The following is a 922,746-nucleotide window of genomic DNA, read 5'->3' as shown; positions in this document are numbered from 1 at the left end:
TGCTTAATGGCAACAGCAAAGGAAAATCCATTACAGCACAAGGAGGCTGCATAGTTTTCTTTTAAAGAATCAACCGGTAGGTTTCTGACCTTATTCAAAATAGAGTTATATACATCTTTATCAAGCGTACCTTTATAGCCTGTGTTTATTTCGCTTTGCCCCAGGTCATAAACGCGAATATTCCGGTTGCTGTCTATTTCAAGGTACCTTTTGGGATCGGCAAAATAGATAGTGGTAGGAGTAATGTTATTGTGAGAATGTATTTTGGAATATTTTATGGTGTTCTGCTGTTTTTTTCCTGATAATAAAACGAGGGAATCTGCAGTGAGTTTTACAATGGTAAATTTATTCCGCCCCCTTGCTTTATCTTCTTCGCTTAGCAGGTATAAAGTGTCTTTCTCAATTTCATATTTTATAGCATCAAACGTATAAGGGGTACGGCACACGGAATCTTCAAACGATAAAAACTCAGTTTGATCATGTTCAAAACCTTCGCTTGTTTTTTGACCCAGCCAATCGCCTTTTATCAGGCTGGCATAGTCAGGTTTATTGTGATCACTGCATGAAAGCAACAGGCAGATAAATGATAATAAAGCTATATGTTTTGCCATATGCCAAAAGGGTTTGGTATGTAGATGCGGTAAAGTAAGTTCTTCATAAATAGTTAGAGGAAATTTGGTTGCCTAAGTGCCTGTATTTGTTTTAATAACTAAAGTTTTTAATAAAATCTTACTTTGCGAACGCAAAATACGAGCTCAAATAACAAAACTATATGAAGAAAGTATATGTCATAGATGCGGTTAGAACACCTATAGGCAAATATGGTGGCGCATTAAGTACTATTCGTCCCGACGACTTGCTGGCCCATGTGATAAGATCATTACTACAACGCAACGCCTCCATAGATGTAAATGCTATTGAAGATGTAATTGCCGGCGATGCCAACCAGGCGGGGGAAGACAACCGCAATGTGGCTCGCATGGCGGCCCTGTTGGCTGGTTTACCTGTAACCGTACCCGGTAACACCGTAAACCGTTTATGTGCATCGGGTTTACAGGCTATTATGGATGCTTCCCGCGCTATCATGTGTAGCGATGGTGATCTGATGATCGCCGGTGGTGTAGAAAGCATGACCCGCGCCCCTTTTGTACAACTTAAATCTTCCGGCGCCTGGAATCGTACCCCCGAAATGGTTGATAGTACCATTGGCTGGCGTTTTCCCAATAAAAAACTTACCGATAAATACTACCCTTACTCCATGGGTGAAACAGCCGAAAACGTTGCCAAACAATGGAACGTAAGTCGCCAGGCCCAGGATGAGTTTGCCCTGCAAAGCCAGGAAAAATATTTTGCTGCGCTGGCCAAAGGCAGATGGAAAGAAGAGATCAGTGGGGTAGAGATCTTTGGTGGTAAGGATGAAAAGATCTTTCTTGAAAAAGACGAACCACCACGCAGTACTTCGCTTGAAAAGCTAAGTTCATTACGTCCGGCGTTTATAAAAGATGGCACCGTTACCGCTGGTAATTCATCGGGCATCAATGATGGCGCTGCCGCCATGTTGCTGGCCAGTGAAGAGGCGGTGCAGAAATATAACCTTAAACCCCTGGCCCGTATAGTTTCGATGGCCGTTGCCGGCGTTGATCCGGCCATTATGGGTATTGGCCCAGTGCCGGCCAGCCAAAAGGCATTACAACGGGCAGGGCTAACAGCTGCCGACCTCGACCTGATTGAATTGAATGAAGCTTTTGCCGCCCAATCAATTGCCTGTATGCAGGACCTGAAGCTGGATGCTAACAAAGTAAATGTGAATGGTGGCTCCATTGCCATTGGCCACCCGCTGGGTTGCAGCGGTGTTCGTATATCTGCTACGCTGGTGCATGAAATGAAAAAGCGGGGCGCCAAATACGGGCTTGCTACCATGTGTGTAGGAGTAGGGCAGGGGGGCGCCATTGTGTATGAAGGGCTCTAATTTTTTCATACCCCAGGGAATAATTTATGCGGGAAACAGAACTAACCACGCTGATATATAAATACAATCCGTACGCGCGGTTTCTCGTTGTATTGTATATAATAAGCATGTTCATTATATGCCTGTTCACAAGCGACTGGCTTCCCATGTATATTATATGGCTGGCATTATGTTTATGGGCCATTCCCCTGGTATATGCTGCTGTTTCAAAAAAAACGGTCTTTAACTTCAGGGCGCTCGATAACCGTTTTCTTACACTTGCTCCATCACTCATAAAAGTAGGCAAACAAAAATTTCCCATTCAGGATATTGCAATTGAATTGCATGTAAATGCCTACGATGGGTTTATTTATGGCATCAGGCGCGAAGGGTTGTTAACGCCCCAAACATCATACGGTATAAATAATGAGCTACTGATAAGTTATAAAGGTGTTGCCTACGATTATGAGTTCCATTTGCGTAACTACGCTGATTATATTACGTTATGCGAGCTAGCCGATCGATGGCGGCAAGATGGCGTTCGGCTGACTGTAAAAGAAACATTTAACAGGGAATTTGTGAATAAGCAATTTATCAAGATGAACCGCCGGAAGAAATATTAGGCCGAGGGTAACTTCCGCATTTATTTAACACACGTTTACTTGCATGCGAAAAATGAATTTCTATTTTTGGTGTTCAATAAATGTACCCTATGCGAAAATGTTTACTTGTTTTTGGTTTATTAAGTACTTTTTTTATTCATGCCCAAACAAAGAAGCCGGTTGTTGAAAAGGAACTGGCTGCAGAGCCGTATACTGTTCTTGACAGCCATCCTCAAAAAAACCTCATCGTTGCCAGCGTGGGAAATGGTGACAACATGCGGTTTGCCCTGCTTGAATATGTTTCCAGAAAAAATATAACGCCATTTATATTCGAAAGGAGTTTTTCTTTTAATTCAAGCGATTATGTGCCGGTAAAGGTGAATTCAAAATGGGGCGTTATGAATACAAAAGGGCAGATAACAATTCCCTGCATTTATAGTGATCTTGGTTCCCTGACAATAGACGATGCGGTGTATTATATTGTAAAAAAAGATAGCCGGTATGGTGTTATTAATGCCCGGAATGAAAGCATAGTGCCATTCCTGTATGATTATATAAGTAAGGGAAGATATTCAGATTTTCTTCTTGAAATAGGAAAAGGTGGTAAAATAGGTGTGATGAATTTGGTGACCCGTAAAATGGTGATACCGTTCATATATGACAGAATGGAGGTGTTGTCAGCGAACCTGGTAAAAGTGGAGAAAAATAATCGTTATTCCATGGTTGACATGAGCGGGGCGCAGGCATTTTCTAACTGGTACACATATTTACAAATTAATTTTCAAAATGCATACGCTGTGGCTCAACTCAATGGTAAGAGGGGGGTGCTTAGCCTGACAGGAAAAGAGATCATTCCGTTCGAATATGAGGTGCTGCAGGACGCCATTGCTCCAGAAACATATTTTATTGGCGCAAAAGACGGAAAGTATGGGTTATTTGGACCCAACGGCGGTGTTGTATTGCCGGCCCGGTATGACATGGTTGAGGCTGCGGGATTCAATATGGTGAAGGTTACAAATAATAATAAAACAGGGATGGTGACAACTCAGGGGGCACCGGTACTTGCCATGGAATATGATGAGATTGTTAATAAGGGAAATTATTTCCTGCTAAAGAAGAATAATAGATATGGTTTTATTGGCCGTACCGGAAATCTAATTTTACCTGTTGAATACGATGCCCTGGAACAGATGATCACAGGAGAGAATTACAACATTTCTTATCTGCTGGCTACCAGAGATGGCAAAAAAGCAATTGTAGATGCTGCGACCGGTAAGCCCCTCTTTGATTTTATTTATGATGATCTGATCGGCGTCAGTAGTTATATTGAAGACCCGGAAGTTTTCGGGAACGCCATCATTGCTGTTAAGAATGGCAGGTACGGAATGATTGAAATGAACGGGAATATATTAGTGCCGTTTGTTTATGATGACCTGCAGTACCTGAATTCATTTTTAGTAATTGCCGGTAAGGATGGTAAATATGGAATAGTTGATGTATATAACAAAAATATAGTGCTGCCTTTGGAATACCAGTTTGTGAACTTCAATAACAATACGATCACAGCTTATAAAAACAGTTATGAAAAATACAGGGTTAGTGGTAATAAAATAACAAAGATGGCCAATTAAGCAACTTGTATCTAAATTCCCTAGTTTGCAGGTTCAAACCATATCATTATGAACCTGCAAACTGCTTTACTGCAATTAGAAAAACATATTCAGGAAGTACCTGAACATTTTAAACAATTCTCTACCGATGTACTGTTACAAAAGCCCGCCCCGGGCAAATGGTCGAAACAGGAAATACTGGGCCATCTTATAGATTCTGCTATAAATAACCTGAAGCGTTTTACCGATACCCAATACTTTCCACAACCATATACCGTTATACGTTACAACCAGGATGAACTGGTGGTAATTAACCGGTACCAGCAGTTACCGTTGGCGCATTTACTGCAATTATGGAGTGGATTGAATAAGCAAATACTAAACATTATCAGTACTATACCTGCAGATAAGTTGCTTTATACTGTGATCACTCCTTCTGGTGATCCAAAAACACTTGAGTGGCTTGCCATAGATTATGTTGAGCACATGGAGCATCATTTAAAACAAATTGGTTAATGGAGTTTAGCACTTTTATAATTGTAAAGAATACCGACAAAACTGTAAAGCTGGGCAGCGCAACTGTGCTGGGGTTGGTAATAGGCGCATTAATATTGGGCGTTACCGGTTTTGTTAAAGCTGCCAGTGTTTTATTTATACTGGCCGTTGTAGCAGGAATAATAATGTTCGCTATCAAGAAAGGTAATATACAGCCTTACATTTTATCAAAAACGAAGTTGATAATAACTCCTGCAACTATTAAAATAGGAGAGGTGGAGTATGAGATAGAGAAAGTAAAGGACCTGAAGTTTGTTATACATTCCTATGCGGGGCTCAGGTATTCTGAAGGCAAAAGCAGGTTCTATCAAACCTCAGATGGCACGTTGAATTATGTATCGTTTACTATAGATGGAAGAGACGTTGGTTGCCGTTATTATTTAAATAGCGAAAAGCATACGTTTATTTTATGCCAGGTATTACAGCAGTTCTATTATCAAAAGGTGCCTTTTGTTGAAGCTGACCGCGATGGCAACCAAACATATTTGCTAAAGCGGTTGAATGAAGAAGAATTAGCCGCATTTAAAACTAAATACGGCTATTGAATTTTCTACACCAGTTTATATAATAACTTCTTTACCATTCGGTAATTGGTCAACAGCGATAACCCAATTAAAAATACGGCAGTGGAAAGAACTGCCCAGTGAAGCATTGACGATAGTTCGGGCCTATCGAACATTGCGAAATGGTGAAAGGCCCATTGCATGCCTTCGGTAAGCACCAATGCAAACAGCACAACCATTATATATACCGGAATAAATTGCTTCGATACATTTTTGCTAAGCCAGTTGGGCGAATAACCAAGCATAAGCAATAATTGTAAGTTGTCTTTACTGCGCGCTATCATTAGCTGCAAATAAAAGGAGAACAGCATTAATGCCAGTATAACCACCAGTAAACCGAAAATACCCAGTCCGCTAAAGATGCCTTGCAGCACCTGTTTAACGCGGCCGAATTTTGTTTTGTCCTTGTTTACTTTATAATTCTTTTGTTGCAGGTAAGAAAGGAACTCGGGATTGTTGGCATCCTGGGTTTTTATGTATAAGCGGCTTGCTTTTACATCGGTTGTATTACCGAACTTTTTATTGGCCCAGTCGAGAAAGTTTTTAGGAACAATAATAGAGTTAACCCTATCGCTAAGCGCTACTATAGAGGCGCGGAAGGTTTGTTTTTCTCCATTTGGTCCGAAACAGGTTATATATACCATTACCTGCGATGCGGTGCTTTCAGACAGTTGCGGTAACCCATAACCGGGTGCAAACACATTGTATATTTCCAGGAAATCGCTGGAAAAAACGATGGGCACATAATCCTGCCCTTCTTTCCAGTTAAAGTTGGGCGGTACTGTATCAATGAACTTATCATCCAGCGACTCAAGGAACATATCGGTACTGAAAGGAATGATATCGCCGGCGCTTAACTGTACCCTGAAGCGGTTGGCGGTAAGCGGCGATACGCCCTGAACAAAGGGTTTATTGCTTATGTCTTTTATATCATTTTCATTGAACAGGTTCTTTTCCAGCTGGCCCATGGTCTCGTTGGTTATGGTCTTCGATATCGAAATGAAATCGTAACCTTCTTTACGTTGGGTTTCGCCACCTAACAACTGCTGTATGTTGATGTACATTTGAATAGAGCACAACAACAGCAATACGCCAATGCCTAAACCAATATAAGAGAACCAGCGCGAACCGGTGTTGGTACCGGTTTGCAATAAAGTGCGAATGGGTTTAAATGATACTGACACGGGAAAAGATTACAAATGAAACAATCGGGTGTACGGGAAAAAGTCAATGCGTTCAAGATCGGCAAAGATGATGGCGGCATTGCGCAATCTGGCTTCCTCCAGCATCAATTGCATCGCGTTCTGCGAGTTCTTATCGTCGAGGTGACTGAATGGTTCATCGAGCAACAGGAAATCGAAGGGCTGCATTAATGCGCGAATGATGGCAACACGCTGCTGTTCGCCATACGAGCAAATACGGCTTTTGTTATTCAACTTGCTGCCAATGCCCAGGCGCTCCGTCATTTCCTTTATCTTTTCTGCAGGGTGAAAGGGATTCAGTTGTCTCTTCAACTCTATATTCTCATAAACAGTTTGCTCGGGAAACAAACGCAGGTCCTGGAAAACAATGCTCACATGGTCTTTTCGATAGCCGGCCCAGTCTTCTGCAGTATACTTTCGCACATCGTTATTATTATAAACAATGTTACCGTTATACTCATTGCGCAGGCCATACAAAAAGTGCATGAGCGATGATTTACCGCTGCCCGAAGGGGCTACGATCTTTACATACTCACCTTTGTTGAAAGTCAGGTCCTTTCGCCACACCTCAGAATTGTTGCGTTGACTTTCGTCGAAATAAACCGGTAAGAGTTGCTGTAATTGAAGTTGCATGTTGGCCGGTGATTACTTTAATTCAAACAACAAGCCTGCCCGTTGGTAGTGTTCCGGTGAGCAGGCTTGTTCCTAATGTTGTGTAATATAATTAATACTAGTGTAAAGCTGGTTCAAGCGCGGCCATGCTCATGGAAGCCGGGTCGCTAACTTTTACCTGTGCATCGTAAGGGCTGCGTTTGCTGCGCGTCAATTTCACAATAGTATCAATATATTTGTTCAGTTGCTTCAGGCTGTTGGTGCTTTTGTCAACCAGGTTAATTTCTGCTTCACCGGTGTAAGCGCCATTTTCTGTACCACTGCTAAGCATATAGATATCCTGCCACATATTGATTGAGGCATCCAACGCTGCTTTGGCACTGCTATCGGTAGCCAAAGGTGAAGTTGATTTCAGGATCTGTTGTACATTAATATAACCGCCAAATGATTTACCGCTAATACGTTTGGCAAAGTCTAAATTGCTATTGCCACCACTTAAAAAGCCATTTACCTGCTCGGGTGAATTACTTACCGCAAACCAATCGTTGTTCAATTGGAAGTGGATATCTTTTGTAAAGTTGCCAAGCTCCTGCGACTTTGATTGTATAATACCAAACAGTTTGTCAAAAGAAGGTTTGTCATTTACCGAAGTAGCAAACAACACTTTTGCAGTTGGTTCAGGTATGGTTGGCATATCCTGAGATGCTTCTCCATATGAGCGTGCTTTTACTTCAAGATCGGTTACTGAAATAAGCACATCGCCTTTGGTTGCTTTCACAAACTCGTCGGTACTGTAATTTACGCTGCTTAATGCGCTGTTTACAAAACCATCAACGCCCAGCAATTTCATCAGTTCTTTGAAACCTTCGGGTTTATATTTAAATGCAAATGCTGCTAATACATTTTTTGAAGGAATGCGGTTGATGGTTGCTTCGCTTACTTTTTCACCACCGTATTTCTTAATCAGCTCTGTCAGTTGCTTATTGTACCATGCCTTTGACTTTAAGGTGATCTTACCATTGTCGAAGTTAACGGTTGTACCGTAGGCATTGCCTTCGAACAACACGCTTAACTTAACCATTGATAATAAGCCGCCGAGGCTGTTGCCATATTGTTCGGCATTTACCCAGTAATGAACATCGCCGGTTTCTTTTAACAATGATGCAAAACGTTCGTCGTTTGCCAGGTTGTTTTTACCGGGCAGGTCGAACAACTCAACCGCAAACTTTTGTAAGCTGTCGGTTTTAAATGCGAAAGGTTCGTCGCCATTGCCTCTACCCATACTGGCGTATGCATTGGGCATAGGCATATCGGCGATATACACAAAACGGTTGGCGGTCCAGCTTACCAGGCTTTTAAGGCCGGTGTTAAGTACGCTAACATCGCCATTCTTAACTACTTTACCGCCTTTGTTAACTTCAGTGGCAAACTTTTCAAAAGCAGCAGCGTCTTTTAAGCCGCCTTCAACTACCAGGTAACCACCCTGGCCGCGTTGTTTCATAAAGAAGGCCAGGTCGCCCTGAAGATCAACACCTGTGCCGGCCGGGTTTTCAAGGGTTTTGCGGGCAAATGAATCGGTTTCGTTGTTATAAACCTCTTTAAACCATTCTGTTTGCTGAATTTCCTGCCAGCTCACTTTAGAGGTAAGGGATTTAACGTCTACATGTACAGCTACAGAAGCATCTTTGGGTATGGCTATACCTGTTTTGTTGCTTTTGCAGGATACGATACCTGATATTACGACTGTAAGTAATATCAGGCTTATTCGGTTTCGTTGCATATCATGGGTTTGTTTAGAAATAGAGCTCAAATAAACAATTTATTACTAAGGTTGGCAAGTGCCACCGTTTCCTGGACGCCGGTTTTTAGATTTTTTACAACGCCCGTATTATTTTGTATTTCCTGACTGCCAATAATTACAATAAAACCAATATTTTTCTTTTCGGCATACTTGAACTGTTTGTCCATTTTGGCCTGCTCGTGGTATAATTCGCACCTAATGCCCTGTTTGCGTAGCGATTGCATGGCTGTAAAGGCGGCGCTGCTTTCTGCGGGGCCTAAATTAAAGAACAGCACCTGGGTGCCGGTATATACGCCCTCGGGAAACAATTTAAGCTCTTCCAGCACATCATAGATCCTGTCGACCCCAAAACTAATGCCCACGCCGGGGATATCGGGTACGCCAAACAGCCCTGTGAGGTCATCGTAACGGCCGCCGCCGCCAATGCTGCCCATTTTAACGGTAGCAGGGGCTTTGGCTTCGAAAATGATGCCGGTATAATAGTTAAGGCCGCGGGCAAGAGTAAAGTCGATGATGAGGTTGCCGATACCGGCCTGGCTGTTCACATATTCCAATTCTTCAATACCCTTTTTACCGGTTTCAAGGTGACCGAGCAATGCAGCAATCTGTTGCAGCTTTTCTTCATTGCTGCCATCGATGCTGAGGTACTTTTCAATAGTGGCTATTTGTGCTTCGTTCAAACCGCGTTGCGCCAGTTCTTCTTTAACCTTATCAATGCCTATTTTATCGAGTTTGTCGATAGCGATGGTAATGTCAACCATTTTTTCCATACCGCCACAAAATTCTGCCAGGGCGGCCAGGATCTTACGGCTATTGATGCGAAGTTCATAACCGGTTAGTCCCAGTTGGTTGAATACTTCGTTATAAATATTAACGAGCTCCACTTCATTTAGCAGTGATTTGCTGCCCACCACATCGGCATCGCATTGGTAAAATTCGCGGTAGCGGCCACGTTGTGGTTTGTCGGCACGCCAAACCGGTTGTATCTGGTAGCGTTTAAAGGGAAAAGTGAGTTGCCCCTGGTTCATGGCCACATAGCGTGCAAACGGAATGGTTAGATCGTATTTGAGTGCGCGTTCGGTAATACCTTCTACATTTTTTCCTTCCAGTACTTTTTCAAAATTCGTGCGGGCCTCTTCCGGTTTTTTGGGCAGGCCGTTATTAAGAATTCTAAAGATGAGTTTATCGCCCTCTTCGCCATATTTGCCCATAAGGGTTTCCAGGTTTTCCATGGCTGGTGTTTCCAGTGGTTGAAAACCGTACAGTTCAAATACATTGCGAATGGTATTGAAAATATATTGTCGTTTGCGAACCACCTCTGGTCCGAAGTCTCTTGTACCCTGTGGTAATGATGGTTTAGACATTTATAGTTACCTGATTTTTTAAACTCGCTATTATTAAATGTTGAATTGAATACTTACTTCTACATTCGGCGTTCGTCATTCAGTATTCGATATTTATCAATGATCTTATCGCACGCTTTGTCGATCATGGCGTACACTTCATGATATCCGGGTTCGGTGCCATACCAGGGGTCGGGCACATCCATATTTTTACCGGGATGCAATTCATTCATGAGTAGTTCAACTTTGGTGGCGTCAAAGTCTTTACGGGCAATGCGCTGCATTTCATCAATTACATCTTCGGCCATGGCGTATATTTTATCATACTGCCTGAAATCAGTAGCCGTAAACCGGCGGGCGCGTTGATGGCTGATGTCGACACCGTTTAGTAGTGCCACTTTTTGCGATAGATGGTGTGGGGCTTCGCCCACATGGTAGCCATTGGTGCCGGCGCTGTCGATGGTCCACGACAGTCCTTCCTGTTTTGCTTTTTGTTGTAAAATGCCTTCGGCCAGCGGGCTTCTGCAAATATTGCCGAGGCAAACCATTAAAATCTTCATAGCCGGCAAAGATAGTTTGTTGTTTGTAGTTTGTTGTTTGTAGTTTATAGTTGTTCAATTTCCAGCCTCGCTAAAACAACTTACCTCAAATCGGCAGGGCTCAGCAGTTTGCCCTCACGGCTTGAATCCTGGAAATTACCAAACCCAACAACAAACCTAAACCTCAAACCACAAACCGTTTTATGGAATTCCCCCGCCCCTGCATCTCATTTTTTGAATAAAGTCATTAAACCCGGGATTTTCGTAACGTGTTTATTTCTTATCTTGCCCGGACCCTAAAAATGTACTCATGGACGAGGATTTTGACGATAAAAAACAAAGGGCTTATATCAACAGACGGGCTATAATGGATCTGGGCATGGGACTTATTTATTCCGGCATGGCCGTGGTAATGTTCTTCGCCGAAAAGTTTGGACTGGGCGCAGTTTTTACTCCGCCTTTTAACTACATTTTTGGTGGACTGTGTTTGTTGTATGGCGGATTCAGGGTTTACCGCGGTATAAAAAGAGACTATTTAAAGTAGCACATTTTTCTGCGCAGCCACTAAAAGACTGCATCAGAAATTGCAATAGACACATGTAATCTGGCAGCAGCCTGTATTAAAATCTGATTAAACTAACAGATTGAAAATGAGGTTTCTCCAGGCTTTGATAACTAAGAAGATACTAAGATGAAATGGATAGGGTTAGCTCGTCCGGCGTTCCGGGGATTAGTAATGCTCAGCTGCATTAATTTATTTGCAACCGCATGTAGCTCACATAAGAAAGGCCCCGTGCCCCCCCAGGAAACTACAACCAGCGGCACCATTCGCATAAGTGTGGATGAAAGTTTTAAGCCGGTAATTGACTCGCAGATAAAAGTTTTTGAATCACAACATCCCGACGCACACATTATAGTAAATTATAAGCCCGAGGCAGACTGCCTGCGCGATCTGAATGTTGACAGTATTCGCATGGTTATTGTAACAAGAGGTTTGAGTGAGACCGAGTTAAGTACGCTTACCAATAAGTTGCAATACAAACCGGCATTCGGCGCCCTTGCCTGGGATGCAGTGGCCGTAATTGTAAACAATAAGGTAAAGGACACGCTGTTCTCCATGCAAGACATTCGATCAATTGCAAAAGGCACCAGCGGCTATAAATACAAAATGCTGCTCGACGGAAAAACAGCCACCAGTACGGTGCGTTTTGTGGTTGATTCGTTGCTGAAAGGACAACCTTTGAGCAGTAACATCGTAGCTGCGCAAAATACCGAGGGGGTAATTGACTATGTTTCTAAAAATGAAGACGCTATAGGGCTGCTTGGCGTAAGTTGGATTGGGAATAAAGATGACACAACGCAACTAAGTTTCCTAAAAAAAGTTAAAATTGCACAAATAGAAAGTAAGCAAAAAACGGAGAGTGGCATATACGTTGATCCGGTGCAATATAACATTGCGAAAGACAGGTATCCGATGATAAGGCCCCTTTACTATATTTTAAAGGAAAATTACGACGGGCTTGGCAACGGTTTTGCAAATTTTCTTATCTACGAAAAAGGACAGAAGATATTTTATCGGGCATACTTATTGCCTGCGAGAATGGGGTTTGACAGAAGACCGATGCAAATTTCTAATTAGTTTTTAATCAGCGGATTCCTAATTCATTATAAAACTTTAAAAAAATAGCGACTTACAATGAGCAAGCGATTCATCAGTTTTGTAACCATGGTTGTACTGGGTAGCAACATGCTATTTGCCCAGAGTGTGGAGCAGGGGAGGAAGTTCTTTTATTACGAGCGGTACAAAAGTGCCAGGGAAAATTTTGAAAAGGTACTGGCTTCGAATCCGAACAATATTGAGGCAACATACTGGCTTGGACAAACAATGCTGGAGCAGAAAGATTCTACAGCAGCTAAAAACCTCTATTCGAAAGCCCTGCAATCGAATGGCAATGCCCCTCTTATACTTGTTGGCATGGGTGAAATAGAACTGCGCGAAGGCAAAACCAACGATGCACGCCAACGTTTTGAAACTGCCATTTCCCTCACAAAAGCAAAAGACATAGAAGTTTTTAATGCTATTGGCCGTGCTAACGTAAACGAAAAAGCTGGCGATGCCACTTATGCCATCGAAAAGCTGAACCTGGCCACGCAGGTAAAAGGATTTAAAGATCCTGAGACTTACATCATCATGGGCGATGCTTACCGTAAATTAATTGATGGTGGTAATGCCATTACTTCTTATACAAAAGCCCTGGGTCTCGATCCCAAATTAGCCGAAGCACACCACAAGATCGCCAAGATCTATCTTACCCAGCGGAATGCCGAAATGTTCCTGCCTGGTTTTGATAAAGCCATCGAGGCTGATGCTGCTTATGCACCTACTTACTTTGAATTATTCTACTACTGGTACTTCAAAGACGTAAATAAAGCGGCTCCTTACCTGGAGAAATTTGCCGCTAATTCAGATCAGGGTGCTGATGTTGAATATTTGAAAACCGACTTCCTCTATGCTTCTGGCAAATTTGCTGAGGCAAAAGATAAAGCGTTGAGCCTGATCAGCCAATTTGGGGATAAAGTTGCCCCTCGTATGTATAAAATGGTGGCCTATGCCTGCGATACCCTCAAAGACATGAGCTGTGCCAACAAATACATAACTGACTATTTTGCTAAACAAAATCCCGACGATATCGTGTCTGCCGACTACGAAGAGCTGGCAAACATCAACCTGCAAACACCAGGCAGCGAAGCCCAGGCTTTTGTAAACCTGCAAAAAGCGGTTGAAAAAGATACAGTTGCAGAGAACAAGATCAAATACATCAACAAAGCGGCTGCACTGGCTAAAAAACAAGGCGATCGCAAACAGGAAGCTAACTGGCTGGGTATTGCTTACAGCCTGAAAAAAGAGCCTACTCAAACTGACCTGTATAATTGGGGTATGGCTAACTACCAGGCAGCCAATTATACTACAGCCGACAGCATTTTCTGCGGTGTTTATCAAACCAAATATCCCGATCAGATCTTTGGTTATTTGTGGTGTGCCCGTGCCAAACAGGCTATGGACACTGCTATGACCACAGGAATTGCCGTAGCGCCTTACGAAAAACTGGCAGAAATGGCTGCAAAGCTTGATTCTGTTAAGTTCAAATCGCAGATCATAAACTCATATATGTACCTGGCCCAGTATTCCAATGACGCTAAAAAAGATCCTAAAGCGGCATTGGCGTATGTGGAAAAGATCCTGGCTATTGATCCTGCAAATCAGTTTGCCACTGCAGCTAAACCTGCTTTGCAAAAACTGATCAACAAACCAGCCAGCCCGGCCCCTGCTCCTAAAAAGACAACCGGTGCTACCAAATCTGGCGCAGCTGCCAAAAAATAGCCGTTAACATTCGGTAAACAAAGCAGTAAACGCATCATATTCAGTCCCCCCGGACAGATTTTTTAAAAATCTGACGGGGGGATTTGTATTTTAATCTGTTAAGAAGTTGAAAATATAAAACCCTGTCTTATTTTTGCCCCTAAACCAAAACGGGTTATGATTATGTACCTGTTACAAGTCCAAGTTTCCACCGTTGCCCAAGATCCCAATAGTTCCTTCTGGTATCTCCCTATTGCTATTCAATTAATTTTCGCGATCATTTTTGTTGCCGGAATGATGGGCGTTACCCACTGGCTGGGGCCCAAACGTAATACAGCCGACAAGTTAGAGACCTTTACGAGTGGTATTAAAAGCCATGGCGACGCACGTCAGCCTATGGCCATTAAGTACTTCCTGGTAGCGATCTTATTTGTATTGTTCGATGTGGAGGTTATCTTTTTCTACCCCTATGCAGTAAACTTTAAAGAGCTGGGTTGGAGTGGGTTCGGTGCTGTATTGATGTTCATTGCATTTTTTCTGTGTGGCTTTATATACATAATTAAGAAAGGAGCGTTAAAGTGGGAAGACTAAACACCAATGTGCTAATGAGATAATGTGCTGATATGCTAATGGTTTTTTAATACCAAAAGCAGAAACTTACAAGATTGTGAGTTGTTATAATATAGTAACATTTTTTATCAGCAAATTAGCACATTAGCAAATTATCAAATTATTCTATGGCACGTCCTGTTCAATATAATATCTACGGTCAAACCGATGTGAAACTGGTTAAGGAAGGTCCTGAGGGTTATATGGGTGAAGGTTTTTTCTCCACCAGCCTCGATAAAGTGGTTGGCCTGGCCCGTAAGAACTCCATTTGGCCCCTGCCTTTTGCTACTTCCTGTTGTGGAATTGAATTTATGGCTACTATGGCTTCGCACTACGATCTGGCCCGTTTCGGTTCAGAGCGTGTGGGCTTTTCGCCCCGCCAGTGCGATCTGCTGATGGTAATGGGAACTATTGCTAAAAAGATGGCCCCCGTTGTAAAACAAGTGTACCTGCAAATGGCCGAACCCCGTTGGGTGCTGGCTATGGGCGCATGTGCCAGCAGTGGTGGTATCTTCGATACATACAGTGTGTTACAGGGTATCGATCAAATCATTCCTGTAGATGTATATGTACCTGGTTGCCCGCCCCGGCCCGAAGCGGTTATCGATGGCATTTTGAAAGTGCAGGAGTTGATAGGGAACGAAAGCCTGCGCCGCCGGAACAGCGATAAGTATAAACAATTAATGGAGAGCTACGGGATCCAATAAGCTAATATGCTAATTAGCTAATGTGCTAATGGTTCCGTAATCTCGTCTTAATAATTAAATTAAAATCTCCCTCCGCCACATGACGGGGATAGGTATATGGCATTAACGAACGAATACATACAACAGCGGTTAACTGAAAAGTTTGGCGAGCAGGTTCAACAGTTTCAGGAGCCTTATGGCATGCTCACCTTTGAAGCGCCCAAAGACCTCAATCTGAAAGTACTTCAATTCTTATTTGATGAGGAAGAGCTGAAGTTCCAGTTCCTGACCGATCTGCAGGCTGTACACTATCCCGATAATAAAGGACGTGAGCTGGCAGTTGTTTATCATCTGCACAGCCTTACCAATAATGTACGTATCAGGTTCAAAGTGTTCACCGACATCACTACACCCGATGTATACAGTGCCACTGCCTTGTATTCTGCAGCCAACTGGATGGAAAGAGAGACCTATGATTTTTATGGCGTGAACTTTATTGGTCATCCAAACCTGAAGCGCATTTTGAATGTGGATGAAATGGATTACTTCCCTATGCGTAAAGAGTTTCCGCTGGAAGAACAAACCCGTGTTGATAAAGACGACGAAATGTTTGGACGATAAAGTGTATTAGTGCCTACTTCTAATTATCGAATTTATGAGTGATCAGCATATAAAATTACCCGAAGGCTCAATCGAGAAACAAACCACGACCCTGAACTTAGGGCCTACGCACCCGGCTACCCATGGTGTATTTCAAAACATCCTTGAACTGGATGGTGAACGCATCATTTCTGCCGAGCAAACCATAGGCTACATTCACCGTGCGTTTGAGAAGATAGCCGAGCGCAGACCCCTGTATCAGATCACCCCATTGACCGACAGGTTGAACTATTGTTCGGCCCCCATCAACAATATGGGCTGGCATATAACCTGCGAGAAGTTGCTGGGTGTTCAAACACCTAAGCGCGTAGATTACCTGCGTGTGATCATTATGGAACTGGCGCGCATTTCCGATCACCTCATTTGTAACTCAATTGTAGGTGTAGATACCGGCGCCTTCACCGGGTTTTTGTATGTAATGCAATACCGCGAGCTGATATACGAAATATATGAAGAAATATGTGGTTCGCGCCTCACTACCAATATTGGCCGCATAGGCGGTTTTGAAAGAAATTTCACACCTACCGCATTTGAGAAATTAGATAAGTTCCTGCGCGAATACCCCAAAGTGCTGAAGGAGTTTGAGAACCTGTTCACCCGTAACCGCATCTTTATGGAGCGTACCATAGGTTGCGGACCTATCGGTGCCGAAAGAGCGCTGAATTACGGTTTTACCGGGCCCAACCTGCGTGCAGCCGGGGTTGATTACGACGTACGTGTACACACACCATATAGCAGCTACGAAGAATTTGAATTTGATATACCGGTGGGCAGCACCGGCGACTGTTACGATCGTTTTCTGGTACGTAACCAGGAAATGTGGCAATCGCTTCGCATCATTGAGCAGGCGGTTCGTAAAGTAAAAGAGTTTAAAGGAAAAGATGCTGAAGTGTTTCATGCAGATGTTCCTGAATACTACCTGCCCGAAAAGAAAGACGTATACACGAAAATGGAAGCGTTGATCTGGCACTTCAAGATCATTATGGGTGAAATTGATATGCCGGCCGGCGAAGTATACCAGTCTGTTGAAGGTGGTAATGGTGAACTGGGCTTTTATCTCATCACCGATGGAGGCCGCACGCCCTACAGGCTGCACTTCCGTCGTCCGTGCTTTGTTTATTACCAGGCATACGAAGAGATCTCTAAAGGCGCTATGTTGAGTGATGCTATCATTACCCTCAGTAGCCTGAACCTGATAGCAGGGGAGATGGACGCTTAGGTTAATGAGATAATTAGCTAATGTGCTAATGTGATAATGAAAAGACGATTATTGTAAACATAAATCTTTCAAAGAAAGTGGCTCAATTTTCTGCAGAGAAACTGGCAAAAGTAAACGAGATCATTGCACGCTATCCACAAGGAAAGCAAAAGAGTGCATTGATACCGGTATTGCATATTGCCCAGGAAGAATTCGGTGGCTGGTTAAGTGCTGAAACCATGGATTATGTGGCTTCAATACTCAAAATAGAACCTATTGAAGTGTATGAGGTAGCCACCTTCTACTCCATGTACAATTTGAAACCCGTTGGTAAATATGTGTTTGAAGTTTGCCAAACAGGGCCGTGCATGTTGAATGGCAGCGACGATATCATTGAATATATAAAGAGCAAACTGGGTATTAAAGTTGGTGAAACAACTGCCGATGGTTTGTTTACCCTGAAAACGGTAGAATGTTTGGGCGCCTGTGGTTATGCTCCCATGATGCAAATTGGTAAACATTACCGTGAGCACCTGACAAAACAGAAGGTTGATGCTATTATTGATGAGTGTGAAAGAAATGCAGTAACTAACAACTAAGATAAAAGTTGCCAGTTGCCAGTTGCCGGGCCCCGGGAACTGGTAACCGGTAACCGGTAACGAATAAAGTATGGGAAAGAAACTATTACTAGAAAAAGCGCATGTTCCGGGGATCCGTAATTACGATGTTTACCGTCGTGAAGGCGGCTATCGTGCCGTGGAAAAAGCGCTCAAGACCATGAGCCCCGACCAGGTAACTGAAGAAGTAAAGAAAAGCGGTTTGCGCGGTCGTGGCGGCGCGGGTTTCCCTGCCGGTATGAAATGGAGTTTCCTGGCCAAACCTGAAGGCGTTCCCCGTTACCTGGTATGTAATGCCGATGAATCGGAGCCCGGTACTTTCAAGGATCGATACCTTATGGAATTTATTCCGCACCTGTTGGTGGAAGGATTGATCGTAGCATCTTATGCGTTAGGTTCAAACAGAACATTTATATATATCCGCGGTGAATACGCGTGGATCGTTGATATACTGGAGCAGGCTATTGCCGAAGCTAAGAACAATGGCTGGCTGGGTAAGAACATTCTGGGCAGCGGCTTCGATTGTGAGATCTATGTACAACGCGGCGCCGGCGCTTATATCTGCGGTGAAGAAACAGCATTGATTGAGTCGCTGGAAGGAAAAAGAGGTAACCCAAGAATTAAGCCACCGTTCCCGGCGGTAAAAGGTTTGTGGGATTGCCCAACAGTGGTGAACAACGTGGAAACAATTGCTGCCGTAGTTCCTATTATGAATATTACCGGCGAAGAATATGCTAAAATAGGTGTAGGTAAATCAACCGGCACCAAGCTTATTTCGGCTTGCGGTAACATTAATAAACCCGGCGTATATGAAATAGACATGACCATTTCGGTGGAAGAGTTTATTTACAGCGAAGAGTATTGTGGTGGTATTGCCCAGGGCAAACGCCTCAAGGCTTGTATCCCGGGTGGATCCTCTGTTCCCATTCTGCCTGCCAACCTGTTGTTGAAAACAGCAAAAGGTGAAAACAGGATGATGAACTATGAGAGCCTGAGCGACGGTGGTTTTGCCACTGGTACCATGATGGGGTCGGGTGGTTTTATTGTGCTCGATGAAGACCAGTGCGTGGTGCGTCATACGTTAACGCTGGCGCGTTTCTATCGCCACGAAAGTTGCGGACAATGTTCACCATGCCGCGAAGGCACCGGATGGATGGAAAAGATCCTGAAGAACATCGAGTACGGAAAAGGTAAAAAGAGCGATATCGATCTGTTGTGGGATATTCAACGTAAGATAGAAGGTAATACGATTTGTCCGTTAGGAGATGCCGCCGCCTGGCCGGTAGCTGCTGCTATTCGTCACTTCAGAGATGAGTTTGAATGGCACGTACAGTACCCGAATGCGGCGCAGAACAGGAATTATGGACTGGCGCATTATGCCGATCCGTTACCTGTTGTTGCAGCGCCTAAAGCATAAGAAATAAATTTAAAAACTAAATAGTCCGTCTTAGGATGGATTTGGGGTGAATATGGCTGATCAACCTAAATTATTTAAAGTAACCATTGATAACATCACCATTGAGGTGGAAGCGGGAACCAGTATCCTGAATGCTGCCCGTATGATCGGCGGCGATGTAGCGCCTCCGGCCATGTGTTATTACAGCAAACTGAAAGGCAGCGGCGGTAAATGCCGTACCTGTTTGGTGGAGGTAGCAGCAGGCTCAACTGCCGATCCCCGTCCGATGCCGAAACTGGTTGCCAGCTGCCGTACCAATGTAATGGATGGCATGGTGGTAAAGAACATTACCAGTGAACGTGTTCAGGATGCCCGTAAAGGTGTGGTAGAGTTGTTGCTTATCAACCATCCGCTCGATTGTCCTATCTGCGACCAGGCTGGTGAATGTCACCTGCAGGATCTCAGCTACGAACATGGTGCTGAAGGTACCCGTTACGAATTCCCCCGCCGTCAATTTGAAAAACATAACCTGGGGCCCTATATACAATTGCACATGACGCGTTGTATTCTGTGCTATCGTTGTGTATTTACTGCCGACCAGCTTACCAATAAACGCGTTCACGGTGTACTCGATCGCGGCGACCATGCCGAGATCGCTACTTACATTGAGAAAGCGCTCGATAATGACTTTATAGGTAACGTTATTGACGTTTGCCCTGTAGGTGCATTGACCGATAAAACCTTCCGGTTCAAAAACCGTGTATGGTTCCTGAAGCCGGAAGATGCTCATTGCAGCTGTTCTAAATGTAGCGGTAAAGTAACCCTGTGGCGCCGTGGCGATGAGGTGTTTCGCGTTACCGGTCGTAAAGACCAATGGGGCGAAGTACAGGACTGGATCTGTAATGAATGCCGCTTCGAGAAAAAGAAAACCAGCGACTGGGTAATTGAAGGCCCAACCAAAGTAAGCCGTCATTCGGTGATCAGTGCCAACCACTATGTTGACACCGTGAAACCACACGAAGCCTTACCCGAAGTTATGGGTGGCCGCAACCCGCGCCTGTTGATGGATATTCATTCAATAAGTGAAGTGAATAAACCGGAGATCGATCTGTCGAAGATCCAGGGACCGGCTCATTCTAACGACTTTAAGAAGAGCGAGAAACCGAAAGGTCAGTAGGGAAAAGGCGAGTGGCGAGTAGTAAATGGCGAGTGGGAAATGCAGGGGTTTGGAAATGATAGCGAGTTACGAATTTAAACCCCACTGGCTATTAGCCATTAACCACTAGCCTGGAAGTATAGAAAGACAAAGGATTGTTGTTAACGTTGATCTCAATAAATAAGAAAAATGCATTCTGCTTTATTAGCTATTGACCTGTTTTTTGTGATTGAGAAACTGGTGCTCATTGTTGCCATCGTTTCCATATCATTGGTAATTGCCATGTATGAAACTTATGCCGAACGTAAAGTAGCTGCCTTTATTCAGGACCGTCGCGGACCTAACCGCGCAGGACCTTTTGGTCTTTTGCAACCACTGGCCGACGGGTTGAAACTCTTCATGAAAGAGGAGATAATACCTAACACCTCAAACCGCTTCCTGTTCATTTTAGGCCCCTGTTTGGCCATGCTGGCCGCTATGATGACATCGGCCGTTATACCCTGGGGCGGAAAGATCAATTTCTTTGGTCGCGAAGTAAACCTGCAGATCGCCGATATCAATATTGGAATATTATATGTGTTTGGTGTTGTGAGCATGGGTGTTTATGGAATTATGATCGGGGGCTGGGCCTCAAACAACAAATTCTCACTGATGGCCGCCCTGCGTGGCGCTTCGCAGGTTATCAGTTATGAACTGCCTATGGGCCTTTCGCTGATCGCCTTACTGATGCTCACCGGTTCTTTGAAGATGAGTGAGATCGTTGGCCAACAGCTCGACAGCTGGTACAATGTATTTTATCAGCCATTGGGCTTCTTTATCTTCTTTGTGTGCGCCTTTGCAGAATGTAACCGTACACCTTTCGATTTACCCGAAGCAGAAAACGAATTGAACTTTGGATATCACCAGGAATATTCATCTATGAAACTGGGTTTTTACCTGTTTGCCGAATACATCAACATGTTCATCAGCAGTGTGGTAATGGCAACCCTGTTCTTTGGTGGCTATGATATTCCGTTCATTAACGATGCCAACCTTACACAAAGTGTTGGGGTAAACCTGATGGCCCTGTTCCAGGGACTGTCATTGATCATTAAAGTGGTGATCTTCATCTTCATATTCATGTGGGTGCGTTGGACCATCCCGCGCTTCCGATACGACCAGTTGATGAACCTGGGCTGGAAGGGGTTGATCCCTTTAAGCCTTATCAACATGATCGTTACCGCTGCACTGGTATTGTTGAAGAACAACGGCTGGAAATTTTAAGGCTGTATTGAAAGGAAAAGATACTTTTGCCCGACGTTGAAATTTGTGATTCTGACTTAATTGATTATAAATGCAAGCATTAACAAACAGAGCTAAACCGGTTGATCGCAAACCCATGACGGTTGTAGAGAAACTCTACATGTGGAGTATTGCAAAGGGTATGCTGATCACCTTAAAGCATCTATTTAAAAAGAAAGCGACCATCAGCTATCCCGAGGAAAAACGCCCGTTTAGCCCGGTATTCCGTGGTTTGCACATCCTTAACCGCGATGAAGATGGACGCGAACGTTGTACCGCCTGTGGTTTGTGCGCGCTGGCTTGTCCGGCCGAAGCCATAACCATGGAAGCTGCCGAACGCTTACCAGGCGAAGAGAACAAGTATCGCGAAGAGAAGTATGCCGCTAAGTACGAGATCAACATGTTGCGTTGTATCTTCTGCGGATTGTGTGAAGAGGCTTGTCCGAAAGACGCCATTTACCTGAGTGAAACTTTTGCGCCATCAAACTATCAGCGTAAAGGCTTTATATACGGAAAAGAGGATCTGTTGATCCCCAGCCCTAAAGAAAATCCCGGTGAATACGCGAAAGCTATTGGTAACCGGAAAGCAAATTCCAATTAACAGAACACACAAGCTGCAATGGATATATCGCAAGTATTATTTTATGCTTTAAGTGCAATGGCACTGGGCAGCGCCATAATGGTGGTTATCAGTCGTAACCCGGTACATAGTGTATTGTGGCTCATTGTTACCTTCTTTGCAATTTCGGGCCATTATATTTTAATGAATGCCCAGTTCATTGGTATTGTAAACCTGATCGTTTATGCAGGCGCCATTATGGTATTGTTCCTGTTTGTGATCATGTTAATGAACCTGAATGCCGAAACCGAACCACAAAAGAATAAATGGCTTAAGCTGGCCGGGGTAGTAGCAGGCGGATGCCTGTTGCTGGTACTGGTGGCTGCATTAAAGCAGGCCGAAGTAAAAGGTAAAGTAGCGTTGCTGGGCACCGGTGATATTGGTTTGATCAAAAACCTGGGTAAAGCCCTGTTCACCGATTACGTAGTGCCTTTTGAAATAAGCAGCGTGCTGTTCCTGAGTGCCATGGTTGGTGCCGTTGTTATCGGTAAGAAATAAAGCACCAAGCACCAAGCACCAAGAACCAAAAATATAAATACAAAGCACCAAATTCCGGAAGCCTTTGAGAATTGAGATTTCTTTGGAACTTGAAATTTGAGATTTGGAATTTGTTTGGATCTTGAGATTTGGAATTTGAGATTTTTAAAAGAGACTTATGTTAATTGAAAGATATATCTACCTGGCTATTGCCCTTTTTTGTATAGGTATTGTGGGTGTACTGGCCCGCCGTAATGCCATAATCATCTTCATGTGCATTGAGCTTATGTTGAATGCCGTGAACCTGTTGCTGGTAGCATTTTCAAAAATGCACCATGTGGCTGGTGTTGGTAAAAGCGCTTCTGCCGGTATCGACGGACAACTTTTCGTATTCTTCATTATGGTGGTGGCTGCTGCCGAGGTAAGTGTGGGACTGGCCATTATTGTAATGATGTATCGCAATACGCATTCGGTGGATGTAAATTTTTTAAACAGGTTAAAGCACTAAAACGTCTAACGCCGAAAGTTGCGTTGAGTATTTAGTGTTAAGCTTAAAACTGTATGAACGTGTTACAATTAGTTTGGCTGGTTCCCTTTTTTCCACTGGTTGGCTTTCTGATCAATGGTTTGCTCAGAAAACAACTTTCCAAACCGTTGATCAGTATCATTGGCAGCGGTATGGTATTAGCTTCGTTTTTAGTGAGTGTGCTGCTTTTTACTGAGGTAAAGAACGGGAACACCCATGTTGCCAACCTGTTCGACTTTATCAGCTACGGCTCTTTATCAATTCCTTTTGCATTTCAAATAGACCAGCTTTCTTCTCTCTTCCTGCTGATCATTACGGGTATCGGTTTTCTGATACATGTATACTCAGCCGCCTATATGCACGAAGAGCGGGAAGAGCATTATGGCCGTTACTTCGCATACCTCAACCTGTTCGTGTTCTCCATGCTGCTGCTTGTACTGGGCGCCAACTATGTGATCATGTTCATTGGCTGGGAAGGTGTTGGTTTGTGTTCTTACCTCCTTATTGGTTACTGGTTCAAGAACACTGAATACAACAATGCAGCCAAGAAGGCCTTTATCATGAACCGTATTGGTGACCTTGGTTTTTTGATCGCCATCTTCTGGCTTATTGCAAAACTGGGCACCGTTACATATACTACAGCCGAAGGTACCGGAGTGTTCGATCTGTTTACCAAATTAACACCTGTTGATATTACCGGTATTACCATCTTACTGTTTGTAGGTGCCTGCGGTAAAAGTGCACAAATACCTTTATATACCTGGCTGCCCGATGCCATGGCGGGTCCTACACCTGTATCGGCACTGATCCACGCGGCAACCATGGTTACCGCCGGTATTTATATGATCGCGCGCAGCAACATTTTATATACCCTGGCGCCAACCACACAAAGTTTAGTAGCGGCAATTGGTTTGGCTACAGCGTTGTTTGCGGCTACCATTGCCATTAAACAAAACGATATTAAAAAAGTACTGGCTTATAGTACTGTGAGCCAGTTAGGTTATATGTTCCTGGGTTTAGGTGTTGGCGCTTACACCGGAGCGGTATTTCATGTAATGACGCACGCCTTCTTTAAAGCCCTGTTGTTCCTTGGTGCCGGTTCTGTAATTCATGCCATGCATCATGAGCAGGACATTCGCAAAATGGGTGGCCTGTCGAAAAAACTGCCCATTACCCATGCCACTTTCCTTATTGGTTGTATAGCTATTGCAGGTATACCGCCGTTCAGTGGTTTCTTCTCAAAAGACGAGATCCTGGCTTTTGCTTACGCTAAAGACCCCATTTATTTTTACCTGGGTGTTGCCGGCGCAATGATGACGGCCTTCTATATGTTCCGTTTATATGCAACTACTTTCCGTGGTTCTTTCCGTGGAACAGAAGAGCAAAAACACCATTTGCACGAAAGCCCCGCAGCTATGACCATTCCATTGATAGTGCTGGCTATACTGGCAGCTGCTGGTGGTTTCCTGGGTACGCCTGAAGTGCTGAACATAGGCGGGCACAAACTGGAGCATTTCCTGGAGCCTATCTTCGCTAAGTCGAATGAAATTAAAATGGCTGCACTGCCTGAGCACCATACCGAGATCAATTTGATGATGATCTCAGTTGGCCTTGCGTTGATTGCGGTAATATTTGCCTGGTTCCGTTACAGCAAAAAGCCCGAAGTACATGAGCCGGCAGGTTTTGGAAAAGTGCTGGCCGACAAATGGTACATAGATGAACTGTATGGTTATGCAGTTGTAAAACCAATGAACTGGCTGGCTAAATTCCTGAATAACATTTTTGAAAGAAGAATAATTGACTGGATCGTAAATGGTGTTGGCCGTGCGGTGAGTTACAGCAGCCGCCAGGTTCGCCTGTTACAAAGTGGTTTGGTTGGTAACTATGTGTTGCTGATGGTACTGAGTATGCTGGCGTTGTTTGTGGTTACGTTCTTCTTAAAGAAATAGGATAAGATCTAAATCTCGAAATCAGAAATCAAGAAATTATAATGATACCTGTATTGCTGATAGTTATTCCGTTGGTGAGTGGTTTGCTTTCATTCCTTATAAAGGAGGAAAAGAGCGTGAAGATATGGTCATTGTTCACTTCGCTTGTAACGATGGTAGTGGCCATATTGGGTATAGCTTTTTTACACAACCCCTCGTACCTGCAAACTGATGTGGCCTGGTTACCATCATTGGGTAGCAGGTTCTCACTTACCATGGATGGAATGAGCAAGCTGTTGTGCCTGCTTACAGGTATTGCTTACCCCGGTATAATCATTGCCACCTGGAATTCAACTTACAGAAATGCAAATAAGTTCTATGCCCTTATGCTGTTGATGCAGGTAGGGTTAATGGGTGTGTTTGTAGCTTCCGATGCGTTGTTGTTCTACTTCTTTTGGGAGCTGGCGCTTATTCCTGCTTACTTCCTGTGTTCAATTTGGGGTGGTGAAAAAAGGATCGCGGCTACATTCAAATTCTTTATCTACACTTTTGTTGGCTCGCTGTTGATGCTGGTTGGTATTATCTGGATCTATTTCCACACTGCCGATCATTCATTTGCCATGAGCTCTTTTTACAAAGTGAACCTGCCCGGCGCTACACAGGGCTGGTTGTTCTGGTTGTTCTTTATAGCATTTGCTATTAAAATACCTTTATTCCCCTTTCATACCTGGCAGCCCGATGCTTATGAGCAATCGCCTACAGCGGTTACAATGGTACTCAGCGGCATCATGGTTAAAATGGGTGTGTTTGGTATCCTGCGCTGGCTGGCGCCGGTATTACCTGTCGGTTTGTGGGGTTGGGGCGATCCTGCTGCTTCCATGTGTGTGATCGGAATGATCTACGCATCATTTGTGGCCATGCAGCAAGACGATCTTAAACGCCTGATCGCTTATTCATCTATTGCCCACATGGGGTTGATGGGGCTGGCCATATTCGTTACCTCTTCAGTAGGTATACAGGGTGTAATGGTGGCTATGTTCAACCACGGTATCAACATTATTGGTCTGTGGATAATAGTAGAACTGATAGAGCGTCAGTTTGGTACCCGTAAAATGAGCGAGCTGGGCGGTTTGGCACAAAAAGCACCCGGACTGGCCATTATGCTGGTGGTGGTGTCGCTTGCTAACGTGGCCCTGCCATTGACCAATGCCTTTATTGGTGAGTTCATGATGTTCAATGGCGTGTTTGGTTCAAAAGCATCTAACTACCATTACATATTTATGGTAGCGGGTGGTGTTAGCATCATTCTGTCGGCTATATATACGCTCAATATGATCCAGAAAGTATTGTATGGCAATACCAGTACGTTAACTGCCAATGCCCGCGACATTCGGGTAAATGAAAAGTTTGTGCTGGTTGTATTACTGATAGGCATTGTGGTAATGGGTGTTTATCCAAAACCAATGATCGAAGCAACGAAGCATGCGGTAGATGCCATTTACTCAAAAATGTTTATCAAATTACCTTAGTAGAACGTTTAGTTATTGACTTATGAATGCAATTGTAATATCGGCTGTTCTGGGTGTAGTGATGATGTTTTGTGGCGTGTTCACAAATAGTAAAACCGCTGTACGCAACGTAGCCATTATTGGCCTGCTGGGGTTGATAATAGCCAATGTGCTCGACCTGGGCGGCTATCATTTTTTTGATGTGAACGTAAAAGGCATGCTGGCCTTCGATGTGTTTGGCCTGCTGTTCAATACCATTGCCTTTGCCAGTACCTGGATCTACTTCCTGCTATCGGGCCGCGATATGGAGCGGGTAGGGGTGAACCTGGCTGAGTACTTTGCATTGATATTTTTTGTGCTGTGCGGCATCTCCATTGTATCGGCATTCAACTCACTGCTGATGCTGTTCCTGGGTATCGAGATCATTTCTATTCCTTTATACATTTTAACCGGTAGCGATAAACGCAATTTGAAAAGCAATGAGGCGGCGCTGAAATACTTCCTCATGGGTTCTTTTTCAACCGGTATCATGCTCATGGGTATAACGCTTATCTATGGTGTAAAAGGCAGCTTCGATATGGAAGTTATTCGCACCGGCACTACGCAGTTAACACCCATGATAGCAGCTGGTTTGTTGTTGCTGTTATTCGCCATGTCGTTTAAGGTTTCGGCTGTACCTTTCCACTTCTGGACGCCCGATGCTTATGATGGAGCGCCTACCGTGTTTACCTCATTTATGGCAACCATTGTAAAGGTGGCCGGCTTTATTGCCTTCATTCGCTTGTTCGAAGGCTGTTTTGGCGAAATAAAAGCACAATGGCAAATGCTGGCAGCTATTATCACTGCGGCAACCCTGCTCATAGGTAACATTACCGCAGTGTTTCAGCAAAGCGTTAAAAGAATGCTGTCGTATTCAAGTATTGCCCAGGCCGGCTTTATGCTGTTTGCCCTGGTGGCAATGAACGATATGGCAAAAGAAGGTATGATCTTCTACGCTGCTGCATACAGCCTGGCTACCATTGGTATTTTTGCCATTCTGCTGAAAATGAAAGATTATACGTTCGAAGGCTTTAACGGACTGGCAAAACGCCAACCCGTGCTGGCTGCTACCAATACCATCTTCCTGTTATCATTGGCTGGTATTCCTGCAACAGCTGGCTTTTGGGCCAAGTTCTACATGTTATCGGCGGCCGTTAACAATGGAAACGTTTTGTGGCTGGTTATTGTAGGTGTGTTGTGTGCTGCCATCAGCGTGTACTATTACTTCCGCGTTATACAGGCCATGTATTTTAAAGATGGCGAACCCCAGGAAATTGAAACTTCTAAAGGGTTTAACGGGCTGCTTATTGCCATTGCAGCGGTGGTTATTTTGCTGGGTATTTTCCCGCACTGGCTGCTCGATCAGTTGTCGAATATCTTCTTCCTGTAGGTTAAAGAATTATAATATTTAGATGTGCCCCGATCTATCGGGGCACATCTTTTTTATGGCCTGTTCACCACTCATCCAACTTCTACCCAAAGCCCCGTAATATTTCATAAATTAGGCTCACTAATTCAGTATGACACTTCGCGATACACTCTCTTTGTCATTTCGTACGGTACGCAGTAACAAATTGCGTACGGGTATTACTGTGGCCATTATAGCCCTGGGTATTACTGCGCTTATTGGTATAAATACTGCCATAGTAGCCATTAGGCAAAAGTTTTTAGAAAGCTTTTCAAGCATGGGAGCCATGGGTTTTACCATCCGCTACCAGGAACCGCGCCGGCATTTTAATAACGACGAAGTAAAGAAGGAAAAGAAGGGGGCGAAAAAAGAGAAGAAATCGAACATGGGTAAGCCCATTACCGAAAAACAGGCCGAAGCGTTTAAACAAACCTACGAATTTCCGGCATTGATAAGCACCAATTTAATGGGCGCCCGCGATGCCATTATTGCCTACGAAAATAAAAAAACCAACCCTAACGTATGGGTGGTTGGTGGCGATGAGAACTATACTAACCTGAATGGGTTTACTGTTTCATATGGCCGCGATCTGAATACATTGGATATTCAATCGAGCCGTAATGTATGTTTAATAGGGAAGGATGTAGCTACCCGTTTCTTTGGCGAAAGCTTTGAACGGCCGCTCGATAAGATCATTCGCATCAATAACATTCCATTCCGGGTGATAGGCACCTTAAAACCCAAGGGCTCTACTTTTGGGCGCAGCCTCGATAATATCATTATTACCTCATACACCAATGTGCGCCGGTTCTTTAATAACAATCCCAACGCATCATTTAATATTCAGGTAAAGGTGGCCGATATAAAACTTATTGACGGCGCCATTGGCGAAGCTACCGGCGATTTTCGCAACATTCGCAAACTAACGGTATCGGAAACCGACAACTTTACCATTGATAAAAGCGACAGCTTTGCCGAAATGCTTATTCGTAACCTTAGTTTTATTACCATGGCTGCATTGCTTATTGGGGTTATTACCCTGGTAGGCGCTGCTATTGGGTTAATGAATATTATGCTGGTTGCCGTAACCGAACGCACCAAAGAGATTGGACTGGTAAAAGCCATTGGTGGAAAAAGAAAGAATGTACGTTATCAGTTCCTGTACGAATCCATCATCATCAGCCTGCTGGGCGCTGCCATTGGTATTGTGTTGGGTATTATTTTAGGGAATGTAGTAGGCATATTATTAAGCACCAGCTTTGTAATTCCGTGGGATTGGGTGTTTACCGGTGTGTTTATTTGTTCGCTGGTGGGTTTGCTGGCCGGTTTGTATCCTGCAATAAAGGCTGCGAAGCTGAATCCTATTGAAGCATTGAGGTATGAGTAAGTTCATAGTTCACTGTTCATAGTTCCCAAAACAAGGCTCTTCGTTCAAAGTTTATAGTTTTTGGTTTATAGGTTAAAAAGTTATTCAGTTATTCTGTTGTTTTGTTTTTGAGTTAATTGCAGCCTCACGTGGGTGCTGCAGCTGCGGAAAGGAATGCTGCATAGCTTGTTCTGCTCGTTCATCACTTGTTTTTACACAGGGTTTGATTGTTTTTTCCCATTATTGCCACCATGGCGCCTATGTTTGATTGCAAAGTCTTATTGCAAACTTATTTTAACCTATTGTAAGCCTTCAATGCACCAAAACAGGTTGTAACAACTCGTTGCCAGATTAATTTAAACCATTGTACGCCTGCAACGTATCATAGTCTGGTTGAAATAGGCCATAGTATGCTTGTTTTAGGGCGTTGCTCGCCTGCAACGCATCAAAAGCTGGTTGCAATGCCCCGTTGTACGGTTGAATTAAGTCGTTGTAAGCTTACAATGAGTCATTGCAGCGCTGCAACGATCAACCTTTGTCAACTTTTCCTATTTTTTTCAAACTTTCAGGGGTTATTGCCAACTATTTTGTTTTCGTGTAAATAAATAGCCGTTTTTTCCAACTTTTAAGGTTTCTTGTAAACTATCGGCAATTCCTTAAAGCTTTTGAGGATTCTTTCAGGCTTTCCATAATTCTTTCAGGCTTTTGGAAATTCCTTAAAGGAATTCTGATTTCCTTTAGGGTTTTGCGAATTCCCTGAATCTTTTGGCTTTTCCTGAAAGGTTTTCCCTTTTCCCGTAAGGCTTTGCGAATTCCTGTAGGGTTTTACGAATTCCCTGAAGGTTTTCTTTTTTCCTTTTAATAGTACCTGTCTGTTGTAAATAGGCGCTTGTGATTGAATAAGCCGTTCATTTTAAATTATTTATGAAGCGCTTATAAGCTTGGGAGGGCAAGAAAAAAGTCCGAAAGCAGCTCCGCTTTTGGCGGCTAACTACTTTCGGACTATATAATTTAAATACTAAGCTTCTTATCCGGGACCCTGGAAACCGGAAACTGGTAACCGGAAACTATCTGGGATTCAACACTCTATCAATTCGCTCATTCAGGTCCTGTAAATGATAGCGGCTCATTTTGTCGCCATAGGCAGGAATAGCGGCTGCTATTTCAGCTTTCAGCGCACGCAGGGTGCCGCGGGCAACAGACATGATATCGGTTTTCTTTACATCAACCGATGGGCCAAATGAAATAATAATACCGCCGCCGCCCATAACAGGGGCTGGGGTAATAGTAGCCAGTCCGCTCAGTCTTTCTACAAACGATTTTTGCAGGTTCCTACGGTAATTGTCTATAGGTGCACGGGCAGGCAGTTCGCTCCAAATGCCTTTTTTCAGGTCGGTCATATATTCATCGAGTGTATAAGCGCTTGCATCGCGGTTGGCCGAGGTAATGAGGCGGTTTAAACGCATGGGGCTTAACATTGCGTTCATCCAGCTATCCTGCAGGCCGCTTATCTTATCTTCAACCGGCGAGGTCACTTTATCCATAATAGCCTTGTTCAACAACCAGGTAGGGGTGGTGAACAGGTTTCTTTGAATAAATGACATGGCTTCTTTTTGCAGGGCTTTAGGCACAACGGTATATACGGCGCCTTCCTGGTCGGTTGTTTTCAGGTCGGTATACACACCGCCTAAGTAAGTGGTAGTATGACCAATATACCGGCTAAAGGTGTTGAATACTTCATCGTACACCTGATCGAGGTTTTTGAAATCCTCTCCTTTCTCGTTCAGCCATTTAGGCAATTGCGGAACGATCCATTTCAGGTTCTTGATACCATATTCATTTGCCTTCATGGCGTTATCGCCCAGGCTCTCGGTTTGGGCGCGGGGGTCAACACCATCGGCATGTAAAAAGCGCAGGCGGTTGTTGCTGTAACGGCTTTTTACCCAGTCGTTCAATATATCTTTTTCTTCCTCATCGGTTTTACCAGGCACAAGTTTATAACCCCATTCAATTGACCACAGGTCGTAATCGCCAATGCGGGGGTACATACCGGCAGCGCCTATATTATCTCCGGGTTGCGCCACATAGTTAAAGCGGGCGTAGTCCATAATAGAAGATGTGTGGCCATGTTCTTCAACCCAGGCTTTATCGCGCAATTTTTCAACCGGGGTAGCAGAAGAGGCGCCCATGTTATGAGGCAGGCCCAACGTATGACCGACTTCGTGCGATGATACAAAGCGAATAAGATCACCCATTAGCTCATCGTCAAAATGGGCTTTGCGGGCGCGGGCATCGTTGGGCGAAGCCTGAATAAGGTACCAGTTGCGCAGTAACGACATTACATTATGATACCAGTTGATATGTGATTCAAGGATCTCGCCGGTACGGGGATCGTGCACATGCGGGCCCATTGCGTTTGGTATTTCTGATGGTTTGTAAACAATGGCCGAGTAACGGGCATCTTCAATGCTCCAGGTACTGTCTTCTTCTTTTGAAGGGGCGCGTTTGGCAATGATGGCATTTTTGAAACCGGCTTTTTCAAAAGCTTTTTGCCAGTCGTTTACCCCGGCAATAAGGTAGGGTACCCATTTCTCGGGGGTGTTGGGGTCAATGTAGTAAATGATTGGTTTTTTAGGTTCAACCAGTTCACCCCGTTTGTATTTCTCCATGTCTTCGTCCCGGGGCTCCAAACGCCAGCGGGTAATAAGGCTAATGTCTTTTACGCCTTGCGGATCTACATCAAAATCGGTGTACTCGGTTGTGAAATAAGCTACGCGATCGTCATAAAAACGGGGCCGCATGGGGTTTTTAGGCAACAGCACCAGTGAGCTGTTCAACTCAAAAGTGGCATTACCTGCAGGCCCTGTTGGCGCCCCGGGAAAAAGGCTGGGCGCCGGCATTTTGCTATAGGTTTTAACTGTTTTGATCTCTGTATTGATGGGGTAGCTCTTTATTTCGCTGATGTACGATTTGTCGGGTTGAACGCCACCAAGGCGAAGCGATGATTTAAAGAATGAGGCAAAGAACAGGATCTCGTTATCGCTGTTCACAAAATCGGTAACGTCAATAACAATTCCGCTGCTGTCTTTTGAGAATGCTTTAATATCAAAGGCCGCGGCAATGGGTTGAATATTGCTGGCCTGAACCGATTTGTACATGGGTTTTGAAGAATCCTTGGCATATACCGAGTAAGAGATATTGCGCAACCAGATCTTATTATTGGGGCCTTTTTCAAAGCGAATAACATTTTCATTGATCTCATCACCGGCATATCCAAAGAAACCCGAGCGGGTATTGGTAGGCGCCTTTGAGATGCGGTTCACCACCAATACATCTCTGCCTAGTAAAGTATCGCCCATTTCAAAGAACCATTTATCGTCGAGTTTATGCACGGTAAACAATCCTTTGCGGCTTGTTGCTTTGTCGGTAATAACCTCTTTATAAGGTTTGGGGCCGGTTTGTGGTGGCCGGGGAGCCACGGGGGCGGCGGGCTTTTTGGCTGTATCAGCTGCTGCCGGTGCACCGGATTTTTTTTGTTGCGCGTAAGACATTACACTGCAACAGCCCAGTAACACCAGTAAGGGAATACATTTTTTCATCATTAATAGTAATTGTTTTTGGGCCAGATCATAAGGCTATACATAAATCTCATAACTGTGCGTTTAATGAAAATTTAATTGCATTGTACCGTACATCTGAATGATTAAACCTTAGGAAAAAAATATAATGGATGAAGGTAGGGAAAACAATATGTGTGGGGAAGACGGCGGTTTACCGCTGATCAAATAAATATAATATGGCATTTAAGCAATGGGCTACAGGCAATGGGCAGTTTGCAAAAAAAACATTAGCAGTGGCTTTAGAATTGCAGCAGTATAAAAAAGATAATAGGTCTGGTATTATTAATAAGCTCCATTGGCTATTGCATAATGCAAATTGACAATTGGAAATGCGGAGTGCAACGGATTATAGGTAATTTATTATAATAAGAAGCCTTGTATATTGCCTGTTCGATATTATCAATTGAGTTAACTGCTTGTTTTGTTTCTAATTATGACATATATTGTTGCCGTTCTTATCAATTGGATCGCCTGTTTTTTAGGCGATCAGTTAAGAAATTTCTTAACTTGTGAACCTTATCAAAATTTTTCTTGATCAATTTGATCGAGAGAAGTAACTTTTTCCATAAAATTGTGAGCCCATTTAGAATCTACTGATAGCTTAAAATTTATAAAACACTAAAAAAACACAATCATGGCTGAAACAAGACCCGTTGCGACTGCAACCGCAGCGAAGAGTAGTACATCCGTTCAACCAAAGAAAAGATCCAATTCCATTTCATGGATAGCCCCTCTCGTTTGTATATTCGGTGGGTATGCTCTGTGGCGTTGGGGTCTGGGAAATCCTAGCAATTTTACACATCCCGATCTTTCAGGTGGCTTCTGGCCAAAACATAAAGGACCTGTTGGTGGCTTGGTGAAAATGTATGACGGTGGTATCATCGTGCCTATTCTTATCGCTGTATTCTTAATGGTGGTAACCTTCGTTATTGAGCGTTTATTGACTATCATGAAAGCTACCGGAACCGGTAACATCGCTGAATTCATTCGTAAAGTACAATATCACCTGGCTAACAAAAATGTTGATCAGGCTATTTCTGAGTGCGATCGTCAAAAAGGAAGCGTTGGTAACGTAATGAAAGCTGGTTTGCGCAAGTACAAAGAAATGATCTCTAACACTGAGCTGGATACCGAGCAAAAAGTATTGGCTATCCAAAAAGAAGTTGAAGAAGCTACGGCACTTGAACTGCCTATGCTCGAAAAGAACCTGGTGTTCCTGTCAACTATCGCTTCAGTAGCAACCCTGTTGGGTCTGTTAGGAACCGTATTAGGTATGATCACTTCATTCTCGGCCCTGGCTGCTGAAGGTGGTGGTGGTGCTGCTGCAGAGTTATCAAGAGGTATCTCTGAGGCCCTGTACAATACCGCATTGGGTATCGGTACATCAGCTATCGCTATCATCATGTATAACATCTTCACTACTAAGATCGACGGTATTACTTATGGTATCGATGAGTCTGGTTTCACTTTGACCCAAAGTTTCGCATCTCTGTACAAATAAGCATGCCCCAAAATGGGGAATTTTGCTTTATTTGAAAAATGCAGAAAATGCATATGGAAATTGGAAGAATGTGAATCTTATACCAGAATCAGAAATTAATTAAACATGCCAAAAGTAAAAGTACCGCGCAAGAGTACCTCTGTAGACATGACCGCGATGTGTGATGTGGCATTCCTGTTACTTTCATTCTTCATCCTTACCACCAAGTTCAAATCATCTGACGCTGTGGAGGTTGTAACGCCAACTTCGGTGTCAACCAAGCCCGCATCTGACAAGAATGTGGTGTTGGTCACTATGGACAAAGAAGGCAAAGCCTACTTTTCTATAGGCGACAACAATGAAGAAGAAAAGGAGAAGATCATTAACACAATTAGCGATCAGAAGCAATTGCAACTGACCGACGCAGAAAAGAAAAATTTCATAAAAAGTGGTTCAACTGTTGGGGTTCCATTTTCAATGTTAAAGTCTTATCTGCAGTTGAATGAGGAGCAGGCAAAAAAATACAAAGCGCCTGGTATTCCGCTCGACTCGGCTAATAACGAGTTAACTGTTTGGATGGCTGCTGCTAACAGCGCCTATACTGGCTCAACAATGAGCTTGTTGGTAAAAGGTGATAACAGCGCTAAATATCCAACTTTTAAAGGGGTGATCGATGCATTCAAGAAAAATGAAATATTCAAGTTTGCGATGATCACTGACCCAGAGGGTATACCTGCAGGAACTCCGTTAGCTAATAAAAAAGAAGCCGGCGGAAAAGAGGAATAGAGCGAATAAAATTTTTAACTACTTTAAAAAAAGTGCGATATGGCAGAAATGGATACCTCCGGTGGAGGGGGACATAAAAAAGGGCCTGGCGTTAAGAAAGGGAAGAAACTTTCTACACGCGTTGACCTTACGCCAATGGTGGATTTGGGATTCCTGTTGATCACTTTCTTCATCTTCACCACCACAATGAGCCAGCCTACCGCTATGAAGCTCTTCCTGCCGAAAGACACGGAAAAACAGGACGAACTGAATAAGGTGAAAGAGTCTGGCGCCCTTAGTATCATGCTGGGCAGAGGTGATGGTGTTTATTATTATGAAGGACAGTTAGCACCAGATGGTTCCAACTTCAAATCGAGCAACTTTAAAGATATCCGGGATGTGATCATCAATAAAAAGAAGAGCACCAACCCCGAAGATTTTGTAGTGGTTATTAAACCTGGCCCCGAGGCTACCTACAAAAATACCGTTGACATTCTTGATGAAATGACTATCAATGATGTTAAGCGTTATGCAATGGTCGACATCTTTCAAACAGAGATCGATTTGATGCATGCTACTGAAGCCAGCGGCGGTATAAAATAAAAGTTGCTCTATGGAATTTTATATTCTGTGCATCTAATTACAAATGATTTTTTAATATGGAAGTCAATAAAATATTAAGCGCTGATGTTCTTGACATCATCTTCGAGGGTCGGAATAAGGACTACGGTGCTTATCAACTGCGCAAGACGTATAACAAGCGTATGATCACATCGCTTGCTATAGTGGCTGCCATTTTGCTTCTGTTGTTCCTTGGATATTTCGTATCCAAGCTGATGGAAGAAAAAGAGGACACCAAAACGGTGCAGGTGCAGGACGTGCAGCTCGAAGAAATAAAACAGGAAGAGAAAAAAGAGGAGCCGCCACCACCGCCTCCACCAAAACCACCAGAACCGCCAAAAGTGGAAATGGCGAAATTCACACCTCCCAAGATCGTAAAAGATGAAGAGGTGAAAGAAGACGAAAAGCCACCAGAGGTTGAGAAACTGGAAGAGACCAAGATTGGTACAATGAACCAGGAAGGTCAAAAAGATGAAGGTATCGTAGCCCCACCTGTTGAAGATGCAGGTAAAGGGGTTGTGGAAGCACCTAAAAAAGACGATGAAGACTGGGATAAAACCTTTACCAAGGTAGAAATTGAGTCGGAGTACCCAGGTGGAGCAGCTGCATGGCAGCGTTACCTGAACAGGAACCTCCGCTATCCCCAGGAAGCTATCGATAACGAAGTACAAGGTGCTGTAGTTGTACAGTTTATTGTGGACAAAGAAGGTAATGTGAGTGATGTTGAAGCTATCAGCGGGCCGCAGGAATTGCGTGCAGAAGCTGTTCGCGTAATCAAGAAGAGTGGTAAATGGACACCAGCTGTACAAAACGGTCGCCAGGTTAAATCGTACAAGAAGCAACCTATTGTGTTCCGTCTTGAATCTGAAGGATAATCCCTCGTAGTTCAAAATATTTAAGTCCTCCCGGCGAGCCGGGAGGACTTTTTTGTTTTATGGAAATTAGTAAAGTGTACATCTTAGTATAAAGATTGGCTATGAAACCAACCACCGTACTCTTTACCGTTATATTGTTGGTTACAGCATGTAATACAAAGGATAAGCGCGAAACTTACATCCCTGATGATGTATTGCCAGAGATCCCATTGAAGAAAGAGGATACTGCGTTAGCACCAACGCCGGCACACAAAGAAACCGACTCAATAAAGACTGTGAAAGTAAAGTATACATCACCTTATGTTCGTAAACTCGTAAAGAAAGCAGAAGCACCCGAATGCGGTGGTGTATTCATGCCAGCGCCGGAAAAAGATCATAGTGATACTATGGTTTTTCATAAGGTAGAAATTGAGGCCGAATACCCCGGTGGGCCAGCAGCATGGCAACGCTTTTTGAATAAGAACCTGCGTTACCCTCAGGAGTTACTCGATAATGATATATTGACTTGTAGTGCTGTGGTGAAGTTTGTTGTAAATAGAGATGGTAATGTAAGTAATATAGAAGCTGTAAGTGGTCCCGAATTATTTAGTGCAGAGGCCGTACGTGTGATTAAGAAAAGTGGTAAATGGATGCCGGCAGTACAGGGAGGCCGCCAGGTAAGATCATTAAAAAAGCAACCGTTTATGATTCATTTGGAAGCGAAAGAATAATGTGATAATGTGCTAATGAGATAATGAGATAATGAAATACAGCTTCGCGAATTTTGAGCGCCCATGTTTATCAGGGCGTTTTGTTATTTAAGGAACGTATGGAATAAACTAGCGTTTGCATCTTAGTATAAAGTATAGCCATGAAATTAACTGCCGTACCCTTTACTGCTATTTTGTTGGTGGTTGGTTCTTCATGTAACACAAAGGGTAAGACTGAGAATTACATCCCTGATGATAATGTAGTAGCGCAAAAAACATGGAATGAAGAAAAAGCAACGGCTGCACCATTACCCCGCAATAAAAAAACATCTGCACTAAAGACAGCCAAAGCTGAACTGGTAGACGTTTATATTCATCCAAGTATATGTGAAGGGATTATTGACAATGGCGATGTAATTCCACCCCCGGTAGAAGATAGTATTGAAGACGACTACATGGTATTATTAGGGTGTAACCTGGAGTCAGAAGCTGAATATCCTGGTGGTACTAAGGCATGGCTTCGCTATTTACACGGTAATGTACAGGTACCTAAGGATATTATTGATAGCGAAACAGACACAAACGTAGTGGTGCAGTTCGTAGTGGATGAAGAAGGTTGTGTTCGTGAAGCAAAAGCGGTCAGGGGCTCAATGGAATTGGGGGCTGAAGTGGTTCGGGTAATTAATGAAAGCAGTAGATGGATACCAGCGAAGCGATTATCAACTGACAAATGTATAAGGTCTTTTAAAATGTAACCATTTATAGTCCGTTTTGAAGAAGAAGAATAAAGTCAATTTGCAAACGTGCTTATGTGCAAATGAATACAGCTTCACACTATTTTGATCCGCCCTGATCTATCGGGGCGTTTTTGTTTTATGATTATCACATTAGCTAATTATCAAATTATCACATTTGCTTCTTGTTTCCTCAACATAATACTCAATCACAAAAGTTATTTAATTATCGTATGGAATAAATTAGTGTATGCGTCTTAGATATAAAGAATAGCTATGGAAGTTTCAACCATTCTAACGGCAGATTTGCTCGATATTTTATTCGAAGGACGCAATAAAGAGTATGGTGCCTATGACTTGCGACGTACTTATAAACGACGTCTTACAATAGCCATCACTGTTATGTTGTCTGCGCTTTTGTTATGTTGTATTGGAATTGCTTTTGCAAACGAGAAAAAGGAAGCAATGGGCGGAGTTATCATTCCAGATGAAACGGAATTAAAAATTATTGAAAAGCAAGAGCCTGTTGAACCGCCGCCACCACCGCCGCCACCCAAAATGCAGGAGCCGCCAAAAGTAGAGGTCTTAAAATTCACACCCCCGGTAATTGTACATGACGATCAGGTAAAGAAAGAAGATATGCCGCCTGAAAATGAACAAGTGGAAAATACTAAGATTGGCACTTTTAATCAGGATGGCGTAAAAGATGATGGACTTGTAGCGCCGCCAATAGAAACCGGGGGTAAAGGAATTATAGAAGCTCCGGTAAAGCAGGAAGAAGACTGGAATAAAATTTTTACAAAAGTAGAAATAGAATCAGAATACCCTGGAGGCTTGCCGGCCTGGCAACGTTTTCTAAATAGGAATCTTCGTCCATCTGATGAAGTACAGGGAACCGTGGTTATTCAATTTCTGGTAGATAAAGAAGGTAATGTAACAAATGTTGAAGCCATCAGCGGGCCCGAAGAATTACGTAGCGAAGCTGTTCGTGTAATAAAGAAAAGTGGTAAGTGGACGCCGGCAATACAAAATGGGAATCCGGTAAGATCGTACAAAAAACAACCTATTGTGTTCCGTGTAGTAGATGGAGAGTAAGGCCAATGTGCTAATGAGATAATGTGATCATTCGATAATGAAATACAGCTTCGCAAATTTTAAACCGTCTCGATTTTCGGGACGGTTTTTTATTACATTAAATATGTACAAAAGTTATTTTAGAAACGTATGGAATAAATTAGTGTATGCGTCTTAGTAATAAAGAGCAGCTTATGGAAACGAAAAACATTTTAACCGCCGACGTACTCGATATTTTATTCGATGGCCGCAACAAAGATTACGGTGCTTATGATCTTCGAAAAACCTACAATAAACGATTGACAGTATCCATAACTGTTATGCTGTCAGTTTGTTTGGTATCGGCAGGCTTTGCTTTCGGTAATAAGAAAGAGAAAGCGGAAGACATTTACACAACAACGGATATTCAACTGGCTGCAGTGGAACCACCAGCAAAACCAATTGAACCGCCGCCACCACCAGCGCCTAAACCACCGGCCCCGCCCGAGCACATCGACATTAAAACCATTAAGAACGTGGCCTACAACATTGTGCGTGACGATCAGGTGCCTGAAAACGAAAAACCTCCGTTGGTAACTGACCTTGATAATGCCATGATTAGCAACATCACCAAAGCGGGAGCCGACTATGATGGTACTGTGATCGCTCCTCCCGGTGATCCTAATGGTTCAACTGGAGTAACCAACATTACAAGGGATGCTGAAGAAACAAATGACCCACTAATGAAAGTGGAAATTGAATCAGAGTATCCCGGTGGTGTAACTGCCTGGCAGCGCTTCCTGAACAGGAACCTGCACTATCCGCAAGAGGCTGTAGACAATGAAATACAAGGTACCGTAGTGGTACAGTTCATTGTCGATAAAGAAGGTAATGTTAGCGATGTAGAAGCAGTGAGCGGTCCGCCAGAGTTAAAGGCAGAAGCTGTACGGGTGATCAGGAAAAGCGGTAAATGGACACCCGCCATTCAAAACGGCCGTAAGGTGAAGTCGTACAAAAAGCAGCCGATTGGGTTCAGAATTAGTGCAGAGTAACCTAATTCCCTAAGGAGGCATTAACAAAGCCACGCGTTCAAAAGCGTGGCTTTGGCGTTTTCACGTATTTTTGCACCCGAAAAGACAACTTATGCAGGGAAAATCAATCGGTTGGGAAGATACTATTGTAGCACTGGCAACAGCCCAGGGAATAGGGGCTATTGGCGTTATTCGCCTGAGTGGCCGCCAGTCATTCCATATTATTAATAGTTTATTCCCTTCAAAAGACCTTACCCAACAACCCTCACACACCCTGCATGTAGGATCTTTAAAAGAGAATGGGAAGATGCTCGACGAGGTGGTTGTATCGCTGTTTAAAGGCCCAAAATCGTATACCGGGGAAGATGTGGTAGAAATATCCGGCCACGGCTCGCCGTACGTTTTGCAGCAAATTATACAGGCCTGTGTGAACCAGGGCGCCCGCCTGGCCAAACCGGGGGAGTTTACCCAACGCGCCTTTTTAAATGGCAAGCTCGATCTGGCCCAGGCCGAGGCAGTGGCCGACCTTATTGCCAGTAATACCGAGGCCTCGCGCAAAACGGCGCTCCACAACATTCGCGGTGGCTTTTCTGACCGGTTAAAGAACCTGCGCGAACGCCTCATCATGTTCTCGGCGCTAATAGAACTGGAGCTCGACTTTTCACAGGAAGATGTGGAGTTTGCCGACCGCACCCAATTATACGACCTGCTGAACGAAGCCCAGCAAACCACCCAGCAACTGGCCAATAGCTTTCAACTGGGAAATGTAATAAAGAACGGTGTAAGCGTGGCCATCATCGGCAGACCCAATGCCGGCAAATCGACGCTGTTAAATACCTTGCTGAACGAGAACCGTGCTATTGTAAGCGATATTGCCGGCACCACCCGCGATACCATTGAAGAGGTGCTGAATATCGATGGCATCCTGTTCCGCCTAATAGATACCGCCGGTATACGCGAACATACACACGATGTAATAGAAAGCATTGGTATGGAAAAAGCGCTGGCCAAAATGCAACAGGCCGATGTGGTGGTATACCTGTTCGATGTAAACGAAGTCTCCGTACAGGACCTGCAAACAACCGTAAACGAACTCAACAATAAAAAGGTAAAACATATACTGGTAGGAAATAAGTCAGATGTGTTTGCCGAAACCGAGCTTCGCGAAAAGTTCAGCACCATCCCCGGCATCATCTTTATTTCTGCCAAAGCCAACTTACATACCGAAGTCTTAAAAGAAAAGTTGGTAGACCTGGTACTCCAGGGCAAAATTCAAACGGACGATACCATCATCACCAATGCCCGCCATTATCATGCTTTGCAGGAGGTACTGCAATCGCTCATCGATATTCGAAATGGGTTAGAAAACAAAATCCCCGGCGACCTGGTAGCCCTCGACATTCGCAGATGTTTACATTATTTGGGCGAGATCACAGGGGAAATCACAACAGAGGATCAGTTGGATTATATATTTAGTAAATTTTGTATTGGGAAGTAGGGGCTTTCTTTTACTTTCTCTTGTTTTCCTCAGCTTTCCTAACGTAATGCTTATCAGGACTGTATTCTAACAGATTCCTTTAATTTTCCTGCGTTTTATTTTTTTGTTGGACGATTTCCTGTTAATTTCGGATAGCAGGTGCGAGGTACAAATTTTAAAGGTTTTAGAGAAATTATTGCACTAATATGCTCTTTAATGCCTTGTAGTGCAATAAAGGATACCTCAACGCATCAGCGTAAATCGTAAGAAATGAGCAGTAATATCAGAATACAGAAAGTTTGCTTGCATTGTAAAAAGGTGTTTACGGCCAAGACCACTGTAACAAAATTCTGTTCAGATGATTGTGCAAAGCGCAATTACAAACTACGTATGAAAGGGCAGAAGGTAGAGGCGTCAGTAAGCGAAGCCAGGAGTGAAATGGATCAACTGCTTAGTGGCGGTTCAAAAGGCAATCCTTTGCCAAACTCAGTAGGGGAGAAAGCCCTTATTAATGTAAAAGAGTTATCGGTATTGATCGGTATTAGCAGAAGAAGCATTTTTAATTTGATGGCTGATGATGCATTCCCCCGAATAAAAATCGGACGTAAACTGTTGTTTGATAAAAACCAGGTGCTTGAATTTATCAAAACCAAATATGGTAATGTATGAGAGGTACATTGAGGAAGAAAAAATTAAAGAGCGGAAAGATTAGCCTGTACATTGATTACTATCCACCGGTTTGGAATCCCCAAACCAAACAATATACCAGGCGCGAGTTTCTGAATCTGCATTTGCATGCAGTTCCGGCAACAGACCTGGAAAAGCAGGAGAATAAATTGTACACGGAGATTGCAGAAAAGATCTACATAAAGCGCATGAAATCGCTGATGTTGGAAGAGAACAATATTTTTAATAAAGATGTGTTGGAAGGCGATTTCTTTATCTATGCTGAAAATTTCATTCGTGGAAAACAAAAAACCAAAGTAGACACTACGCATTACGAAACCGCTATTAAATACCTGAAAAAGTGGAAAGGCGCTCATTTGAAATTCCGGCATATCGACGAAAAGTTTTTAGAAAAATTCAAGGAGTATTTGTTAACTACTACTTCTCTGAAGTCGAAACATACAAAGCTTAACCAAAATTCAGCTGCCTCATATTATGATAAGTTAGCCCTGATTGTACAAAGTGCATTTCTTGATAAATATTTATCTGAAGATTACACACAACGGGTTCCCCGTATCAGTAATGTAGAAACGTTCCGGCAGATCATCGATGACGAAGAATTGAAATTGCTGTTAGATAACCCGGTTGAAGATGAGTTGGTTTTCAGATCGTCAATATTTGCGTTATTAACCGGCTTTCGTTTCAGCGCTTTGAAAATACTGAAGTGGGGTGATTTTCATTATTCAACTTCATTAAATGCCTGGTATGTGTACATTATTGATCCGAAACCGGAGAGATCATTTAAACACTATATCAGTCACCAGGCTTTACATATTTTAGGGGGAAAACAGGATGGCGATAAACTGGTATTTCCCGATTTAAGTTATCACCACGTAAGAGCAAAATTGAAAGAGTGGTTCAGTAAAGTCGGCCTGGAGAAAAAAGCCAAGTTCCATAACTGGCGACATAAATATGCTACCGACTTAATTGAAAAAGGCGAAGATATTTATATAGTAAGTAAGATGCTTAATCACAAGCATGTGAAAACAACGCAGATTTATGCTAAGGTGCCTGATACCAATAGGGCCAAAGCAGCAGGTAAAGCCACTATTCATCATTTAAATTAAAAGCATATGGGTATATCACCGATGGAGCAACGCCTAGAGAAAATGGAAGCTGATATACAGCATATAAAAAGCATGCTGAGTGAATTATTGGATATCACCCGTATGGCTACACAAAATCATTCAGAAGAAAAGATCATGTCGGCAAAAGAAGTAGCGGAATTTCTGAAACTTGATCTAAACGTGATCTACGCCAAATGTGGCGATGGGCAAATTCCTTATTTCAAAATGGGTAAGCTGTACAAGTTTAAGAAATCTGAAATCCTGGAGTGGGTGAAAAGGCAGGAAGCCAGCTCGCCATTTTCGGTGGATGATTATGTTGAGCGGTATTTGCAGAAGAATCAGTTGAAGGGGTAAGCAAGGAAATTCAACTGCCGAGGAAAATGCGGTAGTTGAAATAGTAAAAACGGTTTAACGCGAGTGTCTATAAAGAAATTTGCATTTGCAAATTGTATTTCTTTTTGTTGCGTTTAGTACATTTTGTTAGGGCGACTGTATAAATATAGGGCCGAATCTTAAAATAAGCACTTTTCAAAATCTATTAATTCAATAGCCTGATGGTTGAAACGCAGAATATTGAGTATAAAAGCACCTGGCGTGTATCAATGGTGGCATAGATAAACAATACAATATATGAGATCAATTTTTATAATTAGCGCTCTGGCCGGCATCTGCTGCTTAACGGCTTGCGATCCTTTTAAAAGAATTCCGCTGAGAATAAATAATTCGGCGACGTTTGTGGCGCAGAAAGACAGTTGTGGAATTAGTTTATCGGTCGAAAAGTTATCGGGCTCATTTATGATGAATATCATAGTGGATGGTACGCCAGGTGTACATATTGATTTGGATTCACTTCGTATAATTGGTGATATGCCAAACGGGCTCAGGGTGGAGGAGCCATCCGTGATGGGTTCAAATTTTAAAATAAGTAAGGAACGCAAATTTATTTTTACCGAAAAGCGAACGCTGAAAATTGATCTGCGTGTTATACCTGATACAGCTAATAAAGTGATGTTAATATTACCCCCCGGATTTGCTAAATGTGGCGAACAGGCATTAATTGTAGATACGTTGAGGGTAAGGCTATAAGTTATTGAAAGTAAAGAGCAGTTATAAAATAAAAGGCCTTCAGTTAATAGGTGCTTCATCTAATTTATTTCCATAAGACGTTAATAGAGGTCGTTCAAATTTTCCAAGTATGTACCGTTTTAGGATTGAAATCTTATTTGATGATAACTTTACAATGCAAAGTAAAGTGCTTTTAATTTACTGATAATCAGTCTCATTTTTATTTGATGGTTATTTGACAACCTCTATTCTATGGGAGATTTTTGTTAAAGGGTTAATAATTATTGTGTCACGGATTGGAAGTTAGCTGGGACATATCTGAATCAATATACGGCTTTTACACACTGCAACTGCACCGTTTATGCGATTAATTTGGTAAATTACACATAGCATAAATAGCGGAGCATGATAACGTTAGACCAGGTAAAAGATATACCATTCAAGGTAAAAGTAACCGAAACCAATGCCTTTATCCGGGAAGTGCCATATAAAGATCAAGCTAAAAAGCCCTTCCAGTTGGTGCCGGATTTTGATAAGTTGGCAAATCACGCGCTCCATAACCACTACTGTCTCTCCTTTATTAATTGCCCCTTTCATCTTGACTTTGAAAACCTGGTTGCCCATTTTGACTGGTGCTGCCGGTACCTCTATTTCAATTTTGAACAATCGCTGTTGAGGCTGGAAATATTTGCCAGGCTGGAGCAATTACACCTGGATAAAGCCAAGCTGGAGTATCTAATACAGGCTTTGGAGAAATATCCGGAGGCATATAGCTACGCCCTCCATGAAGCTGATGACCGGCAAAAATGGGCATTATTGAAGAAAACGAACTTTCAAAAATGTACCGACTTTCAACATATAGTAGCCACTGACAGACTGCAACGGTCTTTACTTTTACAACATTTGCAATGCCTATTATATTCCATTAGTCGAATTCATATTCCAATCGATCCGGTTACTGATGGAGATGTTTCTCCGAAGCAACAGGAGAAACTCCAGCCAATTAAGCCGACGGCGAAACCAAGAGAGCGGGAGGCTAGCCTGGTGCGATACCTTAAATTAAATGAAGACCTTTTGCCCGCCGCCTCCAATAAGGTAATTGAATTTCTGTACGATTACCTGGAACCTGCTTTCCGACGGACATATACCTTGGAGGAATTTTCTGCCATTTTCACCAAAGAAGATAGCCCTACCCTGGAACTGGTTAAAAAGGCAAATTGGGATAACCAGGCTTTAATGATATTATTTCAGGAATTAAAAAATGAGAAAGTGCTCGTCGTATCCTGGCCGGTAGTTGAGCAAAAGGTGAAAATGTTTAAAGAAAACGGAAGTCCATTTTCCGGTTTCGCCCAGGTTAGTTCCGGAAAAATAAACGCAAAAAAGCAGAATGCTGTGAAAAAGGCATTAGAACCGCTATTCGCATTGATTAACAAACAGTTCAATTCAAGCAGGAAGAAATAACTTCCACACTCACACTAAAATAAAGTCCAGTTTTTTTATCCATTTTCCACTGTTTGCCTTAAACCGGAATTTTCTCAGACGAATTTGCTGTGAAACAAATATTTGAGAGTTATGTCACAGCAGATGCAGTTTATTGGTTTTACTTATGAACAGGCTCAGCTCTTTATTCAAACCATTGTTAAAGCCTGTCTTGAAGAAAATACCCTCTCCATTAAAAATAATTCTGAAGCGCCAGTTACCACGAAACAGGCATGTGAAATTTTAGGTGTTTCGGCTCCTACACTTCGAAAGTTTGTGGCTATGTCGCTTATACGACGGCATGATTTAGGCCCACGAAAAAAGGTTTTTTACCGGTCAGAGTTAGAGGAAGATATTAAACGGATTAGGGCTGCCAGGTCCTTTAAGAATGAGGAATGACACATTTCACATTTTCTTCAGTATAAAACAAAACCATTTTTTACCTATTAAAATTTTCAACTATGGCTGAATTTAAACGGCAAACCTTCTTTTTTAGTAACGGGAAACAGATCAAACTTTATGGAACTGGCTTTGGCGTTACCAGAACCCTTGAAATAACTGAAGCTTCGGCCCCGAATGTTTTTTGGCTAATTGAAGGCCAGGAAGGTGGTAAACCCACAACTACAATTTGCAACCCTTACAAATTAACACCAGAAGAAATAATGGAAGTGGCGGACTACTGCATCCGGCAATGGATGGACGTAAAAGACAATGTTCGCAGGTTCGGAGTCGATAGCCCCAAAGTATTCAACCGGGAAAATGTGCGGCCTGGTGATGAAGGTAAACCGGAACCTACCGCGCAGAAGAAGGGTAATAAAGTTGGTTCTGAAAAACAAAAGACGGCGAATAAAGAGGAAGGATCGACAGCTATTAAGGAAGAAAAGACCGGAAATATCTAAGGAAAAACAAGGGATGGAGGTGTGATAAATTAAAACAGTTGATATGAAAAGTTTTTCTTGTGAAGATGCAAAACAGATAGATCTGGTTGAATACCTGGCATCATTAAATTTTCAACCTCAAAAAGTTCGCAATGAAAATTATTGGTACCTGTCACCGTTGCGGCAGGAAAAGACCGCTTCGTTTAAAGTAAACCGGCAAAAGAATGTATGGTATGATCACGGTGTAGGCAAGGGTGGCGATCTTATTGCTTTCGGAACACTTTACCATAACTGTTCGGTAAGTGAGTTGCTCGATCGTTTATCGGCATTCCAAAGTTACCGGGTTCTTTCTTTTCACCCGCCTGGCATTTCGGGCGGTCATTCGGGTGCAACCTCCGCTGCTGGTGAAAAGAAAGAGGGTACAGACAGTAAAATTGTGGTGGTGGAAACCCGTCCACTCGCCGCTCCTCACTTGCTTGAGTACCTTGAAAAAAGATGCATTCCTTTGGACGTAGCATGTAAATACTGCCGGGAAGTTGATTTTTTGCTGTATTCAAAACTGCACACCGTCATTGGTTTTGAAAATAAATCCGGCGGTTATGAGCTGAGAAGTGAAAAATTTAAAGGCAGCAGCTCACCAAAAGATGTAAGTTTAGTAAGAAGTAAAGACGAGCATCTAGCCGTATTTGAAGGCTTCTTTTCATTCCTTTCATTCGCTACGGTTAACAAGAACAAGCAAGCCCCGCTGTCAAATTGTCTCATCCTAAACTCCCTGTCTTTTTTTGAAAAAAGCAGGTCGCTGATGGAAAGCTTTAAGCAGGTTCACCTATGCCTTGATCGGGATACTGCCGGTAAAGGGTGTACTAAACAGGCCCTTGAATGGAACCCGGATAAATATATGGATAGAAGTGATTTCTACAGGGGCAGAAAAGATCTAAACGAGTGGCTTATCCACCATAACAACAACCTTAGACTAAATCAATCCAGAGGGCATAATAGACTGCCCTGATTTTAGCATAGCAAGGGGTGTTTGGGGCATCCCCAAACCTCTTGCCATTCATCCCGCTGTAGCGGGATTCAGGTCTCATGGCGCCTTAGCGCCATTCGGTCAAAAATTACAATAACTACTAAAGAGAGCAGGATATGAAGCAGAATGAAAAGATAACCATGTCTGGTGCAAAAAATAAGGGCGGCAGGCCCAGGGTCCCGATAAAGAAGAACAAGGTCATTTCCGTAAAATGTACAGCTACGGATAAGATGACCATTAGAGGAAAGGCAAGGGCTGCCCAGACCACAGCCTCCGAATTATTGCTAAAGCTGGGCCTTGAAGGAAAAATTGACAGGTCGAAATCTACCCTTCCCGCAGATGCAAACAAACTGATAAGCATCGTAAACAACATTGCAAACAATATCAATCAGATCGCCAAAAAGCTACACCAGACGGGGCAATTAACTTCTTACTGGAAGGAACAACTGGAGTTTCATTTGGGTGAGCTTAAAAAAATTGAACTCACAATCAATTCCTATTTTCTATGATTGGCAAACCCATAACCGGCGGATCTTTCTCCGATACAATTCGATATTGCCTGGAAGATAAAAGGGATTTATCCTTGGAACAAAAACTTGAAAAGTCAATTTCAGAGCAGGTGCAACATTTGAACAGGGCTGAAATTTTAGACTTTCATAACTGCTTTGGTGATCTTGCTGACCTTACCCGCCAGATGGAAAATGTTTCAAAATTGAATAAAAGGGTAGAAAAACCAGTATTTCATTTTACACTCAGGCCGGCAGAAGGTGACAAATTAACCATGGAAAAGCTTAAAGAAATCGGCCACAAATGCGCTGACGAATTTGGGCTTACAAATAATCAATACGTCATTATCCTTCACAAGGACACAAAAGTTCCACATATTCATATCGTAGCCAATCGCGTGGGTTTTGATGGTAAAGTGGTGAAAGACACCTACAGTATAAACAGGATGCAGCGATTTACAAGGAGAATTGAAGAAGAGTATCATTTAAAAAAGGTGCTAAGTTCCCGGTCAATTTTACCAAAAGAGATGCGCCACATTCCCCGACAAAACGCAAGGCTGGATAAATTAAAAAAGGATATTCAGCAGAGTTTAGAAAAGGTAACCACTTACGCTCAGTTTGAAGAAAAGATGAAATCCCTGGGATATGCTATTCTGAAAGGCCGGGGTATTTGTTTTATTGATGATAAAAAAGTGCGGATAAAAGGAAGTGAAGTCGGGTTCCCGTTGGCAAAGATTGAAAGAGTTCTTAACCTCAAACATGAGATCAGCCAAAAAGAGGAGCAATTAAATACCAAAGAGAAGTTATGGCAGATAGAACAAAAGAATCAAAGGCCATCCCTTACACCTACACACAGACTTTTTATAAAGTTCAAAGAAAGAGACCAGGAAGAAGAACGTTCGGGCCTGCGGGAGGTTGTGGAATTATTAAAAGAAATCTGTAACGGTATTATTGATGATATGTTAAAGCCCGAATATACTGGTCAGTCTCTTGACCCCAATTGGCTACAGGAGTATAAAAAGAGAAAAAAGAAAAAATTAAGACACTCACAAAGGCTGTGATATACAACAGATGAAAAAAACATTCTACCATTAAATTAAAATATTATGGGCGAAACAAATGTGGTTAATGAGTTCAGTGGAAATTCGGAGTTTCTTATTAATGAACTGATCGAAGAACAAAAGAAGTTGCAAAAAACTACCAGCGATCTGCTGACTGCTGTTAATTGTTCAACTCCCAAAGTGGATAATCTTAAAAATTCAATGGAACAGTTAATAGATGAAAAGTTTAGAGGGTTAGAAAAACTGATGGGGCAAAAGCTGGAAAATTCAAATAAAACAAGTCAAGATGAAGACGCAAATTCTTTAAAAGCAATTTTGAAAAAAGGCATTATCGATTTAAAGTTAGTTCTATCAACTTCTCCCAAAGGCATTACAAAAAAGGTTCAAATCCTTTTATTTCCGGAACAGGATGCCAAACTTTTTTATAAAATAGTTTTTGGCCGGTGGTTTATGTGGCTGGCAATAATAGTATTTATGCATTTCATGTACAACTGGGCCGTTCATTGGTCGGATAATAATAAGGAGGTAAAAATGCAGCAATTGCAAAATGATAGATTCACGAATGCATGGAACTATCTGTATAAAAGAAGTAATAAAGGGACGCGCAGGCTCATGGATAGTGCATGGGTAAAAAGTGCCGGTAATTAAATCGAAGGTGGAGCTTATTTAACGGCCAGCGTGAAAAATGCTGGCCGTTTATAGGTTATTGGTAATCGACAATGGATTATAGCCTCGTTTTATATGTGTTCCGATAAAATCAAACTTTCAAACGTCTTCAACCTATCTTCAAACGATTGCTCTGTTTGTTCAAGAAAAGTATTAACCCGGTCAAGTAACGACATTACCTGTGCCTGACTAACTTCAAAGCTTGGACTATACCTTGCGGCAACATAGGCAGTATTCAACAAATTGAACGATTCCTTTTCTTCATCGGTGTTGTTTGGGAAAATGGCATCCAGCTCCGGAGCGCAAAAGCGGGAATGTCTTATTAACGACTTTAAATTATGCCCATATGTGGTCAGTGAAGTAAGAGAAGCCAATAATGCCCGGAGTGCATGTTCCATTGCTTGGTGCAGCAAAAAGGCGGATTGTTTATATTGGTTACTGGTGGCAAAGTATTCAGCACCGTCAAGGAATGATTTCGCATCATGGAAAGCATCATTAAAAGTATTGCGCGCCTTCACTTTTATGGCAGCAATATCAATGATGGCCTTTTCGGGCAATGGCAACCTCTTGTTATCATATACTAGTAATCCATCTGTACAGACTGCGGAGTAAAAAATATGGCCTATACGTAAATGGTTATATACTTCATTGATTTTATTGCACCAGATCAGCACCGAACCCAATTCACCACATTTTGTTTGTACCTGTGTTAAGTAATCACTATAGGAGTATTTAGCATTCTTCGGTAAAAGCACCACGAAATCAAATTGTGGCCGGTTCCTGCTATTTATGGTAAAACCTGACCAGAACAGCTTTTCTGCATTGGTTATGCGGATAATGGTTTCTACTATCGTCGTTAATTTTTCCCGCAAAGCGATTTCAACCTGATAAGATCCTGCTAGTCGGGTTAGGTTAATTGAGTCTATATTTTCTGCAGAAAATGGGTACGTTTCAAAAACCTGCCTTTTTGATTGCTTTTGTTTTTCATGGATGATGTGGGCGGCTTCTACTAATTTTTCAATTTTTTCATATATCGTTACTAGCAGTTCCCGTTCGCGTCTATGTAAGTCGTGTGAGTAGTTGCCGGTAACTGCTGTTTTAAAAAACACCCATAATAGTTCGCGGATTCGGGGTAGGTGGGCAAAATCAAATAATTCGTAAATAACATGGTAAGGATTGTCTATTTCCGCAGGGGTTAATTTTTGTGGGGGAATTACGTTTTTGGGTAGAATCGTTGAAGCCACATTACACATAACATTCAATTTAAGGATGAAGGAAGGATTGAAAGTCATATAAGGTTAACCCAATGGAGAAAGTGTTTTCTGCCCTTTTTCTAAGGCATCAATGGATAATGAAAAATGCGTGGGTTAGTCCTTACGGTTCTGAAGGGCTACGACACCCTGATCCCAATAAAGACGCCCACGCACAAGCGTGAGCGTTTTACTTTATTGCTCTGGGATCGGTGAAAGGTCGTAGTTTTCAGAACCAGGCATAAAGCAAACACGCTAAATAATTTGTGTTCGCAAGTTATGTATTTATCGTTAAGATGTGTTTTGACCGTTGATTTCCATAAAAGGCATTCTAGAAAGTATTGTAAAATGTTTAGAAACTCTAAACAAATGTACTGTAACTCGGCTAATCTGCAAATTGTATATATAGGGTTTCTGAAAAAAAGTATTTTACAACTATTAAGATGTTTAGAAAATCTTGACGTTCAAATGACAAAACTGGGGCTTTATTTAGCACAAAAATCTGTGAACAAATCAGAAGTGGCGCGTAAAACAGGGTTAAGTAAAGCTAGAATCAGTGAGCTTTCCTTAAACGCCAGTACGAGGTTGCAGGCTGAGGAATTATATCTTATCGCATTGGCTATAGACGTAAATCCTTGTGACATGCTTGAACAAGTTTGTGGACATGTAAAGAAAAAAATCAAGCTATAAACGCTTAAAGTTGAATTATAATTGTGGATCTGGCTTAACGTGGAGGACGTTATATTAACCTATGGTATGGCAAATAGATCTCCGGCGACATATGCTAAGTATAGGTCATTTCTGGAATGAAGGTAGAGCAGATTGTTTTGATCGTATTTTGGGGTTTAATAAATACTATATAGAAAAATCTTAAAATAAGAGGCTTGCAAATAAGTACAAATTTTGGATGCGCCGATGTACGATGTGGTATATACGCATTGATTGATCCAGGTATGAAGCGGTCCTCATAGTTAATAAAAGCCTAATTGCTACCTTTTTTTGTTACGATTTTTAATGTATAATGACTTTTCATTATTTTGTATGCATAGATAGGTAAAGCAACTATGCGGTAATTAAATTCTGTTCCGAACAGCGAATGAGTAAAGAAGCCAAAGCTAGAATCAAAATAAACAAACTGCTTGAGGAGGCAGGCTGGCGTTTTTTTGATAATGAAGCAGGGCCCGCAAACATCCTTCTCGAAAATTATGTGAGGATTACGCAAAGCGAAATTGACGCGTGGGGTAATGATTATGAAAGGACTAAAGGCGGTTCACTCGATTTTCTTTTGGTAGATTCTGACAACAGACCTATTTGTGTTCTTGAGGCAAAGAAAGAAAGCCTTCATCCTTTGATTGCAAAAGAGCAGTCGAGAAAATATGCCAATACCGTAGGAGCCCAATATATTATTCTTTCAAATGGAATTGTACACTATCTCTGGGATTTAAAGAAAGGAAATCCCAAACCCATTTACAAGTTTCCTTCACCTGAAGAAATTGGTGCAATAAAAGAATGGCATCCTAACCGTATCGCATTAGCTAATGAACCAGTTGCCAAAGATTACATTGTATCCGTTCAAATGCCTGACTACAAAGAAAGACCTGGATGGCGCGGCACCATCGAAAAGAGTAAAGATTTTATTTGGGCAAATGGACTGCGTTTTCTAAGGAAGTATCAGTTAAATGCAATTGAACATTTACAAAAAGCAGTACGTGAAGGAAAGGATCGCTTTCTGTTTGAAATGGCTACTGGCACCGGTAAGACGCTGACTTCTGCTGCGGTTATTCGTCTCTTTTTAAGAACTCAAAATGCCAGACGGGTTTTGTTTTTAGTAGATAGATTGGAATTAGAAGATCAAGCTTGGAAAGCTTTTACTAATAATTTAAAGCCTGACTATACTACATTCATATTTAAAGAAAATAAGAGCGATTGGCGAAAAGCTGAGATAGTTGTTACCACAATACAATCGCTAATGTTCAACAATAAATATCGGGATGAATTCAACCCGACAGACTTCGACCTAATCATTTCTGATGAATCACACCGCTCCATTTCTGGGAATGCGAGAGCTGTGTTTGAGTATTTCCATGGGTATAAATTAGGATTAACCGCCACTCCTAAGGATTATCTGAAAAATGTTGATTTCGAAAAGGTAAAAGAAAATGATCCGAGGGAAATTGAGCGGAGAATGCTAAGAGACACCTATTCAACATTTGGATGTGAAGGTGGCGAACCAACATTTCGTTATTCATTATTGGATGGGGTAAATGATGGTTTTCTGATTAATCCAAAAGTAGTGGACGCCCGTACTGAAATTACTACTCAATTGCTCTCCGACGAAGGGTATGCAGTTATTATAGCTACAGAGGAAGGAGAAGAAACGGAAACATTTATTTCCAAAGATTTCGAGAAGAAGTTTTTTTCAGAGAAAACAAATAGGGTTTTCTGTCAGACTTTTTTGGAGAATGCTTTACGAGACCCGATCACAAATGAAATAGGAAAGACTATTGTTTTTGCGGTGAGCCAAAATCATGCAAGAAAAGTAACAGAGATATTGAATGAGTTTGCAGAGCAACTTTTTCCAGGCAAATACAATTCGGATTTTGCGGTGCAGGTCACCTCTCAGGTTGGCGATGCCCAACAAATGACTATCAACTTTACTAATAATAATCTAAACGGCAAAACGTGTTGGTTGGAAGGATACAAATCATCAAAGACAAGAGTTTGTGTAACGGTTGGTATGATGACGACTGGCTACGATTGTCCTGATTTACTTAATCTATGCATGATGCGGCCAATTTTCAGTCCTGCCGATTTTGTACAAGTAAAAGGAAGAGGCACAAGAAAGAATACTTTTGAATTCAAACATAAGAATGAGCTAGGCGAAGAAGACATCATAAGACATGAAAAATCGGTATTCAAACTGTTTGACTTCTTTGCTAATTGCGAATATTTTGAAAAAGAATTTGATTATGATGAAGTGTTAAAACTTCCTCAGCAAAAGACAGGCACACGCGGCGGTACTGCCGGTAGTGTGAACATTGATAAGTACGTCAGTTCGCGTGAAGATTTGTTATTTCAGTTAAAAGAAGAGCAAATAGGATTACAGGGAATGAAGATCGATCGAATGCTTTTTAAGAAATTTGAAGATCGCATTAAAATGGACGACATTATTAAAAGGCATGTGCAACTAGGTAATTGGGAACATGTGATAAGTCATATTCAAAGTGAGATATTCAATAAGCCCGAAGAATATTTTAATGTGGAAAAATTGCGTAAAGCAGCGCAAATTGATCGAAGGGTTTCTATAAGGGAGGTTGTAGAAAAGATATTTGGAATCATTCCAAAATTCAAATCGAAAGATGAAATGCTGGAAGAAGAATTTGATAAATTCATTTCAATTTATCCACCCGGAGAAGACGTAAATCTGGTGGCATTAAAGTATTTTTTCAAAGCATATATTGTTGATCAAGACGTTCGAATGATTATTGAAGCTAAAGACTTTCATGCTTTACAGACCCATCCAACACTTACTATTGCACAGTTCAAAGAGGTGAATACAAAATACAGAGAAGTAATTCCAATTTATATAAAAGACTACATTAAACTTGAGCAGTTCGCAGCTTAAATGAAATTATGTTAGATTCAGCAACAAAGAAAAGAATTGATGATTGCAGGGATATATTAGTAGGTAAGTTACCAGACCCTAAAGCGCAGATAGAACAAATAACCATAGGGCTTATTTACAAGTTCATGGATGATATGGATAAAGAATCTATTGAATTAGGCGGCAAGGCAAAATTTTTTGCAAACTATAAATTGCCTAACCCTGAATTTCCCAGTGATCGCAAGAAAGACATTGTTGTGCAATTCGAACAGTACAGCTGGGATAATCTATTCAATCCAAAAGTGACAGCTATTGAAATGCTTCGTCTCTATTCAGAAGCTATAGTGAGTATAGAGAAAAATCCAAATATACCTCCGCTTTTTCGTGATATTTTCAAGAATGCTTTTTTGCCATATCGTGATCCTGAAACACTAAAACTTTTTTTGAAAACTATTGATGGATTCGAGTATACTCATAGTGAAAAATTGGGAGATGCTTTTGAATACCTTCTTTCAGTTATGGGATCACAGGGAGATGCTGGACAATTTCGAACACCAAGGCATATTATTGATTTTATTGTTGAGGTTGTTAATCCAACCAAAACGGATAAAATTTTAGATCCGGCTTGCGGCACCGCTGGATTTTTGATTTCAGCTTTTAAGCATATAAAGGAAAAAAATAAAAATGGATTTACTCCGGATGAAAGGAAAAAACTAATGCAAAACTTTGTGGGCTATGATATTTCTCCGGACATGGTACGCCTTAGTTTAGTTAACTTATACCTGCATGGATTTTCTGATCCACATATCTGGGAGTATGATACATTAAGCAGTGAAGAGCGGTGGGACGAAACCTTTGACGTAATACTAGCAAATCCTCCATTTATGAGTCCGAAGGGCGGTATTAGACCACATAAAAAATTTTCAATCAGCAGCAATCGGAGCGAGGTGTTGTTTGTGGACTATATTGCCGAGCACTTAAACTCTAGGGGAAGAGCTGGGATTATTGTACCTGAGGGAGTGATATTTCAAAGCGGTGGAGCGTATAAAGATTTAAGAAAAATGCTAGTGAACAACTATCTATACGCTGTGGTGAGTTTACCGGCCGGTGTATTTAATCCATACAGCGGCGTTAAGACGTCCATTTTGTTAATGGACAAAGAATTTTCAAAATCGAGTAAAGAAATTCTTTTCGTCAAAATTGATAATGATGGGTTTGGACTAGGTGCACAACGTAATCCGGTGAAAGGCGGTCAGTTGGGACATGCGGCTGAAGTCTTGCATCAATATAAAAATGGCGATTTTTCTGATAGTGAAATTGCGCATGTTGTATCTAAAGCAGAAATTGGGAAAAATGGTGAATATAATCTAAGTGGAGAAAAGTATAAATCTTTTAATGCGTTATCAACGAACTATGAGTCTGTAAAGCTGGGGGATGTCTGTAAAGTAGTAAATGGAAGAGCTTATAAACAAGAGGAACTCCTTGACAGAGGCAAATACCCGGTGCTTCGGGTTGGTAATTTCTTTTCGAACAGAGAATGGTATTATTCTGATTTGGAATTAGAAGCAGATAAGTATTGTTCAAAGGGCGACTTACTTTATGCATGGTCCGCTTCCTTCGGCCCAAAAATTTGGGATGGTGAAAAATGTATTTACCATTACCATATTTGGAAAATGGTTCCCGACGAAAAGAAAATAAATAAATATTTTTTATATCATGTTTTGAATAGGGAGACCGAGGCAATAAAGGCCGAGGGAGGACGTGGCATTGCTATGATACATATCACGAAAGCTGGGATTGAAAATAGAGAAATACCGTTGCCTCCATTATCTATACAAGAGGAGTTAGTGGCCGACATAGATGATTATCAAAAAATAATAGATGGTGCAAAAGCTGTGATAGAAAATTACAAACCAAAAATTGATATTGACCCAGATTGGGAAATAGTAAAGCTTGGCGATGTGTGTGATTTTATAAGAGGTCCGTTCGGGGGAAGTTTAAAAAAAGAAATTTTTGTAAATGAAGGTTATGCAGTGTATGAACAGTCTCATGCTATTTATAATCAATTTCAGGATTTCCGCTATTTCATTGACGAATCTAAGTTTAAGGAAATGAAGAGATTTGAAATTGCTCCAAATGATATAATCATGAGTTGCTCCGGAACTATGGGTAAAGTTTCGGTCATTCCCAAAACTGCACCCAAAGGAATAATTAATCAGGCACTTCTTAAACTTACAGTAAAAAAAGGGTTGCTCACAGAATTTTTGAAATTGTGGATGGATAGTAATAGCTTTCAAAAAACACTTTTAGGAAATGTACAAGGCGCTGCAATTGCGAATGTTGCATCGGTCAAAGTTTTAAAGGAATTGGAAATGCCACTTCCTCCTATAAAAATTCAAAACGACATCGTTTCTCAAATCGAAAAAGAACAAACATTGGTGAATGGCAATAGAAAGCTCATTGAAATTTTCGAGCAAAAGATAAAAGATAGAATCGCAAAAGTGTGGGGGAAATAATTTATCTATGGAGCCATTTGAACAATACCATAATTACAGTCAAAATTTGCTCCTTGCTCAATATGAGGTATCTGAAATTATCAGACACAATTTGACGAGAGGTGAAGTTCGTGAAGACTTTATTATTCAATATTTGACCAAAACAATAACGAATTGCCAGAGTTATCTAAAAAGAGGATTTATAAATCTTGGCCAGGATCAACAGAGCGGTCAAGCAGATATATTATTGATAAAAAGGCATGCTGAGACTATTGACTTGGGAAATAGAGGAAATGTAATTGTAAATCCTGAAGATTGCTTAATGGTTATGGAAGTGAAAAGCACATTAACGGGACCTTATTTAAATGATTTTAATACAGAAGCGCAATTGATAAAAAATGCAAATTCAAACATTGTTTGTGGAATGTTTGCATATAAAGCTGAATTAGAAAAACAAACTATAATGCTTCGTTGTGGTCACGACTACAATGTCGAAACAGATACATATTTCGATTCTGATAAAGACCCGTTACCAACATGGTACCCTTATATTGATTTTGTTCTGCTAGTTGACAAATTAGAAAGTAATGGAATCGAAGAAAACTTAGAATTGCAAGGAGCTAATCAGATTTTTGTTAGAAAGGCATTGGGAGTGAAGGAAAGATATTTTATTGGCACGTTTAATCCCGCGGTAAGGAATTTAATCAGTCTTGTGAGAAGTTTGCTAATTCAGTAAAGCACCATGTTGGTCAAGTTTATTTAAATCGGTTCAACCATGGAAAAATGGTACGACGTTTATAATGAGATTTCCACCACTCTTTTTACTTTCTATAATTTAAATTCGAAGAACTGTGGTAAAATTCTTTTTCGCCAGGCTATTAAGAATAAAGAATTTTTGAGTCTAAATGATTGGCTGTTTAGTATCGAACGAGTTATAAGAACACGAAGTGTTGACCCTATTCACATCTTTTGTTCTTTTAATAGAAGCCGCCAGTTTGAAACTGATAGAATTAAAATAATCAACAGTTGGCTTGGCATGTTAAACAGTAAAAAGACATTTGAAAAAATTGATTTTACTGGCTGCCCAACACCTTTTTCAATCAAGTTATTATCGGCAAGAGATATTGAATCTCAATTCGAGATCTGGACGTCTTTTTTTCAAGTCAAAAAAGAAGGACAAAAGGGTATCACAGAATTAATGTTCAAAAATATCAAGTCTTGGTATGGAATTGATATACCTTCTTTTTCTATTTTTTTATTTTGGATTGATCCTCGAAACTTTCTCTCACTAGATAAAAATTCCGAAAAACTATTGTTTGAGGCGGGAATTATAAAGTCTTCACCTAGAACGTCATATGAGTACCAGGCACTACTGCCCCAAACAAATTCTTCACTTTACATTAACATTGCCAAATACGGTTATGAAATAAATTCTGGTAAACGAATTATTTCAGAGAAATTGGGCATCGAGGCTTTTGTGAAAAAGATTAGGAGCATATACAATCATTATAATGTAAGATTACATGCAGGCGGGGATTTTACTTTTAAAGTTGTTGCAGTTCGTCCTTTAAAAAGAAGTTACAAAAATCATATAAAAGTTTTGGAAGCTGGACATATTTACTCTTTTTACAAACAGTATGAATTTCAAAAAAATGGTAACATTCGATTCAACAGAGAATTAGAATTAGATGTTTACAATGTGAACGGACTGACGATAAATGTGTCTGCAATTGTGGGTAAAAATGGTTCGGGAAAGAGCACAATAAGCGAAATATTATTTTTAGCAATCAACAATATCGCAGCTTTAAGCTTTGCTGATAAAAATCAAACAGATTTAGTGTATGAACCTGGGTTAAATATTGAACTTTACTATACTACTGGAACATTTTGCCGCTTAAGCCTTATTGGTAAGAAAATATATATTACAGAGTATGAGATGCGAGATGAAGTTTTGTATCCACAAAAAAAGCGATTTGCTTCAAGTTTCGAGTTGAATGAGTTTTTTTACTCAATTGCAGTTAATTATTCTCATTACGGTTTAAATTCACTGGAATTAGGCAATTGGATTGAAAAGCTCTTCCATAAAAATGATGGCTATCAAACCCCCTTGGTGATAAATCCTTTCAGAGAAAAGGGAAACTTTAATATTAATACTGAGAATGAATTAATTAAGGGAAGATTACTGGCGAATATAGTTTTACCAATAGACGTTAAAGACCCTAATAATTTAAGGGTTATAACTGATAATAAACGATCAATTAAAAGGATTCGTTTCTTCGCGCATGAGGATAAGATTAAAGAATTACTTGAAGAGAGTTTAGAGAAATCTGAAATTGTCTTTAAAGACTTTTTAGAATTCTTTAATCTGTCAACTAAAGGAGTGCCAAAAAAGTATATTGACTATTCGATACTTTATATTTCGCAAAAATTAAAACGGATATGTAAAAATTATTCTCCTTATAATAAATATCTGAATCTCAAAAGGAGTGATTTAGATTTAAGGAAACTTCGCGAATTGTTTGAAAAGATAGACACTGATCCTAGTCACATTGTGTACAAAATAAAACAGTTAGTTAACTTTTTTCGTTATAAAACTTACAAATGGTACCCGTTAAAGAAGACTTTTGAGATTGAAGATATATCTGAAAGGATTGAGAGAATTAAATCGGAAGAGGTACGGATAAGACGGATAAAATCTATAGAATTATTACCTCCATCATTCTATGATTTCGAATTTATTTTGAGTGACGGGAGCAATTTTAAAAAGTTAAGCTCGGGCGAGAAGCAAAGGATATATACGGTAAGTTCAATTATATATCATTTGTATAATCTTGATTCTGTTTCTGAAGAAAATAGTTTAATCACATATCCATTTGTAAATATAATATTTGATGAGATTGAACTTTATTTTCATCCCGAAATGCAGCGAAGATTTGTAAATTATTTTATAGATTATTTGAAGCGAACTTCTCTAGATAATATTGTAGCCCTTAATTTTTGTTTCATTACCCATTCTCCATTTATATTGTCTGATATTCCAAGCCAAAATGTTTTGTTTTTGAATGAAAACGGCAAGCCAAATGATTTACTAAATCAGAATAGAACATTAGGTGGCAATATTCACGATTTATTAGCCAATAATTTTTTTCTTGACCAGGGCTATATGGGCGAATACGCAAATAAGCTTATCACTTCATTAATTGAATTTCTTTCGGATAGAAAAGACGCTCGGGAAAAAAAGAATGACAATAATCAATTATTTGTTTGGACTGAAGAAGTTGCGAAGAAATTGATTGATTGTATTGGTGAACCCTTAATAAGAGATAGCCTTCATGACCTTTATCTCTCAAAATACGAACCGCCGCAAATTAGAGAAATTGATAGGCAGATTGAACGTTTGCAAAAATTAAAAGATAGATTAGAATGATAGCAATTCCTTTTTCAGTAGTAGAGAAATCAATAGTTTACTTCAACCCGAGAATTCAGTCTTACCAAAATGATTTGCAAAAGCAACTTCTTAAAATTTTAACTGATAAACGGCTAAACCCTAGCAAAAGGAAATATGTGAAGACATTACTTGGCATTTCTAGCAATGTCATAACAGCTAAACCCTCAACCCTGGAGAAGTATAGGCGAACGTTTGATAAAATAATTGATCCTAAAACTATGAAAAGTGCTGCCTATAAAAGTTTTAGAATTCGGATTATTAATGCACTAGGATATGCAGATAGAAGGAGGGATTTTTATCCTGTTTATTTTCAGTCCATTGGGATTAAAGCATGCATTTATTGTAACTCTATGCTTACTGTAACTGTAGAAAGAATATCAGGAGCGAAGAATAAGAAAAGTATTCAAGCAAGATTTCAGGTGGATCACTATTTACCAAAGTCTGAATACCCTTGTTTTAGCATCTCTCTTTATAATTTATATCCATCTTGTTCCAGTTGCAATAATGTTAAGAGCACAAGCAGTGTTAGTTTCAAGCTTTACGAGGAAGGTAGTAAAATTCGAGGCTCCAGTTTCTATTTTGACCTAAATATGATATCAGTTGCGGATTATCTTTTATATAGAAATAATGAAATGATTATTTATAATTATAAAGAGCCCTCTGCTCCAAAGAACAATAAGACTTTTCAGGAAGTATTCGCTATTCAAGGTATTTATGATACTCAAAAAGATATCGCGGAGGAATTAATTTTAAAAGCAGAAATTTATACAAGCACATATAAAGATACTTTGACTAAAAAATATCCCAAAATTCTTACAACCTCAAGCATAACAAATAGACTACTTCTTGGAAATTATACAAACGAAAAAGACATACATAAAAGACCTATGGCAAAATTTATGATAGATATTGCTAAGCAAGTTGGTTTAATTTAACTTTTTGATCGGAAAACACATATGGTGACACGGGGTAAATCCCCTTATTAGGATATCTACCTTACTTCACCTTTTCAAGCATATCATATACATTTTAGTTATAAAATCATTACTCTCTTATCAATTGACCTCAGTATATTAGTTCTTTTTTGGGGTAAGTTTAGTCTCTATATTGTATTTCTGTCTCTATAAGTAATTCATTACAAATTGAAATTACTTTTTGTATTGGGAAGTAGGTATTAGTTTTAAACAATTTTTTTCGTTTTCACGGCTTAAAAGCGAATTGCGCAATTCCGATAATTCCTTTAAATTCGTTTGGATTAACGTTTATTCATAAGGAAAATATGGAGGTTTAATTCCCTATATTCGTGATATATGGATATTAAAATTTCAATATTAGATATTGTCATATTTTTAGGGATCCTTCAGGCTATTACAGCTATAGTGATCGGAGTTGTTTCTAAAAAGAATATAGTAGCCCGTTTGTTCTGCTTGTTACTCTTCTTCTTCCTGCTTATAATCTTTAAAATTCAGTTGCATACCCTCAATCTCTGGGAGAAGATACCTTATTTCAGATATTTTCCATTGGCTATTGACCTGGTTTTACAACCTACTTTCTATCTTTATTTTCTCTCTGTTTCCGGTATTAATTTCAGCTTTAAAAAAAAGCAGTTATTACATTATCTCCCGGCCCTTTTATTCATGTTACATGCCCTGATCGTATACTTTAGTGTACTGGGTGTAAACGACCTGGCACAAAAAGCCAGTATTGCCGAAAAATTTTATTACAATGCAGTGAAAGAAATTGAAGATTACCTGTCTGTCATTTCTTTTTTTGTATATTTCTATTTATGCTATAAAACACTTAACGTACAGGCGAAAGAAAAAGGCGAGGCAACCAAAGATGAATTAAAGCGAAAGTGGCTAAAAACCATTGTTGGCCTGTTTTTTATTCTTTCGGTACTTCTTGCATTTTGCGTTGTTCTTGAAACCGTGTTCAAGCTGGGTGAACATACCTTTCTGCACTGGGGTATTTTCTATACTTACCTTTCCGGTTTTTTATATTATATAAGTATAACCAGTATCCGTTTGCCGGAAATTGTGATACTGCCTATTTCTCCAATTGCGAAAAAGGTCGATAAGGATAAGGTCGTTTTAATTGCCGGAAAAATAAAGGAGATCATTGAACAGGAAAAGCTATACCAGAATGCTGATCTGTCAATTCAGGAATTAGCTAAAAAGATGAATGTTAGTACATCCACTTTATCCTATGTTATTAACACCCACTATAAAAGCACCTATCGGGATTTTATCAATGAGTATAGAATAAATGCCGTTAAGGAAATGCTCCTTAATTCCTCCAAACAAAACCTTTCAATACTTGGAATCGCTTTGGAAATGGGATTTTCTTCAGAGGCCAGCTTTTACCGGGTTTTTAAAAGTAAAGTAGGCGTATCGCCAAAAGAATTCAGGGAGCAACAGTCTCTGAAAAAGAATGCTGGCTAATATCCATTTTACTTTTGAATGTATGTTAGGCAGCCTCCTGTTTTTTAATAAACTGAATTGTTGAATTGTTTACGGCTTTATTTTTTTTGATAAAAACAATAATTGCTCCCATCCAGGAAAAGTAATCGACCAATATCTTAAACAGCGGATAGATCAGGATCGATTGAGTTCTTTTTCTTTTGAATTCTGTGGATTCCAGTGGCGATAAAAATATCAGATTATAGCACCAGCTAACATTTACCACATATAGAAGCAGAAAAAGTATCATTACGTAAAAGACGTTTGTCAAGCTGACAAGCAATACCAAAAAAGGAAATGATACAATTAGTAAAGCGAGACCAATATCCATCAGTGTCATGATCCCCAGTCGGCTAAATTGCTTGATCTGTTCAAAGTAATATTTTTTTTCTTTATTGAAGGTTTCCAAATAGCCAAGATTCCATCTAACGCGTTGTTTTATTAGTGCTTTTAACGACAGGGGCGGTCTCGTTAAGGCCAGTATATTGTCTTCGTAAACCGTTTTGTAACCAAGTTTAAGCCCTATCAGCGTGGCCTCCCTGTCTTCACCGCTCCGCAGCCCGCTATGCTGCTCATAAATTGAAATCAGGATCTCTCTTTTATAATACGACCCTGCTCCCGGCATTACGCGGATGCTTTTTTCTTTTTCATGGAATTTGTACAAACTTCTGGCCAGTGAGTATTCAAGTTGTTGGTATTGAAATACCTTTCCGGAACCTTCAAATGGCAACATTCTGAAATAACAACCCATTAAAGACGTATCCTTCTCTAGAATAGGAGAATTTACAAGTTTATTTACCCCGATAATATCCGTATCAAAATCAGACAGGATCACAAATTCATGAGAGATTGCTAAAGTTGTTAAATAAAGCGCACCAACCTTATTGGCATTTGGAAACACAGAAGCTATATGAAAAGCGCCGGGATTATGGTTTAAGAAATCATTTAATTTTGAAACACTTTCATCTGTAGAACCATCGTCAATAATGATAACATCAAGCAGACCCCGGTTTTCATCGGCTATTTTTTTGAAATAGTTCAGTCTTGCTTCAAAATTCCCATTACCACTTTCATTATACTGGGGTATAAGCAGGGCATTTTTTTTAGTTTTACCTGGCGCATCCCCAATCCATGTGAGCTTGGTTTCGCAATTGTTTAAATACTGCAGCATATAAAATAAGATTGATTTTGATTAGACTATTTTATTTATAAGATGTTTTTTAGGCTTTCAAGGGATCCGGAGAAAAAGTTTTTGATTCGGGATAGCCAGACTTTAATTTGACCAACTGTATATTGCTTTTAAAAGTCTGTTTGTAAAGTTATCTTTTGCCGGAATTTGCCGGCTAGCAGAGTCCACAATTTGCGTTACGGATTTTACTAATAATGTAATGAAACAGAAGAATAAGATCTCTTTTAAGCAAGTATTTCATGTACGATCGCAGAAAGCATCTGGGCATGGTCGTTGGTTATTGTTTCAATAAGTGATGGATCAAACAGGAAATTATCATAAGCAAGATTCAGGGTCATTGCGTCATTATACAGGTCAATGAAGATTGCCAGGTTCTGATAAGTAGTAGTACCACGATGTTTGTGATAGACCATTCCTTCCTGTACAGGTCCGAGATCCTGATCTTTAGTTACCAGTGTCAGGAATACCGGCATATCGCCTCCTACAGGCGGATCAAACCTTGATCCGATTGCTTCAAACGGGTATACACTATGACGTGATAAAAAATATAGCTGCTCGTCAATTTCATCAAGCAGGGCAGGGATATTCTGGTCTTCACGCAAAGTAATAAAGCAGGGGCCGCTTGTAGTTAACCAGCCTATTGTATCCTTATATTTAATATTAGCTCTGCTGGAGGCCGGCACATCGAATGCAAATGTTCTTTGACCACTTAATTTATTAAAAGTGATTGCAATACCTGCAATTAATAATGATAAGATACCGTTTCTGCCCTGCTCTTTATATTTTTGAATACTTTTTGTTAGATCGTTTGTATAATTAAATGATAAATAACCGGCAGCATTAGCCTTATATTTTCTGAGAACCCCTGCTATTACCCTGTCATCGCTGAATGGCAGTTGATCCATTTTCGTTTTTACTTCATTGGCAAGCGCTATATATTTTTCCCTGTGCAGCTCCCATTTTTTTTCGTCAATTACCAGCAATCTTGGTAGCCCGTCAGCCAGTTTCTCTTCCCAATAAAGTCTGTGCGCATTGTTTTTGTTTTCGAGTAGTTCATTTTCAAAAGCCGCATACTCTTTATATTGTATAACGTTTGATGTTACCGGCTCAAAAAAATCGTTGGTGAACATTTTCCAGAACTGAGCCAGGTCCTTTTTAAATACCTGAAATGAATGGAGATCAAAGATCAGATGATGTATAATAAAGTAAATATTATAAAGGTCAGTGCGCTTTTTAAACACCTCAACACGGAATAAAGGACCCAATTCCAGGTTGAAAGGCGTTCTTGTAGACAAGGATACTTTTTTGGTGACAAAATCATCTCTTTCTTTTTCTTCAAAGGAGCAAACATCTGTAAGGGTATAAGGGATAGAAAAATGCTTCGAAGGGTGAATTACCTGTTTTAGCGTTCCATCAATCACCTGTAACGTTGTTCTGAGAATTTCGTGTCTTTCGATCAATGCGTCAACCGCCTTTTGAAATATTACCTGGCTAAAAGAGCTGACTTCAAATTTAATACTGGTATTATATGGATAATTGTCTTCTCTTACCTTATACGTAACCCACTCTCTGCGCTGAATATATCCTGCTTCAGCGATAATATTTCCTTGTTTAACAGAAGTATCGGAAACAATCATTGTAATTGTATTATTTATTAAAGGATGGATTTATTTCGTTCTAAAAGAGGAATTCCGAAAACACCAGGGAATAAAACTACGGTCTTCTTCAATTGTTGAATGACCATATTGTTTATATACCGAATGGTGATAAATACAAAACATTCCAATTTTCCAGAAAAGCTCATCGCCGCTTAACAGGTCGTTGCTATTTATAGTGCAGTAGTCGCGGAACATTTTAACCGGGTATTGCTGATAAGCCTTTGAACTTTGTACCAATAAAGCAGTATTGTAATGGTCATTGTGCGTATGTTGGTTCAGGTTTACATCAGGCTCCGGTATATTAAGCTGTATTTCGCTGTTTGAAACGTTGTGCGAATCCGATAGTTCCGAAAATATTATATTGTCCAGGGCCATTGTAAGGTCTTCCCAATTAGTATAAACAGATCTTTCGTCTACGCTGGCGATGGTTGGTATCTGGCCGGTTCTGAATTTGTCGAGGCTTTGGTGCAGATAAGTTGAAAACCCGGTACCATCATAATTACCGTCGGGCAGGCGCAGGAAATACAGTACACAGTTGTTGGCCTTAAATGATGCAATGCTTTTATTTCCTATGCGTATTGTTCTTTCTTCGTGTTGCAGAACCGGATCAACCGATACTCTGAATAAAAGGGATTCAATTGATGCTATTTCCCTGGCACTCCAGTATTTTTCATCTTTCCCTGCGTCACCTGCGGTAGTATGAACAATTACTACTTTGCACTCCTTGTCGGCAATACTTTTACTTATTTCAGGAGCCATAAAAAGTTGCCAATCGTCTGCATGCGCTATAAAGTAAAAAGCAATTCTTTTGAATGATTGCATAGTAAAAGGTTTTGAAGAAATTAAGTAATAGCGGAGGGCTAAGGACCGATTCAAATGTATGGAAATTCATTGCAAATAAATTTGTGGGTGGCCGCAATCAGTTTTGTAAAGTTCCACAACAGTAACAATCAATTCGTATGGTAGATTTGAAAAGAGAATTGATTACAGGTGCGCAGGAATATGATCTCAAACAAATAACCGGCTTGTGGGTTACTGGTGGCGAAGCCTTGTTTTTTTCCCTCCAATCAATATCAAGGCATTCTTTCTATCTCTGAATCTTAGTGCATTCCTTTTTATAACTACAACGAGTTTATTCAAAATATAAGTTTAAGTGAAGATGAATAATTCATTACAACCTATTGCAATTGTTGGCATGGGATGCCGGCTCCCTGGCGGGGCTGCGTCAGTACAAAAGTTTTGGGAGTTAATGCTCAGTGGCACCGATGCAGTAACAAACGTTCCGGCCGAAAGGTGGAGCACACGCCGCTTTTCCAGCCAGGATGAGCAAAAGAAAGGAAAAGTAATTACTACACAAGGTGGTTTTCTGCATGAAAAAATTGATGAGTTTGATCCCTTGTTTTTTGGAATATCACCCCGCGAGGCCGAATCACTGGATCCGCAGCAAAGGCTGTTGTTGGAGGTTTCATACGAAGCCACAGAAGATGCGGGGCTGCCGCTAAACAAGATCGTTGGAAGTAACACCGGCGTATTTATAGGAGGTTTTACGTTCGACAATGGCCTGTTGCAATATGCGAAGCACAACCGGTCGCTGCTTAATTCCTATACATCTACGGGTGTAATGCTTACGATGCTTTCAAGTAAACTGTCATATTGGTACAATCTGAAGGGGCCTAGTATGACCATTGATACAGCCTGCTCTTCTTCACTGGTAGCTATTCACCTGGGTGCTCAAAGTATATGGAATGGTGAATCTGATATGGTAATGGCTGGCGGTGTGAACGTAATGCTGAGGCCCGACATCAGCATCGGAATGAGTGGCGCAAAATTGTTGTCGAAACATGGCCGGTGCAAAGCATTTGATGAAGAGGCCGCGGGTTATGTTAGAGGCGAAGGTGCGGCAATAGTGATACTGAAACCTTATGATAAAGCCATAGCCGATAACGACAGGATCTATGCGCTTCTCAGGGCAACCGGCGTGAACCAGGATGGAAGAACAAATGGCATTACTACACCCAATGCAGCAGCGCAAAAAGAACTGATCAAAAAAGTATATACACAATCGGGCCTCGATGTAAAACAGATCGATTACATTGAAGCGCATGGTACCGGAACCCAGGTAGGAGATACCATTGAATTCAATACCATCAATGAAGTATTGAAAGAAGGCGGTTACGACATGGATAAATGCCTGATTGGTTCTGTTAAAACAAATATCGGACACCTTGAAGCGGGCGCTGGCGTTGCTGGATTTATAAAAACAGCACTTTGCTTATACAATAAGCAGGTGCCGCCAAACCTGCATTTCAAACATCCCAATCCAAGGCTTGATTATACAAACAGCGTTCTGAAAGTACCTGTAAAAGCAGAAGAGCTTCCAAAAGAAAGACGTTCACTTGCTTCTATCAATTCCTTTGGTTATGGCGGCACCAATGCCCATGCTGTATTGCAGGAATACCGCCCCAATCCGGTTACGCAAAAAGAAACAGTAATACCCGCAACAAATCCTTTTATATTACCATTATCGGCGCACAGCAATGACGCGCTTAAACAATTAGCCCTGGGCTGGTATGAAGCGCTGGCGAATGATAGTGTAAAACTGAATGATCTGTTGTACACAGCGGCACTAAGGCGTACACATCATCCCTGCCGCCTGGCCATCGTAGCGGAATCAAAGCAAGAGCTGCTTGATAAACTTAATTCTTACAATAATGATATAATCTTAAAAGGTGTTGTTGCCGGTAATGCCGGTCATACGAAAAATAAATTTGTATTTGTATATACTGGCATGGGGCCGCAATGGTGGAAGATGGGCCGGGAGCTGCTTGAAAAAGAACCGGTGGTTGCGGAATCTATGAAAAAATTTGACACCGAGTTTCAGGCTGTCTCATCATGGTCTATACTCGAAGAGCTTAAAAAAGATGAAGCGCATTCCAGAATTAAGGAAACGCAATTTGCCCAACCCGGCAATTTCATAATACAATTTGCACTTACAGAATTTTTAACCCATTTAGGGATCGTGCCCGATGCGGTGGTTGGTCACAGTGTAGGCGAGGCTGCATCAGCTTATTTTTCGGGCGCGCTTTCACTGAAAGATGCTATCACGGTCATCTATCACAGAAGCCGGTTACAGGGATTGTTAGAAGATAAAGGAAGAATGCTGGCGGTCTCTATTCCTGAAGAAGAAGTATTAAAACTGATAGCGCCGTTCCCGTCGATCTCTATTGCTGCAGTCAACAGTCCGGGTTCTGTCACTTTATCGGGCGATGAAAATATACTTGTACAATTGGCCGATCAATGGGAAATGAAAGGCATCTTTTGCAGAATGCTTGAGGTAAGCGTACCGTATCATAGTCCAGTAATGGACGAAATAAAAAATGAATTGCTGGATGTTTTAAAAGATCTGAATCCACACCCCACTTATGTAGACCTGTATTCAACCGTTACCGGGAATAAAATTGAAGGAACAAAGATCGATGCTGAATATTGGTGGAACAATGTGCGCCAGCCCGTTTCATTTGCAAAAGCGGTAAACAACCTGGTTCAGGATGAATACACCTGTTTTGTAGAAATTGGGCCGCACCCCGTTTTAAAGAACTCTATTCTTGAATGCCTTGATCATAAAAAATGCAAAGGTGAGTTGGTGCATTTTCTCAATCGCAAAGAAGCTGAGCAGGTTCATTTTTATACAGGATTGGCAACTCTTTTCACCATGGGATACCCCATGGATTGGGCTAAAATAGCACCTGAGGGTCAACTGGCCAGCCTGCCTGCTTATACCTGGCAAAGGTCGCGCTACTGGAATGAAAGTATTTTTTCTGCCGAGGACCGAAAGGGCAGGGAAGGCAATGTTTTTCTAAATACCAAATTACCGGTCCCCCATCCGGCTTATGAAGTAGAATTAAGCCCTGAGTTTTTTCCTTTTATTCGCGATCACGTGATCCATGGGAAAACTATTTTCCCGGGTGCGGGCTACATTGCAGCAGCTATAGCATTGTATCAAAGTGAATACGTAGCGCGTGACAAAGGGTTTTGCCTCGAAGACGTTTCGTTTCACCAGTTGCTGCAGGTAGATAATCAGCGAACCCAATTTATACACGCTGCACTGCAATCGAGGCTTAATCAATTTTCAATTCATAGCCGCTATGACGATAATAACCTCAGCTGGCAGCTAAGGGCCAGCGGGCGGTATGTTGAACAGGTTTTGTCTTCTAAAGATGCAGGCGCCATGCCGGTTACTGAAATCGAAGGGTATCGTGTTTTGTACCCGGACGAAGTATATTCTATTCTTACAGCAAAACAGTTGAGCTATGGTCCGCAATTCCGCGTAATCAAAGAGCTCGTTACCGGAACCACAGGCACAGTTGCTCTTTTGCAGGCAGATGACACAATTGAGCAAAGTACTGATAACTATTTTATTCATCCGGTTTTGCTGGATGGTTGTTTTCAGGCGGTAGTGGCCGCTACCTCAAAAAAAGTACTACCTGTATCAATTCAACGGCTTAACTGTTATGCGGCTGCCGCCAATACAATTTCCTGCGCTATTAAGATCACAAAGGAAACAGATAATGAAGTAACGGCTGATCTTTCTGTTTATAATGCCGATGGAAATATTTCGCTTTTCATAGAAGGATTGAAATGCCAGTCAATTGTTCAGGATACCCAGGTATTGGAAAATGAGCCTGCCGGTCCTTTTTATATACCTTATTGGGAAGAAGTAACGGCAACGGATAGGGACGAACAGCACTATGTTTGTTTTGTACTGGGTAATTCATCGCCTCAATCAGGAAAATTAATAAAGCAGTTTTTGGCGGCCGATAAAACTGTTGTTGAGATCAATGTAGTATCTGGTAACGCCACCCCAAAAGATGACCTGCAGGAGATCGATCTTTTTCAAAAGGAAGCAGTAGATAAACTGGCCAGGCGGATGGCAAAAACAGGTGCGCCGGTAAAATTGGTGTACCTGGCAGGCATGAATGAAAATAAAGAAAATAAGTTCAGTGCAGGCGCCTGTACCGATGTGATCACACCTATTGTTAATCTTGTACAATCATTTGCTGCATTGGATGATGTTCCCGAAGTTCATCTTTATATTCTTACTTCACAAGCCCAGGTAGCTATACATGGTGATTCGGGCCAGTCGTTGATGGAAGCGCCGTTGTGGGCATTGGGTGCTGTTATTGAAAATGAACATCCACAGTTCACTGTAAAATTGATTGACCTGGATGATACGGCAGATGATGGTAAATGGCTGGGTCAAATATTCGGTGGCGCTAATGAGACCGCTGTTGCTGTACGCAACGGGAAATTATTAGCGAAAAGATTGAAGAAAATACAATTGACAGGTGATATACAGCAAAAGAAAAAGATCAATACAAAGGAACACGGTGTTGCTCTTAGAACCGGTGCTTCTGCTAACTATAAAGACCTGTATTACGAAGAAATTCTGCGAAAAGCGCCATTGAATGACGAAGTGGAAATAAAAGTTTCGGATGCCGGCATTAATTTCAAAGACTATTTAAAGATCACCGGACAAATATCGCGCAAAGCACTGGAAGGTACTTATTTTGGCGATGGCTTAAGTATGGAATGCGCCGGCGTGGTCACAAGAACAGGAGCAAAGGTGACCCGTTTCAAAAAGGGTGATAAGGTGCTTTTCATAAACCCCTCCGGATCGTTCCAGTCATTCATTACTACAAAGGCAAACGAAATTGTTCACCGGCCTGCCGTTCTTAATAAATATGGATCACACGTGGTGATCGCGTTTCTAACGGTGTTTCATTGTTTGAAAAATATAGCCCGGCTCAGTAAAGGCGAAAAGTTGCTTATTCATAATGCAACCGGGGCAGTAGGGTTGGCAGCTATTCAATATGCACAATGGAAAGGGGCCCAAATTTTCGCCACCGCCGGAAATGAAGAAAAAAGAGATTATCTGCGGTCATTAGGGGTACAACATATTTATAACTCACATGACCTGCAATTTGTAAAACAGGTGATGACTGATACTGAAGAGAAGGGAGTTGATGTAATTCTGAGCGCTATGCAGGGCGAGGTGTTACTGCAGGGTTTATCCTTATTGGCGCCTTATGGCCGGTATATTGAGATTGGTAAAAAGGACATAGCAGACAATGCCCCGCTGCCCATGCAATGCTTTAACCGGAATCTAAGCTTTTCTGCTGTTGACATTGATCGAATGATTGGGGAACGTCCCCGCCAGATAGCTGCTTATTTAAAAGAAATTACTGCATGTTTTGAAAAGAATATTTTTCAGCCTTTACCGGTAAAAGTGTTTGATGCGGATTGTATCAGCGACGCATTTGAGACAATTAATAACAACGCCTATATAGGAAAACTGGTAGTTGATTTTGAGGACCAGGAGATCGAGGTCGTATCATCCGCAAACAGTACGCCGGATGAATCAACCTGGCTTGTTACAGGTGGTACAAAAGGCCTCGGGCTTGCTATAGCGGATTGGCTGTCCCGTATCGGGATCAAAAATATTGTTCTGGCCGCCAGAAATTCTCTAACTGATGAATGCCGGCAAACAGTGGAGGCCATGCGAAAAAGAGGAACTACTGTGTGGCCAGAACATACCGATATCGCAGAAGAAAAGCAGGTGAAGGCATTATTACAAAAAATAAAAACAAAAATGCCTCCATTGAAAGGTATCGTTCATTGTGCCATGGTACTGGATGATGGATTACTGGCAGACATGACCGCGGAGCGTTTTGAAAAAGTGCTCCGGCCAAAAGTAGATGGCGCATTACATTTGCACAATCACACGCATAACGAAAAGCTCGATCATTTTATTTGTATCTCCTCCATTTCATCATTGATCGGCAATCCCGGGCAGGCTAATTATATTGCTGCGAATAGTTTCCTCGATGCCTTTGCGCATTACCGTAACAGTAAAGGCCTTCCTGCTTCTGTCATCAACCTGGGTGCATTGGCCGAAACAGGCGTTGTGTCACGGAGTAAAAATATTGAGATCATGCTTAACAGCGCCGGCATAACCGGTCTGTCAACAGAAAAAGTATTACAGGCCATCTCTTATCTCATAAAAGAGAAACCCGTGCAGGCAGGTTTTTTCAATATCAACTGGAAAATATGGTCGTCTGCAAATCCCAAAGCAAAGCGCACTTCCCTATTCAGGCATCTCAACCTGCAAAAAAATAAAGAACAACTTCCTGATAAATGGAGTGAGCTGATCAATTTGCTAACGCCGATGAACAGCGAAGAACGGTATGGGTATATCCGCCAACTGTTATTGGATGCCTTATCTGAGGTTTTAAAGATGCCTCAGACCGCCATTGATCCCGAAAAAGGGATCAACCTGCTGGGCATCGATTCAGTGATGGTGGTGGAATTGATAACGGTTATCAAAAAGAATGTAGGGGTCAATATGTTGCCTATGGAGTTTTTAACCGGCCCATCTGTTAACCATCTTACCGGTGTTATTATTGACAAATTGCCCGTTCTTAAACAGGAAGAAGTTATTGCTTAAAAAAAATCATGACAACAGTGAATAACGATACCATACAGGGAAGACTTCAGCAAAGCTTTCGCGATCATGCAGCGCATGTTGCGATCTCATGTAATAACCAGGATACAAGCTATGCCGAGCTGGACAAGCTGAGCTCCTCGATATCGGGGCACTTGATAGAACAACAGGTACCATCGCTGGCTTTTGTTGGTATCTCTATCGGCAACAGAAAAAATTTTATTGCATCGGTAATAGGTGTTTTAAGATCACGCTGCGTTTTTGTTCCGCTGGATCCCAAACTGCCTGCGTCACGATTACAGGCGATGATAAAATCGCTTGACCTGAAATATATTATTACAGACGATACCATCTGGTCACAGGTATATGATAATGAGTTGTTTTCTCACCTTTCTTTTTACCTGGTGAACAGAATGGGTAAAGAACGCAAAGTAATACCACCTGTTTCCGACTCAATTATGCCTGCAGACCCCCTTTATGTTTATTTTACTTCGGGGTCAACAGGCGAGCCAAAAGCTGTTCTGGGAAAAAATGAAAGTCTGCTGCATTTCATTAACTGGGAGATCGATACTTTGAAAGTCGATCATACCTGGAAAGTTAGCCAGTTCATCAATACAGGTTTTGATGCCTGCCTGCGTGATATTTTTGTTCCTTTATTGGCAGGCGGTACTATATGTATCATGGAGGAAATAGATAAAAATGTGTATGAAGCCGACCTCACGAAATGGATCGATAAAAATAAGATCAACCTTATTCATTGTGTTCCCAGTTTTTTTAAGCTTATTAACAACGACGGCATCTCGGCAGAAAATTACCAGTCATTAAAATATGTATTGCTTTCGGGCGAAGCGTTGCAAATACCGATTCTTGAAAAATGGTATAACAAAATGGGGGCTGCTGTAAAGCTGGTAAACCTGTATGGCACAACCGAAACTACGCTTGTTAAAACCCATTATTTTATTCAGCCGGAAGATACCGCCCGCAAAGCGATACCGGCCGGCCGGCCTATCAGCAATACAGAGATCCTTATTTTGAATGATAATATGATGCCATGCGGCATTGATGAAACAGGTGATGTTTATATCAACACACCATTTATGACCCATGGTTATTACAATGATAAAAAAGCAAATAAGGAGAAATTTATTTCATACAGGAATACTGCAACAGGAATTTCAACAACCATTTATCAAACAGGCGATACAGGTAAATGGCTTGCCGATGGAAATCTGTTAGTACTTGGTCGAAAAGACAGGCAGGTAAAGATCCGGGGTATAAGAATTGAACCGGGTGAAATTGAGAAAACTATCTTAAAACATCCTGCAGTAAAAGAGGCCGTAGTTGTAGTAAGGAAAGATAAGAACGATGAACCCATTCTTGTGGTGTATTATACCGGTGAAAAGCAGGCCAGCATGGAAATGCTGCATGATTATATGGCCAGCCTGCTGCCGCCCTACATGGCTCCGCATTATTTTATTTTCCTTGAAAACATTCCACTTACACCTAATGGAAAAACAGATGTGAACGCGCTGCCCGATCCCTTTGCGCAGGTACAGTATGCAGCGGTAGCGGCACGTGATCACCAGGAAGAGATGCTGGTGGAAATATGGGCGCAAATATTAAATATTAATAAACGGGCGATTGGTATAACCGACAATTTTTTCTTTCTCGAGGGTAATTCTATCCAGGTATTGCAATTGCTTTCCAAGATCCTGGAAACATTCAACCACAGGTTACCACTGGAGGCATTTCTGAAACAACCTACTATTGTTGGATGCATTGAATATTTCAAAAAAGAGAAAACCGGCCAGGAAAACCGGCTTGTTGCAGCCCCTATGCAGGAAGATTATACGCTTAGCTATGGCCAGGCAAGGATCTTCAGGGAATGTAATGGCCGTACCGATACAAATTTCAATATGCCCAATATTATTGAAATAGATGGCCATCTTGAGCCTGCATTCCTTGAATCCGTATTTGTTCAGCTCATTAGCAGGCATGAGGTATTGCGAACCTCTTTTCACCTCGTTAATGGAAATCCACGGCAGGTTGTACATACCCGTGTACCGTTCAAAATTCATTACAGGAAATGCATCCCGGAAACGTTGCAGGCCGACATACGTTCGTGCATACAACCTTTCAACCTGCAAACAGCGCCGCTCATGAGGGTGTCGCTGCTTGAAGTAAGCCCTGTTAAACAGGTACTGGTGATAGATATACATCATATTATTATAGATGCCCTTTCAGGAAGGATACTGGAACGCGAGCTCATCGGTTTATTGCAACAGAAACAATTGCAACCTGTTGCCCTGCATTACAAAGATTTTGCAGAATGGCAACAGGAAATACCTCAGCAACAGGCGCGTAAAAAGCAGGAACAATACTGGCTTAGGCGTTTCAATGATCCTGCTCCACCTTTACTATTGCCGCTTGATCATGATCGCCCGGCCGAAAAAAATTATAGCGGGGCCATTTATAAATTTTACTATAATAAAGATCAGGTAAGGGCACTGGCGGCCTTTGCACGAAAAAAAGAAGTTACACTTTTCACTGTTTTACTGGCCTGTTATTATGTATTGCTTCATAAGCTATCAGGTTCTGAAGATATTGTGGTAGGTATTCCGGCATCAGGCAGAAGTCATCCTGCTGCCGCCGATATAATGGGCCTGTTTGTAGGCGAACTGGCGTTACGAAGCAAAATAAATTCCCCTTCAGGTTTTTCTTCTTTCCTTAAGCAACTGAACGAAGATGTTATTGCTGCATTTGAAAACCAGGACTTCCAGTACAGAGAACTGAAAGAGAAATTGCAACCAACTACCGAACCGGGAAGAAATGCGTTGTTTGATGTGTGGTTCGCTTTTCAACAGGTGACGCAATCACAAATAAAAATTTCAGAATCAGCAACATTTATAAAACAGATCAACAACAATACAGTAGCACTCTTTGATCTTTTATTACGTGCCTATGAAACGGATGAGGAGATCCAGTTCCGTTTTGAATATTGTACAAAATTATTTACGCGGGAAACCATAGAAAATTTCGCCGTATACTACGAGAGCATTCTTCAGCAGATAATTAACGACGATCACGTACAGATTGGAAAGATCGACATCGGGCAACTGGAAAAGGAAATAGTAGCGGAATAAAAGCCGGTAAATGATAACAGGTTTTGAACAAGAGTAATCTTCATTAACTATTTAAACTCATATAATGTTAGAAGAAATTGAAATTTTTATAGAAAAAACTGTTAAAGCCTTTCAATTGCCCGGATTGGCTGTGGGAATCATGGAGAATGGTGAGGTGAAATACCAGAAAGGCTTCGGTTTCCAAAGCATTGACAGTAAAATTCCTGTTTCTGCAAATACGGTCTTTCAACAGGGATCGTTAGCCAAAGCTTTTGTTGCAACGGCAATTATGCAGTTGGTAGAACAGAAGAAGATCAGTCTCGACGAAAAGGTGGTGACCTATCTTCCTTATTTCAAAATGAAAGATCCGCGGTACCGGGATATTACTATCGGACAAATCGTTTCCCATACTTCCTGTATACCCGATGTAGAAAGTTTTGACTGGGATTCGCCCCAAACCGATGAAGCTGCAGCGAGGAGATATGTAGAGAGTCTTGGGGATATTGCCCTGCTGGGAGAGCCAGGTAAAATTTATCATTACAGCAATAGAGCTTATAATATTCTGGCAGATGTTATCCATGTTACTTCAGGAACGATCTTCGAAACCTACATGAAAGAAAACCTGTTTATGCCTATGAACATGGCAGACAGTACTTTTATCTATGGTGAAATAAAAAAGGAATTGCTGGCCTGGCCGCATCAGCTCGACCGGAATTTCAAGAATGCAAAGCGTGATGTTTATCCCTATAACAGAATTCATGCCCCCAGTTCTACATTGTACGCTTCCATGACAGATCTAATGAACTGGATCACCATGAATTTGAACGGCGGAACTTTCAACGGCAACCAGATAGTGAGCAGTGAAACACATTCACTAATGATGCAACCGGCAGTTACTACTGAAACGGATACCTATATGTGCCTGGCATGGAAGAAGGCAATACGACATGGACATACCCTGTTGGTATCATCAGGCGGCGAACCTGGTTTTAGAAGTTTCCTTATCATGGCGCCTGAAAAAAATCTGGCAGTTATTGCAAGCTGTAATTCTGACACACTTTCTGCAGAACACATCGGCCTGCCGGTGATCTTAAAACTACTCGGACAGGAATTGCCAGAACCTAAGATGCCTATCTATTTTCCCATGGGACGTACTATACTCGAAAAGGGCATTCATCATGCTATAGATGAATATCATTATTTGAAAAATAATTGCCCGGAACAATATGATTTCCATGAATCGCATTTGCATGACCTAGCTTTTAAACTACTAAACAAGAAACGCAAGGCTGATGAAGCGGCTCATATTTTCGAGCTCAGCATTGCTTCCAATGCGAGTTACTGGTGGACCTTTAGTGGTCTGGCACAAGCGTATGAAAGATTGGGAAAAAAGGAGAGCGCTGTACAAAATTATGTGAGGGCGCTTGACATGAACCCCGGAAATCAATTTATTATTCAGCGGCTCGAAAAGATCGGGTATTTAAATAAATAGTCATCACTCCTACCACAATGACGAAAGAACAACAACATAATTGGACCGGTCTTGAAATTGCCATAACAGGAATGTCGGCCAGGTTCCCGGGAGCAAAGAACACCGGCGAATTCTGGAAGAACCTTGTTAATGGAGTGGAATCTGTCCGCTACTTTTCCGAAGAAGAATTGACCGCATCCGGAATTTCTGCTGAAAAGTTCAACAATGATTCTTATGTAAAAGCAAAAGGGATCATTGATGGAGCAGAATTCTTTGACTCGGCTTTTTTTGGATTTACGCCGAAAGAAGCTGATAAACTGGATCCACAGATAAGATTGTGCTGCACCACTGCTTATGAAGCGTTGGAAGATGCAGGTATTGAACCAGGCGCCGATTCGGAAGTGGTAGGCGTTTATTTGGGCGCTTCGCCCAACCTAGACTGGCAAAACCATTCATCTTCGGGCGTAAAGCTTTTTTCAGATGGGTTTGCAACAATGTTGATGAATGATAAAGATTTTTTGAGTACACGTATTTCTTACTTATTAAACCTTACAGGTCCCAGCGTTACGCTGTACACAGCATGTTCCACCTCATTGGTAGCTGTAGAAATGGCTTGCCAGGCTTTGCTCACAGGTAAATGTGATACCGCTTTGGTTGGCGCAGTTTCTTTATCGCTGCCGGTACAGGCTGGTTATTTTTATGAGCCAGGCATGATCATGTCTAAAGACGGTCATACCCGGTCTTTCGACCAGCAGGCTACAGGTTCTGTTTTTAGTGACGGCATTGGAATGATCGTATTAAAACGCCTTGAAGATGCATTGGAAGAAAATAATACTATCCATGCAGTGATCCGTGGGATAGGTATCAATAATGATGGATCTGAGAAGATTGGTTATACTGCTCCCGGGGTAAAAGGACAATCCGAAGCTATTGCCATGGCGCACCAACTGGCATCAATAGATGCAGATGCCATCAGTTATATTGAAACGCATGGCAGCGCTACGCCAATCGGCGATCAAATTGAAATAGAAGCATTGAATATTGCATTCAGCAAAACGCCCAATGATTTCAGGTGCCCGGTTGGTAGCGTAAAATCCAATTTCGGTCATTTGAATACGGCTGCAGGTATGGCCGGCATCATTAAAACGATACTGATGCTGAAAGAAAAATGCATTCCGCCAAGTTTGCATTGCGAGCAGCCGATCCCGGTATTCTCATCGCCCGGTAACCGGTTTTATGTGAACACGAAACTTGTTCCCTGGAAAAATAACGACAATTCTTTGTTGCGTGCGGGTGTAAGTTCATTTGGCATTGGTGGTACCAATGTACACCTGGTGCTGGAAGAAGCGCCCGCTCCTGTTGTGGAAGCTGAAACAGATAAAGATCATTTTCTCCTTACGCTTTCTGCAAAAACAGCAGGTGCATTGGAACAAATGACAGCAAATCTTGCGCAGTATCTTGGTGCAGATCCTGCTGCCTCTTTAGCAGATATTTCTTATACCCTTAATACCGGTCGTAATACATCTTTTGACTATCGCAGAAGTTTTGTTTGCAATAGTATTGACAATGCGGTGCAGCAACTTTTAAATCCGCACGAGAGGGGTGTACAAACGAATACAATAACCGCTTCTACAGGGCCACTTTTATTTATGTTACCCGGCATCGGTGCTCAATATCGTAACATGGGCGCCAACCTGTATCGGCAGATCCCTTACTTCCGTGACGAAGTAAACCGTTGCCTTAATATACTTGAAAATGCAGGTTTTTACCAGGTAAGAGAATGGCTGTATCCTTCTGCACAGGAAGGCAATGTAACAGCGAATGAAAATAATTTCCAGCTTACACAAACTGCACTTTTTGTTTTTGAATATTCTTTATCACGCCTGCTCATCCATTGGGGACTGAAGCCTGACTATCTTGTTGGTTACAGTCTTGGTGAATTGGCAGCAGCCTGCCTGGCTGGTGTATTTACTTTGGAACAGGCCTTGCATGTGCTCATCAAAAGAGGCAAGCTGATTGATTCGCTTCCTGCAGGCATGTTACTAAGCGTACCACTCCCTGCCGCCGAAGTAAAGCCCTTATTGCGCCAAGGTATCTATATTGCTATCGATAACGGCCCTACCTGCATTGTTACAGGTAACAAATCAGCTATTGAATCTTTTACAGAAACCTTAAAAGAGAAACGGCTGTTGTCGTTCATTATACCATCTTCAAAAGCTATTCATAGCCCATTGGTAGCTCCGGTACTCGATGAATTTAAGAACTATCTCGATACACTTACGTTACAGGAACCCGGCATCCCTTTTCTTTCTAATGTTACGGGTGACTGGATCAGTGCGGCCGACGCAACATCTTCATTGTATTGGTGCAGGCATTTATCACAAACGGTTTTGTTTGGCGATGACCTGCAGAAGGTAGCAGCTATTTCACAGGCAGTAGTTGTGGAAGTGGGTCCCGGAAATGATCTGAGTGTATTGCTGCAACGCCTGTTGCCCCAGGATAGAAAGGCAAAAGTGATAAGTACAGTTAGGAATGCAACCGGAAAAAAGCACGATAGCGATTTTTTACTTCAGAAAATAGGCCAGCTATCGACGCTCGGCTATACAATAAACTGGAAACATTTTTATGCAGGTGAAAACAGGAGAAAGATCTCCCTGCCAACCTACCCATTTGAAAATACATATCATACGATTAAGCTGACGCCGCGTGATGAAAGTAATGGTAATGGCCGTGGCGTTAATAAAGACAAGGATATTTCCAAATGGTTTTATGTTCCATCCTGGAAAAGAACTACTGTCCTCAAAAATGAGGAAGGATCAGTTAAAAATTATTTGCTGGTTTTTGATAATGACAATACAATAACAAATGTATGCCGGTTACATACATCAGATATTATTACCGTAACGAAAGGGAATTCATTTCAGCAACCTGAACCGGGAACATATATCATCAATCCCGTTAATGCCGGTGATTACAGTCTTTTGTTTCAGCATTTAGCGCAGCGGGGAATAACCCTGTCGAGACTGGTACATGGCTGGACGCTTGGTAAAAGCACAAATGACTTCCTGAACATAGAAACAATAAGACAACAGCAGGAAGATGGTTTTTATAGTTTGATGCATAGCATCAGGGAACTGGGAAAAACAACCGGTTTGTCAGATGCGTTGACAATAACCGTTGTTACTGATCATTTATTTGAAGTAACGGGGCAGGAAAGGGTAGAGCCTGGAAAATCGCCGGTACTGAGCCTGATGAAAGTTATACCGCAGGAATATCCGGGTATCCGTTGTAAAATGATTGACCTGGACGAAGAAGGCCTGGCAGGGGGAATGCGGCCCGGAATTGTAAACGATCTGCTATCGCAAGGCACTGGTGAAGTGATTGCCTGGCGTGGGCATTACCGTTGGATGCAGGATTTTGCACCATTGGCATTAGATGCCACTCCTGCAAAAGTTAAGGGATTGAGGAAGAACGGAACTTATTTTATTACCGGCGGTCTTGGTAATATCGGGATGTCGATTGCCCGTTTTCTGCACGAAGAGTACCAGGCTAATTTAATATTGATAAGCAGGACCAGTGTGCCTGACCCTTCAACATGGCAAACTTATTTAAACAATGAAGCAGATGGTTTGCTTGCAAAACGAATAAAAGGATTGCAGGAGTTGCAGGAACGCGGGGCCAGCTTTATAACTATCGCTGCAGATATTGCCGATATAGAGGAAATGGAGAACGCTGTTGAAATTGCCGAAAAAAAGTTTGGAACCATTCATGGTGTTTTTCATGCAGCGGGCATTATTCGTGCCGCCGATTTTCAAACCATCGGCGAAATGAATGCGGAAAATTTTGAAACACATTGCCGCCCTAAAATATACGGCGCGCTTACAATATATAAGATCTTCAGTAAAAGGTCATGCGATTTTGTTTTGATGACCTCTTCATTGTCGCCTTTATTGGGCGGTATTGGCCTGGCTGCCTATGCTGCCGCCAATCAATTCCTGGATTCGCTTTGCGGATTGCTTGCTGCGAAAGGACTACCCTGGATCAGTTTGAACTGGGCCGATTGGAAGGGTTGGGAAAATGAAATGACGGGGATTAAGATAAGTGGGGAAGCGGTTCAATTGAACATTACGCAAACAGAAGGAATTGAAACATTACGGCGAATCTTACATTATGCGTTGCAGGAAGGGCAGGTAGCTATATCTGCCGGGAACCTGTTGAAGCGATTAGACAATTGGGTTTTATTTAAAAATGAAAATCCGGCAGCCATCAAACCTGTTGCTGGTATTGCAACAGCTGCTAACAGGCCTGCTGTCTCAAACGAATATGTGGCGCCGGTAAACGATATAGAAAAGAAATTGGTGACATTATGGGAGGAGATCACCGGGTTTTCAGGTATTGGTGTAGAAGATGATTTCTCGGAACTGGGCGGCGATTCGCTCAAAGCAGTGATCATGCTTTCCCGTGCCAGAAAAATACTGGATACAATAATTCCGCTGGGAGAATTTTTTAATAACCGTACCGTTCGTGCGCTGGAGCAATTGAGCCGGCAAAAGGAAAAGAAAGCATTTCAACCCATACCCACTGTTTCGGAAAAAGATCACTATTCACTCTCCTCCGAACAAAGACGCCTGTTCTTCCTTCGTGAATTCGATGAATCGGGTACAGGTTATAATGAAACGCATGTTGACATTATTGAAGGGCCGCTCAACATCAATAGAATGGAAGATGCCTTCAGAAAGATCATTGACAGGCATGAAGTATACCGCACTGCTATCATCATGACGGAAAACGGGCCTGTGCAGCAGGTGAAATCGCATGTAGACTTTCAGGTTAACCTGTTCGAATCAACGGAAGAAGAACTTCCCGAACTGATCAGGAACTTCAGTCTTCCTTACGATTTTTTAAACCCGCCTTTTTTAAGAGTAGGGATTGTGAAGCTGGGAACCAACCGGCATGCACTGATCCTTGACCGGCATCATATTGTTTCAGATGGTATTTCAACGGAGATCCTGTACCATGATCTCATAGAATTGTACGAAGGCCGTGAATTGAACACCTTAACTATTCAGTATAAAGATTACGCGGAATGGCAGGAACATGAAAAGCAGACACAGCGGTTAAAAACACAAGCCCTTTACTGGAAGAAATTATTTGCATCGTCTATTCCTTTGTTAAACCTGCCTGCTGATTATGCCCGACCAATGGTTTCCAATTTTGAAGGGGGGGTGATCAATTTCACACTTGATAAAGAACTTACCAAGGCTATTCGTAATACCTGTGCACAACACAATCTTACAGTTCATAATTTATTATTATCAGTTTTCAATATCTTCCTTTCAAAGCTCTCGGGCCAGGATGACATAGTTGTAGGAACACCCGTGGCAGCAAGGCGTCATCCCGACCTTGACCCGATTATCGGAATTTTTGTAAATACATTGCCGTTGCGCAATTTTCCCCAAAAAGGAAAACCGGTCAGCGAATTTTTCCAGGAAGTTAAAGAACATGTGATCGCATCGTTGGAAAACCAGGAATATCCTTACGAGGATATGCTCGAACAGCTTTCAATTGATAAAGACCCAAGCCGTAATCCGCTTTTTGATGTGATGTTTGTTTACCAGAACCTGGACGTAAAACATATGAACTTCCAGACTATTAAACGAACACCTTATCCCTATTCGGCGAACAAGTCGAAGATGGACCTGAACCTGGTGTGCTGGGATAATGAAACAACCCTCGATTGCAACCTGGAATACAGCGCTTCCATTTTCACTCATGCTACCGCACAAAGGTTTGCCACTTATTTCAACAATATTCTGCTTGGGGTAATTGAAAAGCCTGAACAGCTGATCGGCGAAATTGATTATTTGCCGGCAAGTGAGAAGCATCAGTTGTTGTATGATTTCAATTCGCTTAACGCTGATGAGTTTTCGGGCGATGTGCTACAGCAAATGGTAGAGCGCCAGGTACAACAAACGCCGGATGCAATTGCAATAGTCGATAATGAACGAACAATTACTTATCGGGAGCTGAACCACCTTTCAAATCAGCTTGCCCACCGGCTCAGGAAAATGTCTGTTCGTCCCGATGACCTGGTAGCATTGTTTACCGGAAGATCGGCGCAGATGGTGATAGGAATGCTGGGAATATTAAAGGCAGGTGGCGCTTATTTGCCTATCGATGTAAATCTGCCCTCCTCGCGAATAGAATATATTATTACTGATAGCTGCATTCGATTATTGCTGTGCGATAATTCAACACTCGAAGCAGCAAACGAACTACCTTCACAGTTTACGGTGTTCAACGCAGATGAGGCAACCCTGGCTGAAGAAGATGACACGGATCTGCCGCTTGTTAATAAGCCTTCCGACCTTGTTTATGCTATATATACATCAGGATCAACTGGCAACCCCAAAGGAATTTTGCTTGAGCATAAAAATGCAGTCAACCTTGTTCAGCATTGCATACACCATGCAGAACTTGATTATAAAAAAGTATTACAGTTTAGTACTGTTTCCTTTGATGTTTCCTTCTCTGAAATATTCTACACACTTTGTTCAGGCGGTACATTGCACCTTATTGATGAGGCAACCAGGAAGAATATAACCGGTATGCTTGAATTGATTGGTAAGCACCAGATCAGTACTGTGTTTCTGCCAATGTCATTACTGCATGTATTATTTAGCGATCCGGCGTATGCAGAAGCTGTACCGGATTGCATAAAACATATTCAAACTGCAGGTGAACAGGTAACGGTGAGTGAAGGACTGAGGAAATACCTGCAGCGAAACAAGGTTTATTTACATAATCATTACGGGCCTGCCGAAACGCATGTTGTTACTACACTGGCTTTGTCGCCAGAGGAAGAGATACCAACATTGCCTTCGATCGGCTACCCAATTATCAATACGCCGGTTTATATTGTTGATTCGGAAAACCGGTTGGTACCCATTGGTGTAACAGGCGAATTATGCGCTGGTGGTGCGCAGGTTGGGCGTGGCTACCTGGGAAAAGAAGAACTTACCAAAGAGAAGTTTTTGCAGAACCCGTTCAAAGAGAACGATCGTATTTATAAAACGGGCGACCTTGCAAAGTGGCGTCCCGATGGTTCAATTGAATTTCTGGGCCGTGCCGACAGGCAGGTGAAGATCCGCGGCTACCGTGTAGAGCTAGGTGAGGTAGAACAAGCCCTTGTTGCTCTCGATGGAATAAAACAGGCAGTGGTAGACCTTCATCAGCATACCACCGGTGATAAATATCTCTGTGCTTACCTGGTAACAGATACGCAGGCCGATCATCCGGCAATAAGGAGATCATTGACAGAGAAACTGCCCGATTATATGATACCATCGCAGTTCTTCTTCCTTGATTCAATTCCGGTTACTCCCCATGGCAAAATAGACAGAAGCGCCCTTCCTGCGCAAGACGCGATGGTAATGAAGGTGCTCGATAAACCGGCTAATGAAGTTGAACAATCTTTGCTGAGAACCTGGTCACAGCTTTTGCATAGGGACGAAGAAGCGATTGGCACTACTGATAATTTCTTTGAGGCCGGTGGACATTCTTTAAAGGCCATGCAATTGCTGATGCGGATACAAAATGAGTTTAAAGTAAGGATCAGCCTGCCCGATTTTTTTAAGAAGCCAACCATTCAGTCGCTGGCTGAATCCATTCGTCAACGACCTGGCACTATTTGGAATGGGATTGTTCCAACACAGGAAAAGGAATTTTATCCTGCCACTTCAGCACAAAAAAGATTATACTTTTTATGGCGGTTGAATCCAAAAGGAATAGAATATAATATTACTTCTGTTTACAGGGTAGAAGGCGGTTTGGATATTAAGCAATTGAACAAGGCAATAAGTGAGTTGATCAATCGCCATGAGATTTTGCGAACCAGGTTTGAGGTAAAAGGAAATGATATTGTTCAAAAAGTAGCTCCTGCTTTACCGTTTGCTGTTGAATTGATAAACACCAATGCTGCAGAACCGGTTCACGAATATATGCGTGCTTTTATTCGTCCTTTTGATCTGCACACGCCGCAGTTATTCAGAATAGGTGTTATTCAGAAAAATGAAAACTCCTGTGTGCTGCTGATCGATTTTCATCATATTATATGGGATGATGTGTCGTTCGGGATCTTTGCCAGCGAACTGAAGTCGTTGTATGAAAATGCCAAACTTTCTGTTCCAGCACTTCAGTTCAGGGATTATGCATGTTGGCAGCAAACTGAAGAATTTTCGCAGTGGATGGTAAGGCAGGAACAATATTGGCTCAAAGAGTTTACACAGCATTTACCACCAGTGACGCTTCCGCTCGATCATGCCCGCCAAAAAGTACGCAATTACGAAGGAGATGCGGTAGATCATTTGTTTGATGACGAAACAGTTGCTTTGCTCAAAAAATATCTGGCTAAAGAAGGCGCTACCACCTACGCGTTTCTATTAACTGTATTCAATATTGTATTATCAAAGCTCACCAATCAATACGATATTACGATCGGTAGTCCCGTATCGGGCAGGCGCGAGGCTGTACTGGCAAGTATGCCGGGGATGTTTGTGAATACAATAGCCCTTCGCAATTTCCCAAAACCCAATCAACCCTTTACTACTTTCCTGTATGAAGTTATGCATCGTATGCAGCAAGCCTTCGACAATCAGGAGTACCCGCTTGAGCAGTTGGTAAACAAACTGAAAATACAAAGCAAGCCTGGTCATAACCCTTTATTCGATATAATGATCGAATTCAATTATGAACAGGAAAACAACCTGCAGCTGAATAAACTAACAATAACGCCGTTGCCCGGGAACAGGCTTGTATCGAAATTTGATCTTACCTTATTGGGGCATGAATGCAACGGTGAGTTGAGGTTGGAAATGCGCTATGCCAGCAAGCTTTTCAGCCAGGAAACCATTTTGCGCTTTATGCAATCTGTAGTGGCAATTACCGAACAGGTATTGGCTAATCACGAAATACTGTTGTCAGAGATCAACCTCGCTGCTGTAGCTGTATGTTAAGCCCCGGTTATTCTTATAAATAATGTTCCTACTAATAAGCTATTTACAATGAGCACTATTCAATTTCTTTTTGCAGAAAATTTTTCGAAGTATGCAAATAAACCCGCCCTTCAATGTGGCGAACGCATACTTACTTACCGGGAACTTGACGACAGATCGGCAAAAATAGCCGCATATCTGCTGGCAGAATATGGTAATACCCAATGTATGGTAAGCCTGTTACTCGAAGACAGGATAGACATGATCGTAGCTATCATTGGCATCCTGCGCGCCCGGTGTATTTTTATTCCGATAGAAACAAATTTGCCGGCCAGCCGCATCGGACACATGCTTTCTACAACCGGCTCGCAAATTATTATCACAAACGCAACCGGTACTCTGCCTTATCCTGCCATTAAAACGGTAGAATTTGATGAGATAATGACCCGGCAGCCTGAATCAATTAACTGGCCGGTATATAATGAAAATGATCCTGCGTATGTATATTTTACATCCGGTTCTACCGGCAAACCAAAACCGATCTTAGGAGCTAATAAGAGCCTTGCGCATTTTATTAGCTGGGAAATAAAAACACTTGGGCTCAATGATTCTGTTTGTGTGAGCCAGCTGGTTAATCCGGGTTTCGATGCTTCGCTACGGGATATATTTGTGGCATTGTGCACCGGTGGCACCTTGTGCATACCCCCTTCACAGGATATTCTTTTAGATCCTGTAAAATTAACAGCATGGCTGAGTGCGCAATCCGTTCATGTAGTGCATTGCGTTCCCTCATTATTTAAGTTGATCAGCCATGGAACAATTTCAAAAGAAGAATTTCCCTCCTTACGATATATATTAATGTCGGGAGAAAAAATACAAGCCAGCGACCTTAAGCCCTGGTATGCCTCAATTGGCGACCGTGTGCAGTTAGTGAATTTATATGGCGCTACCGAAACTACTTTGGTTAAAACATGTCATTTTATTCGGCAAACAGATGTAGCGGCAGATATCATTCCTGCCGGAAAAGCAATCGATGATACAGAGATCCTGCTGCTTGATGATGAAATGCACCATGTAAAGCAGGGTGAAGAAGGAGAAATATTTATCCGCACTCCTTATCGTTCGCTCGGATATTTGAATGAGCCGGTATTGAATACCCAAAAATTTATACAGAACCCTTTCAGCAATGACCCAGCTGATATAATATACAAAACAGGCGACAGGGGCCGCTTTACATCAGAGGGAAACCTGCTTGTACTGGGACGTATTGACCGGCAGGTAAAGATCAGAGGCAAACTGGTGAATCCCGATGAGATCGAATTGAATTTGCTTGCATATGAAGGTATAAAGGAAGCGGTAGTAACAGCACGCATATTGAAAACGAACGATTATGAACTGTGTGCTTACCTGGTATGTAATAAAGAGGTGAGTTTGAGTTCGCTTCGTGCGCACCTTGCAGACCGGTTGCCCAACCATATGTTCCCCGTATCCTATACATTTCTGGAGACATTACCACTTACACCAAACGGAAAAAGGGATATAAATGCATTGCCTGAACCTGCAGCCATGCAGGATGACAATTTCATGGCGCCACAAAGCGAAACAGAAAAGAAATTAGCTGAGATCTGGGCAGGCATCTTTGAAACCGATGCAAACAACATCAGCAGAACAGCCAACTTTTTTGAATCGGGCGGGCATTCCTTACGCGTCGCCATTCTTGCTTCGCATATTGAAAAGGTTTTCCGGGTAGAAATGCCCTTGCTGCAGATCTTCGAATTTCCCATGCTGGCAGATATTGCCGGGTATATTGATCAGGCCGAACAGCAGCAGGAGAACACCATTGCGAAGGCAGATGTAAAAACATTTTATCCATTGTCTTCAGGGCAGGAAAGGATCTTCTTTTTACAACAATACAGCCCCCGCAGTACAGCGTACAATATTTCTACCTTATTCAAAGTAAACGGCAACCTTGATACAGACCGTTTGCAAAAAGCATTTGAACAGGTGATTGCCCGGCATGAAAGCCTTCGCACCAGTTTTGAAATTGTCAATGGCACTCCCTGGCAACAGGTTCATGAAACTGTTCCATTTTGTATACAGTATGCAGAGCAAAGCGGGCAGCAGCTTGATAAAATGATCAAAGAGTTTATACAGCCCTTTGATATGAGCATACCTCCACTAATGCGGGTTGGGGTTATTAAAATAAAAGAAGATGATTTTATTTTGATCGTAGATGTTCACCACTCCATAGCAGATGGTACTTCACTGGTAATACTGATAAAGGAAATGCTTCATTTTTACCAGGATGGCCAGGCTGAACCTGTCAATATTCAGTACAGGGATTTTTCAGAATGGCAGCATGCGAATAGTGAAAGTGAGCGTATGCAGAAACAACGACAATTCTGGATTAAAAAATTCAGCAATGAGATAACACCGCTCGCATTGCCATTGGATCATACAAGACCTTCAAAACTGAACCTGGATGGACAATCAGTGCGGTTCCTTGTCAGAAAGCAATCTATTGACGCACTCAAGCAATATGCATTGCAACAGGAAACCACCTTGTATGTAGTTTTGCTGACAGGTTATCTTGTAATGCTGAACAGGCTCAGCAACCAGCGAAATATTGTTGTGGGAACGATCATTGCGGGAAGAAGGCATGCCGACCTTTCGCATACAATTGGCATGTTTGCAAATACATTGGCCATCCCATTCGATATTGATCCCGGCATGAGCCTGCAAAGCCTGCTAAAACATGTGAAAACACAGGTGCTTGATGCGTTTGAAAACCAGGATTACAATTACGAGGATCTTATCAGGGACGTTGTAAAAACAAGAGATGCAAGCCGTAGTCCCCTGTTTGATGCTATGTTCAATTTGCAGAACATGGACCTCCCCGAGATCGCACTTCCCGGAATTAACTTCAGGCGCTTTGATATAGAAAAAGGTATTTCCAAGTTTGATCTCACTTTACGGGGTATTGAAGAGAACGACCAGTTTGAATTCACCTACGAATACAATACCCATCTTTTCAATCGCAATACTATTGACCGGTTCACTTATTACATTCATCATATACTCGATGAAATGATCAACGCCCCGCAAAGCAGCGTTGGTAAAATGGATTTGCGTACACCGGAAGAAAAGAACGCTTTTTCAAAAGAAATAGCAGAACCTGTGCGGTTATTCTCTGAAAAAAGAATTCATGAGTTGTTTGAAGAACAGGCTGACCGCATACCATTGCAAACAGCATTGAAATATGCAAACAGCATTTATACCTATAAAGAAGTAGAACAGCGGGCCAATCAGGTTGCTCATGCCTTAAAAGAACAAGGTATTAGGGAAGGAGAGGTTATTGCTTTACTACTGCCCCGTTGCCCCGATACAATTATTGCCATGCTTGGGATTGTAAAAGCCGGGGCTGCTTTTCTACCTATTGAACCCGGGTATCCTGACGCAAGAAAGCAACATATGATAACCGATAGTGGCGCCAGGATCTTGCTTACAGATAAAACAATTGCCGGCGATCAGGCTGCTTTTTTCAAGACCATCCATATTCCTGTTTATAAGATGGATGATAAAAATTGGTGGCTGGGGCAAAGCGCGGAAAGAATTCAAACGAAGAGCGGAAAAGATTCAGCAGTCTATGTGATTTATACTTCCGGTACTACCGGGTTGCCCAAAGGAGTAGTGATCAATCATAGCTCAATGGTAAACTACATCTGCTGGTCGCTTGAAACATATGTACAGGGAAGGCCGGCCGTATTTCCTTTCTTTACTTCTTATTCATTCGATCTTACCATAACTTCATTGTTTGTGCCACTCGTTTCGGGCAATACGATCATTGTTTATCCCAAAGACACGGAAGATGGATTGTTGCTGGAAAAAATATTTCAGGAAGATGAAGTAACGATCATAAAGCTTACACCTGCTCACCTTAAAATAGCAATAAATCTTCCGGTGATCCCCAAAAAGCTCGAAGCAATGATTGTGGGCGGGGAAGCATTGAACTACCAGGCGGCCCTTGCAATTCATAAAAGATCTGCTGGTAAAATTGCTATCTATAATGAATATGGTCCTACTGAAACAACTGTAGGCTGTATTGTTCACCGGTTCAATCCGGCTGAAGAATTTGATTCAGTTCCAATTGGTGTTCCCATTACCAATACATATGCCTATCTCTTAAATGAATCAATGCAACCTGTTCCGGATGGTGTGCCGGGTGAACTTTATCTCGGCGGTCTGCAGGTAGCACAGGGATATTTGGGCGATGTAAAAAAGACAGCGGAGAAATTCCTGTCCGATCCGTTTACCGGTAGTGGAAAAATGTACCGGTCGGGCGACCTGGCACGGCGGCTTTCCAATGGCCTGCTGATGTATATGGGAAGAATAGATGACCAGGTTAAAATTGCGGGTCACCGCATTGAACTTTCGGAAATTGAAAACCAACTATTGACTTTCCCCGGTATTCATTCCGCAGCGGCGGTGGTAAATGAAAATAAGGAAGGAGATAAATATATCATAGCCTGCATTACGGCTGGTGAATCAATTGCTGTTGATAAACTCAAACAATATGTCAACAACATATTGCCCGCATACATGCAACCTCACCAGTACTTGCAGGTGGAGGAAATTCCGCTTACAACAAATGGAAAGGTGAATAAGGATGCGATCATAGCAATAGCCCGAAATAAAATTGAAATTGCAGCGGCGCCGGTAACGGAAGAAGAAACAAGTGATATGGCAGAACAGTTGCGAATGATCTGGAGTGAAGTGCTGGCCGTTTCAAAGAATGAAATAACCGCGAATGCGGATTTCTTTCGCCTGGGTGGCCATTCCCTTACGGCTATTTCCCTGCTTTCGAGGATCATGAAAAAATGGAATGTGTCGATCTCGTTGAGCGATATTTTCGATGCGGCAGTTTTTGAAAAACAACTGGCATTGATCAACAGCAACACGGTTGAACAAAAGAAGCCGGAACAAACGCTGGCGCCGCTTACTCCGCGTGCAGTACTACCTCATTATCCACTATCCTCTGCACAGCGGAGATTATTTGTACTGCACCAGTTATCGCCTCAATCAGTAGTGTATAACACCCCGTTGATCTATATCGCAGAAGGAACAGTGGATGTTGAAAAAATGGAACGTGTATTCAGGCAACTCATTCATCGGTATGATAGTTTCCGTACGGTGTTTACCCTGCAAAATGGTGTTCCGGTGCAGGAGGTTCGTAATACCTTCGATTTTAATGTGTCAACCTGGCCGCAGGCCGACATACCATCTGTCATCAACCAGTTTGTTAAACCTTTCTCGCTCGATGAAGCGCCTTTGTTACGAGTTGGTTTAATGAAAATAGATGAAACCCGCAGCCTGTTTATGATCGATACACATCACATAATATCTGATGAAGTATCAGTGGGAATTTTGCTGCGCGATTTTGTTGCATTATACAATGAAAAAACGCCTGCAGCGCCGGCATTGCAATTTAAAGATGTGGTGCAATGGCAGCAGGATGAAGGTTATCAGCAACTGGTTGCCCGCCAAAAAGAATTCTGGATGAAACAGTTGTCGGGTACCTTACCAAAAGTGAGCCTGCCTGCTGACTATCCAAGGCCTTCTGTAAAAAGTTTTGATGGCAGTACCATTACATTTACACTTAATAAGGAATATACCGATAAACTTAAAGCGTTTGCCGACCAGCAAAAGGTGACCTTGTATATGGTATTGCTGTCGGTCTATAATATCCTGATCAGCAAACTGAGCGATCAGGAAGATATTATTACCGGTACCATTACTACAGGACGTAAACAGGCAGAACTGCAGGATGTGCATGGTGTATTCGTAAATACAGTGGTGTTAAGAACATACCCGAAAGCGCAGTCTTTTTATAAAGATTTTCTGCAGGAAATAAAGCAAACAACGCTGGCTTGTTTTGAGAACCAGGATTATCAATACGAAGACCTGGTTGAAGCAATAGGAGTGGAAAGGGATACAAGCAGCAATCCTTTGTTTGAAGTGATGTTCAATATGCATTTTCTGGCCCAGGAAAAACTGGAATTACCGGGTTTCAATTTGCAACCATATCCGCACCATACGCCTACCACGAAGTTCGATCTGAACTTGCAGGTAACGGAAATAAATGGAGAGCTCCGGTTTAATTTCAGTTATGCTACTTCTATCTTTAAACGCACTACGGTGGCACGGTTCGCTACCTGTTACCAGGCATTGGCAAATAGCATTGTTGAAAACCCCGGGCAACTGATCGCAGATCTTTCTTTACTGCCGGCCGCAGAGATCAATAAGATCGTTCATTCCTTCAACGATACACATCTTGAATATGCAGATCAAAAATTAATTCACCAGCTTTTTGAAGAACAGGTATTGAAGAACCCTTCAGGTATTGCCTTGCTTACCAGTGAAAGCGTGATGACGTATAAAGAGCTGAACCAGCAAGCCAACCAACTTGCGGGCGCGTTGCAAAAAGAAGGGATTGGCCCGGGCAAATTTGTATCGGTCACACTGGAGCGGGCGCCGGAAATGATAGTTGCGGTATTAGGTATTCTGAAAGCAGGCGCAGCTTATGTACCCGCAGAACCTTATTTACCCTGTGGCCGTATAAGCACCATTTTGCAATCATTGCAGATCTCAGTTATCATTACAGATCTGCAGAACCTGAATAAAACGGCAGAATGTACACGCGGACTCGATTTTGTAAAAACAGTGATCTGTATGGAGGATCTGCTGGGGCTCAATGGATATATTTCCAGTGAATATCATTGGAAACTGGTAACGCCTGAAGCTATCAGTAAAGAGAGCGTCAGGAACCCGAAGGCATCGATCACAAGTGAGTCACTTGCGTATGTGATCTTTACTTCAGGCTCAACCGGTACGCCTAAAGGCGTATCTGTAAAACATAAACCGGTTATCAACCTTATAGAATGGGTAAACCGCGAATTCAACGTGGGTCCCGATGACAAACTTTTATTTACTACTTCGCTTGCCTTCGACCTGTCGGTATATGATATTTTCGGAACGCTCGCAGCCGGCGGTACGGTACGGATTGCACTAAAGAATGAATTGCAGGAGCCCGCATCGCTGGTTGACATAATGGTTAATGATGGCATTACTTTTTGGGATTCTGCACCCGCCTCACTGCTACAGCTTGTTCCTTATATGAAACGGTCGGCGGATAAGAATACGGCATTAAGACTCGTATTCCTGAGCGGAGATTGGGTGCCACTAACGTTGCCCGATGCAGTTAGACAGGCTTTCACGAATGCGAAGGTGATTGCCCTGGGTGGCGCAACCGAAGCAACAGTATGGTCGAACTATTTCCCCGTTGAAGAAATAGATGTAACCTGGAGAAGTATTCCTTACGGCAAGCCTATTCAGAACGCGGCCTATTATATCCTGGATAAAAACCGGAAAGTATGTCCTATAGGGGTGAAAGGCGATCTGTACATAGGTGGGGAATGTTTGGCAAACGGATATATCAACGATAAAGAACTGTCGGCCAAAAAATTTGTTCCCGATCCGTTCCGTCCGGGCGGCACTATGTATTATACCGGTGATAAAGCTCGCTGGTTTGAAGACGGTAATATCGAATTTTTGGGAAGAGAAGATTCACAGGTCAAGATCAGGGGTTACCGCATTGAATTGGGCGAAATAGAGCACCAGATGCTGAAACATCAGGGCGTGCACACCGTAAAAGTGATTGTACGCACAGCAAGCGGCGGCAATAACTACCTGAGTGCTTATTATGTTGGCGAGGCGGGTATAAGCGAAAAAGCATTGCGTTCGCAGCTGGCTACCTGCTTGCCTGAATATATGATACCTGCTTATTTTGTGCAATTAGAGCAAATGCCCGTAACATCGAACGGTAAACTTGATCTGAAAGCGCTGCCTGACCCTGCTGTATCAACAGACGCTTCTTATGTTGCTCCCATGAATGAGATAGAGAAAGTGATCAGTGAAATATGGGCGCAGATCTTGAAGCTGCCTGTATCGGCCATTAGCAGGGAAGCCGATTTCTTTAAGTTGGGCGGCCATTCGCTTACAGCTACGTTCATGTTGTCGCATATTCACCAGCGTCTTGATGTAAAAATACCTTTGATTGAATTGTTCAGAAGGCCGGTGTTGCTTGAACTGGCAATTTATATACATCAATCTTATAAAGAAACGTTCAGAGCTATTACTCCGGCGCAAGCCTGTGAATACTATCCGGTTTCATCGGCACAAAAACGGATGTTTTCACTGCAATACCTGATGCCCGAGCTCTCTGCTTATAATATTCCGGTTGCGTTTGAACTGGAAGGCAAAGTGGATGCCCGGAAAATAGAAGACGTGTTCCGTGCATTGATAGATCGCCATGAAGTATTGCGCACAACCTTTGCATTGATAGATAACGAGCCTGTACAAACGGTACACCCAATAGTACCCTTTACGTTGGAAAGATACAGTAGCAATAAACAGCGCGCAGATGAAATGATCAGGACATTCATCAGGCCGTTTTTCCTGGAAGAGGCGCCCCTGGTTCGCGCAGCACTTATTGAAATGGGCGAACAAAAGCATTTGCTTGTATTGGATATGCACCATATTATTTCAGATGGTTTCACTATTGATATTCTGCTTCGCGATTTCATGGACCTATACAATGGAAGAACCTTTGATAAACAGCCATTGCAGTACAAGGATTATACTAGTTGGTATCAGCACCCGGCTAATAAAGCAATGCTCCAGGATCAGGCAGACTACTGGCTGAGGCAGTTCGGTAATGGCGTTCCTGAGCTGCGATTGCCACTGGATTTTCCGAGAAACGGCTATATGGACTTTGAAGGGGACCTGGTACGCTTTACCATTAATGAAAAAACAGATGACAGGCTTCATCAGCTGGCCGAGAAAGAAGGTGCTACTTTGTATATGACTTTGCTGGCTGCCTTTAATGTATTGCTGGCAAAACTAAGTGGCGGTGAAGATATAGTTACAGGTTCGCCTGTTACCGGGCGGCGCCATTCCGAATTACAGCAGATAGCCGGCTTGTTCATTAACGTTGTAGCCATCAGAAACCAGCCTTCTACTAAAAAATCGTTTAAAGATTTTCTGGGTGAAGTAAAAAAGAATTCGATCGCCGCTTTTGAAAATCAGGATTATCCTTTTGATGAACTGGTAGAAAAGATCGTAAAAAAGCGTGACTGGAGCCGTACACCGCTTTTCGATACATACTTCTATCTTAACAATATTGGTATCGCTGATCTGAAAATATCAGGGTTAACGATAAAACCATACCATATCAATAAAACCCGCACCCAATACGACCTCATGCTGGGCATGGCTAAAACAGAGGAAGGGTTAGGCGGTGTATTCACCTTTGCAACCAGCCGCTTCCGGAAAGAAACAATTCAAACTATTGCTTCCGAATTCAGCCAGCTCCTTGATGCAATTGTTGAAAACCCCGATTGCACAATCGGTGAACTACATCCCGCTGAAAAAGCGGAGTCTTCTTATCGCTAATATCAACTGGTACAATATTTTTTAACTTTTAAGAATTGATCGCTCATGTGTGGCATTTGCGGTTATATGAACATGTCACGTGTTCAAAAAGAAAACGATCCGGCAATCATTCAACGAATGACGCGGACACTTACTCATCGTGGACCCGATGATATGGCGGTGCTGAACGAGCACCCTGTAACGTTCGGTTTTACCCGGTTAAGCATTATCGATCTATCGGGCGGCAGACAACCGCTTACCAATGAAGATGATTCGCTGGTGCTTATTTGCAATGGGGAGATCTTTAATTATATAGAGCTCCGCGAAGAACTGGTAAAAAAGGGTCATCAGTTTAAGACCCGCACCGATGTTGAAGTGCTCCTTCATTTGTATGAAGAATATGGAACAATGTTCCTGAACAAGCTGAACGGACAATTTGCATTTGTTATTTACGATAAGAAAAAGCAATTGCTCTTCTGCGCCCGTGATCACTTCGGCATCATTCCATTCTTCTATACTGTTGCAAACGGAACTTTCATTTTTGGCTCAGAGATCAAAGCCATCCTGGAACATCCGGCTGTAAAAAAAGAATTGGACCTTACCGGACTCGACCAGGTATTCACTTTTCCGGGACTGGTTAGTCCAAGAACGATGTTCAAAGACATTAAAAGCCTGGAGAATGGTCATTACCTGATAGTAGAAGCTTCGGGAAAAATTACCAATACTGAGTATTGGGACCTTATTTATACAGAGGCGGAAAACTATCACGATGGCAGGCCCGATGAATGGTATATAGACCAATTGAACGACCTCATCGATCAATCGATTAGGTTAAGGTTGAGATCCGATGTACCGGTAGGATGTTATTTAAGTGGCGGGCTCGATTCATCACTGATCGCTGCCAAGCTGAAACAACTTACGCCCGACATTAAGCGTAACACTTTTTCGATCGACTTCAGTGATCCCGGTGCATCAGAATCTGCATATCAGCGCACAATGGCGGGTCATATTCAATCAACACATTTTGAAAAATTATTTGTTGAAGAAGATGTTATTGAATTGCTTCCCAAAGCGATCTATCATTGCGAATGCCCGCTTAAAGAATCCTATAATACGGCATCGCTGGCCTTATCGAAGCTGGTTCGGGATAACAATATTAAAGTGATACTGACAGGTGAAGGTGCCGATGAATTGTTTGCCGGCTATGTAGGATATAAATTCGATCATCTGCGTAAACTGATGAATGGTAATGCCGCGCCTGTAACAAAGGAGGAACGTGCCGTTCGCGCACAACTTTGGGGCGATGAGCATTTCTTTTATGAAAAGAATTACAGTGAGTTCACCGGCCAAAAGAAATTGGTTTACTCGGCTGATATCAACGAGCGTTATGCAGATATCGATTGTTTGAACCATTTTGTGATCGACAGGGAAAAGATCCGCCGCCGCGATGTGCTTCACCAGCGGTCTTATGTTGATTATAAATTGAGAATGGTCGATCATCTTGTATCTGATCATGGCGACAGAATGGCGATGGGTAATTCGGTTGAAGCACGTTATCCTTTTCTCGATAAAAATATTGCTGAGTTTGCAGCCAAAATACCGGCACGCCTTAAACTAAATGACCTTACCGAAAAATATATTCTGCGCCGTATCGCCGCTGATCTATTACCCGAAAAGATCCTTAAAAGGGAAAAGTTCGGTTTTATAGCTCCGCCAAGTACACAATTGCTGAAAAAGAATAAAGCTTATGTCAACGACATGCTTTCGCATTCGCTAATAAGCCGGCAGAATTATTTTAATGCGAATGCGGTAGAAAAGCTGAAAAAGGATTACATGGAAGAAGGGTTCAAACTTAATATTCCATTTGATAGCGATCTCCTTATAACAGTACTAACCTTTAATATATTCCTCGAACAATTTGGATTGGATAGATAGGCCAAAGCCATTCAACCTGCGTTGTTCTTACTCATCAGTCTATTTCACATTCCAACGACTTATACTCATGACAAATGAAATTTTCCAGGAGCAACTGGACATTGCATTGAATTTGCATAGCGATAAAACTGCCATTGAATGCGGCTCATCGCAGGTAAGCTACAGGCAATTGCTGCAGAATGCACAAGCTATTTCAGCGGTGCTTACCAAACAGTTTGAAACACAAAAGGGCAGGTTTGCCGGTGTCCTAAGCACAAACCGAAAAGATATTATTTATGCCATCACCGGTATCAGCAGGGCAGGGGGCGTATTTGTACCATTGGATGCGACCCTGCCTCAGGAGCGTATTCTGCAAATGATCGATAGCATTGGCTTATCTATCATTCTTACGTCACGGGACGAATTGCAACGCGCAGGACTTGAACAGAAATTAACCGGGGCTGTGACGATACTTTTCATTGAAGACATTATAAAGGATACGCCGGTTGATAGCCCTGTTGTAAAAACATTACCTACTGATGCCCTTTATATTTATTTCACTTCGGGCTCTACAGGAAGACCCAAAGTAATTGTAGGAAAAAATAAAAGCCTGCTTCATTTTGTAAAATGGGAAATCGAAGCTTTTCAAATAAAGGCCAATAGCCGGTTCAGCCAGTTGATAACGCCGGGTTTCGATGCGTTTTTACGCGATGTGTTCGTGCCGTTGTTTTCGGGCGGAACGATCTGCATTCCTGAGAATCCTAAAGCGATCTTCAATGAAAAGGCATTGACAAATTGGGCACATCATGAACGTATTGAATATATTCATTGTGTTCCCAGTGTATTTCGCCTGTTGAACAATGCAGAAATTGATGCCGGTTTATTCCCGGAATTGAAATACGTATTTCTATCCGGGGAAAAAATTATCCCGGCCGAACTGACAAACTGGTATAAACAATTTGGCGATCGCACCAGGCTTATAAATTTTTATGGTACTACAGAAACCACGCTTATCTCTGCTTTCTATTGCATTCAACCCGCCGATGCCTTGCGTGAAAACATACCGGTAGGTAAACCTATGGCCGATGCTGAACTTAGAATACTTGACAATGACTTACAAACTGTAGGGCCGCTTCAGACAGGTGAATTGTATATCGGCACGTCCTATTCCTCTCTTGGTTATTACAACGATAGGGCATTGAATGAGAAAAAATTTATACCTGATACCGGACATGCGGAGCCTGATTTTGTTCTTTTTAAAACTGGCGACAAAGCAAGGATGCTGGAAAGCGGTGATATTGAATTGCTGGGCCGTATTGACCGGCAGATCAAACTGCGGGGAATGCGGGTTGAACCGGAAGAAATAGAACAGATCCTTATCAAACATCAGCTGGTAAAAGATGCTGTTGTGGATGTTGTTGAAATAAACGGTCAACAGGTATTAAGCGCCTTCCTTGTGCTTGCCGGTACAGAAGAAGGGCTGCAGACAAAAGAAGAGATCGATTGGCATCTCCGCGCATTTCTTCCTGATTACATGGTTCCTGCCCAGCTTATTATAATTAAAGAATTGCCAAGAAAAGTAAATGGCAAGATCGATTATCATGAACTAAAGCAATATGTGCCGGACAACTCAGGCGGAAAAACGGCGCCCGTTACTGAAGATGAAAAACAATTGTTCAATCTTTGGTCAGGTATTATCCGTACAGATAAGTTTGGTATAAAAGATACATTTTTTGAAGTAGGAGGTAATTCATTCCATTTAATAAACCTGGTTGCCAAAGTACATAGCACATTCAAGGTACGGTTATCGATACAGGAAATTTTTCTTCATAATACCGTCGAAAAACTGGCAACCTTTATAGCAGGAAAAACCAAAAAGAACGAAACAGTTATACCGGTAGCGCCTTTGCAGGAAACATATCCGCTCAGCTCCGGTCAATTTCAGATCTATCAGCAGCAGCAACTGCAGCCACACAGCACTACTTACAACCTGCCACAGTTTTTTATTCTGAAAGGGGCCCTTGATGCGGATAAATTAAAAGAAGCTTTTCAGCAACTTTCAGAGATCCACCCGGCGCTAAGGACTGGCTTCAGATTCGAAAACGATGAGCCGGTGCAATTTATTCTCGATAAAGTGAATATCGATGTAGTGTACAAGGATACGCCTGCATGGACGGCGGAAGAGGAGCTTCAATACCTTCAGCGTTTTGTAAAACCTTTCGATCTCTCAAAAGCACCATTACTGCGGGCCGAGATCCTGAAAAAAGATAAAGATCATCACCTGTTATTGATTGATGTACATCATATAGTTGCCGATGGTGTATCACAAAAAATACTGAACAGAGATCTTCTCCGGTTATACGGTGGAAAGAAGATACAACCAACCGAACTGCAGTACAAGGACTTTGCAGTATGGCAAAATAAGGAGCGTGCCAACGGTGGATTTGAAAAGCAACAGCAATACTGGCTCAAACGCCTGGCTTCACCACCACCTTTGATACCACTGCCTACAGATTATTCTTTGTATGATGCGTCCTGCGCCGAAGGGGCTGTCTTTGATTTTACGCTCAGCGAAAAACAAAGCGACGAAATAAAAAAGCTGGTAAAGGAAAAGCAGGTGACATTATTTTCATTCTTCCTCTCAGTATATTATATCCTCTTATCGAAGTTATCCGGACAAAAAGATCTTGTTATTGGAACGGCTGCCAGTGGGCGCCGCTTGCAATCGTTAGAGCATATTGCAGGCATGTTCATCAACATACTGGCCCTGCGCGAATATGTGGATCCTGATACTTCATTTAACCAATTCATGAAACAGGTGCAGGGACAAAGCATGGAAGCGCTCGAAAACCAGGACCTGCCTTTTGAAGAAGTTGTAAGACAGCTAAAACTTCCGCGCTCAAGGAATAACCCGCTATTCAATGTTATGCTGGTGTATCAGAATATGGATATAGCTCAGGAAGAGCATTCCGGGTTTACCGCAGATGCATATCCTTTTGTACAGCAGACTTCGAAATTTGATATTACCCTTTTTGTAAGAGAGATCAATAACACGATCTGTTTTAAAGCAGAATATTCTACACAACTTTTTTATGAACAGCAGGTGGCCCGCTTCATGAAATATTTTTCAGAGATCATTACTTCTTTACTCGAAGATCCTTCTGTGAAGATCAGGGATATACTGCTGTCACACGATCTTGAAGAAGCGATTGGTGGTAATGAACAAATTGAATTTAATTTTTAAGCAATCAGATCTTAAAACGATTTACATGCGAAGGCTTGAACAATTAGACATACTTACTGTCGCCAGCAACCAGGTAGATAAAGAATACTGGATGGAAGAATTATCGGGTGTGTCGGCAGAACGATATTTAGAGCGGGACGTAAAAAGAGTGCATCGTTCGGTGCAAAATGAATTATTCTACTTTCATGCTTTTAATCGGTCATTGTCGAAGAAAATATTACAACTGTGCAATGAGTCGGATTATTCACTGCATACCTTACTGGTGTCGGTTGTAGGTATCCTGCTACATAAATATTCGGGCAGTGAAGATGTGCTTGTTGCTACACCGATCTATAAACAGCATAAAAGCCCTGATGCAAAACTGATCAATACATTGCTGGCGATCCGTACCTCTGTTAGCCCGGAAGATTCTTTTAAAAATGTGCTTACGCAGGCAAGGGATAAGATCAAAAAAGCAGTTCGTCATCAGAACTATCCGTATGAAATATTAGATAAGGAATTAAGGAACGCAAGAGATGAAGACCAGGTGCCGCTTCTTTCAATAGCAGTAGTGCTTGATACCATTCAGAACCAGCAGTACCTCCGTGATATAAAATTTGATATAACATTTATTTTTTCGAACCACGAAGGAAAAATTTCCTGTAAGGTCCTTTATGATTCGGCTTTATACAGTGCAGCTTCAATAGAAAGATACCTGCAACAATATAATGTTCTCCTTGAGCAGTTGATTGATCAGCCTGCTGCACCGTTGTCTTCCATCAGCCTGCTGACGCCGGAAGAGAATTATTTAATTCGCACCAAATTCAACGATACTGCAAGGAAGTATGACAATGCTGATGTACCGGTTTCGCTGTTAATTGAGGAGCAGGTTAAACAGCATGCCGACAAAATTGCAATTCATTATAATAATGGACAGCTATCCTTTGCTGAATGGAACAGGCGGGCAAATCGCCTTGCTTTTTTTCTTCGTTCCCGCGGAGCCGGTCGCAATGCGATCATTCCAATTATTGCCGAACGTTCACCTGAAATGATGGTGGGCATTCTGGCCATTATCAAAGCCGGTGCTGCCTACCTTCCTATTGATCCTTCGTTACCCGCCGACCGAATTCAATTCATGCTTGCCGATAGCAAGGCAAAATTGGTATTGAAACAATCTCAATTCGAATTGGCTGCAAACGAAGATCAATTTGAAATTTTTGAGCTGGAAGATCAGCGATGTTATACGGGAGATGGTAGTGATCTTTCCTGCATCAATCAACCAGGCGATCTTGCTTATGTGATCTATACATCGGGTTCTACAGGCACACCGAAAGGAGTGATGATAGAACATGCTTCGTTGGTAAACCGGTTGAATTGGATGCAGCGCCGGTATCCGCTGATGGGTACAGACCTCATTCTTCATAAAACACCGTTCACATTTGATGTATCGGTATGGGAACTTTTCTGGTGGGCGTTAACAGGCACATCAGTTTACCTGCTGAAACCAGGTGCAGAAAAATATTGCGACCAGTTGGTTGAAGTAATTGAAAACAGGCAGGTAACAGTGCTTCATTTTGTGCCTTCGATGTTTGCTGTTTTTCTTGATTATGTTGAAGAAACCAATAGCGCGCCGAAGTTGCGATCGTTACGGCAGGTGTTTACCAGTGGCGAAGCTTTAACATCTGCTTCGGTGGAGCAATTCAATAAATTGTTGCCCTGGTGCGAGCTGTCGAATTTATATGGCCCAACCGAAGCAACTATTGATGTGTCTTATTATGATTGCCCCAAGAATAACGTACCCGATTCAATCCCCATCGGTAAACCGATTGATAATACAGGTTTGTTTATAACAGATAAATATTTACAATTACAGCCAATAGGGGTAGCGGGCGAATTATGTATCAGTGGCACCGGGTTAGCACGTGGGTATTTGAATCGTGAAGAGCTGACCAGTGAGAAATTCGTGAATGTAAATTGGCAGAATGGGCTGGTATATCGTACTGGCGACCTTGCCAGGTGGCTACCCGATGGTAACATTGAATACCTGGGCCGCATGGATCACCAGGTAAAGATCAGGGGCTACCGCATTGAGCTGGGAGAAATTGAACATTGCTTATTGCAACAGCAACTGATAAAGGAAGCATTGGTAGTAGCGAAACAACGGGGTGAAAATGAATCTTATTTGTGCGCATACATAGTGGTGCATCAACCTTTGGCTGAAGAAGCGATCAAATCAGCATTGGCTAAAATACTGCCGGCATATATGATACCGCACTATATTATCACCCTCGATAAAATGCCACTCTCTTCCAATGGTAAGGTAAACCGGAAAGTGCTGCCTGAACCTACGAGGTTTCACATGCTTAACGGAAATACGGTTACAGACATTTCACCCCAAAAGCAAAAACTGGTTGCTATATGGAAAGAGGTTTTGAAGACAGAGCAGCTCAGTATGGAAGATAATTTCTTTAGTGTTGGCGGCGATTCAATCCTCGCGATCCGTTTAATAAGTAAGGTAAATAAAACGTTTTCCGTTTCTGTGTCCCTGGCTGCTTTCTATGATGCACAAACATTTGGCGAGCTGGCTGAACTATTGATGCAGGAGATGCAAAAGGGTACAGAAAAAGCAGACCCTGTTATTGAACAGGAGATCAGCGATTTTGCCAGCGCTTATTTGTCGTCGCTGCCTGATGCCCAAAAGCAGCGGGTGGAAGATGTATATCCCATGAGCAGTATTGAAAAAGGGATGTGTTATCATCATTTGCTCGACAATGAAAGCAGTATTTATTTTGAACAGAACACGCTTGATTTCCGGTATCATGAAATTGATACAAACCGGATGTGCCGGGCAATTCAATTGCTGGTCAACAAGCACCCCATCTTGCGCACGGGGTATGATCTCGATCGCCTGGCGCATATTGTTTACAAAGAAATACCCCTGCCTGTTTCTATTGTAGATGTGTCTGACAAAGAACGCAGTGAACAGCGGGAATTTATTCAGCATTTTCTTAACGAAAGCCGTTATAAGCCATTTGATGTTAACGATCCGCCATTGTGGCGAGTGACGCTGTTTTTTATCAGCGAGGCACATATGGTCATTTGCATGGAATCGCACCATGCTATTCTGGATGGGTGGAGCTGGGCTTCCATGGTTACGGAAATGAACAATATCTACTTCCAGCTGAAGAAGGAGCCTGATTTTGTGCCACAAAGATTACAGAGCGGTTTCAGAGAGTTTATTGCTGATGAATTACGTACGATCAGGGATAATGCAGTCATTAAGTTCTGGAAGAATGAACTGGAAGGATACAGGCGGTTGCAATTACCCAAATCGCAGGGGCCGTTTACCTATTGCAGGGAACAAAAGAAGTATGAAAAACAGTATTTAAAAGATCTGAAAGCAACATGCGACCGGCATGGCATTCAGTTAAAGGAATTATTTTTTGCGGCTTATGTGTATGCATTGAAAATGCTTACGTATGAAAATGATATACTGGTGGGTTTGGTTTCTTTCAACCGCCCCATTACTGAAGATGGTGAAAAAATGCTGGGCTGCTACCTGAACACAGTTCCTGTTCGTATAAAGATCCCGCCCCATATTACCTGGAAAGATTATCTCTTGTTGGTTGCTGAGAAACTCGCGGCTATCCGCCAGCACGATCAGCTTCCGCTGATGGAGATCATTCGGCATGCAGGTGAATCTTCCAATGGCGGTAATTTGCTGTTCGATGCACATTTTAATTTCATCAATTTCCATGTGTGGGATGAATTATCATCCGATGATTCATTGCAAAGCGATGCGAAGCCTTTTCGTTTCGAAAATTACCTCCGCGGCAATATTCTGCTCGATTTTAATGTCGATACAACCGGTGACAGCCTTACCATAGGATCGGAATGCTTTACAGAATTTATAAGCGAATATGACTTTAAACGGTTCTTCCATTATTACGAAGTGATCCTTCAGTCGATGGCCAATGGAGCCGACTCGCTGATCAATCATGACGTATTGCTGGGTGAAGAGGCCCAACGTGTACATAAAGTATTTAATGCTACAGGGAAAATATATGAGGAGGCCGCAAAACCATTGAACCGGTTCATTGAGGAACAAATGAGGAACAAACCCGATTCAGTTGCTATGGTTTACGGTAACGAAAGCCTTACATATGATGAGCTGAATACAAAGGCCGGCCGGTTGGCTGCCGTATTGCAATCTGCAGGAGCAGAACGCAACAAGGTCGTAGCAATACTGGCCGAGCGTTCACCGGAATTTATTATTGCTGTTTTAGCCATTTTAAGATCAGGTGCGGCTTTTCTTCCTATAGATCCATCTTACCCCGCTGAAAGGATCCAATATATATTAAAGGACAGTGGCGCGCAATGCTTATTGTGTCAGAAAAAATATGTGCTGCCGTCCATTACCTCATTACTGCCTGTTCTGGATATTAAGGATACACTGGCATCTGCCGCTGATGTTATGAATGAGGCGGTTGTAAATGAGGAAACCGATCTGGCCTATATCATTTATACTTCCGGATCTACGGGTAATCCCAAGGGAGTAATGATACAACATCGCAGCCTGATGAACTACCTGCTGACCAGTATTAAGGATTACAGCGGGCCGCATGCCAGCAGCAGCTATCTTCATTTATCAGTGGCATTCGATGCCTCGCTCACAGCGTTATTTGTACCGCTGATGATGGGCAAGTTAACTGTAATAAGCAGTAACAAGGCCGCTGAAGCGTTTGAAGATGAAAACTTTTTCCGGTATGCGCCTTATGACTTTATTAAACTTACCCCTGCACATTTCTCACTATTAGAAGAAGCCCTGAGCAGAAGAAGTGAGGTGAAAAAAGTTACAGACAAATATGTAGTAGGTGGTGAAGCGCTTTTGCTGAACCATATCCGGTTCCTGATCGATAAAAAAGAAGAGGTGGAGATCTTTAATGAATACGGACCTACCGAAGCTACTGTAGGCTGCTGTACATACCGGTTTACGCCAACAGGCGAGATACTGTCTTCCAACGGCATCATTATCGGTAAACCCATGACTAACGTGAAGCTGTATGTACTCGATAAACGGCTTCAGCAATTGCCGGTGGGAGTTATGGGCGAATTGTTTATCGGCGGCGTACAGCTGGCACAGCGTTATTTGAACCAGGAAGAATTAAACAAAGAAAAATTTATTGATAATCCGTTTAATACGGCGCCTGATAAATTATACCGTACCGGCGATCTTGCCTGTTGGCGCGAAGATGGCAACCTGCAATATGCCGGCCGTACAGATGATCAGGTAAAAATAAATGGGTATCGTGTTGAAATAGGTGAAGTTGAATCTGTGCTGAACGACAGTAAGCTGGTTGTTGAATCTGTAGTTACAGTACGGAAAGATGAAACAGGCAACAAGCGCCTTATTGGATACATCGTTTCCGAAACAGCCACTGTAGATGAGGTTCGTTTATACCTGCAGCAAAAGCTGCCGGAATATATGGTGCCTTCCTTATGGGTAAAATTAGACCGCCTTCCGCTTACACAACATGGTAAGGTTGACAGGGCATCATTGCCCGATCCATTGACAGGTGATGTGGTAAGTAAGGAATATGTTGAGCCCGCTACCGTTACAGAACAGGAGTTGGCAGCTATCTGGAAAGAAGTATTAAAGGTAAACAGGGTAGGAGTAACGGATAATTTCTTTGACCTGGGCGGGCATTCATTACTCGCAATAAGGATCGTGTCTGCCATTCGCAGGAAAATGGAAACTGAATTAGTGATCAGGGACCTGTTTGTTCATCCTTCCGTTCGTCAACTGGCTTCCTTTATTGAAAGCAGAAATAGCAGGGCAGTACTTCCAGCAATTCAGGCAACAAGCACAAGCAGTAATATTCCTTTATCGTTTGGTCAGGAAAGATTATGGTTCATTGACCAGTTGGAAGGAAGCCTGCAATATCATATACCTATGGTAGCCCGGTTAAAAGGTGAAATAAACAAGCCGGCACTGAACAGGTCAATACAAACGATCATAAACCGGCATCAGGTGCTGCGTACGGTGATCAGGCAAAAGGATGGTTATGCCTACCAGCATATTCTGGAAAAGGATGCCTGGCAACTGGATATTATAGATACAGTAAATGAACATAAAGACGACACTGAATGGCAGCAGTTCATTCAATCACTTGTTGATGCTCCTTTTGATCTTTCGGCTGATCATACGTTGAGAGCACACCTGATCGCAGTAGACCGAGATGATCATATTCTAGTGCTTAACATGCATCATATATCATCAGATGATCTATCGATAGCTGTGCTGATGAAAGAGCTAAAAGAGTGTTACAGTGCCTTTCTTGAAGATCGTGAGCCTGTATTAGCACCACTGCCTGTTCAATATAAAGACTATGCCGCCTGGCAAAGAAAATACATCGACGGTGAAGTGCTCCAAAATAAAGTGGCCTATTGGAAACAGCAATTGGAAGGGGTTGAACCCCTGATGATGCCCACTGATCATCCAAGACCATCGGTTCAAACTACCAGAGGCGCTTCGTTGAAATTTAAAATTGATGAAAAGCTGGGCGAACAATTGAATGCATTGAGCAGGAAACAGGGTTGTACGCTGTTCATGACCTTGCTTTCAGCATACAAAACATTACTGCATCGCTATACCGGGCAGGAAGATATTTGTGTAGGAAGCGCTATCACGGGAAGAACGTATCAGGAACTGGAAGGGTTGATAGGTTTTTTTGTAAATACACTGGCTTTGCGCAGTAACATAAGTGACAATCCTTCTTTCATAAACTTACTGCAGCAGATAAAAGAAACCACATTAAACGCCTACGAACACCAGGATGTTCCGTTCGAAGCAGTGGTAGAAGCTGTAGTAAAAGAGCGAGACCTTAGCAGGCCGCCCTTGTTCCAGGTAATGTTTATTGTACGAAATAATAAGGACACCGAAGATGATCCACACTTTTTAAAAGGGCTCACTATAGGACAGCAGCATTTTGCGCATAGCTTTTCCAAATTCGATACCACCTTCCTGATCGTTGAAAATCCAGATGGGCTGGAAGGACGGGTAGAATATTGTACCGATCTGTTTGATGGATCAACGATCGAAGCGATGATAAAACATTATCTGCAACTGCTGCGATCCATTGTTGAAAACCCTGACGAAAAAATTGGTTTATTGGAGATCATTGGCCAGAACGAGAAGCAGGTGCTGCTGAATTATAATAATACAGCAGCTGAGTATCCCCGTCAAAAAACAGTTATAGACCTATTCAATGAACAGGTTGCTTCTTCACCAACAGCTACCGCGTTTATTACTGAAACAACACATATAACCTACAAAGAGCTCGATGAATGGAGCAACCAGTTTTGCCGTTATCTGCAAAGCTTTGGTGTTAAAAAGGGAGATTTTATTCCGCTTTGTATACAAAGAAGTGCAGAAATGATGATAGCCTTATGGGGCATCATCAAATCCGGTGCTGCTTATGTACCTGTTGATCCCGGCTTTCCTGCCGACAGGATTGAATATATTTTGAAAGATACTGCTGCACGGGTAGTTGTTTGTAATAGCCAGTTCCGTTCACGTATTGCTTTGCCGGATTCTTGTAGGATTATTGAAATAGATAAAGAAGAAGATACAATTATACAATATGATTTTCAACCGGTTCAGGTTGTTGCCGACCCGGCGCAGGTTGCTTATGTGATCTATACATCTGGTTCTACAGGAACACCAAAGGGAGTGATGATAGAACATGGTTCGCTTGTGAATCGCCTGAACTGGATGCAACGTTACTATCCTTTGTCGGGCAACGATCTGATCCTTCACAAAACACCGTTCACATTCGATGTGTCGGTATGGGAGTTGTTCTGGTGGGCAATAACCGGTACATCGGTATGCTTGCTGGAACCTGGTGCGGAAAAATATTGCGACCGGCTGATTGAAGTAATTGAAGAAAATCAGGTGACGGTACTTCATTTTGTACCCTCTATGTTTGTAGCTTTCCTTGATCATGCAGAGGAAACAGATAATGCAGGAAAGCTGCAATCCTTAAGACAGGTATTTACAAGTGGTGAAGCTTTATCATCGGCTTCGGTAAAGCAATTCAATAAACTGCTGCCCTGGTGCAAATTATCGAACTTATATGGTCCTACAGAAGCAACGATCGATGTATCGTACTACGATTGTCCAAAAACAAATGTGCCTGATGTAATCCCAATAGGCAAGCCGATCGATAATACAGGATTATTCATTATAAATAAACATTTACAGTTACAACCGCAGGGAGTACCAGGTGAATTATGCATCAGCGGGATCAATCTTGCCCGGGGGTATTTGAACCGCGAAGAGTTGACCCGGGAGAAGTTTGTGAAAGTAGGCTGGCAGCAGGGATTGATGTACCGTACGGGAGACCTTGCCCGGTTGTTGCCGGATGGAAATATAGAATACCTGGGCCGGTTAGACGATCAGGTTAAGATCCGCGGCTATCGTATTGAGCTTGGGGAAATTGAAAATGTGATACAAAACAGCGGTCTTGTAAAGCAATGTGCAGTTGTTACAAAACCCGATTCTACCGGTAACCTGAGTATTATCGCCTATGCTGTAATGACAGGGTCCGCAAGCCGGAACGAGCTATTATCCTGGATCAAAGAAAAATTGCCCGAGTATATGGTGCCATCCGTGATGATGGTGGTGGATCAGATACCTGTTACCAAAAACGGGAAGATGGATAAAAAATCATTGCCCGATCCTGTTACCAGCGATGTATTGTTAAATGCGTATGAACCACCGCGTAATGAAACCGAACAGGTGTTGGCAGCTATCTGGCAGAATATGCTGGAAATTGACAAACTCGGCGTATTTGATAATTTCTTTGAATCAGGAGGCCATTCCCTGATGATACCTGTGTTGATCTCATCGATACGCAGGCAATTGAAAGTAAATCTGGTAGTAAAGGATCTATTTACCTGCCCCACTATTGATAAACTCGCGGCGCTTATTAAAGAAAGAGTACGATAAGGTTAAACGAACAAATTTTTCATCATAAATATAATTTTATGAAATCGGGAAAAACGGAAGTAATAGGGGTATTGGGAGGTTGTGGTCCGCAGGCCGGATTAGTACTGGTAGATCAGATCTTTCGGCATACCAAAGCGAGTGCCGATCAGGAACATCTTCCTCTTTTGTTGTCATCCATACCCGCACAAATAACAGATAGGACCGCGTTTATCCTGGGTAAAACCACTCAGAATCCGGCAAAGGCAATCGCCGGATTGATATTGCAACTGGAATCGGCAGGGGCTACTGTCGTTGGCATAGCCTGTAACACGGCACATTCGCCTGTTATATTCGATAGTATTACAGAAATATTATTGACCCGGAAAAGCAAAGTGAAATTATTGCACATTGTAGAAGAGACCGTTAGTTTTCTGCGTGACAATTTTCCGCAGGTAAAAAAAGTAGGTGTGCTTTGTACTGAAGGAGCTTACAAAACAAAGCTGTATGAAACAGTATTGAAAGACCATGGATTGAATGTTATAAATCCGGGTGAGCATTTTCAGCGAAATTATGTTCACCGATGCATTTACGATCCCGAGTTTGGCATTAAAGCATGTTCTGCTCCTGTTAGGCCCGAAGCAAAAGAATTACTCCACAACATCATTTCTTATTACAAAGCCGAAGGAGCGGAAGCGCTGATATTGGGTTGTACCGAATTTTCTATAGCGCTTACAGCTGAAGCTATTGACGATATACCCATTATTGATTCCACGAAAGTGTTGGCAAGGGCGTTGGTACGTGAAGCTTGTGTGGAAAAGCTGGTCGATTACAAATTCAGTACTGATAATGTTCACGTACAATAATAACTCACAATGACAAGGATAAAATTATTCTGTTTTCCATATGCAGGCGGTTCGGCTTCTTTTTATAACCCCTGGAAAAAACAACTCGGACCATTTATCGAGATGCATCCCTTTGAGTATGCCGGAAGGGGAAGAAGGATCACAGACCCGCTATCTGAATCCATCGATGAAATAGTAAACGATATTATGCAGCAACTTACACCGGAGTTTTGCAATACCTCCTATGCCCTTTTTGGTCATAGCATGGGTGGAGCTGTTGTATACGAATTGACCAAAAGGATAAGCGCCGCCGGGTTGCCAATGCCCGGTGAAATATTTATTTCAGGAAAAGGGGCTCCGCATCTTCCCCGGCGGCAAACGATACTTCATAAATTACCAGATCCACAATTCAGAACCAACCTGATCAAACTTGGCGGCGTGTCAGACGACTTTTTTGATACACCTGAATTAACTCAGTTGTTTCTTCCTGTGATCCGTAATGATCTGCGGGTAGCCGAGATCTATAATGTAGAAAAGATCACACCGGTAGATTGCAATATTTCTGTATTGGTCGGGAAAGAAGAAGACATTATTGAAGAAGAAATTGATCAGTGGAAACATTATGCCCGTGGTAATTTTCGCAGGTATGCTTTTCAGGGCGGGCATTTTTTCATCAAGGACCATACAGACGAGATCACAGCTATTATCAGCCGCACGTTGCTTCAAAAAAGCTGGTAATCTCAAAACCCTATTACAACTGTCGCCGGGTTTAATTAATCAACCTATTAACTTATTATCATGGAAAAAGTTATTTCACCCTCCTGCCTGCAGCAAATAAATGATCTTGCTTTTCCTGTTGCGTATGAATTTAACGAAGGAACGTCAGTGGAGGATTTTGCTGCGTTTTACAGCTCAAACACGAAAGCAATTGATGAGCATCTTTACCGGCAGGGAGCAATCTCGTTCAACGGGCTCAACATAAAGAGCCGAACCGATTTTCAGACAGTAGTAGCAGCTATTGGCAACCGCTTCATCAATTATATAGATGGAAATTCACCAAGGACCAAACTTTCGGATATAGTATATACTTCCACAGAATATGATCCTGCACAAACCATCACACAACATAATGAGCTTTCCTATTCTGCCAACTGGCCTTCACGAATTTTCTTCTGCTGCATACGGGCTGCTGCAACGGGTGGCGAAACCCCACTGGCCGACGGCAGAAAAGTTTTGGAGAGTATGGATAAACAAATTATAAATGCCATTGAAAGCAAAGGGTTGACCTACATCCGTAATCTTCATGGCGGAAATGGTTTCGGACCATCCTGGCAACATACATTCGAAACAAACGATGCTGCAAAAGTTGAAGAGTATTGCCGAAACCTTTCTATGGAATTCAAATGGAAAGAAGATGGGACGCTTAATTTAAAACACCATCGCAAAGGCATTATCAGGCATTCTGTAACGGGGGAAAAAGTATGGTTCAATCAGGTCGATCAGTTTCACCCAACGCATCTTGGCCGCGATGTTTACGAGGTATTGTCTGCTATGTATGGGGCCGATGAAGAGCTTCCAACCTCTGTCACGTTTGGTGATGGCACGCGCATCGAAGATAGCATGGTACAGGAGATTATCGAAACGATCAATACAGTTATTGTAGCTAAACCCTGGGCGGAAGGACAATTGATTTTGGTAGATAATGAACTTGTAAGTCATGGAAGAAAACCGTTTACCGGCGAAAGAGAAGTGCTGGTGTCTATGATGAAATAAAGGATGTGACATTTATTTATTCTTGAAAATGATTTTATGAAAAAGAAATGGTTATTGTTTTTATTTATTGCCTGGACCATTGCTGCAAAAGCCCAGGTCACTACGGTGAAGGGCTCGGTTGTCTCTGGAAAGGAGCTCGACAGCTTTATTACTATAAAAATGCAGCAATACCATGTACCGGGCCTATCTATTGCTGTTGTAAACAATGATCGCATTGTATATGATAAAAGCTTTGGCTGGAAAGATAAAATTGATGGCCCCAGGGTTGATTCAAACTCGTTGTTTGAAGCAGCTTCTTTAAGCAAACCGGTTTTTGCGTATGCATTTGCCCGATTGATCGACAGAGGTATAATTGCGTTGGATACTCCCCTGTATAAATACATGGAATATCCTGATATCAGCCATGACGTCAGGTATAAACTCATCACCGCCCGAATGGTGATGTCACATACTTCCGGATTTCCCAACTGGCGCTGGAATAACAAGGATGGAAAGCTTGATATCAAATTTACTCCCGGAGAACGCTTTTCCTATTCCGGTGAGGGGTATGAATATCTTGGGAAAATACTAAAGAAATTAACTGGGATGAACGCTGAAGCCTTTATACGCCAGGAGATCTTTATTCCCCTGAATATGACGAATAGCTATTTTAAATGGACCAGTATAGAAGATTCGTTAACAACTATCGGGCATGATACAGCATATGTATCACAAAAAAAATGGAAACCTGAAGGTGTTTCTGTTGCTTCTGGCCTTCATACCAATGCGCATGATTATGTAAAATTCGTGAAGGCAGTGATGGATAAAAAAGATGTATCGCGAATTACATGGACGGAACTAATGAAGCCACAGGTGATCCTACCTGCCAGGTATTCGTCATTTGCAGATGCATGGGGGCTCGGGTTCGGCCTTAAACAAACGCCCGAAGGACCAGTCATCAATCATTTTGGGGTAAACGATTACTTCGAATGTTATATGGAAATATCAGAGGACCGCAAAGACGCGATCGTTGTATTTACCAACTCGGAAAAGGGACTGAAAATGATGCCTGAACTCAGGGACAAGATCGTGGCAGGCAAATAGAAAATCGTTGCATCTACCATAACTATAACTTTTAAAAACTAAGTGATATGAAAATAGAGAAACAGGGTATCGATTTTTATCATCAGCATGGATACCTGCTGGTTGACGGGTTATTTTCTTACGAAGAAATTGACCTCATGAAAGAACAGTTACCTTCTTTATATGCCCAGGATTCTCCAAGGCTTGTCAGAGAAACCAATGGAGAGGTACGTTCTTTATACGGTTTGCACGAAGTGAGCGATGTTTACAAGGAATTATGCAGCCTTGAAAGGTTACTGCAACCTGTTAAAAAAATATTGGATAGTGATGCCTATGTGCACCAAACAAAGATCAATATCAAAAAAGCGTTCAAGGGCGATTGGTGGGAATGGCACCAGGATTTTCCTTACTGGCATATTTATGATGGTATGCCTGCACCAAGGGTAGTATCTGTTATGATCTTCCTGGATGATATCAGCGACTTAAATGGTCCGCTATACATGATACCAGGCTCGCACCAGATAGGAATAGCTGATTTTCAGCAAAAAGATTCAATAGAAAAACAAGAAGAAGAAAAGTATTATTTATCTGCCCTCAGCGCTAATCTTGAGTATACGGTTGAACAAAAAATACTTTCGAACTGGTATAAAAAGAACGGAATGGTGTCTGCTACCGGAAAAGCCGGGTCGGCTTTATTCTTCCATGGAAATGTATTTCATGCTTCCAATTGTAATCTTTCTCCAAACGACAGACGAGTATTCATTATTACTTATAACAGTACTGAAAATACCTTGAAGAAAGGCGAAAAGGTTCGGCCTTCGTTCTTAAGCAACCGTGATTTTACACCACTCAATCCGGTAAAAGGCTCATGGTTTCAAAAGCATCAGTTGGAAAAAAATATCATTTCCTGAAAATAATAAGCTTCTAATATGTCAATTAACAATATCGCGGTAGTGGGCGCCGGAACAATGGGCGCACAGGTGGCCCTGCTTATGGCAATGTATGGTTATGATGTGATCTTAAAAGATATCAACGATCATGCATTGAGTATAGCAAAAAGAAAATTGGAGCAGGAAGTGAGGGCGTCCCGGATGTTTCGACGGCAGGGAGTAAAAGCAGATGATTCAGTTCTGGAACGGATCACCTGCAGCACCGGTTATGCCGGGTTTGATAACATTGACCTGGTGATTGAAAATATACCCGAAAACTGGGAACAGAAAAAAGCGCTGCATATAGAAATGGCCCGCTATGGCAACAAGGAAGCTATTTATGCGGTAAATACAAGTTGCATTCCAATTATGCGTATTGCTTCACTGCATTCGCAGCCGGAAAAAATTGTGGGTTGGCATTTTATGAATCCTGCCTATGGAAAGGATATCGTGGAAGTGATCAAAAGCCCTGTTACTTCGGCTGAGACATTGGAAACTTCAGTAAGTTTTCTGAGATCAGTTGGCAACCGCTCGGTTATTGTACAGGATGCACCGGGATTTGTTTCAAACAGGTTATCGCATTTGCTCATGAATGAGGCCGCCTTTCTGGTTGAGGAGGGAATTTCTACGCCTAAAGACATTGATATTATTTTCAAAAAAGGATACGGCCATGCCATGGGCCCACTTGAGACTGCTGACCTCATTGGCATTGACACGGTGGTTAATTCTTTAAAGATCTTGTATGATAGTTATGGAGACCAAAAATTCCGTTGCTGTCCTTTGTTGACTTCGATGGTTGAGGCTGGAAAGTTGGGAAGAAAAAGCGGGAGTGGGTTCTTTGAATACAAATTGCAGCACAGTTCCTGATCTATAATGAATTGAAAACAACAAATAAAACTACGACCAGGTATATGAAAAAAACAGTCAAATGCCTTGTATGGGATCTTGACAATACACTTTGGGACGGAACCTTACTGGAATCTCCTGAAGTGAAGTTGAAACAAGGGATACCTGAATTACTCCGGAAGCTTGATGAAAAAGGTATTATTAACTCCATTGCGAGTAAGAATAATTATCAGGATGCCATGGAGGTGCTGAAAAAAAATAATATCAGCGAGTATTTTTTATACCCGGAAATTCACTGGAATGCCAAATCCGTATCCATAGCGAATATTCAGAAAAACCTGAACATCGGTATAGATACCATTGCCTTCATCGATGATCAGGATTTTGAACGGCATGAAGTGAGCAGTGTACATACAGATGTGTATTGTCTTGATGCGAAAGAATATGCTGAGTTACATACTTACGAGCGGTTCAATCCTGGCGTGATTACCGAAGATGCACGGCGCCGGCGTCATCTTTATCAGGAAGATCTCAGGCGTAGTCAGGACGAAAAAGAGTTTCAGGGTCCTAAAGAGGAATTCCTTGCCGGTTTGAATATAGAACTGCTTATTACACCTGCTACGGAAGCCGATCTGACCCGGATGGAGGAGTTGACCATTAGAACAAATCAATTGAGCGCTACAGGCAAAACATACAAAAGCGAGGAATTGCATGCTTATATGAATTGCGATTCGCACAGGCTGATGGTTTGGGAATTGAAAGACAAATATGGGAGTTATGGCAAGATTGGTTTGGTATTGCTTAAACTATTACCCAATCGTATACACATTGAAATGATCCTTTGTTCCTGCAGGGTAATGTCAAGGGGAATTGGCACAGTGATGCTGCAATACCTTGCGGCGCTTGCCTGTAAGAAAAACAAAAAGCTGACCGCCAATTACCGCGATACGGGTAAGAACAGGATCATGTACCTCGCTTATAAATTTGCTTCTTTCAAAGAATCAGGCATATACGAAGATGATTGTATGGTAATGGAATATACGATGAATGAGCAATTCGTTCCTGCCTACATAAAGATTATTGATCACGTTAAATAACATTTACTATGAACATTGCCGGTAAGATCAGAGAATTTATTCAGGAAAACCTGGTAGTATGGGAAGACGATATTTCTTTTTCCGATACCGATAATATTTTTCAATTAGGATTTGTCAATTCATTGTTTGCAATGAAGCTCTTGAATTTTGTGGAAATAGAGTTTGATATAAAAATTGAAAATAACGAGATAGAGCTGGTTAATTTCAGTTCTGTAGCAAACATGGAAAGGCTGGTCAAAAGTAAACTGATGCAAGCTCATGAATAATATTGTTACGCCAGCTTCTATAATTGAAGAGGCTAGGTTGTTTGCAAAGGAGCATATTCGCCCATATACGACGCGGTTTGAAGAAAACAATGGCATTCCACGATCACTGATCAACAAAATGGGCGAGCATGGTTTCCTTGGGGCTGTTTTCCCTCCTCTATACGGAGGGCTCGGCCTTGATCCAATAGCTTACGGGCAAATGACAGAAGAGATTGGCAAAGCCTGTTGTTCAACACGCTCTGTATTGACCGTGCATACCTCATTGGTAGGACAAACTATTCTTAGGTTTGGAACAGAAGAACAGAGATCATACTGGCTGCCATTGATAGCAAGTGGAAAAAAGATCGGCGCTTTTGCTTTGTCGGAAGCGGAAACAGGCAGCGATGCCGGAAGCGTTAAAACATCGTATATAAATCACGAAGATGAATACGCGATCACTGGCCGGAAAAAATGGATCAGCCTGGGCCATATCGCTGATTTTTTCATTGTGATTGCATCGTGTAAAGAAAAGGTTACAGCCTTTATCGTAGAACGCGATGAAACGGTGACATCAACACCTATGCAGGGCTTGCTGGCGAACAGAGCTGGCCATGTTGCAGAAATCACATTTAACAATACAAGAATACCTGCCGCGAACATATTGGGCAAAGAGGGGATTGGTCTCTCGCATATCATAAATACTGCAATGGATTATGGCAGGTACAGTATAGCATGGGCCGGGTTGGCAATTGCACAGGAAGCATTGGAAAGTATGGCTACCTATGCACGACAGCGTACACAATTTGGCCAAAAGATCTATAAGTTCCAGTCAATTCAGCAAATGATCAGCCAGGCAGTGGTAAATGTACATGCGGCAAGATGTCTTTGCCTGAAAGCCGGACAAATGCGAAGCGAAAATCATCCCGATGCAGTAGTAGAAACGATCGTTGCAAAATACCATACATCCAAAACCGCTATGCAGATAGCCACAGATGCCGTGCAATTGCATGGAGGAAACGGCTGTTATAATATGTACGTTCCTGAACGTTTGTTCCGTGAAGCCAAGATACTGGAGATCATCGAAGGTTCATCACAGGTTTTACAGGGGATTATTTCAGAATTCGGATTAAAAAAATATTATACTAAAGCTCATGAGTAACATCTCAATTATCCTTAATACCTGCTCAGGTTTACTCGCGCTATTTTCTGTCGCGTATATTGTTTTTATTCTGGTAGGTATTCGCCGTGGCGACAGGAAATACATTTATTATCCCTGGCAAAAAAGTTTTTTTAAAGGGATGCTTATATTGTTCCCGGTGCTGCTTGGAGTTTACCTGGTGCCGCCTGCTTATGAAGGAGCCGAGCTCCTGCATAGTAATGGGCCTGCGCTGCTTGCCATGACAACCCTGTTGGTCAGTTACCTGGTATTTATTAGCGGCAGGTTTTTTCCGCATAAGAACAAGTATTACAATTTTGCTACCACGCTGCTGGTGATCAGTTTGGCGCCAAGTGTTACCAACGCTTCGTTGATCTTTTTGATCACTAATTTTTTGAATGGTTCCAGTGTTAAGCCTGCTTATCTCTCCTTTTATTTTGTGCTTTGTGTTTTCCTTTTTCTCGTTACCAGCAAGATCGTAAAAGAAAGGGTATTGGATGTATCGCAAAACGTGATACAGGACCTTAATATGCTTGTCATAAAAAAGGTATTTTCCGTTTCCTTCCAGGAATTTGAAAAGTTAAAGAAAGGAGATCTGCTGACGATATTGAATGACGATGTAGGAAGGATCACCATATTCTGTAATAACCTGGTAAGTCTTTATACAAGTTCCATAACGGTCCTCATTGTGCTCACCTATCTGCTCACGATCAATTTATGGGCTTGTGTGATCCTGTTTGCAGTAATTGCCCTGATCCTGTTTTTGCATTATACAATGGGCGTAATAACAGCAGGTTATTTCAGGCAGGCTGCAGAAATGCGTGGGCAATATATTGAAATGATCCTCGGTATTACGAACGGGTTTAAAGAGCTTATCCTTCACCGTATAAAAAGAAGGAACTACAAAAACGAGTTGGAAACAACATTCACAGCCTATAATGAGCATAATCACTGGGCTTACCGGAAATATGCGAGCCGGGTAATGGTTTCGGATATGGCCTTTATTTTTAGTATCGGTATTTCCTGTTTTCTTCTTCCGGTATTGTTTCATACCGATACCAAAGTTACGACAGCATATATCCTCGGTGCGTTGTATTTATGGGGGCCTCTTAATGTGATCGTTAAATCTATTCCCGATGTAGTTGGTATAAAAGTGTCATGGAACAGGATCCAAAATTTTGTGAGGTCTGTTAAAGAACTCAGGGTGGGCGAATTAGAAAGGCCATTAAAAGAAATGAAAAGATCTGCAAGAAAGATCAATGAGGTGAAAGTTATAGAAGCACAGAATATATCATTTCAGTACAAGAATGAGATAGAAGATGAAGAGAAATATTGTATAGGCCCGCTGAATTTTAGCGCCAGGGCAGGAGAGATAACTTTTGTGGTAGGCGGCAACGGAAGCGGTAAAACAACATTGGCAAAATTGCTTACTGGTTTATATAGTCCCGACAATGGTACTGTCAGTATCAACGGAAGGGCTATGGATGATAAAGAACTGGGTGAATATTTTTCTGTTATTTTCAGTGACTTTTACCTGTTCAAGACTTTATATACCGAAGAGGAAAGCACGCCTGCACAAATGGATGAATTGATAAAGCTATTGCGGCTGCAGGGAAAGGTTACTGTCAATAATAATAAATTCAGCACCATTAGCTTGTCGCGCGGTCAAAGCAAGCGGCTGGCCTTGCTTCAATGCTATCTTGAAGATCGCCCCATATTCTTATTCGACGAATGTGCAGCCGACCAGGACCCTGAATTCAAGCACTTCTTCTATTGTTCCCTGTTGCCGGCGATGAAAAGCATGAATAAGATACTTATCATTATTACCCATGACGACCGGTATTTCGACATGGCAGATAAGATCTATAAAATGGAAATGGGAAAGATCAGTCAGCGGGAAATGAAACAAAAAGAGATCAATGCATAAGTTATGAAAAGAACTATGGTATTGTATACACGTTTGTCTGCAAGCCAAAAAACAGACGAGGAAGTATACCGGTATTGGTTGAACCAAATGCCGGTAGATATTCGTGATAGAATAAATAAATACAGGAGATGGCAGGATGCGGAGTCCTGTTTATTCGGGAAAGTACTCCTGCAGTTATGCTTTAGCAGATTTTATCCTTCCTGCTCATTGAATGACCTGGAGTATACTCGTTATAACCGGCCTTACATAAAAAATGGGGCTCCTTATTTTAATATTTCACATTCCGGCGAATATGTGGTGTGTGTAGTAAGCGACGTATGCGAGGTTGGCATCGATGTAGAAGAAATAAAGGATATAGAATTTGACGTATACGCCAGCCAGTTCCTTGAAAGTGAATGGCAGCATGTGCAGCATTCTTCTAACAGGCAAAAGGCTTTTTTCCATATTTGGACACAGAAAGAGGCCCTTACAAAAGCAAATGGTAAAGGCCTGATCATTCCTTTGAAGTCGATACATATTGATGGAAAAACAGGACGGGTAGAAGGGGAGAAATGGTATTTGAATGAGCTGTCTTTATCCGAACAATGCGTATGCCATCTGGCAACAAATATTCCTATGGATACAGATTCTATCATTTTGTGCAATGAGAACTTCTCCGGCAAAATAAAATTATGTTCCGACTGCAAGTCATGCAGAGCCGGTGTACGGGACCAATCTGTTTGTAAGGCCGCACAATAAAAGAAACGTTTTACTATGCAAAATCTTATTGACATATTTCCTAATCATTATAATGATCCTGTTAAAGCGACCATTACCTGTATCACTGATGACCAGCAGGAAGAACAGATAAGCTATGCTGAGTTGTATGACCAGGCCAGATATATTCTGCATAATTTCCGTTGTGCAGGTATTGGCGAAGGGGCTGAAGTGATCTTCCAGTTCCAGTCAGATATGAATTTCATTAAAGTACTCTGGGCCTGTATATTGGGAAAGATCATTCCTGTGCCTATCACTTTCAATACTACTATTGCAGGAGTTGATAAAATATGCGGTATTTGGTCATTACTGAATGATCCTTTTATCATTACAGATTACAGCGATTATAAAAAAGTAACGGAGGTTTTTGTTGACAGATCGCCCCGCTGGAAAACAGCGAGCAATAAAATATTTTTGCTGTCAGAATATCTTAAGCCAGTGCAGATGGCTGAGGTAGCCGACATCAGCAGTGACGATATTGCATTTTTGCAATTCTCTTCCGGATCAACCGGCAATCCCAAAGGAGTGGTAAACACACATGGCGCCATCATCAACAACTTATCAGATATGGCGGCTTGTTTTAAGCTTTCGGGTAACGATCGTTTCCTGGGCTGGATGCCGCTTACACATGATCTGGGTATGGTGTTCTTCCATATGCTGCCTTTTTACCTGAATGTGCCGCAGTACCTGATGCAGCCGATGAATTTTATGGCAAATCCTGCAATCTGGATTGAGCGGATGGCTGCACATGGTATTACCGTCAGCGGTTCACCCAATTTCGGCTTTAAATATGTTAATGAAAATACACAGATACGATCATTGCCTCCTACAGCGCTTTCTTCATTGCGTATATTGTTGAATGGTGCAGAACCTATTTCCCCGGCAGTGTGCGAACGCTTTAATAATTACCTGCGGCCATTTGGCCTGGCGGAAGGTGTTATACGTCCGGTTTATGGACTGGCCGAAGCAACATTGGTAGTAACAGCTACCTGTGAAAACACCGCCGTAAAAGCGTATACCATAGATCGAAATAAACAAAATATTGGAGACCAGGTTGAATTCACAGATCCCGGTCATACAGATGCCGTGGCTTTCGTAGATGTGGGGCAATCGATAGGCACGGAAGTGCGTATAACCGATGAGCAGGGAGTTCCGCTGAAAGAAGGCCGGGTTGGTATCATCCATGTAAAAGGCCCGGCTGTAACAAGATCATATTATAACCTGCCCGTTGAATCGGCTAAAATAATAAATGCCGAAGGCTGGCTAAATACAGGCGATGCCGGTTTCTTATATAAAGACAACCTGGTTATTACAGGCCGCATGAAGGAAATGATCATTGTTCATGGTCAAAATTATTATCCGCATGACCTGGACAGGGTTCTGGAAGAACTGGAATGGACAAGATCAAGGCAGGTAGTATCGGCCGGTATTTATAATGAAGAGCTTGCCTGCGACGAAATATTCTTCTTCGTCGTTTATAATGGTGATATGGAAGGGTTTATTCCTCTTGTAAATTCCACGAGAAGATTGATACGTGCAAGACTTGGACTGGAAATTGGACGGATTGTTCCGGTTAAACGAATACCCAAAACAACCAGTGGCAAAATACGCAGGTATCAACTTTGCCAGGAATATAAGCAGGGTCTTTATGACAGCGAATTAAAAAAACTTGCCGATATACTGGTGCGTGTACCGGGTACGGGTATGCTACGCCAGGCTGAAACGCAACTTGAAAAAGATATCGCCGGTATTTGTATGGAATTACTGGGGCTTGAACGAGTAGGCTTGCAGGATAATTTTTTTGATCTCGGTTATTCCTCTCTCACTATAACAGCATTTAAAGTAGAAGTGGAAGCCCGCCTGGGCATTGCGATTGAAAAAGCTCAGTTTTACCGGTATCCTACTGTAAGGTCATTAACTGCTTTTATTCATTGTTTAAAACATCCTGTAGAGGATGAACCTGCCAACGACAGAAAGGAAATTTATGACAAGGCGAGGAAGAAATTGCTTAATCATATACGCCAGGTTAGAATCGTAAAGCCGGGGTAATGCCGGGGGCGTTGAATGATCGTTGCCTTGCTAAAAAAGTGTATGCTGAATATGATTTAATCTCTTAAAAATTATTTACATGTTACCGAATGGAAATAAAAAAGTTTATTTGAAGCCCAATCTTGTGCCCGAGCCTCTTGTAGATAACTGGTATGCATGGCCCCATCTTATATCACCTGCTACAGCCGCTATGAATATAAAAGAACGTCATCTTAAGATCATGGATTCGTATATTGAAAATCCGCAGATCCATTCCATGGCGGTAAGTGACCCACGTATGTTGGGCGGGCCTTTTATGGATTTTCCAAAAGAGAGCGTAAATGAAGTGGTTGCATTAAAGGAAAAAACCATGTCAGATAATCGCGACCTCATTGCGCTGGCCGATTCTATTAAATCAGTAAATCAGCTTTTACAGGAAAATGCAACTGGCAGTTGCATTGAACCATTATATGAAACGGTTCCGGAAAATATCAGGGGCTATGTTGAACTGGGGTATGAATTGAATCACAAGCCGGTCTTTCGTTTTTTTGAATCGCTGCTTTATAAAAGCAGTCATTACAAGGAAGATCTTCAAAGCATTGTTTTTTACCTCACTGAGCAGGACGAGCGCCCGTTTGTATTGAGTACGCCCCGTATTGAAAACGAAAAAGGAAAACTGCACCTGCAAATTCCATTTAAAAGCAAGGCATTAGATGAATTTTTCAGAATGCAGTATGAACCCAACACTATTCAATATGCTGCTGAAATGCTGAATATAAAACCTGAGGATGAAGCGCTTTTCAATACCTTCTTTACAGAAACGCCCCCTTTGCAATACCAGAAATATACTGGCGATGGAATAAGGACCCGTTATTTTGGCCATGCCTGTATACTGGTTGAAACAAAAAATCTAACGATCCTTACCGATCCTGTGATCAGTTATTATGGATATAAATACGAGACCAACCGGTTTACTTATTCCGATCTGCCCGAAACAATAGATTATGTACTGATCACTCACAACCACCAGGATCATATTCTTTTTGAAACAATGATACAGTTACGGCATAAGATCAAAAAGATCATTGTACCCCGTTCGGGCGGAGGCTCACTACAGGATCCCAGCCTGAAAATGATGTTCAATGCGGTAGGTTTTCACAATGTAATTGAAATGGATGAATTGGAAACCGTTAACGAAACCGGTGTTTCTATTACAGGCTTGCCGTTTATAGGCGAACATGCAGATCTCAATATCAGGAGCAAACTATGTTATCATGTAAATGTAGATGAACGTAAACTGCTGTTCTTTGCCGATTCGTGTAATGTTGCTCCTGACCTTTACAGGCATGTGTATAAGCTCATTGGTGATGTGGACGTAATGTTTCTTGGAATGGAATGTGATGGCGCCCCACTTACCTGGTTATATGGGCCGTTGCTTATGCAACCAATAAAACGGGAATATGATTATTCCCGGCGGCTTAAAGGGTCAAACTATGAAAATGGGATCGACCTGGTAAACCGGTTTCATCCCAAAGAAGTATTTGTATATGCAATGGGGCAGGAGCCCTGGCTCAAACATATTATGAGCCTGATCTATACCGAAGCATCGAATCCCATCATTGCTTCCAATAAGTTAATTGAAGAATGCAGGAAAAGAAATATACGTGCTGAACGGCTTTATGGGGAGAAAGAAATTGTATATGAATAATTTTGATAAAGCCTGTTAGTTGCCTCTACGAAAGAGGGAATAATTCGATTACAAGTCTTTTGAATTGAAAAGAAGGAACTGTTTGTTCAATTGGAGGTTCTTTCAATTAAAAAGAATGAGGAATTTTTTCAATTGGAAGTTCTTTCAATTGAAAAAGAAGAAGATTTTTTTCAATTGGGAGCCCAAACAATTAAAAAGATTGTACAGTTTTTTCAATTGCGGGCGCATACAATTAAAAAGAATGTACAGTTTTTTCAATCAAATGCACATTCAATTAAAAAGAATGAGGATTTTTTTCAATCAAAAGTTCTTTCAATTAAAAAGAGTTTACATTTTTTCAATTGAATAAGCTTCCCTTTAATAGAAATAAATTGATTTTCAGGCATTTAAATCATCAGCACGGCTGTTTATTATAAAGAATCGTATTTGTTTCGGTCTGCCTGCATCAATTGAGTACAAACAACACTTACCCTCTCGCATTGCGTAGTTAGAATAAATGGGCCGGTTAGTTAATATATTCCCGGCTCAATAAATTCTGGTTTAACCTGGCGGGTTAAAAACTCACCTTGCCATCAAAATGACCTTCCTGCATTCAAAATTCCCCTTAAAACAGGTTTTGAGAGCCTCTTTTTCAGCCTAAAAATGGAGAATGTGTTTTTCTAACTTATTCATGATCAATGAATTTTTAGTCGTAGAGATCTTTTTACTCTTAAATCGGGCTAATGATAGTAGTGAAACAGGTAATGAGATACGACAGGCTGCTGTTTAAATGAAATTTGGTTTTTAATAACTCAGAAACATGAAAACAATAACTAAAATTATCGCTGTGTTGCTGGTAAGCTTTGCAACTATTAAAGTGAATGCCCAGTTGAAAAGCAGGATCTATGGAACGGTTAAGAACAATGAATTTGTTCCTGTGGTAAATGCTTCGGTGAGTCTCCTGAGATCAGAAGATTCGTTGTTGGTGCACATAGCTTCTTCCGACAAAAAAGGCTATTTCGAATTTCCGGCGCTAATTAAGGGAAATTATATATTGAAAATAACGTATGTATCTTTTGAACCATTTTTGTCATCAGGTATTGAATTTTCTGGGGATAGTTCGGTTGAAATTAGTTCCATTATCCTTAAAAGAAAGTCAGCAGCCATGGAATCGGTAGTGGTAGAAGGCATAAAGGCCCCGATAGAGAACAAGCTTGATAAAATGGTTGTCAATGTGAATGCATCACCTACGAATGCCGGAAATAATGCGCTCGAAGTACTGGCAAAAACCCCGGGTGTAAGCGTTGACCGCGACGGTAATATTAGCCTAAGAGGCAAACCGGGCACAAGCATTTTAATAGATGGAAAGCTGACCTACCTTAGCGCCCAGGAACTGGCTACCCTTCTTAAAGGTATTCCGGCAAGCCAGTTAAGTCAGATTGAGGTAATGACGCAACCATCTGCCAAATATGATGCAGAAGGTAATTCCGGCATTATTAATCTTAAAATGGCGAAGAACCGTCAGACAGGATTCAATGGCAATGTAAATCTTGCTTATTCTCAGGGGAAATACGCAAGGCTACCTAACAGCTTTTCGTTTAATTACAAAAACCGGAAAATTAACTTATACTCAAGTTTTTCTTATTCACGATGGACGGATTTCAACACTGTGGATATTACACGGAAATTTTTTGATAGTGCAGGGAATGGAACTGCAGTTTTTCTTCAAAACAGCAACGTAAAATTTATTGGCTATAATTATACCGGGCGTGTAGGTCTTGATTACAGTATCGACAAAAAAACAAATATAGGTATTGCGGTAACCGGGATTGTAAACAGCAATAAATCAAACGTGGAGAGTAATTCTAATATTTTTGATGGCCAAAATAATCTTGATTCAATTGGTAATACCAATGGACACAGAAATGATCTATTCAAAAACGTTGGATTGAGTCTTAACTTTGAAAGAAACATTGACAGCACAGGAAGAAAATTCAGTGCAGACGCAGATTACATTCGTTACAGGAATACAAGTGATCAGCAATCGTACAATTATGTTGATGACATTGATGGCAGGCTGTCAAGTCCGCCGCTTTTATTGCGTGCCTTTCTTCCATCCAACATTTCTATTTACAGTTTCAGGGCAGAGTATACACACCCGCTGAAAAACAATGCAAAGATCGAATTAGGAGCTAAAAACAGTTTCGTGGAAATAGACAACCAGGCTCCCTATGAAATTTATAGTAACTCATACGGAAAATGGATAACCGATTCTTCCAGAGCAGATCATTTCCGGTACACGGAAAACATCAACGCTGTTTATTTAAATTACAGTAAGCAATTAAAAAAATGGAGCTTCCAGGGCGGCTTACGTTACGAGCTAACGAATTTAACTGGCAGGCAGCTTTCAACAGGTAAATCTTATCCTCGCAATTATTCTCGTTTATTTCCCACATTATACCTGGGTTATAATCTGTCCAGGAAAAATCAGCTGGTATTTTCCTATGGCAGACGTATTAACCGGCCTAATTATCAGGACATGAACCCGTTCCAGCGCTTTCTTGATAAATTCACCTATATCCAGGGAAATCCTTTTTTACAACCGCAAATTACCAACAATTTTGAGCTCAGTCACCAATATAACAATCACCTGTTTACTACTGTCAACTATACATACACGAATAAGGTTATCAATGATATACTTATACAAAATGATTCCACAAAGGTAACCTACAGAACAAAAGATAATATCGGTACCAGCAGATCCATTGGCCTTTCTATAAGTTATAACACAGCCATTACACCATGGTGGTCGGTCAATGTGTATGCCACCTATTACAAAAACTACTATAGCGGGTTATTAAATAACGTACAATTGAAAATTGATGCATCGAACTTCCTTGCGAATTTTTCGTCGCAATTTAAATTCGGAAAGGGTTTCAGAGCTGAATTATCCGGTTCTTACAGGTCCCGTATGTTGGAAAATGGAATATACCGGATAGCACCCCGCGGAGATCTTTCAATAGGTTTTGCTAAACAAATACTAAAAGATAAAGGCACTATACGTTTAAACTTCATCGACCCGTTCAACTTACAAATGTCAAGATCTTCTACAAAATATGGAAACATAGATATGGGGGTTGTAAGCCATTGGGATAACAGAAGAATAAATCTGGGATTCACTTATAAATTTGCCAAAGGAAAAAATGAACAAAGGAAAAGCAAAACAGAACTATTGGACGAACAAAAAAGAGTTAATTAAAATTCCTGAACATTTTTTAAAGATCCAGACGTGGTTGGTACACCAGTTACGTCTGGATTTTATATTTTAACATGCCTGCCGTTTTCTGCGAAGTTTGCACCATTTAGCCACGGGCGGCTGATGCGAATGATGTGTTCGTTGATGGCATATTTTAATAAGCCAATAGTTGATTTAACATTCAGCTTCTCTTTCATATCCTGTCGTATCTTTTCAACAGAACGAATACTCAGAAATAAATGACTGGCAATTTCTCTATTACTTTTTTCTTCCCATAATAATTGAAGTACCTCTTTTTCTCTATCGTTCAATTCAACGTGCCGGCGATCATTGTGATTACGTGTCCTGTGTTGTTTGCCCCAATACATCACTTCAGTAAGCAATTTGCTTCGATAAATTCTGTGTTCAGCAACTGAAGTGATGGCATTAATTACCTCCTCAGGTTCGTCGGCTTTTGAAATAATGCCATAAACGCTTGAATCCAGCAATTCGCTTAGCAAATTCATATCTGTACACATGGTGAGCAGTACAATTTTGATTTCAGGGTATTCACTTTTGATCATTTTTATGGCATCAATGCCATTGATCTGCGGCAAAAAAAGATCCATCAGCAGAATATGGGTATTAAAGTCTTTTAATTTTTTTAACAGATCGGGAATGTCGGGAGACTGTATAACTACAGTGATGTTTCTTTGCTCTGAGAGATAGTTTTTCAACGTTTTTCTGAATAACGTGTTTTCATCTACAATAGCTAGGTTGATATGGCTGGGCAACATAAGAAATGTATAAGGTTTATAAAATATTTTTCAGCTCGTTTATCTACATGATCTTAAATTAATTATCAGGCGATAGTGTCCGGCATATAAGAAGGAAATCTTCTGCGATCTGGTGAATAGTAGCGTGTTTATATAAGCCGGTATCATACTCAATTGCAGCTTTGATATAATTGCCACATTGTTTGAAATTGAAAATAAAGCTGGTATTGGCTGCAATATTACCGGGCGTATAATCCCGGATTTCCAATCCCGGAACAGTAGGCTGTTCTAATGAGGACTGTAATTGCAGTAATACGTTAATAAAAGGCGACTGGGTTTCCCCTTTTGCATTCGGTAGTTTTTCGATCAGCATGCTATAGGGGTATTGGTCATATTCCTGCACCTGCAGCATTACCTGTCTAACGTGTTTCAGTATATTCCCCATTTCTTTTACGTCATCATTGATCCTTATGCGTACGGGCAGTAGGTTATTGTATAATCCCACCTGGTTTTCGAGTTCAGGATGCTTCCTTGTGGTAACAAAGGTTCCCAAAATAATATCCTGTGCTGCTGTATACCGGTTCAATAAAACACTAACAATTGCCAGCATAACCATTAGCGGGGAAGCATCGTGGCAGTTAGCTTCATCATTTAGCTTTTGGGTTAATTGGCTGTCAATGTTGAACCGAACCATGCTGCCATGCTGTACAACCAGCTTATTTTCGGGAAAGTCGACCGGAAATGCTACCGGCAACGGTCTATCGGCCAAATAATTTAACCAGAAGTGCTCCTGCTTTTTAAGGTTGTTGCTTTGCTGTTGGGCATTTTGCCAGGCCGCAAAGTCCTTATATTGAATGCGTAATGGCTGCAAAGGATTTTCGGATTGATTTTGCCACGCATTATAAAAAGTGAATAGCTCACTTATTAAAATTTCAACTGAATGGTCATCTGCAATGATCGGGTGCATCGAGCACATGAAAATAAACCGTGACTTTAAGACCCTGATCAGGGTAAATCTTACCAAATGTCTTCGTTGCAGGTCGAATGGAAAAATGTATTCTTCCTGAATAATTTCATCGGTGATTTTCTCGCGGTTGTCGTAATCGCTGATATCAATATGATTGATGCTCATGTTAAATGGCCCCGTTGGCGGAATCCGCTGCTTTAATTCTCCGTTAAGCATAACAAATGCGGTGCGCAATATTTCATGCCGTGAGATCAGTGCTTCGATCGACTTCTCTAATAATTCAACCTGTAAGGATCCTTCAATTTGTAAGATGAAAGAAATATTACATCCAGATCCGCCATCAGGATCCTGTTTTGTTGCGTACACCAGTTTCTGAGCATAAGAAGCTTCATAATACTCAGCAGGTGGTAAGTCTGGAATCACTTCGTAAGTTTCACAATTAATCATATTAATATCAATTAAGCAATAACTTATGCGTAAACTTTCCCCTAACCATATCCTTTTGGGAATACAGCTTCGCTAATACAGCCTACAGGGCTTTATTAATTCAAAAACAAGATCAACGCGGGATAATATTTTCCGGGGACTCGATATTGGCAGGCAGGTCTGCTCTGTTTCATCAGCGGTAATATGAGTGAATTAATGTACTTTTTATAACAGCACCGCTGGCAGATATGTAACCGATTGAAATCTTTTTACTAATTATCTCCAGTTAGCCGATCCGTTCACTCTTCTTCGGTCTGATACATTCACTTTGCCACCCCCGGTTAATGTAAGAGTAGTAACGGTAGTATCGTATCTTTTACCGTTATTTGCTTGACGGGCACTTCTTTCATACTTGAAAAGAGGTGTTGCCTGAATGCTGAACGGAAGTGTGGTTGTCTGTGTCATAATGTATTGTTTAAATATGTTAATCTAATTTAGGCCATCTTATAAGCCTGTTTGAATTTATTACACCAAGTCATTGTTTCGGGCGGTATATTTCATTATTTACATGACGTTTAATGGATCATTACAAGATCGCTGGAGGCTATTTCTACAGATATAGCCTGTTTTAGCAAAGGGAGCCGCACCAGGAACCGGGTCTCCTGATTTAGGCTACGGATCAATGTTCCCTCCATACCTGTAAATACACCCCGGGTAACCATAACATGATCTCCTGCTGAATAAAAATCTTCCTTCTGAACATCCTTACCTTCAGAGGCCAGGAGTTTTATTTTGCTGATCTCTTCCTCCGAAATAACGTCGGGGACACCTCCTGTAGACACAAATCTTACCACACCGGGTATTTGTAAAAGGTCGACTCCTTTAATGGCCCCCCTTTTCACAAAAACGTACCCTGAAAATAACGGCTCTTCAATTTTTTTAATTCGGTCGCTCCACCGGCGTAATACGGTTCTTACAGGCAGATAATTCTCGATTTGCAGCTGGTCAATTTTCTGAGAAATTTGTTTCTCAAATTTTGGCCTGGTATATAAAACATGCCATTTAAAGTTTGAATTACCTTTTTTCATAAAAAACATTTAAAGCGAACAATTAAAAAAGATATTACCTTTTATCAGCAATTTATTATCTCCAATTGGCCAATCCGTTCACTCTTCTGGTGTCCGTTACATTTACTTTGCCACCGCCGGTTAAAGTAAGAGTGGTAACGGTAGTGTCGTATCTTTTACCGTTATTTGTTTGACGGGTAGTTCTTTCATACTTGAAAAGAGAAGTTGCCTGAATGCCGAACGAAAGTGTGGTTGTGTTTGTCATAATGTGTTTGTTTAAATTTGTAAGTCTAATTTAGACCATCACACAAGCCTGATTGAAATTATTACACCAAGACATTGTTTCCGACGGTATATTTCATTATTTTCATGACATTATTTTTAAGCACGTTTCAGGAATGCCGTTTTCATTAAACCTTCGACTACCTCAGATAAACAAAAACCAGGTCCTTTACCATATTGGGGGTTGGTTCTTCTTTATATTCTACGAGGTTTCTTTTGTTGCAATAATACTGGGTGCCAAAGGACAGCGGGGAATTTTGCCTGATTATGTAGTCCCGTATCTGATCAATATTTGCCTGTTCTACTTTCATGCTCATGTAGCTTTATCAAGCTCATTCAATGATAATAAAAAAAGGTACTTTGCTTTCACCGGCCTGCTTATTGCTGAGCTGGCCATATACCTTTACCTGTTGATTCTCACTGGAATTTTAAAGGATCCCAACGCCTATACCCATCCCAGTATCTGGTTTCAGAATAATAATCCCATGACGCTGCTCAGGCAAATGTGGCGGGGAATTTATTTTATAGCCTTTAGCTCGGCATACTGGTTTGCCATAAAGACCATTACCCTGCAGCGGAAAATACTACTGTTCGAAAAAATTCAGCTTCAAAACCAGGTTGATAAAAATAACCTCGAAAAGAACATTATTGAATTGCAGAACGCTTACCTGCAATCCCAGATAAACCCCCATTTACTCTTCAACACGCTTAATTTTGTATATACTAACGTAGAATCTGTTTCCAGAGAAGCAGCAGAAGCCGTAATTCTTCTTTCTGAACTGATGAACTTTTCGCTAAAGGAACCTGAAGCAGATGGTATGGTAAACCTGGAAACAGAAGTGGAACAAATAAAAAATATTATAAAAATTAATCAAATAAGATTTGACAATCGATTAGCCATTGATGTGAAATTTAATGGCGAGTTTAGTGACGCAAGAATAATTCCCATTGGCCTATTACCTTTTATTGAAAACTTCTTTAAGCACGGCAACCTTACAGATAAAGATTATCCCGGTAAAATAATCGTGAATTATAATGGAGAATCTGTTGAACTAATCACCCTGAACCGGAAAAAGGTCCGTAATAAAGCCTACAGCCATGGTATTGGCCTAATAAATGTTCGCAAAAGACTGGACAACCTCTATAAAGACAGGTATACACTTACTACCAACAATGAAGGGCAGGACTATTATCTACATTTGACCATTAAATTAAAATCTGAATGTCATGCTTAGCTGTTATGTAATTGATGATGAGCCTCATGCCCACCAGGCCCTGGCAAAACACATTGAAGCAACACCCGGCCTTCAATTGATGGGTGTATCAGAAAACCCGCTTGAATCGTTGGAAATTTTCAGGCAAAAGGGATATGCCGATATTACGTTTATTGATATCGATATGCCACAACTATCGGGCCTTGAACTATCTGAATTACTGGCTAACAAAACCCATATTGTTTTTGCCACTGCCTATGATAAATATGCCCTGCAGGCATTTGAAAAAAATGCAGTTGATTATATTCTTAAGCCTATTTCATACGAAAGGTTCCTGAAATGTATCAATAAGCTGTATGGTAAAGGAATTAAAAATGCCCCTGAAGAGGAAGGTACAGAAGGGCATTTCTACATTCAGTATGAGATGAAAGGCAAACTGATCAAAATTGAATACAAGGATGTAGTGTATATTCAATCATTAAAAAATTATGTGATCATCTATTGCACCAGCGGTAAGTATATTACCTATCTTACTATGAAAGAAATGGAAGAAAGCCTGCCTTCAACCGTGTTCATGCGAGTGCATAAATCGTTTATCATAAACCTGAATAAGATGCTTTCAATCGATGGCAATGCCATTACCCTGCAGGATAAAGCAGAAGTTATTCTGGGTGTCAGTTATAAAGAGGCATTCTTTAATAAACTGAACGAAAAAATGATCAAAACCAAAAGATTACCTGGCTAACTGGCCCCGGTAATAGATTGAATTGTAATGCTTATATAACAAATAATAAATGATCAGTTCCTGCTTACGCGCTTTTTGCACAAATAATCTGTTGAGGTGCATATGAATAAGACCTTCCAGTAACTTTTCCTTCACCGCGTAAGTATTGCTAACGCTGCCGGCAATTTTTTCGGAATATTTATACAGCTCTTTATAGTCATGATCAAGACCTGCCTTTAGCGTATTCATCTTTTCATATATTCCATTGATTTCGTTGCGTAGCGTATTATATTTCTTTTCAAGGCTTTTTTTAAGGCTTTCCTCTTCCCCGAATTCCTGGTAAAAGCCAGTATATAAACTCTGGAATAACGAGATCCGCTGTTGCGCTGTAAGCTTAAATGCATTCAGTATTTCTTCGATCGATATAATAATAATATCCAGATTGTAAGGGTAGGGTTTTCCATCCTGTACCGATTGGTTAATATAATGAACGATCAGCTGGCTGCTGCCAAAAAAGAAAGACTCAATATCTACAATAGAAGCGGGAGCGTATCTTTCCAGTTCACGTATATAGGTATCCAGGTAATATTTTTCTATCTTCCGTTTTTCTACAAGTGTCCGGAGTTTTTTACTGAAGATTGCTATCAGTTTATCAGAAAGCAATTCATTCATATGCACCCTTAAGCGAATGTGGTGGTTGGGATCGTAATACCGCACGAAAAACCATTTGTCTACGGCTTTGCTCTTATAGAACTTTTCAAGCAAAGGCCACAAAACTTCCCTCAGCAGCTCATTGGCCAGTACAGGATGACAATATATTTTAAAATAAAGCCACTCGGTTCCCGGTGTAAAGCTTCGGCTTGTATGTTCATTTCCCTTAAAGGCGTGGTATACGGGAAAATTGTATACGGGTTCGTTCTGGTATAAAGAAGCAATATACTGACCTATCAAAGGCCGCCCGCGGTGATCAACCACATCTGGCACTCCTTCATTGTTTATCAGAAATTCGGTTAACATTACCTTGTCATAGTTCCTGATGGTATCAAGAAACAACAGGATGTCTTCTTCATTTTCCTGGTCAAAGACCAATTGGTTATCATGCTGGGTCAAGGCAAAAAAGCGCGGTAGTTGAATTGACTGTGCGAGGCGGTGAAACCGGGTCTGCCAATCTGAACGGGCTTCGTTTTTAATAAAAGTAAGATCGTTGCCGTTAAGATGCCAGGTAGCCAAAGTTAGTATGGCCGATTTGTATACTACCCGGGGATAAAATTTCAGGTCAGGAAAAAAGTGGCTAAGGTCCAAAGTAAGATTGGTTTTCAGGCCCTGAAATTGCAAATCGCATAAAAAGCGGAAAACCGACAATTCACTGTTATGATGATTAAAAGCTGAACTATGCCGGGGCACAATAATGGCATTGTGCTTTTTTGATCGTAGTATTATCTGTCCATTGCGAACAGATACAAAAATATCGTGTAAAGCCAGCTGAAACTTTTCACCTACGGTAGAAGTGGCCATTACCGCCACTTCGTATTGCCGTATATGTTTTCTTGAATTAATATTCGCGGCGCGCATATCGCCTATATGGGCAATTTCGGCAAATAATACCTCTGTATTACATTCCTGTTCTTTGGCGGCGATTTCTCTTGCCATGGAAAAAACCTGGTCGTTAATTGAAGTAAACCTGCCTATTATGGAAGTGGCTGATACCCCACCCGCATTTTCGATATATACCTGGTCATTATGTAATCTGAAAACCACCGACATGCTTGGCGGAAGTTTATACTCTTCACTGTGTACTTTTATTTCCTTCAAATCGGCTTCCGTTAGCTCAATTCTGTTAAGCCCATTCTTTTGCGAATGGAATTTATTAAGCAATAATGAGTGGGTGGTAGTCCATTTTACATGCTTCCTGGATTCAGCATGGCTGTTATTGAAATTAATATCTTTTAACAATTCATCTTCCCAGTAAATAACATCGTCTTTGTTCTCGTATCCAATGCCTATTTCAGGATCCAAAGCTGCCAGTAAGGAAATTTCTCTTTCCTCGAACTTTTCAATAAATGCATGTTTAAAATCTTCCAGTTCTTCATTCCTGTGAAAAGGCGCCAGCGCATTCAGGCATTGCAGTCCGTCAAGCACCATCTGTTGGTACTTTGCCTGTAAGCCACCCTCACCATTTTCCCGTTCAGCTACAACATAAAAAACACTTTTATATTTTTCTCCGCCCTCCAGCAATTCTTCCAGCAGCTGACTATACTTTGTTACCTGCCCAATATCGTGCACATTGATGGCACGCAATTCTTCCATTAATGCTGAAATGACGTTTAACCTGGGCGAATTGACGTTATGCTGATGTAAATATTCCAAAAGATCTTCCAGGCAGCTATTACCCGTGATATTGGCGCCTTGCTGGGGCAAAATAATCTGCTCGGTAATTAACTGCCGGGCAAATTGCGTCATTGTTTCTTCATCATATCCGGTGCTTTCCATTAAATACTGAACAATATCATTGAACGATCTTTCTATGGCGCAAAACTTAGAAATTTCGGCGATCATCTTATTGTTCGAAAGCGAAATAATCGAAAATGACCGCTTCGTGTTATTGAGCTCGATACCATATTTAATATATCTGAATTGCTTATGCACCTTATACAGTGTAATATTCGATTTATATTTTACTGTATCCCACGCTTCATTTGCAAGCAAATCGTTACACAGCTTCAGGTTTAATAAATAGTCGGGTTTGAAATGTGTGGTAAATTTTTCGTTCCCAAATTGTATCTGGTCATGTTCATTACTCCATGCCACCGGCGTTATGGAAGAAAAAACACCAAATGGGGTTGAGCGAAAGCAGGCCCGGTTGTAATAGTTTCTGATTGTATTTTTTTGTTTTGAACTTAAACGCTGGTAATCAAATCCGTGTTTCTCTAATTCATTGTAAAAATCTGCGTTGGCTATAAATAAGGCGCTTCTAAAAAAATCACTTTGAAGTAACTGGTTCCCATCAAATGCGTTATAGTCCTGGTAACTGAGTATAGGATTCCTCATTACCAGCGTTGGAAGGAAGGTAAATTGCATTAGGACAACGTTTTGGTATAATGGTTATAGTTAGTACAAAATAAATGCAAAATTATGAACTAAAATAAAGTTATTATTTTATTTTGCAAGCGTGCATTTATGGCAATAAGTGCGTCGTTTTTGGCAATAAGTGCGCAGTTTTGGCCCTTAAGCGTGAAAATTGGGTCCTTCTCAAGTATACCCATCTGCTCTTTAGTAAGACCCGCAATGGAAATTATGGCTACTACTAAATACAGGCTGCCTTTTAGCAATTAATTTGTGCTTGCTTTTATTGTTTCCTTTGAAAAAACAGCAGTCTAATTATTCAACGATTTTCTTTGGGATATTGATCATTTTCCACAGACTTTTTTAATTACTATTATATGAAATTGAGCGTTTGCATTTTTGCATATAATCTTGAAGAGTTCATTGCCAATGCCATTGAAAGTGCTTTATTGCAGGAAACGGATTTTGAGTATGAGATCGTAATCGGGGAAGATTGTTCCAAAGATTCGACCAGAGCAATAGCTCTTGATTATCAAAATAGATATCCGGGAAAGATAAGAGTGTTATGTAATGAGCGTAACCTGGGAATAATGGAAAATTATAGTAATACTATAAATCATTGCAGGGGTGAATTTATTGCATTAATGGATGGTGATGACTATTGGGTGAGCAATCGGAAGCTACAGGCGCAGGTTGACTTTTTAACGGCACACCCGGAATTCACCCTTTCCTTTCACGATGCAAAAATACTGAAAACGAAGGGTGGCTGGGATAAGAGAACCTGCTGCGGTGCTGATCATAAAAAGATCGTTACATTCAACGATGTGGTTTGCGATGTGCATATACCCACCTCATCCCTTGTATTCCGACGTAGTGCCCTTACAAGCTTTCCGCAAAAATGGTTTAATAAATTACATTGTCCCGACCGGCCTATATTTCTTATGCTCTTGTCAAATGGTCCTGGATACTATTTTAACGAACTGTGGTCGGTCTATCGCAAGCATCCGCATGGTTTCTGGACTGCCCAGGACTATCAGGCTCAATGGCGAATTCATTTGCAAATATATAAACTGATGGGTCAGCACTATGGCGACCGGTACAAAGAATCATTCTGCAATTGTGAAACAAGGGTGAACTATACTTTGGCGATCAACTTGATCAAGGATAAGGAAGTTAAAAGGGCCCTTTGTTTTTTTAGAAAATACATGAGGAGTCGCTGCAGGAAATCGCTTTTACAAAAATTCAAAGTTTATTGTAATGTTTTCTTTTTTGCCGTTTTGTATTGCAAAACCAGGCTTGCCCTGGCAATAAAATAAAGGAACAGTCTGGTTTTTAAAGGTAAATAATGATAATTCACTTTTGTTTACTGAATTACTATTCCGGGAACATTGTTCTATCAATAGAAGGTATAAGCTTTAGCGCGTTTTTGTAATAGATCTTTTTTAAAATCGAATCGGGCAGGTTCATTCCATACATGCTCCAGAATGCATGATATTTTTTGTGATAAGGAAAGTATTCATCATCGGTTTCAAGTACGCGGAAATAGGTTACATATTCATTAGGCACCCATGAGTCTTTGCCAAACAGGATCCTGTCCTGGTATTTTTCAAAAAACTGCCGGGCCATTCGGGGCTGTCTTCCTAATTCTGCTATCACCGCGCCAAATTCAATATACATATTGGGTATTTCATCGAGCAATGCCGACAATCTGTTTAAATCATTGGCATACCATCCAAAGTGGGCATTAATAAAAGTTGTTTTCGGATGTTTTTTGAACATCTGATGCTGTTCGTCAATGATAGTTTGCCAGGGCGCGGGATTATCATTTGTATACATTCTTCCTTTCTGTGTTGTCATTTCGAGCCATCGTTCATTTTTTTCATTCGCAGGCTCCCAAAAAGATTTTGGAGCAGCAGAATGGATCAGCACAGGTATGCCCAGTTCACCGCATTTATCCCAAACAGGGTCGAGGCGAGGATCGTTCACTGGAATGCGTTTGCCATCAATATCCTTATAAAACATGCCGAGCTCTTTAAAGATCTTTAACCCTTTGGCGCCATTGGCTACATCCTGTTCAAGCTGCGCCAGTGTTTTTTTGATCCAGCCAGCATCTCCCACCCCGTTAAAATTTATGTTCGTGAAAACAACAAACCTTTTCTTATTGCTGCGGTTAATGTTTTCCATCATTTGCTTTAAGGCAGTGCCTCCTTTACCCGTTAAGTTAACCATCACCACCATATTCAAACTGTCCATTTGTTTAAGCAAAACAGCAAGGTCCATTCGTTCCATCGTAGGCTGATGGTTATGAATATCAATGAACGGGAAACGAGCCCGGGTTACAATATGATTGGGCACCACAAGAGTGGAAACAGGATCGTATTCTTCAAAACCCATTGAAGTTTTCGTTTGGCCATGCGCCTTGTTTAAAAAAAGTCCGGCATAAAGTGCTGTAACGAAGATGAAAAAGGTTTTTATGCGCTTAAGCGGTAAGGTTAACTTGGTATTCATTTTTGCTCAATAAAATTAAAAGTATAAGATAAGTACAATAAATTCATTGAGTGCAAAAAAACTGTTAAAGCAGTCTTCCTCATCGGCCACAAAAGGTAATAAATTTTATTATTTAAAAGATAGCGCTATCTTTGTACTGTAATAATAAATGTTACAGTATGAATAATGGACGGTTTGCCACCGCTTTACATATATTGACGCTACTTCAGTTAAAAAAGGACGAATTACTGTCGTCTGAATATATCGCCGGTAGTATCAATGTCAATCCTGTAATAGTTCGTAAAGAGATCAGCAACCTTCGGGCGCATGGGTTTATTGAAAGCAAGGAAGGAAAAGGCGGAGGTTACTCATTGGGGAAACCTGCTTCGCAAATTCGCTTATCCGATGTGTATAGATCGGTGAACGATTCACCGATCCTGGGAAGATCTAATGACCCAAATCCCGATTGCATGGTTGGCCGGCAGATAAACGTGCACCTGAAAGAACTGTTTGTTACGGCAGATGAGGCTTTTTTAAAACAATTGGGAAAAACTACGGTGGCAGATTTCAGTAAAAAGTTCTTCTGATTTTTTTAAACATAACTGTAACATGTGTGGTTACAGATTGATTATAAATCTTAAAAAATAAAACAAGTGAAAGTATTATTAATTGGAGCCACAGGCTTTGTTGGTTCAGCTATTTTAAATGAATTGAACCAAAGAGGTCATCAGGTTACAGCTGTTGCCCGAAATATAGAAGCAGTTAAAAATCCCAATGTGATTACCAAAAAAGTAAATGTCTTAGTTGCAGATGAAGTAGCTGACATTGTCAAAGGACATGATGTTGTGATCAGCGCGTACAATGCCGGGTGGAGTAATCCTGATCTGTACAATGAATTTTTGCAGGGATCCGCCGCTATTCAGGAAGGCGTAAAGAAAGCGGGTGTTAAAAGATTATTCGTTGTTGGTGGTGCAGGTAGTTTGTATATCGCTGAGGGTGTGCAAAAGGTGGATACACCAGAGTTTCCCGCAGAATGGAAAGCCGGGGCATTAGCCGCAAGGGACTATCTGAATATTCTAAAGAAAGAACAGGAGCTGGATTGGTCATTTTTAAGTCCCGCAATTGAAATGCACCCGGGAACGTCTGGTGTAAGAAAAGGGCAATATCGTACCGGGTTAGATACACCGGTTTATAACGATGCAGGAAGAAGCGTTATTTCTGTTGAAGATGTGGCAGTTGCCATTGTAGATGAGATAGAAGATCCGAAGTATATTCGTCAAAGGTTTACAGTAGCCTATTAAATTCAGGAAACTTGATTTCTATATATTTAGCTTTTAAATAAATTCAGTTATATGAAAGTCTCCTTCACACAGGTCGATACCGCCTGCATGGTTATAGACATAAACGGATTTGTTATCGTAACCGATCCTGCTTTCGATACAGAAGGCACTGTATACGAAGGCCCACGCACCTTGTATAAAACTGGCTCGCCCCGGCTGCAACCCAAAGATATTGGTCCGGTAGACCTGGTGCTTCTCAGTCACGACCAGCATAAAGACAATCTTGATAATGCCGGTCGTGAATTCATCAAAACAGTAAAACAGGTAATCTCTACCCCGGGAGCCGTGGAGCGGCTTGCGCAGAACAACGTAACAGGGCTCAACGAATGGGAAAGTATTTCCATTGCAACCGCTAAAGTACCCGGCCTCAGGATCACCGCCACACCTTGTCAGCATGCGCCTACACAGGAGCAGACAAAAATATCAGGACATGTTATTGGCTTTATGATCGAGTGGGAGGGGCAACAAGGCGCACTCTATGTATCAGGAGACACCGTATATTTTGATGGTATTGAAGAGATCGCAAAACGATTTAAAGTGCACACTGCAGTGCTGCATGTGGGTAAAGCTGGTTTTCCGGACATCAACTATATGCCCCTGACTTTTACAACCGAAATGGCTATTCAAACAGCCCGGCTCATGAACGTGAATAAATTTATTCCCACACACTTCGAAGGTTGGAAGCATTTTAACGAAAAACCTGAATATCTGCACGAACAGGTTACCCATTCAGATATTAAAGAAAAATTGTTGTGGTTGCAGCCAGGCACGCCGGCTGTCATTGAAATTTAACTAAACCAGCATTTTCATAATAAGGGTTATAAGAAGCCATCTTTACCAGCGTAAAGATGGCTTCTTATTAATCGGCAGTGATTGACGGACGGGGCCGCTATTTAATCTTATTTTAATATATTTTAGCAGAATATGATTTTTTTTAGCAACTTAGCATAGGACATAGATTCAACTGCATAGCCTATAAATTACAACTAACTTTTGCCTGTCTTGTACAACACTGTTGACGATAACAATTTATTTGCTCTGGTAAAACAGGATAATGAGCTGGCTTATACCGAACTATACAACCGGTATTGGCAAAGGCTCTATTTTGTTGCACACAAGCATCTTAAGTCGGACCCCGAGGCAAGGGAGATCGTACAGGAAGTATTCTTTACCATATGGGCAAAAAGAAGATCGTTGGTTATCGAATGTTTTTCTGCCTATGTAGCTGCGATGGCCCGGTATGCAGTTTATGTAAGCCTGGCCCGCAAGAAAAAGCATGCTGAAGAAATAAGCGAAGAAGCAATAAGTAAGCGAACCCTTTCGGTAGCACTTGCCGAGCTCCTGGAAAATAAATGGTTGTTGGAAAAAATTTCCGCACTCTCCTCCGTATTGCCTGAAAAATGCCGCCTGGTCTTTATTAAAAATAAATTACTCGATCAATCGCTCACGCAGGTAGCAGCAGATCTCGACATTTCCCCAAAGACCGCCGAAGCTCACCTTACCAAAGCATTGAAGATCATGAGAGATAAATTGGGTGATGCAGCCATTTTCCTGATGCTGTAAGATTTAAAAAAAAAATTAAAAACAACTAAGGGGTAATTATCTGTTCAACACTCTTAAGGGTATAAAACTTGCCATATGAGTGTTCCCGAGGAACAACTTCTAGCCGCATTGGCTGAAAAATACCTGTCCGGCACAGCTACTGCTTCTGAGCAGGAACAGTTACACCAACTGTACGACCAATGGAAAGACGATGAAGAAACAATTGTTTCTGAAACGGAACAGTCTGAAGTGCTGCGTATAGAAATCTTGCAGGCTCTCAAAGACCGCATCAATGGTCAAAGCAGGATTGTCCCTTTTTATAAAAGGAAGTCATGGCGAATGATAGCGGCCGCGTCCATTATTATTGTCGCAGGCGTTCTTATCTTTTATTATAATCAATCCGCCACTTCAAAGAAAGAACTCACCTCAAAAGAAACTGTTCCTGCAAATCAATCTCCGATTCTACCCGGTAAAGACAGGGCAACCTTAACATTGGCCGATGGCAGGGTCATTGATCTCGACAACTCAGGCGCCGGCCTGTTGGCGCAGGAGGGAAATACAAGCATTATTAATAAGGATGGAAAAATAATTTACGGCCCAAATAAAAAGGGTAGCCCTGAAACCATATATAATACCATCAGTACGCCCAGGGGCGGTCAATATCAATTGGTTTTGCCAGATGATACCAAAGTATGGTTGAATGCTACTTCGGCCTTAAAATTCCCTGTAGCATTTACCGGCAACAACCGCACTGTTGAGCTCACCGGTGAAGCTTATTTTGAGGTAGCGAAAAACCCGGCCCGGCCATTTATTGTTAAAGTAAAAGAAGTAGAAGTAAAAGTGCTGGGCACGCACTTCAATGTAATGGCTTATAGCGAGGAAGATGCGATCAAAACCACGTTGCTGGAGGGCTCGGTCAAGGTCAGCACTCAACAACCGGGTAAAGAAGGATCTGCAATGTTAAAACCCGGCGAGCAGGTTTCAGTATCCCAATCATCCAAATTATCCCAACCTATCCTCGTTCAGACAGAAGAAGTAGTATCCTGGAAGAACGGAAAATTTCATTTTAATAATGCAGATATAAAAGTCATCATGCGCCAGATAGCCCGGTGGTATGATGTGGAAGTGGAATATCAGAATATTTCAGCACAAACCCAGTTGGGTGGCATTGTATCAAGGAAGGAAAACCTCAGGCAACTGCTCGATTATTTTGAAATAGCAGGTAAAGTGCATTTTACCGTAGAAGGAAGAAAAATTATCGTTTCCAGATAAAAAGTAAAGGCCAAAAAAACCGGATCCCGTTGGAGCGGGGCCCGGCAAAAGCTTTGGTCGTTTATCAGTCGATTCCGCAACCAATATTAACAAACCAAAAACGAATCAAAAGTATGAAAGTTTTACTGTATGGCTATGCCCGCTGGCGGCGGGCTAATAGCCATAGCCAAAAGCTTATGAGCATGAAACTAACGATTGCCTTTCTATTCGTAACAACTGTGCAGGTGTATGCTGTGGGCACTGATGCCCAAACAGTCTCCATCTCCAAAAAGGACATCCCTTTGCAGGAGGTGTTCAAACAGATCAACCGGCAAACGGGCCTCGATTTTGTCTATGACATGAAGGTTATTCAAGGCGCCAAAGTCGACCTCAATGTAAAGAACATGGAGGTGAAGGACGTGCTGAAATTGTGTTTTGCCAACCAGCCATTTACATGGGTGTGGCTGAACGGAACCATTGTAATAAAGGAAAAAGTGCCGGAAGTTGACAACGCGCCGCCGCCTCCAGCCCTTATTAAAATAAAAGGTACCATCAAAAACGAAAAAGGCGAGCCCCTGGCCGCTGTAACCGTTTCTAATAAAGCGCGGGGTATAAATGTGGCCAGCAATGAAAGTGGTGAATTTACCATCGATGCCGAACCAGGCGATGTGCTCGAGTTCTCATCCATTGGTTATACTGCACAACAGGTTAAGGTCTCATCTGCCACAGAAGTTATCAGTATTACTCTTGCCATAGCTGTTGTTGAAGAACAATTGGTGGTAGTGGGATATGGCACCCAACGGCGCACAGATCTTACCGGTTCTGTAGCTACCCTTTCTGCCAAAGCCTATAAAGACCAACCTGTAGTGAATGCTTCATCTGCCTTGCAGGGCAGGGTAGCAGGCGTAGCGGTTACCAATAATTCGGGAGCGCCGGGCGGGGGCGTTAAAATTCGCATTCGCGGCGCTAACTCCGTGAACGCCAGCAACGATCCCTTGTATGTTGTTGATGGTATTGCCCTCAGCAGCAACGGGCTGGGCGATATCAATGTAAACGATATTGAATCAATGGAAGTGCTCAAAGATGCTTCTGCTACTGCAGTATACGGATCAAGAGGCGCTAATGGCGTAATTATCATTACCACCAAAAGCGGTAAAAGCGGTAAGCCAAAGATCGAGTACAATGGTTTTGCCAGCTTTAACCGGCCAATGAAAAAATACAAGCTCATGGATGCCGTAACCTATGCTAACATTGCCAATTTAACGGCCGGGGCCAGCGTATTTCCCGATCCGCAATCTTTTGCCGGGCAAACGACCGATTGGCAAAGTATGATCTTCGATAACTCGCTTACGCAAAGCCATCAGTTGTCTGCATCGGGTGGAACCGAGAATGCAAAGTATTATGTATCGGGTTTCTATGTAAACCAGGAAGGTTTATTGATAAACAGCGGCCAGAAAAAATTTGGCTTACGTTCGAACATAGACCTGAAATTGAGCAAGCGGCTGAACTTTGGCATAAACGTCTATGCAGGCCGCATTAATTCGCATAATAACAATGATGTCGGCTCTAAAGGCAACCCGGTTACCTCGGCGCTTACCTGGGCGCCCACAGAACCGGTGTACGATGCAACTGGCCAGTATAAACGCTTCGGCATTTCGCCTATATGGGGCAACCCCTATATGGTGATAAAAGAGCGCGTTTATGACAATTTTTCGAATGTGGGCATCTTTAACGGTAAATTGAAATATTCCTTCACCGACTGGCTCACGTTGACGGTGAATGCCGGCCTCGATATGCAATTGGCGAAAAATGCTACGCTGAATAATGACTGGATAAGCCCGGGTAATCATGGATCGCAACAAACCTCTGTTGAAAAATATACCTATCAAAACAGCAACGTACTTACATTTCATAAAGATTTCGGCAAACACAACATCACTGCTACTGCTTTAATGGAAGCTACCTCCAATAAGTACTATACCTTCACTGCATCCGGTTCGGGCCTGGCTTCCTTATCGAATGGATATTACAACCTGGGGTTAAATGCTTCGCAGGGCATTTCATCGGGCTACAGTAACTGGTCGCTTTTGTCGTACATGGGCCGTGTGGCGTATAGCTTTAATGACAAATACCTGTTGACGGCAACCGTAAGAAGGGATGGCTCTTCTAAATTCCAGGGAAGTAACAAGTGGAGTAATTTTCCCTCCTTTAGTTTGGGCTGGAAATTATCTAACGAGAAATTCATCGATGATCTCGGCATTTTTTCCAATCTTAAATTAAGGGCCGGCTGGGGTGTTACCGGTAACCAGGCTGTGGACCCCTACAGTACACTGGGCTTGCTGAATTCTATCCTTTATTCTTATGGAACCACAACTGCATCCCCGGGTTACACGTTGGGCAACCCCGCCAATCCTGATGTAAAATGGGAAACATCGAAGCAAACAAATGTTGGGCTCGATGCAAGTGTATTGGGGAACAGGCTGAATATAAGTGTGGACTATTATAATAAAAACACCAGCGACCTGTTGCTTAACACCCGCATCAATAATTACGACGGCGGCGGCACATTCCTGAAAAATATTGGAAAGGTAAATAATAAAGGTTGGGAAATAGTGATCGACGGAACGCCTTATAAAAGTGGCGACTTTACCTGGAACGCATCCTTTAACGCTTCCTTCAACCAGAATAAAGTGATAAGCCTTGGCGCAGATTCCATGCTTGAGCGGGCGGTTATAGGTGGCGGACTTATTACCAACAGTATACAGGTAGTAAAGCCAGGACAGCCGCTGGGTTCATTTTATCTCATTCCCTGGGAAGGCGTTTACCAGGTTGATAAAGGGAATTATAAAGCCGGTGACGCTATGTACAGGGATGTGAACGGAAACAATTCTATCGGATTTGAAGACAGGGTGATCTCGGGATCAGCAACGCCAAAAATGCAATGGGGCTTTAATAACTCTGTGGCGTATAAAAACTTCGAGTTGAACGTTTTTATCCAGGGATCACATGGGAATAAGATCTTCAATGCTACCTATGCTGCTACTGCTGTGCCTACCAGTGATGTTAAATTCATTACCCTGGCAGATGCAGCTAATTACTGGACGCCATCCAACACAGGTTCTACCTTTGCAAACCCCGGAAGCAAAAATAAAAGCTGGGTAGAGAGCAGCCAATTCCTGCAGAATGGTAGTTATGTGCGGTTGAAGAATGTGAGCCTTTCGTATGAGCTCAACCAGAAATGGCTGAAGCTGGCGACTGCAAAGATCTTTATAAGCGCACAAAACCTGGCTACGATCACCAAATACAAAGGCTTTGATCCCGAAGCTACTTCTACTATGTCAAACAGTGATACCGATGCCGGTATCGACCTTGGCGCTTATCCTTCTCCCAAAACAATTACTGTTGGTTTACAGGTAAAATTTTAAAACTATGAAGAGATTCAATATATATCATATCGGCTTGCTGGCGCTTGTACTGCTCACAATTGCCTGTAAAAAAAGTTTTCTCGATGAAAATCCCCAGGGAAGCATTACACCTGTAAGTTTTTATAAGACCGGTGAAGACCTTGAAATGGCCGAGGCCGCATTGGCCCTGCAACTCAATGGCGCTTTTAACACGATAGTAGGCGTGTATTACGCCGCTGATGACATCACGTCAAAAAGAAATGGCAATAAAATAGAGTTTTCAGACTTTGATTGTTTTAACGCCAATGCGTCAAACGGGAGAATGACCGCCTGGTGGAATTATTTTTATGCCACCATTAAATCGGCTAATTCCCTGCTTCAGAACTATACGAAGGCAACAACTGCAACAGACGAACAGCGTAATAACGCTGCCGGATATGCTTATTTTATGCGGGCTATCAGTTACTTCTATTTAACAAGGAGCTGGGGCAACGTACCCATGCCAACGGAAGCAGTGGTGCAGGCCGACCGGCCCAATGCAACAGTACAGGAGATCTATAATTTGATAGTGGCCGATCTGCAGAAGGCAGAGACCATGCTGCCCGATCATTGGAGCGGGAAATCGAGACAGAGCGGCACCGATATCCTGGCTACCAAAGGCTCGGCAAAGGCGTTGTTGGCCAATGTGTATCTCACTATGGCCGGGTACCCGCTGAAACAGACTGATAAATACGCCCTGGCCGCTGCCAAAGCAAAAGAAGTGATAGATGGAAAAGCCACCTGGGGTTATGATCTGCTGACGGATTTCGCCGATATCTGGAAAATAAAGAACAAGTACAATAAAGAAGCGGTGTTTGCCTGTTATTTTGATAATGATATTCCGGCCTGGAGTTGGGAAAATGGGAACATGTGTGGGCCGAATCCCTTCTCACCCGATTATGAAGAAGGTGGTTGGGAAGATGGCTATGGAGAAATTGAATTCTATAACAAATTTCCCGCCGGTCCCAGAAAAGCCGCTACTTACCAGGAAGCGTATTATGTAAAGAATGACCCCAATAATGTAGTTACCTGGCAGAATACTTTGGTGAAACATCCTTTTTTTCTCAAATACCGCGACGATGAAAGCTACGATTGGAAAACACATAAAGCCAACGACTGGTGGGGCAGCGCCACCACCTTTATCATTCGTTATCCGGAAGTGTTGTTGACCTATGCGGAAGCGAAAGCCATGTCTTCGGGTGTTGATGCCAGTGCGTATGATGCCATTAATCAGGTTAGGCAAAGAGCCGGTTTAACGGCTTTGCAAACCGGGTTATCACAAACAGCTTTCAGAGATTCAGTTGTAGCGGAAAGAGGATGGGAGTTTGCAGCAGAAGTTGGTATCAGGTGGTTCGACCTGGTAAGGACCGAAACTGTACAAAAAGCGAATGCGGGCCGTAATGCTGCGGAAGTTTCGTTGATCAATCAACCCAGCGATGCTAACCATAGTTATTATTGGGCCCCTGTTCCTGTAAATAAATAACAGGGATGCATAAATAAAAGCATAAAAGACTTTAATGAGTTTATATAGCAGCAGATAAAAAGGTTTGTTTCTACAAACCTTTTTTGTTTGTGACAGCTAATGCCCGTTTCATGGATGAATAATTGCTTCCGCCTGCACAAAAACGCATCCCTGCCTGCCGCTTCCTTCGTCTTTTTAAAAGAACGGTCATACCTCTGCGCTTACGTATACTCCTAATTGTATACTTATCTAGTGTATCCATTAACGGGAACGATTGCATAAAAAAGTGAATTTGTTCAGGACACCTCAGGACAGTTGAGACTACAGTACTATCTATTTTACCGCCTGTTGCCACGCAAGTCCTAAACTAAAACGATTGCCATGTATAGCCAAACTGACTTTCCCCATTGCTGTTATATACCAATACTACATATTACAGTATTCACTTACCAGAATAATTTTAGTGTCTTAAAAGATTAACGTACTGGTCTCCGGCTGGTTGCCCCGGCTATTCTTATATATCCCAACTACCCTTGGGAACTACTTGATATTAACCCTTTTTACGTATGAATAATAAGGTTATAATACCTAAGCTATTGGCTTTTTGTATCCTGCTGCTCTTTGCCAGCTGCCGCAAAAAGGCCTGGGATGAATTTTACGACCGGCCCAATACACTGGCCGACCCGATATACAAACAGTTAGCTGGTAAAGGAAACTTTAAAAACCTGCTGGCCCTTATTGATAAGGGTGGTTACAAACAGGTACTGGTTGCCGGTGGCGGTTACTGGACCATGTTTGCGCCCAACGATGAAGCGTTCGATAAATACTTTAAAGACAAAGGTATTGCAGACGTAAACGCCATAGATTCCGCTACCGCACGCGCTATGGTACAATACTTCCTGGTATATAACAGCTTTGAAAAAGACAGGCTCGATGATTACCAGGCAACCGCCAACAATCAGGGCTGGACACCCTCTGTTGCTTTCAGACGCACTACGGCCTATTATACCGGTTTTTATAAGGATACCGGCCTCAACAATAAACCAATAACTGCCATTGCTGCCAATCGCAATAATATAACAGGATCGCTTACCGGCAATTATATTACCGGCGATGATAATAATAAGTATATCACTTATTTCACCGATGATTACTTCCAATCGGCAGGTCTTTCTGCCAGTGATTATAATTATTTCTATCCTTCTTCTACCTACACAGGTTTTAACGTGGCTGAAGCCAAAGTGGTCACAAAAGACATTCCCGCAGAAAATGGTGTAATACACGAAATAGACAGGGTGATCAACCCATTGCAGAGCATTGATGAATATATTCGTACAAAACCTGAATACAGCAGTTTCAGGGCCCTGCTCAACAGGATGTATGTTAATAATACGGTTCAGTTTATTTATAATTCCGATGCTTCGCACAGGTACCAGGTATTGACGGGTAAAAATGATTCCGTTTTTGTAAAAGCCTATTCTCCATTGCTTTCGTTTTCGCCCAACAACGAAAACTTTTTAAAAGCGGAGGATAATGACGGCCAGAAAGACTGCTGGACCATGTTTATTCCCAATAATACCGCGGTTGATAATTACGTAAAGAATGTGCTTTGTGAGTATTATCCTTCGCTTGATCAAATGCCTATGGATATTATTGCCGATTTCCTGAATGCACACATGTTTGCTACGGCGGTATGGCCTTCCAAGTTTGCAGTAACCCGTAATAAGTTTGCTGAGCCAGCCCGCTTCAATCCTAACACCGATGTATTTGATAGAAAAATATTAAGCAACGGTATTGTATATGGTACTACTAAAGTAGAAGAAGCCGATGTGTTCAGCACCGTATATAGCAAGGCATATCTCAACCCCGGATATTCCATGATGACCAGATTGCTGAATTTAAGCGGACTGAAACTGCTGATAGCAAATTCGAGTGTGCCGGTGAATATTTTTCTTATCCCCGATAAGGCCTTTGCTGCTGCAGGTTATAGCTACAATGTATCAAAAGACCAGTACGAGTATACGCCTGCCGGCGGCAGTGCTTCAACAAATGGCGTAAAAGATAAGCTTACACGTATTGCAAATACCTGTGTGTTTTTTGAACCATACAAATCAGATGTACAGGACCTTTCAGGGGCAGATATCGTAAAGTCAGGTGCTTCAGGTACAGAAGGCGATTTTATAAAATTCAATAACAATACCATATTGACGGGCGGCCTCCTGGATGCAGGTAAAACGGCAGTTGTAGACAGTGTAAAAACAGCCAGCAACGGTAAAGTATATTTTATTAACGATTTGCTTACCTATTCTGAAAAGCCGGTGGGCACACACGTAAAAAATCTTGGTACTGCTACTACCTCTGAGTTTAATTATTTCTGGCAGTACCTCAGTAATTCTGTAGCTATGTACAACGCTGCCACTACTGATATTAATGGGCTCACGGGTTTCAACACCGTATTTGTGCCAAACAACGCAGCCATATTACAGGCTGTGAATGATGGTGTGTTGCCTGGTACAGGCACTGCGCCCAATAAAGTGCCCACTTTTAATCCTACAAATGACACAGGAAGGGAGCTGGTGCGCAAATTTTTGCAATACCATATTCTTTACGGCCATACAGTAGTGCCCGATGGAAATCTTTCAGGCAGGTTCGACACTTACCTTAAAGATTCGGTAGGTAATAGCATAAAGATCAACATCACCAACAGTAAGGGCGCTATGATTATAAGGGATAATCAAAGTATACCCAAACCTTCCGAACTGATAATGGCCCAGAGTAATAATTTGTCTAACAGGTGTGTGATCCATTTGCTGAACGACTATTTAAAATATAACTGATTATTATAACTTCTTGCTATGAGGATTTTGACCCGCCTTATAATACAACTTTGCCAAGCGGCTATCTTTTCTGCGCTTGCAATGGCAGCGCAGGCACAAACCGCCGTGGTAATAACCGGTAAGGTGATCGACAAGAAAAGCCATCCCCTTACAGGTGTATCTGTAACGGAAATAGATGCAGATAAACGTATCATAAAGGGTGTAGCTACCGATGTAAATGGAAATTTTGCACTGCGTATAACCGATTCGCGCCACCGGGTATCATTTTCTTTGATCGGTTATAAAAGCCAGGAAGAACTGGCTGTGAACTCGCGCCGGCTGTTTAATATAACCCTGGAACAGGCTGCAAAAGATATTGATGAAGTAATTGTGGTAGCGCAGCGGAAAACAGATAATGGCATGCTGCCGGTAGCCGAACGAAACTCCACATTGGCCTATTCAAAGATCAGTGCAAAAGAAATGGAAGAAATGCAGGCTACCTCTATCGATCAGGCCCTGCAGGGCCGTATGGCAGGAGTAGACATTGCTGCCAATTCAGGCGACCCCGGTGCCGGTATGCAAATACGTATCCGCGGTACTTCTTCTATCAATTCATCTAACGACCCACTGATAGTAGTAGACGGTATGCCCTATGAAACGCAGGTACCCACTGATTTTAATTTTGGTACTGCCGACGACCAGGGATATGCGTCATTGCTGAATATCGCTCCTTCAGATATAAAAGACATCACTATTTTAAAAGATGCAGCAGCTACCGCTTTATGGGGTTCGCGTGCGGCCAATGGTGTTATTGTTATTAATACAAAAAGGGGAGCAAGAGGAAAACCTGCATTGACATATACATTTAAAGGAACAGCTTCGTTAAAAGCAAAGCCTATTCCCATGCTTGATGGGCCTAAGTATTCTGATCTTATTCCCGAAGCATATATGAACAGGAATGGGATACCGCTCAACCTGCAAACCGTAAATGAATTCAAGTCGGACCCCAACAACCCGTATTATTATTACAATTATGGTCAAAATACCAACTGGGTAGATGCTATTACGCGCAATGGCTTTACACACGACCATAACATCTCAATGACCGGTGGCGGCTCAAAGGCAAGATACTATGCATCGCTTGGTTACCTCGATCAAAAAGGTATTACAATTGGTACCGACCTTCGCCGCATAAGCACCCGCATTAATCTTGATTATATAGTATCGGAAAGGATCAGCATCAGAACAGACCTTTCTTATTCCTATACTGATAACAGCAAGAACTTTGGTGACAATCTCCGCAATATCGCATATCGCAAAATGCCGAATATGAGTATTTACGAATTTGACGAATATGGTAATAATACCGGCAACTATTTCTCACCATTTTCCAATATTCAGGGCCAGTTCCTGGGCGTCAACAGTAAAAATGAAATTCAGGGAACGGTAAACCCAGTAGCCATGGCAAATACTGCTACCAATAAAGTAATAACAGACAGGGTTATACCAAAATTTAATATCCAGTATACCATCAAGCCGCAGGTGCTTACAGCGATGGTAGATGTTCAATTCGACATCAACAGTTTAAAAAGTAAAAGTTTCCTGCCCCAGATAGCTACAGGAAACCCATGGACGGCAAGTACTGTAAACGTGGCCTACGACGGCGATAACGATGGGTTTAATGTACAAACCAAAACCTCACTTATTTATAACCCGCGAATAGAAAACAGCAAACATACGTTCACCGGGCTATTTAACGTGATGACCTACGATCGTAAAGGCGTTGCTTACCAGGCAAGAACAACTAATACGCCTTCCTCAGATCTGCAAGATCCCTCGGTGCCTTCAAGGGTAAATGGTATCAATTCCGGTTTAACTGCAAATGGCGGTCAAACCAGCACAATGAGCGCTTTGATCAATGGTCAGTATGGGTTCGATGATCGCTATATGATCAATGCCGCATTAAGAGGTGATGCAACCTCGCGGCTTTCTTCTAACCAGCGGTATGGCTTGTTCCCCTCTCTGTCTGCACGCTGGAGAATTTCGGGCGAGAAGTTCATGAACAATCTCAAATTCAGCAGGTCGATAGATGACCTGAGCCTTCGTGCCAGCTACGGTCGCAGCGGTAACGCGCCAAAAAGCGATTATATGTTTTACAACACCTACGACAATCTCAACTGGAACTACCTCGGCGAAGCGGGTGTATACTCAGCCAATATGGGTTTGAATAAATTGAAATGGGAAACCGTGATTGGGCAGAATGCAGGTTTGAACCTGGTAATGTTTAAGAACAGGTTTAACCTCGATGTAGAAGTGTATAAGAACAGGACCAAAGACCTTTTCTTTTATGACCTGCAGATCGCTTCAGTAAATGGTTATAATAATGTGGATATGAACGTGGGTACCATGGATAACCAGGGATGGGAAATAAACCTGAACACCACACCGGTAAAAACAAAAATGTGGATGGTTGATTTCAACTTTAATATAGCCCGCAATGAGAATATCATCCGTGAAATTTCAGAGTTCTATCCCGTTGAAAAAGGAAACATCACCCAGAACGGCCAATACAAAACATATATGCAGGTAGATAACCCATTCGGTTCATTTTATGGGTTCAGGTACCTCGGCGTATATAAAGACCTGGAGGAAACCCGCGCACGCGATGCAAATGGCAAACCAACGGTGCGCCCGAACGGAGAAGAGGTATATATGCGGTTTAACTATCCGGCAGTGGATTATGTATTTCAGCCGGGCGATGCAAAGTATGATGATATAAACCATGATGGCACTATCGATTACCGTGATATTGTTTATCTGGGCAACAGTAATCCGAAGTTTACCGGTGGCTTTGGCTTCAATGTAACTTATAACAGGGTATGGCGGTTTTCTACCTTTTTCAACTTCCGTTATGATTATGAGATCATCAATGGAACTGAAATGAACACCACCAATATGTATAAGTACGATAACCAAAGCACGGCCGTATTAAGACGCTGGCGTAGAAGTGGCGATGTAACCGATATGCCAAGGGCATTGTATGAAGCAGGGTATAACTGGCTGGGCTCATCGCGATATGTAGAAGATGGTTCTTTTCTGCGTTTCAGAACAGTGACACTGCGATATACTTTTACCAAAGGGCTTACCGACAGAATGAAGATAAAAAACCTCAGTGCATATGTTACAGCTGAAAATATGTTAACATTCACTAACTACATAGGGCAGGATCCCGAAGTAAGCGTAAGAGGTAGTGATCCTTTTAGGGTGGCAGCGGATAATTCCATGACACCACCAGTGAAAATGATCACTTTAGGTTTAACGGCTTCTTTTTAATAAAGTATGATAAAGATGAAAATGCGCTATAGATTATTACATACAATAAGTTTTTTTTCATTGATGTTGCTTGTGTCGTGTACAAAGCGACTCGATCAGAAGCCTTCTGATGGCATCATTCGTGAAGATTACTGGAAAACCAAAGAGCAGGTAAGGGCCGCAGTGATCGGTTGCTACGGTTCATTGCTTGGCGACCCAACCAATAGCACTGCTGCTTTACCGGAGTTGCTTTTTTTATGGGGAGAACTGCGGGCAGATATGCTGGCGCCTTCGCTGGGCACAACTGCTTCACAGTATGAGATCATGAACGTAAATACTACATCGTCCAATCCCATTATAAACTGGCGGCCGGTATACCGTACCATTAATTATTGCAATACCGTCATTGATTTTGCTCCTGGGGTACTAACGAACGACAAAACCTTTACGCAGGAAGCGTTGAATGCTTATGTAGCAGAGGCGAAAACGATAAGGGCATTACTCTATTTTTACCTTGCAAGAAGTTTTGGCGATGTGCCTTTAAAACTATCGGCTACATCAAGCGATGCAGACATAACAGACATTGCAAAAAGCTCCCGGCAGGAAGTGCTTAACCAGGTTATTGCAGATCTGAATTCCGCTGAGCCCAACGCACCGCTAACCTATGGAAACGTTGCATCTGATAAAGGACGTATTACCCGCTTTACTGTTAATACCATATTGGCAGATGTGTATTTATGGATGGAAAAATATGCAGAAGCCATTGCCGCCTGCGATAAGGTCATCAATTCAAAACGTTTTGGCCTCATTGGTTCAAGCAGCGCATGGTTTAATACCCTGTATCGTACGGGCAATTCAAACGAAGGCATTTTTGAATTACAGTTTGATGCGCAAAAGTTGAATACATTCTATGGCATGTTTGCATTATCGTCCAAACAGTTCGTTGCCGCCAACCGGGTAATGGATATGGTATATACTACCGATGAGGTGAATGGACTTAAAGATATACGTTCCGACGGGGCCTCCGTAAGGGCCACCGACGGTTTGATCTGGAAATATGTGGGTAAAAACAGCCAGGACCTTATAGCGCAAAGCGATTCATATACTCACTGGTTTGTATACCGGTATGCAGATGTATTATTAATGAAAGCCGAGGCCCTGGCCCAGTTAAGCAGGGGGCAGGAGGCGCTTGATATTGTAAATGTGATCCGCAAAAGGGCAGATGCTTTGGAGGGTTCAAACACCCATCCCGACCCGGCCAATGTAACAGAAGTATCACGCTTTATACTGGAAGAAAGAGCCCGGGAGTTTATGTTTGAGGGCAAGCGTTGGTACGATGTGCTACGGTATGTGAAACGGAATAATTATGCGCAGATCGATTTTTTGCTCGATATGGTGACCGGTACCGTACCTGCTAACACCATACGTGCCACGCAAACAAAAATGAAAGATCATAACAGCCATTACTTTCCCATATTTGAGTATGAGCTGCAGACAAACAAACAACTTGTACAAAACCCGTTTTATAAATAATTAATTGGGTGATCATGAAGAAATACATATACATCCCCCTGGTTGTTTTTATAGCAGTTGCTGCCTTGTTTGGCAACTGTAAAAAAACAGACTTGCGTGAAACCACCACGCAAGACCCCAACATACTTGACTATCTTCAGAAAGACTCCCTGCAGCGGTTTACAAAACTGTTGGCCGTTATTGAAAAGACCGGGTATAGCTCGGCCATGAATACTTACGGCACTTATACTTTGTTTGCCCCTACTGATGAGGCAATAATCATTTATCTGAAGAAATTGAATGTAGCCTCCATTGACCAGCTAAAGGATTCAGACCTTAAAGCAATAATTCAATTTCATTTGCTTGAGGATGTAGTGCAAACCAGTGAATTTACCGATGGTAAACTTCCGTCGGTAACCATGCTGGGGCAGTTTTTAATAACAGGGGTGGTCAATGAGGGCGGTGTTTCTTCGTACCGTATTAACCGGCAGGCCAATGTGGCCCAGCCAAACGTTTTAACCGGTAATGGAATTGTGCATGTAATTGACAACGTGCTTACGCCTTCTGTGTATACGGTAGCAAAGCTGGTTGAGCAAAGCTCAGCGTATTCCGTTTTCACAGAGGCACTGAAAGAAACAGGCTATTATGATTCATTGAACAGCGTCAAAAATACCGATGGTACGCAAAGGTGGTTTACATTATTAGCAGAAACAGATCAGGCATTAAGTGATGCCGGATTTGCAAGCTATGCAGCGTTGAAAAAGAAATATTGCAATACAGGCGACCCTAAAAATCCTGCCGACAGTCTGCATTTGTATGTGGCCTACCATATACTTCCCGATGTAAAATACCTCGCCGATATAGTAATGGCTTCCTCGCACGAAACAAAGGTGCCGCTGGAGGTGATCACTGATAAACTGATAGACGGTAAGAAAGTGCTTATTAATGATGATGAGTATACTACGCTAACCGGGCCGGTGCATGAGATAGGGGCTGAGCTTGACCAGGCCAACAGTGATGTATCTGCTACAAACGGTGTGGTGCATAGGGCACTGTCGCATTTGGCCATAAAAGTGAGGAAGCCTTTTCCTGTATACTGGGACTTGTGTTCTACCGTGTCTGAGCTTACCAGGTTGAGTAGCATATACCGCAAAAAAACTTATTTGTTCGACTATGGTGATGGTGCCACCTTAAAGGATATTAAATGGGAAAAAAGTTGTCTTAAATACAGAAATGGTGTAACCGGCTACCTGGGCGATTATTGGCAAGTAGGTATGGGAACAAGCAGCAGCAATACAGATGGCCTTGGGCAGTGCGCAGGAAACAGCTGGATCGAGTTTACCACGCCAATGCTGGTAAAAGGAAAATACAAAGTATGGTTTTGTTATTTTCAACAAAATGGTGATAAAGTCATCAATGTGCAGGGATCATTTGATTCAATACCGCTTACCAGTGCGCTGATACAGTTTCATCAGAAAATAGCTTCCGTTACTGATACTGCGGGGATGGAAGCATTGGGCTGGAAATGGTGGGCTGGCGCAAGTAAGAGAGCCGGTACTACTGCAAGCCGCATGTTAGGCATAATAGATGTAAAAGCCACCGGCAGGCATAAAATTCGTTTTAATCTGATCTCGGGAACCAATTCAGACTGCAATTTCGATATGATCCATTTTATTCCGGTAGATGAAAACCAAACGGGCAGGAGATTTAACCCCGACGGAAGTATAGAAGTAACGCCGCATTAATAATCACGAAACAATTTTTTGAAGCATGCGCTTAAGGAAAAAATACCTGTTGTTTGCTGCTTGCATTGCAGTTACCGGTCTTTGTTGCAAGAAATGGGACGATCATGTGGCGGTAAACGAACAGCCACTTAACCAAACCCTGCAGGAATATATAAATACCCAGCCCAGCCTTAGTAAGTTTAGCGAATACCTGGTGAAAACGGCGCTCGATAAAGTGATCGGCTCATCTAAAAATTATACGGTATGGGCGCCAACCAATGAGGCATTGAACAGCCTGCCACAAGATGTGGTGAACGACACGGCAAAACTGAAACCCTGGCTGCTGAACCATATTGCCGGACAGCTTTATTTTACAAGAATGGCCACCGACTCATTAAGAATACCAATGCTGAACGGCAAGCGAATTAATTTCTTTAATAAGAAGTTCGATGATGCCAGTATACAACAGGCCGATATCTATGTAAAGAATGGTGCACTGCATATAATAGACAAGGTTATAGAACCGTTGCCAAGTATATGGGAATATATTCAAAGCACTAAGACAACCATCGCACAAAATTCGTATATAGCCTCGTTGAATTATCAGATGCAGGATCCTTCCAAGGCAGAACTTGACAGTATTAATCCTGTTACCGGCGAACCTGTTTATAAACCCGGTACGGGCATTGTAAATATAAATACCTTCCGCACTAAAGTGTATGATATAGGAAATGAAGATAGCCTGTATACTTATATAGAGTTGGCCAATGCTGCATATCTCGCTGAAGCAGATAAGCAAAAAGTGTTTTTCAAAAGCCCCGATGCAGGTTTTACCATCGGCAATGCTTACTGGAATGTGGCGAAAGATCTGGTAATAAAAGGACGCTATTCTCCCGAACAATTGCCATCGACATTGTTGTCGAAGTTCGATGTTCACATTTCTGTTAATAAAGCAGATATTGTAGAAACGCGTAAAGCAAGTAACGGGATAATATATGTAGTAAAGGCGGCTGCGGCGCCCATAGAAGAAAAAATACCTGTGGTAATTGTGCAGGGCGAGGATGCGGTTGCAATTAAGTCGAATGAAGATAAATATATATCAAAGCTTTTTTACAGGCAGCGCAAAAACCCACTTACGGGACAGTCGTTCAATGATATTTATTTGAACCTCGGCACTAATGCATCGGGCGCCAATTTTTTCCTGGATTATATAACCAACGGCCTGTATACAACAAAATATAAAGTATACTGGGTGGCATTGAACGATAAAAGCATCTCGGGCCAGGACGATGGTCCGTATGGAACCGATTCCACCTTGAAGCAGATCTTGCAGATCAGCGAGGATAGTGCAAGGAATTATTCGCCTTTGAGCTTGCCGGCAGAAGTAAAGCCATACGATTATACAGAAGTGCTGGTGGGTGAGTATATTAATGATAGCTATAATTGGAAATTATCATATCCTGAATCTACCCCCGCCGGTTATAGTTATAAACGTAACACGGCTACTCGCCGTCTTCGGCTACAAACGCCTGCTACGCTTGCTACGGGCATTCCCTATAACCTCACACTGGATTATTTAAAATTCGTTCCGGTGTTCTAATTATGTTATTCATGTGCATACAAACAACTATACTACGTAGCATGATGATGAAAAGGATTGTATTTGCCGTTTGCATGGGACTGTGTTGCAACCACCTGCATGCTCAGGATGCTGCCAATACCGATTCTATTATTGATGTACCTGCTTCACCAATTGGTTTTGTAGATGTAAAAGGCTCCATTGCAGATGCCGTAAATCGTAAACCTTTGAGTGGTGCAAGGGTCACTTATAAAAATGCGACCGCAGCCATTACTGACAGCCTGGGTAACTTTTTATTGAAAGTACCCGGTTATAACGTTTCCATAAGGATAGAGGCCGATGGATACCAGACAAGAGAACTGGCGTTGCAAGGGATGGCTATTGTAAAAGGTTTTCTACACGAAAATGATTACAGTTCTTTTTATGATGACATCACAACACCTTTAGGTATAACAACAAAAAGCTATTTAAGTAATGCATCCGTTTCTGTACAAACAAAAGGAAACTGGCAGGGTACGCCCGAAACGCCGGATGCTTATTTGCAAGGTAAAGTAGCCGGGCTAAATGCCATTCGTCGCTCGGGTACCCCCAATATAGGCGCCAATCTTTTTTTGCGTGGATATACCTCTTTATATGCAAGTAACCAGCCATTGATAATAGTAGATGGTGTTTTTTTTGATAATAGTAATTATGGAACACCGCTGAGTTCCGGCGCATATAATAACCCTTTGGCTTTTATCGATAGTAAGGATATTGACAATATTACAGTGATAAAAGATGCCACTTCTATTTATGGGGCTAAAGGAGCAAACGGTGTAATACTAATTACAACTGCACGTTCAAAACAGGAAGCTACCCGAATAGACGTTGCATTGTATGGTGGTGTAAATTTTGAGCCTGAGAGTATACCTATGATGAATGCTTCGGATTACAGAGTGTATTTATCAGAAATGCTGCAGTCAAAAGGGGTTACCGATAAAGGCATGCAGGCGCTTCCCTACATGAATGATGATGTAAACAACCCCGACTATTACCGCTATCATTATACCAACAACTGGCAGAAGAAAGTGCTCGACAACAGCACCATGCAAAACGGTTACCTGAGAATTACAGGTGGCGATAATATTGCAAAATATGCGTTGACAATGGGATTCTTAAAGAACGCAGGCGTTGTCAAAAACACAGGCCTTACCAGGTATAATATGCGGTTTAATGCCGATCTTAATCTCAGCCCCAGGCTTACTGCTGCTGCCAACCTCAGCTTTATTTACAACGAGCAGAAGTTGAAGAATATGGGACTAAGCCTTACCACGAACCCCCTTTATACAGCTTTAATAAAAGCGCCTTTTCTGCCTGAGAACGAAGTAGCTGATAATGGAATAGAATCGCCTGTACTGGCAGATAGAGATACTTTTAATATAAGTAATCCCGGCGCGCTTATCCAGAGTATGCAGGCACTTAATAAAAGCTACCGGTTCAATGGTTCGGTAAAATTCAATTATCTGCTTACAAAACAGCTGTCGCTGGCATCCACTATTGCTGTTTCCATTGATAAAATACGGGAGTCGTTTTTTGTGCCTGAAAAAGGGATCGTACCCGATACACTTGATAATGCCATCGCCTACAACCGGTCGGGTGCACAGGTGATACGAACTTTTACTATTTTCAATGATACCCGTTTGGCCTATAATAAAACATTTAACCATATTCACCAGTTAGATGCCCAGCTGGGTATACGATATGTAAGAAATAATGCCGAGCAGGACAATGGGTTTGGTTTTAATGCGGCTACCGATCAGTTAAAGGGTGTGCAATATGGCGTCAATGCTTTACGTCGCATAGGCGGCAGCCTTGGCCAATGGACCTGGTTGAATACTTACCTGCATGCAGGCTATAATATGGCAGGCAAATATTATGTTGCTTTCGATATGGCAGCAGACGGCTCTTCACGTTTTGGAAGAAATATTCCGCAAGGTAATATGGCTTCTTTGCAGGCAGGCAGCCGCGCGCTGGCACTCTTTCCTTCAATAAGCGGTTCCTGGCTTGTTTCTTCTGAAAAATTTATGTCTCGGTTCAATTTCGTTGACTTATTAAAAGTAAGAGCTTCTATAGGTAAAACCGGTAATGACGATATCGGCAATTTCACAGCCCGTAAATATTATGTAGCGCAAAACCTGCTTGGAATATCCGGGCTCGTACGTGGTAATATTGGCAATGAGCAACTGCAATGGGAATCGGTGACAAAACTAAATGCCGGCGCCGACATTGCTTTGTTTAATGAGCGGTTGAATATAAGTGTTGATGCATACCGTAATACCTCCGATAAAATGATCGTATATACAGCTGCATCTACCATGAGTGGCATGAACTATATAGTTGCCAATTCGGGTGGCATGCGTACCAATGGATGGGAAGCAGCTGTACAGGCGCGCGTTATCGATCACAAAACCATTAAATGGGATGTGGGATTCAATATTGCACAGAGCAAATCAAAGATCACAAAATTACCGGCAGGAGCTTTCCTTACTGATTTTGCCGACGGTACCATTATTACAGCTGAAGGCAATGCGCCCAATCTGTTTTATGGGTATAAGACCGCAGGTATATTCACCACTGATGCAGATGCTGCCGCTGCAGGCTTATATAATAAAAATGCCAACGGCGGTGTTACTGCTTTTGGCGGCGGTGATGTACGTTTTATAAATACAACCGGCAACGATAATGTGATCGATGAAAATGACAGACAGGTAATTGGTAATCCCAATCCTGATTTTTACGGTGCAATAAATAGCCGGTTGGTATATGGTAACTGGTCGCTCGATGTATTATTCACATACAGCTATGGCAATGATATATACAATTATACCCGCCGGCAATTAGAATCGATGAGCGGTTATGCCAACCAGACAGAGGCAGTACTGAGCCGTTGGAAAACAAACGGCCAGGTAACAAGCACACCCAAAGCTACCTGGGGCGATCCCATGAGCAATAGCCGTTTCTCTGACAGGTGGATAGAAGATGGATCTTATGTAAGACTAAGAACAGTATCGATTGCCTATAACGTACCGGTTAAACCAGGTATCGTAAAGTACATACAGGTATATGGCACAGGCAATAACCTGTTCACACTTACAAAATATCTTGGCTATGATCCTGAATTCAGCACCGTAAATGGCGTTTTCGGACAAGGGATGGATATAGTGCCAGAACCTCAATATAAAAGTGTGCAGGCGGGAGTGCGTATTGGTTTATAATTTATTTATTTCAACCAACAGAAGAATTTTATGCAAATAAGGTCAATAATATTTAGTGCTGTATGTAGTGTATTGTTACTGGCGGCAATATCATCGTGCAAGAAAGTGCTCGATGTAGAGCCAAAAGATGTGCTTGACGAAGAGAACATGTACAGGAACGTATTTGATGCAGATGCGGCAGTAATAGGCGTATATGGAAAATTTATGGGCCTTGCTGAGCAGTATGTGGTACTAAATGAACTAAGGGGCGACCTGGCCACTGTTACCACCAATGCCGATGTGAACCTGCAACAGCTGGAAACGCACCGGGTACAGGAAGGTAATCCGTATGCAAACCCGAAACCGTTTTACGAGGTAATACTCAATTGCAACGATGTATTGCATAATTTCGATATAATGCTGCGCGATAGAAAGCTGAAGGTAGAAGAGTATAATATGCGGTATGCAGATATAGCTACCCTCAGATGCTGGTTGTACCTGCAATTAGGCATTCATTTCGGAAAAGTTCCGTATGTAACCAATGAATTAGCCGATATAGCTTCACTGGAAGCAGTAAGCAGTATGCCTCGCATTGAATTTAGCGAGTTGATTGATTCACTCACCAAACAAATGGAGGCACTGCCCTACACACAGCCTTACGCATCATCAGCCAGCCTGGTCACTGCTGTGGATGGTTATGCAACCAATAAGTTCTTTATCAATAAACAAATGATGGCCGGGCAACTCTACCTGTGGAAAGGCGATTATCGTAAAGCTGCTGTAGCTTTTAAAAGCGTAATGGAAACAGGCGGTACCGGCGATCTGAATACAAACCGTATAGCCGAGGGCTCCAAAGCAGATAATAATGACCTGGCTGTTGGCTATGTCCGGTACAGAGAATGGGATGAAAATATGCTGGTAGACAATAACAGCCAGGGATGGCGTTCCATCTTTGCGCGAAGCGAGGATAAATTGTTTGGCTATGAATGGATCTGGTATTTGCCTTTTAATGAGAACTTTAAACCTGTTGATCCTTTTATCAGCCTTTTTTCGAACAGAGGTGGAAGTTACCTGTTGAAACCATCGCAGTATGCTATTGATAAATGGAACAGCCAGGTGCAGAAAAATGATTTTACATATGATGCAAGAGGAAAGATCTTTAGCTGGCGTATGCTGAACGATCAGCCGGTGATCATGAAATACCTGTACAATTATCTGGATGAAAAAAGCTTTATCCCCACCAACCTGTTTAAAAAGAACGGCAAATGGTTTTTGTACCGGGCAGCTTCTTTGCACCTCGATTTTGCAGAAGCTGCTAACCGCGATGCGCACCAATCGCTGGCGTATGCTTTGCTGAACCAGGGGCTTACTACTATACCCAACAGAATAACCAATGAAGGTAATCCGTATAATTTTGATGCACGCAAAAGCGATAATCCGAAAATTATAGGTGACTGGTGTACAAACGCTGGCATACGAAAGAGAGCTAATTTATATTCGCCGGCAGTAACGGGCGATAGCACCCTGTTTATAGAAGACCAGGTTGTAAGTGAAGCCGGTCTTGAACTTGCTTATGAAGGCAGGCGCTGGAGCGATCTGGTGCGCATTGCATTAAGAAGGAACGATCCTGCATTCCTTGCAGATAAAATATATAACAAACTCGTGGCTGAAAATAATCCTGCAGCCGTTGAAGTAAGGGCCAGGTTAATGAAAAAGGAGAACTGGTATCTGCCGTTTAAATTCTAATTGATCATACAATTACTTTATTGTAAAAGGGCCTTCCTGTTTTAGGAGGGCCCTTTTGAATTTAGTTGAGATCATATTGGTAACTCAGGCAGTCGAGTTCTACGCTGGCCAAATCGAGCAACCAGTTAAAAGTTTCCCTGTTGGTATCTGCAACACATGGAAGACCGCTGTAACACAATATGCCATTCCTGAGATTTTGATAAAAGGAAATGTGTTTCTTTTTGTTTTTATCAAGCTGCCCGGTTTGACGGTCTTCTATCAACATTTCTTTAAGATGATCAATGTATAAATTAAGTTCCGCAATAAACATATGTGGCCGGTCATTGCCCGAAAGAATATTTGTTCTACCGTAAATATGATCAACCATCGTTTGCAGTGACACAATGTTCGAGAAATTAACAATATTTGGCCCGGGGCAAATGGTTACGGCATTCAGGTTTTTAACAAAAGTATTTTTATAGGTAATAGCTGCCGAATTGCTTAAGCCTATACATAAACATTCTTTATCCAGCACTTCTGCCAATTGCTTCTTATAACTTTCCGCTGGCAAGTTGAGTGATTGTAACTGCTCTTTCTTTAGTTTCTGATATTTTCGTGATGCAGTACAAATGGGTTCTGTTGTTATATCTATTAATTAGCATTCATGTTTTCTAAGTCAACCGAGTATGCGCTGCGGGCAGCCATTTTTATTGCACAAAAGGGTTCTGAAGAGAATAAACTGGGAATTGATGAAATTTCCAGGGCAATAGGTTCGCCCAGGCCATTTACCGCCAGGATCCTTCAATTACTTACAAAAGATAATAAGATCGTTAGTTCTGTTCGGAGGCCTAACGGTGGATTTTATATTGCAGATAAAGCCAAAAAACTGCCCTCGCGTTGTATTCTTGAAGCAATGGGTGAAGATGAGATATTGGAGAAGTGTGTACTGGGTTTAATTCAATGCTCTGAAAAAATGGCTTGTCCTATGCATGCAGAATATAAGCTTATTAAACAGCAACTGATTCAGCTTTTTGAGAATAAGACCATTGAGCTTCTTGTTGACGAAATTGATAAAGGGGCCCGGGTTATTAGTAAAAAGCGGCCTGCCAAATAGTAAGGTAGATTTACATGTAGTTATTCTCCTTTATCCCATTTAAAAATTAAAAACGTATTAACTACCTATTAAATTATTATAAATATGCAGGACAATTAACAGCATGGCATAGTAGTTGGTAATGGGTGCGCCATAGTCTCAACCCCAAAACTGTATAACTATGAAAAGTAAATTCGCTCCCCTTTCCCTGTTATTGATCCCTGTTGTTGCATTTTTCTCTTTCTCTGTTAAATTTGCCTCTGTTATTAAAGGAACCATCAGTCCGGCGGAAAGTGCCGTATACGTTTGGGCTATTATTGGAAACGATTCAACCAAGGTAGCCCTGGTTCAGGGCGCCTTCCAGTTGAACGACCTGAAAGCAGGCACTTACAAGATCGTTGTAGAAGCTACGGCTCCTTACAAAGATTTTGTAAAAGAAGGTGTGGTTATTAAAGATGGCGAAGTGCTCGATCTTGGAAATATTACTTTAAGCAAATAAAAAAAGAGCTTTCTGTGTAATTGATCAGGGTAATTTAATTGCCCTGATTTTTTATTTATGAAATAAGGAACACCCCTACAACCACCCCGATCTCCTGAACAAATAATAAACCACAGCGCAAATACAGAAAGTACCAAACACTACAAACGGGTAACCATAGGTCCATTGTAGCTCGGGCATAAACTTAAAGTTCATACCATAAAACCCGGCTACCATGGTGGGCACGGCAATAATAGCGGCCCAGCCGGCAAACTTTCTCGAAGTATCGTTCTGCGAAATAGAGATCAGTGAAAAGTTGGCATCCAACGCCGTGTTTAAAAGCTCCCTTGTATTATCCACCATTTCATTAATGCGCAGGCCATGGTCATATATGTCACGAAAATAGGGTTGTGTTTCGGGCGTAATGTATTTAATATCGAACCGCATGAGGCGATTGCAGATGTCTATAAGGGGCGATACCGCACGTTTTACTTCCAGCAGGTCTTTCTTCAGCTGGTATATCTGTTCTGTTGTTTGCCGGCTGGGGTTTTCTTTAAATACTTTGTCTTCGATGGCTTCCAATGCCTCTTCCATTTTTTCTACAACGGGAAAGTACATGTCAACTATAAAGTCCATAATGGCATAGAGAACAAATCCCTGTCCTTTGCTCAGCAATTCAGGCATCGATTCGCAACGGGCCCGCACATCGGTATATGCTACTGATGAACCATGCCGAACAACTACAATATAATTTGACCCAACAAAAAAATGTGTCTCGCCAAATTGTATATGCCTGTCTGCACTCATTTGTGCGGTTCGCAGCACAATGAAAAGCGAGTCGCCATACAACTCTATTTTGGGACGTTGGTGCGCCTGGTGCGCATCTTCAACAGCCAGGTCGTGCAGGCCAAATTCGTTTTGTACCCGCTCCAGTATTTCTTCCGAAGGTTCATACAGTCCTATCCATACAAACTTACCGGGAGCTTTTAATATTTCATGAATGCTGTCGAGGTCAAGGTCCTCGGTGCGGTGGCCGGCAGCATAGGCGGCACAATTGACAATTTCTTTCATATGCAATATTTTGAAAATGGCATTTGGTATTTGTATCTCTAATTTCCGTAAATAAAATAAATACGCAATCGTTTGTCTTAGGGGGCAGTTAAAATATTGAATAGTCGGTCACGCGCCTAATCTTATCTTTTGATTAAGTTTACAGGGCGTTTTCCCTGCCATATGAAACTGTAACTACTTTTGATGATTGCTGTTAATGGACCACTACTGCACATATACTGATGAGCAACTTGTTCAACTTCTTAAACAAAACGATCATAAGGCTTTCTCAGAACTTTATGAACGTTATTGGGATAAGCTGCTATTTCTGGCCGGCAAAAAATTGAATGACCTGTACGAAGCCGAACATATTGTTCAGGACCTGTTCCTCGACCTGTGGAACCGCAGGGCAGCGCTTGAGATACAACAATCCATTGGCGGATACCTGGTAGTAGCTGTTAAATATCGTATTATCAATGCCCAGGCAAAGCGGCATAAGCAGGCAGCGAGAATCACTGAAGACCTGGCCTCCGCTCCCCAACATGATAACAGTACTGAAAGCTGGCTTTCTTTTCGGGAATTGCAGCACAGCTTGCATCATCAATTATCCCGATTGCCCGAAAAATGTGCGCTGGCATTTTCACTTCGCGATGATGGTCTTTCTTACAAACAGATAGCAGCTGAAATGAATATTTCTGAAAAAACGGTTGAAATGCATATCAGTCGTGCTTTTAAAGCATTACGTACCGGCCTAGGTAATCTTATTAGTCTACTCATTCTTATTGATAGCTGGCTGTTTTAATACTCCCGTAAAAATATTTCTAAACACATACAGGGTATCGATCTTATAAATTGACCTTGTTATAAAGCTGTTTCTTTAAATGAACGATCAGGAACAACATAACCGGTACAATGAGTTGGCCCGGAAGCTGCTCGATGGCTCAATTACTGAGTTGGAAAAGCAGGAATACCTCAACTGGCTTAACCAGGAGGAAGACGCGTTGCACATTCCTGCCGATTTTGCCAAGGATCGTGAGGAACTAAAGAACAGGATCTATGACGCAGTGCATGCCTCTATTGAAGATGAAGCTACTGCTTATGCAAATAAGAAGGGGAGTCACAAACTACGCCGTTTGTACCGCTATGCAGCTGCTGCAGCCGTGTTACTGGTGGTTACAGGTATTGCTGTTTACTTTTTGAGTAATAAGGAAAATAAGCCACAAGCCATTGTACTAAATAGCCAGCCCGCAGCCACTGATGTTTTTCCAGGCCACGATGGCGCCATACTTAAACTGGCCAATGGAAAGCAACTGTTGCTCGATAGTTTGGGCAACGGCATTATTGCTACCCAGGGAAATACCAGCATAAAAATTCAAAACGGGCAGGTGGTGTATGATGCCATGCAGTCGGGAAAAGAAATGCTGTATAATACCATGACCACCCCCAGGGGCCGGCAGTTTCAATTGCTGCTTCCGGATGGTTCAAACGTGTGGCTGAATGCAGCTTCTTCAATAACCTATCCCGCCGCATTTATTGGTAATGAGCGGCGGGTTACCGTAACCGGTGAAGTGTACTTTGAAGTGGCAAAAAATAAAGAAAAACCATTCATAGTTGATGTTGATGGAAAAGCAAGCGTGCAGGCGCTGGGAACAAGTTTTAATATCAATGCCTATAGCGATGAACCGGGAATTAAAACAACCTTGCTGGAAGGAAAAGTGAGGGTTACGAAACGTGAAACAACAAAGGATGCTGAATTATCGGTTGTCTTAAAGCCGGGAGAACAGGCTGTTGCTAATTGCCGATTGCCGATTGCCGATTGCCGATTGGATATTCACCATTCACCGGATATAGAGGAAGTAATGGCCTGGAAGAACGGCCGGTTTGAATTTAACGGTAACAGCATTCAATCGGTAATGCGGCAATTATCGCGTTGGTATAATGTGGACGTAGTATATGAAGGCGCGCTTCCCGATGCCAATTTTGTAGGTGCCATTACCCGGCAGGAAAAATTATCACAGGTATTGAAAATGCTCGAACTAACCAATGTAATACAATTCAAAATACAGAAGAAAAATGCTTCAGGCGAAGCTGCTCAAATAATCGTTACACGCAGATAAAACACCATTGGCCTTAACCTTTGAAATAAATATACTGATAAGCCATAAAAACAAACCGGGCGCTGTTAGAGCAGCTCCCGGCGATGATGGGCTAATCATATAATTCTTGCTAGACTACTATTTCTTAACCCAAACATTGCAAATGTATGCAATTGAGATTGCTATGTCCTGCCCTGGCAGGTACAAATTTTCGCGTTCCCTTAAAGGAACGATTACCGAACCTCAAAACGCTGTTGATAATGAAATTGACGGTTGTTTTTCTACTGGCAGCCTGTATACAGGTAAGCGCCCATTCCTACGCACAGCGGGTAACGCTGCAGGCTAAAAACGCCAGAATGGAAGACCTGTTTAAACAGATCCGTAAACAAACCGGTTACGTTTTCCTGTACACTACGCAAATGCTGGCAAATACCAGCGAGGTAAGTATTGATGTTAAGAATGTACCGGTTGAACAGGTACTGGACCTTTGTTTTAACAAACAACCGGTTACGTATACCCTGGTTGATAAAACCATTATTGTAAAGAAAATTGATAAAATAGTTACTCCTGAGCAGCCGGTTAAAGAAGTACAACGGGCCGAAATAAAAGGCCGTGTTACGGATGATAAAGGACAGCCGCTTGCCGGCGTAAGTATTACCATTAAAGGTGAAAGTGGTGGTATTACAACCGATAACAATGGCGCATTCAACCTTGTTACATCTAAAACCAATATAACCGTGGTGGTTTCATTTGTAGGCTATGCCTCCCGTGAAATAAAAGTGCTGGGCACCGAAACTGATCTGCATATCAAATTATCAATTGCTACCAGCGATATGGATGAGTTTGTGGTAGTTGGTTATGGGGTAAAAAAGAAAGTGAGTGTTACCGGTTCTTTATCGGTGCTCGATATGAAGTCGAAAGAGAACACGCCTACCACCAACGCCAGCCAGGCATTACACGGTGTTTCGGGTCTTTGGGTGAATCAGGCGGGCGGCAAACCTGGTCAGGATGTAGGTACCATTCGTATTCGTGGTATAGGCACGCTCAATAACAACGACCCGCTGGTGCTGGTTGATGGCATTGAGTACAACCTCAATGAGATCAATCCTAATTTTATTGAAAGCATTACCGTGTTGAAAGATGCGGCAGCTTCTATCTACGGTTCACGGGCTGCTAATGGTGTAATATTGATCACTACCAAAACCGGCAAGAAAGGTAAAATGGAGATCAATTACAATTATAGCTATGGCATTCAAAAGCCTACCTTTTTGCCCGATGTATTGTGGGACCCCATTCAATATATGCAGTTGAAAAATCAGGCCTTGATCAATGAAGGCAAATCTCCTTCTGCAGTTGATTATACCCCGGCGCAAATTGAAGAATATAAAAATGGCATGGCCACCGATCCATATACATATCCCAATCTTAACTGGTTCGATTATGTGATGAAGAACGGCTCTATGCATCAGCATAACCTACGCTTTAGCGGCGGTAGCGATAAAGTAACATACAACTTTGCATTAGGGTATATGGACCAGGATGGTATTCTGGTTGCTGCCAACCATGCCAACCGGTATACGCTCAACCTGAATGTAAGCGCCCAGGCTACCAGCCGGTTAAAGGTAGGAGCTAGCATAATAGGTAACCTTAGAACATTTACCCAGCCTGCCTTTGGCGGTGGCGATGCTACCAATTATTATTTTACCCGGTTAACGCGGGTGCTGCCTATTATGACGCCGTACCTGCCCGATGGCCGTTATGGCAGCATGGTATTTGCAACACCGGGCCGTAATACTATTGAAAACCCCATTATGCTGTTGAAAGAAGGCAGCAATTACAATGCTCCGCAACGTATACTGGCCAAAATCTTTGCTGAATATAAACTACCGTTCGGTCTTACTTATAATTTCAATCTTGGTGTTGATAAGCTCGATGGGTATTCAAGATCATTTGTACCGCTTCTTATAAGCTACAATTCAAAGACGGGGGCGCCTAATAATTATAATATCAACCCCGCCAGCAATAACTATGATGAAAACAACCTGTCGCTTTCGGTATACCACACCCTTAGCTGGAATAAAACCTTTGGTGATCACCAGATAACGGCTATGGCCGGACAAAGCTATAACCGTTTTGATAGCAGCCGGTTCGACGGTCATGCTGAAGGTTATTTCGATAACACCCTAACCGATCTCAGCGCCGGCAGCACCAACCTGGGTACCACTGGTAAAGTGGTGAAAGATGTGCTGATCTCTTATTTTGGCCGGTTGAGTTATAACTATAAAGAAAAGTATTTGCTCGAAGGTATCATTCGGTACGATGGTTCGGCACGTTTTGCCGAAGGACATCGTTGGGGTGCGTATCCCTCTGTTTCTGCGGGCTGGCGTATTGATAAAGAGAACTTCTTTAAAGTGGCTGATGTGAATTTATTAAAGCTGCGTGCTTCTATAGGAAAACTGGGTAACCAGCAATCGCCTATGTTCGGCTATCGCCAAACGGTGAACGTTGGTAATACATATGCCTATAGTTTTAATAATGTTATTTCACCGGGTGCGGCGGTTACCGCTTACAACGATCCCCGTATTTCGTGGGAGTCTACCACTTCTTATAATGCCGGTGTTGATGCTGAATTATGGAAAGGTAAACTGTCTGTTGCAGTAGATGTTTTCAAACGCCGTACTACCGATATCCTGCGTCGTGTATTGATACCTGATCAGGTAGGCGGTCTTGGCGGACCTGTTCAAAATATTGGTACGGTAGATAATACGGGTTTTGAAGTTTCACTGGGCCATCGCCGTAAAATAGGGGAGGTGTCTTATGAAGTGAACGGGTCGGTAAGTTATGTAAAGAATAAAGTGATTGACCTGCGCGGACAAAGCCTCATAGGCACCAGACGGATTACCAAAGAAGGCTATCCTATTGATGCGTATTATTTATACGAGGCCACAGGTATTTATCAAAACCAGGCCGAGGTAGATAACAGCGCCAAAGTAAGCAGTGCGGTAAAACCAGGTTATCTTAAATACAATGACGTAGTTAAGGATAACAAAATAGATGGTAACGACCGCGTTATTACCGGTAGCTCAATTCCTAAATACAATTATAGCTTCAATATAAATGTAGGTTATAAGAACTTTACGCTTTCTTCATTCTGGCAGGGTGTACAGGGTATAGACCTGTACCCGACTGTGAATTTGGCCACCCCGTTCAATAATGGTGCGGGTGTAACCAAGGAGTGGGCTACCGATTCGTGGACACCCGATAATCCCAATGCCCGTTTGCCAATATTGACAACACCAACCGGTGCGCCTGAGAACTACGCGGCATCTACATTTTGGTTAAAAGATGGCTCTTACCTGCGTATGAAGAATATTCAGCTAAAGTATAATCTGCCCGAAAGTATTGCTTCAAAACTCACCATGAGCAAAGTTTCTTTGTTTGTAAATGTCGAGAACCTGGTGACCATTACGAAGTTTAAAGACTTCGATCCTGAAAAAAGCGTAACGGGCGATAGTTTCTATGAGTACCCCTCCCTCAAAACATTCAGCTTTGGCGTAAATGTGAACTTTTAATCATCATTGAAACAGTATTCAGATGAAAAAAATATTCTTTATTATAATAACAGGTATTGTGTTCACCGCTTGTTCAAAAGAAGAGCTGAACACAAACCCCAATGATAGTTATACCGATGCCACTTATTGGACCTCGGAGAAGAATGCAACCGCGGCGTTAAGCGGTTGTTACCAGGCCCTCACCTTTAACGGCATTTATGGTTATGCAACGCCGTTATGGGAAGAAACTGCAACGCCCAATGCATATAACTATGATAACTCAGCCGGTTTTGGTTTTATAGCCATGGGCACACATAATGCAGCCAATGCTACCACCGGAAATATAGTTGCCGGTGTTATTGGCCAACGGTGGGCAGATTGTTACCGGGGTATAGGCCGTGTGAATACCTTGTTGGCCCGCATTGATCCTATTCAAATGACCGATGATACAAAGAACAGAATGAAGGCAGAAGCCAAATTCCTCCGTGCATTGTTTTACTCGCTGTTAGAAATGTATTATGGCGATGCGCCGTTGATCCTCGATGAACCCAACCTGGCTGCCCAGCAAAACCTGCCTCGAAGCCCAAGAGCCGATGTGGTAAAACAGGTACTCAAAGACCTGGATGAAGCAGCAGCTGTGCTTCCTGTTAAGTTTACCGGTAACGATCTTGGTCGTGCTACCAAAGGCGCTGCGCTTGCCTTAAAGGCCCGGGTGCTGTTGTTTGAAGCCAGCCCACTCAATAACCCTAATAATGACCAGGCCAAATGGGTTACTGCCGCTGCTGCTGCAAAGGCGGTTATAGACCTGCCCAATACAGGCTACGATCTGTTCCCGAATTACAGGTCGCTGTTTTTACCCGCCAATGAAAACAGTGTGGAGTGTGTTTTTGATGTACAGTATTCAATAACCAACACCGGTTTGGGTAGTTCCTTCGATCTCATCGACCGCCAGTATAATACAAACGCGCCATTGCGCAGCATCATCGACGCTTATGATATGAAAGATGGCTTACCCCCATCCCAATCGCCCCTGTATAATGCAGCTACTCCATATGTTGACCGCGATCCACGTATGTACCAAACAATTGTTTATCCCGGCGATACGTATATTGGCAAGGTAACTACCGCAACCGACCCTTTTAAACAAACCGGTTATGGCGTAAAGAAATACAGTATTTACGATAAAGAGGCAACAGCCAATCTTATTAACCAGGCCGGCCGTTCAGAGATCAATTATATGGTTATACGCTATGCCGATGTATTACTGATGTATGCAGAAGCACAGAATGAAGCGGTAGGTGCCGATGCTTCGGTATATAGTGCAGTAAATCGAATTCGTGAGCGTGCAGGCCTTGTGCCGTACGCAATACCTGCCGGTAAAACCAAAGACGAAATGCGCGAGCTTATTCGCCATGAGCGCAGAGTGGAATTTGCCTTTGAAGGATTTTATTATACTGATATCCGCCGGTGGAAGATTGCAGAAACTGTAATGAAAGGCGCGGTATTCAATTCGCAGAACCTGCAAATAGTTACCCGCAGTTTTGATAAAGACCGCGATTACTGGTGGCCGGTGTCACAAATACAACGTGACCTTAACCCCAACCTCGGTCAAACACCGAACTATTAATAATGAAAGGCGCTCCACAAGGGGCGCCTTTCTACTAAGCTTTATATTTTCTCCTGTTTTACTCCTTCACCAGCTTTGTGGTAATAATATTTCCACTATGCACAAGCTTCAGTACATAAATACCGGCAGGTAACTGATGTGTGGTTAGCAATGACCGGTGGTCACCTGCCTGTAAATAAGCATTCACCAATACCGCCACCTGTTTACCGGTTATATCAAATGCTGCCAGTTGCGTATGGCCGGCCGCAGGTAACGTAAATGTAATGGTACTGCTTTCCCTGAACGGATTGGGATAGCTTGCCAGTGTTGTTTTCAATCTGGTTACAGTCGGAACTGTTGCCACCGTCATAGTGCGCGCCAGCATGGTATTTGTAGTAATTACCAGCTGCGGTGGGTTTGAACCTGCCTCAGCTGATTTCCAGAATATTCTTGGATCGTGCCCTGTGAGGCTTTTAAGCGCCAATGATATATTGGTTCTACCCGCCTGCAATTCACTTTGCACATAGCTGGTAATATCCCAGGTAATATAACTGTAGGCGGTGTTGGTAACCGTGGCAGTTGCCAGTGCTGTGGTCCCCGACGCAGGTTTATTATTCCAGGTAAGGGTGTTTTCCGTCCAGGTAGTATTGGCAACAGGAAATACGCCAACCGGTACACCGGGCACAGTGGTAAGGTCTACAATACCATAAACCCTTAAAGTAGCAGCGCTTACACTAGTTACAGAGCCCGTATTGAAAAGTAAATACGTCTCCCGGTTATTACCGGTGGTTGTTGTTGGATTTACCTTGGTAATAAGCAATGTTGAATCGGTAGTGCCATGTGTAATGGTGGCGCTGGCGCCATCACGTACATACGCATCCTGCGTAGGCGCCAGCGTAATGGTTTGACTGCCTGTGCTGGTTTGTATTTTTACTTCGGTATAACTATTCCAGGCATTTACACTATTGCCATGGCCAACAATACGAACATACTTTGCGGTACGCGGTGTAAAGGTAAAGGTCTCCAGGTTCAATGAAGTACCACTACTTACAAGCCCGCTTGCGGCTGTTGTCCAGTTAAGGCCATCGGTACCCGTTAATACATCAAAAGTTGAAGCGCGGGTATTGCCGCTGTAGAACGCGATCTGTACGCCCGATACAGTGGTGCTGTTTGCCAGGCAGAACTGTATCCATTGCCCATCGCCATTGGCGCTCCAGCGGGTGTTAAGATCATTGTCGAGCACATTGGCGGGCACATTACCATCATTACCACTGGCGGTTACCGGCTCACATGTGGGTGTTGTGGTACTGTCTGTAATAACCGATAACAGCGGTGGGTTACTACCAAACTCTGCTGAATTCCAGAATATGCGGGGATCATGTGCCAACTCGCTCTTCATGGCAAAAGCCAGTTTTTTGCGGCCTGCCGCCAGTTCGGCTCTTACGTAATTCGTAACATCCCATGTATAGTAGGTTGCAGCTGCATTGGTAACGGTTTTTGATGCCAGTGCCGAAACCGAGGTTACAGGTTTATTGTTCCAGGTAAGGGTGTTTTCGGTCCACGTAGTATTGGCAACCGAAAAAACGCCAACCGGTACGCTGGGCACAGTAGTAAGATCAACCTTGCCGTATACTTTTAGTTGTACCGATGAAACATTGCCGGTTAGTGAAGTAAGATCGAACATCAGGTAACTTTCACGGGCATTGTTTAACTGGCCGGTTGGCGATAATTTGGTAATAAGCAGGGTAGAATCGGTAGTACCATGTGTAATACCGGCATTGGTGCCGTCGCGCACATAAGCATCATGGACAGGAGTAAATGTGATGGCCGGCGGTGCTACCCTGAAATGGGCCGTATAGGTGGCTTCATTATCTGTGATCGTTATGTTTTGTGTGGCCGTGCCGCCATGTGCCCAATGATCGAACAGGTACGTTGTGCCATTTACTGTTTGTGGCGAAATGGCTTCCATAGGCCGTATCATACCGCTCAGTGCAGGTGTGGTATATGGAGTGGCAAAAGGAACATCATCTAACCGTATTTGTAAACCGGCTGGTTCACTGCGTAAATTAAGGGTTGATAATACCGGGAATATTTCTACATACGTTGTATCACGTGCGCCCTGTGCATCACGAACAACCAGGTATAACCGATACCAGATATCGGTTTCCGTATGGCCTTCGGCAGAAATGGGGAATGAACCACCGTTTGCGCCATCTGAAATATCTGGTCCGGGGTGAATATGATTGGCATGGTGAAAATCAACCCACCATTCATAGTTAGCAGCGGGTAATGTTCCGTCTTCTGCATCGGTAGCAGTGCCTGTAAAGTTAATAACAGTGCCTGCCCTGAATGATGTGCCATTGGCCGGACTGGTAATGGTGGCCACAGGTGCTGTATTGGGTTGTGTTACTGTTAAGGTGGCATTGTTGCTGGTAACAGAGCCGGAGCTATTGGTTACAACAACGCTGTAGGTGCCTGCATGGGCGGGTTGCACATTGGTAATTGAATAGGTGGCTGACGTGGCACCGGAAATATTGGTACCACCTTTTCGCCATTGGTACGTAGGCGCCGGATTACCCGTAGCGGTAACGCTGAACGTAGCCGTATTACCCTGCGATATAGTAATACTTTGTGGCTGCGTGGTAATCACCGGCGCCTGCGTACCAGTATAAATAATTCTATACAGGGCGTTATTGTCCCTGCTTAAATAATATAGATTGCCATCTGTACCTTGTTTTATATATACCAGTCCGCTACCTAAGCTTGTACCAAAATTGCTACGGGTAGGTGATGCAACGGTTGGGTTAATATGATCTATCCAGTTGCCACAGTAATCGAGAAAAAAGTATCGCCCGTTGTAAGTAGCGGGATAATTACTAATGGCCCCATTAAAGAAAGTACCGCCGTTTATGGCGCAGCCTTGCCCGGCAGGCGGGGGATCGTTGCGGTTGGTTGCATATACATAAATAGGGTTGGTGAAACCGGTACAACCACTGGTGCACATACCTTCTTTATCGGGCCAGCCAAAATTACGACCACCTGTAGTAGCATCATTAATTTCTTCCCAGGTGGCATTGCCCACATCGTTCACAAGTATCTTTCCGCTTACAGGGTCTACGGAAATAGTGAAGGGATTTCTTAAACCATACGCCCACACCCTGCTGCGGGCCGCGCCGCCGGTAAAGGGGTTGCCAGTGGGCACGGTGCCATCGGGGTTAATGCGTAATAATTTTCCAAGATAGCTATCGAGGTTTTGTGAATTAGAACCTACCTGGTTCTCACCAACTGCAACATATAATTTGCCGTCGTTGCCAAAGGCTAAACCACCACCATTATGATAGATGGCATTTAATGTAGGCAGATCAAGTATGGCGGTTTCTGAACCTGCCACATCGCCTGTCATAGTAAACCGGCTTACGCGGTTATGCGGTCCCGAAGTATGCGTGTAGTAAAGGTAAATGTACTGGTTGGTGGTAAAGTTGGGGTCAACGGCTACACCTATAAGGCCGCGTTCGCCACTTGTATTTACCGATAATGAAACAGCTGGAGTTGATAAAAGGCTGCCGTTCTTTACTACCCTTAGTTGCCCGCTTTGCTGACAAATAAGAACACGGCCATCGGGCGTAAAGGCCATTGCAGTAGGATTGCTTAATGATGCAGTTACCTGTACACGTTGAAAATTGGCTGGTAGTGTTTGTGCCTGCACGTACAACTGTAATACAAATAGTATTATGCACAGGTTTATTAGCACCCGCCATGCTTTGAGGATGTTTGTTTTTTTCATATGATGGTTGCTTGGTTAATGATGATAAGGTATATGGGGCGGGGTTTGCTATTCTTTCAATAATTTTCTTGTAACGGTTTTGCCATTATACGTTAGTTTCAATGTGTATAGGCCCGAAGCAAGATGGCTGGCATTGAATACGGCTTTGTGGTTTCCTGTTTGTAATATCCCATTCACCAACACCGCCACCTGTTTACCGGTTATATCAAATGCTGCCAGTTGTGTATGGCCGGCCGCAGGCAACGAGAATGTAATGGTACTGCTTTCCCTGAACGGATTGGGAAAACTGTTAAATGCACTGTTTATTGCAGGTAGTGTTATTGTTGTTGGTTCCTGTCTTGCACTGCTTGCCAATGTTATAGTTAACTGTGGCGCATTACTTCCGGTTTCTTTTGAATTCCATAATAACCGGCCCTGTGTTTCCTGCTGGTTCTTCAGCACAAATGAAACTTTGGTACGCCCTGCTGCTAATTCACTTTGAATATAGCTGAATACATTCCAGTTATAATACCGTGCCGTTGCATCGGTAACGGTAGCAGTAGCCAATGCGCTGGATGCTGATGCCGGTTTATTGTTCCAGGTAATGGCGTTTTCTGTCCAGCTGGTGTTTGATACGGTATAGGCGCCCACTACAATATTGACATCTCTTGTATCTTCGGTATGTCCGTTTACTTTTAAAGTGGCGCCGGTAACAGTACCTGTTACCGAACCAAGATCAAATAAAAGATAGCTTTCGCGATTGTTATTGGCCTGGCCTGCAGGTGCTACTTTAGTTACCAGTGAGGCCGCATCGGTTGAACCAAAGGTGGTGCCTGCATTGGAACCATCCCGCACATAAGCATCGTGTTGGGCATTCAAATTAATTGTTCCGCCGGGGTTAGGGTTAGTGCCAATACTACTGGGGCACAAACTGGCGCTGCTTTCTGTAATGCAAAAGTCATTGAACCGTACCTGTTCATCGCGCAATACAGCATCTTTACCACGGTAAACACCCCATTTACCACGGTTATACGATGCACCGGTACGCCACATATCAAGACTGTTATTGGTGTAAGTGAGCAAGGTTACACCATCGCTTACGCGCTTTAATGTAAGTTCAAGCGTGCCGCCGCTGCCATCACTGCTTTTGTATTTTACATAGGCTTCCACCCAATTGCCTTTAAAGGGGGCCAGGTCTGCTTCTTTAACAGTGCCCAAACTACCACTACCTTCGCCTGAACTATGAATGATCTGCATTTTTTGTGGATTACCTGCTCTGGGAGTAATGGTTATCAATGGAGCTCCGTCGTCGCCATCTATGGCTTTTATCTGAAAAATGTGTGTGAACCGGCTGCTGGGAATAAATCCCGCATCCAGTTTAAACTTCCATCGATAATAAGCTGTTTGCCCTTGTGTATGTTGCATATCGGCAGGCGAGCCCGAACCGCCTTTTATTTCCATACGTACCCGGTCTTCATTTGTACAACGGTCATCATCATCAATAGCATGACTGTGAAATACAAATACATATTTGTTCAATGCATTATCAAATGCCTGGGTAACGTGCGGCCCAAATGATGGGTGTTTACAATCGGGGTTCTCATTGCCAAACCCTTTTGAATCTATTACATCATAGGCGGTGCCCGAACCTGTAGCGCTTAATGTAACCTGCGCCATCACCGGGCCTTTGAATAACAATAAAGTAAAAGTAGAAGTGATCACTAATTGCCGTAAAATGTGTAACGGCTGCATTTTGGAGTAAGGTAGTTTCATGTTGCAATCGTTTAAGTTAGAAGATGGTTCCTATGAAGTAACTACATTATACTTTGCGTTGCGCGCCAGTGGTTAGCCTACTTGTAAACTATCTTAGCATGGGTAGTAGCAATTTTTTTATAATAATTCCGGAATAGTAATTAACTTACGTAACCCTGTTGCATAGCTGATTACAGGGTAAAGAAAGGCATCTTCTAATCTCACCCGCTTCAGAGATTCATTTTCAAGCCATTAGTACGAAATCAAAAGCAACGAGCCATTCGTTCAATACAGTTGTTATACTTAAGCCTATAAAGTATACCGGCTAATCCTACTCTTACGTATAGCCTGAGCTGTTACTATAAATGCAAATCAAAGGATTCCTGTCTTTAGCCTTCGTTGTTAAAGGCAAGGCTTCTTTATGCCCAATGATTATTTATTAACAACCATAAGCTATATGAAAAAAAGAACCAATCTTTTCTGTTTTTCTAAAACACACCTGTATGCTGCGGGGGTATGCAGCCTTCTCTTAACAGGTATGCCAATAATGGCGCAACAACTGGCATTCCCTACTGCGCAAGGGTTTGGCCGCTTTGCAACCGGTGGCCGTGGCGGCAAGGTATATGCTGTCACAAACCTCAACGATTCAGGGGCCGGTAGCTTTCGCGCTGCTTTCGATTCTTACCCTAATGAACCATTGACCATCATCTTTCGTGTGGGTGGTATCATCAATCTTACATCAGAGATAAAAGTTAAAAGGTCGAACGTTACTATTGCGGGGCAAACTGCCCCCGGTGGTGGTATTTGTTTAAAGGGACATTCTTTTATTATGAATGGCGCTCGTGTTGCCAGCCAGGGTGGTAACCATGGTAATGTTATCATTCGTTATTTACGGTCAAGGCCGGGTGGCATCCTGTCAACCGGTTTGTATGGTTATGATATGGAAAACTGCCACGATGTTATTGTTGACCACTGCTCGTTCAGCTGGGCCAATGAAGAATGCGCCGCTATGTACGATACAAAAAATGTAACTGTACAGTGGTGTATTATGAGCGAAGGGTTATACAATGCCGGCCATGCAAAAGGTGTGCGCGGGTATGGTGGCGTGTGGGGCGGACAAAACTCATCGTACCACCATAACCTTATTGCGCACCAAATGAGCCGGGCAATTCGTTTTGGTGGCGCCAGGGCGCACGATACTATGGCGCTAACTGATTACAGAAACAACGTGATCTACAATAGCGGAAGCACAGGCGCCGCCTATGGAGGCGAATGTGAAATTATCGGCGGCGTATCGCACACCAACATCGTGAACAATTATTACAAACCAGGGCCGGCCACTTCAACTATCAATTTTGTAAACCCAAGCTACAACGCCATTGGTATAGGGGTGTGGTATATTAATGGCAACTACATGAATGGCAATAGTGGTAAAACCAACGATAACTGGACGGGCGTTAGCCTTGGTTCCATTCCTGCTGCTCAACAGGCAGGTACAAAATCTACTTCTGCATTCGGGCTGTCAGGGAATGATATTGTTACTCAAACATCAGCAGCTGCTTATACCGATGTGCTGTCAAAAGCCGGCGCCAACCTGCCTGTACGTGATGCGGTTGATGCACGCATTGTAACCGAAACAACAAACGGTACGGCATCGGTGGTGGGCGCCAGTTCTGGTAAAGCGGGTATTATTGATCTGCCATCAGATGTAGGCGGCTGGCCTGCCTACGCTTCAGGCACTGCTCCTGCTGATACAGATAGCGATGGTATGCCCGATAACTGGGAATCGGCTAATGGAACAAACCCAGGCGTTGCCGATAATAACAGCGATCCTGATGGTGATGGTTATACGAACCTGGAGGAATATCTTAATTCACTTACCGGCGAAAACCCCAATGGCCCTGTTGGTACAGGACTAACTATTCAGGAGAATGCCACTGGCTTTTGTAGTTTAAATGGTACTGTTGATAGCGACAATGCCGGTTATACCGGTACCGGTTTTTCAAACGTAACCAATGCCGTTGGTAGTGGAATAACCTGGCGTATTAATGTAACCACTGCAGGAGCATACACCCTGGCCTGGCGTTATGCAAATGGCGGCGGTAGTAACCGGCCGGCTAAACTCATTATCAATGGTACTGAAGTTGTTTCAACTATTGATTTTAATGCAACCACCGACTGGACAACCTGGGTTGAAGTTTCGTTAAGCCGTTCATTAACTGCGGGGCAAAATACCATCAGGCTCGAAAGCACTTCGGCCAGCGGCCTGGCTAATATTGATTATTTTAAAGTGAATGGCAGCGGTTTAACCGCGGTAAGTTGTACAGGTGTAGCGCGTGAAGGTACTTCAACCATACCAGGTAGCGATGCGGCTATGAACAACGCAACCACGGTATATCCCAACCCAAGCAGTGGCCTGTTCACTATTAGCTCTATTGGTAAGTTTAATTATGTGATCATTGACCAACAGGGAAAACAAATAGAAACGGGCGTAGCAAAAGATAAAGTGAACATTGGGCAACAATTAATACCCGGTGTATATTTTATAAGCGTATTTAAAAATGGCAACCAGCAGTTGTTGAAGATAGTGAAACGCTAATGTTCTGTTATTTGGTTTACAGTCCCGGCCCGGCAACCGGGACTATTTTATTTTCAATACATCCTTCTTTATAATGTTTTCAGGAGCCGCCATATTCTTCCAGGTGAATAGTTTTTCCATTCCCTTAAATGGTTCTTTTATAAAAGGGAAGGTGGCCAGGCCCGGACCGCCATGAACAAAAAGCAATGCCGGATTGTTTTTATTTTCACCACGAATAATAAGGCTTTGTTTAACCCCGTTTATCTCAGGTTGTTCTATAACTGCAATACTGTTTGGTATTTCATTACCACTAGCGTCGGTTATAGGTGAGGTTTTGCCCGGGCTCATATAAAGCAGTATGGCAAGCGTAACAATAATAACGCCCAATACCACAAGTATCAGTCTGTTAATTATCTTGCGCAAACGGGAAGGCGCTTTTTTCATACGATTTAATGTAGTGGCTGACAGGTTAAGTTAGAGAAAACTTATTGAAAAAAAAGCAATTTCACTTAAGTTGTGATATAATTAAAAGGGGGAAGGAATTATGAAGAAAATACTGATATTATTTGCCCATCCGGCACTGGAAAAAAGCAGGGTACACAAAACGCTGCTAAAACATATTGGCGGGCTCGATCATGTAACTTTTATTGATCTGTACGAGCATTACCCCGATTTTGATATAGATGTTAAAAGAGAACAGCAATTACTGCTTTCGCACGATATTATTATTTGGCAACATCCGCTATATTGGTATAGTGCGCCGGCATTACTAAAACAGTGGCAGGACCTGGTGCTGGAACATGGCTGGGCCTACGGAAAAAACGGAAAGGCATTAAGCGGTAAAAAAGTTTTTAATGTAATAACCTCAGGTGGAGGCATGAAGGCTTATCAGCCCGAAGGCTATCAGCATTGCACCATGCCCGAGATACTTAAGCCTTTTGAACGTACTGCCACTTTATGCAGCATGGATTACTGGCCGCCCTTCTGGATACCCGGCACCCATAAATTAGATGCCGCTGAAATAAATGAATTCGGCGAAAAGTACCGGCAATTGCTCATTGAACTGGGTATCGATAATTTGAATGAAGCTGATGTGGAGCAAGCCAATTGTATTAATGACCTTATTGAAATTTCGAAAAGTAACCTGAGATAGTATGGATCAATCTTTTTTTTCAACGGCACTGGTTTTCCTGGCAGCAGCCGTAATATGTGTACCCCTGGCAAAAAAGTCGGGGCTTGGTTCGGTGCTGGGTTATCTTATTGCCGGTGTTATTATTGGCCCGTTTGTAATGGGTTTTGTTGGTAAAGAAGGGCAGGACATTATGCACTTCGCCGAATTTGGTGTGGTGATGATGTTGTTTTTAATTGGGCTTGAACTGGAGCCCGAATTGTTATGGAAACTTCGTAAATCAATACTAGGCCTTGGTGGGTTGCAGGTAGTGCTTACTACCATTGTAATTGCAGGGGTGGCCATGCTGTTCAATTTTGTATGGCAACAGGCATTGGCACTGGGTATGATACTGGCCCTGTCGTCAACCGCCATTGTGTTGCAAACCCTTTCGGAGAAAGGATTGATGAAGACCTCGGCTGGGCAAAGCGCCTTTTCGGTGTTGTTGTTTCAGGATATAGCAGTGATACCCATGCTGGCCCTTTTTCCTTTGCTGGCAACTTTGGGTACCGGCAACGAGCAGGCCGCTGACCACCATGCTGCTAAAACCTGGGTCGATGGTTTTCCTGCCTGGCTGCATGCATTGATTGTGCTGGGAATTATTGCTGCTATAATTGTTGTGGGCAGAATAGCCGTACGGCCCCTGCTGCGCATTATAGCAAAGACCAATATGCGCGAGATCTTCACCGCATCGGCCCTGCTGATCATTGTAGGTATTGCCGTGTTAATGACACAGATTGGTTTAAGCCCGGCATTAGGTTCGTTTTTGGCGGGTGTGGTATTGGCCAACAGCGAATACAAACATGAGCTGGAGAGCGATATAGAACCGTTTAAAGGGTTATTGCTGGGTGTGTTCTTTATTGCCGTAGGCGCTTCTATCGATTTCCATGTTGTGTCGCAGGAGTATCGTACCATAATACTTTGGGTAGCAGCATTGACTGCTGTAAAATCGCTTGTTCTTTTACTACTGGGTAAGGTATTCAAAGTAAGCACCGAACAGAACTTTATTTTCTCCTTCAGCTTAACCCAGGTAGGTGAATTTGCGTTTGTGTTGTTCTCATTCTCTTTACAGCAGGGTGTTTTATCGGCCGAAACAACCAGTATAATGACGGCGGTAGTAGCTATTAGTATGGCGTTAACGCCCCTGGTAATTATGGCCAATGAAAAATTAATACTGCCACGTGTGGGCACCGATGAAAAAGAGGAGCGGGAAGCCGATGAAATTGATGAAAAGAACCCTGTTATCATTGCGGGCTTTGGTCATTTTGGAAGTATGATAGGTCGGTTTTTGCGCGCCAATAAAATTCCTGCTACCTACCTCGATCTTGATAGCGACCGGGTAGATGCCTTGCGGGGCATGGGCTTTAAAGTTTTTTATGGCGATGCATCGCGTCACGAATTATTACAGGCCGCCGGCGCCGATAAGGCGAGGATCATCATCATTGCTATTGACTCGCCCGAAAAAAGGTTGGAGATGATAGAAACGGTGAAGAAACATTTCCCGCACCTGCATATGCTGGTGCGTGCAAAGAACCGGTACGATGCCTACGATCTTATGAACGCCGGTATGCTGCACATTTACCGCGAAACGCTGGATACAAGTTTGCGGGTTGGAGTAGATGCCATGTCGCTGCTGGGGTATAGAAAATACACCGCTAAACGGCTTGCCCGCAACTTTATAAAATACGACGAGGCCAATATGCGCCACCTGTCGGCCATTCGTAATCCTGATGATTATGTGGTAGAAGCCAAAAAGTATATTGAGGAAATGGAGGAAACATTGCAAAGCGACAGGCAGAACATCTTCATGGGCGGCGATACCAGTTGGGACCCCGAAACCATGCGCGAAGAAGCACGTGCAAGAGAAAATATTGCTGAATAAAAAAAGGGGAAGCCCTCCGCCAACTGGCGGAGGACCTCCCTTTAGCCAATCTTAGATTTTATTTCTTCTGCTCACTAACATAATGATCAGTGGCCTCTTTTATAAAAAGCGCCAGTTCCATACTGGGCATTCCATTCACCGGTGTGTAGCGATTATCTTCCACATACAATTCCCCCAGTTTTCTAAAATACTCCAGCTTTTCCATTTTTATTTGTCCGCCCGTAAGCCGCAAAATGATCTGGTAGCGGCGGGCAATCAGCTCCTGCACTTCCGGGCCTTTAGGGTCTGTGTGCATAAGCGCCGTTAAGCGGGCGGTAATGTTATCGTTCAGTTCCGTTTTAAGCCCATCCATTTCCTCCTTACTAAAGCTGCGCAGGTTTTCTTCTGCTTCCAAAACGGTTTCCTTACCCCATTTGGCCATGGCCTCAGTTCGCCAGGCCTGTACTTTTTCGGGGCTAATGCCTTCGTAAAGGTCCTCTACCTGTAACATAGTGTTGTTTTTTAGTGTTACCAATGTTTTTTCAATGGTACCAACCAATGTGTTTATTCTTTCCCTGCGGGCCAACAGCGCTTTTTTGTGGCCTTCCAATGCCTGCACTATATCAAATGCAGGGTCGTCGAGAATAGCCCCAATCTCTTTCAACGGAAAATCAAGCTCCCGGTAAAAGAGGATCTGTTGCAAACGCAACAGTTCTTTTTCGCCATACAGCCGGTACCTGGCCTCGGTACGTACCGAAGGTTTTAACAAGCCCATTTTATCGTACAGGTGCAAGGTGCGCACGCTTACGCCTGCCAGTTTCGAGAGCTTTTTTACAGAATAGTTGTCCATCGTTTGGATTTATACCTGGTAAAAACAAAAATAGGGTATCACGTAAGGTAAGGGTCAAGAGAAATCGCAGGTTTTTTTTTACGGCACTTTTGTCAGGGATTCATCAATACCTGGTTAAGGTCTCATTAACCCTAACTAAGTACATCAGGCGTATGAAGAGAGTACCAAGTCCATAATAACCACGGAGATGGTACGGACTTAGTACGGACTTGGTACGGAGATGATATGAACATGGTACGAATAAGAATACTACCAAAGGTTAACCAGGTAGCCCGGCGATTTTCATCACCATTTGCACACAACATGATGAAAATCAGCTTGTCTTAACATTTGGTGCCCTATTTGTAAACATTTGGGTCCCTCCGTTTTGCACCCACTGCTATAGTTTTATAGCATCAATTAACGCTTGTATTGCATTAAATATGAAACTACGACTGCTGATTTCAGGTATTGTGTGCTTGTGTGTAATAAATGCCGTAATGGCAGAAACGCCGGTGTATACCACAACCCCAACCGGAGTTATTATTTATACCGATAGTTTGGTAACCGGTTCGTGCCGCGCCGTTAAACTCGAAGTGATTGCCGATAATATAATAAGGGTAATGGCAGCACCCGGCCGCGAAATGGCCACTACCCAAAGCCTGGCCACCGCCTATAGCAAAAAGCCCGGCCTCAGCTGGAATGTGGTTCCCTCAAAAACTACGCTTACACTTAAAACAAAAAGTCTTTCAGCCATTGTTGATCTTAAAACCGGGGTGGTTTCTTTTTTCGATAGTAAGGGCAAAAGAATAATAACCGAAAAGGCGCCATTGGGCAGAAGTTTTGAACCCGTGGTTTTCGATGGCAAACGGTATTACGCCATTTCCCAAACCTTTCAATCGACCCCCGACGATGCATGGTATGGCCTGGGCCAGCACCAGGATGGTGTATTGAACTATAAAGACCAGCAGGTTACTTTTTTTCAGAACAATACCGAGGTGGCGATCCCGTTTCTGGTGTCCAGTAAAAATTATGGAATTTTGTGGGACAATTATTCCCTTACCCGCGCAGGTGATGTAAGGCCGCTGAAACAAATGTCAGCATTACAACTATATTCCAAGAATGGCGATCAGGGGTGGCTTACCGCTTCTTATCGTAATAATAAAAATAAACCTGAAGAGGTGCTGTTGGAACGTGCAGAGTCGGAGATCAATATGGAATTCCTAAACGATTCAAAGATCGTTCTGCCCGCTGCGTTTACCCCAGCCAGTGGTTCGGTAACCTGGGAGGGAAGCATGAGCAGTAATTTCGCCGGTTTGCATAAACTGAGGTTTGTATTCGGCGGAACCATAAAAGTTTGGGTAAGCGGAAAGCTGGTGCTCGATCGTTGGCGCAAAGCCTGGAACCCGGCCCCCGCCTTATTACCGCTGCATTTTAAAAGTGGTGAAAAGCTGCCCATTCGTATTGAATGGATACCCGAAGGCGCCGAATCGTACTTAGCAGTAAAATGGCAGGAACCGCTTACAAAAGCAGAACAGAATGCATTTAGTTTTAGTAGCGAAGCGGGTAAACAGATTGACTATTATTTTATTTACGGCGATAACATGGATGCCGTAATTGCCGGTTATCGCAACCTTACCGGTAAAGCGCCTATTGTTCCCAAATGGGCATTGGGTTTTTGGCAAAGCCGCGAGCGTTATAAAACCCAGGCCGAAATACTTACTACCATCGATGAATTCCGCAAAAGAAAAATACCTATCGATAATATTGTTTTAGACTGGAGTTACTGGCGCGAAGCAGAATGGGGCAGTCAGGATTTTGATAATACCCGTTTTCCTTCGCCCGATAGTATGATAGATGTGTTGCATAAAAAATACAACACCAAATTGATGATATCGGTATGGCCAAAATTCTATGAAGGTCTTTCAATATATAATGAGTTTGATAAGAACGGCTTTTTGTATAAGAGAAATATTGCCGATCGCCAACGCGACTGGATAGGCAAAGGCTATGTTTCAACCTTCTACGATGCCTTTAATGAAAATGCAAGAAAGAACTTCTGGGACCTTATTCATAAGAAGATCTACACCAAGGGCATTGATGCCTGGTGGATGGATGCCAGCGAGCCCGATATACTTTCAAATGTAAGTCCCGAAAAAAGAAAACTGCAAATGACACCGGTTGCATTGGGCAGTGCGGCAGAATATTTAAATGCGTACCCTTTGCAAAACGCAAAAGGCATTTATGAAGGCCAGCGTTCAACCGATCCCGATAAACGCGTGTTCCTGTTAACCCGTTCGGGTTTTGCCGGTTCACAACGTTATGCTGCCGCCATATGGAGTGGCGATATTGGTTCTACCTGGCACGATATGAAGGCGCAGATCACCGCGGGTGTTAATTTCTCTATGTCGGGCCTGCCTTACTGGACCATGGACATAGGCGGTTTTGTAGTACCGGAGAAATTTGAAAAACCCAATGCCGAAAGTTTGGAAGAATGGCGGGAGTTGGTAACACGGTGGTCGCAGTTTGGCGCATTTGTTCCATTATTCCGTTCGCATGGCCAGTTTCCGTTTCGCGAAGTATTTAACCTGGCGCCCGAAACGCACCCGGCCTATGAAAGCTTTTTGTATTACGATAAATTGCGTTACCGGTTAATGCCTTACATCTATTCACTGGCAGGCGCCGCTTACCATAATGACTATACTATAATGCGCGGGCTGGCCATGGATTTTGCTGCCGATACCGCTGTGCTGAACATCGACGATCAGTATATGTTTGGGCCGGCATTATTAATAAACCCGGTTTGTGAATACAAACAAACTAACCGCCAGCTGTACCTGCCTAAGGGCGCTGGCTGGTACCACCTGTATAGCGGCAAATGGTATGCAGGAAAACAAACAATAACTGCCGATGCGCCATACGGTCGTATGCCCGTATACGTAAAAGCGGGTTCTATAATTCCCTTTGGTCCCGAACTGCAATACACTACAGAAAAACCGGCCGATACCATTACGCTGAATGTATATACCGGCGCCGATGCCTCATTTGATTTGTATGAAGATGAAGGCACCAATTATAATTATGAAAAAGGTGCGTTTTCAATCATCCCAATAAAATATAACGAAGCCACAAAAACGGTCACCATTGGCGATCGCACCGGAACGTTCAAAGGCATGTTACAAAAAAGAACTATTCGGGTAAACATTATTACACCGGCTAAAGCAATGGCATTGGATGTAAGTGCCGGTGCAGGTAAAGAAGTGAGTTACGAAGGAAAAAAACTGATCATAAACCGTAGTTAAGTTAAACATTTAAATATGAAATCAACCAAAACGATTTGCCTGCGATCATTGTTGCTATGGGGAATTTTGTTTGTATTCCTTATAAGCACAAACACGTTTGCGCAAACAACAACGGTGAAGGGTACTATTATTAGTCAACGTACCAGCGAGCCTGTTGGGGGCGCAACGGTTACGGTAAAGAACACCAGCCGAACCGCTGTTGCCGACATGGCCGGTAAGTTCGCTATTAATGCTGCAGCCGGCGAAGTACTGGTAATAACTTCCGTTGGGTTTGCTACCCAGGAAGCTACCGTTGGTACGGGCGAAATGAAGATACTGTTACATGAATCTGAAAGCCAGTTGGAGAATGTAATTGTGATCGGTTACGGCACACAAAAAAAGAAACTGGTTACCGGCGCTAACGTACAGGTTAAAGGCGCCGACATTCAAAAACAAAACACCACCAATGCCTTGCAGGCTTTGCAGGGACAGGCGCCGGGGGTGCAGATCACCTCTTATTCAGGCCAGCCGGGTGCGCCCATGAATGTGATCATTCGTGGTAAGGGTACAGTAGGTAATTTTTCTCCGCTGTATGTTGTGGATGGTGTTCAAACCAATGATATCAGCTACCTGAACCCGGCCGATATTGAATCCATCGATGTGTTGAAAGATGGAGCTTCCGCTGCCATCTATGGTTCTCAGGCAGCCAATGGCGTTATACTGGTTACTACAAGAACAGGGAAGAACAATCAAAAAGCTACCATCACGCTCGATGGGTTTTATGGCTCACAGAATGTGGCCCGTAAAGCCGAGCTGCTCAATGCAAAAGAGTATGCGACCATCATGAATGAACAAGCTATCAATTCGGGCAAGGCGCCTATTTTCACCAATGACGTCATTAATAATTTACCGGTAAACACCAACTGGATGGAGAAAATGTTTGATAAGGACGTTCCTTTTCAAAACTATGTATTGGGTATACAGGGTGGTGGCGCCGGTTCGGCATATTCCTCATCATTAGGGTATACAAACCAGGGCGGTATTGTTGGTGGATCAGGTATCTCTAATTTCGAACGTTATAATTTCAGAATAAACTCTGAGCACAATTTATATCAGAACATTGTTAAGGTAGGTGAGCATCTTACCTTCAATTATCAAAACAGCCGGGGTATTAAGGTAGATAATCAGTACAATAATACCTTACGTGCAGCTTTTACTACCAGTCCGTTCCTGCCTATGTATAATGATGCCGGCAAATACTTCAGCGCCGACAGTGCAGGCTGGTATCCGGGCAGATCTGCTGACAGGTGGAATCCGGGAGAATCCAATCCTTATGCAACGATGGATTATACCACCCGCTCCCGAAACAGCAGCCAGGGTTTGTTTGGCGATATGTATATACAGGTTGAACCTATTAAAGGGTTGAAATTTCGTTCAAGTCTCGGTTTGAATTACTACTCCAGTCAAAGCCATGGATATACACCAAGTTATCATTTGTCTATTTATGCGTTTAATGATACTAGTCGGGTAAATCAGTCGATGGGTACAGGACGCACCATTCAGTTCGACAATTTGCTGAGCTATGATTTCAAAGTTGGAACTGGCCACAATTTCAGCGTTATGGCCGGTAGCTCTTCACTGAAAACAAAAAGCAGCAATATGTATGGTTCCAACTGGGACCTGCGCGTGTCAGACATCAACTATGCGTATCTGTCAGTTGCGCAAAATGTGGGCGTAGCAAACTATATAACCCTTTCGGGAGAACCTGCTGAAACTGCATTGATGTCGTACTTCGGCAGATTGCAATATAATTTCCGCGAGAAGTATTTGTTGAATCTCACCTTCAGGGCCGATGGATCATCGCGGTTTGCACAAGATCAACGCTGGGGTTATTTCCCTTCGGTATCGGCAGGCTGGATTGCCTCATCAGAGGATTTTATGCAATCTGTTTCATGGCTCGATCACCTGAAGGTACGTGGAAGCTGGGGCCGGGTAGGTAATCAATTAGTAACTCCGTATCAATATTTATCTGCCATTAGTTTTCAAAATGCTGGTTATAGTTTCGGACCAACGGAAGGACAATCTGTTCAGGGTGCTTATCCAAACCGCCTGGGCAACCCGGGGTTAAAATGGGAAACTTCTGAACAAACCAATATAGGATTCGATGCTACCGTGATGAAACGGCTTAATGTGACTTTCGATTATTATGTAAAAACAACAAAAGACTGGATAATAGGTATACCCGTGCTGGCAACCGCTGGTGTAGATTCAATTGTGATCAATGGCGGCGATGTAAAGAATACCGGTGTTGAGCTTGCATTGAATTACCGAAACAATATTGGCAAACTGAATTATTCAATTGGTGTCAACGGCGCCTGGAATAAAAACAGGATCGGTAATATTCCTACAGCCGATCACATCCTTCATGGAAAAAACAATCTTTTGTATTCTAATTCGCTCGAGTTTTACCGGGCCGAAAATGGACAGCCGGTTGGTTATTTCTGGGGTTTAAAAACAAACGGCATTTTCCAGACTGTAGAAGAAGTGAATGCTTATACTGGCAAATCGGGTAATAAAATACAACCAGAAGCGCAACCCGGTGATGTACGTTTTGTTGACCTCAACGATGATGGCCTTATTGATGCCAAGGATAAAACAAAGATCGGTGATCCCAATCCCCACCTCACTTATGGTTTTAATATAGCATTGGATTATAAGGGATTCGACTTTCTGGTACAGGCATCGGGTGTAGCAGGTAATCAAATTGTTCAGTCGTGGCGCGACCAATCCAGTTCACTGGGCAATTATTCGAAAGCGATCCTCGACCGCTGGCACGGACCCGGTTCATCGAATAAGACACCAAGAGTAACAGAGGATAACCGCAACTGGACACAGTTTTCAGATCTGTACATTCATGATGGAGACTTTTTGCGGATAAGCACCATTACCCTTGGTTATGATTTTGGCGCACTGCTTAAGAAGAATTACCTGAGCAAAGTAAGATTGTATGCATCCGTATTGAATGCTTTCACCTTTACCAAATACAATGGTATGGACCCTGAAATTGGGTATAATGAAGGCTTTTCATCGGGGGTTGACTTAGGCTTTTATCCAAGACCAAGAATCGTAATGGTTGGTGCAAACATTCGCTTTTAATTAAAACCGCAAGAGAAATGAAAAATTTTAAATTATATATACCCATCATCATTGTGTTGTCGCTGGCAGCCTGTAAAAAAAGCTTTCTCGATACGCAGGAGGTAAAAGATGGTACCGAACAGAACTTTTATAAAACACCCAATGATGCATGGAAAGCACTGGTAGGTGTATACGATGGATTACAACGAGTGTGGTCAGGTGGTATTGCTTTGCCCGTAGCGGCCGAAGTAATGTCTGATGACGCTTTTGGCGGCACTGGTAATTCTGATGGATTCGGTTATCAAATGATGGACGAGTTTGATAAGCTTCGTTCGCCTTCTGATCAAAACCTGTTTGGCGACAACTGGATCAATTATTATAAAGCTATTTACCGGGCCAATCTGCTGCTGTCAAAATTAGATCAGGTTAACTGGTCGGGGAGTGAAAAGTTGCGGAATATATATGAATCGGAAGCAAAGTTTATTCGCGCCTACTGCTATTTTGATATGGTGCGGTTATGGGGTAATATTCCGCTGATCACAAAGCCTACCATGGAAAATGTACCTCAGGCCAGTGCCGACAGTGTTTATCAACTGATTGCCGAAGACCTGAAGTTTGCAGCAGCCAACCTGCCTGCAACCGGTTATGCCAGCCAGGATAAATCTACTTATGGCCGGGTTACCAAATGGGCCGCTGAATCATTGATGGCCCGGGTATTCCTGTATTATACCGGTTACTACAATAAAGTAGATCTCGCAGGTTCCCTTTCAAAAACGCAGGCACTGACTTATGTCGAAGATGTTATCAGTAATGGCGGATTTGCACTCGTTGACAGCTTTGCCTTTTTATGGCCGGCAGCATCTGTTAATAAGTATGCAGGAGAAGATAATAAAGAAACTGTTTTTGCCATCAAGTACACTTATACCAGCAATTATAACGGCAATACCGATGGTAATCACTGGATGGTTATGTACGGCATCCGCGCTCAAACTATTACCCCGTATGGCGCAGGTTGGGGCGGTGCAACCGTAAATGCAAAACTGTGGAATGCTTATGAAGCAGGTGACACCCGCAAAACTGCCTCTATAACTTCTATTACCGGTGAAAACCTTGCTTTCGAGAACCAGAAGGATCAGCGGGAATATACCGGTTACTATATCAAAAAATATTCTCCCATGTCCGATTCTACCGGTAAAAGCCTGGCAGAAAAATTGGGTGGGGCGAACTTTCAGATTGGCCAGTACCAGGATTACGTGTCTATCAGGTATGCTGACGTGTTGTTAATGGCTGCCGAACTGGGTTCAGCCAATGCGCAAAAGTATTTCGATGACGTACGCAAGCGGGCTTTTGGCGCCAGCAATTCCAAACCGGTAAACCAGGCAAATCTTATGGCTGAACGAAGATTGGAATTTGCGGGTGAAGGTATTCGTTACTGGGACCTGCTTCGCCAGGGTGTGAACGTAGCAGCAGCTGCCATTAGCGAATCGGTGACCGTTCAAAATGGTGGTGCAAATGCAACAAAGACCATTCTGTCATCGAAGATCACTGAAACCAAAGGGCTGTCGCAAATACCTTATACACAAATCACTTTGTCGAATAACGTATTGCAACAAAATGCAGGATGGTAACAGAGCGATGGAGGGTATTTGAAAACATTAACAACATTAAAAGAATAACAATGAAACTTATAAAGCTGATAACGCTGTTTATTATTATAGCGTCAACAGTGATACTTTCCTGTAAAAAGAAAGACTACAGTTTAGGCTCATTGCCCGATAAATCGGCCATAAACATGGAAGTGAAGCAGGACCTTGCTGTTGATGCAGGTGGCAATACGGTTTATTTGATCAATCATACTGACAAGATTGAACCTTATTGGAATTATGCAACCGGTACATCAACTCACCAGGTAGATACAGTGCGTTATGCGTTTAAAGGTGATTACGTGATCAAACGCACAGCTGTAACCGGTGCGGGGTTGGTAGAGCTGGATCCCATTACCCTTCATGTAACCAGGGATAATTTGAACTATGTGAATGACCCGCTCTGGAACCTACTCACCGGCGGACCCGGAAAGGAAAAAACCTGGATGCTGGATGCAGATGCAGCCGGAAGTCAGATTTACTTTAAGAGCCCCATCTTTTTTGCGGGTGGCAACAATGTGGCAAGTACCAAAGCAGCCGACGGCCAAAGTATTATCTGGCCCCAATGTTCAGATAAATCAGATCCTTTATGCTGGAAGTATGAGCCCAATTACCTGAACGATACCTGGGCGGCAGAAAAAAGAGATTATGGCTTTATGACCTTTAGTTTGAAAGGCGGGCCCTATTTAACAACAGATCATAAAGGAGTTGCAGGCGTTAATACAGAATCTGGTACATACTTTTTTGATGTAAATACATTAATGCTAACTACCAGTAACGCTACTGTATTAGGCGTTTCCTATACGCCTACAGATGCGGGAAATTTATATAGTTTAAAGGTGTTGACGCTAACAGAACACACTATGCAATTGGGAGTAAAGAATAAATCAAAAAATGAGTATATGGTGCTGAACTATTACTCTAAATAATACCGAACCTCCGGAATAAAATACCTGCAGCTGGTTATGAGTAATGGCCACGCTGCAGGTTTTTTTATTTATGGTAACTCAACCTTATTAGCCGGTTCAGGCGTTCCCATATTCATTATATTAGTAAACAACACCATTTAGTTTTTAGATGAACGTTATCTCAATGTTGCAATGCCATTACCCATTTTTCACAGGGAACAGATTTTGCTGATCATATAACTCTAACAAGTGAACACATTATTTCACGTAAAAAAGGAGTTACCATGAAAAGAATGATTTTGTTTCTAATGACCACATTTCTAACATTTACTGCGCTACATGCACAAAAGCCCGAGGTTATTACAAAAAATAAACCGGGTTGGAACAAGATCGGTGATGCAAAAGTTGACTTTAGTACCGATAAGGATAAGTTTATATTAATAGGGAAAGACAAGTTTAAATCGCTAAAGGTAAAAGTTAAAGATGCGCCTGTTCATATAGAGAATATGCAGGTGGCGTATGAAGGCGGTACCACAGAAGATATTGCGCTGGCATCAGAATTGAAGACCGGTGAAGAAAGCAGGGTGATAGAGCTTAAGAACAAGGACCACGAAATAAAGAATGTAACCTTTGTATATAGAACTGTTACGGGATCAGGAACTTCCAAAGCGGAAGTTGAATTGTGGGGATTGAAATAGTTTAAGATCTATAGTAGCAGCGGCTCTCGTAATTGTAGTTGAGAGTCATAGTTTATCCTATCTACAAGAATAGCAGCCTGACATGGAAAGGCTGCTATTTTTTGCCCCCTCACTGTAGAAACAAATGCGCGATCGATGCAATATGTTCCCCATGTATAACTCATAAAAAAATGAACCGTTTATTTGTTATTGTTTGTTTGCTTGCTCCTGTACTGGCACAGGCGCAGCATAATTTATGGTCGCCCGATTCTTTGTCAACTTCTTCGCCCAATTTTGCCATGGACCGCTATAATCAACTGCTTGTGAACCACGATCCGTTGATGTACCTGGCTTATCCTCATATAGAACCTGTTAAAAAAAGAAAGATCCCCTTAAGAGATGGAGAAGGGAAAAAAGGATATTGGCTGGAAGGAAATTTTACCAACCGCTTTGTTATTCACCGGGGAAAATATTATAACCCCGGGTGGTTGCAAAGGCTGCGTTTAACATTTGATGTAGCCATAACACCCCGGCTTACACGCGATAGTTCAAGCCCGCTGTTACCCTCCAATAACAGGTTTGGTTTGGGGCTCGATCTGTTGCTTACGCCTGTAGCCAGTTTAATAAAAGACCGTTCAACCAATGCCTGGTTAACGGTGCAAATGCACCATTATTCAAACGGGCATGCCGATTCATTTTTTATGCAGGACGATGAAGGCAATCAGCGGAATAATTACCGCTCGGGCGATTTTAGTACCAATTATTTACGGGCGCTTTTCAATGTGGCGCATGTTTCGGTAAGAGAACATGTGTTGTCGGCCGCTGTTGGCTGGCAAAGGGAAATTGATATCAGCGGCCCGCTGGGGTTCAACCCGGCACAATACTACAGCTATGGAAAACATAGGGCCTTATTCAGTTTTCAATGGTTACGGGCCTCAAAGCTGGTTACCCGTAATTCTATTTTAAGCACTTCAACTAAAAAGGTCGCCAAGCAACGGCAATTCTCATTCAGGACCGATATGGAATATATTGTGGGCGATATGAGTAACTACCCATACGAAAATAAATACCGTTTCGGCTGCCATGCATACCTAACCTATATGCCTTCCATTACCAATGAGGTTGGTTTTCTTATACATGCCTACACCGGCCGCGACTACCTGAACATCAGGTACGATGATATTGTTTTTATTGGGGAGGTAGGGTTGTATATGCGCATTAATAAAAGATGATTTACACCCTTTGCAACTGGCTTTTATACTCAGTAAAATTCACCCCGCAATTGTTTTTAAAGAACTTGCTAAAATGGGCCGGGTTATCGAAACCCAGGCCATAGGCAATTTGTTTCATACTTTCTGATGAGTAAATGGCCTGCCGTTTAGCTTCCAGAATAATTTGCTGTTGAATATGATAACTGGTGGGGTGACCGGTAATTTTTTTAACTGTACGGTTCAGATAATTGGGTGTCACCGAAAGCAGCGCCGCATAGTCGTTTACAAATTTCTTGGTATAAAAATTCTTTTTCAGCAACCCGACAAATTTATTGACAAGTTCTTTTTCCCTGTTGGGAGTTTCGTTGATGACAGGTTTAATTAGGTTTCTCGAAAAGTATAGCAGAAAAATATTCAAAAGTCCTTTCAATAGTTCCTGCCGTTTATCCAGGCTGTTATTGTATTCCCATTGCATTTTTCGGGCAATGGCTTCCTGCTCGGGCATGGTCTGTTTGTAAAGAACAGTGGCGGCCACATTATTATATTGCTCCATCCAGGCCGCGCTGTTATTATATCCTTCTGAGAGTCTTAGAAATTCAGTGGCAAAAGAAATATAATAGCCCTCGGTGCCGGGCGCAAAATGCATTTTTCTGAAGTGGCCGGGAAAGATGCAATAGGTGCTGTTTTCTGCAAGCATATGATCCTGCCCATCGAGCTGCAGGGAACCGTTGCCCTTTTGAATGAGCAGCATTTCAAAATGATTGATCTTTTTTGCAGTGATATTGGTAGTATAAGCGGGCTTTGCGCTTTCAATTAAACTGATCTCAAAATGAAGGCTGTTATCGTTGGTCAGAATATGGGGGGCTACTGAATTGGCGAACAGGATGGCGGTGTTCATGGCAGTAAGTTTATGATTAAGTAGTTGAGTTCAGGTATACAGATGACAATAGATATGCCATTGTATAAGGTGTTGATTTGACAAGTGTTATAGAGACGTTGTGCTGGAATTAATAGCGACATTTCACGAATTAGCGATATTTCGCTAATTGCATTTTGATAAAAGTTTTGATCTATCTTTAAGGGATGAACGAAGTGGAGGCCTGAATACTGCAAAAGTTCATGTTAAGTTAATACCACTATTACATAGCTACCAAAACCAACTGCTATGAAAAAGAGAATCTTTCTTCTTTTTTTGACCGCATTTTATTTGCAGGTTCATGCACAGAACGTGCCGTGGTTAAGACTGCCTGTACCAGGCGACGAGGCTGAGTTACTGACCCAACTGGAAAAAAGCAAACCCGGAATTGTGCAGATCGAGATCTTACTACTACTGGGGCAATATTATCTTTTATTACCCGGTGAGGAGCTGGTAGATGTAAACAAGGCTATGGACTATGCTAACAAAGCCCGTATACAGGCCATGCGGTTTAATTTTACCGATGGTTACCATGCAGCGCTTATTATAACCGGCAATGTATATTCTACTGTTGGAAACTGGGATGCCAATGGTAAGGTGTTAGACAGTGCTGTTACAGGCATTGATAAAGAATGGCATGGCAAAAAGCCTGGCGAACTGCCCGAACGTGAATTGAGACTGTTGATACAATTGGGCGAGGCTTATTTGCATCAGTATAAGACGGATATAGCTGAAAAATATTTCCTGGAAGCGATAGCATTTTGTAAAACAAAGGGGTTCACAAAATTACAATACATCTACGACCGCCTGATAACTGTGCAGGCTTTAAATAATAGCTTCAACAGAATGCTGTATTACGAGTTAGAAGCGGTAAAGGCAATGGAGAATACCGGCGACCTGTCATCAGCTTCCTCGTTGTATCACAAATTGGGTTTTACTTACCGGATAATAGGGCAGTTTCAAAGAGCTGTTGAGTATTACGACCTGGCATACAGTTATGATAAAAAAAAGCCATCGAGTGTAATATTTGAGCTTGGTTTTTTACATGCAGAAGCCCTGACCAAAATGGGCCGTGCAAGGGATGGCATAGCCCAGGTACTTGAAAAATGTCAGGCTTACGCACCCCGTACTAATCAGGATAAGAGGAATGTGGAAGATGCGCTGGGGACCTGTTACCGGGTCCTTAAGCAATATGATTCTGCAGAAGTACATTTTCTGAATTTAATAAGGTATCAGCGGGAGGACATGCCGTATAATCAAATGGACGCCAAAAAGCACCTTGCGCAACTGTATATTGAATGTGGCCGGTACGTCAAAGCCAAACCTTTATTAGATGAATGTCTTGCTTCAGGGTTCTTTGCCAATTCAGCACATTTTTATTTTATGTTATTTAAATCTGATTCCGCAGCAGGCAATCATTTGCTGGCCATGCAGCATTTAATGCGTAACAAGGAAATTGATGAAGTAGGCTACCAGGAGGCCAAAGTGCGGGAAAACCGCGAGCTGCAGATCAAATACGAAACCGAGAAAAAAGATAAGGATATCAGGATCAAAGAACAGGATATTTTATTGCTTACCAATTTGTCGCAATTACAAAGGCAACGTATGCAGCAGGCGCAATTGGAATTCAGCTACGACTCACTAACCAAAGAACAGAACATTCAGGCGTTAAGCACCGCATCGGCTAAAAAGGATAAAGACATATTATTAAAACAACAACGCCTGGAACTGCTTTCAAAGCAAGACCAGCTTAAACAGGCAAAATTACAGACGGCAAATTGGCTGAAAGACGTAACTTTAGTAGGCATCCTGCTGCTTTTTATCATTCTTGGCTTGCTATATAATCAATACCGTGTTAAACAAAGGAACAATCAGGAAATAAGTATCAAGAATCTTACCCTTGAACACTTACTCGAAGAGAAAGAATGGTTGTTGAAAGAAGTTCACCATCGCGTAAAGAATAACCTTCACACTATTATGAGCCTGCTGCAATCACAGTCAGCATACCTGAAAGACGATGCGTTAAAGGCTGTTCAAAACAGCCAGCACCGCGTATATGCCATGTCGCTCATACATCAGAAACTGTATCAGAACGAAAATTCAACCAACATCGATATGATGTTGTATTTACCTGAATTGCTCCAATACCTGCGCGATGGTTTTGATATAAAACACCAAATACAGATCACTACCGATATAAGGGATATTCACCTCGATATTTCAAAGGCCATTCCCGTTGGGCTAATATTAAATGAAGCAGTTACCAATGCTATCAAGTACGCGTTCCCCGGTGGCCGGCGCGGTGAAATAACCATTGGTATGGAACGAGTAGCTGATAAAAGAATAAGACTGTGCATTGCCGATAATGGTATAGGCATACCCGATAACTGGAATAAAATGCAACGCGATTCGCTGGGGTTGAGATTGATGAAAGGATTGAGTGATGATGTGCGCGGCGATTTCAGCATTGACAATTCATATGGCACAAAGATCACCGTAGAATTTCAGGAAGAGTTGTTTTCATTTGAACCACGAAAGGCAAGAAAAAAAACAGGAGAACTTAATTCATGATGAAGAAGATTCTTATAGTAGAAGATCAATTTATTGAAGCAGATAGCCTGCAATTGATACTGGAAAAAGCAGGTTATGAAGTATGTTCTATTGCCCGATCGGTACCAATAGCATTGGAAATTGTTGAAAACGAAAAACCCGACCTGGTATTGATCGATATTTTTTTACAGGGTAACCTAACGGGCATTGACCTGGCAAAAAAGCTGGGCGAAAAGAAGATCGGGTTTGTATACCTCTCGGCCAATTCAAATAAGAAAACCCTCGATGAAGCCAAGGTTACAAAACCATACGGCTTTCTGGTAAAACCATTCAGGGAAAAAGATATTCTGGTTACTGTTGACATTGCCTGGTATTTGCACGAGCAAAGCCTTGCTTCCCAAAAAATGCACGAACAGGCACAGGCCGAACTGGCCGATCATTCGCGGGTGCCCGAGTTTAAGAACATCATTGGAAACAGCCAGTCGTTACAATTGGTACTCGATGCTGTTTTGATAGTTGCCAAAGCCGAAACCTCTGTGTTGCTATTGGGCGAAAGCGGTACCGGCAAAGAAAAGATCGCCGCATGTATTCATGACCTGTCGTCAAAAAAATTAAAACCATTTGTAAAAGTAAACTGTGCGGCATTGCCGGCAACGCTTATTGAATCGGAGTTATTTGGTCATGAGCGGGGCGCTTTTACCGGTGCATTGGAAAAAAGGATCGGCAAGTTTGAACAGGCAAATGGCGGTACCATTTTTTTGGATGAAATAGGCGAAATGCCGCCAGAGATACAGGTAAAGCTGTTAAGGGTTTTGCAGGAAAAAGAAATAGAACGGGTAGGCGGAAGAGAAACCCTGAAAATAGATGTACGCATTATTGCCGCTACCAACCGAAACCTGGAGAAAGATATTTCAGAAGGCCGATTTCGTATGGACCTTTATTACAGGCTAAATGTATTCCCCATAATAGTACCGCCCCTGCGTGAACGAAAAGAAGATATTCCGCTTTTGATCGCTTACTTTATGCAGGCCTTTAATCAGAAATTGGATAAACAGGTAAGCGATATCTCGGGTATGGCATTGGAAAAATTAATGAAGTATAACTGGCCCGGAAATATCAGGGAGCTGGAGAACCTGGTTGAAAGATCGATGCTGTTTACAAAAGGGCATTTTATAGACGATATTTCCCTACCCGTGCAACCCAAAATACCATTGCTGCCAGGCCCCGCAGAAGTAAAGACCATTGAAGAAAATGAAAGGAGCAATATAATAGCCGCTTTAAAAGAATGTAATGGAAAAGTATCAGGTACAGGTGGTGCTGCAGAGCTGTTGAATATTCATGCCTCAACGCTTAACTCAAAATTAAAAAAGCTTGGTATTAAAACAGGGCATTACCGAAATGTATAAGCAGTAGCACCATTTAACTATTGATTAAGGTACAGCGGCAGACTAATTTTGATAGCGATGGATTGATCAAAAAATTAATTGCTATGGAAGTAAATGCCACCAATGCCCGCACACAATTCGCAGAAGTAAACGGAAAAAAAATAGCGTACCGGTCAATAGGGCAGGGATACCCCATGATCCTGTGCCAACGGTTCCGGGGGATGCTCGATGACTGGGACCCCTTATTCCTCGATGAACTGGCCAAACACTACCAGGTGATCATTTTTAATTATACCGGTCATGCCTCATCAGAAGGTACGCCCCATACGAATATAAAAAGTTTTGCCGGTGATGTAATTGATCTGGCTGCCTATTTAAAGTTCGATAAGATCATTATGGGCGGCTGGTCGTTTGGCGGTTGGGTGGCACAGATAGTGACTACCGAATTTCCTGAACTTGTTTCCCAAACAATACTCATAGGTACAAGGCCCCCTGGCAAGGTAAGCCACGATATGGAGGAGATCTTTAAAGCAACCGCCTATAAACCGGTAAATGATTTCGACGATGAGATCATTCTGTTCTTTGAACCCATTTCAGAACTGAGTAGAAAAACGGCAAAGGAAAGCCACGACCGTATAGCGCAAAGGACCATTGATAAAGATACGCTGGTGGCGCTCGATCAATTACAGCACTATGGCAAAGGCGGTGTTGATTATGTGCAGGACCCATACAAGGCCTTAGAAAAACTAACCAATACAACTATTCCCATTCTTGTTATTTCAGGCGATCATGAAATATGTTTTCCGCCCGAGAACTGGTTCGAGCTGAACAGGAAGCTGCCAACCACACAGGTGGTGGTTATACCCCGCGCCGGCCATGGCCCGCAACACCAGTTTCCCGAAATGATAGCCACCTATATACATGCTTTTATAATCAACAATATAAAGTACGGTACTGCGCATTGATTAACCATCAAAAACTCATAGATCCATGATCACTACAAAAAACATCGTCTTTGTAACCGGGGCATTTGTGTCCAGTGCCTGTTGGGACGAATGGCGTATATACTTTGAAAAAAGAGGGTACAACACCATTGCACCGGCATGGCCTTATAAGACTGGCACGGCCGCCTCGTTACGGGCTAAACAGCCCAACGATGTTGAGCTTGCTACGCTTACTTTCAGGCAATTGGTCGATCATTACATTGGCATTGTAAAAAGTTTTCCTGAGAAACCTATCGTAATCGGTCATTCGCTGGGTGGCATGATAACCCAGATCATTTGTAACAGAGACCTCGCAGCTGCCGCAGTAGCTATACATTCGGTGCCGCCAATGGGGGTAATACCATATGAGTTCTCCTTTTTAAAAGCCGGTTGGCGCGTATTGGGTATTGGTACTTCATTGAAGAAAACATACCTCATGTCGTTCAAAACCTGGCAGTATGCCTTTGTAAATGGTATGCCGTACGAAGAGCAAAAGGCAGCCTGGGATAAATTCACTATTCCCGAATCAAAAACAGTGGCCCGGGGTGCATTGACCTCCGATGCCAAAGTTGATTTTAATAAACCACATCCGCCATTGTTATTAACAGCAGGAACGGAAGGCACCATTATACCTGCGCATTTAAGCCGAAGGATCTATAATAAGTATAAAAAGAACAACGGTTCTATTATCGAATACAAAGAGTTTGCCGGCAGAAACCACTTTGTATTAGGACAACCGGGTTGGGAAGGCGATGCAGATTATATTCTCGATTGGCTAAAGCGTATTTAATCAATTACGTGAAAGATGACCATCAATATTACCCATATAGATACCGCATGTGTATTGCTCGAGCTCAATGGTTATAAAATACTAACCGACCCAACTCTTGATAAGGCCGGTAAATTATATTACCATGGCTCGGGCACCTTCTCGCGCAAAACGGGCAACCCTGCTATTACCATAGATAAGTTGCACGATGTTGATTTGGTTTTGTTGAGCCACCACCAGCATAAAGACAATTTCGATGATAATGGAAAGAAGTTTGCACAAACGGTACCGCTCATTATTTCAACCAAACCGGCAGAACGCGCAATAAAAGGTGTTACCGGTTTAAATGATTGGGAAAGTTATAAAATAGATACACCTAAAGTACCGGGGCTAAAGATAACGGCAACGCCGGCGCAACACCATCCCTGGTGGGTGCCTGAGTTTTTGGCCGGTAAGGTAATAGGCTTTGTAATTGAATTCGACGGGCAGCAAAACGGGGTGATCTATATTTCGGGCGATACGGTTTATTTTAAAGGAATAGAACAGGTTGCCCGTATGTACAAGATAGATATAGGTATTTTTCATTTGGGTTCTGTTGAGTTTCGATATTTAACCGGTTGGGGCCGGTATACTATGAACAGCACCGATCTGTTACGCTCAGCCGAAGTATTGAAGCCCGAAAAAATAATCCCTATTCATTACAAGGGCTGGAGCCATTTTAGAGAAAAGGAGAAAACGCTTCATGAAAAGATTGCGGCCAGTAAAAATGTGAGCGGTAAAACAGTTTTTCTTACCCCCGGAGTAAAAACAGTTATTTAAAAATATTAATTTGTTGCACGCTTATTGGTTAAATAACACACCTATGCGCTAAATCTGCACAGTTATCATATTAGTGGGTTAAATAAAACAGCAGTTTAATTTTATGTGAGTATTTTTAGTAGGCTAAAACCATACTTACCCTAATCGAATGCTACCCGTTTTGTTGAACACCCAAATAAAATATGCACTTGCCTGTTTAATAGCAGGTGTTATTATTTCTACTTCTTTAAACGCACAGCTACAAGCAAACTTCAGGGTCGATAAAACGGGGGGATGTACGCCACTTACGGTTAATTTCACAAATACCAGCACAGGCAATATAAGCGGAGCCATGTATCGTTGGGATTTTGGGAACGGTAACACTTCCACACTACCCAACCCGGCAGCCATATTTATATAGGAGCAGCCTTATACGGTTACTTTAACAGTGACCCAGGGCACCCAAACTTCAACCCGTACCATGCAAATTGAAGTGTACAAAAAGCCGGGTGCCGATTTTACTGCCAGTGTTGTAAAAGGTTGTTCGCCGGTAGATGTGCGGTTTACTGCCAATGCACAACCAGGCAGTGGTTATGTTGCCAGCTACTATTGGGATTATGGCGACGGCTATACAGGTCAAACATCTTCTGCATCTATCAATCATACTTACAGCAATGTACAGCCTGCAACGGTAAGGCTTACGGTAAAGAATAATTATGGCTGTCATTACTCAGTAGTAAAGGACAATCTTATAACTGTTCTGCCTTCCATTTCAGCCGATTTTGAAGCCAACAAACAGTTTTTATGTGATGTAAGCGATCCCATACAATTCACCAATAAAAGCAAGGCCCAGGTACCATTGACTTATTTGTGGGATTTTGGCGACGGACAAACTACTACTACCGAAAACCCTTCCTACGCTTTTAATAAAAAAGGGGCGTATACTGTAAAGCTAACGGCCACCAATGCCGATGGATGTTCGGTTACAAAAACACAAAGCAATTCTATAAACGTAGCTAATTTTTCAACGGATGTACAGGTGCCTGCGCTTATTTGCAAAGATGTAAATACAAGCATAAGTGGCATCTGTTCGCCCAACCCAACCCGTATTGATTGGGAGCTCGACGGCGTTCAATATAATAATTACTGGAGCAAAGACTTCACCAACGCCTATAATACAACGGGTGCACATACTATAAAGCTTACCGCCACCTACGGCACCTGCGTACAGCAGGTAACCCGTTCCTTTACAGTGTATGATCCGCCAAAACTGAATGGTTTTGTAATTGATCTGAAAGACTTGTGCGGTCCACCGGGGCGGGTAGAGTTTAAAGATACCACCGCCGATGCGGTAGCCTGGGAATGGGATTTAGACACCTATAATGGTTACATGGGGAAGGCAGATGCCACTACCAAAGTAGTAAACCATACTTATAATACCTCCACGGCAACATATGTAGGTCTTCGGGTATACAATGCGGCAGGCTGTTCGAAAACGGCTTTTAATAGTATAGAAGTAAGAGCGCCTTCGGCAACCATCGATTGCACAACGCCCCAATACCAAAATCGTAATATTTCGGTTTGTGGCCCTGTTACGCTTAGTTTTAAAGCAAGACCTTATCCTGGTAATATTGTTAGTTATAAGTGGGTGTTTGATAACAGCGTTATTTCAACAGACCCTGAGCCTACTTATACATTTACCTCGGTTGGCTCGCATTCGGTAAGACTTGAATTTGTAGCAGACAATGGATGTAATGGCATTGCTTATTTTTATAACTCTATTGATATAAGGGAAACTTACCGGGGTTCGTTCACTTCCCGCACCGGCACATCGGTCTGTGGTAACCTGGTGGTCTTTGAAGGTAAGTCAAATGCCCCACCATCAACGTATGTTGATCAGTATTGGTATGTAAATGGCATTTCGGTTGGCCGCAATTATGCCGACATATTTACATACCTGTTTCCCGGCATAGGTACGTATACTATCAGACTTATTACCAATAACAATGGATGCGCCGATACGGTCACCAAGGTTGATTATATAACCGTATTGGGCCCTGTTCCAGCTATCAATAACATAGCAAACTCATGTGATGTACGCGATGAAGTAACATTTGGCCAGGCTTCGGGTAATGCTGAAAAATGGGTATGGAATTTTGGTGATGGGCAAACCACCACTTTCAATACCGATGTGCCTCAGCTAAAACACAGGTACAGCGCTACCGGAAAATATACTGTAAAACTCACAGTTACAAAAGGGCAATGTACTGTAACAGATTCGGGATCCGTTTATGTTTACCTAAAGCCATCGCCTGTACTTAGCGCGCCTAAAATGCAGGTTTGTTCTAATGATGCTTTTGATTTTACATTAACCAACCTGCCGCGAACACCGTATGAATCGTATACTGCAGACTTTTATTTTAATAAAATTGAATACGGTGATGGCTCAACTTTTAGTGGAACCAATGATGCCGGTAATAATATTGTAAATCGGTTTCAACACAACGGTAAGTTATCTAATTTCGTGCCTGGTAAAACCGGTTTGCGAATGATATTGCAGGAATCGCTGCACGGTTGCCTCGATACAACAAATTATATTCCGCTGGTGGTAAATAGCAGCAAGGCCGGTTTCCGCATTCTCAATAGCAATGTTTGCTTTAATACTCCTGTTCAATTTGAGGATACCTCAAAGGTTAATACCGGAAACCGCATAGTAAAATGGGAGTGGTTTTGGGGCGATGGTCAAGCCGTTTCAAACCAACAGGGCGGCACGGTAAATCATACCTATAACGGCCCGGGAAATTATAATGTAACATTAAGGGTGACCGATGCAGCAGGCTGTACACTTAGCTCTTCCCAGGCTTCCAATTATGCAAGAGTAAACGGGCCACAAGCTGCCTTTTCTGCAAGTAACACCGTTATTCCATTTAATACTACCGTGTATTTCTATAACAATACAAACGATTATGGTTATTACCGGGCAACATATAAATGGGACTTTGACGATGGCGGTCAGTCTACCCTTAATTCGCCACAACATACATTTATAAACCCGGGAAAATACAATGTTAAACTTACAGCTACTGACCCGGTTACCGGTTGTTCAAGTGAATATACCCTTATGATAACTGTCAATAGCTGGCTTAGTTATACCAGCACATTAATAGGGCAAAACAATTGCCTGCCCATGCTGGTTAATTTTAGTGTACCATTTAGTAATGTAGATAGCATTCGTTGGAACTTTGGCGACGGCACCACAGCCGGTCATATGCGCAATACTACCCACGTATATGATAAAGCAGGTAAATATTATATTACCCTTACTGCAAAAGATCCCAGCGGACAGATATTGCGTTACGTTGATTCAATAAACATTTCAACCCCTGCATTTACAACATCGCCAATTGGTAGATTAGAAGGTTGTCCCGGTGCTACCATGAACTGGAGCTTAGCGGGCCTTCATGCAAAAGGTTTTACCTGGGATTATGGCGATGGTACAACCTCGCAGGTGAGGAACAATAATGTATCGCATGTATATGCGCAACCGGGTACATTCTCGCCAACTTTATTAGTGATAGATTCAAATGGTTGTATGCAAAATGCGGGTATAGCCGATAAGGTGGTTATTCATCCCAACCCGGTGATCACCGTAAACCCGGCCAATGGCATTGCCTGTTTATCAAAACCATTTCAATTATCGGCTGGCGGCGCCAATACGTATACCTGGTCGCCCGGCACGGGTTTAAGCGATGTGCAAAGCAGTGCTCCGCTGGCAACGCCGCCGCAAACCACTACTTACCATGTTACAGGTGTTGATGGGAATGGCTGCAGTGGTTCTACTGATTATACACTCACTGTTAAACATCCGTTTACCATACAGGTGTCACCACCGGCTGAGATCTGTGAGGGCAAAACAATTGAATTGAGAGCTACCGGCACCGATCTGTTTACGTGGATCAATATCACCGATGGTTTAAGTAATACCAGCGCTGCTGCAACTATAGCAGCGCCCAAACAAACAACTGAGTATACAGTAGTAGGGGCCGATAAATACAATTGCTTTACCGATACCGCCTCGGTAGTTATTACGGTAAATCCATTACCCACTGTAGAGGCCGGGTCCGATGTAGAATTAAAACCGGGCGAAGATGTGCAACTGAAGCCTGTGGTAAGCAGTAATGTAACAAGATGGCGGTGGACACCGGGCACTTATTTAAATTGTACCAATTGTGCTTCGCCGGTATGCCGGCCCGAAGCAGACACCCGGTATACTATAAAAGTAGCAACACAAAAAGGCTGCGAAGCCGAAGATGAGGTACTGGTTAAAATAGCTTGTGGCGAAGTGTATGTTCGAATACCCAATGCATTCACGCCAAACGGTGATGGAAGAAATGACGTATTTAGCGTAAAAGGCATTTCGCGGGTGGACTATATGGCAATTTATAATCGCTTTGGCATTAAGCTATTTGAGCGCAAAAACTTTGTTCCGGCCGATGCTTCATCAAAATGGGATGGCACTTTTAACGGTATTCCACAACCTACCGAATCATATGTATATGTGATTCAGGTGCATTGCCCTACTGGCGAAGCTTTTGTAAAGAAAGGAACTGTTACGCTGGTGAGATAGACCTTTTTTATATTTACACGTAAACCTTATAAACAACTGATCAATGAAACCTGTAATCATCAAATCTTTTCTTTTTATTTTGTTCCTTGTTTCCATTGGATACATAAGCAGGTATGCAGAAAATTCAACATCCACTAATTACGGACTTTCGGGCGGCGCTGCCGCCTATGGTATAGTTTCAGCTGCCTGTATATTGGGTTATATTTATTTCGAGTGCAACTACCGGGCACCGAAAGATCAGGAAAAAAACAAATAAAATGTTAGACCCCGGCAGTATCGTCGGGGTTCTATATTTAATTCAGTTCAGCTGGTTGCAACTGAAACACTTTATTCAGGTGTTTGAGGTAATTGGCTGTATGCACTTTCATTTTCTCGGCATTGTTGTTCTTCTCCACATCATGAAAGTGAAAACTTTCCAGTGCCTGTAAACTTACAAATTCATTCATGCGGTGAAATCCGAACAGGATGCCGTCATCAACACTGCGTTCTTTGAAAAATTCACCGGGCAGGGTAAAAGCAGTATCAGGTGCATTCCATGAAGTGGTTACCATATATTGCCGGCCCTGCAACATGCCCCCTGTGCCATAGTTAATGGCCGGGTTATCTAACTTACGGCCATCGCTGTAATACAGCCCTGTACGATGCCCGGCGGTGAATACTTTATCAATATATTCCTTCAGGCCGTAAGGCATGCCCATCCACCAGGCGGGAAAATGGTAAATGATCACATCGGCCCATACATATTTCTGTACTTCCTCGTCGAGGTCATAGGCCTCGTTTATGTCGGTATACTTAAATTCAAAGCCTTTCTCATTGGTAAAGAATGCTTTATCTAGCTCCAGCAGCGTTTTGTTAAACAAGCCCTGTGAGTGTGCGAATACCTGTCCCCCATTGATTACGAATATCTTTTTCATTTTTATTCTTTGTTTTTGCTTTACGGATACAAAATTAGAAGGGGAATAGGTATAAGAAAAATAACTTAAATTTGCTTTAAGTATAAATTTAATTATAAATGCAGTCGAATTTTGAGTGGTTCCGGACGTTCAAGGCCATTTATGAAACCGGAACAATGAGTGGGGCGGCCAAACATCTTTATATGACGCAGCCCGGGGTAGGGCTTCATTTAAATGCGTTGGAAACGTATACCGGCTTCCCGCTGTTTGAGCGTACCGCCCGTAAAATGGTACCAACTGAAAAAGGGCATCAACTGTACCAGCAGGTGATTACGTTATTAACAGGGTTGGAAGATATTGAGACCCGTTTTAAAAAGAAGGCGGGGCAGGATAGGGCTACCGTAGCCGTTGGTATGTGTGTAGAAACCTTTCAGCAGGCGCTGGAGAAACATATTCCGCACCTGCCATTCAATTTAATTATGGAGTTTGAGGCAAACGATCAGCTTACCCAGTCGCTCGAAAAAGGGGCGCTTGACTTAATACTAACTTCAACGGTAAGCGACAATCGCTTACTTACTTTTGAGCCGTTTACTATAGAAAAACTAGTGTTGGTGGCTGGTAAGAAAGTTGATGTAAATACGCTGCCCGATTTTAATGCCATTACAACTGAAGAACTAAAACACTGGCTAAAAGAGCAGATCTGGTATAACACCGCCTCTGATCTTAAGTTGTTAAATAAGTTTTGGGAAGAAAATTTCAAACAACAACCTGATTTTTTCCCAAATTATATTCTGCCAAACAAATTCTCTATCATCAGGTGTTTGAGCGAAGGAGAAGGCCTGGCGGTGTTGCCTGAATTTCTTTGCCGCGAAGCATTTGCCGAAGGCCACATAACAAAAATATGGGAAGGTTATACACCAATAGAAAATAGCTTGTATTTTGGCAAGCGGAAAAATTCAATAGTGGTTGATGAAATAGAGCAGTTGGAAGAAATGTTAATGAAAGAATTTTCAAATGTAGAAACCGAAGCGCTGTTGCGGAGCGCTATGAAAACAACCGCATAACCTTACACAAACCGAACTATGAAAAATGAGTTTACCCGCGAGGAATGGGATGCCTGTATAAAAGTATTACAGGTATTATCGCGCGACCCCGAGCAATCGCTGGATACACATATGTTGAAAGGCCTGGTGACCAAGTTGTACCGAAGGGCCAAAAAAGAAAACAAGCAACACCGGGTTGAAGAAATAATAAAACCGCTGATCACTTCTACTGAATTGCTGTCACCGCAAAAAGTAAAGAAGCTCTCGCAGCAACAAGACCTGTTGAAGCAATACAATAAGAAACTGGTATTAACCCAAACTGTATTGCATAAGAAATATGAGCTGCCCAATGACGAAAAAAGTTTTGATACTACTGCCTCGCTCGAGCTGGCCGGATATCAGAAATGTTATATCTGTAAAACCTCTTACAAAAAAGTTCATTTTTTCTATCACCAGCTTTGTCCAAACTGCGCTGAGCTTAACTATATCCGCCGGCAACAAACGGCCGATTTGAAGGACCGGATAGCGTTGATAACCGGTGGAAGAATAAAGATCGGTTACCTTACTGCATTACGCATGTTGCGCGATGGCGCCAAAGTATGGGTTACCACCCGGTTTGCCAATGACTGCGCCATGCGGTTTGGTGAAGAAAAAGATTTTGCAAACTGGGCACACCGGCTGAAAATTGTTTCACTCGATTTGCGAAACCTGGTACAGGTTAGGAGTTTTATAAAATTCCTGCAGGAGCAGGAAACACATCTTGATATTATTATCAACAATGCCGCGCAAACTATAAAACGGCCGGCTGAGTTTTATAAACACCTGTTCGAGTTTGAGCAAAGCGGCGTGCAGGCCCTGCCCGCCAATCTGCAACAATGCCTGGTATCGCCAACGGTATTCCAGTTTCAGTTGGGCCATTGGGAGCAACACCTGCTGCCCTATGAGGCCGAAACCATGTTCCCCGCTAATCAATACGATAAAGATGGCCAGCAAATAGATTTAAGAGCAAGCAACAGCTGGAAATTGCTGCTGGAAGATGTGCCGCCGGTGGAAATGCTGGAAACCCAGTTGGTGAATGTAACGTCGCCGTTTATGCTGAACAGCCAATTGAAAGAGATGATGGTAAGATCACCTTTCGAAAGGAAATTTATTATAAATGTATCGGCCATGGAAGGCCAGTTCAATCGTTCTTCCAAAACGCCCTTTCATCCGCATACAAATATGGCTAAGGCTGCGCTCAATATGATGACCCGCACCTCGGCACAGGATTATGCATTGAGCGGTATATTCATGAATAGTGTAGATACGGGCTGGATCACCCAGGAAAATCCGCATCCCGATAAAGAACGCATCTATCAGGAAGAAGGCTTTGTGCCACCGCTCGATGAAACCGATGGTATGGCAAGAGTTTATGATCCTATTGTAAGCGGACTGGCCCAACCCGGCCTGCCTTTGTTTGGTCATTTTTTGAAAGACTATGTACCCTATGCGTGGTAAACTGTAACTATTAACTACCTTGTTTTTATGCAACCCAATCAAATACTATGTCCTGTTGATTACGTAAAAGCCGATTTTCCTTTTCCTCAACAGAACCTGCAACCGGTTATTGACTTTTTAAACAGCAATGCACCCTTGCCCGAAGCAAACACTGCTTTTCCGGTGGGCACCATTACTGTCGATGGCCGTTTAGATATGTGCAAACAACAATTGGGCATACGAGGGCTTGAGCTGGTAGCTGCCCCTTTAATGAACAACCAGGTGGTAAAACACCTGCTGTTAGGCACCAACGCTTTTGGCAATACCGGGGCAGCTGCTGTAGCAGAACTGGTAGCGGCCAACAGTTCTATTGAGACCGTTTATTTGGGTTGTAATTATATTGAGCAGGAAGGCTGCAAGGCTATTTGCGAAGCGGTGGAAGCAAGTCCCAATGTAAAAAGCATTTGGTTTAAAAGGAATCCCATTGGTGCAGAAAGTATGCCGGCTATTATAAAAATGTTAGCTGGTAATAAACAATTGCGCACGCTCGACCTGGTAAATACCTGTGCAGGCGAGGGGTTTCATCTTTTGTTTGAATACATGGAGAATAATGACTCGGTGGAGCGGTTATACCTCAGCGGCAATTACCTTACGGCCACCGCAATGAAGTATGCAGGTAAAATGCTGGCCCATAACAAACACCTGAGATCGCTATACCTCAGCGTAAACAATATTGGTGATGAGGGTGTGGCAGAACTTGTGCCGGGACTGGCAGTTAATACTACGTTGGAAGAATTGAGCCTGGCCAGTTGTGGTATTACCGGCAAAGGCATGGAGTTATTATTTACTACGTTAAAAGCAAATAGCAATTTAAAAAGCCTCGACCTGGGTTATGCGCCTTCAACAAAAGTGCTAGGGGCAAAAGCAAATGAATTATCTGCTGCATCGGCTGCCTTATTGGTTGCGTTTATTGAGCGTCAGCCAAGCCTTATAAACCTGAACCTGGGAAAAATGAACCTGCCCGAAGCGGAGAGGAACAAGCTTATAGAAGAAATGAGCAAAAGGAATGGCAGTCTTGAAATGAGCAGGTACCAGTCGGGGGCCTATCCTGCACATGAAGATAGCAAGGCTATAAAGAGTGTGTATAGATAAGGATGCACATTTTAAGATAATTTCAGGGCCTCCACCTCTTTCTTAAAGTCAGATAAAAAATAATCGTCGGGGGCTGTACACGTTATCAGCTCCCTGTACTCGATAAATCGTGAAATGCAGTTCAGCATTTCTGTTATGTATACATTCTTAGGAACAATGATCTCCCCTTTCATGTAATCGGTGCGCGATACATAAACATCATTTTCATTGTCATCTTCATATCGCATAATACCAAAATACCTGATGCGAACACCTGTTGTACGTGCATCTACGTAATCAAAGGTCAAATACTCACCGGTAGCGTTTTCTAGAAAATTACGAAACGTTTCCCCTTTTTTTATGGCCTTGATGGCCTGCAAATGAACGGCAAACAGTAAACACCAAACGGTTTCTGATGCCACTACCAGCGAATGATTGTAAAAATTGATTGTTAGTTTACCATAATGACCTCTATGATTTTTCCTGAGTAATTCCTCTGTAAAAGCAGGATCATTTTCAAGAAGGTTCATGAGCGTTTTCTCCGGTACCGCCGTGTGATACTCATCCTGGTCTTTATAGATCTCAAAATTTATCGACAGCATAGTATAAGATATAAAAAACCGCTACAAGAGCGGTTTAAAATGTAGGGGACAGGAGAAGGACTCGAACCTCCATCTGCGACTTTGCTGGCCGCTATTTTTCCAATTAAATTACCCTGCCGTAAAACCCAAAGGCTGGAATAAGGCTCGAACTTATAACTCCACCTTGTCGGGGTGCCGTTTTTCCAATTAAACTACCCACACCATTGGGGTTGCAAAAGTAATCCTTTTTCAATGGTGTTGTTGGGAATAGCGGAGGGAAGGAGGACTCGAACCTCTATTTTCAACTTAGGGGGCTGATATTTTTCCAATTAAATTACCCCTCCGTAAAACCCAATGGATGGAATAAGGCTCGAACTTATATCACTGCCGTGAAAGGGCAGTGTTCTTCCAATTGAACTACCCATACATTGGGATTGCAAAAGTAATCATTCTCAACGGTTTATTATATCTAATAGCAATAAACGCTGTCATTACTGCAAGGAGATAAGGAGCTAAATCTCTTCAAAACGTACTGTTTTGAGGAGAATCCGGTTCCAAAACTCCTTAAACCGTATGGTTTTAAGGAGAAAGCGGTATTAAATCTCCTTGCGGCGTACCGTTTTGTGGTCAAATGGTGTGTTTTAAATATCTTACAGCCTACACTTGTAAATAAGAAAATTAAGGATTTGATGAAAACCGTATTGCTGCTTTTAACGATTGTTTTCTTCGGCTGTGTACAGGCGCAGCATGCGCCCCGCTTTTACAAAGACATTCTTGCTTTTAAAAAACAGGATACGCTACAAGCGCCGCCGGCCAATGGTATTTTGTTGATAGGTAGTTCGTCATTCACCAAGTGGACAGATGTACAAACCTATTTTCCCGGTTACCCCATTATAAATCGCGGCTTTGGCGGTTCAACCCTGCCCGATGTTATTCGATATTCATATGATATAATATTGCCCTACAAACCCAGGCAGGTATTGATATATTGTGGCGAGAACGACCTGGCCAGCGGTGACGATGTAACTGCCGACGAGGTAGTGCAGCGGTTTAAAACCTTGTTTGGCATCATCAGGCAAAACCTGCCAAATACAACCATCAGCTTTATATCAATAAAACCCAGTCCCAGCAGGGCGCATATACAAGCCAAAGTAAAAGCGGCCAACAAGGAAATACAGGCATGGTTGAAAACGCAAAAGAATGCGCAGTTCATAGATGTGTACGATGCCATGCTCGACGACAAAAAGAATATGCGTGAGGAATTGTATGTGGGCGACAGGCTGCATATGAAACCCGAAGGCTATGCTATTTGGAAAAAGATCATAACGCCTTATTTGATAAAATAAGAGGGAACGTAAACATGAAATACTTTAAGATATTATATGTACAGGTGATCATTGGTATTCTCATTGGCATCTTTGTGGGCTGGCGCTGGCCGCAATTTGCGCCAACGGCAAAGCTCATCAGTGAGACCTTTATCAACATGATAAGGATGGTGATAGCCCCTGTTATTTTTTTAACTATTGTGGCAGGTATTGCCGGTGCCGGTGATATGAAGAAGGTGGGGCGCGTTGGGGTTAAGTCATTGATCTATTTTGAAGTGGTGACCACGCTGGCATTGGTCATAGGGTTGGTTACTGCCAACCTGGTAAAACCGGGTAAGGGTGTTCCTCCTACGCGTGAAATGACCAAAAAAGTGGCAGAGTTATCGCAACAGGCCCATGATATGAATTGGGGCGAATTCTTCTCGCATATTGTTCCTACCAATGTTGTAGAAGCATTTGCCAAAGGCGATATTATGCAGGTGCTGTTCTTCAGTGTGCTTTTTGCCATTGGGTTAAAAATGCTGGGCAACTCAGGTAAAGGGTTTCTTACCACCATGGAAACCATCAATAAGGTATTGTTCAATATTCTGAAGATCATAATGAAGCTGAGCCCTATTGGCGCATTTGCCGGTATGGCTTTTACCATTGGCAATTTTGGTTTTTCAACGCTTATTGTTTTGGGTAAGCTGCTGCTTACGTTCTATATTACCGGTATTCTTTTCATTTTTGTAGTGTTGAATTTGATCTGCCGTTATTATGGCATCAGTTTGTGGAAGCTGCTGGGGTATATAAAAGAAGAAATACTGATCGTTTTGGGCGCCAGCAGCAGTGAGGCGGTACTGCCTGCAGTAATGCAAAAACTGGAGACGGCCGGTTGCGAAAAAGAAGTGGTAGGCCTTGTTATTCCCACCGGTTATAGTTTTAACCTCGATGGTACCACTATTTATCTTAGCATGGGGATCATTTTTTTGGCACAGGCATTTGGCAAAGATCTGTCACTGGCCCAGCAATTATCGGTGATTGGTATTTTGTTGCTTACGAGTAAAGGAGCGGCCGGGGTAACAGGCAGTGGTCTTATGGTATTGGCCTCTACGCTTACCGTAATAAAGGTAATACCGATTGAAGGACTGGGTATATTGGTAGGCGTTGACCGCTTTATGAGCGAGGGCCGCGCCATCGTTAATTTCATTGGTAATACCATTGCAACGGTGATCATTTCCAAAAGCGAAAAGGCATTGGATATTGATACCTATAAAAGGGTTGTTGAAAAGAAAAATATAAGTGGTGTAAATGTTAATAAGCCAACTCATCAACTCGTTAAGTAGTTAACTCGTTAAATACTATCTATTTTCCAGCCACTGCAAAAACGCGGTGGTTTTTTCTTTGCCTAACAACAGGTCATCGGGATTGGGAACAACCAGTTTAACCAACAGCTTTCTTCCATAGTAATGCTCCACTTCTTTAATGGCGCTAAAGTTTACCAGGTATTGCCGGTTAAGCCGGTAAAATTGTTTGGCAGAAAGTTGGTTCTGCACCTGGTCAATTGACTGGGGCAGGGTATAGGTTTGCTGCTGAAAAGTTACAATGGTGGTAGTATCGTGTTTTATATAAATAAAAGCGATCTGGTCTGTGGCAATGGTAACATATTTGTTTTCTTTGAACACCAGGAAACTTTTTTTACCCTCATCCGCAACACCCAGTCGTTTTATAAGTTCATCGAGATTGGGCTGTGTGTTTTGCTGAAAGAAGTTTTTAAAGCTATCTATTTTTTCAAAAGCCTGTTCTAATTGTTCTTTTGAAAAAGGTTTTAGAATATAATCGACGCCATTGGTTTTAATAGCCTCCATGGCATATTCGCCATAAGCCGTACAAAAAACAACGGGGCAATTTATTTTAACCGATTTAAATATTTCAAAGCTCAATCCGTCACTCAACTGCACATCCATAAATATAAGGTCGGGTGCTGCATTTTGGGTGAGAAAGTTCACCGCGCTTTCAATGCTTTGCAAACTGGCCACAATACTGGCATTGGGTTTTATTTGCGATATCAGGTTGGCCAGTGATTTTGCTGCTTTTATCTCATCCTCAATAATGACTATTTTCATGTATTACAGGCAGTTTTACGGTGAAGAATTGTTCAGTTGGTTCTATGATCATTTTTTTATCGAGCATGTGCTTATAACGCTGATTAATATTCTCAAGCCCCATTCCGGTAGATGCTTCCGGTGTTCTTTTCAATTGTATTGGGTTTTGCACCACAATATAATCACCTTCCGAATAGATCTTTATTTGTAACGGGCGCTCCAACGATACCACATTATGTTTGATACAGTTTTCAACCAGTAATTGTAAAGTGAAAGGAGGTATATATGTTTGATGCACGTGTAGATCGACGTTGATCGAAAGATCGATACCTTCTTCGAACCGCGCTTTCAATAGGTATATGTACGAATCCAGTATTTTCAATTCTTCCGAAACTTTTATCAGGTTCAGCTTACGGCTTTCGAGGGTAAAGCGGTAAAAGTCCGACAGTTTCAAAACAAACTCCACCGTATGTTCATCCCGACTCTCCACCATATATTTCAGCGTATTCAAACTATTGAACAGGAAGTGTGGGTTCACCTGTTGTTTCAGCAATTCGTATTGCGCACCCAGGTTATCCATTTTCGAACGTTCCAGTTCAATGCTTACCTGCTGGTTGTGATAGCTTTGGTACAACAGGTGAATGAACATGTAAAATGTAATGCTGATGAGCACACCTCTTACTTCAACCATTACCATGGTGGCGGTAAAGGGCAGGTGGCTTAATATGAATTGTTGCAGGCTGGCCAGTACAAACATGATCAAAAGACCTATTGCCAGGTTCTGGATCATCCGTTGCACCGAAAACCCGGTGGCAATATCTTTCTTGGAGTAAGTTGGTAGTGTATATATATTAAAATACCAAACGAACAGGCTGAACAGGGTTGTTAATACGAAATTGACGATCGTTTCATAAAGATTAAAATGGCGTTCCGCGATCTTGGGTATCGACATCAGTATACCCACCAGGATCGAGCTCGACCAGATTATTTTATTCGATATTTTGAAGGTTTGCTTTTTCATTGCAGTATCAAATATATATGGAAAACATTGCTTTCCATGAGGTAGTGGAGCCGTGTTGGCAATATCTTCCCTGAAATAGACAACTAGCGGCCTGAATTAGACAACTTATTTAGCGATTTCTGGATTTATTTTTCCTACTTCTTACTTCCTACTTCGATTACTTAGAAATTTGATCTCCCTTTTAAAAATAAAGTTCTACTTAGAAGCCTCAACTGTCCAGTTCACCTCCTTCTTTGTCCAAACCGGCATTTTATGCATTCCTGCCCGTCATTTCTGTTGTCTATTTGTGTCATCAATTAAATATTTATTTATGAAAACAGCAGCAATAATCTTAATAGCAGTAGCAGTGATGGCAGCTGCGTTTGCGCGCCCCTTCACTCAAAAAGAAAAAAAGGAAACAGGTGAACCAGGTACTAATAATGGTTTTGTGGTAGCGGAACTGTTCACATCGGAAGGTTGCTCCAGTTGTCCGCCCGCCGATAAACTCATTGAAAAGATCCGGAACGACAATCCCGGCAAATCGGTTTACGTACTGGCATTTCATGTTGACTATTGGGACCACCAGGGTTGGAAAGACCGCTTCAGCGATGCGTCATTTACTGCCCGCCAGCGCCAGTATGCCGATTGGTTAAACCTGGAAACAGTATACACGCCGCAAATGGTTGTGAATGGCCGTAAGGAGTTTGTTGGGTCATACGAAGGGCCTATCACTAAAACAATAACCAAAGAGCTCGATCAACCTGCTGGTAATGCATTAACGCTTCAAACGCATGTAGAAGGCAGCAAACTGCATGTTGATTTTACAGCAACACCCGAAAAGAATGCCGAACTGGTATTGGCGCTGGTGCAAAAAGCAGCCACCAGTAATGTAAAGGCCGGTGAAAACGAAGGACGGCAGCTAACACATGTACAAATAGTAAGGCAGTTGTATACACAGGATGTAAACAACACAAAAAAGATCAGCATCGATCTGCCGGCCGATTTCAATGCTAAGGGTTTTGAGCTGATAGGGTTTGTGCAGCACAAAAAAGACGGACGTATTACCGCGGCAACCAAAGCCACATTTTAATTCAACTACATCATCATTCTTAAAATATTAAACTTTAAAAAATGAAAAACAATTCCTTAACAGCCAACAGAAGTGTATTACAGATCCTTACCGCCATTTTATTAGTATTAGGTTTATCATTGAGGTCAATGGCTGAGCCGCCTAAGAGTGAACCGGCTCCAAATGAAATAAAGAATGTGGTAATTGTTCATGGCGCCTTTGCCGATGGATCGGGGTTTAAAAAATTGTACAGCATATTAACAAAGAAAGGTTACCATATAACTGTTGTTCAAAACCCGCTCACTTCGCTTAAAGATGATGTTGATGCTACCCGCCGCGCATTGGATAAACAGGATGGCCCCGTTGTTTTGGTAGGCCACAGCTGGGGCGGAACGGTAATTACCGAAGCTGGTACACACCCCAAAGTAGCAGCACTGGTATATATCGCCGCTTTTATGCCCGATAAAGGCGAAGCTACCGGACAACTGGCCATGTCGTTGCCCATGAAAACCGAAGGCGGTATTTTACCTCCCGATGAGCATGGTATACTCTATTTCGACAAAGCAAAATTTCATGCAGGCTTTGCTGCTGATGTAAGTAAAGAAGAAGCCGATTTTATGAGCGATTCACAAGTACCCATTTTCGCCAGCTGTTTTGGCGCCCCGGTTACCGAAGTTGCCTGGAAAACCAAACCCAGTTATGGCATTGTGGCTACAGAAGATAAAGCGCTTAACCCCGATATAGAACGCAATATGTATAAAAGGGCAGGGGCTGAAGTAACTGAATTGAAAGGAAGTCATGTAGTATTTATCTCTCAGGCAAATGCAGTAGCTAATGTGATCATTAGTGCCGCAAATAATAAATAAGTAATTAAACAATTAAAAATTATAACAATGGCAACTTTAGTATCGAACGTAACAACAATTGAAAAGGTATTGTATACTGGTAAAACCCATACCACTGGTGGCCGCATAGGTTTTTCTAAAAGTTCTGATGGCCGGTTGGATATAGAATTGCAAACACCGGGCGCAGCCGGTAAAGGCACAAACCCCGAACAATTATTTGCAGCAGGCTGGTCGGCATGTTTCATTGGCGCCCTGGGTATTGCCGCCGCAAAAAGAAACCTGAGATTACCTGCCGACACAGCAGTAGATACTGAGGTTGATTTGGGGGCAACTGCAGGTGCCTATTTTTTACAGGCACGCCTTCATGTTAGTTTGCCTGGTATAGATAGTGAGCTGGGGCACGAACTTATTGAAGAAGCGCATGCAACCTGTCCGTATTCAAAAGCAACCCGTGGTAATATTAATGTAACAATTAGTTTGGTTTAAGAGAGGCTGATGGGTCACATGAGGAGAGAAGCAGCTCCCGCTTTAGCGGGATGCTGCTTTTTGCGTATAATAACTATTTTGTCTGTTGTACAATTAATAGCTATGAATCATACAACGAAATAAACCATTTGTCTATTGACCTTTCTTCGCTGTTGAAATAGTTTTGTGATATCAATTCAAAAAATACGGTGGCGCTTATGGTATAGGTATTCAGTATGCCCATGATATGTTAAAGCACTAAGAGGACGTAAGGTTAACGTTTTGATATGGAGGTTGGAAAAAAGGGCAGGATTATTCCTGCTCTTTCAATTTAAACGAATATCAACATGAAAAAATGATGACATTTCACCAATAAAAGACCCAATTAGCGAAATATCAACAATGCCCATTCTTCAATTTCTCATAATTATCTGGTTATGAAATGTATGTGTTTTTGGCATGGCGGTTGGCTATATAAGTGGTCGTTTACCTGATATAATTTAAATCGTATGAACATGAACGCAACCATTTCCTTATCCGCGCCGCAGCCTGGCATTTCAGTAGATCAACAAAGAGCGCCCTACGCCCATTTTGAAATTCATTCAATACAATCCTTAACCGGTAATAAATTGACTGAGGGCGTACCTAAAAAGCTTCAGCATTATGAGATCATCTATATTACCCGGGGTGAAGGTCAGCTGATCGTTGACCTGAATACATATCATTTTTCCGGTGGAAGGATCTTTTGCCTGTTCCCGGGGCAACTGCGAACTATTAAGTCATCTTCACAAATGGAGGGCTATTATATTACTGCATCGGCCGATTTTATTTATCTATCCCAAACGTATTCCAACCTGGTTGAGAGCCGTCAGCCATTTCAATCGGCATTGGAACCACTGGATGTACAAATAGATAAAGAACTGAGTGGCGAAATAGATGAATTGCTGGTAAAGTTAAAAAGGGAATATGAGAACTATTTCTTACTACGTTCAGAAATTCTATTTGGCCTGTTTAAGGTGTTTGCCATTTACCTCACCCGGAAATATGTTACAAAAAGATCGGTAAATCCCCATAAACGCGACAATCATTTAGCCAGCCTTTTCTTCAGCCTGTTGCAAAAGAATTATAAGACCAAGAAAATGGTAATTGATTATGCCGATGAAATGTGCATCAGTGCCAGTTATTTGAACCATGTAATTAAAAAGAATTCAGGGTTTTCGGCAAGTTACCACATACAGCAACAGATTGTGCTGGAAGCAAAACGGCAGGCAAAATACAGCGACAGAAGCATGAAAGAAATTGCCTATGACCTTGGTTTTGATGATGTAGCGCATTTTAGTAAATTTTTTAAGAATAATACCGGCGTCACTTTTACCTGCTTTAAACAATTTCATGTTCACCAAAATCCGGCGTGAGCGGGCTTCTTGATATATTTGTAAAACCATGCATCGCGTCAAAACAACAGTTAATACAGCCCGGCCTCTTTTCTTATTGCCGCTGTGTCTTTTAGTAGCGTTCAACATTTCGTTTCCGGCCTTTGGCCAGCAAAAAAAGTTTGACTCTATTGAGCGGCTGGTAAAGTATTACCGGTATGTAAAACCCGATTCAGCCATTCTATTGTCGAATGAGGGTATTGCTTACAGCCGGGCCATTGGCGATAGCAGTGGCGTAGCCGCCATGTTGTTACAACAGGGCATGATTGACGATAACAATGGTGATTTTGAACAGTCTGAAATAAAATATCGTACGGCGCATGCGCTGTTTACAAAAGCAAAGCGTTCGGCCGGCGTTGCAAGCTCCATGATAAGGCTGGGCGTTGTATCCCTGCGCAATGGTAGTTTTGATAAAGCGATCCAGTTTTTTCTCGATGCATTGCGGATCTCTGAAAAAAATGGCGACCGTTTTGGTATGATGGAAGCCAACCAATGTATAGGCTGGGCATTTCAGGACCAGAAAAAATTTCAGGTAGCACTGGGCTATCTTAATACGGCAGACTCAATTAACCGTTTACTACCCCTGTCGAATATCAGTTTGAATATTGAAAATAATTACGGTATGCTGTATCGCGATATAGGGCAGTATGACCAGGCAAAGCTGCACCTTGAAAAAGGGATAAAGCAAAGCAATGTTGCCGAATACCGGGGGTTGCAGATCACATTAATAAACTCCCTCGCTTCGGTATATGCACGCGAAGGGCAGGTTGACAAGGCAATTGCCTTTCAAAAGGAAGCGCTGGCCAAATCAAGGGAAATAAAGAATGTGTTGCGCGAGTTGCAAACGTTGTACGGACTGGCCCGTACCTATGAGAAACAGCCTGATAAGGCCATTACCTGCCTGGAGGAAGCTATACAACTTTCGTATCAGAAGGGTTTGTATAACCAGGAAATAAGATATTTGAAGGCAATAATTCCGATATATAAAAAAACAGGTAATATAAACAAAGCGTTTGTAAGCCTTGAACGTCAGCAATTATTGTCAGATAGTTTCTATTACAAAAAATTGTCAAAGAATATTGCTTCATTAAAAGCAGAATATGAGTTAAGCCAAACAAACGCCCGGGTAAAAGAGCTGAACCTGTTGAATAAACAACATACAATAGAATTACACAATTCAACACTTGTAAGAAGGTTTACCATTGCCGGCATTCTTATATTGCTTGTAGTATGCTTTTTGCTGGGGTATCAGTACAGGCAAATACGCCGCGCATCGAAAAAGATCGCTATAAAGAACAATGAGCTGGAAAAATTACTAAGTGAAAAGGAATGGTTGATGAAGGAGGTGCATCACCGGGTAAAGAACAACCTGCAAACCATAGTTAGTTTACTGGAGTCACAAACTGTTTTTTTAAGCAACCAGGATGCTTTGCTGGCCATAAAAGACAGTCAGAACCGGGTGCATACCATGTCGTTATTGCATCAGAAATTATATCAGGCAAACAATTTTGCCTCGGTTGATATGCATACTTATTCAAGTGAGTTGATCAATTATTTAAAAGACTCCTACGATCTTAAGCAAAAGATCAGGTTCAATGTTTCAATACCGCATATTGAACTGGATATTTCACAGGCAATTCCGCTGGGGTTAATTATAAATGAGGCCGTCACCAATTCTATAAAACATGCATTTCCCAGCCAGTTCAACAAAGAGATAACAATTAGCATGAAGCAAACAACAGAAAGGAAAGTAAATTTGCTGATCATGGATAATGGTGTTGGATTTAAGGATAATTTTGACATTGCCGCATCAAAAAGTTTAGGTTTGAAATTGATCAGCGGATTAAGCGGTGATATAAATGCTGAGTTCACGTTGAAAAGCAACCATGGAACGAGTATTATACTTGATTTTGAAACAACCATGGTGAATGAGCAGAAATTTAACCACACATGAAGGAAAGGATCCTGATAGTAGAAGACCAGTTTATTGAAGCCAATAATTTACAGCTTATTTTAAATAAGGCCGGCTATGATGTATGCGGCATCGCCCGGTCGGTGGAAACTGCTTTGCAGCTCATCGAAAAACAACAGCCCACACTGGTGCTTCTGGATATTCTTCTTAAGGGCGATTTAACGGGTATAGACCTGGCACATATGCTCAAAAAAAAGAACATCGCATTTGTGTATCTTTCTGCCAACTCAAATAAAGAGATCCTCGAAAAAGCAAAAGAAACGCATCCTTACGGCTTTCTGGTAAAGCCCTTTCGCGAAAAAGATGTACTGGTAATGTTGGAGATCGCCAATTACCAGCATAAACATAGCCTGCAATCATTATTAAAAGAGCAGGACCAAACAACACCAGACCCCCAGAATTTCCATGGCATCATAGGAAAAAGCAAAAAATTGGCAACGGTGATCAAACACCTGCGTATAGTGGCGCCTACCGATACATCGGTGCTTATTCTTGGTGAAAGTGGTACCGGCAAAGAACGTATTGCAGAATGTATTCACGAGCAATCTGCCCGTAAAATGAAGCCACTGGTAAAAGTTAACTGTGGCGCCCTGCCGGCAACCTTAATTGAATCTATTTTATTCGGTCATGAAAAGGGTGCATTCACAGGCGCTACCGAAAGAAGGATCGGCAAGTTTGAGCAGGCCCAGGGTGGAACCATCTTCCTCGATGAAATAGGGGAGCTGGCAGCCGATGTACAGGTAAAGCTGTTACGTGTACTGCAGGAGAAAGAAGTAGAACGTATTGGTGGAAGCAGTACCATAAAAGTTAACGTACGCATTATTGCTGCCACTAACAGGAACCTCGAAGAAGAAATAGCCAGGGGCCGCTTTCGTATGGACCTGTATTATAGGCTAAATGTATTTCCATTACACCTGCCGCCCCTGCGCGACCGCCAGGAAGATATTCCTTTGTTAGCCGAATATTTTTTAGAGAACTACGCAAGAAAAATGGGACTGCATGAACTTCGGTTCTCCCCCGCCGCCATACAAACACTGGTGAACAATAACTGGCCTGGTAACGTACGGGAACTGGAGCATACGATCGAGCGCACCGTATTACTTACAGAAGGCAAGGTGGTTAACCAGATTTTTTTATCGCCAGGTACAACGGCAGTGCAAAACGAAAAGCAGCAGGTTAAAACTATTGAGGAGTTGGAGCGGGAGCATATCATTTCTGTACTGGCCAAATGTAACGGCAAGGTATTTGGAAAAGGCGGGGCTGCTGAATTGTTGGGGCTAAACGTTTCTACCCTTAATTCCCGCATGAAAAAGCTGGGTATTGATAAATCTAAATTAACCGATCACAAAAATTAATACTGTTAAAAATTAGTACCTTTCCATAAGCCCCCCAATCCTTACCTCCATTTATCCTTCCATACCACCGATTTATACAAGAAATGTAATTGTTTGTCAATTGCCTTTGCTACAGGGCTACGATAGCTTTGTATAAAGATGATTGATTAAACAATTAAATATGTCGGGCATCACATCGAGGACGATCCTATTTATAACAGGAGCATTTGTAAGCCATCGTTGCTGGGATAATTGGAAAACTTTTTTTGAAAGAAGAGGGTTTAAGATAGTGATACCGCCATGGCCGGGCAAAGAAGCGGATGTGGAAACTTTACGGGGTAAACATCCCAACAGTGAGATCGCTTATGTAACCCTGGGCGAACTGATTGAGCATTATGCAGACATTATTCAGGAGCTACCCGAAGAACCTATCCTCATCGGTCATTCTCTTGGTGGACTGTTGGTTCAAATACTGCTGAATAATTCACTGGGCGCTGCCGGTATAGCCATCCATTCTGTACCACCGCAGGGCGTTATACCTTATGAACTAAGTTTTTATAAATCCAATCTATCGGCATTGGGTTTCTTTACCAGTATTAATAAAACCTACCTTATAAGCTTTAGAAAATGGCAGTATGCATTTACCAATGGCATGTCGTTTGAAGAGCAGAAGAAAGCTTACGAAACTTTAGCCATACCCGAATCAAAACGGGCCATCCGTGGCACTTTAACGAGTATTGCAAAAGTTGATTTCAATGCCGAACACAATCCGCTCCTTATTGTTGCAGGTAGCAACGACCAATGTATTCCCGCATCCCTGAATGAACGGAATTTTAAGAAATACAAAAGTAGGTCCTCGGTTACTGATTTTGTAGTTAGAAATGGCCGCAGCCATTTTGTATTAGGACAACCTACCTGGAAGGAAGACGCACAATTTATGCTGGACTGGATACAAAAAAATTAATCACCATTAAAATACCTAACATGGGAAAGGAAACTACCATTGATTTTTCATCGGATCCAAGAATTGAGACCGGAACCAAAAAGTTTTTGACAGCGCTCAATAGTGGCGGCGGAAAGCCCATGGAGCAAATGACGCCCCAGGAAGCAAGAGCTGTTCTCGTTGGCGCACAGTCATCGGTAAAAGTAGATGTATCGGGTGTTGACGTAACCGAAAAAACAATTACTGCCGATGGGTCTCCGCTTCTTTTACATATAGTAAGGCCGGCAGGCGTAAAGGGCACTTTGCCGGTGTTTGTATTTATTCATGGTGGCGGCTGGGTGCTGGGCGATTTTCCAACACATCAGCGTTTTGTACGCGACCTGGTGGTGAACTCCGGCGCCGTAGCTGTATTTGTTAATTATACCCCTTCGCCCGAAGCGCAATATCCCGTTGCTATCAATCAGGCTTATGCGGCATTGAAATGGGTGGCGGAAAATGGAAGCGAAATAGAGGTTGATGGAAAACGCCTGGCCATAGTAGGTAATAGTGTGGGCGGCAATATGGCAGCGGCAGTGGCCCTGATGGCAAAAGATAAAAAAGGTCCTGAGATAAAATTACAGGTTTTGTTTTGGCCGGTAACCGATGCCAGTTTCGATACCGGTTCGTACCACGAGTTTGCAGAACAACGGTTCCTTACCAGGAATATGATGATCTGGTTTTGGGATAACTATACAAAAAATGCCGATGACAGGGCGCAGATCTATGCTTCTCCACTAAGAGCAAGCGTGGAACAATTAAAAGGATTACCACCGGCGCTGGTACAAGTGGCTGAAAACGATGTGTTGAGAGATGAGGGCGATGCATATGCCCGCAAACTCGACGAAGCCGGTGTGCCTGTTACATTAGTTAGATACCAGGGAATGATACATGATTATGGGTTACTCAATGCGCTGGCTGAACTGCCTACAGTAAAATCGGCATTGCTTTCAGCAGCAGCCGAATTAAAAAAAGTATTATAAGTATACCTTTTCGGTTTAGCATCAGCGCAATAAGTGGCAGTTGGGGCTCTTACGGGTACCCAACTGCCACTTTTTTGTTGGTATATTTTATCTTTTGAACAACTTGTGTAATTTAGCCGCCATTAACTTCCTTTTCTATGAAAACTGCATTTACCGCATTGCTGGTATTTTTGTCAATATCTATGGCTATTGGCCAAACAATGTGCAAAAGTGTCCGGTTTGCCGACAAAGCGTTCATTCCTGGTTTCGACTACCCATATAACAGGTTCAAAACATTCGAAAGTACCGGTGTTATCCCCGATTCAATAAAACAAAAGATCGATCAGGCTACCATAAAAGAAACCTCCCGCTCTTTTTTTAAAAAGCTAACTGTAAAGAAGGTATTTGTTTTTGATTCAACGGTTAAAAACAAGATGTTTGATGTTGCCCGGTATAAAGATGAGCAGGGTAATCAAATAGAGCATGTGTATTCATTTTTATATGAATTAAAGCTGAATGACAATATCCCTTTTTTGTTTAGGGTCGATTATAATAAAAAGGGTGAGCTTATGCGGAAAGTGCAATTGGAATCCCTTGACCTTAAAAGGCAAAAGGTAATTAACTGCGACGAAGCTATTGAAACGGCCCTAACCGATAAAACTGAACCCATCCACGACATCGATCAGATCTTTCTGGGTATTGATCCGCTTCACAAAACAGTGGTGTACCAGATCACTTCAATAATGGACCCCGCCACTAATATGGTATACACAAAATTCATTAGTGCTTACAATGGGAAAGTGATCGCCAGAAGTAATTATAAAGTTGAAATTGAGCAGCTTGAAGAAGTGAGAATTGGCGGGTAAAAGAAAAATAAATTTTTATAATTCTTTAAACAACGTAGATTAGCTGCGTTGATTGAGCGTTTTAAAATCCTTTTTACCTGTTAATTAAACAATTAAACCGCCTTGTCGTTTCAACCATCATATACCGAACATGAGTTACTGAAGCTGGTGGCTGAAGGAGACAGGAATGCCTTTACACAGTTATATAATAATTACCGCAACAAAATTTACTCTATCGCCTTTGAGCTTACTGAGTCTACAACAGTGGCCGAAGAAATTGTACAGGATGTATTTTTAAAGATCTGGGTAAAAAGAGATTCACTTCACGAAGTAGAACATTTTAAGGCCTACCTGTTTACCATTACCCGAAATTATGTATTCACGGCATTGAAACGTATAGCCCGCCAGGAGTCGCTCGAAGTAAGCGCTATACAGGATGCACCGCTGTATGATCATGATACAGAAGACAGGGTGCTTAATAAGGAATATACCCGCATATTGCAAGCCGCCATCGATCGCCTGCCCGAACAGCAAAAGCAGGTGTACAACCTCATTAAAAAAGAAGGGTTGAAAAGGGAAGAGGCCGCTGCCGCCCTACACCTGTCTCCCGAAACCGTTAAGACCCATCTGGCGCAGGCCATGCGCAGCATTCGCACCTATTGTCTTGCCCGCCTCGACATTTCCATTGCACTTATCATTCTGATAAGAAATTATTAATTGCCTGATATTCACGTTACTTAGCTCCGCTTTAAAAATATTTTAAAAATATTTTCACCCCAACTCACCCAAACAGTTTCGTACAGTAGTCTCTATATATGTGGTCACTTGTGCAAAACATTGAAAATTTCATAACCCCTGATTAGAGTATGTCTGCATCGTTGGAGTATTTATTGAACAGGTACGCAAATAAAACCTGCACCGTAGAGGAGAAAGAAGAATTAATGCGATTGCTACAGGAAAGTGGTAACGACGAAGCCCTGCAGCAATTGATTGATAAAATGCTGGAAGAAAGACCGGTAATACACACCATGCCCGAAAAAAATGCACAGGCTGTATTGCAGGCGATCTTCGAAGCCGATGAAACACCGGTGGTACAAATAGATGAAACACCGGTACGCAGCATATCATTTGGTCGCATTGCAGCAGCTGCTTCTGTTTTGTTGTTGTTAACTGCTGCCGGTTGGTTTATGTTGAACCGTTCTGTAAAACCAGGTGTAACAACCGCCGCAGTAATGAAGAACGATGTAGCGCCCGGTGGAAGCAAAGCCCTGCTTACACTTGCTGATGGTTCAACCATTGTATTGGACAATGCAGCTAACGGTGTTGTAGCTGAAGAGGGAAATGCAACTGTAGTAAAGCTGAAGAACGGCCAGCTGGTTTATAAAACCGATAAAGGTAAGGCAGCAGGTAAACAGGGTGAAGTAGCATACAATACATTGTCAACGCCCAAAGGCGGTGAGTATAAAATAGTATTGCCCGATGGAAGTGAAGTTTGGTTGAATGCCCAGTCATCGATCACATATCCTACCACATTCAATGCTAAAGAACGAAAAGTACAGGTTACCGGTGAGGCTTATTTCGAAGTGGCCAAACTGGTTACTGTAAAAGATGGTAAAAGGGTTCCGTTTTTGGTTGATATAAAAAATAGGAAAACCGGTGGCGATATGGGCCAGGTGCAGGTGTTAGGTACTCACTTTAACATCAATGCATATGATGATGAAAAAGCGGTGAAAACAACGTTGCTCGAAGGAAAAGTGAAATTCGTGACCACCCCAAATACTTCAGCTAAAGATACAGCTTCAGCAATCTTAAGCCCCGGTGAACAGGCTGTAGTGCATGGCGATGTGCAGGTGAAAAAAGTAGATGTAAACAATGTAATGGCCTGGAAGAATGGCGTATTCCATTTTGAAAAAGCAGATATACAAACCGTAATGCGCCAGTTATCGCGCTGGTACGATGTTGAGGTGGTGTATAAAAGAGATATAGAAAAAGACGATCCTTTGTTTTTTGAGGTAAAACGTAATACCAACCTCAGCGATGTACTGAAGGTATTGAACCTGGCCAATGGCGCTAAGTTCAGCATAGAAGATAAGAAGATCATTGTATTATAGCATATTGGTAACTCTCCACAAACCAAACAACATTAAAAAAATAAATTGATTTATGAAAAACCTGTAGTGCGATTAGAAATAAAAACACCTAAACCCTAACCCGGATAAAAAAGCCTTAGAGATTCCCCGGGTACCCTACCGTAGTTCGATTACCCTTTTTAACACAGTTTAAAATTCGTCCATGAAAATTTTTACCCAATTTTCGAAAGGGATGCGCATGCCTGTACTTGTAGTAATGCTGTTGATGGTCGCATTCAATAAAACAACATATGCGCAACGAGTATTTGCGCACCCCGGCATCAGCCATAAAAAAAGTGACCTCGACCGTATGAAATATATGGTGCAGGCAGGAAAAGAACCTTACAAAACTTCTTTTCAAAACTTATCACAAAACCCATATGCCAGCTATAACTATACCGTTCAGGGTAACCCCAGTGTTACCCGCCTGGTAGAACCTTCTTCAATAGCTGGTTACAACTACGAAAAGTTCAAGTACGATGCATTGGCTGCTTATTACAATGCTATTATGTGGACAATTACTGGTGATGAAAGACATGCCAAAAAAAGCGTACAGTGTTTGAATGCATGGGCAAACATTACCCATATTGAATCAAACGGAACAATGGCGCTCGATGCCGGCCGTGTGATCTGGAAAATGCTGGAGGGCGCCGAGATCATCAAAAGCACTTACACTGGCTGGGCACAAAGCGATATCAATAAATTCAAGGCAATGCTGGTGTATCCCGGTTATTCAACTACCGCGGTGCCTGCTGCTGCTATTGCGGCCGAAGATGCTACCTTCTACTGGTATATGTATAATGGCGACGCTGGTCGTCATGGTAACCAGGGTATCTTCGCTATGCGTGGTTTAATGGCCATGGGTATCTTTATGGATAACGAGATCATGTACGACCGCGCGCTCCGTTATATGATGGGCATGCCGCACCGTGCAGATGACCTGCCTTATCCTTCAGGCCCACGTGCAGTATCTGCCACACCATCTGCTACATACGATTATTATGATGAATACACCCTGGGCTCTACAGTGGGTTCTACTGAAGATTATGGTTATAACGAACCTATCGCTAACTATATCTGGGAGAACGGCCAGTGCCAGGAGGCTTCCAGGGACCAGTCACACACAATTACGGGGGTTGCTATTATTAACACGATGTGTGAAATGGCCTGGAACCAGGGTGATGATATGTATAGCTTTCTCAACTACCGGGTATTGAAAGGAATTGAATTCGGTATGCGTTACAATGCATCACTGAACTATACCTTTGCCGATCAAACTTCTCCATGGGAGCCTACTGTTGAGAATGGCGAGTTCATTCAACGCAGAGACCGCACCGGACGCTGGTTATCAAAGAAAATGAACCCCTACCTCGAAAAAGACTTTGTTACTTTAACAAGAGGTACAAACTTTAAATTCACCGCCTATCCTTTCCATGAAATGGCGTTGGCGCACTACCGCGATCGCATTGGCTTAAGTCCCGACAACTACAAATGGTTGCAACGTGCATTCGACATCTCTACAAGAGAGTCTGGTTTGGAAGCGCAGGGTTTCCAAGTCGACTTTCCCGGTTATGGTGGTTTAGCTTACCGCAGGCCGGCCAACTGTCCTGGTGATCCCGTTGAGTTTGTAAATGGCAAACCTGTTTACAATATGCATGTGGTGCCCGGCAAAATAGAAGCTGAAGATTTCGACCACTTTACTACCGATGGACAGGATAAAGTATATCATGATAATACTGCTGCTAACACCGGGGGTCAGTACAGAACAAGTGAAGCGGTAGATATTGAGACCTGCGATGAAGGTGGTTACAACCTTACAGCACTTGAGAAAGGCGAATGGATCAACTATACCGTAGCTGTTCCAACTGCAGGTACTTACAAATTGAAAATGCGTTACGCTGCAACTGCTGACAATGGCGCATTAAGAGTTGAGTTCAACGGTGACGACAAAACCGGCAACATAGGAATACCATACGGAACTGTATACTCAAGCGGTGGTCAGGATTGGAGAGAGATAACTGTAGGTACGGCATTCACCCTGCAAGCCGGCGTACAAAGCATGCGCGTATTTATTACAGGTGCAAGCAATGCTTTTAACATCAATAGTTTTTCACTTAGCTATATAGGCGCTTTGGAAGCACAAACCATCACTTTTGGTGTAATGCCTACAAAGAAACTGGGCGATGCTGATTTTGAATCAGGTGCTTCGGCAAGCTCTGGATTACCAGTAACTCTTGTAAGCTCAAACCCCGGTGTTGCTACCATCGTTGATAATAAAATTAAAGTTGTAGGTTCTGGTGTGGTAACTATTATTGCTTCACAGGAAGGTAACGATGCCTTTGCTGCTGCTGCGAATGTTTCACAAACGCTTACGATTACAGGTATTGCTGTCGGTGATTATGTGTCAACCGGGAATATGAACTGGAATGGAGGTACCTGGAATATCTCAGATGGGAATGGGGGGTACAGCGGTACTACTACTACCGCGCCCACGGCCAACACGAATGTTCACATTCTAGCCGGGCATACGGTCACATTGGCCACCACGGCGGGACTAGCAAAAAATTACACAGTATATGAAAGAGGCACCCTGTTACAACAGGTTGCCCTTACTGTTTCTGGGCTAACCGTAATTGACGGTACCCACACCATGTCAAACACCCTTACCGTGAATGATCTTTCAATCACTGGAACAGGCGTGCTGGCTGCTACTACTGCTCCTGCCGGAAGCGTGTTTAGCCTGGTTACGAATAAAGCAACTTCACTTTCAATCAATGGCCGCCTCGGCGCTCCTGCTGGTTCTGCGGTTACTGCAATTGGTTCTGGTATCAGGGTCTTTGTAGCTGGTTCAGGTACAACCACCTTTACCGGTAGCGGTGTAGTGAACATTGCCCGTTTCTCACCCAACAGTGCACAAAGCTCTAACCAAACGTTCATTATCGATATCGATATGGAAATCAGGAACTACGCAGGTGCTATGGTGAGCAGCTTAACACTGCAGAATGGCAACAACGGTACCGGCGCTAAAACCCTTACTATTAATGAAGGAAAAACAGTTACCCTTAACGGTAACAGCGGCCTGGGTGCATTTCATGGCCAGTTCGGAAATGGTTATGGCTTTTCTACATTTGCCAATACCGGCGGCACCATGACCTATAATATCAATGGTACGCTCGATTGTTCTAATGCACAGTTCAACCTGTGTACTAACCAGAACACGGCAACCAATGAGCTGGTGGTAAATGTGAATGGAAAACTAAAACTCGGTTCTACCGTACGGTTGTTCCGCGTTATGCCAACGCAAAAGATCAGCATTAATGTAGGCGATAATGGTGTAATTGACGGTTCTACCGCCGCATTGAACCTGAACAGCTCAACAAACGGACAAAGTATTAACACCAGTAATCATACCGGTACTGTTGCGGTAGCAACCGGCCTTGGTGGTGTAACCTTTAATGCCAATAACCCTGTAGCGGGTACTTATGCATTTGCAGGAAACGGTGGTTCAGGATATGTTACTTCGCCGGCTGTACTCTTTACCGGTGGTACATCTTCGTCGCCAGCGTATGCCATTGCTAACCTTACCGATGGTGCAGTTACAAGCATCACTGTTCTTTCAACCGGTACTTATTCTGTAAAACCAACCGGTATTACCTTTTTAGGTGGTGGCGCCCCCACGCAATGGTTTGCGTTGAAAGGCGATAACCAAACTGGTACCGTAACCCGTTTGGTCAGTGCCAACACCGCAACTCCGTTGTGGATAGGTACCGCTACAAGTTACAACCCTGTAACAGTTACACCTGCTGCTGCCACTGTATTCACCGCTAACGTAAAACAAGGCGGTTTGAGTGTAGGCACAGCTTATGAAAGCCATGCTATCAACAGAAGCTGGACTATTACTCCCGCTACTGCAACAGCTACTGATCTTACTTTTGGTTACAATACCACAGAGGCAAATGCGTTGTGTGATGCTGCGGCCACTATGCGTTTAGCAGCTGAAACAAATGTTTTGGGATCGGTTGCGCCCCAGGCTGCCATTGGTACAAACTACCAGGTAAGCTATACGGGTGTTACCAACTTTGCACCATTTAATTTATTGAATGCCGGATCACAAACCATCACTTTCAGCGATATGCAACCAGCGATGTTTGATGCAGCTGAATTTGAGGCGGGTGCTACTGCCAGCTCTGAACTGCCGGTGACACTTACAAGTTCAGATGAGAACATAGCTAAGATCGTAAACGGTAAAATTCAGCCGGTATCTGCAGGTGTGGTTACCATTACTGCTACACAAGGTGGTGATGTTTTCTACCTGGCCGCTAATGCGGTGTCGAAACAACTCACCATCAACAAAGGTTTCTATATTGATGCTGATGCCGATGGTTACGGTACAGGCGCTGCTGTATTGTTTGCACAAAACGATGCACCAGCGGGCTATGCTATCAATAATTCAGATTGTAATGATAATGATGCCCTGGTTCACGAGCCGATCATGTATTATGCAGATGCTGATCATGATGGATTCGGTTCTAACCAAACCGCGCTGTTTTGCGTTTCAACTGCACCAGCAGGTTATGTAACTAATAATACAGATTGTGATGATACCAAATTACTTTATGCAGATACCGATGGCGACGGTTTGGGCGCTGGTAGCCCTGTTGCCTGTGGCGTTGCCAATAATACTGATTGTGACGACACCAACCCGGTATCGTTAAAAGCAAGCATTCCTGATGTATATGCAGTAAACGAATCAGGTTCTGAGAAAAATACCATTTATGTTGGTTATATAAACTCGCTGACCATCGAGGCGCAACCTCAGGGCGGCAGAGCTCCTTATACCTATAAATGGAGTAATAATAAAACAACTAAGTCTATAGCTGTTACCGCTGCCGGTACTTATACTGTGACCATCACCGATGCTGCAGGTTGCCAGGCTACCGCTTCCATTAAAATTGAAAGTATCAATATTGAATGTGGCAACTGGGGCGATAAAGTGGTGATCTGTCATAACAAACACAGCGAGTGTGTAGGCACTTCAGCAGTAGCTGCACATCTGAAACATGGTGATAAGCTGGGCTATTGCAGCGATAATGATGCTATTGGTGACGTTGTAGTGTATCCAAACCCGGTTATTGGTGGTAATGTATATCTAAAAGTACCTTATTACCTGAAGGGAAAACAGATCACAGTAACCATTACCGATCTGGTAGGTAAAGTAGTTCAGCAACAGGTTGAGCCAAACAATGACGGCACAATTGAGGTGCATCTCAACAGAAATGTTCGCACCGGAATTTACATGGTTAAGATAAATAACGTATTCATAACGAAACTGATCGTGCTTCAATAGGGATGTTTTAGTGATGGAAACAAACAAAAGGCCCTCCGGCACAGCGGGGGGCCTTTGTATTTTTATCCCTGAAAAGCACTATACATACGGGTGTGTATTTTATTTTTTAATTATATAACCACAAAGCCTTTCCTTCGCTTATCATTTTTAAGTTTTTGTATTACTTTTACCGCTAAGTATAAATCCTTATTTGGAAGCGACTGCAATCTATACTGATGAAACACTACTTGGTCTTGTAGCCGATGGCGATAAAGATGCATTTACCATGCTCTATCGCCGCTACTGGCAACCATTGTTTGCATCAGCTGCAAGAGCGCTTCGTTCAAAAACGGAGGCGGCCGATCTGGTTCAGGATATATTTTTATCTATCTGGAACCGGCGACACGAACTAAACATTACCGGTTCACTGGCCGCATACCTGCAAACGAGTGTTAAGTACAGTGTCATAAAGTATATTGAAAAGAATATTACCCGCCGCGATTATCTTGTCTTGTTAACAGACATGCTTGTCAGTTATCAGCCACCCGATGTAGAATCTCAACTACAAATAAAGGAGCTGCAAAACGTAATTCAATCTGCCGTGGAACAAATGCCCAATAAAATGCGGGAAGTGTACCAGCTCAGCCGGCAGCATCATCTTAGCCATAAAGAAATTGCCGATCGCCTTGGCATATCGGACGAAACGGTGAAAAAGCATATTCAACATGCTTTACAAATTATTAAAACGGCCATTAAGCACAACGCAACTACTTTTGCATTCCTGCTTTTTCAGTGGTTGCGGTAAATTACCACAACAGGGTAAAGTATAATTACGTTCGGTGCCTGGTTCAAAAAAAATTCTATTTTTTTTACCCCCTCGGTTGCTTTTACCGGACAGTATATACGTTGCCCGAATTTTTATATGCTTGAATTATGAATGAAACCTTGGCAACGGACCTTTTAAAGAGATTCCGAAGCGGAGAATGTACAGATGCTGAAAAGCAACTGGTAGAAGCATGGTATAATGAATTGATCAATACCGGAGAGTTGGAGTGGGAGGAGGGTGAAAAAGAATCAATACAGGCTACCGGCGAAAACTGGTTAATGCAAAATATTGCAGACGATGAGTTGCAGTACGTACCGGTACGCCGGATGCATACCGCAGCCAAAGCCTGGTGGACGGCTGCTGCCATATTGGTATTAATGACCGGTGTAGCATATTATTTAAATAGCAAACAGCAGGCGGCATTACTTGCGAAAAAAGAAGAAACATTAAAGAACGATGTAGCGCCCGGCAGTAATAAAGCTGTACTTACTTTGGCAAACGGTACAACCATTGTGCTCGATGATGCGTCAAATGGTGTGGTTGCAAAAGAGGGAAATGCGAAAGTGCTAAAACCAGCCGATGGGCAATTGTTATATGAGCAGGAAGAAGAAAGTGAACATGGGCCATTAGCGTATAACACCCTGGCAACACCCCGTAGCGGACAGTACCAGCTTATATTACCCGATGGGTCTAAAGTGTGGTTAAATTCAGAGTCTTCTATTCATTATCCCATTTCCTTTGCGGAGAATGAAAGAAGAGTGCAAATATCAGGCGAGGCTTATTTTGAAGTGGCTAAGCTAAAGCTAAGTTCAGGACAACAAGTGCCGTTTATTGTGGAGAAGGGCGATATGCAGGTGGAAGTATTGGGAACGCATTTTAACGTAAATGCCTATAACGACGAAAGCGCCATAAAAACAACATTGCTCGAAGGAAAGGTGCGGGTAGTGAAGCGTGAAACGGGAAACGGCAAACGTGAAAAGCCTAATGAAATTTCAGTCGTCCTGAAACCTGGCGAGCAGGCTGTTTTGTCGCGAGGCCATTCACCACTGACCATTCACCATTCAACAGATGTAGATAATGTGGTTGCGTGGAAGAACGGTTTGTTTCATTTTGAAAGTGCCGATGTAAAAACGGTAATGCGTCAGCTTGCCAGGTGGTATGATGTAGATGTTGTATATGAGGGAGCCACCGTGAAAAATGATCCTTTGTTTGTTGAAATTTCAAGGAACACCCGCCTGTCGGACGTATTGAAAGTGCTGCAGGAATCGGGAAGTGCGAGATTCACCATACAGGGTAAAAAGATCATTGTTAAATAACCCCCTATTATATGCATATCCTATTTGAAGCCCTCCGCGCGTACTGTGAGCGCGGACTGTTAATAATCTATGATCATGGGCCTAATGCCCTTCGTGAAGCAATTTTTCACTCTCATTTGGCTGCACCTTATTCTTGCCAGCAGCACTTGCCCAACGATTCTTATAAACATGCCTTACTGACTTATTGACGGTTTATAAACCGATGCATTGACGATTGTTTAATTCGCTGTGCGAGTTAAATAGGGATTGGTGTGTCTATATAATACGTGATCAGTTGAATCAAAGTTTCTAATTATCCTGAAATAAAAAACCGCCCCGAGTGCGAATCGGTGCGGCGTAAAGTTCAGGTTAATGCAATGCAGACTCTGATATCCTTATTGTTTAACCCAACCACCCGGTCTGTGAAACCAGGGTGGTAAATCCAAATTTATGTATTTAATTCATTGCCTCCACCGCTATTTGGCGAAAATAAAGGTGGGGCGTAAAGAACTGATCGTAATGAATTACCTGTCCGTTTTTTTACTGTTTACCTGTTTAAATCTTTCTGCCGGCGTGGTGTATTCTCAAAAAGTTACGCTATCTGGCAAAGACATCCCCTTAAAACAGGTTTTTAAGGAGATCAAAAAGCAAGCAGGCTATACGTTTGTATACCGGGAAGTGCTGTTACAAAAAGCAGCGTCTGTTAACCTGAACGTTAAGAACGCTTCGGTTCCGCAGGTGCTGGATATTTGTTTTAAAGGACAGCCACTATCCTATACCATTATCAATAACAACATTGTTGTAGTAAAGGAAGTGGTGTTTGTTTCACCAGCGCCGCCAACTGCCACTGCACCAACTGTTGCACCTGTTATCAAAACTGAAAAAGTGGCGCCGCCGCCAATTAGAATTACCGGCCGCATTCTTTCTGAAACCGGTCAGCCTTTGGCCAACGCCAACGTAGCTGAAAAGGGAAAAATAAATGCTGCTATTACAAAAGCCGACGGTTCATTTGTGCTGATGGTTGAAGGCCCTGGGTCGGTGTTGGTGATCTCCTATGTTGGTTTCGACGATAAACTGGTTGGTGTAGGTGACAAAACGGAGTTCGAGATCAAATTGACCACCACGCAATCGCCTATGGAAGAGCAGGTGGTTGTAGGTTATGGTACTTCTAAAAAAGCAACCGTAACCGGCGCGCTTGAGCCAGTGACCAATAAAACTTTTGAGAACAGAGCGGTTACAAACCCCGCGTTGGCTTTGCAAGGAAGCACGCCTGGTTTGGTAATTACCAGAACATCTGGCCGCCCCGGTAACGAAGAGTTGAGCATGCAGATACGTGGTGTTACGTCGGTAAACGGCGGTTCTCCGCTTATCGTTATAGATGGGGTTCCTGTAGCAAATGCCAACGTGTTTTATTCAATGAACCCCGATGATATTGAATCGGTGAACGTGTTGAAAGATGGTATGGCCGCTATCTTCGGTAGCCGCGCCGCCAACGGTGTTATACTGGTATCTACCAAACGTGGTAAAGGCAAAACAAGGATCGATTATAACTACAATGCCCGTATCAATACTATTGGTATCAGAGCGCCATCGCCCAATATGAGCCAGTATGCTGGTATGTATTTAGATGCCAATAAGGAAGAAAAATTCACAGATTACTGGGGATGGGATAATGCTGAGAACCTTGAGAAAATGAAAGCGGGTGTTGAAGGCATTTATAATACCTCTAAATGGGGTTACATATTTGTAGGTAATGCAGACCGGTTCGATGAATTATTTGCTACGCGGGTTTCACAACAACATACGCTTAGCGTATCTGGTTCTACCGACAAAACCGGTTATCGTTTATCAGCAGGCTATGCCGATAACCAGGGCGCTCTGGCCACCGCTTACGATGGCAAAAAACAATATAACCTGCGTTTGAATTACGATTATAAACTGCTTGAAAGAATAAAGCTGCAAACAGGTGTTTCTTATCAGAAAGATATCACCTCTTCTCCTTCAACCGGTATGAGCAAAATGGTCTCTTATGATGCACCATTCTTCCCTGCCAAAAACCCATTCGGTCAATGGTACGGTAACTTTGGTGAAGGTGATAACAATGCTACGGCAGCAACAACCGACGGCGGAAGAGATAACAGAACGAATGACCTCATAAGAGTTGATGTTAAGGGTATTGCCGATCTGTATAAAGGGCTTGAATTTGAAGGAACCGCTTCTATCCAGGTAAACCAGTACCGGATGGATAATTACCAGCTTTCTTTCCCTATGTACGAATGGGAAGGAACCCTTGCCCCTAAAAGAATAACTACTACCTCAAACATCAGGGCGCAATCGGATAATACATTATATCAGAATTATGCTGCTTTATTAAGATACACCAAATCGTTTGGTGGCCATCGCATCATTGCAATGGGTGGTTTAAATGCAGAAAAGAACGATTATAAAAGTTTATACGCTTACCGCACCAATATTGGTAACGACGGAGTATATGACCTGAACGTAGCCCCAACCGATTATGTAGAAGGTGTTGGTGGTCGCAACCAGTGGGGAATTTATTCATACATCGGCAGATTGAATTATTCTTTCAGAGGAAAGTACCTGGTTGAAATGCTGGGACGCCGTGATGGTTCATCACGTTTTGCACCCGGTCACAAATGGTCTAATTTCTATGATGTTTCTGCCGGTTGGGTAATTACCAATGAGCAATTTATTCGTGACCTGGATATCGTTGACCTTAATCACCTGAAAATTCGTGGTGGTTATGGTATCATGGGTAACAACGTTAACATTGGTGAGTACGATTATATTTCCGATGTTCTTATGGGTACCACCATCTTTGGTAGTACTGCTGCCAACCAAACCGTTGTTCGCCTGGTCCGTAATGGTATTACCAGCGTTGACCGTACCTGGGAGCGTGTTAAGATGATGAACATAGGTATGGACCTTATCATGTACCGCAACAGGTTAAGTGCCCGTTTTGATTATTATAAGAAGAGAAATGATGGCATGATGATCAACATCATTTATCCTTCGGTGTTAGGTGGCGATGCGCCTCAGACAAACAATGGTGTGCTTGATGTACATGGCTGGGAAGCTATGCTGGGCTGGCGCGATAAAGTTGGCGACTGGACGTACAACGTTTCTATAAACGTATCCGACAGCCGTAATAAACTGGTAAAACTGGATGGTGCTTCATCTTCAGAGCCCGGTTTGGTAACTGCAAGAGAGGGCTATGCGCTTAATTCATGGTTCATGTATTCTACAAGAGGATATTTCAAAGATCAGGACATGGTTGATCGCTATTATAACAGATATACTTCTGTGGGCAATGGAGATATTCCAACAGACCCCAAAGCGGTACTTCGTCCCGGCGATACCAGAAAGCGTGATGTTGATGGCAACGGTGTAATCGATACAAAGGATGTGGTTTACAAAGGCGATGCTGCTCCACACTATACATTCGGAATTACCCTCGGCGCAGGCTGGAAGAACATCGATTTCAGCGCCTTCCTGCAAGGGGTAGGTGAGCAATATATTGAGCGCAATGGCGATCTGGCATTCCCTTTCTATACGCCTTATACCAGTTTGAATCCTACGTTTATTGGTAAAACCTGGACTGAAGAAAATCCCGGAGCAAAATATCCAAGGCTCACTGTGCATAAAGACCGTGTGCTCTGGAACTATTTGCACAATGACTTCATGTTACAGAACAACCGGTATATCCGCATGAAATCATTGATCCTTGGTTACACACTGCCACAGGCATTGGTGTCAAAAGCGAAACTCGAAAGAGTACGTGTGTATTTCTCAGGCAACGACCTGTTTGAATTTAGCTCCATTAAAGACGGATTCGATCCTGAGCAGGGTCCTAATTCAAGCAAAAGCGTGTATCCGTTTATGAGAACCTGGTCATTTGGTGTTAACCTGGGTTTATAATCTAATATCTGAATAGCGAAAAACATTATAAATGAAAAACTTTGTCATTCCGGCTGTTGTTGGCGCCATGATCACAGGCGCTGTTTCCTGCCAGAAAAATTTTCTGGATCTAAAGCCGTTAGATAAAATAAGCGAAGCATCCTATTATACCACTCCCATACAGTTTAAATATGCAACCAACGATTTTTATGAAAAAATGATCAGTTGGGAACCTATCGATGGTAGCAATATCTATGATTTCATGGATATTGGTTCCGATCTTTCCGGCTATATGGCTGCAGGGTTTCAGGTTTCCTATGGCCGCGGAGCTGTATCAGTACCGCTTACAGACAAATATTGGTCTAACCCATATGCCTATATACGTTCTATAAATACTGTTCTTAAAAAAGCAGAAAGCTATCCTGGCAAAAAAGAGGAGATCGCCCAATATGTGGCAGCAGCCAAATTTTTCAGGGCCTGGCATTACTTCTTCCTGTTAAAGCGTTTTGGTGGCGTTCCTATTATAACAACAGTTCCCGATGTTGAGGGGGCAGAATTACAGGCTCCGCGTAACAGCCGGTACGAGGTTGTTGACCAGATACTGGCCGATTTAAACGAAGCCATTAATGGACTGCCTACAGAACAGACTATTCCAACAGAAGATAAAGGCCATGTAAGTAAATGGGCGGCTGAAGCTTTTAAAGCACGTGTATTGTTGTATGAAGCAACCTGGCGTAAATACACCGGTACTTCTACCGATTTTAACGGTTCTGCCGGACCTGCCGGTGATCAGGTAAATCAGTTTCTCACCGAAGCGGCCGCCCTGGCAAAAGATGTAATGCAGCGTGGCGGTTACAAATTATGGAACTATAACAGTGCATTGAACAACCGTAGTTCTTACTACCTGTTCAGTATAGACGGTTCTGGTTCAAACCCCTCAGGTCTTGATAAAACCACTAACACAGAGTTTATCCTGAAAAGCCTGTATGATGTTAATTTACGTGTAGGTAAGATCAATCTTTCAGCTACGGTGCAGGGTTATGGAATGCCCAACCGGAAAATGATGGATATGTATGTGTGTACAGATGGCCTTCCGGTAAATAAATCGCCTAAATTCCAGGGATATAGCAAAGTGAACCTGGAGTACCAGGAAAGGGATTACCGTTTAATTAGCCACGTGTTTGGCGCTTCCGGAACAATTCCTGCAGCTGGTTCTATTATCCTCGACGGGAAGTTCAATTATTCAAACTACAAATTCTCAGCGTACAAATATCCTACTTACCGTGGTGAGCGTAAAGAGTCGCAGGACTATCCGCAAATAAGGCTGGCTGAAGTGTATCTGATCTATGCAGAGGCAATGTTTGAAAAGGATGGAACTATCAGTGATGCCGACCTGAACAGCTCTGTTAACCTGTTGCGAACAAGAGCAGGCGTGGCCCCGCTTACAAATGCACTGGTTACAGCTAACAACCTCGATATGCAGGAAGAGATCAGACGTGAAAGAACGGTTGAATTATGGGGCGAATGTTTCCGGTTCGATGACCTGAAGCGCTGGGGTATTGCCGAACGCAGCCTCAATCAGGATATATGTAGTATAGTGGTAGGTGGAGCAACTTACACAACCGAGTTTAAAACTGCTTCACTGGAACACCCTTCAGCAGATAGCGTTATAGCGGCTAAGTATATTGTTAAAAACTATACCCCAAGTAATGGAGTGGTTATGGAAACAGTAACGAAGACGGGGGATGGTGATCTGAAAGCAATTTTGCTTGACCCTGCGGCTAACCGCAATTTTAAAAGAAAGCATTATTTGTATCCGGTACCATTGCAGGAGATCCAGTTGAATCCTAACCTGGTTCAAAACAATGAGTACTAAGTAATAGGCAATAGGCAATTGACAGAGAGAGGAGCAAACACAATTTGGTGCTCCTATCCAATCGGGAGATAGCAAATTGACTGTCGATTGTCTATTGCCAATCATCACTAAATGAGCATCTGTTTAAATCCATACTATATGAAGTTTCATTTAAAAAATATTCAGTTCATTACGGCCTTACTGGCATTGGCTGCTGTTTATGTGGGTTGCACCAAGGGGCCCGATATTAAAACGTATACTTACCCCGTACCTGAACCGAAAGCCATATTTCCTGATAATGGTTATGCAGGATTTGCTGAAGTAGCTATCACCGGTTCGCAGTTTGGTGATTTTAAGAACGCAGTTAAAGTATTTTTTGGTGGTATACAGGCGGATACTATCATATCATGTGAAGATGGTAAGATCGTAGCAAGAGTACCGGCCTTAGCCGCTTCGGGTAAAGTAAGCTTACAGGTGTGGACGCATACTATTGACTCGGTTGCCAGTTTCACTGTTTTACCAAACCCGGTAATTACTTCTGTTAGCGACTCAGCTGGTGTGCCGGGAGATGTTATGCTTATCTCTGGCGCACATTTCGGTACCGACCTTTCGAAAGTGAGTGCAAGTTTTAATGGTACCCCGGGTACTGTTAATTCCGTTGAAGACTCATTGATTAGTATTACAGTACCTGCCAGTTTTCAGCCAGGTACCCTTACTCTTACAGTAAATGATTTTAAAGTAAAAGGTCCCAGCTTTGGTATCCTTGTTGCGATCCCTTCTCCTATATATGCGCTTGATTTTGATGGCAATCTTATTGATAGAATAAGTGGTTCTGTAGGCGCCACCTATACTAAGGGTACAGCTGATGATCTTACTTACGAGGAAGGTAAACGTGGCCAGGCAGCTAGATTCCCTGGTTTTACGCCCACTGCATGGAAAGCCGACGGGTCAATTGCAGTAACTAACATGGCTCTTTTTAAACAAAGAGATTTTACTGTGTCTTGTTGGGTAAAATGGGATGCTGGAAGAAACATCTATCCCGACCCCATCTTTGAATTTGGTGAAGCTCGTGGTACTCGTTTTTGCTTTCTGACAAGAATGGGCTCGGGTACAAATAACTGGAACGGTACACAGCAAAAGATCGTGACCCGTTTCCTGCTTGAGAAAAAGGTAAAGAATAGTGCTGGTGTGGCAGAAAATTACGAAGATTATTTAGGTGGTTCCAGAGTAACACCGCCCGCCACTTGGGCACATGTAGCCCTGGTATATTCATTTACCAATCAGTTTATGAAGATCTATATGGATGGCGTTGAAATTGGGGCAAAAAACCTTACAAGAAACGACGCAGATCCCTTCCTGATGACCATTAAAGGTGCCAATATTGGCGGTTATGCATACGGTTCGGGCACGGAAACGAATTTTGCCGGACTCATGGATAATTTCCGCATCTATAATCAGGCATTGACCGGAGAACAGATATATACTGATTACTACAAAAAATAGCTTCATACACCAATTTTCAAAAGCCAATAAATACTATGAAACGACTCGCTGGTTTTTCTATACTCGCGCTGTTGCTGAGCACATCATTAGCTGATTGCTCAAAAAAGAGCGGGGAAGAATACGACGAATTATATGATACCACAGCCATTGCAGGTGCTGTAAAATATATTGATACTTTTCCCGGAAGTAAATCATTAAATCACCCCGGCGGATTGAACGTAACCGAAGACTTTGACCGTATTAAAGCAGCAATTGCCACAGGTACCGGCGACATTTTTACCGGATGGAATAAGCTGACCGCAAATGCACATGCTCAATTAGGCTATGCACCCAGCCCTGTTGTAAAATTGATCAGAGGAGGTAGCAGCAGGGAAGAACCAGAGTCTGATAATTACTCGAAGGCTTTCAATGATGCAGCTGCTGCGTATCAGTTAGCGCTTCGCTGGAAAATATCAGGCGATGTTGCTTATGCCGAAAGAGCCATACTGGTTCTGAACGCCTGGGCTTCTACCTGTAAGCAATTAAGCGGCGACCCCAACGTGTTCCTGGCAGCCGGTTTCTATGGCTACCAGTTTGCTCTGGCCGGTGAACTGATGCGCGATTACAGTGGCTGGAAAGCGGAAGATTTTGCAGCATATCAAAACTGGATGCTGACGGTCTTCTATCCATTGAACCATTCTTTCCTTACTACCCATAATGGTGCCTGTATAGATCACTACTGGGCTAACTGGGATCTTGGTAACATAGCTTCAGTAATGGCCATTGGTATCTTAACCGATAAACGTTCACTTTACAATGAAGCGGTAAATTACTTTCAACGCGGTGGTGGAAACGGTAACATTAGAAAGGCGATCTATTATGTACATAAAGAGCAGGGGCTGGCGCAATTGCAGGAAAGCGGTCGCGATCAGGGCCACGCCACACTGGTAATGGCTATGCTGGGTACCATTTGCGAAATGGCCTGGCACCAGGGCGATGATTTTTATGGCTTTAATGATAATATGGTGCTTAAAGCTTCTGAATACAACGCCAAATACAATATTGCCCATGAAGATGTACCCTGGAAAGAATATGCTTACAAAGATTGCGATACTACAATAATGCATACACAGATCAGTGAAGAGGAAAGAGGCGATGTTAGGCCTATATATACTATGATCTACAGCCACTATGCAAAACGGAAGGGTATGAAGGCTACTTACACCGAGAATGCCATGAACAAATCGTTCCCCGAAGGCGGCGGCGGTGATTATAGCCCTAACAGCGGTGGTTACGACCAGTTAGGTTTTGGCACCTTGTTATATACAAGACCTTAAAATAGTATCCAATATCTGTGAAAGATTGAAAGTCCAATATCTGAGGGTCCAATATCCATAAATCCAATATCAAAAGATCCAATATCCAGGTACCCTCAAACTTACCAGAAAAACAAAAACTACAGCGAGCCCCGACGGTTACCGTCGGGGCTTTTGTTATATGTGTTGCAAAACAAACCAATGTGTTGCATAACACCTTTGCTGCGTAACTATGCTCTCCTGCTGCACCATTACAGGCACCAGGTGCGTAACTTCTGTTTTCCAATGCGTAACTCCGCTCTACTAGTGCATAACTCCAGGCTATAAGTGTCACGCTTACGTGGATAGATGCAACACTTATAACCTAAATCACGCACCAAAAGACAAAAGTGCGGCAGCAAAGATGCTGAGTGTCGCAGCGAAAGAGAAAAGCAGCACACTTATATAGCTATGTTGCGCATTTACGTTGGCGGCTGCAACACCAGGTGTCAAAATCACCCAGCAAGACTCTCTGGTGTTGCAGCAAAGCATACAGGTGAGGCAGCAAGAAAGGAAAGTGACACCCTTTAACAGAAAAGGGAGGCAGCAACATTCCTAAGTGTCACAACAAAGCATGCTGGTGTGAAATTCGGGTGGAATGTTTTGGGCCCGCCTGCTCGATAGGAACAGCAGAAGTAAGAGATACGAAGTATGAAGTAAGAAATGCAATGGTCAGTAGGCTCGAAATTCGGGTTCCTCCTATTTCTTACGTCCTACTTCTTATTTCACATACCTGCATTTAATCAAACATTCATCTCTCTTTATTCTTCATTAAAATCATATTAGAAAAGCATTAGTATTATTTCCTTAAGTAGATGTAAAGGTAATTTTGCAGCGCTTGCAACCGTTTATAGTTTAATTCAATCTGTAAGTATGGTTAAAAGTGTGTGCGGATAATCCTGAAAAACGATCGGTATTTGTGAATAGGAAATATTTACTACAATTCATTGTTTATCTACTATTGGGCGTCGTAGCGATGGCCGATCCCGGTATGCGTATGCAATGGCATGCCGGCGATCTGCGGTCATATGCTACAGGAATAAATAGTGATAACTTTACCACCGATCATGATGATGATGTAAATTATTCATTCAACACCCGCAAAAAGCAATCCTTTCTCAGGCTTAGATTCCGTTGCGAAACCTCTTTCAGAAATAGTCATACAAATACGGGCAAACTGGTAAACACCCTTGTGTCGCCAACCGTATCGGTATTATATACAAGAAAAACACCCCATCTTCCGCCGTTCTATTATCTCTTTCTCTTTCGGTTAACTCCTTTCTGAGTTTTATACACCATACTGTTTTTCCCTGCTTGCAAGTTTGTTTGCAACAGGTAATTGCTTGCGCAAACGAACCGGTTTGGCAGGGGAAGTGTGTGCGCTTATCCCTTCTATTAAATACTCAAATAATTAATGTATAAAGATGAAAGCTTTAGCAGCCTTGAATGTTTTGTCTATAGTTTGGTTAACAGGATGTGCCGTAAAAGGAAATACCGAAAAGAAAATGCCCGATGTAGAGGTGCCCGTTTTTACATTGAAGAGCAAGGATACTACCCTGCATCGTTCATATGTGGCCAACATCAATGCGCGGCAGAATGTAGAGTTAAGAGCTAAAGTAGCTGGGTTTTTAGAAAGCATACAGGTTGACGAAGGCCAGTTTGTAAAAAAAGGCCAGCTTATGTTTCGGTTAAACGATGCCGAGTTTAAAGTTGAAGTGTCGGAAGCAAAAGCAGCGCTTACCAGTGCGCTGGCCGAAGTAAAAGGTGCCGAAGTGGAAGTTCGCCGGGTACAATCGCTGGTTGATAAAAAGATAGTAACAGGTACCGAACTGGAACTTGCCAATGCAAAACTGGCGGCTGCAAAAGCAAGGGTCGATGAAGCAATTGCTAAAGAAGAAAAAGCAAAGATCAATTTATCTTATACTGCAGTAAGGGCGCCCTTCGATGGTATCATTGACCGCATTCCCCACAAGTTGGGAAGCCTGGTAAACGAAGGAACATTACTCACCACTGTTTCTGATAACCATGCCATGCATGTGTACTTCAAAGTATCAGAAAAAGAATATTTGAATTATGTAAATAATAAAAAGGCGGCGCACCATACACCACAACCCGCTACATTAGTGCTGGCCGATGGCACTGAATATAAACATGCCGGTAAAATAGAAACCATGGAAGGCGAGTTTGACCAGGAAACAGGTTCCATTGCATTCCGCGCCGCATTCCCCAATCCATCGGGCGTGCTGAAACATGGCGCCAGTGGTAATATCCTGCTTACATCACCCATTTCAAAAGCATTGATAATACCACAAAAAGCAGTGCTTGAAATTCAGGACAGAAACTATGTGTTTGTAGTGGGCGACGATCAAAAAGTACGAATGAAAAGTTTTGTGCCCGAAGCCCGCATCGATGAATACATTCTGGTTAAATCAGGACTGGCCGAAGGCGACCGTATCGTTTACGAAGGTGTACAAAACATTAAAGAAGGCAGCACGGTTAAGGCCCGCATGATCTCTGCTGAAAGTGTTTTTTAACAGAAAGATGTAAACAACATTGTAAAGCAGAAAAACCCTAAAGGATGTTTGAGACTTTTATCAGACGACCGATCTTGTCGTTAGTAATTTCTTTGGTTATATTGTTATTGGGCGTTCTTGCCCTGTTTACATTACCAGTAACACAGTTTCCCGATATAGTACCTCCATCTGTAGTGGTAACGGCCACGTACAATGGCGCCAATGCCGATGTTTGTACAAAAGCAGTGGCTGTACCGCTTGAACGCGCCATCAATGGTGTGCCGGGTATGACGTATATGAGCTCTGTAAGCAGTAACAACGGTGTTACGCTTATACAGGTGTTTTTTGAAGTAGGTACCGATCCCGATCAGGCAGCGGTGAACGTACAAAACCGTGTAATTACCGTGCTCGATGAATTGCCCGAAGAGGTGATCAAGGCCGGTGTTACTTCAGAAAAGGAAGTGAACTCCATGCTGCTGTACCTCAATATTATGAGTACCGACAGTACCGCCGATGAAGAGTTCATTTATAACTTTACCGATATTAACGTTCTGCAGGAGTTAAAAAGGATCGATGGGGTTGGTCTTGTTGATATCATGGGCTCACGCGACTACTCCATGCGTGTATGGTTAAAGCCCGATAAGTTACTCGCTTATAATATATCAACAGATGAGATCATTGCCGGTCTTCGCCGCCAGAATATAGAAGCGGCGCCCGGTTCAACCGGTGAAAACTCAGGAAAAGATAAGCAGGCAAAACAATACATCTTAAAGTATACAGGTAAGTTCAATACACCCGAACAGTATAAAAATGTAATACTGCGCGCCAATGAAGACGGCTCTTTATTGCGCTTGAAAGATATTGCCGATGTAGAGTTTGGTACAGTGAGTTACGATATGGTGTCGAAGACCGATGGCCGGCCTTCCGCATCGATCATGATAAAACAACGGCCAGGTTCCAATGCAAAGGAAGTTATAGAGACCATCAAGTCGAAAATGGAAGACCTGAAAGAAACCAGTTTTCCACCCGGCATGACCTATAACTACGCTTACGATGTATCGCGTTTCCTCGATGCCAGTATACATGAAGTATTGCGCACCTTGCTGGAGGCATTTATTCTTGTGTTTATCGTAGTGTTTATTTTCCTGCAGGACTTCCGCTCCACTTTAATACCGGCGCTGGCCGTACCGGTAGCATTGGTGGGAACACTGGCGTTTATGCAAATGTTGGGTTTCTCCATCAACATGCTCACGTTGTTTGCATTGGTGCTGGCCATTGGTATTGTGGTTGATAATGCCATTGTGGTGGTAGAAGCAGTGCATGTGAAAATGCAGGAACAGCATTTGCCGGCCACAGAAGCCACCATTGCCGCCATGAAAGAAATAGGCGGCGCTATTGTCGCAATTACCGGTGTAATGTCGGCCGTGTTTGTACCGGTGGCCTTTCTTTCAGGGCCTGTAGGTGTTTTCTACCGGCAGTTCTCGCTAACACTGGCCATGTCTATCGTTATTTCGGGTATCAATGCCCTTACGCTTACGCCCGCCTTGTGCGCGCTGATGCTTAAACATAATCATGGCGGTAAGAAAAAGAAGAACCTGTTGCAACGGTTCTTCAATGGGTTCAATAATGTATATAACCGTACCGAAACAGGTTATGGTCGTATGGTAACACATATGGTGAAACGCAAAACCCTCACCATAGGGATACTGGTGTTGTTCTGTTTTGCCACCTGGGGTGTATCAAAGTTTCTGCCGTCGGGTTTTATTCCGGCCGAAGACCAGAGTATGATCTATGTGAACGTTACCACGCCGCCAGGTTCAACCGTTGAGCGTACCGAAGAAGTGTTGGATGCAGTGCAAAGAGCGATTGGAAAGGATAAAAGCATAGATAACATCAGTACCCTGGCCGGGTATAGTTTAATGAGCGATGTAACGGGCGCTTCTTATGGCATGGCCATGATAAACCTGAAGACCTGGGATGAAAGAGACGAGACCGTTCCTGAGATCATTCAACAGTTGAAAGTAAAAACAGCACATATTGCCGATGCGGTAATAGAATACTTTGAGCCGCCTACGGTGCCTGGTTTTGGTAATGCCGGTGGCTTTGAGCTCAGACTGCTGAACAAGAACCGCAATGCCGGTTTGCAGGAAATGGCCGATGTGTCGGATAAATTCCTTACTTCACTAAAGAACCATCAGGCTATTGCCGGCGCCAATACCAGTTTCGATCCCAATTTCCCGCAATACCTTATACATGTTGACCAGGAAATGGCAGCTAAACAAGGTGTAAGTGTTGAAAATGCCATGAACACCCTGCAAACCCTGCTGGGTAGTTATTATGCAACCAACTTTATTCGCTTTGAGCAAATGTATAAGGTGATGTTGCAGGCCCTGCCCGAATACCGCGCCAACCCTGAGGATGTATTGAAGCTGTACGTAAAAAACGACAAAGGCGAAATGGTGCCTTACTCCAATTTCATTAGAATGGAAAAGGTGTTTGGCCCCGAGCAAATAACCCGGTACAATATGTATACTGCCGCTATGATCAATGGTGATGCGGCCACCGGCTTCTCCAGCGGCCAGGCCATTAGCGCCATACAGCATGTGGCAGATAGTGTGTTGCCAAAAGGGTATACCTATGAGTGGAGCGGAATGACGCGTGAGCAGATCATTTCGGGTAACCAGGCTGTTTACATTTTTGCCGTTTGTTTGGTGTTTGTATACCTGTTGCTGGCGGCGCAATATGAAAGCTTTTTGTTGCCGTTGGCGGTTATTCTTTCATTACCCGCCGGTATTGCCGGTGCCTTTGCTTTATTGTTAGCAATGGGGCTTGAAAATAATATCTATGCACAGGTAGCATTGATCATGCTTATTGGTTTGCTGGCCAAGAACGCCATTCTTATTGTTGAGGTAGCGGTGCAACGCCATCGGGCAGGCGTGCGGGTAATAGAGGCGGCACGCGAAGGCGCTGTATCGCGCTTACGTCCTATTCTTATGACCTCCTTTGCCTTTATTGCGGGATTGATACCCTTGTGTATTGCCAATGGAGCAGGCGCCATGGGTAACCGCTCAATTGGTAATGCGGCCGCGGGCGGTATGCTGGCGGGTACCATCTTCGGTATCTTTTTAATACCTGGTTTATACGGCCTGTTTATGTATCGCCGTGCGAAGAAGAAGGGAAAGAAGGAAGTGCCAAACGACGAAGAAGTACCATTGACAGAAAGTATGGTAGAGTAGTTTCAAAATCTTAATTAACCAATGAAGAATATCTTTTCATATATAATTATTGTTTCAGTAGGCGCCATGGCGGGGTGTAAAGTAATGCAACCCGCACCGCTGCCTGCGGTAAAGCCAATGCCTCAGCAGTTTGCTGAAAAGGCGGGTGAAACCGATTCAGCCAATCTTGTTTTTAAAAATATCTTTTCCGATGTAAGGCTGAATAATTTTATTGCTACGGCATTAAAAGACAATACCGATTTGAACATAGCGCTGCAACGTATTGAAATGGCGCATGCCCGTCTTGCCCAACGCAAAGGCGCCTTTCTGCCTTCGGTAAATGGCGTTGTTTCCGGTGCCGCCGATAAGTATGGCGATTACACCCTGAATGGCGTAGGTAACTTCGATACCAATTTATCGCCCAATATCAATAAAGACCAAAAGATACCGGTTTCACCAACTACCGATCTGTTTGTGGGGCTTACCAGTACCTGGGAAATTGATCTGTGGGGCAAATTGCGTCATCTTAAAAAAGCGGCGCAGGCCGAATTACTGGCAACAGAAAAGGGAAAGCAATTACTTATTACCTCGCTGGTAGCAACACTTGCAGAGGGATATTATACATTATTGGGCCTCGATGCCGAACTGAAGATCGTAAGAAAGAACATCGAGCTGCAAAAGCAGGCAGTTGAAATAGTAGAAGCGCAAAAGGTAGGTGGCCGCGCCAATGAGCTGGCTGTGCAACAGTTCAGGGCGCAGCTATTAAATACCCGTGGCATTGAGTTTCGCATTATGCAACAGCGGGTACAGGTAGAAAATGAATTGAACGCCATTGCCGGCAGTTATCCCAAACACATCGATAGGGATACCTCGCTGCCCGAATCGGTTGCTGTTGCTATTGAGGCCGGTTTACCTGCATCGCTATTATCTGCCCGGCCCGATGTGCAGCAGGCAGAATATGAATTGCAAATGATGAAAGAAAATGTTCAGGCTGCCCGTGCCGCTTTTCTGCCATCATTAACGCTGAATCCCTATGTGGCATTCAATGCCTTTACCCCATCACTTCTGTTCAAGGACGGAAGTTTGGCTTATGGCGTTGCGGGCGGATTAACGGCGCCGTTATTTCAACAACGTCAGTTAAAGGCGCAATTCGTAATGGCAAATGCTGCCAGTAAAGAATCGGTATATAACTATCAACAAAAATTACTCAATGCTTACAGTGAAGTAGTGACTAACATGAATGCGGTTGACAATTATAAACAGGCGCATGCACTTAAACTACAGGAAGTGCAGGAATTGTATGCCGCCGTAACATCGGCGCGGGAGTTATACCTTACCGGTTATGCAACCTACCTTGAAGTGATCACTGCGCAAAAGAACGTGCTGGAAGCGGAACTGGCTTTGAATGAGCAGAAAAAGAATATTTATATCTCATTGATCCAGCTCTATCGCTCATTAGGCGGGGGCTGGCAATAAAAGGGATCCGCCAGATCATAAGATGTTAGCTTATTAAATGCCGGTTTGTGCCGGCATTTTTTATTTGTGTTTGTATGACATGAAAAACCTATGGCAAAATATATAATACGTGCCTTTTAATGCTAAATCAGGTTATCATGTGATAATTGTGAAAAAGTATTTTAAAGAAAAATAATTCGAAATATAAAGTGATATTAGAATGCTATTAAAATAATATTAGAAGTATAAGATCTATGTTATTACGCGCATTGTAAGTCATAAGTTTTTTATTAATGAAATGTTATTGACCCCTATTATAGCCTAAAACGGCTTTTACAGCCTTTGTTCGTTGTCTTTTTACAGTTAATTTTACGAATCTCGCCCCTGTAACCGATTCCGGTAACTGAGGGCGGTACACCAAAACGATCGCTTTCCGTGAAACATGGAAACTTGTCCTTTTTTAAATCTTCATATTATTTTGAAGCCTGATGAAGTTGTTGGTTAGATTTCTATTCTCCTTTTGTTGTCTTTTACTGGGCGTGCATGCGTACACCACCCAGGAGAGTAGGAATGACCTCCCTAAAAATTTCTACACTCTGTCGGCCGAAGATGTGGCCAACCTGCAGGAGAATCAGGCATATGTAAGTCAAAGGCGTTCCACCGGCGACCGGCGGGTATATGATGAGTCGGCCGAAAAGGAAGAAGAAAGCGACGACGACGACGATGATGATGATGAAACAAGATCTTCCAAAAGGCACACCGGCACAGGCAGTAGTTACATTACCTCTTATTCCTCTCCTGAAACAGAAGGCGCCCTCTATTTAAGTAATTTTCCCTCCTGCGAGCATTTATCATATTTCTCTTCTTCCAAATTTATTATTCATTGTGTTTTCAGGATATGACCCCGTATTCTGTATTGTATCTCCATTAGCACATTAGCCCATTATCACATTAGCATATTGTTCGTTGCTTGCCTGCATAGCATATAGCTATCGTAGTTAGGTATGCTATGCACCCCGGTGAAATTTTTATCAGGCAAATCTGAATCAAGAACCCATAAATATTATGAAAAGAATCGTCATGCTTACAGGCTTGTGCGCCTTGTTGGGCTTTGCAAGCTGTAAATCAACAGAAGAAGAAAAAAAGGAAGAAACCACCAAACTTCTTGTGACCAGTCCATTGAAAATGGACACAACTGTTACCAAAGAATACGTATGCCAGATCCGCTCCATTCGCAACATTGAAGTGAAGGCGCAGGAAAAAGGTTATCTCGAACGCGTGTATGTTGACGAAGGCCAGTTTGTAAAGGCCGGACAATTGTTATTCAAGATCATGCCTACCCTGTACCAGGCCGAACTGGAAAAGGCAGATGCGGAAGCGCAGGCGGCTGATATTGAAGTGCAGAACACCCAGTCGCTGGCCGACAGGAACGTTGTTTCTAAAAACGAACTGGCGCTGGCTAGTGCCAAAGCAAAAAAAGCAAAAGCAGAACTGGCGTTGGCTAAAACACACCTGGCATTTACCGATATCAGGGCGCCTTTCGATGGCATTGTAGATCAGTTGCATTTAAAACAGGGAAGCCTGGTTGAAGAAGGCGAACTGCTCACCAGTCTTTCAGACAATAGCCAAATGTGGGTTTATTTCAATGTATCGGAGCCCGAATACCTGAATTACCAAACACACCTGAAGCCAAAAGAAAAAATGAAAGTGGAGTTGTTGATGGCCAATAAAGAGGTATTCAAACATCCCGGTTATGTTGAGACCATCGAGGCCGAGTTCAACAATGAAACAGGTAATATCGCCTTCAGGGCCACCTTCCCCAATCATGAAGGCTTGTTGCGTCATGGCGAAACCGGTAGCATTTTGATGAAAGAGCAATTGAAAAATGCCATCATCATTCCGCAAAAAGCGACACTGGAGATCATGGATAAAAAATATGTGTACATAGTGAATAAAGACAATGTGGTGAAGTTAACGCCCATCACTATCGCAGCTGAGATCCCCGATTTATTTATAATCAAAGATGGAGTTACCGACGGCGATAAAATATTGCTGGAAGGCATTCGCAAGGTACAGGATGGTAATAAGATAAGCTTTGAATATGAGGAGCCTGCAAAGGTATTATCTCATTTGAAGCTGGAATCGGAATAAAGCAGGTAACCAGTTACCAGGTACCTGTGGCCGGGGCTCAAATTAATTTCAGGTTGATTATAGTCGGGCATTCCGCATTAAGGGCCCGGCAACCGGCAACCGGTAACCAGTAACAGGCTGTTGAAAATATTGACCATTCACCAAAAGAAAGAACATGTTTAATATATTTATGAAGAGGCCGGTCTTTGCGATCGTGCTATCCCTGGTCATTGTTTTTATGGGGATACTGGCCATTAATACACTTCCAACATCTCAGTTCCCTTCCATTGCGCCACCACGGGTAATCGTTAGTGTGGCGTACCCCGGGGCCAGTGCCGATGTGTTGGTAAAATCTGTACTCATTCCCATGGAAAAAGCCATAAACGGTGTGCCTGGAATGAAGTACATGACCTCAGATGCAACCAGCGCCGGTGAGGCAAACGTACAGGTAGTATTTGACCTGGGAACCGATCCTAATGCTGCGGTGGTGAACGTAAAGAACCGTATTGAGCAGGTAACAAACCGCCTGCCCGTACTGGTACAACGTGAAGGTATTATCGTTAACCTGTTACAGCCAAACATGTTGATGTATGTTAACGTATTTAGTACCGACAAACACGCCGATGAAAATTTTCTATACAACTTTACCAACGTAAATATCTTACGTGAGCTAAGCCGCGTAAAAGGTATTGGTAGTGCGCAGATCCTCGGTAGCCGCCAGTACGCCATGCGTATTTGGCTGAAACCCGATCGTATGCGTGCGTATAATGTTTCAACCGATGAGGTGATGGAAGCATTGGGTGAGCAAAGTATCATCGGTTCGCCCGGAAGGTTAGGTAGAAGTGATGGTAAAAGATCGGAAGCGCTGGAATATGTATTAACCTATCAGGGCCGGTATAACCAGCCTGATCAATATAAGAATGTGATCATTCGCGCCAACCCCGAAGGGGAGATCCTGTACCTGAAAGATATTGCAGACGTTGAATTGGGAAGCGAATTTTACGACATCTATTCAAATCTCAATGGGCACCCATCTGCGGCCGTTGTATTGAAACAAACCTATGGCAGTAATGCCCAGGATGTAATTAAGGCCATAAAGGAAAAACTGAATGAGCTGAAGAAAGAGTCCTTCCCGCCGGGAATGGATTACGAGATCGACTACGACGTTTCGAACTTCCTCGATGCCTCTATTGAAAAAGTGTTGCATACGCTTGGTGAGGCCTTCGTACTGGTGGCTATTGTGGTGTTCATATTCCTGGGCGACTGGCGTTCTACACTTATTCCCACACTGGCGGTACCTGTATCGCTTATTGGTTCGTTCTTCTTTATGCAATTGTTTGGGTTGAACATCAACCTTATTACATTGTTTGCATTGGTGTTGGCCATTGGTATTGTGGTAGATAACGCCATTGTGGTAATTGAAGCCGTGCACGCCAAAATGGAAGAAACGCATATGTCGCCATACAATGCAACCAAACAGGTATTGCATGAGATCAGTGGCGCTATCGTAGCTATCACTTTTGTAATGGCGGCGGTGTTTATTCCGGTGGCGTTTATGAGCGGCCCTGTGGGTATCTTCTATCGCCAGTTCGCTATTACTATGGCTACAGCTATCGTGCTATCGGGTGTGGTGGCGTTAACGCTTACACCGGTATTGTGCGCCATGTTATTGAAGAACAATCACGGCAAGCCAAGAAGGAAAACGCCTATCAATATGTTCCTCGACTGGTTCAACCGTGGGTTTGAAAAACTCACTGGCCATTACGCTAAGTTCATGGATAAGATCGTGAGCCGCCGTCTGGTGACCTTTGTATTATTAGGTGCGTTTTGTTTTGGCATCTTCGGTTTGGGCAGAACATTGCCTACCGGTTTCATTCCCAGCGAAGACCAGGGTATGATCTACGCCATCATTCAAACCCCGCCCGGTTCTACATTGGAAAGAACCAATGACCTGGCTAAACGCGTACAGGAAATTGCTGAACACATAGATGGCATTCAGTCTGTATCGGCGCTGGCAGGTTATGAGGTGTTAACGGAAGGCCGTGGTTCCAATGCCGGTACCTGTATCATCAGTTTGAAAGATTGGGCCAAACGTAAACACAACGTAACACAGATCATAGAGGAGCTGGAAGAAAAATGTAAAGAAATACCCGGTGCTACCATCGAGTTCTTCGGTCCGCCGGCTGTACCCGGTTATGGTGCCGCGGGTGGTTTTGCCCTGCGTTTGCTCGATAAAACCAACAGCGATAACTACCTCGATATGGAAAAGGTGAACGACGACTTTATGGCCGCGCTCGCTAAACGTAAAGAGCTTACAGGTTTATTCACCTTCTTCAGCGCCAACTATCCACAATACGAATTACAGATCGATAACAAGGCTGCTATGCAAAAAGGCGTATCTATTGGTAAAGCTATGGATAACCTGTCGATATTGATTGGTAGCTCGTATGAGTTAGGTTTCATTCGCTTTGGTAACTTCTTAAAAGTATTCGTGCAGTCATCGCCTGAATACCGCGCGTTGCCCGATGACCTGTTGAAACTATATGTAAAGAACAAACGCGATGAAATGGTGCCTTACTCGGCGTTTATGTCAATCAAAAAGAGCCATGGGTTGAACGAGATCACGCGGTACAATATGTACAACTCATCGGCCATCAGAGGTGAGCCGGCTAAAGGGTACAGTAGCGGTGAGGCCATCAAGATCATTCAGGAAGTGGCCGATAAAACCTTACCTCGTGGTTATGGTATCGACTGGGAAGGTTTATCAAAAGATGAATCGGCGCGTGGTAATGAAGCAGTGATCATTTTCGGTATCGTGTTGATGTTCGTGTATTTGATCCTGGCGGCGCAGTACGAAAGCTTTATTCTACCGTTATCGGTTATCCTTTCGCTACCTGCGGGTGTGTTTGGTTCGTTCCTGTTAATTAAGGTAATGGGACTGGCCAACGACATTTACGCCCAGGTAGGTTTGATCATGCTGGTGGGTTTGTTGGGTAAGAATGCGGTGTTGATCGTAGAGTTTGCTGCGCAAAAACACCGTGCAGGTATGACCGTTTACCGGGCCGCCATGGAAGGCGCCAAAACACGTTTCCGTCCTATCATCATGACGTCACTGGCATTTATAGCCGGGTTAATACCACTGGTAATTGCAACAGGCCCGGGCGCCATTGGCAACCGTACCATTGGTTCATCGTCATTGGGTGGTATGTTGATAGGTACTGTTGGCGGTGTTATTGTTATTCCCGGACTGTATTATGTATTCGCTAAACTGGCATCAAAACGCAAGCTCATCAGGGGCGAAGATGAAAATCCATTAACAGAAGAAATCGATCACAATGTTTAAAAACACATTCTTTAAATATGTAGGTATTGGGTGCATTTGCCTGGCATATGCAGCCTGTAAAACGCCTGTGCTTACTGGTAGAACGGAAAACAAAACGGTACCTGCGAGTTTCAATAACTCGCAGGATACCGTTAATACCGCCGCTATAAAATGGCAGGCTTATTTTACCGATCCTAACCTGGTAGCGCTTATCGATACGGCGTTAAAGAATAACCAGGAGTTGAACATCACCTTACAGGAAATTGAGATCACTAAGAACGAAGTAACTGCCCGCAAAGGGGAGTACCTGCCGTTTGTTGGTGTAAAAGCCGGTGCTGGTGTTGAAAAAGTGGGTAGGTACACAAGCCAGGGTGCAGGTGATGCTACTACCGAAATTAAGCCCGGTAAAGAAATGCCCGATCCGCTTGGTGATTTCTTAATAGGCGTGTACGCCAACTGGGAAATTGATATTTGGCACAAACTGCGCAATGCGAAAAAAGCGGCGGTTGCCAGGTACCTGTCTACGGTAGAAGGCCGTAATTTTGTGATCACCAACCTGATCGCAGAGATCGCCAATTCGTATTTTGAATTGCTGGCGCTCGATAATCAGCTGGAGATCGTAAAAAAGAACATCGATATTCAAAGCAATGCATTAGAGATCGTAAAGATCCAGAAAGACGCTGCCCGGGTAACTGAACTGGCTGTACGCAAATTCGAAGCAGAAGTGCTTAATACAAAAAGCCTGCAGTACAACATACAGCAGCAGATAGTTGAAACCGAGAACCGCATCAATTTTCTGCTGGGCAGGTTTCCACAACCCATTCCGCGCAATGCACAGTCATTGGATAATAACGTAATGCCTGAAAATTTACAAACAGGTATTCCTTCACAGTTATTGGCTAACCGGCCCGATATCCGTAAGGCAGAGTTGGAACTGGCGGCTGCGAAGCTGGATGTACAGGTAGCAAAAGCACAGTTCTATCCTTCATTGGGCATTTCAGCTGGTGTAGGTTATAATGCGTTTAGCCCTACCTATTTATTCCATACGCCAGAGTCTGTGTTGTATTCACTGGCCGGTGAACTGATGGCGCCATTGATAAACAGGAATGCGATAAAAGCCACCTATTCAAACGCCAATGCAAAACAAATACAGGCGGTGTATAATTACGAGCGTACTATCGTAAATGCCTATGTTGAAGTGGCCAATCAGGTAGCAAAGATCGATAACCTGCAAAAGAGCTATGAACTGAAATCGAAACAGGTAGATGCGTTGACGCAATCGATCACTATTTCGAATGATCTGTTCCGTAATGCACGTGCAGATTATATGGAAGTGCTGTTGACACAGCGCGATGCCCTGGAATCGAAATTTGAGTTAATAGAAACCAGAATGGCCCAAATGAAAGCCAAGGTGAATATTTACCAGGCGCTGGGTGGGGGATGGAAATGATAATGTGATAATTAGCTAAGGTGATAATTTAAATTCAGCTTCACGATATATAAGAGAGTTTAGAGTAAAGTAGAAGGCCCCGGGCAAACCCGGGGCCTTTATTTGCGGAAATAATTCAATCCTTATTTATTTTCTTTATGCCATACCTCTGTTAGATTTACAGAAAATCCCAGTTGCATTTGGGTAAAAGCCTCTGTAGGTTGCTTTAGGTTGATATATTGGTTGTAGCGAAAAAATATTTTATTTCCGGGCTCTCTTTTACCATAATACATTAAGGAAACACTTGGCCTTAGCCATAATTCCCAGTCTCTATTGCTTATCTGCGCATTGTGTTTAACTGAAATAAATGACAAAGGGGAGGAAATGGTGATAGCAAAATTATGGTGGCGGTCAAAGGTAACGGATGGCTCTATAAAGAATTGATTTTGGGTAACAGTTTTAAAGATTGTGTCAATCACCTGCCCGCCTTTTTGAAGGGTATCATATACTCTGGAGCCAAGGACATTATACCCCAAATTCAATTGAATATTGTTGAATAAAACGGTAGGACTGGGATGAGCAAACCCCTTAATTAAATTAGCTTTTATTCCTACAGAATATATTGCTCGTTGAAAAAGATCTTTACGGTTTATACTATCTTTATTATAAAGGCGGCTTCCTTTAAAGTCATTATCAAATTTTGATAAACCACCCTGAAAAGCTATGTAATTAAAAAGAACCCAAGATGAATTTTTAATATTCTTTGTTTGAGTAATAAACTTGGCATCTGCATTGAACTGCGCCAGGCCATTGGGGTCGCCACTTAATCCCTTGATATCTGTAAATCCGGCAATGTTAAAATAAGTGTTTATTGAAGTTGATTCTCTGATTAAATAAACACTATCCTGCCCAGTGGGAAGTAGTTTTATCTCAAAATCACCATACGCTACGTCTTTATATGATCTTATTACATTATAATTAATTACATCATCCAGATAGATAAACTGATATTGTCCCTGCGGCTTATACTTTTGATTTTCCCGTTGTAGTCTTCCCCTGAATTTATCGATGAATACTTCTCCGATATGGAGCAGAGGTATAATGTTATTTTTATTTCTGAAAATTCCATCTGCTGTTCTAACAATTATTTCTTGTATTATACCTTCTTTAACTGTAATATTCACCTCTTTTATCTTGTACCTTACACTAGTTGTATCTTTTTTACTTGCATGATAGATAGGGACAGAATCTTGTATGGAAATGGTTGAAATAACTTCGAGAGAATCCAGTTGTTTGGAGATAAGAGCTTGTCGTTGAGCAATGAGTGTGTTTTCTTTTTTCTGAACTGAATCTGCCACATGCTGAAGAGAATCCTTTTTTCTTATTTTCTGTTCAATTTCAGCATTTAAAATTAGTATCGTTGAATCCTTATTTTGTTTGATTTTTTCTTTTTCATTTGTTATTGACGTCAATTCTTTATTGAGATTTTTAAGTGACTGGCTTTTTAACTCTTGTTGATCAATTGCGTCATTCAGTTTTTCATATTCTTCACGAAGCTTTTTATTATCATCTTCTGTTTTTATATTATTGGCAATTAACTTTTTAATCTCTGATTTTAGCTGCTCTACTTTTTGTGTAGAAATTTCTAGTTGTTTATTTGCCTCTTTTATTGATGAGTCTTTTATATTAAGTTCATGTGTTTTTTTTAGTATAGAAGAGTCGTATTTCGCTATCTCATTTTTCAAAGAATCATGTTGTGCGTTCAACTTGGTAAATAGACAGAGCATTACTGTCAGGGGCAGCAAATATTTCATATAGCAGTTTGTTATTATGCAAAATAACAAATGTTGAGAATCCCTTAGACCCGTTAAATCACCCTATTTTATTGACCCAATGTTGATTAATATGGCTACTCCTTCACCCTTACATACTTCTCAATATTATACCGGTTAACGCCGGTTGCTTCCACTTTCTCCACTCCCTGTTGTATAAGCGTATCGTTGTTGATACGAATGGTGAACTCGAATTTATTGTTCTCCCAATTGCGGTCACTACAATATTCCAGGTGCTCGGTATAAGTGCTGTCTTTAAGTGTGTATGTTCCACCGCCGGTTGAATAAAAGGCATTGGCTGAATCTTTTCCTTTATTAAGATCGTGGCCTAAAAATGAAAAGTGCGTGTCGTTGATGATCTTGATAAACTTTTTATCCTTGGTGTAGTCGGTAACGGTAGTGTCGTTCTTTTCAATAAGTGTTCCGGTAAGCAATTGCCAGGTGCCGGTTATAGGCGATAAGGGTTTTTGGGTATTGCAGGCAGCAAAAATGGAAATAACAGGCAGGCATCGATAGATCGGTCTCATGTGGCTTGGTTTAGTTAAAGGTTAAAAATAACAAAAACCGGTCAACTGTAATTGGTACAGGCATATTAGGCATAATATTTTCTATTATCTGACGAAGGTATTAATCCACCCATTAATGAAAATAATTATGAGTCTGCAAATAAAGCTCCTTATTGCCATCTTATTTATCAGCATACATTCCTTTTCTCAGAAAAAAGCCGATTCAGTTGAATATGTTTATAAATATCCTTTTAAAGAGGGGTATATAATCCATGAGGGAAAGGGTACTTCACAGCAGTCCATCCCGTTTGTTTCTATTTACTCTAAAGCGAACGACGTTTTTGCACTGGCGGAAGGTAAAGTAGAAAGGGTTTTCAGACTGGTAGATGAAGACCTTGTGCTGATAAGGAAAGGCGACACCACTTTTCAATATAGCAACCTGGACAGTACCAATGTGCAGGTTGGTAAAACGGTACGAAAAGGTGACTTAATTGGGAAAGTAAAAAAAGATGCTGATCAGCGTAGATATGAACTTGTTTTTGGAGTGGTAGCAGGTACAAGGAGAATGGTTTCTCCAGACTATGCCAAATTCTTAAAAAAATATAATAATTAACGAGCGGGTATTTCATAATAAAACCGGCTGCCCTCCCAATGAAGGCAGCCGGTTTTATTTAGATGTATTTGCATGGAATAACAATTGTATTAGTGACCCCAATCAAGTGATGTGTAAAAGCTAAAGCGTATGAATTGGTGGGAAAACACTTTATTAGGGAATACGATCTTACAGTGGTTAGTTGCCCTGGGAATTATAATAGTTTCCTGGGCGGTAATACGGGGCGCCAAACACGTATTTTTAACAAGATTTAAAAGATTTTCAACCCATACCCGTACTACGCTCGATGATTTTATTGTTCAATTATCTGAAGGCGCACTGATACCGGCGTTATACCTGGGAGCATTATATGCAGGTGTAAATTATTTAACGTTAACTCCCAAGGTTGACAAATTGTTGCATGTGGCCGTGATGGTGGTGGTTACTTTTATTATTATCAAAACCATTACCTCGGCCTTAAACTATCTTATCAATAATGCCCTTGGTAACGATGCCGCGGATATTGAAAAAAAGAAACAGGCCCGCGGTATCATCATCATTGTAAACATTGTTCTATGGATCCTGGCGCTGGTATTCCTGATCAATAATCTCGGTTATAATATTACTTCTGTTGTTACCGGACTGGGTATTGGCGGTGTGGCCATTGCATTGGCATCGCAAACCGTTCTGGGCGACCTCTTCAACTATTTTGTTATTTTCTTTGATAAACCTTTTGAAGTAGGGGATTTTATTATAGTAGACGATAAAATGGGTTCTATAGAATATATCGGTGTAAAAAGCACTCGAATAAGAACGCTGAGCGGCGAGCAGTTGATATGTTCCAATACCAACCTGGTAAATGCCCGTATACATAATTACAAACGCATGGAAAACCGGCGGGTGGTATTTACATTAGGTGTGGTCTATACCACATCGCCCGAAAAGGTGCAACGGATACCTGTGCTGATAAAAGATATTATTATTTCACAAAAAGATACCCGTTTCGATCGGGCTCACTTTTCTGCGTTCGGACAGTTCAGTCTCACCTTTGAAGTAGTATATTACATTTTAAGCGCCGATTACAATTTATATATGGACCGGCAGCAGGCCATTTATCTGTCAATATTAAACGCTTTTAAAAGAGAAGGTATTCAATTCGCATTGCCAACCCAAACCCTGCAAATTAGTAATGGAATAAGTCCATTTACCGGTGTTGAGGCAAAAAGTTAAAAAACAATGCCTAGTATGTAGAATCCTTTCCCCTTAATAGTCTGTTTTAATGTAGCCAAAAAGTAGTAACAGGCTTATACAAGTGGCCAATACACTTAGCAGCATCATGTTACGGGCATGTTTGCGGCTGTTAGGAGAATACATTTTTACAATTGTACCATTTTTGAGTGTCTTTTGGGATTGGTGAACAACCAGCCCGGCAAAAAAGCCGGCAATACCAAGATAAAAGAAAGCTGCTCCAAGTATACTTACTATGTATCCGAGAGCGATCCATATTGTTTCCAGTTTATATGGAACAAACGTATCGGTATTGGTAACAGGGGTGAGAACTTTGTCTGGCGTTATTTGCGCTAAAAGCGACATTGCCACCTGCAGGTCATAGGCATTATAGCCCGCTGGTTCATTAATGATCTCCTGCAGGTCTTCTGTTGTATAGGATTGCATCAGGTGCTCAAAGCCCGGTTTCTGCATATCGGCTTTGGCTTGTTCGGCCAGTAAATTATTTACTTCAGTAAAATGTGCGGTAGGTATTTGCAACGCAAACATCGGGTCAATAGATTCGCCGATATATACTTTGTCGAGTTGATTCACTTCATGCTCAAGTTTGTAAGGAATATTGCGCGGTTGCAAGATCTCTATTAAAAACTGAGCATCATCAGGCGAGTAAAACTTAAGGTAAGTGCCATATTGTGACATAGGAAACAGGGTATTGACGCAAGATATGGTAAAATTGCGTAGATGGCAACTAAGTGGAAATACTGGATTGATAAAAATAACCGGCCAGTTATGTAACTTTATGAAAACGACTGCTCATATGATAAAGGCCATCATTTTTGACCTGGATAATACCATTTATCCGGTTCCACAAATTGGTACCAAACTATTCGCTCCATTATTTGAATTGATAGAAATGGAAGGGGATCACAGCCGTGATCTGGAAAAGATCAAAGATGAAATTATGCGCACACCCTTTCAAAAAGTAGCAAAAGACCATCATTTCAGCGAAGAGTTAACCAGCAAATGCATCAACATTTTAAAAGAGCTGGCATATACCGGCGCTATTGAACCGTTTGCCGACTTTGAGGTTGTACGTGGTTTACCGGTTGATAAATTTTTAGTGACTACCGGCTTTACAAAAATGCAGCAAAGCAAAGTTGACAGGCTTGAGCTGGCAAAGGATTTCAAAGAGATTCATATCATTGACCCTACAACAAGTAAAAAAGGAAAGAAAGATGTCTTTGCCGATATCATTCAGCGGTATGAGTATGATAAAGAAGATGTGATAGTTGTAGGTGATGATGTAAACTCAGAAATAAAAGCCGCCCACGAACTAGGCGTAGAAGCAGTGTGGTACGATAAATACAACCGGTATGAAGCGAAGGAAGGTGTTAAAAAGATTGCTGATTACCGTAAGTTGGTAGAGAGATTATTAGTATACTGAAAGTAACCATCAGTTTTCTGATGGTTACTTTTCAGAAGTAAATTAAAAATCAGCTTCAAAGCCATGGCCGTTCTTACCATAAAAGATAAGCCATTTGGCGGCTGAGTATATAACATGAATATGAAATTCGATAGTGTCCCAGTTTTCCGGCGGAAAGCGTTGATCTTTTAAATAAGTGGCATTATGTTCGGTAGCAAGTTTTTCTGCAACCGCCATTAATTGTTGGCCATACTTCAACGTATCATCGGCCATTTTGGAAACATAGGCTTCTTCATACAATTCTTTACCGAGAAGGTCTTCGCAACTATCAAGGAATTTCCCTCTGAACACGTTCTCATCCTGCCCCATGGCCATATAAACGGGTACGCCATCTTCTTCTTTAGCCAGTAGAATAACGTAGTATCCTTTCATTCCTTCAACAAATTCTTCAAGAGAAACATCTTTCTCGCTTTCTTCATATTGAGCTTTTATCCAATCATCGGCTTCTTTATCCCTGCCTACAAGCGGCGCTTTAATGGTTTCATAAGTAGGGATCTGTATGCTGAACCATTCTTCGCGTAATGCTTCTTTGTTATCAGGTTTTGTTGGCCCGGTTAAAAGGCTGTAAAGTTCATTGAACCTGTCTTCATAGCCAGGTTTGGGTTTGCCCATAGGGCGCCAGTCTAATCCCATGCATGTTTTTATTAGGGTTTGAAAATAGTGCGTGGTAAATATAGGAATGGTGTTGCTGAATTGCAAGAGGTGTGACAATGTTACCCGAATAGGCGAGGGGCCACTTTGAACTGTCAAGGGATGCTTGACAGTTGCGGACCAATGTGCAAAAATTGCACATTGCAAATTACAACCGTTCACCATTATGCATTTTTTGCATAATGCAATTACTATTTAGCAACTTTTCTTGCTTAAGCATCTTAGATTTTGATTTATATCAATCGGTATCGGCTAGTACATATGGTTATTAAAGTTGTTTTGATAGTATACAATAACCATTAAAAATTCCTTATGACCGAAAAACAGAATGTTGAGTATAAGATCTCCTGGCGCGATGAGTTTCTTAAATGGATCTGCGGTTTTGCTAATGCGCAGGGCGGAACGATGATAATTGGAGCAAACGACAACGGCGATATTGCTGGCTTGCCAGATGCAGCAAAGCTGTTGGAGGATATTCCCAATAAAGCAAAAGATGTTTTAGGAATAATAGTAGATGTGAACTTGCAAACGGAAAGCGGGAAGAATTACCTTGAAGTAAAAGTAGAACCATATCCCACACCCATCAGTTACAAAGGCCAATATCATTATAGAAGCGGCAGTACAAAACAAGAGCTTAAGGGCGCCGCTTTAGACAGGTTTCTGTTAAAGAAGCAAGGCAAGCGATGGGATGGGGTGCCATATCCCAAAGTGACAGTAGCAGATTTAAGTGACCATGCATTTACACTTTTCAGGAAGAAGTCAGTCGCAAGCAAACGGCTGCCAATAGAAGAAGTGTCTGTAAGCAATGCTGTGTTGTTAGAAAAGCTTAGGTTGATGGAAGGTACTTATTTAAAGCGGGCGGCTTTGCTGTTGTTTCATCCTGATCCCGAAGCCTTTTTTACAGGCGCCTTTATAAAAGTAGGTTTTTTTGAAACGCATGCCGACCTTTTATACCATGATACTGTACATGGTAATCTGTTTGAGCAGGTAGATAAGACCATAGATCTGATCTTTACTAAATACATGAAAGCTCTGATTAGTTATGAAATGATTCAACGTGTTGAAACTTATCCTTTCCCCAGAGAGGCTGTCAGAGAAGCCGTGTTAAATGCAGTAATTCATAAAGATTATGGATGCGGCATACCAATTCAGATCAGTATTTATGAAGACCAGGTATATATCTGGAGTCAGGGCCAACTACCCGACAATTATACGATGCAGGACTTACTTAATAAACACGCTTCGCAACCTTATAATCCTGATATTGCCAATACTTTTTTCAGGGCTGGGTATATCGAATCATGGGGAAGGGGACTGGTGAAAATAAGAACTGAATGTACCGACGCTGGTTTACCTGAGCCTACATTTACCTTTAACAGTCATGGGTTAATGGTGCATTTTAGAGGAAAGGCGGATGCGTCGGAGAAAACGTCGGGAGAATGTCGGGAAAACGTCGGGGAAACGTCGGGAGAACGTCGGGAAGGCGTCGACATGTCGGGAGAACGTCGGGAAAACGTCGGGAGAACGTCGGGAAAAATTCTGGAATTGATAAAGGGTAACCCAGAAATCACAATCCCAGAATTGGCTTCTAACGTTGGTGTTTCTGAACGCTCAATTGAAAGAAACATTCAAAAACTTCAGGAAGAAAACTTGTTAATAAGGATTGGTGCCAATAAAGGAGGCCGGTGGGAAGTACTGGAATAAACGCAGTCGCAATATCATATAACACTCAAAAGGGGCCTTTCGCCCCTTTTTTGTTTACCTTCGCCCTCCACCTTGAATATCCAGAATGGCGTTACTTAATTTATTCGATTTCAAACAAAAAGTAAACTACAAAACAGAGGTGCTGGCCGGGCTCACCGTTGCCATGACCATGATCCCCGAATCATTGTCATTTGCAATACTGGCGGGTTTGTCGCCATTGACCGGTTTATACGCCGCCTTCCTGATGGGATTGATCACCGCCGTTTTAGGTGGCCGGCCCGCCATGGTATCTGGCGGCGCAGGCGCTACCGTTGTTGTGTTGATCGCATTGATGAAATCACATGGCGTTGAATATGTATTTGCCGCCGTTGCATTGGCTGGCCTGCTGCAAATAGCGGTGGGTATATTCAAGCTGGCCAAATTCATTCGTTTGGTGCCACAATCAGTAATGTATGGTTTTGTAAACGGCCTGGCTGTGATCATCTTCATGGCCCAGATAAAACAATTCACTATTACAACCGACGCAGGAACTTCTTTACTCAGCGGCCCTGCATTATGGACCATGCTCGGCCTGGTAATCTTAACAGTTTTGATCGTTATTGCTTTTCCAAAAATTACGAAAGCAGTGCCTGCTTCATTGGTAGCCATCATTGTAGTGTTCCTGGTTGTATTAGGGTTTAATATTGAAACCAAAACAGTAAAAGACATTGCATCTATCAGTGGCAGCTTACCGCCATTCCATATTCCCATAGTGCCGTTTACTTTAGATACTTTAAAAGTGATCTTTCCTTATTCATTGGTAATGGCTGGGGTGGGGCTTATTGAAAGTTTGTTAACCCTCAATATTGTTGATGAAGTAACCGGTACAAGAGGTCGCGGCAATAAGGAATGTATGGCGCAGGGAACCGCTAATGTTGTCAATGGTTTTTTCACCGGTATGGGCGGTTGCGCCATGATCGCACAATCATTCGTGAACTTATCAGCGGGTTCAAGGGCACGACTGTCGGGTATTATTGCTGCCATTACAATTCTGATAGTAATATTATTCGGTGCTCCCATCATTGAACGGGTGCCTATGGCTGCACTGGTGGGCGTCATGATCATGGTGGCCATAGGTACTTTTGAGTGGACAAGCCTGCGCATCATTAATAAAATGCCGCGTCCCGATATAATAGTGGGAATACTGGTGGCTGTTATTACAGTATGGTTACATAACCTGGCATTGGCAGTGTTGATTGGGGTAATTATCTCTGCATTGGTATTTGCCTGGGAAAGCGCCAAAAGAATACGGGCACGTAAATATGTTGATGAGAATGGTGTGAAACATTATGAAATATATGGTCCCTTGTTCTTTGGGTCTGTAACAACTTTCTTAGAAAAGTTCGATGTACAGAATGACCCGGCAGAAGTGATCATCGATTTTAAAGAAAGCCGCATAACCGATATGAGCGCTATTGAAGCATTGAATAAATTAACCGATCGTTATGATAAAGCAGGTAAGAAATTACTCCTGCGACACCTAAGCGCCGATTGCCGCGCGTTGATAAAAAATGCTGAGTCGGTTATTGATGTAAATGTTATTGAAGATCCGGAGTACAAGGTGATGGCGGATTAAATAATAAAGACGTATATAAAAAAGCGGTTATGCAGTAATGTATAGCCGCTTTTTTATTGCCCGCGCTTACCAATAAATTATCATTTTTTCACCTATTCACACCCAGCATAAAAAAATATAACCTGTTACCGGCTGCATTAAAGTGTGTTAGTGAATTGAGGGTGAAAGTACTTAGTGTTTTTCCTAAATAACTGTAATTATCATGAGTTATTTTCATTAAATTCAGTCAGGATCAAAAACCATAAACTAAAGTCACATGAGAAAAAAACTTCCCGTTTTTTTACTGGCCATGCTATGCGCATTCGTCAGTAAATCCCAAACCTTAACCCTCTCCGGAAGGGTATTAGACGAAAAAGGAGCGCCTGTTCCTTATGCTTCCATTGTTCTTAAAGGAAAAACAAAAGCCGGTACTACAACTGACCCCGATGGTAAGTTCACCATCACGGCTGCTATGGGCAATGTACTTATAGTATCTGCTGTCAATTACGCTCCCCATGAATTAATAATAGGCCGGGCTACTACACTTGAAATTAAACTTGCTCCTGCAAAAGCCGATCTGTCGGAAGTGGTGGTAACGGCCATGGGAATTAAACGTACCGAACGCGCATTAGGTTATGCGGTATCGAAAGTTGATCCCAGTACCATGCTTCAAAAATCTGAACCCAATATTCTCAACACCCTTGCTGGTAAAGTACCCGGTGTTGATATCAGGGCCGGTCAGGGTGCGCCGGGTGCGGCTTCACGTATTCAAATAAGAGGGGTTGCTTCTTTCAGTGGTGCAGAACCTTTGATCGTAGTGGACGGTGTACCTTATAGCAATCCGCTGGTGAATACGTCAAATCCTTTTACTGGTGGCGGTACCTATGGTTCCGGTTTAAATAATATCGACCCTAATGATATTGAATCTATCAGTGTGCTGAAAGGCGCTGCTGCGGCCTCGTTATATGGTTCACGGGCGGCCAATGGAGTATTGTTGATCACTACCAAGTCGGGCAATCCCAAAAAAGGCGCTAAACCATTAACGGTTACTTATCGTGGTGGCTATAGTGTAGAAAAAGTTGCTGATATTCCCGAGTTTCAAAATCTCTATGGTGCCGGCGCAAACTTCAGAACACAGGCGAGCAATGGTAGCTGGGGCGCCAAATTTGGAAAAGGTGTTATCTACGATGCCGGCGGTCAAATTATTGGTAAATCAGCATCGGGCATCGATTCTATTCCCGCAACTACCTGGGCAAGTATGTTTGCTGCCTATCCCGAACTGTTTCCCAATGGCAGGTTGGCATATAAGGCAGTTCCGGATAACGTTTCTTCCATGTTCAATACGGGTAACCTGATGGAGCATTCGGTTGGACTTAGCGGTGGCGAAGGAAAATCATTATTCAATCTTACCCTGTCGCAGGTTAATCAAAAAGGTTATATCACCAATTCAAGCTACAGAAAAAGTAATGTGAGTGTTGGCGGACAAACGGCTGTTGGTAACCTTACTATAGGCGCCAACGCATCGTATGCGCGGTCGAAACAGGTGGGCGGATTTATTGGCGCGGCGCAAAGCTTTTTATCGCAATGGGGTAGAACATATACCATGGCCCGCAACTGGGATATTACAGGCTGGCCCTCAGAAAACAAAGCAGGCGCACAAATTGGTTTTAACGACGGACAGTATACGAACCCCGTATGGGGCGCTTATCACAACGTGATCACTTCTTTCGAAGACCGTTTAGTAGCAAACGTCAGGGCTTCTTATAAATTCAATAACTGGTTCCGTGTTGATTTTAATGCCGGTGTAAATAATTATGCATTGTACCGCGACCAGGTGATTGACAAATCATCATACGGAAGCGCCGATAATGCATTAGGCACCATTACCGAAGTAGTGGACAGGCAACAGGAACTGCAAGGTAAACTGGTGGCAGTGATCAGTCCGAAAGTGATGAAAGATTTTAGTCTCGATATTACCCTCGGGGGCGATGTGAACGAACGTAACAGCCGTCACCAACAGGTATACGGTGTTGATTTTGTAATACCCGGTTTGTATAGTTTGAACAATACGCGCCGGCAAACATTCAGCGCCGACGGTGATTACAGGACCAAAAGACGCCTGGTGGGCTTTTTCGGCGATGCGAGTTTGGGATATAAGAACTTTGCATTCGTAAACCTTACGGGAAGAACCGACCTTACCTCCACGCTTCCGTATAAGAATGCACAATATTTTTACCCCGGTATTTCCGGTTCCGTTGTTTGGTCAGAAGCGTTCAATCTTAAATCGCACTGGTTCAATTATGGAAAGGTGCGTGCCGGTTATGCACGCGTGGGTAACGATGCGGGGCCACACAATGGCGAACCTATCTTTAATTTAAATGCTGCAGGTTTTCTTGGTCAGCCCTTTGCTACAAGAGGTGGCAGTTGGTACGATCCCGAGCTTACACCTGAGTTTACTACTGAACTGGAATTGGGCACCGAAATGCGTTTCCTGAACCAGCGATTGGGTTTTGAAGTTACCTGGTACGATAAAAAAAGTACTGATCTTATATATGCTATCACGCTGCCGCAAACAACCGGTTATAGTAATTTCTATACCAATCTGGGTGAGATCAGAAACACGGGTTGGGAAATTGCACTGGATGTAAGCCCCGTTGTTACCAACAACCTGCGCTGGGATGTACGCGGCATTTATACAAAGAACAAGAACACGGTAGAGAAACTGATTGAAGGATTAACCCGCAGCCAGCTGGGTGGTTATAACTGGATAGAAGCCGGTTTCCCCTATGGCTATTTACGCGGTTCAAAAAGCGCGCGTTCGGAAGATGGTCAATTGTTGATCAACCCAACTTCGGGTATGCCTTTCGTTGATCCCAACGATCAGATGGTGGGCAACCCCAACGCCGATTATAAGCTCGGTATAACCAATACGCTTACATACAAGGGCTTTACATTGAATGTGCTGTTTGATATGACAAAGGGTGGACATTTTTATTCTGAAACAATCAGTAGCATGTTGGGAAGAGGTGTTACAAGAGATACAGAGGATAGAGAGAAGAATGCCGTTATCACTGGTATCTATGGTAATTCTACACCGGTAACAGGGGCCGATGGCCTCAACCACTATGTGCCATTGCTGGTGAATGGTAAAACAGTGCCCAACCAAACAAAGGTTACTACTAATGATCTTTTCTTTACTGCGGGTACCGGCGCCAGCTTCGCTACCAACGGCGCTTTTGAATATGCGGTGTTCGACGGTACTGTATACAGGCTGCGGGAAATAAGTTTGGGTTATACACTGCCTGCAAGTTGGGCCGGTGCGCTTAAATTATCGGCTGTTACGCTTTCTGTAAACGGACGCAATCTTTGGTACCTGGCGCCCAATCTGCCTAAGTATACAAACTTCGACCCCGATATCACTTCGGTTGTTGGTGCAGGTACACAAGGTGTTGAAACCGGTGGAGCACCAAGCACAAAACGATATGGCGTTAATCTGAACATCACTTTCTAATATGTTTACTATGAAAAGAAAATACTTTATACACTATATAACATTAGCGCTGCTGGTAACAGGCGCAGGCTGTAAAAAGTTCCTCGATGTAAATAAGAACGTAAACAACCCAACGCCAGCCTCGGTGAACCTTTCATTGGTGTTGAGTGGCGCCGAACGTAACATTTGCAATAATATAGCGCTGGGTTCTACCCTGGGCAATAACATGTCTTTATATGTACATCAGCTCACTGGCCGTATTGGGGCCGACAGGTATGGGGCCGGCGCTGCCAGTTGGAACGAACTTTATTCGGCTATTTCAAACCTGAATGTGATCATTAAACGTGCTCCTTCAGAAGACCGGTTTATATATGCGGGTATAGCTAAAATACTGAAAGCATACACGGTGAGCCTGCTGGTAGATATGTACGGCGATGTTCCTTTTTCAGAATACGACCGGTTTGATGAAGGTATTCGACAACCCAAATTCGATAAAGGATCAGAGATCTATCCCCAGCTTTTTAAATTGATCGATGAAGGTATTGCCGATATCAACAACCCGGCATTCAATCCGTCGAAACCAGGTACCGATGATTATATCTACAAAGGAAATACCGCCAACTGGATCAAAGCGGCCAATACCATTAAACTTAAACTGTATACGCAAACGCGATTGGTGCAGGATGTAAAGCAACAGGTAACCGCATTGCTGGCTGCACCCGCTTCGCTTATCAATAGCCAGAGTGAAAGTTTTATGATGCCTTATGGGCCAATAGGTAATACAGACGACAGGCATCCGGCTTATGGCGATTATACCGCAACACAACGGGGCGGGCAACTATTCAGTCCCTGGTTGTATGAAATAATGAAAGGAAGAAATCCAAATATCCTCACCGGTTTGGCCGATCCGAGAGTTCCATATTATGTCTATAATCAGAAATCGGCGCCCGGTGGTGCAAATCCTACACCTGAGAATTGTACGGAATTCCGCGATGGTGGTTTTGTTTCCATTTTGTTTGGAAGTAATGGCCCATGCCGCGATGGATCGAACAGTCAGACCTATTCCCTAATGGGCATTTATCCCGCAGGTGGCCGCTTTAACGACAGTGCCGCCAAAAGCGTCAACTCCCTTGGAACGCAAAATGCGGGAACAGGCGCAAGACCACATGAATTTATTACGTATGCCGACAGGCTATACCTGGAAGCCGAACTGATACATGCCGGACTGGCGCCCGGTGATGCAAGAGACGTGTTCAGCAAGGCGTTGGATGCCACCTTTGCGCATGTAGATAATGTGATCGTCAATTTTATAAAACCAGGGTCTGCGGGGGCCGCGCAAAATGTACCGCTGATTGCCACACTGCCTGCTACCAAAACTTATAAAGACGGCGTACTGGCAGCCTATGACGCGGGCGATAATGCAAAAAAGCTGGAGTATATAATGACCGAGAAATGGATCAATCGCATAGAGAACCCAATTGATAATTATACCGATTACCGGCGCACAAAATATCCCGTATTGTTTGCACCGGCGCCTGAGGGAATTGTAACCAGTGTGACAGGACCCGATGGAAAAGTAACTGCCGTATCGAACGACAGAAAGTATCCCTGGAGTTTGCCATTTAGTACTGTTGAAATTGGGTTGAACGCAAATGCACCACCGCAAAAAGTAGCGGAGAACTTTAAAGTATTTTGGCAACCATAATGTTCATTAACTATCAAACAACAAATCATGAAACGAATAATAAATATATTCACTGCTATTATTTTACTATCCGGCTGTTCCAAAGATGATGGGCCCATACCCGAAAGAGTAGGTATTGAAGATGTACCTGTGATAACCACAAACCTTGAAAGCGGGGCTACGGCCGCAACTATTACATTAAGTAACCAGGGGGCGTTTGAGGGAAAACTAAAAGTGGCTATGTACTTTGCCGATGCAAAGGCACCGGCAAAGATAGATGTGGTGGTGCGGAAGAATGGGTCGGCCAGCAATGTAAAATTATACAAAGCCGATGTGGCATCACTGCCATTCAGTTTTTCGATTAAAGCCACAGACCTGGAAACCTTGTTTGGAAAAGCGCTTGCTGTAGACGATACCTACGATTTTGGCCCGGATATTTATGTAGGTGATAAGAAGTATGAAGCATTTCCAATAACAGGTGCCGGCGCCGGGTCGGGCGTGCAGGGTATGTCGGTGATTGGGTTTGGCGAGTATGTGCGGTTTACGGTGAAGTAAAAGACCTGTAAGGTCCATCACAGTGGCTCGAACAATTATAACGTCGTATTGGACCTGACAGGTCGTTCCTGTGAATCCTGCGCCTATCAATCCGACCTGTCAGGAGCGCATTAACTTAACGATTAAGCGAGCTCAAATGGCGCACCTTACAGGTCATTAATATATATAAAGAGTCTCTTTTTAGAAGTTCAGTTCACCTGCCAGCCTTCTCCATTTGGAGGGGGCTGGTTTTTTACAACCATGTAATATCATCAGTAGAAATCAGATCAGCAGCATTGGGAATGGCTGGTTTGAAGAGGCTCACCATTTTATCAAATTGTTCTTTGGTTTCGTAACCATATGCATTTACTACATCCAAAGGCTTGTCGCCTCTGATATCTTTTTTATGCAGATCAGCACCATTTTTTAATAGGATCTTTATCATTTTCAAATGATGAGGATAGAAATCATCACGGTCGTTTTGGATCATGGCGTCGATGGCTGTGGCGCAAAGTTCATGTAAAAGTGTCCAGCCCCTACCGAGATCGATATTTACATCTGCGCCTGCATTTATAAATTTTTGTAACATGGCAGGATCATTCTCCAGGTAGGCATATTCTATTGGGTACATGAGAGCTTTCCATCTTCCAAAAAGCCCGGGTTCGTTTATTCTGGTCAGATCAGGAAGATTTGACATAGGGTTTTATTTTAAGAGTATTAGTACATCATAAATATAGTTTTTGTTTTGTGAACATCTTCTTAATACGCTGTTCTGTATTTTTCCAACAACAACTACTTTAAGTTACTCATTGCGCGCGGCGGTCAGCGCTTAACCTAACTGGTTTGGCGGTTGCCAATCCGCTCAACCCCGACCTTGGTTTTACGCCCGCCATCAACAATTTCAGTTTAAGTACCCTGCCGCAGTACCATCAGGTGTTTGCGGCGAGTACAAGTGGAAGTACAGTAGGCGATCCCCGGTGGACATATTGAAAGAGTTTTTAGAACCCTTACAATGGGCCGTTCATTTGTTGGAAGGCGGATGGATGGCTTTTGATTTGTTAAAAACTTGACTATAGTCAAACCGTGTTCGGATAGTACAAAGTGTTATTATAGTTGTTTTCATAGTATGGATTATTCAATAACCAAAAAAGAATCAAATGAAACAAGATTTAATTAAGGAGTTGTTTGAGAAATTTGAAGCTGCATGCTATGAAATTAACAACGTGGAATGTTGGAGTGCAAGGGAGTTACAACTACTGCTTGGATATAATAAGTGGGAGAATTTCGAAAAAGTGATAGGGAAAGCACGTGAAGCTTGTACAAATGCGGGTGAAAACCGGGATGATCACTTTCCTGACGTCAGGAAGGTGATCGAGGCAGGAAAGGGAGCGCAACAAATGATTGATGATGTGGCTCTTACCCGTTATGCATGTTATTTAGTTGCTCAAAACGGCGATAGCCGAAAGCAGGAAATTGCATTTGCGCAAACCTATTTTGCTGTACAAACCCGTAGAGCAGAACTTGTAGAGCAGCGTTTATTGGAATACGAACGAGTAAAGGCCAGGGAAAAGCTTAGCCAAACGGAGAAGCAGTTATCGGGTATATTGTACGAACGTGGGGTGGATGATAAAGGTTTTGCCGTTATACGTTCCAAAGGAGATCAGGCTTTGTTTAAGCTTTCAACAGTGCAATTAAAGGTCAAGCTCAGTATTCCTGATAACCGTCCATTAGCAGATTTTCTACCTACTATAAGCATAAAGGCCAAGGACCTGGCTGCTGAAATGACAGGGCTTAATGTGCAAACTAAAGACTTAAAAGGACAAAGCCCCATAGAATAGCATCTAATGTATAAGCGACTTAACCATCTGAAATTATCAGATGGTTTTTTCTTTGCATTCTTTCGCCACAGTTCAGCAGTGGCCTTTTTGTTTTATTAACTTGTAATTGTATTTTGGTCGCTGAAAGTAATTAAGACTTATGGCGCGTATTGAATTATTGGATAGAGCCTGGATGGAAAAGGTAGGTAAAGAAGACGAAATTTCGTTTATGCTTAATGGAGTGGCAATAGATGACAGTCGGGAAAAGCTGGAGTTAATTTTGAATCAGCAGCATATTAAGTATGAAATAACACAGCCGGTTTTGGAGGTAAATAAAGAGCAGTATACTTGTGAGGGGTTTAGGTTTAATGTAATAGTTGATTTGGTAGTTGGGTTTGGCATTAACAAGTTACAGGTAGAACGCGAGTATATAGAAAAATACCTGGGAACGCCTGATAGCGTAGAGCCAATAATAGAGTTAATTTGTTTAATGGATTGGGTTCAAACAATCGGTTACATTTGGTTGTACAAAGACCTGAATTTGCAGATCACCTTTGATTCACAACAAACGTTTGCGGAAACATTTCACTTCGGGTATAAATTATCATTTGAAGATGATTTTTAAACCAGGTATCCTCAACCCAGGCATTTTAATCTTTTATATAACCATCATAAACGATCAGTTCCTCAATATTGCGGTATACCGATTTGAATAATGAAAGAAGTGTATTAAACCCATCCCGATCGTAGGCATATTCATTGATGATGTCGAGTGGTTTTAGTCCGCGCTCGTCTGTGTTGTCAAGGCTGGCGCCGTGTTTCTTCAGCAGCTTCATTATTTTGATGATCTCGGGGTAAGGCGTATTGCGACTATCCTGGTTCATACCATCGATGGCGCTATCGAAACAGGTATGCAGGGGCGTCCAGCCACTACCGAGATCAATATTTGGGTTGGCGCCTGCCTCAAGGAATTTTTCAACCATCTCAACGTCGCGCTGGATAATGGCATAATCGAGGGGGTATATGGGCGATGTGTAAATACCCATTAAGTGCTTTTCGTTGATAGGTTGCGGAATCTTTATTTTTTTAGGCACCCTGATAAGTAATTAGATCATCAATGTTTCGAATGGCCGATCTGAACAAATTTACCACGGCAAGCCATTGTTGTTTGTTATCGTAATTGTAGGAGTTTATTATGTCGAGTGGTTTTTTGCCTTTGTCGTTTTTCTTATGAAGGTCGCCGCCGTTTTCAACAAGCAGCTGCATAATTTCCAGTAATTCGGGATAGAATTCGTTTCGTTGGTTTTGGATCATGCTATCGATGGCGTAGGCACACACTTTGTGCAGGAGCGTCCAGCCGCCGCCGATATCAATATTGGGATTGGCGCCGGCATCGAGGTATTTTTTCAGCATGGCAGCATTGTGCTCGAGCAGGGCAAATTCGAGGGGGTATATGGGCACCTGCCAGTTGCCAAACAGCTGGCGTTCGTTAATGTAGTAAGGGTCCGGAGCGTGAAGCATAGGGTAATTGGGATATTGGACCGTAAATATAGGGCGGAGATATTTGAATGTCAAGGGGTTTGGAGGAAATATTTGTTTTTTCCCGCCCCGGCAAAAAAAACTTCATCCCGTTGTCCATATTTCCGGGATGGCCACGACTCTATAGGTGTAATTCAAATTTTAATCGAAAGTAAATAACATGACACCAAAAGATTTCATAACAACCTGGTTTGCACATATAGACGGCAAAAAGTTCGACGGTCTTAAAAAGTTGATGGATAAGGAACATCAATTTAATAATCCCATGGCGCCGGCACCTTTAAATGCTGAGCAGCATTTGGGCATGATGCAAATGATGACGGCATCCTTTGAGGGCAAACATCATGTTGATAAGGTAATTACAGAAGGCGAATGGGTAACAGCCCGCGGCCGGTGGGCGGGTAAACACACCGGTGAATTCAATGGCATGGCAGCAACAGGTAAACAGGTTGAATTTTCGTGGTTAGATATGATGCACATTGTAAATGGAAAAGTAGTGGAAGAATATTTTGAAATGAATCCCATGTCGATCATGACGCAGATTGGCGCAGTGCCAGCTTAAAAGAAAGTATCTTTAAGTAAGGACCATTGATATAGGCTCATTTTAAAAACACTAATTATGGCTGAGTTCTTATACCTTTTCAGAGGCGTTGAGGATATGGTTTCCCAGGCATCGCCTACCGAAATGCAGCAACATATGAATAAATGGCGGGCGTGGATGGAGGAACTGGCCATCAAAGGGCATTTGCTGGGCGGGCAACCGCTCGATGTAACGGGCAGGGTGGTTTATGATAAAGGGGCAACGGTTACAAATGGTCCGTTTGCCGAAGGCCCTGAAATGATAAGTGGCTATCTTATTATAAATGCTGAAGATGTTGAGGCTGCTGTGGACCTGTCAAAAACCTGTCCGGTATTTGAAATGAACGGCAATATAGAAGTTCGGCCTATACAGAAAATGTAATCATCGAAAGTGCATGATGAAAAGTGATGAGATCACCGGTAATCTTTTTCGGGAAGAATCAGGCAGGTTGCTTGCTTCGGTAATTCACTTGTTGGGTGCAGTAAACCTCAATGTTGCTGAAGATATTGTACAGGATACCATGATGGCGGCGGTTAACCAATGGCGTTTTCAGTTACCTGAGAACCCCAGGGCATGGCTGTACCGGGTGGTTAAAAATAAGACCATCGATTTCATCAGGCAAAAGAAAAAGCTGGTTGAATTGTCGCCGCTTTTATTATCGGAATGGACAATAGGCAGTGAGGTGGAAAAATCGTTCTCAGATAAAGAAATAAAAGATAATCAGCTCAGGATGATGTTTGCATCCTGCCATCCTGAACTGGCAAAACCGGCACAGATCGCTTTTATATTGAAAACATTGTTTGGTTTAAGTGTAAAAGAGATCAGCCGGGTTTTTCTTTCCAACGAAGAAACCATTACAAAAAGATTGTACAGGGCCCGTGAAAAGTTCAGGCAATTAGGTAAAGAGGCTATCAACGTGCCGGCAGCAGATGAACTGCCGCATCGCCTGCAATCGGTATTAAAGTGCATTTACCTCATCTTTACCGAGTCGTATTTTTCGTTGAGCGATGAAAGTGTAATGCGCAAGGACCTTTGCAGCGAGGCCATATACTTGTGTGAGAACCTGGCGCTGCACCCGGTAACAGCATCTCCGCAGGTGTATGCATTGCTGGCCTTAATGTGTTTTCATGCTTCCCGGTTCGATGCCAGGATAAATGCGCAGGGCGAGATGCTCACTTTTGAAGAGCAGGACAGAAACCTTTGGAACAGTCAATTGATTCAAAAGGGGGCCGATTACCTGAATAGATCTATGGCCGGCGATCAGGTAACGGCCTATCATATTGAGGCCATGATTGCTGCCAATTACAGTTTATCTGCTTCAGCGGCCAGCATCGACTGGTTGGCCACGTTATGGTTGTATGATCAGTTATTATTGTTTAATGCATCTGCTGTTGTAAAAATAAACCGGGCATATGTATTGTCAAAAATAGAAGGGCCCACCGCAGCTATAAAATTTCTGCTTGCACAGGAAAATATGAATTCAAATCTTTTTTACCACATTATGCTGGGCGAATTGTATAAGCAGGATGGCCGGTTTGCATTAAGCAGGCAGCATTTTATGGATGCAGGTAAATTAGTGACGATTATTGAAGAATAAAGAAGAAGTGGTAAGTGATGGACCGTTTATGGAAGTAAAAGAAATGATAGGCGGTTATGTGATCATAAGCGCCAGTGATATAAATGAAGCTACTGAAATTGCCAGAACCTGTCCGTTGCTCGATCATTTTCAATTGGAGGTAAGAAAGCTGAAGGCGATGAATTAATTTGCTATACTGAAACTTTAATGAAAATTGGGGGTACTTGTATTATTTTGGGTTTAGTTCGTGATACTCCCTATTTTCATTCAATGAAACTTCAATACTGCAGCGACCTACATTTGGAGATGCCCGCCAATGCGGCGCATATGAAAAAGTACCCGCTGAAACCAAAGGGGGAGGTATTGATACTGGCTGGTGATATTCTTCCATTTACGCTGCAAAAAAAGGAAACGGAGTTTATTGACATTATAGCCGATCATTTTGAACAGGTGTATTGGGTGCCCGGTAATCATGAGTATTTTGGCGGCGATGCTGCAACGATAGCTAATCCATTGCTGGAGAAACTGCGCAGCAATATTTGGTTGGTAAATAACCAGGTGGTGGATTACAAAGGTGTCAATTTCATTTGTACCACACTGTGGAGCAAAATAGAGGTACTGCATGCACTGGATATACAAAGAAGCGTTACTGATTTTCGCAATATAGAATGGGAGGGAGGGCGATTTTCCACCCGCGAGTTCAATCAACTGCATAACCAGTCGATCGCTTTCCTGGAGAAAGCGTTTAAAGAAACAAGTACTGAAAATAGAATTGTGGTCACTCACCATGTGCCTACCAAACAAAACTATCCCAACAGGTATAAGAACAGTCCGGTCAATGGTGCCTTTGTTACCGAGTTGTTTGACCTGGTTCGCGATTCCGGTGCCAGGTATTGGATTTACGGGCACCATCATTACAACATTCCTTCATTTACCATCGGCAACACTACCATGCTGACTAACCAATTGGGTTATGTGCAACGCGGGGAGAACAATTGGTTTAACAGGGAGGCGGTGGTGGAGGTGTAACTGCAAACAGAGCATCGAGGTAGCCCCAATATAGGGCTAACATAGTCACAACGTAGGCAAACATAAGGGCAAACCTTGCCACAACATAACATACAAAACCCTAGGAATACCCTAGGAACAGGCTATTTATACCCTAAGTTTTAGTTGTGTAAAGGCAGTCTTTAGTCCACTTTCACGCCTTCTATGCCAGGCCGCAGTATCTTTTCTAATTGCCTATATCGATATAGAAACCTCGTGATCTTCTCAATCAACTTGGTTTGCCAGCTTCCTCAATGGCCAGGCTAAAATCTTTCTATAACGCTAAAGCAAAGGAAAAGCTGGGTTGAAGTCCATCTTTGTTCGCAAATTGTTCGTATTTTCTTCGAGACTGCACTGGGTCTTCATTGCAAATTTGCGAACAACTTACGAACAAGGTACGAAGCTGGTACGGTTCAGACACGAACATGATTTCAGTATAAGACAGCTGCTTTGGTTAGAATGGCAGATTGGCTTTAATTTTATTCGGGTTTTCTTCGGCGTTCTTCGGGTCGCTTCCAGTGAAAGTCAAACAAATCCCGAACAAATCCCGAAGAAAACACAAACGGTAACAAAAGGGTTGCCGAATAAATTGGAGTAAACTTCATCATGTCTGCATTACATTTGGTAATTCAATATTGCTGCATGAAGCTGGTAATGACCATAGTGACAATTATTCTTTCTTTACTTACAATATTCCTTGGATTTATATTCGTAAAAAGTTTAACGTATGCCTATAACTCAGAAGGAAGATACTTTGAAGAAGCATCAGCAACGGTTCACCATGAGCAGTCGGAACCTGTATATGGACTTTTATTTACTTGTTGCCTGATAGTAACTTTAGTGACTATTTACAAAACACGAAAAGCTTTTTACAAATGAGTGTATGGCGACAAAAGGCAATTGAGATTGCGCCAGAATTGAAAAAGGAGTTTGAGGATCCTGACTGATTCAGAGCCTGCATCGATGAAGTCGGGGATTGCCTATTAAAATTTAGCGTGCCTGAAAATAGTTATTAAGATGCAAGTAAGGCGTTTAATGTTTTCCGTTCTACGTTTTAGGTTAGCGAGCTTTAGGTTTCAGGTATTATTGCCGATTGTCGATTGCCGATTGCCGTTTTCAAATGCCGCCGGCGTATCGTTTTACGAGCACCTGGGTGACAATGAACTGGTGTTTAGTCAATTTACAACCTGGATAAAAAAGGATGTTTATTTTGATCACCGTGATCTATTAAGTGCAAGATTTGGCGCCGACAAAATGAAACAGCTTGACAAATACTATGGCTGGGCAGCCCCGAAACGAAAGTAACTTGCTGCGTCTGTTGCTCCCTGCTTGCTCCCCTTGTTTTATAAATACCTGATTTGCAATTTGGCTGAAATGGCTTGTTGCTCCCTTGTTGCTCTCCGGATGCCCTTAACAGGCCGTTTGTTGCTCCCCGCGTGCTCCTCAGGTGCTCCTATGTTGTTACCTGTTTGGGGTTGGCTAAAGGTTGCGGTTACCCCTGGGTGATCCTTTGTTGCCTCTGCAGGGCACTCAAACCTAATTACAACCTTACCGGAACCTTAGTTTAACCTCAATTAACCTGCCGCTCTCCTGATCTTGTTTTGGACTGATGGCATACTTCTCCCGTCTTTCTCCCGGGATTGTCGCAGGTTCTGTAAAACCTGGGAAATCCGGGAGAAGTGTGGGACAAGTCCAGGACGAGTCTGGGACGAGGTCGGGAACGGACTGCGAGAAAGGTATTGTGTTTTGTTTACGTAACGTGACTTGAAATCTTCGATCTTTCTTCGTTCTTCCTTCGTTCGAAGTTAACCTTTTCCCTACCTTTTTTCCGTTCCGGGACTACCCTTTTACTAGCTATTTGCTACCGTTTTCCCTATGACAGAGGGTAGTAAAAGGGTGGTAAAAAAGTAGTGTTTCACTGGGAAAAAGATTGTTTTGGGGTAGCAAAAGAGTAGCCGAAGAACGAACCTGGAACGAAGCGGCAGTAGTTTAAATGCGTACGCGCATTCATGTAAGCGATCTTGATCAATATCAAGTTCGTTTTTGAACAAAGGGCAAGGATTTTGATGTATTATGTGAGCTGCATTGAATGGATGTAGGCACCAGGATCGGTTTCTATAACGATATAGGTCCCCCAGGAAGACCGGAAAACCAATCTGTTAACAGGAAACCCTTGAACGGTTAATGAAAGCGTTCCCATAACGCTAAAGAATCTTTGACATGTTTGAGACATTTTAGAATGCTATTGCCTTTCTTCGGGACAGAGCAAAGGCATAGCTTATCTTAATTCGCGGTTCTTTGCAATTTGCGAAACAGATTAAGCACATTCTAGGAAGAGTCTAAATGGATTTCAAAGCATCTGCCTTGCCGTAGGCAGATCATTCCCCTCATATCTCAACATAAAAGCAAAACAGAGTTCAACAGTTTATTAAGCAACCTCAACAGGTTGTTGAAGCGATGTGTTTAATATGCATTGTGTCTGCGTGTCGGTATATAACCGATAGGCGGCCTCTACCGAGGCAAAGCACGTGGCTATACGCCATTAAGGCTTGCCAGGGAAGCCGTTAGGATACTTGTTATCATGGCCAACACCTGCCTCCAGGAAATCGGGATGAAAGAAGCCGGTAACAGCGCTTGAAAGATTGGTCAGTTGCCTGTTTTCCGAAGCACGTACAATTGCGTAACAAACGCCGTCAACTGTTCATAGAACTCATACAAGATCTCCCGCCCATTCTGAGTATTAATAACAGCAACCCGCAGCCAGTTGGGCAGCAGGTAATCGTTGAGGTCGCTCAGGGTAACCTGGTCGAACACCTCATTGATTACCGAGATTGGCTGCGAGGTTGCTTTTTCTATGAGGCGGGGTGGTTTGGAGAAACGAGAGGGCTTTTCTTCCCTAGTTTTAGGAGAGTTTATAGGTCTGGCTGGTGTTTCACTTGCTAACTTAGGTTGTTGGAGGTTTCCCTTACGCATTACCCAGGCTGCTTCTATGAGGGATTCGAGTTTTTCATAAAAGAAAATGTCGTTGTTGCGGGCGTGTGGGTCGTTGATTGATTCACGCGGGCTGGAAAGGACTTCTTTGAGCCATTGCCAAAGGATTGTGCGAGTGTCCTGGAGGTGGTAGGATTGGAAGAAGTCATCGAGGACTAATTCAGGGTTGGCGGTTTGATTTGGGGTGAGGCGAAGGGGTTGATTAAGCCAAAGAGGGTGATTATTTTGCGTTTTCATGACAAAAAAGTTTAATGATGAGAAAATACATACTTGATCAGTATCAATATTTTTGATCTGATATTCAATAAATTGAAAGTAAATGGTAAATTAGTGTGATGTTATCGTGCTTGTCTGTATAGCATTTCTGCAAATTTAGATGCAAAAACAGTTGCGCAGCAAAATAGTAGTTGTTATATTTGTCTGTATAGTGATTATGCGATATAATTTATCTGAAATAGCAGATGTGTTTACGGGACATACACTCCGCGAAAAAGTGGAGCATGACCCGCATGGTAAATTCACATTAATCCAATTGAAAGATCTCTCGATCACTCCAAGCGTAATCATAAAACATCCGCCCTTTAAAATCTCATCGCCGGACGTTCCCCAAAAGCAAATACTCCGACCAGGTGATATCTTACTGTTAACGAAGGGCAGTACTAATAAAGCGCTGTTATATGAACGGCAATACGAACCTGCCCTCGCAGTATCGGCGTTTACAATAATCCGTTTGCATAAAGGGCAGCTAGAGCCTGCGTTTTTAGCCTGGTATATTAATAGCACAGAAGCGCAGGAATATTTCAATATGCACCGAGCTGGTACTACTACGTTGAATCTATCAAAAAAAGCGATTGATGAATTAAGTGTGCCTGTTCCTACTTTGGAAAAACAGGCATTAATGATGAAATTGGTAAATCAATACGAGTTATATAAGGGCCTGGCCGCCGAATATGAAAATAATATCCGGCTGCTGGTAGAACATACATTACATAATCATCTTAACGAACAATAATAATGAGCCGTAAACCTACGCAAGACGAAATTAATGCCGCGTTATGGGCTGCCTGCGATTCCTTCCGGGGAACGCTAGATAGCAGCGATTATAAAAATTATATCCTCAATTTCATGTTCCTGAAATACCTGAGTGATGTATGGAAGGATAAATACGAGGAATATAAAAAACAAATTGGTGATAATGATGAGCTGATCCGCAGAAAAATGAATCGCGAACGGTTTGTATTGCCGGATAATTGCACGTTCGATTACATTGTTGAAAATAAACATGATGCTGATCTGGGTACTTTGATCAATAAGATTACCGAGAAAATTGAAGACGAGAACAAGAGTAAGATGGAAGGTGTTTTTAAAGACATCGACTTCAATTCTGACCGGTTGGGTAATACAAAAGATCGTAATCGCAGGTTAAAGAACCTAATTGAAGATTTCGATAAACCACAGCTTAATTTTCGTCCCTCTGTAATTGGCAGTGAAGATATTATAGGTAATGCCTACATGTACCTGATTGAGCGTTTTGCCAGCGGCGCTGGTAAAAAAGGTGGTGAGTTTTTTACTCCGCATGAAATAAGCTTGTTACTAGCAAAGCTTATGATGCCGAAGGCGGGTGATCGTATTTGTGACCCTACCTGTGGTTCAGGTTCATTGTTGATAACGGTAGCAGAGGAAGTGCCGTTTAAACCAGGTACACATTTAAGGGATTGTAGTTTATATGGTCAGGATAGTAATGGCAGCACCTGGGCGCTGGCAAAGATGAACATGTTTTTGCATGGAATGGATGCTGCACATATTGAGTGGGGCGATACTATTAATCAACCCTTGTTAATAGAAGGCGATCACCTGATGAAATTTGATATAGTAGTCGCTAATCCACCTTTCTCGTTAGATAAATGGGGAGCGGAACGTGCAGCACATGATACCTATAAGCGCTTTTTACGCGGTGTGCCGCCAAAAACAAAAGGAGACTACGCATTTGTGCTGCACATGATTGATACAGCTGTGGAAGGAACAGGTAAAGTGGGGGTTATTGTACCGCATGGGGTATTATTCCGGGGTAGCAGTGAAAGGCAGATAAGGGAAAGTCTGGTGCGGGATAACCTGCTGGAAGCGGTGATCGGTTTGCCCTCTAACCTGTTTTTTGGTACCGGTATTCCGGCTGCCATTCTTCTTTTTAATAAAGGAAAGAAAACAACGGATGTTTTATTTATAGATGCCAGCAAGGAATTTGAAAGTGGTAAAAAACAAAATGCCATACGCGAGCAGCATATCAGCCGTATAGTAGATACCTACAAAGAGTATTTGAAAGGTGAGGGTGAAGTAGAAAAGTATGCTCATCGTGCTAGTTTCGAAGAAATAGAAAAGAATGAGTTTAACCTGAATATTCCTCGCTATGTAGATACGTTTGAAAAGGAAGAGGAAATTGATATTCCTGCGGTTCAAAAGCGAATTGAGGAATTGGATGAAGAGCTGGTGAAAGTGAAAGCGGAGATGAATAAATATCTGAAGGAGTTAGGGTATAAATGAGTTGAATAAATAATGTTTTCCTGATGTCAGGAAAACGTTATTACTAATAAAGTATTTGCCTAAACAGTATGCCATGAACAACAGTGAATTTTTAATTTACCAAACACCAAACGGCAACACAAAGGTTGATGTACGGGTTGAGGATGAAACGGTATGGCTCAGTCAGCAACAGATGGCTGATTTGTTTCAAACCACTAAGCAAAACATTAGCTTACATATTAAAAATATTTTTAGTGAGGGCGAGTTGCAGGAAGATTCAGTTGTCAAGGAATACTTGACAACTGCTGCTGACGGCAAAAAATACAAAACGCTTCATTATAACCTGGATGTCATAATATCAATCGGTTACCGGGTAAAATCACATGTAGGCACACATTTCCGTATTTGGGCTACCCAGCGATTAAAAGAGTATATTATTAAAGGTTTCGTGCTCGACGATGAACGGCTAAAACAAGCCCGGAATAATTACTTCGACGAACTTCTTGCCCGAATCAGGGATATTAGAAGTAGTGAACGAGTGTTTTACCGGAAGGTGTGCGACATATTTGCAACGAGTGTCGATTACGATCACGCTACTCAACAAGCAAAAGACTTTTTTGCGACGGTGCAAAATAAGTTTCACTGGGCTATACATGCTCATACGGCAGCAGAATTGATAAGAGAAAGGGCAGATGCGGGTCAGCCTAATATGGGACTAACTAACTGGCCGGGTGAACAAATTAAGAAAGAGGATGTAACAGTTGCCAAAAATTACCTCACGACTAACGAGCTGGATCAATTAAATCGAATTGTTAACCAGTACCTGGAGTTTGCGGAATTACAGGCCATGAACCGAAAATCCATGCATATGGCTGATTGGCAAATAAAGTTGCATGGGTTTTTAACATTGAACGATCGGGAAATATTGGAGCACAAAGGAACAGTAAGCCATGCCCAGGCTGAGAAACATGCATTGGAACAATACAGGCAATATCAGAAAATGATTGCTGATAATACGGTTGATGAATTGGATAAAGCGATAAAAAAATTGCCTAAGCCAAATAAAAAATAAATATGAAAGGATATAAACATACAGAGTTGGGATGGATTCCGGAGGATTGGGGTGTTAAAAAATTGAAAGAAATCATTTTATTGAAGAGCGGCTTTGCTTTTGAAAGTGAGTTTTTTTCTAATGAAGGCCCAATCGTGTTGACTCCTGGGAATTTCAATTTGACGGGCGGTCTTTATTTTAATGAAGGTAACATTAAAAGATATTCGGGAAATTACTCAGATGGTTTAATATTAGAAAATGGGAGTTTAGTTATAGTTATGACCGACTTAACAAAGGAGTGTAATTTATTAGGCAAACCTGCTATTGTTAATCATCATGAAAGTATTCTCCATAATCAACGGATTGGAAAAGTACTTATTAATAGTTCTGTGAGTAAAGGGTTTCTGTATAATTTTTTTTTATCAGATTTTTATTTAAAATCGATCAAGAACACTGCAACTGGTACAACTGTAAGGCACACTTCGAATGATAGTATTTTAAACATTTATATTTCTATACCATCTCTGTCAGAGCAAAATCAAATCGAAAATATATTATCGACTTGGGACAAATCCATCGAAACCCTCACTCAACTTATAGCTGCCAAACAACAACTCAAAAAAGGCTTAATGCAGCAACTGCTTACCGGTAAAAAAAGATTGCCGGGGTTTAATGGAAATTGGAAAAGAATAAAGCTTGGATCGGTATTTCAGAAAATCATAGGCGGTGGTACGCCTTCAAGGGATAGGCCTGAATATTGGAATGGATCAATCTACTGGGCAACTGTAAAGGATTTATCGAATTTCGACGCTTCGAAAACTCAAGAAACTATAACTGAGCTAGGACTGAAAAGCAGCGCTTCAAATTTAATTCCTAAAGGAACATTGATTACCTCAACACGCATGGCAGTTGGCAAATCCGTAATTTTTAATGTAGATGTTGCAATTAACCAGGATTTGAAAGCATTGATTCCTCATGAGGATTTTGATACAAAATTTCTATATTACTCATTTCAAAATAATTTTTCTGAAATAGAAAGGTTAGGAAATGGCAGTACAGTAAAGGGTATTGTATTGGAAGATTTTAAAAATATTCTTATTTCAGTCTCTCCAAACATAACGGAACAAAAAGAGATTGCAAATTTCTTTCTATTAATTGATAAGGAAATCGAAGGGCTTAAAACTCAACTAGAGTTTTTAAAACACCAAAAACAAGGCCTTATGCAACAACTCCTAACCGGTAAAAAAAGAGTAAAGTTGTAAGCATTATATTGATATCAACAAAGCGATAGGGAAAAATAAGATCAAAATGGTGAAGGCGACGTAGTGGTTATTTTCGATACTTCAACACATACCTACAATTTACATTTATGAGCTATGCTGAGTTAAACGATTCTCAATCGCCCGCCCTATTGCTGTTGCGAAAATTGGGCTGGCAGTATATCTCCAAAGAAGAAGCGCTAAAACAACGGGGTAAAATCAAGGGTAACGTCATCCTGGAGGTTATACTGGAGCAGCAACTGAAAGCATTAAATTCCTTTACGTATAAAAACAACCAGTATAAATTTTCTGATGGCAATATTCATGCGGCCATACATGCTATAAAGAATGTACCCGATGAAGGGCTGGTACGTACCAGTGAAAAAGTATATGACCTGCTCACCCTTGGTAAAAGTTTTGAAGAAACCATTCAAGGCGATCGTAAAAGCTTTACCATAAAGTATATTGATTGGGAAAATCCAAAGAACAATGTATATCATATAGCCGATGAGTTTGTTGTGGAGGGTATTAATGAAACTCGCAGGCCCGACCTGGTTTTGTTTATCAATGGTATCCCTTTCGCTGTAATCGAGAATAAAAGAAGAGATAATAACCATTCTATTGACGAAGCTATTTCCCAGCATCAGAGAAATCAGAGTAAGGACAGTGGTATACCCAAGCTGTATCACTATGCTCAATTATTATTGGCTGTTCATCCTAATGAAGTGAAATATGCTACTATTAACACCCATCCAAAATTCTGGTCAATATGGGAAGAACAAACTGATGTAGAAGGCAAAGTGCAATCCATCATAAACAAACCGGTGCCGGGAACAAAGGAAGGTGTGGAAGACAGGTTGCCTACTATACAAGACAGAATACTTTATTGTCTTTGTCGTAAAGATCGTTTGATTGAACTGGCATACAAGTTCATTATTTATGATGGAAATATAAAAAAGATATGCCGTTACCAGCAATACTTTACTGTTATGAATGCCTTGCAAAGGATAAAAGAGTTTAATTCAGATGGTCAACGCAAAGGCGGTGTGGTATGGCATACGCAGGGAAGTGGCAAAAGTTTAACGATGGTAATGCTGGGCAAATGCTTGTCGCTTGAAAAGGATATTAAAAATGCAAGAGTTATCATCGTTACCGACCGTATTGACCTGGATAATCAAATTACCAAGACTTTTACGGCTTGTCAAAAGCATCCTGTACAGGCAAAAAGCGGTGCCCATTTGGCAGAACTTATCAATGATAATGGAATTGAGGTTATAACTACCATAATTGATAAATTCGATGCCGCTTTAAGCCGGCGCGACATAGTAAATGAGTCAGCTAATATTTTTGTACTGGTCGATGAAAGCCATCGCAGCCAGTACGGTAGCATGCATGCTAAAATGAGGAAGGTATTGCCTAAGGCATGCTATATTGGCTTTACCGGAACACCGCTTATGCATAACCAAAAATCAACAGCTAAGAAGTTCGGCGGTTTCATTCTTCCTAATTACCCCATCGAAAAAGCTGTCCGCGATAAAGCTGTTGTGCCGCTCTTATATGAAGGCAGGTCTGCCAAATTATCGGTCAATAGAAGCGCAATAGATAAAGAATTCTCCCGGGTTAGTGAACCGCTGCCTGTGTATCAAACCAGGGAACTTCAAAAGAAATTTGCGTCTATAACGCAGATTTACAAAAGTCAGCAGGTAGTGGAAGAAATCGCTTACGATATCTGCAAACATTATTGTGAAAACTGGAGGGGCAAAGGGTTTAAGGCTATGCTGGCAGTACCACTTCGTGAAACAGCTATCAAGTACCTGCGGTGTTTTGAGAATCAGATCAACCCAAAATTGCAAGTGAATGCCCGCGTGATCATTTCAGCGCCCGATACCAGGGAAGGCAATGAGGAGGTGGATGAAGAACCCACTACAGAAGTTCAGAAATGGTGGGATAAAACGTCAAAGGAATATCCCGGCGGCATGGATGGATATGAACGGAAAACAATTGAAGCGTTCAAACAAGAGAGTGAAGATGTAGAGTTGTTGATTGTTGTAGGGAAATTATTGACAGGCTTTGATGCGCCTAATTGCACCATTTTATATCTAGCCAAGCCGCTCGCTGAGCACAATTTATTGCAAGCCATTGCGCGGGTGAACCGTTTATACGAAGGAAAAGACTTTGGGTATATAATAGATTATATCGGTATTTTGGGGGAACTGGATGAGGCCCTGACCCATTATGCAGCCTTGAGTGAGTTTGATGAAGATGATTTAGAAGGCAGCTTAATTAGTGTTGCGGAGGAAATAAAGAAGTTGCCCCAACGACATGCCGATTTGCTGGATGTTTTTAAACAAGTCAAAAAGAAAGATGACAAAGAAGCATTAGAGCGGTTTCTGGCGCCAAAGGATAAACGTGATCTGTTTCGCGAAAAGTTAACCGCATTTGCCCGCAACCTCCAAACAGCTTTAGCAGCCAGCGACGAATTGGATAAGATATTTCCGAGTGATAAGGTGGCGTTTTTTGTGAATGAGTTTAAATTTTACAATTCTTTACGCCTTTCTGTACAGCACCGATATGCCGAGAAAATCGATTTCAGGGAGTATGAAAAACGTATTCAAAAGCTACTTGATACGCATGTAAGTGCAGAGGGTATGGATCAGATAACGGAACCTGTTAACATTTTCAATGAAGAGTCGTTTAAAAAAGAAGTGGAGCGTGTAACAGGATCCATTGCCTCAAAAGCAGATGCAATTGCTTATGCAACAAAAAAGGTAACCACCGAAAAAATGGAAGAAGACCCGGTGTATTACAAACGGTTTTCTGATATGATTGACAAAGTTATCCAGGCTTTTATGCAAAAGCGAATCAATGAATCTCAGTATTTGGCTAAACAGATACAAATAAGGGATGAAATGCTTAAGGGTAGCCCGGATGGAGTGCCTGCAGAAGTACAGGGCAAACCGGAGGCGCGCGCATTTTATGGTATTCTTCGTGAAGATATAGAGGGGGCAGGTTTTAAGATAAGCCCAGTGCTGAACAAATCTCTGGCCCAGGCCGGTGTAAGCATAGCAGAGATTATTTCATCGTTATTGATCAGGGACTGGCACCGCAACGATGATGTAAAAAAGAAAATGATGAATGATATGGAAGACTACCTGCTTCGTGAATCGGCTAGGTGGGGTATAAAAATGGATTATGATTTGTTAGATAAAATACTTGAAAGATGTATAGGTGTAGCTAAAAAAGTGTATTAATGAAGAGAAGCGAAGGATTATATATAGAATATGGTACCACCCGCATTCCTTTTATACTGGAGTATAAAAATAAGAAAACATTAAGTATTGCAGTAACTCCCGATAAGCAGGTAACTATAACCGCCCCATACGAATCGTCGTTGGAGAAAGTATTGGAAAAAGTAGGCAAAAGAGCAGGATGGATCAGCAAGCAAATTCGACAGTTTGAATCGTATGAAGCAACTTTATTACATCGAAAGATCGAGTATGTAAGTGGTGAAACGTTTCATTACATGGGCAGGAAATATCGATTGAAAGTTTTAGAAGGGTTAGGTGAAGAGATAATTAAGGATGGTAGATATATAAAAGCTATTGTAAAAAACAAATCCAATCAGAAAAACATTGCCAGTTTAATAATAAATTGGTACAGGCTGGAAGCGAAAAAGATATTTCAGGAGCGATTCGAACGGTATAGTTATATTCTGAAAAGAGAAAAGATTGCTGTTAATCAGTTAATGATCCGTCGGTTGGAAAAGCGCTGGGGTAGTTGTACTGAAGCTGGGAATATAATATTAAACCTGTCTCTTATACAAGCGCCGATTCAGTGTATAGATTATGTATTGGTGCATGAAATTTGTCATTTAAAATACCTTCATCATGGGCCTAAGTTTTACAATATGCTAGGGCGTTATATAGAGGATTGGGAAAAGAGAAAAAACCGGTTACATATCGTTAGGATACTCGAATAATTTGCGTATTTTGATGTTTAGTAGTTTGAAATGACAATCCTATGTATTGGTTATTTAATAATGACATATTTAATCTGCGAGGAGAAGAGGTACAAGCCTCGTGGGACCAAAAACAAGATTTTAAAGGGCAGGTGGGCGATGAAGTTATATTTTATGAATTTAACTCTCGAAGGAGGTTATTTACCCACCTTTATAAAATATCTCGAATTAGCCAGCGAAAAAATGCGGGTATCTTCGAGTATCATTTTATTTCAATTACACTTCAAATTATTAGAAGCTTTGGAGAAGAGAAAGAGGTTGAAGATTATGTTTTTAGTTTCCCAAGAATCAAAAATTTTGGAAGCCGTTTGTATAAATTTTTTAATAAAAGGTATTATAAATTAACGGAGTTGGAGTTTCTTGCCATAGTAGAGGATCAAATATTTTTATCGAGAACAATAATGGGAACAGCGTTAAACGCTATGCATCTCGACCATCGAAAAGCTTTTAGTCAGCTTCTGGTTGAAAGAGATCCCGATATATTGCAGAACAGATATACTCATGGAGAAGTTTTAAGCCTGTTAAACGAATATTTTCAGTACGCAATTATAACGCCTGCTAAACAATTAGCTGAAGCGTATGCCCAAATGCAAACATTCGTTGAAAACAGAGATGTACTTGAATCAATGGCTTTTTATAATACTACTAATTTGAGAAGCCGTCAGGATAGCATTTTTTCTCAGGTAAGAGTGATTAATGAATATTTAGAACAAGTAAATATTTCAATTCCAGAAGATAGGCATACGGATTTCAATGAATCGAAATTTGAAACCTTATTTAAAAATAAACCATTGCCAATAGACTTAAATGATTAAATATGGCTATTGCGAAAGTCCGGCAACTTCGGAAGTCAATTGAAAAATTGACGAAATGGGAGAGCTCAGGAAATGTATTTGGCTTTATTGATGGAGTTCCTGACGACAAAGTAGATTATATCTATGAGTTTTTTTGTGCAATTAAAATTTTATATGATTTAAACGTACACCATAATATTAAGCTATGTCCAGGAAAGAAAGGTTATCAATTCCCTCTTAAACCTGGTAATAAATCTGAATGGGCGAAGTTTGTAATTACAAAGGACAAGAGATCGAGCGATATCCTGTATGAGCTATGTATGGGTGTGTCTGTAAAGATTAGTTCATCTCCCCAAACAACATTTGCTGCCGATATATCTATCCAAAATCCTAATTCAGACGATCCTGATGAGTCTCATGTAGTCCTAATTATGGATGCGAAATATAAGAAGTCTAGTAAGTCAACTTTAGATATTAGTACAATTCGGGAATTTGCTCAATGTGTACGAGATATGCAAGTGCCTAAAAGAATAGACGATCTTAAGTTTAATAAGTTAATAGATTTAGCCTCTAATTGTTTATTTACAAACGGTGAGTTGATTAATGACCATGAATTGTATTGTAAGAACAATAAATTAAAGCAAGTGGGGCGGTTTGATTGTGATAACCGTCAAATGGTGGTGCTGGGGTAAGTAATGCGAACAAAAAATATAAATAGTACTAAATGCCCGTCCATATATTCGTTGTAGACGAAACAAATTATGAAGTTTGCATAAGAAAAGGCCTTGCTGCTATTCCTAGTAGTGAAAAGCCCGCTATTCAGGATGGCTTAATATCAAGAATGGCCGGTATCCGCCCCGATGATTTAATTTTGTTCTATGTAATTGGTAAAAAGGAACTGCGAGGAGTATTTAGGGCTGTTGAAGGGCCATTTCATGATAATCGACAAGTTTGGCAGCTAACGGAAAAAGAACAGCTATATCCTTTACGGGTACGTGTAGATAATTGGAAATATTCATTTGAAGTACCAATTAAATTAAGTGATATTTATGATTTACGCGATAATGGAAAAATTTGGACTTTTAGCCTCAGGCGCCCCTCAAGTCCTGCTAGCAATGTCATGTTTTCCATTTCTGAACATGAGTTCGATGAATTACTTAATTTATACTTGAAGTTCAATCCTGTATATTCTCATCCAAAGAAAATACGCGAACCTTACCCATATTTGGAGTCCAATTTACATGCTTTATTAAACTGTGATAAGAGCACTTATGATCCTAAATATGAGTATACTTTAATGTCTTTACTTTCATTTTCATTTGCAAATGGAAAATTTAAAGAGATATTTGGGGATTACTCCGATTATCTAAGCTATATCCCAACCAGTTTCGAAAAAGAAATTGATATGATACTTATATCAAACCATCCGATCAATCAAAAACAAATTATCGCGTACAATATTATTGAAGTTAAAAGAGATGTATTTGATGAAAAGGGATTAAGTCAGCTATTACAGTATGAGGATTGGTTTTTAAAGAAAAAAGTAAAAGGGGATTATAACATGATTCGTACTACAGCAATTGCAAAATCTTTTGATCCGGTAGTTATTGATTATTTGAAAAGAAGAAAAACATATGAAAATAAATACCTTTCTTTATTGCAATATAATAATGACAAGACTGGTTTAACTCTTCAGAAAGTCCCTTACTAATTTTTCGGTAATAATCTGGTGTGACAGTTCCATCAATAATTTTGCTTTACCCCCTGGCACAATTTTTATAACCCCATAACCCCCTCCGGCTATCCTCCCACGTTAGCCCAACTTCCCACGCAATAAGTACTTTTATGTATTTCCGCATTTCGTAACCTTCCAAGGAGTTGATTGGCACAGTTTTGCGGGTTGCTACGATCTCAATACTTTTTGAAAAATCTATGAAACTGTCTATTCTACAATTCCCCATTTTGTTGCTTCTTGTTGCAACATCAGTGACTGCTTTTGCTACTAACTATTATGTAGACCCGTCGTCACCAGGGAGAAACCTTGGGACATACGAAGATCCATGGCACGGCATTAACGACATTCCCCAATTTGTGAATTTCTTTCAACCGGGCGATAACGTTTATCTCAAACGGGGTCAACAATACTGGGGTACGCTATCTGTTAATAGTAGTGGCCGGGAGGGCGCACCTATTACGTTCATGCCCTACGGTGAAGGTGCTGCGCCCATCTTCAAATACGGTTCCTGGAACTTTACCGATCCGCAGATCTATAATCGCGTATTCATCCGGTTGAATCAATGTAACTACATCGTTATCGATGGATTTGAAATGAGCGACTATACCATCCGCGACTGGGACCGTAGCGGAACAGCGAATGTGGGTTATGGCGTATACATATATAAAGGTTGGAATAACACTATTAAGAATTGTAGCATGTCGCGGATAGGTTCGGGTGTTAACATAGATGGTGGTAGCTATAACACCGTTACCAATTGCGATATCCGCAACCTGCGCATGATCATCAATACCTCCTGGCAAATGTGGGACGATTTTGGCGCCGTAGGCATTGTAGTAGGCGGTTCTAACAATACCATCAGCCACAATCGAATTCAGGAATGCTGGAGCAACAGCTACGATTATAACCTCGATGGCGGCGCTATTGAAATGTATGGCGAGGTTTCTGATAACAAAATATTATACAACACCGCCAGTGATAACATCGGCTTTATGGAGTTTGGCAGCGGCTGGGGCGGCCATGCACTCAATAACCTCGTGGCCTATAACCTGCTCGTAAATAACGGCCACGTATTCTGGATCAACTCTACCAGCATATATGCCCTTGATGTGCGTAATCTTCAGTTCTATAATAATAACGTCGTTGAAAACAAAACGCCGCGCCTGCCCGATGTCAGGAATCTCATTGGCATTATGAGTACTCCCTGGGTGTCGAATGTGCTTACGATGAAGAACAACATCTTCTGGATAAACACTTCTTCCAATATCACCGATCCTACTTACAAACCTTTTAACGGGCCGCAATTGATTCACCAAAGCAATGTTTTTCATTTAAATGGTGGCGGCCTTGGGTTTGAACCGGAATGGTCGGAACAAAACCTGCCTAAAGACGTAGAGGTATTTGCCAATAGTTATTCTGACGATCCGCTTTCCTGGAACTATGATCTGCGACCCACTTCTGCCGCTGTTAACTGGGGTCAATGGACCGGCATTTTAAAAGACTTCTGGGGGAAAGATGTTCCTTACAGCGGTGCTCCCGATGCAGGTATTTCTGAAAGCAGTTCAAGTCTTACGCCCGCCCGGGTATCGGTGGCTTCAACCGGTGGTGAAGTTATTGATCGCAGTCTCACAACTGGCGCCCTCACTGTTTCGCCTAATCCGGCGCAGGATTATATATACCTGAAATTACCGGGTGATAATTTCATTAACAAAGAAGTGCTGGTAGTGAATATGGCTGGCGCCATACTGCAAAAGCAAAAATTAAGTGATGCAGGTAGTCAGGTGAAGCTGAACGTGAGCGCACTGCCTAAAGGCTCTTACGCAGTAAAGCTTGTAGATCCCAAAACCGGTAAATCGCAAAGCACCACGTTTATTAAATAGAAGTAAGAAGTACAAAATACAATTTCTGATTTTGAGATTTAGGGATTTTGAGATTTCTTTAGGCTTGAACCTAATAATTAGTCTCGAAATTCCTAAATCCCCAAATCTCTAAATCTAAAAATCTCAAAATTCTTACCTGCTTCCTACTTCACCTTCTGCTTCACATACTCACTCGGCGTTACCCCAAACTGCCCCTTAAAACACGTACTGAAATATTTCGCATTATTAAACCCAACTGAATAAGCGATCTCCGAAATATTTCCCGTACCCGCATCTAACAATTGCTTTGCGCGCTTTAGTCGCATCTCGCGTACAAACTCTACCGGCGCTAATCCGGTTAGCCCTTTGAACTTGCGATAAAATGTGGTGCGGCCCATGGCCACCGTTTCGGCAACGGTATCGATATTGAAATCTACATCGGCCATTTTTTCTTCAACGATGGAAGCGATTTGTTGCAGGAACGCTTCATCGCGGGAAGTGATGGTCACTTCGCCGGGTTCCAGTTGAATGGTTTTCTTTCCTTCGAGTAAAGCGTTCAATACCTTCTTTCGCTGACTGATCAAATTGCGGATAGCCGCTACCAGAAAATCGTGACGGAAAGGTTTGGTAATATAATAATCGGCGCCATAGTCGAGCCCTTCTATCTGACTCTCGATGGCGCTTTTGGCGGTCAATAATATTACGGGAATATGGCTGGTAACCAGGTTGTTTTTTAGTTTATCGAGCATCTCTATGCCATTCATCTTCGGCATCATGATATCACTGAGCACAAGATCGGGTTGTAGCTCAAGCGCCCTGGCCAATCCTTCTTCGCCATTGTCGGCGGTTTCAACGCGATAAAGTGTATTGAGTTGGGTTTTGAGAAAGGCTTGTAAATCGGCATTATCTTCTACAACCAATAACAGAGGTAAATTGCCATTTGCTTCTACAGCTTCTGTAAGGGGTGTTTCATAGCTCACCAGTATTTCATCGGTAGCCTCGGCATGTTGTAAAAAGGCTGGAGTAGTAGTGGCGGCCTGTGCCTTGCCAACTGCCAACGTAACAGTCACCGTTAATCCGCCATCTTCATTATTACGTGGGGTAATGGTGCCCCCATGCAGCGTGATCATTTCTTTCGACAGGGCCAGGCCAATACCCGTACCTTTTTGTTTACTTTCGGTTATGTTCTCTTCGTAAAACAATTCAAATATTTTATCCAGCATCTCTGGCGGTACTCCTTTGCCCTGATCGCTTACCTCAATTTGTACCTTATTATGTTGCGCCAATTGCGACACCCGTACCCGAATGGCTTTTCCATTGGGCGTAAATTTAAATGCATTCGCCACCAGGTTGTAGATCACGGTTTCTATTTTGTCTATATCCAGCCAGGCTTCTATTTCTTTGCTTTCGCTCACTACCTGGAAGTCGATCTTTTTCTCGCGTGCTAATTCTAAGAAGTATTCGCCGATGCTTTTTACAAAGGAAACCACTTCCACCCTCGATGGATGTATGATGCCTTTACCGCTTTGCAGTTTGCGTAAGTCGAGCAACTGGTTTACAAACCGGGCCATGCGCTCCGCATTCTTCCGTACTACTTCTACATATTTCCGGCTTTGCGGTGTAAGATTTTCCTGTTTGCCTATTTCTTCAATAGGATTTAATATAAGCGTAAGTGGTGTTCGTAACTCGTGCGATACATTGGTAAAGAAGTTCAACTTCAACTCGGCCAGTTTCTTTTCTACTGCAATACGGTGGCGCAAACGTAAGTTGGTTACAATAGCACGGCGTACAATTTCTAAAATAATAACCGTTACCAGCACATATAATAAATATGCCCACCAGGTTTTCCACCACGGCGGCAATATGGAGATGTGCATACTCTTAACCGGACCATTACTATACAACTCCTGGTTCATGGTCTTCACCTCAAACACATACTCGCCCGGCGGCAAATTGGTATACGTTGCCCGGCGCTCACTGCGGTTATAATGCCAGCCCGTATCAAAACCCTGTAAGCGGTAGGCATACGACTGCTTGTCGCCCGACCGATAGTCGAGCACTACATAATCGATACTAATAATATTCTGATTATGTTCCAGTGTAAGCTTCGACGTATGGTTTACCGAAAAGGGCAGTATGTTATTTCTGCCAGTAGTAATATCGGCATTGTTTATTTGCAAATTGGTAAAGGCGATCTCCGCATGTACCGGGTGCGTTACAATGGTCCTGGGGTCGAAGGTGAGGTAACCTTTGAGGGTGCCGAATACCAACTGTCCATTGGCGGCGCGTAACCCTGCCGCTTCTGAAAAGGCATAAGGTGGCACCCCATCATATGAATTGTAATTACGAAAAGTTTTATGCTGTATATCGAACCTGCTCAAACCGGTTTGTGTAGCTATCCATAAATTATGGTCGTTGTCTTCCACACAACTTACCAGGTAATCATTGGGCAAACCATCCTGTGTAGTATACACCTGGAATTTCAAAGCCTTCATGGGATCATCGCCTATCGCCTGGTTCAAACCGCCACCCGATGTGGCCAGCCACATGGTATTGCGTGAGTCGCGATAAATATATTGAATATCATTATTGCCCAAACTGTACTGATCGCCTGGAATCTTTTGATACATAGCATAGGTGAACTTCGGGGTATTGGGGTTTACGATGATCAATCCGTCGGTAGTAGCCACCCAAATATTACCCTGTTTGTCTTCCGCTATATTGCGCACCTTTCTGAAGATATTGGCTGGAATGTCGCGTAAGGCGTTTCTGTCGTGGATAAAACTTACGCGATCGCCTTCGTTCACCACCAGGTTCAACCCGTTTTCAAAACTACCTACCCAAATGCGGCCGGCTTTATCTTCCAGCAATGCATAGATCTCGTTGCTGCTGATGCTTGTTGGGTCATTGGCATTAGTGATGTAATTATACAATTGGTACCTGGTCTCTTCTTTATTCAACGGCACTGCTTTATACAGCCCATGGGTTTTTGTGCCCAGCCATACTGTGCCGCTTTTGTCTTGCATAATGGTATATACCAATCCCAACCCCTGCGCCGGCATATTGGTAAACTGAATATTGGCCGGTTTACCATTTTCCAGGATGTAGAGTTTGGCGCTTTTGGTGCCCAACCATAATCGCTTTTTGCGATCTTCCCAAATACCGCGCACTTCATTGTCGCTCTGGAATTCGCCGGGGCGTACCAGCAATTGCTGATCGAATGCATTCTGTTGAAAAGTTATTTTCTCTACCCCGCGTTCATCGGTGCGGATCCAAAGCAAACCAGCAGGGTCGTAATACCAAACGCCAATATTGTTTGAGAACAAATGATTGGAGGCGCCGGGCTCATTGTAAAAATATTCTACTTTATCTGTTACAGAATCATAATAACCAAAGCCGCCGCCTTTCATACTTACCCAAACCCGGTTCTGGTTATCTTCCAATACAGTATAGTGGTCTTTAGGAAAAAGATACCGCGCATTACTTTTCTGCTGATAAGTTTTCATTTTACCGGTGACCGGATTAATTCTGATCACACCTTCTTTCTGCGGTTCTACCCATAAATAACCGGAGCGGTCTTCATAGATGCTGAACAATGCATTGCCCGGTTCATTAATTAATTTAGTAAGTGTATAACTGTTAAGATGATTCAACTGCATGCTAAACAACTCGCCGCCGGAAGTGGTAATAAAAAGACTGGAAAGTTTTTTGCCTACCTGTATGGAATGGATGGCTGCATTGCTAATAGATCTTGTACTCACAGACCCATCGAGGCTTACAAGAAATAAACGGCCATCGCCTGTGCCAAAGCATAGGGCATTTTCATCTACCATCGTCGCCATACAGGTATAAGCAATACCCCCCGGAAAATCTGGTCCGGGCGTGTTCTTATAAACCCCTTTTTCATCTTTTTTCAAATGCACCAGGCCCTTTTCCGTACCCACCCAAATAGTTCCATCCTTCATTTCTTTAAAGAAATGGATCTTATTCGAGGGCAAACTAAACTCTTTTGATGCGCCTTCCTGGTAAGTGTAGTAGCCCGATGTATCGGTTTGCGGCGAAGTAACCACCACCAGCCCTTCATCCAGGGTTTCTATCCATATTTTTCCATTGCGGGTGCTGAGTATTCTTTTGAAAGTATATTTTCTTTTTGGCGGCAGATTGATGATCGCATTCAGTGGCAGCAACTTCTCCGTACGTTTGTTGAAACGATAAACCTGCCCATCGTACCCAACGATCCATAATTGCAGAAAACCGTCTTCAACGATCTGATCAATGCGCGGGCTTTTGAAATAACTCTGGTCGCCGGGCGACGATTTGTACGTAACAAAACGCTGGCCGTCGAAGCGGTTAATACCGTTCCAGGTGCCAAACCACATAAACCCTTCACTATCTTTAAATATGGTGGTGATAATATCGTGCGAAAGCCCGTCTTCTGTAGAGTAATGCTCAATTTTACATTTAGGTTGGGCAAAGAGTGTTACTACAGTAAGTACCTGTAAAACCAACAGTCCGAAAAAATATCTCGCGATCCTAATCATAGCACTATACAATCGTACAGGCAATGTAGCAATTTACTTGTACAATTTACCTTTTTTGCCCATCACTTTACCGGCTTTAACCATGGTAAGCGGGCAATTCATCGTGGTTTGTGGCCCCCACCCCCCGACAACCGCCCGTTGGTATGGAAGTACGCCGGGTTACGCGGTGAAAAAGCATAAAGGAGTAACTTATTATTATAAAAACGATGTGTGTTGCAAATTTGAAGTCAGAGGTCTGAGGTCAGAGGTCTGAGATGTCGCGAGTCTTCCGGCTTCCGACATCTGACTTGGGTTACTTTTTGGTAGATTCGGTATTATTATTGGCGTATTTACAGAGATCGCCAATGTATAGCTATTATGTTATTGACCATTACAACTACCCACCAACCTGCTTCAGACCTGAGCTACCTGTTGCACAAGCATCCCGGCAAAGTGCAGGAGTTTGAATTTTCCACCGGTGTAGCCCATGTATTTTATCCCGAAGTTTCTGAACAGAAATGCACCATTTGTTTATTGCTCGATATTGATCCCGTGGGCCTCGTGCGCCGAAGCAACGGCCCGCGCGGAAATGATTTTGCCCTTGAACAATATGTGAATGATCGTCCATATGTTGCCAGCTCGTTTATGAGCTCGGCTATTGTAAAGGCGTTCAGTACCGCCATGAACGGGCGTTGTAAAGAAAAGCCTGAACTGGTTTCGGTGCCCATGCCTTTTGAAATTGAGATCGCCGCCATTCCCGTACGGGGCGGTGAAGCGGTGGTAAAAGAATTGTTTGAACCCCTGGGGTATCAAATAGAATTGCAACGTCACCCCGTTGACACACATTTTCCCGAATGGGGCGAGAGCCGCTATTTTACCCTGCGGTTGAAAAATACGGTAACGGCGCAACAACTATTATCGCATTTGTATATCCTTATTCCGGTTTGTGATAATGATAAACATTACTGGATTGGGCAGAGTGAAGCAGAAAAATTACTGGAGAAAGGGCAGGACTGGCTGCCTTTGCACCCGGCCCGGGAATTTATTACCATGCGCTATTTAAAACACCAGCGCAGCCTGGCCAACCAGGTAATGGAGGTGTTGTTGAAAGACGAAGCAACACCTGAGGAAGATGAGGCAGAAGAAAAGCCGGTGCCCGAACAAAAGAAACGCGTGCACGACATGCGCCTGCAAACCGTGCGTGATGAATTGAAACAGGCAAACGCCAAAACCGTCGTTGACCTGGGTTGTGGCGAGGGGAAGTTGCTGAAGTTATTGCTGGAAGAAAAGCAGTTTGAAAAGATCCTGGGTATGGATGTGAGCTATCGCTCGCTTGAAATTGCCAGGGATAAACTAAAGCTTGATAAAATATCCACCGCACAACGGCAACGCATAGAACTGATACAGGGTTCGCTTACTTATCGCGATAAACGCATTGAAGGTTTTGATGCTGCGGCGCTGGTTGAGGTGATAGAACATTTGGACGAACCGCGGCTGGCAGCATTGGAAAAGATCGTATTTAAATATGCCAAACCCATTGATGTAATTGTTACCACGCCTAATGCCGAATACAATAAAAAGTTTGAAGGGTTAACGGCCGGACAAATGCGACATTCAGACCATCGCTTTGAGTGGACGCGAGCCGAGTTTCAGCAATGGGGCAATCGCATAGCCGAGGAATATAACTATGATGTAGTGTATAAACCGGTAGGGGAAGAAGACCCCGAAGTGGGCGCGCTGACGCAAATGGCGCTTTTTACAACTAAACAAAGAACACCAGCATTGAACAGGTTTTTATAGCATGACGAACAAAAATATACATATACCGGAATTGTCGTTAGTGGTTTTGATGGGGGCTTCCAGCTCTGGTAAAAGCACTTTTGCCAGGAAGTTTTTTAAACCAACGGAGATCGTTTCTTCAGATGCCTGCCGTGCCATGGTAAGGGACGATGAGAACAGTTTGGAAGGATCCAGTGACGCATTTGACGTAGCGAGATTTATAACAGCTAAACGATTGAAGGCTGGCTTATTGACGGTGATAGATGCTACTAACGTGCAGGAGGCCGGCCGTAAAGACTGGGTGCGCCTGGCGCGGGAATACCATGTGCTGCCAACGGCCATCGTACTCAACCTGCCTGAGAAATTATTGGGTGCACGCAATGCCGTGCGGCCCGATCGCGACATGGGCAAACACGTAATACCACAACAGGTTAGCCAGCTGAAAAGAAGTCTGCGGCATTTAAAGCTGGAAGGGTTCAGAAATATTATTGAGCTGCGTACACAGGAAGAGGTAGATGCTATTGAAAGCATTGTACGCGATCCGCTATATAATAATAAGAAGCTTGAGAAAGGCCCATTCGATATCATTGGCGATGTGCATGGCTGTTACGATGAGCTGGTAACGTTAATCGAAGATCTTGGCTATATAAATACCGACGGTTTATACAAACACCCTGCCGGCCGCAAACTGGTATGGGTGGGCGATTTGGTTGACCGTGGCCCTAAAACACCCGAGGTATTGCGACTGGTGATGAACCATGTAAATGCAGGGTTGGCCTTTTGCGTGCCCGGTAACCATGATGCTAAATTGCTGAAATGGTTAAATGGTAGGGATGTAACCATTGCGCATGGTTTGCAGGAGTCTATTGATCAGCTACACCAGGAAACACCCGAGTTCAGGAATGATGTAAAGAAATTCCTCGACGGGCTGGTGAGCCATTATGTATTTGATGGCGGCAACCTGGTAGTGGCGCATGCGGGTTTACGGGAGGAGATGCATGGCCGTGGTTCCGGGGCGGTGCGCGAGTTTTGTATGTATGGCGAAACCACCGGTGAAATTGATGAGTTTGGTTTACCCGTTCGCTATAACTGGGCAGCTGAATATAAAGGCAAGGCCATGGTGGTATACGGTCACACCCCCGTACCCGAACCACAATGGCTGAACAAAACCATTGATATTGATACCGGTTGCGTTTTTGGCGGTAGATTAACTGCCTTGCGTTATCCGGAGAAGGAGCTGGTATCGGTTCCTGCTGCCCGTGAATATGCCGTGTCGAAACGACCATTGCATATAAAACCAGGCAATGTGCTTTCATTGCAACAATTGCACGATGATGTGCTGGAGCTTGAAGATGTGGCGGGTAAACATATTGTGTCAACCACCCATGGGCATAACATTACCATTCGGGAAGAAAATGCCATAGCCGCGCTGGAAATAATGAGCCGGTTTGCCATCAATCCCAAATGGTTGATCTATTTGCCGCCAACGATGAGCCCCTCGGAGACCAGCAAGCTGGATGGCTATCTTGAATACCCCACCGAAGCATTTGACTATTACAAAAGCGTTGGGGTAGAACGTGTGATCTGTGAAGAAAAACACATGGGTTCGCGTTCCATTGTAATTGTTGGGCGCGATGAAGAAGCCATTCATAAAACCTTTGGAATAAAAAATGAAGGTATGGGTGTTGTATATACCCGCACGGGCCGCGATTTCTTTACCAATAAAAAACAGGAGCAGGATTTTCTGCTGCTGGTGAATGATGCGTTGGAGAAAAGCGGTTTTTACGATCGTTTTCAAACAAGCTGGGTGTGTTTGGATTGCGAACTGATGCCCTGGAGCGCCAAAGCGCAGGCACTGCTGGAAACGCAATACGGTTCAGTAGGCGCTGCTGCTACGCAAGGTTTGCATAGTGCGGTTGATGCATTGGTGAAGGCGGCTGCCAATAATGAGGCCGCGTTGCCACTGCTGGAAAAATACAAATTGAAGAAAGAACAAACCAGTCAGTTTATAGATGCGTATCGCCGCTATTGCTGGCCGGTGCATAAACTTACCGATTATAAGCTGGCGCCGTTTCATATTCTGGCCACCGAAGGTAAAACCTGGGTAGATCAGAGCCATGAATGGCATATGGAAAACATACAACAGGTATGCGAGGCCGATTCTTCGATACTGCTGGCAACACCATATCGCATTGTTGACCTGAACAATGAGAATAGCATACAGGAGGCTACCGATTGGTGGTTGTCGTTAACTGCAAAAGGTGGAGAAGGCATGGTGGTAAAACCATTCGATTATATTCATGCCAATAAAAAAGGGTTGGTACAACCGGCTATTAAAATACGCGGACAGGAATACCTGCGTATCATTTATGGACCTGAGTATACCACGCCCTCGAACTTAAACCGGTTAAAGATGCGAGGGCTAAACGCCAAACGCTCACTGGCTATACGCGAGTTTGCATTGGGAGTGGAAGGCCTGGAGCGGTTTATTAAAAAAGAACCGTTACGCCGGGTACATGAATGCGTGTTTGGGGTATTGGCCCTGGAAAGCGAACCGGTGGATCCAAGATTGTAGGGTAGGGGAAAATGACTTACTTTACATTCTTAACATAACTACATGGAATTCTTACACCCGGCGGTAAAAGAAGGTAAAAAGTATTTGAACCCAATACCAACCAGTGTTAGCACGGGATCGTTGTGGGGCGTATTGTGGCGGTATATGACCAATAAAGCCGAAACAACACCCAAACGAAAATTGGGTCCATTTACGACAGATACGTCAATATACAAACAGGCGCCGGCGTCGGGATTGCGTATTACCTGGGTAGGGCATTCCAGTTTGCTGATAGAGGTGGATGGATTGCGCTTATTGACCGATCCCGTATGGAGTAACCGCGCTTCTTTCTCCGGCTTCATAGGGCCACACCGTTTCTTTCCGGCACCGGTGGCTTTAGTAGATCTTATGCCGCTGGATGCCATCATTATTTCACACGACCATTACGATCACCTCGACAGGCATGTAATACCACAGTTTGCTTCTTCAAAGGTTCCGTTCTATTGTTCAAAAGGTGTTGGGCAATACCTGCAGGCCTGGGGTATACAAAAAGAAAGGATCACTGAAATGGACTGGATGGATAAGGCAACCATCGGCAATAACTGTACGATAACAGCCTTGCCTGCCCGCCATTTTTCGGGCCGGGGATTGTTTAACCGGTTTGAAACGTTGTGGTCGTCATTTGCCATAAAAACGGCTGCGCATAACATTTACTATGGCGCCGACAGTGGCTGGCACGATGGGTTTAATGAAATAGGAGAAGTGTATGGCCCGTTTGATTTGACTATGCTGGAAATAGGCGCTTATAATGAAAATTGGGCCGATATACATATGGGGCCCGATAATGCCATCAAAGCACACCAGGCATTGAAAGGAAAAATAATGATGCCCATACACTGGGGCACGTTCAACCTGGCATTGCATCCCTGGAACGAACCGGTAAAAAGAGTGATGGAAGGGGCCTCGGCAAAAGGCATTAAATTGTTCTTACCAAAGCCGGGCGTACCTACTGAGGTAACTGCTGGTGAATATATTTCGAGGTGGTGGGAGTAAGAAGCATTAACCTTATAACATATCCAATGAAAACATTTTGGTTAAGTATTGTGCTTATATGCACCCTGGTAGCCTGTAAAGAGAATAGTAAAACGGGAAACGATAACAAAGAGAAGCCATTTGATATTTTATCTATGCCTGCTGATTGGGTAACTTTAAAGAAAACTGACAGCGGGATGATCGTTTTTAATTCATGCGACGGCGGCAATCCTATTCTATCCATAAGTAAAGTAAAAGATACAATCGGACTATTAATACATGGTTCGCAGGAAGATTACGATTATGTTGTTTTGGGATGTGAGTTGATTGAAAAGGATACGATACTTGTGAAAGTAAAGTGGAGGAATTGGGAGGGAAGCCAGGATTTTAAATTTGTTTGGGTTGATAAAGCCAAACAAGTGGGAAAGTGGATCACAACATTTAAAGGAATTGGTGAAGTGGATTACGTTTGTGTAAATTCAATATTTCAAAAGAATTTTAAAACGGTGAACCAACCCTGCCGCGAATGCTGGGGCGATGAATGTGATGAAAAAGACAGCCTTTGGATGAAAAAAGATTCGGCAGCAGTAATACAAGATACATCAGCAAATAATAATCTATGAAGCTGACAACCGACGAAACAAACGACATCTTAAAAGTAGTGACCGACTATACCTATGCGCTGGATGTATTGGATAAATACGACCACCAGGTGCTGGAAATAGAGGACACTACAGCAGAAGAGTTCTTCCAAATTACGTACGACGAAGCCATGAAAGCCATTCAGGGGCTACGTGATAAATTTGGCGGTAGTGCGTTGTTCGGTAATGAAAAAGATGAATCTTTTCAGGGTTCGCTGGCAGCTATATATCAAACTTTCAATGGGCAATTCCTATATCCCAGCATAGAAGAGAAAGCGGCAAATTTGCTATACTTTGTAATAAAGAACCATTCCTTCTCCGACGGTAATAAACGCATTGCTGCATTTCTGTTCGTATGGTTTCTTTATAAAAATCACATCTTATATAATGCCGATGGTTCAAAACGCATTGCTGATAATGCATTGGTAGCCATTGCCCTCATGATAGCCGAAAGCAAACCCGATGAAAAAGATATGATGATAAAAGTAGTGGTGAGTTTGATCAATAGTAGAAACTAAGTCGTTTAATAACTTATCCGACATTAAGCGTTTAATTTTTAGCTTAAGCAAGTCAGTTACCTGTTTCAATTGATAGAGACCATAATATCTAATCAATTAAACAAGTACTTATGCAAAACAAAGGTGAAGTAATTATTTACGAGATGCCTGACGGGCAGGCAGCCATTGATGTGAAGCTTGAAAATGATACAGTGTGGTTAACTCAAGAACAAATGGCTGAATTATTCGGGAAGTCGAAGAAAACCGTTAGCGAACACATAAAAAATATTTACGGCGAAAACGAACTTTTAGAAATGGAGACAAAAAGGAAATCCGGAATTTCCGGATTTTCTGACAAACCGACCAGTTTTTATAGCCTTGATGTCATAATTTCAGTTGGTTACCGGGTTAAATCTGCAAGAGGCACGCAGTTTCGCATTTGGGCAAATAAGGTATTAAAAGATTATCTTACAAAGGGTTATGCCGTCAATGAAAAGCGTCTTCGGGAACAATCCCGCCAATTGGAAGAGTTAAAGCAAACGGTAAAACTGCTGGGCAATGTTATAAGTACACACGAATTGACTTCAGACGAGGCCAATGGCCTGCTCAAGGTGGTAACCGATTATACCTACGCGCTTGATGTGCTTGACCAATATGATCACCAGGTACTGGAAATTCATGATACTACTTTAAAAGAGTTTTTTCAGGTCACTTACAGTGAAGCAATAAACGCCATCAAAGGTCTTAGAGATAAATTTGGCGGTAGCATGCTATTTGGGAATGAAAAAGACGAATCCTTTCAAGGTTCACTGGCTGCTATATATCAAACTTTCGGAGGCCAATTTTTATATCCTAGTGTTGAAGAGAAAGCAGCAAACCTGTTGTACTTCGTAATAAAGAACCATTCCTTTTCAGATGGTAATAAACGTATAGCCGCATTTTTGTTTGTGTGGTTTTTGGAAAAGAACCGTATACTTTACCGCAATGACGGTTCAAAACGTATTGCCGACAATGCCCTGGTTGCGCTTACCCTCATGATCGCCGAAAGCAAACCCGATGAAAAAGATATGATGATAAAGGTGGTGGTGAGTTTGATCAATAGCAGGAATTGATTGAACTGTTGCAGAAATTGCAACAGTTCAAATTAAAAAGCAAATCCGGAAATTCCGGATTTCCTGACATGTTTTCAGTTGTTGCAAAAAATGCAACTTGGCATAGATTTAAAAAAACAAGCAACTACTCGTGAGGCTCGGATTAAGAAACTGAATAACTGAACAACTGTGAACAACTGAATAACTAATCAACGAACAGAGGATTCTAATAGAAACGAGTTCATTTTGAACTATGAACTGTGAACAGGGAACTGTGAACTAAGAATTCCGCAACCGTTTGCAAACCATTGAATGCTCCTTCTTCGTAAATTGTACGTGAAATTTTGGGGGTATTTCAAAGGTATGTATACGGAACTAACTGGCTTAAGGGCACTTACAACTGCCTGGCGGCGTTTGATGAATGGGTGGCTGCTACTGCTATTGTGCTCGGTTTTCCCCGTAAAACTGGTGCATGCCCAAACACGCGATCTTCGCTTCAAACACCTTGGCATTGCCGATGGACTTTCGCAAAGTACCGTATATGCGCTCTTTCAGGACCGCAAAAGTTTTATCTGGATCGGCACTACCGATGGTCTTAGCCGCTACGATGGCTACTCTTTCCGGCACTTCAAATACGATCAGCAAAATAAACACAGTGTAGGCAGCAACGAACTGCAGGCCCTGGGTGAAGACGCGGATGGCAATCTGCTGGTAGGTACCTCGGTGGGCCTCGATCTGTTCGATCACCGTAAAGAAATGTTCTACCCCATACCCGTCAAAGGCGACGAAAGCGCCACACGGTATGTGAAATGTATTTATACCGATAGCCGTGGTATTATTTGGGTGGGTACCAGTCGCGGACTTGCTACCTATGATTCAAAACAAAAGTTGTTAATCCCTATCGATGTAGGTAATAGAAATAAAGGCACCCTGTATGCTATTGCCGAAGACCATGAACATAATATGTGGTTTGCCGATGGAAGGAACATCATTAAATACGACCCGGTAAACAAACGGATGCTGCCTTTGCCGAACAGTTTGCTGAGTAACCCTCTTTATCTAAAGAGCGTAGTTCGGGTTATTGCCATTGACTCATTGCACAACATTTGGCTTGGCACCGAACGCGATGGGGTTATCTTTCTCGATCAGCAAAAAGGCACCTCCTGTAATATCAATGCAGCCACAAGGCCCAGGCCCATAAGTAATGATATGGTGCGCGCCATTGGTTTTCATGACGGCAATGCCTGGATAGGCACCCGCAATGGCATGTACGTTGTAAATAACAACTTGCAGGTACAGCATCATTACCAGGTAAACCGGTACGACCGGTCCTCTTTATCGGGCAACTCGGTGCTGTGTTTTATGAAAGACAATGCGGGCAGTATGTGGATAGGCACTTTTGCCGGCGGCATTAGCATTGAACAACCCGGGAATAATAACTTCAGCTATATTGGGGAACGTGATGATGACCGGCCTGGACTGAATTACCCTGTTGTAAGCCGGATACTGGAAGATAAACAACACAACCTGTGGATAGCCACTGAGGGCGGTGGCGTGAATGTATATAATCCCGCTACAGGGCATTTTAAATACATACATCTCAACCCCGCTTCTGAGCACCTGGTAAATCAGGAAACCATTAAGGCCATTCAATTTGACGATAAGGATAATTTGTGGATAGGCACCCTGGAAGGACTGTTCTATTATGAACCTGCCAGTGGCCGCATTCAACAACACAAATTACAGCAGGGCAGTAGCATGTACGATGAAATGATCTATGGCCTTGCTTATTATAATGGGGAGTTATGGATAGGTACCAAGGGCGGATTGTTTAAGCGGGATGCCAATGGTGTGCTCACCACTTTTCGGCACAATGCAAAAGATGCGGGGAGCATAATATCAAACGACATCAACGCCTTGATGCGCGATCATATTGGCGGCATCTGGATCGGTACCGAGTCGGGTTTGTCGTATTTGCCGCCTCAACAAAACCGCTTTACCAATTACCTGGCCGAATACGAGAATGTATTTAATAAGAATGCCATTCTTTGTATGTATGAAGATCGCCATGGCAACTATTGGACGGGCACCCGAGGTGGCGGATTGAAAGTATTCAACAAACAACAGAATAAATTCTATACCCTCGATACCGCGTACGGCCTGGCCGATAATATCGTGCACGCTATTATTGAAGATAACCAGGGCAACCTATGGGTAAGCTTTAACCAGGCCATTGCTAAGATCGTTCTCCAAAAAGCAACCCCGCCTTTCAGCAAAAGTGATGTGCAGGTAATCAATTATTCGGTAAACAATGGGTTGGGCACCAATGAATTTCAAACCGGGGTTTGCAAAACGGCATCGGGACAGATCATCTTCGGTGGTATGAACGGTATTGTGGCCTTTCAACCCGAACAAATGGTGCTGAATAAAGTGCCGCCGCCAGTAGTGTTGACCGATCTGCTGATCAAAAATATTCCCGCTGTTATCGGTGCCGGCCATTCGCCCTTACAGCAATCGGTTACTTATACAAACGAGCTTACACTTACTTACGATCAGGCCTATTTCACCATTCGCTTTGCGGCATTGAACTATATAAACCCGCGCACCAATCAGTATGCCTATATGTTGCAGGGACTGAACGATGATAAACAGTGGCATTATGTAGGCAATCAACAAACCGCTACCTATACCAATTTGCCTGCCGGCAATTACGTATTTAAAGTAAAAGCCGCCAATAACGACGGACTGTGGAATGAACATTTTACCGAGCTGCATATAAAAGTGCTGCCGCCCATTTGGAAAACCTGGTACGCCTATCTGCTGTATACATTAGTGGCAGGCGGCTTGTTGTATTTCTTCTATTTCTATTCTGTGAAAACCGCTAAGCTGAAAAACCAGCTGGCGTTACAGGAGCTGAACCGGCAAAAAGATGAAGAGCTGGTGCAACGAAAGTTGAGCTTCTTCACAAACATTTCTCACGAAATAAAAACCCCACTTACGCTGGTGCTGGCGCCTATTGAAAAGCTGTTGGCCATGATGCAGGGCAAAGAAAAGGAAAGTGAGCAACTGAAGATGATGCAACGCAATGGCGAGAAGTTGTTACGGCTTACCGATCAGCTGCTTGATTTTAGAAAGTTTGAAGCGGGTAATATGCCCTTGCAGGTAGCGCCGGGCAATGTGGTTGAATTTGTAAGAGAAGTGCTGTTGTCGTTTGAAGGGTTTGCCAGGCATCAGCAGGTAACGCTTGCATTAGAGGTGAAAGAACAGGCGGGTGAAGTTTGGTTTGATGCCGATAAGCTGGAGAAGATATTGTTCAACCTGTTATCAAATGCATTTAAGTTTACGCCTGCCGGCGGAACAATAACTGTAAAAGTAAACAGTACAATTAATAATATTACCATTGAGGTAAGCGATACCGGTTCGGGTATTGCTGCCGAGCATTTGGAAACCATTTTTAATCCATTTCAACATTACAACGATACCGGTAAACTGGTGGCAGGTACAGGTATCGGCCTCGCATTTACAAAGGGACTGGTTACGCTGCATCATGGAGCTATTACTGTAGAAAGCAGAAAGGCTTCGTTGGGCATGGCTGGTTACACTTGTTTTACGGTAACCCTGCCTGCAAATAAAGAAGCATTCAAAGGTGAGGAATTTAAACAGGATGAAACGCCGGTTGCTGCAATTAATACGGTAGCTATACCTGCTGAAGCTGTATCCCCGGCTGTGCCGGAAGACGGTTCTTTACCATTGCTGCTTATTGTAGAAGATAATGATGAAGTGCGGGCCATGCTGGCCGATCATTTTGCTGCCGCCTTTACGGTACATGCTGCTGCCAACGGTAATGAAGGCTGGCAAATGGCCACTGATCTTTTGCCCGATATCGTGATCAGCGATGTGATGTTGCCCGGTATGCATGGCACCGAATTATGCCGGCAGTTGAAGAAGGATAGCAGAACAAGCCATATTCCACTTATTCTACTAACTGCCCGCACGCAACTCAATTACCAGATAGAAGGTTTTGAAACGGGCGCCGACGAATACATTACCAAGCCGTTTAGTTTGTCGTTATTGCAGGTGCGGGTGAACAACCTGTTGCAATCGCGCCGCATGTTGCGCGAAAGGTATAGTAAAGATGTTACACTGCAACCAAGTGGGCTGGCCATTACCCCCGCCGATGAAGTGTTTATAGATAAAGTGATGCGCTTTATTGAAGACAATATTATGGAACCCACCCTGCAGGTAGAGGAAATGGGCAAGGTGGTAAACATGAGCCGCACTACGTTGTACCGGAAAATAAAGGGGCTAACCGGTCAATCGGTAATAGAATTTATTCGCGGCGTGCGGCTAAAACGCGCCGCTCAATTTCTTGCCCGCAACGAATACACCGTAAATGAGGTGGCCTACATGGTCGGGTTCTCCGACGTAGATTATTTCCGCAAATGCTTCAAGCAGGAATTTGGCAAAACGCCCAAAGAATATGCCGGGGCGAGGGAGTAGAATGGCGTACAAACAACACCTTTTTTTGAATTCATGATGGCTATAAATGCGTTAAAGATAGCCGTCTTTGCGTCATTGGTTGCCATCCATGCGTTCATGATGACCATCTTTGCGTCATTGGGAGGTATCCATGCGGTAAAGATAGCTGTCTTTGCGTCATTGCCAGGTACCTATGCGTTAAAGGTAGCCATCATTGCGCCATTGGCAGGCATCTTTACTTTCATGATAGCCATCTTTACGTCATTGATAGCCATCAATGCGTTCATGATGGCCAACTTTGCGTCATTGATAGGTACCAATGCGTTAAAGATTGCCACTCATGCGTTAAAAATTGGCACTTTTCAATCCCTATCAACCTGTCAACATATCAACTTGTCAACTCGCCAGTTAGAATCGCAAAGTTTGTCTCTGATACGTACACTCACCTGTAATTCAATCATCTCTGAAACAAACGACCGGTATTTCTGCATCATTTCACCCGCCTTTTTCACCCCAGTCACTCTTAATTTCGGCACAGACCAGCGCAAATAAACCGGAACGAACAAACCAAAACACTGTTTTATGGCCGTGCAGAGTGTACCTACTATTAAAGAAATGGCCCGCCAGCTTAACCTCTCTTCCTCTACCGTTTCCCGGGCATTGAACGGAAACCAGAGCATTGGGTTAAGAACAAAAATGCGGGTGAAGCAACTGGCAGACCAACTGAGTTATGCCCCCAACCTGAATGCCATATCCTTAAAACAAAAGAAAACCTTCATTATTGGGGTAATTGTACCCAACCTGCGGGAGCACTTTTTTTCCGAGGCCGTTTGCGCCATCGAAGACCTGGCCCTGCAGAACAAATATCACGTCCTAATTAACCAGTCGCAGGACGACCCCGAGCGCGAAAGGCAAATTGTGGAGTCGATGAAAAGCCTGCGCGTTGATGGCATTATTGCCTCCCTGTCGAAAAACACTCAAAGCTGCGATCATTTCCTGGCGCTCAGGAATTATAATATCCCGGTGGTGTACTTCGACCGGGTGCCAAACCGGCAGGATGTGCATAAGGTAGTATTCAATATGCACGGCGGCACCAAAGACGCCATTGAGCACCTTTACAACAGAGGGCATCGCCGTATTGCTATTTTGAATGGTCCGGAGTCGATGGCTTCGTCCATTGAGCGAACCAATGCCTACAAACAGGTGATGATAAAAAAGCGCATCAAGATCGATATGTCGCTGGTGGTATCAACCGACCTTACCCAGGCGGGCACCTTTGAAGCTATGGACAACCTGATGGCCCAACATCCGCGGCCAACCGCCGTAGTGACCATGAATGATTATGTGGCGCTCGATGTAATTGAATATGCAAAAAACACCAAACTAAAGATCAATAAAGACCTCTGCGTTATCAGCTACGCCAATCTGCCTATCATAAACTATCTGCAAACACCGCCTGTAGCTTCGGTTGAACAATATCCCTGGCAACAGGGCGCCAAAGCCGCCGGCATTATGATGGACCTTATCAAAAACAACGACAGCGATGAACCGCTCGTCTTTCAACATGTGATCATCGACGGCAAGTTGATGGTACATGAAAAAAAGAAACGCTAAAACCAAAACTAACAACATATGCAATTCATTCTGTATTTACTACCGGCTTTAATAGCTATGCTTTCGCTGGGCTGCAATAAAGACAGCGATGTAACAGAAATTCCCTATGTAAGAAAATACTGGAACGAAACGGCCAGCAGCAATTATGAAGTGCCGGTAACAAAGAGCGCCGAAATAAAGGCAAAGATGTTCCTGAACCTGATGACCGATGATGTTTTTTATTTCGACATTTTGGTTGACAGCACTTTGCAGGATGTAATCACCGGCGCTGGTTTGTATTACGGCACCGCTTCGAGCAATGGTACTTTACTGGCCGATATAAAACCTGAGATAAATGGCCGATCCATAAAAGGAAGTGTTCAACTGACAACTGCACAGGCTGCCGATATGATGGCCAAACCCATGTTCCTGAATGTGCAAAGCAAATTGTTTCCCCAGGGCCTGGTGCGTTTACAGTTGGAGAAGAATATCGACTGGTATGCGGATGTAGCGCTTACTGGTGCATCAGTTGTTCCTGCGGTTACTACCGGCGCTTCGGGCAAAGTGGTGTTGCGTATTACCACCGATAAAGTATTGCATTACCAGGTAATGGTAAATGGCACCGATGGCAGCGATGTATTACAGGAAACCCATTTGCATGCCGGCGCAGCGGGTTTAAATGGCACCGAGCAATTAAAACTTATTACAATAGCTACAGATTATAACAGAGAGAAGTCAGCGGCCGGTTTGTCGGATGCAGTGCTTACGCTGCTGAAAAGTTCGGCTTGTTATATAGATGTGCATTCAACGGCCAAACCGGCTGGTTTACTGCGCGGCCAACTGCGATAGGTCATTTGTTTTAAAAACTATTCTAACCAAAACTATGCTTACAGGAAATAATATTATTAACAGGTGCGCCGGTATTGCAGTGCTTACTGCTTCACTGTTGGCAGCCGGTGCTGCACATGCACAGCAGGCGGCGCCTGATACTACGGGTATTGCGCTTAAAGATTCTACTGTAAAAACAGTTGCTTCGTACGATGTTATTTATAACCGCGAGCTTATTAAATCGCCGGTGGTTGATATTACCAATGCACTCTCGGGCCGGCTTACCGGATTGTATACATTGCAACAAGCTGCCACACCCGGTAATGATGGAGCGTCGGTATTTGTACGTGGTATAAGTAATCCGTTAATAGTGATTGATGGTATTCCAAGAGATTATACGTTGCTAAACCCGGCAGAAATAGAAAGTGTTACAGTATTAAAAGATGCATTGGCGGTTAACCTGTATGGCATGCGTGGGTCGAATGGCGTATTGCTGATAAATACCCGCAAAGGTACACCGGGCAAACAAACCATTTCATTCACTGCACAATATGGTGTACAGCAACCAACGGTAAAACCCAAATACCTGAATGCGTACGACTATGCCACCCTGTTTAATGAAGCGTTGGCCAATGACAAAAAACAGCCTGCGTATCTCCCGGTTGATCTGGATGCTTATAAGAATGGAACTGACCCGTACGGTCATCCCAACGTTGATTGGTGGAGTACCGTGCTGCGCAATAAAATGCGCTTTGCGCGCTATAGCGCCGATGTAAGCGGTGGCGGTCAGTTTGCACAGTATTACCTGGCGCTCGATCACGTGAACCAACAGGGTATTTTTGTGAAAGATGCGAAGAATTCGTACAACACAAATAATGATTATAAACAGTATAGCATTCGGTCGAATGTGACCATGAATATAAACCCTTCGTTGAAAGCGTTCTTAAATGTATTTGCACTTATAAGAAATGGCACGCAACCCGGTTATGGTTCTGCTGCTATATTTAATACCCTGTACACCACTCCCAATAATGCCTACCCCGTATATAACTCAGATGGTTCTTATGGCGGCACCGTAGAACGCAATGCCAATTTACGGGCGCAGGTGGTAAACTCGGGTTACTGGTTGAATTACAATCGTAACTTATATGCCGATGTAGGTTTACAGCAAAGCCTCGATGTACTGGCAAAAGGGTTGTGGATAAGCGGAAAGGCTTCCTTCGGCTCTGATTTAACAGAAGATATTGACCGCACAAAAACCTTTGCTACATTTAAAATGAATGTAGACCCCGCAACCGGCGCCGTTACTTATACAAAGTTTGGTACCGATGGTACACAGAACAACGGTGGTAATATTGCCACGCAAACCCGTAACAGTTACTGGGAACTAACAGCCGGTTACAATAAGATCTTCAACAACGCGCATACCATAACTGTAAGGGCTGTTGCTGCCAGTCAGCAATATGGCAATGATAACCTGTTACCATTACGATATAATACTTATTCCGCTTACGGCGCTTATAATTTCAGGAACCGCTACCATGTAGAAGTGTCTGCAACAGGTAACAAACAGAACCGCTATGTAAAAGGAAATGATTTTGGCATTTTCCCTGCGGCCGGCATTGGCTGGACAGTCAGCAACGAAAACTGGTTCCCACAGGTAAAACAACTAAGCACATTACGTCTTAAAGCTTCGTATGGCCGAACCGGTTTAGATAATATCGGCTATTATGTATATGGCCAGTTTTATGGCGGTTCATCAAACACCGGTTACACTCTGGGTGTAACGCCAACCACTATAAGTGGGGTTACCGAATCAACGCTGGCCAATACAAATATTACCTGGGAGAAAGCCGATAAAATGAATGCCGGTATAGAGCTTGGTTTGTTTAAAAATAAACTGCGCGCAACGGCCGAATATTATAAGGATAACTATTTTGATCTGATGCAGGTGCGCGGCCGTTCCATTGCACTTATTGGTAACACGTACCCACAGGAAAATATTGGCAGGAACCGGTATTATGGCTGGGAGTTCAGCCTGCAGTTTGAAGATAAAATTGGCGCTGTTAAATACTTTGCGGGTTTGAAATTGAGCACCCGCCAGTCGAAAGTGATGTTTGCAGATGAAGTAGATCGCAAGTACGATTACATGCGCCGCACCGGTGAAAAGGTGGGACAAATATTCGGTTATGTGGCCGATGGGTTTTATACAAGAGAAGATTCTATTGCCAAAGCGCCGGTTATGGAAGGTTACCACCCTGTTTTTGGCGATCTCAAATACAAAGACCTTAACGGCGACAGCATCATTAACCGGTACGATGTAACCGCTATTGGCAATAAAAAAGCCATGATCTATGGCGGATTGCAGGCTGGTATAGAATGGAAAGGAATTGGCTTTAGCTTTTTATTACAAGGCACTGCCAACCGCGATATAACGCTTTCTGCCAGCGACTGGGAATTTCAATCATTGGAAAACGGCGGGTATGGGCAGGCGCAACAACACCATCTTGGCCGTTGGACGGAAGCTACCGCTGCAACAGCTACCTATCCACGCCTTACGGTTGGTACCAATGCCAACAATCAAACCACCAGCAGCTTTTGGGTGCGTTCGGGCAATTACCTGCGCTTAAAGAATATTGAGCTATCGTACAACCTGCCTGCCAAATGGGTGAACGCGGCAAAGATGAATGAGGTGCGCTTCTTTATCACCGGCTTTAACCTCATCACATTTTCCGATATAGACAGGCTCGATCCGGAGTATCCGTATGTTAACGGATATCCTAACCTGAAAATGATCAACGGCGGACTTAACATCAAATTCTAGATAACAGTTGGTAAAAGCAATTATATGAGAACTTATTTTTCATACATATTTATACTGGCTGTTACATTCAGCCTGTGCAGTTGTAAAAAAACAGCCGAAGACTATCCTGTTGACCAATGGGAAGAAGATGTGATCTTCGATCCTACAGACAGCGTAGGCAACTACGCCCGCCAGTTCTTAATGAACATTTATTCGGTAATGCCGAACAATTATGCCGGTGTTGGTAATAATGCATTGCTCGATGCAGGTACCGATGATGCGGTATACCGTTACCCCGGCAATACGGTAGAAACATTTGTAAACGGCAGCTGGGCTGCCTGGAACATGCCCGATAATGTGTGGAGCAAATATTATAACGGCATTCGTAAGGTAAATTTATTCCTAAGTAAAATAGATATCGTTCCCCTTAAAACGGCTAACCTCAAAAATGAATGGAAGGCCGAAGCCCGGTTCTTACGTGCGCTGTTTTATTTTGAACTGCTGAAACGGTGGGGCGGGGTACCATTGCTGGGCGATAAGGTATATACGCTAACCGAAGACCTTGACATTCCCCGTAGCAGTTATGACGAGTGTGTGCAATACATTGTAGCGGAGTGTGATGATCTTAAAACAAAATTGCTGAAGGAAACAGCCATTGCCGATGGTGATTTCGGCCGTATTCCGCGCAGTGCCGCTATTGCATTAAAAGCAAGAACGCTGTTATACGCGGCCAGTCCGTTGAACAATGAAAAGAACGTTATCGTTAAATGGCAACAGGCTGCGGATGCTGCCAAAGAATTGATTGACCTGGGTACGTATTCATTGGTGACCAATACGAACTACATTCCCATGTTCTACGCCCGCAAAACAACGGAAACTATATTGGCGTACCAGGTAGCTACCAATAATACGCTCGAAACAAATTATGGTCCGGTTGGGTATAGTGGTACCGGCGCCGGCAGCGGATTAATGAATCCTACGCAAGACCTGGTTGATGCCTTCCCCATGAAAAACGGGCTGATGATCACTGACCCACTTTCGACGTACAATCCGCAAGCGCCTTATGCTAATCGCGATCCGCGTTTGGCTGCAACAGTATTGGTAAATGGCGTTACCTGGTTAAACCGCCCTGTTGAATTGTATGAAGGCGGCCGCGATTATGCCGGTACACAAACCGGCTACTACATGCGTAAATTCCTAGGCGGCTTTACTTCTTCTACGGCTTATTCTGCTACCAACCATAATGCCATGATCTTTCGCTATGCCGAAGTGTTGCTGAATTATGCCGAAGCATTGAATGAAGCAAATTCAACACCACCAGATGCGGCCATTAAGGCTGTGGAAAGCATCAGGCAGCGGGCCGGTTTATCGCCTTATACTATCTCCACATCTATTACTCAGGCAGATTTCAGAAAGCTGGTGCGTAATGAAAGAAGATGCGAGCTGGCTTTTGAAGAGCACCGTTTCTGGGATATCCGCCGCTGGAAAATTGCCGGCCAGGTATTGAACAATACTGCTCTAAGAGGCATAGGCGTAGTAAAGAATGGTTCAGCTTACACCTATAACTATGATCGCAAAGTGCTAACCACTACCTGGAACGATCGCATGTACCGGTACCCCATTCCTATTGCCGAAATAGAGAAAAGTAGAAAGCTGGAACAAAATGCCGGCTGGTAAAACCAAAACATTACAATCATGCAACTAAATAAAACTGCTATGAACAAAATTATTGCCTGTATACTGGCCTTGCTTTGTGTGGCGCACTGGGCCATGGCGCAGGATAAAATTGTGCGCGGTACCATCGCCGATACCAAAGGCGCGCTTACGGGTGTAACAATATCAGAAAAAGGCGTATCGAACAATACGGTAATAACCGATGCAAACGGTAAGTTTACCATTCGCCTGAAAGGCGCCGGCAAACAGTTGCTGGAAATTTCAAGTGTAGGGTATGCCGCCCAAACAATTGATGTTACCAATAAAACAACTATAAATGTAACACTGGAAGCCAGCAGTATAGATATGGGTGAAGTAATGGTTGTGGGCTATGGCAAAAAGAAAAAGATCACCAACACGGGTGCAGTAAGTATGGTTACAGGAACCGAGATCAGGCAAAGCCCGGCGGCCAGTTTACAAAACTCGCTGGTAGGCCGCCTGCCCGGTTTCTTTGCACAACAGCGTTCGGGCCAGCCGGGGAAAGATGGCGCCGATTTTTATATTCGCGGTATCAGCTCCTATAACTCAAGCGCCACACCGCTCATTATCATTGATGATATTGAAGTAACAAGCGACCAGGTAAAGGATATAGACCCCAATGAAATTGAAAGCCTTTCTATTCTTAAAGACGCCTCTACCACGGCGGTATATGGTATTAAAGGCGCTAATGGCGTTTTGGTGATCACCACCCGCAGAGGTAAAGAAGGCAAACCAAAAGTAACCTTCCGTTCAGAAGCAGGCTGGCAAAAGCCAACTTTATATTTTCATTTCTTACCCGCTTACCAGGACCTGTTGCTGATGCGTGAAAAATCACTGGCCAGTAAAGAAGACCCTGTTGGTTCGTACCCCGATCTGTATAGCGATGAAGCTATTCAGAAATATAAAGATCAAAGCGATCCGTACAGCTATCCCGATGTAAACTGGATAAAAGAAGTAACAAAGCCAAGTTCACTGCAACTGCGCGATAACGTAGATATCAGCGGCGGTACAAAAAACGTGAAGTACTTTATTTCGGGTGGTTATGTGTTTCAGGATGGTATTCTTAAAAACTTCAGTAAATCGGAAGGTTATAACAGCAATTATTATTACAAGCGCTACAATTTCCGCTCAAACCTCGATATCACAGCAACCCCATCTACTACCTTCCGGTTCGATCTCTCGGGCCGGTTTGGTGAAACCAATGAGCCATACATCGCCGATGCCAACATGAGTGGTGGCGCCTGGCCTATATGGCGGCAGTTGATGTCGGGCGTATTGCCCGCATGGGGATATCCGGTATATAATCCCAACGGCTCTTACGGCGCCCGTACCGGCGCAGCCATAAACCCTGTTGGTTTATTGCGTTTGTCGGGGTATCAACGCACATTTGATAATAACTTCAATATAAACATTACCGGCAATCAAAGGCTCGACTTCCTGGCCCAGGGCCTGGCATTGCATGGTACGGTAGCGTATACCAGTTATGCATTAGACTACAGATCGCTATACCGGAATAACTTCCCCGCCTATGATTACATCAGCGCTACCGATACGTATATTCTTTATAATACCAACAAAGACCTGTACCGTATTCCACCGCTTACCCTGTCGAATGAAGCGATAGACGGGTCCACAACTCCTGCTTCGCCAAATACTACCAAGCGGTTGAACATGCAGGCTTCCCTTACCTATGCACGCAACTTTGGTAAACACAGTATAAATGTGCTGGGGCTATACAATCAATATACCTATATCACAGCAAAGAATTCGCCTGCATTTACACCCGAAAATTTCCGTGGTTATACGGGCCGTATCAATTACAACTACAACGAAAAATACCTGTTTGAAGTGGTGGCCGGGTACAATGGTACCGACCGCTTTAAGGCCAGCAAACGATATGGTTTATTTCCTGCGGTTTCTGCCGGCTGGAACATCAGTGCAGAACCTTTCTTTGATGAGGTGCATTTTGTTGATAACCTGAAGGTCCGTGCTTCATGGGGTAAAGTAGGAAGTGATAAGATCGATAATAGTTTCCAGTACCTGTATGAAGAAGTATATAACCGTACTAACAGTACCTCATATAATAATAACTATTCGTTTGGTGAAACCCCGGTAAGTATGCCGTATATAGTGCCGGGTTCACTGGGTAACAGCAATGTGCGTTGGGAAATGGAAGAGCAAAAGAATTTGGGTATCGATCTGAAAGTGTTAAAGGGAAGGCTGTCGGTAACTGCCGATGTGTTTGACCGTTACCGCTACGATATTCTTGATAAACCTAAAAGCATACCAACGCTGGCTGGTTTGGGAAGTACCTTACCTGCCATTAACCTGGGCCAGGTAAAGAACAGGGGATTTGAAGTTGAGCTCAACTGGCAGGATAAAATAGGAGACGTGACCTACTTTGTAAAAGGCAACTATACCTATGCAAAGAACAAGATCCTGTATAGCGATGAAGTAGCGCCGGCATACTCGCAACTGGCCACTACCGGCCGGCCTATAGGACAGTTTTATGGTTACGTATGGAGCGGCAAGTTCTATAATGACCTGTGGGATGTAGAGACCAGTCCGGTTGTTGACGGCTACTCGGTATTGCCCGGCGCCTTAAAAATGGTTGACCTGAATAATGATGGGCACATTAACGATGCCGACAGAACCGCAATAGGTAATCCTAACAGACCTAACACATATTACGGGTTCAGCCTGGGTATTTCTTACAAGGGGTTCGATGTATCGGCCTTGTTCCAGGGCGCACGCGGCTGTAGTTTCTATACCGAAATGTTTGCACTGGGTTTAAATGTAAAGACCATGGATGTACACCAGCAACGGTGGACGCCTGCCAATGCCGGCACGGCCGGGTTTATGCGCCTGGGTGAAGGTGGCGGGTTGAACAGCGCCCTCTCTACTTACTGGTTGCGATCGGCCGATTACCTGCGGTTAAAGAATGTGGAATTGGGTTATAAACTTCCTTCGGCATTAACAAAGAGACTGCGGTTAGAGAATGTGCGCATTTATGCCAACGCGTTGAACCTGTATACCTGGTATAAACTGAAGATCTATAACCTTGACCCCGAAAGTATCTCCAACGGTACTTCAGCGCTCAATAATTATCCGAACCAAAAAGTTTTCAATGCTGGTATCAGCGTAACCTTTTAATTGAACTGCTATGAAGTATGCAAAATATATTTTCGCAGCTGCTTTTATGATCATGGTGTTGATGCAATCATGTAGTAAAAAAGGCGTCGACCTGCTTGATAAAACCGAATCGGGCACCCTCAATGAACAGATCGTTTTTTCAGATAGTATCCGCACCATGGAATACCTCACTGGTATATACCAGGCGATACAGAATTATTATAAACAAACAAATCTTGCCAATTACGGTAGCATGGCCGATTGTACCGATGAGGGCGAAGTAATGTGGACGGGTGATGCCAATTATCCGGTACCTATTAATAAAGGCACCCTGAATGCCAGTTATGCATGGGTGGTAAATGCCTGGAACCACTGGTATTCGCGCATCAGGTATGCCAATATCTTCCTTAAGAATATAAGTGTTACTCCTTTGTCGCCGGCCATGCAACAACGCACGGCTGCCGAGGCCCGCTTTATGCGCGCCTGGTATTATCATCAGCTGGTGCGCTTTTATGGCGGTGTGGCATTGGTAGGTGATACAACCTATACACCAAATGATAAGATTAGTGTGCCAAGGAATAGTTTTGAAGAATGTGTGAATTATATTGTTGCTGAGCTGGATGCCGCCGCAGCTGTATTGCCTGTTGAGTTTACCGGCGCCGATTATGGTCGCGTTACCAAAGGCGCCGCGCTGGCACTGAAAGCACGGATGTTATTGTATGCGGCAAGTCCGCTGTACAATGGCGGTTACGATGGCGCCAATGGTTTTAATGCTTCAGATGTTCAAAAGAAATACATTGGTTATGCTAACTATGATGCCAACCGGTGGAAGGTTGCGATAGATGCTTATAAAGCGGTGATCGATTTGAATAAATACAGCCTTTATGAAGATAACACTACCGCATTAGGATATGGGTTTTATAAAATGTTCCATTTGCGGGTGAATTCAGAAGCCATCTTCCAAATGATGGATGCGCCCAATACCCGGTTGGAAAGCTACTGGATGCCGCCTACCCGCAGTGGCCAGGGCGCCAGTTACCCATCGCAACAGTTGGTAGATGCTTTTCCTATGAAAGATGGTAAGCTTATTACAGACCCGGCCAGTGGTTATGATCCCGCCAATCCTTATGTGAACCGCGATCCCCGTTTTTATTATTCAATCATCTACAATGGTGCTATGTTCAGACAGTCGAGCACAGTAACGCAGGCGCCTATTTATACTTATTTCAATGCCACCACCGATGGTATGGGAGCTTCGCAATACACTACCCGTACCGGTTATTACTGTCGTAAAATGTTGAACAATGAATCAACAGGTAATACCCAACGTAGTATGAGCGAAATAAGATATGCAGAAGTACTGCTTAGCTATGCTGAAGCATTAAATGAATATAGTGGCCCTTCTGCCGATGTATACAACGCAGTAGAAGCTATTCGCCGCCGGGCGGGGCTGATACCGTATCAACTGCCTGCCGGTTTAACAAAGGAGGCTATGCGCACTTACATTCGTACCGAACGGCAGATAGAGCTGGCATATGAGAACCAACGCTATTTTGATACCCGCCGCTGGAAGATAGCCCACACGCCGGAAGTGGTTACGCTGCGTGGCATTAAATGGACAAAAGACGGCAGCACGTACAAACGCGAAGATATCATTGCCGATGCCCGCGCATTCAATCACCCCGCCATGTACCTGTGGCCTATTCCCCAGGCGGAAATAAGCCGTCAGACGGAGTTTGTACAAAACCCTGGTTATTAGGCAAGACCTGTAAGATCCATCATTGGGTCTTGCATTATTAGAGAGCTGAATTGGACCTGACAGGTCGTGAATTTGTAAGACCTGTCAGGATCGCATTAACTCGCTGATCTTTCATTACCCGGTGGCGAACCTTACAGGTCTTACAAGTTATTTTGATTATGAGAACACTACGGCCATTGACCATTACCTTATCCAACTTTTAACGCACTTTAAATAGCTAGTAACGCATTACCTTTTTGCATGAGTAAGAATTTTGTTGTGTTGGTAGGCACATTGTTGTGGCATACCATTTCCCTGGCGCAGGCGGTTCGCACTGAGATCGCATTTAACACCGGGTGGCAGTTTTGTAAATCTGATTCCAGTTACGCCCCCGTAACATTGCCGCATACGTGGAATAACCACGATATGCAAAGCACTAAAAATTATTATGCCGGTATTGGTGTGTATAAAAAAGAATTTACACCCGATACTGCGTGGAAGAACAAACGGGTGTTTATTCGGTTTGAAGGTGTAGGGCAGGTGGCCGATGTGTATGTGAACGATAAATTTATAGGCCAGCACCGCGGCGCCTACGGCGCATTTAGTTTGGATATTTCCTATGCGCTGGTGTATGGAAAACCGAATACGATAGTGGTAAAAGCAAACAATGAAACGCGGGAAGATATTATACCCATCAATCATAAATTGTTTGGGGTGTACGGTGGCATTTACCGCCCGGTAAAATTGGTGGTAACCGGTAAGTTGAATATCAGCGCTTCTGATTATGCGTCGCCCGGTATATTCATTAAACAGAAAAATGTATCGGCCGCCAAAGCCGATATACAGGTGATCACCAAACTGGAAAACAAATTAGGTAAAATAGAATCTGCCGTTTTAGAGACCACCATTTATGATGCAGGTGGTAAAAAGGTACAACAAACAAATACAACCGTACAGGTAATGCCACAGGGTATGCAGCATTATGCCCAAGCCCTTACCATTCTTAAGCCGCATCGCTGGCAGGGGATCGATGATCCCTATTTGTATAAAGTGGCGGTGCGGTTAAAACAACATGGAGAAACCATAGATGAAGTAACGCAACCGCTGGGTGTACGCCATTTTGAAGTGATAGCCCGAAAAGGATTTTTCCTCAATGGCAAAGCTTATCCATTACATGGTGTTTGCCGCCACCAGGACTGGTGGGGCGATGGCAGTGCATTAAGCAATGAACAACATGCGGCCGATATAAATACCATTCTTGAGATGGGTGCCAACAGCATCAGGCTGGCGCATTACCAGCAGTCGGATTATATCTATGCAAAAGCCGATAGTGTTGGACTGGTTATTTGGGCTGAAATTCCATTTGTAAATGCCGTATCGGGCAAAGAAATGGATAATGCCAAACAACAGATAACGGAATTGATACGACAGCAATTCAACCACCCCAGTATATATGTTTGGGGATTGCATAATGAAGTATATGGAAAAACACCTGCCGATTATACCAGTGTGTTAACCGCCATGTTACATGAAACAGCCAAAACAGAAGACCCCGATAGGTATACCATAAGTGTGAATGGCTATGGCACTATGGAAAGAAATGAGAACCAACTGGCCGACCTGCAGGGAATGAACCGTTATTATGGCTGGTACGAAGGAAAGACCGAAGACCTGGAGAAATGGGTAAAGGGACTGGAGCAAAAATATCCCGATCATAAAGTGATACTATCTGAGTATGGCGCAGAGGGAAATATTTTTCAGCAGGATGAAACACCGCCGGTGAAATTCGATCCGGTAAATGGCCCATATTTTCCGGAGCAAATGGAAACCCGTTTTCATGAAATACAATGGGGCATTATAGAAAAGCATCCTTACCTGATGGCTTCCTATGTGTGGAATATGTTCGATTTTGCGGTGCCGCTTTGGAACCGGGGTGGTATACCGGCCCGTAATTTAAAAGGACTTGTTTCGTTCGATCGCAAAATAAAGAAAGATGCCTTTTACTGGTACAAGGCCAACTGGAGCAAACAACCGGTGTTGTACATTGCAGACAGACGACTGGTGCAACGTAAACAGGCGGTAACAACCATTACTGTTTATTCGAATATGGGGAAACCAAAATTAACAGTGAATGGCAAAGAGATCACTACTGTAAAGCAAGGCACTACGGCTGTACATTATGTGTTTGAGAATGTGACACTCGTTAAAGGCACGAATAGTGTTTCTGTCACTTCCGGAAGCCAATCTGATTCTGTTGAATGGGTCTTGGAGTAGGAGGCCAGAGGTCTGAGGTCTGAAGCCAGAAGTCAGAAGAACCTGTATTTTCAGACCTCCGATTTCAGACTTCCGCTTCGCAACGCTATTTTCAAAAAAACATAACTTAATCAATGAAAATTTATAGATACATATACTCACTGTTATTGTTTTCAGCAGTGACGTTACATGCGCAGAATAAGGATAGAAAGCTGCTACAATACGGCGCTCAATACACAGGCAAGCGAAAAGATTCGGCCATGGCAAAGTTCAGGGCTAACCGCTTTGGTCAGTTTATACATTGGGGTTTATATTCCATACCCGGTGGTGTATGGAATGGTAAAACCTATAACTATGCAGCGGAGTTTTTAAAATCAAGCGCGCATATTTCTACCAGCACCTGGGATTCGCTGATGTACCAGTTTAACCCCGTAAAGTTTGATGCAAAAGCAATGGCCCGCATGGCAAAACAAATGGGGGTAAAGTATATGACCATTACCACCAAACACCATGAAGGATTTTGTTTATGGCCCAGCGCGTATACCCCTTTCAATGTAAGCAACACGCCCTTTAAGAGAGATATTCTAAAAGAACTGGTAGAAGCCTATAATGCCGAAGGCATTGATGTGCACTTTTATTATTCTGTGCTCGACTGGCATCACCCCGATTGGAAGTATGATATCAAAAGTGCAGATGACCAAACCCAGTTCCTGCGGTACCTCGATTTTGCTTATAACCAGTTAAAAGAACTGGCTACTAATTACCCCACCGTAAAATGTTTTTGGTTCGATGGTACCTGGGACAATAGTATTAAAAAGAATGGCTGGTGGACACTGGCCGTTGAAAAGATGTTAAAGCAGGTACACCCCGGTATGATCGTAAACAGCCGCCTGCGCGCCGATGATTATGGTTCACGCCATAAAGACTCCAATGGAGAAATGATGGGCGATTATGGATCGGGGTACGAACGCAAACTGCCCGATGCGGTAAAAGATATAGACGTAACGCAAACCGATTGGGAAGCCTGTATGACCATTCCCGAAAACCAATGGGGTTATCATAAGGACTGGAGCCTGAGCTATGTAAAAACGCCTGTAGAGCTAATAGAAATGCTGGCGCTCACTACTTCGCTGGGTGGTAACTTTCTGTTGAATTTTGGACCGCAGGGCGATGGTGCTATTCGGGCAGAAGAAAAACAAATAGCCACTGCCATAGGAGAGTGGATGAAATTAAATGGCGAAGCCATTTATGGTGGCGATTATGCAGGTTTTAAAAAGCAGGATTGGGGTTATTATATAAAAAAAGAAGGCACCAATAAAGTGTATATGATCGTTTGTAACCAACCACTATCGGGCATAGCTAAAGTACAAACACCGGAGAAGGTGAAGATCGTTAAAAACTATTTGCTGGCCAATCCCGGACAGTCGCTCCAAATAAAAGAGACCCAGAAGAACCAGTTCAACCTGTATTTACCGCCTGTAAAAACAACCACACCGTACATCATTGTACTGGAAGTTGAAAATGGTAATGGCGGCACCGGCCAGTACCAGGATGCAAAAACATGATCAGCCTTTGGTATAAAAGGATCATTTGGTTTCCTGAACAATGATTAAATTCAGGAGCTATAAAGCAATGCCACAGATTAAAAATAATTGCTATGAAAAAAGTGATCCTTGCCATACTTCCTGTATTGTTAATTGCCAGTGCCTTTCAATTATCATCACCATCAAATAATTACAAACCGGCGCCCATCGTTTCACCGGCGGTAAAAGACCGTATTGACGCTACGCTGAAAAGATTTATCGATTCGGGGAAAACCGCCGGCGTATCTGCCCTCATATTCGAAAAAGGAAAAGAAGTGTATTTCAATGCCTTCGGTTATGCCGACCAGGAAGCTAAAGCTCCCATGGACCGCAATACCATAGTACGCATTTTTTCCATGACAAAACCGGTGACGGGTGTTGCGCTTATGACGTTGTACGAAAAAGGCGCTTTTCAACTGGATGAACCGCTTTCGAAGTATGCACCGGAGTTTACCGAAATGATGGTGTATAAAGGGGTAGATGCCAATGGGAATTTAATATTGGAACCAGCCAAACGGCCTATAACCATACGCGATATCACCCGCCATACCGCAGGTTTTGCCGGTACGGAAATTCCCGCCCTTGCCGAGCTGGTAAAGAAAGCCGATTATATGAACCCGGCCAACACACTAAGTGAAATGGCGAAAAAGCTGGCCGGTCTGCCACTGGAATTTCATCCCGGCGACCAATGGGCATATGGCCCCTGTGTTGATGTGCAGGCCTACCTGGTTGAACGGCTTTCGGGTAAACCATTTGATCAGTATGTGAAAGAGAATATCTTCGATCCGCTTAAAATGACCAACACGCGTTACGTGGTAGCCGATAGCGACCGCTCACGCTTTGCTGCTTTGTACGATCGCAGCGATAATAAAACACTCAACCGCGTGCCTGATGACCGGGCTAACAGCTTTAATACAAAGAACTGGGCATTGAAACCCGGCGGCTGGGGATTAACATCTACCCTCGATGACTACATGAAATTCACACAAATGCTGGTAAATAAAGGAAAGGCGGGCAAAGTTCGGATATTGAAACCCGAAACGGTACAACTGATGGCCACCAGTCATTTAAGCGATACCATTACCAAACGAATGTGGTTGCCCAGCAAAGGGCGTGTAGGTTTTGGAATTGACTTTGCCGTGCGCACTCAACCACCTGCCACCAAAGAAGAAAATAATGGCGTAGTAGGCGAGTTCTTCTGGGATGGCGCTGCCAGCACTATGTTCTGGGTTGACCCTGCAAACGAACTTACTGCAGTGTTATTTACCCAACTGGTGCCCTTCGACCGGGTAAAACTACATAAAAGTTTTAGGGATGCAGTTTACGGTGAGTATCAACCGGCAGGCAAATAATCAACTTGTCTAATACCGGGAGAAAAACATCATGGAATGAGGAGGAAAACCTCATAGGGGCAATATTTATTATTGACGCCCGTTAATCACGGCGTTAACGAACCCCTTGTAAATAAATACTTTTCATGATGTATGCTATGAAACACAAATCTCTCGCCCTGTTTGTTGGGGCATTACTGTTTTTTGCCGCCTGTAAAAAGGATGACGATAAAACTTACGAGCCCCCGGTTACCGAGCCCCTAACGGCTGCAGCGGCAAAACCCGGCGACACACTGATCATTAAAGGATCGAACTTTAGTACAACCGCCACTGAGAATACGGTAGAATTTAACGGAGTTGCGGGAACTGTTGTGAGCGCTTCAGCTACCGAAATAAAAGTTATTATACCGGCCAATGCAACCAGCGGAAGCGTTACCGTTACAGTACATGGAAATAAAACTGAAGTAGGTTCAATAGTAATTTCACAATTTACCCTGTATTGTATAAAAGGAGTTTATTCGGGTAACACATCTCTTCGTCAGTTGGTGTCAATCAATCCGGAGAATGGCACTGAAACGTTGGTAGCTACCATAAATGAAACCGGCGACAAGGTTGAAGATGCAGTATACTGGCCTGCTACCAATGAAGTAATTGGCCGTGACGAAGATGGTAAGAACTTTATCACTATAAATGTTACTACCAAAAAGGTGACAAAAGTGCCTCTTGTTACAAGCGGCAACATTGGTTTTCACGACATGGTAGTTGATAAGAACAATACGTTATATGCAGTTAAACTAAACTATAACGACCCCAACCATTTGGGGCAAACGGTGGTTAAGTTCGATGCCAAAACAGGTGTTCCTACTACCATCAAAAATTTTGAGTTCAATGACAATTGGCTAAGCCTGGTTTATGTTGCTGCCAGTAATGAGATAGTAGGATTAGCTGGCGACGGAACCAGGTTGCTTAAATTTAACCTTACAACAAAAGACACGTCTTCGGTTGCTTTGGCCAATACCAATGTGGTAGAGTATCGGGAACTGTTTACCGACGACCAGGGAAATTTATTTGGTTACAAAGCGAATTATTCTGACCCAGACAATTATGTTGCCCAGATACAAAAGCTGAATGCTGCCAATGGCCAGCAGTCGCTGGTAAGCGATTTAAAGGGGGCTAAATTCAGCGATAACCTTATTTATAATCCCAAGCTGAAAGAGATTGTTAGCGTGTCGGATGAGGTTTCTTTATATCGGTTGAATATTAATACTAAAGCTGCCACAAGTATTACACTTCCTGATGCAAATAGCGCGGTGTACCATACATTGATCAGCAATTAATAATATCCAATTAAATAAAAATCCCGCTATGGCTAAACCACTGCGGGATTTTTTCATTAGCACATTATCGAATTATCACCCGCCTTCGCCAAGGCTTCAGACGGGCAGGCATTAGCTAATTAGCTTTCAGTTTTTCTGCCACCCACTTCGCATGTTCATTCTTGGGGTCTAACTGTGCTGCTTTTTCAAATGCTGTAATGGCTTCTTTCTTCTTACCATTGCGTCTATAGTATTCACCCAGGGTTTCAAATACCATGGAATTTTCAGGATATTCCTGTGCATTCAACTCCAGTATTTTAATGGCGGCGCTCATTTTTTTCGCTATACGAAGGTCATTGGCCACGTAATTTAACTGAGCGGCATCAAACACCAAACCGGGACTTCTGCTAGCCTTCATGGTCTTATACTCTTCAATGGCTTTATCAACGTTTTTGTTTTTGGCTGTTTCAAGGACCAGGTCGTGCAGCGCCCAAATATACCGGTAAGGTTTTACGGGAACAGAAGGTGCTAAGATATGATAGGCGAGGTCGTTGATAGGGTTGAGCGTATTGGCCAGTATTACCACGCCCGTTTTTTTAGTTTTGTTCAATAACATAATAGAGCGGTAGCCGGCTGTGGTACCATCTTTCCAGATATATTCATCGCCGTTTTTGTCTTTAACCAGTGTCCAGCCCAGCGTTACATCGCCATCATCGGGTCTTTTTGAAATGCGGGGAATATGCGCCAGTTGCATGGCAGGGTAAAGGTCGGTCTTTATTATGCCCAGGTTGGCGCCGGCAAAATTGAGCATATCGTTTATGTTCGAACGCAAACCGCCTGTTCCCGCAATGGCTGGCATATCCCAATTTTCAGCAGCTGCCCCTGTTTCATTATGACCAACGGCCAGGTTCTTAATTTGTGCAGGGGTTAACGTCATAGTGGTATTGGGCATATCGAGTGGCGTACATATTCTTTCTTTAACCAATGTTTCAAAAGGTTTGCCTGCTACCTGCGACAAAATGTGCCCCAGCAGGCCATAACCCACATTGCTGTATTTGAACCAGGTGCCAGGTGCATAATCGCCAATGTCGGCCCTGCTGATGTAGTCGTAGGTTTGTTCTATGGTATAATCGGCCCACGGATTGTCGAGGTTTTTGCCATCATTATTATCGGGCATACGAGGCCAGCCTACAGAATGGTTGGCCAAATTAAGCAGGGTGATCTCTTTACCCTTCACCACAGGCAATTTTACAGAAGTCGGCAAGTATTTCGAAATAGGATCTTCGAGGTTCACCTGTTTCTTTAAAACCATATCGGCCAGTATCAACGAGGTAAACACTTTGGTAACGGAGCCAATTTCATACATGGTTTTTTCATCGGGCAACACTTCTTCTTTATCCTTGTAAGAACCGGCTGCAACGATCTGCCGTTTGCCTGTAGCGTCTATGGTGCCTACAATAATGCTGGGACTTCTTTTTTGGTAAACTTCTTTGTCTATAATGGTTTTAATTTCCTCCGCAGGTATTTGCGAGGAACCGGCAAAACAGGTAGTAGTAATTAAAAGCCCGGTTAAAATGCTTTTTAAAGGTGCTTGCATGTTCAATTAAATTAATAAATGGTCGTAGCGACACAGGGTGTCACCATACAAACGGGTTTATGTAAGAAATTATTTTTGCTGAGTTGAAGTGGAGTATAGGCCTGGCCTGGAAGCCCTAAGGTAAATAGATACTGGTTGCAAACAAAAATTCCTGCCGGCTTTTTTGTAAGTAGCTGATACAAGAAAAGCAGGCAGGAACCATTCGTATTTTAACTATTGCTTAGCGGCCGTTGGCACGTAAAACAACTACATCTTTTTGGATCTTATCGTCATATGTTTTTTTAATGATGTAATGCCAGTTGCGCTCCGATACATCAACATAAAAGATCTCATCTTTTTTGTGAGCGGCAACTGCATCCTGTACTTCTTTAGGGAACATCAGTTCGCCAAAGAACCAGTCGGTATCGCCTTTTGTGGTGTTACCGTCCATAGTGTATTTGTCGCTCAGTTTATCCCACGATTCACCGGCAGTTGCTTTGGCTACGATCTCCTTTTTGAGGCTTTCAATTTCTGAAGGCGAAAGGGAGCTGCCGTCGAGGAAGATATAACTGGCGCGGTAGGCTACCGATTCTTTTGCTTCAACTACTTTGTAGGTAACGTACCCTACTGAAAAAATGTCGCCTTGTTTTTGACGTAATAACCGTTTGTCAATAAGCGTGGTATCCTTGCCATAGGTTAAACGTAAAATGGCCGGCTTAATGTCTGGGTTAGCGTCTACGAATTGTTGTGCCTGTTGAACAGTTCCGATCTTCTGGAATCTATCTACCAATGTTGGTTGTGCCACTGCAGCTACTGAAAATAGCACTGATAAAACCGACAAGCTAAATTTCATATGTTTTTTTATTAATTTTCTTTGCGTTGGGAGCCTGGGAATAGTAGGGGCCAGACTGATTCAATTTACTATTTTTTACCTGATCCAGACACGCGGATCTATAAAATAATGTGAAAATTGATCGCAAAAAGTTGGCCATTTTACGCAAAAGCTGCCGGTGGCGTACCCAATAGGGCGATATTAAGGATATTCTAACCTTTTAAATGAATTTCCGGTCCTTACTGTCAATGGGTACATCGTTTATTGAGGCATATCTTTTCTGCATTAAGCCATCGGCGTTAAACTCCCATTGCTCGTTGCCGTACGACCTGAACCAATTACCTTCCTGGTTATGCCATTCGTATTCAAAGCGTACGCTAATGCGGTTCTCTGTAAAGCTCCATAACTCTTTTTTAAGTTTATAGTCCAGCTCTTTTTCCCATTTTTTGGTGAGGAACTCAACTACTTCCTGGCGGCCGTTAATGAATGAAGAGCGGTTGCGCCATTCTGTGTCAATGGTATAGGCAAGTGATACGCGGTGCGGGTCTTTACTGTTCCAGGCATCTTCGGCCAGTTGTACTTTTTGCAGGGCAGTTTCGTAAGTAAATGGCGGTAGTGGAGGTCTTTGTTCCATACATGAATTTTTGAGTGGTTGTTTGGCATAACGGAACAAAGATAAGTGGTTTTATTATTACGGATAGACCGATCTGTCTATTTTAATAAAAATAACATTGGCTGCTGGTTCCTGTATGGCAAAGGGAACATTAATTCATTGGTCAATTAACCGGTTAACGATCTTTTTGCCTTCGTTTACCGGCCACTGGCTTCTGAATAATTTGCTTTCCATAATAGCCGATTCAAACAACAGGTAAATGTGGTCTTTGATCGATTTGTCGCCGGTGATAAGGCTGCCGAGGTATTTGCGAACATCAATTTTATGGTTCTGAATAATGTCGAGTATTTCTTTGTCTTTATCGGTTATTTCGCCAAGAATATTCAGGAAGGCGCAGCCCTGATAATTTTCTTCTTTATTCATGGCATGCAAAAAATCGAAGGCGGCGAGTATTTTCTTTTTAGGTTCATCAACCCGGTCAACATGTTTTTTAAGCTTTGTAAACCATTGATCATGACGCCTGTTTAAATAGGCGATACACAGCTTCTCCTTCGATTCATAATGCTGGTACAGGCTGGCCCTGGCAACATCAGCTTCTTTTATTACCTGGTTTATACCAGTGGCCTGGTAGCCCTGTTGATGAAATAACCGGGTGGCCGTTTGCATTATTCGTTCTTTTGGGTTGCTTTCGTGTACCTTCATACCTGCAAAGGTAGCCATAGTTTTAATTGCGTATACAGATCAATCTGTCTGGTTTAAAAACAGCGCAAGAATCGGGTTTTACAAACTGGCTCCTTTAGTGAGATTTGTGGTATTAAATTGAGTTTATGGAAAAGCAGGAAGCAATAAATTATAACCGTATAGCTGAAGCTATTGATTTTTACCGGCTTAATTTCAGGGAGCAGCCTTCACTTGAAACGGTGGCCGAGCATGTGCATGTAAGCCCTTTCCATTTTCAACGGATGTTTAAAGACTGGGCGGGTGTTACGCCCAAACAGTTCCTTCAATACCTTACGTTGGAGCATGCCAAACAGGTGTTAAAAAAAGGTGCTGAAGTTACGCTGGTTGATGCGGCCTTTGAATCGGGGCTTTCGGGCACCAGCCGCCTGCACGACCTGTTTATAAAAGTAGAAGGTATGACGCCGGGCGAATACAAAAATGGAGGCGAACAGCTGGCCATTAATTACAGTTTTGCCGAAAGTCCGTTTGGTACCATCATCATCGCCAGTACCCACAAGGGCATTTGTTATATGGCTTTTGCCGATGGGGAAGAAGAAGTGGCATTGCAGGAATTAAAGAACCAGTTTCCCAATGCAAAGTTCAGGCAGTTGTCGGATACCATTCAGCAAAACGCGCTGTTCATATTTACGCAGGACTGGAACAAACTCCATGAAATAAAGTTGCATTTGAAAGGCACGGCTTTTCAGATAAAAGTTTGGGAAACATTGCTGCGTATTCCCATGGGCGAACTATCAACCTATTCAGGTATTGCAGGTAAGCTTAACCAGCCGTTGGCTTCGCGGGCTGTGGGTACAGCTGTTGCTGCCAACCCCGTTGCGTTTTTAATTCCCTGCCACCGGGTAATAAGGGCCAGTGGCGAATTTGGTAATTATCATTGGGGCAGTACCCGTAAAAATGCCATGATAGGCTGGGAGGCATCCAAACGTTTTTCGAAACAATAAAACATTTATCGTGGACCTGTTCAGTGATAAAATAGATGAAACAATAAATTATTTGCCCAAGGATGGCACGGTGAATTATTATGGCAAACCATTGACCCGTGTACAAGCTGATCATTATTTAGAAAAGCTTTTAACCACCATTCAATGGAAGAATGACGAGGCTGTAATTTTTGGCAAACATATTATTACCAAAAGAAAAGTGGCGTGGTATGGCAATGAGCATTATAACTATGCTTATTCAAACGTAAACCGGCAGGCACTGGCCTGGACAAAAGAACTGCTTGAACTGAAAACGCTGGTAGAAGAAAGAACGGGCGAAACATTTAACTCCTGTTTATTGAACCTGTACCATAACGGTGATGAGGGTATGGCCTGGCATAGCGATGATGAAAGATCATTGGGCCTGAATACCGCCATTGCATCTTTCAGTTTTGGCGCCGAACGAAAGTTCTCATTCAAACATAAAGCATCGAAGGAAGTAATTTCTATGATGCTCGGGCATGGCAGTTTGCTGGTAATGAAAGGCACCACACAAACACACTGGTTGCATTGTTTGCCAAAGTCGAAACGTATTACCACGCCAAGGGTGAACCTTACTTTTAGAACAATGATACCGCAATAAAAATGATCAGGCATATCGATCTTGGCCATGATGAGGCTGCCCGGCGGGCGTCGGTGCGCCGGTTGATCCATAATAAAACGATTGGGTTGGGCGGGTATAGCCATGGAAAAATTTATGGAACGCTTTCGTGTGCTTCGGGTAAAAGAATGAAAGCAGAGAACCGGGTATTTTTTCAAAACGAAGCAGAAGCCATAGCTGCCGGTTACCGGCCCTGTGCGCATTGCATGCGGAAGAAGTACCTGGAATGGAAAAATGCCTTATTTTAGCAGGCATTCTTACATATGAAAAAGATAGCGCCCGACCATTGCCTGTTTGTTATTTTTCTTTTCATTCAGGTTACAGCTGTTGCTCAAAAAGCCATTCGCATTTCCTGTGTTGGTAATAGTATAACTGCGGGCAGCCGGCTGGCCAATCCCAAAACAGAAGCTTACCCGGCACAATTACAGCAATTGCTGGGTAGTGGTTATGAAGTAAAGAATTTTGGCGTAGGCGGCAGAACGGTGATCAAAGATTGCGAACGATCGTACATGGCTACGCCGGCTTACCACGAAGCATTAAAAAGCGAACCCGATATTGTTACCATAAAGCTGGGCACCAACGACAGCCGCTTACCCTATCGCTTACAGATAGATAGCTTTATGGCCGATTACAAAACGTTGATCCGTTCTTTTCAGCAACTGCCAACACACCCGCGTATTATATTGTTGTTGCCCGTAACTTCTTACCTGCTCGATACCATGCGCCAAACCGAAAAGGCTATTGCCAAACTGATATTACCACGCATAAGACAGGTGGCGTTTGAAGAAAAGCTTGAGTTGGTCGATCTGCATAGCATTACTGCCGATATGCCAGCTACCTTTCCCGATAGCCTGCATCCTTCGGTTGCCGGCGCGGCTATTCTTGCAAAACGGGTATATGAAACCATCATCAATAAGACCGATGCTCAATATGATATTTTCAAAAAAATAAAAAAGCCGGTAACCGTTTCGTCTTTTTATGGCTACGAGTGCGCCGACTTTACTTTCAACGGCAGAAACGCCAAAATTGTAAAACCACGCCGTACAGCCGAAGGCCGGCCTTTTATTTGGCGTGCCCGGTTTTGGGGTGTAGAACCACAAACGGAGATTGCATTGCTCGATCGCGGGTATCATGTGGTGTATTGCGATGTAGCAGAATTGTTTGGTAATGGAGAAGCCATTGCCATCTGGAATAAATATTATTCATTTTTGCAAAAAGCAGGGTTAGCAAAAAAAGCCTGTATGGAAGGTTTTAGCAGGGGCGGCGTATACGTGTATAACTGGGCTGCGCAAAATGCCGATAAAGTTGCCTGTGTGTATGTTGATGCGCCGGTGCTTGATCTAAAAAGCTGGCCCGGTGGCAAGGGAAACAGTAAAGGAAGCGCCAAAGAGTGGGAGACGTTTAAAAAAAATTACGGTTATACTAGCGATGCTGCCGCTACTGCTTTCAAAGGCAATCCTATTGATAAAGTTGAACAGATTGTAAAAGGTGGCTATGCCATGTTGCATGTAGTTGGTGATGCCGATGATGTAGTGCCGGTAGCAGAAAATACGGCCATCTTTGAAAAAAAGGTGCTGGCATTAGGTGGAAAGATACAGGTAATACATAAACCCGGCGTAAATCATCACCCACACAGCCTGGCCAACCCAACACCTATTGTTGAATTTATATTAAACGCTACCGGCCGTAATTAAGCCAGTGCGCCTTCTTTGTTGTATTTATTGCGGTATTCAACAGGCGAAAGACCGGTGATCTTTTTAAACACCGTTCTGAAAGCTTTGATGTCGGAATAGCCAACATCGTACATTACTTCATTCACATTTTTGTGGCTGTTCTCAAGCTGTTTTTTGGCTGCCTCAATTTTTACCCGTTGTATATATTCAATGGGGGTGTTATTGGTGGCTTTTTTAAAGCGGCGGATAAAATGCCGTTTGCCAATGGCATATCTAACAGCGAGCTCTTCAACAGAAATTCTTTCTGTAATATTCTTTTCAATAAACTCCTGCGCCTGTTTTATGGGTTCATCTTCATGTTTCTTTTGCCCATTGAACATGATAAAGGGCGATTGGGTCTTACGGTCTATTTCAAGCGCATATACCTTGGCTGCCATAATGGCCATTTCGCGGCCCGCATGTTTTTCAACCAGGTGCAGCAGCATATTCCAGTAAGAGGTGGCGCCGCCGCTTGAGTACAATCCCTGTTGTTCGGTCACTATTCTGCCATCAACCAGCGTAACCTCAGGGAACATTTCCCTGAACTCATTGAAATAGCGCCAGTGGCTGCTGCATTCTTTACCATTCAACAAACCGGTTGCGGCAAGCAGAAATGCGCCAATGCACAAGCTGGCCACTTCGGCGCCCTGGTGGTGTTGGTCAACGATCCAGGGAAGAAAAGCTTCATTCTTTTTAATAGCGGCTTTCAGATCGCCGCCAATGGCCGGCACTAAAATGAGGTCGGTCTTTTTTACATCGCCAATCAACGCATCAGCATGCACGGTAAACGTGCCGTTGTGCAACTGCACTTCCTTGGTTAAACCCACCAATTGCACTTTAAAAGCCGGTGGTTTACCTATTGCATCGAGGAAGTCATTTACGCCGGTGAAAATAACCCGCGGGTCAACAATGCTTGCCATCACCGAATCGTGCGGAATAAGAATGCTGATGTGTTTCATAATGTAGCAATTTGTCTTTATGCAATAACCAATGTTCAAACGGTTATTGAGTCTGATTGATGTGCCCTGGCGGCTAAGGTAAGAAACTATAAAGTCGCGAACAACCCGTTAGGAAGTCATTTTCACACTCTGTCAAACCTAATTACCGTCGGTACTTTTGTATTGGTAAACCATTAAACAACAATAAAATGGGGCGGAAAGTAATTGTATCCATGAATGTGACGCTGGATGGGTTTATGGCGGCAAAAGATTGCGGGCTCGACTGGCATTTCAGGACCTGGAATGAGGAAATGGCCCGGGCAACGGCCGAACAGCTAGGCAAGGCCGATACTATTTTATTGGGCGGCGTTACCTACAGGGGCATGGCGCACTACTGGAACAGTGACCCGGTAAACATGGTTCGGCCACGCGAAGACCTTGACTTTGCTTCCATGCTGAACAGTTATCCTAAAGTAGTGTTCTCGAAAACCATGACAACTGTTACCTGGAACAATAGTCGGCTGGCGAAAAGGAATATTGGCGATGAAGTGGCTGAACTAAAGCGCCGCGAAGGAAAGGATATGATCATTTACGGTAGTGGTAAAATTGTAACGGCATTAACAAAGCTGGGGCTGGTAGATGAGTTTAGGATGTGGGTGCACCCGGTAGTGATAGGGAGTGGTAAACCTGTTTTTAAAGAGCTGGCCGGTGTACTTGATCTGCAGTTAGTGAAAACGGAGATATTTAGTAGTGGGGTGGTGATACTTTATTATAAAGTGGCATAAAAAGAAATAAGAAGCAGGAGGTACGAGTTTGCGAATTTCTTATCTCCTGCTTCTTACTTCGTAAAGTTTACATAAAGAACTGTTCTGTAACAATTTTACCATCCTTGATGGTATAAGTGCAAAGCTCCGTCATATCCCAATGTTCTTTATTCTTCATGGTAACATCCATATGCATGGTGCAGGCAAATGAATTGGCGGCAACAATGGGTTCGCTTACTTCCATTTTGTGCATTGATTCAACCATATTTCCCCATTGTTTTCCTTTTTCAAGAATGGCGTTCAGGCCCTTTGTTTCTTTTGCAAAAGCTTCCGAAGCCATTGGTTCAATGCTTGTAGCATCTTTTGCGAACAATTCTTTTTGGGCTGTTTCAAACTCACCCTGACGGCATAATTCAACCAGTCGGTTGGCAATCTGATTTGTAGTCATGACGTTTTAATTTATTATGAAGCTAATTAAAAAAAGCTCATTTTAGTCCATTACTGATCGATCTCAGTTTCTCGGGGTCAAGCACATTGCTGACCTGGAATATTTTATTTGTTTCAAGCTCTATGCCAAACACCTGGCACTTCTTAAGTACGTCTCCATCGTAATACAATAGTGCAGGTTGGTGATTAACTTCCCCGGTTTTAATAGTAAAACCGGTATCATATTTATGAAACACAAGGGTGAGCAGATCGGCCACTTCGGGTACACCGGTACATGTTTTGGCAAATACTTTGAGCGATTTACCACCATCAGCATAAAAGGCAATGTCCTCAGCTAACACATTCTCTAAAGTTTTTATATCACGGCTTCTGATGGCATGCATGAATTTATCAAGAACAGATGGTGTTATGCTTTCGCTTTTTGGCGTAGTTGCCGGTTTATGCGTTTGATCTATTTTTTGTTTGGCCCGGCTCAGCAATTTGCGCGAACCGTCGACCGTAATGGAAAGTGTATCGGCAATTTCTTCATGCGAGTAAGCAAAGGCTTCTTTTAAAATAAATACGGCCCGTTCTTTTGCATTCAATTGCTCAAGTAAGATCAGCAGCGAATACGAAACAATTTCATTCAGTTTGATATTGGTATCTGCTTCTTCGGTATCTACCGGTTCGGGCAGCCACATATCACCCAGTTGCAGTTTTTTTCTTTTGTTTTTGATAGTGATCGATTGATTGATGACACTGCGGATAAGATAGTTTTTGGGATCTTCAATGCCTTCTTTACCGGCAGTTAAAAATTTATACAGTACATCCTGAATGGCATCCTTTGCGTCTTCTGCTGTTCCCAATATATTATAGGCGTAAGGGAACAGTATGTGCTGATAGTTTTCCAACTGTGTTATTCTTTTATTTACTGTTTAGTGATGGCCACTGCATCTATTTCAACCTGCATATTATCCAATGCAAGTCGTGGTACCGGTATCAACGTATTAACCGGAAATTGATTATCGGGCCAAATTTTCTTAAACTCTTCAATTATGATGTTGAGTTTTGCTGTGTCGTGATTTACAACCAACGTTGTGACCTTTACAACCGACCTCATGGTTAATTGTTGTGTTTGCAGCGCAATTTTAATATTATTTAAGGCGTGTTGCACCTGGGTGCGAAAATCGGTACTCAACTTGCCGTCTTTATTTTCTTCGCCGCCTTGTCCGGCTACAAACACCAGCTTGCTGCCTGCGGGCACTACTGCCACATGCGAAAAGCCATAGGGCGATGGGTTGAACAATGCTTCGGGGTTATGAAATGTTTGAGAATATGCTGAATTCATTATTGATAGAATTAGTAGTACAAATAACGTGTGTTTCATATTCTTTGTTTAAGTTCATTTGCTTAGCCAGCTACCTAATGCTTTTTGAAGTGCCGGCACTACCGCAAACACGGCAATGGGTACAACAATGAGTGTAGATGCGAGTGTTTGCAGCGGGAGCGGTTTTATTTTTTCGAAATGTTCGCCAAGAAGCATGGCTATTATGGTGACGGTAGGATAAATGGCTATCCATATAAGAATAGCCATTTTCCATTTTTTGGGTGGTTTCGACACGGTGGGATTATTTATTATTGTTTAGTTAAACTGTCCAACCTTGTAATCACCAGGTATAGTTCTAAAGGCAACATTAAACCGGTTCCAGGTATTGATGCTGGTGATAGCTAGTGTGATGTCTGCTATTTCTGCTTTGTTGTAATGCTTGCTAAGCGTATTGAATACTTCATCGGTAACATCCTGTTGAGGTATTTTTGTTACCGCTTCGGCGTAAGCAAGTACGGCTCTTTCGGCCTCGGTATAATAAGGGCATTCTTTCCAGGCTGGTAAAGAATAGAGGCGTTGTTCTGTTTCGCCCATGGCGATGGCGTCTTTCCAATGCATATCTAAACAGTAAGCACAACCATTAATTTGCGATACACGGGTTTTTATCAGTTCTAATAACTTGGGGTCTAAGCCTGATTTTTTAAGGTGCATCTCTGTTTTGAACAATCCATCGAATATTCCTTTGTTAGCGTCGCTAAATGCAATTCTCTGTTCCATTTTGTATTTATTTATGTTTTAAACTGTTTTCTGGATATAAAACAAAACAGGGAAATGAAACGTGACAGGTTTGAGGAGAAACTTTGAAAAAATTTTTAAGTGAGGCCCTGCGTGAGGGAGTTGATTATGGTCAATTAATTGTGTAACAGGTGTTTTAGGTTTGGTAGCGCTAATGAATTTAGTAAATTTATGAGATAAAGATGCGTAATGGCCAAAGTAAATAAATTCAGGTGGGATCTTTATTTAATAGATTTAGCTTCAAGAGTAGGTGTGTTTGGCGCTGTAGTTCTTTCTCTCTTAGCCTTATTTATTATAAAAGGAACAGCGGCTCAGCATAAAGAGTTTATTGATAAATTCTTCTTATTAAAATGGGGCAATAGTGAAACCTTTTATCATTATTTTATTATAACCTGTTTGGTTGTGCTTTTTTGTACGCAATTTTTCTATTGGAAGCATAGAGTAAAATTAAAGGAAGAAAGAATAGCCGAGTTAATAAATGAAAGGGACAGGTTGCAGAATAAGCTTTTAAAAAAGCATTGATCAATCTAAAATGTGCTAAATATGCTACATGCCATTTTATATATAATTCCGGTTTTTATAGTTTACCTGTTTATCCGTGCATGTTGGGTTTCAAATGCAACTTTAAAAACAAAGTATAAAATTGCCCGGTTAAAAGACGAACTTACGTGGCTGGCTATTTCCGGTGAAGTAAACAGGGAAAACAAAGCATATGCACATTTATACAGCAGTATTGATAAAGCATTAATAGCGCTTCCCCGGTTTAACTTTTGGGTTATGTTGTATTTATTAATTAAGGAAAAAGGTAAGGTAAATATTAATGAAATAGAAAAGGTTCGTAGTGAGGTTGAAGGTAACTCAACATTTAGTAATATTTTTGATGCTTACTACAAATTGGTGATCAACTATGTTGCAAAAAAGAATATCATAACAGTGCTGCTCACCTTTCCCATTTGGAAAAGGATATTATATTCAAACCTGTCATTAGAAAAAAAGGGGAATAAGAAGTCTGGTAATAATGATTGTATAGATGCCAATGAATATTCCTCATTTGCTTTTTATTTTCAGCATTCCTCTCCCAAATCGCTTCTTTCTGAGTAAATACTTCCTCTTAATACCCCCATATTGATTGTGAACCCGTTATAACTGGTGTTAATTCGGGTTCAAAAAGTTGTATTTGAAATAAAAAGCCTAAATTTAGAATCAGCAGCCGATTTGCATAACCTGTCCCGACATGTCGGGATATTCAATTTCGCCATATGGGACCTGTTGCGCTCCTAGTATTGACCATAGCTGCCATTCTTTTTTCGGCCGGCGGCATACTCGTATCCAAATTTTTGGTAAGGGGATCGGTAAATGCGCAAAAAGGCCAGCCCTATGAATGTGGCATTCCATCTGAAGGTTCACCCTGGAATCAATTTAATGTTGGTTATTATCTGTTCGCCCTTCTATTCCTGATCTTTGACGTAGAATTGATCTTCGTTTATCCCTGGGCCGTTGTTGTAAAAAAAGTTGGAATAATGGCGCTTGTTGAGATCGCCATTTTCTTTTTCATATTATTTACCGGGTTTTTGTACGCTCATAAGAAAGGCGCATTAAAATGGATGTAATACGGAAAAACTGTATCCGGCAATGGAAAACAACACAAATAAAGAAATAGAAACCGCATCCGAAGGGAATGGTCATTTTCCCGGGCAAGTGCATGACCTGCCAGGGGGCGGCATCATCATCAGCTCTTTTAATGATATCATTAACTGGGCACGTTCCAATTCATTATGGCCTCTCACTTTTGCCACCAGTTGTTGTGGCATTGAAATGATGTCGGTGGCTTCCTCTAAATACGATTTCTCCCGCTTTGGTTTTGAAGTGGCGCGGGCTACCCCCCGCCAGGCCGATGTGATCATTATCGCCGGCACTATCGTTAATAAAATGGCGCCGGTACTAAAACGCCTGTACGATCAAATGGCCGATCCCAAATATGTAATTGCCATGGGCGCCTGCGCCATAAGTGGCGGCCCGTTTTTCTATAATACATATTCTGTTGTAAAAGGTGCCGATCATATAATACCGGTTGATGTATATATACCCGGATGCCCGCCACGGCCCGAAGCATTATTACACGCCCTGATTACCCTACAACAAAAAATAAAAAGCGGACTAACCCGCGAACAGATACGAGCTGAAAAAATGGAATCATGACCAACAATGAGCTCAAAGACCATATAACCCAAGGGCAACCCAGCGCTGTTTTTGATGAAACCGGCGAATGGTTGAATGTACAGGTGGAAGCAGGTGAGTGGAAAGCCTTTGCAAACTGGTTACGCCACGATGCCTTGCAAATGGATTATTTGTTTTGCCTTACGTGCATAGACTGGCCGCAAACGAAGCATTTAATGATGGTATATCATTTCACCTCAACCACCTTCAGGCATAACGTTGTAATAAAAGTGAAACTGGATAGAAATAATGCTGAAATAGAAACGGTATCAGACATCTGGCGTACGGCTGAATTTCATGAACGTGAAGTATACGACCTGTTTGGCGTTCGGTTCCTGCATCACCCCGATTTGCGCCGATTGATACTGACCGATGATTTTGAAGGGCATCCGCTGAAAAAAGATTTTGAAGACCCGGTGAACATGATCAAACTTTAACTATTTAATGTATAGAGAAACACAAATAATAGAAGCTGATAATAAGGCTGATGGTGATGATCTGGTGATCAACGTTGGTCCGCAACACCCTGCCACGCATGGGGTATTGCACCTTGTTATTAGGTTACAGGGAGAAACCATTCAGAAAGTAGAACCGCATTTGGGTTATATCCATCGCAGTATTGAGAAGATGTGTGAAAGCCTTAGTTATCGCCAGTTTATTTACGTTACCAGCCGCATGGATTATTTGTCGGCCCATATAAACAACCATGCGTGCGCCATGTGTGTTGAAAAAGCATTACAGTTGGAAGTACCGCCACGCGCCCGGGTAATACGGGTATTGATGGATGAACTTACCCGTATTGCTTCGCACGAATTGTGGTGGGGAGCAATGGCCATGGACCTCGGCGCATTCACGCCGTTTTTTTATGCCTTTCGCGAACGGGAAACCATCAATGATATTATGGAAGAAACCTGCGGGGCCCGCCTAACCATGAACTATATGGTACCGGGTGGTGTGATGTATGATCTTCATCCCAATTTTCAGCAACGGGTAAAAAACTTTATACAGCTGTTTAATAATAAGATTGATGAGTACGACGACCTGGTTACCGGTAATATTATTTTTCAGAACCGGACCAAAGGCGTTGGCGTACTAACAAAAGAAGATGCTATTTCATTTGGTTGCACCGGCCCCGTAGGAAGGGCAAGCGGGGTATCATGCGACATAAGGAAACTATATCCCTATGAAGTGTACGATAAAGTTTCGTTCGATGAGATTATAGAAATGGGTGGCGATAGTTTTTCGCGTTACCTGGTACGGATAAAAGAGTTACGCCAATCCATACGCATTATTGAACAATTGATAGATAATATTCCTGAAGGCGATATTCAGGCCAAAACAAAAGCGGTGTTGAAATTACCTAAAGGAGAATTTTATTCAAGGGCCGAAACAGCCCGTGGCGAACTGGGTGTATATATAGTTAGTGAGGGTGGCACAACGCCCTACCGCATCAAATTCAGATCGCCGGGCTTTTCAAATTTGTCGGCGCTTGATCATATTAGCAGAGGCAGTAAGATTGGAGATCTAATGGCTATTATGGGAACGCTTGATTTAGTAATACCTGATATTGATAGGTGAAAATGAGAAATGAAAAAGTAAAATATGTTTAGTCTTGAGCACATAACCAATTCAATTCAACAATGGTTGTACAGCACGTTCAGCCCAACTATGGCATTGATACTGGAATGCGCTATCGTTATGTTGCTTGTAATTGGGTTATTTGCTACGTTGGGACTGGTGTTGGTATTAATGGAACGCAAGGTGGCGGCACGTATGCAAATAAGATTGGGGCCAAACCGTGTAGGGCCCAAAGGTATTTTACAAACTACTGCCGATACGCTAAAGCTAATGATGAAAGAAGGGCTAACGCCCAATGGCGCCGATAAGTTCCTGTTTAACCTGGCGCCCTTCATTGTAATGATTGCGGCTATGCTTATTCTGGCTCCTATTGCATTTGCCAAAGGTTTTCAAATATGGGATATTAATATCGGTGTGCTGTATGTGTCGGCGGTATCATCGGTTTCGGTAATTGGCATTCTGATGGCTGGTTGGGCAAGTAACAATAAATATTCTCTACTCGGTGCCATGCGCAGCGGAGCTCAGATTGTTAGTTATGAATTGTCGGCTGGTTTATCAATTATTTCCATTGTTGTATTGTCGGGTAGTTTACAGATCTCGGAGATCGTTGCATCACAACAAACCGGTTGGTGGTTGTTCCGCGGACATATTCCCGCTATTATTTCTTTTGTGATCTTCATTATTGCTGTTACTGCAGAAACCAACCGCGCGCCTTTTGATTTGGCCGAAGCAGAATCGGAGTTAACAGCAGGCTTTCATACCGAATATTCAGGAATGAAGTTCGCGTTGTTATTTCTGGCAGAATACATCAACATATTTATAGTATGCGCTATTGGCGCCACCTTGTTCTTAGGCGGGTGGATGCCATTACACATAGGTAATTGGGAAGGGTTTAATCATACTATGGATTACGTTCCATCTTCAGTTTGGTTTATGGGCAAAACATTTTTCCTGATATTTTTGATCATGTGGTTTCGATGGACGTTCCCGCGCTTACGCATCGATCAGTTGTTGAGCCTGGAATGGAAATATCTATTGCCCATCAGTATGTTTAACCTGTTATTAATAACATTAATTGCAATAATGGGATGGCATTTTTAAAAGAATACATATCAGATGTGTATCGGGCAGTTGCTTCGCTCCTAAAAGGAATGAAAACAACGGGTAGTTATTTTATTCGGCCCAAAGAAATTATTACCCAACAGTACCCCGACAACCGGGCTCAAATGAAATTACCAGAGCGGTTCCGTGGTGAAGTGGTAATGGCGCACGACGACAATAACGAACATGCCTGTACCGGTTGCACCGCTTGCGAACTGGCATGTCCCAATGCTACCATCAAGATCGTTACCAAATTTGATACAACACCCGAAGGCAAAAAGAAAAAGGCGCTGGACACATTTGTATACCATCTTGAGTTGTGCACCATGTGTAATTTATGTGTGGAAGCCTGCCCCACCAGCGCCATAAAAATGGCGCAAACTTTTGAACATAGTGTGTATGACAGGAACCAGTTATTGAAGAAGTTAAATAAACCGGGTTCTAAAATAAGAGCCGGTGTTGAATAAAGGAGTTGAGGTCGTAAATTATAAGAACTTGTGATTAATAATTTTTATGGATGCATCCGCAATCATATTTTACTTAATATCAGCTTTCATACTGGGAACGGCGATATTGGCTGTAACCAGTCAAAAGATCTTTCGATCGGCCATTTGGTTGTTGTTTAGTTTGGTAGGTGTGGCTGCTTTATATTTTTGGATGCAGGTAGAATTTGTTGCCGCTGTGCAGATCATTGTGTATGTAGGTGGGGTAGTGGTGCTCATCATCTTCTCTATTTTTCTTACCCACTATTCGGGTAGTGAAATGCCCAAACCGCCATTGAAACGAATTCTTTTCTCTTTACTGGCGGTGCTGTTTGGGTTTTCATTTTCGTATCGCATCATTGCCGGGTATGGGTTTAATGCAGCAACAACTACAAAACCATTTAATGTTCCCGTATCTGCTATTGGCGAACAAATGCTCGATACTAAAAAGTATGGCTTTGTATTGCCTTTTGAGGTGGTGAGTATGTTGCTGTTGGCAGCCATGGTAGGGTGTATTGTTATAGCTATGCGATCGGTGCCCAAAGGAACGTCCGTTCAAAAACAAGCCGCTCCTATTGGGGCAAATGACGGAACAAATAAACTGATCCCTGAAACAAAAGATCTGGTAATAGAAGATAAATCATGAGCATACCATTAACACATATCTTATTTGTAAGTACTGCCTTGTTTTTTATTGGTACGTATGGGTTGTTCACCCGTCGCAACCTGATTACCATGCTTATGTCGATAGAACTGATCCTGAATAGTGTGAATATCAATTTTGTAGCATTCAATAAATACCTGTACCCCGATAAGCTGAATGGCGTGTTCTTTTCGCTGTTTATAATAACAGTTGCGGCCGCCGAAGCTGCCGTGGCGATTGCTATCATAATTAATTTATATCGTAATCATAGATCGATTGATGTAGAGGATGTGAAAGAAATGAAAAATTGAGTTGACGGGTTAACAAGTTGACAAGTTAACAGGTTGAAACCTGTATCACGATTTACCATATGGAATATTCAAACTACATAGCATTAATTCCCCTGCTACCTTTAGCAGGTTTTGTGTTGTTAGGTTTGTTTGGTAAAAAAACTTTTGCCAAATCAGCCGGTATAGTGGGTACGCTTTTCCTATTCATTTCAACAATACTGGCTTTTTATACGGCTTACCAGTACTTTTTTGTAAATGGAAAAGTGAATGGCGTATATCAACCGGTTACGGCGTTACAATATACCTGGCTGCAGTTTTCGTTGGGCATGTCTATTGATATGGGCGCGTTGCTCGATCCCGCTTCGGTAATGATGCTGGTAGTGGTAACCTTTGTATCGTTGATGGTGCATGTGTTTAGTTTGGGTTATATGAAAGGGGAAGAACGGTTTGCTACTTATTACGCGTTTCTGGGGCTGTTCACATTTTCAATGTTGGGGTTGGTATTATCTACAAACATTTTTCAGATCTATATCTTTTGGGAGTTGGTAGGTGTTTCCTCCTTCCTGCTCATTGGTTTTTATTACGACCGGCCTGCTGCAGTAGCTGCGGCAAAGAAAGCATTTATAGTTACCCGCTTTGCCGATCTGGGTTTTTTAATAGGTATATTGATACTTGCGTTTTACAGCGGCACACTCGATTTTGGCACCATGATACAACGAATAACCGGGACCAACTCCCCGGTTTTGGCGCAAATGACGGGGTATGGAGTGGTGGGAATACCAGTATTAAGCTGGGCGCTTACGCTGGTGTTTATTGGCGGTGCAGGTAAATCGGCCATGTTCCCTTTGCATATCTGGTTGCCCGATGCCATGGAGGGGCCCACTCCGGTATCGGCATTAATACATGCAGCTACCATGGTAGTGGCTGGTGTGTACCTGGTGGCCAGGCTATACCCAATTTACCTTATAGATGTTTCGGTGTTAAAATTGATAACCTGGGTTGGCGCCATCTCGGCTTTTCTGGCTGCCATCATTGCCTGTACCCAAACAGATATTAAACGGGTGCTGGCTTACTCCACCATTTCACAAATAGGGTATATGTTATTTGCATTAGGCGTTCCGGCTTATGGCGAAGCGGTGAATACAGGCTACACGGCCTCGTTGTTCCATCTTTTTACACATGCTTTCTTTAAATCATTATTGTTCCTGGGGGCGGGGGCTGTCATTCATTTTATACATACCAATGAAATGGGAAATATGGGCGGGTTGCGAAAGTTCATGCCCATTACACACGCCACTTTTTTAATAGCCTGTTTGGCCATTGCAGGTATTCCACCGTTGGCTGGTTTTTTTAGTAAGGAGGAAATATTGATTACGGCCTGGCAAAGCAATAAGCTTATATATTATATAGCCCTCATCACCTCGGGCATTACGGCCTTTTATATGTTCCGGTTATACTTTAGTATATTCTATAACAAAACTTCTACCCACAGTGATCATCATGGAGAAGGTAACCTGAATATGAAGTTACCCTTGCTGGTGTTGGCGGCGGCAGCTATTGTAGTTGGGTTTATACCCTTTACGCATTTTGTAGCTGCTAACGGAAAAGGTGAGGAGATCACTATTTCTGCCAGTTTTTCTATTGCTCCAATAGCAATGGCCCTTGCAGGTATTTCGCTGGCATTCGTTTTATACTTTAATGAGAACGACCAGCCGCAAAAACTGGCTACTGCCATCGGTGGATTATACAGGGCCATCAGACAGAAATTCTACTTTGATGAATTATACCTGTTCATTACAAAAAAGATCATTTTTAACGGCATTGCCAAACCGGCAGCCTGGTTTGATAAAAATATTGTAGATGGCTTTATGAATAAGCTGGGTTGGGCTACCACAGGTATTTCAGAACGAATAAAAGCATTACAGTCGGGCAGCATACAAAGTTATACGCTGTATTTCTTTGGTGGAATAATTGCACTGGCCGCGGTGTTTATTTATCTCTGGACATAAAAAATTAACACAAAACTGATGTTGTCAGTACTCATCATATTACCTATAATAACAGTTATCGCCTTATTGCTGTGCAGTGGCTTAAAGCAGGTAAGAGTAGTGGCGTTAGGTGGAGCGGTAGTTCAGCTGCTTTATTCATTTTATATTTTATTTACTTACTGGGAGCAGCGGGTGGTAGATGGAAGCCAAATGTTGTTTCAGGAGGACCATGTGTGGTATGCGCCGCTGAACATTCATTATCATGTTGGCATTGATGGCATTTCTGTAGCCATGATATTGCTTACTGCTTTTGTTACTGTTGCGGGCATCCTGGTTTCGTGGACCACGGCTAAGTTAAGTAAAGAGTTTTTCTTTTTGCTAACGTTGCTAAGCATGGGCGCTTATGGTTTTTTTATTTCGCTCGACTTGTTTACCCTGTTCTTCTTCCTCGAAGTTGCGGTTATACCCAAGTTCCTTCTGATTGGCATTTGGGGCAGCGGTCGCAAAGAATACAGTGCCATGAAACTGGCATTAATGCTTATGGGCGGTAGTGCATTGGTGTTTGTAGGTTTGGCCGGTGTTTATTTTAACACGCAAGCCCTCAGCGGTGCTCATTCCTTTAATATGTTGCAGATTGCACAACAGCATATATCACCAGAAGCGCAGCGATTATTTTTTCCGTTTGCTTTTGTTGGCTTTGGCATATTCACCGCCCTGTTCCCATTTCATACCTGGGTGCCCGATGGGCACTCTTCGGCGCCCACTGCGGCCTCTATGTTCCTGGCAGGGATAAGTATGAAATTAGGTGGTTATGGTTGTTTGCGGATGGCTACGTTGTTAATGCCAGATGCCGCACATTATTATTCATGGATCATAATTCTGCTCGCTACCATTGCCATCATCTATGGCGCATTCGCCACCATGATGCAAACCGATCTAAAATACATTAATGCCTATTCTTCCATAAGCCATTGTGGTTTTGTTTTACTTGGTATTGGTATGATGACGCAAACTGCCATTATGGGCGCGGTAATGCAGATGGTTTCGCATGGGTTAATGACGGCCCTTTTCTTTGCCGCCATTGGTATGTTATACGATAGAACGCATACGCGGCAGGTGGCGCAATTGGGCGGGTTATTAAAAGTAATGCCATTTATAGCTACAGTATTTGTAATAGCCGGATTGTGCTCACTGGGTTTGCCGGGCCTGAGTGGCTTTGTTGCCGAAGTAACGGTGTTTATGGGTTCCTGGGAAAAAGCCGATAACTGGTACCGGTTGGCAACTGTACTGGCCTGTGCATCGATCGTAGTTACCGCTGTCTACATTTTAAGGGCCATGGGCAAAGTGATCATGGGGCCCTTGCAGGTAGATGGCGCAACGGTGCAGCACAACTTAAGCGATGCCCGGTGGAATGAAAAAATAGCAGCTGGTGTACTAATAATAGGAATTATAGCCATCGGTATTGCTCCATTCTGGCTAACAGAACTGATTAATCAATAGTTTATGATTGATTTTTTATTACTAATGAAACAGGAACTGATCATTACGGTGATCATTTTTACCCTGTTGCTTTTGAAGATTGGAACTGAAATGTCTAATACCGCCATTCTGAACCTGGCCAATGGGTTGCTGTTGTTTAATCTGGCTGCGGGCTTTATGGGAAACCAGGCGGGCATGTTGTTCGATGGTATGTTTTTTACCAATCCATTAATAGTACTACAGAAAAATATTTTAAGCCTGGGTACACTCATTGTTTCATTACAATCATCATCGTGGTTAAAGAAACATGAGCATGTGCCGGAGTTTTATATTTTGTTATTAAGCAATTTACTGGGTATGTTCTTTATGATCTCGACCGGCAACCTGTTGATGTTTTATGTTGGGTTGGAATTATCGAGCATTCCATTGGCGGCTATGGCCAATTTCGATCTGGGTAAAAGAAAGTCATCAGAAGCCGCCATGAAGTTTATTGTATCATCAGCTTTTGCATCGGGCTTATTATTGTTTGGTATTTCGTTGGTATATGGCGCAACCGGCACACTTACTTTTAGTGAACTAGCTTCTCATATTACAGGCGGCCCTTTACCCGTTTTTGCTTTTGTATTATTACTGGCAGGGTTTGCCTTTAAAATATCCGTAGTGCCTTTTCATTTATGGACGGCCGATGTGTATGAGGGCGCACCGGTAGCCGTTACTTCGTGGTTATCGGTCATTTCAAAGGGATCGGTATTATTTGTGTTTGTTTCTGTTTTATATACAGTATTCAAACCAATGGCCGGCACCTGGTATAATATGTTGTTTGTTTTATCGATGTTAACCATATTGATTGGGAATCTTTTTGCCATCCGGCAAAACAATATCAAACGCTTCCTTGCTTTTTCGTCCATTGCACAGATCGGGTTTATTCTCGTTGGTATTACCGGCAGTTCTCAACTAGCCACTGCCTCCGTAGTTTATTTCGTACTTATTTATGTGTTCTCAAACCTGGCTGCTTTTGGTGTGGTTGCATTGGTAAGTTCAGTTACAGGGCGTGAGCAGGTAAGCGATTATAAAGGATTTTACAAGACCAATCCTGTTTTATCGTGGGTGCTTACCATTGCCTTGTTTTCGCTGGCTGGTGTACCGCCAACCGCGGGCTTTTTTGGAAAGTTCTTTCTGTTAATGTCGGGTGCTGGTAAAGGGAATTATGTTTTGATAACGGTGGCGGCATTAAATATGATCATCTCTTTCTATTATTACCTGCGCATTGTAAAAGCTATTTTTATGGATGCCAATGAACACCCGATAGAACATTTAGCAATACCTGCGTATCCCAAGCTGGCTATGTTTATTTGTGTTGCAGGTATTATTATTACCGGACTTACCGGTTATATCTACGACTATATTCATTCTTTAAGTTTTGGACTTTAATATTAATTATGGCTATTAATAAGAATCATGAGTTTGAAGAGCTGGATGGCGTTAAATGCGCCATTGTAGAAAAAAATGCGTCGCAACAACGGGTTGATTTTTTAAAACCATTATTAGAGTTCAATAAATATACAGTGGTAGTTGTAACATCGCCGCCACCTAAGGCCGCAGCGCCGGCGACACCTGCTGCTACAGATGCTCCGGTTCCAACACCACCGGCAACATTTACTATTGGTGTTACTGATGTTACGTTCAACCCCACCAATGCCATCTTTGGCAGACTATTGAAAACATACAATGGACACATTGTTACCTTGGCGTACTGGCAACAAAAGGAAACAGTAAGCAGGGATAATGTGCCATACTTTTCAAAAAAGTAGTAGTCGCAATTTTATTTACGTAGTCTTACTTGATCTTCGTCCTTACCATGAAATAAATTTTGCAAACTGGCCCTAATAAAGTGCCGGGCTATCCTTCGTACGATCTGTTTTAGTTTTTTAGTGTAGGGTGAACATAAAAAGACCCCGATGTTGCAGTCGGGGCCTTTAATTTTTTTAGTGTTTATATTGCTTCAATTGATACGGTTGTCGTTTTTTCTTTTTTGTTGTATTCTGCCACTATTACATGCCCTTCTTTGGCTGGAAAAACCTGAGTAGTAATATTGCCATCGATATGAGAAATGGTACGAACTACTTTTTTTGTATTGAGATTATAGATATAAATGTTCTGTTTATCATCTATGATCAGGTAAAAGGTTTTGGTGTCGGGGTTAGTAACCGTATAATACTTTTTTAAATTCGCGCTAAGGCCCTCATCGCCGGTTTTGAAAGAAGGTGTATTGTCACCTTCCACGGAGTTATCTATTGTAAGGTTACCTTTATCATCCTGTTTAAAAATGATGGTATTTTTTTGTGTTACTTTGGAACCATTTATAAGGATGGCAGTACCTATATGATAGGTTGCGTTGTTGTAATCTTTAAAGGAGTTACTATGCTTGAATATTGTTTCATCTTTAAAATGGCCGTCTTTTGTAATAAATGATTGAGAGCCGTCTACCCAATTAGAGAATACATCGGTTGTTATGCCTTTTACATGATCTTTTATGTTTATGGTAAATAAACCCGCATAACTGCCGTTTTTAAAATCATCTGGATCGTCATAGCTAAGATATTTTTTATCGGTTACTGTGTAACCGCTTATATATGCTTTACCAGTGGCAGGATCAACGCTAAAATTACTAAAATGGTATCTATTGCCCTGATCGTCATGGTTCATCCTGAGTGTTGAAGAAATGGAAGGGTCAGATGCATTATAGCCATACAATTCATACCCGCGGTGTAGCATATTGCCAGCCTTGTACCCCAGCACGTAAACATCCAGCCCGGCGGTTAACAAGGTTAAAGCGAAGGCTTCCTCTTTAATTTGCTTTTGCCATATGATATCGCCGCGGGTATTTAAAGTAACCAGGCTATTTTTTTCATCATCTCTGTAAAAAGCTGCAAACCCTTTTCCTGTAACATTAAGAAATTGTATTGGTCCCTTCAGGCCACCGTCAACATAAAAATCTTTGATCCTTGCGTTGCGTGGCACCACCTTATGGTACAATGTTACCGGTAACGAGGCTGTGTTAATAATTTTTCCATTAAGATTTAAGAACTGGAAAAAGACAGATGTCCTATCATTATTGATAGCATCAATATATTCCTGTCTGTTCGCAAACTCATTATTATAGAAGTTGCTTTTAAGGTAACACAGGCTCAATACATCCTGTTCCATTCTTGCACCATGTAGTATGAGTTTATGGTCCCTGAGATTAACCACCCCAATATCATTCAGGTTTTCATCCATAATAGTGATCTTGTAACTAAATGAATCGGTGCTTATTTTTTCAAGCTGGGTGAAAGCTACGTAACCCACCAGGGCATAATCCTGGTAAATTGGTTTGAACTGCGATGAAATGTCCTCGCTTACAGCTTTAAAGACTTTTTTTTGCGCATGGACATAACACACAGTGAGCAGCAGCAAAAGTGTGAATAACTTTTTCATTGATTTGGTTTTTGGGAAACAGTATTTGAGTTAGTGGCTTATATCCTATTTTATCTTACAATGCCTCAATAGAAACAGTAGTAGATCTTTCACTTCTGTTGTATTCCGAAACCATATAATGGCCTTCTTTGGCCGGGTAAATATTTGTGTAATAGTTACCTTCTTTACGTGGAATGGTGCGAATAATTTCTTTCGCTTTAGTGCTGTAAATAAAGAAATTACTTCTGTCTGACATGATCAGATAGACGTTTTTTGTTTCGGGATTGTTTGCAGTCATGTACGATCTGGTATCGAAGTACCAGCCAGCTCTATTGGGAACATAGTTTCCTTTGTCGGCTGCGATATATTTCTCTACTGATAATTCACCTTTTGGACTTTGTTTTAGTAAAATAGTATTGTCCATTTTTACTTTATTGTAGCCAAATGCTGCAATAAAAAATCCATAACCAACTGGCGCCAGGATAACAGAAGAGATTATAGAACCCACTTTAACTTTCTTTCTGTATGTTGTACCATAAAAATAAACGTTGCCATCATAATCCTTAATGGTACCATCATACCAGCAATTAGTTTTCTTTTCACGGATGCGGCCCTTTCTTGTGAAAAGCGGTTGCGATTCATCTTTCCAGTATGAATAAACCTCCGTAATATCGCTTTTCTTAGGTCCATTAACAGATATGGAATATAAACCTGCGTAAACGCCTCTTGCAAAGTGTTTGGGCGTTTCATAATTATTACCTTTTCTTGGGTCAATTATGCCCCCGCTTACAAAGAGGTTACCTGTAACCGGATCGTTTGAAAAAGAGGTAATACTTAATGAGTTGCCCTGTTTATCTTTCAGGACATGTTTAAACGGAGCCGCAGAATCGCCAATATGATATCCTAATACTTCATAGCCGCCCAGTTGCATATCGCCATTTCCTTTGTTGGCTTTATTTTTAGTGAGTACATAAATGTATTGTTTTGCTACTAACATGTTGGCGAGTTTAGCCCCCTCAAAAAGCTTTACCTGCTTTTGCCATAACTGATCGCCGGCAGTGTTAAAAGCCACAAGTGTATTTTTTCGTTCATCGCCATATAATAAGGCAAAGCCTTTTCCAGGAATATTGCGAAGGTGTACGCTTTTAATGGTACTGCCGCCCATATAGGATTTCCGGGCCAGTTTACCGCCATATTCAGAGCTTACCTGAACGCTTAATGAATTTGATTTTATGATCTTACCATCGAGGCTTAAAAACTGGGTTAAGATAGAGGTCTTCTCATTTTCCTTAGCCTGTTTATATTCTTTTTTGCTGGTATATTCCTTAAAATAGAAATTACTTTTAAAGTAAGCGAGGCATAATACATCCTGCTCAAAAGTTACACCGTATAAATACAATTTTACTTCTTTGAACTTCACCACGCCGATATCGTTCAGGTTTTCATCCATAAGGGTGATCTTATAGTTGAACGAATCGGCGCTTGCTTTTTCAAGTTGGGTAAACACTACGTAACCAACCAGGGCATTGTCCTGGTAAATAGGTTTTACCTGCGATTGAATGTCTTCGCCAACTTCTTTAAATACTTTTGTTTGAGCTTGCGTAACACACACTGATAATAGCAGCAGGAATGCTGTAAGTAGTTTTTTCATTCGTTTTGGTTGTAAAAGGTTTGGTAAGGGTTATTGCTTTTCAAAATTTTTGGCCAATTCGTAATACATACTGTTGGCATTGTCGGTAGTAAATGCTTTAGCTGCTTGTGATTTTTTAGTAGTAGAATTATCGGGGTCCAGTGCCAATGTGTAAAGGAAGCTTTTCAGCGCTTTTTCACTGGAAGGCATGTTTTGCCAGAAGCCTGCATTATGAAATTGTTTACAAAGTTGCTCCAGCTGTTCCCGGGGAATTTGTTCAAACATGGTTTGCAACTCATAATAGTCTTTTGAAATGTATTCTTTTTGAATTACACCAATTGCATTAAAGCGATGAAGTTCACGGTCGGAATAATATAAACCTGAGATGATATTGTTGAACATGAAATCGTACCATGCATCGGTATTACCCTTGTCTTTTTCAAGAAGTATGCGATACAGGCATGGCGTTAAGCTCATGTTGGAGTACATGTTCCAAATGAGCATTTTGTTTGCTTTATCGGTTATGTTTGCGGGTATGGGGGTAAGGGTAGCTGTCACATTCTGGCTACGGGTTTTATTATACCTTTCTACACAATCGGGGTGTGTCTTTAATGAGTCGCTAACGCCGGTAGTATCTTTAAAGTTATATGCCCTTGACGATAGGCCTTTTGACCGTTTTTTTGTCCAGGCATCCTCAAAAGGAAGGTTATAAGCAACAAAATAGTTCTTAACCGGTGTCTTCAGCGGCTGCTGATATACAATATCTGCACTATCGAGACGAAGGAAGAACCCGGCCTTAAAAGCAATATTACTTTTTTTCAAAAGTATGATCGCCAGTGAGTCGGCATCGCTTTCGTGGTAGCGCTGGTGTTTGCTTCTGCTGAATGAATAATTCTCGATCACTTTTTTTAGCCGGGTAAGCCGTTCATATTTAGAATCGAGTACAGCATTAAGCGACTTTTGGTATTCATCCGAAGTAAGCCATTCAGCGCGTTGCTTCATTGCGTTTTCAGGATGGGTAAGAATGTTGTGCGACAGTTCGTGGGCAATTACCAGCGACAGTTCTTCCTTTGAACGGCTAAATACAATAAGGCCAAGGTTAACCGCAATGATATTGTTTCCTATTGCATATGCGTTTACTGATGAGCTTCTGTCGATAAGTAACATAGGCTTCACCGGCATCAGGGCCTTATTTGCCTGAACGATCTCTGTAATAATGCCATCTACATAATCATACACTTCTTTGTCGTGAATGTAGTTATCGCCATCTATGGCGCCGGTAAAAAAGCTGGTGCGCTCGTCCCAGATCTCTTTGTATTTCTTTTGGGTGGCTTTGTCTTTATAAATGGCGGGAACCGTCCAGGCTTTTGTTAAGGAATCTTTTTGTTTTTTATAATATAGATGTGAAAGGTCCTGGAAATTGTACAGTGGCTTCGTTTGTGCAATTACAGGTATTGAAAGAACGGTTAAAAGGGCAGCAGTTACCAGGGGTTTTAGGGAATACATGGATACGTTTTTACGATGTAATTTTTCAGCGCAAAAATACTAATTCCAGGTGTTATATGGTATTTAAAATATATTGTATATAATGGTAATGTCAATAGTTTGTTTCATGGGGGGAATAAAAGCAAAAAGGCAAGGGTTGAAAGTATTACTTTCAACCCTTGCCTTTTTCCTAAAAAAAGAAACTTATTTTCCCTTCTCTTCTTTTATTGCGCCTTTTTATATTTTTCTACCAAGCGCAGATTTCCTTCATTGTCAGATTGAACAGTTGACCAGTATTTTTCATCTTCCAGCTTCACGTAATAATCCATTTTAGAAACACCGCCTTCGGCCATCACTGAAACTTCAACCACGCCAAAAATGCTTTTGGTTGGATAAGCTTCTTTGATCTTTGAGCGGATCAGGAATGGCATATTCGTTTCAAAATAATAACGGGTAAACTCAGTTATTTTTCCGTCTTTGGTGTACACAATGCGTGAACGAACACCATCTGTAACGAAATTAACCACCCATGCTTTGGGCATTTCATACCAATGAACGCGCTCGGCTTTGGGAAAACTGGTAGTGAAAGTTTTGATCAGTTCGTCTTTTTCACCCGGACCAGGATCACGGGCTATTAAACTGATGCAAAGGAATAATGCAGAGAACATAATGCTGAACTTTTTCATGGCTTAAACTTTTAGAAACTTAGAAACAATAATAATCGGTCGTAAAGGTATATTGTATTTGGACTATAACGGTATCCGGTTTTGAGATTCCAGGTAGTCCGGTTTAATGGGGCAACAGTAAATGATATTTGTGTATTACAACAAGCCAGGTATGAGCATAACAATTGTTAATGCTCTTGATGCATTTTAAAAAGTCGGCACTAAAACGGAGAAAGGAAATATTTATTTTGAGCGAATAGTTTTGATAAGCAGTTCAACAGCCTGTGCCGCCTCTTCTTCATTCATCCAGGCAAAGCCCATTCGGGTGGCATTCATAGAGATATCAGCGTTGTTATGTATTAAACCATTTGAAATAATAAGTCCCTGCGATCTTAATTTTTCTGCAAGCGGTGGCAGCGGTACCGATTTATGAAATTTTGCCCAAATGGCCAGTCCGCCATCTGGCACTTTAAAATCTATAATATCCGAAAGATTATCCTTCAATAAACTGCATAAGGAATCGCGACGTTTATGATAAGCAAGTTGTGCTTTTTTCAAATGCCTTTTTATATGGCCTTCTTCAAACATTTCGATCAGCGCCAGTTCCATAATGGGGTCGCCCTGCACATCAATCAGCTGCCTGATGCGGCTTAATTCAAGAATAAGATTTTGCGGCGCTATTATATAACCGGTTCGAATAGCTGGAGCAACGGTTTTGCTGAGTGTGCCTATATACACTACCATTCCTTTTGTATCGGCGCTTACCAGGGGCAGCATGGGACTGCTTAAGTAATGGAAATCGTAATCATAATCGTCTTCGATAATGATAAAACCATATTTTTCTGCAAGCGCCAGTAATTGAATGCGGCGGGCAGCCGAAAGCGTTACGGTAGTTGGGTAATGGTGATGCGATGTAATGTATAATGCTTTGATCTTTTTGCGACGGCATAACTTTTCAATTTCTTCTACATCAATGCCGCACTCGTCGACTTTAACGCGCGCCAATTGCATGCCGGCCTGTAGAAAAACATGATCGGCATAATAATAATTTGTATCGCCTACTATGATGGTGTCGTCTTTTGAAAATAGTACCACCGTTAAAAGATAAAGCGCCATTTGCGCACCCCGGGTAACCAGAATGTTTTCGAAAGTTGTTTGAACGCCACGGCTTGCATTAAGATAATCAGATAATACGGTCCTGAATTTTTGAACACCGGGCGTTTCAACGTACGACATAAATTTCAGGTAGGTATTTCTCGACATAACGCTTTTATAAGCCCGGCCCAATTCATCGGATGGTATCAACCGCATATCGGGCCCATCATGAAAGCCATTAATATGCCGGGTTGGCAAAGAAGGGTCTTTGGTAATTGTATTCACCTTTACGGAGTAACCGGTTGTGGCGGGAAAGTTCTTTTGCTTATGGTTGTTTGAAAAACGGCGGGCGTTTATTTCAGGTAATTCCTGGCTGGTAAATGTTCCTTTTGATGGATGCATTTCTATCCAGCCCTGCGCATCGAGCTCTTCGTAAGCCCGTACTATGGTTTTGCGATGCACCTCCAGTAGTTCAGCCATCTGGCGTGAGCCCGGTAGTTTAATACCGGGGCCAACCCGCCCTTTGCGCATTTCGCATATAACGCAATTGGCTATTTGTAAGTAAACCGGTGTATCACATTCTTTTTGTATCTGTATGATCGTTTTCCATGGAAGCATAGCGGACTACCTGACTGTTTAAAAATGACTACTAAGATAGTCCATTTTAGCGACTTACAGCCAGGAATGGAAGCCGCCGGCATGGCATGATTTTTAAATATTTTATATAACAATCTTTTAATTATGCGTGACTGGCTAAGAACTTTGATCGCCGGCTATGCCGCCTGGAGATGGGGCGGTGGGTGCCTGGGTACTATTATTGTTTTTGTACTGGTTTACTGGTTGTTGAAGGGATGCTAGTAGTTATTGTGGTACTTTTATGGTATTGTGAAAAGAATACTGCTTCATGGTATCTTCTGGCTGGTGTATCTGTTGCAGGATACCGTGCTGGAATTTGTTTGGGTTGGGCCCGCCCTTAAGGACATTCCCGAAAATATCCAATTCTGGATGGCGTTTAAAGCCGCCATTGCCGCGGTGCTTTCTAAATTACTGTTCACTTATTTTGCTTTGTATGTTGCCATTAAACAGATCATAAATGGCAATGTAGGGCTCAACCGCATTATGTTGCAGGTTGCTGCGGCTGTTATTATTACCATTGTTTTACACCGCATTGTATTCGTTTATTATATAAACCCGGTTATTTATCATGGGGTACTAAAAGAGCGGCCCATACTTAATGTATTGGGCATATTGCTGGCCATTATGGATATTGGCTTTGTTTCGGGTGTTGCCATTATTTTGAAATTGCTGCGCATACAATTGGCTGCCCGCGAACGCGAAAAGAACCTGATTAAAGAAAAACTGGAAGCAGAATTGAAATTCCTGCGGCATCAAACCAATCCGCATTTTTTATTTAATACGCTGAATAATATCTATGCGCTTGCCCGTAAGCGATCTGAGCATACGGCGGAAGTGGTAATGCGCCTGTCGAAATTGTTGCGGTTTATTTTATATGGTTCAAAAAGTAACCTTATTTCCATTGCCGATGAATTGAAAGTACTGGATGATTATATTGAATTGGAAAAAATGCGTTACGAGCGCCTTACCATTCAATTTGAGCGGGAGATTGATGAAAATACCCAACAAATAGCGCCGCTGCTTTTGTTGCCATTTGTTGAAAATGCATTTAAACATGGGGCCAGCGAAAGCCGGTTCACTTCTTTTATTCGCATTCGTGTGCAACTACAAAAGGGCATTCTTATCTTTAATATAGAGAACACCAAGGAAAATCATACGTCAGAAGAGATCCGTGATAATATTGGGTTGCGCAATGTTCGCCGGCAACTGGAACTGATGTACAAAGAGTATGATCTGCAATTAAAGAACGAACCCAATATTTTTTCAGTACATCTGTATATAAACCTAACCAGCTATGCACAGGTATAATTGCATTATTGTTGAGGATGAGCCCCTGGCGGCAGAAGTGTTGAAAGATTATGTTTTACAAATTCCCTTTCTGGAATTAAAGGGGATATGTACCGATGCCTTATACGCTATGGACCTATTGCAAAATGAAAAGATAGACCTGATGTTCCTGGATATTCACCTGCCAAAATTAAAGGGACTCGATTTTATAAAGACACTGAAGAAACCACCGCAGGTTATTATTACCTCTGCCTACCAGGAGTATGCGCTGCAGGGTTATGAGCTAAACGTTGTTGACTACCTGCTAAAGCCCATCGAGTTCAGCCGTTTTGTGATGGCAGTAAACAAAGTGAAAGAAAGAGAAACAGCAAGTGCCGTACCCCTGGCACCGGCTACAGAAAGAGCTGCTTTATTCTTTAATGTAAGCAAGAAGCGGGTAAAGGTGTATATCGATGAGATCCTTTTTATTGAAAGCCTGAAAGAATATATTCGCATTACTACAAAAGACAGATCTATTCTCACCAAATATCAATTGGGCCAAATTGAAGAAATGCTGGCAAGGAATGGCTTTTTGCGTATACACCGTTCTTTTCTGGTGGCCAAAAACAAGATCGATGCCTTTTCAGCCACTGATGTGGAGATTGCAGGTAAGCAGATACCTATTGGTAGAAGTTATAAAGAAATTGTAATGGAAATGATTGGTGGGTAAGCACAAGTTGACATGTTGACAAGTTGACAAGTTGACAAGGCCGCAAGGTTGAGTACTTCGACTGTCCGAAACTGTTCGCAAGGCCAAAAGTTTAGGATCCTGGTATCAGGTAACTGGTAACCGGTACCTGCCGTATGTATGTGGAAAGTCGCATTTCGTTGAAAAGTTCGCGTGGAAAGACTGCGTTTCCATAATTTGAGCATTCACCAAATGCTGCTGTCATGACAACCGTTCAAACCGTATCAGATTACCGGCAACATAATGCAAAACCTTTACTAAAAACAATTGCCTGGGTGGGCTTGCTGGCGGGCACCCTTGATATTCTATCGGCCTGTTTACAGGCATACATTGCGCGGGGAATTAGTGCTGAAACCGTACTGCGGTTTATTGCCAGCGGCGCTTTTGGCAAACCGGCCTTTACCGGTGGCTGGGAAATGCCATTAACAGGTTTGCTTTTCCATTATATAATTGCATATAGCTTTACTATCCTGTTCTTCCTGTTGTATTCTTATATAAATCTGATGAGGAAAAATATTGTTCTAACAGCTGTAGTATATGGCGTATTTATATTTGTGGTGATGAACTTACTTGTGCTGCCTTTAACCAGAATAACACGCGCACCCATTAAACCCGATAAAGCAGCCATTGCCACAGGTATATTGATAGTCGCAATAGGATTACCGCTTTCTATTTTTGCCCGCAGGTTTTACCAGCATAGAAATTTGAACAATTAAGCAGCGATATTATCTGTTGAAAACACATAACACCGGCATTCTTGCATGATTGATGATCCTTTGTGAAAAGGGGCCAATAAAGAATTGCTTGTTGGCCACATCTACCGTGGAGGAAACTACCAGCAGATCGGGCATTCCTTTGTCTGCGCGGTCAAGCACTTCTTCACCAATATTCTTGCTATAACTGTAACTAACTGCATATTGCACCGCATCGCGCCAGGTGCTTTTTAATTCGGTAGCTATTTCAGAGATCTGTTTTACATCGTGCTCTTTTCTGTCAATGGAAATACCCAGCAGTTCAAAATTGCAATCGGGGTACATTTGTATAACCAGATCGCTGATGAATTGGTACTTTTTAAAGGCGCCTAATGTGGGCCGTAAGGGAAAAAGTACCTTGTTAAAGTCTTGCCAGCGTTTGCCTTCGGGGACGATCAACACCGGACATGATGCATGTTTAATGGTATAATATGTATTTGAGCCAATAAAGAGGTCGCGGTGTCCGCTGGCGCCATAAGCGCCCATAACAACCAGGTCGGGTTTTATTTCGAGTATGAGTTTCGCAATGGTTGGGCCAATAAACCCTTCTTTGAATAATACGGTTGTATCAATCCCATGCTTTTGCTTTATGTTGTCGGCGATAGCATGCCCTATTTGATTGGCATTTTTATAAGTTTCTTCTGAAGTATAAACCGTATCGTCAATGTGCAATATTATTAATGACGCATTATTTCTTTTTGCGATAACTATCGCCGTTTCCAATGCATTAAACGATGCCTCGCTATAGTCCATAGGGATTAAAATATTTGTTATCATGAGGCCGTGTTGTGATCATTTTTTTCGGGGTACGGATGGTGATGGCGAAGCGGCCGGTTTTGTTGTGTCGATCTTACGGGTAAGTTCTATTACAACCCCTTTTAATGAATCGTTTTGTAATATAAGTTCTCTATTTGTCCACCTATAATCGATGGTTTGCTTAAAAAGACAACCGCTTACAGCTACGAGCATTATGACTAATGCAAGCAGGCATGTGTAAACTGAGCGTCTCATTTTCATTGTTGCTGTTCTTTCCTATGCAATTTATCTTCTGCCTATTATTGGGTAATTAATAGTGCGTTAGAAGTTTATTAGAATTTAGCAGTAGGCAGGGTCACTACAAATTCCGTGCCTTGCCCCGGAGCAGAATTTACTGTAATATTTCCCTTATGAAGTTTGATAATTCGATTGGCCAGTGACAAACCAAGGCCAAAACCCGCCTGTTGGCTGGTACTATTAACCCGGTAAAAAGGTTGAAAGATATATTTTAATTCTTCATCAGGTATGCCCATGCCTTTATCAATGATGGCTACGGTAATACTTTCCGGTTCTGCCTTCAGCTTAATAACAGCTTTATGGTCGGCAGAATATTTACAGGCGTTTGTAACAATATTCTTAATAGCGGTGAATAACAGTTCTGCATTACCAAAAACGATCAGTTTTTCTTCTTCGGCCGGCATATCGTCGAACGATAATACCACCAGGTAATCGGCATTGCTTTTTTTGATCTCTGCAGGCAGGCTCATCAGTATTTCATCCATTCGAACAGGCAATATATTCAGGCCGCCCGCGTCGCCCGAAGCTTGTGCAAATTCAAGCAGGGTTTGGGTTAGTTTACTCAAATGACGAACGTCCTGGTATACCGATTCCATTACAACACGGTATTGTTGCGCTTCGCGATTCTTTTGCAGTGATACTTCCAGCTGGCTCGAGATGGCCGTTAAGGGGGTACTCAGCTCATGCGATGCATTGGATACAAAACGGCGTTGGGTCTCAAAGCTGTCCTGCAACCGGTTCAGCAGGCGGTTAAGGGTTTCCGACAGGTAATGCCATTCGTCTTTTGCCCGGCCGGTACTAATGCGCCCTGAAAGATTATGGGCCGAAATTTCATTGATGTCATCGGCAATTTTCCTTACGGGCCGCATAAGCCGGTCGGAAAAAAAGTAGCCGCCCAAAAAGGTGATGATGATACCCGAAAGAAAGCTTAGCCATAAGATGTTCCGTAGCTGCCTGATCTTGGCCTTTCCTTCTTCATCATAAGCCGCCGTAATAGCCACAATGCGGGTATTGGGTGTTATATAATGATAAGCTACTGCTTCTTTATGCCCAATGTGAAAGAATATCATACCCTTTACACGGGCATCATCAAGTATATTGGTATCGATGGTTACTGTATCAACAATCGCATCGCTGTAACTATAGATCTTTTTGTTCAGGTAATCATAGGCCTGAAAGGTTTTGTCTTTCATTGCCAGCATGGTAGAAGAATCTATGCGGCGAATAAGCGCCTGGTCAAATACCTGCGATTGTCCTAATAGCCGGGCAAGTGTAATGGCCCGGTTCGATAAACGGGTTCGAATATTTTGCTGGCGTTGGGTATAGGAAAAATAATAAGCGGTTGCGCATACCATGGCAAGGATCACAAATACTATAAGGCAGAATAATAATGTTATGCGCAGTTTAACGGGCATCAGCGATCATTTTCCTTTAAAATATAACCCATACCAACATGTGTCTGGATCAGCTTTCGTTCGTAGGGTTTGTCAATTTTATTACGCAGATAGCTTATATACACATCGATGATATTGGTGTTGGTATCAAAATCAATATCCCACACATTCACCGCTATGGCCGCCCTGGATACCACTTTGTTCTTGTTTCGCAAAAGATATTCCAGTAACTGAAATTCTTTGGCGGTTAAATTAATAACATCGCTTCCCCGTTTTACCTCTTTGCTATCGAGGTTCAAAACAAGGTCCGCGGCCTTTAATAAATTGCCTACCGGTACCTGGTGGTTCATGGTGCGCTTGAGCAGCACCCGTATTTTAACCAGCAATTCTTTGAACTCAAAAGGTTTTACAATATAATCGTCGGTGCCGGCGTCGTACCCTTCAATTTTATCGTTCAATGTGCTTAACGAGGTAAGCATAATGATAGGTATATGGGTGTTGTGGGCCCTAATTATCTTGGTGAGCTCATAGCCATTGATACCCGGTAAATTTATGTCAAGGATAACCAGATTGAAATCGTGCACAAAAAACAACCGTTCGCCTATTTTACCATCATAAGCCACCTCAACGTGGTACCCATTTTCGGTAAGTCCCACATTCAACGTATCGGCAATCTTTTGTTCGTCTTCGATGATCAGGATCTTTGTTTCTTCCATAATCTTTAATTACAGTGTACACGTACTCAACCACATTGATCTTACAATTGCGAAGGTACTTCAAAATATTTCACTACCAGCCATATAAGCCTTGTTGGGGTACCTTCGGCCACATTAAAGGCATGTTCTAATGCACTTCTAATTCGGGATTAACAGCAGGCTAATTCTGGTAAAATAAGTTTGACAACCCTATTAAAAAAATGCGTAAAAGAAATGCTGATGAAAAAAGGACCGACTTTATTAGTGTGCGCTATGATGTCGCTTGGTGCCACAGCTCAAACTGTACAGGATGCAAAAAAAATGATTTACTACGAACGGTATAGATCCGCATCGGACCAGCTGCAGCAAATTGTAAAGGCCGAACCTGCCAATGCCGAAGCATGGTACCTGCTTACCAAAGCAAACCTGCAATCTAACGACGCTGCTGCATTGCAAAGTATCTTATCTCAAAGTACTGCTCCCAAAGATGAGCCCTTTTATCAGGTTGCCTACGGAAGTTATTTGTTGAACAAAGGGAATAAAGACAGCGCCCGCTTATATTTTGAGAAGGCGCTTGATAAAACCAGGGAGAAGAATGCCGACATCTTAGCTGCCATAGCCAATGCCCATATAGTAGCCAAAGCAGGCGACGCAGCCTATGCAGCTCAATTGTTGGAAAAAGCCATCGATCGCGATAAAAAAGAGGCTGCTTTATATACCATGATGGGCGATGCACAGCGCAAGCTGGGCAATGGTTCTGAAGCCTACAAAATGTATATGGCTGCCCTGGATAAAGACAAACAAAATGCGGCCGCATTATACCGCATGGGGAAAATATTCATTTCGCAGAAGAACCCCGAAATGTACCTGAAGTACTTTAATGATGTACTGGCGGCTGACAGCAGTTATGCCCCTGCTTTGTACGAACTGTACTATCATTATTATTTCACCGAGCCGCAAAAGGCCATGTTCTACTTTCAGGAGTATGTTGCCAAAAGCGATTATAATAAAAACAACGACGTATTATACACCGATCTGTTGTACCTGAACAAACAATACCAGGATGCCATTACCAATGCGCAACAGTTGATGAGCAAGCATAATGGCGACTCTATGCCCCGCCTGTACAAATTAATGGCTTATAGTTACATGGGGCTGAAAGATTCGAGCAATGCGCTGGCAAGTATGGACCGGTATTTTGCAAAAGAAGTGGACAGCAATTTTGTTGCAAAGGATTTTGAAGTAATGGCCGATCTGTATGCAAGCATAGATGGAAAAGAAGATTCTGCAATTGTGTATTATCAGAAAACTGCAGATAAGATCAAAGACAAGCCTGAAAGATTCCAACTGTACAAGAAATTGGCAGACCTATATAAAAACAAGAAAGACTATGCAGGGCAGGGGCAATGGCTTGGTATGTATTATCAGGATAATCCAAAGGCAACGAACATCGACTTGTTCAACTGGGGTATTGCTCACTTCAAGGCGGAGGATTTTGTAAAGGCCGATACCGTATTTGGAACCTATATACAAAAGTATCCTGACCAGGCATTTGGTTATTACTGGCGCGCCCGTACCAATTCCTTAAGCGATTCAACGATGGAAAAAGGTGCGGCTATTCCATGGTACAACCAATTGATAGCCATTCTTGAGAAGGATCCCAACAACAAGACAAACAAAAAGTGGCTTATTGAGGCATATGGCTATCTGGCTGCCTATGAAACCAACCAGGCAAAGGATTATAAAACAGCTACAGAGAATTTGAAGAAGATTCTGGCTATTGATCCGGAAAATAAAGACGCGCAGCAATATATTTCAATACTTGAGAAGAAGATCGCTGCAGGCAACAAATCGGGTAGTAGTACCGGCAACAATTAGCATCTCAAGTTTCAATGCTCTTTTTCTACAGGTCATAGGCGGGTTGTCCTTAATTGGGTAGCCCGCCGTTTTTTTGCTGGGGCCCATGTCGCCAATGGACATAATTGTCGCTTTTATACATTTCTTGATTTAGGTTAAAACATATAATTTTTTTTAAGTATTACTGTCGGAGTATTTTTTATTTAAAAAAATATTTTACATTTGACTACCCAAATACATTAGTCCTCTTTACACCTTGATTGTTAAACCTGTATTTCCTGCCTTATCAGTTTTCAACCATTAGTATCATACATTATAAGATTCCCCCCGATCAATATTTATTGTTAAAACACCCCACCCTAATTCGTATATCCGGTTTAATTATTTTACCGCAATAATTATTTGTGGTAACTGCCCTTATCTGCCAATATAATTATCAACTATACATTTTATATAAACAGTTCTTTGCAGGGCATCGTATGCTCCTGATGGAATTGTATTACCTGATTATACCATGAAAAACCCATGATAACGCCCATATATAGTAGCCCGTGTATCCTGTACTGGTTAAGGTCAGCTTTTTTTAAACTCTGGTTAGTTGGAACGTTTTGCTAGCGAGGAATAAGATCCTTATCTGTAATCATCAGTTTTTGATGGCTACATAAACCACAAGCTGAACTTATGATATGAAAAACCAAAGGTGACCCCATGTAGCAGGGTCACCTTTTTAGTTGGTGTGAGTATGAAGAGAAAATTATCGCTGTATCATCAATTGCTTAACTTTTACTTCTGCAGCTGTGATCAATTTCACAAAATAAATACCGCCGCTCAGCTCACTGGTATTCATTGCATAAGTGAGTAATTGGTTGGCTGTTGTTTCACCAGTGCCTACCACCTTTATCAGTCGACCCTGGGTATTGTATAACTCTACGCGATATTTACCTGGTTTGTTCAGCGCAAACGCAATGGTGCATTGGCTGCTGGCCGGTGTTGGGTAAATGATGAACTTTTGCTGTGCGTCAACAGGTACCTGTGGTTGATTGCCATTGGTTGCCACGCGGCCATTATTTGTTTCGCAATCGCCCAGTTCGCCGCCAATCAATTGCAGAATAGGAACTGCCAGTTTACTTACACAAAGCTCAAAGTCATGATAGCATACGGTAATATGCTGGTTTCTGTATCCACAACGTACATCTTTTACATGCAGGTTTACTGAGGTTGTAGCTGAACAACCAAACACATTTGTCGCTTTTGCCGTATAGGTGTAATCGCCGGCACTTGTGGGTGTAAATAACGGGTTGGCAATGGTTGAATCGCTTAATGCCGTTGCCGGTGTCCAGTTATATTGTGCAGGTGTTACATTGGTGGCAGTTAACTTTAATTGTTGTCCGCCATAACCCAGGTAAATAGTATTTACATCGCGGCCGGTATATATAGGGCTGATGCGGCTTACCGTAATAGCTGGTGCCGGAACAGAGCCAATAACAGTTACTATGGCTTTAGCCGTTGCGCTGTTATTATTGGAATCAATTACGGTTAATTGTACTTCATTATCGCCAATGTTTGCACAGGTAAAGATATTCTTGTCAACCAATAATTGTTGAATGCCATATTGATCGGCAGAACCATTGTTGATCTCATTGGCGCTTATGCTGGCTGTGCCATTGTTTAAAGTAACTGCAATGTTTTTGGTAATAGCAGTAGGAGGCACGGTATCAATGACCTTAAAGAACCAGGTTGGTCCTGTTGCAATTTCGCCATCACGCACCGCATCTACACGCCAGTAGTAATTGCCCAGTGTGCCGGCATTGGGTAATGTAAACGATGTGGCCGTAATGCCGGTTGTTTTTTCTTCAAGGCTATCGGGCGATGCGCCTATATATACATTATAGGTTTGTGCTTTTCCTTTCCAGCCTAAATTAACAACGCCATAGGCAACACTATCGCCATTGGCCGGCTGTGGATCGGTTACTGCGGTTATTAAAGGATTTCCATTGTATAGTGAGGCAATTTCAGCAGGTGTTAATGCATAGTTGTACAAACGCACATCATCCATTACATCGTGAAATGGTTTATTCTCCAGTGAATTGCCTATCAATAATGGGGTGGCTTTACCAGTAGTGCCGCTGGTGCTGTAAGTTTTTGAACCGGCCTGTACGCCATTGATAAATAGCTTTATCTGTTTGGCTGCTGTATCTTTAATGGCAACAATATGCGAGAAGTTGTTATTGAAGATATTGAAAGCTGTTGCTCTTTTCAGGCTTACGTCGATATTGCTTTTTGTAGAAGCATCGTCAATGGCAAACGTAAGTATACTATCCTTCAACTGAATGCCATACCATTTGCCACCCGGGTCGGCGAATTGCCCTTTGTGAACCAGGTAACAATCTTTACCTGAATTATAATTGCTATTGCCGCTGGTAAGTTTTACCCATAATGAAACAGTAAATGAGTTTGCATCGAACAGCAATTGTTCTGCATGTGGCACGCTCACTGCACTGGCTGCAACGGGGTTAAGGTATTGTAATCCGTTACCAAATTTACCAGTGGTAAATGCAGCTTCGGGCATATTTATAACGGTACCATTTTGATGATAGTTGCTGTTATCGGCAACGATGGTGCCGCTGGTTTCATCAAATTTCCAATGACCTGTTATGCCCTTAGGCGATACGGCCCTGAACCACCAGATAGCACCCTGGGTAGTGCCGGCGTCGCCTTCTGCATCTACACGCCAGTAATAATTGGTTTTGGGAGTTAAGTTGCTAACTGCAAAGCCCGGGTTATTCAATGCTACATCGCTAACGAAAGTAAGGTTGGTTGAATCGGTTCCGGTATACAATTTATACTTGTTGGTTTTTAAACCACCTTTCCAGCTAATACGTACGCTGTCGCCATAACCTTCCAGGGCGGCGCCGTTTGTAATTGAAGGACTGTATGGCTGTAATGGCAATGGACTGGTATGATACAGGCCAAGTACTTCATCAGCGCTGAGTGCATAATTATAAATTTTCAGTTCGTCGAGCGCGCCTTTGTAGGGTGCCGGTTTATTGGCGGTAGATACAAACTCAAGTGCGCCAATATCACCTATGATGAGGTCGCTGGCTTCGCCAATGCCGGCATTGGCTTTTGCAATGGCTGTTTCTTTAACCAGCGCGCCATTCATGTACAACCGCAGTTTTTTAGTAGCCGTATCGCGAATGGTGGTCACATGTACCCAGTTGCCGGTAAAGAAGGGCGTGCCATCGGCTTGTAATTCATCTTTACCACCACCATTGGCATCGTTATCGTCGTCAATGGCAAACCGAAGTTGTTTGCTTTTGAATTCAATGTCGAAGCGTTTACCGGTAGCGCCGGTAGCAGCGTTGCGGGTAATAGAACCTTTGCAAAGCAGGTAGGCACTGGTGGTGTTATCAGTGGGCAAAAGGGCGGCATCGGCCTTCATCCAAAATGATAAAGAGAAAGAACCTTTATCTAAATACAAATGGTCCTGGTGCGGAACATTCACCACGTACATATCAACATTGGCTGTTGCGAAATCAAGCGCGTTGTTTATTTTGCCGGCAACCCGAATATTTTGGTTGTCGTCGTCGAGCCCTAATACCCCATGGTCCTGGTAAGCAGAAGAATCGGTTACCTGGCGGCCTTCGGTTTCATCGAAGCTCCAATGGCCAACTAAACCCAATGGAAAGTTTCTGGTTGTTCTGAATTTCCACACCGGGCCTTGTGTAGTTCCTTTGGCGTTAGTTGCATCTATACGCCAGAAATATGTTACGTAATCTGCAAGACCCGTAACAGTACACGATGCACTGGCGGCATAAGGGACCTCATTTTTTTTTACCAGGTTGCTGGTATCTGTGCCGAAGTAGATGGAATAGGTTGTTGTATTGCTGCTGCCGGTCCATTTTAACGTTACTGCGCCGTTGGGTATTTCCACGTATTGACTACCATTTGATGGCGTAGGTGTCGCTGCTGCTGTTGGTGCAGAAGGTAATGGCGGTGTTTTTGTGCTAACCGCTGTACTATAAGACGAAACGTCCGTTGCATTCACTGCTTTTAACCGGTAATAATATGTGGTGTTTGGCGTAAGCCCAATGCTATCGCTGTAAGAGGTAGCATTTGCAGCAGGATGCGCCATGTCAGTATAATTCACGCCATCGGCAGAACGCTCCAGTACAAAGTGATCTTCGTTGGTGGCATTGTCGGCCCACTGAACAACGATTTTACTATAGGGTGCGGGTAATTCAAACGAAGAAGCGGTTAATGTAACATTGGTAGGCGGTCTTATAAATGTTGAAGGTGGGTTATCAGTAAGGGTATTGATGTATACTTCAATGTTCAGGTATTGCGGATTTACTGCATTGTAGGCAACAGCATCCTGCGCATTGTTTTTGTTCAACCCATTGGCATCTTCCCAGTTATCGGGCATACCATCATTGTCGGTATCTAACGGGGCGGGTGCGTTGAAAACAGCGCCAACGCCGCCATTGGTAAATGGCAGGTCCGATTCGCGGTATACATAAAAACCTTTTGTGCCGCGCGAGCGTACTTCTTCGGCCAATAAGGAGTCAACCTGATCGCGACGGGGATAGCTGGCGCCAACACTGTCAATAACCCAAGCATAAGCCTGTTCGGCTGTGAACAAAGGATTCGCCTGCGGGTAGGGGAATGGCTGGGGCTTGAACCCATCGGCACCTATGCCAGGATAGCCAATGGTATCGTAGGGCACCAATGCTCCGTCAGAAATGCCATTTTGATTATTGTCGAACATGTTACCAGCGCCATACAGGTAAAAGGTACCGGTACCGCGGGAAAATGGTGTTGTTTTATTGGGCGGTGTTAAAGGACCACCCATAAAATAGTTATTTATGATATTTACTTCCGAAACACCGGATGAGCCGCCCATGATATATGCATCGGCCGACCACCCATAGTTGAGGTTATCGCCAAGGCGGTTACCATTACCCCAGTCGTACACCACATTGTTTACAAATTCATTCACCCCTTTTACTTTAGGGTTGCGCGTTTTATTGCTGATGTACAGGTTTCTGATCAAACTTACTTTACCACCGTCGGGTGTTTGAATGAGGCCGCCTGCCGAGTGATTTTCACGGTGTAGCCCCTGCGCAATAATAGAGTTTTGAATGGTGATGTTATCGGGGGCGGTGCCTTTGCTATCCCAGTTAATGGAGAACACTTCATCCATTCCCCAGCTGAACGACATATGATCGAAGATCATATTAGCGCCATTGGCAAGGCCAGCGGCATCTTTACCGCTGTTATTGGTAGCGCCTAATCGTACCCGCAAATAGCGACAAATGGTATTATTTGCGCCGGTGAAGGTTACGCGTTTATTGAATAGAACAATACCATCACCCGGGGCTGTTTGTCCGGCAATAGTTACATTGGCGGCAACAACAACATCAGAGGTGAGGTTGATGATGCCACCAACGGCAAAAACCACAAAACGACCAGGAGTGCTAACGGCTTCACGAAAGGAACCCGTACCACTGTCGTTTAAATTGGTAACCACATAAACCGAAGGCGATGCTACACCTCTTGCCCCGGTGGCGAAACGCCCGAAACCGGTAGCGCCGGGGAAAGCAAGTGTTTGAGCATGAGTTTCAATAAATGAATGGATAAATAGAAAAGAAAGTACTGCAAAGGCGATCGCTTTGCGTTGACGTAAGGCAAAATTTCGCATGGCAATTAATTATGGAATGGTGTTATTGGCAATCGTTTATTGCACACTGTTTCCGGTATCTGCAATTGTTACCAATGTTAAATAATTGCATTTGTTGTATTGTCCTGCACTATCCTGAGATAACCTCATCTGCAACTCAGTATTTGAAAGGTTTTCTCAAAATGTGGTGTTCACCAATTCGGATTTTCACATGTTTTTTCAATATGCAGCTAACACCAGCTAAGTATTTGAAAACTTTTTCGAAATAATTGCCTTCCTAAGTCATTTTTTGGTGTCACTAAGTTAGTTTCACCCTTGCCGAAGTAAGTATTTGATTTAAAAAGTTAGTTTGAAGTTATCCGAAGCAAGTTTGAATTAAAACCAATTGAGTAATAGCCTACACCCGATCAGGTGAAGGCTATCATTTTTCTGGAGAAGGCTATCACCTGATTGGGGAAGCCCTAAAACTGATTGATGACAGCTGTAACTTAATTGGTGGGGCTATAATTTAATTAATGGAGGCTAATATTTGATTGGTAGGGGTCATCTTTAGCTCGGCGGCGCCCAAAAATAACTTGGTGAGCACAAAAACTTGTTTGGTGGAGCTTAAACCTGACTTGCGGAGGCATTACCTCAATTGGTGATAGCCTATACCTGATTGATGAAGGCCTTCACCTGATCAATGATCGCCTTCCTTAACAGAGTTAGGTCTTAACCTGATTGGGGGAAGGCCTCAAATTGATAGAAGGAGTCAAATATAAAGTTTGGCGAAGCTAATATTTAGTTAGTGAAGTCAGTAAATGAATAGGTGAGATCAAAACATGAATTAGGTAGTTGATAAAATGAATTGGTTGACTCACATTTTGAGTTGGTAATAGCAAAAACTGAGAAGGGAAGGGTGAAGTGTTATATAATGAAAGTAAACAGTAAGAGGTGCTATGCGTTCTTTGCTTTGGCTTCAGTGGCATTTATTAATTCTAAAAAGGCCTTCGCATACGCTACCTTTTCTGGGAATAGAGTATCCTTTGTTGCGAGCTTAGAAGCAACTTCCTTCAATAAAGCTTTTTGCGCAGCTTTCTTTTCGGTTAATGGTATGTTTTGCTTCTTGTTCATATAGTAAATTTATATTATTTTTTGAAAATAAACAACCTGGTACTTATTAAGTGTCTTGTATTCTTCCATATATCCTTGAAAATCATTCAGTTTAAAACCTCCCCAGAATTTATATTCCTTTGCAAGAAGCTCCCAATTTTTGTTCACAAAGTTTTTATAAATGGTTATTCTGCGATTGGCATTTTTACAAACAGAAGGTACGCATTTCTTTTTGCAATTGGGCCAGCACTTTTGGGGATAGGAGTCAATACTATCACTTCCTGCTACCATTACCATTGCTCCTGGATAGTTATTCATAAAATGAGGGATAGTACTTAATACTGTATTAAACACTTTATAGGTATCGCCATTTAAAGAGAGATATCATCATCCTGAAATGTATTATTTTCCTGAAAGGTGCCAAAACCAAGGTTGTAAATTGATTTATTTTCCCTTGAGCCTACATATTTAAATTCGACAATTTTCACAATCTGCCTTTCCCCTTCACTCATAAAATAATATCTGGTTATTGTTGAATTCTTTTCAAATTCCTCAAACTCATAAACATTCTCCGATCTCGTCATATGCAGCAGTTTCGTCCGCATATATACGATATATTATTAAATTATTTATTTTGACATGTGTTAAATACGGATTTGATTTTTGTTTGAAGGCCTTATTGTAGCTTGTTACATATTCCTACGCAACGTTATATGCATTTTTTTCATCTACACGGTTACAAAATTGTCAATCGTACCACTTCCATATACTTAGTGACTAGTAATAAACGAACTGTCTGATGGTATTCAAGATCGCCCTTCCTGTAGCTGCCGTATTTCTGATCGCTTTTGTGGTGTTCAGTAGTTTGAATGGCGTTGAAAATGCAGGTCCCTGGTTAATTGCCACTTTTCTGTTTCTATCAATTGGTTTCAGGCCATATGCTGCATTGCGGGGCTTTACTTTTACCATGATCATTTTTGCAGCAGTAACCACTGCACTCTATTATCCGCAGTATTTTCAAAGCTGGGATGGGTTAAAGCTTACCACGCTGTTTACCCCTTTATTACAGATCATTATGTTTGGTATGGGCACCGAAATAGGCATTAAAGATTTCGCCGGCGTTATTAAAATGCCTAAGGCGGTACTGATCGGGTTGTTTGGCCATTTCACATTTATGCCACTGGCCGGTTATGCCCTTGCCCGTATTTTTAATTTTCCACCCGAAATTGCCGCCGGTGTTGTGTTAGTGGGTAGTATGCCTTGTGGAACCGCATCTAATGTAATGTCGTACCTGGCCAATGCAAACCTGGCATTGTCGGTAACACTTACTGCTATTGCCACTTTACTGTCTCCATTCTTAACACCGTTGTGGATGAAAGTGCTGGGCGGACAATTCATTTCGGTTGATGCCAGTGCTATGATGTGGGATATTACCAAAATTGTTGTAATACCCATTGGTGCGGGTTTGCTGTTCAATCGTTTTTTTAAGGGCAAACTGTTGTGGCTCGATAAAATTATGCCGCTGATCTCTATGTTTGGTATTGCATTTATAATTGTGATCATAACCGCTACCGGTCGTGATAGCCTGCTTAAAATTGGTCCGGCTTTAATTGTTTGCGCCTTTATTCATAATAACACCGGCTATTTATTTGGATACTGGATTGGCAAACTCTTTCGTTTACCCGAACGCGATGCCCGTACCATTGCTATTGAAGTGGGTATGCAAAACAGCGGTCTGGCCTCGGGGTTGGCAAAGGAAATGGGTAAAACTGCTACGTTGGGATTAGCCCCGGCTGTGTTTAGTCCGTTAATGAATATTACCGGGTCGTTATTAGCCACCTATTGGCATAGACGGAAGGTGAGTGAAGGAGACTCTTCAAAACAGGATTTTGAGGTGAAAGGGGAGTTAGAGGTTGATAGGATTGCGAGTTAACAAGTTGACGGGTTGACGAGTTGACAAGGACGAGTTGAAAAGTAGATAAAGGTGATGGAGTTGATAAAGAGGAATACAGGGAAATGAAGAATGAAAAACAGAGAAATTAAGAAGTAAATTCAGAAGTTGACGGGTTGACGCGTTAACTGAATACTGAACAACTCAATAACTCATCCAAAGACTCCCAATAAGTAGAAACTAACTAACTCGCTTTTTTCTGCGAATACTTCTCCCTGTTCTTCAATATGCAATCCATATGTTGTTCCGCCCAAAGCGCCAGTTGTTCAATATGCGGTAATAAACTTCTGCCAAGGTCGGTTAATTCATATTCAACCCTGGGTGGTATCTCGGGATACAGTTTCCTCGATATAAGTCCATCTGCCTCCAGTGACCGCAATGTTACCGTTAACATCTTTTGCGAAATATCGCCAATCTGCTGGTTCAGCTCATTGAACCGCTGTTTTCCTATATGCCCAAGGATTGAAATGATCAGAATACTCCATTTATCACCAAAACGATCGAGAATATGGCGGATGGAACAACTGGGAAAATGTTTTTTTTCGCTACTATTTTTCATGTCATAACATTGATAGTCAATAATACTTACCTCGAAGTAACTGGCTCACTGGAAAGTAAGTTCTTTGTTGGTATTAACTTACTTATTAGCTTTGACTCTCCAAAAGAGAGTAAGAAACTAATAGGATGCAAGTTAAAACAAAAATATAAAGTTCACAAGTTCATCGCCAAATTGCACAAAAAAACACTTATAAGTTGCACGAAATGAGTGATATGTGTAAGAATAGCGAAAACTGTAAATAATTAAATATGATATTGGTTACAGCAGCTACCGGGCACCTTGGAACCGCCACCATCGATCAGCTTTTAAGCAAAAACGTACCCGCGGGTCAAATTGCCGGCCTGGTTAGGGATGAAAAAAAGGCCGAAGGTTTGGCCGCGAAAGGTATCAGCCTTCGAAAAGGCGATTACCATGATGCCGCTTCCCTGCAAACCGCTTTTCAGGGAATAGATACCCTGGTTTTCATTTCATCGGGTAACATTCACGACCGGGTAGCGCAGCACCGCAATGTGGTTGATGCAGCAAAAGCAGCCGGGGTAAAAAATATTATTTATACCAGCGTACTGAAAGCATCTGCGAATCTGAAGTTTACCGCTGGTATCGATCACTACCATACCGAAAACTTTCTGAAGGAAAGCGGCATTGCCTACACCAGCTTACGTAACACCTTTTATATAGAAGTACTGCCAGGTTTACTGGGTGGCGCTTTACAAAATGGTCAGTGGTATTATGCTGCCGGTAATGGCAAAGCAAACTTTGCCGCCCGTGCCGATATGGCCGAGGCCATTGCCAATGTAGCCATTGCACCGGCTGCACATGCCAATAAAATATATGAGATCGCAGGCAACCACTCCTATACTTTCCACGAAATCGCCGATGTATTAAGCAAGGTTACCGGAAAAACAATTCAATATATCCCCGTTTCGCTCGATGCATTGAAAGAAGGAATGAAACAGGCAGGTGTGCCCGAAGCGTATATACCCATGTATGCCGGCATTGCCGAGGGCATAAGCATAGGTGAACTCGATTCCAATGATAATGCGCTTGAAAAATTATTACAAAGAAAACCGATTACCCTCGAAGCGTACCTGCCTAAAGTATTAGGCATCTAAAACAAGTAGCAAAAAACAATATAGTATGAAAGTAGAGATCTGGTCAGATGTGATGTGCCCGTTTTGCTACATTGGCAAACGGCGTTTTGAAAATGCATTGAACCAACTGCCGTTCAGTAACGAAATTGAAGTAGAATGGAAAGCGTTCCAGCTCGATCCTTCTATTAAAAAAGAACCTGGTAAGAAAATACATGAATACCTGGCCGAAAGAAAAGGTTTTTCGGTTGAAAAAGCCAAAGAATTGAATGGTCAGGTAACTGGCATGGCCGCTGCCGAAGGTTTGCAATATAATTTCGACAAGGCTGTTGTGGCCAATTCGTTTGATGCACACCGCTTTGCCAACCTGGCAAAGAAAAATGGTAAAGGGCTTGAGGCCGAAGAAAGCCTGTTCAAAGCTTATTTTACCGAAGGAAAAGATATTTCCGATCACGATACCCTAATTCAATTAGGTATCGATATAGGGCTCGATGCCGCAGCTGTAAAACAGGCCCTGGAAAGTGATGCTTATACGAAGGACGTTCAAAAAGACATTGCAGAGGCTGAGGAATTGGCCATTCGTGGCGTTCCGTTCTTTGTAATAGACCGTAAGTATGCGGTTTCGGGCGCACAGGCTACCGAAACCTTTGTACAGGCGCTGAACCAGTCTTATACCGAATGGAAAAAAGAAAATACACAGTTCACAACCATTCAGGGAGAAGTTTGTTCTACCGATGGTGATTGCAAATAAGATCAATGATCTATATTTGCTTCCCTTCCTAAACGGCGTACCATAAACGATTGCACATTTTGATTTTAGCCATGTGAATTTTTCCAGGTGAATATTACCCGGAAAGGTTACCATATCATTATCTCTATACATTAATACTCAAACAATAGAAACATGAAAAAAGCAACTATCATCGCAGCCTTATTGATCGCATCTACAGCAACAACATTTGCACAAACCTGGTCTATTGACAAAGCACACTCAAGATTAGGTTTTAATGTAACTCACATGGGTATCTCTGAAACAAGTGGTTCATTCAAGATCACCGATGCAAAGATCACTTCATCAAAACCCGATTTTTCTGATGCTGTTGTAGAATTGACTGCTGATGTTAAAAGCGTAAATACCGAAAACGAAATGCGCGACAAACACCTGCAAGGACCCGATTTCTTCGATGCAGAAAAATATCCTACCCTTACTTTCAAAAGCACCTCTTTCAAAAAAGTTAGCGGTAAGAAATATAAAGTAACCGGCGATCTTACATTGCATGGCGTTACCAAACCTGTAACTCTGGATGTTACCTTCAACGGAAATGTTGAAAACCCAATGAGCAAAAAGCAAATGGCTGGTTTCAACATCGCTGGTGTTGTTAAACGTTCTGAATTCGGTATCGCTGCCAGCACGCCTGCTGCTATGCTGGGTGATGGTGTTGTATTGCAAGCAAGCACTGAATTTGCAAAAGACTAATAATATTTGATTATGAAGAAGCTGATCTTTTCAATGGCAACACTGCTGGCTTTTACAGCAGTGTTCGCCTTCACCGTTCTGGCTCAAAACTGGACGATCACCGATAAATACAGTATCAAGTTTTCGAGCTCCGAAGTAGCTGGTATTTTCAAAACCTTCAAAGGCACCATTGCTTTTGACGATGCAAATCCCGCTACCTCTAAATTTGATGTAACAGTTGATGTGGCCTCTATTAACACCGGTAACGGTTTGCAGAACAAACACGCCAAAGGCGAAGAGTGGTTCGATGCAACTAAATTCCCTGTTATAAAGTTCACCAGCAAAAAGTTTGCAAAAACAGCTACTGGTTACAGTGTAACCGGCGATTTGCAAATAAAAGGTGTAACCAAAGAGTTCACCATCCCCTTTACCTTTAAAAAAGCCGGCACCGGCGCTACCTTTAATGGCAGCTTTACTGTGAACCGTTCAGATTTTAAGATCGGTAAACCCGGTGGCGATGTGGCCGAACAGATAAAGATCGACGTAGCTGTTCCGGTTACCAAAGGCTAATAAAGCAACCAATATGTTTAAAAGATTATTATTACTGGGTTTGGTATCGGGTGTAATGGCTGGCCTGGCGGCCTTTATATATCAAAAGGTATATTTCAAGGCCAATGAGGCCAATTTCTCGGCCATTGTAACCCCCGCAAAGATCTTCATAGGCGGTATACTCATCAACCTGCTGGCTTCCGTTGTATACGGTTTGCTTACCAAATGGTTGCCCAAAGCAGGGGAGATCATCTTTAACCTGCTCTTCGTTATACTGTCCTTTGGCGCAATTGTGATACCCATTGGCTATGTTTTACCCATGGATTTTGATGAAAGCGCCTTATTTCTGTTTCCCGGTTTAACCGTGCCTATGCTGTTTTTCCCGCCATTGGCCTGGTTAACCCTGAAACCGATCTTCGTAAAGAAATAAATAAAGCGCTGTGGCTTCGCCGGCCGAAGCCTTGGCGTAGGCCGGAGGTGGTGAAAAGAAAGGATATAATTACAGAAAGGATATTTTAAACGGATGATAGTTGTTGCTTCCGGCCAAATTTTTTAAATGTGCCATTCGCCCCCGGCGAATGGCACATTTTTTTTTGCCCCGTTATACAAACCCTGTAATTTGATGTAACTGTCAATTATTTTATGACAAAGGCTACATAAATGACCCTACCTTTGGAGCTATATAGCCTAATTCTCAGTTACTTGTTATATACTTGTAGACAGTAAAAGAATTCCTCATATGAATTATTATACGTTATTGGATGAAGTAAAACAATACGTAACCTCGTTCTTTCACACCCATGCAAATGATAAATTAATTTATCATAACCTGGTGCATACCGAAAACGTAGTGAGCGCGGCCATCGAAATAGCCAATCATTACCGGTTGAATGACCTGGATTACTTTATTGTGGTAACGGCAGCCTGGTTCCATGATATTGGATATTATACTGAGCCGGCAAGGCATGAAGAAAAAGGGGCGGAAGAAGCGGCTGCATTTTTAAACAGAAAGGACGTTGATGCGAAGACCATTGAAACCGTAGGTAACTGTATACGGGCTACGCGGTTGCCGCAAAACCCCCAAACCCTGCTCGAGAAAATTGTAGCAGATGCCGACCTGTTTCACCTGGGTACGGCCAAATTTGCCGAATTGAATAAAATAATTCGCAAGGAATTTATTGAGCTGCATAAAATAGATATCAGCAAAGACGAATGGCGTAATAAAACCATTCGCCTGCTCGAAACGCACCAATACCATACGGATTATTGTCGATTGTTGCTAAACGATACCAAGGCCAAACACCTGGAAAAACTAAAAGCAAAGGCGGCCGAAAAAAATCCCGAACTTAAAAATGCTGTACCAGTTGCGGTAGAAGTTGCCCAACCGCAAACAACAAAGTCTAAATTAAAGCCCCTGATAACCGAAGAACTTGATGAAAAGGGTAAACGCAAGGCCCGGCCCGACCGCGGCATTGAGACCATGTTCAGGATCACCTCGGGCAATCACCAGCGCCTGAGCGATATGGCCGACAGTAAGGCACATATTATGATCTCGGTAAACTCTATCATCATTTCGGTTTTATTGAGTGTATTGTTAAAGAACCTGGAACAATTTCCCCAATACACCATACCCGCCATGACGCTGCTTGCTGTTAGCCTGGTGACCATTGTATTTGCTATTCTGGCCACCCGGCCCAATATACCCCGCGGCACTTTTACCCAAACCGATATCAACGAAAAAAAGGTAAACCTTTTATTCTTTGGCAACTTTTTTAAGATGAGCATGGACGATTATACATCGGGCATGTTGCAAATGATGGACGATCGCGATTTCCTGTACCGCAGTCTTATAAAAGACGTGTATTCGCAAGGGGTAGTGCTGGGTTCAAAGTATCAGCGCCTGCGCATCTCCTACAACGTGTTCATGTATGGGCTGATAGTATCAGTGATCGCTTTTTCCATTGCTGCCATCGTAACTACTTGAAATCAGTAACCGCATGCAATCTGAAACTTTTTTCGACCGGGACCTAAGCTGGTTGTCATTTAATGGAAGAGTGTTGGAAGAAGCGGGCAAGAACAACGTACCATTGCTGGAACGAATAAAGTTCCTGTCAATTTATTCCAGCAACCTCGATGAATTTTACCGGGTGCGTATGCCGGCGGTAATGGCCCTGGAAAAAATACATCATTCAAAAGGTGAGCATAAAAAAGAACAGGCCAAGTCGGCGCTGCTGTACCAGATAAATAATACTATCAATGAACAGCAGGAGCGGTTTGGCGCTATTTTCACTACCGAATTATTGCCCCTACTAAAGGAAAAGAACATACACCTATTGTATAACGAGCCCATTCCGGATAATATCAGGGCCGACGTTACAGATTATTTCAATACACAGGTAATGGCGTTTTTGCAACCGGTGTATTTGTCAATTTCGGGCGTTAAGTTCTTTCCCGAGAATAATAAGATCTATTTGCTTACTGTTGTCGAGAATGAACGCGGTTACGATGAGCTGGTAATTATAAATATTCCGTCAGATAACCTGCCGCGTTTCTTTACCGTTCAAAGGGGCAATGAACAATTTGTTGTTTTCCTCGATGATATTATAAAAGACAATCTTTCGGCCATCTTCAAACATACTGTTGTTAAAGGCTGTTATAGTTTTAAAATAACCCGCGATGCCGAGCTGGAAGTGGCAGATGATTATGAAGGCGATGTAGCCCGTAAGATTGAAGAACAGTTAAGCAAACGCGATTTTGGGCTGGCTACCCGCTTATTACACGAGCCCGGTATTGAAAACGGTCATTTACAGTTATTGATAATGGCTTTAAAGCTGCAGAATGCCATGGTGGTGCAGGGCGGCTGTTATCACAACCTGAAAGACCTGGGTTCTTTCCCTGCTAAAGATGCTTCACTAAGCTATGATAAATGGCCGGCCATTTCGGTAAAACAGGGTAATGGAACGTTATCGCTGTTTGAGCAAATAGAACAGAAAGACATTATACTGCATCCGCCCTACCAGTCGTACGACCTGGTGTTGCGGTTCTTTAACGAAGCAGCCGTAAACCCGGCCGTTACCGAAATTTATGTAACCCTGTACCGCATTGCCAGTGATTCACGAATAGGTAATGCCCTGGTAAGCGCTGCTAAGAACGGGAAAAAGGTTTCTGTGCTGGTTGAATTGAAGGCCCGTTTCGACGAAGCCAATAATATCCGCTGGTCGAAGCGAATGAAGGCGGCCGGCGTGAAAATAATATACAGCGCCACTACGCTTAAAGTGCATGCAAAAATTGCCCTGGTAAAGCGAAAGAAAGGCAACCGTATAGCCTATACCGGTTTGCTGGCAACAGGCAATATGAACGAAAGCACTGCCCGTTTTTATACCGATCATATCCTTTTTACTGCACATCCCGATATCCTGCGCGAAATGGAATTGCTGTTTATTTTCCTGGGGCACCGGAAAAAAGCAGGCAACCCCGGGTTGATAAACTTCAACCAGTTACTGGTGGCACAATTCAACCTGCAGCAGCGGTTCCTGCAAATGATTGACCGCGAAATAGAGAATGCGCGGCAGGGAAAAGAAGCAGCCATTACCATTAAGATGAACAACCTGGAAGAAAAGGTATTGATCAACAAATTATACGATGCCTCAAAGGCTGGCGTAAAAGTGCGCATGATCGTACGCAGTATTTGTTGTTTAAGACCTGGCATGCCGGGGTTGAGTGAAAATATTTCTATACTGCGCATTGTTGACCGCTACCTCGAACATGGAAGAATATTTCTGTTCCATAATAATGGCGCATCTGAATTGTATATGGGCTCGGCCGACTGGATGAACCGGAACATATACCGGCGTATTGAAGTTTGCTTTCCTGTGTATGATGAAGCCATTAAAAAACAGATCATAGAAATACTGCAATTGCAACTGCAGGATAATGGCCAGGCCGTTGCAATTGATGAGCACCTGAATAACGTGCCATTGCCAAACGATGGTACGGTGTTGTGTTCGCAAAAAGCCATTTATAATTTGCTTTCAGCGCAGCAGATGTAAACTAACAATTATGTATACAGTAAATATATTCCGGGGTTGTTGGGCCGTGCTGTTTTTGGCATTGCTTACAACTGCCTGCAGGCCAAAACCTAAGTTTACCAGTCCCAAAGAATACGATCTCATCAATCCGCAAAAGATAGTTATGCCGCCCAGCCTCGAAGAAATTTCGGGCATTACCTTTTATAAAGGTAATAGTGACACTGTGTATGCCCAGGAGGATGAAAATGGCAAACTGTATTACCTGAAGCCTGGCGAAAAGCGATCGCACAATTTTCATTTTGGTAAACATGGCGATTATGAGGATGTGGCAATTTGCAACAATACCGTCATCATGCTAAAAAGCAATGGGCTTTTGTATACCTTCCCATTTGCTGATATTCATCAGGAAGAGGCGAGCGGGAATGTACAGGAATGGAAAGACCTGTTGCCCAAAGGCGAGTATGAAGGTATGTATGCCGATGAAAAAGCAGGGCTTATATATATTATCTGCAAGGATTGTGCTGATGAGAAGGCCAGTAAAACAGGAAAAGGGTATATCTTGCAGCTGAATAGCAACGGCTCTATCAGCCAGAATGGGGCGTTTGAAATTGATGTACACGCTATAAAAGACATTACCGGCGAAAATAAAATAAACTTTCATCCATCTGCACTTGCCCGCAACCCCCGTACCAACGAGTGGTATATAATTACATCGATCAACAAATTATTGGTAATTGCCGATAAGGACTGGAAAGTAACAGCTGCTTATAAACTTAATCCAGCCATCTATATCCAGCCTGAAGGAATTGCATTCGATAAAGACAATAATCTGTATATATCCAATGAAGGCGGTGATCTGCATTCCGGAAATATTTTAAAAATTAAATGGACGGGAAAGTAAACCTGGTTAGCCTATGCACAAAAGAATTCTACACCTTGCACTGCTTATTGCATTCGCTTCTTCAAACGCAATAGCGCAAACAGACAGCGCCATCGTAAAGGCGCATCCTTCATATGATAGTGTTTCCAACTGGCATCGACGGTTGTTTGGTGAGAATTTCCGTAAGGAATGGGCAGCGCCGGTAAAGCTACCCGTAATAAGTGTTACCGAAAAAGGCCTTACGCCATTACAACGTGGTGGCGGTCACCAAACGCATTCACTGCGCCTAAAAGATGCCAAAGGCAATGAATGGGTGCTGCGCAGTATTGAAAAATATCCCGAGATCTTATTGCCCGAAGCTATTCGCGAAACCTTTGCGGCCGATTGGGTACGTGATGCCATGAGCGCGCAACATCCGTATGCTCCATTAGTAGTTCCGGTATTATCCGAAGCCCAAAATATACCCCATACCAACCCGGTAATTGGTTGGGTGGCGCCCGATAAAGGACTTGGGGAATTTGAAAAAGAATTTGCCAATACCATGTGTTTGCTCGAGGAGCGGGAGCCCTATGGCAATAGCGACAATACCATTAAAATGCTCGACCGCCTGAATGAAGACAATGATAATGTTGTTGATACCGTTGAGTTCTTCAGGGCACGTATGCTCGATATGTTTTTGGGCGACTGGGACCGGCACGAAGACCAGTGGCGCTGGCTCGATGAGCAAAAGGGTAGTGGTAGAAAATATAAAGCCATTCCGCGCGATCGCGACCAGGCCCTGTACCGTAGCCAGGGCTTTTTTCCAAAACTGGCAAGCCGAAAATGGATAGCTGGTTTTTTAACCGGGTTCAATAAGGACATCAAACGTGGTAACTTCTTTTTCTTCAATGGCCGCAAGCTCAATCAGCGCTTCCTGATACAATTAGACCATGAGCGTTGGACGCAATTGACCAATCAGTTTGTTGCAATACTTACCGACGATGTGCTGGAAGCTTCGCTAAAACGCCTGCCGCCCGAAGTATATGTAATGAAGCATGATGAGCTGTTGCAGAAAATGAAAAGCCGACGCGCCGCTATGCCAAAGGCTATGGATGATTATTATCGCTTTTTGAGCCGTATAGTTGATATTAAAGTCTCTGACAAGAACGAACTCGTTGAAATAAAAGACGGTCCAAATAACGGGCTCACTGTTACCATTCACCGGCTTACCAAAAAAGGTAAAGCCGATGGTCAACTTTTTGAACGCACATTTGTTAATAATGAGACAAAGGAGTTACGTCTTTTTATTGGAAAAGGCAACGACAGTGTGGTACTGAATAATACCAATAATAAAATTAAAGTACGTATTGTTGGTGGTGAGGGTGATAAGGTGTACAATGTAGAAAATGCAGGCAAAAAGGTGTGCGTGTACGAAACAGAAACAGGCGCTGTATTTACAGGTAAAACAGGTCGGTTGAAAGAGCATTTGTCGAACGATACAAGTAATGTTAGTTTTATTCCAACCAACCCATACGGCATTGTAAAGCCAATGATAACCGCCGGCTTTAACCTCGATGATGGATTTTTACTTGGTGGCGGCGTTAAAATAATGACGCCGGGTTTTAGAAGGCTTCCCTACGCCAGCATACAAACAATAACACTGGCGCATTCTTTTTCTACCACTGCATATCGTTTCCGCTACAAAGGCGAATGGATGAGGGCCATTGGTAAGGCAGATATAACAATGCAGGCTAATATATTTGCGCCTAATAATACCCGCAACTTTTTTGGCCGTGGAAATGAAACGGAATTTATAAAGGAGGGTGATTATAAAAAGTATTACCGCACACGGTACAATGTATACCAGGCCAACCCATCGCTTCGCTGGCATTTTGGCAAGAACACTACCCTAAGTGCGGGCCCCTCTGTTCAGTTCTATCATTCAGATAGTGTTGAAAACAAAGGCCGGTTCATTAATAACGAATCGCTTATCAATTCTTACGACAGCAACTCCATTCACAGCGATAAAGTGCATGGTGGTGTAGTTGTAAATTATATACGCGATAAACGTAATAACCTAATCATACCCTCTGCCGGGCATTATATAAATATTCTGGCGCAGGGATATGCCGGGTTAAATGATGAATCGAAGTCATTTATGCAGGTGATACCCGAGATCGCTTTCTATAAGAACCTGAGCAAAAAAGGCATGGTGGTTATTGCTGAACGGTTAGGCGGCGCTGTTACCGTCGGTAAATCAGCTTTTTATCAATCGGCTTTTTTAGGCGGCCATGAAAACCTTTACGGGTTTCGCCAGTACCGTTTTGCAGGTGAGCATATGTTGTACAACAATCTTGAATTTCGTATAAAGCTGGCTAACTTTGCCAGTTATATTCTGCCCGGCCAGTTTGGTATGACGGGGTTTTATGATGTGGGCCGGGTTTGGGTAAAGCACGAATCTTCTGGTGTATGGCACCAGGGCGTTGGGGGAGGTTTTTATTTTGCGCCTGCTCAAATGGCAGTATTCCAGGTTACCGCCGGATACTCCAAAGAAGGTTGGTACCCCTACATTATAATGGGATTCCGGTTTTAACGGCTACAACATTAAATGATATTATTACCGAATTAGCAGGTACAGCAGGTGACAGAACTGCTGATTTTAAGGTGTGGCATTCTATTGGCGTATAAAATGGCTTTAGGTGGCCGCACCTGGCTGCTGAATAATGACGGCTAAAAATGTGTTGCGCCTATAGCATTAAATTAGGCACTGAGTATGCAAACGATGACGATAAATATTAATGAGAAGTTTACTTTACCACAACTGGATACGGGTTTTTCACTGCGTCCCTTCATAAGCTTTTTGAAAAAAAGCCTCAAGAACGATTCGTCATTGAAAGATAAGCTCACTGCCTTTTTGCTTGAAAAACTGGAGCAATACCCCGAACTGGAAGGCGATGTTCCCTTGGAAAATATAGAAAAATACCGCGATATACTTGAGCTCATCTTTGTAAGTATGTCGAATGTTACAGAAGATGAAACGCGTTTACCCTGGGCATTGGGTATGCCGTTGAGGCCATTATTTGTATATGGAACTACTGCGTTCTATAACCTAATGATAGACGCCAAGCAGCATAAACTGAAAAAGGCTGTATTGGCAGACGATGACAAAATGATGAAGATGCGCAATCTGCGTATTGCCTATTCCTTCATTCTCGAACGTTTGTATAATTTTTCTCCTTTTCATAAGAATATGATCGTTCACTCCTTTGTTGATGAGGAAACAGGTTTGCAACGGCATTTGAAAATAAACATCGATACCCGCTTTATTGAGGTAACGCCTGTTGGCGAACTGCCCGATCTGAATTCTATTGCACCGCCCGGCCAGTTTGACGAAGAGCATGGATTTGAGAAACTTGAAAAGGTGTTGCCCTTAAGCCTCTTCAAGTTCAGAGGTATGTCGGTAGTCACCATCACCGATGTAACCGCGCACTTTGCGGTGGAAACTATTAAGAATTCCATTGTTTCGCATAACATGCATTCTGAAGAAGAATGCTATCATGATGTTACGCAATCGCTGAAAACGCTGGTGCAAAATAAAGCGATCGATTTTAACGTAACTCCCTTATTCCGCATAAACGAAAAGCTGGTACTGCCTGAAGTGCAGGAGCTGAAGAGTGTGCTCATGAGCGATGATTGCCAAAGCCCTGCAGCCCGCAACGCTTATGTATCGTTTGCAGAAGAATACATTCGCAATCCAAAACCGCTTATTTATAAAACCATTTCTTCGAAGGAAGCCAAGTTATATCCTTTTTTAAATTCATGTACCCGGTCTGGCATACAATCGTTTATAGTGCTGCCGCTTTATTCGAATAACAAACTGGCGGGTATACTGGAAATTTTTACAAAGGAACCGGGCATCTTAGACGAAAAGGTGCTGGCCATGCTGGAACCGGCCTATCCCGTGCTGGCGCAGTTGGTGCAGTTGACAATAGACCATTTCAATGCGGCCATTGATGGGGTAATAAAAGAAAAATTTACCTCGCTGCAGCCGGCAGTACAATGGAAATTCAATGAGGCCGCCTGGCGCTACCTTGAGCAAATAGAAAATACCGGCAAAGGCAAAATAGAGACCATCGGGTTCGAAGATGTATATCCCCTCTATGGCGCTATAGATATTCGTAACTCAACTATTGAGCGTAACAAGGCCCAGGTAAGCGATCTGCAAAGTCAGTTCGCCATTCTGCTCGAAACCCTGCAGGCGGTTAAGAAGTATTACAACCTGGCGCTTACCGATGAAATGATCTATAAGTGTAAGAAATGGAAGAATACACTCGATGATAGTCTTACGCCGCATAGCGAAGTAAAGCTTACCGACTTTTTGGAAAAAGAAGCCGTTTCTTTCCTGAAACATTTTAAGCTTACCCACCCCGGCTCGGCAGCAATTGTAGAGAAATACTTTGCCGCCATTGAAGAGTCGAAAGGTATTGTGTGGGAGAATAGAAGGCAGTTGGAAGAATCGATGCAATCGGTGAACATGGCGGTGAACAATTACCTCGATATGATGAAGGACGAATTGCAGCAGTCGTACCCCTGCTATTTCGAACGCTTCAGGACCGATGGGGTAGAGTACGATATTTATATAGGGCAATCAATTGCGCCCAACAAACCGTTCGATACATTATACTTAAAGAACCTGCGGTTGTGGCAAATTTCATCTATGGCGGCCATTGCAAAGATCACGCATGAAATGCTGCCCAGGCTGTCGAAGCCATTGCAAACAACACAGTTAATATTCATACACAGCAATACAATTGATATCAGCTTCCGTAACGATGAGCGCCGGTTCGATGCCGAAGGCGGCTACAACATCCGGTACCAGGTAATTAAAAAGCGCATCGATAAAGTGCATATTGCCGATACCAATGAGCGATTGACCCAGCCCGGCAAAATTGCCCTGGTATACTTTAGCCGTCGCGATGCCGAGGAGTATATTTCGCACATTCAATACCTGCAGGAGCAGGGTATATTGTTAGATGATCTGGAGTTTCTCGATCTTGAAGAGTTGCAGGGTGTGGCAGGGTTGAAGGCCTTACGGGTAGGTGTAAATCTCGATTATATGCACGTAGAAAACGCATAATCACAAAAACTTCATACATACAGTATTGTAGCTTGCGGGTTACACGTTAAATTACCTCTTGTAAGTATAAGAAGAAAGGCCATTACCAAATTGCCAGGGTAAACTGTAATTATGAAGCGTGCACAAATCATTTTGCTATTATTGTTAGGCAAAGGCTTAACCGGGTATGGTCAACAGCCGCAAACATACACACACCTGTTTAGGGCGTATGATGATAATGATATTATAAACCTGCCCGGAAAGGGCACCGATCGGGGCTATTCAAATGGTACCCGGGCCGATTACTTCTTTATAAATGGCAAACCTTCGCTTTTCTTTCTCAACCGCATAATGCCCAAAGCCGGCGATAGCAGCATTAATACTTTTGGCTTTAGCCTGATGCAGGTAATATACACGCCAAAGAACGTGTTAAAAAGAATTCCTGAAAGAGATGATTACGCCTATGCCGGCGGTTTGTATGCTACCCATTCCTTAACATCATTAAACCCATTAAAGAAGTTCAGCTGGCAAACAGAAATATTACTGGGAATAATGGGGCCGGCGGCAATGGCAAAGCAAACCCAGTGGCAGGCGCATAAAATGGTTGGCATTGTGCGGCCCATTGGTTGGGATTATCAGTTAAAGACCGATCTGTTATTGAATGTAAGCGTTGCTGCAGAAAAAGAGTTGATGCATATAGGTAATGGTGTTGAAGGTATTGGTGGCGCCCAGGCTTTTGTTGGTACGGCTATGAATGGTGCATCGCTGTACTCCCTGCTTCGCTTTGGAAAAATGACACGTTACTTCAATGGTTATATTTCACAGTTTTCTACCCCAAAAGGGAATAAAAGCCGGTGGCAGCTCTATGGCATTTTGCGGCCGTCGGTTGATGTGGTGCTAAGCCATGCATTGATAGATGGCGGCGTTTTTAACGGAAGAAATGAACCCGTTCCCATACCCGACCCTAATACCGATGAACCTATACCGGGCGAAAGAAAAAGGACGAAGGTAGTAGGTAAACTGGGTTATGGTTTTGTGCTTTCGGTTGGGCGGCTGGCCATTTCACTTACCCATTCAACCATGACGGAACTTGTAAAAGGCACGGGGGCGCAGGAAATTGGTAATATCTCGTTGTATTTCAGCTGGTAAGAAATAAAGAAGTTAAATAAAAGAGGGTTTCGCCTTAAAAGGTGGAGCCCTTTTTTGTTTAAGGTCCTAACTCTGTGCCATGTCAATGCCACCTTTCATCCTGGGGTCATCTTAGGGTCATCCTGGGCTTATCTTAGGGTTCAAATCCCAGGATGACCCCAGGACCGCCCCAGCAATACCCTAAGATAACCCTAAGATGAGAGGTAGCATAAACTACCATTTAAGGTTGCCCGATACTACCTTCCTGCACCGATATCATGATCAGTTATGGATTTTTATAATTTGATAGTCAGCACACTATAAGAAGTAAGCAGAAAAAATTAAAAAGATTTAATAAAAAATTAAAAAGATATTTTAACTTAACATTAAATTTGGGAAAAGAACTAAGCTGACGTGCACATGGAAAAAAACTTATTGTATAAAAGGAGGATCGTAAAGCATCTCTATTTTGGCAATACGTTGTCATGTGCAGACTTAAGCGATAAAATTCACAAAAGCATACCCCTAACTACCAAAATGTTGGGTAAGCTTATGGAAGATGGGATGGTAACCGAAACAGGTTATGCTGCATCAACCGGCGGACGCCGGCCTGTGATGTATTCTTTGAAACAGGATGTCATGTATGTAGTATCGGTGGCTATGGACCAATTGGTTACGCAGATAGCTATTCTCGATATGCAGAACCGGAACGTAGGTGGCATTGAACTGTTTGAACTTCCCCTTACCAAAAATCCGAACGCCCCCGCAGCACTTGCAGAAAAGATCAACGAGATCATCATTCGCAGCGGTATTTCGAAAAACAAGATAGCCGGCATAGGTATAGGAATGCCGGGATTTGTAAATGCCGTAAAAGGTATCAATTACACTTTTTTAGAGACCGAAGGCTATACCATCAGCCAGTACATTTCAGCCAAAGTAAAATTACCCGTATTCATTGATAACGACTCACGCCTCATAGCGTTGGCCGAATTGAAGTTCGGAGCTGCGCGCGAAAGAAAGAATGCGCTGGTGATCAACGTCGGCTGGGGAGTAGGGTTAGGTATGATACTGGAAGGCGAATTGTTCCGCGGACACGATGGGTTTGCAGGTGAGTTTAGCCATATTCCGCTTTTTCTTAACAACAAATTATGCAGTTGCGGTAAAAGCGGTTGTTTGGAAACGGAAACCTCGCTCCTGATCGTGATAGAAAAAGCACGTATTGGATTGCAGCGTGGAAAACTGTCGATGTTGAACGATGCAGCCTTATCGGCAGATCATCCTGAAAAGGCCTTTCAGAATATAGTGACCGCCGCCAGTAAGGGCGATAAGTTTGCGGTAGAAATATTATCCGAAGCGGGTTATAATATTGGAAGAGGGGTAGCCATATTGATCCATTTGTTGAACCCTGAAGTAGTGATATTGAGTGGCCGTGGCTCATCGGCCGGAAAAATATGGCAGGCGCCCATACAGCAGGCATTGAACGAACATTGTATACCCAGGTTATCAGTGAACACAGAAATTGAGGTTTCGGCACTGGGATACACTGCTGAACTTACAGGTGCAGCCGCCCTCGTTATGGAAAATTACGAAAGAGATGATGTGAAAAACCTGATGTATGAAAGCAGACCGGATGTTTTCATGTGATCCGGTCTCTTCTTTTAGTTACAAAGTAGCCTTATTGAACACTGTTGTTTAAAGGTGAAATATTTGCGGCATTATTGACATATCTGTTACAGAAAGGGCGAAATTTTTTATTGACAATCAAACAAACTGCTATGACGACGAAAGCAACAAGCCGTCTACTCCTGGTCATGCTTGGAGCAACCTGGAGTATTTCCGGTATTGCACAGGAAAAAAGAATGATCTCAGGAGTGGTAAAGGATAGCACTGGTAAAAATTTGCCAGGTGTTTCTATCTCAGAGAAAGGTTCTACTACAGCGACAGTCACCGATATGAACGGTGTCTTCAGGATTCCGGTTTCTAGTGCTAAACCGGTACTTGTTTTTTCTTCAATTGGTTTTAACAGAAAAGAGGTTGAAGTGGGCGACCAAACTTCATTGACTGTTTCTCTTGCCGGTGAAACTACCGACCTCGAAAGCGTGGTAGTAACTGCGTTGGGTATTAAAAGAGACCAACGCAAATTAGGTTATGCCACCACACAGGTAATGGGTAAGGATATCGTTCAATCGGCCCCCACCAACTTTGGTTCTGCCTTATATGGTAAGGCGCCGGGTGTAACCATCAATACTAACCCCGGTGGTGCTACCAGTGCGGTAGGCATTCAAATAAGAGGTGTTAACTCAATAAAATACCAACGCCAGCCTTTGATGGTGGTAGATGGTGTGGTTACCCGTAACGGAGATGCCAATAGTGAGGGCTACTATAATGGTAACCAGCTCCTGAACGGAAATGGTTTGCTCGACATTAACCCCGAAAACATTGAAAGCATAAACATTTTAAAAGGTGCAGCTGCTTCGGCGCTGTATGGTTCTGATGCCAACTTTGGTGTAATTGTAATTACAACCAAGAATGGTAAAGGCCGCAAAGGGTTGGGTGTTGAAGTGAATTTGAGTGGTAATGTTGAAAGTTTAGCCATGACTCCCGATGTTCAAACTGAATGGGGCCCGGGCTATGACCGTATCACCAATATGACTGCGTTTAATACTGATGAGTTAGGATGGATAAAAAACACTGCAACTGGCGTAACGCTGCAACAGCCTTTTATGAGGGCATATGGTCAATTCGGTCCTAAACTCGATGGCCATGAAGTTTATTGGTGGGATGGTCAGATGCGTCCATATTCAGGACATTCTGACAACTGGAAAAAATTCTACAGAACAGGACACAGCGAAATTGCCAATATAGCAATCAGCAACTCGAGCGATAAAATGAACTACCGTTTTTCGTATACCCGCAACGATTACAAGGGTATTCAAATAGGCGGTAAACAGGAGAAGAATACATTTAACTTCAACTCTACTTATAAGTTCAATTCTAAACTTTCAATTGACCTGGTAGCCAGCTACATCAATGAAAAAGTACATAACCGGCCCCGTCAGCTTTTTAGTGTGACGAATAGCTTCGATGGCTTTTTCAGTCCTGCCGAAGATGTGGATCTGCTGTTTAGTAAGTATAAAACTTCTAAAGGATATAAATGGGTTGACTGGAATTCTAACTTGGATCCCGAAGAAAAGATAAAATATAACATCAGGCCCAAGGGTTTCATGAACTTTTTATGGGACCAGCTGGCCAATAGTTTTGATGAAACCAGCAACCGTTATCTTACTTCGGCCACTTTAAACTACAATATTGCCAAAGGGTTGAATTTCCGTGGCCGTTACGGCACTGATTATACCGGCTATTTTGCCGAAAAAATGGAGCGTTCAACACAGCCGATTTCATTTGGTGCCACCGGCCGGTACGGAACCTTTACTAACCGGTTTGTGTTTAATTATGGGGACGTATTGTTATCATACGAGCGCAATATTACCGCCGATCTGAAAGCATCTGCATCTATCGGTTACCAAGCCCGCAAGGAGGAGTATCGCAAAAATGAAGCCTCTACTAAAGATGGTTTATCGCAGGAGAACTGGTTTAGTTTAAAAGCCTCGGCCAGTAATGCAACAGGAACTGCCACACGTACAATACTTGTAAAAGATGGTATGTTTGGATTGATCAACCTCGAGTACAAAGACTTCCTTTTTGTTGAAGGAACTTTGCGCCGAGAGCGTACTTCATCTTTGGCTCCCGGCAACAATACTTTTTACTACCCGGGGGTAAGCGCTGCCTTCGAATTAAGCAATGCATTTGAGTTACCCCAATTCGTTACTTATAGTAAACTGCGTGCTGCATATGGTGAAGTGGGTAATCCGCCGGATGCATATATAGGTACCCTCTCATATTCTGCCGATCCATCGAATATACAGGGAATTCCCATTTTGTACCCGCCGACCAAAGAATACGGGAATACAGGGTTGAAGAACGAAATGAAGAAGGAGATGGAATTTGGCTGGGAAAACAGGTTCTTCAATAACCGTTTGGGCTTCGATCTTACTTATTACAATAACAAGATCATAGATCAGATCATGCCGCTTAGTACGCCGGCTTCAATTGGCGCATCGAGTGTGATTGTAAACGTGGGCAATATGCGCAACTATGGAGTTGAGTTGGGTTTATACGGCGCCCCTGTAAAGAATAGTAACTTTGGCTGGGATTCAAGGCTGAACCTGGCATTTAACCGCAACAAGGTCCTTTCATTAACACAGGGTTTGGAAAGTGTATACCTGGGTGGTATTGATAATGATGCTATGGTTATTTTAGCTCAACCGGGCCGGCCTGCGGGCGACCTTATGGCGTACGTAAGAAAAACTGATGCTAAGGGCAATTATATTGTAAACGACGCAGGTCATTATGAAATTGATTATACCAAACAACAAATAGTTGGTAATCTGCAACCCAAAGTAAACGGTGGTTTTATCAATAGCTTCTCGTATAAAAATTTCAATTTAAATGTAGTAGTTGACTTTCGCTTTGGCGGTAACCTAGTATCACCTACCTGGTTATACGGAACCGGCTCAGGTTTGTTTAAAAATTCATTACAGGGAAGAGATGCAGCACATGGTGGTGTGTCATATTACTACGAAAATGATCTGATAGCAGCAGGTAGTAAAAGAATACAGGTTGCTACAGGTACTGCAAAAGGACCAGGCAATGAAAGAGTATTTGATGATGGTATGATTTTGAAAGGCGTTACTGCAGATGGAAAGGAGAATACGACCATAGTTGAAGCCCCCGATTATTACTTAAGCAGATATGCATGGGGTTCTGGTCCAAATGCCGATAACCATTCCAGCTATGCAGATGCTGTATTTAAGAACGACTTTATCAAAATGCGTGAAATTACGTTGTCGTATACTTTGCCCCGTAAAGTGGCTGGTATTATAAAAGCGCAGAACCTTACATTTTCTGTGTTTGGCCGGAACCTGTTCTATTTCCATAAGGATCTACCGTACTATGATCCTGAAGAAGGTGTGGGTACCCAGTGGGTTTCTCAGGGAACATCAAACGGTGCAGGAAATGCCGCTACCCGCTCTATTGGTGGCAGCCTGAGGGTTTCATTCTAACATATTCGCTAAACATCGACAATTATGAAAAAACTGATTATAGCTATTCCGCTTTTTATTATAGCAGCAGGCACACTGGTAACGGGGTGTAAGAAGTCTGACTTTGAAGAAAATTACCTGAAGCCCGATGCGTCTGTTACTGCCACAATTCCAAGCCTGTATTCCGCATTGTTCTTTAATGAATGGGTGTTACCAAGGTATAGGCTTTTGTTTACGTTTCAAATACCTGCCATGGGCCTTTACAGCCAAACGGCAGGCTACAGCCAGGGTGAAAAAGTTTATGCGCAGGCAACTAACTATACAAAAGACCGTTGGGATTACTTTTATAACAATACCATGGCCCGGTATCGTGAAATTGAAAAGTACTACAATAAACTGTCTACTGATGGGGAGAAGACCGGTTACCAGTTGTTCCTTGAAACATCACGCATCTTTGTATACGATCAGGCCGCACAGATGGTAGATCTTTGGGGCGATATCCCCTTTTCAACAGCAGGTCAGTTGAATACAACAGGTAATATCATTCTTCCCTCTTACGACAAAGCTGCAGATGTATATACGTTTATTTTAACCGATCTTAAACGTATCTCTGATTACCTGGCTTCAACCAAATTTGCTGATTTTTATCTTAACCAGTTGGGTACTTATGATTATGTGAATAAGGGTTCTGTTACTCAATGGCGTAAGTATTGTAATTCGCTGATATTGCGTTTGGCCATGCGTATTTCCTATAAAGATGAAACTACGGCAAAAGCGTTGGTGCAAACCATATTGAACAACCCTACACAATATCCGCTTATTGATGCTGCCAGCGAGAGCATCAAAATTCAACCGAAGGACAAAACAAGTGCTTTAACTGCGGTGAATGATATGAGAGAAGGATTTAAGGTAATTCCGTATGCACCAGGTAAAATGGTAGAAGAAATAATGGCGCCTGCAGTTGACCCCCGCCTGCCTATTTATTTCAATGCAAATAAAAACAATGAATACCATGGCGTGCTTAATACCTGGAACGCATCACGCGTATCAGACTCAATAAGCAAGAATTATTATGCAAGCTGGGATTCAACTACCTTTACTGAGAATAACCTGTTCCCCGGTATTGTATTTACTGCTGCTGAAGTAAGTTTCCTGAAAGCAGAAGCGTATGAGAGATGGAGTGGTGGAAATGCAAAAGCCGCATACGAAGCCGGTGTTAAACAATCTATTCAGTTTTACATAGGTATTAACAACAATAGCGATTATGGCGGTACAAAAGAAACCATGCCTACCGATGCTGCCATCAATGCGTATTTGTTAAAACCACAAGTGGCCTATGGTACCAATAACCTGGAAAAGATAGCTACCCAAAAGTGGATCGACTTTGGCGTAATACTGGCTAACCAGGCATGGGCCGAATATCGCCGTACCAAATTGCCGCAAATGACTTTCCCCGATGATGCATCTGCACCATCTTCTATAAAGCCGCCTACACGGTTAACGTATCCAACTTCAGAAGTGAATTTGAATGCGAAAAACTATGAGGCTGTAAAAGCAGGTGACAATGCATCTACCAAGATTTTTTGGGATGTGAAATAAGTTACATATTAAGTGTTGAGAGTAGGCCCCGGTAGTCGTACCGGGGCATTTTTATTTTATTTAAGTTCCAATTGCTTAAATTACCCCGTCAATACCATTACCATGGAAACAATTGTTATAGCACTGTTGGTTATTCTGTTGCTTATAAGCATCGTGATCTTAGTGTTTGCCTGGAAGGCCATGAATGCCGGAAATAATTCCGATGCCATGGCCATGAAGTATAAGCTGGATAATATGATGACAGAGATAGCCCGCATAGAAGCGGCCGTGAAACAGGAAATGGTGACCAACCGTAAGGAAACGGGCGATAATACCCAGCGCATTCGCACCGAACTGGCCACCTCGCTTAAAAACTTTGGTGAGCTTATTACCCAAACCATGTCAAGCGCCAGCACGGTGCAAAAAGATAGCTTTCATGCTTTGCTTAACAAACAAAGCGAGCAAAACAATGCCATTGCTTTCAGGCTTGATCAAATGCGCGAAACACTGGAAAAGAAAATGGCCGAAATGCAAACCGGCAATGAACGCAAGCTCGATGAAATGCGCGCAACCGTTGATGAGAAACTGCAAAAAACACTGGAAGCCCGCCTTGGTGAATCGTTTAAACTGGTAAGTGAGCGCCTGGAAGCCGTTCATAAAGGACTGGGCGATATGCAGCAACTGGCAACCGGCGTAGGCGATTTGAAACGGGTGCTTAGCAATGTAAAATCAAGAGGCGTGTTAGGGGAGTATCAACTGGAAAGTATATTGGAACAAATTCTCACTATTGATCAATACGGGCGTAACGTAAAAACAAAAGAAGGTTCCAATGCATTGGTGGAGTTTGCTATTAAATTACCGGGCCGGGGCGATAAAGATAAAGCGGTATGGCTGCCTGTGGATTCAAAATTCCCCAAAGAAGATTTTGAAGCATTGATGGATGCCTACGACCAGGCATTACCCGACCTTATTGAAGAAATAAGAAAGAACTTTATAAAAGGCATTCGCAAGTGCGCGCTCGACATCAGCAGTAAATATGTTGACCCGCCAAATACAACCGATTTCGCCATCCTGTTCTTACCCTTCGAAAGTTTGTATGCCGAAGTATTGCGAACACCTGGTTTGTTTGAATCTATTCAACGCGAGTATAAGATCATTATAACAGGCCCAACTACATTATCGGCCTTACTCAACAGTTTACAAATGGGTTTCAGAACACTGGCCATTGAAAAAAGATCGGGTGAGGTATGGCAGTTGCTGGGAGCGGTAAAAACCGAGTTTGGCAACTTTGGCGGTATACTGGAAAAAACGCAAAAGAAATTACAGGAAGCCAGCAATGTAATTGAGCAGGCTGGTGTGCGGTCAAGAGCAATTGAAAAGAAGTTACGCGCTGTGCAGGAACTGCCGAAGGATGATGCGGTGGCGCTTCTTGGGAAGGAGAATCCGTTAAAATTTGAAGAAGAAGCAGGAAATGAAGAATAAGATAAGAATGTAGGTAACAAAGTTGTTCAGTTATTCAGTTCATGAGTTAACTGAATAACTGAACAACTGAATAACTCTTACTCAGTCACAACTATTTTCTGCATATACTCCTTTTCACCAGCTATTACTCTTAAAAAATAAATCCCCTGTTTCAACCCTTCACTTGTATTTATAGTAACACTACGGGCGGTCTTTATATCCTTTCTTAATACTTCGCGGCCCTGTGTATCGAACAGAAACAGTGAAACAAGCGCTTTGGTATTGAAGTTATCCAACTTAACCGTAAAGGAAGTTTTTACCGGGTTTGGATAAACAAGCACCACAGGCATAACGTTGCCCGACGGTTTTGAAGCCGTTACCGGTTTTTCATCTAATGATAATACATCTATAGCGCAACCGATAGGCGCGGTTAAAGCCATTTCTACATCAGTAAAAGAAGTGATAGCGGCATTTACATCAACATTGCTGGCATCAGCAGCGCCTTTGCCATCGCAATCGGCCCGGCCATTGTTGCCATGTGGTACCTGCAAGTAAGTTCCGCTGGTTGAGCAATTGCCAATTTCGGCATCGCCCCCAAGCACAACTGCATTACCCAATGTAACACCCCATTCCAATGCATTTTGTTTAACAAGCACCGTTCCCGAAACAGTACATTGGTTTAATACAGCATTATCGGTAATATGCGCGCTGCCCGAATAGGTGCCCATCCATACATTGGCGTTGCCATCGATAACTACATTATCTCTAACCGTAGCGCTTTCAACCCAGGCGGTACCATCTATACGTACATTGCCCGAGATGTTTGCATTACCCCTTACAATGGCTTTTGGCCCAACATATACCGTGCTGGCAACTGTGGCTGTATTGGCTACCCAGCCACCGCCATTAGCATGAATACGTCCATTCGTTTTGTATTGCGAACGATAGGTTGCCTGATAGCCTTCGGGTACGGCATTTTCGATACGCAGTTCATAGGGATATCTTTTTATTTTAGGATAGCCCGGTTCCCAAACGTAAGATGTGTGTGTGGTGGGCGCGCCCATTACTACTAAGTATAATTGTGCTTCATCGGTATTCAATTGAAATGTTATTTCGCCTTCGTTATCGGCATACGTGGTGCCATATCTTACGGTGGCCCCGTCTGCTTTTACAGCTACAAAACCATAGCGCCAGCCTGCAGTACTGTTGGCTTCGGTATGGCCTTTAAATTTTACATGCACGGTACGGTTGCTGCAGGTGGTATATAGTGGAATAATATTGTAGCCATAATCCTGTGGTGCAAAGGCATCGGGCACCTGGTACCTTCCGGTAGTGGCATTAAGCTGTGTAAGCAGGGTATGCAAGCGCCAAATATAATGGGGCTCATCGTTTTTGAGCCTTGTCATTTCGGCCCTGATAATAGCGCCAAAATTGTTAACGGTATAATCGGCGGTTACTTCACGTTTGGCATAGTCATAAACAAAATCATTCAACTGGGCCTGGGTATAACCTTTTAACCGGCGGTAGGTGATAATGGGGTGCTCGTTGGCAACGGATTCTTTCCATAACCTGTTTACCATGGTAATACCATCCAGTTGTTGCATATAGAACAACAATTTGAAATTATCGTAGTGATGGCGGGTTGAGCTCCAGTGGAACATGCTGGTGCCCATATACCGGGGAAGATCGTCGCTGGCAAAACGCGGATACATTTGCGTGCGCATAAAATTGGCGTGGCCTTCCCAAAAGAAACCGGCGGGATCCCAGTTAAAACCACCACGGGTAGTATTTTCCTGAATAGAGATCATGCCTTGCAGCGAGTGTGCCAGCTCGTGACTTATAACGCCGCCATCGCGGGTGGCATTGGGGTGTACCCACATGGCGCCAATTACACCTTCATAGGTACCACCAAATGCCCAGCCGCTGGGCTGGCCGGTAATACCCCAGGTATCGTTCATTACAATAATAAGTTTGTACTTACCCAGGTTTTTGGTAGCAGCATCGGAACAAAAAGCGAGATCAGAAATATATTTCGTGTAGATCGTTTCCAACGTATCGCATACCGACTGAGGATTAAAACGAAGATTAGCATCGGAATAAGTGGCCGGACTGGTACCTACCACATTCCCCCAGAATAAAACAAAGTTGGCCGACTGGTACGATTTATCCCACGACCAGGTTTTAAGCGCGGCGTCGGTAGAAAAGGCATTGGGAATGTAAACTGTTTTCTGGGCAAATGCACACAGGCATAAACCTGATAGCAGGTGCAGTAACAGCGTTTTTTTCATAAGAGATGTTTTTAAGGCTTTATGTTATTTAATAATACAAATGGTTATTATATATGCACAATACAATGCCTGCACCACTAACGGTGTAGAGTAATTAAATGCATTAACAGGGGTGGTGATTGGGTGTAACACCCAAAAAGCAGATCGTTACTTCGGTTATTGATTAAGGAGAATCTCTACAGGCAAACATCACACCAGAATTAAAAAGAGATTAAAGAAGTGTAACATTTTGTGATTTATATGCCTGTAATTCATCACTGTTGGGCGCAAGTTCTGTGATTAAATAGTCGATGCTGTTCATATCGGCACGCATGTGCATTGCCGAATTTAGTTTTTTGGCACTGGCAAGCATAAATAACAATAATTGCAAATGTTGTGCAATGTTAACCGCATCTGCACTTTCTTGTTTAAATTGTATTTCCACTTCAAACATGGATCATATGAATGCAGAAGAAAGACTCAACAAACTGGGATTGATATTACCGCCTGCCCCTTTGCCAAAGGGGGTATATAAACCCTGCCTTATAGATGGCAATCATCTTTATCTATCGGGCCATGGACCGGTGCGGGAAGACAGATCGTTGATCATTGGCCGTATTGGCAGCGAGTTAACTATTGAAGAAGGAAAGCTGGCCGCCAGGCAGGTAGGATTAACGATGCTATCGACAATAAAGACCCAATTAGGCGGCCTCGATAAAATAAAGCGGGTGATAAAAGTATTGGGTATGGTAAATTGTACGCCCGATTTTGAACGGCATCCTTATGTTATAAATGGTTGCAGTGAATTGTTTGCCGAAATATGGGGCGAAGAAAATGGTATTGGGGTTCGCAGCGCTGTTGGCTTTGGTTCACTGCCCGATAATATACCGGTGGAGATTGAAGCTTTGTTTGAGTTGTATTGAAATTGGCAATCGGCCGGGCATGGTAAATTTTAATATGTAGAAAAGCCTTCTCTTATTTGCTTTTTAGGTAATGAATTCAAATTAAATGTATATCGTAATAAAATAATAACTGCCTAACAATAAAAGAGTTAGTAAAGGGTCTTTGACTTAAACCGCTTTTAAGGGAAGTTTTAAGAACAATAGGCACAAAAATGGCAGCAACTGCAAGGCTGCCATAGCTGCGGTCAATCTATGAACATCGATACCCTCCCCAATCAGGGCATTGGAAAGCCAGAAAGCTGGTCTGTAGCAGCTTCCATATAAACTGTAATTTAATGTATGCACCCGAATGGGTTGTGCACGGTAATATACCATTAGCACCCAACGGTATTGTGGGGTGCAAGCGTACTATTAATACTTTAAAAAGACCATGGGCAAATTATACTTTACTGAATTTACTTGACCTTAGAACATATTAGGATATGAAGATAGTACATGTAGTAGAGCCTTTTGCTAGTGGTATAGCGGCCTTTGTTCAATCGATTGTACAAAATCTGCGCGATGATCAACATATTATCATTCATGGGGAGCGGGAGTATGTGATGCGTTCGGCAGAGATCATAAAATTCTTCCCTGAAGATAATGTGCAATTCATTCGCTGGCGCTCGGCGCAGCGAAGTATCAGCCTGGTAAAAGATACAGCTGCCCTGGTTGAATTATGCCAGTTGTTGAAGACCCTGAAGGCGCAGCAAAAGGTTGATGCAGTTCATTTACATTCTTCTAAAAGCGGCTTTCTGGGAAGGCTGGCCTGCCGGTTAATGAATATTTCCAATGTAATATATACACCCAATGGCGCCCCCTTTTTGTTAAGTAATATGAATGCAATTAACATGGTGTATAAAATGTTTGAAAAGCTGGGGTACGCATTGGGCGGAAAAGTCGTTTGCAGTTCCCTTTCGGAACAAAACGCTTATCGCAAACTGGGTATAAAAGCATTGAACATAAACAATGGTATTGCGGTTAATAGTAACCAGCACCCTGCATCGGCTACGCCGGCAAAAACTGAAAAGTTCAGGATTGTGACAAGCGCCCGTATTGTGCAGCAAAAAGACCCGGCGCTTTTTAACGAAATAGCTACCAGTTTAAATGATTTTGATCAGTTTGAGTTTATTTGGGTGGGCGATGGGGAGCACAGGCATTTGCTTACCTCCCCTAATATCACCATAACCGGCTGGATTCCCCAAACTGAGGTTTTGAAGTTGATAAACAGCGCCCATTTATATTTATCAACATCGCAATACGAAGGTTTGTCTTTTTCCGTTTTGGAAGCGCTGTCGCTGCGCAAAACGGTATTGTTAAAGGATTGTATTGGAAACAGCGACATTGTAAGAAAGGGGTTAAATGGCGATTTGTTCACCAATAAGCAGGAAGCTGTTGTAAAGATCTTTCAATATTATAATAACCCCGCCATGTTACGTGTAATGGGCGAATACTCAGGGTGGCTTTGCCATAAAGAATTTAATGTAGATGCTACCTGTTCGCTGTACCGTAATCTGTACCAAAGAGTATAATAAAAGTATAAACGATCACTTATGGATATTACTATAAACGGACTTGTAGAAAGGAATGACGGTGCGAAACATGTAACTAACGGCCATGCCATAAACGATTCTTCTTATAAACAAGTAAATGAAAAGCTTGAGCAAATAAGCCGGTATCTTTTACAGGAGCTGGAAGCCAAGCAAAAGACCATCGATGAGCAAAAAGAAGAAATAGCAAAATATAAAGCAGAACTTACGAACAGGTCAATTGAAATAGAGCAACTGGAAGAAAAACTGACGCAATGTGCAGAAGATAAGGAAGGCCATCGCCAGCTTATAAATAAACTATTGAACGATATTACATATTTTCAAAACGATATTGATTGGTATAAAAGGACCTACGAGCGAAGAAGCTTTTGGGGTGTGTTGAAAGAAAAACTAAGCAAAAAGAAATAGTATATTTTAGAAGAACAGGCAGCAAAAGAAGGTTAAAGTGGTCAACAGCTTTTTTAATGATTTAATTGACTGGTACAACAGGTTACGGGCTGCCTGGTAATTAATGTTCATGATCTCGCTTACTTCATCATAATTAAGTTCCTGGTAAAACTTAAGGTAAATGATCTCCTTCTGACGGTTCGATAGCTGGCCAAGCGCCTGCAGCACCCGGGCCGTTTTTTCTGCATCCTGTTCACGGCCCACCATCAGGGTCTCATGACTAAGTTCAAATAAGATATCACTGTGATTTTCATTAAAAGGCCCGGCCGTTTTGCGCTGGTTGGCCCGGTACAGCTTGTATTTGAGCGACTTGAACAGATATGCTTTAACCGATTGAACCTGCGTTTGACTTTTATTCTGCCATAGTTCGGTAAAGAGTTCCTGAATACAGTCTTCCAAAACATCATTGCTGTTGGTAAGCTTACTGCCATAATGCACCAGCGGTTCGTAATAGCGACGGAACAATGAAGCAAACGAATCGTGATCGCCTTTTTGATAGGCCTCCCATAATGCTATATCGGGCTGGTTGGGTATCAAGTTGTTATAAGCTAAGTTAGTTTTGTGAGTATGAAACAGAAACAAATGTGAATTTAGGATATGTTTTATTTGAAAAACACAAAAAAGCGTAAAAATATGATTACAAAGAATGACTTTGCAGTACTAAATTTAGAAGCGAAACCTATAACATGGATGTAACGAATAATACTATTGAAAAACTACTTAGCGATGAGAGTTTTTTGGCGTGGTATTTTAAAACCGATCCTTTAGCCACAGAAAAATGGAACAAAAGTATAGCCAGCGACCCTGTACAAAGAAAACTGGTTGATGAAGCGGTACAAGTGCTTCAAAATATTACTATTAAAGAACAACCGGTTGATGTGCAGCGGTTAAAAAATGCTGAGGCCCGGCTTATGAACGCCACTGTGGATATTGACGGCCATCAGTCTTTACCGCCCGTTGTTTCAATAAGGCCCCAAAAATATAAGTGGTGGGCTGTTGCTGCAATTATTTTCTTAACTTCACTCGGAGTTTGGCAATACTACTCTCACACTTCAGGCAAACTCATTTTACAAACCGCCTATGGGGAAACCCGGCAGTCTGTTTTACCCGATGGTTCTCAGGTAATGCTTAATGCCAATACTACCCTTAATTATAGGAACTGGCGCGAAGGTTCAGATCGCGAAGTTTGGGTTAAAGGAGAAGCCTTTTTCCATGTAAAGAAAACAGCTCAAAAAACAAAGTTCATTGTACACACCGGAAATTTCGATGTGGTAGTTACCGGTACCCAGTTCAATGTGATCAGCAGGAACAATAAGAACAACGTTTTGCTGAAAGAAGGCAGCGTTACCGTTCAGCACAACGGGCAGCAACTCAATATGAAGCCCGGCGATTACATTGAGTTCAATAATACCGGTATTCAAAAGAAAGCTATTAACAATGCACCGGTTCTGGCGTGGACAGAACACAAGTTTATGTTTGACAATACTCCTATGAAAGAGGTCGCATCACTGGTAACCGAATTATATGGAATAAAGGTTACCCTGGCTGATGATAGCTGCGCAGCCGGAACGATCTCTGGCATCATACTCAATGATAACCTGGATGTATTTGTTCAGGCAGTTGATGCCTTACCTGAATATGAAGTTATAAAACTGGAAGACGAGATCCTGATCAGGAAAAAGTAAACAACCAGGCAGGTTTTGGTCTTAAAATCTGCGTATGAGGAAAAAAGGCTCGGAAAGATCTTTCCGGGGCTGGTTTTTAATGGCTGCTTTGCTACTCATTTACGGTGCCTATGCACAGGATGCTGTATCATTGAGCCGTAAAAAAACTCCCCGTAAATCTTTACATGCAGGCGTAGCAACACCGGCAAAGGATACCATTGCCCGCCAACCTCTTTTATCTATACTGAAACAACTCAATCAATCAAAAGGCATTTACTTTCTTTTTTCCGATAAGTCATTTGGAGAAGTATTGGTTAAACCGGTCATTAATAATAACCGGCCGGTTGAACAGATACTTGAAGAATTGTTACAACCAACCGCACTGGGTTATAAAAAGATAAATGATAAAACATTTGTCATTATAACCGCGCCCACAGCACCACCACCAAATAAAACTATTGCTCCTGCCACTACTGCACCTAAACACGGGTCAATAGAAAAACGAATGCAACTGGTAAAAGGCCGCGTTACCAATATGGAAGGGAAACCCCTGGTAAATGTAAGTATTGGCATAAAAGGCGCCGGCCGTGGCACCACTACCAATGCCGAAGGTGAATTTGAAATAGAAGGTTATAAAGGCGAAGTGCTTGAATTAACCAGTGTGGGTTATGAGAAGAAGGAAATTCCTCTCAATAATTCAAATGCCATCACTCATGTAAATGCCCAGCTATCGCTAATTGAGAACATGATGAACGAAGTAGTGGTAACCGCATTGGGTGTAAATAAATATTCCCGCTCATTAGGTTATTCATTAAGCACGGTAAAAGCCGAAGACCTTACTGCGGCCGGTAATACCAATTTTGCTTCTGCTTTATATGGCCGCTCGCCGGGCGTGTTGATCAATACGGCGCCGGGTGGCGCCACCAGTGCGGTACAGGTGCAAATACGTGGTGTTAACTCCCTCAACTTTAACGCACAGCCTTTGTACGTGGTAGATGGTATTGTTATTCGCAATACCAATGAAAAAGGCATTGCCGGTATCAATAATGGCGGTTATTGGGTCGATCAACGTATTCGCGGCAATGGCATCCTCGATATCAATCCTGCCGATATAGATAACCTCACCATTTTAAAAGGGGCCAGCGCTACGGCGTTATATGGTTCAGAAGCTGCTGCCGGGGTAGTGGTGATCACTACAAAAAAAGGCACACCTAAAAAGCGCTTAGGGGTTTCAGTAAATTATACCAATACCATTGAACAGGCGGCATTCCTCCCAAAATTCCAAACCGAATATGGTGCCGGGGCCGATAGGGCCACCAATTTATCGGAAGGCGCCACAGAAGAGGGCTGGATCCCTGTTGACCTCAATGGCGATGGGGTGAACGATGACCTTCGACCAAACTTTACAGCCTATGCACAGTTTGGTCCAAAGTTCGATGGTCATGAAGTGCCCTGGTGGGACGGGCAAATGCGTCCCTATGAAGCGCATGAGAATAACTACCGCCAATTATACCGCACCGGATTCAATTCAATTTTCAATGCATCTGTAGCTAATCAAACCGATAAGTTCTCGTACCGGCTTTCTTATACCCGTAATGATTATAAGGGTATACAACGGGGTGGCGATCTTCAGCGGAATACATTTCACCTTAACAGCAATATAAAGATCACCGATAAATTGAATGTAGATGTGATCTCGAATTTTTTTACCAGCAAAGTGCATAACCGGCCATACCAGTTAACGCGCATCATTGCGGCCTACGCTGGTTTTTACAGCCGGGGCGAAGATATGAGCGTGGTGTTCAATAAATATCAAACCAGCGAAGGCTATAAATGGGTGCCCTGGAACCAGTCGCAACGCAACCCGGCCGAAGCATTGCGCTATAATGTAAAAGTTGAAATGCTCGATCTGTTGTGGATGCAGTTGAAGAATAGTGAAGATGAATATAAGGACCGTTTCCTCAACAGCGTTACCCTCAATTATGATATAAACAAACATATTAAGCTAAGGGCGCGCATCGGAAATGATCTTACCGGTTTGCGCACCGAAACCCGGCAATACAATGAATACCCGGTTATTTATAATTCCTCCAATAAAAGTACGGGGCAGTTCAAACTGGCCAATGGCCGGTACTCCATTTTTTATGGTGATGGATTATTAACCTGGTCAAAAAAATGGAACAACAATTGGAGCGCTTCGGTAACGGGTGGGTTCCAGTCGCGCAAAGAGAATTACAACGATCAGTCGAACGAAACAACCGATGGCCTGGTTGAAGAGAACTGGTTTAGCCTTGAGAACTCCTATCACCCGGTAAAGTCGGTTACCGATAGAAGCGCCATTCTGAAATATGCCTGGCTTGGCTTTTTTAACCTGGCTTATAAAAACTATTTATTTTTTGAAGGTACCGGCAGGCAGGAATACTCTTCTACTTTACCGCCGGGGAAGAACAGCTATTTTTATCCTTCCATAAATACCGGTTTTATTTTTAGCCAGGTACTCAACCTGCCATCGTGGGTATCATTTGGTAAACTGCGTTCCTCCATAGGAATTGTAGGTAATGCCCCGCCCGCTTATACTTCACCTGTTGCCTTTACACAAACCACCCTTTCTACATTGGCCGGGCCGGTTGCTGCACTAAATGCGCAAACAAATGCCGGTAACAATGATATTCGTCCCGAGAATAAATACGAATTGGAAGTAGGGCTGGAGACTATGTTGTTCAGGAACCGCATAGGTTTTGATATTACCTGGTTCAATAGCCGCACGGTTAACCAAATTGTACAACTAAGTGTTCCATCAAGTTCTGGCGCCATGACCAAACTGGTAAATGCCGGTGAGCTAAAAAGCAATGGCGTTGAAATGGGATTGCATGCTTATCCATTGGTGGGCAAACAGTTTAAATGGACAAGCCAGTTGAATGTATCGCTATCGAAATCTGTGGTAAGCAAACTGGCAGCGGGTGTAAAGAATATTGTGTTTTATGAAGCTGAGCAAAATGCGGTAAGAATAGTGGCCGAGGAAGGAGAAACGGTAGGTAACATATATGTATATCCCCGCCTGAAAGATAATGATGGTAACTATATAATTGGTTCAAATGGTTTGTATGTAATAGACAACAACCGGTACGAAAAAGTAGGGAATGTAATGCCACGGCTTACCGGTGGCTGGTTCAATACCTTTAGCTGGAAAAAGTTCTCGTTTGATTGTGCCATCGACTATCGTCTTGGCGGCAAAATGGTATCGCCGCCATTGAAATACAATACCGGCGCGGGAATGTATAAGAGCACGCTGCAATACAGAGATGCGGAACATGGCGGGTTACCATACTATATAAACAATGGCGGTGAAAAAATAGCATTACCCAACCACCAGGCCCAGTCGCCCGATGGTAGCAAAGTGTATCACGATGGAGTAATATTACCCGGTGTAACGGTATCGGGAAAAGAAAATACGCAGATAGTTGATGCTGCTTATTATTACATGAACACATTTATTTGGGGCGCTTCGGCGGTGAATGAAAGTGTTGTGGTAAATAACAGTTATATCAAATTACGGGAAGTAGTATTGGGTTATTCGCTGCCGGCTAAAGTGGCTGGCAAAATGCACTTTAATAATATCCGTTTTTCGCTTATTGGCAGAAACCTGTTGTATTTCTACCGTACGTTGAAGAACATTGATCCCGAAGCCGCCATTGGCAGTAACTGGATAAGGCAAAGTGTGGATGAAGGTTCTATGGCCGCCACCAGAAGTTTTGGGTTTTCGGTAAATTTTGATTTCTAACAAATGACGAAACGGGCACTTCATATAATTCCAATTATATTACTGTTGGTGGCAGCTGCAACAAGCTGCCGCAAACGGTTGGCTGAGCTGTATTACGATCCCGATCAAACGGTGCAGCCCTCTATTGAGAAATTCTTTACCGAAATGCTGAACAATGACCGGGTGCGACCCTCTTACTGGAATGTGCGCACTTTTATTGCCTTGCATTCGGGGGTGTATTCGCAATCTGTAGGTTATTTGAATTATACTACGGCCTACCAGCAAAACGCAGGTTATACGCAAGACAGGTGGAACGATTTTTATCGCCCGGGCGCTGCGGCCGACGGCGCCAATGGCGGCATTATGGCGCACTATAGATTAATTGAGTCGCTGTATGATGCAATAGAAAATGACCAGCAGAAAGCGAATGCCACAGTTTTTTTAATGGCGGCAAAAGTGATCATGTACGATCAGGCTGCTCAAATGGTTGACCTGTGGGGCGATATACCTTTTAGCGAAGCAGGCCGTGTGAATACATCAAATTCGGTTATGATGCCCCAATTTGATAGTGCAGCCAAAGTATATAGCCTCATTCTTGATGGATTGAAGAATGCCGCGCTTTATTTCTCCACCACAACATTACCCGCGAATGTGCAGGCTGCCTTTTCAAAACAGGATATTATGCTGAATGGGCAGTTTGATAAATGGGAACGGTATGCCAATTCATTACGATTGCGATTGTTGATGCGATCGTCTTTTGTTGATGAAAATAATGCAAAGGCCGCAGTGTTGAATATCATTAACAATGCCGATGTGTACCCGCTGATTGATGGAACAGGTGGTTATGTGCCAATGACAACCGACGTGCTGTTACAACCGCTTACAACCTATGCCGATGATCTGCATTTGGCGCTTTCGGAAGTATACAATTATTCGGCACCCGATCATTTGTTAAATACGGTAATGAAACCTGCCAATGATCCGCGCATACCGGTGATGTTCGATAAGTATGGCCGTACCGAAGGCGATCAGTTTATTCCCAATGCCGACTACAATGGCCTGCCGGTAAACTTTAATGCCGAGCAGCAACAGGTAAACCTGGGCCGGTATGCTATTCTTGATTCTGCTACGTTTTTGTTCAATAATAAATTACCCGGTATTGTAATAACCGCCCCCGAGGTGAACTTTTTAAAAGCAGAAGCCTGGGAACGCTGGGGTGGGGGCAATGCAAAACAGGCCTATGAAACAGCTGTTCGGCAGTCGGTATTCTTTTATTACTACCTCAATAGCCTGAACACAACTACCCGTATGCCGTTGCGGCCGCCATCGGTTGCTACTATTGACAATTTTTTACAGAACGATCAAGTAAAATATACCGGAACAACAAACGAATTGCTTGCGAAGATCTGGATCCAGAAGTGGGTGCATTTTGGTTTTCTGCAATCGGTACAGGGCTGGGCCGAATGTCGCAGAACAAAACAACCGGTATTACAATTTTATCCATCTACCCTGCCTGGTTACGAGGCACCGCCTTCACGGCTGGTGTATCCTTCAAGCGAAACCTCATATAATACAAACTATGCATCCGTAAAAGATAAGGATGTGCGAACAGGAAAGGTTTTTTGGGATGTTAAATAAAAGCCAGAATTGGGGAACTTTTTAAAATCCGGTAAGTATCGTTGAAAATTTGCGTCCAGTACTTAGTTTTGACCCCCCTATATCAAGGTGATATCCGTTACCAGTATTTATAGCCATCGAAACACAGAATTATTAAAAATAACAAAACCAGCTTCTGTTTATGACGCGTGTTTCATTGTATATTCTTGTTTTACTCATTTTATGCAGCAATACCAAAGCGCAGGAACAGGTACATCCGCAATCAACCAAATATGAATGGCCCACTGATCCCGCTGTAAAGGAAAAACTGGAAACCTGGCGCGATCAGAAGTTTGGTATGATCATCCATTGGGGATTGTATGCTGTGCCCGGCATGATTGAATCGTGGGCCTTGTGCTCTGAAGATTGGGTATCGCGCGATACCAATAGCAACTATGCCGATTTCAAAAACTGGTATTGGGGCCTGAAGAAAGATTTTAATCCTGTTAAGTTTAATCCCGATCAATGGGCGCAGGCCGCAAAAGATGCGGGTATGCGTTACCTGGTGTTCACTACAAAACACCACGATGGCTTTTGTATGTTCGATACAAAAGAAACCGACTTTAAGATCAGCAATGGGCCGTTTGCCAGCAACCCAAAGGCCAATGTAGCCAAATATGTTTTCGATGCATTTCGTAAGCAGGGGTTAATGATAGGCGCCTATTTTTCAAAACCCGACTGGCATTGCCCATATTACTGGTGGCCTATGTATGCCACACCCGACCGCAATAATAACTATGATATTCGCAAACATCCCTGGCGTTGGAATAAGTTTAAAGAATATACCTACAACCAAATCAGTGAGCTGATGCATGATTATGGTTCCATGGATATTCTTTGGCTCGATGGTGGCTGGGTACGGCCATTGGAAACCGTAACCGAAGAAGTGCGTAACTGGGGTGCCAATATTCCGGCCTGGAGCCAGGATGTTGATATACCTGCTATTGCTGCCATGGCCCGCAAAGCGCAACCCGGTTTGCTTATTGTTGACAGAACAGTGCATGGCCCTTATGAAAATTACCAAACCCCCGAACAACGGGTGCCCGATAAGCAACTCGAAAATCCCTGGGAAAGTTGCATAACCCTTGGTGATAATTGGGGATATGTGCCAACCGATAAATTGAAATCTTCGTCTAAAGTTATTCATCAGTTGATTGAAGTGGTTGCCAAAGGCGGTAGCCTTTTGTTGGGTGTAGGCCCAAAACCAGATGGTACGTTAGATACAGCGGTTGTACAACGCCTGGGTGAGATAGGCAACTGGTTAAAAGCAAACGGCGCTGCTATTTACAACACCCGGCCTATTCAGGGATATAAAAGCGGCAACGTGTATTTCACCCAATCAAAAGGGCATTCAGTGTATGCATTGGCCCTGCTCGATGAGAATGCGCCAATGCCCAAAACCATTGAATGGGATATCAATGTGCCACCCAATGGTTCAAAAATAAAATTGTTGTCAACCGGCACTAACGTGAAGTATACCATTAAGAACGAAAAAATAATAGTGACCCTGCCGCCAGCTGTACAAAAACTGAAAGGTTACCCGGCCCTGGCATTTGAATTTGTTGTTGCATTAGACTAAAAGGGTGGGTATCCGCCAGCTGGCGGATGCTCACCCTGGGCTTTATAAAATAAAGGCGGGCCGCTCTGCAAGAGCGACCCGCCTACCTTCTAACTAAATATAACCAGCAGCTTGTATGATAATAAGAAAAGGAATTAGCTTAATAGCAGCGGCAGCATTCATGTCTGTTGCAATGTTACCAGCCCATGCCCAGGTAAACCCACCCGTGCCTGTTGGCCCGGTGCCAACACCAGCGCAATTAGCCTGGCAACAAATGGAAACCAATGCATTTGTACATTTTACCATCAATACATTTACCGATAAGGAATGGGGGTATGGGAATGAAAGTCCTAAGATGTTTAACCCCGCCGGTACCGATGCCATGCAATGGGCGCGTGTATTAAAGGAAACGGGTTTTAAACAAATGATACTTACCTGCAAACACCACGATGGGTTTTGTTTGTGGCCAACCAAATATACTGAACACAATATAAAGAACAGTCCATATAAGAATGGCAAAGGCGATATTGTAAAAGAAGCTTCCGATGCCTGTAAAAAATATGGGTTGAAGTTTGGCGTATACCTTTCTCCGTGGGACAGGAACCGCGCCGATTATGGCACGCCTGAGTATGTTACTTATTACCGCAACCAGTTAAAAGAATTGTTTACCGGTTACGGGCCTGTTACTGAAATGTGGTTCGATGGCGCCAATGGCGGCGATGGTTATTACGGTGGCGCAAATGAAAAAAGAAAGATAGATGGCAAGAATTATTATGACTGGCCAACTACCCTCAGCATGGTAAGGCAAATGCAACCCAATGTGATATTCTTTAGCGATGCAGGGCCGGGCGTACGTTGGGTAGGTAATGAAAGAGGTGTTGCCGGTGAAACAAACTGGAACACTATTTCGCCCGATACAATATATGCAGGTAAAGCAGGTATTGAAAAGTTATTGAACGAAGGATCTGAAGATGGTACTGCCTGGATACCCGCTGAAGTAGATGTTAGTATACGGCCGGGTTGGTTCTATCATAAAAAAGAAGATTCACTGGTAAAAACACCTGAGCAGTTATTTGATATTTACCTCACCTCAGTAGGTCGTGGTTCGGTTTTGCTACTTAATGTACCGCCCGACCAGCGCGGATTATTTCATGAAAAAGATATCAAATCATTATATGGCTTTCGTAATATTTTAAACCGCGAATTAGGAAAGAACAAGGCTGCAGGTGCTACTGCAACAGCCAGCAACGTTCGTGGTAAAGCCGGTTCTTATGCAGCAGCAAATGCTGTGGATAACAGCACCGACACTTATTGGGCAACTGATGATGATGTAACCACTGCTTCGCTGGAAGTGAACACGGGTAAAGTGCAAACAATAAAATATGTTATGCTGCAGGAGTATATAAAACTGGGGCAACGGGTAAAATCATTTACCGTGGAGGTATGGAATAACGATGCCTGGCAACAGGTTGCAGCTGGTACCACAATAGGGTATAAACGCATTTTAAAATTAACACCGGTAAGAGCAGGCAAAGTGCGTATTAATATTACGGCTTCAAAAGCCTGCCCGCTTATTTCGAATGTGGCATTGTATTAATCATTTTATAAAAACTAACTGTAATAAGCAATGATGCGAGGGTTTCTGTTAGGCTTGACAGCTTTGTTGATCTCAGGAATGGCCATAGCTCAAAAAGCCCATTCATTTGAAGTAAAGAACGGGCAGTTTATATACGACGGTGCACCCGTGCAAATACATTCGGGCGAAATGCATTATGCCCGCATTCCGGCGCCTTACTGGCGCCACCGGTTAAAAATGATAAAGGCTATGGGTTTGAACACCGTAGCCACCTATGTATTCTGGAATTATCATAACACGGCTCCCGGTGTGTGGGATTTTACAACGGGTAATCACAACATCAGGGAATTTCTTCGCATTGCAAAAGAAGAAGGATTGTTTGTAATATTGCGCCCGGGCCCGTATGCCTGTGCCGAATGGGAATTCGGCGGCTATCCCTGGTGGTTGACAAAAGATAAAAACCTGGTGATCCGTGCTAACAACCAACCGTTTTTAGATTCCTGCAAAACATACATCAACAAACTGGCCGAGCAGGTGAAAGGTTCGTTGGTAAGTAATGGCGGTCCCATTATTATGGTGCAGGTTGAAAACGAGTTTGGCTCTTATGTATCACAACGGAAAGACATTCCCCTGGCAGAACATCGTAAATACAATGAAGCCGTACAACAATTGTTGATCGGTTCGGGCCTTACTGGTCCATTCTTTACTTCCGATGGCAGTTGGTTGTTCGAAGGTGGTTCATTGCCCGGCGTATTGCCTGCGGCCAATGGCGAAGATAATGTGGAGAACCTGAAGAAGGTGGTGAACAAATACCATAACAATGAAGGCCCGTATATGGTGGCGGAATATTATCCCGGCTGGTTAAGTCATTGGGCTGAGCCTTTTCCAAACATCGGTACACAGCAGGTTACTCAACAAGTAGAAAAGTACCTGAAGAATGGTGTGCACTTTAATGTTTACATGGTGCATGGCGGTACCAACTTCGCCTTTACCTCTGGCGCCAATTACGACAAAGACCACGATATTCAACCTGACCTTACCAGTTACGATTATGATGCACCCATCTCAGAAGCTGGTTGGGCAACACCAAAATACCTGGCTGTGCGGGAGTTGATAAAACAGCATGTAAAATATTCCGTTCCCGAAGTTCCTGCCAAAATACCGGTGATCACCTTACCGGCTATTCAGTTAAATAAGTCAATGGATGTTTTTGAGTGGAAAAAGACATTACAACCGGTTGTATCCGATACACCTTTAACCTTTGAAGCTCTGAACCAGGGGCATGGTTATGTACTGTACAGCAAACGGTTTACACAACCCATACAGGGTACGCTGCAGGTAAAAGGCCTGCGCGATTATGCCGTGGTATATGTTGATGGAAAGAAATTGGCTGAGCTAAACCGGGTGAATAAGGAATACTCAGCAACAATAGATATTCCTTTTAATGGTACGCTGGAGATATTGGTTGAGAATATGGGCCGTATTAATTATGGCAGTGAAATAGTCCATAACAACAAAGGCATTATTTCACCGGTGCTTATCAACGATATGGAGATCACCGGTGGTTGGAATATGTATAAACTGCCATTCGATAAAGCGCCCATTGTATCGGCCGGTAAACAAAAAGAAGGAAAAGCTGCCATATACAGCGGTACGTTCAATGTAATTACACCGGGCGATGTATTCCTCGATATGCACAGCTGGGGCAAAGGCATTGTATTTGTGAATGGCATTAACCTGGGCCGCTACTGGCAGGTGGGTCCACAACAAACATTGTATTTGCCCGGGTGCTGGTTGAAGAAAGGCGTAAACCAGATCACTGTGTTTGAGCAGTTGAATGATAAAATACAGCCAGTGATTAAGACGGTAGCTACCCCTGTTTTAGCTGAGCTGAAAAGCGTAAAGTAGCAAGCCGAAAGCTTAAAGCTGTAAGCCTAAAGCGAATACAGAATACAGCTTCGCGAACTCGAAACTTGAGACTCGAAACTGTTAATAGCGAGTCCCGGATATAAAGAACTTAGAACTAAAAACTAAGAACTGTGAACTCAATCATGAATAAAAATATTTTATTATCCCTTAGTCTCTGCGTTGGTATTGCAACACAAGCTCAAAACTTTCGTAACACCCAACAGCCAATTGATGCACGGGTGAACGATCTGTTGCATCAGCTCACGTTGCCCGAGAAGATCTCCCTGCTGGGTTATCGGAGCCAGGAAGTACAACGGCTGGGTATACCTGCATATAACTGGTGGAACGAAGCCTTACATGGTGTTGCCAGGGCAGGCGTTGCCACCGTGTTCCCGCAGGCCATTGGAATGGCGGCTACATTTAACGACGATCTGTTGTACCAGGCAGCCACGGTGATCTCAACCGAAGCGCGGGCCAAATACAATTTGTCATTGGCACAAAACAGAAGACTGCAATACATGGGGCTTACCTTTTGGTCGCCCAATATTAATATCTTCCGCGATCCCCGCTGGGGCCGCGGGCAGGAAACCTATGGTGAAGATCCTTTTCTTACAGCCCATATGGGTACTGCCTTTGTAAAAGGGTTGCAGGGCAACGATAGCAAATATTTAAAAACATCGGCTTGCGCCAAACACTTTGCGGTGCACAGTGGTCCCGAAGCAGGGCGGCATACCTTCAATGCCGTTGTTGATGAAAAAGACCTGCGCGAAACCTACCTGTATGCCTTTAAAGCGTTGGTTGATGCCGGTGTGGAATCGGTTATGTGCGGCTACAACCGCGTAAATGATCAACCCTGTTGTACCGGCAATATTTTATTACAACAGATACTACGCAACGAATGGAATTTTAAAGGACACGTAGTTACCGATTGCGGTGCACTTGATGATATTTTTGTTCGCCACAAAGTAATGCCTTCAGGTGTTGAAGTGGCAGCGGCTGCCATCAAAGCCGGTGTAAGCCTCGACTGCTCCAGCGTATTGCAAAACGATGTTATGAAGGCAATTGATCAAAAGCTGCTTACGGAGAAAGAAGTAGACAGTGCGCTTTCTCATATTTTGCGTACACAAATAAAGCTGGGATTTTTTGATAATGCTTCTGCTAATCCATTCAACAACTATGGCGCCGATAGTGTGGCCAATGCCTGGCATGCATCACTAGCCCGTACAATGGCGCAGCAAAGTATGGTGTTGTTAAAGAACGAGAAACAAATACTGCCGCTCGATAAAAAGAAGTATCCGGCCATAATGGTAGTAGGTTCCAATGCCGCTTCAATGGATGCGTTGCTGGGTAACTATCATGGTGTAAGTAACCGGGCGGTTAGCTTTTTAGAAGGTATTACCAATGCCGTAGATGCAGGCACCCGCGTTGAATATGACCTTGGCAGCGATTATACCGATACGGTACATTTTGGTGGCGTATGGGCCGCAGGCAATGCCGATATTACCGTTGCCGTTATTGGGCTTACACCTGTGTATGAAGGTGAGGAGGGTGATGCATTTCTGGCGGCAAAAGGCGGCGACAAACCCGACATGAGCCTGCCCGCTGCACACATCGCTTTTTTAAAAGAATTACGTAAGAAGAATAATAATAAACCAATTATTGCAGTGGTTACAGCCGGCAGCGCTGTTGATATTTCAGCCATAGAGCCCTATGCCGATGCCATCATTTTGGCCTGGTACCCTGGCGAACAGGGTGGTAATGCATTAGCCGATATCCTGTTTGGCAAAGTTTCCCCTTCTGGCCGCCTGCCCGTAACCTTTTACCAGTCGTTTGCCGATGTGCCTGCATACGACAGTTATGCAATGAAAGGGCGCACCTATCGTTATTTCAATGGCAAAGTGCAGTATCCGTTTGGGTATGGGTTAAGTTATACTTCATTCTCATATGAGTGGCAAAAGATGCCAGGCAACATTAAAACGGCAAAAGACAGTCTTACCTTTTCATTAAAGGTTAAGAATACCGGCAGCAGTGATGGCGATGAGGTGGTGCAGGTATATGTTGAATATCCCGCGGTTGACAGAATGCCGTTAAAAGAACTGAAAGCATTTAAGCGGGTACATGTAAAAGCCGGAGCAGAAGAAGTGGTGCAGTTAAGTATACCCGCTGCAGAGTTACAGAAATGGGACCTTGCTACCCGCAGCTGGAAATTATATCCGGGTAACTACACTTTGTTTGCCGGCGGCAATTCAGCAGACAGGAAGATTGTGGCTACTGTAAAATCTGGTGGTAAGAAGTAAGCGCGAAACGTGAATCGGCAATCGGCAATCGGCAATCGGCAATCGGCAATCGGCAATAAGTTTCGGGCGGCGCAAGGTCGCATATTAATCTAAAAATTCGCGAACCTTTCACGTTTCACGTTTGCCGTTTCACGATAGGACAGAACATCATAAGAAACGATAAATGAAAAAAATAACTTTAATATTCCTGTTAGCAACCCAGGCAGCGATAAGCCAGAACCGGTACGAACTAAACAGTGGTTGGGTATGTGCTGGCATGGGATCGGTAAAAACAACCGGCGAAAAAATTTCAGTATCGTCGTATCCTGTAAAAAGCTGGATGCCCGCTACTGTACCCGGTACGGTGCTTACTTCTTTACTCGATAATAAGAAAGTACCCGATCCATTTTACGGCATGAACAATGAAAAGATCCCTGATATTTATACAACCGGCCGCGATCATTATACTTACTGGTTTGTAAAAGACTTTACTGAAAAAGCCCCGCAAGGCAATGAACAGGTATGGCTGCAATTCAGGGGTGTTAACTACAGTTGCGATATTTTCCTCAATGGAAAAAAAGTAAATGCCAAACGTCACTATGGAATGTTCCTTCGCCAGAACTATAACATTACGCGTTTGCTGAACAGCAATGGCGCCAATCGCCTGGCAGTGATCATATATCCCATTGACCCGGTTGGTAATCCCAATGGCGGCCAGGGAGGCGATGGTACTATTGCCCGCAACGTATCGCATCAATATGTAGCAGGGTGGGACTGGATTCAACCTATACGTGATCGTAATACCGGCATTTGGGATAAAGTATATATTGAAAAAACAGGTTCGGTAAATGTAAAGAACCCGCATATAGTAACGCATGTGCCCGGTATTCGTAAAGTAGAAGGCGAACAGCAACCTGCACAAATACTGGCCAGCGCCGAACTGCAGAACGCTACCGATAAAAAGAAAGAAGGCGTGCTGCAATATCTTATAGATGGGCAAACGGTTAAACAAAACGTTTCGCTTGAACCTGGTGAAGTAAAAGAAGTGAACCTGCCGGCGTATCAGCTTAACAATCCCAGGTTGTGGTGGCCCAGCGGCTATGGACCACAAAATTTGTATACCGTAAAATTTCAATTTGTTGAAAATGGAACTGTATCTGATGAAGAAACGGTAACAACCGGTGTTCGTGAAATTCAAACAAGTTGGAATGCCACCAGCCGCAGTAAACAGATTGCGGTGAACGGACAAAAAATATTCATAAAAGGCGGTAACTGGATCATCTCCGATGCTATGTTGCGCCTTTCAGATAAACGGTACGATGCCGAGATCCGCTACCATCGCGATATGAACCTGAACCTTATTCGCGTATGGGGTGGGGCATTACTCGAACGGCCTGAGTTCTTCAACGCCTGCGACCGCTATGGACTGCTGGTGATGCAGGACTTTTGGATGTCGGGCGATTGTAATGGCCGTTGGGTTGATCCTAAAAAATCGGAGGACCAGTGGACACGCAGAAAATATCCCAATGATCATGCGTTGTTCCTGAATTCAGTAGTTGACCAGGTTAAAATGGTACGTAACCATCCTTCGCTGGCCATTTGGTGTGGTGGTAATGAAATAACGCCGCCCGATGATATTCTGAGGTCCATGAAGGATTCTATTCTTCCCAAGCTCGATAGTACCCGCTGGTTTGTTGATTATTCAAACAGCGACGATATGTCGTATAATTCATTGGGTGGAAATGGCGATGGCCCCTACGGTATTCAGGACCCGAAACATTTTTGGGAACACCGTACCTATCCCTTTAATTCAGAAGTAGGATCGGTAGGTGTGGGCGATTATGTTTCATTACAACGGTTCATTCCACCGGCCAATATGCAGTTTCCGCAGTATTATGAAAAAACGGTAGACTCGGTTTGGGAGTATCATAAATACATTAGCTACGAACAATACGTTGACCTGTTTGGTAAGATATATGATATAGCCGACTGGACAAGAAAAGCGCAGCTGGTGAATTATGATCAATACCGGGCTTTGGCCGAAGGGTTCAGCAATCATATGTGGGATTGGTATACCGGTTTCATTATTTGGAAAACACAAAATCCGTGGACGGCCATGCGTGGGCAGATGTATGATTATTACCTCGATCCCAACGCCTGTTTGTTTGGTTTGCGCAAGGGCAGCGAACCGGTGCATGTAATGTGCAACCCAACCGATGGCATGGTAACTATTGTGAACAATACATTTGAACAACAACAAAACCTGATGCTGTCAGTGAAGATGTATGATATGAGTGGTAAAGACAGTTTTGTAACCCAGGTGTTCACTTATATAGAACCTTCCTCAACAAAACGCATTTTATCGATAAAAGAACTGATCGCCGAGCGGTCGAAGGCACACGGCGTATTAGTGTCATTGCAATTACATAACGAAAAGAAAGAGGTAGTTAGTGAGAATGTATATTGGTTGCCCGACGAGTTAGGTAACTATACCGGTTTGTTTGGTTTACCACCATCACCATTGATGACAAAAGCCAGGCAGTTGGAAAAAGGTAAAATTGAAGTTACGTTAACAAACTATCCAATTAACCCCATAGCTTTTTTCAACCGCATAACCCTGGTAGATGCCAAAACAAAAGAGCGGATATTACCAGTGTTTTACGATGACAACTATTTCTCTATATTGCCGGGCGGCGAAAAAAAGGTCATTATTGATTATGGATCTTCTGCCGAACCTTTAATTATGGTTGAAGGCTGGAATGTGCGGATGCAGGAGATAAAAGTGCAATAACCGGAACCGGATAAACGCATGTAAGGTGGGTCGTTCAAATGGCCCACCTTTTCTATTTATAGAGATATTTGTTATTTTACAACCTTTCCCTAAAATAAAGCATCTTCCAGGTATGAATTATCGCCGGCTCGCGCTCATAGGTTTTTTTCTGACCCAAACTGGTTTACAAAGCATTGCTCAACAAAAGAATTCCATTGGGGTACAGTTGGTTGATGTAAAGGCGGGAACGTTTGTTATGGGATCGAACCGGGGAAAGGAGGATGCCGATGAAAGCCCGGTGCATGATGTTACAATTTCCACGAGCTTCAAAATGTCGGCCACCGAGATCACCAATAAACAATACGAAGCATTTGACCCCGGGCACAACAAGTTGCGTGGTAAAAATGGGTTTTCTTTAAAAGACGATGAAGCAGTTGTGTTTGTAAGCTATGAAGAGGCTGTCGCTTTTTGCGCCTGGTTATCGAAAAAAGAAGGGAAAATATACCGCCTGCCTACAGAGGCCGAGTGGGAGTATGCCTGCCGCGCCGGCACCACTACCGATTATAATACAGGAAACGAATTACCTGCGGAATATCAAAAATTACAACATACCAATCGTACTCCGGTACCGGTTTCATTACCGGTGGCGCAAACTGCACCTAATGCCTGGGGTTTATACGATATGCATGGCAATGTAGAGGAATACTGCTACGACTGGTATGGTGCTTATGTGGCTGGTGCGCAAACCGATCCTGTTGGGCGGCAAACAGGGGTGAGCCGTGTTGTAAGAGGTGGAAGCCATAATACACCCGTGCGTTACCTGCGCTCGGCTAACCGGCAGGGTATGTTGCCGAACGACAAGCAGTGGCTTACTGGCTTTAGAATAGTGCAGGGGGCCCTGCCTAAAACAACAGCTATTGGTGCCGAATTATCACCTGCGAACACCATGCAGGTATCACAACAAAAATTTAGCTGGAATAAAATAACAGAGCCGTTCTTTGATGTTCCCGTGGTATATGTAGTAAAACCCGATAGCACTTCAGGCATCCCTTTCTATAAACATAACCATTGCCCCGCCATAACGTGGTGCCCTAATGGCGATCTGCTGGCTGCCTGGTTCAGCACCAATGCCGAGAGTGGCCGCGAAATGGTGATACTGGCAAGCCGCCTACGTGCGGGTAATAAGAAATGGGACACCGCTTCTATGTTCTTCTGCGTGCCCGATAGAAATACTACCGGTACTTCTTTATTATACGATCAAAAAGGAACACTGTATCATATAAACGGACTGGAAGCTGCAGGCGATTGGCAGAACCTGGCCATGATAATGCGAACCAGTGCTAATAACGGTACTACCTGGTCGAACCCGGTATTGATTGCACCTGAACATGCCAAACGGCACCAGGTAATTGCCGGGTCGTTTGTTAGCAAAGAAGGTTGGCTGGTACAGTTATGTGATGCCGATCCAAGCTCACGCGGTGGAACGGCTATGCATGTTAGTAAAGATAAAGGAGCACACTGGTCAACACCATATACGCTGCCTGCTACACCCGAATATAAAAATGGCGCAACAGGTGGACTGATTGCGGGTATTCATGCCAGTGCGGTGCAATTAAAGGATGGCCGTTTGCTGGCGTTGGGCCGTAATGATAACATTAAAATTGATAGCGTAATTGGCGAAAGAATGCCGGTAAGTATTTCTAATGATTTTGGTGCAACCTGGCAATACGCTCCTTCACAATTTCCACCCATCAGTAGCGGACAACGACTTGTATTACGCCGCCTTAATGAAGGGCCGTTGTTGTTGATCTCTTTCACCCACTGCCCCGGAAAATCAACTGTAGAAGGAATGGATTTCACAGGCGCCAATGGCGAAGTATTTAAAGGCTATGGCATGTATGCCGCCCTTTCCTATGATGAAGGCAAAACCTGGCCGGTAAAGAAATTATTGACCGATGGTTCTATCAGGCAGCTCAATGGTGGCGCCTGGACGGGCCTTTTCAAAATGGACGCAACCCATGCTGAGCCAAAAGGGTACCTGGCAGCAACGCAATCGCCAGATAATGTAATACACCTTGTAAGCAGTAATTTATATTATAGGTTCAACCTGGCGTGGTTGCAATTGCCGTAATAAGGTAATACAGAAAAAAAATTTAATTTGTCTGCATCAATTTCCTGCTTTTAGTTGCCTCTTAAAAAAGAGTTGTTAAATCTTTCATTACAAAACGGTGTCTGCACACACTTATTAGTAAGCATCTCTATTATCATATCCTTATGATAACGCGGTATAGCCACGACTAACAATAGATAACTCAACACTTTCACTGACCCTGTACCTGAGAAGGGTTTAAACACCATTTGGGAGTAATTAGAAACGTGTAGCAGTCTGAAAAATGACTGCCTGGCTCTGCTATGTCAATATGTAACCGGTTTCTTATGGGAGTTATTTATTCATCATAAAACCAATTGCTAAATGAGACATGTTCGCCTGCTAATTGCATTGTTATTACTGCATTCAGTAGTACTGGCGCAAACCCGTCAAATATCAGGGGTTGTAAAAGACAAAGCCGGTACTGGTATTCCCGCCGTAACAATTAAAGTAAAAGGGAAAACCGTTGAAACTGTTACTGATATTAATGGCGCATTCAACTTACAGGCGCCAACCGGTAAGATCCAACTCGTTACTTCAAGTGTAGGGTTTGCTACTCAAACTATTGATGTAGGTGCTGATGAAAGTACCGTAAATGTTACACTTGAACAATCTACCCAGGAGTTGGGTGAAGTGGTTGTTACTGCGCTCGGCATTTCGAAAGAGTCTAAGAAGGTAGGATATTCCGTTACCACAGTAGATGCCGGCTTGTTCAATAAGGCAAGGGAAACAAATGTGGCCAACTCGCTCGAAGGTCAGGTTGCCGGATTAAGTGTAAGAGGAACCAACAGCGGCCCCGGTGGAACAGCCAAGCTCCTTTTAAGGGGATTGCCCAGTATGAACAATCCGGGCTCTCCGCTCTATGTAATTAATGGTATTCCCATCGACAATACGCAGCGTGGATTTTCTGGTGAATGGGGCGGATCGGACAACGGCGATGGTATCAATAATATAAATCCCGACGATATTGAATCTCTTACCGTGCTCAAAGGCCAGGCTGCTTCGGCTTTATATGGTTCAAGAGCTACCAACGGCGTTATAATGATCACTACCAAAGCAGGTAAAAAAGGCAGAAAGGATTTCGGAGTAGAGTATAATGGCAATCTGATGTTGGAAAAAGCCATGAACCTTACCGAATTTCAGTATGTGTATGGCCAGGGTACCGAAGGCGCCAAGCCGGGTACGCAAACCGATGCCATTGAAACGGCTTATTCAAGCTGGGGTTCTAAATTAGATGGCACCACCGTTATTGGTTACGATGGTAAAATGTATCCTTATGTGGCCGTAAAAAATAACATACAGAAGTTTTATGAAACAGGCACAACATTTACCAATTCAGTATCGCTCACTAAAAGCACTGAGTCCGGAAGTTTCCGTTTAGGATTAACCCGCCTCGATAACCACGGTATTGTGAAAAACAGCGGATTGAAACGATATTCATTTTCTTTAAATGCCGACCAGAATATTACTGATAAACTTTCTACACAGGTGTTTGTAAATTATATCGATCAGCAGAACCTCAATGTAACTTACCTGAGTGATGCTCCGATGAATGTAAACAATCTGCGGTTCCTTGCAACGAATATCGACCAGGCCACTCTGGCGCCCGGTTACGATCTGGTTACAGGCCAGGAGGCGATTGTAGGGGGCATTTTCTCACAGAACCCGTGGTTTGTGGTAAACAAGTTGAAGAATGACCTTTCACGCAGAAGATTGATCTCGTCATTGTCGCTCAAATATAATTTTACAAAAGGGCTGTATGCACAGGCTCGGGTGGGTTACGATAGAATAGCCGACAATGCATTTAAGATTGAACCATGGGGAACAGGTTACCGCAATACTACCCAAAACGGTGTATTTGCCAGCGGTTATTTACAAAACCTCGATAAATCGGAACAACATGAGCTTAATTTAGATGGAATAATAGGCGCAAGTCACAAATTCTCGGAGCTTGAACTGAATGCTGTGATAGGTGCCAACCTGCGCAAAAATGAATTTTCCATACTGCATCTGTGGGGTGGTCCCTTTATTCAAAAGGACTTCTATAGCTATAGTAACCTCTACAATAAATTTGCTGAAAACAGGTTCTGGGAAACTGAGGTTCATTCGGCCTACTACAGCGTAGACGCTACTTATAAAGGATATCTTACAATTGGAACTACGGGCCGTTTGGATGCTTATTCTACTTTACCAACCGATAAAAACACCGTTTTTGTTCCTGCTGTAACTGCCGGATTTATCTTTTCCGATGTCGCAAACATTCCTGCTATACAATATGGTAAACTGCGCGCTTCTTATGCTTCTACCAGCAATGAGTTAACACAGGCATACAGAACGCAGATCTATTATTCACTACAAACCAACAATTTCAACGGCCTCCCATTGGGTCAATACAACCTGGAGCTTCCCAATGGATTGTTGGAGCCATTTGTAGTGAACGAATTTGAAGTGGGTACCGAGTTGCGTCTCTTAAGCGGAAAACTGAACCTCGATCTTGCCTGGTTCACCAAGAAAACAAAGAACGAGATCATGGGTGCCACGTTAAGCCGTTCAACCGGTTTTGGCAGTGGTTTCGTAGGAACCGGTTCTACCAAAAACAGCGGTATTGAGGTACTTGTAAGTGGTACAATTGTAAGCAACGCCAATTTCAACTGGAAGTCATCGGTTAACTTAACCAAGTTGAAAAATAAAGTTGTTAAAACAACACCCGATAAAAGCAATATCAACCTGGGCCAGGCCCGCGAAACACTCGGCAACCTGATCACTGCCTATGTGGTAGGTTATCAGGGGCCGCAGATAATGGGTTATGATTATAAAAGAGATTCTGTTTCCGGAAGTATCGTTGTGGACGAATCGGGTTTACCTGTGAACGGCGGTAAATTAGTGCCTTTAGGCAGTGTACTGCCCGATTTCTATGGCGGATGGAATAATGAGTTCTTATTTGCAAAAAACTTCAATTTCTCTTTCCTAATAGATTACAATTTCGGCAACAAGCTCATTTCAACAACCCATCGTAATGGGCTTAGCAATGGGCTAAGCAAAGAAACGCTTTTGGGACGTGAAGGTGGAATAGTGGTAGACGGCATTACTGCAACCGGAACCAAAAATACAAAGAACGTGTCTGCAGAGGATTACTGGCAGGCTGTGTCTTCCCGTATTACGAAAGTGCATGTACTTGATGGCGATTTCATCAAATTGCGTCAGGTGGCATTATCTTATAATGTACCGGGTGAAATGCTGCAAAAAACCAAAGTTATAAAAGGAATACAACTATCACTTACAGCAAGAAATTTACTGATCCTTTATAAAGACGCCGATAATGTGGACCCCGAAGAGTCGTTCGGTTCTACCATTCAATATTATGGTATAGAAGGCCGCAATCTGCCGCCAACACGTTCATATGGTGTGAATCTTAAAGTTAATTTCTGATTTATTAACTGATTAAATTTAGAAGGATGCGTATTAAAATAATAGTATGGATGGTTGCTGCAAGTATGTTGTTAGTGCAGTGTACCAAAAATTTTGAAGAAACGAATACAGACCCCAACCAACAGATACCGAATAATTTCAATGCTGAATATTTTTTATCGGGCAGCCAGAATGAATACCGGGGTGCTATTACCGGTTACGAAGGCAGCTGGCTGTTTCAGGCCGGTTGGGTACAAATTGCTGCGGCGGCTTCAACAGGTTATTTATCCAACATGGACAAATATGTAGAATCGGCCAATACAAGTGATTATTCAGGAAGGGCCTGGAACGATTGTTATCGTGCTGCGGGTTATGCAAATGCTATTATACAAAAGCATGCTGCCGATGCAGATAAGGTAAACCTGGTAGGCGCTGCTACGGTAATGAAAGTGCTTTCGCTGCACTACATAACCGATATCTATGGCGATATTCCCTATTCAAAGGCATTGCAGGGATTTGATGGAAAGTCGCTCGGTATTCTTTCTCCTGCCTACGACAAGCAACAGGATGTATATGCAGGGTTGCTGGCCGAACTGGAAAGCGCTTTGGCCAAATTTGATGCATCGAAAAGCGGACCTCAGGCTGATTTGATATATAACGGCAACGTTTCAAAATGGAAAAAATTAGGATACTCGCTTATGCTGCGCATGGCTATGCGGTTAACCAAGGTAGATGCCGCCATGGCAAAAACCTGGGCCGAAAAAGCTTTTGCCGGTGGCGTATTTACAAGCACTGATGATGATGCTTATATTAAAAGTGAAAACAGCACCGGCCATGGCAGCGAGAACCCGCGTGTTATAACGCTCACAAATGATATTGAATACATCCGCTGGGGTAAGCCGTTCATTGACTATTTAAGAACCACAAATGACCCCAGGCTTCCCGTTATTTCGGAAATAGTGGATACGCTTGCAGCCGTTAATATTGCCGTTACGCCTAAAACGTCGAATACAAATCCATCCGATCAGGTTGGTTTGCCAAACGGTTATGTTACCACTGAATCAAGTGCGTTCTTTATAGGTAAGCATCCCGACTATCCCGGTGCAGTAGGACCGGGTAAGTCGGTAGCATCGATCCTCGCTAAATATTCGCGGCCCAGAAGCGCTTTGTATTACGACCTCAATGGCCCTGTTTTTATTTTAACTTATGGCGAGGTGGCCTTAATGCTGGCTGAAGCGAAATTCAGAGGATGGAATGTTGGTACTACAACAGCGCAAACATATTATCAACGCGGTATTGAAGCAGCCATGAAATCATTGGCCACTTTCAATGCCTCAACCGGCGTTGTTGCTAATGCCACCACATATGCAATGGCACAGGTTCTTACACCCGGAAAGGAACTTGAACTGATAAACACTCAGTATTGGCTGGCTACAGGCTCTTTGTTTAACTGGACGGAGTCCTGGAACAACTGGAGGCGCTCAGGCTTCCCCGTTTTGAATAAGGTAGCATTTACCGGCCAGTTTGCCACTGATATACCCAGAAGACAAATGTATCCTACAACGGAAGCCAGTGCCAATGCAGCAAATTATGCTACCGGACTCACCGGCGTATCAACAGGTTCAGACAGCTGGACCGGAAGAGTTTGGTGGGATAAATAGGTTGGGGTTAATTAGTTCACAAGTTGATAAATTCATAAGTAAAAAGATTTTCTTTAATTGCTGCAGAAGTAGGATGTAGGAAGTAAGAAAATACAAAAGGCTATTAATTATTAGCTTTATTATTCAAGCTCTTCTTACATCCTACTTCTTACATCGTACTTCGTATTCTTCAGCCCGTATTCCGCTATTTATTTAATACGAATCTTCATGAGAAGAATTGTCATCCATACCACACTATTATGTTTCATTACCATCAACGCCATGGCGCAAACGCCCTTATTCGAACTGTTATCGCCAAAACAAACCAACATTCAATTTATTAACCGTATTAATGAAACGGAGAACCTGAATGTGCTGGCGTATGAATATTTCTATAATGGCGGCGGGATAGCGGTAGGGGATATCAATAACGATGGGCTTGAAGATATTTTTCTTGTGTCGAATATGGGCGAGAACAAATTGTATTTGAATACCGGCCGGTTGCAGTTTAAAGATATCACCAAAGAGGCCTGCAGGGAAATGGCAGGCAGGCCCGGCGGTTGGAAGACCGGTGTTACCATGGCCGATGTAAATGGTGATGGCCTGCCCGATATTTATGTATGTTATTCAGGGAAGGTGAACGATGACATGCGACGGAACCAATTGTTCATTAATCAGGGCAATGGCAAATTCAAGGAAGAAGCGGCCGCCTGGGGCATAGATGATAAAAGCTATAGCACCCAGGCCGCTTTTTTCGATTACGACAACGATGGCGATCTGGACATGTTCTTACTGAACCATAGTACAAAAAAGATCGATAATATGGAACTGGCCCGGTACCGCGATGAAGTAGATGAACTGGCCGGTAACAAAATGTACGAGAACCAGGGCGATCATTTTGTTGATGTGTCGGCGAAAGCAGGCATCAGACAAAATCCATTGACGTTCGGACTGGGCATTGCCATTGCCGATATTAATAAAGATGGCTGGCAGGATGTATATGTGACCAACGATTACAATGAGCCCGATTACATGTACTTCAACAATGGCAACGGCACCTTTAGCAATAAGGCCGATAAAAGCCTGCGGTATTTATCGCAGTTTTCAATGGGTGTTGATATTGCCGATTTTAATAACGACGCCCTGCCAGATATCATTACGCTCGATATGCTGCCCGAAGACAACCGGCGGCAGAAACTGTTACAGCTTCAGGAGAACTACGAATCATTTGCCCTTATGATCAACCAGGGACTAAATCCGCAGTATATGCGTAATATGCTACAGCTGAATAATGGTGGTAAGGGCGAGTCGCTCACTTTTAGCGAGATTGGTCAATTGGCCGGCGTCTCAAACACCGACTGGAGCTGGTGCCCCCTGTTTGCCGACTATGACAACGATGGTTACAAAGACCTGTTCATCACAAACGGTTATTTGCGCGATTATACCAACAAAGATTTTCTGCGGTATTGGGGCGACTATAAAGTGAAGAAAGCGATGGACCGCGAACCCGTTTTGCTGATGGACCTTATACGCGTTATGCCCTCAACAACTTTACCCAATTATATTTTCAGGAATAATCACAATTGTACCTTTTCCAACCAGCAAAAACAATGGGGAATGGATAAACCGGCCGTTTCATCGGGAGCAGTATATGCAGATCTGGATAACGATGGTGACCTTGACCTTGTGATAAATAATATCAATGAGAATGCGTTTGTGTACAGGAATACTGCAAGAGAAAGCGCAAAGGCCGGCTATCTTTCCTTTACACTTCATTACAAAAAGCCAAACTGGTTTGCCATTGGCGCCAAAGTGTATTTGTACCAAAATAAAACAGTTCAGTATGCAGAGGTGAACCCGGCTCGGGGCTATCTTTCCTGCGTTACCACCCGGTTGCATTTTGGGGTTGATAGTGCTGCCACCATCGATTCGGTAAAAATAGTATGGCCCGATAGAACAACAAAACTGCTCACCAATGTAGCAACCAATAAAGATGTTACTGTCGATTATGAACAGCCGGCAACTCCGTTTTTTGAAAGGGACCCGGTATATGCAAAGACCATGTTTACCCTTGCCGATAAGTTGTTTACCTATAAACATACCGACGTAAGTGAAAATGATTTCAAACGCCAGTTGCTGATGTTGTTCATGTATTCAAAAACAGGCCCGGTAATAGCAAAAGGCGATGTGAATAAAGATGGGTTTGAAGACCTGTTTGTAAGCGGTGATAAGAACAAGCCCGGTAAAATTTATATTCAGAATGGAAAGGGGCAGTTTTATGAAGAGCCCAATCTTAATATAGGAGATGAGAATGCTTCTTCTATTTCAGCGGCTGCTTTTTTTGATGCGGATGGTGATGGCGATCAGGACCTGTATATTGCCAAAGGCGGCTATGCTTTGTATGAACCCGGCGCCCGTTGTTTGCAGGATGAATTATACCTGAATGATGGCCGCGGACAATTCAAATTAGCTGTTGATGCATTGCCAAATGTAAGTGCCAACAGTAAATCGTGTGTTCGGCCCTGCGACTACGATGGCGATGGCGATCCCGATCTCTTTGTTGGTGGCCGGGTGATACCCGGCTACTATCCTTTAGCGCCTGCTTCTTTTTTACTGGTGAATGATGGTAAAGGAAAATTTACGGCGGCAACAGTTCCGTTTGCACAAATTGGTATGGTAACCGATGCCCAATGGGCCGACCTCGATAAAGACGGTCGTAAAGACCTGGTGCTTTGCGGCGAGTTTATGCCGTTGACGGTGTTTATGAACACAGTAAATGGTTTCGTTGATAAAACAGGTGCCTATTTCAACAATACAACCAATGGCTTTTGGTTTACACTGCATGTAACCGATATTGATGGCGATGGTAACGACGATCTTGTTGCCGGAAACCTGGGTTTGAACACCTGTATAAAAATATCGGAAAAAGAGCCGGGAGAACTGGTGTATGCCGATTTCGACAGCAACGGGTCTGTTGATCCCTTTTTTAATTTTTATGTTCAGGGGGTAAGTTATCCCTTTGTTAGCCGCGATGAATTGAACGAACAGATATACCCGATGCGCAAACGCTTTACTTCCTATGCGTCTTACTCTGTAGTAACCATGAAAGATATTTTTTCACAGGAGGAATTGGTAAAGGCCCATCGGTTAACTGTAACGGAGCCCCGTACCCTTGCTTTTTTAAACCACAATGGCAAAATGCAGCCGGTAGACCTGCCCATGCAGGCACAGTTTTCTGTGGTCACTAATATTCTTTCCGGCGATTATAATGGCGATGGTAAAAAAGATCTGTTGCTATTGGGTAATCACTCCGATAATCGTTTAAAGATCGGTTGTATAGATGCCAGCTATGGTTGTTTGCTGGCCGGCGATGGTAGGGGTGGGTTTAATTATGTAACCCAGCCTGTGTCTGGTTTGAACATAAAAGGCGATGTAAAAGCTGCAGTGGATATAAAGATCAATAACACAAAATTTATTATAGCGGGTATTTGCAATGCCGCCATGGAATTTTATAAAGTACAGTAATATGTATAAAGAGTCTCTTCGTTTGTTTGATATGTCAACCCGGCGTCTGGAAGCAGGCGCCGGTGTATTTTGGCTTTTTCTGTTTGTTTTGTTCTTCAACGTTCATGGGGCCATGGCGCAAACAACAGCTACAAAGAAAAGAGTAGTGCAAAAAGGAGAAGCGGCATTTACCCGTTATTTGCAACCGGCTGTTTTTTCTTTATCAAAGATAATGATGCACGATGTGGTGAACCCACCGGCAGCTGCCCGCTACTATGCCTATTGTATGTTGGGTGCGTATGAGATCGTTTCACAACACGATACCACACTTACTACATTAGATCGTTTATTAAAGCAATATAAGCGGCCGGCGATTGTTACCAAACGAAGTAGTTATGATGCACGCATTGCGGCTGTTTATTGTATTATGGAAACAGGGCGGTTAATGCTGCCTTCGGGATACAGGTTACAGGAAGAAGAAGAGCAGTTCATTGCCGAACAACTAAAAGCAAAAATCACCCGCCCTTTGCTCGATAGTTCTATTGCTGTGGCTAACTATATGGCAGCCCGCATTGTTGAATATGCAAAGGCCGACCGGTATGGCAAATTGAGTGCGCAGCTGCGGTATACACCGGTAAAAGGCGATGGTTATTGGTACCCAACCCCGCCGGCTTATATGGAAGCGGTAGAGCCCAATTGGAAAACCGTGCGGCCATTGGTGATCGACAGCTGCAATCAATTCCCACCAAAACCACCGGTTGCATTTAGTAAAGACAGCACCAGTAATTTTTACAAATTGGCCAAAGAGGTATACGATGTGTCAATAAAACCAACACCGGAACAATTGAATATTGCTTCGTTTTGGGATTGCAATCCGTTTGTGGTGTCCACGGCAGGGCATATGTCAATAGGGTTTAAAAAGATCAGTCCGGGCGGGCATTGGATGAACATTGCCGGTATTGCTGCGCAACAGGCGCAATTGAGTTTTAATGCATCGATAACAGCGCAAATGCTGACAGGTATTACCATTCATGATGCATTTATTAGTTGCTGGGATGAAAAGTTCCGTTCGAATCGCATAAGGCCCGAAACGTATATCAACCGGTATATCAACATCAAGTGGCAGCCCTTGTTGCAAACGCCGCCTTTTCCCGAATACACCAGTGGGCATAGTGTGATATCTACAGCTGTGTCGGAAGTGCTAACGTATTTGTTTGGCGATAAATTCACGTACACCGATAATACAGAAGAAATGTTTGAGATTCCCGCCCGCACCTTTACTTCATTCAGGCAGGCGGCGGCCGAAGCCGCTGTTTCGCGACTGTACGGTGGTATTCATTATCGCGATGCCATTGAAAACGGGCAGCAACAGGGTAGGGAATTGGGCGCATTTATTGTTGGAAGGTTGCAGGCTGCAGGGCTAAAACCGGTGAAATAGCGTGATTTGTTAATATTGGGTGGTGATCGCGTTCAAAGATCGCTGAATCAAATTTTATATTACCCTAATATTATTTAAGATCAGCCAGATATTGTTTCTTGTTACCCCAATATTGTTTATTGAAACCTAAATATTGCGTTCGGCTAGGTAATATTGATTTTTATTTCCCTTCCATCGTTTATTATTTCCCCAATATTAAAATGCTATACGTAATAGATGAATTTTGATGACCATAATTTGGATTTTGATGACCATCATTTGAATTTTAAAGGGAAACATTGTTTATGATCAAGCCAATATTGAATTCGGAGAGGCTAATATTGATTTATGCGAGGCAGATATGATGTTTGATCAGACTGATATTAAATTCGATAAGGGAAATATGAATTATTATCAGCTTAATATAGTTTCAAATTTCAGAATATTGAAATTGCTACACGTAAAAAATGAATTCTGATAACCAGTTTGGTTTTTGATGACCGTCATTTGAAAGTGGGCCGCAAATATTGCTTATGATCAGGCCAGGATTGATTTCGGGAAGGCTAATATCGACTTATGCGAAGCAAATATGACGTTTGATCGGGCTGAAATTTGTAATTTTAAACAATGGAAGCCGATATCCACACATTATATGAGTCAGATTTTTATCGTGTAATGGATTTCAGGTGCCGGTGTGTAGATTGCCGCACATCAAAACCCGAATACAACACAACATTCTGCATCAGCTTTGTGCGAAAAGGCAATTTTCTGTTCAATGTATTCCGCCGCTCACTCGATTCTTATAACGGTTGCGTATTAGTAACCAAACCCGGTTACGAACGCACGGTAACTCATACACATACCGTGCCCGATGAGTGCACCATCTTTGAATTTAAGGAGGCGTTTTTTAATAAGTTGCTGGAGCATTACGGGCGCATTCCTTTCTTTACCGATAACGACTGGCATTCAACGCTGATAAAAACAAATGCCGAAACAGAGTTCCTGCACTTTCATATAATAAAACTAATACTCACCAATACGGGCAGCAAACTACAGCTAGACAACCTGGTAATGGAGGTGATAGAAAAGGTACTGGCTAACATTACCGATTATAAACCCGATCATCGCATCAATACCCGGTTAAAACAAAACCACCTGGTAACCATTGAGCGGGCAAAGGAGTATCTCACCGATCATTTCACCGATGATATTTCACTGATGCAATTGGCCGAATATTGTTATGTAAGTCCGTTCCATTTCAGCCGCCTGTTCAAAACGTTTACCGCCGAATCGCCCCATCAGTTCCTGCTAACGCTTCGCCTGAAGAATGCGGAACTGTTATTACGCAACACCGCCCAACCCGTTGCCGACATTGCCTTTTCATCGGGATTCAATAGCGTTGAGCATTTTACGGCAGCATTTAAGTTTAAGTATAAGTGCCCGCCGGGTGCTTACCGGCAGCAATATCCAGAGTCTGCCGGATTTTTGTAATATTTATATATGCGAAAATATCCCATTGGGTTACAGAACTTTAGGGGGCTACGAGAAAGATGTTTTTTATATGCATGGAAAAGTTGTTATCCTTATAGACGAATAGATCTTCTTGTACAAATAGCAACGCACATTTCAAAGGCCATCATAAGCCTCAATGCCTGTCGTTTGCATAGTGGCGAAATTATATAAATAAAAAGATAATATACATGTATTGGTTATAACAACAATATGTATCGCTTTTAACAAAGCTTTTCACCCAAAACCGCTATGATCCTCCCTTTATTTGGGGTATCTTGTTACAAAACAATATTATGAAGATCCTTATCTGTATAGCGGCCTGCCTTTTTTCTGTGGCCGGTTATGCGCAAACAAAATTGATTGCCTTCAGAAGTCATTCAGGTAGCAATGCAAATTTTCGTACGGCTGTTGAGAAGGACCTTTTTGATATCGGTAACTCAAATTTTGGTATTGTTGAAAGGGAAAAAGTTGATTCGGTTATTAAAGAGTCAAAAAACAGGATCATTGTATCAAGAAAGTTCTATGGTTCGGCAAAAGGCCCTCAACGCGATACTCTTACCAATGCCAACGCCAGTGAATTTTTTGCTGCAACCAATATGCAAATGTTAAAAGAGGCGTTACATAAAAAATATCATAGGGCTATGTTAGATAATATACAGATCATTGGTTTTGGCAATAAATTTAAACAGGCTAACAGCGTTCCTAAAAAATAACAGTCTTATGCATTAACCCGCCCTAATGGTCAATTACTTTAAAAGATCCTTTGCAGTTTTTTCTCTTTTAGGTTTTCTGTTTATTCCATTAACATTTTTGGAATTTGATTTCCAATACCAGATCACAAAGTTCATTTTCTATTCTCCGGTAGCTTTTATCCAAAATCAGTTTTTCCCTAATGCAATAAAGAATATTGAATTTTCTTCCGATACAATCGGCCTGAATATTTTATTAGGCCTGCTATTGATCATTTCGTTGCTGTTGGTTGTAGGGTTACAGTTTTTCAGGCTCAGCACTGAGCGCATCATTCCGCTCTTCAAATTGTTATCTGCGTATTATGTTGCTATCGTTTTTTTAAAATATGGGTTTGATAAAATATTTAAACGTCAGTTTTATTTGCCCGAACCTAATATACTTTATAGCAATTTTGGAAGTTTAACCAGGGACACTTTGTTCTGGAGTACCATGGGCACTTCGCACATTTACTCTATTGTAACAGGTGCAATAGAAGTACTGGCTGGTGCCTTAATACTTTTTAAACGCACCAGGATTGCCGGATTTTTTCTGGCCCTGATAGTTTCAATAAACATTCTTTTAATAAACATAAGCTTCGATATTTCGGTGAAACTATTCACTTCCTTTCTTTTAATGGTAGTGTTCTTCAATCTTTATGCTGTTTTAAAAACCACCTATGTTTTTTTTATTCAACACAAGGCGGTGCAATTACCAGCTTCAGTACATAATGACATTCCTGTTAATAAACGGGTTCATGCAGGTTTATGTGCTGTGATAGTTGGCCTTGTTCTTACCCCAGCCATTTCTACCCGTAACTTTAATGATGACAATACACAACGTCCGCTTTTACACGGTGCTTACCAGATAGAACATTTTACCGTTAACAACGACTCGTTAAATAGAAATGATTTTCCGTACAGGCGTTTTTTTATACACCGGAACGATTATATTATTTTTCAAAAAGAAGATGAAACTATGGTTGATTACTTTTTTGAAATAAATGAAGGTGCCAAGCAAATGACGATCACGGATTATGAAAACAATAAAATTTCCGTTACCTATAATTATAATGCAAAGGAAGGCGATTTGCAATTGAGCTTTGGGAATAAGGCACACTGGACCATTCAGTCAAAAGCATTGAACTGGAAAGCGCTTCCCGCATTACAGGATGGCATGCATTACACCATCGATGAAATAAAATAAGAATAGCAATTTTCCTTAAGTGTCCCGAAAAACGGCTGTATAGCTTTGTTGAAAAATACAGCGTTATGAAAGATCAATTATTATCAACCATTGAAAATTCAAGGAAGTACACATTACAGGTTGCCGAAGCCATGCCCGACAAAGACTATCATTACAAACCAGCGGGCGCCGGGTGGGATTTTGGTGAACTGTTGCACCATATAGCCTATGGCATTCATTGGTGGCAGGATAACTACATTACCGGCAATAAAACCGAATGGGCGCCACCACCAGTTAAAAAAAGCAGGCAGGAAGTATTAGCTTACCTTATAAAGGCATTTGCTTCGTTGCAGAAGACTGTTAAAGAAAAAACGCTCGATGAAAATTCGACGTATGGTGCATATGCGACCCTCGATCATATTACCCATCATCGCGGGCAGGCCGTGCTGTACTTACGCACCCACGGTATTGAACCACCGGAGTATGTGTATTAAGGCGAGGTCTGAGGTTTGAGATCTGGAGTCTGAGGTCAGAAGTCGGAGGTCCCAAATACAGACTCTTCCGACTTCCGACTTCTTACTTCCGGCTTCTTATAAACATCATCAATAGACCAAACACCAGGAATCCTGATCCGGTAAGGGTGTTCAGCTTTGTTGCTACATTGGTACCCAGCATTACATTAAGCAATAAGATCACAGATACTACCGAAAAGAACAGGCCAATGACAAATTGCAGATCGTTTAATTTTTTGTACATGGAAGCAATTGTTAGTTAGAAAAATAATATGTTTAATAATATAGTGATCGCTAACAGTACCAAACCCAGCGGCACTACCCGCAGGTACCATTTTTGTTCGTGGAACTTGGGTTTTTCTGTTAACGAATATACTAAACCTTTTAATTCCTCATCGGGCTTGGGTTTGGTGCAAAGGCTCACAATGATGGTTGTAAAGAAATTGAAGATCCACGAAACACCGGCCACTATAAACGCCTGACCCATACCGCTTTTGATGGTATAAAATTCTGTTATCCAGCCACCCTTGCCTTCGGCAACGGTAAGGCCATGTGTAGCGGCTGCGGCTGCGGTTCCGGCCACCAATCCCCAAAATGCGCCATGCCCGGTTGTACGTTTCCAAAACATCCCTAACAGGAAGGTGGCAAACAACGGACCGTTCACAAAACCAAACACCAGTTGTAAAAAGTCGTTGATGTTGTTAAAGCTTTTAGCTATGTAAGCAGTAGCAATGGAAATAAGGATACCCACTACCGTAATGCCTTTACCCACCAACAGATAATGCCGGTCGCTTTTGTTCTTTACAAAATATGATTGGTATATATCGAAAGTAAATACTGAGTTAAATGCAGTAACGTTGCCCGCCATACCACTCATAAACGAAGCAATGAGTGCCGTAATGCCCACACCCAAAATACCGGTAGGGTAGTAGTGCGCGATCATCGATGGTAACGTCATGGTATAATCCAGTTCACCGCTGGCGGTTGTTGGAATACGATAGCCTTTTGATAACAGGGCAGGTTGCATTAAAGTAATAGCTATTAAGCCCGGCAGCACTACAATAAGGGGCATGGCCATTTTAGGAATGGCTGCAATAATAGGTGTGCGTTGTGCATCGCCCATATTGCGGGCAATCATGGCTCGCTGTACTACCAGGAAATCGGTACACCAGTAACCGAATGACATTACAAAACCCAACCCAAAGATCAGCGACATAAAATGTAAACCCATGGGGTTGTCATTGGCATTGCCCATGTATTTCCAGGCATGCGTCATTTCGGGTTGTAACAATGCTTTTATATTGTCCCACCCACCGGCATCGTGCAACGAAATTATTACCAGGGGCGAAAGACCCAATACAATTAAAAAGAATTGTAATACTTCATTATATACAGCGCTGGTGAGTCCGCCAAGAAAGGTATAAACCATTACTATACCCGCCGATACCCAAATGGAGATATCGAAATCCCAATGCAGAATGGTTTCCATCAGTTTAGCCAGCGCATATAATGATATGCCCGACGAAAAAACCGTCATAACCGCAAAAGAGATAGCGTTTAAGCCCCTGGTCTTTTCATCAAAACGTAGCGAAAGGTATTCCGGTACGCTACGGGCGCGGCTACCATAATAGAAGGGCATCATAAACACACCAAGGAACACCATGGCGAAAATGGCACCTACCCAATAAAAGTGTACGGTCATAATACCGTATTTGGCGCCGGAGGCAACCATTCCAATCACTTCCTGGGCGCCCAGGTTGGCGGAGATAAATGCAAGGCTGGTGATCCACAATGGGATACTGCGGCTGCTGGTGAGGAAGTCATTACTTGATTTAATTTTCTTTTTTATAAGAAAACCAACGCCAATGACAAAAATGAAATAAACAAGTATGATCAGGTAATCGGCAAGTTCTAAACGCATGAGCAATCGTTAGTTGTGTGTGATGGTTTGCATGCACAATATATTTCTTTCATTTCATAGTTATGATCGCAATCATAATTTAGGCTAAAAAGTTACGAATACGGTTTCGGGGCATCCGGCCACGAGTTGACGAGTTAACTGGTTGACAGGTTAAGACGTGATACAGTTTATAGTAATTATAACGGTTTAGTTGAAAAAGAAGGTCAAATAATTTGAAAACCAGAGGTGAGCGTATCAAAAAACGAATCGGGCATTACAAAAGGAGGATAAGGAATGTAAAAAAAACAGGTTTGCGTATAAAAACAAGAAATAGTTATGATAAAAGTAGAATTGGTTTTGTAAAAGCTAAAGGGTTCCGTTTAGAAAGTTCACCGGTTTGTGTAACGGAACACGCAAAAAATTAAACGCCAGGGGCTTTCTATTACATGAAATACCTTTGGAATTACATGCCAGGATCTTGTAGTTACACGCTACCTTCTACTTTTGATAAACAATCTTCTTTTTTTGTAACAGTTTTTTTAGTGCTAAAACAAAATAAGATTGATTTGTAACGAGTTATAAATGGGTTGGCGAACCTTTTAAACTCCTCGTTAACTCGTCAACCCCCTGGTAGACTCTCTTTCAAATAAAGCACTCGGTATAACTACCTTCTCTTTCCGCAAATCAAACGTACTCTTCTCTATCCCCTTAAACAACAGCGTGGCCGCCGCTTTGCCAATTTCAAAGGCGGGTTGGGTAATAGTGGTGAGTGGGGGATTCAATATAGGCGCTGTATCGAGGGTGGCAAACGCTATTACCTTAATATCATTGGGAATATTGATCTTCAATTCATGACAGGCAAGGTAAACCGGGGTAACTATCTTTTCAACCGAAGCTATCAGGCCATCGGGCCGGTCAGGGCTTTGCAAAATGGTTTTTATTTGATGGTTCATGCTGTCATCATCAGTGCAATAAATGGTTTGTATATCCATTTCGGGTATACCGGCTTGCAAAAGCGCCGCCTTAAATCCTTCCATCCTGTTTAAACAAATGGGCAGGCTTTGCGAAATAGAAACAAAGGCCGGTTTGCGGCATCCCCGCTGTAATAAATGATTGGCGGCAAGCAGCCCGCACTCAAAATCGTTGGTGGTAACCCTTGCGGTTTCAATGCCTTCCTGTTCCCGGTCGAAAAATACAAGGGGAATATTCTGGGCCTGTAATCTCTTTATATGATCGGCCGTATTGGTTTCACTGGAAATGGAGATCAAAACCCCATCTACCCGGCCGCTTTGACAATCTTCAAGAATGGTTTTTTCGTTGGCGTATTTTTCGTGCGATAAATAGATAAGTACGTGATAGCCTTTGGTTTCGGCTATTGATTGAATACCGTTAATGGCCAGGGAGAAAAAGTTATCTGCTACTTCGGGCAGTACCACTGCAATGGTCTTGCTTTTCTTTTTACGCAGACTGCTTGCATAGGGATTAGGTACATAATTAAGCTGTGAAGCCAGCTCCAATACCTTCTTTTTGGTTTCATCACTGATCTCGTAACTGTCGCGCAATGCTTTTGAAATGGTTGAAACGGACAGTTGCAACTGCTCTGCTAAAACCTTTATGTTTACTTTGCTCATTGGGTATTTAAAGCCTTAAATGGTTGTATTACAGACTATTTTATCTTGCAATTTGCTGCATTTTCTCGCAACCGTTTTCGTAAATAAAGTTAAATCACCGCTAACAATCTTTAGCAAAAAATTAGAACTTAGTTTCGGATTCGACACCAACCAACCAGTTTAATATATTTAAAAACGATTGCAATGGCAGCTCCTGGTAAGTTCTCCGAGAAAGAAATAAACCCCCTTGGCAGTTTAGACGAATGGGAAGATGATGTTCTGCAACGTTATCCCGATCCCGATACAATAGCAAAAGAAAAAGCAAAAGAAGAATACCGTAATTACGAAGAACCTGGCCGCGATACTGTTCGCGAATTCTACCGTTTGAACCATACTTACCAAACGTATGATTTCGTTCAGGAAAAAAGAAAAGATTTTTTACAGTTCAACCGTAAAGAAATGTCGGTTTGGGATGCTTTTAATTTCCTGAACCAGCTGGTTGATGATAGTGATCCCGATACAGATCTTGACCAGTTTCAACACCTGTTACAAGCGTCTGAAGCCATTCGTGCCGACGGTCACCCCGACTGGATGGTGCTTACCGGTTTAATGCACGATATGGGCAAGGTACTTTGTTTGTTTGGTGAGCCACAATGGGCTGTTGTAGGTGATACCTTCCCTGTTGGCTGCGCTTATTCCGACAAAATTGTTTATCCCGAATTTTTTAAGAACAATCCTGATTACAACAACGAGGCTTATAACACTAAATTAGGGGTGTATAAGCAAAATTGTGGATTACGGAATGTGAGTATGTCATGGGGCCACGATGAGTATGTATATCAGATGCTGAAAGATCATTTGCCCGAGTCTGGTTTATATATGCTGCGCTATCACTCGTTTTATGCCTGGCATCGCGAAGGCGCATATGACCACCTGTTAGATGACCACGATCGTGAAATGTTGAAATGGGTTAAATTATTCAATCCCTACGACCTGTATTCAAAATGTCCTACACCACCCGATTGGAAGCAATTGCGCCCTTATTATGAGGACCTGATTGCGAAATACCTACCATCGACCATCAAATTTTAGCACCAAAATGTAACACACCCTCTCGAAACTTTATCCATTCCTTGTTTTATCTCACTGAGAAGAAACTACCGTTTTAGGCGTGGTTTGTATCAGTGTGCGCGTAATCGTTTGCAAAACACAACCTTCAGGTAGTTGTGTTTTTTTAGAATAAAAACGATAAATGTAACAAGTACATTTTATCAGACATTAAAAAACCGGAAGGAAGATTCAACACTTTAACCTAAAACTTTTGTTATGAGATTGCTTTGTCGGTCGCTCCCGAATGGCGCGGGGAAACGCCTTTTGCTGCTGCTTTTGTTAACGCCGCTTTACATGCTGGCACAATCACAGTTATATACTGGAACGGTAAAAGACTCTACTGGCCGTGCGTTGCCAGGTGTTTCGGTATCTGTAATGGGAAAGAGTATTGTTACTGTTACAAAATCAGATGGTTCGTTCACCATTCCTGCCAAGGCAGGCGATAAGTTGGTGTTCAGTGGTATTTCGCTCGAAAATTATGAAATGCTGGTTGGCAGCGATGTGAAACTTGACGTAATCATGCGTGCATCGGCCCTCACCATGACAGATGTGGTGGTAGTGGGTTATGGTAAAGCTTCACGCAAATCGTTAACCAGCGCAATAACTACCATCAAGCCAGATGAGATGAACAAAGGCTCTATTGGTGATGTAGGACAGTTATTGCAAGGTAAAGTACCAGGTTTGAATATTACGGCAAGCGGTGACCCTAACCGGCCTGCTGCAGTGGTTTTAAGAGGTGCTTCTACTATTAACAGTCCCGGCGGGCCCTTTTATGTAATTGATGGTGTGCCCGGTGCAGATATTGCTTTGATAGCTCCGGCCGATATAACCGCAATTGACGTATTAAAAGATGCTGCTGCCACGGCTATTTATGGTAACCGTGCTTCTAATGGAGTTATTATTGTTACTACAAGAAGAGGAAAGAAAGGACAGGCGCAGGTTTCTTACGACGGGTTTGTGGCACTTGAAAAAGTATCGCGCCGGTTAGAAGTAATGGACGCCGGCCAGTTAAGAAGTTTTCTGGCAAATAATGGTTTAGGTTTTACACCGCAGGATGATAAAGGCGCCGATACAGATTGGCAGAAAGCTATTCAACGCGATGAGGCTGTATCAACAAGTCATAATATATTTCTTGGCGGTGGTGGCGATCATGGAAATTACAGTGCCAGTTTGAACTACTTCAATAAGCCCGGTATTTTATTGAACAGTAACCTGAAGCGTATAATTGCCCGCCTGTCGGTAGAACAATACATGCTGAACGATAAATTGAAGTTGGGGCTGAATGTTACCAACTCAAATAATGATGCCGATGATATCCCTTACCGGAATACGGTTTTATTACAGTCTGCTCAATACCTGCCTGTATCGCCGGTTAAGAATGATAATGGAACTTATTACGAGAATCTTACAAAATCTGGTTATTACAATCCTGTGTCTATGCTCAATCATAGCCAGCAGAATACAAAGACCAATAACCTGATGGGTAATTTAACTGCCGAGGCTAAACTGCCTTTTGGTTTAACGTATAACCTGAACGTGGCTTATATCTACAATTCCATGTTGTATGGTTCTTTCCTCGACCGGTATTTTACCTCTAATTATAATGGTATGTATGATAACCCTGATCCTACTACCTATGGCCATGGTCAGCAGGCGTTTGGAACAAACGGTCAGGCAAACAGGCAATCTTACACAAACAAAAGCAAGATCCTTGAAACATATTTTACCTGGGAAAAAGTAATAGGAAAGCATAATGTAAACGCCGTATTAGGTTATTCATGGCAGGAAAATGAGAACGGCGATGGTTTCCAGGTAACTACTTATAACTTCCCTGTTGACAATACAGGCTACCAGAACCTTTCATTGAGCAATCCATATGCTTATACTACGCAAATAGGTCTTGGTGGAAGTGGAATTTATCAGAAAACAAAACTGATCTCTGATTTCGCGCGGTTGAAATACACTTATAATAACCGGTATATTTTACAGGCGTCGCTCAGAAGAGACGGTAGCTCAGTATTTGGAACAAACAACGAATGGGGTTACTTCCCTTCAGTTGCGGTGGCCTGGCGTTTAACCGAGGAGAATTTCATGAAATCGCAGAACCTATTCAGCGATCTGAAATTGAGAGCAAGCTATGGTATTACCGGTAATGCTTTTGGATTTGGCGCTTATACGGCCCAGTTCCTGATGGGTAATTTGGGTACTTATTATTACAATGGTAACCTTACCGCAGCTTATGGTCCTATAGCAGCAGCCAATCCTGATCTGAAATGGGAAGAAATTGCCACCACTAACCTTGGTGTTGATTTCACTATTCTTAATGGTAAACTGGGTGGTTCAGTAGACGTATATAAAAAGAAGACAACGGGTATGATCTATCGTTATAATGTTAACCCGGCGCTTGTGCCTAATGGCAGCATTACTGCAAATGGTGGAAGCATAGAGAACAAAGGTATAGAGTTGGCCCTTACCGGTAACATTATTTCAGATAGCAGATTTACCTGGACAAGTAATCTTAACCTGGCGCACAATAAGAATACGATAACCAGTCTTAGAAATCCGTTGTTCGCCGGCGGCGACTCGGTTGCTGTAGGTTATCCTGAAGGCTCTGGCCAATCGGGCAATCCGGTAGCGATATTAAAAGAAGGACATCCGCTGGGACAGTTCTATGCCTTTAAATATGAAGGTAAAGATGCCGCTGGTGTTTCGCAATATCTGAGCGGTGATGGAAAATCATTGTTGACCAAAGATTTCTCACGGGGAACTGATTACTATTACATCGGGAATGCACAACCTAAACTGTTGATGGGCTGGTCGAATAACTTCAAGTATGGTAAATTTGACCTCGGTGTTTCGTTCCGTGGTGTATTTGGTAACAAGATATTCAATGCTACCCGTGCCGATCTGTTCCGTCCCAACACAGCCCAATTCACCAATATCCTGGTTGAAGCGGCGGGTGAGTCAACTGCAGACTTTAATGCATATCGTTATTCTTCACGTTTTGTTGAAAGCGGAAGTTATGTAAGGCTCGATAATGCCACTTTAGGGTACACATTGAAAAATCTGGGTAATTCTGTTAAATCTGTAAGGTTATATGTTACCGGTAACAATCTGTTCATAATTACCAATTATAAAGGTGTAGATCCTGAGGTGAACCAGGGTGGTATTGCCCCCGGCATCGATTACAACAACTTCTATCCCAAAACCCGCACTATCCTGTTTGGAGCAAATGTATCCTTCTAATTTAACCAGCAAAATTGTGTAATATGAAAAAACGACTTATAAATATAGCAACTTCGTTGATGGCTGCTGGCGCTATGGTTTCGTGTCATAAGGTAACGGTAAAAGCCACCTCCGAATTAACGCCAGATGTATTTCCGGCAGATTCCGCTTCTTATATCTCTGCAGCAGGCCCAGCCTATGTTGCATTAAGAGGTAACATTGGTATCGAGTATTTCTTTCAGCAAACCTATAGTACCGATGAAGGCATTATGCAGGCAAGAGGCGGTAACTGGTACGATGGTGGGCAGAATATGGAAATGCATTACCATACCTGGACCAAAGACAACGGTTATTTGAATGGTAACTGGTACTGGCTTTCCACCATCATTGGGGTAGTGAACCAGGAATTGTCTATCCTTGGTAGAACACAACCCGAAGGAGCTACCAAGGACCAGTCGCTGGCCGAGTTGAAAATGGTACGTGCGCTTGCGTATTATTTTATGATGGATAACTATGGCAATGTTCCCATTTTTACCACATACGGAGATTTTACTCCGCGTGATAAAACGCCACGGGCAGAGGTATTCGCTTTTATTGTTGACGAAATAAAATCGGCGTTGCCCAACCTGAGCACTACTGTTAACACCAGCACGTATGGCCGGTTTACCCAATACGGTGCTTATGCCCTGTTGGCAAAAATGTATCTGAACGCCGAGTATTATACAGGCACCAAAATGTATAATGAGTGTATAGCAGCCTGCGATAATATCATCAGTTCAGGTAAGTTCAGCATAGCCAGTTCAGCTAATTATTTGAAAGCGTTTTATCCTACAAACGGTCCAACAGCTGTAGGTAGTAAAGAAGAGTTCATCTTCGCCATACCGTTTGATGCTACCTCAGCCAATACCTTCGCTTTCCGTTCGGCAAACTATCATAACCGTTATGATCTGCCGCGCTCCATGGGTAAAGTGGCCGCCGGTGCAGGGTATAATGTTTTCAATATCAATCACGTCCCAGGCGGCCCTGCAAGTACTTTGCCTGAGTATTATGCTTATTTTTATGATGCCAATGATGTGCGTAATAAGCAGTGGCTTACTGGCAAACAATACCTGCCAGATGGTGTTACTCCACTTACAGTTACAACTACCAAGGCCGGTTATGATGCCATCACCTTTAAGGGTGACAATACGCCCTACATCTATCATGTAGACCTGACGCCGAATATTGAGCTCAGGAACAGCGCGGCGCCGTTTGATAGTGGAAACGATGAGGTGGCCTGGAACATGGGATACCGTAATATTAAATTCTATCCCGATGCTACTTCTGCCAGCAGAAACCAGAATAATGATATTCCCGTTTTCAGATATTCCGATATCGTACTTATGAAAGCAGAGGCTATACTTCGTGGAGGCAATGCTACGCTTAGTCAAACAGCTTTGTCACTGGCAAACGACCTGCGTGCAAACCGTACCACCGCTGCTGCCTGGAGTACAATAAATCTGGATAGCATATACAATGAACGTAGCCGTGAGTTCGCATGGGAAGCATGGCATCGTAATGATATGATACGGTATGGTAAATACGAAGGCAAATGGGGTTTTAAAACCAATGCTGACGTATATCGGAGAATATTCCCGATTCCAACCAATGCGTTTGCTACAAATCCCAAGCTGACGCAAAACACCGGCTACTAAACTTATTATACCCAACAGAACCTGTAAGTTTTAGTTTTAGGAAAGGCGATAAATATAGAACCGGGCCCCGCCTTAGAGGCCCGGTCTATTTTCAACCCAAAGCCGCTTTTAAAATCCACATATTCCAGTCCATTTTTGAAGTTTAATTACATTTTTTTTCATAATCATGTAGCAGTAAATACTGACCCTCCGGGCTTTCCAGCCTGGAGTTTTTTTTAAATTGCAATTATGATGAAAAAGCTACTTTTATATAATTTGCTTATAGCGCTGACGGGATGCGTATATAGCCAGGACCTGGTAAAATACGTTCAACCTTTATCAGGTACAGCTCCTTCAACAACTACAGCCGCACAAAAGCACAGTGAAGCCGGTTCAGAGAAGAATGCCAATACCATTCCCGCAGTTGGGGTGCCATTTGGCATGACGCAATGGACACCGCAAACCCGTACTTCTGAAACCAAGTGTATTCCCCCTTACTTTTATAAAGACAGCCTTATAAACGGTTTTCGCGGTACGCACTGGATCAGCGGTTCCTGCATGCAGGACTATGGTAGTGTAACTATAATGCCGGTGACCGGCACTTTGCGAACAACCAATTTCGCCACACGTTTCTCACATGAGCAGGAAATTACTACACCCGCCTATTATAAAGTTGCATTACCGGAATATAAAATTACTACCGAATTAACATCAACTGCCCGTTGCAGTATGATGCAGTTCACTATGGAGCAGGATGATAGCTTATTCTTATTGATCGTGCCCAACAGCGATAGGGGTGAAGGGAAAATTATGATTGACCCTTCAGGAACCTCCGTATGTGGAAGTAACCCCGTGCATCGTATTTACCAGGGTTGGGGCAATGCGGCTGGCTTTAGTGGTTACTTTTGTATTGAGTTTGAAATAGTACCAGTGCGTAAAGGTGCATTTCGGGAAGCCGAAGTATTTGCCAACGCCAACATCCATAATGAAAAGAATATAGGCGCCTTTGTTGGGTTTAAGCTAAAGAAGGGCGAACAGCTTCGTGTACGTATTGGAACTTCTTTCTGCAGTATAACAGAAGCAAAAAGCAATCTGAATGCTGAAGTTCCCGGCTGGGATTTTTATACAGTATTGGCCCAGGCCAATAAAACCTGGCAGCAGGCGCTTTCACAAATACAGGTACAGGGAACAAATGAAAAAGATAAACGCATTTTTTATACGGCCATGTATCACGCGCTGCAACATCCCCGACTGTTTAGCGATATAAGTGGCACGTACCCGGCATTTGCAGGCGGAAGTTTGAAAAGGCTGGCCGATGGACAGTACTACGACGATTTCTCTATGTGGGATATTTACCGTGCGCAATTGCCTTTGTTACAAATACTGCAGCCCACGCGGGTAAACCAATTTGTTTCATCTATGGTGCTAAAGGGACAACAGGGAGGCTGGTTGCCCATTTTCCCCTGCTGGAATAGTTATACAGCCGCCATGATCGGCGATCATGTAACAGCCTTTATTGCTTCTGCATATGCAAAAGGCATTAGGAATTACGATGTGGCTGCAGCCTATAAGCTGATGCGGCAGAATGCATTTGATTCGCCCAATAACGAAGATTATATAAATGGAAAAGGCCGGCGTGCCCTGCAATCGTATTTACAATACGGTTATATTCCTATGGAAGACAGTGTTCAGGAAGCCTTTCATAAAAAAGAACAGGTGAGCCGCACCCTCGAATATGCTTATGATGATTATGCATTATCGGTGGTGGCCAAAGGCCTGGGCAAAACAGCCGATTACAATGCGCTGCGCAAACGTTCATTAAATTATAAAAATGTATTTGATAAAAGCGTAGGATTGGTTCGTGGTAAATACGTCGACGGGCATTGGTACCAACCCTTTAATGCCGATAAACGCGAGCCCTATATAACAGAAGGAACACCACGCCAGTATACTTTTTATGTACCACACGATGTAAGCGGATTGGCAACTCTAATGGGTGGCGATAAAGCCCTGGAAAATGCGCTCGATACCCTGTTTGCAAAAAATGAATACTGGCATGGTAATGAACCGGGGCACCAAATTCCGTTCATGTACAATTACACGCCTTCGCCCTGGAAAACCCAACAGGTGGTACGTAATATACTGGGCGAAGAGTACAGCGACGGCCCCGGAGGTTTAAGTGGCAACGACGATGCCGGTCAAATGAGCGCCTGGTATGTATTTGCCGCGCTTGGGCTTTACCCGCTTGATCCTGTTTCGGGTGAGCATCTGCTTTGTTCGCCCATTTTCGACAACATCACCATGCAATTGCCTGATAATAAAAAGCTGCAGATCGTTTGTAAAAAGCAATCTGCCGGGGATATATATATTAAACAGGTAAAGCTTAATGGAAAACCATACCCTAAGAATTTTATTACCTATGCCGATATTATGAAAGGCGGCATGCTGGAAATCGAACTACAACAAAATCGCGGCGCCTGGGGCGCCTCACCCAATGCCCGCCCTGCGGCATTAAAATAAAACCCACTGTGATGATAAAGAAACTGTCTATAGTAAGCTTAGTATTGTTGATAACCCTGCCGCTTACCGCACAACGCATTTATAATATAATGACCTATGGCGCCAAAGGCGACGGCAAAACAAACGACGCCCCCGCTATTCAAAAAGCCATCGATGCCTGCTCAAAGAGTGGGGGCGGCCGGGTGTTGGTACCCTCAGGCCATGTTTTTGTGGCCAGTCCGTTTAATTTAAAGTCAGGGATCGATCTGCATGTAGAAGCGGGCGCCAAACTACTGGCCAATCCTGATGAAAAGGCATACACAAAAAGCGCTTTTCGCCAGAACCCCGGCGAAGGAACCATATGGATAGGCGGGGAGAATATTCGCGATGTTTCGATCACTGGTTTGGGTGAGATCGATGGCAACGGCATTTCTTTTATGGGCAAAGAGCTCGATGATTCATATGAGCTTAAACCTTTCAACATTCTTGACCCCCGCCCGCATGTGCTCACAATAGTTGGCGGTAAAAATATCCGCATCAGGGATGTACGCATTGGCAACTCTGCCTACTGGACTGTTCACCTGGCTGGTTGCAACGATGTGGTGATAAACGGTATTACGTTGTTAAATTCACTAAAGGTGCGTAACAGCGATGGCATCGATGTAGATCATAGCAAGAATGTACGCATCAGCGATTGTTATATTGAGAGCGGCGACGATTGTATTTGCCTGAAGAACCGCCGCGAGTATGAGGAGTTTGGCTGTTGCGAGAATATTACCGTAACTAACTGTACCATGACCTCGAGAAGCTGTGCCATAAAGATTGGTTCAGAAAATATGGATACCATTCGCCAGGTGGTGTTCAATAATTGCATTATTAAGAACAGCAACCGTGGAGTGGGTATACAAAACCGTGATGAAGGCGTGGTGCATGATGTTATTTTTTCGAACATGATCGTTGAGGGCCATTTGTTCAGTGATGTATGGTGGGGCAAGGCCGAACCAATTTATGTAACCGCTTACCGCCGGGCAAAGATCAACCATAAGGATGCCAACTGGCGTTTTCCCAAAGGCGCTACGGAAGGCAGGGTAGGTATGGTGTACAATATTTCGTTCAGTAATATTAAATGCATCGGCGAGAACGGTATTTATGTAAGCGGCGAATCGGCCGGTAAGATCGTAAATATTAGTTTCGATAATGTTGATGTTCAGCTTAATAAAACCACCAATATTCCTGGTGGCGTGTATGATCGCCGTCCGGCCAATGTGGAAGGATTTGTAAAGGGGCGCACCTCAGCGTTTTATTTCGACCAGGCGCAAAACATTCGCCTGCGCAACTGCTCGGTGCAGTGGGGCAATAACCGGCCCGAATATTTCGCCCATGCGGCAGAAGCTCATGGAGTTGATAGTTTTACGGTGTTCAATCTTGAAGGAGGGGCTGCATTTCCTCAGTTACCGCCAGTGAATAAATAGTTTCCAGTTTCCGGTTCCCGGTTCCCAGGGCCCGAACCTTCAGACTTCCGAAAACAATTGGGGCCTGGAAGTTCGGGTTTTTCCTTGTTAACCCGTCAACTTGTTAACCCGTCAACTCCTTATCAACCCGTCAACTCCCCCTCCGTGTTAACAATCCTTTGGCAAAAAATCCTCCAATTGTAACTATTTTCGCCAGGAACAAATAATCAAACTATGCGATCCTTAATAACCCTGTGCCTGCTGGGCTTTAGTATTGGCGCCATGGCCCAGGATGAACCGTTGCCCGATCTCCGAAATAAAAGAGAAAGCTTTACAAAATATCCGAAAGGCGAAATTCGCGACGACCTGGCCACATTTACCATTGGCGGTATTGACGAGCGGCTCGGAAAAAATCCGCTCCAAAGAATACCTGCTACCGACTTCAACATGAAATCTATAACTTTTGAAGGTAATAACATAAAAGTGGTGATCAGCAGCGGTCCTTTCGATGCATCAAAACACAAATTGTTTTATTACTATGAGAAGAAATACCTCGTTAAGATAGATAATAAACCTTATTACGGCGATTATGGCACCGTTCCAACTACAGCCATAACTTCGGTTACTGTTATAGTTAATAATAAGGATACAGTGGCTATTCCGCCAACGGCATATGCCGATCTGTTCCATCCCGATTTTACTTACTCAGAAGGCGGAACCATAAAAACACATAATGCAGTGCTGCAGTCGGCCGACAAAAAGAGATTGTACATCTACATGGTGAACAGCGAGTCCATCGGCAAATATGAGGTGACGTGGATTTTGCAGGATAATAAATATGTAGGACGTGTGATAGATTCAGGAATTATGCGTTAACATTTCTTTTTAGTGTTGGTTAACCAGTAGCGATTTTCATCCCTGTTGTGATTTATTAATAGGTATAAACAACACATTTTCAGAAGGGAAGCACTTATAAAAAATGCTGGAAAAAATATTTTTCTCCAGCTCACAATTTACGAACCACGAACACCGTTAGTAGTACGGTTTTTCATAGGATATTGGATTTTTAACAGGCCTGGATTTCTATCCGGGCTTTATTATTTTAGTTCGGTTTGCAACTATAATTGTAGAATTTTAGCAACAATACGATATGCCCGGGTGTAAATCTTACAAGAGAATACCTGAAAAATACAATTCATACCTGTAGCATGGTTTTTTACTGGTAATACCAAAGAGTGCAAGTATGAATTGGGTCGATATATTGCTACTGGTAATAGTAGCCTATGGCATTTGGGATGGTTGGCAAAAAGGATTTATCCTGGAGTTATTGTATTTGCTTGGTTTAGTGATCAGCATTGCCGCCACCTTTTTATTATACCCTTACCCTACCACTTTTGTAAACAAATGTTTTCCCTCACTCGGTTCCTGGGCCTTACCGCTTTCTTTTATAGTTACATATGTTCTCATGCGGGTATTAACAAATTGGCTCATCAATCATACACTACGTAAAATTCCGGCCGAAGCGCATGGCCGCTGGGATAATAAATTCCTTGGCATGATACCGGGTTTTTTTAATGGCGTAGCGCATGCTATAATAGGTGCAGCGTTGTTGCTGGCCCTGCCCATCAGTAATAATATTTCGAACAAAACCCGCGAAAGCCGTTTTGTGGTAAAATTATCGGTGCCGGCCGAGTGGATAGAAACTAAATTATCGCTCGTTTTTGATGAAGTAGAAAGAACTATGAACCGGTTAACGGTAAAACCGGGTTCCGATCAAACGGTGATCCTTCCTTTTAAAGTAATTGCCCCTCCGCCCCGTGCCGATCTGGAAGCTCTTATGTTAAGCTGGGTAAATGCCGAACGAATAAAAGCAGGGTTGAATACAGTGAAAGCCGATCCGGAATTGACCGACGTAGCCCGGAAGCATTCAGTTGATATGTTTCAGCAGGGATATTTTTCGCATGTATCGCCTAATGGCATGGGACCCTTCGATCGCATGCGTAGTGATGGGGTCCAATTTACCAATGCCGGTGAAAATATTGCGTTGGCGCCAACGCTCGATATTGCTCATAGTGGGTTGATGCATTCACCGGGCCATAGGGCCAATATTCTTCGACCTGAATTTGGCCGCCTCGGTGTTGGAATCGTCGACGGTGGCAAGTATGGACTAATGATCAGTCAGGAATTTAGAAATTAAGGCAATTGGGAATTCTTTGCCTATTGCCTGTTGTCTATTGCCAATTGATTATTTTCTCCCAAACAACTTACTAATAATAAAGAATATTAAGGCTATTACACCCACCACTAAAATAATTCCCCACCACATACCTGCTTTAAAAATGGTTTCAATTGCTGCACAACTTGTATAAAACATGGTCATCAGCACAAATATCAAGTAATAAAACGCTTTCATATTTGTTTGTTTATTAGTAATATCTAAAATGACGTGCCTGTTGTAAATAGTTGAAATTCATATGATTTGAAGTGTTTCTTTGTGGAAATTCTTGCCCGGAAAATGCTGAACGCCAAATGCTGAACGCTGAACGCTATTTTCGTGTATTGGAGTTCGCGACGGTTAGCGAGGCTCATAAAAGCACAGTGCTGAGCCTGTGTTTTGCGTTCTGCGTTCCACGTTAAGCGTTTTGCGTTAAATTTGCGCCATGCAAAAACCGGTTATTGTTATTAAGCTTGGCACAGCGGTCATAACTAATGAAGAGGGCGTTATCAGTCATTCCATTATAAAAAAGGTAGCGGCAGAGATAGCGGAATTGTTTTCTACCCACCGGGTGGTGCTGGTTTCAAGTGGGGCGGTTGGGAGCGGTAAAGTTTTTATTCAGAATTACAAGGGCAGTATCACTGAGCGCAAAGCTGCGGCCGCAGTGGGCAACCCACTACTTATTCAATTATACCAAAAGCAATTTTCGAAGTACGATATTCCGGTGGCGCAAGCTTTGTGTGAACGCCACCATTTTAGCAACCGGTTTCAGTTCCTGCAGTTGAAAGAAACCTTTGAAGCATTTTGGCAAAACGGTATTCTGCCTATTGTGAACGAGAACGACCTGGTAAGTAATGTTGAGTTGAAGTTCAGCGACAACGACGAACTGGCTACCCTCATTGCCGTAGGTTTCGATGCCGAAACACTCGTCATTTGTACCTCAGTAGGCGGGTTTGTGGATGATGCCAAAAAAATAATCCCCCGCGTTGAAAAGATCGACAGCAAGGTGATGGGTTTTGTGCAAACCGGTAAAAGCAGCCTGGGCCTTGGCGGCATGACCTCCAAACTCACTTTTACCCGCCTGGCTACCTCACTGGGTATTCAGGTGATCATTTGCGGACTGGCTGGCAAAACTCCATTTGCCGATGCGCTTGAGGGGAACAACGGTACCACCTTTGTTTCGCAGGCCTCAAATTTAAAAGCGCGACAAAAATGGCTGGCCAGTGGTTCTATTACACTGGGCTCTATTTCGGTTGACAAAGGGGCGGTTAAAGCCCTGCGCCAACGCCGCAGTTTGCTTACCGTAGGCGTTACCAATGTACAGGGTAAATTTGCAACTGGTGAAGTTGTTCAAATAAAAGACGAAGAAGAGAACATTATTGGCGTTGCCAAGGTTAAGCTAGAGGCGGCGGCCATTAGAGATGGTATTTCGCAAAAGAACGTACTGGCAGCACATGCCGATGATATTGTAATATTTTAAAGATGGCCTGATGAGCACAATACAACCACAGATAATAAAGACCTGGAAAGCCGCTATCAACCTGCGGCAGGCGAGCGATAAACAACTGAAAGCTGTTTTATTACAACTGGCCGATGAGCTGGAGAAGAACAGCAATGCAATACTGAAAGCAAACCAGCTCGATGTAGAGAAACAGGATCCCGAAAATCCGCGTGTAGACAGGCTGATCCTGAACAAACAACGCATTGCAGGTATAGCCAATAGCATTCGCAACATTAGCCGGCTGCCTAACCCCAGCGGTAAAACGCTGGAGAAGCGCCGCCTCGACAATGGATTGTTGTTGCAAAAGATAGCCGTTCCATTGGGTGTTGTTGGAGCTATTTATGAATCACGCCCCAATGTAACGTTCGATATTGCGGCTCTTTGTATCCGTAGCCAGAATGGTTGCGTGCTCAAAGGCAGCAGCGAAGCCGATAACTCCAACCAGGCAGCCATTCGCCTCATCAAAAAAGTGCTGAAGGCAAATGGCATCGATCCCGATTGTGTGACCCTGTTGCCATCGGCACGGGAAACCGTACAGGAATTATTTACCGCTACAAAATATGTAGACGTATTAATACCCCGTGGTTCCGAATCGCTGATACAGTTTGTAAGAAAGAATAGCCAGGTGCCGGTGATAGAAACTGGTGCGGGCGTGTGCCACGTATATGTGGAGAAAGAGGCGTCTATTAAGAAAGCTGTAGATATTGTCGTGAATGCCAAGGTATCGCGTCCGTCTGTGTGCAATGCTATGGACACGGTGTTGGTCGATGAATCAGTGGCGCCCGCATTCCTGAAACAATTACAACCGAAGTTTAATGAGCACCAGGTAGAGATATTTGCCGATGCCAAATCGCATAAATTATTAAAAGGTTATCCGCATTTACAAAAAGCGGCTCCCGAAGATTTCGACCGGGAGTTCCAGAGCCTGAAATGCGCGGTTAAAGTGGTGAAGAACATCGACGAAGCGCTGGACCATATCCGCGAGCATTCAACCAAACACTCAGAAGCTATTGTAAGCAATAATAAAAAGCATTGCGCCCGTTTTCTGCAGGAAGTAGATGCCGCTGCGGTATATACCAATGCATCGACCCGTTTTACCGATGGTGAAGAAATGGGCCTTGGCGCTGAAATTGGTATAAGCACCCAAAAACTACATGCCCGCGGCCCCTTTGCATTGGAGAAACTGGTTACCGAAAAATGGTTGCTGCAGGGGAATGGGCAAATACGTTAGTTCTCAGTTCTTAGTTTTTAGTTCATAGTTCATAGTTCATAGTTCCCGTGTCATGGTTTCGGATCGTGGCACGGGTTAATTTTTTTGTGCTGACCTAATAGAGTTTCGATCAAATTTCGCGAGCTTACTCACCACTCACCACTCACCACTCACGCCTTTTTCCAACCTATTAACTAATAACCTAATAACTTTCTCCTACGCCTATATCAACTCTATAAACTCTATCACCTTTTCAACTCCCTCGTCAACTCCCTCGTCAACCTGTCAACTAGTCAACTAATTCCCGTACATTTATAGCCGGCACAGACATCAACAAGAATGCCTGTATTGTCAAATAAACAATTGCTAATTACTGTTCACAAATGATTGCCATTCCGCTAATGAGCGGGAGCCGATTTACCATGATTGACCGCTTATTGATTATAACGCTTGTTTTTTTACTAAACTTCTTTCCTGTAGCTGCACAACCTGTGCAATATCCTTTTTCTCACCTCGATATCTCAAACGGATTATCACACAACCAGGTTACCGCCATTATAAAAGACGCCAAAGGCTTTATGTGGTTTGGGACCGCCTCGGGTTTGAACCGTTACGATGGTTATACATTTAAAGTTTTCCGGCATAGAGAGAACGACTCCACCTCGCTGAACGACGATCTTATTGTAAAAATTCAGGAAGGACCGCATAATAAATTCTGGGTCGATACCCGGTACGGACAATGCATTTTTGATCCCGTTTCTGAAAAAGCCAACGCCAATACACTGGCCTATTGCCGCCAACTGAAGTTGCCCGTTGCCCCGGTCACCGATATTGTAAAAGATAAACAGGGTAGTTACTGGTTTGCACAAACGGGTGTAGGCTTCAGCAAATATAACCCGGCCGCACAAACGGTTCGTACCTTTTACCGGCAGGCAGTAAAAGGCAATGCGCCCGATATTGCCGATATGGCTGCCGATAATGCCGGCATTATTTGGGTAATATATGCCGATGGGCTACTGGAAGGTTATAACTCCGCAACGGAAAAACTGATCTTTAGCAAAGCCGATATCTTTAAACGTTCAGATGAATTGCGTTACCGCTTGTTTGCCGATATGCAAAATGAGCTATGGATCTATACTGACAGCTACCCGCAGGGAGCATTCTGCTTTAATACCGTCACCAACCAACTGTTGCATTATCACCGCGAGGGAAGTGTTACAAGATTGAACAACAATTTGGTTACCGGTATTCAGCAGGATAATAATGGAATGATCTGGATCACCACCGATCATGGTGGGGTGAATTTGATAAACAAAAGAACCGGTAGTATTTCTTACCTCGAGAATAAAGCGGAAGATATAAAGAGCATAAGCCAGAACAGCATCAATGCCATTTACCGCGATAATACCGGCATCATTTGGTTGGGGTCCTATAAAAAAGGCATCAACTATTACCATGAGAACATCATTAAATTCCCGGTGTACCGGCATTTATTGTCAGATGCGCGCAGCCTGCCGTTTGATGATGTGAACCGTTTTGTTGAAGACGATAAAGGCAATTTATGGATAGGCACCAATGGCGGCGGTCTCATTTATTATGATCGCAGTAACAATACTTATCGCACATTCAAACACAACCCGGCCAATGCCAACAGCATCAGTAATGATGTAATAGTAAGTCTGTGCATCGATCATAATAAAAAACTATGGATAGGTTCATATTACGGCGGGCTCGATTGTTACAATGGGCAACGGTTTATTCATTATAAAAACGATGTGGCCGACTCAACCAGCATTTCTGATAACAGCATTTGGGAAATATATGAAGATGCGCAACAACAATTATGGATCGGTACGCTAAGAGGTGGGTTGAACCGGTTCGATGCACAAAAGAATATTTTTTATCATTATCGCAAGGGACCTGGTTCGCTCAATTCAGATTATGTTTCGGCACTGGCCGAGGATCAGCAGGGTAATTTATGGATAGGTACCGAATCGGGTATTAATATTTTAAACAAACAAACCGGTAAATTCATATACTATGCGCACGATTCAAAAGACCAGCGTAGTTTAGGTAATAACAATGTTACCGCTTTGCTGAAAGACAGTCGTGGTAATATGTGGGCTGCCACCCGCGACGGATTGAATTTATTTGATAAGAACACAAACGCATTCCGTCATTTCAGTACGTCAGATGGGTTGGCCGAAAACAATATTCTCACCATTATGGAAGACAATGCCCACACCTTGTGGTTGGGTACTACCAATGGTCTTTCAAGGGCATGGTTACAAAACAATGGGAACGATGTTTTACAAATACTGTTCAGGAATTATGATGAGCGCGATGGCTTACAGGGGCGCGAGTTTAATGAGAATGCAGCCTTGAAAACAAAACAGGGCGAACTGATCTTTGGCGGTGCCAATGGATTTAATATAATTAGTCCGGAGGCAATTGCTCATAATACCATTGTGCCCGAAGTTGTGCTCACCGACCTGCGGGTATTCGATAAAAGCCCGCAGCCCGGTGAGGTGATCAATAATCGCGTTCTGTTAAATACAGCTATTTCAGAAGTGAAAGAGATCACCCTTAAGTATCATGAGAATATCTTTTCACTTGAATTTGCTGCGCTCAATTATTCAAATCCCGAAAAGAACCAGTATGCCTATAAACTCGAAGGTTTTAATAACGACTGGCTAACAACCGATGGCTCACACCGTACCGTTACTTATACCAACCTCGATCCTGGCAAGTATACTTTTAGGGTAAAGGCCAGTAATGGCGATGGTGTTTGGAATGAACAGGGCAGTGCATTGGTGATAACTATATTGCCACCGTTTTGGCGAACCATTCCGGCATTTATTATTTATGCTATTTTGTTGGCTGCTATTTTATTTGCCGCCCGCCGCCTTACCATTCAACGTGCGCATATGCGTTTTCAACTGGCTCAGCAAAAGAAAGAGGCCGAGCGTGTACATGAACTCGACCTGTTAAAGCTGAAATTCTTTACCAATGTAAGCCATGAGTTTAGAACACCACTGTCATTGATAATGGCGCCGGTAGAAAAGATGCTGAAGCAAACGCATGAGCCCGAGCAGAAAAAGCAATACCAGTTAATATATCGTAATGCCCGGCGACTACTGGCATTGGTAAATCAATTGCTCGATTTTAGAAAGCTTGAAATGCGCGAGCTGCGTTTATATCCATCGCTGGGCGATATTGTAGCATTTGTAAAAGAGGTGTCGCATTCCTTTACCGATATGGCCGTGTCCAAACACATCAACTTTAATTTTACCACCGATATTGCTTACCTGCAAATATCTTTTGACCCCGATAAACTGGAACGTATTTTATTTAACCTGTTGTCAAATGCATTTAAGTTCACACCCGAGTACGGGAACATAGAGGTAATGGTGAGCATGCAATCGCAATATGTTTCCATTCAGGTAAGAGATAGTGGTATTGGTATTCCGGTTGAAGACCAGGATAAAATATTTGAACGTTTCTTTCAACACGATGTGCCGGGCAGTATTTTAAACCAGGGGAGTGGTATTGGCCTGGCCATATCAAAAGAGTTTGTTCGCCTGCACCAGGGAACTCTTGGTGTAACAAGTGAACCTGGTAAAGGAACCTGTTTTACGGTATTGCTGCCGGTAACAGGTGCTGCTGTGGAAACTACTGCCCCTGTTAGCGAAGAGCTGCTGGCAGCAGAAGTGGGGGAAGGGCAGCTTGAGCAACCGGAGAAGGGAAACCGCAAACGACCGGTTATTTTAATTGTTGATGATAACGAAGATATACGGTTCTACCTGAAAGATAACCTGCGCCGCAATTATACGGTGTACGAAGCAGTGAACGGGGCCGAAGGTTGGGAAAGAACAAAACAGCTTCAGCCCGACCTGGTAGTAAGCGATGTAATGATGCCTGTAATGGATGGCATGCAGTTGTGCCGCAATATCAAGAACGATAAACATACCTCACATATTCCGGTAATATTATTAACGGCGCGTTCGGCCGCAGAACCTAAAATGGAAGCCTTTCAGGTGGGCGCCAACGATTATGTTACCAAGCCGTTTAGTTATGAAATGCTTCAGTCGCGCATCAGAAACCTGCTTGCTCAGCAGGAAGCCATGCGAAAACTGTTTCAAAAGCAGTTGGAAGTAAACCCAACAGAAATAAGTATTACTTCTGTTGATGAACAGTTCATTCGTCAGTCAATTGAAACGGTTGAACAGAATATAAGTAACCCCGATTTCTCTGTTGAAGACTTAAGCCGCGCTTTACATATGAGCCGGGTGGCCCTGTATAAAAAGCTGTTGGCCCTTACCGGTAAATCGCCACTTGATTTTATAAAGACGCTTCGGTTAAAACGGGCGGCGCAGTTGCTTGAAAAAAGCCAGTTTACCATTTCAGAAATTGCTTATGAAGTAGGGTTCAACAACCCCAAGTATTTTGCCCGCACTTTTAAGAAGGAGTTTGGCCTGCTGCCGTCGGAGTATGCTGCAAAGAAAACCCAAGCCCCCAACACCTAAAGGGGAGAAACAGCAAAAAAATAGCCGTCCCGGCTTCACCGGAACGGCTTGTATATAGAGATCCTGTGTTTAATGTTTCTTATGCCCAGGTGCATATTTGCGGGCCGATTTATCGCCATGTAATTTTTTCTCATGGCCGGGCGGGAGTTTTTTATGATGGCAATGGTGATGGTCATGATGATGGCATTCGTCTTCGTGATGGCCATGATGATGGCACTTGTCTTCGTGATCACATTTGTCACATGTATGATGATCGTGGTCTGCCGGTTTGGTTGGATTGTTATCCGGCGCCGGGTTTTGTGGTACCGGGTTCTCCTTTACAATTTCTGGTTCGTTAGCGATGGGTGGTTCCGATTTTGACTTACAACTACTGCCGGCCAATATGGTAATAGCCAGCGCACAAATGATATACTTCATTCTATAGGGTATTGAATTTTCGCGTATTAGCGTATTGGAAACAATTATAATATTATTTTTTAGATAATGCAATGACTACCCCTTTTTATATGTAGGGTTAACATTTTAGTACCATGAAAAATACATTTTGGTACCTATAGAGCCAGGCGCAAAGGGTATTTTAGCAGCCTCAAACGATTGCTATCCATGCCTTTTCCTTTTCCAGGTTGCCTTTTGAGTTTAAGGCAGCCTGGTTTTTTTATGCCTATTTGTAAAATATACGGTCAATCTGTAATAATTTCTCTCTATTTGTAGGGGTTTCCCCATGGCTTGTCTTATGCCTTGTTGAGCAATAAGTTATCCGGTCAAATGCCCGTTGGGCCTGTAATAAATTGTTAAAATAACGGCTGTTAGTTTTGTTTAACCACATAATTAAATAAAGGTTGTAGCGTTTAACATACAGTATAGTTTAAACCAGAGGAGAGTTTGCAGGGCTGTATACTTTATAACCCGGAGGCTAAGTATTATTCTTTACTATACGTACTTAAATACTAATAATTCGCGTTATATATATTACGCATTGAATAACAAGGATTATGTGTATAGAAACGCAATGCACCGGGGCTTCAGGACAAATGTGCTTTCATTTTTTTAAGAATTCCATTAATCAATAACTTTTAGATGGCATATATACCGTCTTCGTCCCGTTACGATTCCATGACGTATAATCGTTGCGGCAATAGCGGTCTGTTGTTACCGGCTTTGTCGCTTGGTTTATGGCATAATTTCGGTGGTGTAGACGATTTCAAGAATGCCCGTCGTATAGTAAGGCATGCATTCGATAAAGGCATCACGCACTTTGACCTGGCGAATAACTATGGGCCACCGCCCGGTTCGGCCGAAGAGAATTTCGGCGCCATGTTGAAGAAAGACTTTTCAGGCAACCTGCGCGATGAGCTGATCATTTCAACAAAGGCAGGTTATATTATGTGGCCGGGGCCTTACGGCAACTGGGGATCGAGAAAGTACCTGGTATCGAGCCTCGATCAGAGTTTAAAACGGATGCGGTTAAATTATGTAGATATATTTTACTCGCACCGGCCCGATCCTGAAACGCCGTTGGAAGAAACCATGATGGCGCTGCATGATATAGTGAAGAGTGGAAAAGCGTTATATGCAGGCATCTCAAATTATAAGGCGCCCGAAGCAAAACGTGCCTTACAGATCTTAAAGGACCTGGGTACACCGTGTCTTATACATCAACCCAAGTACTCGATGTTTGAAAGATGGGTAGAAGATGGTTTGTTGAATGTATTAGAAGAATATGGTGTGGGTTGTATACCCTTCTCGCCACTGGCACAGGGTTTATTGACCGACAGGTATTTAAAAGGAGTGCCTGAAGGCTCAAGAGCATCGAAAGAACATGGATTTTTAAAGACGAATGATATAACACCCGAGAAACTGGAGAAGATACAAAAGCTGAACGACATAGCTAAACGACGTAAGCAATCACTGGCGCAAATGGCGTTAAGCTGGTTACTGAAAGATAAACGCATAACAACCGTGTTGATAGGTGTAAGCTCAGTAGAACAGTTAGATAACAACCTTGCCTGTTTAAAGAACAGGCTGTTCTCATCTGAAGAGTTGAATGAAATTGAGGTGATATTGAAGGCATAATTTGAGTGTTATTGCAAAACGTATTGCTAAAAGAAATGATGAATATATAGGACCATTGAAAGGATTTAAAACGCTTAGACAAAACAAAATTTAGTATTATATTGCACCGTTCGTAGAAACTACCAACCCCAGCCAACAACCGCAGAGAAGAAAACCCGCTAAGGTATTCTTACTTGCCGGCAGGTTATAAAAGATCTGGTCAGTAGTTTTTATACGGTTAGGTCTGATATCTTATTTAGTAGCTACTTATCCATACACCTGAAATGAAAAAGACTATCCTGCATTTGTTGATCATGCATGGGATTATAGCCCAGGCGCTTGCACAGGGAACTGCAACCCAACAGACTGAGAAAGAGCATGGCTCTTTACGTGGTCTCTACAGTTCCAACGATCGTGCCAATGACATTAGAGCCAAGTTACCCCTGCCTGGCCTGCTGGGACAACAGGGACTGGCATCAAGTAACTCGCATAACACCGCCGCCCGCAAGGTATTCGATTCTTATATAGAACGGGTAACCATCGATGCCAAGGCATCAGGAGATTTCTCTATGCAGGTGTTCAGTAGCGGTATTCAACCCAATCAAACCATTGAGTTCACAGTGTTAGACCCTACCGGTAAACCACTGGGTGAACCCTTAACGGTAAACGCTACTGAAAAAGCGGATATTAAAAAGCAGTTTTCCATGATCAGAACATGGAACCCTGAAAACCCACACCTGTATCAGATCGTATTAACTTTAAAAGACGCATCCGGAGTATTATACACTTTTACTAAAAAATTCGGTTTCCGTTCAGTTGAATCAAAACCCGATGGTATTTATGTAAACGGCGTTAAGGTGATCTTTAAAGGTCTTAACCGTAAAAGCGCTGAGTTAGGTAATGCAAGATCTTCGGAAGAAGCTTACCTCACTGATATCAATACCATGAAAGACCTGAACATGAACGCCGTTCGGTTGTCGTACTACCCTGTTGACCCGCACTACTTCGACCTGTGCGATTCTATAGGTTTGTTTGTTATCAGCGAGCTTGCTCCTGGTGGTAAACCAAAAGAAATGGTAAAAGAGATCGTGTTCAGCGGTTTGAACCATCCTTCTGTAGTATGTTGGTCAACCGGTCCCGACTTTGCTTCTAATAAAGAGTTGGATAAAGAGTTCGCCACTTTAGATGTGCAGAACCGTTATGTTATCCATCCCGTAAATAAAGAGAACGGTAAAAAATCAGATTTCAATACAGTAGCCAATTCTATTATATATGGCACCGAAGCATATACGCCTATAGAAATTGGTAACGGTATCTTCTCTGGCGGTCGCGCTGCCGGTTTAGATGAGTTCTGGTCAGAAGCCAGCAGATCGAATAAATTCTCTGGTACCTTCCTTGCTACTTATCAGGACAATAACGGTATCGATCCTGCCCATGGATATGATCTTAAATCGAAAGAAAAATGGGCAAGCTACAATGCCATTAAGGAGATCTTTGCTCCGCTTGGCTTCGATATCAACTCCATCAGCCCTTCGTTCAACGGCGTAATAAATGTTGAGAACAAATTCCTGTATACCAACCTGAACAGATTAAAGTTCAGCTGGAAACTGATATTGTTCCCCAAAGCTACCCAAAAAACACTGGAGCCACTGGTGGTAGAAGAAGGTAAACTGGAATCACCTTATACCGGTCCTGGTGAAAAAGGCCAGTTGAAATTTACATTCTCTCAGCCTTTCACTTATTCAAGTGTGCTGCAATTGAATGTTACCGATCTTAAAGATAAAGAAGTATATACCTGGACGTTCCCCATCATGAAACCTGAAGATGTGGTAAAAACAAGTCCTGAGGTTGCTTCTATCTCAACCATCATGCGTACAGAAGATCCGGAGCACCTGTCATTGGTTTGCGATGGTATCAATTATATCTTCGATAAAAAGAGCGGTATCCTTACCAAAGTATATGTTGGTAAACGTGATCTGCCTTTCAATGGTCCGTTCCTGGCTGGTTTATCAAACTATACCATGGCCGACTTCAAACACCTGGTAAAAGATAATACCCATACAGTAGATATTACTTATAAAGGTGAGAGCTCACTGAGCGTTAAGTGGACCTTCCACACTGGTGAGCTGCCTCGTATGGATTATTCATACGCTATGAAGTCACCTGGTGAATTTACCGGTATCACCTTCAAATATCCTGAAGAAAAGATAGCTGGTATGAAGTGGTTTGGTCGCGGCCCCTTCCAGGTTTGGAAGAACCGCACCAAAGGTCAAACGATAGGTGTGTGGGAAAAAACCAACAAAGGAAACGCAGAATATAAAGGATGGCATGCAGATATTTACTGGGTACAGTTCACAACAAACATGGGTGCCTTTACCATGTATACCGAAACGCCCAACCTGTTCCTGCAAATGTTCAGCCCATTAAAACCAGGCTCTACATTGAATGAGTTCAGCGGTACGCCATTCCCCGATAATGGTAACATTGGTTTCATGCACCAGATCAGTGGTTTGGGCACTAAACCTGCGGAAACTGCGCCTTCTAAAAGCTTAAAGAGCGCCAGCGAGCAGTTAAGCGGTACTTTATATTTCGATTTCAGATGGTAATATAGCTACTAACTTACTTATCATAGAAAATGTGCCCCGACAAACCGGGGCACATTTGTTTTTTATACGACATTTATACCATGGAATATATACAGCTGGGAAAATCAGACATGCGCATTAGCCGTATTGCTTTTGGTTGTATGTCGCTGGGCGATGATTATGCCGGAAGCGAAAACATCTTACACCGTGCGGTTGACTTAGGCATCAACTTTTTCGACACGGCCGATCTGTATGCAAAAGGTTTAAATGAAAGTATGGTAGGTAAGGCGCTTAAACCTTATCGCCAAAACATATATATAGCTTCCAAAGTAGGTAACCAATGGCGTGCAGATGGCAGCGGGTGGGACTGGAACCCGCGTAAGGATTATATTCTTGAACAGGTAGAAGGCAGCCTTAAACGGCTGCAGGTTGATCACCTTGACCTGTACCAGCTGCACGGCGGCACCATAGATGATCCTATTGATGAAACCATTGAAGCATTTGAACTGCTTAAGCAACAGGGTAAGATCAGGAATTACGGTATTTCATCCATTAGGCCTAATGTAATTAGCGAGTATATCAAACGCTCTAATATCGTAAGTGTAATGATGCAGTACAGCCTGCTCGACAGGCGGCCCGAGGAAACCTGTTTACAACTATTACAGGAAAATAACATTGGGGTGCTGGCCCGCGGTGCTGTAGCACAGGGTCTGCTTATAAATAAACCGCCTAAAGCATATTTGAACTACTCACCTCAAGAGGTTGAAAAGGCAGCAGCGGCCATTCAAAAAATATCGAACAGTAAACGCAATGCTGCTCAAACAACATTGCGCTATGTACTACAGCATCCGGCCATTTCCGCTGCGGTTGCAGGTATAAGAACTATACAGCAGCTAGAAGAAGCGGTGGGGGCGGTGCAAACACCTGCCCTCAATGAAAAGGAAATGGCTGCCTTAAAAGCAGCTGTTGTGGTGAATAAGTATGAACAACACCGGTAAGGCTAATGTGATAATGTGATAATTTGCTAATGTGATAATGAAATACAACTGCACGCAGGCGAGGACTGCCAATGCACGTGAGTCTTAAATAAAAGAACTAAAAACTAAGAACTAAGAACTAAAAACTAAGAACTAAAAACTAAGAACTAAAAACTAAGAACTAAAAACTGTATTTCCCTTTATCAACTCTATAACCTCTATCACCTTATCAACTACCTCGTCAACTCGTCAACTCTTATCTTATAAGAGTAATATCACCCGTCTTCCTGACTTTATTACCATCAAAATACTCCACATCAAGTGTATACGCATACACATCCATAGGTTGTTGCTGGCCATTTAAGCTGCCATCCCAGCCTGCACGGCGATCGTGCGTTTCAAACACCAGCTTGCCCCAGCGGTTGTAAATGCGCCACGTCATTTTAGCAATACCAAACCCGGTTACCGTTACATAACTGTTACGGCCAAAACGACCGGGTGTAAACGCGTTAGGCACATCGAGCAGGGGATTTATCAATGCCTGTACAGGTTTACAAATAGTATCGGTACACCCCTGTAATGAAAAGGCTACCAAACAGGCGTTAAAACTACCGGTAGCATTATATTGATGGCTTACGGTATCGGCATTTTTTTTGGTAACTATTTCTTCATCGCCAAATTGCCATTCATAGCTTACTGCGCCGGTCGATAAATTGGTAAAGATGGTTGGCCTGTTCACCTCGGGCGTTACCGGTGCAAACGAAAAGTCGGCTACAGGTTTGGGATATATAGTAATATCAAACTGTGTGGAGTCAACTTTATTACAGGTGGTCGTATCTACAACCCTCAATTTTACCGTAAAGGTGCCTGTGTTGGGATAAAAATGCACCGGGTTCACTTCGCGCGATTGTGTCTTATCACCAAAATCCCAATAGAATTCTTGTCCGGCCAACGATGTATTATTGAACACGGCATAGTAGGGCGCGCAGCCCTGTGCGGGTGTTTCAAAACGCGCATCAACCAGCGGCGATACCCGTAACGTGGTGTCTTTTACGTCGGGCGAGTTACAATAAGCTGTATCGTTAAGTAAGAGTTTGGTAATGTAAGTGCCTGCCGACTGGTACGAGTGCCGTATGGTTTTGTCGCCGGGAGTTATAACGGTACCATCGCCAAAGTCCCAGGTAAAACTGGCCGGGTTAAATGGTTTGCCAGGCGGAAAGGTAGAGGTGTTCACAAATTCATATTTCAACGACTCACAGGGTGGTTGTTTGGCAATTGTATAAGCGAGATTAGCCGGGTCGTCGCGTACATGTATGGTCAAATACGCCGTATCGCGAATGTTACAGCTGGTAGAGTCAACGGCTATGAGGCGTACTCTAAAGCTGCCTGTTTTTTCAAATTTGTGGCTTATATCGTACGTGGTGGTGTATTGTTCGGGGCTGCCATCACCAAAATTCCATTCATAGCTTTTCGCATCGAGGATGGTGTCTTTAAGTGTAACGGTGAAGGGTACGCAACCCACCGTATCGAACAAGCCTTTGAAATAAGCTTTGGGGCCCGAACCTACGCCGGAAAAGTTAAATAGTATTTTAACCGCGCCCAGGTTACAGCCATTGCTGCCGGCGCCATTCGTTGGCGACCATACGCCGTTTGTAACAGGATAGTTTTTGGTAATAGGCAGATCGCGCATATTGCCGTAGCAATTGGCGCATATGGCCTGGTAAATAGCGCCCTGCGCATCGAAGCGGCTGGTGCCGCCATCAACGTGTTCGCCCAAACCACCATCCTGACCAAAGAAGGAACCGTAAAGTAATGACTCGGCATTTCGTTTCAATACAATGAAGTAGAAATCGCGGTTATCTGTAATTGTTTTTAATGCATCGGGTGTTACAGGCATGCCTCTGGTACCGGCAAGGTCATAGGGGTCCTGTTGGGTAGAAGCCGGTACATACCAGCCACCCCAGCCGGAGATATAAACATTCTCACAACGGTCAACAAGGAACGCTACGGGTGAAATATTGGGTTTGCCGCCACTGCCAAACACGGTGGAATATTGAATGCCGGCCAAATCGGGTTGTAATTTTACTACAAACTGTTTAGTGCCGCTATTGCTATAAGCTGCATTTATAACGGGCCACGATCCACGCGTTACACCCATTACGTATGGATAATTATTCCGGTCGAACTGAATGCCGTAAATGATGTCTATTTGCCCTGTGCCCATGTAAATACTGCGTCGCAGTGTAGTGCCATCATTTGAAATAATAGATACATACCCGTCAATATCGTTGGCGCCGCCCACCAGGTGGTCGCTTATAACTGAGTTGTTAAGACCGCTAATAGTACCTGGTAAGTCACTGCTCATGGTGCCGCCAGATACATAGATATCCTTTGTTGCGGGATTCAATGCCAGTACAAAGGCCGCATCATCGCCCGAGCCGCCTAAAAAAGTACTCCATTCTATTGCTGTACAACCGGGATTTATTTTAAGCACCACACCATCCTGACCGCCTTTTCTATTTTTTTGAAAAGCATTGGCTGTGGTTGGAAAATCTGATTGCGATTGCCCGGCAACATAAATGTAACCGTCCTTATCAAGTATCACTTCGCTGTGCGAGTCGTCGCCATAGTTCCGCAGCAGCCTGTTTATTTGATGAGCTTCGCCGCCCAGCTCCATCTGGTCTTCTATATTTAAGCCATCATCGCCACCGCCGCCAATACGCAATGAACCTATTAATCCGGTACCCGTAGCGTTTAGTTTTGTAACAACCATATCGCAACCGCCGCCTGTACCTATAAGCGTACCGGGGTAGTTGGAGGAATATGTTCTTCCCAAAATAACCAGGTTGCCCTGGGGATCGCAAAATAAACTGTGAGGGAAATCGTCGGCATTACCACCTAAGTAAGTGGCAAATTCTCTTTTTGAGCCGTCGGGGCTGAATTTAAAGATGCCTATATCCAGCTTCTTAGCACCACCATTTGTCCAATGGGTTTTATAAGCGCCGGGTGAGGCCGGAAAGCCGGTACCGAATGAGATACTGCCCGAAAATAAAGAACCATCGGGGCCCGGTGTGGCGGTAAAACCCCATTCCTCGGTAGTGCTGCCGGTAAATGAAGAAAAGATGATAGATGGGTCAATTACCAGTGTACTGGTTTTTGAATAGTCGCCTGTTTTAAACCGCACCCTGTTCTTTCCTTCAATTTTATAAGCGCAGGAAGTTTCCTGTTTGCCACGTATTTTATCAAACTGGTAAGTGTATGGATACAATTCCCGCACATCGCCCACGCTTGTTTTTATTACCAGTTCACTGTTCTTTATCGATAGCTTATCGGCCCCATCGTATTGCATAACTATATCGTTCGCATTGCCACCGGGGTTTACAATGATATCGTATTTCAACCGGCCGCCTTCGGAGTAATAGCGTACGTCAATATTGGGGTAAACGTTTTTATAAATAACCGCCTTACAGCTTTTTACATTGCTGGTCCATTTTGAAGGATCGTTGCCTATGATGTAGTTGCTGTAACCTGATAATACTTTATCGGGCACAATTTGCGGATTGGTTGCACCGCCAACAAATTGTACACGGTATGCATGTGAGCGAATGCTGGGCCGTGTGTTTGTTTCTGTTTGTAAATTCCTGGTGGTAGTGCGTGCGTTGGTACCATTGGTTTCAGACTTATGGTCATCGTACACTTGCCGAAGGTCGGTTGTGTTATGCTGTACTATGGTAAAACCGTTCTCTTGCAGAAAAAAACTACCGGCGGGTAAAACGCCTTTAAACTTTACTTCACTTTCCCATTGCCCCTTGTTTTCAGTAAACTCAAAAGCGGTAGGGGCTTGTGCAGCCAGGCGTACAGCTCCTGTAAAGCACAGGGCTATAGCTAACAGGATATTCTTAACCAAAACGCGTGTTTTCAAAGTGTAATAATACGAAGGTGCAATGATAAGGAATAAGGGATACAGGTTTAACGTTATTTCTAATACTTAAAGCTGGGGCAGATTGATTGTCTTCTATCGCCGTTATACTCATTATAGAACCCATGCCTAAGCAATGCAAATTCAAATGCTCCGCGGCCCTGGTTGTATTGTTTCAACGATGAAGTAGTAGCGTCGTAAGTGAACATAAGCTTAATGGCTTTCCATTCAAAACCTATCATAGGTATAAATGCATCACCGGCGCGGTAATATATACCACCTATGAGTTGTGTTTCACCATCGCCCGATAAATTGTATTGTACGTTACCACCGGCCACCAGTTCATTTGTTTTTGTAGTGGTGCTATAGTAAGCCATGGGGTTTATGATCACCTGATCGTTCAATTTATAACTGGCGTTCACAAAAGCATTATAACGTGGTGCAATACGGCTATCGTAACCACTTAATGAATCGGCCGTTGTAAAGAACGACTCACGTGGTTTGTTTATATGCCAGGCCGAAATACCGCCGTTAAGATAAAGTTTGTCGGTAGGAAAGTAAGCGTAGTTAAGACCTACCTGCATATCGAAATAATTAATATTAGGAGCATCTATTACTACACTGGTAGGCATGTTGCTATCGAAGAACTTGCCATCGAACTGATCGGGAAATTTAAGATCGGTTACATTGATCCTTTTATTGGCCCAGCCTACGTTAAACCCAAGTGATAACAAATGCGCCACACCCAGCATTTGATGGTAAGCTGCCGACCCGTATATTTTGGTAGAAGTAAGACCACCCGACCCGGCAACATCACGAAGTATAACACCACCAAGGCCCAGCCAGCCGCTTTCAATACGATCTCTGAACACCTGGGCATCGCCCCAAATGCTCATGGTTTTATAAGGAACACTCATGATGGACGACCACTGGTTGCGATAATTCACACCTATGCGGTAATCGGCATCGGGTATAAAACCTGTATTAGCGGGATTGGTTGTGAGCGGGGAATTAAACCATTGAGAAAAATGCATATCCTGGGCCGATGCCTGAAAGCAAAAACTTACAACACATGATAAGGTCACCAGCACGATTTTCAGAAATCGGTTTACTATATCCCGGGTCACAGGGGGCCGCATTGATTTAATTGCATTAAGTTTTTTCATAACCACCTGCTTAAAAGTACAATTTGTTAAATGCCGTTAAAGCTTTTAATTGTCTTTAACGTTTTATTACCAAAGGGAGTTCAGCCTTAAGCTGCTGCACAGAGCGCCTCTATCACCTTTATCAACTCTATCAACCTTTCAACTATTACTCAATCTGCCGCACAGATTAAATCCTCGTCAACTCGTCAACCTGTTAACTTGTTAACTATACCTACCGTATCAACGTAATATCCCCCGTCTTCCTTAGCTTTCTTCCGTCGGAAAATTCCACATCGAGCGTATACGCATATACATCCATTGGCTGGGGTTTGCCATTGTACATACCATCCCAGCCTATTTTTCGGTTATTGGTCTCAAATACCACGGTGCCCCAACGGTTATAAATTTTCCAGGTCATTTTTGCAATACCAAAACCTGCAACGGAAATATAACTGTTTCGGCCAAAGCGGCCAGGTGTAAAGGCATTGGGCACATCGAGCAACGGATCTATAATAGCTTCTACCGCCCGGCATAGTGTATCGCTACATTCCCATTCGTTAAAAGTAATAAGGCATGCATTAAAGGTGCCGGTAGCATTGTATTGATGTGAAACGGTATCCATTGTTGTTTTAATGGTTGAATCACCATCGCCAAACAACCACACATAACGGGCGCCACCAGACGAGAGGTTGGTGAATATGGTTGGTCTGTTTGTTTGGGGCGGAACCGGTGCAAACGAAAAGTCCGCCGTAGGCAACGGATGCACACCAATTTCAAAAGTTGTTGAATCAATAATGTTACAGGTGCTGCTATCAACTGCTACCAATTGTACTGTGTACGTGCCTATGTTGTTGTATACGTGCACCGGGTTTACTTCTGTTGATTTGGGTGAGCCATCACCAAAATCCCAGGTGAATGTTTGTCCGGCCAGTGATGTATTATTGAAGATAGCCGTATAGGGTGCACAGCCCGATGCCGGGGTTTCGAACCTTGCATCAACCAATGGCGATACGCGCAGATCTTTTACTGCCGAATCGGGCGAGTTACAATACGCGGTATCATTCAGGATCAATTTCGTTTTGTAAGTACCTGCCGATGCAAATGAGTGCTGTACTATGGTGTCGCCTGGTGTTATACGGGTGCCATCGCCAAAATCCCACGTAAAGCTGCCGGGCTTAAATGGTTTGTTTGGCGGAAAGCTGGTGACGTTGGTAAACTCGTATAACAGCGATTGGCAGGGGGGCTGTTTTATGGCCGTAAAAGCAGGGTAGGCCGGGTCGCTGCGTACATGCACGATTACGTAACCGGTATCTCTTTCGTTACAGGTAGTGGGATCAATGGCAATTAAGCGTACCCGGTAGTCGCCTACTGCAGCAAACTGGTGCGCTACCTCGCTGTTTGTTGTAGTTACATCGGGTGTGCCATCGCCAAACGACCATTCATAACTTTTTGCATTGAGTATGGTGTCTTTCAGCACTACATCAAAGGGCGCACAACCCAGGGTATCTATTACACCGTTATAAAACGACTGCGGGCCTGCAGCTACGCCTGCAAAGTTGAACGCTATTTTTGCTGCCGCCAGGTTACAGTTTGAAGTACCTGTACCATTCGTGGGGCCCCAAACGCCGGCAGTAATGGGGTAGGGTGCTGAAATGGACCCTGCGTTGGAGCCGAAACAGTTGGCGCAAATAGCCTGGTATATAACACCCTGCGCATCGAAACGGCTGGTACCTCCATCTACGTGCTCGCCCTCACCACCGGTTTGACCAAAGAAGGAGCCATACAACAGGGAGGCTGCATCTTTCTTTATAACTATAAAATAAAAATCGTGATTATCTGTAAGTGTCTTTAACGCATCGGGCGTTGTAGGCATACCGGCCACGCCCGACATATTGAAAGGGTCGCGTCCGTTATTCGAGATCCAGCCGCCCCAGCCGGAGATATATACATTCTCGCACCGGTCAACCAGAAAAGCTACCGGTGATATATTGGGGCGCCCGGCGCCATTACCAAATGTGGTTGAATATTGAAAACCCGAAAAGTCGGGCTGCAATTTTGCAACAAACTGTCGTGAGTTACCACCATTATAAGGGGCATTTTGTATAGGCCAGGTGCCTTCGGTAATTCCCATAATGTAGGGAATGCCCAGTTTATCGAACTTTATACCGTATACGGCATCAAACGCACCGGTACCCATATACGAACTGCGAACGATGGCCGAACCATTATTGGTTATTTGTGCCACAAAACCATCGGTAATGCCACCCTGGTTGCTGCCCTGGTACACACCGGCGTGGTTGCCGGGTAAATTATCACTGGCAGTAGCGCCACCCACATACAAGTCATTGGTGATGGGGTTAACGGCCATAACAAATGCACCATCGTCTTTTGAGCCGCCCAAATAACTGCTCCATATAACGGTGTTACAGGTAGGGTCAATTTTTACCACCACGCCATCCTGGCCGCCGCCTGTTGTTTGCTGAAAAGCGCCGGGAGTTGTTTTGAAATTGTCTGACCGGCTTTGTGCTGCAATTACAATGTTGCCGCCATTATCGAGCGATACTTCACTGCGTGAATCGTCGCCGTAAAAGCGTAGGGTAGAAGTGAGGTTGATGGCACCGCCTTCCTGCATATCGCTAACATTCACCCCATCGGCGCCACTACCGCCCAAACGCATGGAACCTATTATGCCGGTACCGGCTGCATTTAGCTTGGTAACGCAAATATCGGCGCCACCGCCTGGCCCAAACAGGGTGCCGGGATAGCGCGAGCTATAGGTTCTGCCCATAACCACCAGGTTACCCTGGGCATCACTAATAAGACTATGCGGATAATCGTTCCCTTCGGCACCAAGGTAGGTAGCATATACCCGGCGTGCGCCATCGGGACTGAATTTAAAAATACCTATATCAACCCCGCCATTGGCCGAACCGCCCTGGTAGCTTGTTTGATAAGCACCCGGCGATACGGGGAACCCACTGCCAAATACAATACCGCCCGAGAACAGCGACCCATCGGGGCCGGGTGTGGCGGTAAAACCATATTGACCAGCCTTGCTGCCGGTAAATGAAGAAAATATAAGTACAGGATCAATAACAAGGGTGCTTGTTTTTGAATAGTTGCCTACTTTAAACCGCACGGTGTTTTTATCAACCAGCTCGTAGGCACAGGTAGTTTCCTGTTTGCCTTTGATCTGATCGAACTGGTAAGAATAGGGATATAATTCTTTTACTTCGCCAACCGATGTTTTAATAACAAGCTGTTGGTTCTTTATTGATAATTTATCGGCGCCTTCATACCGCATCAATATCTTATTGGGATCGCCGCCGGGGTTTACAATAAGATCGTATTTCAACTGCCCGTTCTCCGAAAAATAGCGCACATCAATATTGGGGTAAATATTTTTGTACAGCACGCCCTGGTATATCTGCACATTACTGGCCCATTTTGAAGGGTCGTTACCAATGAAGTAATTGCTGTAGGTGGAGAGTGGTTTATCGGGCGAAATTTGCGGGTTGTCGCTGGCGCCAACGAATTGCATTTGGTAGGCGTGTGAGCGAATGGTGTAATTAGGATAGGTTGGGGTGCCGTTACCGTTGCCCGGTTTTCCAATATGAGCGCCCTCGGGATCGCTGGTGCGGGCATTGCTTTTGGCCGAAACAGTTTTGTCGTTTACCTCGCCATGTTGGCGTTGAAAAAATTTAAGGAGGTCGCCCGGGTTGTGCTGCACTACGGTAAAACCGTTTGCATGCAAATAGAAATCACCCGCAGGCAGTTCACCTTTAAATTTTATTTTACTTTCCCACTGGCCTTTATTCTCGGTAAATTCAAAAGTAGACGGCCCCTCTTGAGCAAGCGAATCAAGAGCTGTAACGGTAAGAAGAAGTATGATCAAACTAAATCTGCCCAATTCCTATCGATTTTCAATTTAATATAATATAACGTTTATTCTATTCTGTTCTTACCTGCGTGGTTAATATTAATCAGATATTAAGCCCTTGCAGCGTATGTATAAATAGCAGGAGATGGAATAATTAAAAAGTATCTGTTACTTTTATAACAGACCTTATTTCTTAGTAAGCAGTTAGGTATTTACAATTTACGAACCCAAATTCAAATTGTAAACTATGTGAATAAGCAGAATTGGTTTTATATACAGAAACCTACGAGATCTTGCTCCAGGCAGTTTTACCTGTTAGCGATTGCAGGTGATTTTTAAGCTGCAAATTGTTTGCCGAGGTTAGGTCAGGATCTTCATCCAGCAATCGTTCGGCCATTTCGCGGGCAATTTCGAGCCACTTCTTATCCTGAACAATGCTGGCCAGTTTAAAATTCAATGCACCGCTTTGCCTGGTACCCTCAATATCGCCGGGGCCTCTGAGCTCAAGATCTTTTTCTGCTATTTTAAAACCGTCGTTCGTAGCACACATGATCTTTAACCTTTCGCGGGCATCATTGTTCAGTTTTGAACCAGATAAAAGTATGCAGAAGCTTTTTTCGGCCCCCCGCCCAACGCGGCCCCGTAACTGGTGTAATTGCGAGAGCCCGAATTTCTCGGCATTCTCAATTACCATTACGCTTGCATTGGGTACATCAACCCCCACCTCTATCACCGTTGTTCCTACCATGATCTGAGTATCATTGGCCTTAAAACGTTGCATGTTGGTGGTACGCACATCGGCAGTTTGCCGCCCGTGCACCATACTGATCCAATACTTAGGTTCCGGAAAATAGGCCTGCACATTTTCGTATCCCTTCATCAGGTTTTCATAATCAAGTTTCTCCGATTCTTCAATGAGCGGAAAGATGATATATGCCTGCCGGCCCTTTACAATTTCAGCCTTTATAAAGCTCATTACCTCACTGCGCTTGTCGTCATTACGATGTACGGTTAATATAGGCTTACGGTTGGGTGGCAGCTCGTCAATTATGCTTGTGTCTAAATCGCCGTAAGCCGTCATGGCCAGGGTACGCGGAATAGGTGTGGCCGTCATTACCAGCACATGGGGCGGAACCACAGCTTTTTGCCATAATTTGGCCCGCTGTGCCACGCCAAACCGGTGCTGCTCATCAACAATGGCCAGCCCCAGGTTCTTGAACTTCACCGAATCTTCGAGCAGGGCATGGGTACCCACTACAAAATGTATGGTACCATCTTCCAGCTGCTGCAGTATTTCTTTTCGCTCCTTTGTTTTGGTAGAACCGGTTAGTATGCGAACTTTTACCGGGAGTTCCTTTAGCAAACCGCTGATATTATTGTAATGCTGCTGGGTAAGAATTTCGGTAGGCGCCAGTAAACAGCCCTGGTAACCGTTATCAATAGCCAGTAGCAGCACCAATAAGGCTACAATGGTTTTACCACTACCTACATCACCCTGCAACAGCCGGTTCATTTGTTTGCCGCTGCCTGTATCGCGCCTGATCTCTTTTATAACTCTTTTTTGTGCGCCGGTCAATTGAAAGGGCAGGTGCTTTTCGTAAAAGGTGTTGAAAATTTCGCCTACCTGGCTAAATACTACGCCGCGTGAATAGCGGTGCCGTTGCTGCCGCAGCAGGCCCATACGCAGTTGTGCTATGAAAAACTCTTCGAATTTAAGCCGGTCAATGGCTTTTTCCCAGGTTTGCGGGTCGGGGGGGAAATGCATGCTTGTAAAAGCCTTGTAGCGGGGCATTAGTTGCAGGTGCTGCAATATTGAATCGGGCAGTATTTCAGGAATGTTGTTTTCCTGTAACATTTTAACCAGGGTTTCGGTAAAAACACCCAACTGGCGGCCGCCCATTCCCCGGGCCTTTAATTTTTCGGTGCTGGGGTACACCGGTTCCAGCGTGCTTTTGCCTTCCATCTTTTCCCGGCTGTAGGTCTCCATTTCGGGGTGTGTGATCTGAGGTTTACCCTGAAAAAAGCTCACCTTCCCATATACCAGGAAAGCCTGGCCCAGGGCCAGCGATTTTTGTATATAGGTAATACCCTGAAACCAAATAAGCTCAAGGGTACCCGTGCCATCGAATATTTCGGCCACCAGGCGTTTTGCCCTTTTCTCACCTACAATACCAAAACTTCTTATCACCCCCTTTATTTGAATGAAATCGGTTTGCGGCGTAATGTCGCGCACCTGGTTCACCCTGGTTTTATCAATGTGACGGTAGGGCACCAGTTCGAGCATGTCCTTGAAGGTGTATATGTTCAGCTCTTTTTTGAGCAGATCGGCCCGTTGCGGCCCCACACCCTTCAGGTACTCAATGGGATTGGCTAATATGTCTACAGTTCCTTTAATGAGGCAAAAATACAGGTTTCAGGTTTCAAGTTCCAAGTTGCAGGTTAAGGTACCGGTTACCAGTTCCCTGTTTCCGGGCTTTTAGTGCGGCAGAGCTGGGTTTCCGTTATTGCTTCTTTTTTCAGTACGCCCCTTTTCCCAAAATATATCTGACAGCATTTAATAGGTAGGTTTTAAAATCGGGCTCCGGCAACCGGAACCTGGTAACGGGTAACAGGCTCCCTGGTTCGTACCTCCTTCGCCTTTTCTAAGTAAGAAAAGCATACGAACAGCGTACCAAGACCGTACTTAGCACGGACTTGGTACGGAGATGGTACGGACTTGGTACGGACTTGATGCGAACGAGGTATTAATGAGGTTTTAATTAAACCCCCGTTTGTTGGTAACAGTCTAAGGACGTATTCAAAATTTTGTAACATGTTACAAGCCTGTTAAGGAATGCGAATTGCAAACATTCAGGCATTGCGCTTGTTCCCTACTTATATTCAGGATGTTAAAACCAGTTAGTTATGAAGAAGACAGTAATTGCAGTGTTAGTGGCCTCGGGTATGCTGGCTTTTACCAGCTGCCGTAAAGATGCCGTTAAAAACCTTGAAGGCGACGAAGGACAGATTTACATTACCAAACATTCCGACTCGGTGAATTTCAGTTCGTTCCGAACGTTTAGCATAGCCGATTCGGTGGCCGTTATTAACAACAACCGGTTAGAAGGGAAGGTGAAGACCGATGTTGATGCCGCTTACATCAACACCGTTAAAGACCAAATGGTGCAACGTGGCTATACGTTGGTAGGCCGCGACCAAAACCCCGACCTGGGCATAAACATCAGCCGTATTTACAATACTTCAACCGGCGTTTTTGATTATGGCTCCTATTGGGACCCCTATTATGGTTCGTACTGGGACCCCTATTACTGGGGGTATGGCGGTTACGGGTATTATTTCCCATCCTATTACTTAGGTACCTATTCCATTACCGAAGGGGCTATGTCCATTGACATTTTTAACCTGCGCGATGCCAAACAAACCAATAAGATAAGCAGTGTGTGGAACGGCCTTGTACGGGGTACGGGCGTGTTTAGCGTGGCGGCCGGTAACAATGGCGTGAAAGCGCTTTTTGATCAAAGCACCTATTTCAAGGTGAGTAACTAGTTTTTATTAAGGAACATTAAAAGCTTACAGATATGAAAACGCAGTTGAGTATAGGCATGTTATTGATAGTGAGTATGTTGCTTTTAACAGCTGTACCGTTTGGCGCCAATGCGCAGGAAAGGACCTTACAACTTGACCTGAACTATGCCGTAGGTATACCATCGGGTTCGTTTAAAACCGATGTGGTTGATAAAACTTCAAGCCGCGGGTGGACGGCCAACCTGATGTACAATGTTACCAGTAACTGGTCGGTAGGGTTGGGTTTTGGTTTTCAGGATTTCTACCAAAAATATCCCCGCGCCGTGTATAAGCTGGAAGAAGGAGGGGAGGTATCGGCCGTGTTAACGAATTCAATACAAACCATTCCGTTGCTGGCCCAGGTGCAGTACCGATTTTTGCCGGGCAAAACGGTTCAACCCTATGTGGGCGTAGGTTTGGGCGGAAACATGATAGTGTATGAGCAATGGCTGGGTGAATTTGACAACAGCAAGAGTAGTTTTAAATTTGCTGCCCGGCCCGAGGCGGGTTTATTTATTCCATTCAGGAAAGAAGGCCCGGCGGGCATACATGTATTTGGCGCCTATAACTATATGCCATACAATGTGAGTGGGGTTGATAATTTGAACAACTGGGGAGCGGGATTGGGTGTGAAGTTTCCTTTACGATAAGTGGGGGCTTCATCAATATAGCAGAGATATTAATAGGCAATGGACAATAGGCAATGGGCAAATTTTGCTTGTTGCCTATTCTTTTCAATTGAAAGTTAACGATGTTGAGGAGTTGGTGGAGGGCTCAAACAGAGTGCTCCCATGTCAGTTGTCTATTGCCAATTGCTAATTGAGTTGTGGATCAACGGGGAAATTGGCCATCATTTCATAATCGCCGCCAAGGTGTTTGAGCGATTCTTTCCATATTTCATCGGCCTTGCGGTGAAATACCAGTTTGCGGGTTGCCTGGGCGGTAAGCCATGATTTTTCTTTCAATTCATCATTAAGCTGGCCGCTGCCCCAGCCACTGTAACCAATGAAAAACCGGATCTTTGTAGTATCTATGGAGCCGGCTTTAATGAGGGTAATGGCTGTTTCAAAATCGCCGCCCCAGTATATACCATCCAGCACTTCAAAGCTGCCAGGTATAAGGTCGGGGTATTGATGCAGGAAATGAATGGTATCCATTTGAACCGGCCCGCCATAAAAAACAGGAAGTTTAAGCTCGTCGAGGTCGTTCATCAGTTCATTGAGGGTGTGGCCAAAAACCCGGTTTATTACAAAACCAAAGCTGCCCTCTTCCTGGTGATCGCACAAAAACACTACTGTTCGGCTAAAATTCGGGTCCTTTAAAAAAGGTTCCGCAATGAGTAATATGCCTGGTCCTGGGTTTACCATATCCTAAATTAGCACTTAAAACGGCTATCTAAAATGATTGTTCAAAAATTTTAGCGATTCAATAAAACTTTTCTAAGTTAGTGCCTCAATTTAACGGGCTAACTTGGTAAAACTAAGTTAAACCATAGTATACGATTCTTGTGCCATAGGGCAACCTAAATTCGTTTATTAAATTTGCCGGTTAAAATTATCTGCTATGGGATGTTGTTCTTTTCCCATGTAACAGGAGGAAGTATTGAAGTAAAAGGTAACCGGTAGATAATGACAACAGCGGCGATATTAAAACCATATAATTTGCAATTAAGGAAAATTTTTCCTGTTATTATTGTGCTGATCAGCTTATCGCTGATAGGGACCATATATGTACAGTACAGCTGGTTGCGTACCATGCTGGTAGACAAACATGAAGAGTTTAAATACAAACTCATTCGCGGTATCAATGAAGTAGGTATGAGCCTGATGGACCAAAAGGGTTCCATGCCTTCTTTAAGGAGTTCGCGTTCGCGTCCCGATTTTTCGTGGCCTTCAGAGCAATTCAAGATGGAATACATGAAGCCGCCTACCATTGCACAAAAATTTACCGAGCAGGAAGTAGCTGAAAAACTACAAAAAGCTTTTGCGGCCCAAAACCTCAAAGATGTGAAGTTTGAATTTGCTATCACCTCCAACGTGAGCCTGCTTTCGTACGAAATAAAATCAAGAGCCTATCTTAACCAGGTAGAAGATACGGCCAGCGATCGTAACCTGGTATTGTACTACCTTTTTCAACCCCCCAGTGGCAGCGACCTCGAGAACATGGTGCCGGAAGAAACTATGACGGTGGTTGTACCCAATGTTAAAAAGATCGTACTTAGTGAAATGCGCTGGATGATCGTGGGCGCCATCTTCTTCACCCTTATGATCATCACTGCTTTTTATATTACGGTGAACGCCTTGTTACGCCAGAAAAAGCTGAGCGAAATAAAGAACGACTTCATTAATAATATGACGCACGAGTTCAAAACGCCATTGGCCACCATTTCGCTGGCAGTAGATGCTTTGCGTAATGAAAAAGTGGCGCAGGACCGTGAAAAGATGAACTACTTCAGCAGTATTATTAAAGAAGAGAACAAACGAATGAACAAGCATGTGGAAACCATTCTGCAGGCTGCCGTAATGGACCGTCAGGAAATTACCCTTAACAAGGTGCCATTACATGTTCACGATCTTATTCATGACATCATGGATAATTACATTCTGGTGCTTGATGAAAAAGGCGCCCATGCAGAATTAAGTCTCGATGCCAGGTTTGATTTTGTTGAGGCCGACCAGGTACACTTCCGCAACCTGATATCGAACCTGGTTGACAATGCGGTTAAATATTCAAAAGAGAACCTGTTGATTAAAATCGCTACTTATAATACCAATAAAGCTATAGGCATACGTATTGAAGATAATGGTATTGGTATGAGCAAGGAAACGGTTCGCCGTATCTTCGAAAAGTTCTATCGCGCCCATACGGGTAATATCCACAATGTAAAAGGGTTTGGTTTAGGCTTAAGTTATGTGAAGACCGTTGTCGATGCCCATGATGGCAAGATCAAGGTTGATAGCGTACTGGGCAAAGGATCGGCCTTCACACTCGAAATTCCATTAGCGAAAGAACAGGTTAATGCCGAAATAACAGGCAGCCATCGCCATAGCTAAGAAAGCGAAACTCATTTTCTAACGCATACGTATAAATTTTTCGCCAGTCGCTACCAACAAATGCAGCTACCAATAAAAGCAGCGTTGATTGCGGCTGGTGAAAATTTGTTACCAGTGCATTGGGAATTTGGAAGGTATAACCCGGTGCTATCAATAGCGATGTTTTGGTAATAATGCGATTGAGCCCCCGCTTTTGCAAATAACTTATTAAATTTTCAAGGGCCGTTTTCGCTGGTACCGGAGCACCATTTTGCTCATATGGGTACCACTGATGTACTACCAATTCTTCGAGTGGGCAATCAGGTTCATGCGTAGCTTTCACCCCAAGCCAGTAAAGGCTTTCCACCGTTCTTAATGAAGTGGTGCCCACCACGGTAATTTGTTTACTGAGGTATTGAAGTATACATGTAATAGTATCAATAGTAACATCGATGAACTCGGCGTGCATGGGATGCCCGCTCATAGTATCACTTTTCACCGGTTTAAAAGTACCGGCGCCCACATGCAGGGTAACGTACTCACGGTGTATTTGTTTTTGACTAAACTGTTCAAAAACTGCATTGGTAAAATGCAAACCTGCTGTTGGAGCGGCTACCGATCCTTCGGTATTGGCATAAATGGTTTGGTACCGGTCGCTATCGGTTTGTTCAACCGTACGTTTTATATATGGAGGAAGTGGAATATTACCTGCTACATGCAACACTTCTGCAAAAGTGAGCGAAGCGGGCGTCCACGAAAGCTCAATGGCAAAGCTGTCTTTTTCTTTACCCAGGTACCGGGCCTGCAGAATAACTTCCTGGCCATTCCAGTCCATTCGTTTTTCAAGAATTTGACCGGGTTTCCATTTTGAGGCGCCGCCGATAAGGCAGATCCAGGTAACCTTGCCCTGCTGCGTCATGGCCGAGGTCATGTCGGCATATTGGGGCGGCGGTTCCAGACAAAAAATTTCCACTACTGCTCCGGTTGGTTTTTGAAACAGCAGGCGGGCGGCCACTACTTTGGTGTTATTAAAGATGAGAAGAGAGTCGGATGATAAGTGCCGGGCGATGTTGCGGTAAATATCTTCTGAAATTGCTCCGTTTTTGTAAAGAAGTAAACGGGAGCTGTCTCTTTCGGGGAGCGGGTACCGGGCAATTTTTTGTTCCGGCAGCTCATAGGTAAAATCGTGAACGGATAGTTCTTTTGGATGCATCTTGTATGCGGCAAACTGCCGCGGTTTTGATGAGAGGCAAAGGTAAGGGAATCAATTGGCAATAGACAATAGGCAACGGGCAATAAGCAATAGGCAATTGACGATAGGCAAAAGGAGATTCGCGATTAAAAGGGACGACCGAATATCGGCAATCCTTGCCTTTTGCCCATTGCCAATTACCCATTGACTGTGATGATCGGTAAGCTGCAAATACACGCAAAGGGGACTGAAACTGAGTGGGGGCGGGTCCTTTTTTACCTGTATCGGGTCATGTTGTGACTAAAAAATACCGCTATTAGTTTTCAACAATTAGCAAAAAGTTGACATGGATTTAGTTTTTAATTTATTTAAATAAAATATTGACGTGTATTAATTTATTCCGTAACTTGGTGGCATAGGATAAGGTTTAATGGTTAATGGTATTTGATTAGTGCAGCCTCCCCTCCGGGAGGCTTTTTTATTTTTAGTCACGAAAGGAATTACTCGTTTGGCTGAAAAGCATATTCTGTTAGTGGGTCAGGGATGAATGGTATGAAGACTTCCCCCACTTTCTACCACCAATTTTTAAAAACCAAGCATACTACTTTGCCACGTGACTTACATTTTTTCCCACCGGGCTGTTTAGTCGCAAAAGCCCCACCCTAAAAACCGGAGTTGACCTTTAAAAGACATAAACTGTGAACGCCGAACCATAAACAGTAAACTTCTTCCTTCATTTTCTCCCACCAGGGCTATTTTTGAGTATGGTTTTGACATTTTTTCCCACCGGTTCTAAGCTCCGAAAATGACATTTCCCTTTTCTCCCACCGGCAAAATGGGCTGTTTTGATGACTAAACAGGGCGTTTTTGATAAGTATTTGAACTTAAATGAAGATAGAAATAACACTTAGCCGGCTAATTCACAGCTTACGCACAGTTATTCACATTAATTCACATAGTTGTGCACATCCTTTGATAGAAAAGAAGGTAGAAAACCGCTGGAAACCGTTGTGGACCACCAGTATACAAATAATAATCCTTGTGGAAAAAATATTCTTTCCAAATTCAGGTTAGAAAGTGGGAAAAAGTGTTATTTTGTGTAGGTATTAGTCAAACGGGTGCAACTCATTGTAAATGATACAATTTCTCGGAGAATACGAGGTTACTTTAGACGCTAAGGGTCGTTTTCTCCTACCAGCGGGAATCAAAAAACAACTGCCGGAGGATGCGGGTGACCAGTTTGTCATAGCTCGTGGTTTTGAAAAATGTTTGACTTTATATCCTAAAAAAAATTGGGATCCTATACTTGCCGAACTAAGTAAAGTTAGCGAATACAAGGCCGAAAATAGGGAGTTCTTAAGATATTTCACAATGGGGGCATCGCTTAGTGAATTAGATTCTGCGGGGCGCATGCTGATACCACCCAATTTAAAAGCCCACGCCGGGCTTGAAAAAGATGTAGTACTGGTTTCTGTTATCAATAAAATTGAGATCTGGGATAAAGTTAAGTACCAACAGTTCTTTGAGTCTTTTACACCGGAAAAGTACAGCGATCTGGCAGAGCGGGTAATGGGTGGTCAAAATACTACACAATTGTAATGTTATGAGTGAGCCTGTTTACCATGTACCGGTTTTATTGCACGAGGTCATCGACGGATTGAACATTCGCCCGAACGGGGTGTATGTTGATTGTACCTTTGGTGGCGGCGGCCATTCCCTGGAAATACTAAAACATCTTAACGCCGAAGGGCGTATGGTTGTTTTCGATCAGGATGCAGATGCTCGTAAAAATGTGCCCGATGATGATCGTATCATTTTTGTTCCGCACAATTTCAGGCACCTGCAGCGGTTTTGCCGGCTACACAAAATAACACAGGTTGATGGCATTCTTGCCGACCTTGGTGTTAGCAGTCATCAGTTCGATACAGCCGACCGCGGGTTTAGCACCCGTTTTGAAGGCGACCTCGATATGCGTATGGACCAGCGGCAGCAACTAACCGCTTTTGAAGTGGTTAACACCTACGATGAACAACGGTTGCATAAGTTGTTTGAACAGTATGGTGAAGTAACCAACTCAAAAACACTGGCACGCACCATTGTTCAGGTTCGTAAAACGGCATCGCTTAAAACCATCTCCAACTTTAAACAGGCACTGCACTCGGTAGTAAAAGGAAACCCAAATAAATACTTTGCCCAGGTATTTCAGGCTTTGCGTATTGAGGTGAATGATGAATTAGGCGCGTTAAAAGAAATGCTGCAACAGGTTCCCCCCCTGTTAAAACCCACCGGCCGTGTGGCTATCATAACTTTTCATTCTTTGGAAGACCGGATCGTGAAGAATTTTTTTCGCAAAGGGCATTTTGAAGAAGAAGAAGTGGATGTTGACCCGTTCGGATTACAAACCTCCACACCACCCCTCAAAGCAATAACTAAAAAGCCAATCGTTCCAACCGAAGCCGAAATGAAAAGAAATTCCCGTGCACGAAGTGCCCGGTTACGAGTAGCGGAGAGAGTAGAAGAACAATAGACAATAGGCAATAAGCAATAATACAGCAATTGATGAATGGGGCTAAAGATTAGAGGCGAGGACATAAGGCACGGCAACTTTGCCAATTGCCCATTGTCAATTGCCAATTGATTAAACAGAGTTCTTGTTCTCATAATAAAGGGTATTAAAAATTGCAATTTCTATTTTGAATTACGCCTCGTGAATTAAGCATTTATAGCGGTTAGACGGATAGCACCTGTCTGACCGCTATTCGATTAAGAAAAATGAGTGAAGAAAAAGAAATATCACGCAGGAGAAGACAACGAAAAAGGTTGTTTGGGTACAGGTGGATTGTGAAGAACCTTCCTTTCTTCCTGTTCCTGTCGGGCCTTGCAATTGTTTATATCGCAAATGGTCACTTTGCCGATAATACGGTACGCAACATAAACAAAGTGAATCGCGAACTGAAGGAGCTGCAATACGAATACAAAACACTGAAAAGTGATGTGATGTTCCGCAGTAAACAAAGTGAACTGGCAAAATCGGTAGAACCCCTGGGATTAAAAGAACTAACAGTTCCACCGGCCATACTGGTTGATTCAACTGGAAATGAGAAATAAAAAACAGAGAAATTAAAAATGATAAAGTGAAAGGCATCTTCCTTTCACCATTGACGATAAAAAGTGGAGGTTAAAAAGGACATATTATGGCGGGTGTATCTGTGCTTTATTGGCATAGTGGTGTTCAGTTTTGCGATCATGGGCCGGGCCATATATATTCAGCAGGTGCAGGGTTCATACTGGCGCGATCAGGCAAAAGACCAACAGCAGAAGTTTGTAGAACTAGATGCACAGCGCGGTACCATATATAGCGAAGATGGCCGCATGCTCAGTACATCAACACCATATTTTGATATATATATAGATTTTGCAGCAGAAGGATTACGTCAAAAGAATGGTGCGCGGTTCGATAATAACCTTGATTCACTGTCAATTGGCCTTGCAGCAATGTTTCCTGAAAAAAGCAAAGCATCGTGGCGCCGTGAATTAAAAACAGGTTATCAAAAAAAGAACCGGTACTATTTATTAAAAAAGAACCTGACATTTCAACAATACAAACAGTTACGCAGTTTGCCATTGGTGCGTGAGGGAAAGAACAAAAGCGGTTTTATTGCTGAAGTAAAAGATAAAAGGTTGAACCCGTTTGGCCTGTTGGCAAACAGAACCATCGGACTATCACGCGAGTACATTGACAGTGGCGGTACCATGCGTAGTATGAATGTGGGGCTCGAAAAAACATATGACGATCAATTACGCGGTGAAAGTGGTAAACGCCTGATGCGAAAAATTGCAGCCGGCGTATTTGTGCCTGTAGACGGATCGGAAATTGAACCACAGAACGGAAAGGACATTGTGACAACACTGGATGTTAACATTCAGGATATAACAGAAAATGCATTGCTTAATGTATTGACAACAAATGAATGTGAGTATGGCACCTGTATTGTAATGGAAGTGGCAACCGGCAAAGTGAAAGCAATTGCCAACCTGAGCCGTAGACCAGAGGGTGGTTATTGGGAGAACTATAATTACGCCATTCAAACATCAGAACCAGGTTCAACATTTAAACTGGCTACGATGTTAGCGTTGCTCGAAGATCAATTAATAACTTTGCAGCAACACATAAACCTCGAAGGCGGAAGCTGGAACGTAAATGGCAGAACTGTATATGACACCGAAGATCATGGCACAGATGCAACCGTAAAACAGGCGTTTGAACACAGCTCGAATGTTGGAATGGCGAAGTTGACCACGACCTACTATGGTAAGAATCCGACTCGTTTTATAAATCACATTAAGAAACTGCGATTCGATCAACCAACAGGAATTGACTTGTTGGGCGAAGCAAATCCAGTGGTGAAAACACCCAAATCGAAATCATGGAGCTCAACATCGCTGCCATGGATGAGTTTCGGGTACGAAGTAATGGTAAGTCCTTTGCAAACATTGATGTTATACAATGCTGTTGCAAACAATGGTAAAATGATGAAGCCTTACCTGGTAAATGCGATTACCGAGAATGGCGTGAAGATAAAAGAGAACGAACCACAGGTACTGGAAGAATCGATCTGTAGTTCAAAAACCTTAAAACAATTACGTCAGTGTTTGGAAGGTGTTTGTACCGATGGAACGGCAATGGAATTGTTTAGAGGTGCACCTTACAGGGCAGCAGGTAAAACCGGAACGGCATTAATGGCCAACGGCAACAAAGGATATAGTGAGCATATTTACCAGTCGTCGTTCGCAGGTTATTTTCCGGCCGACCATCCGCAATACAGCTGCATAGTGGTAATTCGAAACAAACCATTTGCACCTGTGTATTACGGAGCAAAAATTGCAGGACCAGTGTTTAAAGAGATCGCTGATAAATTATATGCGCTGAACGCCGATAGAAGCAGAGGCATAAAACAACTGGCAATAACAAAAGACAGCAGTTATAACTTATATGCCGGTTCGGTTGAAGATATAAAAGAAGTGGTGGAGAAGTTGAAGATGAAGTATCGCGACTCGGCAAGGGCCGATGAATGGGGCCATTTGTATTCGCTGGATAATCGTTTTGAGTTGAACAACAGGAAGGTTTCGAACAAGGTGATGCCCGATGTAAAGGGAATGGGTTTAAGAGATGCGTTGTTCCTGTTGGAAAACAGAAAGATGAAAGTGGTGTTTCGGGGAAGAGGGAAAATAACCAACCAGAGTATAGAACCCGGTGCATACGTAAGTAACAATCAAACTGTGACTTTAGAACTGAACTAATAATTATATAGCGTGACACTGCAGGATATATTATATAAAGTAAGCATTCGCTCGGTACATGGTAACACCAGCATACCGGTGCGTGACCTGCAGTTAGATTCACGAAAGGTAAGTGCAGGATCGGTTTTTATTGCAGTAAAAGGTTCTGCGGTAGATGGTCATAAGTTCATTGACCAGGTATTACAACAGGGCGCTGCAGCAGTGATCTGTGAAACAATGCCTGCCGAACTTAAAGAAGGAGTGGTGTATGTGCAGGTTGAAAGCAGTGCCGCCGCCGCCGGTTATATGGCGCATAACTTTTACGGGCAGCCGTCAGAAAAAGTGCAGCTTATTGGCGTAACCGGCACCAACGGTAAAACCACCATCGCTACCTTATTATTCAAGCTCTTTACATCATTGGGATATAAATGCGGTTTGTTAAGCACAGTACAAAACCATATAGGAAATGAAATTGTGCCGGCTACGCATACAACGCCAGATGCCATTAGCCTGAACGCCATGTTGCAACAAATGGTGAACAGTGGCTGTACCCATGTATTCATGGAAACCAGTTCACACGCCATACACCAGCATCGCATTACCGGGTTAAAGTATGCAGGCGGTTTGTTCAGTAACATTACCCACGATCATCTGGATTATCATAAAACATTCGATGAGTACATCAGGGTAAAGAAATCTTTCTTCGATTCGTTGCCATCAGATGCATTTGCTATTTCAAATGCCGATGATAAACGTGGTCAGGTAATGCTGCAAAACACCCATGCACGCAAATACTTATACAGTTTGCGTACCATGGCCGAGTTCAAAGGCAAAATATTGGAGAACAGTTTGACCGGTTTGGTAATGACCATCAACGACCAGGAAGTACATTTTCGCCTTATTGGTGAGTTCAATGCCTACAACCTGCTGGCAGTATATGGCGCAGCGGTTTGTTTGGGAGAAGATAAACAGGAAGTGTTGCGTTGCCTGAGCGAGATCACCGGTGCCGAGGGGCGGTTTGATTATATAATATCGCCTAACCAGAAGGTAATAGGAATAGTTGATTACGCCCATACACCCGATGCATTGCTGAATGTGCTGGCTACTATAAAAAAATTGCGCGAAGGACATGAGCAGATCATTACGGTAGTTGGCTGTGGCGGCGATCGGGATAAAACCAAACGCCCGGTGATGGCCGAAGTAACCTGTGAGCATAGTGATAGAGTGGTGTTCACTTCCGATAATCCGCGCAGTGAAGATCCATTGCAAATACTGGCCGAAATGGAAACCGGTTTAAATACCGCGGCCAAAAGAAAATATGTATCGGTACCCGATCGCAAGGAAGCCATTAAATTGGCAGTAAGCATGGCAAAACCCGGTGATATTATATTGATAGCCGGTAAGGGTCATGAAAAATACCAGGAAATAAAAGGAGTAAAACATCCTTTTGACGATAAGCAGGTGATGCGTGAAATGTTTGAGCTGTATGAAAAATGAGGAACCAGAGCTCGTACACCTAAATATAAACCAACATGTTGTACCATTTAATTGAGTGGTTAAGGGAATTGGGGGTTAAGATGCCGGGGGCTGGACTGTTTCAGTTCATTACATCCCGCGTATTACTGGCAGTGATACTTTCGCTGGTAATATCTGCTGTGTTTGGGAAAAAGTTTATCAACTACCTGCGCAAAAAACAGGTAGGCGAAACCGTACGCGACCTTGGCTTGGCCGGCGAACAGCAAAAGAAAGGGACACCAACCATGGGTGGTTTCATCATCATCACGGCTATTCTGGTGCCAACCTTATTGCTGGCCGACCTTCAAAAAGCGTACATCAGGCTCATGCTATTTGCAACCGTATGGTTGGGGCTCATAGGTTTTATAGATGATTACCTGAAGCTGCGCGCTAAAAAACTGGCCCAGCAACAAGGTATCGCTTATAAAAAGGGTGATAAAGATGGCCTGGCCGGCTGGTTTAAAATACTAGGACAGGTTGTATTAGGTTTTGTAGTTGCTGCTACCATATTGTTTAATAATAATACAAAGGCGTGGCGCGAATTTACCGGTTCAACACCACCAGCTGAAACGGCTAATTACAGGGAAATTAATTTTGATGGCAAGGTGAAGAAGTTTGTTATTGCCGATGAGCCCATCACAACTATTCCCTTTGTAAAGTCGCACGAGTTTAACTACTCGAAGTTATTACCGGCAGGTTTACGTGGGCTTACGTGGATACTGTATGCGGTTATTGTGATCATTATAGTAACTGCTGTATCAAATGGTGCAAATATCACCGATGGTATTGATGGGTTGGCAACGGGAACGAGTGCGATCATAGGAACATGTTTGGGCATTTTTGCCTATGCCAGTGGTAACCTGCGGTTTGCCGAATACCTGAACATCATGTACATTCCCAACCTGGGCGAGTTGAGTATATTCATTGGCGCCCTCATTGGGGCTTGCGTAGGATTTCTATGGTACAATTCATATCCGGCGCAGGTGTTTATGGGCGATACCGGTAGTTTAACACTGGGTGGTATTATTGCGGCGCTGGCCATCATTGTAAGAAAAGAATTATTGATACCTATATTCTGCGGCGTATTTCTGGTTGAAAACCTGAGTGTGATCTTACAGGTATCATATTTCAAATACACGAAACGAAAATATGGTGAAGGGCGAAGAATATTCCTCATGAGCCCGCTACACCACCACTATCAGAAACTGGGGTATCATGAATCGAAGATCGTAACGAGGTTCTGGATCGTAACCATTTTGTGTATAGTGTTTGCGATAGTAACATTGAAAATAAGATAACAAAATAAAGAGCGTGATCGGTTAGCCGGTACCTTAAAAAACATAGAAAGCGGATTACTGAAAAACCACCACTCTGAATTTCCACTTAAGGAAAACCATCATAGTAGGTAGGTAGAGTGTGGTAGGACAGTAAGAATTCAAACTAGCGAAGAACCCCCTAATCCGGATTTATACGTGATTAATAAAAAAGCTCAGGCGGTGAGTCTGATGTAATGGAGTTAGTAATTACATGAGTAAGCGATTGGTAATACTTGGAGCCGGCGAAAGCGGCGTGGGCACTGCCATCCTTGGCAGGCAAAAGGGGTATGATGTATTTGTGTCGGACGGCGGGGCGGTTAAAGAGAAATATAAAGAAGAGCTGAATAAATATGGAATTGAGTGGGAAGCAAATCAGCATACCGAAGAAAAGATACTGAACGCGGATGAAGTGATGAAAAGTCCGGGTATTCCGGAGAAGAACGAACTGGTGAAAAAGATCAGGAAGAAAGGAATACCGGTTATAAGTGAAATAGAATTTGCATACCGCTACAAAGGCAACAGTAAGATCATTGGCATCACGGGCAGTAACGGAAAAACGACAACAACGTCGTTGATGTATCACATTTGTAAAACTGCGGGGTTAGATTGTGCGCTTGTTGGCAATATTGGTTATTCATTTGCCAAACAAATAGCAGAGGACCCAAAAGAGTTGTATGTGGCAGAGATCAGCAGTTTTCAGTTGGATGACATTGTAACGTTCAGGCCAGATGTGGCGATACTCACTAATATCTCGGAAGACCATTTAGACAGATATGATTACCGGTTCGAAAACTATATACACAGTAAGTTCAGAATAGCAGAGAACCAAACAGCACAGGACTATTTTATTTATTGTGCCGATGATCCGGTGACCATGCAGTATTTAGAGAAATATACCATCAAATCTAACCCATTACCATTCAGTATGAGCAAAGAAATACCCCAGGGCGGTTTTATCAGGAACGGACAGATGACTGTTACAGTTGATGATGAGAAGATGCAGATGAATGTGAGTGATTTTACTTTAAAAGGAAAACACAACCAGAATAACACAATGGCAGCAAGCTTAGGGGGCGTTACGATGGGCATCCGTAAGGAGAAGATCCGCGTAGCCGTTCAAACGTTTGAATCGCTGGCCCATAGAATGGAACCCGTGTCTACTGTACGTGGTGTTGAGTTCATCAACGACAGCAAGGCTACCAATGTGAACAGCACCTGGTATGCCCTGGAAAGCATGGAACGGCCTACTATTCTAATACTGGGTGGGGTTGATAAAGGAAACGACTATTCTATCCTGTTGGACCTCGTTCGTGAAAAAGTAAAAGCGATCGTGTGTTTAGGCACCGACAATGGTAAAATACATGAAGCATTTCAAAATGATGTAAAGCTGATGGTAAACACAGCAACTGCTGAAGAAGCCGTAAAAGCTGCATTTCATTTAGCTGCACCGGGCGATACGGTTTTGTTAAGTCCGGCATGCGCCAGCTTCGACCTGTTCAAGAACTATGAAGATCGTGGCGATCAGTTCAAACAGGCTGTGCGTGAGCTGTAGTTGATATCAAGAAAGAGTGGGTTAGTAAGTACTGGGAAAAATATTTCTATATAGATAAATGACAGGCGCAAACGACATACCGTTGAAACAAACAAGTGCAAGCGGCCTGCTGAGCAAGACCCGTGGCGACAAGGTCATTTGGGCTATTGTGGTTGTATTGGCATTGGTATCAATGCTGGCCGTATATAGTTCAACCGGGTTGCTTGCATACAAGTATAATCGCGGTAATACCGAGGTATACCTGTTTAAGCAGGTAGTGTTCACTGCATTGGGGTTAGGGATCATTTATTTTGCACACCGGGTGAATTACACCCTGTGGTCGAGGGTAGCGCGTATCTTATTCATAATATCGATACCCTTATTAATATACACACTGGCCTTTGGTGTTGAATTGAACCAGGGTAGCCGTTGGATACGGTTACCTATCATCAATTTAACATTCCAAACATCTGACCTTGCCAAGCTGGCGCTGTTCATGTTCCTGAGCCGCCTGCTAAGTAAGAAACAGGATGTGATAAAGGATTTTAAAAAGGGATATCTCCCCGTGATCATGCCCGTTGGTATGATATGCGTGTTGATTGCACCGGCCAACCTGTCTACCGCATTGCTGGTAGGAGCTACCAGCATGATGTTATTATTTATAGGCAGGGCAAACACCAAACACCTGTTGATGACGATTGGCCTGGCTGCTATACCTGTAGCGATACTGGTTATGCTGGCTGTGGCATTTTATGATAAAAAAGAAGAGAAATGCAGGGAACTGCCTTTCTTTTTGCAGGTTAAACGTATACCTACCTGGATAAGCCGTGTACAGAACTTTATTTATGATAGCAAACAGGTAGATAAAGATGAGAACTATCAAATAAACCAGTCGAAGATCGCTATTGCAAAAGGCGGTTTGCTGGGGTTGGGGCCTGGTAATAGTGAAACGCGAAACTTTTTACCACACCCATATTCAGATTTCATTTTTGCGATCATTATAGAGGAGTATGGACTGGCGGGAGGCGGTTTTATCTTATTTGTTTACCTGCTATTCCTTTTAAGGAGTATCAGAATATTTAAAAAATGCCCTTATGCTTTTGGGGCATTTCTGGCGTTGGGGTTAAGCTTCACGCTGGTAATACAGGCGCTCATAAATATGGCGGTAACCGTTAACCTGTTCCCGGTAACAGGGGTAACCTTACCACTGGTAAGTATGGGCGGTAGTTCATTCCTGTTCACCTGTTTGGCTATTGGTATTATTTTAAGTGTGGCCCGTAACGTAGAACAACTGGAAACACCGGTAGTGCCAAAAGAACCAAAAGAGAAAAAAGCAGTAGAAGCTGACGAAGAGGAGGAAGAGGAAGAAGAAGGGGAGGAAAAAAAACCGGTAAAAGCAAAAAAGCCAAGAGCAAAGAAAACGGAAGCGGCTAAAGTAGAAGATAAAGAAGAAAAGGTGAAGGCATTGAAACCGCTCACCGAAATAGCAATGAAAGACTTTGAACAAGGTAAGTGAGCCCTGATAAATTAAAAATCATATCCGTGAATAAAAAGATAATTATAGCAGGGGGTGGAACGGGCGGACATATTTTTCCGGCAGTAGCCATTGCACATGCATTACGCAAGTTGCAACCTACAGTAGAGATACTGTTTGTAGGCGCCAAAGGAAAAATGGAAATGGAAAAAGTGCCCCAGGCCGGGTATAATATAAAAGGACTTGATATAGCTGGTTTCAACAGAAGCTCTTTGATAAAGAATATCGGACTGCCATTTAAACTGGTAAAAAGCTTTTGGCAGGTACGAAGCATTCTTAAAACATTTCAACCAGATGCGGTGATTGGTGTTGGAGGCTATTCAACCTTTCCGGTTTTGCGTTCAGCACAGGCAAAGGGAATACCCACTTTTATACATGAAGCCAATTCATTTGCCGGTAAAGCCAATATGATGCTGGGCAAAAATGCCAGTAAGATCTTTGTGGCAACCGATGGCATGGAGAAGTTCTTCCCGGCCGATAAACTTATGATCACGGGTAATCCTGTACGGCAGAATATAGTAAACAATACCATTAGCCGCAGTGAAGGCATTCAGTTCTTTGGGTTAGATGCAACAAAGAAAACGGTTTTTGTAACCGGTGGTAGTTTGGGCGCCAAAGGAATAAATGAAGCAGTAGATGCCGGTATTGGGGAGTTCAAAAAGAATGATGTGCAGTTGATTTGGCAAACCGGTAAACTGTATGCCGAAAGAGCAAGTGCGCTGGCAACGGAGAACCGGAATATTTGGGCCAATAGTTTTATTACCCAAATGGAATATGCCTATGCTGCCGCAGATGTAGTGATATCAAGGGCAGGCGCCATGTCGGTAGCGGAATTATGCGTGGCAAAAAAGCCGGTAGTTTTTGTGCCTTTTCCGTTTGCAGCCGAAGATCACCAAACTGCCAATGCGCAGAACTTAGTGGATAAGCAGGCTGGTTTAATGATAAAGGATAGTGAAGCAAAGGCAAAGCTGGTTCCCGCTGTAATTGAACTGGCTAAAGATGCGCTTACGCAACAGTTATTGAAAGATAATATAGCTAAGCTGGCTGTTACAAATGCAGATGAGGTTGTAGCTACAGAAATACTTAAGTTGATACGTTGATAAATGATCGATATAAAAGATATACAAAAGGTTTATTTCATTGGTATTGGTGGTATAGGAATGAGTGCGCTTGCCCGCTACTTTAAATTTCATGGGAAAGAAGTAAGCGGTTACGATAAAACCGAAACCCCGCTTACCAAACAGCTGGTAAGCGAAGGTATACCGGTACACTATGACGATAACCTGGAGCTGGCGCCTAAAGATGCACAACTAATAGTGTATACGCCGGCAGTGCCAAAGGCACATACCGAGTTGGTATACTACCAGCAAAACAACTATCCGTTGATGAAACGAAGTGAAGTGCTGGGGGCTATTACAAGAAGTTCTTTTAATATCTGCGTGGCCGGAACTCATGGAAAAACCACCATCACCACTATGGTAGCGCATATTCTGCGTCATAGTGAATATGGATGTAACGCCTTCCTGGGTGGCATTGCCGTAAATTATAACAGTAATTACTGGAGCCATAAACGCGATACCTGTGTAGTGGAAGCCGATGAATACGATCGCAGCTTTTTACGGTTAACGCCCGATGTGGCAGTGATCAGTGCCATGGACCCCGATCATTTAGACATTTACGGAACACCGGCTGCCATGGAAGAAGCGTTCATTGAGTTTGCCGGTAAAATAAAACCAGGTGGTCTATTGATCAGCAAATATGGTTTGCCAAGAGGAAAAGAGCTGAAGGCGTCAAACCATTATACGTATCATTTGCAAAATACACAGGCTGATATATATGCCTGTAATATTCAAATGCAGCATGGTACTTATGTATTTGATGTGCAGGTGAAAGAGTGGACGCTTCCCCATGTGGTATTGAATATGGGCGGGTTACATAACATAGAAAACGTAATAGCTGCCATAGCTATTGCCCACCGCCTGGGTATTGACGCTGAAAAAATTAAAGCGGCAGTAGAAGCATTCAGGGGAGTAAGACGCCGCTTCGAATATGTGATCAAAGAAAGAGAGTTGACGTTTGTAGATGATTATGCGCATCACCCCGAAGAGTTGCGGGCATTGATAACCGGTGCAAAGGGACTGTTTGGTAACATGAAGTGCACGGTGATCTTTCAGCCACACCTGTTCACCAGAACAAGAGACCTGGCAACGGAGTTTGCGGAGGTGTTGGACATGGCCGATGAAGTGGTGTTGCTACCAATTTACCCGGCCCGCGAATTACCAATTGAAGGCGTAACCAGTTACACCATACTCGACAAAATGAAGAACCCGAACAAGCAGGTGTTGAGTAAAGAGCAGTTGTTGCAGTGGGTAAAGGAACAAAAGGATGCATCAACAAAAAGCAGTAATGGCTGGTTACTGATCACAGCCGGCGCCGGCGATATAGATACGCAGGTGCAACCAATTAAAGAGATCATTGAGTAGAAATATAGAATGAAAAAGAAACGCGCTGTCAGGAAATTGTTGTTAGTGGGGTTCTGGTTGTGTATAGCAGCCGGCACTATGGTGCTGCTGGTAGCCGCCATGAACTCACAAAGCAGTAAAACCTGTAAGGGCTATAATATTCGCATAAAGGGAAAAGTTGATCAGTGGTTCCTTGATAAAAAGGATATCGCCAATTTGCTTACCACACAAGGCGGTTTACAGGGCCGGGCCATAAAAAGCTTCGACCTGCGTAAAATGGAGAACCAACTGAAGAGTAATGTGTGGGTGAAAGATGCAGAGCTGTATTTCGATAACAGCCGTGTATTACAGGTGCGGGTTGAAGAGCGGATGCCGTTGGTACGGTTATTTACGGTAAACGGCAATAGCTTTTATATTGATAGCAGTGGTGAAAAGCTGCCGTTATCAGATAAGTTCTCGGCCCGTTTGCCAGTATTTACCAGCTTTCCATCAGAAAAGGATAAACTAAGCAGTGCAGATAGTGTGTTGATGCGGGATATAATAAAGATCGGAGAATTTGTAACGCATGATGATTTTTGGATGGCACAGGTTTCGCAAGTAGATATCCAGCCCGATAGATCTTTTGAAATTATACCCGTTGTAGGCAACCATATAATAGAGTTTGGCGATGGTACCGATTACGAAAAGAAATTTAAACGGTTGCTGTTGTTTTATCAGCAGGTGTTGAGTAAGACCGGAATGGATGTATATCAAAGGCTGAATGTACGATACGCACGACAGGTGATAGGTGTGAAGTGAAGAGGGACAATTATAGGATAGCAAATAAGAGACTGAATAATATATAGCAACAAGTGAATTGGAGGGAAGATGTCGGAGGTCCCCCTATACAACAACTAAAAACAGGATAAGTATGCAACACGAACAACAACCCATTATTGTCGGACTGGATATCGGTACGACAAAAATTGCCGCGATTGCCGGCCGAAAGAACGAATTCGGCAAGCTGGAGATCATTGGCTTTGGCAGGGCTAACTCCAACGGTGTTAAGCATGGGCAGGTGCTTAATATCGATGAAACCATCAAGGCCATTAACATGGCGCTTGAGAACTGCTTCGCATCAAATCCGGGTTTGGAGATCAATGAAGTATATGTAGGTATTGCAGGTCATCATATAAAAAGCCTGCAAACCCGTGGTGACATTGTTCGTCAACAAACCGATGATGAGATCTCTCAACGTGAAATAGATCAGTTGATCTCAGATCAGTATAAAACGTATATTCCTGCAGGCGATCAGATCATCGATGTGATACCGCAGGAGTTTACAGTTGATAATTTTCAAAATATTCCCAACCCAATTGGCTATGGTGGCGTGAAAATTGGAGCTAATTTCCACATCATCACCGGCGACAAAAACGCCATCCGCAATATTACCCGTGCAGTTGAGAAAAGCGGTTTAAAAACAAAGGACCTGGTATTACAACCACTGGCCTCTGCTTCAGCCGTAATGGGAACCGAAGATCTGGAAGCAGGCGTAGCCATTGTTGATATTGGTGGTGGTACTACCGACCTGGCAGTGTTTTATGAGGGTATCTTAAAACACACTGCTGTTATTCCTTTCGGTGGCGAGAACATTACCAACGATATTAAAACCGGTTTGGGTGTTTTAAAAACACAAGCCGAGCAAATGAAAGTGCAATTTGGTAGCGCATTGGCAAATGAAGCCCGCAGCAATGCCTTCATTACTATTCCCGGTTTGCGTGGTATGCCGGCCAAAGAGATCAGTGTAAAGAACCTGGCCAACATCATACAGGCACGTATGAGTGAGATCATGGACTTTGTTACCTATCATTTAAAGCAGGTTGGTTTAGACAGCCGTATGCTCAATGGTGGTATCGTGCTCACTGGTGGTGGTTCACAATTAAAACACCTCATTCAGTTAACAGAATATGTAACCGGACTGAACGCCCGCATTGGTTTCCCAACCGAGCACCTGGCAGCAGGACATATTGAAGAGCTGGCCCGCCCAACTTATTCAACCTGTATTGGTCTTATTTTAAAAGGTTACAGCGATTATGAAAATCAACGCAAACAGTTCGAAAATCAGTTCAGAAAGATCAAGGTGCCCGACAACCTGCGTACCAAAGCTGTAGAGGTTGAAGAGGATGTAATGGACGATGATGACGATATGCAATCAGAAAAAGTAAGGAACCGCAAGGGCATTAAAGATTTCTGGGGCAAATTCAAAGACGGTATCATTGAGCTGTTCAAGGAAGAAGAAGACCATGCATTGTAAAGTATAGTTATAATTATTAAAAAATATATAACAAGTAACAGACCCGCCTGTGTAAGGCAGGGAATTTGATAAAGGACCGCATTACATTCAACCTATTGAAAAAGAAAATCCGGGGAATATGGAAAATACCAGCATAGCAATGGAGCTGTTGTGTTCCGTTACATGCAAAAATGTTATACTAACCCGTTATTTCTTAATCTGGTCTCAGCAGCGAGTGAGGGTAGGCTGGTGGGGCTGTTAAACAGTAAGCTATGATTCATTTTGATTTACCGAAGGAGAAATCATCTATCATCAAAGTGATTGGTGTAGGTGGTGGCGGTAGCAATGCGGTTAACCACATGTATAGCCAGCAAATTGAGGGCGTAAACTTTATTATTTGTAACACCGATGCCCAGGCTATATCACAAAGCCAGGTACCGAATAAAGTGCAGTTGGGGCCCCATTTAACACAGGGGTTGGGAGCAGGCGCAAATCCTGAAATTGGTAAACAGGCTACCGAAGAAAGTCTTGAAGAAATTAAACGCATTTTGGAAGTGAATACCAAAATGGCGTTCATTACTGCTGGTATGGGTGGTGGGACCGGTACCGGTGGCGCCCCTATCATAGCCCAAATATGTAAAGAGCTTGACATACTTACTGTTGGTATTGTAACCACTCCATTTTCATACGAGGGAAAGAAACGTCAGTTGCAGGCTGAACTTGGGATAAAAGAATTAAAGGAATCTGTTGATACATTGCTGGTGATCAGTAATGATAAACTGCGTCACCAGTTTGGTAACCTGAAAATGAAAGAAGCTTTCTCCAAAGCGGATAACGTATTGGCGACAGCAGCAAAATGTATTACAGATGTAATTAATAGCACTGGTCAGATCAACGTTGACTTTGCCGATGTATGCACCGTAATGCGTAACGGTGGTGTGGCTATTTTAGGTAGCGCGGCTTGTAGCGGTGAAGATCGTGCAATACGTACTATTGAAGATGCATTGAACTCACCATTGCTGAATGATAATGATATTCGCGGCGCTAAATGGATATTGATAAATATCAACTCAGCCGAAGGTGAACACGAGTTTACCATGGATGAAGTGGAGATCATTCAAAACTATTTATTAGACCAGGCCGGCGAAGGTACCGATGTAATTCTCGGTATGGGCTACGATGATTCGCTGGACGATAAAATCGGCATTACCCTTATTGCCACTGGTTTTGAGCATAAAGACCCTTTTAAGAAACCGGCCGCAGCACCAAAATCCGACCCCAAGAAAGACGATAAGATCCTCCTTACTTTGGGAAATGAAAAGCCAAAGCAGCAGCCGGCAGTGGAGAAGAAGGAGGAAAAAGGAGAGCAGGCTATAAAACCAGAACTGGCACCTAAGTTAATTGAAACCGATAATACGGGCGGCCCCGTAGCTTTGGAGCTTTTTACGAATGAAGATGAGGGTAGAAATACTGTGGATAAAAACACTACCCCGGAAAAAATTGAATGGGTACTTTCGCAACCATCCGAACCCATCCAAAATTCCGCATCAAAGCAACAACAGCAACAAAAGAATCAAAATAATTCTTCGATGTCTGCAGCATCCGGAGGATACTTGGCCAAGCCTTCCAATATTTATGCAGAACCCAAAAAAGATGAATCCAAACCAGAACATTCGCCTATGAAGGAACCTGTTCGTAATACCAATGCAAACCCGCTCCAGGAAGATGATCCTTCCAATGAGCTGCATCTGGTATTCAAAGATGATATTCCAGCGGCGGATGAGCCTGGGGCCTATCATACTCAACCCCCTGTTAGTAACGGCAACATTTCTGTTGAGGACCTGGCAATGCTAGACGAAGCAGAAGAACAAAAACGCCGTGCAGCTGAACGAATTCAGAAATTGCGCAACCTTTCGTTCAATATTAACGGAGCTGACCCTAACAACGAGTTTGAAACTGTGCCGGCATACATCCGCCGCAATTTGGAACTGTACAATACTATTTCAAGCGTTGAAAACTTCTACAGTAAGTATGAAGTGAAAACCGACGAAAATAATAACACCCAGATTTCCACGCTAAACACGTTTTTAGATGGAAAGAAACCTGATTAATATCTGTTGTATCCTGTCCCGCCCATAGTGCTATCTGTTTGTATTGAGAGTAAAGGTTCATTGAACAGAGACACCCGGGTTTAAATCGATTGTTTTAACACAGCGATTGTTGTTTTTAGTTGTAGTCCCCCCGACTAATCGGGGGGATTTTTTTATTCCTAACTTTGTACCATGGCAACCATACTTATCACCGGCGGAACAGGCACCATTGGTAAAGCATTAAGCAAATTGCTGGTAAGCAAACAACACCAGGTAATTATTCTTTCCCGTAGTCCCCGTACAGGCGCTGGTGATATTTCTTATGCCGCCTGGGACCCCGCCAACAAGACCATTGATATTGATGCGTTGCAAAAAGCCGATTATATTTTTAACCTGGCCGGCGCGGGTGTGGCCGATAAACGCTGGTCGAAAAAACGCAAACAGGAAATTGTAGACAGCCGCGTAGATAGTGGTGAGCTGCTGGTTAAAGCCTTGCAGGAAAATACCAATAAAGTAAAAGCTGTGATCAGTATGTCGGGTATTGGCCGGTATGGTGAAGATAAAACACGAAAGGCTTCGGCTACCTATTTTAAAGAGGGCGACCCGGCCGCTGAAGACTTTTTAGGTGATACCTGTGTTAAGTGGGAGAACGCCATAAAACCCGTAACTGCACTGGGTAAACGCCTGGTGATATTCAGATGCGGTATTGTATTAAGTAACGATGGCGGCGCCTTTACTGAATTTAAAAAACCTGTACGTGCAGGCATTGCACCTATTTTTGGCAGTGGCGACCAGGTTTGCAGTTGGATCCACATCGACGACCTGTGCCGTATGTTCCTGTACGCTATTGACAATGAAAAAATACAGGGCGAATACAATACGGTTGCTCCTCAACCCGTAACCAATAAAAACCTGATGCTTACGCTGGCCAAAAAAATAAAGGGCAGCTTTTATATTCCTATCTATGTACCATCATTCGCATTGAAATTGATCTTAGGCGAACTAAGTATTGAGATCTTAAAAAGTGCCAAGGTTAGTTGCGAAAAGATCATCAACAGCGGTTTTCAGTTCTTATATCCCTCGCTTGAAGTTGCACTTGATGATCTGGTAAAAAAATAGTTTACAGATCGTCTGTTTTGAATTTTCTTACCACAAAGAACAAATAGGCCGCCAGGTATACCAGCGCTGCTATAAATAGTGCTGTATAATTAGGTTGGTTTATTTTTAATACACTCATAAGCTGCTGCATTCTTGGGAACGGCACCAACATGTCGGTCGATTCCAATGGCATATAGCGGCCGATGTAATTGGCGTTTTTATTTAAGAAGATCACAATAATCTGCTCCAGTATCAACGCATAGGAGAAGAAAACACCTATGGCCAGGCCACCCCGTTTCAATAACACAGCAATAAGTACGGCTACCATTATATAACTCATGGCCTGCAACAGGTAATAACCAATGTAAGAAAACTCATCGAAGCTGAATGAACTGGTGCCATCCATAAGGCCAAATATTGTTGCTGCCATAAAAACCAGTGTTGTTGATAATAACGACAATAGCGCCGCTAACATGATCTTGGCCGTAATAAACTGCTGGCGTGTTAACCCATCGATGATATTCTGCCGGTGTGTTTTAAAACTGTATTCGTTGGTAATAAGAATGATCATAATAAGGCCGGGAATAAACAACAAAAAGCTGCTGATATTAGCGGTTGTTTGCCATACGGTAGGAAATGAAAACGGGGTGCCTAAAACCATTTGCGCCAACCCTTTGGCCTGTTTCGACTGGAACATGTTTTCCTGGAAACGGTAACCAATATAATTGGCACCAAAGATGGTGGCTATATAAAGCATTAACAGTATCCAGAAAGCACGATAGTTCTTCAGCTTCATCCATTCAATTGCTAATAGCTGGCCCATACTAGTTATTGTTTTGTGTAAGTTCAAAGAATTTGGTTTCAAGGCTTTTCTTACGAAGCCGCAGGTGGCGCAGTGTTATGCCTTTATCAAAGCAATAGCGGTTCAATGCTTCGAGCGATACAGTGCCCGGCGTAAAGGTTACTTCAACATACTGTTCTTTTACCTGTGCATGTTTGGCGCCGGGATATTGTTGCAGCATGGCCTGCAGTTGTTGCAGATCGGTAGCGGAAGTTTCAACTATATCATCGGTGATCAGTATTTCATCAACATGCCCATGGGTAATAAGTGTGCCTTTTTGCAATATGGCCACATGGGTACAAACCTTCTCCACTTCATCGAGCAGGTGGCTGGCCATAATGATGGTTTTACCTGCTTTACTTAGCTTTTTTATCAGGTCGCGGGTTTCAACAATGCCTACAGGGTCGAGGCCATTGGTAGGTTCGTCAAATATCAGCACATCAGGATCACCCAACAGGGCACTGGCAATGGCCAGTCTTTGTTTCATACCCAATGAATAGGTGCTGAATTTTGAGAACTTGCGTTGTTCGAGGTTAACCAGTTGCAGTACTTTATCAATATCGGCACGTCCCCGTTGTTTTATGGCTGCGGCAATACGCAGGTTCTGCACCGCATTCAGGTAATGATAAAAGTTAGGAGTTTCGAGCAAGGTGCCTATCTGCTGCCGGTGTTTGTGGCTGGGTTCTTCGTCAAATAGTTTGAAGGTGCCGGAAGTGGCACGCAACACATCGAGTATAATACCCAGCAGGGTCGTTTTGCCACTGCCGTTAGGGCCTAAAATGCCAAATACCGAACCTTTGGGCACCGAGAACGATACGCCTTTTAAAGCCTGTATGGGACCGTAGTTTTTATGCAGATCCTGAACGGTAAGAATAGCCATGATTACCTGTTTTGCTGATGGTTATTGGTCGTTGTGGCCAGCTAAATATTACCAGGGCAGGACGGAAATATCAAATGTAATTTTTTATCAGGTAACCGGCGGGCGGTGCTTTTCGTGATACAGGCTCGAAAAATCGCCCAGCATGGCCTTACCGGTATCAAAATGCAGCTTGTGCAGCTTAAGGTTTTCAATATCAGAAACAAGCACTTTGCGGTAAACGGGGTTCAGGGTGCCGCCATGGCCCGGCCCGGGTGCTGCATTGGGATCGTATTGAAATTCAGGATCAACAATAGTGCCGCGCGGGTACATTATGCCCGGCGCCGACTTGCCTCTGATATCAAGATTGGAAGGATGGTCGAGACCCAGGGTATGGCCATACTCATGGGCCGCTGTGGTAGAAGATCTGAGGTTATCCAGTTTAAAAAAACCGGTATTACAGCCTATGCCATCTACAAAGGAAATATCAATAGCCGAGTATTCTTCAATTCGAAAGAAATTAAAGCGCGGGTTATCGTTATACCAAACTTTTTCGGGATCGAGATTGGGTTCGTATACCCATTCTATTTCAAAGCGTACTTCATATAAGTTACCGCTGATGTTTACTTTAGCTTCTGGCTCATTCCAGTGTTTGCTAATGTCGTTGGCTATTTGATTCGAGAGGTCACTGGTGGCAGCATCACCATAAAAGAATAATACAGAATGTATGACAAGTTGATTGGTACTGGTAAGTAATTCTGCCTCTCCCATACCCTAAATTAATAAAAAAAGGCACTCCTGTGACGTGGAGTGCCCGTGATTTTCTCATGTGACGCCTGATTATCAATTGCGGACTGGCTTTCCGCCTTTCAAAACGCTTTGGATCCTTTCAAGGGTCTTCTTTTCACCACACAGAGATAAAAAGGCTTCCCGCTCCAGGTCCAGTAAATATTGTTCTGATACCAGCGTAGGTTCGCTCAGGTCGCCGCCGCACATTACGTAGGCCAGCTTTCTGCCCACCAATGCATCGTGCTCGGTGGCGTATTGCGCACGTACCATGCCATTGATGCCGGCATATAAAGCGCCCAGCGCTGAACGGCCTAATACTTTGACGTCGTTTCGTTGTACAGGAGTAACGTAGCCACTATCGAATAGCTCTATCACACTTTTCTTTGCTTCGGCAATACGGCGGCCCTGGTTCAATACCACTTCGTCTTTACCCTTACGTAAAATGCCCAGGTCAAAACCTTCGTGGGCCGAAGTAGCAACCTTTGCCGTGGCTATAGTAAGAAATCGATTCTTAAGTGTAATGGTTTCCGGTTCGTCTTCATGCATTTCATCAGCTGCACGTAATACAAACTCTTTGGTACCACCACCGCCGGGAATAAGGCCAACGCCCAATTCAACCAAACCTATATAGGTTTCTGCGGCAGCACAAACTTTATCTGAATGAAGGCTTAACTCACAAGCTCCGCCTAATGTAAGGGCGTGTGGGGCAACTACTACAGGAACGGCAGAATAACGTGCGCGCATCATGGTGTTCTGAAACATTCGAATAGCCATGTCGAGCTCATCATATTCCTGCTCAATTGCAAGCATAAAAATCATGCCCACATTGGCACCAGCGCTGAAATTGGCGCTATCATTTGCTATTACTACACCTTTATACTTATCCTCCGCTTTTGCAATAGCTGTTTGTATACCTTCAATTACTTCACCACCAATGCTGCCCATTTTCGTGTTCCACTCAAGTCCTAACACATCGTCGCCCAAATGATAAAGGCGGCAGCCACTGTTCTTCCAAACGGTTTGGTTCTCAAAATTCTTCATCACAATAAATGCATCGCCGCCGGGCAATGACTTATATGATCTTGAATTTACATCATAATATAACCGTTTGCCATTCTCAACTTTATAGAAGCTTTTTATTCCGGCTTCCAGCATATCATTTACCCACGGGGCAACAGAATAACCGGCTGCTTTCATTTTTTGTACAGTGCTTTCCACACCTAATACGTCCCAGCTTTCAAATGCACCTATCTCCCAGCCAAAGCCAGCCATCATAGCATCGTCTACGCGATATATTTCATCAGAGATCTCAGGAATGCGGTGAGAGATATACGAAAACAGTCCGTAATGAAAATGACGGTAGAATTCGCCCGCTTTATCGGTTCCGGCGCACAAGGCCTTCAATCTTGTTTTAAGATCGTCAATAGGCTTGGCCGCTTCCACCGTAGCAAATTTTGCTTTTGTGCGGGGTTTATATTCAAAGGATGTAAAGTCGAGCGAGTAAATCTCTTTCTCTCCTTTTTCACCTTTCTTCTTTACAAAAAAGCCCTGACCGGTTTTATCGCCCAACTGATTGTTGGCTACCATTTTTTCGAGCCAGGCTGGTATAACAAATGTATCGCGGCGCTCGTCGTTTGGGCAATTATCATATACGCCTTTAGCCACTTTCACCAGGGTATCTATACCCACTACATCGGCTGTTCTAAAGGTGGCCGATTTGGGGCGGCCAATGATGGGGCCTGTCAATGCATCTACTTCATCAACGGTGAGGCCCATTTTATCAACCAGGCCAAAGATGGCCATAATACCATACACACCTATGCGGTTGGCTATAAATGCCGGGGTGTCTTTACACAATACGGTGGTTTTACCTAAGTACAGGTCGCCATATTGCATTAAGAAATCAACCACGGCCGCATCTGTATGAGGCGTTGGAATTATTTCAAGTAATCGTAAGTAGCGGGGTGGATTGAAAAAGTGTGTTCCGCAGAAGTGCTTTTTAAAATCATCACTTCTGCCTTCGGCCATCAGGTGAATAGGAATACCCGATGTATTTGAAGTAATAAGCGTACCGGGTTTACGATACTTTTCTACTTCGGTAAAGATCTGTTGTTTAATATCAAGGCGTTCAACAACAACCTCAATGATCCAATCGTAACCTGCAATATCTTTCAGGTTATCGGTGAAGTTGCCGGTGGTGATCCTTTTCACCACATCTTTCGTATAAACAGGGGAAGGATTGCTTTTTATAGCGGCCTGGAGGGCATCATTTACCAGTTTATTGCGGGCAGCTTTGTTATCACTCTCCATAGCTTCCTTAGGAACCATGTCTAATAACAACACCTGAACCCCAATACCTGCAAAATGGCATGCAATACGGGAACCCATAACTCCACTACCCAGAACTGCTACTTTTTTAATGATTCGTTTACTCATAAAAAAATAGTTAGCTAAACAACTATTTTCAAAGATAGCATAAAATCCGGTTCTGCCAACAGCTTTTTATAAATTAGCTTGTTAATAGCTGCGTGGGTGAACGTCGAAAATGGTTGTAAGTAACTGGCTATCCGATAAAAAAATAGCATAACCAATGCGTAACGATGCGCTTAAAATATTTTCCGAGGCTGTGCGGGCGGTACAACCGCAATTTCTGTTGTCAAAGCATATGCGCTGGCAGCAAAACCAGTTACGCCTGGGCGAACAGCTTTTTGCTGAGCACGATATAAATAAGCTTTTTATTATAGGGGCGGGCAAGGCCAGTGCCGCTATGGCAAAGGAAGCGGAGCTGGTGTTGGGTAACCGTATTAATGGAGGGTTTATAGTTACCAAGTACGACCATGCCTTTGCATTAAAGACCATTGAATGTATTGAGGCGGGGCATCCGGTGCCCGATGAGAATAGTTTACTGGCTGGCCGCGAAACCATCAGGTTGTTGAAGAATGCCGGTGAAAAAGATGTGGTAGTGGCATTGATAAGTGGGGGCGCTTCTGCATTGCTGGTTGACTGCCCGCCCGGGGTATTGTTGCCCGAATTGCAAATTGTATTTAACAGGTTATTGCAAAGCGGCGCCACCATTGAAGAAATGAATACCGTGCGTAAGCATTTGTCGGCAGGCATAAAGGGTGGACAGTTGTTACGAACGGCATCGCCGGCAACCGTTATTAGTTTTATTTTAAGTGATGTTATTGGCGACCCGCTCAATATTATTGCCAGTGGGCCTACCGTGGCCGACCGTTCAACATTTGCCGGGGCCTGGGAAATAGTTCGCAAATATCAATTGACGGAGAAACTACCGGTAAGTATTATTCGATGGTTGCAACTGGGTTTAACAAAACAAATACCCGATACGCCAAAGCCCGGCGATCCTATTTTTGATAAAAGCCATAATTATCTTATAGGTACCAACCGTATTGCGTTGGAAGCAGCGGCTTCCATGGCCAGGGAATTACAGTACACGCCGGTTATTATAACCGATGCCTTACAGGGAGAAGCAAAAGAAAAAGCAAAGGAGCTGGTATTACAGGTACAGCAATACGAAGGTACACGGCCGGCCTGTTTATTACTGGGTGGCGAAACAACGGTGACCATTAACAACCCGGGCAAAGGCGGCCGTAACCAGGAGTTTGCCTTAGCTGCGTTGGTTGAATTACAAAAAGCATTTCCCAATAGTGAAAGTATGCCGGTATTATTAAGTGCGGGCACCGATGGTACCGATGGCCCTACCGATGCGGCCGGTGCAGTGGTTGATGCCGCGGTGATAAAATTAACGGCCCAACGGAAACTAATAGCTGAAGATTATCTTACGCAGAATGATTCTTACAACTTCTTTCACAAGGCCGGCGGGCATGTTATTACGGGACCTACGCATACAAATGTGATGGATATTGTTGTTGTGTTGCTTCCCTGACTTAACAGGCATTTAAATTGGCAATAGGCAATAAGCAATTGGCAAGGGAAAGCCAATTGGCAATATGCAATTGGCAAGGACTGTCGATATTCGGGCTTTCCCATTTAATCGCGAATCTCGTCTTTGCCCATTGCCTATTGTCCATTGCCTATTGATCAAAGATCAGCTGCCAGGGCAACGGCGCTCCAATCGAGACCCGGTTTCTTTTCGATCAGTTGTTGCATATGCTGTTGCAGCAGGCTGGCCAATGGCATGTTTTGTTGCACATGTTGCGCCTGCGATAATACCAGGTTCACATCTTTTAAACCAAGTTGCATACTGAATGCGGCGGGTGTAAACTGTTGGTTTACGATTATATTTCCGTAGTTGTTGTAAATAGGCGAGTTGAAAATGGTTTGAGAAAAGAACGACCACATCTTCTGTGTATCGATATTGCTTTTTGAGGCCATTGCTACGCTTTCGCCAATAGCTTCCAGGGCAGCAGCTATCATAAAGTTACCACACAGTTTAATGGTATTGGCGGCGGTAATGGCATCGCCAAAATCCCACACACCGGCGCCGCCTGCATCTTTTAATAACTGTTCAAACCGTTGGCGCAAGGTGGCTTCGCCCGATACTACAAAGTTGAGCTTACGGGCACGGGCAGCCTCTGGCCGGCCAAATACAGGCGACGCCAGGTAGTGCGAACCATTATCGGTATGTTGTTTTGACAATTCTTCGGCAGTAAGCGGCAGTATGGTGCTCATTGAAATATGAACGGCGCCCTTTTGCATATTTTGTATCAACCCATCGGGTCCTTCGCTTATGCTTTTTAATGCCTTGTCATCACTTACCATGGTAATAATGACATCGCAGGTAGTGGTTAATTCTTTAACAGTAGCTATGGCGGTAGCGCCTTTATCCGTAAGCGCTTTTGTTTTTGAAGCGGTACGGTTATAAACAAATAACTGATTTCCTTTTTCAATAATGTTTTCGGCAATAGGCGTACCCAGGTTGCCTAACCCAATAAATCCGATTTTCATAACTAGCGTTTTTTTAAATAAAAAAGGGGGGTCACCGTGGAAGGTGACCCCCCTTTACACCTTCATAAAATATATTAACTCACTGAAGAGCCATTGTCAATAGCATCGACCGGATTTACAAAATGCAGTTTACCTGTTTTGTCTTCGGCCATTAAGATCATACCATTGCTTTCAATACCTCGCATTTTGCGGGGCGCCAGGTTGGCTACCACCACTACCTGTTTGCCGGTAATGTCTTCGGGTTTAAAATGCTCGGCAATACCCGAAACAATAGTACGGGTCTCAAAACCTAAATCAACCTGCAGCTTCAACAGCTTGTCGGCCTTTGGTACTTTTTCAGCTGCAACAATGGTACCCACCCGCAGATCGAGTTTGGCAAAATCATCGTACACAATTTCTGCCTTCAGCGCATCTGGTTCTGCAGCTGCTTCTTCTGCCTTAGCGGCGGGTGCTGCTTCTGCTGGTTTTATCAAACCGGCTTTTAGTTTATCTACCTGTGCCTGTATCTCTGCATCTTCAATTTTGCGGAACAAAATCTCCGGCGCACGTAAACTATAACCAACGCTCAGCAATTTTGTTTTGCCGGCATTCTCCCATTCCAACATTTTATCAACCACCTTCATCATATGCAGCATTTTCTGGGCTGTATTAGGAAGGAATGGATTGATCATTATCGCCAGGTTGGCTGTTAGCTGTAAACTAATATGTATACAGTTATCGATCAGTTTTTGATTATCGGGATTTTCTGCAAGGGTATTGGCAACTTTCCATGGTTCTTTTTTCTGGAAGTACTTGTTGCCTTTATCGCTAAGCATGATAACCTCAAATAGTGCATCCCTGAATTTGAATTCCTCAAGCGCTGTTTCCACCTTTTGTTTGGCTATTTCAAATTCTGCCAGCATCTCTTTATCGGCTTCGTCCATTATATCGGTATGTAATGGGGGCACTTTACCGCCGCACAATTTGTGCATCAACACAAATGCGCGGTTTACAAAATTGCCGAATTTGTCAGCCAGCTCACCTTTAACCCTTGTTTGAAAATCTTTCCACGTAAAGTCATTGTCCTTTGTTTCCGGTGCGTTAGCGCACAATACATAACGCAACATATCTTCACAACCCGGAAAATCCTTTATATAATCATGTACCCAAACGGCCCAGTTACGGCTGGTTGATACTTTATCACCTTCAATATTCAGGAACTCGTTGGCCGGCACATTATCGGGCAGTACAAATCCGCCATGCGCTTTTAACATCGCCGGGAAAATAATACAATGGAATACGATATTGTCCTTGCCAATAAAGTGCACCAGTTTGGTATCTTCTTTACACCAGTAGTCGGCCCATTCTTCGGTAAGTTCTTTGGTGGCAGAAATATAACCAATGGGGGCGTCGAACCAAACGTACAATACTTTGCCTTCTGTGTTGGGCAAAGGTACTTTTACGCCCCAGCTGCTGTCGCGCGTCATGGCGCGGCTTTGCAGGCCACTGTCGAGCCAGCTTTTACACTGTCCATATACGTTGTTCTTCCATTCGGTATGGCCTTCCAGTATCCAGCCTTTCAGCCATTCTTCATAATTCTGCAAGGGAAAGTACCAGTGTTTGGTTTTCCGTTTTACCGGTATGGCATCGCTAAGGGTGCTGCGTGGGTTTATTAATTGCTCGGGACTAAGGGATGAACCGCATCTTTCGCACTGGTCGCCGTAGGCATTGGGATTGCTGCAAATAGGGCAGGTTCCGGTAATATACCTGTCGGCCAGGAACGTATTGGTTTTTTCGTCATAATACTGTTCCGTTTCCTTTTCTTCAAACAGGCCATCGTCGTACAGCTTTTTGAAAAAGGCAGCTGCCGTTTCGTGGTGTATTTGGTTTGAAGTGCGGGAATAGATATCGAAAGAAATTCCCATTTGATCAAAGCTCTCCTTGATCAGGGCATGGTATTTATCTACAATCTGTTGCGGACTAACGCCTTCTTTCATGGCGCGGATGGTAATGGGAACCCCATGTTCATCGCTGCCGCCAATAAATTTGATATCTCTCTTTTGCGCCCGTTGGTAACGCACGTAAATATCAGCTGGTAAATAGCAGCCTGCCAGGTGACCGATATGTACGGGACCATTGGCGTACGGCAGGGCCGCTGTTACTAAATAGCGCTTAAAATTGCTCATTTGTTAATCGTCTTTAGTTCTCTAATCGCCGTTCCTTGCGTCGCACTCTTGTACTGCATATCGCTATTCAGCCAGTGGAGGGACGAAAGGGTGGATTGCAAAAGTAACCATTCCGGGGCAGGCGGGAAAATGCAAAAAAGTCCCGCTTCCTGAGCGCTTGTCCAACTACTGGCGGATAGTCGGAAGCTCAGTAACGGGACGTATGGCTGGCGTGAAGGCGTACGGCTATTTAAAATGCGAGTTTGCGAGCACTATGATCGTATCGCGGGGGCAGCGATGTTCTCACTGGGTTTACCGGTTGCAGGGTAATACGGTAGGGTTTATCTGTGTCGTCGGCCTGGGCTACATCAAGCAATAATTCCTGTTTACCATTACTGAACACCAGGTTCACGTTGTTTTTATCGGTAAGGGTTTGCCTGAACTGAAAGCCATTGGCCGGTAACTGATTTACGAGGTTTGTGTAAAAAAATGGGTTAGCAGTTTCATAGATCAGTTTAATACCAATGATATCTTTTACCCGGTAAAGCTGGGCCACATTCGAAGCCTCCGGATGCGCATCCGTTTGAAAACCCCATATAAGCGAAGAACTTTCTTTGGGAAGGGAGTATCCTTTGGGGGCCAGCAGCTGGTTTATGGCTTCAACAGTTGGGGCTTCCTGTATCCGTTGCAACTCTCTCAGGTCTATATTCTGGGCAAAGCAGTGGCCGTAACCTGCCATCAGGCAGATCATCAATAATTTTTTCATGACTAAATGTTTAAGTTATTGTTGTTGAGGTGCGAAGAACGATTGTAGTTTTTGTTTGAATTGTTCGGGGGTAGTGGGTTCAAAAACCAGGTCTGTAACCGCTGACTTCGTAATGTTCAGTGAACGGAAGCACGACCATACAGTATCATCTTTAACGGTTACTATAACCAGTACAACAGCTTCGCCTTCGGGTACACGCTCATAACGGAGCTTATTACCGCTAACGTAATAGGATTGTAACACCGATCTGTACTTTGTAAATACGAGTTGTGAAAAACAGGTGTGTCCATCCTGGCCTTTGCCCAGGTCGGTTGTTAGGTTTATTTTGGGGCTAGCGTTGTTACTAAAAAAGTCGCAGTTGATCCAGCCCAAATCGGTAATGGCAAACCGGTAATGCTTCTGACGTTTTATGCGTTTCTCATGCTCAATAGAATCCTGTTTAAGCAGGAGGGCATAATACAGGCTGTCGTTCTTTGGCAGCAGCCGCATTTTAAATGCTTTGTGCAGATCTATTCGCACGGAGTCAATGATGCTCGATCTGTCGTCGAACGATGTGGGCTCCTGCGCTTTCTTCTTTCGTAATTTCTTTAGTTTTATTTCATCATAATAGGTGCCAAAGCGCTGCTTTAGTGCTGCTATCAAAGCCGATTTGGGAATATCTATCTGCGAGCTTACATAAAATTTTGCCGTGGTTTTTTTACCATAGTTTACTGAGGCGGGTTCTACCTTTTGCAGGTTCAACACCTGTACGGTACGGTTGTGGCCCTGAAACGTCAGCTCCTGAAACGCCCCTGCCGGTATCCAGTTGAGGGTTGTGTTATCTGTTTCGCTGGGTTGTTCAACACCTTTAAACAGCATCATCTTAGTATTGTAATCGTCAGTAGGCACACTAACGGCAACGGCGCTTTGCGGTGCTATCTTCACTTCTTTACCATCCTGTTCGGCACTTATATGCAACATGCCGCCCGTTACCAGTTGCTTATCGTTTGAGGTAGTGCTTAGTTTAGCTGCCAGTATATCCTCATATTTATAATATTCGTGTACAATTATTTTTACTTTGCCTTTTGCCACACCACTTTTGTTAATGAATGCGTGGGCGGGTATTGTCAATATGGTACCTTCTTTTGCCGTTATGGTATTATCGCGGTCGGCATCTATATAAAAAGCTTCTTCTTTCTTTTTTAACTGATCATAAAACAGGTTCAATAAAGTTTGTGCATTTGGCTTTGGGCCCTTTGTTTCAAATGTTTTACTATTGTTACCCAATTCGCTGTTATTATATTCTGCTGTTTGGGTTGAGGTTTCTTCGGCCCTGGTTATAGGTGGCGAAATAAGCGTCATGGCCGGTTCTGGAGGCGGCTTTTTTTGGCTTGTAGGCGTAACATGAACGGTTTTGTTTGTTGGTTGCGAAATGTGTGATAATGTATCGGGCATTGTAGCTGCTTTTGTTGGCGGGGCAACTACTGCTGACTGTTGTTTATTTGTTCTTGTTATAGCTTTTTTGTTCGACCGGTTTATTTTAATTGTAAGCAGTGCAATAATGGCAATGGTAAGCAATGCACCCAGGAACCTGCCTATCTGCTTTATAGTTCTATTATTAGTCGAAGCGCCGGGGCCGGGGTTTGCCAATTGTTTTTGCATTTGCTGCCAGTGTGCAGTTGCGTGCTGCTCATCGGCCCTAAACGCTTCTTCTTTCTGGCGAAAAAAATCATCAATATGTTGTTTGTCAGATTGCATTCGAGTAGATTTCTTTTTTCAACAGATTTTCCAGTTTGCCTTTTAATAACCGCCGTGCTTCGTTCAGGTGCCATTTTGAAGTACCGGCCGAAATACCAAGTGTTTGCCCTATTTCTTCGTGTTTATAACCGTCCAGCACAAACAGGTTAAACACCAGTGCGGTATTGCGCGGCAGTTCCTGTAGCAGGCTAATAACATCATTTGCCGATAGGCGGTTATAAATATCAGGCTCCAGCGAAACGGTGGCATCTTCTACCTGTTCAATTGGGCAATGGGTGAATTTTGCCTGCCGCCGGCAATGATCTATGCAGGTATTTACAACTATCCGCCGAACCCAGCCCATAAAATCGCCGCGGCCCTCAAATTGCTGCAGTGTTTTAAACACCTTCAGCATGGCTTCGTTGTAAATGGCGGCTGCTTCATCCAAATCGCGGGCATACCGTATACACAACTTCATCATACCGGCATAGCATGTCCGGTACAACTCCTCCTGGCTTTGCGGTTTTTGCTGTTTACAACCATCTATGATCTTGTTCCAGTGTAACAAATGGAGAAGGGTTTAAAAAACTTGTGATGAATTATTTGGCTTACGCAACCGTGCACGTTATCAGCGACTCTATACTATTGACGAAGCGTAGGTTTGAAAAGGTTGGGAAAAATGAAGATTTATTATGGTTTACCAAAGCAGCAGACAGATGATGAGCCAAACGGCAACAAAAAAAGCAATGAACATGATCTCGTTGTTATACTCCCTGCCGGTCTTTTTGCGAAAAAGTACCTGGAAAAGGATATAACCACCAAACGCAAAGGCCATTAAAAATGCAATTACAACCCTGACTGCCATAAAAATAAAAGTAGTTTTTTTATGTATTGGCTGAAAAAACTTTACGGTATATTTAAAAATCATATTTAATACATGAACCGTAAGCATTTCCTGTTCTCGTTCCTAACTGCCGCATTACCTTTTCCTGGTTTCAGCGCCCCGGCCGGTAATAGTGAAGATGAATCACCGGCGCCTATTCTGCCCCGGTATCTGAAACCCGGCGATACCATTGGTATAACCTGCCCGGCAGGTTTTATAACCCTGCCCGAAATACAACCGGCCATGGTGCAAATGGTAGAGTGGGGGTTCAATATAAAAGTGGGCGATACCGTAGGCAAAAAAGACTTTACGTTTGGTGGTACCGATGAAGAACGGGCGCGCGATTTTCAGCAAATGATCGACGATCCCCAGGTAAAAGCCATTATGTGCGCCCGCGGGGGTTATGGGTTTGTTCGCATTATTGATAAATTGAATTTCACTAAACTGCAAACCCACCCCAAATGGATCATTGGTTTTAGTGATATCACTGTTTTGCATTGCCACCTCAACCGTAATTATGGCATCGCTTCTATACATTCAAAAATGTGCAACAGTTTTCCCGACGACTGGAATAAAGCTGAACCTATTCAAATAGAGACCATTCTCTCAATAAAACAGGCCCTTACCGGACCAAAAATGAAATATACGGCGCCGGTAAACCCACTTAACAAAACAGGCAAGGCAGAAGGCGTGCTCATTGGCGGCAACCTGAAAATAATTGAAACGCTGGCCGGCACAAAGAGCGACCTGCGCACTACCAACAAAATACTGTTTGTAGAAGATACCGGTGAATACCTGTACAGCATCGACCGTATGTTCTGGAACCTGAAACGAACCGGAAAGCTTGAAAAACTGGCCGGTTTAATAATAGGCGGATTTAAAATTAAACCCGATGACCCCGGCGAAGAGTTTGGCCGGTCGGTGCAGGAAATTGTACTGGATAGGGTTAAGGAATATAAATATCCGGTTTGCTTCGATTTTCCCGTTGGGCATCAACGAAATAATTATGCATTAAAATGCGGCGTAATACACAAACTGTCTGTTTCTAATGAAGATGTAACACTGCGGGAAATTTAAAGGTTATAAGGTTTCCTTAATTTTGGGTATTCGTTGTAATAAATCAGGTATTGGGCACTACAAATAATAAGTAATAATGGTAAAAATTCCTCCCTATTTACAACCAGGTAACACCATTGCATTGGTTTGTCCTTCGGGATATATGGCAATAGAGAAAGCGCAAACGTGTATCGATGTTTTACAGCAATGGGGTTATAAGGTAAAAGTAGGTACAACTGTAGGCAGTCATTCTACCAATTATTTCTCAGGCACCGATGAAGAACGATTGGTAAATTTTCAACAGATTCTCGACGATGATGAGGTGCAGGCCCTATTGTGCGCCCGTGGCGGATATGGTTTAACACGCATTATTGATTTTATAAACTTCAGGAAGTTTAAAAAACAACCCAAATGGGTTATAGGGTTTAGCGATATAACGGTGCTGCATTCGCATATTTACAGCAATTACAATATTGCCACTTTGCATTCACCCATGGCTGGTGCGTTTAATGATGGTGGATCTGATAATGAATATGTGCAATCGCTGAAACATGTATTGGCAGGCAAACGCATTAAATACGAATGCGCTACCCATGAGTTCAATAAAAAAGGCGAGGCTGTTGGTGAACTGGTAGGCGGTAACCTGGCTATGCTGGCGCATATGGTGGGCACCGAATCGGACCTTAAAACAAAAGGAAAGATCCTGTTTCTGGAAGATGTAGGCGAATACCTGTATAATATCGACCGCATGATGCGGCAGTTAAAAAGAAGTGGTAAACTTAATAAACTGGCCGGTTTAATAATCGGAGGTTTTAGCGATACAAAAGATACGGAGCGCCCATTTGGACAAACCGCTTATGAAATAATCAGGGATGTAGTAAAGGAGTATGATTACCCGGTTTGTTTTGGCTTTCCCGTTAGTCATGAGAAAGAGAATTATGCGTTGATGGTAGGGCAGGGGTATAAATTGAAAGTGGGGAAGTCTAAGGTTAGTTTGGAGGAGTAGTTGACGAGTTAACAGGTTAACGAGGATTTACTCTGTGCGGTAGATTGAGTAATGGTTGAAAGGTTGATAGAGTTGAAAGGTGATAGAGGCGCTCTGTGCAGCAGCTTGATTAACAGTTAACAGGTAGCGCGTAGCTGTATTCGCCTTTGGCTTTAGGCCTTCGGCTTTGGGTTTCAGCGGCTGTTTTCACCATTCACCATTCACCATATGAACCTAAATGAGCACCTGATCCTTTGGAACAAAATTCAACAATTTGCGTTTGATGAACCGAACGCTGAAATAACCTTTTCAAAAAAACTGGCCAGTCAGCAGAAATGGTCGGCTTCGTATACCCAACGGGTTATAGAAGAATACCGCCGGTTTATTTTTTTATGTTGTATTTCACCCAACGGTGCTGCGCCCTCAAAAGCAGTTGACGAAGCCTGGCACCTGCACTTAACCTACACCAGATCATACTGGGACGCATTTTGTAAGAATACACTTGGCAAAGACATTCACCATTACCCTTCAGGCGGCGGCGAACAGGAAGATCACAAACATTTAAATTGGTACAATGAAACGTTAAGCCTGTACCAATCGGTATTTGGCGAACAACCACCGGCAGATATTTGGCCACGGCCGGCAAAACAAACAGCCGCATCATTGTGGGAGCATGTACGGCCTTACCTGCTTATTAGCAAAGGAACATTACTGGCTATCGTACTGTTATTATTGCTTCCGTTTGGCATTACTTATCTTATCACCGGTATAGCATCGCCATACTTATTAAATGGCCCGCTGTTCTTACAATACTATGCAATATTGTGCATCACTGCTTTAATTGCATTTTACCTGTACCGGAACGATAAGATAATGCGTATGGGTAATATCGTGAACGTATGGCCGCTCAATAATGCAAACATTTTTCAACTTACGCATTTAGTACATGGAAAAGAGCGGGCAATACAAACCTGCCTGTTGGATCTTTATAGAAGGGGTATAGTTTCAGTTGACGATAAAAGAAGAATATTAATACACCGAAGCAACTATCTGGCGCCGGAGAAGGAAGAGAATCCCTTTGTTCCGGCATTGTTGGCCGAGGCCGATGGAAGCTCAGTTCCTTATAGCTTTATTGCCGATACCTGGTATAAGCGGCAATTGTTTGAGCATTCAGGTATAGGGCAATTGCAATATTTTAATAATTATAAAGAAACGTGGCTTCAAAAGAATTGGGTTTTACTCATCGTATTTCTTATAGGGCTTGCAAGGATAATTCAGGGTGTCATAAATAGCCGTCCTGTTGGTTTTCTTATTTTGGAAATAATAGGTTTTATCATATTATCCATGGTGATGAGCTCTTATTTAACTACAGCCAATGTTATAAAAAATAAATTACAACAATTATTGGTTTATAAAGCTGGTGGTAAACAGTTGTATGCCGATGATATAGTGAATGATTATGCAGTAAATGGAAAGCGTGTACTGGAATGGTTGCCTGCCACCCTTATGCTGGCGCCAATGATCGCCTTGTTTCCTGCGCTACCGGTAAAACCGGCAGGGAGAACCATTTGGGGTGGCGGCGGTTATACCTGCAGCGGTAGTAGTGGCGGCGGTGGTGGTAGCAGCGTTGGTGGAGGTGGCGGCTGCGGTGGTTGTGGAGGAAATAATTAGTTCCACAAACGTTCCATATCAGAGTTTCACGGGAAATTAAATGTTCCACCGGGCTTAACAATTTGGTAATACATGTTTCCTTGTACGTTTGGTTAACTCCGTTATAACTTTATGTAACCAAAGACAGAAATATGAAAGTAGAAGAACACAGAAGCCTTTGGAGTGCAATTCAACAATTTCCCCTCAATGACCCGAAAGCAGAAATTACTTTCTCCCGAAAGTTATCTGCAAAACAAAACTGGTCACCTTCCTACACTGAACAGGTTATTGAGGAATACCGGAAATTTCTTTTCTTATGTTGTATCTCTCCAAATGGCGCATCGCCCTCACAGGCTGTAGACGAAGCCTGGCACTTACACCTTACTTACACACAATCTTATTGGATCGAGCTGTGTAAGAACACACTAAACAAAGATATTCACCACCATCCATCCCGGGGAGGAGATGAAGAAGATCACAAACACCGCGATTGGTATGCCGATACACTGGTGTTATACCAATCAGTTTTTGAATCACCACCGCCCATTGAAATATGGCCACCACCAAAAAACATTGACCCCCCTGTTGAAGAACCGGTTCCGGTCATACGAAATGCTGTAAAACTCTTCATTGTTCTTGCGTTACTGTTTCCCTTCTTTCTCATTTATTTCAAATACGGCGTTGCCTTTCCCTTCTCACTTAAAGGTCCGCAATTCTTAGTTTTTCTTCCGGTGCTTACAGTATGTAGTCTTCTTTGTTACATGCTCATTCAAAACGAAAAGGTTAAACACTTTCCTGCACTTGCAAACAACTGGTTCCCCCAGGAAGCCACTGCGTTTGAGACCGCTCAATTCCTGTACGGAAGAAAACGGTTTATACAAACAGCGATCATTGACCTTATGCGGCGAAACTTATTGGTGCTAACCACCGATAAAATGTTCATGCTGTACCCCGACCGCTACATAAAACCTGATAATGAACAGAACCCGCTGATACCTTGCTTCTTAAAGGAAGGACGCAGTTGTGTTACTTACGAAAGCATTATGGAGAACTGGGGTAAAGATGTACGTGATGTGTTCACCAGTTTAGAACGGTTGCATGAACTGGCAAACCGTAAAGAACGGTTCTTTAAGAAATACAACTTTCTTATTATTCCGGTAGCAATAGGCATTGCGCGGTTCATGCAGGGCGTGGCAAACCACAAACCGGTAAACTACCTTTTCCTTGAAATGATGGCTTTGCTGTTCATTAGTTCAATGATCGCAAAAGCGCTTTCACGAACAACAGCCATGTACAAAAGAGTTAGGGAAACCGCCAGCACCAGGCACCGGTACGGCTGGTTATACGAAGACCAGGTAGTGGCTGATTTTGTTATGAGAGGAAATGAGGCCTTAACCGGTTATGCCGAAGGAGCATCGCTCATAGGTTTATTTGGATTGCTTCCCTTTACTGACCGCGTTTCTGAAACCGTGCATAATTTTCTTAAAGAAGCTGGCAATGGTAGTGGCTCGGGCGGGGGATGCGGTAGCGGGTGTAGTGGTGGGGGAAGTTGTGGTGGAGGGTGCGGTGGTGGTTGTGGTGGGTGTGGTTCTTAGTTTTTAGTTTTTAGTTCTTAGTTTTTAGTTCACAGTTTATAGTTATTGAGTTGTTCAGTTGTTCAGTTTGTTAGTTATGGTTTCCAGGGGCAGGATTCGCACTAATTGCAGCCAGCCAATTGTAGCAAGGCCCAAAATTCGCGAGTTATTGCCGATTGCCGATCGCCGATTGCCGTTTCACGTTTGCCGTTTTACGAAGCTCTCCGCTTCGTATTTTGTTTTTTATAGAGGTCTCATTCACCACTCACCACTCACCAAAAATGCCACCCCCCTGCGATCAGGAACCGGTGGCATACTTTAACCTAAACTATAATTTACTCCTGTGACCTGTATTGGAATACAAAACTTCGATATTTTTGGCGATAAATCAAATTGATTAATTTTATAGATCAATAGACAAAAACTATTATGACCTTTGTTCAATTAGAATATGTAGTGGCTGTTGACACATACCGGCATTTTGCAACTGCCGCCGAACATTGCTTTGTTACCCAGCCTACACTGAGTATGCAGGTGCAAAAGCTCGAAGAAGAATTGGGTGTTAAAATATTCGATCGCAGCAAACAGCCCGTAGTGCCTACTGAAATTGGGGTGGAGATCATAGAGCAGGGCCGCCGCATTTTATCGGAAAAGAATGTGATCAACGAACTGGTTCAAACCAAAAAGGGCATTTTAACCGGTGAGCTGCGCATTGGCATCATTCCAACCCTGGCACCTTACCTGTTGCCCTTGTTCATTCAAAGCTTTTACAAAAAATACCCGCATATAAAACTGGTGGTGCAGGAACTGATGACCGAATACATTGTTACGCGGTTACGGGAAGGGCGTATAGATGTAGGTATTCTTGTAACGCCGTTACAGGAAAATGGCATCAAAGAGCATGTATTGTTCTATGAAGAGTTGCTGGCTTATGTTTCGCGTAAAAATGCAGCCTATAAAAAGACCTACGTGCTGGCCCAAGATATAGACCCCGAAAAATTATGGCTTATGGAAGAAGGGCATTGCTTTCGTTCGCAAATTGTAAACCTGTGCGAGCTGCGCCGGGCAAGTGAAATGGGAACCCACTTTGAATATGAAGCGGGAAGTATTGAAACCCTGCGCCGCATGGTTGAAATAAACGATGGCATTACTATTTTGCCCGAACTCACCACACTCGATATGAGCGCACGTCAGCTACAGCTTATAAGGCATTTTAAAAAGCCGGCCCCCATGCGGGAAGTAAGTATTGTAGTGCACCGCGATTTTGTAAAAAAACGCCTTATTGAAGCGCTGAAAGAAGAAATTATTGCGGCGATACCGGATAAGATAAAGTTGAATAAGGATTTGAACGTTGTTCCCATATAGAGGATTGTTTTTAGATAATAGTTGTGAGAAGTAAGAAGTACGAGGTAAGACGTAAGAAATACGAGGCGCTGTCGCGCCCATTATTTTGCGTTTCAAAGTTAGTTCACTTCATACCTCTTACTTCATACCTCCTACTTCAGTTACTTAGATCACAGTACTATCTTAACAAAGAATCCAGCTTACTTTGATACTCAGGGAACGTAGTCAAATCATTATGCTTCCCGCCTTCTATAGTAACATACTCATCAGTTGCTTTCAAGTACTGCTTCAACCTTTTTGAATTACGGTAGGGAATGGTGTTATCGCTTGAGCCATGGAAAATAACTACCGGGTTGGTAACCTCCTGCAGGTATTGGTGGGTTGGCAGTTTGAATTTGATCATCTTATTAAGCGGATAGATCGGTAACCAGCTGCCTATTATCGATGGAAAACTATAATACGGCGCTTCCAGTATCAGCGCTTTACAGTCGCGAACAGTGGCCAGTTGGGCGGCTATGCCGGTACCCATTGATTTACCATAAATAATAATGCTGTCCTTTCTGTAATGGGCCTGCGCAAGTTTGTAAAATATCAGCGCCCAATCGTACAACCGTTGTTCGGTAAAATCACCGGTGCTTTTGCCAAAGCCGGGGTAATCGATCATCCATACATCGTAGCCACGGTTAATGAAATCGGGCGCAGCTTTAGCGTAATGAAGAATATTCTCCTTATTGCCATGAAAATACAATACCACGCCTTTGGGTTGCGGTGCTTTGGCGGCAAATTGAATAATATTGATATTCGATTTCTTGGTATACGGGATGTTCACCTCTTTAAACGCCCAGGGGAAAGTGTATTGCGAATGTTCGGCTAAAGGCTGCGGATGAAAAAGCACTTTATCCTGTCCGTAATAAATAGCAATGCCTATTAAACAGTATACCAGTATAAAAACTTTGAGCCAGCGAAAGAGGATCTTTTTCGTCATAGAAAATGCAAGTTAGCTATAGCAGCTTTAATACTTAAGAATATCTCTTACAAAATTGTGGTACTCAGGAAAACTAGGTAAGTTATTATGTCGGCCCCCAATTATGCGAATAAGGGTGATCTTATTGGGATTGATCTTTTGCAGTCTTTCGCTGTGTTTTATGGGTATCAGGCGGTCGCGGGTGCCGTGAATAATGTAGGTGTGGCAGTTTACATGGCGTATCCATTTATCAGTACGCAAATGGTAACGTAAAACCCAGCGAATGGGCAATATGGGCAGAAAGCGTTCTACAACAATGCGAAAGTTATAATAGGGCGAGTCGAGTATAAGGTAGCGGGGTTTGTTATCACTGGCTATTTTGGCTGCAAAGCCGCTGCCGATACTGCGCCCGTAAACAATAATGTGGTGCTCGGGGTATTTTCCGGTCAATACATTATAAACGAATTGCATATCGTTCAGCATATCCTTTTCGCTGCGTTTGCCGGTGCTTTTGCCAAAACCCCGGTAGTCTACCAGTACCACATCATAATCGTAACGGTAAAAATCACGGGCATACTTAGCCCAGCCTTTAATACTGCGGGTATTGCCATGAAAATAAAGGATCAGTCCCTTGGGTGCCTGGCGGTAGAAGTGTAAACCATTGATGCGCACCCCCGGTGAAATATCGAAGAACAATTCATTAAAAGGGATATCATATTTGAACTGAAAATCGGCCGGCAGCTTTTCCGGTTTGAAAATAAATCTATCCTGAATGAAGTACACTGCTACAAACAGGAGCAGCAGGCTGCCGATAATATACCACACGAAAGTTGGCAATCAATTAGTTTTTAGTTCTTAGTTTTCAGTTCATAGTTCACTGTTCACTGAAGTTACTGAACTTTTAGGTGGTTCGCGAATAATCGCGAGTCCCAAAATTCGCACCAACTAAGAACCATAAACCATAAACTATGAACTAATAAACATGTTCATCATCATGAAACACCCGTTTCAAATTTAAATTAGGAACAGGCGCTACAATGAGCGGGAATTTTTCGATGGTCACGTTGCTCACATCGAGGCCAAAACCGCGTTCTTCCGACAGGCTGTATTCCTTTACCATAAAATACAAACGCATGATCATCTTTTCGAAGAATGGCAGCTCAATATCCTGGCTCAGGTATTTTTCCATTACAATGAATTGGAAATCGCCCACCACATTATTCCGTTCAAGACTTTCGTAGCGGCTGGTAATATTCACCTCTTTATTGGCCACCAGGTCGGTCACCACTTTACGGAACATCAGGTTGATCTTGGGTTCCATTCTAAATCCTAACCTGAACTCAACCCGAATGATGTCGTTGGGAATGATGTGCTCTACCGTATACTCGCATGTATAAGGATCGTCGAGGGTATCAACGTGTACAAACCAATAGATATCGGCCCTTTTGGGCTTTTTATTGAGGATGGAATAAATGATCTTATGCTCAATTTCCTTGGGGTTATTGGCGCTGGTAAGGTATACCAGGTGGGTAGCGTACTTGGGTACGGTTTTGTCGTTACTCAATTCCTGGATCTGTGGTATATAATGTTCTAACCGAACAAATTCCACATAACGGTTCTTGATCTTACGGGCGCGGTACCAGATATACATTACAAAGAACAGGCCGCCGCCAACCAGCAGGGTAACAAAACCTCCGTGCGGGAATTTTTCGAGGTTCGCAAACAGGAACGACAGTTCTATGGTGAGGTATACGATCAGGAACAGGTATATCCAAATGGGTTTTGCCCGGCGCGACACCAAAAAGTTGGCAAACAAAATAGTGGTGGCTATCATACACATGGTGATGGCCATACCATAAGCCGCCTCCATATTGGTGGCTTTCTTAAAGTATAGTACCATGCCCACACAACCCACAAATAACAACATATTAATGCCGGGAATATATAACTGTCCCCTTTCTTCGGTGGGATAGTTAATTTTCAGCTTGGGCCACAGGTTCAGCCGCATGGCTTCACTAATAAGGGTAAACGATCCGCTGATGAGGGCCTGGCTGGCAATGATGGCTGCAGCAGTGGCAATCACAATGCCGGGGAGTACAAACCACTCGGGCATGATCTTAAAGAAGGGGTTGAACCCTTTTATGTCGATCATATACTGGGTAATTGTCTGGCCTTTATAATTTGCCAGCAGAAATGCGCCCTGACCCAGATAGTTTATTATAAGGCAGGCTTTTACAAAGATCCACGAATACCTGATGTTCTCGCGGCCGCAGTGGCCCAGGTCGCTGTACAGGGCTTCGGCCCCGGTAGTACAAAGAAATACGGCACCCAACAGCCAGAACCCTTTAGGATAGTTGGCTAACAGGTCTATGGCGTAATATGGGCTGAAGGCTTTAAAAATGTGCAGGTCATCTAACAGGTGCGTAGCCCCCAGCACCGCCAGCATACAAAACCAGCAGAACATAATAGGGCCAAACATTTTGCCTATGGAAGCAGTGCCAAACTGCTGCAGGAAGAACAGTACGCTGATGATGCCAATAACAATATAAACGATGGTGCTATCTTCAATTCGGCCAATTCCCTCAATGTTGCGTAAACCCTCAATGGCCGAGGTAACGGAGATGGGCGGCGTGATCATACCATCGGCTAACAGGGCAGCGCCCCCCAGCATGGCAGGTATCACCAACCATCTTCTTTGCCGCCTTACCAGTGCGTATAACGAAAAAATGCCCCCTTCACCGCGGTTATCCGCTTTTAAGGTAAGCACTACGTATTTTAAGGTGGTTTGCAGGGTGAGTGTCCAGATGATGCAGCTCAAAGAGCCCAGTACCAATCTTTCATCAATTATCCGGCCCTTGGTGATCGCATTCAGAACGTATAATGGAGAAGTTCCAATGTCGCCATAAATAATTCCTAACGCAATGAGTAAGGTAGCAACGGTAACTTTGTTTGTTGTTTTGCCCACGGTAGTGTCGCTTATCCCCGTTATCAAAGGGTTTTTAATAAAAATAATAGCACCCCGGGTTTTCAAGCCGGGGCGCCCGGTACAAAGGTATACGTAAAAAAATTAATTCCCGGCCAATTTATATTTCCAAATGGTTAGGGCGACGAATTTTATGCACTTTTGGTTGTCTGTGAATCAATAAAAAAGGAATGCTTAAATTTATTACGAAAGTTTGGGCAGCCGTTTAACAATCAGTAATTTGAGCATATAACCATGCATCGCAGCACCATGATGAAACAAGGTAAAAAAATAGGGCAACAATTGCTGCTGGTAGTATTGTTGCTGGGAGCTTTTTCACTTGCCAGTACCGCACAAAGGATCACTTATTCTTTGGCTGAACGTGAAGACAGCCGCCGTACCGATTTTGAAATAATTGGTAAAATAGGCAGCAATATTCTCGTTTTTAAAAATAACCGCAACGAAAACGCCATCAGCGTTTACAATAACGACATGAAGCTGGTGGAACGCGTAAAGTTGGAATACGTAGACGACCGCTGGATCAATGTTGATTTTGTGCCGTATGCCGACCACGTTTGGATGATCTACCAGTTCCAGCGCCGCAGCATTGTTTATTGCATGGGGGTAAAGCTCGATGCCAATGCCAAACGAATGAGCGAGCCCCTTGAGCTCGATACTACCCGCATAGGCTGGGCCGCCAGTAACAAACTGTACAGCACCATCTATAGCGACGACAAGCAAAAGATCATGGTGTTCAAGATCAATAACAAGAACCCCAAGAATTTCCTGTTCACCACGCTGCTGTTTAACGCCAATATGGAGTTACAGAATAAACACCATATGAGCATTGCCATGGAAGAGCGGAACGACTATTTTACCGATTTCCTGCTCGATAACGATGGCGATATGGTGTTTGGCAAATTCATGCGAAAGAACGGGAGCGATTACATTAGTAACCTTGAACTGATAACCAAAAAGGCGGGGGAAGACAGGTTCACTATTCGCGATGTGAACAAGAAAGACGACCGGGTGCTCGATGAAGTAAAGATCAAAGTTGATAATACCAACCGCCGTTATCTTTTCTCGGCTTTGTACTATAAACAAAAACGTGGCAATGTTGAAGGGCTGTACTCCGTAATTTGGGATAAAGCCGCCGATTCGGTCATAAAAGAAATGATGCTGGCCTTTAACGAAGACCTGCGCAAACAGGCCAAGGGGCCCGATGCCAACCTGAAGATCGCCTTTAACGACTATTTTATCAGCGATATCATTATAAAAAGGGATGGCGGTTATATACTAACGGCCGAGTCGATGTATACTACATCGCGCGGCGGAACGTTTAATAGGTGGGATTACCTGTATTGGAACAATCCCTGGTCGTCGCCGCTCGATTATAGTTACTGGTCGCCCTACTATAGTCCCTGGCGTTCGCCCTGGAACCGGTACGGCGGTTCTTCCGCAACCCGTTATCATGCCGAGAACATAATGGTGCTTTCGTTCGATAAGGATGAAACCCTGCAGTGGAGCAATGTGATCTCAAAAACGCAGTTCGACGACGAAACCGATGCATTGGTATCACATTCGCTGATGATAACCGGGGGAGAGTTGCATTTTTTATTTAATTTGTACGAGCGCAGGACCTTGTTACTAAATGACCACAGCATAGCGGCCGATGGTAAAGTTACCAGGCACCCAACATTGAAGAACCTCGACAGAGGCGTTGAGTTTATGCCGAGGTTGGGTAAGCAGGTAAGTGGTGGTTCCATGATCGTTCCCTGTCAATACAGGAACTATCTTACTTTCGCCAAAATTGAATTTTAAATTACTGTTTGAGTGACAGGAATATTCAAGCAAAAAACCTCCAGTAATATCATCGTATTACTGGTATATGGTTTAATTCTTAAGTTTAATCTACTTCTGCACCCTGCCGGTCCGTTACAGCAACCGGAAGACCATTTTCTATACAACTGGCTGATCAGTTTTTTAAAGCCGCTCAACATTCATCCGGTGTTGTACGTGCTGTTCTCCTTCCTGCTTTTATACAGTCAGGCATTGCTTTTCAATCGCATTTGCAACGAGCAAAAGTTATTGCCCAGGCCCAACTACCTGCCGGCCATGGCGCATATGCTTACCACCTCATTGTTTATTGAGTGGAACTATTTTTCGGCGCCCCTGTTGGCCAACACCTTTCTTATTTGGGTCTTTTACCGCATGACCACCCTGCCCACTATTCAACGACCCGCCGGGGCCATTTTTAGTATTGGGGTGCTAATGGGCATAGTTACCTTATTATACCGCCCGGCCGTTGTGTTTGTGGCACTGGTATTATTGGCATTGTTTATAATGCGGCCATTCCGCCTGAAGGAGTGGGCCATTAATTTGCTGGGTATTACCATGCCGTATTATTTTCTGGCTCTGGTGCTATACCTGAGCAATGCATGGGACTGGAATAAAATAAAGCCGGTATTCAGCATCAGCCTGCCGGCAATACCCTCATCGGTATATACTACCATCAGTATTATTTTGTTAGTAGTTCCCTTTATGATTGGGGGGTATTTTGTACAGGCCAACCTGAACAAGATGTACATTCATGTACGTAAAAGCTGGAGCCTGCTGTTGCTGTACCTTATAATGGCCATGCTAATTATTATGGCCGATGGGGGCAGCAATTATGTAAGCTGGATGCTTTGTTCGGTGCCCATTACCGCCTTTCATGCCGCCATGTATTTTTATATCGGCTCCCGCCGGGTTACCACCATTATACATTGGGTGGTGTTTGGGTGGGCGATCTATCTTAACTACTTTCTACATACTTGATTGATAAATCCTACTTATAGGATTGCGTTTCAGGTTACAGGTTTCAGGTTTCAAGGGTTTTCCCGGTACCTGGTAACCGGCAACCGGTAACTTGCATTTGCATTTCCCTGCAACCTGTAACCTGCAACAGCTCCTTCGTGCCAAGAGGCTCGGGGGTAACCAGAAAACATACTATCTTTGCGGTTCATTTTACAATAAATATTCTCAGATGAAATTTGGTGTTGTAGTTTTCCCCGGCTCCAATTGCGATCGCGATATGCAGGATGCCTTGCAAAATGATCTTAATCAGGAAGTTATAATGCTTTGGCATAAAGAAAAAGACCTCAGCATGTTCTCAACCGAGGATTGCATTGTACTGCCCGGCGGTTTCTCTTATGGCGATTACCTGCGTACCGGCGCTGTTGCCCGGTTCAGCCCCATTATGCAAAGTGTGATTGAGTTTGCCCAAAAAGGCGGCAAGGTGCTGGGAGTTTGTAATGGCTTTCAAATATTATGTGAAGCGCATTTATTGCCCGGCGCTTTATTACGTAATGCCAATCAACAATTTATTTGCAAAAATGTACACATAAAAGGTTTGGGCAGCGATAAAGCACTGAAAATACCCATTGCACATGGCGAAGGCAGGTATTTTGCCGACGAAGCAACCCTTAACAAGCTGGAAGCTAATAACCAGATTATATATCGTTATTGCAACGAAAATGGCGAAATAAACGCCCAGGCTAACCCTAATGGCGCTACCCGCAATATTGCCGGTATTCGTAATGAACAGGGCAATGTGTTTGGTATGATGCCACACCCCGAAAGAGCTACCAACAACTCATTGGGCAATACCGACGGACGCATTGTGTTACAGGCATTGTTTGCGGGTATCAATGCAGCTATCCCTGAAAAAGCGCTTTAATAAATATTTAGAATATTATTAAGTTTCTTTTTTAGACTTTTGGAACAGGTAAACTGTTTTAATAAGTAAACAAAAACAACATGAAGGTAACTCTGCTCTCCATTTTGGTGACCCTGATCAGTGCCGTAACCATGGCGCAATCGAGCAATGAAGTAAAATGGGCGTTTTCATCAAAGAAAATTGCCGACAAAACATACGAAGTTCAAATGACGGCCACTGTAAACGGCGGCTGGCATATTTACTCCCAGAAGGTAGGGGTTGACGGTCCTATTCCAACCTCATTTACATTCTCAAAAAACCCATTGGTAGTGCTGGACGGAACAGTTAATGAACAAGGTAAAGTGATCAGCAAGAATGAAGAAGTATGGGGTGGGGTAGTGAAGTATTACGAGAACAAGGTTGTGTTTGTGCAAAAAGTAAAGATCAAAGGCGGAAAAACAAAGCTGGCGGGTAAAGTGGAGTACATGGTGTGTAACGACGAAAAATGTTTACCCCCTGCCGAAACAGAATTTAGCGTAGCAATAGGCGGTTAATGTATTACGATACAATAAATAATTAATTGGTATGAACGGGTTCTTGTTAATAAGAACTCGTTTGTTTTTTACATAAACCAGGAACGCATTTTATGAAACATTTTCTATGGAGTTTGATAGCGCTTTGCTGTTTCAGCTCCACCGTGGTTAAGGCCCAGGACTCAACTGCTTACAAATGGGAAGTAGCCGGTAAAAGAATTCAGGATAAGGTATATGAATTAACCTTCTCTACCCCCGGTAACAACAAATGGCAGTTATATGGCGCCAATGAAGCAATAGCCGATGTGCCCAGTGTTGAGCTGGCATTTGGCGATTCTTCAATTGAAATAAAAAAGCCATTTAAGGAGTCGGGTAATAGTGTTGCATTTAAGAACCCGCTTTTTGATAACGCTTCTTTTAAAGTGTATGAAGGGCCCGCTACGTTCACCATTACGGTACAATTCAGCGGCACCGTACCCGCCAACCTGTTAGGTACTTTTCGGTATACCTATGGTAAGGGCGATGAGTTCTATTCGCTCAACGATCATCCCTTCTCTATTGCGTTAGAAGGCGGTGTGGCATCTACTACAAAGATCAAGGTTGAAAGCTTTGACCTCAAGAATCCCATAAGCCCCTGTGGCGATGAAGATACCGGTGGTAAAAGTTTGCTTAGCATTTTCTTTCTGGGTATGCTGGGCGGCTTTATAGCATTGTTTACGCCCTGCGTATTTCCATTGATCCCTTTAACCGTTTCATTCTTTACCAAACAAAGCCAGGACAGAAAAAAAGGAGTGACCAATGCTGTTATCTACGGCTTGTTTATTTTCCTGATCTATATATTACTGAGCACACCGTTTCATTTGGTTGATGGGGTACAGCCTGAGATCCTCAATAACATCAGCACAAATATCTGGCTGAACATTGTGTTCTTCCTCATCTTCGTGTTCTTTGCCATTTCATTCTTCGGTTATTTTGAAATTGGTTTGCCAAGCGGGCTGGCCAATAAGATCGATTCTAAATCGGGTATGAGCAGTATGGGCGGTATCTTTTTTATGGCCCTTACACTGGCAATTGTTTCGTTCTCCTGCACTGGGCCTATACTTGGTTCTTTATTGGTTGGAACCGCGGGTGAAGGCGCCTGGCCGTTAACGGTTGGGCTGGCTGGTTTTGGTTTGGCCCTGGCCTTACCATTTGCGTTATTTGCCATGTTCCCCGGCTGGTTGCAATCATTACCAAAATCGGGCGGTTGGCTTACCAGCGTTAAGGTAGTGCTGGGTTTCCTGGAACTGGCTATGGCGGTAAAGTTTTTGTCGAATGCCGACCTGGTAAAACAATGGGGCTTTTTGAAAAGAGAGGTATTTCTGGGCATATGGGTAGTGATTGGTATTTTGATCGTATTATACCTGTTAGGTAAGATCAGGTTCCCGCACGACAGCCCCGTTAAAAAGTTCAGCAAAACAAGGATCGCGTTTATAGTGCTTTTTGCTTCGGCAACCCTGTATATTATACCCGGCCTCACCAATACTCACAGCGCTAACCTGGGCCTTATCAGCGGCTTTCCGCCACCACTTTGTTATAGCCTGTATAGTAACCCTATAAACTGTGAAAAAGGCATTGAGCCCCTACGGAACGATTATGAAGAAGCGCTGGCGCGTGCTAAAAAAGAGGGCAAACCGGTGTTGATTGACTTTACCGGCTGGGCTTGTGTAAACTGCCGCCGAATGGAAGAGAATGTATGGCCCAATGAAAAGGTAAGCGAGTTGATAAAGGATAAATTCATTATTGTATCGCTGTATGTTGATGAAAAGCGGGCCCTGCCTGCCGCGCAACAGGTTAATTTTACTACCAAAACCGGGGCGCAAAAAAAGATCATAACGGTAGGTGATAAATGGGCTACTTTTCAATCGGAGAACTTCGATGCTGTGGCGCAACCTCAGTATGCTATAATTAGTCCCGATGAAAAAGTGCTTACCAAAACAAAGGGTTATACCCCCAGCGCCAATGAATTTGCGCAATGGTTGGAATGTGGTGTAGATGCTTATAAAAAAGGCACGCAAACAGCAGCCAAATAGGCGAATTCAGTTATTCATTTAACTACTTCTTATATGCAAACCTCCCAATCAATGGGAGGTTTGTTGTTTTTATATGTAATTAACATACTAAAAAAGAAAACACCCCGCTCAGCCTGAGTGGGGTGTTTAATTAGGCGTCATTCTGTTCCAGCCTTCCGGCAAGCAAGCAATTCAGGAAAATGGGCCCGGATGGAGGGCCAGAATGACAATATTTTTACTTTCTCAAATCGTTATCTCGTCAAAATTAAGCAGCTTATTCCGTTCCCTTTTCAGAAATGCTGTTAAATTTCTGTAAGTACCCTTCTCTAAAGTAAAAAAACTACAAAGCGATCTTCTTTTGCAACATCATTTTGCGTAAGTTGATCAGGCCGTAACGCATTCTGCCTAATGCAGTGTTGATGCTGCAATTGGTCAAAGCTGCGATCTCTTTAAAGCTCAGATCGGCATAATGACGTAAAATGATCACTTCGCGCTGATCATCAGGTAACAGATCAAGCATCTGACGAACGCGGTCATAACTTTGACGCTTCATCATTTTTTGATCGGCACCGTCTTCTGTGAAATTGATTACTTCAAATATATCCCTGTCGTCGCTGGTTTTGATAGCAGGGGTACGTTTAACTTTACGGAAGTGATCAACACACAGGTTGTGAGCAATACGCATTGCCCAGGGAAGAAACTTTCCTTCCTCTGTGTAACGACCTCCACGAATTGTGTCAATGATCTTGATAAGCACATCCTGGAAAATATCTTCGGCGAGATATTTGTCCTTAACGAGGAATAAAATTGAAGTGTACATTTTTTCCTTGTGGCGAAGGATGAGTGTTTCAAGAGCATTCAGATCTCCATCCTGGAAGTCTGTGATTAACTCATGATCCGTTTTTTTACGTAGTGAACTCATAAACTTCTACGGTTTTTTGAAGGTGATAGGATATTAATTAATATGGATTTTTAAATTGAATGGCTTTTCTGAGTAGAAGTGTCCGTGCGATAGGCGGTGTGTTTAGTTTTCGTTTCGTTGTACAAATTACCAACTAAAGATAGAGACTTTTTCGAAAAAAGCAAACTTTAAGCATTTTTTAGATTTTTTTACCCAATAACCGCTAAAGAAACTATTTAAAATAATCCTCCAACAAAACAATAAATTTGTTGTCTTTTATTTATGGCAGTATCAACAAAGGCAAAAACAGTGGAAAGTACGGCGCCCAAACCCTCCGATAATATATACATAAAGGGCGCCCGTGTGCATAACTTAAAAAATATTTCGGTTGAAATTCCGCGAAATAAGTTCATAGTGGTTACGGGGGTATCGGGTTCTGGTAAATCTTCACTTACTATAGATACGTTATTTGCTGAAGGTCAACGGCGCTACGCAGAAAGCCTTAGCGCCTATGCCCGGCAGTTTATGGCCCGTATGGTAAAACCCGATGTGGATTATATCAAGGGGTTATGCCCCGCCATCGCTATCGAACAAAAGGTAATAACCCGTACCCCACGGTCAACCGTAGGTAGTATGACGGAAATTTACGATTACCTGCGTTTACTATTTGCCCGTACAGGCAAAACCATTTCCCCCGTTTCGGGCCGCGAAGTGAAAAAAGACGATACGAACGATGTAATTGAGGCCATCGCTAACCGTAAGACCGGCGATAAGGTACTTATCCTGATACCGTTCAAACAACACAAAAACCGTAAACCGCTCGAAGAACTGAACATCCTGATGCAAAAAGGCTTTTCCCGCTTATACAATGGGGAAATACTACGCATTGAGGAACTCATTGATTCAGCCAACGAAAAAAACGGCGCAGTGGCCAAACTTACCGGCGATGTGTATGTGTTGGTCGATAGGTTAGTGGTTAAAGATTTTGATGAAGACGACCGCCACCGCATGGCCGATTCAATAGGCTCCGCTTTTTATGAAGGTGAAGGTGAGTTGATGTTGGAAATTAACGGCGCCACTAAATTGCATTTCAGTAACCGCTTCGAGCTCGATGGTATGCAGTTCGAAGAACCGGTTCCAAACCTGTTCTCTTTCAATAACCCGTTTGGCGCCTGCCCCACCTGCGAAGGGTTTAGCCAGGTGCTGGGTATAGATGAAGACCTAGTAATACCCGATAAACGGTTAAGTGTATATGATGGCGGGGTAGCTCCCTGGAAAGGCGAAAAACTCGGCGCCTGGAAAGACCAGTTCATTCGCGGCGCACGCAAATTCGACTTTTCGGTTCATAAACCAATAATTGACCTTACCAAACAACAATATAAAACGTTATGGGAAGGCAATGAATTTGTGAACGGTATCAACGACTTTTTTAAAGAGGTAGAACAAAACCTGTATAAAGTTCAATACCGCGTATTGTTATCGCGCTACCGGGGAAGAACACAATGCCCCGATTGTAACGGCTACCGCCTGCGTAAAGAAGCCCTGTATGTAAAAGTAGGGGGGCGGCATATTGGCGAACTGTGCGAAATGCCCGTTAATGAACTAACGCTTTGGTTTGCTTCGTTACAATTGAGCGATTACGACAAACAGGTAGCTAAACGCATCTTAATTGAAATACACCACCGCCTAAAGACCCTGCTCGATGTGGGTTTGGGTTATTTAACGCTCAACCGGCTGGCCAATTCACTAAGTGGTGGCGAAAGTCAGCGTATACAATTAACGCGCTCATTAGGCAGCAACCTTACCAATTCATTATATATACTTGATGAACCGTCGATAGGTTTGCACTCACGCGATACCGAAAGACTGATAAAGGTGCTGAAAGAACTGCGCGACCTGGGTAATACCGTAGTAGTGGTTGAGCACGATGAAATGATGATGCGGGAAGCTGACTATATCATCGATATGGGGCCGCTTGCATCGCACCTCGGTGGCGAAGTGATTGCACAGGGCGATTACAATGCCATTATAAAGAGCGATAAAAGCTTAACCGGTAAATACCTGCGCGGCGACCTGAAAATTGAAGTGCCCCGCACTGTACGCAAGTTTACCCGGACGGTAAGTGTTGAAGGTGCAAGGCAGAACAACCTCAAGAACGTGGATGTAACCTTTCCGCTGAATGTATTGTGTGTAGTAAGCGGTGTAAGCGGTAGCGGTAAAACAACACTGGTAAAACAAATACTTTACCCCGGGCTTAAAAAGATCAAAGGCGAACCTGTTGAAAAAACGGGTATGCACAAAGCCATCACGGGCGATATAGATTATATTTCACAAATAGAACTGGTTGATCAAAACCCCATTGGTAAATCATCGCGCAGTAATCCGGTAACGTATATAAAGGCCTGGGACGAAGTGCGTGATCTGTATGCTAAACAACCGTTGAGTAAGATCCGCGGTTTTCAACCCAAACACTTTTCGTTTAACGTTGATGGTGGCCGCTGCGATACCTGTAAGGGCGAAGGCGAACAAATTGTTGAAATGCAATTTTTGGCCGATGTACATCTTACCTGCGAAGTATGTGGTGGTAAAAAGTTCAAGGAAGAAGTACTTGAAGTAACCTACAAAGAAAAGAGCGTATACGAGGTGCTGGAGATGAGTGTTGATGAAGCGCTTGAATTTTTTAAAGATGAAAAAGACATCATCAATAAAATAAAACCGCTCAGCGATGTAGGTTTGGGTTATGTGAAGCTGGGGCAGTCATCAGATACTTTATCGGGTGGTGAAGCGCAACGGGTAAAGCTGGCTTCCTTTCTGGGAAAAGGACGCAGCCAGGGGCATATCTTATTCATCTTTGATGAGCCAACTACCGGTTTGCATTTTCATGATATTAAAAAGCTGCTGGCCTCGTTCAATGCGCTTATTGAGCAGGGGCATTCCATTTTGGTTATTGAACATAATACCGATGTAATAAAAAGCGCCGACTATATCATTGATCTTGGTCCCGAAGCAGGCGACGCTGGCGGAAACATTGTATATGCCGGTGTACCGGAAGGGTTGAAGAAGGTGAAGGAGAGTTATACAGGAAGGTTTATGAGTTGACGGGTTGACGAGTTAACGAGGAAATACACTATAAAACAAAAATCCTCCCGGTACAACCGGGAGGATTTTTTATCTAAATCATTTGTAACCTTATTAGTTCTTCACCAATTTGTGAGTTGCTTCACCAATTTTGATCAAATACATGCCTTTAGGGGCCGATTCATCAATTGCAATGGCGTTTGCACCAGTGATGCGCCATTTGATCATTTGACCAGTCATGTTGAACACTTTAACGTTGCCAGGTATATTCAGGTCGGCAGAAGTAGCTCCAATGAGTTGTATTTCGCTAACGAATGGATTAGGGAATACTTTGGTAACTGCGCTTGAACCTCTTTTACTGTTCACGTACACGCTTTTTGAGTATTCGAATTTACCATCGATGTCAACCTGCTTCAAACGGTAGTAGAAAGCGCCGCTTCCGGGTAATGGATCTTTAAAGCTATATTTGATCGCTTCATTTGACGCACCGGCAGCTTTTATTGTACCTACTTTGATGTAGTTTTTGCCGTCGGCACTTCTTTCAACTTCATATTTATAACTGTCCATTTCAACAACTGACGTCCAGGCAAGGTCAACAGAAGTTTCATTCTCCAATCTTCCGTTAAAGGCAGTAAGCTTCATGGGCAATGGACCCGCAGCTATGATGTTAGTTACCTGACAGTCTTCTATTGTACCATTGGCAGCCAGGCGTTTTGCTAAGATATGGTGTACTCCAGGGCCGGCACAGTCATAGTAGAAGCTGGCGCTGCCTGAGGCTGGATTAACATTAACTTCAAAATCATTAGTGGTGCCAAATTCAGGAATTAAAGCTCCGCTGGCTGCAACCAGGTTTAATACAATAGTGGGCCCGCCTGTAGGGAAACCGCTAACATTGATAACGCAATGCGGCGTTGGTGATGATAACGAATACTGGAAGGCTACGGACGGACAGGTGAGCTGGGCCCTTAACCCAATTGAAAAGACAACTAATGCAATTAAGAGGTAAAACTTTTTCATACATACATTTATTAGGTTCAGAAATAAAATACACTGCTATGCCGCTGTTTGAAGAACATACGGATGACGGTAGCATCTTACCTCGTGTAAGGATGCCTGGGCTTTAGACAGGTAATTGAAAATTTGGAGTAAGTAATTAAATACCTAAACCGGTGGGATTTAAAAGGATTTGGACCCAATAAAGGATGTTTCAAAAACAGGGAAATACAACAGGTAGGAAATTCTAACAGATATTGGAATAATGGAAACTACGTTAGGGAGATCTTGAGAATAAAATTGATCTTTAACAATTATTCACTAGGGGGCGGATATGGAGTCGAAGGTAATAATAAAATTCAAAAATCAAAATCATTTTACCGGATTAAAATATGATAACGAGTGCGTTGGGAGTTTTACGAGTTGCCTTAACCGAATTTCACCATACCAGCACTCCCGTTTTAACACTACAAAAGCATTTGGCTTTGTTACTTTGCAAAAACTTTACCAGGTTAAATGAGAAAAATATTAATCTCTTTATTGCTGATAATCATAACTGTTACTGCCTACTCACAAGCGGTTACACCTCCCCGGCTTATAGAAATGCTCGATTGGCCTATAAAACGTGTAGATACGACGTTAAAAAAAGCCGACTATCTGCTGATGAAAAAAGATGTTGATTCAACCAGCTCGTTATATGAATATGGCTGGTTCGATAAAGAGAAGGACGGGAAAGGGGTGGCGCGTTCTGTAATATTAATGGATGCCCAGGTAAGGAACATGAAAAGCAGGCTGCTCACGTACCGTACATACGAGAAAGAAGAATACCAGCAAATGGCTTCCTGGCTATTGGCAAATAACTATAAGTCTACTGCGAAATACGATTTTAAAGAGGCACAACACACCCTGTATAGCAATGGCGTTCTTACCATAAGGGTAAAAGTTATAACTACCCAGTTAAAAACAGGGAAGAAGTTTATTGCCTATGAATGGGAGGTAGGGAAATAGTTATTCAGTTCTGAGTTCTTAGTTCATAGTTCCTGTATTCGAGACTCGCGAGTGATTGCAAGCAGATTTAAAGCTAACAGATATAAGGCTCGAATTACGTGAGCCCTTTCGCGTATGCCGTTTGCCGTTTTACAATAAGCGAGGCCTGAGGTTTCGGAAACTATTGCCGATTCACGATTCACGACTGCCGATTACCGAAGTCTGTCTAAGCTTTTTACAAGCTTCTCATCTCTTCTGATGCCTCTCATAGCAAGAATAAGAAATACAGGAACAATGATGGCGAAGATGGCGGTGAGGTTATAGTTGCCTTCGCCGGGCACAAACTTCTTGGTTTGTGTAAAGAACAATACCAGGTTAATGATGCTCACTAACAGGGTCACCAATACGATCCGTAACTGGGTCTTTCTGTTCTTGTATAGGAAAACAGAAATAAGAGAAGCGATGCCTACACCTGCCGATAAGATCAGTAGCAGCAAGTTACTTTGTGCATTTAAGGCAGCAAATGATTTGGCCTGATTGGCTGCAATGATATTGCCACTGTAAAATGAAAATTGAAGGCTGCAAAAAGCGGCGGCAGCGGCCAGCAGTAACCAAATAGATTGTAGACGTTGGATCATAACGGTGAATGGTGAAAGGTGAATGGTCAATATGTAAGGGTAAATGGCCAACGGTGGATTTATTCACCATTGGCCATTCATCATTGACGATGTTATCCTAATTCAGGATATAATGGGAACTGTTTCATAAAGGCATGCACATCATTCTTAACAGAAGTAAGTGTAGCTTCATTATCAGTATCCATCAATACTTTATCGATCATGCTAACCACGGTTTCCATGTGGCCTTCGTTCATACCACGGGTAGTGATGGCAGGTACGCCAACACGGATACCGCTGGTAACGAATGGGCTCTTATCATCGAATGGAACCGCATTTTTATTAAGCGTGATATGTGCTTTGTCGAGTGTTTCCTGGGCCTTTTTACCAGTCAGGTTTTTGTTACGCAGGTCAATCAGCATCAGGTGGTTATCGGTACCATTGCTAATGAGGTTGTAACCACGTTTAACAAAAGAAGCAGCCATGGCCTGGGCGTTCTTGATGATCTGCTCGCCATAAGTTTTGAACTCATCGGTAAGGATCTCTCCAAATGCTACAGCTTTAGCAGCAATAACATGCTCCAGGGGACCGCCCTGCATACCAGGGAAAACAGCCAGATCGAGGCAGGAGCTCATAGAGCGGATGTTGCCTTTGGGATCTTTAACACCCAGCGGGTTATCGAAATCATTACGCAGCATAATGATGCCGCCACGAGGGCCGCGCAGGGTTTTATGTGTAGTAGAAGTAACAATATGACAATGATCGAACGGATCGTTCAGCAGGCCTTTTGCTATTAAACCGGCGGGGTGGGCTATATCGGCCATTACCAGGGCGCCAATTTGATCGGCCACTGTACGAATGCGTTTATAATCCCAGTCGCGGCTGTAAGCAGAAGCGCCGCAAATGATCATTTTGGGTTTTTCTTTTTTGGCAATGGCTTCCAGCTGGTCGTAGTCGACCAAACCGGTTTCTTTAACTACGCCATAAGACAATGCCTGGTAGTTTTTACCGCTGAAGTTGGCAGGGCTGCCGTGGGTAAGGTGACCACCCATGCTAAGGTCGAGACCCAGGATCTTGTCGCCGGGTTTCAGACAGGCTAAAAATACAGCAACGTTGGCCTGGGCGCCGGCATGGGGTTGTACGTTGGCCCAGCTGGCGTTAAATACTTTTTTCAGGCGTTCAATGGCCAGTGTTTCAATTTCATCCACCACTTCACAACCACCGTAATAGCGTTTGCCGGGATAGCCTTCCGCATATTTATTGGTAGGTACTGAGCCCATGGACTGCATTACCTGGTAGCTGGTAAAGTTTTCGGAAGCAATGAGTTCTATTCCATTTCTTTGACGTTCAAGTTCTTTTTTAAGAAGGTCAAATACAAGCGTGTCTTTTTGCATGGCGCAAAATTAGTTAAAAGTTAGTTTTATGTTCTTAGTTTTTAGTGCTTAGTTGATTGTTTCCCGGTTTTTTAGCAGATTCCAGGTTGCAGGTTCCAGAGAAATACAAATACACGGTTACCGGTTGCCTGTTGCCTGTTACCAGGAAATACACAGTTGGCTTCAGGGGAACATTAATGCGCGAGGTGGCGGCTTGTGACGATTGCTGAACAAAAGGCCCTGTAACCTGTACCTTGTAACCTGTAACGGCTTGGTAGAAAGAATTACACCCGGTAAATGAAACCGGCACCTGGTAACTGGTAACCGGCAACCGTTTTACAACTAACAAACGCTGGTAAAATATTTTTTACTATTTTCACGGCTTTGAAAAAAACAAACCACTTGTTTTTCAGGTTACAACCAGTGCTTCGCAGAGATTGAATAATGAAAGGAACAGAATAAAAACGCCTGGATGTTTCGCCGCCGGTGGCGGATGGTGAAAAACAAATATTTTTCAAATGAAAGCAATCATTCCCGTAGCAGGTGCAGGCACAAAACTGCGACCGCACACGTATACTCAACCTAAGGCACTTATACCCCTGGCCGGCAAAACTATCCTCAGCATAATTGTTGACCAGTTACGCGAGGCAGGCATCAATGAATTTGTTTTCATTGTTGGCTACCTGGGCGATAAAATTCAGGACTACGTAAAAGAGAAATATCCCGAACTGAAAGCCTGGTTCGTGACCCAAAGCGAACGCCACGGCATAGGTCACGCCATTCAACTTACAAAAGATATTGTGGGCGATGATGAAATATTCATTGTTTTGGGCGATACCATTTGCGAGTACGATGTAAAGGAACTGCTCGATATGCCCTGTTCGGCCCTGGCTGTTAAACGGGTTGATGATCCCCGCGATTTTGGCGTGGTGGAAATGGGCGAAGACGGATTTATTACCCGGGTGGTTGAAAAACCGCAGATCCCCAAATCGAACATGGCCCTGGTGGGTATTTACCGCATAAAAGAAACGTCATTCCTGTTCAATTGCCTCGAAAGCAATATCCGCAACCAGGTAATGGTGCGGGGCGAGTTTAGCATAACCGATGCCCTGGAATGTATGATCCAGCATGGCGCCAAATTTCAACCGTTCAAAGTGCAAAACTGGTTCGACTGTGGTAAGAAGGATACCCTGCTTGAGTCGAATGCCACTTTGCTAAAAAAGTTTGGTGGTATCATTAGCCCCGATCACAATTTTGAGAACACTATTATTATACCCCCGGTAAGCGTGGCCGAAGGATGCGATATCAAAAACTCCATCATTGGGCCCAATGTAACCATTGGCGAAAAGACCACCATCAGTTATTCAATAATTAAAGATTCTATTATAGGTTCATTTGCAGACCTCTACGATATTGTATTAAACAATTCCCTAATTGGGAGCGATACCGAGGTAAAAGGTGAAAGCCGTAGTTTGAATATTGGCGACAATACCGAGATCGACCTGGGTGAATCGTGAGTAAATATTTCCGTGCTAAAACGACACTTAACTGGGTAAATTCTTTATAATTATAGTACCTTCAGGTAAGGATGCAACATTGTGTATGTACCTTGTGTCTTTGTAGTTGGTCCCGTTGAAAACTTGTGGCGGCTGATGTTTGGTTTGCCAACCTTTTAAACACTAATTTTTATGAGAGGTAAAAAAAATTACCTGTTGCTCGCAGCGTTATTGCCTCTTTCCTTGTTAACCAAAGCTAATGGCGATAACGGTAATCGTAAGTCGACAGAGCCTGTATTACAAGGATGCGTAGCGGATGCTTCTACCAAAAAGCCTGTACAAGGTGTAACCGTTTCTATTTCCACAACAAAAGGACAGGAGAAAAAAGAGTTTACTACCGATGCATTGGGCAATTTTAAAATTCCTCAAATGCCTGTAGGCGAAGTGATCATTGTGTTGGAGAAAAAGGGGTATAAAACCACTCGTCGTGAAGGGATCATTATAAAAGAAGGCGTTTCACTCAAAATGAATTTCGACATCACCAATATAAAGTTCGATGACGATGAAAGCGATGTTTTTCATCCGTTCCTTAGAATGATGGAGGGGTGAGGGGCTTAATTAAAATGAATAAATTATTTAGAAAGACTGGTTGAATAAACCGGTCTTTTTTCTTTTTAAAAAACAGGTTAACGAGTTAACAAGTTAGCGAGGAGTTGAAAAGTGATATAGAATATAAAAGTAGATTGACTTAGTAAGTGGCCTCCCCCTTCCGGGGGAGGTCTGGAGGGGGGCCGGGGCCAAGCATAAAAAAGCAGAGCTGAGAACAGCTCTGCCAAATGAGAAAATCACTAGTCTAATTGTATCCGAAAACTATTGATGGTTGATATTTATTTCACCATCTTGTTTTTTTATGGCTATACTCTTTTTCCTGAAGTTCTTTTTGTATTTATCGGCAACATCCTGCGGCTGTTTTTTACCGTTAATGGTAAGTTCGTTGTCTTTGTATTCAATAGTGTAATCTTCTTTGGTGTTAAGCAGGCCGTCTTTTTCCATTTCGTATATCATCGTCTGGTAGCCTTTTACTTCTTCTTTTGCTTTATCAACATCTTGTTTGGCCTTGTCAAATTCTTTCTTCATATCGAACTTCTGCTGTTTCATTTCTTCTTTAACCCTGGCCAGTTCTTTCTTGGTATTCTCCAGCGCTTTCTTTACTTCCTCGTTCTTTATTTTCTGCGCTTCTTTCATATTCTCTTTCCACTCTTCTTTTTCCAGGGCTTCGTTTACCTGCTGACGGGCTTTTTCAATTTCCCTTTTTATCTCGTCTTTGTCTATTTTCTTTACGTCTTCGAGCGACTGCTCAATATTCCGTTGAATTTGATCGAAGTCTATTTTTCGCAGCGACTCCTGTATTTGCCGGTTTATTTTTTCAAAGTCAATTTTTTTGATGGCCTGGTCAACCTGTTGCTGTATCTGTTGAACATCAAATTTGCTTATAGATTCTTCTATATTACGTTGTATCTGTTGCCAGTCTTTTTCTTTCAATTTATCCAATTGTTCCTGGGCTTTGTCGAGCGCGCGCAGTTCTTTATCGAGGTCGCGGTCTATTTTCTGCGGAACCGTGTCTGTTTGATGGTTAGTAATGGCAGGTTGATACGCAGGGCCGCCCGTAAATGAGAGCAACGTTATTATAACCGTAAGCGAAAGCACGGAGAGCAGGCCCCAGATGAAAGGTTTATGCAATTTCATGGTTGTGACTTTTAATATTAAGTATTTACGATAGTCTTCGTATAAAAGTACGATGCATTTCGTAAAATGTTGCATGGCGGCGTTCTTTTTTTAAAAGAAAATGTTTTTTAACGTTTATTACTGAGCGGGAAAGAATTGGCTACCTCCCAAATTTCACCGTTATGCCGGAGCAGGGATATGGTATTGGCGGGAAAAATTACTTCATACTGCAGCTGTTGAAAGTATTGCCAGGCCCGGGGGAAATCATGTTTCTGCAGATCGCGGTTGGCAATGGTTACGTGCGGGTGAAAGGCGCGTTCTTCCCGTTTAATGGGAAAGTTGATATTCATAAGATAAGTTTCAAGGCGGGCCTGTAAATCGCTTAAATGGGTATTGGGTTGAACATGTACATAAAGTACCCGCGGTTTAAAAGCCGCAAAGTTTTTTAAGTGTATGGGAAAGGAGAGTTGTTCCTGGGCGAATTCCAGTAAAACTTCCTCCAGTTCATGCTGCATGGTATCGGGCATGTTGAAGGGTGGAATAAGCGTTACATGCGCCGGCGATCTCAATGCCACTTTACAGTTAAAATGCTGTAACATGTAATGTTTCCATTCCAGTACCTGCTGGTTGATCTCATCCGGAGCTACTATTGCCATAAAATAGCGCATGATCAATATAGGTTTGCGTTTCAGGTTGCAAGTTACATGTTGCAGGGCTTTCCCTGTAACTTGAAACCTGCAATTAACTTCTTCTAAACGCCCACTTGATCATTTCCTTCCACGAAACCTTCTTCCCATACATTAATATACCGGTACGGTAAATTTTAGCCGACAGCCATACAAAGAACAATACGGAAAGTACGAGTAATAACATGGATATAATAAGCTGGCTTATGGGAACGTCGTACATAATGCGGCCTACCATTACTACCGGTGAAGTGAGCGGAAAGATACTTCCAAAGATCACCAGCGGGCTGTCGGGTTCCGCAGCGGCTTTTGTCATAATTACAAAACCAAGCACTATAGGCATCATTACGGGGAAAACCATTTGCTGCGCTTCGTTCTGATCATCACTAACCACACTGCCAATAGCCGCAAACAGGGATGCATATAACAGATAACCGCCGAGGAAATAAAAAATAAAACAAAAGCTGATCATTCCTATGGGAATAGAATCGAGTCCAACACGAAGGGCCGTTTGAAGATCGCTGGTATCGGCCGTAGCTGCTGCGCCCTGGGGCAGCGCGCTTAGGTCAAATGCAGGAATAAAAGCTGATAGAATAAATCTTAAACCAATGATCAGTATGATCCAAATGGAAAATTGGGTAAGGCCAACTGCGCCAATACCTATTATTTTACCCATCATAAGTTGAAATGGCCGAACAGAACTTACCATCACTTCAGCAATACGGCTTATTTTTTCTTCCATTACCCCACGCATAACCATGGTTCCATAAATAAGCATGATTATATAAATAAGCATACCGCATACAAATGCCACTACAGATGCCACTACGGCAATACCTTTCTTTTGTTGTTTACCGGTTATATTTTGAATGGAAACATCCGATTTAATGGCCCGATACTGCTCACGGCTTAAATTGGCCGATTGCAATCGCTTTAATTCAATGGCATTATTGATGGCTTTTTCTATTCTGCTTTTCTGCGCAACGGCTACCGTAGAGGTACTATAGAGTTCAATGGAATTTGCATTTTGGAGAATATCTACGGGCGGTATGTATAAGAAGTAATCGTAGCCCAGTTTCTTATATTTTACCTTTAGCGAATCGGGCGATACATTATTTAAGAAAACATATTCCGACGGATCGCTTTTGGCTTTTTCCATACCACCGGCAAAAAGGTTGGCTTCATCTATAACCGCAATTTTGCTTTTTTCATGTCCGCCGCTGGCGCCAATGGCAATCATGATGGCATAAAAAACAATAATGATAAGGGGTACACCTATAGTGGTGAGTAAAAATGATTTCTTTTGAACCCGTACCAGGTATTCGCGTTGTATTACGAGTAAGATCTTGTTCATTGCAGTAAGATTAAGCAGTTACTTGAAATTGCCGTGTAAGCGGCGTGCCTTCAACCAGTTTTATAAATATATCGCTTAGCGAAGGCAGTATTTCATGAAACGAGTTGATGCCTGCCTGTTGTTGCAGAAAATAATGCAACACATCGTTTGGTTTGTAGCCTTCGTTTATCTTCAACACCAGTTGATGCCCTTTTGTATTGATGACCTCAAACACCGGTGTATTGATGTTAGGGGGATTGCTATCGAGCCCAATGGCGAAAATGTTTTCCTTGAACTGGTGTTTAACGGCGGTAACAGAACCATCGAGAATTTTCTGCCCTTTATTTACAAGAACAATATGGTCGCATATTTCTTCCACCTGTTCCATGCGGTGGGTACTGAATATAATGCTGCTGCCTTTTTGGGCCAGCTTGTAAATTTCATCTTTGATGAGGTTACTGTTCACGGGGTCTAGCCCGCTAAAGGGTTCATCGAGTATAATGAGTTTGGGATCGTTTAAAACAGTAGTAACAAACTGCAGTTTTTGTTGCATGCCTTTGCTCAGGTCTTCCACCTTTTTGTTCCACCAGGTTTGCATTTCAAATTTTACAAACCATTGTTTCACGCGCTCCAGGGCATCGGCCTTACTAAGTCCTTTCAATTGCGCCAGGTATATTGCCTGATCTCCGATCTTCATTTTCTTGTACAATCCTTTTTCTTCGGGCATATAACCTATATGAGCTATATCCTTATTAGGGTTGAAAGTTTGCCCGTCGAAAATTATTTCACCATCATCGGGAAACAGAATGCCGGTTATCATTCTTATAAGCGTGGTTTTGCCAGCCCCGTTAGGTCCCAGTAAACCAAATATGCTGCCGGGCGCCAGCGTGAAACTAATATCATCTACCGCTTTTTGCGAAGTATAATATTTTTTAAGATGTTTTACTTCCAGTCTGTTCATAAGCAGGAAAGTTTTATTGAATGATGGCCTGTCCTGAACGAAGTGTCGAAGGTCATATAAGTTAATGAAACCGTTAATTAGTAGCAAAAAAATCGCTTTTATTACAGGCGCACACTATATTTACCCAATTTCCTAATAAAAAGGCATGAAAAGACTGATAGTAACTGGTAGCTTGTTGTTAGTAGCGGTAATAGTTTGTAGCAGCTGGGGATTTTTAGGTCACCGTACCATTCATCAATTGGCTATTTATGAATTGCCGCCATCGATGCGGTATTATTTCCATCAGAATATGAGCGAAATTGTTAAGAACTCCGTTCGTCCCGATCAACGCAGAAGTCAGGACAAAGAAGAAGCCTCCAAACATTTTGTCGATCTGGAGTTGTATGGTGATTCCGCAGCCTGGAGAATGCCTTTGTTATGGAAAGATGCAGTGAAGAAATACGGAAAGGATAGCTTACTTAAATGTGGTTATGTTCCCTATCATGTAATAACGATGAAAGAAAAGCTAACTGCAGCTTTTCGCAATGGTAATAAGGATAGCATTCTTTTTTATGCCATCGACCTGGGACATTATATTAGCGATGCGCATGTGCCTTTACATGTTACCGAGAATTACGATGGACAGCTCTCTAATCAAAAAGGGCTGCATAGTTTATGGGAATCAATGGTGCCTGAAATTGAGATCCAGAAATATGATCTGCGCGGCCGGCATAAGGCAAAATATTTAAAACATCCTGAAAGATCCATCTGGCGGGCGGTACGGCAGTCGTATAAATTATTGCCCGATGTATTTGCGGCAGAAAAAGAAGTTACCAGGTCGTTTACTGAGGCAGAAAAGTACCGGGTGCAAATACGTAATGGCCGGGAATATAAAAATTATACATCTGCATTTGCAAAAGCATATAGTGCAAGGCTGGGCGAAACGATCAATAAACAATTGATAAGTTCTGCTAACCTGCTGGCCGACTTCTGGTATACGGCGTGGGTTGATGCCGGTTGTCCTAATTTGAACAAAGGCTTGTTAAAGAATGAGAAGAATAAAGAAGCGTTACAGGTAGAGATGGAGGCGTTTAAGAAGAATCAGTTGCTTGAGAAGAAGTTGTTGTTGAGTAAGCAGGGGAGTGATAAGGAGGATTAGTTGAAGAAGAGCGTTTCCCCAAGGTGAGAATAATTCCACAATTTCAAATGTAATTATCACACTATATAAATATCGTTATGAATAGTAAATGTTAAAAATTACAAATAAGTAAAAAGCAAAATACTGCAAAGGCCTTCGCGTTAGCCAAGGCTTTTGTATTTAACTTCTTTCAGTTTAAAAGTTAGATTCTAACATTAACGAAATATTCTCAGCAACCCTTTCCCCATCCATAGCAGCGCTTACAATACCACCAGCGTAACCGGCGCCTTCGCCGCAGGGGAAAAGCATTTTTATTTGCGGGTGTTGGGTGGTTTCGTTATCGCGGGGAATACGTACCGGCGATGAGGTTCTTGATTCGGTAGCAACCAGTACTGCTTCATTGGTAAAATAGCCGCGCATTTTCTTCCCAAATTCAATAAACGCCTGTTGCAGCGATGAATAAACAAAAGGTGGCAGCACTTCATTTAACGGAGCAGGCGTAATGCCGGGTAAATAAGAGCAGTTGGGCAATGAAGAAGATGTTTTCTTTTGGGTAAAGTCGGCCATGCGTTGTGCAGGGGCCACAAATTTACCGCCACCATATTCAAAAGATCTTCTTTCTACTGCCTGTTGAAAATACATACCCGATAAAGGGGATTGTTTCTTTTGAAAATGTATAAAATCTTTAAGTTCAATAGAAGTAACGATACCCGAGTTGGCGTAAGGGTTATTACGTTTAGAAGGCGACCATCCGTTTACAACAAGCTCGCCATCGCTGGTGCTTGCGGGTGCAATAATGCCACCGGGGCACATACAGAATGAGAATACGCCACGTTCGTTCACCTGTTGAACCAGGCTATAGGAGGCAGGTGGTAAAAACTCATCGCGTTGTTTATTGACCGGGCAATGGTATTGTATACTATCAATAATACTTTGCGGATGTTCTACACGGACGCCAAGCGCAAATGGTTTTGCTTCAATAAGAATATTTTTGTTGTGTAAAAGTTCAAAAATATCCCGGGCCGAATGGCCGGTAGCGATAATTACCGCATTTGCATTGAATGTATTTCCTGCAGCAGTTTTTACACCTGTAATGGTATCGTTTTGTATTATAAGATCGGTTACTTTTTGTTCGAACAGGAAATCGCCGCCGCAGGCTACTATTTGTTCCCTTATGGCGGTGATGATCTCGGGTAATTTATTAGTACCAATATGAGGATGTGCTTCGTACAGGATCTTTTCCTGTGCACCAAATTGTACCAGTATATTTAATATGCGTTCAACGTCGCCACGTTTAGTGCTACGGGTATATAATTTACCATCGCTATATGTACCGGCGCCACCTTCGCCAAAGCAGTAATTGCTTTCACTGTTTACAACCCCTTGTTTGTTTAATGCAGCAAGATCACGACGGCGCGAGCGAACATCTTTTCCTCTTTCAAGTAAAATGGGTTTAATGCCTTCTTCAATTAATTTTAATGCGGCAAACAAACCTGCAGGACCTGCGCCTACAACAATGACCTGCTTATTGGCATGAGATACATCTTGCAATAACAATTTTTTGACAGTTCTCTCCTGAAACGGTTCATTGGCGTATGCCAAAATTGTCAGCATGATCCATGGTTGTCTGCCACGGGCGTCAATAGATCTTTTAATAACATGAAAGCCGGTAATAGCAGCGGCGGGAAGTCCTAATGTTTGAGCAGCATACTGTTGTACAATTGATTCAGTAGCTGCTTCGGACGGAAGCAATTTTAATGTAATTCGTTGTTGCATAAGGTTAGGTATTTAGCCTAAAAAATATTTAACGGTGCAAAGGTAATGAATGTGTACTACGATTCACAAAAGTGTTCCACGAATGCTAATGCAGTGTATTTATTTAGCTAATTGTAATGATAAGGAGGATAACTTTTTTAAGGGTCTTATAAGTGGAGAGGAGATTAAAGTAAGGTTAGAATTTATACCTGTAAGTGTTATTGTTTTATATGAAATGCCTGAATACCTTGGGCCGTTAATAGATAAGCTTACAAGTGTTAACCGCTAAGGGTGTAAATAAGGCTAATACAAAAAAATAATCTATAACTTTTTTTCTGTTAATGCAATGTTGAAGGATGTTTTTTTATTTTGATTGATAAAGAAAAAAAAGGTGATTTATATTTCGTGCATATCAAAATATTTGTACCTTCAATAGCATCCAATAAATAATATGAAGAAAGATTATTTTGATACTACTGCGTTGTGTACTTTCTTCATTTGCATTCCCTGCGAAACCAACTCGATAAAATCCGTTCAATGTAAACCAGGTGCTTCACGGTCGGCAGGCCCAAATAAATTATCCCGGGCACATAATAATATACTGAGCGCTGCTAATAAAAGTAGTGACGCAAAAGTACGTAGTAAAGGTGGTCAGTTGCTGAACATATACTATGCTGCTTTTTGCGATTCCTTACTTTCATTTAGCTATGCTCACAGGTTGTAACAATAACAAAAAATCTGCGCATAATAATTGCATTGGAGTGTTATTGATGGGAATTATTTTGACAGTAAAAAATAAAATAAATTATTAAGGTAGGCGTAGTGGATAATTGTCAGAAACTAGTGAATAAAAAATTTTTTTTTAAGAGAAAAAATTTGATATTCGTCGCCCTTTTTAAATTTTGAGATTCCCCAACATTCCTGTGAAGTTGATAACTGTGCGCAAATAAAGATGAATACGAACTTAACTCAACATAAAAAAACTGCTTCTAGTATAATGGCTAAGACGTCCGAAAAAGTTTGGAGTAATTGTTTGGAAATAATAAAGGATATTGTTGAGTGGCAACATTTCAAAACCTGGTTTGAACCAATCAAGCCAGTAGAGCTAAGAGACAATATACTTATCATTCAGGTTCCGAGCCAATTCTTCTATGAATACCTGGAAGAGCATTATGTTAATCTGTTGGCAAAAACATTAAGAAGGGTACTTGGGAAGGACGCCAGATTAGAATATCGGATAATGGTTGATAGTGGCAATCACAATAACAAACCGCTAACTATGGATGTTCCTACACACGGCTACAAAACTTTTTCAAGTAATGAGATGGATTTTCCTCTCATTATAAATAATCCGGTTAAAAACCCGTTTGTTATTCCGGGTTTGAAAAAAATGCAGATTGACCCACAGCTCAATCCCATTTATACCTTTGAAAACTTTGTTGAAGGTGATAGTAACCGCGTTGCCCGCCGTGCCGGTAAAACTGTAGCTGAAAAGCCAGGGGCCAGCTCATTCAATCCATTAGTAATATATGGTGGTGTAGGTTTGGGTAAAACCCACCTTGCCCAAAGTATAGGTAATGAAACAAAGAGATTGCAACCAAATAAAGTGGTATTGTATGTAAGCTCTGAAAAATTCATTAACCAGTTTCAGGACCATAGCCGTAACAACGCTATCAATGACTTTATACATTTCTATCAGTTGATAGATGTGTTGATCATAGATGATGTACAGTTCTTTAACAGGGCTGAGAAGTCGCAGGATGCTTTCTTTGCCATCTTTAACCATTTGCATCAAAGTGGCAAGCAGTTGATCTTAACGAGCGACAAACCACCCAAAGACCTTGAGGGAGTACAGGAAAGGTTGTTAAGTCGTTTCCGTTGGGGGTTAAGTGCCGATCTGCAGGTGCCCGACTATGAAACCCGTATTGAGATACTGGAGAAGAAGATGAAAAACGACGGGTTGGAAATGCCAAAAGAAGTAGTTAAGTATTTGGCTTATAATATCAATAGTAACGTAAGGGAATTGGAGGGAGCCTTGATCTCATTATTGGCACAATCTTCGCTTAACAAGCGGGAAATAGACCTAGACTTGGCAAAAAGAGTCCTCCGTAATTTCGTGAAAACTAGCAGCAAGGAAATCACCATCGAAACCATACAAAAAATGGTATGTGAATATTTCGATGTGCCTTACGACAAACTGCTACAGAAAACCCGCAAACGAGAAATCGTGCAGGCCCGGCAGATTACTATGTACCTGGCCAAAGCGTTTACCAAAAACTCATTAAAGACCATCGGAGAACATTTCGGTGGCCGCGACCACACTACTGTTATCCACTCCTGCCAAACGGTAAAGGACCTTATGGATACCGATAGTACATTCCGCGAAAGCGTAATGGAGTTGCAGCAGAAGGTGCAACTGGCCGCTATGTAGTTTTCTTGTTCGCTTGGTTTCGCATGCAAAATATTTGATCCCTTCCGCACAGCGGGAGGGATTTTTCATTTCTATAAGGCAATGCATAATTGCCATTGAGAAAAAAATCGTGGCGGTTGGTCAGTAGGTTTTTGTCTGCCAATAATAGTATCCTGCCCGTAAACAACGGTCCATTTCAAATAAGAAAAAGCTTGTTGTAATTACGCAAAGCTTTTTTGTCCAAAGACAAAGGGTAATTGCAATAAGGAAATCGATAATTGTCCGCGGGCAAAGGTCTTTTGCCCCGCGGGCAATTATGCTTTGGCTTCTGCAATTGGCTAATTGCCTCCAGGCAATATTCAGTTGTCCGTGGCAAACGGGCAATTGCCACCTGCAATTTTATAATTGCCCCGGGCAGAGATGCAATTGCCCTGGGCAATAACATAGTTGCCCGGGACAAAAACATAATTGCCCCTGGCAATTCATCTTTGCCCGTGGGCAATGAGTCATTGTCCGCGGGGCAATTATGCCTATATGCCTGACTTTCAGTGCTGCTTATTTTTGTGTATATGTACTTGGCTGGCGCTCTGACCTCACCAGAGGTGAAAAACGACAGTTTAATTAGGGAGTTGGTGTTTGGGGGTTATTTGGCTTTGAACAGTTTTATATTAGCTTTTATGCGCTTATATGTGTTGAGGAATGTAGGCTCTTGATTCCTATGTATTTTATCAATTTTAAAGAAACTGCGGTGTTGGTAGTGTTGAAAGCTGCGAGGGGCGCAGGTTTTGCCTGATTTGTATTTTAAGGCAAAAAATATTCTGAATTTTTCGCTATCTAATTGATTTTTATTTCGGGTTTTACTTTAATTTTGCCGTCCCGACGAAAAAGGAGAGGTGCCTGAGTGGCCGAAAGGGCCGGTTTGCTAAACCGTTGTACGAGCTTAAACTTGTACCGAGGGTTCGAATCCCTCCCTCTCCGCAAAACAAAGCAACGCCCCGCGATAGCGGGGTTTTTTATTTTAGAGCTTTTGCTCCCGCTTGCGGGACGCAAAGTGGGGGAATAAAAGAAGCAAGGCACGAAGTGCCGGCGTTGTTTTGTTTTAACGTTCCCCGCCCAGGGATCGCCGCAGCGCAGCGGAGGCAATTCCGGGGCGGGTGATTAATCAATGCGCGCCAGCGCCAGCACTTCTACTTTTCTATCAGGCAAAATCAATATTGAATTGATAGAATAAGAACAGCTACTAACAAGCGAGCGTATGACGGCGTTAGTTTTTTGTGTGTTTAAAAGTATTCAATTTTCCTTGAGACCTGCTTATCGTTTTTCTTCACCTTGTTGATAAAGGTTTTTGTCTCTTTATACGTCCAGTTATTATACTTATCATATTCATAATTCATAAACATTTCCAGTGAGTAACCTCCGTTGTCGCCAATTTCCTTTATTGAAACAGGATTTTCATTTTGGTCATAAGTCCAGGTTTTTGTTATTGAATTATTTTTGAAATTAATCAGAAGTCCTTTTTCATCATACCCGAAAATTATCTTTTGCATCGAATTACCAGCAATAACTTTTGATGGCTTATGCCGGATGTAAACTATTTCCTTCAATATACCTTTATCATAATTAAAAATCGCTTCGTACAGAAGTTCGGTTTTATTCCTTTGACTATATGTTTTAGATTCTAATATTTGAAAGCTATTATTATAAATAATTGTGGTTTTAGACTGTTCATCTTTATTGTTTCGAATGTGGATCTTATAAATTAGTCCATCATTTTCTTTGAAAACATACTTTGTATTTCGTTGGTTTGGTTTTACCCAATTACTCCTTTTATCATTGTAAAAAGTATTTTCTTCGATGGCTTCATACTCCAAAAAATCATTGTATTTTATATCAGTTTGAGACGAATTAATATTGTCGAATGATTCTATAATTCGTAACGTTTTAGGCATTTTCATACTGTCAGAAAATAATATGGTTTCTTGAAAACTATTTTTATTGGTCAAAACCTGATACAATTCATTTTTTTGATTGAAAGTATAAATTGTGTTTTTGATCTCGAAAGGACTGGAGCCTTGTGTCTCATCTAAAGTTTTTTCTATTTCGGTTTCTGCTAATTTGTGAATAGATCCTTTTAAATCACTAAATAATGAATAATCTATCCTGGTAATTTGGTGATTAAATAAATGAATATGTTTTGCAAGGTCATTAGCTTTAACATATTCGTTTTTTAGATACTTTTCGGTATAGAAAAACGGGTTTGAATAATTAAGTCTGTTTATGTCGCAAATAGTGTCAACCATATTTTTGTGTCTCTTGTTTCAATGAGTATTTATGTAATTATCAATTCTCACTATGTTTCGTACAGGTGCAACTATAACTCATCCTTTACTAAATACGTGTTATAGGGACGTTACAATGACTCGTCAGTAGCCAACAATGGCCCGTCAGTAACCATTTATGGCTCATCGGTAGCCAACTATGGCTCGTTCTGAAGCAACTTTGCCGCGTATGTTTGAAAATGCTATGCAAAAATGGTTATTTATGTGGCATAGTTAGTAATTGATAACTGATAATAAGCTACGAATGCGGCATACTTAAGCGCCTGTAAATCATAGTTAGGTCAAGATGCGGCATATTAAACTACCAACACACAATAGTTGATCATTGATAGCACATATTTCACATCAAATGCGGCATTGTGAACTACTTATGCATCATCTTTAACAACATTCGCTCAAACTCATAAAGGGCTGATATTTTGCTTTGATCCCACTTCTTGTTTCCACGTGGCTCCCTTTATGCACTAATGCAAGCATATACACAATAAACAACAATAAAAGCAGCCGCCGTGAGTTTTTATTACATAATTTTCCAATTCAACATATTGAATGCATTAATATGAGTACACCCCCTGTTCAGCGTCTTAAAATTGGTGAAGGAAAAATAAGCGGCTATTCGTCGATTTTCCTCGGTTTACTTTCACTAACCGGCGTTATTTGTTTTAAATATCCGGAATGGCTCACCACACCGCAATTCAGAGAAGTATACACAGGGGAGTCCATGAAAATACTGCTGACGGCTACCATCATTGCATCTTTTCTTTTTGCACTCATCAGTTTTATACTTAGCAAACAAAAGAAATGGGCCATGACGGGATTGCTCATTTGTACATTGGCCATAGTTTTCGGCGGTTTGCAGGTGCAGGGCCGGCCAGTTGAAAAGACCAGTTGGCACCTGGGCGTTGACTGGTTATTGCTTGACCTGTTGCTAATGGCTGCGATCTTTGTTCCCATTGAAATGGTATTCCCTAAAAACAGGCAACAAAGCAAGTTTCATGAAGAATGGAGAACCGACCTGCTTTATTTTGTTGTCAGCCATTTGTTCATTCAGTTCTTTGGAGTGATCACCCAGAAGCCTGCAAAACTATTCTTTGGATGGATCGGACTGTCAGAGATCCAACAATGGGTGCAACAGCTTCCTTATGTTATTGAGCTTTTCTTCGCATTTTTGGTCACCGATCTTTTTCAATATGCCGCCCATCGCTTTTTTCATTCACACACATACCTGTGGCGATTCCATTCCGTACACCATTCCACAAAAAATATGGATTGGCTGGCCGGATCAAGGACGCATTTTGTAGACATCTTTGTAACCCGGTCAATGACCTTTATTCCCTTGTATATTTTTGGATTTTCGGAGATCACTTTTAATACCTATATCATTTTCATGGCCATTCATGCGGTGCTCATTCATGCAAACACCCGCATCAACTTTGGCTTCCTGAAATATATTTTTGCTACGCCTCAATACCATCACTGGCACCATTGCGAGGATCCGCGATACTATGGCAAAAACTTTGCAACCATTTTTCCTTTTATTGATATGATCTTTGGCACTTACTATCTGCCAGGCAATACCTGGCCCGAAGGCACTGGGTTGCGCGAAACGCATTTTCCCAAAGGGTATATGAAGCAACTGGTGTACCCGTTTACAAAAAGTCCTTTTGATAAAAATCTTGATATGGAAAATGAAACAAAGAGGTAGTTATTACCAGTAAAATTTTCTCCCTTTCTGGTTGCATTTTCTCCCTGGTATCTGCAACCGTAAGGGCTTACCATGCCTGTGTCAATCGATACCGGTTATTATACTTTGCGGCTGCAAATAGGGTTATATAGTATTAACGCGCCTGTAGTGTACCAGGTGATGAGGCCGGGTGCCGATCATTACGGGGGGCTCCAATGCTATTAGATTGACCGCCACAGGCAAAAAATTCTCTGTAATACCATAGAAGTAAAATTTTTTTTGGGGTTCTTCTATTTTTATTTTGGAGGAAAGCGAAAAAAATATACTTTTGCAACCCTATTTGAACGGAGAGGTTGATTGGTGAAGATTGAAAGAGAATAGCCGTTCGGGAGGTAGTTCAGCCCGGTAGAATACATGGTTTGGGACCATGGGGTCGCAGGTTCGAATCCTGTCCTCCCGACAAAACAAACAGAGCCTTCAGTGAAAACTGAGGGCTTTTTCTTTTGGTAGCAGACAAGCTTGCATGTCATCCAAGCACCCATTCCAAATCAAATTCTTATGAATGACTTATCGTAGTTCGGATCCGTCGTAGGAATATCGGTGGTGTGACGGGACTTCTTATTTGCCTTCCCGAAACCAGGCTGAATAAATGTTCATCAGTTGTTTTATAGCCTAATAGAATTGGGTCACGCTGGAGCAAAGCTGATTAGCGATTTATAGCAGATTGTCTGGTGAACACCCCGGCATTCATTGTTGCATATTCAAGCCCTTCCCAATTGTCTTCTTCTTAAGTTTTTATCCGGCTTACACATCTCTCAGGAGCTTAACCATTTCATCGCTATAAAGAAGAAAGTAAGATGAGCAGTCTAATTCCTGTCCCTTAGTCGGACAATAATTTTAATAATAAAAAAAATCTCAATATCTATACCTGATATTAGGTATTAATGCCATTTTTCATTATTCTTGTGCCAAACCTGCCTTGTCCTGCCCAACCAACCCTAAACTGATATGCACCAAAACCCTGTTTCATCCTTCGCTCCGGCCGGGGGCACAATCGGCTGCGACCTTCTAGCAGAAGACCAAACAGTCGCCAGGCTTCATATTTCTGAGAAGACTGCCCAAACCCACCGCAACAATTACGACATTACCCAATTTGCGCAGGCGTTTTATCTAATATAAAACCATTTCTTTAAAACTGCGCAACATATCATGTCTGAAGAAGAAATACTCTATCTGTTTCCAGGCCAAGTAAAAGTATTTGCACTCCGCGAGCTTCATAAAAGCGTTGCCCCGGTTGCACCTATGCTTCTCAATAAACATTTTTACGAACCTCCCTCAAAAGAAATGATGGAGCAACTCGTGTGGGAGATCTCCCATTTTTTGAAAGACAAAGACCCATACGCTTTGTACAGTTTTTTTTATCGCAGGAATGAAAAAGATTCTCAGGAATGGTTGGTTGCATCGGCAAGACTGCACAAAGATGAACAAGGGCTTCCAAACGAAGTGGTAATATTCTCTTATTTCACCGGTCTTTTAGATGATGTAAAGATTAAACTGCACCGGGTGCTGGAACAGTATGATTTCCTCAGCCAAAACGTGGAGAAAGTTGCTTCTCTTACCAATAGAGAAAAAGAGATACTGAAACTGGTGGCCGAAGGAAAGACCAGCGAAGAAATAGCAAAAGCTATTCACCTTTCTCGTCACACAGTAAATACACATCGCAAAAATATCTATCGAAAATTATCCATACAAAAGTCCGCCGACCTGTTGAAGGTCGCAGAAGTATTTGGTTTCATTAGTGCAACTGATCATAACGAGTGAACACCCATGAAAAAAATAATTACCACCGATGAACTTATAGATGCCAGTGGCCAGCAGGTGTTTACATTAAGCCAAAAGATAAACAGCGGTGAGTGCACTGTTGAGGAGATTGGCGATTACCTGCCGGGGAACATGTTGGTGACGGATTTGAGCAAAAATGCAGTAACCTACATGAACAAAAGAGGTTGCGATATCCTGATGCACAGTTTGGATGAATTAAAGGTGATGGGACCTGATTATTTCCAACGTTTTTTTGTTCGGGAAGAAGCGGAAAGGATCATGTCCGGCTATGCCTTTTTGCAACAACAGCAGGATCCTTCCCGTGTCTTTAGTTTTACTCACCGTGTAAAACCCAAAGGCGCTTCCTCTTACAACTGGTATTTCGGCACGGCGAAATTGTTATACACGCCCGGCGGGGAAAACTCGCATAAAATTTTGTTGATGGTAAACGATGTGAATTCGCTAGGCGCCATCGCCCCCAAAATCAACACGCTGCTGGAAGAAAGCGATTGGGTGAAAAAGAATTTTAAAAAGTTCAGCCTGCTCACAAAAAAAGAAAAAGACATCATCACCCTGCTGGCAAGCGGATTAAGAACGAAGCAGGTTGCTGAAACCTTATGCATTTCGCGACTGACCGTTAACACGCACCGCCGAAATATCACCCAAAAACTGGAGCTGAAAAGCTTTGCCCTGTTGTACAGGTTCGCCGTGGCTTTTGGGTTGATAAAGCATTAATCAGGCTTTTGATCTGATCTTTAAAAAATACCTAAAAATGAGTATTTCACAAGATGCAAACCATTTGCATCTTGCAAAAGTAATCTTTGAAAAATCGCACTTTACATTAAAAAAGACATCTTAAAATGAAGAAATTGTTCTCTTATTTAGTAGCATGTGTAATGCTTATTTCGTGCTCGAAAGATGATGATAAGAATGAAACTGATAGCAATTTATCAAACACCCCAACTGCCAAAGCAACGTACGACAACAAAAACTATGGTATTTATAAAGGAGTTTTTGTAGGATCAACCGGAAATATTTTAATCAATTTTAAAAATGACGGGGCCGCGTTATCTGCAAGTTTGATAATTGATGATAAATCGTATACTTACACATCCAGTAATTCAACCACAGAAGGCTCAAATAGCACTATCACTTTCCGCTATAATAATGATTATTTCGATTTTACGGTGAATTCAGACGGAAGCAACCCAACTATTACAAATATTCATATCAGCGGTCATAGCAATGCTGTAGTTCAGGTGCTTAAAGAAGCGTCTTATGCGCAAGTATATTGCTTTGAAGGCACTTTTACCGAACAAGGTGGTAATGGCACCCTGAATTTGGTTATCAAAAAAGATAAAGTTGAAGGTTTGTTTATTCCTGCTGACTTCCAGGTTATCCCTCCATTAAAAGGTTCAATAACTAACAATAACATTACAGCTACTATCGGGGACGAACCCGATCCGCTCGCAACAATTACAGGTACTCTTAGCGGAAACAACATTAAAGGAGGCTGGAAGTCGGATACCGGTTCTGGAACCTGGGAAGCCCACAGAACGTTATAATACAGTTGTCCGAATTAATAATGGTGTAAGCGGGTCAAAATACAAAAGTGTTTACTGTAAAACCGATGGTTGACACTAACAGCTCTGGGGACCCGCAACATGAACAAAGGACTGTCAAAAAGTGAAGACAGCCTTTGTTCGTTTATCAGAGCTATTCAAATGAGTAATTGCAGAAGCCTGCGATAATCATCGTAGATACTAAAACTTCTCTCAATTAAAACTAAGCTTCACGATCATATCTGTTTTGTTTTTTTTATTGGTGATCCCATTCAATACAATTTTACCCTCAGTTTCACTGAAGCTTACCTTTACATTCGTTCCCAGATATTTTACTGAGGCTATTTTTTTTGAAACAGTTGGTAGGATAATTTTTCCATCTGCAGGAACTTTTAAAACATGAACGTAGATCGCTTTATCTGTAATAGTGGTTCCGCCCCATTTTGCATCCCATACGCCTCCTTTTGTGCCGTAAATACTTTCTCCATTTTCTGAAAGAAAATCACCGATCTCTTTCAGGCGTTGCACCTGTGCAGGCTCAATTTCTCCATCTGGTTTGGGACCAACGTTTAATAATAAATTTCCATTCTGACACACAACAGACACCAATAAACGGATGCAACTGTCAAGAGACATCATCCGGTCGGCAGCATCAGGCGTCCAGCCCCAGGCTGTTTGGCTAAGGTTGGTACACAATTCCCAGGGTCTGCTTTCTCTACCTCTCAGGTTTACTTCCTGTGTATTAAAATCACCCATCCATCCGCTGCGGGGGTTGATCACGATCTTTGGTTGCAGTTCTCTTACCATTGAATTCAGCTTAACGGGTTCCCAGCTGAATTTTCCGGTGTAAGGTTTGTCAAAACCACGGGTGTACCAGCCTTTTCCGCCATCCCACATTAAACCTGCAAACCCAAGCCAGTTATCTTCTCCGCCGTCATACCAAAGAATATCGATCTTGCCATAGTTGCTTAACAGCTCATGAACCTGGGTGTAGGTTTGCTTTTTCATTTCAAGGGCATTGGAATAATACAGGTCAGGAAAAAAGAAACCGGGATACCGCCAATCGAGCGGAGAATAATAAATACCGGCTTTCATTCCGGCTTCGTGAGCTGCATCTACATATTCTTTGATCAGGTCTTTTTTTGCAGGACTGTTCAGTGAATTGTAATTACCAAAGCCGGTATTAAACAAACTAAAGCCATCGTGATGTCTTGAAGTAACCACCATGTACTTGCATCCGGCCTGTTTTGCAGCGTTTACCCAATTTTTTCCGGAGTATTTTGAAACGGTGAACGAGTCTTTTAATTTACCATATTCACTCGTATCCATTCTTTTGTAGAACATAGCCCATTCGCCCGCACCCAGAACTGAGTACAGTCCAAAATGAATGAACAATCCAAACTTGGAATCTTTCCACCATTGCATGTCTTTTTCCGAAAGCAACAGTGAAGAATCTACAACTGCTTGTGCAAAGGAATTATGTGTGATGATGATCAGCGACAGAATTATAAGGGGTCTTTTCATGGAATTAAATTATCGTTATTTGCAGTAGAACCAGGTTATCAAATGTTACATTTAGCTGCCTGAAATCTTGCAGTCGCCTGGTTTCCATCGCTTTTGGGCTGCAAGTCATTCTCCCTGTCAGTTCTTTGTAACATTTGCCTCCCTATTCAGAAACATTCGGTCACCATGTTTCAGGCAAGGCAGTATTAGATTTACACATAATAAACCCTTGTATTGCTGTATGAAATTACGATTGCTGCCGGCTTTTCTATTTCTTTTCCATTTTCACGAAGCTTTTTCTCAAAATAAACTTACAAATTCAACAACATCAGGACCAAGGATCTATCAAACACATCGTATTCCTTTTACTGAAAGACCTGTAATTGACGGTAAACTGAATGATGCCTGTTGGAAAACCTTAAGCTGGTCGGGTAATTACACGCAGTGGATCCCGAATGAAGGTGCCCAGCCATCGCAGCCCACACAATTAAAGATCCTGTACGACGATAAAAATATTTATGTAGCCATCAGGGCCATAGATCACGAGCCTGAAAAAATTATCAGGAAAGCAGGGCGACGCGATGAATTTATAGGTGATATGGTGGGCATTTGTTTTGACAGTTATCACGACCGGCGTACAGGGTTCGAGTTTGATGTGTCTGCTGCGGGGCAAAAAACAGATCTGCTGATAACGAATCCTGCAAATGCCGATAATAACTGGAATGCGGTATGGTATGTAAAAACTTCAAATGAAGATTCGGCATGGACAGCAGAGTTCAGGATTCCGTTGAGCCAGCTTCGTTATAGCAAAGACTCCCTGCAGGTTTGGGGGCTTCACAGCTGGCGATGGATCGACCGTTTGCAACAGGAAAGCGATTGGGAGCCGCAATCATCAAAAGGGCCGGGTATGTTATACCTGTTTGGTGAACTGCATGGAATACATGGGTTGCCAAGATCAAGAAGGTTTGAAATGTTGCCTTATACCGTTGGAAAGCTCAATACGTTTAAAACGGAAGAGGCGAATCCGTTCGCAAACAAGGGAAGGCGATGGTTGGGCAAAGCAGGGCTGGATGCAAAAATTGGTTTAACAAGCAATCTTACTGTTGATCTCACGGTGAACCCCGATTTTGGCCAGGTAGAATCTGATCCGTCGGTGATGAACATTTCTGCGTTTGAAACTTTCTATGAAGAAAAACGGCCTTTCTTCCTCGAAGGAAGAAATATTTTCAACTTTGATTTCGATAATTCCTCCCTGTTTTATAGCCGTAGAATAGGACATGTTGCCTCGTTTTACCCCACATTGAATGATAATGAGTTTATTAAATATCCTGATAATACCACTATTCTTGGCGCCGCAAAAATGAGTGGCAAAACAGCCGGCGGATTTTCTATAGGCGTGTTGCAAAGCCTTACTGCTAATGAATATGCAAGCATTGATTCTTTGGGAAAGAGAAAGCGGGCAATTGTGGAACCGCTTACAAATTATGCGCTGGTAAGGGTTCAACAGGATTATAAACAGGGGAATACAGTGTTGGGGGGAATATTTACTTCCACAAACAGGTTTATAAAAATACCGGCATTGAATTTCATGAACCGCAACGCTTACACCGGCGGAATAGATCTGCTTCATCAATGGCACGATAAAGAATATTATGTGGAAGCGAAACTGGTTGGCAGCCATATAAGCGGCAATTCCGAAGCCATGATTGGCCTTCAGCAATCTTCTGCCCGTTATTATCAGCGGCCCGATGCTTCTCATCTGCATTATGATTCAACAGCAGGCATGCTTTCGGGTAGTGGTGGCAGTATCAAAATAGGAAAAGGAAGTAAAGGGCTCCTGCGTTATTCAACTGAATGTACCTGGCGTTCACCCGGTTTTGACCTCAATGATATGGGTTATATGCAAATGGCTGATGTCATTAAACAAAAGAATTCTGCTTACTATTTTGTGAACAAACCTGTTTCCATTTTTCGCACTTACAATGCTACCTTGTCTGAAACCAATAACTGGGATTTTGGATTGAGATATTTATCCTCCAGTGTAAATCTTGGTATTTATCTCGAATTTTTGAATAAATGGGCTTTTAACGTTTCTACCGGTTATACGCCGCAATCACTTGATACAAGGATCTTACGTGGAGGAAGTGCTATGCTTGTGCCATCCCTGTTGAATCAAAGTGTTTATATGAGAACAGATCCTTCCAGAAGGCTTTTCTTCGAGCTGAATTCAGAACTAAATTTATCAGGTCATAACAGTGCCCGTTATTATTCCATTCAACCGGGAATTAAGTATGTTCCGGTTTCCACTTTAAAATTATCTGCAAGCTTTAATTATTCAAACAGTAGAAATGATCTGCAATATATCACAACAGCAACCAGCGGCAGCGCTGTCAGGTATGTTCTTGGCAAAATAGAGCAGCGTACGATGGCTGTTACCCTTCGTGTCGATTATAACATAACCCCTGAAGTATCTGTTCAATACTATGGAAGTCCGTTTGCAACAGTTGGAAAGTATTCAGATTTTAAAAGGGTGAGTGATCCGCGGGCACGGAAGTATTATAACCGTTTTGTACAATTAAATCCTACATTGAATGGCAGTAGTTATGAAGTATTGGAGAATGGTAATGCTTCAGATAAATTTGAGTTCATGAATCCAGATTTCGATTTTGGCCAGTTTCGCAGCAACCTTGTATTCCGCTGGGAGTATCGTGCCGGCTCGCAGGTTAATTTTGTTTGGTCACAGGATAGAACAACATATGTACAACCAGGCGGGCTGAGTTTGAGCAATGGCATCAGCAGCCTGGGAGATGTATTTCCCAACAATATATTCCTTATCAAGTTCAATTATTGGTTTTCAATTTAATGCAATATGAAAAGAAGAACATTAATAAAAAGTATGGCCGCCACCTTGCCGTCATTGTGGTTTTCACGAACATTGGCTAATAATATTTTTGAGGATTTATATTTCGGTGAAGCCATTGCAAAAGGGCCATTCAACCCCACCTGGGAATCGCTGCAGCACTATAAAACACCAGAATGGTTTCGTGATGCCAAGTTTGGCATGTGGGCGCACTGGGGGCCGCAATGCCAGCCTGAGGCTGGTGATTGGTATGCAAGAAATATGTATGAGGAAGGTTCCTGGCAATATAAAGTTCATCTTCAAAAATATGGCCATCCTTCAACGTTTGGATTTAAGGATGTGATCAACGAATGGAAAGCACAGAACTGGCATCCCGAAGAGTTGGTGAGTTTGTATAAGAACGCGGGTGCAAAATATTTTATGGCAATGGCCAATCACCACGACAATTTTGACCTGTACGATAGCAAATATCAGAGCCATTGGAACGCTACTAAAATAGGCCCTAAGAAAGATCTGATCGGCGACTGGGCAAAGGCGGCAAAAAATAATGGACTTCCCTTTGGCGTAAGTGTGCATGCATCGCATGCATGGCGCTGGTACGAGGTGGCGCAGCGGGCAGATAAAACAGGTAAGTATGCCGGCATTCCTTATGATGGCAAATTAACCAAAGCAGCCGGTAAGGGCAAATGGTGGCAGGGGTTGGACCCACAAGATCTGTATGCCCAGAATCATCCTTTGAGCAAAAACAGTGAGGACAACAATTTCGACGTAGGGCAATGGGATTGGGGCAATGGGGTGTATCCGCCCAGCAAAGCCCATATTGAAAAGTTTTATAACCGCATTATTGACCTCATCAATAAATACGATCCTGAGCTTGTTTATTTCGACGACGACCAGCTTCCCTTTTGGCCGGTAAGCGATGCAGGCCTGCGTATTGCAACTCATTTGTATAATAAAAGCATTAAAGAACATGGAGAATTGCGGGCGGTGATCAATGGGAAAAAATTAAATGAAGATCAGCGAAAGGCCATGGTATGGGATATTGAAAGAGGGCAGGCCAACGAAATTCAACCGTTGCCCTGGCAAACGGATACCTGTATTGGCGGCTGGCATTACGATCGCGGTATTTATGATCGCAATGAATACAAAACAGCGAAGACAGTTATTCAAACCCTCGTTGATATTGTGAGCAAGAATGGCAATTTAATGTTGAACATCCCGGTTAGGGGCGACGGCACCATCGACGAAAAAGAAAGAAAAGTAGTGGCAGATATTGGCAGCTGGATGAAAGCAAACAGCGAAAGCATTTATAGTACAAGACCATGGAAAATATTTGGCGAAGGACCGGCACAGGAAGAAAAATTGAGTCAGCAAGGTTTTAACGAAGGAAAAGGAAAACCCTTTACGCATGAGGATATTCGTTTTGCTACCAAAGGCGATGTGCTGTACGCTACCGCAATGGGGTGGCCACCCGCTGGAAAAATGGTTATAAAAAGCCTGGCGGCAAACAGCTCGCACCATCCAAAAGAAATACAAAAAGTGGAGTGGGTGCCCACGGGGCAATCATTAACCTTCGAAAGAACGGGCGAAGGGCTGGTGGTTACACTTCCCGAAAAAAACTCAGATGAATTAACGTATGCAAATGTTATAAAGGTTCTTTAAATGGATCATGCTTGCACTGTGCGGCATATTTTATACTCATAAACCTGGCTAATGAAAACGGTTTTTGTTATCCTGTTTTTTGTTCTTTTGGCTAACCTTATGCATGCTCAAATAACCAGCCTGAATGGCGAGTGGAAAGTTCTCATTGACCCAACCGGAATTGGTGACTGGCGACAGGTTTGGCTGGAAGATAAGCCGCAGAAAAAAACTGATTTTTTCGAGTATTCGTTTAACGGGGCACCGGTATTAAAAGTGCCGGGCGATTTTAATTCCCAACGGTGTGAGCTCACCTATTATGAAGGTACTGTATGGTATAAAAAGCAATTTAAATACAGCATCCGGAATGGAAAGCGGCTGTTCCTTCATTTTGGCGCCGTGAATTATATTGCTGAGGTTTATCTCAATGGCAGTAAGCTCGGCAGTCACGAAGGCGGCTTTACACCTTTTCAGTTCGAAATTACCGGCAAGGTAAAAGAAGGTGCGAACGCCCTCATTGTTAAAGTAAACAACACCCGGCATAAGGACGGATTACCCGGCAATGGATATGACTGGTTAAACTATGGCGGCATAACCCGTGATGTTAACATGATTGAAAAGCCCGGCACTTATATTGAAGACTATAGCATTCAATTAAAAAAAGGCAGTGTAAATACTGTGGCAGGCCGGGTACAATTGAATGGAACGCAACCGGCGCAGAATATTAAAATTAAAATTCCTGAGCTCAACCTGTTATATAAAACCCGAACGGATGAAAAAGGAATGGCCACGATTGAATTTTCATCGGCTTTTACCTTATGGTCGCCTGAATTGCCAAAATTGTATAAAGTAGTAATAGAAAGTGAAACGGATACGGTTGCTGATAGGGTAGGGTTCAGGACTATTGAAGCAAAAGGAAATAAAATACTGCTGAACGGAAACCAGGTTTTTCTGAAAGCGGTAAATATACATGAAGAAAACCCATACAAAGGCGCCCGCGCCTCGTCGAAGGAAGATGCTGTTTTATTACTGAATGCGGCCAAAGAACTGGGTTGCAATCTGGTTCGTTTAGCCCACTATCCGCACAATGAAAATATGGTAAAAGAAGCGGAAAGAATGGGTTTAATGGTTTGGAGCGAGCTTCCGGTATATCAGCATATTGAATTTGCCGACAGCTCCGTTAACGCAAAAATGGAAAGGATGCTGGAAGAAATGGTGCACAGAGACAAAAACCGTTGCGGGGTTGTTATCTGGAGCCTTTCAAATGAAACATATGCGAGTACACCAAACCGGTATAGAGCGCTTGTTGAGTTAACGCAAAAATGCAGGGTATTGGATTCTACACGGTTGATAACACATGTAACAAATACCCAGCGGTACGAAAACAATACCTTTGATATTTGGGATACGCTTTATAAATGCTGTGATCTTATTGCATTAAATGAGTACATAGGCTGGTACGTTCCCTGGCAGGGCAAACCGGCAGCTACGAAATGGAACCTGGTTTGTACTGACAAGCCGGTATTTATTTCCGAGTTTGGGGGCGAAGCTTTATATGGCAGTCATTACGGTGCGGCCGATGAAGCCGCCTTCTGGACCGAAGCATACCAGGCAAAAATTTATACTGCTCAAATCGAAATGTTCAACACCGTTCCCAATTTATGCGGTGTATGTCCCTGGTTATTGTTCGACTACCGGTCGCCGGGCAGAATGCACCCTGTTTATCAAAAAGGATATAATCGGAAAGGGTTATTGTCAGATAAAGGTGAGAAAAAGAAAGCCTGGTATCTTATGCATGCGTATTACAGGCAAAAAACATAAACAAACGCTGCGGCCCTATAGTTTCATTTTTGCCTGGCGGAACAGGATCAACATTCAAAAAACAATTGAATGTTTTACCACTCTTCTGGTCATGGTGAAAAGTCGGATTTGTGTAATATAAAGTCGAATCCAAGTGGTTTTTTCTGGAAATTACCCGTTAGTTTTGTTTTAACGATTGTTAGACTTTTTATTAAGTGCTAAAAAACACGGCGTCTTCTTCCACTAAATCTGTTGGGATGCGTTTTCTTATTTCGATTGTATTGCTGCTGCTGTCGCTTTCTGTATTTGCTCAAAGTGAGCACTATAATTTTTCCAAACTTGATCTTCATACCGGACTTTCACATAACCAGGTGAATACCATTCTTAAAGACGGGGATGGGTTTTTATGGTTTGGCACTATGTGGGGCCTGAATCGTTTCGATGGCTATTCTTTTAAGATCTTTAGTAAAAAGCCTGGTGACAGTACTTCGCTGAACGACAATTTTGTGCTCCGGCTTTCAGAACTTCCTGATGGTAAAATGTGGGTGGTCACAAGAAGTAATGCCTGTATTTACAATTCACATACCGAAAAATTCGATTCAGATTTTTATAGTTATTTAAAAACACTTGGCTTGCCCGCCGGCAACGTTTTAAATATTGTAAAAGGGAATAACGGAAAATACTGGTTTTTATACGACACGCTCGATCTTTACCAGTATTCGGCTACAGAACGGAAAGTAAAACCTTTCAGACCCGGTTTTAAATTCAACCCGGCACAAAAGATCACTGCCGTTCAGGAAACAAAAGATGGCAGGTTATGGCTGGTGTATCAAAACGGTTTATTACAGCAGTATGATATTACTTCCAATAAGGTAATTTATTCATCCACGGCTTTTCAAAAACTCGTTACTGGCAACAATACCCATAATCTTTTTGTAGATGGGGATGGGCACTGCTGGTTGTGGAATTTCAAATATGGCGCTGTTTATTACAATCCCCGGGATAATTCCATCAAACAGTTTAATGAAAATTCAATACCGTCAAAATTAACTTCCAACCTGGTAAGTCAGATCGTTCAGGACAACAACGGATTAATTTGGGTGGCCACCGATCATGGCGGGGTGACCCTTATCGATAAAAAAAATAATTTCAACACCAGTTACCTGTTAAACAATCCAAAAAATCCCAATAGTATCAGTCAAAACAGTATTAATGCATTGTATAAAGACGATAATGGTATTGTTTGGCTGGGCACTTATAAACAGGGAGTTAATTTTTATAATGGTAACATCGTAACGTTTCCCCGGTATCACCACCAGGAGTCAAATACAAAAAGCATTCAGTACGATGACGTGAACCGTTTTGTGGAAGATAAATGGGGCAATATCTGGATCGGCACAAACGGCGGCGGACTGATCTATTTCGACCGCAGGAACAATACATTCAAACAATATCAGCACGACCCTGCAAATAAGTACAGCCTTAGTAATAACGTAATAGTAAGCTTGTGCATCGATCATGAAGGCATACTTTGGATCGGTACTTATTTTGGCGGGCTCAACAGTTTTGATGGAAAAACATTTACGCACTACAGGCACAACGACAATGATCCATTGAGCCTGGCCAACGATAATGTATGGGAAATATATGAAGACCGCGACAGGCAGTTATGGATAGGCACGCTGGGCAGCGGGCTCGATAAGCTCGACCGCAACACAAACCGTTTTGAACATTTTACCTATAAAGGAATTGAGAACAGCCCCGTGCCACTTAATTTTGTTTCTGCACTGTTTCAGGATAGAAAGGGCAATTTATGGATCGGGACCGCCTTTGGCATCGTTGTATTGGAAAAGAATAAAACAACCCCTGTATTTTATTACCATACCAACGACAAAACAAGTTTAAGCCACAATAATATTTTCAGTTTTCTGGAAGATAGTAAAGGACGCATGTGGGTGGCCACACGTGAAGGGCTGAACCTGTTTAATGAGCAAACAAAGAACTTTCAGGTTTTTACTTTTGCCGATGGTTTGCCGCAAAATATGATCCTCGATATGTTGGAAGATGATCATGGAACATTCTGGCTTTCCACCCCCAACGGGTTATACAATGCTATTCCACAACAGAAAGAAAAAGGCCTTTCCTTTTCCATCATTGGATACGACGAAATGAATAACCTGCAGAACAGGGAGTTCAATGAGAGCGCTGCGCTTAAAACAAAAGCCGGGGAATTGATCTTTGGCGGGCCTTCCGGTTTTAATATCATTGACCCCGATAAAATTCAGAAACCCGTTTTCCATCCGGTAATTGTTTTTACGGGTTTGCAGATCCTGAATAATAATGTTGAACCGGGTGAATTGATCAATGACCGGGTGCTTCTGAAGCAATCTATAACCCGGTTGCAAGGCATTGATCTTACCTATAAAGAGAATGTTTTTTCAATTGAATTCGCTTCACCTGGTATTGCTTACGGTACCCGCGATAAGTACGCCTATATGATGGAAGGGTTTAACTCAGATTGGCTGTATACCGATGGCGATCACAGAAGGGCCACGTATACCAACCTCGACCCCGGCCATTATACCTTTAAGGTAAAGGTGCAGAACGGCGATGGCACCTGGAGTAACGAAAAGACTTTAGAGGTAAATATTCATCCGCCTTTTTGGCGAACGCCACTTGCCTATGTCATTTATGTACTGGTGGCTGCGGTAATACTGCTGTTTGCACGGCGCATTGTGCTTGAAAGGATACACATGCGCTATGAAGTTAAACAACAACGAAGAGAGGCCGAACGGGCACATGCGCTGGAACAGTTAAAAACAAAATTCTTTACCAACGTTAGCCATGAGTTTCGTACTCCCTTAAGCCTTATCATTGCTCCGTTAGACAAGATCATTAAAAATTCAACAGATGATGAGCAAAAAAAGCAATTAAGTCTCGTTCAGCGAAATGCAAAACGCTTATTGAACCTGGTTAATCAGCTCCTCGACTTCAGAAAGATGGAGGTACAGGAAGTAAAATTACATCCGGCCATAGGCGACATCGTACGGTTTAGTGAAGATGTGAGCCATTCATTTATGGATATTGCCGAAAAGAAAGGCATTCAATTTTCCTTTTCATCAAATGTGAGCAGTCTTGAAATTTATTTTGATAAAGATAAAATTGAAAAGATCCTGTTTAACCTGCTTTCCAACGCATTTAAATACACGCACGATAACGGGCAGGTGAGCATTGGCCTGGTGTATAATGCGCCTGCCGGTAATGAAGGCGATGGAACGCTGGCTATAGAGGTAAAGGATACTGGCATAGGAATACCGGCCGATAAGCAGGAAAAGATCTTCGAACGGTTCTTTCAAACTGATGTGCCGACAAGCATGGCAAACCAGGGTACGGGAATTGGACTGGCCATTACAAAGGAGTTTGTAAAGCTTCACAACGGAATTATTACTGTAAAAAGCGAACCGGAAAAAGGTACCTGTTTTATGGTTGTGCTGCCCGCCAAAAAGATCTACGAACCTGCGGTGCGCGCCGCAGGGGCTTCCATAACTGTACAGGATATGGAAGAGATTATGGCCGAAGAAAGCAAAAAGACCGATAAAAAGAAAACGGTCATAATAGTTGAAGATAATGAAGACCTGCGCTTTTATTTGAAAGACAATTTAAAAGCACAATATAATGTTGAAGAAGCCACAAACGGAAAGGAAGGGTGGGAGAAAATAAAACAATTGATTCCAGACCTGGTAGTGAGTGATGTTATGATGCCGTTGATGGACGGTATTGAACTGGCCCGGAAAATTAAAACCGAAACACAAACAGCCCATATTCCCATTATTTTGCTTACAGCCATGGGCAGTGAAGAAAAACAACTGGAAGGCCTTAAAGTAGGCGTAAACGACTACATTACCAAACCGTTCACTTTTGAAATACTGGCTTCGCGCATCAGGAACCTGCTTGCCCAGCAAAAACTATTGCAGAAAAAGTTCCAGAAGCAAATTGAAGTGAACCCTGCTGAAATAACGGTAACATCCGTTGACGAAAAGTTTTTAAAACAGGCGCTGGAAGCTGTTGAAAAACAGATCGACAACCCCGATTTTTCGGTAGAGGACATCAGTCGTGATATGTGTATGAACCGGGTCACTTTTTACCGCAAGATCCTTTCGCTCACCGGTAAAACGCCCATTGAGTTTATCAGATCTATCCGGTTAAAAAGGGCTGCGCAGTTGTTGGAGAAAAGCGGCATGTCGGTGGCCGAGATCGCCTACGAGGTAGGGTTCAATAATCCCAAAGTATTCACCAAATTTTTTAAAGAAGAGTTCAAGGTACTGCCTTCACTTTATGCGGCCAGCAAAAAAGAAAAAGACACTTAAGAGATTCTTTTGAAGATCAGTTGTTTGCAACATTTTATATCCCAATCTGAAACATTTTGGTCCCTCTGTTAAGCAGGCGGAAGAATAGTTTTACAGCTTAAATAGCTAACAAAAGATTGCTGTATATGAATATGCGACCCCTGCTGTTATTAGTTTTATTTACTTACAATTCTGTACTTGCACAACCAGGCCCGGCACAAACGCCATCATTTACTACTGATCAAAAGATCCAGGCGCTCATAAGCCAAATGACCCTGGCCGAAAAAGTAAGCCTGCTGCATGGCAATTCGAAATTTTATGTGGCTGGTATAAAAAGACTGGGTGTTCCTGAATGGGCGTTGAGCGACGGGCCGCATGGCGTACGTGCTGAGGTAAACCGGCACGACTGGGCTTATGCCGGTTGGACAAACGATTCTGCCACCTGTTTTCCGCCGGGAACAGCGCTTGCTGCTACCTGGAATCCTGCGCTGGCATATCAGCAGGGATTGGTGTTGGGTGAAGAAGCTCGTTTCCGCAAAAAAGATATTTTACTGGGCCCCGGTGTAAACATCATTCGTTCACCACTGTGTGGCCGCAACTTTGAATATATGAGCGAAGATCCCTTGTTGGTTTCAAGGATGGCCGTAGCTTATATCAAAGCGCTGCAAACAAAAGATGTGGCAGTAAGTGTAAAACACTGGCTGGCCAATAACCAGGAAGAACACCGCGACTCTGTTGATGTAAGCATGAGCGAAAGAGCCCTGCGTGAGATCTATTTACCGGCCTTTAAAGCCTCGGTAATGGAAGGCGGCGCCTATACCGTTATGGCCGCTTATAACCGGTTTAGAGGCGAGTGGTGCTCAGAGAATGAATACCTGAACCGGCAGCTGCTTCGCACGGAATTTGGGTTTAAAGGGGTGCTCATGACCGACTGGTCGGCTGCCCATACAACCGTAAAAGCGGCTTTAACCGGCCTCGACCTGGAAATGGGTACCGATAAAAATGATTACAACGAATGGTATTTCGCTAATCCGTTAATAAAGGCAGTGGAAGAGGGAAAAGTTCCCGTATCGGTGGTTGATGAAAAGGTAGCGAATGTATTGCGGGTAATGTTCAATACAAAAATGTTCGACGAACAAAAACGGGCGCCCGGAAAAATGAATACGCCCGAACATCAGCAGGCTGCTTATAATTCGGCTGCCGAAGCAGCGGTATTATTGCAAAACAATGGAAAGCTGTTGCCGTTGCATTTCGATAAAATAAGGTCCATTGCAGTCATTGGCGATAATGCCACCCGCAAACATTGCAGCGGCGGTCTTAGTTCCGAAATAAAGGCCCTGTATGAAATTACACCCCTGCAGGCCCTGCAGCAAAAGTTTGGCGCAACTGTTAAGATAAATTATGCACAGGGTTACGAAAAGCAATCTACGTTTAAAGAAGGAAATAATTCAGGCCAGGCCGGTGCTGCCAAAGTGAACTGGAAACTGATCGATGAGGCAGTGGCCGTTGCAAAGCAATCGGATGTAGTGATCATTTTCGGCGGATTAAATCATGATTTTGATACCGAATCTTCTGATAAACAAAATATGGACCTTCCATATGGGCAGGAAGTATTGATGCAGGAAGTAGCGAAGGCCAATCCCAATACAGTAGTAGTTATTATTGCCGGCTCGCCGGTGCAACTGACAGGTATAGTGCATCGTGTGCCTGCTATCGTATGGTCGTGGTTCGGTGGTATGGAAGCAGGCAATGCAGTGGCCGATGTGTTAAGCGGCAAAGTGAATCCCTCCGGTAAACTTCCTTTTACGGTCCCGGTTTCATTGGCGCAATCGCCTGCACATGCCCTCGGCAATTTTCCCGGCCGAGATCTGAAAGTGAATTATGAAGAAGATATCCTGGTGGGCTACCGCTGGTTCGATACAAAGAAAATTCAACCGCAATTCCCTTTTGGCTATGGGCTTTCGTATACTGATTTTTCCCTCAGTCATTTTTCAACTGATAAAACGGCCTATGGAAAGAATGAAACCATAAAGGCAACATTCACCATTAAAAATACCGGCAGCGTTTATGGAGCCGAAGTAGTGCAATTGTATGCAACCGATCCCGTTTGTTCTGTATTGAGGCCGGAAAAAGAGTTGAAAGCGTTTCAGAAAATATTTTTGAAACCCGGCGAAACAAAAACTCTTCGCATGACAGTGAAAGTGGCCGACCTGGCATTTTATGATGAATCGAAAAAAGCATGGAACACCGAAGCCGGCGAGTACATTTTGCAGTTAGGCACTTCATCACGTGCTATTATTCAAAAAGTAAAAATTTCAATTAAGTAAGCAATGCGCAGTAACTTTTTTATAGCCTTAATTTTATTCAGCACACTATGTAATGCGCAGCTCAGTTTGCCAAAGGTCTTTGGCGATAGTATGGTTTTGCAACGAGGCATTGTAATTCCTGTTTGGGGAAAGGCACATCCGGGGTCGTTAATAACAGGGGTGCTTGGAGCTGTGCATGCCACTGCCAAAACGGGCAAAGATGGAAAATGGGTGCTTCATTTTCCAAAGTTTACAGCCGGCGGCCCTTATACGCTAAAAATAATGGAACAGGGAAAGGCCAATACCGCAATTGAGCTTAACGGGATCCTTATCGGTGATGTATGGGTAGCTTCAGGGCAATCGAATATGGAATGGGAGGTACAACAGGCTGCGGATGCGCGCAGGGAAATTGAAAATGCCGCCTTTCCTCAAATACGGTTTTTAGTGGTGGAGCACGATAAAAAACTAACGCCTCAATCTGATCTGCAGGCCGCTAAATGGAAAGTTTGTGATACCGCAAATGTAAAGAGGTTCTCGGCAGTTGCTTATTATTTCGCACGTAAACTACACGGCGATCAACATGTTCCGGTGGGCATAATTCAAAGCACCTGGGGCGGAACGCCGGTAGAAGCCTGGACGAGCCGCGATAGGTTGCTTACATCGCCCATTACCCGGGCACGTACACTCAGCAATGATACGCTTAGTTTTGACCGCGAAGATTTTATAACAGATAGTTTGAACTGGGCCCGCATTTGGCAGATTGTTTATAATCCGCAGAATAATGCAGATAAAATATTTCCGGCCACGGAATATAACGATGCAGATTGGACGCCGATTGAAATGCCCGCTGTGCTAAAGGATTTTGGGATTGGCAGTTATGAAGGCATGGTTTGGTTACGGAAAAGGATGTCGTTGCCTGAATCCTTTGCCGGAAAAGATATAACGATCAATTTGGGTCATCCTGAAATGAACTATTCACTCTATTTCAATGGACAGGAGATCTGTAAGAATAGCTGGAATTCCAGCCCCACTCATTCTTATACCATTCCGGCCCGCCTGATAAAAAGCGGAGAAAATACCATTGCCGTCAGGATAGCTATGATGTGGGGTGGCGGCGGTTTGAACCCGCCGGCTGATGACTTATATCTTACGGATGGACCTTCCAGAATTTCTTTGGCAGGTAAATGGTTGTATAAGAAAGACCTTGAAACCGCTTTTCCGAAAATACTCAACTATCAGTATTACCCAACCGTACTCTTCAATGCCATGATAAACCCGCTTATTCCTTATGGCATCAAAGGGTTTATCTGGTACCAGGGCGAATCGAATGCAGCAGCGGCTTACAATTACCGCACCTTATTTCCCATGCTTATTAAAGACTGGCGGCAACGCTGGCAACAGGGCGATTGTCCGTTTTTGTTTGTTCAGTTAGCCAATTTCATGAAAACAGAACCGCTTCCCGCCGAAAGCGAATGGGCCGAATTGCGGGAAGCGCAAACACTGACATTATCACAACCCAACACGGGCATGGCCTGCATTATTGATATTGGTGAAGCGAATGATATTCATCCAAAGAACAAACAGGAAGTGGGCCGTCGCCTTGCTTTAGTTGCCAGTAAACTGGTGTACAAACAAAATGTGATCGCATCTGGTCCGGTGTATACAAATTTTCAGAAAACCGGTAATCGTATCCGCATTAGTTTTACCAATACCGGTTCAGGGCTTTCAACAAAGGATAAAAAAGAAGTGACCGGGTTTGCCATTGCAGGGAAAGACAAAAAGTTTTATTGGGCAACAGCCATCATCGAAGGAGATCAGGTGGTCGTTTATTCCGATAAAGTGGCTGACCCTGAGGCTGTGCGTTATGCCTGGGCCAACAATCCCGAATGTAACCTCATCAATTCAGAAGATCTGCCTGCTGTTCCTTTCAGAACAGATACATGGAAAGGAATTACCCAAAAATAAAACCGGCTGCAAAGAATGATCAAGACCACATACTTTTCGCTGTTAATAATTTTGATGCTCATAGCATCGGGTGCAACAGCACAGAAAAATAACCCCGGCATTCCTTTCGATTTTAACTGGCGCTTTGCTTTGAACGATTGGCCCGGTGCTGAACAACCGGAATATGATGACGCCCAATGGCGCTTACTCGATGTACCGCATGATTTCAGCATTGAACATCCTTTCGATTCCGCAAACGCCACAGGACCGGGTGGAGGGTATGCGTATAGTGGTATTGGCTGGTACAGGAAACACTTTAAAACTTCAGCAGATCTTTCTGGCAAAAAAGTTTGGGTATTGTTCGACGGTGTTTACCGCAACAGCGAAGTATGGATCAACGGACATTATCTGGGCATTCGCCCCTATGGATATTCTTCTTTTTATTATGACCTCACCGGGTATTTAAAACCTGTAGGCAAGGAGAATGTCATTGCAGTAAAAGTAAATACCACCGAACAACCCAATTCAAGATGGTATACCGGCGCCGGTATTTACCGCCATGTATGGCTGGTGGCAAAGAGCAGGCTGCATATTGATCAATGGGGTGTTTTTGCGCGTACGCTTAAAGCAGATAATAACAACGCCGGCTTAAATATTTCAATAGCATTGAGCAACGATAGTAACGTTGACAGGTCATGCACGGTAGTTACAAAAATTATAGGTGCAGCGGGCAAAGAAGTGGGAAGGGCTCTGTCGAATTTGAATGCCATACGTGGGCAGTTGAAAATTGAACAAAACATCAGCATTAGCAATCCCGTATTATGGTCTGTTGAACAACCAAATTTATACCGGCTGCAGGTAGAAGTACGGGCAGGCGGAAGGTTGGTTGATGAGTATAGCATGCCCTTTGGCGTAAGAACAGCGCATTTTGATGCCAATAAAGGTTTTTTGCTGAATGGAAAACACGTGAAATTAAAAGGTGTGAATAACCATCACGATGGCGGCCCATTGGGCGCGGCCGTTTTAGATGCCACCTATAAACGCCGCCTGCAACTGCTGAAAAGCATGGGCTGCAATGCACTCCGCATGAGCCATAACCCGCCATCGCCCGAACTGCTGGCATTTGCCGACAGCCTGGGCTTTTTGGTAATTGACGAGATCTTTGACGAATGGATGGATGGAAAAACAAAGGCCGGCTATGCACCTCAATTCGCTCAATGGTACGAAAAAGATATAGAGAACTGGATCACGCGCGACCGCAACCATCCTTCCGTTATTGCCTGGAGCATTGGCAACGAGGTAAGAGAGCAGTATAATAAAGAGAATGCATTGAAGATAACAGGTATGCTCATGAATGCTGCACGCAAATACGATACATCCCGTCCCTTTACCGCTGCGTGTAATGAGATCCTCAATGTAAATTCCTATGGCATGGGCGATTTGCTCAATATAGTTGGTTACAATTACCAGGAGGCATATTATAAACCAGACCATGAAAAATATCCCAACCGCGTGATCTTTGGATCCGAAACGGTGATGTATCCATATCACCCCGGTACCTGCAACCAATTGCATTCTTATGAGCAATGGCTCGAGGGGCAGGTGAAAGATTATGTGGCCGGTGAGTTTCTGTGGACGGGCTTCGACTATATTGGCGAATCGGGCATTGGTGATGTTGGTACCGGTTGTGAGTTCTGGAAAAAATGGCCCACCTGGCCATGGCGTGGCGCGTCTTGCGGTGTAATAGACATGTGCGGTTTTCCTAAACCTGGGTATTGGTTCAGGAAAGCGCTTTGGAACGAAGCTCCTATGGTACATATAGCCGTACAAACCGATTCTTCGGCAAGGAACAGGGAGCTATGCTCTTTCTGGAGCTGGCCCAAGGTAGAAACACACTGGAACCATAATAAAAAAGGCGATACGCTGGCGGTGCATGTATATACCAATGTGCCGCAGGTAGAATTGAAATTGAACGGAAGATCATTAGGTATCCGCAAATGGGACCTTAATAAAGAAGCCTTTCTTTTTTGGGAAGTACCTTATGAACCGGGCAAATTGGAAGCCATTGGTAAAACGGCCGATGGAAGAACGGTGTCCTTCGCTGTTCAAACCGCCGGTGAGCCTGCTGCAATAAAACTGTTACCCGACCGCAAAGTGCTCAGGGCCAACGGGCAGGATTTATGTTATATGCCCTTGCAGTTACTCGATGCCAATGGTGTGCCTGTACCTTTTGCCGGCAATAACATCAGTTTTGAAGTGAGCGGCGCTGGTAAACTGGCGGCTGTAGGTAATGGCGATCAACAAAGTCATACCCTGCTAAAAGGAAATCAAATGGAGGCCTGGCAGGGAAAATGTTTGGCTATTATACAATCAACAAACAGGAAAGGTGAAATAAAAATTACTGCCAAAAGCGGAAAGCTGCCGGTAGCAACAGCTGTATTGAAAGCTGAATAAATTCTTTTTGTATTTCAATTATGAAACTGATTCGTTTTGGAGAAGAGGGATTTGAAAAGCCCGGCGTTATATACGAAGGGAAATGGTGGGATGTGTCGAAATATTTTGATGACTATAATGAATTCTTTTTTGAAAATGGCGGACTGAGTGTGTTGGAAGATATGGTTGCCGGAAAATGGGAATTTATAGTTCCTATAAAAGAAAACGTGCGTTTGGGTTGCCCTGTTGCGCGTCCTTCAAAGCTCGTGTGCATTGGCCTGAATTATGTTGACCATGCAAAGCAAACAGGGGCGGCAATACCCGCCGAACCGGTAATTTTTATAAAGTCAACCACAGCCTTGTGTGGCCCTTACGATAATATTATAATTCCCAGGGACAGCCAAAAAACAGACACTGAAGTTGAGTTGGCTGTGGTAATTGGACAAAGGGCCAGTTATGTAGAAGAAGCGCAAGCCCTTAACTATATAGCGGGCTATATGCTGCACAATAATGTTAGTGAGCGTGCATTTCAGTATGAAAGGGGTGGCACCTGGGATAAAGGAAAGGGCTGCGACACATTTGCTCCCATGGGGCCTTACATGGTTACCAAAGACGAAATAGCCAATGTAAATAATTTACGGCTCTGGCTTTCGCTTAACGGAAAAACCATGCAGGATGGTACTACAGCCAATCTTATCTTCAAAACGCCTTACCTGATCTCTTACATAAGCCGGTTTATGACCCTGCTGCCTGGCGATATCATATCTACCGGTACACCTGCCGGTGTAGGGCCTGGTATGAACCCGCCGGTTTATCTTAAACCCGGCGACGTTGTAGAGCTCCGCATAGACGGCCTGGGATCTTCCTGGCAAAACGTTGTTGCCTATAAAGGACACTCCCGCTGAAAATCACTTTCTTGCAACAACCATTGCCCTCATTTGCAACATTTGGACGCCCTGTTTAAGACTGCATGGTAATAATTTTATATCAATAATAATCTCTGAATTGCTTGATATGAAATTACGACTGCTGCTATTTTGTATGCTCGGTTCTTCGCTGTTTAATGTGCTACTGGCAGGACACCCTTCCTACACAACAACTCCTGAGGGAGTGATCGTTTTCACTGATCCGCTTGTTACAGGTGCTTCAATGGCGGTTAAACTTGAAGTTGTTACAGATAATATAATAAGAGTGATGGCCGTGCCCGGAAAAGAAATACCGGCCAGGGAAAGTCTTGTTACTGTTTATAAAAAAAGCCCCGGCGTTACCTTTGCTGTTATTCCATCCAAAGAGAACATTACCTTAAAAACAGGCAGTCTTACTGCTGTTGTTGATGCAAAAACGGGTGCTGTTTCTTTCTTTGACCGCAACGGCAAAAAAATACTGAATGAAAAAGGGCCGTTGGGCAGAAGTTTTCAACCGGCGGTATACGACGGCAAACGTGCTTATAAACTTGTACAAACATTTCAAACCACGCCCGGTGATGCGTGGTATGGCCTTGGCCAGCACCAGGATGGTGTTTATAATTACAAAGGGCAACAGGTACAGTTCTTTCAAAACAATACAGAGGTCGCCATTCCTTTCCTTATCTCCGCCAAAAACTATGGTATACTTTGGGATAATTATTCACTTACAACCGCCGGCGACATCAGGCCCTTGCAACCTCTTACCACCCTGCAGCTTTTTTCAAAAAAAGGTGAGGCCGGCTGGTTAACAGCATCGTATGTCAACGACAAACATAAACCGCAGGAGGTAATTACTGAAAGGGCCGAGGATAATATTAATATGGAGTTTGAGGGCGACTCAAAGGTGCAGCTGCCTGCAGCGTTTACGCCCGCAAGCGGCATGGTAACCTGGGAAGGCAGCCTGGCGAGTTATTTATCGGGAAACCACCAGTTCAGGTTCACCTTCGGCGGCTCATTGAAAGTATGGTTGAATGGAAAATTGATGCTCGACCATTGGCGGAAAGCATGGAACCCGGCGCCGGCATTAATTTCCTTCTCTTTTAAAAAAGGAGAAAAAATACCCGTGAAAATTGAATGGACGCCCGAAGGCGGAGAATCCTATCTGGCCCTGAAATGGCAGGAACCATTACCCCTGGAAGAACAAAACAGCTTCAGCTTTTCATCTGAGGCCGGTCAGCTGGTTGATTATTACTTTGTTTATGGCAGCAACATGGATGAGGTAATTGGCGGTTATCGCAACCTTACCGGTAAAGCGCCCATCGTTCCAAAATGGGCACTGGGTTTTTGGCAAAGCCGCGAGCGGTATAAAACGCAGGCTGAAATAGAAACAACAGTTGATGAATTCCGGAAAAGAAAGATCCCTATTGACAATATAGTGCTCGACTGGAGTTACTGGAAAGAAGCTGCCTGGGGCAGCCAGGAGTTTGATGAAACCCGCTTTCCTTCTCCCGACAATATGATCGATGTGTTGCATAAGAAATACAACACGCACCTTATGATCTCGGTATGGCCCAAATTTTATGAAGGCATACCAGCCTATAATGAGTTTGAAAAGAACGGCTGGCTTTACAAAAGGAACATCGCCGACCGCCAAAGAGACTGGATTGGTAAAGGGTATGTTTCCACCTTTTACGATGCTTTTAATGAACATGCACGAAAAGGCTTCTGGGAACTGATAAACAAAAAGATTTACAGCAAGGGTGTCGACGCCTGGTGGATGGACGCCAGCGAACCCGATATTCTTTCCAACGTAAGTCCTGAAAAAAGAAAACTGCAAATGTCGCCAACCGCATTGGGCAGCGCTGCCGAATACCTCAATGCCTATCCCTTGCAAAATGCAAAAGGTATTTATGAAGGGCAAAGGCTAACAGAGCCGAATAAACGCGTGTTTCTGTTAACCCGTTCTGGTTTTGCCGGTTCGCAACGCTATGCTGCAGCCATCTGGAGCGGCGATATTGGTTCAACCTGGCGCGATATGAAAAACCAGATCGCGGCCGGTGTTAATTTTTCCATGTCAGGTCTTCCATACTGGACAATGGATATCGGCGGATTTGTAGTACCTGAAAAATTTGAAAAACCCGATACGGAAAACATAGAAGAATGGAGAGAGTTGAATACCCGCTGGTACCAGTTTGGTGCATTCGTTCCCTTGTTCCGTGCTCATGGACAGTTCCCTTACCGTGAGGTATTCAACATCGCTCCGGATGATCACGCTGCTTACAAAAGCATTCTTTACTATGATAACCTGCGGTATCGCCTGATGCCTTATATCTATTCGCTGGCCGGACAGGCGTACCATGAAAATTACACAATAATGCGTGGGCTGGTGATGGACTTTGCAAAGGATACAGCGGTGTTAAATATCGGCGATCAATTCATGTTCGGCCCTTCGTTGTTGGTAAACCCTGTTTGTGAATACAGGCAACGCAACCGCGAGCTGTATTTGCCAAAAGGCGCCGGCTGGTATGATCTCTATTCAGGCAAATGGTATGCCGGTGGTGAGCATATTAATGTTGAAGCGCCCTATGAACGCATGCCGCTGTTTGTAAAGGCGGGTTCCATAGTTCCCTTTGGGCCCGGGTTACAATACACTTCACAAAAACCGGCCGATACCATTACCCTGAACGTATACGCCGGGGCAGATGCCTCCTTCGATCTGTATGAAGATGAAGGAACAAATTATGATTACGAAAAAGGTGCATTTTCCACTATATCTATAAAGTATAATGAAGCAGCTAAAACGGTTACCATTGACGATCGTAAAGGAACGTTCAATGGAATGCTGCAAAAAAGAACATTTCGTATCAATCTCATTACACCAAAAGAGGCGCAACGCCTCGATCTTGATGTAAAGGGCGAAAAAGAAGTGTTGTACGAAGGAAAAAAAGCAGTGATAAAATTGTAGTTAAGTTAAACAAACAAATATGAAATCAACCAAAACGATTCGCTTGCAAAAAATGATGCTGTGGGGTATTTTACTTGTATTCCTCGCAAACGCCCATGCTTTTGCGCAATCAGCAAAGGTGAGTGGCGCCGTCGTAGATCAACGTGCTACTCCGGTGCCGGGGGCAACAGTTACGGTAAAGAAAACCAGTCGCTCAGCTGTAACTGATGATGCCGGAAAATTTACAATCGATGCATCGCCTAAAGATGTCCTGGAAATCAGTGCTGTTGGCTTTACCAGCCAGGAAATTAAAGTTGGTTCCGGCGACTTAACGGTGCGGTTACAGGAGACTGTGAATCAGCTCGAAAATGTGATCGTGATCGGTTACGGCACACAAAAGAAAAAATTAGTTACCGGGGCCACTTCGCAGGTAAAAGGCGAAGACCTGGCCAAATTAAACACAACAAATGCTTTACAGGCATTACAGGGGCAGGCAGCCGGTGTTAACATTACCTCTACTTCAGGGCAGCCCGGCGGCGGTTTTAAAGTAAATATCCGCGGCGCCGGAACTATTGGAAATGCAAATCCACTTTATGTTGTGGATGGGGTTATAACCAGCGATATTACTTACTTAAACAACTCTGATATTGCTTCGGTTGACATTTTAAAAGATGCGGCATCATGCGCCATCTATGGTGTTAACGGTGCAAATGGTGTTGTTTTGATCACCACACGAAGCGGAAAATCAGGTAAAAAAGACGGGCAAATTTCATTTGATGCTAATTACGGTGTTCAAAACATAGCCCGTAAACTGCCTTTACTGAATGCTGAGCAATACGCTACCATGCAAAATGAAGCAGCCGTTAACAGCGGTAATGTGCCGCTCTTTACACAGGCGCAAATTGACGCTTTAGCCAATGGCAGCAGTATTTTGCCGGCTCACGGAACCAACTGGTTAAACCAACTATTTTCTTCCGACGTGCCGATCCAGAATTACAATCTCTCTGCTAATGGCGGATCTGACGTGTCATCTTATTCATTGGGCGGCTCATATACCGAACAGGGTGGCATCATTGGGGGCTCAAATCTTTCAAATTATAAACGTATCAACTTCCGAGCAAACACCGAACGTAAAATGTACGACGGGGCATTGAAAATAGGTGAGCATCTCACTTTTTCCATGATTAATCAAAAGGGCGTTGCAGACGGTGGATTATATTCCGGTAACGTATTGGCCGGCGCTATCGGTGTAAGCCCCTTATTGGCGATGTACGATGAAAAAGGAAATTATTTAAGCAGTAGGAAATCAACTATATATAATGGTGGCGTTTGGAATAATAACGAAGCCAATCCTTATGCGTTGATGCAATACAACAATCAGAATGAAAACAAGATACAAAAACTGATAGGAGATGTGTATGCAGAACTGCAGCCCATCAAAAACTTAAGAATAAGGTCTGTTTTCGGTTTGAATTATTCTTCTTCGGCCTATCATAGTTACAGACCTGCGTATGATACGTTATCAAATTTTGCTTTCAATAGTTTTGAGAACATTAGTCAGAATGCTTCTCAGGGATATACCTGGAACTTTGATAATACGATCAACTATCTGTTCAACATTAAGGATCACAAGTTTGATGTGATGGCCGGTAGCTCAGTTCGGAAATCCCGGGCAACATGGTCTAATATAAGCAATACCGGAGCTACTTTATTCGGTTCTTTTGACCGGGCTTATTTGAGCAATTCTGGAGTAACTTCAATTACGATGAGTAACCCTAGTACTATTACTCGTCTTCCGGGTGAAACTGATTTACAATATTATAAAAGATTTGCTGAAGCGGCTCAACTTGTTACTAATACCTTTTCGCTTACCGGCAATACCGATGCGGTGTATGCACAAAGTTCTTTCTTCGGCCGGGTGAATTACAGTTGGAAAGAAAAATACCTGGCTTCTGCTATTTTCCGTGCTGATGGTAGTACCATGTTTGCCCCCGGTCATCAATGGGGCTATTTCCCATCGCTTTCTGCCGGTTGGGTAGCAAGCAATGAAGATTTCATGACCTCCACTAAAACCTGGTTGAACTTCCTGAAATTAAGAGCAAGCTGGGGTACCAATGGTAATGATCGCATTGATGCCTTTAACTATCTGTCTTTAATTTCCCTGGCAAATGCCCGGTACAATTTGGGTGGTGATAATACCACTTTAACCCAGGGTTCATTTCCTGAAACAATTGGGAATGAAGACACCAAATGGGAAACATCGCGCCAAACCAATATCGGTATCGATGCAAGGTTCCTGAATAATAAATTAGACGTGAGCCTTGACTGGTACAACAAAACCACGAAAGACTGGTTAGTTCAGGCGCCTTTGTTAGCTACTGCCGGTGTTCGCATTAATCCATACATCAATGGCGGAAATGTTACCAATAAAGGAATAGAGCTTCAGCTGTCTTATAACGATAAAATTGGGAAGGCTTTTACCTATAATGTGTCCGGTTCTTATGCCTACAATAAAAATGAGGTAAGCAATATTCCAACTGCCGATGGTATCATTCACGGTAGTACAAACAGTTTATGGGTTAATGGCCCTGAATTCTTCCGCGCCGCTGCCGGAAATCCAATTGGTTATTTCTGGGGTTATAAAACTGCAGGCATTTTTCAGAATAATGCCGATGTGCAGGCCTGGACAGGTAAAAACGGATTACTTCAACCGAATGCACAACCCGGTGACGTGAAACTGGTAGATGTAAATGGAGACGGCGTAATTGACGCGAAAGATAAAACCAATATAGGTGATCCTAACCCGCATCATATTTTTGGTTTTCGCTTTTCTGCCAACTATAAAAACTTCGATCTTTCTGTTACAACCAATGGCGTAGCAGGTAATAAGATCGTTCAGTCTTATCGTTCGCCTGGTCAATGGGCTAACTATACAACCGATATCCTCAGCCGCTGGCATGGTGAGGGAACTTCAACTACGATGCCCCGCATCACGCAAAACAGTTCTAACTGGGTAGAATTTTCAGATCTCTATATTCATGATGGAAGCTATTTAAGGGTTTCAAACGTTACCCTCGGTTACGATGTGGCAAAACTTATAAGATGGAAAAATTTAAGCCAGTTCCGCTTATATGTAGCTGCTCAAAACCTGGCCACGTTTACAAAATACCGTGGTATGGATCCTGAGGTTGGTGCTTCTGCGCCGGATGGAAGTGGTAACGGTGCCACTGCTAATAACCCGCATTCTTTTGGGCAAGGTGTTGATAATGGATTTTATCCACGCCCCAGGGTTTACATGGCCGGTGTAAACATTATTTTCTAATTGAGAAAAAGAAAAATCATGAAAAAAGGATATAGAAATATCATTGTTGCAGTTGCTGTAATAATAACATTCAGTTCGTGCAAAAAATTTCTGACGACCGAATTGACCGATCCTAAGCAAACCACGCTCTCTTATTATAAAAAGCCTTCTGAAGCTTATACTGCCCTGGTAGGTTGTTACAATGGACTTAATCAGATTTACAATAACGATGCGATCCCTGCTTTGCTGGAAGTTTTCTCTGACAACAGTTTTGGCGCCACGGGAGCTTTCGACGGGTATGGATGGCAAATGATGGATGAATTTGATAAATCTGTTTCTCCTTCTGATATTTCGGTACATTCAGGCGGATGGAATGCGTATTACCAAACCATTTACCGCTGTAATGTTTTACTGCAAAATATGGATAAGGTTGCCTGGGGCGATAGTACTGCGTTAAGAATAAAATATGCTGCCGAGGCAAAATTCATCAGGGCGTACTGTTATTTAGACCTGGTTCGGTTGTTCGAAAACGTTCCCCTGGTAATAACACCTACTATTGCCAATGTGCCGCAAGCCGATCCGGAGGCAACGTTTACGCAAATCATGACCGACTTACGAGAAGCTGCAGACAGTCTTCCTTCAGCTTCTTACCAGAGTGTGCCCAGCGGAAGAGTAACCAAATGGGCAGCAGAATCTTTATTAGCCCGCGCATATCTGTTCTACTCCGGTTTATATGGAAAAGCTACAATTGCCAACGAAACAGCCGCTACTGCTTTGGCTGCAGTAGAAGATGTAATTGCCCATGGCGGACATTCATTGGTTAACGATTTCACCACGTTATGGCCGGCAGCTTCAACAGCAAAAAATGTTGCTTATGCGGGTGAAAATAATCCGGAAGTAGTGTTTGCCATTAAATATTCTTCAACAGATAACTGGTCGCCAGATGCTACCGGTAACAGGTGGATGGTAATGGAAGGAATACGTTCGCAAAGCATTTATCCTTACCAGGCCGGATGGGGTGCATGTACGGTTGATCCTAAATTCTGGAACCTTTATCCTTCAACTGATACCCGGCGTTTTGCTACCATCATGTCTATTGCTGACGAAAATCTTCCTTACACTAAATCAAGTGAATGCCGTGAATACACAGGGTATTTTATGAAAAAGTATGCCATGCAGTGTGATAAGGATGGAAATTCTCTTGTCTCTAATTTTCAAACCGGGCAGTCCCAGGACTTTTTCGCCGTTCGATATTCAGATGTTTTGTTGATGGCTGCAGAATTGGGGAGCCCCAATGCCGTAAGTTATTACAACCAGGTACACCACAGAGCTGATCCTACAACTGCTCCTGCCGTTGCTGTATCTAAAGCTGATATATTAGCAGAACGCAGGTTGGAATTTGCGGGTGAAGGTCTGCGCTATTGGGACCTGTTGCGCCAGGGTATTGATGTAGCAGCTTCTACAATTGCTGCCAATACAACTGTTTCATATTTCCAGGATGGTACTGCAAATCCACCTAACGCTTCAAAATTGCAGGCTAATATTAAAGCCACCCGTGGGTTTCAGCAAATACCTAACGACCAAATCACTTTAGCGTCAGGTGTACTGAAACAAAATGCCGGTTGGTAACAGTCTTGTAACAACTAAAAAATAAAAGTAAATGAAAAATAATTTTAATATAGTTCTTGCAATTTTAGGATCAGCCCTGCTGTATTCTTCGTGCAAGCCCGAAATATTCGAATTGGGTACATTGGGCAACAAGGCTGACCTGAAGTTCAACGTTGCAGCTTCATCGGCAAATGCTAATGATATTGTTTTAACAAGTTTAATGCCGCCGGGTCAAATTCCATTTTGGGTTACTCCTTTTGGACTATCCACAAAGTTAAAAGACACTGTTAATGTTCCTTTCCCCGGAACTTACAAATTTGTGTATGGCGTTGAAAGTGCAGGTGGTCTTGTTACTGATTCAACGATTGTAACTATAACTACTATTGATAAAGATGCAGTAAGCGATCCAATGTGGATCAAACTTACCGGTGGTGGGTTAGGAAATTCGAGAACCTGGGTGCTGGATCTGGATGCAAAGGGGGTAAGTAAATATTTTAAGGGCCCATTTTACTTTGGTGGTATAAATCCTGATGGTTCAGAATGGATGTGGGACCCTGCATTTAAAGATATTCCCTGGGCCGGCGTTTCAGCAGGCGATTATGGTACCATGACCTTTGATCTGGTTGGTAACGCAAATTTTAAATCCGATAATAAAATGTTCCCCGACCTGTCGGGAACCGGAAAATACATGTTGTACCCGGCTACAAAGGAGTTGTCAACTACTGATGCCCAGGTTTTACATGACAAAGCACAGGGTGGCAACGTTGCTAACTGGAATGCGAAAATGACAGTGAAAACACTTACCGACAGCACCATGCAACTCATTGCTAAAAAAGATGCCAAGAACTGGTTCATCTACAACTATATAACAAAGAAGTATTACGACACACATTAGAGTTCATCAGGTAATGAGGCCGTCCCAAAAGGGCGGCCTTTTTTGTTTTCAGTTTCCAACGCACTGGACATTATTTGCCTGCAACATTTTATGCCATCATTTGCAACTTTTGGCCCCCCTGGGTTACACCTTTCAGTTATAGATTTATACCATCCAATGTACGCGTCCCGGGACTATCTAACGATCAAAACCAAAACAGTTAATTTTTAAAACGCTAACGTAATTGTTTGCTTATGAGATTATTTACAATTGTAAATAAACTGCTGCTATGCAGTTTATCCTGTTGCCTGCTGCTCACCCTCAATAGCCAGGCTCAGGAGACCGGTAAGAAAAAGATAACCGGCAAAATTATTTCTTCGGCGGATGACAAGCCTTTACCCAATGCTTCCATTTCTATTTCCGGAAGCGCAGCAATCACAATTTCAGACCATAACGGCCAGTTTACCATTGAGGCCGGCACCGGCGACAAATTGGTGATCTCCATAATTGGGTATCAGCAAAAAGAGGTGCGGGTAGGCAAGGGCAATACCCTGGAAATTAAAATGGAACAAACAGCCATCAAACTCGACGATGTGGTGGTAATTGGTTATGGCAAAACAAAAAGGAAAGATGTTACCGGCGCCATATCCTCTATTAGTGGGGAAGAGCTCAGGAAAACACCTGCCGCCACATTTGATCAGGCATTGCAGGGCAAAGTGGCCGGTTTGGTGGTACAGCAGGTTTCCGGTCAGCCCGGCGGTGGCGTCTCCGTCCAAATTCGTGGGGTGTCATCCATCAGCGGAAATAACGCACCCCTGTACGTTATAGACGGTGTTATTATTCCATCCCCGGGCGATCCGGGCAGTGGTTCAAATCCTTTAAATACCATCAACCCTAATGAAATTGAAAGTATTGATGTATTAAAAGATGCCTCGGCAACGGCCATCTATGGTTCGCAGGCCACCAATGGCGTTATTATAATTACAACAAAGAGAGGCCGGGTGGGAGCACCTACCATTTCATACGATGGGTATTATGGTTACCAGGAGTTACCTAAAAGATTGCCTGTTGTTGATCTGCAGGAATTCGCTACGGTGTTAAATGCCCGCGCAACCGTTTGGGGGTTCGATGCCCGGCCGGAATTCGTAAACCCTAAATATGTGGGAAAGGGTACCGATTGGCAATCAGAATTATTCCGTAAAGCGCCCATGCAAAATCATGCTGTTACTATCAATGGGGGCGACGCCCGTACCCAATATTTATTATCGGCTTCCTACTTTGATCAGGAAGGCATTGCGCTTGGCTCTGATTTTAAAAGATATTCGGTTCGGTTGAATTTAGACAACAAAACAACCAACTGGCTGAAGATAGGTACCAGCCTGCAATTGTCGCACGTAGACGAAAATGTGAATTCAACTTCTTCCAGCGTTATTAACAATGCCCTGGTCTTAACACCCGATATCCCAGTAAAAAACCTGGATGGCACCTGGGGCGGTATCACCAATACATCAGGATGGGTAACCGCTGTTCCGAATCCTGTGGGGTTGGCGCGTTTAAATTCCCGTACAAAAAACAGGAACCAGGTGTTTGGAAATGCCTACGCCGAGATCCAGTTTTACAAAGACCTGTCGTTGAGAAATGAAATGTCGGGAAACTTTGATTTTAATACCGAAGAGTCCTTTAACCCAACCTATAATTTTGGGAAGGTGATCAACAATACCAATTCTGGCTCCTCTTCCTCGGGGCAGAATATCTATACCGTAGTTCGTAATTTTTTGACTTACAGCCATTCACTTGAAAAATTGAATGTAAATGTATTAGCGGGGCATGAAGCGCAATTAAGCACGTTTAAAAATGTATCGGCGGCCAGACAAAATTTCCCCTCCAATTCTGTGCAGGCGGTTAGCAGTGGCGATGCCAATACAGCAACTAATGGCGGGGGAAAAGGCTCGGGACCGGCGCTTGAATCGTGGTTTGGCCGTGTTAATTTAGGGTGGAGCGACAGGTATTTGTTAACAGGGAATATCCGCAGGGATGGTTCTTCCAATTTTGCACCTGGCAAACAGTGGGTGAATACTTACTCCGGCGCTTTGGCCTGGAAAATAAATAATGAAGAATTTTTAAAGGATGTAAGATTTATAAACGAATTAAAACTGAGGGTAGGCTATGGTAGTACCAATAACCAGGGTATACCGGGCAATACATTTGTTACGCTGCTGACATCGGTGAATAATGGTTTATCAGGTTCGGCACAATTTCAAAGTAACCTCGCAAACCCATTGGTATCCTGGGAAAAAACAAAATATTCCAATGTGGGTATTGACGGATCATTTTTAAACGGTAGATTAAGCTTTTCCTTCGACCTGTACAACCGGCAAACAGACGGGTTGTTATTGAAACTCCCATTGCCTTTATTTTCCGGAACTGCAACCGACTGGTCGCCCGGGGCCATGCAGGCGCCTTATGTGAATGTGGGCGCTGTTAGCAATAAAGGATTTGATTTTAAGATCAGTACTACCAACATTGTAACGAAAAATAGTACCTGGAAAACTGATTTTACCGTTTCGCACAATGTAAATAAAATACTCAGTCTGGGTGCGGGCGGCGATGCGGCCAATCTGTCGCAAAAATACCGGGGCTATGTTTTTGGAAAAACAGTGGTTGGGCAGTCGATCGGGGGATTTTATGGCTATCTGTTCGATGGTGTTTTTGCAAACGTGGAGGACTTTACCGGTCACGCATTGCCGGTAAACCAAAGTGGCGTCCCTTATCCCATATCGCCTGATGGTGGCGGTATCTGGTATGGCGATAGAAAATATAAAGACCTGAACGGGGACGGGGTTATTGACACAAAAGACCAAACGTTTTTGGGTTCTCCTATCCCAAAATTTCAATTCGGGTTTAATAATTCCGTTACTTACAAAAATTTTGACCTGAACGTTTTCTTCAGTGCCAGTTTGGGGAACAAAGTGTTAAATCAGTTATTGATCACACAAACCAATCCCCAGAATAATACCAGCTATTTCAGATCTGTTCTGGATTTTGCGCAGGTTGCATATATAGATCCCAAGGAATCTACTTCTAATATCTATAACGCTTATGTAAAGAATCCCAATACAAAAATACCAGGCCTCAGGAATGATAACACCAACGAAAATGACCGCCCGTCTGATCTGTTTATCGAGGACGGTTCATTCATCAAATGTAAAAATATCTCATTGGGGTATAGGGTTCCTGAAGCATTAGTAAAGAAAGCGCATGTGCATGCACTTAGATTTTATGTAACTGTTTCAAATGCTTTCATGATAACCAAATATTCAGGTATGGATCCCGAGATCGGGTCCTGGAATCCTTTACAGGCCGGTTGGGATAACGGCTATTATCCCCAATCCAGAACCTTTACAATTGGCGCGAACCTGAATTTAACCAGATAAAAATGTTTGAGATCATGAAACACAATAATATTATTATACTCACTGCGCTTATTGTTACATCCTGTATGGCGTGTAAGAAAAGCTATCTTGACCGTCCTTCACAATCGCAAATAAGTGCAGATAACTTTTACAAAACCACTTCAGAATTAAGACTGGCTACTGCCAGCCTCTATGGCGGCTCTCCCTGGGGTGTATGGCATCACGAAGCCTATTTGCCTTTAGGCGATATCTTAAGCGGGAACGCCTACCGCCAATGGAACGGTGATTGGATGCAGTTGTATACACGCACCATTACAGCGGGGAATAGCGTAATGCAGGGTGGCTGGAAGGGATTATACAATTTAATTGGTCAATGCAATACGGTTATTAATTCAATAGAACAAAGGGCAGATAAATCTATTAGTGCTGCCGATAAAAATGCCGCGCTTGGTGAAGCAAAATTTATTCGTGGAACTGCCTATTATTATCTGGCTATGTTGTGGGGTGCGGTGCCAATTATTGAAGATAACAGCAAACTTATTCAGGACCCGTTGGTAAAACGTAACACCGTTTCCGATGTGTATAAGTTTGTTACCAATGAGCTGGATTTTGCCGCAAAAAGCCTGCCTGCAAGCGATGAAAAAGGCAGGGTCACCACGTGGTCGGCCCAGGGCATGCTGGCAAAAGTTTACCTCACTATGGCCGGCCTGGGGCAGGGCGGCGGAACACGCAATCAGCAGTATTTAGACAGCGCCATAAAATATGCAGGCAATGTTTGTAATAATAGTGGGTTGAATTTATTGAGCAGCTACTATAATCTGTTCAGATCAGAATACAACGATAATCCGGAAGCATTGTTTGCGCTTCAATGGGCTACAGGTGCCGGTATTGGTTGGGAGGAAGGTAATTTGTTGCTCACCTATTCGCCTTCAAGTGATATTAACCCGCAACGTAACGGTGCATGGCTTTCTTTGTCGCCAACTTACGATCTGTTTCTAAGCTATTCAGAAAAGGATACCGTAAGAAGGAAAGCTACCATTATGCTGAACGGAGATTATTATCCTGAATTAAATGCGGCAGGAGGCGGGTATAAATCCGGTGGACAAAGTATGAAAAAGCATATTATCGGCAATGAAAAGGATAATAATGCACCCACTATGACCTATACTGCATCTATTGAGCATGACGCTTTGCTTCGCCTGGCTGATGTGTATCTGGTATATGCTGAAGCCATTTTGGGTAACAATGGCGCCACCGCCAATGCCGAAGCATTGAAATATTTTAATAAGGTGAGAACGCGGGCTGGCCTTGATCCTGTTACAACGATAAACATGGATAGTGTTCTGAAAGAAAGAAGAATTGAATTTGCGTTTGAAGGGCAATATTGGTTAGACCTGGTGCGCCTTTCTTATTGGAACCCCCAGAAGGCAGTGGATATCATCAACAATCAGCAGCGGATATCGTTTGACTATGACAAAGGAACTGCTAAGCCGGGTGATCTTAGTCCAGCTGTTTTGAGGGCAGATGCTTCGGCGTTTACCTTGCAGTTACCAGCAGCCGAACTCACTGCAGACCCTAAGCTGGCCGAGCCACCTGTTCCTTATTATTAACCTTTAACTCTCTAACGATGAATTGCATAAAATATCTCTCCGCCATAGCATTGCTGGCTGTTATAATACTGCCTGCGTGCAAAAAGGAAAAAACAAGCGCTGAACCATCCATAACATCCATCCGGAATTATGCGGCTTCACCCAATGATACGGTTGTAACAAGTATAACGCCGGGCCAGTGGGTGGTCATTCACGGGCAGAATTTGAAGAACGCCCTTCATATTCGTTTCGACGGCATTGAAGCCAGTTTCAATTACGGGAACTTTGCCGACGATATGGCAGTAGTTCAGATCCCTTCGGTTATTCCGTTTAACGGCATTCCGGCCGATTTGCTGAATACAGTTACTTATGTAACTACTGCCGGCACTACTATCTATCAGTTCAATTTCAATTATCCGGCGCCTGTAATTACAGGTATCAATAACGAAACATTTTTCCCTGGCGATTCTATATATATATTAGGCTCCAGTTTCTTTTTAGTGCAAAGCGTACAATTTGCGGGCGCCAATATTACAAAGTACAATGTAGATTCAATGGGTACCCGCATAGGATTTGTTTGTCCGCCAGTGAACGAGGTGCCGGGCGGTATTATCACTGTGGTAGCAAAGGGCGGAACAGCCACCACTACCAAAACCTATGCAGTAGGCAAACCGAGTATATTCTCGATATCAAACGAAAATCCCAATGCCGGAGATTCAGTTTATATTTATGGGGCAGCTTATAAAGACATTCAATCCTTTGTTTTCGCCGGAACTACTATTAGTTCTTATAAAATTTCACCTGATTATAGTTCCATTGGGTTTGTATGCCCAACCCTGTTAGCCTCAGGCATTGTAACTATTACAACGCTTTACGGCACTGCATCTACTACCTATAACGTGAATGATATTACTACGGGAATGATAGGCAATTTTGAATGGGGCAGTTTATTCGGATATCAATGGTATGGCGGCTCTTCGCTTGCATCGGGTGACCCGTTACTGCCCGGAAATTCTTCCCAGTATATGCGGCTGAGTGGCGGTCCTATGAACAGTGGCGACGGAGCTAGCTGGACTACAGCAATTCCCCTCGGTGCAGCACAATGGGTGCCGGCTTCAAACTTATCAGATCTGCCGGAAAACTGGGCAATTAAATTTGAAATGAGTGTGCCCCAACCATGGAATGGAGCCACACTTGTTATAGCCAGCAATATCAACGACTATATATATAGATTTGAACCCTGGAATACAACTTCAGGTGCTGTAAAATTTTCTACAAAAGACTGGACAACGGTAACAATACCATTGTCTTCTTTTAGAGCAAAAAGTTCTGCCGGGGACGGTAGAGGCGCCGCTTTATCAGACCTTACAAAGCTGATTGGCCCTTCCGGTAAAAGCGGAATGTTTTTGTATATGCATAATTATGGCACCAGCGTAACCGAAACAGGTTATTATGCGGGTTTTGATAATGTAAGAGTGGTAAAAATAAAGTAATAAGCAAACTTTAAACAAATGAAAAAAAAGTCTCTATATATATTGGCCGGCATTATTTATGCTTCATTGCTGGTGATCTCCTGCAAAAAGGAAGATACACCTGCCTCTCTTGATCTGGCTAATCAAACTGATACAATTGCCCCCACCGGCGGCAAAACAACAGTTACCTTTCACAGTAATAGCGCATGGCGTATTGATACTGCCGGGTTTGACTGGGTGAAATTAGATACCACCTGGGGTGATGCGGGCGATGCAACCATTAATATAAAAGTACCCGATACCAATAAAACAGGCGCCAGCCGCACAAAGCTGATCTTCCTGAGCTCTTCAAACGGGCTTGCCAGACGGATCAATATCTTTCAGCCCGGGTATATTTTTCCATTTTATAACACGTCGCCTGTTGCTCCCGATGCATCGGGCATGGGCAGCACTGCTACCCAATTGATAGCAAAATTAAAACTGGGGGTAAACATTGGTAATACACTTGAGTTAAATAACATAGAGCCTTATCCCACGGCTTCGTATATCAGCTTTTTAAAACAAACCGGTTTTAATGCGGTTCGTATTCCTTGTGGCTGGTTTTTAAAAGGCGGAAACAATTCAACGGCCAAAATACCGCAAAGCTGGATGGACTCGGTAAAACAGGTAATACAATGGTGTGTTAACAATGATATGTATGTTTTTATAAATATTCACTGGGATGGTGGCTGGTTAGAGAATAATGTTACCGTTGCCAAGACCGATAGCGTTAATGCCCGGCAAAAAGCATACTGGGAGCAAATTGCTACCGCATTCCGAGATTTTGATGAGCATGTGATGTTTGCCAGCGCCAACGAGCCCAATTGTACAGACGATGCCACTTCCAAGGTCCTGGTATCTTATCATCAAACATTTATCAATGCAGTGCGAAGTACCGGTGGAAGAAATACTTATAGAACGTTGATCATTCAGGGCCCCGACGAGTTTATTCGCCCGGGCAGGTATTTCCCTTCTGATCCAACACCCGACCGGCTGGCTTTTGAATTCCATAACTATACGCCCACCAGTTTTGCCATTTTAGATAAGGATCCGGCCGAAGGCGGCTGGGGTAATATTTTGTACTACTGGGGTGCGGGCAACCATTCAACTATTGAGCCTATACGCAATTGCACCAGCGGTGAAGAAGCAGACCAACTGGAATATTATAAAAAAATAAAAGAAAATTATATTGATAAAGGCATTCCCTGTGTAATGGGTGAATATTCCGCCAACAGAAGAACTGCAGCCAGTAAATACGCTCCAAAAGAATTAGACAAACATAATAATTCGGTTGATGCCTGGTACACCTATTTAACCAAACAATGCCTGGCTATTGGCGCCAAACCATTTGTATGGGAAACAGGCGGCGTCTTCGACAGAACAAATAATGTTGTGCTCGATCAGCGTACGATCAACGCTGTTATGGCCGGCGGTAAATAATAATTATAATCACGCTGACGGGGCTTTTTTAAAACCCCGTCAGCTTTAAAAACATTCTTAAAAGGAAATTATTAATGAAAAAAACGCTTTTGTTGTTCGCTGTAGTACTCTATTGTTTTGATAATAACCTGCTGGCGCAAACCACAAAACAGAATCGAACTTCCAGTCAAAGTAAAGCCGTACAGGACCGGGTGATCAGTATTGACTTTAATAATACTGCAGGTACATTGAACACCTTTTTCAAAGAATGCGTGGGTGCAGGAAGAGCTAATGAAGGGTTGCGGGCCGACTGGCAGCAGCAACTGGCTTATGTAAGAAAGGAATGCGGCTTTAAGTACATCCGCATGCACGGATTGCTAACTGATGATATGGCTGTATATAAAGAAGACAGTAAAGGAAACCCGGTATACAGTTATATGTATGTGGATGCCTTGTTTGATTATTTGCATAGCATTGGCATGAAGCCTTTTGTAGAACTGGGCTTCATGCCCGGTGCGCTTGCCAGCGGCAAAGAAACCATTTTCTGGTGGCGTGGTAATGTAACACCACCAAAGAGTTATGAAAAGTGGGCAGCGCTGATCAGCAACCTTACACAACACTTCACAGAACGGTATGGAGCCGACGAAGTAAAGACCTGGTATTTTGAGGTGTGGAATGAGCCAAACCTTTCACCTGGTTTCTGGTCGGGAACGCAGGATGATTATTTCAAACTATACAAGTACGCCGCGCAGGCAATTAAAGGCGTTAATAAAGAATATCGCGTTGGCGGGCCCGGTACTGCCGGCGCAGCCTGGGAACCGGAAATGATAGACTACTGTCATAAGAATAATGTTCCTATTGATTTCATTAGCACACATGCTTACGGTGTAAAGCAGGGGTTTCTTGATGAATATGGACAGGGTGGTACCGTGCTCGATAAAAACCCCATGAGCCTTAGCGGCGATGCATTACAGTCACGAAAAGAAATAGCAATATCTCCAATTCCCAACCTGGAATTGCATTATACCGAATGGAGCGCCTCCTATACGCCGGCCGATCCCATTCATGACAGTTATCATGAAGCTGCCTATGTTTTACAAAAACTGAAGCAGGTGGGTAATGCGGCCAATTCCATGTCGTATTGGGTGTTCACCGATATTTTTGAAGAGCCGGGCCCGCGTTATGAACCATTTCATGGCGGCTTTGGTATGTTAACTATACAGGGTATTAACAAGCCGGTTTTTTACTCATATCAGTTCCTGAATCGTTTGGGAAATATTGAACTGGCAAACAAGGATTCCGCATCGTGGGTTTGTAAAGATTCAACAGGGAACATCCAGGCGCTGGTTTGGGATTTCACCAACACGCACCCGGGCGATTCTGTTCACAATCAAAAATATTACATCCAGGACCTGCCATCAAGATCAAAAGGCAAACTAAAGATCGGCATCGCCAATGTGCCTGCTGGTACATATGCGCTTGAAGTGTATAAAGTAGGTTATCGTAGTAATGATGCATATTCAACTTATCTCGCTATGGGAAAGCCCGCACAACTGAACAGGCAGCAGGTGGAACAAATAAAGAAACAAAATGATGGTTCACCGGTTTTGAAAGAGATCATTACCATAAAAGATAATATGCCATTTATTAAAGAGTTGGACATTCATGAGAATGATGTGTTCTTTTTGAACCTTATTAAAATATAATTGGTATTCAAGGTAAAATAAAAGTGGCAATGAAATTAAGATTTAGGTACTTGTTTATTCTGGCTGGAATTTTCTTTCTTTTCAACACAAAGGCAAATTCACAGGAACTTTATGTAGGCGCTAATTATCATCCACATGATGATAAAAATATGGAGAAGATCAATGCTGACATTCAGTTGATGAAGGAAGCGGGGTTTAAAGTTGTACGAATGGGGCATCTTGCCTGGGACAGCTATGAACCATCCGCAGGTAAATTTGATTTCGGTTGGTTTGATAAGGTGATGGATAGGATGAACGAGGCAGGCATTAAAGTGATCCTGGATATTGCCATTCGTCCTGCACCAATATGGCTGCATCATAAATATCCATCCATTGATATTGTAGATGTTAATGGCGCCAGGCTTTATTCAAATCATCGCTACATGGAAGACGTTGGTGATGCCATGTATCAGAAATATGCAGTGCGATATGCTGATACGCTCACAAAGCATTATGGAAAACATCCTGCATTAATTGCATTTGGAATAGACAATGAATCGGGCGATGGAAGGATCTCCTATTCCGAATCGGCAAGGAAAAGATTTATTGCATGGCTAAAGAAAAAATATGCTACTGTTGATGGGCTCAATAAGGCATGGGCAACACAGCGTTGGTCAAGAAGGATCGATCAATTTGAACAAATCGGATTTCCGGTTGCTACTCATACAACCGATGTTCCTGAGAAAATGCTTGATTTCAGGCGTTTTGTTTCAGATGAGATCAATCAGCTGCTATTTAAGGTCATTGATAAAGTAAACAGGAACGCGCCAAAAGCTTTTGTTAATACCAATGCGTGGTACTATAGCCCACAGAAATACTTTGATTACGCATCGATCGCATACTCGGGCAAAATGACCCGGGAAGGTTGCGGGTTTTATCCCGGAAATTCCTTAACAACAAATTGGGGAGTGATCAGTTCCTTGTTTGGGATTTCAAGAATTCAATTTGAAAGCACAAATCCTTTCTGGTGCACTGAATTCACCACCATGACTGCTGTTCCCAATTCAATCCGAAAATCGGCATATGCAACACTCATGTACGGCAATCAAATGGTTTGCGGCTGGACGTGGCAAAGTATGCACAGTGGTGAAGAGCAATATTTGGAGGGAATGCTCGATTGGGATGGAGTTCCTAATCGCAAATTCAATGAATACAAAAAGATAGCTGCCGAATTTAAGAAGATTGAAAGATATTTTCCTTATAAACTCCAGCCGGAAGTGGGATTGGCGTTTTCATTTCCATCCCAGATAGCAAGTGCGTATTTTCCTGAACGGCATGATGAACAACTGCAAGCCTGTTTCGATCTGTTTTATTATCGTAATATGGATGCAAGGGTTGTAGACATCGGCAAAAGCGTGCTCAACTATAAATTGCTGTTTGTACCTGGTGTAGCTGTCATAGATGAAACAACGGCAAATAAGATCCGGGGGTTTGTAAAGAACGGAGGCGCGGTTGTAATGACAGGCAACTCGGCCATTGCTGATGAAACAGGTCAGGTGTTTGCCTCTACGCATCCGGGACGTTTAAGCGATGTTTTTGGCATTCGCGTGGCTTCTTTCGAAGAAACAGAGGCGATGAATGAAATATCAAAAAAATCATTCAAAGGCAAAAAACTGGAAGTTACTTACAAAGGAAAAGAGATCACTTCTGAGTCGGCAAGGTTTGATGTTATTGAATCAAAAGAGGCGGAAGTGCTTGCGCGCATCACCAGTTTAGATAAAGACTATCCCATTATAACCGCCAATAAATATGGAAAAGGCAGGGCAATTTATGTGGGTCTTCCTGCGAAGGGAGACGTTTTGAATCCATTGCTTGATGACCTGATCGGTGAACTTTCAATTAAAAAAGGCCCTGATGTTCCCGCAGGTGTAATGGCAAGGCAAATAGACAGTAACCATATTTTATATTTGAACGTAAGCGCCGAACCAAAAGGAATTCAATTGAAAGGAAACGTACATAGTATTCTTTGGGATAAAGATTACACTGGCAGGTTTACAATAGCGCCTTACGAACCTGATTTTATTGAACTGAAATGAGGCGCTTTTCGTGAAATAGAATTATTGATCCAAAGGAAGCCTGGTATATTATGAATGCTTATTATAGGAGCATTGCGATGTAACATTTCATGCCGTAATCGGTAACATTTGAGTACCTGTTTCAAACGGCATAGCAATAGTTTTATAGTAAAAAAGACTTAAAGTAACTACCGCGACCGGCTCAGGGGAAGCAGGTCCGCGAAAAACAATGTTTGCTTTTTAAATCTTATCAAACTTTAAAACGTTGCTTATGCCAAATGAAAAAAACTCAAAGCATGTATTGTCGTTCGTATCAGCGAGAAGGCTTTTTTTTACAAGCTTGCTTATCGCACTCTTAATGTCCTTTAATGTTTCTGCGCAATTACCAACAGCCCAGACCATAGCCGGTCAAATGAAGGTGGGTTGGAACCTGGGGAATACGCTGGAAGCCATTTGTGGCGAGAACGCCTGGGGAAACCCCAATACTTCCCAAACACTTATCAATGCAGTAAAGGCCGCCGGATTTAATGCTGTGCGCATCCCCTGTGCATGGGACTGTCATGCCACTAACGGCGTAATTGATCCTAACTGGCTGGCACGGGTGAAGGCCGTAGTGGACTATTGTATGAACAGCAATATGTATGCGATTCTCAACATTCACTGGGATAATGGCTGGCTGGAAAATAATTGCACTACAAGCGCACAGAGCGCTGTAAATGCAAAACAGCAAAACTATTGGACCCAAATTGCTAATTATTTTAAAAATTACAATGAACGTTTGCTTTTTGCCAGCGCCAATGAACCCAACGTTTCTGACGCCACGGGTATGTCGGTCTTATTATCCTACCACCAAACCTTTGTAAATGCAGTTCGTGCAACCGGTGGTAATAACAGTTCCCGCACGCTTATAATTCAGGGGCCGTCGACAAATATAGATCACACCAACAACCTGATGAACACCCTGCCAACTGACCAGATAGCCAACCGGTTGATGGTGGAAGTGCACTATTACACGCCATGGCAGTTTTGCGGTTTAACAAAAGACGAATCATGGGGCAATATGTTTTACTATTGGGGAAATGGTCATCATTCTACAACTGACCCTTCCCGCAATGCCACCTGGGGCGAAGAGAGTGAAGTGGACCGGGGATTGGGGTTAATGAAAACAAAGTTCGTTGATAAAGGAATTCCGGTAATTATAGGTGAATTTGAAGCAGTAAAAAGAAGTAATCCTTCCGATCTGTCAACCCATCTGGCTTCAAGAGAATATTTCGATAAATATGTTGTAAGCGCTGCAAAAAGCAGAGGAATAATCCCTTTTTACTGGGACATTGGCGGTTTGTTTAACCGCAGTACAGGCGCGGTAACCGATCAGGGAGTTATAAATGCGATCATGCAGGGAGCTGGCGGAGGTGGATCAACTACTTATGTTACTTTAACAAACCGTGCCACGGGGTTACTGATCGATGGAATGGGAAACACCGGTAATGGTTCCAACTGCGGACAATGGAGTAATAGCGGAAGTTATAACCAGCAATGGACAACAGAAACGGCCGGCACTTATGTAATGCTGAAAAACCGCGCTACAGGGTTATATCTTGATGGTATGTACAGGAGCTCCAGTGGTTCCATTGCAGGGCAATATAGTTATAGTGGCAGTGATGCACAGTACTGGACAAAAGAAGCGGCAGGCAGTTATGTTAAGTTAAAAAATAAGGCCACCGGCTTATACCTCGACGGATTGGGCAGCACTACAAATGGCGCCGATTTAGGTCAATGGGGCCTGAGTAATAGTAATAACCAGCAATGGACATTAACCAACGTTGGAAGCGCACGAATATCGGATACTTTATCAACGGCGCAAATCAACGGCCCAATGACCCACCGGGTGCTGTTATATCCGAATCCGTTCAAATCAAAGTTGAATATGATAGTTGACAATCCTGAGGAGGTAAAACGTATTGTCATATTTGATATGATGGGTAAACAGGTTGAAATTATTGAACGTGCAGCAGCGTTAAATGCAATGTCAATAGGCGCTTCCCTGCAACCAGGGATGTATGTAGTTCAGGTGCATGGCGCAGACTGGATAAGATCATTTAAGGTTACTAAGATGAATTAGTTTAAAACAGGATAAGGCAGAACGCCTCATCTGCCTTATCCTGTTTGTAAAGATCGTATGATACATTTTAGAAGCGGCAGTATATAACGGCTACCTTACCAAAAGGTCGGATTTGTATAAAACAAAGTCTAATTCGGGGAACATTCCAACGGGTCGCCATGGTTAACTTTGTTTTAATATAACGATTGCAGTTCGCATTTTTCTATAATACGAAGCCATATGAATAAAAAGCAGAGTACTGTACTGGCGTTCTCTTTAATTACGTCCCTGTTCTTCTTATGGGGGTTTGCGCATAATCTTGATCCCATTCTCATCCCGCATTTGAAAAGGTCATTTACACTGACCACTACCCAGGCTACGCTTGTTGATTCAGCGGTGTTTGCAGCTTATTTCTTAATGGCGCTGCCGGCAGGGATGTTGATGAAAAAAATGGGCTATAAGTCAGGTATTATAACCGGGCTGTTGTTTTTTGCCATAGGTTGTTTTCTTTTTGTGCCCGCAGCCAATATGCAATCGTATAACTTTTTTCTAATAGCCCTGTTTGTGATCGCATGCGGCCTTACGATCCTGGAAACAGCAGCCAATCCTTATGCTACCGTTTTAGGTGACCCCGCAACCGGTACGCAACGGCTCAATTTTGCACAATCCTTTAATGGCCTTGCTGCTGCATTGGCGCCGGTGATAGGCGCAAGGATCATCTTAACAAAGGGTTATTCCGATGAAGAATTGAATGCGATGACTGAAGCTGCGCGCAAACTGGCGCTGGCTGCAGAAGCCTCTACTGTTAAACTGCCTTATATCGTACTTGGCTGCGTGCTCATAGGCATTGCTCTTTTGTTTGCCCTTACAAAATTACCGCCAATAAAAGCCGCTTCCCATGGCACTGCAAGTAAAAACGTTTTTCATGCTTTCAGGCACCGGCATCTTGCGTGGGGTGTGGTAGCGCAGTTCTTTTATGTAGGCGCTCAAGTCTCAGTATTTAGTCTTTTTATTCTATATGCTACAAAATCTTCCGGTATCTCAGAGGTTAAAGCGGCCGATTACCTCGGTGTTTGTGGTATTGCTTTTCTTATAGGGCGATTCGTTGGTACGGCGCTTATGCAAAAGATTAGGCCAAACACATTACTGGCCTGGTATGCTATTATTAACCTGTTGCTTTGTTTAATAGCCATATTTGCCAGTGGCATCATTACGGTATATGCAGTTATCGGCATCTGCTTCTTTATGTCTGTTATGTTCCCAACCATTTTTGCCCTGGGAATAAATAAGCTTGGGGCCGATACAGAATATGGCAGCAGCCTCATCATCATGTCTATTGTAGGAGGCGCCATTCTGCCACGCATCTTTGGTTATATCAGCGATGCCACCGGTAATATACAATATGGTTATATAGTACCCTTTTGTTGCTTTGTGGTCATTGCTTTGTTTGGCTACAAAGGGCACCAGGTAACTACTGAAAAGGAAACCCCATCATATAATCCTTCATCTGCAGTATAGTTATGAAAAGATATACCCTTGCGCTTGATCTCAAAGATGATCCGGCGCTTATAAAAGAATATGAGTATTGGCACCAGGCAGAGAACGGCTGGCCCGAGATAAAAAAAAGCATTGAAGATGCAGGTATTGCCAATATGGAGATCTATCGTACCGGCAACCGGTTGTTCATGATCATGGAAACGGAAGAGCACTTCTCTTTTGAGCAAAAATCCCAAATGGATGCATCCAATGCCAAGGTGCAGGAATGGGAGCAGTTGATGTGGAAATTTCAGCAACCGCTTCCTTGGGCAAGAGACGGGGAGAAATGGATCATTATGAATAAAATATTTGAATTACAACATAAAAAACAACAGCCATGAACAGGCGAACACTTATAAAACAACTGGGTTTATCGCTGCCTGCGTATCTGTTATCGAACCAGGCCAGCGCCGCTTTCATCGAAAGTCTCGATCAGTCATACGCAAAAGGTCCTTTTCAACCAACCTGGGAATCATTGCAAAGTTATACGGTGCCCGACTGGTACCGCAATGCAAAATTTGGTATCTGGGCGCATTGGGGCCCTCAGTGTGAACCTGAACATGGCGACTGGTATGGGCGGGGTATGTATGAAGAAGGCAGCGACCATTATAAATATCATGTGCAGAAATACGGTCATCCATCGAAGTTTGGGTTTAAAGATGTGATCCACCAGTGGAAAGCGGATAAATGGGAGCCTGAGCAGCTCGTTGCATTATATAAAAGAGTAGGCGCGAAGTATTTTTTTGCCATGGCCAATCACCACGATAACCTCGATCTGTGGAACTCAAAATACCAGTCGTGGAATTCGGTAAATGTGGGGCCTAAAAAAGATCTTATTGCCGGTTGGGCAAAGGCAGCTAAAAAACAGGGATTGCCATTTGGCGTAAGCGTGCACGCTTCGCATGCATGGATGTGGTTTGAACCTGCACAAGGCAGTGATAAAAGCGGTCCCCTGGCAGGTGTACCCTATGATGGTAAAATAACAAAAGCCGATGGCAAAGGCGCCTGGTGGCAGGGTATGGATCCGCAGGAACTCTATGCCCAGAACCATGCCCTCAGTGATGGCTACCATTGGGAGTGGGAAAAAGGTTCATCTGTTCCATCAAAAGCGTATTGCGACAAATTCCTGAAGCGCACCATGGAGCTCATTGATAAATATGAACCTGAATTGCTGTACTTCGATGATACCGTACTGCCTTTTCATGGGCTCAATGACGTGGGGCTGCAGATAGCTGCACACCATTACAACCAGAGCATGAAGCGCAATAAAGGAAAGTTGAATGCAGTGGTGAACGGAAAGATCCTGAATGAAATGCAGCGTAAATGCATGGTATGGGATATTGAACGGGGACAAAGCAATGTTATAGAGCCTTTCACCTGGCAAACAGATACCTGCATCGGCGGCTGGCACTACGATAAAAGAGTATATGAGAACAAAAGTTATAAAAGCGCCCAAACAGTTATTCAAACCCTGGCAGATATAGTTAGTAAGAACGGCAATCTGCTGTTGAATATACCGGTAAAAGGCAATGGCAGCATCGACGACCAGGAGATCGCTATTCTGGAAGAAATAGCCGCCTGGATGAAGATCAATGCGGAATGTATCTTCGATACAAAGCCGTGGAAGATCTTTGGCGAAGGACCTGCTACCACCGAGGTTGCCAAGCTTTCGGGACCGGGTTTCAATGAAGGAAAGGGCAAGGCCTTTACTTCAGCCGACATGCGTTTTACCACTAAAGGCGATACGCTGTATGCAATAATTTTTGGCTGGCCCGGGGATGGAAAAGTAAAGATCAAAAGTCTTTCTGATGGAAATGCACTGCGGCCGGGTGCGGTTAGCAGGGTAGAGCTGGTTGGTGGCGGAGAGCTGCGTTTTCAAAGAAATAGTGAGGCACTTGAAGTTACGCTGCCTGAGAACAGACCTGCTCTTTCTTATGCCAACGTACTTAAAATATCCTAGTCGTCGCCGGCATTAATCTGCAAATTGACCTTAAGCAAATCCATATGAAAAAAAGATTATCACTGCCTGTCTTACTGGTAATACTTTCCACATGCGTAGTTGTGGCGCAACAACCTGCCGCTATTAAACTTGATGATGGTTTGGTTCAGGGAACAATGGAAGATGGATTAACTGTTTACAGAGGTATTCCTTTTGCTTCGCCTCCGGTTGGCGATTTGCGTTGGCGCGCTCCGCAGCCTGTAAAAAAATGGGACACCATTTTACAGGCGAAGAAATTTGCTCCCGGTCCGGTACAGGGATGGACGCCGCCTTCGGGTAAGAGCGAAGATTGCCTGTACCTGAATGTATGGTCACCCGCCAAATCATCAAATGAACACCTGCCTGTTCTTGTATGGATCTATGGTGGTGGTTTTAACGGCGGCGCTACTTCTGATGTAAATTATAGTGGTGAAAAATTGGCGAATAAAGGAGTGGTGTTTGTAAGCATAGCTTATCGTGTTGGTCAACTGGGATTTTTAGCGCATCCTGGTTTAAGTGCGGAAAGTTCAAACCATGTTTCAGGAAATTATGGTTTGCTTGATATGATTGCCGGCCTTAAGTGGGTCCAGAAAAATATTGCTGCATTTGGTGGCGATGCCGCTAAGGTTACCATTTTCGGTGAATCTGCTGGCGGCATTGCCGTTAGCATGTTGTGTGCATCGCCACTCGCAAAAGGATTGTTTCGCGGCGCTATCTCACAAAGCGGTGGTTCATTCGGACCGCCAAGGACCACGCTTTTCCCCGGAGAGAATTTAAAAAAACTCCACGATGCCGAAAGTGCAGGCGCAGCTTATGTAAAGAATGCAGGATTTTCTTCCATTGCAGATCTGAGGAAGATCGATGCCGACAAACTTCCTGTAATACGCGGATTGGCATGGCCCATTATCGATGGATGGGTGATACCAGATGACCAATACAAGTTATATGAAGCAGGTAAATTTAATGATGTTGCCATCATGATCGGCTACAACTCCGATGAAGGGGCCAGCTTTTCGCCGCCGAAAACACCTGCAGATTACATCGCTGCCGTAAAAACACGTTATGGCAAATTTGCCAACGATCTTTTAAAAGCTTACCCGGTTGATTCAACTACAGTTCCCAAAACGGCAAGAGACTTAAGTCGTGATGCTGCATTTGGATGGCATACCTGGAGTTGGGCGAGGCTGCAATCAAAGACCGGGAAATCGAAAGTGTATTATTACTACTTCGATCAGCATCCTGATTATCCTGTTGGTTCTCCCCGTTATGGTTACGGTTCACCACATGCGCAGGATGTTGCCTATGTTTTTAAACATCTTAATGCATCGGACCCGCAAACAACTAAAAGCGATTTGCAAATAGCTGATGCTATGGCCACTTACTGGACGAACTTTGCAAAGAATGGTAATCCCAATGGTAATGGACTTCCCGACTGGCCTGCATTCAGTAATAAGGTGCCTGTAGTGATGCACTTCAATCAAACGCCTCATATGGGGCCGGTACCCAGTGCAAAATCGCTTGAAGTATTGGATGCTTATTTCAAATGGAGGCGTACGCCGGAAGGCGAGGCTTGGGCAAAATGATTGAGTTTTGAGCTCCGATTGCAATAACAACACTTTAAGTAAAACTATAAGGCCATCATGAAATTGAGCATAATTTTTTTGTTGTTAACTGCTTTATCCATTAACAATAGCAGTAACGCACAATCCTTTCAAAAAACAGATCTTGGAATTAAAACAGTGATCAATTCCACTGCCATCGAAATTCAATATTATGGTCCTTCAATTGTAAGAGTGCTGAAATCGCCTGAGGGCCGCAGTTTCATTAAAGAAAGTCTTTCCGTTATCACAGAGCCTAAAAAAACAACGTTCAACGTTAAGCAGCAGGGTGATGTAGTAAATTTAAGAAGTTCAACACTCAATGTTGCGCTTAACCTGAAAACCGGTGATATAAATTATTCATCAGTAAATGGTGAATTATTGCTGAAAGAAAAACAGTCCGGCGTAAAGTTCACACCCATCAATGATGCAGGCAACAATACTTTAACCGTTCAACAATCATTTGCACTGGACAACGATGAACCCATTTATGGCCTTGGTCAACAGCAGCAGGGCAAAATGAGTCAGCGTAATGTAACCCTTAACATGGTGCAGGGAAACCTCGATGATTACATTCCATTTTTTCAATCAGTAAAAGGGTATGGTGTATTTTGGGATAATTATTCTCCCACGGTGTTTACTGATAATACCGAAGGCACATCATTTAAATCGGATGTTGGCGATTGTGTTGATTATTATTTCATGTACGGCGGTAATGCGGATGGTGTAATTGCACGTATGCGTGAACTGACGGGGCAGGCGCCCATGTTCCCCTTGTGGACCTACGGCTTTTGGCAAAGCAAAGAAAGATATAAAAGCCAGGATGAACTGGTAGATGTAGTAAAGGAATACCGAAAGTTGGGCGTGCCTCTTGACGGTATTATACAGGACTGGCAATACTGGGGAAGCAACTATTTGTGGAACGCCATGGATTTTTTAAATCCCGAATTCCCGGATCCCAAAAAGATGGTGAGCGATGTGCACAACATGAAGGCACACATGATCATTTCTATCTGGAATTCGTTTGGCCCCCATACCAAGCAATACAAAGAGTTGGATAAGATAGGGGCGTTGATGAATTTTACAACCTGGCCCGAGTCTGGTTCTGAAAAATGGCCTGTAAGACGTGATTATCCCTCTGGTGTTCGAGTATATGATCCCTACAATCCGGCCGCCCGTGATATTTACTGGAAATATTTGGCAGAAATGTATAAGCTCGGGCTGGATGGCTGGTGGATGGATTCATCGGAACCAGATCATCTTAATCCGAAACCGTCAGACTTTGATAATAAAACTTATTTGGGGTCATTCAGGAAAGTTCGCAATGCCTTTCCTTTAATGACTGTCGGCGGCGTGTCAACGCACCAGCGTGCAGTTGATTCCGGCAAAAGGGTGTTTATCCTTACGCGTTCAGCATTTGCCGGCCAGCAACGGTATGGAGCTAATACCTGGTCGGGTGATGTAACTTCGTCATGGAGTGCATTGAAGAACCAGATTGCTGCAGGTCTGAATTTCTCACTTACCGGTATTCCTTATTGGAATGCCGATATAGGCGGATTCTTTCTTAACAGATTTAAAAGAAAACTGGAAGACCCCGAGTATCGTGAATTATATGTTCGCTGGCTGCAGTTTGGAACTTTCACTCCCATGATGCGTTCGCATGGTGCAGATGCGCCAAGGGAAATTTATCAATTCGGACAGAAAGGAAGCAAATACTACGATGCTATTGAAAAATACATCAACCTGCGTTATCATTTATTGCCTTATATCTATTCTACCTCATGGGAGATTACAGCCAGTCAATCGAGCATGATGCGTGGGCTGGTGATGGATTTCCCAAAAGACAAAAAGGCTTTGGATCTTAACGATGAATATATGTTTGGTAAATCGCTGCTGGTAAGTCCTGTCACCAACGCAATGTATGTTAAGGCGGGTGCAGAAGACTTCAGTGCCACCGGGTCAAAAGAAACCTATTTGCCTGCAGGTGTTGACTGGTATGATTTCTGGACTGCTGAAAGATTTTCAGGCGGTAATAAAGTGAGCAGGCAAACGCCGCTCGAGATCATTCCTCTTTATGTGAAAGCAGGTTCTGTAATTCCTGTAGGCCCTTCTGTTCAATATGCCGAAGAGAAAAAATGGGACAACCTTGAAATAAGGATCTATCCCGGCGCAAACGGAAAATTTGTTTTGTACGAAGATGAGAATGATAATTACAATTATGAGAAGGGAGTTTATTCAACCATAACTTTCACCTGGGACGATGCAAAAAGGAATTTGACCATCAGCGACAGAAATGGTTCGTTCCCGGGAATGCTTAATGAAAGAAAATTCAACATTGTGATTGTAACGAGCCAGGCAAATAAGCCAGTCAACTATACAGGAAAAAAAGTAGTCGTAAAATTTTAAGAAGCAGGCAAAAGTATGAAGCGTCAGTTAGTTCTTGTAATGCTGTTCTCAGCGTTCAGCAGCATAATACTTGCACAAAAAGCAGTTATTCAGTCTCCCAATCAAAAGATCGTTGTAGAACTTTATAATAAGCAAAGCAATGATGTTGGCGAGTGGTATATAAAAGCATCTTTCAATAACAATGGAAAAATTACAGAAGCTATTCCCCGTATTGATATAGGTTTATCGCGCAGCGATCAGGATTTTTCAAAGGACTTAAGATTTTTGAAAACAGGAAAACCAATTTTAATTAAGGAAGAATACACGGCGCTGCACGGCAAAAGATCTGTTTGCAAAAACGCTGCAAATGAGGTAGTGGTTTCTTTTGAAAATCCAACGAAAGCAAAACTCAATATCATCATCAGGGCTTACAATGATGGCCTTGTTTTTCGTTATGAGTTTCCTGAAAAACAAGGATCATTTATCGTTAAAGATGAATTGACATCCTATGCTGTTCCAAAAGAAACCACCCGATGGATGGAAAAATGGACTGCTGCCAACGAGGGTCTTTATACCGCAATGAACAAGGACAAAACACTTTCAGGCGAATGGGGTTACCCTGCGCTTTTTAATACAGAAAATAATGATTGCTGGTTCTTATTGCATGAAGCCGATGTGAACAGGAATTACTGCGGTACCAAATTAAGCAATGCCGCTGATGCTGAGAAATACAAACTCACCTTTCCAGATCCAAAAGATGGAAGAGGACTGGGAGAGTCCACACCTGCTATAACGCTTCCCTGGAAATCGCCCTGGCGGGTGATCGTTATGGGAACACTTGCCGATATAGTGGCGTCTACTTTAGTGAATGATGTTGCTGAGCCATCAGTTATAAAAAATACAAGCTGGATAAAACCCGGAATAGCCTCATGGAATTATTGGGCGAGCAATCATGGCACCAAAGATTATAAAACTGTTTGTGAGTTTGCCGATCTCGCTGCCGAAATGGGCTGGCCTTATACATTGCTCGATTGGGAATGGGATGCAATGGGTAATGGGGGTAGGCTGGAAGATGCGGTAAAGTATATCACCTCAAAAGGCATAAAGCCCTTGATCTGGTACAATTCAGGCGGACCGCATACTTATGTTACTGCCACACCCCGCGACCGGATGCTTACGCACCAAAACCGGGTGGAGGAATTTACGAAGCTGAAAAAACTGGGATTTGCCGGCGTGAAGGTCGATTTCTTCGAAAGTGAGAAGCAGGATATGATCAAATATTATTTGGACATATTAGAAGATGCAGCTCAATTTGAAATGATGGTTTACTTTCATGGCTGCATTGTGCCAAGAGGGTGGGAAAGAACCTATCCCAACCTCATGACGCACGAAGCCGTGCGTGGCGCCGAGTGGTACAACAACACGCCTGACTTTACGCTCCCTGCTCCTGAACATAATGCCACTCTACCTTTCACCCGCAACGTAGTTGGCCCAATGGACTATACCCCTGTTACATTTACCAATTCGCAATACCCGCATATTACTTCGTATGGGCATGAACTGGCATTAAGTGTATTGTTTGAATCGGGCATGCAACACATGGCCGACCGGCCCGAAGGCTATTATGAGCTTCCCGACGCCGCCAAAACATTTTTAAAGCATGTGCCCAATGCCTGGGATGATATCAAATTGCTGGATGGTTATCCCGGTAAGGAGGTGATCATGGCCCGCCGCAAAGGAAATGATTGGTATATAGGCGGCATCAATGGAGAGCAAAAAGAAAAAACCAAAACCGTAAAATTCGATTTTTTACCTGATGGGGTAAAATATAAACTCACTTTGATAGCTGATGGAAAGCACGATAAAGCTTTTGCAACGCAATACCTGGTTGTAGATCAATCAGGTTCTGTTGATGTAAAGTTGCTTCGCAGGGGTGGGTTTGCTGCGTCGTTGGTGCCTATGCAATAGATCTTAATAGGATTATAAATATATAGAAGCAGATGGGGTATAAAATGTTTCATTAGCCGGTAACGGCGATTATTCCTACAGCAAAATGGTACCCATACGTTACGATAAAAATGCATCTATTACCATCTTTCCTAACCCGGTTAAAGATGTGGTGAATGTTCAGTTACAGATGCCAACAGGAGCCGTATCGTTTAAAATAATTGATGGAATGGGGCGCATGGTAAAAACGATTTCATTGCGATCTTCCGGCAGCACTTTATCAAATGCAATAGATATCACTGGGCTTGCCACAGGGCAGTATTACATTCATGCCGGCAGCGAAATTATAAGCTTTATAAAACAACAATAAACAGATTACCCGCCGGGACTTTTCGTGATCTCATCGAAAAGTCCCTTTTAGCTATTTCAAATCCGGTTTTACAATAATATCTGTTTTGTTTTCTTTGTTGCTGATCTCATTAGCACCGGATCTTGCAGTTGATTGATTTCCATGCAGTCATCTGGTCTGTAACATTTCGGGCCATAATCTGCAACATTTGAGGTCCCTCGCTCAAAGAACATCCCGGTAGTTTTACGGCATATAACTACCAGAAGGATTGCTTTATGAAAATATTACCTACACTATGTAAACAAAAGGATATATCAACTTTTGTTTCCGGATTTTTTATCTCCAGGGCCAAAATAATAAGGCTTGTTATTGCCGTACTGATTTTTACAAACTGTCATAAAAATGGCAATGCGCTTGCTCCGGAGCGCGCCGCTTCACCATCGGATACTTTTGCCACCGGTGGTGGGTATCCATCTTATAACACATCGCCCAAAGCGCCTGATTCAGCAGGAATGAGCACCGCTGTACAACTGGCTGCCAAATTCAAACTGGGCTGGAACATTGGTAATACAATGGAAGCTATCGGCGGTGAAACCGCATGGGGCAACCCGCTGATCACCGAGTCGTATGTGAGAACAGTAAAGCAATTGGGCTTTACTGCTATCCGCATTCCGTGTGCATGGAATACGCACCTTGATAACAAAGCCACTGCACACATAGATCAAAGCTGGATGAACAGAGTTAAAGAGGTTGTTGGTTATTGTGTCAATAACGGCTTGTATGTTATGCTGAATATTCATTGGGACGGTGGCTGGCTGGAGAATAATATCACTCAACTAAAGCAGGATTCAGTCAATGCTAAACAAAAAGCATTATGGGAACAGATCGCTACCAACATGCGCGACTTTGATGAGCATCTTATGTTTGCCAGCGCTAATGAACCGGCTGCTGATAATGAGGAGAAGATGGCCGTGCTGGCATCATACCACCAAACGTTCGTAAATGCCGTTCGTGCTACAGGCGGAAGGAACAGTCACCGCGTCCTTATTGTTCAGGGGCCGAATACAAACGCCACATTGACAGCTGATCTGATGAATACACTTCCTAAAGATCCGGTGGCCAACCGCCTGATGGTAGAAGTGCATAATTATATGCCATCACAGTTTTGTTTTCTGAATGAGGACGTGAGCTGGGGTAAAATGGCTTACTACTGGGGCAATGGGTATCATTCAACCATTGAGCCTGACCGTAATGCTACCTACGGAGAAGAGAACGATCAGATTGCTGACTACAATAGAATGAAGACAAAATTTGTTGATAAAGGAATTCCGGTGATCATGGGCGAGTATGGCGCTTACAGACGTGATAATAACGCTCATGTTCCCAAAGAGCTTGCCCTGCATAACGCTTCGGTGGACTATTGGATAAACTTTACAACGAAAGAGGCATTGGCACGTGGAATAAAACCTTTCTGGTGGGATATAGGCGCCGCTTTGGATAGAAAAACCCTTATAGTAAAAGATCAGCGTACGATTGACGCTCTTTTGGCAGGAGCCAAATAGAGATATTTTGATAAAAATTAAACGATTGAAACTTTATGAAAAAAAAATTACTATCACTATGTAAACTAAAAGTAGCAGTACTTTTTGTTTCCGGACTGGTTATGTCCATTAACTTATACTCGCAAACCCCCGGCTATGTCTTTAAGCATGCTCCTATTGGCGGTGGCGGCTTTGTAACGGGGATCATCACCCACAAAACAACTGGCGACAGGTATTGCCGTACCGATGTGGGCGGCGCTTACCGCTGGGATGCCGTCAATAACAAATGGGTTCAATTGCTCGATTGGCTTGGCGATTCACAAAGTGACCTTTATGGCGTGGAAGCCCTGGCGCTTGATCCGCAGAATGCAAATAATGTTTATATGCTCTGCGGAACCAATTATGTTGGCAACGGAAAGTCTGCTATCTTAAAGTCCACCGATAAAGGAAATACTTTTACTTATACAGACCTAACCAATACGTTTAAAGTGCATGGAAATGGAAGTGGGCGCGGTAACGGTGAACGATTGGCAGTTGACCCAAAAAACAGTAATATACTATTCTGTGGCACAAGGGCGAACGGATTGTGGAAGAGTACAGATGCCGGCGTTACCTGGAGCCAGACCTGGAGCGGTGTAACTACCACAACCAACGGTAACGGCATTTGTTTTGTGCTTTTTGATCCTTCAGGCAGCGTAGTGAATGGAGCAACTCAAACTATTTACATCGGTGTTTCCCGCGTCGGTGGCGCAACCCTCTACAAGAGTACAAACGGGGGCGCCAGCTTTACCGATATTTCCCCCACCACCGATTTTATGCCACACCGGGCTGCCCTGCAGGGATCTACTATGTATGTTACCTATTCAGAAGATGAAGGTCCGCAATCTCCTAATGGAAATGGAAAGTTATATAAGCTCAACACGGCCACCGGTGTGTGGACAAACGTTACCCCTGCCAGTTGGAAGGACCATTCATACGGCGGAGTAAGTATAGACCCGACTAATGTAAACAGGGTGATAGTTTCTTCTTGTGGCAGTTATACTAACAACCAGTTTGGTACCGGCTGGGGAGACTATATTTTCCTCACCACCGATGGTGGAACGACCTGGACACTAAAGAATGGCACCAATGCCACCTATGATGCTAACGGCATGGGCTGGTCTTGCTGTGGCGCAGTTAACTGGATGGACTGCATTGAATTTGATCAGGCCAATCTTAATAAGGTGCGCGTAATAGGGGGAGGCGGCGTGTATACATGTTCTGATATTACAGCTACGAATACTTCCTGGAAATATGATGTGGTTGGCATTGAAGAAACCGCATTACTTGACGCGATAAGTATTCCCGGAGGCTCGGTGATCACCTCTTTTGGCGACGTAACAGGCTTTGTGCATGAGCCGCTCACTGCTTTTCCGCAGGTAAGACTTTCTCCTACAGACGGGAATAACCAGAGCATTGCTTATGCGGCCGGCAACACAAACAGGGTAGTAAGAGCTTCTAACGGAGGAAACGTTGTTTACTATTCCAACGATAAGGGCGCTACCTGGACGGGATGCGCCACGAATATGGGTAATGATGGAAAGGTAGGCATCAGCGCTGATGGCGGCACTATCCTGCACTGTCCCTACCGTTCAACAACAACCTACTATACCACCAACAACGGATCAAACTGGTCGGCTTGTTCGGGTGTTTCATTTGGAGATGCTATTCCTGTGGCTGACCAGGTAAATGCTAACAATTTCTATATCTATAATCCTACCAACGGACAAATGCTCCGGAGCACCAATAAAGGAGTTAGTTTTTCAGTAGCAGGTACACCGGGTAGCACAACGGCGAATTATCCCTGGGAAACAACCTGGATCCGTACAGTGCCAGGCTTTGAAGGACATGTATGGGTGCCGCTCGGCGGCAATGGATTGAGATATTCTACCAATGCCGGAGTGGCTTATACGAATCTTTCCAATGTAACTTATTGCAAAACGGTTGGCATAGGAAAAGCGATGCCCGGAGCTGCCTATCCTACTGTTTTCATCTGGGGAACGGTGTCGGGCGTAACGGGCCTTTTCAGATCAACAGACCAGGGTGCTACCTGGCTCAAGATAAATGATGACGCCCATCAATTCGCAGGCGCGCCATTGCTCGTCGGCGACATGAACGTGGCCGGAAGGGTATATATGGCCTCCAACGGCGGAAGAGGGTTGATTTACTGGGAGCCTGCTACCTGTACACCTTCTACCATTACCCCGTATGTACAGCTTAATGGTGGAAGCTGGCAGCAGACAGCAAGTGGTTCTTTAGCTGCCGGTGGCAGTGTGCTGTTTGGCCCCCAACCTGTAACGGGTGGTTCGTGGAGCTGGAGCGGCCCGAATAATTTTAGTGCTACTACGCGTGAGGCAGGTATTTCAAATATCCAGGTGAACCAGGCCGGGAACTATGTGGCCACCTATACCAATAGCGGCGGATGCCAAAGTACGCAGACGTTTACCGTTACCGTTACAGGCTCCATACTAAGAGAATACTGGACAGGTATCAGCGGAACTGCAATTAGTAGCCTCACCTCCAATAGCAATTATCCCAACAATCCTTCGGGTAGCGGCCAGCTCACCAGCTTCGAAGCGCCCACAAACTGGGCAGATAACTATGGGACCAGGATCCGCGGCTATATTCATCCTACTGCAAGCGGCAGCTACACCTTCTGGGTAGCGGGCGATGACAACACTGAATTATACCTGAGCACCAGCGACAACCCGGCCAGTGCAACAAGGATTGCCTACGTAAACGGCTGGACGAATTCGAGAGAATGGAATAAATACAGCACACAACAGTCTGCTACAATTAACCTGGTTGCCGGACAGAAATACTATATTGAAGTGCTTCATAAGGAAGGCAGTGGTGGCGATAATATAGCGGTAGCCTGGCAGGGCCCCGGCATTACACAACAGGTGATCGCCGGAAACTATCTCTCTCCGTTCATTCCGGGAGCAGGCGGCGCCAGAATGTCAACGCAAGTCAACATGAGTGAGCATGCTATTAGCCTGTATCCGAATCCGGCCAATGCGGGAAGGTTTACCATCCTTCTTCCGGAGATCGTGGACAATGCGGTCGTGAAAATTTATGATAACCTGGGCAGAATGATCTATGAAAAAGTGGCTAAAGGCAATAACAGAATAGAGATAGATGCGCGGTTAAAGGCAGGGCTTTATCATGTGAGAATAAATTCGAAAGGTCTTAGTTTCACCAGGAAGCTGATCGTTAAATAACAGATATTTTACCACTTATTGGGGATGCTTCCAGCGAAGCATTCCCAGTTTTTTGCATAGTATATTCATGTATGAATTATTATAAGAACCTTTTTTTACTAATACTCTTTAGTCTTTCCGTTTTAGATACCTATTCACAGCAAAAAGAAGTGAAAAGAGAACGTTTGTCAATGGACCATGACTGGCGTTTTGCTTTTGGTCATCCATATGATGTTAAGGCGGACTTTGGTACAGGTACAGCTTATTTTTCTTATTTAGCCAAGGCCGGTTCCGGAGATGGAGCTGCCGCATCGGGTTTTGATGATCGCGCATGGCGTAAGCTGGATCTGCCACATGATTGGGCGGTTGAACAGAAGTTTAGTCCCGATGCCAGCTTTAGTCATGGGTTCAAAGCCATTGGCCGGGCGTTCCCTGAGCGAAGTGTTGGCTGGTATCGAAAAACATTTACAATACCAGCTGCTGATGTTGGTAAGCGGCTGTCAATTGTTTTTGATGGTGTTTTCCGCAATTCCATCGTGTGGGTAAATGGGCATTACCTCGGTACAGAACAAAGCGGATATAGTAGTTTCCAATATGATATCACTGATGTATTGAACTATGGCGGCAATAATGTGATTGCGGTACGGGTGGATGCAACTATGGAAGAAGGCTGGTTTTATGAAGGAGCTGGTATTTATCGCCATGTTTGGCTTACTAAAACGGCGCCCGTGCATGTAGCGGCGAATGGTACATTCGTTACCTCGCAGGTACAGGGGCAGAACGCAGTGGTGAGCGTTAAAACAGATGTTATCAATGAAGCAAAAGAAAGCAAGACCATTGATGTGATACAAACCATTTTCGATGCTGAAGGAAAAATTATTACCACTAAAACAAATACCGCTGTTTCGCTGGCGCCTTTTCAAACCAGGGAGATCAGTACGCATCTTTCTGTAAATGATGCAAAGCTGTGGGATATTGATGCTCCTTATTTGTACAGGCTGGTTACCAGCATTAAAGAAAGGGGAGATTCAATAGATCTGTACCAAACTACCTTTGGCATTCGCACGATTCGCTTTGACGCCTCAGCAGGTTTTTTCCTGAATGGAAAGCAGGTGAAACTGAAAGGCACCAATAATCACCAGGACCATGCGGGCGTTGGTACTGCCATACCCGACGAATTGCAGTACTGGCGCATTAAAACCCTCAAAGACCTTGGAGCTAACGCTTACCGCTGTTCGCATCATCCGCCCACGCCCGAATTGTTAGATGCCTGTGACCGGTTAGGTATGTTGGTGCTCGATGAGAACCGGTTGATGCGTGCCACAGCCGATGGGTTGAATGAACTGAAGCGAATGATCGTTCGCGACCGCAACCATCCTTCTGTGATCAGCTGGTCGGTTGGAAATGAAGAATGGGCCATTGAGAACAATATTACCGGTGAACGCATAGCTGCAACCTTGCAGGCTTATGCCAATAGTATAGATAGTACACGCCCTGCAACAGCAGGCATCAGTGGAGGTTTCCGCAGCGGTATTTCCAATGTGTTGCAGGTAATGGGCTTTAATTACCTTGGTAATGGTGATATTGATGCGCATCGGAAGCGGTTTCCAAACCAGCCTGGCATGGGTACAGAAGAAGGGTCAACCTTTGCCACAAGAGGTATTTATATAACCGACGATAACAAGCATTATCAGGCAGCTTATGATCGAAAGCCGCGATCAACTTTTTATAGCATTGAAGAAGGGTGGAGGTTTTATGCAGAAAGGCCATACCTCGCCGGAATGTTTATCTGGACCGGTTTTGACTACCGGGGTGAACCAACTCCATACGGCTGGCCTTCTGTTACATCTTATTTCGGCATGTTGGATAATTGTGGTTTTCCAAAAGATAATGCCTGGTATTTGAGGTCATGGTGGGGAAAACAACCCGTTTTGCACCTGCTGCCACACTGGAACTGGAAAGGGCAGGAGGGAAAAAAGATCGATGTGTGGGCTTACAGCAATTGCGACGAAGTAGAACTCTTCCTGAATAAAAAGAGCCTTGGAAGAAAAAAAATGACAATCAATGGACACCTCGAATGGACAGTAGCTTATACGCCCGGTAAACTGGAAGCAGTTGGATACAAAGCCGGAAAAAAGCTGCTGACCGATGTGGTTCAAACGACTGCAGAACCTGAATCAATACGGTTAACCGGTCACAAGGTTTCACTTACAGCAGGTTGTAACGACATAGCCATTGTTACGGTGCAAGCGATCGATAAAAACAGTCTTGCCGTGCCAACGGCAGATAACGAAATTAGTTTTTCTGTTCAGGGACCTGGTAAAATAATTGGCGTCGGTAACGGCGATCCCACATCGCTTGAAAAAGACAGGTTCATTGAAACGCTTCAAACTATCAGGATCGAAGATCTGAAAGAGAAAGCTGTTGATAGTATGGATGTTACGAACGAAACAGGTTTGGCGGTAGATGATACAAACTGGAAAGAGGCTTTCAAAGACCGGGATTATAAAAAGCTGGCGAAGGCTTATGTATATCGGGGCAGCTTTATGCTTCCACAAAAGTATGATTCATCAACCATTACGTTGTTTTATAAAAATATTGGCCGTGAACAATCGCTTTACATAAATGGTAAAGAAATTGCACGCAGCCAAAAAGAACATGAAACCGCGGCTGGTTACCGGTTACATGCAAGCATGCTGCGGCCTGGCAAAAATGTAATTGCCATAGTGGCTACGCCCATCCCAAAGCAATATGAGTGGGACAATGTGAACACCGATCCCGGTTTGATTCAGCTTGTTATACCTGCCGGAACCTGGAAGCGAAAACTCTTCAACGGCCTGGCGCAGGTGATCATCCAAACAACGCAGGAGCCCGGGGATATTATATTGACGGCTACATCGTCGGATTTGAAGCCGGCAAGCCTCAAAACAAAAAATGTAAACATTTCGATACCCGATTTGTAACATTTGGATGCGCTGTTTTCAGTGACCAGCTGTTAATTTTGCTTCCCATAAAAGACTTCTCATAAAACAACCATAATGTTTATCAGGAAACTCATATCTGCAACGATTGCATCAGTTATTGCCATCACTAATCTGGCTGCGCAGGCACAACAGGTAGCGAAACTGGAAAGTCCTAACAAATCCATTGTACTGCATGTATCCTTATCAGCTTCGGGTGAAATACAATACAGTGTACAACGGTCCGGCGTTAACGTCATTCAACCTTCGGCTTTAGGTGTTATGATGAAGGGGCATAATTTTACCCATGGCATGAAACTGGTAAGCTCATCAAAACCGGAACGTATAACAGATAACTATCAAACTAAGAATGCAAAAAAAAGCAGCATTCTTTACCAGGCCAATCAATTAGTGTTGTCTTTTGCTAATGAAGAACAGAAAAAAATGGACCTCATTTTCAGGTTATCCAACGACGGAGCGGCTTTCCGGTATTCTTTTCCCTGGATAAAAAATAAAGAAACCATAGTTGAAGAACGTTCCTCATTTGCATTCGACAAGGAAACGAAAGCCTGGTTGCAACCCATGAGTGAAGCAAAAACTGGTTGGCAGCGTTGTCATCCCTCTTATGAAGAACATTATTTGCAGAACATTTCCGCCGGCACGGTATCGCCGTTAAAGTCAGGTTGGGTATACCCTGCTTTATTTAAAACTAATAATACCTGGGTATTGATCACCGAAGCGGCGCTTGATGGTACTTATTGCGGCACCAGGTTGATCAATGATTCAGCTTCGGCTGTTTATTCAATAGGCTTTGCCGATCCGCGGGAAGTGTTTACAGGCGGTGGCTATTTACCCGAAAACAATAAGGCCTGGCTTACACCCTGGCGTATTATAACAATGGGAAGTTTGAAAACCATTGCAGAATCAACCCTGGGTACCGATCTGTCGCCAACTGCTGTGTTAAAGGATGCCTCTTTTGTAAAACCCGGTAAAGCCAGCTGGAGTTGGATCAATAGCAAGGATGACAACATTACATACAATGAACAAAAAAAATATATTGATTATGCCGCTGACATGCACTGGCAATATTGCCTCATAGATGCAGACTGGGATACTAAAATAGGATACGACAAAGTAGCTGAACTGTCGGCGTATGCAAAACAAAAGAATGTTGGATTGCTGTTATGGTACAATTCTGCAGGTGACTGGAACACGGTAGCGTATCATCCTAAAGATGTATTGCTTACCAGCGAAGGAAGAGAAAAAGAATTCAGCCGGCTGCAGGCAATGGGCATCAAAGGTGTAAAGATCGATTTCTTCGGCGGAGATGGCCAGAGCATGATCAAATATTACGTTGACATTTTGAATGATGCTGCCAAATATAAGTTGCTTGTAAATTTTCATGGTGCTACATTGCCAAGAGGCTGGCAAAGAACATATCCTCATCTTATGACAGCCGAAGCAATATATGGAATGGAGATGGTGACATTTGACCAGAGTGCAGCCGATAAGCAGGCCAACCATTGCGCTATGTTGCCGTTCACGCGAAACGCATTCGACCCCATGGATTTTACACCTATGAACCTTACCGGACTTACATCGTCTAATTGTACCAGAAAAACCACGCCCGCCTTTGAACTGGCCCTTTCGGTATTATTCTTATCAGGCATACAACATTATGCTCAGGCGCCTGAAGGAATGGTGCAGGTACCCAATGAGGTGAAAGCGTTTTTAAGAAAGCTTCCTGACAATTGGGACGATGTAAAATTTTTGGAAGGCTATCCGGGGCAATATGCCGTCATTGCCAGACGAAGCGGTAGCCGGTGGTACATTGCGGGTATTAATGGCGATAAAAATGAAAGGAAGCTCAGCCTTGACATTACTGCATTTAAGAAAGGCAAGGCAACGCTGATCACAGATGGAACCAACAGTGAATTATTTTCGATGAACAATCTTAATGCCGCAAATCAAAAGAACTGTAATATTACCATGAATGCAAATGGTGGATTTGTAATGGTGCTTGAATAATTAATACAACGATAAAAAGCAACCCCGGCGGTACCGCCGGGGTTCATCCTTTATTATTTCTAATACTGTCACCCACGATAACCAGCCCCACATTTCCTTATCTCAAATTGGTCACAACAGTATATTTCCTGCACTTGTCTGTCTGCATTATCAAGTTCCATATACTCATCTTTGGTGGTCACTTTACTGTATCTCTCTTTTTGGGTCAAAAAGCAAAGCATTGACCCAAAACTACTTTGTCCATAAACGCTATAATCTCCATACATGCAACCATAACAATTTTTAAATTGTAATTTGTCTGCAAACTGGTCGCGAATTTGATTGAAGGCTATTTCAATGTAGTCGCCTTCTCCTGTATATAATTTGTCGTCTATTGTTAACGTAAGCTTCACTTTCTCATGCTCGATCCCAGTCCCCGGTACGGGTCTTACATTCCCCAAAGAATATTCAATTTTTAAGTTTGTATAAAACTCAGCATGATTTAATTTATCAATGATCACCTGCGGAAAAACTATTTCCAATGAACAATTACAAAGTGATTCTAAAATATTGTTTGTTTGATAAACACGTAATGGATGAAATGTAAATCTTTTAAGTTGCTCATTGGAATATTTAGCCTTATTAAGAATAGCCATGTCAGAAAATTCGGGACCACAAAATTCAACTCCGTCAATTGTCATCGACAACATGTTAAAATCATTTTCTATATCGATTTCCAATGATCCAAAACTGTCTTTGTAGAGTCCTTTGTATTTTATTGTTTCTGTCATAGGTTTGCGTTACATGTTTATTTCTCGAGTAATGCTACAATATGCTCCCATTCCAGCTGCCTGGCAAGGTCTAAAGCTGTTTTTCCGTAAATAGTTTTTTGGGTTTTATCGGCTCCCAATGATAATAAAACTTCTACCGACGTCAAATTACCGGCAATTGTCTCTTTATGAAGTATCGAATAACCAAATTCATCTGCAGCTGTTAATTCCCCAGGATACTCTTTGATAAACTCTTCCAGCTTTTCTTTCGTGTTTCTGGACATGGGGTGGTCGATCAAATTCTCAGGATGTTCTTTTTGTTCGTACACTAATAATATGTCATTATAGTCGCCAAAATCCAAGCCCCAGGCCTCGTCATGTTCCGCTCGCGCCGCTTTGTTCATATCTGAACGCATGGCCTGTATGGTAAAACCACCATATGTTTTTCCCTGGGTTGCAAAAAGCCAGTCGCTGATCTGATTTAACGGTATGGTAACCTCATCGCCGTTTTCAATATTGGTAAGTTCACCGGGCGTATTGATCAGGGTACCTTTTATTACTTCGCCGTCGAACATAATATCATTGATCCACATGTGTTCTACCGTAGGCTCTTCATCCGGGTCTATCTGTTCAGAAAAAGCGACTTTCACACAGGCTACTTCCAACGCCGGCACAATTCTGCGGTATTCCCAACTCAATTCCCGCCATAAATATTTAAAGGTGTTTTGAGCATCGGTAAATGCCTTGATCATTTTAGGGCTATCGCTTTTGGCAAAGAAAATTTTATTTGTCATGTGTTAATTATATTAAATCCATTCAAAAATAGCTCAATTGCTGAATAGGCTGCGTCTACAAATCGTCTACAACCTCGCAAAACCCGCTCCTGGCTGGTAATTTTACAGGACCATTCAGAAAGTTTAACCTATATCAAATGGGAAAATCTGCACATATTTCCGAAAGTGCAGTATATAATAAACATGACAAACGATGGTTACCGGGCAAAAAATGAAAAAGGCCAGCACCTTCCTCCATGCATTCGGGGAAGGTTTTTTATTTCCTTGGCAACGACTGAAAATACTCAACAGGCGACATCTTAAAATACTTTTGAAAGTTGCGGGTGAAAAGACTTTGCGAGCTATAACCCACTTTTTTTGAGATCTCGAATAATGAAAATTCATTTTCAGCAATCAGCCCGGCAGCTTTTTTCAGCCGCGTTATATCAATCAGTTCTTTTGGCGATAAGGATGAAAGCGATTTTATTTTGCGATAAAATGTAGTACGGCTCATATACATATGCTCGGCCAGCATATCTATGTCGATATTGGGGTCTTTTATATTGAGCTTTATATATTCATCAAGTTTTTTTAGAAAAGCTTCATCCGTTTTTGAATGCGCCATTACACCCACATCATCAAATGGCGAACTGGCAAAATGATCTTTTATCTTTCGGCGGTTCTTCAGCAGGTTGGCAATCTGCACCTGTAACAATTCCGATGAAAAAGGCTTTTGTATATATGCATCTGCACCTACTTCCAATCCTTCTATATGAGCTGCGTAAGTATTCTTTGAGGTTAACAGGATAATGGGAATATGGCAGTATTCCACATTGCTTTTAATGCGGCGGCATAATTCAAACCCGTCGATACCCGGCATCATAATGTCAGATACGATCAGGTTGATCACTTCATTATCTAAAATAGTTTGGGCAACCTCTCCATTAGCGGCAAGGTACAGTTTATAGGTATCGCCTAAAACTACCGATAAGAACTCCAGCATGTCTTCGTTGTCATCAATAATAAGGATGCTATCTGTCATATTACTCTATCTTTTTCCAGCTGCTTAATTGAAACTCAAATTTTTGGTGTATAGGCATCTGCAATTCAAATTTAATTAAATCTTGCTCGCCTGAAATTAATTGTAACGATCCATTATGTAGTTCTGTTAGCGATTTGGCAATCGACAAACCTATACCTGTTCCGGGTTTACTATTGCCACGGACCCTTACAAAGGGCTCAAAGATCCGGTGTCTGAATTCTTCGGGAATGGCTTTTCCATCATTTATAAAATGAATGGTGAAATAATCGGCCGAAGGTTCTACTGTACCTATGTGAATGGTAGCGTTGGTTGCAGCATATTTTATAGCATTCGATACCATATTCGTACTTATTTTAATAAATGCTTCCCTGTCAACATAAGCCATAAAATGAGTGGCGGGCAATTCCATATTCAGTGTAATATTATTGGAAGCGGCCTGTACTTTAAAGCCAGATACAATATCGGTTATAACGGCAACAATATCGGTTTTTACAAAGTTCAGGCTAAACTGGCTGGCCTCGGTCTTTCGGAAATCAAGTAGTTGGCTGGTTAATTCTACCAGGCGGTTGGTATTTTTTTCAGCTATCGTAATTGTTTTATTGATCTCGGGATCCTTGCTGAATTTTTTCTTCAGCCACTCTATTGGCCCGGCAATAAGTGTAAGCGGGGTTTGTATTTCATGCGTGATATTGGTAAAGAACTCAATTTTTGCCTGGTATATTTCCTTTTCTTTTTCAAGTTCGAACAATTGCAGTTTACGCAGGTTCTTTTTTTCGAGATATTGACGATATAAACGGGTAGCAAAATATATGGCTGTAACCAATAGCAGAATATATAAAACATATGCCGTATTGCTTTTCCAGAAGGGCGGCAAAATTTTGATAAACAGTTTGCGTTCCTTGCCCACCCAGCTACCGATATTACTTTCGGCCTGAACAATAAATTCATAATTACCATGACTAAGATCGGTAAAATAGGCCTTACGGTTAGTGCTGAGGTAGGTCCACGATTTATCGAGTCCCTTCATTAAGTATTTATATCTTGTTACTTCGGGCGAAGAAAAATTCAGCGCTGCAAATTCAATACTGAAACTGCTTTGATCGTAGTCAAGAACTATAGTATCGGTATAAAGAATAGATCTTTTGAGCGGACTGTTGGCCGAATCGGGGACCACTTCTTTATTGTCGATCTGGAAACCGGTAATATAAGTGGGCGGACTGGGTTCTTTCTGATCGAATGAGGCCGGGTCAAAAGCGATCATGCCTTTTACCGAACCAAAATACATTTTTCCATCTGTATGCCGGTACGCCGAATTATAATTGAACTGGTCCGTTATCAGGCCATTTGCCCGCGTATACACTTTTATGGCCGAGGTAGCCATATTGAAGCGTATAAGGCCTTTAAGTGAACTGATCCACAACTGGCCGCTATCATCTTCCAGTATGCCATACAGTACATTCGTTGGCATACCGTCTTCGGTAGTATATCTTCTGGTGCTCTTCCAATCGGCACTTAGTTTTATTAACCCGCCACCGGTAGTTGCAAACCACAGTGTATGATCGTGACCTTCAAAAATATTATATACCGCAAATTCATTGGTGTTTTGTCCGTTCACTGTGTCGCCAAACCGAAAGTTACCATGTGCACCTGTTTTAGGGTTATAATAAAATGCGCCCTGGTTAACGCTTCCCGTCCAGATATTTCCTTTTGAATCCTCAAAAATATCAAACACGTAAGAATTATAAGGAATCTGTGAAATGCGTTTAAATGTTTTATGCAGGGTGTCGTATTCAAATAAGCCGGAGCCATGATACGCGGTACCAACTAACAAGTGATCATCCTTCGTTCTGTAAATGCAAATTACAAAATCACTGAGCAGGTCGTTCTTGCTGCCTACAAATCTAAAGCGGTCGGTAATGGCCCCGGTGGGTATATCCATTATTTCCATGCCATGAAAGAACGGACCAATAAATAACTGGTTGTTCCATGCAAGCAGGCCATGAACATTGGGGTAAGAAATGGAGCGTTTTTTTCCCGAAGGAATGTAGTTAGTGATCTTGCCGGTCTTTAAATTCAGCTTATTGATGCCTGCATCTTCGGTTCCGATCCATAAATTATTATTGCTGTCGGCCGATATTTCGCGTACAGCTTCACCCGATAGCGAATTGATGCCGGGTATTGGGTAGAACTTTTCAAACCTTGAATTGTCTTTGGAGCAATAATTAATACCGCCGAAATAAGTACCGGTCCACATACCGCCGCGGTTGTCACGGCAAAGGGTATAAACCGCATTATCGGTGATGGCGTAAGGCGAGCCGGGTTGTTTTACCAGGTTCTTGCTTACATGATGTACCGGGTCATAAATATAGATGCCCGATTCGGTGGCGATCCAGTATTGGCCGTCATTGTCAACAGCAATATCGCGAACGTAGATGTCGCTTTTGTCGGTGCGTAGGGAGAGCGAGCTTACTTTACCGGTTTGTATGTTGTAGCTTTTCAGGCCCTGTTTAAAACAGCCTATGAGTAATTCGTTCTTGCCAACCGGGTATATTTTGCTTATTGAACGGGCGTTATCGGGAAGGCTTTTATCAACGATCCTGATGGGCGCATTTGTTTTTTGTGGATCGTAAATTTGAATATTGCCATCATTATCGCCCAGCCACAAATTCATGTCAGCATCAAATGCAATACAGGAAGCTGTAGTTTTCAGGTTTTCGAACCTGTTTTTAGCAGCGGTGTATTTGCATAATGAAAAATTTACCAGGCACCACAGGTCGTTATTTTTGTCGATAAGAAGATTGCTGGTATATTCTTTAGGCGCTTGTTCCAGTTCAAAAAAAAGTTCCTGGTAGGGATCATATTTAAAGAGGCCTTTACCTGTTCCCGCCCATATCATCCCATTTTTATCTTCTGCAATAGAATTTATTACATTATTTCCTATGCGGCCAAACTTGTTTTTTTTGTATTCGCAGGTTTTGAAAGTGTATCCGTCAAAGCGATTAATGCCGTCGCGGGTGCCTATCCAAATCAGTCCTTTGTTGTCTTGAATAATAGAGGTTACTGCATTGTGCCCCAGCCCATCATCCACCTGGTATTGTTTAAAATAATATTGACCAAAGGACGAGGACGCGACAAGCAGCAACGATAATACTGAAGTAATGATGTTATACAGCAAGCGCATATTCCCGCATTCAAATATATAAAAATGGAAATTATAAATACTACTCATTTGAAAAAGGAATTGTGCCGGTTTGGTACAATTCGGCAAAATGTTGAACAAAGTATTTGCCACGGGTGGCTTTATTTTGGTTATGCGATTGTTTTTGTCATTGATGTTACTCCTGTGTATTTTCAGCGGTAATGGCCAGCAGCTTGTACTGCCTGGCGATCATCCCGATCCTTCGGTAGTTAAAATTGGTAATGAATATTGGGCAGTAGGAACTACCTCAAACTGGTTCCCCGCTTTTCCTTTATACCGCTCCACCGATCTTGTAAACTGGAAACCTGCCGGTCATGTGTTTACAAAAATGCCTGCCTGGGCCGACTATTACCTCTGGGCGCCCGAAATTTCGTATGATAATGGTAAAGTATACATGTATTATACAGCGCATAAAAAAGGCGGAAATCTTTGTGTTGCCGTTGCTGTTGCCGATAAACCAGAAGGCCCATACACAGACCTTGGCCCGCTTATGTGCCAGGACTATGGTTCAATAGATGCTTTTCCCATGCGCGATGAGCATGGAAAGCTATACCTGATATGGAAAGAAGATGGGAACAGTGTTGGCAAACCCACACCAATTTGGGCGGCAGAAATAAAGGAAGACAGAACGGCCCTGGTGGGTGAGAAGAAGGAACTTTTTCGTGGCGATGTGCCCTGGGAAAAAGGCCTGGTAGAAGGCGTTTCGATCATAAAGCATAACGATTACTATTATGCGTTTTATGCGGCAGCCGCCTGCTGTGGTAGAAGTTGTAGTTATGGGACCGGTATTGCAAGAGCTAAAAATTTGCTTGGCCCCTGGGAAAAATATACGCAAAACCCGGTGATGGCGGCCAATACAGAATGGAAATGCCCCGGTCATGGAACACCCGTTCAAAAGAATGGCCGGCATTATTTTCTTTACCATGCATATAGCACAAACACGGGTGCATACGGTGGCCGGCAAGGTTTACTAAACGAGTTTGAGTTTACCGAAGATGGATGGGTGCGGTTCCTGAATGGTAATGATTATGGTAAAATAAAAAAGACCGAAAAAGTGGTTGATCGTTTTTCCAACCAAACACTGTCGGGCAACTGGCATTGGAGCATTTATAAAAATGTACAATACAATATTGCAAACAATACCTTAAAACTGCACGCCCTTCCCTCCACCTCCGGCGCCTACATTGGCCAATCTATTTTAGCCGGTAACTATTATGCCGCCGTTACTGTGCAAAAGAACTCTACTGCACAGGCCGGGCTTGCTTTAATAGGGGACGATAAAAACATTTTATATACGGTAATTGACAGCAACACCATTCGGTTGATACAGGTGCGTAAAGATGAAGTGCAGGTTATTGCTGAAAAAGAAATTTTGAGACCTTCAAACGTAAACATAAGGGCTCAGGTAAAAAACAATACGCAGGTTACATTTACCTACAGTACCGATGGCGTAAAATTTAATGAGCTGAATAATGAAGCGGCAGATATCTCATATCTGCCACCGTGGGACAGGGCTGTACGTATAGGCCTGGTTTCAAAAGGCCCGGTAGAACAAGCGGCCTTCTTCAAGGATTTTATACTGGTGAATCAATGATGAAACTAATCAAACCATCATATGAAACAGTTACTAACGATTACTTGTTTTATTGGCGGCGCTTTGCTGTACACCGCCTGCAATAGAGTCATATACCTTGATGAGGAGCCACCAGGTGAAGATCTGTCGGCACTGATCACTGACAGTACATTTACAAACCCTGTATTAACCAGTGGCCCCGATCCCTGGGTAATACAAAAAAATGGCACCTACTATTATACCTACACGCAGGGAAGCAAACTGGTAATTCTGGAAACAAAGAATATGTCGGAGCTTGCCTCTTCGCGCAGGTATGAAGTATATACACCACCTGCCGGCACCGCTTATTCAAAAAATGTATGGGCGCCCGAATTGCATGAAATAAACGGTAAATGGTACTTTTATTTTGCTGCCGACAATGGTACAAATGCCAATCACCGCATGTATGTTGTTGAGAATGCTGATGCCACACCCACAACGGGCAATTGGGTGTTTAAGGGGCAGGTAGCCGATGCCACTAACCAATGGGCTATTGATGGTACTATACTAGATCATAACGGTCAGTTATATATGTTATGGTCGGGCGGTAATGCCGGTGCTGCGCCACAGAATATTTACATTGCTCCCATGAGTAATCCCTGGACAATTTCAGGACCAAAGGTTATGATAAGCACGCCTACCTATAGCTGGGAAAAAGGCGGTGCTGCTATTAACGAAGGGCCACAAATACTTAAAAATGCACAGGGACAGGTGTTTGTTGTTTACTCCAGCAGTGGCTATTGGGTAGATGGTTATTGCCTCGGTTTGCTTACACTGGCGCCAGGTAGTGACCCGCTGGTAGCTGCCAACTGGACAAAAAAGAGCACACCTGTTTTTTCAATGAAGGCTGAAAGTAATGCGTACGGTACCGGGCATAACGGCTTTTTTAAATCGCCCGATGGTACAGAAGACTGGATCATTTACCATGCCCGAAATCTTCCCAACGGCGGCGATAATAATGGACGCAACCCCCGGATACAAAAGTTTACCTGGAATGCAGATGGAACTCCCAATTTTGGCGAACCGGTACCCATCAACCAACCGATCTTACGCCCTGCAGGCGAACCTCACCGTTTAATATATCCTAAAACCCAATGGTCAGTTGCCGGCTTCAGTTCTGAAGAAACTAATAATAGCCGTCTCGCCATTCGGTTGATCGATGATAACCTGTCAACATACTGGATCACCCGTTACTCAACCAACCCAACAGACTATCCCAACCATTGGATCTCGGTAGATATGGGCGCCGTTTCGAAAGTGAATGGATTTATTATTTCGCAAAAAGCCGGTGACCGTAAAATAAAAGAACTGGAAATACAAATAAGTAGTGATAGTACCAGTTGGGAAAGCCTTGGTGTATTCCCGCTTAATAATATCGATCTGTTAAAACAGTATGTTAGTTTGCCGGCACAGAAACAATGCAGATATTTTAAGCTTGTTCCCGTATCGGGCCATGATTCACAAAAACAACCAGGTTTGGCAGAGGTATGGGCCTTCAGATTTAAAAACTAATCTTTGAAATTCATTCTCATGTATAAAAAGGTACTTACATTATTATTGTTGCTTCCCTTTCAGTTTTTGTTTGCCCAGGAAAGCAGTCTCACCAAATTTCCCAAAGGATATACGCCAGAAGAAGTAGGTAAAAGAGTGGCCGGCCGGTTGATAGGCCACAAACATGCGCTGCATGCAGGCAAATGGATCAGCTATCCCGAAACCTTTTATTGGACAGGTTCACTAAAGTATGCTTCACTGGCCAACGATAAATTGTTGTTTGATTCTTTGGAGCAAAGATTTCAGCCGCTGTTTACAACGGAAGACAGCCTGTTACCTATTAAAAACCATGTTGACCTGAACATGTTTGGCAGTTTACCACTGGAATTGTATCTGTTAACAAAAGATAAAAAGTATATGGACCTGGGGCTACCCTATGCCAATACACAGTGGGAGGTGCCTGAAGACGCCAAACCCGATCAAAAGGCCTGGGCCGAAAAAGGCTACTCCTGGCAAACACGCCTTTGGATAGATGATATGTATATGATCACTATTGTACAAACACAGGCATACCGAGTAACCGGTGATGTAAAATATATTGATAGGGCAGCTAAGGAAATGGTGTTATATTTAGATACACTTCAACGCCCGAACGGCCTTTTCTATCATGCGCCGGATGTGCCATTTTACTGGGGCCGTGGCAATGGTTGGATGGCTGCAGGCATGGCTGTACTGTTACGCTATTTGCCAAAGGATAATCAATACCGCCCGCGTATTATGCAGGGCTACCAAACAATGATGAAGAGTTTGAAAGAATTTCAATCACCCGGTGGTATGTGGAACCAGTTGATCGATGAAAAAGAGATCTGGGCTGAGACCTCAGGAACGGCGATGTTTGCGTTTGCATTAATTACCGGCGTAAAACAAAAATGGCTGAATGCAAAAGAATATGCTCCTGTAGCCCGCAAGGCCTGGATGGCCATGGTGCCTTATATCGATGAAAAGGGCGGTGTTAAAGAGGTATGCGTTGGAACCAATAAAAAGAACGATAAACAATATTATTACGACCGGCCTCGCAGAACAGGCGATTATCATGGGCAGGCGCCTTACATGTGGTGTGTGGCTGCGCTTCTTGAAAAATAACGTATAAGAAAAACCGAGTAATGCGTACAATCTTATTATTACCCTTTTTTTGTTTTCTATTTATTACCGTAAGTGCCCAGGAGGGCACTTACGGTAATCCGTTGAATGTACAGTTTGGCGATCCCTTTATTTTACGCACAACCGGCGGCCGGTATTATATGTATGGCACCGGGGCGGGCGCTGAAAATGGGTTTGTAGCTTATTCCTCCACCGATCTAAAAAACTGGAAGCGTGAAGGCCAGGTTTATTATGGAAATAATAAAAATGGCTGGGGTGAAAATTCTTACTGGGCGCCCGAAGTATATGAGCGCAACGGTAAGTATTACCTGTTCTACAGCGCCCAATGGAAAGTGAACCCGGGCAGGGAATTGGAAAATTTTAAAATTGGCGTGGCCGAATCAGATAAACCAACCGGGCCATTTGTCGACATTCAAAATAAGCCTGTATTTGATCCCGGCTATCCCATAATCGATGCCAATGTATTTTTTGCCGAAGACGGCAAAACGTATTTGTATTATTCAAGGTGTTGCTACAAACATTCCGTTGAAAGTGAAGTAGCAACATGGGCCCGTAAAAAAGGCTGGTTTAACGAAGTGGAAGAAAGCTGGGTGTATGGCGTAGAAATGAAACCAGACTTTAGTGGTGTTATTGGCGAGCCTGTGCTGTTACTTCGCCCGCCTGTAAAAATGAACGATCCCCAGGCTGAATGGGAAAGCCGTTCGATTACTTCAAAAGAGGTGAACCGCCGCTGGACAGAAGGTTCGTTTATTTTCAAAAAGAACGATACCTACTACATGATGTACTCGGCCAATTATTTTGGCGGTAAAAATTATGCGGTTGGGTATGCTACCGCAAAAAGTCCGCTGGGGCCTTTTACCAAGGCAGCTAATAACCCGGTGCTACAAAAGAATACTGCAACAGGTGGTATTGTTACCGGCACTGGTCATAACAGCGTTACCTATGCACCAGATGGTACCATGTTGTGCGTATACCATGGCCGTACCAGTAAAACCGGCGATGAGCGTGTGGTGTTTATTGATAAAATGAAAGTAAACAATGGCATATTAACTGTTGAAGGGCCAACCACCTCAAAGGAACAACAGGCAAGTGCTGGCAATCCGTTACTGGCCGACCCTACCATATTTTTTCATGATGGCAAGTATTATTTATACGGCACCGATGGGCATAATTTAGATAGCGGTTTCAAGGCGTATAGTTCTGTAGATAAAAAAGTATGGAAAGATGAAGGCTATGTATTGTGCAAAGGTGAAAGCTATGGCACTAAGGGTTTTTGGGCGCCGCAGATCTTACAACATCAGGGAAAATTTTACATGGCATATACTGCCAATGAAAATATTGCCATCGCCAGTGCCAATAGCCCGTTGGGACCATTTACACAAAAGGAACAAAAGCCATTGGATGCGCCGGTAAGAATGATAGATCCTTACATATACTTTGATCGATCGGGCAAGATCTTTTTATATCATGTAAGGTTACAGGATGGTAATCGCATTTTTGTAGCCGAGCTTGATAAAGAACTGTTATCTATTGATGCTGCTACGGTAAAGGAATGTATCAATGCCTCGCTGCCCTGGGAAGATACTCAAAATGTAAAGTGGAAAGTGACCGAAGGGCCAACCGTTATCCTGCACGATGGATTGTATTATATGATCTATTCAGCCAATGATTTTCGTAATCCCGATTACGCCATTGGTTATGCAACAGCCACCAGCCCTACCGGCCCATGGACGAAAAGCAGCAACGGTCCTGTTATTTCCCCAAAGAATATAGGAATAAACGGAACGGGGCATGGCGATGTGCTGATGGATGCAAATGGAAAAATGTTTTATGTATTTCATGTGCATGCTTCCGATACAAAGGTGGCGCCAAGAAGAACGGCCATTGTAGAACTTCAATTTAAAAGAAATAAAAATAGCGCAACCGAATTGATTGCGCTCCCAAAAACCTTCAGGCTTTTAAATGATTAAAAAATCGGGGCTTTATTTCAAAGCCCTGATCTTTATATTTCTGTAACTAACTTCATTACCATGGTCCTGTAAAAGGATGTGTCTTTTATCGGCTTCGCCGAAGTTTTCCCAGTTCTTGTATTTGCTTATTTTAACCAGCTCACGAAACTCGGGGCTTTTACGCTCATATTCCAACACCTTTACGCCATTGAGCCAATGCTCAACATGATTGTTGGGATAAACGATCACCTTTCCGGTATTCCATTCGCCAATAGGGTGGGTGGCGCCGGTTTTATCACTTGTTTTCAGGTCGTATAACGATGCCAGGGTGCGGTTGCCATTACGGCCCAGTTTGGCATCGGGGTGTACTTCATCGTCTAAGATCTGGTACTCGAGGCCAATGGCAGAAGCGCCGGTTTTTTCTTTACCGGTAACAAAATATTTAACGCCGCTGTTAGCGCCTTTGGTCAATTTAAAATCGAATACAAGCTCAAAAGCACTGTATTCATCAACGGTAACAATATCGCCGGCGTGTTGCGATTCAGAGCCATCGGTTGCCTGAATGGTCAATGTACCCTCCTTAACGATCCAGCCGGGAGATGCAGTGGGAAAGCTGTTCCCTTTGGCGGTGCGCCAGGCTTTAGTGCTTTTACCATCAAATAATGTTTTCCAGCGTTCATGTTTTTGAGCCAATGAGGCTTTGCATGAAATAAAAGAAAAGAGAAAGCAAACGTTTTGCACATCATGTTCATACTGGTGTATCTTTTTGTATTAGTATTTGAAAACTTTTCCATTCACCATCACCTCCTGTGTCTTCTCATCAAAGGTGGCTTTTGAGCCGGCATGAGAAGCGGCGGTGGTCATAATATTGGCAATACTGTGGTAGTAACCTGCTTCAACAGGTGCATTGGGCTGCTTGCGGCTGCGTACGCATTCCATCCAGTTACGAACGTGGTTTGAAGTGAGTATATCGCCGCCTGTATTGGCAGATGCCACCACCTGTTCATTATTGGGCAAACTCATTGGCGTAAGCAGGTTGGCTTTCATATTCATGGCTTCGGCCATTTTTTCGGTAAGTCCACCCTTATGCGATATTTTATTGGTGATAAGATTGAGCTCACCACCGTTTGAGTAGTATATTTCTGCCGGCCGTTCTTCGCCGTTATGCATGCGGCTGCCAAAGGTTACCTGAAAGCCTTGCGAAAGATCGTTCTGCGGGCCATAATCGAAAACAGCCATGATGGTATCCCAATTGCGGCGGCCATCTTTCCATTGGTAAATACCACCGTTGGCAATTACACTGCGCGGGTGTGTTAAACCGGTAAACCAATGCACGGTATCTATCTGGTGGCTCATCCACTGGCCGGGAAGCCCTGATGAATAAGGCCAGAACAATCGATACTCAAGGTATATGCGGGGATCAAATTTTTCAAACGGGCGATTCATCAAAAAGCGTTTCCAGTCTGTATCTTCTTTCTTCAATACTTTCAGCAACTCAGGCCGGCGCCAGCGTCCCGGCTGATTTACATTCCAACTTAATTCCACCATTGTTATTGGGCCAAACTTGCCCGATCGTATAAATTCATTGGCGGCATGATAATTAGCACCGCTGCGGCGCTGTGAACCTATCTGTACAATTTTTCCTGTTTCTTTTACAGCTTTCAATGCAGCCCGGTTATCTTCCATCGTTTCTGCAAAAGGCTTTTCAACATAGGCATCGCAACCTGCTTTTACCGCTTCTATGGTATGTAACGCGTGTTGAAAATCGGCGGTGCCAATAAATACGGCATCTACCGTTTTGCTGTTATACATTTCTTCATTATTGCGAAATGCTTTTACCTCGTTTTGCATTTTCTCTTTCCACATGGCAGCGCCCTGCTCGCGACGCATTTTCCAGATATCAGAAACAGCAACCACTTCAAAATTAAGTTCCTTGTAATGGTTCATAAAACAAGGCATATGAGAAAAGCGATGACGATCTGAAAAACCAACAACACCCACACGAACGCGGTCATTGGAACCTATAATACGGCTATAACTTTTAGCACTGAAAACATTGTTTGATAAAAAGAGGCCGGCACCTGCAATAGACGCCTGCTTAATGAACTTACGGCGTGAATTTTTCATAACAGCTAAAATAATTAAACATCCAACGTGTGTTATGTGGTGGAGTGAACACCCATAAAGACCATAGTACTAATTATGTTATTAATCAATTGGTTATCTTTTGTGCATGGCTGCTTTTGAAACAATTAGTAAAAAGAATGAATAACCCTTCTTTATAGAGATATTAAACTTGGTATAAATCGACAAAAGAATGAACTGTACATCCAGTGGATGTTCTTTTTTTTTACATGCTGCTTATGCAATTCATTTAAAACGATTGACCATTATGATGAAACATTTAAAAGTAACCAAACGTACCAATGCCCTTCCCCCAGCATTTACGTTTCTGTTTCTATTGTTGTTTTCAGTTTGTACGTACTCGCAGGAATTATCCGTAACCGGAAAGATCACTGACTCGCTTGGTAATGGTGTACCCGATGTTACCATTGCCATTAAAGGAACTGCCACAAGTGTAAAAACGAATGCCCAGGGCGATTTCAAATTAATGGCGGGCAAGGGGGCTGTACTAAAAATATCACACGTAAATTATTCAGCTCAGGAAGTAGTAGTAAATAGCGACGCTCCTGTTTCCATTGTTTTACAGCAGGCTGCTGCCAGTTTAGATGATGTGGTGGTAGTGGGATATGGTACCATGAAGAAGAAAGATCTTACCGGGTCTATTGTTCAGATACGTCCTGACAGGCTCGCCAACGAAAATCCAAAAACAGTTCAGGATATCCTGCGGGGTACGCCTGGTTTACGCGTAGGCTACGATCCTTCTGCCAAAGGTGGCGGTAACTTAGAGATCCGCGGCCGTCGTTCAGTGTATAATGAAGGCGGGCACAACAACCCATTGATCGTATTGGACGGCATGCTGTTTTATGGAGAACTTTCTGAGATCAATCCCGATGATATTGAACAAATAGATGTGCTGAAAGATGCCTCCGCTGCAGCTGTGTATGGTGCAAAAGCCGCCAGTGGCGTTATCCTTATTGCAACGAAAAAAGGTAAACCGGGTAAACCCGTTATCAATGCCACCATTAATACCGGTGTTACCACAATTGTTGATAACCGCAAAAGATTCACCCCCGATGCTTATTTAAAACACCGGCAGGACTGGTATACAAAAAATACCTATGGCATAAATCCGCAAACAGGTAACTATGAAGCGTATCAGGCAGGTACACTTATCAGCAAGCCCGGATATTATTCCCGACCCGATCAGTTGCCCGACAATGTTACGCTCGATGCATGGCGGGGTTATTCTGCCAACCAGGCAAATGAATCTGATGAAAGCATTTGGGCTAAACGGTTAGGGTTTGCCGGCAATGCGTTGCAGAATTTGCTGAATGGGAAAACGGTTAACTGGGCCGATCATACCTTTAGATCAGGCATCAATTCTGACTATAATGCCAGCATCAGTGGTGCAGGCGATAGAGTGAATTACTACTTGTCATTGGGTTATTTGAAGAACCAGGGCGCGGTGGTAAGTGATGACTACCGGGCTGTACGCTCCAATTTGAAATTAGACGCAAAGGTGACCAAATGGTTTGAAGTAGGCGCCAATATAAATTTTCAGGACCGCTCTGATGGTAATATTGATATTGACACAAACCAGATGCTGCGAAACAGTCCCTTTGCAGATTATGCCGATCTGAATGGTGATCCTGCACAATATCCTTTGAGTTCCGACTATAGTCAGCGGGGTTACAATTATGATTTTCAGAAAAAATACCTTGCGCTCGAAAAAGGATACACTGTATTCAACACTATATTGAATGCTAAAATAAAGCTTCCTTTTAATATTACTTACTCTTTCAATGCTTCGCCCCGCTATGAGCTCTTTTACGATCGTTATTTTATGTCGGCTGCACTGCCGGGTTCCGATCCTAAGACACGCGGCGCCAATCGTGAACAGACTAAACGCTTCGACTGGTCACTTAATAACACCATTACCTGGGACCAGCGTTTCGGTCGCGATCATCACGTAATTCTTACCCTTGTACAGGAAGCGGAGGATCGTAAATCATGGAAAGACAGGATTGAGGCACGCAACATTCTTCCAACCGATACTTTAGGTTTTCATAATACAAAAAATGGTAGTAAGGAAAACAGCAATTACTCCAGCAGCGATGGACACCAGTCTGCCGATGCCTTGCTGGCGCGTTTGTTTTATTCTTACGACAACCGTTATATGATCACCACTTCAATCCGTAGAGATGGTTACTCAGCTTTCGGTTCTTCCAATCCATATGCAACATTTCCCTCACTGGCGCTGGCCTGGACATTTACAAACGAGAAATGGTTCCCATGGAGCGATGTTATGAGCACGGGTAAATTGCGCGCTTCTTACGGAAAAAATGGAAATCGCTCGCTGGAAAATCCTTATGTAGCGCTTTCAAATCTTAGCGAAGGCGCCGGCAGAATGCAGGGATATTTAAACGCTTCGGGACAGTTGCAATTATACCGTTATTTATATGCCGACAGGTTAGCCAATCCCAACCTGCAATGGGAAAAAACCACTTCCTGGAACTTCGGTCTTGACTTTGGTTTCCTCAACGATCGTATAACGGGTTCTTTAGAGTATTATACAATGCAAACCCACGATATGATCATACAGCAGTTGTTACCCAGCTTTACGGGGTTTGCCAAAATTACCACCAACCTTGGGCAGGTTAACAACGATGGGGTTGAATTAACATTAAATACAGCCAACATTCGCAACGCCAATTTTCAATGGAATACCACCTTTGGTTTATCGTACAATAGAAATACAATAACGCATCTTTATTACGACCGTGAGAATATTATTGATGCAAACGGTAACATTATAAGTTCAAGAGAAAAAGATGATATTTCAAACGGTTGGTTTATTGGAAAACCCATTGGGGCCATCTGGGATTATCGTGTTACCGGCATTTGGCAGGCTAACGAGGCCCAGGAAGCGAAATTGTATGGCCAGCAACCCGGCGATCCCAAAGTAGCAAACAACTATACCGATGATGATGTGAAAGGTGCCAATGGCGTAGTAACACCCACTTATAATGATAAAGACAAGGAGTTTTTAGGTACAACCCAGCCACCATGGCATTTGTCAATGCGCAACGAGTTTGTATTATTCAATAACCTGAATGTTTCCTTTAACGTGTACTCTTACATGGGGCATAAAAGTTTGTCAGATGAATTTTTAAATATTGATGATCTGGGTGGTCGCATGGCTTACGGTTTACAGAATGTTCCGGCAAAACAATACTGGACGCTCGAAAATCCATCAAACAAGTATGCACGTATTGAAGCCAAAGGGCCTACCGGCGCTGGTTCTACACAACAGTTGTATAACCGTTCTTTTGTTCGCCTCGACAACTTTTCAGTAGGGTATACGCTTCCCAAAAAATGGACCTCAAAGATTACTGTAAACAAGGTGAAAGTGTTTGGCACTGTACGTAATCTTCATACCTGGAAGTCAAAAGACTGGACGTACGGTGATCCTGAAACAGGGACCTGGTCTTCACGGGTGTATAATCTGGGACTAAATTTTAATTTCTAATTTATTAGCGCGAACCATATGCAACAGAAAAAGAAAAGACTACATTATATATTTAAATGCCTTGCCTTAATTATAGGTGGTAATATATTTCTAAGTGGTTGCTCCAGGAGTTTTTTAGAACCTGATCCGCTGTCATTTTACGAACCTACCACAACGTTCAATACGGAAGCCGGGCTTATGTCGGCCATGGCTTTATGCGACCGGCATTTGAAAGGCTACTGGGCTACCGATCATAACGAAATGCTCACGCTTGGAACGGAATACATTTTTTCGGAACTGATGGTGGCAAGTGCTACCGACAAACGCACCATGCTTTGCGATGTGGCCAACATGCTTACTCCTACCAGTGAAACCAGTTATCAGAATATTGACAGAACGAACAGCATCTGGTATTTGTGGGAAGAAACCTATAAGGCCATCATGTATGCCAACACCATTATACAATATGTTGATAAAGTAGAGAAGTTGGATGAGACTACAAAGAAAATGTTTAAAGGCCGGGCCTATTTTCATCGCGCCTTTCGCTACATGGCGTTGATCTTCGAGTTTGGTGATATACCGCTTGTAACTACCATACTGGAAGCGCCCAAGCAAAATTATCGCAGTACCAAACGGGATGCTATTCTGAAAATGATTACCCAGGATATGGAACTGGCGGTGCAATGGGTGCCCGATCAAAAGAGCATGCCCCTTACAGGTATGATAAATAAAGGCGCATGCCGTATGCTGCTTGCCAAATGTTACCTCGCCATTGGGGAGTATGCAAAAGCAAAGGAGCAAACCGATATCCTTATCAACCAGTCGGGTTACTCACTTATGCAAAATAACTTCGGCACCTTCAACGATGGTGGTGAGCCTTTAACCTGGCCTATTACCCGAAATGTGATCTGGGACCTGCATCGTGCAGAAAATAAACTCATCGCTGCCAACAAAGAGGTTATTATGGGTATGCCCAACAGGGGCGCCGATGCTGAGTCATTCGTTCAAATGCTTACTATGCGCATCCTGTATCCTTTTGTTTTTGATACCCGGTTACAAACAAAAGATGGTAAACAGGCATTATTGAATATAAGACGTAATGATGCCAACTATAATAACAAGTATGATTATATGCGCGCCTTTGGCCGTGGTATTGCAACCTTTCGCCCTACTAATTTTTCAACCAATACACTCTGGACTATTAACGGTGTAATGGATGCAACCGATTTGCGCCACAGTTCCTCAACGGGCAACTGGATCAGGATGGAAGATTATCGTGTTAACAATAAGGCTTCTTCTGAATTTGGAAAACCAATATCGCTATACAACAACAACGGCGCACTGCTTTGCAGTGATACCATTCGCCGCTGGTTCGATGTGCCGCATTATAAATTCTTCCTCGATGATCCCGTAAATGAAGCGAATGTTTCCGGTTCCGACGGACTTAGAGGAGCTACTAATGGTGGTATTGCAGATTGGTACCTCTATCGTTTGGCAGAAGCCTATCTGCTGCGGGCTGAGGCTAAATATTATATGAACCCCGCCGATGCCACTATTAAGGACGATCTGAATGCTATAAGATCAAGGGCGCAATGCACCCAGCTGTATACGGGCACTGTTACCATTGGTGATATTATGAATGAACGTGCCCGCGAACTATACTGGGAAGAATGGCGTAATGTAGAATTAAAGCGGGTATCGGTATGTCTTGCACGCAGCGGCAAACCCGATGAATGGGGTAATACCTATAACCTGGAAAACTTCGATAAGCAAAGCGGCACCGGGGCCGATGGCGGAAGTTACTGGTATCAGCGCATTGTACATTATAGCTTGTATAATAAAGGCCCCGTACAGATCAATGCCACCGGTATTAGTAACCCTAACTTTACCATGGATAAAAAGAATATGTACTGGCCTATTCCTTATACCGCAATCCTTGCTAATAATAAAGGAAAGCTAAGTCAGAATTACGGCTATGATGGTTATGACCCTAACGTTCCTAAATGGGACAATTGGGAAGATGCCGTTGCTGATGAAAGCACAAACTAAGTTCAGTTGAGGTTAATACGCAAACAAATAGCCCGTCCCTGGCAATTGGGATGGGCTATCTCTTTTTTATTGTACTATCCGTCCCTGTAGCTGGAACATACCTGTTAAATGCATGCCTTTTTTCAATTCGGTAAACCGCATGTTCTCGGGTGTTACATACATATCGATGGTAAAGCAATTGATGATCTCGGGGTGGTCTATCAATCTTACCTTTAGAATATAACCTTTAAGACTGTTAGTGGGTAACAGGCTTGTTTCTTTAAAATCTTCAAGTATACCAACAAAGTCAAGACAGCCATAATTAGGCAGGTCCTGGCTGGGCATTAAGGCGCAAAAGTCATCTGCAAGCAGCCCCTTGCCTTCGCTTTTTTTAGTATATTCATCCAGTACAAACAGAATGCCGCTAAACTTTACCAGGTGCTTTGCTTGCGATAGATACAGTTCCCGGTTAACAGCATAGTCGGTGGCAAAATAATGAACGCCAAATGTATTTCTTCCCGATCCGGAGATCACCGCTTCCAGATTATCTACATTTTCCCATTCAAAGATCTCCTTGTTTTCTACATCAACATAATCGTTGGTTTTAATAACCGGCTCAATGGTCTTCGCTTGTCCGTCTACCTGAATGGCATTAAATGTTACGTCGCCAAAATCAAGTGACGAAACGGTAATATTGCCCTTGGTTTGTTTCTTTCCCTCATGTAAAGCCAGTGCAAAACATTCTGTAAGCACCTGGCTGCCTCCCGGTTGCCGGTACCTGTTAAATCCGAAAATGCTGCACCAGGTATTTACCAGGTCGTAGTTGTTGGCTTTTTTTATTTTGAGCCCGATGCTGTTCACCGTTTCAGGAACAGCTAATGTTTCTGTATGCTGAAAATAATCGTGGCCTGGTTTCCGTTGTGCGGTGAAAATAATATCGTTTTGCTCTTTGGTGAATTCGATGAAAGTCTGATAGCCGATATCCTCGTTGTCGAAGTTATAGGGTATACCGATCTTGCCGGCAACTCCATTCTTATAGTTGTAGGCAATAGTAATTGCTTTCAGCTCATGGTCCTGAATGGCGATCTGGTGATTATTATCGTTATTGAACTGTGAATGGTAAAAAATGGCATACGACTTAATTACATCTGCCTGTAACTGTACCTCAAAAGACCGTTCCATTTTACTTATCGATTCTGCAACCGATAATGTATATGCATTGCCAGTTTCCATCAAATATAAAAAGCCTGTTATTTCACCATTCGGTTTTTCATAGGCGGCAATGGGTGCATAATTACCCTGTTTCTGCATTATTATGAAGGTAATAATATACTCTTTGTATTTGCTTATCTGGGAGAAAAGGGTGTTTTCGTCGTTGTTTTTCTTTTTAAAAATATCGAACAGGCCCATAGGAGATTGTTTTTATTTGGAAATAGGTTGTGCAACAACGGGAAATGTTTCGTTTTCGTATGAAAGCATATCCTTATTGTGCCGCAAGATAAGAATAGCCCTGATAAAATGCCAGGCATTAAGAAAAGGTGAATTAAATTATTACTTTGGAGGCCTTGTTAAAATACCATTGCAAAGCCCCCGTATAAAGCGGGGGCCTCTTTTTGTTGTTCAGTTAGGTTCGTTTATTACTTCCAGAATGGTAAACGTTTTTATACCGGCCGGCACTTTCCACTTTACCTGTTGTCCTTTTCTAAATCCAATAAGTGCGGTGCCAATTGGCGCCATTATTGAAACCCTGCCTTCCTTAAAATTTGCTTTGTCGGGTGTTACAAGCATAAACTGCATAATTTCATCCATTTCTTCTGCTTTTACCCGAACAGTAGAGTTTATTCGCACTACATCTTCAGGAAAATTTTCTTTATCTACCAGTTTGGCTTTCTTTAATTCTGCATACAGCGCTTCTGCATTTCGTGTATCAAAAGCTGTTTTTGAATTTCCGCCGTTCAAATGGGCAATCAGTATTTTGTAATCGTCGGTTCTAAGAACCAACTCGTTATTTAATGGAAGCATGTTATTTCAATTTATAGTTAATAAATATGGCGGTCATTTTTTTATAGGGGCTGCAAGCATCTTTGATAGAAGCTGTTGCCAGTTGGCGGCATTCTTTTCCAATCTTGCTCTATCTGTACTTGCATCTGTATTGGCATCATAAAAGGGCAATACAATTGTTTCGTTCTTGTTGCTGAACTCAAATTTCAATTGTACTTTTTCCAGGAAGTCCTGAACTATTTTATGTGCCAGTTCTTCCTTTTCAATGCTGCCATATACTTTACTTAATGTAATGGTCGCAATATCATTCAGATCAATAAAGCATAAGCGCTCCATGTCGGCGCCTATATCAAGCACCAGCAAACATTTCCTTATTCCATCCAGTGCAACAATTCTGTTGCCCAGTATCAAATGACTGGTAAAGGATAAATTCATCCTGCTCCCATGTTCACTGAGCACTACATATTTGCTTCGTGCAAATACCTTGTTTTCGCTATTCATTTTTGTAAGGAATTAATGAACTAAAGCCCAACTGTACATTGGGTTCAGCTTAATTTTTATACAAATAATAACAGAATTAATGGCGTATATCCATCAATGATGATGTTCCTATGGAACCAATACTAAGAGAGTTGTAAAAGAGAATTATTAGAAGGATACTTCTTTAAAGAAGAAAACTCGTAAAGGTTTGAACAAAATGGCACAAACTCGGGGAATGACCAGGTACAATGATTGCTCAGGTCAAGTATCAGATACCTAACCTGTTGTGTTTTAGCATTACATTGTAATAGAGTTGCCATTGCAGTAAAGATACAAAATTATTTTGAGTGCTAAGGGTATGCAAACAAAATGGCTTCCACTACACCGCGGAAGCCTTTTGTTTTTTAGCGCTTACATTGCATGCTCTGATTATGCAATCTCTTTATTTATTCGTAAAACGTAACTTTCCCGGTTTCTACTTCATACATTCCCCCTATGATCTTTATCTTACCTTCTTTCTCCAATTCAACAACCACAGGGCTTTCTTTTCTGATCCTTTCTATGGTAAGTGTTACGTTCAGGGCGGTTACATTTTTCACAAACTCAGCATTTGAGCCATTACGGTTTTCTTTGGTAGTGGTTTCGTGATCGATGGCGGGTTGAATTTTATTCAACAGGGTGGTAAGGTTACCCAGTTCAACATGGTTACAGGCCCCGGCAATAGCGCCGCATTTTGTATGGCCCAGTACAACGATGATCTTGGTGCCGGCAATTTTGGTGGCAAATTCCATGCTTCCCAAAATATCCTCATTTAAAATATTACCAGCCACGCGAATGCTGAATACATCGCCCAACCCCTGGTCAAATATAAGCTCGGCCGAGGTACGGCTGTCGATACAACTTAATATGGTGGCAAATGGAAACTGTCCGGCAGAGGTTTCATTTACCTGCTGTAACAAATTTCTGTTTGCTTTTAAATTGTTCACAAATCTGTCGTTGCCTTCTTTAAGAATGGCTAAAGCTTTGTCGGGTGTTAAACTCGATTGAGTTTCTTTGTTGTGTGTACGCATGTTTCCTTGGTTTTAAAATAACGAATGGAACTGGTCGGTTCCTGAGGGTGGTTTTAAAATCGCGGCAAACATATAATTACTTTCCCGGATAATAGTATTACTATCGTTAAAAATAGGATTAATTTTACCGATAAAATATTAAATATCTTTACCTAAATTTAATGCATGGACTTTCTGGTGAATTTTAAGGTGAACGGTAAGATCTTTTTGAAAGATCCCGAAAGCAGTGCAATAGGAAAAGAGATTGTTAAAAAGTCTATCGATCTTATCTATAAGCTTGGGTTTGAGCAATTCACCATAAAAAAGCTGGCAATAGAGATCGATACTACAGAAGCCACTATTTATCGTTACTTCGAAAGCAAACATCGCATTCTGCTATATATTCTAAACTGGTACTGGAGTTATATGGAATTCCTGCTGGTGTTCAAATTGCAAAATGTAAAGTCGGCCAAAGAAAAATTAAAGATCATTGTTGAATTATTAACCAACGAGTTGCCAGCCAGCGCCGGTTTGTATGATTACAATAAACGTTCTTTAAACCAGGTAGTAATAGCCGAGAGCAGCAAAGTATATTTGATAAAGGAAGTGGCAGAGATCAATAAAGATGAGGTTTTTAAACCATATAAAGACCTGTGCGCGCAGATCTCGGAAGTTATCAAGGAATACAATCCCAACTATAAATACCCAAAGTCCCTGAGTACTACTTTAATTGAAGCCTCCCATCAGCAACAATTCTTCAGCATCAATTTACCGCGTTTAACCGATAACAGAAGTAAGAACAACGCCGAGTTTACCAGCCAGTTTATTCAGGACATGCTTTTCAGGGTGTTGGGGTAGAACCATCTTCACTATATTCATTCGTCGACCCATATGTTCATTCGTCGGAACATCGCTTTGCAGGTAAAAGGCCGCTGATATCTTCATGCCCTCAAATAATCAGTCTACCTGTTAAAAGATCAATATGAATAATTTTTATTGTAAAGTGTTTGCGACGCTTTTAGCTATTGGTGCATTAGGAACAGCACATGCTAAAGTATGGCGGGTGAACAACAATGCCGGTGTTAATGCCAACTTTTCCACATTGGCCAGCGCGGTAGCTAATGCATATGTATCGAATGGCGATACCCTGTATGTAGAAGGCTCTGCTACTAACTATGATGGTATAAATCTGTCGAAACGGCTTGTTATAATTGGAGCCGGTTATTCCTTAGCTGGTGCCGGCGCCAATGCCGGTTTGCAGGCCAATCCTAATCCATCTGTAACAAGTAGTATATATATTGATTCACTTGCATCAGGAAGTACGTTTGTAGGTTTAACACTCACTGCATATTTAAACTCCAATGTTGACAATTTAACTTTTGTCCGGTGCAGCCTGAGCCTGCAACCATTCACTGTAATTCCAAATTCATATGCCATTTCAAACCTGATAGTAAAGCAATGCAAAGCGTACATTGCTTTAAATTCATTTAAACTGGAGAATCCGCAGGTAACCAATTGTATCTTTGTAAGCTCGCAGGCGCAGTTGGGTAATACAATAAATGGATTATTCAGGAACAATACACTTGTTTCATCGGGTGGTACACTTAACAATTGTTATGCAAGCAACAATATTTTTTCATCATCGACATTAACCTTCACCAACTGCCTGGTAAAATATAATATATCTACTCATAATAATTTGCCCGACCCTGTTGCAAATAATAACAAGGTAAACCAGAATGGTGCATTATTTTTTGTTGGCGGCGCCTCGGCCGATGCGCAGTACCAGTTAGGAGCTGCTTCCCCGGCACTTGCAGCCGGTGAACCCATCAATGGCATAACCCCCGATGCCGGTGCTTTTGGTACGGCCGATCCTTACCGGTTAAGTGGTATTCCGCCTATACCAACTATTTACAGTTTTACCGTGCCGGCTTCAGTACCTGCTACCGCCACAAGCATGACCATCACCTTCAGCACCCGGTCAAATAATTAATTACAGCCCTAAAGAAAATTATTTACCATGAAGAAAGGTCTTTTAATGTTGTGTTGTAGTGTATGCATATGGGGGAGTACTCTTGCGCAATTTCCTTACCCATCGGCCCCGGCGCCCGCACCTGATATAGTACAGGCAGAATATTTTTATGATACCGATCCCGGCACAGGGAATGGTGAACCCATTGCCATTACTGCCGGTCAACAGATCAATGATCTCACTACTTCAATCACTATAAACGGTGCAGCGCTAACACCTGGTTTGCATCGCCTGTACATTCGAACAAAAGATTTTGCCGGGGTGTGGAGTTTAACCAATAGTGTGATCTTTTCAAATGCAGTTGTTGTGCCATACCCTGCTTCTCCTGTTACACCCAATTTCGTAAAAGCAGAGTATTTCATCGATGTTGACCCCGGTTCCGGTAATGGAGTTGAAATACCCTTACCAGCAACCGATAATATTAATGCGTTTAATATTGCCATACCTTTAACCGGTTTAAATGCAGGCATTCATATGTTGTATGTACGGGTACTGGATGCATTGGGCAAGTGGAGCCTCACCAATTATTCGCTGTTCAATAATTCAGTTTTTACCCCTTACCCTACGGCGCCTGCACCTGCGCCAGCTATGAGTGAAGCAGAATATTACCTGGATACCGATCCCGGTTTTGGCGCAGGTGCACCCATTTCTTTTCCTGCTGCTACCGACATTGTTAATTTTTCTTTTGATATTCCGCTGGGTGCTGTAACCCAGGGTCAGCATACCATTTATATTCGCAGCCGCCAAAATCCCTGGAGTTTTAGCGCCTATGCTGAGTTTATTTTTGGCAGCCCGTTACCGCTTAGTTGGTTGTACGTAAAAGCCGAGGAAAAGAACGATGATGTATACCTGCAATGGGCCACTGCCATGGAAGAGAATACCAGTTCTTTTATTATTGAATACAGTACAAATGGCGTTAATTACAAAGCGGTGGGTGAGGTAAAGGCCGAAAATAAAGAAACAGGAAGCGTGTATAAATTCATTCACCAGCGCCCCGAAAGCGGGCCCGCTTACTATCGCATAAAACAAACCGATAAGGATGGAAAGTATACCTGGTCAAAAGTGGTGATGCTGCTTATAAACAACAACCTGAAAGCGCCGGTACTTTTCCCAAATCCGGCTCGCGACGTTGTACATGTAGCAATACCGGGTGGAATGCAGGCCGCACAAATTACTGTTTATGACGCCAATGGCCGGCAACTGAAAGCCATTCCGGGCATAAACAACACAACTGTTTATTCCATACCCGTGAACGAATTTAAAAAAGGCTACTATTTCGTTTCCATTAAAACCGGTTCCACGCAAAAGTCGTTCTCATTTATAAAAGAGTAAATTTTGTTTACATTTATGGCTCAGACAATAAGGCCCTCTCTTTTTTGAGGGCTTTATTGGTATAAGGAAGCAGCGATTTTAAAATTGTATTGTATGGGACCAAATGCCAGGTGGCGGCGTATTTTGAATAAAAGAGTATTTCCGGGCTTCAGTATCGGAGAAGCATTGGTGTTCTTTGTATTTCATGCCATTTGGCCGGTGATCTTAGGCAGCCTGTATTACTTTGGCGATGTATTTAAAAATAATCCAACCCTTACCCTGAAAAAGTTTGCACTCATACAGTTCTTTGTTGTAATGTCGAAGGCCATTGGCTTAATCCCTTTCTGGTGGCTGACGTTCATAGCATTTAAAAAACTCAAGCTGTATTATAAGATCATACTGCATTGTTTCTATAGCGTTATTTATGGCAGTATGGTAATTGGTATTGTATACTTTGCAAAAACGTTCATTTTAAAAGATGCCTATGCACATGCGGCCATACTTTCAGATTTTTATTCGCTGCTCATTACCTATTTCTCTTATTTCGCGCTTTTTCATGCGTATAATTTCTGGCTGCATACAAAGGCGCAGTTAAAGAAAGAGCACGAGTTAAAAGAGCTGGCTTACCAAAGCGAAATAAAGGCATTGAAAGCGCAGATAGAACCGCATTTTTTATTTAACACCCTAAACTCCATCAGCGCTTCGGTGCCGCCTGAATTGGAAAATACCCGCGTGCTTATTTCTAAACTGGCCGATACGTTTCGCTATGCGTTACATGCAAGTGAGCGGCCTGTAGTTTCATTGGAAGAAGAACTGCTGTTTATAAAAACCTGGCTGGCATTGGAGAAACATCGCTTTGGTAACCGGTTGCAAATTGAGTACAGCATCGATCAACAGGTATTGTCAACACCCATACCGCCTATGCTGGTACAGCCATTGGTTGAGAACGCAATAAAACATGGCATCAGTCCCAAAGTAGAAGGAGGAACCGTAATGATCGCCTTTAAGGAGGAATTGGGTTTTGTACGAATTATTGTAAGCGACAGTGGCGTGGGCTACAATAAGCCATTGAGCACGCTATTTGATAAAGGCTTTGGGTTAAAGAACATTCAGCGGCGGTTAGATAAATTATACCAGGAAGAATTACAGGTTAAGCAGAACGGGCAGGGACTAACTTTTTCTTTTAAAATTCCAATAACGGCAAAACAGTGATGAAGAAAGTATTGATCATCGATGATGAACAGGATGCGCGTCATTTGATAAGGCAATATATTACGCCCTTCACCGAATTTAAAATTGAAGGGGAATGCGAGAATGGCTTTGAAGCAGTAGCCATGATCAACAAACTGGAACCTGACCTTATTTTTCTGGATATTCAAATGCCAGGGCTGAGCGGTTTTCAGGTGGTACAGCAAATGATACATATACCTCAGATCATTTTCACCACGGCTTACGACCAATATGCATTGAAAGCTTTTGATGCCAATGCGCTCGACTATTTACTAAAGCCCTATACGGCAGAACGCTTTAATATTGCCGTAGCAAGGGCGCTTACCCAGCCCAATGGCGGTTACACGGAAGCAAGAAAGGTGGCTGATGAAATAACCGGCAGCGCTTATCCTTCGCGTATATTAGTGGAGAACGGTAATAAGTTAACCGGACTGAATACAGAGGAGATCATTTACCTTGAAGCCGATAAAGATTATACCCGCATACATACTGCTGCTAAAAGTTATTTAAGCAACTATGGCATTGGTATACTTGAGCAACGTTTAAACCCTGCCCATTTCATTCGCATTCACCGTTCGCACATCGTGAATCTTATACATATAAAGGAAGTAATAAAGGAAGGCGCCACTGCCCAGGTTATTCTGAAAAATGAAAAAGCGCTCAACGTAAGCCGCGGGTATATGGATGAAATAAAGAAACGTGTCTTTTGATCAGGATAATAATAAAAGCATCTATCGAGCAATAATGTAATTGATAGTATTATAGTGCCATTGGTCGGTTCCTGCTATTTACAGCATAATTCTATACGTAGGTTTGATGCAGAAACCTTTACTACGTATGTCACCAGCAACTTCCAAGGAACGATTCCTTATAAAGAACGGCACAAGGCTTACGCCTGTGCATATAAGCCAGATCGCTTATTTTTATACCCGCGATAAATTTCAATACATAAAGACCTGCGACAATAAAGACCTTATTATCGACAAACACCTCGATGAAATTGAGGGCCGGGTAGAGTCAAAAACCTTCTTTCGGGTGAACCGGCAATTCATCATCAATTACCACCATATTGATAAAATACATACCTGGTTCAATGGTAAATTAAAAGTGTTTGTTCAACCCGCATCTCACGACGATATTATTGTTAGCCGGTTAAAGACAGCCGATTTTAAAAAATGGTTAGGGGAATAATTCCCCATAACCATTATTCATACTGAACAACTGTGCAGTTTCTGCAATAACCGTCTGAGGTTTGGGGTTCAAAATTTATCACTAGTTCCGTACCCTTATCATTGGTGATCGTATTAAGCAGTTTTAAGTATTGCCCATTGTATTTGGCTTTCATGGTGTAGCGGCCTAATGGAATATCGGCCAGTTTATAATAGTTCTCCGTTCTGGGTGCTCCACTCTTAAGTGAAAGTGTTTGACCGCTGGAACCATCAATAAGCGGTCCCGATGGGGTAAGCGTGAATTCAATATCCTCGGCCATAATGGAACTGCCAAAGGCGCTTTGCAATTGTATCATAGCGCCATAATAACCTGTGCTGCCGGGTTTGTTGCCACTGATCTTCCAACTGAAATTACGTACACCGCCATCGGAAGTAAATGCTTCATCTTTTTCTGGATGCAGATCGTATTTATAGGTTTTGCCATTATAGGTCTTGCTCATAGTGGCGGTAGCTACCCAGGTAAAGGCGCCGGATAGTTTTACTTTATATTTTCCGCCGGCATCAGAATTAGCAAGCAGGTTTGAGTTATAAATAAGTGTATTGTCTATAACGATTGACGCACCCGGTATAGGTTGCCCTTTTGTATCGGTTACAATACCGGTAACATAACCTTTTTCTTCGCCTGTATTATTGGGTTTGTCATCGTTTTTATGACAGGCTGTTAGCGGTGCAATGGTAATAATGCCGCTTGCCAACAGCAAACCCAATGGCCATAGTTTCTTTTTTGTTTTCATGATCTGTTGCATAAATGTTTCTATAAAAGTAACGGCATCATTGAAACGATGATATCGATGAGCGTTGAACTGACTGATTTGAATGCCTTATTGCCGTTATACGATGTTCAAGTGAATCAGCTCTGTTGTGAAATTGTACAATTCGTATGGCTGAAGATGCATTCCGGAGCGCAACGAATGAATGCAATGGATGCGCATAATACCTTTAGTTAAATATTTAATCGTTTATATGAAAAGAAAATGTTTGTACGTGTTGTGTTTTATGATAGTTAGTTTGATGGCTGTTGCTAATTATTCGTGTAACAAGGGCAATGATAAGGATACAACAGCACCGGGTAATGAAAAGCCTTCGCAAATACCAGGCATGGGCAATGCTGCTGGTACACCACAGGGCGAAGCATTTAAATTGCCGGCGGGTATTTCATTAAAAGGTGATATTGTTGGTAATGAAGACGGCGTTTCGGGCCAGGATTGTGTATTTGACGGACAGGGCTTTAATGTGGTGGTAAAAATAAAGTTGCATCGCGATACAGGATCTTCGCCAATTCAGGTTGTATTCCCCGCCGGACTGGTGATCACAACTGCATCCGAAGGTTTTCAACATGGATTATTGATAGAAAAAGTACTTGTAACCATTCCGCCTGTACAACCGGGCAGTGGCGGTTCCGATTGCCAGGTATCGCTAATGATGCTTTGTTTGAATGCTGCCCGTAAACCTTCCAGTGCATCTGCCAAATATAAGTTTGCTACGGTAACCAATTCGGAGCTGATAAAAGATTTTATTAAAAAACTCTCGGGTAAAAAGATCTCGTTCAGCGCATATCCTGCAGGCAACAACGACGATTATTTTCTTAATGAAGATTTTATTCAGGAAGCTTTATGGAATATAACAGATGGAGAAGGGCTAACTAAAAAAGACCTGGAGTTTATTCAGGGCCTGCCGAATAAATAGTAGGTCACGGGACAGCACAGGACAATTATTTAATGACATGCTTTATTTTTAGCCAATTGAAAACAAGTGTCATATGATCAATTGCAGACTGTGCTTCCTTTTAATATTTGTTGTTCTCACTCCGTTCTTCGCTGTATCGCAGGCGCTGCAGCCTGTTAAGTTCACCACAAAGCCACAGGTACATACCTTCCGTATAATGAATCCCGGTTATCCTTTTTGGGGTAAAAAGAATTCAATTGTTCGAATGGCGCCGGTGCTTACTGCGCTTAACGGGGCAGCAGGTAAGGATGGCGCGTCTTCAATACAATTAAAATTTGATGAAAATGTACAGGTGTTGGTTGCCCTGCCGCAAGGTCAGCAACTCAACCTGCCCAATGCAAAGTTGGTTATCGATAGCGCATTAACTATTACCGGGTTGCCGCCTTATAATATTTATAGTGTGCCTTTTAAAAAAGGATGGCAAACCGTGAACTATCAAAACCCCGATGGTTTTGTTGCCGGGGTTTTAAAAGCGGGTGTACCATTGCCGCATCAAAATGCAAAATTGCCCGATGGCCGCCAGTGGCGTCCATTCATTACCGATGGTTTTACCGATAGCTTACAGTTATTTGAGATCGTTGGCGGACCCGATAAACCGGTGGTAGATGAAGGTATGCCGGGTACCGAAGATATACAGGGCGGTTTTGAAGGCGGCACCTGTGTTAAAGTGGGCAATACCTACCATATGTTCCCAACGGAACGCGCCGGTCAAAAAGGTGTTGAATCGTATCACGATCGTGTAAAGACCCGTATTGGTCATTGGGAAAGCACCGACGCCATTCACTGGAAAAGGGTAGGCACCATTTACCAGGCAAGCGGTAATTATGCAGTTGTTGAGGAAGATAACCCTATGAATGATCGCCGGGGTGCTATTTGGTCGTACAATGCGGTGTTCAATGAAAAGGAAGACCGCTGGTATGGTTATTATCTTACGTATACTGTAGATCGAAATATAAGACCTAATCACTCATTCGGCCGTATCTGGTGTACTAAATCACAAACAAAAGGAATTAATGGTGTTGGCGGTCCTTACGATGAAGGCCAGCTGATCATGGAACCGGGGCTCGATTCGCAACCCTGGGAAGGCCGGCAGGGTGTAGCTTCTTTTTATCCCTTCCCGGTAAAAGATGGTTGGTTAGGATTTTATTCTGGCGCCTTCCCTTATGCAACCTGGGCCGATTATCCAAAGAAGCTGGGCATTGGCTGGTATATAGGTTTGGCTAAGTCTGCATCGATGGATGGGCCCTGGACACGCCTCGATACTACCATTAACCCAATTAAAAGCATTAACCCGGAGTTTGTTGAGAACCCCATTGTTTACCAGTTAAAGAATGGCGTTTATATAACAGTGTTTGATGGCGGTCCCGATGGCGGTTCACATCATTTTCCAAATATGATGGGATATACACTCTCAAAAGATGGTATTCATTGGAGCGAGGCGCGCTATATTCCTATTCACACCAAAGTAAAACGCTGGTGGAGCACCATGCGTACACCTTTATGCCTGTTGCCCGAAGGCAATAACGAGTATACAGTAGTGTATGCAGCGTTTAACGATCCTAATAAACGGTTCCATCCCATGGGTATGGTAAAGCTGCGAATGAACCCCGCAGTGCTTGAATTACTGGTGAAAGGGTTATAAACATAACTACCCATTCATCAGTTCCTGAAATTTATTATAAAATAACCCTACATGATATCCATCTGCCAGTGCATGGTGCACATGCACCGACACTGGCATTTTTCTTTTACCATTTTCTTCCGTCATTTTTCCAAACGAGATCTTTGGGCAGCTATCGGGAAAAGTAAAACTTCTTGCGTGTGATACTGAAGTGAAATCTATCCAGGGTAAAGCGGAGAAATGAATAACATTCTCACCGGCTACTGCAGGCACCAGCCCTTTTTCATATTTTACTTTTTCAATAACCTGTTTCGCATGTTCATAGAACAAGGCTTCATCTTCATTGAAATCCATATAAGAAAACCCAAAAGTGTTATCGGGGCGATTAACGGTGGGCGAAGCATTTACAACATCGTACATGTACACCTTTTTATCAACAATACGATAGCGAAAATTCTCTATGCCGTTGGCAGCTTTTAATGCCCGGTAAAGATAATACAGGTAGAACGATAGTTTATGATCTTTGGCATGCTGATAGGCAACAGTGCAATCTATGCTCGCAGTAATACCGAAAAAAGGCTCTGTAAATTGTGTAAAGAATTCATAATGATCTTTCCTGACCCAGGTGGTTATATCTATTGGGGTTTTCATAATTAATCAAGGTGATGAAGGATCTCGCTAATAGTTTTTAATTCAAAGAAATTGGGATGCTGGGGTTTGGTTTCATGTTGTTCATGCAGCCAGGTAACTGTAAATGGAATGTGTGCGGCAAATGCCTGCAGTTCCAGCACGGGCAATATATCTGATTTAACCGAGTTGCCCAGCATCAGAAAATTTTCAGGTGAACAATTCAGATATTGCAAAAGCTTTGCATAGTTCTCTACCTGTTTATTGCTCATGATCTCAATATGATGAAAGCGATGCTGAATACCCGATTTCTTAATTTTCCGTTCCTGGTCCAGCAGGTCACCTTTGGTGGCCATTACCAACTGATACTTGCTTTGCAGGCGGTCAAGCGTTTCGTCTACCCCTTCCAGCAGCTCAACAGGCCGGTTCAATATTTCGTGACCCATTTCAAGTATATTATTGATCAACTGCATACTGGCCCTGCTTTCAGTTACCCGCGTTACAGTTTCAATCATGCTAAGCATTACGCCCTTAATACCATAACCGTACAGCGGCAGGTTCTTCATTTCGGTACTAAACAGTTCCTGTAAAGCATTTGAGGCCGGCATATGGTCTTGCAGCAGAACGCAGAACCGTTGCTCAGCTTCCTGGAAATAAGTTTCATTTACCCACAGGGTGTCATCTGCATCAAATGCAATGGTTTTTATTTTGTTCCTCATGGTTTTACTGGTTAGTTTTGTACAACCAGTATGCAAAATTGAATTGATTGGTCATAAATAAAAAGGACATTTGTCCCGCCGGTTCATATGCTTCGCACCAATAATACATTTCTAAGTTATTTTGAACAGTTGTACAATTCGCAGCAACGGAAGGAGGAAATTCTTATTAAAGAATTTTCAGCGGGGCAATTGATACTTCAACAAGGGCAAAATGCACCTAAAGTATATTCAATAAAGGAAGGCATCACCAAGTGTTTTTTCGATGAGGGCGACGATAAGGGGTTTATTGTTGAGTTTTTAGGAAAAGGGGAGGTGATAGGTGATATTGAGGTTATAAAGAATATGCCTTGTTTATGTAATATTCAGGCGTTAACACCGGTGCAGGTGTATGCCATTTCAGTTCCGTTTACAAGATCGTTGCTGGAAAAAGACCTGTTGTTTAATAAATTAATGCTCGATTCTTTTGCTGAGCGCATCATCAATACTTCTACCCGCGCATCGTTCCAACAATTACATACGGTAGAACATACGTTGGCCAAGTTGCTTGAATTACAGAAAGCACAGGGGCTTGATATTTCAAAAGAAGATATGGCTGCTTATTTAGGCATCACCATCCGCAGCCTCAATCGAACTTTAAAAAAGCTACTTTAATTAGGCGCATTTTTTTCTGCAATAAATTGTTTTTTGATCTTTTCTTGTTATTTTTAGTGATCTCTCTCAGGAATGAAGCTCTTGCCAGGTAACTGTTCAGCATTGTGGCTGAATGGCTCTGCATCTTCATTAAACTCAAATTTATTTACTGGAAAGGCTTAACGCCTAACGCTAAATGCTTAACGCGTGCTCGCGCAAGTCGGTCTGCGCCTTTTGCTGCATTCTCGCGCGGTTTCAGCTAAAAGGCAGTCCGCATACACGGAAACAGGCGATTAGCCTTAAGCGTTCTGCTTGCAGCCTGTTTAAAAACTGTTTATGGACCGCAACAAATATTATAGCACTAGGCAAACCATTGCCTTATTGATCGTTCTTTTGGGTACCGCATTTTCCTGTAAAAAGCACGTGATTGCAAAACCTGAAAATAATGCGCAGGTCAGGGAAGAAACGTTGACTATCGATCCCAGCATGACGCTTGCGCAGATCAATGCTGTTATTGCCTCGGCCAGCGCCGGGGAAACCGTATATGCCGATGCCGGTACTTATACTATAACTGGTAAAATAGTAATGAAAGCAGGGGTAAGCCTTGTTAAGTTAACAACTACCAATCCCATTTTCAGTGCGACTTCTTTAAGTTCCATTCTAACCCTTAGTTATGGTACCGAACTGAGCAACTGTACTATAAGCGGTATAACATTTTGGAACATTCGCATGGTAATTACCAGTGCCGCAAATACGGCTATTAAATATTGCATCTTCGATTATGGTAAACGTGCTGCCAATACCAATAAAACCAATAACCTGAAAGATGATTATGTAGAATTACTGAGCACCGATAGTTCGCTTGTAAGCAATTGTGTTTTCTGTCATCGTTCAACCGATGCCGGTCGCGGGGTATGGACCAAAAGCACTACCAATACCCGCATTTTGAACAATACCTTTGGAAATGGCGGCACCACCGGCTATTTTGTATGCGCCATTAACGACAATAGTGAAAGTAATTCGCTTATAAGCGGTAATACATTGAACAGAAATACTGCGCTTAATTCGGTTGATTCACTTACAGATCATGGTATGTACTGCCATAGTTTTACCGGGCTTAATATTAGCAATAACACCGTATCGGGCTGGCCTGCCAATGCAAGCGGCGGTTCAATAAAAGCACGGAATGGTTCAAACCTTACCATTTCGAATAATACGCTGAACGATGCTGGCATTATGTTGTATGAGTACGTGAGCAATACGGCCTTCCCTTATCTCAACAATGTAGTGGTAAGTAGCAATACCATTAACATTGCCAGCCCTGCCAGCGATATTTACCATGGCATTGGTTATTACCGCGACAATACCACCCATTCGGAGTATTCAATAAACATAACAGGCAATAACCTGCCCAATGGAACTATTATGGCGAATCACCCCAATATTGATGTAACCAATTTCAATGCGAATGGCGGCGGGGTGTATAACAATGATGTAGCGACAGGTTATTTGTTATTGAAGAGTGGGATCAATAATTCGGGGAATTATTGAGATTATCATTGCCGCTGATGTTTGGGTGGTTGAGCTGAACAGCCTGGGAAAAAAGGTATGGCAAAAAACGTTTGGTAGCAGCGCCGATGATTTTGCACTTGGTGTGATGCTCACAAAAGCCGGAGAAATTCTTGTTACCGGCGTAATCACTGGCAATAATGGAGATGTAAGTGGTAATCATGGCGGCATTGATGCATGGCTATTTAAGATCAAATAGTAGATCATATTTTATTTCGCCCCAACCGGTATTTGCCGTGTTGGGGCTTTTTTATGTAAACCCTTGCCCATCGCTACGCAAACGTTAGCGTAATCGCTTTTGAACTCGCAGGCGCTATATGTATATATTTGTTTTCTACATAAGCTAATATGAAAAGAAAAGCACTTTGGTTTTCTGCCTGTGTTGCCCTAACAGGCATTGTATCCTTTACACCCCTGGCCTCTATTTACAAAGACGGCTGGATTGACCTGAACAAGAATGGTAAAAAAGACATTTACGAAGATCCCAAACAATCTGTAAACGCCCGTACCGCCGACCTGTTGTCGAAAATGACGCTGGAAGAAAAGACCTGCCAGATGGCTACGCTGTATGGTTGGCGCCGTATTCTGAAAGATTCGTTACCAACAGCCGAATGGAAGAACGCCATCTGGAAAGATGGCATTGCCAATATCGACGAACATTTGAATGGCTTTACAGGTTTCAATAAACCACCGCTGCAAACCGATGTGGTAGCCAATATGGAAAAGCATGTATGGGGAATGAACGAGACCCAGCGCTTTTTTATTGAGCAAACCCGCCTGGGTATTCCTGTTGATTTTACCGATGAAGGCATTCGTGGTATTGAGGCCTATGAAGCAACCGGTTTTCCAACTGCCCTCAATATGGGCATGACCTGGAATAAAGAACTGGTGCACCAGGAAGGTATGATCACGGGTAGCGAAGCACGCGCATTGGGCTACACCAATGTGTATGCGCCCATACTCGATGTGGCCCGTGATCAACGCTGGGGACGGCTTGAAGAAACTTATGGTGAAGATCCTTTTCTGGTAGCTGCACTTGGAACCGCATTGGCAAAAGGTATTCAACACAACGGGCAGGCTGCTTCAACTGCGAAACATTTTGCAGTGTATAGTGCCAATAAAGGCGCCCGCGAAGGTCAGGCCCGCACAGACCCGCAAGTGGCACCACGCGAAGTAGAGAACATTCTGTTATATCCTTTCAAAAAAGTGATAAAAGACGCCGGTATTATGGGTGTAATGAGCTCATACAACGATTACGACGGTATTCCGGTATCGGGCAGTAATTATTGGCTTATACAACGCCTGCGTATTGAAATGGGCTTTACAGGTTATGTGGTAAGCGATAGCGACGCGCTTGAATACCTGAGCACCAAACATCATGTGGCTGCCAATTTAAAAGAAAGCGTATACCAGGCATTTATGGCGGGTATGAATGTGCGTACTACTTTTCGTGCGCCCGATAGCATTATCATATACCTGCGCCAGTTGGTGAGAGAAGGCCGCATTCCCATGGATACTATCAATAAACGGGTGGGTGATGTATTACGGGTGAAGTTCAGGCTGGGTTTGTTCGATCATCCTTATATCGAAAGCGCTGCCGAAACAAGAAAACTGGTGAATAGTGAAGCCAGTCAACAGGTAGCCCTGCAGGCATCACGCGAAAGCATTGTGTTGTTGAAGAACAACAATAATATACTGCCATTGGCAAAAGGGCTTGAGAAGGTAGCCGTGATTGGTCCCAATGCCACCAATGCCGATTATGCGCATACACATTACGGTCCGCTCAATTCGCCAAGTGTAAATGTGTTGCAGGGGATACAGGCCAAACTGGGGGCCGAAAAAGTATTGTACGCTAAAGGTGTTGACCTGGTTGATAAACACTGGCCCGAAAGTGAAATATTACCCGAACCAATGAATGCTAGCGAACAAGCCATGCTCGATTCTGCCGTTCAAATTGCCAAACAGGCGCAATTGGCAGTGGTAGTGTTGGGCGGTAATACGCAAACAGCCGGTGAAAATAAAAGCCGTACCAGTCTCGACCTGCCCGGTCATCAGTTGGAGTTGATAAAGGCCATTAAGGCAACAGGCAAACCGGTTGTGGTGGTATTGATCGGTTCGCAACCCATGACCATTAACTGGATCGATAAGAACATAGATGGTATTATATATGCCGGCTATCCTGGCGTAAAAGGCGGAATTGCCGTTGCCGATGTATTGTCTGGCGATTACAATCCCGGTGGCAAGCTTACGCTTACATTTCCCAAATCGGTGGGGCAATTACCACTTAACTTTCCTTCGAAGCCAGGTGCGCAAAGCGATGAAGGCGAAGGCGCCAAAATTAAAGGTTTGTTGTATCCCTTCGGTTATGGGTTAAGTTATACCAGCTTTGGATATGCCAATCTGAAAATAAGTGCAGATGCCAAAACGACAACAGCGCCAATTGCGGTCACTGTTGATGTTACCAATACCGGTAAGGTGGCTGGTGATGAGGTGGTGCAATTGTACATTCGCGATGTGTTAAGCTCAGTGACTACTTATGAAAAACTACTGAAAGGATTTGAGCGGGTGCATTTGAATGCCGGTGAAACAAAAACGATAAGCTTTACCATTCCGCGCGATGAACTGAAATTGTATAACCGCGAAATGAAGTTTGTGCTGGAGCCTGGCGAGTTCAGTGTAATGATCGGTGCTTCGTCCAGCGACATCAAACAAAAAGGAAGCTTCGTTATAAAATAGGTTTATAGTTTAGTTGTTAGTGTCTGATTTATAAAAGCCACTCCGTTGATGCGGGGTGGCTTTTTTTATGAAGGGAAATACAGCCTAAAGCAGCTACAGCTGCAAGCAAAAACAGCCAAAAGCCAAAGGCTTAAAGCTGAAAGCAAATACAAAATACAACTGTAAGCCACAAGCTGTAAGTCAATACAGAATACAGCTTCGCGCTTCGAACCTTCACGCTGCAGCAATTAAATAGCGAGTTTCGATTAAAGAGAACTTAGAACTAAAAACTAAGAACTGTATTCCCTTTATCAACTCTGTCAACTCTATCAACTTTTCAACACCCTAGTCAACCCGTCAACTATATCAACTATTTCAAAGATCTGCAGCAATGCTAACCCAAATGTACATTACATAGCCACCCTTTTTTAAAAAATGGGACGGGCTTCGCAAAAACATGGGACGAGCTTCGCATAATGGTGGGACGAATAGCATTTCTCTTAGGAGAGTCATGTATTTTTTGGGACGAGCTTCGCAAAATGTTGGGACGAACAGTCGAAAATCAGGGACGAATAACACCTCGGCATCTTTACCTCCTTGGGCTCCGAGTGCCAAAAAGTAGCGATGAAAAGAGACACCGTGCCTCGATTTCTTCGGGTTTTCTTTTACCCTTAGCCGAGGCATAGTTTACCCTTCTTCGCAACTTGTTCGCAAATTTGCGAACAAGCCCTATAGCATTACCGAAGCAGGTACGAAGAACTTGCGAACAAAGATGAGCCTAAACACAGCGCCAAAAGCAGGCGTCCTCATTTTCGATCTTTTTGTTTTATTCTGCCAAAGCGTAAATGATAGAAAATACTTTCGAGAGTGTTTGTCGTTGATTATCAGCGGTTTTTGCTTTTTTGTATCATTCCAACGCACTTAAAGATTAGCATTATTTTTTTTTCTTTTCTTTTGTTTATTTTGTTATTTCTTCGATTGTTTTCTTATTTTTGAAAGAGAACGCTGATTTTCAAGGCCGGTTCGCAAATTTTTTTCGGCATTTGCCGAAAAACGGGTAAAATTCAGTCACAAAACAAAAAATATGCTTCCTAATCAAAGGAGAGAGAAAATTTTAGAAATGCTCCGGGAGGACGGTTCGGCAAAAGTGGGTGACCTGGCGCGGATATTCAAAGTGACTGAAGTGACCATCAGGCAAGACCTTGAAAAACTCGAGAAAGAAGAAATGGTGATCCGCGAACACGGCGGCGCCTATCTTAAAAATATCGAAGATCAGGTGAAAGGTTTTTATGTGGCGCATCAGGAATTGCATACGATGCAGAAAGAAAAGATCGCCACCAAATGCCTTGAGTTCATTGAAAGCGGCGACACCATCATTCTCGATTCGGGTTCAACCGTAACCGAGATCGCTCGTAAGTTAAAAGGTTTTAGAAATCTTACGGTGATCACCAACGCTTTGAACATTGCCATGATGCTTGGTACCGAACCAGGAATTGAAGTAGTGATGACGGGCGGCGAATTTAAACCGCCAACCTTATCGCTCACGGGCCAAAAAGCAGCGGATTTCTTTAAAGGCATTAACGTATCAAAGCTCTTTCTGGCAACTGCCGGTATTTCGCTTAAGTCTGGATTAACGTATCCAAGTCTCAGCGATATCATTGTAAAAAAGGCCATGATAGAAGCGGCAGAAACCACCTACCTGGTGGCCGACTCTTCTAAAATAGGAAAGAACGCCTTTGCCAGTTTGGGTGCTTTATCACTTATTAATTACATCATTACCGACGATGGTATTGAGGATAAAGACCGGAAGCTTTTTGAAGAGCACGAAGTAGAACTGATCATTGCCACATAACGGAACACAAGTACAAGTAATTGCCACATAACGGAAACAATACAAGAATGAAAACGAATGCTAAAACAACGCTCGGTGTTATCATTGGAAACAGAGATTTCTTTCCCGATAAATTAGTGGCCGAAGCGCGCACAGAGATCGTTGCCCTGTTTGACAAACTGAACATTACCCCCATCTTATTGACCGATGCCGATACCAAACTGGGTGGCGTTGAAACGTTTAAAGAAGCACAACGTTGTGCCGACCTGTTTAAAAAACATGCCGACGCTATACAAGGTATATTAGTTGTGTTGCCCAACTTCGGCGATGAGAAAGGGGTTGCAGAAACTATAAAGCTCGCTAACCTAAACGTACCCGTGCTGGTGCAAGGTTATCCCGATGACCTGAATAAAATGGACGTGGTGAACAGAAGAGATGCCTGGTGTGGAAAGATCTCTGTTTGTAACAACCTGTATCAATTTGGTATAAAATATTCTCTCACTACAAAACATGTGGTTAGTCCGAACGATGAATCTTTTATTGCCGACCTAAAAAACTTTATTGCCGTTTGCCGCGTGGTAAAAGGTATGCGTAATGTACGTATTGGTGCAGTAGGTGCAAGACCCGGCGCTTTCAATACCGTACGTTATAGTGAAAAGATCCTGCAACGCAATGGCATCTCGGTTACAACAGTTGACCTTTCTGAGATCCTGGGTAATGCCAATAAATTAACAGCCGACCATGCGCGCGTAAAAGAAAAGCTGGAAGGAATTAAAGCATATACATCTACAGGCAAAACGCCTAATGACAAACTTATTCAGATTGCCAAGTTAGATGTGGTGCTGGCTGATTTTATGGCTGAGAATGCACTCGATGCTACGGCCATTCAATGCTGGACATCTTTACAACAGAACTATGGCTGTAACGTGTGTACCAACATGAGTATGATGAGTGAGAATATGCTGCCCAGCGCCTGTGAAGTAGATGTTACCGGAACGCTGAGCATGTATGCTATGCAGTTAGCCTCTGGTTCGCCCAGCGCGTTGGTTGACTGGAATAACAACTATGCCGATGACGATACCAAATGCGTATTGTTCCATTGTGGTAACTGGGCCAAATCATTTTTACCCGATATTCAAATAAGCACGGCGCCGATCCTGGGAACAACTGTGGGTGTTGAAAATACCTACGGCGCTTTGGAAGGCCGCACACCCGCTATGCCGCTTACTTATGGTAGAATAAGTACCGATGATAGCTTGGGGATTATTAAAGCGTATGTGGGCGAAGGTGAACTTACCAACGATGCGCTGAATACCTTTGGTAACCGCGCCGTGGCGCAGATCAATAACCTGCAAGGCCTCATGCAGTATGTATGCCGCAATGGTTTCGAGCATCACGTAGTTATGAATGCCAGCAAAACAGCGGGTATTCTTACCGAAGCGTTTGATAATTATTTGGGCTGGAAGGTGTATACGCATGGGTAGTTGACTGGTTAACAAGTTGACGAGTTAACAAGTTAACAAGGAAGTTGAAATGTTGATAGAGGTGATAAAGGCAAGGAAAATTTTGCTATGAAAAATCCCCTCCCCCTTTCGGGGGAGGGGTCAGGGAAGGGGGCCAATTGCCGATTCACGATTCACGATTGCCGAAAAAGCGCGAGCCTCGAACCTGAGCGGCCATTTCACGTCTGCCGTTTCACGTTTCACGTAACCGCGAGGCTAGGAAATTCGGCGACCATTGCCGATTGCCGATTCACGATTGCCGATTCACGAAAGAACACACTTATAATGAATAAGAATGAATTAACAAAACGGTCGGTTGATTACCGTAAAAAGATCCTCAAATACATCGTAGGCGCCAATGCCGGGCACACCGGCGGTAGCCTCAGTTGCATCGACATTCTGAATGTGTTGTACAATCATGTTTTGAAGGTGTCGCCGCAAACGTTTACGTCACCCGACCGCGACCGGTATATTCAAAGCAAAGGACATTGTGTGGAAGCATTGTTTGTTGTGCTCGCCGATAAAGGATTCTTTCCCGAAGAACACCTGGAAACACTTTGTAAGTATAGATCGCACTATATAGGCCATCCTACAAAAAAAGTAAAAGGTGTTGAGCAAAACACCGGTGCGTTGGGCCATGGCTTACCCATAGCTGTTGGTAATGCCATTGCCGCCAAGCTCGATAAAAAAGATTATAAAGTATATACCCTCATGGGCGATGGCGAATTGCCCGAAGGTTCAAACTGGGAAGCTGCTTTAACGGCTGCGCACTACAAGCTCGATAACCTGTGTGCCATCGTTGATAAAAATACTTTACAGATCACTGCACCAACTGCAGAGGTATGTAATACCGATCCGCTCGATGAAAAATGGAAAGCATTTGGTTGGGCTGTGAAGGAAGTTGATGGGCACAATATAGAAGCGCTTAAAGAAGCCTTTGACAGTTTGCCTTTTGAACCCGGTAAACCAAGTGTGATCATTGCCCATACCGTAAAAGGCAAAGGCGTGAGCTTTATGGAAAATAATCTCAAGTGGCACCATGGCGTGCCGAATAAAGAAGAGTATCAATTGGCGATGAGCGAATTGGAAAATAGCATGCTGAATGCTGCAGTGTGAAGAAGTAGGAAGAAGATGCCGATAGCAGTGAGCCTGTGACCTGTATTCCCGGCAACAGGAACCCGGTAACCTGTAACATCATTTTAGTAAAACAAAAGCTTTTTTAACAAGCCCTGTAACATGTAACCTGTAACCTGAAAGAATGGCTAATATAGAAACAACAGATCCGAACGGATATAAACCCAACCAGGAGATCTTCTCTGAAGTGCTGCAGTCGCTGGCTGCCACCGACCGCAACATTATTGCTGTAACCAGCGATTCGCGCGGCTCAGGTAAACTGGTGCCCTTTGGTAAAAAGTATCCTGAGCAAATAGTTGAAGTAGGTATTGCCGAGCAAAACCTGGTAGGCGTAGCCGCCGGTTTGGCTGCTGCAGGTAAAAAAGTGTTTGCTGTTTCACCGGCCTGCTTTTTAACCGCGCGGGCATTGGAGCAGATCAAGAATGATGTGGCGTATAGCGACAATCCCGTCACAGTAGTAGGCATCAGCGCGGGCGTAAGCTATGGCGCGCTTGGTTCTACCCATCATAGTCTGCACGACTTTGCCGCACTTCGCGCTATAAATAATATTACGGTGGTTGTGCCGGCCGACAATTTTGAAACGGCACAGGCTACTGCGCTGGCGGCGCAAACAAACAGTCCCGTTTACCTTCGGTTTGGTAAAAAGGTTATGAGCACCCTGAAAGAAAACAACGACGATGCATTTGTTTTTGGCAAAGGCCGGGTGATCACTGAAGGAAACGATGCTGCTATTATTGCATGTGGCGAAACGGTGTTTCCTGCTGTGCAGGCAGCGAAATTACTGGCGGCCCAGGGAATACATGTTACCGTAGTAAGCATGCATACCATTAAACCGCTCGATACCGATCTGCTGGCAAAACTGGCGCAGCAATGCAAAGCCGTTGTTACCGTAGAAGAGCACAGTGTGTATGGTGGATTGGGTGAAGCCTGCGCTTCATACCTGATGCAACATGGTTTGCACAAACCTTTCCGCATTATTGGTATTCCCGATGAGTATACCGTAACCGGTTCGCAACAGGATATCTTCAATCATTATAATATTACCAAAGAAGGAATTGCCGATGTAGTGAAAGAATTGTTATAGCCTAAAGAACAGGATGGCCAGCCAGCCAATAACCATTAATTTTTACAAATGATACGAAGCTTGCCGCTATATGTAAAAATATCATTGCTTAGTTTGCTGATAATGTTTGTTCAATGTAAACAACAGCCCAAAGCAAAAAACGGGAAAAAGCAGATTGCCGTTGTAGTTTCAACACTTAATAATCCCTGGTTTGTATTTCTGGCCGAAACCGCTGCAGCCAAAGCCACGGCATTGGGTTACGATGCCAAAATATTCGACTCGCAGAACAATACCGCTACAGAAGGCGATCATTTCGAGAATATAATTGTTGCCGGTTTTGACGCCATTCTTTTCAACTCAACAGATGCCAATGGCTCGGTAGCCAATGTAATGAAGGCCAAAAAAGCAGGCATCCCTGTTTTTTGTATGGACCGCGAGATCAATGCTACCAATGCCGCTACTTCACAAATATTATCCGACAGTTATTCAGGTGCAGTAGCCATAGGCACCAACTTTACCCAGCAGTTACGAAAAAAAGGCCGCTATGTTGAACTGCTTGGCCTGGTAGGTGATAACAATACCTGGGCGCGCTCAAAGGGTTTTCATAGTGTAACCGATAATTATCCCGGTTTGCAAATGGTGGCCCAGCAAAGCGCCGACTTCGATCGCAACAAGGCAATGGAAGTAATGGAAAGCATTTTACAGGCGCACCCCGATATCGATGCGGTGTTCTGTGGCAATGATGGTATGGCTATGGGCGCTTATCAGGCACTGGTGGCAGCCGGTAAAGCCACCAAAGTAAAAGTGTTTGGTTTTGATGGCGCCGAAGATGTGATCACCGCCATTAAAGAAAATAAAGTATACGGCACCGGTATGCAGTTTCCCAAAGTGATGGCCGAAACCGCAGCACAGTTTGCCGATGAATATATAAAGGGTAGAAGGGATTTTCCGCAGAAGATACCGGTAGCAGTTGAATTAGTGACACCCAAAAACATCAACGATTATATTGCCTACGGAAAAAAATAAAGTATGGCCAGGAAAATAGTAAAATACCTGTTGCTGACGATTGTTATAGGATTGCTTGCCTATAAATCGGTATTTATAATAAAACTCAGTGAGCTGCAAACAATAGAGCCCAAAGCATTTGATGCTCCCGCTTTTGTACAACAGCTTTGGGAAAACAAATTACCCGCCCTCCTCAATAGCGCGCTTACCCTCGATACGTTACAGGCAGCATTGAAAGTCAGCCCGGCCCAAACATTCGACAGTCATTTTAACTCCATGAGCATTGGTAACGTGCGGTATGGATTATTAAAAGTAACCGGCAAGGTGCTTTCGGTAAATGAAGATGATGTGGAAGTGTTATTTGGCAGTAAGGATAACCAGCATACCGTTAAAATAGCAACGGAGTATGTATATGGCAACGCGCTTCGCGATGCATCGCGGCTGGTGAACATAAAAGATTTTGTGAACACTACCGACCTCAACAAAATTTCAGAAGAACTGAATAAGAAAGTGCGCACAAAAGTGTTGCCTGCATTTAAAGGTACTGTACAAAAGGGTGATAGTGTTGTTTGTACCGGCGCCATAGAACTTAACCAGGCACACTATTCACTGGATGATCTGGAAATTATACCTGTTCAATGTAAAATCATTCAGCACTAAATGTTGATCGCACAAAACATAACGAAGAAGTTTGCCGGGGTTACCGCCCTTAATAATGTGAACATGGAATTACATCCCGGTAAAGTGAACGCCATCATTGGCGAGAACGGTGCGGGGAAGTCGACCCTGATGAAAATATTATCAGGGGTGCATGTTGATTATGAAGGAAGCATTATTTACAATAACGAAACGCTGAAACTTACCGGTACCAAAGATGCAGAGGCCAAAGGCATTGTGATCATTCACCAGGAACTGAACCTGGTGCCTGGTTTAAGTATCACAGAGAATATATTTCTGGGGCGTGAACTTTGTAATTCGTTAGGCATTCTCGATAAACGGGAAATGACAAAGGAAGCGAAGAAGTTATTGGAGAAAGTAAAGTTAGATGTTGATGCCGGTGAGCAGGTTGGTGAATTGAAGGTTGGGCAGCAACAATTGGTTGAAATAGCCAAAGCCCTGCATACAAAAGCCAGCGTGATCATTATGGATGAGCCCACATCGGCCATCAGCGATAAGGAAGTAGACAACCTGTTTGTAATTATTAATGAGTTGAGGAACGAAGGCAAAACCATTGTTTATATTTCTCATAAATTAAAAGAACTGTTCACCATTGCCGACCGGTTTGTGGTAATGCGTGATGGCTGTTCTATAGAAAGCGGACTGATGTCGGAAATGACGCAGGATGATCTGATAAGAAAAATGACCGGCCGCATAGTAAGTGGAACAAAGGAAGCTAACAGCAAGGTATGTTGCGAGCCGGTATTGCGGGTGCAGCATATCAATTTAAAAAATACTTCGCGGCATGCGGCCAATGTGTTGACCGATATTTCCTTTACACTACATAAAGGCGAGATAGTTGGTTTATACGGACTGATGGGCGCGGGTAGAACTGAGTTGATGGAAACCCTGTTTGGGTTACATCCTAAACGTGCAACGGGTAATATCTTCGTTGATGAGGAGCCGGTACAAATACAATCGCCCATACAGGCCATTAAACATGGTATTGCATTGGTGCCGGAAGACAGGAAGGCACACGGCCTTATTCTCGATCAGAAGATAAAGACCAATATAAGTATCACTATCCTGAACCAGTTGGAGAAATGGGGTATTGTGCTGCACAATAGAAAAGAAACAAATCTTACGAAAGAGTACATACAACAACTGGGTATTAAAACACATTCGGAAAATAATATTGCCGGCAACCTGAGCGGTGGTAATCAGCAAAAGATAGTACTGGCCAAATGGCTGGCTACCCATCCGCGTATACTGTTGCTCGATGAGCCAACGCGTGGTATAGATATTAATGCACGGTTTGAAATATATAACCTGATGAAAAAACTGGCCGATGCCGGTATGGCCATTCTGCTGGTGTCGTCTGAATTACCTGAAATACTCACGGCAAGTGACCGTGTGCTGGTGATGGCTGAAGGAAGATTGACGGCCGAAATGCCAATTGCTGAAGCTACGGAAAGCAATATACTTAAGTATGCCATACAACATAATATTACAGCCTGATGATTGCGATTCAAAAAAATAACACGCTTAACCTTGCCCGGCTTCAATCGCTGATTGCGCTGGTTGTTCTTTGTATAATCATTGCCGTTTTGAGCGATAAATTCCTGACCATGGATAATGGCTGGAACGTGTTGCGCCAGATCTCAGTGAACATATGCATCTCTGTAGGTATGACGCTTATTGTACTTACGGCGGGTATCGATCTGTCGGTAGGGTCGGTTTTGGCGTTATGTGGCGCCATTACCGCCGGATTATTAAAGAACGGCATCAAATTACCAAGCCTGGATCTCTTCATTGGTTTTACTTTGTTGGGTTCTTTGCTGGCAGGTATTATTGCCGGCGGTGCGCTTGGGCTGTTTAATGGTTTTGTGATCACGAAATTCAAAGTGCCTCCCTTTGTAAGCACGCTGGCCATGTTGACCATTGCCCGTGGATTAACTATGTTGTGGACGCAGGGGCACCCTATCAGTAACCTGGGAGCGCCATTCTCCATGATAGGTGCCGGTTGGTTGTTGGGCATTCCTGTACCGGTGTGGATTGCCGGCGTAGTGGTATTGCTGGCGATATTTATAACCCGGCAAACAAGATTGGGCAGATATATTTATGCCATTGGCGGAAATGAGAATGCGGCTATATTATCAGGTATCAGCATTAATAAAGTAAAACTAATTGTATACGGCATTGCCGGTGCCCTGGCTGCCGTAGGTGGTATTATGGTAACCTCGCGCCTCGATAGTGCACAACCCAATGCCGGCACCGGTTATGAGCTCGATGCTATTGCGGCCGTTGTAATTGGTGGTACTTCTTTATCGGGGGGCAAAGGTAGTATTGGTGGAACCGTAATGGGTGCCGTGATCATTGGAGTGCTGAATAATGGCCTCGTATTATTGAACGTATCTCCCTTTTGGCAACAGGTAGTAAAAGGCGCGGTGATCCTTATTGCCGTGATCATTGATAAAGGCGGAAAAAAGAAATAAGCAGCATGAACAGTAAGCAACAATATGTATTATCAATAGACCAGGGAACAAGTAGTACGAAAACGATCATCTTTAACGAACAGGGAAAAGTAATTGCACGTGGGCATGAGCCTTTGCATACACACTACCTCGCTGATGGTTTTGTTGAACAGGACCCCCAAGTGATTGTACAGAATGTGCTTGCCTCGGTAAAGCAATGCGTTGAAGAGTTTAAACGGCAGTATAGGGATGTTAGCTCAATAAAAGCTATTGGTATTTCGAACCAGCGCGAAACATTTGTTGTTTGGGATAAAACAGGCAAGCCATTATACAATGCCGTGGTATGGCAATGCAAACGTTCGGTTGATATTTGCGAACGCATGAAGCCATTGCCCGTGGCCGATGATATTAGAACAAAGACCGGACTGCTGGTTGATCCTTATTTCAGTGGCACCAAACTGGTTTGGTTATATGAAAATGTAGCAACTGTAAAAGCTGCTATCGATAAAGGCGAAGCTTACTTCGGTACCATCGACAGCTGGTTGCTGTACAAATTCACCAATGGAAAAAGTTATTATACTGATTACACCAATGCAAGCCGTACCCTGTTCTTTAACATAGCTACGCTCAATTGGGATGCGGAGCTATTGCAATCGTTTAACCTGCGATCGTTGAACCTGCCAACCTGTGTTCCTTCTTCTTATATGTTTGGCGAAACCAATTTATTGGGTTTATTAAAAGAGCCAATACCTGTAACCGGCATGATCGGTGATTCGCATGCTGCTGCTTTTGGCCAGGCATGTTTTGAGCCCGGTTCTGCCAAAGCCACATTGGGAACCGGTTGTTCGGTTATGATGAATATTGGCGATAAGCCAAAAGCCTCTGCCACCGGTATGGTTACTACCATTTGCTGGGCAACCGAGCAGCAGGTATGTTATGCGCTGGAAGGCGTTATTGTTACCTGTGGCGCTACCATTGAATGGTTGAAACAATCGTGGGAGCTATTTCATGATAGCCGCGAAACAGAAGCCATGGCAACTGCTGTGGAAGACAACCAGGGTGTATACCTGATACCTGCATTTAGCGGATTGGGCGCTCCTTATTGGGAAATGAACCGTAAGGCCAGTATTCATGGATTAACATTTGCCACTACCAAAAATCATTTGGTGCGTGCTGCGCTGGAAAGCATTCCCTACCAGATAAAAGATGTAATAGGCGCTATGGAAACAGATGCGGGTTTGTTATTGAATCAATTGATGGTCGATGGTGGAATAACCGGTAATCGTTTTGTGGTACAGTTCCTTTCAAATCAGTTGAACCGGAAAGTAGTGATCAGCGGATTTCCCGAAGTGTCGGCCTTAGGCGCGGCGTATATGGCAGGTTTAAAAGCAGGCGTATATACCGGGTTAGATCAGTTGCAGCAATTAAAACTTATTAAGGATAACTTAGTGCCTACTGATATTGAGGTGAATAAGGAATGGTATGATGGATGGAAGAAAGCAGTTAGTTCGTAAGTTATTCAGTTGTTCAGTTCGTGAGTTTGCTATTAGTTGTAAATAGGCGTGCCACGGTTACGAACCGTGACACGCCTGCTAAAATCTCAAAATCCCTAAATTCCGAAATCAGAAATTTTTATTGAGCCGGGTGCTCCATTTCTCCATAGGCGCTGCCAAGTGTACTCAGCCATTCATATCTGTCAGTGCTAAGCACTTTAATAGTTGATATAAAGGTGCCTTGTGAGCTGGTAGTCTTAACTTGTGTGTCGTTGTTCAGGAATTCCCAGTTGCCGGTATGAGTAATGCCATTTTGATCGATCTCTGTGTAGGAGCCATCTGTGTTGTATTTAACCCGGTTTGACGTGAGATTGAGCGGGCTATTGGTTTTATCAGTTTTCCAGATGAGTGAAGGAGTTGCCTGATCGAACCCGCTAAAATATTCAGTGTAGGTCCAGGGGCGTGAAGTTAATAATGCCCTTTTTCCGCCAGTAGTATCTATTGCCTGGTTTTGAGGTACCAAAATACCATAGCGGCCGGTGCTGCTGTCTAACCATTCATACCTGTTTGAAGTAAGTTGCTGAATGGTTGATGTAAAAGTTCCCCGTGAACTGCTAACCTGAACTTCTGTGTTGTTATTCAGTAAGCTCCAGTACCCGCTATAAGCTATGCCATTCTGATCGATCTCGGTAAAAGTATTATCAGAAAAGTATGTCACCCGGTTCGATGCGAGGTTTAAGGAGTTAGTGCTTCTGTTGGTTTTCCAAACCAGTTTGGTTGGGTTCACATTGAAATCTAAAAAATATTCATAATACAACCAGGTTTGGCTGGTAAGAAGATCTGAAATGGTAGAACTGATCCTGCTTGATTTGGTATTGGTTGATGCAGTTTCTGCCAAAGCATCGTCGGGGGTGTTCAGTGACTTGGAACAGGAAACAATTACTAAAGAATAACAGAATAAGGTAAATGTTAATAGCTTTTTCATTTTAATAAAGTTTCAGCCAAAATACAGCACTATAACGCAAATGTTTATGAGAAGTAACGAACGCGTTATTACATAGCCGCGTAGTTTTAGTAATAGGCGCGTTTGTGCAGTCAGCTGAAAAAGCTTTCTTCCATAAATAAAGGCAAAGTAATTATAACCCGCGTGCCTGCCGGGGAATATGTATCGTCAAAAATATCTGAGATCTCTATGGTGGCAGCTCCTTTATAAAGTTTATTGATAATGTCAATGCGGTCTTCAGTAAGCGCCATGCCTTTTGAGGAATATTCTTTTAAAAATTCTTTCAGACCGTTTTTTTTCATGGCCGCTGCTGCTTTTCTGCCTATACCATTGTCCTCCACGCTTATCTGAAGTTTTTCTGCCGCTTTTTGGATCCTTATGCATATTAACCCTTTGTTACCTGATTTATGTTGCAGGCCGTGTTGCAATGCATTTTCAACAAACGGCTGTACAAGCATGGGCGGCAGCATTATGATCAACGGGTCAATGCCGTCTTCTATCACAAATTGATAATCTATTTTGTTTTCATAACGCATTTTTTCGAGCGCTAAGTAGGACGTCAGATAATCTGCCTCTTCTGCAAGTGTAACCAGCGATCTGGAAGAATTATTTAATGTCATACGGATGAGTTTTCCCAGCCCGGCTATGTATCTGTTGGAAGTGGTAATGTCTCCATCGAAAATAAACAGCTGAATGGAGTTAAGACAATTAAAAATAAAATGAGGGTTCATTTGCGAGGTGAGGGCCGTATTTTCCAACTCAGCCATCTTGTGCATCAGCCTTTCTTTTTCCTGTTGTTTTCTGCGGATACGGGTAATGCGCCATGCCGCCAGCCACCACAACAAGGCAAGTGACAGTATCCAAACGCTGATGACAAACCAGGTTTTTTTCCAGAATTGGAGAGTAACGGTTATTGGCACACTGATTATTCGGCTTGTGTTGCCGAATTTGTTAACGGCCATCAACTCCAGTTTAAAGTTGCCTGATGGAAGCTCAGGATATTCAAGATATGGGTCCTTCGTTTCCCTCCAGATGGTATCTATACCTGTCATGCGATACCGGTACATGATCTTACCGGCAGAGCGGTATGAAATAGCGGCAAATTCAACGCGAAGCCGTTTATTGGTATACGGTATTACCAGGCTGCCAGAATCTGCTATCCGTTCGCGTTCCGAATTGATCAGTGATAACAGCGAAATGCGACATGCTTCGTTACGTAAATCATTTTTCTCGTCAAAAAAACTAAGTCCCGCAGATGTGCCAACATAAATGCGTGAGTTGTCTGCAAACAGTGTATTCACCATATCGCTTGCCAGCCCGTCCATATAAGTATACTGAGTTACAGGGTAGCCTGACCTGTTAAGGTCAATTTTGTTCAATCCCTTGTCCGTTCCAACCCATAATATATTGTTATGCACCAGTAGCGTTCTGCATATATCACTGGTTAAACCCTGCTGTTTGGTAATCGCAATTACCTGTCTGTTGTTTTTAACTCCTATAATACCTGCATCGTCGTAGGAAGCTATCCATAATATGCCATCTTTTGATTCGGTAATTGCTGCGATTCTTTTTTGCAGAAACGGAATTTCCTTTCCCAGGAAAACGAGCGGTCGGTCTTTTACCCATCGGTAAAGGCCATTAAGCGTCCCGATATAAAAAGTATCATTTTTATTATATGCTACTGTGACTCTTTCACGCAAAAGCGTGTCTGTGATCTTAAAATCATGCCCATTAAAAGTAAAAGCGCCCGATTGGGTTGCCAACAATACCTCTTGCTTATTTATACGCGCAATTGATTTTACGGCAACGTTCAATTCACGGACATACCGATAATCCCGGGTGCTTTCTATCAGGCCTTGATCTCCCGCTGACCATATCTTATTTTTATCTACAGTATCAATGTATAAAATGCGGTTGGACATATAGTAGAAATATGGCCGGGCGTATTTGAGCGTCAGGTTGGGTAAAGTATATCTAAAAATATAAGTGTGGTTGTCGCCAATCCATAGTTCGTTGCCGATCTTATTAATGGCTGTTACCATCGAATTTTCTTCACCAACTTTTGGGCGAATTGTTCTCCATTCGGAAGAATTAAGGCGGAATATCCCTTCTCCCATGGTAGTAAACCACAGATCGCCGGCCTGGTCGCGGAAGATCCTGGAAACCGGTATGCCTGGTAAGTATCTTTTGCTTTGCCCCGTGTTGATATTATACTCAACACTACCTGACGATTCATTTATATAAGCAAGACTGTCGTCGAGAAGAGAAACGCTGATAAGCCGGTAGTGATATTTATCTGTTGGTAACTTAACGCGTTTATTTTTTTTAAACGACCAGATCTTATATCCGTATACGGAATCTGTTAAGATCAGTCCATAAGGGTTCATTGCTTTGTCGTTGATATAGGGATTACGAACGCTTGCCGGTAACGAGAGTGGCTTTGAAGAAAGGCATTTTGCCGGTGAAAAGTCTATATTTTTTCTAGCGGTTTGGGCAAGAAAATGTCCTGAAGCGCTTTGGCTTATTATCAGGCATTGGTTTACGTGTTCATGGTCAAGTGAGTCTAATTCAATTACAGAACCATTAGCAGCCACCACATGTAGCTTTTCCTTTTGCTTCAATAAAACATTACCGTCATTATCTTCAATGAAATATTCTATATGTCCCTTTAAATGAATGCGGCCTAATAAAGGGTCGTTCTCCTGGTTATATATTTTCCCCTGGAAATAGTAGCATACCGATTTACGGAATGGGGCCATCCATATCCGGCCTTTCGAGTCAGCATAAATTTGTAAGATCTCGAGGTCGGGCAGGCCATCTTTGGTAGTAAAGTTTTTAAAGCGGGTGCCATCGAAACGACTTACACCTGTTTCTGTGCCTGTCCAAATAAATCCATCCTTATCCTGTGTAATGCAATAGACTGTAGCGCCTGCCAATCCATCGGTTATTCCATAGTGCAGGTAACTATATTCCTGGGCAACAATAATACGGGAGAATATAAGTGTATAAAAAACAGTCAGCAATAGGGTCTTTGACATATTGTTTACTTCAGGAGCCGCTTCAAAAAATCTTCCCGGCGCCGGAAAGCTACTTCAATGGCGGTGCCATCTTCCATATGAACGGTTCCGCCTCTTCCTTTTTGATAATTTTGAATCCTGTTCAGGTTAATGATATGCGCATTGTGCACCCGGTAAAAGATATTTGCAGGCAGTAGATCTTCATATTCTTTAATTATCCGGGTTGTTATTAATTGTTCTCCGTTACTGAGATATATTTTGGTGCAACTGCCACTTGCCTCCAGGTGCATGATGTCTTTCATTACAACGAATGAGAGACCATTCATTGTAGGAACGGCCATTTTTTGGTCGGTTACTTTTAATGCCTGAATATTTTCCTGTAAGGCTTTCAGATTTTCCAGTATTTCCTTTTCATGCGATCGTTTAGTTACTTTTTTGATCGCCCTTTGCAGGTCTGTTGCGTCAACCGGTTTAAGCAGGTAATCTACAGCGCAGAATTTGAAAGCCTGTACCGCATGATTGTCCGATGCCGTTACAAAAATTATCTGAAATATAATCTCGTTTAAACTGCTAAGCAAATCGAAAGCGGTTTCATTATTGATGGCAATATCAAGCAGCACCAGGTCGGGAGAGCAGGAAGAAATAATTTTAATTGCGGATTGTACGCTATCGGCCTCACCAACGATCTCCACTTCGGGGCAGTGTGCCGATAATAGGTTTTTCAAAACACGAATGCTTGTAACTTCGTCATCTACCAATAAGGTTCGAACCATAACTACTGAATCCTTTTGCAAAATGCAATATAACGCAAATTGAGGACATAGACATTTCGAGATTTCTGATTTAGGGATTTTGAGATTTGTCGTAAGGTAACACCCTAAGAAATCTCAAAATCCCTACATCCCGAAATCAGCAATTCAATTTTAGTTAGCAAAGTAGTTCCTCAACTCTCCACTGTTCTCTCCATAGTTCCAACGCACCTGATCTGCCTTTCCATCTCCATTAATATCGTTGAAATAAAAAAATGTGTTCTCGCTTTGTGATGTGCCGCGTAAGGTATGAATGGGTCCGTTAAAGGCGCCTGATTCAGAATAATATACTTTCAGGAAGCCGGTATAGTTATCGGGGTTCCAGTATACCTTATCGGCGCGGCCATCGCCGTTCATATCGGCAAAGTAGAAACGCGTATTGCTTAAACCACTGGTAGCTGAATTACTGAACGATGCGTTGGCGGTAAAGGTGCCATCGCCGTCAGAAAGGTATACCATGGTTTTGCCACCATTAAGATCGGGATGCCAATAGATCTTATCTGTTTTTCCATCACCATTTACATCGGCATACCAGAATTGCGTACCGGCAGTAGTGCTGGCGCCTTCAGTGCCCGATACAACCGTACCGCTAAAGCTGCCGCCGGAAGTGGCTAAGTATACACGGGTATGGCCATCGTCATAAGTAGAGTTCCAGTAAATTTTATCTGCTTTACCATCACCATTTACATCGGCAAAATTGAACAGCGTAGTAGTGCCTGCGCTGGTCCCTTCCGGATTGTCAACGGCAGTAGCGCTGAAATTACCACCACTGGTGGCCAGGTATACAAGTGTGTGCCCCGAATTCAACGCAGGGTTCCAGCGAATGAGGTCAGCTTTTCCATCCCCATTGATATCAGCATAATAATACCTGGTGGTAGATGATGTTGAAGCGCTTGCTGCGTGCGTTACAGCTGTAGCTGCAAACGTTCCATTCCCATTCGATAAGAACACACGTGGCTTACCGCTATCGAAGGTATAGTTCCAGTAAATTTTATCGTCATCGCCATCGCCGTCAACATCGGCAAATTTGTAAACGGTAGCAGCGCTGGCGCTAATACCATTGGCATCGGTATGCGCACCACCAAAGATGTCGGGTATATACGTTGCCATAACCGGGTAGTGGTCAGATGGCCATAACGTTTGCCCGTTTACGGTATAGCTTGTAGTGATCACTTTTGATGTGGTGAAGGCCAGGTTACGCGTGCTCAGGATGTAATCGATCTTGGCATCGCCGGTGGCATCCCAGCCGTGAAAGGTGGGGTCGCCGGCTGAATCAAAAAGTGCATCCACCATGTTGAGGCCGCTGGAGTTTTTAATGATCGACATTTCGGCTGTGCCGGGTTTGGCGTTAAAGTCGCCCATACAAATGACTGGTAAGTTGGCCGTGTTGTTGTTCTGAATGTTCAGCAGCACTGTATCGGCGTCGAGCTGGCGCTCAGCAGAGCTTACGGTGGTCCAATGGCTGTTCACAACAAAATAACTGTTGGCGGTGTTCAGCTTGTCTTGCAGCACCACCCATTTGCCGGTGCGAAAGTCGGGCGTCATCATAGTGAACCAGCCTGCACTGGTGCGGGTAAAGCGCGAGTTTTTGTAATAGATCGTTTTGGGCGAGCCGTTAGAGGTACCACTTTTGTAGTAACCATAACCGGCTGCCGTCAATTGGGTATTGAACCATTCTTCAATATCGGTAACGGCAATTTCCTGTAAGCCTACAATGTCTACGTCGTTATCGAGGATCACATCGAGGCAATAATCTTTACGAACGTATTGCGAAAAGGGATCGCCGGCGGCGTCATTTCTGACGTTGAATGACATAACCTTAATAGGGTTCATGTCGGAGATCAACGATTCGGTACTGGCGTTACGGGCCGTTTTTTTCGTTTCGGCATCGTCCTGGAACTGTTTTTTACAGGCTGTGAAACAGAGGGCCAACGCCAGGAGCCAGCCTGCTCCAAGAGCAATAGGGTGCTTCTTCCCACCGGGGAGGGTTGAATTTGCTTTTTTCATGATGACAGTGTTTTAGTGGATACTTGTTTTGATTAGATTTTCAGGTTATGGAAATAGATAACTCATTATTGATTGACAATAATTAAATTATAGGGGAATGAATTAAAACGGGCATTCCCGCGTGCACGCGGGACCAGATGTGTTTCAGGCTATTTGCAAATAGGAGCGCTCATTGCACAGGAGTCAAAGTAACTGTAATTTAAGTTTAATAAACTTAAAATGTTAAAATAGTTAAGAGAAATAAAGTTGTAGAAACAAATAATTAAAGATTATTTAATTGACTTGGTGGTAGCGGGATGTTTATGCGTAGTGGGAGGAAGGTTTAAAGGTTGACGAGGGGTTGAAAAGTTGATAAAGTTGATATGGTTGATAGAGGAGTTATTTGATAATTGGTTGATTTAGTATTTGGGAGGCGGGCAAAAGAAATCGGTCCGCCAAGGGCGGACCGTTTGAAAAGCCTGTATTTACTTGTCAACATGTTAACTTGTTAACTTGTCAACCTGCATCTTGTGAAGACGGAGTAGAACTTTCAGAATTATCATTCTTAACCCACGACAACGCCCCCGTAGGGCACTTCTCCACCTGCGCCTTTATTGTTTCCGAGTCGGCGCCGGTCATAGTTACCCAGGGCCTTGTTTTTAAATTGAACACACCAGGCAATTGGGTTACGCAACGGCCAGAATGTTTACAAAGCTCCGGTTTCCAAACCACGGTGATATCGCCATTGGTATACTTTAGTTTCTTGTCAACGTCCTCATCGTGATATACATAACTTCTCACTTTAACCGTGTTCTCCAAGATTTTTGAAATGGGACATTGTTGCGCAATTTCAAGCAGCCTGTCTTTTTTCTCTACTTCAAGCCCTTCGGGAAAAGTAATATCGCGATCGATAAAGGTGGTTAGTTCATCGTCTTTTTTTGTTTGAAACAGGTTGGCGTTCACTTTAATGACAGGTATGTCCCAGCCCTTTCTCTCAATATACATGCGCAGAGTTACCAGGGTGCAGGACACCAGCGATGATAATAACAGTGTGAAGGGGTCGGGGCCAGTGTCCTGGCCACCGGTTTTTACCGGTTCATCGGCAATGAATTCGCCATTCCGCCATTCAATAACACATTTGTATTTTTCGGTACCAAGCGTGCCGTGCACCGGTTTTTGTAATTTATATTCCATGTGGTTACATTTCGAGGTTCTCTAAGTAAAACAACTGTTGCAAAGTCGCAATTTTTTATAGATTATAAACATTAATTTACATTTTTCGCTAAAGTAACCATTGTAAGGATGGCGCAGGATGGTTTTCGCTGGCAGAAAGGATAATTTAACCGGCACAAAACGCTTACTGCCACTATGATAATAAAATATGCCATAGCTGCTTTCTTCTGTATGCTGGCCACCTCTTTTATACCTGCATTTAGTAATATATATTATGTGGCCACCAATGGCAGTGATGCAAATACCGGCGCCATCAATGCGCCCTTTTTAACTATTCAACGGGCGCAAACTTCAGCAGCAGCCGGCGATACGGTATACATACGGGGAGGCACTTACGTAATGACCACAGCGCAAATTGCACAATATTCAGGGATCTGGGCGTATGTTACCTTAATAAGTAAAAGCGGAACACCTGGCAATAGAATTAAATACTGGAATTATCCCAATGAACGGCCTGTGTTTAATTATGAGAATATTAAACCTGCAGGTTTTCGCATTCATGCTTTTGAGGTAATGGCTTCATGGGTGCATTTAAATGGAATAGAAGTGACAGGCGTGCAGGTTACCATAACCACGCATACACAAAGTGAGTGCTTTGATAACCAGGGCAGCGACAATATTTATGAAAATTTGAGTATGCACGATGGTAAGGCCATTGGCTTTTACTTAACCAGGGGTGGCAACAACCTCATTTTAAATTGTGATGCTTATAATAACTGGGACGATGTTTCGGAAAATGGCCGGGGCGGCAATACCGATGGTTTTGGTTATCATCCCAATAAGGATCAGGTTGGTTATACCAATAACATATTCAGGGGGTGCCGGGCCTGGTTTAACAGTGATGATGGCTTTGATTGTATCAATGCATTTGAGCCGGTTATTATTGAGAACTGCTGGAGTTTTTATAATGGATACTCAACTGATTTTGTAAGCCGGGGCGATGGCAATGGGTTTAAGATCGGTGGTTTTGGCGTAAAGGATTTCAGCAGATTGCCGGCAACCATTCCCCGCCACGTTGTTCGTTTTTGCCTGGCGGTTAAAAATAAAGCAAGCGGGTTTTATGCCAATCATCATTTGGGTGGCAATAACTGGTATAACAACTCCGCTTACCTAAATAGTGTGAATTATAATATGCTCAACAGAAGTGAAGATCATACATCGGATGTACCGGGTTTTGGGCACCAGCTAAAAAATAACCTGGGCTGGGACGCACGTAATACCGAATTTAATAATCTGAATACTGCTACCAGTAATGCAGACTTTAACTATTTTACTTTGCCGGTAACGGTAACTAAAGATGATTTTTCAGGTATCGATCTTAATTTATTGACAGCTCCCCGCCAGGCAGATGGCAGTTTGCCTAACAATGACTTTATGCGCCTGCTTCCTTCAAGTGATTGTATCAACAAAGGCGCCGCGGTTGGTTTGCCTTATAATGGTCCCGCGCCCGATCTCGGCTGTTTTGAATCAAACGTTCAATAAATTATGCAATACGTCCAAATCGCGGGCATTGATTTTCTTTATGCGGAAGGGCCTGTTCGCCTTTGCGAATATGTTCAATGATATTAAATGATTTGGTATGGCAAAACGGACAGGCATGCACATCGCCGGCCGAATCGATATATACGCTGCGGCTACCCGAAAAACAGCCAATACGCCGTTGGTGATAACCATGGTACATTAAAGTAGGATACTTTTTGTATGCGGGATCATGATTTACTTTTTTAAAAACCTGCTCCACCTGTTGTAAATGTATTTCTTCCAGTAATACATTGGCATTTTCATAGTGGCCAACCTGTACCGGTTCCAACATTTGTACAAACTGTACCCCCAGGTTATGTGCAAACTCAATATAGGGTAACAGGTTACCTTCGGAAATAAATTGTTTGGTAGCGCAAACGCTCAGCGCTGTTACAAGCCCTTCCTGCCGGGCAGCTTTTACAGCCTCAACGGCCATCTTAAAAGACTGCGTATGGCCGCGAAAAAGATTGTGAAGTTCAGGAATATGATGATCTATGCTTACTACTACACCTCTACAGCCTGCTTGTTTCAGCAGTTTTGCATTTTGGGTAGTGAGGTTAAAACCTGAAGTAAGTACCCAGCATTCGCTTTTTGCGCTGGTATAAGTGATTATTTCAAGCAGGTCCTTTATGCGTACCATGGGTTCGCCGCCACTAAAGTGAATTTGCAACACATCCTGTTGCTGATATAGTTGAACTGTTTTCAGCAACTCTTCTTTGGTAAATGATTCTTTTTGATTGAGGTTATCCCATTCAAAACAATGCTCGCAACGCATAGGACATTTGCGGGTAATGGCCAGAAAAATAAAGGAAGGTTTTTCTGCAGAAAGGTGTGGATTGGTATGCCGAAGTAATTCCCGCTTAATTACATTGCTATAGGCTTTAGATGGCCAGCCTGGTGAGTAGATGCTGTAATAATAACGACCGGCAACTTTAAAGATCTTGGTCATGTTGCCGCCCCAAATGGCATCACGGGTGCCGATCATATGTTTGTAAACTTTCCAGATAGTTGCCGGCTTACGCAATGCTAAAACAGCTAAACAAAAGATATTACATTTTATAGCGAGATTAATAAGGTGCTGTTTGATGGAGCCCGGTGCGCCATTGCTTATCGTTTGCATATTTCCGATTTTAATTTTGAGAAAGCGCTGCCAGTTGCGAATGGTTAATTTGTTGGTAACGTTGTTTACTGAAAGTGGTAAAGGCATCGCGCTGTTTGAACTGTTGAAGAAATGCTTTGTTTATACCGCCTTTGAAATGCCGTACATGTGTATAGTAACCCTTTGTATGCAGTATAAAGGTTTGTGTTAAGGATGTGTCGTTTACCGGAATATAATCATACGTCAATGTAGCGATATTGCCGGGTACCGGTTGCTCGCAGTAAATGCCATCGTCTTTTTGCAACAGGGGCAGCACATTTTTGTTTACTTCATCCCAGGCGGTAACGGGTATATATTCTTTAATGGCAAATGCTTCATTGGGTGAATAATCTATGCCTACGTGATCTATTTCCCAAAAGAGAAAACCGCTCGATAGTTTAACCTGTAGTTCTTTCTCCAACGGCAGGTCGTGTAAAGATACCACTACTTCGCGCGTAGTAACGGGGCCTATGGTTGTAAGGCTGGCCATTTCCTGCCAACCCGTGTTGGTTTTAACGGAAATGCGCAATGGTATTTGTTGTTCTTTTACCCATTTTAAAAGTTCGGCCGGCGATCGTTTGGTTTGCTGTTTTATATAAATGGGGTAGAACCGGCCAAAGCCTTGCGCCAGTTCGCCGTACAGGTAATCGAGCCAGTAAGAGTTCTTAATGTTAAGTACCAGCTTTGCGGTTACTGTCTCAGCGGGTTTATGAAACTGAAGTTGTAATTCGTTTTGCCCGTTTGCGTGGGAAGTATCATCCATAAGTTGCAGTACCTGGTCTTTCCGTTGCAGTAATGGCGAAAGGTTCAGCTGTTTATTATTGAGCCATGCGGCATGCGGTGCTTCGGTTTTACCTATGCTATAAATATGTCCGGTTTCATCGGCCAGTATGTTGGTTTGTTTGCTATGGGTGATAACCATCAGGTTGGCCATATCGGTATACTGGCGTTCCTGTAACTCGTTGCTTATTTTCACTTGTAACTTGCCATTGGCATCGGGTTGCATTTTCAAAGGAAGGTAATCGTGCCGGGCGAGCTGTGGATATATGGCACCGCCATATATTTCTCCCTGAAGCGTGAATTGCCCGCCATCATAAGCATGTACAAACGGACAGGAACTTTTTGTAGCCAAAATAATGGCTGCAAGAATGGCCCAGGTACCAACTGTATAACCAATGCCGCCTATTATATAGCTGTTGGTGGTACGTTTTTTATCTTTTTGAATTACCTCAATTTTTTGTACCTGGTTAAGCGAAAGCGAATATTTTCCCGGACCAACATTGCTCACGCCTGGTAAGTATAAATGTACTTCATTCAATATGCTTGAGGTGAATGGATCTTTTTTTAGGTAGCGTTGCTTGTTGATGTATTTATTTGGTGTTACAAAATGATGCCAGTATGGTAAAGTGTCTAGTGTACAACTTAGCGTGGTATGCTCAGGGTTTATTTGCAGGTTTTTCATATAAAAGCTGGTATTGCCGTTGCGTAATACAAAGATCCGTTCCTGCAATTTCAGGCTGTCGAGGGCTTGTGCTGCCTGGTTTTTATCTGCCGTGTTTACTTTCAATGCCTGATAGTAATTATGGCAGCCTGTGCAAACGCCGGCAATAAGGATGGCGATGGTAATGAATAGCTTCATGGTGTTGTTTTATACTGTTTAGAACCAATAACCAATAGTTAAACCGAAGTAGTGGTTTTTCATGTTTCCACCATATGATTTATTGGGGGCTATGTTCTTTAATCCTTGTGTATAATTTAGGCAAATGCTGGCGCCAATGGGCCATTCATAACCTGTCATTACATTCACTCCTATATCATTGCCCGTATGGCTGTCGTAATCGTTTTTATTCAATAAGAAGCTGATAACAGGTCCGGAGCCAACGAGTACTTTATTTTTTTTAAGCGGAAATTCATATAAAAAGTTCACGGGGATATCAATGTAATAGAAGGGGATATTTCTTCCCCAGCCATAGACCGTAGCATAACCCGGGAAATCACTTGAGCGAGTGCCTTTGGGCACATATTCGACGGAAGGCCTTATTGAAAATCGTCCTTTCAAAGGTATATGAAGAAATACGCCAAAGGTTACGCTGATTTTTGTATTGGTATTAACTGCCTGGCCGGCGGCTTTGACAGATATATTAGAAAATGCTGCCCCGAGCTTTACTCCAATGTGTGGCTTTTGTGCATGGGCTGTGGTGAATGAACAAATGATGATCAGTAATAGGTAGTGCTGAATTGGTAGCGTTCGTTTTGGCTTCATATAAATACGTTCAGGTTCATGAACAGGGTATGGAAATCACAACAGGCCTTTGTGAAGAGAGGTAAGAGGAGAGAACAAATAATCCCTAAGCCAAATGTAATTTATTTTTAATGTTGCCGAAGGCGGCTTTTCCTGATTGTCATTAGGATTTTACGATTGCCCAATTGCCAATTGTTTTGTAGATTACTAAAATGAAAAAGCCTACGCCTGTACTCGCTTTCATCTGTTTTTTATTGTTGGTTGGTTGCGGTCGTTTTGATAATGACCTGTTTGATGCGATTACAAAAAATGATATTGCCAGTGTAGATCATTTAATAAGAAAAGGCGTGGATATAAATAAGAAAGATGCGGAAGGCCGTACGCCTTTGTTCCTGGCATCGTTGCTGGGTGAGAAAGACATAGTGCACCTGTTGATCGTACATGGTGCGCATTTAGAAGATAAAAATAAGTTTGGCGAAACCCCATTATCGATAGTGGCCACTAAAGGCTTTAATGATGTTGCCGGTATACTGATCGAAAATAAAGCCAATGTAAATGCGGTTAATATAGACAGTGTAACGCCCCTGATGTATGGCGCCAGTTATGGTTATAAAGGCATTGTTGATATGTTGTTACAACACAAGGCAATGGTAAACGCGCGTAGTAAAGAAAAACTAAGCCCATTGGTATATGCCTGTTTAAATGATCATATTGAGGTGGCGCACGAATTGATAGCGAACGGTGCCAATGTTAATTATACTATGCAGGACAACGAAACCATTTTGATGATGCTTTGTACCAAGGGCTATGTCGAACTGGCAAAGCTGTTAATAGATAATGGCGCTATGGTGAATGCCAAAACCACCTACCAGGCCACTGCGCTTATGGCTGCCTGCCGCAACCGCCATGCAAATGTGGTAAAACTACTGCTTGCCTCCAACGCCGATCCTTCAATAAAAGATGAGAATGGTGAAACTGCATTGGATCATGCTAAGCGAGCGCAGGCTACGGAGATTGTTGAGTTGTTAGAAGGAACTGGTATGAAGTGAGGTTGATGAAGCAAGTTGACAAGTTAACACGTTAACAAGTTGACAAGGGAGTTGAAAAGTTGATGAAGGTGATAGAGTTGATAAAGGATTTCTGCGCAGCAGATTGATTAATAGTTGACAGGTGAGGGGCCATTTCACGTTTCACGTTTGCCGTTTTACGATTCGCGAGGCTTTAAAATTCGGGTTCATTGCCGATTGCCGATTCACGATTGCCGCTTTATAAAAAAAATGAATCCCACAATTGTGAGATTCATTAGATCATCCTTAACTGATAGCTAGTATATCCGCGTAAAAGATCCTGAGCCGTTTCCTGAGGCGGTGCTTCCGGTTATGGTAATATGACCGGTATTGCCATTGCCATCGTAACCCCAGGCTTTGTTGTTATTTGCTACACAATAGGTAACGGTATGGGGCACGTTCTGACCAGCGCTGCCCAGTTTAAATCCATTACCATCGCCATTGCTGCCATAACCATGATTAGTGGCGGTGCATTTGGTAATGGTAACAGAAGAAGGTTGTCCGTACAGGTCCCAGCCATCATCGGAGTTGTGGTTGGCAGTGCAGCTTTCAAATTTGTTGCCGCCGCCGCCCGATAATTTGCAGGCGAAACCATCGGCATTTTCGCCGCCATTGGCTACGTCGTAGTTTTCATTGCTTTTGCAACTAAGTACATAATTGTTGCTCGAGCTGTTGTAGATCTGAATACCCGAATCCTTGTTGCCGGTAGTGGTTACATTATATACATAATTGTAAGCGCCGTACTGGAAAACAAGTCCGCAATCGGGTGCATTTTTAATGACCATGTTGGTGATGTTCCAATAGCTGCCGTTGCATTTTACACCCCAGCCCGATGAAATGCCCGAGCAATCGAGCGTACCGCCGGTAAAATTGATCTTTGAACCGGAGGTGCCGCTGTTCAGCAACTGCAGCGTACTGGTTAATTTAATAGTGCCGCTTATGGTAATGATATCGCCGGCCTTTGCATTGGCAATGGCAGTTTTCAATGCCGCCTCGGTACTAACGGTAGTGTTTACAGCATTCACAATGGTTTGTTCGTTTGCCGATTGAAGGGCTGTTGAAGATGAAGAGGAGCCTGTGGCAGGTTGTTCGGTAACTTTTAAACAACTGGCAAAAAGAAGCACTAGCGCCGCCAGGGCGCTGATTTGTTTTTTCATACTTTAAGGCAATTTAATCGTTAAAAAAAAGGTTCTTTCTAAATTTAGCACTTGTGCTACTTAGTTAGAATCTGCATTTAACAATAATTTATGCAATCGTTACCGGTAACGATTGCAACATGAACCGCCTTATGATATTAATAGTAAAAACCACATTTATGAGTACCTGCCTGCATCTTGTTAGAATTCCTTGCCATCAATATTATATAAGTTATAATCAGTCATAGGTGCATCGGTGAAGCCAAGGCTACGGCCGATGGTGACCACCTGGCCGCGGTGATAAGTGCTGTGATTGGCATAATGCATAATATATTCGAAGTTGCTGAAATCGCACTGGAACCAGGGGCTTTCAATAAGGGTTTTGGCCTGCACATCATCATGGGTCATATCATTGATATAATGGCATAGTTCGGCTGAAGTATTTAGCAATGCTTTAAATGTATCTTCTACACTGCCATTGAATTCATCATATGTCTTTTGCTCCTCTTTTTTAAGGATAGATAACCAGTACCGCTCGGTTTGCCAAATATGCAGCAGTGTAAGCTTTATGCTGGGGAAACTGCTTGGAACCGTTTGCTCCAGCAGGGCCGTGGGTTTGGTCTTTAACCAGTTCACCAGGGTTGTATTGGCCCACAGGTTATAATTTGCATAGTTCTTTATCAAATAGGCTATGGCAGTGTCTTTTGTAAGGGAAGCGATGTGTTGAGTTGTCATGGTAGTTGTATTTATTTTACAAAGAAAATGGCGGCTAGTGACAACAGTATGTCAGTAGTTAATGTGATAATGTGATAATTTGCTAATGAGATAATGGAATACACCCAAAAGCCAAAAGCCAAAAGCCAAAAGACAAAAGCCAAAAGCCAAAAGCCAAAAGCCAAAAGCCAAAAGCGAATACAAACCCGAAACCTGCAACCTGCAACCTGAAACCTGCAACCTGTAACCTGAAACGTGCAACGTGCAACCTGCAACCTGCAACCTGTAACTCAAAAATGCAGGCCCTGGTACCAGGTAACCGGTAACTTTTATATTTAAAAAATGTATTTTATCTTCGGGCCAATACAATATCTATGAGATCCACTGCATTGCTCCTGGTGTCCCTGACGTTATTTATAGTTAATGGTTTTTCGCAGTCTGCAGAAGGGCTGGCGTTTGGGGACGATATTAAACAGTGGCTGAAGCCTGGCGACCACAAGGTTGAGCTAATGGGTATAAAGTCAACCGTGAACCCACGTGAAATGGAGCTTACTTCCAAGATCTTAAAGACAGCTGAAAAAAATGCCGCCTGGATCCGCGACTCAATGGATAAGGTAACTGACTCGGCGCTTATATTTGAAAAGTTTGGTATAACCAGGGCTGAGTATTATGAATTTGCCAATATGGATGGCAGCGGCAAAAAGCAGGAACTGGTTAAAACCGGCGACGAAACGCTGGTAATAAAACTCAAGAAGAATACCCTCACATTTAAAGGTACCGGCCGGTTAAAGGCCCTGGATTCACTTAAATTCAATTTGGTGTTAAACGAGCCTATCTATAATGGAAAGGAATTAGAGTTCACTGCCAAATCGGGTGCAGAAGATGCCAACAATCCATTTAAAGGTCCCTGGACGGGTTATCATTATAGTTTTGAGGAACTGGATGAAATAGAAGCCGACATGCAACACTTCTCTTCTACAAAGATCACCTTTGATGTTGGCAAACTGCAAAGCGGCAAAAGCGTCATCATGTATAGTCTTCTAAAAGTCAAAAACGGCAAACCCATACAAAACGCCACTGTTATTTGTCTTTTCGATTAGAACGATTAACACTAACATAACAATCAAAAATAATATTGGGGTAACAGTATCCTTTGCCTTCTTTTTGGTTACATATTACAAAAATATATGTAGGTTGAGTATTTTATTACACAAACTAATGGGTGTTTGTAGCCGGAAAGACAGAATTATTGCTGAAAATAATAAACCACAATTCCACACTTTTTGTTGAAAACTTTTCTTGAGCCTGCCGCCAATTGCGCCGAAAACGAATGTGGTATTGAGTAATATTCAATATGTAGTAAAATATATCTCTACTTTTTAATTGGGGAAGTCAGGTACAAGGCCCGCCATTTGCAATAACGCACTGGGATTCCATGCAAAATCAAAATCAGATCATGTAACAATTATAGGTTGGGGGAGAATGCTGATGCTGTTGAAAAGAATTGTAAGCATGATCAACTTCATGGGTATTTAGAAATTCCAAATTTAATTACGATTGCTGCTGCCAAAGGTTACAAATAGTAAAATGTTTGTAAGGGCGCTTATTGCTGAAACAAAACAAAACGTATGCAAAGATCAACTTATGTGGTTATTATGGCTGGCGGTGTGGGCTCACGCTTTTGGCCTGTAAGCAGAACAGATTATCCCAAACAATTCCTCGACATCCTGGGAACTGGCGAAACCCTGATCCAGCAAACATTCCGGCGTTTTGAAAAATTGGCTCCATTAGAAAATATTTATGTAGTTACTTCTACAGATTATGCGGGTATTGTAGAAAAGCAATTACCCATTCTTCCCAAAGAAAATATTTTAAGCGAACCTGAAAGAAAAAATACCGCTCCCTGTATTGCATATGCTTCATTCAAAATATTTCAAAAAGACGCCAATGCTTCTGTCATTGTAGCGCCTGCCGATCACCTGATCCTCGATCAGGCCGAGTTTGAAGCCGTTTGCAACCAGGCATTACAGTTTATAGATACACGCGAAGTATTGGTTACACTCGGTATTAAGCCTTCCTATGCCAATACCGGTTATGGATACATTCAATTCAATAAAGAAGAAGCTGGAGAACCTGGGGTACACAAGGTGACTATGTTCACTGAGAAACCCGATGCACAGCGCGCTGCTGCATTTGTAAGCAGTGGGGAATACCTGTGGAATTCGGGCATATTTGTGTGGAAGGCCCGTACAATTATAAGTTCAATTGAAAAATTTCTCCCTGGTCTGTATCAGTTCTTTAAAGAAAAAGACAGCTGGCTTGGAACAAGTTTTGAGAGATTGATGATCTCCGATATCTATGCTGTGTGCGATAACGTTTCAATAGACTTCGGAGTTATGGAAAAGGCCGACAACGTATATATAATACCTGCATCATTCAGGTGGAGCGATTTGGGAACATGGAACAGCGCCTGGGAGAATATGGGTAAAGATACATTGAACAATGCAGTTGCCGGTAATGGTGTGGTAGTTATAGATACAACGCAATGTGTGGTACATGCATCGGATGAAAAACTGGTTGTATTACAGGGATTGCAGAATTACATTGTTGTTGATACAACAGATGTACTGTTGATATGTCAGAAAGAAAAAGAACAGGATATTAAAACTTATGTGAGTGAAGTTAAAAAATTGAAAGGCGAACGTTACCTGTATTCTGTTAACAACTCCTTAAAGCACAAGACCGCCTGAGTTGAAGTGATTATTAAGTAATATATGTTTGTTTGCTGATAATCATTGGATAGTAGAACGAATTAAGTGCTTGCACAGAAAAATAATTTCAAATTTTGGTATTTAGTGCAAGCTTTTTGATACAATGTCCCCAACTAATAAAATCCATTCTATTAAAAGCCTCCTTGTCGTTGGTTTTTACATCCTGATCGTAGTGGCTATACATAAGTATAGTGTAGTGTAGCGTCGAATGCTTGTTTAGCAAAATAAATTATATATGGGTTATAGGAAAACTATGGCATGCCCTTATTGGTGGCAGGCTATAAAATATTTTAGCATTTTAATTTTAATGTTCGCGTTTGTATCATGCGTGAACACGAAAAAGGCAACTTATTTTTCAGACCAGAAAAATGGTTCTTTTGCTGCACCCACAATTCCAAAGCTGGTGATACAGCCAAACGATTTGCTAAGTATTTCAGTGAGCAGTTTAAACGCTGAAGCTTCAGCTGTTTTTAACCAGGCCAACAACAGTGGCGTTAACAATAATAATACATCAACCACTACAACTACAGCTACCGGCTTTTTGGTTGATGGCGCTGGTAATATTCAGTATCCTTTCCTGGGCCAGGTGCCGGTATCGGGTTTAACAAAGGAGGAATTGAAAGATAAACTTACCAAAGCGCTGGTTGACAAAAAGCTATTGGTTGATCCCATCTTAACAGTACGTTTTCTCAATTTCAAAGTAACGGTTTTAGGTGAGGTGGCACACCCTACAGTGGTTACAGTGCCCAGTGAACGTATTTCCCTGCTTGAGGCTATTGGTCTGGCAGGTGATCTTACTATCTATGCGCAACGCGATAATGTACTGGTGATACGGGATGAAAACGGTCAAAAAGTGACCCAACGCTTAAACCTTAATTCAACGGAATTATTCAGTTCCCCATATTTTTATTTGAAGTCGAATGATGTGGTGTATGTGGAACCAAATAAATCAAAAGTGGCCAGTACGGGGCGTTCCCAGGTATGGTTACCCATATTATTTAGTGCATTATCGCTCGGTGTAATTGTTGTAGATCGTTTAACAAGATAATTAGATAAACAAACTTATTTTTTATGCAAGTAACGCACAATAACGGACTGGAAATGGAGAGCAAGGAAACCAGTATAAGTCAGTTGTGGAGTAGATACGCTTCTTACTGGCCGTGGTTTGTATTTCTGTTGTTGCTGGCAGTAGGAGTGGCCGCCATGTATATGCGCTATTCCATTCCTCAATATGAATCCACAGCACGGTTATTAATTAAAGATGAAAAGAAAGGCGTAGAAGATTCCAAAGGGCTTGAATCGCTCAACCTGATCTCCACCAAGAAGATCCTTGAAAATGAGATGGAAGTGTTGCAGTCGCGCACGTTGGTAAAAGAAGTGGTAAATAACCTGCAACTATACGCGCCCATTTTTGAAGAAAGGAAAATCAATACCTGGTTGGAGGCAAACAAAAATGAAGTAACAAGCTGGGTGTCGAAAAAAGCGCCTGGCGGATTACCTGCATACACAACTTCGCCGGTGATCGTTAAAGTACAAAGCCCCGACAGTTTACGGGAGGTAAAGAAAGTATATTTTACCTATAATAAACCAGAGCAAAAGGTGATCATTGGCGCCGATAGCTTTCCTATAAAGGAGTGGGTACAAACACCCTATGGCACGCTGCAGTTTGCTCCTAATACGAGAATGGAGGATTCCACCTATACGCCGGCTGGTCAGTATTATTTCAGTTTGCAGCAACCCCGGAAAGTTATAGCAAACATCCAGGACCGCCTGGTTATTTCATCGGCCAGCAAATTATCATCTATATTAAATCTCACCATTCGCGATGAAGTGCCCCAGCGTGGTGAAGATATTTTAAATGAATTACTCACGGCCTACAATGTGGCCATGCTGAAAGATAAAAATACGTTGGCTGCCAACACTCTTCGTTTTGTGGAAGACAGGCTGAACCACGTATCGCGCGACCTTAGTGGAATAGAATCGAAGATCGAAAGATACAAATCATCACAGGAGGCGGTAGATGTAAGCGAACAGGGTAAACTGTTCCTTGAGAATGTAAGCGCCAACGACCAAAAGCTGAGCGAAATTGATATGAAGCTGGCTGTGCTCGACCAGGTTGAGCATTATGTAAAGCAAAAAGATAATAACAGCAGTATTGCGCCTTCTACTTTGGGAGTAAGCGATCCGGTATTATCGAATCTGCTTGATAAATTATACGAACTGGAACTGGAATATGAAAAGAAGAAAACAACTACCGGTGAAGGCAATCCGTTGCTGTCTTCGGTAGGCGATCAAATCAATCGTATAAAACCAGGCATCCTGGAGAATATTCAGAACCAACGGCGCGGACTGGTAGCCAGTAAATCGAACCTGGCTAATACAAACAGTTCCTATACCTCTGTTCTGCAAACCATTCCTAAAAAAGAACGTGATCTTATAGAGATCAGCCGTCAGCAAAGCACCATGCAAAGCATTTACGGCTTCCTTTTACAAAAGAAAGAGGAAACCGCATTGAGTTATGCTGCCAATGTTAGTGACAGCCGCGTGGTTGACCGTGCTTCTTCAACCGTGGCGCCGGTTAGTCCTAAAATGCCCATCGTTTTTGCCATTGCCATCATTGTGGCGCTGGCAATAGGGCTGGTATGGGTAACGCTGAAAGAACTGTTCAATCGTAAGATCATGTACCGTCAGGATATTGAACGCCTGACCAATCATCCCGTAATAGCAGAGATCTCTAACGATAAATCGAAGAACCCGATCGTTATTGGTGGGGTTAACAGCCGTTCGTTTGTTGCTGAGCAATTCCGCAAATTGCGTCAGGCCCTTAACTATCTCGGTGTAAATACTACCAATAAAAAAGTACTGATCACTTCGGGCATCTCAGGCGAGGGTAAAAGCTTTATTGCTACCAACCTGGCCCTGAGTATGTCGCTTACAGGTAAAAAAGTTGTGTTGCTTGAAATGGACCTGCATAGTCCGGCCATCAGCGATTACCTGAATATTAGTTCAGATGTTGGTATCTCCAGTTATTTGCTGGGCACCAGGGAGCCTGAAGAAATAATAAGACGCAGTGAAGTGAACGATAATTTATGGTTCATTCCTGCGGGACCATTGTCGGCAAACCCAACAGAGTTATTAACCTCCAGCCGTTTACAGGAGCTGCTCAATTATCTCGATGGCATCTTTGATTATATAATCATCGACAGCGCACCTGTTGGACCGGTTACTGATGCATACATTATCTCACCTTATTGCGATGCTACCTTATATATTGTACGGCACAAGCATACACCGAAAGTGCTGGTTGAGCAAATAGATAAGAACAGCAAAGTGAATATCTTGAAGAATATGGCTATTGTGTTTAACGGCATTCGTCCCCGTGGATTTGGTAAACATCATTACGGGTACGGATATGGTTATGGTGATGGCTATGCCTATAAAGAAAAAAGAAAGCAAAAGACCAAGACTTCGTTTAAACCTATATAAAATTAGTGTGAGAGTGAGCAACCCGCCAGTCCGATGAATAGTCGGGCGGCGGACCTCACCGGGTAGTTCGACCTCTTTATCTGCGCCTCTACAGTAGAAACTTTATTAAAAAATAAATTGCCGGTACAGTACCCTGTAACTGAGTTGGGCGGAGCCTGTTTTTTAACAAACAATAAAAGAAGCATATGGATACAACTAAGAAATGGTACGCTGTGTATACACGGCCTAGATGGGAGAAGAAGGTAGCCGATCTGCTGGTTAAAAAGCATATTGAGAATTATTGTCCATTGAATAAAGTAGTTCGTCAGTGGGCCGATAGAAAGAAACTTGTTTTGGAGCCATTATTTACATCCTATGTTTTTGTACATGCAGAACCAATGGAGCATTTGGCTATAAAGCAAACAGATGGTATAATGAATTTCGTTTACTGGCTGGGCCAGCCCGCTGTAATACGTGATGAAGAAATAGATGCTATTAAACAATTCCTCGATGAGTACCAAAATGTACAGCTCGAAAAAATAGATGTCAATTTACACGACCGGGTGCGCATTTCAAGCGGTCCGTTAATGGCACGCGAAGGCGATGTAATTGAAGTAAGGAACAAAACGGTAAAAGTGCAATTGCCTTCACTGGGTTATGCCATGACGGCCGAGGTGGAAAAGGGCAATGTGGAAATAATACCCATCACAACTTCATATACCAATAACTTTTATAATGCATTATTCAGATAAGATCTATGTGGCTGGCCACCGTGGTATGGTGGGCAGCGCTATTGTGAGAAAACTGGAGGTACTGGGTTTTGACAATATTATAACCCGTAGCTCACGCGAGCTCGACCTACGCAATCAGGAAGCTGTAGCCGAATTTTTTGAGACCGAACAGCCTGAGTATGTTTTTCTGGCTGCTGCTAAAGTAGGTGGTATTGTTGCCAACAATACCTGGCGCGCCGATTTTTTATACGATAACCTGATGATAGAAAGTAACGTCATTCACCAGGCTTATAAACATGGGGTGAAGAAACTGCTTTTTCTTGGATCATCATGTATTTATCCCAAGCTGGCGCCACAGCCGCTGAAAGAAGAATATTTATTATCGGGTTCGTTGGAACAAACCAATGAACCTTATGCAATAGCCAAGATCGCCGGTTTGAAATTGTGTGAGGCTTATCACGATCAGTATGGCTGCAATTTTATTTCGGCCATGCCCACCAACCTGTACGGTCCCAATGATAATTACGATCTGCAAAGCAGTCACGTGTTGCCTGCCCTGCTGCGCAAATTTCATGAAGCGAAAGAAAGCGGGTCATCACAGGTGGTGATTTGGGGTACCGGTTCTCCTTTGCGTGAATTTATGCACGCCGATGACCTGGCCGATGCCTGTGTTTACCTAATGAAACATTACAACGATAAGTTGCCGGTGAACGTGGGTGTTGGCGAAGACATCAGTATTATACAACTGGCCGAACTGATAAAGGAGCTGGTAGGTTACAAAGGCCGTATAGTGCTCGATGCCACCAAACCCGATGGCACCCCACGCAAGATCCTTGATGTAAGAAAGCTGCATTCGTTGGGATGGCGGCATAAGATCTCGCTCGAAGCAGGCTTGCGCCAGGTATATGAAGATTACAAATCAACCATACAAGTAAAATCAGTTGCATAATGAAATGTCCATGACAAAATTTTCATTATGAAATTCAAGCAATGAAAATTTTGTCATGGTAAGTTCCATCTGGCAAATGAAAAACAATTAATAATTTCAGATGAAAACAGCGTTAATAACCGGGGTTAATGGTCAGGACGGAGCGTACCTGGCGGAACTACTTTTAGAGAAAGGATATATGGTACATGGTATTAAACGGCGGTCATCGCTTATCAATACCGATCGTATAGATCATTTGTACCAGGATCCGCATGAGAAAAATGTTCGGTTCAAATTGCATTACGGCGATATGACCGATAGCACCAATCTGATACGCATCATTCAGGAAACTCAACCTGATGAAATATATAACCTGGCGGCTATGAGCCATGTAAAAGTGAGCTTCGATACTCCGGAATATACTGCCAATGCAGATGGTATTGGAACGCTGCGTTTACTGGAAGCCATCCGTATACTGGGGCTTGAAAAGAAAACGCGTATTTACCAGGCATCTACTTCCGAGCTATACGGGCTGGTGCAGGAAGTTCCGCAAAAGGAAACAACGCCATTCTATCCCCGCAGCCCATACGCTGTGGCAAAATTATATGCTTATTGGATCACCGTAAACTATCGCGAAGCATATAACATGTATGCCTGCAATGGTATTTTGTTCAACCACGAAAGTCCGTTGCGCGGCGAAACCTTTGTTACCCGCAAAATAACGCGTGCAGTGGCAGCTATTGCTTTAGGTATGCAGGATTGCCTCTTTCTCGGTAATCTGAATGCCCAACGCGATTGGGGACATGCAAAAGATTATGTAGAGGCTATGTGGCGCATACTGCAACAGGATGCACCGGAAGATTTTGTAATTGCCACCGGTACTACAACTGAAGTACGGGAGTTTGTAAGACTGGCATTTGCCGAACTGGGTATTGAAATAGATTTCAGGGGCGAAGGAATTAATGAACGCGGTTTTGTGACAGCCTGTAATAATGAAAATTATCAGTTGGAAATTGGCAAACAGGTGGTGGCGGTTGATGCTAATTATTTCCGCCCAACCGAAGTGGAGTTACTGATTGGCGATGCTACCAAAGCAAAAACAAAATTGGGCTGGGAGCCTAAATACGACCTCGGCATGTTGGTAAAAGAAATGGTGGAAAGCGATGTAAAAGAAATTGAAAAGGCCGGTAAAATACAATTTGAACATTTGATCAGTTGATCAAACTATTATAAGATATGAAATCACTGATGGTGGTATTGACCGCCGCAGCTATTTTGGTTTTCGTTGTTTTAGTATTGCTCAGCCGGCAACCAAGGCGTACATACCTGTTATACATGTTGTACGCCTTGCCGCTGATCGACTTTAAAATTACACCGTATCAATGGGGCAGCCTTACGTTGTTCGATGGGTTTTCCTATTTGCTATTGTTTTGGCGGTACAAAGATTTCTTAAGCATATATAAACCAAACCGGTTTTACTTCGGTGGTTTTTTAACGCTGATCTTTCTGTTGCTGCTGGGCAGTCTTACCTCTTCGTTCATCACCAATTCGCTGATCACCATTTTATCGGTATTCCCTGTTTTTATTTATGCCCGGCTATTGATAGTTGAGTGTATGCATGATAAACAGTTTATCAATAAAATGATAAAGGGTTTACAGTTTGCCTGTTTGTTCTCTATCGCCTTTCTGGTGGTGCAAATGATAGTGGGGTTAGATTTTAAATTGTATACCGAACTGAACCAGAATGTGCTCGATAGTAATGGTATCAGGTATCCCAGTTACTTTCACGATTCGCAGAAGTATGCCCAGTTCCTGGCCATGTTGAGCTTTTTATTCCTGATAAACAACAAGAATTTTAAACGGCCACAAGTGATCAACATCCTGATGTTCCTGTTGGTGGTAGTGGCTATGTTCTTAACAGGCGGCCGTTCTGCGTTCCTGGGTTTAAGTGCGGGCATGTTGTTCCTCCTGTTGTTTGCCGGGGTGCAGTATAAAAAGTACATCATTGTAGGTTGTTTGGCGGGTGGTATTGTGATCGCATTTTTTTCACAATCCCTGATCCTATTCAACCGTAAAGATGATTTCAATAATTCATTCGACTTCAGAGCTACCATTTGGCAGGAGGCCTATGGCATTTTTAAAAGCCATCCGTTCTTAGGGATCGGTATTGGTAACTATAAAGATTATGTATCCCGCTATTCGCAGGACCAATACCTGATACTTGAAAATGAGATCGTTTTTTTAGATCAGCCTGAGAATGGTTACTTAAAGATCCTTACTGAGTTTGGCGGACCGGGTTTTCTGGTGGTGTTCATCCTTATCATTGGTTCAATGGTTGGCGGGCTTCGCGCCTATATAAAAAAGCAAACCGATGCGCGGGTGTTAATGTTTATAGCGCCTGTCATTTGTTGGCTGGTATCCTTTATATCGCTCTACTCAATAACCGACCGCCGTAACCTCATCGTGCTGGTATGTTTAACTACATTCCTGATCTATTTATCAAATCGCTCAAAAATTATAAATGAAGAGCAAGCTGTTAAGCCTGTTTAGATCGCGGTTAATAAAAAACAGTTTCTGGGGCATTGCTGCCAATGGCCTGCAAAGCGTTTTGCTCAGTTTGTTTTTTGTGATTGTGGCGCGCAAATACACCACTGGTGAATTTGCTTTTTTTCTTATTGCCAATACTATCTACCAGTTTCTGGCGGCATTTTCAACGCTGGGGCTGGGGCAGTGGTTTACCCGCGAGCTGGTTGATGTGGAAGATAAACAGGAGCTGGTAAGCCGGTTCCTCAAGATCCAACTATACAGCGGATGTTTTTTTTACATATGTAACGTGGGAGTAGCCTTTCTGTTGTATAAAGAACCCTTGTTGCAATCACTGATCGTGTTGTTGGGAATCAATATTGTGTTTGATAATTTCATTTATGGTATTAAATGTTTGAATATAGCGGAGTTCAACCAGAATAAAACGTTTAAAATTCTGATCATTGACTCTGTGCTGAAATTTGCCATTGGTTGCCTGCTGTTTCTTTTTCCATTCTCCATCATGACATTATCGGTGCTGCTGATAATAGTACGGTTTATTACATTGAACTTTTTCCTCAGCGTTGGTTCTTCAAAGACCGTAAGCCTGCGTTCGTTGTGGAATTACAAACTGGCGTGGAGCGAAGTAAAGAAGATCGTATTTGCCAACTGGCCGTTTATTATCATTGGCAGCGTGTCAATAGCCTATTGGCGTATTTCAAATATCATTATCTCAAAAACATTGCCGCTGGCCGATGTGGCGCATTTTGAGATCTCCTTCAGGGTGTTTTCCATTGCGCAAATACTACCGCTCATCGTTTCCATGTCGGTTTTCCCCGGCCTGGTGCAACAGTTTAAAACAGGCATACTGCACGACTTTAGAAATTATTACAGCAAAGTATTCAATTACTATTTATTGTTCGGTCTGTTTTCATACACCTTTATTTATTCATTTGCCGATACCCTAATACCCTGGGCGTTTGGCAGTGCATATAATATAACGGGCGTTTACACCAAAGAAATGTTTCTGACGATCCTCATTTTTCCTACGGCTTTGTTGCAGGCAAATGTGTTAGTGGCCATGAATATGGAGCGGGCCGATATGTGGTTTAATGTGGTGAGCCTGGTGCTTAATATAATATTTTGCTTTACCGGCTTTCTGTTCGCAAAAAATCTTACAACGGTGAACCTGGCCATCTTCTTCTCCTTCCTGGTATTTCATATTTGTCAGGATGTACTGTTGGTGCGAAAAGGCATGATAACCATCGGGCATGTGTTGAAATTCTATGTATTGACCGGTTTACTTGTGGGCGCATATATCTTATTATCGTACAAGCTGCCACCAGTTGCATTATTTACAGGCTTCTGGTTGTTGGTGGCCCTTGCCTTTGTAAAATTCCCTGCAGCAAGCCTTCAATTAGCAGCCAATAGAAAACCCGAAAATAGTTTACCATGACAGTTGCATATTACGTGCAGGTTTGTTTTTTGGATGTTACCATTGAGTTGATCAATGTTTTAAAGAAGCATGTACAGTTGCATGTGTTGATAGAATTAACACCGCACGGCAAGAATATGACGGTGCTTGAAATTGATAATATTCCCCAAGGAAAAACGCTGGTAAAGCCTGAGGAAATATTGACCAAAAGGAGTTACGAACACCTAAAGCCTTATTTTGATGGTGCGGCCAGTGTGCATTTTGTGATCCATCCACATCGTACCGGTTTTTCATACAGCACCTTACAGGCTTCGGGCAATGTATGGCGATATATAAAACAGTTCAAACCAGATATAATACATTTTGAAACATTCGGTTTGCGGGCAATAGGCATGTTGCCTTATTTACGATCGGTTAAAAATGTGTGTATCTCCATTCATGATCCTGTTCCCCACACTGGGGAGAATACCTGGAAAGTAAGTTTGCCCCGTAAGTTTTTTTTCAATATGCCGGTGAAGAAACAATACCTGTTTTATTCACAGTTTGCTAAAAGGCAGTTTGAAGATCATTACAAAATATTGAAAGATGCCAGGCGGGTGCTGCATATGAGCCCATACAGTTTTCTGAATAATCTTGTGAATAAAGACGAAAGTGCAAAGAAACATATCTTATTCTTTGGCCGCCTGTCGCCCTATAAAGGAATAGATGACCTGTTGCTGGCGATGCCCGGAGTGTTTAATGAGTTTCCTGATGAAAAGCTGATCATCGCCGGCAAAGGTTATCCTGGTTTTGAAATTGATGAAGCGGTTCTTACAAAATATAAAAACAATATCACGCTTATTGACAGGCATATAGCTAACGATGAACTGGCCACGCTTATAAAGCAGGCGAAGTTTATTGTTTGTCCGTATAAAGACGCTACACAAAGCGGTGTGTTGATGACTGCATTTGGTTTGAACACGCCGGTAATTGCAACCAATGTGGGTTCTTTCCCCGAATTCATACAAGATAATGTGAACGGTTTACTCGTTCCGCCCAATGACCCCGGGAAATTAGCAGAAGGTATAAAGTTTGCATTACGCAATGATCATTATAAAGTGTGGGCATTAGGTATTGGTAATACAGAAGATTTGTGGAAAAGGAATACGAAGATATTGTTAGATGCTTATGCTTCTTAGTTGATAAGTTGAAAAGTTGATAGAGTTGATAAAGGATCTACGTGCAGCAGGCTGATTAATTGTTATCTGGTTGACAATTTCAGAAGTTGATATATCAAAGAAAATTTACTTAGAAAAAAAAACCTCGTCCGCCAGCTGGCGGAGAGGGGTTTGGGGAGAGGGCCATTTGCCGATCCACGATTGCCCTTTCTCGTTTGCCGATTCGCATTTCCCATCCTTATAAAGAACCACAGTCGTATTTAATTACGCTTGCCAACAAACAGCATTAATTAATGAAAAAGGTATTACTAAGTGCATACGCCTGCTCACCCATACGAGGTAGTGAGCCAGGTAACGGATGGAGCTGGGCGTTAAACCTGGCCCTGCAAGGATATGAAGTGTGGTGTTTGACCAATGCTGAAGACAAAAATGTAATACAGGAAGAATTGAAGCGGCTGGGACTGCCCAACCTGAACATTGTATTTGTGGAGCTTGGTATGAACCTCGATAAAACATTGCTCAACGCTTCTTCAAAAACCATTTACCTGCATTATTACCTGTGGCGTAAGAAAGCCGCACGTGTTGCTTTGCAACTGCACAGGAAAATGAATTTTGATGTGGCGCATCATGTAACCTATGGCAGTTTTCAGCAGGGAACTTTTTTGTGGAAGTTAAAAAACACCCGCATCATATTTGGCCCTGTGGGTGGTGGGCAGGAAGCAATGCCGGCTTTTAAAGAATACTTCGGGCAAGCCTGGAGGATAGAGCGCCTCCGGAGCCTGATCTCAAAATGGAGTATCAAATTCAGCAATAACTTAAAGAATACGGTTTCCCGGTCGCACCATATTTTGGTAACCAATCAGGATACCGCTAACATAGTACAAAAGATAAAAACCGGGCAAAACGACAATGTGCACCTGATACTCGATAATGCCATTCCCATTTCCATGCAGCATATCGAGTACATCGACAGAAAACCCGGTAAACAGATCAACCTGCTTTGGGTGGGCCGTATGTTGCCACGCAAAGGGTTGAATCTTATTCTGCATGCGTTATCAATGGTGCCTAAGGAAGTAGACTACACGTTTACCATTGTAGGCGGCGGCGAAATGTATCAATTCCTCGATGGCTGGATAAAACAATACAATCTCGATCCGAAACGCCTGCGCATATTAGGGCAGATCCCATTCAATGAAGTTATCCGCCATTACAAACAAGCCGATGTATTTATTTTCTGTTCACTGCGCGATAGCTGTCCGGCCCAGTTAAATGAGGCCATGGCATTTGGGTTGCCGGTGATTACACTCGATATACATGGGTCTTCACTGGCGGTAAGTCACGAATGCGGCATCAAGGTAAAACCAACCACCAAAGAAAAAACCGCCCAGGATATAGCCAAAGCAATTGGGAAGATGTACGAAGATGTAGAATTAAGGAAACAGTTTTCGCGCAACGCATATCAATATGCCAAGAGCAATACCTGGGAACGAAAAGTGCAATTAATAACCTCTCAATTCTACAACTAATGGCGCAACGGATATTGGTGGGAGTTCCACCAAAACATCACGTTCTTTTATCACATGACGAAATAGAAGGCTTCAACGATCTCGGTTATGAATGCCAATCGGTAACCTATGGCCGTAATGATGCCACTGCAGGCAAAGTGAAAAAGTTATTGGGTACAATAGCTAAGGGGTTTAATGTAGTGAAAGCGTTGTATGCGTTCAGGCCGCAGATCCTGTATCTCAATTCCCGCTTTGAGCCGGCAGGTTCAACCCGTGATTTTATTACTATCCTCATCATAAAGTTGTTTTATTACCGCAAACTGAAGATCGCCATCAAAACTCATGGTTCCGATATTTCGGTACTGCAAAAAACATCTTTCTTTTTCCGCAGGCTGGTAGTGCCATTTTTGAGAAAGCATGTAGATGCCTGGTTCTTCCTGTCGAGCGATGAAAAAGAATTGGTGCGCACGTATGATCCGGTGATCGCTAACAAAATATTTATAACGGCCAATATAATCGATCCCGGCCGTTCGGTGGCTTCGGCGGCCTTCAGGGAAAAATATGATCTGGACGAACGTAAGTTCAAGGTTTTGTTTGCAGGCCGCATTGTACGGGAGAAAGGTGTATTCGCCTTGCTGCAAAGTATACCTATGCTTTCCTGTAAAAACGATTGCCTGTTTGTATTTGTAGGTGACGGCCATCATCTCCAGGAGTTAAAACAACTGGCCGAAACATTACAGGTAACCGCACACACCCGTTTCCCGGGTTTTGTACCTGATCATGAATGCGATCATTTTTATGCCAATGCCGATATGCTGGCATTTCCCACATATGACAATGAAGGATTTCCGATGGCGCTGTTTAAATCGGTAGCGGCAGGCCTGCCAGTGATCACTACCCGTATAAGGGCTGCAAAGGACCATTTAACGGCGCCCGATAATGTGTTGTGGGTTGATAAGGAGTCGGCTGAAAGTATTGCCAATGCAATAGAGACCCTTTATAACGATCATGCACTTCGCCATGCCATGTCGGAAAATAACCGGCAGGTGGCAAAAAAGTTTACACGCACCCAGGTGTGTGCCGGTATGCATGAAGCAATGATGTCAATCAACCATCAATGATAAATATAACCCGCGTTTCGGCCATGCTGCATGCAGTATGGTCAGCGTTTCGAACCCCGGTCCTTGACAAGTCTGAGCCAGGCACAAGCTCAGGGACTGCATCCGTTAACGAAACAACCCGAAGAACAACCACTATGTCGATTGGCAATGTAATAAGGCAAGCGAGGGACCTTTTACTGGTGAAGGTGCTGTTCAGAAAGTGCACCATTGGTAAAGGATTTCATGCCGGTTTACGTGTACGTATATGGGGTAGAGATAAAGTAGTGATAGGACGTAACTTTTATATAGGCAGAGATTCCTTTATAGAAACCGATGTGATCATTGGCGATAATGTGATGTTTGGCAACCGGGTAGCCCTTGTAGGCCGTTACGATCATCATTACCAGTTACCCGGCGTGCCCATACGCCTGGCGCCGCAGATCCGCGATGCCGATTATAAATGGAAGGGCATTGGCCTTGTAACAACCATTGAAGATGACGTGTGGGTAGGTTATGGATCAACCGTTATGGGTGGCGTTACCATTGGTGAAGGAAGTATCATTGGCGCCGGTTCGCTGGTAACAAAAGATGTAGAGCCCTATTCAATTTATGCCGGTGTTCCTGCAAAAAAAATAAGAGACCGGTTCGATAATCCCATAGACCTGCAAACACACCTTAAACTGGTTCAAAGCAAATACTACGGCAAACTGTAAAACTTCATTCTCCAAATACTTTTGGTATGGAAAGGAAAAGCATTATCAATTTTGGAATTACTACAGGCAATTACAATTCTTTTGTTAGTAACATTGTTACCATGGCGCATCATAAAGAAAGCGCCAATGTTTGTGTTGCCAATGTGCATATGTTCATAGAGGCCTACAAAGACCAATCTTTCAATAACATTATTAACGACGCTACCATGGTTACGCCCGATGGTAAACCGCTTACCTGGGTATTGAACTATTTGTATGGCATAAGGCAGGACCGTGTAGCCGGTATGGACCTGCTGCCCGATCTGTTGCAACAAATGATGTTGAAGAAACTGCCCGCATTCTTTTATGGCGGTACGCCGGCCTTGTTAGAGAAAACAGAGAATTACCTGCGGTATGCATTTCCCGATCTGCCAATTGCCGGTATGTACAGTCCGCCATTTAGACCCGCTACCCGCGAAGAGGAAGATAAACTGGTTGATAAGATCAATAATTCGGGTGCTGCGGTTGTGCTGGTGATACTCGGTTGTCCCAAACAGGAAAAATGGATGGCCTCTATGAAGGGCCGTATCAAAGCTGTAATGATTGGCGTTGGGGGCGCCTTGCCCGTTATGGTGGGTATGCAAAAACGCGCGCCGGGCTGGGTACAGCATATGGGGCTTGAATGGATGTTTAGATTGATGCAGGAGCCGCGCCGCCTGTTCAAAAGGTATGTGGTTACGAATTCTTTGTTTGTGTATTTGTTCTTCAAGAAAATATTTATGGTGCAAGGGAGTCGGAAATTAGAAATGAGGAATTAAAAATGAGAAATGAAAAAGTGAAAGGCAGAAAAGAATATCGAATAATGAATGTCCAATGTTGAATGTTGAAGTGAAAACCCAAATAAAAGACCGGAGTTGCCTTTTCCTTGTCAACCTGTCAACTTGTTAACTTTTCAACCATTTCCTAATGATCCGTTTAGGTAGCCTGATCAACTAAGAAAGTTAATAGAGATAATATGAATAGCAGATTTCTCCGCCACCTGCAATTGACTTTATTGGCAATGGACCTGGTGGCTATCAATATAGTATTTTTTATTGCCCGTTTCTTTTTTCAGCGCGAAATGCTGATAGAAGCTTATGTTGAGTATACCTATTTTGGGGTGTTCTTAACAGTGGCCTGGCTGGTTGTTTCGTTATCGAGCAATGTATATCATGAGCGCAATGTGTTTACTTTTGAATTGTTTGCCGGCCGTTCAACGCGGGCCTTTTTCTACCTATTGCTCATGATCTGCGGCTTTTTATTCTTTTCTCATTTCTTTATAATATCCAGGTTATTCATTGGTACCATCATTGTAGGTATTCCTTTGTTGCTTACCTGTAACCGTTTTCTTTACCTGGCCGTTTATCAATACTTTAAAAAGAAGGACTTTTTCAATAACAAGGTATTGGTGCTGGGGTATAACGATCTTAGCCGCCGGCTGGTTGATTATCTGGAAGAGGAAGGCGTGAACAAGGAAATAGTTGGCTATTGTGAAGAAAAGGAGAACATACATGAGTTATCGCGTTACCCTATTTTAGGTAATATAAAAGGGGCGTTGGATGTGTGTAAACGATATGGCGCCACAGAGATCTATTCAACCATAGTGCCAGAGCAAAACCCTGGCATCTACAGGTTGATACAGATGGCCGATCAAAATTGTATCCGTTTTCGTATTGTACCCGATATTGGCGCCCTGGTAAAACGGCAGGTATATATTGATTATCTGAATGAGATACCGGTACTGTCGTTGCGCAGGGAACCGCTCGATGACCTGGGCAATAAGATCAAAAAAAGGATCTTCGACATTATTGTAAGCTCGCTGGTAACTGTATTTATTCTTTCATGGCTTATACCGCTTATTGGTTTGCTGATAAAGCTCGAGTCAAAAGGCCCCGTCTTTTTCCGTCAGCAACGCAGCGGGCAGGACAATAAAAGTTTCTGGTGCCTGAAGTTCAGAAGTATGACGGTGAACGACAATGCCAACACGGTACAGGCAACACGTGGTGATGCCCGTATTACAAAGATCGGAGCGTTCCTGCGAAGAACAAGTCTTGATGAATTTCCGCAATTCCTGAATGTGCTGATGGGCGATATGAGCATTGTAGGCCCACGCCCGCACATGTTAAAACATACGGCCGATTATTCAAAGATCATTGATGAATATATGATCCGTCAATTCCTGAAACCCGGTATTACGGGTTGGGCGCAGGTAAATGGTTTCAGAGGTGAAACAAAAACACTTGACCAAATGAAGAAGCGCGTGGAGTATGACTTGTGGTATATGGAAAACTGGAGCATGTGGCTTGATATAAAGATCATGTTCCTGACAGTGTTTAATACTATAAAAGGCGAAGAGAATGCATTCTGAGACAAATGTGACGAAAGCGAACAGGTACCGGTATGAAGGTGCCGGTAAAGTGTTCTTATTTATTGCGATCCTTATTTTGACCGGTATTTTTTGTGAGTGGCCCGATTTTCATCCTGAACATTATTTCAGCACAGGATATCACTGGTGGCTCGATATGGTTTTTCATGGTGGGTATTATTTCGTGATCACCATTCCATTGTATATTGTATTTTGTAAAGGCCGCTATAAGGGTGTGTTCTGGATCGCTGTACTATTATCATCCTACCTTTTTGAAATGCTGCAGGGCCTTGTGCCTGGAAGAACGGTTTCATTACTCGATATGACCAGCAATTTCCTGGGTATATCACTCGCAACTTTGATCTGTTCCCTTTTCTATAAATAATAATCTCCCTGCTGTATGAAAAATTCAATTTACCTAAATGAAGAGACCAAAGATCCTTTTTATCGTGCAGCTTCCGCCGCCTATTCATGGTGTTACCATTATGAACCAACACACCATTGATAACCCCGGTTGGCGATTGAAGTATGATGTAAGAACATTGCCATTGCATTTTGGTCAAACCCTCGATGATATTGGCAAAATAACCATGATGAAGGTGGTGCACATGGTAGGTTTTATGTTTAAGCTTTGCCGCATCCTTATTTCTTTTAAACCATCTATTGTTTATTTTACAATTGTTCCCACCGGGAAAATATTTTACCGCGACGCTTTGTTCTCGGCATTGATAAAACTCTTTAACCGTCGGGTTGTTTTTCACCTGCACAAACGGGGTATTGATGAAATGGCCAGGGACTCGCGTCATAAACGGTGGTTGTTGCGCAGGACATTTAAAGGGGGCGCAGTGGTTTGCCTGTCGGAGAAATTGACGGCCGATATCCGAACCGTATATGAGCCTGAGCCATACGTGCTGCCCAATGGCATTGAGGTGGTGAACAGCCATGTTGCAGAACGGCATAATATACCACCGAGAATTCTGTATTTGTCGAACCTGGTAATAAATAAAGGGATCAAGGTGTTTCTCGAAAGCCTGGCAGATCTGCATAAACAGGGTTGCCGTTTTCAGGCAAGGATTGTAGGCGGAGAAGTGGATTATAGCATTGCAGAAGCAAAAGCATTTTGTGCCAAAACCGGTATTGCACACCTGGTAGATGTAACCGGACCAAAGTTTGGCCGGGATAAATTCAATGAACTGGAAAGGGCCGATATTTTTGTATTGCCTTCCTTTACCGAATGTGTGCCTTTGACAATTCTTGAAGCTATGCAGTTTGGGTTACCGGTGGTAGCTACCAGTGTGGGTGGTATTCCAGATATCTTGCATGAAGGGGTTAATGGCTATCTGGTACCGCCCGGTTTGTCGAAGGATTTAACGGTGCGCTTAAAGCAATTGCTGGAAAATAAGAGCTTACGTATAGAAATGGGCCATAATGCCCGCGACCGGTTTTTGAAGAAATTTACCATCTCGAAATATTATGAAGGGCTGACGGAGATATTTGAGCAGGTGCTGGAAGGAAAGATGCATAAGTAGGAAGTAAGAAGTAGGAGATAGGAAGTCAGAAGATTATAAAAAGGCGAGCGCGCGATAAATAGCGGGTCGCCTTTTTTATTAGCCTGAACAATAGTTCTGTTCCTACTTCATACATCCTACTTCATACCTCAGATTTTTCGTTATTTTAGTGGAAATAACAAAATAACGATCCATATGAAGCTCTATAAAACAGGCCAGGGAATACTGTTACAGTTTAAAGAGGAATATTATGTATTGCAGCACGACTGGGATAAACTGATCAACCGCGATAATCTATATGCATTTTTGCTGGAAGAATATCTGAGTGGCAAAAAGATAACTACCACCCAGGCCGAAGAATGGCTGCGTGAGTATTTATTGCCGCCCATTGGTTCGCAGGAAGTGTGGGCCGCCGGTGTTACCTACCTGCGTAGCCGCGATGCCCGCATGGAAGAGTCGAAAGATACCGGTGGGGCCGATTGTTATTCGCGGGTATACGAGGCCGAACGGCCCGAACTTTTCTTCAAAGCATTACCGCACCGGGTGGTTGGCCACCTGCAAAGCGTTTACATTCGTAAAGATTCTGCCTGGAACGTTCCTGAGCCTGAACTGGCATTATACATAAACTCAGCGGGCGCCATACAGGCCTATACCATTGGCAACGATATGAGCTCACGAAGCATAGAAGGGGAGAACCCATTGTATTTACCCCAGGCCAAGGTATACGACAAAAGCGCCGGCTTAGGCCCCTGCCTGTATATTAGCGAGCAACCCATTCCCATTGAAACAGGTATTCATATGACCATTCATCGTAATGAAGTGAAAATGTATGAGGGCAATACCACCCTTAAACAAATGAAGCGTTTGTTGCCTGAACTGGTTTCGTACCTGTACCGCGAGACTGATTTTGCTACCGGTAGTTTTTTAATGACGGGCACCTGCCTGGTACCGCCGGCCGATTTCACCTTACAAGCCAACGACGTAGTAACCATCAGCATCGATAGCATTGGTACGCTGGTGAATTATGTAGCGGTGAAAGGAAGCATTTAACGGATACAAAAATACCAGATCCACCCCATGTATGCCGGTTGAAAGAACAACCGCGAGATATTGTACAGGTTGGGTTTGCTGCCGGCTACATAAATGTTGGCCGGGAATATGGCCAATAACAATAAAAGCAATCCATACGCCGCCCACATACGGGTAGCAGGGAATAATAATAAAATGCCTAATATGATCTCCGCCGCGCCGCTTATATAGTTCATGGCGTGCCGGTAAGGCCAGTGCGGCGGTATCATGGCTTCTATTTTCCCGGCCTTTGCAAAATGGCTGATGCCTACCAATACAAACATCATCATGGCGGCAAATGCGCCTTTGTCGTTTAGTGCAGAAAGCCAGGCGCCGCCCGATAACCAACTGATGAGGAAGCTAATGCCAAAAAAAGACAATATGCCTATCATGAATGCCATACAAAACAATTGAGCATTCAAAATTGCATATTGTGGGCGTCAAAAACGATAACCGGCGACAAAAAGCATGGCCGGTTTATTAACATAGGTTAATGCTTTTGCGCCAGTTTATTTCGTATGCGGCTGAGGCTGGGCGCCTGAATGCCCAGGTAGGAGGCGATGTAATGCTGCGGCAGGCGTTCCAGAATATGCGGTTGCGTTTCCAGCAATTCAATATATCTTTCTTCGGCGGTTTTTAATAACAACGATTTGTACGAGTTCATGGCAACCAGGTAAACGTATTCGGCAATAAGGCGGCCAAACCTTTCATATTGGGCGCCCCTTTTATAAAGGGCCTGCATATTGTCGTACGATAAACAAAACACCTCACTATCTTCCAGCGCTTCTACATTATTGGCTGCCGGTTTGCGCGATAAAAAGCTTTCGTAATCGCCGAGCCACTGCCCCTCAAACATAAAATGCCCCGTTTGCTCCCGCTCCCTGTAAGTAAAATACATTCTGAACGCACCTTTAAATACCACCGCCATTTCATTGGCCACCTGTCCTTCCCGCACAAAGAATTCATGTTTGGCAATGGTACGGCTTTCGAGACGGCTGATGAATGAGATCATTTCCTCTTCCGTAATTGAAGGCATTATTTTTCTTAGCGACTGTTTGATGGTCTGGAGCATATGTGCAAGTTAATAAGTTGTTCCGTTATTCAGTTGTTCAGTTTGTAGTTAAACTGACCAACTTACGAACTGAATAACTGAATAACTCTTTGGCATTTTCGCTATCTTGGTACCATGTACAAACTAATAACGGTGTACTTTCTATTACTAAACGCACCAACGATTGCCCAAAACGTAAAAATATCTACAGCCGGCAAAGGCTGGGCCGCCAATTCCGTCAATACGGTCATCTTCAGACATAACTCCCTCACCAGTTTTAAAAATACCCAATACATTGCTTATTACGATTCGGCGCAACGGCTGGTGATCGGCCAGCGCAAACTTGGTTCTTCCCAATGGACGCTGCAAACCACTCAATATAGTGGCAAAGCCACCGATGCACATAATACCATTAGCATTATTACCGATGGCGAAGGTTATTTGCATGTATCGTGGGATCATCATAACAATGAACTTCGTTATGCACGCAGTGTAAAACCTGGTTCTTTACAACTTACCGACAAACTACCTATGACCGGTAAGAAGGAGAGTAAGGTTACATATCCCGAATTTTATCGCCTGCCCAATGGCAATCTGTTGTTCCTGTACCGCGATGGTGCCAGTGGTAATGGCAGCCTGATGCTAGATCATTACAATGCCAAAACAAAACAATGGACGCAGGTACAGGATGGTTGGATAAATGGGGAGGGACAACGCAGTCCGTACTGGCAATTGGCCATCGATAAGTTTGGCACTATTCATATGTCGTGGGTATGGCGCGAGAGCCCCGATGTGGCTTCGAACCATGATATGGGTTATGCCCGTTCGAAAGATGGCGGCCGTACCTGGGAAAAAAGTACCGGTGAAAAATATACCTTACCCATTACTGAGGCTACTGCAGAATATGCTTTGCGAATTCCACAGAACAGTGAACTCATTAACTCCACTTCCATGAGCACTGATAATGCCGGTAGCCCCTATATTGCTTCTTACTGGCGCGACTCCTCTACAAATATTCCCCAATACCGCATGATATATAATGATGGGCAACGATGGATCACACAACAGGTATCGCAGCGCACCACGCCATTTTCTTTATCGGGCACCGGTACCAAACGCATACCTATGTCGCGGCCGCAAATTGTAGTTCGAAATGTGAATGGCGCGGTTCAGGCCATACTTATTTACCGCGATATAGAGCGGAATGATAAAGTAAGCATCATGATGTGCAATGACATTACCCAGCGAAAATGGGCAGTAAAAGACCTTACCCAAACGGCTGTTGGTTTGTGGGAGCCGAGTTACGATAAACAAGTGTGGCAAAGCAAGGGTGAATTGCATTTGTTTGTTGAACGGGTTGAACAAGGCGATGGCGAAACTACCCGGGCCATTGCGCCACAGCCTGTTCAGGTGCTGGAGTATAAAGTCAATTAATTACTCAATAGTAACAACGAGGCGTTGTCCGCCCGTTACTGCTACATTCCAAATGGTGGCGATGTTATCCATTTTTACGGCGGTGGTTTTTACTTTCAGTTTACCTGTTGCCGCCAGTTGAAACATTTCGGGTATAATGTTCTTAAGCAATTGACCTAATTCCTGTCTTGACCATGAGCCCAGTCCCGATCCGGTTAATTGCAGATCAACACTGCGCATTATGGCAGCCGATAGTTGTATGGTATCGCCCATCATGCTGCCTACGGAAACATAGCTTATTTTATTGGTAAAGGAACCATTGCCCCTGATGCACGATAGTATTAATTCGGCGCTGCGCCCCCATAAATAATCAATAATAATATCTATAGGCGTTTGTGCGTGTTTGGCCAACAATTGTTTGGTGAAATGTTCATCATCCTGTGTAAGAGAAATAATTTCATCGGCTCCAAGCGATAGTAATTCATTCAGGGCCTCCTGGTTCCTGCCGGTTACGATCACTTTTTCCGCGCCATAATACTTTGCAATTTGTACTGCTATGTAACCGGTAAAACCGGTGGCGCCATTGATGAGCACTACATTACCCGGTTGCATATTGGCTTTGTATTTAAGCGCCATGGCTGCACCCGCTACGGCGTTGGGTAACGCGGCCGCAATGGTATCGCTTAACCCGGCAGGTATGGGTACCATACGGCTACGATCTATAATGGCTTTTTGGGCCATCATGCCGCTTTCGCCTATGGCAAACACGCGTTCGCCGGTAGGTAACAGGCAAACCCCATCACCGCCTACTATACGGCCATTTGCTTTTGCTGTGTCGCTGGAATAATGTTTGCCAGCTGCCTTGCTTTTGTCAAGATGTTTAACGGCTACGGCCTTAACGGTTACCAACACCTCATTTTCGTGTTGTTCGGTAGGTTCGGGAACATCTATACATTCAGGTAATGCGCCATTGGGGTATGCTACAACTGCTTTCATATTATTTGTTTTTGATACAACAAAAGTAGCGTTGCGGGCAGCCACCAAACGATAACATATGTTATCAAGTTTTAGAACCTCGATTTCCCTTTGGCCAGTTTGCTTTTAATACGGCTCAGGTGTACGGTGCTAACACCCAGGTAAGATGCGATGTAATGTTGCGGAACCCGTTGAATAAGATGCGGGCGTTTTTTTATAAGGTTCTGGTAACGTTGTTCGGGCGTATCGCGAATAAAAGAGGCAAACTCATTCATATAATGGATCTGCCGTTTGGCCGTCATTTGAAGTATGGTTTGTACAAACCAGGGCTCTTTGCTTAATTCATCGATCATTTGCATTGCATGCTTTTTATGCATAGTGTAAATGACGGAGGGCTCAATAGTTTCTACGGAAAAGGGGCTGGGAACATTATTGATAAAACTATCGAGCGATGATAAACCTTCCTGCTCAAAAAAGAACTGAATGGTTTTGTCGCTGCCATCCTTATTTATAAAGGCCCGCAGGCAACCCTTTTCAATAAACATATAATGCTGCGACCGCTTTCCTTCTTCTAACAGTATTTTCTTTGCCGCCACTTGCTGCCGCTTTTGAAAGGGCAGGTATTTATCCCAATAGGCGTTTAACTGTGGGAACGCTTGTCTGAAGTGAAAAACCATAGGCTAATTTAATTCATTCCTTTACACAATATTACACTTGCATGAACAGCACACAAAAACTCCTTGTTCAATTCCCGGTTTTTATCCGTATATTTAAATAACAATTTTTGCATGACCAATTTTTGCACATATACAATTTGTTGTTGCTGTTGTAAGCAAAAGATGGTTATTGTGGTGGAGGATAGCCATACTTAGAACTATGTAACTTTTTACATACATACATACATTAAGCTCCCCGGTTTCCCTGGGGGGCTTTTTTTATTTAAAACCTTTTCTATGTCAACTGTGAGTACAACAACTATTGATGAACAATTGAGGCAACAGGTGCAGCAACTGGGTGCGTATATAGGCCGAACGCCGTTGCATCGTATTACCAGGTTGTTTAACAAACCCGGCGTTACCGTGTATGCTAAAAAAGAATGGGAGCAATTGTCGGGCAGTGTAAAAGCAAGAGCGGGGTATGCGATCTTTAAAGCGGCCATAGATAACGGCATGTTGAACCGGCAAACCTCGTTACTCGATGCTACCAGTGGTAATACAGGAATTGCATATGCTGCAGTTGGTAAACAATTAGGTGTGCCTGTTACTTTATGTTTGCCCGAAAATGCATCGCCCGAACGAAAAGAGATACTGCAATCACTGGGCGCCGACATCATTTTTACTTCCCGCTTTGAAGGTACCGACGGAGCGCAACAGGTTGCCTTTGCATTGGCCACTGAAAACCCACGCAAATATTTTTACGCCGATCAATATAAGAACGATAATAACTGGAAAGCGCATTACAATACCACCGCACCTGAAATTGTGGAGGCCTTGCCCGGCATCACGCATTTTGTGGCCGGGCTTGGCACCACGGGAACCTTTACCGGTACCGGCCGGCGGTTGAAAGAACTGGTGCCAGGTATTCATTTAACTTCATTACAACCCGATAATCCGTTGCACGGGCTTGAAGGGTGGAAACATCTGGAAACTGCTATTGTGCCCGGTATTTATGACGATAAAGTGGCCGACGATAATTTTGAAGTAAGCACCGAAGAATCGTGGGAAATAATAAAGGCGGCATATCATTATGAGAACCTGTTGTTAAGTCCATCTTCGGCAGCAAACCTGGCCGGCGCATTGCACGTTGCTGAAAAGCTGCACCGTGGTGTTGTGGTAACCATTTTGCCCGACAATGCCGATAAATACAAAGACATCATAAAAAAACTTTTGTAACATGATCGTTCTTGAAACCGATGTACAAAAACTGATTGTACAGGAAGCTGTAGAAAGTTATCCCAACGAATGTTGCGGATTTTTATATGGGAATGAAGACAGCAATGGCCGGCGAATTATAACGCTGGCGCGGGTGGTAACGAATGTTAAGGATGGCGATAAGCGCCGGAGGTTTGAGATCTCGCCCCATGATTATCTGGAAGCAGAGCGATATGCCGAGGAGCAGCAGATAGAATTGTTAGGGGTGTATCATTCGCATCCCGATCATCCGGCCATTCCTTCAGAGCACGATCGTGCGGCCGCGCAGCCGTTCTTTTCATATATCATTATTTCAGTGAATAACAAAGAGCCGGGTGCCATCAGGTCGTGGCGGTTGAATGATGACTGGCAGTTTGAGGAAGAGAATAATCATTTGATAGCTTATTGATCATGACTTGAAGGCTTGTTTCATTAAACAAAAGCCGAAAGCCGTAAGCCGTAAGCTGAAAGCCGAAAGCCGAAAGCCAATACAAAAGGCAGAAATATAAATGTATTTGCTTTAAGCTTTAGGCCTTGGGCTTTAAGCCTTATACTTAGGATCACAAAATTTAAACTATACAGTATGGCTACTATTATAATTCCAACTCCCCTTAGGAAGTTCACCAACAACACGGCCCGGCTCAATGTTCAGGCCGATACCATTGCCAAAACAGTTGACGAGCTCACTCTTAATTTCCCCGACCTTAAAAAACACCTGTTAGACGATAATGGCAACATCAGGTCGTTTGTAAATATCTTTGTAGGAAATGACGACATTCGCAACTTAGAAAACGGAGATACGGTTGTAAAGGCGGATACTGTGATTAGTATTGTTCCGGCTATTGCGGGAGGCAATTTTTAGTTCTGAGTTCTTAGTTCTCAGTTCTTTATTCGGGACTCGCCTGTATTTGCTTACAGCTTTAAGCTTAAGGCTTGTAGCTGTATTTTATTTCACGTTTGCCGTTTCACGTTTCACGAAACGCGAGGCTTTAAGTATCGCGAGTCATTGCCGATTCACGATTCACGATTGCCGACTTTAAACCTTATCGCTACAATCTTGTAATTACACAAATATGAGTACGCAAGTAACATTTTCATCAGAAGAACTAGCCCGGTACAACCGGCACATCATAATACCCGAATTCGGGCTGGCGGGCCAGCAAAAATTAAAAGCAGCTAAAGTGCTGGTAGTAGGCTCTGGCGGATTGGGCAGCCCCGTTTTGCTTTACCTGGCAGCTGCCGGTATTGGCACCATTGGCATCGTTGACTTCGATGTGGTTGACGATAGCAATCTGCAACGGCAGGTATTGTTTGGCGTAAATGAAATAGGAAAAGCAAAAGTAGAAGCGGCCAAAGAACGCCTGCAGGCATTGAACCCGCATATTGAGCTTGTGATGTATAACACACAACTTACTTCGCAAAACGCCTTGGATATTATCAAGGGCTATGATGTAGTAGCCGATGGCACCGATAATTTTCCCACCCGGTATTTGGTAAACGATGCCTGTGTGTTGCTGGGCAAACCAAACGTATATGCATCAATTTTTCAATTCGAGGGGCAGGTATCTGTTTTTAACTATAAACATGCCAATGGAGAGTTTGGTCCAAACTATCGCGATCTGTACCCAACGCCGCCACCACCGGGCTTAGTGCCCAGTTGTGCCGAAGGCGGCGTTTTAGGCGTTTTGCCTGGCATCATTGGCAGCTTGCAGGCATTGGAAGTTATAAAAGTGGTAACCGGCGTAGGGGAGCCATTGGTGGGAAGGTTTTACATTTTTGATGCATTGAGCTTCGAAAGCCGCACTTTTAATATATCCCGCCGCGATGATAATCCATTAAATGGCAGGAACCCTACAATAACCCGGCTGATAGATTATGAACAGTTCTGTGGAGTAAAGGCAATAGAGAAACCCGTGAAAGAAATAACCCCAAAAGAACTATACGAATTGCAGGTAAAAGGAGAGCCCTTTCAATTGATAGACGTGCGCGAACCCTATGAGTATGAGATCGTAAATATCGGCGCCGAATTAATTCCACTGGCAACCGTTGCCGAACAGGCCGATAAAATAAATAAAGATCAACCCGTTATTGTGCATTGTAAAATGGGCGGCCGCAGCGCCAAAGCCATTCGTGAGCTGGAAGAGAAATACGGTTTTACGAATTTATATAACCTCAAAGGCGGTATTATAGCTTACATTGATGAAGTGAAACCCGAATTGGCGAAATATTAGGTCAATAGGCAAAAAGCAATGGGCAAAAAGTAAAATGCAGCAATCCATTTTTCTAATTCAGTATTGCTTTTTGCTAATTTACCAGTCCATTTAACGAATTCTGCTATCCATTTGCGTAATTCTTTGCCCTGTATGCTGAATTTAGTAGTTCATTCGTCAAATTCACCAGTCTATTTGCCGAAAGTAGTAGTCCATTTGTCAAATGCTATAGATCATTCGCTGAATTTAATTAAACACTGAACGAATTCGATAGTGCATTGTGCGAATTCTCTATAGAAAACTTCGAATTGCTTATAGAATTCGATGCATGTTTAATAGAATTCAACGAATGTTTTATAGAATTGTGCATATTGCTTATTGAATTCGACAAATGATTTATAGAAATCGCTAAACAGTCTATTGAAATCTGCAAATGAGTGATAGAAATCGTTAAACTGCTTATAGAATTCTGCGAATTGCTTATAGAATTCAGCAAATGTGTAACTGAATTCGTTAAATGGTTTATAGAATTCAGCAAATGAGTGATAGAATACAGCTGAAGCCATAAGCTGCAAGCGCATACAGGCGAGTCTAGAATAAAGGAACTATGAACTGAGAACTAAAAACTAAGAACTATTCTTCAACAGTTTTCCTTTTCCTCGCCAAAAACTTCCTTCTAATAATAATTTCCGTAGCCGGAATATTCTCCATTTTACTTTCTAACCAACTTATGATATCAAGGTAAGAGAACGCCCGGGTTTCGAACCGGTTGCCCTCTAACTGTTTTAACTGTTCAAGCAGTTTGGCAAATTCGGGTTTCAGCTGCCGTGGCGTTAAATGGAACGAACGGCGTAAAAAGCGGAAGATCTCTTCCTCCACCACACTCAGGTTGCCCATTTTTGCCATAAAGCGGTAAACCGATTTAAACAGGTATTCCAACAACTCAAAATTACCCAGTTCGTAATGCGCTATCAGGTGCAGCAGGCGGCTGTAGCATTGCAGATCGGTACGCAGGTCAACCTTCCAGTTAATGATCTTATTGAGGTAGTCGATGGCCTGCTCGTAATGGCCGCTGCCGAAATATAGTGACGCGAATTTGTAGTAAAATACAAGAATACGGTGCCGGTCGAGGTAGATCTCATATTCCTTCAGCTTTTCTTCAATAACAGGCACCAGTTGCAACCCTTCGGTAAAGGTACCCTCCATAAAATGCTTGTTGATCTTGCTTACATGCAGGTACAGGAAGGTTTGAATGCGATTATTATGGTTGTTCACCACCAGGTCGCTTTCGTAAAACTTCTCAAACTTCACCAATGCTTCTTTCAATTTACTATAGTTCTGCAGGTCGAAGTGGGCGCCCATCAGGTTGTGCATGCCTTTAATATAGTGGGCGGTCTCAACTTCAATCATATATGGTTCTTTTTCAAACAGTTCTACCCATTTTTGCGTGTAGCGGTAGTATAACAAAAAGTCCTGGCGAATAAAGGCATACCAGCAATAGCTTTGGTAGCGGTAAAGGCGTTCGTAAAAGCCCTTGGCTTCGTCGGCCCCGGGCGGGTAATGCTGGTCGAAGAATTGTTGAATTTCTTTTTCGTCGTTTTCGTCGCGGGCATGGCCATGTTTAATATACCAGCTGTACAGCAGCAGCGATAAGTTGCTGAGTTTGCTTACCATTACCAGGCGGCGGTTGGTTTCATCAACATCGAGGGTAAGCTGTTCGGCGCGGTCGGTCATACTGCGCGTAATGTGCAGAGCCTCAATCTTTTTCTCAAAAAATAATACCTGTAAAAGATAAGTGACCTGGTTATTGGCCCGGGCCAGTTCCTTCATACGGTCAAGCATCTTGAGGCTTTGGTGGTACAGCCCCTTGTTGTACAGGATGCGCGCATGGTCCATCATCTCATGCAGTTGAATGTCGATGTTGTCCTCATTTTTTATGAGGCGTAAACTGCTGAGGATCTGTTTGTATAAATGGGCCTTTATGTTCGAAAGCTGCTGCTTTTTTAGGTCCTTACTTTTACTTAATAGTAAGTTTTCGTCGTAATTGTCCATCTTGTCGAGTGCGTCAAATAACTGCACAATCTTCAGGTTTTCGCTGGAAGAATTGCGTTGGACGTACAGCTTAAAGTTGCGTTTTTCCGACTTTTCCAGGGATTTAATCAACTGGAACAAGGCATCTGTTGAGCGGTTGGGCATCGTAATCAAAAAACGTTAAAATCCTTGACCAACAAGGGTTTTAGCCAGGTTGGCACTCTTTAAATAGTGTAAATTAGGTACAAATTTGGTTTCTGCAATTTAATAAACAAAGATAATTTCGGTTCAGCAGGTTGTTTTTCTCTTTAATAGCAAGCAACACAAAATCGAACAGCCTGCTTTTTTTAATAAAATCCTACTTTATAGAGATAATACCTATGCCAAAGAACAAAGTCTATATTTTCGACACAACATTGAGAGACGGCGAGCAAGTGCCAGGCTGTAAATTAAACACCAAGGAGAAGATAGAGATTGCTTTGGCGCTGGAGGAACTGGGTGTAGATATCATTGAAGCCGGTTTTCCAATTTCATCGCCCGGCGATTTCAACAGCGTGAGCGAGATCGGTAAAGTAATAAAGAATGCGGTGGTTTGTGGTTTAAGCCGTGCTGTGCAGAAGGATATTGAAGTGGCTGGCGAGGCTTTAAGAACTGCCAAAAGGCCCCGGATCCATACTGGTATCGGAACTTCCGATTTCCACATTAAATCGAAATTCAACTCAACCCGCGAGGACATTCTGCAACGTGCCATTCAGTGCGTAAAATGGGCCCGCAATTATACCGATAATGTTGAGTTTTATGCCGAAGATGCCGGCCGTACCGAAAACGAGTACCTGGCCCGCGTAGTAGAAGCAGTTATTGCTGCCGGTGCTACAACTGTAAACATTCCCGATACGACAGGTTATTGCCTGCCGCATCAATATGGTGAGAAGATCGCTTACCTCATCAATAATGTGCCTAATATCGACAAAGCGGTGATCAGCTGCCATTGTCATAACGACCTGGGTTTGGCAACAGCGAATTCTATTGCCGGCGCCATGAACGGGGCACGCCAAATTGAGTGTACCATCAATGGTTTGGGCGAAAGAGCAGGTAACACATCGCTCGAAGAAGTAGTGATGGTGATACAACAGCACCAAACCCTCGGTTTTTATACCGATATTAAAACGCAACAATTGAACCCCATGAGCCGCCTGGTTTCAGAGACCATGCGCATGCCGGTTCAACCAAATAAAGCCATCGTAGGCGCCAATGCATTCTCACATTCATCGGGTATTCACCAGGATGGATTTTTGAAAGATGCACAAACGTACGAGATCATCAACCCCGAGCAGGTTGGTGCCGATGGAAGTAAAATTGTATTAACAGCGCGCAGCGGCCGTAGCGCGTTGGCCCACCGCTTTCACAAGCTGGGTTTCATGTTCAACCGTAACGATGTAGACGTGTTGTACGAACAGTTCCTGAGTGTTGCCGATAGAAAGAAAGAGGTTGAAGATGAGGATCTGAAGGTATTGGCAAACCAGTACCAGGCCGCCACAGTGTAGTGAGCAGTATTTTCTCATAATCATGTAGTTTTTGTTACGCGTGGTGCGTCTGCACCACGCTTTTTCTCAAACTAACAGTAAAGAACAGAATGAACGAATGTTCAAATAATGGTGATAAGATAGGATGTTCACGCCAGTGGGCTGAGCAGGTGGAGAAGGGATTATTTGAAAAGCATGACCAAAAGCACATCGTACGATCAGTTTACGGTGGGCCATTTGTGTTATATAACAAACCTCAACAGGTAGTAGCGAATAATAACTACTATGTTCCTGCGCAAAATCAACAATTACCAATAAAGGAAACAAGTCAGCGCCCGAAGGTGCCTGTATTATTTGAATGGTATTCCGGTAACAGTAGTGATCTGGCATATTCATTTCAAACCAATGCGCCCGTACAGGCCAGTGTATGAATGAGGAGCGTGGACCTGGAAGGTCTCATGTTTTGAAACTACATTATATGGAAAAGAATATTGTTGTTATAGAAGGTGATGGCATAGGGCCTGAAGTAACCCGGCAGGCGGTAAAAGTATTGAATGCCATTGCCGAACAATTCGGTCATGAGTTCCACTACAAGTATTGCCTCATGGGCGCCGACGCCATTGACAAAACCGGTAACCCATTACCCGATGAAACCATTGAAGCCTGCCTAAACAGCGATGCAATATTATTTGGCGCCATCGGCCATCCAAAATACGATAACGATCCTTCCGCAAAGGTTCGCCCCGAGCAGGGCCTGCTGAAATTGCGGAAAAGCTTACAATTGTTTGCCAACATTCGCCCTGTAATTACGTACCCTTCCTTACAACATTTATCTCCTTTGAAAGCACAGCAATTAGAAGGAGTTGATTTTATAATCTTCAGAGAACTTACCGGCGGTATTTATTTCGGGAAGAAGGAGTTGAGTGAAGATGGTAACCGCGCTGCTGACGATTGTGTATATACGCGCCCTGAAATTGAGCGTATTGCACACCTGGCATTTCAATATGCACGGCAGCGTCGTAAAAAACTAACGTTGGTCGATAAGGCCAATGTGCTGGAAACATCGCGCTTGTGGCGTAAAGTGGTACAGGAAATTGCAACCCAGTATACCGATGTTAAGGTTGATTTCCTGTTTGTTGACAATGCCGCCATGCAGATCATTGTAAACCCCAAACAGTTTGATGTTATTCTTACTGAAAATATGTTTGGTGATATTATTAGTGATGAAGCCAGTGTCATCAGCGGATCGCTGGGTTTATTACCATCTGCTTCGATGGGTGCCGGCGTTGCATTGTTTGAGCCCATACATGGTTCGTACCCACAGGCAGCTGGTAAAGACATAGCCAACCCACTGGGTTGCATACTGTCTGCCGCCATGTTGCTCGAGCATTTCGGATTGGCCAAAGAAGCGGAAGCGGTAAGGCTTGGGGTAGAATGGACGCTGGTAAATGGTTTTGTAACGAAAGATATTGACCCTGTCAATTTCTATTTCACCTCAACCATTGGGGAACTGGTGAGCGACTTTGTTGCCAACCGGATACCGGGAGGAGTGAATAAGGCGAATATAGAGTTGAGGAAGTCAACGATAATATAAGTGGCTAATGTGCTGATAAGTAGAAGAGGTAAGTTGAAAAGGTGATAAAGTTGATAGAGGTGATAAAGAAAAACTGACCTAAAATAACTGGCCTCCCCCCAACCGGGGGGAGGTCGGGAGGGGGGCCAGGGCCATCAAACTTTTTTAGAAAAAAGCTCTTTAATATTCAACCGGCGGGTGTATATTTGTATCACACGAAGTCCTCTTATGCAAAAAAGTAGCATTAATAACATCATCTCTGTGGTATCTGCAATAATTATTATTGTGGTGGTGGTGATTATTCCTGCAACGCACGGAGGTGGAATCTAACGTATACTAAATCAAAATAGAAACCCGCCTCCAACGAGGCGGGTTTTTTGTTTTAAGGCCCAGATCATAAACAACCTTATTCTAAATAACTATATAATGGCATATTATAATAACGATACGATCATTTATCTCAATGGCGCTTATGTAAAAGCGGCTGAGGCAACTACCGATTTCTTCGGTCAGTCGCTGCACTACGGCTATAGTGTGTTTGAAGGAATAAGATCGTATCAAACTGCCAGTGGCGATACAAAGATCTTTAAGGCTGAAGAACATTACAGACGGTTGAAGAACTCGGCGCTTGCGCTTAATATGCCTTACCACTGGAGTGTAGATGAGCTGGTGGAAGCCACTTACGAAGTATTGAGCCGTAACGGGCTCCAAAATGCTTATATCCGGCCAATCGTATATGCACCGGCCAATATGAGCTTTAACCCCAACAAAGAATCATACCTGATGATCGCGGCCTGGGAAATGGGTTTGTTCCTTGGAGATAAATTACTGCGTGTAATGACCTCTTCTTTTCAACGCCCTAACCCAAAAGGTTTTAAAATTGAAGCTAAAGCCGGCGGTCATTATGTAAACTCAATATTAGCCAGCCAGGAAGCAAAAGCAAAAGGGTTCGATGAAGCGCTGCTTACCGATATGAACGGTTTTGTAGCTGAAGGCCCCGGCGCCAATGTTTTTTTTGAAAAGAACGGTAAACTGTATACGCCGCCATTAGGTAACATTCTGCCCGGTATAACAAGAGCAACGGTAATTGAAATTTGTGAAGAGCTGAATGTTCCGGTTGAAGAGCGTTTGTTCACCACCGATGAATTAAAGCAGGCCGATGCTGTTTTCTTTTGCGGTACCGCTGCAGAAGTAATAGGCTGGCAGTCGTTTGATGATGTAACATTCCCGGCTAACTGGAATGATACTATAGGAAGAAAGATACAATTAGCTTATAAAGAAAGGGTGACTGAAGGTATCAAGGAAAAAGTTTAGCCCCAGAAGAGAAACTAAAAAGTAAATCCAAAATCACATAAACGGTCGAAAGAATGGCTGAATTAAACAAATATTCGAAGACACTTACGCAGGATGAAACACAACCTGCCGCCCAGGCCATGTTATACGGCATTGGCTTAACCGACGAAGATCTGAAGAAAGCACAGGTAGGTATTGCAAGCATGGGTTACGATGGTAACACGTGTAACATGCACCTGAACGACCTGGCTAAAATTGTAAAAGAAGGTGTATGGGCCAACGACCTGGTAGGTTTGATCTTTAATACCATCGGCGTAAGCGATGGCATGTCGAACGGAACAGATGGCATGCGCTATTCTTTGGTAAGCCGCGATGTTATTGCCGATTCAATTGAAGCGGTATGCGGCGCCCAGTACTACGACTCACTGATCACTATTCCCGGTTGCGATAAAAATATGCCTGGTTCTTTAATGGCAATGGGCCGTTTAAATCGCCCCGCCATTATGGTATACGGCGGAACCATAGCGCCGGGTCATTATAAAGGACAGGACCTGAATATTGTTTCTTCATTTGAAGCATTGGGTCAAAAGATAGCTGGTAATTTAAGCGATGCCGATTTCAAAGGAATTGTAATGAACAGCTGTCCCGGTGCAGGCGCCTGTGGCGGTATGTACACGGCCAACACCATGGCATCGGCAATTGAAGCGTTGGGTATGAGCCTTCCTTATTCATCATCGAACCCGGCATTGAGCGAAGAAAAGAAAAAGGAATGTTATGACGCGGGTAAGGCCATTCGCCTGTTGATGGAAAAAGATATCAAGCCTAGAGATATCATGACCCGCAAAGCTTTCGAAAACGCCATCACTTCTATCATGGCATTAGGCGGTAGCACCAACGCCGTTCTCCACTTCATCGCCATCGCAAAAAGCGTAGATGTTTCCATCACTCAAGACGACTTCCAGGCAATAAGCAATAGAATTCCTGTACTGGCCGACTTCAAACCCAGTGGAAAATATTTGATGCAGGACCTGCACGAACATGGCGGCTTACCTTCTGTAATGAAATACCTGTTACAAAAAGGCTTATTGCACGGCGATTGTTTAACGGTAACTGGTAAAACACTGGCCGAGAATTTAGCCGATGTTCCAGATCTCGACTTCAACAAACAAAAAATTATACTCCCGCTCGAAACGCCAATCAAAGCAACTGGTCACTTACAGATCCTGTATGGTAACCTGGCCGAGAAAGGAAGTGTTGCGAAAATATCTGGTAAAGAAGGCGAACGCTTTGAAGGGCCCGCCCGTGTATTCGACGGCGAGTTTGAACTGATAGCTGGTATTACCAACAAACGCGTACAACCCGGCGACGTTGTGGTTATCCGTTACGTAGGGCCTAAAGGCGCACCTGGTATGCCCGAAATGCTGAAACCTACTGCTGCGCTTATTGGTGCCGGTTTAGGTAAAAGCGTAGCGCTTATCACCGATGGCCGTTTCAGCGGCGGTACCCACGGTTTTGTGGTAGGCCACGTTACGCCCGAAGCTTATGACGGCGGTATCATTGCACTGGTTCAGGATGGCGATACCATTGAACTGGATGCTGTAAAGAACATCATCAATTTGAAAATAAGCCCCGAGGAACTGGCAAAACGTAAAGCTGCCTGGAAACAGCCTGCGTTAAAAGTTACCAAAGGACTTCTTTATAAATACGCTAAGACGGTAAAAGACGCTAGCGAAGGATGTGTGACCGACGAGATGGAATAAACGAAGCCATACAATCGGGAACATTAAGAACAGGAACTAAACCGACAATTGAATCACAAAAAAAAGTTTATGAGTACAATCGAAAAGGCACCTGCCAAAGGAAAGACGGAACAGAAGCCAGCAGTAAAAAACATCAGCGGCTCGGTCGCAGTGTTGGAAGCATTCCTGGCAGAAGGTGTCAGTACCATCTTTGGATACCCGGGTGGCGCTATCATGCCTATTTATGATGCGCTGTATGATTACCAGGAAAAACTACGTCATATACTGGTGCGTCATGAACAGGGTGGCATACATGCCGCTCAGGGCTATGCGCGTTCATCCGGCGATGTCGGTGTCGTATTTGCAACCAGTGGTCCTGGCGCCACCAACCTGGTAACAGGTTTGGCCGATGCCATGATCGATAGTACACCCCTGGTGTGTGTAACAGGTCAGGTGTTTGCTCACCTGCTGGGTACAGATGCATTCCAGGAAACAGATGTGATCAATATTACCACACCGGTTACCAAATGGAACTACCAGGTAACTGATGCTACCGAAATACCTGCGGTAATGGCAAAAGCATTTTACATTGCCCGCAGCGGCAGGCCCGGCCCGGTGTTGATAGATATAACCAAGAACGCCCAGTTACAAAAGTTCGATTACGAAGGCTATACAAAATGCGATCATGTACGCAGCTACCGCCCTGCACCTATTGTACGTAAAGAGTACATTACAGAAGCGGCCAAGCTCATCAATGAAGCGCAAAAGCCATTTGTGATCTTTGGTCAGGGTGTAATACTTGGTAAAGCAGAAAAAGAATTTATAAAGTTCATTGAAAAAGCAGGTATTCCCACTGCGTGGACCATCATGGGCCTGAGTGCTATTCCTTCAGATCATCCGTTGAACGTTGGTATGTTGGGTATGCACGGAAACTATGGCCCCAACGTATTGACCAATGAATGCGATGTATTGATCGCTATTGGTATGCGTTTCGATGACCGCGTTACCGGCCGCCTCGATAAATACGCCAAGCAGGCAAAAGTAATTCATTTGGATATTGACCCTGCCGAGGTTGACAAGAACGTAAAAACAACCGTTCCTGTTTGGGGCGACTGTAAGGAAACCCTGCCTTTGCTTACTGCACAAATTGAGCAGAAAGTATATCCGCAATGGTTGCAGAAGTTCAAGGATATGATGAAGGAAGAAGAAGACGCCTGCATCACGCCTGAGCTGAACCCCACCACCGAGCAAATGACCATGGGTGAAGTAATGAAAACCCTCAATGAGCTCACCGGCGGCAATGCCATCATTGTAACCGACGTAGGCCAGCACCAGATGGTGGCCTGCCGTTATGCAAAATTCAATCAATCGAAAAGTAATATCACCTCAGGTGGTTTGGGTACCATGGGCTTTGGCTTACCGGCAGCAATAGGTGCTAAAGTAGGCGCGCCCGAAAGAACAACTGTTGCCATCATTGGCGATGGTGGTTTTCAAATGACCCTGCAGGAGCTGGGAACAATTATGCAGGCCGAGGTTGATGTAAAGATCCTCATCCTCAACAACCAGTTCCTGGGTATGGTGCGTCAATGGCAGCAACTGTTCCATGACAAACGCTACTCGTTCGTTGATATTCAAAGTCCCGATTTTGTACAGCTGGCAAAAGCATACAACATCCCCGGCAAAAGCATCAATCAACGTGCCGACCTGAAGAGCGCAGTGAGCGAAATGCTGAATACAAAAGGCGCCTACCTGCTTGAAGTTATGGTTGGTAAAGAGAACAACGTGTTCCCTATGGTGCCGCAAGGTTGCAGTGTTGCAGAAATACGTTTAAAATAATAAAAGGTAACAACGAATGGCTATCACAGAAAATACCTGGAATACATCACTGTACGACAAAAAACATGATTTTGTTTTTAAGTACGGCGAATACCTGGTGCAGTTGCTGACCCCGCAGGAAGGCGAACGCATACTGGATATAGGCTGTGGTACCGGTTACCTCACCAACCTGATTGCTGCTTCAGGCGCATTTGTAACAGGCATGGATAGTTCAATAGATATGATCGCCAAGGCGCGTAATGAATATCCACACCTGCCGTTCAGGCTGGCCTCGGTAACCGATTTCAACTTTAATGAGCCGTTCGATGCGATGTTTTCCAATGCTGTACTGCACTGGGTAACCGAAAAAGAGCAGGCTGTTCAAAGCATGTACAACAACCTGAAGCCCGGCGGGCGGCTGGTGTTGGAAATGGGTGGTAAAGGAAATGTAGAGAAGATCATTGAAACATTGAAACAGGCCTTGCGTAACCACGGTTACAAACAGCATGCAACCCGCGAGTTATGGTACTTCCCTTCATTGAGCGAGTACACCGGGTTGTTGGAAAAGCAGGGGTTCAGGGTTACTTACGCTACCCATTATAGTCGCGAAACCGAGTTGAAAGATACCCAGCAGGGAATAAAGGATTGGGTGCACATGTTTGCCGGCGCTTTTCTTGAAGGCATCGAGGCAAATGCAAAAGACGCCATTTTGGAAGAAGTGCAGGAAACATTGCGGCAAACCCAGTTCAGAAATCAGAAATGGTACGCCGATTATAAAAGGTTACGCGTAGTGGCCATAAAAGAAAACTAAAGTACAAATCGTAATTCATCTAAAACCCACCGGGTTATATTATGAAACAGGAATTCACCGTAACGGTATATACTGAGAATCAGATCGGGTTATTGAACCGGATCGCAATCATGTTCTCACGCCGTAAGATCAATATTGAAAGTTTGAACACTTCACCTTCTGAAATTGAAGGCATACACCGGTTTACCATTGTTATCAATGAACTGGAAGAAGTGGTGAAAAAACTGGCCCGCCAAATAGAAAAGCAGGTAGAAGTATTGAAAGCCTACTACAATACAAACGATGAAATTGTATGGCAGGAGCTGGCATTGTACAAAGTGCCTACCGATGAAATTGCAGAGAAAGTGAAAGTTGAGCGTTTGTTACGCGAGTACGGCGCCCGCGCTGTAGTGATCAGAAAAGATTACACCGTGTTTGAAACAACCGGTCAGCGTGAAGAGATCAACAAACTGATCTCTGTACTGGAACCATACGGGTTAATTGAATTTGTACGCAGCGCCCGGGTTGCTATCATTAAAGCCAGCAGCGGTTTTCACAGCAAACTGAAAGAGTTTGAAAAACGTGAGCCAGGTGAAGAAGTGATAGAGAATGAATACCTGGGTCAGGGCGATCAGGTATTTACTATGTAATTAGTTAAGGGTGGGTGCCCCTCCAAGGGGCGCTCACCTTGTTAGAATAAACTCGTTAAGAACCAACAAAAGGTGAATTGGTAATTCACCGGTCCAAACAAAAAACCAATAACAATAAACATTCTCAACAATGGCAAAATTAAATTTCGGCGGGGTGGAAGAAAATGTAGTAACTCGTGATGAGTTCCCACTTGCCAAAGCGCAACAGGTATTGAAAAATGAAACGGTAGCTGTTATCGGCTACGGTGTACAGGGACCGGGTCAGGCGCTGAACCAAAAAGACAATGGTATCAATGTAATAGTTGGTCAACGCAAAAATTCAAAAACCTGGGATAAAGCTGTGAAAGATGGATTTGTACCCGGCGAAACATTGTTCGAAATTGAAGAAGCATTACAACGTGGTACTATCATTTGCTACCTGTTGAGCGATGCTGCACAAATTCAACTGTGGCCTACAGTTAAAAAACATTTAACTGCTGGTAAAGCATTATATTTCTCACACGGTTTTGGTATCACTTTCAACGAGCAAACCGGTATCGTTCCTCCTAAAGATGTTGACGTGTTCCTGGTTGCCCCTAAAGGTTCTGGTACTTCTTTACGCCGTATGTTCCTGCAAGGCCGTGGCCTTAACAGTAGCTATGCCATCTTCCAGGATGCTACCGGTAAAGCTAAAGAAAGAGTAGTTGCCTTAGGTATTGCTGTTGGTAGTGGTTACCTGTTCGAAACTGATTTCAAAAAAGAAGTATACAGCGACTTAACTGGCGAAAGAGGAACTTTGATGGGCGCTATTCAGGGTATCTTCGCTGCTCAATACCAGGTATTGCGTAGTAAAGGTCATACGCCTTCTGAAGCTTTCAACGAAACAGTAGAAGAGCTGACACAATCACTGATGCCACTGGTTGCAGAAAATGGTATGGATTGGATGTATGCCAACTGTAGCACAACTGCTCAACGCGGTGCATTGGATTGGTGGAAGAAATTCCGCGATGCTACATTACCTGTGTTCAACGACCTGTATGAAAGCGTTGCAACCGGTAAAGAATCTCAACGTTCAATCGATAGCAACAGCCAGGCCGACTATCGTGAGAAACTGGAAGCTGAGCTGAAAGAACTGCGTGAAAGCGAAATGTGGCAAGCTGGTAAAACAGTACGCAGCCTTCGTCCTGAGAATCAAAAACCAGCCGAAGTTACCGCTTAATAAAGCATAAGAAATTAGCCACCGGTTCACATTGACGATAAGCGTTTAGCAATAAGCGTTTTCTGATAACTAAAACAACGGTGGCTAATTTTTTTTTAATACCTACAATAGATTATGAGCACATTCACACATACAAGGCCTGAACTGGAATTTCATAAAGCAGCATTGCGGTTAAAAAAAGTGGTGAACAAAACACCATTGATGTACAACCACAACCTGTCGAAGAAATACCAGTGCAGCGTGTACCTGAAGCGGGAAGACCTGCAGGTAGTACGGTCGTACAAACTGCGTGGCGCGTATAATATGATGAGCAGTTTGCCTGTTGAAGAGTTACAACGTGGTGTGGTATGTGCCAGTGCCGGTAACCATGCACAGGGCTTTGCCTTCTCTTGTAAAAAGCTTAATGTAAAAGGTGTGGTTTTCATGCCTATTATTACACCTAACCAAAAGGTGAACCAAACCAAAATGTTTGGTGAAGAGAATATCGAAATACAATTGATCGGCGATACGTTCGATGATTGTGCAATAGCTGCAAAAAAGTATACCGAAGAAAACGGTATGACCTTTATTCCGCCGTTTGACGATTACCGCATAATAGAAGGACAAGGCACAGTTGCTGTTGAAATATTGGAAGAGCAAACCGATATAGATTATTGTTTTGTACCGGTAGGTGGTGGTGGTTTAAGTGCCGGTGTAGGATCGTATTTAAAAACGTATTCACCCAAAACAAAAGTTATTGGGTTAGAACCGGAAGGCGCTCCTTCAATGAAAGAAGCATTGCAGAATGGTGCGCCTGTTACATTAAGCGACATCGATCGTTTTGTAGATGGCGCTGCTGTAAAAAGAGTAGGGGAGCTAACGTTCCCTATTTGTAAAGAGGTATTGGATGATATGCATTTGGTGCCCGAAGGAAAAGTATGCTCTACCATTTTGAAGTTGTATAATGAAGATGCCATTGTGGTAGAACCTGCAGGTGCATTATCAATTGCAGCGCTGGATGATTATGCCAATGAAATAAAAGGTAAAACTGTTGTATGCATAGTAAGCGGCAGCAACAATGATATTGATCGTATGCAGGAGATAAAAGAAAGAAGCCTGCAATACGAAGGATTGAAACACTATTTCCTTATCAGGTTTGCGCAAAGGCCCGGCGCATTGAAAGAGTTCGTAAATCATGTATTAGGGCCCGGTGATGATATCACGCGGTTTGAGTATATGCAAAAGACAAATAAAGAATCTGGTCCTGCACTGGTAGGAATAGAGTTAAAGAAAAAGGAAGATTACGATATACTGTTGCAAAACATGCAACGTTATAACATAAATTATACAGCGTTAAATAAGAACGATACGCTGTTTGGGTATCTGGTATAAGAATGTTATCTGTTTAAGTGGTGGCCCCTTCAATTTAATTGGAGGGGCTTTTTTTATAGTTCATAGCTCACAGTTCTTAGTTCACTGTTGCAGTTATTGATTTGTTCAGTTATTCAGTTGTGAGTTTTGGGTTGCCGCGATGGGGTGTATTTATTTCACGTTTCACGTCTGCCGTTTTACGATTATAGCGAGGCTATAAGTTTCAGACTCTATTGCCGATTGCCGATTCACGATTCACGAAAAAAGGCCCCGCAAATGCGAGGCCTTTGTCATAATGTCTGACGGGTAAGTTTTTCACGGATACTGCGATCACGGAAGAGTTGCTATCGGTTGCTTACGATATGGTCTTTTCACAGATATTGGGCCGTCAATGTTTCTAAGGGGCGGATCGAAAACATATATGAATCTACTGGCTGAAACTATAGGTTAAATGAGTGCAAAGGGCTTGCGATATTGGATTCATAATGCCTGGTTTTTCCCTGGATATTGAAACACACATGTAACAAGTTACACGGGACGGCGAACATTGGATTTTTAACAGGCCTCTTACGATGCCGCGAACTAATAGGGCCCAATAGTACAAGGGCCGATATTGGATTTAAACATACACTGGCTTTCCCCGGATATTGAACATAACATGGGGTATACTGCCCATGGCAGATATTGGATTATGAACATGAAACGGCTTTTCCACGGATAATGGAATGCTCACCCTATGCTCTCGCATAGAGCAGGATATTCTAAGTAATTATTTTCTGAAATATGTATACCGGTTATGGCAAACGCTGTTAAGGCATTGGCATACGTTACGTGATGAATAGCGATATGAAAAAACTGAAAGAGAAACTGAAAACAGATACCTATGGCTGTTATACAATGGTTAGAATATTCGCAGAGTAGCTTTGGAATTACTTGGTCGCTATCAGATATATTGGATTTCGCGCTGCAAAGTTATGCACTTACACATCACCGTACAAATGTGTTTGGTAAAACTTATACACATGTAACCCCAAATAATACAGGAATAACAATCATTTCTTAGAACAGTGATAGTCGTTAGTTGTAGGCTGATTCTGCTATACCGCATATAGCAGGTGTGGTCCACAGGCAGTTACGTTTTTGTTACGCCAAAATGTGTTTCTGCCGCAGGCGAAAAATCCGGAAATGTTAAAGGCTTGTTATAGAACAGTTGTTAGTTCAACCCATCGTTGTTTCACCTGGGGTTTATACACAAATTCAGGGATGAACGGCGCTAAAGCCATCCTGTTCCATCCTGCCCGGTTTTCGCCTCCGGCGGTTTTGGCGTTTTTGCCTTTCGGCTTTTCGGCTGTTTTGTATTTGCTTTTGGCTTTAGGCCTTCAGCTTTAAGCTGTATTCTGTATTTGCCTTTTGCTTTTAGCTTACAGCTTAAGCTTGGAGCTTGCGGCTCTTTTCAAGCAGCATTTTCAGGAAAATGCCAGTCTACTACCTAAGCGAACAAATACGTTAAGAAATTGTCATTTTATGTAGATATCATGTGATTTTGACAGTTCTTAAAAAATATGGCGAAAGAACATTGCGGGGATCATATTATCACTACATATTTACCCGATGTTTTGTGAAAAAAATTGCACGAATAAAGGGCAATACGCTGTTTTTTTCGTAATTTCAAACGCTTGCTTGCTATAAAACTAAACGATTTACAGAGAAACTGACTTTTTATTGAATATTTTTCAAAAAACTATGCATTTCCATGGCAAGTAACCAGGGTTTATACCATCCTTCCTTTGAGCGTGATGCCTGCGGCATTGGATTCGTAGCCAGCATTAAGGGGCACAAAAGTCACCAGAACATCAGCGACGCTTTAACCATATTGGAAAATATGGAACATCGTGGCGCGTGCGGTTGTGAAAATAATACGGGCGATGGCGCCGGTATTATGATCCAAACACCTCACGAATTTTTCTTTGACGAGTGCATTAAGCTGGGCGTTCACCTGCCTGCTTTTGGTCGTTACGGCGTTGGGGTGATTTTCTTCCCCCGCGAGATCCGTTTACGTGAAGAGTGCCGCGATATTTTCAATCGCGCTGCAGAAAAATTAGGATTGGAAATTCTCGTTTACCGAAAGGTGCCCGTGAATCCGGATGGCATTGGTGCCTCAGCATTGAGTGTCGAACCAGAGATGGAGCAGGTGTTCATCGCTTGTCCCGATCACATCAACAACCCTGATGACTTCGAGCGGAAATTATTCCTGCTGCGCAACTACGCCAGCCACACCATCAACAATACCGTAAAGAAAGATTCAATCGGTTTTTATATCGCGTCTCTTTCTTACAAAACTGTAGTATACAAAGGCCAGTTGATCAGTGGTCAGGTTCGCCATTACTTCAGCGATCTTACCAACAAACGAATGGTTTCTGCATTCGGTTTGGTTCACAGCCGCTTCGCTACAAATACCTTCCCCAGCTGGAAACTGGCTCAGCCTTTCCGCTTCATTGCACATAACGGCGAGATCAATACGCTGCAGGGTAACCTCAACTGGTTAAAGACCAGCGAACATGGTTTCACCTCTCCGTATTTCACCACGCAGGAAATGGAAATGTTGCTGCCCATCGTTACAGCCAATCAGAGTGACTCTGCCTGTTTGGATAACATGATAGAGCTGCTGGCATTAACCGGCCGTTCACTCCCACACGTAATGATGATGCTGATCCCCGAAGCATGGGATGGCAACGATCATATGGACCCCGTGAAAAAAGCGTTCTACGAATACCACGCTTCTATCATGGAACCATGGGATGGTCCCGCTTCTATTTCATTCACCGATGGAAAGATCATAGGCGCTACCCTCGACAGAAACGGTTTGCGTCCTTCAAGATATTGCGTTACAAATGATGATCGCGTTATTATGGCATCAGAGACCGGCGCATTGCCTGTTGACCCTGCCATTGTAGTTGAAAAAGGCCGTCTGCAACCCGGTAAAATGTTCGTGGTTGATATGGAGCAGGGCCGCATCATCAGTGACGAAGAATTGAAAGCTGAGATCTGCGGTCGTAAGCCTTATGGCGACTGGTTGAATCAATACAAGATCCGTTTGGAAGAACTGGATGAGCCTCGTGTTGCATTCACTCACCTGTCAGATGCTTCAATTCTGAAATACCAGAAAGCATTAGGATATTCAACTGAAGATATCGATGATATCATTACACCTATGGCTGTTGATGGTAAAGAACCAATTGGTTCAATGGGTACCGATACGCCGCTGGCTGTATTGAGCGATCAGCCTCAACACATTTCTTCTTACTTCAAACAATTATTTGCACAGGTAACCAACCCACCCATCGATCCAATTCGCGAGCGCATGGTAATGAGCTTGGCAACCTTTGTAGGTAACAACGATAACTTATTAGAGGAAGATCCAAAACATTGCCATACCGTGGCACTGAAACATCCCATACTTACCAGCACCGAATTGGAAAAGCTGCGTAGTATAGATACCGGTATCTTCCAGGCCAAAACCCTGCAAACTTATTTCCGGGCCGATGGCAAACCAGGTTCATTGAAAAAAGGTATCGACAGGCTTTGCCGCTATGCAGAAGATGCAGTGAACGATGGATTTGAAGTGTTGATCCTTTGCGACCGCGCGGTTGATTCTGATCACGCTGCTATTCCTTCTTTGTTGGCAACAGCTGCTGTGCATCACTATCTTATTCGCAAAGGTTTGCGTGGTAAAGTAGGTATCGTAGTAGAGGCCGGCGACGTTTGGGAAGTACATCATTTTGCCTGCTTGTTAGGCTTTGGTGCTACTGCCATAAACCCATACCTGGCATTGGCTACCATCCGCAACATGAAAGTGAACAACACGTTGCAAACTGAACTTACCTGGGACCAACTGCGTAAGAATTATATCAAAGCCGTTTGCGATGGTTTGTTGAAAGTGTTCTCTAAGATGGGTATCTCAACCCTGCAATCGTACCAGGGTGCCCAGATCTTCGAAATAGTTGGTTTAAATCAGGAGCTGGTTGACAAATGCTTCACCGGCGCGGTTAGCCGTATTGAAGGTATTGGTTTAGATGAGCTGGCTAAAGAAGCGCTTGCCAAACATTGGTTTGCCTTCAGCCGCAAAGACATTCCTGTTGACCGTTTGCCGGTTGGTGGTGTTTACCAATGGAAACGTAAAGGGGAGTTCCACCTGTTTAACCCAACAACCATTCACCTGTTACAGTATGCAACACGGATGAACGATTACAATACATTTAAGAAATATACCAAGGCTGTAAACGACCAAAGTGAAAAAGCGGCCACCCTGCGTAGCATGTTCCAGTTCAAAGTGAACAGGCCGGCAGTTTCTATCGATGAGGTAGAATCGGCTGAAAGCATTTTGAAACGCTTTGCTACCGGCGCCATGAGCTTTGGTTCTATTTCATGGGAAGCACACACTACACTGGCCATTGCTATGAACCGCATTGGCGCTAAGAGCAACACCGGTGAAGGTGGTGAAGATGAACAACGTTATACGCCATTGCCTAACGGCGATAGTATGCGCAGCGCCATTAAACAGGTAGCGAGTGCACGCTTTGGTGTAACCAGTTATTATCTTACTGAAGCCGATGAGCTGCAGATCAAAATGGCACAAGGTGCAAAACCTGGTGAAGGTGGTCAGTTGCCTGGTCACAAGGTTGATGACTGGATTGGTAAAACCCGTCACTCTACTCCTGGTGTAGGTTTAATTTCTCCGCCGCCGCACCACGATATTTATTCAATTGAAGACCTGGCTCAGCTGATCTTCGATCTGAAGAATGCAAACCGCGCTGCGCGCATCAACGTGAAGCTGGTATCAAAAGCCGGTGTTGGTACAATTGCAGCGGGTGTTGCCAAAGCCAAAGCCGATGTAATATTGATTGCAGGTATGGATGGCGGTACAGGTGCTTCGCCCATCAGTTCTATTAAACATGCCGGTTTACCATGGGAGTTAGGCCTTGCCGAAACCCATCAAACACTGGTAAAAAATAAATTACGCAGCCGTGTAATTGTACAGGCCGACGGTCAAATGAAAACAGGTCGTGATATTGCTATCGCTACCCTGTTAGGTGCCGAAGAGTGGGGTGTTGCAACTGCTGCCCTGGTGGTAGAAGGTTGTATCATGATGCGTAAGTGTCACCTCAATACCTGCCCGGTAGGTGTTGCTACACAAGATCCTGAGTTGCGCAAACGCTTCAGCGGTAACGCCGATCACGTAGTGAACTTCTTCAAGTTCCTTGTACAGGACCTGCGCGAGATCATGGCCGAACTTGGCTTCCGTACCATTAATGAAATGGTTGGCCAGGTTGACTGTCTCGAAATGCGAGAAGGCATTACACACTGGAAAACAAGCAAACTCGATCTGTCGCCAATCTTGTACAAAGAACCTGCTGCTGCATACACTGGCTTGTACAATCAGGAAGAGCAGGATCATGGTATGGCAGATGTGCTCGACTGGAAACTGTTGGCAGCTGCACAACCGGCGCTTGAAAAACAAGAGCGTATTGCTGCTTCGTTCCCTGTTAAGAATACCGATAGAACTATTGGTACAATATTATCGAACGAGATCTCTAAGAAATACAAAGCTGAAGGATTACCCGACGATACCATTCACTTTAATTTCACGGGTACGGCCGGACAAAGCTTTGCTGCTTTCAACACCAAAGGTGTAACCCTTGAACTGGAAGGTGATGCCAACGACTATTTTGGTAAAGGATTGAGCGGCGCCAAGCTGATCGTGTATCCACCTAAACAGTCGAGCTTTGTTCCTGAAGAGAACATTCTTATTGGTAACACCGCCTTCTATGGCGCTACATCTGGTGAAGCATACATCAGAGGTAAGGCCGGTGAGCGTTTTGCCGTACGTAACTCAGGTGCTAATGTAGTTGTGGAAGGTACCGGCGATCACGGTTGTGAATACATGACCGGTGGCCGCGTGGTGATACTGGGGGCTACAGGCCGCAACTTTGCTGCAGGTATGAGTGGCGGTATTGCTTACGTTTATGATGTAAAAGGGCAATTCGCTTCTGTTTGCAACAAAGAAATGGTTGACCTCGATCCGCTCGATGCTGAAGATGCACAGGCTTTGAATGATATGATCACCCGCCATTACGCATATACCGGTAGTACCGTTGCACGTTTTGTGTTGGATGATTTCGAGAACCAATTGAAGAACTTTATAAAAGTGTTCCCGAAAGATTATAAGAAAGCATTGCAGGATAAGAGCAAGGTGAAGCAAGGAGCAAAGAAGAAGTAACACTTATTCACGCTCCAGGCCATAACCAAACTCCTCCCCCCACCGGGGGGAGGCCGGGAGGGGGGCCTTAAGCTGCAAGGCAACGGAATGTTGCCTATATCAAACAACAAACACAAAACGATAAACTGTTAAGATAAAATGGGTAAACCAACGGGTTTTATGGAATTCACCAGGGAATTGCCTGGTAAAAAACCAGTAGAGGAAAGGTTAAAGAATTACAACGAATTTATTGAGCGTTACAGCGATGAAAAGCTGAACCAGCAATCGGCTCGTTGTATGAATTGTGGCGTTCCTTTTTGCCATAGCGGATGCCCGCTGGGTAATGTAATACCAGAGTTTAACGATGCGGTGTACCGCAAAAGCTGGCAGGAGGCTTATGAAATACTTGCCTCTACCAACAACTTTCCTGAGTTTACCGGCCGTATATGCCCTGCACCATGCGAAAGTGCCTGCGTACTGGGTATTAACCAACCGGCTATTACAATTGAGGAAATTGAAAAACACATTATTGAAATAGCTTTCGATAAAGGATTTGTAAAACCACGTAAACCAAACGTACGCACTGGTAAAAAAGTAGCGGTTGTAGGTTCGGGGCCTGCAGGTTTGGCTGCCGCTGCGCAGTTGAATTATGCCGGTCATACAGTAACTGTATTCGAACGTGATGATAAACCAGGTGGTTTATTACGTTATGGTATACCTGATTTTAAATTAGAGAAATGGGTAATTGACAGAAGGATCAAGTTGATGGAAGAGGAAGGTGTTATTTTCCGCTGTCATGCCAACGTGGGTGAAAATGTTCGCATCAACGACCTGTTGCGCGAATTTCACGCCATTGTACTGGCAGGCGGTTCTACTGTTCCCCGCGATCTTAAAATTCCTGGCCGCGAGTTGAAAGGTGTTTATTACGCTATGCAGTTCCTGAAACAACAGAACAAGCGTAATGCAGGCCTCGATCCGCTGGCGCATGCAAACATCGAAAGCAATATCTTCAGCGAAGAATTATTAGCTACCAAAAAGAATGTAGTGGTTATTGGTGGTGGCGATACCGGCAGCGACTGTGTTGGTACCAGCAACCGTCATAAAGCAAAATCGGTTACCCAGTTTGAGCTGTTGCCAAAACCACCGGAAGGCCGTAGTGAATACATGCCATGGCCTACCTACCCAATGATATTAAAAACATCTACTTCACATGAAGAAGGTGCCAACCGTCACTGGGCTATTGCAACCAAAGAGTTCATTGGCGATAAAAATGGTAACCTGAAAGCGTTGAAGGTGGTTGACCTTGAGTGGAAGGTGACTGAAGATGGTAAACCATCTCAGTTTGTTGAAAAACCAGGCTCTGAGCGTGAGCTTCCCTGCGAGCTGGCATTACTGGCCATGGGCTTCGTTCATCCGCAACACGAAGGTTTGCTGAACGAGCTGGGTGTTGATCTTGATAGCCGTGGTAATGTTAGGGCAACCGAAAAGGAATACAAGACAAGCATCAATAAGGTATTCGTAGCTGGTGATATGCGTCGCGGACAAAGCCTGGTGGTTTGGGCTATAAGCGAAGGACGCGAGTGCGCCCGCAAGGTAGACGAGTTCCTGAACGAAGGTGTGTCTTTCCTTGAAAGTAAAGATCAAAACATCATCTTAGCTTTATAAGCATAATTTGTTATCTGTTTTTAGGGCCCCGACGGTTTTCCGTTGGGGCTTTTTATTGGTAGAAATCACTTGATTTTTCAAACAAATTATAAAATATATAATATGACTACTTTTGCATGAGTGCATTCACATTTCAATCTAAATCATCAGAATTATCATGAATATGTTGATGAGGCTGCTAATTTTCTCTGCAAACGTTCAAAAAGTTGCTACCGGGGGACTGAGGTGCAAAAAAGTGATTTTATGATAGGTAAAAGTTAAGTTTTAGTAAATTCTACATAAATGGCCTCTGTTTTTGAACGCCGTCCAAAATGGACGGTTTTTTTATATTCAAAACATAGGTTTGTTTAAAGAATGGGCTAACAAGTAGTTAGGTGAGGTATCTAAGATAAATGTGATATATATAGTAAATTATAAAATGTATTGTTTACGCAAGGTTTTATCTCAAATAATTGATATTTTCGATTAGATATTATTAAATATGCATTTTTAGTAATATCATTTATATCTAAACTAAAACACAACGGTATGAAAAAGGTTTCCCTAAAGCAAGTAGCTCCATTTCTAATTCTGGCAATAGTCGCCGTTGCCTCACTCTTTATTCCTTCTCTCCCCCTGTTTAACGATGGTGGTAAGTACAGTGCGGCTGATATTGGCTGGATATTAGTGGCCACAGCGCTTGTATTTTTGATGACACCTGGCCTGGCCTTCTTTTATGGCGGTATGGTGCATCGTAAGAACATATTGTCGACCATGATGAAAAGTGTGGTTGCTGCCGGTATTGTAAGTGTACTGTGGGTTGTTGTAGGTTTTAGTCTGTGTTTTGGTGAAGACATAGGTGGATTTATTGGAAATCCTACTACATTCCTGTTCTTCAAAAATGTAGCTAATGGAGCACCCTGGGAACTGGCTGCCACAATTCCTCTTACTTTGTTCGCCTTATTCCAATTGATGTTCGCTGTAATTACTCCAGGTCTGGTAGTAGGTGCAGTAGCTGAGCGTATCCGTTTTACTGCTTATACGCTGTTCATCGTATTGTTCAGCCTGTTGGTGTATGCGCCTCTGGCACACTGGAGCTGGCACCCGCAAGGTTTCCTGTTTAAAATGGGCGTGCTTGATTTTGCCGGTGGTACAGTAGTACATATTTCTGCTGGTTGTGCTGCCCTGGCTGGTGCACTGGTATTGAAACGCAGACAGTCTCATATTCAGAATAAAGAAATTCCACCTGCTAATATTCCTTATGTATTGATCGGTACTGGTTTGTTGTGGTTTGGCTGGTTCGGTTTCAACGCCGGTTCTGCTGTAGGTGCAACTGCATTATCTGTTTCTGCATTTGCTACTACAAACACTGCTGCTGCCGCTGCTGGTTGCTCATGGATGTTCTTTGATGTATTGCGTGGTAAAAAACCTTCCGTGTTAGGTTTCTGTATCGGTGCAGTTGTAGGTTTGGTTGCCATTACCCCTGCTGCAGGTTTTGTTGCAATTCCTCAAAGTATCTTTATTGGTGTGGTGGCTGCGATCATTTCTAATATCGCTGTTTATTACAAACAAAAGTCAAAACTCGACGATACCCTCGATGTATTCCCTTGTCACGGTGTAGGTGGTATGGTTGGTATGTTAATGACTGGTTTGTTCGCTACCAAAACCGTAAATGGCGCTGGTAACGATGGTTGGTTCTATGGCAATGCTGCTTTCTTCTTTACTCAATTGAAAGCAATGGCCATAGTTGTAGCATATAGCTTCGGTGTTTCTTACCTCATATTCAAATTCATCAATTTTATTCTGCCTTTGCGTGTAACTGCTGAAGAAGAAGAGCTTGGTCTGGATGAAACGCAGCACAATGAGAAATATCTGCAAGGAACTTTGCTGGTAAATGGAGAGAATGGTAAACTGGTTGAAAAACCTGTTACTGAGTTCTAAAAAAGAAAAAGGTACAGCTTTATAAGAAGTAGAGCATCTGATCCATGCTCTATTTTCTCACCGTACCCTTTTCATTAACACTTAAAATCTAACTGCAATGTTAAGAAAAATTTCTTCATTGGCCATTTTCAGCGTGGCCCTGGGTTCTTATGCTGAAGCCCAAGACTCTACGAAAAAAAGTGCTCTGAATATTACTGGTTCCGTTGACGCTTATTATCGCTACAATTTTCATAATGCCAAAGATTCCGGTTATTTAAATAATTACACCAGCTTTACAAACTCACAAAACTCATTTGAGCTGGGTATGGCCTCTGTAAAAGCAGAATATACCCAGGGTAAAGTAACTGGTGTGCTTGATTTAGGTTTTGGAAGAAGAGCTGATGAATTTTCTTACAATGAAAAAGGCTCAGGACTGGCTACTGCCATTAAACAGGCTTATGTTTCAGTTGCTGCTACAGACAAATTAAAGTTCAGTATAGGTAAATGGGCTACCCATGTAGGTTACGAGCTGGTTGATGCTTACCTGAACCGTAACTACAGTATGTCGTATATGTTCTCGTATGGTCCCTTCTTTCATACAGGTATAAAAGCGGAATATACGGCGGGAAAATTCGGTTTTATGTTAGGTGTAGCTAACCCTACCGATAACGTAACGGCCAGCTTTGGTAAAAAAATGATCCTTGGTCAAATTAGCGCCGGAAACAGTGATGGTAGCCTGAAAGGTTATTTGAACTACCAGGGCGGTAAAGATATGGGTGATAACAGTATTAACCAGGTTGACCTGGTGGTTACGGGTACCCTCAGCGAAAAATTCAGCATTGGTTACAACGGTACCATGCAATCGTTTAAACCCAATGGGAAAGATGATGGTGACTCATGGTGGGGATCTGCCGTATACCTGAACGTTGATCCAACAAAGGTGTTCGGACTAACCCTGCGCGGTGAATACTTCGATGATAAAAAAGCGGTATCTGGCCTGGCGGCTGCTACCGGTGTGGGTACCAGCGTTTTGGCTGCCACTTTATCGGGTAACATTCGCATAGATAACCTTACCATTATTCCCGAATTCAGGCTCGATAATTCAAAAGAAGCAATTTTTATAAAGAACCCGAACGAAGGTGTAAAAAGCACAGGTACATTCCTGTTGGCTGCTACCTGGCATTTTTAACCCGCCGTTCTGTTTACAAAGTTCGTAACCAATACTAAGTACAGCTTAAAACATTGCTACCATACAAAAGGATATTTCCTGCAAGGGGAGTATCCTTTTTTCTTGTGGATTGGGTGATAACAGCTTATTGCCTGGTTTGGGTCAAAAAAATATTTAAAACATGCATAACAAAGCCCAAACATAGGGAAATCTTACATTTTGCCTGGGCTTGGTCTGGGTTTGGTCTGGGCTTGGTCTCAATTTGGTCTGTGATTGAGCCAAACAAGTCCCGAAGCAAAATAGAAGCAGTTATGAGCAGGTTTGGAAAGAAAAAGCCGGTTTAGTAGGAAGAAAAGATAATATTACATTTAATTTTATATATCATGTTTTTAACATGATGACTATAAAAAATGGTATTTTTGACCATAGTTGATGAGTGAAGCTTTGAAATTAATACAAGGATAACTGTTGATTATAAAAATATCATAACATTGTATTTTATTTAATATTTCAAATTCGAGGATTGCCTACCCACAACTAACTGCTTATTTTTCACCCTGCCAGCCCTTATTGATTGTTTTTGGTGTTACGTTTTGAGCTAACTAAAATAATTGAGAGGGAAATTGTGAGGGAGAGATAAAAATACTGGTGAGCTAACGATATAATTCACGGTTGCGTTGCCGAACTTTTTAAACACAAACCATAGTGTTTTATATTCAAAGTGTAACCAAAACTAACTAATGCTGTGCGGTAATATAATGAAATAGTATTTAATGCTTTTTTTCATTACCGTTGTTTTAGTTATCAGAAAACGCATCCGTTTCGCCGGGTGCGTTTATTTTTTTTTGGTGAGTTGTGAGTGGTGAGTGAACTCTCGAATTTTCGAACACCTTGAGCAATTGCGCGCTTCGCTATTGTTTAGATTGTGATTGATGAGTTGTGAGTGGTGAGTAAACTCTCGAATTTTTAAACCCCTGAACATTTGCGAGCTTCGCTATTGTTCAGGGGTCTAAATAATCGTGAACCCACTCACCACTGACCATTCACCACTGGCTAATCTAAGCCGAATTCCTTCCCGCATTAATGATCCCGAAGGAACTGCGGATAACCAGCTTCTCGAATATTTCTTTATGCTGCGGTTGTGCGTTCTGTTCTTCCATTTGGCGTATACGCGTCATGGCAAATTGCTGAATGGTGGTAAGCGGTAATACAATACGCTCGCGCATTTGTATCGACAGCTGTTCAACCGGGTAATCGGCCATCAGCTCGCTTTTGCCCGATAAAAGAAGAATATATCGTTGCGTTAACTCATACTCTTCATAGATCTTATTCCAGATCTCGCCATAGCGGGCATCCTGCGACAGGTGTTCTGTTAATGGGAAGAAACATTTCTTCATGGCCATTTCACAGTTATCGATCAGTGTTTTGAAGAACAGTGAGTGACGGTAAACCTTCTTAATATCGTTTAGTTTGCCTTTTTTGTCGAGGGCCTGTAATGCAGTGCCCACGCCATAATAACCCGTTACGTTTTGTTTTAACTGGCTCCAGGCGCCTACGAATGGAATGGCGCGCAGGTCTTTCAACGACAGTTTCGACGAAGATCCGCGTTTGGCCGGGCGGCTGCCAATATTCGTTTGGCTGTAGAACTTCAGCGGACTGATATGCGCCAGGTACTCCAGGAAGTCGGGGTTGTTCTTTAATTCATTGTACGCCTTCAGGCCTTCGGTGGCCAGTTCGTTTACAATTTCCTCTTCTTCGGGGTTCAGCGTTTCTTCCTTATCGGCAAACACGTCGTTCGAAATACCGGCATTCAACAATTGCTCAATGTTGAATTGGGCCGAATCGATGGTGCCGAAGTTAGAACTTACGGTTTGTCCCTGTATGGTTAACTGAATTTCTTTATTTGAAATGTTCTTGCCCATAGACGCATAGAACTTATGCGTTTTACCACCGCCACGGGCTGGAGGACCACCACGGCCATCGAAGAACACCACATCTATGCCGTATTTGGCCGAAATGCTGGTTAGCTTTTCTTTGGCTTTGTATATGCTCCAATTGGCCATCAGGTAACCGCCGTCTTTTGTGCCATCTGAAAAACCAAGCATTATGGTTTGACGGTTGCTGCGTTTTTGCAAATGTTTACGATACACTTCATTCTCGTATAACTCCTGCATAATATCGGCAGCCTCCTGCAGGTCGTCGATAGTCTCAAACAAAGGAACTATATCAATGGTAAGATCTTCATTCTTCCAGCCGGTCAGTTTGAACAGTCCATAAACCTCCAGCATGTTCAGTGCACTGTTACATTGGCTTATGATATAACGGCTGCAGCCTTCAACGCCATTGAACTTTTGAATTTCTTTAATGGCTTTAATGCTGAGTACCGTATCTTTTTCAATACCATCTTCAAAAACGTGTCCGCCAATATCACCACTCGCTTTTGATAACAGTTCCTTCTTTTGTTTTTCAGAAAGCTCTGAATAGTTACGGGGAAGGATATCTGATTTGCTGGCTATTGCTTCCAATACTTTGCCGTGAACGCTGCTATCCTGCCTAACATCGAGCGATGCAAAGTGCAAACCAAATACATGTACTTTATTAATGAGGCTGTCAACCAGGTGTTGGAATAGTCCATTGTGCTGGTAGATCAGTATTTCTCTTATCTTTTGCAGTGCATCGAGTATGCCCTGTTTGCTTAAGTTGGTGCGTTGGCCGGGTATGAAGATGTTTTCATACAATTGTTTTTCCAGATCGGCCAGTATGGTATCAACACCTTTGAACGTAAGCCTTCTTTTTAATTTACGCACTTCGAGGTAGTAGCATTTAATAATGCTGCCACGTAATGCATCGGCTACTTTTTGTGTGGTATCAACCGTAACGAAGGGGTTGCCATCGCGGTCGCCGCCAGGCCAGAAGCCCATGGTGATAACAGGGTTGGTGTCTGGTATCATTTGCGGGAACTGGTTGTTGAGGAAGGTGATAATACGGCCGGCTGCATTGTAGAATACATTCTCCAGGTACCAGATAAGGCTAACGGCCTCATCATATGGCGTAGGTTTTTCCTTTTTAAAGAAAGGCGTTTTACCCAACTGCTGCAGGTACATATTTATCTGGTTGGTATTATTTTCGGCCAGTGCTTTCGACAGGTCGTGAATAATACCTAAAACGGGTCCGGGATAGAACTGTGTGGGGTGGGCAGTGAGCACCAGGCGAATGGAGAAGTCTTCCAGCTTTTTAGCAAGTTCTTCTTCTTTGCCTTCCTGCATAACATCTGAAGCCAGGTATTTCAGGGTGCCAATACCACTCAGGTCATTGATCTCTTTGAACGAGGCATCTTCCAGCGCATCGAACAAAACTACCTGCCGCTCAACGTATTGAATAAAGCGGAACAACAGGTCGAGCTTATCCTGTTCTTTTGTGTAAGAAGTGTGCTTTTCGAAGAACTCTTCAATGATCTGCACGGGACTTTGCTTCTTCTTGTATCCTTCTTCACAATTATTTAATAATAGCGAAAGCAGAATACCGGTCTTTTCAATCCGGTGAAAAGGGAGTGAGGTAAACAGGCTGTTGTAGAGCTGAAACTTTATGCCTACGTAATTCTTAAATTGCTGCAGTCCTCTTGATGACTGGTGATCCATGTTTTTCAGTTTATGGCATTTTATGCGAATAATATTATAGCAAGCAGCAACGAAAATCGGGCAATGAAAGTACGTTGAAAAGTTTGAATAGAAATAGGTTCAGCCCAATTGTTTTGAATAAAGCCTCAAAACCTTTGTTGTTACAAGGTTGCGGAAGGGCCTGAGTTACAGCGTGAGGCAAAAAAAACTAAAAACTAACAAATGTTATAGACTTTTCGTGTTATCTTTGGTTATATCAATTTAATAAGTGGTACTTTTCAACAATATTATTCTTTCTTCCAACACGGTAGCTTCCACAGCTACAACTACCACTATTACAACAACCCGTTAAGGGTTGTACATTTCCATATTACCACTGGGGTTTTACCTACCTTCACCTCTTCAAAGAGAGATCAAAGATCAAGAAAGCATCGGGTTATTCAACTTATTTCAAATCAACTTAATTTCAGGTTATGCAGGTTTTAAAGTTCGGCGGTACTTCAGTTGCAAATGCCGAAAACATGAATAAGGTTAGCAGCATTGTTCAACAGGCTTTAGTACGTATGCCGCAGGGAAAAACGATTGTTGTTGTATCGGCTTTGGGCGGGGTTACAGATGTATTATTACAAAGCGGAGGTTTGGCCGCAGCTGGTGATGAAAGCTATAAAGAGTTGTTGCAGAAAGTTGAGCAGCGACATTTGGAAGCCGTAAAAGCATTGATACCCGTAACCCAGCAAAGCAGTGTATTGAGCTGGGTAAAACAACGCTGTAATGAAATAGAAGATATTTGTAATGGTGTTTTTTTATTGGGTGAATTAAGCGCCCGCACCAAAGACCGCATTGTAAGTTTTGGCGAATTGCTTTCCTCTAAAATTATTGCCGCCCGTTTAAATGCCCAGGGCGTTGAAAATACATGGGTCGATTCCCGCGAAATTATTCGAACCGATTCTCACTATGGAAGTGCCGCTGTTGATTTTTCGGTTACTAATTCCCTTTGTAATGATTTCTTCTCTGTTTCGGCCAGCCGTTTATTTATAGTGCCTGGTTTTGTTGCTGCCGATGGCAAAGGCAATACCACTACTTTAGGCAGAGGCGGTAGCGATTATACTGCTGCTATTATTGCCGGTGCAGTAACGGCATCAACACTTGAAATATGGACCGATGTAAGCGGTATGATGACTGCCGACCCGCGGTTGGTTCCCAATGCACGCATACTGCCCAACATCTCTTACCAGGAAGCAATGGAGCTATCGCATTTTGGTGCCAAAGTAATTTATCCACCTACCATACAACCTGTAATGAGCAAGAACATTCCGGTTTGGATAAAGAACACTTTTGCACCCGAAGATCATGGCACTCTTATAGAGAACGATGTACATAAAAATGGAAATAACATTCGTGGTATTTCAAGCATCAATAAAATTGCTCTGCTGAGTTTGGAAGGAAGCGGCATGGTTGGTATACCAGGTTTTTCGCGCCGCCTGTTTGAATCGTTGTCAAATGATCTTATAAATGTAATACTGATCACCCAGGGTTCTTCGGAACATTCAATTTGTGTTGGTATTGACGAGGCCCTGGCCGATAAAGCAAAGCTGGCAGTTGATAAAACTTTCGCTTACGAAATTGAAACGGGCCGCGTTGAGCCATTGCGTATAGAAAAAGGACTGGCCATTGTTGCCTTGGTAGGTGATAATATGAAAAGCCATCCTGGTATAAGTGGAAAAATGTTTGGCGCTATTGGCCGTAACGGTGTTAACGTTCGAGCTATAGCACAAGGTTCATCAGAAAGAAATATTTCAGCCGTGATCTCAGCAAGTGATGTTAAAAAAGCGATAAACGTATTACACGAAGATTTTTTTGAAACTACCTATAAACAAATAAACCTTTTTGTTGCCGGTACCGGTAATGTAGGCGGTAAACTGCTTGCCCAGTTAAAACAGCAACAGGAATATCTGCAACAGAACCTGCGGCTTCAGGTACGCATTGTAGGTATGGCAAACAGTAAGAAGATGGCGTTCAGCGATGAAGGTATCGATCTTGACAACTGGCGCGATCACCTGCAACAGGGCGATGCCAGCGACCTGAGTAAGTTTGTAGAAACCGTTCGTTCAAAGAACCTGCGTAACTCTGTTTTTGTAGATGTTACTGCCAATGAGAATGTGGCACAGGTGTATGATCAGTTGCTGGCCAAAAGCATTTCGGTAGTAGCTTGTAATAAAGTAGCCTGTTCTTCGGCATATGCTTATTATAAAAAACTGAAAGACCTGGCCCGTGAATACAATGCCTTCTTTTTGTTTGAAACAAATGTGGGCGCCGGCTTACCGGTAATAGGTACCCTGAACGATTTAATGCGTAGTGGCGATGTGGTTACCCGCATTGAAGCTGTATTGAGTGGTACATTGAATTTTGTGTTCAATAATTACGATGGTACCAGAAGCTTTGCACAAGTAGTTAAGCAGGCCCAGGATGAAGGGTATACCGAACCCGATCCACGGTTAGACCTGAGCGGAACCGATGTAATGCGTAAGATCATGATCCTGGCCCGCGAATCGGGTGAACGCCTCGATATGGAAGATATTACCAATAATACCTTTATGCCTGCTTCGTGTATGGTTGGTAGTGTGGATGATTTTTATAAAGAAATGGAAAAGCAGGAAGCGCATTTTAAGAAAATTTACCAGGAAGCGGCAGCTGCCGGTAAGAAGCTGAAGTTTGTTGCCCGTTTTGAAGGTGGTAAAGCTTCTGTTGGTTTACAACATGTAGATCCGCAATCTGATTTTTATCACCTGTATGGCAAAGATAACGTGGTGTTGTTCTATACCAACCGTTACCCCGATCAGCCATTGGTGGTTAAAGGAGCAGGCGCCGGTGCCGAAGTAACTGCATCAGGAGTGTTTGCTGATATTATTCGCGCTGCACATTAATAGTATTAAGACAGGACTATTGATTCAAATAAGTCAAAAAATTAAAATGGCAAATGAATTAAAGAGCGTACAGGTATTAGCACCGGCCACTGTGGCCAATTTGGTTTGCGGATTTGATGTACTGGGCATGGCGTTGCAGCAACCACAGGATGTTATGACCTTAAGGTTAATAGATAAGCCGGGCATTTTTATACAAAAGGACGATGTTTATAAATTACCTACAGAACCGGAGAAGAACGTAGCTGGCGCCTCACTGCTGGCTTTAATGGAAGAATGGAAAGAACCTGTAGGGTTTGAAGTGATCATCGACAAACGAATAAAACCAGGCAGCGGTTTAGGCTCAAGCGCTGCCAGTTCGGCCGGGGCAGTAGTGGCCGCCAATCATTTATTAGGTAATCCCTTCTCCAAAGAAGACCTGGTGCGTTTTGCCATGAACGGTGAAAAAGTGGCATCGGGTGTAAAGCATGCCGATAATATTGCACCCTGTATCTATGGTGGCATAACGCTTATTCGCTCTATCTTCCCGCTTGATATTATTCAGCTAACAGCGCCGCCAATGTATGTAACGGTAGTACACCCGCAAATTGAAGTGCGCACTTCCGATGCAAGGCAAATACTTCGTAAAGAAGTTCAATTAAAAGCAGCCATTAAACAATGGGGCAATATTGCCGGTTTGGTAGCTGGTTTTATGAAGAACGATTACGATCTTATTGGCCGCTCGCTAGAGGATGTGATCATTGAACCTGTACGCAGCATACTTATTCCCGGGTTTGATGATGTAAAGAAAAGAAGCAAGGATGCCGGTGCATTAGGTGGAGGTATTTCGGGTTCAGGCCCATCTATCTTTATGCTTAGTAAAGAAGAATATGTTGCCAAGGGTGTAGAAGAGGTGATGATAGATGTATATACCAGGCTGGGCATAGAGTTTAAGACGTATGTTACGATGATCAATTATAGTGGGGCTAAAGTAATAGAGATACCGTAATCGGCAATCGGCAATCGGCAATCGGCAATCGGCAATCGGCAATCGGCAATCGGCAATCGGCAATCGGCAATAAATTCAGGCGGCGCAAGGTCGTAAATAAATCTGAGCACTAGCGAGGCCATTCACGATTCACGATTGACGATTCACGGCTTAACACCAATCATTAATGATAATTCAACAATGAAATACTACAGTCTAAATAAACAATCCCCCGATGTTGATTTTAAGGAAGCCACTATAAAAGGACAGGCGCCTGACAAGGGATTGTATTTTCCGCATACCATTCCGGTGCATGAAAAAAGTTTCTTTGAGAATATTGAACAATTTAGCAACGAAGAAATCGCTTTTCGTCTTATACAACCCTATGTTGCAGGTACCATTTCCGATGCAGCATTGCAGGGCATTGTAAAAGAGACTATCAACTTTCCTATACCGTTGGTGCCGGTGAACAATGGCATTTCTTCACTGGAACTTTTTCACGGGCCAACGCTGGCGTTCAAAGATGTTGGCGCCCGCTTTATGAGCCGTTGCCTGGGGCATTTTGCACATGAGCGTAGTGAGAAAGTAGTGGTACTGGTAGCTACATCGGGCGATACGGGTGGCGCAGTTGCCCATGGCTTTTATGATGTACCCGGGGTAGAAGTAGTGATCCTTTACCCTTCAGGTAAAGTGAGTTCGGTACAGGAAAAACAACTGACAACATTAGGTAAAAATATTCATGCACTTGAAGTAACAGGAACGTTCGATGATTGTCAGCAAATGGTTAAGCAGGCGTTTGTTGATGAGGAACTCACAAAAAAAATATTCCTTACTTCGGCCAACTCAATAAACGTTGCACGCTGGTTACCGCAACAGTTCTATTATGTATTAGCCTGGAAACAATGGGCTAATAAAAAGAACCCGCCGGTTATCTCTGTCCCCAGCGGAAACTTTGGAAATATTTGTGCTGGCTTATTGGCACATATTTCAGGTTTGCCAGTGAAACATTTTATTGCTGCCTGTAATGCCAATGCAGTGGTTCCTTCGTTTTTGGCTAATGGTGAGTATGCACCTAAAAAAGCAGTGGCCACTATTTCCAATGCCATGGATGTAGGCAACCCCAGTAACTTTGTACGTATACTCGAATTATTTCATCATAAACTGGGCGACCTGCGCAAGGTGCTCACCGGCTACAGCATCAGCGACGATGAAACAAGGGCCACCATGAAAGAGGTGTACGAGAAATATAAGTACCTGCCCGATCCGCATGGCGCCGTTGGATATTTGGCATTACAACGCTATTTACAGCAACATACCGGCGATGCAGGTATGTTCCTCGAAACAGCTCATCCGGTGAAATTCTACGATGTGGTAGAGCCGGTGATTGGCGAAACGGTACCTGTGCCTGCAGCCATTGAGGAGCAGCTTAAACTTACCAAGCAAAGCAGTCTTATAGCGCCTGAGTATGCTGCCCTGAAGGAAGCTTTACTGGGAAGATATTAAATCGATATTCGTAAGTTATTCGTTTACATATTGATACGCAGATTGAAATAATGTAAAAAAAATGTTAAAGGAACATTTCCTTTTATGCAGGAAAGGTGCTTTTTTGTGTATCTAAAGCAACCAATATATATGCAAAAGGCTCTTTTCCTGTTTATTGCCCTGATCGTATCGTGTGGGATCGTACGTGCAAACGACGACGATTCTCTTACCACCCAGCTCATTCAGCAGATAAAATTGATGGATTCGGTTAACAAGGCCATGAAATACCAAACCGGAACGGTTAAACTTCCCAATGGTGTTGCTCAATTAAATGTGCCTAAAGGTTTCAAATACCTGAATGCCGAACAAAGTCAATACGTAATACATGATCTTTGGGGCAACCCGGCCCGTACCGATGTTATTGGTATGTTGTTTCCTGAAACCGGTGGCCCATATGCAGATAGCAATTACGCATTTATTATTTCGTACGACGCTATGGGATATGTGAAAGATGAAGACGCCGATAAGATCAATTATGATGAAATGCTGAAGAATATGCAATCTTCAGAAAAAGAAGCAAACGTAGAGCGTTTAAAACAAGGTTATCCCTCTATTCATATTGTAGGCTGGGCGCAAAAACCTTACTACGATAAAGACACTAAAGTACTGCACTGGGCGAAAGAACTGGAATTTGGTGGTGAAGACAGCCATACCCTTAACTACGACATTCGTATTTTAGGTCGTAAAGGTATATTATCGCTAAATGCGGTTGCTCAAATGAGTGAGTTGAGCCTGGTAAAAAGAGACATCGGCAAAGTATTGAATATTGCCGAGTTTACCGAAGGGAACAAGTATTCTGATTTCAATCCTAAAATAGATCAGGTGGCTGCATGGGGTATCGGTGCGTTGGTTGCCGGTAAGGTATTAGCCAAAGTAGGGGCAGGCGCTTTTATTCTTAAGTTCCTGAAATTTATAATCATTGGTATTGTTGCCCTGTTCGGCGCTATTGTTAAATTCTTTAAAGGAAAAAAGCAAGACGAGTCGTATGTATATGAGCAGCCAAAACCAACTGAGCCTACTCCGGCTCCTGTAGATGAAACTACGCCAAATCCATAATGAGTAAACATATTAATATAAAAGGGTGGGACCTTCTTAAATGAAAGTCCCACCCTTTTTATTTTTGTCTATTGTTTGTTATATGATCCCAGCCAGCTCCAGGCTTTTCTTTTTCAACTTGCGCACTTCCACATCTTCAATAACAGCTTCAGGTGAAAGAATGAGCGAGGTTTTATTTTCGCGCCACCAGCTGTTTTGCGCCAGTTCATTAAATGCCAGCACACCTACCAGGTATTTACGGTCGGTTTCAGCATGCCATTCTTCAATCCACTCGAACTTCTCTTTTGGAATATATTTCCAGTCGTCGAAGCTTACATACACACGTACATAAAAGTCGTTGGTAAGTTCGTTAGGTTTATGGTGATACAGTTTCTTGTACTCGTATTTATATTGATAACGTAAAGCAGAAAGATCGCTTAATACGGCAGATGCGGTAGGGAAGCTGCCGGCGCCTTTGCCATAAAAGAATTGTTTATCGGCAAAACCGCTTTCTATAACAACGCCATTGTATTCGTTCTTTACAAAAGCGAGGTGGTCTTCGTGTTTAATAAATTGTGGTAATACAAAGGCGGCCACTTTACCGTTCTCCAGTTTCTTTGCCTGTGCCACCAGTTTAATATCGTAATGCTTTTCAGCAGCAACAGCGGCATCGCTGCCTGTAATGTTTTGAATACCGTTAAATACCAGTGCATCGGGTGGTATTACAATACCGTAAGCATGGGTGAGCAGGAAGTTCCATTTGTTAGCGGCATCAAAACCTTCTACATCGAGCGTAGGATCGCTTTCAGCAAAACCTAATTGTTGCGCCAGCAACAGGGCCTGTTGAAAATCGAGCTTGTCTTCAAACATTTTGGTAAGAATGAAGTTGGTAGAGCCGTTTACAATGGCTTTTATGGAGTGTAACAGATCGTTATCGTAATACTCTTCGAGGTTACGGATAACAGGTATAGAAGCGCAGGCGGCAGCTTCATAGAGGAAAGAACGTTCGGTTGTTTTTTGCAAACCCAGCAATTCGGGTAAATGTTCAGCGATCATTTTTTTACTGGCACTTACCACATCTTTGCCATTCTTCAATGCAGTGGAAACTATTTCAAATGCGGGCTCCGATTCATTGATCACTTCTACGATCACATTGATCTCAGGATCGTTCAGCAACTCGTCTTTGCTTGTAGTGAATAGTGAATCGGGGGCGTTGCGTTTCTTTTCAGGGTTCTTTATACAGACCTTTTTTATTGAGGCTTTCAGTGAAGGTGTTTGTTGTAACACTTTATAAAGACCTTCACCTACTACACCAAAACCAAATAAACCAATTGTGAGTGACTTATGTGCGTCCATATGTTGACTAATTTGCAATTTTTACTTTATAATAATGTAGTTTCTGTTGTTGTTATTGCTGCTTACATTTCAACCGACCATTCGTCTTCAACTATTTGCCAGTCGTTGAACTGTTCTTTACCACCGCGGATCTTCCAGTCTGAATCGATGGTAAGTTTTGAGCTAATGCCACCGCGTGGGTTGCAGATCATAACCAGGCGTAACCTGGCAGGTTCATATACAGCTATCAGATCATCATAAATTATGTTGATCAGTCTTTCATATGACACTACAATGTTGCGTAACTGGAAAACGTATTGCTTCAGTGATTTCAGTTCAATGATCTTTTTACCGGGGTAGAAGGTGCAGTAAATAACTGCAAAATCAGGTTGCTCTTTTACTCCCAGGAAGGTGAACTCCGGTATTTTGATCTTGATCTCGTAGGCCTGTTCGCTAGGGTTGGGAATGGGTTTTAAAATGCCACGGTCAATATCCTTGTATGTTTTAACAGGTTCCCGGGTTATTTGTTCAGACATGTTCTTTTGGCTTTAATTTTTTTGTTTTTTAAATGGCTATACTTTCCCTGCCCTTAACAAGGGACTACTTTGTTTTCAGTTATTTCAACAATATTGGATGTTTGTTCAAGTGCCTGTTGCAGATCGTTTAACAAATCGCTGGCATCTTCGAGACCTATGCTTAAGCGAATAAGACTGTCGGTTACACCGGCTGCACGGCGTTTTTCGGCCGGAATGGTTTTGTGCGTCATGCTGGCGGGGTGGCTTACCAGGCTTTTGATACCACCCAGACTTTCGGCCAGTTTGAACAAATTAGTACTGGTTACAAATGCAGTAGCAGCTTCAGCATGGTCTTGTTTCAATGTGAAAGAAACAATACCACCAAAACCTTTGCTTTGTTTTTTAGCAATATCATGGTTGGGGTGATCTTTCAAACCCGGATAATATACTTTATCAACTGCAGGATGTTGTTGCAGGAACTCACCTACTTCCTGTGCGCTGCGGCAGTGTTGTTGTATACGCAGGTGTAATGTTTCAATACCGCGTATTACCAACCAGCTGTCGAATGGGGCCAGAATGGCGCCACAGGCGTTTTGATAGAATTTTATTTTGTCGCCGAGCTCTTTATCTTTTGTTACAACCAGTCCGGCTATAAGGTCGCTATGGCCGCCCAGGTATTTGGTGGCGGAATGCACTACAATATCAGCTCCCAGTGAAAGAGGTTGTTGCAATGCGGGTGAAGCAAAAGTGTTATCCACGCAAAGCAAACTGTTGTTGGCTTTGGCAATCTTTGCTATTGCTTCAATGTCAGAGATCTTTAATGTAGGGTTGGTAGGTGTTTCGAGCCAGATCAATTTTGTTTTAGGTGTAATGGCGTTGAACACTTTTTCAGGATCAGATGTATCGACAAAGTTAATGGTGATGCCAAAGTGTTGGTACACTTGTGTAAATAACCGGTACGCACCACCGTAAATATCGTCTACTGCTACCACTTCATCGCCGGGGCGTAAGAGTTTGGCAATAGCATCAATAGCGGCCAGTCCGCTTGAGAATGCAATACCAACCTTACCATTTTCCAATTGAGCAATAAGACTTTCGAGTGTTGCTCTTGTTGGGTTATTTGTTCTTGCATAATCGAACCCTTTGTTAACACCGGGTGCATCCTGCACAAAAGTGCTTGTTTGATAAATGGGCACTGAAATGGCGCCGGTTAACGGATCAACAGGAATGCTGTGAATGAGTTGTGTTGTCGCTTGCATGATAAACAGTTTTTTTGCCTATCTCCAGATAGGAGGATAGAGCCTTGAATAATTTGTTTAGACAGTTTTTAGCGGCAGCACTTATCAAGAGGAGTTCTTACAGGAAGAGATAGTATACTTATGCAACTTGCCATAGTTGGCATATGCATAAAAACAAAAAAGCTCTTCCGTAAGTCAGAAGAGCTTTCAATATGTTGAAATTCAGTATTGTAGAAGCTTTTATCTGACTTATCTGTCCCGCCTTCCGCGGGATGGAGTTGGCACCTTACAGCGGTTCTATTGCAAACCAGCGTGCAGGTTGTCAAGGCTTCATCGGGCCATTTCCCTCAGCCTTTCTTGATAAGCGATGTGTAAAGAACTGGTGCAAAGATAATGACGGGATTTAAATTGTCAAATTTCTTTTTAAAAGGTTTTAGGGGTTATAAAAGGCCTTGGCTACAACACGTTTAAAAGAGAAGGGTGCTTAGCCCGGTAAAAGCTAAGCACCCTCTTATTTATAATATCAGATAATATTATTGCGGTTTAGTTCAAACGATAACCGACAGAAATACCAAAGCCGGTATTTTTATATTTAGTTTTATCAGAGTAACCTTCAACCTTTGTTTTAATATTAGAAATGCCCAGTTGTGCATTAAGTTGAACTGAAACTTTATTGCTCAGTTCATAACCAGCTAAAAAATTAAAGCCAAAATCCAATGGTCGCATATAAATGTGAGTACTGGCCTCACTTGCAGTTACCTTACCTGCAAATTTATATTTTTCTTTATGGCCGTTAACATCTGTGAAAGAACCGCCCACTGCAATGCCAAGGTAAGGGCCGAATCCCAGTAGCAGTTTACCGTCTCCCAGCTCAGGTTTGAACAAAATGTTGATGGGGATTTCGAGGTAAGAAAGGCGGGTATTTATTTTCCTGTAAGTTTTGTCTTTTGCTCCTTTGGTTGAGAACAGGATACCTGGTTGTACATAAAAATCCTCGGCTATGGGCACTTCAGCATTGAGGCCGATATGAATTCCGGCTTTCATTTTGTTGTCAAGATCATTTCCTGCTCCATCCTTTCCTGTGATATTTTGAAAGTTGATGCCTGCGCGTGCACCAATTGTAGTTTTTTCTTGTGCTTTAAGGTGTAAAGTTGATACGGCAGTTGCCAAAACAATAATGAGTACTTTTGAATTCATAAAATAAGTGATATGGTTTTTACTTTTAGAATAAAAAATAGGAATGTGATTTTTTAATAAGGATTATTTAAAGACGCTACTAAACGTTTTATTATTAATAAAATTGCATAGGCCATTGATCGGCATTTCGCTCATTTATTCATTCCTAATAAAAAGGGGCTGGCCCAAGGCCAGCCCCTTTCAATAATATTATAAGGGTAGATACTAGAAGCGGTAACCAACAGAGATACCGAAGCCAGTGTTCTTGATTTTTGCATCAGTTTTTTTACCATCAACTTTAGGCGCCAGGTTTGACATGCCTAATTGAGCGTTTAACTGGAAAGAAATTTTGCTGCTCAATTCGTAACCGGCCAATAAATTACCACCGAAATCTAATCGTTTATAATAAGAGTTGCCGCTCATTTGTTCAGTGCTCGTGATATCATTTTTGAAATTGATATCTCCCTTAAAGTCTCCTCTTTTAACTTTACCACCTACGGCAATGCCAACATAGGGGCCAAAGCCTAATAATAATTTACCAGGGCCTAATTCTGGTTTGTAAAGAAAGTTGATAGGAATTTCAATAGTAGAGAAGTTCCATTTTACGTCGTCACCAGTTTGTTTTAATTTAGCGCCTTTTGTGCTGAACAATAATCCTGGTTGTAAATAAAAATCCTGGGCAATAGGAACTTCAGCATTAACACCAATATGAAAACCTGTTTTCATATCAAGACTCAGATCGTCGCCATCTATGTCTTCACCGTTGAGATTTTGGAAGTTAACACCAGCGCGAACGCCAAATGTAGTTTTGTCTTGTGCTTTCGAGGTTAATGAGAGGGCAGTAGCTGCCAAAGCAAACAGTAGAACTTTTGATTTCATAAGTGTGACCAATTGAGATTTAAAATGTAGTTAAAACGATTTCGGTTTTTATGATACGCCTAACTAGCTCCGCTATAAACGCAATACTTATATTTAAATTGCGTAAGGGTTATTACCTAAGAGCGCCGCAAAAGTAAAAAAGCTGCTTATACATAAGCAGCTTTTTTATTAACATTCTTTTATAGTATCATACTTATCATGCGTGTTGAATACGTATATTAAAAGCGATATCCAACAGATACTCCAAAGCCGGTGTTCTTAAACTTTGTATTATCACTGGAAAGGTCTTTAATATCAGAGTTGATATTTATCATACCCAGTTGTGCATTCAACTGCACTGAAAAGTTGTTACTGAATTCATAACCTACCAATAAGTTACCGCCCGCATCAAACCGTTTAAAGTATGGATAATAACCTAATGCAGCTGCAGGAGAAAAATTCTGAGCAGAAACTTCTTTGGTAAATTCTACATCAGTTTCTTTACCATCTGCATTTGAAACTTTACCGCCTATACCAAAAGCAATATAGGGTCCAATACCTAATAACAATTTACCCATACCCAATTCAGGTTTATACAGGAAATTGATAGGAACTTCAATATATGACAGATTGACTTTTATGTCATCGTCATCTTTGCTTTTAGCTCCTTTAGTAGTGAACAATACGCCTGGTCGCAAATAAAATTCAGTGGCAATAGGTATTTCAGCATTTACACCAACATGAAAACCGGTCTTTATTTTGTTATCGAGTTTTTCATCGAAGAGGTCCCTTCCATTAATGTTCTGAAAATTAACGCCGGCACGTATACCAAAGGTGGTACCTGGAGTTTCCTGCGCTTTGGCGCTTAACGCAAATGCTGTAGTGGTCATTGCGAGCAACAGAGCCTTTGTTTTCATAAGTAATAGTTGAAGGTTATTTACAAAATTGATTAACGGTGGTAGCTATGGCCTAAGTTGCTATTATTGTTTAGCACCTTCTTTCTTCGCGTCTGCCTTCATTTTTTCATTAGCAGTAATGAGGAAGTTAACGCGGCGGTTTTGTGCACGGCCATCTTCAGTATCATTAGAAGCAACGGGAGCAGTTTCACCATAACCTTTAATTTTTACACGGCTGCTGGCAACGCCTTTACCACGTAAGAAAGAAGCTACAGATGAAGCTCTTTTTTCAGAAAGGGTTTGGTTGTACTCATCAGAACCTTTGCTGTCAGTATGACCCTGAATTTCGATATCAGTATCAGGATAAGCATTTAACACTTCAACCAGCTTGTTAAGGTTGGTTGTAGCGCCTGAAGAAAGATCTGCACTATTGAAACCGAATAAGATCTTATCGCTGAACTCAACATTGATACCTTCGCCAACACGTTCAACTTTTGCGCCAGGTACTTTGTTCTCGATCTCTTTAGCTTGTTTATCCATTTTCTTTCCGATAACAGCACCGGTAACGCCACCCACTGTAGCGCCAATGATAGCACCCAATGCAGTGTTACCTGCTGCTTTTCCTATTACCGCACCTACAGCGCCACCACCTGCGGTTCCGATAATAGCTCCTTTTGTCGTTTTGTTCATGCTTTTGCAACCACCAAGAATAATAGCAACGGCGGCGATACCAGTAAGGGTTTTTTGGATAGATCTCATATTATATTGTTTTAATAAAGACTAAGTTATGACAGGTTCACAGCGTTCAAATTATATACCACAAACCTATTTAAGGCTATGTACTTGAAAATGAGGCGCAAATATCTTAAAGCATTTTCAACATTCCTACACTTTTTTTGTTGTTATCTTTGACAAATTATTTAGTAATATCTGAGCTTGTTAATGTAACTTCCCACACAAATAATTAAAGGCGAACGTTTTTTATGGCAGATGTGAAAGTTAAAAAGCCGGAACAATCGAAAGGCGAAAAAGTTTCCGGAATTGAACCAGATGAGGCGATTCAGGTTTTTGGCGCGAGGGTCCATAATCTTAAGAACATCGATATCAGTATTCCAAAAAATAAACTGGTGGTTATAACAGGTATCAGCGGCAGTGGCAAATCGTCACTTGCTTTTGATACTATTTATGCGGAGGGACAACGCCGTTACATGGAAAGCTTTGGCGCCTATGCCCGCCAATTCATTGGCGATATGGAACGGCCCGATGTTGATAAAATAACGGGTTTATCGCCCGTGATCTCTATTGAGCAAAAGACCACCAATAAGAACCCGCGTTCTACTGTTGGCACCATTACCGAAGTATATGATTTTCTGCGTTTATTGTATGCCCGTGTTGGGGAGGCATATAGTTACAATACGGGGAAAAAAATGGTCAAGTTCAGTGAAGAAGAGATCGTTGATAACATCTTCAAAAAGTATAAGAATAAGAAGATAACACTGCTTGCTCCATTGGTGCGTGGCCGTAAGGGACATTACCGCGAACTGTTTGAAGACATAAGAAAGAAAGGATACCTTAAAGTACGTGTTGATGGCGAAGTAAAAGACCTTGTTGCTAAAATGCAGGTCGACCGCTATAAGATACACGATATAGAAGTGGTGATCGATCGCATGGCAGTAACAGATGATATGAAAGTGCGGTTAAGCCAAAGCGTGCAAAAGACATTACAAATGGGTAAGGAACTCATGTTCCTGTTGGTGCATGATGCTGCAAATGGCAACGGAAAGAGTAGCAAAACACCTGCCGACCTCGTAGTGCAATACTCCCGGCAACTGATGTGTGAAGATACCGGCATCAGTTACGAAGAACCATCGCCCAATAGTTTTTCATTTAACAGCCCGTATGGTGCATGCCCTACCTGTAAAGGATTGGGTAATGTATACCAGATAAGTATGGATGCTGTTATGCCCGATGATTCATTGAGTATTAATGAAGGCGGCATTGCGCCATTGGGTGAAGAAAGAGATAACTATGTATTCAGCCAGGTGCAAAAGCTGGCTAAAAAAAATAAGTTCAGTCTCGATGTGCCATTGAAAGAAATGCCTAAGAAAGCACTGAACCTGGTATTGTATGGTAATGAAGCAGGATCGCAGGACGAAGAGACGCTCGATTTTGACAGCATTAGTCCGGACGCGAATATGTACACTGAAGAGTTTGAAGGTATAGTGCCCCAGCTGAAACGTTGGTTTGCTGCCAGCAGCAGCGATTCGGTGCGTCAGTGGACGGAACAGTTCATGGAATTAAAAACATGTACTACCTGTGACGGCGCCAGGCTTAAAAAAGAAAGCCTTTGGTTTAAGGTTGATGAAAAGAATATTTCGGAGCTGAGTGAGAACAACCTCGATAAATTAATGCTATGGTTCAAAGGCATTGAAAAGAGATTGTCGACCAAACAAAATGCCATTGCAAAAGATGTGTTGAAAGAGATCAGGGAGCGAATAACGTTCCTGCTCGATGTAGGATTGAATTACCTTACGCTCAACCGTGCATCGCGCACCTTAAGTGGCGGTGAATCGCAACGAATACGTTTGGCTACACAAATAGGTTCACAACTACAAGGTATTACATATATATTGGATGAGCCAAGCATTGGTTTACACCAACGCGATAACATGCGTTTAATTGATGCATTGAAGAACCTGCGCAATATTGGTAACAGTGTGCTGGTAGTTGAGCATGATAAAGATATTATGCTGGCTGCCGACCATCTGGTTGATATTGGCCCCAAGGCCGGCTTTCATGGTGGCAGGGTAGTAGCACAGGGCGATCCTAAAGCTTTATTAAAGCTCGATACATTAACCTCGGCCTATTTGAATGGCGTACGGGAAATAGCCGTGCCCAAAGAAAGAAGAAAGGGTAACGGAAAGGTGCTTGAACTGGTAGGGGCTAATGGCAATAACCTGCAGAAGGTAACGGCTAAGTTCCCACTGGGTAAGTTGATCGTTGCTACAGGAGTAAGCGGTAGTGGTAAATCAACGCTTATTATTGAGACCTTATATCCCATCCTAAGCAAACATGCTTATGGCTCCAGAATGACGCCGCTTGAATATAAAACGGTTAAGGGGCTCGATCATATTGATAAAGTTATTGAGATCGATCAATCGCCCATTGGCCGTACACCACGCAGCAACCCGGCAACCTACTGTGGCTTTTTTACCGATATAAGGACCTTGTTTGCATCGGTGCCCGAAGCAAAAATTCGTGGGTATAATGCCGGCAGGTTCTCGTTCAATGTAAAAAGCGGCCGTTGCGATGTTTGTGAAGGCGGGGGTATGCGTGTAATTGAAATGAACTTTTTACCCGATGTATATGTGCATTGTGAAAAGTGTCAGGGAAAGCGTTATAACCGCGAAACACTGGAGATAAGATATAAAGGTAAAAGTATCAGCGATGTGCTCGATATGACGGTTGATGATGCTGTAGAGTTCTTTCAGAACGTGCCTTACCTGTACCGCAAGATAAAAGTATTACAGGAAGTTGGTTTGGGTTATATAACACTGGGCCAAAGCGCTGTTACCTTAAGCGGCGGAGAAGCGCAACGCGTAAAGCTGGCAACCGAACTGGGGAAGAAGGATACCGGTAAAACGTTTTACATTTTGGATGAACCTACTACCGGTTTGCACTTTGAAGATATACAGCATTTGCTCGATGTGTTGAATAAACTGGTTGACCGGGGCAATACTGTATTAGTGATTGAGCATAATATGGATGTAATAAAAGTGGCCGATCATATTATTGATCTGGGACCTGAAGGTGGCGATGGAGGCGGACAAATTCTTTTTGAAGGAACGCCTGAAGACCTGCTGAAAGTAAAGGCCAGCCATACTGCTAAATTTTTAAAAGAAGAACTGAAGGCATAATTAGCTGATGTGCTAATATGTTAATGTGCTAATGGAAATACAAGATAATATATGGAAAGAGTTATAATAGATATGGATGAGGTGATAGCAGATCCTATGGGCGCAATGATAACGTGGTATAATAAAGAATACGGATTGCCGGTTGAATACAGCAAAATGAAAGGATCGTGGTTATTAGGATTTCCTGAAGAACACCAAAAGCTCATACGCGAACGCTTATATGAACCGGGCTTTTTCAGAGACCTGCCCGTTATGAAAGATAGTGTTGATGTTTTAAAAGAAATGAATAAACGGTACGAGATCTTTATAGTATCGGCTGCTATGGAGTTTCCTAATTCATTAAAAGATAAGTACGACTGGTTAATGGAACACTTTCCTTTCTTTACCTGGAAGCAGCTGGTATTGAGTGGTGAAAAGCGCATGGTGTTCGGCGATCATATGATTGACGATCATGTACGCCACCTGCAACATTTTAATGGAAGAAAACATCTGTTTACCGCTGCGCATAATAAAGATGAAACTGGTTACGAACGTTTAAACAACTGGGAAGAAGCCGCAAGTGTATTCTTAAAATAAACGTTTTACATACTTACAGGAAGGGTGGCTGCAAAGCTGCCCTTTTTTATGTATGCCTATAAAAACAATAGCCGGCAATTACTCATCGCCGGCTACTGAGGATACTGGGATTTACCAGAAGAAGTTAAAAAGACCAATAAGCAAGTGCAGGAAGTGATTAATAAAATCTTTGTGTTTCAGGGTACTTAATAAATAGGGAACGGATCAGGTTTTGACTCAACCGGATATATGGATTTTACTAATTTCCCTGCAGCTTATTGGTTTATAAGTTGTGGTAGCAAAGAGCTTTGTTGCAGTTGCCGTTACCGGCAGCTGATTTATCTAATAATCACCTGGCCATTCTCTATCCGCTCATCTTCACTGAACACTTCGAACAGGTAATTGCCTTTTTCAATATTGTCTATAACAGTAGTTTGCCTGCCTTTGATATTTGCCTGTTTTATTAAATTGCCTTCAACATCAAACAGGAACAGCTGATAAACTTTTTCCTCAGATCCACGCACACTAAAGAAAAGAACATCTTGCTCCACGCCGGGATACAATTTAATTCTATGCTTTTTACTGGTAATTTGCTTTTGTACCAGGATAGTATCTGATGAACTTGCAGGTATTGATAATGGACAACCGGTAGAAGCATTGGCCGCTACTGCTGCAAACAATATTGAAATTGTTAGCAGCGCGGGCAAAGTACGGATGTAAGAATGCTTTTTTACGGTTTCAATCGGGTTCATGGGTTCACATTGGTTACCCGCCGCAGGCGGGCCAAAGTTTTCAAAAAGGGTACGGATCAACAATATCTTGAATACGGAATTGTAGCACTTAGAATCTTACCGGGCAACGGGTTGAGCTGTAATCGCTACCACCACGGCCTAATCTGAAACCTAATTTTATGTTCAATGAAAAGTATGCATCATTGTTAGTAGAGGTACCTCTTTTATTGCCCTCTACATAAGGCGCTGTAACGGTGCCGCTCTTGTTTGCCATTCTTATAGCAAGATCTGCTTGTGAATTACTCATGTATTTGTAGAAGATACCGTTCGGAACATAGGTAGTACTTACGTCGTCGATATAATCGGTATTGGTAGTTCGGTGTAATAATTCCATGCTAAGATTTACGCTTTCACTGAGGAAGTATTTAACACCGGCGCCCAACGAGTAGTTAAAGGCTGTTAATTTATATTCTTTGCGGCCAGGATATTCCGGAGTGCCCTGTCCTTCGGTGCGCAAAGGCTTCAGGTCAACCCATTCTTTAGTCAGGGGATCGGTACCTTGTGGGTTAAAGTGGAAAATACCAATACCACCCACAACATAAGGTCTCAATCTTCTGGCTACATCTGTTGGGTCGCCTTCAAGAAATACGGTTGGATAAACTTCTGCCAGTAACAGGCCTTCGGTTATGCGCGAGCGAACGTCTGAGTTACGGTTTTTGCGGGCTTCTTCAAGACCACCCTTGCCTTTAATTAAGGCATCGTCACCTGCCAGCGTTCCTCTGTTCAATGCTAACCTGAAACCTAACCACTCATTTGGCTGATAGGCAAGATAAGCACCAAAAATAAACTTGGTTGATGGGAAGTTGTTGTCTTTAATAAACTTGGTACCTCTTCCTGCGTTACCCCCAAGGTCACTCAGAAGGTTGGTGGGTCCAAGGCTAATGCCTGCCTCCCATACGGAGGAACTTTCGGTTTGTGCGAAGGAAGATATGCAGCTACCTGCACTAACTAGTAACAACAAGCTACATCTCCTTACAGAGTGTAAAAATTGTTTCATGAGAATATCAGATTTAGTTTTCAGACGGTCAGAGAATTCTGGCGCTAAAATAATACGCGCCAGGCACACATACAATAAACGCAGAATTGTTTGTTTCTTGTGTGCAGCTTTTAAAAAATATCAAAATTAATGTTCGGATATAGTGTTTTTACTTACAAAATGGTAAAAACATCTTAATATGCTGAATTCCATCTTCCAAATAGATGTCGCTACACTGTTGAAATCCCAATGATGTGTAGAATTTACGGAGGTAAAATTGCGCACCGATAGTGATCGTAGATTCCCCTAACAGGTTGTATGTTGTACGAATAGAGTAATTCATTAGTAGTTTTCCTATACCGGTTTGCCTTACTTTCGGCGAAGTAACCACCCGGCCAATAGATGGTTCTTCATAGGCAATTCCCGCAGGAACAATTCTGGTGTAACCTGCTAACAGTTTCGTTTGCCAGCACATTACATGTATGGATACCTGATCTTTATCATCTGCATCGAGAAAAACACAATTTTGTTCAACTACAAACACCTCGCTTCGCAATTGCAGAATGGCATACAGCTCATATGGTGTTAGCTCATTAAAAGGTTTGTGTATGAATGTTATATCGTTCACCCGTATTTGTAGTTGGTTATATTAATAAGTAGTAAGTGTAATATAGTAATGCGTTTAATACCCATACTTGTCTTTCCACATGCCTTTCAGGAATTTTCTTAGTTCTTCTTCCCGGGCATTTTTGCCGGGGTTAAAGAATTTGCGACCGGTTAATGGCGGCGGCAAATATTCCTGGCTTCCCGAACTGCCTTCATAGTCGTGCGAGTATTTATATCCTTTGCCGTAATCGAGTTTTTTCATAAGGCCGGTAGGGGCATTGCGAATGTGCAGGGGTACCGGCAGGTCGCCATGTTGGCGTACGGCAGCAATGGCATCATTAATAGCTATATACGAAGCATTGCTTTTGGGTGAGGTGGCCAGGTAAATGGCGCATTGCGATAATATTATGCGTGCTTCGGGATAACCTATTTTATTAACGGCATCAAATGTAGCATTGGCCATTACCAGGGCAGTGGGGTTGGCGTTGCCTATATCTTCACTGGCCAGTATAAGCATACGGCGGGCAATAAATTTTACATCTTCGCCGCCTTCTATCATTCTGGCCAACCAGTATACGGCGCCGTTGGGATCGCTGCCGCGCATACTTTTTATAAATGCCGATATGATATCATAATGTTGTTCACCGCTTTTATCATACAGGGCAATTCGTTGCTGGGCAATTTCCATTACCGCATCATCAGTAATTATTGCTGTATCGCCCATAGTATCTACTACCAGCTCAAACAGGTTTAATAATTTACGGGCATCGCCGCCTGAAATTGTAATAAGGGCCGTTGTTTCTTTTAACTCAATATGTTTATGTTGCAGCCCCGCATCGGTGGCTATGGCGTGTTGTAATAATTTTACCAGGTTTTCTTCCTGTAACGGTCGCAATACATAAACCTGGCAGCGGCTAAGCAGGGCGCTGTTCACTTCAAAGGAAGGATTTTCGGTGGTGGCGCCAATTAATGTAACAACGCCTTTTTCTACTGCACCCAACAGCGCATCCTGTTGTCCTTTATTAAAGCGGTGGATTTCGTCTATAAATAATATGGCCCGTTCTTTTTCTTTCGCCTCGGCAATTACTTCACGCACTTCTTTTACGCCAGCACTTATAGCGCTGAGCGTATAAAAGGGAACCTGTAATGTATGGGCAATAATATTGGCAATAGTAGTTTTTCCGGTACCGGGCGGACCCCATAAGATCATTGAGGGCACTTTGCCCTGTTCAATGGCTGTACGCAAAATGCTTCCTTTACCGGTAAGGTGTTCCTGACCTGTAAGCTCATCTAATGTCGTAGGGCGTAACCGTTCTGCAAGTGGTGTTGCTTCCATAATTTGTGGGAAGAAAAATGCAGCTCAAGTTAGTGAAATTTTGCCTGATGGATATTTGATGATCGGGGCACGTTCGCCCGCAGGAGTAGTGTTATGGCTTTTGGTCAAACTGGTTGTACCAGCTGTTAAGGGTGTTTTCGTGAATGAACCGGCGTAATTTGAACATACCGCCCAGGGTTAAAAGATGTATTATGAAAATGATCCACGACATAAGCAGGAACGCGGTCATTGTATACCAGGCGGTGCTTTTTGCAATTGCGGGGTCAAAAACAAAACGCACCATCCACCAGTTGTTTACCACCCGCGCAAAAAGGAAGGCAATAAGAATAAAGTTAACCAGGTATAACAGGTTGAACATTCGTTTTTGTTTAGCCGTTAATGGCTGATCGGGATAGTTGTAGTTTAATATTGAAAGGCCGTGATAAACGAATAAGAAAACCATGGTATATGCAGCAGTGTTTACCAAATAAAGCAGGGTGTTTTCCCGGGTAAATAACTGGCCAAACGATTTAACGCCCAGGAAAGCTACCAGTATCAATTGTACAATGCACAACACCCTGAATACTTTCCAAAATGTGGTAAACTCTTTCATTGGCTAAAATTAGCATTTTAAATAAAACTGGCTTCCAGTTGCAAACGTGCGTTCTCCTGTACGATCTTAATTAATCGAAAGCTGCCAATGATCTGTATCGCGGTGGTAATGCATAAAACTGCGGTAAGGATGAACGTCATAAGCAATTCGGCTTCTTTTTCTTCCTTAACCTTATGATTGGGATAGGAGACTAGAGTAACGAAGCAGATCAAAAATATAAAGGAGCATAGAATACATAGAATGATATTCCATACTCTTAACGACTTTCCTATTGCTTTGTGGGGATAATAGTTGCGGTAGATATGTATAAGAAGCAGATTATGAGTTACCGGAATACCGAACAGTAGCAGTGAAAAGATCGCAAATGCCATCACATATGCTGTCTGGCTTTTCAGGTCGCCCGACATGGTGAAAAAATAAAACGCAGTACAGGTCAATATACCAACGATCGCATTTATTCTCAGATATAAGAATTTCTTCATAAAACAAAAGGCCCCAACATAATCGTGGGGCCTTTAAAATAGGTCAAAATATATTCTATTGCAAATTCAGCTTTATCTGTAATTCGTCGAATTGTTTTTGATCGATGGCGCTGGGGGCATCGAGCATTACATCGCGGCCGCTGTTGTTTTTTGGGAAGGCAATAAAGTCGCGAATGCTTTCGCTGCCGCCCAATATTGCACACAAGCGGTCGAAGCCAAAGGCAATACCACCGTGTGGAGGAGCGCCGTATTCAAAAGCGCCCAGCAGGAAACCGAATTTATGCAGGGCTTCTTCTTCGCTCATACCCAGGGCGGCAAACATTTTCTCCTGCAGGTCGCGCTGGAAGATACGGATAGAGCCGCCGCCAATTTCGTTTCCGTTCAGTACCATATCGTAGGCGTTTGCCTTGATGTTGGCGTATGGGTGTTTCAGGTATTCGGCCGCTTTTTCAATCACCGGGTTGTTCTTGATCATCACTTCAATATGATCGGGTTTGGGTGAAGTGAAGGGGTGGTGGCGTGCTACCCAACGGTTGTCGTCTTCGGCATATTCAAACAGCGGAAAGTCGAGCACCCACAGTAATTTAAATTCATCTTTTTTGCGCAGGCCAAGGCGTTCGCCCATTTCAAGACGCAGTTCGCTCATGGCTTTGCGTGTTCTTTCTTCTGCACCGGCCAGTATAAGCACCAGGTCGCCGGCTTTGGCGCCAGCTGCATCGGCAATGGCTTTCAGTTTATCTTCGGTAAAGAATTTATCTACGCTGCTTTTGTAAGTACCATCGGCATTACATTTTATGAACACCAGGCCCTGCATACCTATTTGCGGGCGTTTTACCCACTCCGTAAGTTCGTCGGTTTGTTTGCGGGCATATTCTGCACAACCGGGTACGGCAATAGCCACTACGGTTTCTGCATCGTTAAATACCTTAAAATCGGCGCCGGCAATCAGTTCACCATTTGCCTGCAGTTTCCCGTCTTTGGTAAAGGCCGATTTTATATTCAGCAATTGCATGCCAAAGCGAATGTCGGGTTTGTCGTTACCATACTGCCACATGGCTTCTTCCCAGCTCATGCGTTGTACTTTTTCGGTAACCTCAAGGCCTTTCACCGCTTTGAAGATATGTTTAACCATGCCTTCGAACATGTTCAGGATGTCTTCCTGCTCAACGAAGGCCATTTCACAGTCAATTTGTGTGAACTCAGGCTGGCGGTCGGCGCGGAGGTCCTCATCGCGGAAGCATTTTACCACCTGGTAGTACCGGTCGTACCCGCTCACCATCAACAATTGTTTAAAGGTTTGCGGGCTTTGTGGTAATGCATAGAACTGGCCCGGGTTCATACGGGAAGGCACTACGAAATCGCGGGCGCCTTCGGGCGTTGATTTTATAAGGAAGGGCGTTTCAATATCCATGAAATTGTTCTCGTGCAGGTAATTGCGGGCTGCACGATTTACGGCATAACGCAATTCGAGGTTCTTCTTAACCGCATTCCGGCGCAGATCGAGATACCGGAATTTCATGCGCAGGTCATCACCACCGTCGGTATCGTCCTGAATGGTGAATGGCGGGGTTACCGATTTATTAAGAATTACAAACGAGGCTATTTTGATCTCAATATCGCCGGTGGGGATATTGGGATTTTTATTGCTGCGCTCACTAACCACACCTGTAGCCTGTAGTACAAATTCGCGACCCAGAGGCTGTTTATCGAGCAGGTCATTCAATTCTTCACCCAATAACAGCTGGGTAATGCCGTAACGGTCTCTGAGGTCAATGAAGGTAATACTGCCAAATTTTCTAATCCTTTGCACCCAGCCGGCAAGCGTTACCTGCTGCCCGGTTTGTGCCATCCGTAATTCTCCACAGGTATGAGTTCTGTACATTCCTTTATATTTTAAATAATCTGATAAACTAAGTTAAAATCTCAAGATCCAAAATACAAGAACCAAAAAAGCACCAAAACTCAAGATCCAAATAAAAAATACAAAATGAAAAATACCTTGGGTCCTGCGATTTGTGATTTGGAATTTCCCCGCGCGCTGAAGCGCGGGGCGGCAAAGGTAATTCAAAACGGGTATGCTTTCAAAGCGGGTAACCGCCTATGCACATTTTCCCAGGGTATTGATTATCAATTTGAGGCAAAATATGCATTTTTTTTGCCATTTGGGCGCCGGGCAGGTATACAGCTTTTGGCTTTTTGTTAGATGATTTTTTTTTATTTTTCTGGCCAGATGTTATTGTTTTGCAACGTCTAATAGGGAAAAAAGAAGAAATAGAGAACAGACCGGTAACAAAAACAGTAGCTCAATTACCAATATCATACAATGGAATCCGGAATCATCTTTTTACTGATTGTAGTGGTTATAGGCGGTTTCGCCTTTGCTAAATACCTGCGCGATAAATACCTTGCGCAACGGGTTAAGGAAATGTACGATAGCAAGCATACTGCTTACGATGCTATTTTACAGCAATATATTCCCTATTACCGTAATCTCGATGCTGTTCAGAAAGAGCGTTTTCTAAAACGCGCCCTCATATTTAAGGCTACCAAACATTTTGAATTTGTTGAAATGCAGGAGGAAGAGCATATGTCGCTGCTCATTAGCGCCGCTGCTGTACAGCTCACTTTTGGATTAAAGCATTTTCTTATGGAACATTTTCATAAAATATATGTTATGAAAAGGGCCTATCATTTCGGGCTTATGAATGTGCCTTTTCAGGGGCATGTTAGTGAAGATGGAATTTACCTGTCGTGGAATAATTTTTTGAATTCTTTTGCCAATTATACCGATGGGGATAATGTTGGGTTACACGAAATGGCACACGCACTGGCCTATGTTAATTTTCCTGAACATGAGCATGATGGTGAAGATGAAGTATTCCAGTACCGCTGGTATAAGACATTTACGAAAATCGGACATAACGTTTTTGATCGCATGCAGGCAGGAGAAATGACCATGCTGGGAAGTTATGCCGCTACCAACTACCAGGAGTTTTGGGCAGTTTGTGTGGAGAACTTTTTTGAACGGCCAACTGCATTCAAAATACAACTACCTGAATTATACGATGCTATATGCAAGTTGTTGAACCAGGACATGTTAAAGCCCGGAATTTTTTTGGAAGCCGTTATAGATGATTACAGCCAGTATTAACGGAAATATAATTTTACACTTAGGCACTTTCTTTTTTAAAATTTTCTTTATAGTATTGTACCCAGATACAACTCTCATTTGATCACCACCCTTTAATTGCCATATCTCCCCCAGGATCCCTGAAAGCCGAACAGATCCATCTTCTCTATTAGAAAACCACAATGTACCTGTTGATCTGATCCCCTTCCTAATCATTAAATCAGCGCATTATGGAAGTTTCGATCATTTTTCTGGTGGTCTTCGTCATTATTGTATTGCAGGGGCCTTTGTTAAAGTGCTATAATTTCCTGTACGAAAAAAGGCAGTACAAACTATTTCTTGGCCAGGAAACTGTTTATCATGCAATTGTTTCACAGCACCTGAAATACTATAACCGGCTGAACCAGGAGAACCAGCACAAATTCCTGTTCAGGACTTACCTCTTTAAGAAAGCTAAAAAATTCCATTACATAGAAGTGGAAGAAAGCGCCGACATGCCCATTCTTATTAGTGCCACGGCTGTGCAGTTAACGCTGGGACTCGATAAGTACCAGTTCAATTTCTTTAGAGATATCTATGTGTTGAAACACGATTATCATTATGGTTTTTACTCACGCCCATTTGAAGGGCATGTTGACCACAGCGGCATTTATTTATCGTGGGATAAGTTTATGAAAGGCCTGCGGGGCGATACGCCCAATTGTAACATGGGGTTACATGAAATGGGACATGCCCTTGCTTATGTAAACTTTATTTCCCAAACAGAGGAAGACAAACATTTCAAAAAGGAATGGACTAATTTCTCAAAAGTGGCCCGCCCTATTTTTGAAAGCATGCGCCAGGGTGCAAAGAATTTACTCGATGATTATGCCGGTACCAATTACCAGGAGTTTTGGGCAGTAAGTGTAGAAGTATTCTTCGAAAATCCGGTACGCATGCGCCACGAAATGCCTGAATTGTATTCGGCTATGACCACATTATTACGCCAGGACCCAATTACAATTGCAAACATTAGAAAGCTGGCTGCCTAACGCACTATTTACCTTTTTAGCCTAAATATGAGTATTGTGTTTTCCTGTGCCGGGGTTGCAACCGGCACTTTTTTATTTTTAAGGATTAGTATAGTGTTGCGGGTTAGCTGCAGTAGCTTCCAGGACTGCTTCTTTCTTTTTTTGTAAGGGAGCGTAAATAAGATAATAGTAGAGTAGCACTAACAATCCCAGGCCGAAAGGAATCAGGCAGAAAGGTTTTACTGTTTCATCTACCCCCATAAATTCAGAGATCATCCACATGGAGTTGGCGAAGATCCATAACGCGATGGCGATGTTATGCGTAAGCTCGGCAACAATGTGGCGGGTGCGCCAGGCTATAAATATGGCAATGGCCAGGGTAGGAAAGATCATGGCAATTCCCAGCGCCTTAAAGATCATACACCAGCAAATGTCTTTGATAAGCCAAAACAGGATATGCAAATTTTCCATCTTCCTGAACTTGGCTGGTATTACATACAGATCTTTTGATTCCTGACCCACAGTAGTGTTGAGATTTAGGGTGCAAATTTAAATTTATTTCGATAATACACGCTTAAATCGCTGAACATCGGCTTCGGGCAGTAATGGGCTTTGATGCTGAATATGTTGTACCAATTGGGGGGCAAAAAACGGCGCCAGCGAGCAACCTTTGGTACCCATACCATTGAAAATACCTATGGCTGGTTGTGTTGGGTGAAACCCAATGAACGGGCGCCGTTCAAGGGTGGCCGGGCGTACCGCTGCGGTATGTTCAAGCAGGCGAATGGGCGCTTTTATCCATTGCTTAAGAGTAGCCAGGGTCCTTTCGCGAAACAGATCGGTAGGGGCGTCGCTGGTAAACTCCCATTCGTAAGAGGAGCCTACCCAAAAAATATTATCGCGCCAGGGTACCCAGTTGATCCCTTTTTTAAAGATGTTATTGGTGGGCATATCGTTCGCTTCTATCAGCAACACTTCGCCTTTATTGGGTGCAAAAGGCAGGTTGCTGAACCAGGGATTGCTGAATGAAGAAATGCCATCACAGAATATAATACGTTGTGCGGTGATGTCTTTATACTGTACTTTATGGGGCTGCACCTGCAGCTGCGTATGATCGAATTTTTCCTGAATCAAATTATTACCTGCTGCCAATGACTGTCGGTAAGCTTGTAACAGCCCTTGCAGGTTTACCAAATAACAGGGGGTAATAACGCCATACCCAAAATCGTAATTGAAGTAATTGCTCCAGGCGTGGTCATTGGTACCAAGCGATAAATATTGCGTGTCTTCGGCATAGCGTTTTTCAAAGGCCAGCTTCATTTGCGGCGTTGGAAAAAGATCGATGATATCTTTTTGCTCAATGGCGGTTATCTGCAACTGATTGCCCAGGCTGGTATACTGTTGCCAGGCAAAAGGCATCACCTCATCAATCATCCAGGTTTTTACAATTCGCCGGCCGGTAACGGGGTTTATAATACCAGCCGCCACTTTTGATGCGGTGCCGGCGTTATTATCATCGATAACCAGAAAGGAATAACCAGCTTTTTGTAACTCCCAGCTTAGGAATGTTCCGCAAATACCCTGGCCAATAAGTAAAATATCAACATGCATACTGCAAAAGTAAGGCGGTGGAAATTAATTGAAGGAGACTTTGGTCGGGCAGGAAGTATTTTGCAATAAAGTTGCTGGTACCAGTTACCGGTTACTGGTTGCCGGGAAAAATCTCAATTACAAATGAGAATTTACACAGATTTAGTAGAGGGAAATGGGACTATCTTGGCCCCGAACGAATAGTCATGAAAAACAAAGGGTGCCCTGGAATTGAACCGGGACACCTTCTTTGTTTTATACTTAGAATTCTATTAATCTACTTTCACATTCACGCCTTCGCTATGGCTGGTAAATTCAGGAGCATACATACATTGAATAGTAGTAATGCCGTTGCTGAAAGTACCGGTATGCGTTACAAACAGGGGATACTCAAACACGTACGTGCCTTTGGGTAACTGGCCAAAGAAGAAGTTGGTGCTTGCATCTTTAGTTGATTCATAATAACCAAGGCCGCCCTGCCATTTATATGAGCTTATCACGTTCACCGGTTCCATACAGGCAGCGCGCATATCTTTCATGTGTACATATTCCATGCTGCGGTCAACACGAAGTTCAATACGCACTTTCACTTTGTCGCCTACTTTAATAGCATCGCCTTCATTGATGGGTTGTAAAACCGGACCGCGATCGGTATTCTTTTCAATGAATAACTTCTTGGTCAGTTGCAATGGCGTAGCTGCCGGTGTTATTTTATCGAGGTTTTCGAAGTATTGCCAGTAAACTGCGCCCCAACTTGCACCTGCATTGGCTTCTTTATTGGGCGAAGAAACAGTAACTTTTATGTTACCCATTTCTGGCTTCACTTGTTTTTCATCGAACACTTTTTTGAAATAACCGGTGCCGGCTTCCTGTTGCTGATCTTTGCTGCTGATGGCTGTATTGCCCAGGTTAATGGTTACTTCAGGTGTATTCACCAACAGATCGGTACCCTGTAACAACAAGGCATAACAGGCATCGGCCGTTGCTTTGGTGGTTTTCCAGTCCTGGGTTTGCTTTTGTTTCAGCAACCATAATTTCATATCATTCACAGCTGTAATGTCGGCTGTTACTTCGCTAAAGGTCTCGATCATTAACGCCTGGCTTTCAATAGGGCTTTGGTACCAGTAATAACCAGCGGTAAAATCTTTCCAGTACATACCCATTTCTTCATTTGTAAGGGCATTTTCTTTTAATGACTTTACAATGTTCTTAGCCGTTTGCACATCACCGGTGCGGTGTAATGATAAGGCGATCATGCCCTGCATATAGCGGCTTTGTTTTAACCAGGCCTTTTGCGATTGGGTGCGGTAATAGGTATAGGCTTTCAATACACCACCAGGTACACCACTTTCGGGGAAGAAGCTGCGCATATACAGGTATTGAATATGCAGCGGGCTTATATAGTCGTCCTGTGGCAGTTTGGTTTTGTGTTTCAGCATTTCCTTATAGTCTTCGTTCATACGGGCATCGAGGTAAGGAAGTGCTTTACTGATGATTGCATCCAGTACATCGTTCTTTGGTAATGCCTTTAATTTTTTCAGGTGGCCAATACCGGTTAAAATGTATTGGGTAATATAACGATCATCGGGACCGCCTTTGAACCATACAAAACCACCATTGCTGCTTTGCAGCTCCTGTAGTTTGTGAATCCATTTATTAAGCTCACCGCTCATGCGTACCAGATCGAACAACAGGGCAATGTTCTTTTTCTGTTGGGCTTCATTTTTAGCCTGTAATACCCAGGGTGTTTCCTGTAACAGCACTGACTTCAGTTCTTCGTTCTTTTGCAGGTTGCTTAACAGGGCAGCAGAATCAACATTTTTCCAACGCTCAAAGATCTCTTTGATCTTTGGTGAAGCATTGGCAATAGTGCTGGCCAGTGCATTGGCATAATAGCGATTGAATATTTGTTCGGCGCATTCGTACGGGTACTCCATTAAGTAGGGTAATGCCTGTACCGCATACCAGGCCGGGTTGCTTGTATATTCAACAGTAAGCGAATGGTTGTTCAGCGTTTCGCTGCTGCCGCTTTTCACCAGCTTTTCAAACGTAAAGTTTTTGGTGGTGTTACCACGTACAGGCAGCGGTAAACTTTCAGTTACCAGCATACGGTTGCTCACTACAGGCAGCATGGCTTCTTCGCCATCGCTGATAGCGCCGGCTTTGGCAACAATTCTATAAATAAGCGGTTTGTTATACTGGTAAGGAATTTCAATGCTGAAGGTAACGGGAACGCTTTGTTTGGCCGCAACGGTAAAGTACTGGTTGGGCATTACGTTCTTGAACCAGCCATCAACGGATTGGTTATTGGTAGCATCTATCAATTGCAATTGTACCTGGCCGGTAATTTCTTTATCGGTAAGGTTGGCAATTTTAGCGCTGAAGTTCATGCGATCGCCTTCGCGTAAAAAACGTGGGGCATTGGGTTGAACCATCAGGTCTTTTTGCGTTACAATGGTTTTTTCATTGTAACCCAGCGACAGGTCCTTGGTATGGGCCAGGCTCATCCATTTCCATTGCGTTACCGCTTCGGGCATAGTGAACGAAAATTCAATATTGCCATCGGCATCGGTATGCAGGTGGGGGAAGAAAAAGGCCGTTTCATTGAAGTTCTTGCGAATTTGTACGCCACCTTCATTGCCTTTGGCTGCATCTTCTACCGGTTCTTTTATTGGTTCATAGGCCAAAGGTGCTTTGTCATCGGCTGCTGCTTCTTCCTTCGCAACAGAAGCGCTCACCATTTTTTTTGCAGCTTCAGGTGCAGCCGCGGCAAGAGCTACTTCTCTTCTGCCTGCCCCTATACGAATGCCCCTTTCGTTACCATAAGCTATTGAAATTCCCAGCGCATCGTAAGTTTTATTTACATCAATATAGGTATCAGCATTATTGTATTTCTCTTGCGATTGTACTGTTCCAAAACAATACATGTCGCTCCAGGTTCCGTCTGCTGAAAAATGAGGCCACAGATTGGGTTTATGCCAAAAATGTTTTTTAAACTGATCGAGCGAGGCATCGTACATAGCGGTAACCATTTCGGCGGCCACCTTATCGCCTTTCAATCCGCTTATTTTCACTTTCCATTTCTCTTCGCTGCCGGGCAGGGCTTTATCGCGATAGGTTTCGTAAGCAATGCTCAGCTCTTTGTTATCATAAGGAACATCGAACTGCAGATAATCAGTGTATGAGCGGTTGTGTTTTATAAAGGCAATGGTAATACCAAAGCCACCGCGGTCGGTGTCGGTAACCGGTATTTCAAATGAACGGCTGTTTTTATTCAGCGTGATAAAGCTTCTGTTCTTACCGTCTTTTTTACTAACCTCGTGCAGCACAAAAACATTATCCAGCGTAGTGTTTACCTGGTAAGTAGCTTTTTCGCCTGGTGTTACAGTTGTTTTACCGCTCTCAACATCGCCCGATGCTACAGAGCTTATAATAGACTGGTTGTACAGTTGTACATACTTTATGTCTTTCACTTCTTCGCCATATTTGTCTTTTGTAATGGCTTCAATAACATACCAGCCGGGAGCTAAAGGAGAATGGTTGATGGTGAAAGGTTTGCCGTCGGCTATTGTATCAGTTCTTTCAGCTACCTTTTCTGCTTTCTCCCATTTTGCGGGTTGGTTCTCATCTTTATACTCATCGTATGGGAACAGGCTGTAGTATTCAGCTTGTGTAAAAATAAACTGATCGGGCTGGGGCCAGTTGCGTTTTCTGTAAACACGGTCGGGTGTTTTCAGTTTATGTATTGAAACGGTAACTGTTGTTTTTTCAAACAGGTCGTTCAGGTTGGTGCAGCTGATGCTAATGCGGTTCAAACTGTCTGTATGCAGTTTGTCGGGCCCTTGCAAATTCAGCTTCAAGGCCTGGTAAGCCACTGCCACATCGGTATTGCCGCTTCGGGTTTCACCGGCTACATCAGTAACATCTGCATATACCTTGTAGTAGAAAGTAGGTTGATCTTTTTTAGCTACTTTATTATCGGGTATTGCTTTGAACTGAATATGGAATTCACCTTTGGCGTCTGTTGTTAATTCGCCGTGGGCTATTTCCATTTCCTGCTGGCCATAAGGCGGCCATATCATTTTACCCCACCTGCCATACCATAAAGGCATGATGGTCTCCCGTACAACGCGGTATTTTACTTTGGCGCCATCGATCACATTACCGGCATAAGCTTTTGCTGTACCATTTACGGTAATGTTCTCATTTAACTTATAGGTGCCTGTGGGTTTGTTAAGTTCAACCAGAAATTTGGGGCGTTTGTATTCTTCAACCGAAATATTGAAGCTGCTGCCTGCTTCATTATCGTGAATGGAGAATGCGCCATTCAGCACATTGGTTGGCAGGGTAAACTTTCCCGAATAGGCACCAAATTCATTAGTGGTAACAGGTATTGAACCAACCTGCTGACCGTTAGGATCGTTTAAGGTTATAGTGGTTGCAAAATTGGGAAGAATAGTGTTCTCGCGCGTTTTTGAATTATAGCTTAGCAATATACCCTTAAAGTATACGGTTTGTCCCGGCCGGTAAATAGAGCGGTCGGTAAACAGGTGGGCCACCTTCGTCATTTTTTCTTCCGCTTCGGTACCCGCCCACGTGTAATTATACATGTAATCTTCCAGCATCAGACGATCATTGCCGGTAGTTATTTCAAGTTTATAATTACGGTCGGAACGGTCTGCAAAATTGCTAAGTGTAATAAGTCCGTTGTCGTTGGTAACACCGCTTTGCCCTTTGGTATCGGTATACTTACGAACATTGTAATCGTAGGTATGGGTCCATACCTGTACTTTGGCATTGGCCAGTGGGCTGCCGGTTTCGCGGTTTACAACAAAGTATTCGGAACCTTTGTTGATGTAAGCAATGTTCGAAACATAAAACTGTTGTACAGCCAATTGGTTTTTGGGTATAGAAAAATCAGCGTCAACGCTGGCAACCAATGCATATTCGCCAACAGGCAATGCATCGATCTTTAATTCTACAGCATGCTTTTGATAATCGCGGGTATCGGGCAGGGTTGTACGGAATGAATTTACGGCAGGTAATTTTAGGAGTTTTTTCCAGTATTCATCATCCCAGGTGTTGTTGCCTAATGACTCCCTTGTTTTAGCATCCAATTTTACCACTCGAATACTTAGTTGGGTAAAATTGCGCCAGCTTAGTAATGTGCGAAAGGCCTGGCCGGGCACGTTTACTCTTTCTGTTTGCAGGTTTAGCTCCCGGCGGGTGATCTCACGTACGAGGTTCTGACAATTGAGTTTTCCTTCGCTGCTGTCTTTTTGAACGATCACTTTATCGCAAATGCTCATTGCTTTTAAATAGTCATCGCGGTTGGTATCGCCATGTTCCGGATTGTATTGAGCGCCCTGGGTAACATGCCATTGGGCAAGTAAATACCAGGCCTGGGTAGCCGCGGGAATAAATTGATATTTGTTACCAACCTGCTCAAGCGCTTTTATATACAAGGCTTCTTTGTTTTCCATTACAGCATTGCTGTATACATACTCTATTCTTGCCAGGTCAACATCAATAAAAGCATCGGGTTTTGTATCAGCTGCATGAAATTGCAACAGGCGTTGGTACAGTTGCAGGGCTTTGAATTGCAGTGACAGGCTGTCGGTTGTTGTGAACTTATGGCCCATGAATTCTTTGGCATCGGCAAATGCTATTTCATCATCGATCTCAAAAGCATCTGCCGCTTTTTTAATGTTGCGTTCATTGTTCTTGAAATAATCAAGTGCGCGGTGCGCCAACAGATCGAACAGGGTAGGGCGTAAGTGACGAACATTCCCTTTTATGATTATGGGGTCAAAGGGTTCAAGTTTGGTTTGTTGTAGTAATTTTTCGTTGCTAAGTGAAGCGAGATATAATTCCCCTATTTTTTTATGAAAATCTTCGGTGCTCCAGGTAGCCAGGTCATCTTTTTGAAAGTTGATGGTTTGAGTGCGGTTATATAACTGCCAGCGGTGTTGCTGGAACCAGGTCCAGTATTTTTGGGCGGTTACATTTTGTAAAACGGCTTTTACGGGATCTTTTGAGGCGGTAATTTCTGTTTCCAGTTGCAGAATGCTTTTTTTAACGGCCTCTTCTTCTTTGTACTGCTGTAATTCGGCACGGTATAACAGGGCTTTTATTACCTGTGCATCGTTGCCTTCTTTTTTAGCCTGTGAATAAATGTTATTAACGGCGGTAAGGGCCGATTCGGTAAGTCCGGCTTTTTGAATAAAGCTATCTACCTGTTTCCATTCTTTCTCGTACATTTTCATCTTTTGTTGCGCGTTTGCTACCAAAATAAGCATGGTTGAACAAACAAGCGATAAAATTCTCTTAATAATCATTACGCCAAGTTTTATACAATTTATTAATCCGGGTCTCTGGGTAGAAGATTGACTTCCAATTACTATAAACCGATGCAAGATGCCAATTATTTACACACACTAAAAAGTTAAAGTACCGGGGAACGGGCGTTAGGGCAAACGGGCAAAGCGTGCGGGGTATATTATATATATTAATAATAAATATAAATTTTATTCTATGAATTATGCAACGTAAATACCCGGGTTTTCGTTCTATATGGATCAAGGCACAATATGACCCTTTGTGCCCGAAAAACACCCAACATGAAAAAAACGTTTATCCAAACCCTTTTTATCGTACTGGCCTTTGTGGCGCGGGCTCACGCTGGTAATAGTGATGGCATTTTAAGCATTACTAATTTAAGCAGTGACGAAATAATGATTGAGATCGATGGCAAAGTTTATACCGATTATAAGGATTACACTACTGCTTTTGTATTGCGCGATCTGCGACCCGGTAATCATTTGATAAAGGTATCGATACTCACCAAAGTATTTCCTTTTAAACGGGTAATGTTATATAACAAGGGCGTGTATGTGAAACCCAGGTTTTTTATAGACATTGTTATTAACCGGTTTGGCCGTGCCATGTACGATGAGGCGCAAATGGCCGATAATCAGTATTATGATGCCCGCAATGACGTAAGGAACAATTACCCCAATAATGGTAATAACGGGGGCTATAACAATGGTAATAATGGTGGATATAACAATGGCAATAATGGTGGTTACAATAATGGCAACAACGGTAACAACAATAATAACTGGCCGCCACGAAATAACAATAACCCTAATAACAACTATCCTAACAATAATTACCCGCCTGCGCCACCGCCGCCACCTCAACCTATGAACGATAACACCTTTGGTGCGTTTATAGAAGCTATCCGCCGCGAAAGTTTTGATGATTCACGCAAGGCTATTGCCAGAACGGGTATCGATCAGAATTGGTTTACTTCGGCACAGGCCAAAACATTGCTGGCAACATTTTCTTTTGAAGCCAGCAAGCTGGAAATTGCCAAGTACATGTATGGTAAAACCCTTGACCCCAAGAATTATTTTATTGTTTATACTGTGTTCAGTTTTAGCAAATCGAAAGAGGAACTGGCTGAATATGTAAGAACATACAAACCATATTAATGCACTCTTTTATAAAAAGAAAAACCTCCCAATGCACCGGGAGGTTTTTTTATGTGTGTATTTATTTGTATCGGGTGTGGGGGGCAGTTGGGAAGGGTGTAAAAGAAAAAAGTGCCACACCTTTAAGGCGTGGCACTTTTATATATAGTAAGTTAAATCTTACTTCTTAAGGATCTTAGCGATAGTAACACCAATATCAGCAGGGCTGCTTACTACAGTGATACCACATTCTTCCATGATCTTCATTTTAGCTGCAGCTGTATCTTCTGCACCGCCAACGATAGCGCCGGCGTGACCCATTCTACGTCCGGGAGGAGCTGTTTGACCGGCAATGAAACCCACTACTGGTTTTTTACCGTTCTCTTTATACCAACGGGCTGCTTCAGCTTCCATGCCACCACCAATTTCACCGATCATTACTACACCTTCAGTTTCCGGATCGTTCATGAACATTTCCAGCGCTTCACGGGTAGTTGTACCAATGATGGGGTCGCCACCGATACCTATAGCTGTAGAAACACCTAAACCGGCTTTAGCAACCTGGTCAGAAGCTTCATAAGTGAGGGTACCTGATTTAGAAACGATACCAATTTTACCTTTTTTGAAAACGAAGCCAGGCATGATACCTACTTTGCATTCACCGGCAGTGATAATACCAGGGCAGTTGGGACCAATAAGGCGTGATTTTGTTCCTTGCAGGTATAATTTGGCTTTAACCATGTCCTGCACTGGAATACCTTCTGTAATACATACTATCAGTTCAACGCCGGCATTGGCAGCTTCCATGATAGCGTCAGCGGCAAAAGCCGGTGGTACAAATATGATTGACACATTAGCCCCGGTTTCACTTACTGCTTCCGCTACGGTATTAAATACCGGCCTGTCTAAGTGCAATGTGCCTCCTTTGTTTGGTGTAACGCCACCTACTACATTAGTACCATATTCTATCATTTGAGTAGCATGAAAGGTACCTTCTGTACCGGTAAAGCCCTGCACCAGGATCTTTGATTGTTTGTTTACTAAAATACTCATCAGCGGAATTTTTAATACCGAATTTATCGGGTGTGCAAAAATAGGGGATAATGGGCTAATTAGCTAATGTGATAATTAGCTAATGTGCTAATGAATACATCTAATTGCGCAAACGTTGCCGGTGATTGGCAAGTAGCTAGTAGTGAGTGGCAAGTGGGCGTGAAACGGGAAACGGCAGTCGGCAATCGTGAATCGGCAATACCTCGCAAAATTCAAGGCTTCGCTAATCGTGAAACGTGAAATAAATACAGCTGCAAGCAAATACAGGGCTTGGAGCCGGAACTGTATTAATTAGCACATTCGCATATTAGCACATTAGCCAATTAATTTATCCATATCCCGGTTATTATCAATTTTACCGGTTTGCTCAAGCATACGCATGTCTTTGGCGTCTTTTAAGAACTCAGAGGCGAAAATGAATTCGTTCAGGCGCTCATTCTTGTTAAAAATGATCTCTTTGTTGCTGCCTTCCCATTCTTTTTTACCCTGGTACATAAAGATGATATGATCGCCGATTTCCATTACGCTGTTCATATCGTGGGTGTTCACCACCGTGGTAATATTATATTCTAAAGTGAGCTCCTGCACCAGTTTATCAATAACCAGCGAGGTTTGCGGATCGAGACCCGAGTTGGGCTCATCAACGAAAAGATACTTGGGGTTTAATACAATGGCGCGTGCAATACCTACGCGTTTTTTCATACCACCACTTAGCTCAGCAGGGAATTTCCTGTTCACATCTTTCAGGCGTACTCTTTCAAGTACCTCGTTCACCCGTTTTAATTTCTGGGCATAGGTGTCCTTGGTGAACATGTTCAGCGGGAACATAATGTTCTGCTCAACAGTTAAACTGTCGAACAACGCCGAACCCTGGAACAGCATGCCTATCTGTTGACGAATTTCTTTTTTCTCTTCGTTGTTCAGTTTATTAAAATCTTTCTCATCATAGCATATTTCGCCCTGGTCGGGAACCATTAACCCCACCATAAGTTTCATAAACACCGTTTTACCACTACCACTGGCGCCGATAATGAGGTTACATTTACCTGCCTGCATGGTAACGCTAACGCCGTTCAATACGGTTCGCTCACCAAATCCTTTCTTTATGTTTTTTACTTCAATCATGGTTTATGAGTTCATGCTACAAATCAAAATTCGCTAAAAGCTTTAACTAGTGCAACAATATTGCGGCCAGCACGTAATCGGCGCCTAAAATACTCACACAACTTACTACCACCGACTTGGTACTAGCCCTGCCAATTTCCAGGGCGCCACCTTCAACATGATAACCATAATAAGCTGGTATACTGGAAATAAGGAAAGAAAACGTATAAGCTTTTACCAGGGCGAAGAACACATTATAAGGCTGAAAATACTGCAGCAAGCCTGTTTCATATTGGGAAGGCGACAAAATACCTGCGGTGGTTGATGCCAGCTGTCCGCCATAAATACCCAATGCGGCCGAAAGTACCACCAGCAGGGGGATTACAATGATCGAAGCCATTATTTTAGGCAATACCAGATAGGCCCTTGTATTGATGCCCATAATTTCCAGTGCATCAATTTGTTCGCTCACCCGCATATTACCCAGCTCACTGGCTATTTTACTGCCTACCACACCTGCCAACACAATACATACCAGGGTAGGGGCAAACTCCAAAATCACCGTATCGCGCACAATTTGGGCTACGGTACTCATGGGAATTACCGGACTAACCAACTGATAGGCTGTTTGCAGGGCAGATACCGCCCCCATGAAAAAAGAAATGATGATTACGATCCCCAGTGAGCCAATACCTATTTCGTTACATTGGTGCATCAGCTCCTTCCAATACATTTTCATGTTCTCTGGTTTCGAAAACATTCCTTTAAGCATCAATAGGTAACGGCCAAATTCGGTAAATAACGTCATGATATATAAGCAATAGTGTAAAAGTACGGCTTAACCCTCAAAACGCAAAAGAGGGGCTTTTTGTTGGGTTAGCTATGAAATAGTTACAGGTTTCAGGTTGCAGGTTACAAGGGGGTATAAATGAATTTTCCCTGTAACCCGAAACCTGTAACCTGCAACTTATATGTCCCGGTCAACCGGATCCGGAACTGTATTTACTTCTTCATTTTACATTTCACATTCAACATTCTTCATTCGGTCCGCCGGGGCGGGCCGGGTTTACTTCTTTTTCCACCAGGGCTTTTTAGCCGATTCCTGGTTTTGGCCGTCGCATTTCAGTTGGGCATCAATAACGGCAATAAGCGCCATGTTATAAATGCTGCGAACCGAACTGCCCAATTGCAGTACGTGCACTGGTTTTTTCAATCCCAGCAAAATGGGGCCAACTGCATCGGCGCCGCCAATCTCTTTCATGAGGTTGTAGGCAATATTACCTGCAGCCAGGTTGGGGAAAATGAGGGTGTTCACTTCCTGATCAACCAACTCGCTGAACGGATAGTTCTCACGAAGAATATCCTGACGGAAAGCGATACTCGCCTGCATTTCACCGTCTATAATAATAGAAGGATCTTTTTGCTTAACAATGTCTTTTGCTTTGGCTACCAGCTTGGCTTCAGGTGAATCGCTGCTTCCGAAGTTTGAATAGCTCAGCATGGCAATACGAGGCACCAGGTTAAAGCTGCGTACTTCTTTAGCCGCCAGTAAGGTAATATCGGCCAGTTCTTCTGCTGTTGGGTTGAAGTTCACGGTAGTATCGGCCAGGAACAACGGACCTCTTTTGGTAAGCAGCAGGTACATACCGGCTATCTTCTTAACGCCTTCTTCCATACCAATAACCTGCAATGCGGGACGAATGGCTTCAGCATAGTTGCGGGTAAGACCGCTGATCACAGCATCGGCATCGCCACACTCCACCATCATAGAACCAAAGTAGGTGCGGTCTTTCATCATTTTGCAGGCCTCATACAGGTTCACGCCTTTGCGCTGGCGTTTTTTGAAGAACAGTTCACCGTACTGTTTGCGTTTTTCTTCATACTCATCATCGCGCGGGTCAATGATGGCCATATCATCGAGGTCGATATTGTGCTCTAAAGCCATCTGTCTGATCTTCTTTTCGTCACCTAACAGTATGGGATAGCAGATCTTTTCTTCCGTAGCGATCTGTGCAGCCTTTAAGATCTTAACGTTATCGGCTTCAGCAAAGATCAGTCGTTTAGGATTGCGGCGGGCTTTGGCGCCAAGCACACGCATCAACTGGTTATCTAAACCAAGGCGTTTATCAAGTTCAATTGAATAGGTTTCCCAATCGGTGATCTTCGTTTGTGCAACACCGCTTTCGATGGCTGCTTTGGCAACGGCCGGGGCAACGGTGCTCAACAAACGTGGATCCAGTGGTTTGGGAATAATATAGTTGGGGCCAAACGATAAGTTCTTTTCGTTATAGGCAATGTTAACGATATCGGGCACAGGGCTTTTAGCCAGTTCGGCCAGCGCTTTAACAGCAGCCAGTTTCATGGCTTCGTTGATTTGCGTAGCACGAACGTCGAGGGCGCCACGGAAAATGAATGGAAAGCCCAACACATTATTAACCTGATTAGGATAATCGCTGCGGCCGGTACCCATAATAACATCTTTACGGGCGTTGGTACAGGCTTCGTACGTGATCTCAGGATCGGGGTTGGCCATAGCCAGCACCAGTGGGTTCTTGGCCATGCTCTTTACCATGTCTGGCGTTAATACATTGCCCTTACTAAGACCAATAAATACATCGCAACCATCGAGCGATTGCTCAAGCGTTACGTTCTTGCCTTTAGAAATGAATTCTTTTTTCAGTTCATCGAGGTCGGTGCGGCTTTCGTGAATAAGGCCTTTACTATCGAAAACAAGGATGTTTTCGCGAAGCGCGCCCAGGGCTTCGTATAATTTTATGCAGGCAATGGCGGCGGCGCCGGCGCCATTTACCACGAACTTACATTTCTCAATTTTTTTCTTTTGTATTTCCAGTGCGTTCAGTACCGCGGCAGCGCTAATGATGGCGGTACCGTGCTGATCATCGTGCATCACCGGAATTTTCATTTGCTTTTTCAGCTCCTGCTCAATGTAAAAGCACTCGGGCGCTTTTATATCTTCGAGGTTAATGCCGCCGAAAGTAGGTTCCAGCGCTTTAACTATTTGAACAAACTTCACAGGATCTTTTTCATTGATCTCAATGTCGAATACATCGATATCGGCGAATATTTTGAACAATACGCCTTTACCTTCCATTACAGGTTTCCCGGCTTCGGGGCCAATATCGCCCAAACCAAGAACGGCCGTACCGTTACTGATAACGGCAACAAGATTTCCTTTGGCGGTATATTTATAAACAGACTCCGGGTTTGCGTGAATTTCGAGACAGGGCTCGGCTACACCGGGTGAATAGGCAAGCGACAGGTCGCGTTGAGTTTTTGCTTCTTTGGTTGGGATAACTTCAATCTTACCAGGACGGCCCTTTGCATGATACTCTAAGGCTGATTCCTTTCGCAGTTCTTTTTTCATCTGATATTAATAATTTTATTTTAGCCAGATGGAACTTACCATTCCAAAATTTTCATTGATTTAAATGCGTAATGAAAATTTTGGAATGGACGTTTCATCAGTTATTATTTAATTTTTCACCAGGTACCCCACCACATTTGGGATTGAACTGGGCTTACCATGAACACATTTTCAATCAATTAGATATGAATTAATAGCGCACATGGGGCAATTCACGGAATTTAGTTAAGAACAATTGGCGCGCAATTTACGGCAAAACGGGTTACCTGATTGCGGTGGGGAAACATATGTTCGTTCGGTTGTATATAAAGTGTTTATAATGAGGGTGTTTTGTGGTTTTGGGTTCTTAGTTTTAAGTTCTCAGTTTTTAGTTCAGGATGGTTTCCTGTTTTCCTTGCGGGAATCCTCAAAACCTTAAGGGAATTCGCAAAACCTTACGGGAATCCTCAAAACCTTACGGGAGTTTGTAAAACCTTCAGGGAATCCGCAAAACCTTGAAGGAATTCTGTTTTCCTGTCAGGAAATCGCAAAAGCTTTCGGGAATTTGCAAAGCCTTGAAGGAATCCCTAGAACCTTTCGGGAATTCGCAAAACCCTTAAGGAATTCTCTTTTCCTGTCGGGATTCCGCAAAACCCTACAGGTTGTTGTGAGAAAATAGATTGGAGACCTATGTTTTCAGTTTGAATGATGGCTCAAATGATCAAATTGATCATTTGATGGATTGAACGACGGTAAAATTGAATTGAGTGATGGTTCAAAAGATTGAACCGACCAATTCGTAATATTAAATGGCAGGTTAAACGGATTGAACGATGGCTCAGAAGATTGAACCGATCGATTCGTAACATTAAATCGTTAGTTAAATGGATTAAACGATGGCTTAAAAGATCAAACGGGTCGATTTGATAAATTGAACGATGGCTTAACAGATCGAATTGATCAATTTGATAAATTGAATAACAGTAAAATTGAATTGGACAATGGTTCAAAAGATTAAACCGATCGATTTGAAAAATTGAACGATGATAAAATCGAATTGAATGATGGCTCAAAAGATTAAACAGGTCGATTTGAAAAATTGAACGATGGCAAAATCCAATTGAATGAGGGCTTAAAAGATTAAATAGGTCGATTTGATAAATTGAACGATGGCAAAATCCAATTGAATGAAGGCTTAAAAGATTAAACCGGTAGATTTGATAAATTAAAAGATGGCAAAATTGGGTTGAACGATCCTCGTTATAAATTCCTGTATAATAAGAAATTAATTGACTTAGGTCAAGCTTGGCCAGGGGGTACAAGAATTGCTCTAATACCATAAACATAATCAATGAGCCGGTTTAATCAATTGGCAGGGATCGCCGTTATATTATATCTCCTTATACTTAGCCTGGCAACAAATGCGCAAACAGCTTCCGGCACCCAAAACAGGTTCTATGCAAAGAATGTTAAAAGAATAGACTCTTTTATCCTTTTCCTGAAAACATATTGCAATTCAGTGAAGCCGGTTACCATTACGAATAAGTCGGTAAAACAGGATAAAGAAAACCTTCGTTATGTAAGTAAGCTGTATAACATGGATATGCAGTACAAAGAATTTGTACAGGATGCCGATAAGAACGACCTGGTACAATCGCAAAATATGCAGGCCGGTATAATTGGGTTGAAGGAATTTAAAATTGATGAGAATGCAGGTTATATGGCCACCGACATCTGGCTTACTGTTATTGATGACAAAATAATTTATAAGAAGTTTGTAATTAAGAATACAGCCAAAAGGAAATGTGCGGTGGAAAATACAACTATTCCTTTTTTTGATTTCGTATATTTAAAAGGCCTGGTGAATGACGTTGATTTTCCTGTATATGGTTGTGCCAATTGCGATAGCCTTGTTGTAGATACCTTGTATCAATCATTGTTCAATGAGGCAGAACAAAAATATACGGCTTATAAATTCATGCCCGATGTAACTAACCGGCAGTTGAAAGATGAAATATTTACTGCTACTTATTTGCAGGCCGGTTCTTACCACAATAAAGAAGCAGATGGCTTATTTATTCAGTTACTGAAGTTAAAAGAATATGCAACCATTAGCAGTCTGTTGTATTCGCCCAACCACCTGATGGCGGTTAATGCTTATGAAGCGTTAGCATATTTAAGAAGCACCCGGGCGTTTGACATCAATTCACAGCTTGAAGAGAAAATGAAAAGTATTGCCAGCAGCCCGGTTGAAATACCTGTGTTTTGCGGCCGCGATTGCAAGCCAACTAATTTCCCTTATAGTACATTGAAGATCACCGAACGGAATATTTATGATAAGTATGACGCCGCGTTAAAGTAGGATTCATTGCAATCATTATTTATATTCGCGCGAAATTAGTCCCCGGTTTTATGAATAAAAGTTCCATAATCATTGCTGTTCTTACTACCTTGTCATTTTTGGCTATTATAATATCCTATTTTAATAAGCGTACCGATAAAGATGATTATAAATTATTAAGATCAAATGGGCAAATAACCAAAGCTGAGCTCACCATCTTTAGTGCCCCGGGTATTCAGGAAAAAAAACTTATCCCGCTTTCAGATAGAAAAGAACTGGATAGTTTAAATATGGCTTTAATCAAACAGGCTACACCTATAAAGGTTGAAATTGCTAAAGAGAACAGTGTGACCGCCATTATCAATGTATATAAGAATAATGAAAAAACGCCGGTAGGGATACTCCGTTCAGAGACTACAGGCTGGGTATTGTTAATGGGAAATGAAACCTGTAAAAGCGATTATATCTTCAGACTGGTGCAAAGGTATTTGCCCCAATAATTTGATCAATATATACCGTCTTTAGGTGATGCCGCAGTTAAAAGCTGCGGCTTTTTTATTTTATATGAACGTATGAGGGATAATTGTTATTAAAAGGCAACGTATTGATTTATAGCAGGAACTATCCATGCCGCTTCCGTTCATCACAATTTTCTACCAATTGCATTTGCCGATCCGGAAAAAGCTCTTATGTTTGCGTGTACTATTAAACTAGTACACTAAAACGCCAAACATGATACAGATCCAAAACCTGCATTTTGGGTATCGGAAAAAAAAGATATTTACCGGCCTTAGCCTTAAACTGGAACCCGGCCATATTTACGGTTTGCTTGGTAAGAATGGTACCGGTAAAAGCACCCTGCTAAAAAACATGGCTGGTTTATTATTTCCCAAAGAAGGCACGGTGAATGTGCTTGGCTTTAACCCGGCCAAACGCCAGCCCGCTTTTTTGCGCGACCTGTTTATGGTGCCTGAGGAATTCTATTTGCCCGATATGCCCATCGAGTACCTAATAAAATATACCGCTCCGTTTTACCCTAAATTCAATGAAGATCAATTCAACCGGTATATTACTGAATTTGATATTCCCCGTAGTAATTCTTTGCAACAAATGAGTTATGGCCAAAAAAAGAAAGTGTTGATCAGTTTTGGCCTGGCCTGTAATACCTCTGTACTGCTTATGGATGAACCAACCAACGGGCTCGATATCATGAGCAAAAGCCAGTTTCGTAAAGTAATTGCCGGTTGTGTAGACGAAAATAAATGCATTGTCATTAGCACCCACCAGGTAAAAGATCTTGAAAGTCTTATTGACCGTGTTACTATCATCGATGAAGGTCGTATTCTGTTCGATCATACGGTTGATGCCATCACCCGCAAACTGTCGTTCCATGTTTCGTACGATAGCGACGAAATAAAGAAGGCACTGTATCGCGAGCCTTCTTTACGTGGCAGCGCCGTTATTACACACAATACCAATGGCGATGAAAGTAAACTCGATCTTGAATTATTGTACAAAGCCATTGTGCTGAATGGCAAAGCCATTGAATCAGTCTTTAACGCTTAAACTATTGCTATGAATTCCTACTTCAATCTTAACCGTTGGTTATTATATATAGGCAAACACTGGAACGAGAATAAAAAAAGATACCTGATGTCGCTGGGCGCTGTTGGCGGATTGTTGGTGTTATGGTACTCTTTTGTGATAATTGTTGACAATAGAAATCCACTTGTTCTTCAAATGCAGTCCGTAACTTATTTTGTTGGGCTGTTCCTTACCGGGTGTTTGTTTGCCAGCATGCAATTCAATGATCTGGGCGATGGACCTAAGGGTATAGCTTATTTGCTGTTACCTGCATCTCTGTTTGAAAAATTATTAACGGCCCTGCTGTTCAGCGTTGTATTATACTTCATTTGTTACACGGCTGTGTATTATTTGGTCGACTTCATTATGGTGAAAGTAGCGAATGGTTTAATGCTTGCTAAGTATGAGGAAACAAGGAGTGGTAATTATGCCCCTAATGAAATTATAAATGTATTTGTTAGTCCATTCTCCCCTGTCAATCTCTTTTATTATGTTTTGATCATTTATTTTTCTATACAATCCATCTTCCTGTTAGGGTCAGTATACTTTGCAAAGTACAGTTATATCAAAACACTAATATGGGGGTTGATCGTGTTTTTGGTGCTGGTGTTTTGGGAACATAAGATCGTTGATTCGTTTATGCCGCATGGTAGTTTCTTCAAACCGTTTACGGTATACAAGGTATTGGAAAACGGTAAAGAACTAATGATACGCCTTCCTGAATGGATCAGTTCAATCCTATTGTTTCTAATGATGTACACACTGCCGCCGATACTTTGGACCGTTACTTATTTCAGGTTGAAAGAAAAAGAAGTTTAACGCCTAAATTATTAAATATGCAATTCCGCGAATCGCAAGCTATATACTTACAAATTGCCGATTATGTGTGCGAGAAGATCTTGCTAAAGGAATGGAAGGTTGAAGAGCGTATACCATCTGTACGGGAACTTGCGGTGCAACTGGAAGTTAATCCCAATACCGTGATGCGTACCTATGAATTTCTTCAGCAACAGGAGATCATTCATAACCAGCGTGGCATTGGTTATTTTGTTTCACCCACCGCTATAAAGAACGCGCAAACCTATCGCAAAAATGATTTTGTAGAGAAGGACCTGCCGCAGGTTTTTCGCACTATGTTTCTGCTGGGTATGGATCCCGAAGAGTTAAAACCCCGGTTTGAAAAATTCAAGAAACAACATTTTGCTTAATGCAAAGCCAAAACAAAGCACTCAAATGTTATGAAAACGAGCAATAAAATACTACTGGGAATATTTTTAACCATCATTGTTCTGTCTGCTACAATTAACCTGATGGTGTATGCCAAATACAAACGGGGCGACTATGTGCCTTTTGTAAGGGACGAATCTGCTGAGTTAACCACTGTTAACCTGCCCGCATCGAAGTACATATCTATATCCGGCCTTTGCGATGTAGAACTTGTAAACAGCAATACCGGCAGGTTTGAAGTGAAGAAAGGTGAGGAAAAAGGTATTGTTTACCAGGTGGTGGGCGATACGATTGTCATTCGCAGTAGTACTCCATTTACCAATGATCAAATGGATCGTGGCGAGTGCAATCATCAAATGGTAAAATTACATTTTCCCGCTGCAACCGAGGTGCTGGCCAACTATACTCATGTTAGAATAAAAGGTGCTAAGGACAGTGCGCAGGCGCCCTCATACAATATTCATTTGAACAAACAATCCTTACTACTCATGTACAATGATGATGATAGTAAGTTCATCAATCAGCTTACACTTTCAAGCGATAATTCAAGTATCAACCTGAAAGAGCATTTAGTGGTATATAATCTAAATCTTAAATTGAACAGCTCCCATTTTGATAGTAAAAAAGCGAGGATAAGAGGTCTTGCGCTCGATGTTGATGACAACACAACCATTAATCTTTCGGGTTTTAGTATAAAAAATTTAAAGTAATTTTTATGCAACTCGTACTAGTAGCACTAGCCATCGCATTATTAACATTAATTGCCGGTAATAAAGACCATCATAGCCAGCCTGCTCCTGTTGTAGAGGTGGAAAAAGAAGCACCAAAGAAAACGGTTAACCATTTCTCCGGCGATCCGTTCTCAGTATGGTATTCTAAATTCGAAATGATAGTTAATTAACCATTACTGCACAATGAAAAAGTTGTTGTTGTTTGTAACAGTCAGTCTTTTTTTAAACTGTTCGTTACTTGCACAGGATGAAGCCGGAAAAATAGATAGGCTTATTGTAAAGAGTGTTGCTAATGCTGAGTTTAGCGGCATGGTACTGGTTGCCAAAGAAGGAAAAATAGTATTGCATAAAGGATACGGGTATAGCCATGAAGAAAAAAAAATTCGCCATGATAAACAAACTGTTTATTGTATAGCTTCCATTACCAAAACATTCACAGCTGCATTGGTGCTTAAACTACAGGAGCAGCGAAAGCTCTCGGTGAATGATCATGTAAACAAGAATATGCCCGGTTTTTTAAGGGAGAAATGGCGCAGGTTACCAAAATGGATTAAAAATAAACCCGGTGCTGTTTAGCAGCACCGGGTCTGTTATATGGTAATAAGATCAATTAATATTCTGTTCCACTACCCAGGCAAGCCATAATACCCGTGCCAATTTCAATAGCGCTTTCATCAATGTTAAAGGTAGGTGTGTGCACGCCCGACGTAATGCCTTTGCCAACATTCATAACACCAAGGCGGTAAAAACAACCGGGAATGTGATTGGTATAATAACCAAAGTCTTCAGCACCCATACGCACTTCGGTAGTCTCCACTTTTTCTTTACCCATGTATTGCTCGGCTAATTCACGGGCAACTTCGGTTAGTTTTTCATTATTGTAAACTGTAGGATAACCCACGTCAATGTGCAGGTCAATTTCTGCGCCCATGCTATGTACTAACTCTGTGGCCTGTTTGCGAATAAGCTCATGGGCCTTAAAACGCCATTCTTCATCAAGTGCACGGAAGGTGCCCATCAGTTTTACTTCGCTGGGTATAACGTTGGTGGTATGGCCGCCCTGAATAGAACAGATAGACAATACCGAAGGTGACAACGGATTCCTGTTACGACTGATGATCTGTTGCAGCGACACAATGAGGTGCGAGGCAATCAGAATGGTATCAACGGTTAAATGCGGCGCAGCGGCATGACCGCCTTTGCCTTTGATGGTTATATAAATTTCATCGGCGCTGGCCATAACCTGTCCGCCGCGAAAACTTAATTTTCCAATTTCCAGTTGCGGATGAACATGCAATCCGAATATAGCCTGAGGCTTTGGGTTTTCCAGTACGCCTTCTTTAATAAGAATGCTGGCACCGCCGGGGTTTCTTTCTTCACCGGGTTGAAAGATGAGTTTTACGGTTCCTTCCCATTCGTCTTTTAACTCCTGCAATATTTTTGCAGCGCCCAGTAAACAGGTGGTATGAACATCGTGACCGCAGGCATGCATTACGCCTTCGTTCTTTGATTTATAAGGAACATCGTTTTGTTCGGTGATGGGGAGGGCATCCATATCGGCGCGCAGGGCAAGTACTTTCTTTTCAGGGTTCTTACCTTTTATTAAACCAACAACACCGGTTTCGGCCATTACAGTAAAGGGGATCCCAAATTCTTTTAATTTACTTTGAACGAAACGCGAGGTTTCGAATTCCTGATAACTTAATTCAGGATGTGCATGTAAATGGTGGCGAATATCTATGAACTCAGCAGAGTATGTTTTTGCCAGGCTTTGGATCTTCTTTTGCAAAGTGCTCATAGCCACAAAGATAATTGGAAAGGGGGAAAGTGTTAAGCATGAGCAAGTGGGAAATATAATGTTTGGATATATTTGAAAAAATGTATATCTTTGAATCTCTGGACCAAAGGAGCTGTACGGCTCTGGGAGCCCGGAACAAGTCCTCGGTTTGGAACCGGGGTTTTTTTATGTCATGATTATTCCTTCATTAACATCGCCGGAGCAATAGCATATTCTTTTTAGCTTGTTTGTAAATATTCTATCTGCATGATATTTCTTTCTGGATGTTTGCGGAAACTCTTTTTCTTTCAAAGTATATGCAATAACATCAGCCGCCTGAATAAACATAGAATCTACTGAAACGCGGAAAATAGGATCTTCAATTACGTGGTTTACTTTTATTCCAGGAATAGCATCTCCTTCAGCTCCAGTGCCTAACAATTTCCTAACATGTGAATGTATTGTTCCTACATTCGATCTATCGAACAATACAATTCCATATTGCTTTTTTTCTTTCAGAAAATGATCATAAGCGTGGTATAGTTTTGTAATGGAGGCTGTGAGGTATTCGTTTGGCGGTATTGAACTTTCTCTTTTATTGATCACTGATGCTATTATGGTGAACGCATCATTTCCTCCGATCTTTTCTGCAAAAGCTTCTATCATTTTCCATCTATCGGCTACACTAATTTGAGTATATGCTTTGATCTTATGTGGATCAATCATTTCTGAACAATGAAATTCCACATCGTAAGGTAGATAGCTTTGTGCAGCCAATTTTTTACGGAAGGTTTTAAAAACTTCTAAGGAGAACTTCCATTTCTCTGCATGCACAATTAAACCAACTAAGATAAAATAAGGAGAGCCTGTATTTTTAGGAGTATCTGGATTAAACGCACCACAATCTCCGCTTTCGTCTACATAACAGAAATACATAGCAGCCGTTAGTTTTGATGGAAGCAAATGTATTAATTAAAGGCTTATGTATGTTTATAATATTTTATGTGTGTGCTGTTTACGCAAAAGGCGAGACAATGTAAAAATGCCTCGCCTTTCAATATTTTTTGATGTAAGGATTATTAAAGCGTCCCCGACTTATCAGGATTCACCTCAATGATGTCGCGAATGATGTAAACGCCATTGGGGAAGAAACGTTGAATGGCCGAAAGATAGGGCTCGGCCTCTTCGCGGCTTTTGAAATCACCCACCTTTAGTTTCATATTAGGGCTTTGCCACATAAGGTAAGCATTCAATTCAGGAAACTCCTGGTAGATCTTTGTTTTGGCGCTATTGGCCTTGTTGCGGTCGTTGGTGCTTATTACCAGAATACGATATCCCTGCACATGGCGGCGGGCATCGCGGGTGGTAAGCTCATTGATCTGGATCTGCTTTTTTATCAGCATATCGATCCGCGGATCTTTATGTACAGTTACAGAACTGCTGTCTGTTGAATCTACTTGTGTTTGTGCAAACAAACTGTGGGACAGGATCAATAAGGAGCAACAAATAAGGTATTTCATCTGAAATATATTTTAAAAGCTGGCATAAATTGAGCTGGTACTTAATGATACTTATGGTTTTATGCAGCCTCTAGCGATCTTTATGCAAATTCTTCGCCAAAGATAATTCAAGAAGTTCCAGGTTGCAAGTCCTTTCGCCAGGCGGCAGGTAAGCTATTACTTAGTTGCTACAACCCGGTAACCGGAAACCGGTAACCAGCTCCTGTATTTGTTTTCCCTGCAACTTGTACCCCTGTAACTTGTAACCTATTCTTAATATCCCGCCGCTCCATTCTGCGGAGCTCCTGTAACTATAGCCACACTCGCACTACATCCCAACCTGTTCGCCCCGACCTTAACATACTGCTCGGCCTGCTCATAGGTGCGAATGCCGCCGCTGGCTTTTATCTTAATATTAGACGGCAGGTGCTGGCGCATCAGTTGCACCGCCTCAATGGTAGCCCCTTTTTCGGCATAACCGGTACTGGTTTTCAAAAAATCAACACCCACTTTGGCATATATTTCACAACATTTTATTATTTCTTCATTGGTAAGTATACCGCTTTCAATGATCACTTTTACCAGCTTGTTATTAGCATGCGCGGCTTCCACAATATCTTCCATTTCCATTTGCAGGTATTGCCAGGCCTCGCTTTTCAACGCAACCAGGTTAATAACCACATCCAGCTCATCGGCCCCATCCTGTATTGCCTGTTGCGCCTCTATCAGTTTTGCCCGGCCAACCGAATAGCCAAAAGGAAAACCAATGACCGTTGCCGTTTTAACCGAACTGTTCGCAAGCACCCTGCGGGCATTTTTTACCAGCGGTGGGGGCACACAAACCGCAAAAAAATTGTACTGAATGGCTTCGTCGCATAGGTTTTTTATCTCATGTGTGGTTGCTGCAGGTTTTAGCAAGGTATGATCGATGTATTGTGCGATGTTCATGTAGCGTATTAACCGGTTAAGAAGTTTTTAACCCGACTAAATTAGTTCATTTACCTAAATTCGGCTTTTGTGTTCCTGAATTATCACTAAAACCAAAAGCACATGAGAGAGAACTGTTTCTTTCCCCCAGGAAAGCTCCTTTTCCTGTTTGGCCTTATGCTCCTGATTCAAACCGCCACCCGGGCGCAGGTAACGTTCCCAGTGAACGGCATAGCCGACCCCCAGGTAAAATGTTTCGCGTTTACAAATGCTACTATTGTAAAGGATGTACAAACAACGCTCGCCAATGCCACCCTGGTCATTAGGGAAGGTAAAGTGGTGGCGGTAGGCACATCGGTAACCATCCCTAAAGATGCCGTTGTTGTTGATTGCAGCGGTAAATTTATTTACCCCTCGTTTATTGATATTTACAGCGACTATGGCGTTGCGCAGCCGCAACGGCAGGGTGGGGGCTTCGATTTTCGCGCCCCGGCTCAGCTTACCTCAAATATAAAAGGGGTATTTGGCTGGAACCAGGCCATTAAAAGCGATTTGGATGCCGCCAAATTATTCAACACCGATGACGCAAAGGCAAAACCCTTGCGCGACATTGGTTTTGGAACTGTGTTAACTCACCAAAAAGATGGTATTGCCCGTGGTACCGGCGCGCTGGTTACACTGGCTACCGAAAAAGAGAACCTCGTAATGCTGAAAGAAAAAGCATCGGCACACTATTCGTTTAGCAAAGGCACATCAACCCAAAGCTATCCCGGTTCTATGATGGGTTCTGTTGCCCTGTTGCGCCAAACTTACCTCGATGCACAGTGGTATAGATCAAATCCAACGGCCGAAGGCGTGAACCTTACCTTAAAAGCCTGGAACGAGGTACAATCATTACCACAGATCTTTGAAGCCAATGATAAGTGGAGCGACCTGCGCGCCGATCGTATTGGTGATGAATTCGGCGTTCAATACATTATTAAAGGTGGCGGTAACGAATACCAGCGCATAAAAGAAATTGCAGCTACAAAAGCTACTTATATATTGGCGTTGAACTTTCCGCAGGCTATGGATGTGGAAGATCCCAACGAAGCGCGTTTTGTTTCGCTGGCCGATATGAAGCATTGGGAGCTGGCGCCCACCAACCTGGCCGCATTTGAAAAGGCCAACATTCCTTTTTGTATAACCGCTGCCGATGTAAAAGATACCAAACAGTTTTTTACCAACCTGCGCAAAGCCATTGATAAAGGACTGAGCGAAGCCAAAGCACTGGAAGCGCTTACCAAAACACCCGCCACTGCATTGGGTGTTTATGATAAAGTGGGCAGCCTGGATGCCGGTAAAGTAGCCAGCTTTATTATTACAAATGGCGAAGTGTTCAAAGAAAAAACGGTGATCTTACAAAACTGGGTGCAGGGTGATAAATACAGTGTTAAAGACGAGAACTGGGCACCCGTTGCCGGCCAGTATACATTAAATGTAAAAGGCGCTAATGGCAGCAATAGTTATACGCTCGATGTAAAAAGCACTTCCGATGCCAGCATCATTGCAAAAGATACCATTAAAACAAAGTTCAGCTTCGATGGCAAACTGGTGACAATCAGTTTTGCTACTGAAAAGAAGCCCCGCGCCGCCAGCATTCGTTTAGGCGGATCGGTTAACGGCGATACCTGGAATGGTAATGGTATCGATGCCGATGGCAATAATCTGCTCTGGAGCGCTACTTTCTCAAAAGCAGGTACCCCGGCACCCGATACTACCAAAAAGAAACCGCAAGGTATTCTTGGTAAAGTAACGTATCCCTTCGACGGTTATGGCTGGGATTCATTACCACAGGCCGAAACCATTTTAATAAAGAACGGTACCGTTTGGACCAACGAAAAAGAAGGCAACCTTACCAACACTGATGTCCTCATCAAAAATGGTAAAATAGCACAGATAGGTAAGAACCTGCCCGAGGCTGGTGCTAAAGTAATAGATGCCACCGGAAAATTCGTAACACCCGGTATCATCGATGAGCACTCGCATATAGCAGCTTTTTCAATAAACGAAGGCGCCCAGTCGGTAACTTCAGAAGTGCGTATTGCCGATAACCTCAATCCCGAGGATATCAATATCTATCGTCAGTTAAGCGGTGGCGTTACTTCTTCCCATATTCTGCACGGTTCGGCCAATACCATTGGCGGACAAACCCAGCTGATAAAATTGCGTTGGGGTGTTAATGATGAAGAACTAAAGTTCAAAGGCGCTGATCCCTTTATCAAATTTGCATTGGGTGAGAATGTAAAACGCACCACATCGCAAAACAACAATCGCTTCCCCGATACCCGTATGGGTGTTGAAGAAGTGATGATGGATGCCTTTACCCGCGCCTGCGAATATGAAAAAGGTTGTAAAGAATCGGAAGCTGCCACAGCCACTCCTAAAAAGAAAGGCGCTGCAACAACAACTACTACTGCTGCACCCGTTCGCCGCGATCTGGAGCTGGATGCACTGGTTGAGATCATGAATAAAAAGCGTTTCATTACCTGTCACTCTTATGTGCAAAGCGAGATCACTGCTACCATGCGGGTGGCTGAGAAATTCAACTTCCGCGTAAATACATTCACGCATATACTCGAAGGCTATAAAGTGGCCGACAAAATGAAAACGCATGGCGCCAACGCTTCTACCTTTAGCGACTGGTGGGCATATAAAACCGAAGTAACGGATGCCATTCCATACAATGCCAGCATTATGCAACGCGTGGGATTGAATGTATGTATCAATTCAGATGATGCTGAAATGGCGCGCCGCCTGAACCAGGAAGCCGCCAAAAGCGTAAAATACGGCGGCATGAGTGAAGAAGATGCATTTAAAATGGTAACGTTAAACCCCGCCAAAGCGCTGCATGTTGATGAAAAAGTAGGTAGCCTAAAGGCAGGTAAAGATGCCGATGTGGTAGTATGGAGCGACAATCCATTAAGCATTTATGCAAAAGCCGAGAAAACGATCGTTGATGGTATTGTTTATTTCGATCGTACCCGCGACCTTGAAATGCGTAAAAAAATAAGCGCAGAAAGAAATCGCCTCGTGCAAAAGATGCTGGGTGAAAAAAGAAGTGGTGGTCCTGTTGGACCTGCAACCCCCAGCTTTCAGGTTGTGCTGAGTTGTGGCGATCATGATCATCACGATGGATTGATCACTATTGATGTAGATGAAAATGATGCAAGTACCCGCTAAAACAATCAAAACAATGAAAAAATTAATCATATGCATACAACTACTTGCTGCCGGCATTGCATTACAGGCGCAGGAAGATGTATACCCGGCAAAAGCAATAACCGGGAAAATGTATATCACTAACGGTACCATACATGTTGGCAATGGCCAGGTAATTGAAAATGGTACCATTGAAGTTGAGAATGGAAAGATACTGCAGGTAGGCGCCGGTATTGCCGCACCCGCAGGCGCCAAGGTGGTTGATGTAAAGGGTAAACAGGTATACCCCGGCTTAATATTGCCGGTTACCGATCTTGGTTTGAAAGAGATCGGCAACGGCGTAAGAGGTTCAAACGACTATGCCGAGCTGGGTGAATACAATAACAGCATCCGCTCAATAGTGGCTTACAATACCGATTCAAAGATCATCAACACACTAAAGGCACAGGGTATTTTGCTGGCCGGCGTTACACCACAAGGCGGCACCATCAGTGGATCTTCTTCGGTAGTGCAGCTCGATGCATGGAACTGGGAAGATGCCGCCTATAAAATGGATAATGCCATTCACCTGAACATGCCCACCTTCATAAGCCGCCCCAGCCGCTTCGCCGCATTTTTGGGTTTACCGCAACCGCAAACCGATCCAACTAAGGAAGCGTTGAATAAGATAGATGAAATAAAAACGCTTTTCCGTCAGGCAAAAGGTTATCTGCAGGAACCTACCCATAAAGAAACCAATTTAAAGTATGAAGCATTAAAAGGTTTGTTCAATAAAACACAAAAACTGTTTGTGCATGCCAACCAGGTTAAACAAATACTCATTGCCATTGACTTTGTAAAAGAGTTTGGTTTTGATGTAGTGTTGGTGGGCGCCAGTGAAAGTTTTCAAATTGCCGATCTGCTGAAGCAATATAACATTGCAGTAATTCTGCAAGATGAGCATGCGTTGCCTGCTACTGAAGATGATGATGTTGATCAGCCTTTTAAAACACCGGCGATGTTACAAAAAGCCGGGGTATTGTTTGCGCTGAACGATGAGCACGGTGAAAGCCGTTACCGCAACCTGCCTTTTAATGCCGGTACTGCTGCTGCTTATGGGTTAACCAAAGAGCAGGCATTACAGGCCATTACGCTTAATTCGGCCAAAATACTGGGTGTTGATAGCAAAACAGGTTCGCTTGAAGCAGGTAAGGATGCCAACATTGTAGTAAGCGAAGGCGATATTCTTGATATGCGCACAAGCATCATTGTGCAGGCTTTTATTCAGGGTCGCGAAGTTAGCCTTGAAAACAAACAAAAGCAACTGTACGACAGGTATAAATACAAGTATGAGTTGAAGTAACACAAACACATAAATGTATGAAAGGTGGGCCATTGGCCCACCTTTTTTAATTGACGGCGATCAAGAAGTATGGTAATTATTTGTAAATCATTTTGTGCAGAAACAGAATGCAGTAAATTCAGGAAATACATTTCCTTTCTACTTTAATCCCCAAAATTGCCTGCATATGAAAAAGATACCTGTACTGGTATGTGTTGCTGTTTCAACAACTGTATTATTGGTTTTTTGCAATCAACCCGAAGCTAGGGAACAAACAACTGCTGCTGATGCAACAACGGAAGCTGCGCCTATGTCGCATGACAGTCTGGTAAAGCGTGGCGGTTACCTGGTAAGTATTATGGGTTGTAATGATTGCCATACGCCCAAAAAGATGGGGCCCCAGGGACCTGTATTGGATGAAGAAAGAATATTGTCGGGACATCCCTCTGATGTGCCTGTAGCGCCATACGATGGTAATACGGCTAAAAACTGGATCCTGTTTAATCAAATGCTTACAAATTATGTAGGTCCCTGGGGTACGTCTTACTCAGCTAACCTCACACCGGATTCAACGGGTATTGGTAGCTGGTCGGAAGCTCAATTCCTGAAAGCCATACGCGAAGGAAAATACAAGGGCCTCGATAACACCCGCCCGCTGTTGCCGCCCATGCCCTGGCAGGAATTCAGAAACGCAACCGATTTAGATCTTAAGGCTATTTTCGCCTACCTGAAATCAATAAAGCCCGTGAAAAATGTGGTGCCTACGGCGAAGATCAATATGCCGCCGAAATCGTAAGACGTAAAACGTGAAAGGCCTCATGCTTATTCGGGTTCAAGCCATTTCGCAGTCACTCCGAAATTCGGCTTTGCCGTTTCACGTTTGCCGTTTCACGACAATCCTGTATCTTCCATAGATAGAAACACTATCCCCCATGGTTACAGGATTTATTCGCTACTGTTTTATTTGCATTGTTGCCACAACGATTGCCGCCTGCCACAGTACACAAAAAAGTCAAACTGCCGGCAAGGACGGCTGGGTATCGCTATTCAATGGTAGGGACCTCAATGACTGGATCGTAAAGATCTATCATCACGAAGTGGGTGATAACTTCGGCAATACCTTTCGGGTAGAAGACGGCATGATAAAAGTGCGTTACGATAAATATGGCGCTTTCAACGATCAGTTTGGCCACCTGTATTATAAAAAGCCTTTCTCACATTATCACCTGGTAGTGGAGTATAAGTTTGCCGATGAATGGAAAAAGGATGCACCATCCTATACCATTCTCAATAGCGGTATTATGTTCCATTCACAAGATCCGCATTCCATGCCTAAAGAACAGAACTGGCCTATTTCAATAGAGTTTCAATTGCTGGCCGGTTTGGGCGACGGTAAACCGCGTACCACCGGAAACATGTGTTCGCCCGGTACCAACATTGTGTACAATGGCGTGCTCGATACAAGGCATTGCATAAACTCAACATCAAAAACTTATGGCAAAGATGAATGGGTTCGTGCCGAACTTATAGTATTAGGTGATTCATCGATCACCCACATTGTTAATGGTGATACGGTAATGCGGTATTCAAAACCACAAATAGGTGGGGAGGTAGTTACCGGCCACGATCCTAAGATGAAACCTGATGGTAAGATACTTTCATCTGGTTTTATTGCCCTGCAAAGCGAGGGGCAGCCGATTGATTTTAGGAAGGTGGAGATCAAAGATTTATCCTCTGAGAGCAAGGAACGAAAATAACAATTAAGAATACGAAGTAAGAAGTAAGAGGTACGAAGTACGAGGTCTAAGATGGAATAAGTGATTATGATTTTATAATCGCGCGTTTCTTACTTCATACGTCCTACATCTTACTTCTGTTTATTAATATCCAGATTTTTCAACTATTCAAATTAGCTATTTAGAAGTTTGAACGGCGTCAACCTCAACCCCCAACGGGGTACATGCTTCTTATACTTTAAATAATCGCTTCCAAAGCGCTGCATCATGCTGCGTTCTTCAACAAAAATGAAGTAAAGGGTATTAATGATAAAGAAGGCTACGGCCCAGGCAAGAATATTGGCTGAGTATAACATCAACCCTTCGCCCAATATCATAGAGAATACACCTGTTATCATGGGATTTCGGCAATACCGGTAAGGGCCTTCCACAATTAGTTTTTTGGTGGGTTCCCAGGGCGCCAGGGTGCCATGCCCCAATGTTTTAAAAAGGAACACCGTATACACAAACAACGCCGACCCGGCCACTGCAATCAGCCAGCCTATTATTTTAAAATTGGAATTATGCGGTATAAGCTCATCCTTGCTATCATATAACAAATACGGTACAACAAACGTAACCGTAAATGGCATAATTATAATATCACGTAAGTGTTTCAATATCGAAGGCGACTCCATAAGAAAGTTAATTTAAACTTTTGATGCAAATGCTACACGGTAAAATTCATACCCTTTTTCGGGACGATCAGGCAAGTACTTATCGCGGTAATCAGATGCTCCGGAGTCTTCAAGTAGTACGTAATTATATTGTTGCAGGTAAACGGATAGATCTTCTGGTTTAAAACCAAACGTCCAGCGTTCTTCCAGGGCGTTAAGATCTTTCAAAAGTTTCGTAGCACCAAAAAAGTTTTCGGGCGCGTCTAGAACCTGTTGATGAACATAGGTGAAAATAATGTAAGAACCCATGGCAAACTGCTGCGCAAAAGCAAATGTATTATCAATGGCTTCGGCATTAAGGTAATTGGTTACCCCTTCCCAAATGATGGTTGTGGGAATGGAAAAATTGAGTTTCATCCTGGTAGCCAGTTCCTGCAGGCTTTCCTTATTAAAATCAATTTGCCAGTAGTGGATATGATTTGGCAATGTGCCCAGTTTTCTTTTGAGTATAGTTGTTTTTTTACGGGCAGTGTTGGGGTGGTCTATTTCAATAACAGGGGTGTTTGATAAATAATTGAGCCGTAAGGCGCGGGTGTCGAAACCGGCGCCTAAAATGATCACCTGTTGAATATTGTTTTGTACGGTTTGTTGTAAGAGATCATCGATATAGCGTGTGCGTGCAATACCCGATGACATGGCGCCAGGTATTTTTTTCCGAATGGTGTTTTGCACATAACTACGAACCAATGAAATAGGGGAGAGGCGAACGGCAAGGTTTAACTTACCATCTAAAAATGAAATAGCATAAGGATCTTTAAAGAGCCTTTTATTCGCAGGCTGCGTTGTTTCAAGCGCCCTGAATAAAGCCATGTATTGTGCCGTTTGGCTTGCCTTATCTGCCTTCATACATCGCTATACGTTTGGGTATCTAAAATACACCGTTTTGCACGAAGTTGATGGGGCTTAACATGAAATTTACCACTAAGTAGTATGGGGAAACCTGCCCGAATTATCCTGTAGCAGATAACTATTTGAAAGCAATCGGGTTAAGTTCCAATTCTATTAAATAAAAAAAGCACCCTGATCTTTCAGGATGCTTTTAAATATTGTTAAACGAATACTTACTAAGCTACATCACGTCCGTGGCAATTCTTGAATTTTTTACCGCTGCCGCAAGGACAAGGGTCGTTACGACCAACTTTGGGGCCTACACGAACAGGCTCCTGTTTAATGGTTTCGTCAAACTGGTCCTGCTCATTGGCTGCGTAATCTTCACCACGGGCATCTACTTCTTCTTTATTGGCGCGCATACGGCTCATGTCGGTCTTTTGCTCATGACCTTCACGAATTTGGCTTTGTTGCTGGCCTGGGCCTTGTTGTTCAACCGGAATGTTTGCGTGGCATAAGAAGCTGATGATGTCCTTATTTACATCGCTGTCCATTTGTTTGAACTGGTCGTATGCACTGATCTTATAGATAACCAGCGGATCTTTTTGCTCGAGGTAAGCTGTTTGTACGCTTTGTTTCAGATCGTCCATAGCACGCAGGTGCTCTTTCCATGCTTCGTCAATAACAGCCAGGGTTATTTGACGTTCCAGGGCGTTGATCAATTCACGGCCTTCGGTCTCCAGCGTTTTGTTCAGGCTGGCCAGTACCTGTAAACCTTTTTTATTATCGGTGAATGGTACTACCACATTCTCTATATGGCTGCCTTGTGTTTGGCGAATGTTCTGGAATACCGGCACCGCCTGGCGTTGCAGCTCGGCAGTTTTTTGCTGGTAACGGCCAATTGATTCCTGGTATAATTTCTCTGCCAGGTCATTGGGTTTGCCTTTATCAAATTCTTCCTGCGTAATAGCGCTGTCGATACCAAAGTTTACAATGGCAGCGAGTTTAAATCCTTCGTAATCGTTTTGTTCCTGAAAGCCATTGATCAAACCTTCTGCAACAATATAGAACGCATTATCGAGGTCGAGGGCCAAACGATCGCCAAACAGGGCGTGGTTACGTTTTTTGTAAACCACGTTACGTTGTTTGTTCATTACGTCGTCGTACTCGAGCAAACGTTTACGTATACCGAAGTTGTTCTCTTCTACTTTTTTCTGTGCACGCTCAATGCTTTTGGTGATCATGCTGTGTTGTATCACTTCGCCTTCTTTATAACCAAAGCGGTCCATAATGCTGGCAATACGTTCACTACCAAATAAACGCATCAGATCATCCTCTAATGAAACATAGAACTGTGATGTACCGGGGTCGCCCTGGCGGCCTGCACGACCACGCAGCTGGCGGTCAACACGGCGGCTTTCGTGGCGTTCTGTCCCAATGATGGCCAAACCACCTGCTTCTTTAACACCGGGTCCCAGTTTAATATCGGTACCACGACCGGCCATGTTAGTGGCAATGGTAACAGCGCCGGCCAAACCAGCTTCCTGTACTACCTGTGCTTCACGGGCGTGTTGTTTTGCGTTCAATACGTTGTGCGGGATCTTTTTACCCTGCAGCATTTTGCTCAGCAATTCACTTACTTCAACGTTTGTAGTACCAACCAGTACCGGGCGGCCTGCAGCACGCAGTCTTTCAATTTCGTCAATTACCGCTTTATATTTTTCACGCTTGGTTTTGTAAACAAGGTCTTCCTGGTCTTTACGAACGGCAGCAACGTTTGTTGGCACCGTAACTACATCCAGTTTGTAAATGTCCCAAAACTCAGCAGCTTCGGTAACCGCGGTACCGGTCATACCTGCCAGTTTATGGTACATACGGAAGTAGTTCTGCAACGTGATGGTAGCATAGGTTTGTGTAGCGGCTTCGATCTTCACATTTTCTTTTGCTTCAATGGCCTGGTGTAAACCATCGCTGTAACGGCGGCCATCGAGGATACGGCCGGTTTGCTCATCTACGATCTTAACCTGACCATCCATTACCACGTACTCCACATCTTTATCGAACAACGTATATGCTTTCAGCAATTGTTGTACGGTGTGTATACGGTCGGCTTTGATGGTATATTCGTTGAGAATAGCTTCTTTACGTTGTAATTTTTCTTCTGCAGGTGCATCGCTTTTATCGATCTCTGCCAGGTGAATGCCAATGTCGGGCAGAACGAAAAAGTCTGGGTCTTCACCACTGCGGGTGATGGCCTGTATACCTTTATCGGTTAGGTCAACTGAGTTGTTCTTTTCATCTATGTGGAAGAACAGCTCTTCATCAACAACCGGCATTTGTTTTTGCTGATCGGCCAGGTAATAGTTCTCGGCCTTTTGCAGCTTTACTTTTATACCTGGTTCGCTGGTGAATTTAATAAGGGCGCTGTGTTTAGGTAAACCGCGGTAGGCGCGCATCAGGGCCAAACCTCCTGTTTTAGGATCATCTTCACCGCTTTCAAATAATTTCTTTGCATCGATCAGGTTCTTGTTAACCACCTGTTTTTGCATTTCGAACAGGTTACGTACGCGATCGCGCAGGATATGATATTGCTGATCTTCACCACGTGGTACCGGACCAGAAATGATCAATGGTGTACGGGCGTCATCCACTAATACGCTATCCACCTCATCTACCATTGCGAAATGGTGTTTGCGTTGCACCATTTCTTCTGGTGTATGCACCATGTTATCGCGCAGGTAGTCGAAACCAAATTCGTTATTGGTACCATAGGTGATATCGGCCTGGTAAGCTTTTCTTCTGTCGGCGCTGTTAGGCTGGTGTTTGTCGATGCAATCAACGGTAAGACCAAGCCATTCGAAAATAGTTCCGTTCCACTCAGAGTCACGTTTTGCCAGGTAATCGTTCACTGTTACAATGTGAACACCTTCACCTGCAAGGGCGTTGAGGTAAGCGGGCAGGGTCGAAACCAGGGTTTTACCTTCACCCGTTGCCATTTCTGAAATTTTACCCTGGTGCAGTACCGAGCCACCAATAAGCTGTACATCGTAGTGCACCATGTTCCAGGTAACAATGTTACCGCCGGCGCTCCAGGCGTTTTTGAAAACCGATTGGTTGCCCTGTATGGTAACGTATTCTTTTTTTACGCTGAGTTCGCGATCGAGATCGGTTGCAGTAGCCACCATTTCGGGATTCTCCTTGAAACGGCGGGCAGTTTCTTTAACTACCGCGAATGCTTCGGGATGAATTTCTTTCAGTACTTCCTCTATTTGTTTATCGCGGTCTTTTATCAGCGCATCAACCTGTTGATAGATGGCGTCTTTTCCTACGATATCGCTAAAAGGCAGTTCTTCAGCCTGTTTATTCAGATCGGCGATCTCATTATCAATTTTTTCGAGGTGCGATTTGATACGGGCCCTGAATTCCTGGGTCTTGGCACGCAATTGATCGTTAGACAGCGACTGGTAAGCGGCAAAGTTCTTATTGATCTGTTCTACAATCGGCAGAATCAACTTAACATCCTTTTCCGACTTACTTCCTCCGAACATTTTTGAAAGAAAACCTAACATGATATAGCGGTTAATTATTTTAAAAGATTACAAATTTAAGGTTGGTCAAAAAAGATGCTACACTTTGGTAACGAGCCAATTTGACAGGGACGTCAAAGGTACAAAAAAGCGGGGAGTTGGCCCTAACAGAAGTAGATGGTTTGCAGGCAATAATTGATCATTTGGTGTGAATTCGGGGCTAACGCATGGAGATTTGAGATATATGTTAAGGCATTTTTCAGCTGTTTGTTTCCCGGGGTCCTCCCGACCTCGTTCCAGGCTCATGGCACATTTCTCCCACCATTCTCCCTCCATTCTCCCGGGATTCTCCCAGGTTCTCCTATGAAAGGTGGGTAAAACCGGGAGAAGTGTGGGTTAAGTCCGGAATGAGGTCAAAACAAGGTCAGGAAACGGGTGGGAGAAATTGTAGTAAGCCCCAGCGCGGGGTAACAACTGAAAATGTGGTGATTAGGTAAGTTTGTACATTTTACCCGGCAGGGCCTGTACTATATTTTGCAATTCGAGGTTAAGGATAGCCGCGGCCATTGAACTGGTGCTGATGCCGCAGCGGAGATTTAATTCATCGATATGTAAGGGTTGTTTTTCCTGTAACTGTTCAACAATGGTTTTTTCTTCAGCATTTAAGTGAACAAAAAGTTCTTTTTGGGCCGAAATTTTTTTTGAAACAGGTTGGTCCCAGCCTAAACTTTCTGCCAATTCATGTGTTTCGGTAAGCAAAATGGCCTTATTGTTTTTGATAAGGGCATTACAGCCTGCACTTTTGGCATCGGTTGTTTTGCCGGGATAGGCAAATACATCGCGATTATACCCGTTTGCCAGCTCTGCGGTGATCATACTTCCGCCCTTTGTACCTGTTTCAATAACTACAACGGCATCGCACAGACCGGCAACAATTCGGTTACGCACGGGAAAATGATGTTTTTCGGCTGTTACATCGCTGGCAAATTCAGTAAGCAGGCCACCACCTTGTTTTATCATTTCTTTGGCCAGGCCGGCATGCTCTGATGGATATATTGAATCGAGGCCATGTGCGAGTACGCCTACGGTTGGTACATTGTTATTCAATGCCGCCCTGTGGGCAATAGCATCAATGCCAAATGCAAGGCCACTTACAACAAGCGCCCCGTAAGCAGCCAGCTCCTGCACCAGTTTTTCGGTAAGTTGTTTGCCGTAAGTTGAGTTAATGCGGGTGCCTATTACCGAAACCACACGGGCCGTGTTGAGATCGGTTCCGCCACGGTAAAAAAGCATGGTGGGCGAATCGTAGCAATGGAGTAGCCGTTGCGGGTATTGCGGTTGGTTAATGAACAGCGGTTTTATTTTGTACTTTTCAATAAAGGCGATTTCCTTTTCGAGTTGTATAAAATTGCTGAACGATTTTATGCAGCGGGCTCGTACAGTACCTATGCCTTCTGTTTTTTCGAGATCGGTTATGCGGGCTTTGAAAACAGCTTCGGCTGAATGGAATTGTTGTATAAGTAGTTTGGCATGTACACAGCCAATTTGTGGTACTTGCGTTAGTGCAAGCTGGTATAGCAGATCGTTGGTTATTTTGATCATAAGGCAATGGTAAATTGATAGGCAATGTTCAAATGATGCTTCCCCTAAGATACGAGGTTTCTTTGTAATTAGAAGCAGTTACCAGTTACCTGTTACCAGTTTCCGGGCCGAAAACAAAACAGCCGTTCTGCATCGCAGAACGGCTGTTTTTCCTGGCAACCGTTAACTGGTAACCGGAAACTATTGTCATTGGCTTATAACCTGTAACTCCGTTCTTCTGTTCTGTGCTCTGCCTTCTTCTGTAGCATTATCTGCAACCGGTTTGGTGGCGCCAAAACCTTTAAAGGTAAGGCGACCTACTTCAATGCCTTTGCTCACCAGGTATTTTACAACAGCTTGTGCCCGGTTGTTCGAAAGGGTAAGGTTATCGGCAGGTTTACCAATATTATCGGTATGGCCGCTGATCTGAATTTTCAACGTCGGGTTTTCTTTCATTAGCTGAAAGATATTATCCAATTCAATGGTTGATTCGGGCTTCAGATCAAATTTACCCAGGTCGTAAAAGATGTTCTTCAACACAATGCTGGCATTGGCTTCAATGGGCTGCAATGGAATATCGATACTGTAAGTTGAATCGGGTGCCTTTTGACTAAGCGGAAAGTTCTCAGAGAAGAACAGGTAGCCTTTTCTTTTTACATTGAATGCGTAGTCTTTACCAACAGGTAAAGTAATTAAGTAATTACCTGTGCCATCCGTTTGAACACGGCTTAACACATTGCTGGTGCTGAGGTCGGTTAATTCAACAGCTGAAGGTAAACCTTTCGATGTTTTCTTATCATACACTTTTCCTTTTACCCATAATGTGCGGGCTGGCCGAATATCTTCACGTAATTGGAATGTGTATAGATCAGTTCCGCCGCGGGTATCGTTTCTATCGCTGTTATAATAAGCGGTTTTACCATCGGCGGCAATAACCAGGCTGCCTTCGTTTTCGATGGTATTGATGGGGTAGCCAAGGTTGATTGGTTTTTCCCACCCTTTACCTTTTTTGCGTGCTAAAAACAGGTCGCTGCCGCCATAACCCAGGTGGCCACTCGAAGTAAAGTACAATGTTTGGTTATCGGCATGTATGAACGGCGCAATTTCGTCACCAATAGTATTTATTTCGGGGCCCAGGTTCTCAGGATCGCTCCAGCGGCCATTGGGTAACTGGTGACAAACGTATAGGTCTTGTCCGCCATAACCACCAAGGCGGCCGCTGGCAAAATACAGGTCGCGTTTATCGGGGCTCAGGCTGGGCGCCGATTCCCAGGCTTCGGTATTTATTCTGTTGCCCATATTTTCGGGCTTGCTCCAGCCTTCGGGCGTTAAGTAAGAAATATACAGGTCGCAACTACCATAGCCATAAGGGAAATTACAACCGGTGAAAATAAGCCATTGCCCATCCTGCGAAATAGTTTGCGCGCCTTCATTCTGGTTTGAATTTATAAAACCGGGCAGTGGCTGCGCTTTGGTCCAATGACCATTCTCCCATTTCGACCCATAAAAGTCTTCCTGGCCATTTACCCGGCGCGTAAAAATAAATTCTTTATTGTCGATGGTGAGCGTGGGAAAATACTCAAGGTATACACTGTTGATGCTATCGCCCATATTTTGCGGTTCAAACCGGTAACCATTCAATGGGTGTTGATTGGCATAGTCTATTGCAAACTGATAGGTTTGACGACGGTAATTGGCGGCCTTCAGGCTTTGTGCGTTAAGGTTGGGAATGGAAAGAAAATCATCTATGGCTTTTAATGCCTTATCAAATTGCCCAACACCGGCCAGGTTAATAGAGTAGGGGAGATTGTAATCTTTGAACCAGCTGCTGTCAATGGCCTTTGACTTTTCGTAATATTCTATGGCACTTTGGTATTTCTTTTGTTCAAAATACAGGCCTGCTATTGATAAAAAGGCTTCCAGGTAACGCGGTTCTAATTTGATGGCGTCCTGTAAGGTTTTAATGCTTTCATCATATTGGCCGTTCATGGCAATGCCATATGCTTTTTCGAAAAGGGCCTTGGCCTTTTTATTTACTTTATCGGGATCGTATTGCGCTTTTGCTGTTATACAAAGGAGCACGGCGCACATGGATATTATAATTAGTTTTTTCATCATCAGATTTACTTTATCGGGTGTCATCAAACCATAACACGGCTATTATCCTCAAAATCAGTCCAATTTTGAAAGCTAAAGATAAAAAATGATTAAACTTTTCAGGAAAAACCTGTTTATCAGGCTATAAGACGAAAATACAGCCTGATAAAATGGTAAGAAGATGTTATAATGGGCGCTTACGGAACGTTAATGTATTTATGCAGCTGCAGCGAGAATTCCCAACGGGGATTGGCTTTAATGTAGTCAATGATCAGCGGCGTTACCGTAGCAACTTTGCTCCATTCGGGTTGCAAATACAATTTACAGGTGGGCGAAACCAATGCAGCATATTTTTCGGCCCATTCAAAATCGCTTTTATTATAAACCACCACTTTTAGCTCATTGGCCAGTGGAAGTATTTCGGGCAGGGGCGCTTTGAATTTTTTGGGAGAAAGGCAGATCCAGTCCCAGCTACCGCTTACCGGCCAGGCACCAGAGGTTTCAATATTGGTTTGAAAACCGGCTTCATGCAGGGCATCGGTCAGCGCATCGAGGTTATGCATCAGCGGCTCGCCGCCGGTAACGATGGCCAGCCGGCCGGGCTCGGCGCTGGCGCCGGCCACTATTTTATCGATTGTTTGTAAGGGGTGTTTTCCACCATCCCAGCTTTCTTTTACATCGCACCACACACAGCCTACATCGCACCCGCCAAGGCGAATGAAGTAAGCAGCCTTTCCCTGATGGAAGCCTTCACCTTGCAGCGTATAAAAAGACTCCATCACCGGATATTGAATTGTATCTATAGTAGCTTTTGTCATTGAAAACAAAGTTCGGGAAAATAAAAACGAATGTGATAATTCGATAATTAGCTTATGTGATAATGCCTGATTGTCGTGAACTCCGAATGTAATTGGGCTTCCCGGATGTGCGAATTATCACATTATCTCATTATCACATTAGGTAATTTGTATCCTATGCCCGCTAAGGCAACAATATTCAACAATGATTAATTAATGTTTGAGCAAACAGGCATTATAGGTATTCTTCATCAATGCCGCAATGGTCATAGGCCCTACACCGCCGGGAACAGGAGTAATGTAAGAACATTTGGGCGCAACGGTATCAAACTGTACATCGCCTTTTAATGCATACCCTCTTTTCTTGGTGGCGTCGGCTACGCGGGTAATACCTACGTCAATTACAATGGCACCTTCTTTAACCATATCGGCAGTTACAAATTCGGGGCGGCCTAAAGCTGCTACAATAATATCAGCCTGCAGGCAAAGCTCTTTCAAATTCTTAGTTGCCGAATGGCAAATGGTTACTGTACAGTTACCTGGGTTGGTATTGGCGCTGAGCAAAATGCTCATTGGGCGGCCAACGATATTACTGCGACCAATAACAACGGCATGCATGCCCTTGGTATCGATTTTATAATGTTCCAGCATCAGCATAATGCCATGCGGGGTAGCAGGTATAAAGGTAGGCAGCGATTGAACCATTTTTCCTACGCTTACCGGGTGAAACCCGTCAACGTCTTTGCTGGGGTGAATGGCATTGATCACTTTTTCGTCAGAAATATGTTTAGGCAGCGGCAGCTGAACAAGAATACCGTCAATATCGAGGTCATTGTTCAATTGTTCAATGGTTTCCAGCAGTTTAAACTCACTGATGGTATCCTCGAGGCGGATGAGGGTGGAGCGGAACCCGATCTCTTCGCAGGTACGCACTTTTGAACCCACATAGGTTTCGCTGGCGCCGTTGTTACCCACCAGTATGGCGGCCAGGTGCGGCACTTTTTTACCTTCGGCTACCAGTTGAGCCACTTTAATTTTTAATTCATCCTTTGTTGCCTGTGATACAAGCTGCCCGTCTAAAATTTTCATTGCGCAAAGGTAACGGGCTGCGCGTTGCTGCCCTAACCGGTAAGAAAGATTTTTTTATATTACGCATTTTGAATATGTTTAATGATCAAATACTGAAAGCTTGCTGCTGTGAAGAATTTGCTATTGCCATTATTTCTTATCCATTGCCTGGCCCATGGTCAGTCAATTCATTACTCCCCCGGTACATTATATACCGGTTTGGGCGCCTATAGTCACCAATTTACCCAATCGTTTTCCTTTCTTGCCAACCAGGCGGTGCTGGGTGATCTTACACGAACCAGCGCGGGTTTATATGCCGAACAAAAATATGGGTTACAGGAGCTGTCTATGTACCTGGGTTCCATGGCCATTCCGGTAAGCCGGGGCGGTATTGGTATTGCCATGCAATACGCGGGGTACAGCGATTTCAACGAAAGCCAGGTAGGTATTGCCTATGGCCGCAACCTGGGAAAGGTAAGCGTGGGTGTACAGTTCAATTATAATATGATGCATGTTGCCGGGTATGGCAATGATGCGGCGATTGGTTTTGAAGTGGCCACCCAGTGGCGGGTAAATACTGCCCTGGTAACTGGTATTCATATAGTTAACCCCGCAGGTGGGCGGTTTCGTAATCACGCAGAAGAAAAGCTGGCGGCCGTTTACCAGTTTGGGGCCGGGTATGAGGTTTCTAAACAATTATTTCTAAGCGCTGAGCTTACTAAAGAAGAAGACCGGCCTGTAAATGTGCAGGCCGGTTTACAATATATGGCTGTGCCCGATAAATTATTTCTACGAACGGGCATCACCACGGCAACAACTTCGCCTTATGCCGGACTGGGCTGGCAATGGAAAAATTGTCGCGCCGACGTGAGTGTACGCTATCATCCGCAATTGGGTCTTTCGCCCGGCGTACTGCTACTTTTTTATGGTAAACAAAAAACAGAACCATGAAATGGCCGCTTGTCATTTGGCTTATAGGACAGGGGATAATAGTTGTGGCCCAGGAGCGGCCGGCAGAACCGGTAAATGAACAACAGCTCGAAATGCAGGCCGAACGCGAAGAGGGCGTTGCTGATGATGATACCCAATGGCAACAGTTGTTGTATTTGCAAAAACATCCATTGAACCTGAATGCAGTTACTGAAAATGAACTAAAGACCTTGCGCCTGTTGAGCGACCTGCAAATCAGCAATTTTTTATTGTATCGTAAACAGTTGGGTGCGTTGCTGAACATTTATGAATTGCAGGCCATTCCGGGTTGGGATGTGTATACTATTAAGCAATTACTGCCATATGTTACCGTGAGTGATGCAAAAAGTATTGTAGAACGGCTGGGCGAGCGGCTACAACATGGTGAACAAACTGCCTTATTGCGGTTTGCCACAACAGTGAGTAATGACGAAGAAGATAAGAAGGCTACAGAAAACTACCTGGGTCATCCATCGGCTGTTTTGTTCCGTTATAAATATAATTATAAGAACCTGATGCAATATGGAATAACGGGCGATAAAGATGCGGGTGAACAATTCTTTAAAGGGGCGCAAAAGAACGGCTTCGATTTTTATTCATTTCATTTCTTCGCCCGAAAGCTGGGTATTGTGCAATCGCTGGCCATTGGCGATTTTGCCGTAGGGTTTGGGCAGGGGCTTATACAATGGCAGGGGTTGGCATTCAAAAAAAGCGCTGAGGTATTGGCTATAAAAAGACAGGGACCAGCATTACTGCCGTATAACTCGGCCGGTGAATATAATTTTCACCGGGGCGTTGGGGTGACCTTGCAAAAGAATGCGTTCCAATGTACGGTATTTGCTTCGGCCCGTAAATTAAGCGCCAACCTGGTAAGCGATAGTATATCTTCTATACAAACTGTGGGATACTACCGAACAGTGGCGGAATTGAACGACCGTTATAACGTTCAATGTATAACTGCAGGCGGATCGGTTAAGGTATCGAACAACCGGTCGCATATTGCTATAAACACAGTTCAGTATAATTTATCGAATCCTTTACAGCCGGCCGATGAGCCGTATGATCGTTATGCCATCAGCGGCCGTACCTGGAGCAATTATAGTTTCGATTATAGTTATACGGTCCGCAACATGCATGTGTATGGTGAAGTAGCTGTTGATAAATTGTATAATAAGGCCATGGTGCATGGCCTGCTGGCCAGTCTTGACCCACGCGTTGATCTTGCTGTTGTTTACCGCAACATTAGCAGCCGTTACCAATCGCTTTTCAGCAACGCCTTTACCGAAAACCGGTTGCCTGTAAATGAAAATGGGTTGTATGCCGGGTTATCAATAAGGCCTGTGCATGGTTGGCGGTTGCAGGTTTATGCCGATGTTTTTAAATTTCCCTGGTTAAAATATAAAGTGAATGCACCTTCCGGCGGTCAGGAATACCTGGTTCAACTTGAATACACACAAAATAAATATGTGACAATGTACACCCGGTTACGGCATGAAGCTAAAGAGGACGGCATGGGTGATATTGTGAAACGGTTAAACTGGCGAACACATATAAATTACCGGCTTAACAAGATGGTTGAGTTACGCAGCCGGGTTGAAACGGTATGGTATGGCAGCGAAAGCACAAAAAAAGAAACCGGCTTTTTATTATATACAGATGTTTTTGTAAAGCCACCCATGAAGCCCTTCTTTTTTAACGCCCGGTTACAGTATGTTGAAACGGGTGGTTACAACAGCCGCATATATGCCTGGGAGAACACAGTGATGTATAATTTTTCAATTCCTGCACAGTTCAATAAATCGCTTCGATATATTCTAAATGTTAATTGCTGGTTAACACGACTTTTCTCCAAACAACAAAAGAGCAGGTTGAATTGTTTGCTTGCCTTTTCATTTGCACAATCTGTTCATCCATTTAAAGCTGCAGTTGAAGCATCGGAAAATGCAGTTGAGGCATATAACAGCTCAAATATTAAGATGCAACTTATTTTTGTTAGAATATAACATATAGGTTACTAACGTTAGCAGCATATTAAAAATATATTAAAGAGCAAACTTCGGTTATGCATCATACCGTAATTAAAATTTATATCAGCTTGCCGTTGGTGTAATTTTAAAGCTATTTTCTTGTCTTGAGTGTGGATAACTTTAATCTCTTACTAACGGTGTGTAAAAAAAATAGGGCATTGTAAAACTTTTTTCAACCTACTTCAAATCCTGTGCAGGTGTGGGTTTAAGCATGCTTACATAACAAATAAGTTTTCTTGATGAAGGTATAGCTGTAAAATTTTTTGCAGCATTTATAAAATTCAATTTGTCTAACGGTTAGCAAAAATTTTATTTATTTGCACCCGATTTAAGATTCCTAACTAAAACTTAACGTTTGGAAGATTAAATCAAAAACTAAAAATTCACAAAGTCTCATGAGAAAAATTCTACTGATGGCAGCGATGCTATTTGCATTCGTTGCTATAACTTCCGGCCAAAATCGCTCAGTGGCCGGCGAAGTAAAAGATGCGCAGGGAAACCCAATTCCCTTTGCCACGGTAAAAGTAAAAGGCAGTAAAGTTGCAGTGGCTGCCGACCAAAACGGTAAATTCTCTGTTAACATTCCAGAAGGTGCGGTTTTAATTGTTTCAGGAGCAGGCTTTCAGGCGCTTGAGATCAATGCAGGCACCCAAACAACCCTTTCAATTGGCTTAAAAGAACAGGAATCACTAAAAGAAGTAGTGGTTACTGCTATGGGGCAGGTAAAAAGCAAAGCTAAAGTGGGTTATTCTACCACCACATTCAACACTGAAAATATCAATAAGGTAGCGCCGTTAGGAGCATTGGATGCGTTGCAGGGTAAAATTGCCGGCGCGGATATCTCTACCGTTAGTGGTACACCCGGTTCATCATCTAAAGTGGTGCTGCGTGGTTACGGTGTAATTTCAGGTGGTAACAACCAACCGTTGTATGTTATTGATGGTGTTCCCTTAACTGATGCGCGCCCTGCTTCAAGCGGCGATGTTCCTATTGGTCAGGCAAGGGCCGCTTCGGATGGTATGTACGATTATGGAAACGGATTGAATTACATCAACCCGAATGATATTGAAAGTATAACTGTACTGAAAGGAACAGCCGCTTCGGCTTTATATGGTTCTCAGGCAAAGAACGGTACTATTATGATCACCACTAAGCGTGGTAAGGCCGGAAAACTGAGAATTGATTTTACCAGCACATTCAATATCTCCAGAGTGGGCAAAACACCAGACTTGCAAGAAGAGTTCGGACAGGGCTGGAGTGGTTTGGACCTTCTGCCTGAAAATGGTAGCTGGGGTCCTAAGCTGGATGGTATAGAACGCCCATGGGGTGCAACAGTTGATGGCGTGCAATTGAAAAAGCCGTTTTCATTTCATGATAACATCAGGGATTTTTACGAAACGGGTACAGAAAACAATAATACCATTTCACTATCTGGTGGAAACGAGATCAATAAATTTTATTTTTCTTATGGTAATGTATTCAGCAATGGTATTATTCCCAGCGGTGCCGATAAGCTCCAACGCCACAGTTTTGCGTTCCGCTCAAATTCAACCTATAAGAATTTCACCCTTAATACTTCTGTAAACTACATTAACAGACGTATGAACGCTCCGGCTACAAGAGCCGTTGGCGGTGTAGGTTCTGCTATTTTTGAAGATCTGTTGCAGATCCCTGTCGACATTCCGTTAAAGGAGATGAAGAATTACAAAAGCACCTTCTATAACGTAGATAACTATTTTACACCTTATGCCGAAAACCCATATTACGGTGTGTATGAAAATGGCAGTAAGCAAAACTCTGATCGCATTTTTGGAAACGTTACACTGGGTTACAAGTTTACCGACTGGCTTTCGGCTGAATTAATTACAGGGGGCGATTTTACCAACGCCCGTACCAGTGCATGGAATGCAGTAAATGCACCAACGCCTGGAAGCTGGAATGCTGGCGAAAACCCTGAAGGTTCAGCAAGACAACCCGACATAGGTTCGTATGCCGAAATAACCAACTACGAAGGTTCATTTAATACCATTTTCAATCTGAAAGTAAATAAGGACCTGGGTTCTAAATTTAATCTCGAAGGTATTTTAGGTGGTACTTATAACCAGTCGGAGTCAAAAGGTGTTACAACCCGTATTGAAGGGCTGTTAGTTCCTGGTTTTTATAATTTATCGAACTCGGTTAACCTGCCTACCGGTACCGAGATCATTGCGAAAAGAAGGTTGATCGGTACTTACGCACAGGCTACATTAGGTTATTTAGGCCAGCTGTTCTTAACAGTAAATGCCCGTAACGACTGGTCGTCAACACTGCCCATTAATAAGAACAGTTTCTTCTATCCCGGCGCTAACCTGTCGTGGATCGCTTCACAAACATTCGACTTAAGCCGTACGCCTGTTTCTTTATTGAAATTCAGGGCCGCTTACGGAAAAACAGGTGCCGACGCTTCTCCTTATCAGGTAAATTCTACTTTAACACCAGGCAATATTTTCCTGGGCTTTGGCAATATCACGTTTCCGTTTAATGGTGTAGGCGCTTATAGCCTCAGCAAACAGATCAACAACCTGAATCTTGAACCGGTTATTACCAGTGAGGCCGAATTGGGTGTAGAAGCACGGTTCCTTAATGGTCGTATTGGCATCGATGCGAACTATTATGATAAACGTACTGAGGGACAGATCTTCAACGTGCCTATTTCTCCCGGATCTGGATATACTACCCTGGTTCAAAACATTGGACTGGTTAGTAACAAAGGGGTAGAGGTAGCGTTGGATGTAACGCCTGTTAAAACGAAAGATTTTAGCTGGACGTTCAATTACACCTTTGCACGTAACCGTAGTAATGTTGAAAGATTGAATGATGGCCTCGATAAAGTAATTTTGCAAACAGGCTACGATGCGGAATTTGATGCCATCCCTGGCAAACCCCTCGGTATTTTCCTGGCCCCTGTTCCTGTATATTCACCTGATGGAAAGATCGTAGTAGATGCCAAAACCGGATTCCCCGTTGTAGCTCCAGATAAAGGAGAATATGGTTCTTCGCAACGCGACTTTATGATGGGATTGCAGAATACATTTACCTATAAAGATTTTCAGCTTGGCTTCTCTTTCGACTACAGAAAAGGTGGCATGTTTTACAGTGGTACAGCCGATCTGCTGTTGTTCACCGGTGGCGCCCGCGCAACAACATTTAACGACCGCAAACCATTCGTAGTTCCCAATTCTGTTAACCAGGTTGTAGACGGTAGTGGTAAAACCATTTATGTTGAAAACACGAAAGCGATAGGTGAAGCGCAGTTTGATACTTATTTCTATCACACTTCAAATAAAGGATTGGTTTATCGTGACAGGATCATCGACAGGTCATTCCTGAAATTGCGCGATGTAACGCTTACATACAGACTGCCACAAAGCATTGCTTCAAAGATCAGGGCATCGAACTTATCATTGACTGCTTACGGTAGAAACTTCCTGGTGTGGACGCCCAAGTCAAATACGTACATTGACCCAGAGGTAACCAACTTTGGTAACGACTTGCAGAGTGAATTTGGTGAATTCAGAACCGGCCCAAGTTTAAAACAATTTGGTGTTACACTGAGAGCAAGCTTTTAATAAATCAGGATTTTAAAAATATTGAAGTATGAACCTAACAATAAAAAAGTCACTATATATATTCCTTGCCGCTTCTTCAGTGGTGCTGTTTGGTTGCAAAAAGCAGCTTGATATAAATGTAGATCCCAACTATCCTTTGGTAAACCAGGGCTCTCCGAGATTAATTTTCCCGGCTGCCGTTATGTCTACTGTTGGAAGAACAGGAGCTGAGTTAAATATCATTGGTGGCATATGGTCGCAGTATTATTCACAATCTGCATCATCGAGCCAGTACAGAACAGTTGATGCTTACAACTTACAAAGTACCGATTATAACGGCCCTTACTCCGAACTGTTTTCAGGCGCATTGAACAACTACCAGTATGTGATAGATAGCTCTAAAGCAAAAGGCGACTGGAATTTTTTCCTGATGGGTACCGTTATGAAAGCATATACTGCACAGGTGTTGGCCGACTTATATGATAAGATCCCTTATTCACAGGCGTTGCAGGGTAAAGCTAATTTAACGCCTGCTTTTGATGACGGGTATAGCATTTATACCGACCTGTTAAGTAAAATAGACGAAGCCCTGGGCAAGGATTTTACTGCCAAAACCAATACTGATCCGGGAACAAGCGATCTTGTTTTTGGTGGGGATATGGATAGGTGGATGCAGTTTGCCAATACGCTGAAATTAAAAATGTATTTGCGAATGGTAAATGCAAAATCCGCCGAAGCGAAGGCAGGAATTGAGAAATTATATACCAGTGGAGCAAAGTTTCTGGATACAACTGCTGCTGTTACAGGATTTACTAAAACGCCTGATAAGCAAAATCCGTTTTATGCTTATAATGTGCAACGGTTAAATACCACTACCAACCTGCGCGCCAGTAAAACATTTGTTAGCTGGTTACAGGCTAACAATGATCCACGAATTTCATATTATTTCGATTCTACAACACCTGCTGTGATACACCAGGGTGATTATTTGGGAACCATATATGGCAAGGCTACTGTACTTCGTCAACATGAAACCGACCCGGTTAACATGATATCGGAAGCTGAAAGCTATTTCATGCAGGCCGAAGCCAGGTTGCGATATTTTGCCGCAGATCAAACCCAGGCGTTATACAATAAAGCAGTTGAAACTACATTTGACGAAACTGGTTATGATGGTAAACCATTTGTAGCGTCTGGTGGCGTATATGAATTCCCGGCAGCCGGAAACGAGGATGAAAAACTGGAAGCTATAATGGTTCAGAAATGGGCGTCATTAGCTTACGGAACGCATGCGCTGGAAGCGTTTTTTGAAAGAAACCGGACCGGGTACCCCAGAGCAAGCGCTGTATACTCAACTTCACCAAGCTATATTCCAGGTCAGTTTGTGTACTCACCCAACGGTGTAACAGGTAATGGCCAATTCCCTAAACGTCTGGTGTATCCCGATGTGGAAAGATCAAGAAACAGGAACACACCGGCTGAAGTGCCTATTACAACACCGGTTTGGTGGGCATTAAAGTAAGTTGAAAAAGCAATACATAATTTAAAGATTAACACAACTGTTATGAAAAATATATTGATAGTAATATTAATACTTGGAGCTGCAGGTATGTGGGCCTGTTCAAAAGATTTGCCCGATGCGGGAGGCACTGCCACAGAAGCGCTTTCAAATGAATGGTGGGCTACAGATAATGGTGCAGTCGTTAGAAAAATAACAACTTATAATACCTCGGCTAATGAGGATTCTATGTGGATTTCGACGACCAAAGCGCCAAACGCATTCCTGGTTAAAGTGAAAATTGATCCATCAAGCCTTACTTTTTCTGTTCAGAATTCAAAGAATTTTACCAGTAATCTTATTAGTACCGTAAATATCACAAACGGAAAGGTTATCCCCAAAGGCGGCAAATCTCAAACGGGTAATATAACCGACAGCATTTATATGGAAGCTGAGTTTTCAAACGCTCCGGGAGTGAAACATATCTTTAGCGGTGTGGCAAGAACAAGGTTCGAAGCGGACGATTATTAAGTTAGCTACATAATATAATATTTGTCTAAAAAACCATTCGTCAGTTGACGAATGGTTTTTTTATTGCCCAAAATCCCCATTTACCCGCATTTTACATATGCATATGAGTTAATTACATATGAATATTATTGTTAGGGTATGTAATAAGAGCTTCCCGAAAGCTCATTTTTTAGCTATTTCCATGCCCGTGACAGTTGCAGCGCTTTGCAAATTCATCTTGTCTAGCTCAAATTGGCTCTAAATGTTAAGGAATGCCTTTTTAACTTTTTTTTATATTATATCAGGTTTTCTATACATTTAGAACAGGTTCGTCACATTTTAAACTTACAAGTCACATGAGAAAAATGCTATCACTTATAGCAGTGTTAGTACTATGCACTGCTATGGCCCTGGGTCAAAACAAAACTATGACCGGGCAGGTCAAGGACACAAAAGGAGATCCTATTCCTTTTGCAACTATCAAAATCAAAGGCACTAACAGTGCCGTAGCCGCAGATGCAAACGGCAACTTCACTATCACTGCTTCTCCCAATGCCACATTCGTTATTTCCGCTGTAGGTTTTGAACAAGCCGAAGCAAAAGCCTCAAGCTCAGGCTCTTTGCTGGTTTCGTTAAAAACATTGGAAGCCATGCGGGAGGTAATTATTACCGCTCAGGGTATTAAAAGAACCCGTAACCAACTTGCTTACGCAGCCCAAACTATCAATGGCGATGAAGTAAGTAAAACCAGGTCCAATAACTTCATTAGCGGGATGTCGGGCAAAGTTGCAGGCCTCGAGATCAGGCAGTCCAATGGTTTAGGTGGTTCAACCAACGTAACCATGCGTGGTGTAAAATCATTTGTAGGTAACAACCAGGCTTTATTTGTGGTTGATGGAGTACCTTATAATAATGATAATACCAATTCCCCCGATCAGCTTACGGGCAGGGGCGGTTATGATTATGGTAATGCCGCAGCCGACCTTAACCCCGATGACATTGAATCTATCACTGCTTTAAAAGGCGCTGCTGCCACTGCGTTATATGGTTCACGCGGTAGCAATGGTGTAATATTGATCACAACTAAAAAACGTTCAAAAGGCCTCGGCGTTACTGTTAACTCAGGTATCAGTTTAGGGTTTATTGATAAAAAAACGTTCACAAAATATCAGAAAGAATATGGTGGTGGTTATGGACCCTATTACGAAGACCCAACCGGCTTTTTCTTTTATAGAGATATAAACGGTGATGGTGTAGATGACCTGGTAACCCCAACGAGTGAAGATGCTTCATTTGGTGGCAAATTCGATCCCAATTTAATGGTATACCAGTGGGATGCTTTTGATAAAACATCGCCTAACTTTGGTAAGGCAACGCCCTGGGTTGGCGCAGCCAATGACCCTTCCACGTTTTTTGAAAAGCCGTTCAATAATAACCAAAGCATTTATATTGATGGCGGATCAGATAAAGGAACATTTAAACTGGGTTATACCCGCACTGATGATAATGGTATTTTACCCAATAGTAACATTGTTAAAAACCTTATTTCATTAGGGGCTACTTATAACGTTGCTAATAATTTAACCGCCGGGGCTTCAATCAACTTTTCAAATATCAACGGTAAAGGAAGATATGGCACCGGTTACGACGATAAGAACGTGATGACCAACTTTCGTCAGTGGTGGCAAACAAATGTTGATATAAAATCCCAAAAAGATGCCTACTTCCGCACAAGAAAAAATGTTACCTGGAACTGGGCCGATCCTACAGACCTTACTCCAATATATTGGGACAACCCATATTTTGTCAGGTACGAAAATTTTGAAACTGACCGCCGCGATCGCATCTTCGGTAATGTTAACCTGAATTACAAGGTAACAGACTGGCTGAATATAATGGGAAGAATTGGTCATGACTCTTACAATGAACTGCAGGAAGAAAGACAGGCCATTGGAAGTATTGGCGTTCCTTCTTATTCCCGTTTCGACCGTTCGTACCGTGAAACCAATTTTGACCTGATCGCTAATTTCGACAAGGACATTTCTACAGATCTTAATTTTAAGGCATTAATTGGTACTAACATTCGCAAACAACATACGCAAAGCGTTTCGGCTATAACCAATGGCGGACTTGCTATTCCGGGTATTTATTCTCTTGCGAACTCTGCCAACCTCATCAATGCTCCGGTTGAGTTTGATGGAAAAAGAGAAGTGGATGGATATTTTGCCGGCGCCACCTTCAGCTGGAAGGATATGCTTACCCTCGATGCAACTATAAGAAGAGATAAATCTTCTACACTTCCCAAGAATAACAACGTATATTATTATCCTTCCGTTTCTCTTGGTTTGGTTTTCTCTAAATTGTTACCTGGTTTCGACTGGCTTTCTTATGGTAAAATACGCACTAACTATGCCCAGGTTGGTAATGATGCTCCAATCTATAGCGTGTTGGATGTTTATAATATTGTACCGCCATTCGGATCGGAACCCACTACAACTATTCCAAATACCAAAAACAATCCAAACCTTAGACCTGAGCAAACCAGAAGCGCTGAAGTTGGTTTGGAAATGTCGTTCCTGAAAAGCCGTGTAGGTTTTGATGCCACTTATTACCGCACAAGAACTGTTGACCAGATACTGCCGTTGGCAATATCAACATCAACCGGATATAGCAACAAGTTCCTCAATGCCGGTACTATTGAAAATAAGGGAATTGAGCTGTCGGCTTTTGCAACACCGGTTCAAACCAAAAATTTCTCCTGGACGCTGAATCTTAACTGGACCCGTAACCGCAATAAGGTTATTGAGTTGTTTGAAGGATCTGATAACCTGGTGCTGGCAAGCTTCCAGGGCGGTGTATCGCTGAATGCCAGTTTAGGTCAGGCTTATGGTACCATCCGCGGTTCAAATTTCGTATATACCAACGGACAAAGAACTGTTAATGACGATGGGTATTATGTAATTTCTAATACTGCCAATGAAGTGATCGGTAATCCAAATCCCGATTGGATCGGCGGTCTTAACAATACCATTAAATACAAAAATTTATCACTCAGTTTTCTTTTAGATATGCGTAAGGGCGGTCAGATTTACACGCTCGACCTGTCTTATGGGTTCGACAGTGGATTGTATCCTGAATCTGTTGGTTTGAACGACCAGGGCAAACCGAAAAGAGACGCCGTGGCAGATGGCGGCGGGGTAATATTTGCAGGTGTAACTGAAGATGGAAAGGCTAATACAACAAGAGTGGCTGTTGAGAATGGCATGTTGGGAAGCGATAATTTTCCTTCTGCCGGTTTCGTATATGATGCCAGTTATCTTAAATTAAGAGAAACCATTCTTACTTATTCATTGCCTAAAGAAGCACTTGGAAAAATGCAGATATTCAAGGGCGTTGACTTTTCACTGATCGGAAGGAACTTGTGGCTTATACACAAGAACCTGCCTTATGCCGATCCTGAAGATATGATCAGCGCAGGAAACTTCCAGGGATACCAGGGTGGTGTGTTCCCTACTACCCGCTCTATTGCATTAAATGTAAAATTAAGATTCTAAAAAAAATTGTATGAATAAGACTAAATTAATAATACTATCGTCATTCATAATACTGATAAGCTCCTGTAAAAAGGATATTACCAGCTTGAATAATGATCCCAAAAATCCGGCAACTGTATTCTCCTGGTCTTTATATACCAATGCTCAAAAGAACCTGGCGCGTACACTGGCCTCTTCAAATGTTAACCTGAATATATTCCGCCTTATAACACAATACTGGCAGGAGACCACTTATTTAAATGAAAGCCGTTATAACTTAACTACCCGAAATATTAATGGTAATGGGTGGACGGCGCTGTACCGCGATGTGCTGACCGATTGTGAAGCTGCCCGTAAATTAATACCAACTGATGTAACGAACGAGGCTGTTCGTAAAAACCAACTGGCCCAGTTGGATATCACGGAAGTGTATACCTATTATTACCTGGTAACAACGTTTGGCAATATTCCCTATACAAAAGCTATGAATATTGATAGCGTATACCCGAAATATGATGATGCAAAAACTGTATACAATAATTTATTGAGCAGGCTCGATGCAGATATTGCCGCACTGAATACTTCGGCTGAAGGTTTTGGTTCTACCGATATTATTTATGGTGGCGACATTGCCTTGTGGAAGAAGTTTGCCAATTCCATAAAATTGAAAATGGCCCTTACCATTGCCGATGACGACGCGGCAAAGGCAAAATCAACAGCAGAAGCAGCCGTTGCAGCAGGTGTTTTTACTTCTAATAGTGAAAGCGCCAAGTTTGTTTTCAAAGCTGCCCCACCAAATACCAACCCCATTTGGGAAGACCTGGTACAAAGTGGAAGAAAAGATTTTGTGGCCAATAGTACTATTGTGAAAATGACAGATAGCCTTAATGATCCCCGTCTGCCGCTGTATTTTACGTTAGACGGAAGTGGAGGTTACTCTGGAGGCGCCCCGGGAAGAAGCAGCAGCTACAGCACCTTTTCAAAGCCAAGTGAGCATTTGACCAAGCCTGAATATCCACATACATTGCTTGATTATGCCGAAGTTGAATTTTTATTGGCAGAAGCGGCAGCAAGGGGTTTTAACGTAGGAGGTACGGCCGCTACTCACTATAATAATGCCGTTACTGCATCCATAACTGATTGGGGAGCTTCCGCTACTGATGCTGCAGACTATTTGGCCCAACCCGATGTAGCTTATGCAACAGCCGGCGGAACATATAAACAAAAGATAGGTATACAAAAATGGCTCGCTTTATACAATCGCGGCTGGGATGCATGGATTGAGTGGAAAAGACTCGACTATCCACAATTACTACCGGCTTATAGAGCCGTTTCAGCCATACCTGTGCGGTTTACTTACCCGGTAAATGAACAAAACTATAATACCAGGAACTATACCGATGCTTCTTCGGCAATAGGCGGCGATAAAGTAACCACCAAACTTTGGTTCGATAAGTTCTGATAAATAACCAAGTGTATAAATGAACGGGGGTGTGTCACAATTGGCACACCCTCTTTTATTGGGTCAATTGCTTTTAAAGGTAAATTCTACCATAAAAAATTAATTCAACAGGCTACTCACCCTGTTACCGCCCGGTTTCTTACTTTTGAGGCTTAAACATTTTATGATGGAAGATCAAAACCAGCAACAACAGAACCAGCTTAATATCGAAATTTCGGAAGAAGTAGCAGAAGGGGAGTACGCCAATCTTGCCATCATTACACATTCACATGCCGAGTTTGTAATAGATTTTGTGAATGTAATGCCCGGAACACCAAAAAGTAAGGTGAAGTCGCGTATCATATTAACGCCGCAGCATGCCAAACGTTTCATGAAGGCATTAACTGAGAATATTCAGCGATTTGAAGCTGCCAATGGAAAGATCCAGGACCTTGAAGACGTGCAACTTCCAATGACTTTCGGTGGGCCAACTGCACAAGCTTAAATCAATAGACAATTTGCAATAGACAATAGGCAAAGAGAAGATTTGCGAATTATAGGAACGCCCGAATACCGGCCACCCTTGCCAATTGCTCATTGCCAATTGCCAATTGGTTATAACATGCCGGAATCTGCAAAGCTATAATAGCCGTTCTCACTAACTATAATATGATCAAAGAGGCAAATATCGAACAGGTTCGAGGCCTCTTTTAATTTTTTGGTAAGTTCCTGATCGGCCCGGCTGGGTTGTAAATTACCCGAGGGATGATTATGACAAAGGATCAGGCTTACGGCATCTTCTAGTAACGCTTTCTTAAGAATAATGCGGGGATCGGCAATAGTGCTGGTAATACCACCCTGGCTTATAATTTCAAAATGATTGATACGGTTGCCGCGGTTTAAATACGCCACGGCAAAAACCTCATACGGCAGGTCTTGAAAAAGGGCCTGTAGGTGCGTAGCTATGTCGCGGCTGCTTCGCACCAAAGGTTTTTCAAGGGAAAGCGAAGCATGCCGGCGACGACCCAATTCGAGGGCTGCGGTAATGGTAATTGCCTTCACTTTTCCTATTCCTTTTATGCGCGTCATTTCCTGTATGGTAACTTTACCTAGTTCATTTAGGTTGTTCTTGCCCAGTCGAAGAACCTCTTTTGCCAGTTCAATGGCATTCTTTTCTCGATTACCGTTTCCGATGAGTATGGAGAGGAGTTCTGAGTCGCTCAAAGTAGCCGGATTTTTCCCAAGTAGCTTTTCCCGTGGCCGGTCGTCCTTAGCCCATTTTTTTATTGAAAATTTTAGGTCTTGCATAGTTCAAATATTTGCAGTACTTTTCGGACAAATACTATAATAACCACAAAATGTACTTTATTTACTAAATTGTGCGTTATTTTAAAATAAATCCAAATCTTATTAAGAATATATAATCTATATCCCCATGAATAGAAAGACTACTCTGGCCGCTATTGGAGGTTACCAACCCTTCCTGTTTTGCATTGGAATGTATTTTGTAGCCCTTTTCTTCTCTATTTTTATTTGTTCCGCTATTTTTTATGCTTTTTATCCGAAGAAGTCGATCGCCAAAGAGGCAGGTGCTTCGCATAAAACAGCTATTGTTGAACCCGGCGGACCAAGAATGCTGCTGACAGTTACCAAGTAATACGATTTTTGGGGATGCACCGGATAATCAATAACCATTGATAATGCTATTTTTCTGTATTAAGTTCGAAATAAATTTTTTGTACTAAGGTTATCGGGCAATTACCAAAGCTTCGTTTATCTTCGCCGCACATTTTACAGCGGTATGCAAATGTCAATCAAGATCTTCTCAGGCACAGGCTCGCAATACCTGGCTGAGAAAATAGCTCAGAAATTCGGGGCCGCCCTTGGAAAAATCACGATTTCTAAGTTCAGCGACGGAGAAATTCAGCCTGTATTCCAGGAGAGTATCCGTGGCGACATGGTTTTCCTGGTGCAAAGCACTTTTGCCCCGGCAGAAAATATGCTGGAATTATTATTGATGATCGACGCCGCCCGGCGGGCTTCGGCCTACAAGGTGGTGGCTGTAATACCTTATTACGGCTACGCCCGGCAAGACCGAAAGGATAAACCCCGTGTGGCAATTGGTTCTAAGCTGATGGCCAATATGTTAGTGGCTGCCGGCGCCGATCGCGTAATTACCATGGACCTGCACGCTCCGCAGATCCAGGGGTATTTCGACATTCCCGTTGATCACCTCGACAGTTCTGCTATTTTTATTCCATACATCCAGCAACTTCAGTTGGAAAACCTTACCTTTGCGGCCCCTGACGTGGGAAGTGCCAACCGGATACGCGAAATTGCATCCTATTTTAATGCTGAAATGGTGATCTGCGATAAGCACCGTAAACGGGCCAATGAAATAGCCAGCATGGTAGTAATTGGTGATGTTACCGGCCGGGATGTAGTGCTGATAGATGATATTTGCGATACAGGGGGCACACTGGCCAAAGCAGCCGGTTTGCTAAAGGAAAAAGGAGCACGCAGCGTTCGCGCATTGTGTACACACCCGGTTTTGAGCGGAAATGCATACTCAAATATTGAGAAAAGTGTGTTGGAAGAACTGGTAGTATGTGACACAATACCCATGAAGCAAAAGTTAGACAAAGTAAAGGTCTTAAGCGTGGCTGAACTGTTTGCTGTAGCAATACGCAATGCATATGAGAACAGAAGTATAACAGGGTTGTTCATACACAGTCAGCGAAGAAATAGCTAGTATTAGGAATTTATAAAACAATATAAACAATGAAATCAATTACAATCGAAGGACAACTGAGGACCGAAACCGGGAAAAAAGCCACCCGCCAACTTCGCTCTCAGGGATTGGTGCCTGGTGTAATTTACGGCGGTACAGAGGAAGTATCTTTTTCAGCTCCTCTGCTGGCTTTCAAACCCATCGTATATACCTCAGCTTTCCAGTTAGCCGAAATTAAAGTAGGTGGCAAAACCTACAAATGCATTTTGAAAGATCTGCAACTTGACAAGGTTACTGATCAACTGGCACACTGTGACTTCCTTGAGCTGGTAGCTGATAAAGCAGTTATTGCTACTATTCCTGTTAAGTTCACCGGAACTTCACAAGGGGTAAAAGATGGTGGCCGTCTTATCACTAAAGTAAAAGCTTTAAAAGTAAAGTCTTTGCCTCAGCACCTTAAAGAGAACATTGAAGTAGATATTACCAACCTCGAGTTGAATGGTAACATTCGTGTTGAAGATGTGAACGAGCCAGATTATGAGATCCTGAACTCACCACGTATTCCCATTGCATCTGTAGTAATGACACGTCAGTTGAAACAGGAAGAAGCTGCTGCTCCTGCTGCTGGTAAAGCTCCTGCAGCTAAAGCACCTGCTGCCGCTGCTGCAAAAGCACCTGCTGCAAAAAAGTAAGATAATTCAATGCATATAAAGCCCGGGTAATTCCGGGCTTTTAAGTCAAAATAAGAAGGTCAAGTGAGTCACATGCGGTACTGAGAAAAAGGAATCCATTGACGCATTTGACCCTTTTTACTGATCTGACCACCCGATTGAACAGGCTCATTTTACCAATTTGACCTTTGATTCTTTAGACTGTTTTGATCATTTTTGGCCTTTTTCTGCATATCTGCTTACCCCACCACCAGACAGTTGATAGTTAAATATTGCCCACTATGAAATTCCTGTTGATAGGCTTAGGTAATATAGGCGATGATTATGTGTATACCCGTCACAACATAGGTTTTGATGTAGTGGATGCTTTTACCCAAAAACACGGGGGCTTTTTTGGGGTGGGAAGGCTGGCACATGTTTGTGAGATGAAATGGAAGGGCAAAAAGTTGATCATAATCAAGCCCACCACGTTCATGAACCTAAGTGGAAAGGCTGTAAAGTATTGGATGGAAAAAGAATCCGTCGCTTTGGAACAATTATTGGTAATAGTAGACGATATTGCATTACCGCTTTCCCGCATACGGCTTCGATCTTCGGGTAGTAGTGCCGGTCATAACGGATTGCGGAGTATTGAGGAGACCCTTCTAACCGATAATTATCCCCGATTACGATTCGGAGTCGGTAACAATTTCCCCAAAGGAGGGCAGGCGGATTTTGTACTTAGCCGCTGGACGCCCGAGGAATCGCCCTTAGTAAAACGAAAGGTTGAAAAATGTGTGGAAGTGGTAGAGAATTTTATCACCATTGGCATCGAACGAACTATGAATGAAGCGAATAAATTGGAGTTTACACTATGATTTGTTAATTTGAATCTTTATTTTCGCAATGCCAATATCTATGGCCCACGTACCCCCGGCTTTTCCAGGCGCATGAAACTTGAAAACAATTATCTCAATTAAACCCTTTGTTGAGTATGAAAATTTTCTGTGTAGGCCGTAATTATGTGGCTCACGCAAAAGAATTGGGTAACGAGGTTTCAGATGAACCTATCGTTTTTATGAAACCTAAAAGTGCTTTACTGCAGGCTCATACCCCTTTTTATTACCCCGAGTTCACTAATGAATTGCATTATGAATGTGAACTGGTATTGCGTATATCGAAGAATGGTAAATACATACAGGACAGGTTTGCCAGTAAGTATTATGATGCTGTAACTGTTGGTATCGACTTTACCGCCCGCGATATTCAAAACGAACTGAAGGAAAAGGGTCTTCCCTGGGAGAAAGCAAAAGCCTGGGATAACTCGGCCGTAATTGGCAAGTGGATTCCGTTAACGAATATCAAAAACAAAAAAGACATCAACTTCTGTTTATATAAGAATAAAGAACTGGTGCAGCAGGGTAACTCAGGTTTAATGATCAATAACTTTGATAAAGTAGTTGCTTACATTTCCAATTACTTTTCAGTGAACATTGGCGACCTGGTATTTACCGGCACACCGGCCGGAGTAGGAGAGTGTGTAGTTGGTGACGAGCTGGAAGCTTTTATTGAAGACGACAGCCTATTAAGTTTAGAGATCAAATAACAAATAGATCATCATTACAAGGAAATAGCCTTTCCCGATTCCTCGGGAGAGGCTTTTTTATGCCTGAAATCTGAGGACTTCCGACGTCTTTTTTCCAAACTAACGATTGTTATTGTTATTTTTGTCGGTTAACTATGATGCATACCGACATATTATTAAAGGCCTACCGGCTTATGTGCACTGCAAAAGCTATGGCCGAAACCTATGAAGCAAACCGTACCGCCTGTAAATATGTTCATTCTACATCCCGTGGCCATGAAGCTATTCAGCTGGCCGCGGCCTTTCAATTACTGCCATGTGATTTTGTAAGCCCCTATTACCGCGATGAAAGCATTCTGCTGGGATTGGGTTTTGCGCCTTATCAGCTGATGTTACAGCTGCTGGCCAAACGTGATGATATATTTACGGGGGGGCGCGAATATTATGGCCACCCCAACTATCGTGGCAACGATAAACCTACTATCATACACCAGAGCAGCGCCACCGGTATGCAGGTAATTCCCACTACCGGTATTGCCCAGGGAATTCAATACCTTGAACAAATAAACTCCGATAGAATAGTATATGGCCCCAATGGTGAAAAGCCCGTTGTTATTTGTTCCCTGGGCGATGCCAGCGTAACGGAAGGCGAAGTAAGCGAAGCCCTGCAGTTTGCCATATTGAAAAAGCTGCCGGTGATTTACCTGGTGCAGGATAATAACTGGGGTATAAGCGCCAGCGCCGAAGAGGTACGGGTAATGGATGCATATGATTATGCCGCCGGTTTCCCCGGGCTCGACAGGGTGCGCATTGATGGAAGCAATTTTGAAGAAAGCTTCGATACCATGCACCGGGTGGTGCAGTATGTTCGGCAACATAGAACACCGTACCTGGTTCAGGCCAAAGTGCCATTGCTGGGGCATCATACCAGTGGGGTACGTAAAGAGTTTTATCGTACACAAGAGGACCTAGAAAAACATGCCGTAAACGATCCTGGGCCCAAATTACGCCTGCGATTGCAACACCTTGGTGTTGATGAGGGCCATTTACAAGCCATAGAAAAGGACGCCTGGGAAGCTGTGAGAAATCAGTTTCAGGAGGCAATACAAGCGCCTGAACCCGACCCCGCAACCGTAACCGATCATGTTTTTGTACCAACGCCTATTACCCACGAAAAAGGACAGCGCCAGCCGGCAGGGGCAGAAAAAATTATAATGGTTGATGCGGCGCTTTTTGCCATCAGGGAGATCATGGAAGAGTTTCCCGAAGCTATGTTATACGGGCAGGATGTTGGCCGCCGCCTGGGTGGTGTTTTTCGCGAAGCCGCCACATTGGCTGAACGGTTCAGTGACGTGCGTGTTTTTAATACTGCCATTCAGGAAGCATATATCATTGGCTCAACCGTAGGAATGAGTGCGGTAGGCGTAAAGCCTATTGTTGAAGTACAGTTTGCAGATTATATATACCCCGGCTTTAATCAACTGGTTACTGAGATCTCTAAATCATGTTACCTCAGTTGCGGTAAGTTCCCTGTTCAAACAGTAATACGGGTGCCTATTGGCGCTTATGGTGGTGGAGGCCCTTATCATAGTGGCAGCGTTGAGTCTACGTTATTGACGGTAAAAGGCATTAAAGTCGTTTATCCTTCCAACGCGGCCGATATGAAAGGATTGATGAAAGCCGCATTCCTCGATCCCAATCCGGTTGTAATGCTTGAACATAAAGGACTTTACTGGAGTAAAGTACCCGGCACTGAAGATGCTAAAACTGTTGAACCATCGCGCGATTATGTATTGCCGCTTGGTAAGGCTGCATTGGCGGTGCAGGCCGATGATAGGAATATTGAAACCGGAGAATCATGTTGCATCATAACGTATGGCATGGGTGTGTATTGGGCAAAATCTGCTGCGAAACATTTTCCCGGTCAGCTGGATATTATCGATTTACGTACCCTCTTTCCCCTCGATGAAAATCTCGTCTTTGAACGGGTAAAAAAACATGGCAAATGTTTGGTGCTTACCGAAGAACAACAAAACAATTCTTTTGCTGAAGCCTTAGCTGCAAGAATATCACGTGCCTGTTTTCAATGGCTCGATGCACCGGTGGAAGTATTAGGTGCATTAAATGTACCGGCTGTGCCCATGAATATGCAACTTGAGCAGGCAATGTTACCTAATGGTGAAAAAGTTACGGCTGCAATTAAGCAATTATTACAATGGTGATTATAGTTGTTACGTAACGTTACAAGATAATTTTATTTCCCCTTCTATTCTACAAGATAACTAGGTTGTCTCGTACATCCTATCCTTCTGCCGTTTATAATATTTTAACACGCAGCGTATAATAAAATTTGTCTTATTTACGTAGAGTTACGTACTTCAAACCACCTAAGCAGCCATGAAAAACAGATACCTTAAGGGGGCCCATCTTTCTGAGCGGAAAGTAAGGGAACTTATTAAATTATTCTCGGAAGATCTGACAGCCACACAGATCGCAAACATTACAGGGATTAGTCGAATTACGGTAAATGCGTACTTCAAACTAATTCGTACACACATTGCAAAGTTTTGCGAAGAGAGGAATCCATTTCATTTTACTAATGGAATCGTTCATCACGCATCGGAGAATGGAACAGTAGCCAGTAATGGCGCTGGTTCAAAGAAGTCGTTCTATGGAATATTCAAGAACGATGAAACCATTCATACCGATAAGATCGCAAACATCGATGCAGAGTGGATGTACGATTGGTTAAAAGGAAAAACAGAAGGCGAGAAAAATCTTTTAGAACAGTACCGCCTGAACGTTTACAACGGCATTGCCGACTTCAACAGCATCAGGTTATACCGGGTAAATGAATCAGTACCCAGTGTAACCAGAGGCAAGTCGCATATCGATGAGATCGATATGTTTTGGGGTATGCTGAAATCGCGGTTGATAAAATTCCGCGGATTAAACAGCGGCACGCTCTACCTCCATGTTAAAGAAACAGAATTCAGGTACAATTACAGGGAAAATGATCTTTTTGAACTGCTGATGGACATATTGCATAAACGACCATTGCATTATTCCAAAGCTGTACGATAGTAGCGTAACGAAATCAGTGAACGGTAAGCGAATTACTCGCAATACATGTTTTACTTTTCGCGTTTACGTAAAACAAACTCCGGGGATTTTTTTCTATAGCCTACTGCAACTCATCCCTGGATCAATATAAAACCAGTTGCGGTAATAGAATTTTTCTCATGTGACTCGCAGCCCCTATTCCTAGGGGCTGCCTCTTTTATGTTTTGTCGTAAGTGTAGTTATTGTTCCCTGGGAGCAGTAACATATTTATAGATCATTTCCGAAACTTCGGCCATCGCTTTTTTTGCCTGTTCTTCCTTTTTAAGGTTTTTTGACAGCAACACCAACACATATTTCTTCCCATTGGGCAGTAATACTATGCCCGAATCGTGCTGCACATTGGTGATGTTGCCTGTTTTATGCGCCACCTTAACGTCCTTTGGTAAGCGGGCAGGTATGATCTCATTGAACTGCTGATTTAATAGAATTTTAATCATGGCTTGAGAAGAAGCGCTGTCTACAATTTCGCCCCTGGCCATTTTCTCAAATATCACCATCAGGTCCTTGGCGGTAGTAACATTGTTTAATCCTTTTGCAAAAGCTTTCGAATCTTCAACACCGCGTAAAACCTGAATTTTATGGGCGCCCAGCTGTCGCATGGTTTGTGTAACCTTACGGGCATTCACCAGCTCAATAACCATATTGGTTGCGAGGTTACTGCTCGAAATGATCATATCATAAACAAGACTGTACAATGTTCTTTTTTCACCAAGGTGTTTGTAAAGCTCTTTTTCGCTATCGTCATTGGCATTTAGGATAAAGCTGCTGCTGTCTACAATACTTTTAAACTCATTTCTTAAAGTAATGGAGTCATTCAAATTGAAAATACCGGCTGCAGCCTGTTTGTATACTTCAATCATTACCGGAGTTTTCATAGTGCTGGCTGCATGAAAGAAAGTTTGTTCATTTATCAGTAATGAGTCGCCCGTAGTGAGGTCTTTAAACGCTACTGCAAAATCACCTGGTTGTTCTGCCAGTTTTGCACTGATCTCATCTTTAAGTTTATGTAATGTCATACGATTTGAGCAGGCGCAAAGCAGGAATAAGCTACAAATGAGAACGGAGATTTTGGGATAATTGGTCATACCCCTGAAGTTATAGTTTTACTGGTAAAAAGTTAGGCTGGTTTTCTGAAAAAAATATTACCTTGACATATAGGTATAAAACCTAATTTCTGAAACTTATTTCAATGCTTCAAAATCAATTGCTGTTCCTTGTTGATGATGATATAGACGATCATGAAATTTTCAAATCGGCTTTGGCGAAAGTTGATGACCACCTTGCCTTACAAACTGCAACCAATGGCTACGAAGCACTGGAAGCGCTTTCAAATGCAGACACATTACCCGACTATATTTTTGTTGATCTTAATATGCCGCGCATGGGCGGAATGCAATTTCTGAAAGAAATAAAGCAAACAGAAACATTAAAGGACATTCCGGTGATCATTTATACTACCAGTTCAAACCCCGGCGATATTGCCAAAACAAAAGAATTAGGGGCTGTATCATTTGTAACAAAGCCATCCCGTTTTTCTGAACTTTGCAGCTTTTTGCAATCACTGGTTTCTTAACAGCAGTTAAGTTGTATGGCGCATGCAAAAAGAGTGATTATAGTTGCTCTATTACACCTTTAAATACCGGGCTTAACTTTTGATCGGCTTTACCGGCAACAGCAATTATTTCTTCAATGTTTACAGCATGCAGGTTGTCGGGATCGCATTCATCGGTTATAACACTAACAGCCGCACAACGTAATCCTATCTGGTTGGCCACAATAACCTCAGGCACGGTGCTCATGCCTACCATGTCGGCGCCAATCACCCGCAGGAAACGGTACTCTGCTTTTGTTTCAAGATTAGGGCCCGGTACTGCTACATATACGCCTTGCTTCAGCGGTACCGATAATTCTAATGCCGTTTTAATAAATAGCTTACTAATTTTTTCGTCATAAGGCTGGCTCATATCGGGAAATCGGGGGCCCAGGGCGGGTTCATTCAAACCACGCAACGGATTTTCCGGTTGCATGTTTATATGATCGGTCAACAATACGATGTCGCCTTTTTTGTATTCGGGGTTCATGCCACCGGCTGCATTGCTCAGCAGCAAACTGGTTACGCCTAATGCTTTAAACACTCTTACCGGAAAGGTAATTTGTTGCATGCTATAACCCTCATAGTAATGAAAGCGGCCCTGCATGATGAGGATCTTTTTATTGGCAACAGAGGCAAGTATCAGTTTTCCCTTATGCGATTCAACGGTGGAGGTAGCAAAATGCGGGATGTCGTTGTATGAAATTTGTTGCTCCACTGTAACCCGGTCAATAAATGAGCCCAGGCCCGTGCCTAATACTATTGCCGTGCTGGCACCTGTAAAGCCTTTATCTTCTAAAAAGCGGGCAGTTTGTGCAATTTTTTCAATGATTTGGTCCATCCCGTAATTTTTTTTCAAAATAAAGGTTTCCCAGGGTTATTTTGAAGCATTTGGATATTTTTATTGCGCTTTGTATAAAGCATTAAGAAGCTTTTAATGGGCTGAGCTATATTCTTTTTAATGATTATGATTTATATTGCCAATCCTATAGAATTAGTAGGATAATAGTGTTTTGAACTTTAAGAAAATGTCAAATACAGATGAGCAAAGCGTATGTTTCATTCTTCCTGCTTAGTGTAAGTTTATTTTTGCAGCCTGGCAACAGTTTCGGTCAACAGGCAAAAGCTGACCGGCCCAATATTATATTCATCTTGGCCGATGATATGGGGTATGGCGATTTGGGTTGTTATGGACAGCGTTTGATACAAACCCCCAACCTCGATGCAATGGCAAAACAGGGGCTGCGGTTTACCCAGTTTTATGCGGGCACAGCTGTATGCGCACCCTCACGCTCATCGTTACTTACCGGTCAACATACAGGTCATACACCTATCCGTGGTAATAAAGGGGTAGAACCCGAAGGGCAATGGCCAATTCCCGACTCTGCAATTACCATTGCTGAGGTATTAAAAAAGGGCGGGTATGTTACCGGTGACTTCGGTAAATGGGGATTAGGCCCGGTGGCTTCAACCGGCGATCCTATAAAGCAGGGGTTCGATAAGTTCTATGGTTATAATTGTCAGTCGAAGGCGCATAATTACTTCCCCGATCATTTATGGGAGAACGATACCCGTGTTGATTTTCCGGGTAATAAGCCACCATTGTTCAGCGATTATTCTGCAGATCTGATACAACAGAAGGCGCTTTCATTTATTAAAGAGCAAAAAGACAAACCTTTCTTTTTATTTCTATCGTATACATTACCACATGCTGGCTTGCAGGCGCCAAAAGGCGATAGCCTGTTGGCAAAGTATAAAAAGCTGTTTAAGGAAGAAGAACAACCAATCCCCGATGAAATGTGGACGGGCAAGGGATATCAACCCCAGTCGTTCCCACGTGCAGCATATGCTGCTATGGTGAGTAGGTTGGATGTTTATGTAGGACAGGTGCTGCAGAAATTACGTGAATACGGTATCGATAAAAATACCCTGGTAATATTCTCAAGTGATAATGGCCCGCATAAAGAAGGTGGTAACGACCCGGCATATTTCAAAAGCAGTGGTCCTTTCCGTGGAATAAAAAGAGATCTGTATGAAGGCGGTATTCGCGAACCATTTATTGCCTGGTGGCCTGGTAAAATAAAGGCTGGCGCTACATCCGATTATGCAGGTGCGTTTTATGACCTGTTACCCACGTTTGCCGAACTGGCAAAACAACCGCAACCCAAAGGCATCGACGGTATTTCAATAGTTCCTGCTTTATTGGGACAAAAGAATGCGCCCGCTCATCCCTGGTTGTATTGGGAGTTTCATGAGCAAGGCGGAAAACAGGCAGTGCGTATGGGTAAATGGAAAGGAGTAAAGTTAAATGCCGCCGCCAACCCCAATGGCCCTATTGAATTATACGACCTTCAAACTGATGTTGCTGAAAAAAATAATGTGGCAGACAAACATCCCGATGTTGTTGCTGAAATAAAGAAGATCATGCAGGAGCAACATCGCGAAAGCCCCGATTTTCCTTTATTTGCAAAACCGGCTGACGTTAATTAGTAAAAGAAATTGATATTAAAGTATATGAATAAGCTCACCTGGTTTTGTGTTTTGATAACTGCTGTAGGGTTTACTGCATGTAAACAATCGAGCGGTACAGCAACTGTAAGAAAAGATGTGATCCCTGCAGGTGATACGGTGATGTCATGTACTTCTAATATTCCTTCGCGTTTTGCTGCAAATACATCTACCGATACCATTGTAGCCAGTGGCAATAGCTCATATGATGGTATGGTTAAAATTCCCGGTGGCGATTTTTTAATGGGGGCTGCTGATAAAGAAGGGCGGCCAGATGAATATCCGCAACATGCCGTTCATGTTGACGGTTTTTATATGGATGCTACCGAAGTTACCAATGCCATGTTTATGAAGTTTGTAAAAGCAACCGGTTATAAAACAACGGCTGAGCGTACACCCGATTGGGAAGAATTAAAAAAGCAATTACCACCAGGCACACCCAAACCGGCCGATAGTTTACTGGTAGCAGCATCGTTGGTATTTACGCCACCTTCGCAAGCCATACAATTAAATGATGTTAGCCAGTGGTGGCAATGGGTAAAAGGGGCCGACTGGCGTCATCCGCAAGGGCCTGGTAGCAGTATTAGAGGAAAGGAAAATTTACCGGTAGTGCAGGTATCGTGGGATGATGCCATGGCATATGCAAAATGGGCCGGAAAACGTTTACCTACAGAAGCAGAGTGGGAGTGGGCAGCAAGGGCCGGGTTAACCAATCAACCATTTACCTGGGGCGCCGAGCCCATCGATAAAGGGCAACCGAAAGCAAACACATGGCAGGGACATTTCCCCGATCGTAATACCACAACAGATGGCTATGCACGTGTGTCGCCGGTAAAAACATTCGCAGCCAATGCATACGGCTTGTTTGATGTTGCCGGTAATGTATGGGAGTGGTGCTCCGATTGGTATCGCTCAGATTATTATTCGCAAACAAACGCCAAAAAGTTAATAAATCCTGCCGGACCCGCTGTCAGCTACGACCCCGAAGAACCTACGGTTCCCAAACGGGTAGTTCGTGGCGGTTCTTTCTTGTGCCATGCTTCCTATTGCGCCAGCTACCGGGTTAGCGCTCGTATGAAAACATCGCCCGACACAGGGCTGGAGCATACCGGGTTTAGGTGTGTAAAAAACTAATTCCTACAATAACTCTTTTCAGTACCATAAGCTGGTGGCAATAGCCACCAAACTGGTATATTAATCTACTCTTTAATACCTGGGCACCGGCGAACGGAACGCGCATGTTCTCAACTTCCGTTCAGTAAAGAAATGTCTCAGATAACCAGTTATTTCGGTACACCGTTCACTTCTTTTTACCCGGATTTTAGAAAAAAATATATGAGGGCGGCGCTTTTTTATTTTTGCAAAAACGTTTTAGAAGTGTAATATTGTTACAAATTTACTGGTACTGACACTCTATGAGTACGTTTAAATTAACTGATTACATGAGAGCATTTATTTGTCTTGCCATCGCTTTTTTTAGCATTAGTTCCCACGCACAGGTAGTTCAAAACACCATTGAACCCGTAGATTATGTAAACCCTTTAATGGGTACCGATTCAAAGATCGGCCTCTCCAACGGAAATACTTATCCAGCTATCGCCTTGCCCTGGGGTATGAACTTTTGGGTGCCCCAAACCAATACCATGGGTAATGGCTGGACGTATCAGTATGGCGCCGATAAGATCCGCGGGTTTAAACAAACCCATCAGCCATCGCCCTGGATAAACGATTATGGGCAATTCAGCATTATGCCGGTTACTAAACACCTTAATTTTGACCAGGATAAGCGGGCCAGCTGGTTCTCGCATAAAACAGAACAATCAAGCCCTTACTATTACAGTGTTTACCTGGCCGACGCCGACGTTACAACTGAGATAACGCCAACAGAAAGAGCTGCCCAGTTACGATTCACCTATCCGGCATGCGATAGTTCATTTATTGTTATTGATGCCTTTGATAAAGGCTCCTACATTAAAATTATTCCGGCCGAACGAAAGATCATTGGCTATTCATCTGCCAACAGCGGTGGAGTGCCTGCCGGCTTCAAAAACTATTTCGTTGTTTACTTCGACAAGAATTTTACCATAGCCCATACCTGGCATAGTAAAACATTAGCTAAGGATACGCTTGAATACAATGCAGATCATACTGGTGCTATCATTGGTTTTAAAACAACAAAAGGCGAACAGGTGCATGTAAGAACAGCTTCTTCATTCATTAGTTTTGAACAGGCTGAATTAAATGCGCAAAGAGAATTGGGCAAAGATTCTTTTGATGCTACCTGCAAAAAAGGCCGTCAGGTTTGGAACCGCGAGTTAGGCCGTTTAATTGCAGAAGGCGGTACGCCCGACCAGTTGCAAACTTTTTACTCCTGCTTGTACCGGGTGCTGTTGTTCCCACGCAAATTCTTTGAATACAATAAGAACAATGAGGTAGTGCATTACAGTCCGTACAACGGCCAGGTATTACCAGGCTATATGTTTACCGACAATGGCTTTTGGGATACATTCAGGGCTGTGTTCCCTTTCTTTACGCTTATGTACCCAACGTTAAACAGCCAGATCATGCAGGGGCTTGTAAATACTTACAAGGAAAGTGGCTGGTTGCCCGAATGGGCCAGTCCGGGCCATCGCGATTGTATGATAGGGTCAAACTCCGCCTCCCTCATTGCCGATTCGTACATAAAGGGAATACGCGGTTATGATATCAATACCTTGTATGAGGCGGTTTTAAAAAATACGGAAAATGAAGGACCGCTTACTTCGGTGGGAAGAAAAGGGGTGAAGTATTATAACGAATTGGGTTATGTGCCTTATGATGTAAAGATCAACGAGAACGCAGCCCGTACTCTGGAATATGCGTATGATGACTTTACCATATTACAACTGGCAAAAAGTTTAAACAGGCCAAAAGAAGAAATTGACCGGTTTGCAAAACGCAGTATGAACTACCGCAACCTATTCGATCCTTCTACGTTGCTGATGCGTGGTAAAAACAAAGATGGTCAATTTCAATCGCCATTCAATCCTTTTAAATGGGGCGATGCATTTACCGAGGGCAATAGTTACCATTATACCTGGAGTGTTTTTCACGATGTACAGGGGCTGGCTAACCTAATGGGTGGATCAAAGATGTTTACCAAAATGCTTGATACGGTTTTTGCACTGCCACCGGTATTTGATGAAAGTTATTATGGGGGCGTTATACATGAGATCCGTGAAATGCAGATCATGAACATGGGACAATATGCACATGGCAACCAGCCCATTCAACATATGATCTATTTGTACAACTATGGCGGCGAACCCTGGAAAACACAATACTGGATCAGGCAGGTGATGAATAAATTATACCATGCTACACCCGATGGATATTGCGGTGATGAGGACAACGGACAAACTTCTGCCTGGTATGTATTTTCAGCAATGGGCTTTTATCCTGTTTGCCCCGGTACAACCCAATACGTTTTTGGCACACCGCTGTTCAAAAAAATGACACTCAGTTTTGAGAACGGGAAAAAGCTGGTAATACAGGCGCCTGCTACAGACAAAAGCACATTTTATATACATAATATTTCATTGAACGGAACTACGCATACAAAGAACTGGATAGATCATAGTCAACTACAAAAAGGAGGCACACTGCTATACGATGTAAAGAAAGCGCCATCCTACACAAGAGGAACAACACCGGCCGCATATCCATTTTCAGTAACACCGGCATCTGCCAAATAAGATTATAACCGTATGAAAAAGGTATCCATAAAAGATATTGCCTCAATGGCGGGCGTGGCATCTTCAACCGTATCATTTGTATTGAATGGTAAGGCACGTAAAATGCGCATCAGCGAAACCGTTGAAAAGCGTGTGTTGGAAGTTGCCCGTAATGCTGGTTACTATCCCAACCAGCTTGCTATTAGTTTACGTACCGGTAAATCAAAAACGCTGGGGCTGATCGTTGAGAATATCGGGAACATTTTTTTTGCTACCCTGGCCAAAACTATTGAAGAAGAAGCAGAGCAATATGGTTACCGGGTTGTGTATTGCAGTACCGAAAATAATGCTTCAAAAGGGAAGGAGTTGATCAATATGCTTTCGCAACGGCAGGTAGATGGTTATTTGATAACACCGGCGCCGCATATGGAAGAAGATATTCAACAATTGGTTCAGCTGCAACGGCCGGTGGTATTGATAGATCGTTATTTGCCAGAGGTAGAAGCGTCACATGTGTTGGTGAACAATGCCGAAGCGGTTGCACAGGGTATGTCGCATTTATTTGCCCAGGGGTATAAAGAAATAGGTTTTGTTACTGTAGACCTCGATGTTATGCAAATGGAACAGCGGCTCGATGGTTATATTGGGGCGCTTTCTAAAGAAGGCATCCGCCTTAACAAAGACATCATTCTTAAAATTCCATATACCCATCAACGCGAAGAAGCAGTTGAGCTTATAGAATCATTATTGCAGAATAACCCACAGTTGGAAGCGTTGTTTTTTGCCACCAACTATCTTGGCATATTAGGCCTGGAAAGTATTACCAGGTTAAAAATGGCAATTCCGCAGGACATTGCTGTTATCAGTTTCGACGATCATGATATTTTCAGATTATACCCGCCTGGTATTACAAGTATTCAACAACCAGTGGAGGCAATTGCCAAAAAAGCAGTTGCGTTATTGATGGAACAATGCGAGAATGCAGAAAATAATTTACAAAAAACAGAGGTTGAACTTGCTGCTAAATTAATAGTGAGAGGATCAACATAACACCACTGTTTTGCCGTGAATTGATAATAATGCCAGGTTAATGTTACCGCGTTGGCCTGGCAATTTTTTTTCTAATGCTCAACAGGTAAGATTACTGTAAAGGTAGCGCCCTGGCCTGGTTCGCTTTGCGCTGTTATAATTCCGTAATGGTGATCAACTATCTTTTTACATAAGGCAAGGCCAATGCCTGTTCCACTATAGGTACGTTGGTTGTTGAGGCGTTGAAATATAATGAATATCTGGTCGGCATGCTGTTGTTCAAAACCGATACCGTTATCTGTAAATGTTAATTGAATATAATCCCCGTCTTTAATTAAATGAGGATACTTATGAACTTCCTCTGGGGAAAGAGCCCGGGATGAAATGGCTATTTGTGGATTTACCTCTGAAAATTTTAAAGAGTTGCTGATGAGGTTTGCGAAAAGCTGATGTAACTGTAAGGGTATGCCTTTTATTGTAGGCAGATCTGTATGAGATATTATTGCCTTTTTTTGCTCAATCAGGAGTTCATAATCAGAAAGCACATCGTTTAAGATCTTATTCAGGTCGGTTGTTTCAAATTGTTCCCCTGTTTTGCTGAGCCGCGAATAATTCAGTACATCATTGATAAGGATCGACATCCGTTTGGCTGAGGTATATATCTTGTTGAAATATTTTTCCGTCAATTCCTTATCACCCAGGTTCTCCTTCACCATATCGGCAAAGGTTTGAATTTTGCGCAACGGCTCCTGAAGATCGTGACTGGCTATATAGGCAAATTGTTCCAGTTCATGATTCGACTTTTCCAGTGCCGAATTGGTTGTCACCAGCTCACTGGTACGTGCAAGTACCATGTTTTCCAGTTCATCCTTGGCTTTCTTTTGTTCAGTAATATCCAATAGGGTACCGAGTAAACGCAGCGGCTGATGTTTTTTATCGTAGATGGTTGTACCATTTACCCGTATCCATCGCTCGGTATTATCATTTCTAACCACGCGGGCTTCGTAGGAGATCTTACCGGTTCGCATGGCCAATTGAAAGGCCTGTTCAACCCGCGGCCGGTCAGCCGGATGTACCATTTGCATGAACAGTGTTTTATTCCACTGTACTGTTTTTGAATAGCCAAGTATTCTTCTATGTTCGGCTGAGGTAGTGGTAAGTCCGGTTTTCAGATCGAGGTCCCACATGCCCATTTCTGCTATTTCTACTGCAAGGCGCAGTCTTTCTTCGCTAACCCGCACCTTTTCTTCACTTTCACGTATGCGTTGTTCGGCTATTTTTTGTGCGGTAATGTCACGTGCTATTTTTGAGGCGCCAATAATAACGCCCTTACTGTTTTTCACCGGGGAAATACTTAATGAAATATCAAGTAGCCGCCCATCTTTAGTAACACGTTTTGTTTCAAAGTGGTCTATGCGTTCACCTCTTTTCAGGCGTTCCAGTATCAGGGGCTCTTCATCTAATCTGTCGGCTGGTATTATTCTGGTGATTGGGGTGCCTATCATCTCCTGCGAAGTGTGGCCAAATATTCTTTCGGCGCTTGTGTTCCAGCTGGTAATAATACCGTCTAATGTTTTACTGATGATAGCATCGTCAGATGACTGAACAATGGCAGTAAAATGTCTGTTTCTTTCGTCAATATTTTTGCGTTCGGTAATATCAATCAACATATTTACGCCACCTATCACATTACCCGAAGCGTTAAAAAAGGGCTTAGGGTTAAGTAAAATATTACGGATCTGGCCATCCGGCCGTTCAATAACGATCTCCACTTCATTAATTTCCCTGCCTTCTTTCAGCGCTGTTGCCATTGGGCTTTGGTTGTGCGGCATAGGGGTACCATCAAGATTATATGCTTTATAGAAACCGCACCACATGTCTTTGCCATGCTGGGGCTCGCGCCCCCAAAGATCAATGGCTGCCTGGTTGTAGGTAATAATGTATCCATTAACATCGCAGGTATAAATAGCTGCTGGTAATGCCTGAATAAGTTGAAGGTACTTGGCCTCAATCTCATTATATTCTACTGAATGTTTTGCATCGTCTGAAGCATTTGTTACACTTTTATTTATTCTTTTAGACTGAGGCATTGCTTTTGATTTCTTATTCTTGAAGTACATGCCTTATATGATTTTAAAAATTTATGCCAACATGCCAGCGTTGGGCTAAATGTGTTGTAACTTATTGTATTATAATTAGTTTTGGTGAAGCTCCCCAATTCCACAATTTTTTAAAATGGGGTATATTGAGGTGATAAGAATCAGTTTAAAGTATGCCACATGCCGTTAACTTTGTATAAGGTCATAAGTTTGATCATTATTTTAAAAAATAAAAATTTTATGAACAACAGTGGTAAAGTTATCACCGCATTAGTTATTGGTGCTGCCGTTGGCGCTGTATTGGGTGTTTTATTTGCTCCTGATAAAGGATCTGAAACCCGCAAAAGAATTAATGAGGAGGGTAAAAAGATGTCCGACGCAATTAAAAACAAGTTCAACGAAATGAAAGAGAAAATGAATGCTGTAAAAGACGATATGGAACAGCAGGCTGAAGATTTTGCTTAAAGCGCTAATGACTTAACACGGCTGTATGAGTGAGACATTTAAAAAAGTAGAAGGGTTAACTGATCATGTAAAAGAGTACATAACTACCAGAGTTGAACTGGCCAAGCTACGCTTTGCTGAAAAAACTTCCCTTACCATTGGTAACCTGATCGCATCTATTGTTGTTGCGGTCTTATTTCTTTTTGTGCTTTTATTTGGCAGTATTGCCGGCGCCTGGGCATTAAGCGATTGGATTGGGAAAAACTATGCCGGGTTTTTAATTGTGGCAGGCTTTTATTTATTGGTGGCAATTATTGTTTGGTTTGCCAGGCATAGTTTAATACGTTTTCCGGTTATGAATGCAATAATAAAGATGTTGCATAAAAAGGAAGAAGATGAAGAAAATAAAGAAGAAGAACAGTGAGCTGCCTGTACTAATTAAACAGGGTGCTCAGTTTCTTTTCGTTTAAAATAGTAATCGTTCCTCCCTTAATGTTTACCAGGCCTTCAGTTTTGAAATCGCTTAATGTTCTAATAAGCGATTCTGTAGCTGTACCTGCTATTGTGGCCAGATGTTCACGGCTAATATCAATGGGTGCATTGTATTTTCTATGCAGGGTCATTAAGGCCTCTGCTACTTTCTTGCGTAATGAATTATAGGCCAACCCTAACAGTTTTTCTTCTTTTTCGGCAACATTATGGGCCAGCAGCGTTATGAACTTGCGCATCACCTCGTGGCTGGTGTTGATCAGTTTTTCGAAGTCTTCCCTGGGTATTATGATCAATTCTGTATCTTCAATAGCTTCTGCTGTTTCATTGTATGCCGAACCTTCGAGCAAGGCTACATAGCCAAGATAATCGCCTTCGTTATATAAACCAATTACAAGGTCTTTACCATCGTCGTTTGTTTTATATGTTTTTACCTTACCTTTTTGCACAAAGTATAATCGCGATGGGCGATTTCCTTCCTGATAAATGATCTGTTTTTTACGATAGCGGTTTACTGTACGGTCTTCAATAAGCGACAGCAAAGGGTTTTTCCCATCTGAGATATGTATCAGTTTATTCAGTCCATCCAGCCCATGCATCCACTCCTGTTTCAGCAGATCGGTTTTGCGTAGCCGGCTTTCCACTGCATTTAGTAATTCTGTTTCATCAAATGGTTTAGGTATATAATCATCGGCGCCCATTTCCATACCTTTTCTTATGTCGAGCCGTTCAGATTTTGCCGATAAAAAGATGAATGGAATATTTTGCAGGGCGGCATTCTTATGTAGTAGATGCAGTACACCGTAACCATCGAGCACCGGCATCATGATATCACAAATGATGAGATCGGGTATTTCTTTTATAGCTGTTTCTATACCTGCCTTACCATTTTCTGCAGTAAATACCTGATAGTTGGCCAGCTCCAATATTTCGGCTGTATTTTCACGTATGGCCTGATTGTCTTCGATAAGTAATATCTTTTTCATAACTATTACCGGTGGCAATTAAAACGGGTTAAATAACAGTACAAACATTAAAAATTAAAAAGGGAAACAATGTGATGCCCGTCATGCCTAAAGGTGATTTATTACAGGTTTATGCCTTGAACAGGAGCGGGGTGTTAGATGTATTAAAAATAAATTAAATTGGTGTTGCCTGTTTAATGCTGGTGGTATATTAGAATTATATAAGCAATAGTTATGTATATTACAAAATGAACAAGCGGGTGATACAGATATGCAACAGATGATATAGATTGAAAATGATCTAGTTCAAGGATTTTTTTTTGAATGCAACTTTTCTTTTTACTTTTAAGCAGATTCCCTGGTTAACCAACACAAAGCAGTAGCGCACCATAGCTTAATATAATAGATCAAATTCCTTACTCCAGGAATTATTAAGAAAGCAGGTATTGAATTTTTGCATTGCTTCTGTTTTCAAAACTCAAAGCTGGTATTCGGCCTGATTGTATTCATAGTAAAATGAATGGTCTGTCGTTCTCTGGCTAATGTGACTCTCCAACCGTAAATTTTTTGCAAACATTAATGTTTATGTAAGCAGGTTATTATTAATACACATGTTTAAGTACGTGAGTATTTATATAATCAATTTTATAAGAACAAAGGGCTGAAATAGCTTCTATAAAAGGGGCTACAATTAACCATTAAACACCCTAAGTATGAAAAGGATCAAGATTATACTGAACGCTATTGCCGTTACTATTGCTATTGCCGGTGCTTTTGCCACCCGGTTTTATATGCAGGAAGATGAGCAGCCTCAATATATTCCGGTAAATAACTCCTATAAGCCTGCAGGTGATTTTGGCATCGACTACAATTGCTACGACTCTAATATAGTATGTACTTTCTACCAACCCGATTCGGTTGCCCGCCCCAAAGAGTATGTGCCTTTTAAAAATGGGCAGTATGTTCCTTTAAATAAATAATTAAATAGTACAGGAAAGATTAACCGGTAATACGTATCAATTCGTACGGAGAAACACGTAATATGTTCGGCTTGTTGCTGTGCCGGCTAGAGGAGAATTACCAGTTGGTGTTTCTATATAGGGAACTGGCGATTTACATCATAAATTGCTACAACGATTGCTGCTACCCAATAACCATAATTGCCTTTATTAGAACAGGGTTTTCATTTGAATAAATTATAATGAATTTACCATTAACAAAACTCCAAAGTCTTAAATGGCCGGTTTTTTGTTTGTTTGACATGTAAATTGCATGGTAGTTTTGTCGCTAAAATGCATTAGCAGTACTTTTTGGCGTTTTTGTTAAATGCACAATTAAAAAACGTAATAAGTAAGGGGTTTGAGCCGGTCGCAGATTAACGCAATAATTTACCTGACAATTAGTTTACAACAGGAATGTTTTTTGCATAAATTGTTAAGCACGGTTCGTGACTATAATAAACTAAAAATAACTGATATAAATTTTCGAACATAATTTATTAGTTATAACTTTAGTTATACCATCGCCCTCAATTCTAATAAGCTACCTTATCCCCCAAAAACACCTTATTCTTATCTACTATCTAACGTATCGCATGACTCAGTGAATTTTGGGATGCTTCCATTTGTCAATAACTGATGCCCCTTATAACCCTTTCATAGTATGAAAAGAAAGATAATTATTGAGATAATATCTTCCTTATTGATTTTGCTTTTTTTGTATGCAAGCGTAAGCAAATGGCTTTCGTTTAAAACTTTTATTGGCGAAATGAATAACCAGCCGTTCCCTAATTGGATGACCCCCTTTCTTGTATGGAGTATTCCTTTTATTGAAGTATTGATTGCCGTTGGATTGATATTCGAAAAAACCAGAGTGCAATCGCTCTACGCCTCCTTCTTTTTAATGTTAGCATTCACGATCTATACAGTTGTTATACTATTACATGCGTTTAAGTATATTCCCTGCTCTTGTGGTGGCGTGATAAGAAAACTCACCTGGCCTCAGCATCTTTTCTTTAACCTGTTTTTTGTTGGGATTTCACTACTGGGCATTATTCTTAAAAAGCGAGAACCTGTTCCAGCGGTAGAAGTATAAATAGCAGAGTCGTTTGCGAAAAACTTTTTCCCGTTTAATTGCTGCGTCACTTATTCCGGAGTAAGTATGCATACATGTAACGGGCAGGGGGAGCTGAAAACCTGTATAATAGAGTAGGCAACAAGTACAACCATTAATAATTAGGACAAGTATGAACAAAATTAAACTGGCATTTATTGCCATTGCAATTCTAACTGCTGTTGGTGGCGCCTTTGCTACCAACACTTGTGTTGAATGTGGAGGCTCAACACAATATTATTTCAACGGTATAGGTTATGTTGAGGCGGGTGAATATGGAGGAGATTTTGATTGTACTATAGGCTCTGGCGGCACCTGTACCTATTACAAACCCGATCCAGGTGGTCAGCCTAACGTATATGCCCCTTGCCACCAAGGCGGGTACTTCCCGTTGTAATCGTATTAAAGATCTGAATAATTTTTTGCTAATGTTTATATTGGCGATCAATTATCATTAATGAAAATCATACCTATAAGGCCGGTCATTTTGTAATGACCGGTTTTTTATTTGCGGTAATTATCTTTCGTTTTGCTGATAATTCCCCAGTTGCTCAGCATCTGGCGGAATGGGTAAGGCATACCGGGGACTATTAACAGGTAATTCGTAAGGCAGGTTATTGATGAAACGTACAGGTTTTATATTGTAGGTTCCCTGGTTCAGGCGACGAATATCTGTCCATCGTACACCCCGGCAAGGCAATTCCTTTCGCCTTTCAACCAGTATTGTATCCAATGCCTGTTTTGGCGTATTGGCTGTAAAAGGAATAAAGGTCCCCGTCTTCCATCTTTGCTTTAATAGGGTATTTAAGTCGTCCATAGCGCCTGAAACATTGTTGGCCCGGGCCCTGCATTCAGCGCGTATTAAATAAGTTTCATCGGTAGCCAAACCAGTAAATGCCCAAATTAAGCCAGTATAGCTTGGCCTGAAAGCAAAATTACCAAGTGAGGTTGTATAAAAGAATAAAGGTCGGCGCAGATCGTTTGGTGAATAGCTTTTATATAAATTAGTATCAACTAAACCACTACCTGATATCCCTTTAAGTATATTGGTTTCCACCAACCTGCTTTGGTACATTGTTTCGGCGTTTGTACGCCCAAAGGGAGCTCTTGACGTACTGTCGCGGGAATTATAATCAATCAGTAAATTATAGAGTTGTAAACTGCTGTCTGCATATGTTTCAGACTCATGATATAGGCCCATGCTTAAATAAACTCGGGCCAATTGGGCAAAAGCGGCTGGTTTGTTTGGGCGAATACGGGTGCTTGATATTGTGTCGAACAGAAGGGTTTTTGCTTCCAGCAGGTCCTTTAATATCTGCGAATACGTTTGTTCAAGTGTTGACCGGTTTAGCTTTTCATCTACATTAGGCGTTAATTTTAATGGAATACCAAGGTCTTCATTTGCTGTGGCTGCATTGTATGGCAGGGCAAATACCTGGGCCAGGTTATAAAAAGCATAGGATCTTGTAAATAAAGCTGCGCCCTTTATATTATTCCATTGTTTCCAATTTTCATCTGTAATATTCACTCTGTTTAACCCTTCCAATACTACATTAGCGTATAAGATCTGTTGGTAGGGCGTATTCCAGTCTACTACTTTGCCTTCACCAAAGTAAGTATCCTTTTCCCAGGTATAGGCATTTTTTTCTTTAGTGGTAAGTGATGTCCAGGAAGATTGCAAAATATAATAGTTATCAGCTGATAGTTCTCCGAGAACAGGGGTTAAACCTATAACGAAATCATTGTCAAGCAAGGCCTGAAAGTCTTCCAGGGTGGACGGTACAAACAGATCAGACCGGGGTCTTTCATCCAGAAATTCCTTTTTTTTACAGCTTATTAGGCCCAAACAAAGTATGAAAATGTGATATACTTTCATTGGAAAGGTTTTTCTGATTAAAGATCAATTTTTAAACCTGCTGCTATGGTTCTTGGGGTCGGCATACTGTTGCTCGAAACAAAATCAGGGTCAATCCCTTTCTTATTTGCTTTCCATAGTATTCCCAGGTTGTTTGCGTATATGTATAAGCGAGCATTGTTAATAGGCAACCATTTCTTTTCGCTTTTATTTAATTGATAACTTAACTGTATATCCTGTAACCTTATATGATCGCCCTTTTCAACCAGTACATCTGAATATTTATAGAAACTGCTTGCTGGTGCGATATTCGTTGTATTATAGTTCATGGACGGAACCGATGTGAATTTTTCGTCGCCGGGTTGTTGCCATCGCATTTCATAATCTGAATTTCCCACTGACCTGAAATAAAACAGATCAAAATAATTTATAGAATTCCTTCTAAAATAATACCCCATTTTATAGGTAATGGTAAAAGAGAATTCAAATTGTTTGTAACTGAAGTTATTTCGCAGGCTGCCAAAAAAAGTGGGGTAAGCGGGGCCCCGGTAAATTAAATCGGAAAGATCTTTTGAGTTTAATATACCGGTATAATTTGTACTTGCTTCTTTGTTAAAATACCCTTGTGCTTCACCGGTTTCTGGTTTCAGTCCCATCCATTTAAAACTAAAAATAGAATAGAGCGGCCTGCCGGCCATTGGGCTCATATACTGAGGGTCGGCATATAACCATATGGCGCTTTGCGGCATTTTGTAACTGGTAACTTCATCAGCCGCATAACTGAACAGGAATGTGCTGAACCATTTAAAGCGTTTGTTGATGTTTTTCGAACGTAACATAATATCTACACCCCTTCCCTTCATATCGGCGGTATTGCCCCTGAAAATATTAACACCACTGGTAGGGTCCATTGGACTATATCCAATAAGGTCAATACCCTTACGTGTATAGTATTCCAGGCTGCCTTCCAGTGCACTGTTCTTAAGTGCAAAATCAACCCCAAAATTGAGCATATGATTTTTCTCCCAACGCAAAGAAGGGTTGGGCGGATTTACTATAGAAGCCGTTGGCACATTCCAGGTTCCGTTTAGTGCGTCATATTTAGCGGTGGTAAAGGCGGATACCGATTTGTCAACGTTTCCCTTATAGCCATTCGTAATGCGTAGTTTCAGGAATGGCAACCAGCCAAGACGATAAAACTTTTCCTGGCTTATTTCCCAACTAACGCCTACCGACCATAAGGGTACACCTTTTTGGTTGGTGCTTACTCCAAACAAGTTCGATTCATCTTTACGAATGCTTCCAGATAAAATATATCGCCTTTTGAAAATATATTTGGTATTCAGATAGTAGGAGATATACCGGTCTGCTTCGCTTCTATTAAGGTTTTTAAACTCGATCTTTTGTGTATTAAAAGGTGCATAATACAGGGGGAAAGCACTGTCATATATAACCGTGCTGGTAGTAGGCATCTCTTTATTGTAACCATATAGCCTCAGTACATCAATGTATCTTTTTAAACCCCTTACTTCGGCCCCTGCCATTGCAGTAATTTGATGATGTTTGTTTTGTTTAGGGTTATACCAGCTATGGTCATAATTAATTTGAAACCGGGTATTATGCGCTTCGTACTGATTGGTTATTTGATCTAAAATACCACCAAGCGGAACACGCCTTACCACTTGTCCCGAGCTGGTATCTGTAAACTGGTTTATATAGTTGCGGGTATAATAGGTTTGCTGGCTTTTGTAGTCTTCTGTTTCAATAAATCCCTTATTGTATTGGTAAACAACATTAAGATCTAGTCCTTTTAGTACTCTATATTTCACGTCAGCATTTATGCGATAATCGGTTGTTTTTGCAGTATTGTCACTATACTTAAGCTCATTGTAAGGTTTATAGTTCCAATCAAGTACTGCCGCACCTGCAGATTCTTTATACGATTGTCTAATATCCAGGGGAATTGTTTGTGCGTTCCCAAATTCATCAACCAGATCAGAATAAGGGTATGAGATATTAAGTAACTCTCTGTTATTTATTTGTGTTTTTGAGTCGGTATAAATAATACCGGTATTAAATTCCAGTTTCTTTTTTAACCATGAAAAGGAGTTATTGCCACTAAGAGTAATACGGTCATAACCGTTTCTCACCAGGTTGTCAAGGTTTTTATCATAGCCCAACGAAAAGTAATAGGTATTATTACTGCCGCCGCCGCTGGCGCTTAGTGCATATTGCTGGTTAATTGCATTACGATAAAAGTATTTCTTCAGGTCTTTCCGTTTATCCTGGCCCCTTAATACGTTTAGTTGATTTTCAGCCTCAGCCGAAGTGATCGTTTTATCTCTTTCTTTGGCCAATATTTCAACAACTGGTGATAGTACCGGATGTGTGGGGTCAATTATTTTTGCGTTATAATGGCTTTTATTAAACAAAAATCTTTCCACCTCAATATAATCAGAAGTGCTCAGTATGGGTTCATAATACAGATCAGGCTTTTGCCCTACCATTACATTGCTGTTAATCGACAATCTTAACGGCTGGTTGAATTTCCCTTTTTTAGTAGTTATAACAATAACGCCATTGCCAGAATAAGCGCCCCAAATAGCACCCGCGTCTGCATCTTTCAACACTGTAATACTTTCAATATCGTTGGGATTGATATTATTTACATCGCCGGTATAAGGGAAATTATCAACTACAATCAGTGGTTCGGCATTGGCGTAAATGGTAGTACGCCCCCTGATGGTCATACTCGACTGGTTAACGGCTTTGTCTACGTTCTTATTAAATATCAATCCGCTGGTAATACCTTCTAACCGGTCGAGGATGTTGGTTGACACCCGGCGGTTAAGCAATTCGTTATCGATCTTTACAAATGAGCCCGGTGATTTGTCTTTCGAAAGCTTTTGATAGCCGGTTGAAACCACCTGTACTTTATCCAGTTCGTTTATACGTTGTTTCAGTTGAACATTTAACTCCGGTTCACCCTGGTAACGTACTTCTTCGCTTTCATAATTAATGCTGGTAACAACAATGCTCAGCTCAATTTCATTTACCTCGGTCAGTTTAAATTCTCCACTTTCATTGGTACTTGTTTGCTGATTGCTGCCTTTTACTGTAATGGTGGCGCCCGGAATAGGATCGCCCTGTTCATTTACAATTTTGCCTTTTATGTTCGCCCGCCTGTTACCTATAGTTTGAACTTTTCCTCGTGGAATTACGGTTATTACCTTCTCAATAATGGTATAAGTACAGGTTTGATATTTGAAGTATTCATCGAGTAGTTGTTCTACCGTACCATCGGTGAGGTGAATGGTTACTGGTTTTAATTTTGTAGTAACAGAATTAGAATTGAAGATGGTGTAACCGGTTTGCTTTTCCAGCGCCTTACGTAAATCATTTATGGTTGCATTCCTTTTGGAGAATGTAATATGCTGTTGAGCAAGTGTTGGCACACTTAGCAGCATACAAGCAATGATTAGAAAAGCAGTAATTTTTTTCATAATCAGAACCGACTCCTGTTGCAAATTCTCTGCGCAGTACCCGCCTTTGCTACGATACCTTTATTTTGTGTAAAAATAAATATAGTCAACCGTAATCCCACATGAAGGGAAAAAAGTTGACTAAACACAGAATTATGCAAATAGGGCAACCTCGAATTAAAATTAGCCGGTAAAATTACGCTTTCACATTGAAGATAGGATATATATTAAAAAAAAATTAGCCACCTTACTGCGACCCATGAGCGGGATGAATGCTCATGGGCGCAGGGTAGCTCTGTAGCTCAACGCTGCCCATAATCGTTACCATGGAAGAACAGCGTAGATGTGGTTTAATGATTAACGGAAATAGCTTTTTGGTCTTTGGAAGTAGGCGTTCGTTTGTACTTATGATGTTACTATTATCGTTCTTTCTTTTTCGTTTAACCTTGCCTTGATGTTATTGATATTCAATAGTTTTATAACATTTCCAATACTTTCCGAACGGGGTAATTTACCTTCAAATGAGCCTTCGGGTCGTTTACCTTCGTATATGATCTGTACATCGTACCAGCGGGCAATTTGGCGCATTGTATACTCAACATCGGGGCCGCCAACCGGAATAAAGCCACTCGTCCAGCTTACAACATCAGTTGCTTCTACGTTTTTAACTGAAATGCTGCCTTCGCTTAATCTGGCCTGTTCACCGGGGCGAATTGTTTGTATTGAGTTTCCGGAAGTTACTTTCACTTTACCTTCAACCAACGTTGTTTTTATAGCGCTTTCGTCGGTATAGGCCATTACGTTAAAATGTGTACCCAACACTTCTACCTCATTTTTATTTCCTGCGGGGGTATTGATCTTAACTATAAAAGGTGTTTTCGCTTTTTTTGAGTTTTGGGCATTCTTGCCTTTTACGACAATCTGCTCCTGTGGATTAACTTCAAAATAAGCTTCGCCGGTGAGCTCAACGATTCGCTCGTTCCCGGCGAAGGCTATAGGAAAACGCAATGATGAAGCCGCATTCAACCATACTTTACTTCCGTCAGGTAAAGTAATTTGGTATTCTCCACCCCGTGGGGTGGTAACTGTATTATAAATATCCTTTGAGGTTAGAGAGCCATCAGAATCCGGCTTCTTTGTATATATTAACCGTCCTTCAGTCTTCGTTACTTGTGTGTACCCCTGATCTGCCAGGTTCCCGTTTTGTACTGTGGCTAAAGCGATTGTTTTGCCATCGCCCAGGGTTAATATAGCTTTATTACTACCCGGAACGATAAGGTTGTTAATGGTAGCAGGTGCATTTTTGCCTTTTTCAGCAGTTTGCTTAGACGTTGACTGGCTAAAATAGAACCAGGTACTGGCAGAGATCAGAATAAGAATAGAAGCTGCAACGGCTATTTTACCATACGGTACTAGTTTGGCGGTTTTCCTTGTTGGATATAGATCTACCAACTTAGCGCCGCCATCGATCTTTTGCAGCGTTTTATTCCAAATAGCTTCACTGTCAGTGCTGGCATAATATTTCAATTTTTCGCGTAGAACTTCTCTGTTCGTTATCTGCTGAAAAAATGAATCATTATGCTCGGCTTCTGCCAACCATTCCTTCAGTTCCCTTTCCTCTTCTGCATTCAGTCTCTCTTCCAGGAACTTTTCTATCAAACTTGTGATTCTATTTACCTTTTCCTGCATAGTTATGGATTTAAAACTTGAAAGTTTCCTAACTCTCTGAGCCTTTAAACCGTACTTAATATATAAAACAACCGAGGGCTGTTTTTGACAAAAGAATTCTAAAAATTAAAGGGAGGGAATTATGACTTGCTACTTATTGTATATATGATTATTTACTATGTCTTCTACCAGCTTCCAGTATTTGGCCTTAAAAGGAATTGACCCGTTCAGGCAAAGACTTACGAAAACCGCTACCAGCAGCTTCTTTTTAAGCAACTGAATGGCGCGCGCTTTTTGATTTAAAACATTACGGGGAGTAATGTGCAGCTTTTCAGCCACTTCATCGGTGCTGGCGTCTTCAAAATAAATAAGCTTGAAAATGGTTCTGCATTTATTCGGCAGCGTCTCTATCAGCGGATAGATCCTTCTTAAAAGCTCACCTTCTATCATATCGGTTATAACATCCTTATCGTCCTTGTCTTTGTTTAAATAAGACAGTTCATGTTGCGACGCCGTTTTTCGTTGTATATGCCGCAGATAGTTCAAACTGGCGTTGCGGGTGGTTACAAATAAGAACGCTTTGATGTGTTCTTCTGTCTGAAAAACCTCATGCCGTTGCCAAAGCTTTGTAAATGCCTCAGAAACAATATCTTCAGCCTGCTCTTTATCCTTCACCAACTGAACGGCGCAGGTAAAAAGCAAACGGTTATAACTTTCGAAGATCAATCGAAAGGCATTATTATTCCCTTGATTAAAAGCCGTAAGCCAATCATCCTTTTCCAAAAATTTCTTCTTCATCGGGTTTCAATTTATGATCATCTTTTTATCGGGAACCTTTAATTGGCAACATATCTCTATAAAACCCCGGTTGGCAGCCGAAGAGCCTATAAAGATAAGGTTAGTGACTATCAATAAATTGCTAATGGTACAGGAATAACTTTCCAGTTTCAAATTAACGGAGGTTGCTATAATCAGGGCAGCTGCTGTAGATCCGGATAATCGCGGTTATCTGCCCATCCCAATAAAAAAGCAGCTAACGGCGGGATGCAAGTTTACAAAAATATATTAAAATATGGCTTAAGTGTTTTCTCTAATAACGAATAAGTAATTCACCTGGTTTTACCAGTGAAAAACAACTGTGGTTTACCGTGTTATTAAATCGAAAAATTTCCCTTATTCGAAAACGGAAAGATTGCGGTTGATCGACCTTTCAAAAATAGCGCGGGCGCCCTCGGCAATATTCATCCATTCAAAGGCGCCATACATGGCATCGAAGTGTAACGGATGTACCCGTTCGTAAATGAATTCAATATCCTTTTTGGGTAAAGGAATGCAATTGGGGTAACTATACATAAAGGCCATGTGCCGCCGGCTGGGAGCTACGTAAATGCTGTCGCCGGTTAACAAACAGCCGGCCCTGCCATGATCGGGTAAGTGTAATATGGTGCTGCCGGCAAAATGCCCGCCCACATGTTCAATGCTGATATTGTCCCAAAGTGGTTTCGAACTGCCCGACCATAATTCAATATACCCGCCGGGGTCTTTTATCCATTCCTTATCACTGGCGTGTAAATAAATGGGACAGTCGAACGCAGTGGCCCAGTCCTGCATTAAACTGTAATAATGCGGGTGCGATATGGCAATGGCGCTAATGCCGCCAAGCGACCTGATGAATGCAATGGTTTGATCGTCGATGAATGGCAGGCAGTCCCACAACACATTGCCCGAAGAAGATAAAACCAGATGCGCTTTTTGCGCAATGGCAAAAGCAGGTGCTACTCTTAGATCGTATATAGTAGATAGTAAGCGCGTAAAGCGGATGCTGCTTTTTGCGGCCAGTTCATTGTAACTCGTCCATACCTGACCAGTAAAACCCAGGTATTGCCTGTCGTCTGCACAAATGTCGCAAATAGTAGGAACAATAGAAGTCCCGTATCGCACACCGCAGGTGTTGCAAATGTTCTTTGCCGAAGGCGAAATGATCATAGAAAAAGTATTTGCGTAGAATTGTTGCTATAGAATTTCAGGCCCTTTTACCAGTAAAGCCGCCGCCAAAACCCTTGCTGTGATATCAGGGGTTTCTGGTAATACAAAGTTGATACCAGAAATTTTTTATATGAGAAATACAGACAATGCTGTATCCATCAGTAAGTAACAATTTTAAAAGTGCATAAATGTGTTTGCGACATTACTTTCGTTGACGTTTTTGGCGTATATTTATATCCTACAATTCACCAAAGAAAAAGGAGGTATTCATGATATCTACAGAATATTCATGGACACTTTCGGTTGGTATCGCCTAACCGGGGTACGTTCCACAAAATATCTGCTGACTAAAGAAGTCAGGAAGTCCTCCCGATACGTCGGGAGGATTTTTATTTTCCGAAGTCCGAAGTCGGAAGTCCGAAGCCCGAAGTCGGAAGCTTGAAGTCGGAGGCCTGAAAATTCGGAATCTTCTGATCTCTGACTTCAGACTTCAGACCTCGCTTTTCTTTACCTTAGCGTATGCTTACAGTCAGCGAACTTTACATTTATCCCATAAAATCATTAGGTGGAATTGCATTGAACAAGGCTTCATTAATTGAACGTGGCTTTGAACACGATAGAAGATGGATGCTGGTTGATGCCAATAACCAATTTCTTACCCAGCGCGAAGTGAATGCCATGGCATTTCTTAAAGTGCAACTGGCCGAACAGGGTTTGCTCATTACTAATATTAATAAACCCGGCGAGCAATTGCTTGTGCCTTTTGAACCCACCATTAACGAAACCGAAATGGTTGATGTGTGGAGCAGCCGCTGCCGCGCACAAAGAGTAAGCGATGAGGTAGATGCCTGGTTCACTAAACAGTTGGGCTTTCCCTGCAAACTGTTTTTTATGCCCGATACCACCCGCCGGTATGTCGACGGCCGCTATGCACATAATAAAGAAATTACCAGCTTTACCGATGGCTATCCTTTATTATTGATAGGGCAGGCTTCATTAGATGATTTGAACAGCCGGTTGGAAGTTCCTTTGCCCATGAACCGGTTCCGCCCAAATATTGTATTTACAGGCGGAACGCCCTTTCAGGAAGATTACATGAAGCATTTTGACATCAATGGTGTCACATTCTTTGGCGTGAAACCTTGCGCCCGTTGTGTTATGACAACCATAAATCAACAAACAGGCGAAAAAGCAAAGGAGCCACTTAAAACACTTAGCGCCTACCGGCTGAAAAATAAGAAGATCCTTTTTGGACAAAACCTCTTACACCAGGGAACGGGTATTATATCACTTGGTGATACCATAACCATTCACGAACAAAAACTTGTGGAAATAGTACCCGACTAATTGTTGCCCACTATTAATAATTTAAAATGTACTTGAGGAAAAAGCTCAACACACTAACCGTGAGTGAGCGAAATAATGCATTTAATGGGATGGCCTGTTTTTTTTACTATGTAAGGCCCTGATAACTCACTAAATGCACTGCTCATGAAAAGTACCAGTAATAAAAAACAAAGTCTATTACCTGTTATTAATGAATCCTCATCTTTGAGAATGGTTTTTAAAAATGAGGAGGTTATTAATGAAACCGCCAATGGTCATGTTGAAGAAAAAGTTATAGCCAAACCCAAACTTTTTGTAAAAGAACCGCTCCCGCTTTATAACGACTATAAATTCAAATACAAGGACCACGATCCATTGTAGGTTTAAGTTGTATTAATTGGGGGACACTTTTTTGCGCTATTGATTACAAGATTTACATTTCCATTTTTTTACTGATTTTTTTGCTTTGAACACCCGGGGTGGGTTATGCTGCATGTTCAAAAACGGCGGTGTACCTTCTTCGGGTCTTCTTTCCAGCTTCGTTTTTACTTCGTTGCTCGTTTACCCATTTCCTACTTAATTACTACTAAATCACTACCCCTGTACTACCTCTTTCCCTATGGCAGGGGGTAGTAAAGGGGTAGTAAAAAGGGTAGTGTTTCATTGGTAAAAAGGTAGTGTAGGGGTAGTAAATAGGTAGTAATTTGGTTAACTAAGTACGAACCAGGGGTTAACCTGGTACCTACTGAATAGGGCAGGCGCTTTTACTGTTGATCCTTGGTTTACAGGCATTACCGGCATCCTGGTCGTAAGTGCTTTGGTCCCAAACAAAACCAAGTTCAGAACTACCTGTTGTATAGGAATACCGGTTTTGGCCAACCGGCGCATCGTGTGCCACACCACCGCGTACTTTATACCCATCGCCCTGGCGGCCGGCCAGGTTTATTGAAAGTGTAAGAGTTACGGCATCGTATTCCCGAAAGTTGACACTGCCGCGGTACCATAATCCTAAACTAATGTCATATTCATTGTTGGTGATCTCAGTTCCCACCTGAACTGAGTTTTGTTTTCCTTGTGTGTATAAAATACCAGCTACACTGTACGACCAGGTTTGTTCAGGGTTGGTATAAGTGTACATGGCATTGCCCGTCCAGCGAATGGGGAGCTGAGCGCGAAACGAATCCGCTGTATTGGTAAGCGATTCATCGGGCCGGTTAATATGGTGGGCGCTGCCTCCAAGTAGCAATCGGTTATTATCGTTCCAGTTGTAATTGAAGAATAAACCCGCCGAAAAATCGGGGTACCATTTGCCACCGTTGGCAGCTTTATCGGCCGATGATACGCTCCCGGGAATAATACCATCAACATCTAACTGATCGGCAAACACCAGTTTGCTGTAATCGATGCGCCGTTGCACAACGCCAAATTGTAAACCGCCGCTGGCAAACCAACGGGGTACATCGCCATTTTCGGCAGGTGATAAAGTGCCGGAACAAATGGTATATGCATAGGAGCCATAAATGCCGGTCTTTTTTAAATAGCCTTCGGTTGAATGGGTACCTAAAACGCCAAAACCGCCATGCAGCGATGGCACAAATTTATCGACCGATACGGCGCTGTATGAAATTTGTGAAGGAATGCTCCACCATTGCCGGCGATAAATGCCACTGATGCGCAGATCATAATCACCCGCGCCTGTTGCCGCCGGGTTTAAATAAATGGGCGACAGGTACGGTTGGGAGAAGACCGCATCCTGGGCTTTCGCTGGTTGAATAATCGAAATAGTTATGAGTGCTGCTATGAGAAATTTTTTCATTGTAAGATTGTAATCGTAAAACGTGAAACGGCAAACGTGAAACGTGAAATAATACAGCTGTAAGCTATAAGCTGTAAGCCGTAAGCGAATACAGCCTAAAGCCTAAAGCCGAAGGCCTAAAGCGAATACAACGCTTTCCCTAACTGTGAACAAAGAACTAAAAACTAAGAACTGTATTTCCCTCTATCAACTCCATCAACTCTATCACCTTTTCAACTCCTTGTTAACTTGTCAACCTGTTAACTTGTCAACTCCTAGTTAACTCGTCAACTAATCAACTACTTCACAATCGTCACAAACCCCGCCTTCACATACCTGTCACTCCCCGGATACTTCATCCCCTTCCACTCTGTACCGTTTATATACCGCGCTTCTATTTGCCAGCCATAAGTATCCTGTTGCAGCGACTGTCCATTATATTTTCCCTCCCAGGGCTCGCTGGGCGAACCGCTGCCATCGAGCTTTGTGGTTTCAAATACTTTTTGTCCCCAGCTATTAAAAATGCGCAGTCGGTATTGCGCCAGGCCTTTGCCCATTGGTAAAAACTGCCGTAAGGCATTATTGCTGCAACCGGGGCAAAACGCATTGGGCACTTGCAAATAACCTGGTGTATATAGTATACGTACATGCACGGTATCGTACCCATTGCAACCGGTGCCAAAATCCTGCACATATAACTGTACATGATATACGCCGGTATCGGCATACTCATAAGTTACCCTGGCGCCACTGCCTTGCTGACGTGTACGATCGCCCATATCCCAATTGTATATTTTATTGGCATTAACAGGCATGGTATCGCGGAAAGTAAAAGTGTATTCGGGTTGTTGTAAAACATTTGCCGGGCCAACCTCTATGGCAGGGCGTGGTAATGGCTGAATGGTTAATGTACCGGCCGACAGGGTATCGCCGCAACCGGCTTCATTTTCTGCCAGCACGCGAATAGTGAAATGCGTTGGGGTGGTATTCAGCGCCGATGCCTGAAAGCGATAGTTAAATGGATTATCCATACTCTCCAGGTTGTTGTTGATAAACCATTTAAGGTCTACATCGTCAACACCGGTGTATTTGATCTTTGCTTTTAGGGCAATAGTTGTATCGTGATTACAGGTGCTTATGTTGCTTGTATTGAATTGCACCACCGGCTTGTTAAATACATTGAAAGTATACGTGGTACTATCAATACAATCATTGGTAGTGTATACGATCAATCGTACCCAGTAGGTGCCGGGTTTGTTATAAATATGTGCGGCCGACAGGCCTGTGGCTTTAAATATATAAGGCGCCTGGGTGCTGTCGTAAAATGTCCATTCGGTCTTAATAGCGGTGGCCGCGCCGTTGGCAGATGTTTGCATAGTAAAAGGGATACATGCTTTGCCTACGGGTACGGTTATTTGTGGTTTTATTTTATCGGTTACCACAATAGTACGGCGGGCGGTATCGGTACAAACAAGGCCTGAGTTGTTTAGTTTTTTGGCAACCAGGCGAATGGTATAGGTGCCGGCCGCCGAATAGGCATGAAGCGGGGCCACGCCCGATGAGGTTTGCCCATCGTCCCAAAACCATTCATAGGCAGTTGCATTTGTTGCAGTAGAAATAGGGGCTACATTACTGCCTGTACAAACAGGGGTAGTTACATTGAACTCTGCTTTGGGCGAAGGGTAAATGGTTACCGTGCGGTAAATAGTGGTATCGGTACACTCGTTCGATAGTATGATAGATACAATATAATTACCGGGTTGGGAGTAAGTATAACTTACCGCATTCTGCGTATTTGGCGTTTTTACAACCGGTGTTTTATCGCCAAAGTTCCAGGTAAGGGTACTTGCACCCGAACTGCTGTTATTGAATGTTACGGTATGTGGGGTACAGCCTTCCAGCTGGTTACCATTTACCGTTACCTGCGCATCGATATTATTAGGCATTACCAGCAGGCTAATGGTTTGCGTATCGCGGCGGCACTGGTTCTCGGCAATAAGTCTGAGATCGAAAGTGCTGATAACGCTGGTATGATACACGTGTACGAATTTGCCGGTGGTGGTAGTGGTATCGGTATTGCCATCGCCAAAGTTCCAGTAATAAGCAAAGTTGTTTCCTGCCGATGTATTGGTTATGGTAACATCAAATGGTGAGCAGCCCTTGGTTGTATCAACAGTAAAGCGGGCCTTGGCATTGGCGTATACCAGTACGCTGTCGCGGTGGTACGAGGTGTCGCAGCCATTATAGGCTTTTAATGTAATGTAATAAGTAGTGTCGCGAAAATCGGGACTGGTATTATATGTAATGGCCGATGGGCTGGCCTGGGTACTGGTAATACCATTGCCAAAATTCCAGAAGAATTGAATACCGTTTTGCTCACTGCTGGTGTTGGTAAACGTTACAGGTAAGGGACCGCAGCCTTTTTTCTGGTCCTTTGTAAAATCGGCAGTTACGCCCGGTACCGTATGGAAAGTCATTTCCATACTATCGGGTTTACAACCATGGGCGCTGGCGGTAACCAGTTTTACAATTACTGTTTGGGCCATACCGCCAATGGGATAACTGGGGAAGGCACCTGTGGTGTTTGATCCTATTGCTGCCCCGTTGGCATACCAGTTGTACAAACTATTGCCCTGCGGAAAGGGAATTGTTTTTATAACCGAATCGAGGTTTACCGGTGCGCATTTGGTAGTGCCCGTAGCTGTGAACTGCGCTTTGGCATCGGGGTTTACAATTATCTGTACGCTGGTGGTATCGGCACAACCGTTGGGCAGCGATCCGGCCAGGTAATAGGTAGTTGTTGTTGCAGGCGTGGCAATTACTGTATCGGGTGTTATATAATTAAGTGTAGTACCTGGCCACCAGGTATAAGTAGTAGCGCCGCCTGCTTCCAGTTTGGTGCTGGTGTTAATACAAATGGTGGTGGCTGCCGTTGTTAGGGTAACAACCGGGCGGCGTTTTATTGTTATGTAAACCGAATCTTCGGTAGCGCAATTAGCGCCAACTGAGGCAATGAGTTTATAACCGTAAGTAGTATCATTGGCAGTACCGGTATAGTCAATTTGTAATAACGGGTTAGCGGTGCTTGTACTGCTGAGGCCGGTTGCGGGCGACCATTGATAGGTAACGCCATTTACACCAGGTGAACCAATGGTAATGGCTGCCCGGCTGCAAATGGCAGTATCCCTGCCTGCATTGGCAATGGGTTTATCGGTTATCTTAAACGTTTCATTTAAAAGCACACTGGCATTGCAGCTGCTGTCAACTATTTTTAATTGTACGGTTTGTATACCTGTGCTGGTATATTGAATAGTACCGGGATCTTTTACATTGGAAGTAGCAGGCGTACCATTGGGAAAGGTCCATTCAAAACCAAGCGGCCCGGGCGAGTAACAGGTGCCGGCGGTAACGCCGGGTACAAGCCCGTTACTGATACAGATATCGCCAATGGAATTGATGTATGCCTTGGGTAATCCCCTTACATAAAATGTATCTTCTTTATACGAAGGCGGGCACGAAATGCTGGCATCGATGGCCGAATCGGTAAGGCGAATAACATACTTGCCCGGTACATTGAATTGTATTTCGGGTGAAACGCTGTTTTGGTTACTACCGTTAATGAACTCCCATTCGTTGGCTAATTGCCTTGCTGGTGTTTGGGGTGAATTGCAACCTAAAGGATCGCTATAGGTTACTTTCCAATTGTACCTGTCGCCCTGGCATCCGCTGGTAGGCGAGGTATTGGTAAAAATAGCGCTGCCAGGGCCGCAGCTGCTGTTACGGTTCATGGTGAATTGCGCCGTTGGGGGCGTGCGAACGCAGATCACCTTCCTGGTGCTGTCTAAACCACACTTATCATTGAATATATATAGTTTAACAGTGTAGGTGCCCGTTGTATTGAAGTTTACGTTCAGATTGGTTGAACCGGTTGTCCATAAAAATCCATTGGTTGAGCTGCCATTCAGGGAGCCCAGGTTACCCGAGGTAATGGTGTAACCGGTAGCGGGCGAAATGGTCCATACCAGTTTACCCGAGTTGGTACAGGTAGAACTGGTGCCACCCGTTGGCGTTATTACCGAACCATACGCTGAATTGCTGATGATAGCAACATTTGTATTGGTGCACACCGTTTCGGAAGGATTTACTGCAATGCCGGCACGGGGTTTACCCGATACATAAATAGGCACTACAGAAGGGCTGGTAGTACCGCAAGGGTTTTCGATGGTTAAATAAGCGCCAAAGGCGTTGCTAAAAGTATTGTTGCCACTGCTGCTGTTAAAACCACAGGAGCCTTGTTTAAAAAAATGTGCGGCTACCGATGGGGGCGGGTGCTGAAATACCTGTGCCTCTGAACCATCGTTGATAAGAAAAGAGTAGAGGGTACCGGGCGGATTGGCTGCTATATTATTGATCGCAAACCGCAGCGAGTCGGATGCACATACATCGGTATTACCAAGGCTCGACAAGCCGCCTGCCGGCGTAGAACCTACAAACACAATGTATTTCTTAATACCAATACAACCATCGGCCCCGGTTACACTTACCGTCATACTACTGGTGCCCAGCGGAAAAATATGTTTTATAATAACACCTCCCGGCCACGAAGTGAAAGTGGTATCGGCATTACCATCGCCCCATGAAATGGTATAACTGGTATTTATGGGAGTGGTGGTTGACTCGTTTACAAAACTGAAAGTATATAATGGAACGTTGGAACAACGCCTGAAGGTGGGCACCCCGTTAAAAGTACCAAAGCTAATGGCTGCATCGGCATTTCCTATTGTTGCATCGGGAACATTTCTTACGGTAACCGTTTGGCTAATGGAGTCTTTACAACCAAACATATTGGTAACAACCAGTTTTGCCAGGTAGTTAGTGGTACCAGGCATACCCACCGCTTGCAAAAATTGGTGTCCTGGGTTCTTTAATGTACTGGTGCTGCCATCATCAAAATTCCAGCGGTAGGTTAAGCTGTCGCCAACAGAAAAGTTGGTGAACTGGGTATTGATATTTCCGCAAGCATTGTTGGGCGTAAAGTTATAGCCTGCTGTGGGTTTTATGTTTGAAACATGTACTGTTATAAACATGGAGTCGGACATGTTACCACCAGTAATTACCTGTTTGGCAGTATAGAACCCGGCTGTTGCATAATTTACAGTATGGGGGCCAATACCTGAAGCTGCTGCTATATTGCCGCCGGAAAATACCCAGTTAATATTGATGGAGCCCTGGGCCGAACTTAAGTAGGAGATGTTACTGCCTTCGCATACACGCACGGTATCGCCATTATTAACCACCTGGCCATTGGCCCTGATGCCGGCTACCACTTGCGCAAACGCCCGTGAGGTACAGAGTAACGATAGGAACAATAATAATAAATAGGCAGATAACTTTCTGCTCTGACGCATACAAATGGGTTAGGGGGGTGACAGACTCGCGGGAACGGATTAGCGCGGTATTTTCATGAAAGGATATAGTGACCCAATATAAATAGCCTATACGATCGCCAGGCTGTATGGCGATTCATTCAGCAACAATCAATTCTTTGTTTCTGTGGAAGAGGTGATACTAAGAATGGGCGCTAAGTTAAGGAAACAGGAGATAAGAAGTTCGTGTGTTTTTAATATACTACAGCAAAAGTTAAGAAAACCTTAAACGAAAATAAACACTGCAACGAGGCCTTAAAAGGCAGTGTCTATTACGCTCAAATTAAACTCATGAAAATCCCATTACTAATTGCTACAGGCATAGAAGCACTGCTATGCCTGGCTGGTTGCACACCTCAGGATGCACCAAACGATGAACGCCAGGCCTGGGTACCTGTATATGTACAGATGGCCGATATGAACGACATTTCCGTCTCAAACGCCAGAATCACCGAAAAGGCGGGAAAGATATATGCCTGGGGTAATTATATTTTTCAAAACGATTTAAACAAGGGCATTCACATCATCGACAATTCCAACCGGGCAAATCCTCAAAAAATTGGTTTCATCAACATTCCATATAATACCGAATTCGCAGTGCGCGGAAATTACATCTATGCCAATAATGTAAACGACCTGGTGGTCATCGATATCAGCGATGTGCTGCACCCGCAGGTGACCAAAAGAATAGATAAAGCTTTCCCCTATATAAATCAGAAATACCCACCGCAGAGCGGGCGCTTTGTTTGTCCCGACCCGGCCCGGGGTATTGTTATTGATTGGGAATTAAAAGATGTAAAAGCGGCTAGCTGCCGTCGTTAAAACTACTATTATGAATAAATTATTACATATAATACTGTTGTTGGGTGTAATAGCCGTTACAACGCAATGTCAAAAATCAGGCAATGCTGCCAATACCGGTGGAAGTGGTGGATCAACTGCCCGCTTTGCCATCAGCGGTAACTACCTGTATACGGTTGATGATGCCAACCTGAAAGTGTTCGATATTTCAACGGCAACCGATCCGGTGCTGAAAAATACGGTATCGGTTGGTTTTGAAATAGAGACCATTTATCCGTTTAAAGATAAACTGTTCATAGGCTCAACCAGTGCCGTGCATATTTTTTCTATTAATAACCCCGAACAGCCGCAAAGATTGAGTACGGCCATTTCGCCCGAAGTAATTCGCCGTTGCGACCCCGTGGTGGCAAAAGATACAGTGGCTTATGCTACCCTGCGTACCAATGGCCCTTGTGGCGGCACGCAAAGCATACTGGCTGCTTATGATATAAAAGACATTTCAAATCCTGTACAAAAAGGCACATATGCGGTTCGTGAACCTTATGGACTGGGTTATGCCGATACCGCATTGTATGTGTGCGATAGAGCAGGTTTATATGTTTTCAATATCAAAGAAGCCTACAAGCCTGTAAGTGTAAAAACATTTAATGATAACTGGTATCTCGATGTGATCCCTTACAACAATACCCTCATTTGTCAGGTGCAGGATGGATTGACCTTGTACGATATCAGCGAGCGCCTGGAACCAAAACTCATTACAAAAATAAAATAATGCATCGAACATATTTCTGTTGCCTGCTTTTGCTTTTGACAGCATGGGCAGGTAATGGGCAAACTATTGAGCGGCGCGGATTAAAGGCCGATACGGGTACGTTATACCTGCGATGCAGTCCACTGGGTGTTATTGACCTGTATGATGGCAACCTCACCCTTGGCGCAGAATACCGGTTTAACAATACCTGGGCCGCTACGCTCGACGCCGGCGCCATACTGTATTCAAGCTATTTTCAATTTGCCAGAATGAGCAGCGGTTTGCTGTTCCGCCCGGGCCTGCGGCTTTACCCCAATAAGTATAAAGACTTTTTCATTGACCTGCAGTTGCATTATAAAAATGTTAAGTACAGGATAAAAGACTGGTTAGATAAAGACGTGGTGGCCAATGTACCTGCTTATGAAGAGTATAAAGTTTTCAGGTTTAAGAAAAAGGTAATGGGTGTTCATATATTGGCGGGCTTTAAAAATTACCTGAATTATAATAAACGGTTTTATGTGGAAGGTTATGTAGGCCTCGGTTTGCATTACAAAGACGAAGGCCTGCTTAACGAACCCAATAGCCAATATGATCTGGGACTTCGGTTAAGAAGGAATACGGGAACATATGTAGTGCCTGCTCTGCCTGCGGGGTTTAGGATTGTTTATTTATTTCGCTGAGCTATCACACTTCCTTCCTCAACACCTCCAACGGAGGCTTATTCAACACACTTCGGCTGTTGAACAACCCAATAATAACTGTTAACAGCGAAATGGCTGCAAACAAAACAACAATGGGAAGCCAGTGTGGTGTAAAGGGAGCATTGAAACTATATTTTGCCAACGCCCAGCTGGCCGCCATTGACAATAAAATTCCGGTGGCGGCTGCCAGGGCGCCTAAGAAAAAGTATTCAAGTGCAGTAATAAACAATATTTGTTTACGGCTGGCGCCCAGGGTGCGTAACAATATACTTTCCTGCATACGCTGAAACTTACTAATAAGCACAGAGGCTACTAATACTATCAACCCGGTAATAATGCTGAACCCTGCCATAAATCGTATTACAAAACCTATTTTGTCTAACACCTCATCTAATACGGTGAGTATTAAATTAAGGTCAATGACCGAAACGTTGGGGTACTTCTTTACCACTGCCTGTTGAAAACCGGCCGATACTTCGGGTGATGGTACCCGGGTTACCAGTACGTGAAATTGCGGCGCTTCTTCCAAAACACCGGTAGGAAATACCACCCTGAAGTTGGTTTGCACCCGTTGCCAGTCTACCTGCCGCAAGCTGCCCACTACAGTAGGTATAAGAGTGCCTTGTACATTAAAAATAATATGATCGCCAAGGTTAACGTGTATGCGTTTGGCATAACGGTCTTCCATAGAAATATAAATAACATCGTCGGCCGTTTTTACGGGGCCATATAGTTTACCGGCGGTCAGTTTTTCTGAGCTGGTCAATGTATCGCGGTAAGTTACCCTAAACTCCCATTCATAGGCTTCGGTACGAAAACCCGAGCTGGTATCTTGTTTTACCTGTGAAGAAGTTTGTTTATTGATCTCTTCAACCCGCATGGTAACAATAGGCACCTGTTGCATTACCGGCAATTTGTATTGTTTGGCAAGGGCGGCCACGCTGTCCTTTTGGTTGTTTTGGATATCGAACAGCACCATGTTGGGTTGATTGCCACTGCCCGATAACGTTACCCGGCTAATAAGTATATCCTGAACAAAATACAGGGTGCCAATAAATGCGGCGCCCAAACCAATGGTAACTATAAGAATCAGTGTTTGATTGTTGGGACGATATAAATTGGCAAACCCTTGCCGCCACAGGTAATTCCACGAAGTGGGAAAGAACCTGCGCACCAGCCAGCGCAATAGTAATGCTACCAGAGACAATAAAAGGAAGGCTGCCAGAATGCTTAAGGTGAAAACAATGGCCTGCCGCCAGTCGTGGATCTGCCACCAGGTAAACCCTGCAACAAAGAACAGGATGATGGCATACACCAGCCATTTAAGCGGATCGCGAAACCGAACATGCTCCACCGCCAGGCGCAATGTATACAGCGGTGAAATATTTCTTACACTTACCAATGGCAGCAGGGCAAACAGCAATGAGATCACCACGCCCGAGATAAGCCCCTGCGAAATAGCCTTCCACGACATGGTAGTGGTTACCTGTACCGGTAAAAAATCTTTGAACACGGCCGGCAATTGTTGTTGAATTACAATACCCAGCACGGCGCCCAGTACCGAACCAATTAAACCGATAGTAACTATTTGTATAAGGTAAATAAGGAAAGCCTGCGAAGAGTTTACACCCAGGCAACGAAGAATGGCAATGGAAGCTATCTTCTCCCGCATGTAAATATGAATGGCGCTGGCCACGCCTATGCAACCCAGCAGCAATGCAATAAAGCTAATGAGGGTGAGAAACTGGTTGAAGTTCTCAAAGGCCCGGCCGGTATTCTTTTTTCTTTCTTCAACGGTATCGTAATCGAGCCCTTCTTTCTCTAAACGGGGCTCTATACCCGAAACAATACTGCCAATAGTAGCAGGATTGTTATATTTATAATAATAGGCAGTAGCTATGCGGCTGCCTTTTTGAATAAGCCCTGTTGAATCGAGGTATTTGAGTGGAATATAAACTGGTGGCGCAACGGTGGTTGAAATACCTGTTCGGCCCGGCGCTTTGGTAATTACGCCGGCAATGGCAAAAGTTACATCACCTATCATAATGGAATCGCCCACTTTTGCATTGTATTGCAGCATAAGGGTTTTATCAACCAGTGCCTGTCGGTTGTTGCGAAAGGCCCGGCTTGCCCTTGCCGGTGTGGTTTCTATAGATCCATAATAAGGATAATCGCCTTCAAGCGCCCGTACCTGTACCAGGCGGGTGCCATCGTTTTTGGTAAAATAGATCATGGAGGCGAAGGTGCGTTCAATGGAACGCTGATCGCCCAGTGAATCGAGCAGTGGACGAATACGGCTGCTTACTCTTTTATTGCTTTCAATTACAAGATCGGCCCCAACTAAAGTTTTTGCCTGGGAATCTATATCGGAACGTACATTATCGCCCAGTGAAAAAATGGCTACCAGGGCGGCTATTCCTAATACAATAGATGAAATGAACAGGAACAGGCGCGAGCGGTTGCGCCGGCTATCGCGCCAGGCCATCTTTAGCAACCAGCCAAAACGAAGACGTCTTTTGTATTTGAATCTTTCTATGTCCATAATTAAATTCCAAATCTCAAGATCCAAGAACCAAAGAAATTCCAAATCTCAAGTTCCAAACTCCAACTTCCAAATTCCAAGAACCAATTAAAATCAAAATTTGAGATTTGTGTTTTGTGATTTATTTGGAGCTTGTGATTTGAGATTTGTGATTTTGTATTTTAATTTAATTCGTCTGCAACTAAATGGCCGCCCTTGATCTTTATTATTCGTTTGGTTTGTGAGGCCAGCTCCATATTATGTGTTACTATAATTAATGTAGTACCGGCCTCCTGGTTCAAATCGAACAACAGTTTTATTACTTTATCGCTGGTTTCCACATCGAGGTTACCGGTTGGTTCATCGGCAAATAAAATGCGGGGGTTGTTAGAAAATGCGCGGGCAAGGGAAACCCGTTGTTGCTCACCGCCCGAAAGTTGGGCAGGGTAGTGGTGCATACGGTTTTGCAATCCTACTTTCTCAAGCAGGGTAATGGAACGGGAACGAATATTTTTTTCACCACGTAACTCCAGCGGCACCATTACATTTTCGAGGGCAGTAAGGGTAGGCAGCAGCTGAAAATTTTGGAAAATAAAACCAACGTAGCGGTTACGTACCTGGGCCCGTTCATCTTCGCTCAGTTTATCGAGCTTAATGTTGTTGAGTTCAACTGAACCCAGGCTGGCACGGTCGAGCCCGGCGCAAAGACCCAACAGGGTGGTTTTTCCGCTGCCCGAAGGGCCAACAATAGATACGGTTGAACCGGCTTCCACTGCAAAATTCACATCATTGAGCACGGTGAGGGTTTGCCCCGCCCCCTGATACGTTTTACTTACGTTCTTTACGTTGAGTATCGTTTCCATAAAAGCTAGTAGCTAGTAGTTAGTAGCTAGTGGGGTTTTTATTCGTCACTCGCTACTACCTGCCAGCATGTTGTATTTTCAAACGTTGATAATTAAAAAATTTTGTCACCCCTGTATTTCCCACTCGCCACTTACCACTTTTCACTCGCCATTTTTTAAATTACACTTAGGTGGTCATAAAGTTGCTTAAATTAATGTTATTTTGAGTACAAACTTATAAGGAGGTACCAATGAAACAGTTTAGCGGTAATTTTTATATGGGGACAAAATATTTCCTTACAGGTATGCTGGTGATGGCCCTGCTGGCCGGGTGCGGCAGTAATGAAGAAAAATCAAATGAAGGTGGCAATCAGAAGCGGGAACAGGTGACCACAGGCGCCAAAAATGAGAAAGCAAAAACCATTGTATTTTATGGCAACAGCCTAACGGCCGGTTATGGTGTAGATCCGTCTGAATCGTTTCCTTCTGTTGTGCAGGATAAAATAGATTCGCTGCAACTACCCTATAAGGTAATAAATGCCGGCGTTAGTGGTGAAACAACTGCCGGTGGTAAAAGCAGAATTGACTGGATCCTGCGTCAACCCGTAAATATATTTGTACTTGAATTAGGCGGCAATGATGGACTGCGTGGTATTCCTATTGCTGAAACGTCTAAAAACCTACAGGCGATCATTGACCGGGTGCGGGAAAAATACCCTGAAGCAAAAATTATTCTGGCAGGTATGCAGGTGCCACCCAATATGGGGCGCAATTATGCCACCCAGTTCAGGGTGGTATTTGAACAGCTGGCCGCCAAAAACAAAGTGGAGCTTATCCCTTTTCTGCTCGAAAATGTAGGGGGCATTCCTTCGCTAAACCAGGCCGATGGCATTCACCCCAATCCACAAGGCGCCCGCATTGTTGCAGAAAATGTGTGGAAGGTGCTGTTGCCGATGCTGTAGCTCAATGTGCTAATGTGATAATGTGCTAATGTGATAATAAAATACAATCGGAGCGGCAATCGGCAATCGGCAATCGGCAATCGGCAATCGGCTTTAATTTTCGGGCGCCACAAGGTCGTAAACAAATCTGAATAATCGCGAGGCCACTCACCATTCACCACTCACCATTGACCACCTTATGATTTAAATCATGTTGTTTTCATATCAAGGTTAGGAGCGAGGCTTAAACATCATTTTAATTTTGCCTTGTTCTTTTAAACCTAAACACAATGAAAACTACTGTAGCCCCCAGCCATTACCGGTACCTTTTACTGTTTTGCATAGTTCATTTATTATCTCCTGCCTCATTGCTGGCGCAATTGAAAAGACCCGGCCGGGGCGGTACCAGCACCCAGGAACCCATCACCTATAATACCCAGTTTGCTACTATTGCCAATATGCCCAATCTAAAGGCCGTATTCCGTCACAATAACGGCATGCTTACCTGGACAATTGACAACGAAGTAAACCAGGATTACTATATCGTTGAGCGCAGTTATAACGGCATCAATTTTACTAAGGCGGGTTCTGTGGGAGCCGTGAACGACTCCGGCATACATGAATACCGCTTTCTTGATTACAGTTTGCCAACCAATGGCATTGAAACCATTTACTACCGCATAAAACAAAAAGACCTGACAGGTAATACGGCAGTTTCGCGGCTGGTAGCATTGCCTATTGCCACCCATGCCAGCGCGGTGAGTGTTTACCCCAACCCGGTTATTGGCGAGGCTGGTATCTCCATCACTGTTGAAAGATCGCAACACGTAGTGGTGCGGCTGGCCGATAAAACAGGTATGCACCTGCAAACCAAAGTATGGGAAATAAATGCGGGCAGCAACTCTTTACCGTTCGATATGAGCTCGTATGCACCGGGTAGTTATATACTCGATATCAGCAGTGGGCTTATCAAAAAAAGGCTCATTATTATTAAACGATAAAAATAGCGCAGTTGGGTAGGTGATAAGGCTGTCAGTGAATGGGTTGGCAGCCTTTTGATATTATAAGTTCCGTTGCACACTTATTGTCCAAAACTGCACGTTTATTTCCATTTCTGCACGTGTATTCATTTGCAACAGCGGATATACCCTTTTACATTATCTTCGGGCCTTTGACTTTTTAAATATCTAATAATCCTAACCAAAAACCCTATGCGGATGCATGTGCGTATTTCAGTTTTATCAGCCCTTATTTTGTTGTTTTTTTCTGCCCAAAGCCAAAACTGGCAATCGTTGGGCGCCAGCGATTTTAATGAACCATCGGTAAATCCGTTTTCAAATCCAACGATCGCCTGCGACGCAGCGGGGCATCCTTATGTTGCCTACAAGGATGCATACGGTGCTGGCGTACAAGTGAGAATGTATAATGGCACCAACTGGGAGCCGGTTACTACCCCGGGAATTTCAATAGCTTATTCAGCTGATCTTTATATTTTGATGGATGCCGCGGACATTCCAACGCTTGTTTATGAGGACTTTTCAAATAGTAAGGTAAGCGTTAAGAAATTGATTGGCGGCAGCTGGGTTAAATATGGAGCCAATGATGTCTCTGCCGGATCTGCTTCTTCAATGGCCGCTGCAATTGATGCAAGCGGTAAATTATATTGTGCGTATGCCGATGGTACCAGAAGCAGCAAGCTGGCACTGAGTGCCGATGTGAACGGTACAACGTTTACAGACCTGGGTGCATTCTCCGTGGGAAGTGCTTCTGCAGTTTCCATGGCTATCGAAGGCTATGTGATGGCTAATGAAGGCAGCGGTAATGCCTATATAGCCTTTGCCGATGGTGGAAATGCAAATACACTTTCTGTACTCAGATATAATTCCGGGAGCTGGGGATTCGTGGGTACACAAATTTTATCTGCGGGAACCGTTAACTACACTTCCATTGCAGTGGACCCTGCCGGTGTTCCTTATGTTGCTTATACAGATGCAGCTAACGGTAGAAAAATTGTTGTAAAGAAATTCAACGGCACCAGTTGGGACGAAGTGGGTACTCCTTACTTTTCGACAGGGTCGGTCATAAACGTTAAATTAAAAATAGATGCCAGCGGTAATATATACGTAGGTTATAGTGACGGACCTGATGTTATTGCTACGGTTAAACGATTTGATGGTTTGAATTGGGTAGATGCCGGTACCAATACCTCTTCCGGAACTAATTACAATGTGCGTTTAACATTGGATGCAACAGGTATCCCATATGTTTTTTATACCGAGTCGGGATTTGATGGTAAAGGCGTTGTGAGAAAATTAACGGGCGGTGCCTGGTCAACAGTTGGTGGCCAGGGGGCTGCTTCGCAAGCTGTTCGCACCCTGAAAATGGCTGCAGGCAGCAGTGGAGCGCCTTATATTATATACGCAGATCCTAATGATAACTGGAACGCAAACGTTAAAGTATACAATGGTACCAGTTGGGTGCCCTTAGGTGCCGGAAAGCTTACTACCAACGGTGGATATAACACCACTATTGCCATGGGGCCTAATGATGTTCCATATGTATTTTTTGTTGATGGATATGACAACACCGTTAAAAAGTTCGAAGGAGGTAATTGGGTTAATGTTGGCACCCCTGGCTTTTTTAGTTCGGAAATGGAAGAAGTGTCCATGGCAGTTACCAGCGCTGGTACGCCCTATTTAGCAGGCAAAAGCACGGCATCGGCAAAGATCAATGTTTTGAAATTTGATAATGGTAATTGGGTTACAGTGGGAACGCCGGACTTTTCGGTTGGAGCAGTAAGTAATATTAAGCTTGCACTGGACGCCGCTGGTAATCCGTATGTAATATATAGTGATGCAGGCGCTGCAAACAAGACCATGGTTAAAAAACTGGATGGCAGTAATTGGGTCGACGTAGGTGCTGCCGGTGTAACTGCCGGTTCTGTAAGCTATACTGGTTTGGCTATCGATGGCAACAATACCGTTTATGTAAGCTACTACGATACTGAAGTTCACGTTAAAAAATTTGACGGCAGTAATTGGAGCGATGTAGGCACACTTGCTACAGGTCAAAGTGAAACAATGGCATTTGCTATTGATGCCAACAATGTTCCTTATGTGGCACACAGTTATTCGTCGGCATATCAGGTGATAGTTAAAAAGTTTGATGGCAGTAATTGGGTAACCGTAGGCACACCCCCCGTTTCTGCCGGCAGGGTAGATGGGCTTGGTGAGGAGATGGATATTGCTTTTGGTATTGGCAATGTGCCCATTCTTTCATACATGTATGGCGGCGCTTATGTAAAAAGCCTAGGGCCTATAGTTATATTGCCGTTACAGTTAACGGAATTCAACGGTCATATTGTGAACGCTGATGCCAGGTTGAGCTGGAAAACAGAAAGCGAAGAAAACACCCGAACATTTATAATAGAAAGAAGTATTGATGGCCGTTATTATACAACAGCCGGCACCGTTGTGGCCGCTAATAAAACAGGCGTTCATCAATATAGCTTTACCGATAAAAGCGTAAACCAGTTAGGTGTTTCAACTATTTATTATCGTTTAAAGCAGGTTGATGCAGATGGCAAAAGCACATATAGCCGTATTTTAACATTACCAATAGAAGTATCTGCAAGCCGGGTGGTTTGTTATCCTAACCCGGTTACCAGCGAAACCAATATTACCATTACACTTCAAAAAGCCGAGCAGGTGCAGGCCCGTATAATTAATAATATGGGGCAGGTGGTGCAAACCCAACAATGGCAGTTGTTGCCTGGTAGCACCTCATTGCCCGTAAATATGGGCCAGTTGCCCAAAGGCCTTTACTTTCTTGATATCAGCAGCGCATCTATTAAAAAGCAGATCGGGTTAGTAAAACAATAGTTAGCATTTTCCTTTTTTAAAAAACAGGCAGGGCAGCGGTTAGGGCTGTCCTGCCTTAATTTTTTAGGGTTAAGTGTAGTTGTATTGAGGTTAAATTAAGGTTGTGGTAAGGTTTGGTTGCCCCCTGTGGGCAATAAGGGAGCACCAGGGGAGCACTACAACCTTAAGTAAACCACAGTAAGGGAGCAACAGGGGAGCAACAAGGGAGCAATAAGCCAATTGCAAAAGTGTAAAAATCAGGCATTTGTAAGTTGCAGGGAGCAACGGGGGAGCAACAAACGGGCACCGGTTGCCAGTTACCAGTTGCCGGGCCCGGGAACCGGAAACCAGAAACTGGTAACTTACTTTTCCCTACCTTTGCGGCGCAATCCTATTCGGGCATTTACTCTACCTATTGAGCCCACTTATCACAAAACGACCGCCTTATTCCGGTAATTCGCTTCAAACTCATTGAAGATCAGCAAATAAGCTGTGATAAGATTTATTTATCTCCTTATAAGAAGAAATGATATAATGCTGTTTATACTTTTTAGTATAGATTATCGTACCTTTGTGGTCCTAAACAGAAAAATAGGTCAATTCTAAAGTTTTTGATATGAACAATGAGCTTAGTGCAATTGAAAAAACGGTTCTCAGTGATTACAAATATGGTTTCGTAACAGAAATAGAAGCGGATGAGGCGCCCCCGGGATTAAATGAAGATATCGTTCGTTTTATTTCAGCTAAAAAGAATGAACCGGAGTGGATGCTGGAATGGAGGCTAAAAGCTTATAACCACTGGCTTAAAATGGAAGAGCCTAACTGGGCCAACGTTAAGTACGAAAAAGTTAATTATCAAGAAATTAAATACTATTCTGCTCCCAAGCAGAAAAAGAAGGTCAATAGCCTCGATGAAATTGACCCCGAATTACGTAAAACATTTGAAAAGCTGGGTATATCACTCGATGAGCAAAAACGCCTTTCCGGTGTAGCCATCGATGCAGTTATCGATAGCGTATCTATTGGTACCACTTTTAAAGAGCAACTGGCCGAACTGGGCATTATCTTCTGCTCAATCAGTGAAGCCATTCAGGAACACCCTGAACTGGTAAAAAAATACATAGGCTCAGTAGTTCCCATCACCGATAACTATTTCTCGGCACTGAACTCAGCTGTATTCAGCGATGGTTCATTTTGCTATATTCCAAAAGGCGTTCGTTGCCCAATGGAATTATCAACCTACTTCCGCATCAATGCAGAAGGTACCGGCCAGTTTGAGCGTACACTGCTTATTGCCGATGAAGGCAGCTATGTTAGCTACCTCGAAGGTTGTACTGCACCTATTCGCGATGAGAACCAGCTGCACGCAGCCGTGGTTGAACTGATTGCCATGCAGGATGCCGAGATCAAATATTCAACCGTTCAAAACTGGTACCCCGGCGATAAAGATGGTAAAGGTGGTATTTACAACTTTGTAACCAAACGTGGTATTTGCCAGGGGGCACATGCAAAGATCAGCTGGACGCAGGTTGAAACCGGTTCTTCAATTACCTGGAAGTACCCAAGCGTAATATTGAAAGGCGATTACTCACAAGGCGAGTTCTACTCTGTAGCTGTAACCAACAATCACCAACAGGCCGATACCGGTACCAAAATGATGCACCTGGGTAAAAACACCCGCAGCCGTATTGTGTCAAAAGGTATTTCGGCTGGTGTAAGTAATAACAGTTATCGCGGTTTGGTACACGTTGGTAAGAATGCAGCCAACGCCCGTAACTTCTCTCAGTGCGACTCCTTATTGCTAGGCGACAAATGCGGCGCCCATACTTTCCCATACATTGAGGTAAAGAACAATACTGCCGTAGTAGAGCACGAAGCTACTACCAGCAAAATTGGTGAAGACCAGATCTTCTATTGCAACCAGCGCGGAATTGATACCGAAACAGCTGTTGCGCTGATCATTAATGGTTTTGCCAAAGAGGTAATGAACCAGTTGCCGATGGAGTTTGCGGTAGAAGCGCAAAAACTGCTGGCTATTTCATTAGAAGGAAGTGTTGGGTAGTAATATTCACCATTCATCATTTACGAATTAAGTTTTACGATTAAGCTAAATAATAAGAAATAACTATGTTATCAATTAACAACTTGCATGCAAGAATTGACGAGAAGAAAATTTTGAAAGGTATCAACCTCGAAATTAAACCAGGTGAAGTGCATGCTATAATGGGACCTAACGGTTCTGGTAAAAGTACATTGGCTTCGGTATTAGCCGGCCGTGAAGACTATGAAGTAACACAAGGTACTGTAGAGTTTGCAGGTAAAGATCTGTTGGAACTTTCTCCCGAAGAAAGAGCCGGTGAAGGTTTATTCCTCGCATTTCAATACCCTGTAGAAATACCAGGTTTAAGTACCACCAATTTTATAAAAACTGCGGTAAACGAAGTACGTAAGTACCGTGGTGAAGAAGCGCTGGATGCGGTAGCATTCCTGAAGCTGATGAAAGAGAAAATGGCCATGGTTAACATCGACCAGTCATTGCTGAGCCGTTCATTGAACGAAGGCTTCTCAGGTGGTGAAAAGAAAAGAAATGAAGTGTTTCAAATGGCCATGCTGCAACCCAAACTGGCTATTCTCGATGAAACTGATTCTGGTTTGGACATCGATGCCATTCGTATTGTGGCCAATGGCGTAAATAAATTACGTAATAAAGATAATGCAGTGCTGGTAGTTACCCACTATCAACGTTTGCTCGATTATATCGTTCCCGATTTTGTACATGTATTGTATAACGGACGAATTGTAAAATCAGGACCTAAAGAACTGGCGCTTGAGCTGGAAGAAAGAGGATATGATTTTATCAAGAATGAGTTTAAAGTAGAAGCGTAATTGCTAAGGGCTTAAGACCACTTAGCCTGTACAAAATTTACACAATGAACAATTTAGAATATATAAAAGAACGGTTTAATCAGTTGCCTGCTGTAGGGGAGAACGGACTGGGTGTTATTCGTCAAAAAGCATTTGACGCATTGAACACCATGGGTATTCCCACCACTCGCCACGAAGAGTGGAAGTATACCCGCATTGGCAGCTTTTTCAATAAAGAATTTAAATACACGGCAGCACATCCAACTGCAATAACTGCAACCGACCTGAGTGCGGTTCGTTTACCAGGTTATGAGCAGGCCAATGAACTGGTATACATCAATGGCCGTTATGCACCTGAGCTATCGGTGCTTCGTTCAAAAGGTTTAACCGTGCAGCCTTTGCAGGAAGCGGCTAAGAACGAATACAAAGACCTGGTATCAAAACACCTGGGCCATAGCAGCGATTATCTGAAAGATGGTATCAATGCATTGAGCACGGCTTTTGTACAGGATGGTGTGTTTGTACATATCAAAAAAGGCCAGATCGTTGAGCATCCCATTTACATTTATAACATTACCGATGCGCGTGAGGCCAATGTATTGGCACAACCACGCACGCTGGTGTATGTAAGCGAAAATGCACAGGTGAAGTTTGTTGAAACCTTCAACACCCTGGGCACACAGGAGAGCTTTACCAATCGCGTAATAGAGATCATTGTAGAAAAAGACGCTATCACAGAGTATTATAAACTACAAACTGATGCTTCACACGCGAGCCAGGTAGCTACCACGCATATTCGCCAGATTGGTAAATGCGTTACGCATACCGTAACGGTTTCGCTGAACGAAGGGTTGGTTCGTAACAACCTGAACATTGTGCTCGATGAGCAATATTGCGAAGCGCACCTGTACGGTATTTACTTACAACAAGGACAAAGCCACATCGACAACCATACTGTAGTTGACCATGCCCAGCCGCATTGCGAAAGCAACGAACTGTACAAAGGCATGTTAGACGATCAAAGTACCGGTGTGTTCAATGGAAAGATATTTGTACGCAAAGACGCGCAAAAGACCAATGCCTACCAAAGCAATAAGAACGTGCTGCTGGCAGAAGGAGCAAGCGTGAACACCAAACCACAGTTGGAGATCTTTGCCGATGATGTAAAATGTTCGCACGGTTGTACCATTGGCCGTTTGGATGAAGAAAGTTTATTTTACATGCGTTCGAGAGGTATTACAGAAGCCACTGCAAAATCTTTGCTGTTACACGGGTTTGCCATGGATATTCTGGAGCAAATTAAACTGGACCCCATTCGCGAGTATGTTGACAAACTGATTTCAGAACGTTTGGAATTTGATATAGCATGATACAGAGCAACACCATAACAAAGGAACTGGATGTATATGCAATACGGCAACAGTTCCCGGCGCTGAACCGGCAGGTGAAGGGTCAGCCATTAGTATATTTTGATAATGCCGCAACAACACAGAAGCCGCAGGTGGTGATCGATGCACTGGTTGATTATTATACCAATTACAACGCCAACGTGCACCGGGGTATTCATACCCTGGCCGAAGAAGCAACAGCTGCTTTTGAAGCCAGCCGCGATGCCGCCCGGCAGTTTATCAATGCTTCTTCAAGGGAAGAGATCATTTTTACCCGGGGCACCACCGAAGGTATTAACCTGGTAGCGTATACCTGGGGACGTAAGAATATAAAAGCCGGTGATGAGATCATCATTACCGAAATGGAGCATCACTCCAATATAGTTCCCTGGCAAATACTTTGTGAAGAAAAGGGCGCTACATTAAAAATGATCCCCCAGCAGGATGGCACCTTGTTGCTGGATGAATATAAAAAACTGCTGAGTTCAAAAACTAAACTGGTTTCTGTAGTGCATGTATCAAATGCACTGGGAACCGTGAACCCGGTAGAAGAGATCATTAAACTGGCACACCAGGCCGGCGCAAAAGTATTGATCGATGGAGCACAGTCAACCGTGCACCTCGATATAGATGTGCAGGCGCTTGATTGCGATTTCTTTGCTTTCTCCTCACATAAAGTATACGGCCCAACCGGTATAGGTGTGTTGTATGGCAAAAAGCAATTGCTTGAGGCCATGCCGCCTTTTCAGGGTGGGGGCGAAATGATAAAGGAAGTGACGTTGGAGAAAACTACGTATGCCGATCTGCCTTATAAGTTTGAAGCCGGTACACCAAATATTGGCGATGCCGTTGTTTTAAAAGCAGCGTTGGATTATGTGAGCAAGATAGGTAAGGCAAAGATCCGCAATCACGAGAACGAATTACTGGCCTATGCAACGGAACAGCTGGTGCAATTACCCGGCCTTCGGGTTATAGGTAATGCCGCAAATAAAGTAAGCGTGGTTTCTTTTGTAATTGACAAAGTGCATCCACAGGATATTGGCATTTTGCTCGATAACCGGGGTATTGCAGTAAGAACAGGTCACCATTGCGCACAACCTTTAATGGCTTGCTACGGAATACCAGGCACCATCAGGGCTTCTTTTGCTATGTACAATACCAAAGAAGAAATTGATTCGCTGATAACCGGATTGCAAAAGGCTTTAAAAATGTTATTATAAATGAGCGATCATAAGACCATACAGGAAATAGAGAATGAAATAGTAGAGGAGTTTTCACTGTTCGATTCGTGGGACGATAAATACGAATACGTGATCGACCTGGGAAAAAAACTGCCTTTGCTGGAGGAGAAGCATAAACTGGATGAAAATAAAGTGCGTGGATGTCAAAGTACGGTATGGCTGGTGGCTGATTATGCCAACGGTAAAGTGCATTTTAAGGCCGATAGTGATGCCATCATTGTAAAAGGATTGATAAGCATGCTTATTAGAGTGCTTACCAATCATACACCCGATGAGATCATTAATGCCAACCTGGATTTCATACAAAAGATAGGCATGACCACCCATTTAGCACAAACACGTGCAAACGGATTGCTGGCTATGGTAAAACAAATGAAGAATTACGCACTTGCCTTTAAAATCAAAAACTCGATGACGCATGGAGAACGAAGCGCTGAAACAAAAAGTAATTGAGGTATTGCAAACCATTTATGATCCTGAATTACCAGTGAGTATTTGGGAGCTGGGTTTGATATATGAAATAAATGTGCTGCCCATTAACAATATTCAAATAGTGATGACATTAACGGCGCCCGGTTGCCCCGCCGCCCAGTCGTTACCTGTTGAAGTTGACCAAAAGGTGCGCCAGATAGAAGGAGTGAATGATGTGCATGTAGCTGTTACCTGGACGCCAGCCTGGGATAAAAGCATGATGTCGGAAGCCGCTCAATTGGAATTAGGATTTATGTAAGAAGTGAGTGAAAGCCACTAACGCAAAAAAAATTACATGAAAATAACTGCACAGGAAGAATACGGTTTGCGTATATTAATACGACTTGCAGCCTGCAAGGATACGAATGGCATGAGCATTCCGCAGTTAAGTGAAGCGGAAGGGCTCACAGGCACATATGTTGCCAAGCTTACCCGTATTTTGCGAATGAAGGGATTGATAAAGAGTAAACCTGGAAATAAAGGTGGTTATGTGCTGGCAAAACCAGCACGCGAAATAGTGATCAACGATGCATTGAAAGCCCTGGGCGGACCAATGTTCAACAATACATTCTGTGGTTCGCATGCCGGTACCATGAAGTTGTGTACCAATTCGGTCGATTGTTCGGCCCGTTCTTTATGGCAAATGATACAGTATACGCTCGATCAGTTGTTAGATAAAGTAACGCTGCACGACCTGGTAAATTCGGAAAAAGAAAGCACCAAGATCTTATACCAAATGCTACAACCCGATCCCGCTATCATGAAAAGTATTATGAGTATTGTGGGTCAGTAAGGGAAGTTATAAAATATTTAAGCCCCAACGGTTACAGTTGGGGCTTTGTTATTTTTAGTAAATACTGACTTATATCATACTTTATCGGCAGCCCGCGATTGCTGCTCAACTACAATAACCTTGGTTTGGGGTAAATAACCATTCATGAAGTTAGTGTGCGAAGGATGCGATGCTACTAATAAAATTACTAATCCGGTATTAGAGCAAACTGATACGAGTTGCTGGTAATTCATGGACCACTGTTTTAAATAGGATACTTTATTGATTTTTTATTGTTAAGCAATGTTACTACCTATAACGTTTAGGTTTAGTATTAAGTATATTAAGTTATTGTGTGTACTCCTAACCTTTCAATATTAATAGTGAATAAAGGTGACCATCGTCAGTATTAATGATTCAATAACACTTATATAACGATATTACCTGTTAAGGGTATTGCTTTTTAATTTTATTTGATGTAGCTTAGGCAGACTTTTTATAACAGCTCCGTATATCCCTACCTTAACTTTCTACTCAACCAACTCAGTTTTAGCGGCTCTGTAAGTAAGCACAGTTTTATACATACGGTTAAAGGCCTGTATGCCACACGCACTCGGTATGGCATGAATGCATTTGTAATTTTTTTCTTTAACCATTAAAATCATGCGCTCATGAACAAGTCAGAAGAACTGAATGCGCTCCGCAGCAGCCTGCTGCAAAACGACAGCAGCTGGAATGCCGGCACTAACATGATTTTTGAACTTTCTGAAGAGGAACAAAAAAAACGATTGGGGTACACGCCCGGTCCGGGCGAACCAAGCCTTCTTGAACAAGAAGCTATGGCGCAAGCCAACCTGCTTAATTTTAATGTACGCAAAAGCGCTTATGGAAATGAATTTGGCGCCCCTACGTCATTCGATTGGCGTAACAAAGGCGGGCTAAACTACCTTACCCCTGTTAAAGACCAGGGTAATTGTGGTTCCTGTGTTGCCTTTGGCACCGTTGCCGCCGTTGAAAGCAGGATCAAGATCCTGAAGAACAATGCGGCTTATCCTGTTGATCATTCCGAAGCCCATTTGTTCTATTGCCTGGCACGAGCTGAGAGCCGCAATTGCGGCAATGGCTGGTGGCCCGACAGAGCCCTTGAAAACTATAAAGCAACCGGTGTTTGCGACGAGGCCTGCTATCCGTATGTAGCTGGTGATCAAAACTGTACGGGACGTTGTGCCGATTGGCAAAACCGCGTTACTAAAATAACCTCCTATCAAAATCTTACCAACATTGCAGCTATCAAAGAGTGGTTATCAACCAACGGCCCCATGGTAGCCTGCTTCTCAGTGTACAGCGATTTCTTTGCTTATAACAATGGTATATACCGTAAAACAGCCGGCGCCACATTACAGGGCGGCCACTGCGTATGCTGTGTAGGTTATAACGATGCACAACAGTTCTGGATCTGTAAGAACAGTTGGGGCGCAGGCTTTGGCGAAAGCGGCTATTTCCGCATTGGTTATGGTGAATGCGGTATCGACAGCGCTATGCAGGGGGTTGTAGGTATAGTTGATACAGCATGGCTGAGCAACGTAACCGTAAGAGGTTTGTGGAACAACCAGAGTGACCGTAATGCATATGCTTACCTGGGCAATGAAGGTTGGAAACGCATTACCCCAAGCAACGACACCAACTTCTTCCTCATGTTAAATGACCTGGCTTCTGCTAAGTCTGCGGGCCGTAATGTTACCGCCCATGTTGAAAATGGTATCATCACTGAAGTGTATGCTTAAAGCAAATTCATTGGTTTATAGTTCTTAATAGAAGAACATTATTTCACTTTAAAAATTATAACATGTCCAAAAAGAATATACCAACTGATATGCCGGCAACAGCAAACGCATCATCAGCAGTAAGTGAATCATTTGCACCAGCCGCGCAACCATTGATACCGCCTACTAAGATCGAAAACGGTAAATCGTCAAATGCTGGTTCAGGTTTGGCTACTCCTTTTGATTCTATAAAAGAATTTGAAAAGGGGCAAACTGAAGAAGGAGCTTTTGGCGCCGGCGTGTGGCAAAACAGTAAAAAAGTGCTGGGTTTATGGACGCATGCCGACACCCGTAATGCCTGGGTAAATCTCAGCGATCTGGGTTGGAAGAAATTTTACAGCGGATCAGATTCATCGGTAACGGCATTTGCTATGATTGCCGGAGGCGCTTTGGAAAAACAAACGCTGGTAAATGTATTGATCGATAACGATCAAATAGTTGAAATGTATGCCTGGTAGGCGATAATCAATTTAATACTACTTTGGCGGGCTATATGATGGTGATACCGTGTACTCATAAAAGATGTATGTTGATGTTGCATATATGGCCCGTCAAAGTAGTATTTATTATTTCCGTTCTATTAAATACGAGTTGTATGCAGGAGATACAATTAAGTGAAGCCGATAATGGAAAAAAGATACAATTGAAAATGGATGACCATGTTGTTATAAAACTGCCATCCAGCCCCGGTACAGGTTATACCTGGGAGTTACAGCCTAACAATCATTTCAGTGTATCGCATGAGTATAAGATGCAGGCCGATGCCGCCATTGGCGCCGCTGGTATTGATATATTCGAGCTTGACCCGCAAGCGCAGGTACAAAACGGCTCCATCAAATTCTTATACCGCCGTGCCTGGGAAGATGCCTCCAAAGCCGGAAAGCAGTTTAGTATCAATTATCAAATACAGTAACGGTTTTACCTTTTGAGGGTTATTTTATAAGCATTATAATCAGCCGATCCCACAGAGGCAAAATAGCGCGGTTCGTGCAGCACCATGGAATTATCGGTAAGTATAACAATGTTATACTTATGCCCCTGCACATTGATCTTAAAATGCTGCTCACTGAAAGTGTATGGCACCGTGTCGTATACTTTCTTAATATAAGAACACATTCTGCCATCAGGTCTGAACTCAATATACTCACCTGATTGTCCTTCGTATGGTGTAACCGCAGGGGCCAGGGATGTAGAAGAGTAAAAAGAATCAATCGTTTGTACAAGGCTCCATTTGTTTTGAAATCTATCTGCAACATCTTTCCCTTTCTTTTTGCAGGAGCCGGCGATCAATAAAGTTAAAATGGCCATACAGGGTATGACTGTTAACAGGCGGTTGCTGTTAACCGTTTTTGGTACGTTGTACATAATTAATTTCCCAAGGTTTTGATTAATGAAAGAAAGGCCCGCTATAAGCGATGCCCGCTACAATTGCCGTAGTTTTTAGAGGGAGGATATGCTTAAAAATAAGAAAAAGCCAGGAAGTATGCTACCCCTCAGGCTTTATTTGCAGCCGGCGTGTTGCGATAATTTGGTAAGTTTGACTATTAATGATCGCAATTTTTCATACAAAAAACGATTGCTATGAATAAAGGAAGAAACAAGACAAGAATGCGGCCAGGCAGAAAGCGTGTTAAAAATGCCGGATTTAAAAAGAAGAGGGTGATCTCATTACGTAAAAAGGTTAGGAACAAGTGGGGCGCCTCGTGCCGGTTGCACGATGAAGATGGTTTTGTGCCCAGTCATATAATAAAGCGGCACGAAGGCCGAAGTGTGCGCAAACAGCGGCGCCTGGCCAGCAACACGCCAAAGCTAAAGGCTGTTTAACGTATACATTTTCAAAACTTATCATGGCCCCCCCGATGCATTGGGGAGGGCCTTTTTTTTGAAGTATTCTACCAAGAGATAACGATTTTTTGTAACTTAATACCGCAGAGATTTTGCTAATGTGGAAATTCTGAAAAAATGTGTCCATTGGATAAAACGTTTTTTCACCTTAAATTCGTGCCGTATGGTTTTGTAAGATCTCCATAGAACCTATCCGCCTTATTCTCACACTCAGCTAATCAATAACCTATAACCGTTAGTCGCTTAATTGCGCATTACATTGGATGCGGAGGCATCTCGATCACAATTGATTGCATTGTCTTTCAGTAAATGAATTAATTAGTTCAAGAGCCTATGAATTCCGCAGGAGCAAGCAATGAAATCTAGCCAGTTTACTGAGACTCAAATTATTGACGGCTTAAAAAACGACGATAGCCGGGTGTTCGATCATTTGTTTGACGAATATTATACGCAGCTGCAATACTTCGCCGAGCGCCTGGTAAGCAATCGCGAGGAAGCGCAGGATATTGTCATTACAGTCTTTCGTAAATTCTGGAGCATCAGGCAGAACTTTGAGACCCAAAATAACATTAAAGCCTTTTTTTATATAACGGTTCGTAACCAGTGTCTCGATTACCTGCGATACAGGCAACGGCTGAATGAAGTAAAAAAGGAATATGAATCACATCTGCTTTCGGCAGAGGAATTAAAGCAGAGCGACCATCTTGTAATAGAATCAGACCTCATTAACCAGATCTACAAAGAGGTACAAAAACTTCCCAACCGGTGCCGCGAAATTTTCATCCTTACTTATTTTAAAGGACTTAAGACAAAGGAAATAGCCACCGCCCTTCAAATTTCCGAGAGCGCCGTTACCACACAAAGATCATTGGCCATCAAATACTTAAAGCATGCTTTTTCACAGGAAGGCTATGTTTTCTTTTGCCTGGTGCTGGCCGGTTTAGAAGCGCAGAGATCGTAAAAAAAAATATTTCAAATCTTTTTGGACAAAGCTGCTCTGCCATCCGTTTCTATTATGTAACGGTTACCATTTTGTTATTTTTTCGGTTAAGGCAGGTATAGGCAAAATATAATCAGATCACATCTTTAAAAGCTTAATGAATGGCTGAAGAATCGTATAACCTTTCCAACGAGTTGTTCGAAATGGGAACGCTGTTCCTAAAGTACAACCAGGGCGAAATAACCGAAGAAGAACAGGCTATACTGGATAACTGGGTAAATGCATCAGCAGAAAATAAACAGCTCTTTGCAACATTGACAAATAACGATGAATTACAGCCGAAGTTGAACCTGTTACATGAAATAGAAGGCACCAGGGAAGACGCGAAAAGATGGGCCATGCAATTGATCTTCACGGGCGCAGTGGTAACACCTGTTCGCAGGGCGGCAACGTACAGCATTTGGAAAACGGTTGCCGCAGCAGCTGTTGTAACAGCTGTTCTGGGTACAAGCGCCTACTTTCTGTTAAAGAAAGATACATCGGAAGTGGCAACTGTGCAACCTGAGCATAGCGTTTTGGCCGATGCAGCACCCGGCGCTTATAAGGCGCAGTTGGTGCTCGACGACGGCTCTACCATTGAGCTTGATAGTGCCGGTAACAGAAAGCTGGCCCAGCAGGGGAATATGCAGGTGATGAATGCCGATGGGCAGCTGGTGTATAAGAAAGATGCAACAACAAAAGCAACAGCTTTATTTAATACATTAAAAACAGCCCGGGGGCAAATGTACCCGGTAAAGCTATCGGATGGTAGTGCGGTTTGGCTCAACTCTTCCTCTTCAATCCGTTTTCCTGTAGCTTTTACAGAACAGGAAAGAAGAGTTGAAATTACCGGAGAAGCGTATTTTGAAGTTGCCCATAATGATAAAAAGCCGTTTACCGTATCGGTGAATGGAACAGAGGTGCAGGTGGTGGGTACAGTGTTTAATATAAACTCGTATAATGATGAAGGTTCTATGCGAACTACCTTGCTGAAAGGGGCGGTTAAAGTAAAGAAAGGCGATCAGCAGGTGATGATAAAACCGGGTGAGCAGGCGCAGGTGTTGAATGATAATATTAAAGTGAATAAGGAGGTGAATATTACAAAGGAAGTAGCGTGGAAGAATGGATTGTTCTACTTTAAAAATGAGGACCTGAAGACGATAATGCGCCAAATTGCCCGCTGGTACGATGTGGATGTGGTATATGAGGGTAATGTAAGCAAAGAAGGCATCAGCGGTAAAATATATAGAAATACAAACCTGTCCGAAGTGCTGAAATTGTTAAATGTGCTGGAGGTTAATTTTAAAATGGAAGGGAAAAAATTGATCATTAAAGGCTGATATTCATGCACTGATTTAGTTTGTGCATAAGTGAAAGTCTGATAGCAACATGAAACAGGTTAGTACATATAATGCCATGAGAAATAACGAACTGCAGCCGGCTGAAAGGGAGCAGTATTTTAACGCTCTTTATAAGGATTACTGGTACAAAGTATTTCGCCATTCGTATGAATATACAGGTGTGAAAGAGGAAGCTGAAGATATGGCGCAGGAAGTATTCCTGAAGTTGTGGCAACAACTCGACCGGCTAAGCGCAGTGCTTATGAATACCAGTGGTTATTTGTTCATTATGACCAGGAACAGTTGCCATAACCTCTATAAAAAAGAATTAAGAAAACGGCCATTGTATAAAGAATACTGCCGGGCTTTTACCGAAGAATATACCCATGATGCAGTAATTGTGAAGGAAATAGATCGCATAGCTGTTAAGGCGGTACAAAAGCTGCCCGGAACGCAGAAGAAAGTGTTTATCTATCGCGATATGGGTTTGGGCCGGCAGGAGATTGCTACGCTGTTACAGGTATCGGTAAAAACGGTTGATGCCTGTATAAATATAGCCATGAAGAAAGTGCGGCAATATGTAAGCCGGGAACTGGAATTATCAGCGGCTGCATAAATTCGATCGACCTTATTCCTTGCTCTTTACCATTTAATTGATATTGGAAACCCGGATAGGGGGTACTTCACTGAAAAGAAGAATAGTTTAAACCTGTGCTGCCGAAAATGATTGCGTATAAGTAAAAGGATAACGCTTTATGTAATGATGACGGCAGCACTGTTTTTTACTTATAAACGAAATACAATAGGGCAGCTTTAGTGCAACTGCATATTGTATGAGAAGCATCCAAACCATGAAAAACGATAACGGTTGTTGCGGCCTGAGCGATGTACAACCATGAACATTAAAACTGTTAAAACCGCTGCGAACATGAAAGCAACAAGGCAATTACCTGGCCTCTGTTTGGTTATTGGTATGACACAAATAAGCTATGCTGTTCCTCCCTCTGTAAAAGGGATACCTGCTACTTTCACCAATTATCAACTTTACTTATACAATACATTCAGCTCCGGTTCCGGAGGGTGACATCTTATCCAATTACTATTCACAACTTCTGATCAAATAACCAATACCTTCTTCCTGGCGCGCATTGCCATAATGCAAAAAGCTAACCATAACCAAATCCGCAAAAGTTAACCGCCACTAGCAGGCAGAAAAATGCCGATTGTGTTGGAAGCACAACCGGCTTATTCGGGTTAACTAAAAAACTTGGGGAAGTATTATTAATTAACCTACTACTTACAAAACTATGACAGATTTTATATCTGGCAAAGCTGTCCCTATGGGAACAGGACCAAAACAATTACTGCTGGAACAAGGATTGATAAAAACATTGCGGATCATGAAGTTAACTGCTGTTTTATTATTTTTTGCCGCTTTACAGGTTTCCGCCAAAGGCATTGCGCAGGAGAAAATAACCCTGTCGGTAAGCAATGCTTCGTTGGAAAAGGTTTTTGGACAAATTGAAGCTCAAACCGGTTTTGTTTTTATTTATAAGGATGAAACGGTTAAGGATAAGAAAGTAACTATACAGGTAACGAACGTAACGCTATCCCAGGCATTGGACGAATGTTTAAAGGGACAGGCTTTATCATACCAGATAGTTGGTAAGAGTGTAGCCATAAAAGCCATCAAGAAGGATACAGACCAGGTAGGCGGAGTACTAACAGGGGCTCCGCCTTTTATTGATGTAAGGGGAAGGGTAGTGAATGAGAAGGGCGAGCCGGTTGAAGGAGTGACGGTTACGGTAAAAGGGCATTCGAAAAAAACGCTTACAGATAAGAACGGGGAATTTTCATTGGCAACTGTAGAGCAGGATGCAACACTTTTGTTTACCCATATTACAATGGAGTCGTTTGAGGTAAAGGTGAGTGGGAAAACGGAGCTGGTGATTAATTTAAGAACGAAAGTGAGTGCGTTGGGTGATGTGGTGGTGACGGTGAATACAGGGTATCAGCAGATACCGAAGGAAAGATCTACTGGTTCTTTTGGCGTTATTAATAATGAGCAAGTGAATCGAAAATCGGGCACTGATATCTTAAGCAGGCTTGAGGGAGTAACTACCGGTATTCAATTTGATAAACGCCAAATGCAACCCAACAAAAACTCCCTTGCTGTAAATAATATTCTGGTTAGGGGAATGAGTACTTTGACGGAGGATATGAAATCGCCATTGATCGTAATTGATAATTTTGCCTATGATGGTGATATCAATAATATCAACCCAAACGATATAGAGAATATTACTATTCTGAAAGATGCTGCAGCTGCATCTATCTGGGGCGCCAGAGCAGGTAATGGTGTTATAGTGTTAACTACAAAACGTGGGCAGTATAATCAGCCCTTTAGGCTGTCTGTAAATACCAATGCTCAAATCACATCAAAGCCCAATCTCTTTGCTTACCCCGCTATGAACAGTTCTGACTATATTGACCTTGAACAGTTTTTGTTTGATAAGGGGGCTTATGATATTTTGCTGGCTGACCCTTCCTATCCTGCATTGTCGCCGGTTGTAGAAATTCTGGCGAAGAAAAAAGCCAATTCACTCACTGCTCAGCAGGCGGCAGCACAAATTGATGCATTACGTGAACTTGATGTAAGGAATGATTTTGATAAGTATGTTTATAGAACGGGAATTAATAATCAATATTCATTAAGTCTGAATGGTGGTAGTGCTAAAGCCAAATATTTGGTTACAGCAGGGTATGATAAATCATCATCCACTTTGAAAGGAAATGACTATCGTCGTATAACCCTTAGGGCTTCCAATCAATTCATGCCAGTCAAAAATTTAGAAATAAATGTTGGGCTTGTTTACACAAATAGCCTAGCAAAGAATAATAGTCAGGGAGATTATCGTAACAGCAATTATAATCAGAAAAGCCGTGCATTATATCCATATGCTCAATTTGCAGATGAGGACGGAAATGCACTTGCTATAGCAAAGGATTACCGTACAGGTTATACAGATACGGCAGGCGCAAATAAATTGCTTGATTGGAAATATCGTCCACTGGATGAACTTAAAAATAGTGATAATAAATATCGGTTGTCAGATGTCCTGTTAAATATAGGCGCAAATTATAAGTTAACCTCTTTTTTATCTTTTAATGTAAACTATCAGTTTGAGAATAGCCACGGAGAAACGCGTAATCTATATAACGCCAATACTTACTTTGCCAGAAACCTGATAAACCTTTTCACGCAACTACAGGGAACTAATGTTAATAATATAATACGCAAGGGAGGGATTTTAGATCTTGATCAAAGCGAAATGACCTCGCATATAGGAAGAGGCCAGATAAATGTTAATAAGAATTGGAATTCTGTGCATGAAATCTCTGGTATTTTTGGTGGCGAAATAAGGGAAAGAAAAGCCACAAGGAGACTGCAAAGGTTTTATGGTTTCGATGACAATAAGTATACAAGTGGTTCAGTTGATTATATTAATAATTACCCTCAATATGGAAACAGAGGTTCTGCGAAAATACTTGATCGATCTGGTGTGGACTTATTTACAGATCATTTTGTGTCGCTTTATAGTAACCTGGCGTATACCTATAAAGGAAAATATACAGTATCAGGAAGTGCCAGGCAGGATGCAGCTAATGTTTTCGGTATAAAAGCGAATAACAGGTGGAAGCCGTTATGGACAGCGGGTGCTTCATGGAGCATAGACAGGGAGGAATTTTACAAATCAAATTTAGTTCCCTACCTCCGGTTAAGAGCAACTTATGGTTACCAGGGTAATGTAAATACTTCAATGTCGCCCAATACTATAATTAGTTATAATTCTACTAATAATATTGCCAACCTGCCTTATGCTATAATTTCAAATCCTGCCAACCCCGAATTGGCGTGGGAAAGCATCAGGCAGCTGAATCTTGGACTGGATTTTAAAATTGGCCAAAGAGTGAGCGGAACAATGGATTTTTATAGTAAAAAGTCAAGCAATTTATTATGGAATAAACCAATCGATCCCACAGTGGGGGTGCCATCTGTTAAAAGCAATTATGCCACCATGACTGGCAAAGGAGTGGAAGTATCGTTGAATACAGTGAATTTAAAAGGCGCTTTTCAATGGAATTCCGAAATTGGGTTAACGCACAATACAAATCGTGTAATAGATTACGCGGCTCTTTATGACAAAAATTTACCTTCGGCTGGCGTGGCTTCTGGTAACGGCCTTGTAATTATGGGACGGCGGGGAAAATCACCCTATCCACTGTTTAGTTATCAGTTTGCAGGGTTAGACCCCAATACAGGAGATCCGCTGGGATATTTGGGTAAAAACGTTAGTAATGACTACAAAGCTATTTTGAATCAGGTATATGACACTGCAAGTTTAATTTATCATGGCTCTTCTATTCCAACTGTATTTGGATTTTTTAATAACATATTTAAATACAAAGAAATTAGCTTAACAGTTAGTGTTAATTACACTATGGGGTACTATTTTAGAAAGAATACGATCTCTTATTATGGCTTAATTAACTCCGGGTTACAGCATGCTGATTATGAAAAAAGATGGAAACAGGCTGGTGACGAAAATGTAACAAATGTTCCATCCTTTGTTTATCCGCTGTCAAATGATTTTCGGGACCAGTTTTATGCCAGTTCATCTGCCAATGTGTACAAGGGCGATAATGTTCGTCTTCAGAACATAAGGCTTGCTTATAGCCTTACCCGCAGTAGAATAAAAGCGCTTCCATTTCAATCGATACAAGTTTATGGTAATGCTGAGAACCTGGGTATTTTATGGCGGGCTAATGATGCTGGTCTTGATCCTGATTATAACACCGGCAATGCAGCTTTTCCCGTACCTAAAACATTTACCATTGGTGTACAGTTAAGTCTTTAACTACTAATTTCTACAAAATGAATAAACATCATATAAAAGTTCTGCTCTGTAGCCTTGCTATAATAATATTATCAGCATCTTGTAAAAAGTATTTAGACGAGAAGCCTGATCAACGTCTATCTACGCCTGACACATTGGATGATTTGCAGGCATTAATGGATAATCCGTCTTTTTATAAATGGGGCCTTCGTGTTATTCAAAATGTAACGGATGAATATTATTTACCTTACACCATCTGGCAATCAAGAATCGATATTGATAAGCAAAGTTATATTTGGGATCCGGCGGTTGATGATGAAAAGGATTGGACACAACAATATTCGCTTATATTAACTGCCAATACTGTTTTAGACAATGTTGATAGAATCAACGAAAAGTCAGCCAGCCCAAAAGCTGCTGAAATAAAAGGATTTGCATTATTTCTACGGTCATTTTCTTTCTTTCAGCTTGCACAATTATTTGCCCCGCAATATGATGCTGCCACGGCAGATACTGATCTGGGTATAGTCTTAAGATTAGAAGCCGATTTTAACATTCCCAGCGTACGTTCAACCGTACAACAAACATATGATCAAATAATAAAAGACTTGCAACTGGCTGTTGATTTGCTTCCTGAAAGCGTTGTGGCAAAAACACGACCTAATAAGGCTGCTGGCTATGCACTTTTAGCAAAGGTATATCTTCAAAAAGGTGATTACGCAAATGCCAAACAGGCTGCCAATGAAAGTTTAAAGTTATATAATCAGCTTATCGATTACAGTAGTACAACTGATGTAAATCCTACAGCAAGTGAGCCCTTTTTGAAAAAGGGGATATTGAATTCAGAGATTCTGTATTATGTTAATGATGAAAGTTCATTGAACGCTGTAAATACGAGTGCAAAGATTGATTCTTTTTTATATAGCTCGTATGATGTAAATGATATTAGAAAAACGGCCTTTTTTCGCCAGATTACAGGGGAGAATACCTACCGGTTTAAAGGGTCCTATAATGGATCCTCCTCTGTAGGAGCATTTGTTGGCCTTGGAACTGCAGAAGTTTATTTAATACGCGCTGAGTCCAGTGCCCGGCTTGGTGATATATCGTCAGCTATGCAGGACTTAAATGCTTTGCTTAGCAAAAGATATAAACCGGGAACAGTGCCAGTATTCAATCCTGGCACATCAGAGCAGGCTTTGACTATAATCTTAACGGAGCGTAAAAAGGAAATGATTTACAGGGGTGTTAGATGGGCAGATATAAGAAGATTGAATAAAAATTCATCTACTGCTGTTACACTTACCAGAAATTTGAACGGAACAATTTATAAACTTCCTCCCAATGATCTCAGATATACATTGCTTATTCCACTTACCATAATACAACAAACTAATCTGGAACAAAACGCACGATAATCTTTTACCTAAATAAAATAAATATGAAAATAGTTAGCAGTTTATTTATCGCCATGTTGTTTATGTCATGTTCGGCATATAATCAGGTTTCTAACGCCCCAGCTACGGAAAAGAATCCTCAGGTAAATGTAAAGGATTGGGGAAAAATGAAAATGATGGTTGGTGAAGAAATTTGGAACAACGCAGCTGGTGAGATCGTTTCACAAATTGGAGCCGAAGAATTTGCTGCGGTTAAGAAGCACTATGATTACAAAAGTATTCCTGCTGCCATGAGTTTGGCCAGTGAAAATAATAGAAAGAATGTAGATAAGTTTTATCAAAGATTGTCAGCGCTGAAGATCTTTAAAGTAGCAACTTTTAACAGTGTTTCAAATGGAAAAAACTGGGGGAAATCTGTGATCTTAAAAGTTCCTTATGAAGGTAATCAGGAATGGGACAAAAATATAAAATGGGATTCTGTTTATATTATTATTAATGAAGAAGAAGTAGAAAATATTTAGTAATAAAAAACGGTCAGTTGAATTCGGCTGACCGTCTTTTATTAGTCAATAGCTTTTTTTTCTAAAAAAACGTGCAGGCCACTTATGCCATTATAGGAGAATGTTTTTATTTTTTCTGATTCATCATTAAGGTTATTTGGTTGGGTAAAGCCTTCATCAAGTGCCGAAAATGCAGCTAAAAATTCAGCATTATCAATTTGCGAATCTACACTTTCAATTGCGATCCAACATAAAACATCCGATCCCAAAACAGAATCCTGTACATCGGTAGTTGGCGCTGCATAATTGCTTATTGAGTTTTGGGCGCCAGAATTGAATACCATATAAAAAAGGGAAGTCCATTTTGCAGTAAAAGAGCTGGCTACAATCGCTAACACTAAAGCTGTGATGCTTAACAAGTTTCGTTTCATAACTAGAACTTAAGGTTTAATGATCTTAAGCAAATACCTTAACAAATAAACGGTCAGTTGAATTTCAACTGACCGTTTGCATATAATTGCTATTATTGAGCAGCTTTCTTTTCCAACTGTGTGTGCAGAGTTGAATTACCACTGTAAGTGAATGTTATGTTTTTTTCAGACTCATCGTCCAGGCTGCTTGTAGAATTTGCATCTAAAGCAGAAAATGCAGCCAGGAACTCAGCGTTGTCAATTTGAGAGTCAGCGCTTTCGATTGAAATCCAAGCCAAACGGTCTGATCCAATAACAGCGTCTTGTTCTTCAGCAGTAGGAGCATCATAATTGCTCATTACGTTTTGAGAACCTGAATTATACACCATGTAGTAAGTAGTATTCAGTTTTGCAGTAAAAGAGCTAACTGCAATTGCTAATACTACAGCGGCAAAGCCTAAAAGATTACGCTTCATAAAATAAATAGTTTAAAAGTTAATGAAATTTGAGCCTACTCTTTTATAAGGTTTTCGGCATATCCCTTTTCCTTATTTCCAGCGATAAGGAGTTCGCTCTATCCATGTTTGGCCTACATGAACAGGTATATTGCGCAATAATTATTTTAAATATTCCCGGTAATATCAGGTGAAAACTACAGAAGGTTCCTTTTCAGTTTTGCTTTTTTGCTTCCTGAATCCTGATAGTAAACCAGATAACGCTAAAGCAAAAAGTAAACAATACAATACAAGTTGCTGAGTCGATGAAAGTGTATTTAGTAATCCTCCAAAGTCATTAGGATATCGATAATGTGTTACTACAATGTAAAACCCAAGTATTGCGAAAGGTATTACCAGTATCAAACCCCATTTCCGTAGGCGAGGCATAAATAACAGAATGGAGATAAGCAATTCTGATGCTATCATTAACCATGCTGTTTCAGTTGTGTATTTAGTATAAAATGCCAGTAAATTCTTAAGGCTTTGAAGTTGTATGAAACTACTGATAAACGTATGTACAAAGAAAATAAGAAGTGTCGCTGCTATTATCTCGACAATAACATTCCTCTTCGGCTTCTCGCCGCGTAATATTTCATTTTTCATCTCAATAAGGTTTATACACCAGGCCTGCCTGGTTAATGTGCTCAATGAATAACTTACAGTCTCTTTGGTTAAGGCTGGCTTTGCCAGTGAATTGGTTGGGTGGCGTTACGTAGTTTTGCTGTCTCGCTTATGTGCTGTGCTTCGTAGTGTGTAACCGGCTTTTTGCTTCGTGAGTGTTTGTCCTGTCGAATGTGTGTGCAAGATAGTTCACCGTTTTTATCGCATTTGCACATTTTTTTACCATTTTCTCACTGTTTTAAATTGTGTGTGTTTATCACCGTTATTAGCTTACTGCAGGGTGCCTCAATTAGACAAAAAAGGCAGCACAGCAAGCCACTGTTAAAAACCTTCTATAATAGATCAAGAAAGGCCGTTGTTGATTGAAATGATCTCATAACCGTTTCATTAATTGATACTGCGAATTTACACTCTCACATTTTCGCTGTTTGCACTTTTTTTATACAAAATGCCACGATGATTTATTCAGTTAGCAATTTTAGAATTGTAAGTTGGGTTGCCGGTGAAGTTGGTTTGGCAATAACAAATGGAGTGATAGTTGTAACTGCTAATACAGTTGTTAAATTCGTCATTTGGATAAGGTTCAATTGTTAATGATACGCCTACTCTTTTTCAGGTTTTCGGCCAGCCCTGTAATACAAAAATATCATTTCTTCTTACATCTTCAACATTTCTGAGGCTTAAGTTACGACCGTGAATTTCTCCTGTTTGCATTTTTTTTATACAATTTCACACGCACGTTTCTTCTGTTTGCAATGGTACACTGGTATAAATTGTTACAGGCAAATCGGTTGTGCAGTTGTGTGACCTGCCTGCAACAATTTGTTAATGATAGTAAAAAACAGGTTAGTAAGTAACGGTTAGCATGCTTCCTGCAAAGGCAGGGGTAAGTGACGGCTGCGCCATTGTCCGGGTGTAATACCATATACATCTTTAAACGCCCGTACAAAGGCGCTTTGTGAACTGTAACCGCATTTGGCCGTTATTTCCTGCATGGTCAATTCATCTTCCAAAAGCAGGTTGGTAGCGGCCTCCAGTCTTTTTTTGATCTCGTATTCTTTGATCCTTGTGCCAAATAACTGGCGAAAACCTTGGTGAAGCAAATTGATACCGATCTGTGAATGTGTTTTGCGAATGAGCGCTGAGATTGTTTTAGTTTCCAGCGGATGTTGATCAATGTAGTCTTTAATGGAATGAATGGCCTCCAGGAATGTTTTACGCAAACGTTTCTGCATAAGATAATTTTAAGATAAAGGTTTATGTTGCATTTGTGCCCTAATGCATGTGATCTGCTTACTATATCGATTCAGATACCATTTTGTTCTAACTAAGAGAACGGATAAATTATTCGCAGGGGAGGAGTTACTAAAACCAAATGTAAATTTTTTTTCCTAACGGATAAAGGTCGTTTTTTAAATAAAACATTAAAACTACAACTGTATTTCATGGTTAGGCTTTACCGGTAGACTTAAATTTTTCATTTTCAATAAAGTACTTAAAGTTCTTTACCATGTTGCCTTTCTGATAAATTTATTGCACATTTTCACTTTCAGTATTTATAGGTGATGCCGATCAGGTTTGTTTACCTAAAGTTTACCTAAAGGTTACCTGGCGCTCGTTTTTGCTTAACCCCAACGTTACTTCAACTTAACCTTTTTTTACCTGAGGGGTAAACAAAAGATAAATGAGGTACGACCGTGGTACAACGCAAAGATAACAGGGGTAGTAAAGAAAGGTAAAGACTAGACAAGCCAGGTTACATTCTGAGCCATGATTTATGTCAAGAATAAGCACCAATTTTAGATAATGGATATTGGAATTTATTATAATTTATACCTTTGTTATGGAAAGAATTAGAATTAATGAAAAGAATTACAATTGAGTCCGGAGGGGTTCAGTTTTGTGTAAAACTTTACATTTATTTGATCGTGATCAATACCTGAATCCATAAACCATGCACCAAAACCTTGCTCAACGACTTAAAAACTTCCGGGAAAGAACAAAAATTAAGATGCCCGCCATTGCAATTCTTACCGGTATTGCAAAAGAAACCCTGTATAAATGGGAAAAAGGCACCAAACCCAGCGATATCAATGATTATTTCAGGCTAAAGGCCTATCTCGATAAAATGGAAAATAAGATTGCTGAAGAACAACTGGAGCAGGCGAGCCAAAAGCCCGCTACGCTTAGGCTGCCTTTAAACCCCAACCTGCTGCCTGCTCCCCAAACCGATGGTAAAGCTGCCTCTGGTACCATCTTATTCCATGATAATGAACCTGAGCTTATTGTAGACCGTATTAATGCGCCCTTCCTGGGGCCTGTTGATGGGGTAATTGAAGTAACCGGCGAAAGCATGGCGCCCACCTTTGCCAATGGCTGCCGAGTAGGCATTATACGCCTGAATAACTCCAGGATCCTGAACTGGGGACTGCACTACTATATCATTGATAAAAACTGGCAGGGTATTGTTCGGCGCGTATACCAGGGCAATAACAATAGCACGCTTTTACTGGTTTCTGATCATCCCAACCAGGAACTCTTTCCACCTATACATCGTGAGTGGGATCAAATTGAAGCTGTGTTCAAAATAATAGCTGGCATTCTACGATATTAGATATTTAATTTTTTCTTAAAACGAGCTTAATTCCTCCATTTTTAGCCGTTTTGTATAATTTTTTTTCCAATCAGTTTAGTACAGCAAACTTGCTTAATTGTTTTAAGTAATAGCAAAATCATTTTTATATGATGTTCAGCTACCAATGCTCTGGTAAAGTGTAAGTGATTGCATTACCTTGAATGTAATGTATTACAAAAAACAGGTTCAATGATTACAATTGAACCTGTTTTATTAACCAGGTCCTAAAAGCGGAAATAATTATAAAACAACCTATAGGGAACGGATCGCAGAGCTTTTAAACTCCTATATACCCTGTTTTTGTATAGATCTTTTATCGTTTTTCTACTTCAAGGATCTCTTCGTCTGGTAACCCGGTCGCTTCTCTAATGACCTGTAAAGCAGCAGCTTTTGTAAGATTGTCGCTGTTCTTCTGAATGTATCTGGCGATGGTAAACTCTGTACAGCCAAGCACATCCATCAAGCGGCGACGGGTAACCGGATTGTTAATTGCCTTTAATGCTTTTTGGCTGAGTTTCATTATTTCTTAATTTGGTACAGTAATTTTGCTCTATAAAGATAATGGAAAATGTTCCATTTTTTATAAATACTAAGTGTAATTTCTTACTTCTTTTCACTTAATTGATTAACATCAATGGAAATTGGCAAACGGTTAAAAGAGTTCCGGAAAAGAAAGAATATAAAAATGCCTGCCCTGGCAGCGGCTACCGGTATTTCTAAAGAAAACCTGTATAAGTGGGAGAAAGGGACCAAGCCAAGCGACTTCGATCAGTTAAAAATATTGATCGAGTACATCGAAAAAATGGATAACGCTCCCGATCATGTAGTGGAAGATCCTAAACTCAGTAACACAAAAAAAGGAAAGCCTGCTACAACCTTTTTAACCGGTATCTTTCTTTCACAGGATGAAGAGTCGTTGTTGTTATTTGATAACAATACGGCCCCTGGCAATGTTATTGTCATAAACAAACAACCGATACTTGTTGCCGCCCGGATAGATGCCCCCGTTATTGGCGAAGTTGATGGCGTTATTCCTGTAACCGGCGAAAGTATGGAGCCCCGGTTCAGAAGCGGTAACTGGATAGCTATAAAAAAACTCCGTTTTATCAAGATCATCAATGCCGGTTTCTTTTACTATATAATCGATAAGAACCATACCGGTCTTATAAGAAGGGTGCGGCCCGCCGGTGAAAATAACAGCATCATTCTCACTGCTGAAAACGGAAAAGATTATCCTGAAATAACCCGTAAAATGGATGAAATACTGGCCATCTTCAGTATAGAAGCCGTTATATTTAAATAAGTGCTTTCCCTCATATAAAGCCTTTCTGTTTTTACCCATTTATTTCCTCATCGTTCTGCCTTAGTAGTTACATACCGGTGTTCTACAGGTTAACCTGTAACCTCCTTACTTTCCGCCTTTTTGTATATTCAAAAATATGTGTCCCGGCGTTTTTATAATTACCAGTCGGCGCATTCCTATGCGGCGCCTGCCTTTGTCACTATCCAAATCTTATTATATGAATAAAACCGTACTCGTAGTCGATGACTCCGATTTTGTTGTGCAAATGCTATGCTTCACGCTTGAACAGGAAGGGTATACCACCCTGGCTGGTGTTGATGGTGCCGATGCATTAAAACATTTTGATGGCAAGCACATTGATATGGTAATAACCGATCTCAACATGCCCAATCTCGACGGGCTGGGTCTTATAAGCAATATCCGTTTACAGGCGGCCTATCAAAATATTCCCATTGTTCTATTCGATTCATATCATGGCAACGATGCCGATTATCTCAAAAGTACAGGAGCTACCGCACTAATGTCGAAAGATGTAATGGGCGAACAGCTTATTCCAACAGTTAAACAAATGATCGGTTGATTGCATAAAAAAGCTCTCCCACCTAAAACTCCACATAGGGAGGGCGGGAGAGCCGGCCTTCGCAAACAACCTTTGATACTGATACTAATTTTTTAATGGTATTGTAATGTTCCCCGGTGTATTGAAATCAAGTTCATTCTGGGGCACATCCCAATAGTCCATATAGTTATACTCCATAAAACAAGGTGTGGGTATTGAACCGGCTTGTGGTGGCGAAAGCAAATTACCAGGTATGATCACAATGGCATTGGCCCTGCCGCCGCCTTGTGATGCCGGTTTGGTTACACCCCAACGCCGGGCATCGTAAAATGCTGTACCCCACAAAAACAGCGCTACTCTTCTTTCACGCCTGAATTCTTCCAACGCCTGTGTGGCATTTAAACCGGTACCCGCTACATGCGCAAGTCCGGAGTGCTGAAAATCACGAACGGCATCTACCAGTTGCAACCCTGGTTCAATACTACCGGTACGTATCAACGCTTCTGCTTTCATTAACTGGTTTTCTTCATAACTGCATGCCCAGGGAACCAGTCCTTTATTATTTCCTGTGGCATACAAACCGCCATTTTCAATAAAAACGGGGTTCCAGCGGGTACCAAATTGCAAACCGCGCCCTCTTTCATTTACCTTGGGCACATCAAAAGGTACAAAGCCGATCTTCAACCGGTTATCGCCAGGTTTAAATTCCTGTACCAACCGTTCACTTACAAACGAAAACTGTTGCACTTCGCCAATAAATGCATAAGGGTGATAAAATCCGCTCGATACATCATTGCTGCCGCTGGGGTCCATACCAAACCTGAAGATGACATCTGTGGCCTGTATACCCTGGTTGGTGAGCGTTATGATCTGCTGCCAATTGGCCGTTGTCATATCGGGGAGCTTTGTATTTGCCAGTAAATTGCGTGCCTGTAGCGAATAGATCTGCCGTTTCCACATGGCAGGCGTTACCACATTAGAGTTATCATTAAAAGAAGCTACAATAGCTTTCATTACGTCTGAATAATCATCTGTTTCGGTAATAGCATTTAATGTAGTTAAACATTCGTTCAGCACTTTATCGGCTTCTGCCAGTATAGCTGTATGGTCAACAAAATCGCCGTTTGTTTTACCCGATTCATTGGTAATGATGCCGGCCAGGTACATTGATCCAATACGCGAGTAAGCGTACCCTTTCCAGAATAAAGCCCAGGCTTTGAAAATGTTCTTTTTATTAGCGGCATCGCCGCTTATATTCAACGCCGCATTATCTAATGCCGTCAGTAATTGATTTGCTTGTCCAATAATGTAGTAACACGATGCCCATTCATATTGAAAGGCGTTTCGTTCACCGGCATCTCTTGAATCAAAACCTTTCAACTGTGTTTTCTGATCAACTCCATTGGGGTTGGTTATTACCGTACCACCGGGCAGCGTTATTTTATATACCTGGTCAACCCACCGTAATCCATAGTTGCCGTAGGGAACATAGGCCTCATCGCCCAAAATGCTGTGGTTTGTTAAGGCAATATGAAAGATATTGGTGGTGCCTTCATCGGGCACTTCTGCTACCATTTTTTGTAGTATACCCAGCGAAAAGTTTTTCAATCCGGCTTCCGTTGTCAATGATTGCTCGGGCGTTGGAAAATTTGGATCGTTTAATTCGAGGGACGACTTCTTACAAGCTCCCGCGATGATGGTTATTATCGTTATATAAAAGAAGTATCGTTTCATAACAATCAAATTTGGGTTAGAATTGAAGGTTGATACCAAACTGGTACGAGCGCAGGTTTGGTATGGCAAAGTAATCGGCGCCTATATTTGCTCCTGCGCCAAATGTGCGGTTACCCTGGCTATCCTGTGCTGAGGTGGCTTCTGGATCAAGCCCTTCATAATCTGTAATGGTTAGCAGATTTCGGCCCGATGCGGTAATCGCTATACCTTTTATCCAGGGAACTTTTAATGTGCTACCCAACTGATAAGTTATTGTGAGATCGCGCATGCGCCAGAAAGCGCCTTTTTCAACAAACCAGCCGGTACGCTGAACACTATTGTACAGGCTGTTGTAAAAATTAACAAAGGCTCCGCTTTCTCCATTTATGGTTATTGGTTTATCGAAGTCCTTTTGCAATCTGTCGCGGTACATCCATTGTTTGGTGAGGTTATATATTTCATTACCATGGTACCAGTCCCACTGCATGCTGATATTTAGTTTCTGCCAAAGCGTAACGTTGTTGATGAACGACATGGTAAAATCGGGATAGGCGTTGCCTGTAATGCGTTGGTCAGTAGCATCGGTAAGCACTGCGCGTTTTGTTTCTTTATTTACAACAATGCCATTTACAATTTCGTATTGCGAAGCATCTGTTTCAGGTATATACCTGGTTTTATCGGCAGTACGGGTTTGATCGATGCTTGTCAATGGCGTTACTGTATAAAAATTACCCAGCGATTCGCCTTCTTTCACCACAAACAAACCGCTTACGAAATCGCGGCCATTCGCTACTTTATCTACTTTGGTTTTAAAGGTACCAAAACGAACACCCAGCTGCCAGTCAATTGTTTTACTGGTGTATGCACTTACATCAAGGCTTGCATCGGCGCCTTTTACAGTCAGGTCAATCAAGTTATCCCTTATTTGTTGTGCGCCGCTGGATGGGGCCAGATCTACGTATTGTATATTGTTCTTGTTGTTCTTGCTCCAGTATGTGAACGACAGGCCTATCTTGTTGAACCAGTCTTTTGCCGAGGGGGTAATGGTGATATCGGTACCTATTTCCATTTCACGTACTTCCTGTACTCTCAGATTTTTGTTACCCAATATGTTCGGCAGGTAAAGCCCAACGCCTTCACCTAATTGTATTGAACCGAGTGTTGTTTGGCGGCTATAATATTCGCCGTCAAATTCATTGGGTGGTATACCGGCGGCGCCATACGCTGCCCTTATTTTCCATTCGGAAAGCCGGGTAACATCAAATAGTTCAACTGGTCTGAAGTATACCGTACCACGGCCAAAAGTGAATGGTTTTTTCTGGTCGCCGAATTGTGAGTTATAGTCTGAACGGAAACCGCCCGTGATCCCGAACAAGCTGCCAAAGTCGATGGTTTGATTCACCAGGTAGCCATAGGTGATGTATTCAAACTGGCCATCGCCACTTGTCTTTATAGCAGCCGATGAAATGTTTGCAGGTGGATACTGCGGCAATTCAAGCCCCTGTGCAAAGAAAGAAGTGTATTCCAGTTTGCGCCAGTCGTAAGAAAGCTGTGTGGTGGTTGTGATGGGCACATCCATCTTGAAATCTTTCTTGAAGTCTGTCCTGAAATAAATAGTCGACAGTGCGTTCTGATATATTGATTTCGAATGGTCGTCACGTACAGAACCCTTTGCTGTGCTTCCCCAGAAACCCAGTGCCACCTGTGGCGCTGCTTCCTGGTTCTTATACAGGTCCTGGAATTCTGAATTCCATAATTCAATACCATATTTGAAATCAAGTTCAACAAAGCGCGGGAATTTATAATTCAGGTTGCTGTTATTGATGATACGGGTATCCTTGCTGTACCTTGTGTGCCAGTCTTTTTCCGACAAAACGTTAAGCTGGTTCTCATCCCTTGGCCGTACAACGGTGAGGTTTGTACCCGCATATTTTGAGGTAAAATCTATCCAGGGATAAGAATTGATCATCTCGAACCGGTTGTTATTGGTCCCTTCAAATAAAACATCAACATTGTATTTGATGCGGTCTGTTACGTTGTAGGTACCTGACAGCAGGTTTTCATCCTGTAATACAACCTGTGTAGTATTGCGGGCAGTAAATCCTTTAAACAATTCAAAGCCCAGGTTGGCCGAAAGGTTGGTGCGGCGAAGGTGATTGGCAAGCACGTTTTCCTGATCGAGGTGCGACAGTGTAAATGAATAATCTGTTTTATTGCCACCGCCGGAAATACCTATGGAATTAGTGGTTGAAACGGCTGTCTGGTAAGCTTGTTCAAGGTGATTGTACTGAGGCAGATTGGAAGGGTAGGTTTTGTTGTTCTTCAAATTGAAATCCGTATTAAAATCATCTTCGGCCGGCTCGGGCCACATGCCCAGGCTATCGGGTTTTAAAACATCGCCATTGCGATCGAGGATATTTCCGCTGGCATCCTGTTGAAAGTGGTGGAGTTTTGCACTGAGGGTTTTGTCTTTACCCAGTATGACTTTGTCGATACTTACTTTCGATAACAGCGTTATGCTAGGTGCCTTATTACGGCTGCCTTTTTTGGTAAATATCTGTATAACGCCATTGGCGCCCTGTGCGCCATACAACATACCGGCTGCAGGGCCTTTTGCGATCTCTACCTTATCAACATTCGATACGTCAAGTCCGTTTATGTCTGTTACCTGTACTCCATCCACTAAAATAATAGGTGTTGAAGAACCAAGGGAGTTTATACCACGTAAATTGATATTGGCTTTTTGACCGGGCTCACCTGAATTACTTTGTATTTGTGCGCCTGCTACCTTACCTATCAAAGCCTGGTCAATAGAAACAATGGCCGATTGGGCAAGATCTTTTTTACCCACGCTGGCCACATCTATCGACAGCTTTTTCTTTTCGGTAGCAACACCGGTACCCGTCACTACAATTTCACTGAGCGCTTTAATTTCAGTAGTTAACTGTACATCCATGGTGGTACGGTTTCGTACACTCATTTCTGTTGGTTCATAGCCAACACCCGAAAATACCAGCGTGGCATTTTCGGGAACATTTAATTTAAATGTGCCATCGGGGTTACTGGTAGTACCCGACATGGTGCCTTTTATGGTTACCGAAATACCTATTAACGGGTTGCCGCTGGCGTCGGTAACTTTGCCGCTTACTGATTTTGTTTGCGAATAAACCGTAAACATTGAGCAGGTAATTAATAGAAGGGAAATGAATTTCTTCATAGTCTCATGTTTTGGGTGAAACAATAAGTATCCCGGGCAATGAGAAGCATGGAGAGAGAGTTCTTCCTCATTACCTTAACTGTGCTACTTTTCCGGATGTGTTTGCGAAGGGCAGGATTGAAGTTGTATGTATTAGGCCCAATATTCTATTATAGCGAAGTAGGACACTTTAAGACTGGTGATTTTTGCCTGCGTAGTGTAAGTTCTATTTATTATGACAAACCAATGTTGCCAATTGCTGCATTTATGGCAGTTGTTATGATGGTGATCAGGAAAAAAATAGAAGAATCAGGAGGGATATTTCTGCTGCAGATGCTTTACAGAGGAGGTAATTTGTTTTGCAAGTACTTCAATATTAATATCCTGCAGTTTTTTTATATACACGCAACCCGCAACGGAACGGTGTTTGCCAATTGTTGTAATAATTTTTCCCTGGCGGTAAAATCCTGGTACAAATAAAGGCTTATTTCTTTTGTGCGGGGTGAGAAACCGACCAAAGGTGCACCTTCACGCCCGCTGGGGGAAAAAGGCAAGTGGTAAGTGGTAAATGGCGAGTGGGGCCTTCATTCAAAACTCGCGATTTTATTATGCGCCACCTGTATTCCCCACTAGCCACTCGCTACTCGCTACTAGCCTATATATAACTCAACCACCACTTATCCCTATTAACCCTTTTATACTCATCATACCTTTTACACAAGGGATACAACCCAACTACAATTATTATCCATAACACATATACAAACAGCAGGCTGAAGCCATAACCCTCCAGTTGCTTATTCATACTAACCCAACCGGTAAGTACCATATCGCTCCATTTGTAGCCTGTTACACTGGCTGCAATTACAGCCAGTATATGAATTAAGTAAATGTGCAGAATATAAAAGAACATGGGTACCCGGCCAAACACTACCAGCTTTTCGGTAAACCGGGTCAATGGTTTTTCGGTAAAGGCCAGGAAAAGCAGTGAGGGCCCTAACGTCATTAAGATATATAATAAGGAAGGCGGGTATTTGGTTACATTCAGGAATGAAAAGAATGTAAACATGGGCGCCTGCTGTGTACTCCAGGGCCGCGGATCGCCATAGATATTAATAAAACGAATGATTATAAATAACGCAACAGCGCCAAGGCCCAGCCACAGCAAAGTTCTTTTTCTTTTTGCTGCATCATAAGTAGGCAGGTATAATTGTCCAAATACATAACCGATAAGCATAATGCCTATCCAGGGAACAATGGGGTAGCCAAGCATAACCGAAAATGGTTTCATAAAAAAGTAATGCTGGTGGTGCAGGGCCGACATCAGGAATGATGATGCATTATCGCCTGTAGTGTCTAAAGGATCGAGCAGGTTATGACCAAAGATCAAAACAAGTCCTGTTATTAATATAATTGTTCGTGGCAGCCATATCGCTGCTGCCAGCACCATCATACTTATACCAAGCGCCCATATGACCTGTAAAATAAGTACGGGATACACGGGGTTGAAGGTCCAGCCTAAGGTAATGATCAGCATTTCGGCAATCACCAGCCACAAACCTCTGGTAAAAAGAAAAACAGAGAGGTCTTTCTTCGTCTTTTTAGTTCCATTTAAAAAGGCCGATGCGCCGGCAAGAAATGTGAACACCGGTGCGCAAAAGTGTGTGATCCACCGGGTAAAAAATAATGGTGCATCAGTTTGCGTAAGATCGGTGGGGTCGAACAGGAAAGCGCCCGCATGAAAATAATCACGCACATGATCGAGGGCCATAATGATCATAACCGTGCCTCGCAGCAGGTCAATGGAGTGAATGCGCTTACTTTTCACCAGGTTGCCCGGTAAAGCTGTTGGTTGGATGTCCATAAAAGGTTAAGTGTTCTGTAAAGATAGTGGTTGTTAGAATAAAATTCAGTAAAAATTATTCACTTTAGAATATTGTTCTGTTTGTTTTTGTGATGAACTGTGCAATTGCGAAGCTAAATTGTACGTTATTAAGTAATTAAATCCAAACCTTGTGAAGAGAGTACTATCCCTTTTAGCCCTGGCCGTTGGTCTGCAGCAGGCCACTGCCCAAATGAGCCATCAAAGCGATACCGGTAAACTGGTAGCGCAAAAGGATAATATCATTACGGCCAGTACTATTATCAAGATCGAGAATTTAGGGGAGAACATCAACTCCGACCTGCCCGAACTGAGGCCAACCATTTCGGCAGACGGCAACCTGCTGTTCTTTATTTGTGAGAACCACCCGGCCAATACCAAGTATAATTCTGTGCCCAATTCACAGGATATCTGGTACTCAACACGCGATTCAAATGGTGTATGGGCCGAAGCGAAACATTTGAAATATCCCCTGAACACGAGCCAGTACAATGCAGTGTACTGGATATCGCCCGACAATAACCGAATTCTTATTCGCGGCGCCTTTGGAAACGGCGGTGCCTATTTTGGTAAAGGCGTTAGTCTTTGTACCCGCCAGGCCGATGGCCGTTGGGGCGAGCCCGAAATGCTGCGTATTAAAAATTACCTGAAATACGATAAGGGCGTGGTATCTGGTGCGGTGCTTACGCACGACCTTACAGCGCTGGTACTTTATATGTGTCCCGAACCGGGCGGTGGTAACAACGACCTGTTTGTATGTTTTCCGCAATCAGACGGTAGTTGGAGTGAACCCAAGAGCTTAGGTAAACAAATTAACCTTCCCGGCGATGAAATGACGCCGTACATAGCGCCCGATGGCGTTACCATGTATTTCAGCAGTAACCGGCCCGGTGGTGTAGGTGATAATGATATTTACATGACCAAGCGGCTCGATAAAAGCTGGACAAAATGGAGCACGCCGGTAAATTTGGGTGAACCCATTAACTCCGACGGCTGGGATGCCTTCTTTACCCTGGATGCCGGTGGCGAATATGCGTATTTAACCAGTTATAAAGACAGCTATGGTGAAAGCGATATCGTTCGTGTTAAACTGTTAGAGCGTGAAAAACCAAACCCGGTGATACTGGTTAGCGGTAACGTATATAACGCTAAAACAAAAGAACCACTTAGCGCTTCGCTTATTTATGAAACATTACCCGATGGGGTGGAGGCCGGTACCGGTATTTCGGACCCATCTAATGGTGCCTTTAAGATCGTATTGCCTTACGATAAGAACTATAGTATTCGCGCCAGCGCCGACAAGTTCTTCGCTATTTCTGAGAACCTGAACCTCGACTCAATGGTGAAAGCAGGTTTCAAAGAAATTCATAAAGACCTGTACCTGGTGCCCATTGAAATTGGCCAGGTGGTGCGCCTGAATAACGTGTTCTTCGACTTCGATAAATGGGACCTGCGTCCTGAATCGTTTGTTGAACTCGACCGCGTAGTGAAGTTGTTGAAAGAGAACCCAGCCATTGTAATTGAAATGAGCGCTCACACCGATAGTAAAGGTAGCGATGAGTATAACTTCAGACTTTCTGATAATCGTGCCCGCTCGGTTATGGAGTACATTTTGTCTAAAGGCATAGACCCAGGCAGAATTACTTCGAAAGGTTATGGTGAAAGCATGCCGGTGGCAGAGAACGAAACCGACGAAGGCCGTCAGCTGAACCGTCGTGTTGAGTTTAAAATATTGAAAAACTAATGTGATAATTTTCTAATTAGCTAATGTGCTAATGAAGGTGTGCCATTCGGCACACCTTTTTATTTTATATTTACCAAAACAACACTGCATGAGGAACAAGGCTCCACTTATTATCACTTCATTCTTCAGTTTATTGTTGTCAACTGCTGCCTGTGCGCAAACAAAAAAAGCGCCGGTTGAATTGATAAAGCAAAGCGATCTTAAGCGCGACCTGTACCGCCTGGCCGATGATCATTTCAGGGGCCGTGAAGCGGGTACGCTCGATGAGTTAAAAGCCAGTATGTGGCTGGCTGAGGAAGCACGCAAGGCTGGTATAGAACCTGCTGGTGATGACGGCACTTATTTTCAATTTTTCAATCTTATACGCGAACGGGTAAGTAACCGCAGTACAGTAAAGATCGGCGATCGCGCCTTTACCTTATGGAAAGATGTGATCGTTTATGAACCTTCTTTTGCAACGGTGAATGCACCTATTGTTTTTGTAGATGACCCTGAAACGGTAAGTGAAGAAACAATAAAAGGAAAAGTAGTGGCATTGCAGTTTACTGCAAAGGGCCTTACCGACCCACGTAAGACCATTCCCTGGCGTTACAGTGGGTTTGTTGTAGGCGCCTGGGCGCGTAAGCTGGGTGCCAAAGGTGTAAAGGCCATTGTTTTTGTTTCAGACGATCTGGCTGAGCAGGCATGGCCACGTGCGGCGCAATATTCAAACCGCGGCAGTTATCAAATTGAAGGCAGTTTGTTCACCAACCGCCAGCAACTAAAAGATATTCCTATTATCTGGGTTCGAAAAGAAGCGCTGAACCTGGTACGCCAGCCAAACCAGCAGCTGGAGGCAACCATCTATTCTGAGTCGTTTAACTATCCATCGGTAAATGTGGTAGGAAAAATTGCAGGCACCGACCCCATATTATCGAAAGAGTATGTGCTTTTCAGCGGTCACCAGGACCATGATGGCGTGCGTAATATTGAAGGCGCCAAAGACAGCATCTTTAACGGCGCCGATGACAATGCTACCGTTAGTGTTGCCCTGCTGGCCATTGGCAAAGCATTTAAACAGCAACGCACAAAACGCAGCGCGCTGTTTGTATGGCATGGGAGCGAAGAAAGAGGTTTGTTTGGTTCAACCTGGTTTGCCGAACATCCTACGGTGCCACGCGAATCGTTGGTAGCTGTGTTAAATGGCGATATGATTGGGATGAACGCACCCGACAGTGCAGCCCTGCTGGGCGTTATTCCCCCACACCTCAGTTCATCGGATCTTGTGAAAATTGCTTTGCAGGAAAACGATAATGGTCCTAAGTTCAGGCTCGATACCGAATGGGATAAAGCTACGCATTTCGAAAGCTGGTATTTTCGCAGCGACCATTTCCCTTATGCAAAGAAGAACATTCCGGCCATCTTTTTCAGCACCCTGCCACACCCGCTGTACCATACCCCGGGCGATGAGGCTTCGGCAATTAATATAGATAAGCTTACAAAAATGACCCGCTGGATGTATGCCACCGGTTATGCAGTGGCCAATGCCGCCAACCGTCCGCGCCTGGAACCGGGATTCAAGCTAGAAAGATAATAACTGGTTGATTTCAAATGAATTAATGGTTCTTCAATTAAAAATAGTGTCGATTATTTTCAATTTGTATGCTTTTAAATTAAAAATGTTGGCCATTGTTTTCAATTTGAGGCCGATTTAATTAAAAGTAAACCACTTTATTTTCAATTTGTGGTCGATTAAATTAAATGTAATTCCCATTATTTTCAATTTGATGGGATTTAAATTGAAAAACCTGAACGTATTTTTAAAAACAATAGGCATTCTATACCCGGATGGTGCGGGTTACTTCAATAATTAATCATTATTATCTTTATCCCACTGTAAAAATTCCAAATCTCAAATAACAAGTTCCAAATAAATTCCAAATCTCAAATTACAATTCTAAAGCCTCTGAATATGCCATTGAGATTTGTGATTTGAGTTTTATTTTTTGGATCTTGATATTTGTGTTTTGAGTTTTATTTTTTGGGTCTTGTGATTTGTAATTTGAGATTTTTTCCGTCATGCGAGCTGTCACATTTAACCTTCATAGCAACGATGCTTTAATGCATACCATAAAGGACGATGGTGTTGCTTTTGAACATTTCTTCAAAATACACTTCGCATCCTTATGCACCTGGTGCCAGCATAAATACAATTTCGATACCGATATTGCCAAAGAAGTGGTGCATACCGCCTTTATAAAATTATGGAAGCACCGGAGCACACTTTCTGCCGATATGCCTGTAAAGGCCTTTCTGCACAAAGTGATCATGAATACAAGCCTGGATATTTTGCGCCATGCCAAAGTGCGCGAACGCTTTGAACGGTTTGTACAGCAACGGAACGAGAACCCCGGTTCAACCCCACAGGAAAACTATGATACCAAAAAATTACAGGCCGATATTGATAACGCCGTTTCCGAACTGCCCGATCAAATGCGTACCATTTTTGAATTGAGCCGCTACGAGGGATTGAAATATGCCGAAATAGCCCGTCAACTGAATGTGTCGGTGAACACAGTGGAAACACAAATGGGCCGGGCATTGAAAAAATTACGAATAAAACTGGCCGGCTACCTTACTCTATTCTTCATGTTAATGATTATCAATAAAATAATACCGTAAAAAATATTTAACGGGCTTGTCACGGTAAGTGTTTGTTCAACCGTAATATTAATAGAACATGAGCAACAGCGAGCAACTAGACGATTTAATAACCCGGCATTTTTGCAACGAACTGAACAGTGATGAACAGGCAAAGCTGTTGCAATGGTTAAGCGCCAGTGAAGAAAACAGGCAATATTATGAAGCATTGAAAAATACCTGGCAGTTGATGAAGGACGATCAAACACCCGATGAAATTAATGCAAACAAGGAGTGGGCATACTTTCAACACGCGTTGCAGCAGGATTCCCGGGGTGAAAGAGATTATACCGGCGACATAACCGGCAAACGTGGCCTTGTTCGCAAAATTGTAATTACAACAGCTATAGCTGCTTCTGTTTTATTGATTATAACAGTTGGTTACAAATGGTGGGGTAGTGATAAAAGCAATAACCACCCGGTAGTTGCTTCAGTAAAAAAAGATAGTGCGACAAACGTGGTAGTGCGCCATGAAATAAACACAAGTGGCAAAACGCAACGAATAGTATTGACCGATAGTTCAGAAGTACTACTTGATCCCTTAAGTGAAATAACCTGGAATGAGCCCTTTACCAATAATAAACGCAATATAGTGTTGAAAGGGCGGGCCAGGTTCAATGTGGCAAAAGACAAAACAAAACCTTTTACCGTTATCAGCGGCCATTTGGCAACCACCGCGCTTGGAACACAATTTATAGTAACAGCCTTTGAACAGGATGAATTTATAACCGTTCAATTATATGAGGGCAGGGTAGTAGTAAAACCGGCCGACAGCCTTCAGCCAAAACTGAAAAAAGAATTTTACCTGGTGCCCGGTGAGGAGTTGTTGTATAGTAATAAACAAAACACGGCAAGCGTACGGCGGTTTATAAATGATAATACAGCACTCAAAAAAGGAATACGCGATGAGCGCGGCGTTAGCGACCAGCCATCGTTACCTGTTGATAAAGGATCGTGGTATATGTTTAATAATCAGCCGCTGACACAGGTGTTTAAACAATTGGAAGAAATGTATGGCGTAGAAATTGTGTATACAGAAGCTGATATAGAAAAAATGTATTTCATTGGTAAGTTCAGTAAAAGTGATTCATTAAGCAATATTCTGAAACAGATTGCCTCTCTTAATAATTTAACGATTAGCGTACATAATAATACATACACTATAACCAATAAGCAATAAGCAATTGGCAATTGGCAAGGCCTGCCGATTGTCGGGTACTCCGCATAAAGGCATCTTTGCCTATTGCACATTGCCTATTGCCCATTGACTAAAAATTGCCATATGAGATTTAATGTATTTAAGTCGGGGCCATGCTATGCCCTTACCTTGCTACTGCATCTCCTGCTAACACAAGTGTTATATGCACAGGAAAATTCAAGTATTGTAAAAGGTGTTGTACAAAATAACAACGGCGATCCTTTGCCGGGTGTGTCGGTGGTCATACGCAACACGGCAAACAATTTCACCTCGGGTACAAGCACCGACAGTACCGGTGTATTTACTTTCTCACGCATTCCTGCCGGTGGCCCATATAAATTCACTTTCACAATTGTGGGTTATGAAAACCAAACCCTGTCGGGGTATAATATTAAGAACGATATCACGCTTTCGCTGGTAGTAAAAATGAAAGAGGTGGCCAGCTCCCTCGATCAGGTGATTGTGATTGGGTATGGGTCACAACGCAAACGCGCGGTAACGGGTTCGGTGGTGTCGGTAACTGCAGAACAGTTCAAAGACCGCTCATCGAGCAACGTGGCGCAATCAATTGAAGGTACCGTGCCGGGGGTGAATATTTCAACCACACAAGGCGCGCCGGGGTTTGGCCCAACCATCAGGGTAAGGGGTATCAACTCCATTACTGCAGGCACCAATCCATTGTATGTGGTTGATGGCATGGCGATGGAAAATTTCGATCTCAACATTATCAATGCACAGGATATACAGTCTATAGAAATTTTGAAAGATGCGGCCTCGGCAGCAATTTATGGTTCGCGCGGCGCAAATGGCGTAATTATCGTAACCACCAAACTGGGTAAAGCCGGTAAACCGCAGGTAAACCTGGCTTATGAGCTTGGTCTGCAAAAAGTATTGCGCAAGGTAGAAGTTATGGATGCGCAACAATGGATACAATATTATATCGATGCGCGTAACAATGCCTGGGTAGCATCTGGCCCCGGTCGTAAGGCCACCGATCCCAATACTGTTCGCGGCAGCAAAACGTATTTAATTCCGCCAGACTTCTTAACCGACCCGCAACAGTTTGGTAAAGGTACCGACTGGCAGGATGTATTATTCAGAACCGCCAAATCGCAAAACGTACAGGCTTCGGTAAGCGGTGGAACCGATAAAGCGCAATACCTGTTCTCTGCCGGTTATTTGAACCAGGATGCGGTGGTGATAGATAACTTTTACAAACGCCTGTCGCTGCGTATGAACATCAGGCAAAAGATCACCGAGAAGGTAACTGCCGGTCTGAACTTTTCATTTACCGGTATTCACAGCCGTATTGATGGAATTGAAGGAAAGAGTGATGTTGTGAGCCTTGCCCAGCAAAGCGATCCTATATTCCCGGTGTATAATGAAAATGGTAACCTGGGTTTCCTTGATCCCAATTCAACCTGGAACCGGTTCACCCAATATGGCGTTCAATTGTGGCATCCTTATTCATTAATAAAGTATGCCGATAAACTGAACAAGGCTTATAATACGATTGCCGGTGCTTATATAGAGTATAAACCAATAAAAGACCTTACATTCAAAAGCAGCGCCAATGCCATTTTAACGCAACGGAACTACAACTGGTTTTGGCGTACCAATGCCGGTTATGGTTACAGCACTTTGCTACCGGCCGAGGGAAGATATAGCACTTATAACAACCTGAACTGGCTAAGTGAAAATTCTCTTTCTTATGATAAAGTATTGGGCGATCATACCATTGGGGCGCTGGTGGCCTATACGGCACAAAAGCAACGGGGCGACACATCGCAACAACGAAGCACCAATTACCCCAACGATCTGGTGCAAACCCTTAATGCGGCCGGTACCTATAGTTTAAGCACTACCACCGCAGGAGAATGGGCGTTATTGTCGTGGTTGTCGCGTGTAAGCTATAGCTATAAAAACCGGTATTTTTTAAATGGTACTATCAGGCGCGATGGCAGTTCACGCTTTGGTCAGGATTCACGCTGGGGTTACTTTCCCTCCTTATCACTGGGCTGGCTGGTTTCTGATGAAGCGTTTATGCAAAACGTATCGGCCATCAATAATTTGAAGCTCCGTGTTAGCTATGGTTCAACAGGTAACAACCAGATACCCAATTATGGTCCCATTAGTTTGTTGGATGGTTCAAAATATGCATACAGCGACAATGTGGTGAATGGTGTTCGGGTTACCACCATTCCCAACCCCAATTTAAAATGGGAAAAAACAACCCAGTTCAATGTGGGTGTTGATGTAACCGCTTTAAACAACCGCCTCAATGTAACGGCCGAATTTTATAACTCTACCACCAAAGACCTGTTGCTGAATGTGCCTGTGCCCATTCTTACCGGTTTTGCCACCCAGCTTACCAATATTGGTAAAATAAGGAATCGCGGGGTGGAGCTGTCTATTTCTTCAAAGAACATTGTGAACAGCAGTCTTAAATGGACAACCGATTTCAATATCTCTGCCAATAGAAATAAAGTATTACAACTGGGGCCTAACAATGCACCGGTAATTGTAGAAGAATGGGGCAGCCGTTTTGTAACCGAGGTGGGTAAACCCATCAGTAATTATGTAGGCTATGTTTTCGACGGAGTATACAATAACCAGACTGAAATTGATAAAGGACCTAAATATGCCAGCGGTGTAGTAGTTACCCCCGGCGATCCCCGGGTACGCGATGTAACCGGTGATGGAAAAATTGATGCCGATGACAGAACGAACCTTGGTAATGCGCAACCCGATTTTACAGCGGGGTTAACAAACACCCTTACGTATAAAAACTTTGAATTCTCATTTATGCTGCACGGCGTATTTGGCAATGAGATCGTGAACCAGCAAACCCGGTATAACAAATACTGGAACGATAGCCGTAATGCATACGCTGCTATAGGCAATTACTGGAAATCGGAACAGGAGCCCGGCGATGGAAAAACATTTAAACCAAATGCAGAATACAAGGGAATGCAAACCCAGTTCAGCAGTTACTGGATAGAGGATGGCACCTTTGTAAGAATAAAAAATGTTCGTTTATCATATACGTTGCCTAAGGCAGTCACTTCCAAACTCTCGTTCCGTTCCATGCGCGTATATGTGAATGCCGAAAATGTACATGTGTTCAGTAAATACCTTGGGTACGATCCTGAAAATAGTATCTATTCAACAGGCACCGATGCGGCGGCATCCAATACGCCATTCCCACCCGGATTAATGGTAGGCGCCGATTACGGTAGTTATCCCATTCCCATTACTGTAACCTTTGGTGTAAAAGTAGATCTGTAATAATTGGAAGTATTCAAAAACAGCATTTATGAAAACGAGATTAATAATCAGCATACTTTTTATAACAGCTATTGTAGGTTGTAAAAAATCGTTCCTCGAGTTGGCGCCGGTATCAAACAGCAATGCCAATAATTTCTACAAAACAAAAAGCGATTTCGACCTGGCAGTAAACAATGCCTACGCCACATTGTATACCATGTATGGGCCAACAGGGCTGGTATCGTATTGTGGTGAATTAATGTCGGACAATGCCACTATTTACCAGGTAGCAGGTTCGGGCAGTATAACGGTGGGCGACAGATGGGCCTTTCGCGATTATACCCTTAACCCCGCCAATAATGTAGTGAACCAGCTTTGGAACGATTCTTATACTTCTTTGTACAACCTGAACATTGTACTTGAAAAAATAGAAGGCGCATCGCTCGACGATACTTACAAAACACAGGTAATGGCTGAAATGCGGTTTTTAAGAGGACTGTATTATTTCTATATGGTACAGGCCTGGGGCGATATACCATTGGTAACCAAACCAATTACCTCGGGCGAAGCATTTGCTACCAATCGCACCCCAAAAGCAGAAGTATACAACCAGGTGATAGATGACCTGAAGTTTGCAGCAGATCATTTAACCGCGCCCGATAAAGTGCCGGCAACCGGCCGTGCATCGAATGGCGCTGCATTGACCCTGCTGGGAAAAGTATATCTCACCATGAACAACAAACCAGCGGCCACACAGGTATTACAGCAGGTGTATGATTCGTACAATGCAACAACGTATAACCTGTTGCCAGAGTTTGGTTCTTTATGGGGTGCTACGCTGGCGCAGAAGAACACAAAAGAATCCATTTTCGAAATACAATATAAAGGCGGGGCCAACAACCCTTCAAGCACTTACTGGCCGGCCTTTTCACCTTTTGAGAACTTTGCCATCACCCGCTTTGGCGGTGGTATGAACCAGGTAACAGATGACTTGTATAATGAGTATGAACCAGGCGATAAAAGAAGGGATACTTCATTTGAACTGGGTTACTTTAAAGGCGGTAACTGGATAGCCATTAAGTTTCAGAAAAAATGGAAGGATATAAATGCGCCTATTGTAAATGCCGCAGAATCGTGTAACAACAACTTTGTGATAATGCGTTATGCCGATGTGTTATTGATGTTAACCGAAGTAACAGGTGATGTACAATACCTGAATAAAGTAAGGGCGCGCGCCGGTTTACCATTGTATGGTACAGCGCAGTACCCTTCGGCCAAATATCCAACGCTCGACCAGGCCATAGAGCATGAACGCCGCATGGAGTTTGCCATGGAGTTCCATCGCTGGTTCGATCTGAAGCGCACCGGCCGGGCTGTTGCTGTATTAAGCGCCAAAGGCAAGGCCATAAATGAAGATAAATTGCTATTACCCATTCCGCAATTTGCAAGGGACCAAAATCCTGATCTGGGACAAAACAAAGGCTACTAACAGGGACTATGAACTTAATATCAAGGCATTCCGTAAATCGGCATAAAACGTGAAACGGCAATCGGCAATCGGCGTAAAACGTGAAACGTGAAACGGCAAACGCTCAATTTCGAGGCTCGCGTTTTGTCCGTGAACGAAATAAATTTCAGGCTGTGCAAGTTCGTAAGTGAATGTATGAAATTAGCGAGCCCTTTCACGTTTCACGTTTCACGTTTCACGTTTCACGTTTCACGTTTCACGTTTCACGTTTCACGTTTCACGTTTCACGTTTCACGTTTCACGTTTCACGTTTCGC

General features: G+C 42.9%; 661 protein-coding genes, 6 tRNA genes and 1 riboswitch (1 of these 668 cut by a window edge). Of the genes, 476 read left to right on the top strand and 191 right to left on the bottom strand.

What is annotated here, in order from left to right; translation table 11 throughout:
• Positions 1-611: the 5' portion of a hypothetical protein gene (locus GGD38_RS09585; RefSeq protein ID WP_375298218.1), read on the bottom strand. The gene continues 199 nt to the left of window position 1, outside the view; only the first 611 of its 810 coding nucleotides appear in the window; the start codon lies at positions 609-611; its stop codon lies off the left edge, out of view.
• Positions 612-772: 161 nt separating this feature from the next.
• On the opposite strand from GGD38_RS09585, the gene GGD38_RS09580 reads away from it, so the two are divergent.
• The 5 genes from GGD38_RS09580 to GGD38_RS09560 all read left to right on the top strand — a co-directional run bounded on the left by GGD38_RS09580 (position 773) and on the right by GGD38_RS09560 (position 5,260).
• Positions 773-1,969, top strand: a complete 1,197-nt coding sequence (locus tag GGD38_RS09580) for a thiolase family protein (protein ID WP_375298219.1) — start codon at positions 773-775, stop codon at positions 1,967-1,969.
• 26 nt (positions 1,970-1,995) lie between these two features.
• Positions 1,996-2,571 (top strand): hypothetical protein, encoded by a 576-nt coding sequence (locus GGD38_RS09575; RefSeq protein WP_375298220.1) that lies wholly within the window; start codon positions 1,996-1,998, stop codon positions 2,569-2,571.
• Between the two features lie 89 nt (positions 2,572-2,660).
• Entirely contained in the window at positions 2,661-4,181 is a 1,521-nt protein-coding gene (locus tag GGD38_RS09570; RefSeq protein ID WP_375298221.1) for a WG repeat-containing protein, read from the top strand.
• 48 nt (positions 4,182-4,229) lie between these two features.
• Complete coding sequence (locus GGD38_RS09565; protein WP_375298222.1) at positions 4,230-4,676, top strand: DinB family protein; 447 nt, start codon at positions 4,230-4,232, stop codon at positions 4,674-4,676.
• Positions 4,676-5,260, top strand: coding sequence for a hypothetical protein (locus GGD38_RS09560; protein WP_375298223.1), 585 nt, complete (start codon positions 4,676-4,678; stop codon positions 5,258-5,260). The genes GGD38_RS09565 and GGD38_RS09560 overlap by 1 nt, the downstream gene beginning before the upstream one ends.
• 5 nt (positions 5,261-5,265) lie before the next feature.
• On the opposite strand, the gene GGD38_RS09555 is transcribed toward GGD38_RS09560, so the two are convergent.
• The 5 genes from GGD38_RS09555 to GGD38_RS09535 form a co-directional block, all read right to left on the bottom strand.
• Complete coding sequence (locus tag GGD38_RS09555; RefSeq protein ID WP_375298224.1) at positions 5,266-6,462, bottom strand: hypothetical protein; 1,197 nt, start codon at positions 6,460-6,462, stop codon at positions 5,266-5,268.
• Between the two features lie 9 nt (positions 6,463-6,471).
• Entirely contained in the window at positions 6,472-7,113 is a 642-nt protein-coding gene (locus GGD38_RS09550; protein ID WP_375298225.1) for an ATP-binding cassette domain-containing protein, read from the bottom strand.
• Positions 7,114-7,210: 97 nt separating this feature from the next.
• Entirely contained in the window at positions 7,211-8,872 is a 1,662-nt protein-coding gene (locus GGD38_RS09545) for a DUF4836 family protein (protein WP_375298226.1), read from the bottom strand.
• A gap of 26 nt (positions 8,873-8,898) precedes the next feature.
• Positions 8,899-10,257, bottom strand: a complete 1,359-nt coding sequence (hisS, locus tag GGD38_RS09540) for a histidine--tRNA ligase (protein WP_375298227.1) — start codon at positions 10,255-10,257, stop codon at positions 8,899-8,901.
• 59 nt (positions 10,258-10,316) lie between these two features.
• Positions 10,317-10,796, bottom strand: a complete 480-nt coding sequence (locus GGD38_RS09535) for a low molecular weight protein-tyrosine-phosphatase (protein WP_375298228.1) — start codon at positions 10,794-10,796, stop codon at positions 10,317-10,319.
• Between the two features lie 289 nt (positions 10,797-11,085).
• Between GGD38_RS09535 and GGD38_RS09530 the strand changes: the two genes are divergently transcribed.
• From GGD38_RS09530 to GGD38_RS09445, 18 genes are all read left to right on the top strand, one after another.
• Entirely contained in the window at positions 11,086-11,319 is a 234-nt protein-coding gene (locus tag GGD38_RS09530; protein ID WP_375298229.1) for a hypothetical protein, read from the top strand.
• A 249-nt stretch (positions 11,320-11,568) separates the two neighbouring features.
• A complete protein-coding gene (locus GGD38_RS09525; protein WP_375298230.1) occupies positions 11,569-12,414 on the top strand; it encodes a PstS family phosphate ABC transporter substrate-binding protein in 846 nt (281 codons plus the stop codon).
• A gap of 57 nt (positions 12,415-12,471) precedes the next feature.
• Positions 12,472-14,157 (top strand): tetratricopeptide repeat protein, encoded by a 1,686-nt coding sequence (locus GGD38_RS09520; protein WP_375298231.1) that lies wholly within the window; start codon positions 12,472-12,474, stop codon positions 14,155-14,157.
• Positions 14,158-14,319: 162 nt separating this feature from the next.
• The gene (locus GGD38_RS09515) at positions 14,320-14,727 is read left to right on the top strand and encodes an NADH-quinone oxidoreductase subunit A (protein WP_375298232.1); all 408 of its coding nucleotides are present in this window, start codon (positions 14,320-14,322) and stop codon (positions 14,725-14,727) included.
• A gap of 146 nt (positions 14,728-14,873) precedes the next feature.
• Entirely contained in the window at positions 14,874-15,452 is a 579-nt protein-coding gene (locus tag GGD38_RS09510; RefSeq protein WP_375298233.1) for an NADH-quinone oxidoreductase subunit B, read from the top strand.
• Between the two features lie 96 nt (positions 15,453-15,548).
• The gene (locus tag GGD38_RS09505) at positions 15,549-16,052 is read left to right on the top strand and encodes an NADH-quinone oxidoreductase subunit C (RefSeq protein ID WP_375298234.1); all 504 of its coding nucleotides are present in this window, start codon (positions 15,549-15,551) and stop codon (positions 16,050-16,052) included.
• A gap of 34 nt (positions 16,053-16,086) precedes the next feature.
• Complete coding sequence (locus GGD38_RS09500) at positions 16,087-17,310, top strand: NADH-quinone oxidoreductase subunit D (RefSeq protein WP_375298235.1); 1,224 nt, start codon at positions 16,087-16,089, stop codon at positions 17,308-17,310.
• Positions 17,311-17,357: 47 nt separating this feature from the next.
• Positions 17,358-17,888, top strand: a complete 531-nt coding sequence (gene nuoE / locus GGD38_RS09495; RefSeq protein WP_375303814.1) for an NADH-quinone oxidoreductase subunit NuoE — start codon at positions 17,358-17,360, stop codon at positions 17,886-17,888.
• 70 nt (positions 17,889-17,958) lie between these two features.
• Positions 17,959-19,323, top strand: a complete 1,365-nt coding sequence (nuoF, locus tag GGD38_RS09490) for an NADH-quinone oxidoreductase subunit NuoF (protein WP_375298236.1) — start codon at positions 17,959-17,961, stop codon at positions 19,321-19,323.
• Positions 19,324-19,375: 52 nt separating this feature from the next.
• Entirely contained in the window at positions 19,376-20,479 is a 1,104-nt protein-coding gene (locus GGD38_RS09485; RefSeq protein WP_375298237.1) for a 2Fe-2S iron-sulfur cluster-binding protein, read from the top strand.
• Between the two features lie 168 nt (positions 20,480-20,647).
• Entirely contained in the window at positions 20,648-21,721 is a 1,074-nt protein-coding gene (nuoH, locus tag GGD38_RS09480; RefSeq protein ID WP_375298238.1) for an NADH-quinone oxidoreductase subunit NuoH, read from the top strand.
• A gap of 70 nt (positions 21,722-21,791) precedes the next feature.
• On the top strand, positions 21,792-22,340 hold the full coding sequence (nuoI, locus tag GGD38_RS09475; RefSeq protein WP_375298239.1) for an NADH-quinone oxidoreductase subunit NuoI: 549 nt from the start codon (positions 21,792-21,794) through the stop codon (positions 22,338-22,340).
• 18 nt (positions 22,341-22,358) lie between these two features.
• Entirely contained in the window at positions 22,359-22,856 is a 498-nt protein-coding gene (locus GGD38_RS09470; RefSeq protein WP_375298240.1) for an NADH-quinone oxidoreductase subunit J, read from the top strand.
• Positions 22,857-23,013: 157 nt separating this feature from the next.
• Positions 23,014-23,343, top strand: a complete 330-nt coding sequence (gene nuoK / locus GGD38_RS09465; protein WP_132556435.1) for an NADH-quinone oxidoreductase subunit NuoK — start codon at positions 23,014-23,016, stop codon at positions 23,341-23,343.
• A gap of 53 nt (positions 23,344-23,396) precedes the next feature.
• Positions 23,397-25,310 carry an NADH-quinone oxidoreductase subunit L gene (gene nuoL / locus GGD38_RS09460; RefSeq protein WP_375298241.1) on the top strand — a complete coding sequence of 638 codons (1,914 nt, stop codon included), beginning with the start codon at positions 23,397-23,399 and terminating at the stop codon, positions 25,308-25,310.
• A gap of 41 nt (positions 25,311-25,351) precedes the next feature.
• Positions 25,352-26,818, top strand: coding sequence for a NuoM family protein (locus GGD38_RS09455; protein WP_375298242.1), 1,467 nt, complete (start codon positions 25,352-25,354; stop codon positions 26,816-26,818).
• 22 nt (positions 26,819-26,840) lie between these two features.
• A complete protein-coding gene (locus GGD38_RS09450) occupies positions 26,841-28,226 on the top strand; it encodes an NADH-quinone oxidoreductase subunit N (protein ID WP_375298243.1) in 1,386 nt (461 codons plus the stop codon).
• Between the two features lie 130 nt (positions 28,227-28,356).
• Positions 28,357-29,631 carry an ABC transporter permease gene (locus tag GGD38_RS09445; RefSeq protein WP_375298244.1) on the top strand — a complete coding sequence of 425 codons (1,275 nt, stop codon included), beginning with the start codon at positions 28,357-28,359 and terminating at the stop codon, positions 29,629-29,631.
• Positions 29,632-30,677: 1,046 nt separating this feature from the next.
• On the opposite strand, the gene GGD38_RS09440 is transcribed toward GGD38_RS09445, so the two are convergent.
• Entirely contained in the window at positions 30,678-33,212 is a 2,535-nt protein-coding gene (locus GGD38_RS09440; RefSeq protein WP_375298245.1) for a zinc-dependent metalloprotease, read from the bottom strand.
• 194 nt (positions 33,213-33,406) lie between these two features.
• Here GGD38_RS09440 and GGD38_RS09435 point away from each other — a divergent pair, with 194 nt between their 5' ends.
• From GGD38_RS09435 to GGD38_RS09335, 21 genes are all read left to right on the top strand, one after another.
• Positions 33,407-33,550 (top strand): hypothetical protein, encoded by a 144-nt coding sequence (locus GGD38_RS09435; RefSeq protein ID WP_375298246.1) that lies wholly within the window; start codon positions 33,407-33,409, stop codon positions 33,548-33,550.
• A gap of 314 nt (positions 33,551-33,864) precedes the next feature.
• Positions 33,865-34,731 carry a MotA/TolQ/ExbB proton channel family protein gene (locus GGD38_RS09430; protein WP_375298247.1) on the top strand — a complete coding sequence of 289 codons (867 nt, stop codon included), beginning with the start codon at positions 33,865-33,867 and terminating at the stop codon, positions 34,729-34,731.
• 105 nt (positions 34,732-34,836) lie between these two features.
• Complete coding sequence (locus tag GGD38_RS09425; protein ID WP_375298248.1) at positions 34,837-35,496, top strand: ExbD/TolR family protein; 660 nt, start codon at positions 34,837-34,839, stop codon at positions 35,494-35,496.
• A gap of 39 nt (positions 35,497-35,535) precedes the next feature.
• Positions 35,536-36,078, top strand: coding sequence for an ExbD/TolR family protein (locus GGD38_RS09420; protein WP_375298249.1), 543 nt, complete (start codon positions 35,536-35,538; stop codon positions 36,076-36,078).
• Positions 36,079-36,134: 56 nt separating this feature from the next.
• On the top strand, positions 36,135-36,971 hold the full coding sequence (locus GGD38_RS09415) for an energy transducer TonB (RefSeq protein ID WP_375298250.1): 837 nt from the start codon (positions 36,135-36,137) through the stop codon (positions 36,969-36,971).
• A 101-nt stretch (positions 36,972-37,072) separates the two neighbouring features.
• On the top strand, positions 37,073-37,681 hold the full coding sequence (locus GGD38_RS09410; RefSeq protein WP_375298251.1) for an energy transducer TonB: 609 nt from the start codon (positions 37,073-37,075) through the stop codon (positions 37,679-37,681).
• 140 nt (positions 37,682-37,821) lie between these two features.
• Positions 37,822-38,415, top strand: a complete 594-nt coding sequence (locus GGD38_RS09405) for an energy transducer TonB (protein WP_375298252.1) — start codon at positions 37,822-37,824, stop codon at positions 38,413-38,415.
• 255 nt (positions 38,416-38,670) lie between these two features.
• Complete coding sequence (locus tag GGD38_RS09400; RefSeq protein WP_375298253.1) at positions 38,671-39,489, top strand: energy transducer TonB; 819 nt, start codon at positions 38,671-38,673, stop codon at positions 39,487-39,489.
• A 173-nt stretch (positions 39,490-39,662) separates the two neighbouring features.
• Positions 39,663-40,499: an energy transducer TonB gene (locus GGD38_RS09395; protein WP_375298254.1), complete on the top strand. Its 837-nt coding sequence runs from the start codon at positions 39,663-39,665 to the stop codon at positions 40,497-40,499.
• Between the two features lie 91 nt (positions 40,500-40,590).
• Positions 40,591-41,976, top strand: a complete 1,386-nt coding sequence (gene mnmE / locus GGD38_RS09390; protein ID WP_375298255.1) for a tRNA uridine-5-carboxymethylaminomethyl(34) synthesis GTPase MnmE — start codon at positions 40,591-40,593, stop codon at positions 41,974-41,976.
• A 369-nt stretch (positions 41,977-42,345) separates the two neighbouring features.
• Positions 42,346-42,624: a helix-turn-helix transcriptional regulator gene (locus GGD38_RS09385; RefSeq protein ID WP_375298256.1), complete on the top strand. Its 279-nt coding sequence runs from the start codon at positions 42,346-42,348 to the stop codon at positions 42,622-42,624.
• Positions 42,621-43,748, top strand: a complete 1,128-nt coding sequence (locus GGD38_RS09380; protein WP_375303795.1) for a tyrosine-type recombinase/integrase — start codon at positions 42,621-42,623, stop codon at positions 43,746-43,748. Before GGD38_RS09385 ends, GGD38_RS09380 begins: the two co-directional genes overlap by 4 nt.
• 6 nt (positions 43,749-43,754) lie before the next feature.
• Entirely contained in the window at positions 43,755-44,102 is a 348-nt protein-coding gene (locus GGD38_RS09375; protein WP_375298259.1) for a helix-turn-helix domain-containing protein, read from the top strand.
• Between the two features lie 276 nt (positions 44,103-44,378).
• Positions 44,379-44,834: a hypothetical protein gene (locus GGD38_RS09370; RefSeq protein ID WP_375298260.1), complete on the top strand. Its 456-nt coding sequence runs from the start codon at positions 44,379-44,381 to the stop codon at positions 44,832-44,834.
• A 384-nt stretch (positions 44,835-45,218) separates the two neighbouring features.
• Entirely contained in the window at positions 45,219-46,274 is a 1,056-nt protein-coding gene (locus tag GGD38_RS09365; RefSeq protein ID WP_375298261.1) for a hypothetical protein, read from the top strand.
• 111 nt (positions 46,275-46,385) lie between these two features.
• Complete coding sequence (locus tag GGD38_RS09360) at positions 46,386-46,691, top strand: helix-turn-helix domain-containing protein (protein WP_375298262.1); 306 nt, start codon at positions 46,386-46,388, stop codon at positions 46,689-46,691.
• A gap of 62 nt (positions 46,692-46,753) precedes the next feature.
• Positions 46,754-47,191 carry a hypothetical protein gene (locus tag GGD38_RS09355; protein WP_375298263.1) on the top strand — a complete coding sequence of 146 codons (438 nt, stop codon included), beginning with the start codon at positions 46,754-46,756 and terminating at the stop codon, positions 47,189-47,191.
• Between the two features lie 43 nt (positions 47,192-47,234).
• Complete coding sequence (locus tag GGD38_RS09350; RefSeq protein WP_375298264.1) at positions 47,235-48,179, top strand: toprim domain-containing protein; 945 nt, start codon at positions 47,235-47,237, stop codon at positions 48,177-48,179.
• A gap of 134 nt (positions 48,180-48,313) precedes the next feature.
• Positions 48,314-48,706: a plasmid mobilization relaxosome protein MobC gene (gene mobC / locus GGD38_RS09345; protein WP_375298265.1), complete on the top strand. Its 393-nt coding sequence runs from the start codon at positions 48,314-48,316 to the stop codon at positions 48,704-48,706.
• Positions 48,703-49,764: a relaxase/mobilization nuclease domain-containing protein gene (locus GGD38_RS09340; RefSeq protein ID WP_375298266.1), complete on the top strand. Its 1,062-nt coding sequence runs from the start codon at positions 48,703-48,705 to the stop codon at positions 49,762-49,764. The genes mobC and GGD38_RS09340 overlap by 4 nt, the downstream gene beginning before the upstream one ends.
• Positions 49,765-49,809: 45 nt before the next feature.
• Positions 49,810-50,412: a hypothetical protein gene (locus tag GGD38_RS09335; protein ID WP_375298267.1), complete on the top strand. Its 603-nt coding sequence runs from the start codon at positions 49,810-49,812 to the stop codon at positions 50,410-50,412.
• Positions 50,413-50,501: 89 nt separating this feature from the next.
• Here GGD38_RS09335 and GGD38_RS09330 read toward each other — a convergent pair whose 3' ends face one another.
• Positions 50,502-51,683 carry a HEPN domain-containing protein gene (locus GGD38_RS09330; RefSeq protein WP_375298268.1) on the bottom strand — a complete coding sequence of 394 codons (1,182 nt, stop codon included), beginning with the start codon at positions 51,681-51,683 and terminating at the stop codon, positions 50,502-50,504.
• A gap of 345 nt (positions 51,684-52,028) precedes the next feature.
• On the opposite strand from GGD38_RS09330, the gene GGD38_RS09325 reads away from it, so the two are divergent.
• From GGD38_RS09325 to GGD38_RS09295, 7 genes are all read left to right on the top strand, one after another.
• A complete protein-coding gene (locus GGD38_RS09325) occupies positions 52,029-52,370 on the top strand; it encodes a helix-turn-helix domain-containing protein (RefSeq protein WP_375298269.1) in 342 nt (113 codons plus the stop codon).
• A 406-nt stretch (positions 52,371-52,776) separates the two neighbouring features.
• Positions 52,777-55,305, top strand: coding sequence for a DEAD/DEAH box helicase family protein (locus GGD38_RS09320; protein ID WP_375298270.1), 2,529 nt, complete (start codon positions 52,777-52,779; stop codon positions 55,303-55,305).
• 8 nt (positions 55,306-55,313) lie between these two features.
• A complete protein-coding gene (locus GGD38_RS09315; protein WP_375298271.1) occupies positions 55,314-57,800 on the top strand; it encodes an N-6 DNA methylase in 2,487 nt (828 codons plus the stop codon).
• 7 nt (positions 57,801-57,807) lie between these two features.
• Entirely contained in the window at positions 57,808-58,515 is a 708-nt protein-coding gene (locus GGD38_RS09310; RefSeq protein WP_375298272.1) for a DUF6602 domain-containing protein, read from the top strand.
• A 39-nt stretch (positions 58,516-58,554) separates the two neighbouring features.
• The gene (locus tag GGD38_RS09305; protein ID WP_375298273.1) at positions 58,555-61,206 is read left to right on the top strand and encodes a hypothetical protein; all 2,652 of its coding nucleotides are present in this window, start codon (positions 58,555-58,557) and stop codon (positions 61,204-61,206) included.
• A complete protein-coding gene (locus GGD38_RS09300) occupies positions 61,203-62,162 on the top strand; it encodes a hypothetical protein (RefSeq protein WP_375298274.1) in 960 nt (319 codons plus the stop codon). The genes GGD38_RS09305 and GGD38_RS09300 overlap by 4 nt, the downstream gene beginning before the upstream one ends.
• Positions 62,163-62,537: 375 nt before the next feature.
• Entirely contained in the window at positions 62,538-63,668 is a 1,131-nt protein-coding gene (locus GGD38_RS09295) for a helix-turn-helix domain-containing protein (protein WP_375298275.1), read from the top strand.
• A gap of 25 nt (positions 63,669-63,693) precedes the next feature.
• On the opposite strand, the gene GGD38_RS09290 is transcribed toward GGD38_RS09295, so the two are convergent.
• From GGD38_RS09290 to GGD38_RS09280, 3 genes are all read right to left on the bottom strand, one after another.
• Positions 63,694-64,857 (bottom strand): glycosyltransferase, encoded by a 1,164-nt coding sequence (locus GGD38_RS09290; protein ID WP_375298276.1) that lies wholly within the window; start codon positions 64,855-64,857, stop codon positions 63,694-63,696.
• A gap of 242 nt (positions 64,858-65,099) precedes the next feature.
• Positions 65,100-66,512, bottom strand: coding sequence for a condensation domain-containing protein (locus GGD38_RS09285; protein ID WP_375298277.1), 1,413 nt, complete (start codon positions 66,510-66,512; stop codon positions 65,100-65,102).
• A gap of 30 nt (positions 66,513-66,542) precedes the next feature.
• The gene (locus GGD38_RS09280; RefSeq protein WP_375298278.1) at positions 66,543-67,355 is read right to left on the bottom strand and encodes a PIG-L family deacetylase; all 813 of its coding nucleotides are present in this window, start codon (positions 67,353-67,355) and stop codon (positions 66,543-66,545) included.
• Positions 67,356-67,692: 337 nt separating this feature from the next.
• On the opposite strand from GGD38_RS09280, the gene GGD38_RS09275 reads away from it, so the two are divergent.
• The 22 genes from GGD38_RS09275 to GGD38_RS09170 all read left to right on the top strand — a co-directional run bounded on the left by GGD38_RS09275 (position 67,693) and on the right by GGD38_RS09170 (position 128,845).
• Positions 67,693-74,037, top strand: a complete 6,345-nt coding sequence (locus GGD38_RS09275; RefSeq protein WP_375298279.1) for an SDR family NAD(P)-dependent oxidoreductase — start codon at positions 67,693-67,695, stop codon at positions 74,035-74,037.
• Between the two features lie 8 nt (positions 74,038-74,045).
• Positions 74,046-77,177, top strand: coding sequence for an amino acid adenylation domain-containing protein (locus GGD38_RS09270; RefSeq protein WP_375298280.1), 3,132 nt, complete (start codon positions 74,046-74,048; stop codon positions 77,175-77,177).
• Between the two features lie 64 nt (positions 77,178-77,241).
• Complete coding sequence (locus tag GGD38_RS09265) at positions 77,242-78,648, top strand: serine hydrolase (protein ID WP_375298281.1); 1,407 nt, start codon at positions 77,242-77,244, stop codon at positions 78,646-78,648.
• A gap of 17 nt (positions 78,649-78,665) precedes the next feature.
• A complete protein-coding gene (locus GGD38_RS09260) occupies positions 78,666-87,641 on the top strand; it encodes an amino acid adenylation domain-containing protein (protein WP_375298282.1) in 8,976 nt (2,991 codons plus the stop codon).
• 48 nt (positions 87,642-87,689) lie between these two features.
• Positions 87,690-97,130 carry an amino acid adenylation domain-containing protein gene (locus tag GGD38_RS09255; RefSeq protein WP_375298283.1) on the top strand — a complete coding sequence of 3,147 codons (9,441 nt, stop codon included), beginning with the start codon at positions 87,690-87,692 and terminating at the stop codon, positions 97,128-97,130.
• A gap of 45 nt (positions 97,131-97,175) precedes the next feature.
• On the top strand, positions 97,176-99,044 hold the full coding sequence (gene asnB / locus GGD38_RS09250; protein ID WP_375298284.1) for an asparagine synthase (glutamine-hydrolyzing): 1,869 nt from the start codon (positions 97,176-97,178) through the stop codon (positions 99,042-99,044).
• 67 nt (positions 99,045-99,111) lie between these two features.
• On the top strand, positions 99,112-102,267 hold the full coding sequence (locus GGD38_RS09245) for an amino acid adenylation domain-containing protein (protein WP_375298285.1): 3,156 nt from the start codon (positions 99,112-99,114) through the stop codon (positions 102,265-102,267).
• Positions 102,268-102,292: 25 nt separating this feature from the next.
• Positions 102,293-111,256, top strand: a complete 8,964-nt coding sequence (locus tag GGD38_RS09240) for an amino acid adenylation domain-containing protein (protein ID WP_375298286.1) — start codon at positions 102,293-102,295, stop codon at positions 111,254-111,256.
• 38 nt (positions 111,257-111,294) lie between these two features.
• Positions 111,295-112,098 carry an aspartate/glutamate racemase family protein gene (locus GGD38_RS09235; RefSeq protein WP_375298287.1) on the top strand — a complete coding sequence of 268 codons (804 nt, stop codon included), beginning with the start codon at positions 111,295-111,297 and terminating at the stop codon, positions 112,096-112,098.
• 9 nt (positions 112,099-112,107) lie between these two features.
• Positions 112,108-112,815 (top strand): thioesterase II family protein, encoded by a 708-nt coding sequence (locus tag GGD38_RS09230; RefSeq protein WP_375298288.1) that lies wholly within the window; start codon positions 112,108-112,110, stop codon positions 112,813-112,815.
• A gap of 60 nt (positions 112,816-112,875) precedes the next feature.
• Positions 112,876-113,850: a TauD/TfdA family dioxygenase gene (locus GGD38_RS09225; protein ID WP_375298289.1), complete on the top strand. Its 975-nt coding sequence runs from the start codon at positions 112,876-112,878 to the stop codon at positions 113,848-113,850.
• A 36-nt stretch (positions 113,851-113,886) separates the two neighbouring features.
• Positions 113,887-114,933 (top strand): serine hydrolase domain-containing protein, encoded by a 1,047-nt coding sequence (locus tag GGD38_RS09220; RefSeq protein WP_375298290.1) that lies wholly within the window; start codon positions 113,887-113,889, stop codon positions 114,931-114,933.
• A gap of 47 nt (positions 114,934-114,980) precedes the next feature.
• Positions 114,981-115,823 carry a phytanoyl-CoA dioxygenase family protein gene (locus tag GGD38_RS09215; RefSeq protein ID WP_375298291.1) on the top strand — a complete coding sequence of 281 codons (843 nt, stop codon included), beginning with the start codon at positions 114,981-114,983 and terminating at the stop codon, positions 115,821-115,823.
• 18 nt (positions 115,824-115,841) lie between these two features.
• Positions 115,842-116,708 (top strand): 3-hydroxyacyl-CoA dehydrogenase family protein, encoded by an 867-nt coding sequence (locus tag GGD38_RS09210; RefSeq protein ID WP_375298292.1) that lies wholly within the window; start codon positions 115,842-115,844, stop codon positions 116,706-116,708.
• A 44-nt stretch (positions 116,709-116,752) separates the two neighbouring features.
• Complete coding sequence (locus GGD38_RS09205; protein ID WP_375298293.1) at positions 116,753-117,784, top strand: HAD-IIIC family phosphatase; 1,032 nt, start codon at positions 116,753-116,755, stop codon at positions 117,782-117,784.
• A gap of 8 nt (positions 117,785-117,792) precedes the next feature.
• On the top strand, positions 117,793-118,050 hold the full coding sequence (locus tag GGD38_RS09200) for an acyl carrier protein (protein ID WP_375298294.1): 258 nt from the start codon (positions 117,793-117,795) through the stop codon (positions 118,048-118,050).
• Complete coding sequence (locus tag GGD38_RS09195) at positions 118,043-119,188, top strand: acyl-CoA dehydrogenase family protein (RefSeq protein WP_375298295.1); 1,146 nt, start codon at positions 118,043-118,045, stop codon at positions 119,186-119,188. The genes GGD38_RS09200 and GGD38_RS09195 overlap by 8 nt, the downstream gene beginning before the upstream one ends.
• Positions 119,181-121,112, top strand: coding sequence for a cyclic peptide export ABC transporter (locus tag GGD38_RS09190; protein WP_375298296.1), 1,932 nt, complete (start codon positions 119,181-119,183; stop codon positions 121,110-121,112). Before GGD38_RS09195 ends, GGD38_RS09190 begins: the two co-directional genes overlap by 8 nt.
• A gap of 3 nt (positions 121,113-121,115) precedes the next feature.
• Positions 121,116-121,850, top strand: coding sequence for a 4'-phosphopantetheinyl transferase family protein (locus GGD38_RS09185; RefSeq protein WP_375298297.1), 735 nt, complete (start codon positions 121,116-121,118; stop codon positions 121,848-121,850).
• Positions 121,851-121,865: 15 nt separating this feature from the next.
• Positions 121,866-123,917, top strand: coding sequence for an AMP-binding protein (locus GGD38_RS09180; RefSeq protein ID WP_375298298.1), 2,052 nt, complete (start codon positions 121,866-121,868; stop codon positions 123,915-123,917).
• A 109-nt stretch (positions 123,918-124,026) separates the two neighbouring features.
• Positions 124,027-125,604, top strand: a complete 1,578-nt coding sequence (locus GGD38_RS09175; protein ID WP_375303794.1) for an MBL fold metallo-hydrolase — start codon at positions 124,027-124,029, stop codon at positions 125,602-125,604.
• A gap of 799 nt (positions 125,605-126,403) precedes the next feature.
• Complete coding sequence (locus GGD38_RS09170; RefSeq protein ID WP_375298300.1) at positions 126,404-128,845, top strand: TonB-dependent receptor domain-containing protein; 2,442 nt, start codon at positions 126,404-126,406, stop codon at positions 128,843-128,845.
• Positions 128,846-128,904: 59 nt separating this feature from the next.
• On the opposite strand, the gene GGD38_RS09165 is transcribed toward GGD38_RS09170, so the two are convergent.
• From GGD38_RS09165 to GGD38_RS09145, 5 genes are all read right to left on the bottom strand, one after another.
• Positions 128,905-129,618: a response regulator gene (locus tag GGD38_RS09165; RefSeq protein WP_375298301.1), complete on the bottom strand. Its 714-nt coding sequence runs from the start codon at positions 129,616-129,618 to the stop codon at positions 128,905-128,907.
• 58 nt (positions 129,619-129,676) lie between these two features.
• Positions 129,677-130,987 (bottom strand): condensation domain-containing protein, encoded by a 1,311-nt coding sequence (locus GGD38_RS09160; protein WP_375298302.1) that lies wholly within the window; start codon positions 130,985-130,987, stop codon positions 129,677-129,679.
• Positions 130,988-131,266: 279 nt separating this feature from the next.
• Positions 131,267-131,455, bottom strand: coding sequence for a hypothetical protein (locus tag GGD38_RS09155; protein ID WP_375298303.1), 189 nt, complete (start codon positions 131,453-131,455; stop codon positions 131,267-131,269).
• Positions 131,456-131,565: 110 nt separating this feature from the next.
• On the bottom strand, positions 131,566-132,078 hold the full coding sequence (locus tag GGD38_RS09150) for a UpxY family transcription antiterminator (RefSeq protein WP_375298304.1): 513 nt from the start codon (positions 132,076-132,078) through the stop codon (positions 131,566-131,568).
• A gap of 55 nt (positions 132,079-132,133) precedes the next feature.
• A complete protein-coding gene (locus tag GGD38_RS09145) occupies positions 132,134-132,322 on the bottom strand; it encodes a hypothetical protein (RefSeq protein WP_375298305.1) in 189 nt (62 codons plus the stop codon).
• Between the two features lie 133 nt (positions 132,323-132,455).
• On the opposite strand from GGD38_RS09145, the gene GGD38_RS09140 reads away from it, so the two are divergent.
• Together GGD38_RS09140 and GGD38_RS09135 are read left to right on the top strand one after the other, a co-directional pair.
• Positions 132,456-133,574, top strand: a complete 1,119-nt coding sequence (locus GGD38_RS09140) for a sensor histidine kinase (protein WP_375298306.1) — start codon at positions 132,456-132,458, stop codon at positions 133,572-133,574.
• Complete coding sequence (locus tag GGD38_RS09135) at positions 133,567-134,298, top strand: LytR/AlgR family response regulator transcription factor (protein WP_375298307.1); 732 nt, start codon at positions 133,567-133,569, stop codon at positions 134,296-134,298. The genes GGD38_RS09140 and GGD38_RS09135 overlap by 8 nt, the downstream gene beginning before the upstream one ends.
• Here the strand turns inward: GGD38_RS09135 and GGD38_RS09130 are convergent.
• Entirely contained in the window at positions 134,287-137,355 is a 3,069-nt protein-coding gene (locus tag GGD38_RS09130; RefSeq protein ID WP_375298308.1) for a lantibiotic dehydratase, read from the bottom strand. The genes GGD38_RS09135 and GGD38_RS09130 overlap by 12 nt on opposite strands.
• Before the next feature lie 362 nt (positions 137,356-137,717).
• Between GGD38_RS09130 and GGD38_RS09125 the strand changes: the two genes are divergently transcribed.
• Positions 137,718-138,656, top strand: a complete 939-nt coding sequence (locus GGD38_RS09125) for a glycosyltransferase family 2 protein (RefSeq protein WP_375298309.1) — start codon at positions 137,718-137,720, stop codon at positions 138,654-138,656.
• A 58-nt stretch (positions 138,657-138,714) separates the two neighbouring features.
• Here GGD38_RS09125 and GGD38_RS09120 read toward each other — a convergent pair whose 3' ends face one another.
• Positions 138,715-139,848: an amidohydrolase family protein gene (locus tag GGD38_RS09120; RefSeq protein WP_375298310.1), complete on the bottom strand. Its 1,134-nt coding sequence runs from the start codon at positions 139,846-139,848 to the stop codon at positions 138,715-138,717.
• Positions 139,849-140,006: 158 nt separating this feature from the next.
• Here GGD38_RS09120 and GGD38_RS09115 point away from each other — a divergent pair, with 158 nt between their 5' ends.
• From GGD38_RS09115 to GGD38_RS09050, 14 genes are all read left to right on the top strand, one after another.
• Positions 140,007-140,414, top strand: coding sequence for an Rrf2 family transcriptional regulator (locus GGD38_RS09115; protein ID WP_375298311.1), 408 nt, complete (start codon positions 140,007-140,009; stop codon positions 140,412-140,414).
• A 66-nt stretch (positions 140,415-140,480) separates the two neighbouring features.
• Entirely contained in the window at positions 140,481-141,128 is a 648-nt protein-coding gene (locus GGD38_RS09110) for an NAD(P)-dependent oxidoreductase (protein WP_375298312.1), read from the top strand.
• A 51-nt stretch (positions 141,129-141,179) separates the two neighbouring features.
• On the top strand, positions 141,180-141,959 hold the full coding sequence (locus tag GGD38_RS09105) for an MBL fold metallo-hydrolase (protein ID WP_375298313.1): 780 nt from the start codon (positions 141,180-141,182) through the stop codon (positions 141,957-141,959).
• Positions 141,960-142,169: 210 nt separating this feature from the next.
• On the top strand, positions 142,170-142,730 hold the full coding sequence (locus GGD38_RS09100; protein WP_375298314.1) for an RNA polymerase sigma factor: 561 nt from the start codon (positions 142,170-142,172) through the stop codon (positions 142,728-142,730).
• 75 nt (positions 142,731-142,805) lie between these two features.
• The gene (locus tag GGD38_RS09095; protein WP_375298315.1) at positions 142,806-143,981 is read left to right on the top strand and encodes a FecR domain-containing protein; all 1,176 of its coding nucleotides are present in this window, start codon (positions 142,806-142,808) and stop codon (positions 143,979-143,981) included.
• A gap of 113 nt (positions 143,982-144,094) precedes the next feature.
• The gene (locus GGD38_RS09090) at positions 144,095-147,385 is read left to right on the top strand and encodes a TonB-dependent receptor (RefSeq protein WP_375298316.1); all 3,291 of its coding nucleotides are present in this window, start codon (positions 144,095-144,097) and stop codon (positions 147,383-147,385) included.
• Between the two features lie 4 nt (positions 147,386-147,389).
• The gene (locus GGD38_RS09085) at positions 147,390-148,886 is read left to right on the top strand and encodes a RagB/SusD family nutrient uptake outer membrane protein (protein ID WP_375298317.1); all 1,497 of its coding nucleotides are present in this window, start codon (positions 147,390-147,392) and stop codon (positions 148,884-148,886) included.
• 545 nt (positions 148,887-149,431) lie between these two features.
• Complete coding sequence (locus tag GGD38_RS09080; protein WP_375298318.1) at positions 149,432-151,702, top strand: fasciclin domain-containing protein; 2,271 nt, start codon at positions 149,432-149,434, stop codon at positions 151,700-151,702.
• A gap of 18 nt (positions 151,703-151,720) precedes the next feature.
• Positions 151,721-155,014, top strand: a complete 3,294-nt coding sequence (locus tag GGD38_RS09075; RefSeq protein ID WP_375298319.1) for a SusC/RagA family TonB-linked outer membrane protein — start codon at positions 151,721-151,723, stop codon at positions 155,012-155,014.
• 6 nt (positions 155,015-155,020) lie between these two features.
• The gene (locus GGD38_RS09070; RefSeq protein ID WP_375298320.1) at positions 155,021-156,526 is read left to right on the top strand and encodes a RagB/SusD family nutrient uptake outer membrane protein; all 1,506 of its coding nucleotides are present in this window, start codon (positions 155,021-155,023) and stop codon (positions 156,524-156,526) included.
• Positions 156,527-156,540: 14 nt separating this feature from the next.
• On the top strand, positions 156,541-158,250 hold the full coding sequence (locus GGD38_RS09065) for a fasciclin domain-containing protein (protein WP_375298321.1): 1,710 nt from the start codon (positions 156,541-156,543) through the stop codon (positions 158,248-158,250).
• Between the two features lie 25 nt (positions 158,251-158,275).
• Positions 158,276-159,829, top strand: a complete 1,554-nt coding sequence (locus tag GGD38_RS09060) for a fasciclin domain-containing protein (protein ID WP_375298322.1) — start codon at positions 158,276-158,278, stop codon at positions 159,827-159,829.
• 41 nt (positions 159,830-159,870) lie between these two features.
• The gene (locus GGD38_RS09055; RefSeq protein ID WP_375298323.1) at positions 159,871-163,062 is read left to right on the top strand and encodes a SusC/RagA family TonB-linked outer membrane protein; all 3,192 of its coding nucleotides are present in this window, start codon (positions 159,871-159,873) and stop codon (positions 163,060-163,062) included.
• A 30-nt stretch (positions 163,063-163,092) separates the two neighbouring features.
• Positions 163,093-164,787 (top strand): RagB/SusD family nutrient uptake outer membrane protein, encoded by a 1,695-nt coding sequence (locus tag GGD38_RS09050; RefSeq protein WP_375298324.1) that lies wholly within the window; start codon positions 163,093-163,095, stop codon positions 164,785-164,787.
• A 61-nt stretch (positions 164,788-164,848) separates the two neighbouring features.
• Here GGD38_RS09050 and GGD38_RS09045 read toward each other — a convergent pair whose 3' ends face one another.
• A complete protein-coding gene (locus tag GGD38_RS09045; RefSeq protein WP_375298325.1) occupies positions 164,849-165,337 on the bottom strand; it encodes a hypothetical protein in 489 nt (162 codons plus the stop codon).
• Between the two features lie 93 nt (positions 165,338-165,430).
• Here GGD38_RS09045 and GGD38_RS09040 point away from each other — a divergent pair, with 93 nt between their 5' ends.
• Both GGD38_RS09040 and GGD38_RS09035 read left to right on the top strand, forming a co-directional pair.
• A complete protein-coding gene (locus GGD38_RS09040; RefSeq protein WP_375298326.1) occupies positions 165,431-165,880 on the top strand; it encodes an RrF2 family transcriptional regulator in 450 nt (149 codons plus the stop codon).
• A gap of 160 nt (positions 165,881-166,040) precedes the next feature.
• Positions 166,041-166,358 (top strand): carboxypeptidase-like regulatory domain-containing protein, encoded by a 318-nt coding sequence (locus GGD38_RS09035; RefSeq protein ID WP_375298327.1) that lies wholly within the window; start codon positions 166,041-166,043, stop codon positions 166,356-166,358.
• A gap of 75 nt (positions 166,359-166,433) precedes the next feature.
• On the opposite strand, the gene corA is transcribed toward GGD38_RS09035, so the two are convergent.
• Positions 166,434-167,408 (bottom strand): magnesium/cobalt transporter CorA, encoded by a 975-nt coding sequence (gene corA, locus GGD38_RS09030; protein ID WP_375298328.1) that lies wholly within the window; start codon positions 167,406-167,408, stop codon positions 166,434-166,436.
• A 196-nt stretch (positions 167,409-167,604) separates the two neighbouring features.
• Between corA and GGD38_RS09025 the strand changes: the two genes are divergently transcribed.
• From GGD38_RS09025 to GGD38_RS09010, 4 genes are all read left to right on the top strand, one after another.
• Positions 167,605-168,189, top strand: coding sequence for an RNA polymerase sigma factor (locus GGD38_RS09025; RefSeq protein WP_375298329.1), 585 nt, complete (start codon positions 167,605-167,607; stop codon positions 168,187-168,189).
• Between the two features lie 79 nt (positions 168,190-168,268).
• Positions 168,269-169,504 carry a FecR family protein gene (locus GGD38_RS09020; RefSeq protein WP_375298330.1) on the top strand — a complete coding sequence of 412 codons (1,236 nt, stop codon included), beginning with the start codon at positions 168,269-168,271 and terminating at the stop codon, positions 169,502-169,504.
• A 239-nt stretch (positions 169,505-169,743) separates the two neighbouring features.
• On the top strand, positions 169,744-173,055 hold the full coding sequence (locus GGD38_RS09015; RefSeq protein ID WP_375298331.1) for a TonB-dependent receptor: 3,312 nt from the start codon (positions 169,744-169,746) through the stop codon (positions 173,053-173,055).
• Between the two features lie 22 nt (positions 173,056-173,077).
• Positions 173,078-174,661, top strand: a complete 1,584-nt coding sequence (locus tag GGD38_RS09010) for a RagB/SusD family nutrient uptake outer membrane protein (RefSeq protein WP_375298332.1) — start codon at positions 173,078-173,080, stop codon at positions 174,659-174,661.
• Positions 174,662-174,719: 58 nt separating this feature from the next.
• Here the strand turns inward: GGD38_RS09010 and GGD38_RS09005 are convergent, their stop codons facing one another.
• Positions 174,720-178,424 (bottom strand): PQQ-dependent sugar dehydrogenase, encoded by a 3,705-nt coding sequence (locus tag GGD38_RS09005; RefSeq protein ID WP_375298333.1) that lies wholly within the window; start codon positions 178,422-178,424, stop codon positions 174,720-174,722.
• Between the two features lie 48 nt (positions 178,425-178,472).
• Positions 178,473-180,176, bottom strand: coding sequence for a DNRLRE domain-containing protein (locus GGD38_RS09000; protein ID WP_375298334.1), 1,704 nt, complete (start codon positions 180,174-180,176; stop codon positions 178,473-178,475).
• A gap of 436 nt (positions 180,177-180,612) precedes the next feature.
• Here GGD38_RS09000 and GGD38_RS08995 point away from each other — a divergent pair, with 436 nt between their 5' ends.
• The gene (locus GGD38_RS08995) at positions 180,613-182,754 is read left to right on the top strand and encodes a carbohydrate-binding protein (RefSeq protein WP_375298335.1); all 2,142 of its coding nucleotides are present in this window, start codon (positions 180,613-180,615) and stop codon (positions 182,752-182,754) included.
• A 42-nt stretch (positions 182,755-182,796) separates the two neighbouring features.
• Here GGD38_RS08995 and GGD38_RS08990 read toward each other — a convergent pair whose 3' ends face one another.
• A complete protein-coding gene (locus GGD38_RS08990; RefSeq protein WP_375298336.1) occupies positions 182,797-183,177 on the bottom strand; it encodes a hypothetical protein in 381 nt (126 codons plus the stop codon).
• A 100-nt stretch (positions 183,178-183,277) separates the two neighbouring features.
• Between GGD38_RS08990 and GGD38_RS08985 the strand changes: the two genes are divergently transcribed.
• Entirely contained in the window at positions 183,278-183,886 is a 609-nt protein-coding gene (locus GGD38_RS08985; RefSeq protein ID WP_375298337.1) for an NAD(P)H-dependent oxidoreductase, read from the top strand.
• Position 183,887: 1 nt separating this feature from the next.
• A complete protein-coding gene (locus GGD38_RS08980; RefSeq protein WP_375298338.1) occupies positions 183,888-185,783 on the top strand; it encodes a monovalent cation:proton antiporter-2 (CPA2) family protein in 1,896 nt (631 codons plus the stop codon).
• Positions 185,784-185,841: 58 nt separating this feature from the next.
• Here GGD38_RS08980 and GGD38_RS08975 read toward each other — a convergent pair whose 3' ends face one another.
• Positions 185,842-186,612 carry a MerR family transcriptional regulator gene (locus tag GGD38_RS08975; protein WP_375298339.1) on the bottom strand — a complete coding sequence of 257 codons (771 nt, stop codon included), beginning with the start codon at positions 186,610-186,612 and terminating at the stop codon, positions 185,842-185,844.
• 422 nt (positions 186,613-187,034) lie between these two features.
• Between GGD38_RS08975 and GGD38_RS08970 the strand changes: the two genes are divergently transcribed.
• The 6 genes from GGD38_RS08970 (at position 187,035) to GGD38_RS08945 (ending at position 197,467) form a co-directional block, all read left to right on the top strand.
• Positions 187,035-189,893: a TIM-barrel domain-containing protein gene (locus GGD38_RS08970; protein ID WP_375298340.1), complete on the top strand. Its 2,859-nt coding sequence runs from the start codon at positions 187,035-187,037 to the stop codon at positions 189,891-189,893.
• A 15-nt stretch (positions 189,894-189,908) separates the two neighbouring features.
• Positions 189,909-193,028, top strand: a complete 3,120-nt coding sequence (locus GGD38_RS08965) for a SusC/RagA family TonB-linked outer membrane protein (RefSeq protein ID WP_375298341.1) — start codon at positions 189,909-189,911, stop codon at positions 193,026-193,028.
• A 17-nt stretch (positions 193,029-193,045) separates the two neighbouring features.
• Positions 193,046-194,635 carry a RagB/SusD family nutrient uptake outer membrane protein gene (locus GGD38_RS08960; RefSeq protein WP_375298342.1) on the top strand — a complete coding sequence of 530 codons (1,590 nt, stop codon included), beginning with the start codon at positions 193,046-193,048 and terminating at the stop codon, positions 194,633-194,635.
• Between the two features lie 50 nt (positions 194,636-194,685).
• The gene (locus tag GGD38_RS08955; protein WP_375298343.1) at positions 194,686-195,579 is read left to right on the top strand and encodes a hypothetical protein; all 894 of its coding nucleotides are present in this window, start codon (positions 194,686-194,688) and stop codon (positions 195,577-195,579) included.
• Between the two features lie 263 nt (positions 195,580-195,842).
• The gene (locus GGD38_RS08950) at positions 195,843-196,256 is read left to right on the top strand and encodes a hypothetical protein (protein WP_375298344.1); all 414 of its coding nucleotides are present in this window, start codon (positions 195,843-195,845) and stop codon (positions 196,254-196,256) included.
• A gap of 170 nt (positions 196,257-196,426) precedes the next feature.
• Positions 196,427-197,467 carry a hypothetical protein gene (locus GGD38_RS08945; protein ID WP_375298345.1) on the top strand — a complete coding sequence of 347 codons (1,041 nt, stop codon included), beginning with the start codon at positions 196,427-196,429 and terminating at the stop codon, positions 197,465-197,467.
• A 1-nt stretch (position 197,468) separates the two neighbouring features.
• Here the strand turns inward: GGD38_RS08945 and GGD38_RS08940 are convergent, their stop codons facing one another.
• The gene (locus GGD38_RS08940; protein WP_375298346.1) at positions 197,469-198,344 is read right to left on the bottom strand and encodes an AraC family transcriptional regulator; all 876 of its coding nucleotides are present in this window, start codon (positions 198,342-198,344) and stop codon (positions 197,469-197,471) included.
• 267 nt (positions 198,345-198,611) lie between these two features.
• On the opposite strand from GGD38_RS08940, the gene GGD38_RS08935 reads away from it, so the two are divergent.
• From GGD38_RS08935 to GGD38_RS08900, 8 genes are all read left to right on the top strand, one after another.
• Positions 198,612-200,933 carry a histidine kinase dimerization/phosphoacceptor domain -containing protein gene (locus GGD38_RS08935; protein WP_375298347.1) on the top strand — a complete coding sequence of 774 codons (2,322 nt, stop codon included), beginning with the start codon at positions 198,612-198,614 and terminating at the stop codon, positions 200,931-200,933.
• Positions 200,930-202,318 (top strand): sigma-54-dependent transcriptional regulator, encoded by a 1,389-nt coding sequence (locus GGD38_RS08930; RefSeq protein WP_375298348.1) that lies wholly within the window; start codon positions 200,930-200,932, stop codon positions 202,316-202,318. Before GGD38_RS08935 ends, GGD38_RS08930 begins: the two co-directional genes overlap by 4 nt.
• An 83-nt stretch (positions 202,319-202,401) precedes the next feature.
• Entirely contained in the window at positions 202,402-203,262 is an 861-nt protein-coding gene (locus GGD38_RS08925; RefSeq protein WP_375298349.1) for an alpha/beta fold hydrolase, read from the top strand.
• A gap of 25 nt (positions 203,263-203,287) precedes the next feature.
• Positions 203,288-204,070 (top strand): alpha/beta hydrolase, encoded by a 783-nt coding sequence (locus tag GGD38_RS08920; RefSeq protein ID WP_375298350.1) that lies wholly within the window; start codon positions 203,288-203,290, stop codon positions 204,068-204,070.
• A gap of 15 nt (positions 204,071-204,085) precedes the next feature.
• Positions 204,086-204,868 carry an MBL fold metallo-hydrolase gene (locus tag GGD38_RS08915; protein ID WP_375298351.1) on the top strand — a complete coding sequence of 261 codons (783 nt, stop codon included), beginning with the start codon at positions 204,086-204,088 and terminating at the stop codon, positions 204,866-204,868.
• Positions 204,869-205,016: 148 nt separating this feature from the next.
• The gene (locus tag GGD38_RS08910; protein WP_375298352.1) at positions 205,017-205,268 is read left to right on the top strand and encodes a PKD domain-containing protein; all 252 of its coding nucleotides are present in this window, start codon (positions 205,017-205,019) and stop codon (positions 205,266-205,268) included.
• A gap of 60 nt (positions 205,269-205,328) precedes the next feature.
• Complete coding sequence (locus GGD38_RS08905; protein ID WP_375298353.1) at positions 205,329-209,474, top strand: PKD domain-containing protein; 4,146 nt, start codon at positions 205,329-205,331, stop codon at positions 209,472-209,474.
• Between the two features lie 43 nt (positions 209,475-209,517).
• Positions 209,518-209,730 carry a hypothetical protein gene (locus GGD38_RS08900; RefSeq protein WP_375298354.1) on the top strand — a complete coding sequence of 71 codons (213 nt, stop codon included), beginning with the start codon at positions 209,518-209,520 and terminating at the stop codon, positions 209,728-209,730.
• Between the two features lie 37 nt (positions 209,731-209,767).
• Here the strand turns inward: GGD38_RS08900 and GGD38_RS08895 are convergent, their stop codons facing one another.
• Positions 209,768-210,388, bottom strand: a complete 621-nt coding sequence (locus tag GGD38_RS08895; RefSeq protein WP_375298355.1) for an NAD(P)H-dependent oxidoreductase — start codon at positions 210,386-210,388, stop codon at positions 209,768-209,770.
• 98 nt (positions 210,389-210,486) lie between these two features.
• Here GGD38_RS08895 and GGD38_RS08890 point away from each other — a divergent pair, with 98 nt between their 5' ends.
• Genes GGD38_RS08890 through GGD38_RS08880 form a run of 3 tightly spaced genes read left to right on the top strand, consistent with a single transcriptional unit; the run spans position 210,487 to position 214,038 of the window.
• Complete coding sequence (locus tag GGD38_RS08890) at positions 210,487-211,431, top strand: LysR family transcriptional regulator (protein ID WP_375298356.1); 945 nt, start codon at positions 210,487-210,489, stop codon at positions 211,429-211,431.
• Between the two features lie 18 nt (positions 211,432-211,449).
• Positions 211,450-212,907, top strand: a complete 1,458-nt coding sequence (locus tag GGD38_RS08885) for an SDR family oxidoreductase (protein WP_375298357.1) — start codon at positions 211,450-211,452, stop codon at positions 212,905-212,907.
• Between the two features lie 27 nt (positions 212,908-212,934).
• The gene (locus GGD38_RS08880; RefSeq protein WP_375298358.1) at positions 212,935-214,038 is read left to right on the top strand and encodes a hypothetical protein; all 1,104 of its coding nucleotides are present in this window, start codon (positions 212,935-212,937) and stop codon (positions 214,036-214,038) included.
• Between the two features lie 11 nt (positions 214,039-214,049).
• Here GGD38_RS08880 and GGD38_RS08875 read toward each other — a convergent pair whose 3' ends face one another.
• From GGD38_RS08875 to GGD38_RS08855, 5 genes are all read right to left on the bottom strand, one after another.
• Positions 214,050-214,619, bottom strand: coding sequence for a hypothetical protein (locus tag GGD38_RS08875; RefSeq protein WP_375298359.1), 570 nt, complete (start codon positions 214,617-214,619; stop codon positions 214,050-214,052).
• Positions 214,620-214,665: 46 nt separating this feature from the next.
• A tRNA-Cys gene (locus GGD38_RS08870) sits at positions 214,666-214,737 on the bottom strand.
• An 11-nt stretch (positions 214,738-214,748) separates the two neighbouring features.
• Positions 214,749-214,820, bottom strand: a tRNA-Val gene (locus GGD38_RS08865).
• Between the two features lie 49 nt (positions 214,821-214,869).
• Positions 214,870-214,942 (bottom strand) — tRNA-Arg (locus tag GGD38_RS08860).
• Positions 214,943-214,953: 11 nt separating this feature from the next.
• Positions 214,954-215,025: transfer RNA gene (locus GGD38_RS08855), tRNA-Glu, on the bottom strand.
• A 262-nt stretch (positions 215,026-215,287) separates the two neighbouring features.
• On the opposite strand from GGD38_RS08855, the gene GGD38_RS08850 reads away from it, so the two are divergent.
• On the top strand, positions 215,288-215,944 hold the full coding sequence (locus tag GGD38_RS08850; RefSeq protein WP_375298360.1) for a GDSL-type esterase/lipase family protein: 657 nt from the start codon (positions 215,288-215,290) through the stop codon (positions 215,942-215,944).
• 14 nt (positions 215,945-215,958) lie between these two features.
• Positions 215,959-217,248 carry a C4-dicarboxylate transporter DctA gene (gene dctA, locus GGD38_RS08845; protein ID WP_375303793.1) on the top strand — a complete coding sequence of 430 codons (1,290 nt, stop codon included), beginning with the start codon at positions 215,959-215,961 and terminating at the stop codon, positions 217,246-217,248.
• Between the two features lie 15 nt (positions 217,249-217,263).
• Here the strand turns inward: dctA and GGD38_RS08840 are convergent, their stop codons facing one another.
• Positions 217,264-218,028, bottom strand: coding sequence for a LytR/AlgR family response regulator transcription factor (locus GGD38_RS08840; RefSeq protein WP_375298363.1), 765 nt, complete (start codon positions 218,026-218,028; stop codon positions 217,264-217,266).
• Positions 218,009-219,028: a sensor histidine kinase gene (locus GGD38_RS08835; protein WP_375298364.1), complete on the bottom strand. Its 1,020-nt coding sequence runs from the start codon at positions 219,026-219,028 to the stop codon at positions 218,009-218,011. Before GGD38_RS08835 ends, GGD38_RS08840 begins: the two co-directional genes overlap by 20 nt.
• A 310-nt stretch (positions 219,029-219,338) precedes the next feature.
• On the opposite strand from GGD38_RS08835, the gene GGD38_RS08830 reads away from it, so the two are divergent.
• The 3 genes from GGD38_RS08830 to GGD38_RS08820 are packed head-to-tail and all read left to right on the top strand — an operon-like array spanning position 219,339 to position 221,407.
• Positions 219,339-220,097: a DUF1223 domain-containing protein gene (locus GGD38_RS08830; protein WP_375298365.1), complete on the top strand. Its 759-nt coding sequence runs from the start codon at positions 219,339-219,341 to the stop codon at positions 220,095-220,097.
• A 41-nt stretch (positions 220,098-220,138) separates the two neighbouring features.
• On the top strand, positions 220,139-220,942 hold the full coding sequence (locus tag GGD38_RS08825; protein WP_375298366.1) for an alpha/beta hydrolase: 804 nt from the start codon (positions 220,139-220,141) through the stop codon (positions 220,940-220,942).
• 27 nt (positions 220,943-220,969) lie between these two features.
• Positions 220,970-221,407 carry an organic hydroperoxide resistance protein gene (locus GGD38_RS08820; protein WP_375303792.1) on the top strand — a complete coding sequence of 146 codons (438 nt, stop codon included), beginning with the start codon at positions 220,970-220,972 and terminating at the stop codon, positions 221,405-221,407.
• Between the two features lie 100 nt (positions 221,408-221,507).
• Here the strand turns inward: GGD38_RS08820 and GGD38_RS08815 are convergent, their stop codons facing one another.
• Positions 221,508-221,630: a hypothetical protein gene (locus GGD38_RS08815; RefSeq protein ID WP_375298369.1), complete on the bottom strand. Its 123-nt coding sequence runs from the start codon at positions 221,628-221,630 to the stop codon at positions 221,508-221,510.
• 265 nt (positions 221,631-221,895) lie between these two features.
• On the opposite strand from GGD38_RS08815, the gene GGD38_RS08810 reads away from it, so the two are divergent.
• The 23 genes from GGD38_RS08810 to GGD38_RS08700 all read left to right on the top strand — a co-directional run bounded on the left by GGD38_RS08810 (position 221,896) and on the right by GGD38_RS08700 (position 261,182).
• On the top strand, positions 221,896-222,801 hold the full coding sequence (locus GGD38_RS08810; protein ID WP_375303791.1) for a helix-turn-helix transcriptional regulator: 906 nt from the start codon (positions 221,896-221,898) through the stop codon (positions 222,799-222,801).
• 28 nt (positions 222,802-222,829) lie between these two features.
• Complete coding sequence (locus GGD38_RS08805; RefSeq protein WP_375298371.1) at positions 222,830-224,773, top strand: tetratricopeptide repeat protein; 1,944 nt, start codon at positions 222,830-222,832, stop codon at positions 224,771-224,773.
• On the top strand, positions 224,770-226,146 hold the full coding sequence (locus GGD38_RS08800) for a sigma-54-dependent transcriptional regulator (RefSeq protein WP_375298372.1): 1,377 nt from the start codon (positions 224,770-224,772) through the stop codon (positions 226,144-226,146). The genes GGD38_RS08805 and GGD38_RS08800 overlap by 4 nt, the downstream gene beginning before the upstream one ends.
• A 160-nt stretch (positions 226,147-226,306) precedes the next feature.
• The gene (locus tag GGD38_RS08795; RefSeq protein WP_375298373.1) at positions 226,307-227,089 is read left to right on the top strand and encodes an alpha/beta hydrolase; all 783 of its coding nucleotides are present in this window, start codon (positions 226,307-226,309) and stop codon (positions 227,087-227,089) included.
• 20 nt (positions 227,090-227,109) lie between these two features.
• On the top strand, positions 227,110-228,087 hold the full coding sequence (locus GGD38_RS08790; RefSeq protein WP_375298374.1) for an alpha/beta hydrolase: 978 nt from the start codon (positions 227,110-227,112) through the stop codon (positions 228,085-228,087).
• 137 nt (positions 228,088-228,224) lie between these two features.
• Entirely contained in the window at positions 228,225-228,932 is a 708-nt protein-coding gene (locus tag GGD38_RS08785) for a hypothetical protein (RefSeq protein WP_375298375.1), read from the top strand.
• 102 nt (positions 228,933-229,034) lie between these two features.
• Complete coding sequence (locus GGD38_RS08780; protein WP_375298376.1) at positions 229,035-229,628, top strand: RNA polymerase sigma factor; 594 nt, start codon at positions 229,035-229,037, stop codon at positions 229,626-229,628.
• A gap of 149 nt (positions 229,629-229,777) precedes the next feature.
• Positions 229,778-231,022, top strand: a complete 1,245-nt coding sequence (locus GGD38_RS08775) for a FecR family protein (protein ID WP_375298377.1) — start codon at positions 229,778-229,780, stop codon at positions 231,020-231,022.
• Positions 231,023-231,203: 181 nt separating this feature from the next.
• Entirely contained in the window at positions 231,204-236,387 is a 5,184-nt protein-coding gene (locus GGD38_RS08770) for a carbohydrate-binding domain-containing protein (protein WP_375298378.1), read from the top strand.
• 190 nt (positions 236,388-236,577) lie between these two features.
• Positions 236,578-237,171 carry an RNA polymerase sigma-70 factor gene (locus GGD38_RS08765; RefSeq protein ID WP_375298379.1) on the top strand — a complete coding sequence of 198 codons (594 nt, stop codon included), beginning with the start codon at positions 236,578-236,580 and terminating at the stop codon, positions 237,169-237,171.
• A gap of 128 nt (positions 237,172-237,299) precedes the next feature.
• Positions 237,300-238,508 (top strand): FecR family protein, encoded by a 1,209-nt coding sequence (locus GGD38_RS08760; protein ID WP_375298380.1) that lies wholly within the window; start codon positions 237,300-237,302, stop codon positions 238,506-238,508.
• 429 nt (positions 238,509-238,937) lie between these two features.
• On the top strand, positions 238,938-242,426 hold the full coding sequence (locus tag GGD38_RS08755; RefSeq protein ID WP_375298381.1) for a TonB-dependent receptor: 3,489 nt from the start codon (positions 238,938-238,940) through the stop codon (positions 242,424-242,426).
• Positions 242,427-242,457: 31 nt separating this feature from the next.
• Positions 242,458-244,281: a RagB/SusD family nutrient uptake outer membrane protein gene (locus tag GGD38_RS08750; RefSeq protein WP_375298382.1), complete on the top strand. Its 1,824-nt coding sequence runs from the start codon at positions 242,458-242,460 to the stop codon at positions 244,279-244,281.
• Positions 244,282-244,419: 138 nt separating this feature from the next.
• Positions 244,420-245,763, top strand: coding sequence for a LamG-like jellyroll fold domain-containing protein (locus GGD38_RS08745; RefSeq protein ID WP_375298383.1), 1,344 nt, complete (start codon positions 244,420-244,422; stop codon positions 245,761-245,763).
• Between the two features lie 35 nt (positions 245,764-245,798).
• A complete protein-coding gene (locus tag GGD38_RS08740; RefSeq protein WP_375298384.1) occupies positions 245,799-247,079 on the top strand; it encodes an alginate lyase family protein in 1,281 nt (426 codons plus the stop codon).
• A gap of 937 nt (positions 247,080-248,016) precedes the next feature.
• Entirely contained in the window at positions 248,017-248,382 is a 366-nt protein-coding gene (locus GGD38_RS08735; RefSeq protein WP_375298385.1) for a hypothetical protein, read from the top strand.
• A 139-nt stretch (positions 248,383-248,521) separates the two neighbouring features.
• Positions 248,522-249,631: an efflux RND transporter periplasmic adaptor subunit gene (locus tag GGD38_RS08730; RefSeq protein ID WP_375298386.1), complete on the top strand. Its 1,110-nt coding sequence runs from the start codon at positions 248,522-248,524 to the stop codon at positions 249,629-249,631.
• A 44-nt stretch (positions 249,632-249,675) separates the two neighbouring features.
• Positions 249,676-252,846 carry an efflux RND transporter permease subunit gene (locus GGD38_RS08725; RefSeq protein ID WP_375298387.1) on the top strand — a complete coding sequence of 1,057 codons (3,171 nt, stop codon included), beginning with the start codon at positions 249,676-249,678 and terminating at the stop codon, positions 252,844-252,846.
• Between the two features lie 21 nt (positions 252,847-252,867).
• Positions 252,868-254,301 (top strand): TolC family protein, encoded by a 1,434-nt coding sequence (locus tag GGD38_RS08720; protein WP_375298388.1) that lies wholly within the window; start codon positions 252,868-252,870, stop codon positions 254,299-254,301.
• A 467-nt stretch (positions 254,302-254,768) separates the two neighbouring features.
• Entirely contained in the window at positions 254,769-255,182 is a 414-nt protein-coding gene (locus GGD38_RS08715; protein ID WP_375298389.1) for a hypothetical protein, read from the top strand.
• Between the two features lie 163 nt (positions 255,183-255,345).
• The gene (locus GGD38_RS08710) at positions 255,346-256,431 is read left to right on the top strand and encodes an efflux RND transporter periplasmic adaptor subunit (protein WP_375298390.1); all 1,086 of its coding nucleotides are present in this window, start codon (positions 255,346-255,348) and stop codon (positions 256,429-256,431) included.
• A 154-nt stretch (positions 256,432-256,585) separates the two neighbouring features.
• Complete coding sequence (locus tag GGD38_RS08705) at positions 256,586-259,753, top strand: efflux RND transporter permease subunit (RefSeq protein WP_375298391.1); 3,168 nt, start codon at positions 256,586-256,588, stop codon at positions 259,751-259,753.
• A complete protein-coding gene (locus GGD38_RS08700) occupies positions 259,746-261,182 on the top strand; it encodes a TolC family protein (RefSeq protein WP_375298392.1) in 1,437 nt (478 codons plus the stop codon). Before GGD38_RS08705 ends, GGD38_RS08700 begins: the two co-directional genes overlap by 8 nt.
• A gap of 122 nt (positions 261,183-261,304) precedes the next feature.
• On the opposite strand, the gene GGD38_RS08695 is transcribed toward GGD38_RS08700, so the two are convergent.
• Entirely contained in the window at positions 261,305-262,975 is a 1,671-nt protein-coding gene (locus tag GGD38_RS08695) for a coiled-coil domain-containing protein (protein WP_375298393.1), read from the bottom strand.
• Positions 262,976-263,070: 95 nt separating this feature from the next.
• Entirely contained in the window at positions 263,071-263,520 is a 450-nt protein-coding gene (locus GGD38_RS08690) for a hypothetical protein (RefSeq protein ID WP_375298394.1), read from the bottom strand.
• A gap of 115 nt (positions 263,521-263,635) precedes the next feature.
• Here GGD38_RS08690 and GGD38_RS08685 point away from each other — a divergent pair, with 115 nt between their 5' ends.
• The gene (locus GGD38_RS08685) at positions 263,636-264,112 is read left to right on the top strand and encodes a M23 family metallopeptidase (protein WP_375298395.1); all 477 of its coding nucleotides are present in this window, start codon (positions 263,636-263,638) and stop codon (positions 264,110-264,112) included.
• Positions 264,113-264,241: 129 nt separating this feature from the next.
• Positions 264,242-265,321 carry a mechanosensitive ion channel family protein gene (locus tag GGD38_RS08680; protein WP_375298396.1) on the top strand — a complete coding sequence of 360 codons (1,080 nt, stop codon included), beginning with the start codon at positions 264,242-264,244 and terminating at the stop codon, positions 265,319-265,321.
• A 33-nt stretch (positions 265,322-265,354) separates the two neighbouring features.
• On the opposite strand, the gene GGD38_RS08675 is transcribed toward GGD38_RS08680, so the two are convergent.
• On the bottom strand, positions 265,355-266,017 hold the full coding sequence (locus GGD38_RS08675) for a hypothetical protein (protein WP_375298397.1): 663 nt from the start codon (positions 266,015-266,017) through the stop codon (positions 265,355-265,357).
• A 100-nt stretch (positions 266,018-266,117) separates the two neighbouring features.
• On the opposite strand from GGD38_RS08675, the gene GGD38_RS08670 reads away from it, so the two are divergent.
• A complete protein-coding gene (locus GGD38_RS08670) occupies positions 266,118-266,762 on the top strand; it encodes an HAD family hydrolase (protein WP_375298398.1) in 645 nt (214 codons plus the stop codon).
• Between the two features lie 42 nt (positions 266,763-266,804).
• On the opposite strand, the gene GGD38_RS08665 is transcribed toward GGD38_RS08670, so the two are convergent.
• Positions 266,805-267,434 (bottom strand): hypothetical protein, encoded by a 630-nt coding sequence (locus GGD38_RS08665; RefSeq protein ID WP_375298399.1) that lies wholly within the window; start codon positions 267,432-267,434, stop codon positions 266,805-266,807.
• A gap of 330 nt (positions 267,435-267,764) precedes the next feature.
• Here GGD38_RS08665 and GGD38_RS08660 point away from each other — a divergent pair, with 330 nt between their 5' ends.
• The 5 genes from GGD38_RS08660 (at position 267,765) to GGD38_RS08640 (ending at position 276,479) form a co-directional block, all read left to right on the top strand.
• Positions 267,765-269,156, top strand: coding sequence for an ATP-binding protein (locus GGD38_RS08660; RefSeq protein ID WP_375298400.1), 1,392 nt, complete (start codon positions 267,765-267,767; stop codon positions 269,154-269,156).
• An 85-nt stretch (positions 269,157-269,241) separates the two neighbouring features.
• The gene (locus GGD38_RS08655; protein ID WP_375298401.1) at positions 269,242-270,771 is read left to right on the top strand and encodes a SulP family inorganic anion transporter; all 1,530 of its coding nucleotides are present in this window, start codon (positions 269,242-269,244) and stop codon (positions 270,769-270,771) included.
• A gap of 256 nt (positions 270,772-271,027) precedes the next feature.
• On the top strand, positions 271,028-274,261 hold the full coding sequence (locus GGD38_RS08650; RefSeq protein ID WP_375298402.1) for a SusC/RagA family TonB-linked outer membrane protein: 3,234 nt from the start codon (positions 271,028-271,030) through the stop codon (positions 274,259-274,261).
• Between the two features lie 10 nt (positions 274,262-274,271).
• The gene (locus GGD38_RS08645; protein ID WP_375298403.1) at positions 274,272-275,945 is read left to right on the top strand and encodes a SusD/RagB family nutrient-binding outer membrane lipoprotein; all 1,674 of its coding nucleotides are present in this window, start codon (positions 274,272-274,274) and stop codon (positions 275,943-275,945) included.
• A gap of 27 nt (positions 275,946-275,972) precedes the next feature.
• Positions 275,973-276,479: a lipoprotein gene (locus GGD38_RS08640; protein ID WP_375303790.1), complete on the top strand. Its 507-nt coding sequence runs from the start codon at positions 275,973-275,975 to the stop codon at positions 276,477-276,479.
• Between the two features lie 232 nt (positions 276,480-276,711).
• Here the strand turns inward: GGD38_RS08640 and GGD38_RS08635 are convergent, their stop codons facing one another.
• Entirely contained in the window at positions 276,712-277,155 is a 444-nt protein-coding gene (locus GGD38_RS08635) for a hypothetical protein (protein WP_375298406.1), read from the bottom strand.
• Positions 277,156-277,301: 146 nt separating this feature from the next.
• Here GGD38_RS08635 and GGD38_RS08630 point away from each other — a divergent pair, with 146 nt between their 5' ends.
• The 3 genes from GGD38_RS08630 to GGD38_RS08620 all read left to right on the top strand — a co-directional run bounded on the left by GGD38_RS08630 (position 277,302) and on the right by GGD38_RS08620 (position 278,900).
• Positions 277,302-277,448, top strand: a complete 147-nt coding sequence (locus GGD38_RS08630) for a hypothetical protein (protein WP_375298407.1) — start codon at positions 277,302-277,304, stop codon at positions 277,446-277,448.
• A 167-nt stretch (positions 277,449-277,615) separates the two neighbouring features.
• The gene (gene dinD / locus GGD38_RS08625) at positions 277,616-278,296 is read left to right on the top strand and encodes a DNA damage-inducible protein D (RefSeq protein ID WP_375298408.1); all 681 of its coding nucleotides are present in this window, start codon (positions 277,616-277,618) and stop codon (positions 278,294-278,296) included.
• A gap of 139 nt (positions 278,297-278,435) precedes the next feature.
• On the top strand, positions 278,436-278,900 hold the full coding sequence (locus tag GGD38_RS08620; RefSeq protein ID WP_375298409.1) for a hypothetical protein: 465 nt from the start codon (positions 278,436-278,438) through the stop codon (positions 278,898-278,900).
• Between the two features lie 25 nt (positions 278,901-278,925).
• On the opposite strand, the gene GGD38_RS08615 is transcribed toward GGD38_RS08620, so the two are convergent.
• Both GGD38_RS08615 and GGD38_RS08610 read right to left on the bottom strand, forming a co-directional pair.
• A complete protein-coding gene (locus GGD38_RS08615; protein WP_375298410.1) occupies positions 278,926-279,321 on the bottom strand; it encodes a hypothetical protein in 396 nt (131 codons plus the stop codon).
• A gap of 40 nt (positions 279,322-279,361) precedes the next feature.
• Positions 279,362-279,796 carry a hypothetical protein gene (locus GGD38_RS08610; RefSeq protein WP_375298411.1) on the bottom strand — a complete coding sequence of 145 codons (435 nt, stop codon included), beginning with the start codon at positions 279,794-279,796 and terminating at the stop codon, positions 279,362-279,364.
• A gap of 178 nt (positions 279,797-279,974) precedes the next feature.
• Between GGD38_RS08610 and GGD38_RS08605 the strand changes: the two genes are divergently transcribed.
• The 5 genes from GGD38_RS08605 (at position 279,975) to GGD38_RS08585 (ending at position 282,999) form a co-directional block, all read left to right on the top strand.
• The gene (locus tag GGD38_RS08605; protein ID WP_375298412.1) at positions 279,975-280,376 is read left to right on the top strand and encodes an ester cyclase; all 402 of its coding nucleotides are present in this window, start codon (positions 279,975-279,977) and stop codon (positions 280,374-280,376) included.
• Between the two features lie 57 nt (positions 280,377-280,433).
• Complete coding sequence (locus GGD38_RS08600; protein WP_375298413.1) at positions 280,434-280,775, top strand: YciI family protein; 342 nt, start codon at positions 280,434-280,436, stop codon at positions 280,773-280,775.
• Positions 280,776-280,788: 13 nt separating this feature from the next.
• A complete protein-coding gene (locus GGD38_RS08595) occupies positions 280,789-281,991 on the top strand; it encodes an RNA polymerase sigma factor (RefSeq protein ID WP_375298414.1) in 1,203 nt (400 codons plus the stop codon).
• A complete protein-coding gene (locus GGD38_RS08590; protein WP_375298415.1) occupies positions 281,981-282,157 on the top strand; it encodes a YciI family protein in 177 nt (58 codons plus the stop codon). The genes GGD38_RS08595 and GGD38_RS08590 overlap by 11 nt, the downstream gene beginning before the upstream one ends.
• 83 nt (positions 282,158-282,240) lie before the next feature.
• Complete coding sequence (locus GGD38_RS08585) at positions 282,241-282,999, top strand: metallophosphoesterase (RefSeq protein ID WP_375298416.1); 759 nt, start codon at positions 282,241-282,243, stop codon at positions 282,997-282,999.
• A 2,664-nt stretch (positions 283,000-285,663) separates the two neighbouring features.
• Here the strand turns inward: GGD38_RS08585 and GGD38_RS08580 are convergent.
• Positions 285,664-286,245 (bottom strand): hypothetical protein, encoded by a 582-nt coding sequence (locus GGD38_RS08580; RefSeq protein ID WP_375298417.1) that lies wholly within the window; start codon positions 286,243-286,245, stop codon positions 285,664-285,666.
• A 139-nt stretch (positions 286,246-286,384) separates the two neighbouring features.
• Between GGD38_RS08580 and GGD38_RS08575 the strand changes: the two genes are divergently transcribed.
• The 10 genes from GGD38_RS08575 to GGD38_RS08530 all read left to right on the top strand — a co-directional run bounded on the left by GGD38_RS08575 (position 286,385) and on the right by GGD38_RS08530 (position 299,262).
• Positions 286,385-287,020, top strand: a complete 636-nt coding sequence (locus tag GGD38_RS08575; RefSeq protein ID WP_375298418.1) for a restriction endonuclease subunit S — start codon at positions 286,385-286,387, stop codon at positions 287,018-287,020.
• A 2-nt stretch (positions 287,021-287,022) separates the two neighbouring features.
• Positions 287,023-288,546 (top strand): type I restriction-modification system subunit M, encoded by a 1,524-nt coding sequence (locus GGD38_RS08570; protein ID WP_375298419.1) that lies wholly within the window; start codon positions 287,023-287,025, stop codon positions 288,544-288,546.
• A gap of 73 nt (positions 288,547-288,619) precedes the next feature.
• A complete protein-coding gene (locus GGD38_RS08565) occupies positions 288,620-289,597 on the top strand; it encodes a virulence RhuM family protein (RefSeq protein ID WP_375298420.1) in 978 nt (325 codons plus the stop codon).
• Positions 289,598-289,599: 2 nt separating this feature from the next.
• Positions 289,600-290,838 (top strand): restriction endonuclease subunit S, encoded by a 1,239-nt coding sequence (locus GGD38_RS08560; protein ID WP_375298421.1) that lies wholly within the window; start codon positions 289,600-289,602, stop codon positions 290,836-290,838.
• Positions 290,839-290,945: 107 nt separating this feature from the next.
• The gene (locus GGD38_RS08555; protein ID WP_375298422.1) at positions 290,946-294,086 is read left to right on the top strand and encodes a type I restriction endonuclease subunit R; all 3,141 of its coding nucleotides are present in this window, start codon (positions 290,946-290,948) and stop codon (positions 294,084-294,086) included.
• Entirely contained in the window at positions 294,086-294,814 is a 729-nt protein-coding gene (locus tag GGD38_RS08550; RefSeq protein WP_375298423.1) for a M48 family metallopeptidase, read from the top strand. The genes GGD38_RS08555 and GGD38_RS08550 overlap by 1 nt, the downstream gene beginning before the upstream one ends.
• A 41-nt stretch (positions 294,815-294,855) precedes the next feature.
• Positions 294,856-295,668, top strand: coding sequence for a hypothetical protein (locus tag GGD38_RS08545; RefSeq protein WP_375298424.1), 813 nt, complete (start codon positions 294,856-294,858; stop codon positions 295,666-295,668).
• Between the two features lie 2 nt (positions 295,669-295,670).
• Positions 295,671-296,339, top strand: coding sequence for a hypothetical protein (locus GGD38_RS08540; protein WP_375298425.1), 669 nt, complete (start codon positions 295,671-295,673; stop codon positions 296,337-296,339).
• A 32-nt stretch (positions 296,340-296,371) separates the two neighbouring features.
• Positions 296,372-297,358, top strand: a complete 987-nt coding sequence (locus GGD38_RS08535; protein ID WP_375298426.1) for a hypothetical protein — start codon at positions 296,372-296,374, stop codon at positions 297,356-297,358.
• A 221-nt stretch (positions 297,359-297,579) separates the two neighbouring features.
• A complete protein-coding gene (locus GGD38_RS08530; RefSeq protein WP_375298427.1) occupies positions 297,580-299,262 on the top strand; it encodes a right-handed parallel beta-helix repeat-containing protein in 1,683 nt (560 codons plus the stop codon).
• A gap of 143 nt (positions 299,263-299,405) precedes the next feature.
• Here the strand turns inward: GGD38_RS08530 and GGD38_RS08525 are convergent, their stop codons facing one another.
• A complete protein-coding gene (locus tag GGD38_RS08525; RefSeq protein ID WP_375298428.1) occupies positions 299,406-303,782 on the bottom strand; it encodes a two-component regulator propeller domain-containing protein in 4,377 nt (1,458 codons plus the stop codon).
• A 357-nt stretch (positions 303,783-304,139) separates the two neighbouring features.
• Here GGD38_RS08525 and GGD38_RS08520 point away from each other — a divergent pair, with 357 nt between their 5' ends.
• The 18 genes from GGD38_RS08520 to GGD38_RS08435 all read left to right on the top strand — a co-directional run bounded on the left by GGD38_RS08520 (position 304,140) and on the right by GGD38_RS08435 (position 334,124).
• A complete protein-coding gene (locus GGD38_RS08520; RefSeq protein ID WP_375298429.1) occupies positions 304,140-305,561 on the top strand; it encodes a 3' terminal RNA ribose 2'-O-methyltransferase Hen1 in 1,422 nt (473 codons plus the stop codon).
• Position 305,562: 1 nt separating this feature from the next.
• Complete coding sequence (locus tag GGD38_RS08515) at positions 305,563-308,115, top strand: polynucleotide kinase-phosphatase (RefSeq protein ID WP_375298430.1); 2,553 nt, start codon at positions 305,563-305,565, stop codon at positions 308,113-308,115.
• Positions 308,116-308,157: 42 nt separating this feature from the next.
• Entirely contained in the window at positions 308,158-309,147 is a 990-nt protein-coding gene (locus GGD38_RS08510) for an MBL fold metallo-hydrolase (protein WP_375298431.1), read from the top strand.
• Positions 309,148-309,173: 26 nt separating this feature from the next.
• Positions 309,174-309,749, top strand: a complete 576-nt coding sequence (locus GGD38_RS08505) for a hypothetical protein (protein ID WP_375298432.1) — start codon at positions 309,174-309,176, stop codon at positions 309,747-309,749.
• Positions 309,746-310,285 (top strand): type II toxin-antitoxin system death-on-curing family toxin, encoded by a 540-nt coding sequence (locus GGD38_RS08500; RefSeq protein ID WP_375298433.1) that lies wholly within the window; start codon positions 309,746-309,748, stop codon positions 310,283-310,285. Before GGD38_RS08505 ends, GGD38_RS08500 begins: the two co-directional genes overlap by 4 nt.
• A gap of 110 nt (positions 310,286-310,395) precedes the next feature.
• Complete coding sequence (rhuM, locus tag GGD38_RS08495; protein ID WP_375298434.1) at positions 310,396-311,376, top strand: RhuM family protein; 981 nt, start codon at positions 310,396-310,398, stop codon at positions 311,374-311,376.
• Positions 311,377-311,718: 342 nt separating this feature from the next.
• Positions 311,719-315,855, top strand: coding sequence for a two-component regulator propeller domain-containing protein (locus GGD38_RS08490; RefSeq protein ID WP_375298435.1), 4,137 nt, complete (start codon positions 311,719-311,721; stop codon positions 315,853-315,855).
• Positions 315,856-315,888: 33 nt separating this feature from the next.
• Positions 315,889-316,386: a hypothetical protein gene (locus GGD38_RS08485; protein WP_375298436.1), complete on the top strand. Its 498-nt coding sequence runs from the start codon at positions 315,889-315,891 to the stop codon at positions 316,384-316,386.
• 30 nt (positions 316,387-316,416) lie between these two features.
• Complete coding sequence (locus tag GGD38_RS08480) at positions 316,417-317,448, top strand: LacI family DNA-binding transcriptional regulator (protein ID WP_375298437.1); 1,032 nt, start codon at positions 316,417-316,419, stop codon at positions 317,446-317,448.
• Positions 317,449-317,466: 18 nt separating this feature from the next.
• Positions 317,467-318,276 (top strand): CHRD domain-containing protein, encoded by an 810-nt coding sequence (locus tag GGD38_RS08475; protein ID WP_375298438.1) that lies wholly within the window; start codon positions 317,467-317,469, stop codon positions 318,274-318,276.
• 34 nt (positions 318,277-318,310) lie between these two features.
• A complete protein-coding gene (locus tag GGD38_RS08470; protein ID WP_375298439.1) occupies positions 318,311-321,079 on the top strand; it encodes a SusC/RagA family TonB-linked outer membrane protein in 2,769 nt (922 codons plus the stop codon).
• Between the two features lie 24 nt (positions 321,080-321,103).
• Complete coding sequence (locus GGD38_RS08465) at positions 321,104-322,735, top strand: RagB/SusD family nutrient uptake outer membrane protein (RefSeq protein ID WP_375298440.1); 1,632 nt, start codon at positions 321,104-321,106, stop codon at positions 322,733-322,735.
• A gap of 39 nt (positions 322,736-322,774) precedes the next feature.
• Entirely contained in the window at positions 322,775-325,903 is a 3,129-nt protein-coding gene (locus tag GGD38_RS08460; RefSeq protein WP_375303789.1) for a SusC/RagA family TonB-linked outer membrane protein, read from the top strand.
• A gap of 10 nt (positions 325,904-325,913) precedes the next feature.
• Positions 325,914-327,641 (top strand): RagB/SusD family nutrient uptake outer membrane protein, encoded by a 1,728-nt coding sequence (locus tag GGD38_RS08455; protein ID WP_375298442.1) that lies wholly within the window; start codon positions 325,914-325,916, stop codon positions 327,639-327,641.
• 240 nt (positions 327,642-327,881) lie between these two features.
• Positions 327,882-329,894 (top strand): glycoside hydrolase family 2 protein, encoded by a 2,013-nt coding sequence (locus tag GGD38_RS08450; RefSeq protein ID WP_375298443.1) that lies wholly within the window; start codon positions 327,882-327,884, stop codon positions 329,892-329,894.
• Between the two features lie 113 nt (positions 329,895-330,007).
• Complete coding sequence (locus GGD38_RS08445; RefSeq protein ID WP_375298444.1) at positions 330,008-331,438, top strand: alpha-L-fucosidase; 1,431 nt, start codon at positions 330,008-330,010, stop codon at positions 331,436-331,438.
• 92 nt (positions 331,439-331,530) lie between these two features.
• A complete protein-coding gene (locus GGD38_RS08440) occupies positions 331,531-332,808 on the top strand; it encodes a serine hydrolase domain-containing protein (protein ID WP_375298445.1) in 1,278 nt (425 codons plus the stop codon).
• Positions 332,809-332,945: 137 nt separating this feature from the next.
• Positions 332,946-334,124 carry an IPT/TIG domain-containing protein gene (locus GGD38_RS08435; RefSeq protein ID WP_375298446.1) on the top strand — a complete coding sequence of 393 codons (1,179 nt, stop codon included), beginning with the start codon at positions 332,946-332,948 and terminating at the stop codon, positions 334,122-334,124.
• A 115-nt stretch (positions 334,125-334,239) separates the two neighbouring features.
• Here GGD38_RS08435 and GGD38_RS08430 read toward each other — a convergent pair whose 3' ends face one another.
• From GGD38_RS08430 to GGD38_RS08415, 4 genes are all read right to left on the bottom strand, one after another.
• Positions 334,240-335,700 (bottom strand): serine hydrolase, encoded by a 1,461-nt coding sequence (locus tag GGD38_RS08430; protein WP_375298447.1) that lies wholly within the window; start codon positions 335,698-335,700, stop codon positions 334,240-334,242.
• A gap of 220 nt (positions 335,701-335,920) precedes the next feature.
• Complete coding sequence (locus tag GGD38_RS08425; protein WP_375298448.1) at positions 335,921-336,532, bottom strand: hypothetical protein; 612 nt, start codon at positions 336,530-336,532, stop codon at positions 335,921-335,923.
• Positions 336,533-336,731: 199 nt separating this feature from the next.
• Entirely contained in the window at positions 336,732-337,145 is a 414-nt protein-coding gene (locus tag GGD38_RS08420) for a DUF1348 family protein (RefSeq protein WP_375298449.1), read from the bottom strand.
• A gap of 135 nt (positions 337,146-337,280) precedes the next feature.
• Positions 337,281-337,844, bottom strand: coding sequence for a TetR/AcrR family transcriptional regulator (locus tag GGD38_RS08415; protein WP_375298450.1), 564 nt, complete (start codon positions 337,842-337,844; stop codon positions 337,281-337,283).
• Between the two features lie 107 nt (positions 337,845-337,951).
• Here GGD38_RS08415 and GGD38_RS08410 point away from each other — a divergent pair, with 107 nt between their 5' ends.
• The 4 genes from GGD38_RS08410 to GGD38_RS08395 are packed head-to-tail and all read left to right on the top strand — an operon-like array spanning position 337,952 to position 341,140.
• Positions 337,952-338,806 carry a methylated-DNA--[protein]-cysteine S-methyltransferase gene (locus tag GGD38_RS08410; protein WP_375298451.1) on the top strand — a complete coding sequence of 285 codons (855 nt, stop codon included), beginning with the start codon at positions 337,952-337,954 and terminating at the stop codon, positions 338,804-338,806.
• Positions 338,807-338,816: 10 nt separating this feature from the next.
• On the top strand, positions 338,817-339,428 hold the full coding sequence (locus tag GGD38_RS08405) for an alpha-ketoglutarate-dependent dioxygenase AlkB (RefSeq protein WP_375298452.1): 612 nt from the start codon (positions 338,817-338,819) through the stop codon (positions 339,426-339,428).
• Positions 339,429-339,430: 2 nt separating this feature from the next.
• Positions 339,431-339,694, top strand: a complete 264-nt coding sequence (locus GGD38_RS08400; protein ID WP_375298453.1) for an Ada metal-binding domain-containing protein — start codon at positions 339,431-339,433, stop codon at positions 339,692-339,694.
• Between the two features lie 15 nt (positions 339,695-339,709).
• A complete protein-coding gene (locus GGD38_RS08395) occupies positions 339,710-341,140 on the top strand; it encodes a GDSL-type esterase/lipase family protein (protein ID WP_375298454.1) in 1,431 nt (476 codons plus the stop codon).
• On the opposite strand, the gene GGD38_RS08390 is transcribed toward GGD38_RS08395, so the two are convergent.
• Entirely contained in the window at positions 341,137-342,117 is a 981-nt protein-coding gene (locus tag GGD38_RS08390) for a GlxA family transcriptional regulator (RefSeq protein WP_375298455.1), read from the bottom strand. The two genes, GGD38_RS08395 and GGD38_RS08390, sit on opposite strands and share 4 nt — an antisense overlap.
• A gap of 188 nt (positions 342,118-342,305) precedes the next feature.
• Between GGD38_RS08390 and GGD38_RS08385 the strand changes: the two genes are divergently transcribed.
• On the top strand, positions 342,306-342,881 hold the full coding sequence (locus GGD38_RS08385; RefSeq protein ID WP_375298456.1) for a dihydrofolate reductase family protein: 576 nt from the start codon (positions 342,306-342,308) through the stop codon (positions 342,879-342,881).
• Between the two features lie 67 nt (positions 342,882-342,948).
• Here GGD38_RS08385 and GGD38_RS08380 read toward each other — a convergent pair whose 3' ends face one another.
• Genes GGD38_RS08380 through GGD38_RS08360 form a run of 5 tightly spaced genes read right to left on the bottom strand, consistent with a single transcriptional unit; the run spans position 342,949 to position 345,390 of the window.
• Positions 342,949-343,308 (bottom strand): SnoaL-like domain-containing protein, encoded by a 360-nt coding sequence (locus GGD38_RS08380; RefSeq protein WP_375298457.1) that lies wholly within the window; start codon positions 343,306-343,308, stop codon positions 342,949-342,951.
• Positions 343,309-343,345: 37 nt separating this feature from the next.
• Positions 343,346-344,197, bottom strand: a complete 852-nt coding sequence (locus GGD38_RS08375) for a sigma-70 family RNA polymerase sigma factor (RefSeq protein WP_375298458.1) — start codon at positions 344,195-344,197, stop codon at positions 343,346-343,348.
• A 17-nt stretch (positions 344,198-344,214) separates the two neighbouring features.
• The gene (locus GGD38_RS08370; protein WP_375303788.1) at positions 344,215-344,673 is read right to left on the bottom strand and encodes a RidA family protein; all 459 of its coding nucleotides are present in this window, start codon (positions 344,671-344,673) and stop codon (positions 344,215-344,217) included.
• 15 nt (positions 344,674-344,688) lie between these two features.
• A complete protein-coding gene (locus GGD38_RS08365) occupies positions 344,689-344,880 on the bottom strand; it encodes a hypothetical protein (protein WP_375298460.1) in 192 nt (63 codons plus the stop codon).
• 48 nt (positions 344,881-344,928) lie between these two features.
• Positions 344,929-345,390, bottom strand: coding sequence for a carboxymuconolactone decarboxylase family protein (locus GGD38_RS08360; protein ID WP_375298461.1), 462 nt, complete (start codon positions 345,388-345,390; stop codon positions 344,929-344,931).
• Positions 345,391-345,597: 207 nt separating this feature from the next.
• On the opposite strand from GGD38_RS08360, the gene GGD38_RS08355 reads away from it, so the two are divergent.
• The 14 genes from GGD38_RS08355 (at position 345,598) to GGD38_RS08290 (ending at position 356,997) form a co-directional block, all read left to right on the top strand.
• A complete protein-coding gene (locus tag GGD38_RS08355; RefSeq protein ID WP_375298462.1) occupies positions 345,598-345,930 on the top strand; it encodes a hypothetical protein in 333 nt (110 codons plus the stop codon).
• Positions 345,931-345,951: 21 nt separating this feature from the next.
• Positions 345,952-346,509, top strand: a complete 558-nt coding sequence (locus GGD38_RS08350) for a hypothetical protein (protein ID WP_375298463.1) — start codon at positions 345,952-345,954, stop codon at positions 346,507-346,509.
• Positions 346,510-346,667: 158 nt separating this feature from the next.
• Complete coding sequence (locus tag GGD38_RS08345) at positions 346,668-347,018, top strand: NADH-quinone oxidoreductase subunit A (protein WP_207514550.1); 351 nt, start codon at positions 346,668-346,670, stop codon at positions 347,016-347,018.
• Between the two features lie 22 nt (positions 347,019-347,040).
• On the top strand, positions 347,041-347,607 hold the full coding sequence (locus GGD38_RS08340; RefSeq protein ID WP_375298464.1) for an NADH-quinone oxidoreductase subunit B: 567 nt from the start codon (positions 347,041-347,043) through the stop codon (positions 347,605-347,607).
• Complete coding sequence (locus GGD38_RS08335; protein WP_375298465.1) at positions 347,604-348,062, top strand: NADH-quinone oxidoreductase subunit C; 459 nt, start codon at positions 347,604-347,606, stop codon at positions 348,060-348,062. The genes GGD38_RS08340 and GGD38_RS08335 overlap by 4 nt, the downstream gene beginning before the upstream one ends.
• A gap of 7 nt (positions 348,063-348,069) precedes the next feature.
• Complete coding sequence (locus tag GGD38_RS08330) at positions 348,070-349,203, top strand: NADH-quinone oxidoreductase subunit D (protein WP_375298466.1); 1,134 nt, start codon at positions 348,070-348,072, stop codon at positions 349,201-349,203.
• Positions 349,204-349,227: 24 nt separating this feature from the next.
• Complete coding sequence (nuoH, locus tag GGD38_RS08325) at positions 349,228-350,304, top strand: NADH-quinone oxidoreductase subunit NuoH (protein ID WP_375298467.1); 1,077 nt, start codon at positions 349,228-349,230, stop codon at positions 350,302-350,304.
• Complete coding sequence (locus GGD38_RS08320; RefSeq protein WP_375298468.1) at positions 350,292-350,771, top strand: 4Fe-4S binding protein; 480 nt, start codon at positions 350,292-350,294, stop codon at positions 350,769-350,771. The genes nuoH (GGD38_RS08325) and GGD38_RS08320 overlap by 13 nt, the downstream gene beginning before the upstream one ends.
• 46 nt (positions 350,772-350,817) lie before the next feature.
• Positions 350,818-351,432 (top strand): NADH-quinone oxidoreductase subunit J, encoded by a 615-nt coding sequence (locus GGD38_RS08315; RefSeq protein ID WP_375298469.1) that lies wholly within the window; start codon positions 350,818-350,820, stop codon positions 351,430-351,432.
• Positions 351,429-351,740: an NADH-quinone oxidoreductase subunit NuoK gene (nuoK, locus tag GGD38_RS08310; protein WP_375298470.1), complete on the top strand. Its 312-nt coding sequence runs from the start codon at positions 351,429-351,431 to the stop codon at positions 351,738-351,740. The genes GGD38_RS08315 and nuoK (GGD38_RS08310) overlap by 4 nt, the downstream gene beginning before the upstream one ends.
• Before the next feature lie 59 nt (positions 351,741-351,799).
• Positions 351,800-353,728 carry an NADH-quinone oxidoreductase subunit L gene (nuoL, locus tag GGD38_RS08305; protein ID WP_375298471.1) on the top strand — a complete coding sequence of 643 codons (1,929 nt, stop codon included), beginning with the start codon at positions 351,800-351,802 and terminating at the stop codon, positions 353,726-353,728.
• An 18-nt stretch (positions 353,729-353,746) separates the two neighbouring features.
• Positions 353,747-355,207, top strand: coding sequence for a NuoM family protein (locus tag GGD38_RS08300; RefSeq protein ID WP_375298472.1), 1,461 nt, complete (start codon positions 353,747-353,749; stop codon positions 355,205-355,207).
• A gap of 3 nt (positions 355,208-355,210) precedes the next feature.
• A complete protein-coding gene (locus GGD38_RS08295; RefSeq protein WP_375303787.1) occupies positions 355,211-356,617 on the top strand; it encodes an NADH-quinone oxidoreductase subunit N in 1,407 nt (468 codons plus the stop codon).
• An 8-nt stretch (positions 356,618-356,625) separates the two neighbouring features.
• Complete coding sequence (locus GGD38_RS08290) at positions 356,626-356,997, top strand: hypothetical protein (protein WP_375298475.1); 372 nt, start codon at positions 356,626-356,628, stop codon at positions 356,995-356,997.
• A gap of 181 nt (positions 356,998-357,178) precedes the next feature.
• Here the strand turns inward: GGD38_RS08290 and GGD38_RS08285 are convergent, their stop codons facing one another.
• From GGD38_RS08285 to GGD38_RS08265, 5 genes are all read right to left on the bottom strand, one after another.
• Positions 357,179-358,663, bottom strand: a complete 1,485-nt coding sequence (locus GGD38_RS08285; RefSeq protein WP_375298476.1) for a hypothetical protein — start codon at positions 358,661-358,663, stop codon at positions 357,179-357,181.
• A 55-nt stretch (positions 358,664-358,718) separates the two neighbouring features.
• Positions 358,719-360,293, bottom strand: a complete 1,575-nt coding sequence (locus GGD38_RS08280; RefSeq protein WP_375298477.1) for a hypothetical protein — start codon at positions 360,291-360,293, stop codon at positions 358,719-358,721.
• 30 nt (positions 360,294-360,323) lie between these two features.
• Positions 360,324-361,778, bottom strand: coding sequence for a M48 family metalloprotease (locus GGD38_RS08275; protein WP_375298478.1), 1,455 nt, complete (start codon positions 361,776-361,778; stop codon positions 360,324-360,326).
• A gap of 203 nt (positions 361,779-361,981) precedes the next feature.
• The gene (locus GGD38_RS08270) at positions 361,982-362,443 is read right to left on the bottom strand and encodes a hypothetical protein (RefSeq protein WP_375298479.1); all 462 of its coding nucleotides are present in this window, start codon (positions 362,441-362,443) and stop codon (positions 361,982-361,984) included.
• Between the two features lie 222 nt (positions 362,444-362,665).
• Positions 362,666-364,135 carry a PLP-dependent aminotransferase family protein gene (locus GGD38_RS08265; protein WP_375298480.1) on the bottom strand — a complete coding sequence of 490 codons (1,470 nt, stop codon included), beginning with the start codon at positions 364,133-364,135 and terminating at the stop codon, positions 362,666-362,668.
• Positions 364,136-364,402: 267 nt separating this feature from the next.
• Between GGD38_RS08265 and GGD38_RS08260 the strand changes: the two genes are divergently transcribed.
• The 3 genes from GGD38_RS08260 to GGD38_RS08250 all read left to right on the top strand — a co-directional run bounded on the left by GGD38_RS08260 (position 364,403) and on the right by GGD38_RS08250 (position 366,883).
• Positions 364,403-365,461 carry a sensor histidine kinase gene (locus tag GGD38_RS08260; RefSeq protein WP_375298481.1) on the top strand — a complete coding sequence of 353 codons (1,059 nt, stop codon included), beginning with the start codon at positions 364,403-364,405 and terminating at the stop codon, positions 365,459-365,461.
• The gene (locus GGD38_RS08255; protein ID WP_375298482.1) at positions 365,448-366,149 is read left to right on the top strand and encodes a LytR/AlgR family response regulator transcription factor; all 702 of its coding nucleotides are present in this window, start codon (positions 365,448-365,450) and stop codon (positions 366,147-366,149) included. Before GGD38_RS08260 ends, GGD38_RS08255 begins: the two co-directional genes overlap by 14 nt.
• A gap of 221 nt (positions 366,150-366,370) precedes the next feature.
• Positions 366,371-366,883, top strand: a complete 513-nt coding sequence (locus GGD38_RS08250; protein ID WP_375298483.1) for a hypothetical protein — start codon at positions 366,371-366,373, stop codon at positions 366,881-366,883.
• A gap of 9 nt (positions 366,884-366,892) precedes the next feature.
• On the opposite strand, the gene GGD38_RS08245 is transcribed toward GGD38_RS08250, so the two are convergent.
• From GGD38_RS08245 to GGD38_RS08230, 4 genes are all read right to left on the bottom strand, one after another.
• On the bottom strand, positions 366,893-367,696 hold the full coding sequence (locus tag GGD38_RS08245) for a universal stress protein (RefSeq protein WP_375298484.1): 804 nt from the start codon (positions 367,694-367,696) through the stop codon (positions 366,893-366,895).
• Positions 367,697-367,711: 15 nt separating this feature from the next.
• Entirely contained in the window at positions 367,712-367,930 is a 219-nt protein-coding gene (locus tag GGD38_RS08240) for a hypothetical protein (protein ID WP_375298485.1), read from the bottom strand.
• 77 nt (positions 367,931-368,007) lie between these two features.
• Positions 368,008-369,387 (bottom strand): ATP-binding protein, encoded by a 1,380-nt coding sequence (locus GGD38_RS08235; protein ID WP_375298486.1) that lies wholly within the window; start codon positions 369,385-369,387, stop codon positions 368,008-368,010.
• Positions 369,387-370,082 carry a response regulator transcription factor gene (locus tag GGD38_RS08230; RefSeq protein WP_375298487.1) on the bottom strand — a complete coding sequence of 232 codons (696 nt, stop codon included), beginning with the start codon at positions 370,080-370,082 and terminating at the stop codon, positions 369,387-369,389. Before GGD38_RS08230 ends, GGD38_RS08235 begins: the two co-directional genes overlap by 1 nt.
• A 219-nt stretch (positions 370,083-370,301) precedes the next feature.
• Here GGD38_RS08230 and GGD38_RS08225 point away from each other — a divergent pair, with 219 nt between their 5' ends.
• The gene (locus GGD38_RS08225; RefSeq protein WP_375298488.1) at positions 370,302-371,939 is read left to right on the top strand and encodes a tetratricopeptide repeat protein; all 1,638 of its coding nucleotides are present in this window, start codon (positions 370,302-370,304) and stop codon (positions 371,937-371,939) included.
• A 733-nt stretch (positions 371,940-372,672) separates the two neighbouring features.
• On the opposite strand, the gene GGD38_RS08220 is transcribed toward GGD38_RS08225, so the two are convergent.
• From GGD38_RS08220 to GGD38_RS08205, 4 genes are all read right to left on the bottom strand, one after another.
• Positions 372,673-377,619, bottom strand: coding sequence for a LamG-like jellyroll fold domain-containing protein (locus GGD38_RS08220; protein ID WP_375298489.1), 4,947 nt, complete (start codon positions 377,617-377,619; stop codon positions 372,673-372,675).
• Positions 377,620-378,534: 915 nt separating this feature from the next.
• The gene (locus GGD38_RS08215) at positions 378,535-378,711 is read right to left on the bottom strand and encodes a hypothetical protein (RefSeq protein ID WP_375298490.1); all 177 of its coding nucleotides are present in this window, start codon (positions 378,709-378,711) and stop codon (positions 378,535-378,537) included.
• A 9-nt stretch (positions 378,712-378,720) separates the two neighbouring features.
• Positions 378,721-379,008 carry a hypothetical protein gene (locus GGD38_RS08210; protein ID WP_375303753.1) on the bottom strand — a complete coding sequence of 96 codons (288 nt, stop codon included), beginning with the start codon at positions 379,006-379,008 and terminating at the stop codon, positions 378,721-378,723.
• A 53-nt stretch (positions 379,009-379,061) separates the two neighbouring features.
• On the bottom strand, positions 379,062-379,295 hold the full coding sequence (locus GGD38_RS08205) for a hypothetical protein (RefSeq protein WP_375298491.1): 234 nt from the start codon (positions 379,293-379,295) through the stop codon (positions 379,062-379,064).
• Between the two features lie 194 nt (positions 379,296-379,489).
• Between GGD38_RS08205 and GGD38_RS08200 the strand changes: the two genes are divergently transcribed.
• On the top strand, positions 379,490-380,623 hold the full coding sequence (locus GGD38_RS08200; protein ID WP_375298492.1) for a bile acid:sodium symporter family protein: 1,134 nt from the start codon (positions 379,490-379,492) through the stop codon (positions 380,621-380,623).
• A 202-nt stretch (positions 380,624-380,825) separates the two neighbouring features.
• On the opposite strand, the gene GGD38_RS08195 is transcribed toward GGD38_RS08200, so the two are convergent.
• A complete protein-coding gene (locus GGD38_RS08195) occupies positions 380,826-381,200 on the bottom strand; it encodes a winged helix-turn-helix transcriptional regulator (RefSeq protein ID WP_375298493.1) in 375 nt (124 codons plus the stop codon).
• Positions 381,201-381,448: 248 nt separating this feature from the next.
• Here GGD38_RS08195 and GGD38_RS08190 point away from each other — a divergent pair, with 248 nt between their 5' ends.
• The 15 genes from GGD38_RS08190 (at position 381,449) to GGD38_RS08120 (ending at position 403,586) form a co-directional block, all read left to right on the top strand.
• Positions 381,449-382,312 (top strand): SDR family oxidoreductase, encoded by an 864-nt coding sequence (locus tag GGD38_RS08190; protein WP_375298494.1) that lies wholly within the window; start codon positions 381,449-381,451, stop codon positions 382,310-382,312.
• A 25-nt stretch (positions 382,313-382,337) separates the two neighbouring features.
• A complete protein-coding gene (locus GGD38_RS08185; RefSeq protein WP_375298495.1) occupies positions 382,338-383,039 on the top strand; it encodes a DsbA family protein in 702 nt (233 codons plus the stop codon).
• Positions 383,040-383,192: 153 nt separating this feature from the next.
• Positions 383,193-383,765, top strand: coding sequence for a YceI family protein (locus GGD38_RS08180; protein ID WP_375298496.1), 573 nt, complete (start codon positions 383,193-383,195; stop codon positions 383,763-383,765).
• A 12-nt stretch (positions 383,766-383,777) separates the two neighbouring features.
• Entirely contained in the window at positions 383,778-384,314 is a 537-nt protein-coding gene (locus tag GGD38_RS08175; RefSeq protein WP_375298497.1) for a YceI family protein, read from the top strand.
• A gap of 13 nt (positions 384,315-384,327) precedes the next feature.
• Entirely contained in the window at positions 384,328-384,723 is a 396-nt protein-coding gene (locus tag GGD38_RS08170) for a hypothetical protein (RefSeq protein WP_375298498.1), read from the top strand.
• A 309-nt stretch (positions 384,724-385,032) separates the two neighbouring features.
• Positions 385,033-386,277 (top strand): Pycsar system effector family protein, encoded by a 1,245-nt coding sequence (locus GGD38_RS08165; RefSeq protein WP_375298499.1) that lies wholly within the window; start codon positions 385,033-385,035, stop codon positions 386,275-386,277.
• A gap of 13 nt (positions 386,278-386,290) precedes the next feature.
• Positions 386,291-388,342, top strand: a complete 2,052-nt coding sequence (gene ppk1 / locus GGD38_RS08160; protein WP_375298500.1) for a polyphosphate kinase 1 — start codon at positions 386,291-386,293, stop codon at positions 388,340-388,342.
• Between the two features lie 10 nt (positions 388,343-388,352).
• Positions 388,353-389,222, top strand: a complete 870-nt coding sequence (locus GGD38_RS08155; protein ID WP_375298501.1) for an SdiA-regulated family protein — start codon at positions 388,353-388,355, stop codon at positions 389,220-389,222.
• 13 nt (positions 389,223-389,235) lie between these two features.
• Positions 389,236-391,773 (top strand): BamA/TamA family outer membrane protein, encoded by a 2,538-nt coding sequence (locus GGD38_RS08150; protein WP_375298502.1) that lies wholly within the window; start codon positions 389,236-389,238, stop codon positions 391,771-391,773.
• Positions 391,774-391,953: 180 nt separating this feature from the next.
• Positions 391,954-394,317: a GAF domain-containing protein gene (locus GGD38_RS08145; RefSeq protein WP_375298503.1), complete on the top strand. Its 2,364-nt coding sequence runs from the start codon at positions 391,954-391,956 to the stop codon at positions 394,315-394,317.
• Positions 394,318-394,428: 111 nt separating this feature from the next.
• The gene (locus GGD38_RS08140) at positions 394,429-395,445 is read left to right on the top strand and encodes a lipid A-modifier LpxR family protein (protein WP_375298504.1); all 1,017 of its coding nucleotides are present in this window, start codon (positions 394,429-394,431) and stop codon (positions 395,443-395,445) included.
• Positions 395,446-395,844: 399 nt separating this feature from the next.
• A complete protein-coding gene (locus GGD38_RS08135; protein ID WP_375298505.1) occupies positions 395,845-397,068 on the top strand; it encodes an ROK family protein in 1,224 nt (407 codons plus the stop codon).
• Between the two features lie 131 nt (positions 397,069-397,199).
• On the top strand, positions 397,200-400,547 hold the full coding sequence (locus tag GGD38_RS08130) for a SusC/RagA family TonB-linked outer membrane protein (RefSeq protein WP_375298506.1): 3,348 nt from the start codon (positions 397,200-397,202) through the stop codon (positions 400,545-400,547).
• A 24-nt stretch (positions 400,548-400,571) separates the two neighbouring features.
• On the top strand, positions 400,572-402,125 hold the full coding sequence (locus GGD38_RS08125) for a SusD/RagB family nutrient-binding outer membrane lipoprotein (protein ID WP_375298507.1): 1,554 nt from the start codon (positions 400,572-400,574) through the stop codon (positions 402,123-402,125).
• Between the two features lie 102 nt (positions 402,126-402,227).
• The gene (locus tag GGD38_RS08120) at positions 402,228-403,586 is read left to right on the top strand and encodes a DNA recombination protein RmuC (RefSeq protein ID WP_375298508.1); all 1,359 of its coding nucleotides are present in this window, start codon (positions 402,228-402,230) and stop codon (positions 403,584-403,586) included.
• A 77-nt stretch (positions 403,587-403,663) separates the two neighbouring features.
• Here the strand turns inward: GGD38_RS08120 and GGD38_RS08115 are convergent, their stop codons facing one another.
• Both GGD38_RS08115 and GGD38_RS08110 read right to left on the bottom strand, forming a co-directional pair.
• The gene (locus GGD38_RS08115) at positions 403,664-405,853 is read right to left on the bottom strand and encodes a DUF6055 domain-containing protein (RefSeq protein ID WP_375298509.1); all 2,190 of its coding nucleotides are present in this window, start codon (positions 405,851-405,853) and stop codon (positions 403,664-403,666) included.
• Between the two features lie 211 nt (positions 405,854-406,064).
• Complete coding sequence (locus GGD38_RS08110; RefSeq protein ID WP_375298510.1) at positions 406,065-406,286, bottom strand: hypothetical protein; 222 nt, start codon at positions 406,284-406,286, stop codon at positions 406,065-406,067.
• Between the two features lie 7 nt (positions 406,287-406,293).
• Between GGD38_RS08110 and GGD38_RS08105 the strand changes: the two genes are divergently transcribed.
• The 3 genes from GGD38_RS08105 (at position 406,294) to GGD38_RS08095 (ending at position 408,731) form a co-directional block, all read left to right on the top strand.
• Positions 406,294-406,755, top strand: a complete 462-nt coding sequence (locus tag GGD38_RS08105) for a RidA family protein (protein ID WP_375298511.1) — start codon at positions 406,294-406,296, stop codon at positions 406,753-406,755.
• A 461-nt stretch (positions 406,756-407,216) separates the two neighbouring features.
• On the top strand, positions 407,217-408,305 hold the full coding sequence (locus tag GGD38_RS08100; protein ID WP_375298512.1) for a glycosyltransferase: 1,089 nt from the start codon (positions 407,217-407,219) through the stop codon (positions 408,303-408,305).
• A 21-nt stretch (positions 408,306-408,326) separates the two neighbouring features.
• Positions 408,327-408,731 carry a hypothetical protein gene (locus tag GGD38_RS08095; RefSeq protein WP_375298513.1) on the top strand — a complete coding sequence of 135 codons (405 nt, stop codon included), beginning with the start codon at positions 408,327-408,329 and terminating at the stop codon, positions 408,729-408,731.
• Positions 408,732-408,737: 6 nt separating this feature from the next.
• Here GGD38_RS08095 and GGD38_RS08090 read toward each other — a convergent pair whose 3' ends face one another.
• Positions 408,738-409,307 (bottom strand): RNA polymerase sigma factor, encoded by a 570-nt coding sequence (locus GGD38_RS08090; protein WP_375298514.1) that lies wholly within the window; start codon positions 409,305-409,307, stop codon positions 408,738-408,740.
• A gap of 149 nt (positions 409,308-409,456) precedes the next feature.
• On the opposite strand from GGD38_RS08090, the gene GGD38_RS08085 reads away from it, so the two are divergent.
• From GGD38_RS08085 to GGD38_RS08005, 17 genes are all read left to right on the top strand, one after another.
• A complete protein-coding gene (locus tag GGD38_RS08085; protein WP_375298515.1) occupies positions 409,457-410,455 on the top strand; it encodes a FecR family protein in 999 nt (332 codons plus the stop codon).
• 34 nt (positions 410,456-410,489) lie between these two features.
• The gene (locus GGD38_RS08080; RefSeq protein ID WP_375298516.1) at positions 410,490-414,215 is read left to right on the top strand and encodes a SusC/RagA family TonB-linked outer membrane protein; all 3,726 of its coding nucleotides are present in this window, start codon (positions 410,490-410,492) and stop codon (positions 414,213-414,215) included.
• Between the two features lie 3 nt (positions 414,216-414,218).
• Positions 414,219-415,832 (top strand): SusD/RagB family nutrient-binding outer membrane lipoprotein, encoded by a 1,614-nt coding sequence (locus tag GGD38_RS08075; protein ID WP_375298517.1) that lies wholly within the window; start codon positions 414,219-414,221, stop codon positions 415,830-415,832.
• A gap of 160 nt (positions 415,833-415,992) precedes the next feature.
• Positions 415,993-417,429, top strand: coding sequence for an alpha-L-fucosidase (locus tag GGD38_RS08070; protein ID WP_375298518.1), 1,437 nt, complete (start codon positions 415,993-415,995; stop codon positions 417,427-417,429).
• Positions 417,430-417,544: 115 nt separating this feature from the next.
• Positions 417,545-419,005: an alpha-L-fucosidase gene (locus GGD38_RS08065; RefSeq protein WP_375298519.1), complete on the top strand. Its 1,461-nt coding sequence runs from the start codon at positions 417,545-417,547 to the stop codon at positions 419,003-419,005.
• 30 nt (positions 419,006-419,035) lie between these two features.
• The gene (locus GGD38_RS08060) at positions 419,036-420,892 is read left to right on the top strand and encodes a beta-galactosidase (protein WP_375298520.1); all 1,857 of its coding nucleotides are present in this window, start codon (positions 419,036-419,038) and stop codon (positions 420,890-420,892) included.
• Between the two features lie 131 nt (positions 420,893-421,023).
• Positions 421,024-423,189 (top strand): glycoside hydrolase family 3 N-terminal domain-containing protein, encoded by a 2,166-nt coding sequence (locus tag GGD38_RS08055; RefSeq protein ID WP_375298521.1) that lies wholly within the window; start codon positions 421,024-421,026, stop codon positions 423,187-423,189.
• A 163-nt stretch (positions 423,190-423,352) separates the two neighbouring features.
• Positions 423,353-425,959: a glycoside hydrolase family 2 TIM barrel-domain containing protein gene (locus GGD38_RS08050; protein WP_375298522.1), complete on the top strand. Its 2,607-nt coding sequence runs from the start codon at positions 423,353-423,355 to the stop codon at positions 425,957-425,959.
• 112 nt (positions 425,960-426,071) lie between these two features.
• A complete protein-coding gene (locus tag GGD38_RS08045; RefSeq protein ID WP_375303786.1) occupies positions 426,072-428,069 on the top strand; it encodes an SUMF1/EgtB/PvdO family nonheme iron enzyme in 1,998 nt (665 codons plus the stop codon).
• Positions 428,070-428,411: 342 nt separating this feature from the next.
• A complete protein-coding gene (locus GGD38_RS08040; RefSeq protein ID WP_375298525.1) occupies positions 428,412-431,516 on the top strand; it encodes a SusC/RagA family TonB-linked outer membrane protein in 3,105 nt (1,034 codons plus the stop codon).
• Positions 431,517-431,542: 26 nt separating this feature from the next.
• Positions 431,543-433,156, top strand: a complete 1,614-nt coding sequence (locus GGD38_RS08035; protein WP_375298526.1) for a SusD/RagB family nutrient-binding outer membrane lipoprotein — start codon at positions 431,543-431,545, stop codon at positions 433,154-433,156.
• A gap of 207 nt (positions 433,157-433,363) precedes the next feature.
• Entirely contained in the window at positions 433,364-436,660 is a 3,297-nt protein-coding gene (locus GGD38_RS08030; RefSeq protein ID WP_375298527.1) for a VCBS repeat-containing protein, read from the top strand.
• A 1-nt stretch (position 436,661) separates the two neighbouring features.
• The gene (locus GGD38_RS08025; RefSeq protein ID WP_375298528.1) at positions 436,662-438,077 is read left to right on the top strand and encodes a vanadium-dependent haloperoxidase; all 1,416 of its coding nucleotides are present in this window, start codon (positions 436,662-436,664) and stop codon (positions 438,075-438,077) included.
• 606 nt (positions 438,078-438,683) lie between these two features.
• A complete protein-coding gene (locus GGD38_RS08020; protein WP_375298529.1) occupies positions 438,684-439,547 on the top strand; it encodes a helix-turn-helix domain-containing protein in 864 nt (287 codons plus the stop codon).
• A 314-nt stretch (positions 439,548-439,861) separates the two neighbouring features.
• Positions 439,862-440,281, top strand: a complete 420-nt coding sequence (locus tag GGD38_RS08015; protein ID WP_375298530.1) for a hypothetical protein — start codon at positions 439,862-439,864, stop codon at positions 440,279-440,281.
• Positions 440,282-440,378: 97 nt separating this feature from the next.
• Positions 440,379-441,500 carry a hypothetical protein gene (locus GGD38_RS08010; protein ID WP_375298531.1) on the top strand — a complete coding sequence of 374 codons (1,122 nt, stop codon included), beginning with the start codon at positions 440,379-440,381 and terminating at the stop codon, positions 441,498-441,500.
• Between the two features lie 65 nt (positions 441,501-441,565).
• A complete protein-coding gene (locus GGD38_RS08005) occupies positions 441,566-441,973 on the top strand; it encodes a DinB family protein (protein WP_375298532.1) in 408 nt (135 codons plus the stop codon).
• Positions 441,974-442,055: 82 nt separating this feature from the next.
• Here the strand turns inward: GGD38_RS08005 and GGD38_RS08000 are convergent, their stop codons facing one another.
• From GGD38_RS08000 to GGD38_RS07990, 3 genes are all read right to left on the bottom strand, one after another.
• The gene (locus tag GGD38_RS08000) at positions 442,056-442,235 is read right to left on the bottom strand and encodes a hypothetical protein (RefSeq protein ID WP_375298533.1); all 180 of its coding nucleotides are present in this window, start codon (positions 442,233-442,235) and stop codon (positions 442,056-442,058) included.
• Between the two features lie 15 nt (positions 442,236-442,250).
• On the bottom strand, positions 442,251-443,912 hold the full coding sequence (locus tag GGD38_RS07995; protein WP_375298534.1) for a sodium:solute symporter family protein: 1,662 nt from the start codon (positions 443,910-443,912) through the stop codon (positions 442,251-442,253).
• A 590-nt stretch (positions 443,913-444,502) separates the two neighbouring features.
• Entirely contained in the window at positions 444,503-445,522 is a 1,020-nt protein-coding gene (locus GGD38_RS07990; RefSeq protein ID WP_375298535.1) for a LacI family DNA-binding transcriptional regulator, read from the bottom strand.
• A 183-nt stretch (positions 445,523-445,705) separates the two neighbouring features.
• Here GGD38_RS07990 and GGD38_RS07985 point away from each other — a divergent pair, with 183 nt between their 5' ends.
• The 7 genes from GGD38_RS07985 (at position 445,706) to GGD38_RS07955 (ending at position 457,656) form a co-directional block, all read left to right on the top strand.
• Positions 445,706-446,593: an inositol oxygenase family protein gene (locus GGD38_RS07985; RefSeq protein ID WP_375298536.1), complete on the top strand. Its 888-nt coding sequence runs from the start codon at positions 445,706-445,708 to the stop codon at positions 446,591-446,593.
• A gap of 234 nt (positions 446,594-446,827) precedes the next feature.
• Positions 446,828-449,857, top strand: coding sequence for a SusC/RagA family TonB-linked outer membrane protein (locus tag GGD38_RS07980; protein ID WP_375298537.1), 3,030 nt, complete (start codon positions 446,828-446,830; stop codon positions 449,855-449,857).
• Positions 449,858-449,880: 23 nt separating this feature from the next.
• The gene (locus GGD38_RS07975; protein ID WP_375298538.1) at positions 449,881-451,530 is read left to right on the top strand and encodes a RagB/SusD family nutrient uptake outer membrane protein; all 1,650 of its coding nucleotides are present in this window, start codon (positions 449,881-449,883) and stop codon (positions 451,528-451,530) included.
• 228 nt (positions 451,531-451,758) lie between these two features.
• Positions 451,759-454,029, top strand: coding sequence for a GH92 family glycosyl hydrolase (locus GGD38_RS07970; protein ID WP_375298539.1), 2,271 nt, complete (start codon positions 451,759-451,761; stop codon positions 454,027-454,029).
• Positions 454,030-454,040: 11 nt separating this feature from the next.
• Complete coding sequence (locus GGD38_RS07965) at positions 454,041-455,480, top strand: glycoside hydrolase family 28 protein (protein ID WP_375298540.1); 1,440 nt, start codon at positions 454,041-454,043, stop codon at positions 455,478-455,480.
• Between the two features lie 213 nt (positions 455,481-455,693).
• Positions 455,694-456,335: a hypothetical protein gene (locus tag GGD38_RS07960; protein ID WP_375298541.1), complete on the top strand. Its 642-nt coding sequence runs from the start codon at positions 455,694-455,696 to the stop codon at positions 456,333-456,335.
• 367 nt (positions 456,336-456,702) lie between these two features.
• A complete protein-coding gene (locus GGD38_RS07955) occupies positions 456,703-457,656 on the top strand; it encodes a CvpA family protein (RefSeq protein ID WP_375298542.1) in 954 nt (317 codons plus the stop codon).
• 48 nt (positions 457,657-457,704) lie between these two features.
• Here the strand turns inward: GGD38_RS07955 and GGD38_RS07950 are convergent, their stop codons facing one another.
• On the bottom strand, positions 457,705-457,872 hold the full coding sequence (locus tag GGD38_RS07950; RefSeq protein ID WP_375298543.1) for a hypothetical protein: 168 nt from the start codon (positions 457,870-457,872) through the stop codon (positions 457,705-457,707).
• Between the two features lie 247 nt (positions 457,873-458,119).
• Here GGD38_RS07950 and proB point away from each other — a divergent pair, with 247 nt between their 5' ends.
• The 3 genes from proB (at position 458,120) to GGD38_RS07935 (ending at position 464,911) form a co-directional block, all read left to right on the top strand.
• Positions 458,120-459,154, top strand: coding sequence for a glutamate 5-kinase (proB, locus tag GGD38_RS07945; RefSeq protein WP_375298544.1), 1,035 nt, complete (start codon positions 458,120-458,122; stop codon positions 459,152-459,154).
• A 10-nt stretch (positions 459,155-459,164) separates the two neighbouring features.
• The gene (locus GGD38_RS07940) at positions 459,165-460,406 is read left to right on the top strand and encodes a glutamate-5-semialdehyde dehydrogenase (RefSeq protein WP_375298545.1); all 1,242 of its coding nucleotides are present in this window, start codon (positions 459,165-459,167) and stop codon (positions 460,404-460,406) included.
• A gap of 380 nt (positions 460,407-460,786) precedes the next feature.
• The gene (locus GGD38_RS07935; protein WP_375298546.1) at positions 460,787-464,911 is read left to right on the top strand and encodes a two-component regulator propeller domain-containing protein; all 4,125 of its coding nucleotides are present in this window, start codon (positions 460,787-460,789) and stop codon (positions 464,909-464,911) included.
• 69 nt (positions 464,912-464,980) lie between these two features.
• Here GGD38_RS07935 and GGD38_RS07930 read toward each other — a convergent pair whose 3' ends face one another.
• Complete coding sequence (locus GGD38_RS07930; RefSeq protein ID WP_375298547.1) at positions 464,981-465,328, bottom strand: hypothetical protein; 348 nt, start codon at positions 465,326-465,328, stop codon at positions 464,981-464,983.
• Between the two features lie 660 nt (positions 465,329-465,988).
• On the opposite strand from GGD38_RS07930, the gene mgrA reads away from it, so the two are divergent.
• The 3 genes from mgrA (at position 465,989) to GGD38_RS07915 (ending at position 470,546) form a co-directional block, all read left to right on the top strand.
• Entirely contained in the window at positions 465,989-466,984 is a 996-nt protein-coding gene (gene mgrA / locus GGD38_RS07925) for an L-glyceraldehyde 3-phosphate reductase (RefSeq protein WP_375298548.1), read from the top strand.
• A gap of 263 nt (positions 466,985-467,247) precedes the next feature.
• Complete coding sequence (locus GGD38_RS07920; protein WP_375298549.1) at positions 467,248-469,569, top strand: glycoside hydrolase family 2 TIM barrel-domain containing protein; 2,322 nt, start codon at positions 467,248-467,250, stop codon at positions 469,567-469,569.
• Between the two features lie 80 nt (positions 469,570-469,649).
• On the top strand, positions 469,650-470,546 hold the full coding sequence (locus GGD38_RS07915; protein WP_375298550.1) for an aldo/keto reductase: 897 nt from the start codon (positions 469,650-469,652) through the stop codon (positions 470,544-470,546).
• Between the two features lie 235 nt (positions 470,547-470,781).
• Here GGD38_RS07915 and GGD38_RS07910 read toward each other — a convergent pair whose 3' ends face one another.
• From GGD38_RS07910 to recG, 4 genes are all read right to left on the bottom strand, one after another.
• A complete protein-coding gene (locus GGD38_RS07910) occupies positions 470,782-474,432 on the bottom strand; it encodes a PKD domain-containing protein (RefSeq protein WP_375298551.1) in 3,651 nt (1,216 codons plus the stop codon).
• A 74-nt stretch (positions 474,433-474,506) separates the two neighbouring features.
• Complete coding sequence (locus GGD38_RS07905; protein ID WP_375298552.1) at positions 474,507-475,529, bottom strand: PorP/SprF family type IX secretion system membrane protein; 1,023 nt, start codon at positions 475,527-475,529, stop codon at positions 474,507-474,509.
• A 292-nt stretch (positions 475,530-475,821) separates the two neighbouring features.
• Positions 475,822-479,499, bottom strand: coding sequence for a PKD domain-containing protein (locus GGD38_RS07900; protein ID WP_375298553.1), 3,678 nt, complete (start codon positions 479,497-479,499; stop codon positions 475,822-475,824).
• A 253-nt stretch (positions 479,500-479,752) separates the two neighbouring features.
• The gene (gene recG, locus GGD38_RS07895) at positions 479,753-481,831 is read right to left on the bottom strand and encodes an ATP-dependent DNA helicase RecG (protein ID WP_375303813.1); all 2,079 of its coding nucleotides are present in this window, start codon (positions 481,829-481,831) and stop codon (positions 479,753-479,755) included.
• Positions 481,832-482,373: 542 nt separating this feature from the next.
• On the opposite strand from recG, the gene GGD38_RS07890 reads away from it, so the two are divergent.
• Complete coding sequence (locus tag GGD38_RS07890) at positions 482,374-483,015, top strand: DUF4136 domain-containing protein (RefSeq protein WP_375298554.1); 642 nt, start codon at positions 482,374-482,376, stop codon at positions 483,013-483,015.
• Positions 483,016-483,047: 32 nt separating this feature from the next.
• Complete coding sequence (locus GGD38_RS07885; RefSeq protein WP_375298555.1) at positions 483,048-483,683, top strand: porin family protein; 636 nt, start codon at positions 483,048-483,050, stop codon at positions 483,681-483,683.
• Positions 483,684-483,848: 165 nt separating this feature from the next.
• On the opposite strand, the gene GGD38_RS07880 is transcribed toward GGD38_RS07885, so the two are convergent.
• On the bottom strand, positions 483,849-484,400 hold the full coding sequence (locus tag GGD38_RS07880) for a YqgE/AlgH family protein (protein ID WP_375298556.1): 552 nt from the start codon (positions 484,398-484,400) through the stop codon (positions 483,849-483,851).
• 294 nt (positions 484,401-484,694) lie between these two features.
• Between GGD38_RS07880 and GGD38_RS07875 the strand changes: the two genes are divergently transcribed.
• Positions 484,695-486,086: a sensor histidine kinase gene (locus tag GGD38_RS07875; protein WP_375298557.1), complete on the top strand. Its 1,392-nt coding sequence runs from the start codon at positions 484,695-484,697 to the stop codon at positions 486,084-486,086.
• Here the strand turns inward: GGD38_RS07875 and GGD38_RS07870 are convergent.
• Positions 486,049-487,278: an S-adenosylmethionine:tRNA ribosyltransferase-isomerase gene (locus GGD38_RS07870; RefSeq protein ID WP_375298558.1), complete on the bottom strand. Its 1,230-nt coding sequence runs from the start codon at positions 487,276-487,278 to the stop codon at positions 486,049-486,051. The genes GGD38_RS07875 and GGD38_RS07870 overlap by 38 nt on opposite strands.
• A 1,113-nt stretch (positions 487,279-488,391) precedes the next feature.
• Here GGD38_RS07870 and mraZ point away from each other — a divergent pair.
• The 14 genes from mraZ (at position 488,392) to GGD38_RS07800 (ending at position 506,376) form a co-directional block, all read left to right on the top strand.
• Positions 488,392-488,856 (top strand): division/cell wall cluster transcriptional repressor MraZ, encoded by a 465-nt coding sequence (gene mraZ / locus GGD38_RS07865; RefSeq protein WP_132561826.1) that lies wholly within the window; start codon positions 488,392-488,394, stop codon positions 488,854-488,856.
• Positions 488,857-488,860: 4 nt separating this feature from the next.
• Positions 488,861-489,784, top strand: a complete 924-nt coding sequence (gene rsmH, locus GGD38_RS07860; protein ID WP_375298559.1) for a 16S rRNA (cytosine(1402)-N(4))-methyltransferase RsmH — start codon at positions 488,861-488,863, stop codon at positions 489,782-489,784.
• A gap of 245 nt (positions 489,785-490,029) precedes the next feature.
• A complete protein-coding gene (locus tag GGD38_RS07855; protein WP_375298560.1) occupies positions 490,030-490,365 on the top strand; it encodes an FtsL-like putative cell division protein in 336 nt (111 codons plus the stop codon).
• 63 nt (positions 490,366-490,428) lie between these two features.
• Positions 490,429-492,558, top strand: coding sequence for a penicillin-binding protein (locus tag GGD38_RS07850; protein ID WP_375298561.1), 2,130 nt, complete (start codon positions 490,429-490,431; stop codon positions 492,556-492,558).
• Positions 492,559-492,570: 12 nt separating this feature from the next.
• Positions 492,571-494,034 carry a UDP-N-acetylmuramoyl-L-alanyl-D-glutamate--2,6-diaminopimelate ligase gene (locus GGD38_RS07845; RefSeq protein WP_375298562.1) on the top strand — a complete coding sequence of 488 codons (1,464 nt, stop codon included), beginning with the start codon at positions 492,571-492,573 and terminating at the stop codon, positions 494,032-494,034.
• A gap of 35 nt (positions 494,035-494,069) precedes the next feature.
• On the top strand, positions 494,070-495,350 hold the full coding sequence (mraY, locus tag GGD38_RS07840; protein WP_375298563.1) for a phospho-N-acetylmuramoyl-pentapeptide-transferase: 1,281 nt from the start codon (positions 494,070-494,072) through the stop codon (positions 495,348-495,350).
• Positions 495,351-495,579: 229 nt separating this feature from the next.
• Entirely contained in the window at positions 495,580-496,920 is a 1,341-nt protein-coding gene (murD, locus tag GGD38_RS07835) for a UDP-N-acetylmuramoyl-L-alanine--D-glutamate ligase (RefSeq protein WP_375298564.1), read from the top strand.
• Between the two features lie 58 nt (positions 496,921-496,978).
• Positions 496,979-498,415 (top strand): FtsW/RodA/SpoVE family cell cycle protein, encoded by a 1,437-nt coding sequence (locus GGD38_RS07830; RefSeq protein WP_375298565.1) that lies wholly within the window; start codon positions 496,979-496,981, stop codon positions 498,413-498,415.
• A gap of 26 nt (positions 498,416-498,441) precedes the next feature.
• Positions 498,442-499,533, top strand: coding sequence for an undecaprenyldiphospho-muramoylpentapeptide beta-N-acetylglucosaminyltransferase (gene murG, locus GGD38_RS07825; RefSeq protein WP_375298566.1), 1,092 nt, complete (start codon positions 498,442-498,444; stop codon positions 499,531-499,533).
• 3 nt (positions 499,534-499,536) lie between these two features.
• Complete coding sequence (gene murC, locus GGD38_RS07820) at positions 499,537-500,916, top strand: UDP-N-acetylmuramate--L-alanine ligase (RefSeq protein WP_375298567.1); 1,380 nt, start codon at positions 499,537-499,539, stop codon at positions 500,914-500,916.
• Between the two features lie 9 nt (positions 500,917-500,925).
• Complete coding sequence (locus GGD38_RS07815) at positions 500,926-501,693, top strand: cell division protein FtsQ/DivIB (protein ID WP_375298568.1); 768 nt, start codon at positions 500,926-500,928, stop codon at positions 501,691-501,693.
• Positions 501,694-501,805: 112 nt separating this feature from the next.
• The gene (gene ftsA, locus GGD38_RS07810; RefSeq protein WP_375298569.1) at positions 501,806-503,188 is read left to right on the top strand and encodes a cell division protein FtsA; all 1,383 of its coding nucleotides are present in this window, start codon (positions 501,806-501,808) and stop codon (positions 503,186-503,188) included.
• A gap of 251 nt (positions 503,189-503,439) precedes the next feature.
• Positions 503,440-505,278, top strand: a complete 1,839-nt coding sequence (gene ftsZ, locus GGD38_RS07805) for a cell division protein FtsZ (protein ID WP_375298570.1) — start codon at positions 503,440-503,442, stop codon at positions 505,276-505,278.
• Positions 505,279-505,449: 171 nt separating this feature from the next.
• On the top strand, positions 505,450-506,376 hold the full coding sequence (locus tag GGD38_RS07800; RefSeq protein WP_375298571.1) for a TIGR01777 family oxidoreductase: 927 nt from the start codon (positions 505,450-505,452) through the stop codon (positions 506,374-506,376).
• Position 506,377: 1 nt separating this feature from the next.
• On the opposite strand, the gene GGD38_RS07795 is transcribed toward GGD38_RS07800, so the two are convergent.
• The 4 genes from GGD38_RS07795 to GGD38_RS07780 all read right to left on the bottom strand — a co-directional run bounded on the left by GGD38_RS07795 (position 506,378) and on the right by GGD38_RS07780 (position 511,277).
• Positions 506,378-507,178, bottom strand: coding sequence for an ABC transporter permease (locus tag GGD38_RS07795; protein ID WP_375298572.1), 801 nt, complete (start codon positions 507,176-507,178; stop codon positions 506,378-506,380).
• Between the two features lies 1 nt (position 507,179).
• A complete protein-coding gene (locus GGD38_RS07790) occupies positions 507,180-508,076 on the bottom strand; it encodes an ABC transporter ATP-binding protein (protein ID WP_375298573.1) in 897 nt (298 codons plus the stop codon).
• An 87-nt stretch (positions 508,077-508,163) separates the two neighbouring features.
• On the bottom strand, positions 508,164-508,823 hold the full coding sequence (locus GGD38_RS07785; RefSeq protein WP_375298574.1) for a peptidase M10: 660 nt from the start codon (positions 508,821-508,823) through the stop codon (positions 508,164-508,166).
• A gap of 72 nt (positions 508,824-508,895) precedes the next feature.
• Complete coding sequence (locus GGD38_RS07780) at positions 508,896-511,277, bottom strand: 3-hydroxyacyl-CoA dehydrogenase/enoyl-CoA hydratase family protein (protein ID WP_375298575.1); 2,382 nt, start codon at positions 511,275-511,277, stop codon at positions 508,896-508,898.
• A 154-nt stretch (positions 511,278-511,431) separates the two neighbouring features.
• Here GGD38_RS07780 and GGD38_RS07775 point away from each other — a divergent pair, with 154 nt between their 5' ends.
• Positions 511,432-512,748 carry a glycerate kinase gene (locus GGD38_RS07775; RefSeq protein ID WP_375298576.1) on the top strand — a complete coding sequence of 439 codons (1,317 nt, stop codon included), beginning with the start codon at positions 511,432-511,434 and terminating at the stop codon, positions 512,746-512,748.
• A 155-nt stretch (positions 512,749-512,903) separates the two neighbouring features.
• Here GGD38_RS07775 and GGD38_RS07770 read toward each other — a convergent pair whose 3' ends face one another.
• The 6 genes from GGD38_RS07770 to GGD38_RS07745 form a co-directional block, all read right to left on the bottom strand.
• Complete coding sequence (locus tag GGD38_RS07770; RefSeq protein WP_375298577.1) at positions 512,904-513,770, bottom strand: NAD(P)-dependent oxidoreductase; 867 nt, start codon at positions 513,768-513,770, stop codon at positions 512,904-512,906.
• Between the two features lie 74 nt (positions 513,771-513,844).
• Positions 513,845-515,935, bottom strand: a complete 2,091-nt coding sequence (metG, locus tag GGD38_RS07765) for a methionine--tRNA ligase (RefSeq protein ID WP_375298578.1) — start codon at positions 515,933-515,935, stop codon at positions 513,845-513,847.
• Between the two features lie 229 nt (positions 515,936-516,164).
• Positions 516,165-516,680, bottom strand: coding sequence for a hypothetical protein (locus tag GGD38_RS07760; protein ID WP_375298579.1), 516 nt, complete (start codon positions 516,678-516,680; stop codon positions 516,165-516,167).
• Positions 516,681-516,695: 15 nt separating this feature from the next.
• A complete protein-coding gene (locus GGD38_RS07755; RefSeq protein WP_375298580.1) occupies positions 516,696-518,417 on the bottom strand; it encodes a hypothetical protein in 1,722 nt (573 codons plus the stop codon).
• A complete protein-coding gene (locus GGD38_RS07750) occupies positions 518,407-518,964 on the bottom strand; it encodes an RNA polymerase sigma factor (RefSeq protein WP_375298581.1) in 558 nt (185 codons plus the stop codon). Before GGD38_RS07750 ends, GGD38_RS07755 begins: the two co-directional genes overlap by 11 nt.
• Positions 518,965-519,093: 129 nt before the next feature.
• A complete protein-coding gene (locus GGD38_RS07745) occupies positions 519,094-519,261 on the bottom strand; it encodes a hypothetical protein (protein WP_375298582.1) in 168 nt (55 codons plus the stop codon).
• 72 nt (positions 519,262-519,333) lie between these two features.
• Here GGD38_RS07745 and GGD38_RS07740 point away from each other — a divergent pair, with 72 nt between their 5' ends.
• The 5 genes from GGD38_RS07740 (at position 519,334) to GGD38_RS07720 (ending at position 525,909) form a co-directional block, all read left to right on the top strand.
• A complete protein-coding gene (locus tag GGD38_RS07740; protein ID WP_375298583.1) occupies positions 519,334-520,356 on the top strand; it encodes an LD-carboxypeptidase in 1,023 nt (340 codons plus the stop codon).
• Positions 520,357-520,432: 76 nt separating this feature from the next.
• Positions 520,433-521,341 (top strand): LD-carboxypeptidase, encoded by a 909-nt coding sequence (locus GGD38_RS07735; RefSeq protein ID WP_375298584.1) that lies wholly within the window; start codon positions 520,433-520,435, stop codon positions 521,339-521,341.
• A 207-nt stretch (positions 521,342-521,548) separates the two neighbouring features.
• On the top strand, positions 521,549-522,991 hold the full coding sequence (locus tag GGD38_RS07730; protein ID WP_375298585.1) for a hypothetical protein: 1,443 nt from the start codon (positions 521,549-521,551) through the stop codon (positions 522,989-522,991).
• A gap of 131 nt (positions 522,992-523,122) precedes the next feature.
• The gene (locus GGD38_RS07725) at positions 523,123-524,565 is read left to right on the top strand and encodes a glycine-rich domain-containing protein (RefSeq protein ID WP_375298586.1); all 1,443 of its coding nucleotides are present in this window, start codon (positions 523,123-523,125) and stop codon (positions 524,563-524,565) included.
• A 408-nt stretch (positions 524,566-524,973) separates the two neighbouring features.
• Complete coding sequence (locus GGD38_RS07720; protein ID WP_375298587.1) at positions 524,974-525,909, top strand: LysR substrate-binding domain-containing protein; 936 nt, start codon at positions 524,974-524,976, stop codon at positions 525,907-525,909.
• Between the two features lie 157 nt (positions 525,910-526,066).
• On the opposite strand, the gene GGD38_RS07715 is transcribed toward GGD38_RS07720, so the two are convergent.
• From GGD38_RS07715 to GGD38_RS07705, 3 genes are all read right to left on the bottom strand, one after another.
• A complete protein-coding gene (locus tag GGD38_RS07715; protein WP_375298588.1) occupies positions 526,067-526,873 on the bottom strand; it encodes an alpha/beta hydrolase in 807 nt (268 codons plus the stop codon).
• A 27-nt stretch (positions 526,874-526,900) separates the two neighbouring features.
• Positions 526,901-527,689 (bottom strand): alpha/beta hydrolase, encoded by a 789-nt coding sequence (locus GGD38_RS07710; protein WP_375298589.1) that lies wholly within the window; start codon positions 527,687-527,689, stop codon positions 526,901-526,903.
• A 136-nt stretch (positions 527,690-527,825) separates the two neighbouring features.
• Positions 527,826-529,817 (bottom strand): KUP/HAK/KT family potassium transporter, encoded by a 1,992-nt coding sequence (locus tag GGD38_RS07705; protein ID WP_375303713.1) that lies wholly within the window; start codon positions 529,815-529,817, stop codon positions 527,826-527,828.
• 267 nt (positions 529,818-530,084) lie between these two features.
• On the opposite strand from GGD38_RS07705, the gene GGD38_RS07700 reads away from it, so the two are divergent.
• The 5 genes from GGD38_RS07700 to GGD38_RS07680 all read left to right on the top strand — a co-directional run bounded on the left by GGD38_RS07700 (position 530,085) and on the right by GGD38_RS07680 (position 536,116).
• A complete protein-coding gene (locus GGD38_RS07700) occupies positions 530,085-531,635 on the top strand; it encodes a hypothetical protein (protein ID WP_375298590.1) in 1,551 nt (516 codons plus the stop codon).
• Positions 531,636-531,647: 12 nt separating this feature from the next.
• Positions 531,648-532,631: a DUF6427 family protein gene (locus GGD38_RS07695; protein WP_375298591.1), complete on the top strand. Its 984-nt coding sequence runs from the start codon at positions 531,648-531,650 to the stop codon at positions 532,629-532,631.
• 208 nt (positions 532,632-532,839) lie between these two features.
• On the top strand, positions 532,840-533,532 hold the full coding sequence (purQ, locus tag GGD38_RS07690; RefSeq protein WP_375298592.1) for a phosphoribosylformylglycinamidine synthase subunit PurQ: 693 nt from the start codon (positions 532,840-532,842) through the stop codon (positions 533,530-533,532).
• Between the two features lie 80 nt (positions 533,533-533,612).
• Positions 533,613-534,065 (top strand): protein-disulfide reductase DsbD domain-containing protein, encoded by a 453-nt coding sequence (locus tag GGD38_RS07685; protein WP_375298593.1) that lies wholly within the window; start codon positions 533,613-533,615, stop codon positions 534,063-534,065.
• A gap of 92 nt (positions 534,066-534,157) precedes the next feature.
• Positions 534,158-536,116: a protein-disulfide reductase DsbD family protein gene (locus tag GGD38_RS07680; RefSeq protein ID WP_375298594.1), complete on the top strand. Its 1,959-nt coding sequence runs from the start codon at positions 534,158-534,160 to the stop codon at positions 536,114-536,116.
• A gap of 319 nt (positions 536,117-536,435) precedes the next feature.
• On the opposite strand, the gene GGD38_RS07675 is transcribed toward GGD38_RS07680, so the two are convergent.
• On the bottom strand, positions 536,436-537,017 hold the full coding sequence (locus GGD38_RS07675) for an RNA polymerase sigma factor (RefSeq protein WP_081169610.1): 582 nt from the start codon (positions 537,015-537,017) through the stop codon (positions 536,436-536,438).
• A 261-nt stretch (positions 537,018-537,278) separates the two neighbouring features.
• On the opposite strand from GGD38_RS07675, the gene uvrA (GGD38_RS07670) reads away from it, so the two are divergent.
• A complete protein-coding gene (gene uvrA, locus GGD38_RS07670) occupies positions 537,279-540,095 on the top strand; it encodes an excinuclease ABC subunit UvrA (protein WP_375298595.1) in 2,817 nt (938 codons plus the stop codon).
• Positions 540,096-540,188: 93 nt separating this feature from the next.
• Here the strand turns inward: uvrA (GGD38_RS07670) and GGD38_RS07665 are convergent, their stop codons facing one another.
• Positions 540,189-541,091 (bottom strand): T9SS type A sorting domain-containing protein, encoded by a 903-nt coding sequence (locus GGD38_RS07665; protein ID WP_375298596.1) that lies wholly within the window; start codon positions 541,089-541,091, stop codon positions 540,189-540,191.
• Between the two features lie 492 nt (positions 541,092-541,583).
• Between GGD38_RS07665 and GGD38_RS07660 the strand changes: the two genes are divergently transcribed.
• A complete protein-coding gene (locus GGD38_RS07660) occupies positions 541,584-542,075 on the top strand; it encodes a hypothetical protein (protein ID WP_375298597.1) in 492 nt (163 codons plus the stop codon).
• Positions 542,076-542,266: 191 nt separating this feature from the next.
• Here the strand turns inward: GGD38_RS07660 and GGD38_RS07655 are convergent, their stop codons facing one another.
• The 3 genes from GGD38_RS07655 to GGD38_RS07645 all read right to left on the bottom strand — a co-directional run bounded on the left by GGD38_RS07655 (position 542,267) and on the right by GGD38_RS07645 (position 544,393).
• Positions 542,267-542,692, bottom strand: a complete 426-nt coding sequence (locus GGD38_RS07655) for a DUF4293 domain-containing protein (RefSeq protein ID WP_375298598.1) — start codon at positions 542,690-542,692, stop codon at positions 542,267-542,269.
• 92 nt (positions 542,693-542,784) lie between these two features.
• Entirely contained in the window at positions 542,785-544,065 is a 1,281-nt protein-coding gene (gene glyA / locus GGD38_RS07650) for a serine hydroxymethyltransferase (protein ID WP_375298599.1), read from the bottom strand.
• A gap of 34 nt (positions 544,066-544,099) precedes the next feature.
• Positions 544,100-544,393 (bottom strand): hypothetical protein, encoded by a 294-nt coding sequence (locus tag GGD38_RS07645; protein ID WP_375298600.1) that lies wholly within the window; start codon positions 544,391-544,393, stop codon positions 544,100-544,102.
• A gap of 169 nt (positions 544,394-544,562) precedes the next feature.
• On the opposite strand from GGD38_RS07645, the gene GGD38_RS07640 reads away from it, so the two are divergent.
• Both GGD38_RS07640 and GGD38_RS07635 read left to right on the top strand, forming a co-directional pair.
• The gene (locus GGD38_RS07640; RefSeq protein ID WP_375298601.1) at positions 544,563-545,561 is read left to right on the top strand and encodes a sugar phosphate nucleotidyltransferase; all 999 of its coding nucleotides are present in this window, start codon (positions 544,563-544,565) and stop codon (positions 545,559-545,561) included.
• A gap of 171 nt (positions 545,562-545,732) precedes the next feature.
• A complete protein-coding gene (locus GGD38_RS07635; protein ID WP_375298602.1) occupies positions 545,733-546,149 on the top strand; it encodes a carboxypeptidase-like regulatory domain-containing protein in 417 nt (138 codons plus the stop codon).
• Between the two features lie 261 nt (positions 546,150-546,410).
• Here GGD38_RS07635 and GGD38_RS07630 read toward each other — a convergent pair whose 3' ends face one another.
• The 4 genes from GGD38_RS07630 to GGD38_RS07615 all read right to left on the bottom strand — a co-directional run bounded on the left by GGD38_RS07630 (position 546,411) and on the right by GGD38_RS07615 (position 550,245).
• Positions 546,411-547,286 carry a hypothetical protein gene (locus GGD38_RS07630; protein WP_375298603.1) on the bottom strand — a complete coding sequence of 292 codons (876 nt, stop codon included), beginning with the start codon at positions 547,284-547,286 and terminating at the stop codon, positions 546,411-546,413.
• Positions 547,287-547,393: 107 nt separating this feature from the next.
• Complete coding sequence (thpR, locus tag GGD38_RS07625; RefSeq protein WP_375298604.1) at positions 547,394-547,933, bottom strand: RNA 2',3'-cyclic phosphodiesterase; 540 nt, start codon at positions 547,931-547,933, stop codon at positions 547,394-547,396.
• A gap of 73 nt (positions 547,934-548,006) precedes the next feature.
• The gene (locus tag GGD38_RS07620) at positions 548,007-549,305 is read right to left on the bottom strand and encodes an ABC transporter permease (RefSeq protein ID WP_375298605.1); all 1,299 of its coding nucleotides are present in this window, start codon (positions 549,303-549,305) and stop codon (positions 548,007-548,009) included.
• 10 nt (positions 549,306-549,315) lie between these two features.
• Positions 549,316-550,245 (bottom strand): ABC transporter ATP-binding protein, encoded by a 930-nt coding sequence (locus tag GGD38_RS07615; protein WP_375298606.1) that lies wholly within the window; start codon positions 550,243-550,245, stop codon positions 549,316-549,318.
• 145 nt (positions 550,246-550,390) lie between these two features.
• Between GGD38_RS07615 and GGD38_RS07610 the strand changes: the two genes are divergently transcribed.
• Entirely contained in the window at positions 550,391-551,383 is a 993-nt protein-coding gene (locus GGD38_RS07610; RefSeq protein ID WP_375298607.1) for a zinc dependent phospholipase C family protein, read from the top strand.
• 174 nt (positions 551,384-551,557) lie between these two features.
• On the opposite strand, the gene GGD38_RS07605 is transcribed toward GGD38_RS07610, so the two are convergent.
• Entirely contained in the window at positions 551,558-553,138 is a 1,581-nt protein-coding gene (locus GGD38_RS07605; protein WP_375298608.1) for an NAD(P)/FAD-dependent oxidoreductase, read from the bottom strand.
• 976 nt (positions 553,139-554,114) lie between these two features.
• On the opposite strand from GGD38_RS07605, the gene dnaA reads away from it, so the two are divergent.
• Together dnaA and GGD38_RS07595 are read left to right on the top strand one after the other, a co-directional pair.
• Positions 554,115-555,548: a chromosomal replication initiator protein DnaA gene (gene dnaA, locus GGD38_RS07600; protein WP_375298609.1), complete on the top strand. Its 1,434-nt coding sequence runs from the start codon at positions 554,115-554,117 to the stop codon at positions 555,546-555,548.
• 866 nt (positions 555,549-556,414) lie between these two features.
• Positions 556,415-556,505, top strand: a tRNA-Ser gene (locus GGD38_RS07595).
• Positions 556,506-556,807: 302 nt separating this feature from the next.
• Here the strand turns inward: GGD38_RS07595 and GGD38_RS07590 are convergent.
• Positions 556,808-557,827, bottom strand: a complete 1,020-nt coding sequence (locus GGD38_RS07590; protein WP_375298610.1) for a hypothetical protein — start codon at positions 557,825-557,827, stop codon at positions 556,808-556,810.
• Positions 557,828-558,425: 598 nt separating this feature from the next.
• Between GGD38_RS07590 and GGD38_RS07585 the strand changes: the two genes are divergently transcribed.
• The 5 genes from GGD38_RS07585 to GGD38_RS07565 all read left to right on the top strand — a co-directional run bounded on the left by GGD38_RS07585 (position 558,426) and on the right by GGD38_RS07565 (position 562,936).
• A complete protein-coding gene (locus tag GGD38_RS07585; RefSeq protein ID WP_375298611.1) occupies positions 558,426-559,571 on the top strand; it encodes a sterol desaturase family protein in 1,146 nt (381 codons plus the stop codon).
• A 365-nt stretch (positions 559,572-559,936) separates the two neighbouring features.
• Positions 559,937-560,010 (top strand) — tRNA-Pro (locus tag GGD38_RS07580).
• 749 nt (positions 560,011-560,759) lie between these two features.
• Positions 560,760-561,371, top strand: coding sequence for a response regulator transcription factor (locus GGD38_RS07575; RefSeq protein ID WP_375298612.1), 612 nt, complete (start codon positions 560,760-560,762; stop codon positions 561,369-561,371).
• A gap of 6 nt (positions 561,372-561,377) precedes the next feature.
• Entirely contained in the window at positions 561,378-562,106 is a 729-nt protein-coding gene (locus GGD38_RS07570; protein WP_375298613.1) for a response regulator transcription factor, read from the top strand.
• Between the two features lie 125 nt (positions 562,107-562,231).
• Positions 562,232-562,936, top strand: a complete 705-nt coding sequence (locus GGD38_RS07565; protein ID WP_375298614.1) for a hypothetical protein — start codon at positions 562,232-562,234, stop codon at positions 562,934-562,936.
• Between the two features lie 210 nt (positions 562,937-563,146).
• Here GGD38_RS07565 and GGD38_RS07560 read toward each other — a convergent pair whose 3' ends face one another.
• Complete coding sequence (locus GGD38_RS07560) at positions 563,147-564,457, bottom strand: alpha-L-fucosidase (protein ID WP_375298615.1); 1,311 nt, start codon at positions 564,455-564,457, stop codon at positions 563,147-563,149.
• A 220-nt stretch (positions 564,458-564,677) separates the two neighbouring features.
• On the opposite strand from GGD38_RS07560, the gene GGD38_RS07555 reads away from it, so the two are divergent.
• The 30 genes from GGD38_RS07555 to GGD38_RS07410 all read left to right on the top strand — a co-directional run bounded on the left by GGD38_RS07555 (position 564,678) and on the right by GGD38_RS07410 (position 624,749).
• Entirely contained in the window at positions 564,678-567,299 is a 2,622-nt protein-coding gene (locus GGD38_RS07555; protein ID WP_375303785.1) for a DUF5916 domain-containing protein, read from the top strand.
• 6 nt (positions 567,300-567,305) lie between these two features.
• Positions 567,306-568,958: an alpha-L-fucosidase gene (locus GGD38_RS07550; protein ID WP_375298618.1), complete on the top strand. Its 1,653-nt coding sequence runs from the start codon at positions 567,306-567,308 to the stop codon at positions 568,956-568,958.
• A gap of 51 nt (positions 568,959-569,009) precedes the next feature.
• On the top strand, positions 569,010-570,755 hold the full coding sequence (locus GGD38_RS07545) for a glycoside hydrolase family 2 protein (protein ID WP_375298619.1): 1,746 nt from the start codon (positions 569,010-569,012) through the stop codon (positions 570,753-570,755).
• Between the two features lie 236 nt (positions 570,756-570,991).
• Positions 570,992-575,101: a two-component regulator propeller domain-containing protein gene (locus tag GGD38_RS07540; RefSeq protein WP_375298620.1), complete on the top strand. Its 4,110-nt coding sequence runs from the start codon at positions 570,992-570,994 to the stop codon at positions 575,099-575,101.
• A gap of 125 nt (positions 575,102-575,226) precedes the next feature.
• Positions 575,227-577,407, top strand: coding sequence for a glycoside hydrolase family 3 C-terminal domain-containing protein (locus GGD38_RS07535; protein ID WP_375298621.1), 2,181 nt, complete (start codon positions 575,227-575,229; stop codon positions 577,405-577,407).
• Between the two features lie 3 nt (positions 577,408-577,410).
• Positions 577,411-579,351: a sialate O-acetylesterase gene (locus tag GGD38_RS07530; protein WP_375298622.1), complete on the top strand. Its 1,941-nt coding sequence runs from the start codon at positions 577,411-577,413 to the stop codon at positions 579,349-579,351.
• A 15-nt stretch (positions 579,352-579,366) separates the two neighbouring features.
• Positions 579,367-581,784 (top strand): glycoside hydrolase family 2 TIM barrel-domain containing protein, encoded by a 2,418-nt coding sequence (locus tag GGD38_RS07525; protein ID WP_375298623.1) that lies wholly within the window; start codon positions 579,367-579,369, stop codon positions 581,782-581,784.
• A 20-nt stretch (positions 581,785-581,804) separates the two neighbouring features.
• Entirely contained in the window at positions 581,805-582,668 is an 864-nt protein-coding gene (locus GGD38_RS07520; RefSeq protein WP_375298624.1) for a fumarylacetoacetate hydrolase family protein, read from the top strand.
• 109 nt (positions 582,669-582,777) lie between these two features.
• Positions 582,778-585,633 (top strand): TIM-barrel domain-containing protein, encoded by a 2,856-nt coding sequence (locus GGD38_RS07515; protein WP_375298625.1) that lies wholly within the window; start codon positions 582,778-582,780, stop codon positions 585,631-585,633.
• A 19-nt stretch (positions 585,634-585,652) separates the two neighbouring features.
• Complete coding sequence (locus GGD38_RS07510; protein ID WP_375298626.1) at positions 585,653-588,934, top strand: SusC/RagA family TonB-linked outer membrane protein; 3,282 nt, start codon at positions 585,653-585,655, stop codon at positions 588,932-588,934.
• An 18-nt stretch (positions 588,935-588,952) separates the two neighbouring features.
• The gene (locus GGD38_RS07505; protein WP_375298627.1) at positions 588,953-590,542 is read left to right on the top strand and encodes a RagB/SusD family nutrient uptake outer membrane protein; all 1,590 of its coding nucleotides are present in this window, start codon (positions 588,953-588,955) and stop codon (positions 590,540-590,542) included.
• Positions 590,543-590,573: 31 nt separating this feature from the next.
• Positions 590,574-591,416, top strand: a complete 843-nt coding sequence (locus GGD38_RS07500; protein WP_375298628.1) for a hypothetical protein — start codon at positions 590,574-590,576, stop codon at positions 591,414-591,416.
• A 233-nt stretch (positions 591,417-591,649) separates the two neighbouring features.
• Positions 591,650-594,829, top strand: coding sequence for a SusC/RagA family TonB-linked outer membrane protein (locus tag GGD38_RS07495; protein WP_375298629.1), 3,180 nt, complete (start codon positions 591,650-591,652; stop codon positions 594,827-594,829).
• A 14-nt stretch (positions 594,830-594,843) separates the two neighbouring features.
• Complete coding sequence (locus GGD38_RS07490; protein WP_375298630.1) at positions 594,844-596,418, top strand: RagB/SusD family nutrient uptake outer membrane protein; 1,575 nt, start codon at positions 594,844-594,846, stop codon at positions 596,416-596,418.
• A gap of 17 nt (positions 596,419-596,435) precedes the next feature.
• Complete coding sequence (locus tag GGD38_RS07485; RefSeq protein WP_375298631.1) at positions 596,436-597,890, top strand: glycan-binding surface protein; 1,455 nt, start codon at positions 596,436-596,438, stop codon at positions 597,888-597,890.
• Between the two features lie 18 nt (positions 597,891-597,908).
• Positions 597,909-599,348 (top strand): cellulase family glycosylhydrolase, encoded by a 1,440-nt coding sequence (locus GGD38_RS07480; protein WP_375298632.1) that lies wholly within the window; start codon positions 597,909-597,911, stop codon positions 599,346-599,348.
• Positions 599,349-599,422: 74 nt separating this feature from the next.
• Positions 599,423-601,033, top strand: coding sequence for a glycoside hydrolase (locus tag GGD38_RS07475; protein WP_375298633.1), 1,611 nt, complete (start codon positions 599,423-599,425; stop codon positions 601,031-601,033).
• Positions 601,034-601,062: 29 nt separating this feature from the next.
• On the top strand, positions 601,063-603,108 hold the full coding sequence (locus GGD38_RS07470; protein WP_375298634.1) for a beta-galactosidase: 2,046 nt from the start codon (positions 601,063-601,065) through the stop codon (positions 603,106-603,108).
• A 337-nt stretch (positions 603,109-603,445) separates the two neighbouring features.
• Entirely contained in the window at positions 603,446-605,209 is a 1,764-nt protein-coding gene (locus GGD38_RS07465; protein WP_375298635.1) for a cellulase family glycosylhydrolase, read from the top strand.
• Between the two features lie 219 nt (positions 605,210-605,428).
• Positions 605,429-606,706, top strand: coding sequence for an L-fucose:H+ symporter permease (gene fucP / locus GGD38_RS07460; protein WP_375298636.1), 1,278 nt, complete (start codon positions 605,429-605,431; stop codon positions 606,704-606,706).
• A 2-nt stretch (positions 606,707-606,708) separates the two neighbouring features.
• Positions 606,709-607,065 (top strand): L-rhamnose mutarotase, encoded by a 357-nt coding sequence (locus GGD38_RS07455; protein WP_375298637.1) that lies wholly within the window; start codon positions 606,709-606,711, stop codon positions 607,063-607,065.
• Positions 607,062-608,684, top strand: a complete 1,623-nt coding sequence (locus GGD38_RS07450; RefSeq protein WP_375298638.1) for an alpha-L-fucosidase — start codon at positions 607,062-607,064, stop codon at positions 608,682-608,684. The genes GGD38_RS07455 and GGD38_RS07450 overlap by 4 nt, the downstream gene beginning before the upstream one ends.
• 44 nt (positions 608,685-608,728) lie before the next feature.
• Positions 608,729-610,285 (top strand): carboxylesterase/lipase family protein, encoded by a 1,557-nt coding sequence (locus GGD38_RS07445; protein ID WP_375298639.1) that lies wholly within the window; start codon positions 608,729-608,731, stop codon positions 610,283-610,285.
• Positions 610,286-610,342: 57 nt separating this feature from the next.
• Positions 610,343-612,706, top strand: a complete 2,364-nt coding sequence (locus tag GGD38_RS07440; RefSeq protein ID WP_375298640.1) for a TIM-barrel domain-containing protein — start codon at positions 610,343-610,345, stop codon at positions 612,704-612,706.
• Positions 612,707-612,721: 15 nt separating this feature from the next.
• A complete protein-coding gene (locus GGD38_RS07435) occupies positions 612,722-614,653 on the top strand; it encodes a glycoside hydrolase family 97 catalytic domain-containing protein (protein ID WP_375298641.1) in 1,932 nt (643 codons plus the stop codon).
• Between the two features lie 85 nt (positions 614,654-614,738).
• The gene (locus GGD38_RS07430; protein WP_375298642.1) at positions 614,739-615,002 is read left to right on the top strand and encodes a T9SS type A sorting domain-containing protein; all 264 of its coding nucleotides are present in this window, start codon (positions 614,739-614,741) and stop codon (positions 615,000-615,002) included.
• Positions 615,003-615,256: 254 nt separating this feature from the next.
• Positions 615,257-616,543, top strand: a complete 1,287-nt coding sequence (locus GGD38_RS07425) for a glycoside hydrolase family 5 protein (RefSeq protein ID WP_375298643.1) — start codon at positions 615,257-615,259, stop codon at positions 616,541-616,543.
• A gap of 35 nt (positions 616,544-616,578) precedes the next feature.
• A complete protein-coding gene (locus GGD38_RS07420) occupies positions 616,579-619,782 on the top strand; it encodes a T9SS type A sorting domain-containing protein (RefSeq protein WP_375298644.1) in 3,204 nt (1,067 codons plus the stop codon).
• A 71-nt stretch (positions 619,783-619,853) separates the two neighbouring features.
• Positions 619,854-622,724, top strand: a complete 2,871-nt coding sequence (gene galA, locus GGD38_RS07415) for a beta-galactosidase GalA (RefSeq protein WP_375298645.1) — start codon at positions 619,854-619,856, stop codon at positions 622,722-622,724.
• 75 nt (positions 622,725-622,799) lie between these two features.
• Positions 622,800-624,749: a glycoside hydrolase family 97 catalytic domain-containing protein gene (locus GGD38_RS07410; RefSeq protein ID WP_375298646.1), complete on the top strand. Its 1,950-nt coding sequence runs from the start codon at positions 622,800-622,802 to the stop codon at positions 624,747-624,749.
• A gap of 68 nt (positions 624,750-624,817) precedes the next feature.
• Here the strand turns inward: GGD38_RS07410 and GGD38_RS07405 are convergent, their stop codons facing one another.
• The 4 genes from GGD38_RS07405 to GGD38_RS07390 all read right to left on the bottom strand — a co-directional run bounded on the left by GGD38_RS07405 (position 624,818) and on the right by GGD38_RS07390 (position 630,494).
• Complete coding sequence (locus GGD38_RS07405) at positions 624,818-625,519, bottom strand: DUF6304 family protein (protein ID WP_375298647.1); 702 nt, start codon at positions 625,517-625,519, stop codon at positions 624,818-624,820.
• Between the two features lie 17 nt (positions 625,520-625,536).
• Positions 625,537-626,292 carry a DUF2314 domain-containing protein gene (locus GGD38_RS07400; protein ID WP_375298648.1) on the bottom strand — a complete coding sequence of 252 codons (756 nt, stop codon included), beginning with the start codon at positions 626,290-626,292 and terminating at the stop codon, positions 625,537-625,539.
• Positions 626,293-626,548: 256 nt separating this feature from the next.
• Complete coding sequence (locus GGD38_RS07395) at positions 626,549-627,313, bottom strand: response regulator (RefSeq protein ID WP_375298649.1); 765 nt, start codon at positions 627,311-627,313, stop codon at positions 626,549-626,551.
• Position 627,314: 1 nt separating this feature from the next.
• Positions 627,315-630,494: a two-component regulator propeller domain-containing protein gene (locus GGD38_RS07390; RefSeq protein WP_375298650.1), complete on the bottom strand. Its 3,180-nt coding sequence runs from the start codon at positions 630,492-630,494 to the stop codon at positions 627,315-627,317.
• 88 nt (positions 630,495-630,582) lie between these two features.
• Between GGD38_RS07390 and GGD38_RS07385 the strand changes: the two genes are divergently transcribed.
• Genes GGD38_RS07385 through GGD38_RS07370 form a run of 4 tightly spaced genes read left to right on the top strand, consistent with a single transcriptional unit; the run spans position 630,583 to position 636,746 of the window.
• Entirely contained in the window at positions 630,583-632,106 is a 1,524-nt protein-coding gene (locus tag GGD38_RS07385; protein ID WP_375298651.1) for a family 43 glycosylhydrolase, read from the top strand.
• Positions 632,107-632,127: 21 nt separating this feature from the next.
• Positions 632,128-633,636, top strand: a complete 1,509-nt coding sequence (locus GGD38_RS07380; protein WP_375298652.1) for a family 43 glycosylhydrolase — start codon at positions 632,128-632,130, stop codon at positions 633,634-633,636.
• 18 nt (positions 633,637-633,654) lie between these two features.
• Positions 633,655-634,758, top strand: coding sequence for a glycoside hydrolase family 105 protein (locus tag GGD38_RS07375; protein WP_375298653.1), 1,104 nt, complete (start codon positions 633,655-633,657; stop codon positions 634,756-634,758).
• 20 nt (positions 634,759-634,778) lie between these two features.
• Positions 634,779-636,746, top strand: a complete 1,968-nt coding sequence (locus tag GGD38_RS07370; RefSeq protein ID WP_375298654.1) for a glycoside hydrolase family 43 protein — start codon at positions 634,779-634,781, stop codon at positions 636,744-636,746.
• 12 nt (positions 636,747-636,758) lie between these two features.
• Here the strand turns inward: GGD38_RS07370 and GGD38_RS07365 are convergent, their stop codons facing one another.
• A complete protein-coding gene (locus tag GGD38_RS07365; protein WP_375298655.1) occupies positions 636,759-637,418 on the bottom strand; it encodes a DUF1080 domain-containing protein in 660 nt (219 codons plus the stop codon).
• Between the two features lie 78 nt (positions 637,419-637,496).
• On the bottom strand, positions 637,497-638,852 hold the full coding sequence (locus tag GGD38_RS07360; RefSeq protein WP_375298656.1) for a Gfo/Idh/MocA family protein: 1,356 nt from the start codon (positions 638,850-638,852) through the stop codon (positions 637,497-637,499).
• A 265-nt stretch (positions 638,853-639,117) separates the two neighbouring features.
• On the opposite strand from GGD38_RS07360, the gene GGD38_RS07355 reads away from it, so the two are divergent.
• Both GGD38_RS07355 and GGD38_RS07350 read left to right on the top strand, forming a co-directional pair.
• Positions 639,118-642,378 carry a SusC/RagA family TonB-linked outer membrane protein gene (locus GGD38_RS07355; protein ID WP_375298657.1) on the top strand — a complete coding sequence of 1,087 codons (3,261 nt, stop codon included), beginning with the start codon at positions 639,118-639,120 and terminating at the stop codon, positions 642,376-642,378.
• Positions 642,379-642,396: 18 nt separating this feature from the next.
• The gene (locus tag GGD38_RS07350) at positions 642,397-644,406 is read left to right on the top strand and encodes a RagB/SusD family nutrient uptake outer membrane protein (protein WP_375298658.1); all 2,010 of its coding nucleotides are present in this window, start codon (positions 642,397-642,399) and stop codon (positions 644,404-644,406) included.
• 66 nt (positions 644,407-644,472) lie between these two features.
• Here GGD38_RS07350 and GGD38_RS07345 read toward each other — a convergent pair whose 3' ends face one another.
• From GGD38_RS07345 to GGD38_RS07330, 4 genes are all read right to left on the bottom strand, one after another.
• Entirely contained in the window at positions 644,473-645,795 is a 1,323-nt protein-coding gene (locus GGD38_RS07345; protein WP_375298659.1) for a hypothetical protein, read from the bottom strand.
• A 210-nt stretch (positions 645,796-646,005) separates the two neighbouring features.
• A complete protein-coding gene (locus tag GGD38_RS07340; protein WP_375298660.1) occupies positions 646,006-646,407 on the bottom strand; it encodes a GreA/GreB family elongation factor in 402 nt (133 codons plus the stop codon).
• Positions 646,408-646,440: 33 nt separating this feature from the next.
• The gene (locus tag GGD38_RS07335) at positions 646,441-646,887 is read right to left on the bottom strand and encodes a hypothetical protein (RefSeq protein WP_375298661.1); all 447 of its coding nucleotides are present in this window, start codon (positions 646,885-646,887) and stop codon (positions 646,441-646,443) included.
• A 425-nt stretch (positions 646,888-647,312) separates the two neighbouring features.
• A complete protein-coding gene (locus tag GGD38_RS07330) occupies positions 647,313-647,936 on the bottom strand; it encodes a carbonic anhydrase family protein (RefSeq protein ID WP_375298662.1) in 624 nt (207 codons plus the stop codon).
• Positions 647,937-648,101: 165 nt separating this feature from the next.
• On the opposite strand from GGD38_RS07330, the gene GGD38_RS07325 reads away from it, so the two are divergent.
• From GGD38_RS07325 to GGD38_RS07300, 6 genes are all read left to right on the top strand, one after another.
• Complete coding sequence (locus GGD38_RS07325) at positions 648,102-648,773, top strand: TetR/AcrR family transcriptional regulator (protein ID WP_375298663.1); 672 nt, start codon at positions 648,102-648,104, stop codon at positions 648,771-648,773.
• Between the two features lie 124 nt (positions 648,774-648,897).
• Complete coding sequence (locus tag GGD38_RS07320; RefSeq protein WP_375298664.1) at positions 648,898-649,908, top strand: hypothetical protein; 1,011 nt, start codon at positions 648,898-648,900, stop codon at positions 649,906-649,908.
• A 27-nt stretch (positions 649,909-649,935) separates the two neighbouring features.
• Positions 649,936-651,279, top strand: a complete 1,344-nt coding sequence (locus tag GGD38_RS07315; protein WP_375298665.1) for a T9SS type A sorting domain-containing protein — start codon at positions 649,936-649,938, stop codon at positions 651,277-651,279.
• 93 nt (positions 651,280-651,372) lie between these two features.
• The gene (locus tag GGD38_RS07310) at positions 651,373-652,470 is read left to right on the top strand and encodes a sensor histidine kinase (RefSeq protein WP_375298666.1); all 1,098 of its coding nucleotides are present in this window, start codon (positions 651,373-651,375) and stop codon (positions 652,468-652,470) included.
• The gene (locus GGD38_RS07305) at positions 652,470-653,198 is read left to right on the top strand and encodes a LytR/AlgR family response regulator transcription factor (RefSeq protein ID WP_375298667.1); all 729 of its coding nucleotides are present in this window, start codon (positions 652,470-652,472) and stop codon (positions 653,196-653,198) included. Before GGD38_RS07310 ends, GGD38_RS07305 begins: the two co-directional genes overlap by 1 nt.
• A gap of 127 nt (positions 653,199-653,325) precedes the next feature.
• Complete coding sequence (locus GGD38_RS07300; protein WP_375298668.1) at positions 653,326-653,679, top strand: LytR/AlgR family response regulator transcription factor; 354 nt, start codon at positions 653,326-653,328, stop codon at positions 653,677-653,679.
• A 13-nt stretch (positions 653,680-653,692) separates the two neighbouring features.
• Here GGD38_RS07300 and GGD38_RS07295 read toward each other — a convergent pair whose 3' ends face one another.
• Positions 653,693-654,451 carry a carboxypeptidase-like regulatory domain-containing protein gene (locus tag GGD38_RS07295; protein WP_375298669.1) on the bottom strand — a complete coding sequence of 253 codons (759 nt, stop codon included), beginning with the start codon at positions 654,449-654,451 and terminating at the stop codon, positions 653,693-653,695.
• A 229-nt stretch (positions 654,452-654,680) separates the two neighbouring features.
• Here GGD38_RS07295 and GGD38_RS07290 point away from each other — a divergent pair, with 229 nt between their 5' ends.
• Together GGD38_RS07290 and GGD38_RS07285 are read left to right on the top strand one after the other, a co-directional pair.
• Positions 654,681-655,403, top strand: coding sequence for a hypothetical protein (locus GGD38_RS07290; RefSeq protein WP_375298670.1), 723 nt, complete (start codon positions 654,681-654,683; stop codon positions 655,401-655,403).
• Between the two features lie 73 nt (positions 655,404-655,476).
• Positions 655,477-657,084: a hypothetical protein gene (locus tag GGD38_RS07285; protein ID WP_375298671.1), complete on the top strand. Its 1,608-nt coding sequence runs from the start codon at positions 655,477-655,479 to the stop codon at positions 657,082-657,084.
• A gap of 6 nt (positions 657,085-657,090) precedes the next feature.
• Here GGD38_RS07285 and GGD38_RS07280 read toward each other — a convergent pair whose 3' ends face one another.
• Positions 657,091-657,714: a CatA-like O-acetyltransferase gene (locus GGD38_RS07280; protein WP_375298672.1), complete on the bottom strand. Its 624-nt coding sequence runs from the start codon at positions 657,712-657,714 to the stop codon at positions 657,091-657,093.
• A 2-nt stretch (positions 657,715-657,716) separates the two neighbouring features.
• Entirely contained in the window at positions 657,717-658,409 is a 693-nt protein-coding gene (locus tag GGD38_RS07275; RefSeq protein ID WP_375298673.1) for an HAD family hydrolase, read from the bottom strand.
• An 87-nt stretch (positions 658,410-658,496) separates the two neighbouring features.
• Here GGD38_RS07275 and GGD38_RS07270 point away from each other — a divergent pair, with 87 nt between their 5' ends.
• From GGD38_RS07270 to GGD38_RS07210, 13 genes are all read left to right on the top strand, one after another.
• Positions 658,497-659,060 carry a Crp/Fnr family transcriptional regulator gene (locus GGD38_RS07270; RefSeq protein WP_375298674.1) on the top strand — a complete coding sequence of 188 codons (564 nt, stop codon included), beginning with the start codon at positions 658,497-658,499 and terminating at the stop codon, positions 659,058-659,060.
• A gap of 315 nt (positions 659,061-659,375) precedes the next feature.
• Positions 659,376-660,590, top strand: coding sequence for a right-handed parallel beta-helix repeat-containing protein (locus GGD38_RS07265; RefSeq protein ID WP_375298675.1), 1,215 nt, complete (start codon positions 659,376-659,378; stop codon positions 660,588-660,590).
• Positions 660,562-660,807 carry a hypothetical protein gene (locus GGD38_RS07260; RefSeq protein WP_375298676.1) on the top strand — a complete coding sequence of 82 codons (246 nt, stop codon included), beginning with the start codon at positions 660,562-660,564 and terminating at the stop codon, positions 660,805-660,807. The genes GGD38_RS07265 and GGD38_RS07260 overlap by 29 nt, the downstream gene beginning before the upstream one ends.
• 149 nt (positions 660,808-660,956) lie before the next feature.
• A complete protein-coding gene (locus tag GGD38_RS07255) occupies positions 660,957-663,344 on the top strand; it encodes a glycoside hydrolase family 3 C-terminal domain-containing protein (RefSeq protein ID WP_375298677.1) in 2,388 nt (795 codons plus the stop codon).
• A 1,063-nt stretch (positions 663,345-664,407) separates the two neighbouring features.
• Positions 664,408-665,175, top strand: coding sequence for a DeoR/GlpR family DNA-binding transcription regulator (locus GGD38_RS07250; RefSeq protein WP_081162512.1), 768 nt, complete (start codon positions 664,408-664,410; stop codon positions 665,173-665,175).
• 47 nt (positions 665,176-665,222) lie between these two features.
• The gene (locus tag GGD38_RS07245) at positions 665,223-666,638 is read left to right on the top strand and encodes an L-fucose/L-arabinose isomerase family protein (RefSeq protein WP_375298678.1); all 1,416 of its coding nucleotides are present in this window, start codon (positions 665,223-665,225) and stop codon (positions 666,636-666,638) included.
• 303 nt (positions 666,639-666,941) lie between these two features.
• Positions 666,942-667,772: a transketolase gene (locus GGD38_RS07240; protein ID WP_375298679.1), complete on the top strand. Its 831-nt coding sequence runs from the start codon at positions 666,942-666,944 to the stop codon at positions 667,770-667,772.
• A gap of 142 nt (positions 667,773-667,914) precedes the next feature.
• A complete protein-coding gene (locus GGD38_RS07235; RefSeq protein WP_375298680.1) occupies positions 667,915-668,874 on the top strand; it encodes a transketolase family protein in 960 nt (319 codons plus the stop codon).
• A gap of 48 nt (positions 668,875-668,922) precedes the next feature.
• On the top strand, positions 668,923-669,879 hold the full coding sequence (locus GGD38_RS07230) for a D-ribose ABC transporter substrate-binding protein (protein WP_375298681.1): 957 nt from the start codon (positions 668,923-668,925) through the stop codon (positions 669,877-669,879).
• A 3-nt stretch (positions 669,880-669,882) separates the two neighbouring features.
• Positions 669,883-670,518 carry a DUF2291 domain-containing protein gene (locus tag GGD38_RS07225; protein ID WP_375298682.1) on the top strand — a complete coding sequence of 212 codons (636 nt, stop codon included), beginning with the start codon at positions 669,883-669,885 and terminating at the stop codon, positions 670,516-670,518.
• Complete coding sequence (locus GGD38_RS07220) at positions 670,519-672,033, top strand: sugar ABC transporter ATP-binding protein (protein WP_375298683.1); 1,515 nt, start codon at positions 670,519-670,521, stop codon at positions 672,031-672,033.
• Positions 672,033-673,010 carry an ABC transporter permease gene (locus GGD38_RS07215; RefSeq protein ID WP_375298684.1) on the top strand — a complete coding sequence of 326 codons (978 nt, stop codon included), beginning with the start codon at positions 672,033-672,035 and terminating at the stop codon, positions 673,008-673,010. Before GGD38_RS07220 ends, GGD38_RS07215 begins: the two co-directional genes overlap by 1 nt.
• Positions 673,011-673,015: 5 nt before the next feature.
• Positions 673,016-674,503 (top strand): FGGY family carbohydrate kinase, encoded by a 1,488-nt coding sequence (locus tag GGD38_RS07210; protein ID WP_375298685.1) that lies wholly within the window; start codon positions 673,016-673,018, stop codon positions 674,501-674,503.
• Between the two features lie 118 nt (positions 674,504-674,621).
• Here GGD38_RS07210 and GGD38_RS07205 read toward each other — a convergent pair whose 3' ends face one another.
• From GGD38_RS07205 to GGD38_RS07185, 5 genes are all read right to left on the bottom strand, one after another.
• A complete protein-coding gene (locus GGD38_RS07205; RefSeq protein WP_375298686.1) occupies positions 674,622-675,467 on the bottom strand; it encodes a hypothetical protein in 846 nt (281 codons plus the stop codon).
• Positions 675,468-675,577: 110 nt separating this feature from the next.
• Positions 675,578-678,523, bottom strand: a complete 2,946-nt coding sequence (locus GGD38_RS07200; RefSeq protein WP_375298687.1) for a histidine kinase — start codon at positions 678,521-678,523, stop codon at positions 675,578-675,580.
• 5 nt (positions 678,524-678,528) lie between these two features.
• Complete coding sequence (locus GGD38_RS07195; protein ID WP_375298688.1) at positions 678,529-679,275, bottom strand: LytR/AlgR family response regulator transcription factor; 747 nt, start codon at positions 679,273-679,275, stop codon at positions 678,529-678,531.
• A gap of 150 nt (positions 679,276-679,425) precedes the next feature.
• Complete coding sequence (locus tag GGD38_RS07190; RefSeq protein WP_375298689.1) at positions 679,426-681,318, bottom strand: FG-GAP-like repeat-containing protein; 1,893 nt, start codon at positions 681,316-681,318, stop codon at positions 679,426-679,428.
• Between the two features lie 495 nt (positions 681,319-681,813).
• Complete coding sequence (locus GGD38_RS07185; protein ID WP_375298690.1) at positions 681,814-682,491, bottom strand: (4Fe-4S)-binding protein; 678 nt, start codon at positions 682,489-682,491, stop codon at positions 681,814-681,816.
• Between the two features lie 174 nt (positions 682,492-682,665).
• Between GGD38_RS07185 and GGD38_RS07180 the strand changes: the two genes are divergently transcribed.
• Positions 682,666-684,012, top strand: a complete 1,347-nt coding sequence (locus tag GGD38_RS07180; protein WP_375298691.1) for a DUF1565 domain-containing protein — start codon at positions 682,666-682,668, stop codon at positions 684,010-684,012.
• A 1-nt stretch (position 684,013) separates the two neighbouring features.
• Here GGD38_RS07180 and GGD38_RS07175 read toward each other — a convergent pair whose 3' ends face one another.
• Genes GGD38_RS07175 through GGD38_RS07165 form a run of 3 tightly spaced genes read right to left on the bottom strand, consistent with a single transcriptional unit; the run spans position 684,014 to position 687,452 of the window.
• Positions 684,014-685,171, bottom strand: a complete 1,158-nt coding sequence (locus GGD38_RS07175; RefSeq protein WP_375298692.1) for a radical SAM protein — start codon at positions 685,169-685,171, stop codon at positions 684,014-684,016.
• 10 nt (positions 685,172-685,181) lie between these two features.
• On the bottom strand, positions 685,182-686,828 hold the full coding sequence (locus GGD38_RS07170) for a hypothetical protein (RefSeq protein WP_375298693.1): 1,647 nt from the start codon (positions 686,826-686,828) through the stop codon (positions 685,182-685,184).
• Between the two features lie 18 nt (positions 686,829-686,846).
• Positions 686,847-687,452 carry an outer membrane beta-barrel protein gene (locus GGD38_RS07165; protein WP_375298694.1) on the bottom strand — a complete coding sequence of 202 codons (606 nt, stop codon included), beginning with the start codon at positions 687,450-687,452 and terminating at the stop codon, positions 686,847-686,849.
• Positions 687,453-687,643: 191 nt separating this feature from the next.
• On the opposite strand from GGD38_RS07165, the gene GGD38_RS07160 reads away from it, so the two are divergent.
• Entirely contained in the window at positions 687,644-688,480 is an 837-nt protein-coding gene (locus GGD38_RS07160) for an ankyrin repeat domain-containing protein (RefSeq protein WP_375298695.1), read from the top strand.
• A 275-nt stretch (positions 688,481-688,755) separates the two neighbouring features.
• On the opposite strand, the gene GGD38_RS07155 is transcribed toward GGD38_RS07160, so the two are convergent.
• Positions 688,756-689,655, bottom strand: coding sequence for a right-handed parallel beta-helix repeat-containing protein (locus GGD38_RS07155; RefSeq protein ID WP_375298696.1), 900 nt, complete (start codon positions 689,653-689,655; stop codon positions 688,756-688,758).
• Between the two features lie 180 nt (positions 689,656-689,835).
• Positions 689,836-690,369 carry a DinB family protein gene (locus tag GGD38_RS07150; protein WP_375298697.1) on the bottom strand — a complete coding sequence of 178 codons (534 nt, stop codon included), beginning with the start codon at positions 690,367-690,369 and terminating at the stop codon, positions 689,836-689,838.
• A gap of 353 nt (positions 690,370-690,722) precedes the next feature.
• Here GGD38_RS07150 and GGD38_RS07145 point away from each other — a divergent pair, with 353 nt between their 5' ends.
• The 18 genes from GGD38_RS07145 (at position 690,723) to GGD38_RS07060 (ending at position 711,617) form a co-directional block, all read left to right on the top strand.
• On the top strand, positions 690,723-691,448 hold the full coding sequence (locus tag GGD38_RS07145; protein ID WP_375298698.1) for a hypothetical protein: 726 nt from the start codon (positions 690,723-690,725) through the stop codon (positions 691,446-691,448).
• Positions 691,449-691,976: 528 nt separating this feature from the next.
• Positions 691,977-693,098 (top strand): mannose-1-phosphate guanylyltransferase, encoded by a 1,122-nt coding sequence (locus GGD38_RS07140; RefSeq protein ID WP_375298699.1) that lies wholly within the window; start codon positions 691,977-691,979, stop codon positions 693,096-693,098.
• Between the two features lie 328 nt (positions 693,099-693,426).
• Entirely contained in the window at positions 693,427-694,167 is a 741-nt protein-coding gene (locus tag GGD38_RS07135) for a polysaccharide biosynthesis/export family protein (protein ID WP_375303784.1), read from the top strand.
• A 23-nt stretch (positions 694,168-694,190) separates the two neighbouring features.
• Positions 694,191-696,605, top strand: a complete 2,415-nt coding sequence (locus GGD38_RS07130; protein ID WP_375298701.1) for a GumC family protein — start codon at positions 694,191-694,193, stop codon at positions 696,603-696,605.
• A gap of 185 nt (positions 696,606-696,790) precedes the next feature.
• The gene (locus GGD38_RS07125; protein WP_375298702.1) at positions 696,791-697,336 is read left to right on the top strand and encodes a UpxY family transcription antiterminator; all 546 of its coding nucleotides are present in this window, start codon (positions 696,791-696,793) and stop codon (positions 697,334-697,336) included.
• Positions 697,320-698,264: a GDP-L-fucose synthase family protein gene (locus GGD38_RS07120; protein ID WP_375298703.1), complete on the top strand. Its 945-nt coding sequence runs from the start codon at positions 697,320-697,322 to the stop codon at positions 698,262-698,264. The genes GGD38_RS07125 and GGD38_RS07120 overlap by 17 nt, the downstream gene beginning before the upstream one ends.
• Before the next feature lie 100 nt (positions 698,265-698,364).
• On the top strand, positions 698,365-699,462 hold the full coding sequence (gene gmd, locus GGD38_RS07115; protein WP_375298704.1) for a GDP-mannose 4,6-dehydratase: 1,098 nt from the start codon (positions 698,365-698,367) through the stop codon (positions 699,460-699,462).
• Between the two features lie 17 nt (positions 699,463-699,479).
• A complete protein-coding gene (locus tag GGD38_RS07110; RefSeq protein ID WP_375298705.1) occupies positions 699,480-700,793 on the top strand; it encodes an O-antigen ligase family protein in 1,314 nt (437 codons plus the stop codon).
• On the top strand, positions 700,765-702,222 hold the full coding sequence (locus tag GGD38_RS07105) for an oligosaccharide flippase family protein (protein ID WP_375298706.1): 1,458 nt from the start codon (positions 700,765-700,767) through the stop codon (positions 702,220-702,222). Before GGD38_RS07110 ends, GGD38_RS07105 begins: the two co-directional genes overlap by 29 nt.
• Positions 702,219-703,379 (top strand): glycosyltransferase family 4 protein, encoded by a 1,161-nt coding sequence (locus GGD38_RS07100; protein WP_375298707.1) that lies wholly within the window; start codon positions 702,219-702,221, stop codon positions 703,377-703,379. Before GGD38_RS07105 ends, GGD38_RS07100 begins: the two co-directional genes overlap by 4 nt.
• Before the next feature lie 272 nt (positions 703,380-703,651).
• Positions 703,652-704,884 (top strand): glycosyltransferase family 4 protein, encoded by a 1,233-nt coding sequence (locus GGD38_RS07095; protein ID WP_375298708.1) that lies wholly within the window; start codon positions 703,652-703,654, stop codon positions 704,882-704,884.
• Entirely contained in the window at positions 704,884-705,984 is a 1,101-nt protein-coding gene (locus tag GGD38_RS07090) for a glycosyltransferase family 4 protein (protein ID WP_375298709.1), read from the top strand. Before GGD38_RS07095 ends, GGD38_RS07090 begins: the two co-directional genes overlap by 1 nt.
• Positions 705,981-706,676, top strand: a complete 696-nt coding sequence (locus GGD38_RS07085; RefSeq protein WP_375298710.1) for an acyltransferase — start codon at positions 705,981-705,983, stop codon at positions 706,674-706,676. Before GGD38_RS07090 ends, GGD38_RS07085 begins: the two co-directional genes overlap by 4 nt.
• Positions 706,677-706,702: 26 nt before the next feature.
• Positions 706,703-707,473 carry a WecB/TagA/CpsF family glycosyltransferase gene (locus tag GGD38_RS07080; RefSeq protein WP_375298711.1) on the top strand — a complete coding sequence of 257 codons (771 nt, stop codon included), beginning with the start codon at positions 706,703-706,705 and terminating at the stop codon, positions 707,471-707,473.
• 197 nt (positions 707,474-707,670) lie between these two features.
• Positions 707,671-709,062 (top strand): undecaprenyl-phosphate glucose phosphotransferase, encoded by a 1,392-nt coding sequence (locus GGD38_RS07075; RefSeq protein ID WP_375298712.1) that lies wholly within the window; start codon positions 707,671-707,673, stop codon positions 709,060-709,062.
• Positions 709,052-709,444: a VanZ family protein gene (locus tag GGD38_RS07070; protein WP_375298713.1), complete on the top strand. Its 393-nt coding sequence runs from the start codon at positions 709,052-709,054 to the stop codon at positions 709,442-709,444. The genes GGD38_RS07075 and GGD38_RS07070 overlap by 11 nt, the downstream gene beginning before the upstream one ends.
• 37 nt (positions 709,445-709,481) lie before the next feature.
• Positions 709,482-710,588 carry a glycosyltransferase family 4 protein gene (locus tag GGD38_RS07065; protein WP_375298714.1) on the top strand — a complete coding sequence of 369 codons (1,107 nt, stop codon included), beginning with the start codon at positions 709,482-709,484 and terminating at the stop codon, positions 710,586-710,588.
• Positions 710,589-710,762: 174 nt separating this feature from the next.
• Positions 710,763-711,617 (top strand): fumarylacetoacetate hydrolase family protein, encoded by an 855-nt coding sequence (locus GGD38_RS07060; RefSeq protein WP_375298715.1) that lies wholly within the window; start codon positions 710,763-710,765, stop codon positions 711,615-711,617.
• Here GGD38_RS07060 and GGD38_RS07055 read toward each other — a convergent pair.
• Complete coding sequence (locus tag GGD38_RS07055; protein ID WP_375298716.1) at positions 711,614-712,036, bottom strand: hypothetical protein; 423 nt, start codon at positions 712,034-712,036, stop codon at positions 711,614-711,616. The genes GGD38_RS07060 and GGD38_RS07055 overlap by 4 nt on opposite strands.
• A gap of 89 nt (positions 712,037-712,125) precedes the next feature.
• Positions 712,126-712,707 carry a Crp/Fnr family transcriptional regulator gene (locus GGD38_RS07050; protein WP_375298717.1) on the bottom strand — a complete coding sequence of 194 codons (582 nt, stop codon included), beginning with the start codon at positions 712,705-712,707 and terminating at the stop codon, positions 712,126-712,128.
• 114 nt (positions 712,708-712,821) lie between these two features.
• Between GGD38_RS07050 and GGD38_RS07045 the strand changes: the two genes are divergently transcribed.
• Positions 712,822-714,120, top strand: a complete 1,299-nt coding sequence (locus GGD38_RS07045; protein WP_375298718.1) for a BNR repeat-containing protein — start codon at positions 712,822-712,824, stop codon at positions 714,118-714,120.
• Here GGD38_RS07045 and GGD38_RS07040 read toward each other — a convergent pair whose 3' ends face one another.
• On the bottom strand, positions 714,121-715,095 hold the full coding sequence (locus GGD38_RS07040) for a zinc-binding alcohol dehydrogenase family protein (RefSeq protein WP_375298719.1): 975 nt from the start codon (positions 715,093-715,095) through the stop codon (positions 714,121-714,123).
• A 71-nt stretch (positions 715,096-715,166) separates the two neighbouring features.
• Positions 715,167-715,751, bottom strand: coding sequence for a Crp/Fnr family transcriptional regulator (locus GGD38_RS07035; RefSeq protein WP_375298720.1), 585 nt, complete (start codon positions 715,749-715,751; stop codon positions 715,167-715,169).
• Between the two features lie 276 nt (positions 715,752-716,027).
• Between GGD38_RS07035 and GGD38_RS07030 the strand changes: the two genes are divergently transcribed.
• The 4 genes from GGD38_RS07030 (at position 716,028) to moeB (ending at position 719,215) form a co-directional block, all read left to right on the top strand.
• The gene (locus GGD38_RS07030; protein WP_375298721.1) at positions 716,028-716,966 is read left to right on the top strand and encodes a PLP-dependent cysteine synthase family protein; all 939 of its coding nucleotides are present in this window, start codon (positions 716,028-716,030) and stop codon (positions 716,964-716,966) included.
• Position 716,967: 1 nt separating this feature from the next.
• A complete protein-coding gene (locus GGD38_RS07025; RefSeq protein WP_375298722.1) occupies positions 716,968-717,393 on the top strand; it encodes a Mov34/MPN/PAD-1 family protein in 426 nt (141 codons plus the stop codon).
• Positions 717,394-717,567: 174 nt separating this feature from the next.
• Positions 717,568-717,846 (top strand): MoaD/ThiS family protein, encoded by a 279-nt coding sequence (locus GGD38_RS07020; protein ID WP_375298723.1) that lies wholly within the window; start codon positions 717,568-717,570, stop codon positions 717,844-717,846.
• 211 nt (positions 717,847-718,057) lie between these two features.
• A complete protein-coding gene (moeB, locus tag GGD38_RS07015; RefSeq protein ID WP_375298724.1) occupies positions 718,058-719,215 on the top strand; it encodes a molybdopterin-synthase adenylyltransferase MoeB in 1,158 nt (385 codons plus the stop codon).
• 612 nt (positions 719,216-719,827) lie between these two features.
• Here the strand turns inward: moeB and GGD38_RS07010 are convergent.
• Positions 719,828-721,273 carry a hypothetical protein gene (locus GGD38_RS07010; RefSeq protein WP_375298725.1) on the bottom strand — a complete coding sequence of 482 codons (1,446 nt, stop codon included), beginning with the start codon at positions 721,271-721,273 and terminating at the stop codon, positions 719,828-719,830.
• 332 nt (positions 721,274-721,605) lie between these two features.
• Between GGD38_RS07010 and GGD38_RS07005 the strand changes: the two genes are divergently transcribed.
• The 14 genes from GGD38_RS07005 to GGD38_RS06940 all read left to right on the top strand — a co-directional run bounded on the left by GGD38_RS07005 (position 721,606) and on the right by GGD38_RS06940 (position 744,165).
• Positions 721,606-722,769, top strand: a complete 1,164-nt coding sequence (locus GGD38_RS07005; protein ID WP_375298726.1) for a 2-isopropylmalate synthase — start codon at positions 721,606-721,608, stop codon at positions 722,767-722,769.
• Between the two features lie 89 nt (positions 722,770-722,858).
• Positions 722,859-723,179, top strand: coding sequence for a hypothetical protein (locus GGD38_RS07000; RefSeq protein WP_375298727.1), 321 nt, complete (start codon positions 722,859-722,861; stop codon positions 723,177-723,179).
• Positions 723,180-723,226: 47 nt separating this feature from the next.
• Positions 723,227-724,342: a 3-isopropylmalate dehydrogenase gene (leuB, locus tag GGD38_RS06995; RefSeq protein WP_375298728.1), complete on the top strand. Its 1,116-nt coding sequence runs from the start codon at positions 723,227-723,229 to the stop codon at positions 724,340-724,342.
• 405 nt (positions 724,343-724,747) lie between these two features.
• Complete coding sequence (locus GGD38_RS06990; protein WP_375298729.1) at positions 724,748-725,635, top strand: branched-chain amino acid transaminase; 888 nt, start codon at positions 724,748-724,750, stop codon at positions 725,633-725,635.
• Positions 725,636-725,688: 53 nt separating this feature from the next.
• Positions 725,689-727,374, top strand: a complete 1,686-nt coding sequence (gene ilvD, locus GGD38_RS06985) for a dihydroxy-acid dehydratase (protein WP_375298730.1) — start codon at positions 725,689-725,691, stop codon at positions 727,372-727,374.
• Between the two features lie 69 nt (positions 727,375-727,443).
• Positions 727,444-729,189 carry a biosynthetic-type acetolactate synthase large subunit gene (ilvB, locus tag GGD38_RS06980; protein ID WP_375298731.1) on the top strand — a complete coding sequence of 582 codons (1,746 nt, stop codon included), beginning with the start codon at positions 727,444-727,446 and terminating at the stop codon, positions 729,187-729,189.
• Between the two features lie 16 nt (positions 729,190-729,205).
• Entirely contained in the window at positions 729,206-729,979 is a 774-nt protein-coding gene (locus GGD38_RS06975) for a class I SAM-dependent methyltransferase (protein WP_375298732.1), read from the top strand.
• 41 nt (positions 729,980-730,020) lie between these two features.
• Entirely contained in the window at positions 730,021-730,608 is a 588-nt protein-coding gene (gene ilvN, locus GGD38_RS06970) for an acetolactate synthase small subunit (protein ID WP_375298733.1), read from the top strand.
• A 130-nt stretch (positions 730,609-730,738) separates the two neighbouring features.
• The gene (gene ilvC, locus GGD38_RS06965; protein ID WP_081162157.1) at positions 730,739-731,806 is read left to right on the top strand and encodes a ketol-acid reductoisomerase; all 1,068 of its coding nucleotides are present in this window, start codon (positions 730,739-730,741) and stop codon (positions 731,804-731,806) included.
• A 114-nt stretch (positions 731,807-731,920) separates the two neighbouring features.
• Positions 731,921-733,177: a threonine ammonia-lyase gene (gene ilvA / locus GGD38_RS06960; protein ID WP_375298734.1), complete on the top strand. Its 1,257-nt coding sequence runs from the start codon at positions 731,921-731,923 to the stop codon at positions 733,175-733,177.
• Positions 733,178-734,909: 1,732 nt separating this feature from the next.
• Positions 734,910-739,433 (top strand): glutamate synthase large subunit, encoded by a 4,524-nt coding sequence (gltB, locus tag GGD38_RS06955; protein WP_375298735.1) that lies wholly within the window; start codon positions 734,910-734,912, stop codon positions 739,431-739,433.
• Between the two features lie 138 nt (positions 739,434-739,571).
• Positions 739,572-741,077, top strand: coding sequence for a glutamate synthase subunit beta (locus tag GGD38_RS06950; protein ID WP_375298736.1), 1,506 nt, complete (start codon positions 739,572-739,574; stop codon positions 741,075-741,077).
• Positions 741,078-741,605: 528 nt separating this feature from the next.
• Positions 741,606-742,997: an ammonium transporter gene (locus GGD38_RS06945; protein WP_375298737.1), complete on the top strand. Its 1,392-nt coding sequence runs from the start codon at positions 741,606-741,608 to the stop codon at positions 742,995-742,997.
• A gap of 97 nt (positions 742,998-743,094) precedes the next feature.
• Positions 743,095-744,165 (top strand): porin, encoded by a 1,071-nt coding sequence (locus GGD38_RS06940; protein ID WP_375298738.1) that lies wholly within the window; start codon positions 743,095-743,097, stop codon positions 744,163-744,165.
• Positions 744,166-745,202: 1,037 nt separating this feature from the next.
• Here the strand turns inward: GGD38_RS06940 and GGD38_RS06935 are convergent.
• Positions 745,203-747,782, bottom strand: a complete 2,580-nt coding sequence (locus tag GGD38_RS06935) for a phosphoenolpyruvate carboxylase (protein WP_375298739.1) — start codon at positions 747,780-747,782, stop codon at positions 745,203-745,205.
• Positions 747,783-748,234: 452 nt separating this feature from the next.
• On the opposite strand from GGD38_RS06935, the gene thrA reads away from it, so the two are divergent.
• The 4 genes from thrA (at position 748,235) to GGD38_RS06915 (ending at position 754,247) form a co-directional block, all read left to right on the top strand.
• Entirely contained in the window at positions 748,235-750,685 is a 2,451-nt protein-coding gene (thrA, locus tag GGD38_RS06930; protein ID WP_375298740.1) for a bifunctional aspartate kinase/homoserine dehydrogenase I, read from the top strand.
• 46 nt (positions 750,686-750,731) lie between these two features.
• On the top strand, positions 750,732-751,670 hold the full coding sequence (locus GGD38_RS06925; RefSeq protein WP_375298741.1) for a homoserine kinase: 939 nt from the start codon (positions 750,732-750,734) through the stop codon (positions 751,668-751,670).
• A 180-nt stretch (positions 751,671-751,850) separates the two neighbouring features.
• Positions 751,851-753,152 (top strand): threonine synthase, encoded by a 1,302-nt coding sequence (thrC, locus tag GGD38_RS06920; protein WP_375298742.1) that lies wholly within the window; start codon positions 751,851-751,853, stop codon positions 753,150-753,152.
• A 129-nt stretch (positions 753,153-753,281) separates the two neighbouring features.
• Complete coding sequence (locus tag GGD38_RS06915) at positions 753,282-754,247, top strand: DUF2167 domain-containing protein (protein ID WP_375298743.1); 966 nt, start codon at positions 753,282-753,284, stop codon at positions 754,245-754,247.
• 78 nt (positions 754,248-754,325) lie between these two features.
• Here the strand turns inward: GGD38_RS06915 and GGD38_RS06910 are convergent, their stop codons facing one another.
• The 7 genes from GGD38_RS06910 to GGD38_RS06880 all read right to left on the bottom strand — a co-directional run bounded on the left by GGD38_RS06910 (position 754,326) and on the right by GGD38_RS06880 (position 761,003).
• Positions 754,326-755,582, bottom strand: coding sequence for a homoserine dehydrogenase (locus GGD38_RS06910; protein ID WP_375298744.1), 1,257 nt, complete (start codon positions 755,580-755,582; stop codon positions 754,326-754,328).
• A gap of 62 nt (positions 755,583-755,644) precedes the next feature.
• A complete protein-coding gene (queF, locus tag GGD38_RS06905; protein WP_375298745.1) occupies positions 755,645-756,097 on the bottom strand; it encodes a preQ(1) synthase in 453 nt (150 codons plus the stop codon).
• 53 nt (positions 756,098-756,150) lie between these two features.
• Entirely contained in the window at positions 756,151-757,335 is a 1,185-nt protein-coding gene (locus GGD38_RS06900) for a cystathionine gamma-synthase (protein WP_375298746.1), read from the bottom strand.
• A 225-nt stretch (positions 757,336-757,560) separates the two neighbouring features.
• Positions 757,561-757,681, bottom strand: a riboswitch (SAM riboswitch).
• 176 nt (positions 757,682-757,857) lie between these two features.
• Positions 757,858-758,511 (bottom strand): porin family protein, encoded by a 654-nt coding sequence (locus GGD38_RS06895; protein WP_375298747.1) that lies wholly within the window; start codon positions 758,509-758,511, stop codon positions 757,858-757,860.
• 204 nt (positions 758,512-758,715) lie between these two features.
• A complete protein-coding gene (locus GGD38_RS06890; protein ID WP_375298748.1) occupies positions 758,716-759,369 on the bottom strand; it encodes a porin family protein in 654 nt (217 codons plus the stop codon).
• Positions 759,370-759,587: 218 nt separating this feature from the next.
• Complete coding sequence (locus GGD38_RS06885) at positions 759,588-760,265, bottom strand: porin family protein (RefSeq protein ID WP_375298749.1); 678 nt, start codon at positions 760,263-760,265, stop codon at positions 759,588-759,590.
• Positions 760,266-760,328: 63 nt separating this feature from the next.
• On the bottom strand, positions 760,329-761,003 hold the full coding sequence (locus tag GGD38_RS06880) for an OmpA family protein (RefSeq protein WP_375298750.1): 675 nt from the start codon (positions 761,001-761,003) through the stop codon (positions 760,329-760,331).
• Positions 761,004-761,227: 224 nt separating this feature from the next.
• Here GGD38_RS06880 and uvrA (GGD38_RS06875) point away from each other — a divergent pair, with 224 nt between their 5' ends.
• Positions 761,228-764,161, top strand: a complete 2,934-nt coding sequence (gene uvrA / locus GGD38_RS06875) for an excinuclease ABC subunit UvrA (protein ID WP_375298751.1) — start codon at positions 761,228-761,230, stop codon at positions 764,159-764,161.
• A 51-nt stretch (positions 764,162-764,212) separates the two neighbouring features.
• Positions 764,213-764,737 carry a 5'(3')-deoxyribonucleotidase gene (locus GGD38_RS06870; RefSeq protein ID WP_375298752.1) on the top strand — a complete coding sequence of 175 codons (525 nt, stop codon included), beginning with the start codon at positions 764,213-764,215 and terminating at the stop codon, positions 764,735-764,737.
• A 317-nt stretch (positions 764,738-765,054) separates the two neighbouring features.
• On the opposite strand, the gene GGD38_RS06865 is transcribed toward GGD38_RS06870, so the two are convergent.
• The 7 genes from GGD38_RS06865 to aspS form a co-directional block, all read right to left on the bottom strand.
• Complete coding sequence (locus tag GGD38_RS06865; protein WP_375298753.1) at positions 765,055-765,468, bottom strand: hypothetical protein; 414 nt, start codon at positions 765,466-765,468, stop codon at positions 765,055-765,057.
• Between the two features lie 88 nt (positions 765,469-765,556).
• Positions 765,557-766,504 carry an outer membrane beta-barrel protein gene (locus GGD38_RS06860; protein ID WP_375298754.1) on the bottom strand — a complete coding sequence of 316 codons (948 nt, stop codon included), beginning with the start codon at positions 766,502-766,504 and terminating at the stop codon, positions 765,557-765,559.
• Between the two features lie 148 nt (positions 766,505-766,652).
• Complete coding sequence (locus GGD38_RS06855) at positions 766,653-767,111, bottom strand: GNAT family N-acetyltransferase (RefSeq protein ID WP_375298755.1); 459 nt, start codon at positions 767,109-767,111, stop codon at positions 766,653-766,655.
• A 54-nt stretch (positions 767,112-767,165) separates the two neighbouring features.
• Complete coding sequence (locus GGD38_RS06850; RefSeq protein ID WP_375298756.1) at positions 767,166-768,425, bottom strand: replication-associated recombination protein A; 1,260 nt, start codon at positions 768,423-768,425, stop codon at positions 767,166-767,168.
• A 91-nt stretch (positions 768,426-768,516) separates the two neighbouring features.
• Positions 768,517-769,017: a hypothetical protein gene (locus GGD38_RS06845; RefSeq protein WP_375298757.1), complete on the bottom strand. Its 501-nt coding sequence runs from the start codon at positions 769,015-769,017 to the stop codon at positions 768,517-768,519.
• 17 nt (positions 769,018-769,034) lie between these two features.
• Entirely contained in the window at positions 769,035-769,499 is a 465-nt protein-coding gene (locus GGD38_RS06840) for a hypothetical protein (protein WP_375298758.1), read from the bottom strand.
• Between the two features lie 55 nt (positions 769,500-769,554).
• Entirely contained in the window at positions 769,555-771,381 is a 1,827-nt protein-coding gene (gene aspS, locus GGD38_RS06835; RefSeq protein WP_375298759.1) for an aspartate--tRNA ligase, read from the bottom strand.
• Between the two features lie 441 nt (positions 771,382-771,822).
• On the opposite strand from aspS, the gene GGD38_RS06830 reads away from it, so the two are divergent.
• Positions 771,823-772,650 (top strand): zinc-dependent peptidase, encoded by an 828-nt coding sequence (locus GGD38_RS06830; protein ID WP_375298760.1) that lies wholly within the window; start codon positions 771,823-771,825, stop codon positions 772,648-772,650.
• Positions 772,651-772,859: 209 nt separating this feature from the next.
• Positions 772,860-773,660: a zinc-dependent peptidase gene (locus GGD38_RS06825; RefSeq protein ID WP_375298761.1), complete on the top strand. Its 801-nt coding sequence runs from the start codon at positions 772,860-772,862 to the stop codon at positions 773,658-773,660.
• Between the two features lie 78 nt (positions 773,661-773,738).
• On the opposite strand, the gene GGD38_RS06820 is transcribed toward GGD38_RS06825, so the two are convergent.
• The 3 genes from GGD38_RS06820 to GGD38_RS06810 all read right to left on the bottom strand — a co-directional run bounded on the left by GGD38_RS06820 (position 773,739) and on the right by GGD38_RS06810 (position 781,567).
• Positions 773,739-774,161 (bottom strand): hypothetical protein, encoded by a 423-nt coding sequence (locus GGD38_RS06820; RefSeq protein WP_375298762.1) that lies wholly within the window; start codon positions 774,159-774,161, stop codon positions 773,739-773,741.
• A gap of 33 nt (positions 774,162-774,194) precedes the next feature.
• Positions 774,195-775,250, bottom strand: coding sequence for an NAD(P)/FAD-dependent oxidoreductase (locus GGD38_RS06815; RefSeq protein WP_375298763.1), 1,056 nt, complete (start codon positions 775,248-775,250; stop codon positions 774,195-774,197).
• 251 nt (positions 775,251-775,501) lie between these two features.
• Positions 775,502-781,567: an alpha-2-macroglobulin gene (locus tag GGD38_RS06810; RefSeq protein ID WP_375298764.1), complete on the bottom strand. Its 6,066-nt coding sequence runs from the start codon at positions 781,565-781,567 to the stop codon at positions 775,502-775,504.
• A 282-nt stretch (positions 781,568-781,849) separates the two neighbouring features.
• On the opposite strand from GGD38_RS06810, the gene GGD38_RS06805 reads away from it, so the two are divergent.
• Complete coding sequence (locus tag GGD38_RS06805) at positions 781,850-782,725, top strand: DUF4476 domain-containing protein (RefSeq protein WP_375298765.1); 876 nt, start codon at positions 781,850-781,852, stop codon at positions 782,723-782,725.
• Between the two features lie 159 nt (positions 782,726-782,884).
• Here GGD38_RS06805 and sucD read toward each other — a convergent pair whose 3' ends face one another.
• The 4 genes from sucD to GGD38_RS06785 form a co-directional block, all read right to left on the bottom strand.
• Positions 782,885-783,757, bottom strand: coding sequence for a succinate--CoA ligase subunit alpha (gene sucD / locus GGD38_RS06800; RefSeq protein WP_375298766.1), 873 nt, complete (start codon positions 783,755-783,757; stop codon positions 782,885-782,887).
• A gap of 315 nt (positions 783,758-784,072) precedes the next feature.
• Positions 784,073-784,882 carry an ABC transporter ATP-binding protein gene (locus GGD38_RS06795; protein WP_375298767.1) on the bottom strand — a complete coding sequence of 270 codons (810 nt, stop codon included), beginning with the start codon at positions 784,880-784,882 and terminating at the stop codon, positions 784,073-784,075.
• A gap of 46 nt (positions 784,883-784,928) precedes the next feature.
• Positions 784,929-785,600: an MlaE family ABC transporter permease gene (locus GGD38_RS06790; protein WP_375298768.1), complete on the bottom strand. Its 672-nt coding sequence runs from the start codon at positions 785,598-785,600 to the stop codon at positions 784,929-784,931.
• 327 nt (positions 785,601-785,927) lie between these two features.
• The gene (locus GGD38_RS06785; RefSeq protein WP_375298769.1) at positions 785,928-788,246 is read right to left on the bottom strand and encodes an NADP-dependent malic enzyme; all 2,319 of its coding nucleotides are present in this window, start codon (positions 788,244-788,246) and stop codon (positions 785,928-785,930) included.
• 1,330 nt (positions 788,247-789,576) lie between these two features.
• Here GGD38_RS06785 and GGD38_RS06780 point away from each other — a divergent pair.
• From GGD38_RS06780 to GGD38_RS06745, 8 genes are all read left to right on the top strand, one after another.
• The gene (locus GGD38_RS06780) at positions 789,577-790,587 is read left to right on the top strand and encodes a hypothetical protein (RefSeq protein WP_375298770.1); all 1,011 of its coding nucleotides are present in this window, start codon (positions 789,577-789,579) and stop codon (positions 790,585-790,587) included.
• Between the two features lie 50 nt (positions 790,588-790,637).
• Positions 790,638-791,066, top strand: a complete 429-nt coding sequence (locus GGD38_RS06775; protein ID WP_375298771.1) for a hypothetical protein — start codon at positions 790,638-790,640, stop codon at positions 791,064-791,066.
• A gap of 232 nt (positions 791,067-791,298) precedes the next feature.
• Positions 791,299-792,132 (top strand): ATP-binding cassette domain-containing protein, encoded by an 834-nt coding sequence (locus tag GGD38_RS06770; protein WP_375298772.1) that lies wholly within the window; start codon positions 791,299-791,301, stop codon positions 792,130-792,132.
• A 9-nt stretch (positions 792,133-792,141) separates the two neighbouring features.
• Entirely contained in the window at positions 792,142-792,969 is an 828-nt protein-coding gene (locus tag GGD38_RS06765; RefSeq protein ID WP_375298773.1) for a hypothetical protein, read from the top strand.
• A 17-nt stretch (positions 792,970-792,986) separates the two neighbouring features.
• Complete coding sequence (locus GGD38_RS06760) at positions 792,987-793,358, top strand: GntR family transcriptional regulator (protein ID WP_375298774.1); 372 nt, start codon at positions 792,987-792,989, stop codon at positions 793,356-793,358.
• Between the two features lie 30 nt (positions 793,359-793,388).
• Entirely contained in the window at positions 793,389-794,087 is a 699-nt protein-coding gene (locus GGD38_RS06755; RefSeq protein ID WP_375298775.1) for a hypothetical protein, read from the top strand.
• A gap of 5 nt (positions 794,088-794,092) precedes the next feature.
• The gene (locus GGD38_RS06750; RefSeq protein WP_375298776.1) at positions 794,093-794,278 is read left to right on the top strand and encodes a hypothetical protein; all 186 of its coding nucleotides are present in this window, start codon (positions 794,093-794,095) and stop codon (positions 794,276-794,278) included.
• A 13-nt stretch (positions 794,279-794,291) separates the two neighbouring features.
• Positions 794,292-794,684: a serine hydrolase domain-containing protein gene (locus GGD38_RS06745; RefSeq protein WP_375298777.1), complete on the top strand. Its 393-nt coding sequence runs from the start codon at positions 794,292-794,294 to the stop codon at positions 794,682-794,684.
• Positions 794,685-794,718: 34 nt separating this feature from the next.
• Here GGD38_RS06745 and GGD38_RS06740 read toward each other — a convergent pair whose 3' ends face one another.
• The 4 genes from GGD38_RS06740 to deoC all read right to left on the bottom strand — a co-directional run bounded on the left by GGD38_RS06740 (position 794,719) and on the right by deoC (position 798,332).
• Positions 794,719-795,906: a M20 family metallopeptidase gene (locus GGD38_RS06740; protein WP_375298778.1), complete on the bottom strand. Its 1,188-nt coding sequence runs from the start codon at positions 795,904-795,906 to the stop codon at positions 794,719-794,721.
• Positions 795,907-796,071: 165 nt separating this feature from the next.
• Positions 796,072-796,848: a DUF3800 domain-containing protein gene (locus tag GGD38_RS06735; RefSeq protein ID WP_375298779.1), complete on the bottom strand. Its 777-nt coding sequence runs from the start codon at positions 796,846-796,848 to the stop codon at positions 796,072-796,074.
• A gap of 116 nt (positions 796,849-796,964) precedes the next feature.
• The gene (locus GGD38_RS06730) at positions 796,965-797,405 is read right to left on the bottom strand and encodes an SPOR domain-containing protein (protein WP_375298780.1); all 441 of its coding nucleotides are present in this window, start codon (positions 797,403-797,405) and stop codon (positions 796,965-796,967) included.
• Between the two features lie 252 nt (positions 797,406-797,657).
• Positions 797,658-798,332 carry a deoxyribose-phosphate aldolase gene (gene deoC, locus GGD38_RS06725; RefSeq protein ID WP_375298781.1) on the bottom strand — a complete coding sequence of 225 codons (675 nt, stop codon included), beginning with the start codon at positions 798,330-798,332 and terminating at the stop codon, positions 797,658-797,660.
• Positions 798,333-798,434: 102 nt separating this feature from the next.
• On the opposite strand from deoC, the gene GGD38_RS06720 reads away from it, so the two are divergent.
• The 4 genes from GGD38_RS06720 (at position 798,435) to GGD38_RS06705 (ending at position 804,590) form a co-directional block, all read left to right on the top strand.
• A complete protein-coding gene (locus GGD38_RS06720; RefSeq protein WP_375298782.1) occupies positions 798,435-801,533 on the top strand; it encodes an amidohydrolase family protein in 3,099 nt (1,032 codons plus the stop codon).
• Between the two features lie 13 nt (positions 801,534-801,546).
• Complete coding sequence (locus tag GGD38_RS06715) at positions 801,547-802,854, top strand: amidohydrolase family protein (RefSeq protein WP_375298783.1); 1,308 nt, start codon at positions 801,547-801,549, stop codon at positions 802,852-802,854.
• Between the two features lie 166 nt (positions 802,855-803,020).
• Positions 803,021-803,629, top strand: coding sequence for a c-type cytochrome (locus tag GGD38_RS06710; RefSeq protein WP_375298784.1), 609 nt, complete (start codon positions 803,021-803,023; stop codon positions 803,627-803,629).
• A gap of 136 nt (positions 803,630-803,765) precedes the next feature.
• Positions 803,766-804,590 (top strand): DUF1080 domain-containing protein, encoded by an 825-nt coding sequence (locus tag GGD38_RS06705; RefSeq protein WP_375298785.1) that lies wholly within the window; start codon positions 803,766-803,768, stop codon positions 804,588-804,590.
• Between the two features lie 152 nt (positions 804,591-804,742).
• On the opposite strand, the gene GGD38_RS06700 is transcribed toward GGD38_RS06705, so the two are convergent.
• From GGD38_RS06700 to folD, 7 genes are all read right to left on the bottom strand, one after another.
• Positions 804,743-805,246, bottom strand: coding sequence for a methyltransferase family protein (locus tag GGD38_RS06700; protein ID WP_375298786.1), 504 nt, complete (start codon positions 805,244-805,246; stop codon positions 804,743-804,745).
• Between the two features lie 12 nt (positions 805,247-805,258).
• On the bottom strand, positions 805,259-806,131 hold the full coding sequence (locus GGD38_RS06695) for a class I SAM-dependent methyltransferase (protein WP_375298787.1): 873 nt from the start codon (positions 806,129-806,131) through the stop codon (positions 805,259-805,261).
• Positions 806,132-806,349: 218 nt separating this feature from the next.
• The gene (gene secA / locus GGD38_RS06690) at positions 806,350-809,682 is read right to left on the bottom strand and encodes a preprotein translocase subunit SecA (RefSeq protein WP_375298788.1); all 3,333 of its coding nucleotides are present in this window, start codon (positions 809,680-809,682) and stop codon (positions 806,350-806,352) included.
• Positions 809,683-810,129: 447 nt separating this feature from the next.
• Positions 810,130-811,242 carry a DNA-processing protein DprA gene (gene dprA / locus GGD38_RS06685; protein WP_375298789.1) on the bottom strand — a complete coding sequence of 371 codons (1,113 nt, stop codon included), beginning with the start codon at positions 811,240-811,242 and terminating at the stop codon, positions 810,130-810,132.
• A gap of 186 nt (positions 811,243-811,428) precedes the next feature.
• Positions 811,429-813,339: an OmpA family protein gene (locus GGD38_RS06680; RefSeq protein ID WP_375298790.1), complete on the bottom strand. Its 1,911-nt coding sequence runs from the start codon at positions 813,337-813,339 to the stop codon at positions 811,429-811,431.
• Between the two features lie 176 nt (positions 813,340-813,515).
• Complete coding sequence (locus tag GGD38_RS06675; RefSeq protein ID WP_375298791.1) at positions 813,516-814,136, bottom strand: 7-carboxy-7-deazaguanine synthase QueE; 621 nt, start codon at positions 814,134-814,136, stop codon at positions 813,516-813,518.
• 192 nt (positions 814,137-814,328) lie between these two features.
• Positions 814,329-815,204: a bifunctional methylenetetrahydrofolate dehydrogenase/methenyltetrahydrofolate cyclohydrolase FolD gene (folD, locus tag GGD38_RS06670; RefSeq protein ID WP_375298792.1), complete on the bottom strand. Its 876-nt coding sequence runs from the start codon at positions 815,202-815,204 to the stop codon at positions 814,329-814,331.
• 108 nt (positions 815,205-815,312) lie between these two features.
• Between folD and GGD38_RS06665 the strand changes: the two genes are divergently transcribed.
• The 8 genes from GGD38_RS06665 (at position 815,313) to GGD38_RS06630 (ending at position 829,253) form a co-directional block, all read left to right on the top strand.
• On the top strand, positions 815,313-816,134 hold the full coding sequence (locus GGD38_RS06665) for a hypothetical protein (RefSeq protein WP_375298793.1): 822 nt from the start codon (positions 815,313-815,315) through the stop codon (positions 816,132-816,134).
• Complete coding sequence (locus tag GGD38_RS06660; RefSeq protein WP_375298794.1) at positions 816,131-818,155, top strand: ComEA family DNA-binding protein; 2,025 nt, start codon at positions 816,131-816,133, stop codon at positions 818,153-818,155. Before GGD38_RS06665 ends, GGD38_RS06660 begins: the two co-directional genes overlap by 4 nt.
• 419 nt (positions 818,156-818,574) lie before the next feature.
• Complete coding sequence (locus GGD38_RS06655; protein ID WP_375298795.1) at positions 818,575-821,787, top strand: SusC/RagA family TonB-linked outer membrane protein; 3,213 nt, start codon at positions 818,575-818,577, stop codon at positions 821,785-821,787.
• Positions 821,788-821,815: 28 nt separating this feature from the next.
• Complete coding sequence (locus GGD38_RS06650) at positions 821,816-823,288, top strand: SusD/RagB family nutrient-binding outer membrane lipoprotein (protein ID WP_375298796.1); 1,473 nt, start codon at positions 821,816-821,818, stop codon at positions 823,286-823,288.
• Between the two features lie 42 nt (positions 823,289-823,330).
• A complete protein-coding gene (locus tag GGD38_RS06645; protein ID WP_375298797.1) occupies positions 823,331-823,795 on the top strand; it encodes a lipid-binding protein in 465 nt (154 codons plus the stop codon).
• 335 nt (positions 823,796-824,130) lie between these two features.
• The gene (locus tag GGD38_RS06640; protein ID WP_375298798.1) at positions 824,131-827,328 is read left to right on the top strand and encodes a SusC/RagA family TonB-linked outer membrane protein; all 3,198 of its coding nucleotides are present in this window, start codon (positions 824,131-824,133) and stop codon (positions 827,326-827,328) included.
• Positions 827,329-827,338: 10 nt separating this feature from the next.
• Positions 827,339-828,769 carry a SusD/RagB family nutrient-binding outer membrane lipoprotein gene (locus tag GGD38_RS06635; protein WP_375298799.1) on the top strand — a complete coding sequence of 477 codons (1,431 nt, stop codon included), beginning with the start codon at positions 827,339-827,341 and terminating at the stop codon, positions 828,767-828,769.
• Positions 828,770-828,932: 163 nt separating this feature from the next.
• Positions 828,933-829,253 (top strand): DUF3467 domain-containing protein, encoded by a 321-nt coding sequence (locus GGD38_RS06630; protein WP_375298800.1) that lies wholly within the window; start codon positions 828,933-828,935, stop codon positions 829,251-829,253.
• A 110-nt stretch (positions 829,254-829,363) separates the two neighbouring features.
• On the opposite strand, the gene radC is transcribed toward GGD38_RS06630, so the two are convergent.
• Entirely contained in the window at positions 829,364-830,056 is a 693-nt protein-coding gene (gene radC, locus GGD38_RS06625; RefSeq protein ID WP_375298801.1) for a DNA repair protein RadC, read from the bottom strand.
• Between the two features lie 127 nt (positions 830,057-830,183).
• Between radC and GGD38_RS06620 the strand changes: the two genes are divergently transcribed.
• The 7 genes from GGD38_RS06620 (at position 830,184) to GGD38_RS06590 (ending at position 836,798) form a co-directional block, all read left to right on the top strand.
• The gene (locus tag GGD38_RS06620; RefSeq protein ID WP_375298802.1) at positions 830,184-830,405 is read left to right on the top strand and encodes a hypothetical protein; all 222 of its coding nucleotides are present in this window, start codon (positions 830,184-830,186) and stop codon (positions 830,403-830,405) included.
• 144 nt (positions 830,406-830,549) lie between these two features.
• A complete protein-coding gene (locus GGD38_RS06615) occupies positions 830,550-831,500 on the top strand; it encodes a ribose-phosphate diphosphokinase (protein WP_375298803.1) in 951 nt (316 codons plus the stop codon).
• Positions 831,501-831,529: 29 nt separating this feature from the next.
• Positions 831,530-832,171, top strand: a complete 642-nt coding sequence (locus GGD38_RS06610; RefSeq protein WP_375298804.1) for a 50S ribosomal protein L25 — start codon at positions 831,530-831,532, stop codon at positions 832,169-832,171.
• A 260-nt stretch (positions 832,172-832,431) separates the two neighbouring features.
• Positions 832,432-833,007 (top strand): aminoacyl-tRNA hydrolase, encoded by a 576-nt coding sequence (pth, locus tag GGD38_RS06605; RefSeq protein WP_375298805.1) that lies wholly within the window; start codon positions 832,432-832,434, stop codon positions 833,005-833,007.
• 116 nt (positions 833,008-833,123) lie between these two features.
• A complete protein-coding gene (locus tag GGD38_RS06600; RefSeq protein WP_375298806.1) occupies positions 833,124-833,735 on the top strand; it encodes a fumarylacetoacetate hydrolase family protein in 612 nt (203 codons plus the stop codon).
• 134 nt (positions 833,736-833,869) lie between these two features.
• On the top strand, positions 833,870-835,936 hold the full coding sequence (locus GGD38_RS06595; protein WP_375303783.1) for a thiamine pyrophosphate-dependent enzyme: 2,067 nt from the start codon (positions 833,870-833,872) through the stop codon (positions 835,934-835,936).
• A gap of 175 nt (positions 835,937-836,111) precedes the next feature.
• Positions 836,112-836,798: a hypothetical protein gene (locus GGD38_RS06590; protein WP_375298808.1), complete on the top strand. Its 687-nt coding sequence runs from the start codon at positions 836,112-836,114 to the stop codon at positions 836,796-836,798.
• A 218-nt stretch (positions 836,799-837,016) separates the two neighbouring features.
• Here GGD38_RS06590 and GGD38_RS06585 read toward each other — a convergent pair whose 3' ends face one another.
• Complete coding sequence (locus GGD38_RS06585) at positions 837,017-837,853, bottom strand: serine hydrolase (RefSeq protein WP_375298809.1); 837 nt, start codon at positions 837,851-837,853, stop codon at positions 837,017-837,019.
• A gap of 173 nt (positions 837,854-838,026) precedes the next feature.
• Here GGD38_RS06585 and GGD38_RS06580 point away from each other — a divergent pair, with 173 nt between their 5' ends.
• On the top strand, positions 838,027-838,410 hold the full coding sequence (locus GGD38_RS06580; RefSeq protein WP_375298810.1) for a response regulator: 384 nt from the start codon (positions 838,027-838,029) through the stop codon (positions 838,408-838,410).
• Positions 838,411-838,447: 37 nt separating this feature from the next.
• Here GGD38_RS06580 and GGD38_RS06575 read toward each other — a convergent pair whose 3' ends face one another.
• Entirely contained in the window at positions 838,448-839,269 is an 822-nt protein-coding gene (locus GGD38_RS06575) for a purine-nucleoside phosphorylase (RefSeq protein ID WP_375298811.1), read from the bottom strand.
• A gap of 200 nt (positions 839,270-839,469) precedes the next feature.
• Between GGD38_RS06575 and GGD38_RS06570 the strand changes: the two genes are divergently transcribed.
• The 4 genes from GGD38_RS06570 (at position 839,470) to GGD38_RS06555 (ending at position 845,699) form a co-directional block, all read left to right on the top strand.
• Positions 839,470-840,918 (top strand): arylsulfatase, encoded by a 1,449-nt coding sequence (locus GGD38_RS06570; protein ID WP_375298812.1) that lies wholly within the window; start codon positions 839,470-839,472, stop codon positions 840,916-840,918.
• A 24-nt stretch (positions 840,919-840,942) separates the two neighbouring features.
• Entirely contained in the window at positions 840,943-842,070 is a 1,128-nt protein-coding gene (locus GGD38_RS06565) for a formylglycine-generating enzyme family protein (protein ID WP_375298813.1), read from the top strand.
• A gap of 308 nt (positions 842,071-842,378) precedes the next feature.
• Positions 842,379-844,670, top strand: coding sequence for a GH92 family glycosyl hydrolase (locus GGD38_RS06560; RefSeq protein WP_375298814.1), 2,292 nt, complete (start codon positions 842,379-842,381; stop codon positions 844,668-844,670).
• A gap of 12 nt (positions 844,671-844,682) precedes the next feature.
• Positions 844,683-845,699, top strand: a complete 1,017-nt coding sequence (locus GGD38_RS06555; protein ID WP_375298815.1) for a LacI family DNA-binding transcriptional regulator — start codon at positions 844,683-844,685, stop codon at positions 845,697-845,699.
• Between the two features lie 71 nt (positions 845,700-845,770).
• Here GGD38_RS06555 and GGD38_RS06550 read toward each other — a convergent pair whose 3' ends face one another.
• Positions 845,771-847,798 carry a PAS domain S-box protein gene (locus GGD38_RS06550; RefSeq protein ID WP_375298816.1) on the bottom strand — a complete coding sequence of 676 codons (2,028 nt, stop codon included), beginning with the start codon at positions 847,796-847,798 and terminating at the stop codon, positions 845,771-845,773.
• Positions 847,799-848,017: 219 nt separating this feature from the next.
• Between GGD38_RS06550 and GGD38_RS06545 the strand changes: the two genes are divergently transcribed.
• On the top strand, positions 848,018-848,242 hold the full coding sequence (locus GGD38_RS06545; RefSeq protein WP_375298817.1) for a YtxH domain-containing protein: 225 nt from the start codon (positions 848,018-848,020) through the stop codon (positions 848,240-848,242).
• Between the two features lie 25 nt (positions 848,243-848,267).
• Positions 848,268-848,645 carry a phage holin family protein gene (locus GGD38_RS06540; RefSeq protein WP_375298818.1) on the top strand — a complete coding sequence of 126 codons (378 nt, stop codon included), beginning with the start codon at positions 848,268-848,270 and terminating at the stop codon, positions 848,643-848,645.
• A 10-nt stretch (positions 848,646-848,655) separates the two neighbouring features.
• On the opposite strand, the gene GGD38_RS06535 is transcribed toward GGD38_RS06540, so the two are convergent.
• The gene (locus tag GGD38_RS06535; RefSeq protein ID WP_375298819.1) at positions 848,656-849,696 is read right to left on the bottom strand and encodes a response regulator; all 1,041 of its coding nucleotides are present in this window, start codon (positions 849,694-849,696) and stop codon (positions 848,656-848,658) included.
• 692 nt (positions 849,697-850,388) lie between these two features.
• Between GGD38_RS06535 and GGD38_RS06530 the strand changes: the two genes are divergently transcribed.
• From GGD38_RS06530 to GGD38_RS06520, 3 genes are all read left to right on the top strand, one after another.
• Positions 850,389-850,655, top strand: coding sequence for a DUF6520 family protein (locus GGD38_RS06530; protein WP_375298820.1), 267 nt, complete (start codon positions 850,389-850,391; stop codon positions 850,653-850,655).
• A 682-nt stretch (positions 850,656-851,337) separates the two neighbouring features.
• Positions 851,338-851,769 carry a MauE/DoxX family redox-associated membrane protein gene (locus GGD38_RS06525; RefSeq protein ID WP_375298821.1) on the top strand — a complete coding sequence of 144 codons (432 nt, stop codon included), beginning with the start codon at positions 851,338-851,340 and terminating at the stop codon, positions 851,767-851,769.
• A gap of 151 nt (positions 851,770-851,920) precedes the next feature.
• Positions 851,921-852,184: a hypothetical protein gene (locus GGD38_RS06520; RefSeq protein WP_375298822.1), complete on the top strand. Its 264-nt coding sequence runs from the start codon at positions 851,921-851,923 to the stop codon at positions 852,182-852,184.
• A 120-nt stretch (positions 852,185-852,304) separates the two neighbouring features.
• Here GGD38_RS06520 and GGD38_RS06515 read toward each other — a convergent pair whose 3' ends face one another.
• The 5 genes from GGD38_RS06515 to GGD38_RS06495 all read right to left on the bottom strand — a co-directional run bounded on the left by GGD38_RS06515 (position 852,305) and on the right by GGD38_RS06495 (position 860,778).
• Positions 852,305-853,663 (bottom strand): RagB/SusD family nutrient uptake outer membrane protein, encoded by a 1,359-nt coding sequence (locus GGD38_RS06515; RefSeq protein WP_375298823.1) that lies wholly within the window; start codon positions 853,661-853,663, stop codon positions 852,305-852,307.
• A 17-nt stretch (positions 853,664-853,680) separates the two neighbouring features.
• On the bottom strand, positions 853,681-857,109 hold the full coding sequence (locus GGD38_RS06510) for a SusC/RagA family TonB-linked outer membrane protein (protein ID WP_375298824.1): 3,429 nt from the start codon (positions 857,107-857,109) through the stop codon (positions 853,681-853,683).
• A 420-nt stretch (positions 857,110-857,529) separates the two neighbouring features.
• Positions 857,530-858,813, bottom strand: a complete 1,284-nt coding sequence (locus tag GGD38_RS06505; RefSeq protein ID WP_375298825.1) for a FecR family protein — start codon at positions 858,811-858,813, stop codon at positions 857,530-857,532.
• 129 nt (positions 858,814-858,942) lie between these two features.
• The gene (locus GGD38_RS06500; RefSeq protein WP_375298826.1) at positions 858,943-859,590 is read right to left on the bottom strand and encodes an RNA polymerase sigma-70 factor; all 648 of its coding nucleotides are present in this window, start codon (positions 859,588-859,590) and stop codon (positions 858,943-858,945) included.
• 375 nt (positions 859,591-859,965) lie between these two features.
• On the bottom strand, positions 859,966-860,778 hold the full coding sequence (locus GGD38_RS06495; RefSeq protein ID WP_375298827.1) for an MBL fold metallo-hydrolase: 813 nt from the start codon (positions 860,776-860,778) through the stop codon (positions 859,966-859,968).
• A gap of 519 nt (positions 860,779-861,297) precedes the next feature.
• On the opposite strand from GGD38_RS06495, the gene GGD38_RS06490 reads away from it, so the two are divergent.
• Together GGD38_RS06490 and GGD38_RS06485 are read left to right on the top strand one after the other, a co-directional pair.
• Positions 861,298-862,125 (top strand): MOSC domain-containing protein, encoded by an 828-nt coding sequence (locus GGD38_RS06490; protein WP_375298828.1) that lies wholly within the window; start codon positions 861,298-861,300, stop codon positions 862,123-862,125.
• A 144-nt stretch (positions 862,126-862,269) separates the two neighbouring features.
• Positions 862,270-862,485, top strand: a complete 216-nt coding sequence (locus tag GGD38_RS06485) for a hypothetical protein (RefSeq protein ID WP_375298829.1) — start codon at positions 862,270-862,272, stop codon at positions 862,483-862,485.
• A 361-nt stretch (positions 862,486-862,846) separates the two neighbouring features.
• On the opposite strand, the gene GGD38_RS06480 is transcribed toward GGD38_RS06485, so the two are convergent.
• Both GGD38_RS06480 and GGD38_RS06475 read right to left on the bottom strand, forming a co-directional pair.
• Positions 862,847-863,920 carry a PorP/SprF family type IX secretion system membrane protein gene (locus GGD38_RS06480; protein WP_375298830.1) on the bottom strand — a complete coding sequence of 358 codons (1,074 nt, stop codon included), beginning with the start codon at positions 863,918-863,920 and terminating at the stop codon, positions 862,847-862,849.
• Positions 863,921-864,198: 278 nt separating this feature from the next.
• Positions 864,199-869,307, bottom strand: a complete 5,109-nt coding sequence (locus GGD38_RS06475) for a PKD domain-containing protein (protein ID WP_375298831.1) — start codon at positions 869,305-869,307, stop codon at positions 864,199-864,201.
• 309 nt (positions 869,308-869,616) lie between these two features.
• Between GGD38_RS06475 and GGD38_RS06470 the strand changes: the two genes are divergently transcribed.
• Genes GGD38_RS06470 through GGD38_RS06460 form a run of 3 tightly spaced genes read left to right on the top strand, consistent with a single transcriptional unit; the run spans position 869,617 to position 871,557 of the window.
• Entirely contained in the window at positions 869,617-870,147 is a 531-nt protein-coding gene (locus GGD38_RS06470; RefSeq protein WP_375298832.1) for a hypothetical protein, read from the top strand.
• A 10-nt stretch (positions 870,148-870,157) separates the two neighbouring features.
• On the top strand, positions 870,158-870,898 hold the full coding sequence (locus GGD38_RS06465; protein WP_375298833.1) for an LVIVD repeat-containing protein: 741 nt from the start codon (positions 870,158-870,160) through the stop codon (positions 870,896-870,898).
• Positions 870,898-871,557 (top strand): hypothetical protein, encoded by a 660-nt coding sequence (locus GGD38_RS06460; RefSeq protein ID WP_375298834.1) that lies wholly within the window; start codon positions 870,898-870,900, stop codon positions 871,555-871,557. Before GGD38_RS06465 ends, GGD38_RS06460 begins: the two co-directional genes overlap by 1 nt.
• 4 nt (positions 871,558-871,561) lie before the next feature.
• Here the strand turns inward: GGD38_RS06460 and GGD38_RS06455 are convergent, their stop codons facing one another.
• Positions 871,562-874,120 (bottom strand): ABC transporter permease, encoded by a 2,559-nt coding sequence (locus tag GGD38_RS06455; protein WP_375298835.1) that lies wholly within the window; start codon positions 874,118-874,120, stop codon positions 871,562-871,564.
• 161 nt (positions 874,121-874,281) lie between these two features.
• Positions 874,282-874,962, bottom strand: a complete 681-nt coding sequence (locus tag GGD38_RS06450; RefSeq protein ID WP_375298836.1) for an ABC transporter ATP-binding protein — start codon at positions 874,960-874,962, stop codon at positions 874,282-874,284.
• Between the two features lie 230 nt (positions 874,963-875,192).
• Between GGD38_RS06450 and GGD38_RS06445 the strand changes: the two genes are divergently transcribed.
• The 10 genes from GGD38_RS06445 to GGD38_RS06400 all read left to right on the top strand — a co-directional run bounded on the left by GGD38_RS06445 (position 875,193) and on the right by GGD38_RS06400 (position 886,500).
• Entirely contained in the window at positions 875,193-875,903 is a 711-nt protein-coding gene (locus GGD38_RS06445; RefSeq protein WP_375298837.1) for an arylesterase, read from the top strand.
• Between the two features lie 269 nt (positions 875,904-876,172).
• Positions 876,173-876,883 (top strand): hypothetical protein, encoded by a 711-nt coding sequence (locus GGD38_RS06440; protein ID WP_375298838.1) that lies wholly within the window; start codon positions 876,173-876,175, stop codon positions 876,881-876,883.
• A gap of 210 nt (positions 876,884-877,093) precedes the next feature.
• Positions 877,094-879,763: a T9SS type A sorting domain-containing protein gene (locus tag GGD38_RS06435; protein WP_375303782.1), complete on the top strand. Its 2,670-nt coding sequence runs from the start codon at positions 877,094-877,096 to the stop codon at positions 879,761-879,763.
• 595 nt (positions 879,764-880,358) lie between these two features.
• Positions 880,359-881,804 carry a Fe-S cluster assembly protein SufB gene (sufB, locus tag GGD38_RS06430; RefSeq protein WP_375298840.1) on the top strand — a complete coding sequence of 482 codons (1,446 nt, stop codon included), beginning with the start codon at positions 880,359-880,361 and terminating at the stop codon, positions 881,802-881,804.
• 65 nt (positions 881,805-881,869) lie between these two features.
• Positions 881,870-882,628 carry a Fe-S cluster assembly ATPase SufC gene (gene sufC, locus GGD38_RS06425; protein WP_375298841.1) on the top strand — a complete coding sequence of 253 codons (759 nt, stop codon included), beginning with the start codon at positions 881,870-881,872 and terminating at the stop codon, positions 882,626-882,628.
• Between the two features lie 44 nt (positions 882,629-882,672).
• Positions 882,673-883,977 (top strand): Fe-S cluster assembly protein SufD, encoded by a 1,305-nt coding sequence (sufD, locus tag GGD38_RS06420; protein WP_375298842.1) that lies wholly within the window; start codon positions 882,673-882,675, stop codon positions 883,975-883,977.
• On the top strand, positions 883,974-885,215 hold the full coding sequence (locus GGD38_RS06415; protein WP_375298843.1) for a SufS family cysteine desulfurase: 1,242 nt from the start codon (positions 883,974-883,976) through the stop codon (positions 885,213-885,215). The genes sufD and GGD38_RS06415 overlap by 4 nt, the downstream gene beginning before the upstream one ends.
• Positions 885,216-885,689 carry a SufE family protein gene (locus GGD38_RS06410; protein WP_375298844.1) on the top strand — a complete coding sequence of 158 codons (474 nt, stop codon included), beginning with the start codon at positions 885,216-885,218 and terminating at the stop codon, positions 885,687-885,689. It begins immediately after the preceding gene.
• Complete coding sequence (locus tag GGD38_RS06405; RefSeq protein ID WP_375298845.1) at positions 885,655-885,966, top strand: iron-sulfur cluster assembly protein; 312 nt, start codon at positions 885,655-885,657, stop codon at positions 885,964-885,966. The genes GGD38_RS06410 and GGD38_RS06405 overlap by 35 nt, the downstream gene beginning before the upstream one ends.
• 36 nt (positions 885,967-886,002) lie before the next feature.
• Positions 886,003-886,500, top strand: a complete 498-nt coding sequence (locus GGD38_RS06400) for an RrF2 family transcriptional regulator (protein ID WP_375298846.1) — start codon at positions 886,003-886,005, stop codon at positions 886,498-886,500.
• Between the two features lie 74 nt (positions 886,501-886,574).
• Here GGD38_RS06400 and GGD38_RS06395 read toward each other — a convergent pair whose 3' ends face one another.
• Entirely contained in the window at positions 886,575-886,733 is a 159-nt protein-coding gene (locus GGD38_RS06395; RefSeq protein ID WP_375298847.1) for a hypothetical protein, read from the bottom strand.
• 417 nt (positions 886,734-887,150) lie between these two features.
• Between GGD38_RS06395 and GGD38_RS06390 the strand changes: the two genes are divergently transcribed.
• The 3 genes from GGD38_RS06390 to GGD38_RS06380 all read left to right on the top strand — a co-directional run bounded on the left by GGD38_RS06390 (position 887,151) and on the right by GGD38_RS06380 (position 889,215).
• Positions 887,151-888,263 (top strand): C1 family peptidase, encoded by a 1,113-nt coding sequence (locus GGD38_RS06390; protein ID WP_375298848.1) that lies wholly within the window; start codon positions 887,151-887,153, stop codon positions 888,261-888,263.
• 62 nt (positions 888,264-888,325) lie between these two features.
• Positions 888,326-888,760, top strand: a complete 435-nt coding sequence (locus GGD38_RS06385; protein WP_375298849.1) for a hypothetical protein — start codon at positions 888,326-888,328, stop codon at positions 888,758-888,760.
• Between the two features lie 137 nt (positions 888,761-888,897).
• Complete coding sequence (locus GGD38_RS06380) at positions 888,898-889,215, top strand: protease inhibitor I42 family protein (RefSeq protein WP_375298850.1); 318 nt, start codon at positions 888,898-888,900, stop codon at positions 889,213-889,215.
• Between the two features lie 5 nt (positions 889,216-889,220).
• On the opposite strand, the gene GGD38_RS06375 is transcribed toward GGD38_RS06380, so the two are convergent.
• Entirely contained in the window at positions 889,221-889,667 is a 447-nt protein-coding gene (locus GGD38_RS06375) for a hypothetical protein (protein WP_375298851.1), read from the bottom strand.
• 216 nt (positions 889,668-889,883) lie between these two features.
• Between GGD38_RS06375 and GGD38_RS06370 the strand changes: the two genes are divergently transcribed.
• The 7 genes from GGD38_RS06370 (at position 889,884) to GGD38_RS06340 (ending at position 899,279) form a co-directional block, all read left to right on the top strand.
• Positions 889,884-890,126: a hypothetical protein gene (locus GGD38_RS06370; protein WP_375298852.1), complete on the top strand. Its 243-nt coding sequence runs from the start codon at positions 889,884-889,886 to the stop codon at positions 890,124-890,126.
• Between the two features lie 376 nt (positions 890,127-890,502).
• Complete coding sequence (locus tag GGD38_RS06365) at positions 890,503-891,108, top strand: RNA polymerase sigma factor (protein WP_375298853.1); 606 nt, start codon at positions 890,503-890,505, stop codon at positions 891,106-891,108.
• Between the two features lie 140 nt (positions 891,109-891,248).
• Positions 891,249-892,466 carry a FecR family protein gene (locus tag GGD38_RS06360; RefSeq protein WP_375298854.1) on the top strand — a complete coding sequence of 406 codons (1,218 nt, stop codon included), beginning with the start codon at positions 891,249-891,251 and terminating at the stop codon, positions 892,464-892,466.
• A 76-nt stretch (positions 892,467-892,542) separates the two neighbouring features.
• Entirely contained in the window at positions 892,543-893,082 is a 540-nt protein-coding gene (locus GGD38_RS06355; RefSeq protein WP_375298855.1) for a sigma-70 family RNA polymerase sigma factor, read from the top strand.
• 724 nt (positions 893,083-893,806) lie between these two features.
• Positions 893,807-897,385: a SusC/RagA family TonB-linked outer membrane protein gene (locus GGD38_RS06350; RefSeq protein ID WP_375298856.1), complete on the top strand. Its 3,579-nt coding sequence runs from the start codon at positions 893,807-893,809 to the stop codon at positions 897,383-897,385.
• A 17-nt stretch (positions 897,386-897,402) separates the two neighbouring features.
• Positions 897,403-898,779, top strand: coding sequence for a RagB/SusD family nutrient uptake outer membrane protein (locus GGD38_RS06345; RefSeq protein ID WP_375298857.1), 1,377 nt, complete (start codon positions 897,403-897,405; stop codon positions 898,777-898,779).
• A gap of 23 nt (positions 898,780-898,802) precedes the next feature.
• Positions 898,803-899,279 (top strand): hypothetical protein, encoded by a 477-nt coding sequence (locus GGD38_RS06340; RefSeq protein WP_375298858.1) that lies wholly within the window; start codon positions 898,803-898,805, stop codon positions 899,277-899,279.
• Positions 899,280-899,320: 41 nt separating this feature from the next.
• Here the strand turns inward: GGD38_RS06340 and GGD38_RS06335 are convergent, their stop codons facing one another.
• From GGD38_RS06335 to GGD38_RS06320, 4 genes are all read right to left on the bottom strand, one after another.
• Positions 899,321-899,689, bottom strand: a complete 369-nt coding sequence (locus GGD38_RS06335) for a hypothetical protein (protein ID WP_375298859.1) — start codon at positions 899,687-899,689, stop codon at positions 899,321-899,323.
• A gap of 92 nt (positions 899,690-899,781) precedes the next feature.
• Complete coding sequence (locus GGD38_RS06330) at positions 899,782-900,144, bottom strand: hypothetical protein (protein WP_375298860.1); 363 nt, start codon at positions 900,142-900,144, stop codon at positions 899,782-899,784.
• A gap of 165 nt (positions 900,145-900,309) precedes the next feature.
• A complete protein-coding gene (locus GGD38_RS06325; RefSeq protein WP_375298861.1) occupies positions 900,310-900,768 on the bottom strand; it encodes a hypothetical protein in 459 nt (152 codons plus the stop codon).
• 878 nt (positions 900,769-901,646) lie between these two features.
• Positions 901,647-902,021 (bottom strand): helix-turn-helix transcriptional regulator, encoded by a 375-nt coding sequence (locus GGD38_RS06320; protein WP_375298862.1) that lies wholly within the window; start codon positions 902,019-902,021, stop codon positions 901,647-901,649.
• A 719-nt stretch (positions 902,022-902,740) separates the two neighbouring features.
• Here GGD38_RS06320 and GGD38_RS06315 point away from each other — a divergent pair.
• Positions 902,741-903,400, top strand: a complete 660-nt coding sequence (locus GGD38_RS06315) for a helix-turn-helix transcriptional regulator (protein WP_375303781.1) — start codon at positions 902,741-902,743, stop codon at positions 903,398-903,400.
• 334 nt (positions 903,401-903,734) lie between these two features.
• Here GGD38_RS06315 and GGD38_RS06310 read toward each other — a convergent pair whose 3' ends face one another.
• The gene (locus GGD38_RS06310; RefSeq protein WP_375298864.1) at positions 903,735-903,941 is read right to left on the bottom strand and encodes a hypothetical protein; all 207 of its coding nucleotides are present in this window, start codon (positions 903,939-903,941) and stop codon (positions 903,735-903,737) included.
• A gap of 114 nt (positions 903,942-904,055) precedes the next feature.
• Here GGD38_RS06310 and GGD38_RS06305 point away from each other — a divergent pair, with 114 nt between their 5' ends.
• Together GGD38_RS06305 and GGD38_RS06300 are read left to right on the top strand one after the other, a co-directional pair.
• Positions 904,056-904,724 (top strand): XRE family transcriptional regulator, encoded by a 669-nt coding sequence (locus GGD38_RS06305; RefSeq protein WP_375298865.1) that lies wholly within the window; start codon positions 904,056-904,058, stop codon positions 904,722-904,724.
• 217 nt (positions 904,725-904,941) lie between these two features.
• Positions 904,942-905,304: a response regulator gene (locus GGD38_RS06300; protein WP_375298866.1), complete on the top strand. Its 363-nt coding sequence runs from the start codon at positions 904,942-904,944 to the stop codon at positions 905,302-905,304.
• 84 nt (positions 905,305-905,388) lie between these two features.
• Here the strand turns inward: GGD38_RS06300 and GGD38_RS06295 are convergent, their stop codons facing one another.
• The 3 genes from GGD38_RS06295 to GGD38_RS06285 form a co-directional block, all read right to left on the bottom strand.
• Entirely contained in the window at positions 905,389-907,017 is a 1,629-nt protein-coding gene (locus tag GGD38_RS06295; protein ID WP_375298867.1) for a hypothetical protein, read from the bottom strand.
• A gap of 16 nt (positions 907,018-907,033) precedes the next feature.
• Positions 907,034-910,213: a SusC/RagA family TonB-linked outer membrane protein gene (locus GGD38_RS06290; RefSeq protein WP_375298868.1), complete on the bottom strand. Its 3,180-nt coding sequence runs from the start codon at positions 910,211-910,213 to the stop codon at positions 907,034-907,036.
• A 634-nt stretch (positions 910,214-910,847) separates the two neighbouring features.
• On the bottom strand, positions 910,848-912,056 hold the full coding sequence (locus GGD38_RS06285; RefSeq protein ID WP_375298869.1) for a DUF1624 domain-containing protein: 1,209 nt from the start codon (positions 912,054-912,056) through the stop codon (positions 910,848-910,850).
• A gap of 151 nt (positions 912,057-912,207) precedes the next feature.
• On the opposite strand from GGD38_RS06285, the gene GGD38_RS06280 reads away from it, so the two are divergent.
• From GGD38_RS06280 to GGD38_RS06255, 6 genes are all read left to right on the top strand, one after another.
• Positions 912,208-913,818: an OmpA family protein gene (locus GGD38_RS06280; RefSeq protein ID WP_375298870.1), complete on the top strand. Its 1,611-nt coding sequence runs from the start codon at positions 912,208-912,210 to the stop codon at positions 913,816-913,818.
• An 88-nt stretch (positions 913,819-913,906) separates the two neighbouring features.
• Positions 913,907-915,391: a M28 family metallopeptidase gene (locus tag GGD38_RS06275; RefSeq protein WP_375298871.1), complete on the top strand. Its 1,485-nt coding sequence runs from the start codon at positions 913,907-913,909 to the stop codon at positions 915,389-915,391.
• A gap of 527 nt (positions 915,392-915,918) precedes the next feature.
• A complete protein-coding gene (locus GGD38_RS06270; protein WP_375298872.1) occupies positions 915,919-916,479 on the top strand; it encodes an RNA polymerase sigma-70 factor in 561 nt (186 codons plus the stop codon).
• Positions 916,480-916,537: 58 nt separating this feature from the next.
• A complete protein-coding gene (locus GGD38_RS06265; protein WP_375298873.1) occupies positions 916,538-917,677 on the top strand; it encodes a FecR family protein in 1,140 nt (379 codons plus the stop codon).
• Between the two features lie 102 nt (positions 917,678-917,779).
• The gene (locus GGD38_RS06260; RefSeq protein ID WP_375298874.1) at positions 917,780-920,983 is read left to right on the top strand and encodes a SusC/RagA family TonB-linked outer membrane protein; all 3,204 of its coding nucleotides are present in this window, start codon (positions 917,780-917,782) and stop codon (positions 920,981-920,983) included.
• A gap of 28 nt (positions 920,984-921,011) precedes the next feature.
• Entirely contained in the window at positions 921,012-922,451 is a 1,440-nt protein-coding gene (locus GGD38_RS06255) for a RagB/SusD family nutrient uptake outer membrane protein (protein ID WP_375298875.1), read from the top strand.
• Positions 922,452-922,746: the final 295 nt, after the last annotated feature.

It is taken from the genome of Niastella sp. OAS944 (assembly GCA_024809215.1).
In the GTDB taxonomy this organism is placed as follows: domain Bacteria; phylum Bacteroidota; class Bacteroidia; order Chitinophagales; family Chitinophagaceae; genus Niastella.
The sequence above is the reverse complement of the archived record's forward strand: the minus strand, read 5'-3'. Positions and strand labels throughout refer to the sequence as shown.

What these genes read in the sequence shown, in the direction of transcription:
- GGD38_RS09580 (WP_375298219.1), top strand. Translation starts at nt 773, where the DNA reads ATGAAGAAAGTATATGTCATAGATGCGGTTAGAACACCTATAGGCAAA.
- GGD38_RS09575 (WP_375298220.1), top strand. Translation starts at nt 1,996, where the DNA reads ATGCGGGAAACAGAACTAACCACGCTGATATATAAATACAATCCGTAC.
- GGD38_RS09570 (WP_375298221.1), top strand. Translation starts at nt 2,661, where the DNA reads ATGCGAAAATGTTTACTTGTTTTTGGTTTATTAAGTACTTTTTTTATT.
- GGD38_RS09565 (WP_375298222.1), top strand. Translation starts at nt 4,230, where the DNA reads ATGAACCTGCAAACTGCTTTACTGCAATTAGAAAAACATATTCAGGAA.
- GGD38_RS09560 (WP_375298223.1), top strand. Translation starts at nt 4,676, where the DNA reads ATGGAGTTTAGCACTTTTATAATTGTAAAGAATACCGACAAAACTGTA.
- GGD38_RS09550 (WP_375298225.1), bottom strand. Translation starts at nt 7,113, where the DNA reads ATGCAACTTCAATTACAGCAACTCTTACCGGTTTATTTCGACGAAAGT.
- GGD38_RS09545 (WP_375298226.1), bottom strand. Translation starts at nt 8,872, where the DNA reads ATGCAACGAAACCGAATAAGCCTGATATTACTTACAGTCGTAATATCA.
- hisS (WP_375298227.1), bottom strand. Translation starts at nt 10,257, where the DNA reads ATGTCTAAACCATCATTACCACAGGGTACAAGAGACTTCGGACCAGAG.
- GGD38_RS09535 (WP_375298228.1), bottom strand. Translation starts at nt 10,796, where the DNA reads ATGAAGATTTTAATGGTTTGCCTCGGCAATATTTGCAGAAGCCCGCTG.
- GGD38_RS09530 (WP_375298229.1), top strand. Translation starts at nt 11,086, where the DNA reads ATGGACGAGGATTTTGACGATAAAAAACAAAGGGCTTATATCAACAGA.
- GGD38_RS09520 (WP_375298231.1), top strand. Translation starts at nt 12,472, where the DNA reads ATGAGCAAGCGATTCATCAGTTTTGTAACCATGGTTGTACTGGGTAGC.
- GGD38_RS09515 (WP_375298232.1), top strand. Translation starts at nt 14,320, where the DNA reads ATGTACCTGTTACAAGTCCAAGTTTCCACCGTTGCCCAAGATCCCAAT.
- GGD38_RS09510 (WP_375298233.1), top strand. Translation starts at nt 14,874, where the DNA reads ATGGCACGTCCTGTTCAATATAATATCTACGGTCAAACCGATGTGAAA.
- GGD38_RS09505 (WP_375298234.1), top strand. Translation starts at nt 15,549, where the DNA reads ATGGCATTAACGAACGAATACATACAACAGCGGTTAACTGAAAAGTTT.
- GGD38_RS09500 (WP_375298235.1), top strand. Translation starts at nt 16,087, where the DNA reads ATGAGTGATCAGCATATAAAATTACCCGAAGGCTCAATCGAGAAACAA.
- nuoF (WP_375298236.1), top strand. Translation starts at nt 17,959, where the DNA reads ATGGGAAAGAAACTATTACTAGAAAAAGCGCATGTTCCGGGGATCCGT.
- GGD38_RS09485 (WP_375298237.1), top strand. Translation starts at nt 19,376, where the DNA reads ATGGCTGATCAACCTAAATTATTTAAAGTAACCATTGATAACATCACC.
- nuoH (WP_375298238.1), top strand. Translation starts at nt 20,648, where the DNA reads ATGCATTCTGCTTTATTAGCTATTGACCTGTTTTTTGTGATTGAGAAA.
- nuoI (WP_375298239.1), top strand. Translation starts at nt 21,792, where the DNA reads ATGCAAGCATTAACAAACAGAGCTAAACCGGTTGATCGCAAACCCATG.
- GGD38_RS09470 (WP_375298240.1), top strand. Translation starts at nt 22,359, where the DNA reads ATGGATATATCGCAAGTATTATTTTATGCTTTAAGTGCAATGGCACTG.
- nuoK (WP_132556435.1), top strand. Translation starts at nt 23,014, where the DNA reads ATGTTAATTGAAAGATATATCTACCTGGCTATTGCCCTTTTTTGTATA.
- nuoL (WP_375298241.1), top strand. Translation starts at nt 23,397, where the DNA reads ATGAACGTGTTACAATTAGTTTGGCTGGTTCCCTTTTTTCCACTGGTT.
- GGD38_RS09455 (WP_375298242.1), top strand. Translation starts at nt 25,352, where the DNA reads ATGATACCTGTATTGCTGATAGTTATTCCGTTGGTGAGTGGTTTGCTT.
- GGD38_RS09450 (WP_375298243.1), top strand. Translation starts at nt 26,841, where the DNA reads ATGAATGCAATTGTAATATCGGCTGTTCTGGGTGTAGTGATGATGTTT.
- GGD38_RS09445 (WP_375298244.1), top strand. Translation starts at nt 28,357, where the DNA reads ATGACACTTCGCGATACACTCTCTTTGTCATTTCGTACGGTACGCAGT.
- GGD38_RS09440 (WP_375298245.1), bottom strand. Translation starts at nt 33,212, where the DNA reads ATGATGAAAAAATGTATTCCCTTACTGGTGTTACTGGGCTGTTGCAGT.
- GGD38_RS09435 (WP_375298246.1), top strand. Translation starts at nt 33,407, where the DNA reads ATGGCATTTAAGCAATGGGCTACAGGCAATGGGCAGTTTGCAAAAAAA.
- GGD38_RS09430 (WP_375298247.1), top strand. Translation starts at nt 33,865, where the DNA reads ATGGCTGAAACAAGACCCGTTGCGACTGCAACCGCAGCGAAGAGTAGT.
- GGD38_RS09425 (WP_375298248.1), top strand. Translation starts at nt 34,837, where the DNA reads ATGCCAAAAGTAAAAGTACCGCGCAAGAGTACCTCTGTAGACATGACC.
- GGD38_RS09420 (WP_375298249.1), top strand. Translation starts at nt 35,536, where the DNA reads ATGGCAGAAATGGATACCTCCGGTGGAGGGGGACATAAAAAAGGGCCT.
- GGD38_RS09415 (WP_375298250.1), top strand. Translation starts at nt 36,135, where the DNA reads ATGGAAGTCAATAAAATATTAAGCGCTGATGTTCTTGACATCATCTTC.
- GGD38_RS09410 (WP_375298251.1), top strand. Translation starts at nt 37,073, where the DNA reads ATGAAACCAACCACCGTACTCTTTACCGTTATATTGTTGGTTACAGCA.
- GGD38_RS09405 (WP_375298252.1), top strand. Translation starts at nt 37,822, where the DNA reads ATGAAATTAACTGCCGTACCCTTTACTGCTATTTTGTTGGTGGTTGGT.
- GGD38_RS09400 (WP_375298253.1), top strand. Translation starts at nt 38,671, where the DNA reads ATGGAAGTTTCAACCATTCTAACGGCAGATTTGCTCGATATTTTATTC.
- GGD38_RS09395 (WP_375298254.1), top strand. Translation starts at nt 39,663, where the DNA reads ATGGAAACGAAAAACATTTTAACCGCCGACGTACTCGATATTTTATTC.
- mnmE (WP_375298255.1), top strand. Translation starts at nt 40,591, where the DNA reads ATGCAGGGAAAATCAATCGGTTGGGAAGATACTATTGTAGCACTGGCA.
- GGD38_RS09385 (WP_375298256.1), top strand. Translation starts at nt 42,346, where the DNA reads ATGAAAGGGCAGAAGGTAGAGGCGTCAGTAAGCGAAGCCAGGAGTGAA.
- GGD38_RS09380 (WP_375303795.1), top strand. Translation starts at nt 42,621, where the DNA reads ATGAGAGGTACATTGAGGAAGAAAAAATTAAAGAGCGGAAAGATTAGC.
- GGD38_RS09375 (WP_375298259.1), top strand. Translation starts at nt 43,755, where the DNA reads ATGGGTATATCACCGATGGAGCAACGCCTAGAGAAAATGGAAGCTGAT.
- GGD38_RS09370 (WP_375298260.1), top strand. Translation starts at nt 44,379, where the DNA reads ATGAGATCAATTTTTATAATTAGCGCTCTGGCCGGCATCTGCTGCTTA.
- GGD38_RS09365 (WP_375298261.1), top strand. Translation starts at nt 45,219, where the DNA reads ATGATAACGTTAGACCAGGTAAAAGATATACCATTCAAGGTAAAAGTA.
- GGD38_RS09360 (WP_375298262.1), top strand. Translation starts at nt 46,386, where the DNA reads ATGTCACAGCAGATGCAGTTTATTGGTTTTACTTATGAACAGGCTCAG.
- GGD38_RS09355 (WP_375298263.1), top strand. Translation starts at nt 46,754, where the DNA reads ATGGCTGAATTTAAACGGCAAACCTTCTTTTTTAGTAACGGGAAACAG.
- GGD38_RS09350 (WP_375298264.1), top strand. Translation starts at nt 47,235, where the DNA reads ATGAAAAGTTTTTCTTGTGAAGATGCAAAACAGATAGATCTGGTTGAA.
- mobC (WP_375298265.1), top strand. Translation starts at nt 48,314, where the DNA reads ATGAAGCAGAATGAAAAGATAACCATGTCTGGTGCAAAAAATAAGGGC.
- GGD38_RS09340 (WP_375298266.1), top strand. Translation starts at nt 48,703, where the DNA reads ATGATTGGCAAACCCATAACCGGCGGATCTTTCTCCGATACAATTCGA.
- GGD38_RS09335 (WP_375298267.1), top strand. Translation starts at nt 49,810, where the DNA reads ATGGGCGAAACAAATGTGGTTAATGAGTTCAGTGGAAATTCGGAGTTT.
- GGD38_RS09330 (WP_375298268.1), bottom strand. Translation starts at nt 51,683, where the DNA reads ATGTGTAATGTGGCTTCAACGATTCTACCCAAAAACGTAATTCCCCCA.
- GGD38_RS09325 (WP_375298269.1), top strand. Translation starts at nt 52,029, where the DNA reads ATGTTTAGAAACTCTAAACAAATGTACTGTAACTCGGCTAATCTGCAA.
- GGD38_RS09320 (WP_375298270.1), top strand. Translation starts at nt 52,777, where the DNA reads ATGAGTAAAGAAGCCAAAGCTAGAATCAAAATAAACAAACTGCTTGAG.
- GGD38_RS09315 (WP_375298271.1), top strand. Translation starts at nt 55,314, where the DNA reads ATGTTAGATTCAGCAACAAAGAAAAGAATTGATGATTGCAGGGATATA.
- GGD38_RS09310 (WP_375298272.1), top strand. Translation starts at nt 57,808, where the DNA reads ATGGAGCCATTTGAACAATACCATAATTACAGTCAAAATTTGCTCCTT.
- GGD38_RS09305 (WP_375298273.1), top strand. Translation starts at nt 58,555, where the DNA reads ATGGAAAAATGGTACGACGTTTATAATGAGATTTCCACCACTCTTTTT.
- GGD38_RS09300 (WP_375298274.1), top strand. Translation starts at nt 61,203, where the DNA reads ATGATAGCAATTCCTTTTTCAGTAGTAGAGAAATCAATAGTTTACTTC.
- GGD38_RS09295 (WP_375298275.1), top strand. Translation starts at nt 62,538, where the DNA reads ATGGATATTAAAATTTCAATATTAGATATTGTCATATTTTTAGGGATC.
- GGD38_RS09290 (WP_375298276.1), bottom strand. Translation starts at nt 64,857, where the DNA reads ATGCTGCAGTATTTAAACAATTGCGAAACCAAGCTCACATGGATTGGG.
- GGD38_RS09285 (WP_375298277.1), bottom strand. Translation starts at nt 66,512, where the DNA reads ATGATTGTTTCCGATACTTCTGTTAAACAAGGAAATATTATCGCTGAA.
- GGD38_RS09280 (WP_375298278.1), bottom strand. Translation starts at nt 67,355, where the DNA reads ATGCAATCATTCAAAAGAATTGCTTTTTACTTTATAGCGCATGCAGAC.
- GGD38_RS09275 (WP_375298279.1), top strand. Translation starts at nt 67,693, where the DNA reads ATGAATAATTCATTACAACCTATTGCAATTGTTGGCATGGGATGCCGG.
- GGD38_RS09270 (WP_375298280.1), top strand. Translation starts at nt 74,046, where the DNA reads ATGACAACAGTGAATAACGATACCATACAGGGAAGACTTCAGCAAAGC.
- GGD38_RS09265 (WP_375298281.1), top strand. Translation starts at nt 77,242, where the DNA reads ATGTTAGAAGAAATTGAAATTTTTATAGAAAAAACTGTTAAAGCCTTT.
- GGD38_RS09260 (WP_375298282.1), top strand. Translation starts at nt 78,666, where the DNA reads ATGACGAAAGAACAACAACATAATTGGACCGGTCTTGAAATTGCCATA.
- GGD38_RS09255 (WP_375298283.1), top strand. Translation starts at nt 87,690, where the DNA reads ATGAGCACTATTCAATTTCTTTTTGCAGAAAATTTTTCGAAGTATGCA.
- asnB (WP_375298284.1), top strand. Translation starts at nt 97,176, where the DNA reads ATGTGTGGCATTTGCGGTTATATGAACATGTCACGTGTTCAAAAAGAA.
- GGD38_RS09245 (WP_375298285.1), top strand. Translation starts at nt 99,112, where the DNA reads ATGACAAATGAAATTTTCCAGGAGCAACTGGACATTGCATTGAATTTG.
- GGD38_RS09240 (WP_375298286.1), top strand. Translation starts at nt 102,293, where the DNA reads ATGCGAAGGCTTGAACAATTAGACATACTTACTGTCGCCAGCAACCAG.
- GGD38_RS09235 (WP_375298287.1), top strand. Translation starts at nt 111,295, where the DNA reads ATGAAATCGGGAAAAACGGAAGTAATAGGGGTATTGGGAGGTTGTGGT.
- GGD38_RS09230 (WP_375298288.1), top strand. Translation starts at nt 112,108, where the DNA reads ATGACAAGGATAAAATTATTCTGTTTTCCATATGCAGGCGGTTCGGCT.
- GGD38_RS09225 (WP_375298289.1), top strand. Translation starts at nt 112,876, where the DNA reads ATGGAAAAAGTTATTTCACCCTCCTGCCTGCAGCAAATAAATGATCTT.
- GGD38_RS09220 (WP_375298290.1), top strand. Translation starts at nt 113,887, where the DNA reads ATGAAAAAGAAATGGTTATTGTTTTTATTTATTGCCTGGACCATTGCT.
- GGD38_RS09215 (WP_375298291.1), top strand. Translation starts at nt 114,981, where the DNA reads ATGAAAATAGAGAAACAGGGTATCGATTTTTATCATCAGCATGGATAC.
- GGD38_RS09210 (WP_375298292.1), top strand. Translation starts at nt 115,842, where the DNA reads ATGTCAATTAACAATATCGCGGTAGTGGGCGCCGGAACAATGGGCGCA.
- GGD38_RS09205 (WP_375298293.1), top strand. Translation starts at nt 116,753, where the DNA reads ATGAAAAAAACAGTCAAATGCCTTGTATGGGATCTTGACAATACACTT.
- GGD38_RS09200 (WP_375298294.1), top strand. Translation starts at nt 117,793, where the DNA reads ATGAACATTGCCGGTAAGATCAGAGAATTTATTCAGGAAAACCTGGTA.
- GGD38_RS09195 (WP_375298295.1), top strand. Translation starts at nt 118,043, where the DNA reads ATGAATAATATTGTTACGCCAGCTTCTATAATTGAAGAGGCTAGGTTG.
- GGD38_RS09190 (WP_375298296.1), top strand. Translation starts at nt 119,181, where the DNA reads ATGAGTAACATCTCAATTATCCTTAATACCTGCTCAGGTTTACTCGCG.
- GGD38_RS09185 (WP_375298297.1), top strand. Translation starts at nt 121,116, where the DNA reads ATGAAAAGAACTATGGTATTGTATACACGTTTGTCTGCAAGCCAAAAA.
- GGD38_RS09180 (WP_375298298.1), top strand. Translation starts at nt 121,866, where the DNA reads ATGCAAAATCTTATTGACATATTTCCTAATCATTATAATGATCCTGTT.
- GGD38_RS09170 (WP_375298300.1), top strand. Translation starts at nt 126,404, where the DNA reads ATGAAAACAATAACTAAAATTATCGCTGTGTTGCTGGTAAGCTTTGCA.
- GGD38_RS09165 (WP_375298301.1), bottom strand. Translation starts at nt 129,618, where the DNA reads ATGTTGCCCAGCCATATCAACCTAGCTATTGTAGATGAAAACACGTTA.
- GGD38_RS09155 (WP_375298303.1), bottom strand. Translation starts at nt 131,455, where the DNA reads ATGACACAGACAACCACACTTCCGTTCAGCATTCAGGCAACACCTCTT.
- GGD38_RS09150 (WP_375298304.1), bottom strand. Translation starts at nt 132,078, where the DNA reads ATGAAAAAAGGTAATTCAAACTTTAAATGGCATGTTTTATATACCAGG.
- GGD38_RS09145 (WP_375298305.1), bottom strand. Translation starts at nt 132,322, where the DNA reads ATGACAAACACAACCACACTTTCGTTCGGCATTCAGGCAACTTCTCTT.
- GGD38_RS09140 (WP_375298306.1), top strand. Translation starts at nt 132,456, where the DNA reads ATGCCGTTTTCATTAAACCTTCGACTACCTCAGATAAACAAAAACCAG.
- GGD38_RS09135 (WP_375298307.1), top strand. Translation starts at nt 133,567, where the DNA reads ATGCTTAGCTGTTATGTAATTGATGATGAGCCTCATGCCCACCAGGCC.
- GGD38_RS09130 (WP_375298308.1), bottom strand. Translation starts at nt 137,355, where the DNA reads ATGCAATTTACCTTCCTTCCAACGCTGGTAATGAGGAATCCTATACTC.
- GGD38_RS09125 (WP_375298309.1), top strand. Translation starts at nt 137,718, where the DNA reads ATGAAATTGAGCGTTTGCATTTTTGCATATAATCTTGAAGAGTTCATT.
- GGD38_RS09120 (WP_375298310.1), bottom strand. Translation starts at nt 139,848, where the DNA reads ATGAATACCAAGTTAACCTTACCGCTTAAGCGCATAAAAACCTTTTTC.
- GGD38_RS09115 (WP_375298311.1), top strand. Translation starts at nt 140,007, where the DNA reads ATGAATAATGGACGGTTTGCCACCGCTTTACATATATTGACGCTACTT.
- GGD38_RS09105 (WP_375298313.1), top strand. Translation starts at nt 141,180, where the DNA reads ATGAAAGTCTCCTTCACACAGGTCGATACCGCCTGCATGGTTATAGAC.
- GGD38_RS09095 (WP_375298315.1), top strand. Translation starts at nt 142,806, where the DNA reads ATGAGTGTTCCCGAGGAACAACTTCTAGCCGCATTGGCTGAAAAATAC.
- GGD38_RS09090 (WP_375298316.1), top strand. Translation starts at nt 144,095, where the DNA reads ATGAAAGTTTTACTGTATGGCTATGCCCGCTGGCGGCGGGCTAATAGC.
- GGD38_RS09085 (WP_375298317.1), top strand. Translation starts at nt 147,390, where the DNA reads ATGAAGAGATTCAATATATATCATATCGGCTTGCTGGCGCTTGTACTG.
- GGD38_RS09080 (WP_375298318.1), top strand. Translation starts at nt 149,432, where the DNA reads ATGAATAATAAGGTTATAATACCTAAGCTATTGGCTTTTTGTATCCTG.
- GGD38_RS09075 (WP_375298319.1), top strand. Translation starts at nt 151,721, where the DNA reads ATGAGGATTTTGACCCGCCTTATAATACAACTTTGCCAAGCGGCTATC.
- GGD38_RS09070 (WP_375298320.1), top strand. Translation starts at nt 155,021, where the DNA reads ATGATAAAGATGAAAATGCGCTATAGATTATTACATACAATAAGTTTT.
- GGD38_RS09065 (WP_375298321.1), top strand. Translation starts at nt 156,541, where the DNA reads ATGAAGAAATACATATACATCCCCCTGGTTGTTTTTATAGCAGTTGCT.
- GGD38_RS09060 (WP_375298322.1), top strand. Translation starts at nt 158,276, where the DNA reads ATGCGCTTAAGGAAAAAATACCTGTTGTTTGCTGCTTGCATTGCAGTT.
- GGD38_RS09055 (WP_375298323.1), top strand. Translation starts at nt 159,871, where the DNA reads ATGATGATGAAAAGGATTGTATTTGCCGTTTGCATGGGACTGTGTTGC.
- GGD38_RS09050 (WP_375298324.1), top strand. Translation starts at nt 163,093, where the DNA reads ATGCAAATAAGGTCAATAATATTTAGTGCTGTATGTAGTGTATTGTTA.
- GGD38_RS09040 (WP_375298326.1), top strand. Translation starts at nt 165,431, where the DNA reads ATGTTTTCTAAGTCAACCGAGTATGCGCTGCGGGCAGCCATTTTTATT.
- GGD38_RS09035 (WP_375298327.1), top strand. Translation starts at nt 166,041, where the DNA reads ATGAAAAGTAAATTCGCTCCCCTTTCCCTGTTATTGATCCCTGTTGTT.
- corA (WP_375298328.1), bottom strand. Translation starts at nt 167,408, where the DNA reads ATGAAAGAAATTGTCAATTGTGCCGCCTATGCTGCCGGCCACCGCACC.
- GGD38_RS09025 (WP_375298329.1), top strand. Translation starts at nt 167,605, where the DNA reads ATGGACCACTACTGCACATATACTGATGAGCAACTTGTTCAACTTCTT.
- GGD38_RS09020 (WP_375298330.1), top strand. Translation starts at nt 168,269, where the DNA reads ATGAACGATCAGGAACAACATAACCGGTACAATGAGTTGGCCCGGAAG.
- GGD38_RS09015 (WP_375298331.1), top strand. Translation starts at nt 169,744, where the DNA reads ATGAAATTGACGGTTGTTTTTCTACTGGCAGCCTGTATACAGGTAAGC.
- GGD38_RS09010 (WP_375298332.1), top strand. Translation starts at nt 173,078, where the DNA reads ATGAAAAAAATATTCTTTATTATAATAACAGGTATTGTGTTCACCGCT.
- GGD38_RS09005 (WP_375298333.1), bottom strand. Translation starts at nt 178,424, where the DNA reads ATGAAAAAAACAAACATCCTCAAAGCATGGCGGGTGCTAATAAACCTG.
- GGD38_RS09000 (WP_375298334.1), bottom strand. Translation starts at nt 180,176, where the DNA reads ATGAAACTACCTTACTCCAAAATGCAGCCGTTACACATTTTACGGCAA.
- GGD38_RS08995 (WP_375298335.1), top strand. Translation starts at nt 180,613, where the DNA reads ATGAAAAAAAGAACCAATCTTTTCTGTTTTTCTAAAACACACCTGTAT.
- GGD38_RS08990 (WP_375298336.1), bottom strand. Translation starts at nt 183,177, where the DNA reads ATGAAAAAAGCGCCTTCCCGTTTGCGCAAGATAATTAACAGACTGATA.
- GGD38_RS08985 (WP_375298337.1), top strand. Translation starts at nt 183,278, where the DNA reads ATGAAGAAAATACTGATATTATTTGCCCATCCGGCACTGGAAAAAAGC.
- GGD38_RS08980 (WP_375298338.1), top strand. Translation starts at nt 183,888, where the DNA reads ATGGATCAATCTTTTTTTTCAACGGCACTGGTTTTCCTGGCAGCAGCC.
- GGD38_RS08975 (WP_375298339.1), bottom strand. Translation starts at nt 186,612, where the DNA reads ATGGACAACTATTCTGTAAAAAAGCTCTCGAAACTGGCAGGCGTAAGC.
- GGD38_RS08970 (WP_375298340.1), top strand. Translation starts at nt 187,035, where the DNA reads ATGAAACTACGACTGCTGATTTCAGGTATTGTGTGCTTGTGTGTAATA.
- GGD38_RS08965 (WP_375298341.1), top strand. Translation starts at nt 189,909, where the DNA reads ATGAAATCAACCAAAACGATTTGCCTGCGATCATTGTTGCTATGGGGA.
- GGD38_RS08960 (WP_375298342.1), top strand. Translation starts at nt 193,046, where the DNA reads ATGAAAAATTTTAAATTATATATACCCATCATCATTGTGTTGTCGCTG.
- GGD38_RS08955 (WP_375298343.1), top strand. Translation starts at nt 194,686, where the DNA reads ATGAAACTTATAAAGCTGATAACGCTGTTTATTATTATAGCGTCAACA.
- GGD38_RS08950 (WP_375298344.1), top strand. Translation starts at nt 195,843, where the DNA reads ATGAAAAGAATGATTTTGTTTCTAATGACCACATTTCTAACATTTACT.
- GGD38_RS08945 (WP_375298345.1), top strand. Translation starts at nt 196,427, where the DNA reads ATGAACCGTTTATTTGTTATTGTTTGTTTGCTTGCTCCTGTACTGGCA.
- GGD38_RS08940 (WP_375298346.1), bottom strand. Translation starts at nt 198,344, where the DNA reads ATGAACACCGCCATCCTGTTCGCCAATTCAGTAGCCCCCCATATTCTG.
- GGD38_RS08935 (WP_375298347.1), top strand. Translation starts at nt 198,612, where the DNA reads ATGAAAAAGAGAATCTTTCTTCTTTTTTTGACCGCATTTTATTTGCAG.
- GGD38_RS08930 (WP_375298348.1), top strand. Translation starts at nt 200,930, where the DNA reads ATGATGAAGAAGATTCTTATAGTAGAAGATCAATTTATTGAAGCAGAT.
- GGD38_RS08925 (WP_375298349.1), top strand. Translation starts at nt 202,402, where the DNA reads ATGGAAGTAAATGCCACCAATGCCCGCACACAATTCGCAGAAGTAAAC.
- GGD38_RS08920 (WP_375298350.1), top strand. Translation starts at nt 203,288, where the DNA reads ATGATCACTACAAAAAACATCGTCTTTGTAACCGGGGCATTTGTGTCC.
- GGD38_RS08915 (WP_375298351.1), top strand. Translation starts at nt 204,086, where the DNA reads ATGACCATCAATATTACCCATATAGATACCGCATGTGTATTGCTCGAG.
- GGD38_RS08910 (WP_375298352.1), top strand. Translation starts at nt 205,017, where the DNA reads ATGCTACCCGTTTTGTTGAACACCCAAATAAAATATGCACTTGCCTGT.
- GGD38_RS08905 (WP_375298353.1), top strand. Translation starts at nt 205,329, where the DNA reads ATGCAAATTGAAGTGTACAAAAAGCCGGGTGCCGATTTTACTGCCAGT.
- GGD38_RS08900 (WP_375298354.1), top strand. Translation starts at nt 209,518, where the DNA reads ATGAAACCTGTAATCATCAAATCTTTTCTTTTTATTTTGTTCCTTGTT.
- GGD38_RS08895 (WP_375298355.1), bottom strand. Translation starts at nt 210,388, where the DNA reads ATGAAAAAGATATTCGTAATCAATGGGGGACAGGTATTCGCACACTCA.
- GGD38_RS08890 (WP_375298356.1), top strand. Translation starts at nt 210,487, where the DNA reads ATGCAGTCGAATTTTGAGTGGTTCCGGACGTTCAAGGCCATTTATGAA.
- GGD38_RS08885 (WP_375298357.1), top strand. Translation starts at nt 211,450, where the DNA reads ATGAAAAATGAGTTTACCCGCGAGGAATGGGATGCCTGTATAAAAGTA.
- GGD38_RS08880 (WP_375298358.1), top strand. Translation starts at nt 212,935, where the DNA reads ATGCAACCCAATCAAATACTATGTCCTGTTGATTACGTAAAAGCCGAT.
- GGD38_RS08875 (WP_375298359.1), bottom strand. Translation starts at nt 214,619, where the DNA reads ATGCTGTCGATAAATTTTGAGATCTATAAAGACCAGGATGAGTATCAC.
- GGD38_RS08850 (WP_375298360.1), top strand. Translation starts at nt 215,288, where the DNA reads ATGAAAACCGTATTGCTGCTTTTAACGATTGTTTTCTTCGGCTGTGTA.
- dctA (WP_375303793.1), top strand. Translation starts at nt 215,959, where the DNA reads ATGAAATACTTTAAGATATTATATGTACAGGTGATCATTGGTATTCTC.
- GGD38_RS08840 (WP_375298363.1), bottom strand. Translation starts at nt 218,028, where the DNA reads ATGAAAATAGTCATTATTGAGGATGAGATAAAAGCAGCAAAATCACTG.
- GGD38_RS08835 (WP_375298364.1), bottom strand. Translation starts at nt 219,028, where the DNA reads ATGAAAAAGCAAACCTTCAAAATATCGAATAAAATAATCTGGTCGAGC.
- GGD38_RS08830 (WP_375298365.1), top strand. Translation starts at nt 219,339, where the DNA reads ATGAAAACAGCAGCAATAATCTTAATAGCAGTAGCAGTGATGGCAGCT.
- GGD38_RS08825 (WP_375298366.1), top strand. Translation starts at nt 220,139, where the DNA reads ATGAAAAACAATTCCTTAACAGCCAACAGAAGTGTATTACAGATCCTT.
- GGD38_RS08820 (WP_375303792.1), top strand. Translation starts at nt 220,970, where the DNA reads ATGGCAACTTTAGTATCGAACGTAACAACAATTGAAAAGGTATTGTAT.
- GGD38_RS08815 (WP_375298369.1), bottom strand. Translation starts at nt 221,630, where the DNA reads ATGGGCATACTGAATACCTATACCATAAGCGCCACCGTATTTTTTGAA.
- GGD38_RS08810 (WP_375303791.1), top strand. Translation starts at nt 221,896, where the DNA reads ATGAACATGAACGCAACCATTTCCTTATCCGCGCCGCAGCCTGGCATT.
- GGD38_RS08805 (WP_375298371.1), top strand. Translation starts at nt 222,830, where the DNA reads ATGCATCGCGTCAAAACAACAGTTAATACAGCCCGGCCTCTTTTCTTA.
- GGD38_RS08800 (WP_375298372.1), top strand. Translation starts at nt 224,770, where the DNA reads ATGAAGGAAAGGATCCTGATAGTAGAAGACCAGTTTATTGAAGCCAAT.
- GGD38_RS08795 (WP_375298373.1), top strand. Translation starts at nt 226,307, where the DNA reads ATGTCGGGCATCACATCGAGGACGATCCTATTTATAACAGGAGCATTT.
- GGD38_RS08790 (WP_375298374.1), top strand. Translation starts at nt 227,110, where the DNA reads ATGGGAAAGGAAACTACCATTGATTTTTCATCGGATCCAAGAATTGAG.
- GGD38_RS08785 (WP_375298375.1), top strand. Translation starts at nt 228,225, where the DNA reads ATGAAAACTGCATTTACCGCATTGCTGGTATTTTTGTCAATATCTATG.
- GGD38_RS08775 (WP_375298377.1), top strand. Translation starts at nt 229,778, where the DNA reads ATGTCTGCATCGTTGGAGTATTTATTGAACAGGTACGCAAATAAAACC.
- GGD38_RS08770 (WP_375298378.1), top strand. Translation starts at nt 231,204, where the DNA reads ATGAAAATTTTTACCCAATTTTCGAAAGGGATGCGCATGCCTGTACTT.
- GGD38_RS08760 (WP_375298380.1), top strand. Translation starts at nt 237,300, where the DNA reads ATGAATGAAACCTTGGCAACGGACCTTTTAAAGAGATTCCGAAGCGGA.
- GGD38_RS08755 (WP_375298381.1), top strand. Translation starts at nt 238,938, where the DNA reads ATGTATTTAATTCATTGCCTCCACCGCTATTTGGCGAAAATAAAGGTG.
- GGD38_RS08750 (WP_375298382.1), top strand. Translation starts at nt 242,458, where the DNA reads ATGAAAAACTTTGTCATTCCGGCTGTTGTTGGCGCCATGATCACAGGC.
- GGD38_RS08745 (WP_375298383.1), top strand. Translation starts at nt 244,420, where the DNA reads ATGAAGTTTCATTTAAAAAATATTCAGTTCATTACGGCCTTACTGGCA.
- GGD38_RS08740 (WP_375298384.1), top strand. Translation starts at nt 245,799, where the DNA reads ATGAAACGACTCGCTGGTTTTTCTATACTCGCGCTGTTGCTGAGCACA.
- GGD38_RS08730 (WP_375298386.1), top strand. Translation starts at nt 248,522, where the DNA reads ATGAAAGCTTTAGCAGCCTTGAATGTTTTGTCTATAGTTTGGTTAACA.
- GGD38_RS08725 (WP_375298387.1), top strand. Translation starts at nt 249,676, where the DNA reads ATGTTTGAGACTTTTATCAGACGACCGATCTTGTCGTTAGTAATTTCT.
- GGD38_RS08720 (WP_375298388.1), top strand. Translation starts at nt 252,868, where the DNA reads ATGAAGAATATCTTTTCATATATAATTATTGTTTCAGTAGGCGCCATG.
- GGD38_RS08715 (WP_375298389.1), top strand. Translation starts at nt 254,769, where the DNA reads ATGAAGTTGTTGGTTAGATTTCTATTCTCCTTTTGTTGTCTTTTACTG.
- GGD38_RS08710 (WP_375298390.1), top strand. Translation starts at nt 255,346, where the DNA reads ATGAAAAGAATCGTCATGCTTACAGGCTTGTGCGCCTTGTTGGGCTTT.
- GGD38_RS08705 (WP_375298391.1), top strand. Translation starts at nt 256,586, where the DNA reads ATGTTTAATATATTTATGAAGAGGCCGGTCTTTGCGATCGTGCTATCC.
- GGD38_RS08700 (WP_375298392.1), top strand. Translation starts at nt 259,746, where the DNA reads ATGTTTAAAAACACATTCTTTAAATATGTAGGTATTGGGTGCATTTGC.
- GGD38_RS08695 (WP_375298393.1), bottom strand. Translation starts at nt 262,975, where the DNA reads ATGAAATATTTGCTGCCCCTGACAGTAATGCTCTGTCTATTTACCAAG.
- GGD38_RS08690 (WP_375298394.1), bottom strand. Translation starts at nt 263,520, where the DNA reads ATGAGACCGATCTATCGATGCCTGCCTGTTATTTCCATTTTTGCTGCC.
- GGD38_RS08685 (WP_375298395.1), top strand. Translation starts at nt 263,636, where the DNA reads ATGAAAATAATTATGAGTCTGCAAATAAAGCTCCTTATTGCCATCTTA.
- GGD38_RS08680 (WP_375298396.1), top strand. Translation starts at nt 264,242, where the DNA reads ATGAATTGGTGGGAAAACACTTTATTAGGGAATACGATCTTACAGTGG.
- GGD38_RS08675 (WP_375298397.1), bottom strand. Translation starts at nt 266,017, where the DNA reads ATGTCACAATATGGCACTTACCTTAAGTTTTACTCGCCTGATGATGCT.
- GGD38_RS08670 (WP_375298398.1), top strand. Translation starts at nt 266,118, where the DNA reads ATGAAAACGACTGCTCATATGATAAAGGCCATCATTTTTGACCTGGAT.
- GGD38_RS08665 (WP_375298399.1), bottom strand. Translation starts at nt 267,434, where the DNA reads ATGGGATTAGACTGGCGCCCTATGGGCAAACCCAAACCTGGCTATGAA.
- GGD38_RS08660 (WP_375298400.1), top strand. Translation starts at nt 267,765, where the DNA reads ATGACCGAAAAACAGAATGTTGAGTATAAGATCTCCTGGCGCGATGAG.
- GGD38_RS08655 (WP_375298401.1), top strand. Translation starts at nt 269,242, where the DNA reads ATGGCGTTACTTAATTTATTCGATTTCAAACAAAAAGTAAACTACAAA.
- GGD38_RS08650 (WP_375298402.1), top strand. Translation starts at nt 271,028, where the DNA reads ATGAGAAAAAAACTTCCCGTTTTTTTACTGGCCATGCTATGCGCATTC.
- GGD38_RS08645 (WP_375298403.1), top strand. Translation starts at nt 274,272, where the DNA reads ATGAAAAGAAAATACTTTATACACTATATAACATTAGCGCTGCTGGTA.
- GGD38_RS08640 (WP_375303790.1), top strand. Translation starts at nt 275,973, where the DNA reads ATGAAACGAATAATAAATATATTCACTGCTATTATTTTACTATCCGGC.
- GGD38_RS08635 (WP_375298406.1), bottom strand. Translation starts at nt 277,155, where the DNA reads ATGTCAAATCTTCCTGATCTGACCAGAATAAACGAACCCGGGCTTTTT.
- dinD (WP_375298408.1), top strand. Translation starts at nt 277,616, where the DNA reads ATGAAACAAGATTTAATTAAGGAGTTGTTTGAGAAATTTGAAGCTGCA.
- GGD38_RS08620 (WP_375298409.1), top strand. Translation starts at nt 278,436, where the DNA reads ATGGCGCGTATTGAATTATTGGATAGAGCCTGGATGGAAAAGGTAGGT.
- GGD38_RS08615 (WP_375298410.1), bottom strand. Translation starts at nt 279,321, where the DNA reads ATGGGTATTTACACATCGCCCATATACCCCCTCGATTATGCCATTATC.
- GGD38_RS08610 (WP_375298411.1), bottom strand. Translation starts at nt 279,796, where the DNA reads ATGCTTCACGCTCCGGACCCTTACTACATTAACGAACGCCAGCTGTTT.
- GGD38_RS08605 (WP_375298412.1), top strand. Translation starts at nt 279,975, where the DNA reads ATGACACCAAAAGATTTCATAACAACCTGGTTTGCACATATAGACGGC.
- GGD38_RS08600 (WP_375298413.1), top strand. Translation starts at nt 280,434, where the DNA reads ATGGCTGAGTTCTTATACCTTTTCAGAGGCGTTGAGGATATGGTTTCC.
- GGD38_RS08595 (WP_375298414.1), top strand. Translation starts at nt 280,789, where the DNA reads ATGATGAAAAGTGATGAGATCACCGGTAATCTTTTTCGGGAAGAATCA.
- GGD38_RS08585 (WP_375298416.1), top strand. Translation starts at nt 282,241, where the DNA reads ATGAAACTTCAATACTGCAGCGACCTACATTTGGAGATGCCCGCCAAT.
- GGD38_RS08580 (WP_375298417.1), bottom strand. Translation starts at nt 286,245, where the DNA reads ATGAAAACGCAAAATAATCACCCTCTTTGGCTTAATCAACCCCTTCGC.
- GGD38_RS08575 (WP_375298418.1), top strand. Translation starts at nt 286,385, where the DNA reads ATGCAAAAACAGTTGCGCAGCAAAATAGTAGTTGTTATATTTGTCTGT.
- GGD38_RS08570 (WP_375298419.1), top strand. Translation starts at nt 287,023, where the DNA reads ATGAGCCGTAAACCTACGCAAGACGAAATTAATGCCGCGTTATGGGCT.
- GGD38_RS08565 (WP_375298420.1), top strand. Translation starts at nt 288,620, where the DNA reads ATGAACAACAGTGAATTTTTAATTTACCAAACACCAAACGGCAACACA.
- GGD38_RS08560 (WP_375298421.1), top strand. Translation starts at nt 289,600, where the DNA reads ATGAAAGGATATAAACATACAGAGTTGGGATGGATTCCGGAGGATTGG.
- GGD38_RS08555 (WP_375298422.1), top strand. Translation starts at nt 290,946, where the DNA reads ATGAGCTATGCTGAGTTAAACGATTCTCAATCGCCCGCCCTATTGCTG.
- GGD38_RS08550 (WP_375298423.1), top strand. Translation starts at nt 294,086, where the DNA reads ATGAAGAGAAGCGAAGGATTATATATAGAATATGGTACCACCCGCATT.
- GGD38_RS08545 (WP_375298424.1), top strand. Translation starts at nt 294,856, where the DNA reads ATGTATTGGTTATTTAATAATGACATATTTAATCTGCGAGGAGAAGAG.
- GGD38_RS08540 (WP_375298425.1), top strand. Translation starts at nt 295,671, where the DNA reads ATGGCTATTGCGAAAGTCCGGCAACTTCGGAAGTCAATTGAAAAATTG.
- GGD38_RS08535 (WP_375298426.1), top strand. Translation starts at nt 296,372, where the DNA reads ATGCCCGTCCATATATTCGTTGTAGACGAAACAAATTATGAAGTTTGC.
- GGD38_RS08530 (WP_375298427.1), top strand. Translation starts at nt 297,580, where the DNA reads ATGAAACTGTCTATTCTACAATTCCCCATTTTGTTGCTTCTTGTTGCA.
- GGD38_RS08525 (WP_375298428.1), bottom strand. Translation starts at nt 303,782, where the DNA reads ATGATTAGGATCGCGAGATATTTTTTCGGACTGTTGGTTTTACAGGTA.
- GGD38_RS08520 (WP_375298429.1), top strand. Translation starts at nt 304,140, where the DNA reads ATGTTATTGACCATTACAACTACCCACCAACCTGCTTCAGACCTGAGC.
- GGD38_RS08515 (WP_375298430.1), top strand. Translation starts at nt 305,563, where the DNA reads ATGACGAACAAAAATATACATATACCGGAATTGTCGTTAGTGGTTTTG.
- GGD38_RS08510 (WP_375298431.1), top strand. Translation starts at nt 308,158, where the DNA reads ATGGAATTCTTACACCCGGCGGTAAAAGAAGGTAAAAAGTATTTGAAC.
- GGD38_RS08505 (WP_375298432.1), top strand. Translation starts at nt 309,174, where the DNA reads ATGAAAACATTTTGGTTAAGTATTGTGCTTATATGCACCCTGGTAGCC.
- GGD38_RS08500 (WP_375298433.1), top strand. Translation starts at nt 309,746, where the DNA reads ATGAAGCTGACAACCGACGAAACAAACGACATCTTAAAAGTAGTGACC.
- rhuM (WP_375298434.1), top strand. Translation starts at nt 310,396, where the DNA reads ATGCAAAACAAAGGTGAAGTAATTATTTACGAGATGCCTGACGGGCAG.
- GGD38_RS08490 (WP_375298435.1), top strand. Translation starts at nt 311,719, where the DNA reads ATGTATACGGAACTAACTGGCTTAAGGGCACTTACAACTGCCTGGCGG.
- GGD38_RS08485 (WP_375298436.1), top strand. Translation starts at nt 315,889, where the DNA reads ATGATGGCTATAAATGCGTTAAAGATAGCCGTCTTTGCGTCATTGGTT.
- GGD38_RS08480 (WP_375298437.1), top strand. Translation starts at nt 316,417, where the DNA reads ATGGCCGTGCAGAGTGTACCTACTATTAAAGAAATGGCCCGCCAGCTT.
- GGD38_RS08475 (WP_375298438.1), top strand. Translation starts at nt 317,467, where the DNA reads ATGCAATTCATTCTGTATTTACTACCGGCTTTAATAGCTATGCTTTCG.
- GGD38_RS08470 (WP_375298439.1), top strand. Translation starts at nt 318,311, where the DNA reads ATGCTTACAGGAAATAATATTATTAACAGGTGCGCCGGTATTGCAGTG.
- GGD38_RS08465 (WP_375298440.1), top strand. Translation starts at nt 321,104, where the DNA reads ATGAGAACTTATTTTTCATACATATTTATACTGGCTGTTACATTCAGC.
- GGD38_RS08460 (WP_375303789.1), top strand. Translation starts at nt 322,775, where the DNA reads ATGAACAAAATTATTGCCTGTATACTGGCCTTGCTTTGTGTGGCGCAC.
- GGD38_RS08455 (WP_375298442.1), top strand. Translation starts at nt 325,914, where the DNA reads ATGAAGTATGCAAAATATATTTTCGCAGCTGCTTTTATGATCATGGTG.
- GGD38_RS08450 (WP_375298443.1), top strand. Translation starts at nt 327,882, where the DNA reads ATGAGTAAGAATTTTGTTGTGTTGGTAGGCACATTGTTGTGGCATACC.
- GGD38_RS08445 (WP_375298444.1), top strand. Translation starts at nt 330,008, where the DNA reads ATGAAAATTTATAGATACATATACTCACTGTTATTGTTTTCAGCAGTG.
- GGD38_RS08440 (WP_375298445.1), top strand. Translation starts at nt 331,531, where the DNA reads ATGAAAAAAGTGATCCTTGCCATACTTCCTGTATTGTTAATTGCCAGT.
- GGD38_RS08435 (WP_375298446.1), top strand. Translation starts at nt 332,946, where the DNA reads ATGAAACACAAATCTCTCGCCCTGTTTGTTGGGGCATTACTGTTTTTT.
- GGD38_RS08430 (WP_375298447.1), bottom strand. Translation starts at nt 335,700, where the DNA reads ATGCAAGCACCTTTAAAAAGCATTTTAACCGGGCTTTTAATTACTACT.
- GGD38_RS08425 (WP_375298448.1), bottom strand. Translation starts at nt 336,532, where the DNA reads ATGAAATTTAGCTTGTCGGTTTTATCAGTGCTATTTTCAGTAGCTGCA.
- GGD38_RS08420 (WP_375298449.1), bottom strand. Translation starts at nt 337,145, where the DNA reads ATGGAACAAAGACCTCCACTACCGCCATTTACTTACGAAACTGCCCTG.
- GGD38_RS08415 (WP_375298450.1), bottom strand. Translation starts at nt 337,844, where the DNA reads ATGGCTACCTTTGCAGGTATGAAGGTACACGAAAGCAACCCAAAAGAA.
- GGD38_RS08410 (WP_375298451.1), top strand. Translation starts at nt 337,952, where the DNA reads ATGGAAAAGCAGGAAGCAATAAATTATAACCGTATAGCTGAAGCTATT.
- GGD38_RS08400 (WP_375298453.1), top strand. Translation starts at nt 339,431, where the DNA reads ATGATCAGGCATATCGATCTTGGCCATGATGAGGCTGCCCGGCGGGCG.
- GGD38_RS08395 (WP_375298454.1), top strand. Translation starts at nt 339,710, where the DNA reads ATGAAAAAGATAGCGCCCGACCATTGCCTGTTTGTTATTTTTCTTTTC.
- GGD38_RS08390 (WP_375298455.1), bottom strand. Translation starts at nt 342,117, where the DNA reads ATGAAACACATCAGCATTCTTATTCCGCACGATTCGGTGATGGCAAGC.
- GGD38_RS08385 (WP_375298456.1), top strand. Translation starts at nt 342,306, where the DNA reads ATGGGGCGGAAAGTAATTGTATCCATGAATGTGACGCTGGATGGGTTT.
- GGD38_RS08380 (WP_375298457.1), bottom strand. Translation starts at nt 343,308, where the DNA reads ATGACTACAAATCAGATTGCCAACCGACTGGTTGAATTATGCCGTCAG.
- GGD38_RS08370 (WP_375303788.1), bottom strand. Translation starts at nt 344,673, where the DNA reads ATGAAACACACGTTATTTGTACTACTAATTCTATCAATAATGAATTCA.
- GGD38_RS08365 (WP_375298460.1), bottom strand. Translation starts at nt 344,880, where the DNA reads ATGGCTATTCTTATATGGATAGCCATTTATCCTACCGTCACCATAATA.
- GGD38_RS08360 (WP_375298461.1), bottom strand. Translation starts at nt 345,390, where the DNA reads ATGGAACAGAGAATTGCATTTAGCGACGCTAACAAAGGAATATTCGAT.
- GGD38_RS08355 (WP_375298462.1), top strand. Translation starts at nt 345,598, where the DNA reads ATGGCCAAAGTAAATAAATTCAGGTGGGATCTTTATTTAATAGATTTA.
- GGD38_RS08350 (WP_375298463.1), top strand. Translation starts at nt 345,952, where the DNA reads ATGCTACATGCCATTTTATATATAATTCCGGTTTTTATAGTTTACCTG.
- GGD38_RS08345 (WP_207514550.1), top strand. Translation starts at nt 346,668, where the DNA reads ATGGGACCTGTTGCGCTCCTAGTATTGACCATAGCTGCCATTCTTTTT.
- GGD38_RS08340 (WP_375298464.1), top strand. Translation starts at nt 347,041, where the DNA reads ATGGAAAACAACACAAATAAAGAAATAGAAACCGCATCCGAAGGGAAT.
- GGD38_RS08335 (WP_375298465.1), top strand. Translation starts at nt 347,604, where the DNA reads ATGACCAACAATGAGCTCAAAGACCATATAACCCAAGGGCAACCCAGC.
- GGD38_RS08330 (WP_375298466.1), top strand. Translation starts at nt 348,070, where the DNA reads ATGTATAGAGAAACACAAATAATAGAAGCTGATAATAAGGCTGATGGT.
- nuoH (WP_375298467.1), top strand. Translation starts at nt 349,228, where the DNA reads ATGTTTAGTCTTGAGCACATAACCAATTCAATTCAACAATGGTTGTAC.
- GGD38_RS08320 (WP_375298468.1), top strand. Translation starts at nt 350,292, where the DNA reads ATGGCATTTTTAAAAGAATACATATCAGATGTGTATCGGGCAGTTGCT.
- GGD38_RS08315 (WP_375298469.1), top strand. Translation starts at nt 350,818, where the DNA reads ATGGATGCATCCGCAATCATATTTTACTTAATATCAGCTTTCATACTG.
- nuoK (WP_375298470.1), top strand. Translation starts at nt 351,429, where the DNA reads ATGAGCATACCATTAACACATATCTTATTTGTAAGTACTGCCTTGTTT.
- nuoL (WP_375298471.1), top strand. Translation starts at nt 351,800, where the DNA reads ATGGAATATTCAAACTACATAGCATTAATTCCCCTGCTACCTTTAGCA.
- GGD38_RS08300 (WP_375298472.1), top strand. Translation starts at nt 353,747, where the DNA reads ATGTTGTCAGTACTCATCATATTACCTATAATAACAGTTATCGCCTTA.
- GGD38_RS08295 (WP_375303787.1), top strand. Translation starts at nt 355,211, where the DNA reads ATGATTGATTTTTTATTACTAATGAAACAGGAACTGATCATTACGGTG.
- GGD38_RS08290 (WP_375298475.1), top strand. Translation starts at nt 356,626, where the DNA reads ATGGCTATTAATAAGAATCATGAGTTTGAAGAGCTGGATGGCGTTAAA.
- GGD38_RS08285 (WP_375298476.1), bottom strand. Translation starts at nt 358,663, where the DNA reads ATGAAAAAGTTATTCACACTTTTGCTGCTGCTCACTGTGTGTTATGTC.
- GGD38_RS08280 (WP_375298477.1), bottom strand. Translation starts at nt 360,293, where the DNA reads ATGAAAAAACTACTTACAGCATTCCTGCTGCTATTATCAGTGTGTGTT.
- GGD38_RS08275 (WP_375298478.1), bottom strand. Translation starts at nt 361,778, where the DNA reads ATGTATTCCCTAAAACCCCTGGTAACTGCTGCCCTTTTAACCGTTCTT.
- GGD38_RS08270 (WP_375298479.1), bottom strand. Translation starts at nt 362,443, where the DNA reads ATGAAAAAGTTCAGCATTATGTTCTCTGCATTATTCCTTTGCATCAGT.
- GGD38_RS08265 (WP_375298480.1), bottom strand. Translation starts at nt 364,135, where the DNA reads ATGCTTCCATGGAAAACGATCATACAGATACAAAAAGAATGTGATACA.
- GGD38_RS08255 (WP_375298482.1), top strand. Translation starts at nt 365,448, where the DNA reads ATGCACAGGTATAATTGCATTATTGTTGAGGATGAGCCCCTGGCGGCA.
- GGD38_RS08250 (WP_375298483.1), top strand. Translation starts at nt 366,371, where the DNA reads ATGACAACCGTTCAAACCGTATCAGATTACCGGCAACATAATGCAAAA.
- GGD38_RS08245 (WP_375298484.1), bottom strand. Translation starts at nt 367,696, where the DNA reads ATGATAACAAATATTTTAATCCCTATGGACTATAGCGAGGCATCGTTT.
- GGD38_RS08240 (WP_375298485.1), bottom strand. Translation starts at nt 367,930, where the DNA reads ATGAGACGCTCAGTTTACACATGCCTGCTTGCATTAGTCATAATGCTC.
- GGD38_RS08235 (WP_375298486.1), bottom strand. Translation starts at nt 369,387, where the DNA reads ATGCCCGTTAAACTGCGCATAACATTATTATTCTGCCTTATAGTATTT.
- GGD38_RS08230 (WP_375298487.1), bottom strand. Translation starts at nt 370,082, where the DNA reads ATGGAAGAAACAAAGATCCTGATCATCGAAGACGAACAAAAGATTGCC.
- GGD38_RS08225 (WP_375298488.1), top strand. Translation starts at nt 370,302, where the DNA reads ATGAAAAAAGGACCGACTTTATTAGTGTGCGCTATGATGTCGCTTGGT.
- GGD38_RS08220 (WP_375298489.1), bottom strand. Translation starts at nt 377,619, where the DNA reads ATGCGAAATTTTGCCTTACGTCAACGCAAAGCGATCGCCTTTGCAGTA.
- GGD38_RS08215 (WP_375298490.1), bottom strand. Translation starts at nt 378,711, where the DNA reads ATGAACAAGAAGCAAAACATACCATTAACCGAAAAGAAAGCTGCGCAA.
- GGD38_RS08210 (WP_375303753.1), bottom strand. Translation starts at nt 379,008, where the DNA reads ATGAATAACTATCCAGGAGCAATGGTAATGGTAGCAGGAAGTGATAGT.
- GGD38_RS08205 (WP_375298491.1), bottom strand. Translation starts at nt 379,295, where the DNA reads ATGCGGACGAAACTGCTGCATATGACGAGATCGGAGAATGTTTATGAG.
- GGD38_RS08200 (WP_375298492.1), top strand. Translation starts at nt 379,490, where the DNA reads ATGGTATTCAAGATCGCCCTTCCTGTAGCTGCCGTATTTCTGATCGCT.
- GGD38_RS08195 (WP_375298493.1), bottom strand. Translation starts at nt 381,200, where the DNA reads ATGAAAAATAGTAGCGAAAAAAAACATTTTCCCAGTTGTTCCATCCGC.
- GGD38_RS08190 (WP_375298494.1), top strand. Translation starts at nt 381,449, where the DNA reads ATGATATTGGTTACAGCAGCTACCGGGCACCTTGGAACCGCCACCATC.
- GGD38_RS08185 (WP_375298495.1), top strand. Translation starts at nt 382,338, where the DNA reads ATGAAAGTAGAGATCTGGTCAGATGTGATGTGCCCGTTTTGCTACATT.
- GGD38_RS08180 (WP_375298496.1), top strand. Translation starts at nt 383,193, where the DNA reads ATGAAAAAAGCAACTATCATCGCAGCCTTATTGATCGCATCTACAGCA.
- GGD38_RS08175 (WP_375298497.1), top strand. Translation starts at nt 383,778, where the DNA reads ATGAAGAAGCTGATCTTTTCAATGGCAACACTGCTGGCTTTTACAGCA.
- GGD38_RS08170 (WP_375298498.1), top strand. Translation starts at nt 384,328, where the DNA reads ATGTTTAAAAGATTATTATTACTGGGTTTGGTATCGGGTGTAATGGCT.
- GGD38_RS08165 (WP_375298499.1), top strand. Translation starts at nt 385,033, where the DNA reads ATGAATTATTATACGTTATTGGATGAAGTAAAACAATACGTAACCTCG.
- ppk1 (WP_375298500.1), top strand. Translation starts at nt 386,291, where the DNA reads ATGCAATCTGAAACTTTTTTCGACCGGGACCTAAGCTGGTTGTCATTT.
- GGD38_RS08155 (WP_375298501.1), top strand. Translation starts at nt 388,353, where the DNA reads ATGTATACAGTAAATATATTCCGGGGTTGTTGGGCCGTGCTGTTTTTG.
- GGD38_RS08150 (WP_375298502.1), top strand. Translation starts at nt 389,236, where the DNA reads ATGCACAAAAGAATTCTACACCTTGCACTGCTTATTGCATTCGCTTCT.
- GGD38_RS08145 (WP_375298503.1), top strand. Translation starts at nt 391,954, where the DNA reads ATGCAAACGATGACGATAAATATTAATGAGAAGTTTACTTTACCACAA.
- GGD38_RS08140 (WP_375298504.1), top strand. Translation starts at nt 394,429, where the DNA reads ATGAAGCGTGCACAAATCATTTTGCTATTATTGTTAGGCAAAGGCTTA.
- GGD38_RS08135 (WP_375298505.1), top strand. Translation starts at nt 395,845, where the DNA reads ATGGAAAAAAACTTATTGTATAAAAGGAGGATCGTAAAGCATCTCTAT.
- GGD38_RS08130 (WP_375298506.1), top strand. Translation starts at nt 397,200, where the DNA reads ATGACGACGAAAGCAACAAGCCGTCTACTCCTGGTCATGCTTGGAGCA.
- GGD38_RS08125 (WP_375298507.1), top strand. Translation starts at nt 400,572, where the DNA reads ATGAAAAAACTGATTATAGCTATTCCGCTTTTTATTATAGCAGCAGGC.
- GGD38_RS08120 (WP_375298508.1), top strand. Translation starts at nt 402,228, where the DNA reads ATGGAAACAATTGTTATAGCACTGTTGGTTATTCTGTTGCTTATAAGC.
- GGD38_RS08115 (WP_375298509.1), bottom strand. Translation starts at nt 405,853, where the DNA reads ATGAAAAAAACGCTGTTACTGCACCTGCTATCAGGTTTATGCCTGTGT.
- GGD38_RS08110 (WP_375298510.1), bottom strand. Translation starts at nt 406,286, where the DNA reads ATGTTTGAAGTGGAAATACAATTTAAACAAGAAAGTGCAGATGCGGTT.
- GGD38_RS08105 (WP_375298511.1), top strand. Translation starts at nt 406,294, where the DNA reads ATGAATGCAGAAGAAAGACTCAACAAACTGGGATTGATATTACCGCCT.
- GGD38_RS08100 (WP_375298512.1), top strand. Translation starts at nt 407,217, where the DNA reads ATGAAGATAGTACATGTAGTAGAGCCTTTTGCTAGTGGTATAGCGGCC.
- GGD38_RS08095 (WP_375298513.1), top strand. Translation starts at nt 408,327, where the DNA reads ATGGATATTACTATAAACGGACTTGTAGAAAGGAATGACGGTGCGAAA.
- GGD38_RS08085 (WP_375298515.1), top strand. Translation starts at nt 409,457, where the DNA reads ATGGATGTAACGAATAATACTATTGAAAAACTACTTAGCGATGAGAGT.
- GGD38_RS08080 (WP_375298516.1), top strand. Translation starts at nt 410,490, where the DNA reads ATGAGGAAAAAAGGCTCGGAAAGATCTTTCCGGGGCTGGTTTTTAATG.
- GGD38_RS08075 (WP_375298517.1), top strand. Translation starts at nt 414,219, where the DNA reads ATGACGAAACGGGCACTTCATATAATTCCAATTATATTACTGTTGGTG.
- GGD38_RS08070 (WP_375298518.1), top strand. Translation starts at nt 415,993, where the DNA reads ATGACGCGTGTTTCATTGTATATTCTTGTTTTACTCATTTTATGCAGC.
- GGD38_RS08065 (WP_375298519.1), top strand. Translation starts at nt 417,545, where the DNA reads ATGATAATAAGAAAAGGAATTAGCTTAATAGCAGCGGCAGCATTCATG.
- GGD38_RS08060 (WP_375298520.1), top strand. Translation starts at nt 419,036, where the DNA reads ATGATGCGAGGGTTTCTGTTAGGCTTGACAGCTTTGTTGATCTCAGGA.
- GGD38_RS08050 (WP_375298522.1), top strand. Translation starts at nt 423,353, where the DNA reads ATGAAAAAAATAACTTTAATATTCCTGTTAGCAACCCAGGCAGCGATA.
- GGD38_RS08045 (WP_375303786.1), top strand. Translation starts at nt 426,072, where the DNA reads ATGAATTATCGCCGGCTCGCGCTCATAGGTTTTTTTCTGACCCAAACT.
- GGD38_RS08040 (WP_375298525.1), top strand. Translation starts at nt 428,412, where the DNA reads ATGAGACATGTTCGCCTGCTAATTGCATTGTTATTACTGCATTCAGTA.
- GGD38_RS08035 (WP_375298526.1), top strand. Translation starts at nt 431,543, where the DNA reads ATGCGTATTAAAATAATAGTATGGATGGTTGCTGCAAGTATGTTGTTA.
- GGD38_RS08030 (WP_375298527.1), top strand. Translation starts at nt 433,364, where the DNA reads ATGAGAAGAATTGTCATCCATACCACACTATTATGTTTCATTACCATC.
- GGD38_RS08025 (WP_375298528.1), top strand. Translation starts at nt 436,662, where the DNA reads ATGTATAAAGAGTCTCTTCGTTTGTTTGATATGTCAACCCGGCGTCTG.
- GGD38_RS08020 (WP_375298529.1), top strand. Translation starts at nt 438,684, where the DNA reads ATGGAAGCCGATATCCACACATTATATGAGTCAGATTTTTATCGTGTA.
- GGD38_RS08015 (WP_375298530.1), top strand. Translation starts at nt 439,862, where the DNA reads ATGAAGATCCTTATCTGTATAGCGGCCTGCCTTTTTTCTGTGGCCGGT.
- GGD38_RS08005 (WP_375298532.1), top strand. Translation starts at nt 441,566, where the DNA reads ATGAAAGATCAATTATTATCAACCATTGAAAATTCAAGGAAGTACACA.
- GGD38_RS08000 (WP_375298533.1), bottom strand. Translation starts at nt 442,235, where the DNA reads ATGTACAAAAAATTAAACGATCTGCAATTTGTCATTGGCCTGTTCTTT.
- GGD38_RS07995 (WP_375298534.1), bottom strand. Translation starts at nt 443,912, where the DNA reads ATGCGTTTAGAACTTGCCGATTACCTGATCATACTTGTTTATTTCATT.
- GGD38_RS07990 (WP_375298535.1), bottom strand. Translation starts at nt 445,522, where the DNA reads ATGAGCAAAGTAAACATAAAGGTTTTAGCAGAGCAGTTGCAACTGTCC.
- GGD38_RS07985 (WP_375298536.1), top strand. Translation starts at nt 445,706, where the DNA reads ATGGCAGCTCCTGGTAAGTTCTCCGAGAAAGAAATAAACCCCCTTGGC.
- GGD38_RS07980 (WP_375298537.1), top strand. Translation starts at nt 446,828, where the DNA reads ATGAGATTGCTTTGTCGGTCGCTCCCGAATGGCGCGGGGAAACGCCTT.
- GGD38_RS07975 (WP_375298538.1), top strand. Translation starts at nt 449,881, where the DNA reads ATGAAAAAACGACTTATAAATATAGCAACTTCGTTGATGGCTGCTGGC.
- GGD38_RS07970 (WP_375298539.1), top strand. Translation starts at nt 451,759, where the DNA reads ATGATGAAAAAGCTACTTTTATATAATTTGCTTATAGCGCTGACGGGA.
- GGD38_RS07965 (WP_375298540.1), top strand. Translation starts at nt 454,041, where the DNA reads ATGATAAAGAAACTGTCTATAGTAAGCTTAGTATTGTTGATAACCCTG.
- GGD38_RS07960 (WP_375298541.1), top strand. Translation starts at nt 455,694, where the DNA reads ATGCGATCCTTAATAACCCTGTGCCTGCTGGGCTTTAGTATTGGCGCC.
- GGD38_RS07955 (WP_375298542.1), top strand. Translation starts at nt 456,703, where the DNA reads ATGAATTGGGTCGATATATTGCTACTGGTAATAGTAGCCTATGGCATT.
- GGD38_RS07950 (WP_375298543.1), bottom strand. Translation starts at nt 457,872, where the DNA reads ATGAAAGCGTTTTATTACTTGATATTTGTGCTGATGACCATGTTTTAT.
- proB (WP_375298544.1), top strand. Translation starts at nt 458,120, where the DNA reads ATGCAAAAACCGGTTATTGTTATTAAGCTTGGCACAGCGGTCATAACT.
- GGD38_RS07940 (WP_375298545.1), top strand. Translation starts at nt 459,165, where the DNA reads ATGAGCACAATACAACCACAGATAATAAAGACCTGGAAAGCCGCTATC.
- GGD38_RS07935 (WP_375298546.1), top strand. Translation starts at nt 460,787, where the DNA reads ATGAGCGGGAGCCGATTTACCATGATTGACCGCTTATTGATTATAACG.
- GGD38_RS07930 (WP_375298547.1), bottom strand. Translation starts at nt 465,328, where the DNA reads ATGAAGTATATCATTTGTGCGCTGGCTATTACCATATTGGCCGGCAGT.
- mgrA (WP_375298548.1), top strand. Translation starts at nt 465,989, where the DNA reads ATGGCATATATACCGTCTTCGTCCCGTTACGATTCCATGACGTATAAT.
- GGD38_RS07920 (WP_375298549.1), top strand. Translation starts at nt 467,248, where the DNA reads ATGAAAAAGACTATCCTGCATTTGTTGATCATGCATGGGATTATAGCC.
- GGD38_RS07915 (WP_375298550.1), top strand. Translation starts at nt 469,650, where the DNA reads ATGGAATATATACAGCTGGGAAAATCAGACATGCGCATTAGCCGTATT.
- GGD38_RS07890 (WP_375298554.1), top strand. Translation starts at nt 482,374, where the DNA reads ATGAAGAAGACAGTAATTGCAGTGTTAGTGGCCTCGGGTATGCTGGCT.
- GGD38_RS07885 (WP_375298555.1), top strand. Translation starts at nt 483,048, where the DNA reads ATGAAAACGCAGTTGAGTATAGGCATGTTATTGATAGTGAGTATGTTG.
- GGD38_RS07880 (WP_375298556.1), bottom strand. Translation starts at nt 484,400, where the DNA reads ATGGTAAACCCAGGACCAGGCATATTACTCATTGCGGAACCTTTTTTA.
- GGD38_RS07870 (WP_375298558.1), bottom strand. Translation starts at nt 487,278, where the DNA reads ATGCATCCAAAAGAACTATCCGTTCACGATTTTACCTATGAGCTGCCG.
- mraZ (WP_132561826.1), top strand. Translation starts at nt 488,392, where the DNA reads ATGATACAATTTCTCGGAGAATACGAGGTTACTTTAGACGCTAAGGGT.
- rsmH (WP_375298559.1), top strand. Translation starts at nt 488,861, where the DNA reads ATGAGTGAGCCTGTTTACCATGTACCGGTTTTATTGCACGAGGTCATC.
- GGD38_RS07855 (WP_375298560.1), top strand. Translation starts at nt 490,030, where the DNA reads ATGAGTGAAGAAAAAGAAATATCACGCAGGAGAAGACAACGAAAAAGG.
- mraY (WP_375298563.1), top strand. Translation starts at nt 494,070, where the DNA reads ATGTTGTACCATTTAATTGAGTGGTTAAGGGAATTGGGGGTTAAGATG.
- murD (WP_375298564.1), top strand. Translation starts at nt 495,580, where the DNA reads ATGAGTAAGCGATTGGTAATACTTGGAGCCGGCGAAAGCGGCGTGGGC.
- GGD38_RS07830 (WP_375298565.1), top strand. Translation starts at nt 496,979, where the DNA reads ATGACAGGCGCAAACGACATACCGTTGAAACAAACAAGTGCAAGCGGC.
- murC (WP_375298567.1), top strand. Translation starts at nt 499,537, where the DNA reads ATGATCGATATAAAAGATATACAAAAGGTTTATTTCATTGGTATTGGT.
- GGD38_RS07815 (WP_375298568.1), top strand. Translation starts at nt 500,926, where the DNA reads ATGAAAAAGAAACGCGCTGTCAGGAAATTGTTGTTAGTGGGGTTCTGG.
- ftsA (WP_375298569.1), top strand. Translation starts at nt 501,806, where the DNA reads ATGCAACACGAACAACAACCCATTATTGTCGGACTGGATATCGGTACG.
- ftsZ (WP_375298570.1), top strand. Translation starts at nt 503,440, where the DNA reads ATGATTCATTTTGATTTACCGAAGGAGAAATCATCTATCATCAAAGTG.
- GGD38_RS07800 (WP_375298571.1), top strand. Translation starts at nt 505,450, where the DNA reads ATGGCAACCATACTTATCACCGGCGGAACAGGCACCATTGGTAAAGCA.
- GGD38_RS07795 (WP_375298572.1), bottom strand. Translation starts at nt 507,178, where the DNA reads ATGGGCCAGCTATTAGCAATTGAATGGATGAAGCTGAAGAACTATCGT.
- GGD38_RS07790 (WP_375298573.1), bottom strand. Translation starts at nt 508,076, where the DNA reads ATGGCTATTCTTACCGTTCAGGATCTGCATAAAAACTACGGTCCCATA.
- GGD38_RS07785 (WP_375298574.1), bottom strand. Translation starts at nt 508,823, where the DNA reads ATGGGAGAGGCAGAATTACTTACCAGTACCAATCAACTTGTCATACAT.
- GGD38_RS07780 (WP_375298575.1), bottom strand. Translation starts at nt 511,277, where the DNA reads ATGAGTAAACGAATCATTAAAAAAGTAGCAGTTCTGGGTAGTGGAGTT.
- GGD38_RS07775 (WP_375298576.1), top strand. Translation starts at nt 511,432, where the DNA reads ATGCGTAACGATGCGCTTAAAATATTTTCCGAGGCTGTGCGGGCGGTA.
- GGD38_RS07770 (WP_375298577.1), bottom strand. Translation starts at nt 513,770, where the DNA reads ATGAAAATCGGATTTATTGGGTTAGGCAACCTGGGTACGCCTATTGCC.
- metG (WP_375298578.1), bottom strand. Translation starts at nt 515,935, where the DNA reads ATGAGCAATTTTAAGCGCTATTTAGTAACAGCGGCCCTGCCGTACGCC.
- GGD38_RS07760 (WP_375298579.1), bottom strand. Translation starts at nt 516,680, where the DNA reads ATGAAAAAATTATTGATGATCTGCCTGATGGCAGGTTACGGCCACTGC.
- GGD38_RS07755 (WP_375298580.1), bottom strand. Translation starts at nt 518,417, where the DNA reads ATGCAATCTGACAAACAACATATTGATGATTTTTTTCGCCAGAAAGAA.
- GGD38_RS07745 (WP_375298582.1), bottom strand. Translation starts at nt 519,261, where the DNA reads ATGGCAGTCAGGGTTGTAATTGCATTTTTAATGGCCTTTGCGTTTGGT.
- GGD38_RS07740 (WP_375298583.1), top strand. Translation starts at nt 519,334, where the DNA reads ATGAACCGTAAGCATTTCCTGTTCTCGTTCCTAACTGCCGCATTACCT.
- GGD38_RS07735 (WP_375298584.1), top strand. Translation starts at nt 520,433, where the DNA reads ATGGTAAAAATTCCTCCCTATTTACAACCAGGTAACACCATTGCATTG.
- GGD38_RS07730 (WP_375298585.1), top strand. Translation starts at nt 521,549, where the DNA reads ATGAACCTAAATGAGCACCTGATCCTTTGGAACAAAATTCAACAATTT.
- GGD38_RS07725 (WP_375298586.1), top strand. Translation starts at nt 523,123, where the DNA reads ATGAAAGTAGAAGAACACAGAAGCCTTTGGAGTGCAATTCAACAATTT.
- GGD38_RS07720 (WP_375298587.1), top strand. Translation starts at nt 524,974, where the DNA reads ATGACCTTTGTTCAATTAGAATATGTAGTGGCTGTTGACACATACCGG.
- GGD38_RS07715 (WP_375298588.1), bottom strand. Translation starts at nt 526,873, where the DNA reads ATGACGAAAAAGATCCTCTTTCGCTGGCTCAAAGTTTTTATACTGGTA.
- GGD38_RS07700 (WP_375298590.1), top strand. Translation starts at nt 530,085, where the DNA reads ATGATGAAACAAGGTAAAAAAATAGGGCAACAATTGCTGCTGGTAGTA.
- purQ (WP_375298592.1), top strand. Translation starts at nt 532,840, where the DNA reads ATGAAATTTGGTGTTGTAGTTTTCCCCGGCTCCAATTGCGATCGCGAT.
- GGD38_RS07685 (WP_375298593.1), top strand. Translation starts at nt 533,613, where the DNA reads ATGAAGGTAACTCTGCTCTCCATTTTGGTGACCCTGATCAGTGCCGTA.
- GGD38_RS07680 (WP_375298594.1), top strand. Translation starts at nt 534,158, where the DNA reads ATGAAACATTTTCTATGGAGTTTGATAGCGCTTTGCTGTTTCAGCTCC.
- GGD38_RS07675 (WP_081169610.1), bottom strand. Translation starts at nt 537,017, where the DNA reads ATGAGTTCACTACGTAAAAAAACGGATCATGAGTTAATCACAGACTTC.
- uvrA (WP_375298595.1), top strand. Translation starts at nt 537,279, where the DNA reads ATGGCAGTATCAACAAAGGCAAAAACAGTGGAAAGTACGGCGCCCAAA.
- GGD38_RS07665 (WP_375298596.1), bottom strand. Translation starts at nt 541,091, where the DNA reads ATGAAAAAGTTTTACCTCTTAATTGCATTAGTTGTCTTTTCAATTGGG.
- GGD38_RS07660 (WP_375298597.1), top strand. Translation starts at nt 541,584, where the DNA reads ATGAGAAAAATATTAATCTCTTTATTGCTGATAATCATAACTGTTACT.
- GGD38_RS07655 (WP_375298598.1), bottom strand. Translation starts at nt 542,692, where the DNA reads ATGATCCAACGTCTACAATCTATTTGGTTACTGCTGGCCGCTGCCGCC.
- glyA (WP_375298599.1), bottom strand. Translation starts at nt 544,065, where the DNA reads ATGCAAAAAGACACGCTTGTATTTGACCTTCTTAAAAAAGAACTTGAA.
- GGD38_RS07640 (WP_375298601.1), top strand. Translation starts at nt 544,563, where the DNA reads ATGAAAGCAATCATTCCCGTAGCAGGTGCAGGCACAAAACTGCGACCG.
- GGD38_RS07635 (WP_375298602.1), top strand. Translation starts at nt 545,733, where the DNA reads ATGAGAGGTAAAAAAAATTACCTGTTGCTCGCAGCGTTATTGCCTCTT.
- GGD38_RS07630 (WP_375298603.1), bottom strand. Translation starts at nt 547,286, where the DNA reads ATGAAATTGCATAAACCTTTCATCTGGGGCCTGCTCTCCGTGCTTTCG.
- thpR (WP_375298604.1), bottom strand. Translation starts at nt 547,933, where the DNA reads ATGCGCTATTTTATGGCAATAGTAGCTCCGGATGAGATCAACCAGCAG.
- GGD38_RS07620 (WP_375298605.1), bottom strand. Translation starts at nt 549,305, where the DNA reads ATGAACAAGATCTTACTCGTAATACAACGCGAATACCTGGTACGGGTT.
- GGD38_RS07615 (WP_375298606.1), bottom strand. Translation starts at nt 550,245, where the DNA reads ATGAACAGACTGGAAGTAAAACATCTTAAAAAATATTATACTTCGCAA.
- GGD38_RS07610 (WP_375298607.1), top strand. Translation starts at nt 550,391, where the DNA reads ATGAAAAGACTGATAGTAACTGGTAGCTTGTTGTTAGTAGCGGTAATA.
- GGD38_RS07605 (WP_375298608.1), bottom strand. Translation starts at nt 553,138, where the DNA reads ATGCAACAACGAATTACATTAAAATTGCTTCCGTCCGAAGCAGCTACT.
- dnaA (WP_375298609.1), top strand. Translation starts at nt 554,115, where the DNA reads ATGGCTAAGACGTCCGAAAAAGTTTGGAGTAATTGTTTGGAAATAATA.
- GGD38_RS07590 (WP_375298610.1), bottom strand. Translation starts at nt 557,827, where the DNA reads ATGGTTGACACTATTTGCGACATAAACAGACTTAATTATTCAAACCCG.
- GGD38_RS07585 (WP_375298611.1), top strand. Translation starts at nt 558,426, where the DNA reads ATGAGTACACCCCCTGTTCAGCGTCTTAAAATTGGTGAAGGAAAAATA.
- GGD38_RS07575 (WP_375298612.1), top strand. Translation starts at nt 560,760, where the DNA reads ATGTCTGAAGAAGAAATACTCTATCTGTTTCCAGGCCAAGTAAAAGTA.
- GGD38_RS07570 (WP_375298613.1), top strand. Translation starts at nt 561,378, where the DNA reads ATGAAAAAAATAATTACCACCGATGAACTTATAGATGCCAGTGGCCAG.
- GGD38_RS07565 (WP_375298614.1), top strand. Translation starts at nt 562,232, where the DNA reads ATGAAGAAATTGTTCTCTTATTTAGTAGCATGTGTAATGCTTATTTCG.
- GGD38_RS07560 (WP_375298615.1), bottom strand. Translation starts at nt 564,457, where the DNA reads ATGAAAAGACCCCTTATAATTCTGTCGCTGATCATCATCACACATAAT.
- GGD38_RS07555 (WP_375303785.1), top strand. Translation starts at nt 564,678, where the DNA reads ATGAAATTACGATTGCTGCCGGCTTTTCTATTTCTTTTCCATTTTCAC.
- GGD38_RS07550 (WP_375298618.1), top strand. Translation starts at nt 567,306, where the DNA reads ATGAAAAGAAGAACATTAATAAAAAGTATGGCCGCCACCTTGCCGTCA.
- GGD38_RS07545 (WP_375298619.1), top strand. Translation starts at nt 569,010, where the DNA reads ATGAAAACGGTTTTTGTTATCCTGTTTTTTGTTCTTTTGGCTAACCTT.
- GGD38_RS07540 (WP_375298620.1), top strand. Translation starts at nt 570,992, where the DNA reads ATGCGTTTTCTTATTTCGATTGTATTGCTGCTGCTGTCGCTTTCTGTA.
- GGD38_RS07535 (WP_375298621.1), top strand. Translation starts at nt 575,227, where the DNA reads ATGAATATGCGACCCCTGCTGTTATTAGTTTTATTTACTTACAATTCT.
- GGD38_RS07530 (WP_375298622.1), top strand. Translation starts at nt 577,411, where the DNA reads ATGCGCAGTAACTTTTTTATAGCCTTAATTTTATTCAGCACACTATGT.
- GGD38_RS07525 (WP_375298623.1), top strand. Translation starts at nt 579,367, where the DNA reads ATGATCAAGACCACATACTTTTCGCTGTTAATAATTTTGATGCTCATA.
- GGD38_RS07520 (WP_375298624.1), top strand. Translation starts at nt 581,805, where the DNA reads ATGAAACTGATTCGTTTTGGAGAAGAGGGATTTGAAAAGCCCGGCGTT.
- GGD38_RS07515 (WP_375298625.1), top strand. Translation starts at nt 582,778, where the DNA reads ATGAAATTACGACTGCTGCTATTTTGTATGCTCGGTTCTTCGCTGTTT.
- GGD38_RS07510 (WP_375298626.1), top strand. Translation starts at nt 585,653, where the DNA reads ATGAAATCAACCAAAACGATTCGCTTGCAAAAAATGATGCTGTGGGGT.
- GGD38_RS07505 (WP_375298627.1), top strand. Translation starts at nt 588,953, where the DNA reads ATGAAAAAAGGATATAGAAATATCATTGTTGCAGTTGCTGTAATAATA.
- GGD38_RS07500 (WP_375298628.1), top strand. Translation starts at nt 590,574, where the DNA reads ATGAAAAATAATTTTAATATAGTTCTTGCAATTTTAGGATCAGCCCTG.
- GGD38_RS07495 (WP_375298629.1), top strand. Translation starts at nt 591,650, where the DNA reads ATGAGATTATTTACAATTGTAAATAAACTGCTGCTATGCAGTTTATCC.
- GGD38_RS07490 (WP_375298630.1), top strand. Translation starts at nt 594,844, where the DNA reads ATGAAACACAATAATATTATTATACTCACTGCGCTTATTGTTACATCC.
- GGD38_RS07485 (WP_375298631.1), top strand. Translation starts at nt 596,436, where the DNA reads ATGAATTGCATAAAATATCTCTCCGCCATAGCATTGCTGGCTGTTATA.
- GGD38_RS07480 (WP_375298632.1), top strand. Translation starts at nt 597,909, where the DNA reads ATGAAAAAAAAGTCTCTATATATATTGGCCGGCATTATTTATGCTTCA.
- GGD38_RS07475 (WP_375298633.1), top strand. Translation starts at nt 599,423, where the DNA reads ATGAAAAAAACGCTTTTGTTGTTCGCTGTAGTACTCTATTGTTTTGAT.
- GGD38_RS07470 (WP_375298634.1), top strand. Translation starts at nt 601,063, where the DNA reads ATGAAATTAAGATTTAGGTACTTGTTTATTCTGGCTGGAATTTTCTTT.
- GGD38_RS07465 (WP_375298635.1), top strand. Translation starts at nt 603,446, where the DNA reads ATGTCCTTTAATGTTTCTGCGCAATTACCAACAGCCCAGACCATAGCC.
- fucP (WP_375298636.1), top strand. Translation starts at nt 605,429, where the DNA reads ATGAATAAAAAGCAGAGTACTGTACTGGCGTTCTCTTTAATTACGTCC.
- GGD38_RS07455 (WP_375298637.1), top strand. Translation starts at nt 606,709, where the DNA reads ATGAAAAGATATACCCTTGCGCTTGATCTCAAAGATGATCCGGCGCTT.
- GGD38_RS07450 (WP_375298638.1), top strand. Translation starts at nt 607,062, where the DNA reads ATGAACAGGCGAACACTTATAAAACAACTGGGTTTATCGCTGCCTGCG.
- GGD38_RS07445 (WP_375298639.1), top strand. Translation starts at nt 608,729, where the DNA reads ATGAAAAAAAGATTATCACTGCCTGTCTTACTGGTAATACTTTCCACA.
- GGD38_RS07440 (WP_375298640.1), top strand. Translation starts at nt 610,343, where the DNA reads ATGAAATTGAGCATAATTTTTTTGTTGTTAACTGCTTTATCCATTAAC.
- GGD38_RS07435 (WP_375298641.1), top strand. Translation starts at nt 612,722, where the DNA reads ATGAAGCGTCAGTTAGTTCTTGTAATGCTGTTCTCAGCGTTCAGCAGC.
- GGD38_RS07430 (WP_375298642.1), top strand. Translation starts at nt 614,739, where the DNA reads ATGGTACCCATACGTTACGATAAAAATGCATCTATTACCATCTTTCCT.
- GGD38_RS07425 (WP_375298643.1), top strand. Translation starts at nt 615,257, where the DNA reads ATGAAAATATTACCTACACTATGTAAACAAAAGGATATATCAACTTTT.
- GGD38_RS07420 (WP_375298644.1), top strand. Translation starts at nt 616,579, where the DNA reads ATGAAAAAAAAATTACTATCACTATGTAAACTAAAAGTAGCAGTACTT.
- galA (WP_375298645.1), top strand. Translation starts at nt 619,854, where the DNA reads ATGAATTATTATAAGAACCTTTTTTTACTAATACTCTTTAGTCTTTCC.
- GGD38_RS07410 (WP_375298646.1), top strand. Translation starts at nt 622,800, where the DNA reads ATGTTTATCAGGAAACTCATATCTGCAACGATTGCATCAGTTATTGCC.
- GGD38_RS07405 (WP_375298647.1), bottom strand. Translation starts at nt 625,519, where the DNA reads ATGACAGAAACAATAAAATACAAAGGACTCTACAAAGACAGTTTTGGA.
- GGD38_RS07400 (WP_375298648.1), bottom strand. Translation starts at nt 626,292, where the DNA reads ATGACAAATAAAATTTTCTTTGCCAAAAGCGATAGCCCTAAAATGATC.
- GGD38_RS07395 (WP_375298649.1), bottom strand. Translation starts at nt 627,313, where the DNA reads ATGACAGATAGCATCCTTATTATTGATGACAACGAAGACATGCTGGAG.
- GGD38_RS07390 (WP_375298650.1), bottom strand. Translation starts at nt 630,494, where the DNA reads ATGCGCTTGCTGTATAACATCATTACTTCAGTATTATCGTTGCTGCTT.
- GGD38_RS07385 (WP_375298651.1), top strand. Translation starts at nt 630,583, where the DNA reads ATGTTGAACAAAGTATTTGCCACGGGTGGCTTTATTTTGGTTATGCGA.
- GGD38_RS07380 (WP_375298652.1), top strand. Translation starts at nt 632,128, where the DNA reads ATGAAACAGTTACTAACGATTACTTGTTTTATTGGCGGCGCTTTGCTG.
- GGD38_RS07375 (WP_375298653.1), top strand. Translation starts at nt 633,655, where the DNA reads ATGTATAAAAAGGTACTTACATTATTATTGTTGCTTCCCTTTCAGTTT.
- GGD38_RS07370 (WP_375298654.1), top strand. Translation starts at nt 634,779, where the DNA reads ATGCGTACAATCTTATTATTACCCTTTTTTTGTTTTCTATTTATTACC.
- GGD38_RS07360 (WP_375298656.1), bottom strand. Translation starts at nt 638,852, where the DNA reads ATGAAAAATTCACGCCGTAAGTTCATTAAGCAGGCGTCTATTGCAGGT.
- GGD38_RS07355 (WP_375298657.1), top strand. Translation starts at nt 639,118, where the DNA reads ATGATGAAACATTTAAAAGTAACCAAACGTACCAATGCCCTTCCCCCA.
- GGD38_RS07350 (WP_375298658.1), top strand. Translation starts at nt 642,397, where the DNA reads ATGCAACAGAAAAAGAAAAGACTACATTATATATTTAAATGCCTTGCC.
- GGD38_RS07345 (WP_375298659.1), bottom strand. Translation starts at nt 645,795, where the DNA reads ATGGGCCTGTTCGATATTTTTAAAAAGAAAAACAACGACGAAAACACC.
- GGD38_RS07340 (WP_375298660.1), bottom strand. Translation starts at nt 646,407, where the DNA reads ATGCTTCCATTAAATAACGAGTTGGTTCTTAGAACCGACGATTACAAA.
- GGD38_RS07335 (WP_375298661.1), bottom strand. Translation starts at nt 646,887, where the DNA reads ATGAATAGCGAAAACAAGGTATTTGCACGAAGCAAATATGTAGTGCTC.
- GGD38_RS07330 (WP_375298662.1), bottom strand. Translation starts at nt 647,936, where the DNA reads ATGCGTACACACAACAAAGAAACTCAATCGAGTTTAACACCCGACAAA.
- GGD38_RS07325 (WP_375298663.1), top strand. Translation starts at nt 648,102, where the DNA reads ATGGACTTTCTGGTGAATTTTAAGGTGAACGGTAAGATCTTTTTGAAA.
- GGD38_RS07320 (WP_375298664.1), top strand. Translation starts at nt 648,898, where the DNA reads ATGAATAATTTTTATTGTAAAGTGTTTGCGACGCTTTTAGCTATTGGT.
- GGD38_RS07315 (WP_375298665.1), top strand. Translation starts at nt 649,936, where the DNA reads ATGAAGAAAGGTCTTTTAATGTTGTGTTGTAGTGTATGCATATGGGGG.
- GGD38_RS07310 (WP_375298666.1), top strand. Translation starts at nt 651,373, where the DNA reads ATGGGACCAAATGCCAGGTGGCGGCGTATTTTGAATAAAAGAGTATTT.
- GGD38_RS07305 (WP_375298667.1), top strand. Translation starts at nt 652,470, where the DNA reads ATGAAGAAAGTATTGATCATCGATGATGAACAGGATGCGCGTCATTTG.
- GGD38_RS07300 (WP_375298668.1), top strand. Translation starts at nt 653,326, where the DNA reads ATGTCACCAGCAACTTCCAAGGAACGATTCCTTATAAAGAACGGCACA.
- GGD38_RS07295 (WP_375298669.1), bottom strand. Translation starts at nt 654,451, where the DNA reads ATGAAAACAAAAAAGAAACTATGGCCATTGGGTTTGCTGTTGGCAAGC.
- GGD38_RS07290 (WP_375298670.1), top strand. Translation starts at nt 654,681, where the DNA reads ATGAAAAGAAAATGTTTGTACGTGTTGTGTTTTATGATAGTTAGTTTG.
- GGD38_RS07285 (WP_375298671.1), top strand. Translation starts at nt 655,477, where the DNA reads ATGATCAATTGCAGACTGTGCTTCCTTTTAATATTTGTTGTTCTCACT.
- GGD38_RS07280 (WP_375298672.1), bottom strand. Translation starts at nt 657,714, where the DNA reads ATGAAAACCCCAATAGATATAACCACCTGGGTCAGGAAAGATCATTAT.
- GGD38_RS07275 (WP_375298673.1), bottom strand. Translation starts at nt 658,409, where the DNA reads ATGAGGAACAAAATAAAAACCATTGCATTTGATGCAGATGACACCCTG.
- GGD38_RS07270 (WP_375298674.1), top strand. Translation starts at nt 658,497, where the DNA reads ATGCTTCGCACCAATAATACATTTCTAAGTTATTTTGAACAGTTGTAC.
- GGD38_RS07265 (WP_375298675.1), top strand. Translation starts at nt 659,376, where the DNA reads ATGGACCGCAACAAATATTATAGCACTAGGCAAACCATTGCCTTATTG.
- GGD38_RS07255 (WP_375298677.1), top strand. Translation starts at nt 660,957, where the DNA reads ATGAAAAGAAAAGCACTTTGGTTTTCTGCCTGTGTTGCCCTAACAGGC.
- GGD38_RS07250 (WP_081162512.1), top strand. Translation starts at nt 664,408, where the DNA reads ATGCTTCCTAATCAAAGGAGAGAGAAAATTTTAGAAATGCTCCGGGAG.
- GGD38_RS07245 (WP_375298678.1), top strand. Translation starts at nt 665,223, where the DNA reads ATGAAAACGAATGCTAAAACAACGCTCGGTGTTATCATTGGAAACAGA.
- GGD38_RS07240 (WP_375298679.1), top strand. Translation starts at nt 666,942, where the DNA reads ATGAATAAGAATGAATTAACAAAACGGTCGGTTGATTACCGTAAAAAG.
- GGD38_RS07235 (WP_375298680.1), top strand. Translation starts at nt 667,915, where the DNA reads ATGGCTAATATAGAAACAACAGATCCGAACGGATATAAACCCAACCAG.
- GGD38_RS07230 (WP_375298681.1), top strand. Translation starts at nt 668,923, where the DNA reads ATGATACGAAGCTTGCCGCTATATGTAAAAATATCATTGCTTAGTTTG.
- GGD38_RS07225 (WP_375298682.1), top strand. Translation starts at nt 669,883, where the DNA reads ATGGCCAGGAAAATAGTAAAATACCTGTTGCTGACGATTGTTATAGGA.
- GGD38_RS07220 (WP_375298683.1), top strand. Translation starts at nt 670,519, where the DNA reads ATGTTGATCGCACAAAACATAACGAAGAAGTTTGCCGGGGTTACCGCC.
- GGD38_RS07215 (WP_375298684.1), top strand. Translation starts at nt 672,033, where the DNA reads ATGATTGCGATTCAAAAAAATAACACGCTTAACCTTGCCCGGCTTCAA.
- GGD38_RS07210 (WP_375298685.1), top strand. Translation starts at nt 673,016, where the DNA reads ATGAACAGTAAGCAACAATATGTATTATCAATAGACCAGGGAACAAGT.
- GGD38_RS07205 (WP_375298686.1), bottom strand. Translation starts at nt 675,467, where the DNA reads ATGAAAAAGCTATTAACATTTACCTTATTCTGTTATTCTTTAGTAATT.
- GGD38_RS07200 (WP_375298687.1), bottom strand. Translation starts at nt 678,523, where the DNA reads ATGTCAAAGACCCTATTGCTGACTGTTTTTTATACACTTATATTCTCC.
- GGD38_RS07195 (WP_375298688.1), bottom strand. Translation starts at nt 679,275, where the DNA reads ATGGTTCGAACCTTATTGGTAGATGACGAAGTTACAAGCATTCGTGTT.
- GGD38_RS07190 (WP_375298689.1), bottom strand. Translation starts at nt 681,318, where the DNA reads ATGAAAAAAGCAAATTCAACCCTCCCCGGTGGGAAGAAGCACCCTATT.
- GGD38_RS07185 (WP_375298690.1), bottom strand. Translation starts at nt 682,491, where the DNA reads ATGGAATATAAATTACAAAAACCGGTGCACGGCACGCTTGGTACCGAA.
- GGD38_RS07180 (WP_375298691.1), top strand. Translation starts at nt 682,666, where the DNA reads ATGATAATAAAATATGCCATAGCTGCTTTCTTCTGTATGCTGGCCACC.
- GGD38_RS07175 (WP_375298692.1), bottom strand. Translation starts at nt 685,171, where the DNA reads ATGCAAACGATAAGCAATGGCGCACCGGGCTCCATCAAACAGCACCTT.
- GGD38_RS07170 (WP_375298693.1), bottom strand. Translation starts at nt 686,828, where the DNA reads ATGAAGCTATTCATTACCATCGCCATCCTTATTGCCGGCGTTTGCACA.
- GGD38_RS07165 (WP_375298694.1), bottom strand. Translation starts at nt 687,452, where the DNA reads ATGAAGCCAAAACGAACGCTACCAATTCAGCACTACCTATTACTGATC.
- GGD38_RS07160 (WP_375298695.1), top strand. Translation starts at nt 687,644, where the DNA reads ATGAAAAAGCCTACGCCTGTACTCGCTTTCATCTGTTTTTTATTGTTG.
- GGD38_RS07155 (WP_375298696.1), bottom strand. Translation starts at nt 689,655, where the DNA reads ATGAAAAAACAAATCAGCGCCCTGGCGGCGCTAGTGCTTCTTTTTGCC.
- GGD38_RS07150 (WP_375298697.1), bottom strand. Translation starts at nt 690,369, where the DNA reads ATGACAACTCAACACATCGCTTCCCTTACAAAAGACACTGCCATAGCC.
- GGD38_RS07145 (WP_375298698.1), top strand. Translation starts at nt 690,723, where the DNA reads ATGAGATCCACTGCATTGCTCCTGGTGTCCCTGACGTTATTTATAGTT.
- GGD38_RS07140 (WP_375298699.1), top strand. Translation starts at nt 691,977, where the DNA reads ATGCAAAGATCAACTTATGTGGTTATTATGGCTGGCGGTGTGGGCTCA.
- GGD38_RS07135 (WP_375303784.1), top strand. Translation starts at nt 693,427, where the DNA reads ATGTTCGCGTTTGTATCATGCGTGAACACGAAAAAGGCAACTTATTTT.
- GGD38_RS07130 (WP_375298701.1), top strand. Translation starts at nt 694,191, where the DNA reads ATGCAAGTAACGCACAATAACGGACTGGAAATGGAGAGCAAGGAAACC.
- GGD38_RS07125 (WP_375298702.1), top strand. Translation starts at nt 696,791, where the DNA reads ATGGATACAACTAAGAAATGGTACGCTGTGTATACACGGCCTAGATGG.
- GGD38_RS07120 (WP_375298703.1), top strand. Translation starts at nt 697,320, where the DNA reads ATGCATTATTCAGATAAGATCTATGTGGCTGGCCACCGTGGTATGGTG.
- gmd (WP_375298704.1), top strand. Translation starts at nt 698,365, where the DNA reads ATGAAAACAGCGTTAATAACCGGGGTTAATGGTCAGGACGGAGCGTAC.
- GGD38_RS07110 (WP_375298705.1), top strand. Translation starts at nt 699,480, where the DNA reads ATGAAATCACTGATGGTGGTATTGACCGCCGCAGCTATTTTGGTTTTC.
- GGD38_RS07105 (WP_375298706.1), top strand. Translation starts at nt 700,765, where the DNA reads ATGAAGAGCAAGCTGTTAAGCCTGTTTAGATCGCGGTTAATAAAAAAC.
- GGD38_RS07100 (WP_375298707.1), top strand. Translation starts at nt 702,219, where the DNA reads ATGACAGTTGCATATTACGTGCAGGTTTGTTTTTTGGATGTTACCATT.
- GGD38_RS07095 (WP_375298708.1), top strand. Translation starts at nt 703,652, where the DNA reads ATGAAAAAGGTATTACTAAGTGCATACGCCTGCTCACCCATACGAGGT.
- GGD38_RS07090 (WP_375298709.1), top strand. Translation starts at nt 704,884, where the DNA reads ATGGCGCAACGGATATTGGTGGGAGTTCCACCAAAACATCACGTTCTT.
- GGD38_RS07085 (WP_375298710.1), top strand. Translation starts at nt 705,981, where the DNA reads ATGATAAATATAACCCGCGTTTCGGCCATGCTGCATGCAGTATGGTCA.
- GGD38_RS07080 (WP_375298711.1), top strand. Translation starts at nt 706,703, where the DNA reads ATGGAAAGGAAAAGCATTATCAATTTTGGAATTACTACAGGCAATTAC.
- GGD38_RS07075 (WP_375298712.1), top strand. Translation starts at nt 707,671, where the DNA reads ATGAATAGCAGATTTCTCCGCCACCTGCAATTGACTTTATTGGCAATG.
- GGD38_RS07070 (WP_375298713.1), top strand. Translation starts at nt 709,052, where the DNA reads ATGCATTCTGAGACAAATGTGACGAAAGCGAACAGGTACCGGTATGAA.
- GGD38_RS07065 (WP_375298714.1), top strand. Translation starts at nt 709,482, where the DNA reads ATGAAGAGACCAAAGATCCTTTTTATCGTGCAGCTTCCGCCGCCTATT.
- GGD38_RS07060 (WP_375298715.1), top strand. Translation starts at nt 710,763, where the DNA reads ATGAAGCTCTATAAAACAGGCCAGGGAATACTGTTACAGTTTAAAGAG.
- GGD38_RS07055 (WP_375298716.1), bottom strand. Translation starts at nt 712,036, where the DNA reads ATGGCATTCATGATAGGCATATTGTCTTTTTTTGGCATTAGCTTCCTC.
- GGD38_RS07050 (WP_375298717.1), bottom strand. Translation starts at nt 712,707, where the DNA reads ATGCTCCAGACCATCAAACAGTCGCTAAGAAAAATAATGCCTTCAATT.
- GGD38_RS07045 (WP_375298718.1), top strand. Translation starts at nt 712,822, where the DNA reads ATGTACAAACTAATAACGGTGTACTTTCTATTACTAAACGCACCAACG.
- GGD38_RS07040 (WP_375298719.1), bottom strand. Translation starts at nt 715,095, where the DNA reads ATGAAAGCAGTTGTAGCATACCCCAATGGCGCATTACCTGAATGTATA.
- GGD38_RS07035 (WP_375298720.1), bottom strand. Translation starts at nt 715,751, where the DNA reads ATGGTTTTTCACTTCAGACAAGCGTTCCCACAGTTAAACGCCTATTGG.
- GGD38_RS07030 (WP_375298721.1), top strand. Translation starts at nt 716,028, where the DNA reads ATGTCAACTGTGAGTACAACAACTATTGATGAACAATTGAGGCAACAG.
- GGD38_RS07025 (WP_375298722.1), top strand. Translation starts at nt 716,968, where the DNA reads ATGATCGTTCTTGAAACCGATGTACAAAAACTGATTGTACAGGAAGCT.
- GGD38_RS07020 (WP_375298723.1), top strand. Translation starts at nt 717,568, where the DNA reads ATGGCTACTATTATAATTCCAACTCCCCTTAGGAAGTTCACCAACAAC.
- moeB (WP_375298724.1), top strand. Translation starts at nt 718,058, where the DNA reads ATGAGTACGCAAGTAACATTTTCATCAGAAGAACTAGCCCGGTACAAC.
- GGD38_RS07005 (WP_375298726.1), top strand. Translation starts at nt 721,606, where the DNA reads ATGCCAAAGAACAAAGTCTATATTTTCGACACAACATTGAGAGACGGC.
- GGD38_RS07000 (WP_375298727.1), top strand. Translation starts at nt 722,859, where the DNA reads ATGAACGAATGTTCAAATAATGGTGATAAGATAGGATGTTCACGCCAG.
- leuB (WP_375298728.1), top strand. Translation starts at nt 723,227, where the DNA reads ATGGAAAAGAATATTGTTGTTATAGAAGGTGATGGCATAGGGCCTGAA.
- GGD38_RS06990 (WP_375298729.1), top strand. Translation starts at nt 724,748, where the DNA reads ATGGCATATTATAATAACGATACGATCATTTATCTCAATGGCGCTTAT.
- ilvD (WP_375298730.1), top strand. Translation starts at nt 725,689, where the DNA reads ATGGCTGAATTAAACAAATATTCGAAGACACTTACGCAGGATGAAACA.
- ilvB (WP_375298731.1), top strand. Translation starts at nt 727,444, where the DNA reads ATGAGTACAATCGAAAAGGCACCTGCCAAAGGAAAGACGGAACAGAAG.
- GGD38_RS06975 (WP_375298732.1), top strand. Translation starts at nt 729,206, where the DNA reads ATGGCTATCACAGAAAATACCTGGAATACATCACTGTACGACAAAAAA.
- ilvN (WP_375298733.1), top strand. Translation starts at nt 730,021, where the DNA reads ATGAAACAGGAATTCACCGTAACGGTATATACTGAGAATCAGATCGGG.
- ilvC (WP_081162157.1), top strand. Translation starts at nt 730,739, where the DNA reads ATGGCAAAATTAAATTTCGGCGGGGTGGAAGAAAATGTAGTAACTCGT.
- ilvA (WP_375298734.1), top strand. Translation starts at nt 731,921, where the DNA reads ATGAGCACATTCACACATACAAGGCCTGAACTGGAATTTCATAAAGCA.
- gltB (WP_375298735.1), top strand. Translation starts at nt 734,910, where the DNA reads ATGGCAAGTAACCAGGGTTTATACCATCCTTCCTTTGAGCGTGATGCC.
- GGD38_RS06950 (WP_375298736.1), top strand. Translation starts at nt 739,572, where the DNA reads ATGGGTAAACCAACGGGTTTTATGGAATTCACCAGGGAATTGCCTGGT.
- GGD38_RS06945 (WP_375298737.1), top strand. Translation starts at nt 741,606, where the DNA reads ATGAAAAAGGTTTCCCTAAAGCAAGTAGCTCCATTTCTAATTCTGGCA.
- GGD38_RS06940 (WP_375298738.1), top strand. Translation starts at nt 743,095, where the DNA reads ATGTTAAGAAAAATTTCTTCATTGGCCATTTTCAGCGTGGCCCTGGGT.
- GGD38_RS06935 (WP_375298739.1), bottom strand. Translation starts at nt 747,782, where the DNA reads ATGGATCACCAGTCATCAAGAGGACTGCAGCAATTTAAGAATTACGTA.
- thrA (WP_375298740.1), top strand. Translation starts at nt 748,235, where the DNA reads ATGCAGGTTTTAAAGTTCGGCGGTACTTCAGTTGCAAATGCCGAAAAC.
- GGD38_RS06925 (WP_375298741.1), top strand. Translation starts at nt 750,732, where the DNA reads ATGGCAAATGAATTAAAGAGCGTACAGGTATTAGCACCGGCCACTGTG.
- thrC (WP_375298742.1), top strand. Translation starts at nt 751,851, where the DNA reads ATGAAATACTACAGTCTAAATAAACAATCCCCCGATGTTGATTTTAAG.
- GGD38_RS06915 (WP_375298743.1), top strand. Translation starts at nt 753,282, where the DNA reads ATGCAAAAGGCTCTTTTCCTGTTTATTGCCCTGATCGTATCGTGTGGG.
- GGD38_RS06910 (WP_375298744.1), bottom strand. Translation starts at nt 755,582, where the DNA reads ATGGACGCACATAAGTCACTCACAATTGGTTTATTTGGTTTTGGTGTA.
- queF (WP_375298745.1), bottom strand. Translation starts at nt 756,097, where the DNA reads ATGTCTGAACAAATAACCCGGGAACCTGTTAAAACATACAAGGATATT.
- GGD38_RS06900 (WP_375298746.1), bottom strand. Translation starts at nt 757,335, where the DNA reads ATGCAAGCGACAACACAACTCATTCACAGCATTCCTGTTGATCCGTTA.
- GGD38_RS06895 (WP_375298747.1), bottom strand. Translation starts at nt 758,511, where the DNA reads ATGAATTCAAAAGTACTCATTATTGTTTTGGCAACTGCCGTATCAACT.
- GGD38_RS06890 (WP_375298748.1), bottom strand. Translation starts at nt 759,369, where the DNA reads ATGAAATCAAAAGTTCTACTGTTTGCTTTGGCAGCTACTGCCCTCTCA.
- GGD38_RS06885 (WP_375298749.1), bottom strand. Translation starts at nt 760,265, where the DNA reads ATGAAAACAAAGGCTCTGTTGCTCGCAATGACCACTACAGCATTTGCG.
- GGD38_RS06880 (WP_375298750.1), bottom strand. Translation starts at nt 761,003, where the DNA reads ATGAGATCTATCCAAAAAACCCTTACTGGTATCGCCGCCGTTGCTATT.
- uvrA (WP_375298751.1), top strand. Translation starts at nt 761,228, where the DNA reads ATGGCAGATGTGAAAGTTAAAAAGCCGGAACAATCGAAAGGCGAAAAA.
- GGD38_RS06870 (WP_375298752.1), top strand. Translation starts at nt 764,213, where the DNA reads ATGGAAAGAGTTATAATAGATATGGATGAGGTGATAGCAGATCCTATG.
- GGD38_RS06865 (WP_375298753.1), bottom strand. Translation starts at nt 765,468, where the DNA reads ATGAACCCGATTGAAACCGTAAAAAAGCATTCTTACATCCGTACTTTG.
- GGD38_RS06860 (WP_375298754.1), bottom strand. Translation starts at nt 766,504, where the DNA reads ATGAAACAATTTTTACACTCTGTAAGGAGATGTAGCTTGTTGTTACTA.
- GGD38_RS06850 (WP_375298756.1), bottom strand. Translation starts at nt 768,425, where the DNA reads ATGGAAGCAACACCACTTGCAGAACGGTTACGCCCTACGACATTAGAT.
- GGD38_RS06845 (WP_375298757.1), bottom strand. Translation starts at nt 769,017, where the DNA reads ATGAAAGAGTTTACCACATTTTGGAAAGTATTCAGGGTGTTGTGCATT.
- GGD38_RS06840 (WP_375298758.1), bottom strand. Translation starts at nt 769,499, where the DNA reads ATGAAGAAATTCTTATATCTGAGAATAAATGCGATCGTTGGTATATTG.
- aspS (WP_375298759.1), bottom strand. Translation starts at nt 771,381, where the DNA reads ATGTACAGAACTCATACCTGTGGAGAATTACGGATGGCACAAACCGGG.
- GGD38_RS06830 (WP_375298760.1), top strand. Translation starts at nt 771,823, where the DNA reads ATGGAATCCGGAATCATCTTTTTACTGATTGTAGTGGTTATAGGCGGT.
- GGD38_RS06825 (WP_375298761.1), top strand. Translation starts at nt 772,860, where the DNA reads ATGGAAGTTTCGATCATTTTTCTGGTGGTCTTCGTCATTATTGTATTG.
- GGD38_RS06815 (WP_375298763.1), bottom strand. Translation starts at nt 775,250, where the DNA reads ATGCATGTTGATATTTTACTTATTGGCCAGGGTATTTGCGGAACATTC.
- GGD38_RS06810 (WP_375298764.1), bottom strand. Translation starts at nt 781,567, where the DNA reads ATGATTATTAAGAGAATTTTATCGCTTGTTTGTTCAACCATGCTTATT.
- GGD38_RS06805 (WP_375298765.1), top strand. Translation starts at nt 781,850, where the DNA reads ATGAAAAAAACGTTTATCCAAACCCTTTTTATCGTACTGGCCTTTGTG.
- sucD (WP_375298766.1), bottom strand. Translation starts at nt 783,757, where the DNA reads ATGAGTATTTTAGTAAACAAACAATCAAAGATCCTGGTGCAGGGCTTT.
- GGD38_RS06795 (WP_375298767.1), bottom strand. Translation starts at nt 784,882, where the DNA reads ATGATTGAAGTAAAAAACATAAAGAAAGGATTTGGTGAGCGAACCGTA.
- GGD38_RS06790 (WP_375298768.1), bottom strand. Translation starts at nt 785,600, where the DNA reads ATGAAAATGTATTGGAAGGAGCTGATGCACCAATGTAACGAAATAGGT.
- GGD38_RS06785 (WP_375298769.1), bottom strand. Translation starts at nt 788,246, where the DNA reads ATGAAAAAAGAACTGCGAAAGGAATCAGCCTTAGAGTATCATGCAAAG.
- GGD38_RS06780 (WP_375298770.1), top strand. Translation starts at nt 789,577, where the DNA reads ATGAGCCGGTTTAATCAATTGGCAGGGATCGCCGTTATATTATATCTC.
- GGD38_RS06775 (WP_375298771.1), top strand. Translation starts at nt 790,638, where the DNA reads ATGAATAAAAGTTCCATAATCATTGCTGTTCTTACTACCTTGTCATTT.
- GGD38_RS06770 (WP_375298772.1), top strand. Translation starts at nt 791,299, where the DNA reads ATGATACAGATCCAAAACCTGCATTTTGGGTATCGGAAAAAAAAGATA.
- GGD38_RS06765 (WP_375298773.1), top strand. Translation starts at nt 792,142, where the DNA reads ATGAATTCCTACTTCAATCTTAACCGTTGGTTATTATATATAGGCAAA.
- GGD38_RS06760 (WP_375298774.1), top strand. Translation starts at nt 792,987, where the DNA reads ATGCAATTCCGCGAATCGCAAGCTATATACTTACAAATTGCCGATTAT.
- GGD38_RS06755 (WP_375298775.1), top strand. Translation starts at nt 793,389, where the DNA reads ATGAAAACGAGCAATAAAATACTACTGGGAATATTTTTAACCATCATT.
- GGD38_RS06750 (WP_375298776.1), top strand. Translation starts at nt 794,093, where the DNA reads ATGCAACTCGTACTAGTAGCACTAGCCATCGCATTATTAACATTAATT.
- GGD38_RS06745 (WP_375298777.1), top strand. Translation starts at nt 794,292, where the DNA reads ATGAAAAAGTTGTTGTTGTTTGTAACAGTCAGTCTTTTTTTAAACTGT.
- GGD38_RS06740 (WP_375298778.1), bottom strand. Translation starts at nt 795,906, where the DNA reads ATGAGCACTTTGCAAAAGAAGATCCAAAGCCTGGCAAAAACATACTCT.
- GGD38_RS06730 (WP_375298780.1), bottom strand. Translation starts at nt 797,405, where the DNA reads ATGAAATACCTTATTTGTTGCTCCTTATTGATCCTGTCCCACAGTTTG.
- deoC (WP_375298781.1), bottom strand. Translation starts at nt 798,332, where the DNA reads ATGAACATCGCACAATACATCGATCATACCTTGCTAAAACCTGCAGCA.
- GGD38_RS06720 (WP_375298782.1), top strand. Translation starts at nt 798,435, where the DNA reads ATGAGAGAGAACTGTTTCTTTCCCCCAGGAAAGCTCCTTTTCCTGTTT.
- GGD38_RS06715 (WP_375298783.1), top strand. Translation starts at nt 801,547, where the DNA reads ATGAAAAAATTAATCATATGCATACAACTACTTGCTGCCGGCATTGCA.
- GGD38_RS06710 (WP_375298784.1), top strand. Translation starts at nt 803,021, where the DNA reads ATGAAAAAGATACCTGTACTGGTATGTGTTGCTGTTTCAACAACTGTA.
- GGD38_RS06705 (WP_375298785.1), top strand. Translation starts at nt 803,766, where the DNA reads ATGGTTACAGGATTTATTCGCTACTGTTTTATTTGCATTGTTGCCACA.
- GGD38_RS06700 (WP_375298786.1), bottom strand. Translation starts at nt 805,246, where the DNA reads ATGGAGTCGCCTTCGATATTGAAACACTTACGTGATATTATAATTATG.
- GGD38_RS06695 (WP_375298787.1), bottom strand. Translation starts at nt 806,131, where the DNA reads ATGAAGGCAGATAAGGCAAGCCAAACGGCACAATACATGGCTTTATTC.
- secA (WP_375298788.1), bottom strand. Translation starts at nt 809,682, where the DNA reads ATGTTAGGTTTTCTTTCAAAAATGTTCGGAGGAAGTAAGTCGGAAAAG.
- dprA (WP_375298789.1), bottom strand. Translation starts at nt 811,242, where the DNA reads ATGATCAAAATAACCAACGATCTGCTATACCAGCTTGCACTAACGCAA.
- GGD38_RS06680 (WP_375298790.1), bottom strand. Translation starts at nt 813,339, where the DNA reads ATGATGAAAAAACTAATTATAATATCCATGTGCGCCGTGCTCCTTTGT.
- GGD38_RS06675 (WP_375298791.1), bottom strand. Translation starts at nt 814,136, where the DNA reads ATGACAAAAGCTACTATAGATACAATTCAATATCCGGTGATGGAGTCT.
- folD (WP_375298792.1), bottom strand. Translation starts at nt 815,204, where the DNA reads ATGAAAATTTTAGACGGGCAGCTTGTATCACAGGCAACAAAGGATGAA.
- GGD38_RS06660 (WP_375298794.1), top strand. Translation starts at nt 816,131, where the DNA reads ATGAAATGGCCGCTTGTCATTTGGCTTATAGGACAGGGGATAATAGTT.
- GGD38_RS06655 (WP_375298795.1), top strand. Translation starts at nt 818,575, where the DNA reads ATGAGAAAAATTCTACTGATGGCAGCGATGCTATTTGCATTCGTTGCT.
- GGD38_RS06650 (WP_375298796.1), top strand. Translation starts at nt 821,816, where the DNA reads ATGAACCTAACAATAAAAAAGTCACTATATATATTCCTTGCCGCTTCT.
- GGD38_RS06645 (WP_375298797.1), top strand. Translation starts at nt 823,331, where the DNA reads ATGAAAAATATATTGATAGTAATATTAATACTTGGAGCTGCAGGTATG.
- GGD38_RS06640 (WP_375298798.1), top strand. Translation starts at nt 824,131, where the DNA reads ATGAGAAAAATGCTATCACTTATAGCAGTGTTAGTACTATGCACTGCT.
- GGD38_RS06635 (WP_375298799.1), top strand. Translation starts at nt 827,339, where the DNA reads ATGAATAAGACTAAATTAATAATACTATCGTCATTCATAATACTGATA.
- GGD38_RS06630 (WP_375298800.1), top strand. Translation starts at nt 828,933, where the DNA reads ATGATGGAAGATCAAAACCAGCAACAACAGAACCAGCTTAATATCGAA.
- radC (WP_375298801.1), bottom strand. Translation starts at nt 830,056, where the DNA reads ATGCAAGACCTAAAATTTTCAATAAAAAAATGGGCTAAGGACGACCGG.
- GGD38_RS06620 (WP_375298802.1), top strand. Translation starts at nt 830,184, where the DNA reads ATGAATAGAAAGACTACTCTGGCCGCTATTGGAGGTTACCAACCCTTC.
- GGD38_RS06615 (WP_375298803.1), top strand. Translation starts at nt 830,550, where the DNA reads ATGCAAATGTCAATCAAGATCTTCTCAGGCACAGGCTCGCAATACCTG.
- GGD38_RS06610 (WP_375298804.1), top strand. Translation starts at nt 831,530, where the DNA reads ATGAAATCAATTACAATCGAAGGACAACTGAGGACCGAAACCGGGAAA.
- pth (WP_375298805.1), top strand. Translation starts at nt 832,432, where the DNA reads ATGAAATTCCTGTTGATAGGCTTAGGTAATATAGGCGATGATTATGTG.
- GGD38_RS06600 (WP_375298806.1), top strand. Translation starts at nt 833,124, where the DNA reads ATGAAAATTTTCTGTGTAGGCCGTAATTATGTGGCTCACGCAAAAGAA.
- GGD38_RS06595 (WP_375303783.1), top strand. Translation starts at nt 833,870, where the DNA reads ATGATGCATACCGACATATTATTAAAGGCCTACCGGCTTATGTGCACT.
- GGD38_RS06590 (WP_375298808.1), top strand. Translation starts at nt 836,112, where the DNA reads ATGAAAAACAGATACCTTAAGGGGGCCCATCTTTCTGAGCGGAAAGTA.
- GGD38_RS06585 (WP_375298809.1), bottom strand. Translation starts at nt 837,853, where the DNA reads ATGACATTACATAAACTTAAAGATGAGATCAGTGCAAAACTGGCAGAA.
- GGD38_RS06580 (WP_375298810.1), top strand. Translation starts at nt 838,027, where the DNA reads ATGCTTCAAAATCAATTGCTGTTCCTTGTTGATGATGATATAGACGAT.
- GGD38_RS06575 (WP_375298811.1), bottom strand. Translation starts at nt 839,269, where the DNA reads ATGGACCAAATCATTGAAAAAATTGCACAAACTGCCCGCTTTTTAGAA.
- GGD38_RS06570 (WP_375298812.1), top strand. Translation starts at nt 839,470, where the DNA reads ATGAGCAAAGCGTATGTTTCATTCTTCCTGCTTAGTGTAAGTTTATTT.
- GGD38_RS06565 (WP_375298813.1), top strand. Translation starts at nt 840,943, where the DNA reads ATGAATAAGCTCACCTGGTTTTGTGTTTTGATAACTGCTGTAGGGTTT.
- GGD38_RS06560 (WP_375298814.1), top strand. Translation starts at nt 842,379, where the DNA reads ATGAGAGCATTTATTTGTCTTGCCATCGCTTTTTTTAGCATTAGTTCC.
- GGD38_RS06555 (WP_375298815.1), top strand. Translation starts at nt 844,683, where the DNA reads ATGAAAAAGGTATCCATAAAAGATATTGCCTCAATGGCGGGCGTGGCA.
- GGD38_RS06550 (WP_375298816.1), bottom strand. Translation starts at nt 847,798, where the DNA reads ATGTACTTCAAGAATAAGAAATCAAAAGCAATGCCTCAGTCTAAAAGA.
- GGD38_RS06545 (WP_375298817.1), top strand. Translation starts at nt 848,018, where the DNA reads ATGAACAACAGTGGTAAAGTTATCACCGCATTAGTTATTGGTGCTGCC.
- GGD38_RS06540 (WP_375298818.1), top strand. Translation starts at nt 848,268, where the DNA reads ATGAGTGAGACATTTAAAAAAGTAGAAGGGTTAACTGATCATGTAAAA.
- GGD38_RS06535 (WP_375298819.1), bottom strand. Translation starts at nt 849,696, where the DNA reads ATGAAAAAGATATTACTTATCGAAGACAATCAGGCCATACGTGAAAAT.
- GGD38_RS06530 (WP_375298820.1), top strand. Translation starts at nt 850,389, where the DNA reads ATGAAAAGGATCAAGATTATACTGAACGCTATTGCCGTTACTATTGCT.
- GGD38_RS06525 (WP_375298821.1), top strand. Translation starts at nt 851,338, where the DNA reads ATGAAAAGAAAGATAATTATTGAGATAATATCTTCCTTATTGATTTTG.
- GGD38_RS06520 (WP_375298822.1), top strand. Translation starts at nt 851,921, where the DNA reads ATGAACAAAATTAAACTGGCATTTATTGCCATTGCAATTCTAACTGCT.
- GGD38_RS06515 (WP_375298823.1), bottom strand. Translation starts at nt 853,663, where the DNA reads ATGAAAGTATATCACATTTTCATACTTTGTTTGGGCCTAATAAGCTGT.
- GGD38_RS06510 (WP_375298824.1), bottom strand. Translation starts at nt 857,109, where the DNA reads ATGCTGCTAAGTGTGCCAACACTTGCTCAACAGCATATTACATTCTCC.
- GGD38_RS06505 (WP_375298825.1), bottom strand. Translation starts at nt 858,813, where the DNA reads ATGCAGGAAAAGGTAAATAGAATCACAAGTTTGATAGAAAAGTTCCTG.
- GGD38_RS06500 (WP_375298826.1), bottom strand. Translation starts at nt 859,590, where the DNA reads ATGAAGAAGAAATTTTTGGAAAAGGATGATTGGCTTACGGCTTTTAAT.
- GGD38_RS06495 (WP_375298827.1), bottom strand. Translation starts at nt 860,778, where the DNA reads ATGATCATTTCGCCTTCGGCAAAGAACATTTGCAACACCTGCGGTGTG.
- GGD38_RS06490 (WP_375298828.1), top strand. Translation starts at nt 861,298, where the DNA reads ATGCTTACAGTCAGCGAACTTTACATTTATCCCATAAAATCATTAGGT.
- GGD38_RS06485 (WP_375298829.1), top strand. Translation starts at nt 862,270, where the DNA reads ATGAAAAGTACCAGTAATAAAAAACAAAGTCTATTACCTGTTATTAAT.
- GGD38_RS06480 (WP_375298830.1), bottom strand. Translation starts at nt 863,920, where the DNA reads ATGAAAAAATTTCTCATAGCAGCACTCATAACTATTTCGATTATTCAA.
- GGD38_RS06475 (WP_375298831.1), bottom strand. Translation starts at nt 869,307, where the DNA reads ATGCGTCAGAGCAGAAAGTTATCTGCCTATTTATTATTATTGTTCCTA.
- GGD38_RS06470 (WP_375298832.1), top strand. Translation starts at nt 869,617, where the DNA reads ATGAAAATCCCATTACTAATTGCTACAGGCATAGAAGCACTGCTATGC.
- GGD38_RS06465 (WP_375298833.1), top strand. Translation starts at nt 870,158, where the DNA reads ATGAATAAATTATTACATATAATACTGTTGTTGGGTGTAATAGCCGTT.
- GGD38_RS06460 (WP_375298834.1), top strand. Translation starts at nt 870,898, where the DNA reads ATGCATCGAACATATTTCTGTTGCCTGCTTTTGCTTTTGACAGCATGG.
- GGD38_RS06455 (WP_375298835.1), bottom strand. Translation starts at nt 874,120, where the DNA reads ATGGACATAGAAAGATTCAAATACAAAAGACGTCTTCGTTTTGGCTGG.
- GGD38_RS06450 (WP_375298836.1), bottom strand. Translation starts at nt 874,962, where the DNA reads ATGGAAACGATACTCAACGTAAAGAACGTAAGTAAAACGTATCAGGGG.
- GGD38_RS06445 (WP_375298837.1), top strand. Translation starts at nt 875,193, where the DNA reads ATGAAACAGTTTAGCGGTAATTTTTATATGGGGACAAAATATTTCCTT.
- GGD38_RS06440 (WP_375298838.1), top strand. Translation starts at nt 876,173, where the DNA reads ATGAAAACTACTGTAGCCCCCAGCCATTACCGGTACCTTTTACTGTTT.
- GGD38_RS06435 (WP_375303782.1), top strand. Translation starts at nt 877,094, where the DNA reads ATGCGGATGCATGTGCGTATTTCAGTTTTATCAGCCCTTATTTTGTTG.
- sufB (WP_375298840.1), top strand. Translation starts at nt 880,359, where the DNA reads ATGAACAATGAGCTTAGTGCAATTGAAAAAACGGTTCTCAGTGATTAC.
- sufC (WP_375298841.1), top strand. Translation starts at nt 881,870, where the DNA reads ATGTTATCAATTAACAACTTGCATGCAAGAATTGACGAGAAGAAAATT.
- sufD (WP_375298842.1), top strand. Translation starts at nt 882,673, where the DNA reads ATGAACAATTTAGAATATATAAAAGAACGGTTTAATCAGTTGCCTGCT.
- GGD38_RS06415 (WP_375298843.1), top strand. Translation starts at nt 883,974, where the DNA reads ATGATACAGAGCAACACCATAACAAAGGAACTGGATGTATATGCAATA.
- GGD38_RS06410 (WP_375298844.1), top strand. Translation starts at nt 885,216, where the DNA reads ATGAGCGATCATAAGACCATACAGGAAATAGAGAATGAAATAGTAGAG.
- GGD38_RS06405 (WP_375298845.1), top strand. Translation starts at nt 885,655, where the DNA reads ATGGAGAACGAAGCGCTGAAACAAAAAGTAATTGAGGTATTGCAAACC.
- GGD38_RS06400 (WP_375298846.1), top strand. Translation starts at nt 886,003, where the DNA reads ATGAAAATAACTGCACAGGAAGAATACGGTTTGCGTATATTAATACGA.
- GGD38_RS06395 (WP_375298847.1), bottom strand. Translation starts at nt 886,733, where the DNA reads ATGAATTACCAGCAACTCGTATCAGTTTGCTCTAATACCGGATTAGTA.
- GGD38_RS06390 (WP_375298848.1), top strand. Translation starts at nt 887,151, where the DNA reads ATGAACAAGTCAGAAGAACTGAATGCGCTCCGCAGCAGCCTGCTGCAA.
- GGD38_RS06385 (WP_375298849.1), top strand. Translation starts at nt 888,326, where the DNA reads ATGTCCAAAAAGAATATACCAACTGATATGCCGGCAACAGCAAACGCA.
- GGD38_RS06380 (WP_375298850.1), top strand. Translation starts at nt 888,898, where the DNA reads ATGCAGGAGATACAATTAAGTGAAGCCGATAATGGAAAAAAGATACAA.
- GGD38_RS06375 (WP_375298851.1), bottom strand. Translation starts at nt 889,667, where the DNA reads ATGTACAACGTACCAAAAACGGTTAACAGCAACCGCCTGTTAACAGTC.
- GGD38_RS06370 (WP_375298852.1), top strand. Translation starts at nt 889,884, where the DNA reads ATGAATAAAGGAAGAAACAAGACAAGAATGCGGCCAGGCAGAAAGCGT.
- GGD38_RS06365 (WP_375298853.1), top strand. Translation starts at nt 890,503, where the DNA reads ATGAAATCTAGCCAGTTTACTGAGACTCAAATTATTGACGGCTTAAAA.
- GGD38_RS06360 (WP_375298854.1), top strand. Translation starts at nt 891,249, where the DNA reads ATGGCTGAAGAATCGTATAACCTTTCCAACGAGTTGTTCGAAATGGGA.
- GGD38_RS06355 (WP_375298855.1), top strand. Translation starts at nt 892,543, where the DNA reads ATGAGAAATAACGAACTGCAGCCGGCTGAAAGGGAGCAGTATTTTAAC.
- GGD38_RS06350 (WP_375298856.1), top strand. Translation starts at nt 893,807, where the DNA reads ATGGGAACAGGACCAAAACAATTACTGCTGGAACAAGGATTGATAAAA.
- GGD38_RS06345 (WP_375298857.1), top strand. Translation starts at nt 897,403, where the DNA reads ATGAATAAACATCATATAAAAGTTCTGCTCTGTAGCCTTGCTATAATA.
- GGD38_RS06340 (WP_375298858.1), top strand. Translation starts at nt 898,803, where the DNA reads ATGAAAATAGTTAGCAGTTTATTTATCGCCATGTTGTTTATGTCATGT.
- GGD38_RS06335 (WP_375298859.1), bottom strand. Translation starts at nt 899,689, where the DNA reads ATGAAACGAAACTTGTTAAGCATCACAGCTTTAGTGTTAGCGATTGTA.
- GGD38_RS06330 (WP_375298860.1), bottom strand. Translation starts at nt 900,144, where the DNA reads ATGAAGCGTAATCTTTTAGGCTTTGCCGCTGTAGTATTAGCAATTGCA.
- GGD38_RS06325 (WP_375298861.1), bottom strand. Translation starts at nt 900,768, where the DNA reads ATGAAAAATGAAATATTACGCGGCGAGAAGCCGAAGAGGAATGTTATT.
- GGD38_RS06320 (WP_375298862.1), bottom strand. Translation starts at nt 902,021, where the DNA reads ATGCAGAAACGTTTGCGTAAAACATTCCTGGAGGCCATTCATTCCATT.
- GGD38_RS06315 (WP_375303781.1), top strand. Translation starts at nt 902,741, where the DNA reads ATGCACCAAAACCTTGCTCAACGACTTAAAAACTTCCGGGAAAGAACA.
- GGD38_RS06310 (WP_375298864.1), bottom strand. Translation starts at nt 903,941, where the DNA reads ATGAAACTCAGCCAAAAAGCATTAAAGGCAATTAACAATCCGGTTACC.
- GGD38_RS06305 (WP_375298865.1), top strand. Translation starts at nt 904,056, where the DNA reads ATGGAAATTGGCAAACGGTTAAAAGAGTTCCGGAAAAGAAAGAATATA.
- GGD38_RS06300 (WP_375298866.1), top strand. Translation starts at nt 904,942, where the DNA reads ATGAATAAAACCGTACTCGTAGTCGATGACTCCGATTTTGTTGTGCAA.
- GGD38_RS06295 (WP_375298867.1), bottom strand. Translation starts at nt 907,017, where the DNA reads ATGAAACGATACTTCTTTTATATAACGATAATAACCATCATCGCGGGA.
- GGD38_RS06290 (WP_375298868.1), bottom strand. Translation starts at nt 910,213, where the DNA reads ATGAAGAAATTCATTTCCCTTCTATTAATTACCTGCTCAATGTTTACG.
- GGD38_RS06285 (WP_375298869.1), bottom strand. Translation starts at nt 912,056, where the DNA reads ATGGACATCCAACCAACAGCTTTACCGGGCAACCTGGTGAAAAGTAAG.
- GGD38_RS06275 (WP_375298871.1), top strand. Translation starts at nt 913,907, where the DNA reads ATGAGGAACAAGGCTCCACTTATTATCACTTCATTCTTCAGTTTATTG.
- GGD38_RS06270 (WP_375298872.1), top strand. Translation starts at nt 915,919, where the DNA reads ATGCATACCATAAAGGACGATGGTGTTGCTTTTGAACATTTCTTCAAA.
- GGD38_RS06265 (WP_375298873.1), top strand. Translation starts at nt 916,538, where the DNA reads ATGAGCAACAGCGAGCAACTAGACGATTTAATAACCCGGCATTTTTGC.
- GGD38_RS06260 (WP_375298874.1), top strand. Translation starts at nt 917,780, where the DNA reads ATGAGATTTAATGTATTTAAGTCGGGGCCATGCTATGCCCTTACCTTG.
- GGD38_RS06255 (WP_375298875.1), top strand. Translation starts at nt 921,012, where the DNA reads ATGAAAACGAGATTAATAATCAGCATACTTTTTATAACAGCTATTGTA.